At 59.8% G+C, this 922,746-nt stretch carries 781 protein-coding genes, 9 tRNA genes, 1 other RNA gene, 13 pseudogenes and 3 riboswitches (1 of these 807 cut by a window edge); of the genes and pseudogenes, 423 read left to right on the top strand and 381 right to left on the bottom strand.

All coding sequences use genetic code 11. The features are described 5' to 3' along the window. Positions 1-93 precede the first annotated feature (93 nt). Together C2E19_RS09860 and C2E19_RS09865 are read right to left on the bottom strand one after the other, a co-directional pair. Positions 94-1,407 (bottom strand): sorbosone dehydrogenase family protein, encoded by a 1,314-nt coding sequence (locus C2E19_RS09860; RefSeq protein ID WP_129391125.1) that lies wholly within the window; start codon positions 1,405-1,407, stop codon positions 94-96. A 66-nt stretch (positions 1,408-1,473) separates the two neighbouring features. Then, positions 1,474-2,058 (bottom strand): hypothetical protein, encoded by a 585-nt coding sequence (locus tag C2E19_RS09865; protein ID WP_129391128.1) that lies wholly within the window; start codon positions 2,056-2,058, stop codon positions 1,474-1,476. Between the two features lie 163 nt (positions 2,059-2,221). After that, positions 2,222-2,448, top strand: a riboswitch (cobalamin riboswitch). An 80-nt stretch (positions 2,449-2,528) separates the two neighbouring features. Between C2E19_RS09865 and cobO the strand changes: the two genes are divergently transcribed. From cobO to C2E19_RS09930, 14 genes are all read left to right on the top strand, one after another. Further along, positions 2,529-3,140: a cob(I)yrinic acid a,c-diamide adenosyltransferase gene (cobO, locus tag C2E19_RS09870; protein ID WP_003223053.1), complete on the top strand. Its 612-nt coding sequence runs from the start codon at positions 2,529-2,531 to the stop codon at positions 3,138-3,140. Next, the gene (locus tag C2E19_RS09875) at positions 3,137-4,588 is read left to right on the top strand and encodes a cobyrinate a,c-diamide synthase (RefSeq protein WP_129391131.1); all 1,452 of its coding nucleotides are present in this window, start codon (positions 3,137-3,139) and stop codon (positions 4,586-4,588) included. Before cobO ends, C2E19_RS09875 begins: the two co-directional genes overlap by 4 nt. Further along, positions 4,585-5,235 carry a 5,6-dimethylbenzimidazole synthase gene (gene bluB, locus C2E19_RS09880; RefSeq protein WP_129391134.1) on the top strand — a complete coding sequence of 217 codons (651 nt, stop codon included), beginning with the start codon at positions 4,585-4,587 and terminating at the stop codon, positions 5,233-5,235. Before C2E19_RS09875 ends, bluB begins: the two co-directional genes overlap by 4 nt. After that, positions 5,232-6,140 carry an adenosylcobinamide-phosphate synthase CbiB gene (cbiB, locus tag C2E19_RS09885; protein ID WP_129391137.1) on the top strand — a complete coding sequence of 303 codons (909 nt, stop codon included), beginning with the start codon at positions 5,232-5,234 and terminating at the stop codon, positions 6,138-6,140. The genes bluB and cbiB overlap by 4 nt, the downstream gene beginning before the upstream one ends. Continuing rightward, positions 6,133-7,125, top strand: a complete 993-nt coding sequence (gene cobD, locus C2E19_RS09890) for a threonine-phosphate decarboxylase CobD (protein ID WP_129391140.1) — start codon at positions 6,133-6,135, stop codon at positions 7,123-7,125. The genes cbiB and cobD overlap by 8 nt, the downstream gene beginning before the upstream one ends. Beyond that, complete coding sequence (locus tag C2E19_RS09895) at positions 7,122-8,573, top strand: cobyric acid synthase (RefSeq protein ID WP_129391144.1); 1,452 nt, start codon at positions 7,122-7,124, stop codon at positions 8,571-8,573. Before cobD ends, C2E19_RS09895 begins: the two co-directional genes overlap by 4 nt. A 124-nt stretch (positions 8,574-8,697) precedes the next feature. After that, a complete protein-coding gene (cobU, locus tag C2E19_RS09900) occupies positions 8,698-9,219 on the top strand; it encodes a bifunctional adenosylcobinamide kinase/adenosylcobinamide-phosphate guanylyltransferase (protein ID WP_129391147.1) in 522 nt (173 codons plus the stop codon). Further along, a complete protein-coding gene (gene cobT, locus C2E19_RS09905) occupies positions 9,216-10,271 on the top strand; it encodes a nicotinate-nucleotide--dimethylbenzimidazole phosphoribosyltransferase (protein WP_129391150.1) in 1,056 nt (351 codons plus the stop codon). The genes cobU and cobT overlap by 4 nt, the downstream gene beginning before the upstream one ends. Beyond that, positions 10,268-10,843, top strand: a complete 576-nt coding sequence (gene cobC, locus C2E19_RS09910) for an alpha-ribazole phosphatase family protein (RefSeq protein WP_129391153.1) — start codon at positions 10,268-10,270, stop codon at positions 10,841-10,843. The genes cobT and cobC overlap by 4 nt, the downstream gene beginning before the upstream one ends. Before the next feature lies 1 nt (position 10,844). Continuing rightward, positions 10,845-11,576 carry an adenosylcobinamide-GDP ribazoletransferase gene (locus C2E19_RS09915; protein ID WP_129391156.1) on the top strand — a complete coding sequence of 244 codons (732 nt, stop codon included), beginning with the start codon at positions 10,845-10,847 and terminating at the stop codon, positions 11,574-11,576. 126 nt (positions 11,577-11,702) lie between these two features. Next, positions 11,703-12,107 (top strand): MarR family winged helix-turn-helix transcriptional regulator, encoded by a 405-nt coding sequence (locus C2E19_RS09920; protein WP_129391158.1) that lies wholly within the window; start codon positions 11,703-11,705, stop codon positions 12,105-12,107. A 53-nt stretch (positions 12,108-12,160) separates the two neighbouring features. Beyond that, positions 12,161-13,369 carry an MFS transporter gene (locus C2E19_RS09925; protein ID WP_129391161.1) on the top strand — a complete coding sequence of 403 codons (1,209 nt, stop codon included), beginning with the start codon at positions 12,161-12,163 and terminating at the stop codon, positions 13,367-13,369. Then, positions 13,366-13,488 (top strand): hypothetical protein, encoded by a 123-nt coding sequence (locus tag C2E19_RS29150; RefSeq protein WP_256661296.1) that lies wholly within the window; start codon positions 13,366-13,368, stop codon positions 13,486-13,488. Before C2E19_RS09925 ends, C2E19_RS29150 begins: the two co-directional genes overlap by 4 nt. A gap of 54 nt (positions 13,489-13,542) precedes the next feature. After that, on the top strand, positions 13,543-14,103 hold the full coding sequence (locus C2E19_RS09930; RefSeq protein ID WP_129391164.1) for a glutathione peroxidase: 561 nt from the start codon (positions 13,543-13,545) through the stop codon (positions 14,101-14,103). A gap of 203 nt (positions 14,104-14,306) precedes the next feature. Here the strand turns inward: C2E19_RS09930 and C2E19_RS09935 are convergent, their stop codons facing one another. From C2E19_RS09935 to C2E19_RS09945, 3 genes are all read right to left on the bottom strand, one after another. Further along, the gene (locus C2E19_RS09935) at positions 14,307-15,578 is read right to left on the bottom strand and encodes an OmpP1/FadL family transporter (RefSeq protein WP_129391167.1); all 1,272 of its coding nucleotides are present in this window, start codon (positions 15,576-15,578) and stop codon (positions 14,307-14,309) included. A 146-nt stretch (positions 15,579-15,724) separates the two neighbouring features. Then, positions 15,725-16,207 (bottom strand): hypothetical protein, encoded by a 483-nt coding sequence (locus tag C2E19_RS09940; protein WP_129391170.1) that lies wholly within the window; start codon positions 16,205-16,207, stop codon positions 15,725-15,727. Positions 16,208-16,480: 273 nt separating this feature from the next. Further along, a complete protein-coding gene (locus tag C2E19_RS09945) occupies positions 16,481-16,705 on the bottom strand; it encodes a hypothetical protein (RefSeq protein ID WP_003214941.1) in 225 nt (74 codons plus the stop codon). A 962-nt stretch (positions 16,706-17,667) separates the two neighbouring features. On the opposite strand from C2E19_RS09945, the gene C2E19_RS09955 reads away from it, so the two are divergent. Together C2E19_RS09955 and rmuC are read left to right on the top strand one after the other, a co-directional pair. Beyond that, positions 17,668-17,991 carry a sel1 repeat family protein gene (locus C2E19_RS09955; RefSeq protein WP_129391173.1) on the top strand — a complete coding sequence of 108 codons (324 nt, stop codon included), beginning with the start codon at positions 17,668-17,670 and terminating at the stop codon, positions 17,989-17,991. A gap of 181 nt (positions 17,992-18,172) precedes the next feature. Beyond that, a complete protein-coding gene (gene rmuC / locus C2E19_RS09960) occupies positions 18,173-19,537 on the top strand; it encodes a DNA recombination protein RmuC (RefSeq protein WP_164979466.1) in 1,365 nt (454 codons plus the stop codon). A gap of 104 nt (positions 19,538-19,641) precedes the next feature. Here the strand turns inward: rmuC and C2E19_RS09965 are convergent, their stop codons facing one another. Then, on the bottom strand, positions 19,642-23,112 hold the full coding sequence (locus tag C2E19_RS09965) for a PAS domain-containing hybrid sensor histidine kinase/response regulator (protein ID WP_129391176.1): 3,471 nt from the start codon (positions 23,110-23,112) through the stop codon (positions 19,642-19,644). 239 nt (positions 23,113-23,351) lie between these two features. Further along, positions 23,352-23,894, bottom strand: coding sequence for a TetR/AcrR family transcriptional regulator (locus tag C2E19_RS09970; RefSeq protein WP_129391179.1), 543 nt, complete (start codon positions 23,892-23,894; stop codon positions 23,352-23,354). 91 nt (positions 23,895-23,985) lie between these two features. On the opposite strand from C2E19_RS09970, the gene C2E19_RS09975 reads away from it, so the two are divergent. The 4 genes from C2E19_RS09975 to C2E19_RS09990 all read left to right on the top strand — a co-directional run bounded on the left by C2E19_RS09975 (position 23,986) and on the right by C2E19_RS09990 (position 28,776). Further along, positions 23,986-25,185 (top strand): MFS transporter, encoded by a 1,200-nt coding sequence (locus C2E19_RS09975; RefSeq protein WP_129391182.1) that lies wholly within the window; start codon positions 23,986-23,988, stop codon positions 25,183-25,185. Between the two features lie 44 nt (positions 25,186-25,229). Next, complete coding sequence (locus C2E19_RS09980) at positions 25,230-25,541, top strand: cupin (RefSeq protein ID WP_129391185.1); 312 nt, start codon at positions 25,230-25,232, stop codon at positions 25,539-25,541. Between the two features lie 105 nt (positions 25,542-25,646). Beyond that, a complete protein-coding gene (locus C2E19_RS09985) occupies positions 25,647-26,798 on the top strand; it encodes a TDT family transporter (RefSeq protein ID WP_129391187.1) in 1,152 nt (383 codons plus the stop codon). A 103-nt stretch (positions 26,799-26,901) separates the two neighbouring features. Further along, on the top strand, positions 26,902-28,776 hold the full coding sequence (locus tag C2E19_RS09990; protein ID WP_129391191.1) for an MFS transporter: 1,875 nt from the start codon (positions 26,902-26,904) through the stop codon (positions 28,774-28,776). Positions 28,777-28,890: 114 nt separating this feature from the next. Here the strand turns inward: C2E19_RS09990 and sugE are convergent, their stop codons facing one another. The 3 genes from sugE to rdgC form a co-directional block, all read right to left on the bottom strand. Further along, complete coding sequence (gene sugE / locus C2E19_RS09995) at positions 28,891-29,205, bottom strand: quaternary ammonium compound efflux SMR transporter SugE (protein ID WP_122597317.1); 315 nt, start codon at positions 29,203-29,205, stop codon at positions 28,891-28,893. A gap of 119 nt (positions 29,206-29,324) precedes the next feature. Further along, the gene (locus C2E19_RS10000; RefSeq protein WP_129391194.1) at positions 29,325-30,290 is read right to left on the bottom strand and encodes a bile acid:sodium symporter family protein; all 966 of its coding nucleotides are present in this window, start codon (positions 30,288-30,290) and stop codon (positions 29,325-29,327) included. A 144-nt stretch (positions 30,291-30,434) separates the two neighbouring features. Further along, positions 30,435-31,355 carry a recombination-associated protein RdgC gene (rdgC, locus tag C2E19_RS10005; protein ID WP_007919763.1) on the bottom strand — a complete coding sequence of 307 codons (921 nt, stop codon included), beginning with the start codon at positions 31,353-31,355 and terminating at the stop codon, positions 30,435-30,437. 159 nt (positions 31,356-31,514) lie between these two features. On the opposite strand from rdgC, the gene C2E19_RS10010 reads away from it, so the two are divergent. The 4 genes from C2E19_RS10010 to C2E19_RS10025 all read left to right on the top strand — a co-directional run bounded on the left by C2E19_RS10010 (position 31,515) and on the right by C2E19_RS10025 (position 32,058). Continuing rightward, positions 31,515-31,590, top strand: a tRNA-Val gene (locus C2E19_RS10010). Between the two features lie 19 nt (positions 31,591-31,609). After that, positions 31,610-31,686 (top strand) — tRNA-Asp (locus C2E19_RS10015). A 200-nt stretch (positions 31,687-31,886) separates the two neighbouring features. After that, positions 31,887-31,962 (top strand) — tRNA-Val (locus C2E19_RS10020). 19 nt (positions 31,963-31,981) lie between these two features. Then, positions 31,982-32,058: transfer RNA gene (locus C2E19_RS10025), tRNA-Asp, on the top strand. 222 nt (positions 32,059-32,280) lie between these two features. Here C2E19_RS10025 and C2E19_RS10030 read toward each other — a convergent pair. Continuing rightward, the gene (locus C2E19_RS10030) at positions 32,281-33,417 is read right to left on the bottom strand and encodes a catalase family protein (RefSeq protein ID WP_174823968.1); all 1,137 of its coding nucleotides are present in this window, start codon (positions 33,415-33,417) and stop codon (positions 32,281-32,283) included. A gap of 29 nt (positions 33,418-33,446) precedes the next feature. Then, on the bottom strand, positions 33,447-35,255 hold the full coding sequence (locus tag C2E19_RS10035; RefSeq protein WP_129391200.1) for a di-heme-cytochrome C peroxidase: 1,809 nt from the start codon (positions 35,253-35,255) through the stop codon (positions 33,447-33,449). A 270-nt stretch (positions 35,256-35,525) separates the two neighbouring features. Between C2E19_RS10035 and C2E19_RS10040 the strand changes: the two genes are divergently transcribed. The 7 genes from C2E19_RS10040 to C2E19_RS10070 all read left to right on the top strand — a co-directional run bounded on the left by C2E19_RS10040 (position 35,526) and on the right by C2E19_RS10070 (position 43,633). Further along, a complete protein-coding gene (locus tag C2E19_RS10040) occupies positions 35,526-36,245 on the top strand; it encodes an FKBP-type peptidyl-prolyl cis-trans isomerase (RefSeq protein ID WP_100845403.1) in 720 nt (239 codons plus the stop codon). Positions 36,246-36,537: 292 nt separating this feature from the next. Then, on the top strand, positions 36,538-36,993 hold the full coding sequence (locus tag C2E19_RS10045; RefSeq protein ID WP_129391203.1) for a YkvA family protein: 456 nt from the start codon (positions 36,538-36,540) through the stop codon (positions 36,991-36,993). 112 nt (positions 36,994-37,105) lie between these two features. After that, positions 37,106-37,447, top strand: a complete 342-nt coding sequence (locus C2E19_RS10050) for a helix-turn-helix domain-containing protein (RefSeq protein ID WP_129391206.1) — start codon at positions 37,106-37,108, stop codon at positions 37,445-37,447. After that, positions 37,444-37,815: a hypothetical protein gene (locus C2E19_RS10055; protein ID WP_003223109.1), complete on the top strand. Its 372-nt coding sequence runs from the start codon at positions 37,444-37,446 to the stop codon at positions 37,813-37,815. Before C2E19_RS10050 ends, C2E19_RS10055 begins: the two co-directional genes overlap by 4 nt. Beyond that, positions 37,816-38,220, top strand: a complete 405-nt coding sequence (locus C2E19_RS10060; protein ID WP_129391209.1) for an SEL1-like repeat protein — start codon at positions 37,816-37,818, stop codon at positions 38,218-38,220. A 256-nt stretch (positions 38,221-38,476) separates the two neighbouring features. Continuing rightward, positions 38,477-43,201, top strand: coding sequence for an RHS repeat-associated core domain-containing protein (locus C2E19_RS10065; protein ID WP_129391212.1), 4,725 nt, complete (start codon positions 38,477-38,479; stop codon positions 43,199-43,201). 15 nt (positions 43,202-43,216) lie between these two features. After that, positions 43,217-43,633, top strand: coding sequence for a hypothetical protein (locus C2E19_RS10070; RefSeq protein WP_129391215.1), 417 nt, complete (start codon positions 43,217-43,219; stop codon positions 43,631-43,633). A 105-nt stretch (positions 43,634-43,738) separates the two neighbouring features. Here the strand turns inward: C2E19_RS10070 and C2E19_RS10075 are convergent, their stop codons facing one another. Together C2E19_RS10075 and C2E19_RS10080 are read right to left on the bottom strand one after the other, a co-directional pair. Beyond that, positions 43,739-45,529 (bottom strand): bifunctional diguanylate cyclase/phosphodiesterase, encoded by a 1,791-nt coding sequence (locus C2E19_RS10075; RefSeq protein WP_129391218.1) that lies wholly within the window; start codon positions 45,527-45,529, stop codon positions 43,739-43,741. A 134-nt stretch (positions 45,530-45,663) separates the two neighbouring features. After that, entirely contained in the window at positions 45,664-47,748 is a 2,085-nt protein-coding gene (locus C2E19_RS10080) for a carboxy terminal-processing peptidase (protein WP_164979414.1), read from the bottom strand. A 137-nt stretch (positions 47,749-47,885) separates the two neighbouring features. Between C2E19_RS10080 and C2E19_RS10085 the strand changes: the two genes are divergently transcribed. After that, complete coding sequence (locus tag C2E19_RS10085; protein ID WP_129391224.1) at positions 47,886-48,848, top strand: zinc-binding dehydrogenase; 963 nt, start codon at positions 47,886-47,888, stop codon at positions 48,846-48,848. A 77-nt stretch (positions 48,849-48,925) separates the two neighbouring features. Here C2E19_RS10085 and C2E19_RS10090 read toward each other — a convergent pair whose 3' ends face one another. The 6 genes from C2E19_RS10090 to C2E19_RS10115 all read right to left on the bottom strand — a co-directional run bounded on the left by C2E19_RS10090 (position 48,926) and on the right by C2E19_RS10115 (position 54,312). Then, on the bottom strand, positions 48,926-49,579 hold the full coding sequence (locus C2E19_RS10090) for an HAD family phosphatase (protein WP_129391227.1): 654 nt from the start codon (positions 49,577-49,579) through the stop codon (positions 48,926-48,928). A 111-nt stretch (positions 49,580-49,690) separates the two neighbouring features. Beyond that, on the bottom strand, positions 49,691-50,680 hold the full coding sequence (locus C2E19_RS10095; RefSeq protein WP_129391230.1) for an ABC transporter ATP-binding protein: 990 nt from the start codon (positions 50,678-50,680) through the stop codon (positions 49,691-49,693). Continuing rightward, positions 50,677-51,477, bottom strand: a complete 801-nt coding sequence (locus C2E19_RS10100) for an ABC transporter permease (protein WP_064121014.1) — start codon at positions 51,475-51,477, stop codon at positions 50,677-50,679. Before C2E19_RS10100 ends, C2E19_RS10095 begins: the two co-directional genes overlap by 4 nt. Continuing rightward, positions 51,464-52,300 carry an ABC transporter permease subunit gene (locus C2E19_RS10105; RefSeq protein WP_164979467.1) on the bottom strand — a complete coding sequence of 279 codons (837 nt, stop codon included), beginning with the start codon at positions 52,298-52,300 and terminating at the stop codon, positions 51,464-51,466. The genes C2E19_RS10100 and C2E19_RS10105 overlap by 14 nt, the downstream gene beginning before the upstream one ends. A gap of 5 nt (positions 52,301-52,305) precedes the next feature. Continuing rightward, positions 52,306-53,112 carry an alkaline phosphatase family protein gene (locus C2E19_RS10110; protein WP_129391236.1) on the bottom strand — a complete coding sequence of 269 codons (807 nt, stop codon included), beginning with the start codon at positions 53,110-53,112 and terminating at the stop codon, positions 52,306-52,308. A 132-nt stretch (positions 53,113-53,244) separates the two neighbouring features. After that, positions 53,245-54,312, bottom strand: a complete 1,068-nt coding sequence (locus tag C2E19_RS10115) for an ABC transporter substrate-binding protein (RefSeq protein WP_129391239.1) — start codon at positions 54,310-54,312, stop codon at positions 53,245-53,247. Positions 54,313-54,662: 350 nt separating this feature from the next. On the opposite strand from C2E19_RS10115, the gene C2E19_RS10120 reads away from it, so the two are divergent. Together C2E19_RS10120 and C2E19_RS10125 are read left to right on the top strand one after the other, a co-directional pair. Next, entirely contained in the window at positions 54,663-55,376 is a 714-nt protein-coding gene (locus C2E19_RS10120) for a UTRA domain-containing protein (RefSeq protein WP_129391242.1), read from the top strand. A 146-nt stretch (positions 55,377-55,522) separates the two neighbouring features. Then, positions 55,523-56,065 carry a hypothetical protein gene (locus C2E19_RS10125; protein WP_129391245.1) on the top strand — a complete coding sequence of 181 codons (543 nt, stop codon included), beginning with the start codon at positions 55,523-55,525 and terminating at the stop codon, positions 56,063-56,065. A 100-nt stretch (positions 56,066-56,165) separates the two neighbouring features. Here C2E19_RS10125 and C2E19_RS10130 read toward each other — a convergent pair whose 3' ends face one another. From C2E19_RS10130 to minC, 7 genes are all read right to left on the bottom strand, one after another. Further along, entirely contained in the window at positions 56,166-58,319 is a 2,154-nt protein-coding gene (locus C2E19_RS10130; RefSeq protein WP_129391248.1) for a mechanosensitive ion channel family protein, read from the bottom strand. A 75-nt stretch (positions 58,320-58,394) separates the two neighbouring features. Beyond that, on the bottom strand, positions 58,395-58,571 hold the full coding sequence (locus C2E19_RS28955; RefSeq protein WP_164979415.1) for a hypothetical protein: 177 nt from the start codon (positions 58,569-58,571) through the stop codon (positions 58,395-58,397). A 136-nt stretch (positions 58,572-58,707) separates the two neighbouring features. After that, positions 58,708-59,997 carry a M18 family aminopeptidase gene (locus tag C2E19_RS10135; protein ID WP_129391251.1) on the bottom strand — a complete coding sequence of 430 codons (1,290 nt, stop codon included), beginning with the start codon at positions 59,995-59,997 and terminating at the stop codon, positions 58,708-58,710. 173 nt (positions 59,998-60,170) lie between these two features. Beyond that, on the bottom strand, positions 60,171-60,806 hold the full coding sequence (locus C2E19_RS10140; protein WP_007919202.1) for an RluA family pseudouridine synthase: 636 nt from the start codon (positions 60,804-60,806) through the stop codon (positions 60,171-60,173). 170 nt (positions 60,807-60,976) lie between these two features. Then, on the bottom strand, positions 60,977-61,231 hold the full coding sequence (gene minE, locus C2E19_RS10145; RefSeq protein WP_003223146.1) for a cell division topological specificity factor MinE: 255 nt from the start codon (positions 61,229-61,231) through the stop codon (positions 60,977-60,979). Beyond that, complete coding sequence (minD, locus tag C2E19_RS10150) at positions 61,231-62,043, bottom strand: septum site-determining protein MinD (protein WP_038367005.1); 813 nt, start codon at positions 62,041-62,043, stop codon at positions 61,231-61,233. The genes minE and minD overlap by 1 nt, the downstream gene beginning before the upstream one ends. A 169-nt stretch (positions 62,044-62,212) precedes the next feature. Continuing rightward, positions 62,213-62,950 carry a septum site-determining protein MinC gene (minC, locus tag C2E19_RS10155; RefSeq protein WP_129391254.1) on the bottom strand — a complete coding sequence of 246 codons (738 nt, stop codon included), beginning with the start codon at positions 62,948-62,950 and terminating at the stop codon, positions 62,213-62,215. 117 nt (positions 62,951-63,067) lie between these two features. On the opposite strand from minC, the gene C2E19_RS10160 reads away from it, so the two are divergent. Beyond that, complete coding sequence (locus C2E19_RS10160; protein ID WP_129391257.1) at positions 63,068-64,000, top strand: lipid A biosynthesis lauroyl acyltransferase; 933 nt, start codon at positions 63,068-63,070, stop codon at positions 63,998-64,000. 35 nt (positions 64,001-64,035) lie between these two features. Continuing rightward, entirely contained in the window at positions 64,036-65,208 is a 1,173-nt protein-coding gene (locus C2E19_RS10165; protein WP_129391260.1) for a patatin-like phospholipase family protein, read from the top strand. Positions 65,209-65,384: 176 nt separating this feature from the next. Here C2E19_RS10165 and C2E19_RS10170 read toward each other — a convergent pair whose 3' ends face one another. From C2E19_RS10170 to puuE, 8 genes are all read right to left on the bottom strand, one after another. Next, a complete protein-coding gene (locus C2E19_RS10170) occupies positions 65,385-66,170 on the bottom strand; it encodes an outer membrane protein OmpK (protein WP_129391263.1) in 786 nt (261 codons plus the stop codon). A 373-nt stretch (positions 66,171-66,543) separates the two neighbouring features. Continuing rightward, on the bottom strand, positions 66,544-67,329 hold the full coding sequence (locus C2E19_RS10175; protein ID WP_129391265.1) for an outer membrane protein OmpK: 786 nt from the start codon (positions 67,327-67,329) through the stop codon (positions 66,544-66,546). Positions 67,330-67,490: 161 nt separating this feature from the next. After that, positions 67,491-68,849 carry a nucleobase:cation symporter-2 family protein gene (locus C2E19_RS10185; RefSeq protein ID WP_129391268.1) on the bottom strand — a complete coding sequence of 453 codons (1,359 nt, stop codon included), beginning with the start codon at positions 68,847-68,849 and terminating at the stop codon, positions 67,491-67,493. 162 nt (positions 68,850-69,011) lie between these two features. Then, positions 69,012-70,325 (bottom strand): urate hydroxylase PuuD, encoded by a 1,314-nt coding sequence (locus C2E19_RS10190; RefSeq protein ID WP_129391271.1) that lies wholly within the window; start codon positions 70,323-70,325, stop codon positions 69,012-69,014. Between the two features lie 51 nt (positions 70,326-70,376). Beyond that, positions 70,377-70,880: an ureidoglycolate lyase gene (locus C2E19_RS10195; RefSeq protein WP_034151759.1), complete on the bottom strand. Its 504-nt coding sequence runs from the start codon at positions 70,878-70,880 to the stop codon at positions 70,377-70,379. A gap of 131 nt (positions 70,881-71,011) precedes the next feature. Then, on the bottom strand, positions 71,012-72,007 hold the full coding sequence (gene alc / locus C2E19_RS10200) for an allantoicase (RefSeq protein ID WP_008080896.1): 996 nt from the start codon (positions 72,005-72,007) through the stop codon (positions 71,012-71,014). 97 nt (positions 72,008-72,104) lie between these two features. Further along, complete coding sequence (uraD, locus tag C2E19_RS10205; RefSeq protein ID WP_129391274.1) at positions 72,105-72,620, bottom strand: 2-oxo-4-hydroxy-4-carboxy-5-ureidoimidazoline decarboxylase; 516 nt, start codon at positions 72,618-72,620, stop codon at positions 72,105-72,107. Next, positions 72,617-73,543, bottom strand: a complete 927-nt coding sequence (puuE, locus tag C2E19_RS10210) for an allantoinase PuuE (RefSeq protein ID WP_129391277.1) — start codon at positions 73,541-73,543, stop codon at positions 72,617-72,619. The genes uraD and puuE overlap by 4 nt, the downstream gene beginning before the upstream one ends. A 421-nt stretch (positions 73,544-73,964) precedes the next feature. On the opposite strand from puuE, the gene uraH reads away from it, so the two are divergent. After that, entirely contained in the window at positions 73,965-74,318 is a 354-nt protein-coding gene (uraH, locus tag C2E19_RS10215) for a hydroxyisourate hydrolase (RefSeq protein WP_008031462.1), read from the top strand. A 183-nt stretch (positions 74,319-74,501) separates the two neighbouring features. Here the strand turns inward: uraH and C2E19_RS10220 are convergent, their stop codons facing one another. From C2E19_RS10220 to C2E19_RS10230, 3 genes are all read right to left on the bottom strand, one after another. Continuing rightward, positions 74,502-75,128 (bottom strand): LysE family translocator, encoded by a 627-nt coding sequence (locus tag C2E19_RS10220; RefSeq protein WP_008080903.1) that lies wholly within the window; start codon positions 75,126-75,128, stop codon positions 74,502-74,504. Between the two features lie 90 nt (positions 75,129-75,218). Next, the gene (locus C2E19_RS10225; RefSeq protein ID WP_129391280.1) at positions 75,219-76,568 is read right to left on the bottom strand and encodes an NCS2 family permease; all 1,350 of its coding nucleotides are present in this window, start codon (positions 76,566-76,568) and stop codon (positions 75,219-75,221) included. Between the two features lie 291 nt (positions 76,569-76,859). Continuing rightward, positions 76,860-77,306, bottom strand: a complete 447-nt coding sequence (locus tag C2E19_RS10230; RefSeq protein ID WP_129391283.1) for a MarR family winged helix-turn-helix transcriptional regulator — start codon at positions 77,304-77,306, stop codon at positions 76,860-76,862. Positions 77,307-77,388: 82 nt separating this feature from the next. Between C2E19_RS10230 and C2E19_RS10235 the strand changes: the two genes are divergently transcribed. Then, the gene (locus tag C2E19_RS10235; RefSeq protein WP_129391286.1) at positions 77,389-78,555 is read left to right on the top strand and encodes a PLP-dependent aminotransferase family protein; all 1,167 of its coding nucleotides are present in this window, start codon (positions 77,389-77,391) and stop codon (positions 78,553-78,555) included. Between the two features lie 162 nt (positions 78,556-78,717). On the opposite strand, the gene C2E19_RS10240 is transcribed toward C2E19_RS10235, so the two are convergent. The 5 genes from C2E19_RS10240 to C2E19_RS10260 all read right to left on the bottom strand — a co-directional run bounded on the left by C2E19_RS10240 (position 78,718) and on the right by C2E19_RS10260 (position 81,491). Next, positions 78,718-79,089 carry a glutathione S-transferase N-terminal domain-containing protein gene (locus tag C2E19_RS10240; RefSeq protein WP_129391289.1) on the bottom strand — a complete coding sequence of 124 codons (372 nt, stop codon included), beginning with the start codon at positions 79,087-79,089 and terminating at the stop codon, positions 78,718-78,720. Between the two features lie 104 nt (positions 79,090-79,193). Next, complete coding sequence (gene folE / locus C2E19_RS10245; protein WP_129391292.1) at positions 79,194-79,739, bottom strand: GTP cyclohydrolase I FolE; 546 nt, start codon at positions 79,737-79,739, stop codon at positions 79,194-79,196. Between the two features lie 78 nt (positions 79,740-79,817). Next, positions 79,818-80,375 carry a Smr/MutS family protein gene (locus C2E19_RS10250; RefSeq protein ID WP_127926454.1) on the bottom strand — a complete coding sequence of 186 codons (558 nt, stop codon included), beginning with the start codon at positions 80,373-80,375 and terminating at the stop codon, positions 79,818-79,820. A 74-nt stretch (positions 80,376-80,449) separates the two neighbouring features. Then, a complete protein-coding gene (locus C2E19_RS10255; protein WP_085732350.1) occupies positions 80,450-80,770 on the bottom strand; it encodes a hypothetical protein in 321 nt (106 codons plus the stop codon). Between the two features lie 130 nt (positions 80,771-80,900). Beyond that, positions 80,901-81,491, bottom strand: a complete 591-nt coding sequence (locus C2E19_RS10260; protein ID WP_129391295.1) for a cysteine hydrolase family protein — start codon at positions 81,489-81,491, stop codon at positions 80,901-80,903. A 241-nt stretch (positions 81,492-81,732) separates the two neighbouring features. Between C2E19_RS10260 and prmB the strand changes: the two genes are divergently transcribed. Then, positions 81,733-82,641 (top strand): 50S ribosomal protein L3 N(5)-glutamine methyltransferase, encoded by a 909-nt coding sequence (gene prmB / locus C2E19_RS10265; RefSeq protein WP_007914027.1) that lies wholly within the window; start codon positions 81,733-81,735, stop codon positions 82,639-82,641. Positions 82,642-82,734: 93 nt separating this feature from the next. On the opposite strand, the gene C2E19_RS10270 is transcribed toward prmB, so the two are convergent. Next, positions 82,735-83,526: a hypothetical protein gene (locus C2E19_RS10270; protein ID WP_129391298.1), complete on the bottom strand. Its 792-nt coding sequence runs from the start codon at positions 83,524-83,526 to the stop codon at positions 82,735-82,737. Positions 83,527-83,625: 99 nt separating this feature from the next. After that, a complete protein-coding gene (locus C2E19_RS10275) occupies positions 83,626-84,579 on the bottom strand; it encodes an alpha/beta hydrolase (RefSeq protein ID WP_129391301.1) in 954 nt (317 codons plus the stop codon). Between the two features lie 130 nt (positions 84,580-84,709). Between C2E19_RS10275 and aroC the strand changes: the two genes are divergently transcribed. The 5 genes from aroC (at position 84,710) to mtnC (ending at position 88,932) form a co-directional block, all read left to right on the top strand. Then, positions 84,710-85,801: a chorismate synthase gene (aroC, locus tag C2E19_RS10280; protein WP_064118641.1), complete on the top strand. Its 1,092-nt coding sequence runs from the start codon at positions 84,710-84,712 to the stop codon at positions 85,799-85,801. 34 nt (positions 85,802-85,835) lie between these two features. After that, complete coding sequence (locus tag C2E19_RS10285) at positions 85,836-86,981, top strand: MFS transporter (protein WP_129391304.1); 1,146 nt, start codon at positions 85,836-85,838, stop codon at positions 86,979-86,981. Beyond that, a complete protein-coding gene (locus C2E19_RS10290; RefSeq protein WP_129391306.1) occupies positions 86,978-87,604 on the top strand; it encodes a methylthioribulose 1-phosphate dehydratase in 627 nt (208 codons plus the stop codon). Before C2E19_RS10285 ends, C2E19_RS10290 begins: the two co-directional genes overlap by 4 nt. Before the next feature lie 94 nt (positions 87,605-87,698). Beyond that, on the top strand, positions 87,699-88,244 hold the full coding sequence (locus C2E19_RS10295) for an acireductone dioxygenase (protein ID WP_129391309.1): 546 nt from the start codon (positions 87,699-87,701) through the stop codon (positions 88,242-88,244). 4 nt (positions 88,245-88,248) lie between these two features. Further along, the gene (mtnC, locus tag C2E19_RS10300; RefSeq protein WP_129391312.1) at positions 88,249-88,932 is read left to right on the top strand and encodes an acireductone synthase; all 684 of its coding nucleotides are present in this window, start codon (positions 88,249-88,251) and stop codon (positions 88,930-88,932) included. Positions 88,933-89,122: 190 nt separating this feature from the next. Here the strand turns inward: mtnC and C2E19_RS10305 are convergent, their stop codons facing one another. Continuing rightward, entirely contained in the window at positions 89,123-89,401 is a 279-nt protein-coding gene (locus C2E19_RS10305; RefSeq protein WP_129391315.1) for a DUF3509 domain-containing protein, read from the bottom strand. Between the two features lie 387 nt (positions 89,402-89,788). On the opposite strand from C2E19_RS10305, the gene C2E19_RS10310 reads away from it, so the two are divergent. The 10 genes from C2E19_RS10310 (at position 89,789) to C2E19_RS10360 (ending at position 98,966) form a co-directional block, all read left to right on the top strand. After that, complete coding sequence (locus C2E19_RS10310; protein ID WP_129391318.1) at positions 89,789-91,627, top strand: long-chain-acyl-CoA synthetase; 1,839 nt, start codon at positions 89,789-89,791, stop codon at positions 91,625-91,627. A 98-nt stretch (positions 91,628-91,725) separates the two neighbouring features. Further along, entirely contained in the window at positions 91,726-92,244 is a 519-nt protein-coding gene (locus C2E19_RS10315; protein WP_122608419.1) for an ankyrin repeat domain-containing protein, read from the top strand. Positions 92,245-92,379: 135 nt separating this feature from the next. Further along, positions 92,380-92,910, top strand: a complete 531-nt coding sequence (locus C2E19_RS10320; RefSeq protein WP_129391321.1) for a hypothetical protein — start codon at positions 92,380-92,382, stop codon at positions 92,908-92,910. A gap of 71 nt (positions 92,911-92,981) precedes the next feature. After that, entirely contained in the window at positions 92,982-93,173 is a 192-nt protein-coding gene (locus tag C2E19_RS10325; protein ID WP_016773784.1) for a PLDc N-terminal domain-containing protein, read from the top strand. Between the two features lie 214 nt (positions 93,174-93,387). Beyond that, positions 93,388-94,263 (top strand): polyamine aminopropyltransferase, encoded by an 876-nt coding sequence (gene speE / locus C2E19_RS10335; protein WP_064118650.1) that lies wholly within the window; start codon positions 93,388-93,390, stop codon positions 94,261-94,263. Positions 94,264-94,498: 235 nt separating this feature from the next. Next, complete coding sequence (locus C2E19_RS10340; protein ID WP_129391324.1) at positions 94,499-94,732, top strand: hypothetical protein; 234 nt, start codon at positions 94,499-94,501, stop codon at positions 94,730-94,732. A gap of 212 nt (positions 94,733-94,944) precedes the next feature. Then, complete coding sequence (locus C2E19_RS10345; RefSeq protein WP_008080948.1) at positions 94,945-95,292, top strand: ribonuclease E inhibitor RraB; 348 nt, start codon at positions 94,945-94,947, stop codon at positions 95,290-95,292. 501 nt (positions 95,293-95,793) lie between these two features. Continuing rightward, the gene (locus C2E19_RS10350; protein WP_007914061.1) at positions 95,794-97,203 is read left to right on the top strand and encodes a circularly permuted type 2 ATP-grasp protein; all 1,410 of its coding nucleotides are present in this window, start codon (positions 95,794-95,796) and stop codon (positions 97,201-97,203) included. Between the two features lie 12 nt (positions 97,204-97,215). Then, positions 97,216-98,166, top strand: a complete 951-nt coding sequence (locus C2E19_RS10355; RefSeq protein ID WP_129391327.1) for an alpha-E domain-containing protein — start codon at positions 97,216-97,218, stop codon at positions 98,164-98,166. After that, complete coding sequence (locus C2E19_RS10360) at positions 98,163-98,966, top strand: transglutaminase family protein (protein WP_129391330.1); 804 nt, start codon at positions 98,163-98,165, stop codon at positions 98,964-98,966. Before C2E19_RS10355 ends, C2E19_RS10360 begins: the two co-directional genes overlap by 4 nt. A gap of 120 nt (positions 98,967-99,086) precedes the next feature. On the opposite strand, the gene C2E19_RS10365 is transcribed toward C2E19_RS10360, so the two are convergent. Then, the gene (locus C2E19_RS10365; protein ID WP_129396104.1) at positions 99,087-99,908 is read right to left on the bottom strand and encodes a cytochrome c; all 822 of its coding nucleotides are present in this window, start codon (positions 99,906-99,908) and stop codon (positions 99,087-99,089) included. Between the two features lie 585 nt (positions 99,909-100,493). Between C2E19_RS10365 and C2E19_RS10370 the strand changes: the two genes are divergently transcribed. The 3 genes from C2E19_RS10370 (at position 100,494) to C2E19_RS10380 (ending at position 104,683) form a co-directional block, all read left to right on the top strand. Then, positions 100,494-101,699 (top strand): acetyl-CoA C-acetyltransferase, encoded by a 1,206-nt coding sequence (locus C2E19_RS10370; protein WP_129391333.1) that lies wholly within the window; start codon positions 100,494-100,496, stop codon positions 101,697-101,699. Positions 101,700-101,723: 24 nt separating this feature from the next. Next, positions 101,724-103,868 (top strand): 3-hydroxyacyl-CoA dehydrogenase NAD-binding domain-containing protein, encoded by a 2,145-nt coding sequence (locus C2E19_RS10375; protein WP_129391336.1) that lies wholly within the window; start codon positions 101,724-101,726, stop codon positions 103,866-103,868. A 92-nt stretch (positions 103,869-103,960) separates the two neighbouring features. Beyond that, on the top strand, positions 103,961-104,683 hold the full coding sequence (locus C2E19_RS10380) for an amidotransferase (RefSeq protein ID WP_129391339.1): 723 nt from the start codon (positions 103,961-103,963) through the stop codon (positions 104,681-104,683). Between the two features lie 60 nt (positions 104,684-104,743). Here C2E19_RS10380 and C2E19_RS10385 read toward each other — a convergent pair whose 3' ends face one another. The 3 genes from C2E19_RS10385 to C2E19_RS10395 all read right to left on the bottom strand — a co-directional run bounded on the left by C2E19_RS10385 (position 104,744) and on the right by C2E19_RS10395 (position 107,478). Further along, positions 104,744-105,715 carry a magnesium and cobalt transport protein CorA gene (locus C2E19_RS10385; protein ID WP_129391342.1) on the bottom strand — a complete coding sequence of 324 codons (972 nt, stop codon included), beginning with the start codon at positions 105,713-105,715 and terminating at the stop codon, positions 104,744-104,746. A gap of 134 nt (positions 105,716-105,849) precedes the next feature. Next, positions 105,850-106,572, bottom strand: coding sequence for a 1-acylglycerol-3-phosphate O-acyltransferase (locus C2E19_RS10390; RefSeq protein WP_129391345.1), 723 nt, complete (start codon positions 106,570-106,572; stop codon positions 105,850-105,852). Positions 106,573-106,788: 216 nt separating this feature from the next. Next, entirely contained in the window at positions 106,789-107,478 is a 690-nt protein-coding gene (locus tag C2E19_RS10395) for a crotonase/enoyl-CoA hydratase family protein (RefSeq protein ID WP_007914074.1), read from the bottom strand. 295 nt (positions 107,479-107,773) lie between these two features. Between C2E19_RS10395 and C2E19_RS10400 the strand changes: the two genes are divergently transcribed. Both C2E19_RS10400 and C2E19_RS10405 read left to right on the top strand, forming a co-directional pair. Beyond that, a tRNA-Ser gene (locus tag C2E19_RS10400) sits at positions 107,774-107,863 on the top strand. Between the two features lie 142 nt (positions 107,864-108,005). Continuing rightward, complete coding sequence (locus tag C2E19_RS10405) at positions 108,006-108,326, top strand: YbjQ family protein (RefSeq protein WP_129391348.1); 321 nt, start codon at positions 108,006-108,008, stop codon at positions 108,324-108,326. Between the two features lie 60 nt (positions 108,327-108,386). Here the strand turns inward: C2E19_RS10405 and C2E19_RS10410 are convergent, their stop codons facing one another. Continuing rightward, the gene (locus tag C2E19_RS10410) at positions 108,387-108,671 is read right to left on the bottom strand and encodes a hypothetical protein (RefSeq protein ID WP_129391350.1); all 285 of its coding nucleotides are present in this window, start codon (positions 108,669-108,671) and stop codon (positions 108,387-108,389) included. A gap of 240 nt (positions 108,672-108,911) precedes the next feature. Between C2E19_RS10410 and C2E19_RS10415 the strand changes: the two genes are divergently transcribed. The 4 genes from C2E19_RS10415 (at position 108,912) to C2E19_RS28960 (ending at position 110,639) form a co-directional block, all read left to right on the top strand. Further along, positions 108,912-109,100, top strand: a complete 189-nt coding sequence (locus C2E19_RS10415; protein WP_129391353.1) for a hypothetical protein — start codon at positions 108,912-108,914, stop codon at positions 109,098-109,100. A gap of 326 nt (positions 109,101-109,426) precedes the next feature. Beyond that, complete coding sequence (locus tag C2E19_RS10420; RefSeq protein ID WP_129391356.1) at positions 109,427-109,798, top strand: bacteriocin; 372 nt, start codon at positions 109,427-109,429, stop codon at positions 109,796-109,798. Positions 109,799-109,935: 137 nt separating this feature from the next. Then, a complete protein-coding gene (locus tag C2E19_RS10425) occupies positions 109,936-110,355 on the top strand; it encodes a YMGG-like glycine zipper-containing protein (RefSeq protein ID WP_129391359.1) in 420 nt (139 codons plus the stop codon). Positions 110,356-110,477: 122 nt separating this feature from the next. After that, the gene (locus C2E19_RS28960; RefSeq protein ID WP_008080986.1) at positions 110,478-110,639 is read left to right on the top strand and encodes a hypothetical protein; all 162 of its coding nucleotides are present in this window, start codon (positions 110,478-110,480) and stop codon (positions 110,637-110,639) included. A 92-nt stretch (positions 110,640-110,731) separates the two neighbouring features. Here the strand turns inward: C2E19_RS28960 and C2E19_RS10430 are convergent, their stop codons facing one another. The 3 genes from C2E19_RS10430 to C2E19_RS10440 form a co-directional block, all read right to left on the bottom strand. After that, positions 110,732-111,121 carry a hypothetical protein gene (locus C2E19_RS10430; protein WP_129391362.1) on the bottom strand — a complete coding sequence of 130 codons (390 nt, stop codon included), beginning with the start codon at positions 111,119-111,121 and terminating at the stop codon, positions 110,732-110,734. Positions 111,122-111,192: 71 nt separating this feature from the next. Next, positions 111,193-111,585 carry a hypothetical protein gene (locus C2E19_RS10435; RefSeq protein ID WP_129391365.1) on the bottom strand — a complete coding sequence of 131 codons (393 nt, stop codon included), beginning with the start codon at positions 111,583-111,585 and terminating at the stop codon, positions 111,193-111,195. Between the two features lie 2 nt (positions 111,586-111,587). Further along, entirely contained in the window at positions 111,588-116,432 is a 4,845-nt protein-coding gene (locus C2E19_RS10440) for an RHS repeat-associated core domain-containing protein (RefSeq protein WP_129391368.1), read from the bottom strand. A gap of 247 nt (positions 116,433-116,679) precedes the next feature. Between C2E19_RS10440 and C2E19_RS10445 the strand changes: the two genes are divergently transcribed. Then, positions 116,680-117,375: an HAD-IA family hydrolase gene (locus C2E19_RS10445; protein ID WP_129391371.1), complete on the top strand. Its 696-nt coding sequence runs from the start codon at positions 116,680-116,682 to the stop codon at positions 117,373-117,375. A 72-nt stretch (positions 117,376-117,447) separates the two neighbouring features. Here C2E19_RS10445 and C2E19_RS10450 read toward each other — a convergent pair whose 3' ends face one another. Continuing rightward, the gene (locus tag C2E19_RS10450) at positions 117,448-118,194 is read right to left on the bottom strand and encodes a 3-oxoacyl-ACP reductase family protein (RefSeq protein ID WP_129391374.1); all 747 of its coding nucleotides are present in this window, start codon (positions 118,192-118,194) and stop codon (positions 117,448-117,450) included. A gap of 125 nt (positions 118,195-118,319) precedes the next feature. Between C2E19_RS10450 and C2E19_RS10455 the strand changes: the two genes are divergently transcribed. Next, entirely contained in the window at positions 118,320-119,246 is a 927-nt protein-coding gene (locus C2E19_RS10455) for a LysR family transcriptional regulator (RefSeq protein ID WP_129391377.1), read from the top strand. A 121-nt stretch (positions 119,247-119,367) separates the two neighbouring features. Here the strand turns inward: C2E19_RS10455 and C2E19_RS10460 are convergent, their stop codons facing one another. From C2E19_RS10460 to C2E19_RS10470, 3 genes are all read right to left on the bottom strand, one after another. After that, positions 119,368-120,096 (bottom strand): aspartate/glutamate racemase family protein, encoded by a 729-nt coding sequence (locus C2E19_RS10460; RefSeq protein WP_064116940.1) that lies wholly within the window; start codon positions 120,094-120,096, stop codon positions 119,368-119,370. Positions 120,097-120,151: 55 nt separating this feature from the next. After that, positions 120,152-121,690: an NCS1 family nucleobase:cation symporter-1 gene (locus tag C2E19_RS10465; RefSeq protein WP_129391380.1), complete on the bottom strand. Its 1,539-nt coding sequence runs from the start codon at positions 121,688-121,690 to the stop codon at positions 120,152-120,154. A gap of 527 nt (positions 121,691-122,217) precedes the next feature. Then, on the bottom strand, positions 122,218-122,958 hold the full coding sequence (locus C2E19_RS10470; protein ID WP_129391383.1) for a phosphoadenylyl-sulfate reductase: 741 nt from the start codon (positions 122,956-122,958) through the stop codon (positions 122,218-122,220). Between the two features lie 163 nt (positions 122,959-123,121). Here C2E19_RS10470 and thrH point away from each other — a divergent pair, with 163 nt between their 5' ends. Continuing rightward, entirely contained in the window at positions 123,122-123,739 is a 618-nt protein-coding gene (gene thrH / locus C2E19_RS10475; protein ID WP_095047760.1) for a bifunctional phosphoserine phosphatase/homoserine phosphotransferase ThrH, read from the top strand. Between the two features lie 97 nt (positions 123,740-123,836). On the opposite strand, the gene pabB is transcribed toward thrH, so the two are convergent. The 4 genes from pabB to C2E19_RS10495 form a co-directional block, all read right to left on the bottom strand. Continuing rightward, positions 123,837-125,180 (bottom strand): aminodeoxychorismate synthase component I, encoded by a 1,344-nt coding sequence (gene pabB / locus C2E19_RS10480; RefSeq protein WP_129391386.1) that lies wholly within the window; start codon positions 125,178-125,180, stop codon positions 123,837-123,839. Positions 125,181-125,393: 213 nt separating this feature from the next. After that, a complete protein-coding gene (locus C2E19_RS10485; RefSeq protein WP_129391389.1) occupies positions 125,394-126,380 on the bottom strand; it encodes an alpha-L-glutamate ligase-like protein in 987 nt (328 codons plus the stop codon). Then, entirely contained in the window at positions 126,380-127,915 is a 1,536-nt protein-coding gene (locus C2E19_RS10490) for an inactive transglutaminase family protein (RefSeq protein WP_129391393.1), read from the bottom strand. The genes C2E19_RS10485 and C2E19_RS10490 overlap by 1 nt, the downstream gene beginning before the upstream one ends. A 5-nt stretch (positions 127,916-127,920) precedes the next feature. Continuing rightward, a complete protein-coding gene (locus C2E19_RS10495; RefSeq protein WP_008081000.1) occupies positions 127,921-128,457 on the bottom strand; it encodes an ATP-dependent zinc protease in 537 nt (178 codons plus the stop codon). Between the two features lie 406 nt (positions 128,458-128,863). On the opposite strand from C2E19_RS10495, the gene C2E19_RS10500 reads away from it, so the two are divergent. From C2E19_RS10500 to prpD, 6 genes are all read left to right on the top strand, one after another. Next, a complete protein-coding gene (locus C2E19_RS10500; protein WP_174823969.1) occupies positions 128,864-129,586 on the top strand; it encodes a GntR family transcriptional regulator in 723 nt (240 codons plus the stop codon). Continuing rightward, positions 129,583-130,476, top strand: coding sequence for a methylisocitrate lyase (gene prpB, locus C2E19_RS10505; protein ID WP_103303868.1), 894 nt, complete (start codon positions 129,583-129,585; stop codon positions 130,474-130,476). The genes C2E19_RS10500 and prpB overlap by 4 nt, the downstream gene beginning before the upstream one ends. A gap of 136 nt (positions 130,477-130,612) precedes the next feature. Further along, positions 130,613-131,740, top strand: a complete 1,128-nt coding sequence (gene prpC, locus C2E19_RS10515) for a 2-methylcitrate synthase (RefSeq protein WP_129391399.1) — start codon at positions 130,613-130,615, stop codon at positions 131,738-131,740. 206 nt (positions 131,741-131,946) lie between these two features. Beyond that, positions 131,947-134,541, top strand: coding sequence for a Fe/S-dependent 2-methylisocitrate dehydratase AcnD (gene acnD, locus C2E19_RS10525; protein WP_129391402.1), 2,595 nt, complete (start codon positions 131,947-131,949; stop codon positions 134,539-134,541). A 54-nt stretch (positions 134,542-134,595) separates the two neighbouring features. After that, positions 134,596-135,798 (top strand): 2-methylaconitate cis-trans isomerase PrpF, encoded by a 1,203-nt coding sequence (gene prpF, locus C2E19_RS10530; RefSeq protein ID WP_129391405.1) that lies wholly within the window; start codon positions 134,596-134,598, stop codon positions 135,796-135,798. Positions 135,799-135,985: 187 nt separating this feature from the next. Next, entirely contained in the window at positions 135,986-137,470 is a 1,485-nt protein-coding gene (gene prpD, locus C2E19_RS10535; RefSeq protein ID WP_129391408.1) for a 2-methylcitrate dehydratase, read from the top strand. A 97-nt stretch (positions 137,471-137,567) separates the two neighbouring features. Here the strand turns inward: prpD and C2E19_RS10545 are convergent, their stop codons facing one another. Beyond that, positions 137,568-138,506: a DMT family transporter gene (locus C2E19_RS10545; protein WP_129391411.1), complete on the bottom strand. Its 939-nt coding sequence runs from the start codon at positions 138,504-138,506 to the stop codon at positions 137,568-137,570. 91 nt (positions 138,507-138,597) lie between these two features. On the opposite strand from C2E19_RS10545, the gene C2E19_RS10550 reads away from it, so the two are divergent. After that, complete coding sequence (locus C2E19_RS10550; protein ID WP_129391414.1) at positions 138,598-140,007, top strand: PLP-dependent aminotransferase family protein; 1,410 nt, start codon at positions 138,598-138,600, stop codon at positions 140,005-140,007. A gap of 113 nt (positions 140,008-140,120) precedes the next feature. Here the strand turns inward: C2E19_RS10550 and C2E19_RS10555 are convergent, their stop codons facing one another. Continuing rightward, positions 140,121-140,939 (bottom strand): pyruvate, water dikinase regulatory protein, encoded by an 819-nt coding sequence (locus C2E19_RS10555; protein ID WP_129391417.1) that lies wholly within the window; start codon positions 140,937-140,939, stop codon positions 140,121-140,123. A gap of 174 nt (positions 140,940-141,113) precedes the next feature. On the opposite strand from C2E19_RS10555, the gene ppsA reads away from it, so the two are divergent. The 8 genes from ppsA to C2E19_RS10595 all read left to right on the top strand — a co-directional run bounded on the left by ppsA (position 141,114) and on the right by C2E19_RS10595 (position 149,364). Next, entirely contained in the window at positions 141,114-143,489 is a 2,376-nt protein-coding gene (gene ppsA / locus C2E19_RS10560; protein WP_129391420.1) for a phosphoenolpyruvate synthase, read from the top strand. A 188-nt stretch (positions 143,490-143,677) separates the two neighbouring features. Further along, positions 143,678-144,667 carry an alpha/beta fold hydrolase gene (locus C2E19_RS10565; protein WP_129391423.1) on the top strand — a complete coding sequence of 330 codons (990 nt, stop codon included), beginning with the start codon at positions 143,678-143,680 and terminating at the stop codon, positions 144,665-144,667. Between the two features lie 226 nt (positions 144,668-144,893). Next, positions 144,894-145,385, top strand: coding sequence for a ribonuclease E activity regulator RraA (gene rraA, locus C2E19_RS10570; protein WP_129391426.1), 492 nt, complete (start codon positions 144,894-144,896; stop codon positions 145,383-145,385). Positions 145,386-145,406: 21 nt separating this feature from the next. Next, positions 145,407-146,402 (top strand): zinc transporter ZntB, encoded by a 996-nt coding sequence (locus C2E19_RS10575; protein ID WP_129391429.1) that lies wholly within the window; start codon positions 145,407-145,409, stop codon positions 146,400-146,402. A 63-nt stretch (positions 146,403-146,465) separates the two neighbouring features. Next, a complete protein-coding gene (locus C2E19_RS10580; RefSeq protein ID WP_008076827.1) occupies positions 146,466-146,714 on the top strand; it encodes a hypothetical protein in 249 nt (82 codons plus the stop codon). 2 nt (positions 146,715-146,716) lie between these two features. Continuing rightward, positions 146,717-147,541, top strand: a complete 825-nt coding sequence (locus tag C2E19_RS10585; protein WP_007916401.1) for a mechanosensitive ion channel domain-containing protein — start codon at positions 146,717-146,719, stop codon at positions 147,539-147,541. A gap of 90 nt (positions 147,542-147,631) precedes the next feature. Next, a complete protein-coding gene (sigX, locus tag C2E19_RS10590) occupies positions 147,632-148,222 on the top strand; it encodes an RNA polymerase sigma factor SigX (protein WP_129391433.1) in 591 nt (196 codons plus the stop codon). Positions 148,223-148,329: 107 nt separating this feature from the next. Then, positions 148,330-149,364 carry an OmpA family protein gene (locus C2E19_RS10595; protein WP_129391436.1) on the top strand — a complete coding sequence of 345 codons (1,035 nt, stop codon included), beginning with the start codon at positions 148,330-148,332 and terminating at the stop codon, positions 149,362-149,364. Positions 149,365-149,461: 97 nt separating this feature from the next. Here C2E19_RS10595 and cobA read toward each other — a convergent pair whose 3' ends face one another. From cobA to C2E19_RS10635, 8 genes are all read right to left on the bottom strand, one after another. Then, the gene (cobA, locus tag C2E19_RS10600; protein ID WP_129391439.1) at positions 149,462-150,229 is read right to left on the bottom strand and encodes a uroporphyrinogen-III C-methyltransferase; all 768 of its coding nucleotides are present in this window, start codon (positions 150,227-150,229) and stop codon (positions 149,462-149,464) included. A 13-nt stretch (positions 150,230-150,242) separates the two neighbouring features. Next, positions 150,243-152,957 carry a nitrate reductase gene (locus tag C2E19_RS10605; protein WP_129391442.1) on the bottom strand — a complete coding sequence of 905 codons (2,715 nt, stop codon included), beginning with the start codon at positions 152,955-152,957 and terminating at the stop codon, positions 150,243-150,245. Then, positions 152,957-153,274: a nitrite reductase small subunit NirD gene (gene nirD / locus C2E19_RS10610; protein ID WP_129391445.1), complete on the bottom strand. Its 318-nt coding sequence runs from the start codon at positions 153,272-153,274 to the stop codon at positions 152,957-152,959. Before nirD ends, C2E19_RS10605 begins: the two co-directional genes overlap by 1 nt. Next, positions 153,271-155,724 carry a nitrite reductase large subunit NirB gene (gene nirB, locus C2E19_RS10615; RefSeq protein ID WP_129391448.1) on the bottom strand — a complete coding sequence of 818 codons (2,454 nt, stop codon included), beginning with the start codon at positions 155,722-155,724 and terminating at the stop codon, positions 153,271-153,273. The genes nirD and nirB overlap by 4 nt, the downstream gene beginning before the upstream one ends. A 377-nt stretch (positions 155,725-156,101) precedes the next feature. After that, entirely contained in the window at positions 156,102-157,763 is a 1,662-nt protein-coding gene (locus tag C2E19_RS10620; protein WP_129391451.1) for a bifunctional protein-serine/threonine kinase/phosphatase, read from the bottom strand. A gap of 7 nt (positions 157,764-157,770) precedes the next feature. Next, on the bottom strand, positions 157,771-158,982 hold the full coding sequence (locus C2E19_RS10625) for a NarK/NasA family nitrate transporter (RefSeq protein ID WP_129391454.1): 1,212 nt from the start codon (positions 158,980-158,982) through the stop codon (positions 157,771-157,773). Positions 158,983-159,355: 373 nt separating this feature from the next. Next, the gene (locus C2E19_RS10630) at positions 159,356-159,931 is read right to left on the bottom strand and encodes an ANTAR domain-containing response regulator (RefSeq protein WP_129391457.1); all 576 of its coding nucleotides are present in this window, start codon (positions 159,929-159,931) and stop codon (positions 159,356-159,358) included. A gap of 15 nt (positions 159,932-159,946) precedes the next feature. Further along, entirely contained in the window at positions 159,947-161,158 is a 1,212-nt protein-coding gene (locus C2E19_RS10635) for a CmpA/NrtA family ABC transporter substrate-binding protein (RefSeq protein WP_129391460.1), read from the bottom strand. A 222-nt stretch (positions 161,159-161,380) separates the two neighbouring features. Between C2E19_RS10635 and C2E19_RS10640 the strand changes: the two genes are divergently transcribed. Further along, positions 161,381-162,403, top strand: coding sequence for a quinone-dependent dihydroorotate dehydrogenase (locus tag C2E19_RS10640; RefSeq protein ID WP_129391463.1), 1,023 nt, complete (start codon positions 161,381-161,383; stop codon positions 162,401-162,403). 77 nt (positions 162,404-162,480) lie between these two features. Further along, positions 162,481-162,627, top strand: a complete 147-nt coding sequence (locus tag C2E19_RS28965; protein WP_164979416.1) for a hypothetical protein — start codon at positions 162,481-162,483, stop codon at positions 162,625-162,627. A gap of 122 nt (positions 162,628-162,749) precedes the next feature. Here the strand turns inward: C2E19_RS28965 and rmf are convergent, their stop codons facing one another. Then, on the bottom strand, positions 162,750-162,965 hold the full coding sequence (gene rmf / locus C2E19_RS10645) for a ribosome modulation factor (RefSeq protein WP_003223300.1): 216 nt from the start codon (positions 162,963-162,965) through the stop codon (positions 162,750-162,752). Positions 162,966-163,496: 531 nt separating this feature from the next. On the opposite strand from rmf, the gene rlmKL reads away from it, so the two are divergent. After that, the gene (gene rlmKL / locus C2E19_RS10650; protein WP_129391465.1) at positions 163,497-165,767 is read left to right on the top strand and encodes a bifunctional 23S rRNA (guanine(2069)-N(7))-methyltransferase RlmK/23S rRNA (guanine(2445)-N(2))-methyltransferase RlmL; all 2,271 of its coding nucleotides are present in this window, start codon (positions 163,497-163,499) and stop codon (positions 165,765-165,767) included. Between the two features lie 145 nt (positions 165,768-165,912). Beyond that, positions 165,913-168,294, top strand: coding sequence for a GGDEF domain-containing protein (locus C2E19_RS10655; protein WP_129391469.1), 2,382 nt, complete (start codon positions 165,913-165,915; stop codon positions 168,292-168,294). A 187-nt stretch (positions 168,295-168,481) separates the two neighbouring features. Here the strand turns inward: C2E19_RS10655 and dacB are convergent, their stop codons facing one another. After that, on the bottom strand, positions 168,482-169,942 hold the full coding sequence (gene dacB, locus C2E19_RS10660) for a D-alanyl-D-alanine carboxypeptidase/D-alanyl-D-alanine-endopeptidase (RefSeq protein ID WP_129391472.1): 1,461 nt from the start codon (positions 169,940-169,942) through the stop codon (positions 168,482-168,484). A 233-nt stretch (positions 169,943-170,175) separates the two neighbouring features. Here dacB and C2E19_RS10665 point away from each other — a divergent pair, with 233 nt between their 5' ends. After that, the gene (locus C2E19_RS10665; protein WP_007916365.1) at positions 170,176-170,520 is read left to right on the top strand and encodes a YggL family protein; all 345 of its coding nucleotides are present in this window, start codon (positions 170,176-170,178) and stop codon (positions 170,518-170,520) included. 130 nt (positions 170,521-170,650) lie between these two features. Here C2E19_RS10665 and C2E19_RS10670 read toward each other — a convergent pair whose 3' ends face one another. Beyond that, positions 170,651-171,841 carry a benzoate/H(+) symporter BenE family transporter gene (locus C2E19_RS10670; protein ID WP_129391477.1) on the bottom strand — a complete coding sequence of 397 codons (1,191 nt, stop codon included), beginning with the start codon at positions 171,839-171,841 and terminating at the stop codon, positions 170,651-170,653. A 328-nt stretch (positions 171,842-172,169) separates the two neighbouring features. Between C2E19_RS10670 and C2E19_RS10680 the strand changes: the two genes are divergently transcribed. Next, positions 172,170-172,934: a GntR family transcriptional regulator gene (locus tag C2E19_RS10680; protein WP_042558515.1), complete on the top strand. Its 765-nt coding sequence runs from the start codon at positions 172,170-172,172 to the stop codon at positions 172,932-172,934. Between the two features lie 158 nt (positions 172,935-173,092). Here the strand turns inward: C2E19_RS10680 and guaD are convergent, their stop codons facing one another. From guaD to xdhA, 4 genes are all read right to left on the bottom strand, one after another. Continuing rightward, positions 173,093-174,397 carry a guanine deaminase gene (guaD, locus tag C2E19_RS10685; RefSeq protein WP_129391481.1) on the bottom strand — a complete coding sequence of 435 codons (1,305 nt, stop codon included), beginning with the start codon at positions 174,395-174,397 and terminating at the stop codon, positions 173,093-173,095. A gap of 13 nt (positions 174,398-174,410) precedes the next feature. After that, positions 174,411-175,268, bottom strand: a complete 858-nt coding sequence (gene xdhC, locus C2E19_RS10690; protein ID WP_129391484.1) for a xanthine dehydrogenase accessory protein XdhC — start codon at positions 175,266-175,268, stop codon at positions 174,411-174,413. A gap of 118 nt (positions 175,269-175,386) precedes the next feature. Next, a complete protein-coding gene (gene xdhB, locus C2E19_RS10695; RefSeq protein ID WP_129391487.1) occupies positions 175,387-177,786 on the bottom strand; it encodes a xanthine dehydrogenase molybdopterin binding subunit in 2,400 nt (799 codons plus the stop codon). Next, a complete protein-coding gene (gene xdhA, locus C2E19_RS10700) occupies positions 177,779-179,233 on the bottom strand; it encodes a xanthine dehydrogenase small subunit (RefSeq protein WP_129391489.1) in 1,455 nt (484 codons plus the stop codon). The genes xdhB and xdhA overlap by 8 nt, the downstream gene beginning before the upstream one ends. Before the next feature lie 290 nt (positions 179,234-179,523). On the opposite strand from xdhA, the gene C2E19_RS10705 reads away from it, so the two are divergent. From C2E19_RS10705 to ffs, 6 genes are all read left to right on the top strand, one after another. Further along, positions 179,524-180,183, top strand: a complete 660-nt coding sequence (locus C2E19_RS10705; RefSeq protein ID WP_008082296.1) for a GntR family transcriptional regulator — start codon at positions 179,524-179,526, stop codon at positions 180,181-180,183. A gap of 2 nt (positions 180,184-180,185) precedes the next feature. Further along, positions 180,186-183,674: a chromosome segregation protein SMC gene (gene smc / locus C2E19_RS10710; RefSeq protein ID WP_129391492.1), complete on the top strand. Its 3,489-nt coding sequence runs from the start codon at positions 180,186-180,188 to the stop codon at positions 183,672-183,674. Between the two features lie 259 nt (positions 183,675-183,933). After that, complete coding sequence (zipA, locus tag C2E19_RS10715) at positions 183,934-184,797, top strand: cell division protein ZipA (RefSeq protein WP_129391495.1); 864 nt, start codon at positions 183,934-183,936, stop codon at positions 184,795-184,797. A gap of 145 nt (positions 184,798-184,942) precedes the next feature. After that, complete coding sequence (ligA, locus tag C2E19_RS10720; RefSeq protein WP_129391498.1) at positions 184,943-187,300, top strand: NAD-dependent DNA ligase LigA; 2,358 nt, start codon at positions 184,943-184,945, stop codon at positions 187,298-187,300. Positions 187,301-187,642: 342 nt separating this feature from the next. Continuing rightward, positions 187,643-188,806: a putative zinc-binding metallopeptidase gene (locus C2E19_RS10725; RefSeq protein ID WP_129391501.1), complete on the top strand. Its 1,164-nt coding sequence runs from the start codon at positions 187,643-187,645 to the stop codon at positions 188,804-188,806. 148 nt (positions 188,807-188,954) lie between these two features. After that, an RNA gene (ffs, locus tag C2E19_RS10730) (signal recognition particle sRNA small type) lies at positions 188,955-189,051 on the top strand. 195 nt (positions 189,052-189,246) lie between these two features. On the opposite strand, the gene C2E19_RS10740 is transcribed toward ffs, so the two are convergent. Further along, positions 189,247-189,996 (bottom strand): ABC transporter substrate-binding protein, encoded by a 750-nt coding sequence (locus tag C2E19_RS10740; protein WP_129391507.1) that lies wholly within the window; start codon positions 189,994-189,996, stop codon positions 189,247-189,249. A gap of 145 nt (positions 189,997-190,141) precedes the next feature. Between C2E19_RS10740 and dnaX the strand changes: the two genes are divergently transcribed. The 5 genes from dnaX (at position 190,142) to C2E19_RS10765 (ending at position 195,980) form a co-directional block, all read left to right on the top strand. Then, on the top strand, positions 190,142-192,292 hold the full coding sequence (dnaX, locus tag C2E19_RS10745; RefSeq protein WP_129391509.1) for a DNA polymerase III subunit gamma/tau: 2,151 nt from the start codon (positions 190,142-190,144) through the stop codon (positions 192,290-192,292). 67 nt (positions 192,293-192,359) lie between these two features. Continuing rightward, positions 192,360-192,698, top strand: coding sequence for a YbaB/EbfC family nucleoid-associated protein (locus C2E19_RS10750; protein ID WP_042558527.1), 339 nt, complete (start codon positions 192,360-192,362; stop codon positions 192,696-192,698). A 275-nt stretch (positions 192,699-192,973) separates the two neighbouring features. After that, entirely contained in the window at positions 192,974-194,008 is a 1,035-nt protein-coding gene (locus C2E19_RS10755) for an NADP-dependent oxidoreductase (RefSeq protein ID WP_129391512.1), read from the top strand. A gap of 66 nt (positions 194,009-194,074) precedes the next feature. Further along, complete coding sequence (gene recR, locus C2E19_RS10760; RefSeq protein ID WP_129391515.1) at positions 194,075-194,677, top strand: recombination mediator RecR; 603 nt, start codon at positions 194,075-194,077, stop codon at positions 194,675-194,677. 154 nt (positions 194,678-194,831) lie between these two features. Beyond that, positions 194,832-195,980 carry an acyl-CoA dehydrogenase family protein gene (locus C2E19_RS10765; RefSeq protein WP_129391519.1) on the top strand — a complete coding sequence of 383 codons (1,149 nt, stop codon included), beginning with the start codon at positions 194,832-194,834 and terminating at the stop codon, positions 195,978-195,980. A gap of 110 nt (positions 195,981-196,090) precedes the next feature. Here C2E19_RS10765 and C2E19_RS10770 read toward each other — a convergent pair whose 3' ends face one another. After that, positions 196,091-196,639, bottom strand: coding sequence for an adenine phosphoribosyltransferase (locus C2E19_RS10770; protein WP_027921719.1), 549 nt, complete (start codon positions 196,637-196,639; stop codon positions 196,091-196,093). Positions 196,640-196,717: 78 nt separating this feature from the next. Beyond that, positions 196,718-197,452: a fumarate/nitrate reduction transcriptional regulator Fnr gene (fnr, locus tag C2E19_RS10775; RefSeq protein WP_129391522.1), complete on the bottom strand. Its 735-nt coding sequence runs from the start codon at positions 197,450-197,452 to the stop codon at positions 196,718-196,720. Positions 197,453-197,606: 154 nt separating this feature from the next. On the opposite strand from fnr, the gene C2E19_RS10780 reads away from it, so the two are divergent. Continuing rightward, the gene (locus C2E19_RS10780; RefSeq protein WP_129391525.1) at positions 197,607-198,089 is read left to right on the top strand and encodes a hypothetical protein; all 483 of its coding nucleotides are present in this window, start codon (positions 197,607-197,609) and stop codon (positions 198,087-198,089) included. Here the strand turns inward: C2E19_RS10780 and hemN are convergent. The 8 genes from hemN to C2E19_RS10820 form a co-directional block, all read right to left on the bottom strand. Continuing rightward, on the bottom strand, positions 198,086-199,468 hold the full coding sequence (hemN, locus tag C2E19_RS10785; protein WP_129391528.1) for an oxygen-independent coproporphyrinogen III oxidase: 1,383 nt from the start codon (positions 199,466-199,468) through the stop codon (positions 198,086-198,088). The two genes, C2E19_RS10780 and hemN, sit on opposite strands and share 4 nt — an antisense overlap. Positions 199,469-199,638: 170 nt before the next feature. Next, entirely contained in the window at positions 199,639-200,322 is a 684-nt protein-coding gene (locus tag C2E19_RS10790) for a sulfite exporter TauE/SafE family protein (RefSeq protein WP_129391531.1), read from the bottom strand. Continuing rightward, on the bottom strand, positions 200,315-200,527 hold the full coding sequence (gene ccoS, locus C2E19_RS10795) for a cbb3-type cytochrome oxidase assembly protein CcoS (RefSeq protein WP_077571858.1): 213 nt from the start codon (positions 200,525-200,527) through the stop codon (positions 200,315-200,317). The genes C2E19_RS10790 and ccoS overlap by 8 nt, the downstream gene beginning before the upstream one ends. Before the next feature lie 22 nt (positions 200,528-200,549). Beyond that, positions 200,550-203,000 carry a heavy metal translocating P-type ATPase gene (locus C2E19_RS10800; protein ID WP_129391534.1) on the bottom strand — a complete coding sequence of 817 codons (2,451 nt, stop codon included), beginning with the start codon at positions 202,998-203,000 and terminating at the stop codon, positions 200,550-200,552. Between the two features lie 208 nt (positions 203,001-203,208). Continuing rightward, positions 203,209-203,748: a FixH family protein gene (locus C2E19_RS10805; protein ID WP_129391537.1), complete on the bottom strand. Its 540-nt coding sequence runs from the start codon at positions 203,746-203,748 to the stop codon at positions 203,209-203,211. 11 nt (positions 203,749-203,759) lie between these two features. Next, the gene (ccoG, locus tag C2E19_RS10810) at positions 203,760-205,175 is read right to left on the bottom strand and encodes a cytochrome c oxidase accessory protein CcoG (RefSeq protein WP_129391540.1); all 1,416 of its coding nucleotides are present in this window, start codon (positions 205,173-205,175) and stop codon (positions 203,760-203,762) included. Between the two features lie 238 nt (positions 205,176-205,413). Beyond that, positions 205,414-205,617 (bottom strand): type II toxin-antitoxin system Phd/YefM family antitoxin, encoded by a 204-nt coding sequence (locus tag C2E19_RS10815; RefSeq protein WP_129391543.1) that lies wholly within the window; start codon positions 205,615-205,617, stop codon positions 205,414-205,416. A gap of 148 nt (positions 205,618-205,765) precedes the next feature. Beyond that, positions 205,766-205,966: a hypothetical protein gene (locus tag C2E19_RS10820; protein ID WP_129391546.1), complete on the bottom strand. Its 201-nt coding sequence runs from the start codon at positions 205,964-205,966 to the stop codon at positions 205,766-205,768. A gap of 295 nt (positions 205,967-206,261) precedes the next feature. Here C2E19_RS10820 and C2E19_RS10825 point away from each other — a divergent pair, with 295 nt between their 5' ends. Next, positions 206,262-207,266 (top strand): metallophosphoesterase, encoded by a 1,005-nt coding sequence (locus C2E19_RS10825; RefSeq protein ID WP_129391549.1) that lies wholly within the window; start codon positions 206,262-206,264, stop codon positions 207,264-207,266. A 53-nt stretch (positions 207,267-207,319) separates the two neighbouring features. Here C2E19_RS10825 and ccoP (C2E19_RS10830) read toward each other — a convergent pair whose 3' ends face one another. From ccoP (C2E19_RS10830) to ccoN (C2E19_RS10865), 8 genes are all read right to left on the bottom strand, one after another. Continuing rightward, entirely contained in the window at positions 207,320-208,303 is a 984-nt protein-coding gene (ccoP, locus tag C2E19_RS10830) for a cytochrome-c oxidase, cbb3-type subunit III (RefSeq protein WP_129391552.1), read from the bottom strand. After that, entirely contained in the window at positions 208,300-208,485 is a 186-nt protein-coding gene (locus C2E19_RS10835) for a CcoQ/FixQ family Cbb3-type cytochrome c oxidase assembly chaperone (protein WP_003175465.1), read from the bottom strand. Before C2E19_RS10835 ends, ccoP (C2E19_RS10830) begins: the two co-directional genes overlap by 4 nt. Positions 208,486-208,490: 5 nt before the next feature. Further along, the gene (ccoO, locus tag C2E19_RS10840; RefSeq protein ID WP_129391555.1) at positions 208,491-209,099 is read right to left on the bottom strand and encodes a cytochrome-c oxidase, cbb3-type subunit II; all 609 of its coding nucleotides are present in this window, start codon (positions 209,097-209,099) and stop codon (positions 208,491-208,493) included. Then, positions 209,099-210,541: a cytochrome-c oxidase, cbb3-type subunit I gene (ccoN, locus tag C2E19_RS10845; RefSeq protein WP_129391558.1), complete on the bottom strand. Its 1,443-nt coding sequence runs from the start codon at positions 210,539-210,541 to the stop codon at positions 209,099-209,101. Before ccoN (C2E19_RS10845) ends, ccoO (C2E19_RS10840) begins: the two co-directional genes overlap by 1 nt. Before the next feature lie 481 nt (positions 210,542-211,022). Further along, positions 211,023-211,976 carry a cytochrome-c oxidase, cbb3-type subunit III gene (gene ccoP, locus C2E19_RS10850; RefSeq protein ID WP_129391562.1) on the bottom strand — a complete coding sequence of 318 codons (954 nt, stop codon included), beginning with the start codon at positions 211,974-211,976 and terminating at the stop codon, positions 211,023-211,025. Continuing rightward, the gene (locus C2E19_RS10855) at positions 211,973-212,188 is read right to left on the bottom strand and encodes a cbb3-type cytochrome c oxidase subunit 3 (protein ID WP_053118838.1); all 216 of its coding nucleotides are present in this window, start codon (positions 212,186-212,188) and stop codon (positions 211,973-211,975) included. Before C2E19_RS10855 ends, ccoP (C2E19_RS10850) begins: the two co-directional genes overlap by 4 nt. Positions 212,189-212,193: 5 nt before the next feature. Further along, positions 212,194-212,802 (bottom strand): cytochrome-c oxidase, cbb3-type subunit II, encoded by a 609-nt coding sequence (gene ccoO / locus C2E19_RS10860; RefSeq protein WP_008082031.1) that lies wholly within the window; start codon positions 212,800-212,802, stop codon positions 212,194-212,196. A 10-nt stretch (positions 212,803-212,812) separates the two neighbouring features. Then, the gene (gene ccoN, locus C2E19_RS10865) at positions 212,813-214,237 is read right to left on the bottom strand and encodes a cytochrome-c oxidase, cbb3-type subunit I (RefSeq protein WP_129391565.1); all 1,425 of its coding nucleotides are present in this window, start codon (positions 214,235-214,237) and stop codon (positions 212,813-212,815) included. A gap of 95 nt (positions 214,238-214,332) precedes the next feature. Here ccoN (C2E19_RS10865) and C2E19_RS10870 point away from each other — a divergent pair, with 95 nt between their 5' ends. Beyond that, complete coding sequence (locus C2E19_RS10870) at positions 214,333-215,013, top strand: alpha/beta family hydrolase (RefSeq protein WP_129391568.1); 681 nt, start codon at positions 214,333-214,335, stop codon at positions 215,011-215,013. Positions 215,014-215,734: 721 nt separating this feature from the next. Here C2E19_RS10870 and C2E19_RS10875 read toward each other — a convergent pair. Together C2E19_RS10875 and C2E19_RS28970 are read right to left on the bottom strand one after the other, a co-directional pair. Beyond that, entirely contained in the window at positions 215,735-216,154 is a 420-nt protein-coding gene (locus C2E19_RS10875) for a type II toxin-antitoxin system YafO family toxin (RefSeq protein WP_129391570.1), read from the bottom strand. A 6-nt stretch (positions 216,155-216,160) separates the two neighbouring features. Then, entirely contained in the window at positions 216,161-216,307 is a 147-nt protein-coding gene (locus C2E19_RS28970) for a hypothetical protein (protein WP_164979417.1), read from the bottom strand. 620 nt (positions 216,308-216,927) lie between these two features. Between C2E19_RS28970 and C2E19_RS10880 the strand changes: the two genes are divergently transcribed. The 5 genes from C2E19_RS10880 to C2E19_RS10900 all read left to right on the top strand — a co-directional run bounded on the left by C2E19_RS10880 (position 216,928) and on the right by C2E19_RS10900 (position 220,622). Next, the gene (locus C2E19_RS10880; RefSeq protein ID WP_129391573.1) at positions 216,928-217,293 is read left to right on the top strand and encodes a DUF6124 family protein; all 366 of its coding nucleotides are present in this window, start codon (positions 216,928-216,930) and stop codon (positions 217,291-217,293) included. 149 nt (positions 217,294-217,442) lie between these two features. Continuing rightward, positions 217,443-217,799: a DUF6124 family protein gene (locus C2E19_RS10885; RefSeq protein WP_129391576.1), complete on the top strand. Its 357-nt coding sequence runs from the start codon at positions 217,443-217,445 to the stop codon at positions 217,797-217,799. Positions 217,800-218,629: 830 nt separating this feature from the next. Continuing rightward, a protein-coding gene (locus C2E19_RS10890) for an IS3 family transposase (RefSeq protein WP_129391579.1) occupies positions 218,630-219,792 on the top strand; the annotation gives its coding sequence in 2 pieces (ribosomal slippage) (positions 218,630-218,885 and positions 218,885-219,792; 1,164 coding nt in all). Beyond that, entirely contained in the window at positions 219,789-220,115 is a 327-nt protein-coding gene (locus C2E19_RS10895) for a DUF6124 family protein (RefSeq protein ID WP_129391581.1), read from the top strand. Before C2E19_RS10890 ends, C2E19_RS10895 begins: the two co-directional genes overlap by 4 nt. Positions 220,116-220,265: 150 nt before the next feature. Further along, positions 220,266-220,622, top strand: a complete 357-nt coding sequence (locus tag C2E19_RS10900; protein ID WP_129391584.1) for a DUF6124 family protein — start codon at positions 220,266-220,268, stop codon at positions 220,620-220,622. Positions 220,623-220,909: 287 nt separating this feature from the next. Here C2E19_RS10900 and C2E19_RS10905 read toward each other — a convergent pair whose 3' ends face one another. From C2E19_RS10905 to inhA, 3 genes are all read right to left on the bottom strand, one after another. Continuing rightward, positions 220,910-222,475 carry a PAS domain-containing methyl-accepting chemotaxis protein gene (locus tag C2E19_RS10905; protein WP_129391587.1) on the bottom strand — a complete coding sequence of 522 codons (1,566 nt, stop codon included), beginning with the start codon at positions 222,473-222,475 and terminating at the stop codon, positions 220,910-220,912. A 102-nt stretch (positions 222,476-222,577) separates the two neighbouring features. Continuing rightward, entirely contained in the window at positions 222,578-223,369 is a 792-nt protein-coding gene (locus C2E19_RS10910; RefSeq protein ID WP_129391590.1) for a type II CAAX prenyl endopeptidase Rce1 family protein, read from the bottom strand. Positions 223,370-223,578: 209 nt separating this feature from the next. Further along, entirely contained in the window at positions 223,579-224,265 is a 687-nt protein-coding gene (gene inhA, locus C2E19_RS10915) for an isonitrile hydratase (protein WP_129391593.1), read from the bottom strand. A gap of 89 nt (positions 224,266-224,354) precedes the next feature. Between inhA and C2E19_RS10920 the strand changes: the two genes are divergently transcribed. Next, entirely contained in the window at positions 224,355-225,338 is a 984-nt protein-coding gene (locus C2E19_RS10920) for a GlxA family transcriptional regulator (RefSeq protein WP_129391596.1), read from the top strand. A 10-nt stretch (positions 225,339-225,348) separates the two neighbouring features. On the opposite strand, the gene C2E19_RS10925 is transcribed toward C2E19_RS10920, so the two are convergent. The 5 genes from C2E19_RS10925 to C2E19_RS10950 form a co-directional block, all read right to left on the bottom strand. After that, positions 225,349-225,963 carry a hypothetical protein gene (locus C2E19_RS10925; protein WP_129391599.1) on the bottom strand — a complete coding sequence of 205 codons (615 nt, stop codon included), beginning with the start codon at positions 225,961-225,963 and terminating at the stop codon, positions 225,349-225,351. Positions 225,964-226,014: 51 nt separating this feature from the next. After that, a complete protein-coding gene (locus tag C2E19_RS10930; RefSeq protein WP_129391602.1) occupies positions 226,015-226,410 on the bottom strand; it encodes a hypothetical protein in 396 nt (131 codons plus the stop codon). A gap of 382 nt (positions 226,411-226,792) precedes the next feature. Further along, on the bottom strand, positions 226,793-228,619 hold the full coding sequence (locus C2E19_RS10935) for a glycoside hydrolase family 15 protein (protein ID WP_129391605.1): 1,827 nt from the start codon (positions 228,617-228,619) through the stop codon (positions 226,793-226,795). Next, on the bottom strand, positions 228,612-229,412 hold the full coding sequence (locus C2E19_RS10940; protein WP_129391608.1) for a glucose 1-dehydrogenase: 801 nt from the start codon (positions 229,410-229,412) through the stop codon (positions 228,612-228,614). The genes C2E19_RS10935 and C2E19_RS10940 overlap by 8 nt, the downstream gene beginning before the upstream one ends. A gap of 265 nt (positions 229,413-229,677) precedes the next feature. Beyond that, positions 229,678-230,811, bottom strand: a complete 1,134-nt coding sequence (locus C2E19_RS10950; RefSeq protein WP_129391611.1) for a cupin-like domain-containing protein — start codon at positions 230,809-230,811, stop codon at positions 229,678-229,680. A gap of 130 nt (positions 230,812-230,941) precedes the next feature. Between C2E19_RS10950 and C2E19_RS10955 the strand changes: the two genes are divergently transcribed. The 5 genes and pseudogenes from C2E19_RS10955 to C2E19_RS10975 all read left to right on the top strand — a co-directional run bounded on the left by C2E19_RS10955 (position 230,942) and on the right by C2E19_RS10975 (position 264,645). Then, on the top strand, positions 230,942-231,676 hold the full coding sequence (locus C2E19_RS10955; protein ID WP_129391614.1) for a thioesterase II family protein: 735 nt from the start codon (positions 230,942-230,944) through the stop codon (positions 231,674-231,676). A 717-nt stretch (positions 231,677-232,393) separates the two neighbouring features. Further along, positions 232,394-247,957, top strand: a complete 15,564-nt coding sequence (locus C2E19_RS10960; RefSeq protein ID WP_129391617.1) for a non-ribosomal peptide synthetase — start codon at positions 232,394-232,396, stop codon at positions 247,955-247,957. Between the two features lie 129 nt (positions 247,958-248,086). Further along, positions 248,087-254,500 (top strand): annotated as a pseudogene (locus tag C2E19_RS10965) (amino acid adenylation domain-containing protein); the annotation flags it as partial. Further along, on the top strand, positions 254,501-263,629 hold the full coding sequence (locus tag C2E19_RS10970; protein WP_129391623.1) for a non-ribosomal peptide synthetase: 9,129 nt from the start codon (positions 254,501-254,503) through the stop codon (positions 263,627-263,629). Positions 263,630-263,685: 56 nt separating this feature from the next. Beyond that, a complete protein-coding gene (locus C2E19_RS10975; RefSeq protein ID WP_129391626.1) occupies positions 263,686-264,645 on the top strand; it encodes an alpha/beta hydrolase in 960 nt (319 codons plus the stop codon). Positions 264,646-264,870: 225 nt separating this feature from the next. Here the strand turns inward: C2E19_RS10975 and C2E19_RS10980 are convergent, their stop codons facing one another. The 5 genes from C2E19_RS10980 to pvdM form a co-directional block, all read right to left on the bottom strand. Further along, positions 264,871-267,282 (bottom strand): TonB-dependent siderophore receptor, encoded by a 2,412-nt coding sequence (locus tag C2E19_RS10980; protein ID WP_129391629.1) that lies wholly within the window; start codon positions 267,280-267,282, stop codon positions 264,871-264,873. A 152-nt stretch (positions 267,283-267,434) separates the two neighbouring features. Further along, positions 267,435-269,084, bottom strand: coding sequence for a cyclic peptide export ABC transporter (locus tag C2E19_RS10985; protein ID WP_129391632.1), 1,650 nt, complete (start codon positions 269,082-269,084; stop codon positions 267,435-267,437). Between the two features lie 566 nt (positions 269,085-269,650). Then, positions 269,651-270,553 carry a formylglycine-generating enzyme family protein gene (locus C2E19_RS10990; protein ID WP_372238469.1) on the bottom strand — a complete coding sequence of 301 codons (903 nt, stop codon included), beginning with the start codon at positions 270,551-270,553 and terminating at the stop codon, positions 269,651-269,653. A 39-nt stretch (positions 270,554-270,592) separates the two neighbouring features. Then, on the bottom strand, positions 270,593-271,885 hold the full coding sequence (locus C2E19_RS10995) for an aminotransferase class V-fold PLP-dependent enzyme (protein WP_129391638.1): 1,293 nt from the start codon (positions 271,883-271,885) through the stop codon (positions 270,593-270,595). Positions 271,886-271,919: 34 nt separating this feature from the next. Continuing rightward, positions 271,920-273,269 carry a pyoverdine-tailoring dipeptidase-like protein PvdM gene (gene pvdM, locus C2E19_RS11000; RefSeq protein ID WP_129391640.1) on the bottom strand — a complete coding sequence of 450 codons (1,350 nt, stop codon included), beginning with the start codon at positions 273,267-273,269 and terminating at the stop codon, positions 271,920-271,922. Between the two features lie 220 nt (positions 273,270-273,489). On the opposite strand from pvdM, the gene C2E19_RS11005 reads away from it, so the two are divergent. Continuing rightward, a complete protein-coding gene (locus C2E19_RS11005) occupies positions 273,490-275,118 on the top strand; it encodes a PvdJ/PvdD/PvdP-like protein (RefSeq protein ID WP_129391643.1) in 1,629 nt (542 codons plus the stop codon). A gap of 169 nt (positions 275,119-275,287) precedes the next feature. Here the strand turns inward: C2E19_RS11005 and C2E19_RS11010 are convergent, their stop codons facing one another. From C2E19_RS11010 to C2E19_RS11020, 3 genes are read right to left on the bottom strand one after another with little or no spacing between them, the layout of a single operon-like run. Beyond that, a complete protein-coding gene (locus tag C2E19_RS11010; RefSeq protein WP_129391646.1) occupies positions 275,288-276,682 on the bottom strand; it encodes an efflux transporter outer membrane subunit in 1,395 nt (464 codons plus the stop codon). A gap of 7 nt (positions 276,683-276,689) precedes the next feature. After that, positions 276,690-278,663, bottom strand: coding sequence for a MacB family efflux pump subunit (locus C2E19_RS11015; RefSeq protein WP_129391649.1), 1,974 nt, complete (start codon positions 278,661-278,663; stop codon positions 276,690-276,692). Next, positions 278,664-279,839 (bottom strand): efflux RND transporter periplasmic adaptor subunit, encoded by a 1,176-nt coding sequence (locus C2E19_RS11020; RefSeq protein ID WP_129391652.1) that lies wholly within the window; start codon positions 279,837-279,839, stop codon positions 278,664-278,666. 324 nt (positions 279,840-280,163) lie between these two features. On the opposite strand from C2E19_RS11020, the gene C2E19_RS11025 reads away from it, so the two are divergent. From C2E19_RS11025 to C2E19_RS11120, 19 genes are all read left to right on the top strand, one after another. Further along, a complete protein-coding gene (locus C2E19_RS11025) occupies positions 280,164-280,646 on the top strand; it encodes a sigma-70 family RNA polymerase sigma factor (protein ID WP_129391655.1) in 483 nt (160 codons plus the stop codon). Between the two features lie 134 nt (positions 280,647-280,780). Beyond that, positions 280,781-282,115 (top strand): lysine N(6)-hydroxylase/L-ornithine N(5)-oxygenase family protein, encoded by a 1,335-nt coding sequence (locus C2E19_RS11030; RefSeq protein ID WP_129391658.1) that lies wholly within the window; start codon positions 280,781-280,783, stop codon positions 282,113-282,115. A gap of 574 nt (positions 282,116-282,689) precedes the next feature. Next, positions 282,690-285,389, top strand: coding sequence for a magnesium-translocating P-type ATPase (mgtA, locus tag C2E19_RS11035; RefSeq protein WP_129391661.1), 2,700 nt, complete (start codon positions 282,690-282,692; stop codon positions 285,387-285,389). 151 nt (positions 285,390-285,540) lie between these two features. After that, on the top strand, positions 285,541-286,257 hold the full coding sequence (locus C2E19_RS11045) for an MgtC/SapB family protein (RefSeq protein WP_007913384.1): 717 nt from the start codon (positions 285,541-285,543) through the stop codon (positions 286,255-286,257). Between the two features lie 120 nt (positions 286,258-286,377). Further along, the gene (locus tag C2E19_RS11050; RefSeq protein ID WP_129391664.1) at positions 286,378-287,565 is read left to right on the top strand and encodes an EAL domain-containing protein; all 1,188 of its coding nucleotides are present in this window, start codon (positions 286,378-286,380) and stop codon (positions 287,563-287,565) included. 160 nt (positions 287,566-287,725) lie between these two features. After that, complete coding sequence (locus C2E19_RS11055) at positions 287,726-288,352, top strand: response regulator transcription factor (RefSeq protein ID WP_129391667.1); 627 nt, start codon at positions 287,726-287,728, stop codon at positions 288,350-288,352. Beyond that, entirely contained in the window at positions 288,353-291,976 is a 3,624-nt protein-coding gene (locus tag C2E19_RS11060; RefSeq protein WP_129391670.1) for a transporter substrate-binding domain-containing protein, read from the top strand. Positions 291,977-292,166: 190 nt separating this feature from the next. Next, positions 292,167-292,712, top strand: a complete 546-nt coding sequence (locus C2E19_RS11065) for a fimbrial protein (RefSeq protein WP_129391673.1) — start codon at positions 292,167-292,169, stop codon at positions 292,710-292,712. Between the two features lie 70 nt (positions 292,713-292,782). Further along, positions 292,783-293,523 (top strand): molecular chaperone, encoded by a 741-nt coding sequence (locus C2E19_RS11070; protein WP_129391676.1) that lies wholly within the window; start codon positions 292,783-292,785, stop codon positions 293,521-293,523. Positions 293,524-293,557: 34 nt separating this feature from the next. Beyond that, complete coding sequence (locus C2E19_RS11075) at positions 293,558-296,155, top strand: fimbria/pilus outer membrane usher protein (protein WP_129391678.1); 2,598 nt, start codon at positions 293,558-293,560, stop codon at positions 296,153-296,155. After that, a complete protein-coding gene (locus C2E19_RS11080; protein ID WP_164979418.1) occupies positions 296,155-297,255 on the top strand; it encodes a fimbrial protein in 1,101 nt (366 codons plus the stop codon). Before C2E19_RS11075 ends, C2E19_RS11080 begins: the two co-directional genes overlap by 1 nt. Positions 297,256-297,338: 83 nt before the next feature. Next, a complete protein-coding gene (locus C2E19_RS11085) occupies positions 297,339-297,752 on the top strand; it encodes a DUF4398 domain-containing protein (RefSeq protein WP_129391682.1) in 414 nt (137 codons plus the stop codon). 10 nt (positions 297,753-297,762) lie between these two features. Next, positions 297,763-298,536 carry an OmpA family protein gene (locus tag C2E19_RS11090; RefSeq protein WP_129391684.1) on the top strand — a complete coding sequence of 258 codons (774 nt, stop codon included), beginning with the start codon at positions 297,763-297,765 and terminating at the stop codon, positions 298,534-298,536. A gap of 230 nt (positions 298,537-298,766) precedes the next feature. Beyond that, the gene (locus C2E19_RS11095) at positions 298,767-300,887 is read left to right on the top strand and encodes an autotransporter outer membrane beta-barrel domain-containing protein (RefSeq protein ID WP_129391686.1); all 2,121 of its coding nucleotides are present in this window, start codon (positions 298,767-298,769) and stop codon (positions 300,885-300,887) included. A 169-nt stretch (positions 300,888-301,056) separates the two neighbouring features. Then, positions 301,057-301,446 carry a hypothetical protein gene (locus C2E19_RS11100; RefSeq protein WP_129391688.1) on the top strand — a complete coding sequence of 130 codons (390 nt, stop codon included), beginning with the start codon at positions 301,057-301,059 and terminating at the stop codon, positions 301,444-301,446. Then, entirely contained in the window at positions 301,439-302,659 is a 1,221-nt protein-coding gene (locus C2E19_RS11105) for an EAL domain-containing protein (RefSeq protein WP_129391691.1), read from the top strand. Before C2E19_RS11100 ends, C2E19_RS11105 begins: the two co-directional genes overlap by 8 nt. Before the next feature lie 90 nt (positions 302,660-302,749). Further along, positions 302,750-303,184: a chemotaxis protein CheY gene (locus tag C2E19_RS11110; protein ID WP_129391694.1), complete on the top strand. Its 435-nt coding sequence runs from the start codon at positions 302,750-302,752 to the stop codon at positions 303,182-303,184. A 142-nt stretch (positions 303,185-303,326) separates the two neighbouring features. Beyond that, positions 303,327-303,953 carry a response regulator transcription factor gene (locus C2E19_RS11115; RefSeq protein WP_129391697.1) on the top strand — a complete coding sequence of 209 codons (627 nt, stop codon included), beginning with the start codon at positions 303,327-303,329 and terminating at the stop codon, positions 303,951-303,953. 10 nt (positions 303,954-303,963) lie between these two features. Further along, positions 303,964-307,182, top strand: a complete 3,219-nt coding sequence (locus C2E19_RS11120; protein ID WP_129391700.1) for a transporter substrate-binding domain-containing protein — start codon at positions 303,964-303,966, stop codon at positions 307,180-307,182. Here C2E19_RS11120 and dkgB read toward each other — a convergent pair whose 3' ends face one another. Beyond that, a complete protein-coding gene (gene dkgB / locus C2E19_RS11125; RefSeq protein WP_129391703.1) occupies positions 307,183-307,986 on the bottom strand; it encodes a 2,5-didehydrogluconate reductase DkgB in 804 nt (267 codons plus the stop codon). Positions 307,987-308,202: 216 nt separating this feature from the next. Next, positions 308,203-309,111: a LysR substrate-binding domain-containing protein gene (locus C2E19_RS11130; protein WP_129391706.1), complete on the bottom strand. Its 909-nt coding sequence runs from the start codon at positions 309,109-309,111 to the stop codon at positions 308,203-308,205. A 105-nt stretch (positions 309,112-309,216) separates the two neighbouring features. On the opposite strand from C2E19_RS11130, the gene C2E19_RS11135 reads away from it, so the two are divergent. From C2E19_RS11135 to C2E19_RS11155, 5 genes are all read left to right on the top strand, one after another. Further along, positions 309,217-310,083: a pirin family protein gene (locus tag C2E19_RS11135; protein ID WP_129391709.1), complete on the top strand. Its 867-nt coding sequence runs from the start codon at positions 309,217-309,219 to the stop codon at positions 310,081-310,083. A gap of 86 nt (positions 310,084-310,169) precedes the next feature. Continuing rightward, the gene (locus C2E19_RS11140; protein WP_129391712.1) at positions 310,170-310,853 is read left to right on the top strand and encodes an isochorismatase family protein; all 684 of its coding nucleotides are present in this window, start codon (positions 310,170-310,172) and stop codon (positions 310,851-310,853) included. Between the two features lie 57 nt (positions 310,854-310,910). Continuing rightward, on the top strand, positions 310,911-311,537 hold the full coding sequence (gene ycaC / locus C2E19_RS11145) for an isochorismate family cysteine hydrolase YcaC (protein WP_129391715.1): 627 nt from the start codon (positions 310,911-310,913) through the stop codon (positions 311,535-311,537). 165 nt (positions 311,538-311,702) lie between these two features. After that, positions 311,703-313,145: a mechanosensitive ion channel family protein gene (locus tag C2E19_RS11150; protein WP_129391718.1), complete on the top strand. Its 1,443-nt coding sequence runs from the start codon at positions 311,703-311,705 to the stop codon at positions 313,143-313,145. Between the two features lie 119 nt (positions 313,146-313,264). After that, the gene (locus C2E19_RS11155; protein WP_129391721.1) at positions 313,265-313,705 is read left to right on the top strand and encodes a carboxymuconolactone decarboxylase family protein; all 441 of its coding nucleotides are present in this window, start codon (positions 313,265-313,267) and stop codon (positions 313,703-313,705) included. 130 nt (positions 313,706-313,835) lie between these two features. Here C2E19_RS11155 and C2E19_RS11165 read toward each other — a convergent pair whose 3' ends face one another. Together C2E19_RS11165 and C2E19_RS11170 are read right to left on the bottom strand one after the other, a co-directional pair. Then, on the bottom strand, positions 313,836-315,431 hold the full coding sequence (locus tag C2E19_RS11165) for a DHA2 family efflux MFS transporter permease subunit (RefSeq protein WP_129391724.1): 1,596 nt from the start codon (positions 315,429-315,431) through the stop codon (positions 313,836-313,838). Further along, entirely contained in the window at positions 315,428-316,546 is a 1,119-nt protein-coding gene (locus C2E19_RS11170; protein ID WP_129391727.1) for an HlyD family secretion protein, read from the bottom strand. Before C2E19_RS11170 ends, C2E19_RS11165 begins: the two co-directional genes overlap by 4 nt. Positions 316,547-316,780: 234 nt before the next feature. Between C2E19_RS11170 and C2E19_RS11175 the strand changes: the two genes are divergently transcribed. The 6 genes from C2E19_RS11175 (at position 316,781) to C2E19_RS11200 (ending at position 328,778) form a co-directional block, all read left to right on the top strand. Continuing rightward, positions 316,781-318,508, top strand: coding sequence for a ShlB/FhaC/HecB family hemolysin secretion/activation protein (locus C2E19_RS11175; protein WP_129391730.1), 1,728 nt, complete (start codon positions 316,781-316,783; stop codon positions 318,506-318,508). Positions 318,509-318,623: 115 nt separating this feature from the next. Beyond that, on the top strand, positions 318,624-323,090 hold the full coding sequence (locus C2E19_RS11180; protein ID WP_129391733.1) for a hemagglutinin repeat-containing protein: 4,467 nt from the start codon (positions 318,624-318,626) through the stop codon (positions 323,088-323,090). A 607-nt stretch (positions 323,091-323,697) separates the two neighbouring features. After that, positions 323,698-324,423, top strand: coding sequence for a hypothetical protein (locus tag C2E19_RS11185; protein ID WP_129391735.1), 726 nt, complete (start codon positions 323,698-323,700; stop codon positions 324,421-324,423). Between the two features lie 269 nt (positions 324,424-324,692). Next, a complete protein-coding gene (locus C2E19_RS11190) occupies positions 324,693-325,184 on the top strand; it encodes a sigma-70 family RNA polymerase sigma factor (protein WP_129391738.1) in 492 nt (163 codons plus the stop codon). Between the two features lie 88 nt (positions 325,185-325,272). Continuing rightward, positions 325,273-326,253, top strand: coding sequence for a FecR family protein (locus C2E19_RS11195; RefSeq protein WP_129391741.1), 981 nt, complete (start codon positions 325,273-325,275; stop codon positions 326,251-326,253). Between the two features lie 98 nt (positions 326,254-326,351). Further along, entirely contained in the window at positions 326,352-328,778 is a 2,427-nt protein-coding gene (locus C2E19_RS11200) for a TonB-dependent receptor (RefSeq protein WP_129391744.1), read from the top strand. 117 nt (positions 328,779-328,895) lie between these two features. Here C2E19_RS11200 and C2E19_RS11205 read toward each other — a convergent pair whose 3' ends face one another. Then, entirely contained in the window at positions 328,896-330,047 is a 1,152-nt protein-coding gene (locus C2E19_RS11205) for an MFS transporter (RefSeq protein WP_129391747.1), read from the bottom strand. A 265-nt stretch (positions 330,048-330,312) separates the two neighbouring features. Between C2E19_RS11205 and C2E19_RS11210 the strand changes: the two genes are divergently transcribed. Next, positions 330,313-331,293 (top strand): diaminopimelate epimerase, encoded by a 981-nt coding sequence (locus tag C2E19_RS11210; RefSeq protein ID WP_129391750.1) that lies wholly within the window; start codon positions 330,313-330,315, stop codon positions 331,291-331,293. A 264-nt stretch (positions 331,294-331,557) separates the two neighbouring features. On the opposite strand, the gene codA is transcribed toward C2E19_RS11210, so the two are convergent. The 5 genes from codA to C2E19_RS11240 all read right to left on the bottom strand — a co-directional run bounded on the left by codA (position 331,558) and on the right by C2E19_RS11240 (position 336,850). Next, on the bottom strand, positions 331,558-332,805 hold the full coding sequence (codA, locus tag C2E19_RS11215) for a cytosine deaminase (RefSeq protein WP_129391753.1): 1,248 nt from the start codon (positions 332,803-332,805) through the stop codon (positions 331,558-331,560). A gap of 15 nt (positions 332,806-332,820) precedes the next feature. Next, positions 332,821-334,092: a cytosine permease gene (codB, locus tag C2E19_RS11220; protein WP_129391756.1), complete on the bottom strand. Its 1,272-nt coding sequence runs from the start codon at positions 334,090-334,092 to the stop codon at positions 332,821-332,823. A gap of 239 nt (positions 334,093-334,331) precedes the next feature. After that, positions 334,332-335,144, bottom strand: a complete 813-nt coding sequence (locus C2E19_RS11230) for an alpha/beta fold hydrolase (protein WP_129391759.1) — start codon at positions 335,142-335,144, stop codon at positions 334,332-334,334. Between the two features lie 184 nt (positions 335,145-335,328). Continuing rightward, complete coding sequence (queD, locus tag C2E19_RS11235) at positions 335,329-335,685, bottom strand: 6-carboxytetrahydropterin synthase QueD (protein WP_007955941.1); 357 nt, start codon at positions 335,683-335,685, stop codon at positions 335,329-335,331. A gap of 85 nt (positions 335,686-335,770) precedes the next feature. Beyond that, entirely contained in the window at positions 335,771-336,850 is a 1,080-nt protein-coding gene (locus C2E19_RS11240) for a patatin-like phospholipase family protein (RefSeq protein ID WP_129391762.1), read from the bottom strand. Positions 336,851-337,091: 241 nt separating this feature from the next. On the opposite strand from C2E19_RS11240, the gene C2E19_RS11250 reads away from it, so the two are divergent. The 4 genes from C2E19_RS11250 to C2E19_RS11265 are packed head-to-tail and all read left to right on the top strand — an operon-like array spanning position 337,092 to position 339,693. Then, complete coding sequence (locus C2E19_RS11250) at positions 337,092-337,400, top strand: PepSY domain-containing protein (RefSeq protein WP_129391765.1); 309 nt, start codon at positions 337,092-337,094, stop codon at positions 337,398-337,400. Continuing rightward, positions 337,400-337,711 carry a PepSY domain-containing protein gene (locus C2E19_RS11255; RefSeq protein WP_129391768.1) on the top strand — a complete coding sequence of 104 codons (312 nt, stop codon included), beginning with the start codon at positions 337,400-337,402 and terminating at the stop codon, positions 337,709-337,711. Before C2E19_RS11250 ends, C2E19_RS11255 begins: the two co-directional genes overlap by 1 nt. Before the next feature lie 3 nt (positions 337,712-337,714). Further along, entirely contained in the window at positions 337,715-338,383 is a 669-nt protein-coding gene (locus tag C2E19_RS11260; protein WP_129391771.1) for a response regulator transcription factor, read from the top strand. After that, complete coding sequence (locus C2E19_RS11265) at positions 338,380-339,693, top strand: sensor histidine kinase (RefSeq protein ID WP_129391774.1); 1,314 nt, start codon at positions 338,380-338,382, stop codon at positions 339,691-339,693. Before C2E19_RS11260 ends, C2E19_RS11265 begins: the two co-directional genes overlap by 4 nt. A 121-nt stretch (positions 339,694-339,814) precedes the next feature. Here C2E19_RS11265 and C2E19_RS29380 read toward each other — a convergent pair whose 3' ends face one another. Together C2E19_RS29380 and C2E19_RS29385 are read right to left on the bottom strand one after the other, a co-directional pair. Next, on the bottom strand, positions 339,815-340,570 hold the full coding sequence (locus tag C2E19_RS29380; RefSeq protein WP_371044236.1) for a methyl-accepting chemotaxis protein: 756 nt from the start codon (positions 340,568-340,570) through the stop codon (positions 339,815-339,817). 102 nt (positions 340,571-340,672) lie between these two features. Further along, positions 340,673-342,148 (bottom strand): annotated as a pseudogene (locus C2E19_RS29385) (HAMP domain-containing protein); the annotation flags it as partial. Between the two features lie 231 nt (positions 342,149-342,379). Here C2E19_RS29385 and C2E19_RS11275 point away from each other — a divergent pair. The 3 genes and pseudogenes from C2E19_RS11275 to C2E19_RS29395 all read left to right on the top strand — a co-directional run. Further along, the gene (locus C2E19_RS11275; protein WP_129391781.1) at positions 342,380-343,696 is read left to right on the top strand and encodes a Na+/H+ antiporter family protein; all 1,317 of its coding nucleotides are present in this window, start codon (positions 342,380-342,382) and stop codon (positions 343,694-343,696) included. 165 nt (positions 343,697-343,861) lie between these two features. Then, a pseudogene (locus C2E19_RS29390) lies at positions 343,862-344,638 on the top strand (cache domain-containing protein); the annotation flags it as partial. 312 nt (positions 344,639-344,950) lie between these two features. Continuing rightward, positions 344,951-345,544, top strand: a pseudogene (locus C2E19_RS29395) (methyl-accepting chemotaxis protein); the annotation flags it as partial. A gap of 339 nt (positions 345,545-345,883) precedes the next feature. Here C2E19_RS29395 and C2E19_RS11285 read toward each other — a convergent pair. Beyond that, the gene (locus C2E19_RS11285; RefSeq protein WP_129391787.1) at positions 345,884-346,819 is read right to left on the bottom strand and encodes a LysR family transcriptional regulator; all 936 of its coding nucleotides are present in this window, start codon (positions 346,817-346,819) and stop codon (positions 345,884-345,886) included. Between the two features lie 113 nt (positions 346,820-346,932). On the opposite strand from C2E19_RS11285, the gene C2E19_RS11290 reads away from it, so the two are divergent. The 3 genes from C2E19_RS11290 (at position 346,933) to C2E19_RS11300 (ending at position 348,259) form a co-directional block, all read left to right on the top strand. After that, positions 346,933-347,418, top strand: coding sequence for a DMT family transporter (locus tag C2E19_RS11290; protein ID WP_129391790.1), 486 nt, complete (start codon positions 346,933-346,935; stop codon positions 347,416-347,418). A gap of 3 nt (positions 347,419-347,421) precedes the next feature. Further along, on the top strand, positions 347,422-347,874 hold the full coding sequence (locus C2E19_RS11295) for a DMT family transporter (protein WP_129391793.1): 453 nt from the start codon (positions 347,422-347,424) through the stop codon (positions 347,872-347,874). Positions 347,875-348,091: 217 nt separating this feature from the next. After that, complete coding sequence (locus C2E19_RS11300; protein ID WP_129391796.1) at positions 348,092-348,259, top strand: metallothionein; 168 nt, start codon at positions 348,092-348,094, stop codon at positions 348,257-348,259. A 24-nt stretch (positions 348,260-348,283) separates the two neighbouring features. Here the strand turns inward: C2E19_RS11300 and C2E19_RS11305 are convergent, their stop codons facing one another. Then, positions 348,284-348,556 carry a hypothetical protein gene (locus C2E19_RS11305; RefSeq protein WP_129391798.1) on the bottom strand — a complete coding sequence of 91 codons (273 nt, stop codon included), beginning with the start codon at positions 348,554-348,556 and terminating at the stop codon, positions 348,284-348,286. 39 nt (positions 348,557-348,595) lie between these two features. Beyond that, on the bottom strand, positions 348,596-348,823 hold the full coding sequence (locus C2E19_RS11310) for a DUF6555 family protein (protein WP_122590498.1): 228 nt from the start codon (positions 348,821-348,823) through the stop codon (positions 348,596-348,598). 136 nt (positions 348,824-348,959) lie between these two features. On the opposite strand from C2E19_RS11310, the gene C2E19_RS11315 reads away from it, so the two are divergent. The 3 genes from C2E19_RS11315 to C2E19_RS11325 all read left to right on the top strand — a co-directional run bounded on the left by C2E19_RS11315 (position 348,960) and on the right by C2E19_RS11325 (position 351,078). Continuing rightward, positions 348,960-349,751 (top strand): helix-turn-helix domain-containing protein, encoded by a 792-nt coding sequence (locus C2E19_RS11315; protein ID WP_129391801.1) that lies wholly within the window; start codon positions 348,960-348,962, stop codon positions 349,749-349,751. Between the two features lie 166 nt (positions 349,752-349,917). Further along, positions 349,918-350,091 carry a DUF1427 family protein gene (locus tag C2E19_RS11320; protein WP_080750762.1) on the top strand — a complete coding sequence of 58 codons (174 nt, stop codon included), beginning with the start codon at positions 349,918-349,920 and terminating at the stop codon, positions 350,089-350,091. Positions 350,092-350,121: 30 nt separating this feature from the next. Beyond that, the gene (locus C2E19_RS11325) at positions 350,122-351,078 is read left to right on the top strand and encodes a zinc-binding alcohol dehydrogenase family protein (protein ID WP_129391804.1); all 957 of its coding nucleotides are present in this window, start codon (positions 350,122-350,124) and stop codon (positions 351,076-351,078) included. A 93-nt stretch (positions 351,079-351,171) separates the two neighbouring features. On the opposite strand, the gene C2E19_RS11330 is transcribed toward C2E19_RS11325, so the two are convergent. Both C2E19_RS11330 and C2E19_RS11335 read right to left on the bottom strand, forming a co-directional pair. Further along, on the bottom strand, positions 351,172-352,194 hold the full coding sequence (locus C2E19_RS11330; RefSeq protein ID WP_129391807.1) for a purine nucleoside permease: 1,023 nt from the start codon (positions 352,192-352,194) through the stop codon (positions 351,172-351,174). A 15-nt stretch (positions 352,195-352,209) separates the two neighbouring features. Continuing rightward, entirely contained in the window at positions 352,210-353,169 is a 960-nt protein-coding gene (locus C2E19_RS11335) for a nucleoside-specific channel-forming protein Tsx (RefSeq protein ID WP_129391810.1), read from the bottom strand. Positions 353,170-353,680: 511 nt separating this feature from the next. Here C2E19_RS11335 and C2E19_RS11345 point away from each other — a divergent pair. The 3 genes from C2E19_RS11345 (at position 353,681) to mnmH (ending at position 366,544) form a co-directional block, all read left to right on the top strand. Beyond that, entirely contained in the window at positions 353,681-364,213 is a 10,533-nt protein-coding gene (locus tag C2E19_RS11345) for an autotransporter-associated beta strand repeat-containing protein (protein ID WP_129391813.1), read from the top strand. 193 nt (positions 364,214-364,406) lie between these two features. After that, positions 364,407-365,441 (top strand): selenide, water dikinase SelD, encoded by a 1,035-nt coding sequence (gene selD, locus C2E19_RS11350; protein ID WP_129391816.1) that lies wholly within the window; start codon positions 364,407-364,409, stop codon positions 365,439-365,441. After that, positions 365,441-366,544, top strand: coding sequence for a tRNA 2-selenouridine(34) synthase MnmH (gene mnmH / locus C2E19_RS11355; RefSeq protein ID WP_129391819.1), 1,104 nt, complete (start codon positions 365,441-365,443; stop codon positions 366,542-366,544). Before selD ends, mnmH begins: the two co-directional genes overlap by 1 nt. 133 nt (positions 366,545-366,677) lie before the next feature. Here mnmH and C2E19_RS11360 read toward each other — a convergent pair whose 3' ends face one another. Further along, positions 366,678-367,352, bottom strand: coding sequence for a histidine phosphatase family protein (locus C2E19_RS11360; protein WP_129391822.1), 675 nt, complete (start codon positions 367,350-367,352; stop codon positions 366,678-366,680). A 332-nt stretch (positions 367,353-367,684) separates the two neighbouring features. On the opposite strand from C2E19_RS11360, the gene C2E19_RS11365 reads away from it, so the two are divergent. Further along, a complete protein-coding gene (locus C2E19_RS11365) occupies positions 367,685-368,383 on the top strand; it encodes a glutathione binding-like protein (protein WP_129391825.1) in 699 nt (232 codons plus the stop codon). A 249-nt stretch (positions 368,384-368,632) separates the two neighbouring features. Beyond that, entirely contained in the window at positions 368,633-369,607 is a 975-nt protein-coding gene (gene hemB / locus C2E19_RS11370; protein WP_129391828.1) for a porphobilinogen synthase, read from the top strand. 77 nt (positions 369,608-369,684) lie between these two features. Here hemB and C2E19_RS11375 read toward each other — a convergent pair whose 3' ends face one another. Together C2E19_RS11375 and C2E19_RS11380 are read right to left on the bottom strand one after the other, a co-directional pair. Beyond that, a complete protein-coding gene (locus C2E19_RS11375; protein WP_129391831.1) occupies positions 369,685-371,220 on the bottom strand; it encodes an FAD-dependent oxidoreductase in 1,536 nt (511 codons plus the stop codon). Between the two features lie 313 nt (positions 371,221-371,533). Further along, positions 371,534-373,738 carry a TonB-dependent siderophore receptor gene (locus C2E19_RS11380; RefSeq protein WP_129391834.1) on the bottom strand — a complete coding sequence of 735 codons (2,205 nt, stop codon included), beginning with the start codon at positions 373,736-373,738 and terminating at the stop codon, positions 371,534-371,536. Between the two features lie 273 nt (positions 373,739-374,011). On the opposite strand from C2E19_RS11380, the gene C2E19_RS11385 reads away from it, so the two are divergent. Further along, complete coding sequence (locus tag C2E19_RS11385; protein ID WP_129391837.1) at positions 374,012-375,103, top strand: DUF1615 domain-containing protein; 1,092 nt, start codon at positions 374,012-374,014, stop codon at positions 375,101-375,103. Positions 375,104-375,177: 74 nt separating this feature from the next. Here C2E19_RS11385 and C2E19_RS11390 read toward each other — a convergent pair. The 12 genes and pseudogenes from C2E19_RS11390 to C2E19_RS11455 form a co-directional block, all read right to left on the bottom strand. Then, positions 375,178-375,459 (bottom strand): annotated as a pseudogene (locus tag C2E19_RS11390) (hypothetical protein); the annotation flags it as partial. 203 nt (positions 375,460-375,662) lie between these two features. After that, positions 375,663-376,355, bottom strand: a complete 693-nt coding sequence (locus tag C2E19_RS11400) for an anti-sigma factor domain-containing protein (RefSeq protein WP_129391843.1) — start codon at positions 376,353-376,355, stop codon at positions 375,663-375,665. Further along, entirely contained in the window at positions 376,352-376,891 is a 540-nt protein-coding gene (locus C2E19_RS11405) for a sigma-70 family RNA polymerase sigma factor (protein ID WP_129391846.1), read from the bottom strand. Before C2E19_RS11405 ends, C2E19_RS11400 begins: the two co-directional genes overlap by 4 nt. Positions 376,892-377,053: 162 nt before the next feature. After that, entirely contained in the window at positions 377,054-377,575 is a 522-nt protein-coding gene (locus C2E19_RS11415; protein WP_129391849.1) for a DUF3455 domain-containing protein, read from the bottom strand. A 193-nt stretch (positions 377,576-377,768) separates the two neighbouring features. Further along, on the bottom strand, positions 377,769-379,382 hold the full coding sequence (locus C2E19_RS11420) for an ABC transporter ATP-binding protein (RefSeq protein WP_129391852.1): 1,614 nt from the start codon (positions 379,380-379,382) through the stop codon (positions 377,769-377,771). 1 nt (position 379,383) lies between these two features. Next, positions 379,384-380,406, bottom strand: coding sequence for an ABC transporter permease (locus C2E19_RS11425; RefSeq protein ID WP_129391855.1), 1,023 nt, complete (start codon positions 380,404-380,406; stop codon positions 379,384-379,386). Further along, positions 380,406-381,470, bottom strand: coding sequence for a microcin C ABC transporter permease YejB (locus tag C2E19_RS11430; RefSeq protein ID WP_129391858.1), 1,065 nt, complete (start codon positions 381,468-381,470; stop codon positions 380,406-380,408). The genes C2E19_RS11425 and C2E19_RS11430 overlap by 1 nt, the downstream gene beginning before the upstream one ends. Before the next feature lies 1 nt (position 381,471). After that, on the bottom strand, positions 381,472-383,337 hold the full coding sequence (locus C2E19_RS11435) for an extracellular solute-binding protein (RefSeq protein WP_129391861.1): 1,866 nt from the start codon (positions 383,335-383,337) through the stop codon (positions 381,472-381,474). Between the two features lie 153 nt (positions 383,338-383,490). Further along, on the bottom strand, positions 383,491-386,202 hold the full coding sequence (locus C2E19_RS11440) for a TonB-dependent receptor (RefSeq protein WP_164979419.1): 2,712 nt from the start codon (positions 386,200-386,202) through the stop codon (positions 383,491-383,493). A gap of 207 nt (positions 386,203-386,409) precedes the next feature. Further along, positions 386,410-386,811, bottom strand: a complete 402-nt coding sequence (locus C2E19_RS11445) for a biopolymer transporter ExbD (protein ID WP_129391864.1) — start codon at positions 386,809-386,811, stop codon at positions 386,410-386,412. After that, positions 386,811-387,497 (bottom strand): MotA/TolQ/ExbB proton channel family protein, encoded by a 687-nt coding sequence (locus C2E19_RS11450; protein ID WP_372238476.1) that lies wholly within the window; start codon positions 387,495-387,497, stop codon positions 386,811-386,813. Before C2E19_RS11450 ends, C2E19_RS11445 begins: the two co-directional genes overlap by 1 nt. Positions 387,498-387,564: 67 nt before the next feature. After that, positions 387,565-388,377, bottom strand: a complete 813-nt coding sequence (locus C2E19_RS11455) for an energy transducer TonB (protein ID WP_129391870.1) — start codon at positions 388,375-388,377, stop codon at positions 387,565-387,567. A gap of 1,295 nt (positions 388,378-389,672) precedes the next feature. Between C2E19_RS11455 and C2E19_RS11465 the strand changes: the two genes are divergently transcribed. Next, entirely contained in the window at positions 389,673-390,296 is a 624-nt protein-coding gene (locus C2E19_RS11465) for a glutathione S-transferase N-terminal domain-containing protein (protein ID WP_129391873.1), read from the top strand. 89 nt (positions 390,297-390,385) lie between these two features. Here C2E19_RS11465 and C2E19_RS11470 read toward each other — a convergent pair whose 3' ends face one another. Beyond that, positions 390,386-390,826 carry a CBS domain-containing protein gene (locus C2E19_RS11470; RefSeq protein WP_007959054.1) on the bottom strand — a complete coding sequence of 147 codons (441 nt, stop codon included), beginning with the start codon at positions 390,824-390,826 and terminating at the stop codon, positions 390,386-390,388. A 441-nt stretch (positions 390,827-391,267) separates the two neighbouring features. Between C2E19_RS11470 and C2E19_RS11475 the strand changes: the two genes are divergently transcribed. Next, positions 391,268-393,628, top strand: coding sequence for a DNA polymerase II (locus tag C2E19_RS11475; RefSeq protein ID WP_164979420.1), 2,361 nt, complete (start codon positions 391,268-391,270; stop codon positions 393,626-393,628). Here the strand turns inward: C2E19_RS11475 and C2E19_RS11480 are convergent. From C2E19_RS11480 to C2E19_RS11490, 3 genes are all read right to left on the bottom strand, one after another. Further along, positions 393,593-394,063, bottom strand: coding sequence for a DUF1810 domain-containing protein (locus tag C2E19_RS11480; protein WP_129391880.1), 471 nt, complete (start codon positions 394,061-394,063; stop codon positions 393,593-393,595). The two genes, C2E19_RS11475 and C2E19_RS11480, sit on opposite strands and share 36 nt — an antisense overlap. A gap of 26 nt (positions 394,064-394,089) precedes the next feature. Next, positions 394,090-394,911 carry an aldo/keto reductase gene (locus C2E19_RS11485; protein ID WP_129391883.1) on the bottom strand — a complete coding sequence of 274 codons (822 nt, stop codon included), beginning with the start codon at positions 394,909-394,911 and terminating at the stop codon, positions 394,090-394,092. 272 nt (positions 394,912-395,183) lie between these two features. Beyond that, complete coding sequence (locus tag C2E19_RS11490; protein ID WP_129391886.1) at positions 395,184-396,332, bottom strand: aldose epimerase family protein; 1,149 nt, start codon at positions 396,330-396,332, stop codon at positions 395,184-395,186. Between the two features lie 345 nt (positions 396,333-396,677). Here C2E19_RS11490 and C2E19_RS11500 point away from each other — a divergent pair, with 345 nt between their 5' ends. The 3 genes from C2E19_RS11500 (at position 396,678) to C2E19_RS11520 (ending at position 399,816) form a co-directional block, all read left to right on the top strand. Beyond that, positions 396,678-397,427: a hypothetical protein gene (locus C2E19_RS11500; RefSeq protein ID WP_129391889.1), complete on the top strand. Its 750-nt coding sequence runs from the start codon at positions 396,678-396,680 to the stop codon at positions 397,425-397,427. A 183-nt stretch (positions 397,428-397,610) separates the two neighbouring features. Further along, complete coding sequence (locus C2E19_RS11510; protein WP_129391895.1) at positions 397,611-398,825, top strand: MFS transporter; 1,215 nt, start codon at positions 397,611-397,613, stop codon at positions 398,823-398,825. Between the two features lie 205 nt (positions 398,826-399,030). Then, positions 399,031-399,816, top strand: a complete 786-nt coding sequence (locus C2E19_RS11520; RefSeq protein ID WP_129391898.1) for a sulfite exporter TauE/SafE family protein — start codon at positions 399,031-399,033, stop codon at positions 399,814-399,816. A 110-nt stretch (positions 399,817-399,926) separates the two neighbouring features. Here the strand turns inward: C2E19_RS11520 and C2E19_RS11525 are convergent, their stop codons facing one another. Further along, positions 399,927-400,391, bottom strand: a complete 465-nt coding sequence (locus C2E19_RS11525; protein WP_129391901.1) for a GNAT family N-acetyltransferase — start codon at positions 400,389-400,391, stop codon at positions 399,927-399,929. A gap of 208 nt (positions 400,392-400,599) precedes the next feature. On the opposite strand from C2E19_RS11525, the gene C2E19_RS11530 reads away from it, so the two are divergent. Together C2E19_RS11530 and C2E19_RS11540 are read left to right on the top strand one after the other, a co-directional pair. After that, positions 400,600-401,166, top strand: a complete 567-nt coding sequence (locus C2E19_RS11530) for a DUF4174 domain-containing protein (protein ID WP_129391904.1) — start codon at positions 400,600-400,602, stop codon at positions 401,164-401,166. Between the two features lie 329 nt (positions 401,167-401,495). Further along, entirely contained in the window at positions 401,496-401,825 is a 330-nt protein-coding gene (locus C2E19_RS11540; protein WP_129391910.1) for an FKBP-type peptidyl-prolyl cis-trans isomerase, read from the top strand. Between the two features lie 306 nt (positions 401,826-402,131). Here the strand turns inward: C2E19_RS11540 and ampC are convergent, their stop codons facing one another. Continuing rightward, a complete protein-coding gene (gene ampC / locus C2E19_RS11545) occupies positions 402,132-403,298 on the bottom strand; it encodes a class C beta-lactamase (protein ID WP_129391913.1) in 1,167 nt (388 codons plus the stop codon). Between the two features lie 160 nt (positions 403,299-403,458). Between ampC and C2E19_RS11550 the strand changes: the two genes are divergently transcribed. Further along, positions 403,459-404,337, top strand: coding sequence for a LysR family transcriptional regulator (locus C2E19_RS11550; protein WP_129391916.1), 879 nt, complete (start codon positions 403,459-403,461; stop codon positions 404,335-404,337). 87 nt (positions 404,338-404,424) lie between these two features. Here the strand turns inward: C2E19_RS11550 and gudD are convergent, their stop codons facing one another. Both gudD and C2E19_RS11560 read right to left on the bottom strand, forming a co-directional pair. After that, positions 404,425-405,768: a glucarate dehydratase gene (gene gudD, locus C2E19_RS11555; protein ID WP_129391919.1), complete on the bottom strand. Its 1,344-nt coding sequence runs from the start codon at positions 405,766-405,768 to the stop codon at positions 404,425-404,427. A 39-nt stretch (positions 405,769-405,807) separates the two neighbouring features. Continuing rightward, positions 405,808-407,154 (bottom strand): MFS transporter, encoded by a 1,347-nt coding sequence (locus C2E19_RS11560; protein ID WP_129391922.1) that lies wholly within the window; start codon positions 407,152-407,154, stop codon positions 405,808-405,810. A gap of 357 nt (positions 407,155-407,511) precedes the next feature. Between C2E19_RS11560 and C2E19_RS11565 the strand changes: the two genes are divergently transcribed. Beyond that, the gene (locus C2E19_RS11565; protein ID WP_129391925.1) at positions 407,512-408,225 is read left to right on the top strand and encodes a FadR/GntR family transcriptional regulator; all 714 of its coding nucleotides are present in this window, start codon (positions 407,512-407,514) and stop codon (positions 408,223-408,225) included. A 92-nt stretch (positions 408,226-408,317) separates the two neighbouring features. Then, on the top strand, positions 408,318-408,548 hold the full coding sequence (locus C2E19_RS11570; protein ID WP_129391928.1) for a hypothetical protein: 231 nt from the start codon (positions 408,318-408,320) through the stop codon (positions 408,546-408,548). 136 nt (positions 408,549-408,684) lie between these two features. Here C2E19_RS11570 and C2E19_RS11575 read toward each other — a convergent pair whose 3' ends face one another. Further along, positions 408,685-409,581: a DMT family transporter gene (locus tag C2E19_RS11575; protein ID WP_129391931.1), complete on the bottom strand. Its 897-nt coding sequence runs from the start codon at positions 409,579-409,581 to the stop codon at positions 408,685-408,687. Positions 409,582-409,681: 100 nt separating this feature from the next. On the opposite strand from C2E19_RS11575, the gene C2E19_RS11580 reads away from it, so the two are divergent. Then, on the top strand, positions 409,682-410,545 hold the full coding sequence (locus C2E19_RS11580) for a LysR family transcriptional regulator (RefSeq protein ID WP_129391934.1): 864 nt from the start codon (positions 409,682-409,684) through the stop codon (positions 410,543-410,545). A gap of 106 nt (positions 410,546-410,651) precedes the next feature. Here C2E19_RS11580 and yegQ read toward each other — a convergent pair whose 3' ends face one another. Then, on the bottom strand, positions 410,652-411,989 hold the full coding sequence (yegQ, locus tag C2E19_RS11585) for a tRNA 5-hydroxyuridine modification protein YegQ (RefSeq protein ID WP_129391937.1): 1,338 nt from the start codon (positions 411,987-411,989) through the stop codon (positions 410,652-410,654). Positions 411,990-412,169: 180 nt separating this feature from the next. Here yegQ and C2E19_RS11590 point away from each other — a divergent pair, with 180 nt between their 5' ends. After that, complete coding sequence (locus C2E19_RS11590; RefSeq protein ID WP_129391940.1) at positions 412,170-412,856, top strand: cysteine hydrolase family protein; 687 nt, start codon at positions 412,170-412,172, stop codon at positions 412,854-412,856. 111 nt (positions 412,857-412,967) lie between these two features. Then, the gene (locus C2E19_RS11595; protein ID WP_129391943.1) at positions 412,968-414,029 is read left to right on the top strand and encodes an AI-2E family transporter; all 1,062 of its coding nucleotides are present in this window, start codon (positions 412,968-412,970) and stop codon (positions 414,027-414,029) included. On the opposite strand, the gene C2E19_RS11600 is transcribed toward C2E19_RS11595, so the two are convergent. The 3 genes from C2E19_RS11600 to C2E19_RS11610 form a co-directional block, all read right to left on the bottom strand. After that, complete coding sequence (locus C2E19_RS11600; protein WP_129391946.1) at positions 414,026-414,208, bottom strand: hypothetical protein; 183 nt, start codon at positions 414,206-414,208, stop codon at positions 414,026-414,028. The genes C2E19_RS11595 and C2E19_RS11600 overlap by 4 nt on opposite strands. Positions 414,209-414,311: 103 nt before the next feature. Continuing rightward, entirely contained in the window at positions 414,312-414,506 is a 195-nt protein-coding gene (locus C2E19_RS11605) for a hypothetical protein (RefSeq protein ID WP_129391949.1), read from the bottom strand. A 231-nt stretch (positions 414,507-414,737) separates the two neighbouring features. After that, positions 414,738-415,094, bottom strand: coding sequence for a hypothetical protein (locus C2E19_RS11610; RefSeq protein WP_129391952.1), 357 nt, complete (start codon positions 415,092-415,094; stop codon positions 414,738-414,740). 256 nt (positions 415,095-415,350) lie between these two features. Here C2E19_RS11610 and C2E19_RS11615 point away from each other — a divergent pair, with 256 nt between their 5' ends. Then, positions 415,351-416,169 (top strand): shikimate 5-dehydrogenase, encoded by an 819-nt coding sequence (locus tag C2E19_RS11615; protein ID WP_129391955.1) that lies wholly within the window; start codon positions 415,351-415,353, stop codon positions 416,167-416,169. A gap of 188 nt (positions 416,170-416,357) precedes the next feature. Then, entirely contained in the window at positions 416,358-416,876 is a 519-nt protein-coding gene (locus tag C2E19_RS11620; protein WP_129391958.1) for a cupin domain-containing protein, read from the top strand. 134 nt (positions 416,877-417,010) lie between these two features. On the opposite strand, the gene C2E19_RS11625 is transcribed toward C2E19_RS11620, so the two are convergent. Further along, entirely contained in the window at positions 417,011-417,658 is a 648-nt protein-coding gene (locus C2E19_RS11625; protein ID WP_129391961.1) for a YceH family protein, read from the bottom strand. Positions 417,659-417,783: 125 nt separating this feature from the next. On the opposite strand from C2E19_RS11625, the gene C2E19_RS11630 reads away from it, so the two are divergent. Beyond that, positions 417,784-418,293 carry a DUF1993 family protein gene (locus C2E19_RS11630; RefSeq protein WP_034154670.1) on the top strand — a complete coding sequence of 170 codons (510 nt, stop codon included), beginning with the start codon at positions 417,784-417,786 and terminating at the stop codon, positions 418,291-418,293. Positions 418,294-418,613: 320 nt separating this feature from the next. Here C2E19_RS11630 and sstT read toward each other — a convergent pair whose 3' ends face one another. Further along, positions 418,614-419,843, bottom strand: coding sequence for a serine/threonine transporter SstT (gene sstT / locus C2E19_RS11635; RefSeq protein WP_129391964.1), 1,230 nt, complete (start codon positions 419,841-419,843; stop codon positions 418,614-418,616). Positions 419,844-420,180: 337 nt separating this feature from the next. Between sstT and C2E19_RS11640 the strand changes: the two genes are divergently transcribed. Next, positions 420,181-421,344, top strand: coding sequence for an MFS transporter (locus tag C2E19_RS11640; RefSeq protein ID WP_129391967.1), 1,164 nt, complete (start codon positions 420,181-420,183; stop codon positions 421,342-421,344). On the opposite strand, the gene nhaR is transcribed toward C2E19_RS11640, so the two are convergent. Next, the gene (nhaR, locus tag C2E19_RS11645; RefSeq protein WP_016986874.1) at positions 421,339-422,238 is read right to left on the bottom strand and encodes a transcriptional activator NhaR; all 900 of its coding nucleotides are present in this window, start codon (positions 422,236-422,238) and stop codon (positions 421,339-421,341) included. The two genes, C2E19_RS11640 and nhaR, sit on opposite strands and share 6 nt — an antisense overlap. A gap of 236 nt (positions 422,239-422,474) precedes the next feature. On the opposite strand from nhaR, the gene C2E19_RS11650 reads away from it, so the two are divergent. Both C2E19_RS11650 and C2E19_RS11655 read left to right on the top strand, forming a co-directional pair. Then, on the top strand, positions 422,475-422,717 hold the full coding sequence (locus C2E19_RS11650) for a hypothetical protein (RefSeq protein WP_129391970.1): 243 nt from the start codon (positions 422,475-422,477) through the stop codon (positions 422,715-422,717). 29 nt (positions 422,718-422,746) lie between these two features. Further along, on the top strand, positions 422,747-423,496 hold the full coding sequence (locus tag C2E19_RS11655) for a TerC family protein (protein WP_129391973.1): 750 nt from the start codon (positions 422,747-422,749) through the stop codon (positions 423,494-423,496). Positions 423,497-423,663: 167 nt separating this feature from the next. On the opposite strand, the gene C2E19_RS11660 is transcribed toward C2E19_RS11655, so the two are convergent. Continuing rightward, positions 423,664-423,822, bottom strand: coding sequence for a hypothetical protein (locus C2E19_RS11660; protein WP_164979421.1), 159 nt, complete (start codon positions 423,820-423,822; stop codon positions 423,664-423,666). 236 nt (positions 423,823-424,058) lie between these two features. Here C2E19_RS11660 and C2E19_RS11665 point away from each other — a divergent pair, with 236 nt between their 5' ends. The 3 genes from C2E19_RS11665 (at position 424,059) to C2E19_RS11675 (ending at position 425,244) form a co-directional block, all read left to right on the top strand. Then, positions 424,059-424,730 (top strand): peptidase C39 family protein, encoded by a 672-nt coding sequence (locus C2E19_RS11665; RefSeq protein WP_129391979.1) that lies wholly within the window; start codon positions 424,059-424,061, stop codon positions 424,728-424,730. Between the two features lie 88 nt (positions 424,731-424,818). Next, on the top strand, positions 424,819-425,025 hold the full coding sequence (locus C2E19_RS11670; RefSeq protein WP_129391982.1) for a DUF6021 family protein: 207 nt from the start codon (positions 424,819-424,821) through the stop codon (positions 425,023-425,025). 12 nt (positions 425,026-425,037) lie between these two features. Continuing rightward, a complete protein-coding gene (locus C2E19_RS11675) occupies positions 425,038-425,244 on the top strand; it encodes a hypothetical protein (protein ID WP_129391985.1) in 207 nt (68 codons plus the stop codon). A 53-nt stretch (positions 425,245-425,297) separates the two neighbouring features. On the opposite strand, the gene pbpG is transcribed toward C2E19_RS11675, so the two are convergent. Both pbpG and folD read right to left on the bottom strand, forming a co-directional pair. Continuing rightward, positions 425,298-426,236 carry a D-alanyl-D-alanine endopeptidase gene (gene pbpG, locus C2E19_RS11680; protein ID WP_129391988.1) on the bottom strand — a complete coding sequence of 313 codons (939 nt, stop codon included), beginning with the start codon at positions 426,234-426,236 and terminating at the stop codon, positions 425,298-425,300. A gap of 230 nt (positions 426,237-426,466) precedes the next feature. Beyond that, positions 426,467-427,321 carry a bifunctional methylenetetrahydrofolate dehydrogenase/methenyltetrahydrofolate cyclohydrolase FolD gene (gene folD, locus C2E19_RS11685; RefSeq protein WP_053121798.1) on the bottom strand — a complete coding sequence of 285 codons (855 nt, stop codon included), beginning with the start codon at positions 427,319-427,321 and terminating at the stop codon, positions 426,467-426,469. 276 nt (positions 427,322-427,597) lie between these two features. On the opposite strand from folD, the gene C2E19_RS11690 reads away from it, so the two are divergent. From C2E19_RS11690 to C2E19_RS11735, 10 genes and pseudogenes are all read left to right on the top strand, one after another. After that, a tRNA-Arg gene (locus tag C2E19_RS11690) sits at positions 427,598-427,674 on the top strand. Positions 427,675-427,706: 32 nt separating this feature from the next. Then, a tRNA-His gene (locus C2E19_RS11695) sits at positions 427,707-427,782 on the top strand. A gap of 57 nt (positions 427,783-427,839) precedes the next feature. Further along, positions 427,840-427,924: transfer RNA gene (locus tag C2E19_RS11700), tRNA-Leu, on the top strand. Between the two features lie 77 nt (positions 427,925-428,001). Then, positions 428,002-428,077: transfer RNA gene (locus C2E19_RS11705), tRNA-His, on the top strand. 402 nt (positions 428,078-428,479) lie between these two features. Then, positions 428,480-429,790 (top strand): trigger factor, encoded by a 1,311-nt coding sequence (tig, locus tag C2E19_RS11710; protein ID WP_129391991.1) that lies wholly within the window; start codon positions 428,480-428,482, stop codon positions 429,788-429,790. A 155-nt stretch (positions 429,791-429,945) separates the two neighbouring features. Continuing rightward, a pseudogene (locus C2E19_RS11715) lies at positions 429,946-430,449 on the top strand (ATP-dependent Clp protease proteolytic subunit); the annotation flags it as partial. Between the two features lie 182 nt (positions 430,450-430,631). Beyond that, a complete protein-coding gene (gene clpX, locus C2E19_RS11720; RefSeq protein ID WP_007951558.1) occupies positions 430,632-431,915 on the top strand; it encodes an ATP-dependent Clp protease ATP-binding subunit ClpX in 1,284 nt (427 codons plus the stop codon). A gap of 163 nt (positions 431,916-432,078) precedes the next feature. Further along, complete coding sequence (gene lon, locus C2E19_RS11725) at positions 432,079-434,475, top strand: endopeptidase La (RefSeq protein WP_129391994.1); 2,397 nt, start codon at positions 432,079-432,081, stop codon at positions 434,473-434,475. Positions 434,476-434,623: 148 nt separating this feature from the next. Next, positions 434,624-434,896, top strand: coding sequence for an HU family DNA-binding protein (locus tag C2E19_RS11730; RefSeq protein ID WP_008077714.1), 273 nt, complete (start codon positions 434,624-434,626; stop codon positions 434,894-434,896). Positions 434,897-435,127: 231 nt separating this feature from the next. Continuing rightward, positions 435,128-436,999 (top strand): SurA N-terminal domain-containing protein, encoded by a 1,872-nt coding sequence (locus C2E19_RS11735; RefSeq protein ID WP_129391997.1) that lies wholly within the window; start codon positions 435,128-435,130, stop codon positions 436,997-436,999. Positions 437,000-437,063: 64 nt separating this feature from the next. Here C2E19_RS11735 and C2E19_RS11740 read toward each other — a convergent pair whose 3' ends face one another. Then, on the bottom strand, positions 437,064-438,269 hold the full coding sequence (locus C2E19_RS11740; RefSeq protein ID WP_129392001.1) for an MFS transporter: 1,206 nt from the start codon (positions 438,267-438,269) through the stop codon (positions 437,064-437,066). Between the two features lie 121 nt (positions 438,270-438,390). On the opposite strand from C2E19_RS11740, the gene C2E19_RS11745 reads away from it, so the two are divergent. After that, positions 438,391-439,290: a LysR family transcriptional regulator gene (locus tag C2E19_RS11745; RefSeq protein ID WP_129396106.1), complete on the top strand. Its 900-nt coding sequence runs from the start codon at positions 438,391-438,393 to the stop codon at positions 439,288-439,290. Between the two features lie 92 nt (positions 439,291-439,382). After that, positions 439,383-440,240, top strand: coding sequence for a DUF2242 domain-containing protein (locus tag C2E19_RS11750; protein WP_129392004.1), 858 nt, complete (start codon positions 439,383-439,385; stop codon positions 440,238-440,240). 374 nt (positions 440,241-440,614) lie between these two features. Here C2E19_RS11750 and C2E19_RS11755 read toward each other — a convergent pair whose 3' ends face one another. Together C2E19_RS11755 and C2E19_RS11760 are read right to left on the bottom strand one after the other, a co-directional pair. Beyond that, complete coding sequence (locus C2E19_RS11755; RefSeq protein ID WP_129392007.1) at positions 440,615-441,655, bottom strand: AraC family transcriptional regulator; 1,041 nt, start codon at positions 441,653-441,655, stop codon at positions 440,615-440,617. A 3-nt stretch (positions 441,656-441,658) separates the two neighbouring features. Beyond that, positions 441,659-442,789, bottom strand: a complete 1,131-nt coding sequence (locus C2E19_RS11760; protein ID WP_129392011.1) for a nitrilase-related carbon-nitrogen hydrolase — start codon at positions 442,787-442,789, stop codon at positions 441,659-441,661. Positions 442,790-442,997: 208 nt separating this feature from the next. Between C2E19_RS11760 and C2E19_RS11765 the strand changes: the two genes are divergently transcribed. Continuing rightward, positions 442,998-445,037 (top strand): NADPH-dependent 2,4-dienoyl-CoA reductase, encoded by a 2,040-nt coding sequence (locus tag C2E19_RS11765; RefSeq protein ID WP_129392014.1) that lies wholly within the window; start codon positions 442,998-443,000, stop codon positions 445,035-445,037. 124 nt (positions 445,038-445,161) lie between these two features. Beyond that, positions 445,162-446,067, top strand: a complete 906-nt coding sequence (locus C2E19_RS11775; RefSeq protein WP_129392017.1) for a 1-aminocyclopropane-1-carboxylate deaminase/D-cysteine desulfhydrase — start codon at positions 445,162-445,164, stop codon at positions 446,065-446,067. 241 nt (positions 446,068-446,308) lie between these two features. Here C2E19_RS11775 and C2E19_RS11780 read toward each other — a convergent pair whose 3' ends face one another. Beyond that, positions 446,309-446,857, bottom strand: a complete 549-nt coding sequence (locus C2E19_RS11780; protein WP_129392019.1) for a cytochrome b — start codon at positions 446,855-446,857, stop codon at positions 446,309-446,311. Positions 446,858-447,172: 315 nt separating this feature from the next. On the opposite strand from C2E19_RS11780, the gene C2E19_RS11785 reads away from it, so the two are divergent. Continuing rightward, on the top strand, positions 447,173-447,826 hold the full coding sequence (locus tag C2E19_RS11785; RefSeq protein ID WP_129392022.1) for a hypothetical protein: 654 nt from the start codon (positions 447,173-447,175) through the stop codon (positions 447,824-447,826). Between the two features lie 121 nt (positions 447,827-447,947). On the opposite strand, the gene phnX (C2E19_RS11790) is transcribed toward C2E19_RS11785, so the two are convergent. Next, positions 447,948-448,775: a phosphonoacetaldehyde hydrolase gene (gene phnX / locus C2E19_RS11790; RefSeq protein ID WP_129392025.1), complete on the bottom strand. Its 828-nt coding sequence runs from the start codon at positions 448,773-448,775 to the stop codon at positions 447,948-447,950. Positions 448,776-448,918: 143 nt separating this feature from the next. Continuing rightward, positions 448,919-450,028, bottom strand: coding sequence for a 2-aminoethylphosphonate--pyruvate transaminase (locus tag C2E19_RS11800; RefSeq protein WP_129392031.1), 1,110 nt, complete (start codon positions 450,026-450,028; stop codon positions 448,919-448,921). 112 nt (positions 450,029-450,140) lie between these two features. Between C2E19_RS11800 and C2E19_RS11805 the strand changes: the two genes are divergently transcribed. After that, positions 450,141-451,001, top strand: coding sequence for a LysR substrate-binding domain-containing protein (locus C2E19_RS11805; RefSeq protein WP_129392034.1), 861 nt, complete (start codon positions 450,141-450,143; stop codon positions 450,999-451,001). 26 nt (positions 451,002-451,027) lie between these two features. On the opposite strand, the gene C2E19_RS11810 is transcribed toward C2E19_RS11805, so the two are convergent. Both C2E19_RS11810 and C2E19_RS11815 read right to left on the bottom strand, forming a co-directional pair. Next, positions 451,028-451,756: a CatB-related O-acetyltransferase gene (locus C2E19_RS11810; RefSeq protein WP_164979422.1), complete on the bottom strand. Its 729-nt coding sequence runs from the start codon at positions 451,754-451,756 to the stop codon at positions 451,028-451,030. Positions 451,757-451,881: 125 nt separating this feature from the next. Continuing rightward, positions 451,882-452,754, bottom strand: a complete 873-nt coding sequence (locus C2E19_RS11815; protein ID WP_129392037.1) for a LysR family transcriptional regulator — start codon at positions 452,752-452,754, stop codon at positions 451,882-451,884. A gap of 267 nt (positions 452,755-453,021) precedes the next feature. Here C2E19_RS11815 and C2E19_RS11820 point away from each other — a divergent pair, with 267 nt between their 5' ends. Both C2E19_RS11820 and C2E19_RS11825 read left to right on the top strand, forming a co-directional pair. Next, a complete protein-coding gene (locus C2E19_RS11820) occupies positions 453,022-454,347 on the top strand; it encodes an MFS transporter (RefSeq protein ID WP_129392040.1) in 1,326 nt (441 codons plus the stop codon). Between the two features lie 72 nt (positions 454,348-454,419). Beyond that, positions 454,420-455,811 (top strand): FAD-dependent oxidoreductase, encoded by a 1,392-nt coding sequence (locus C2E19_RS11825; protein ID WP_129392043.1) that lies wholly within the window; start codon positions 454,420-454,422, stop codon positions 455,809-455,811. A 103-nt stretch (positions 455,812-455,914) separates the two neighbouring features. Here C2E19_RS11825 and C2E19_RS11835 read toward each other — a convergent pair whose 3' ends face one another. After that, on the bottom strand, positions 455,915-457,297 hold the full coding sequence (locus tag C2E19_RS11835; RefSeq protein WP_129392046.1) for a type VI secretion system Vgr family protein: 1,383 nt from the start codon (positions 457,295-457,297) through the stop codon (positions 455,915-455,917). A 221-nt stretch (positions 457,298-457,518) separates the two neighbouring features. Between C2E19_RS11835 and C2E19_RS11840 the strand changes: the two genes are divergently transcribed. Next, on the top strand, positions 457,519-458,223 hold the full coding sequence (locus tag C2E19_RS11840; RefSeq protein WP_129392049.1) for a YebC/PmpR family DNA-binding transcriptional regulator: 705 nt from the start codon (positions 457,519-457,521) through the stop codon (positions 458,221-458,223). Positions 458,224-458,350: 127 nt separating this feature from the next. Here the strand turns inward: C2E19_RS11840 and C2E19_RS11845 are convergent, their stop codons facing one another. Together C2E19_RS11845 and zapE are read right to left on the bottom strand one after the other, a co-directional pair. Continuing rightward, positions 458,351-459,664, bottom strand: coding sequence for a leucine-rich repeat-containing protein kinase family protein (locus tag C2E19_RS11845; protein ID WP_129392053.1), 1,314 nt, complete (start codon positions 459,662-459,664; stop codon positions 458,351-458,353). 87 nt (positions 459,665-459,751) lie between these two features. Further along, entirely contained in the window at positions 459,752-460,903 is a 1,152-nt protein-coding gene (gene zapE, locus C2E19_RS11850) for a cell division protein ZapE (protein ID WP_129392056.1), read from the bottom strand. 284 nt (positions 460,904-461,187) lie between these two features. On the opposite strand from zapE, the gene C2E19_RS11855 reads away from it, so the two are divergent. The 7 genes from C2E19_RS11855 (at position 461,188) to C2E19_RS11885 (ending at position 467,659) form a co-directional block, all read left to right on the top strand. Then, positions 461,188-461,709: a spore coat U domain-containing protein gene (locus C2E19_RS11855; protein ID WP_256661299.1), complete on the top strand. Its 522-nt coding sequence runs from the start codon at positions 461,188-461,190 to the stop codon at positions 461,707-461,709. Between the two features lie 104 nt (positions 461,710-461,813). Further along, positions 461,814-462,347 (top strand): spore coat U domain-containing protein, encoded by a 534-nt coding sequence (locus C2E19_RS11860; protein WP_129392059.1) that lies wholly within the window; start codon positions 461,814-461,816, stop codon positions 462,345-462,347. Between the two features lie 20 nt (positions 462,348-462,367). Next, positions 462,368-462,904, top strand: a complete 537-nt coding sequence (locus C2E19_RS11865; protein WP_129392063.1) for a spore coat U domain-containing protein — start codon at positions 462,368-462,370, stop codon at positions 462,902-462,904. 4 nt (positions 462,905-462,908) lie between these two features. Beyond that, complete coding sequence (locus C2E19_RS11870; RefSeq protein ID WP_129392066.1) at positions 462,909-463,409, top strand: spore coat U domain-containing protein; 501 nt, start codon at positions 462,909-462,911, stop codon at positions 463,407-463,409. A gap of 34 nt (positions 463,410-463,443) precedes the next feature. Then, positions 463,444-464,232 carry a molecular chaperone gene (locus tag C2E19_RS11875; protein ID WP_129392069.1) on the top strand — a complete coding sequence of 263 codons (789 nt, stop codon included), beginning with the start codon at positions 463,444-463,446 and terminating at the stop codon, positions 464,230-464,232. A gap of 101 nt (positions 464,233-464,333) precedes the next feature. Beyond that, the gene (locus C2E19_RS11880; protein WP_129392072.1) at positions 464,334-466,691 is read left to right on the top strand and encodes a fimbria/pilus outer membrane usher protein; all 2,358 of its coding nucleotides are present in this window, start codon (positions 464,334-464,336) and stop codon (positions 466,689-466,691) included. 35 nt (positions 466,692-466,726) lie between these two features. Further along, the gene (locus C2E19_RS11885) at positions 466,727-467,659 is read left to right on the top strand and encodes a spore coat protein U domain-containing protein (RefSeq protein WP_372238477.1); all 933 of its coding nucleotides are present in this window, start codon (positions 466,727-466,729) and stop codon (positions 467,657-467,659) included. Positions 467,660-467,790: 131 nt separating this feature from the next. Here the strand turns inward: C2E19_RS11885 and C2E19_RS11890 are convergent, their stop codons facing one another. Continuing rightward, positions 467,791-468,546, bottom strand: a complete 756-nt coding sequence (locus tag C2E19_RS11890) for an anti-sigma factor (protein ID WP_129392079.1) — start codon at positions 468,544-468,546, stop codon at positions 467,791-467,793. After that, positions 468,543-469,049, bottom strand: coding sequence for a sigma-70 family RNA polymerase sigma factor (locus C2E19_RS11895; protein WP_129392082.1), 507 nt, complete (start codon positions 469,047-469,049; stop codon positions 468,543-468,545). Before C2E19_RS11895 ends, C2E19_RS11890 begins: the two co-directional genes overlap by 4 nt. A gap of 282 nt (positions 469,050-469,331) precedes the next feature. On the opposite strand from C2E19_RS11895, the gene C2E19_RS11900 reads away from it, so the two are divergent. From C2E19_RS11900 to C2E19_RS11920, 5 genes are all read left to right on the top strand, one after another. Next, positions 469,332-470,924, top strand: coding sequence for an amino acid adenylation domain-containing protein (locus C2E19_RS11900; protein ID WP_129392085.1), 1,593 nt, complete (start codon positions 469,332-469,334; stop codon positions 470,922-470,924). Next, positions 470,921-472,255: a hypothetical protein gene (locus tag C2E19_RS11905; protein WP_129392088.1), complete on the top strand. Its 1,335-nt coding sequence runs from the start codon at positions 470,921-470,923 to the stop codon at positions 472,253-472,255. Before C2E19_RS11900 ends, C2E19_RS11905 begins: the two co-directional genes overlap by 4 nt. A gap of 52 nt (positions 472,256-472,307) precedes the next feature. Next, positions 472,308-473,072: an enoyl-CoA hydratase-related protein gene (locus tag C2E19_RS11910; protein ID WP_129392091.1), complete on the top strand. Its 765-nt coding sequence runs from the start codon at positions 472,308-472,310 to the stop codon at positions 473,070-473,072. Between the two features lie 120 nt (positions 473,073-473,192). Beyond that, positions 473,193-474,299, top strand: a complete 1,107-nt coding sequence (locus tag C2E19_RS11915; protein WP_129392094.1) for a catalase family peroxidase — start codon at positions 473,193-473,195, stop codon at positions 474,297-474,299. Then, positions 474,296-474,841 (top strand): cytochrome b, encoded by a 546-nt coding sequence (locus C2E19_RS11920; RefSeq protein WP_129392096.1) that lies wholly within the window; start codon positions 474,296-474,298, stop codon positions 474,839-474,841. Before C2E19_RS11915 ends, C2E19_RS11920 begins: the two co-directional genes overlap by 4 nt. On the opposite strand, the gene C2E19_RS11925 is transcribed toward C2E19_RS11920, so the two are convergent. From C2E19_RS11925 to C2E19_RS11935, 3 genes are all read right to left on the bottom strand, one after another. Continuing rightward, complete coding sequence (locus C2E19_RS11925; protein WP_129392099.1) at positions 474,838-476,037, bottom strand: MFS transporter; 1,200 nt, start codon at positions 476,035-476,037, stop codon at positions 474,838-474,840. The two genes, C2E19_RS11920 and C2E19_RS11925, sit on opposite strands and share 4 nt — an antisense overlap. 151 nt (positions 476,038-476,188) lie before the next feature. After that, positions 476,189-477,340 (bottom strand): M14-type cytosolic carboxypeptidase, encoded by a 1,152-nt coding sequence (locus tag C2E19_RS11930; protein ID WP_129392102.1) that lies wholly within the window; start codon positions 477,338-477,340, stop codon positions 476,189-476,191. A gap of 478 nt (positions 477,341-477,818) precedes the next feature. Next, positions 477,819-478,157 (bottom strand): DUF6124 family protein, encoded by a 339-nt coding sequence (locus C2E19_RS11935; protein ID WP_129392105.1) that lies wholly within the window; start codon positions 478,155-478,157, stop codon positions 477,819-477,821. A gap of 130 nt (positions 478,158-478,287) precedes the next feature. Here C2E19_RS11935 and C2E19_RS11940 point away from each other — a divergent pair, with 130 nt between their 5' ends. After that, positions 478,288-478,947, top strand: a complete 660-nt coding sequence (locus C2E19_RS11940; protein ID WP_129392108.1) for a LexA family transcriptional regulator — start codon at positions 478,288-478,290, stop codon at positions 478,945-478,947. 39 nt (positions 478,948-478,986) lie between these two features. Here C2E19_RS11940 and C2E19_RS11945 read toward each other — a convergent pair whose 3' ends face one another. The 4 genes from C2E19_RS11945 to C2E19_RS11960 form a co-directional block, all read right to left on the bottom strand. Then, positions 478,987-480,936 (bottom strand): acetyl/propionyl/methylcrotonyl-CoA carboxylase subunit alpha, encoded by a 1,950-nt coding sequence (locus C2E19_RS11945; protein ID WP_129392111.1) that lies wholly within the window; start codon positions 480,934-480,936, stop codon positions 478,987-478,989. Further along, positions 480,936-481,751, bottom strand: a complete 816-nt coding sequence (locus C2E19_RS11950) for a gamma-carboxygeranoyl-CoA hydratase (protein WP_129392114.1) — start codon at positions 481,749-481,751, stop codon at positions 480,936-480,938. The genes C2E19_RS11945 and C2E19_RS11950 overlap by 1 nt, the downstream gene beginning before the upstream one ends. A 117-nt stretch (positions 481,752-481,868) precedes the next feature. Further along, a complete protein-coding gene (locus C2E19_RS11955; RefSeq protein ID WP_129392117.1) occupies positions 481,869-483,473 on the bottom strand; it encodes a carboxyl transferase domain-containing protein in 1,605 nt (534 codons plus the stop codon). Between the two features lie 97 nt (positions 483,474-483,570). After that, a complete protein-coding gene (locus C2E19_RS11960) occupies positions 483,571-484,734 on the bottom strand; it encodes an isovaleryl-CoA dehydrogenase (protein WP_034154717.1) in 1,164 nt (387 codons plus the stop codon). A 358-nt stretch (positions 484,735-485,092) separates the two neighbouring features. Here C2E19_RS11960 and C2E19_RS11970 point away from each other — a divergent pair, with 358 nt between their 5' ends. Continuing rightward, positions 485,093-486,808, top strand: coding sequence for an AMP-binding protein (locus C2E19_RS11970; RefSeq protein ID WP_129392120.1), 1,716 nt, complete (start codon positions 485,093-485,095; stop codon positions 486,806-486,808). A gap of 669 nt (positions 486,809-487,477) precedes the next feature. Here C2E19_RS11970 and C2E19_RS11975 read toward each other — a convergent pair. From C2E19_RS11975 to C2E19_RS11985, 3 genes are all read right to left on the bottom strand, one after another. Continuing rightward, complete coding sequence (locus C2E19_RS11975; protein WP_129392123.1) at positions 487,478-488,377, bottom strand: hydroxymethylglutaryl-CoA lyase; 900 nt, start codon at positions 488,375-488,377, stop codon at positions 487,478-487,480. A gap of 148 nt (positions 488,378-488,525) precedes the next feature. Further along, positions 488,526-488,924 carry a MerR family DNA-binding transcriptional regulator gene (locus C2E19_RS11980; protein ID WP_007917234.1) on the bottom strand — a complete coding sequence of 133 codons (399 nt, stop codon included), beginning with the start codon at positions 488,922-488,924 and terminating at the stop codon, positions 488,526-488,528. Positions 488,925-489,121: 197 nt separating this feature from the next. Next, on the bottom strand, positions 489,122-490,051 hold the full coding sequence (locus C2E19_RS11985) for a LysR family transcriptional regulator (protein WP_016986544.1): 930 nt from the start codon (positions 490,049-490,051) through the stop codon (positions 489,122-489,124). A gap of 156 nt (positions 490,052-490,207) precedes the next feature. Here C2E19_RS11985 and C2E19_RS11990 point away from each other — a divergent pair, with 156 nt between their 5' ends. After that, complete coding sequence (locus tag C2E19_RS11990) at positions 490,208-491,437, top strand: acyl-CoA dehydrogenase (RefSeq protein WP_129392127.1); 1,230 nt, start codon at positions 490,208-490,210, stop codon at positions 491,435-491,437. 121 nt (positions 491,438-491,558) lie between these two features. Here C2E19_RS11990 and C2E19_RS11995 read toward each other — a convergent pair whose 3' ends face one another. Together C2E19_RS11995 and xthA are read right to left on the bottom strand one after the other, a co-directional pair. Next, entirely contained in the window at positions 491,559-492,893 is a 1,335-nt protein-coding gene (locus C2E19_RS11995; protein ID WP_129392130.1) for a substrate-binding domain-containing protein, read from the bottom strand. A 164-nt stretch (positions 492,894-493,057) separates the two neighbouring features. Continuing rightward, complete coding sequence (gene xthA / locus C2E19_RS12000) at positions 493,058-493,870, bottom strand: exodeoxyribonuclease III (RefSeq protein ID WP_129392133.1); 813 nt, start codon at positions 493,868-493,870, stop codon at positions 493,058-493,060. A gap of 296 nt (positions 493,871-494,166) precedes the next feature. Between xthA and C2E19_RS12005 the strand changes: the two genes are divergently transcribed. From C2E19_RS12005 to C2E19_RS12045, 8 genes are all read left to right on the top strand, one after another. After that, positions 494,167-494,817 carry an N-acetyltransferase gene (locus C2E19_RS12005; protein ID WP_007912451.1) on the top strand — a complete coding sequence of 217 codons (651 nt, stop codon included), beginning with the start codon at positions 494,167-494,169 and terminating at the stop codon, positions 494,815-494,817. Positions 494,818-494,883: 66 nt separating this feature from the next. Beyond that, complete coding sequence (locus tag C2E19_RS12010) at positions 494,884-496,611, top strand: autotransporter assembly complex family protein (protein WP_129392136.1); 1,728 nt, start codon at positions 494,884-494,886, stop codon at positions 496,609-496,611. Beyond that, positions 496,608-500,282 carry a translocation/assembly module TamB domain-containing protein gene (locus tag C2E19_RS12015; RefSeq protein ID WP_129392139.1) on the top strand — a complete coding sequence of 1,225 codons (3,675 nt, stop codon included), beginning with the start codon at positions 496,608-496,610 and terminating at the stop codon, positions 500,280-500,282. Before C2E19_RS12010 ends, C2E19_RS12015 begins: the two co-directional genes overlap by 4 nt. A gap of 118 nt (positions 500,283-500,400) precedes the next feature. Continuing rightward, positions 500,401-501,732 carry a hypothetical protein gene (locus C2E19_RS12020; protein WP_129392142.1) on the top strand — a complete coding sequence of 444 codons (1,332 nt, stop codon included), beginning with the start codon at positions 500,401-500,403 and terminating at the stop codon, positions 501,730-501,732. A gap of 221 nt (positions 501,733-501,953) precedes the next feature. After that, positions 501,954-502,436, top strand: coding sequence for a MarR family winged helix-turn-helix transcriptional regulator (locus C2E19_RS12025; RefSeq protein WP_129392145.1), 483 nt, complete (start codon positions 501,954-501,956; stop codon positions 502,434-502,436). Next, complete coding sequence (locus C2E19_RS12030) at positions 502,426-503,895, top strand: efflux transporter outer membrane subunit (protein WP_129392148.1); 1,470 nt, start codon at positions 502,426-502,428, stop codon at positions 503,893-503,895. Before C2E19_RS12025 ends, C2E19_RS12030 begins: the two co-directional genes overlap by 11 nt. A gap of 15 nt (positions 503,896-503,910) precedes the next feature. Then, on the top strand, positions 503,911-505,113 hold the full coding sequence (locus C2E19_RS12035) for an efflux RND transporter periplasmic adaptor subunit (RefSeq protein ID WP_129392151.1): 1,203 nt from the start codon (positions 503,911-503,913) through the stop codon (positions 505,111-505,113). 161 nt (positions 505,114-505,274) lie between these two features. Further along, entirely contained in the window at positions 505,275-506,804 is a 1,530-nt protein-coding gene (locus C2E19_RS12045; protein WP_129392154.1) for a DHA2 family efflux MFS transporter permease subunit, read from the top strand. A 194-nt stretch (positions 506,805-506,998) separates the two neighbouring features. Here the strand turns inward: C2E19_RS12045 and lpxH are convergent, their stop codons facing one another. Together lpxH and C2E19_RS12055 are read right to left on the bottom strand one after the other, a co-directional pair. After that, on the bottom strand, positions 506,999-507,745 hold the full coding sequence (gene lpxH / locus C2E19_RS12050; protein WP_129392157.1) for a UDP-2,3-diacylglucosamine diphosphatase: 747 nt from the start codon (positions 507,743-507,745) through the stop codon (positions 506,999-507,001). Beyond that, complete coding sequence (locus C2E19_RS12055) at positions 507,742-508,248, bottom strand: peptidylprolyl isomerase (protein ID WP_129392160.1); 507 nt, start codon at positions 508,246-508,248, stop codon at positions 507,742-507,744. Before C2E19_RS12055 ends, lpxH begins: the two co-directional genes overlap by 4 nt. Before the next feature lie 253 nt (positions 508,249-508,501). Here C2E19_RS12055 and C2E19_RS12060 point away from each other — a divergent pair, with 253 nt between their 5' ends. The 3 genes from C2E19_RS12060 (at position 508,502) to C2E19_RS12075 (ending at position 513,197) form a co-directional block, all read left to right on the top strand. After that, positions 508,502-510,199: a glutamine--tRNA ligase/YqeY domain fusion protein gene (locus C2E19_RS12060; RefSeq protein WP_129392163.1), complete on the top strand. Its 1,698-nt coding sequence runs from the start codon at positions 508,502-508,504 to the stop codon at positions 510,197-510,199. 22 nt (positions 510,200-510,221) lie between these two features. Further along, complete coding sequence (gene cysS, locus C2E19_RS12065; protein ID WP_129392166.1) at positions 510,222-511,604, top strand: cysteine--tRNA ligase; 1,383 nt, start codon at positions 510,222-510,224, stop codon at positions 511,602-511,604. A gap of 375 nt (positions 511,605-511,979) precedes the next feature. Then, entirely contained in the window at positions 511,980-513,197 is a 1,218-nt protein-coding gene (locus tag C2E19_RS12075; RefSeq protein ID WP_129392172.1) for an MFS transporter, read from the top strand. 190 nt (positions 513,198-513,387) lie between these two features. Here C2E19_RS12075 and C2E19_RS12080 read toward each other — a convergent pair whose 3' ends face one another. Next, positions 513,388-515,238: a sigma-54-dependent Fis family transcriptional regulator gene (locus C2E19_RS12080; protein WP_129392175.1), complete on the bottom strand. Its 1,851-nt coding sequence runs from the start codon at positions 515,236-515,238 to the stop codon at positions 513,388-513,390. 383 nt (positions 515,239-515,621) lie between these two features. Here C2E19_RS12080 and C2E19_RS12085 point away from each other — a divergent pair, with 383 nt between their 5' ends. The 6 genes from C2E19_RS12085 to C2E19_RS12110 are packed head-to-tail and all read left to right on the top strand — an operon-like array spanning position 515,622 to position 521,575. Next, a complete protein-coding gene (locus C2E19_RS12085) occupies positions 515,622-516,716 on the top strand; it encodes an ABC transporter ATP-binding protein (protein WP_129392178.1) in 1,095 nt (364 codons plus the stop codon). Then, on the top strand, positions 516,716-517,828 hold the full coding sequence (locus C2E19_RS12090) for an ABC transporter ATP-binding protein (RefSeq protein ID WP_129392181.1): 1,113 nt from the start codon (positions 516,716-516,718) through the stop codon (positions 517,826-517,828). The genes C2E19_RS12085 and C2E19_RS12090 overlap by 1 nt, the downstream gene beginning before the upstream one ends. Beyond that, positions 517,825-518,691: a carbohydrate ABC transporter permease gene (locus tag C2E19_RS12095; protein ID WP_007912484.1), complete on the top strand. Its 867-nt coding sequence runs from the start codon at positions 517,825-517,827 to the stop codon at positions 518,689-518,691. The genes C2E19_RS12090 and C2E19_RS12095 overlap by 4 nt, the downstream gene beginning before the upstream one ends. A 9-nt stretch (positions 518,692-518,700) precedes the next feature. Beyond that, positions 518,701-519,501, top strand: a complete 801-nt coding sequence (locus tag C2E19_RS12100) for a carbohydrate ABC transporter permease (protein ID WP_102357788.1) — start codon at positions 518,701-518,703, stop codon at positions 519,499-519,501. 10 nt (positions 519,502-519,511) lie between these two features. Further along, the gene (locus C2E19_RS12105) at positions 519,512-519,784 is read left to right on the top strand and encodes a DUF2160 domain-containing protein (RefSeq protein ID WP_103305295.1); all 273 of its coding nucleotides are present in this window, start codon (positions 519,512-519,514) and stop codon (positions 519,782-519,784) included. 48 nt (positions 519,785-519,832) lie between these two features. Continuing rightward, positions 519,833-521,575, top strand: coding sequence for an ABC transporter substrate-binding protein (locus tag C2E19_RS12110; protein WP_129392184.1), 1,743 nt, complete (start codon positions 519,833-519,835; stop codon positions 521,573-521,575). A 207-nt stretch (positions 521,576-521,782) separates the two neighbouring features. On the opposite strand, the gene C2E19_RS12115 is transcribed toward C2E19_RS12110, so the two are convergent. The 4 genes from C2E19_RS12115 to C2E19_RS12130 all read right to left on the bottom strand — a co-directional run bounded on the left by C2E19_RS12115 (position 521,783) and on the right by C2E19_RS12130 (position 524,993). Beyond that, positions 521,783-522,160 carry a type II toxin-antitoxin system VapC family toxin gene (locus C2E19_RS12115; protein ID WP_129392187.1) on the bottom strand — a complete coding sequence of 126 codons (378 nt, stop codon included), beginning with the start codon at positions 522,158-522,160 and terminating at the stop codon, positions 521,783-521,785. Continuing rightward, entirely contained in the window at positions 522,157-522,588 is a 432-nt protein-coding gene (locus C2E19_RS29165) for a type II toxin-antitoxin system Phd/YefM family antitoxin (protein ID WP_256661300.1), read from the bottom strand. The genes C2E19_RS12115 and C2E19_RS29165 overlap by 4 nt, the downstream gene beginning before the upstream one ends. A 327-nt stretch (positions 522,589-522,915) precedes the next feature. Further along, positions 522,916-524,322, bottom strand: a complete 1,407-nt coding sequence (locus C2E19_RS12125) for a heavy metal sensor histidine kinase (protein WP_129392210.1) — start codon at positions 524,320-524,322, stop codon at positions 522,916-522,918. Then, complete coding sequence (locus C2E19_RS12130; protein WP_129392213.1) at positions 524,319-524,993, bottom strand: heavy metal response regulator transcription factor; 675 nt, start codon at positions 524,991-524,993, stop codon at positions 524,319-524,321. The genes C2E19_RS12125 and C2E19_RS12130 overlap by 4 nt, the downstream gene beginning before the upstream one ends. 594 nt (positions 524,994-525,587) lie before the next feature. Here C2E19_RS12130 and C2E19_RS12135 point away from each other — a divergent pair. From C2E19_RS12135 to C2E19_RS12160, 6 genes are all read left to right on the top strand, one after another. Continuing rightward, positions 525,588-526,844, top strand: coding sequence for a TolC family protein (locus C2E19_RS12135; RefSeq protein WP_129392216.1), 1,257 nt, complete (start codon positions 525,588-525,590; stop codon positions 526,842-526,844). A 49-nt stretch (positions 526,845-526,893) separates the two neighbouring features. Continuing rightward, a complete protein-coding gene (locus C2E19_RS12140) occupies positions 526,894-528,087 on the top strand; it encodes an efflux RND transporter periplasmic adaptor subunit (protein WP_129392220.1) in 1,194 nt (397 codons plus the stop codon). A gap of 27 nt (positions 528,088-528,114) precedes the next feature. Continuing rightward, positions 528,115-531,264: a CusA/CzcA family heavy metal efflux RND transporter gene (locus tag C2E19_RS12145; RefSeq protein ID WP_129392223.1), complete on the top strand. Its 3,150-nt coding sequence runs from the start codon at positions 528,115-528,117 to the stop codon at positions 531,262-531,264. Between the two features lie 201 nt (positions 531,265-531,465). After that, the gene (locus tag C2E19_RS12150) at positions 531,466-531,669 is read left to right on the top strand and encodes a co-regulatory protein PtrA N-terminal domain-containing protein (RefSeq protein WP_129392226.1); all 204 of its coding nucleotides are present in this window, start codon (positions 531,466-531,468) and stop codon (positions 531,667-531,669) included. 78 nt (positions 531,670-531,747) lie between these two features. Continuing rightward, positions 531,748-532,080: a DUF2790 domain-containing protein gene (locus C2E19_RS12155; RefSeq protein WP_129392230.1), complete on the top strand. Its 333-nt coding sequence runs from the start codon at positions 531,748-531,750 to the stop codon at positions 532,078-532,080. Between the two features lie 202 nt (positions 532,081-532,282). Continuing rightward, positions 532,283-532,606, top strand: coding sequence for a co-chaperone YbbN (locus C2E19_RS12160; RefSeq protein WP_164979423.1), 324 nt, complete (start codon positions 532,283-532,285; stop codon positions 532,604-532,606). Between the two features lie 291 nt (positions 532,607-532,897). Here C2E19_RS12160 and C2E19_RS12165 read toward each other — a convergent pair whose 3' ends face one another. After that, on the bottom strand, positions 532,898-534,223 hold the full coding sequence (locus C2E19_RS12165; RefSeq protein ID WP_129392236.1) for an OprD family porin: 1,326 nt from the start codon (positions 534,221-534,223) through the stop codon (positions 532,898-532,900). A 347-nt stretch (positions 534,224-534,570) separates the two neighbouring features. On the opposite strand from C2E19_RS12165, the gene C2E19_RS12170 reads away from it, so the two are divergent. Then, entirely contained in the window at positions 534,571-534,777 is a 207-nt protein-coding gene (locus C2E19_RS12170; protein WP_129392239.1) for a hypothetical protein, read from the top strand. Between the two features lie 55 nt (positions 534,778-534,832). Here C2E19_RS12170 and C2E19_RS12175 read toward each other — a convergent pair whose 3' ends face one another. Then, positions 534,833-535,108 carry a hypothetical protein gene (locus C2E19_RS12175; protein WP_129392243.1) on the bottom strand — a complete coding sequence of 92 codons (276 nt, stop codon included), beginning with the start codon at positions 535,106-535,108 and terminating at the stop codon, positions 534,833-534,835. 302 nt (positions 535,109-535,410) lie between these two features. Between C2E19_RS12175 and C2E19_RS12180 the strand changes: the two genes are divergently transcribed. Together C2E19_RS12180 and C2E19_RS12185 are read left to right on the top strand one after the other, a co-directional pair. After that, positions 535,411-536,493 (top strand): hypothetical protein, encoded by a 1,083-nt coding sequence (locus C2E19_RS12180; RefSeq protein WP_129392246.1) that lies wholly within the window; start codon positions 535,411-535,413, stop codon positions 536,491-536,493. Between the two features lie 2 nt (positions 536,494-536,495). Then, a complete protein-coding gene (locus C2E19_RS12185) occupies positions 536,496-536,849 on the top strand; it encodes a DUF1428 domain-containing protein (protein ID WP_129392249.1) in 354 nt (117 codons plus the stop codon). 104 nt (positions 536,850-536,953) lie between these two features. Here the strand turns inward: C2E19_RS12185 and C2E19_RS12190 are convergent, their stop codons facing one another. Further along, complete coding sequence (locus C2E19_RS12190; protein WP_129392252.1) at positions 536,954-537,148, bottom strand: hypothetical protein; 195 nt, start codon at positions 537,146-537,148, stop codon at positions 536,954-536,956. 106 nt (positions 537,149-537,254) lie between these two features. Between C2E19_RS12190 and thpR the strand changes: the two genes are divergently transcribed. Further along, complete coding sequence (gene thpR / locus C2E19_RS12195; RefSeq protein ID WP_129392255.1) at positions 537,255-537,776, top strand: RNA 2',3'-cyclic phosphodiesterase; 522 nt, start codon at positions 537,255-537,257, stop codon at positions 537,774-537,776. 235 nt (positions 537,777-538,011) lie between these two features. Here the strand turns inward: thpR and C2E19_RS12200 are convergent, their stop codons facing one another. The 5 genes from C2E19_RS12200 to C2E19_RS12225 form a co-directional block, all read right to left on the bottom strand. Further along, complete coding sequence (locus tag C2E19_RS12200) at positions 538,012-539,109, bottom strand: polyamine ABC transporter substrate-binding protein (RefSeq protein ID WP_129392258.1); 1,098 nt, start codon at positions 539,107-539,109, stop codon at positions 538,012-538,014. A gap of 189 nt (positions 539,110-539,298) precedes the next feature. Beyond that, on the bottom strand, positions 539,299-540,174 hold the full coding sequence (locus C2E19_RS12205; RefSeq protein ID WP_034155531.1) for an ABC transporter permease subunit: 876 nt from the start codon (positions 540,172-540,174) through the stop codon (positions 539,299-539,301). Continuing rightward, entirely contained in the window at positions 540,171-541,052 is an 882-nt protein-coding gene (locus C2E19_RS12210) for an ABC transporter permease subunit (protein WP_372238478.1), read from the bottom strand. Before C2E19_RS12210 ends, C2E19_RS12205 begins: the two co-directional genes overlap by 4 nt. Positions 541,053-541,081: 29 nt before the next feature. Then, positions 541,082-542,224 carry an ABC transporter ATP-binding protein gene (locus C2E19_RS12215; protein ID WP_129392293.1) on the bottom strand — a complete coding sequence of 381 codons (1,143 nt, stop codon included), beginning with the start codon at positions 542,222-542,224 and terminating at the stop codon, positions 541,082-541,084. A gap of 346 nt (positions 542,225-542,570) precedes the next feature. Next, positions 542,571-543,332 (bottom strand): gamma-glutamyl-gamma-aminobutyrate hydrolase family protein, encoded by a 762-nt coding sequence (locus C2E19_RS12225; protein ID WP_129392296.1) that lies wholly within the window; start codon positions 543,330-543,332, stop codon positions 542,571-542,573. 282 nt (positions 543,333-543,614) lie between these two features. Between C2E19_RS12225 and C2E19_RS12230 the strand changes: the two genes are divergently transcribed. The 4 genes from C2E19_RS12230 to C2E19_RS12245 all read left to right on the top strand — a co-directional run bounded on the left by C2E19_RS12230 (position 543,615) and on the right by C2E19_RS12245 (position 548,998). Next, on the top strand, positions 543,615-544,991 hold the full coding sequence (locus C2E19_RS12230; RefSeq protein ID WP_129392299.1) for a glutamine synthetase family protein: 1,377 nt from the start codon (positions 543,615-543,617) through the stop codon (positions 544,989-544,991). Between the two features lie 271 nt (positions 544,992-545,262). Continuing rightward, entirely contained in the window at positions 545,263-546,753 is a 1,491-nt protein-coding gene (locus tag C2E19_RS12235; protein ID WP_129392302.1) for an aldehyde dehydrogenase, read from the top strand. 49 nt (positions 546,754-546,802) lie between these two features. After that, the gene (locus C2E19_RS12240) at positions 546,803-548,086 is read left to right on the top strand and encodes an FAD-binding oxidoreductase (protein WP_129392305.1); all 1,284 of its coding nucleotides are present in this window, start codon (positions 546,803-546,805) and stop codon (positions 548,084-548,086) included. Between the two features lie 363 nt (positions 548,087-548,449). Beyond that, a complete protein-coding gene (locus tag C2E19_RS12245) occupies positions 548,450-548,998 on the top strand; it encodes a cupin domain-containing protein (RefSeq protein ID WP_007950154.1) in 549 nt (182 codons plus the stop codon). An 83-nt stretch (positions 548,999-549,081) separates the two neighbouring features. Here C2E19_RS12245 and C2E19_RS12250 read toward each other — a convergent pair whose 3' ends face one another. Together C2E19_RS12250 and C2E19_RS12255 are read right to left on the bottom strand one after the other, a co-directional pair. Next, positions 549,082-550,170 (bottom strand): hypothetical protein, encoded by a 1,089-nt coding sequence (locus tag C2E19_RS12250; protein ID WP_129392308.1) that lies wholly within the window; start codon positions 550,168-550,170, stop codon positions 549,082-549,084. A 439-nt stretch (positions 550,171-550,609) separates the two neighbouring features. Continuing rightward, a complete protein-coding gene (locus tag C2E19_RS12255; protein ID WP_129392311.1) occupies positions 550,610-550,897 on the bottom strand; it encodes a fructose-bisphosphate aldolase in 288 nt (95 codons plus the stop codon). A 528-nt stretch (positions 550,898-551,425) separates the two neighbouring features. Here C2E19_RS12255 and C2E19_RS12260 point away from each other — a divergent pair. Both C2E19_RS12260 and C2E19_RS12265 read left to right on the top strand, forming a co-directional pair. Further along, a pseudogene (locus C2E19_RS12260) lies at positions 551,426-551,783 on the top strand (cupin domain-containing protein); the annotation flags it as partial. Positions 551,784-552,016: 233 nt separating this feature from the next. Continuing rightward, positions 552,017-552,439 (top strand): hypothetical protein, encoded by a 423-nt coding sequence (locus C2E19_RS12265; protein WP_129392314.1) that lies wholly within the window; start codon positions 552,017-552,019, stop codon positions 552,437-552,439. 5 nt (positions 552,440-552,444) lie between these two features. Here C2E19_RS12265 and C2E19_RS12270 read toward each other — a convergent pair whose 3' ends face one another. Together C2E19_RS12270 and C2E19_RS12275 are read right to left on the bottom strand one after the other, a co-directional pair. Then, a complete protein-coding gene (locus tag C2E19_RS12270) occupies positions 552,445-553,143 on the bottom strand; it encodes a DUF4225 domain-containing protein (RefSeq protein WP_129392317.1) in 699 nt (232 codons plus the stop codon). Further along, the gene (locus C2E19_RS12275) at positions 553,136-553,636 is read right to left on the bottom strand and encodes an Hcp family type VI secretion system effector (protein ID WP_129392320.1); all 501 of its coding nucleotides are present in this window, start codon (positions 553,634-553,636) and stop codon (positions 553,136-553,138) included. Before C2E19_RS12275 ends, C2E19_RS12270 begins: the two co-directional genes overlap by 8 nt. 351 nt (positions 553,637-553,987) lie before the next feature. Between C2E19_RS12275 and C2E19_RS12280 the strand changes: the two genes are divergently transcribed. Beyond that, positions 553,988-554,272 (top strand): hypothetical protein, encoded by a 285-nt coding sequence (locus C2E19_RS12280; protein WP_129392323.1) that lies wholly within the window; start codon positions 553,988-553,990, stop codon positions 554,270-554,272. A gap of 77 nt (positions 554,273-554,349) precedes the next feature. Here the strand turns inward: C2E19_RS12280 and C2E19_RS12285 are convergent, their stop codons facing one another. After that, positions 554,350-554,781, bottom strand: a complete 432-nt coding sequence (locus tag C2E19_RS12285; protein ID WP_129392326.1) for a hypothetical protein — start codon at positions 554,779-554,781, stop codon at positions 554,350-554,352. Positions 554,782-554,947: 166 nt separating this feature from the next. Between C2E19_RS12285 and C2E19_RS12290 the strand changes: the two genes are divergently transcribed. The 3 genes from C2E19_RS12290 to C2E19_RS12305 all read left to right on the top strand — a co-directional run bounded on the left by C2E19_RS12290 (position 554,948) and on the right by C2E19_RS12305 (position 556,921). After that, entirely contained in the window at positions 554,948-555,337 is a 390-nt protein-coding gene (locus C2E19_RS12290) for a hypothetical protein (protein ID WP_129396110.1), read from the top strand. 15 nt (positions 555,338-555,352) lie between these two features. After that, positions 555,353-555,775: an HD domain-containing protein gene (locus C2E19_RS12295; protein ID WP_129392329.1), complete on the top strand. Its 423-nt coding sequence runs from the start codon at positions 555,353-555,355 to the stop codon at positions 555,773-555,775. A 123-nt stretch (positions 555,776-555,898) separates the two neighbouring features. Continuing rightward, entirely contained in the window at positions 555,899-556,921 is a 1,023-nt protein-coding gene (locus C2E19_RS12305) for an AbrB family transcriptional regulator (RefSeq protein ID WP_129392332.1), read from the top strand. Between the two features lie 234 nt (positions 556,922-557,155). On the opposite strand, the gene C2E19_RS12310 is transcribed toward C2E19_RS12305, so the two are convergent. Further along, positions 557,156-557,932, bottom strand: a complete 777-nt coding sequence (locus tag C2E19_RS12310; protein ID WP_129392336.1) for an NAD(P)H-dependent oxidoreductase — start codon at positions 557,930-557,932, stop codon at positions 557,156-557,158. An 85-nt stretch (positions 557,933-558,017) separates the two neighbouring features. Here C2E19_RS12310 and C2E19_RS12315 point away from each other — a divergent pair, with 85 nt between their 5' ends. Together C2E19_RS12315 and C2E19_RS12320 are read left to right on the top strand one after the other, a co-directional pair. Beyond that, the gene (locus C2E19_RS12315; protein WP_164979424.1) at positions 558,018-558,911 is read left to right on the top strand and encodes a LysR family transcriptional regulator; all 894 of its coding nucleotides are present in this window, start codon (positions 558,018-558,020) and stop codon (positions 558,909-558,911) included. Between the two features lie 257 nt (positions 558,912-559,168). Next, the gene (locus C2E19_RS12320) at positions 559,169-559,954 is read left to right on the top strand and encodes a DeoR/GlpR family DNA-binding transcription regulator (RefSeq protein ID WP_129392342.1); all 786 of its coding nucleotides are present in this window, start codon (positions 559,169-559,171) and stop codon (positions 559,952-559,954) included. Between the two features lie 165 nt (positions 559,955-560,119). On the opposite strand, the gene C2E19_RS12325 is transcribed toward C2E19_RS12320, so the two are convergent. The 3 genes from C2E19_RS12325 to C2E19_RS12335 form a co-directional block, all read right to left on the bottom strand. Continuing rightward, entirely contained in the window at positions 560,120-561,403 is a 1,284-nt protein-coding gene (locus tag C2E19_RS12325) for an FAD-binding oxidoreductase (protein ID WP_129392345.1), read from the bottom strand. Positions 561,404-561,551: 148 nt separating this feature from the next. After that, positions 561,552-562,916: a glutamine synthetase family protein gene (locus tag C2E19_RS12330; protein WP_129392348.1), complete on the bottom strand. Its 1,365-nt coding sequence runs from the start codon at positions 562,914-562,916 to the stop codon at positions 561,552-561,554. Between the two features lie 893 nt (positions 562,917-563,809). Further along, a complete protein-coding gene (locus C2E19_RS12335) occupies positions 563,810-564,709 on the bottom strand; it encodes a LysR family transcriptional regulator (RefSeq protein ID WP_129392351.1) in 900 nt (299 codons plus the stop codon). A 287-nt stretch (positions 564,710-564,996) separates the two neighbouring features. Here C2E19_RS12335 and moaB point away from each other — a divergent pair, with 287 nt between their 5' ends. Both moaB and glp read left to right on the top strand, forming a co-directional pair. Further along, positions 564,997-565,536, top strand: a complete 540-nt coding sequence (gene moaB / locus C2E19_RS12340; protein ID WP_129392354.1) for a molybdenum cofactor biosynthesis protein B — start codon at positions 564,997-564,999, stop codon at positions 565,534-565,536. Next, positions 565,533-566,738, top strand: coding sequence for a gephyrin-like molybdotransferase Glp (glp, locus tag C2E19_RS12345; protein WP_129392357.1), 1,206 nt, complete (start codon positions 565,533-565,535; stop codon positions 566,736-566,738). Before moaB ends, glp begins: the two co-directional genes overlap by 4 nt. A 408-nt stretch (positions 566,739-567,146) precedes the next feature. Here the strand turns inward: glp and C2E19_RS12360 are convergent, their stop codons facing one another. Together C2E19_RS12360 and moaA are read right to left on the bottom strand one after the other, a co-directional pair. Then, positions 567,147-568,043 carry a bestrophin family protein gene (locus C2E19_RS12360; protein WP_129392360.1) on the bottom strand — a complete coding sequence of 299 codons (897 nt, stop codon included), beginning with the start codon at positions 568,041-568,043 and terminating at the stop codon, positions 567,147-567,149. Positions 568,044-568,078: 35 nt separating this feature from the next. Next, positions 568,079-569,077, bottom strand: coding sequence for a GTP 3',8-cyclase MoaA (moaA, locus tag C2E19_RS12365; protein WP_129392363.1), 999 nt, complete (start codon positions 569,075-569,077; stop codon positions 568,079-568,081). 53 nt (positions 569,078-569,130) lie between these two features. Here moaA and C2E19_RS28975 point away from each other — a divergent pair, with 53 nt between their 5' ends. Together C2E19_RS28975 and C2E19_RS12375 are read left to right on the top strand one after the other, a co-directional pair. After that, a complete protein-coding gene (locus C2E19_RS28975) occupies positions 569,131-569,427 on the top strand; it encodes a hypothetical protein (RefSeq protein ID WP_164979425.1) in 297 nt (98 codons plus the stop codon). A 215-nt stretch (positions 569,428-569,642) separates the two neighbouring features. After that, a complete protein-coding gene (locus tag C2E19_RS12375; RefSeq protein WP_129392369.1) occupies positions 569,643-570,101 on the top strand; it encodes a transposase in 459 nt (152 codons plus the stop codon). 302 nt (positions 570,102-570,403) lie between these two features. On the opposite strand, the gene C2E19_RS12385 is transcribed toward C2E19_RS12375, so the two are convergent. Then, complete coding sequence (locus tag C2E19_RS12385) at positions 570,404-571,246, bottom strand: CAP domain-containing protein (RefSeq protein WP_372238479.1); 843 nt, start codon at positions 571,244-571,246, stop codon at positions 570,404-570,406. 209 nt (positions 571,247-571,455) lie between these two features. On the opposite strand from C2E19_RS12385, the gene C2E19_RS12390 reads away from it, so the two are divergent. Beyond that, complete coding sequence (locus C2E19_RS12390) at positions 571,456-572,076, top strand: cell wall hydrolase (RefSeq protein ID WP_129392379.1); 621 nt, start codon at positions 571,456-571,458, stop codon at positions 572,074-572,076. Here the strand turns inward: C2E19_RS12390 and C2E19_RS12395 are convergent. Then, positions 572,073-572,960 carry a LysR family transcriptional regulator gene (locus C2E19_RS12395; RefSeq protein ID WP_129392382.1) on the bottom strand — a complete coding sequence of 296 codons (888 nt, stop codon included), beginning with the start codon at positions 572,958-572,960 and terminating at the stop codon, positions 572,073-572,075. The two genes, C2E19_RS12390 and C2E19_RS12395, sit on opposite strands and share 4 nt — an antisense overlap. A gap of 103 nt (positions 572,961-573,063) precedes the next feature. Here C2E19_RS12395 and C2E19_RS12400 point away from each other — a divergent pair, with 103 nt between their 5' ends. Continuing rightward, positions 573,064-574,476 carry an MFS transporter gene (locus tag C2E19_RS12400; protein ID WP_129392385.1) on the top strand — a complete coding sequence of 471 codons (1,413 nt, stop codon included), beginning with the start codon at positions 573,064-573,066 and terminating at the stop codon, positions 574,474-574,476. 1,422 nt (positions 574,477-575,898) lie between these two features. Here the strand turns inward: C2E19_RS12400 and C2E19_RS12405 are convergent. The 4 genes from C2E19_RS12405 to C2E19_RS12425 form a co-directional block, all read right to left on the bottom strand. Continuing rightward, positions 575,899-577,347, bottom strand: coding sequence for a heavy metal sensor histidine kinase (locus C2E19_RS12405; RefSeq protein WP_129392388.1), 1,449 nt, complete (start codon positions 577,345-577,347; stop codon positions 575,899-575,901). Continuing rightward, complete coding sequence (locus tag C2E19_RS12410) at positions 577,344-578,015, bottom strand: heavy metal response regulator transcription factor (RefSeq protein WP_129392391.1); 672 nt, start codon at positions 578,013-578,015, stop codon at positions 577,344-577,346. The genes C2E19_RS12405 and C2E19_RS12410 overlap by 4 nt, the downstream gene beginning before the upstream one ends. 9 nt (positions 578,016-578,024) lie before the next feature. Continuing rightward, on the bottom strand, positions 578,025-578,282 hold the full coding sequence (locus tag C2E19_RS12415) for a DUF2790 domain-containing protein (protein ID WP_129392394.1): 258 nt from the start codon (positions 578,280-578,282) through the stop codon (positions 578,025-578,027). Between the two features lie 250 nt (positions 578,283-578,532). After that, the gene (locus C2E19_RS12425; protein WP_129392397.1) at positions 578,533-579,246 is read right to left on the bottom strand and encodes a murein L,D-transpeptidase catalytic domain family protein; all 714 of its coding nucleotides are present in this window, start codon (positions 579,244-579,246) and stop codon (positions 578,533-578,535) included. A gap of 149 nt (positions 579,247-579,395) precedes the next feature. Here C2E19_RS12425 and C2E19_RS12430 point away from each other — a divergent pair, with 149 nt between their 5' ends. Next, complete coding sequence (locus tag C2E19_RS12430) at positions 579,396-581,012, top strand: murein L,D-transpeptidase (protein ID WP_129392400.1); 1,617 nt, start codon at positions 579,396-579,398, stop codon at positions 581,010-581,012. A gap of 3 nt (positions 581,013-581,015) precedes the next feature. Here C2E19_RS12430 and C2E19_RS12435 read toward each other — a convergent pair whose 3' ends face one another. Next, on the bottom strand, positions 581,016-581,516 hold the full coding sequence (locus C2E19_RS12435; protein ID WP_129392403.1) for a DoxX family protein: 501 nt from the start codon (positions 581,514-581,516) through the stop codon (positions 581,016-581,018). A gap of 236 nt (positions 581,517-581,752) precedes the next feature. Between C2E19_RS12435 and glsB the strand changes: the two genes are divergently transcribed. Together glsB and C2E19_RS12445 are read left to right on the top strand one after the other, a co-directional pair. Further along, on the top strand, positions 581,753-582,661 hold the full coding sequence (glsB, locus tag C2E19_RS12440) for a glutaminase B (protein ID WP_129392406.1): 909 nt from the start codon (positions 581,753-581,755) through the stop codon (positions 582,659-582,661). A 206-nt stretch (positions 582,662-582,867) separates the two neighbouring features. Further along, a complete protein-coding gene (locus C2E19_RS12445) occupies positions 582,868-584,370 on the top strand; it encodes an aldehyde dehydrogenase family protein (protein ID WP_129392409.1) in 1,503 nt (500 codons plus the stop codon). A gap of 67 nt (positions 584,371-584,437) precedes the next feature. Here C2E19_RS12445 and C2E19_RS12450 read toward each other — a convergent pair whose 3' ends face one another. From C2E19_RS12450 to cynS, 3 genes are all read right to left on the bottom strand, one after another. Then, positions 584,438-585,097: a carbonic anhydrase gene (locus tag C2E19_RS12450; protein WP_129392413.1), complete on the bottom strand. Its 660-nt coding sequence runs from the start codon at positions 585,095-585,097 to the stop codon at positions 584,438-584,440. 12 nt (positions 585,098-585,109) lie between these two features. Then, a complete protein-coding gene (locus tag C2E19_RS12455) occupies positions 585,110-585,346 on the bottom strand; it encodes a DUF2790 domain-containing protein (RefSeq protein WP_129392416.1) in 237 nt (78 codons plus the stop codon). 81 nt (positions 585,347-585,427) lie between these two features. After that, the gene (gene cynS / locus C2E19_RS12460; RefSeq protein WP_129392419.1) at positions 585,428-585,895 is read right to left on the bottom strand and encodes a cyanase; all 468 of its coding nucleotides are present in this window, start codon (positions 585,893-585,895) and stop codon (positions 585,428-585,430) included. A 118-nt stretch (positions 585,896-586,013) separates the two neighbouring features. Here cynS and cynR point away from each other — a divergent pair, with 118 nt between their 5' ends. Next, positions 586,014-586,901 (top strand): transcriptional regulator CynR, encoded by an 888-nt coding sequence (gene cynR / locus C2E19_RS12465; RefSeq protein ID WP_129392422.1) that lies wholly within the window; start codon positions 586,014-586,016, stop codon positions 586,899-586,901. A 257-nt stretch (positions 586,902-587,158) separates the two neighbouring features. Here cynR and C2E19_RS12470 read toward each other — a convergent pair whose 3' ends face one another. The 4 genes from C2E19_RS12470 to C2E19_RS12480 all read right to left on the bottom strand — a co-directional run bounded on the left by C2E19_RS12470 (position 587,159) and on the right by C2E19_RS12480 (position 590,648). Next, positions 587,159-587,488, bottom strand: coding sequence for a hypothetical protein (locus C2E19_RS12470; protein WP_129392425.1), 330 nt, complete (start codon positions 587,486-587,488; stop codon positions 587,159-587,161). Positions 587,489-587,663: 175 nt separating this feature from the next. Further along, the gene (locus tag C2E19_RS28980) at positions 587,664-587,864 is read right to left on the bottom strand and encodes a hypothetical protein (protein WP_164979426.1); all 201 of its coding nucleotides are present in this window, start codon (positions 587,862-587,864) and stop codon (positions 587,664-587,666) included. Between the two features lie 134 nt (positions 587,865-587,998). Next, on the bottom strand, positions 587,999-588,502 hold the full coding sequence (locus tag C2E19_RS12475; protein WP_129392428.1) for a GNAT family N-acetyltransferase: 504 nt from the start codon (positions 588,500-588,502) through the stop codon (positions 587,999-588,001). A 214-nt stretch (positions 588,503-588,716) separates the two neighbouring features. Continuing rightward, complete coding sequence (locus C2E19_RS12480; RefSeq protein WP_129392431.1) at positions 588,717-590,648, bottom strand: DNA topoisomerase III; 1,932 nt, start codon at positions 590,646-590,648, stop codon at positions 588,717-588,719. 277 nt (positions 590,649-590,925) lie between these two features. Between C2E19_RS12480 and C2E19_RS12485 the strand changes: the two genes are divergently transcribed. Continuing rightward, positions 590,926-592,335 (top strand): serralysin family metalloprotease, encoded by a 1,410-nt coding sequence (locus C2E19_RS12485; protein ID WP_129392434.1) that lies wholly within the window; start codon positions 590,926-590,928, stop codon positions 592,333-592,335. Between the two features lie 186 nt (positions 592,336-592,521). Further along, complete coding sequence (locus tag C2E19_RS12490) at positions 592,522-592,893, top strand: DUF427 domain-containing protein (RefSeq protein WP_129392437.1); 372 nt, start codon at positions 592,522-592,524, stop codon at positions 592,891-592,893. Between the two features lie 306 nt (positions 592,894-593,199). Here the strand turns inward: C2E19_RS12490 and C2E19_RS12500 are convergent, their stop codons facing one another. Both C2E19_RS12500 and C2E19_RS12505 read right to left on the bottom strand, forming a co-directional pair. Continuing rightward, complete coding sequence (locus C2E19_RS12500; protein ID WP_129392443.1) at positions 593,200-594,822, bottom strand: MFS transporter; 1,623 nt, start codon at positions 594,820-594,822, stop codon at positions 593,200-593,202. Positions 594,823-595,020: 198 nt separating this feature from the next. Beyond that, complete coding sequence (locus tag C2E19_RS12505; protein ID WP_129392446.1) at positions 595,021-596,667, bottom strand: GMC family oxidoreductase; 1,647 nt, start codon at positions 596,665-596,667, stop codon at positions 595,021-595,023. Positions 596,668-596,800: 133 nt separating this feature from the next. Here C2E19_RS12505 and C2E19_RS12510 point away from each other — a divergent pair, with 133 nt between their 5' ends. From C2E19_RS12510 to dapF, 7 genes and pseudogenes are all read left to right on the top strand, one after another. Further along, positions 596,801-597,688: a LysR family transcriptional regulator gene (locus tag C2E19_RS12510; RefSeq protein ID WP_129392449.1), complete on the top strand. Its 888-nt coding sequence runs from the start codon at positions 596,801-596,803 to the stop codon at positions 597,686-597,688. 137 nt (positions 597,689-597,825) lie between these two features. Further along, complete coding sequence (locus tag C2E19_RS12515) at positions 597,826-598,173, top strand: metalloregulator ArsR/SmtB family transcription factor (RefSeq protein ID WP_129392452.1); 348 nt, start codon at positions 597,826-597,828, stop codon at positions 598,171-598,173. Positions 598,174-598,193: 20 nt separating this feature from the next. Continuing rightward, positions 598,194-598,664 (top strand): arsenate reductase ArsC, encoded by a 471-nt coding sequence (locus tag C2E19_RS12520; RefSeq protein WP_129392454.1) that lies wholly within the window; start codon positions 598,194-598,196, stop codon positions 598,662-598,664. 9 nt (positions 598,665-598,673) lie between these two features. Beyond that, a complete protein-coding gene (gene arsH / locus C2E19_RS12525) occupies positions 598,674-599,390 on the top strand; it encodes an arsenical resistance protein ArsH (protein WP_129392456.1) in 717 nt (238 codons plus the stop codon). Between the two features lie 99 nt (positions 599,391-599,489). Next, positions 599,490-599,621, top strand: a pseudogene (locus tag C2E19_RS12530) (MFS transporter); the annotation flags it as partial. Between the two features lie 477 nt (positions 599,622-600,098). Then, positions 600,099-600,314, top strand: coding sequence for a DUF4287 domain-containing protein (locus C2E19_RS12535; RefSeq protein ID WP_122854229.1), 216 nt, complete (start codon positions 600,099-600,101; stop codon positions 600,312-600,314). Positions 600,315-600,381: 67 nt separating this feature from the next. Continuing rightward, positions 600,382-601,191, top strand: coding sequence for a diaminopimelate epimerase (gene dapF, locus C2E19_RS12540; RefSeq protein WP_129392458.1), 810 nt, complete (start codon positions 600,382-600,384; stop codon positions 601,189-601,191). A gap of 121 nt (positions 601,192-601,312) precedes the next feature. Here the strand turns inward: dapF and gabP are convergent, their stop codons facing one another. The 4 genes from gabP to C2E19_RS12560 form a co-directional block, all read right to left on the bottom strand. Then, complete coding sequence (gabP, locus tag C2E19_RS12545) at positions 601,313-602,713, bottom strand: GABA permease (RefSeq protein WP_129392460.1); 1,401 nt, start codon at positions 602,711-602,713, stop codon at positions 601,313-601,315. Positions 602,714-603,183: 470 nt separating this feature from the next. Further along, positions 603,184-603,855 carry a DUF3313 domain-containing protein gene (locus tag C2E19_RS12550; RefSeq protein ID WP_129392462.1) on the bottom strand — a complete coding sequence of 224 codons (672 nt, stop codon included), beginning with the start codon at positions 603,853-603,855 and terminating at the stop codon, positions 603,184-603,186. A gap of 47 nt (positions 603,856-603,902) precedes the next feature. Beyond that, positions 603,903-605,171: an OmpP1/FadL family transporter gene (locus tag C2E19_RS12555; RefSeq protein WP_129392464.1), complete on the bottom strand. Its 1,269-nt coding sequence runs from the start codon at positions 605,169-605,171 to the stop codon at positions 603,903-603,905. 71 nt (positions 605,172-605,242) lie between these two features. Further along, positions 605,243-606,859 carry an arylsulfatase gene (locus C2E19_RS12560; RefSeq protein WP_129392467.1) on the bottom strand — a complete coding sequence of 539 codons (1,617 nt, stop codon included), beginning with the start codon at positions 606,857-606,859 and terminating at the stop codon, positions 605,243-605,245. 695 nt (positions 606,860-607,554) lie between these two features. On the opposite strand from C2E19_RS12560, the gene C2E19_RS12565 reads away from it, so the two are divergent. The 3 genes from C2E19_RS12565 (at position 607,555) to C2E19_RS12575 (ending at position 610,248) form a co-directional block, all read left to right on the top strand. Further along, positions 607,555-607,914 carry a DUF6124 family protein gene (locus tag C2E19_RS12565; RefSeq protein WP_129392470.1) on the top strand — a complete coding sequence of 120 codons (360 nt, stop codon included), beginning with the start codon at positions 607,555-607,557 and terminating at the stop codon, positions 607,912-607,914. A 139-nt stretch (positions 607,915-608,053) separates the two neighbouring features. After that, complete coding sequence (locus C2E19_RS12570; RefSeq protein ID WP_129392473.1) at positions 608,054-609,595, top strand: DUF2235 domain-containing protein; 1,542 nt, start codon at positions 608,054-608,056, stop codon at positions 609,593-609,595. Continuing rightward, positions 609,595-610,248: a DUF2931 family protein gene (locus C2E19_RS12575; RefSeq protein WP_129392476.1), complete on the top strand. Its 654-nt coding sequence runs from the start codon at positions 609,595-609,597 to the stop codon at positions 610,246-610,248. The genes C2E19_RS12570 and C2E19_RS12575 overlap by 1 nt, the downstream gene beginning before the upstream one ends. Positions 610,249-610,321: 73 nt before the next feature. Here the strand turns inward: C2E19_RS12575 and C2E19_RS12580 are convergent, their stop codons facing one another. From C2E19_RS12580 to C2E19_RS12590, 3 genes are all read right to left on the bottom strand, one after another. Continuing rightward, a complete protein-coding gene (locus C2E19_RS12580; RefSeq protein ID WP_129392479.1) occupies positions 610,322-611,419 on the bottom strand; it encodes an FAD-dependent oxidoreductase in 1,098 nt (365 codons plus the stop codon). A 68-nt stretch (positions 611,420-611,487) separates the two neighbouring features. Continuing rightward, on the bottom strand, positions 611,488-611,829 hold the full coding sequence (locus tag C2E19_RS12585; protein WP_129396111.1) for a carboxymuconolactone decarboxylase family protein: 342 nt from the start codon (positions 611,827-611,829) through the stop codon (positions 611,488-611,490). A 14-nt stretch (positions 611,830-611,843) separates the two neighbouring features. Further along, on the bottom strand, positions 611,844-612,617 hold the full coding sequence (locus C2E19_RS12590; protein ID WP_129392482.1) for an SDR family NAD(P)-dependent oxidoreductase: 774 nt from the start codon (positions 612,615-612,617) through the stop codon (positions 611,844-611,846). A 166-nt stretch (positions 612,618-612,783) separates the two neighbouring features. Here C2E19_RS12590 and gcvA point away from each other — a divergent pair, with 166 nt between their 5' ends. Further along, positions 612,784-613,695 carry a transcriptional regulator GcvA gene (gene gcvA / locus C2E19_RS12595; RefSeq protein WP_129396112.1) on the top strand — a complete coding sequence of 304 codons (912 nt, stop codon included), beginning with the start codon at positions 612,784-612,786 and terminating at the stop codon, positions 613,693-613,695. 6 nt (positions 613,696-613,701) lie between these two features. Here the strand turns inward: gcvA and C2E19_RS12600 are convergent, their stop codons facing one another. After that, positions 613,702-614,337, bottom strand: a complete 636-nt coding sequence (locus C2E19_RS12600) for a cupin domain-containing protein (RefSeq protein WP_129392485.1) — start codon at positions 614,335-614,337, stop codon at positions 613,702-613,704. A 3-nt stretch (positions 614,338-614,340) separates the two neighbouring features. Continuing rightward, entirely contained in the window at positions 614,341-615,084 is a 744-nt protein-coding gene (locus tag C2E19_RS12605) for an SDR family oxidoreductase (protein ID WP_129392488.1), read from the bottom strand. Between the two features lie 269 nt (positions 615,085-615,353). Between C2E19_RS12605 and C2E19_RS12610 the strand changes: the two genes are divergently transcribed. Together C2E19_RS12610 and C2E19_RS12615 are read left to right on the top strand one after the other, a co-directional pair. Then, on the top strand, positions 615,354-615,827 hold the full coding sequence (locus C2E19_RS12610) for a hypothetical protein (protein WP_174823933.1): 474 nt from the start codon (positions 615,354-615,356) through the stop codon (positions 615,825-615,827). 73 nt (positions 615,828-615,900) lie between these two features. Beyond that, positions 615,901-616,359 (top strand): annotated as a pseudogene (locus C2E19_RS12615) (GNAT family N-acetyltransferase). 138 nt (positions 616,360-616,497) lie between these two features. Here C2E19_RS12615 and C2E19_RS12620 read toward each other — a convergent pair. From C2E19_RS12620 to C2E19_RS12630, 3 genes are all read right to left on the bottom strand, one after another. Next, positions 616,498-617,604: a DNA alkylation repair protein gene (locus C2E19_RS12620; RefSeq protein WP_129392491.1), complete on the bottom strand. Its 1,107-nt coding sequence runs from the start codon at positions 617,602-617,604 to the stop codon at positions 616,498-616,500. Between the two features lie 2 nt (positions 617,605-617,606). Continuing rightward, complete coding sequence (locus tag C2E19_RS12625) at positions 617,607-618,212, bottom strand: glutathione S-transferase (protein ID WP_129392494.1); 606 nt, start codon at positions 618,210-618,212, stop codon at positions 617,607-617,609. Between the two features lie 61 nt (positions 618,213-618,273). Continuing rightward, the gene (locus C2E19_RS12630; RefSeq protein ID WP_129392497.1) at positions 618,274-619,194 is read right to left on the bottom strand and encodes a MurR/RpiR family transcriptional regulator; all 921 of its coding nucleotides are present in this window, start codon (positions 619,192-619,194) and stop codon (positions 618,274-618,276) included. 310 nt (positions 619,195-619,504) lie between these two features. Between C2E19_RS12630 and iolC the strand changes: the two genes are divergently transcribed. The 16 genes from iolC (at position 619,505) to C2E19_RS12715 (ending at position 638,179) form a co-directional block, all read left to right on the top strand. After that, positions 619,505-621,442 (top strand): 5-dehydro-2-deoxygluconokinase, encoded by a 1,938-nt coding sequence (iolC, locus tag C2E19_RS12635; protein ID WP_129392501.1) that lies wholly within the window; start codon positions 619,505-619,507, stop codon positions 621,440-621,442. Positions 621,443-621,809: 367 nt separating this feature from the next. Next, positions 621,810-622,700, top strand: coding sequence for a myo-inosose-2 dehydratase (gene iolE / locus C2E19_RS12645; RefSeq protein ID WP_129392504.1), 891 nt, complete (start codon positions 621,810-621,812; stop codon positions 622,698-622,700). Then, entirely contained in the window at positions 622,700-623,509 is an 810-nt protein-coding gene (gene iolB, locus C2E19_RS12650; RefSeq protein WP_129392507.1) for a 5-deoxy-glucuronate isomerase, read from the top strand. The genes iolE and iolB overlap by 1 nt, the downstream gene beginning before the upstream one ends. A gap of 30 nt (positions 623,510-623,539) precedes the next feature. Beyond that, positions 623,540-625,042 (top strand): CoA-acylating methylmalonate-semialdehyde dehydrogenase, encoded by a 1,503-nt coding sequence (locus C2E19_RS12655; RefSeq protein WP_129392509.1) that lies wholly within the window; start codon positions 623,540-623,542, stop codon positions 625,040-625,042. A gap of 25 nt (positions 625,043-625,067) precedes the next feature. Further along, positions 625,068-625,889, top strand: a complete 822-nt coding sequence (locus C2E19_RS12660) for a TIM barrel protein (RefSeq protein WP_129392512.1) — start codon at positions 625,068-625,070, stop codon at positions 625,887-625,889. 153 nt (positions 625,890-626,042) lie between these two features. Continuing rightward, the gene (gene iolD, locus C2E19_RS12670; RefSeq protein ID WP_129392515.1) at positions 626,043-627,974 is read left to right on the top strand and encodes a 3D-(3,5/4)-trihydroxycyclohexane-1,2-dione acylhydrolase (decyclizing); all 1,932 of its coding nucleotides are present in this window, start codon (positions 626,043-626,045) and stop codon (positions 627,972-627,974) included. Between the two features lie 41 nt (positions 627,975-628,015). Then, on the top strand, positions 628,016-629,026 hold the full coding sequence (locus C2E19_RS12675; RefSeq protein ID WP_129392518.1) for a Gfo/Idh/MocA family protein: 1,011 nt from the start codon (positions 628,016-628,018) through the stop codon (positions 629,024-629,026). Positions 629,027-629,151: 125 nt separating this feature from the next. Continuing rightward, the gene (locus C2E19_RS12680; RefSeq protein ID WP_129392521.1) at positions 629,152-630,012 is read left to right on the top strand and encodes a sugar phosphate isomerase/epimerase family protein; all 861 of its coding nucleotides are present in this window, start codon (positions 629,152-629,154) and stop codon (positions 630,010-630,012) included. Between the two features lie 144 nt (positions 630,013-630,156). Beyond that, on the top strand, positions 630,157-631,209 hold the full coding sequence (locus C2E19_RS12685) for a Gfo/Idh/MocA family oxidoreductase (protein WP_129392524.1): 1,053 nt from the start codon (positions 630,157-630,159) through the stop codon (positions 631,207-631,209). A gap of 134 nt (positions 631,210-631,343) precedes the next feature. Then, on the top strand, positions 631,344-631,514 hold the full coding sequence (locus C2E19_RS28985; RefSeq protein ID WP_164979427.1) for a hypothetical protein: 171 nt from the start codon (positions 631,344-631,346) through the stop codon (positions 631,512-631,514). 52 nt (positions 631,515-631,566) lie between these two features. Then, positions 631,567-632,493 carry a sugar ABC transporter substrate-binding protein gene (locus tag C2E19_RS12690; protein ID WP_129392526.1) on the top strand — a complete coding sequence of 309 codons (927 nt, stop codon included), beginning with the start codon at positions 631,567-631,569 and terminating at the stop codon, positions 632,491-632,493. 70 nt (positions 632,494-632,563) lie between these two features. After that, positions 632,564-634,132 (top strand): sugar ABC transporter ATP-binding protein, encoded by a 1,569-nt coding sequence (locus C2E19_RS12695; RefSeq protein WP_129392529.1) that lies wholly within the window; start codon positions 632,564-632,566, stop codon positions 634,130-634,132. A gap of 147 nt (positions 634,133-634,279) precedes the next feature. After that, on the top strand, positions 634,280-635,302 hold the full coding sequence (locus tag C2E19_RS12700; RefSeq protein ID WP_105704970.1) for an ABC transporter permease: 1,023 nt from the start codon (positions 634,280-634,282) through the stop codon (positions 635,300-635,302). A gap of 326 nt (positions 635,303-635,628) precedes the next feature. Continuing rightward, positions 635,629-636,033, top strand: coding sequence for a TraR/DksA family transcriptional regulator (locus tag C2E19_RS12705; protein WP_008084239.1), 405 nt, complete (start codon positions 635,629-635,631; stop codon positions 636,031-636,033). Between the two features lie 605 nt (positions 636,034-636,638). Further along, a complete protein-coding gene (locus C2E19_RS12710) occupies positions 636,639-637,862 on the top strand; it encodes a methyl-accepting chemotaxis protein (protein ID WP_372238480.1) in 1,224 nt (407 codons plus the stop codon). Positions 637,863-637,975: 113 nt separating this feature from the next. After that, a complete protein-coding gene (locus C2E19_RS12715) occupies positions 637,976-638,179 on the top strand; it encodes a hypothetical protein (protein ID WP_129392535.1) in 204 nt (67 codons plus the stop codon). Between the two features lie 6 nt (positions 638,180-638,185). Here C2E19_RS12715 and C2E19_RS12720 read toward each other — a convergent pair whose 3' ends face one another. Together C2E19_RS12720 and C2E19_RS12725 are read right to left on the bottom strand one after the other, a co-directional pair. Then, entirely contained in the window at positions 638,186-638,422 is a 237-nt protein-coding gene (locus tag C2E19_RS12720; RefSeq protein WP_129392538.1) for a DUF2789 family protein, read from the bottom strand. A gap of 49 nt (positions 638,423-638,471) precedes the next feature. Next, positions 638,472-638,687 (bottom strand): hypothetical protein, encoded by a 216-nt coding sequence (locus C2E19_RS12725; RefSeq protein WP_256661309.1) that lies wholly within the window; start codon positions 638,685-638,687, stop codon positions 638,472-638,474. A 482-nt stretch (positions 638,688-639,169) separates the two neighbouring features. Between C2E19_RS12725 and C2E19_RS12730 the strand changes: the two genes are divergently transcribed. The 3 genes from C2E19_RS12730 (at position 639,170) to C2E19_RS12740 (ending at position 640,966) form a co-directional block, all read left to right on the top strand. Then, on the top strand, positions 639,170-639,619 hold the full coding sequence (locus C2E19_RS12730) for a hypothetical protein (RefSeq protein WP_164979468.1): 450 nt from the start codon (positions 639,170-639,172) through the stop codon (positions 639,617-639,619). An 8-nt stretch (positions 639,620-639,627) separates the two neighbouring features. Beyond that, positions 639,628-639,825: a hypothetical protein gene (locus C2E19_RS12735; RefSeq protein WP_129396114.1), complete on the top strand. Its 198-nt coding sequence runs from the start codon at positions 639,628-639,630 to the stop codon at positions 639,823-639,825. A gap of 127 nt (positions 639,826-639,952) precedes the next feature. Continuing rightward, complete coding sequence (locus C2E19_RS12740) at positions 639,953-640,966, top strand: ABC transporter substrate-binding protein (RefSeq protein ID WP_129392548.1); 1,014 nt, start codon at positions 639,953-639,955, stop codon at positions 640,964-640,966. Between the two features lie 135 nt (positions 640,967-641,101). Here the strand turns inward: C2E19_RS12740 and C2E19_RS12745 are convergent, their stop codons facing one another. Together C2E19_RS12745 and C2E19_RS12750 are read right to left on the bottom strand one after the other, a co-directional pair. After that, on the bottom strand, positions 641,102-643,234 hold the full coding sequence (locus tag C2E19_RS12745) for a TonB-dependent siderophore receptor (protein ID WP_129392551.1): 2,133 nt from the start codon (positions 643,232-643,234) through the stop codon (positions 641,102-641,104). A gap of 92 nt (positions 643,235-643,326) precedes the next feature. Beyond that, on the bottom strand, positions 643,327-643,716 hold the full coding sequence (locus C2E19_RS12750; protein WP_129392554.1) for a DUF2946 domain-containing protein: 390 nt from the start codon (positions 643,714-643,716) through the stop codon (positions 643,327-643,329). 93 nt (positions 643,717-643,809) lie between these two features. Between C2E19_RS12750 and C2E19_RS12755 the strand changes: the two genes are divergently transcribed. Continuing rightward, positions 643,810-644,250 carry a DUF3995 domain-containing protein gene (locus C2E19_RS12755; RefSeq protein ID WP_129392557.1) on the top strand — a complete coding sequence of 147 codons (441 nt, stop codon included), beginning with the start codon at positions 643,810-643,812 and terminating at the stop codon, positions 644,248-644,250. Positions 644,251-644,333: 83 nt separating this feature from the next. Here C2E19_RS12755 and C2E19_RS12760 read toward each other — a convergent pair whose 3' ends face one another. The 7 genes from C2E19_RS12760 to C2E19_RS12790 all read right to left on the bottom strand — a co-directional run bounded on the left by C2E19_RS12760 (position 644,334) and on the right by C2E19_RS12790 (position 651,547). After that, a complete protein-coding gene (locus C2E19_RS12760; RefSeq protein ID WP_129392560.1) occupies positions 644,334-644,696 on the bottom strand; it encodes a Na+/H+ antiporter subunit G in 363 nt (120 codons plus the stop codon). After that, complete coding sequence (locus C2E19_RS12765) at positions 644,693-644,971, bottom strand: K+/H+ antiporter subunit F (protein ID WP_007910754.1); 279 nt, start codon at positions 644,969-644,971, stop codon at positions 644,693-644,695. Before C2E19_RS12765 ends, C2E19_RS12760 begins: the two co-directional genes overlap by 4 nt. Further along, the gene (locus tag C2E19_RS12770) at positions 644,968-645,456 is read right to left on the bottom strand and encodes a Na+/H+ antiporter subunit E (RefSeq protein ID WP_129392563.1); all 489 of its coding nucleotides are present in this window, start codon (positions 645,454-645,456) and stop codon (positions 644,968-644,970) included. The genes C2E19_RS12765 and C2E19_RS12770 overlap by 4 nt, the downstream gene beginning before the upstream one ends. Then, positions 645,453-647,132: a monovalent cation/H+ antiporter subunit D gene (locus C2E19_RS12775; protein WP_129392566.1), complete on the bottom strand. Its 1,680-nt coding sequence runs from the start codon at positions 647,130-647,132 to the stop codon at positions 645,453-645,455. The genes C2E19_RS12770 and C2E19_RS12775 overlap by 4 nt, the downstream gene beginning before the upstream one ends. Continuing rightward, the gene (locus tag C2E19_RS12780; protein WP_008085854.1) at positions 647,129-647,473 is read right to left on the bottom strand and encodes a Na+/H+ antiporter subunit C; all 345 of its coding nucleotides are present in this window, start codon (positions 647,471-647,473) and stop codon (positions 647,129-647,131) included. The genes C2E19_RS12775 and C2E19_RS12780 overlap by 4 nt, the downstream gene beginning before the upstream one ends. Then, complete coding sequence (locus tag C2E19_RS12785) at positions 647,473-650,391, bottom strand: monovalent cation/H+ antiporter subunit A (RefSeq protein ID WP_129392569.1); 2,919 nt, start codon at positions 650,389-650,391, stop codon at positions 647,473-647,475. Before C2E19_RS12785 ends, C2E19_RS12780 begins: the two co-directional genes overlap by 1 nt. Before the next feature lie 217 nt (positions 650,392-650,608). Then, positions 650,609-651,547: a DMT family transporter gene (locus tag C2E19_RS12790; protein ID WP_129392572.1), complete on the bottom strand. Its 939-nt coding sequence runs from the start codon at positions 651,545-651,547 to the stop codon at positions 650,609-650,611. Positions 651,548-651,632: 85 nt separating this feature from the next. Here C2E19_RS12790 and C2E19_RS12795 point away from each other — a divergent pair, with 85 nt between their 5' ends. Both C2E19_RS12795 and C2E19_RS12800 read left to right on the top strand, forming a co-directional pair. Further along, entirely contained in the window at positions 651,633-652,196 is a 564-nt protein-coding gene (locus C2E19_RS12795) for a helix-turn-helix domain-containing protein (RefSeq protein WP_129392575.1), read from the top strand. Continuing rightward, complete coding sequence (locus C2E19_RS12800; protein ID WP_129392578.1) at positions 652,197-653,591, top strand: FAD/NAD(P)-binding protein; 1,395 nt, start codon at positions 652,197-652,199, stop codon at positions 653,589-653,591. A gap of 207 nt (positions 653,592-653,798) precedes the next feature. On the opposite strand, the gene ppnN is transcribed toward C2E19_RS12800, so the two are convergent. Further along, positions 653,799-655,172, bottom strand: coding sequence for a nucleotide 5'-monophosphate nucleosidase PpnN (gene ppnN / locus C2E19_RS12805; protein WP_047598267.1), 1,374 nt, complete (start codon positions 655,170-655,172; stop codon positions 653,799-653,801). 223 nt (positions 655,173-655,395) lie between these two features. Between ppnN and C2E19_RS12810 the strand changes: the two genes are divergently transcribed. Continuing rightward, a complete protein-coding gene (locus C2E19_RS12810) occupies positions 655,396-655,923 on the top strand; it encodes a DUF3087 domain-containing protein (protein ID WP_129392581.1) in 528 nt (175 codons plus the stop codon). On the opposite strand, the gene C2E19_RS12815 is transcribed toward C2E19_RS12810, so the two are convergent. Beyond that, entirely contained in the window at positions 655,924-656,298 is a 375-nt protein-coding gene (locus C2E19_RS12815) for a DUF2784 domain-containing protein (protein ID WP_129392584.1), read from the bottom strand. 52 nt (positions 656,299-656,350) lie between these two features. Then, positions 656,351-657,286 (bottom strand): GGDEF domain-containing protein, encoded by a 936-nt coding sequence (locus C2E19_RS12820; RefSeq protein ID WP_129392587.1) that lies wholly within the window; start codon positions 657,284-657,286, stop codon positions 656,351-656,353. A 181-nt stretch (positions 657,287-657,467) separates the two neighbouring features. Between C2E19_RS12820 and C2E19_RS12825 the strand changes: the two genes are divergently transcribed. From C2E19_RS12825 to C2E19_RS28990, 3 genes are all read left to right on the top strand, one after another. Beyond that, a complete protein-coding gene (locus C2E19_RS12825; protein WP_129392590.1) occupies positions 657,468-658,166 on the top strand; it encodes an AzlC family ABC transporter permease in 699 nt (232 codons plus the stop codon). Then, positions 658,163-658,477, top strand: coding sequence for an AzlD domain-containing protein (locus C2E19_RS12830; protein ID WP_064389414.1), 315 nt, complete (start codon positions 658,163-658,165; stop codon positions 658,475-658,477). The genes C2E19_RS12825 and C2E19_RS12830 overlap by 4 nt, the downstream gene beginning before the upstream one ends. A 63-nt stretch (positions 658,478-658,540) precedes the next feature. Next, positions 658,541-658,687 (top strand): hypothetical protein, encoded by a 147-nt coding sequence (locus tag C2E19_RS28990; RefSeq protein ID WP_164979428.1) that lies wholly within the window; start codon positions 658,541-658,543, stop codon positions 658,685-658,687. A 47-nt stretch (positions 658,688-658,734) separates the two neighbouring features. On the opposite strand, the gene C2E19_RS12835 is transcribed toward C2E19_RS28990, so the two are convergent. The 4 genes from C2E19_RS12835 to C2E19_RS12855 all read right to left on the bottom strand — a co-directional run bounded on the left by C2E19_RS12835 (position 658,735) and on the right by C2E19_RS12855 (position 661,960). Continuing rightward, entirely contained in the window at positions 658,735-659,007 is a 273-nt protein-coding gene (locus tag C2E19_RS12835; RefSeq protein ID WP_129396115.1) for a hypothetical protein, read from the bottom strand. Between the two features lie 333 nt (positions 659,008-659,340). Next, positions 659,341-660,021, bottom strand: coding sequence for an SOS response-associated peptidase (locus C2E19_RS12845; RefSeq protein ID WP_129392593.1), 681 nt, complete (start codon positions 660,019-660,021; stop codon positions 659,341-659,343). Positions 660,022-660,069: 48 nt separating this feature from the next. Then, entirely contained in the window at positions 660,070-660,912 is an 843-nt protein-coding gene (locus tag C2E19_RS12850; RefSeq protein ID WP_129392596.1) for an ABC transporter permease, read from the bottom strand. 61 nt (positions 660,913-660,973) lie between these two features. Further along, the gene (locus C2E19_RS12855; protein ID WP_129392599.1) at positions 660,974-661,960 is read right to left on the bottom strand and encodes an aliphatic sulfonate ABC transporter substrate-binding protein; all 987 of its coding nucleotides are present in this window, start codon (positions 661,958-661,960) and stop codon (positions 660,974-660,976) included. A 293-nt stretch (positions 661,961-662,253) separates the two neighbouring features. Between C2E19_RS12855 and C2E19_RS12860 the strand changes: the two genes are divergently transcribed. The 3 genes from C2E19_RS12860 (at position 662,254) to C2E19_RS12870 (ending at position 664,587) form a co-directional block, all read left to right on the top strand. Next, on the top strand, positions 662,254-663,201 hold the full coding sequence (locus C2E19_RS12860; protein WP_129392602.1) for an ABC transporter substrate-binding protein: 948 nt from the start codon (positions 662,254-662,256) through the stop codon (positions 663,199-663,201). A gap of 131 nt (positions 663,202-663,332) precedes the next feature. After that, positions 663,333-664,232, top strand: a complete 900-nt coding sequence (locus tag C2E19_RS12865) for a polysaccharide deacetylase family protein (RefSeq protein WP_129392605.1) — start codon at positions 663,333-663,335, stop codon at positions 664,230-664,232. Between the two features lie 112 nt (positions 664,233-664,344). After that, positions 664,345-664,587, top strand: coding sequence for a DUF1652 domain-containing protein (locus C2E19_RS12870; RefSeq protein ID WP_129392608.1), 243 nt, complete (start codon positions 664,345-664,347; stop codon positions 664,585-664,587). A gap of 3 nt (positions 664,588-664,590) precedes the next feature. On the opposite strand, the gene C2E19_RS12875 is transcribed toward C2E19_RS12870, so the two are convergent. Then, complete coding sequence (locus C2E19_RS12875) at positions 664,591-664,953, bottom strand: NUDIX hydrolase (protein WP_129392611.1); 363 nt, start codon at positions 664,951-664,953, stop codon at positions 664,591-664,593. A gap of 224 nt (positions 664,954-665,177) precedes the next feature. On the opposite strand from C2E19_RS12875, the gene C2E19_RS12880 reads away from it, so the two are divergent. Continuing rightward, complete coding sequence (locus C2E19_RS12880; RefSeq protein ID WP_129392615.1) at positions 665,178-665,375, top strand: DUF2188 domain-containing protein; 198 nt, start codon at positions 665,178-665,180, stop codon at positions 665,373-665,375. A gap of 64 nt (positions 665,376-665,439) precedes the next feature. Here the strand turns inward: C2E19_RS12880 and C2E19_RS12885 are convergent, their stop codons facing one another. Beyond that, positions 665,440-665,679, bottom strand: coding sequence for a hypothetical protein (locus C2E19_RS12885; protein ID WP_008085812.1), 240 nt, complete (start codon positions 665,677-665,679; stop codon positions 665,440-665,442). 184 nt (positions 665,680-665,863) lie between these two features. On the opposite strand from C2E19_RS12885, the gene C2E19_RS12890 reads away from it, so the two are divergent. Continuing rightward, positions 665,864-666,199 carry a hypothetical protein gene (locus C2E19_RS12890; protein ID WP_129392619.1) on the top strand — a complete coding sequence of 112 codons (336 nt, stop codon included), beginning with the start codon at positions 665,864-665,866 and terminating at the stop codon, positions 666,197-666,199. Positions 666,200-666,290: 91 nt separating this feature from the next. On the opposite strand, the gene C2E19_RS12895 is transcribed toward C2E19_RS12890, so the two are convergent. Next, positions 666,291-666,839 carry an Rrf2 family transcriptional regulator gene (locus tag C2E19_RS12895; RefSeq protein WP_129392622.1) on the bottom strand — a complete coding sequence of 183 codons (549 nt, stop codon included), beginning with the start codon at positions 666,837-666,839 and terminating at the stop codon, positions 666,291-666,293. Positions 666,840-667,131: 292 nt separating this feature from the next. Here C2E19_RS12895 and C2E19_RS12900 point away from each other — a divergent pair, with 292 nt between their 5' ends. The 5 genes from C2E19_RS12900 (at position 667,132) to C2E19_RS12920 (ending at position 673,154) form a co-directional block, all read left to right on the top strand. After that, the gene (locus tag C2E19_RS12900; RefSeq protein WP_129392625.1) at positions 667,132-668,337 is read left to right on the top strand and encodes an NAD(P)/FAD-dependent oxidoreductase; all 1,206 of its coding nucleotides are present in this window, start codon (positions 667,132-667,134) and stop codon (positions 668,335-668,337) included. A 297-nt stretch (positions 668,338-668,634) separates the two neighbouring features. After that, positions 668,635-669,147, top strand: a complete 513-nt coding sequence (fae, locus tag C2E19_RS12905) for a formaldehyde-activating enzyme (protein ID WP_129392628.1) — start codon at positions 668,635-668,637, stop codon at positions 669,145-669,147. Between the two features lie 10 nt (positions 669,148-669,157). Further along, positions 669,158-670,192 (top strand): aldo/keto reductase, encoded by a 1,035-nt coding sequence (locus C2E19_RS12910; protein WP_129392632.1) that lies wholly within the window; start codon positions 669,158-669,160, stop codon positions 670,190-670,192. Then, positions 670,189-671,622 carry an NAD-dependent succinate-semialdehyde dehydrogenase gene (locus tag C2E19_RS12915; protein WP_129392635.1) on the top strand — a complete coding sequence of 478 codons (1,434 nt, stop codon included), beginning with the start codon at positions 670,189-670,191 and terminating at the stop codon, positions 671,620-671,622. Before C2E19_RS12910 ends, C2E19_RS12915 begins: the two co-directional genes overlap by 4 nt. A 167-nt stretch (positions 671,623-671,789) precedes the next feature. Next, positions 671,790-673,154: an MFS transporter gene (locus C2E19_RS12920; RefSeq protein ID WP_129392638.1), complete on the top strand. Its 1,365-nt coding sequence runs from the start codon at positions 671,790-671,792 to the stop codon at positions 673,152-673,154. A 185-nt stretch (positions 673,155-673,339) separates the two neighbouring features. On the opposite strand, the gene C2E19_RS12925 is transcribed toward C2E19_RS12920, so the two are convergent. Together C2E19_RS12925 and C2E19_RS12930 are read right to left on the bottom strand one after the other, a co-directional pair. Further along, a complete protein-coding gene (locus C2E19_RS12925; protein ID WP_129392641.1) occupies positions 673,340-674,215 on the bottom strand; it encodes a LysR substrate-binding domain-containing protein in 876 nt (291 codons plus the stop codon). Between the two features lie 209 nt (positions 674,216-674,424). After that, positions 674,425-675,603 (bottom strand): hypothetical protein, encoded by a 1,179-nt coding sequence (locus C2E19_RS12930; RefSeq protein ID WP_129392644.1) that lies wholly within the window; start codon positions 675,601-675,603, stop codon positions 674,425-674,427. A gap of 186 nt (positions 675,604-675,789) precedes the next feature. On the opposite strand from C2E19_RS12930, the gene C2E19_RS12935 reads away from it, so the two are divergent. The 6 genes from C2E19_RS12935 (at position 675,790) to C2E19_RS12960 (ending at position 683,464) form a co-directional block, all read left to right on the top strand. Further along, positions 675,790-676,722 carry a LysR substrate-binding domain-containing protein gene (locus tag C2E19_RS12935; RefSeq protein ID WP_129392647.1) on the top strand — a complete coding sequence of 311 codons (933 nt, stop codon included), beginning with the start codon at positions 675,790-675,792 and terminating at the stop codon, positions 676,720-676,722. A gap of 233 nt (positions 676,723-676,955) precedes the next feature. After that, on the top strand, positions 676,956-678,380 hold the full coding sequence (aldA, locus tag C2E19_RS12940; protein ID WP_129392650.1) for an aldehyde dehydrogenase: 1,425 nt from the start codon (positions 676,956-676,958) through the stop codon (positions 678,378-678,380). Positions 678,381-678,536: 156 nt separating this feature from the next. After that, on the top strand, positions 678,537-679,856 hold the full coding sequence (locus tag C2E19_RS12945; RefSeq protein ID WP_129392653.1) for a nitrate/nitrite transporter: 1,320 nt from the start codon (positions 678,537-678,539) through the stop codon (positions 679,854-679,856). 1 nt (position 679,857) lies between these two features. Further along, positions 679,858-681,075, top strand: a complete 1,218-nt coding sequence (locus C2E19_RS12950) for a mandelate racemase/muconate lactonizing enzyme family protein (protein ID WP_129392656.1) — start codon at positions 679,858-679,860, stop codon at positions 681,073-681,075. Positions 681,076-681,143: 68 nt separating this feature from the next. Beyond that, positions 681,144-682,757: a GMC family oxidoreductase gene (locus tag C2E19_RS12955; protein WP_129392659.1), complete on the top strand. Its 1,614-nt coding sequence runs from the start codon at positions 681,144-681,146 to the stop codon at positions 682,755-682,757. A 101-nt stretch (positions 682,758-682,858) separates the two neighbouring features. Continuing rightward, entirely contained in the window at positions 682,859-683,464 is a 606-nt protein-coding gene (locus tag C2E19_RS12960; RefSeq protein ID WP_129392662.1) for a DUF6338 family protein, read from the top strand. Between the two features lie 138 nt (positions 683,465-683,602). On the opposite strand, the gene C2E19_RS12965 is transcribed toward C2E19_RS12960, so the two are convergent. After that, positions 683,603-684,502: a LysR substrate-binding domain-containing protein gene (locus C2E19_RS12965; protein ID WP_129392665.1), complete on the bottom strand. Its 900-nt coding sequence runs from the start codon at positions 684,500-684,502 to the stop codon at positions 683,603-683,605. A gap of 119 nt (positions 684,503-684,621) precedes the next feature. On the opposite strand from C2E19_RS12965, the gene C2E19_RS12970 reads away from it, so the two are divergent. Both C2E19_RS12970 and C2E19_RS12975 read left to right on the top strand, forming a co-directional pair. Continuing rightward, positions 684,622-685,989, top strand: coding sequence for an MFS transporter (locus C2E19_RS12970; RefSeq protein ID WP_129392668.1), 1,368 nt, complete (start codon positions 684,622-684,624; stop codon positions 685,987-685,989). Between the two features lie 30 nt (positions 685,990-686,019). Beyond that, the gene (locus C2E19_RS12975; RefSeq protein WP_129392671.1) at positions 686,020-687,294 is read left to right on the top strand and encodes a glucarate dehydratase family protein; all 1,275 of its coding nucleotides are present in this window, start codon (positions 686,020-686,022) and stop codon (positions 687,292-687,294) included. Between the two features lie 120 nt (positions 687,295-687,414). Here the strand turns inward: C2E19_RS12975 and C2E19_RS12980 are convergent, their stop codons facing one another. Then, positions 687,415-688,299 carry a LysR substrate-binding domain-containing protein gene (locus C2E19_RS12980; protein ID WP_129392674.1) on the bottom strand — a complete coding sequence of 295 codons (885 nt, stop codon included), beginning with the start codon at positions 688,297-688,299 and terminating at the stop codon, positions 687,415-687,417. Between the two features lie 158 nt (positions 688,300-688,457). On the opposite strand from C2E19_RS12980, the gene C2E19_RS12985 reads away from it, so the two are divergent. Further along, complete coding sequence (locus C2E19_RS12985) at positions 688,458-691,484, top strand: FAD-binding and (Fe-S)-binding domain-containing protein (RefSeq protein WP_129392677.1); 3,027 nt, start codon at positions 688,458-688,460, stop codon at positions 691,482-691,484. Here the strand turns inward: C2E19_RS12985 and C2E19_RS12990 are convergent. From C2E19_RS12990 to C2E19_RS13000, 3 genes are all read right to left on the bottom strand, one after another. Beyond that, positions 691,417-692,103, bottom strand: coding sequence for a paraquat-inducible protein A (locus C2E19_RS12990; RefSeq protein WP_129392680.1), 687 nt, complete (start codon positions 692,101-692,103; stop codon positions 691,417-691,419). The genes C2E19_RS12985 and C2E19_RS12990 overlap by 68 nt on opposite strands. Continuing rightward, positions 692,100-692,696 carry a paraquat-inducible protein A gene (locus C2E19_RS12995; protein WP_129392684.1) on the bottom strand — a complete coding sequence of 199 codons (597 nt, stop codon included), beginning with the start codon at positions 692,694-692,696 and terminating at the stop codon, positions 692,100-692,102. The genes C2E19_RS12990 and C2E19_RS12995 overlap by 4 nt, the downstream gene beginning before the upstream one ends. Before the next feature lie 145 nt (positions 692,697-692,841). Continuing rightward, positions 692,842-694,233, bottom strand: a complete 1,392-nt coding sequence (locus tag C2E19_RS13000; RefSeq protein WP_129392687.1) for an aldehyde dehydrogenase family protein — start codon at positions 694,231-694,233, stop codon at positions 692,842-692,844. A 103-nt stretch (positions 694,234-694,336) separates the two neighbouring features. On the opposite strand from C2E19_RS13000, the gene C2E19_RS13005 reads away from it, so the two are divergent. The 4 genes from C2E19_RS13005 to C2E19_RS13020 all read left to right on the top strand — a co-directional run bounded on the left by C2E19_RS13005 (position 694,337) and on the right by C2E19_RS13020 (position 696,866). Next, positions 694,337-695,215 carry a LysR family transcriptional regulator gene (locus tag C2E19_RS13005; protein ID WP_026000443.1) on the top strand — a complete coding sequence of 293 codons (879 nt, stop codon included), beginning with the start codon at positions 694,337-694,339 and terminating at the stop codon, positions 695,213-695,215. A gap of 82 nt (positions 695,216-695,297) precedes the next feature. Beyond that, positions 695,298-695,978, top strand: a complete 681-nt coding sequence (locus C2E19_RS13010; RefSeq protein WP_129392690.1) for a M24 family metallopeptidase — start codon at positions 695,298-695,300, stop codon at positions 695,976-695,978. Between the two features lie 9 nt (positions 695,979-695,987). Continuing rightward, entirely contained in the window at positions 695,988-696,341 is a 354-nt protein-coding gene (locus C2E19_RS13015) for a gamma-glutamylcyclotransferase family protein (RefSeq protein ID WP_129392693.1), read from the top strand. Positions 696,342-696,437: 96 nt separating this feature from the next. Next, entirely contained in the window at positions 696,438-696,866 is a 429-nt protein-coding gene (locus tag C2E19_RS13020; protein WP_129392696.1) for a molybdopterin-binding protein, read from the top strand. A 63-nt stretch (positions 696,867-696,929) separates the two neighbouring features. Here the strand turns inward: C2E19_RS13020 and C2E19_RS13025 are convergent, their stop codons facing one another. Both C2E19_RS13025 and C2E19_RS13030 read right to left on the bottom strand, forming a co-directional pair. Beyond that, positions 696,930-697,553 carry a glutathione S-transferase family protein gene (locus C2E19_RS13025; RefSeq protein WP_129392699.1) on the bottom strand — a complete coding sequence of 208 codons (624 nt, stop codon included), beginning with the start codon at positions 697,551-697,553 and terminating at the stop codon, positions 696,930-696,932. A 1-nt stretch (position 697,554) separates the two neighbouring features. Beyond that, positions 697,555-698,463, bottom strand: coding sequence for a LysR family transcriptional regulator (locus C2E19_RS13030; RefSeq protein ID WP_129392702.1), 909 nt, complete (start codon positions 698,461-698,463; stop codon positions 697,555-697,557). 164 nt (positions 698,464-698,627) lie between these two features. On the opposite strand from C2E19_RS13030, the gene C2E19_RS13035 reads away from it, so the two are divergent. The 3 genes from C2E19_RS13035 to C2E19_RS13045 are packed head-to-tail and all read left to right on the top strand — an operon-like array spanning position 698,628 to position 700,848. After that, a complete protein-coding gene (locus tag C2E19_RS13035) occupies positions 698,628-699,371 on the top strand; it encodes an SDR family NAD(P)-dependent oxidoreductase (protein WP_129392705.1) in 744 nt (247 codons plus the stop codon). Between the two features lie 26 nt (positions 699,372-699,397). After that, positions 699,398-699,946, top strand: coding sequence for a carbonic anhydrase (locus C2E19_RS13040; RefSeq protein ID WP_129392708.1), 549 nt, complete (start codon positions 699,398-699,400; stop codon positions 699,944-699,946). Between the two features lie 38 nt (positions 699,947-699,984). Beyond that, a complete protein-coding gene (locus C2E19_RS13045; RefSeq protein ID WP_129392711.1) occupies positions 699,985-700,848 on the top strand; it encodes an NmrA family NAD(P)-binding protein in 864 nt (287 codons plus the stop codon). 66 nt (positions 700,849-700,914) lie between these two features. On the opposite strand, the gene C2E19_RS13050 is transcribed toward C2E19_RS13045, so the two are convergent. Next, positions 700,915-702,330 (bottom strand): cytosine permease, encoded by a 1,416-nt coding sequence (locus C2E19_RS13050; protein ID WP_129392714.1) that lies wholly within the window; start codon positions 702,328-702,330, stop codon positions 700,915-700,917. A 348-nt stretch (positions 702,331-702,678) separates the two neighbouring features. On the opposite strand from C2E19_RS13050, the gene C2E19_RS13055 reads away from it, so the two are divergent. After that, positions 702,679-703,590, top strand: coding sequence for a LysR family transcriptional regulator (locus tag C2E19_RS13055; protein ID WP_129392717.1), 912 nt, complete (start codon positions 702,679-702,681; stop codon positions 703,588-703,590). 18 nt (positions 703,591-703,608) lie between these two features. Here C2E19_RS13055 and argE read toward each other — a convergent pair whose 3' ends face one another. From argE to C2E19_RS13105, 10 genes are all read right to left on the bottom strand, one after another. Further along, the gene (argE, locus tag C2E19_RS13060; RefSeq protein WP_129392720.1) at positions 703,609-704,757 is read right to left on the bottom strand and encodes an acetylornithine deacetylase; all 1,149 of its coding nucleotides are present in this window, start codon (positions 704,755-704,757) and stop codon (positions 703,609-703,611) included. After that, on the bottom strand, positions 704,754-705,431 hold the full coding sequence (locus C2E19_RS13065) for a DUF1028 domain-containing protein (protein WP_129392723.1): 678 nt from the start codon (positions 705,429-705,431) through the stop codon (positions 704,754-704,756). The genes argE and C2E19_RS13065 overlap by 4 nt, the downstream gene beginning before the upstream one ends. 328 nt (positions 705,432-705,759) lie before the next feature. Beyond that, positions 705,760-706,176, bottom strand: a complete 417-nt coding sequence (locus tag C2E19_RS13070) for a RidA family protein (RefSeq protein WP_129392726.1) — start codon at positions 706,174-706,176, stop codon at positions 705,760-705,762. 57 nt (positions 706,177-706,233) lie between these two features. Then, positions 706,234-707,553, bottom strand: coding sequence for an NAD(P)/FAD-dependent oxidoreductase (locus C2E19_RS13075; RefSeq protein WP_129392729.1), 1,320 nt, complete (start codon positions 707,551-707,553; stop codon positions 706,234-706,236). A 272-nt stretch (positions 707,554-707,825) separates the two neighbouring features. Then, positions 707,826-708,092 (bottom strand): DUF4880 domain-containing protein, encoded by a 267-nt coding sequence (locus C2E19_RS13080; protein WP_129392732.1) that lies wholly within the window; start codon positions 708,090-708,092, stop codon positions 707,826-707,828. 139 nt (positions 708,093-708,231) lie between these two features. Beyond that, the gene (locus C2E19_RS13085; protein WP_129392735.1) at positions 708,232-708,450 is read right to left on the bottom strand and encodes a hypothetical protein; all 219 of its coding nucleotides are present in this window, start codon (positions 708,448-708,450) and stop codon (positions 708,232-708,234) included. A gap of 77 nt (positions 708,451-708,527) precedes the next feature. Continuing rightward, positions 708,528-709,025, bottom strand: coding sequence for a PaaI family thioesterase (locus C2E19_RS13090; RefSeq protein WP_129392738.1), 498 nt, complete (start codon positions 709,023-709,025; stop codon positions 708,528-708,530). An 8-nt stretch (positions 709,026-709,033) separates the two neighbouring features. Next, positions 709,034-710,191, bottom strand: coding sequence for a GGDEF domain-containing protein (locus C2E19_RS13095; RefSeq protein ID WP_129392741.1), 1,158 nt, complete (start codon positions 710,189-710,191; stop codon positions 709,034-709,036). Between the two features lie 106 nt (positions 710,192-710,297). Beyond that, positions 710,298-711,326 carry an NAD(P)-dependent alcohol dehydrogenase gene (locus C2E19_RS13100; RefSeq protein ID WP_129392744.1) on the bottom strand — a complete coding sequence of 343 codons (1,029 nt, stop codon included), beginning with the start codon at positions 711,324-711,326 and terminating at the stop codon, positions 710,298-710,300. 56 nt (positions 711,327-711,382) lie between these two features. Then, the gene (locus C2E19_RS13105) at positions 711,383-711,631 is read right to left on the bottom strand and encodes a hypothetical protein (RefSeq protein ID WP_129392747.1); all 249 of its coding nucleotides are present in this window, start codon (positions 711,629-711,631) and stop codon (positions 711,383-711,385) included. A gap of 169 nt (positions 711,632-711,800) precedes the next feature. On the opposite strand from C2E19_RS13105, the gene C2E19_RS13110 reads away from it, so the two are divergent. The 3 genes from C2E19_RS13110 (at position 711,801) to C2E19_RS13120 (ending at position 713,912) form a co-directional block, all read left to right on the top strand. Next, a complete protein-coding gene (locus C2E19_RS13110; RefSeq protein WP_129392750.1) occupies positions 711,801-712,445 on the top strand; it encodes an ATPase in 645 nt (214 codons plus the stop codon). Positions 712,446-712,531: 86 nt separating this feature from the next. Then, positions 712,532-712,873 (top strand): hypothetical protein, encoded by a 342-nt coding sequence (locus tag C2E19_RS13115; RefSeq protein ID WP_129392754.1) that lies wholly within the window; start codon positions 712,532-712,534, stop codon positions 712,871-712,873. Positions 712,874-713,270: 397 nt separating this feature from the next. Beyond that, positions 713,271-713,912 carry a LysE family translocator gene (locus C2E19_RS13120; RefSeq protein WP_129392757.1) on the top strand — a complete coding sequence of 214 codons (642 nt, stop codon included), beginning with the start codon at positions 713,271-713,273 and terminating at the stop codon, positions 713,910-713,912. A 15-nt stretch (positions 713,913-713,927) separates the two neighbouring features. Here C2E19_RS13120 and C2E19_RS13125 read toward each other — a convergent pair whose 3' ends face one another. From C2E19_RS13125 to C2E19_RS13160, 8 genes are all read right to left on the bottom strand, one after another. Continuing rightward, a complete protein-coding gene (locus tag C2E19_RS13125; RefSeq protein WP_129392760.1) occupies positions 713,928-715,121 on the bottom strand; it encodes a GAF domain-containing sensor histidine kinase in 1,194 nt (397 codons plus the stop codon). A gap of 134 nt (positions 715,122-715,255) precedes the next feature. After that, positions 715,256-717,433, bottom strand: coding sequence for a TonB-dependent siderophore receptor (locus tag C2E19_RS13130; RefSeq protein WP_129392763.1), 2,178 nt, complete (start codon positions 717,431-717,433; stop codon positions 715,256-715,258). A 283-nt stretch (positions 717,434-717,716) separates the two neighbouring features. Beyond that, on the bottom strand, positions 717,717-718,556 hold the full coding sequence (gene yghU / locus C2E19_RS13135; protein ID WP_129392766.1) for a glutathione-dependent disulfide-bond oxidoreductase: 840 nt from the start codon (positions 718,554-718,556) through the stop codon (positions 717,717-717,719). Between the two features lie 72 nt (positions 718,557-718,628). Continuing rightward, positions 718,629-719,084 carry a hypothetical protein gene (locus C2E19_RS13140; RefSeq protein WP_129392769.1) on the bottom strand — a complete coding sequence of 152 codons (456 nt, stop codon included), beginning with the start codon at positions 719,082-719,084 and terminating at the stop codon, positions 718,629-718,631. A 38-nt stretch (positions 719,085-719,122) separates the two neighbouring features. Beyond that, positions 719,123-720,091 carry a LysR family transcriptional regulator gene (locus C2E19_RS13145; RefSeq protein ID WP_129392772.1) on the bottom strand — a complete coding sequence of 323 codons (969 nt, stop codon included), beginning with the start codon at positions 720,089-720,091 and terminating at the stop codon, positions 719,123-719,125. Between the two features lie 149 nt (positions 720,092-720,240). After that, a complete protein-coding gene (locus C2E19_RS13150) occupies positions 720,241-721,599 on the bottom strand; it encodes an FAD-dependent oxidoreductase (protein ID WP_129392775.1) in 1,359 nt (452 codons plus the stop codon). Positions 721,600-721,632: 33 nt separating this feature from the next. Next, on the bottom strand, positions 721,633-722,688 hold the full coding sequence (locus C2E19_RS13155) for a Rieske 2Fe-2S domain-containing protein (protein WP_129392779.1): 1,056 nt from the start codon (positions 722,686-722,688) through the stop codon (positions 721,633-721,635). Between the two features lie 343 nt (positions 722,689-723,031). Further along, positions 723,032-723,979 carry a LysR family transcriptional regulator gene (locus C2E19_RS13160; protein ID WP_129392782.1) on the bottom strand — a complete coding sequence of 316 codons (948 nt, stop codon included), beginning with the start codon at positions 723,977-723,979 and terminating at the stop codon, positions 723,032-723,034. Between the two features lie 125 nt (positions 723,980-724,104). Here C2E19_RS13160 and C2E19_RS13165 point away from each other — a divergent pair, with 125 nt between their 5' ends. Next, positions 724,105-724,380: a DUF2798 domain-containing protein gene (locus C2E19_RS13165; protein ID WP_129392785.1), complete on the top strand. Its 276-nt coding sequence runs from the start codon at positions 724,105-724,107 to the stop codon at positions 724,378-724,380. Here C2E19_RS13165 and C2E19_RS13170 read toward each other — a convergent pair. Then, on the bottom strand, positions 724,377-724,901 hold the full coding sequence (locus C2E19_RS13170; protein ID WP_129392788.1) for a cupin: 525 nt from the start codon (positions 724,899-724,901) through the stop codon (positions 724,377-724,379). The two genes, C2E19_RS13165 and C2E19_RS13170, sit on opposite strands and share 4 nt — an antisense overlap. Before the next feature lie 216 nt (positions 724,902-725,117). On the opposite strand from C2E19_RS13170, the gene C2E19_RS13175 reads away from it, so the two are divergent. Together C2E19_RS13175 and C2E19_RS13180 are read left to right on the top strand one after the other, a co-directional pair. Then, a complete protein-coding gene (locus tag C2E19_RS13175; RefSeq protein WP_129392791.1) occupies positions 725,118-726,905 on the top strand; it encodes a thiamine pyrophosphate-requiring protein in 1,788 nt (595 codons plus the stop codon). A gap of 116 nt (positions 726,906-727,021) precedes the next feature. Next, on the top strand, positions 727,022-727,738 hold the full coding sequence (locus C2E19_RS13180) for a DUF72 domain-containing protein (protein WP_129396116.1): 717 nt from the start codon (positions 727,022-727,024) through the stop codon (positions 727,736-727,738). Position 727,739: 1 nt separating this feature from the next. Here C2E19_RS13180 and mntP read toward each other — a convergent pair whose 3' ends face one another. Together mntP and C2E19_RS13190 are read right to left on the bottom strand one after the other, a co-directional pair. Further along, positions 727,740-728,303: a manganese efflux pump MntP gene (mntP, locus tag C2E19_RS13185; protein WP_129392794.1), complete on the bottom strand. Its 564-nt coding sequence runs from the start codon at positions 728,301-728,303 to the stop codon at positions 727,740-727,742. A gap of 6 nt (positions 728,304-728,309) precedes the next feature. Continuing rightward, positions 728,310-728,483, bottom strand: a riboswitch (yybP-ykoY riboswitch). Positions 728,484-728,583: 100 nt separating this feature from the next. Next, the gene (locus C2E19_RS13190; RefSeq protein ID WP_129392798.1) at positions 728,584-729,402 is read right to left on the bottom strand and encodes an alpha/beta fold hydrolase; all 819 of its coding nucleotides are present in this window, start codon (positions 729,400-729,402) and stop codon (positions 728,584-728,586) included. A 178-nt stretch (positions 729,403-729,580) separates the two neighbouring features. On the opposite strand from C2E19_RS13190, the gene C2E19_RS13195 reads away from it, so the two are divergent. From C2E19_RS13195 to C2E19_RS13215, 5 genes are all read left to right on the top strand, one after another. Then, positions 729,581-730,030 (top strand): helix-turn-helix domain-containing protein, encoded by a 450-nt coding sequence (locus C2E19_RS13195; RefSeq protein ID WP_129392801.1) that lies wholly within the window; start codon positions 729,581-729,583, stop codon positions 730,028-730,030. Between the two features lie 121 nt (positions 730,031-730,151). Continuing rightward, a complete protein-coding gene (locus C2E19_RS13200; RefSeq protein ID WP_129392804.1) occupies positions 730,152-731,858 on the top strand; it encodes a ShlB/FhaC/HecB family hemolysin secretion/activation protein in 1,707 nt (568 codons plus the stop codon). Positions 731,859-731,883: 25 nt separating this feature from the next. Beyond that, the gene (locus C2E19_RS13205; protein ID WP_129392807.1) at positions 731,884-740,580 is read left to right on the top strand and encodes a DUF637 domain-containing protein; all 8,697 of its coding nucleotides are present in this window, start codon (positions 731,884-731,886) and stop codon (positions 740,578-740,580) included. After that, a complete protein-coding gene (locus tag C2E19_RS13210) occupies positions 740,577-741,038 on the top strand; it encodes an SMI1/KNR4 family protein (protein ID WP_129392810.1) in 462 nt (153 codons plus the stop codon). The genes C2E19_RS13205 and C2E19_RS13210 overlap by 4 nt, the downstream gene beginning before the upstream one ends. A 390-nt stretch (positions 741,039-741,428) precedes the next feature. Continuing rightward, positions 741,429-741,662: a hypothetical protein gene (locus C2E19_RS13215; RefSeq protein WP_129392813.1), complete on the top strand. Its 234-nt coding sequence runs from the start codon at positions 741,429-741,431 to the stop codon at positions 741,660-741,662. Between the two features lie 89 nt (positions 741,663-741,751). On the opposite strand, the pseudogene C2E19_RS13220 reads toward C2E19_RS13215, so the two are convergent. Continuing rightward, positions 741,752-742,219, bottom strand: a pseudogene (locus C2E19_RS13220) (LLM class flavin-dependent oxidoreductase); the annotation flags it as partial. Positions 742,220-742,262: 43 nt separating this feature from the next. On the opposite strand from C2E19_RS13220, the pseudogene C2E19_RS29295 reads away from it, so the two are divergent. Together C2E19_RS29295 and C2E19_RS13230 are read left to right on the top strand one after the other, a co-directional pair. Beyond that, positions 742,263-743,781: pseudogene (locus tag C2E19_RS29295) on the top strand (DUF637 domain-containing protein); the annotation flags it as partial. Positions 743,782-744,617: 836 nt separating this feature from the next. Further along, positions 744,618-745,046, top strand: coding sequence for a hypothetical protein (locus C2E19_RS13230; RefSeq protein WP_129392816.1), 429 nt, complete (start codon positions 744,618-744,620; stop codon positions 745,044-745,046). A gap of 81 nt (positions 745,047-745,127) precedes the next feature. Here C2E19_RS13230 and C2E19_RS13235 read toward each other — a convergent pair whose 3' ends face one another. Next, on the bottom strand, positions 745,128-745,694 hold the full coding sequence (locus C2E19_RS13235) for an RNA 2'-phosphotransferase (protein ID WP_129392819.1): 567 nt from the start codon (positions 745,692-745,694) through the stop codon (positions 745,128-745,130). Between the two features lie 269 nt (positions 745,695-745,963). On the opposite strand from C2E19_RS13235, the gene C2E19_RS13240 reads away from it, so the two are divergent. Continuing rightward, positions 745,964-746,302: a hypothetical protein gene (locus C2E19_RS13240; protein WP_129392822.1), complete on the top strand. Its 339-nt coding sequence runs from the start codon at positions 745,964-745,966 to the stop codon at positions 746,300-746,302. On the opposite strand, the gene C2E19_RS13245 is transcribed toward C2E19_RS13240, so the two are convergent. After that, a complete protein-coding gene (locus C2E19_RS13245; protein ID WP_129392825.1) occupies positions 746,274-747,317 on the bottom strand; it encodes an LLM class flavin-dependent oxidoreductase in 1,044 nt (347 codons plus the stop codon). The two genes, C2E19_RS13240 and C2E19_RS13245, sit on opposite strands and share 29 nt — an antisense overlap. Positions 747,318-747,519: 202 nt before the next feature. On the opposite strand from C2E19_RS13245, the pseudogene C2E19_RS29400 reads away from it, so the two are divergent. Together C2E19_RS29400 and C2E19_RS29405 are read left to right on the top strand one after the other, a co-directional pair. Next, a pseudogene (locus C2E19_RS29400) lies at positions 747,520-748,608 on the top strand (cache domain-containing protein); the annotation flags it as partial. 129 nt (positions 748,609-748,737) lie between these two features. Next, positions 748,738-749,466 (top strand): methyl-accepting chemotaxis protein, encoded by a 729-nt coding sequence (locus C2E19_RS29405; RefSeq protein ID WP_372238481.1) that lies wholly within the window; start codon positions 748,738-748,740, stop codon positions 749,464-749,466. A gap of 139 nt (positions 749,467-749,605) precedes the next feature. On the opposite strand, the gene C2E19_RS13255 is transcribed toward C2E19_RS29405, so the two are convergent. Continuing rightward, positions 749,606-750,091 (bottom strand): flavin reductase family protein, encoded by a 486-nt coding sequence (locus C2E19_RS13255; protein WP_129392831.1) that lies wholly within the window; start codon positions 750,089-750,091, stop codon positions 749,606-749,608. A gap of 323 nt (positions 750,092-750,414) precedes the next feature. Here C2E19_RS13255 and C2E19_RS13260 point away from each other — a divergent pair, with 323 nt between their 5' ends. Together C2E19_RS13260 and C2E19_RS13265 are read left to right on the top strand one after the other, a co-directional pair. After that, positions 750,415-751,821 carry a cytosine permease gene (locus C2E19_RS13260; protein WP_129392833.1) on the top strand — a complete coding sequence of 469 codons (1,407 nt, stop codon included), beginning with the start codon at positions 750,415-750,417 and terminating at the stop codon, positions 751,819-751,821. Between the two features lie 359 nt (positions 751,822-752,180). Further along, the gene (locus C2E19_RS13265) at positions 752,181-753,281 is read left to right on the top strand and encodes a polyamine ABC transporter substrate-binding protein (RefSeq protein WP_129392836.1); all 1,101 of its coding nucleotides are present in this window, start codon (positions 752,181-752,183) and stop codon (positions 753,279-753,281) included. A 103-nt stretch (positions 753,282-753,384) separates the two neighbouring features. Here C2E19_RS13265 and C2E19_RS13270 read toward each other — a convergent pair whose 3' ends face one another. Beyond that, positions 753,385-754,362 (bottom strand): TerC family protein, encoded by a 978-nt coding sequence (locus C2E19_RS13270; RefSeq protein WP_129392839.1) that lies wholly within the window; start codon positions 754,360-754,362, stop codon positions 753,385-753,387. A 175-nt stretch (positions 754,363-754,537) separates the two neighbouring features. Here C2E19_RS13270 and C2E19_RS13275 point away from each other — a divergent pair, with 175 nt between their 5' ends. Continuing rightward, positions 754,538-755,482, top strand: coding sequence for a Dyp-type peroxidase (locus C2E19_RS13275; RefSeq protein WP_129392843.1), 945 nt, complete (start codon positions 754,538-754,540; stop codon positions 755,480-755,482). Between the two features lie 43 nt (positions 755,483-755,525). On the opposite strand, the gene C2E19_RS13280 is transcribed toward C2E19_RS13275, so the two are convergent. Together C2E19_RS13280 and C2E19_RS13285 are read right to left on the bottom strand one after the other, a co-directional pair. Further along, positions 755,526-757,229, bottom strand: a complete 1,704-nt coding sequence (locus C2E19_RS13280; RefSeq protein ID WP_129392846.1) for an amidase — start codon at positions 757,227-757,229, stop codon at positions 755,526-755,528. Positions 757,230-757,366: 137 nt separating this feature from the next. Beyond that, positions 757,367-758,155, bottom strand: coding sequence for a helix-turn-helix domain-containing protein (locus tag C2E19_RS13285; protein ID WP_129392849.1), 789 nt, complete (start codon positions 758,153-758,155; stop codon positions 757,367-757,369). A gap of 84 nt (positions 758,156-758,239) precedes the next feature. Between C2E19_RS13285 and C2E19_RS13290 the strand changes: the two genes are divergently transcribed. Continuing rightward, positions 758,240-759,238 carry a bile acid:sodium symporter family protein gene (locus C2E19_RS13290; protein ID WP_129392851.1) on the top strand — a complete coding sequence of 333 codons (999 nt, stop codon included), beginning with the start codon at positions 758,240-758,242 and terminating at the stop codon, positions 759,236-759,238. A gap of 130 nt (positions 759,239-759,368) precedes the next feature. On the opposite strand, the gene C2E19_RS13295 is transcribed toward C2E19_RS13290, so the two are convergent. From C2E19_RS13295 to C2E19_RS13305, 3 genes are all read right to left on the bottom strand, one after another. Beyond that, positions 759,369-759,866, bottom strand: a complete 498-nt coding sequence (locus C2E19_RS13295) for a hypothetical protein (protein WP_256661301.1) — start codon at positions 759,864-759,866, stop codon at positions 759,369-759,371. 553 nt (positions 759,867-760,419) lie between these two features. After that, a complete protein-coding gene (locus tag C2E19_RS13300; RefSeq protein WP_129392854.1) occupies positions 760,420-761,592 on the bottom strand; it encodes a cystathionine gamma-synthase in 1,173 nt (390 codons plus the stop codon). Beyond that, positions 761,589-762,965, bottom strand: a complete 1,377-nt coding sequence (locus C2E19_RS13305; RefSeq protein WP_129392857.1) for a pyridoxal-phosphate dependent enzyme — start codon at positions 762,963-762,965, stop codon at positions 761,589-761,591. The genes C2E19_RS13300 and C2E19_RS13305 overlap by 4 nt, the downstream gene beginning before the upstream one ends. Before the next feature lie 414 nt (positions 762,966-763,379). Between C2E19_RS13305 and metE the strand changes: the two genes are divergently transcribed. Together metE and C2E19_RS13315 are read left to right on the top strand one after the other, a co-directional pair. Beyond that, complete coding sequence (gene metE, locus C2E19_RS13310; protein WP_129392859.1) at positions 763,380-765,668, top strand: 5-methyltetrahydropteroyltriglutamate--homocysteine S-methyltransferase; 2,289 nt, start codon at positions 763,380-763,382, stop codon at positions 765,666-765,668. A 235-nt stretch (positions 765,669-765,903) separates the two neighbouring features. Next, the gene (locus C2E19_RS13315; protein WP_129392862.1) at positions 765,904-766,455 is read left to right on the top strand and encodes a GNAT family N-acetyltransferase; all 552 of its coding nucleotides are present in this window, start codon (positions 765,904-765,906) and stop codon (positions 766,453-766,455) included. Here C2E19_RS13315 and C2E19_RS13320 read toward each other — a convergent pair. The 11 genes and pseudogenes from C2E19_RS13320 to phnD all read right to left on the bottom strand — a co-directional run bounded on the left by C2E19_RS13320 (position 766,394) and on the right by phnD (position 777,636). Continuing rightward, complete coding sequence (locus tag C2E19_RS13320) at positions 766,394-767,158, bottom strand: ABC transporter ATP-binding protein (protein ID WP_129392865.1); 765 nt, start codon at positions 767,156-767,158, stop codon at positions 766,394-766,396. The two genes, C2E19_RS13315 and C2E19_RS13320, sit on opposite strands and share 62 nt — an antisense overlap. Then, positions 767,155-768,071, bottom strand: a pseudogene (locus C2E19_RS13325) (FecCD family ABC transporter permease). Before C2E19_RS13325 ends, C2E19_RS13320 begins: the two are co-directional and overlap by 4 nt. Before the next feature lie 8 nt (positions 768,072-768,079). Further along, positions 768,080-769,093 carry an ABC transporter substrate-binding protein gene (locus C2E19_RS13330; protein WP_129392868.1) on the bottom strand — a complete coding sequence of 338 codons (1,014 nt, stop codon included), beginning with the start codon at positions 769,091-769,093 and terminating at the stop codon, positions 768,080-768,082. Between the two features lie 143 nt (positions 769,094-769,236). Beyond that, positions 769,237-769,432: riboswitch (cobalamin riboswitch) on the bottom strand. Between the two features lie 41 nt (positions 769,433-769,473). Beyond that, positions 769,474-770,409, bottom strand: coding sequence for a Ppx/GppA family phosphatase (locus C2E19_RS13335; protein WP_129392871.1), 936 nt, complete (start codon positions 770,407-770,409; stop codon positions 769,474-769,476). A gap of 342 nt (positions 770,410-770,751) precedes the next feature. Then, a complete protein-coding gene (phnX, locus tag C2E19_RS13340) occupies positions 770,752-771,579 on the bottom strand; it encodes a phosphonoacetaldehyde hydrolase (protein WP_129392874.1) in 828 nt (275 codons plus the stop codon). A 73-nt stretch (positions 771,580-771,652) separates the two neighbouring features. Continuing rightward, positions 771,653-772,522, bottom strand: coding sequence for a LysR substrate-binding domain-containing protein (locus C2E19_RS13345; protein ID WP_129392877.1), 870 nt, complete (start codon positions 772,520-772,522; stop codon positions 771,653-771,655). Positions 772,523-772,532: 10 nt separating this feature from the next. Beyond that, positions 772,533-773,828, bottom strand: a complete 1,296-nt coding sequence (locus tag C2E19_RS13350) for an MFS transporter (RefSeq protein WP_129392880.1) — start codon at positions 773,826-773,828, stop codon at positions 772,533-772,535. 131 nt (positions 773,829-773,959) lie between these two features. Next, a complete protein-coding gene (gene psrA / locus C2E19_RS13355) occupies positions 773,960-775,051 on the bottom strand; it encodes an iron-containing alcohol dehydrogenase PsrA (protein ID WP_129392883.1) in 1,092 nt (363 codons plus the stop codon). A 109-nt stretch (positions 775,052-775,160) separates the two neighbouring features. Continuing rightward, on the bottom strand, positions 775,161-775,979 hold the full coding sequence (gene phnE, locus C2E19_RS13360) for a phosphonate ABC transporter, permease protein PhnE (protein ID WP_129392886.1): 819 nt from the start codon (positions 775,977-775,979) through the stop codon (positions 775,161-775,163). A gap of 2 nt (positions 775,980-775,981) precedes the next feature. Beyond that, positions 775,982-776,773 carry a phosphonate ABC transporter ATP-binding protein gene (gene phnC, locus C2E19_RS13365; RefSeq protein WP_129392889.1) on the bottom strand — a complete coding sequence of 264 codons (792 nt, stop codon included), beginning with the start codon at positions 776,771-776,773 and terminating at the stop codon, positions 775,982-775,984. After that, positions 776,770-777,636, bottom strand: a complete 867-nt coding sequence (gene phnD / locus C2E19_RS13370; protein WP_129392892.1) for a phosphonate ABC transporter substrate-binding protein — start codon at positions 777,634-777,636, stop codon at positions 776,770-776,772. Before phnD ends, phnC begins: the two co-directional genes overlap by 4 nt. Positions 777,637-777,745: 109 nt before the next feature. On the opposite strand from phnD, the gene C2E19_RS13375 reads away from it, so the two are divergent. The 3 genes from C2E19_RS13375 (at position 777,746) to map (ending at position 779,686) form a co-directional block, all read left to right on the top strand. Then, positions 777,746-778,603, top strand: coding sequence for a LysR substrate-binding domain-containing protein (locus C2E19_RS13375; RefSeq protein ID WP_129392895.1), 858 nt, complete (start codon positions 777,746-777,748; stop codon positions 778,601-778,603). A 67-nt stretch (positions 778,604-778,670) separates the two neighbouring features. Further along, positions 778,671-778,898: a ParD-like family protein gene (locus tag C2E19_RS13380; RefSeq protein ID WP_007918027.1), complete on the top strand. Its 228-nt coding sequence runs from the start codon at positions 778,671-778,673 to the stop codon at positions 778,896-778,898. After that, entirely contained in the window at positions 778,895-779,686 is a 792-nt protein-coding gene (map, locus tag C2E19_RS13385; protein ID WP_129392898.1) for a type I methionyl aminopeptidase, read from the top strand. The genes C2E19_RS13380 and map overlap by 4 nt, the downstream gene beginning before the upstream one ends. A 206-nt stretch (positions 779,687-779,892) precedes the next feature. On the opposite strand, the gene C2E19_RS13390 is transcribed toward map, so the two are convergent. The 6 genes from C2E19_RS13390 to ribBA all read right to left on the bottom strand — a co-directional run bounded on the left by C2E19_RS13390 (position 779,893) and on the right by ribBA (position 786,442). After that, complete coding sequence (locus C2E19_RS13390) at positions 779,893-780,783, bottom strand: alpha/beta fold hydrolase (RefSeq protein WP_129392901.1); 891 nt, start codon at positions 780,781-780,783, stop codon at positions 779,893-779,895. A 272-nt stretch (positions 780,784-781,055) separates the two neighbouring features. Beyond that, on the bottom strand, positions 781,056-782,210 hold the full coding sequence (locus tag C2E19_RS13395) for an ABC transporter ATP-binding protein (protein WP_129392904.1): 1,155 nt from the start codon (positions 782,208-782,210) through the stop codon (positions 781,056-781,058). 17 nt (positions 782,211-782,227) lie between these two features. Then, positions 782,228-783,037 carry an ABC transporter permease gene (locus tag C2E19_RS13400; protein WP_122594265.1) on the bottom strand — a complete coding sequence of 270 codons (810 nt, stop codon included), beginning with the start codon at positions 783,035-783,037 and terminating at the stop codon, positions 782,228-782,230. A gap of 6 nt (positions 783,038-783,043) precedes the next feature. Continuing rightward, a complete protein-coding gene (locus C2E19_RS13405) occupies positions 783,044-783,991 on the bottom strand; it encodes an ABC transporter permease (protein WP_164979469.1) in 948 nt (315 codons plus the stop codon). Beyond that, a complete protein-coding gene (locus C2E19_RS13410; protein WP_129392910.1) occupies positions 783,988-785,013 on the bottom strand; it encodes an ABC transporter substrate-binding protein in 1,026 nt (341 codons plus the stop codon). Before C2E19_RS13410 ends, C2E19_RS13405 begins: the two co-directional genes overlap by 4 nt. A 319-nt stretch (positions 785,014-785,332) precedes the next feature. Then, on the bottom strand, positions 785,333-786,442 hold the full coding sequence (ribBA, locus tag C2E19_RS13415) for a bifunctional 3,4-dihydroxy-2-butanone-4-phosphate synthase/GTP cyclohydrolase II (RefSeq protein WP_129392913.1): 1,110 nt from the start codon (positions 786,440-786,442) through the stop codon (positions 785,333-785,335). Positions 786,443-786,511: 69 nt separating this feature from the next. Here ribBA and C2E19_RS13420 point away from each other — a divergent pair, with 69 nt between their 5' ends. Further along, positions 786,512-786,808 (top strand): DUF1330 domain-containing protein, encoded by a 297-nt coding sequence (locus tag C2E19_RS13420; RefSeq protein ID WP_129392916.1) that lies wholly within the window; start codon positions 786,512-786,514, stop codon positions 786,806-786,808. Between the two features lie 124 nt (positions 786,809-786,932). Here C2E19_RS13420 and C2E19_RS13425 read toward each other — a convergent pair whose 3' ends face one another. The 7 genes from C2E19_RS13425 to C2E19_RS13460 form a co-directional block, all read right to left on the bottom strand. Beyond that, complete coding sequence (locus tag C2E19_RS13425; RefSeq protein ID WP_008088079.1) at positions 786,933-787,496, bottom strand: NUDIX hydrolase; 564 nt, start codon at positions 787,494-787,496, stop codon at positions 786,933-786,935. A 1-nt stretch (position 787,497) separates the two neighbouring features. Then, positions 787,498-788,262, bottom strand: coding sequence for a GntR family transcriptional regulator (locus tag C2E19_RS13430; protein WP_129392918.1), 765 nt, complete (start codon positions 788,260-788,262; stop codon positions 787,498-787,500). A 42-nt stretch (positions 788,263-788,304) separates the two neighbouring features. Continuing rightward, positions 788,305-788,709 (bottom strand): carboxymuconolactone decarboxylase family protein, encoded by a 405-nt coding sequence (locus C2E19_RS13435; RefSeq protein ID WP_016984498.1) that lies wholly within the window; start codon positions 788,707-788,709, stop codon positions 788,305-788,307. Between the two features lie 119 nt (positions 788,710-788,828). Then, the gene (locus C2E19_RS13445; protein WP_038368096.1) at positions 788,829-789,314 is read right to left on the bottom strand and encodes a flavin reductase family protein; all 486 of its coding nucleotides are present in this window, start codon (positions 789,312-789,314) and stop codon (positions 788,829-788,831) included. A 12-nt stretch (positions 789,315-789,326) separates the two neighbouring features. Continuing rightward, the gene (locus C2E19_RS13450; protein ID WP_129392921.1) at positions 789,327-790,808 is read right to left on the bottom strand and encodes an aldehyde dehydrogenase; all 1,482 of its coding nucleotides are present in this window, start codon (positions 790,806-790,808) and stop codon (positions 789,327-789,329) included. Beyond that, positions 790,805-791,638: an alpha/beta fold hydrolase gene (locus C2E19_RS13455; RefSeq protein ID WP_129392924.1), complete on the bottom strand. Its 834-nt coding sequence runs from the start codon at positions 791,636-791,638 to the stop codon at positions 790,805-790,807. Before C2E19_RS13455 ends, C2E19_RS13450 begins: the two co-directional genes overlap by 4 nt. A gap of 31 nt (positions 791,639-791,669) precedes the next feature. Then, positions 791,670-792,260 carry an amino acid synthesis family protein gene (locus tag C2E19_RS13460; RefSeq protein ID WP_007917992.1) on the bottom strand — a complete coding sequence of 197 codons (591 nt, stop codon included), beginning with the start codon at positions 792,258-792,260 and terminating at the stop codon, positions 791,670-791,672. A 462-nt stretch (positions 792,261-792,722) separates the two neighbouring features. On the opposite strand from C2E19_RS13460, the gene C2E19_RS13470 reads away from it, so the two are divergent. Both C2E19_RS13470 and C2E19_RS13475 read left to right on the top strand, forming a co-directional pair. After that, positions 792,723-793,766, top strand: coding sequence for a YCF48-related protein (locus C2E19_RS13470; protein ID WP_129392930.1), 1,044 nt, complete (start codon positions 792,723-792,725; stop codon positions 793,764-793,766). Further along, positions 793,763-796,147: an RND family transporter gene (locus C2E19_RS13475; protein ID WP_129392933.1), complete on the top strand. Its 2,385-nt coding sequence runs from the start codon at positions 793,763-793,765 to the stop codon at positions 796,145-796,147. Before C2E19_RS13470 ends, C2E19_RS13475 begins: the two co-directional genes overlap by 4 nt. 262 nt (positions 796,148-796,409) lie before the next feature. On the opposite strand, the gene C2E19_RS13480 is transcribed toward C2E19_RS13475, so the two are convergent. Both C2E19_RS13480 and C2E19_RS13485 read right to left on the bottom strand, forming a co-directional pair. Further along, complete coding sequence (locus C2E19_RS13480; RefSeq protein WP_129392937.1) at positions 796,410-797,129, bottom strand: FadR/GntR family transcriptional regulator; 720 nt, start codon at positions 797,127-797,129, stop codon at positions 796,410-796,412. Positions 797,130-797,352: 223 nt separating this feature from the next. After that, positions 797,353-799,089, bottom strand: coding sequence for an IlvD/Edd family dehydratase (locus C2E19_RS13485; RefSeq protein ID WP_053121166.1), 1,737 nt, complete (start codon positions 799,087-799,089; stop codon positions 797,353-797,355). Positions 799,090-799,282: 193 nt separating this feature from the next. Here C2E19_RS13485 and C2E19_RS13490 point away from each other — a divergent pair, with 193 nt between their 5' ends. From C2E19_RS13490 to C2E19_RS13525, 8 genes are all read left to right on the top strand, one after another. Continuing rightward, positions 799,283-800,605, top strand: coding sequence for an MFS transporter (locus tag C2E19_RS13490; RefSeq protein WP_129392940.1), 1,323 nt, complete (start codon positions 799,283-799,285; stop codon positions 800,603-800,605). Positions 800,606-800,752: 147 nt separating this feature from the next. Beyond that, positions 800,753-801,745 carry an AraD1 family protein gene (gene araD1 / locus C2E19_RS13495; RefSeq protein WP_129392943.1) on the top strand — a complete coding sequence of 331 codons (993 nt, stop codon included), beginning with the start codon at positions 800,753-800,755 and terminating at the stop codon, positions 801,743-801,745. A 9-nt stretch (positions 801,746-801,754) separates the two neighbouring features. Then, positions 801,755-803,335 carry an aldehyde dehydrogenase (NADP(+)) gene (locus C2E19_RS13500; RefSeq protein ID WP_129392946.1) on the top strand — a complete coding sequence of 527 codons (1,581 nt, stop codon included), beginning with the start codon at positions 801,755-801,757 and terminating at the stop codon, positions 803,333-803,335. A 154-nt stretch (positions 803,336-803,489) separates the two neighbouring features. After that, a complete protein-coding gene (locus C2E19_RS13505; RefSeq protein ID WP_008088034.1) occupies positions 803,490-803,801 on the top strand; it encodes a DUF5629 family protein in 312 nt (103 codons plus the stop codon). Then, positions 803,788-804,963: a lactonase family protein gene (locus C2E19_RS13510; protein ID WP_129392949.1), complete on the top strand. Its 1,176-nt coding sequence runs from the start codon at positions 803,788-803,790 to the stop codon at positions 804,961-804,963. The genes C2E19_RS13505 and C2E19_RS13510 overlap by 14 nt, the downstream gene beginning before the upstream one ends. A gap of 156 nt (positions 804,964-805,119) precedes the next feature. Further along, entirely contained in the window at positions 805,120-805,299 is a 180-nt protein-coding gene (locus C2E19_RS13515; RefSeq protein WP_129392952.1) for a hypothetical protein, read from the top strand. A 406-nt stretch (positions 805,300-805,705) separates the two neighbouring features. Beyond that, positions 805,706-805,918 carry a hypothetical protein gene (locus C2E19_RS13520; protein WP_129392955.1) on the top strand — a complete coding sequence of 71 codons (213 nt, stop codon included), beginning with the start codon at positions 805,706-805,708 and terminating at the stop codon, positions 805,916-805,918. Next, the gene (locus tag C2E19_RS13525; protein WP_129392958.1) at positions 805,915-806,172 is read left to right on the top strand and encodes a hypothetical protein; all 258 of its coding nucleotides are present in this window, start codon (positions 805,915-805,917) and stop codon (positions 806,170-806,172) included. Before C2E19_RS13520 ends, C2E19_RS13525 begins: the two co-directional genes overlap by 4 nt. Positions 806,173-806,346: 174 nt before the next feature. Here C2E19_RS13525 and C2E19_RS13530 read toward each other — a convergent pair whose 3' ends face one another. From C2E19_RS13530 to C2E19_RS13575, 10 genes are all read right to left on the bottom strand, one after another. Then, positions 806,347-806,931, bottom strand: coding sequence for a glutathione S-transferase (locus tag C2E19_RS13530; RefSeq protein ID WP_129392961.1), 585 nt, complete (start codon positions 806,929-806,931; stop codon positions 806,347-806,349). Next, positions 806,928-810,569, bottom strand: a complete 3,642-nt coding sequence (locus tag C2E19_RS13535; RefSeq protein WP_129392964.1) for an SbcC/MukB-like Walker B domain-containing protein — start codon at positions 810,567-810,569, stop codon at positions 806,928-806,930. The genes C2E19_RS13530 and C2E19_RS13535 overlap by 4 nt, the downstream gene beginning before the upstream one ends. Continuing rightward, positions 810,566-811,810, bottom strand: a complete 1,245-nt coding sequence (locus tag C2E19_RS13540) for an exonuclease SbcCD subunit D C-terminal domain-containing protein (protein ID WP_129392967.1) — start codon at positions 811,808-811,810, stop codon at positions 810,566-810,568. The genes C2E19_RS13535 and C2E19_RS13540 overlap by 4 nt, the downstream gene beginning before the upstream one ends. A gap of 199 nt (positions 811,811-812,009) precedes the next feature. After that, complete coding sequence (locus tag C2E19_RS13545) at positions 812,010-813,647, bottom strand: BatD family protein (RefSeq protein WP_129392970.1); 1,638 nt, start codon at positions 813,645-813,647, stop codon at positions 812,010-812,012. Continuing rightward, on the bottom strand, positions 813,644-815,380 hold the full coding sequence (locus tag C2E19_RS13550) for a tetratricopeptide repeat protein (RefSeq protein WP_129392973.1): 1,737 nt from the start codon (positions 815,378-815,380) through the stop codon (positions 813,644-813,646). Before C2E19_RS13550 ends, C2E19_RS13545 begins: the two co-directional genes overlap by 4 nt. Next, a complete protein-coding gene (locus C2E19_RS13555) occupies positions 815,377-816,456 on the bottom strand; it encodes a VWA domain-containing protein (protein WP_129392976.1) in 1,080 nt (359 codons plus the stop codon). Before C2E19_RS13555 ends, C2E19_RS13550 begins: the two co-directional genes overlap by 4 nt. Further along, on the bottom strand, positions 816,449-816,946 hold the full coding sequence (locus C2E19_RS13560; RefSeq protein ID WP_129392979.1) for a DUF4381 domain-containing protein: 498 nt from the start codon (positions 816,944-816,946) through the stop codon (positions 816,449-816,451). Before C2E19_RS13560 ends, C2E19_RS13555 begins: the two co-directional genes overlap by 8 nt. After that, positions 816,943-817,887, bottom strand: a complete 945-nt coding sequence (locus C2E19_RS13565) for a DUF58 domain-containing protein (RefSeq protein ID WP_129392982.1) — start codon at positions 817,885-817,887, stop codon at positions 816,943-816,945. Before C2E19_RS13565 ends, C2E19_RS13560 begins: the two co-directional genes overlap by 4 nt. A gap of 5 nt (positions 817,888-817,892) precedes the next feature. Continuing rightward, positions 817,893-818,852 carry a MoxR family ATPase gene (locus tag C2E19_RS13570; protein ID WP_003218556.1) on the bottom strand — a complete coding sequence of 320 codons (960 nt, stop codon included), beginning with the start codon at positions 818,850-818,852 and terminating at the stop codon, positions 817,893-817,895. 272 nt (positions 818,853-819,124) lie between these two features. Further along, complete coding sequence (locus tag C2E19_RS13575; protein ID WP_129392985.1) at positions 819,125-819,478, bottom strand: hypothetical protein; 354 nt, start codon at positions 819,476-819,478, stop codon at positions 819,125-819,127. Between the two features lie 504 nt (positions 819,479-819,982). Between C2E19_RS13575 and C2E19_RS13580 the strand changes: the two genes are divergently transcribed. Continuing rightward, positions 819,983-824,878, top strand: a complete 4,896-nt coding sequence (locus tag C2E19_RS13580; protein WP_129392988.1) for an NAD-glutamate dehydrogenase — start codon at positions 819,983-819,985, stop codon at positions 824,876-824,878. Positions 824,879-825,052: 174 nt separating this feature from the next. On the opposite strand, the gene C2E19_RS13585 is transcribed toward C2E19_RS13580, so the two are convergent. The 4 genes from C2E19_RS13585 to C2E19_RS13600 all read right to left on the bottom strand — a co-directional run bounded on the left by C2E19_RS13585 (position 825,053) and on the right by C2E19_RS13600 (position 828,439). Then, positions 825,053-825,766 carry an ATPase gene (locus C2E19_RS13585; protein ID WP_129392991.1) on the bottom strand — a complete coding sequence of 238 codons (714 nt, stop codon included), beginning with the start codon at positions 825,764-825,766 and terminating at the stop codon, positions 825,053-825,055. 228 nt (positions 825,767-825,994) lie between these two features. After that, positions 825,995-826,399, bottom strand: a complete 405-nt coding sequence (locus C2E19_RS13590; RefSeq protein WP_129392994.1) for a cupin domain-containing protein — start codon at positions 826,397-826,399, stop codon at positions 825,995-825,997. Positions 826,400-826,587: 188 nt separating this feature from the next. After that, a complete protein-coding gene (locus C2E19_RS13595) occupies positions 826,588-826,881 on the bottom strand; it encodes a putative quinol monooxygenase (RefSeq protein ID WP_016984406.1) in 294 nt (97 codons plus the stop codon). Positions 826,882-827,005: 124 nt separating this feature from the next. Beyond that, a complete protein-coding gene (locus C2E19_RS13600) occupies positions 827,006-828,439 on the bottom strand; it encodes a PLP-dependent aminotransferase family protein (RefSeq protein ID WP_129392997.1) in 1,434 nt (477 codons plus the stop codon). A gap of 311 nt (positions 828,440-828,750) precedes the next feature. Here C2E19_RS13600 and C2E19_RS13605 point away from each other — a divergent pair, with 311 nt between their 5' ends. Next, a complete protein-coding gene (locus tag C2E19_RS13605; RefSeq protein ID WP_129393000.1) occupies positions 828,751-829,191 on the top strand; it encodes a carboxymuconolactone decarboxylase family protein in 441 nt (146 codons plus the stop codon). Between the two features lie 278 nt (positions 829,192-829,469). Here C2E19_RS13605 and C2E19_RS13615 read toward each other — a convergent pair whose 3' ends face one another. Further along, positions 829,470-829,784 (bottom strand): hypothetical protein, encoded by a 315-nt coding sequence (locus tag C2E19_RS13615; RefSeq protein ID WP_102902194.1) that lies wholly within the window; start codon positions 829,782-829,784, stop codon positions 829,470-829,472. A gap of 150 nt (positions 829,785-829,934) precedes the next feature. Here C2E19_RS13615 and C2E19_RS13620 point away from each other — a divergent pair, with 150 nt between their 5' ends. Genes C2E19_RS13620 through C2E19_RS13630 form a run of 3 tightly spaced genes read left to right on the top strand, consistent with a single transcriptional unit; the run spans position 829,935 to position 832,175 of the window. Beyond that, a complete protein-coding gene (locus C2E19_RS13620) occupies positions 829,935-830,657 on the top strand; it encodes a secretin and TonB N-terminal domain-containing protein (RefSeq protein ID WP_129393003.1) in 723 nt (240 codons plus the stop codon). Continuing rightward, positions 830,654-831,205 (top strand): RNA polymerase sigma factor, encoded by a 552-nt coding sequence (locus C2E19_RS13625; RefSeq protein ID WP_129393006.1) that lies wholly within the window; start codon positions 830,654-830,656, stop codon positions 831,203-831,205. The genes C2E19_RS13620 and C2E19_RS13625 overlap by 4 nt, the downstream gene beginning before the upstream one ends. Before the next feature lie 31 nt (positions 831,206-831,236). Then, positions 831,237-832,175, top strand: coding sequence for a FecR family protein (locus tag C2E19_RS13630; protein ID WP_129393009.1), 939 nt, complete (start codon positions 831,237-831,239; stop codon positions 832,173-832,175). A gap of 201 nt (positions 832,176-832,376) precedes the next feature. Here the strand turns inward: C2E19_RS13630 and C2E19_RS13635 are convergent, their stop codons facing one another. Further along, positions 832,377-832,985, bottom strand: coding sequence for a prepilin-type N-terminal cleavage/methylation domain-containing protein (locus C2E19_RS13635; protein ID WP_129393012.1), 609 nt, complete (start codon positions 832,983-832,985; stop codon positions 832,377-832,379). After that, the gene (gspH, locus tag C2E19_RS13640) at positions 832,982-833,434 is read right to left on the bottom strand and encodes a type II secretion system minor pseudopilin GspH (RefSeq protein ID WP_129393015.1); all 453 of its coding nucleotides are present in this window, start codon (positions 833,432-833,434) and stop codon (positions 832,982-832,984) included. Before gspH ends, C2E19_RS13635 begins: the two co-directional genes overlap by 4 nt. 120 nt (positions 833,435-833,554) lie before the next feature. Here gspH and C2E19_RS13645 point away from each other — a divergent pair, with 120 nt between their 5' ends. The 4 genes from C2E19_RS13645 to C2E19_RS13660 all read left to right on the top strand — a co-directional run bounded on the left by C2E19_RS13645 (position 833,555) and on the right by C2E19_RS13660 (position 837,306). Next, a complete protein-coding gene (locus tag C2E19_RS13645; RefSeq protein ID WP_129393018.1) occupies positions 833,555-833,986 on the top strand; it encodes a general secretion pathway protein GspC in 432 nt (143 codons plus the stop codon). Between the two features lie 388 nt (positions 833,987-834,374). Beyond that, the gene (locus C2E19_RS13650) at positions 834,375-834,800 is read left to right on the top strand and encodes a DUF3010 family protein (RefSeq protein WP_129393021.1); all 426 of its coding nucleotides are present in this window, start codon (positions 834,375-834,377) and stop codon (positions 834,798-834,800) included. After that, on the top strand, positions 834,797-835,894 hold the full coding sequence (locus tag C2E19_RS13655) for a protein kinase (protein ID WP_129393024.1): 1,098 nt from the start codon (positions 834,797-834,799) through the stop codon (positions 835,892-835,894). The genes C2E19_RS13650 and C2E19_RS13655 overlap by 4 nt, the downstream gene beginning before the upstream one ends. Positions 835,895-836,133: 239 nt before the next feature. Continuing rightward, the gene (locus tag C2E19_RS13660; RefSeq protein WP_129393027.1) at positions 836,134-837,306 is read left to right on the top strand and encodes a DUF3800 domain-containing protein; all 1,173 of its coding nucleotides are present in this window, start codon (positions 836,134-836,136) and stop codon (positions 837,304-837,306) included. A 99-nt stretch (positions 837,307-837,405) separates the two neighbouring features. Here the strand turns inward: C2E19_RS13660 and C2E19_RS13665 are convergent, their stop codons facing one another. The 3 genes from C2E19_RS13665 to C2E19_RS13675 form a co-directional block, all read right to left on the bottom strand. Then, positions 837,406-838,020 (bottom strand): NADAR family protein, encoded by a 615-nt coding sequence (locus tag C2E19_RS13665; protein ID WP_129393030.1) that lies wholly within the window; start codon positions 838,018-838,020, stop codon positions 837,406-837,408. A gap of 8 nt (positions 838,021-838,028) precedes the next feature. Next, complete coding sequence (locus C2E19_RS13670) at positions 838,029-839,054, bottom strand: hypothetical protein (protein ID WP_129393033.1); 1,026 nt, start codon at positions 839,052-839,054, stop codon at positions 838,029-838,031. A 274-nt stretch (positions 839,055-839,328) separates the two neighbouring features. Beyond that, on the bottom strand, positions 839,329-840,678 hold the full coding sequence (locus C2E19_RS13675; protein WP_129393036.1) for an SIR2 family protein: 1,350 nt from the start codon (positions 840,676-840,678) through the stop codon (positions 839,329-839,331). A 1,055-nt stretch (positions 840,679-841,733) separates the two neighbouring features. Here C2E19_RS13675 and C2E19_RS13680 point away from each other — a divergent pair. The 6 genes from C2E19_RS13680 to C2E19_RS13705 all read left to right on the top strand — a co-directional run bounded on the left by C2E19_RS13680 (position 841,734) and on the right by C2E19_RS13705 (position 845,604). Next, positions 841,734-842,093, top strand: a complete 360-nt coding sequence (locus C2E19_RS13680) for a DUF6124 family protein (protein WP_129393039.1) — start codon at positions 841,734-841,736, stop codon at positions 842,091-842,093. A 306-nt stretch (positions 842,094-842,399) separates the two neighbouring features. After that, entirely contained in the window at positions 842,400-842,735 is a 336-nt protein-coding gene (locus C2E19_RS13685) for a hypothetical protein (protein WP_129393042.1), read from the top strand. Further along, positions 842,735-843,115: a hypothetical protein gene (locus tag C2E19_RS13690; protein WP_129393045.1), complete on the top strand. Its 381-nt coding sequence runs from the start codon at positions 842,735-842,737 to the stop codon at positions 843,113-843,115. The genes C2E19_RS13685 and C2E19_RS13690 overlap by 1 nt, the downstream gene beginning before the upstream one ends. A 54-nt stretch (positions 843,116-843,169) precedes the next feature. After that, on the top strand, positions 843,170-843,559 hold the full coding sequence (locus tag C2E19_RS13695) for a hypothetical protein (RefSeq protein ID WP_129393048.1): 390 nt from the start codon (positions 843,170-843,172) through the stop codon (positions 843,557-843,559). A gap of 225 nt (positions 843,560-843,784) precedes the next feature. Next, positions 843,785-844,947, top strand: a protein-coding gene (locus C2E19_RS13700) for an IS3 family transposase (RefSeq protein WP_129388083.1) whose coding sequence is annotated in 2 segments (ribosomal slippage) — positions 843,785-844,040 and positions 844,040-844,947 — 1,164 coding nt in all. Because the reading frame shifts where the segments join, the coding sequence is not laid out codon by codon here. A gap of 297 nt (positions 844,948-845,244) precedes the next feature. Beyond that, entirely contained in the window at positions 845,245-845,604 is a 360-nt protein-coding gene (locus C2E19_RS13705; RefSeq protein WP_064119814.1) for a DUF6124 family protein, read from the top strand. A gap of 129 nt (positions 845,605-845,733) precedes the next feature. Here the strand turns inward: C2E19_RS13705 and C2E19_RS13710 are convergent, their stop codons facing one another. The 3 genes from C2E19_RS13710 to C2E19_RS13720 are packed head-to-tail and all read right to left on the bottom strand — an operon-like array spanning position 845,734 to position 847,226. Further along, complete coding sequence (locus C2E19_RS13710) at positions 845,734-846,123, bottom strand: hypothetical protein (RefSeq protein ID WP_129393052.1); 390 nt, start codon at positions 846,121-846,123, stop codon at positions 845,734-845,736. Next, complete coding sequence (locus tag C2E19_RS13715; RefSeq protein ID WP_218570001.1) at positions 846,120-846,725, bottom strand: hypothetical protein; 606 nt, start codon at positions 846,723-846,725, stop codon at positions 846,120-846,122. The genes C2E19_RS13710 and C2E19_RS13715 overlap by 4 nt, the downstream gene beginning before the upstream one ends. A gap of 3 nt (positions 846,726-846,728) precedes the next feature. Beyond that, a complete protein-coding gene (locus tag C2E19_RS13720; RefSeq protein WP_129393055.1) occupies positions 846,729-847,226 on the bottom strand; it encodes a PAAR domain-containing protein in 498 nt (165 codons plus the stop codon). Positions 847,227-847,903: 677 nt separating this feature from the next. Here C2E19_RS13720 and C2E19_RS13725 point away from each other — a divergent pair. Beyond that, on the top strand, positions 847,904-848,263 hold the full coding sequence (locus C2E19_RS13725; RefSeq protein ID WP_129393058.1) for a DUF6124 family protein: 360 nt from the start codon (positions 847,904-847,906) through the stop codon (positions 848,261-848,263). A gap of 295 nt (positions 848,264-848,558) precedes the next feature. On the opposite strand, the gene gspI is transcribed toward C2E19_RS13725, so the two are convergent. Further along, positions 848,559-848,945, bottom strand: a complete 387-nt coding sequence (gspI, locus tag C2E19_RS13730; protein WP_129393062.1) for a type II secretion system minor pseudopilin GspI — start codon at positions 848,943-848,945, stop codon at positions 848,559-848,561. Between the two features lie 147 nt (positions 848,946-849,092). Between gspI and gspG the strand changes: the two genes are divergently transcribed. From gspG to C2E19_RS13775, 9 genes are all read left to right on the top strand, one after another. Further along, entirely contained in the window at positions 849,093-849,551 is a 459-nt protein-coding gene (gene gspG, locus C2E19_RS13735; RefSeq protein ID WP_122590699.1) for a type II secretion system major pseudopilin GspG, read from the top strand. 8 nt (positions 849,552-849,559) lie between these two features. Then, entirely contained in the window at positions 849,560-850,519 is a 960-nt protein-coding gene (gene gspK, locus C2E19_RS13740) for a type II secretion system minor pseudopilin GspK (RefSeq protein WP_129393065.1), read from the top strand. Then, on the top strand, positions 850,516-851,691 hold the full coding sequence (gene gspL / locus C2E19_RS13745) for a type II secretion system protein GspL (RefSeq protein WP_129393068.1): 1,176 nt from the start codon (positions 850,516-850,518) through the stop codon (positions 851,689-851,691). The genes gspK and gspL overlap by 4 nt, the downstream gene beginning before the upstream one ends. Next, on the top strand, positions 851,684-852,232 hold the full coding sequence (gene gspM / locus C2E19_RS13750; RefSeq protein WP_129393071.1) for a type II secretion system protein GspM: 549 nt from the start codon (positions 851,684-851,686) through the stop codon (positions 852,230-852,232). The genes gspL and gspM overlap by 8 nt, the downstream gene beginning before the upstream one ends. Beyond that, positions 852,229-854,601 (top strand): type II secretion system secretin GspD, encoded by a 2,373-nt coding sequence (gene gspD / locus C2E19_RS13755; protein WP_129393074.1) that lies wholly within the window; start codon positions 852,229-852,231, stop codon positions 854,599-854,601. The genes gspM and gspD overlap by 4 nt, the downstream gene beginning before the upstream one ends. A 151-nt stretch (positions 854,602-854,752) precedes the next feature. Continuing rightward, positions 854,753-856,159 carry a type II secretion system ATPase GspE gene (gene gspE / locus C2E19_RS13760; protein WP_129393078.1) on the top strand — a complete coding sequence of 469 codons (1,407 nt, stop codon included), beginning with the start codon at positions 854,753-854,755 and terminating at the stop codon, positions 856,157-856,159. Next, positions 856,159-857,370, top strand: coding sequence for a type II secretion system inner membrane protein GspF (gene gspF, locus C2E19_RS13765; RefSeq protein ID WP_129393081.1), 1,212 nt, complete (start codon positions 856,159-856,161; stop codon positions 857,368-857,370). Before gspE ends, gspF begins: the two co-directional genes overlap by 1 nt. 468 nt (positions 857,371-857,838) lie before the next feature. Then, positions 857,839-858,942, top strand: coding sequence for a substrate-binding domain-containing protein (locus C2E19_RS13770; RefSeq protein WP_129393084.1), 1,104 nt, complete (start codon positions 857,839-857,841; stop codon positions 858,940-858,942). A 191-nt stretch (positions 858,943-859,133) separates the two neighbouring features. After that, positions 859,134-871,610, top strand: a complete 12,477-nt coding sequence (locus C2E19_RS13775) for a filamentous haemagglutinin family protein (protein ID WP_129393086.1) — start codon at positions 859,134-859,136, stop codon at positions 871,608-871,610. 53 nt (positions 871,611-871,663) lie between these two features. On the opposite strand, the gene C2E19_RS13780 is transcribed toward C2E19_RS13775, so the two are convergent. The 3 genes from C2E19_RS13780 to C2E19_RS13790 all read right to left on the bottom strand — a co-directional run bounded on the left by C2E19_RS13780 (position 871,664) and on the right by C2E19_RS13790 (position 873,328). After that, on the bottom strand, positions 871,664-871,951 hold the full coding sequence (locus tag C2E19_RS13780; protein WP_305955854.1) for a type II toxin-antitoxin system RelE/ParE family toxin: 288 nt from the start codon (positions 871,949-871,951) through the stop codon (positions 871,664-871,666). Then, positions 871,932-872,126, bottom strand: coding sequence for a stability determinant (locus C2E19_RS13785; RefSeq protein WP_128614194.1), 195 nt, complete (start codon positions 872,124-872,126; stop codon positions 871,932-871,934). The genes C2E19_RS13780 and C2E19_RS13785 overlap by 20 nt, the downstream gene beginning before the upstream one ends. Positions 872,127-872,380: 254 nt before the next feature. Then, complete coding sequence (locus tag C2E19_RS13790) at positions 872,381-873,328, bottom strand: transporter (protein WP_129393089.1); 948 nt, start codon at positions 873,326-873,328, stop codon at positions 872,381-872,383. Between the two features lie 210 nt (positions 873,329-873,538). Here C2E19_RS13790 and C2E19_RS13795 point away from each other — a divergent pair, with 210 nt between their 5' ends. From C2E19_RS13795 to C2E19_RS13845, 11 genes are all read left to right on the top strand, one after another. Continuing rightward, on the top strand, positions 873,539-874,636 hold the full coding sequence (locus C2E19_RS13795; protein WP_129393092.1) for an AraC family transcriptional regulator: 1,098 nt from the start codon (positions 873,539-873,541) through the stop codon (positions 874,634-874,636). 312 nt (positions 874,637-874,948) lie between these two features. Next, positions 874,949-875,836 (top strand): Dyp-type peroxidase, encoded by an 888-nt coding sequence (locus tag C2E19_RS13800; protein WP_129393095.1) that lies wholly within the window; start codon positions 874,949-874,951, stop codon positions 875,834-875,836. Between the two features lie 10 nt (positions 875,837-875,846). Further along, positions 875,847-876,812 (top strand): Gfo/Idh/MocA family protein, encoded by a 966-nt coding sequence (locus C2E19_RS13805; protein ID WP_129393098.1) that lies wholly within the window; start codon positions 875,847-875,849, stop codon positions 876,810-876,812. Between the two features lie 183 nt (positions 876,813-876,995). Beyond that, positions 876,996-877,748, top strand: a complete 753-nt coding sequence (locus tag C2E19_RS13810) for a GntR family transcriptional regulator (RefSeq protein WP_129393101.1) — start codon at positions 876,996-876,998, stop codon at positions 877,746-877,748. After that, positions 877,745-879,475, top strand: coding sequence for a fumarate reductase/succinate dehydrogenase flavoprotein subunit (locus C2E19_RS13815; protein ID WP_129393104.1), 1,731 nt, complete (start codon positions 877,745-877,747; stop codon positions 879,473-879,475). Before C2E19_RS13810 ends, C2E19_RS13815 begins: the two co-directional genes overlap by 4 nt. A gap of 27 nt (positions 879,476-879,502) precedes the next feature. Continuing rightward, a complete protein-coding gene (locus C2E19_RS13820; RefSeq protein WP_003225615.1) occupies positions 879,503-879,748 on the top strand; it encodes a ferredoxin family protein in 246 nt (81 codons plus the stop codon). A gap of 247 nt (positions 879,749-879,995) precedes the next feature. Next, the gene (locus C2E19_RS13825) at positions 879,996-881,399 is read left to right on the top strand and encodes an ABC transporter substrate-binding protein (protein ID WP_129393107.1); all 1,404 of its coding nucleotides are present in this window, start codon (positions 879,996-879,998) and stop codon (positions 881,397-881,399) included. Between the two features lie 255 nt (positions 881,400-881,654). Beyond that, positions 881,655-882,437, top strand: a complete 783-nt coding sequence (locus C2E19_RS13830; RefSeq protein ID WP_129393110.1) for an ABC transporter permease — start codon at positions 881,655-881,657, stop codon at positions 882,435-882,437. After that, positions 882,437-883,285, top strand: a complete 849-nt coding sequence (locus C2E19_RS13835; protein WP_129393112.1) for an ABC transporter ATP-binding protein — start codon at positions 882,437-882,439, stop codon at positions 883,283-883,285. Before C2E19_RS13830 ends, C2E19_RS13835 begins: the two co-directional genes overlap by 1 nt. Beyond that, complete coding sequence (locus tag C2E19_RS13840) at positions 883,282-884,244, top strand: HEAT repeat domain-containing protein (RefSeq protein ID WP_129393115.1); 963 nt, start codon at positions 883,282-883,284, stop codon at positions 884,242-884,244. Before C2E19_RS13835 ends, C2E19_RS13840 begins: the two co-directional genes overlap by 4 nt. Beyond that, a complete protein-coding gene (locus C2E19_RS13845) occupies positions 884,241-884,513 on the top strand; it encodes a DUF971 domain-containing protein (RefSeq protein ID WP_129393118.1) in 273 nt (90 codons plus the stop codon). The genes C2E19_RS13840 and C2E19_RS13845 overlap by 4 nt, the downstream gene beginning before the upstream one ends. Before the next feature lie 140 nt (positions 884,514-884,653). Here the strand turns inward: C2E19_RS13845 and C2E19_RS13855 are convergent, their stop codons facing one another. The 3 genes from C2E19_RS13855 to C2E19_RS13875 all read right to left on the bottom strand — a co-directional run bounded on the left by C2E19_RS13855 (position 884,654) and on the right by C2E19_RS13875 (position 889,148). Then, entirely contained in the window at positions 884,654-886,312 is a 1,659-nt protein-coding gene (locus C2E19_RS13855; RefSeq protein WP_129393121.1) for a phosphoethanolamine transferase, read from the bottom strand. Between the two features lie 209 nt (positions 886,313-886,521). Continuing rightward, positions 886,522-887,259, bottom strand: coding sequence for a TorF family putative porin (locus C2E19_RS13865; RefSeq protein ID WP_129393124.1), 738 nt, complete (start codon positions 887,257-887,259; stop codon positions 886,522-886,524). Between the two features lie 146 nt (positions 887,260-887,405). Continuing rightward, entirely contained in the window at positions 887,406-889,148 is a 1,743-nt protein-coding gene (locus tag C2E19_RS13875; protein ID WP_129393128.1) for an amidohydrolase, read from the bottom strand. 103 nt (positions 889,149-889,251) lie between these two features. Between C2E19_RS13875 and C2E19_RS13880 the strand changes: the two genes are divergently transcribed. The 8 genes from C2E19_RS13880 to C2E19_RS13915 all read left to right on the top strand — a co-directional run bounded on the left by C2E19_RS13880 (position 889,252) and on the right by C2E19_RS13915 (position 898,104). Next, the gene (locus tag C2E19_RS13880; RefSeq protein ID WP_129393131.1) at positions 889,252-890,169 is read left to right on the top strand and encodes a LysR family transcriptional regulator; all 918 of its coding nucleotides are present in this window, start codon (positions 889,252-889,254) and stop codon (positions 890,167-890,169) included. A gap of 203 nt (positions 890,170-890,372) precedes the next feature. After that, positions 890,373-890,990 carry a transcriptional repressor LexA gene (gene lexA / locus C2E19_RS13885; protein ID WP_008085871.1) on the top strand — a complete coding sequence of 206 codons (618 nt, stop codon included), beginning with the start codon at positions 890,373-890,375 and terminating at the stop codon, positions 890,988-890,990. After that, on the top strand, positions 890,990-891,607 hold the full coding sequence (imuA, locus tag C2E19_RS13890) for a translesion DNA synthesis-associated protein ImuA (RefSeq protein ID WP_129393134.1): 618 nt from the start codon (positions 890,990-890,992) through the stop codon (positions 891,605-891,607). Before lexA ends, imuA begins: the two co-directional genes overlap by 1 nt. A gap of 7 nt (positions 891,608-891,614) precedes the next feature. Then, entirely contained in the window at positions 891,615-893,030 is a 1,416-nt protein-coding gene (locus tag C2E19_RS13895) for a DNA polymerase Y family protein (RefSeq protein ID WP_129393137.1), read from the top strand. Further along, the gene (locus C2E19_RS13900; protein ID WP_129393140.1) at positions 893,027-896,104 is read left to right on the top strand and encodes an error-prone DNA polymerase; all 3,078 of its coding nucleotides are present in this window, start codon (positions 893,027-893,029) and stop codon (positions 896,102-896,104) included. The genes C2E19_RS13895 and C2E19_RS13900 overlap by 4 nt, the downstream gene beginning before the upstream one ends. Before the next feature lie 259 nt (positions 896,105-896,363). Then, positions 896,364-897,050 carry a CsgG/HfaB family protein gene (locus tag C2E19_RS13905; RefSeq protein WP_164979470.1) on the top strand — a complete coding sequence of 229 codons (687 nt, stop codon included), beginning with the start codon at positions 896,364-896,366 and terminating at the stop codon, positions 897,048-897,050. Between the two features lie 41 nt (positions 897,051-897,091). Then, a complete protein-coding gene (locus C2E19_RS13910; protein ID WP_164979471.1) occupies positions 897,092-897,448 on the top strand; it encodes a DUF4810 domain-containing protein in 357 nt (118 codons plus the stop codon). Further along, on the top strand, positions 897,445-898,104 hold the full coding sequence (locus C2E19_RS13915; RefSeq protein ID WP_129393149.1) for a DUF799 domain-containing protein: 660 nt from the start codon (positions 897,445-897,447) through the stop codon (positions 898,102-898,104). The genes C2E19_RS13910 and C2E19_RS13915 overlap by 4 nt, the downstream gene beginning before the upstream one ends. Positions 898,105-898,203: 99 nt before the next feature. On the opposite strand, the gene C2E19_RS13920 is transcribed toward C2E19_RS13915, so the two are convergent. The 7 genes from C2E19_RS13920 to C2E19_RS13950 all read right to left on the bottom strand — a co-directional run bounded on the left by C2E19_RS13920 (position 898,204) and on the right by C2E19_RS13950 (position 905,622). Beyond that, the gene (locus C2E19_RS13920; protein WP_129393152.1) at positions 898,204-898,866 is read right to left on the bottom strand and encodes a flavin reductase family protein; all 663 of its coding nucleotides are present in this window, start codon (positions 898,864-898,866) and stop codon (positions 898,204-898,206) included. An 11-nt stretch (positions 898,867-898,877) separates the two neighbouring features. After that, complete coding sequence (locus C2E19_RS13925) at positions 898,878-900,365, bottom strand: amidohydrolase family protein (protein ID WP_129393155.1); 1,488 nt, start codon at positions 900,363-900,365, stop codon at positions 898,878-898,880. Further along, on the bottom strand, positions 900,362-901,558 hold the full coding sequence (locus C2E19_RS13930; protein WP_129393157.1) for an amidohydrolase family protein: 1,197 nt from the start codon (positions 901,556-901,558) through the stop codon (positions 900,362-900,364). Before C2E19_RS13930 ends, C2E19_RS13925 begins: the two co-directional genes overlap by 4 nt. A 206-nt stretch (positions 901,559-901,764) precedes the next feature. Beyond that, entirely contained in the window at positions 901,765-902,817 is a 1,053-nt protein-coding gene (locus C2E19_RS13935) for an extracellular solute-binding protein (RefSeq protein WP_129393161.1), read from the bottom strand. Between the two features lie 15 nt (positions 902,818-902,832). Then, a complete protein-coding gene (locus tag C2E19_RS13940; RefSeq protein WP_129393165.1) occupies positions 902,833-903,621 on the bottom strand; it encodes an ABC transporter permease in 789 nt (262 codons plus the stop codon). After that, entirely contained in the window at positions 903,618-904,535 is a 918-nt protein-coding gene (locus C2E19_RS13945; RefSeq protein WP_129393168.1) for an ABC transporter permease, read from the bottom strand. The genes C2E19_RS13940 and C2E19_RS13945 overlap by 4 nt, the downstream gene beginning before the upstream one ends. A 1-nt stretch (position 904,536) precedes the next feature. Beyond that, entirely contained in the window at positions 904,537-905,622 is a 1,086-nt protein-coding gene (locus C2E19_RS13950) for an ABC transporter ATP-binding protein (protein WP_129393171.1), read from the bottom strand. 140 nt (positions 905,623-905,762) lie between these two features. On the opposite strand from C2E19_RS13950, the gene C2E19_RS13955 reads away from it, so the two are divergent. The 3 genes from C2E19_RS13955 (at position 905,763) to C2E19_RS13965 (ending at position 911,569) form a co-directional block, all read left to right on the top strand. Next, positions 905,763-906,452, top strand: coding sequence for a GntR family transcriptional regulator (locus tag C2E19_RS13955; RefSeq protein WP_007969663.1), 690 nt, complete (start codon positions 905,763-905,765; stop codon positions 906,450-906,452). A 134-nt stretch (positions 906,453-906,586) separates the two neighbouring features. Next, positions 906,587-908,698 carry a PAS domain-containing sensor histidine kinase gene (locus C2E19_RS13960; protein ID WP_129393174.1) on the top strand — a complete coding sequence of 704 codons (2,112 nt, stop codon included), beginning with the start codon at positions 906,587-906,589 and terminating at the stop codon, positions 908,696-908,698. 237 nt (positions 908,699-908,935) lie between these two features. Further along, a complete protein-coding gene (locus tag C2E19_RS13965; RefSeq protein WP_129393177.1) occupies positions 908,936-911,569 on the top strand; it encodes an excinuclease ABC subunit UvrA in 2,634 nt (877 codons plus the stop codon). 134 nt (positions 911,570-911,703) lie between these two features. On the opposite strand, the gene C2E19_RS13970 is transcribed toward C2E19_RS13965, so the two are convergent. From C2E19_RS13970 to C2E19_RS13995, 6 genes are read right to left on the bottom strand one after another with little or no spacing between them, the layout of a single operon-like run. Then, positions 911,704-913,647, bottom strand: a complete 1,944-nt coding sequence (locus C2E19_RS13970; RefSeq protein WP_129393180.1) for a response regulator — start codon at positions 913,645-913,647, stop codon at positions 911,704-911,706. Next, entirely contained in the window at positions 913,637-914,512 is an 876-nt protein-coding gene (locus C2E19_RS13975) for a sensor histidine kinase KdpD (protein ID WP_129393183.1), read from the bottom strand. The genes C2E19_RS13970 and C2E19_RS13975 overlap by 11 nt, the downstream gene beginning before the upstream one ends. After that, positions 914,505-915,515 (bottom strand): ATP-binding protein, encoded by a 1,011-nt coding sequence (locus tag C2E19_RS13980; RefSeq protein ID WP_129396118.1) that lies wholly within the window; start codon positions 915,513-915,515, stop codon positions 914,505-914,507. The genes C2E19_RS13975 and C2E19_RS13980 overlap by 8 nt, the downstream gene beginning before the upstream one ends. Continuing rightward, entirely contained in the window at positions 915,512-915,916 is a 405-nt protein-coding gene (locus tag C2E19_RS13985) for an anti-sigma regulatory factor (RefSeq protein ID WP_003225570.1), read from the bottom strand. The genes C2E19_RS13980 and C2E19_RS13985 overlap by 4 nt, the downstream gene beginning before the upstream one ends. Beyond that, the gene (locus C2E19_RS13990; RefSeq protein WP_034155679.1) at positions 915,913-916,275 is read right to left on the bottom strand and encodes an STAS domain-containing protein; all 363 of its coding nucleotides are present in this window, start codon (positions 916,273-916,275) and stop codon (positions 915,913-915,915) included. The genes C2E19_RS13985 and C2E19_RS13990 overlap by 4 nt, the downstream gene beginning before the upstream one ends. A gap of 2 nt (positions 916,276-916,277) precedes the next feature. Beyond that, the gene (locus C2E19_RS13995; protein WP_129393186.1) at positions 916,278-917,129 is read right to left on the bottom strand and encodes an STAS domain-containing protein; all 852 of its coding nucleotides are present in this window, start codon (positions 917,127-917,129) and stop codon (positions 916,278-916,280) included. Between the two features lie 251 nt (positions 917,130-917,380). Between C2E19_RS13995 and C2E19_RS14000 the strand changes: the two genes are divergently transcribed. Beyond that, positions 917,381-917,650: a hypothetical protein gene (locus C2E19_RS14000; RefSeq protein WP_129393189.1), complete on the top strand. Its 270-nt coding sequence runs from the start codon at positions 917,381-917,383 to the stop codon at positions 917,648-917,650. A gap of 63 nt (positions 917,651-917,713) precedes the next feature. Here C2E19_RS14000 and C2E19_RS14005 read toward each other — a convergent pair whose 3' ends face one another. Continuing rightward, positions 917,714-918,235, bottom strand: a complete 522-nt coding sequence (locus C2E19_RS14005; RefSeq protein ID WP_129393192.1) for a DUF4142 domain-containing protein — start codon at positions 918,233-918,235, stop codon at positions 917,714-917,716. 204 nt (positions 918,236-918,439) lie between these two features. Between C2E19_RS14005 and C2E19_RS14010 the strand changes: the two genes are divergently transcribed. Together C2E19_RS14010 and C2E19_RS28995 are read left to right on the top strand one after the other, a co-directional pair. Further along, positions 918,440-918,682, top strand: a complete 243-nt coding sequence (locus C2E19_RS14010; RefSeq protein WP_129393195.1) for a YdcH family protein — start codon at positions 918,440-918,442, stop codon at positions 918,680-918,682. Between the two features lie 109 nt (positions 918,683-918,791). Further along, a complete protein-coding gene (locus tag C2E19_RS28995; protein WP_164979429.1) occupies positions 918,792-918,956 on the top strand; it encodes a hypothetical protein in 165 nt (54 codons plus the stop codon). Positions 918,957-919,085: 129 nt separating this feature from the next. Here C2E19_RS28995 and C2E19_RS14015 read toward each other — a convergent pair whose 3' ends face one another. From C2E19_RS14015 to C2E19_RS14025, 3 genes are all read right to left on the bottom strand, one after another. Then, entirely contained in the window at positions 919,086-920,102 is a 1,017-nt protein-coding gene (locus C2E19_RS14015; protein WP_372238482.1) for an SMP-30/gluconolactonase/LRE family protein, read from the bottom strand. 56 nt (positions 920,103-920,158) lie between these two features. Then, positions 920,159-921,304 carry an SRPBCC family protein gene (locus C2E19_RS14020; protein WP_129393201.1) on the bottom strand — a complete coding sequence of 382 codons (1,146 nt, stop codon included), beginning with the start codon at positions 921,302-921,304 and terminating at the stop codon, positions 920,159-920,161. 112 nt (positions 921,305-921,416) lie between these two features. Further along, the gene (locus C2E19_RS14025) at positions 921,417-922,280 is read right to left on the bottom strand and encodes a LysR family transcriptional regulator (RefSeq protein ID WP_129393204.1); all 864 of its coding nucleotides are present in this window, start codon (positions 922,278-922,280) and stop codon (positions 921,417-921,419) included. A 175-nt stretch (positions 922,281-922,455) separates the two neighbouring features. Here C2E19_RS14025 and C2E19_RS14030 point away from each other — a divergent pair, with 175 nt between their 5' ends. Beyond that, positions 922,456-922,746, top strand: the 5' portion of a protein-coding gene (locus tag C2E19_RS14030) for a U32 family peptidase (protein WP_129393207.1). It continues 1,698 nt past the right edge of the window; the window shows 291 of its 1,989 coding nt (coding positions 1-291); it begins with the start codon at positions 922,456-922,458; the stop codon falls past the right edge of the window.

Here is a 922,746-nt window from a genome sequence, read left to right on the forward strand (position 1 = left end):
GCGAAAGCGGTGTGTCATTCAAATCATCATTGACTGATACACCGCTTTCGCGAGCAAGCCCGCTCCCACATTTATTATGTGTGAGGCGCTGAGTTATTTCGCGGCAGACACTCGCCACACCTTGTTGCCAACATCGTCCGCCACCAGCAAGCCACCCTGCTGGTCGATCACCACACCCACCGGCCGGCCCAGCGCGTTCTCGTCCTTGTCGAGGAACCCGGTCAGCACATCCACCGGTGTGCCATTTGGTTTGCCACCGGTAAACGGCACGAAAATCACTTTGTAACCGCTGTGCGGTTTACGGTTCCACGAGCCATGCTGGCCGATGAAGGCGCCTTCCTTGAATTGTGCCGGCAAGGTATTACCCTCGGCGAATGTCAGGCCGAGAGAAGCGGTATGCGGGCCAATCGCGTAATCCGGAGCGATAGCCTTGGCCACCAGATCCAGATTCTGTGGCGACACGCGCACATCGACATGTTGGCCGTAATAGCTGAACGGCCAGCCATAGAAAGCCCCGTCCTTGACTGAGGTGATGTAGTCCGGCACCAGGTCGCTGCCGATTTCGTCACGTTCATTGACCGCCGTCCACAGCGCGCCGCTGGTGGGTTCCCACGCCAGGCCGTTGGGGTTGCGGATGCCTGAGGCGAAGATCCGGTGATTGCCGGTCGCCCGATCGACTTCCCAGATCGCCGCGCGACCTTCTTCTTTATCCAGGCCGTTCTCGCCGACGTTGCTGTTCGAACCAACCGTCACGTACAGCTTGTTGCCGTCCTTGCTGGCGATAACGTTTTTGGTCCAGTGATGGTTGATCGTGCCGCCGGGCAGGTCGGTAACCTTGATCGGTTGCGACTTGATCTCGGTCGCGCCGTTTTCATAGTGAAAGCGCAGCAAGCGATCGGTATCGGCGACATACAGATCATTGCCGACCAGAGTCATGCCGAACGGTGAATTGAGGTTTTGCAAAAACACTGTGCGCGTCTCGGCCACGCCATCGTGGTCGGCATCGCGCAGCAGGGTGATGCGGTTCGGGCTTGGCACGCCGGCGCCGGCCTTGCCCATGACCTTCTTCATGACCCAGCCACGAATACCGCTGCTGTCGTCAGGTTTCGGCGGGGCATTGGTTTCCGCAACCAGCACGTCGCCGTTGGGCAGCACATAGAGCCAGCGCGGGTGATCAAGACCTTCGGCAAAGGCCGCCACTTGGGTGCCGGCCGCCGCTGTCGGTTTGCCGCCCTGGGGCCAGCCGATTGCCGGGGCGATGTTCACCGTCGGGATCAGAGTCTTGTTTGGTTCGGGCAGTTTCGGTGACGGGCCGGTGCCGTCGGAGACTTGCAGGCTGGAGGATTCACCGCAGGCGGCGAGCCCTCCGGCGAGGGCGATGACGAAAACGAGCTGGGGCTTGCGCATTGCTGATCTTCCCTATGAATGCATTCCTAATCATAGAGGAGGACGCAAGCCCGATGGTTCAACTGCTCAGCCGCGGGCTTCCTTGAAGAGCACGGCGATGCCCGGGTGATAGTTGCCGGCTTCGCTGCGCAACTTGCGGTAGGCGTAGGGGAAATACCAGGCGACGGCGCAGGTATGTTCCTTTTGCAGATCGTCGACCATGTCCTGCAGCTCTTCGGGGCTGGCACTGTGCTGGGCTTTTTGCGGGGCGACGAACAGGCAGCCAAGCTTCAGGTCACTGGCGAAGCTGATGCGTTTGGCGTCGCTGGTAATGTCCAGCAAGGCTTGGGTCAGGTTGAGATTATTCACTCGAGGCCAGCGCTGGGTGGCCTGAATGTAGGCGCGATCTTCGGCGCCGGCGATAAACAGATCGGCGCGGGCATTGCGCTCGCCTTCTTCGTTCTGTTTGCGCGTGGGGGTGTCGGTGAGGGTGACCAGCTCGGCCATCCATGCCGCTGCCGAGAGCAATCCGAGATTGGCTTTCTCGTCGTGCCAGTAAGGCGTGTCGCTGTCGCCGCGCACGGCGTTGTAGCGGTCGATACAGTCAAACCAGCGTTCAAGCATCGGGCGCAGGAATTCCAGGCGCGGGTTGCTGATGATCATGCCTTGCATCGTAATCATCCTTATTGTTGTGATGGGCTTTTTCGAGAAAAACATGGCTCTTTGATATCATTTGTATCAGTGTGGCACAAGATTGGCGCCAGTTAATTGATCGGCGGCAGTTATTCGCCCGCCGGCCCCCTCTTTAATTGACGCTCCACCCCCAACCCTCTAACCTTCGCGGCTTGTTTCAGGTGCTCTGTGACCGACGTCGACAGAGTGAAACAGGGAAGCCGGTGAGGGTTGTCTTCAAGCGAAGACTGGCCACGATCCCGGCGCTGCCCCCGCAACGGTAAATGAGTGAACACTGCGTCGAATGCCACTGCTCAACAGCGGGAAGGCGCGCAGTCAGGCCAACGCCGCTCATGAGCCCGGAGACCGGCCTGATCCATCCAGCGGCATCACGGTGGGCGATGCCAGGCTTTTTGCCGTCTATTCTTGTGCCTGCCCGCCGTTATCCAGCCCCAACGGAGAGCTCCCCCATGACTGATTCCCCCGAGCGCGACGAACGCCATCTGGCGCGTATGCAGCGCAAAAAAGCCGTGATCGACGAACGCATCGCCAACTCTCCCGACGAGTGCGGCCTGGTGCTGGTGCTGACCGGCAATGGCAAAGGCAAAAGCAGTTCGGCGTTCGGCATGCTCGCGCGCGCCATGGGCCACGGCATGCAGTGCGGCGTGGTGCAGTTCATCAAGGGCCGCAACAGCACCGGCGAAGAATTGTTTTTCCGCCGCTTCCCCGAACAAGTGCGCTTCCACGTGATGGGCGAGGGCTTCACCTGGGAAACCCAGGACCGTCAGCGTGACATCGCTGCTGCCGAAGCCGCTTGGGCAGTCTCCCGCGAGCTGTTGCGTGATCCGTCGATCGGTCTGGTGGTGCTCGATGAATTGAACATCGCCCTCAAGCACGGCTACCTCGATCTCGATCAAGTGCTCAGCGATTTGCAGGCGCGGCCACCGATGCAGCACGTGATCGTCACCGGTCGTGCGGCCAAGCCGGAAATGATCGAGATGGGCGACACCGTCACCGAAATGGGTATGCTCAAACACGCCTTCCAGGCCGGCATCAAAGCGCAGAAAGGCGTCGAACTTTGAATCAACCACGTCACTGCCCGGCGGTGCTCATCGCCGCGCCGGCTTCCGGTCAGGGCAAGACCACCGTTACCGCCGCGCTCGCCCGATTGCATCGCAATCAGGGGCGCAAGGTGCGCGTGTTCAAATGCGGCCCGGACTTCCTCGACCCGATGATTCTCGAGCGTGCCAGCGGTGCGCCGGTGTATCAACTGGACATGTGGATGGTCGGTGAGCAGGAAAGTCGTCGTCTGTTGTGGGAAGCCGCCGCCGAGGCGGATCTTATTTTGATCGAAGGCGTGATGGGCCTGTTTGACGGCACGCCGTCGAGTGCCGATCTGGCGCGGCATTTTGGTGTGCCGGTGCTCGGCGTGATCGACGGGACAGCGATGGCGCAGACCTTTGGTGCGCTGGCGTTGGGCCTGGCGAAGTACCAACCGGATCTGCCATTTGCCGGGGTTTTGGCCAACCGGGTCGGCACGTTGCGTCATGCGCAATTGCTCGAAGGCAGCCTTACAGAAGGTCTGCGCTGGTACGGCGCATTGTCGCGCGAGACCGGCATCGAACTGCCGAGCCGTCATCTCGGTCTGGTGCAGGCCAGCGAGTTGAATGACCTCGATGTGCGACTCGACGCCGCCGCAGCAGCGCTCGCCAGCAGCTGCGAGGTAGCGCTGCCACCGGCCGTGGAATTTGCCGCGCCGGACGTTATCGCCGTCGAGCCTTTGCTGAAAAATGTGCGCATTGCCGTTGCGCGTGATGAGGCGTTTGCCTTCACCTATGGCGCGAGTCTCGATCTGCTGCGCGCGATGGGTGCCGAGTTGAGCTTTTTCTCGCCGATCCGCGATAGGCAACTGCCAGACGCGGACAGTCTGTATCTGCCGGGCGGTTATCCGGAATTGCATCACGTGGCATTGTCGCAGAACACCGCGATGCTCGAGGCGATCCGTGCGCATCATGCGGCGGGGAAACCGTTGCTCGCTGAGTGCGGCGGGATGCTGTATCTGCTCGATTCGCTGACTGATGTTGAAGGCAAGCGGGCTGAGCTGGTCGGATTGTTGACCGGTGATGCAGTGATGCAGAAACGTCTGGCGGCGTTGGCGTTGCAGGCGGTGGATCTGCCGGAAGGTTCGCTGCGTGGGCACACTTATCATCATTCGCTGACGACGACCGAGCTGACCCCGATTGCCCGAGGGTTCAGCCCGAATGGCGGGCGTGGGGCTGAGGCGGTTTATCGTGAGGGGCGGATGACGGCTTCTTATGTGCACTTTTACTTTCCGTCGAATCCTGTGGCTGTCGCTGCACTGTTTGCACCAGAATTTGAGGCCGCCTTCGCGAGCAAGCCCGCTCCCACAGTGGCCAATGTGCTTCCTGAAGAAATGCAATCTCCTGAGGATGGGGGCAGGCTAGCTGATGCATTGCCTGAAGAAACCAGATCCCCTGTGGGAGCGGGCTTGCTCGCGAAGAGGCCATGACAGACAACGCATTCTCCGAAGCCGAGCGCCAAGCCGTCTATCGAGCCATTGCCGAGCGCCGCGACATGCGCCACTTCACCGGCGGGACGGTCGAGCCTGAGTTGCTGCGGCGTCTCCTTGAGGCCGCCCACCAAGCCCCAAGCGTCGGCCTGATGCAGCCCTGGCGCTTCATCCGCATCAGCGACCGAAACCTGCGCGGCCAGATCCAGAACCTCGTCGAAGAAGAACGCATCCGCACAGCCGAAGCACTGGGCGAGCGCAGTGACGAGTTCATGAAACTCAAGGTCGAAGGCATCAATGACTGCGCCGAAGTGCTGGTCGCGGCGCTGATGGATGATCGCGAGAAGCACATCTTCGGGCGCCGCACGTTGCCGGAAATGGACATGGCTTCGTTGTCCTGCGCGATTCAAAACCTCTGGCTGGCCTCGCGTGCCGAAGGGTTGGGCATGGGCTGGGTCTCGCTGTTCGAGCCGCAGGCACTCGCCGATTTACTGAAATTGCCGCAAGGCGCTAAACCTCTGGCCGTTTTGTGCCTGGGCCCGGTCAAGGAATTCTATCCGGCGCCGATGCTGGTACTCGAAGGGTGGGCGCAGGCGCGTCCGCTCAATGAGTTGCTGTATGAAAATTATTGGGGAGTGAGTCAATGAGTGTGGCGTTGTTGAGTGTCGCCGCAGTTGCGCTGGATGCGTTGCTCGGTGAACCGAAACGCTGGCATCCGCTGGTGGCGTTCGGCAATTTTGCCGGGCGCATCGAGCAACGTTTCAACGCCGGTGGTCGCGGCTGGCGCAGCCATGGCGTTACCGCGTGGGTGATCGCCGTGCTGCCGCTGACGTTGCTCGCCACGGCATTTTCCTGGGCGCCGTACGTGGGCTGGGTGGTCGAGATTCTCGCGTTGTATTGCGCGCTCGGCATGCGCAGCCTTGGTGAACATGTCGCGCCGGTGGCTGCCGCGTTGCGCGCGGATGATCTCGACGAAGCGCGCAAGCGTGTCGGCTATCTGGTCAGCCGTCAGACCGATGAACTTGACAGCACTGCCGTCGCCCGCGCCGCCACGGAGTCGGTGCTGGAGAACGGCAGCGATGCGGTGTTCGCCGCGCTGTTCTGGTTTGTCGTGGCCGGTGCGCCTGGCGTGGTGCTCTATCGCCTGAGCAATACCCTCGACGCGATGTGGGGCTATCGCAACGAACGCTTTGAGCGTTTCGGCTGGGCGGCGGCAAAAATCGACGACGTGTTGAACTACATTCCTGCGCGCCTGGTGGCGTTGACCTACGCGTTGCTCGGCAAAACCCGACTGTCCTTGAAGTGCTGGCGCACACAGGCGCCGAAGTGGGACAGCCCGAACGCCGGCCCGGTGATGGCCGCAGGTGCCGGTGCGCTGGGTGTCGAACTGGGCGGCCCGGCGATCTATCACGGCGAACTGCATGAGCGCCCGCAGCTCGGCGAAGGGGCGCCAGCCGATGCCGATTCCATTGATCGCGGCTGGCAATTGGTCCAGCGCGGCGTATGGTTATGGCTGCTGATTCTCTGCGTGGGGGCTGAATTCTATGCTTGAGCACGGTGGCCGGCTGCGCAAGGCGGCGCTCGACTACGGCATTGCCGAAGCTGACTGGCTCGACCTGTCCAGCGGTCTCGCGCCGTGGCCGTTCCCGATCCCGGAAATCCCGCTGCGTGCCTGGGCGCGCTTGCCGGAAACCGATGACGGTCTGGAGCAGGCGGCGTGCGATTACTACGGCGCCGCACAAGTGCTGCCGGTGGCTGGCTCGCAAATGGCCATTCAATTGCTGCCGCGTTTGCGTCGCACCGGCAAGGTTGGCGTTTTATCGCCGTGCTATGCCGAACACGCCGAAGCCTGGCGTCGCAGCGGTTACATCGTGCGCGAAGTGCTGGAGCAGGAAGTCGAGTTCTTTCTCGACAGTCTCGACGTGTTGGTGGTGGTCAATCCGAATAACCCGACCGGCCTCAGTCTGACCCCGGCGCGGCTGCTCGACTGGCATGCGCGACTGGCGCAGCGCGGTGGCTGGCTGGTGGTCGATGAAGCGTTCATGGACAACACGCCGCAGCTGAGCCTGGCGCCGTATGCGCATCAGGTCGGGCTGGTCGTCTTGCGTTCGTTCGGCAAGTTCTTTGGTCTGGCCGGCGTGCGTCTGGGCTTTGTGCTGGCCGAGCGTAAATTGCTGCGTTTGCTCGCCGAACAAGTCGGGCCGTGGGCCGTCAGCGGGCCGACGCGCGTGCTTGGCCAGGCGTGTCTGCAAGACACCGAAGGCCATACGCGTCAGCGCATCCGCAGCGATGAGGCGAGTGAGCGGTTGGCCCTGATGCTCGCGCGCTATGGCTTCAAACCACAGGGTGGTTGCGCGCTGTTCCAGTGGCTGATCACCGAGCATGCGCAGGCGTTGCACGAGTTCATGGCGCGGCGCGGCATCCTCCTGCGCATCTTCACCCACAACAGCAGTTTGCGTTTTGGTCTGCCCGCTGACGTCGTCGAAGAGGCGCGTCTCGAACAGGCTTTGCTGGCTTTCACCAAGGACAACGCATGACAACCCTGATGGTGCAGGGCACCACTTCCGACGCCGGTAAAAGCACGCTGGTGACGGCGTTGTGCCGCTGGGCGACCCGCCAAGGTGTCGCGGTCGTCCCGTTCAAACCGCAGAACATGGCGCTCAACAGCGCGGTGACGGCAGACGGTGGCGAGATCGGTCGCGCGCAAGCGGTGCAGGCGCAAGCGGCGCATCTCGAACCGCACACCGACATGAATCCGGTGTTGCTCAAGCCGAACAGCGACACCGGCGCGCAAGTGATCATCCATGGCCGCGCCGTCACCAGCATGAACGCCGTCGCCTATCACGACTACAAAGCCATCGCGATGCAAGCGGTGCTGGCCTCCCACGAACGGCTCAGCGCTGCGTATCCGCTGGTAATGGTCGAAGGTGCGGGCTCGCCGGCGGAGATCAATCTGCGTGCCGGCGACATCGCCAACATGGGTTTTGCCGAGGCGGTAGATTGCCCGGTGCTGCTGATTGCCGACATCAATCGCGGCGGGGTTTTCGCCCATCTGGTCGGCACGCTGGAGCTGCTCTCGCCGAGCGAGCAGGCGCGGGTCAAAGGTTTCATCATCAACCGTTTTCGCGGCGACATCGCTTTGCTGCAACCGGGTCTCGACTGGCTGGAACAGCGCACCGGCAAACCGGTGGTGGGCGTGTTGCCCTACGTGATGGATCTGCATCTGGAAGCCGAGGACGGCATTGATCAGCGCCAGACCGACAAGGCCGAACAAGTGCTGAAGGTGGTGGTGCCGGTACTGCCGCGAATCAGCAACCACACCGACTTCGATCCGCTGCGTTTGCACCCGCAGGTCGACCTGCAATTTGTCGGTCCGGGGCAGGCGATTCCGGCGGCTGACCTGATCATTCTACCCGGCTCGAAAAGCGTGCGCAGCGACCTCGCTTATCTGCGTGCCAATGGCTGGGACACGGCAATCAGTCGGCATTTGCGTTACGGCGGCAAAGTGCTGGGGATCTGCGGCGGTCTGCAAATGCTCGGTGAGCAGGTGCATGATCCTTTGGGCCTCGAAGGCGCGCCGGGTTCCAGTGCCGGCCTGGCTTTGCTGGCGTTCGAAACGACGCTGGAAGCCGAGAAGCAATTGCGCAATGTGCGCGGGCGGCTGGCGCTGGAAGATGCCGAGGTCAGCGGTTATGAAATCCATGCCGGGGTGACCAGCGGAGCGGCGCTGGAACATGCGGCAGTGCATCTGGATGACGGTCGTTGCGACGGTGCCCAGAGTCTGGATGGGCAGGTGTTCGGCACATATCTGCATGGCTTGTTCGAATCGCCGGCGGCGAGTGCGGCGTTGCTGCGCTGGGCCGGGTTGAGCGATGTGCAGGAGGTCGATTACCACGGCTTGCGCGAGCGCGATATCGAGCGCTTGGCGGATCTGGTGGAGAAGCATCTGGATACCGAGCTGTTGCGCCGGCTCTGTGGGATTTGAATCGTCTGTGCAGACCTCTTCGCGAGCAGGCCCGCTCCCACATTGGATCACCTAACCCCTGTGGGAGCGGGCTTGCTCGCGAAAGCGTCAGCCGCCCCAACACATAAAATTCAGGATGTCCCCCATGCTCCAACTGATCCTCGGCGGCGCCCGCTCCGGTAAAAGTCGTCTGGCTGAAAAACTCGCCAGCGACAGTAATCTTGCGGTCACCTACATCGCCACCAGCCAACCACTCGATGGCGAGATGAGCGACCGTGTCGCTCATCACCGCGCCCGTCGCCCAGCCGAATGGACGCTCATCGAAGAACCATTGGAACTGGCCCGCGTCCTGCGCGAAAACGCCAGCGCCGAGCGCTGCCTGCTGGTCGATTGCCTGACGCTGTGGCTGACCAACTTGCTGATGCTCGATGACGCCGAGCGTCTCGCCGCCGAGCGCGAATCCCTGCTCGAATGCCTGGCCGCGCTGCCGGGTGAAATCATTTTTGTCAGCAACGAGACCGGAATGGGTGTCGTGCCGCTGGGCGAATTGACTCGCCGCTACGTCGATGAAGCCGGTTGGCTGCATCAAGCTCTGGCCGAGCGCTGTCAGCGTGTGGTGCTGACGGTCGCCGGCTTGCCCCTGACTTTGAAAGGATCTGCGTTATGACTCAATCGTGGTGGCTGAATTCGTGCCAACCGCTGCATGCCGAGGTGCTTGCACAAGCGGCGGCGCGGCAGCAGCAACTGACCAAACCGGCCGGCTCGCTGGGTCGGCTGGAATCGGTGGCGGTGCAACTGGCCGGGCTGCAAGGGCAGGTCAAACCGACGCTGGAGCAGGTCTGGATCGCGATTTTTGCCGGCGATCACGGGGTGGTCGCCGAAGGGGTTTCGGCGTTCCCGCAGGAAGTCACCGGGCAGATGCTGCTGAACTTTGTCAGCGGCGGGGCAGCGATCAGTGTGCTCGCGCGTCAATTGGGTGCGCAGCTCGAAGTGGTCGATCTGGGTACCGTGACGCCGTCGCTGAATCTGCCGGGTGTGCGTCACTTGAACATCGGCCCGGGCACGGCGAATTTCGTGTTGGGCGCGGCGATGACTCAGGCTCAGGGCGAGCTTGCTTTGCAGGCTGGGCGTGACAGCGTGCTGCGCGCGAAAGCGGCTGGCGCTCAGTTGTTCATCGGCGGCGAAATGGGTATCGGCAATACCACCGCGGCCAGTGCGCTGGCCTGCGCCTTGCTCGATTGTCCGGTGATGCATCTGACCGGCCCGGGCACAGGTTTGAACGCGGAAGGCGTCAGCCACAAAGCGCAAGTCATCGAGCGCGCATTGGCCTTGCACGCGGCGCAACGTGGTGATGCGTTGCAGACGTTGTTCAACCTTGGCGGTTTCGAAATCGCGGCGCTGGTCGGTGCCTATCTGGCCTGCGCGCAGGAAGGCGTTGCGGTGTTGGTCGACGGCTTTATCTGCACGGTCGCCGCGCTGGTCGCGGTGCGTCTCAATCCTGCGTGTCGCGAGTGGCTGTTGTTCGGGCATCGTGGCGCCGAGCCGGGCCATCGTCACGTACTCGAAGCGCTCGGTGCTGAGCCGTTGCTGGAACTTGGCCTGCGTCTGGGCGAGGGCAGTGGTGCGGCGTTGGCGGTGCCATTGTTGCGTCTGGCGTGCGACCTGCACGGGCAAATGGCGACGTTCGCCGAGGCGGCAGTTGCGGATCGTCCGGCATGACATTGCATCTGGATCTGCTGCGCCACGGTGAGACTGAACTCGGTGGCGGATTGCGCGGCAGTCTCGACGATGCGCTCACCGAGAACGGCTGGGCGCAGATGCGTGCAGCGGTGCTCGAGGGCGGGCCGTGGGATCGTCTGGTCAGCTCGCCGTTGCAGCGTTGCGCGCGGTTTGCCGCTGAGCTGGGTGAGCAGCTGAATTTGCCGGTGCAGCTCGACAAGGATCTGCAAGAGCTGCATTTCGGCGCGTGGGAAGGGCAGAGCGCGGCGGCGTTGATGGAGACCGATGCCGAGGCATTGGGCCTGTTCTGGGCCGATCCGTATGCGTTTACACCGCCGCAGGGTGAGCCGGTCAGTGATTTTTCCGCGCGGGTGCTGGCAGCCGTTACGCGCCTGCACGACGCCTGTGCCGATGAGCGGGTTTTGCTGATCAGTCACGGCGGTGTCATGCGCCTGTTGCTGGCGCAAGCGCGTGGGTTGCCGCGTGAGCAATTGCTCAATGTCGAGGTCGGGCATGGCGCGTTGTTTGCGCTGACGGTCGAGGTCGATGGTTCACTCAAGGAAGGTCGCTGACATGTTGCCGCTGTGGATCGCCCTGCAATTTCTCAGCAGCTTGCCGATTCGGTTGCCGGGCATGCCTGAGCCGGAACAGCTAGGGCGCTCGCTGCTGTTTTATCCGCTGGTGGGTTTGCTGTTTGGGATGATCCTCTGGACGCTGAATATGGCACTGGCCGGCGCGCCGTTGTTGCTGCATGCAGCACTGCTGTTGACGGTGTGGGTGTTACTCAGTGGCGCGTTGCACCTCGATGGCCTGGCCGACAGCGCCGATGCCTGGCTCGGCGGCTTCGGTGATCGCGAGCGCACGCTGACGATCATGAAGGACCCGCGCAGCGGGCCGATTGCGGTGGTCACGCTGGTGCTGGTGTTGCTGCTGAAGTTTGCCGCGCTGCTGGCGTTGATCGAGCAAGGGCATGGAATTATCCTGGTCATCGTGCCGTTGCTGGGGCGGGCGGCGTTATTGGGGTTGTTTCTGACCACGCCGTATGTGCGCGCCGGCGGGTTGGGGCAGGCGCTGGCGGATCATCTGCCGCGCAAGGCCGGGTGGTGGGTGCTGGGCTTGAGTGGGCTGGCCTGTGCGTTGATCGCCGGGTTCAGTGCAGTCGTTGCGCTGGTGATTGCTGTCGGGGTGTTTGTCTGGCTACGGCAGGTGATGATGCGGCGACTGGGTGGGACGACCGGCGATACGGCGGGGGCGTTGCTGGAATTGCTGGAGATGGTGGTGTTGGTTGGTGTTGTGCTGATTTAGAATCAAAAGATCGCAGCCTTCGGCAGCTCCTACATCGGTTCGCGTAAACCTGTAGGAGCTGCCGAAGGCTGCGATCTTTTTCATCTGTAACTTGATTTAACACAGTCGCGGGTATATACACGCATCATGCTTCCATCTCAGTGTTTGTGCACCAACCTGCGTCGCGCCGCTCGTGGCGTCAGCAGGCATTACGACGGCGCTCTCGACGGCTTCGGGATCAACGTTGCCCAGTATTCTCTGCTGTGCAATCTACAGCGTCTGGATCAGCCGAGTATTTCCGAACTTGCTGAGGCCATGGGCCTGGATCGCAGCACCCTCGGGCGCAATCTGCGCGTGCTGGAAGGCGAAGGGCTGGTGGCGCTGGCCGAGGGCGAAGACATGCGTAACCGCATCGTCCGGCTCACCGAAACCGGTGCACAACGTCTGGCAGATGCGCTGCCGGCCTGGGAGGCGGCGCAGCAGCGATTGATCGATCGGCTGGGTGCCGAGAAGCGTGAAACCTTGCTCAAATTGCTGGATGAACTGGCCTGAGGCCGGTTTTTTCCAAACTCAAGCGGGTATATACCCGCAAGCGGAGAACAATAATGACATCGATGTGGCGTACGTGCGGTTGGGTGTTGGTCGGAAGTGCGCTGATCCTCGCGTTGTCATTGGGCGTGCGGCACGGTTTCGGTTTATTCCTGTCACCAATGAGCGCGCAATTCGGCTGGGGCCGCGAGGTGTTCGCTTTCGCCATCGCCCTGCAGAACCTGATCTGGGGCCTGGCGCAGCCGTTCACCGGCGCCTTGGCTGACCGTTTCGGCGCAGCGAAAGTGGTGCTCGTTGGTGGAGTGCTCTACGCGGTAGGTCTGGTGTGCATGGGGCTGTCTGATTCGGCGGTGACGCTGTCATTGAGCGCCGGTTTACTGATCGGTATCGGCTTGTCCGGGACGTCGTTCTCGGTAATCCTCGGCGTGGTCGGGCGCGCGGTGCCGCCAGAGAAACGCAGCATGGGCATGGGCATTGCCAGCGCTGCCGGCTCGTTCGGTCAATTCGCCATGTTGCCGGGCACGCTGGGGCTGATCGGCTGGCTCGGCTGGTCAGCAGCGCTGTTGGTGTTGGGTTTGCTGGTGGCGCTGATCGTGCCGCTGGTGAGCATGCTCAAGGACAAACCGCTGCCGGTGCTCGGCCATGAACAAACTCTGTCCGAGGCGCTGCGTGAGGCTTGCTCGCATTCGGGTTTCTGGTTGCTGGCGTTCGGCTTTTTCGTCTGCGGTTTTCAGGTGGTATTCATTGGTGTGCATCTGCCGGCATATCTGGTCGATCAGCATCTGCCTGCTTCCGTCGGCACTACGGTGCTGGCGCTGATCGGCCTGTTCAACATCTTCGGCACTTACACCGCTGGCTGGCTCGGCGGGCGCATGTCGAAACCGCGTTTGCTGACTGCGCTGTATCTGCTGCGTGCGGTGGTGATCGTGCTGTTCCTGTGGCTACCGGTGACGACCACCTCGGCTTATCTGTTCGGCATGGCCATGGGCTTTTTGTGGCTGTCGACGGTGCCGTTGACCAACGGTACGGTGGCGACCTTGTTTGGCGTGCGCAATCTGTCCATGCTCGGCGGTATCGTGTTCCTGTTCCATCAGCTGGGTTCGTTCCTCGGCGGCTGGTTGGGCGGGGTGGTTTACGACCGTACCGGGAGTTACGACTTGATCTGGCAAGTGGCAGTCCTTCTCAGCCTGTTGGCGGCCGCGCTGAACTGGCCTGTGCGCGAACGTCCGGTCGCCCGCCTGCAAGCCGCTGCGAGCGCCGCATGAGTCGATTCTGGCCGCGTATCGTCCTCGCCGCACTCGGCGCCGCATTGCTGGCGCTGGTGTGGTGGGGCTGGCATCAGGGTGGTCTGGCGTTGATGCAGTTGGGCATGAGCATTTGCTAGAAGCAGGCGTGGCGAGTAACGTCGAAGCCTGACGACTGCTCAAGGAAGTTCGACATGCTGATGCGCTGGTGTGCTGTTCCCGCGTTGCTGATGGCGCTGACTGGCCTTGCCCAGGCCGCCGATTGCCCGGAATTGTTACAAGGCTCGCTACCCAAATTGCGGGCCAAGGAATCCATCGATCTGTGTCAGCAGTACGCCGACAAGCCTTTGGTGGTGGTCAATACCGCGAGCTTTTGCGGGTTTGCCCCTCAGTTCGAAGGGCTTGAAGCGCTGCACAAGCGCTACGAGTCGCAAGGGCTGCAAATGCTCGGCGTGCCTTCCAATGACTTCAAGCAAGAGTCCAAGGACAGCGCCGAGACCGCCAAGGTCTGCTACGCCAACTACGGCGTGACATTCGCCATGACCGAGCCGCAGAAAGTCCGTGGTGACGACGCCACCCACCTGTTTCAAGTGCTCGCCGCGCAGAGCAGCGCGCCGAAGTGGAATTTCTACAAATACGTGGTCGATCGCCAAGGTAAAGTCATCGCCAATTTTTCCAGCCTGACCAAGCCGGACGATCCGGAATTCATCGCCGCGATCGAAAAAGCCATCGCCTCGAAACCCCTCAAGCCATGACCCGCTGCGCTTTTTGTGGGAGCGGGCTTGCTCGCGAAGGCGTTCCGTCAGCCAACGCATGGGTTAACTGACACACCGCTTTCGCGAGCAAGCCCGCTCCCACATTGGATCAGTGGTGTTTCGGATGTGGCACAAAAAAGCCCCGCTTTCTGCAAAGAGAGCGGGGCTTTTTGTGGGCGAGGGGTCAACCTCGCCGTGCAGCATCAGAAGCGGTAGGTCGCGCCGACACCGAAACCGTTTGCCGAGTTTTCATACTTGGCGTCGTAGGTCTGGCCACGATCGTTTTCGTTGTGGATCTTCACCGACTCTTCCTTCAGGTACGAGTAAGCGACGTCGATGGTCAGGTCTTCGGTCGGGCTCCAGCCGGCACCGATGCTGAAGATCGTACGGTCGCCAGTCGGGATACGTGGCGAGCGGTCGACGTTGTTGGTCGGCGACTGGTCGAAAGTCAGACCGGTACGCAGTACCCATTCCTTGTTCAACTGATACGAAGTACCCACGGCGTAAGCCCAGGAGTCGTGCCAGTTCTGGTCTTCGGTGATCTCGCCGAACTGACCGGCCAGCAGCGGCTGCACGCCCGAGTTCTCGACAGTGATTTTCTTCAGCTGGCTCCAACGGGTGAAGGTCGAACCGGCGTAGACGTTCCACTGATCGTTGATTGCCTGGGTCACCGAGAAGTCCAGGGATTCAGGCGTAGTGATCTTCAACGAAGCGTCGTACTTCTGGCTGGAACCCAGACCGACTGCGGCCAGTGCGCCGTAGTTGACCTTGGTGTTGCCTTCGAGCTTGTAGTCGACTTTCGAGTGATAGGTCAGGCCCAGACGGGTAGTGTCGGTGGCTTGAACCAGCACGCCGATGTTGTAGCCCAGCGCGGTGTCGTCACCCTTGATCTTGACCTTGCCGTCCGGTGCTGCCTGAGTGATCGACAGGTTCGATTCCAGGGTACCGTCGATGCGGTTGATGGTCGGGCCGAAACCGATCGACACGACGTCGTTGAACTTGTAGCTCACGGTTGGCTGGAAGGTGATCACTTGTACTTCGGACTTGCTGCCGAAGTAACGGCCGGCAAAGCCGTTTTCGTAATCGGTAATCAGACCGAACGGCACGTAAACACCGAGACCGAAGGCCCAGTGATCATCGATCGGTTTGACGTAGAAGCCCATAGGTACGGAGGTGAAGGGCACCATGTCGCCTTTGTTGCTGCCGCCGTTAGGGCTGGAGCTGGCGTCGCTGATATCGGTTTTTGCGTCGAGGAATGCAACACCGCCAGTGACTTGTTCACGCGTGATGCGCGACATGCCGGCAGGGTTGCCATAAACAGTGCTTGCGTCGTCGGCAGAAGAAGATCGCCCGGCGTAACCCGTCCCCATCCCGCTAATGCTGTGTTCGTTGATGGCAAAGCCAGCTGCGAAAATCTGCGTGGATGCCATGGTAACGGCGAGGCTAAGGGTGGTTTTGAGCATGACTTTTTTCATTATTAGAACTCCTGGTGATCACCGGGGCGAAAATTACCAACATTTTCGTCCCAGCGCTATAGTCCGTATGGCTTGAGTTAGAGCGGTTTTGTAGGACAATCCGACCAGATTCGCGACCTGTTGGAAGATCTTCTGAAACTGGTGAGTCAGCAAGCGACCTGATTCAGCGGTGAAACACAGGTTTGCCAGGCGTAAGTGAAGTCACGCAGGCGACCCTGAGGCTGAAAAGTCTGGCGCCAGATTCGCGCCATGCCGAGCAAATCGGTCGGGGCGGGGAGGGTGGGGTTTTGCTCTTCTACCAGCAGCCAGGCAATGGCTGTGGCGTAACGCAGATTCACGGTCAATTCCAGGTGCGGGCCACTCAGAAAAGCATGCTGGCTGGCCAGGCCGCGAACCAGGCTGGCGCGTTCCGGATCAAGCGCCAGATAGTCATCCCAGAGTGCCTGGTGGCGTTGCTCGGCAATGCGGTAGAGGCCGTGGCCACGGCGGTCGTGCAGAGCGGAACCGAGGGCGGACTGGCTGGCGGCGATGCCCAGCAACAGGGATTCGGCGGTTGCACAGTGACGTCCCAGATAGATCAGTGTGGGACGGATCACGTAGCGGCACAATTCGCTGGCAGCGATACCCATAACACCCTCGGTTCTTGTTATTGATGGCGAGTCCTGAAGGGGCCTTGGCAGCGGTGGATCGGTTCAGGCTCGCCGCAAGCGGATCACGCCGCTTAAGTTGAAGTGTAGTGTCATATTCACAACGTAAAGGCCTGTTTTTAAAATATTTCCGGCTTCGAGTTATAACCGTTATATCGGAAGGTGCTTAGGCGGCCAGGGCTAAAAGTGAAACATCGGGCAATAAAAAGCCCCGCATTTTGTGCGAGGCTTTTGCTTTTGCAGCCTTTTCGGCTTTCAGGCAACCAGTGCCTGACGGGTACGGTCGATCACAGCCTGCAGCGGTTCGGCGCTGGAGTATTGATCCGGGTACAGACGCTCGCTGTGGCGGGCGATACCGTGCTCGTTGACCAGGGTGAAGCTGAAGCAGCCTTTGCGAGCGGCCATGATCAGGCAGTTCATTGGAGCAAAAGCATTGGTTAGGGTGCGAATGGCATCCTGAGTATGGATTTGAGTAGACATAGTTATTAGGTGTTCCTACAAATGACACGGATAAGAACCGTGCAACGTTAAAACGTTCCAGTGACGACGATCACCATTGATCGAACGAAGAACCCGACTGGAACAAAGCAGCCAGTTTGAAGCGCTGATAAGTTGGCGCGCTTGGGCTGGCAGGTAGGTACTTAGGAGGGCAGGCAACACATCAAGGGCAAAGGTTCTGGGCCCGGGGTGAAGATCCTGATCAATTTGCAGGTTGGTTCGGTCAGAGTAAGTGGTCTTCGCAACACCCTTTGCATCATTCAAAGGCAGTGTCGTCGCAAGATTTACCTGGAAACCATCGAGGGGTCGCTCCCGCTTGTTCGGTAGAGGCTTCTTGGAAGAAGGCTGACCGTGGGGATGTGTTCGACCGGAATTGACTTTCAGCTTGGTACTAACGCCGCGGATACTAACGGATCGACTTGAGCAATGCAAACCCGAAGTGAAAAAATATTGCACACGCCGATGCAATCTGCTTTTGCCTGCGCGGCAATGCCCCTTGTTGGCTCACATTTCGACCGTTGGTCGGTGAAGAAAAATTCATCAAAGGCCTCGCCAGAGCGCTTTATCCCCAGTCCGAGTGCCGCAACGACCCGAAAAAGCGCAGCGTTATAACCGGGTAACAGGTACTTGTGCACATTAGTTGCGCGCACTGTCACGGCGCTGTCATATCAATCCTGACCCCGATGGGTGCCTGTATCAAAAGTTTAAGTCAATGAAAAAAAAGGCTTTTTTTTGTTGGTGAAAAAATCGTCAGTTTGACTGCGAGCCCCATTCCACAAGGCTTTGCGAGGGTTGCAGCGAGGTTGTCCACTGACTTATCCACAGCTTCTGTGGATTGTCCCGAGCGCTTGCTCTAGGACGGGCGTGCCGGGTTGTTTTTCGACTTTACCTGTAAGAAAAAGAGAGTAGAGTGGCGCGCCTTCCGATCTGTCCCACAGTGTTTTATGAAGTTTCGCTCAGTATCAGACTCTGTTACCCCAGAATTCCCTCGTGTTACCTCCCCCAAGCGATTTTCCGTGCGTGTAGCCGAATGGCTGCTCGACAGTCCGCGCCTGGTCGACAGCCTCAATGCCAAGCACCTCGCCGGGCGTTTGTTAAAGCAGCCAGCGCGCGAAGGCGTGGTCATCGCGCAGAGCCGTCTCGGTCAGTTGATGTGCCGTGAGTGCGGGAATGCCCGAGATCGCCGAATCGGCCACGACCTGCTGCGTCAGGCTGCCCGTGCCGGTGACCTTCGCGCACAGCAGGAACTGGGGCTCATCGAAGACTGAGCTGTGCAAGTTCTGACACCTTGGTTAACCTTCAGGCTTTATCGGATCGGCGGGAATGGCTATGGCTATGGCGATGGACTTGACCAGCGTATTGCTCGGTCTCGCAGCGGCAGGGTTGCCGTTGCTGGCACTGGCCTGGCAGCTGCAACGCCGGACGAGTAACGGCCAGGCCGAGGTCGCCTTGCTCGAAGAGCGCCTGGCCATGGCGCAACTGGCGCAGGACGGCCTCAACGCTCAGCTTGAAGCCAGCCGCGACGAGATTGCCGATCTTGGCCAGGCCAACGCCGCCAAGCAGGCTGACCTCGCGGCCTTGCGCCGGGAGGTGGAATTGCTGCAGATCGAGCGCGACGATGCCCGCGACGCCTCCCACGCCTGGAACCTCGAACGTGCCAACAAGGAGGCCGAACTGCGCCGCCTCGACGCACAGGCTGCCTCGTTGAATGCCGAACTGCGCGAGCAACAGGAAAGCCATCAGCAACGCCTCGATGATCTACAGGGCTCGCGTGATGAGCTGCGTGCGCAGTTCGCTGAACTGGCCGGAAAGATCTTCGATGAACGTGAGCAACGTTTTGCCGAAACCAGCCAGCAACGTCTCGGCCAGTTGCTCGATCCATTGAAAGAACGCATTCAATCCTTCGAAAAACGCGTGGAAGAAAGCTATCAGGCCGAAGCCCGCGAGCGCTTCTCACTGGCCAAGGAGCTGGAGCGTTTGCAGGCGCTGAACCTGCGCCTGAGCGATGAAGCAACCAACCTGACGCGCGCGCTGAAAGGCCAGAAGACCCAGGGCAACTGGGGCGAGCTGATTCTCGAACGAGTGCTTGAGCACGCCGGTCTGGAGAAGGGCCGCGAGTACCAGACCCAGGTCAATCTGAAGGGGCCGGACGGCGAACGCTTCCAGCCTGACGTGGTTATCTACCTGCCGGGTGACAAGCAGGTAGTGGTCGATTCCAAGGTCAGCCTCACTGCGTATCAGCAGTACGTGGCCGCCGACGATGACGCGCTCGGGCAGATCGCGATCAAGCAGCATGTGCTGTCGCTGCGCAACCACGTCAAAGGCTTGGCCGGCAAGGATTACAAGCGTCTGGAAGGGCTGCACAGTCTCGATTTCGTCTTGCTGTTCGTGCCGATCGAAGCGGCATTTTCTGCCGCCTTGCAGGCCGAGCCGACACTGTTCCAGGAAGCCTTCGATCGCAACATCGTGATCGTCAGTCCGACCACCTTGCTGGCGACCTTGCGCGTCATCGACAGCCTGTGGAAGCAGGAGCGCCAAAGCCAGAACGCCCGGGAAATCGCCGAGCGCGCCGGTTGGCTGTACGACAAGTTCGTGCTGTTCATTCAGGACCTGGACGAGGTCGGCAATCGCCTGCAACAGTTGGACAAGGCCTACAGTTCCGCGCGCAACAAACTCACTGAAGGGCGCGGCAACCTGGTCAGTCGCAGCGAACAGCTGAAACTGCTCGGCGCGCGGGCGAGCAAGAGCTTGCCGGCGGATCTGCTGGAGCGGGCGATGACTGATGTCGATGGCCTCGTCGAGCTCCCCGAGTAAGCCTAAAAGCCCAAAAGCTTCGCGAGCAAGCCCGCTCCCACATTGGAATGCATTTCAAACTGTGGGAGCGGGCTTGCTCGCGAAGGCGTCAGTGAAGTCACCACCTACAACGGCACATACCGACTCAACAACGCCCGCAACGCCGCCGGTTTCACCGGTTTCGCCAGATAATCCAGCCCCGCCGCATGCACCTGCGCGACAGTCTCCGGTCGCCCATCCGCACTGATCACCACACCCGGTACCGGCTCGCCGAGGCTCGTACGCAACCACGCCATCAGCTCGGTGCCGGTGTCGCCGTGGTCCAGGTGATAGTCGACCAGCGCCAGTTGCGGGCGCACGCCATCGCTGAGCAACGCCGCACATTCCTCACGATTGCGCGCCGTCCACACCTGGCAACCCCAACGACTCAACAAACTGTTCATGCCAATCAAAATGCTGTCTTCATTGTCGATGCACAGCACCCGCGCGCCGCTGTGCAACTTGCCATTCAGCTCGACTGTGGCACTCGCCGGCACGGCTTGCGTTGGCGCCAATGGCACGCTGACGCTGAACACACTGCCGCGCCCCGGCCATGAACGTACACGCAGCGTGTGGCCGAGCACGCGACACAGACCATCGGCAATCGCCAGTCCCAGCCCGAGACCTTTCTCGGCACGGGTCTGATGACTGTCGAGACGTTTGAATTCTTCGAAAATCACTTGCAGCTTGTCTTCCGGAATACCCGGCCCGCGATCCCACACTTCCAACGACAATTCTCCCCCGCGTCGCCGTACACCGAGCAGCACCGGGCCTTTGGCGTAGCGGAACGCGTTGGTCAGGAAGTTCTGCAAAATCCGCCGGAGCAATTTGCTGTCGCTGTCGATGCGCATATGGCTGCTACGCACGCGGAAGTTCAAGCCTTGCTCCTGCGCCAGCGCTTTGAATTCGGCGCCGAGAATGTCGAACAGCTCATTGAGCGCAAACGGCTTGCGATCCGGGTTGATCTTGCCGTTTTCCAGGCGCGAGATGTCCAACAGATCGCTGATCAGGTCTTCTGCCGAACGCAGCGAACTGTCGAGGTGTTGCACCAGTTTCTGCGCTTCGCTGCTCAAGCCATCGTCCTGATGGGAGAGGGCAGCGGAGAACAGCCGGGCAGCGTTCAGCGGTTGCATCAAGTCATGACTGACTGCCGCGAGGAAGCGGGTTTTAGATTGGTTCGCGGCCTCGGCAGTGCCCTTGGCTTCGGTCAGCGCGACGTTGAGTTGCGACAGCTCCTGCGTGCGTTCGCTGACGCGTTGCTCGAGGCCTTCGTTGGCTTCAGTCAGTGCCTGTTCGGCCTCGCGGAACGCGGTGATGTCGGTAAAACTCATGACGAAACCGCCACCGGGCATCGGGTTGCCGATCAACTCGATCACCCGGCCGTTGGGGAACAGCCGTTCCGATGTGTGCGCACGGCCTTGGCGCATCCAGTGCAGGCGGCGAGCGACGTGAACTTCCGCTTCGCCTGGGCCGCACAAACCGCGTTCGGCGTTGTAGCGGATGATGTCGGCAATCGGCCGGCCAACACTGATCAAACCGTCGGGATAATTGAACAGCTCGAGATAACGCCGGTTCCACGCCACCAGTTTCAGCGACTGGTCGACCACGCTGATGCCTTGGGTGATGTTCTCGATCGCGCCTTGCAGCAGGGCGCGGTTGAATTGCAGCACTTCCGAGGCTTCGTCGGCGATGCGCACGACGTCCTCCAGCTGCATTTCCCGACCTTCGATGGCGGCTTTCACCACCGCGCGGGTCGACGACGCGCCAAGCACACCGGCCAGCAAGCGTTCGGTGTGGGCGATCCATTCGCCGTCAGCGTTCTGGTTCGGGTTGAAGCCTTTGCCCTGGCGATAAGCGAAACGAATGAAGCTCTGGCGTGCGCGTTCTTCACCGACAAAACGTGCCGCCAGTTGCAGCAGATCGTCGATCTGTACCGCGAGCATCGAGCGTGCACTCGGCCGCGCGCTAATCTCCTGACCGATGAAGCGCCCGGCCTGCCAGTGCTCCGACACTCGCGTACGCGATAACACCGAGACCCACGCAAACAGGGTGAAGTTACCTGCCAGCGACAGCACCACACCTTGGGTCAGCGGGGTGATCGGCAGGTTCAGCGGATTGCTGTGCAGCCAGGCCAGGCCAGGGAAACTGCTCAGCGACCAGCCAAGGCTGTGCGCGGCGATCGGCAGAATCAGCGTGTAAAACCACAGGAACGTACCGGCAGCAAGCCCGGCAAACACGCCACGGCGGTTGGCCTGTTTCCAGTACAGCGCGCCGAGCATTGCCGGTGCCAATTGGGTGACCGCCGCAAAGGCAATCTGGCCGATGGTCGCCAGGCTGGCGGTCGAGCCAAGCAAGCGGTAGCTGACATACGCCAGCAGCAGAATCACCACGATGCTCACGCGGCGCACCGAGAGCATCCACTGGCGGAACACTTCGAACGGGCGCTCGGCATTGTTGCGCCGCAGCAGCCACGGCAACAGCATGTCGTTGGAGACCATGGTCGACAACGCGACGCTGGCGACGATCACCATGCCGGTGGCCGCCGATGCGCCGCCGATAAACGCCAGCATCGCCAGCGCCGGATGCGCTTGCGCCAGCGGCAGGCTGATCACGAACGAGTCAGGCAACACATCGCTGGGCAGCAACATCTGACCGGCCAAAGCGATCGGGACTACAAACAGCGCGGCCAACGCCAGATACGCCGGAAACACCCATTTGGCCAGACGCAGATCCTGCGGATCGATGTTCTCCACCACGGTGACGTGGAATTGCCGGGGCAGACAGATGATCGCCATCATCGCCACGCCGGTCTGCACCACCATCGACGGCCAATTGATGGTTTCTTTCCAGTATTCCTCAAGGCGTGGGGCGAGCATCGCTTGATTGAACAGATCGTCGAAACCGTCATACAGGCCATAGGTGACGAAGGCGCCGACGGCGAGAAACGCGAACAGCTTGACCAGCGACTCAAAGGCAATCGCCAGCACCATGCCACGGTGGTGCTCGGTGGCATCGAGGTTGCGCGTACCGAAGACAATGGTGAACAGCGCCAGCACCAGCGACACGATCAGCGCCGTGTCCTGGGCGCGCGTGCCCATGGCGTCGGCACCGGCGCCGATCAACAGGTTCACACCGAGGACGATGCCTTTGAGCTGCAAGGCGATGTAGGGGAGGACGCCGACCAGACAGATCAGCGCGACGACCACGGCCAGCGATTGCGATTTGCCGTAGCGTGCGGCGATGAAGTCAGCGATGGAGGTGATGTTCTCCTGTTTGCTGATCATCACCATTTTTTGCAGGACCCACGGCGCACCCACCAACAGCAGGATCGGCCCGAGGTAAATCGGCAGGAATGACCACAGTTGTTCAGCCGCTTGGCCGACCGCACCAAAGAACGTCCAGCTGGTGCAATAAACCGCCAGCGACAGGCTGTACACCCAGGCACGCATGCGCGGCGGCAACGGCGTGCTGCGACGGTCGCCGTAGAAGGCGATGGCGAACATGATGGCCATATAGGCCAGGGCGACGGCGGCGATCAGCCCGCTGGACAACGACATGCAACACTCCCGACAGAAGACTCCCCGGCACTCCTGCCCGGACGGACAGTCTCGCATGCGCGGGGCGGTTAGTCAGTGTCGACCAAGGTCGTGGCGTGGCGGGGTGTCGCAGGGGTGAAACCGGCTGGTTCTGCGGTGAACTGTAGGAGCTGCGGCACGCTGCAATCTTTTGATCTTTTGTTTTTTGAAATCAAGATCAAAAGATCGCAGCGTGCCGCAGCTCCTACATGGGATCGGCGTCAGTGCTGATTCAGTGCGATATCGATCAGATAGTGCAGTTCTTCCACTTCAAGTGCCGACGCCGCAAACAGAATCCGGAACACCACCGGCGCCACCACCAGGTTGATCAACCGATCGACACTCGGCGCGGTTTCATCCGGATGCCGAGCAATGATCGTCTGCAACTGCGCAGCAATGATCGTCACGCAGTACCCCGGCGTAGCGCTCGCCTGCACGTCACGCATCATGTTGCGCCCGGGCTCGGAGCTCATTTCGTCGAGATACTGTTCCGCCCACGCGTGGATATCGCTGCGCAGGCTGCCGGTTTGCGCCGGCTCGCTGTCGGGGCGCATGCGCGCGAGGGCGACGTCGGCCAGCAATGCCGCGAGATCACCCCAGCGCCGATAAATCGTCGATGGCGTAACCCCCGCGCGCGCGGCAATTTGCGGCACGGTCACGGTTGAGCGCTCCTGCTCTTGCAGAAGCGCGCGGACTGCCGAATGAATCGACTCTTGCACCCGGGCACTGCGGCCGCCCGGACGTAAACCTTCTTTAATAGCCATGCGGCAGACCTTAACACAAAGAATTTGCTTTAAGCGCGAGGCGGTAGCACACTCCGCAAAAGCAAAAAATTAGCTTTTGCGGAGTGTGCCCATGACCAGCCCTTTAAATAACGTCGCTTCCAACCGATCCAGCCTGTGGTTTCTGGCGATCACCTTACTCAGTTTCCTCGCCGCTTCCACCGCGCCGACGCCGTTGTATCACCTGTATCAGGATCAACTGCACTTCTCGGCAGCGGTGCTGACCCTGATTTTCGGCGTCTACGCCTTGAGTCTGCTGGCGGCGCTATTAACCGTGGGCTCGCTGTCCGATCATGTCGGGCGCAAACCGGTGATCTTCAGCGCCGTTGTGCTCAATGCACTGGCGATGTTGCTGTTCATCTATGCCGACAGTGTCGCCTGGCTGATCAGCGCTCGCGTGTTGCAGGGTTTCGCTACCGGCATGGCCACGGCGGTGTTGAGTGCGACGCTGCTCGATACTGATCGGCAACAAGGACCGTTGATCAACAGCGTCGCCCCTTTGCTGGGAATGGCGCTGGGTGGCATGGGTTGCGGATTGCTCGCGGAATTTGCTCCGGCGCCGTTGCAGTTGACCTATTGGTTGTTGCTCGGATTGTTTGTGTTACAGGGGATTTACGTTTGGCGCTTGCCGGAGAGTGTCTCGCCGCAATCCGGGGCCTGGGCGTCGTTAAAGCCAACGTTGCATGTGCCGACTCAAGCGCGCTCAACCTTGTGGCAAGTGCTGCCGCTGAACACGGCGACCTGGGCGCTCGGCGGTTTTTACGCTTCGCTGGCACCGTCATTGGTGCGCACGGCCACCGGTTCGACGTCCAACCTGATCGGCGGCGCGACCGTGGCGATGTTGACCGTGACCGGTGCGCTGATGATCTTCACCCTGCGCAATCGCAGTGCCCGCCAAGCATTGCGGCTGGGCGCGAGTTTGTTGCCGATCGGCCTGGTACTGATTCTGCTCGGCGTGCACAGCGCCAGCCTGCCGCTGTTTTTCCTCGGCACGCTGGTCGCCGGTTGCGGCTTCGGTGCAGGTTTCCTCGGCGCCGTGCGCAGCCTGGTGCCACTGGCCTTGGCGCATGAGCGGGCGGGTCTGATGTCGGCGTATTACGTGCTCAGTTATCTGGCGTTCTGCCTGCCGGCGTTGCTCGCCGGTTACCTGGCTCGCACCTACGGTTTGCTGGCCACCACCGATGGTTACGGCGCCGTGCTGATCGTTTTGGCGGTGGCTGCGTTGTTGCTCAGCCTGCGCGCCAAAGCCGTCAAGGTGTGCAGCGCTTCATGAGTTTCGGTTAGCCTAGCTTCGCCATTCTTCTCACGGATCGACTCATGAAGATTATTCGCAGCAAGAGCTTCACCGCCGACCGCGCCTGGGGCGCGCTGGACATCGCCAACATGAACGGCATCACCACGCGCCTGCACTGGACCGATCAGCCGTACCAATGGCACGTCAACGATGGCGAGGAAGTGTTTGTCGTGCTCGATGGTCAGGTGCAAATGCATTACCGCGAAAGCGGCGAAGAAAAACAGCTGCAGCTCGATGTTGGCGATATCTTCTATGCCTCGGTCGGCACCGAGCATGTTGCCCATCCACAAGGCGCGGCGCGGATTCTGGTGATTGAAAGCGAAGGCAGCGTTTGAACGTATATCTACAGAACAGATAACAGTTAGAGATATTACCCGTTATATAGATATTCGATTCGGTTCTACCATGGACTCAACCTCACCCGAGGACAGGAGTTCATGATGACTTGCCCCAACAGCGCCAAACCCGGCATCAAGCCGTTCAGCCAACTGCAGCATCCGCGTGAAGTGATCCGCCAATTCACGCCGAACTGGTTCGCCGCGACCATGGGTACCGGCGTGCTGGCCCTGGCCCTGGCGCAACTGCCGTTGGCCATTCCCGGCATGCACGCCGTGGCTGAAGGGCTGTGGCTGTTCAACATCCTGTTGTTTGCAGTGTTTACCGTGGCCTATGCGGCACGCTGGATTCTGTTCTTCGACGAAGCTCGGCGAATTTTCGGGCATTCCACTGTGTCGATGTTCTTCGGCACCATTCCAATGGGGCTGGCGACCATCATCAACGGCTTTCTGCTGTTCGGTCTGCCGCGCTGGGGTGACGGTGTCATTCATCTCGCCGAAGTGTTGTGGTGGATTGATGTGGCGATGTCGTTGGCCTGCGGCGTGCTGATTCCCTACATGATGTTTACCCGTCAGGAACACAGCATCGATCAGATGACCGCCGTCTGGCTGTTGCCGGTGGTGGCGGCGGAAGTGGCGGCGGCCAGCGGTGGCTTGCTCGCACCGCACCTGACGGACGCCCATTCGCAACTGGTGGTGCTGACGACAAGCTACGTGCTTTGGGCGTTTTCCCTACCCGTGGCGTTCAGCATTCTGACGATCCTGTTGCTGCGTATGGCCTTGCACAAGCTGCCGCATGAAAACATGGCCGCGTCGAGCTGGCTGGCGCTCGGCCCGATCGGTACCGGTGCGCTGGGCATGTTGCTGCTGGGCGGTGATGCACCGGCGATATTTGCTGCGAACGGTTTGCCGGGCATTGGCGAAATCGCCTCGGGTCTGGGTCTGGTGGCCGGCATCACCCTGTGGGGGTTCGGTCTGTGGTGGATGCTGATGGCGTTGCTGATCACCGTGCGCTACCTGCGTGACGGCATTCCGTTCAACCTCGGCTGGTGGGGCTTCACGTTCCCTTTAGGCGTGTATTCGCTGGCGACCCTGAAGCTGGCGAGCGTTCTCAACCTGACGTTTTTCAGTGTTTTCGGCACGGCGCTGGTGACCTTGCTCGCAGTGATGTGGCTGATCGTCGGCAAACGAACCCTGCAAGGCGCGTGGCGCGGCGAACTGTTTGTCTCGCCGTGCATTGCAGGTTTGAAGAAATAACCTGAAAAGTTTAGGTAAGGTGTGGCCTGGATCGCGGTTCGAGATTCCAATAGCAAGTACCCAGGCCTCTCTACCTATTCAAAAAATCAGGAAAACACGGAAGATGAGTCACCCCTCACAGTTCAACCTGCTGCGCACCCGGCGCTTTTTGCCGTTCTTCATTACCCAGTCGCTCGGCGCGTTCAACGACAACGTGTTCAAGCAATCGCTGATCCTGGCCATTCTCTATCGGCTGACCATCGAAGGTGACCGGTCGATCTGGGTCAACCTGTGCGCACTGTTGTTTATCCTGCCGTTCTTCCTGTTCTCGGCGCTGGCCGGGCAGTTCGGGGAAAAATTCGCCAAGGACGCGCTGATCCGGCTGATCAAGCTCGGGGAAATCGCGATCATGGCTGTAGGAGCCGTCGGTTTTCTGTTCGATCATCTATCACTGATGCTGGTGGCGCTGTTTGCCATGGGTACGCACTCGGCGCTGTTCGGGCCGGTGAAGTATTCGATCCTGCCACAGGCATTGCGCGAGGATGAACTGGTCGGCGGCAATGGTCTGGTGGAGATGGGCACGTTTCTGGCGATTCTCGCCGGCACCATCGGCGCCGGGGTGATCATGTCCTCGAGTCATTACGCGCCACTGGTCTCGACCGCGATTGTCGGCATTGCCGTGCTGGGTTATCTGGCCAGCCGCAGCATTCCTCGTGCCGCCGCCGCGTCGCCGGAGATGCGCCTGAACTGGAACATCTTCAGCCAGTCCTGGGCGACGCTGAAACTCGGTCTGGGCCAGACTCCGGCCGTGTCGCGCTCGATTGTCGGCAACTCGTGGTTCTGGTTCGTCGGGGCGATCTACCTGACGCAGATTCCGGCGTACGCCAAGGAATGGATGCACGGCGATGAGACCGTGGTCACTCTGATCCTGACGGTGTTCTCGGTCGGTATCGCGCTCGGTTCGATGCTCTGCGAGAAGCTTTCCGGGCGTAAGGTCGAGATCGGTCTGGTGCCGTTTGGCTCGTTTGGTCTGACCGTGTTCGGCTTGCTGTTGTGGTGGCATTCCGGTGGAATTCCCGAGAGTGTCACCGGGCATAGCTGGATTGAGGTGCTGGGCTTCGTGCACACCTGGGCGGTGCTGATCGACATCCTTGGCCTCGGCATTTTCGGCGGTTTCTATATTGTGCCGCTGTACGCGCTGATCCAGTCGCGCACCGCCGAAAAAGAGCGGGCACGAGTGATCGCGGCCAACAACATTCTCAACGCGCTGTTTATGGTGGTCTCGGCGATTGTTTCGATCGTGTTGCTGAGTGTGGTCAAGCTGTCGATCCCGCAACTGTTCCTCGTGGTTTCGCTACTGAACATCGGCGTCAACGCCTACATCTTCAAGATCGTCCCCGAGTTCAGCATGCGTTTCATGATCTGGCTGCTCAGCCATTCCATGTACCGCGTCGAGCACCGCAACCTTGAAGCGATTCCGGATGAAGGTGCGGCATTGCTGGTGTGCAACCACGTGTCGTTCGTCGATGCTTTGCTGATCGGCGGTGCGGTGCGTAGGCCGATTCGTTTTGTCATGTACTACAAGATCTACAACCTGCCGGTGCTGAACTTTATCTTCCGCACGGCGGGGACGATTCCTATCGCGGGACGCCAGGAAGACATCCAGATCTACGAAAAGGCCTTCACGCGGATTGCTCAATACCTGAAGGACGGTGAGCTGGTGTGCATCTTCCCGGAAGGCAAGTTGACCGCTGATGGCGAAATGAACGAGTTCAAGGGCGGGCTGACGCGGATTCTCGAAGAGACCCCGGTGCCGGTGATTCCGCTGGCGTTGCAAGGATTGTGGGGGAGTTTTTTCAGTCGCGATCCGGACAAGGGTTTGTTTCACCGGTTGTGGTCGCGGGTGACGTTGGTGGCGGGATCTGCGGTGGATGTTGGCGCGGCAGAGCCGGCGAAGTTGCAGGCGCTGGTTGGCGAATTGCGTGGGGCAGTCAGATAGTCGACGACTTTGAGGGCCTCTTCGCGAGCAAGCCCGCTCCCACCATTGACCGTATTCCAATGACGGAACGCGGTTGAATGTGGGAGCGGGCTTGCTCGCGAAGGCGGTCGCGAATTAAGCGCTGACCTTGAGGCCGATCAACCCGGTGATGATCAACGCCACGCTGGCCAATCGAATCAACGCCATCGACTCGCCAAACAAAATGATCCCGGCAATCACCGTGCCCACGGCACCGACGCCGGTCCAGATCGCGTACGCCGTACCCAGCGGCAATTCCTTCATCGCCAGGCCGAGCAGGCCAAGGCTGATGGCCATGGCCGCAATGGTCAAAACGGTAGGTAACGGGCGGGTGAAGCCGTCGGTGTATTTCAGGCCGACGGCCCAGCCGACTTCGAACAGGCCGGCGAAAAACAGAATGATCCAGGACATGAGAGACCTCCATCGATTGACGGGGTCGTCCCCAGATTAATGACTCGATCGAGCCGCAGGGTCGTCCCCGCGTTACGCAATAGTGTGACGAGCATTAATCCGCGGATCAAGTTTGCAGGTCAGTCGGTGGTTTGTTGCGCCAAGGCCTCGCGGTCTTCCTTCTCGCTCATGCGGCGGAAATAGGTCGAGAGCAGCGCCCCGGAAATATTGTGCCAAACACTGAACAACGCACTCGGTACCGCCGCCAGTGGCGAGAAGTGCGCGCTGGCCAATGCGGCGCCCAATCCCGAGTTCTGCATGCCGACTTCCAGTGCCAGTGATTTGCGTTGCGCCAGCGGCAGCTTGAACAACCGACCGGTGAAGTAACCCAGCAAGTACCCGAAGCTGTTGTGCAGCATCACCACGGCCATGATCAACAGGCCGGATTCGGCGATTTTCGCCTGACTGGCAGCCACCACGGCAGTGACGATAATCACGATGCTGACCACCGACACCAGCGGCAACACATCCACGGCATGACGAACCTTGTCACCGAGCAGGCGCTGGGCAACCACGCCGAGAATGATCGGCAACAACACCACTTGCAGGATCGACCAGAACAGCTCCATGAACGACACCGGCAACCACGCCGAAGCCAAGAGCCAGATCAGCGCCGGAGTCAGCAGTGGCGCGAGAAGGGTGGTGACGGCGGCGATGGCGACCGACAGCGCCAGATCGCCGCGCGCCAGCCAGGTCATCACGTTGGAAGAGGTGCCGCTCGGGCAGCAGCCAACCAGAATCACCCCGACGGCGATTTCCGCTGGCAGATGAAACACCTGGCAAAGCAACCACGCCACGCCAGGCATGATCACGAAATGGGCAACCACGCCCAGCGCCACACGCCATGGATGGCGCGCGACAGCAGCGAAGTCGTCGAGTTTGAGGGTCAGGCCCATGCCGAACATCACCAGGCCAAGCAGCGGCACGATGGCGCCTTTGAGGCCGAGGAACCATGCCGGTTGCAGGAACGCCAATACGGCGAAAATCAGAACCCAGTAAGCGAAGGTATTGCCGACAAAGCGGCTGAGTGCAGCCAGTGCGCGCATGGCTTGTTCCTTATTGTTAGTTACCCACAAAACCAATTGTGGGAGCTGGCTTGCTCGCGAAAGCGTCGGGTCAGCCAAGTTTATGTTGAATGACACACCGCTTTCGCGAGCAAGCCCGCTCCCACATTGGGATTTCACAAGGGTTTAGATCCCCTGCGGAGTCTCTTCCCCACCCAACGCTTCAACCAGCGCCGGCAGGAAGTCGCCGAACGTCAGCATCATCAGGGTGAAGCTGGCATCCAGTTGCCCCAGAGCCTCATCGCCGCCGTCCTGTTCCGCCTGATCCTGCAACAGATCTTCGAACTTCAGACGCTTGACGGTCATCTTGTCGTCGAGCATGAACGACAACTTGTCCTGCCAGGCCAGCGACAACTGCGTGACGACTTTGCCAGTGCTCAGGTGCAGCTGGATTTCTTCGCTGGTCAGGTCCTGACGCTTGCAACGGACAATGCCGCCGTCTTCGTGGGTGTCGCGCAGTTCGCACTCGTCCAGTACATAGAAGTCGTCAGCAGCTTTTTGCGTGGTGACCCATTCGGTCATGGTCGCGGTTGGCGACATTTTCACGGTCAGTGGACGGACGGGCAGGGTGCCAATCACTTCGCGCAGGGTCGACAGCAGGTCTTCGGCGCGTTTCGGGCTGGCCGAGTTGACCAAGATCAGGCCCTGTTTCGGCGCGATGGCGGCGAAGGTCGACGAGCGACGGATGAAGGCGCGCGGCAGGAAGGCCTGGATGATTTCATCCTTGATCTGATCGCGTTCCTTCTTATAGACCTTACGCATCTGCTCGGCTTCGATCTCTTCGACCTTTTCCTTGACCGCGTCACGCACGACGCTGCCCGGCAGAATGCGTTCTTCTTTACGTGCGGAAATCAGCAGGAAGTCACCGCTGACGTGCACCAGTGGAGCATCTTCGCCTTTGCCGAACGGCGCGACGAAACCGTAGGTGGTCAACTCCTGGCTTGCACATGGACGCGCCAGTTTGGTGGCCAGTGCAGTTTCCAGCGCCTCGGCATCGACAGGCAGGTCTTGGGTCAGGCGATAGATAAGCAGGTTTTTGAACCACATGGGGTGAGTCTCTCCTTTATACAAAGGGGGGCATTATTGTCTTCGCCGCTTGATAGGCCAACCCTTCTCTAAGCCTTTGGAAGGCCTGAGAAAATTATTTAAAAAAGTGCTTGCCAGAGGTTGGGTCGCTCCGTAGAATGCGCGCCACACCGAAGCGAAGGGTGATTAGCTCAGCTGGGAGAGCGTCTGCCTTACAAGCAGAATGTCGGCGGTTCGATCCCGTCATCACCCACCATTCGTTTCAAGTGTTTAGCGCAGCGGTAGTTCAGTCGGTTAGAATACCGGCCTGTCACGCCGGGGGTCGCGGGTTCGAGTCCCGTCCGCTGCGCCATATTCGGTAACCTGGACCACTGAACGCCAGGTCACCACGGAAAAACCCGCTGAAGCGGGTTTTTTTCTGCCTCAAGGTTTGTACAGTTGTACCCGCGGGATGTGTCGTTTTACCGGTTTTCGGATTTATTTGAAAAAAACTTCAATTAAATCAACACTTTATGAAAACTTGTGGCATAATGCGTCCCGTAACGAAGCGAAGGGTGATTAGCTCAGCTGGGAGAGCGTCTGCCTTACAAGCAGAATGTCGGCGGTTCGATCCCGTCATCACCCACCATTCGTTTCAAGCGTTTCGCGCAGCGGTAGTTCAGTCGGTTAGAATACCGGCCTGTCACGCCGGGGGTCGCGGGTTCGAGTCCCGTCCGCTGCGCCATATTCGGAATCTGGAACACTGAACGCCAGAGTCCACAGAAAGCCCGCCTTGTGCGGGCTTTTTGCTGTCTGCGATTCAACAAAATCACCAATACCCTGTAGGAGCTGCGGCACGCTGCGATCTTTTGACCTTGCTTTCAGAAGATCAGAAGATCAGAAGATCAGAAGATCAGAAGATCGCAGCCTCGTTGCACTCGACAGCTCCTACAGGGGGGCAACGCAGTTACTGGCTGGCATTCTGGCGATGGCGGTAGTCGCTCACTGCCTCATACACCGCTTTGCGCAAGCGGTTGATCCCGCCAATCGGCCGATGCGCCTCGATTCCGAACCACGGATTGAACGACAGGTTGTCGCACGCAAGATTCAAGGCGGGCGTATCGAAGTCCTGTGGTGGCAGGGTGATCCGCGCCACGGTTTCAAAGGGTGAGTCCTGCTCGCGCCATTCAATACTGGTGTCTTCGATCGGCATGTAGGTGTTCGCATCCTGGCGCTGGATCTGCAGGACGAAACACGCCGGCACCCGAGCCGTCGACAATTGCTGATTCAGCGCACTGCGCAGGAAGTTCGGCAGCTCATGATTCTGCTTGGGCAGGGTGTAAAGCGGACAATTGTCGGGATCCGGCATCACTCGAAACTTCGCATTGGCCTCGCCAAATTTGTAGGGCGATACCGAAAAGTAGGTAGTCCCGGTCGGGCTGTCCGGCGGCGGTGACAGGGTTGCCAGCGCAATGAACAAATGGCGAATCTGCCAGGTACGTGGATCCCAGCCCGGAAAAAACGCCATGACCTTTTTACCGTCAGCTTGAGCCGCGACATTCTGGCGGTATTCGGCGACATCGCTGACGAAGAAGTTCGGATGGCTGAACATCACGAAATCCTGTTCGCGGCGCTCCGGACGGTCCCCCAGCAGCTGTTTGCCCGGCACATCGAGCAATTTGATCGCCATGCCCCGCGCATCACGAATGCTGTCGAATTGCGGGTAAGCATTGCCATTCGAGAGACGAATCATCGCCTGCCAGGTTTTCCCCGGCTCGCTGAATACGCCTTGGCGCAGTGATTGCGCCAGTTCCGGCAGCACGCGCACTTCAGCCTTCACACAGCCATGTGCCTTGGCATGCGCATCGCGCAGATACCGCGTGGGTTCGCGGTGTTGATCGACGATGCGCACAGCCGTCTGGATCACGTCCTGAGTCATCGCCGCTTCACCGGGTGGAATCTGCTCCAGCGTCGACACCGGCCCACGATGCTGCCAGGCAAACCACGCGGTGGCGATGGCCCAGCCGAGCAGGCCGATCACGAGCAGGAGCAGCAGGACTTTGCCGAGCAATCGCCCCAGCCACAACCAGAGCCGGGCAAGCATCGGCAGTTCTTTCTTGAAGGTGGGCAGGATCATGGCAATTGCGCCTCCAGTGGGCCGCCCAGGACTTTCAGGTATTCCAGCAACGCCCAGCGTTCCTCGGGTTGCAACAGTCGCCCGATGACGCCATTGCCCTGTGCGCCAGCGCGAAACTCATGACCGCTGTTGTGGTTGCCGCTGATGCGCGTGTCGAACAGAAAGCCATTGGCGAAGGCTTCGGTGCGATAACCCAGATGCCGTGGATCGTATTCGAAGGTGCCTTTATAGAACGTGCTCGCGCGCTCATCCTGCGGCGACAGCAACTGATAAATGCTTGGCACCGAACCGTTGTGCAGAAACGGCGCGGTGGCCCAGACGCCAGCCAGTGGCCGTGCCTTGTAGGCGACTTTTTCGCGCACGCCGATCGGCAGGCCAAAGCCATCGAGGTCGGGCTTTTCTTCCGGCGTGACTTTGGCTTCGCGATAGGCGCGGTTTTCGACGAATGCGGTGACGTAAGCCAGTCCCTTGGCGACCGACAACTGGCTCAGATCCAGCGGTTCCTTGGGTGTCGGGTGCAGTTTGACGTCCATCTTTTCCAGTTCTTGCAGATCCCATTGCAGCGGCGTCAGGTCGAAACGATGGCTGGCAATGTTGTTGGCAGCATTGGGATCGGTGCCGATCACATCGACTGGCAACATATGCAAATGCTGCACCCAGCGCTCGCCTTCGCGGGTCTGGCGCGGGACGTGGCAGCCAGCGCAGTTCTCGCTGAACAGCGCACGGCCCTTGGCAGCCAGTGGCTTGTCGACGGCACCAAACAGGTCTTCCGGCCAGGCCGGCGGCTGAAGTTTTTGCAGGGTTTGCTCGATCTTGTGCAAATCGCGCACACGAACGCTGGAGGCGTAGCGCTCGTCGCCTTGCAGGGGCTGACCATTGGTGTCGAAGAAATTCAGGGTAGCGCCGACGCCGAGCGCCTCACCGATATTGCGCGCCATCGGCTGCTGCGCCGAACCGTTCCATTGCACCCAGTCAAACGTCCACATGTCCCACAATTGCGGGTAATCCACTGGCGCATCGGCCACCCGATAGTTGGCCGGAGAAATGGCATCGCCGAAAGTGGCATTGGCGATTCGCCCGAATGCATCGGCGCGCCCCGGGCCTTCTTCGGTCGGGTAGAGGCCGCGATGGGTGTCGTTCCAGGCGACTTTGAGGAAGGTGTCCAGCGAGCCTTTGAAGTCCTTGCGCAGTTGCGCCTGGCGCGCGTCGTACTCATCACCCAGTACGTTGCGGGCGAAACGTTCGAATTTCCACGGATTGAAGTATGTCGAGGTCAGGCTGGCGACCAATGCTTGTCCGAAACTGCCACCGCGTAATGTAGGAACACTGGACGGCAACACATGCTGCGCCGTGCCGCCATCAATGCGCACAGCCTGGCCTTTGAAATGCAATTCGCCGGTGTGGCAAGCGGCGCAAGTTATGTCCAGATATTGCTCGGAACTGCCGGGGTTCTGATGCCGGGCAAAACCTGGCGGCAGATTGGCCGGGTTATTCGGCGTGGCCCGCTGCTGCGGATCGATCAAAAAACCAAACCGGGCGAGGTACTCGGGGGCGGCGAAACGCTGCTCCGAAAAGGGTAACTCCAATGCCTGGAACCATTCGTAACGCAGGCCTTTGACTTGGGTGCCTTGGGGCGTGAAGTAATAGGTTTGCCGCTGTTCTTCGCTCCACTGATTCAGGTAATGCACCTGTTGCACGGGGGTGTAGAAGGGCAATTTCGGGTTGGCGACGTAATAGACAACCACCGCCAGGATGAGTCCCAGCAGCACCACGATCAGGGTCAGCACACGGAATAAGAGGCGCAAGATAAACATCCTTGTCGATTTGTTGCGCTGTTATGCCTGAGCCAGACCCGATGCGGCAAGTGGCCATTACGCCAGATGCTGTGGGAACCGGAGTCTGTTGTTCTCCGGTGCAGATGACAGAAGCTTCATCATGGCTTTAGCCAAATGCGTTTTAATCCCTGAACTTATCGGAAGATTCCTGCTCTCATGCCGGTAGCCATTGGTCGTGGCGGCCTGATAAGCTCGCGGCTTTACTCGATTGCCCTTTCGGCGCATGAACAAGGAAATAGCATGAAACAGCATCGGTTGGCGGCGGCGGTTGCCCTGGTTAGCCTGGTCCTCGCGGGTTGTGATTCGCAGACCAGCGTAGAGCTGAAAACCCCGGCGCAAAAAGCTTCCTACGGTATCGGCCTGAACATGGGCAAGAGCCTTGCTCAGGAAGGCATGGATGATCTGGACTCCAAAGCGGTAGCCCAGGGCATCGAAGATGCCGTCGGCAAGAAAGAACAGAAGCTGAAAGACGAAGACCTGGTCGAAGCCTTCGCTGCGCTGCAAAAGCGTGCTGAAGAGCGCATGGCCAAGATGAGCGAAGAGTCGGCCTCTGCCGGCAAGAAATTCCTCGAAGAAAACGGCAAAAAAGCCGGTGTGACTACCACGGCTTCCGGCCTGCAGTACGAAGTGGTCAAGAAAGCCGACGGCCCACAGCCTAAGCCTACCGACGTAGTGACTGTTCACTACACCGGCAAGCTGACCAATGGCACCGTATTCGACAGCTCCGTCGAGCGCGGCAGCCCGATCGATCTGCCGGTGAGCGGCGTGATTCCGGGTTGGGTTGAAGGTCTGCAACTGATGCACGTTGGCGAGAAGTACAAACTGTACATCCCTAGCGATCTGGCTTACGGCGCACAGTCGCCAAGCCCGGCAATCCCGGCCAACTCGGTTCTGGTCTTTGACCTGGAACTGCTGGCCATCAAGGATCCAGCCAAAGAAGACGCCGCTGCCGCCAAGTAATCGGCCTCGGTTTCAACAACAACGCCTCGCTTATGCGGGGCGTTGTTGCATCTGCACCTTGGCAAGGGTAAACAGAGCGAACCGATGCCGGTCAGGGGAGTCATAGCTTTGAGGCTGCAGCGCTAGACGCCCTGAGCCGCCAAGTCAATGAAATATTGGGGTTTTTTATGTGAGTAAAAAACGCCCGATCTGAGCGCAGCCCTTATAAAACGGGGCTCTCAGCGCTGAAATGCAGCTCTGTTCACAAGGTTATCCACAATTTGTGTGGATAACATTTCAACGGGAGGAATAGATGAAAGCTCCGTGGAATTTCGCTCGATTCCTGCCCCTGGCTGGCCGACTGCTCGCCCGTGGACGTTTACCGACGCTGCTGTTCGCCGTGGCCAGCAAGGGTGCCGCGCAAGGCAATCGCCTCGGCAAACTCAAGGATGACCTGCGTTTGCTCCAGGCCCTGTGCCTGGCTTACTGGCGTGGTGATTACCGCGCGATCAGTGGCAAAGCCATTGTCTCGGTAGTGGCGGGCTTGATGTACTTCCTCAGCCCGGTCGATGCCATTCCGGATTTCATCCCGGTATTCGGCATGCTCGACGACATCGCTGTCCTCGCATGGGTAATGAAAACCCTCGACGATGAGCTCAACGCTTTCCGTGTTTGGCGAAATCGCCAGCAACCGGAAAAACTCGCCGTGGTTGAACGCCTGCCCGATTCCCCTGAGCAACTTCAACTTCAAGGCCCGAAAAAGCCCTGATTCATTCAGCACTGCAACAGATAGATACCCCCCGCGACCTTAGCCGCTGTTAGGATTACACTTCTAGGGAAAAGTGCCGACTCGCTAAGTGTTGTTGTCCTACGGGGTAGTCATGGATATTCAGATAATTGCACGCGATGGCGAACCCGAATACGCGGTTCTGCCTTGGGCTCAATATCAGGCTCTACTGAAAGCAGCAGGTATCAACGAAACACCGTCGCGACAGGCTCCAGCGCCCCTCGCGGCAACGCCAGACCCGATTCTTCCAGGTCTGGATCAACTACGCAGTTTGCGCGAAGGGAAGGGCATCGCCATCGAGGCGCTGGCCCGCACGGTAGGCATCAGCCCGTCTTATCTGGCCTTGATCGAAAGTGGCGAGCGTCAGCCCGACGCCGCGATTCGCCGCAGTCTGGCCTGGGAATTGACGGTGCCAGGTTGGAGGGACGAATCGTGAGCGTACGCATCAGTCGTCAACATTGGGACGGATTGCTCGGAGAACTCGATCAGGCGCGCCGTCAGCGCCATCTGCTGACGTATCGGGCGCTGCTCGAACGCCTGCAATTGCCGACGCCGGCGATGCAGACGTTGACCGCAGCGCTGGAACATCTGGCCGCGCTGGACGCCAAGGCCGAACAACCGTTGCGCAGCTCGCTGGTCATCAGCCAGGGCGCCAGTCGCCTGCCACGCACCGGTTTTTTTGAATGCGTCGAACGTCTCGGGCGGTTTTCCGGGCCGTCCGATGGCGTTGCTGCCGCTTCCTGGCATGCGTCGGAAGTGGTCCGTGTCTTTGAGTACGAGTACCCGGAATCGGCGGAGGCCTGAGTGTTCTTACGACTCAAGGCGCGGGCCAGTTACTGGCTGGCCCGCAGGCTGTTTCACTGGTCATGGTTTGTCCGCCAGCCGCGTGGCTGGCGCTGGCTCGAAGGGCAGTTTGCGCGCATGGCCAACCTTGGCGATGTCGGCGCGCAAAGCTTCTACGGTCACATCCTGACCTTTCGCGGTGTGGGCCTGGGGGCACGCGAGGAAGGCGTGCGATTGCTGCGCCTGGCCGCTTTGGCGGGTGATGGCAAAGCGGCCTATCAGGTTGGCGTGATCAGTCTCGCAGGTACGCCGAGCAAGGCGCCTGACCCTGATGAAGCTGCGCGCTGGTGGGGGATGGCCGCCAAGGCCGGGCACCCATTGGCTGAGCTCAAGCTGAAAGAACTGAACTCGCGTAGCGTTGAGTAACAAACGTTCTGCACACTGAATATCTACTGTCCGTTTCATAAACGTGGCGTGAGGGAAACCTCACGCCACGTTTGCGTTTTCGCCTGCCTGTTTTTTATGTGAGTAGCTTTTACGGATTAGTCCTACAGCCATCGCCTACTTGCCTGACTTCTTTCCTGAGTGATCCCCCGCACAGTTCCCGCGCCTAATTTTTGCGCGAGGGAATGCTCATGTTTGACCCGCTTACTCAGTCCACTCCGCACACCCGCGTGCGCTGATGGCCGCCGTCACCCGTATCGAGCAGGAACTCGACAGCTTTCCCGACTCCCTCAACCTGTACCGCGAACAGCTCAAGCATTGGGCCAGTCGTGCGGCGGACAAGGTCAGCCATGCGGCGGATCTGCCATCGCTGATGGGCATGGAGCGGATCATTCGCTTCGGTGACGGCAGCACCGCTGTCAGCAGCGGCGACAACGATTTTTTCTCCGGCGTCGTCCAGTGTCCGCAGTCAGGCTCGATGCTGATCGAGAGCAAGTTCGAGTCGGTCTACGACATTCCGCTGGGCAACATCGTGGTCGATGTGATTGCCATGGACAGCGGCGAAACCACTCCCATCACTCTGGATGCGCAAGGCAAAGGCTCATTCACAGGAACAGCCGGCAAGTTCTATCGCGTGCTGGTGCACAACAAAGTCACGAGCGGTCAGGTCGATGATTTGTTCACTGCCTATGACGGCCTGACAGCAGAGCTGAATGGCTGGCTGCGCAGCGAGTGGCAGGGTTTCAAGCCGCAGTGGTCGCAGTCGGTGGCGACCGCGGCTGGCAACGGCATGTTGGCCGGGAGCTGGGCGGCCATCGAAGGCGTGCGGGACAGCCTTGGTCTGCTTTCGGACATTCTCAAGGACCCGGGGGCTTTTGCCGAGCGATTGGGCGAGGGTGCCACGCAGTTGATGGCGCTCGCTGCGACGGCGCCCGACGTTATGGAAAAGCTGCAATTGCTGGTCAGCGACGAAGCGGCTCTCTGTTTACTGCTACGCACTGCAAGCCTCTGGCTGGAGATGTTGCCCCCCAGCGAGATCGCCGGGAAAACCGCTGAGGCGGCGTCCATGGTGATCGTCCAGGTGCTGATCGACGTGTTGATCTGCGTGGTTCTGACGTTCGTCGGGGCGGGCGCAGGGATCGCTTATCTGACGCTGCGCCTGGCAGATCGCGCAGCGCAATTGCTGTCAGCGGTGAAGCGCTTGGTGAAGGCGATGTTTGGCATCGTCGAGGGGTTCATCAAATACGTTGATCAATACAAATCGGTCGCCGCCCGTGGCATCGCCGCCGGCGTGAAAAAGGGTCGAATGCAGCTACGTTGGGATGCCCAACGCAATGCCTCGCTAAAGAAAGACGAAAACCACGACGACGCCTCTGACCAAGCTAAAAACCCCAATGGCGACAGCGCCGATTGCGCGCTACTGACCTGCACCAACGGTTGTCCGGTGTCGATGGTCACTGGCGAGGAATTGCTGACCCTGACCGATGCGGTGCTCGATGGCCGGCTGCCGTTCGAGTTCAGCCGTTTGTATCGCAGTAGCGCGGTGGAAATCGATGTCGGCCTGGGCTTTGGCTGGAGCCATTCGCTGGCGCATCGGTTGGTGTTCGAGGGCGATTTTGTCGTCTGGATCGATCATGAGAACCGCCGAACGCGGTTTCCGCTGCCGAACATCGAGCGTCCGGCGATTCACAACAGTTTGTCGCGGGCGGCGATCTTCCTCGGGGATGAGCCGGAGGAACTGATTCTTGCGCTGGCGGGGGATTCGGCGCGGTTCTATCACTTTCGCGCGGGTCGGCTGACGGCGGTCAGTGATGTTTATGGCAATCGTCTGACGGTGCAGCGTGATCGGTCTGACAGGGTGCAACGACTCGATAACGGCGCAGGGCGCTCGCTACTGCTGCGTTATGACCGGGCGCAGTTGATTGCGCTGGATTACCAGACTTTTCAGGGCGGTGAATGGACGACTGAGCAAAACCTCGTCAGCTATTGCTACGACGCCCGCCAACGCTTGTTGGCCGCAACCAACGCGGTCGGTGACAGCGAGCGTTACGACTACGACGACGCCAACGTCATTCTGCAACGGCAACTGGCCGGCGGCGCGAGTTTCTTCTGGGCGTGGGAGCGCGCGGGGACATCGGCGCGCTGCGTGCGGCACTGGGCGTCGTTTTCGCAGATGGACACGCGCTATGTCTGGGACGACAACGGCAGCGTCGCGGTGCATTACGTCGATGGCACCGAAGAGGTTTACGTCCACGACGACCGCGCGCGCTTGGTGCGCAAGGTTGAAGCCGACGGTGGCGAGCAGCTCAAGGCTTACGACGCGGCCGGACATTTGATCGCCGAGCAGGATGCTTTAGGCGCTGTTACCGAATACCGCTACGACGAGGTCGGACGGCTGATTGCGCTGCTTCCTGCGCAAGATGAGCCAACGTCCTACGAGTATCGCAACGGTTTCCTCTGCCGGCGTTCACGTGGCGATGCGGTGTGGATTTATCGGCGCAATGCCGAAGGCGATGTCACCGAGGCCGTCGATCCTGACGGCAAGGTCACCCATTACTACTACGACGTTCGCGGGCAATTGCTGTCGATCCGCTACCCGGACAGCAGCCGGCATCGACTGGCGTGGAATGAGCTTGGCCAACTCATTGAAGAAACCCTGCCTGACGGTGGTGTGCGGCGCTTTTCCTACGATGCGTTGGGGCGGCGGACTACCACGGTTGATGAACACGGTGCGCTGACGCGTCAGCAGTGGGATGCGGCGGGGCGACTGGTTCAGACGACGTTGGCGGGCGGCGCCACTCGGGCTTACAGCTACGGCGCTTACGGTCAGGTGACTGCCGAGCGCGACGAACTCGGGCGCGTCACCCGGTTTGAATATGACGACGATTTGCACCTGGTTTCGCGGCGGATCAATGCCGATGGCACGCAGGTGCAATACCGCTACGACCATGCGCGGTTGTTGCTCACCGAAATAGAGAACGAGTCCGGGGAAAAGTACCGGCTGGATTACACGCCGACCGGGTTGATCCGCCAGGAGACTGGATTCGATGGGCGGCGCACGGCGTATGCCTATGACCTCAATGGGCATCTGCTGGAGAAGATCGAGTTTGGTGATGACGGCTCGCGGTTAGTCACCGCGTATTTGCGCGATTTAGTTGGACGCCTGCTCAGCAAAACCCTGCCCGACGGGGTCAAGGTCAGCTATCAATACGATCGTCTCGGCCGTTTGATCGCTGTCGATGACGGCCAGAAGCATCCGCTGGCTTTCGAATATGACCGTCAGGATCGACTGATCACCGAGCATCAGGGCTGGGGCACGTTGCGCTACAGCTACGATGCCTGCGGTCAGCTCAAACGCCTGCGCCTGCCGGACAACAGCAAACTCGATTACCACCACGCCAAGGGCGGCGCGCTGACCGGCATCGACCTCAACGGCGCGCAGTTGACCACGCATGTCTTTCAGTCCGGGCGTGAACAACAACGCCAGCAAGGTCTGCTGCTCAGCGAATATGCCTACGACGATCAGGGAAGATTATTGGCCCATGCCGTAGGACATTCGCACGATGCGCTGTATCGCCGCGACTATGCCTACAGCGCCAACGGTAATCTGGAACACATCGCCGACACCCGCCACGGCCAACGCACCTACGGTTACGACAACCTCGATCGTTTGATCCGCGTCCGTCACTCGCGCGACGAACTGCCGGAAAGCTTCGCTCACGACCCGGCCGGCAACCTGCTGATGCAGGACCGCCCCGGCCCCAGCCAGATCAAGGGCAATCGCCTGCTGATGCAGGGCGACCGTCATTACGACTACGACGCCTTCGGCAACCTGATCCGCGAACGCCGTGGCACCGCGCAAAAACTCGTCAGCGAATACCGCTACGACAGCCAGCACCGCCTGATCGGCCTGACCCGTCCGGACGGCCAAACCGCCTCGTACAGGTACGACGCCTTCGGCCGACGCATCAGCAAAACCGTCAACGGCGTCACCACGGAATTCTTCTGGCAGGGCGACAACCTCGTCGCCGAAAGCAGCCAAAACGAATACCGCAGCTACGTCTACGAACCCGGCACCTTCCGCCCGCTGGCCCTGCTTGACGGCAAAGGCCCGAAAAAGGCCTGCCCGTTTTATTACCAACTCGACCATTTGGGCACACCGCTGGAGCTGACCGATTTCAGCGGCGAAATCGTCTGGTCGGCGCAGTACGACGCGTACGGCAAGGTCGCTTCGCTGAGCCTCGCTGCTGACGAATACCTGGATCAACCGCTGCGGTTTCAGGGGCAGTATTTCGATGCGGAGAGTGGGCTGCATTACAACCGGCACCGGTATTACGACCCGCGGTTGGGACGGTATCTGACGCCGGATCCGGTGAAGTTGGCTGGGGGGTTGAATCAGTACCAGTACGTGCCGAATCCGACGGGGTGGGTGGATCCGTTGGGGTTGAATTCCAATTGTCCACCCGCAAGCACAAAAAATAAGAGCTGCCCGTTACCGGTTGTAAGCGGCGGGGCTCCGAAGTTACCTAAGCCACTGCTTAACGCAGATGCTAAACGCGAAGTTTTAGCGTGGGAAAGGCAATACGGTATGCACAGTGTGGCAAAACATGGACCGGAGATTCCCGATGCAGCACTGAAGCAGCGGTCGATTGACGGATCTCATCCCACACAAAAAGGTAAAAGGGAGGCTGTAAACGCAAGCTCACAATTTACAAGCTGGACGCTGCAGCACCAAGCTATAGGTTATGCGATATCAAAAATGAATAAGACTGTACCAGAGCCTAGCGGACACGATGCAAAAGGTAACCCTTACGTTCGTGTAAATATTCCGGGAGTAGGTCGTGGATATAAACCAAATAGTAAAGATCCCAACAATCCGAAATATATTCCTGTAATGGATGAGGCTGAAGTGAGATTCGACAGGAACAATATAAAGCGACCATTTACCGCTTTTACCAGATAAGGGTTAGCAAAGTTTATGAAATCTCCTTTTGAAAATGTCGAGCTGTCTTGGGAACCACGGCTTTCATATATTTTGGCATCTCTCGAAATTTATGATCGAGAGGAAGAGGGCGAAGTATTACGGCACTACGATCCCAATCGGCCTGAAGGACGAAAGCAGATAATTGAAAAAATTGTGCTCCCAGATCTGGCTTACCTCAGTTATAGACACAGGTTTGCATTGATAGAGGTGCTCAAGAAAGCTTTAGATGATAGGGGGTTTGATTTCAGGCCGCAATTTTCAAGTGATTATGACGAATACATAACCATGGCTTGGAGTCCGGATGAAATAGATGATCCTCGTCTATTTTTTGAAGAGATCTATAGGTTGGCAAGCGAGGCATGGCGGGACGATTTATATAAGGCCAGTCTTGAGGATCAAAGTACTTGGTAGGTGCCGAGTGGTTTGAGTATGCACAGAGTTTCGATATGAAATTGACTGAACCGGCCCCTTCGCGAGCAAGCCCGCTCCCACAGGGGTTTGAGTCGTTTGAGGGAGTCAACGTTGCCCGATTAGCTGCGCTGGATGTAGCTCGGATGCAATGAGACTATCAATCACATGCACGCTATACCCCGGAATATTCTTCGCATGGTGCTTCGCCTGCGAAGCCATCTCCGCCAGCTGACTCGCATCCAGTTGTGCGCAAGCTTCGGGGTGCAGGTGAACAACGCCAATGGACAGTGACAGCAGCGGAAACTCCTGGCGCATCCCCTGACGATTCGGCGCGATAAAGCATCCAGCCTCAAGGTGTTCAGGCCGATAAAAGCGGCGACATTGGCTCTGGAAATCGTCAAGTAGTTGGTTGAGGCGTTTTCGCCAATCTTCGGGGCCTAGGACGAGGAGGAAATCGTCGCCGCCGATATGACCCACAAAGTCGCGCGACGGATCGACCCGTTCGTTCAGGCACTGCGCCAGGCACAGCAAGACTTCGTCACCGCGCCCGTAGCCGTAGATGTCGTTGAAAGGTTTGAAACTGTCGATGTCGACATAACAAATCACCGACTCGCGCGCCTGTTGCAGCAACCGTGTCAGGCATTGCTGAATCGGCACATTGCCCGGCAACAGGGTCAGCGGATTGGCGTAACGTGCTTGCTGGATTTTCAGTTCAGTGATCAGTTTGAGCACGTCAATCACTCGGCCCAAGCCGAGGTAGCCGCCGTTGAGGGTGATGATGAAGTCCTCTTCGATACGCTGCCGGGCGCGGCTGGTGATCAGGCGGCTGACTTGTTGCAGCGATTGGCTCATTTCTACGGCGAGGAAGTCGTCGTTCATCAGGCGGCTGATCGGTTTGCGGGCGAACAGGTCGGTGGCGAATGGTTTGAGCAACGCATCGGACAGCGAGTGCCGATGGACGATGCCGCAGGGCTGGCCTTGTTCGTCGAGCACGGCCAGAGAGTTGAGGTTGGCCTGGCGGCGGAAGGCTTCGAGCACCGTGGCGGTCGGTGTATCGCGATGGACCGCCGGTTGGTCGTTGAGCAGGGCACTGAGGTCGCTGCCTTCGTCGTTCAGCGCAACGTTGCTGCTGTCGTGTTTGGGCATCAAGGCGCGGGCGTCGCGGGGAGGATGTTCCTGTGGGCGACCGAGCAAATAACCCTGCACCAGGTCGACACCCATCTCGGTCAACACTGCGAGCTCCTCAGGTAACTCAATACCCTCAGCGATGACCTGCGCCCTAGAAGCTTTGGCGATTTGCAGGATTGAGCCGACGAATTCGCGTTTCAGCGCGTCCTGATGAATACCGTCGATGAAGTGCCGATCGATCTTCACGTAATCCGGGCGCAGTTCTGACCATAAACGCAGACTCGAATAACCAGCGCCGAGATCATCCAGCGCAATCGAAAAGCCCATCGCCCGGTAGTGATGCAGCGCGGTTTGCAGCAACTGGAAATCGTCGATCGGCGTTTGTTCAGTCAATTCGATAACCACCTGGCTCGGCGGGATGCCGAAGTCCTGCAGCAACTGCAGTGTACGTCCGGGCTGGTGCGCAGCTTCGAGCAAGGATTCAGGAGAGACGTTGAGAAACAGTTTGCCCGGCAATTGCTGCTCGTTGAAACGGCGGCAAGCGCTTTGTCGGCAGGCGATTTCCAGTTCACTCAGGCGTCCGGCCTGACGCGCGACGGCAAACAAGGCAATCGGTGAGTGCAGAGGGCTGTTGGACGGGCCGCGAGTGAGGGCTTCGTAACCGAGAATGCGTCGCTCGGAGAGGCAAATGATCGGCTGGAACAGGCTGTGCAATCCGCTTTGAGTCAGGATCGAGCTCAAGGCACCCAGCTGTTCGGTCGTGGTCATGGCAATCTCTGGCGATAAAAAAAGGACTGGGAGCGCTCTCGTTGAGGAGAGTGGCTCCCAGTCCTTTATTGCACGACAGAATGATGACTGTTTGATGACGATCCGGGGATCGTCAGCATTAAATTGCCATCACGTTACTTCTTGGCCACCTGATTGCTCAGCTTCAGGTAATCCAGCAACACGCGCCCGGTTTCGCTCAGGTAGGCGTCGTCTTCTGGTTTGACCTTGTCCGGCTCGGCGGCGGTAAGCGCGTCGTCGTCTTCTTTCTTCAGCTCTTTGAGCGGCTCTTCGCCTTTGGCTTTGCGACGGATATTTTCCATCGCCAGTTGCTTGGCGTCGATGTCAGTGTGCTGGGCGCGACGCTCGGCTTCGTTGAGGCTGACGGTTTTTTCTTCCATCAGCTTTTGCGCGAGTGCCAGCTTGTCACGAATGAACACGAACTCGGCGTCTTTGGCCGTGCGCGCATCATGCTCTGACTTGAGCTGAGCCAGGTACGGTTTGAACGGATCGGCAGCCGGTTTGATCGCCGCGCGGATGGTGTCCCACGGCATGGCTTCCGGCAGTGCGCTCTCACCGATTTCCTTGGTGTCGATCAGCGACGGGTAGTCGATATCCGGCAGTACGCCCTGGTGCTGGGTGCTCTGACCGGAAACCCGGTAGAACTTCGCCAGGGTCAGTTTCAGTTCGCCATGGTTCAGCGGTTGAATGGTCTGCACGGTGCCTTTACCGAAGGTCTGGCCACCGATGATCAGCGCGCGGTGGTAGTCCTGCATGGCGCCGGCGAAGATCTCCGAAGCCGAGGCGGACAAGCGGTTGACCAAGAGCGCCATCGGGCCTTTGTAGAACGCACCCGGGTTTTCATCTTCGAGCACGTCGACGCGGCCATCGGCATTACGCACGAGTACGGTCGGGCCTTTGTCGATGAACAGGCTGGTCAGCTCGGTGGCTTCCTGCAGGGAGCCGCCGCCGTTGTTACGCAGGTCGATGACTACGCCGTCGACTTTGTCTTTCTGCAGCTCGGTCAGCAGTTTCTTGACGTCGCGGGTGGTGCTCTTGTAGTCCGGATCACCGGCACGGAATGCCTTGAAGTCGAGGTAGAAGGCCGGGATCTCGATGACGCCGAGCTTGTAGTCCTTGCCGTCCTGTTTCAGGTTGAGGATGGACTTCTTCACGGCCTGATCTTCGAGCTTCACCGCTTCACGAGTGATCGGCACGATCTTGGTGGTCTGGTCGTTCGGCGCATTGCTCGCCGGAATCACTTCCAGACGCACAACGGTGCCTTTCGGGCCACGGATCAGCTTGACCACTTCGTCCAGACGCCAGCCGACGACGTCGACCATCTCTTTGTTGCCTTGGGCAACGCCGATGATCTTGTCGGCCGGGGCGACCTGCTTGGTCTTGTCGGCGGGGCCTGCCGGCACCAGACGCACGACTTTGACCTGGTCGTTGTCGCTCTGCAACACGGCACCGATGCCCTCGAGGGACAGGCTCATGTTGATGTCGAAGTTTTCCGCGTTATCCGGCGACAGATAGTTGGTGTGCGGATCGTACGACATGGCGAAGGTGTTGATGTACGCCTGGAAGATGTCTTCCGGACGGGTCTGGTCCAGGCGCGCCAACTGGTTCTTGTAGCGCTTGGTCAGGGTTTCCTGAATCTGCTTCGGCTCTTTGCCGGCGATCTTCTGGCGCAGGACTTCGTCCTTGACGCGTTTGCGCCACAGGTCGTCGAGTTCAGCAGTGGACTTGAGCCAAGGGGCGTCCTTGCGATCGATCAGCAAGGTCTCCTTGCTGTTGAAGTCCATCTTGTCGACGCCTTTGTCCAGCTCGGCAATGGCGAAGTCCAGACGCGCCTTGACGCGATCCAGATAGCGCTTGTAGATGGTGAAGCCGGCGTTGAGGTCGCCGCTTTTGAGGAAGTCGTCGAACTGGGTCTTCCACTTGTCGAATTCGGCGATGTCGCTGGCCATGAAATAGCTGCGCGACGGATCCAGCAGCTTGATGTAGCTGTCGTAGATGATCACCGAGCGCGCATCGTCGAGCGGCGGCTTGCTGTAGTGGTGACGCTTGAGCAACTCGACGACGTTCAGGCTGGCGATGACTTCATCGCGATCAGGCTGCAACTTGTCCCAGCTGTTGGCTGCGAATGTACTGCCCGATACCGGCAACAGGCCGATACCGATGAAAAGAGCGAGGGCGGTGCTGGGGAGCAAATGCTTCATGCTGATTCGACGCGGGGACAATTGATAACGCATATTAGGCCGTCTTTGAAGTCGCCGGTCTACGAGAGCCGGTCGCATAATGCAAAAAGCCCGGCGCTACAGCTTCGGGCTCAGTCCAGACTCACTATGGAGGCACTGTGAAGGCATTGCAAGGCGTTGAAGGTCAAGTGGCATGGGTTGAGGAGCCGAGTCCTATATGCGATGTAGGACAAGTTCGCATCCGAGTGGCGGCAGCCGGCCTCAATCGCGCCGATTTATTACAGAAGGCAGGGCTTTATCCGCCACCGCCTGGTGCCAGCCAGGTGCTCGGTCTGGAGTGCTCCGGGGTGATCAGCGAGGTCGGTGCGGGCAGTTCGTGGCAGGTCGGTGATCGGGTTTGCGCCTTGCTGGCCGGGGGTGGCATGGCCGAAGAGGTGGTGGTCGACGGACGGCATGTGCTGCCGGTACCTGAAGGCGTTTCGCTGATCGAGGCGGCCGCATTACCTGAGGTTTACGCAACAGTCTGGCTGAATGTGTTTCAACTTGCGGCGCTCAAACCGGGTGAGAAAGTTCTCTTGCACGCCGGAGCAAGTGGAATCGGTTCAGCCGCCATTCAGTTGTGCAAGGCGTTTGGCAATCCTTGCTGGGTCAGCGTCGGTTCCGCCGAGCGTCTGGCTTACTGCGAGGCGCTGGGTGCGCAGGGCGGGGTGGTGCGCACCGATGATCTCGACGGCCTGCGTGACCTGGGGCCGTTTGATGTGATCCTCGATCCGGTCGGCGGCAATTATTCGGCGCTGAATCTCAAACTGATCGCGTTGGACGGGCGTTGGGTGCTGATCGGCTTGATGGGCGGCCGCGAGGCGAAACTGGATTTGGCGCAGGTGTTGGGCAAGCGCGTGCAGTTGCTCGGCTCGACGTTGCGCAGTCGTGACGATCAGTTCAAGGCGGATCTGTTGAGTGATCTCGGTCAGCAGGTGTGGCCGTTGTTTGCCGAAGGGCGCTTGAGTCCGCAGTTGGCCAAGGCCTTCCCGGTGAGGGATGCTGAAGCGGCGTTTGCCGAATTGGCGAGCAATACGGTGGCGGGGAAATTGGTGTTGGTGATTGACGAAAGTTTGAGCTGATAGAAGGGCTGGATCAAAAGATCGCAGCCTTCGGCAGCTCCTACGGGGGGAAATGTAGGCGCTGCCGGATTTTGCTTTTATTTCCAGAGATGGATTGGCCAGCCGGCTTTTTCGGCGTGCTCAAGCAGCACTGGATCCGGGTTGACCACGTGCGGGAAATCCACCTTCAGCAACAACGGCAGATCATTGCGCGAGTCGGAATAGAAACTCGCGCCTTCCAGGTTCTCCTCCGCCGCATCCAGCCATTCCAGCAACCGGGTGATCTTGCCTTCGCGGTAGGTCAGCGTGCCAACGGTGTGGCCGCTATAAACGCCATGGGCGACTTCCAGTTCGATACCGAGAATTTCATCGATGCCCAAACGGTCGGCAATCGGTTTGACCAGGTGTGTGCCCGACGCCGAAATCACCAGAATCCGGTCGCCGGCCTTGCGATGCGCGGCGATGGTTTTCGTCGCGTCGCTGAAGATGATCGGCTCGATGAAGTCTTCCACCCATGGGCCGACCAAGTGCTCGACTTCTTCCGGAGTACGCCCGATCAGCGGTTCGAGGCTGAACTCCATGTACTCTTCCATGCGCAATTTGCCATGGCTGTAGGCGTCCATCAGTTCGTTGTTCTTGCGCATGAACGACTCGGGATCGACCCAGCCCAGACGCCCCATCTGCTCGCTCCAGAGGGTGGCGCAGTCGCCGTGGATCAACGTTTCGTCCAGATCAAAAATTGCCAGGGCCATCAGTTCTCTCCGAGAACAGCTGCGAGCTACAAGCTTCGAGCTGCAAAAATTGGAATCAGCTGCGCCGCAGTCTACAACTTGAAGCTTGTAGCTCGAAGCTTGCAGCTGCTTTTAAGCTACTTCGCACAGGGCCGTCGGATCGATGGAAAGCGCCAGGCGCTGACCGTCGGGATGCAGATCGGCCGCCGAGCGGTTGAGTACATCCACCACCAGTTCGACGCCGCGCGCTTCGACGCGATAGCGGATGACGTTGCCGAGCAGGCTGTGGCTGCGGATCTGCGCATCGAGTTCGCCGTTCAAGCTCAGTTCGATGGCTTCCGGGCGAATGGCGATGCGGTGATTGATCGGGCGCTGCAACAATTTGGAAGCGTCATCGGCATCGAGCAGGTTGTAGTTGCCAATGAAGCCTGCGGCGAACACATCGACCGGTGCGGTGTAGAGGGTTTCGGCGTCGCCACTCTGGACAATTTTTCCCTGATTCATCAGGAAAATTCGATCAGACATGGTCAGCGCTTCTTCCTGATCGTGAGTAACGAAAATCGTCGTCAGGCCGAGTTCGCGCTGGATCTGGCGGATCTGTTCGCGCAGGTGTTTACGAATCCGTGCATCGAGTGCCGAGAGCGGTTCATCCAGCAGCAACAAGCGTGGACGCGTGACCAGCGAACGGGCGAGGGCCACACGCTGACATTGACCTCCGGACAGCTGATGCGGATAGCGGCTGGCAAAGTCGTTCAACTCCACCAGTTTCAATACTTCAGCAACGCGCTTATGACTGTCGTCGGCGTTGACCTTTTGCATGCGCAAACCGAACGCAACGTTCTGCTCGACGGTCATGTTGGGAAACAGCGCGTAGCTCTGGAACACCATGCCGATCCCGCGTTTCTGCGGGCTTAAGGGCACGATGTCGACGCCATCCAGCAGAATCTTGCCGCCATCCACCGACGTCAGGCCGGCGATGCAACGAAGAAGAGTGGACTTGCCGCAACCGGACGGGCCGAGCAGAGTGACGAATTCGCCCTTGTTGATTTCGCAGTCGATGTCGCTGAACACCGTGGTGCCGGCGTAGCTTTTCTGCAGGTGTTGGACGCTGACATAGCTCATTCGCTTTTGTCCTTGTTCAAGATGTTGGCGATCCAGGTCAGGACCAGCACGAAAAAGAAATACGAGATGACCAGCGCACTGGTGAAGTGGCCGCTGCTGTTGCGCATGTTGTTCAGGTAAACCTGTAGGGTTTCATAGCGCGTACCGACGAGGATGTTGGCAAACACGAACTCACCGAACAGGAACGAGAACGACAGCAGCAACGCGACCATCAGGCCTTTGCGCAGGTTGGGCAGTACCACCAGAAACGCCGCTTGAAAGGTGCTGGCGCCGAGCAGTTGCGCGGCATCCATCAGGTCGCGCAGGTTGATTGCTTGCAGGTTGTTGGTGATCGCCCGGTACATGAACGGCAGCGCCACGGTGAAGTAGCAACCGATCAGGATCCACGGCGTACCGACCATCGCCATCGGCCCGGAACCGTAGAGTTGCAGCAGGCCCACCGACGACACCACCGGCGGCACCGCGAAGGGCAGCAGGATCAGGATGTTCATCAGCGCATCGAGTTTCGGAAAGTGGTAATGCACGACGAACAGCAGCGGCAGAATCAGCACCACCGACAACACCAGCGCGCCGACACACACCAGCAACGACTGGCCGAAGGCGTGAAGGAAGCGCGGATCGCTCCACAACTGGATGTACCACTTGAAGGTGAAACCGCTGGGCAGAATGGTCGCCGACCAACTGCTGGCGATCGAGTAGATCAGCGTTCCCGCCAGCGGCAGCAAAAGGATCGCGAATAGCAGATAAACCACGACGCGGTGGTAGAGGCCGGCCGGGCCGGATTCAGCGCGAGACATGGTAGCTCCTCTTCAGCAGCAGTTGATGCACGACAGTGACGATGGTCATCAGCGCCACCAGCACCACGGCCAGGGCGCTGGCCAGATTCGGGTCGAGGGAAATATCACCGGAAACCATTGCCGCGATGCGAATCGGCAGGACGTTGAAGTTGCCCGTCGTCAGTGCATACACCGTGGCGTAGGCGCCGAGGGCGTTGGCCAGCAGGATCACGAAAGTGCCGAGCAGCGCCGGGGTCAGCACCGGCAAACCGATGTGCCGCCAGAATTGCCAGCCGTTGGCGCCGAGCAGCGCCGCCGACTCGCGCCAGTCTTCACGCAGCGCGTCGAAGGCCGGGTAGAGCAGCAACACGCCGAGGGGAATCTGGAAGTAGGTGTAGAGGATGATCAGCCCGGTTTTCGAATACAGGTTGAAGTCCTGAATGATCCCCGACTGCTTCAACATGATGGTGATGCTGCCGTTGAAACCGAGCAGGATGATGAAGGCGAACGCCAGCGGCACACCGGCAAAGTTGCTGGTCATGTTGGCGAAGGCGTTGACGAAGTTGCGCAGCTTCGAATCGACCCGGCGCAGGGAATACGCACCGAGTACAGCAATGATGATGCCGAATACGCTCGACCAGAAACTGATCTCCAGGCTGTACTGGATCGCCTGCAAATAGAATTTCGAGCTGAAGATTTTCGTGAAGTTTTCGACGCCCCAACCGAACTCTTCCGATTGCAGACTGTTGATCATCACCCAGACCAGCGGGGCGATTTCGAAGACGATAAAGAACAGTGCGAAGGGCACCAGGCACAACGCCGCCAGCCATTTGCCGCGAGTCATGGAATTCACTTGAGCAGCTCCCGGCACACTGGTTTGTCGTGGGGCACACCGAGCAGTTCGCAGACCGTGCCGCAGATTTCCGTCTGCTTGGGCGCGGCATCAGCGCTGAGGCTGAACGCGTCGCCGAGAACGAACAGCGGCACCTGGCGTTCTTCCGGTAACAGGCCGTTGTGCGAGCGGTCGTTGTTCATGCCGTGGTCGGCGGTCACCAGTACCTGATAGCCAGCGTCGAGCCAGCTCTGCAAATAGTCGGCGAGGATGATGTCCGCCGAGCGCGCGCTGTTGCGGTACTGCGACGAATCGAGCCCGTGCTTGTGCCCGGCATCGTCGATGTTCATCGGATGGATCAGCAGGAAGTCCGGATCGTGGCGAAGACGCAGGTTTTCCGCGTCGGCGAACAGGTGCGAATCCGGGTAGTGGTCGTTCCAGTAGAAGTGTCCGTGCTGGATCGGCAGCGACAGATTGTCGGTGTGACGGTCGCGCGCGGCGACGAATGGCGAGCGGTTGTACAGCTCGCTGACCCAGTGATACGCCGCCGCTGCGGTCTTCAAACCGGCATCGCGGGCGTAGTGATAAATGCTGCGCTGATTGGACAGGCGCGAAACGTTGTTGTGGACGATGCCGCTGTCGATCGGCGGCACGCCGGTGAGGATGCATTCATAAAGCGGTCGGGACAGGGCCGGCAGTTCGCACTCCAACTGATAGAGCGCGGCGCGTCCTGCGCCAACATAAGCCTGCAGATGCCCCATGGCGTGACGCGCGACCTCGTGGTTGAGGCCGTCGAGCACGACAAGGATGACGTTGTGCTTCATAGGGGCGTTGACTCCGAAAACCAAACTTGAACCGGTCAATGTAGGAGCTGCCGCAGGCTGCGATCTTTTGATGTTGCTTTAAAGGGCAAGATCAAAAGATCGCAGCCTGCGGCAGCTCCTACAGATGAAGGATTACTTCATCTCTACGATGACTTCTTCATTCCACTTCTGCGGCAGGGCCTTGGAGGTTTTTTCCCACGCATCGGCGTCTTTGATCGGGGTGACTTTCTTGTACTGTTCGTTCGGCAGCAGCTTGGCCTTCACGTCTTCCGGCAGTTGCAGGTGCTCGGCGCGGATCGGACGGGCGTTACCTCGGGCGAGGTTGGTCTGGCCGGCGTCGCTGAAGATGTATTCGCGCGTCAGCTTGGCGGCGTTCGGATTTTTCGCGTACTTGTTGATGATCGTGGTGTAGCCGGAAATCACCGAACCGTCGGACGGGATCAGCACCACGTAATCATCCGGGTTGGCCATCTTGGCTTTGTAGCTCAAGCCGTTGAAGTCCCAGACCACGCCGACTTCGATCTCGCCTTTTTCCATCGTGGCGATGGTCGGGTTGGCCATCGACAGACGACCTTGTTTGGCGATATCGGCGAACAGGGTCAGGGCCGGCTGGATGTTTTTCTCGTCGCCACCGTTAGCCAGGGCTGCGGCGAGTACGCCGTTGGCAGCTTGCGCGGCGGTGCTCACGTCACCGATCGAGACTTTGTATTTGCCACCCTTGAGGTCAGCCCATTTGGTCGGTACTTCGGAACCGTGCAGCAGCTTCTTGTTGACGATGAACGCGATGGTGCCGGTGTAGGCCAGTGCCCAGTTGCCGTCTTTGTCCTTGGCCCAGTCCGGAACCTGATCCCAGGTGCTTGGCTTGTAGGGTTGCACTACGCCTTGCTTGACCGCGATCGGGCCGAAGGCGGCACCGACGTCGCCGATGTCGGCGGTGGCATTGTCTTTCTCGGCGGCGAACTTGGCGATTTCCTGGGCCGAGCTCATGTCGGTGTCGATGTGTTTCAGGCCGTAGGTCTTGGCCAGGTCTTCCCAGGTGCCTTTCCAGTTGGCCCAGTCATCGGGCATGCCGACACTGTTGACGGCGCCTTCCGCTTTCGCAGCGGCTTCGAGGGTTTTCAGATCGGTGCCGGCCGCCATGGCGGAGGTGCACATTGCAATGGTCGAGCCTAACAGTGTTGCCAGGAAAAGCTGTTTCATTCCGAAGCTCCTTGGTCGTGTTCAACGCTGCGATTGCGGTTTGTGTTGGTCTAGGTCAGCAATACCTGAGCCAATTTAAGGGCGCTGGATGACACTTTGATGTCGGTGGCCCTGCGGCAGGCCTTTTGTTTGCCCGTTATCAGCGGTTGCCAGATAAGCGTAGACCATGCTCAGGCCCCGGCGGGCAAGGGACTTGGCCGATGTATTGCAAGTCATGAGAACGACCGTTCAGTAGTTTTGTCATCTCTCGGTCATCTGCACTGCCTAGGCTTGCAACACACGGAAACGCTTCGTTGGCCGTGCAGTTTTGCCCTGAAACAGTGCTGGTCTAGTCCAGATAGGTAACGTTGATGCGCGATGAGGCAACAAAAGCGGTGACAGCGATTGGCCAAGTCCTGCAGGAGCAACTCGATCACGGGTTGTTGGCTGCGGGCAGCAAGTTGCCGGCCGAGCGCAAGCTCAGTGAGTTGTTTGGTACGACGCGGATTACCGTGCGCGAGGCGTTGTTGCAGCTGGAGGCGCAGGGGCAGATTTATCGCGAGGAGCGCCGTGGCTGGTTCGTTTCGCCACCGCGTCTGGCGTACAACCTGATGCAGCGCAGTCATTTTCACGCGATGGTCAGTGCGCAGGGGCGGGAGCCTTCGACCGAGGTGATTTCGGCGCGTTTGCAACCGGCGTCGGCGGCGGTGTGTGCCTGGTTGCAGTTACCGGCGTTGTCGAGCGTGATTCAGATTTGCCGGTCGCGGCGCATTGACGGGCGGTTGGTGTTGTATGTGGAGCATTATTTGAACCCGCAGTTTTTCCCGGGGATTCTTCAGTTCGATTTGAATCAGTCGATTACCGAGTTGTATGCGCGGCATTACGATTTGCACTATGGGCGGGTGCGCTTCGAGATTGTGCCGACGTCATTGTCGGTGGATGCAGCGGCGGCTTTGCGGGTGTCGGTGGGAAGTCCGGGGCTACGGATTGCTCGGGTCAATTATGATCAGCATGAACGGTTGATTGATTGTGATCTGGAATTCTGGCGGCATGATGCGATTCATGTCGGGGTAGATGTTGTTTGAATGGTCTTTCAGTTGTTTTTATAGTTGTTTGATGTGTGTGTCTTAGTTGTGGAAATAATAAGAATGGGTTTTGTTGTTTTATGTTGGGTTTAAATTCTTTAAGGTTGTGGCAGAGCAGGATTCGCCGGCTTAGATAAGGAAGTTATATGTTTGGTTATGAAGATTACTCCAAGGAACAATTCAAGGGTACGTTGACTTCTTTTGGTCACCCGGTTTCAGTTTTACAAGACGGCAAGTTGGGTGCAACGTTGCCGAGCGTGGAACCCACTGTTTTCAGTTTTTACGGCAGTCGCGGCACATACATGATCACCGTCGGTAATATCACTCGGGGTGAGTATGTGGGATTAACGTCTGAGGGTTATCTGCATGTTGTAAATGCGGCAGTAAAATTCACGATCAAGGATCTTCAAGGTATATCGCTTCTGCAACATCAGGATGTGGGTGGGCAAGTAGTCGTGCATATGCGCGCCCGCGAAGTCGAGCCGGTCATTTTGTTTGATGGGAATGATGCATTTGATGATCTCGATACACTCCACAATTGTTTGATCGCCGGGCGCAAGATTCGTCATGAAACCGAGAACAAGGGTGTTTTCTATACAGTACCTACAGGCCAGGGCAGCTGGGAGAAGTGTCCAGCCGACCAGCAATATGCAGCCACGCCTACGCCGCTGATTTTGAATATTCTGTAAAGCCCGTTTTTTTTCTGTCGGCGCAGTTTGCGACTGTGCGCTTGATTGACAGAGGAACTCTAATGAAGGCAGCGCGAAAACCGCGCTGCTTTTTTATGCCTCACTGTTTATCCACAGAGTTGCTCCCTGGCACCATCTGAATACTCATCCTCGGTGTCGCCAGATCCAGTCCAGCCTCGTCCAGATGCCGTTTGAGCGAAAGGTTGAAGGCGCGGGACACTTCCCATTGTTTGATCGGCGCGGTCTTGAACCGGGCGCGCAATATCGCGCTGCCGGACTCGAAACTTTCGACACCCTGAATCTCCAGTGGCGACCAGATGTTGCGCCGTTGCAGCGGGTCGGTGCGCATCTTCTGGCCGACATCGCGCATCAGTTTGATCGCGTCGTCGATTTCCATGTTGTACGGCACCGCGACGCGGAAGATTGCATAGCCAAATTCCCGCGAGTAGTTCTTGATGCTTTTGATTTCGCTGAACGGAATGGTGTGGACGATGCCGTCGATGTCGCGCAGGCGCACGGTGCGGATGGTCAGGCCTTCGACCGTGCCGAGGTGGCCGCCGACGTCGACGTAATCGTCGATGGCCAGCGAGTCTTCGATAATGATGAACAGGCCGGTGATCAGGTCGGCGACCAGTGATTGTGCGCCGAAACCGATGGCCAGACCGATCACGCCAGCACCGGCGAGCAGTGGCGTGACGTTCATGCCCATGTTCGCCAAGGCGACGATCAGCGCAATGATGAAGATCGCCACGAACAGCACGTTGCGGATCAACGGCATCATCGTTTGCGCGCGCGCGTTGGCCAGGCCTTTGCGCGAGCGGGTGAGGGCGTGATGCACGGCGGTGTCGGCGAGGATCCAGATCAGCCAGGAGAAAATCAGCGTGCCGATCAGGCTGAACAGTTTGACGCTGACATCATGGCCGTCGCCCTCGGCGAAACCGATCAGCGATTTGCCCCATACGCGCAGGCCCAGTTCGATGAACGCCAGCCACACCAGCAGATGCGCGAGGGTATAGAAGAAGTTTTTCAGGCGCTCCGAGTACAGCGCGTGGCGCCGTGGCCCGCGTTGCGGTTTCAGTGAATGGCGACGCACAAGGCCGTTGATCACCATGCACAACACCAGCAACACGGTGCAGATCAGCGACTGGCGCAGCGCGGTGCTGGTGTCGCCGGCGGAGACGAAAGTCGCGAACAGCGAGATGCCGACCAGCACCAGCGCCGGCACGTACCAAAACGTTCCGAGGATATCGATGGTGTCGCTAAGCGCACGCCGGGTCAGGCGTCGCGATAAGGGCTGGTTGCGAATCAGGTGCGCGATCGGGCGGCGGAAGCGCAAGATGAACAGCCCGGTCGAGAGTGCCGCGAGAATGTTGGCGATGGTCGCTGCCGTGTGGGCCAGATGCACGCCGAGGCTTTCGATCAGGCGCGGATCGTTCAGGGCTTCACCGAATGCTGCGAAGCTGCCGATCAGCCACAGCGGCCGGAACGCTTGATGACGCAGAATGTACAGCGCGCGATGGCGATGCGGGCCGTCGAGCAGCGAGAAGGCAATCACGCAGATTGCCGAGAAACAGGTACCGACCACCAGCGCATAGGCCAGCACCATCGCCAGGCTTTTGCCCAGCGAAGATGGCAAGGCGTAGGACATGTACACGGTCATCACCAGGGCGATCAGCCAAGGCCCGAGTTTGCGTAACGCGAAGCGCAGCATGTCGAGGGCCTTGGGGTGTTGCGGCAGTTCTTCGGTCAGGCCGAAGCGCATGCGCACGCGATGGCCGAGCCAGATCAATGCGGCGGCAAGCAGACTCCAGACCATCAGGATCATGGCGAAACCGAAGATGATCGGCAGCCATTCGTTGGCCGGCAGCATCATGCCGCTGAGTTCTTCCTTGGCCAGGTCGAACTCGTTGCCCCAGCGATTCAGTGGGCTGTCGTCACCGGTAAACTGTTTTTCGAAGTTGGCCAAGGTGCCGCCGATCAGGCCCAGCACGCCTTCTTCCGGTGCGATCTGGGCTTTTTTCGTGGCGTCGCGCAGCTTTTTCAGATCAGTGAGCAACTGTGCGCGTTGCTTGTCGTTTTCCAGCGACTTGATGACTTCGTCGAGGGACTGGCCGAGGGGTTCCTGGGCTTCGGGCTGGGCCTTGCTGGTGTTGAGCAGGCCCGGCAAGCCGACCGCGTGGGCGGGCGCCAGCGGCAGCAGCGTCATCAGGCAGACAAGGAACAGACTGGGCAAAGCAAAAAGACGAGCGAACACTAGGCGGTCAACCTCGCAAGGGGCGGATTCGCTGGAGTGTACGAGGCCCACCCGATCAATGCGAGCCGTCGCGGATTATTCGTTGAGTTTGGCGAGGATCTTGTAGATCACGGTGGCGAGGATCATCAGCATGCCGATCCACATGGCAAATACGCCGGCGTTCTTGTCACGGAAGTTGAAGCCGATGGCCAGCAGGATCATCCCGGTGAGGATCGGTACGAGCATGGCGTGAAACGAAGACATCGAGATCATGGAGACTGCCTTGTCGAAATGAATGATGTAAGTCTAGGTCGATTTACCCCTGTAGGAGCTGCCGCAGGCTGCGATCTTTTGATCTTGAAAAAACAACATCAAAAGATCGCAGCCTGCGGCAGCTCCTACAGTGTTGTTACGGTAGATCGTGGCAGGCGTAGAACGCGCTCAGCACTTTAACCAGGTGCGCCAGGTCGTGGCTGCCGCAGAGTTCGCGGATCGAGTGCATGGCGAACGTCGGCAGGCCGATGTCGACCGTGCGCACACCGAGGTGGCTGGCGGTGATCGGGCCGATGGTCGAGCCGCAGCCCATGTCGCTGCGCACCACGAAGCTTTGCACCGGGACTTCTTCGGCCATGCACAGATGGCGGAAGAACCCGGCAGTTTCGCTGTTGGTGGCGTAGCGCTGGTTGCTGTTGACCTTGATCACCGGGCCGGCGTTGAGTTTCGGGCCGTGGTTGGCGTCGTGTTTTTCCGCGTAGTTCGGGTGCACGCCGTGGGCGTTGTCGGCCGAGACCAGCAGGGATTTCTGAATGGTGCGGACGAATTCGTCGCCTTCCGGCAACAAGCGGCGCAGGGTCTGTTCGAGCATCGGGCCATCGGCACCGCAGGCCGAGCAGGAGCCGACTTCTTCGTGGTCGTTGCAGACCAGCACGCAGGTTTCATCGGTTTCGGCGGTGAGCAAGGCTTGCAGGCCGGCGTAGCACGACAGCAGGTTGTCGAGGCGTGCGCCGGCAATGAAGTCGCCATTCAACCCGATGACCGCAGCACTTTGCGTGTCGTAGAAACTCAGCTCGTAATCGAGCACCACGTCGGCGTTCAAGCCGTGTTCGCGGGCCAGTTGATCAGTCAGCACGGCGCGGAAGTCGACGCGCTCGTCACCGGCAAATTGCGCGAGGATCGGCGGCAGCTCGGTCTGCGCGTTGATCGCCCAGCCCTGATTGGCTTCACGGTTGAGGTGAATGGCCAGGTTGGGAATGATCGCGATCGGTGCCTTGAAGTCGATCAATTGGCTTTCGACTTTGCCGTCGCGGCGGAAGGTCACGCGGCCGGCCAGCGACAGGTCGCGGTCGAACCACGGTGCGAGCAGCGCGCCGCCGTAAACTTCAACGCCCAGTTGCCAGAAACCCTGACGCTGCAGCTCCGGTTGCGGCTTGACCCGCAGGCATGGGCTGTCGGTGTGCGCGCCGACCAGGCGGATGCCGCTGTGCAATGGCGAGTGGCGGCCCATTTTGATCGCGACGATCGAGGAGTCGTTACGGGTGACGTAGTAGCGACCGTTGGCCTCGGTAGTCCACGGCTCGCGTTCGTCGAGGCGCACAAAACCGGCAGCCTCCAGACGCTGAACGAGGCTGGCAGTGGCGTGGAACGGGGTAGGGGAGGCCTTGAGGAAGTCGATCAGGCCTTGGTTCAACTCTTCGCGCATAAGAAGCTCCAGACAGCAATGGCCGGGAGTTTAACGCATCGGCCGGGGAATTGAATCTGCACCGGCTCCCGGTAGGAGCTGCCGAAGGCTGCGATCTTTTGATCTTGTTTTTGATATTTGAAATACCCGATCAAAAGATCGCAGCCTTCGGCAGCTCCTACATAGGGGATGTGTCAGAACGGTGCCGGGCACTCGAAGCGCAAGCGTTCGCCGGTTTGCGGGTGAGTGAAGCTCAACATGCTGGCGTGCAGGCACAGACGTGGCCAGGCGGCCAAGGCCTGCTCGTGGGCGTAGAGACCGTCGCCGAGCAGCGGATGACCGATCGACAGCATGTGCACGCGCAATTGATGCGAACGGCCGGTGATCGGCGTCAGCTCAACGCGACACCAGTCGCCGCAACGCTCCAGCACGCGCCAGAAGGTCAGCGCATGTTTGCCGAATTCGTGATCGACGACATGGCGCGGCTTGGTCGGCGGATCGTAACGCAGGGGCAGGTCGATGCTGCCGCTGTCCAGTTCCGGTTGACCCCAAGCCAGAGCGGTGTAGGCCTTTTCGGTTTCACGGTCATGAAACTGGCGCGACAGTTCACGGTGAGTGTCGGCGTCACGGGCAAGCAGAATGATGCCGGAGGTTTCCCAGTCCAGGCGATGGACGATGCGCGCTTCCGGGTAGCCGTTTTCCTGCAGGCGGGTAATCAGGCAGTCCTTGTTGTCGTCGGCGCGACCGGGCACCGAGAGCAGCAACGTCGGTTTGTTCACCACGAGTACGGCGGCGTCCTGATGGATGATGCGGATGTTGGACAGCGGCATTAAAACAGCCTCGTAACAAATGCCAACGGCGGCTCGGGACTGCTGATAACCCTGTAGGAGCTGCCGAAGGCTGCGATCTTTTGACGTTGAAAGATCAAAAGATCGCAGCCTTCGGCAGCTCCTACACGAGCATCAACAGCCCGAGCCGCCGTGGCGACTGCCGGATCGACTCAGCGATCGGGCAGGGTGATATTGAGTTCCAGAATCGAGCAACTGCCCTGGCTTTCCAGTGCAACATGTACGTCGTCGTTGCCGATGTTGACGTACTTGCGGATCACGTCGACCAGTTCCTTCTGCAAGGCTGGCAAGTAATCCGGCGTGCTGCGCTGGCCGCGCTCATGCGCCACGATGATCTGTAGACGCTCTTTCGCGACCGAGGCAGTACTTGGCTTTTTGTTGGCACGAAAGAAGTCAAAAAGGTTCATTACCTACCTCCAAACAGGCGCTCGAAGAATCCCTTCTTCGTAACATCGAGAAAACGATGCTCTTTTTCTTTGCCCAGCAAGCGATCAACCGCGTCGCTGTACGCTTGACCGGCGTCGCTCTGGTCGTCGAGGATCACCGGGACGCCCGAGTTGGAGGCCTTGAGCACTGCCTGGGATTCCGGAATCACGCCCAGCAGGGTGACGGCCAGGATTTCCTTCACGTCTTCCACGCCCAGCATCTCGCCATCGCTGACGCGCTGCGGGTTGTAACGGGTCAGCAGCAAGTGTTCCTTGATCGGCTCTTCGCCTTTTTCGGCACGACGGGACTTGCTGGCCAACAGGCCCAGCATGCGGTCGGAGTCACGTACCGAGGACACTTCCGGGTTGGTCACGATGATCGCTTCGTCGGCGAAGTACATGGCCAGGTGTGCACCTTTCTCGATGCCCGCCGGGGAGTCGCAAACCACGAAGTCAAAGTCCTCCTTGAGTTGCATCAGGACTTTTTCCACGCCTTCGACAGTCAGCGCGTCTTTGTCGCGGGTCTGACTGGCGGCCAGTACGTAGAGGTTTTCCAGACGCTTGTCTTTGATCAGCGCTTGTTGCAGGTTGGCTTCGCCGTTGACCACGTTGACGAAGTCATACACCACGCGGCGCTCGCAACCCATGATCAGGTCAAGGTTACGCAAGCCCACGTCGAAGTCGACGATCACTGTTTTGTGGCCGCGCAGAGCGAGGCCGGTACCGATAGCGGCGCTGGTGGTGGTCTTACCCACACCACCCTTGCCGGATGTAACCACGAGAATCTTGGCCAAGGTGTTTCACCCCTAAGGAAGAAGGACTTTTTAGCCCCTGAAAAACATCTCTTGAAAACTACTGCAGTCGGACAGCCTTGGCTGGAATTTGGCTTTTGGCCTTTTTCCTACTTCGTTTGAGCCGTTTTCGCTACGTTTTAGAGATGCTTGGAAAATGCGGCAGTATCCGTTAAAGCCGAATGATGTTCAACACGTCGCCCGACAGGCTGACCTGTACGCCCGAGCCCCACATTGGATCGCGGCGCAAATCTTCGGAGACCTTGTAATGACCGGCGATGGAGATCAGTTCAGCGCTCAATTGCTGACAGAAAATCCGTGCCTTGGTGTCACCCTTCACGCCGGCCAGCGCACGACCACGCATCGGGCCGTATACATGGATGTTGCCATCGGCGAGAAGTTCCGCCCCCGGACTGACCGAGGACACCACCACCAGATCGCCACCCTGGGCGTATATCTGTTGGCCACCACGTACTGGCGTGGTGATGACGCGGGTCTGTTTGATGGTCGGTTCTGGTGGCTTTTCCGGCTTCTTTTTGACTTCGGCTTCGGGCATCTCCAGCGGCCGCTCACGGGCGCCAGACGGCGGCAGCACCGGGATGTCGATGGCGATCGCGGCGGCGATGTCTTCGATGCGACTGGCACGGATCGCCAGGGTGCGCAGGCCGTGTTGACGGCAGACGCGCATCAGCCCAGGCAGATCGACCGCGCCTTCGCCCGGCGGCAGTTTGTCGAGGGCCAGAACCAGCGGCGCGTTGCTGAAGAAATTCGGCGCCTGCGCAACTTTGGCGGCCAATTGCCGATCGAGGCTGTCGAGGTCGTTACGGGCCAGTTCCAGCACGGTAATGGCCAGCATGCTGCCCTTCAACTGGAACACGGGATCTTGGTCTAACGGTTCGGTTTTGCTCATGTCGGCATACAACGGCTTGTCACTAAAAGTGCCGAGACTTATAACGAGAACGCCCGCAGGCCGCAAGCCGGGTCGAACGATGTAGAATGCGCGGCCACTGTATTTACGGAAGCTTTAATGGATCGCCCGCGTTTTCGAAAAGCATTTTTATCGCCACGCTTCTGGCCGCTCTGGTGCGGCTTGGGGCTTTTGTGGCTGATCGTGCAACTGCCGTATCCGGCGTTGCTGACCATCGGTCGAGTTTTGGGCGCATTGATGTATCGCCTTGCCGGCGACCGGCGGCGCATCGCCAAGCGCAATCTTGAGCTGTGCTTCCCGGAAAAATCCGCCGCCGAGCGCAAGCGCTTGCTCAAAGAAAATTTCGCCTCGACCGGCATCGCCTTTTTCGAAATGGCCATGAGCTGGTGGTGGTCGCGTGAGCGTCTGGCGAAGCTGGCGCACGTCGAAGGTCTGGAGCATCTGCAAAAAGCCCGGCGCGAAGGCAAAGGCGTGATTCTGATGGCGGTGCATTTCACCACCCTGGAAATCGGCGCGGCGCTGCTCGGTCAGCAGCACACCATCGACGGCATGTACCGCGAGCACAAAAATCCGTTGTTCGATTTCATTCAGCGTCAGGGCCGCGAGCGGCACAACCTCGACTCGCTGGCGGTGGAGCGCGACGACGTGCGCGGCATGCTCAAGCTGCTGCGTTCAGGGCGCGCGATCTGGTACGCACCGGATCAGGACTACGGCGCCAAGCAGAGCATTTTCGTGCCGCTGTTCGGCATTCAGGCTGCGACCGTGACCGCAACTACCAAGTTCGCCCGTTTGGGTAAGGCGCTGGTAGTGCCGTTCACCCAAGAGCGCCTGGCCGACGGCAGCGGTTATCGTCTGGTCGTGCATCCGCCGCTGGAAGATTTCCCCGGCGAGACCGAAGAAGCCGACTGCATCCGCATCAACCAGTGGGTCGAGGGCGTCTTGCGCGATTGCCCGGAGCAATATCTGTGGGCGCATCGGCGTTTCAAGAGCCGGCCACCGGGCGAGCCGAAGCTGTACGCCAAGCGCGGTTGATTGATCCATTCCTATAAGCACCATGGAGCGTTGCGATGAGCCCAGCTGAACCGGTCACAGGTTTGATTCTTTCCGGCGGCGGGGCTCGGGCGGCGTATCAGGTGGGGGTGCTGGCGGCGATTGCCGAATTGCTGCCGTTGGGTGCTGACAATCCGTTTCCGGTGATCGTCGGCACATCGGCGGGCGCGATCAACGCCGTCAGCCTCGCCAGTGGCGCCACCGATTTTCGCGCGGCCATCGAACGTCTCACCTTATTCTGGCAAGGCTTTCGCAGCCATCGCGTGCTGCGCAGTGACTGGCCCGGCGTCATCCGTCAGGCCAGCCGTTTTGTCAGTCACAGCTTGCTTGGCCTCGGCCGCCATATGCCGGTGGCGCTGCTCAACAGTTCACCGCTGCGCGACCTGCTCAATGAAAAACTGCACATGCCCGGCATCGCCGAATCCATCGCGCGCAAGCAATTGCATGCGGTGGCGGTGACGGCGTTTGGTTATGAGTCGGGGCAAGCGGTGACGTTCTATCAGGGCGGCGGCACTATCGATTCATGGCTGCGGCATCGGCGCATCGGTGTGCCGACACAATTGTCGGTGGATCACTTGCTCGCCAGTTCGGCGATTCCGTTGCTGTTCGCGCCGGTGAAGATCGGTGATGAATATTTCGGCGACGGTGCGGTGCGGCAATCGGCGCCGATCAGTCCGGCACTGCACCTGGGCGCCAGTCGCGTGCTGGTGGTGGGTGTCAGCGGCAACCCGCGCGGCTTCGATCCGCAGCAGCCGCTGGAGCGCACTTACACCGGGCAACAGCCGACGCTGGCACAAATTGGCGGGCACATGCTCAACAGCACGTTCATTGACAGTCTGGAGAGCGACATCGAGTTGCTGCAGCGCCTCAACCAGTTCAGTCATCTGATGCCCGCTGGCACGCCGACGCGCGAGCTGGGCGTGGCGCCGGTGGAGGTGTTGGTGATTTCGCCGAGTCAGCCGATCGATGAGATCGCGGCGCGGCACCGCCAGGAATTGCCGGCGGCGTTGCGCTTGTTTCTGCGTGGGCCGGGAGCGACGAAGACGAGTGGGGCGGGGGTGTTGAGTTATCTGCTGTTCGAGGCGGGGTATTGCAGCGAGTTGATCGATCTGGGTCGGCGCGATGCGTTGGCCAAGCGTGAGGAGCTGTGCCGGTTTCTCGGGATATCCGCAGCGGCGGTCCCGGCCTGAAATCTGCGGTGAGGCCTTCGCGAGCAGGCTCGCTCCCACATTGGAACTCGGTCGAATGTGGGAGCGAGCCTGCTCGCGAAGCTTTTAAAGCAAAAGATCGCAGCCTGCGGCAGCTCCTGCATTGGAATGCGCTATCCCTGTAGGCGCTGGCGAAGCCTGCGATCTTTTGATTTTTATCAGAAGTGGAACTTCACCAGGAAGCTGGTCACGTTCTGATTGGTGGTGAACGCACGGGTGTCGTCGATCCCGTACTTGTCTTTCCAGTAGTCGTACTCGACACCGACGTACAGCTGCTTCTCGCCGAAATTCAGCGCCTTGCCCAAGTCGTATTTGACCTGTGGGTTGAAGTGCAGGTTGGCATGGTATTCGCCACGGTTGTTGACGTCGTTGTCGACGACCCAGTCCATGTAACCGTCGATCAGCACGTTCGAGTCGCCGACCGGGATGGTGTAGGACCAGACCGGGGTGATCTGCCAGACGTTGTCACCCGGGCGCGAGCCTTCGGTGTGGCGCTGGTAGAAGTTCAGCTGGAAGTAGTCGAAGCCCGGGATGGCCAGGTCGAAGCCTGGACCGATCAGGTAGGACTCGGTGTCACCCTCGCCGAACTCGTAGGTCATTGCCAGCAGGACGTCTTTGATCGGGCCGAACTCGATCTTCTGGTCAAGCACCTTGCCCAGCGAAATGCGTGGCTGGAACTCGCCGTAGTAGGTGTTCGGGCCGTTGTTGAAGTCCTTGTCACCGTTGTAGAAGATCTTGTCGACGAACAGGAAGTTGTCCCCGTACTTCCAGGCATCGGCGTGCTCGAAGGTGACGGTCTGCTGGATCGCAGGGTTGACCTTGAAGTCTTTACCGTACAGGTAGGTCAGGCTGTTGTTCTGCCACTGCAGCAGGCCGTCGGCCATGGCCTGGCCGCCGGCCAGCATCGATCCCGCAAGCATCAGGCTGGTGCACATACGTTTCATTCGGTTGCTCCCAAAGTAGGTGTTCCACGTTTATTTTTTTAAGATCGGCGCTCTGGTGTGGCGCCTTTTTTCGTTGCTGCAAAAGTCATCCGATCGGTCAGCTTCAGTGCTGTTAGCAAAAGCTGAGCCAAGGCTTTCGAAAAGCCAAAAAACGCCCGTTCGGCTGCTGACAAACAGTCGATTGAGCGTGTTTTCGGGATGCCTCGGTACTGACCGGGGCCGGGATAAGTTGGCCCGTCGGTCAGGAATTAAATCCGGGCTTTTTTTTAGACCGAATTCAGGAGGCCGCGGAGAATACTGACTCCTCGGCCAGCTCTCAAGTGCCCCGCAACAGAGCACCGACGACAGGTAGGGGGCACGGTTGCGGGTCATCTTAAAAATGCACCTTCACCAGCAGGCTGGCGGTGTTCTGATTGGTGTCGAGGTTGTGGCTGCTTTCGACCCCGTATTTGTTCTTCCAGTAGCTGTATTCGGTGCCGACGTACAGCTGCTTCTGACTCCAGCCGAGGGCTTTGCCGAGGTCGTATTTGATCTGCGGATTGATGTGCAGGTTGGCGTGGTAGGTGCCGCGCGAGTTCTCGTCATTGTCTACGACCCAGTCCAGATAACCGTCGATCAGCAGATCGGAATTGCCCACCGGAATGCTGTAAGACCAGCCTGGAGTGATCTGCCAGACACCGTCGCCGGGGCGCGGGCCTTCGGTCTGGCGGCGGAATATATTCAGGGTCACGTAGTTGAAGCCGGGCACCTTGAGGTCGAAGCCCGGGCCAATCAGGTAGGCCTCGCTTTCACCTTCGCCGTACTCGTAGGTCATCGCCAGCAGCACGTCCTTGATCGGGCCGAATTCGAGCTTCTGATCGAAGATTTTGCCGAACGAGAAGCGTGGGGTGAATTCGCCGTAGAAGGTGTGCGGGCCTTTGTTGCGGTCTTCTTCGCCGTTGTAGAAGATCTTGTCGACGAAGAGGAAGTTGTCGCCGTATTTCCACTTGTCGGCGTGCTCGAACGTCACCGTCTGTTGGATCGACGGGTTGATCGCGAAGTTCTTGCCGTACAGATAGCTGAGGCTGTTGGTTTGCCACAGCAGGAGATCGCCGGCCATGGCTTGACTCGCGGCCAGCAGGCCGCCACTCAACAGAACGTTGGTTTGCGTGCGAATCATCTGTTGCTCCCTCTTGTTTTTATTGTTGAGGCGCAGAGCTGTTGCTTGCCCCTGTGGGAGCGAGCCTGCTCGCGAAGAGGGCGTGTCAGTCGCCATCATTGTTGAATGACACACCGCTTTCGCGAGCAAGCCCGCTCCCACAAGGTTTTGTGGTGACTTCGTTAATGCTGGTGTGCGTGGCAGTCGTTGATCGATGCGCGCTCTTTGCCGCCGAGAATGTTGAACAGCAGGTTCAGCGTCAGCGCGCTGAGCGTTGCCATGGCGATGCCGCTGTGCGTAATCGGGCTCATCCACATCGGCAGGTGCGCGAAGAACTCCGGACGCACCACCGGGATCAGGCCCATGCCGATGCTCACCGCGACCAGCAACTGGTTGCGACGGTCACCGATGTCGGCTTCTTGCAGGATCTTGATGCCGGTAGCGGCGACCATGCCGAACATCGCGATCGCTGCGCCGCCGAGGACTGCCGGTGGAATTGATGCCACCAGAAACGCCGCTTTCGGCAGCAGACTCAACACGATCAGCAAACCACCGGCAACGATGGTCACCGAGCGGCAGCGCACGCCGGTCATCTGCACCAGGCCGATGTTTTGCGCGAACGAGGAGTGGGTGAAGGTGTTGAAGAAACCGGCAACAAACGAGGCGCCGGCATCACACAGCAAGCCGCGACGCAGCATCCGTGGGCAGACTTCCTGGCCGGTGATCTTGCCCAGCGCGAGGAACATGCCGGTGGACTCGACGAAGATGATCACTACCACCAGGCACATCGACAGGATCGGTGCGAGTTCGAATTTCGGCATGCCGAAATGCAGCGGAGTGACGAACTGAATCCACGGCGCGTTGGCCATGCCGCTCAGGTCGACCATGCCGATTGCGCCGCACAGCACGTAGCCGAAGCACATGCCGATCAGTACCGAGATGTTCACCCAGAAACCGCGCATGAAGCGGTGGATCAGCAGAATGGTGCCCAACACCAGGGCTGCGATGGCCAGATAAATCGGTGAACCGAATTGCGCGGCGCCAGCACCGCCACCCGCCCAATTCACGGCCACGGGGAACAGCGACAAACCGATCGAGGTGATGACCGTGCCGGTCACCAGGGGCGGGAAGAAGCGCACGACCTTGGACATGAACGGCGCGATGATCATGCCGAAGAAACCGGCGGCGATCGTTGCACCGAAGATGCCTTGCAGGCCGATACCGGGCATGCCGGCCATGGCGACCATGCTGCCAACCGCAGCAAAACTGGCGCCCATCATCACCGGCATGCGGATGCCCATCGGGCCGATGCCCATGGATTGCACGATGGTGGCGACACCGGCGACCAGCAGGTCGGCGTTGATCAGAAAGGCAATTTCTTCACGACTCAGGCCAGCGGCCTGTCCAATGATCAGCGGCACCGCGATGGCACCACCGTACATCAGCAGAACATGTTGCAAACCGACCAGGATCAGTTGCAAAAGGGGCAATCGCTGAATGGCGGGTGCGTCGGGGATGCGCGCTTTGGACAGCTCGGACATGCAACACCTCGGATCTTTTTATTCTTGTGATTAACAGCTGTCGGGTTGCTCACAGCTGTTTCTTTGCATCAGGTAAACCGCGTTAAGGCAATTCGCGAGCAGGCTCGCTCCCACAGGAAATGCATTCCAATGTGGGAGCGAGCCTGCTCGCGAAGCTTTTGCTTAGTTGGTCTGTGCTCCCTGGGCAATCCATGCACCGATCAGGTCACGTTCCTGCTGGGTCATCTGCGTGATGTTGCCCAGTGGCATGATCTGCGTGGTGATGGCTTGCGCCTGGATGCGCGGCGCGTTCTGGCGGATCTGCTCAGGGGTGTCGAACATCACACCTGCAGGCGCTGCGCTGAACAGCGGGCTGGTCGGTTTGGCCGAGTGGCAAACCGCGCAACGTTCTTGAATCACGTTGTGCACTTTGTCGAAGGCCGGACCTGCGTTGGAGGCTTGCGCCGGTGCTGCAGCAGGCGCTGCGGCTTGCGCAGGTGCCGCCGCTTCAGCCGGTTTTGCGCCACCGCCCAGTGCCGTTTCCGGCAGCGGTTGGTACTCGATTTTCGCAGGAGTTTTGGCCACTTCCGGAGCGGTCGACATCGGCGTCGGGCCGGTGACGTACGCCAGAGTGATCATGCCCACCGCTGCCACCGGCAGAGTCCAGGCAAACTTGTGGCTGTCGTGACGGGTGTTGAAGTAGTGACGCACCAACACCGCCAACACTGCGATCCCGGCCAGGATCAACCAGTTGTACTGGCTGCCATAGGTGCTCGGGAAGTGGTTGCTGATCATGATGAACAGCACCGGCAGGGTGAAGTAGTTGTTGTGACGCGAACGCAGCAAGCCTTTGGCCGGCAGCGCCGGATCCGGCGTGCGGTTCTCGGCAATCGCCGCCACCAGTGCCCGTTGCGCCGGCATGATGATGCGGAACACGTTCCCGACCATGATGGTGCCGATGATCGCGCCGACGTGCAGGTACGCACCACGACCGCTGAACACTTTGCTGAAGCCATACGCCGCGCCGATGATCAGCACGAACAGGATGAAGCCCAGCAGAGCAGGGCGTTTGCCCAAGGCCGAGTCACACAGGAAGGAGTATATGAACCAGCCGAGGAACAGCGAGCCGATACCGATGGCCACGCCTTCAGGGCCGCTCAGTGTGCTGCCCGGAGCCAGCAGGTAGAGCGTCGGATTGGAGTAGAACACCACGCACAGCAGCGCGATACCCGACATCCAGGTGAAGTAGGCTTCCCATTTGAACCAGTGCAGGTTCTCCGGCATCGACGGTGGGGCCAGTTTGTATTTTTCGAGGTGATAGATACCGCCACCGTGGATCGCCCACAGATCACCGGCCAGACCGGTTTTCGGGTTGACGCGGTTGAGGTTGTTCTCCAGCCAGACGAAGTAGAACGACGCGCCGATCCAGGCCACGCCAGTAATCATGTGAACCCAGCGCACGCTCAGGTTCAGCCATTCCAACAGATGTGCTTCCACAGTCTTTACCTCTCGCCTGTCACTCTTGTTGTCGAGTGATCAGACCTTCTCTTATTGGTGGGGGGCGAGGATCAAACGCTCATCCTCTTTGAAAAAATGCTCATCGCAGTTATTGCCTGTGCCACTGCGATCAACCACCAGGAAGTCATCCCGCTTTTCGATCGTCAGCACCGGATGGTGCCAAACGCCGCGATGGTAATTAATGCCCTGCCTGCCGTTGGTGACGAAGGCGCGGACCAAACCTGATACAGGTTCATCGCCAACGGGCGCGACCACGATCAGAAAGGGGTTGCCGAGCAGCGGTATGAAAGCCTGGCTGCCCAGCGGGTGGCGTTCCAGCATGCAAACGGTCAGCGGCATGTCCTGCGCGTCGGCGCGGAAGATGCTGATGATCGCGTTGTCCTCAGGCTGAGCGGTTTCGACCGTCGCCAGTTTATGGAAGCGCATGGTCGAACCGTTGTTGATCATGAAGTGATCGCTGCCGTCGGTTTCGATGACGTCACCGAAAGGGGCGAAGGCTTCTTTGCTCAGCGGTTCAATCGTTAGTGTGCGCATGCTGTTCTTCTTATCCGAATTCGTTGTCTGTTCACTGCATTTCTCTGTAGGAGCTGGCGAAGCCTGCGATCTTTTGACTTTTTTTTAAGATCAAAAGATCGCAGCCTGCGGCAGCTCCTACAGGCTCAGCATTACTTCGCGACCTTGCCCAGTACGCGCAGGCGGCTTACACCACCGTCCGGGAACACGTTCAGGCGGATGTGGGTGATCGGGCCCAGTGCCTTGATCTGCTCGACGAAGGTGTGTTCGGCGTGCATTTCCAGCTTCTGGCTTGGCAGCAGATCGCGCCAGAACAGCGACTGGGTTTCGATCTGGCTGTCAGTTCCGCCCTTGACGAACGCGCCCTGAATCGAGCAAGTGTCCGGGTAGTTGCCTTTGAAGTGCAGGGTGTCGACGACGATCTTCTCGATCTCGCCCGGATGACCCAGCGCGACGATGACCCAGTCATTGCCTGGCGTACGACGACGTGCAGTTTCCCAGCCGTCGCCCATGTTGATGCCACGGCCCGGGTTGAGGATGTTGCTCATGCGGCCGAAGTGTTCGTCGGAGCAGGCGAGGGCGCGGCCACCGTTCAGGGCTGCTGCCAGATCGACTTGCTCGTTGTCGCCAACGGCCGACCAGTCGCGATGCGGCACACCGTACACGCGCAGACGGGCAACACCGCCGTCCGGGTAGATGTTGAAGCGCAGGTGGCTGAACGCTTGGTCGTTGCTGATTTCGTGGTAGTGGTGGCTGTTGCCCTGCAGCTCGACGGCCGACAGCACTTCAGTCCACTGAGTGTTTTCATCAGGCTCGCCCGAGGCCAGGAAGCACGCTTCCAGAGAGGCCGATGGCGGGAAGTTGCCGGTGAAGAATGAAGTGTCGATGTCTACGCCTTTGATCGAGCCCGGTACGCCCAGACGGATCACGGCGCTGTCGAAGCCTTCGAAGCGCTTGCGGCGCGATTCCCAGCCGTCCATCCACTTGCCGTTGTCATCGAACACGCCCTCCTTCCATACGGCCGGGGTCGGTTGGAACAGACGATTGGCGTCTGCGAACCAGTCATCGGTGACCGAGATGATTTTGGTGCCCAGACGGGCATCGGCCAGGTTGACGAACTTCTCGAAAGGTACGGCGTAAGCTTTCATTCTTCTTGTCTGCCTTTAAATAAGTGGCTGGGGATGCTTGCTGCCCTGGGTGCTCTCCGCGTTTGATGCGCTCGGGGCTTTTTACAAGGGCAGCTCGCTAAAGAGTCAGTAAACGGAACAGGGCAATCTTGTTGATCTCCGCCAGCGCGCATTTGAATTCGGTGTCGACCGAGTTGTGAATGCGCGTTTCGAACGCCGCGAGGATCTGATGCCGGTTGCTGCCTTTTACCGCCATGATGAAGGGAAACTTGAACTTGGCTTTGTAGGCGTCGTTCAGCTCGGTGAAGCGCTGGAACTCTTCGGCCGTGCATTGGTGAATACCGGCGCCAGCTTGTTCATTGGTGCTGGCTTCGGTCAGTTGGCCCTGGACGGCAGCTTTGCCGGCCAGGTCCGGGTGAGCGTTGATCAGTGCCAGCTGACTGGCGTGATCGGCGCTCAACAGGATGTCGCTCATGCGCTGGTGCAGGGTTTCGATCTCGTCGATCGAAGCGTCCACGCCCAGGTCGTAGGCCTTCTCGGCCACCCATGGCGAATGTTCGTAGATGTCGGCGAAAGCGTTGACGAAAGCGTCGCGGCTCAGGGTCGACGGTTGCAGGGTTTGAAAGCGGCTCATTTGGCGGCCCCTTGGTACGGCTGGGTTTCGTGCCAGTGGCGCGCGATGTCGACGCGACGGCTGAACCACACCTGTTCATGACTTTTGGCGTATTCGATAAAGCGTTTGAGCGAAGCGATGCGACCCGGACGGCCGATCAGGCGACAGTGCAGACCGATCGAGAGCATCTTCGGCGCTTCGGCACCTTCGGCGTAGAGCACGTCGAACGCGTCTTTGAGGTATTCGAAGAAGTCGTCACCCTTGTTGAAACCCTGCACTTGCGTGAAGCGCATGTCGTTGGTGTCGAGGGTGTACGGGATCACCAGATGCGGCTTGCCGGTCGGGTTGTTCGGTTCCCAGTAGGGCAGGTCGTCGTCGTAGGTGTCGCAGTCGTAGAGGAAACCACCTTCTTCCATCACCAGGCGACGGGTGTTCGGGCCAGTACGGCCGGTGTACCAGCCCAGTGGGCGCTCGCCGGTGATTTCGGTGAGGACGCGGATCGCTTCGAGCATGTGCTCGCGTTCCTGCGCTTCGTCCATGTACTGATAGTCGATCCAGCGGTAGCCGTGGCTGCAGATCTCGTGGCCGGCATCGACCATCGCGCGGATCACGTCCGGATGGCGCTGAGCGGCCATGGCGACGGCGAAGATGGTCAGCGGAATGTCGAATTCCTTGAACAGTTTCAGGATCCGCCAGACGCCGGCACGGCTGCCATACTCGTAAAGCGATTCCATGCTCATGTTGCGCGCGCCTTGCAGCGGCTGGGCAGCAACCATTTCAGACAGGAAGGCTTCGGATTCTTTGTCGCCGTGCAAAATGTTGCGCTCGCCGCCTTCTTCGTAATTGAGTACGAACGACAGGGCGATGCGGGCATTGCCCGGCCATTGTGGGTGAGGAGGGTTACTGCCGTAACCGATCAGGTCGCGTGGGTAGTCAGCGCTCACTGCAGTCTTCCTTCTTATTCGTTGACAGATGTGTGTGGCGGCCTGGCAGGCTGGCGTCACAGCGATGGGCTGATTGTATACAACTTTAATCGCACTTTGTAAGCCTGAATTTTCGCATTTTTCACCGACTGTCATCTTTTACTGCTAATGGCGTGAGCCTGCAAGAAACCTGCCTGACCAGTCAGCTAATGGATTGAAGGTTCAATGTTCAGGCGCTGTGCTGGCAGATCGCGGGTAAAGGCCCGGATGGCGGGGGTGCAGGAAAAAATGTCGTTTTTATTGTGTACAATTTTTTTGAAAAGTGTCTTAATCAATCGCTCGCCGCAGCTTTTCGTGCTCCGAATCGGTGCGGTCTCCTTTTCAACTGACTTCGGGAGGCGCGAGGTCTGACTGCTTCCACGCAGGCAGGCGCGCAGAATCAATGGGACGTTTGACAACACACGTTTTGGACGCTGCACACGGTTGCCCGGGCAGTTCGATCAAGGTCGAGCTGTACCGCGTTGAAGGCTCGCAACTGGAATTGGTCGCCAGTGCGATTACCAACAGCGATGGCCGGGTCGATGCACCGCTGCTGCAAGGCGATGACTACCGTACCGGGGTTTATCAGGTTCAGTTCCATGCGGGCGATTACTACCGCGCCCGTGGCGTTCAGTTGCCGGAACCGGCATTTCTGGACGTGGTTGTGCTGCGCTTCGGCATCTCTGCCGAACAGGATCACTACCATGTGCCGTTGCTGATTTCGCCGTACAGCTATTCCACGTACCGGGGCAGCTGACCCCCAAGCAGCTGCCCCCACCGGGAAGCGACTGCGCATATAGCTTCTTTGGTCTTTCGCCCGCTCACACTGCGGGCTTTTTTTCGCCTGCCCTAAAGTCAAAAGATCGCAGCCTGCGGCAGCTCCTACAGATTGAAGTGCAATCCCATGTAGGAGCTGCCGCAGGCTGCGATCTTTTGCTCTTTAACGGCTCAGCAGGGACGCTGCGCCTGCACCACTGAACAACCCGGCACTGATGCGGTTAAACCAGCTCTGCCCCTTGCCACTGCGCAGATACCGCGCCGCGCCATGCGCGCCCAGCCCATAGGCCAGTTTGCAGCACAGATCGAGCACCACCCAGGTCGCAATCATGATCAACAACTGCGGCAGGAACGGCTGCTGCGCGCTGAGAAACTGCGGCAGAAACGCAGCAAAGAAGAGGATGTCCTTCGGATTACTCGCGCCCAACACAAACGCGCGCCCAAACAAGGTGCGAAAGCGCGGCGTCGGTGCAGCCTGAGGCACTTCTGCGCCCACCGACGGTTGACGTGATTGCTGCCAACTCTGCCAGGCGAGGTAGAACAGGTACAGCGCACCGACGATTTTCAGCGCGCTGAACAACTGCTCCGACGCCAGCAGCAACGCACCCAGCCCCAGCGCCGACGCACTGAGCAGGCAGATCGAGGCAATCACGCCACCGAGAAACGCCGGGTAAGAGCGGCGCAAACCGTAATTCAGACTGTTGCTGATCATCAACAACGACAGTGGCCCCGGAATGAGGATCACCACCAATGCAGCGCCGCTGAACAGCAGCCAGGTTTCCAGACTCATCACTTTCCTCCTTTTTTTGTTGTACTGAAAAATGCACAAAAGCCCCACCCGCGAGGGTGAGGCTGTTTTGAAACCTGAACCGCGTAGCGTTTACAGGAAGATGAACTTGGCGATGAAGATCGCGCAGAGCACCCACAGGCTGACGGAAATTTCCTTGTACTTGCCGGTACCGGCCTTCAATGCCACATAAGTGATGAAGCCCAGCGCGATACCGTCGGCGACCGAGAAAGTCAGCGGCATCATGATGGCGGTGACGATCGCCGGAATGGCATCAGTGGCTTCGTCCCACTCGATGTGGGCCATGCCGCCCATCATCAGCATCGCTACGTAGATCAGTGCACCGGCGGTGGCGTAAGCGGGAATCATGCCGGCCAGCGGTGCGAAAAACATTGCCGCTATAAATAGCACACCTACGGTGACTGCGGTAAGACCAGTCCGACCACCTGCGGCCACGCCGGCAGCACTTTCTACATAACTGGTAACCGGCGGAACACCGACAATAGCGCCGAATACGCTGGACGCACTGTCGGCTTTCATCGCGCGGGAGAGGTTTTCGATACGGCCGTCAGCGTTGACCAGATTGGCGCGCTGAGCAACACCCATCAGGGTGCCGGCGGTGTCGAACATGTGTACAAAGAGGAAGGCCAGGACCACGCTGATCATGCTGACGTTGAACACGCCCGCGACATTCATCGCCATGAAGGTCGGCGCCAGACTTGGCGGCGTCGACATGATCCCTTCGTAATGCACGATGCCAAGACCCCAACCGGCGAGGGTCACGGTGATGATGCTGATGAGGATCGCGCCGAAGATTTTGTGGTAGCTGAGGATTGCGATCATCAGGAAGCAGATGGCGGCGAGCAGCGGGCCAGGTTCGCGCAGGGAGCCGAGCTTGATCAGGGTCGCCGGGCTGTCGACGACGATGCCCGCGGTTTTCAGGCCGATCAGACCGAGGAACAGCCCGACACCAGCACCCATCGCAAAACGCAGGCTGACCGGAATACTGTTGAGCAGCCACTCGCGAATCCGCGAGAAGGTCAGGATCATGAACAGCACACCGGAGACAAACACCGCACCCAGCGCGGTTTCCCAGTTGTAGCCCATGGTGCCGACCACGGTGTAAGTGAAGAACGCGTTGAGGCCCATGCCCGGCGCCAGGCCGACCGGCCAGTTGGCGTACAGGCCCATCAACAGGCAGCCCAGCGCAGCGGCGATACAGGTGGCGACGAACGCCGCACCGTGGTCAATCCCGGCATCGGCCATGATGTTCGGGTTGACGAAGATGATGTAAGCCATGGTGATGAAGGTTGTCAGACCGGCAATCAGCTCGGTCTTCACCGTGGTGCCATGCAAGCTGAGTTTGAACAAGCGCTCCAGCAGGCCAGTGCGTAATGGCGGCGAGAGATCCAGCGTCGATGCTTCGGATTTGCGGCTTTCCACAGCGAGTACTCCTCAAGAGTTTTATTGTTATTTCCAGGGCCGGACCCATGAGGGGTGGCAGCGGCCCTTTGAGGCACTTGCGAATTTGTTGACCATGAGGTCAGGAACTCGCACGCTGTGGATTATGCTTTTGTGTACAAATAAAGCAAATATTGTTTTTGGTTTTGTTTACGAAAGTTCCATTGATAGGGATATATCGTCTGTTCGGACGCCTTCGCGAGCATGCCCGCTCCCACATTTGAAATGCGTTCTCTTGTGGGAGCGGGCTTGCTCGCGAAGAGGTCGTCCAATTCAATCGAGCTGCGCCTGACTGTTCCCCAGCGCCAAATTCACCGCCAACCAGCCATTCACCGCCGCCTCCCCAGCCTCGGCAAAGACCCGCTCCAGCAACTTCACCTGCTCACGCCGCAACGCCTGCTCAAACTTCGCGCCTTCCGCTGTCAACGCCAGCAACCGCTTACGCTTGTCAGCCTCCGACGCGACGCTGTCGACCAGATGCATTTCCTGCAACTGCCGCAACGGCATGTTCAACGCCTGCTTGCTCACACCGAGCAATTCCAGCAATTCCTTCACGCTCAAATTTGGATAACGGGCGATGAAAAACACAATGCGCTGATGCACCCGCGACAATCCGCGACGCTCGAGCATTTCGTCAGCCTTGGCGGTGAATGCCTGGTAGCCGAAGAAAAATGCTTCCATCGCCTGCTGCTGACTGGATGGGTTTTTAAGGTCAAGCATGTTGACGTACTCGCTCAAGCTGGCGTAATTTCAGTCAACCAGTTTGACTCATTTTTCATCCGCCTCGCTACCGGTGACCTCCATGGCTTTTTCCGAACGTGTCTCGCGCCTTAAAAGTTCTTTGATCCGTGAAATCCTCGCCGCCGCCCAGCGCCCTGAGGTGATGTCATTCGCCGGCGGCTTGCCCGCCGAAGCGATGCTGCCGAAAGTCGAGTGGGCCGACATGCCGCTGGCGCTCGGTCAATACGGCATGAGCGAAGGCGAGCCGGCGTTGCGCGAAGCGTTGGCGGCGGAGGCGAGGGCGCTGGGTCTGGACTGTGAGGCGAGTCAGGTATTGGTGGTCAGCGGCTCTCAGCAGACCCTCGATCTGGCAGCCAAGTTGTACATCGACAAGGGCACGGAAATTCTGCTCGAAGCGCCGACCTATCTAGCCGCCCTGCAAATTTTCCAGCTGTTCGGCGCCGATTGCCTGACCGTGCCGCAAGAGTCCGACGGCCCGAATCTGGTGCAATTGCGCAGCCGCTTGGAACAACACCGTCCGGCGTTCATCTACCTGATCCCAACCTTTCAAAACCCGTCAGCCGTGCGTTACAGCGAAGCCAAACGTGCAGCCGTTGCGGCATTGCTCGATGAATTCGGCGTGACCCTGATCGAAGACGAGCCGTACCGCGAGCTGACCTTCGATGGCGGCAGCGCCAAACCGATAGCCGGGCGTCTGAAGAAGGCGAGCTGGATCTACACCGGCACCGTGTCGAAAACCTTGCTGCCAGGTCTGCGCATCGGCTACCTGATCGCCAGCCCGGATCTGTTTCCGCACCTGCTCAAGCTCAAGCAATCAGCGGATCTGCACACCAACCGCATCGGCCAGTGGCAGGCGTTGCAATGGATTGGCACGGAGAAATATCAGCAGCACTTGAGTGAGTTGCGTGGGTTCTATCGCCAGCGTCGGGATGCGTTTCAGGCCGCGCTGGAAACTCACTTTGCCGATCTGGCGGATTGGGAAATGCCGCAGGGTGGGTTGTTTTTCTGGCTGACGTTGAAGCAACCGCTGGATACGCGAACGCTATTGAATGAGGCGTTGGCCAACGACGTGGCGTTTATGCCGGGTGAGCCGTTCTTCCCGGATCCTGACAAACATCATGGGCATTTGCGTTTGAATTTCAGCCACATCGATCCGGCGCGACTGGATGAAGGGTTGAAGCGATTGGCGGCGGTGGTGCGCCAGGCGCAGTTGGACGAAGCGGCCTGATAAAACAAATAAACCGGCTCATGGGCCGGTTTATTTTTGTCTGGGATTTTTGGTGCCTGGGAGGGTCTCTTCGCGAGCAAGCCCGCTCCCACAGGGGAATGCATTTTAAATGGTGGGAGCGGGCTTGCTCGCGAAGGCGTCAGTCAGCACAACAAAAAAATATCAGACCGCAGCAAATCGCTTGTCCAGATAATCAATAATCACCTTCGACTCATACATCCACGTCGTCTGGCCATTCTCTTCAATGCGCAGGCAAGGCACCTTGATCCGGCCACCCTGTTCCAGCAGCGTCTGACGATCCTGCTGGTTGTTCTTCGCATCCTTCAGCGCCACCGGCACATTCAGACGACGCAGAGTCCGGCGGGTTTTTACGCAGAACGGGCAGGCGTTGAACTGATACAACGTCAGATCCTTCGCTGCCGAATCCACTTGGGCCTGAGCAGCGGCGGGGCGTTTTTTCTTGCCCGGACGGGTGATGAAGTCGATGAAGATAACCAGTTGGCCGAGGCCGACACGAAGCGCTTTGACGAACACGTTGAAAGCCTCACGGTGCAGATTGAGAAAGGCGCGCAGCTTACCCGATTTTTCACGGGCGAAAAAAAACCGGCGATGAATGCCGGTTTTCTTCGTGCTGCGGATTACTTGATCAGGCTGAGAAATTCGCTGCGGGTGGCAGCGTTTTCACGGAACTCACCGAGCATCACCGAAGTGATCATCGACGAATTCTGCTTCTCGACACCGCGCATCATCATGCACATGTGCTTGGCCTCGATCACCACGGCCACGCCCAGTGCGCCGGTTACCTGCTGGACAGCATCGGCGATCTGGCGGCTGAGGTTTTCCTGAATCTGCAGGCGGCGGGCGTACATATCGACGATCCGCGCGACCTTCGACAGGCCCAGCACTTTGCCGCTCGGGATGTACGCAACGTGCGCCTTGCCGATGAACGGCAGCATGTGGTGTTCGCACAACGAGTACAGCTCGATGTCCTTGACCAGCACCATTTCGCTGTTGTCGGAGCTGAACAGGGCACCGTTGGTGACCTCTTCGAGCGTCTGTTGATAACCGCGGCAGAGGTACTGCATGGCTTTGGCGGCACGCTTTGGCGTGTCGAGCAGGCCCTCGCGGGAGACGTCCTCGCCCAGTTGGCCGAGAATCGCGGTGTAATTCTGTTCCAGGGACATGAAACTACCTGTGGGGGATTTTCGCAAAGGGCAAGGGTACGGTGGCGGACACGACCCTGCAAGTTCGGTGTAACGGGATTATTCGTCGCGACCTTCCATCATCGTGCGTTTAAGCATCACGTACACCGCGCCGGCACCGCCATGTTTGGCCTGGCACGAACAGAATCCAAGCACCTGCGCATGCTGGCGCAACCAGGTGTTGACGTGGCTTTTGATCATCGGCCGCTTGCCGTCCAGGCGCACGGCCTTGCCGTGGGTGACACGCACGCAGCGGATTTCGAATTTTGTCGCTTCAGCGAGAAAGGCCCAGAGGGTTTCGCGGGCCTTTTCCACGCTCATGCCGTGCAGGTCGAGGCTGCCTTCGAATGGGATCTGACCGACCTTGAGCTTGCGCATCTGACTTTCCTGCACGCCATCGCGCGCCCACATCAACTCGTCTTCCGGGCCGACATCGATCACGAACTGATCGGACAGACCATCCACGGTAGCGGTGTCGGTGCGCACGGTGGCGGACTGGCGCAGCTTGGCAATCTGTGCGCGGTCAGCCTTGGGTTTGCCGGTGTCGGCGCGGTCGTGCTTGATCGGCTTGACGCCTTGGATCGCACTTTTGAACAGGGAAAAATCGTCGTCTTGCATGTCAGCCTCCGCGAAGGGCGGCCAGTTTACCCAAGTCGAAACAAAACGGCCCGGCAAAAAGCCAGGCCGGTGAATCAGTCGTGTTTTTTCATCAGGTGCGGGGACATGTTCAGTTCCCGCGATTGCCGTGCGCGACGGCGGCAGCGGCGCCACAGGGCGACACCGAAATACAGAAACAGCAAACCGACCGCCAGAATGATCGCCGAACCCATCGGTGTAGCGTTCAAATCACCGAGCGCCGGAGGGTGCCCGATCAGGCTGGCCGCTCCGGCCATCGCCAGCAGCACGCCGAAGGTGGCCAGAATGGCCGCGATCGCCGCGCCGAATCGAAAACGCCAGTTGCTTTGGCCTTTGGGCCGCAAGCGGCGTGCGTCAAATCCATCGGATAACTTCATTCCGACCTTCCTCAATGGGTATCGGCCCTTCGACCGGGAGTTGACCGGGTTGTTCCTGAGGCTATGGCATTTGCGGCAAATGAGAAGATTTTGCGGATGAGCGGCGCGCTGAACCGCTCATCAAAGCAGATCAGATCAGGTCTTGAGTCAGCGCGAGGGTGGCGAAGTTGTCGGCCATGATCGCCATTTCCGCTTCCTGAACAAGTTCGGCGCTCAGTACCCGGCCCTTGAACGGCAGGTCGCGGGTGGCGCAGGCGTCTTCTACCAGCGTGCAGCGGAACCCGAGGTTCTTCGCCGCACGCACGGTGGTGCTGACGCTGGAATGGCTCATGAAACCGCAAACGATCAGGTCCAGAGAGCCGAGGTTTTGCAGACGATCGAGCAATTCGGTGCCATGGAAGGCGCTCGGCAGCAGCTTGCCGATGATGGTTTCATCACCCTGCGGTTCAAGCCCAGGGATGAATTCGCCACGTTCGCCCTGTGGGTCGAACAGGCCACCGACGGTGCCGAGATGACGCACGTGCACGATCGGCCGACCGGCTGCACGGGCTGCGGCAACAATTTGTTTGATGTTCGCGACGGCCGCGTCCATGCCGCTCAGGGCCAACGGGCCGCTGAGATATTCTTTCTGGGCATCGATGATGACCACGGTGGCATGGCTCAGTGTGGCCGCTGCGTAACCGCGACCGCTGAGTTGAAACATCGTTTTTGGAACGGACATTCTGGGGCTCCTCGGGGTGGGGCTTTTGCGACATTGTCCTCTGGCTGAGCGGTTCTGTGAATCGCTACCATCGTAGGCACCGTCGTTACTGGCCTGCAGCCATGTCAAGTTACACGTTATGTTGAACCGCTGAAGCAAAAAGACACAAAACACCTACCGTCGCCGCGACGATTTTCCTGCGTCGTCGGCGCGCGTTTTGGCTGGTAGAATCGCCAGTCGTTTTTTCTGGAGTTCTGCCCCCGTGATCACTTCCCGACTTCGTACCCTGCGCGACCACATCCGTTGGGCCGTCAGCCGCTTCCATGGGGAGGATCTGTTTTTCGGCCATGGCACCGACAATGCCTGGGACGAAGCCCGGCAGTTGGTACTCGGTGCGTTGCACCTGCCGTGGGAAATCGCCGACAGCTACCTCGATTGTGCGCTGGAAGACGACGAACTGGTGAACCTGCAACGCCTGCTCAAGCGCCGTATCGAAGAACGTATTCCGACCGCTTACCTGTTGGGTGAAGCGTGGTTCTGCGGCATGTCGTTCATCGTCGACGAGCGCGTGTTGATCCCGCGCTCACCGATTGGCGAACTGATCGAAAACCATTTTGCCCCGTGGATCGGCACCGAGCCTGCGCGCATTCTCGACCTGTGCACCGGTTCCGGCTGCATCGGCATCGCCTGTGCCTACGAGTTCCAGAACGCCGAAGTGGTGCTGGCGGACCTGTCGTTCGAAGCGCTCGAAGTGGCCAACCAGAACATCGAGCGCCATGGCGTCGATGAGCGTGTGTACACCGTGCAGGGCGATGGTTTCGATGGCCTGCCGGGGCAGCGTTTCGACCTGATCGTGTCGAACCCGCCTTACGTCGATGCGGAAGATTTCGCCGACATGCCGGACGAATATCAGCATGAACCCGAGCTGGGCCTGGCGTGTGGCGATGATGGTCTGAACCTGGTGCGCCGGATGCTCGCGGAAGCGGCGGATCATCTGACCGAGAAGGGCTTGCTGATTGTCGAGGTGGGCAACAGCCAGGTGCACGTTGACGCGCTGTACCCGGAAGTCGATTTTGCCTGGCTCGAATTCGAGCGCGGCGGGCATGGCGTGTTCATGCTGACCGCTGAACAGTGCCGCGATCATCAGGCCCTGTTCGCTTCCCGCGTCTAAGGCCTAAAAGCAAAAGATCGCAGCCTTCGGCAGCTCCTACAGGGTGTACACCAATTCCAATGTAGGAGCTGCCGAAGGCTGCGATCTTTTGATCTACCGGTGCGTGGCAATCCAGATCAACAGCCCCGCCTGAAACACCGCAAACGCCACCAGACAAGTAATCGTAAAGCGCAGCCCAGCGTCTTCACGCTTGAACTTGCCGACTTTCTCTTCCTGCTTCTTCAGCTTCACTTCCTGCTCGGCCAGATTCTGCTCGGCCTGCTGAAGCATCTGCGCCGCTTCGAGAATCTCGACGTTCTGCAGCTTTTCGCTGTTCCAGTCGCCCAGCAAGTCACCGACCTGCACTTCCTTGACGCTGCCCTTCAAATGCTGGGCATCGGCGTACACCACATCAAACCCGTGGACGCGCAGGAAATGATCGCGACGCAGCCGCGTGTCTTCATTCAGCGCGTCCTTGTTGTTCAAGTCCATGCCGTCGACGGTGTAGGTCGGCCAACGCTTTTTCGCCCAGTTGATCCCTTGCGCCGCCATGTAACGGCCGATGCCACGGTTCAACGGCTCGATCTGCAGGCCGCTGTCCGGGCCGAAATGCACACGCTTGGTCGTGTGATTGACCCAGATATCGAGGTGATTCTGTTCTTTGCGCACGCGCTGGCCAGGCAGCTTGATTTCCATGCGCATCAGGCTGTGTTCTTTGCTGTTGCGCTCGGCATAGCCGAACTCGACAAAGCGCAGCGGCCGGCCACCGGTGTGACGATCGGTCTGCAACGGGGCCAGGCGGAGCATCTTGTGGTGCTCGACATGGACATCCGCCCACGGCAGCTCGGCCGCTGGCGGTGCGTCTTTTTCAGCGGTGGTGTCGGGTGAAGTCGGGGTATCAGTCATAACGGCGAGATCCTGTCCAAGCCCTGCTTGTCGCCAGCCATTGCGCTGGCGACAAAGGCTTATCGGCCGTTTTTGTCAGGACTGGAGGGCAAACGACGCTTAACGGGTGCGAAGTCCGTCAATAAACTCAATGATTTTGCTGCCCAGTTCCGCCGCCAGCGGCAAATTCGGGTCCTTGTACGAGGCCAATTGCCGCTTCATGTCGTTGTGGACGATGCGCAATACATGGTTCATGCCTTCGATCACCACCAGTTCGGCGTCGGGTTTGGCAGCCTTGAGCAGCTTCGCGTCATCGACGCCGACCTGAATGTCGTTGCTGCCCTGAACAATCAGCGCCGGCATCTGCAATTGCGCGAAAGCTTTTGCCGGATCCTGACGAAACAGCGAAATCAGATACGGCTGCACGCTCGGGCGGAATATCACCTGCAACGGTTGCGGCACATTGTCATCGGTGTGGCCGGCCTTGAGGCTGTCGAGCAACTCATTGCTGCGCAGCATCAGTGGCGGCGGCAGGCTGCGCGCCAGCTGTTGGCGCAACACCTCATCAATCGGTCGGGCAGTGCCGGACAGCGAAATCAGCGCTGCCGCATCAGCATTCGGTGCCGCCAGCGTGGCAATCATCGCGCCTTCGCTGTGGCCGAGCAGGATCAACGGGCCGAATCGCGGATCGGCCTTGAGTTTGCGCGCCCACGCCTGGGCGTCGGCGACATAGGCTTCCACCGACAAGTTACGTTCATCCGGCGTCGCTGCCAGGCTCGCCGCTACACCGCGCTTGTCGTATCGCACGCTGGCAATGTTGTGTTTGGCCAGCACCCAGGCCAGCCGTTTCAGACTGTCGTTGCGCCCGCCGTCGGGGTTGTTTCCGTCGCGATCCGTAGGACCGGAGCCAGAAATGATCAGGACAACCGGCACCGGACTGTCGGACTTTGGCAGCAACAGCGAGCCGAAAAGCTCGCCAGTGCCGGTGTCCAAAGTTACCGGGCGTTGTAGGACCGTCGCTTGGGCAAAGCCCGTAAACAGGGTAAGACTCAAGATCAAAACTCGCAGCATCATCACGCCATCATTCGCCAAGGTGCCGGTTGGACTCACCCGCACCACTAAGGTTCGAGGATGAACTACTCGGTTAGCCTGCGTATACTGGCGCGCATCACGAATTTGGGTTTGATTTCACGGAGCGTCCTGCATGTCCGGCAATACCTACGGCAAGTTGTTCACTGTCACCACCGCTGGCGAAAGCCATGGTCCGGCGTTGGTCGCCATTGTCGACGGCTGCCCGCCGGGCCTGGAGATTTCCCTCGAAGACCTGCAGCGCGACCTCGATCGCCGCAAGCCCGGCACCAGCCGCCACACCACCCAGCGTCAGGAAGCCGACGAAGTCGAAATCCTTTCCGGTGTGTTCGAAGGGCGCACCACCGGTTGCTCGATCGGCCTGCTGATCCGCAACACCGACCAGAAGTCCAAGGACTACTCGGCGATCAAGGATCTGTTCCGCCCGGCCCACGCCGACTACACCTACCACCACAAATACGGCGAGCGCGACTACCGTGGCGGCGGCCGCAGCTCGGCGCGCGAAACCGCGATGCGCGTAGCGGCCGGTGCAATCGCCAAGAAATACCTCGCCACTCAGGGCATCGTCATCCGTGGCTACATGAGCCAGCTCGGCCCGATCGAAATCCCGTTCAAGACCTGGGATTCGGTGGAAGAGAACGCCTTCTTCAGCCCGGATCCGGACAAAGTCCCGGAGCTGGAAGCCTACATGGACCAGTTGCGCCGCGATCAAGACTCGGTCGGCGCCAAAATCACCGTGGTTGCCGAAGGCGTCATGCCTGGTCTGGGTGAGCCGATCTTCGACCGCCTCGACGCCGAACTGGCCCATGCGCTGATGAGCATCAATGCCGTCAAAGGCGTGGAAATCGGCGCCGGTTTCGCCTCGGTTGCCCAACGCGGCACCGAACACCGCGATGAAATGACCCCGCAAGGTTTCCTCAGCAACAATGCCGGCGGCATCCTCGGCGGCATTTCCTCCGGTCAGCCGATCGTTGCCCATCTCGCGTTGAAACCAACGTCGAGCATCACCACCCCGGGCCGTTCGATCGACATCCACGGCAACCCGGTCGACGTCATCACCAAGGGCCGTCACGACCCGTGCGTCGGCATCCGCGCCACGCCGATTGCCGAAGCGATGATGGCCATCGTGCTGATGGATCACCTGCTGCGTCACCGTGGCCAGAACGCCGATGTACGCGTGAGCACGCCGGTGCTGGGTCAGCTTTGATGGCGGGCTCTAAAGCCGTCGCGGCATAACCGGCGTGGCGGCGCTCCCTTACTGGCGGCTGTCCAGTTTCTACCTGTTCTATTTCGCCTTGCTCGGGTCGACAGCGCCGTTTCTGGCGCTGTACTTCGATCACCTCGGCTTCAGCGCCGCACGCATTGGCGAGCTGGTGGCGATCCCGATGCTGATGCGTTGCGTGGCGCCAAACATCTGGGGCTGGCTCGGCGACTACACCGGCAAGCGCCTGGCCATCGTGCGCTTTGGCGCGGTGTGCACGTTGCTGACCTTCTCGCTGATCTTCGTCAGCAAGACTTACGCCTGGCTGGCGATGGTCATGGCGCTGCACGCGTTCTTCTGGCACGCGGTGTTGCCGCAGTTCGAAGTCATCACCCTCGCGCATTTGCAGGGGCAGACCTCGCGTTACAGCCAGATTCGTTTGTGGGGTTCGATCGGTTTCATCATCACCGTGGTTGCCCTCGGTCGTCTGTTCGAATGGCTGAGCCTCGACATCTACCCGGCGGCGCTGGTGCTGATCATGGCCGGCATCGTCCTCAGCAGTCTGTGGGTGCCGAACGCGCAGCCGCCACAAGGCAACCGGTCAAGCGGCGACGGATTCCTCAAACAACTGCGCAATCCCGGCGTACTGGCGTTTTATGGCTGCGTGGCGCTGATGCAAATGAGCCACGGCCCGTATTACACCTTTCTGACCTTGCACCTGGAACGACTCGGCTACACGCGCGGCACCATCGGCATGCTCTGGGCCGTGGGTGTCGTCGCCGAAGTGCTGATGTTCATGTGCATGAGCCGGATTCTCGCGCGGGTTTCCCTGCGCCGCGTGCTGATGGCGAGTTTTCTGCTGGCGGCGCTGCGCTGGTTGCTGCTAGGTTCGTTCGCCGAGTTTCTGTGGGTGCTGTTGTTCGCGCAGATTCTGCACGCGGCGACCTTCGGCAGTTTTCACGCCGCTGCCATCGCTTTCGTGCAACGTAGCTTCGGCGCCCGTCAGCAAGGGCAGGGCCAGGCACTGTATGCGGCACTCGCCGGCACCGGCGGCGCCATGGGTGCGTTGTATTCCGGTTACAGCTGGAATGCCCTCGGCGCGACATTGACCTTTAGTATTGCCAGTCTCGCGGCGCTCGCTGCTGCCGTTATCATTGCCACACGTATGCAAGAGGACAGGCCATGAGCCTTACGCGTGAACAACTCGCCCAGCAAATCGTCGATGCCGGGCGCTTTCTTTATGGTCGCGGCTGGTCGCCGGCCACCAGCAGCAATTACTCGACACGCCTGTCGCCGAGCGAAGCGCTGCTGACCGTGTCCGGCAAGCACAAGGGCCAGTTGGGTCTGGACGATGTGCTCGCCACCGATCTGTCGGGCAACAGCCTGGAACCGGGCAAAAAGCCCTCCGCCGAAACCCTGCTGCACACCCAGTTGTATAGCTGGCGCGCGGAGATCGGTGCGGTGCTGCACACCCATTCGGTCAACGCCACGGTGCTGTCGCGCCTGACACCTGAGGACTTCATCGAGTTCGAAGACTACGAACTGCAAAAAGCCTTCAGTGGCATCTCGACCCACGAATCGCGGGTGCGCGTGCCGATTTTCGACAACGATCAGGACATTGCGCGCCTCGCCGCCAAGGTGCAGCCTTGGCTCGACGCCCATCCCGATTGCGTCGGATATCTGATTCGCGGCCACGGCCTCTACACGTGGGGCGCGCAGATGAATGACGCGCTGCGGCAGATCGAAGCCTTTGAATTCCTGTTTGAATGCGAGTTGAAAACCCGCAGCGTCATGAACCGCCAAGGCTGACTTCACCGGAAGTAGCCCATTTGCCTGATGAAATGCTGTGCCCGACCGGTCTGCAAGAACCGGACGGCAAGGCCGATACCGAGGAATTGCCCCAATGAGCAGCCTGTCCGTCTATCACGTCTCAAGCCCCGACATTCCCAACAAAGTGCTGACCCACTTTGAAGACATCGCCTCGACCCTGGCCGAGCAGGGCGTGCGCTTCGACCGCTGGCAAGCCGCGGCGAAGATCCAGCCCGGCGCTACGCAGGAAGAAGTGATCAGCGCTTATAAAGAGCAGATCGACAAGCTGATGACCGAGCGCGGTTACATCACCGTCGATGTCATCAGCCTCAACAGCGATCACCCGCAAAAAGCCGAATTTCGCGCCAAGTTCCTCGAAGAACATCGCCATGGCGAAGACGAAGTACGCTTTTTCGTCGCCGGTCGTGGGCTGTTTACTCTGCACATCGACGATTACGTCTACGCGGTACTCTGCGAGAAGAACGATCTGATCTCGGTACCGGCCGGCACCAAACACTGGTTCGACATGGGCGAGCATCCGCATTTCGTCGCGATTCGCTTGTTCAACAATCCAGAAGGTTGGGTTGCCAATTTCACCGGCGAAGACATCGCCGGCCGTTTCCCGCGTCTGGAGGACTGATTCGATGTCGATCAAAGCCATTGTTACCGACATCGAAGGCACCACCAGCGCGGTGAGTTTCGTGTTTGACGTGCTGTTTCCCTACGCGGCCAAACACCTGCCGGATTTCGTTCGGCAGAACGCCGAACGTGCCGATGTCGCCGAGCAACTCGACGCCGTGCGCCGTGACAGCAGTGCACCGCAGGCCGATGTTGAACGGGTTGTTGAAATTCTCTTGAGCTGGATCGAGGAAGATCGCAAAGCCACGCCGCTCAAGGCCTTGCAGGGTATGGTCTGGGCGCAGGGTTATCACGCCGGGCAGTTGAAAGGGCACGTTTACCCGGACGCCGTTGAAGCACTGCAACGCTGGCACGCTGCGGGTTATCAACTGTTTGTGTATTCCTCCGGCTCGATTCAGGCGCAGAAGCTGATTTTCGGCTGCTCGGAAGCGGGGGATCTGACGCCGCTGTTCAACGGTTACTTCGACACCACGTCGGGGCCTAAACGTGAGGCGCAGTCTTACACCAACATCCAGCAAGCCATCGGCGTTGAACCGGAAGAGATTCTATTCCTCTCCGACATCGTCGAAGAACTCGACGCCGCGCAATCGGCCGGCCTGCAAACCTGCGGCCTGGCCCGCGAAGGCGGCGAGCTGGGAAGCCACATCACCGTCGACACATTCACCGGCATCGAGCCCGAAGCCTTCTGACCACACAAAACCCTGTAGGAGCTGCGGCACGCTGCGATCTTTTGACCCTTATCTTTAAGAACAAGATCAAAAGATCGCAGCGTTCCGCAGCTCCTACAAAGAGTTAGCGATCGTAGTAGAGATCGCGCATAAAAAAACAGGCCGTGAAGCGCATGCTCCACGGCCTGTCTCGTTTAAGGCGTTTTACAAATTACAGCGAGTGATACGTCGGCAGCGCAAAACGCTGCTGGCTTTGCAGCATGGCAATTTGCGGCAACTCGCTGGCTTGTTCGGCCAGGTCACGGCGAATCGCGCTGATTGCCCACGACAGTTGGTCACCGGCATGCAGTTGCTGATAGGTCAGTGCGCGTTTGAACACCTTGCCGTCGCTGCTGCGCAGAGTCAGCAGGATCCCGCCATCGGGACGTGGCGCGGTGGTGACTTCGAAGTTGGAGAACAGCGAGGTAAATTTTTCTTGGATCAGGCTCATGTCTTTCAGCTCCGTATGCACTTGAATGGCAAGCATGCAGAGGAGGTTGCAGAGATTGTGCCAGCATTTTAAATTAAAAATATCCTTATAAATCAATGAGTTGTAAATAAAGAGATTTTCAGGTGTCGTGCAATCTGCATGAGTGGCCATCGTGCATCCTGCATTTTGCGGGATCGTTGTCGATTTGACGGAACCATTCGATCACTTGGCGATCTTCGTCGCATCCGCACAAACAGCGGATACAAAACATTGCAAAAACCGCGTGTACAGCCCGAGAAGCGCTGACGTATTTTCGATCTCGATCCACGCTCGAATGCGTCGGTTGCACCAAGCCATTGCCCGAAAATAAAAACACCGGCCAACACCAAGGCCGAACGGGGAGCTGTCATGAGTCACGCGCCAAGCGACACGATTACCTGGGGCATGATGCTCCGCAAACTGCCGATGATTGCCAAAGCCATCCCGCGGGTGGTCAAGGGAATGAAGGTAGCCAACGTCACGGATCCGACCCAAAGCTGTGGCCTTGGCTGGACATTTGAACAAGCGACCCTGCGCAATCCCCAAGGCCCGGCGTTATTGCAGGGCGATGTCGTGTTGACCTACACGCAGGTCAATCAGTGGTCCAATCGCATCGCTCATTATTTGAGCGGGCAGGGCATCGGCAAGGGCGATGTGGTGGCGGTGTTCGTCGAGAACCGCCCGGAATTGCTCGTAACCATTCTGGCGCTGGCCAAGATCGGTGCCGTCAGTGCGTTGCTCAACACTTCTCAGACCCGCGACACGCTGATCCACAGCGTGAATCTGGTGGCGCCGGTGGCGATCGTCGTCGGCGAAGAATTGAGTCCCGCGTTTGCGGCAGTGCGCGAGCAAGTTTCGATAGCGTCGCAGCGCACCTGGTTCATTGCCGACCACGACACCTACAGCCATCCGGGGATTGCGCCCGACGGTTACGTCAACCTGATCAGCGCCAGTGCCGATGCCAGCAGCGAAAATCCGCCGAGCAGCCGGCAGGTATTTTTCAACGATCCGTGTTTCTACATTTACACCTCAGGCACCACGGGCCTGCCCAAGGCCGGGGTGTTCAAGCATGGCCGCTGGATGCGTAGCTCGGCGAGCTTCGGCATGATCGCCCTCGACATGCGCCCCGACGACGTCGTCTATTGCACCTTGCCGCTGTACCACGCCACCGGCCTCTGTGTGTGTTGGGGGTCGGCGGTCAACGGCGCTTCCGGTTTTGCGATTCGTCGCAAATTCAGCGCCAGCCAGTTCTGGAACGATGTGCGCCGCTATCGTGCGACCACCATCGGCTACGTTGGCGAGTTGTGCCGTTATCTGGTCGACCAACCGGTCAGCGCCGATGACAGCCGTCACGACGTGCGCAAGATGATCGGCAACGGCTTGCGCCCCGGCGCCTGGGCCGAGTTCAAGACACGCTTCGCGGTCGAACACATCTGTGAGCTATACGCGGCGAGCGACGGCAACATCGGCTTCACCAACATTCTCAACTTCGACAACACCATCGGTTTCTCGCTGATGGCTTGGGAGTTGGTCGCCTACGACCATGACAGCGGTGCGCCGATCCGCAGCGCCGACGGGTTCATGCGCAAGGTCGGCAAAGGCGAGCAGGGCCTGTTGCTGGCGCGGATCGACGAGAAAGCGCCGCTGGACGGTTACACCGATCCTCAGAAAACCGCCAAGGTCGTGTTGCACGACGTGTTCAGCAAGGGCGATCGTTTCTTCAACACTGGCGATCTGCTGCGCAACATCGGTTTTGGCCATGCGCAATTTGTCGATCGACTCGGCGACACCTATCGCTGGAAGGGCGAAAACGTTTCGACCACGGAAGTCGAAAACCTGTTGCTGCAACACCCGCATATCTCCGAGGCGGTGGCGTATGGCGTGGAAATCCGCAACACCAACGGCCGCGCCGGCATGGCGGCAATCACCCCGGCAGAATCCTTGGCCACACTGGATTTTGCCGAGTTACTGACGTTTGCCCGCGAACGCATGCCCGCCTATGCGGTGCCGTTGTTCTTGCGGGTGAAAGTCAAAATGGAAACCACCGGCACCTTCAAATACCAGAAAACGCGCCTGAAAAATGAAGGCTTTGACCCTGGCCAGACGGGCGATGACCCGATCTACGCATGGCTGCCTGGTACGCAGACTTATGTTCGAGTCACTGACGAAGTGTTGGCGGAAATTCATCAGGGCAAACATCGTTATTGATTCTGGCTATAAGCGCTTTTGAAAAAAAAGGGGGTGACAGCTTTCGCCGCGCTCGGGAAACTGTCGGCTTTCCGATCGACCGAAAGTGGAGTTGCCCCATGTCCGACCAAAGCCGCCAGATGACCCCTGAAGAAGCTGCCGAATTCACCGAGCAGGTTTTCAACAAGGCGCGCGACGGTGATGCCGAGATGCTTGATCGCCTGGTCACCGCAGGTTTGCCGGTGAACCTGAAGAACAGCAAGGGCGACACTTTGCTGATGCTGGCCAGCTATTACGGCCATGTCGACGCGGTGCAGGTGCTGCTCAAGCACAAGGCTGATCCGGAAATGCGCAATGGCAACGGCCAGAGCCCGATTGCCGGTGCGGCGTTCAAGGGTGACCTGGCCGTGGTGAAAGCGCTGGTCGAGGCCGGTGCCGAGATCGAAGGTTCGTCGTTCGATGGCCGCACGGCGCTGATGATGGCGGCGATGTTCAACCGTGTTGAAATCGTTGATTACCTGATCAGCAAAGGCGCCAACGCGCAGGCCAAGGACGCCAACGGCGTGACCGCGCTGGACGCGGCGCGGACCATGGGCGCGGTTGATACCACGGCGCAACTGGAAAAATTGTTGGGTTGATAAGGTCAAAAGATCGCAGCCTGCGGCAGCTCCTACACTGATTCCTCTGTAGGAGCTGCCGCGGGCTGCGATCTTTTGCTTTGTGCGCTATCCTCCGCGCCCTGAAATTTCACCTTCGCCACAGGATCCGCCCTCATGAAAGCCGCACTCGTCGAACTCATCAGCAAAATCAGCTCCGGCTGCATGGGCGAGGACGAGATCCTGAAAGTGGCCGATGAAGCGGCGCAAGCCTACGCCGATGCCGACGCCTTTCTGGTCGCCAATCCGGACATCAACTACGACGACACCTTCCCGATTCCGTTGGGCGAGTGGGTCGTGGTTGGCAGCCTGCCGGAAACCGTGCTGTTCCAGGCTGACTCTTATGGCGACCTGTTTGCACAGATCGTTGCCTCGTTCGGCCCGGGCGTCGATTTCAACCTCAAGCCCAAGCAACTGGCCAAGACCGAAGCGCTGACCGCACTCAACCGCATCCAGGTGCAGATGAGCAGCATGAACAAGGAAAACGGCGGCTACACGCTGATGAACTTCAGCCAGTTGCTCGATGACGAGCTGCAAATGGTGCTGGTCTACGGCAATGACATCCCTCGCGTGCTGGAATTGTGCGCCGAAGTCGGCATCTGCGCCGCGCCGTCGCTGGAAGCCTTGAAGATCGCCGTTCACGTCTAAGCGCAATAAAAGGGAACCCTGCGCGCGACCGTCTATCCTAAAAGTGCATGCCACTATTCTGGAGCAACGCCATGGGTTCCACGTTCAACGGTCTGATCGGCCTGATCATTCTCGCCCTCGACATCTGGGCAATCATCAACGTGCTGAAAAGCGGCGCCTCCACCGGGATGAAAATCGTCTGGGTGTTGCTGATCATCCTCCTGCCAGTGCTGGGCCTGATCATCTGGGCAATCGCCGGCCCACGAGGCAACGTGCGGATCTGACCGCACCACCTCACTCATGTAGGAGCTGCCGCAGGCTGCGATCTTTTGATGTTGATTGTAAAAAACAAGATCAAAAGATCGCAGCCTTCGGCAGCTCCTACAGGGATTGTGGTTGTGAGGTTCGACCTGTCATCTTCGGCAACGTAGAATGCGCGCCTTTCCCGGGCAATCGTCCCCACGATTGACGCCCGCGCATTCATCGGAGCACTTCACCATGACCGTCACCAAGACCAGCGAGTATCTGGAAACCCTCTACGAAGGCTACGGCCAGCGTTTTCGCATGGAAAAACTGCTGCACGAAGTGCGCACCGAACACCAGCACCTGGTGATCTTCCAGAACCCGCGCATGGGCCGTGTCATGGCGCTGGACGGCGTGATCCAGACCACCGAAGCCGACGAATTCATCTACCACGAAATGCTCACCCACGTGCCGATCCTCGCCCACGGCAGCGCCAAGCGCGTGTTGATCATCGGTGGCGGTGACGGTGGCATGCTGCGCGAAGTAAGCAAACACGCCGGCGTCGAACACATCACCATGGTCGAGATCGACGGTACCGTGGTCGACATGTGCAAAGAGTTTCTGCCGAATCACTCCAGCGGCGCCTACGACGATCCACGTCTGAACCTGGTGATCGACGATGGCATGCGTTTCGTCGCCACCACCACGGAAAAATTCGACGTGATCATCTCCGACTCCACCGACCCGATCGGCCCGGGCGAAGTGCTGTTCTCGGAGAACTTCTACCAGGCCTGCCACCGCTGCCTGAACGAAGGCGGCATCCTCGTGACCCAGAACGGCACGCCGTTCATGCAGATCGATGAAGTGAAAACCACCGCCGGGCGCCTGAACAGCCTGTTCCCGGATTGGCACTTCTACCAGGCGGCCGTGCCGACCTACATCGGCGGCTCGATGACCTTCGCCTGGGGCTCGACCAACCCGGCCTACCGCAAGCTGAGCCGTGAAACCCTGCAGCAGCGCTTCATCGGCAGCGGCATCGTCACGCGTTACTACAACCCGGAAATCCACATCGGCGCATTCGCCTTGCCGCAGTACGTGCTGCAGGCGATCAACAAGCCAAGCAACGACTAAAAGAACGCTGCAAACCCCTGTGGGAGCGGGCTTGCTCGCGAAAGCGGTGCGTCACTCAACAAAAATGTTGCTGACACACCGCCTTCGCGAGCAGGCTCGCTCCCACATTTGCTTCCCCTTACAGTAAATGTCGTTTTTTTCATCTTCACCCGCTGTAATCCTTTTGAACCAACTTTCGGCGTACACAGTCGAGATAGGTGTAAGCCCATTTGCGGGTTTGATCGAGGAGGCACTGATGCAAAAGTGGAAAGTCACTTTCGTGGACGATCACGGTGAAACGGTCAACGAAGTCTTCGAGTGCGAAGAGTGCCCGAGTCATGAGCGGGCCGCCAAACTGATCAAGGAACGCTTTCTTCCTGTCGCCGCCGAGCTGGATCTTAACGATCTGGAAGGGCGCACCGCCGATGCTGGCGTGAAAAGCCTGAAAACCCAGAACAGCATCGAAATCCGCAGCATCACCCCAATCTGAAATTCTTCTTGTCACCTTCACCACCAGGCCTTGGCAGCGGCTCTATCTTGGGGCTACTCTGCAAGCGAGATCAGCGAACGGATCGCTAAGGTCTGGTCTTGTCAGCTACATGCTTGTTTCCCGCCGGCAACCCCGTTGCCGAAGTGCTTTGGCCTGTAAGGCCCGGGGCGGGAATACGGAAAGTCTATCCATCTATGCGAGGGGGACGATTCATGAGCACAGCCTATCAAGAAGACATCAGCAGCAATGTTCTGCGCCGCATGAAAGAAGGCGGTTTCGATTTTTCCCGATTCCATCCCATCGAGTTCTACGCCATTTTCCCGGACGAGGAGCGGGCGCGCAGGGCTGCAGGCAAATTTCGTGGTGAATCCATCAATGCCCAGGTCAGTGTGCGTGATGATGGCGCGTGGGCGCTGGAATTGAGCAAGGTGATGTACGCGACATATGACGACATTGGCGATTTCGAGCAGGGCTTTTCGGCAGTGGTCGAGCCCTTGGGCGGGATAATCGAGGGCTGGGGGGTGAAACAGGAGGTGCGTAGCCGCCACCGGTTGAATTGAATTTTTATTGATTGAAGATCAAAAGATCGCAGCCTTCGGCAGCTCCTACAGGTGATTGGTGTAGGAGCTACCGGAGGCTGCGATCTTTTGCTTTTGCTTTCAAAACATTTCCAAAAGGCAAAAAAAAGCCACCGAAAAGGGTGGCTAAAAGGGAAGACCGATAAGGAGAGGAAACCGGTCAGGGTTACAGCGGGGCGGGCTGCGGGAGCAGTCCAGGTCAGTTGAGCTGGCGACTTCGCGGCGCTGTGCGCGGGGAAGTTTTGCAGCGAATGCGCGGATTATCCGCAGTCAAGGCCGGGCAGTGAAATCAACTCTGACTATGCTGGTGATAGGCGATGCAGTGCGTCGCAATGAAGCGGGGGCAATCAGGTTAGGGCAATTGCCGCACAGGAATGGTGCGGTCTCTCTGGCGTGAATATCCAACCGATTGAAATCAAAGCGTTTATGCCGATGGCACGGGCCTTGCGAAGGCCTGTAAGTCCGGGTGACAAGGAGTACGGCATGATCCGCACCTATTTTGATGAGATGTACGACGCCGGCGGCCAGGTTCGCCCGCATTATCGAGAGTTCGCCCGATGGCTGGCCGACACGCCTGACGAGCTGCTGGCCCAACGGCGCCGCGAGGCCGATTTGCTGTTCCATCGTGCCGGGATTACTTTCACGCTCTATGGGGACGAGCAGGGCACCGAGCGCCTGATTCCTTTCGATACCATTCCGCGCAGCATCCCCGCCAGTGAATGGCGGATCGTCGAGCGCGGCTGTATCCAGCGGGTCAAGGCGTTGAACATGTTCCTCGCCGACCTCTATCACGAGCAACGCATCATCAAGGCCGGGATCATTCCCGCCGAACAGGTGCTGGCCAACGAGCAATACCAGTTGGCGATGCAAGGTCTGGATCTGCACCGCGATATCTATTCGCACATCTCCGGCGTCGATCTGGTGCGCGATGGCGACGGCACGTATTACGTACTCGAAGACAACCTGCGCACGCCGAGCGGCGTCAGCTACATGCTCGAAGACCGCAAGATGATGATGCGCCTGTTCCCTGAGCTGTTCGCCGCGCAACGCATTGCGCCAATCGATCACTACCCGAACCTGCTGCTCGATACCCTGAAAAGCTCCAGCCCGATTGACGACCCAAGCGTCGTGGTGCTGACGCCGGGGCGCTTCAACAGTGCCTTTTTCGAACACGCGTTTCTCGCCCGGGAAATGGGCGTTGAGCTAGTCGAAGGCGCGGACCTGTTCGTGCGTGACGACAAAGTCTTCATGCGCACCACCGATGGCCCGAAAGCGGTAGACGTGATCTACCGCCGGCTCGACGACGCGTTCCTCGATCCGCTGGCGTTCAACCCGGATTCAATGCTCGGCGTGCCGGGTCTGCTGTCGTCCTATCGTTCCGGCAACGTGGTGCTGGCCAATGCCATCGGCACCGGCGTGGCGGACGACAAGTCGGTGTACCCGTTTGTCACCGACATGATCCGTTTCTACCTCGACGAAGAACCGATCCTGAAAAACGTGCCGACCTGGCAATGCCGCAACCCGTCTGAACTTTCCCATGTGCTGGCCAATCTTCCAGATCTGGTGGTCAAGGAAACCCAAGGCTCCGGCGGTTACGGAATGCTGGTGGGGCCAGCGTCGACGAAGGCCGAAATCGATGCCTTCCGCGAGCGCATCAAGGCCAAGCCTCACGCTTACATCGCGCAACCGACGCTGTCGCTGTCGACCTGTCCGACCTTTGTCGAAAACGGCATCGCGCCGCGCCACATCGACCTGCGCCCGTTTGTCTTGTCCGGGCGTGAAACCCGCGTGGTGCCTGGCGGTTTGACCCGCGTCGCACTGCGCGAAGGCTCTCTGGTGGTGAACTCATCCCAGGGCGGCGGAACCAAGGACACCTGGGTGGTCGAGGATTGAAGGAAGCTTGCCATGTTAAGTAGAACTGCCTCGGATCTGTATTGGATGTCGCGTTACCTGGAGCGGGCGGAAAACCTCGCACGGATGCTCGACGTCAGTTATTCGCTGTCGCTGATGCCGCAGGACGGTCGCGGCGATGGTTTGCACGAACTGGCCATGCCGTTGCTGATCACCGGCACCCTTGAGGATTATCTGGAGCGTCACGGCGCACTGCACGCCGAACGCCTGCTGCACTTTTTCGCCCTCGATGCGGCCAATCCGGCGAGCATCTACAGTTGCCTCGGCGCGGCACGGGCGAGTGCTCATGCGGTGCGTGGACGTATCACGGCGGACATGTGGGAGAACATCAACTCGACGTGGCTGGAAATTCGCGGGATCGCCGAACAAGGTCTCAGTCGCTATGGCATGAGCCGTTTCTGCGAGTGGATCAAGGAGCGTTCGCACCTGTTTCGTGGCGCCTCTTACGGCACGATCATGCGTAACGATGCGTTTCGTTTTATTCGTCTCGGCACCTTTATCGAGCGTGCGGACAACACTTTAAGACTGCTCGATGCGCGCTACGAAATGGCCGGCGATCAGGCCGAAGCGGTCAGCGACGGCACGGCCCACGCGTATTACCAGTGGAGCGCGTTGCTGCGCGCCTTGTCGTCGTTCGAGGCCTACACCGAAATCTATCGCGACGCGCCCGGCGCCCGGCACGTCGCCGAGTTGTTGCTGTTGCGCGCCGATGTGCCGCGTTCACTGAGGGCCTGCACCGAAGAGATCGACCAGATTCTCGCGCAGTTGCCCGGCGCCAACGGTCGCCCCGCGCAACGTCTGGCCGCCGAAATGGACGCGCGCCTGCGCTACACCGGCATCAACGAAATCCTCGAGGAAGGCCTGCACGCCTGGCTGACCGAATTCATCCCGCTGGTGCGCCAGTTGGGTAACGCCATTCACAGTTCCTACCTGGAGGCTGCATGAGACTTTCCATTAGCCACGAGACCACCTATCACTACGAAGATAAGGTACGGGCGAGCATCCAGTACCTGCGACTGACACCCCACGACAGCGAGCGCCAGCATGTGCTGAGCTGGCAGCTCGACCTGCCACGCCCGGTGCGTGCGCAGCTCGATCCGTTCGGCAACATCCTGCACGTACTGACCATGGACGAGCCGCACGAGGCGATCATCATTGGCGCACGGGGGCAGGTCGATATCGATGAGTTGCGCGAAGCCGAACACGAAAGCCAGTCGGCGCTGCCGTTTCTGCGCTTTACCCGCTTGACCGAGGCGGATGAGGCCCTGCGTGCATTTGCGGAAAAATCCTGCAAGCAACGGCGCGATCGCACCGGCCTGATCGATCTGATGCACGGCCTGAACCAGCACATGACCTACACGCCGGGTTCGACCGAAGTCGACACCAGCGCCGCCGAGGCCTTCGCCGGGCGTGCGGGGGTTTGTCAGGATCACACCCATGCGTTTCTGGCCTGTGCGCGCAGTCTGGGTGTGCCGTCGCGTTACGTTTCGGGATATTTGTACAGCGAGGATTGTGAACACCTGGCCAGTCATGCCTGGGCGGAAGCCTGGCTGGATGACGCCTGGTACAGCTTCGATGTGACCAACGAACTGGCGCGGCCGGAGCGGCATCTTAAGCTGGCGGTGGGTCTGGACTATCTCGATGCCTGCCCGGTGCGCGGCATGCGCCGAGGCGGCGGATGCGAGCAGATGCACGCGAAGGTGTTCGTCTCGCCGACCCCGATCATCTCCGTCCAGCAACAGTAAACACCATCCCCTGTAGGAGCTGCGGCACGCTGCGATCTTTTGATCTTCTGATCTTGATTCCAAAGATCAAAAGATCAAAAGATCGCAGCGTGCCGCAGCTCCTACAGGGGGGTGCAAGCGTCAGGGTTTAACTTTGCGTCCGGTCATGTGCTTCAGATACCCGACCAACATTTCCAGATCCCCATCCGGCAACACATCCGCCGAAAACCCCGGCATCTTCGCCTGCGGCCACTGGCGTAAACTCTGCGGATCACGAATGTAGCGCTTCAGGAAGTCCACGCCGAAATACTCGGTCGGGTTATACGGAATATTCAGATCCGGCCCGAACTGCGCATCCCCCGCACCGTTCAAGCGGTGACACGCCAGACAATTCTTCTGAAACAACGCAAATCCCAGGTTCACCGGATCATCTGCTTTCAGCGCCGGATCCGGCAGCAGGGCAGGAAAGCGCTCTGCAACCGGCGCCATGCGCTTGATGCTCGCCACTTCGAACGGCCACTGTTCCGGGCTTATATTGCCGGCCTGCGGATCCGTCCACACCAGATAGAACGGCCCGGCGCTGTGTTTGCCTTCCGACAGCGGCGGCCACGGCTGGGCCGGGTCTTCGATTGCCAGCCACGCTCGCGCGCCTTGGCGGTTGAGCAGCGGCGCAGCGGCCAGTTCCGCAGCGAACCCGTCCAGCGCCACGGCTTGCAGGTGATCTCCCGGCTTGATGCCGGTGAGAAGCGCGGCCACGGGCACGGCGCGATAGGTCATGTCCTTCTTGTAGGACACGTCGTTTTTAATCGTCAGGGTTTGCACCTGAGGATGCTTGAGCAACTCCTCGGTCTGCCAGGTGCGACTGTTCTCACCCAGTTGCAAGTCCAACTGCGCGGCAGACAAGGGCATACTCAGCAGCATGGCCCCGAACACAATGAGCGCTTTCAAATGATCGCCGTCCATGTCGTGGAAGTGCGCAAAGGTTGGCACAGCCACGCTGGCCCGGGTAGCGGGCCAGTCATATTTTCAGTGGCGATAAACCGCACCTGCCGCTTGAGTCAGCCGATTACCTTGGTCAAATTCGGCAAAATCAACAACAGCGTCGTGGCGAAAAGAATGAGTCCTGCTTGACGAACTTTCGGTTGTTTGAACATGGCTTGACCGCCTTTATTGTTATTTCCTGATGCGTGCCTGCATATCCATGACGGCGCGCGTTGCACTTCCTGTTGAAGAACGTCTGCCCCGGCAAAACCCGACGACCCTGACGTACATGTACTACCTTAGGGCCCGCGTCACGCTTGGCTTAGATCCATTTCATATGGAGCTTTAAGAAATTGCGATTAAAAAGGCATGAGGCGTATTGCCAGCTTCTTTGCCGCCCGCTTGCTAGACAACTCGGCGACCTGAACCGGTTCACCCAAGGCTTCATGACCGTCCGTCTGAGCGTGTGCGTCAACCGCATTGAGCGCTGTGGTCATTGAATCTGCGACCGCTCGGGTCAAGAGTGAAGGCACAAGAAATCACTCACCGCACAGGTTCGAGGACGTCATGACCCAAGCTTTGATTTTCGACGCGTTACGCACGCCCCGTGGCAAAGGCAAAGCGGATGGCGCCTTGCACAGCGTCAAACCGGTGAATCTGGTCGCCGGCCTGCTGAGCGCTCTGCAAACGCGCACCGCGCTGGACACCAGCCAGGTCGATGACGTGGTCCTCGGCTGCGTCACGCCGATTGGCGATCAAGGCTCGGACATCGCCAAAACCGCGGTGCAAGTGGCCGATTGGGACGTCAGTGTCGCGGGCGTGCAGATCAACCGCTTCTGCGCTTCGGGTCTGGAGGCGGTGAACCTCGGCGCGATGAAAGTGCGCTCCGGTTTTGAAGACCTGGTGGTGGTCGGTGGTGTCGAGTCGATGTCGCGGGTGCCGATGGGCAGCGATGGCGGCGCCTGGGCGCTGGACCCGCAGACCAACCTGCACAGCCACTTCACCCCTCAGGGCGTCGGTGCGGACTTGATCGCCACGCTCGAGGGCTTCAGCCGCGAGGACGTCGATGCCTACGCCCTGCATTCGCAACAGAAAGCGGCACGGGCGCGGGCCGATGGTTCGTTCAACAAATCGCTGGTGCCGGTGCAGGATCAGAACGGCATCATCCTGCTCGATCACGATGAGTTCATTCGCGCCGAATCGACGCTGGAAGGCCTGGGCAAGCTCAAGCCGAGTTTCGAAATGATCGGCCAGATGGGCTTCGACGCGACCGCGCTGCGGGTCTACAGCCATGTCGAACGAATCAACCACGTGCACACGCCGGGCAACAGTTCCGGGATCGTCGACGGTGCCGCGCTGATGCTCATCGGCTCCGAAGCCAAGGGCCGCGCACTGGGCCTGCAACCACGGGCGCGGATTGTCGCCACGGCAGTGACCAGCACCGATCCGACCATCATGCTTACCGGCCCTGCTCCGGCGACGCGCAAAGCGCTGGCCAAGGCCGGACTGCGCGTGGAGGACATCGACCTGTTCGAGGTCAACGAAGCGTTTGCTTCAGTGGTGCTGAAGTTCATCAAGGACATGGCCGTCGATCCGGCCAAGGTCAACGTCAACGGTGGTTCCATCGCCATGGGCCATCCGCTGGGCGCCACCGGGTGCGCGATCCTCGGCACCCTGCTCGATGAACTGGAAGCGCGGCGTCTGCGCTATGGCCTGGCGACGCTCTGTGTCGGCGGCGGCATGGGCATTGCCACCATCATCGAACGCCTCTGAGCCCCGAATTCAAGGAACCTTGTTATGAGCGAAGCCATTCGTTACGAAAAAGGCCAGGACGGCATCGTCGTGTTGACCATCGACATGCCGGGCCAGAGCGCCAACACCATGAATGCCGTGTACCGCGAGGCCATGGCCGCGTGCGTCGCCCGGCTGGTGGCGGAAAAAGACAGCATTGCCGGCGTGATCATCACGTCAGCGAAGAAAACCTTCTTTGCCGGCGGCGACCTCAATGAGCTGATCAAGGTCGGCAAGCCTGAAGCCAAGGCTTTCTACGACATGGTGCTGACCCTCAAAGGGCAATTGCGCACCCTGGAAACCCTCGGCAAACCGGTGGTGGCAGCGATTAACGGCGCGGCGCTGGGCGGTGGCTGGGAAATCTGTCTGGCCTGTCATCACCGCGTAGCGGTGGACGATGCGTCGGTGCAGCTCGGTCTGCCGGAAGTGACCCTCGGCCTGCTGCCGGGCGGCGGCGGGGTGGTGCGCATGGTGCGCATGCTCGGTATCGAAAAAGCGTTGCCGTATCTGCTCGAAGGCAAGAAAGTCCGACCGCAGCAGGCGTTGCAGGCCGGTCTTATCGATGACCTGGCGGCGGATCGTGATGAACTGCTGGCCAAGGCGCGCGCCTGGATCGTTGCCAATCCGACGGCGGTGCAGCGCTGGGACGTGAAGGGCTATCAGATCCCGGGCGGGACGCCGTCGAATCCGAAAGTCGCGCAGATGCTGGCCATTGCGCCGTCGATCCTGCGCAGTAAAACCCAGGGCACGTTGCCAGCGCCGGAGAAAATCCTCTGTGCGGCGGTGGAAGGTGCACAGGTCGATTCCGACACCGCGCACTTGATTGAAACGCGCTATTTCACCGAACTGACCACCGGGCAGATTTCGAAAAACCTGATCGGTACGTTCTGGTTCCAGCTCAACGAGATCAATGCCGGCGGATCGCGGCCGCAGGGTTTCGCGCCCTATGTCACGCGCAAGGTTGGCGTGCTCGGTGCCGGGATGATGGGTGCCGGGATTGCTTTCGTCAGTGCTTCGGCGGGTATTGACGTGGTGCTCAAGGACGTCAATCTCGCGGCCGCCGAGAAGGGCAAGGCGCATTCGGCGGCGTTGCTCGACAAGAAAGTTGCCCGTGGCCAGATGACAGTCTCACAGCGTGAGACTGTGCTGGCGCGGATCACCCCATCCCAGACCGATGCGGATCTGGCCGGTTGCGACCTGATCATCGAAGCGGTGTTCGAGGATCGTGAGCTCAAGGCCAAGGTGTCTGTGGCCGCGCAGCAGGTGGTGGGCGCCGATGCGGTCATTGCTTCCAATACATCGACCCTGCCGATCACCGGTCTGGCGAGCGCCGTACCCGATCAAAGCAAGTTCATCGGCCTGCATTTCTTCAGCCCGGTAGAGAAAATGCCACTGGTGGAAATCATCAAAGGTGCGAAAACCAGCGATGAAACCCTCGCTCGCGGCTTCGATTTCGTCCTGCAAATCAAGAAGACCCCGATTGTGGTCAACGACAGTCGCGGCTTCTTTACCTCACGCGTATTCGGCACTTTCACCAATGAAGGCATTGCCATGCTCGGTGAAGGCGTCAGTGCACCGATGATCGAGACCGAAGCGCGCAAGGCCGGGATGCCAGTCGGACCTCTGGCGATCTCTGACGAAGTTTCTCTCAGCCTGATGAGCCATATCCGCAAGCAAACGGCCAAAGACCTACAGGCCGAAGGGAAACCGCTGATTGAGCACCCGGCGTTCGCCGTGATTGACTTGCTGCTCAACGAATACAAGCGTCCGGGCAAGGCCGCTGGCGGTGGTTTTTATGAATACCCGGCTGCTGGCCAGAAGCATTTGTGGCCGGAACTGAAGACGCGTTTCGAGAAGGCCGACGGGCAGATCTCGCCAAAGGATGTGCGTGATCGTTTGCTGTTCGTGCAGGCTGTCGAAACCGTGCGCTGTGTGGAGGAGGGCGTGCTGACCTCGACGGCGGACGCCAACGTCGGCTCGATCTTCGGCATTGGTTTCGCCGCGTGGACCGGTGGTGCGCTGCAGTTCATCAATCAGTACGGCGTAAAGGATTTTGTGGCCCGCGCGCAATATCTCGCCGAACAGTATGGCGAGCGCTTTGCGCCGCCAGCATTGCTGCTGGATAAAGCGGCAAAAGGTGAAATGTTCTAGGGGCAGCGAGCATTCCGGGGCTTGCCTTGTCAGGGTGTTTCAAGGCAGGCTCTGGGGTGTTCATTATTCCCATCACGTGTCAGGTATTTTTTATGTCGCTACGCATCTGCATTCTGGAAACCGACATCCTGCGTCCGGAACTGGTCGATCAATATCAGGGTTACGGGCAGATGTTTCAACGCCTGTTCTCGCAGCAACCGATTGCCGCCGAGTTCACTGTGTACAACGTGATGCAGGGCGAATACCCGAGCGATGAGCTGACTTTCGACGCGTACCTGGTCACCGGCAGCAAGGCCGATTCGTTCGGCACTGATCCGTGGATCCAGACCCTCAAGGAATATCTGCTCAGCCGTTACGAGCGTGGCGACAAACTGCTCGGCGTTTGCTTCGGCCATCAACTGCTGGCATTGCTGCTCGGCGGCAAGAGCGAGCGTGCGACACAGGGCTGGGGCGTCGGCACCCACAACTACAAACTCGCGGCCAAGGCGCCGTGGATGAGTCCGGTGCGTGAAGAACTGACGTTGCTGATCAGCCATCAGGATCAGGTGACTGCGCTGCCGGAAAACGCCACGGTGATTGCTTCCAGCGATTTCTGCCCGTTTGCCGCTTACCACATCAACGATCAGGTGCTGTGCTTCCAGGGCCATCCGGAATTCATCCACGATTATTCGCGGGCGCTGCTGGATCTGCGTCAGGAAGCGCTGGGTTCGCAGATTTACAGCAAGGGCGTGGCCAGTCTGGAGCAGGAGCACCATGGTGCAACGGTTGCGGAGTGGATGATGCGGTTTGTGGCGCACAAGCCTGAGGCCGCTTAATAGCAGAGCAAAAGATCGCAGCCTTCGGCAGCTCCTACGGAAAGCTGCGATCTTTTGCTTTTACAACCACCCTGACTTCTTGAAACTCGCCCACAAACTCACGCACCCCACCGCAATAAACCCCAGCACCCCGAAATAGCCGTAATGCCAACTCAGTTCCGGCATGTTCTGGAAGTTCATCCCGTAAATCCCCGCCACCGCCGTCGGAAACGCCAGAATCGCTGCCCATGCCGCGAACTTGCGCTGTACCACACTCTGCCGTGACGCCTCCAGCAACACACCGATCTCGATGGTCTGGCTGGCAATGTCGGCCAGCGTGCTGAGGTCTTCCATCTGCCGCGTCACGTGAATCTGCACATCGCGGAAATAGGGGCGCATGTTTTTATCGATAAACGGGAAACTCAGTTTCTGCAATTCCTCGCCGATCTCCACCATCGGCGCGGCATACCGGCGCAGGCGCACGACATCCCGACGCAAACCGTGCAGCCGCTGGATGTCATGCTCGTTGAGGGCACTGCACAGGACGTTGCGCTCCAGTTCATCGATCTCGGCATGGATCGCTTCGCCCACCGGCTGGTAGTTCTCGATGACGAAATCCAGCAGCGCATAGAGAACGAAGTCCTCGCCATGTTCCAGCAGCAGTGGACGCGCCTCACAGCGTTGACGGACATGAGCGTAGGACGCCGAGTGACCGTTACGCGCGGTAATGATGTAGCCCTTGCCCGCGAAGATGTGGGTTTCGATGAACTGCAGAATCCCACGTTCGCGGATCGGCGAGTAGGTCACGATAAACAAGGCGTCGCCAAAGGTTTCCAGCTTCGGTCGACTGTGTTTTTCCAGGGCATCTTCGATGGCCAGTTCGTGCAGGTTGAACTGGCGTTGCAGGTTGGACAGTTCCTGCGCGCTCGGCTCTTCGAGGCCGATCCAGACAAAGTGGCCGGTTTTCGCGGCCCAGGCTGCGCCTTCATCGAGGGTGATATTGGTGACTTTCTTACCCGCGCTGTACACCGCAGCAGCAACAACTCGACCCATGGTGGTGGTTCACTTCTTCTTGGCAGATGACAGGGAATACAAGACATCAGCTTAGCCGTGTCGCTGCTTGAGAGTCAGTGAAATCTCTACAGTTCAGCGGGCAAAAGAAAACCCGCACAAGGCGGGTTTGTTTTTCATGCAGCTTGGAGCTGCCGATCCATCGATTCGATGCACTCGCGCATCTGCTCGCGGCACTGATTGATCAGCATGGGCATGTCATCCATGGTCAATCCGGCTGTAGGAATCGCCGGCAGCGAGCGTATGAGGATTTTCCCGCTGCGCCAGCGATTCAGGCGCATGTGTTTGATGTAGCTGCTGACACACACCGGAACGATCGGCACACCGGCGGCAATCGCCATCTGGAACGCGCCTTTCTTGAACGGCAGCAAATCTTCGCCGAGGTTGCGCGTGCCTTCCGGGAACACCCAGATCGAGGTCTCTTCGTTCTGCAAGGTGTTGGTGGTGGTGAGCATCGACTGGCGCGCTTTGTGCGCGTTGCCACGGTCGATCAATACATTGCCGGCGAGCCAGAACAACTGCCCGAACAGCGGCACCCATTTCAGGCTCTTCTTGCCGATACACACAGTGCGACGCGGCACCACATTCCCGAACACAAACAGATCGTAGTTGGACTGATGGTTAGCGATGATCACGCAGCTGTCTGGCTTGTTGATCAAACCACTGACGTCGGACTTGACCCGCAGACGCAGAATGCACATGGCCGGCAAAGCGTAGAGGCGAGCGCACAGACGGCTATTGTCCGGATTGAACGGGCGGCATATCCCGAGGATTACCCCGAGTACTCCTGCCAGAATAAAGTGCAGGCCCATCAATAACATACGAAACACGAACAGCATTTTCAGGCCCCACCGGGACAAAAGGTGGCGCAGTGTACGGATGTGCACTGTTTTCGGCAATTGCCGCTATAGAGTGCGGAGATAGGCGATGTTTAAGCGCATGTTTCCGAAATCATGCTCAGACCTGTCCTAGAGCCGTCGCTGCCTTTTAAATCGAGCGCGCAAGAAAAAGCCCGACACGACGGTCGGGCTTTCTTTATTGCCAGGATCGAGCGATCAGCCCAAGTGCTCCTGATCCTGGATGATCGCGTTATCCAGCGTTTCCAGCAGCGCTTTACGTACCTTCAGCTTGGTGTTCTTGTGCGCGAGCATGTTGATCTTCTTCAACTGACGCGCAGCGGCGAGGGCGGCAGCTTGCAGCTCTTCGGCAGCCACGACCTTGTCGAGGAAACCGGCATCGACAGCGCTCTGCGGATCAAACATCTCGCCGTTGATCACCGAACGGTGGAACGCCGAACGGCGCAGACGATCACGCGCCAGCTCGATACCCGCGTGGTGCATGGTCATGCCGATCTGCACTTCGTTCAGACCAATGCTGAACGGGCCGTCGACGCCGATGCGGTAATCGGCGGACAGCAGGATGAAAGCGCCTTTGGCCACAGCATGACCCGGGCAAGCAACAATCACCGGGAACGGGTGAGAGAGCAGGCGACGCGCCAGGGTCGACCCCGCGGTCACCAGTGCCACGGCTTCTTTAGGGCCGGCGGTCATCACTTTCAGGTCATAGCCGCCAGACAGAATCCCCGGCTGACCGGTAATGATCACGATGGCACGATCAGTCACCGCCTGATCCAGCGCCGCATTGAAAGCCGCAATCACGTCCGGGGAAATGGCATTGACCTTGCCGTTGCTCAAGGTCAGGGTCGCGATACCGTCTTCGAGGTGGTAGGAAATCAACTCACTCATGACGCTATTCCTTATTAGAAAGATGGGCAGACGTTACCCACCGACGCCAGCCAGGTAAAGCGCCGTGACTGACCCGCCAGTCACCGTTTCCCGCCTCGCCCGGCGCAGCACGCCATTCTGCTTCTATATAGAAGGGGCGCCGTCACCAGAGATTGGCCGGTTTGCCATGGCCCGTCGGCGGGCCAAACGACTTTTTCTCTTAACCGCATGAAAATCTTAAAAAAAAGTTTGCCATCGGAAAAGCTTTCGACTACATTAGCGCGCCTCGACAGACAGAACATGTTTGAAGAGATACGGTGAAGTGTCCGAGTGGCTTAAGGAGCACGCCTGGAAAGTGTGTATACAGGAAACTGTATCGAGAGTTCGAATCTCTCCTTCACCGCCACATTCAGTACACAAAACCCCTGATTTCGAAAGAAGTCAGGGGTTTTGTGGTTTCTGGCGTCTGGAATTTATCAGGCGGCGGATCGGAGTAGCGTTGAGTATTACAATCAGCGCTTTTATTCATCAGTAAAAGGACGACCGCCATGATCATCTCCACGACTCAATCCATTGAGGGGCGCCAGATCACCGCCTACCTGGACATTGTCAGTGCCGAGTCGGTGCAAGGCGTGAATGTGATCCGCGATATGTTCGCCGGCATGCGCGACTTTTTTGGTGGGCGTTCGCAGACGCTGGAGCGGGCGTTGAAGGAGGCGCGGATTCAGGCGACGGATGAAATCAAGGAACGGGCGCGTGCGCTGCAGGCGGATGCGGTGGTCGGGGTGGATTTCGAGATCAGCATGCCCGCAGGCAAGGGCGGCATGGTTGTGGTGTTTGCGACCGGCACTGCGGTGAAATTGCGCTGAGTTTCGGCCTTCATGCAGGTGAGCCCATTCAGCAATTGAATGGGCTCTTTTTGTTGCGGATCAGCCCTGCGGCTTGAGTATCACGTTGCCTTTGCCGTCATAGGTCAGTGGTGTATCGATGGCGACGAGAAGCGGTGTATCAGAAGGTGGGTTGGGTTCGACTGGCTTGCTGGGATGGTAAATGACCCCAGGTTGCAGAACCGGCGTATCCGGACCCGGTAATTTGATGGTGATTTCACCGGAAGCGATCTTTTCCTTGAGTTTTTCCGCCCCGGCTTTGCCGGCTGCGATCTGTTCGTCCGTGAGTTTTACGACAGGCATATTGGGGAATCCGTTGATTTGCATGTTCTCTCCTTGAGATTCATTTGTATGAAAAAGGGCAACGGCCTGTCTCCGGAATTCTTTAGCGGTGTAGGACCAATGGCACTTCACCGCGTTGAATTTTTGTAGGCCATTCGTCGGGCGTCAGACGATCTGAACCACAAGTCCAGGAATGACCGGCTAGTCTCAAAAGCCTTGGAGGTCGATATTTTTTCAGGCAAAAGGGTTTTTGCCGGTGTCGACCGATGGCGAAGGGGCGAAGGTATGACTGATCCGTATATCGAAGACGATGGCGCTGAATTTTCCTTCAACAATTGCGTGCGCTGCGGCCAGACCGAATATCAGGCAGGTTTTGGCGAGGATCCGGTGCAGACCGGCAAGATCAAGTCGACGGCACCGAAAGGGCCGAAGGCGAAATTTTTACCCAAGGTCACCACGCGGGCCAGAAAGTAAGTTTTCAATGAACAACCCCGTCAATGAACGGGGTTTTTTACGTCCGTACGCTCAGCGCGGAAATGTCCTACAAGTGGTAGGCAAGGTGCGAAGGGTTTTCACAAACTTTTCACGTCCAGCGCAGTAGGGTGAAGCCATCCGTTAGAAAGCAAGTCTCCAGCCCGTCTCCCCAGCGGGCTTTTTTTTGCCTGCGATAAAACCTTTTGCATAATCGCTGTCCAATCGGCGCCGAGTGCGCGGAACTCATTGTTTTCGTCTGGACTTTTGCGCCACGACGGCATTAAATCCCGGCCCTTTTTGTCATCCCAATTTTTGAGGTTTTCTTCATGCGTTTAACTCTGCCTGCTCTGGTTCTGGGGCTTCTGGTGACTCAAGGTGCAATGGCTGCCGGTGATGGCACCGCCGCGCTGGGCGGTGGCCTGGGTGGCGCGCTGGGTAACGTGCTCGGTCAGAAAATGGGCGGCAGCACCGGTGCGGCAGTGGGTGCTGGCGTTGCGGGCGCGGCGGGCAGCGCACTGACGGCACGCAAGGGCAGCCGTACTAAAGCAGCCATCGGTGGCGGTGTCGGTGCAGCCGGTGGTTCAGTGATCGGCAACAGCCTCGGCGGCAAGACCGGAGCCACCATTGGTGCAGGCCTGGGCGGTGCCGCCGGCGGCGCAGTGGGCAGCAACCTGGCCAAAGGTCACAAGCGTCACTGAGACTTATCGTCTTGCAGAAAAAGCCCGGCTCGATGCCGGGCTTTTTCGTTGCTGAACGTTTTTCCCGCAGGCGTCTCCAATCTCACATAGGCCCTTGTTTGGGCGGATTGTCCCGATTCGGGAACTGTGAGGTTCATATGCGATTGTCATTATCTGCACTGTTTTTCGGATTGCTGGTGGCGCAGGGCGCGATGGCGGCCGGGGATGGTTCGGCAGCCGTGGGCGGTGGACTGGGTGGCGTACTGGGCAATGTGGTCGGCGGCCAACTCGGCGGTAGCACCGGCGCGGCGGTCGGTGCCGGTGTGGGTGGCGCGGCCGGCGGTGCAGTCGGGGCAAGTAAGAACAATCGCACCGAAGCCGCCATTGGCGGTGGCCTCGGCGCCGCAGGTGGCTCAGTGGTCGGCAATAGCCTCGGCGGGTCAACCGGTTCGGCAGTCGGTGCAGGGTTGGGCGGCGCGGCGGGTGGTGCGGTCGGTAATAACCTGGGTGGCGATGGTGGGTCGCATTCGGGTGGTGGCCACAAGCACAAGAACAAACATAAAAACCGCCATCATTGATTGAGGTTTGAACAGAAACCCGGCTTTTTGCCGGGTTTTTTGTATTTGCGGGTCAGACGCTGGAACGATTGGCTGTAGGACTTTTCGAACGTCATACACGCCACGAGATGATGAGGTTTGCCATGACTCCCGAAACCGAAGGCAAGGAAGAAAAAGGCCCGAGCGGGCTGCCGTTTATCAATGATCCGGGGAATGAGGATCCGGGGTCATTGATGGATGATGCGACGGTGCCGTTGAATGATTCGGATGAGGCGGATATGGAGTATGAAGAGGATGAGCAGTGACCAATTTGCTTGGCTGGTCGCGATCCGATCCTTCAGGATCGGATATCATGGTTGTGCGAAAGAATATGGATTTCCATTTTTATCAGGTTTCATTAGTTGGCTAGAGAATTTGCCCAAGCGAGGTAGAATGCTTTTTGAATTTTAATATCATTTGTTAAGTTGCAGTCGTCATAGTCGAAAATACGGACAATGTCCTCTCCATTTTTTCCCATTTGAAGCTCGTAGGCGACGAGCCCGTTTGACATCTGGGAACTCATGCTGGATGGATGCACGTTGATTTTTGCGCCTTTGCACAGGAATGTAAACTCTGGGAAGTCCAATCTCAACTCACCTAAACAACCGTAAAGATTGTAAGAGGTATAGCTTTTTGTAAGGCCGTTTTTTCTAGTAAATATGAGAATTGTATTTCTACTATCAATATCGATGATGGCGGTTTCTAAACCGTTTGGGGTGAGGAATTTTATTTCTATCGATTTGATCATTTTTGTCTTTATTTAATTAGTATTTGTGTTTTGGAAGAAGGTGTCGGGTAGTCGGTTAGGGGGCTGGCATCTTATTTTTGCAATGATTTTATCCATTGATTGTAGTAATTTTGTTGGTCTTTTAAATCTTTAGATAAATTTTCTTCCTCGTAATCAAATATCTGCACTATATCGTCTCGAGTGGCAGGAATTCCTGGTTTCAAATCATACGCAATGGCGCCGCCGCTCATTTGTGAGCACATTCTTGACGGGGTTACATTTAGTTTTGCACCTTTACAAAGAAATAGAATTTCTGGATGTTCGTGTCTGATTTTTGCTAGACATAAATACAGGTCATTCGCTTTGTATGTCTTAATAAAACCATTGAGCATGGAAAATACTATCAATCCTTTTGTGTCGTCATAATTCAGACTTGCCTGTTCTTTAATACCATTCCTGATGATGGTTATTTTGGCGTGTTCCATTGTCATTCTCTATTAGGGTTAGGGATTGAATAACCAACGTAGCTACCATCTTTTTTTAATGGAGTTACTCCCAGGATGTCAGAGGTGTGAATGCTCCCGGGAATCGCTATTTCTGTTTCGTCGGCGAAAGGTACTAGTTTTCCAAGTTTTTTATTTACGTCGATACCTAGCAATTTTCTAAGTGTGTATAGATAGCCTTTCCTGGTTCCATTCTTTGTGCCGAAATCAATTGCAGTTATTTTTGATGGTGAAGTACTTATAAAGTAGCTTGGTGGGTTGTCGCTGTCCATTGCGTGAAGTAAAAGATCTATGCTTTCGCCTTTGCTTTTGAATCCGTTTGCAAAGATGTCCTCGGGGCCCTTGCGATCTCCACGATAAAGGTATTCTTTTTTCGGTTGAGGAGATGGTAGATGAGGCTCTCCCTTATCGACCTTAACTTCATCACTTCCACCCGGCACCTCACAACCCGGCCTCTTCGGCGGTGGACAATTGGAATTCAACCCCAACGGATCTACCCACCCCGTCGGATTCGGCACGTACTGGTACTGATTCAACCCCCCAGCCAACTTGATGGGATCCGGCGTCAGATATCGCCCCAACCGCGGGTCGTAATACCGGTGCCGGTTGTAATGCAGCCCACTCTCCGCATCGAAATACTGCCCCTGAAACCGCAGCGGTTGATCCAGGTATTCGTCAGCAGCGAGGCTCAGCGCAGCCACCTTGCCGTACGCGTCGTACTGCGCCGACCAGACAATCTCGCCGCTGTAATCGGTCAGCTCCAGCGGGGTGCCGAGGTGGTCGAGTTGGTAATAAAACGGGCAGGCCTTTTTCGGGCCTTTGCCGTCGAGCAGGGCCAGCGGGCGGAAGGTGCCGGGTTCGTAGACGTAGCTGCGGTATTCGTTTTGGCTGCTTTCGGCGACGAGGTTGTCGCCCTGCCAGAAGAATTCCGTGGTAACGCCGTTGACGGTTTTGCTGATGCGTCGGCCGAAGGCGTCGTACCTGTACGAGGCGGTTTGGCCGTCCGGACGGGTCAGGCCGATCAGTCGATGCTGGCTGTCGTAGCGGTATTCGCTGACGAGTTTTTGCGCGGTGCCACGGCGTTCGCGGATCAGGTTGCCGAAGGCGTCGTAGTCGTAATGACGGTCGCCCTGCATCAGCAGGCGATTGCCCTTGATCTGGCTGGGGCCGGGGCGGTCCTGCATCAGCAGGTTGCCGGCCGGGTCGTGAGCGAAGCTTTCCGGCAGTTCGTCGCGCGAGTGACGGACGCGGATCAAACGATCGAGGTTGTCGTAACCGTAGGTGCGTTGGCCGTGGCGGGTGTCGGCGATGTGTTCCAGATTACCGTTGGCGCTGTAGGCATAGTCGCGGCGATACAGCGCATCGTGCGAATGTCCTACGGCATGGGCCAATAATCTTCCCTGATCGTCGTAGGCATATTCGCTGAGCAGCAGACCTTGCTGGCGTTGTTGTTCACGCCCGGACTGAAAGACATGCGTGGTCAACTGCGCGCCGTTGAGGTCGATGCCGGTCAGCGCGCCGCCCTTGGCGTGGTGGTAATCGAGTTTGCTGTTGTCCGGCAGGCGCAGGCGTTTGAGCTGACCGCAGGCATCGTAGCTGTAGCGCAACGTGCCCCAGCCCTGATGCTCGGTGATCAGTCGATCCTGACGGTCATATTCGAAAGCCAGCGGATGCTTCTGGCCGTCATCGACAGCGATCAAACGGCCGAGACGATCGTATTGATAGCTGACCTTGACCCCGTCGGGCAGGGTTTTGCTGAGCAGGCGTCCAACTAAATCGCGCAAATACGCGGTGACTAACCGCGAGCCGTCATCACCAAACTCGATCTTCTCCAGCAGATGCCCATTGAGGTCATAGGCATACGCCGTGCGCCGCCCATCGAATCCAGTCTCCTGGCGGATCAACCCGGTCGGCGTGTAATCCAGCCGGTACTTTTCCCCGGACTCGTTCTCTATTTCGGTGAGCAACAACCGCGCATGGTCGTAGCGGTATTGCACCTGCGTGCCATCGGCATTGATCCGCCGCGAAACCAGGTGCAAATCGTCGTCATATTCAAACCGGGTGACGCGCCCGAGTTCGTCGCGCTCGGCAGTCACCTGACCGTAAGCGCCGTAGCTGTAAGCCCGAGTGGCGCCGCCCGCCAACGTCGTCTGAACCAGTCGCCCCGCCGCATCCCACTGCTGACGCGTCAGCGCACCGTGTTCATCAACCGTGGTAGTCCGCCGCCCCAACGCATCGTAGGAAAAGCGCCGCACACCACCGTCAGGCAGGGTTTCTTCAATGAGTTGGCCAAGCTCATTCCACGCCAGTCGATGCCGGCTGCTGTCCGGGTAGCGGATCGACAGCAATTGCCCGCGAACGTCGTAGTAGTAATGGGTGACCTTGCCGTCAGGATCGACGGCCTCGGTGACATCGCCTTCGGCATTGCGCCGATAAATCCACACCGCATCGCCACGTGAACGCCGGCAGAGGAAACCGTTGCGATACTCGTAGGACGTTGGCTCATCTTGCGCAGGAAGCAGCGCAATCAGCCGTCCGACCTCGTCGTAGCGGTATTCGGTAACAGCGCCTAAAGCATCCTGCTCGGCGATCAAATGTCCGGCCGCGTCGTAAGCCTTGAGCTGCTCGCCACCGTCGGCTTCAACCTTGCGCACCAAGCGCGCGCGGTCGTCGTGGACGTAAACCTCTTCGGTGCCATCGACGTAATGCACCGCGACGCTGCCGTTGTCGTCCCAGACATAGCGCGTGTCCATCTGCGAAAACGACGCCCAGTGCCGCACGCAACGCGCCGATGTCCCCGCGCGCTCCCACGCCCAGAAGAAACTCGCACCACCGGCCAGTTGTCGTTGCAGGATGACGTGGGCGTCGTCGTAGTCGTAACGCTCGCTGTCACCGACCGCGTTGGTTGCGGCCAACAAGCGTTGGCGGGCGTCGTAGCAATAACTGACGAGGTTTTGCTCAGTCGTCCATTCGCCGCCCTGAAAAGTCTGGTAATCCAGCGCAATCAACTGCGCCCGGTCATAGCGCAGCAACAGCGAGCGACCTGCGCCGTTATCCAGTCGCTGAATCCTGTCGGACCGATCGCGATGGACCGTCAGACGATTGCCATAAACATCACTGATCGCCGTCAGCCGACCCGCGCGAAAGTGATAAAACCGCGCCGAATCCCCGGCCAGCGCCAGAATCAGTTCCTCCGGCTCATCCCCGAGGAAGATCGCCGCCCGCGACAAGCTGTTGTGAATCGCCGGGCGCGCAATATTCGGCAACGGAAACCGCGTTCGGCGGTTCTCATGATCGATCCAGACGACAAAATCGCCCTCGAACACCAACCGATGCGCCAGCGAATGGCTCCAGCCAAAGCCCAGGCCGACATCGATTTCCACCGCGCTGCTGCGATACAAACGGCTGAACTCGAACGGCAGCCGGCCATCGAGCACCGCATCGGTCAGGGTCAGCAGTTCTTCGCCGGTGACCATCGACACCGGACAGCCGTTGGTGCAGGTCAGCGGTACACAGTCGGCGCTGTCGCCGTTGGGGTTTTTTGCCTGATCGGGGGAGTCGTCGTGATGCTCATGGCGTTGCAGGGCAGCCATGTTGCGAGTCTTGTTGCGCGCAACGGGCGCCGGATTCGGCACCGTCAAAACCAACGAATCAGCCTGACGAATGTTCAACGGAATTGATGGCGTCGGTTTCAACTCGACATCACGCGCATTGACCACCAGCGGCTTCAGCACGCTCACGTGTCTGCTCAGCTCGGGCGCCGAGTTCAGCTCCGCCAAGCGCAACGCCGAAGCCGCGAGCCATTCCCGCGCTCGTGGCGACTTGATCTTGGCCAATACCTTGCTGCTCAAGCGCATCTGCACGCCGACGCCGCCGCACACACGCATCAACAGAAAACTGATCAGCAGTTCGACGCGAACTTCGGCCACCACTTCCGCCAGATACTGCGGCGGCAGCATCTTCAGCCAACTGGTAAATGCCGCCAGATGAATGAACAGCAGCGGCTCATCACTGAGCATCAGCAGCGCGTTGGCGATGGCTTCCCTGGAGGCCTGCAGCAGCGCCGCCAGTTCAACCGCGCTCAGGTATTCGAGGAGTTTTTCGCTGTTGGCCTGCAAGTCGGCGAGGAGGGCGAACAGCTGCTTGAGGTCATCCCAAACGCCATTCAGGACTTTCTCGAAACCGCGCCAGTCCGCCTGCTGCAACTGACCGTAACGATCAAGAAACCCGGCGCTGGAAAATTCCGCCCACTGCGGCTGAAACCCTGCCCACTCGTCGCGCAGCCAACCTTCCAGGTGGCCGAGAACTGTCTGGTAGGAGGCATACAGCGCCTGCACCTGCTCAGCGGAAACATCGGGAAAGAAGGTGATGCGATAACGCTGGCCCCGATCGCAGTCGGTTACTTGCAGAATGCCGCTCGGGCCGATGGTGTGGCGCAGCGGCTCGCCAAAGGTCTGGACCCCGTTGACGTCACTGAGCAGCGGTTCGAGTGTTATCGGGGTATCGCCGATCGGCACGAACTGCGCCGCTTCGAACATGTGCACCAGTGTCAACGGCCCGCTGGCCGGGCACATCACCACCGACGAACTGATCGGTTGCCGGGACTTGATCGGCGCAATGAGGCGTACGTCGTTGCCGACGCTGAACACTTGTTCGACATCCAGTGCCGTGCCGGTCCAGAACTGTTCGGCCCAGGCCTCGTAGTCGTTGAGGCACAGGCGAAACTCCTTGATCAGGGTTTCAAAATCCGGATGCCCGGGATTGAGCGCTGCAACTACCAGCAGGCCGATGCTGTTGTTCAGGGCCAGTAACCGATCAGTTTCAAGCATTCGCAGTCTCTCGCGCACATCAAAAAAGGTGCGGGGACTTTGCGGGGGATCAAAAAGGAAAGAAGTCGGGTAAGTAGGTGATGCCTGTAGGATGTTTCGCTAAATGCTCGCGAGTAGTTCATCGGCTCAACGGAGATTGCCCGTTGCCCAATGTCCTTCGCGCTCGTTATGCTGCTGAACCCTTTAATCAGATCCGCGTAGCGGCGCCGACCGTGCCGCCGGGATGTCTTTGTTAACGGATCCGATGATGAATGCACCGCTGAAGGCGTTCGGCCCGATCAAGGCCGTGATTTTCGATATGGACGGTTTGCTGCTGGACACCGAGGGCATTTACACCGAGGTCACCTCGTTGATTGCCGGGCGTTACGGGCGCACCTTCGACTGGAGCATCAAGCAGAACATCATTGGCCGTGGGGCCAACGATCTGGCGAACTACGTCGTGCAGGCGCTGGATCTGCCGATCACCGCCGAAGAGTTTCTGGTGATCCGCGAGCCGCTGATGCGCGAGCGCTTTCCCCAGGCGCAGGCGATGCCGGGTGCCGAGGAACTGATCCGCCATCTCAAGGCGCACAACATTCCAATCGCCGTGGGCACCAGCTCGTCGCGCCAATCGTTCGGGCAGAAAACCACGCTGCACCGTGACTGGTTTGCGCTGTTCGATTTCATCGTCACGGCGGACGATCCGGAGGTCGGCGCGGCGAAACCAGCGCCGGATATTTTCCTCACCGCTGCCCGACGCCTGGGCGTCGCGCCTGAAGATTGCCTGGTGTTCGAGGATTCGCCATTTGGCGTGACTGCCGCGAAAGCCGCCGGCATGACCGCAATCGCCATTCCCGACGCGGCCATGGCCGACGAGAAATACGCTCACGCTGACGGCATCCTTCGTACGCTCAAAGCGTTCATCCCGAGTGCCTGTGGTTTGCCGGCGCTGGAATGGGCTTAAACCACCGAGACAAAAAAACGCCGCCCCTCTGTTAAGGAGGGGCGGCGTTTTTTGTTCGGTCGACTCGGTCAATCAGGCGCCGAAACCACCGTCGATGGTCAGGCTGGCACCGGTGATGTAGCCGGCTTCCGGGCCTGCCAGATAGGCGACGAAACTGGCGATTTCTTCGGCTTTACCGTAACGACCGACGGCCATCAGCGGGATCAGGCTTTCGGCGAAGTCACCGTGGGCCGGGTTCATGTCGGTGTCGACCGGGCCGGGTTGCACGTTGTTGACCGTGATGCCGCGCGGGCCGAGGTCGCGGGCCAGGCCTTTGGTCAGGCCGACCAGCGCCGATTTGCTCATTGCATACACACCGCCGCCGGCGAAGGGCATGCGGTCGGCGTTGGTGCTGCCGATGTTGATGATGCGTGCGCCTTCGCCCATGTATTTGGCGGCTTCCTGGGAGGCGATGAAGACGCTGCGAATGTTGATCGCCACGGTCTGGTCGAAGTCTTCGAGTTTGAAGTCTTCCAGTGGTGCGACGGCCAGTACGCCAGCGTTGTTGACCAGAATATCGACTCGGCCAAAGGCTTCGACCGTGGCGCTGACGGCGTGGCGGATGGCGGCAGCGTCGGCGCTGTCGGCCTTGATTGCCAGGGCTTTGCCGCCGTTGCCGGTGATGCTGTTCTGCAACTCTTCGGCCTTGGCGGCGGAGCTGACGTAAGTGAAGGCTACTGCTGCGCCTTCAGCGGCCAGGCGTTTGACGATGGCAGCGCCGATACCACGGGAACCGCCTTGAATCAGAGCGACTTTGCCGCTGAGGTGTTGAGTGGTCATGTTCGATCTCCAGACGTTCAAGGCAGAATGCCTTGGTATTGGTGCCGAGTATCGGCGTGGTATCGACAACTGTGTAGACCATGATTGCTATAGTCTGTGTAAACCAGAAGTTTATAGTGGCGACCATGGAAACCTTCAGCAGCATCGAATGCTTCGTGCGCAGTGCCGAAGTTGGCAGCTTTGCCGAGGCCGCACGACGTTTAAGTCTGACCCCGGCGGCAGTCGGCAAAAGCGTGGCTAAACTCGAAGTGCGGCTCGGCGTGCGGCTGTTCCAGCGTAGTACACGCAGTTTGACGCTGACCGAGGCCGGGCAACTTTTCCTCGACCAGGTCAGCGGCAGTCTGACGACCATTCAAAATGCCGTGGCCAATCTGTCCAGTGTCGAAGGGCGTCCGGCGGGGACGCTGAAGGTCAGCATGGGCGCAGCGTTTGGCTGTCTGCACATCGTGCCGATGCTCGGTGAGTTTCTGCAGCGCTATCCCGCGATCAATCCGGACTGGCATTTCGATAATCGACAGGTCGACCTGATCGGGCAGGGTTTCGATGCGGCCATTGGTGGCGGCTTCGAACTGCCGCAAGGCGTGATCGCGCGCAAGTTGAGTCCGGCGCATCGGATATTGGTCGCGTCCAGCGATTATCTACAGGCCAATCCACCGATCATCGAGCCGGATGACCTTAACCATCACGACGGTATTCTGATCCGCTCGCCACAAACCGGGCGCGTGCGCTCCTGGCAATTGGTCGGGCGCAATCCGCAGAATTGTCGGCCGTTGATGCTCAAGGCGCGGATGACCATGAGTGATTCCGAGGCTGCTTGCAGGGCGGCGGAGCAAGGCTTGGGGATCGCGCTGGTGAGCATGCCGTTCGCGGTGGGGTATCTGCAGGTGGGGAGGTTGCAGCGGGTGTTGCCGGACTGGTTTGTCGATGATGGCAATATTTCGATTTACTACGCTGAGCATAAATTGTTACCGGGCAAGACGCGGGCGTTTGTCGATTTTGTGATTGAGCAGTTTGCGGAGCTGGGGCTGGCGCAGCGGTTTAGTGCGATTTGAGTAAGGCTTTAAACCGAGTTACGTCCTTCGCGAGCAGGCTCGCTCCCACAGGGGCAATGCAGTCCAAATTGTGGGAGCGGGCTTGCTCGCGAATGAGTCGACTCGGTTCCGGAAGGTGAACTCAGCGAGCAAACCGCCCCGGCCAGCCAATGATGTTCTTCGGTCGCGGCGTCGCATAAGTCCGCACCTTGGACGTCGACAAGCGCAAGCGCACCAGCGATTCCGCAATCGTCACCGCCGCCGTCACGCCATCCACCACCGGCACCCCGGTGCGCCGGCGAATCTGTTCATCCAGCCCGGCCATGCCGCCGCAACCGAGGCAAATCACCTCGGCTTTATCCTGCGTCACCGCCAGTTCCGCCTGCTGCACGATGGCTTCCAGCGCACGCTGCGGCTCGTGTTCCAGTTCCAGCACCGCCAAACCACTGGCCCGCACCGAAGCACAACGATCCCACAGACCGGACAGTTTCAGCCGATCCTCAATCAGCGGCACGGTGCGATCCAGCGTGGTCACCACCGAATAGGCGTGGCCGAGAAACATGGCCGTACTCGCCGCCGCATCGGTGATGTCCACCACCGGTACGTTGAGCAATTCCTGCAAGCCTTCGCGGCCATGTTCGCCGTAACCGGCCTGAATTACCGCATCGAACGGCTGATCGTAGGACATCACCCGATCCATCACGGCGATGGCGGCCAGATAGCTTTCGAAGTTGCCTTCAATCGAATCGGCGCCGAAGTACGGCGTCAAACCGACAATCTCTGTTCCGGGCGAGGCAACCGCCTGCGCCGAGCGGGCGATGGCGTCAGTGATGGATTCGGTGGTGTTGACGTTGACCACGAGAATACGCATGGGGAAATCCTTATAGCGGGCAGTTCTGCGACCCGAAGTCCGGGCCGCGAGGGAGTTAGTGGCAGACGTTGTCGACCGCGATGGTTTCGCCACTGACATCGGCGTAGTGCGGCTGACGTTTGGCGATGATCAGGTAGAGCATTCCGGCAATCCCGGCGCCGATCAGCCAGGAGAACGGCGAAACGCTGTGGAAACCGGGAACCAAGGCCAGGACAATGGCGATCAACGCGGCAGGAATAAACGCCGCCACCGCGCGGAAATTGACTCCGTGGCTGTAGTAATAAGCGCCGTTGGGATCTTCGCTGTAGAGCTGCGGGACGTTGACCCGACCTTTGCGGATCAGCCAGTAGTCGACCATGATCACCCCGTACAACGGGCCGAGCAGGGCGCCGAGGCCGGACAGGAAGTACACAATCACCAGCGGGCTGTTGTAGAGATTCCACGGCAGGATCAGCACGGCGATGGTGGCGCTGATCAGTCCGGCGCGGCGGAAGGTCAGGTACTTCGGCGCGAGGTTGCTGAGGACGAAGGCCGGGGCAACGAAGTTGGCCATGATGTTTACCGCAACGGTGACGATCAGGAACGCCAGGCAACCAAGGACCAGGAAGAAGGTGTTGGGGATCGACGCAATGATCTCGGTCGGGCTTTCGATGATCCGGCCATTGATCTGAAATTGCGCGCCACACAGCAGCACGGTAATCGCGGCGAACACCAGAATATTCACCGGCAAACCCCAGAAGTTTCCTACCTTGATGGTCTTGCGGCACGGCGAAGAGCGGGCGAAGTCGCAGAAGTTGAGGATCAATGTGCCGTAGATCGCCAGCCACAATGCGCCGCCAGCGAAGATGTTGCGCCACATCTCGCCACCGCTCAGCGGCTCGCGGATCGACCAGGCGATGGTCGCGTTGGCTTGCGTGTACATCCACGCGGCGAGCGCGGCGACGGTCAGCAGAATCACCGGACCGGCAAAGGCTTCGTAGCGGCGGACCATTTCCATGCCGTAGGCGAGGATCGCCAGTTGCACGAACCAGATCGCCACGAAACATACCCAGCCCAGCGTCGACAGCCCCAGGATCGAATTGTGATCGTATTCGGCGAAACCGGGATGCACGGCGGTGAGTAACACGCGCAATACCACCGATGCCAGATACGTCTGAATGCCGAACCAGGCGATGGCGATAACTGCTCGAATCAACGCAGGAATCTGCGCGCCGTGAATACCGAAACTGATCCGGCTGATCACCGGAAACGGCACCCCGGTTTTCTGCCCCATGTAACCGGACAGGTTCATGAAGAAGTACACCAGCGCCGCGCCGATCCCCAGTGACAACAGAATCTGCCAGCCACCCAGGCCCAGGGCGTACAGACCGATGGCGAACGAGTAGTTGGCGATGTTGTGCACGTCGTTGGTCCACAGGGCAAAGATGCTGTATTTGCCCCAGCGCCGACCTTCGGCCTTGGTTGGCGCGAGGTCGCTGTTGTGCAGACGCGGACTGAGTTGTAACGGCTCGCTCAGACCGTCATGGGGTAACGGTTGATCGAGGGCAGAGGCGGGCAGATTCAGCGCGATGTTATTCGAGAGACTTGTACGCATTCCGGCAGGCTCCTGATGTTCAGGGCCGCGATGACTGTGCATAAGCCGTCAGGCTCGACAAATCTTCGTCGCGGCAGTGAAAGCATCACTGGTTACGGGGCATCTGCAGCCTGTACGGGATAGGGCGCTTCAGGCTTGCGGATCGAAAGTGTGGGTATGTTCTGCAGTTTTGTATACAAAACATGCATGCACTTAAGCCAGATTTGTGCCAGTTATCGATCTATGCGCAGCCGCGCTCATTTCGAAAAGTTATCGAAGCGCGCTAAGTATCTGAAAATAAGTGGTTATAAATTGACCGATTGAACAGGTATTTATTTTTCGCGAAGGATTTTGATGACGGGTGGGAGCGAGGGTTTTTCAGGCGGGATGTAACTTTTCAGGGCGCGGAAACAAAAAAGTGCACACATAAATGGCACCGATGGTGACAGTCGTGTGTACACATTTTTCAAGATCAAAAGATCGCAGCCTGCGGCAGCTCCTACATGGCAATGCGATCACCTGTAGGAGCTGCCGCAGGCTGCGATCTTTTAGCTGTTGGATTTGCTGATGATATTCCCGGCATGTAACCCGCATTCTTTCTGCGTCGCTTCTTCCCACCACCAACGGCCTTCACGCTCGTGCTGGTTCGGCAGGACAGGGCGGGTGCACGGTTCGCAACCGATGCTGATGAAACCGCGCTCATGCAGGCTGTTATAGGGCAGCTCAAGCATGCGGATGTAACCCCAGATCTCTTCGCTGGTCATCTGCGCCAACGGGTTGAACTTGTACAGGGTGCGCTCCGGCGTGGAGAACGCGGTATCGATTTCCATCGCCGCCACGGCACTGCGGGTGCCCGGGCTCTGGTCGCGGCGCTGGCCGGTGGCCCAGGCTTTGACGCCGGACAATTTGCGGCGCAGTGGTTCGATCTTGCGGATGCCGCAGCATTCGCCGTGGCCGTCCTTGTAGAAACTGAACAGGCCTTTTTCCTTCACGAACGGTTCCAGCTTCGTGTAGTCCGGCGATACCAGCTCGATGTCGATCTTGTAGTGCTCGCGCACCTGATCGATGAAACGGTAGGTCTCCGGGTGCAGGCGGCCGGTGTCGAGGCTGAATACCTTGACGTTCTTGTTGAGCTTCCAGGCCATGTCCACCAGCACCACATCCTCGGCGCCGCTGAAAGATATCCACAAGTCATCGCCGAACTCGGCAAACGCGAGTTTGAGAATGTCTTGCGCGGATTTGTTGGCATAGGTCGTGGCGAGTTCCACGACGTCGAACGTTGCACTCATCAGGGCGGCTTCCTACAGGTCGGTGGCGCTGGGCGCTCTATATGGGCCGATGGTAACAAAAAGCTGCCACGCTCGGGGCGTCCTGTGCGTTGCGCCGCCGGGATTGAGTCGCTAGAGTTCGGCCTCGCTCGACTCAAATAATCAATACAAACGGGAGTGTCTTGTGGAAATTGCTTGCCTGGATCTTGAAGGGGTGTTGGTGCCGGAAATCTGGATCGCTTTCGCCGAAAAAACCGGAATCGAATCCCTCAAGGCCACCACCCGGGACATTCCCGATTACGACGTGCTGATGAAGCAGCGTCTGCGCATCCTCGATGAGCACGGCTTGAAGCTCTCGGACATTCAGGAAGTGATCGCCACGCTGAAGCCGCTGGACGGCGCGGTGGAATTCGTCAACTGGCTGCGCGAGCGCTTTCAGGTGGTGATTCTGTCGGATACGTTCTATGAGTTCTCGCAGCCGCTGATGCGTCAGTTGGGCTTTCCGACCTTGCTGTGCCATCGGCTGATTACTGACGAAACCGGGCGGGTGACCAGCTATCAGCTGCGCCAGAAAGATCCCAAGCGCCAGTCGGTGCTGGCGTTCAAGAGTCTGTATTACCGGGTGATTGCGGCGGGGGATTCGTATAACGATACGACGATGCTGGGTGAAGCAGATGCAGGGATTCTGTTTCATGCGCCGGAGAATGTGATTCGCGAATTCCCGCAATTTCCGGCCGTACACACCTTTGCCGAGTTGAAGCAGGAATTCCTCAAAGCCTCTAACAGAGAATTGAGTTTGTAATGAATACCCTGTAGGAGCTGCCGATGGCTGCGATCTTTTGATCTGGTTTTTCAAGATCAAAAGATCGCAGCCATCGGCAGCTCCTACAGGGGGAGTCTCATAGGTTCTGCAAGGTTTCCAGGAGGATTCTGACTTTAGTGATCGACTCCTGATACTCAGCCTGCCAGTCCGAATCCGCGACAATCCCGCCACCACCCCAGCAGCACACCTGCCCATCCTTGACCAACAGGCTGCGAATCGCGATGGAGCTGTCCATCTCGCCGCGCACATCCAGGTACAGCAACGAGCCGCAATACAGACCGCGTCGGGTCGGCTCCAGCTCATCGATGATCTGCATCGCGCGAATCTTCGGCGCGCCGGTGATCGAGCCACCAGGGAAGCTGCCAGCAATCAAATCCAGCGCGTCGCGGTCAGCCGCCAATTCACCGGTCACGCTGCTGACCAGGTGATGCACGTTCGGATAACTTTCCAGGCTGAACAGCTCCGGCACCCGCACCGAACCGATACGGCAGGTGCGCCCGAGGTCGTTGCGTAGCAGATCAACGATCATCAGGTTTTCCGCACGATCCTTGGGGCTGGCCAGCAGTTCGGCGGCGTTGGCCGCATCTTCGGCCGGGGTCAGGCCGCGCGGGCGGGTGCCTTTTATCGGCCGGGTTTCGACCTGACGCTGGCTGACTTTGACGAAGCGTTCGGGCGACAGGCTCAACACCGCGCCGCCATCGGGCAGGCTCTGGAAGCCGGAGAACGGTGTCGGGCAAGCTTCGCGCAACTTGCAGTAAGCCAGCCACGGATCGCCCTGGCACGCCGCGCGAAAGCGCTGGGCAAAGTTGACCTGATAACAATCGCCGGCCTGAATGTAATGCTGAATGCGTTCGAATGCCTGACGGTAATCGTCGGCCGAGAGGTCGGCGGCCATCGGCGTATGCAGTTTGAACGGTGTCAGCGCATCGGCAGCGGGCTGGGCGAACAATGCGATCAGCCGTTGTTGTTCGCTGTCGTTCACGGACGGGTGAAAGACCAGTTGGCTGGTCGACGTCTGGTGATCGCTGATCAGCGCCCAGTCGTAAAGGCCAAATCGAGCATCCGGCAATTGCAAATCATCGCGGGCCTGGCTGGGCAGGTTTTCCAGATGCCGACCGAAGTCGTAGCTCAGGTAGCCGATCAAGCCGCCAGCGAATGGCAGCTCGAAACCCGCTGGCAAATCAGCCTCGCCGAGGCGACTCAGATTGTCGCGCAATCGTTGCAGGAAATGACTGCCGCTCTCGTCCGGCAACACTGCCAGTTGTGTCAGCGGCCAGGCGCTGAGCAGGTCATAACGGCCACGGTCTGCACTCGGCCGGCCGCTGTCGAGCAGCACGGCGCCGGGGGCGTTGCGGACGGCCGCGAAGTAGTCGGCGGGATTGGCGCGGTAGGGCAGCGGGTGTACGGAACAGGTCAACATGGGCGGGGCAGATCGGCCATCGAGGCGGGGTGGGGATTGTAGTCCTCCGGGCGATTTGCTCCTAGAGGGGATGTCGGGGATTGGCAGATTGGAGGCAGCGTTGAATCCAGCGGTGACCGGAACTGCGCTTTCGCGAGCAGGCTCGCTCCCACATTGGAATGCATTTTCCTGTGGGAGCGAGCCTGCTCGCGAAGGCAGCGACTCGGTTTCGGATCAGCCCTCGACGGCAGGAATATGCCCAAACATTTCCTGAGTAAACGCCACGCGTTCTTCAGCCGTCTCCGTCACCCCACGCGCCTTCAGCTCTTCCAGCCGCGCCTCGACGGCATGGGTACGCAACGTCAGCCCACAGTCGTTGGCGATCTGGATATTCAGCCCCGGCCGCGCATTCAGCTCGAGAATCAGCGGGCCTTTCTCTTGATCGAGCACCATGTCCACGCCGATATAACCCAACCCGCACAGCTCATAGCAGCCCGCAGCGAGTTTCATGAAACCGTCCCAGTAGGGCAGTTGCACGCCATCCACCGCGTTGGTGGTGTCGGGGTGTTTGGTGATGATGTTGTTCAGCCAGGTGCCGCGCAACGTCAGACCCGTGGCCAGATCGACACCGACGCCGATGGCGCCCTGGTGCAGGTTGGCCTTGCCGCCGGATTGCCGGGTCGGCAAACGCAGCATGGCCATTACCGGGTAACCCATCAACACGATGATGCGGATGTCCGGCACGCCTTCATAACTGATGCTTTTGAAGATCTGATCCGGAGTCACCCGGTATTCGATCAGCGCGCGGTCACGGTGGCCGCCCAGCGAGTACAAGCCGGTGAGGATGCTCGAGATGTGATGCTCAAGCTCTTCGTGGTCAATGATCTTGCCCGACACCGTGCGATAGCGGCCTTCGAAGCGGTCGGCGACGACGATGATGCCGTCACCGCCAGCGCCCTGTGCCGGTTTGATCACGAAGTCGCTGCGCCCGCCGATGATCTCGCCGAGCTTGTCGATTTCCTTCTCGGTGGAGATCACGCCATACAGCTCCGGCACGTGAATGCCGGCCTCGATGGCGCGTTCCTTGGTGATGATCTTGTCATCGACGATCGGGTACAGGCTGCGCTTGTTGTACTTGAGCACGTAGTCGGCGTTACGCCGATTGATGCCCATGATGCCCCGCGCCTCCAGCGCCTTCCAGGTCTTCCAGAAACCGAACATCAGGCGTCAGCCTTCTTCAGGAAAGCCTTGAAACGCACCAGTTCGGTCAGGCGGTAACCGCGATAGCGACCCATCGCCAGCATGAAGCCGACCAGGATCAGCAGGATCGCCGGGAAAGTGAACACGAAGTACACCAGCTCCGGCACGGTCATGATCAGGTGTGCCAGGGACGCTGCGAACAGCGTGCCGATCGCGACTTTCATCGCATGGCTGGCGCCGCGTTCTTCCCAGGTAATCGACAGGCGTTCGATGGTCATGGTCAGAATCACCATCGGGAACAGCGCCACGGACAAGCCGCGCTCCAGACCGAGTTTATGGCTGAACAGGCTGATCGCCGCGATCAACACCACGACAAAGGTCAGCACCACCGAGAGTCGCGGCAGCATTTGCAGCTTCAGGTGTTCCAGATAGGAACGTAATGACAGCCCCAGCGCCGTAATCACGGTAAACAGCAGAATGCCGAAGCCCAATTGCGTTTCACGGAAGGCGAGGGCGATCAGTACCGGCGTGAACGTGCCGAGGGTCTGCAGGCCGATCAGATTGCGCAGGATCAGGATCACCAGCACGCCGATCGGAATCATCACCATGATCATGAAGGTCTGCTGGGTCTGCAGCGGCAGGCCGTACAGCGAATATTCTAGGAAGTTGGCGTCGGTGTTCTCGTCGGTCAGCTTGGCCAGACGAATCGCGTTCATCTCGCTGTTGTTCAGGCTGAAGGTCACGTTGGCTTTTTTGCCGCCGTCGACGGTGATCAGGTTTTCATCGCCGGTCCACCACAGCAGGCGGTCGGTCGGCAGGCCTTGCTCGCCGGTTTCCGGGTTGAAGTACAGCCAGTCGTTGCCGTTGAAGCTGCGCAGCCACAGTTCAGGCGTTTGCGGCTGATCGGCGACGAGGCGAATGGTGTGGACTTTCTCTACCGGAACGTGGGCGATGGACAGGAGCAATTCGACTATTTTGGCTTTGTGCGCGGTCGACGGGTCGCCAGCCAGCAGCAGTTTGACGTTGTCATCGTTGAGGTTGTTGACGCGTTTGATCGCTTCGCCGATGAAGGTTTCGACGTCGGCCGAGTGTTGGCGAATCGGCGCGAGCAGGGCTTCTGCGGCGATTTTCTCCGGGCCTTCGATGGCGATGCTGTCGCGGAAGGTCGGGCCTTTGATCTTGGTTTTTTCTGCGGTGTAGCGCTTGGTCAGCACCAGACGGTAATAAAGGGTCTGGTTGCCCTTGGCGCGACGGGCCGACCAGGTGACCTTGCGGTTGCCGTCGACGCGGTTCACGGCGACGCCGTAGTTATTCGAGATGAAGCTCTCGTTGAGGCTGACGTAATCGCGGCTCAACGGCGGCACGAACATCTGGATCTTCACCGGATCCTTGGTGCTGGCGACGAACTCGACTTTGGCGTCGATGTTCCACAAGTCGTCGGTCGCATCTTCGGTCACCGGGATGCCGAGCACGAAAATCTGATAAGCCGTAACCGAAACGCCCAGCAACACCAGAATGGTGATCAGGATTTTCAGGTGGAAGGTTAGAGAACGCATGGAAATTACTCGGCGGTATGAGCGGCGATGGTGCAGGCGGGTTTGCCGGCAGCGTATTTAAGACTGGGATCGACCAGCGCGTCGAAGCGTTTCAGCGCCTCGGAGCCAATCAAAAGCGGGTATTGGAACGCACTTCGGTCGGTCAGGTTCACTTCGATGCTGCGCAGCGCGGTACCCATGCAGATATCCAGCTCGATCACCGGACGGGCGGTGTACTTCTTGCCTTCTTCCGGGTCGTAATCGCCGGCGCGGCGCTTGATCTTGCTAACGCGGGCCAGCGGCCGTTCGATCGGGTGCGAATGTGCGGCGTCGATGGCCAGGTAGAAACGTACCCAGGACTCACCGTTGCGTTTGAAGCGTTTGATGTCGCGGGCACTTAGCGAGGCGGTTTTCGCGCCGGTGTCGAGTTTGGCCGCGACTTCGAGATTGATGCCGTCAAGCGAAGCGTATTCGTTGAGGCCGTACACGGTTTTTTCCCCCGCGGCGGCGAGGCCGGGCAGGCAAAACAGGGCAAAGAATGTGGGAAAAGGCTTGAGTCTCATAAATCCTGGTGCGCAGCGTTCCGTTGTCGGTTCAGGTCCTTGGCAAAACTTGCGCAAGGCCCTTCGTGTGCCTATCAGCTTTTTATGACAAGCCGTACAAATGGCCAGCAAATGCGGGCGGCATTCTAGCACGGTGGTTTTATGGCGCCAGCGCCGGCACAGGTCTACAACCCTTGGGATTCCCTGTGGGAGCGAGCCTGCTCGCGAAGGCGGTGCGTCATCCCAAGCAGATGCTGACTGACACTACGCTTTCGCGAGCAGGCTCGCTCCCACAGGGGTTAATCGACCAATGGAAGATTGCCTACGGTTATTAGACGATTGTCGACAATACCCATTTATCCTTTGACTGATTCGGCTGAATTAGCTAGTTTTTGCCGCATTGGATTTAAAGGTGTCGACAATCATGCTGGATCAACTCGATCCCCCGGTCATCAGCGGCGACGATTCCGAGACGCTCTCGGAAAACGTCTTCCGGCGTATTCAGGCGGCCATCGTCAAAGGCGAGATCGCCCCGGGCAGCAAGATCTCCGAGCCGGAACTGGCGCGCACCTACGGCATCAGTCGCGGGCCGCTGCGTGAGGCGATTCACCGACTCGAAGGCCAGCGCCTGCTGGTGCGCGTTCCGCACGTCGGCGCGCGGGTGGTGTCGCTCAATCATGCCGAGCTGATCGAACTCTACGAAATCCGCGAATCCCTCGAAGGCATGGCCTGCCGTCTGGCGGCCGAGCGCATGAGCGTCGACGAAATCGACGAACTGCGCCGCGTGCTGGAAACCCACGAACGCGATGCCGCGTTTCAGGCCGGCGTCGGCTACTACCAGCAGGAAGGCGATTTCGACTTTCATTACCGGATCATCCAGGGCAGCGGCAACCGCACGCTGACCCAGATGCTCTGCGGCGAGCTGTATCAACTGGTGCGCATGTACCGCATCCAGTTTTCCACCACGCCGAATCGCCCCCGCCAGGCCTTCGCCGAACACCACCGGATTCTCGATGCCATCGCCGACCGTGACGGCGAGCTCGCGGAATTGTTGATGCGCCGCCACATCGGCGCCTCGAAACGCAACATCGCCCGTCATTACCAGGACGGCGCCCACAATAAGACAGCCACTGAACGAGGTGAGTCATGAGTTCCAAGCACAGCACTCCAGGCCAGCGTTTCCGCGATGCGGTCGCCAGCGAGCATCCATTGCAAGTGGTTGGCGCGATCAACGCCAACCACGCGCTGTTGGCCAAGCGCGCCGGTTTCAAGGCGATCTACCTGTCCGGTGGCGGGGTGGCCGCAGGCTCGCTCGGCGTGCCGGATCTGGGCATCACCGGTCTGGATGACGTGCTGACTGACGTACGCCGTATCACTGACGTTTGCGATCTGCCGTTGCTGGTCGACGTCGACACCGGTTTCGGTTCGTCGGCGTTCAACGTGGCGCGCACGGTCAAGTCGATGATCAAGTTCGGCGCGGCGGCGATTCACATCGAGGATCAGGTCGGCGCCAAACGCTGCGGCCACCGTCCGAATAAAGAGATCGTCAGCCAGCAGGAAATGGTCGACCGTATCAAAGCCGCCGTCGACGCGCGTACCGACGACAGCTTCGTGATCATGGCGCGTACCGATGCGCTGGCGGTGGAAGGTCTGGAATCGGCACTCGATCGCGCAGCAGCGTGCATCGAGGCTGGCGCTGACATGATTTTCCCGGAAGCCATCACTGAGCTGGAGATGTACAAACTGTTCGCCAACCGCGTGAAAGCTCCGATTCTGGCCAACATCACCGAGTTCGGTTCGACGCCGCTGTACACCACCGAGCAACTGGCTGGCGCCGACGTGTCGCTGGTGCTGTATCCGCTGTCGGCGTTCCGCGCGATGAACAAGGCTGCCGAAAACGTTTACACCGCGATCCGCCGCGACGGCACGCAGCAGAATGTCATCGACACCATGCAGACTCGCATGGAGCTTTACGATCGCATCGATTACCACACGTTCGAGCAGAAGCTCGATGCGTTGTTTGCACAAAAGAAAGGCTGAACAAGACCCCTGTGGGAGCGGGCTTGCTCGCGAAGACGGACTGACATCCAACATTGATGTCGACTGATCCAGCGCTTTCGCGAGCAAGCCCGCTCCCACACGTTTCCCCTACAAATTCAAGAAAATGGAGACAACAATGGCCGAAGCAAAAGTACTCAGTGGCGCCGGGCTCCGTGGCCAGGTTGCCGGGCAAACCGCACTGTCCACCGTGGGCCAGGCCGGTGCCGGGCTGACCTATCGCGGCTACGACGTGCGCGAACTGGCAGCCGATGCACAATTTGAAGAAGTCGCGTACCTGCTGCTTTATGGCGAGCTGCCGACCAAAGCGCAACTCGACGAATACCAAGGCAAGCTGAGCAAGCTGCGCGACCTGCCGCCAGCGCTGAAAGAAGTGCTCGAACGCATCCCCGCCGACGCCCACCCGATGGACGTGATGCGCACCGGTTGCTCGTTCCTTGGCAATATCGAGCCGGAGAAAGACTTCTCCGAACAGCGCGACAAGACTGACCGCTTGCTCGCCGCATTCCCGGCGATCATGTGCTACTGGTATCGCTTCAGCCACGACGGCAAACGCATCAATTGCGTCAGCGACGAGCCGACCATCGGCGGCCACTTCCTGCACTTGTTGCACGACAAGAAGCCGAGCGAACTGCACGTGAAAGTGATGAACGTCTCGCTGATCCTTTACGCCGAGCACGAATTCAACGCCTCGACTTTCACCGCTCGCGTTTGCGCATCGACCCTGTCCGATCTGTATTCCTGCGTAACCGCCGCCATCGGTTCGCTGCGCGGCCCGTTGCACGGCGGCGCCAACGAAGCGGCGATGGAAATGATCGAACGCTTCTCGTCGCCGGAAGAGGCGATCAAAGGCACCCTCGGCATGCTCGAGCGCAAGGACAAGATCATGGGCTTCGGCCACGCGATCTATAAGGACAGTGATCCGCGCAACGAAGTGATCAAGGGCTGGGCGAAAAAGCTCGCTGACGAAGTCGGTGACAAGGTGCTGTTTCCGGTCTCGGAAGCCATCGACAAGACCATGTGGGAGCAGAAGAAATTGTTCCCGAACGCCGATTTCTACCATGCCTCGGCGTACCACTTCATGGGTATCCCGACCAAGCTGTTCACGCCGATCTTCGTTTGCTCGCGCCTGACCGGCTGGGCTGCGCACGTGTTCGAACAGCGCGCCAACAACCGCATCATCCGCCCAAGCGCCGAATACATCGGCGTCGAACAGCGCAAGTTCGTGCCAATCGAACGTCGCTGAATGGTGACGCTGCCACACAGGTAACTGGATAAACCGGAAACCCATGTGGGAGCGGGCTTGCTCGCGAAAGCGGTGTATCAGTCGACACATTCGTTGAATGACACTCCGCATTCGGGAGCAAGCCCCCTCCCACAGTTGACCGAGTTGAATTCAATACCGGTGTTGCGCCCACCCTTTGCAACTACCGTGACCCGAGTCCTGACCCGATGAACACAGAATTCCGCAAAACCCTGCCCGGCAGCCCTTTGGATTATTTCGACGCCCGTGCGGCTGTCGAGGCGATTCAGCCCGGCAGTTACGACACCCTGCCGTACACCTCCCGCGTGCTGGCGGAAAACCTCGTGCGTCGCTGCGACCCGGCCACGCTCACCGATTCCCTCAAGCAACTGATCGAGCGCAAACGCGACCTCGATTTCCCGTGGTTCCCGGCGCGTGTGGTCTGCCACGACATTCTCGGCCAGACCGCGCTGGTCGACCTCGCTGGCCTGCGCGACGCGATCGCGTTGCAGGGCGGTGACCCGGCGCAAGTCAACCCGGTGGTGCCGACGCAATTGATCGTCGACCATTCGCTAGCGGTGGAAGCGGGCGGCTTCGACAAACAGGCGTTCGAGAAAAACCGCGCCATCGAAGACCGTCGCAACGAAGACCGTTTTCACTTCATCAACTGGACCAAAAAAGCCTTCAAGAACGTTGATGTGATCCCGCCAGGCAACGGCATCATGCACCAGATCAACCTGGAGAAAATGTCTCCGGTGATTCAGGTTCGTGAGGGCGTGGCGTTCCCCGACACCTGCGTCGGCACCGACAGCCACACCCCGCACGTCGACGCCTTGGGCGTGATCGCCATTGGTGTCGGCGGCCTCGAAGCCGAGAGCGTGATGCTCGGCCGCGCCTCGTGGATGCGCCTGCCAGAAAGCGTCGGCGTCGAATTGACCGGCAAGCTGCAACCGGGCATCACTGCCACCGACATGGTGCTGGCGCTGACCGAATACCTGCGCAAACAGAAAGTCGTCGGCGCATGGCTGGAGTTCTTCGGCGAAGGCGCCGCGGCGCTGACCCTCGGCGACCGCGCAACCATCTCCAACATGGCCCCGGAATACGGCGCCACGGCGGCGATGTTCTACATCGACCAGCAGACCATCGATTACCTGAAACTCACCGGTCGTGAAGACCAGCAAGTGCAGTTGGTCGAGCAATACGCCAAGCTCACCGGCCTGTGGGCCGACAGCCTGACAGGCGCGCAATACGAGCGTGGTTTGAGCTTCGATCTGTCCTCGGTGGTGCGCAACATGGCCGGCCCGAGCAACCCGCACGCCCGCGTCGCGACCTCGGATCTGGCGGCCAAAGGCATCTCCGGTCAGTGGGAAGAAATCCCCGGGCAAATGCCTGACGGTGCCGTGATCATCGCCGCCATCACCAGTTGCACCAACACCAGCAACCCGCGCAACGTGATCGCCGCCGGCCTGATCGCGCGCAACGCTAACAGGCTTGGCCTGACCCGCAAGCCGTGGGTGAAATCCTCGCTGGCGCCGGGTTCGAAAACCGTCGCGCTGTACCTCGACGAAGCGGGGCTGACCACTGAGCTGGAACAGCTCGGTTTCGGCGTCGTCGCCTTTGCCTGCACCACCTGCAACGGCATGTCCGGCGCGCTCGATCCAGTGATCCAGCAAGAAATCATTGACCGCGATCTGTACGCCACCGCCGTGCTTTCCGGTAACCGCAACTTCGACGGCCGCATCCACCCGTACGCCAAGCAAGCGTTCCTCGCTTCGCCGCCACTGGTGGTCGCTTACGCCATCGCCGGGACCATCCGTTTCGACATCGAGAAGGACGTGTTGGGCGTGGTCGACGGCAAGGAAATCCGCCTGAAGGACATCTGGCCGAGCGACGAAGAAATCGACGCTGTGGTGAAATCTTCGGTCAAGCCTGAGCAATTCCGCCAGGTCTACATTCCGATGTTCGCCGTCCACGAAGACACCGGCCCGAAAGTCACGCCGCTGTACGACTGGCGCGAGATGAGCACCTACATTCGCCGTCCGCCGTACTGGGAAGGCGCACTGGCCGGCGCGCGTCCGTTGAAGGGTATGCGCCCGCTGGCGGTGCTGCCGGACAACATCACCACCGATCACCTGTCGCCATCCAACGCGATCATGCTCGACAGCGCCGCTGGCGAATACCTGGCGAAAATGGGCCTGCCGGAAGAGGACTTCAACTCTTACGCAACGCACCGTGGCGACCACTTGACCGCCCAGCGCGCAACCTTCGCCAACCCGAAACTGTTCAACGAAATGGTCGTGGAAAACGGCAAGGTCAAACAGGGTTCGCTGGCGCGCGTCGAGCCGGAAGGCAAGGTCATGCGCATGTGGGAAGCCATCGAAACCTACATGGAGCGCAAGCAGCCGCTGATCATCATCGCCGGCGCCGATTACGGTCAGGGTTCGTCCCGTGACTGGGCGGCGAAAGGCGTGCGTCTGGCCGGTGTCGAAGCGATTGCAGCTGAAGGTTTCGAGCGCATTCACCGCACCAACCTGGTGGGCATGGGCGTGTTGCCGCTGGAGTTCAAGCCGGGCACCGACCGGCACACGCTGGCCATCGACGGCAGCGAAACCTACGACGTGATCGGCGAGCGCAAACCGCGTGCGGACCTGACGCTGGTGATCCATCGCCAGAACGGTGAGCGCGTTGATGTGCCGGTGACCTGCCGTCTGGATACCGCTGAAGAAGTGTCGATCTACGAGGCCGGCGGCGTGTTGCAACGCTTCGCCCAGGACTTCCTCGAAGAGTCGGCGGTTGCCGTTTAAATCTACTGATGCAGGCGTGAGATTTCGGTCTCACGCCTGTGGATAAGGAGCACCATGGCTCACGCAGCTACTTTCGCACCGCAGATCAAAATCCCCGCTACCTACATGCGCGGCGGCACCAGCAAAGGCGTGTTTTTCAGCCTCAAGGATTTGCCCGAAGCGGCGCAGATTCCCGGCCCGGTTCGCGACGCTTTTTTGCTGCGCGTGATCGGCAGCCCCGACCCGTACGACAAGCAGATCGACGGCATGGGCGGCGCGACTTCGAGCACCAGCAAAACCGTGATCCTGTCGAAAAGCATCAAGGCTGATCACGACGTCGATTACCTGTTTGGCCAGGTATCCATCGACAAGCCTTTCGTCGACTGGAGCGGCAACTGCGGCAACCTTTCGGCAGCGGTCGGTTCGTTCGCCATCAGCAACGGCCTGGTCGATGCCAGCCGCATTCCGCACAACGGTGTGGCGGTGGTGCGCGTGTGGCAATCCAACATCGGCAAAACCATCATCGCCCATGTGCCGATCACCAATGGCGAAGTGCAGGAGACCGGTGATTTCGAACTCGACGGCGTGACCTTTCCGGCCGCCGAAGTGCAGGTTGAATTCATGGACCCGGCGGCGGAAGAAGAGGGCGGCGGTGGCTCAATGTTTCCTACCGGCAACCTGATCGATGAGCTGGAAGTGCCGGGTGTCGGCACGTTCAAAGCGACGATGATCAACGCCGGCATCCCGACGATTTTCGTCAACGCCGCAGACATCGGTTACACCGGCACCGAGCTGCAAGGCGCGATCAACAGCGATCCGCAAGCGTTGCAGATGTTTGAGACCATTCGTGCTTATGGCGCGCTGCGCATGGGCCTGATTGCCAATCTGGATGAAGCGGCGAAACGGCAGCACACGCCGAAAGTTGCGTTCGTTGCCAAGCCTGCGGATTACGTGGCGTCCAGTGGCAAAGCGATTGCTGCCGGGGATGTGGATTTGCTGGTGCGTGCGTTGTCGATGGGCAAGTTGCACCACGCAATGATGGGCACGGCGGCTGTGGCGATTGGTACGGCGGCAGCCATTTCCGGCACGTTGGTGAACCTCGCGGCAGGTGGCGTTGAACGCAATGCCGTGCGCTTCGGGCATCCGTCCGGAACGTTGCGCGTCGGCGCTGAAGCCAGCCTGGAAAACGGCGAGTGGATCGTCAAAAAAGCCATTATGAGCCGCAGTGCTCGGGTGCTGATGGAAGGCTATGTACGCGTCCCCGGCGATTCCTTCTGACCCAACACAGAACCCAATGTGGGAGCGGGCTTGCTCGCGAAGGCGGAGTGTCAGTCGACATCTCCAATAATGACACTCCGCCTTCGCGAGCAAGCCCGCTCCCACAGTGGATTGCATTTCAACAACAAGAAATCGTTAGCCCTGAACCGAGGTCCCATCAACGAACCACTTCAAGAGTGAATCGAACATGAGCGCCAACGTCGACCTGAACAACCGCCCCGACTACGACCCTGTCCTGCAGGACATCGCCGACTACGTCCTGACCTTCAAAACCGCATCTGCCGAAGCCCTCGACACCGCCCGCAACTGCCTGATGGACACTTTAGGCTGCGGCCTGCTGGCCCTGCGTTTTCCCGAATGCACCAAACACCTTGGACCTCTCGTTGAAGGCACCGTTGTGCCGTTTGGCGCACGAGTTCCCGGCACGTCCTATCGCCTCGACCCGGTCAAAGCCGCGTGGGACATCGGCTGCATCGTCCGCTGGCTCGACTACAACGACACCTGGCTCGCCGCCGAATGGGGCCATCCCTCCGACAACCTCGGCGGAATTCTCGCGGTGGCCGATCATTTGTCGCAGAAACGCGTGGCCAACGCTGAAGCACCGCTGACGGTTCGCGATGTACTCGAAGCGATGATCATGGCGCACGAGATTCAGGGTGTCATCGCCCTGGAAAACTCCTTCAACCGCGTAGGACTCGATCACGTCATTCTGGTGAAAGTCGCCTCAACGGCGGTCACCGCGAAACTGATGGGCGCCAATCGCGAGCAACTGCTGTCGGCGTTGTCCCATGCGTTTGCTGACGGGCAGGCGTTGCGCACTTACCGTCATGCACCGAATGCCGGTTCGCGCAAATCCTGGGCGGCCGGGGATGCGTCGAGTCGTGGCGTGCGCCTGGCTGATATCGCCCTGCGCGGCGAGATGGGCATTCCCGGGGTGCTGACGGCAAAACAGTGGGGCTTTTATGACGTGCTGTTCAGCCACACCAACAACGATCTGGCGCTGAAACCGCAGGACAAACGTGCGTTCACTTTCTCGCGCGAATTCGGCAGTTACGTGATGGAAAACGTCCTGTTCAAGATCAGCTTCCCCGCGGAGTTCCATGCGCAAACCGCCTGCGAAGCAGCGGTGACGTTGCACCCACAAGTGCGCAATCGCCTGCACGAAATTGACCGGATCGTCATCACCACCCACGAATCGGCGATCCGCATCATTTCCAAAGTCGGGCCGCTGGCCAACGCCGCCGACCGCGATCATTGCATCCAGTACATGACTGCGGTGCCATTGGCGTTCGGCAATCTGGTCGCCGAGCAATACGAAGACGATTTCCACAAGGCGCATCCGATCATCGATGTGCTGCGCGAAAAAATGGTCATCGTCGAAGAACCGCGTTTCACCCGCGAATACCTCGAGCCCGACAAGCGCTCGATTGCCAACGCCGTGCAGGTGTTTTTCAAGGATGGCAGCAGCACCGAAAACGTTGTGGTGGAATACCCGATTGGTCACCGCCGTCGCCGTGCCGAGGGCATTCCATTGCTGGAGGACAAGTTCAAAGCCAATCTCACGACGCGTTTTACCGGGCAGCGCAGTGGCGAAATTTTCACACTGTGCAAGGATCAAACCCGACTCGAGTCCACCCCGGTCAACCGCTTCGTCGACCTGTTCGCCCTCTGAAGTTACAACCACGCCCATGTAGGAGCTGCCGCAGGCTGCGATCTTTTGATCTTGTTTTTTACAATCCAGATCAAAAGATCGCAGCCTTCGGCAGCTCCTACACGGACCGTGTCCGCCATTTTTCGATGGGCAATTTGGTGATGGCAAACCCGCTCAACAGGATCGCCGAATAGATCATCAATTCCCGCGACAATGCTTGCCCTTCATACCAGGCGCCGATGATCACGGCGAACACCGGGAAAATGATAAACACGAACGACAGAATGATCGGGCTCAGGCGTTTCAGCAGCAAAAAATAAACGATGAATCCGCCCACCGACGCCACCAGTCCCAGGTAGAGCAGGGCTCCCCACGAACGTGTGGTCACGTCGCTAAACACCGGCGCCTCAACACTCAAGCCGACAATAAATAACATCGCCCCGGCAATGCCGATGGGCAACGTGTTGTAAGTGATTACGCTGATCGCGCTGCCGTGTTTTTTCGTCACCACGTAGCACAGCGCATGCATCACCGCCGCACACAGAATCGCCAGTACGCCCAGCCATTCCGCCTGATCCAGATGCAGGCCCTGGCTGCGGATGATCATGAACAGACTGCCGAAACCGATGGCGATGCCGAGCATTTGCGACGGATAGATTTTCTCGCGCAGAAACAGCGCGGAAAACAGCAGGATAAACACCGGCATGCAACTGAACAGCAGCGCCGTCAGGCCGGACGACACGTGCATCTCGCCGTAGTTGAGCAGGTAATACGGCAGACTGAAGTAGCTCAGCGTGACGAAGACAAAAAACCAGCGGCTTTGGCGCGGAAACAGCAGCGGTTCCTTGCGCAAAAGGGCGAAGCTGAGGAACAGCGGAAACGCGATCAGAAAGCGCAGGCCGGCGGCGGTCAGTGGCGGCACGCTTTCAACAGCAATCTTGATCCCCAGCCACGTCGTACCCCAACTCAGGCAGACGATCAGGAACAGCGCGCTGGTGAGCAATCCGGCGAGCCAGGGTTTGCTGATGTTGATGGGGGTGCTGATGGCGGTCGACATGGCGGCATGCTCCGAACGGTGGAATTGACCTGATCAATGAAAAGGTTTATTGCTGATTGAACCTGTTTTCAGCACGCTATTCGGGGTGACAATGACTGTCAAAGTAAGTATTGCCATGGTGTCAATCCTCCGTGACGGCCTCGTCAACGGCGTCGGTGTGAAGTACAAGCGCCTCGCCGACGGCGTCGCGCAGGCGATTGATGAAGGCGTGATCGAGGTTGGCTGCAAATTGCCGCCGCACCGGCTGTTGGCCGACAGCCTGAGCGTGACCATTGGCACCATCAGTCGTGCATACGGTGAGCTGGAACGTGTCGGCCTGGTCGTCGCTCGCGTCGGCGATGGCACTTATGTGTCCCAGCGTGGGATGGAGCGGGCGCAGGACAAAGGCTTTCGCAACGTCAGCGATGAGCCGCCAACCTGCTTCGACATGAGTCGGAATCAGCCGATTCCGGGGCAGGAAACCACCTTCCTGAGCCAGAGCCTGCAGGATCTCGCCAATGAGCCGGGCGTGTTGCGCCAATTGACCGGGTACACCGCCGAGGGCGGCATGGCGCGGCATCGGGTGGCGGGGGCGGTCTGGCTCAGCCATGGCGACTTCGTGCCGCACGCCGATCAGGTGCTGTGCGTCAACGGCGGTCAGCATGGTTTGCTCTGCGCGCTGATGGGGCTGCTCAAGGCCGGCGACAGCGTTGTCACCGAGCATTTGTCCTACCCGGGATTGATCAGCGTCGCACGCCAGCTCGGGATAAAACTTATCGGTGCTGCGATGGACGACGAAGGACTGTTGCCGTCAGCGCTGGAAGACATTTGCCGTCAGCATCGCGTATCGGCGCTGTATTGCACGCCGACCATCCAGAATCCTACGGCCGCTGTCATGTCGATCACCCGGCGCGAGGCGATTGCCGAGATCTGCCGCCAGCACAATCTGCTGATCATCGAGGACGAAGCCCATGCGGTACTGGATCGCCAGCGCCCGTCCCCCCTGAGCCATTTCGCTCCGGAGCGTTCGATACTGATCGGCAGTTTGAGCAAGGCTGTTTCAGCGGGGCTGCGCGTGGGTTATCTGCATGCACCGCAAGCGTTGATCGGGCGGATCAGTTCAGCCATTCGCAGCACCTGCTGGATGGCCAATCCGTTATCGATGGAAGTGGCGAGCCTGTGGATCGAAAACGGCATGGCCGAGCATTTGCTGGATGAACAGATCAACGAGATCGGCCGGCGTAAAGCGTTGGTCGCGCCGGTGCTCAAGGGCCTGAATTACAAGACTCACACCTACAGCCCGCATTTCTGGTTAGAAGTGCCTGAGTTGTGGCGGGCGTCGCAGATTGCGGCGGAGTTGAAGGAGAACAATTATCTGGTGGCGACTGCCGAATCATTTGCGGTCGGGCATGGCGCGGTGCCGCAGTTCATTCGGGTGAGTGTGTGTAATGCGGTGGGGGATGACCGTTTGTTGCTCGGCGGGTTCGAAGCGTTGACCAGGGCATTAACCGAGACCGTGTAATCTTTCTTCGCGAGCAGGCTCGCTCCCACAGTGGACCGCATTCTTTCAGTTGGAATGCATTCCCCTGTGGGAGCGAGCCTGCTCGCGAAGGCGTCAGCCCAGCCCCCACAAATCTACTTGAAGCGCCGTTCGACGCCTTTCTCCACCAAAATCTTCGCCGAAATCTCTTCCACCGAAAAATGCGTCGAATTGATGTGCGGAATGTTCTCGCGGCGGAACAGGTTCTCCACTTCGCGCACTTCAAATTCGCACTGCGCATAACTCGAATAGCGGCTGTTGGGCTTGCGCTCGTTGCGGATTGCGGTGAGGCGATCCGGGTCGATGGTCAGGCCGAACAGCTTGTGCTGATGCGCGCGCAGGGCGGCTGGCAGGGTCAGGCGCTCCATGTCGTCTTCGGTCAGCGGATAGTTGGCCGCGCGGATGCCGAACTGCATGGCCATGTACAGGCACGTCGGTGTCTTACCGCAACGCGACACGCCCACTAGTATCAGGTCGGCTTTGTCGTAATAGTGCGTGCGCGCGCCGTCATCGTTGTCGAGGGCGAAGTTCACCGCCTCGATGCGCTCCATGTAATTGGAGTTGTGCCCGATGGAATGGGATTTGCCGACGGTGTAGGAAGAATGCTCGGTCAGTTCCTGCTCCAGCGGGGCGAGGAAGGTCGAGAAAATGTCGATCATGAAACCATTGGACGTTGCGAGAATCTCACGGATGTCCTGATTGACGATGGTGTCGAAGATGATCGGACGAAAGCCGTCGGTTTCAGCGGCTTTGTTGATTTGTTGTACCATGGCCCGCGCTTTTTCAACGCTGTCGATGTACGGTCGCGTGAATTTGCTGAAGGTAATGTTTTCGAACTGCGCCAGAAGGCTTTGACCCAGGGTTTCGGCAGTGATGCCGGTGCCATCGGAGATGAAGAAAGCAGATCGTTTCATTTGCACCTTGGGCCTTAAGCTAGTCATCAATCTTGGATATGATAGGCGCGATTTGTCGGCCGCGACTGGCCCGCATTCTCACTTATTTTCCAGGTCCAGGCCATACAACCGGCCAACGCTCCCCCGAGCAGCCGGTTTCTGAGCTTTTCCAACACAGTTAGTGGAGAGATCACCTTGGTAGAGTACGTAGTTTCCCTCGATAAGCTCGGCAAACACGATGTTGAGCATGTGGGGGGCAAGAACGCATCCCTGGGCGAGATGATCAGTAACCTGGCAGGCGCCGGTGTTTCGGTCCCCGGCGGCTTCGCCACGACGGCTCAGGCTTATCGTGATTTCCTCGAACTGAGTGGCCTCAACGACCAGATCCACGCGGCCCTCGACGCGCTCGACGTCGACGACGTCAACGCCCTGGCCAAGACCGGCGCGCAGATCCGTCAATGGATCATGGACGCCGAATTCCCTGAAAAACTCAATGCCGAGATCCGCACCGCGTTCGCCGCGCTGTCGGCCGGCAACCCTGATGTGGCCGTGGCCGTGCGTTCTTCCGCCACCGCCGAAGACTTGCCGGACGCTTCGTTCGCCGGTCAGCAGGAAACCTTCCTGAACATCCGTGGTGTGGAAAACGTTATCCGCGCCGCCAAAGAGGTGTTCGCGTCGCTGTTCAACGACCGTGCGATTTCCTACCGCGTGCACCAGGGCTTCGACCACAAACTGGTCGCCCTGTCGGCTGGCGTGCAGCGCATGGTGCGTTCGGAAACCGGCACCGCCGGCGTGATGTTCACCCTCGATACCGAATCCGGCTTCCGTGACGTGGTGTTCATCACCGGTGCCTACGGCCTGGGCGAAACCGTCGTCCAGGGCGCGGTGAACCCGGATGAGTTCTACGTGCACAAGGGCACGCTGGAGGCCGGTCGTCCGGCGATCCTGCGTCGCAACCTTGGCAGCAAAGCCATCAAGATGATCTACGGCGACGAGGCCAAGGCCGGTCGTTCGGTCAAGACTGTCGATGTCGACAAGGCTGAGCGTGCACGTTTCTGCCTGTCCGACGCTGAAGTCAGCGAGCTGGCCAAGCAAGCGATGATCATCGAGAAGCACTATCAGTGCCCGATGGACATCGAGTGGGCCAAGGACGGTGACGACGGCAAGCTGTACATCGTGCAGGCCCGTCCGGAAACCGTGAAAAGCCGCACCCAGGCCAACGTCATGGAACGTTACCTGTTGAAAGAAACCGGCACCGTGCTGGTTGAAGGTCGCGCGATTGGCCAGCGCATCGGCGCCGGCAAAGTGCGGATCATCAAGGACGTCTCCGAGATGGACAAAGTCCAGCCGGGCGACGTACTGGTTTCCGACATGACCGACCCGGACTGGGAACCGGTGATGAAACGCGCCAGCGCCATCGTCACCAACCGTGGCGGGCGTACCTGCCACGCGGCGATCATCGCGCGTGAGCTGGGCATTCCGGCAGTGGTCGGTTGCGGCAACGCCACCCAACTGCTCAAGGATGGCCAGGGTGTGACCGTGAGCTGCGCCGAAGGCGATACTGGTTACATCTTCGAAGGCGAGCTGGGCTTCGACATCAAGAAGAACTCCGTCGACGCCATGCCGGAGCTGCCGTTCAAGATCATGATGAACGTCGGCAACCCGGACCGCGCCTTCGACTTCGCGCAACTGCCGAACGCCGGTGTCGGCCTGGCCCGTCTGGAATTCATCATCAACCGCATGATCGGGGTGCACCCGAAAGCGCTGTTGAACTACGACGGTCTGCCACAGGAAATCAAGGACAGCGTCGACAAGCGCATCGCCGGTTACGACGATCCGGTCGGTTTCTATGTCGACAAACTGGTGGAAGGCATCAGCACCCTCGCTGCAGCGTTCACGCCGAAAAAAGTCATCGTGCGTCTGTCGGACTTCAAGTCCAACGAATACGCCAACCTGATCGGCGGCAAGCTCTACGAGCCGGAAGAAGAAAACCCGATGCTGGGTTTCCGTGGCGCTTCGCGTTACATCAGCGAATCGTTCCGTGACTGCTTCGAACTCGAATGCCGCGCGCTGAAGCGTGTACGCAACGAGATGGGCCTGACCAACGTCGAAATCATGGTGCCGTTCGTGCGTACCTTGGGCGAAGCCAGCCAGGTCATCGATCTGCTCGCCGAAAACGGCTTGAAGCGCGGCGAAAACGGTCTGCGCATCATCATGATGTGCGAACTGCCGTCCAACGCGATCCTTGCTGAAGAATTCCTCGAATTCTTCGACGGTTTCTCGATCGGTTCCAACGACCTGACTCAGCTGACCCTGGGCCTGGACCGCGACTCCGGTATCATCGCGCACCTGTTCGACGAGCGTAATCCGGCGGTCAAGAAGCTGTTGGCCAACGCGATTGCCGCGTGCAACAAGGCTGGCAAGTACATCGGTATCTGCGGTCAGGGTCCTTCGGATCACCCGGATCTGGCCAAGTGGCTGATGGAGCAGGGCATCGAAAGCGTGTCGCTGAACCCGGACTCCGTGCTGGAAACCTGGTTCTTCCTTGCCGAAGGCCAAGCGCAGGCTTAATCAATATGTGAACGGCCCGCATCCCCTGTGGGAGCGAGCCTGCTCGCGAAATCGGATTAACATTCGATATGAATGTTGGCAGATACACCGCTTTCGCGAGCAGGCTCGCTCCCACACGATTCGGTTCCTTAGGTGATTCAAACAGGGCGAGCGCCTTCGGATGCCGCCCTTTTTTGTGCAAGAGCATTATGCAAAGCAGCAGCAACCTATTTCCTGTCGCCCTGATCAGCGCCGAACGGCGCGGCGATCTGAGCGAAGACGTCTATCGTTTGAAACCCGGCAACAGCCCTGACTGGTCCGTGGAGATCGCCGTCACCCGTCTGGGCATGGCCGATGACTCGGCGCCACGCGGTGTGCCGGTGATTCTGTTGCACGGCAGTTTTTCCAATCGACGCTTCTGGTTTTCTCCCAAAGGCCTGGGATTGGGCGCGTACCTGACGCGACTGGGCTTCGACGTGTGGATTCCGGAGATGCGTGGCCACGGCTTGTCGCAACGCAACGAGGAATACCGGCGCAACCGTGTCGCGGACTACGCGCGCTACGATCTGCCGGCGATTGCCGCGTTCGTGCGTGAGCAGAGCGGGCAAGTGCCACACTGGATCGGTCATTCGCTGGGTGGCATCACGCTGGCGGCGGCGCTGGGTGGCGAATACCTTGGCGAGCCCGCCGTAGCCTCGGCGGCGTTTTTCGGTACGCAGGTCAGCCGCACTTACTGGCCGCTGAAAATCCCGCCGCTGGAGTGGAGCGGGCGCTTTATTCTCAAGCGCTTTGCGCAATTGTCCGGTTCGCGTCTCAAGCGCGGCCCTGAGGACGAGCCGATCGGCCTGGCCATCGAAAGCATGCGCTGGTACGGCTTGTTCGGGCGTTTTGGCGATAAGGACAAGGATTGGTGGGCAGGGCTGGCCAACGTTCAGGTGCCGGTGCTGGCGGTGAGTGCGGCGGGCGATCATCAGGATCCGACGTGGGCGTGTCGCAAGCTGTTCGAGCAGGTTGGTTCCGAGCACAAGCAATTCATCAATCTGGGGCGAGAGCAGGGCTTCCACGATAATTTCGGCCATGTCGAGATGTTGGTGAGCAAAGCGGCGCAAGCTGAAGTCTGGCCGTTGGTGGCGCGCTGGCTGAGCGATCAAACGTCGCCATTGCGCGGCGAGAAGCCGGATCTGGCTGCGGCGGTCTGAGCTGAAGGCTCGGAAAAGGCCATTTCGTTCGAGTCGGCTTGCGGCTAAGATATGACGGATTGTTTGGTTCTGGTCATATTGGGTGGCTGTTTAGCGATTACGTTTCAGCGTTTGTTCAGGTTGGTTCAGCGACCATTGCATGAACTAAGGTAAACAGCGACCACCGGAACTCGTCTCAAAAGAGTGCGTCATCCTTGATCGTCTTCCTTGTTACAGGAGTTTTTCGATGAACCATTACCTCACGCCTGACCTGTGCGACGCCTATCCGGAGCTGGTGCAGGTGCTGGAACCGATGTTCAGCAATTTCGGCGGCCGTGATTCCTTCGGCGGCGAAATCGTGACCATCAAATGTTTCGAAGACAACTCGCTGGTCAAGGAACAAGTCGATCTCAAGGGCAATGGCAAGGTGCTGGTGGTCGATGGCGGCGGTTCACTGCGCCGTGCATTGCTGGGTGACATGCTCGCCGAGAAGGCCGCCAAAAATGGCTGGGAAGGGCTGGTGATCTACGGCTGCATCCGTGACGTCGACGTTATCGCGCAGACCGATCTGGGCGTGCAGGCATTGGCCAGCCACCCGATGAAAACCGACAAGCGCGGCATCGGCGACCTTAACGTCCCGGTAACGTTTGCCGGCGTGACGTTCCACCCGGGCCAATACATTTATGCGGACAACAACGGCGTGATCATCTCGCCGAGTCCGCTGAAAATGCCTGAATAAGATTTCGACAAAGGGATGCGGATGTTCGAGGAAGAAAACGCGCAATGGGGGCTGGTGCATGCCCTGGTGCTGGACGGTAAAGGCGGTGCGCGTTCGATAGCCCGGACTGAGCTCGACGATTTGCAGTTGCAGGCCCACGAAAGCCTGTGGCTGCATTGGGATCGCAGCCATCCGCAGACCCAGACCTGGTTGCGCAAATCCAGCGGTCTCAACGAATTCACCTGCGATCTGCTGCTGGAAGAGAACACTCGACCGCGCTTGTTGCCGTTGCCGGATTCCGAGCTGCTGCTGTTTTTGCGAGGGGTCAACCTCAACCCGGGTGCCGAGCCGGAAGACATGGTTTCGGTGCGGATTTTCGCCTCCGCGCAACGGGTGATTTCCCTGCGGTTACGGCCATTGCGCGCCACCGATGAACTGTTGTCGGAACTGGCCGACGGCAAAGGCCCGAAAACCGCGTCGGAACTGATCCTTTATCTGGCCCAGTTCCTCACCAACAAGGTGCAGGATCTGGTCACTTGCCTCTCGGAAATCGCCGATGAGGAAGAAGAAAAGATGGATGCCGACGAACGGTATACCCCCGAACATGGCGCCATTTTGCACATCCGGCGCAGGGCTGCCGGACTGAAGCGTTTCCTGGCACCGCAGCGGGATATTTTCGGCCAACTGACGCGGATAAAAATGCCGTGGTTCGTCGATGACGATGCCGACTACTGGAACGAATTGAACAACAGCTTGACGCGCTACCTCGAAGAGCTCGAATTGACCCGAGAGCGCGTGGGGCTTGTGCTGGAGGCGGAAGACCGGCGCTTGAGCGAGCGCATGAACCGCACGATGTATCGCTTCGGGATCATCACCTGCATCTTTTTGCCGATGAGTTTCATCACCGGTCTGCTGGGTATAAATGTTGGCGGCATTCCCTTCTCCAGCAGCCCTTATGGTTTCCTGATCGCCTGTTTGACGGTGCTCGCCCTGGCCTTCGGTCAGTGGTGGTTATTTCGTCGTTTGCGCTGGGTCTGAAGATGGCGCATGTGACCCGAGCAAATCTGCCCGCGTCTTTCACAGACATCACGAGAGGTGCGTATGCACGATCCGTTTGAACAGTCTTTGCGTGACATGCTCAACGCTTCGCCGTCCAGCCGCGACGACGATGCCTGTCTGGGCCGCGTACTCAAAACCGCCAACCGCCAGGTCGGCGCCGGTGATCTGTTTAGCCTGCTGGGCCGCTGGCTGCCCGCGCTGATGATTGCCCTGAATAATGGATCGGCGCATGTCTCGCCGGTTTCCCGTCTTCGTAAACCTACCGCTCGCACTGCTGATAAGGCTGATTGAATATGGAACTCGACCTCTGGACTCAGAGCCTCGTCACTGCAATGACTGCGTTGTGGACCAAAGTAGCCAACTTCATTCCGAACCTGTTCGGCGCACTGGTCGTGCTGCTGTTGGGTTTCGTTGTGGCCAAGCTGCTCGATACCTTGCTGTCCAAATTGCTCGCCAAACTGGGTCTCGATCGCCTGATGGGCGGCACCGGTTTGACCAAGTTGATGTCGCGCGCGGGGCTGCAAGTGCCGATCTCGACGCTCATCGGCAAAATCGTCTATTGGTTCGTTCTGCTGATTTTCCTGGTTTCTGCAGCAGAATCCCTTGGACTTGAGCGAGTTTCAGCTACGCTGGATATGTTGGCGCTGTATCTGCCGAAAGTATTCGGTGCGGCCCTGGTGTTGCTGGTAGGTGTTTTGCTCGCGCAACTGGCCAACGGGCTGGTGCGCGGGGCGGCAGAAGGCGTAGGGCTCGACTACGCTTCAGGGCTTGGGCGAATTGCTCAGGGGCTGGTAATCATCATCAGCATCTCGGTCGCGATCAGTCAGCTTGAGGTCAAGACCGACCTGCTGAACCATGTGATTGTCATTGTATTGATTACCGTTGGTCTGGCGGTTGCGCTGGCCATGGGTTTGGGAAGCCGGGAAATTGCCGGTCAGATTCTTGCGGGAATCTATGTGCGTGAGTTGTATCAGGTTGGGCAACAAGTGCGTGTTGGCGAGGTCGAAGGCCAGATCGAAGAGATCGGCACGGTTAAAACCACATTGCTGACCGATGAGGGTGAGCTAGTCTCACTCTCCAATCGGATCCTGCTGGAACAGCATGTGAGTAGCCGCTAATCCGGCAAACCCTGCTAATGTATGCCGCCGCAAAATGCCAGCTGATGCTGGTTGCGGTGGACATTGACCTGACTGTCGGCACGACTTGTTTTGAATAAAGCCCAAACGCTATCTACGCGCTACGACCCCCGCGAGCTCTCTGATGAGGAGTTGGTCGCGCGCTCGCATACCGAGCTTTTTCACGTAACGCGCGCTTATGAAGAACTGATGCGGCGTTACCAGCGAACATTATTTAACGTCTGCGCGAGATATCTTGGGAACGATCGCGACGCAGACGATGTCTGTCAGGAAGTCATGTTGAAGGTGCTGTATGGCCTGAAGAACTTCGAGGGGAAATCGAAGTTCAAGACATGGCTATATAGCATCACGTACAACGAATGTATTACGCAGTATCGGAAGGAACGGCGAAAGCGTCGCTTGATGGACGCATTGAGTCTTGACCCCCTCGAGGAAGCGTCTGAAGAAAAGACGCCTAAAGCCGAGGAGAAGGGTGGACTCGATCGCTGGCTGGTGTATGTGAACCCGATCGACCGCGAAATTCTGGTGCTACGATTTGTCGCAGAGCTGGAATTTCAGGAGATCGCAGACATCATGCACATGGGTTTGAGTGCGACAAAAATGCGATACAAACGTGCTCTAGATAAATTGCGTGAGAAATTTGCAGGCATTGCTGAAACTTAGTTCAGCGCAAATATCTCTTACGTGTAGGCAAGTTCTGATAGACTTGCCGCCGAGTTGTCCCCCGGTTTGCGGGACTGCTTCACAATCACCAGATGGGGATTTAACGGATGAAACTGAAAAACACCTTGGGCTTGGCCATTGGTTCTCTGATTGCCGCCACTTCGTTCGGCGCTCTGGCACAAGGCCAAGGCGCAGTTGAAATCGAAGGCTTCGCAAAGAAAGAACAATTCGACAGCGCTCGTAACTTCAAGAACAACGGCAACCTCTTCGGTGGTTCGGTTGGTTACTTCCTGACCGACGACGTTGAACTGCGTCTGGGCTACGACGAAGTGCACAACGTGCGTGCTGACGATGGCAAGAACGTAAAAGGCGCTAACACCGCTCTGGACGCTCTGTACCACTTCAACAACCCAGGCGACATGCTGCGTCCATACGTCTCGGCCGGTTTCTCCGACCAGAGCATCGACCAGAATGGTTCGAACGGTCGTAACCGTTCTACCTTCGCTAACCTGGGCGCTGGTGCCAAGCTGTACTTCACCGAGAACTTCTACGCCCGTGCTGGCGTTGAAGCTCAATACAATATCGACCAGGGCGACACCGAGTGGGCTCCTAGCGTTGGTATCGGTGTGAACTTCGGTGGCGGCTCCAAGCCTGCTGCTGCTCCAGTTCCAGCACCAGCTGAAGTCTGCTCCGACAGCGACAACGACGGCGTTTGCGACAACGTTGACAAGTGCCCGGACACCCCAGCCAACGTAACTGTTGACGCTGATGGCTGCCCAGCAGTTGCTGAAGTTGTTCGTGTTGAGCTGGACGTTAAGTTCGATTTCGACAAGTCTGTTGTTAAAACCAACAGCTACGGCGACATCAAGAACCTGGCTGACTTCATGAAGCAGTACCCATCCACCACCACTACTGTTGAAGGTCACACTGACTCCGTCGGTCCTGACGCTTACAACCAGAAACTGTCCGAGCGTCGTGCAAACGCCGTTAAGCAAGTTCTGACCAACCAGTACGGTGTTGAATCGTCCCGCGTTCAGTCTGTTGGCTACGGCGAATCCCGCCCAGTTGCTGACAACAAAACTGAAGCTGGCCGCGCTGTAAACCGTCGCGTAGAAGCGCAGGTTGAAGCTCAAGCTAAGTAATTAGCTGCCGCTCTGAGAAAAGCCCGGCTTAGGCCGGGCTTTTCTTTGCCTGCGATTTGGCTTTGAAGCTTTAAAAGATCGCAGCCTGCGACAGCTCCTACATGAAATCTGCACACGTGCTGTAGGAGCTTCCGCAGGCTGCGATCTTTTGCTCTTCAGCAACAGCCGCCACCGCACCAATCACCAGAATCGCCGGGCTTTTCAGTCCAAACGCACACGCATCCTCTCCCATGTCCCGCAGAGCACTGCGGCATTCCCGCTGCTCCGGCAACGAAGCATTCTCGATCATCGCCACCGGCGTATCCGCCGCCATCCCGCCCGCCAACAACTGATCGCGAATCTCGCCCAGCTTGGCCACGCCCATGTAAATCACCAGCGTCGTGCCGCCCTGCGCCAGCGCCTGCCAGTTCAATTGGCTGTCATCCTGGGTGTGCGCAGTCACCAGCGTTACCCCGCGCGCCACACCGCGCAGCGTCAGCGGAATGTCGCACTGCGTCGCCCCGGCCAGTCCGGCGGTAATGCCATTGACCAATTCCACTTCAACCCCGCGTTCACGCAGCCACTGCGCCTCTTCACCGCCACGGCCGAAAATGCACGGATCACCACCCTTGAGGCGTACCACGCACTTTCCCTGGCGGGCATACCGCAGCATCAACCGATGAATGAACGCCTGCGGTGTCGAGCGGCAGCCACCGCGTTTACCCACGGCAATGATTCGCGCGCCAGGGCAGTGCGCCAGCACCGCGTCGTTGACCAGGTCATCGATCAGCACCACCGCCGCCTCGCGCAATGCGCGCACGGCCTTGAGGGTCAACAGTTCCGGGTCGCCGGGGCCTGCGCCCACCAGCCAGACTTTTGCATTCATGCAGTGCTCCTCATCAGATGACGGCGACCGGCTGCAACTCGGCAGCCAGCAAGCGCTTTATTTCCGGGACGCACGAGCCGCATTGCGTGCCGCAGCCCAAATTGTTTTTCAAACCCTGCAAATCCAGGCCTTGGCGAATGCCGGTACAGACCGCGTTGAAGCTGACGTTCCTGCAATTGCACAGGGTTTTATCCACGGCGGCCTGCCCGCCGGTGCTCCCCGGTGGCGCACTCATCGGCGCCAGCAGCCAACGCCGCAACTGCTCGTCGGCACGGCCCTCCAGCCACAGGCTTTGCAACCAATGTTGCGCGAGGGTTTCGCCGGCCAGTCGAATCGCCGTAATCCGGCCGTTTTCGATGCGCACCCGTTTACCGATAGCCCGACGCGGATCGTCATAGGCCAATACCGGCCCGTCGATCAGTGACAGGCACTGGTCGATAGCAGCGAGTAATTGCGGATTCGGCGCCTCGCTGCTGGCAGCGCGTATCAGCAATGCCGATCGTTCACGTCCGACAAGGCTGAGACTTACGTAGGAAAACGCCTCACAGAGCGGTCGTAGCGTCTCGAAATGCCGTTGAACATCACCCTCGATCAGTGCGAAAAGCTGCCAAGGCAAATTCACCGGTTCCAGGCGCACACCGCTGTGTTTGAGTTCCGGCTGCTTCGACAACGGATCGAAGGTCGACAGGGTCAGGCTGTTGACGCCGCCCTTGAGAAACCGGTCGCCCCAGTGCATCGGTAAAAAGGCCTGGCCCGGCCGTACACCGTCATCGCTGCCGACCGCGACGATCACCGCGCCGCGACGACTTTTCAGATTGACCAGATCACCCGGCTGCAAACGCTGCCGACGCAATTCGTCCGGGTGCAGGCTCAACACCGCTTCGCTGACATGCCCGAACAACTGCGCAGCGGTGCCGGTGCGGCTCATACCGTGCCATTGATCGCGCAGACGGCCGGTGATCAGCGTCAACGGGAAGCGCGCGTCACGCTGCTCTTTGGCAGCGCGATACGGCTCGGCAATGAACTGCGCGCGTCCGTTGGCCGTAGGAAAAACGCCGTCTTCATAGAGGCGAACGGTTCCCTGCCGGGCGCCGGTGGGGAAGGGCCACTGTTGCGGCCCGATCTGGTCGATCAAGGCGTGGCTGATCCCGGACATATCCAGATCGCGCCCGCGTGTCAGCTCTTTGAATTCATCGAACAACTGCCACGGCTGATCGAATTTGAACAGGCTCGATGCTGCGGGACGCAGACGTTTCTCCAGCCGTTGTGCGAAATCCACCGTGATTGCCCAATCCGGACGTGCTTCACCCGGTGGGAGAATGGCTTTGCGCACGTGGGAAATTCGCCGCTCGGAATTGGTCACCGAACCTTCTTTCTCGCCCCAACTGGCGGCGGGCAGCAGCAGATCGGCAAACGCCGCGGTTTCGGTGGTGCGAAAGGCTTCTTGCAGGACCACAAACGGGCAGGCCTCAAGCGCTGCCCGCACCGAGTGTTGATCGGGCATCGATTGCGCAGGGTTGGTGCAGGCGATCCACAACGCCTTGATCTTGCCGTTGCGCACCTGCTCGAACAGTTCGATCGCACTCATTCCGGTGTTTTCCGGCAACCGATCGACACCCCAATAAGCCGCCACTTCCGCGCGGTGCTCAGGGTTGGCCGCGTCGCGATGGCCCGGCAACAGATTCGACAGGCTGCCGGTTTCGCGGCCACCCATGGCATTCGGCTGACCGGTCAAAGAGAAAGGTCCTGCACCGGGCCGACCGACTTGCCCGGTGGCGAGGTGCAGATTGATCAATGCGCTGTTTTTCGCGCTGCCGGCGGTGGACTGGTTCAAACCCATGCACCACAGCGACAGATAACTCGGTGACGTGCCGACCCATTCGGCACATTGCTGCAATTGCTCGACGCTGATCCCGCACAGTTGCGACACCATCTGCGGGGTGTAATCGCGTACCAGGCTCTTCAGTTCCACGAGGCCTTCGGTGTGCGCCTTGATGAATTCACGGTCGATCCAGTCTTCCCACAACAGCAGGTGCAAAATCCCATGGAACAAAGCGACATCGGTGCCGGGAAGAATCGCCAGATGCAGATCGGCGAGGTCACAGGTGTCGGTGCGCCGTGGATCAATGACGATGACTTTCATCTGTGGACGACGCGATTTTGCCTCTTCCAGTCGACGGAAAAGTACCGGATGGGCGTAGGCCATGTTGCTGCCGACGATCATTACGCAATCGCTTAGCTCCAGATCTTCATAACTGCACGGCGGGGCATCGGCGCCGAGGCTGCGCTTGTAGCCGACCACCGCCGACGACATGCACAGGCGTGAATTGCTGTCGATGTTGTTGGTGCCGACCAGCGCCCGTGCCAGCTTGTTGAAGGCGTAATAGTCCTCGGTCAGCAGTTGCCCGGAGATATAGAACGCCACGCTGTCCGGGCCGTGTTCAGCGATGGTCTCGGCGAACACGTTGGCAGCATGTTCCAGCGCGGTGTCCCAATCCGTGCGACTGCGCGCCAGGTTTTTTCCCAGACGTAATTCCGGGTGCAGCGCGCGGGCAGCGAGGTCGCCGGTCAGGTGCAGCGTCGAGCCTTTGCTGCAGAGTTTGCCGAAGTTGGCCGGATGCGCCGGATCGCCGCTGACGCCGAAAATACGTTCGCCGTCATGCTCGATCAGCACGCCGCAGCCGACCCCGCAATAACAGCAGGTCGAGGCGGTCGTCTGGCGGTTCATCAGATGGCTTCCCGCAGGGCCAACTGCACCCGACCGTTCTCGACCCGCGCCGGGTGGTGATGCGCGCAGCCGATGTCTGGCGCCTGCGCCTCGCCGGATTGCAGGTCGATCTGCCAGTTGTGCAGCGGGCAGGCCACGCGTTTGCCGTAGATCAGACCTTGCGACAACGGCCCACCCTTGTGCGGGCAGCGGTCATCAAGAGCGAAAACCTCATCGTCACTTGTACGAAAAATCGCGATGTCACCTTTCGGCCCGGCAATGATCCGCGAGCCGAGGGCGTTGATCTCTTCGAGGGCACAGATATCCAGCCAGTTCATGCCGGCACCTCCAGGTTTTTCACAGGGATCACGTCGAATTCTTTCTTCAGTTGCGGCTGCACCAGACGTTCTTTCCACGGGTCCTGTTCGAACGACAGGGAGAATTGCAGGCGTTCGTTCAAGGCTTTGCGGCGCTCAGGATCTTCCAGCACGGCTTTCTTGATGTGCTCCATACCGACCCGTTGCAGGTAGTGCACGGTGCGCTCGAGGTAGAAGGCTTCTTCGCGATACAGCTGCAGAAACGCACCGTTGTATTCGCGCACTTCTTCGGCGGTTTTCAGCTTGACGAAGAATTCGGCGACCTCGGTTTTGATCCCGCCGTTGCCACCGATGTACATCTCCCAGCCGGAGTCGACGCCGATTATTCCTACGTCCTTGATCCCCGCTTCCGAGCAGTTGCGTGGGCATCCGGAGACAGCCAGTTTCACTTTGTGCGGCGACCACATGTTGAACAGGTCGTGCTCAAGCTCGATGCCCAGTTGCGTCGAGTTCTGCGTGCCGAAACGGCAGAACTCACTGCCGACGCAGGTTTTAACGGTGCGGATGGATTTGCCGTAGGCATGGCCGGACGGCATGTCGAGATCCTTCCAGACGCCGGGCAGGTCCTGTTTTTTGATGCCGAGCAAATCGATACGCTGACCGCCGGTGACCTTGACCATCGGCACGTTGTACTTGTCGGCCACATCGGCAATCCGCCTCAGCTCGGAAGGATTGGTCACGCCGCCCCACATCCTTGGTACCACCGAATAAGTGCCGTCCTTCTGGATATTGGCGTGAGCGCGTTCGTTGATCAGGCGCGATTGCGGGTCGTCCTTGGCTTCGCCGGGCCAGGTGGAAATCAGGTAATAGTTGAGGGCAGGGCGGCAGGTGGCGCAGCCGTTCGGCGTGCGCCAGTTGAGGTAACTCATGGTGCCGGCGATGGTCAGCAGATGTTCTTCGCGGATGGCCTGACGGATCTGCCCGTGGTTGAGATCACTGCAACCGCAGATGGCTTTTTCGCTTTTCGGTTTGACGTCGGCCGCGCCACCGACGGTGTTGATCAGGATCTGCTCGACCAGCCCGGCGCAGGAGCCACAGGAGCTGGCGGCTTTGGTGTGTTTCTTCACCTCATCGACACTGAACAAGCCGTGTTCCTGAATGGCTTTGACAATGGTGCCTTTGCACACGCCGTTGCAGCCGCAGACTTCGGCGGTGTCGGCCATGACCATGGCTTTGTCCTGGCCCTGATGTCCTACGTCGCCTAATGCGTTTTCTCCGAACATCAGGTGATCACGGATCTCGCCGATGGCGTGATTCTCACGAATTTGTCGGAAATACCAACCGCCATCTGCCGTATCGCCGTACAGACAGGCGCCGACCAGCACGTCATCCTTGATCACCAGTTTTTTGTACACGCCGCCAATCGGATCGGAGAGGGTGATGGTTTCCGTACCTTCGCCACCCATGAAGTCACCAGCGGAAAACAGGTCGATGCCGGTGACTTTGAGTTTGGTCGAGGTGACCGAACCCTGATAACGGGCGAACCCCAGTTGCGCGAGGTGGTTGGCGCAAACCTTGGCCTGTTCGAACAGCGGCGCGACCAGGCCGTAGGCAATGCCGCGATGGCTGGCGCATTCGCCGATGGCATAAATACGCGGGTCGTAAGTTTGCAAAGTGTCGTTGACCAGAATCCCGCGATTGCACGGGATGCCGGCCTTTTCCGCCAGTTCGGTATTGGGGCGGATGCCAGCGGCCATCACCACCAGATCGGCGGGAATGATGTCGCCGTTTTTGAATTGCACCGAGCCGACCCGGCCATTGCCGGCGTCGTGCAGGGCTTGGGTCTGTTCGCAGAGCCGGAAATGCAAACCTCGGGATTCGAGGGCGGTTTGCAGCAGTTGGCCACTGGTTTTGTCCAGTTGCCGCTCCAGCAGCCATTCGCCGATATGCACGACGGTAACGTGCATGCCGCGCAGCATCAGGCCGTTGGCCGCTTCGAGGCCAAGCAGGCCACCGCCAATGACCACCGCGTGCTTGTGGGTTTTCGCGGTGTCGATCATCGCCTGGGTATCGGCGATGTCGCGATAGCCGATCACACCGTGCAAGGTGTTGCCGGGGATAGGCAGAATGAACGGCGTCGAACCGGTGGCGATCAGCAGGCGATCGTATTCGGCTTCGGTGCCGTCCTCGGCGATCACCCGGCGTTTGACCCGGTCGATCTCCACCACTTTGCGGTTGAGCAGCAACTTGATGTTGTTTTGCAGATACCAGTCGAGGTCGTTGAGCACGATCTCTTCGAAGGTCTGCTCGCCGGCCAATACCGGCGAGAGCAGGATGCGGTTGTAATTGGTGTGCGGCTCGGCGCCGAAGACCGTGATGTCGTACAGCTCGTTGCTCAGTTTGAGCAGCTCTTCGAGGGTGCGAACCCCGGCCATGCCATTGCCGATCATCACCATTTTGAGTTTTTTCATCAGGTTCTCCGGGGAGCTGGGGCTGGCCTCTTGTGGGCAGTCAGGCCTTGCTCGAGAAATTTTGCGCAAACAAAAAAGGCGTCCCGCTAGTTGCCTAGCGAGGACGCCTTTGTCCTGGTCCCGTTCTCTCGGGAAGCGCAGCCTTCGTCGTTGAAGGCTGGGCTTTATGTGTGTGTTGAATGGGGTAATGCAGTGGTTGTGCCAAGTGGCTCGGGCGCCGTAGTTGCTGGGCTATTTGCGCAATTGGAGATGTCTCGCTGCACTTTCTGGAGGCGTGTTGCGCTTTTTTGGAGCGCTGAATCAAAAGATCGCAACCTTCGGCAGCTCCTACAGGTGTACGCAATCAACTGTAGGAGCTGCCGAAGGCTGCGATCTTTTCAGGGCTGATGAAACAACAAAACCAGCAGCACCACATTCCCGAGCAAGGCCAGCAACGCCATCGTCCGCCAGACCTTCAATGGCTCACGCTCCAACAGCGGCCGAGGCCGCACACTCAAACTGCGCCGCTCACCCTGTTCCAGCACCAGCAACCATTCTTCAGCGGTCTCAAAACGTTGCTGCGGATCGGCTGCAACCCCGCGTTCCAGGCTCTGCGCCAGCCATTCCGGCAAGTCAGGCCGAAAACGACTGGCACTCACCGGCAGACCAAAGCGCGGTCGCTGAAACGCTTCGATTTCGCCATAGGGATAATGCCCCGTCAGCAGGAAATACAGCGTGACGCCTACCGCGTACAAATCCTGCTGCGCACTCGGCGCATCACCGCGAAACGCTTCCGGCGCGATATAACTCGGCGTTCCCGGCAACGTCGACGGCGCGTCTTCGGACAACCCAGGACAATACGCCAGGCCAAAATCCAGCAAGCGCAGTTCGCCGTCGTCACCTAGATGCAGGTTTTCCGGTTTGATGTCGCGATGCAGAATCTGCCGTCGATGCAGCAACCCGACCGCACGCAGCAGCCGTTCGGCGATGTCCTGCCATTGCGCCAAAGATAAAGGCCCAAGCTGTGCCAGCGTCGTCCCGGAATATTCGCGCATCACGTAGTACAAATGCTGACGCTGACTGCACGGGTGGACTTCAGGAAAATGCCGCCCGGCCACCCGTTTCAGAAACCATTCCTCGGACAGCAACGCTTGCCCGGCGTAGGAATCATCGGCGGAGCGCGTGGGCAGGGTTTTCAGAAGCCAGGTCTGACCTTGTCCATCCAGCACTCGATACAGCAATGATTGCTGGCTCTGCGCGACGATGCCTTGCACCTGCCAGCCTTCGAACGACTGACCGGGTTTCAGTGGTGGCGGCAACGGCCATTGCTGCAAATGAATCAGCGCGTCGCCAATGTTCGCCTCGCCGACCGCATCGACGCGCACCAGCAAAGCACTGGCGTTGTCCTGACTGCCGGCCAGATGCGCGGCGTTGACCAAGGTATGTGCGGCGCTGTCGAGATCCGGATGATCACGCAGAATCGCCGCAATAGCGGTATCTCCAAGCGTCGACCAGATCCCGTCGCTGAGCATTACGAAACACTCGCCCTCGCGCAATTCACCGTCGAGAAAATCCAGCACCAGATGCTGATCCAGCCCGAGCGCACGCTTGAGCACGTGTTGCATGCCCGGCTGCTCCCAGACGTGGTCCTCGGTGACTCGCTGCAAGCCGTCGGCGTGCCAGCGATACACCCGGCAATCTCCTGCGTGGGCCAAGGTAAAGCGCCGACCACGCATGACCAAAGCACTGACAGTGGTGAGCAACGGTTGCCCACCGCCATTGGCCTGCAACCAGCGATTTTGCGCGAGCAGCAAGCGATCGAGTGCCTGCGCCACGCTCCAGGTTTGCGGCGTGGCGTAATAGTCGAGCGCCAGGGCCTGCAAGGTCGAACGTGCGGCGAGGCCACCATCGGCGCACTGGCTGACGCCGTCGGCGATGGCGAACAGATAACCTTTGCTCGCCGCCAGCGCCGGCGCCGGTGTTATCGAACGCAGAGCGTCCTGATTCTCCGCACGCGGACCGATGGCGCTGGCTTCGGCGAAACTCAGTTGCAGGGCCATCGATGCCTCAGACCCGCGCCGCCGTCACCGCTGCCGAGCCCCAAGTGGTTCTCCAGCGACGTTTGACGCCGTGCAGGCCAAACCACGCCAACACGCCGAGGCTGGCGAACAACCACAGAGCCAGTTGATAGCTGCCGGTGCTTTGTTTGATCGCGCCCATGCCTGCCGCCAAGGCAAAACCGCCGATGCCGCCGGCCATGCCGATCAATCCGGTCATCACGCCGATCTCCAGGCGAAAACGCTGCGGCACCAGTTGGAAAACCGCACCGTTGCCGGCGCCCAGGCCGAGCATGGTGCAGACGAAAAGCGCCAGCGCGGCGTAGGAACTTGGCAGGTTGAACCCAACAGCAGCTATACAAATGGCTGCCACGGTGTACATCGCCAGCAAGGTGCGGATGCCGCCGAAACGATCCGCCAGCGCGCCGCCCAACGGCCGCATCAGACTGCCACCGAACACGCAGGCGGCGGTGTAGTAACCCGCGGTCACCGGGCTCAAACCGTATTGATCGTTGAAGTAGCCGGGCAGGGCGCTGGCCAGACCGATGAAGCCGCCGAACGTGACGCTGTAGAAAAACATGAACCACCAACTGTCACGGTCGCCCAAGGCTTTGAAGTAGTCGGTCATGGCTTTGGCTTTTGGCCGCTCCGGCGCGTTTTTCGCCAGCCAGGCGAACAACATCAGCGTCAGGATTAGCGGAATCAAAGCGAAGCCGAAGACGTTGCTCCAGCCGAACGAGGCGGCCAGCACCGGAGCGAGCAGTGCGGCGAATACGGTGCCGGAGTTGCCCGCACCGGCAATGCCCATGGCTTTGCCCTGATGCTGCGGCGGATACCATTGCGAGGCCAGCGGCAGGGCCACAGCGAAAGACGCGCCGGCCATGCCGAGGAACAGGCCGAGGATCAGTGCTTGTTCGTAGCTGTGAATGCCGATTTTCCAGGCACCGAACAAAGCGCAAATCACGATGACCTGACCGATCAGCCCGGCGGTTTTCGGCGACAAACGATCGGCGAGCATGCCCATGATAAAGCGCAGCAGCGCGCCGGCGAGGATCGGCGTGGCGACGACGAGGCCGCGTTGCTGCGTGGTCAGGTGCAGGTCGGCGGCGATCTGCACCGCCAGCGGGCCGAGCAGGTACCAGACCATGAAGCTCAGGTCGAAATACAGGAAGGCCGCGAACAGGGTCGGGGTGTGGCCGGATTTCCAGAAGCTTGAATTCATCGCGCACCTCAGCTGAAAAGAGTCTCGAAAGGAGTCATGCAACAGCAAGTGGGGCGCCGCCACGGCCGCACCACCGGCCCCGAGCTGTGGGGCCAAAACGCAAAAACGCCGCTACCTGATGCGCCGGTTGGGGCGAACGGGTGAGCGACGTCTTTGTCGTGGGTGGGGCAACCGCCGTTGGTTACCTGTGCGTTTTACATAGCGAGATTTGTGCCAACAAGTTGAGACCGAGGTGCGGCCATTCGCGAGCAAGCCCGCTCCCACAGGGGAATGCATTCCAGCAGGGGATCGAAGCCAATTCATCAGGGCGATGCAGTTTCAAATGTGGGAGCGGGCTTGCTCGCGAAGGGACCCTGACAGGCAACACAAGGCTTCAGCCGAGCAACTCACTCATCGCAATAATCTGCTCCGCCACTTGAATCAGCTTCTGCTGCCGACTCATCGCCTGCCGTCGCATCAGGGTGTAAGCCTCTTCCTCACTGCAGTCCTTCATCTTCATCAACAACCCCTTGGCCAGCTCAATACGTTTGCGCTCGGCCAATTGCTGATCACGCGCCTGCAACTGCGCACGCAACGCCTGATCGCTCTCGAAGCGCGCCATCGCCACATCGAGAATCGGCTGCAAACGCTGTGCGTGAATGCCCTCGACGATGTAGGCACTGACCCCGGACTTGATTGCCTGACGCATCACCCCCGGGTCATGTTCGTCGGTAAACATCACGATCGGTCGAGGCTGATCGCGGCTGACCAGCACCACTTGCTCCATGACATCGCGGCTCGGTGACTCGGTATCGATCAGGATCACGTCCGGGCGCACCGTTTCGACGCGCGCGGGCAGGTCAATGGTCAGGCCGGATTCGTCGATGACCTCGAAACCGGCCTCGGTCAGCGCCGCTTTCAGGCGTCCGACTTTTTTTGCCGTGTCGTTGATCAGCAGAATGCGCAACATGTTCGCGGTCTCCTGTCAGCGATGGGCGAGAAGGGCGGTGTCGTCGCTCAACGCGTGCAGCTTGAAACTGCGCGCGTAACCGGCCGGGTCGCTACCGTCCCAGACTTTGCCGTCGAGCAACTGGCTGCTGCGCATATCGGCTCCCCACGCTGCAACGCCGACCGCCGTGGCTGCCTCGCGGTAGAGATCGAGTTGCTGAACCTGGCGGGCGACGGCGAGGTAATCCGGATCTTCGCGCAGCAAACCCCAGCGCCGGAATTGGGTCATGAACCACATGCCATCGGACAGATACGGCAGATTGACTTCGCCTTTGCCGTGAAAGCGCAGCGCGTGCGGATCCTGCCAGCGATTGCCGAGGCCATCGGCGTAGTCACCGAGAAAGCGCGGTTCGATGCAGGCAACCGGAGCATCGAGATACTCAGGTGCGCTGAGCAATTGCGCGCTGCTGCGACGGTTTTCCGGGCTTGCTTCGATGAAGCGGCTGGCTTCAAGGATCGCCATCACCAACGCCCGCGCAGTGTTGGGGTATTGCTCGACGAATTCGCGGGTACAGCCGAGGACTTTTTCCGGGTGATCGGGCCAGATGGTCTGGCTGGTGGCGAGGGTGAAGCCGAGATCCTGCTGCACCGCGCTGGCAGCCCACGGTTCGCCGACGCAGAAACCGTCGATGCGCCCGGCCTGCAAGTGCGCGACCATTTGCGGCGGCGGCACAACCACGCTGTCGACATCCTGCAACGGATGAATGCCTTGGCTCGCCAGCCAGTAATACAGCCACATCGCGTGGGTGCCGGTTGGGAAGGTCTGCGCGAAGGTGAGTTTTGCGCGGCTTTGGTGCACATGCCGGTTCAGCGCTTCAGGACTGGTCACGCCGAGGTTTTGCAGGTCGTGCGAAAGATTCAGGCTCTGGCCGTTCTGATTCAGGCCCATCAGCACCGCCATGTCGGTCGGGGCAACGCCGCCGATGCCCAGATGCACCGCGTATATCAGGCCGTAAAGGCTGTGGGCGGCATCGAGTTCGCCGCTGACCAGCTTGTCGCGCAGATTCGCCCAGGAAGCCTGGCGCTTGAGGTTCAGGGTCAGCCCGTACGGCTGAGCAAAGCCCTGAGTGGCAGCGACGACGACCGAAGCGCAATCGCTCAGGGCCATGAAACCAAGGTTGATCGCGCTTTTTTCCGGCGCATCGCTGCCGTTGACCCAGGCCAGCGGCCCCACTGATGGTTCATTCATCCAACGCCACCTCAAAAAAAACGCCGTCCTGGACTTTGCGCAGGCAAAACCCGGGGACGACGCCATTGTCCTTGCCCGTTTGCCGCCATTGGCCTGCGAGCTGATAACAAAGAAAGTGCAAGGCATATGCCAGCGTCAGCGATTTACGCGTGCGCCTCGCGCCGCAGGCCCATGCCCGGCTATAATCGCCGCCTCTTTTCGCCGCCCGAGTCATCGCCGCCCATGTACACCCTGGCCCGTCAGCTGTTGTTCAAACTTTCCCCGGAAACTTCCCACGATCTGTCGCTGGATCTGATCGGCGCGGGTGGGCGTTTGGGCCTCAACGGCTTGCTGTGCAAGGCGCCGGCGAACGTGCCGGTGACCGTCATGGGTATCGACTTTCCGAACCCGGTGGGGCTGGCGGCCGGTCTGGACAAAAACGGCGCGGCCATCGACGGCTTCGCACAGTTGGGTTTCGGTTTTGTCGAAATCGGCACCGTGACCCCACGTCCGCAGCCGGGTAACCCGAAACCACGGATTTTCCGCCTGCCGGAAGCCGAGGCGATCATCAACCGCATGGGTTTCAACAACCTCGGGGTCGATAACTTGCTGGCCCGCGTGGCAGCGGCTAAGTACAAAGGCGTGCTGGGCATCAACATCGGCAAGAACTTCGACACACCGGTTGAACGCGCGGTCGACGATTACCTGATCTGCCTGGACAAGGTTTATGCCCACGCCAGCTACGTGACGGTCAACGTCAGTTCGCCCAACACCCCGGGCCTGCGCAGCCTGCAGTTTGGCGATTCGCTCAAGCAGTTGTTGGCTGATCTGGCCACGCGCCGCGCCGAACTGGCCTTGCGTCATGGCAAGCATGTACCGCTGGCAATCAAGATCGCGCCGGACATGACCGATGAAGAAACCGCGCAGGTCGCGCAAGCGCTGATCGAAACCGGCATGGACGCGGTGATCGCGACCAACACCACCCTGAGCCGTGTCGGCGTTGAAGGCATGGAGCATGGCGACGAGGCGGGCGGTTTGTCCGGCGCGCCGGTGCGTGAGAAGAGTACGAATACCGTGAAGGTGCTGGCGGGTGAGTTGGCTGGGCGTTTGCCGATCATTGCCGCTGGCGGCATCACTGAAGGCAAGCATGCGGCCGAGAAGATCCTCGCGGGTGCGAGCCTGGTGCAGATCTACTCCGGCTTCATCTATAAAGGCCCTGCACTGATCCGCGAGTCGGTAGACGCCATCGCCGCCCTACGCAAATAACCCAGGCTGACCTGACCCGACCCGACCCGACCCGATCCAATCCGGTCAATGTAGGAGCTGCCGAAGGCTGCGATCTTTTGATCCTGATCCTGATCCTGATCCTGATCCTGATCCTGATCCTGATCCTGATCCTGATCTTGATTTTAAAAAACAGGATCAAAAGATCGCAGCCTTCGGCAGCTCCTACAGGGGTGGTTGCCAGCCAATCGAAGGTCGGACGTTGATTCGGCAGGCATAAAAAAGGGCTCCGCGAAGGAGCCCCTGGGCCGCAGCCCGCCGTCCGGGAAGGACGTGCATGGTAAGTCGTTACAAATTCAGATTGTCGTGTCGGAATTAATGCCCTGTGTCAGCCGACGGCGTGAAGTTCGTTGAGTCTGTGGATTCCCGCAGTGCCGGTCATACCGTCCCAGTTGTCGCCGCGTCCTTCTCGCCAGCCGTTAATCCAGGCTTGACGTACCGACGGTAGAGTAAATGGGCAAAGCTCACGGGATTTGCCACCAACGCCATATTGATATCCGCGCAAAAATGCTCTTTCCAACGGATCACGCTTAAGTCTTCTCATAGGGTGTTTCCCTCACTTGTTGACTGTTTGTATCGCGTTGACCTCAATCGAGGTCTGGCAGAAAAAACCTGCCGTGGTGCGGCTCGCTGCCGGCGTGGCGAGCCAAGGTGTTGACGCCGTTGCGACGTCAACCTGTGATCAGTTCTAACCAATGAGTCACACCGATGGAATGACCGTTTTGTCATAAGGACGTAACGAAAAGGGTGCTATAGCGATAAGTAACCGCGTATTTATTGAACGTTTATTGAGCAAACCCCGGTATGATCGGCCCCGCGCTGGATTATGGGCTTAATTCTTTAGTGAGAATGACCCACGTTTGCGCTGGGGTACTAAGCGACGAAGGGTCGCTTTAAGACTTTTTGTTTCATCGACTTTTTTATCTGTCCCGGCATCTAAGCTCTTTTAACCCGAGCAGCGGGGATGGAACGGCACACTTTCGTGCCACGCGGGCGCTCTTTTAGAAAAGCGCCTGATTGAAAACCGGATCGGCAATGCGTTGCCGATTCACTAGCCAAAGGCTCTGGAAATACCATGTCCGACCGTTTCGAACTCTTCCTCACTTGCCCTAAAGGCCTTGAAGGCCTGCTCATCGAGGAAGCCGTCGGGCTTGGCCTTGAAGAAGCGCGTGAGCACACTTCCGCCGTGCGTGGCATGGCGACCATGGAAACCGCTTATCGCCTGTGCCTCTGGTCGCGTCTGGCCAACCGTGTGCTGCTGGTGCTCAAGCGTTTTCCGATGAAAGACGCTGAAGACCTCTACCATGGTGTCCTCGACATCGAATGGCAGGATCACATGCTCAACGACGGCACCCTCGCCGTTGAATTCAGCGGCCACGGCTCGGGCATCGACAACACTCACTTCGGCGCTTTGAAAGTCAAAGACGCCATCGTCGACAAATTGCGCACTCCTCAGGGCGACCGTCCGTCGATTGACAAGCTCAACCCTGACCTGCGCATCCACCTGCGTCTGGATCGCGGCGAAGCGATCCTCTCCCTCGACCTTTCCGGGCACAGCCTGCACCAGCGCGGCTATCGTTTGCAGCAGGGCGCGGCACCGCTGAAGGAAAACCTCGCGGCGGCGATCCTGATCCGTTCCGGCTGGCCGCGCATCGCTGCCGAAGGCGGCGCGCTGGCTGACCCGATGTGCGGTGTGGGTACGTTCCTCGTCGAAGCGGCAATGATCGCCGCCGATATGGCGCCGAACCTGCGTCGCGAACAGTGGGGCTTCACTGCGTGGCTCGGTCACGTCCCGGCGCTGTGGAAAAAACTTCACGAAGAAGCCGTTGAACGCGCCGCTGCCGGTCTGGCCAAACCACCGCTGTGGATTCGTGGCTACGAAGCTGACCCACGCCTGATTCAGCCGGGCCGCAACAACGTTGAGCGCGCCGGCCTGAGCGAGTGGATCAAGATCTACCAGGGCGAAGTCGCGACCTTCGAGCCGCGTCCGGATCAGAACCAGAAAGGCCTGGTGATCTGCAACCCGCCGTACGGCGAGCGTCTCGGCGACGAAGCCAGTCTGCTGTATCTCTACCAGAACCTTGGCGAGCGTCTGCGTCAGGCCTGCCTGAACTGGGAAGCGGCGGTGTTCACCGGCGCGCCGGACCTGGGCAAGCGCATGGGCATTCGCAGCCACAAACAGTATTCGTTCTGGAACGGCGCGTTGCCGTGCAAGCTGCTGTTGATCAAAGTGCTGCCGGATCAGTTCGTCACTGGTGAGCGCCGTACCCCGGAACAGCGTCAGGCCGAGCGCGAGCAAGCAGCCTACGACCTGACCCCGGACGAACCGCAAGAGCGCAAGTTCAACAAGAACGGTAACCCGATCAAACCGACGCCAGCCCCGGCACCGGTGATCGAGCAACCGCGCTTGAGCGAAGGCGGGCAGATGTTTGCCAACCGTCTGCAAAAGAACCTCAAGGCGATGGGCAAGTGGGTCAAGCGCGAAGGCATCGATTGCTACCGCGTCTACGATGCCGACATGCCTGAGTACGCGATGGCAATCGATCTGTACCACGATTGGGTGCACGTTCAGGAATACGCCGCGCCGAAGTCGATCGACCCGGAAAAAGCTTCGGCTCGCATGTTCGATGCGCTGGCGGCGATTCCGCAGGCACTCAACGTCGACAAGAGCCGCGTCGTAGTCAAGCGCCGCGAGCGCCAGAGCGGCACCAAGCAGTACGAGCGTCAGGCTGCGCAGGGCAAGTTCAATGAAGTCAGCGAGGGCGGCGTGAAGTTGCTGGTCAACCTCACCGACTACCTTGATACCGGCCTGTTCCTCGATCACCGGCCAATGCGCATGCGCATCCAGAAAGAAGCGGCCGGCAAGCGCTTCCTCAATCTGTATTGCTACACCGCGACCGCCAGCGTGCACGCAGCCAAGGGCGGCGCGCGCAGCACCACCAGCGTCGACCTGTCGAAAACCTACCTCGACTGGGCGCGCCGCAACCTGTCGCTGAACGGCTTCTCGGACAAGAACCGTCTGGAGCAGGGCGATGTGATGGCGTGGCTGGAAAGCAGCCGTGACGAGTACGACCTGATCTTCATCGATCCGCCGACCTTCTCCAACTCCAAGCGCATGGAAGGCATCTTCGACGTGCAGCGTGATCAGGTGCAGTTGATCGACCTGGCCATGGCGCGTTTGGCACCGGGCGGCGTGCTGTATTTCTCCAACAACTTCCGCAAGTTTCAGTTGGAGGAGAATCTCGCCGAGCGTTATGCGGTCGAGGAAATCAGCGCACAGACCATCGATCCGGATTTCGCCCGCAACACCAAGATCCATCGCGCCTGGAAAATCACGGCTCGTTGACGCTTGACACTATTGGATCCACAGAGCCTTGATTCTTAAAGGCTCTTGGATCCGATCAGTGCTAGCCAAATTAATGGCTAATAGCTATAACTCACTCATGGCCAATGGGGCTTCCCCCGGAACACTGGCGTAGTGAGCTGCCCTTATGTCGTTGCACCCCGTGCGCCCAAAGATCCTGGGTTTCATCAGCGAAGAAGTCTCGGCCTGGCTGGTCGCGCTGCTGGTATTGCTCGCCGGCGGGATTCTCACGGGGCTGCTCGCCTGGGGCACGCTCAATCAGTTTCAGCAACAATTGCGGCAGCGTTTCCAGCTGCTGGCCAACGAGCGTTACAGCCGCATCGAAGAACGTTTTCAGGATCAAGAGCAGCGACTCGACGGCCTGCGCCGCTTCTTCGCCAACTCCGAATCGGTGTCCCGCGCCGAATTCGACGGCTATACCCAACCTTTATTACTGCGTACCCAGGCCTATTCGTTTGCGCTACGGGTCAGTGCTGCCGAGCGCCCGGCGTTTGAGCGGCGCGTACGCGATGAAGGCCTGAGCACCTTCACCATCCGCGAACTGAATGCCCAGGGTGAACTGCAACTGGCGGCGTTGCGTGATGAATATGTGCCGGTGTTGTACAGCCAGACCCAAAGCCGCCTCGGCTCGCCGCTGGGATATGACTTGCTGGCGCAGCCGTTGCGCCGTGACACCCTACAACGCGCCGACAAGCTCGGCGGTCTGGCGGTGTCGCAACCGATGCATCTGGTCAGTATCGAGCCGTCTTACGCGCGGGGTGTGCTGTTGGTAGCGCCGGTCACTCGCGAGGCTCAGCAGCGCGCGTTCGGCTACGTGATGGCGGTGATCAGTATGCGTCAGCTGTTGGCCGACGGCTTGCCGGATGCCTTCCATGATTACCTGTCGGTGCGCATTCTCGACCTGTCGACCAATGATCAGCACGAGGTGTTGTTCGAATCGACCAATGAACCGGCGCCGAGCGATCTGTCCGCCACGCGGTTGCTGCGCATGGCCGATCACGACTATCAGGTCGATATCCTGCCGAGCGATGCGTTCATTCAGGCCAACCATTCGTCGGTCGGCAGCGTGATCATTCTCGGTGGTTTGCTCAGCTTGCTGCTCAGCGCGCTGCTGTATGTGCTGGTCAGTCAGCGTCAGCGCGCCTTGCACCTGGTCGAACAGCGCACGCAGGAATTGCACGAGCGGGAACAAGAGCTGCGCGGCACCCACGGGCAACTGCGCGGCGTGCTGAATGCGGCGACGCAGGTGGCAATCATCGCCACCGATCTGCGCGGGGTGATCAACACTTTCAACCCCGGCGCCGAGCAGATGCTCGGCTACCGCAGCGTCGATGTGGTCGGGCACATGACCCTGGAAAACCTGCACCTGCCGCGCGAGTTGACGGCGCGTGCTGCCGAGTTGAGTGCGCGTTACGGCAAAAGTATTCCGACCTGCCACGCGATGCTGGTCGAGGGCGGTGAAGTCGGCGGTCACGAGGCGCGTGAATGGACGCTGGTGCGCAGCGATGGCAGCCATCTGCCGGTGAACATGCTGGCCACGCCGGTGCTGGATGAACAAGGTTTGTGGGTCGGTCATCTGGCGATCTGCATCGATATCACTGAGCGCAAGCGCGTGCACGAAGTGCTGGCGGCGCGCGATGTGCTGCTGAAGAAACTCAGCGCACACGTTCCCGGCGGCATCTACCAGTTCAAGATGGAATTCGACGGGCGTTTCAGCGTGATCTACGCCAGTGATGGCATCCGCGAGATCTACGAACTGGAGCCGGACGTGTTGCTGTTCAACGCCGAGGCGATCTTCACCCGCATCCATCCGCAGGACACCACGCGCGTACGCTCGTCGATTCGCGCGTCGGCAGACAATCTCAGCCCGTGGCGCGAGGAATACCGTGTGCAATTGCCCGCGCGCGGCCTGCGCTGGGTGCGTGGCGAGGCGACGCCGGAAGAGCTGCCGGGTGGCGGCGTGTTGTGGCACGGTTATATCTCGGACATTTCCGATCTGAAACGCGTGGAAGAAGAACTGCGCGCACTGTCGGTAACCGACTCGTTGACCGGGATTCACAACCGGCGCTATTTCCAGGAACGCCTGACCACCGAAATGGCCCGGGTCGAGCGCGGCGGTGGCGAGCTGTCGGTGATCATGCTCGACATCGACCACTTCAAGCGCATCAACGACCAGTACGGACATGCCGTCGGCGATCGGGTGCTGCAAGCGGTGTGCGAGCGCATCGGTCATCGCCTGCGGCGTACCGATGTGTTCTGCCGGTTGGGCGGCGAGGAGTTCATGGTGCTCTGCCCGGACATCGACGGTGAGCATGCGCACACGCTGGCGGTTGAGTTGTGGCAAGGCTTGCGCAGTGCGCCGGTGGATGTGGTCGGCGTGATCACGGCGAGTTTCGGCATCGCCAGCTGGCGGCCGGGGGAGGGTGCGGATGCGCTGCTGTTGCGCGCGGATTCGGGCGTGTATATGGCAAAGCAGCGCGGCCGCGATCGGGTCGAACAGATGAGTTAGACCCTGCCACCAAATCAATGTGGGAGCGAGCCTGCTCGCGAAGGCGGTGTATCAGTCAGCACATTTATTGACTGACCTGACGCCTTCGCGAGCAGGCTCGCTCCCACAGAAGATCAAAGGATCGCAGCCTTCGGCAGCTCCTACTGGGTTATGTGTAGGAGCTGCCGAAGGCTGCGATCTTTTGCTGTTAAAGGACCGAAGCGGTCTGCGGCAATCTCGGCTGCTTATAGAGGTCCAGCAGCACCTGATCCAGCACCGACGATGCCCCAAACGGCGCCTTGTCGTTCAGAATCGCTACCACCGCCCAGGTATTGCCATTCACATCACGGCTGAAGCCGGCAATCGCCCGCACAGTGTTGAGGGTGCCGGTCTTGACGTGAGCTTCGCCGCGCATGGCAGTCGTCTTCAGGCGTTTACGCATGGTCCCGTCGGTGCCGGCGATCGGCAGCGAGCTGATGTATTCGGCGGCATAGGGGCTGTGCCACGCGGCTTGCAGCATGGCCGCCATCTCACGGGCGCTGACGCGTTCAGCGCGGGACAAACCGGAGCCGTTCTCCATTACCAGGTGCGGCGCGGTGATGCCTTTCTTCGCCAGCCATTGCCGAACCACACGTTGCCCGGCCTTGGCGTCGTCACCGTCGGCGTCGTTGCGGAATTTCTGCCCAAGGCTCAGGAACAGCTGCTGGGCCATGGTGTTGTTACTGTATTTGTTGATGTCGCGGATGATTTCCGCCAGGTCCGGCGAGTAGGCGCGCGCGAGCAGTTTGGCGTTGCCCGGGGTCGCTGCCAGACGATCCTTGCCCTGGATGCTGCCACCCAGTTCTTTCCAGATCGCGCGCACGGCGCCGGCGGTGTAGGTCGCGTGGTCAAGCAGCGACAGGTAAGTCTGCGAGCTGCAGCCCTCACCCAACTGGCCGGCAACGGTCACGGTGACGCTGCCGTCCGCTTGCGGCACCGGGTTGTAGCGCACGCCGCCGGTGCACTGCTTGGAGTTCAGTGCCTTGACGGTGTTCTCGATGCGTACGGTGGCAATCGGCGGTTCCACCGAGATCAGCACCCGGCCATTGTCGTTGCGGGCAACAAAGCGCAGGGCCTTGAGGTTGACCAGCAGCGAGTCGGGTTTGACCAGAAACGGCTTGTTCTCGTCGTTGCCGTCATCGTTGAATTCCGGCAACACCGGTTGCACGAAGAAATTGCGGTCGAGGATCAGGTCACCGGTGACCTGAGTCACGCCGTTGGCGCGCAGGTCGCGCATCAGTAGCCAGAGTTTTTCCATGTTCAGCTTAGGATCGCCGCCACCCTTGAGGTAGAGGTTGCCGTTGAGGATGCCGCCGTTGAGATCACCGTCGGTGTAGAACTCGGTCTTCCACTGATGGTTGGGGCCGAGCATTTCCAGCGCCGCGTAGGTGGTAACCAGTTTCATCGTCGAGGCCGGGTTGACCGACACGTCGGCGTTGAACACGGTCGGCGTGCCCGGGCCGTCGAGCGGCACCATTACCAGCGACAGGGCGGTGGGCTGCAACTTGCTCGCCTTGAGGGCCTTTTCGACGTTGGGGGTCAGGGAAGTATTGATGGTGGCAGCAGAAACAGGCAGGGCCAGAGGCAGAAGTAGGCCGGCGAGAAACAGTGGACGCAACGATTTGATCATATGAAATAAAACCCTACAGCCGAGGGGAAAAAAACGAGGACATGGATGAAAAGGTCCTCAGTGGTCACGAAAGTGTCGGCATTATGCCCCAAGGTGTAACCGATTGTGCCGTCCTCGGGGTGGCGATTCGCTGATTTTTTTACAGGCGGTCAGCCGCTGTGTCTACAGAGGCGGGCAATCGACGGCTTAAACTGGTAAAGTGCCCGCCGTATTTACTTAAGAGGATTGTTCCAATGGCGACTAACCGTTCCCAGCGTCTGCGCAAAAAACTGTGCGTTGATGAATTTCAAGAGCTGGGTTTCGAACTGAACCTGGACTTCAAAGAAGACTTGTCCGAAGAAGCCATTGACGCTTTCCTCGAAGCATTCATCAAAGAAGCCATGGAAGCCAACGGTCTGGGTTATGTTGGCGGCGACGACTTCGGTCTGGTTTGCCTGCAGAAGCGTGGCTCGGTCAACGAAGAGCAGCGTGCTGCCGTTGAAGCCTGGCTGAAAACCCGCTCCGAGCTGACCAAGTATGAAGTCAGCCCGTTGCTGGACGTTTGGTATCCGGAAAAGCCGATCAACGCGGCTAAGTGATACTGAAAAAACGGCGACCTGAGGGTCGCCGTTTTTTTTCGTCGATCAAAAGATCGCAGCCTCGTTTCACTCGACAGCTCCTACAGGGGAGCGCGATCTCCTGTAGGAGCTGCCGAAGGCTGCGATCTTTTCAGGCTTTGCGCCAGTTCAGGATCACCAACGTCAAAACCCCCGCAACAATCCCCCAAAACGCCGATCCGATAGAAAACAGCGTCAACCCCGACGCCGTGACCATAAAGGTAATCAGCGCCGCCTCACGCTCCTTCACCTCGCTCATGGCAATGCTCAAACCATTGATGATCGAGCCAAACAGCGCCAACGCCGCAATCGACAGCACCAGTTCCTTCGGCAACGCCGCGAACAACGCCGCCAATGTCGCGCCAAACACCCCGGCAATCCCGTAGAAAATCCCGCACCAGACTGCTGCGGTGTAGCGTTTGTTGCGATCCTCATGGGCGTGCGGCCCGGTGCAGATCGCTGCGCTGATCGCCGCGAGGTTGATGCCGTGGGAGCCGAACGGCGCCAGCAAGAGCGAGGCGATGCCGGTAGTGGTGATCAAGGGCGAGGCCGGTACGGTGTAGCCATCGGCGCGCAAAACGGCGATGCCGGGCATGTTCTGCGAGGTCATCGCCACCACAAACAATGGAATGCCGATGCTGATGGTCGCGGCCAGCGAAAAGTGCGGCGTCGTCCACACCGGTGTTGCCAGTTCCAGATGAAAACCGCTGAAATCCAGCAACCCCATGAAGCCCGACAGCGCGGTGCCGATCAGCAGCGCGGCGAGCACCGCATAACGCGGCGATAGGCGCTTGACCACTAAGTAAGTGAAGAACATGCCCAGCACCAGCGCGGTACGGTGTTGCGCGGCGACGAAGATTTCGCTGCCGATCTTGAACAGAATCCCCGCCAGCAATGCCGCCGCCAAGGAGGCCGGGATCTTTTTCACCAGCCGTTCGAAGCTGCCGGTCAGGCCGCAAATGGTCACTAACACGGCGCAGGTGATGTAGGCGCCAATCGCCTCGCCGTAACTGACGCCGCCGAGGCTGGTGATCAGCAATGCCGCACCCGGCGTCGACCAGGCGATGGTGATCGGCGTGCGGTAGCGCAGCGACAGGCCGATCGAACACACCGCCATGCCGATCGAAATCGCCCAGATCCACGAGGAAATCTGCCCGCTGGTCAGGCCCGCCGCTTGCCCGGCCTGGAACATCAGCACCAGCGAGCTGGTGTAACCGGTCATCATCGCGATGAACCCGGCGACGATGGCCGACGGCGACGTGTCGGCCAGCGGGCGCAGTTGAGTGTGCGTGGCGTCGTTCATGACAGCGGTGTTCCTTATACAGATGATATTCCCCTGTAGGAGCTGCCGAAGGCTGCGATCTTTTGATGTTGCTTTTTAAAAACAAGATCAAAAGATCGCAGCCTGCGGCAGCTCCTACATGACGCGGGCGGCGGATTCTGCGATCAAGCCTAAACTCAATCGTAACGGATCGTTGCAATACAGCCGAGGTCACAAACAGCCATACAGTCGTGTTGCCACCATCCATTGTGTACAATCGCGGTGTTTTTTACGCGATACTTGCCAGCGACCTACTGTGCCGTATTACAGTCACGGTCTATTCGCCGCAGTTCTCCCGACTCGAGTGCCCATGAACGAACAGTTGCAACCCCTCAAGAAACAACCGCGAGCAGGCAAAGCCGGCCGCAGCGGAACCCAGGACGATATTGTCTACGCGCATATCTTCGAGGCCATCCTCGAACAGCGTCTGGCGCCCGGCACAAAATTGAGCGAAGAAGCGCTGGGGGAAATCTTCGGGGTCAGCCGCACCATCATTCGCCGTGCGCTGTCGCGTCTGGCCCATGAAGGCGTGGTGCTGTTGCGGCCGAACCGTGGCGCCGTCGTTGCCAGCCCGAGCGTTGAAGAAGCGCGTCAGGTGTTCATGGCGCGCCGTCTGGTCGAACGCGCGATCACTGAATTGGCCGTGCTGCACGCCACCGCCGAACAGATCGCCGAACTGCGCCAGATGGTCAACGACGAACGCGACAGCTTCTCCCGTGGTGATCGCGGCGCCGGCATTCGCCTGTCGGGTGAATTTCACTTGAAACTCGCCGAAGCGGCGAAAAACGCACCGCTGGTGAGCTTCCAGCGCAGCCTGGTCTCGCAGACCTCGCTGATCATTGCCCAGTATGAAAGCGGCAACCGTTCGCACTGCTCGTATGACGAACACACGCAATTGATCGACGCGATCGAAGCGCGCAACGGCGAGCTGGCAGTGGATTTGATGATGCACCACATGGATCACATCGACAGCAAGCTCAACCTCGACGAGGAAGGCGCGTCGGATGACCTGCATGCGGTGTTCTCGCATTTGTTGCAGACCAAGAAGCCAGGGCGCCCTGCGGCCAAGCTCTGAGCTGATACCGAGTCGCGCCCTTCGCGAGCAGGCTCGCTCCCACAGGGGCATGCATTTCAACTGTGGGAGCGAGCCTGCTCGCGAAGGCGATCTGACAGGCAACAAAAAATCCCCCGGGGCTGAACACCTCCGGGGGATTTTTTTGTGCCTGTGAAAACTCAGCGCTGATGCACCAACGCACCCGCCGCATACGTCTGCTGCACCGTGCGGTCATCCCCCAGCGTCATCAACACAAACAACGTTTCGGCAATGTTATTGGTCTGCTTCAAGCGGTAGCTCAGCAGCGGCGTAGCGTTGTAGTCCAGCACCAGGAAGTCGGCGTCGGAATCGGGTTGCAGGTTGCCGATCTTGTCTTCCAGACGCAGCGCCCGCGCGCCACCGAGGGTCGCCAGGTACAGCGACTTGAACGGACTCAGTCGCGCACCTTGCAGTTGCATCACTTTGTACGCTTCGTTCAGCGTCTGCAGCAGCGAGAAGCTGGTGCCGCCGCCGACGTCAGTGCCGAGGCCGACATTGAGTTTGTGCTTCTCGGCCATCGGCAAGTTGAACAAGCCGCTACCGAGGAAGAAGTTCGAAGTCGGGCAGAACGAGATTGCCGAGCCGGTTTCCGCCAGTCGCGCGCATTCGTCGTCGCACAGGTGTACGCCGTGAGCGAACACCGAGCGTTCGCCGAGCAATTTGTAGTGGTCGTAAACGTCGAGGTAGCCCTTGCGCTCCGGGAACAGCTCCTTGACCCATTCGATTTCCTTGAGGTTCTCGCTGATGTGGGTCTGCATGTACAGATCCGGATATTCGGTCAGCAACTGGCCGGCGAGGGTCAGTTGTTCCGGGGTGCTGGTCGGGGCGAAACGCGGGGTCACCGCGTAGTGCAGACGACCCTTGCCGTGCCAGCGCTCGATCAGCGCTTTGCTCTCGACGTAGCTCGATTCGGCGGTGTCAGTCAGGTAATCAGGCGCGTTGCGGTCCATCATCACCTTGCCGGCGATCATCCGCAGGTCGAGCTTCTCGGCCGCTTCGAAGAACGAGTTCACCGACTGCGGGTGCACGCTGCCGAACACCAGCGCGGTGGTGGTGCCGTTGCGCAGCAGTTCTTTGATGAATATGTCCGCAACGTCGTCAGCGTGGGCCTTGTCGCCGAACTGGCTTTCGCAAGGGAAGGTGTAGGTGTTCAACCAGTCGAGCAGTTGCTCACCGTAGGCACCGACCATGCCGGTTTGCGGCAAGTGAATATGGGTGTCGATGAAGCCCGGGGTGATCAGCGCGTCCTTGTAATGCTCGATTTCGATGTCCGCCGGCAACGTCGGCAGCAAATCACTGGCATGGCCAAGGGCGCTGATCTTGCCGCCATCGACCACCAGCAGGCCATCCTCGAAATATTCGTAGGAGGCTTCGATCCCGACTTCGGCGGGGTCGGCGATGCTGTGCAGGATGGCGGCGCGGTAGGCTTTACGAGTCAGAGGCATGAGGGTTCTCTAATCAGTTTGAGGCTTTGAGTTTGGCGGCCTGACTGCGCCGCGAAACCGGCAGCAGTTTGGCAATCGGTTCGGCGCTGGCAGTCTGCTGGCCGAAGTTGGCGTTATAGGTGGCGATGATTTCGCCAGCGATGGAGATGGCGATTTCCACAGGCAGTTTGCCTTTGACTTCGCCGATGCCCATCGGGCAGCGCATGCGTTGCACGACGCCGCTGTCGATACCGCGATCACGCAGGCGGTGTTCGAACTTCGCGCGTTTGGTCTTCGAGCCAATCAGGCCGAAGTAGGCGAAGTCGTTGCGCTTGAGAATCGCGGCAGTGAGTTCAAGGTCGAGCTGATGGTTGTGGGTCATGACGATGCAATAACTGCCAGCGGGCAGGTCATCGATTTCATCCACAGGCTCTTCGGAAACGATTTTACGCACGCCGTGGGGGATCTGTTCGGGGAATTCGGCATCGCGCGAATCGATCCAGCGCACCCGGCAGGGCAGGCTGGCGAGCAGCGGCACCAAAGCGCGGCCGACGTGGCCGGCACCGAACACGGCGATTTGCGCCTGCACCTGGCCCATCGGTTCGAACAGCAACACGGTGGCGCCGCCGCAGCACTGGCCAAGGCTGGCGCCGAGGCTGAAACGCTCCAGATGGGTGTCCTGCTTACCGCTGGCGAGCATTTCGCGGGCGATCTGCATGGCTTTGTATTCCAGATGCCCGCCACCGATGGTGTCGAAACTCTGGTTGGCGCTGATGACCATTTTCGAGCCGGCGTTGCGTGGCGTCGAGCCGAGTTCTTCGATGATCGTCACCAGAACGCAGGGTTCGCCCTGGTTCTGCAGGTCGGCGAGGGCGTCGATCCAGTTGTACATGTTCACCTCGACATCTTCGTTGTCTGTTCGGGCCTCTTCGCGAGCAAGCCCGCTCCCACATTTGGAATGCATTCCCCTGTGGGAGCGAGCCTGCTCGCGAATGGCCGCGCCTCGGTCTTTAGAGCGGAGCCAGCTCGGTTTCAGTCGCAACCGCTTTCACGGTCTTGAGCTGACGCATCTGCTCGCAACCCCACAACACCCGCTCCGGCGTCGCCGGCGCATCGATCTGCGGCTGATGCTTGTAGTCACCGAGGCTCGCCACCGCATCCTTGATCGCACACCACGACGCAATCCCGAGCATGAACGGCGGCTCTCCGACAGCCTTGGAATGGAACACCGTGTCTTCCGGGTTCTTGCGGTTTTCCACCAGTTTCACCCGCAGGTCGAGCGGCATGTCCGCCACGGCCGGGATCTTGTAGCTGGCCGGGCCGTTGGTCATCAGCTTGCCTTTGTTATTCCAGACCAGCTCTTCCATGGTCAGCCAGCCCATGCCCTGGATGAAGCCACCCTCGACCTGACCGATGTCGATGGACGGGTTCAGCGAGGCGCCGACGTCGTGCAGGATGTCGGTACGCAGCATCTTGTATTCGCCGGTCAGGGTGTCGACGATCACTTCGCAGCACGCCGCGCCAAAGGCGAAGTAGTAGAACGGACGGCCACGCGCCTGGCTGCGGTCGTAGTAGATTTTCGGGGTTTTGTAGAAGCCGGTGCTCGACAGCGACACCTGGTTGAAATACGCCTGCTGGATCAGCGCTTCAAAGGTCAGGATGTGATCGCGAACACGCACGTGGCCGTTGTGGAATTCAACATCTTCTTCAGTGACTTTGAAGTGCCGCGCAGCGAATTCGATCAAGCGTTTCTTGATGATTTCCGCCGCGTTCTGCGCCGCTTTACCGTTAAGGTCAGCACCGCTGGACGCCGCTGTCGGCGAGGTGTTTGGCACCTTGTCGGTGTTGGTCGCGGTGATCTGTACGCGATCCATTTCAACCTGGAACACCTCAGCCACGACCTGCGCGACTTTGGTGTTCAACCCCTGGCCCATTTCGGTGCCGCCGTGGTTCAGGTGGATGCTGCCGTCGGTGTAAATATGGATCAACGCGCCAGCCTGGTTCAAGAAGCTCGCGGTGAAGGAGATACCGAATTTCACCGGGGTCAGCGCCAGACCTTTTTTCAAAATCGGGCTGTTCGCGTTGTAGCGACGGATCGCTTCGCGGCGTTCGTGATACTGGCTGCTTTCTTCCAGTTCAGCGGTCATTTCCTCGAGCATGTTGTGCTCGACGGTCTGGTAGTAATGGGTGACGTTGCGCTCGGTCTTGCCGTAGTAGTTGGCCTTGCGCACCGCCAGCGGATCGAGTTGCAGGTGACGGGCAATTGCGTCCATCACTTCTTCGATCGCGACCATGCCTTGCGGGCCACCGAAACCACGGTACGCGGTGTTCGATGCAGTGTTGGTTTTGCAGCGATGACCGTTGATGGTCGCGTCGCCGAGGTAATAAGAGTTGTCGGAGTGGAACATCGCCCGGTCAACGATGGAGGCGGACAAGTCCGGCGAGCAGCCGCAGTTGCCGGCCAGATCCATGTTGATCCCGTGCAGGCGCCCGGTGCTGTCGAAGCCGACGTCGTATTCGACGTAGAACGGGTGACGCTTGCCGGTCATCAGCATGTCTTCGACGCGCGGCAGGCGCATCTTGGTTGGCTGCCCGGTAAGGTGCGCAACCACCGCGCACAGGCACGCCGGGCTGGCGGCTTGAGTTTCCTTGCCACCGAAACCACCGCCCATGCGGCGCATGTCGACGACGATTTTGTTCATCGACACGTCGAGCACTTCGGCGACCAGTTTCTGCACTTCGGTCGGGTTCTGTGTCGAGCAGTAGACGATCATGCCGCCGTCTTCGGTCGGCATTACCGAGGAGATTTGCGTCTCCAGGTAGAAGTGTTCCTGGCCGCCGATGTGCAGCGTGCCTTGAATGCGGTGTTCAGCCGTCGCCAGTGCGGAGACCGAATCGCCGCGCTGGTGGGTGTGGCTGTCGAGCACGAAGTGGCGTTTGCGCAGGGCTTCGACCACGTCGAGCACCGGTTCGAGATCTTCGTATTCGATGATCGCGGCCATCGCCGCTTTGCGCGCGGTTTCCAGATCTTTCGCCGCGACGGCGAGCACCGGTTGACCGACGAATTGCACGTCATCGATGGCCAGCAGCGGGTCGCCCGGCATCAACGGGCCGATGTCTTTCAAGCCCGGCACGTCTTCGTGGGTGATGGCGATGCGCACGCCTTCGAAGGCGTAGCACGGCGAGGTGTCGATGCTGATGATTTTCGCGTGGGCGCGGTCCGACATGCGTGCATACAGGTGCAGCTGGTTGGGAAATTCCAGGCGATCATCGATGTACTGCGCTTCGCCGGACACGTGCTTGGCGGCGCTGTCGTGCTTGACGCTGCGGCCGACACCGGAGGTCAGGTCCTGGGCGAACAGTTCAGCCAGTTCGGCTTGGGTTTTTTCTACGCCGTGATGGTTAGACATAAGCGGTCACCCGAGTCTCGATGTGCGGTGTTTGCAGTTCGATGAAGTATTTGCGCAGCAGGTTCTGCGCGCTGAGCAGGCGATATTCCTTGCTGGCGCGGAAGTCCGAGAGCGGGGTGAAATCTTCCGCCAGTGCGGCGCAGGCGCGTTCGACCACGGCATTGTTGAACGGCGCACCGATCAACACGGCTTCACAGTGGGCGGCGCGTTTCGGGATCGCGGCCATGCCACCGAAGGCCATGCGTGCATCGGTGATCACGCCGTTTTCGACGCGCAGGTTGAACGCGGCGCAGACGGCAGAGATGTCATCGTCCAGACGCTTGGAGACTTTGTAGGCGCGGAACAACTGTTCAGCCGTGGCGCGCGGCACGATGATCTTCTCGATGAACTCACTTTCCTGACGGGCAGTGACTTTGTAGTCGATGAAGTAATCGTCGAGGTTCAGGGTGCGACGGGTTTCGCCTTTGCACAGCACAACCTGTGCGCCGAGGGCGATCAGCAGCGGTGGCGAGTCACCGATCGGCGAGGCGTTGCCGATGTTGCCGCCGAGGGTACCCTGATTGCGGATTTGCAGCGAGGCGAAGCGGTGCAGCAGTTCGCCGAAGTCCGGGTACTCGGCGTTCAACGCTTCGTAGCAGTCGGAGAGGGCAGTGGCGGCGCCGATTTCGATGCGGTTTTCGAAGGTGTCGATGCGCTTCATTTCCGCGACGTTGCCGACGTAGATCATCACCGGCAGGGTGCGGTGGAACTGGGTGACTTCCAGCGCCAGATCGGTACCGCCAGCGAGCAGGCGTGCTTGTGGGTAAGCATCGTAAAGGTCAGCCAGATCGGCGACGGTCAGCGGCACCAGGCAGCGCTTGTCGCCGCTGTTGAGTTCGCCGATATCGGTCGGAGCGATGGCTTTCAGACGAGCAATGGTGTCTGCTTCGCGGGCATCGAACTGATCCGGTTGCTTGCCACAGCAGGATTGCTCGGCAGCCGCCAGAATCGGCCGGTAGCCGGTGCAGCGGCAGAGGTTGCCGGCCAGCGCTTCGTGGGCCTTGGCGTGATCCGGTGCATCGCTGTTCTTTTGCAGAGCGAACAGCGACATGACGAAACCGGGGGTGCAGAAACCGCACTGCGAACCGTGGCACTCGACCATGGCTTTCTGCACGCTGTGCAGTTCGCCTTTGTGTTTGAGGTCTTCGACACTGATCAATTGCTTGCCGTGCAGCGACGACACAAAGGTCAGGCACGAGTTGAGGCTGCGATAGCGAATATGTTCGCGGCCATCGTCATCCGTCTGCAACTCGCCGACCACTACGGTGCAGGCGCCGCAGTCGCCGCTGGCGCAACCTTCTTTGGTGCCCGATTTACCGACGTGTTCACGCAGGTAATTGAGCACAGTCAGATTCGGGTCCAGGGCGTGCTCGCTACGGAGTTCCTGGTTAAGTAAAAACTGGATCACGGAAGGCCTCGCAGACTCATTATTGTTGTTAACCGACTTGAGCCGAATTTAGCAGGTCTGACTTTTCGGTCAATGGTTTTCTGACTTAAAGGTCAGGAAAATCCATTTCGTCGATCAACAACGTGTCTATTCAGTATTGACCCTCATCGGTCGCCCCGGTTTTTTGTTTGGTTTTCTAAAGAAAACTGCGGGAATCGTGCCAAAAACCGCTGCGTGGGCACTCCGCCATGAGCGTGCATTTGCGCTACACTGCGCCGCTTGTGCAGATCGATAGAGTTTGAAGGACAACCATGACGTTCAAGGCGCCGGACAGCCTCGCCGAGCAAATTGCTCACCACCTCGCCGAACGCATCATTCGTGGCGAAATGAAGCCGGGAGAGCGCATCCAGGAACAGAAGGTCACGCTGGCACTGAATGTCAGCCGCGGCTCGGTCCGCGAAGCCTTGCTGATCCTCGAACGCCGCCACCTGATCGCGATCCTGCCGCGGCGTGGCGCGCACGTCACCGAGCTGACGCCGCACAAGGTGCAGAGCCTGTGCACGCTGATGAGCGAGCTGTACATCCTGCTCGGCAACTCGGTCGCCAATGGCTGGCAAGTACAGTCGGACATGGCGCCGTTCGTGCAGATCCAGCAGCGCCTGACCGCCAGCTTCGAGCGTCAGGACATCCGCAGCTTCGTCGACGACAGCTTCAGCGTGATGCGCGCCGCCTATCCGTTCGCCAATAACCCGTACCTGCAAGAAACGGTCGAGAACCTGCAACCGGCGATGAGCCGCGCGTACTTCCTCGCCCTTGAACAGCGCAAGGCTTCAATGAGCGAGTTCCTCGAACTGTTCGAACGCTTGCTGGCCGCCGTGCTTGCCCGTGATTTGCCGCAGATCCGCATCGTGCTGACGGCGTACGCCCAGCGCAGTTGCGATCTGGTGGTCTCCGCGCTGACGGTTGCCTGAGCGTGCGGCTCAAGTGCATCAAACTGGCGGGATTCAAATCCTTCGTCGACCCGACCACGGTGAACTTCCCCAGTAACATGGCGGCGGTCGTCGGGCCGAACGGTTGCGGCAAGTCGAACATCATCGACGCCGTACGCTGGGTGATGGGCGAAAGTTCGGCGAAGAACCTCCGTGGCGAGTCGATGACCGACGTCATCTTCAACGGTTCGACCAGCCGCAAACCGGTGAGTCAGGCCAGTATCGAACTGGTCTTCGACAACTCCGACGGCACGCTGCTGGGCGAGTACGCGGCGTACGCGGAGATTTCGATTCGCCGCAAAGTCACCCGCGACAGCCAGACCACGTATTACCTCAACGGCACCAAATGCCGGCGTCGCGACATCACCGATATCTTCCTCGGCACCGGCCTCGGCCCGCGCAGCTATTCGATCATCGAGCAGGGGATGATCTCCAAGCTGATCGAATCCAAGCCGGAAGACCTGCGTAACTTCATCGAAGAAGCCGCCGGCATCTCCAAATACAAGGAGCGCCGGCGCGAGACTGAAAACCGTATCCGTCGCACCCACGAAAACCTCGCGCGTCTGACCGACCTGCGCGACGAGCTGGAACGTCAGCTCGAACGCCTGCACCGCCAGGCCGAAGCGGCGAAGAAGTATCAGGAATTCAAAGCCGAAGAACGCCAGCTCAAGGCGCAACTGTCGGCGCTGCGCTGGCAGGATCTCAACGATCAGGTCGGTCAGCGCGAGTCGATCATCGGCACACAGGAAATCAGTTTCGAAGCTTTGGTCGCCGAGCAGCGTAATGCTGACGCGGCCATTGAGCGTCTGCGCGACGGTCACCATGACCTGTCCGAGCGCTTCAATCTGGTGCAGGGGCGCTTCTATTCGGTCGGCGGCGACATCGCCCGGGTCGAGCAGAGCATCCAGCACGGCCAGCAACGTCTGCGACAGTTGCAGGACGATCTGAAAGAAGCCGAGCGCGCCCGTCTGGAAACCGAGTCGCACTTGGGCCACGACCGCACATTGCTGCTGACTCTCGGTGAAGAGCTGGACATGCTCGTGCCCGAGCAGGAAGTCACCAGCGCCGCCGCCGAAGAGGCCGCTGCCGCGCTGGAAGATTCCGAATCGGTCATGCACGGCTGGCAGGAGCAGTGGGATGCGTTCAACCTGACCGCCGCCGAACCGCGTCGTCAGGCCGAAGTGCAGCAGTCGCGCATCCAGCAGCTGGAAACCAGCATGGAGCGTCTCGCTGATCGGCAAAAGCGTCTTGGCGAAGAGCGCGCGCTGCTCTCGGCCGACCCGGAAGACGCGGCGATCATGCAACTCAACGAACAGCTCGCCGAGTCCGAAGCGACTCTCGAAGATTTGCAGACCAGCGAAGAAGCGCAGGTCGAAAAGCTCGAACAACTGCGTCAGGAATTGCAGCAGGCGCTGACCGCGCAGCAACAGGCGCAGGGCGATTTGCAGCGTCTTAATGGTCGCCTGGCATCCCTTGAGGCCTTGCAGCAAGCGGCGCTCGATCCGGGCACCGGCACCGCCGAATGGCTGAAGGAACACAACCTCGCCGAGCGTCCGCGTCTGGCCGAAGGCTTGAAGGTTGAGGCCGGTTGGGAATTGGCGGTGGAAACCGTGCTTGGCGCCGATCTGCAAGCGGTGCTGGTCGACGATTTCAGCGGTTTCGATTTATCCGCTTTCACTCAGGGCGACCTGCGCCTGCTCAGCCCCGGCAATGATGGCGTGCGTGCGGCGGGCAGCTTGCTCGATAAAGTCGAGGCGCAGATCGATCTGTCGCCGTGGCTGGGTCAGGTCAAACCGGTCGACAGTCTTGAGCAGGCATTAGCCTTGCGCGGGCAGTTGAGCGCCGGCGAGAGCCTGATCAGTCGCGACGGTTACTGGATCGGTCGACACTTTTTACGCGTACGACGGGCCAGCGAAGCGGAGAGCGGCATGCTCGCCCGTGGTCAGGAAATCGAAGCGCTGCACCTTGAGCGCGAAGAGAAAGAAGCCACGGTCGAGGCCATGGAGGCCCGTCTGCAAACCCTGCGCGCGCAACAGCGTCAGCAGGAAAACGGCCGCGAACATTTGCGTCGTTTGCTGCAAGACGAAGCGCGTCAGCAAGGCGAATTGAAAGCGCAGTTGTCCGCCGGTAAAGCCAAGGCCGAACAGCTGACCTTGCGTCGCACGCGTCTCGATGAAGAGCTGGTCGAGCTTGGTGAACAGCGCGAACTTGAGCACGAACAAGTCGGCGAAGCGCGCATGCACTTGCAGGAAGCGCTGGATGCCATGGCGCTCGACACCGAGCAGCGCGAGTTGCTGCTGGCCCAGCGTGACAGCCTGCGCGAACGCCTTGATCGCGTGCGTCAGGAAGCGCGGCAGCACAAGGATCACGCACATCAATTGGCCGTGCGTCTCGGCTCTCTGCGTGCGCAGCACGACTCCACGCGTCAGGCGTTGGAGCGTCTGGAAATGCAGTCCGAGCGCCTGACTGAAAAACGCGAACAGTTGAGCCTGAATCTGGAAGAGGGCGAGGCGCCGCTGGAAGAGCTGCGCCTGAAACTCGAAGAGCTGCTCGACAAGCGCATGACCGTCGACGAGGAACTCAAGACCGCACAGATCGCTCTCGAAGACGCTGATCGCGAGCTGCGTGATGCAGAAAAACGCCGGACCCAGGCCGAACAGCAATCGCAATTGATTCGCGGCCAGCTCGAACAGCAACGCATGGAATGGCAAGCCCTGACCGTGCGCCGCAAGGCCTTGCAGGATCAATTGCTGGAAGACGGCTACGATCTCAACGGCGTGCTCGCGACATTAACTGCGCAAGCCAGTGAACGCGAAGCCGAAGAAGAACTCGAACGCATCAATGCGCGGATTCAGCGCTTGGGCGCGATCAACCTCGCGGCTATCGACGAATACACGCAACAGTCCGAGCGCAAGCGTTATCTGGATGCGCAGGATGCCGATCTGGTCGAAGCGCTGGAGACCCTTGAGAACGTCATTCGCAAGATCGACAAGGAAACCCGTAACCGCTTCAAAGATACCTTTGATCAGATCAATGGCGGTTTACAGGCACTTTTTCCAAAAGTTTTCGGTGGTGGACGGGCGTATTTGGAACTGACGGGCGAAGATCTACTCGATACAGGGGTAACGATCATGGCGCAGCCGCCAGGGAAGAAGAACAGCACCATCCATTTGCTCTCCGGCGGGGAAAAAGCCCTGACCGCGCTGGCATTGGTTTTTGCCATCTTCAAGTTGAACCCGGCGCCGTTCTGCATGCTCGATGAAGTTGACGCGCCACTGGATGACGCTAACGTTGGACGCTACGCACGCTTGGTCAAAGAGATGTCGCAGACCGTGCAGTTCATCTATATCACCCACAACAAGATCGCCATGGAAATGGCCGAGCAGTTGATGGGGGTGACGATGCATGAACCGGGTTGTTCGCGACTGGTAGCCGTGGATGTCGAGGAGGCGATGGCGATGGTGGACGCCTGAGCCAGCGTGGTGTCGGAAAGGTAATTTGGTGTTGTAGGACTTTTTTACCGCGTTCGACTTGCTGGCCAATCGACATATTCGCGCAAGCCAATGAGACAGACGGTGTAAAGTTGTCTTTGGTCGTGCTAGTTTAATGTCAATTTTTCGTATACGTGGGCAAAACGCCTGTCAGAACATAGAGTTGGCGCCACGTTTTAAAGCGGTTTGCACAGTGTAAACCCCTTATTTTTCAGCATTTTTTATAGAGGCACGGGATTACATGGAAATCGGTCTGCGCGAGTGGCTGATCGTCATCGGCATCATAGTGATAGCCGGTATTCTTTTCGATGGCTGGCGCCGTATGCGCGGCGGCAAGGGAAAACTGAAATTCCGTCTTGACCGAAGTCTGTCCAACCTGCCGGACGAGGACACCAGCGCTGAGCTGTTGGGCCCGGCCCGCGTTCTGGACAACCATAAAGAACCACAGCTGGACGAACACGATCTGCCGTCGGTGAGCATGCCGGCCCGCGAAGCTCGCGAGCCTCGCGAATCCGCTTCGAAACGTGGCAAGCGTGGCAGCAATGGCCCGGCTCAGGGTGACCTGAACCTCGACCTGGATCTGGACGGCGGCCCGAGCTTCAGCAGCCGTGACGACGATTTTGTTGAAAACACCAAGCCTGCTCCGGCGCTGGTCGAGAAAGATCAGCCGCAAGCCGAGGAAGTTCTGGTGATCAGCGTGATCTGCCGTGACGCTGCGGGCTTCAAAGGCCCGGCGCTGTTGCAGAACATTCTCGAAAGCGGTCTGCGTTTCGGCGAGATGGATATTTTCCATCGCCACGAAAGCATGGCCGGCAACGGTGAAGTGCTGTTCTCCATGGCCAATGCGGTCAAGCCGGGCATCTTCGATCTGGACGACATCGACCATTTCAGCACCCCGGCGGTGAGCTTCTTCCTCGGCCTGCCAGGCCCGCGTCATCCGAAGCAAGCCTTCGACGTGATGGTGGCTGCAGCCCGCAAGCTGTCGCAGGAACTCAATGGCGAACTGAAAGATGACCAGCGCAGTGTTTTGACCGCGCAGACGATTGAGCACTACCGTCAGCGCATCGTCGAATTCGAACGCCGCGCCCTGACCCAGAAGCGCTAAGGCCAGATCAAAAGATCGCAGCCTGCGGCAGCTCCTACAAATGATCGCGATCCTGTAGGAGCTGACGAGTGCAACGAGGCTGCGATCTTTTAAGGATGAAACTGGAGCAGCCTCGGCTGCTCTTTTGCTTTATGAGAGAACACCCATGACCGCCGCCAAAAACCGCATTCTCGAGCTGCGCGCTGAACTCGATCAGCACAACTACCGTTACCACGTCCTCGACGAACCGAGCATTCCGGACGCCGAGTACGACCGGTTGTTCCACGAGCTCAAGGCGCTGGAAGCGGCCAACCCGGAACTGATCACCAGCGATTCGCCGACCCAGCGCGTTGGCAGCGTGGCGTTGACCGCGTTCACTCAGGTGCGTCACGAAGTGCCGATGCTCAGCCTCGGCAACGCCTTCGAAGAAACCGACATGCGCGAGTTCGATCGCCGCGTCACCGAAGGTCTGGATATCCCCGCTGGCGATCTGTTCGGCGGCGGTGCAGCGGTGGAATACAGCTGCGAGCCGAAGCTCGATGGCCTGGCGGTCAGCCTGCTCTATCAGGACGGCGTGCTGGTGCGCGGCGCCACACGCGGCGACGGTACCACCGGGGAAGACATCAGCGTCAACGTGCGCACCGTGCGCAACATTCCGCTGAAGCTGCAAGGTGAAGGCTGGCCGGCGACCCTGGAAGTGCGCGGCGAAGTGTTCATGTCCAAGGCCGGTTTCGAGCGCCTCAACGCCTCGCAACTGGAAGTCGGCGGCAAGACCTTCGCCAACCCGCGCAACGCCGCCGCCGGCAGCTTGCGTCAGCTCGATTCGAAGATCACCGCCAACCGTCCGCTGGAATTCTGCTGCTACGGCATCGGTCAGGTCTCGCACGATATTGCCGACACGCACATCGGCAACCTCAAGCAATTGCAGCAGTGGGGCATGCCGATCAGCCACGAACTGAAGCTGGCCAAGGGCATCGACGAATGCCTCGATTACTACCGCGACATCGGCGCGCGCCGTAACTCGCTGACGTATGAAATCGATGGTGTGGTGTTCAAGGTCAACAGCATTGCCGATCAGCGCGAACTGGGCTTCCGTGCCCGCGAACCGCGTTGGGCAATCGCGCATAAATTCCCGGCGATGGAAGAACTCACGGAGTTGCTCGACGTCGAGTTTCAGGTCGGTCGCACTGGCGCGGTTACACCGGTCGCGCGCCTGAAACCGGTCAAGGTGGCTGGCGTTACCGTCGCCAACGCCACGTTGCACAACATGGACGAAGTCGCGCGTCTGGGCCTGATGATCGGCGACACTGTGATCATCCGCCGCGCCGGTGATGTGATCCCGCAAGTGGTGCAAGTGGTCACCGAGCGTCGTCCGGAAAACGCCCGTCCGGTGGCGATCCCCGAGAGCTGCCCGGTGTGCGGTTCGCACGTCGAACGCACGCAACTGGTCAAGCGCAGCAAGGGCAAGGAAACCGTCAGCGAAGGCGCGGTGTATCGCTGCGTCGGGCGTTTGGCCTGTGGCGCGCAACTGAAGCAGGCGATCATTCACTTCGTCTCGCGCCGCGCGATGGACATCGAAGGCTTGGGCGACAAGAGCGTCGAGCAGTTGGTCGATGAAGGTCTGGTCAGTTCGCCGGCCGACCTGTACGCGCTTAAGTTCGACGACATCGTCGACCTCGAAGGTTTTGCCGAAGTCTCCAGCAACAAGCTGCTGGCGGCCATCGAGGACAGCAAGAAGCCGAGCCTCGCGCGTTTCATTTATGCGCTGGGTATTCCTGATGTCGGCGAGGAGACGGCCAAAGTGCTGGCGCGCTCGCTGGGTTCGCTGGAGCGGGTACAGCAGGCGTTGCCGCAAGTGCTGACGTATCTGCCGGATGTCGGTCTGGAAGTGGCGCACGAGATTCACAGCTTCTTTGAAGATGCGCATAACCAGCAGGTGATCAGCGAATTGCTCGGGCATGGTTTGCAGATTCAGGATCAAGGCGAGCTAGGCGCCGAGTTTGCCGCCAGCACTACGCTGGGTGGCTTCCTCGACAAACTGCACATTCCTTCGGTCGGCCCTGGTGGCGCGCAGAAACTGGCGGACAAGTTCGGCTCACTGGAAGCAGTGATGAATGCCGACTGGCTGGACATGCGTCAGGCGTTGCCAGAGAAGCAGGCGAATTCGGTTCGCGAGTTTTTTGCTTTGCCTGAGCATCGGCAACTGGCCGAAGAATCCGAGAAACAACTGCGCGATTTCGGCATGCACTGGCAGAGCGAGAAGAAGGTGATCGAAGGCTTGCCGTTGTCTGGCGAGACCTGGGTGCTGACCGGCAAGGTCGAGTTGATGAGCCGGGACGTGGCCAAGGATCACTTGGAAAGTCTGGGCGCTAAAGTCGCTGGTTCGGTCTCGGCGAAAACTCATTGCGTCGTTGCCGGTCCCGGTGCCGGTTCCAAACTGACCAAAGCCAATGAGCTGGGTGTGAAAGTGATGGACGAAGAAACCTTCATCGCCTTCCTCAAAACCCACGGCCTTCAGGTCTGACACAAAGCCCATGGCCTTCAGGTCTGTCACAAATCCTGTGGCCTTCAGGTCTGACACAAAACCCATGGCCTGCAGGTCTGACACAAAACCCATGGCCTGCAGGTCTGACACAAAACCCTGTGGCGAGGGGATTTATCCCCGTTCGGCGACGCAGTCGTCGCAAAACCGTACAGCGCGGTACATCTGACTAACCGCGATGTATGGATTTGGGGTCGCTTCGCAACCCAGCGGGGATAAATCCCCTCGCCACAATGGTGCAATCACCTGGTTGCACTGTTATGGGTGGGAACGATGTTGTCATGGGAATGATCTAGTCTTGGCAAGCCCCAGGGAGAGATCGCCATGCACCGCTTTTTCGAGCAGCTCAGTTCCCGCATCATCGCGCCGTTCATGGCCGAATCCTCACGCAACAGCAAAGTCTGGCCGTGCCGTTGCGGCCAGTCGCTGTTCTTTCGCAACAGCCAGTGCCTGGCCTGCAATGCCTTGCTCGGTTACCAGCCGGAAGAAAGCCGCATCACGTCGCTGTCGCCCGGCGCACAGAACGGCACCTGGACACTGGATGCTGATCCCGACGCAGGCCTGTTTCGCCGCTGCGCCAATCTCGACACCCCGGCCGCGTGCAACTGGTTGCTGCCGGCCAACGTTGACGATGCCTTGTGCGTCGCCTGCAGCCTCAATCGCACCATTCCCGACCTGTCCGACCCGGATAACCCCGAGCGCTGGCGCAAGGTTGAAATCGCCAAGCGCCGTCTTGTCGCGCAGTTGATCACCCTCGGCTTGCAAGTCATTCCGAAAACCGTGGATGAAGACACCGGCCTGGCCTTCGATTTCATCGGCGTCGACCTCGAAGGCAATGCGCCGATGACCGGCCACGCCAACGGTTTGATCACCCTCGACATCAAGGAAGCCGACGACGCCCACCGCGAGCAGGTGAGGGCGCAGATGCACGAGCCGTATCGCACGCTGCTCGGACATTTTCGCCATGAGGTCGGCCACTATTACTGGGATCGACTGATCGCCAACGGCCCATGGCTCGACTCGTTTCGCCAGCTGTTCGGCGACGAGCGCGCCAGTTACGCCGAGGCGCTCGATCGTCACTACCAGCAAGGCGCACCACTCGACTGGCCACAGCACTACGTCAGCGCCTACGCAACCATGCACCCGTGGGAAGACTGGGCGGAAACCTGGGCGCATTACCTGCACATGATGGACGCTGTGGACACCGCGCTGGGTTTTGGCATGAGCGCGAGGGAAATGGATTTCGACTACCAGCCGTTTCCGCCTAGCACGCTGTACGACCCGGAGCATCCCGGTGGCGAGGCGTTCCTGTCGTTCGTCAACGCGTGGATCGAACTGGCCGGGATGCTCAACGAATTGTCCCGCAGCATGGGCCAACCGGATTTCTACCCGTTCGTGCTGCCGGCGCCGGCGATCGCCAAACTGCACTTCATTCATCTGGTGATCCAGCAGGCGGGCGGCAAGGCGGATGAGGTATTGGCCCTGTAGGAGCTGCCGCAGGCTCGGGCCGCGATCGGACGATCTTTATGTCCTTGAAGCGATTCATATTTTTAATCTGCAACCAACGGTTGTAACTTCACCTCAGATAGGTACAATGGCGCGGCTCGCCGACAGGCAAGCGTCGTTATGGTGACCCCATCGGTCCCCCCGCAACGATTACCCGTGAACCTGGTCAGAGCCGGAAGGCAGCAGCCACAGCGGGAACATTGTGTGCCGGGGTGTGGCTGGTGGGGTTACCACCTTAACGAACAATCGAACGCTTCAACCAGAACTGCATGGGTTTCGCCCACTGCGGTTTTTTTGTGTCTGCGATTTGGCCAGCGCCCTGGATCAACTGTGGGAGCGGGCTTGCTCGCGAAGGCGTCAGACCTGCCAGTGATGAGTTGACTGAGACACCGTATTCGCGAGCAAGCCCGCTCCCACAGGGGTTATGGGGTGGCTTCAGAGGACCCGGTATACAGCCGGATAATCTCATCAATCTCCCCCGACATCTTCATCCGCAACAACGTGCGCAAGATCCGCTGCACCGGCACCTTCGGGTCATTCCTCACGTAGCAACCGACCTTCTGCTCTTGCAACACCGCCACCGCTTGCAATTGCTTCTCCGACGTCAGTCGCTGATTAAACCAGTCCAGCGTCCACTGATTGCTCACCGCATAGCGATAACGCCCGGCCAGCAACTTCTCCAATACCTGCTCCTGATTGCGCGCATCTTCGCGGTGCAAGCGATCGGCATCGAACAACGGCTGCAGGGTAGGGTAGATGTAGCCAAGCACGGTGCCGATGGATTGGCGGGGCAAGCTGGAAGGATCGACGTTGGCAGGTTGATCCTTGCGACTGATCAGCAGATCGCGTTGAAACAACAACGGCAGACTCCAGATGTAATCCCCCGACTGATTCGGCAGCCAAGACTGCGCGGCATAGCAGCGCACGTCGATCTCGCCGTGCTCCATGGCACTTTGTACCCGTGCACGCGGCAGGACGTGAAACTCGGCCGGCACGCCAACCTGGGTGGCCAGGCTGAGCATGATGTCGTAGAGGATGCCCTGGGTCGGGCGGCCGCGCTCGAACTGCACCATCGGCATCGCCCAGCTGTCGGGCATGGCGAAGCGCAACGGCGGTTCCGCTGCCGTCACGCTCAGGCTGATTCCCAGCAGTGCCCCCAAGGCCCAACGCATAAACGCTCCGGTAATTCCCGATCCTGAGCCGATAAAAGCCTCTGCTCATGCAGCTTAGCCATATTAGACGAGGACACCGGATGCAATTTTGCCCCTGCTCCGCTAGCATTAGCCGCTTCAGCTTCCTTCGTTGCGACGGTTTTCGATGAGTTATCAGGTTCTTGCACGTAAATGGCGTCCGCGCTCGTTCCGCGAAATGGTCGGCCAGACCCATGTGCTCAAGGCTCTGATCAATGCCTTGGACAGCCAGCGGCTGCACCATGCGTACCTGTTCACCGGTACGCGCGGGGTGGGTAAAACCACGATTGCGCGGATCATTGCCAAATGCCTGAACTGTGAGACAGGTATCACTTCCAGCCCGTGCGGCGAGTGCTCGGTGTGCCGTGAAATCGACGAGGGCCGTTTCGTCGACCTGATCGAGATCGACGCCGCGAGCCGGACCAAGGTTGAAGACACCCGCGAACTGCTCGACAACGTGCAGTACGCCCCGAGCCGTGGGCGCTTCAAGGTCTACCTGATCGATGAAGTGCACATGCTTTCCAGCCATTCCTTCAATGCGCTGCTGAAAACCCTCGAAGAGCCGCCGCCGTACGTCAAGTTCATCCTGGCGACCACTGACCCGCAGAAACTTCCGGCAACGATTTTGTCGCGCTGCCTGCAGTTCTCGCTGAAGAACATGACGCCGGAACGTGTGGTCGAGCATCTGACCCACGTACTGACCGCCGAAAACGTGCCGTTCGAAGACGATGCGCTGTGGCTGCTCGGTCGCGCCGCTGACGGTTCGATGCGAGACGCCATGAGCCTGACCGATCAGGCGATCGCCTTCGGTGAAGGCAAGGTGCTGGCCACCGACGTGCGGGCAATGCTCGGCACGCTCGATCACGGTCAGGTCTATGACGTCCTGCATTCGTTGATCGAAGGCGACGCCAAGGCGTTGCTCGAAGGCGTGCGTCACTTGGCCGAGCAAGGCCCGGACTGGAACGGCGTGCTGTCGGAAATTCTCAACGTGCTGCACCGCGTGGCCATCGCTCAGGCGCTGCCGGAAGGCGTCGATAACGGCCATGGCGACCGCGATCGCGTGCTGGCCTTGGCGCAGGCCTTGCCGGCCGAAGACGTGCAGTTCTATTACCAGATGGGCCTGATCGGTCGCCGCGATTTGCCGCTGGCGCCGGATCCGCGTGGCGGTTTCGAAATGGTCCTGCTGCGAATGCTGGCCTTCCGGCCCGCCGACACTGCGGACGCGCCGAGGCAACCGCTAAAGCCAGTGGGGATCAGCCAGGCCACAGTTGATTCCGCAAACTCAGTGGCTGCCGCGCCTAAACCTGCGCCGGTAGTTGCTGCGGCTGTTGCGCCAACGCCTGCGCTAGCACCTGCAACAGTGGCAGCTCCTGCCCCGGTGCCTGAGCCAGCTCCGGTTGCTCCGGTTGCTCCGGTTGCTTCGGTTGCTCCGGTTGCTCCGGTTGCCCAGCCAGAACCGGAACCTGCGCCCGTCGTCGCCGAAGCAGTCGTCGACCTGCCATGGAATGACCCGGTTGAGCCTGAGCCTGAGCCTGAGCCAGAAGCCGAGCCCGAGCCTGCCCAGCAGCCTGCCGTCGAGCCAATGCTGGAAACCGCCGCTGAGCAACCCGAGTTGCCGCCGATGCCGTTGCCGACCCCGGACAGCGTCGTCCCGGACGCCCCCGAGTGGGCTGCCGCGCCGATTCCCGAGCCGTCGGTCGCCGAAGTCGATGCCGCCACACCGGGCATGGACATGGACGACGAGCCGCCGCTGGACGAGGATTACATCGAGCCGGACATCGACTCGGCCTACAGCTACCTCGACGAACTGGCCAGCGAACACGCCGCCGAGCCTGCGCCGGAACCTGAGCCGGAACCGGCTGCCGCACCGGCCACCGGCCTCGCATTGCAATGGCTGGAGTTGTTCCCGAAACTGCCGATTTCCGGCATGACCGGCAGCATCGCCGCCAACTGCACGTTGATCGGTGTCGATGGCGACCATTGGCTGATGCACCTCGACCCGGCGCACAGCGCACTGTTCAATGCCACGCAACAGCGTCGTCTCAACGATGCGTTGAACCAGTTCCATGGCCGCCCGTTGACGCTGACCATCGAGCTGATCAAGCCCGAGCAGGAAACCCCGGCTCAGGCTGCGTCCCGTCGTCGGGCCAACCGTCAGCGCGAGGCGGAGGAGTCGATCCACGGCGATCCGTTCATCCAGCAGATGGTCCAGCAGTTCGGTGCCGTCGTGCGACACGATACTATTGAACCTGTCGACGCCTTGGTCGCACAGGGCTAATAACTGAAGGTGCCTTGCCTCGCTGGCCGGGCGCTGTTTTGATCCAAGTACTTTTGAGGTGATTCCCATGATGAAAGGTGGCATGGCCGGCCTGATGAAGCAGGCGCAGCAAATGCAGGAAAAAATGGCCAAGATGCAGGAAGAACTGGCCAACGCTGAAGTCACCGGCAAGGCCGGCGGCGACATGGTCACTGTGGTGATGACCGGTCGTCACGACGTTAAAAGCGTGAGCATCGACCCAAGCCTGGTTGAAGGCCTGAGCGAAGACGACAAAGAAATGCTCGAAGCCGTCGTAGCCGCCGCCGTCAACGACGCTGTGCGCAAGATCGAAGCCAACAGCCAGGAAAAAATGGGCGGCATGACCGCCGGCATGAACCTGCCAGCCGGTATGAAACTGCCATTCTGATTCGCCATTCAGCGGCAGATGAGCTACACAAAATGCCAGGCATCGCGCCTGGCATTTTTGTTTCTGCCCCATTAACACCGCACCCTGTAGGAGCTGTCGAGTGAAACGAGGCTGCGATCTTTTGATCCTGTTCTTTCAAACAAAAATCAAGATCAAAAGATCGCAGCGTGCCGCAGCTCCTACAGGTCGTGCAGTGTTAAAACATCGAACGTGCAAAAGCCGCAACGGTCTGCTCCCTATACCCGCTGAATTCATCATTCACAGGAGACGCTGACATGTCCGACCCTCTTACCCTCAATCAACGCTTCGTCCTGGCCTCGCGCCCGGTTGGCGCGCCGACCCCGGAAAACTTCCGCCTCGAACGCGAAGCCCTGCCGGATCTGCAGGATGGCGAGGTACTGCTGAAAACCCTTTACCTCTCCCTTGACCCCTACATGCGCGGACGCATGAGCGACGCACCGTCCTACGCCGCCCCGGTGCAAATCGGCGAGGTGATGACCGGCGGCGCTGTCAGCCGTGTCGAAAATTCGCGTCATCCGAAATTTCATAAAGGTGATCTGGTGGTTGGTGCCACGGGCTGGCAAAGCCACAGCATCAGCGATGGCCGCAACATCATTCCGATTCCATCGGGGTTGCCGAGCCCGTCGATGGCCCTCGGCGTGCTGGGCATGCCGGGGATGACCGCGTACATGGGGCTGATGGACATCGGCCAGCCGAAGGAAGGTGAAACGCTGGTAGTTGCCGCAGCGTCCGGTGCCGTGGGTTCGGTGGTTGGCCAAGTGGCGAAAATCAAAGGCCTGCGCACCGTGGGGGTGGCTGGCGGTGCCGAGAAGTGCAAATACGTGGTCGAGGAACTGGGTTTTGACGCCTGCATCGATCACAAGGCCGCAGACTTCGCCGAACAACTGGCCAAGGCCTGCCCCAAGGGCATCGACATCTATTACGAGAACGTCGGTGGCCACGTGTTCGACGCGGTCGTGCCGTTGCTCAACGCCAAGGCGCGCATCCCTCTGTGCGGTCTGATTGCCGGTTATAACGCCTCTGAGGCACCGCAAGGCCCGGATCGCCTACCGATGCTGCAACGCACGCTGCTGACCAAACGCGTGCGTATTCAGGGCTTCATCGTCTTTGACGACTACGGCGATCGTCAGCCGGAATTCATCAGCCACATGGTGCCGTGGGTGCGCGATGGCAAGGTGAAATTCCGCGAAGACGTGGTCGAAGGCCTGGAGCAGGCGCCCGAGGCGTTTATCGGCCTGCTGGAAGGGCGCAACTTCGGCAAACTGGTGGTTCGGGTTGCCCCGGACTGAGTATTTGACGCTGGCCGGAGGCGCGGGTATAAACCGCGTCTCGTTGTTTTGTCGGACTTTTTACCCATGAGCTTCAGCCCTTTGATTCGCCAACTGATCGACGCTCTGCGCACCTTGCCGGGCGTGGGTCAGAAAACCGCCCAGCGCATGGCGTTGCAGATGCTCGAGCGTGACCGCAGCGGCGGCTTGCGTCTCGCCCAGGCCTTGAGCCAGGCCATGGAAGGCGTCGGCCACTGCCGGCAATGCCGCACGCTGACCGAAGACGATCTGTGCCCGCAATGCGCCGATACTCGCCGCGACGATACGTTGCTGTGCGTGGTGGAAGGGCCGATGGACGTTTACGCGGTCGAGCAGACCGGTTTCCGGGGGCGCTACTTTGTGCTCAAGGGGCATTTGTCGCCGCTCGATGGCTTGGGGCCTGAGGCGATCGGTATTCCACAATTGATGGCGCGGATCGAAGCGGCGGGGACGTTTGCTGAAGTCATCCTCGCGACCAATCCGACGGTGGAAGGCGAGGCCACGGCGCATTACATCGCGCAGTTGTTGCAGCACAAAGGCCTGATCGCCTCGCGGATTGCCCATGGTGTGCCGTTGGGCGGCGAGCTGGAGCTGGTTGACGGCGGCACGCTGGCGCATTCGTTTGCCGGGCGTAAACCGATTTCCCTCTGATAAAAATCAAAAGATCGCAGCCTGCGGCAGCTCCTACAGGGAAACGCATTCCGAGGTAGGAGCTGCCGCAGGCTGCGATCTTTTGATCTTCTGTATCTTGTAAACCAAGCAAGCGCTCGGTTAACGTCGGCGAACCCTTCCGTGGAGCTCGCCCATGCCTGCCTTTCAGGAATACTTCGACCCCAGCCATCAAATGGTCCGCGACAGCGTCAGGCGTTTCGTCGAGCGCGAAATCCTGCCGGGCATTGAAGAGTGGGAAGAAGCCGAAAGCTTTCCGCGTGAGCTCTACCTGAAGGCCGGCGCCGCCGGGATCCTCGGCATCGGTTACCCCGAAGCGCTGGGCGGCAGTCATGCAGGTGATCTGTTCGCCAAGGTCGCCGCCAGTGAAGAACTGATGCGCTGCGGCTCAGGCGGACTCGTCGCGGGGCTGGGCTCGCTGGATATCGGTCTGCCACCGATCGTCAAATGGGCGCTCCCCGACGTGCGTGATCGCGTCGTCCCGCAAGTGCTCAGCGGCGAAAAAATCAGCGCCTTGGCCGTGACCGAGCCGGGCGGTGGTTCCGACGTCGCCAACCTGCAAACCCGTGCCGTGCGCGACGGCGATTATTACCGGGTCAGCGGCAGCAAAACCTTTATCACCAGTGGCGTACGCGCCGATTACTACACCGTTGCGGTGCGCACCGGCGCGGCGGGTTTCGGCGGCATCAGCCTGCTGCTGATCGAGAAAGGCACCGCCGGTTTCACCGTCGGCCGGCAGTTGAAGAAAATGGGTTGGTGGGCGTCGGACACCGCTGAATTGTTCTTCGACGACTGCCGAGTGCCGGTAGGAAATCTGATCGGCGCCGAGAATATGGGCTTCGCCTGCATCATGGGCAATTTCCAGAGTGAACGCCTGGCACTGGCACTGATGGCCAACATGACTTCACAGCTCGCACTGGAGGAAAGCCTGAAATGGGCGCGCGAGCGTGAAGCGTTCGGCAAGCCGATCGGCAAGTTCCAGGTGATCAAGCATCGCCTCGCCGAGATGGCCACGGCGCTGGAGGTGTCGCGCGAGTTCACTTATCGGCAAGCGGCGAAGATGGCGGCGGGGCAGAGTGTGATCAAGGAGATTTCCATGGCGAAGAACTTTGCCACGGACACCTCGGACCGGATCACCACGGAGGCGGTACAGATTCTTGGTGGGTTGGGTTACATGCGCGAGAGCCTGGTGGAACGGCTGTATCGGGATAACCGCATTCTGTCGATTGGCGGCGGGACGCGTGAAGTGATGAACGAGATCATCAGCAAGCAGATGGGGCTTTAGGTTTTGCAGTGAGGCTGCCGGCCCCTTCGCGAGCAGGCTCGCTCCCACAGTTGGAGTGCGTTCCCCTGTGGGAGCGAGCCTGCTCGCGAAAGCGGTCTAAGAAGCGCTGCTTACTTATCGGTCAGCGCAAACTGCGTCAGGCAGAAGGTAGGAATGCCCATGTCTTCCAGACGCTGCGACCCACCCAGCTCCGGCAGGTCAATAATCGCCGCCGCCTCATGCACCCGCGCGCCCATCCGGCGAATCAGGTTGGCCGCCGCGATCAGCGTTCCGCCGGTGGCGATCAAGTCATCGAACATCACCACCGAATCGCCTTCGCACAGACTGTCGGCGTGCACTTCGAGGAACGCTTCGCCGTACTCGGTCGCGTAACCTTCGGCCAACACGTCCGCCGGCAGTTTGCCTTGCTTGCGGAACAGCACCAGCGGTTTGTTCAACTGATAAGCCAATACCGAACCGATCAGGAAGCCGCGCGCATCCATCGCGCCAATGTGGGTGAAGTCGGCTTCGACGTAGCGGTGGGCGAAGCTGTCCATCACCAGGCGCAGGGCGGTTGGCGACTGGAACAGCGGGGTGATGTCGCGAAAGATCACGCCCGGTTTCGGGAAGTCGATCACGGGGCGGATCAGGGATTTGATGTCGAAGGAGTCGAAGACCATCGTCGAGGTGTCCTGGCAGGGCTGCAAACGGCGCAGTATACCCGCGGCTGAAACGGTTCGCTCAACCGCGGATCGGCATTAGCCTTCGATCGAGCCACCGGCCAGTGCGCAGAGCTGGATCGGGTCGAGGATGTGGATCTCCTTGCCCTCGGCGGCAATCAGTTCGTTCTGCTGGAAGCGCGTGAACACTCGGGACACGGTTTCCACCGCCAGACCGAGGTAGTTACCAATTTCGTTACGGGACATTGCCAGACGGAACTGGTTGGCCGAAAAACCGCGTGCGCGGAAGCGTGCGGACAGGTTGACCAGGAACGTGGCGATGCGCTCGTCGGCGGTTTTCTTCGACAGCAGCAACATCATTTGCTGGTCATCGCGGATTTCGCGGCTCATCACGCGCATCAACTGACGGCGCAATTGCGGCAATTGCAGGGCCAGTTCGTCAAGGCGTTCGAAAGGGATTTCGCAGACCGAGGTGGTTTCCAGCGCCTGAGCGGACACCGGGTGCTTCTCGGTGTCCATGCCGGACAGGCCGACCAGTTCGCTCGGCAGGTGGAAACCGGTCAGTTGTTCTTCGCCGCTGTCGCTCAGGCTGAAGGTTTTCAGGGCGCCGGAGCGTACTGCATAAACGGAATCGAACGTGTCGCCCTGACGGAACAGGAACTCACCCTTTTTCAGCGGGCGGCCGCGTTTAACGATTTCGTCCAGCGCATCCATGTCTTCCAGATTCAGAGAAAGTGGCAGGCAGAGAGGGGCCAGGCTGCAATCCTTGCAATGAGCCTGGTTATGAGCGCGCAGTTTGACTGGCTCGGACATTTCTTAAATCCTTGTGGGAAAACACACATAAGCCGTAAGGGTAACCCACGGGAGGACATTCAGGCCAGTCTGTGGCGACTTTGTCCCACAGCCATAAAGCCGCAGAGCAAGCAGCCGATAAACAGGTATCAGAACGCAAACAAGGAATGAATCGATGGCCGCCATTGGCACGCTCAGCCCCGCTGGCAGCGACGTTGCGGCTTTGCCGGAGACGTTTAAAGCGTCTTCGGGCAACGCCCGCGACGCCAGCTCGACCGAAGACGCAACCCCGACCTTGGTCGAGGGCGTCAAAGTGTCGCTGTCCGGAGCCTCCATCGAAAAATCCGCCGGCGCTGGCGGCGATAATCGCGATATCGAAGAAAGCGGTTTGCCTGAGAACATCCAGCAATTGCTGAAGATGATCCGCAAATTGCAAAAAGAGATTGCCGAGAAAAAGGCGCTCATCGAAGCGGTTATGGCTGACAAGCGCCTGACCAACGAAGAAAAGATCATCAAGGCTGCCAGCTTGCGCGGTGCCATCGCCGCGCTGAATACTGGCTTGATCACGGCCAATCTGGCCTTGTCGAAAGTGGTCGGGCAATCGGGCCTGAGCGCAGACCAGAACCTGAAAGTCGGTTCGCTGCTGATGAAAAACTAGATCACCCGCGAGAAACGCTGGCGGTTCTGTTGTTCCAGGTAGGCGTCGAACACCATGCACACCGAGCGCACCAACAGGCGCCCGGCCGGCAATACTTCAATCCCTTCGCGACTCAGTTCAATCAGGCCATCGTTGGCCATGCCTAGCAGTTGCGGCCACAGCGCGCCGAAATAGCCCTGAAAATCGACGTTGAATTGCTGTTCGATCTCGGCGAAGTCGAGGCTGAAGTTGCAGATCAGTTGCTGGATCACCGCACGCCGCAGCCGATCGTCGGCATTGCACACCAAACCCCGACTGGTCGCCAGTTGTGCAGAGGCGAGGGTGTGCTGGTATTCGTTGAGGTCGCTGCTGTTCTGGCAATACAGGTCGCCGATCTGGCTGATCGCTGAAACGCCGAGGCCAATCAGGTCGCAATGACCGTGAGTGGTGTAGCCCTGGAAGTTGCGTTGCAGGGTTTCCTCTTCTTGGGCGATCGCCAATTCATCGTCGGGCAGGGCGAAATGATCCATGCCGATGTAGCGATAACCGGCAGCGGTCAGTTGCTCGATGGTGCGCTGGAGCATTTCCAGTTTGTGCGCCGGGCTCGGCAGTTCATTGGCGTTGATCCGCCGTTGCGGCATGAAGCGCTCCGGCAGGTGCGCGTAGTTGAACACCGAGAGTCGGTCCGGTTGCAGGCTGATGACTTCCTCGACGGTACGGGCGAAATTGTCCGGGGTCTGCTTGGGCAAGCCATAGATCAGGTCGATGTTGATCGAGCGAAATTGCAGGGTACGCGCGGCGTCGATCACGGCGCGGGTTTCCTCCAGGCTTTGCAGGCGATTGACCGCGCGTTGCACCACCGGATCAAGGTCCTGCAGGCCGATGCTGACCCGGTTGAAACCCAGTTCGCGCAGCAGACCCATGGTTGACCAGTCGGCTTCGCGCGGATCGATCTCGATGCCGTAATCGCCGGAGTCGTCATCCAGCAGATTGAAATGCTTGCGCAGGTGCGCCATCAGCTGACGCAGTTCGTCGTGGCTGAGAAAGGTCGGGGTGCCGCCGCCGAAATGCAGTTGCTCGACTTTCTGCGCCGGGTCGAGATGGCAGGCGATCAGCTGGATCTCCTGCTCGAGCCGTTGCAGATACGGCAGGGCGCGCCCGCGATCCTTGGTGATGACCTTGTTGCAGGCGCAGTAGTAGCAAATGTTCGCGCAGAACGGTACGTGCACGTACAGCGACAACGGGCGCAAGGCTTTGCGGCTGTCGCGCAGGGCGTGAAACAGGTCAAAGGTGCCGACCTGACTGTTGAATTGCACGGCCGTTGGATAAGAGGTGTAGCGCGGCCCCGCCAGGTCGTAGCGGCGGATCAGATCAGTGTCCCAACGAATGGCGTCGAGCATGCGGGCATTCCCCCGGATAGGCTGGCAGTGTGGCGAGTCTAGGGGAGGGCGCGCAGGGGCATCTTGATTTGCATCAACAGCATAAGATCAAAAGATCGCAGCCTTCGCCAGCTCCTACAGGGAAGCGCATTCCAAAGGTAGGAGCTGCCGAAGGCTGCGATCTTTTGATCTTAATGCCCCATCATCCAATGCTGATGCGGGCCGGGCAGGGTCCAGATGCCAAACAGCATCACCAGCAATCCTCCGGCCATGCGCACGCTGCGCTTGCGCAGCAATGCGGTGACGCGCTCGGCGGCAAGGCCCGTCGCGAGCAACACCGGCCAGGTGCCAAGCCCGAACGCAAGCATCAACAACGCACTGTCCAGCGCATTGCCCTGACTCGCGCTCCACAGCAACGTGCTGTAAACCAATCCACACGGCAACCAGCCCCACAACGCACCCAGCAATAACGCGCGGGGCAGGCTCGACACCGGCAGCAAGCGATTGGCCACGGGCTGGATATACCGCCACAAACCGCGTCCAAGGCTTTCGATGCGCGTCAGCCCGCTCCACCAGCCGGCCAGATACAAACCCATGGCGATCAGCAATAGCCCGGCCAGTACGCGCATGAACAGCGCCGCCGGACTGTTGGCCACCGCCCAGCCCGCCAGGCCGATCAGCAGTCCCGCCGTGGCATAACTTAGAATTCGCCCGAGGTTGTACGCCAGCAACAAACGGAAGCGCCGACTGCGCTGCTCCTTGGGAATCGCCAGGGTCAGTGCGCCCATCAAGCCGCCGCACATGCCCAGGCAATGGCCGCCACCGAGCAGGCCAAGGATCAGCGCCGACACCAGCAGGGGTGCCAATTCAAGCATGGGGTGGCGCCTTGTCGTCCGGTTTGCTGGCATTGGCTTCGTCGACGGCCGCCGTGTGATTCGGATCCTGATCGTCGAAGAGGATGCTGTGGGCCGGACCGTCGAGGTCGTCGTACTGACCGCTGTCCACCGCCCAGAAAAAGATATACACGGCGATGGCCACGATCAGCAGTGCGGCCGGGATCATCACGTAGAGAGCTGGCATTTGTACTCCATGCCCGCGCGGCTCAGGCCGGCAGCGGGCGGGTTTCTGACGGGGTGCGCAGGGCCGGCGCGCTCGGCAACCGAGTCAGGCGCAGGGCGTTAAGCACCACGGTCAACGAACTGATCGACATGCCGACGGCGGCCCATATCGGGGTGATCCAGCCGAGGGCGGCGAACGGCAACATGAGGCCATTGTACAGCGCCGCCCACAGCAGGTTCTCGATGATTACCCGGCGAGTGCGCCGCGCCAGCGTGAAGGCTTGGACCAAAGCGTCGAGACGATTGGACAGGAGCACGGCATCGGCACTGGTTTTCGCCAGATCGGTGGCCGAGCCCATGGCCACGCTGATATCTGCGGCAGCCAGCACCGGCACATCGTTGACGCCATCGCCGAGCATCAGCACTTTGCGACCTTCCTTGTGCAGCTGTTGCAGCACCTGCAATTTGTCGTCCGGGCGCAGGCCGCCATGGGCTTCATCAATGCCCAGTTCGGCGGCAACACTGGCGACCATCGGCGAGCTATCGCCCGACAACAACAATGTGCGCCAACCGCGCGCCTTGCACGCGGCAAGTAGCGCCGGAGCATCGTCGCGCAGGCGGTCGTCGAGAGCGAACCAGGCCAGCGGGCCGTGAGCGTCACCGAGCAGCAACCACTGGCCTGCATCATTCGGCATTGACGGCACGGCGGCGCCGCTGAGAGCACAGACAAACCCGGCCTGACCAATGCGCAAGCGCTGCTCGCCGACCAGTCCTTCGAGACCAAGCCCGGGGGAACTGTGGACGTCTTCAGCTGCCAGCGGAGCGCGGCCAAAGGCGCGGGCAATCGGGTGTTCCGAACGGTTTTCCAGGGCGGCGGCAAGGCTCAGGCACTGATCGCTGTCGAGCGCGCCGAGCGGGCGGATCGAGCGCAGTACCAGGCGGCCTTCGGTGAGCGTGCCGGTCTTGTCGAAAATCACTGTGTCGATCTGATTCAGGCCTTCCAGCACATGCCCGCGCGTCAGCAACAGGCCGAGTTTGTGCAAGGTGCCGGTGGCGGCAGTCAGCGCCGTCGGCGTGGCCAGCGACAGCGCGCACGGGCAGGTCGCGACCAGCATGGCGAGGACAATCCAGAAGGCGCGAGAGGAATCCAGCTCCCACCACAGCAGGCCAATGGCGGCCGCAGCGATCAAAGACAACAGCAGGAACCATTGCGCGGCCCGGTCGGCGATTTCTGCCAGACGCGGTTTTTCCGCCTGGGCGCGGTCGAGCAGGCGGACGATGGCCGACAACCGCGTGTCCTGGCCCAGCGCCTGCACTTCAACCGTCAGCGCGCCTTCGACGTTCAGCGTGCCGGCGGTCACCGCGTCGCCGGTCATGCGCGCCTGCGGTAGGTATTCGCCGGTCAGCAGCGATTCGTCGATACTCGACTGGCCATCGATGATCTTGCCGTCTGCCGGCAGAATCGAGCCGGGCTGGACGAGAATATGATCACCCAGGCGCAATTCGCTGAGCAGGATGCGTTCGCTCTGGCCGTGGTTGTCCAGGCGCAGACATGAAGCGGGCAGCAGATTGACCAACTGCGCCGTGGCGGCCGCGGTGCGTTCCCGGGCGCGGCGTTCCAGATAGCGTCCGGCGAGCAAAAACAGCGCGAACATGCCCACCGCGTCGAAATACAACTCGCCGACACCGGTGATCGAGGTCCAGATGCCGGCGATGTAAGCACTGCCGATGGCCAGCGACACCGAGACATCCATGGTCAGGTGCCGGGTGCGCAAATCGCGCATCGCCCCTTTGAAGAACGGCGCGCAACTGTAGAACACGATTGGCGTGGTCAGGAACAACGCCACCCAGCGCAGAATCGTGTGCAGCTCGGGACTGAGGTCGATGTTGAATTCCGGCCAGGTCGCCATCGTCGCCATCATCGCCTGGAACCACAGCAGCCCGGCCACACCGAGCTGGCGCAGGGCCAGACGGTTTTCGCTGGCCAGTTGTTCGCTGGCGCGGTCGGCCTGATACGGATGCGCGGCGTAACCGATGTGGCGCAGCTCGGCGAGGATCTGGCTCAGCGGCAATTGCGCATCGGCCCAGCTTACGTGCAGGCGATGGTTGGACAGGTTCAGGCGCGCCTCGGCCACGGCCGGCAGCGTGCGCAGGTGTTTCTCGATCAGCCAGCCACAGGCGGCGCAACTGATGCCTTCCATCAGCAAGGTGGTTTCGGCCAGATCGCCTTCATGACGAACGAACGGTTTTTGCACGTCGGCGCGGTCGTACAGCGCCAACTCATCGACCAGTTGCACCGGTAGCGCCTGGGGGTTGGCCGAGGCTTCGCTGCGATGCTGGTAATAACTTTGCAGACCGCCAGCGACGATGGCTTCGGCCACGGCCTGGCAGCCCGGGCAGCAGAATTCGCGGGATTCCCCGAGTACGACAGCCGTGAAGCGACTGCCGGACGGAACGGGCAGGGCGCAGTGGTAGCAGGGGAGTGGGGTGGTCATGGCATCGTTGGGGGGTAAGCCCTTGCATTGGGGTTGTTCGCTTGCCCTCACCCCAGCCCTCTCCCGGAGGGAGAGGGAGCCGATCGGTGTGAGCCGGAAAAACAGGTTCAGTCGAAATCCTCACAGCCATACACAACACGTGCAAACGCTCGAGATCAGTTCCCTCTCCTGGGGGAGAGGGCTAGGGTGAGGGGGCTTTTGAAGTTGTTTACTTCTTGAGGTCTTCGGCGCCTTGCAGGGGTTCGTCGCCGAGCAGCAGGTCCTTGTCGTGGCTGACCAGTTCTTCTTCGAACATACGCCAGACGTGGTCATCCTGACTGCCGAGCAATTCGACAAACCGGCGACCTTCGACCTTGTCACCCAATTGACCGATGTAGCGGCCCGCTTCGCTTTCGCTGCGAGTCAGGATGATCTTGCGATCCTTCTCCGGCTGGGTCGGCGAAATCAGATTCAACTCCAGGGTCTTCGGCTGGCTGTCGCCGCTCAGGCGCAGATCGACTTCGCCAGTGACATCATCCAGGTGCACATTGGCGCGCATCTTCAGGTTTTGCGCCAATAACTCACGATCCAGCGAACGGTTGATGCCCTTGCCGGCCTCGTAGTAGTTGTCGTTGACCAGGTTGTCCGGGTTGTTCACCGCGATGGTCACCATGGACAGGGTCAGCGTCACCGAACAGGCCAGAATCCCGATGATGATCCATGGCCAAAGGTGCTTGTACCAGGGACTTGCGGCGTTTGCTGCGGGCATGTTCAGTTCTCTCAACGGATTTGTGGGCCGATGAATCGGCTCTTGGCTTCAACGTGGACGCTGTCGTCATCGGCATCCTTGAGGATGAATTTCACCTCGTTGGTGCTCGATGGCAGTTGTTCCGGTGCGCTCGACAACTCGACCGGCATGCTGAAAATATCACCGGCCGCGACCTTGATCTCGCGCTTGCCCTGCAGGCGCAGATCCGGCAAACCGCTGGCTTCGAGCACGTAGGTGTGGTCGCGCTGATCCTTGTTCATGATCTTCAGGCTGTAGACGTTTTCGATCCTGCCTTCAGCGTTTTCGCGGTACAGCACGCGGTCCTTGCTGACGTCGAAACCGACCAGCGAGCGCATCACGAATGCAGTGACCAACAGGCTGATCATTGCCAGCAGCACGATGGCATAACCGATCAGGCGAGGCCGCAGTTTATGGGTTTTCTGCCCCGACAGGTTGTGCTCGGTGGTGTAGCTGATCAGGCCGCGCGGGTAATCCATCTTGTCCATGATGCTGTCACAGGCGTCGATGCAGGCCGCGCAGCCGATGCACTCGATCTGCAGGCCATCGCGGATGTCGATACCGGTCGGGCAGACCTGCACGCACATCGTGCAATCGATACAGTCACCAAGGCCCTGAGCCTTGTAGTCGATACCTTTCTTGCGCGGCCCACGGCTTTCGCCACGGCGCGGATCGTAGGAAACGATCAGTGTGTCCTTGTCGAACATCACGCTCTGGAAGCGCGCATACGGACACATGTAAATGCACACCTGCTCGCGCAACCAGCCGGCGTTGCCGTAAGTGGCGAGAGTGAAGAAGCCGACCCAGAAATACGACCAGCCATCGGCCTGGCCGGTGAAGAATTCGAAGACCAGTTCGCGGATCGGCGAGAAGTAACCGACGAAGGTCATGCCGGTGACGAAACCGATCAGCAGCCACATCACGTGTTTGGCGGCTTTGCGCAGAAATTTGTTGGCGCTCATCGGCGCCTTGTCGAGCTTGATGCGCTGGTTGCGGTCGCCTTCGGTGACCTTCTCGCACCACATGAAAATCCACGTCCAGACACTTTGCGGACAGGTGTAGCCGCACCAGACGCGGCCGGCATACACGGTAATGAAGAACAGACCGAACGCCGCGATGATCAACAGGCCCGAGAGCAGGATGAAATCCTGTGGCCAGAACGTTGCGCCGAAGATGAAGAACTTGCGCTCTGGCAGGTTCCACCACACGGCCTGATGGCCGCCCCAGTTCAGCCACACCGTACCGAAATACAACAGGAACAATGCCGCGCCGCCCATCATCCGCAAGTTGCGGAACAGGCCGGTGAAAGCGCGGGTGTAGATTTTTTCTCTTGAGGCGTAAAGGTCGACGCTGTTGTTCGCGTTTTTGCTCGGTGGCGTGACGTCGTGTACTGGAATCTGGTTGCTCATCATTGCATCCCACGGCAGTGGAAAAATGCCTCGGTCGATACGTGCCAACCGCGGTCAAAAAGGGGTGTTGCAGTGGCGCAATGATACGCCTGTCGCTCTAGCTCAAGGGTGCGACCTTTGGTCGCGTTGGGGGCGAAGCCTGAATGGTGTAGCGAATGTAGCAAAGCCTGATGCAGGTCAATTGACTTGTTGAGTATGGACAGTTTTGACGCGGTCGCTAATTCATTGTTCTGATGACTTACCTTTCGACGGCCTTGGGCATCTGTAGCAAGTTCACAATGTTTGCCCTGGTGCTGATGAGTTTTTGGTATTCCTCAAAACACAAAAGGACGTGAGACGCCTTGCCATGGTCGGTGATCATTACAGGGCCATGGTGCGCAGCCACCTGAGCACCGCTGGTGTCCTGTTCGAATTCTCGGCTGGATAGGGTGGTGATGGGCATCTTGGTCGACCTTTGAGAGTTGGAATGCGAAAAATTTACTGTTTGCCGTCAGCGATCACTAGTGACTCTGCCCGTCGCTCGGTTGTTTCCTGATGTGAGTTGAGACGGTCCTGCATGCTGCAGCGACCGTCTCAGGCCGATTCAAAACTCAGGGAAGCCGACCACCGCCCAGGCTGTCGAGACTGCCAGTATTCCTGTGCGGTTTTGTGGTGCTGTTGGCGTCGGGTTGCAGCGGCGTTCCAAGGGTCAGCACGGCGGGATTCAGGGCGTGATCCGTTGAGTCGCAAGACTGCTCGGTTTCAGCGAGGTCCTGCTCATCGGGCAGTTGCGTGTTGTCATCATTCGACATGGCGGCTTCATCCTTGAAGTTGCTCCGATGCGGATCATCGGGCTGCTGAAAACCCTATCGCCGATGGTCAGTCGAGTCCATCAGACAAGTGTCTCAAGGTGTGAAGCGCAAACAGAACGGCCCCGCCAGTACACATTGGCAGGGCCGTTTTTGTGCGCGAGATCAATGTGCTGGAAATATAATTAGTTAATTGTCAGGTTTTAAAGTTGCGGTCTTCTCGAATAGCTTAGTTGCTTGCGCCGTTATTCGGAAGTTGCGTATTGGTGTTTATGGATCAGGTTAAAAATGGAGTTGTATGAATATAAAGGATGTTAAAAAAATGCTCGCCGGACTGTGCCTGTCATCGTTGGCTTCTTTTGCCCATGCAGATGAGGGCGTTCCGCAGCACATGGTATTTGCTTCGGACCCTCAATACCCGTGGACGGAAAAATCGGACAGTGGTGAAGAGGAGTCGAGCGCGGACTTTGAAAAGCGCTCGAAATGGCTGGTTGAAAGCCAATTCGCGAGTATTGCGCAGTTCCGCAACGAAATGGGCGGGCAGCGCGCAGTGCCGCTGATGATCAACGGCGACATGACCGCCTTCGGCCACGGCTGGCAACGTTCGTTTGTAGGGTCGATGCTGAAGAAATACTTTGCTGATGACTATCTTTACGGCCTGGGTAATCACGACTATCAGAACAATGTCGGCGACTGTTTTAGCGAGAGTTGTGCAGCGGGCAGTATCGTCGATTATCGCGATCATCATGTCGATAAGGTCGATCAGTTTGATCTTGCAGTCACCGGAGGTCTTCTCAATAAACAATATTTGGGTAGCCTGGCTTATTCAAAGAACATCGGTGAAGTGCATCTGGTGCAACTTAACAATGAGCCGACTTACCAGGTGAAAATTTCCCATGCCTTGAATCCGACCACGTTCGACATCAAGCAGTCGCTGGACTGGCTGGAGAATGATTTGCGGATAGCGCGGATGCAGGGATCGGTGATCATTATCAATATGCACAAACCCTATGATTGGGCGGGCAGTTGGGATGAGCAAAAACGCTTTCGTGCAATGATCGAAAAATATCAGGTGACGGCGATGTTCGCCGGCCATTTCCATGCCGATGGCGGCATGATGAGTTACATAGGCAGCGTGCCGATGTTCCTCAGTGGGGCGGCTTCTCGGCAGACGTACCTGACGGCCAGTTTTTCCAAGGATCGCAAGCAACTGGAGGTGAGTCTGGTGGAGGGCAACCAGTGGCGTGAACGTATGCCAGTGGCGACGGTGCCGGTAAAGTCGATCTTTGCCAGCCGACCATAAAAAAAACCCCCGCCAGATCAGTGGTGGGGGCTTCGTTGCAGCGCAAGCCGGGCTTATTGGGCGTCGGCTTCCGGTGCTTTTTCACCGTGTGACAGGCTGTAAACATACGCCGCCAGCAGGTGTACTTTGTCGTTGCCTTGCAGTTGTTCCTGCGCAGGCATCTGGCCCTGACGGCCGTAACGGATGGTCTGCTGCAACTGCGCGAAGCTCGAACCGTAAATGAACGCACCCGGGTGGGTCAGGTTAGGCGCGCCCATCGCTGGGGTGCCTTTGCCTTCCGGTCCGTGGCAGGCCACGCAGTTGGCGGCGAACAGTTTGCCGCCGTTGGCCGGGTCAGCCTTGGCGTCTTCCGGCAGTTTGCGGCCATCGAGCTGGGTCACGACGAATGCAGCCACGTCTGCCACGCCTTGCTCGCCAATCACTTCAGCCCAGGCCGGCATCACCGCGTGACGACCGCCCATGATGGTGGTCTTGATGGTTTCCGGCTCGCCGCCCCAGCGCCAGTCGGCGTCGGTCAGGTTAGGGAAACCGTAAGCACCCTTGGCGTCGGAACCGTGGCACACCGAGCAGTTGGAGGCGAACAGACGGCCACCCATTTTCAGTGCTTGCGGATCCTTGGCGACTTCTTCGATTGGCATGGCAGCGAACTTGGCGAAGATCGGACCGAACCTGGCGTCCGAGCGGGCCATTTCCTTTTCCCACTCGTGCACGCCGGTCCAGCCGGTCTGGCCGTTGGCGAACGCGATCTGCTTGTCGTTATCGAGGTAGTTGTAGCCCGGCAGCAGGCCTTTCCAGTTGCCCAGACCCGGGTACAGCACCAGGTAACCCAGAGCAAAAATGATCGTGCCAACGAACAGCATGAACCACCATTTCGGCAGTGGGTTGTCGTACTCCTCGATCCCGTCGAAGGAGTGCCCGACCGTCTCGTCCGTCTGTTCGCTGCGCTGGCCCTTGCGGGTCGACAGCAGCAGCCAGGTCAGGGCGAAGATCGTACCGAGACTGAGGACTGTGACGTACAGACTCCAGAATGTAGTCATTCTTTGTTACTCCTAGAAGCTTGCTCGACGTGCTTGATGGCTTCGGGATCATCCGCAAAAGGCAACAAGGTCGCGTCTTCAAACTCCGACTTGCGCTTGGGGCTGAACACCCACAACGCCAGACCGATGAAGGCCACCATCACAACAACGGTGCCCAGGCCACGAATCATCCCGATATCCATCTAATTCACCGTTTGCTTTTGATGATGGTGCCCAGGCCTTGCAGATAGGCCACCAGCGCGTCCATTTCGGTTTTGCCCTTCACGGCATCCTTGGCCCCGGCGATGTCTTCGTCGGTGTAAGGGACGCCGAGCGTGCGCAACACTTCCATTTTCTTGGCGGTGTCTTTGCCGTCGAGCTTGTTTTCCACGAGGAACGGGTACGCCGGCATTTTCGACTCGGGCACGACGTTGCGCGGGTTGTACAAGTGCGCACGGTGCCAGTCATCGGAATAACGACCGCCGACACGGGCCAGATCCGGGCCGGTCCGCTTGGAACCCCACAGGAACGGGTGGTCCCAGACGCTTTCACCGGCAACCGAGTAGTGGCCGTAGCGTTCGGTTTCAGCGCGGAACGGACGGATCATCTGCGAGTGGCAGCCGACACAGCCGTTGGCGATGTAGATGTCGCGGCCTTCCAGTTCAAGGGCGGTGCGTGGCTTCATGCCTTCGACCGGCTTGTTGGTGACGTCCTGGAAAAACAGCGGAACGATTTGGGTCAGGCCGCCAACACTGACGGCGATGACCATGAAGAAAGCCAGCAGGCCAATATTCTTCTCGACAGCTTCATGCTTCATCAGTGAGCTCCAACGACAGCGATCTGGGCAGCGGCTTCGGCTTCGGCCGGGTTCGAGGCGCGCACGGTGCGCCAGACGTTGTAAGCCATCAGGAACATGCCGCTGGCGAAGAAAGCCCCGCCCAGTGCACGGACGATGTAGCCCGGGTGGCTGGCCTGCAGCGCTTCAACGAACGAGTAGGTGAGGGTGCCGTCGTCGTTGATTGCACGCCACATCAGGCCCTGAGTGATGCCGTTGACCCACATCGAAGCGATGTACAGCACGGTGCCGATCGTCGCCAGCCAGAAGTGCGCGTTGATCAGGCCGACGCTGTGCATCTGCGCACGACCGAACAGTTTCGGGATCATGTGGTAGATCGCGCCGATCGAAATCATCGCCACCCAGCCGAGCGCGCCGGCGTGTACGTGGCCGATGGTCCAGTCGGTGTAGTGCGAAAGCGAGTTGACGGTCTTGATCGCCATCATCGGCCCTTCGAAGGTCGACATGCCGTAGAACGCCAGCGATACCACGAGGAAGCGCAGGATCGGGTCGGTGCGCAGCTTATGCCAGGCGCCCGACAGGGTCATCATGCCGTTGATCATGCCGCCCCAGCTTGGCGCCAGCAGGATGATCGACATCGCCATGCCCAGCGATTGTGCCCAATCCGGCAGTGCGGTGTAGTGCAGGTGGTGCGGGCCGGCCCAGATGTACAGGGTGATCAGTGCCCAGAAGTGCACGATCGACAGGCGATAGGAGTAGATCGGACGTTCGGCCTGTTTCGGCACGAAGTAATACATCATCCCGAGGAAACCGGTGGTCAGGAAGAAGCCCACCGCGTTGTGGCCGTACCACCACTGGATCATCGCGTCGGTCGCACCGGCATAGGCCGAGTAGGACTTGAAGAAGCTGACTGGCAGGGAAGCGTGGTTGACGATGTGCAGCATCGCCGTGACGACGATGAATGCGCCGTAGAACCAGTTACCGACATAGATGTGCTTGGTTTTGCGCTTGGTGATGGTGCCGAAGAACACCAGACCGTAGGTGACCCAGACAATCGCCAGCAAAATAGCCAGTGGCCATTCCAGTTCCGCGTATTCCTTGGTAGTGGTGTAACCCAGCGGCAAGGTAATGATTGCGCCGACGATCACCGCTTGCCAGCCCCAGAAGGTGAAGGCGGCGAGGCTGTCGGAAATCAGTCGCGTCTGGCAGGTTCGCTGCACGACATAGTAGGAAGTGGCAAACAGTGCACAACCACCGAAGGCGAAAATCACCAGGTTTGTGTGCAACGGGCGCAGGCGTCCAAAGCTCGTCCACGGCAGACCGAAGTTCAACTCCGGCCAGACCAGTTGCGAGGCGATGAAGACACCGAGCCCCATGCCAAGGATCCCCCAGACCACCGTCATGATGGCGAACTGGCGGACTACCTTATAGTTATAAGCAGTCGGACTGATTGCTGTGCTCATTCTAAGGTTCCACGGTTTGGGTGTTTTATTAGGATTAAAATCGGCCGCAAGTATGCAGAGAGCAGGGGGTCATTGCAACGCGCCATGACCTGGGTCAATGCTTTCCAACGCTGATTCTGCGGCCTTTCCATGCGCCGCGTAAGGACAAAATCAGCCTCGGACAAAATGTCGCAGCGGACGAAAAAAGCGAGGGGTTCAGGTGACTTGTAACGAGGTGTGTTCGAACGGCCAGTTCGGCTGATGAATGGCAATCGGCGCGACAGCCGGTATCTACCGGCCTTTGCGGCGAGTCTGTCAGCCAATTCATCGAACACATCGCTCGGGGTCGACCTGGAACCGGCACGGGCCAGTCCGCATCGAGCAAGCGTAGACCCGAATCCGGGGAACCGAAAGGTGAGGGTGTTAAGGGGTGCGACAATGCGTCGCAAAGGGGCGGGATGCTGCCGCACCGAGAACGGTGCGGCAGATGTGTACGCAACGCTTACTGCTTGTTGTCTTCAGTAATCAGTTTTTCTGTATTCAATCCATGTGACAAGCTGTACACATAGGCTGCTAGCAATTGCACTTTGTCATTGCCCAACAGCTCATTCTGCGCCGGCATGTGACCCTGACGACCATGGCGAATGGTCTGCTCAAGTTGAGTCAGGCTGGTGCCATAGATAAATCCGGCCGGGTGCGTCAGATTCGGCGCACCCATGGCTTCAGTGCCGTGGCCGGTTGCCCCATGACAGGCTACGCAAGTGGTGCTGAACGCTTGCTGTCCCGCTTGCAGGTCAGCCTTGCTGTCGGCCGGCAATGGCAGGCCGGCCAGTTCGTGACGCACATACGCGGCAACGTTTTTTACCCCGGCCTCACCCAATACTTCGCCCCAGGCCGGCATCGCCGCCATCCGGCCACCCATGATGGTGGTCTTGATGGTCTCGGCGTCGCCGCCCCAACGCCAGTCGCTGTCGGCGAGGTTAGGGAAACCGAATGCGCCCTTGGCGTCGGAGCCGTGGCACACCGAGCAGTTGGAGGCGAACAAGCGACCACCCATTTTCAACGCCTGCGGATCCTTCGCCACTTCCTCCAGCGGCATGGCGGCGAACTTGGCGAAGATCGGCCCGAACTTGGCGTCAGCCTTGCTCATTTCCTTTTCCCACTCGTGGACGCCGGTCCAGCCATCCTCGTAACCCGGCAGGATGCCTTTCCAGTTGCCCAGGCCCGGATAGAGGATCAGATAGCCCACAGAGAACACCAACGTGCCGGCGAACAGCATGAACCACCACTGCGGCAGCGGGTTGTCGTACTCCTCGATGCCATCGAAGCTGTGGCCCATGGTCTGGTCGACGCTGCCCTTGGTCTCGCCCCGGCGGGTGCCGATCAGCAGCCACGTCAGGCCGATCAGGCTGCCGATGGTCAGTACGCAGATCCACGTACTCCAGAAGGTGGTCATGGCCGGGTACTCCTTGGTTCAGGTGCTTGGGTTGTTTCAAATGCTGGGGTAGTTTCGGGCTGTGGCTCGTCGGCGAACGGCAACAAACGTGCTTCGGCGAATTCCGGCGTGCGCTTGCGGTTGAACACCCACAAGGTCAAACCAACGAAGGCGACGAACACCACGACCGTGCCGAGGCCGCGAATCAGGCCTGCACTCATTTCAAAGACCATCGTGCTCACCTCTTGCTCTTGATCGCAGTGCCGAGCACTTGCAGGTAGGAGACGAGCGCGTCCATTTCGGTCTTGCCCTTTAGGCTGGCCACCGCGCCGCTGATGTCGTCGTCGGTGTACGGCACGCCGAGGGTGCGCATGACTTTGAGCTTGGTTTCGGTGTGGCTGCTGTCGACCGCTTGCGTGACCAGCCATGGATAGGCCGGCATTTTCGATTCCGGTACGACGTTGCGCGGGTTGTACAGGTGCGCGCGGTGCCAGTCATCCGAGTAGCGCGCGCCGACCCGGGCCAGATCCGGTCCGGTACGTTTCGAACCCCAGAGAAACGGGTGATCCCAAACGCTTTCACCGGCCACCGAGTAGTGCCCGTAGCGTTCGGTTTCGGCGCGAAACGGCCGGATCATCTGCGAGTGGCAACCGACGCAGCCTTCGCGGATATAGATGTCACGGCCTTCCAGTTGCAGCGCGGTGTAGGGCTTCATGCCTTCGACCGGTTTGTTGGTGACGTCCTGGAAGAACAGCGGGACGATCTGGGTCAGGCCGCCGATGCTCACGGCAAACACCATGAGCAACATCAACAGGCCGACGTTCTTTTCAATCGTTTCGTGTTTCATGGCGGACTCCTCAGGCCATCTGCGCGGCAGCGACGACGTCAGCAGGCTGCGAGGCCCGCACGGTGCGCCAGGTGTTGTAAGCCATCAGGAACATGCCGCTGAGGAAGATCGCCCCACCAATCAGCCGCACGACGAAGCCTGGGTGGCTGGCCACCAGGGTTTCGACGAAGGAGTAGGTCAGCGTGCCGTCCTCGTTCACCGCGCGCCACATCAGGCCCTGAGCGATGCCGTTGACCCACATCGAAGCGATGTAGAGCACGGTGCCGATGGTCGCGAGCCAGAAGTGCGCATTGATCAAACCGACGCTGTGCATCTGCGCTTTGCCGAAGATTTTCGGGATCATGTGGTACAGCGCGCCGATCGAGATCATCGCCACCCAACCGAGGGCGCCAGCGTGTACGTGGCCGATGGTCCAGTCGGTGTAGTGGGAGAGGGCGTTGACCGTTTTGATGGCCATCATCGGACCTTCGAAGGTCGACATGCCGTAAAACGCCAGCGACACCACGAGGAAGCGCAGGATCGGGTCGCTGCGCAACTTATGCCACGCGCCCGAAAGAGTCATCATGCCGTTGATCATGCCGCCCCAGCTCGGTGCCAGCAGAATCAGCGACATCACCATGCCCAGCGACTGCGCCCAATCCGGCAGCGCGGTGTAGTGCAAGTGGTGCGGGCCGGCCCAGATGTACAGGGTGATCAACGCCCAGAAGTGCACGATCGACAGACGATACGAATACACCGGACGTTCGGCCTGTTTCGGCACGAAGTAGTACATCATCCCGAGGAAACCGGCGGTGAGGAAAAAGCCTACGGCGTTGTGGCCGTACCACCATTGCACCATCGCGTCGGTTGCACCGGCGTACACCGAGTAGGACTTGGTGAAACTCACCGGCAACTCAAGGTTGTTGACGATGTGCAGAATCGCCACGGTGATGATGAACGCGCCGAAGAACCAGTTGCCCACATAGATGTGCTTGGTCTTGCGCTGCATGATCGTGCCGAAGAACACGATCGCGTAGGCGACCCAGACGATGGTGATCAGAATGTCGATCGGCCATTCCAGCTCGGCGTATTCCTTGGAGCTGGTGTAACCCAGTGGCAGGCTGATGGCTGCCAGCAGGATCACCAGTTGCCAGCCCCAGAAACAGAACGCGGCGATTTTTGGCGCAAACAATCGGGTCTGGCAGGTGCGTTGCACCGAGTAGAACGAACTGGCGAACAGCGCACAGCCGCCGAACGCGAAGATCACCGCGTTGGTGTGCAGCGGGCGCAGACGGCCGAAACTGGTCCAGGGCAAATTGAAGTTGAGTTCGGGCCAGACCAATTGGGCCGCGAGAAAAACCCCGAGCCCCATGCCGACGATGCCCCACACCACCGTCATAATGGCGAATTGGCGGACCACCTTGTAGTTGTAGGCGGTACTGATAGAAGTGTTCATGGTTCCCCATCCACGGTTCAGCCGAAGTGAGCGCGCGCAAAACACGCGGCGAATCCTTCGTCTGGAGTTATAGGCAGACTAAAAGCGAGGCAAGCATGGACAAACAGCACAAGGCCAGTATTGACGGGGATCAATGGGCGCAGTGCGTGCGTGATCATGGGTGGCTTTGGGATGCCGCATCGGGCGAGGCTTCGGCGACGTTGATCCTTGCTCATGGTGCTGGTGCGCCCATGGACAGTGACTGGATGAACGACATGGCTGGGCGCCTTGCCGGGCTGGGTATCAACGTGTTGCGGTTTGAGTTTCCTTATATGGCGCAGCGGCGGGTTGATGGGGTGAAGCGGCCGCCGAATCCTGCTGCGAAACTGCAGGAATGTTGGCGTGAGGTGTTTGCTGAAGTGCGACGTCATGTCACTGGGGTTTTGGCCATTGGCGGGAAGTCGATGGGGGGGCGGATGGCGAGTCTTTTGGCTGACGAATTGGGCGTTGATGCGTTGGTGTGTCTGGGGTATCCGTTTTATGCGGTGGGGAAGCCGGAGAAGCCTCGGGTTGAGCATTTGGCTGGGTTGAAGACGCGGACGTTGATTGTGCAGGGGGAGCGGGATGCGCTGGGTAATCGTGAGGCTGTCGGGGCTTACATCTTGTCACCGAGTATTGAGGTGGTTTGGCTGGTAGCGGGGGATCATGATTTGAAGCCGTTGAAGGTTTCGGGGTTTACGCATGAGCAGCATTTGGCCAGCGCTGCGCAGAAAGTAGCCGAGTTTCTCAAGGGTTAACCGAGATTCTGATCTCCATGGAGATCGGCTCCCTTTCCCCCTCGCCCCCTTGGGGGAGAGGGCTGGGGTGAGGGGGATCGATTTCAGCTGCGACATATATTTTGAGTACATATCCATTGCTGCGGTAACGGCTTCTTAGGGTTTCGCCCTTACGGCGACTCACTTTTTTACAAGCGCCTAAAAAAGTAAGCAAAAAACGCTTGCTCCTACGTACGGCCCGCTCGCTAAGGCTCGGGGTTCCTTCGCTCCGGGATCGATCCGAGCGCAGCGCCTACGGTTTGCTTCGCTGCACCTCCTCTCGCTGTGTTTGGCTGCGCCAAACGGTCGCTGCGCTCCCACGCCCGGATCAATCCCTCCACTCAGCCTTCCGACGTCGCCCGTGGATCAAGATCAAAAGCGGTACTCGAGCTAGCGCTCATTGTTGAGTGGTGCGGCTGCGCCGCGAGTTTCATGTAGGAGCTGCCGCAGGCTGCGATCTTTTGATCTCGCTTTTCGTAGGAGCAGAGCTTGCTCGCGAAGGCGGCCTGCCAGCCGACCAATCTCTCGCTGATGCACCCGGCCCTACTGTAGGAGTGAGCCTGCTCGCGATAGCGACCTACCAGCCGACCAATTTCTTACAGACTGCATGCAATCCCTGTGGGAGCTGGCTTGCCAGCGATGGCGGCCTGACGAACAACACCAAAACATCAGAGCAACTTCCCGCTTTTTCTTTGAGTACAACTCACCGCTCATCAATGTCCGGAAAGAAGATCCTGCCAACGACCCAAGGCTCAACGATCTCGCAATGTACGGTGCGCAAAAAAGATCCCCACTCGCTTCGGTTATGAGCATCCGGGCCGGTGATTGTCAGTAGCAGGTACTCATCCCGAAAGGCGTCATAGGCGTAGATCAGCCAAAAGTCATTGTCAGCATCATCAACCAATGCTGTGCGGTAATACTGACGATTGATTTTTTCCCATCGAGCCTGCAGTGCCTGACTACTGGCCAGGTGAATATGATGCATATCGTTCAGATCGAGTCGTTCGTCTCGCCCAAAAATTGCGGGTAATTCATCGCAGATTTTGTAGTTGTAGAAGTGTGCCGCGAAGTTTTTCCAGTTATTGATTTGTTCAAAAAGTGTGGAAATTTTGATGGCTGGCATCCAGGCCTACTTTGTAAAAGGTAGCCTGCCAGTGATCACAAATTTATCGAACACTTTCTGCCCATCACGCGCGGCTTGCCGAACATCAAGGAATGTCAGTTCATCACGGACATCTTTTTTGTCGGGTTTGTCGGTTTTTCGGGTGGTGGCCATCGGAGCCTCCGAAGGATGTGTATTCATGCTGACCAGCTTATGTGAATTAATTTTGAGCGGCAAACAGTAGAACCCTGCTCAGAGATGGGCAAGTCGGCGGATTCTGATCGAGTTGTAGGACATGGAACGCAGATGTGTAGGCACTGAAATATCGTCATTTGATGGATGCGATGGCGCGGGATGCATTTTCAGGTTGAGCGATTTGGTCTAATCGTTTCAGAAAACGGGTTGAACATTTTCGGCATTTCGCGTTGTTAAACATGATTGCTGATAGATGTTTAAATTACACAAACCGTTACGCCACAAGCCCTACAATGCCTTGCGCCGTTACCTACGCGTACGCCAGAATCCGCCGGCATACACGACCATGGCTCGGGCTATATCGTTTCCCTGTCACTGAAAATCAGTGATCGGGTTTGGTAGCCCGTCTGTAATAGTTGTATGGCGACACCTTCTGCAGCCTCTTTTTTGCGGCTTGCTTTATATGGTGGTCATGCGGGGGGCTCTTTCGAGAGCGCCGGGTTTCCTATTGCAGCCGGTCTACCAACCCGCGTATGGCCGCCACCCTCGTTTGGTAGCGAGAAGTGACGGCTCCTGAAACTGCGATAGGAGCTTCACTCATGTTCAAAGCCACGCCAAATCCCCCGGATACCGATCCGATCCCGTACGACCCAACCCTCGAACCTCAAAAGTTAAGAGAAGCGACCGACCGCGCCATCAACTTCTATCTCAACCCTGGTTCACTCAAGCTTTCAATCCCTTCCCGCAAGACCAGCAAGATTTTCCTCGTCGGCCCCACCGTGGACGAAGAAACACTGCTCGTAGAAGCCTGCGAATCGTTAGCCGCTGCCAGCGACATGGCCCGCGATATCGGCGACGTCATCGACAACACACAACGCCGGACCATGTTGATGCTGCATCAGGTGATCATGCTGAGTGAGCTGATGGTCAATCGAGTCCTGGATAGCCGCCGCTTGCCGCACTAGCAAACTCGCCGCGGTCCCCTGTAGGAGCTGCCGCAGGCTGCGATCTTTTGATCTGTTTTTTTCAATCAAAGACAAGATCAAAAGATCGCAGCCTGCGGCAGCTCCTACAGGGTGTCATTCTTTCGCAGTGTCTTGAGGAGTTTCAGTTGATGTCCGAAACCAACAAACCGTTGGTCACAGACCCGGTATCGCCCTACGAATCATTCAATTCCAGAAAACTCCACGAAGCCGCCGAACGCGCCCTTGATCATTACCTCGCGCCCGCGCAGATCATGGCCACGCCTTACAGTCCAAGCAGCATGTTTAGGGTCAACCCACAAACCGATACTGAATCGTTGCTGGCAAATGCTTGCGAATCTCTGGCCTCGGCGACGGTCATGCTCGGTGATTTCGCCGGGGCGCTGGAGGGGCCTAACCGCAATACTTTGCTAGGGATTGCGCAAGTGGTGATGTTGGGGGAGTTGGCGGTGAATCAGGCGTTGGATAATGTCGTGCCTAAGGAGTAGGCGCCATCAGTTCTGGCCTCATCGTCGGATCGCCGCCCGGAGCAGGCTCACTCCTACATTGGATCTGCGATTACAAACTTATCGAATACTTTCTGATCATCACGCCCGGCTTGCCGAACATCAAGAAATGTCAGATCAGGAGGGGGGTTCTGTTTTTCGGCATTCTCGGTGTTTTTGGTGAGAGTCATCGCAGCCTTAAATATCGACCGTTTATCTAGAGGCAAACGGTAAGGCTCGGCTATGAAACGAGCAAGTCGGTGGATTCTGGTGGAGCTGAAGGACATTGAGCACAGATGCGTAAGCAGTGGATTACCAGAGTTTAACGACGGAGCAGTTACATCAGTCCCCTGCGTAAACATACTTGCTGGTGAATGTTTAAATTACACAAACCGTTACGCCACAAGCCCTACAACGCCTTGCGCCGTTACCTACGCGTACGCCAGAATCCGCCGGCATACACGACCATGGCTCGGGCTATATCGTTTCCCTGCCACTGCCCATCAGTGGTCGGGTTTAGTAGCCCGCATGGTTTTAGTAGGTGCATGAGTCCCATTAAGTCAGGCGTATTTGTCTGCACTCGATGGTGGCTGTGCTCAGGGCGCTTTCGAGCGCGCCGGTCTTGCTAATTCCTCCGGTCTACTAACCTGCGCACAGCCGCCACCCTTCTTTTAGTAGAGAACGGTCGCGGCCCTTGTTCAGGAATTAGATATTTATGTTCAAAGCCACGCCAAATCCCCCGGATACCGATCCGATCCCGTACGACCCATGTAGTGGTCTAATGAAACCGGACACCCATTTAGGCGAGAATGCTCGCCAGATCGAGGTGTCAGATGACCAAACAACGCCGCTCCTTTACTCCTGAATTCAAACGCGAGGCTGCCGACCTCGTGCTCAAACAAAACTACAGCTACATCGAAGCCAGCCGTTCACTCGGCATTGGTGAGTCGGCATTACGTCGCTGGGTTGACCAGATTCAGAACGAACATAAAGGCGTCACCCCGCAGAACAAAGCACTGACTCCTGAACAGCAAAAAATTCAGGAGCTGGAAGCTCGGATTGCTCGGCTTGAGCGAGAGAAATCAATACTAAAAAAGGCTACCGCGCTCTTGATGTCGGAAGATCACGAGCGTTCGCGCTGATTGACCAACTGAGTGCCCATGAGCCAGTTGATTGGCTGTGCAAGGTGTTTGACGTCACTCGCTCGTGTTACTACGCCCAGCGCCTGCGCCGCCGCACGCCCGATGTTGAACGGCTTCGATTGCGTAGTCGCGTCAGTGAACTGTTCTCGCAAAGTCGCAGCTCTGCGGGCAGTCGCAGCATCCTGTCACTGATGCGTGAAGACGGTGAGCAACTCGGTCGATTCAAAGTGCGTAGCTTGATGCGCGAGCTTGATTTAGTCAGCAAACAACCCGGCTCCCATGCCTACAAACGAGCAACAGTAGAAAGACTCGATATCCCGAACACATTGAACCGCGAGTTCGACGTGCCAGCGCCCAATCAAGTCTGGTGCGGCGATATCACCTACATTTGGGCGCAAGGAAAGTGGCATTACCTGGCTGTCGTCCTGGATCTTTGTACGCGTCGGATCGTGGGCTGGGCGCTGTCGGAAAAGCCAGACGCTGAGCTGGTGATCAAAGCGCTGGATATGGCTTACGAGCAGCGTGGTAGGCCTTCGGATCTGCTATTCCACTCGGATCAGGGATCGCAATATGCAAGCCGACTCTTTCGCCAGCGGTTGTGGCGATACCGCATGCGCCATAGCATGAGTCGAAGAGGAAACTGCTGGGATAACGCACCGATGGAGCGCGTATTTCGCAGCTTGAAAACAGAATGGATACCGACCGTGGGCTATCGAACTGCGCAGGAAGCACAGCGCGATATCAGCCATTTTTTGATGCATCGCTACAACTGGATTAGGCCTCATCAATTCAACGATGGGTTGGCTCCAGCGCGGGCCGAGGAAAAACTTAACGTCGTGTCCGGGATTAGTTGACCACTACACCAACCCTCGAACCTCAAAAGTTAAGAGAAGCGACCGACCGCGCCATCAACTTCTACCTCAACCCCGGCTCACTGAAGCTTTCAATCCCTTCCCGCAAGACCAGCAAGATCTTCCTCGTCGACCCCGCCGTGGACGAAGAAACACTGCTCGTAGAAGCCTGCGAATCGTTAGCCGCTGCCAGCGACATGGCCCGCGATATCGGCGACGTCATCGACAACACACAACGCCGGACCATGCTGATGCTGCATCAGGTGATCATGCTGAGTGAGCTGATGGTCAACCGAGTCCTGGATAGCCGCCGCTTGCCGCACTAGCAAACCCGCCGCGGTCCCCTTGTAGGAGCTGCCGCAGGCTGCGATCTTTTGATCTGTTTTTTACAATCAAAGGCAAGATCAAAAGATCGCAGCCTGCGGCAGCTCCTACAGGGTGTCATTCTTTCGCAGTGCCTCGAGGAGTTTCAGTTGATGTCCGAAACCAACAAACCGTTGGTCACAGACCCGGTATCGCCCTACGAATCATTCAATTCCAGAAAACTCCACGAAGCCGCTGAACGCGCCCTTGATCATTACCTCGCGCCCGCGCAGATCATGGCCACGCCTTACAGTCCAAGCAGCATGTTTAGGGTCAACCCACAAACCGATACTGAATCGTTGCTGGCAAATGCTTGCGAATCTCTGGCCTCGGCGACGGTCATGCTCGGTGATTTCGCCGGGGCGCTGGAAGGCCCCAGCCGCAATACTTTGCTGGGGATTGCGCAAGTGGTGATGTTGGGCGAGTTGGCGGTGAATCAGGCGTTGGATAACGTTATGCCCAAGGAATAGACGCCAACCGTTCTGGCCTCATCGTCGGATCGCCGCCCGGAGCAGGCTCACTCCTGCAGGGGATCGTCGTCGGGCACATAATCTGTGACCAGCACAAAACTTGTAGGAGTGAGCCTGCTCCGGGCGGCGATCCGACGATGGTGGTCTGCAGGACACCATCTATTCCAGGCAACAAAAAAGCCCGGACAGCTTTCGCCGTCCGGGCTTTGAAGATCAAAAGATCGCAGCCTGCGGCAGCTCCTACATCGATCCGAGTAGGAGCTGCCGCAACCTGCGATCTTTTGCTTTTAGCGGTTAAACCGCTCCACCAACGAATACTGCGTATTCGCCGTCTTGGTCAGCTCTTCACTCAACAACGCCGAGTTATGCGCCTGTTCCGACGTCTGATCCGCCAACTCCGAAATATTGCTGATGTTGCGGCTGATCTCTTCAGCCACCGCACTTTGCTCTTCCGTCGCCGCAGCAATCTGCGTGGTCATGTCGGTGATGTTGGCCACCGCTTCGCTGATCCCGACCAAGGCCTGATCCGCTTCCAGCACCCGCGCCACACCTTCTTCGGCCTGACGATGCCCGGCTTCCATGGTTTGCACAGCGCTGGACGCAGTCTGCTGCAACTTGGCGATCAAGGCGTGAATCTGCCCGGTCGATTCGCTGGTGCGTTGCGCCAGTTGGCGAACTTCGTCAGCGACCACGGCAAAACCACGGCCCATCTCGCCGGCACGCGCGGCTTCAATCGCGGCGTTGAGGGCGAGCAGGTTGGTCTGGTCGGCGATGCCTTTGATCACGTCGACCACGCCGCCGATTTCGTCGCTGTCCTTGGCCAGTTGGGTGACGGTCAGGCCGGTTTCGCCGACGACGACGGACAGACGCTGAATGGCTTCGCGGGTTTCCCCGGCGATGTCACGACCACGACCGGTCAGGCGATTGGCTTCCTGAGTCGCGTCAGCCGTGCGCTGTACGTGGCTCGCCACTTCTTGCGTGGTGGCGGCCATCTGGTTGACGGCGGTGGCGACCTGTTCGGTTTCCACGCGCTGGCGTTCCAGGCCGTTGGAGCTGTTGTGCGCCAGAGCGTCGGACTGCTTGGCCTGATCGGTCAAGTGTTCGGCGGTGTCCTGCAGACGGGTCAGGCAGGTTTTCAGGCGGGCTTCCTGGCTGAGGATCGACATTTCCAGACGCGCCTGCGCGCCACGGCTGTCGGTGTACATCTGCGCGATCAGCGGGTCGGAGGTGGTCTGCTCGGCCAGACGCAGCAGGCGCTTGAGCCCGCGTTGCTGCCATTGCAGGCCCATCAGGCCCAGCGGCACCGACAGACCCGCCGCGAGGGCGAAGCCCCACTGCGAGTTGAGGGTCGCGCCGATCACGAAGCCCAGTTGGCTGACCAGAATGAACGGCAGCCAGTCCTGTAGCACTGGCAGCCATTTGTCGCTGGAAGGGATCGCCGACTTGCCTTGGTTGATGCGTTGGTAGAGCGCTTCGGCACGGCGGATCTGTTCGGCGGTGGGTTTGATCCGCACCGACTCGTAACCGACCACCTGATTGCCGTCGAACACCGGTGTTACATAGGCGTTAACCCAGTAATGGTCACCGGTCTTGCAGCGATTCTTGACAATGCCCATCCATGGCAAGCCTTGTTTCAATGTGCCCCACATGTGCGAAAACACCGCAGCCGGGACGTCGGGGTGACGGACCAGGTTGTGCGGCGCACGGATCAGTTCCTCACGCGAAAACCCGCTGATTTCGACGAAAGCGTCGTTGCAGTAGGTGATCACGCCCTTGGCGTCGGTTGTGGAAATCAACCGCTGCTGAGCCGGGAAAGTCCGTTCGCGTTGTGTAATGGGCTGGTTATTACGCATGGTTTTTCAATCCGCAAGGCTTTGAAAGGTTGTCGGCGGTGACAGCTTTTTATTGAAATTTTTTTTCAATAATCAGCACGGCGTCGCAAAACGGCGCTTGCTTCAGCCCGCGAGCATCGGATAAGTGAACAAGCCGAAATGCAGCAGATTCAGGCCGAAATGCGTGGCGATGGCCGCGCCCAGTCCGCCAAAACGATAGGCCAGACCATAGCCGACCCCCGCCAGCCCGGCCAGCAACACCCAGGTCCAGCCAGCGCCGGCATGCGCCAGCGCAAACAGCAGCGACGCCAGCAGCAGGGCAAGGTTTTCACCGTAAGGCAGATGCTTGAAGCCTCGGCTGAGACCGCCCTGTATATAGCCGCGAAACAGCGCTTCTTCGACCAGCGTCACCAACAGCAGATTTTTCAGCAGCCACAGCCAGGATGGCTCTGGCCACTTCGGCGCCCAAGCGATCACGCCGAGCAACACGGCGCCGCCCAGCGCGAGGATCACGCTCAAGGTCAGGGCGAGGGCGCTGGCGTAGACCGTCAGGCGCAACGAACGCCGCGCGACAATCCACGGGCACACCAGCAACAGCCAGAAGCCAATCAGCGGTTTATCGAGATTCATGTACATCGAAAACGCCACGGCGTCGTCGCTGAACCGTTGCGGGTCGATGGCGCGACCGTTATAGAAACCCGGTAGCCAGTGCAACGCCAGCGCCACAGCCAGAACGATGAACAGCCCATGACCGAGAAACCGCGCGACCGGCACCTGTTGCAGGCGCACGGCATAGCCTGCGAACACCAGCAGCCCGACGGAAATCAGCGCAAGCCAACCGAGTTGGCCGTAGCTCAGCGCCAAGCCGTAGCCGAGGCTGAGAAGCGCCAGATAAAGCCATGGCAACGCCTTCATCGAAAGTCCCTGAGCAAATTTGTGGAAGGGCTTTCTACACGGGCGAGGGCTTGGGGACAAGTAAAGGTGCAGCGGGAAACCGGGACAGATACCTATGACACACCCACTGTAGGAGCTGCCGAAGGCTGCGATCTTTTGACTTTGGTTTTTCAAGATCAAAAGATCGCAGCCTTCGGCAGCTCCTACAGGGTTTTGTGTGGGGTTTAAGATCAGTGCAGGTTGAGTCTGGCGGCGGCGCGTTCGGTGATCTCTGTACGCAGTTTCAGTGACGGTGCCGCGCGCAGGCGGGCTTCATCGACAATCGCGCTCGGTGCGCTATCCGGGCTGCCCGAATTGAACGGCGGCGCCGGCGCGTATTCCAGTTGCAGTTGGATCAGTTGCGCGGTGTCGGCATCCACCAGCTCAGCCGCCAGCACCAAGGCAAAATCGATCCCCGCCGTGATCCCGCCACCGGTAAACAGATTACCGTCCCGCACCACTCGATCCTTCACCGCAATCGCGCCGAGCGTCGGCAGCAAGTCGTGATACGCCCAATGCGTGGTCGCGCGTTTGCCTCGCAGTAAGCCCGCCGCGCCGAGCACCAGCGAACCGGTGCACACCGATGTCACGTACTTCGCCTGAGCAGCCTGACGCTTGATGAAGTTCAGCGTCGCCTCGTCTTCCATCAACGCGCCGACGCCACCGCCACCGGGGATGCAGATCACATCCAGATCCGGGCAATCTTCAAACGTGGTGGTTGGTTTCAGCAGCAGACCGGTGCTGGCGGTGACCGGCATCAGATCCTTCCAGATCAGATGCACCTGTACGCCCGGCAGCGACGCCAGTACGTCGTAAGGCCCGGTCAGGTCGAGTTGCTGAACCTGCGGAAACAACAGAAAACCGATCTGCAACGTCATCGTTCTTGCTCCATGAAAAGGGGTGGACGGCTTCACTGTAGGCGCGTAGGTTCTGGCGCATACGCCAATAACCCCACGAATTACGCCAAATGCCCAAAGCCATCCACGTACTCGCGTTCGCCAACATGCAGATCCTCGACGTCACCGGGCCATTGCAGGTATTCGCCTCGGCCAATGACCTCGCCCGTCAGCGCGGCTTGCCGATGCCTTATGCGCCGAGCGTGATCGCCAGCGGCGGCGGGGCGGTGATGTCGTCGGCGGGTTTGGCGGTGTTGGCCGAGCCGTTGCCAGAAGAACCCAGTGACACATTGATCATCGCTGGCGGCTGGGGCATTTATCCGGCGGCTGAAGATGTGCTTTTGGTGGATTGGGTGCGCGAACACGCCGCCAAATGTCGACGAGTGGCCTCGGTCTGCACCGGCGCGTTTCTGCTGGCGGCCAGCGGCTGGCTCGATGGCCGGCGCGTGGTCACCCACTGGACCCGCTGCGAACAACTGGCGCAGCAACACCCGAAACTGCAAGTCGAAGCCAATCCGATTTTCATCAATGACGGCCCGGTGTGGACGTCGGCAGGTGTCACGGCCGGTATCGATCTGGCCTTGGCGATGGTTGAAGAAGACCTCGGCAGCGACATCGCTCTGGACGTCGCCCGCCATCTGGTGGTGTTCCTCAAGCGCCCGGGTGGGCAATCGCAATTCAGCGTGACGCTGTCACTGCAGAATCAGGGCAATCGGTTTGACGAGTTGCACGCATGGATCGCCGAAAACCTGACCTGCGATCTTGGCGTGCCGACCCTCGCCGAGCAGGCGGGGATGAGCGAACGCAGTTTCGTCCGCCACTATCGTGCCGACACCGGCCAGACCCCGGCGCGGGCGATCGAATTGATTCGCGTCGAGACCGCGCGGCGCCTGCTCAGCGACACTGGATTGCCGGTCAAACGCATCGCCGCCAATTGCGGGTTTGGCAGCGAAGAGACACTGCGGCGCAGTTTTCTGCGGGCGATTGGCGTGACACCGCAGGCTTATCGCGAGCGGTTTTCGGTCAGCGTTGGAGTAGAAAAATTGTCTTCTTGAGCCACATTACCTATGCCGTTTCTATCTTGGGGGGCGGCAATGACGCAGCCTTATTCCCTAGTTGTTGTTCTATTTTTTCCTGAAATTGCTGAATGCTCTTTGCTAATAAGTCGTAAAACAAGTTAGCGTTTTCAAGTGCCTCTTTACTTGGGATAGGTTCGAGGGTGCTGCTTTCCACTTCAAACTGGAAACGTATTTCCATGAGCGCGTGGCGCGCATCTTCTAGCTGGCTGCGCACGTCACTAGGTAGCACTGCGTCATACGAGCAAAGATACTCATTAAGGCTTTGCAGATGTTTTCTGTAATTGTCAGATATGTGTTCGAGTGCTTCATCCCACTCTGCATCCGGAAAACTTCTTTCAGGGACAATTTTTCGGAACAAACTTCTCAACATACTCAGCGCCTCGAGTTGGCGAACAAAAAAAACTTCTGAGTTTTTGAGAGTGGACTTCAGGCTTTCCAACTCTTTGCTCAAAGCTGTTTTGTAGGTTTCAAGGTGCTTGTTGAAATTAAGCTCCACGGCTTTCTGAATCCCAGAAGTCACGAGAGTTTTAACCATGAAGCCAATGCCAAGTGTGCTGGTTGCCGCTATTCCCGCAATCCACGTAATCAACTCGTAGTCCATTTCTCTCTCCTGTTTCCCTATTTTTTCTTGAATCGCTGAGGCTTATCCGTTTTATGCAGTCGGCTCTGTATCCGCCAACTGATTGAAATACTTACTACGATCCGGGGTAAACGTCACCCGCATTTTCGTCCGCGAACAGGTCAGTGAGCGCTCTTCGCTCAGATCAATATCCAGATTCTCACCCCGCAGGCCTTGCCATTGCGCGAGGTACTTCAGCGAGCCGTATTTTTCGTTTTTCTTCAGGCTGCGGCTGACGCCACCTTTCCAGCCGAGCACCGGCAGTTCGTCGGCGAGGCAGCGTTGGGCGAGTTCGGGGAAACGGCTGGCGCGCTGGCGACCGATTTCCCAGCATTTGATCAGGCCTTTGTCGGCGGCTTCCCAGAGTTGGCTGCGGGACAGGCCGGTGCGAAGGGGGGAGTCGATGGTGCGCTGCACGTGGTGGGACATGTTGCTTCCTTGAATTCGGGTTTTATTGGACAGCTCCGCTGTGCCCGTTGCGGTGGATGGTAGGGGTGGATGTAACAGCTGGCAACAGGGTATTTCTGGATGTGAGTGCAACGTGCGGGGCAGGGATTGTTGAGCGTTTGTAGTCCTTGAAACGCAGACTTTGTGGCGAGGGGGCTTGCCCCCGTTCGGCTGCGCAGCAGTCGCAGAGTCAGAAAAACCGCTGCATCTGGAAGAACTCAGTGTTTGTTTTGGGGGGCGCTTTGCGCCCCAACGGGGGCAAGCCCCCTCGCCACAGGGGGGAGGTGATAGCGCCTTTTTGTGTAGGAGGTTGTCCTACGGTAGGGCTACTTTGCGGGATATTTCTGACAGTCTCAGACGACTATTACGGCTGCCACTCACTCTTTTCCCCGCTCAACCGACGATCGAGAAAACTCGCCGCACTGATCAGCGCCAGATGCGTCAGCGCCTGCGGTGTATTGCCCAAATGCCGGCCATGACTGTCGAACTCCTCGGCATACAACCCCAGCGGGTTCGCGTACCTCAGCAATTGCTCGAACTCAAGATGCGCCTTTTCCACCTGTCCCGCGCGGGCCAGGCACTCGACGTACCAGAACGAACACGCGGCAAACGCGCCTTCGGTACCGGCCAAACCGTCAATGCCCGAGTCGTCATTGCGATAGCGATACACCATGCCATCGCGCACCAGATTTTTTTCGATGGCCTCAAGCGTCGACAGCCAGCGCGGATCCTTGGCGCTGACGAAACGCACCAGCGGCATCAACAGCATCGAACCGTCGAGCGCGGTGCCGCCCTTGTACTGGACGAAATGTCTGCGCTCTTCATTCCAGAAATTGTCCCAGATGTCGGCATAGATCGCCTGCCGCGTCTGATCCCATTGCGCGAACGGAGCGGGCAGCGAGCGCTTCGAGGCCAGACGAATGGCGCGGTCCAGCGCGACCCAGCACATCAGCCGCGAGTGCAGAAAGTGGTGCTGTTCGCCGCGCATTTCCCAGATGCCGACATCCGCGGTTTGCCAGGTTTCACAGACCTGATCGACCACTTCGCGCACATGCTTCCAGCCTTCATGGGAAATCGCGTCGCCGTACTTGTTGACCAGATAGACCGCGTCCATCAGCTCGCCAAAAATATCCAGCTGGATCTGGTCATACGCGCCATTGCCGATCCGCACCGGTTGCGCGCCGCCATGACCGGACAAATGCGTGAGTTCGGTTTCCGGCAACTCCTGGCGTCCGTCGATGGCGTAGAGAATGTTGAGTTTCATCGGTTGCCCGTGGCAATCGCTGACCCGCCCACGCAGCCAGCCCATGTAGGCGTTGGCTTCGCCGACAAAGCCCAGGCGCATGAACGCGTACACCGTGAACGAGGCGTCGCGGATCCACGTGTAGCGGTAATCCCAGTTGCGTTCGCCGCCGGGCGTTTCCGGCAGGCCGAAGGTGGCGGCGGCGAGGATCGCACCGTGTTTGCGCGAGGTCAGCAGTTTCAGCGCAAGGGCCGAGCGGTTGACCATTTCCCGCCAGCGCCCGCGATAGATCGACTGGCCAAGCCAGTCGCGCCAGAATTTCAGCGTGCGTTCCATGCACAACTGCGCGGCGCCTTCCTCGAAGCGCGGATCGTCTTCGCCGCCGAGCATAAACGCGGCAGTCTGATCCTGTTTCAAGGTGAAGGAGGCCACTGCTGCGTCAGTCTCGATGTGCAATGCCTGATCCGAGGTCAGTCGCATCGATGGCTGGCCATCGGCACTGAAGATCACCGCTTGCTGGTCCATCCGCGCACGGGTGTCGGCGCGCGCGTAGTCGTGGCGCACCGCGCAACGCACGTGGAAGGTCGCTTCACCGCTGACTACACGCACCCGGCGCATCAGCAATGGTAAATCGTCTTCGTTATCGGCGACCGGCAGCAAGTCGGTGACTTCGACCACCGCGCGCTCACTCAGCCAGCGGGTTTGCAGGACATTGGTGTCGGGCAGGTAGATCTGCTCGCGGCGTGCATCGGGCAAGTCCGGCGCCAATTGGAAAATCCCTGCATCGGGGCTGTCCAGCAACGAACAGAAAATCGACGGGCTGTCGAACTCCGGCCAGCAGAAAAAATCCACACTGCCGCGATCATTGACCAGCGCCGCACTGCGCATGTCGCCGATGATGCCGTGGGCGTTGATCGGGCTTTGTCGTTCCAGGTGATGCTCAGCCATTGCCGCGAAACTCCGGATAGAGGCTCATGCCGCCGTCGATGAACAGGGTCGTGCCGACAATGTAGTCGGAGGCGTCGGAGGCGAGGAAAACCACCGCGTTGGCGACGTCTTCGACATCGCCGATGCGGCCGTAGGGAATCAGGTTGAGCAGGGCTTGCCCAGCGTCGCCTTCGGTGGCGTCTTTATTGATCGGCGTGCGGATCGCCCCCGGCGCAATGCCGTTGATGCGAATGCGCTGATGGCTGACTTCCTGCGCGAGGGTCTGCATCAACTGATCGACGCCACCCTTGGACGCGGCGTAATTGACGTGCCCGGCCCACGGAATGCGCTGGTGCACCGAACTCATGTGAATGATCTTGCCGGCGGCACGGGACACGCCTTCACGCACCCCCTGGCGATTGAAAATCCGCAGCGCCGCGCGGGCGCAGAGGAACTGGCCGGTGAGGTTGACGCCGATCACCTGATTCCAGTCCTCCAGCGACATATCCACAGCCGGTGAATCCTTTTGCAGGCCGGAGTTGGCGACCAGAATGTCCAGCGAGCCGAACGCATCGAGGGTCTCGGCGAACAGCCGTTCGACGTCATCTTCTTTTGACACATCGGCACCGATCGCCAGTGCCTGACCACCGTCGGCGATGATCTGCCCCGCCAGGGCTTCGGCGGGTTCGGCCTGACGGTTGTAGTTGATGACCACGGCAGCACCGGCAGCGGCCAGGGCTTTGGCGGCGGCGTGGCCGATGCCGGAACTGGCGCCGGTGACCAGTGCGACTTGGCGGGTGAGGGAGATGTGCATGCAGGGTCGCGCCTTGAGTGAGGGCTTATTAAGCTGACCGGTGGTGAGGCGTGAGAGTTCATTCGAGGCTAGCGCTGCGGTGAGTGTCCGGGCCTCTTCGCGAGCAAGCCCGCTCCCACAGGGAATAGGGGTGAACCTGAAATTTATGCACAACCGCAATCTTTGTGGGAGCGGGCTGGCTCGCGAAGGCGTCAGATCAGTCGACATTGATCTTGAATGAAAGACCGTTTTCGCGAGCAAGCCCGCTCCCACAGGTTCTGCGGGGTTACCAGCCGCGTCCCGAGTTCACCCAGAAATTCACCGACAGCGAGGTCGATACCGATTCCACCTGATGGAACCAGCCCTCCGGCAGAAACAACAAATCTCCAGCCTCGAGGGTCACGCGCAAAAACGTCACGTTGCGTGCCGTCGGGAAACGCTGATAGTCCGGCGCATCCGGGTTGAAATCGCAGCCATCCAGACCACCCTGCGGCGCGGTGGACCAGGTGCCCAGCGCCTGGCGGTGATGCGGCGCGGCGAGGGTGAATTTCTTCTGTCCCCAGACCTGCGCGAACAGGTTGTCGGTGTCATCGCGGTGCAGCGGCGTCAGCGTGCCTTTCGGGCCGATCCAGATGCGTGGCGGGATGAACAGCGATGCGTCGAAGTAAGGTGGGTACTTGATCTGCTCCATTAATTGCGCGGGCAGGATGTTGTTGCCCATGTACGCCGGCGGTTCGCCGTTGGCACCTTTGACCGCTGGCTGGTCGAGCGAAGCAATGAAGTCGGCCATCGACGTCGAACGGAAATCGCGCTCGGTGGAGAAGGTTTTCTTCACGTAGTCGCCGTGGCGGGTGATGCCTTGCAGCTCGGCAAAATGCACCAGCGATTCTTCGCGGCTGAGCTTGAACAGCGGCCAGTCCTGCAGGGCGTCGCGGATGACCACGGGAACGCCGTTGGGCAGGTAGCGACTTTTGAATTCCTCAATCGACAACTCGCTGCGCGGCCGCCGTTCGACAACGGTCTGCACCGGCAGGCGCGCGGTCAGGCGCTCGCTGACCCGTGGTGGCGTCGGGTAGCGTTTGTTCATGTCGACTTTTTCTGCGGCGCTGGCACCGCTGCGCGCATGGTCGATGATCTGCGGCAGCATCGTCGCCAGGCCCATGTTGCCGCCGATCTTCAGGCGCCCGCTGGCAAACAGTTCCTCGACATTGGCGCTGCCGGCCATGATGCCCATGAAGTCCGCTTGCGCCACTTCGATGGTCACGTCCGGGCTGGCATGGCGGCCGGCTTCGGTGCGGCTGCTGCCGCTGATCTCCGACCAATAGGCCTGATGCGGGCCGAAGACAAACTGAAAGACCCCTTCAATACCCACTGCGCCAGCATTGGCGAACAGCTTTCCCAGAATCGTTTGCAGGTCCACGGCGGTGCCTCTTTATCAGGTTTTGGCGTGAACAGGAGACGTGCCGCCCGATTGGAAATTTACCGTCGGCGCTAATTTTCAGGTGCGCCCGCGCGTTCTTTTAGCATCATGACTTTTTGAGGTGAGTGCAGTGACTCAATTGACATTGCTGTGCCTGCCGTATTCGGGGGCGAGCGCGATGGTTTACAGCCGCTGGCGGCGCAAGCTGCCGGAGTGGCTGAAATTGCAGCCGGTGGAATTGCCGGGGCGCGGCATGCGTTTCGATGAAGACTTGCAAACCGACATGCCGACGCTGGTGCAGCAATTGGCCCGGGAACTGCGCGTTTCGCTGAAGGCGCCTTATGCGATATTCGGGCACAGCCTCGGCGCGTTGCTCGCCAGTGAGCTGGCCCACGCCTTGCGGGCCATGGGTTGCCCGCCGCCGGTGGCGCTGTTTGCCTCGGGTACGGCGGCGCCGAGCTTGCGCGACGAATATGATCGCGACCTGGCCCGGCCCAAGAGCGATGCCGAACTGCTGGAGCAACTGCGCAGCCTGCAAGGCACCAGCAGCGAGGCGTTGGAAAATGAAGAGTTGATGAGTCTGACCCTGCCGATCCTGCGCGCCGACTTCCTGTTGTGTGGCAGCCATCGCGCGGTGGAACGGCCACAGCTCGATTGCCCGGTGCACGTGCTCGGTGGCACCACCGACCGCGCCACCACTGAACAACTGATCGGCTGGAGCCGGGAAACCCGTGGCAGTTTTTCCGTCGACATGTTTGCCGGCGGGCACTTCTTCATTCATGAGCACGAAGCGAAAGTGCTGCGCCTGATCAAGGACCACCTCGACGTCCACCATCGCCGCCACACGATGACCGCCACAGCCTGACCGCACTGTAGGAGCTGCGGCACGCTGCGATCTTTTGCTTGTAATCTTTGGAGATCAAAAGATCGCAGCCTCGTTGCACTCGACAGCTCCTACCGGGATGGGTGTCGGGCAAGCGGCACGATCTCCTGTAGGAGCTGCGGCACGCTGCGATCTTTTGATCCTGCTCTTCCAAGATCAAAAGATCGCAGCCTCGTTGCACTCGACAGCTCCTACCGGGATGGGTATCGGGCAAGCGGCACGGCCTCCTGTAGGAGCTGCGGCACGCTGCGATCTTTTGATCCTGCTCTTCCAAGATCAAAAGATCGCAGCCTCGTTGCACTCGACAGCTCCTACCGGGATGGGTATCGGGCAAGCGGCACGGCCTCCTGTAGGAGCGGCGGCACGCTGCGATCTTTTGATCCTGCTCTTCCAAGATCAAAAGATCGCAGCCTCGTTGCACTCGACAGCTCCTACCGGGATGGGTGTCGGGCAAGCGGCACGATCTCCTGTAGGAGCTGCGGCACGCTGCGATCTTTTGCTTGTGATCTTTGGAGATCAAAAGATCGCAGCCTCGTTGCACTCGACAGCTCCTACAGGGGCTGTGCCGGGCGATGGGGAAATCCGCGTTTTGCCTCTCGCCTGACAGTTGTTCTCATTCGCTAATTTTTCCGGTCTGGATTCGTTTTATAGGGACGACGTGCCTTTGTGCTTCCTGCCTACTGATCCGGATGCTAAGAAATGAATGCTGAAGACTCCTTGAAACTCGCTCGCCGGTTTATCGGGTTGCCCCTGGAAAAGCGCCAGATGTTTCTGGCCGCCCTGAGTAAGGAAGGGGTGGATTTTTCCCGGTTCCCGATACCCGCCGGAGTCGAGGTCGAGGACCGTCAGGCGTTGTCCTACGCCCAGCAGCGCATGTGGTTTCTCTGGCAGCTGGATCAGCACAGCGGCGCGTACAACCTGCCCGGCGCAGTGCGGCTCAAGGGCCGTTTGAACAAGGCAGCGGTGGAGCAAGCGTTCGAAAGCCTGGTGGCGCGCCACGAAACCCTGCGCACTGTGTTCGAGCGCCAGGCCGATGATCGCTTGCAGCAAGTGCCGGGCAGCGTGCCATTGCGCGTCGAGCAGATTGATCTGCGCGATCTGCCGCAAGCAGCCCGTGAGCAGGCGGTGCTGCGCGAGGTCGAGGCGCAATCCGTGTTGCCGTTCGATCTGGCGCAAGGGCCGTTGCTGCGGGTCAAATTGCTGCAACTCGCCGAGCAGGAACACGTCCTCCTGTTGACGCTGCACCACATCGTTTCCGATGGCTGGTCGATGAACGTCCTGATCGACGAGTTCACCCGTTGCTACGACGCCCATGATGCCGGCGCCGAGCCGCAACTGCCGGCGCTGCCGATCCAGTACAGCGACTATGCCCTGTGGCAACGCCGCTGGCTGGAAGCGGGCGAGCAGGCGCGGCAACTGCAATACTGGCAGGCGCGTCTGGGTGACGAGCATCCGGTGCTCGAACTGCCGACCGATCACTCGCGCCCGGCCATGCCAAGCTATCGCGGCACCCGCCATGAATTCGCCCTCGACCCTGAACTGGCAGAGCAACTGCGCAGCACCGCGCGCCAACACAACATCACCTTGTTCATGCTGCTGCTCGGCGCCTTCAACGTGTTGCTGCATCGCTATACCGGGCAAAACGATATCCGCGTCGGCGTGCCCATCGCCAACCGCAATCGCGCAGAAGTCGAAGGCCTGATCGGCTTCTTCGTCAATACCCAAGTGCTGCGCACCGAACTGGATGGCCAGACCCGCGTCGATGAATTGCTACGCGCTGTCAAAGACACTGCGCTGGGGGCGCAGGCGCATCAGGATCTGCCGTTCGAGCGTCTGGTCGAAGCGCTCAAGCTTGAGCGCAGCCTCAGCCACACGCCGCTGTTCCAGGTGATGTACAACCATCAGCCGCAAGTCGCCGATATGTCTGCGCTGACCACCGCCTCCGGCCTGCAGCTGAGTGCGCTGGACTGGCAGAGCCGCACCACCCAGTTCGACCTCACACTCGATACCTATGAGCAGGGCGGCAAGCTGCGTGCGGCATTGACCTACGCCAGCGACCTGTTCGACGCCGCGACCATCGAGCGCATGGCGCGGCACTGGACGCGCCTGTTGCAGGCGATGGTTGGCGATGCTTCTCAGCGTATCGGCGAACTGCCGCTGCTCGATGCCGACGAAGTGCGAGTGCTGGTCCACGACTGGAACAGCACTGCGCAAAACTACCCGACCGAACACTGCATGCACCAATTGATCGAGGCGCAGGCACAGCGCACGCCGGACGCCACGGCGCTGGTGTTCGGCAACGTCGAATTGAGCTACGCGCAACTGGAGGCGCGGGCCAACCAATTGGCCAATCTGTTGCGCGAGCAAGGCGTCGGCCCGGATGTGCTGGTGGGCATTTCGCTCGAGCGCTCGATTGAAATGGTCGTCGGCCTGTTGGCGATCCACAAGGCCGGCGGCGCCTACGTGCCGCTCGACCCGGAATACCCGCAGGAACGTCTGGCCTACATGATCGAAGACAGCGCGATTGCCTTGCTGTTGACCCAGAGCAGTCTGCTCGAACGCTTGCCGACCCAAGGCGTAGGCGTCATCACCCTCGACCAGGATGGCGACTGGCTGGAGCGCTACAGCGATGCGCGTCCAGCGGTAGCGATGGACAGCCTCAACCTCGCCTATGTGATTTACACCTCCGGCTCGACCGGCAAACCGAAAGGCGCCGGCAACAGCCATGCGGCGCTGGTCAACCGCTTGTGCTGGATGCAGCAAGCGTATGGCCTGGATCACCGCGATGCGGTGCTGCAAAAGACTCCGTTCAGTTTCGACGTGTCGGTCTGGGAGTTCTTCTGGCCGCTGATGAGCGGTGCCCGTCTGGTGGTGGCGGCGCCGGGCGAACACCGTGAGCCGGCGCGCCTGATCGACACCATCGGCCGTCATCAAATCACTACGCTGCACTTTGTACCGTCGATGCTCCAGGCGTTCATTCATGAGCCGGGCGTCGAGGCGTGCAGCAGCCTCACGCGGATTGTTTGCAGTGGTGAAGCATTGCCGCTCGACGCGCAGTTGCAGGTGTTCGCCAAACTGCCGAACGCCGGCTTGTACAACCTCTACGGGCCGACCGAAGCGGCCATCGACGTCACCCACTGGACGTGCGTCGATGAAGGTGCCGACAGCGTGCCGATCGGCGAACCGATCGGCAACCTGCGCACCCACGTTCTGGACGCGCAATTGCGCCCGGTGCCCGCCGGTGTTGCCGGTGAGTTGTACCTCGGCGGTGCCGGTCTGGCGCGCAGTTACCACCGTCGCCCGGCGCTGACCGCCGAGCGTTTTGTGCCGTGTCCGTTCCACGACGGCGCGCGCCTCTATCGCACCGGTGACCGTGTGCGCCAGCGTGCCGACGGCGTGATCGAATACCTCGGTCGTCTCGATCATCAGGTCAAGCTGCGCGGCCTGCGCATCGAACTCGGTGAAATCGAAACCCGCCTGATCCAGCATCCGCTGGTCCGTGAAGCGGTGGTGCTGGTGCAGGGCGGCAAGCATCTGGTGGCGTATCTGGTGCTGGAAGGTGCCGAGCCCGAGGCGCAATGGCAGCAGACCCTGAAAGCCTGGCTGCTCAGCAGCCTGCCGGAATTCATGGTGCCGACCTACCTGATGCCACTGGCCAAATTGCCGGTAACCGCCAACGGCAAACTCGACCGCCGCGCCTTGCCCGAGCCGGAAGCGGCGGTGCAACAAGCGTTCGTCGAACCGCAGGACGCGATGCAGACCGCCCTCGCGGCGATCTGGCAGCAGGTGCTGGGCGCTGAGCGCATTGGCGTGGAAGACAACTTCTTCGAGCTGGGCGGCGATTCGATCATCTCGATTCAAGTGGTCAGCCGTGCCCGTCAGGCCGGGATTCGTCTCAGCCCACGGGATCTGTTCCAGTACCAGACCGTGCGCAGCCTCGCCCTGGTCGCCAGCTTCGAACAGCAGACCATGCAGGATCAGGCGCCAGCCACGGGTGCGGTATTGCTGACGCCGGTGCAGCATTATTTCTTCGAACAGCCGATGGCCGTGCGTGGGCACTGGAACCAATCGCTGTTGCTGACGCCACGGCAGACGTTGCAGGCGCCATTGCTGGAGCGTGCGCTGAGCCAATTGCTCAATCAGCACGATGCCTTGCGTCTGCGTTTCCACCAGGACGCACAAGGCTGGCAGCAAACCTATGCCGACGTCGTCAGCGAGTCCGGTCTGTGGCTGCGTCAGGCTGATGGTGAGGAGGCGCTCGCCGCGCTGTGCGATGAAGCCCAGCGCAGCCTCGATTTGCACAACGGCCCATTGTTGCGGGCAATGCTGGTGGAGATGGCCGACAACACCCAGCGACTGTTGCTGGTGATTCATCACCTGGTGGTGGACGGCGTGTCGTGGCGGCTGTTGCTGGAAGATCTGCAACAGGCTTACACGCAACTGGAAAGTGGCGGCGGTGTGGTCCTGCCGGCGCGCACCAGCGCCTATCAGGCCTGGGCCGAACGCTTGCACGAGTACGCGCCGCAACTGCACGCAGAATTGCCGTACTGGCAGCAACAAGCGGCGCGCGCCGAACTGCCGTGCGAGCGTGCGCAAGGCAGTCTGGAAAACCGCTTCGGACAGAAAATCGAAGTGCGCCTCGACAGCGAGTCGACGCGGCAGTTGCTGCAAAGCGCCCCGGCGGCGTATCGCACGCAGGTCAACGATTTGCTCCTGACCGCACTGGCGCGGGTGATCTGCCGCTGGAGCGGACAGCCTTCGACCTTGATTCAACTGGAAGGCCACGGTCGCGAAGACCTGTTTGATGACCTCGACCTGACCCGCACGGTGGGCTGGTTCACCAGCCTGTTCCCGGTCAGTTTGCAACCGGCCGAAACGCTGGCGGCGTCGATCAAGGCGATCAAGGAACAACTGCGCGGGGTACCGGGCAAAGGCGTCGGTTACGGCTTGTTGCGTTATCTCGGCGAACCGGCGGCGCAACAGTCACTGGCAGCGCTGACACCGCCGCGCATCACCTTCAACTACCTCGGCCAGTTCGATCGCCAGTTCGATGAGGCCGCCCTCTGGGAGCCGGCCCGCGAGCGCAGCGGCACGGCGCAGGATGAGCGCGCGCCGCTGGCCAACTGGCTGACCGTGGAAGGCCAGGTGTATGGCGGCGAACTGGCGCTGCAATGGGGCTTCAGCGAGCAGATGTTCGATGCGGCGACGATTGCGCAGTTGGCCGCTGCCTACACCGCTGAACTGAAATCGTTGATCGAACATTGCTGCGCGACGCCGGCCGGGCAGGCCACGCCGTCCGATTTCCCGTTGGCGCAGGTCAGCCAGCAGCAGCTCGATGAACTGCCGCTGAGCCTGGCGGCTGTCGAGGATCTCTACCCGCTGTCGCCGATGCAGCAGGGCATGTTGTTCCACACCCTGTACGAGCCGCAGGTCGGTGCGTACATCAACCAGTTGCGCCTGGATATCCACGGCCTCGACCTGACGCGTTTCACCCAGGCATGGCAAGCGGCGCTGGCGCGGCATGACATTTTGCGCAGCAGTTTTCACTGGCTGGGTTTGCACAGCGCGCATCAGGCGATCCATCGTCAGGTCGAACTGCAATTGCAGGTGCTCGAGCAGGCCGACGCCGACCTCGATGCGCTGGCCGACGCCGAGCGTGAGCGCGGTTTCGAGTTGAGCGCAGCGCCACTGTTTCGTCTGCAACTGGTGCGCACCGGTGCGGATGCCTGGCACCTGATCTACACCAGCCATCACATCCTCATGGACGGCTGGAGCAATGCGCAATTGCTCGCCGAAGTGATCCAGCATTACGCCGGCCACGCGCCGGGCAAACCGCTGGGCCAATACCGCGACTACCTCGGCTGGCTGCAACAGCAATCGACGAGTGCCGGCGAGCAGTTCTGGAAGGCTGCGCTGGCGCCGCTGGACACGCCGACCCTGCTCGCCGAAGCACTGCGTCCGCCGGTCAACGGCCACGGCAGTGATGAGCTGCGAGTATCACTCGACGAACAGACCACCCGTGGCCTGGCGGATTTCGCCCGGCAGCAGAAAGTCACCCTCAACACCGTGATGCAAGCGGCGTGGGGGCTGATGCTGCAACGTTACACCGGTCAGGATTGCGTGGCGTTTGGCGCCACGGTCGCCGGGCGTTCGGCGGCATTGCCGGGCATCGAGCAGCAATTGGGCCTGTTCATCAACACCTTGCCGATGGTCTGCGGCGCTTCGCCTGAGCAGTCGTTGGGCCAGTGGCTGGGCGAACTGCAAGCCTTGAACCTGAGCATGCGCGAGTTCGAACACGTGCCGCTCTACGATATTCAGGGTTGGGCCGGTCAACAGGGCACGGCGCTGTTCGACAGCCTGCTGGTGTTCGAAAACTTCCCGGTGGCCGAAGCGCTCAAGCGTGGAGCCCCGGCCGGTCTCGCGTTCGGCGAGATGCACAACCACGAACGCACCAACTATCCACTGACCCTCGGCATCGAACTGGCGGCGGGCCTGAGCCTGGAATTCAGCTACGACGCCGCGCGCTTCAGCGCTGCACAAATCGCCCAGCTGAGCGGCAATCTGCAACACCTGCTGGCGCAAATGGTCGCGACGCCGGACATTCGTCTGGGCGCCTTGCAACTGCTCGATGACGCTGGCCGCGCCGCCGTGTTGGCAGCCAGTCAGCCGCTGAACCTGCATCTGCGCAGTGACGCGCTGGTGCATCAGCGCTTCGCCGCGCAGGCCGCCGCCACCCCGCATGCGCTGGCCTTGCAGGTCGGTGCGCAGCAACTGAGTTACGCTGAGCTGAACGCCCAGGCCAACCGTCTGGCCCATCGTCTGCTGGCGCAGGGCGTGACGGCGGGGCAGCGTGTCGGTCTGGCGATGCGCCGTGGCCCGCAACTGATCGTCAGCCTGCTGGCGGTGCTCAAGAGTGGCGCGGCGTACGTGCCGCTCGACCCGAAATACCCGGCCGAACGTCTCGCCTACATGATCGACGACAGCCGTCTCGACCTGTTGCTGTGCGAGGCCGGTCTGCTCACCGATCTGCCGCTGCCGGACAGCCTGCCGCGCCTGAACGTGGTTGATCTGGACGCTGAACTGGGGGGCTATTGCGACAGTGATCCGCACAACACAGCGGTGCCCGCAGACCTCGCATATGTGATCTACACCTCCGGTTCCACCGGCCAGCCGAAAGGCGTGGCGATCGATCATGGCGCCTTGCGCGAGTTCTGCCAGACCGCCGCCGAATATTCGGCGCTGACCGCCGCAGACCGCGTGTTGCAATTCGCGACCTTCAGCTTCGACGGTTTTGTCGAGCAGTGCTACCCGCCGCTGTGTGTCGGCGCGGCGCTGATCATGCGCGGCGACGATCCATGGGACGCCGGACAAATGGCCGCGGAAATCGTCGCGCACAACGTCACCTTGGCGGACTTGCCGGCGGCTTACTGGTACTTGCTGGCGCGCGAATGCGCCAACGGCACGGTGACCAGTCTCGGCCAGTTGCGTCAGGTCCACGTCGGTGGCGAGGCGATGTCGGTGGAAGGCTTGCGCCTGTGGCATGAAGCCGGTCAGGGCCATGTGCGCCTGATCAACACCTACGGCCCGACGGAAGCGACCGTGGTTTCCAGCGTGCACACCTGCCGTCTGGAAGATGCCAACGACACCTTCGGCATTCCGATCGGTCAGGCCACGGCCGGCCGCGCGTTGTACGTGCTGGACGCGGCCGGTGAACTGTTGCCGGCCGGCGGCGTCGGCGAATTGTGCATTGGTGCACAAGCATGCCTGGCGCAAAGCTACTTCGATCGTCCGGCGCTGACTGCCGAACGCTTCCTGCCGGATCCGTTTGCCACGCAACCGGGCGCTCGCCTGTATCGCAGCGGCGACCTCGCACGCTACAACGCGGCCGGTGCGCTGGAGTACGTCGGGCGTATCGACCATCAAGTGAAGATTCGCGGTTTCCGCATCGAAATGGGCGAAATCGAAGCCTGCCTGCAAGCCCTTGAACAGGTGCGCGAGGCGGCGGTGATTGCACAGGACGGCGCGAGCGGCGCGCAACTGGTGGCGTATGTGGTTGCCACGGATGCGGCGTTGTTCACGGCAGAAGCAACGCTGCAAGCGGCGTGGCTGGAGCAGCTGAAAAACGTGCTGCGCCAGGCGCTGCCGGAATACATGGTGCCGGCGCATCTGCTGCTATTGGCGGCGCTGCCGCTGAACAACAACGGCAAGCTCGATCGCAAGGCATTGCCGAAGGTCGATCTGCATCAAAGCCAATACGCCTACGTGGCGCCGCACACCGCGCTGCAACAAGACTTGGCAGCGATCTGGGAAGCGGTGCTGCAAGTGGCGCCGATCGGTCTCGCCGATCAGTTCTTCGAGCGCGGCGGCCACTCGTTGCTGGCGACCCAAGTGATTTCGCGGGTGCGCCATGAACTGAAACTCGACGTGCCCCTGCGCGTGTTGTTCGAACAGCCAAGCCTCGACGGTTTCGCCAAGGCTTGTGCCGAACTGCAAACCAGCCACACGCTGCCAATGGTTGCACTGCCGCGTGGTGAGCCGATGGCATTGTCCTTCGCTCAGGAACGCCAGTGGTTCCTCTGGCAGCTGGAGCCGGACAGCGCGGCATATCACGTGCCGACCGCGCTGCACCTGCGCGGGAAACTGAACAGCGCCGCGCTGGATCAGGCCTTCCAGGCGCTGGTGGCGCGTCACGAATCGTTGCGTACGGTGTTTGTCGAAGAGTCGACGCAAACCCTGCAAGTGATTCGCCCGGCCGAACACTTGCTGATCGAGCGCGCAAGCTTCGACGCGCAGGCCAGCGAGGCGCAACTCAAGGCGCGGGTGGAAGCGGAAATCCAGCGCCCGTTCGATCTGCTCAACGGGCCGTTGCTGCGGGTGTTGTTGCTGGAGCTGAGCAGCAACCATCACGTCCTGGTCATCACTGCGCATCACATCATTTCCGATGGCTGGTCGATGCAGGTCATGGTCGATGAACTGGTGCGCCTGTACGGCGCGTTCAGCGAGGCCCGCGCTGCACAACTGCCGGCGTTGCCGTTGCAGTACGCCGACTATGCCGTGTGGCAGCGCCAATGGATGAACGACGGCGAAAGCGCCCGCCAACTGGCCTACTGGCGCGAGCGCCTGGGTGGCGAGCAGCCGGTGCTGGAGTTGCCGTTCGACTTCCCGCGTCCGGCTCAGCAGAGTTTTCGTGGCGCGCGTTTCGACTTTGCTCTGCCAACCGATCTGGCGCAGGAGCTCAATGCTCTGGCGCAACGCGAAGGCGTGACCTTGTTCATGCTCTTGCTGGCGTCGTTCCAGACCTTGCTGCAACGCTATAGCGGGCAGCGTGACATTCGTGTCGGCGTGCCGGTGGCCAACCGCAATCGCCTGGAAACCGAAGGCCTGATTGGCTTCTTCGTCAACACCCAAGTGCTGCGTGCCGAGATCGAACCGCAGCACGGTTTTGACCAATTGCTGCAACAGGTTCGCCAGTCGGTGCTGGATGCGCAGGCTTATCAGGACCTGCCGTTCGAACAACTGGTGGACGCGGTACAACCGCAACGCAGCCTCAGCCATAGCCCATTGTTCCAGGTGCTGTTCAATCACCAGAACCTTGAGCGTCAGCCGAGCTTGCTTGCGGATTTGCACATCGAAGGTATCGCCTGGGACAGTGCGGCGGCGCAGTTCGACCTGACGCTGGACACCGCAGAAGTGCAGGGCGGGTTGGCCGCATCGCTGACTTACGCCACCGATCTGTTCAAGCGCGAGACCGTCGAGCAGCTGTCGCGGCACTGGCTCAATGTGTTGCGCGCGGTCAGCCGCCAGGCATCGCAGTGCATCGGCGATCTGCCGCTGCTCGACAACGCCGAGCAGCAACTGATCATGGCCGACTGGAACAGCCATGAACTGCCAGAATCGACCGATCACACCCTGCAGGCGCTGGTCGAGGCGCAAGTTGCGGCCACGCCGGATGCGTTGGCGATGATCTTCGGCGAACAACAGTTGAGCTATCGGCAGTTGAACAACCGCGCCAATCGCCTCGCGCTGCAATTGCGCGACTATGGCGTGGGCGCCGAAGTGCGCGTCGGCGTGGCGCTGCCACGTTCGACGGAGATGATTGTCGCCTTGCTCGCCGTGCTCAAGGCCGGCGGCACCTACGTGCCGCTCGATCCGAGCTACCCGGCCGAGCGTCTGAGCTACATGCTCGAAGACAGCCGCGCCGCGTTGTTGCTGGTGGGTGTCGATGGTGAATTGTCGTCGCTGGCGACGCCGGGCCTGCGCGTACTGGCGGTGGCGCCGGAGGCGGATGATCTGCCGGACGTCGGCAACCTGCCGCCAGTGAGCGGCGCGGACAACCTCGCCTATGTGATTTACACCTCCGGCTCCACCGGCAAGCCCAAGGGCGTGGCGATCACCCATCGCAACGCTGCGGCGCTGATCCAGTGGGCGCATGGCGTCTACAGCCAGGCCGATTTGCAAGGCGTGTTGGCCTCGACGTCGATCTGCTTCGACCTGTCGGTGTGGGAACTGTTTGTCACCCTGGCCGGCGGCGGTTTCTTCGTCCTCGCGCAAAACGCCCTGGAGCTGCCGGACCTGCCGGCGCGCGATCGGGTCAGCCTGATCAACACCGTGCCGTCGGCGATTGCCGCGTTGCAGCAGGCCGGGCAGATTCCGTCGAGCGTGCGCATCATCAACCTCGCCGGCGAACCGCTGAAACAGTCGCTGGTCGATGCTCTGTACAGTCAGCCGACGCTGTTGCATGTCTACGATTTGTATGGCCCGTCCGAAGACACCACGTACTCGACTTATGTGCGGCGTGAGGCTGGTGGTCAGGCGACGATCGGCCGGCCATTGGCGGGTACCGACAGTTTTGTCCTCGATGCGCGTCTGCAACCGGTGCCGCTGGGTGTGGTCGGTGAGTTGTACCTGGCCGGTGCCGGGCTTTCCCGGGGTTATCTGTTGCGCCCGGAATTGACCTGCGAGCGCTATGTGCCGAACCCGTTCAGCACCAGCGGTGAGCGGATGTACCGCACCGGTGACCTGGTGCGTTACCAGGCCGATGGCCAGATCGAGTACCTCGGTCGGGTCGACCATCAGATCAAGGTGCGCGGCTTCCGTATCGAGTTGGGTGAGATCGAAAAACGCCTGCTGGCGCACCACGCCGTACACGAAGCGGTGGTCGTGGCTCGCGACAGCGGCCATGGCACGCAACTGGTCGGTTACGTGGTCAGCGCCAGCCAACCGCAGGCGCCTGCGCTGGATCAGGAGCTGCGTGCATGGCTCAAGGAAACCCTGCCGGAATACATGCTGCCGGCGCAGTTGATGTTCCTTGAGCAACTGCCGCTGACACCGAACGGCAAACTCGACCGCAAGGCGCTGCCGGAACCTGATTTCAGCACTGCGCAAGCCAGCTATGTGGCGCCGCGCAATGCTGTGGAGCAGGCGCTGGTGGCGATCTGGCAAGACGTTCTCAAACTCACGCAAGTGGGCATCAGCGACAACTTCTTCGAACTCGGCGGCGACTCAATCGTGTCGATTCAGGTGGTCAGCCGCGCACGTGCGGCGGGCATTCACTTCAGCGCCAAAGAGCTGTTCCAGCATCAGACCGTCGAGGATCTGGCGCGGGTCGCGCGGCAGTCGGAAGCGCTGGCCGTCATCGATCAAGGCCCAGTGCGTGGCGCGACGCCGCTGCTGCCGATCCAGCATGACTTCTTCGCCCAGGCGATTGTCGAGCGTTCGCACTGGAACCAGTCGCTGTTGTTGCGTCCGGCGCAGGCGTTGAACTCACTAGCGCTGGAGCAGGCCTTGCTGGCCTTGCTCGGACATCACGATGCCTTGCGTTTGGGTTTCGAAGCTTCGGCGCACGGCTGGGATGCCTTGCACCTGCCGCTGGACCCGCAAGCCAGTGTGCTGTGGCAAGCCGATGTCGCCGACGCGGCCGCGCTGGAGGCCTTGTGCGAAAAAGCCCAGCGCTCGCTGGACATCGAAAACGGGCCATTGCTGCGCGCGGTACTGGCGCGTCTGGCGGATGGCTCGCAACGTCTGTTGCTGGTGATCCATCACCTGGCGGTCGACGGTGTTTCGTGGCGCATCCTGCTGGAAGATCTGCAAAGCGCCTACGGCCAGTCCGTGGCCGGGCAAACCGTGCAATTGCCGCTGAAGACCAGCGCTTTCAAAGTGTTCGCCGAGCGCATGCAAGCCTACGCCGTGACCGCGCCGTTGCAGGCCGAACTCGGTTATTGGAAAGAGCAGGGCGCACTGGCCGAGTTGCCGTGTGACAACCCTGCCGGCAGCCTTGAAAACCGTCACGCGGTGATTGTCCAGAGCCGTCTCGACTCAACGTTGACCCGGCAACTGCTGCAAGACGCGCCGAGCGCTTATCGCACCCAGGTCAACGACCTGCTGCTGACCGCGCTGGCGCGGGTGATCTGCCGCTGGAGCGGGCAACCGGCAACCTCGATTCAGCTCGAAGGCCATGGCCGCGAAGAGCTGTTCGACGACGTTGACCTGACCCGTACCGTCGGCTGGTTCACCAGTCTGTTCCCGTTGCGCCTGACCCCGCAAAGCGATCTCGGCGCCTCGATCAAGGCGATCAAGGAGCAACTGCGCGGCGTGCCGAACAAAGGCCTGGGCTTCGGTGCCCTGCGCCATTTGGGTGACAGCGCAACGCAAGCGGCACTCGGCGCAGTGGCGATGCCGCGCATCACCTTCAACTACCTCGGCCAGTTCGACAGCCAGTTCGACGAGCGCTCGCTGTTTGTCCCGGCCACGGAAAAATCCGGTGCCGAACAAAGCGACAGCGCACCGCTGAGCAACTGGCTGTCGGTCAACGGTCAGGTGTATGGCGGCGAGTTGAGCCTGGACTGGAGCTTCAGTCGGGAGATGTTCGACGAGGCGAGCATTCAGCGCCTGGCGGATGACTACGCCAGCGAGCTGACCTTGCTGATCGAGCATTGCCTGCGCGGCGAACACGGCGGCTTCACACCGTCGGACTTCCCGCTGGCCAACTTGCAGCAGGCGCAACTGGACGGTCTGGGCCTCAGCGCCCGTGACATCGAGGACATCTATCCGCTGTCGCCGATGCAGCAGGGCATGCTCTTCCACAGCTTGTTCGCGCAAGGCAGTGGCGACTACATCAACCAGATGCGCGTCAGCGTGCAGGGTCTCGATGTCGAGCGTTTCCGTGACGCCTGGCAAGCCACGGTGCAGGCGCATGCGGTGCTGCGCAGCGGTTTCCTCTGGACCAGCGAGCAAGAACAACCGGTGCAAGTGGTGCAGCGCCATGCCGTGCTGCCATTCAGTGTGCACGATTGGCGCGGCCACGCCGCACAGACGCAGGCGCTGGAAGATCTGGCAAGTGCCGAACGCGAGCAGGGTTTTGTCTTGAGCGCAGCGCCGTTGCTGCGTCTGGTGCTGGTGCAAACGGCTGAGGATTGCCACGAGCTGATCTACACCAGCCATCACATCCTGATGGACGGCTGGAGTAATTCGCAGCTGCTCGGTGAAGTGTTGCAACGCTACAGCGGCCAGGCCTTGCCAGGGCGTGTCGGCAGCTATCGCGATTACATCGGCTGGCTGCAACGCCAGGACGGCGCTGCGGCTGAAACCTTCTGGAAAGGCCAACTGAGCCTGCTTGACGAGCCAACCTTGCTGGCCCGCGTCTCGGCGGATCACACGCCGCTCGACAGCCACGGGCATGCCAACCACACCCAGTTGCTCGACAGCCAGCAGACCCGTGGCCTGAGCGAATTCGCCCGGCGCCAGAAGGTCACCGTCAACACCTTGGTGCAAGGTGCGTGGCTGTTGCTGTTGCAACGCTACACCGGGCAATCCGCCGTCGCCTTCGGTGCAACGGTGTCGGGGCGTCCGGCGGATTTGCCGGGTGTCGAGCAACAGGTCGGTCTGTTCATCAACACCTTGCCGGTGATCGCCGCACCGCGTCCGGAGCAGGCGTTGGGTGCATGGCTGCAAGCCTTGCAGACGCAGAACCTGGCACTGCGCGAGTTTGAACACACGCCGTTGTTCGACATTCAGCGCTGGGCCGGGCAGGGCGGTGAAGGCCTGTTCGACAGCCTGTTGGTGTTCGAAAACTATCCGGTCTCCGAGGCTCTGGACAAGGGCGCGCCGCAAGGCATGCGCTTCGGTCAGGTGTCGAGCCACGAGCAGACCAACCTGCCGCTGACCGTGCTGGTAGACCTGGGCGATACGCTGTCGTTGCAGTTTGCCTATGCGCGCCAGCACTTCAGCGCGACGCTGATCGCGCAGATGGCCGAGCAGATGCAGCACCTGTTGCTGCAATTCAGCCAGGCGTCGACAGAGACATCGATCAGCCGCGTGCAACTGATGGATGCCGCGCAGCAGCAAGCGGTCTTGCAGGACTGGAATCGCCACAGTGCGGCCTTCGCGCAAACCGCCAGCCTGCATCAGTTGATCGAAGCGCAGGTGCAGCGCTCACCGCAAGCGATTGCCGTGACCCTCGACGAACAGCAACTGACCTATGCCGAGCTGAACAGCCGCGCCAATCGCCTCGCCCATGCGCTGATTGCGCGTGGCGTTGGCCCGGATGTGCTGGTCGGTCTGGCCGCCGAGCGTTCGCTGCAGATGATTGTCGGCTTGCTGGCGATCCTCAAGGCGGGCGGCGCTTACCTGCCACTCGATCCGCAATACCCGGCCGAGCGTTTGCAATACATGGTCGAAGACAGCGGCATCAGCCTGCTGTTGATGCAGTCTGGTGTGCTGGCGCACGTGGATCTGCCGGCAGCGGTCGAGACCTTGCTGCTGGGCGAGGAACCGGCGGATTACCCGACCACCGATCCACAGGTGACAGTCGACAGCGATAACCTCGCCTATGTGATTTACACCTCCGGTTCCACCGGTAAACCGAAGGGCACGCTGCTGGCGCATCAACAGGTGTTGCGCCTGTTCGCCGCCAGCGAGGACTGGTTCAATTTCGGCCCGCAGGACAGCTGGACGCTGTTCCATTCCTACGCGTTCGACTTCTCGGTCTGGGAAATTTTCGGGGCGCTGCTGCACGGCGGGCGTCTGGTGATCGTGCCGCACGCGGTCAGCCGTTCGCCGGAAGAATTCTATGCCTTGCTCTGCCGCGAGCAGGTCACGGTGTTGAACCAGACGCCTTCGGCGTTCAAGCAACTGATGCAGGTGGCCACGGATGCGCGGCAGACCGTGCAACCGTCGCTGCGCTATGTGGTGTTCGGCGGAGAGGCGCTGGAAGTGAAGAGCCTGCGACCATGGTTCGAGCGCTTCGGTGACAGCGCGCCGCAACTGATCAACATGTACGGCATCACCGAAACCACCGTACACGTCACCTACCGGCCGTTGTCGCTGGCGGACTTGCACAACGAGGCGGGCAGCCCGTTGGGCGAGCCGATCCCGGACTTGTCCTGGTACGTGCTGGACGCCGATCTGAATCCGGTAGCCAAGGGTTGCATCGGCGAACTGCACGTCAGCGGTGCCGGGCTGGCGCGCGGTTACCTCAACCGCGCCGACCTGAGTGCCTTGCGTTTTGTGCCTAACCCGTTCAGCGGCAATGGCGAGCGGTTGTATCGCACCGGCGACCTGGCGCGCTATTGCGCCGATGGCCGGATCGAGTACGCCGGACGCATCGACCATCAGGTGAAGATCCGTGGTTTCCGCATCGAGCTGGGCGAAATCGAAGCGCAACTGCTGGCGGTGCCGGGCATCCGTCAAGCGGTGGTGCTCGATCAGCCGGGCGCCGGTGGCGTGCAACTGGTCGCCTACCTCGTGGCGACGCAGGCGGTAGAACCGGCGGAGCAGGGGGTATGGCGCGATCAGGTGCGTCAGGCGCTGAAAGGCAATCTGCCGGATTACATGGTGCCGGCGCACTTGCTGCTGCTCGACAGCCTGCCACTGACGGCCAACGGCAAGCTCGACCGGCGGGCCTTGCCGCAGCCGGACGCGCACCTGTTGCAGGGCGCCTACGTGGCGCCGGTCAGCGCCTTGCAACAGCAGATCGCCGAAGTCTGGGGCGACGTGCTGAAACTTGAGCGGGTGAGCCTGACTGACAACTTCTTCGAACTCGGCGGCCATTCGTTGCTGGCAACCCAGGTGGTGCTGCGTTTGCGCGAAGTGCTGGGCTTTGAAATCCCGCTGGCGAGCCTGTTTGGCAGTGCCGATCTGGCCGCGTTCAGCGATGCCGTACAAGCCCTGCAGCCCGATTTGCAGCCCGTTCATGATGTTTTGGCTAAATCCTTGGAGGCTCTCAATCGTTTATCAGCAGATGAACTTGAAAAACTGATTTCCTAAGAGGACCACGGCATGCAGCAGTTGATTGAATCGGTAGGCGCGCTTTCTCCCGAGAAACGCAAGGCGCTGGCGATTCTACTGGGCAAACAGGGGGTCAATCTCTACGGCATCGCCCCGGTTTTCCGGCGTGGTGACGCAGAGCCCCTGTTGCTTTCCTATGCTCAGGAGCGGCAGTGGTTCCTCTGGCAAATGGAGCCGCACAGCGCGGCTTATCACATCCCCACCGCCCTGCGTTTGCGCGGGGCGCTGGATCTGCCGGCGTTGCAGGCCAGCTTCGCGGCGCTGATCGAGCGTCACGAAAGCCTGCGCACCGGCTTTGCCCTCGATGAGCAGGGCAAGGCGTTGCAGGTTATCCACGCACCTTTCGCACTGGTTTTACCGGTGCAGGATGTCCAGGGGATTGATGAGACGGCGTTGAAAGCGCTGATCCAGACGGAAATCGCCGAGCCGTTCGACTTGCTCCAGGGCCCGCTGCTGCGGGTTCGGGTGCTGCGTCTGGGGGCCGAAGAACATGTGCTGGTGGCGGTGCAGCACCACATCGTTTCCGACGGCGTATCGATGCAGGTGATGATCGATGAGCTGATCCAGTTGTACGCCGGCCGCCGTCGCGGTCAGGCGACAGCGCTGGCGCCGTTGCCGATTCAGTACGCCGACTACGCACTGTGGCAACGCAGCTGGATGGAGGCGGGCGAGCGCGAACGGCAACTGGCTTACTGGACCGAACGTCTCGGCGGCGAGGCCTCGGTGCTGGAATTGCCGCTGGATCATCCGCGTCCGGCGAGCCAGAGTTTCCGTGGCGCGAGCCTCGACATCAGCCTGCCCGTTGCCATCAGCAAAGGTTTGCAGGACGTCGCGCGGCGCGAAGGCGTGACTTTGTTCATGCTGTTGCTGGCGTCGTTCCAGACCTTGCTGCATCGCTACAGCGGCCAGAATGACATTCGCGTCGGCGTGCCGATTGCCAACCGCAACCGCAAAGAGACCGAAGGCCTGATAGGCTTCTTCGTCAACACGCAGGTGTTGCGCGCCGAACTCGACGAGCAAATGCCTTTCAACCAATTGCTGCAACAGGTCAAACAGCATGCCCTCGGCGCGCAGGCGCATCAGGACTTGCCGTTCGAGCAACTGGTCGAAGCGCTCGCGCCGACCCGCAGCCTCAGCCGCAGCTCGCTGTTCCAAGTGATGTTCAACCATCAGATCGCCGCAGCGGCCGAGCAGCCATCGGTGCAGATGCCGGGGCTGAGTGTCGAACCGGTGAGCTGGGACAGTCACACCGCACCGTTCGACCTGACGCTGGACACCTACGAGTCCGCCGCTGGCCTCAGCGCTTCGCTGGTCTACGCCACCGATCTGTTCGATGCGGCGACCATCACGCGCATGGCCGCTCACTGGCAAAGCCTGCTGGCCGCCATCGTCGCTCGCAGTGATCAGCGCATCGGTGAATTGGCGATGCTCGGCGGCGATGAATTTGCCCGACTGCAACAGAGCAATGCACTGGTGGCGCTGGATCGGCTGCCGGTGCACGAACGTTTTGCGCGCATGGCGCAGGCACAACCGCAAGCGCTGGCCGTGCGGTGCGCCGATCAGCAACTGACCTTCGCCGAACTCGACGCCCAGGCCAATCGCCTCGCCCAGCGCCTGCTACTGGACGGCGTGGGGCCGGAAGTGCGCATCGGCATCGCCTTGCCGCGCAGCCCGCAAATGCTTGTAGCAATGCTCGCGGTGCTCAAGGCCGGTGGCGCTTACGTGCCGTTGGACGCCAGTTATCCGCGCGAGCGTCTGGCTTATCTGATGGCGGATTCGGGCATCGCCCTGTTGCTGAGCGATTCGACGCTGATCGGCCAATTGCCGCTGCCGGAGGGTTTGCCGAGCCTGTGCCTCGATACGCTCGACACCGCTGAATTCGCGGACACCGCGCCTGCCGTTACAGTGCACGAACACAGTCTCGCCTACGTGATTTACACCTCCGGCTCGACCGGTCAACCGAAAGGCGTGTGCGTAGCCCATGGCCCGCTGGCGATGCATTGCCAGGCGATCGGTCAGCGTTACGCGATGACGGCGGATGACTGCGAACTGCATTTCATGTCGTTCGCTTTCGACGGCGCGCATGAGCGCTGGCTGACCCCGCTGACCCACGGTTCCAGCCTGTTGCTGCGTGACGACAGCCTGTGGACGGCCGAGCAGACCTACCGCGCCATGCAGCGTCACGGCGTTACCGTGGTGGCGTTTCCGCCGGCCTATCTGCAACAGTTGGCCGAGTTCGCCGAAATTGCAGGCAACCCGCCCAAGGTGCGCATCTACTGCTTCGGCGGCGATGCGGTGCCCAATGACAGCTTTGAACGGGTGCGTCGCGCCCTGGCACCGCAACACATCATCAATGGCTACGGCCCGACCGAAACCGTGGTCACGCCGCTGCTGTGGAAGGCTGACCGTGACACCCGTTGCGGCGCGGCCTATGCGCCGATCGGTGAGCGTGTCGGCGAGCGCAGCACCTGGGTGCTCAGCGCCGAACTCAATCCGCTGCCGCAAGGCGTGGCCGGCGAGTTGTACCTCGGTGGCTACGGCGTGGCACGCGGGTATCTGGATCGTCCGGCGCTGACCGCCGAGCGCTTCGTTCCCGATCCGTTCGGCGCGCCCGGTGCGCGCCTGTACCGCAGTGGCGATCAGGTGCGCCTGCGCGCCGACGGCGTATTCGATTATCAAGGTCGCGTCGACAATCAGGTCAAGGTGCGTGGTTTCCGTATCGAGCTGGGTGAAATCGAAGCGCGGCTGATGGCGCTCGACTCGGTGCGCGAAGCGGTGGTGCTGGCTCAGGACGGTGCGAACGGCGCACAACTGGTCGGCTACATCGTTGCCGCGCAACCGGTCGAGGCGGCGCAACACGGCGCTTGGCGCGAGCAGATTCGTGCCAGCCTCAAACACAGCCTGCCGGACTACATGGTTCCGGCGTACCTGATGGTGCTGGAACACATTCCGCTGACGCCGAACGGCAAGGTCGACCGCAAGGGTTTGCCGAAACCCGACGCCAGCCTGATGCAGCAAGACTATGTCGCGCCGCTCACCGGACTGGAGCAGCAAACCGCGCAGATCTGGGCCGAAGTGCTTAAGCTCGATCGTGTTGGCATGACCGACAACTTCTTCGAACTCGGCGGCCACTCGCTGCTGGTGACCCAAGTGCTGTCGCGGGTGCGCCAGACGTTGCAACTCGACGTGCCACTCAAGGCGCTGTTCGAACACAGCACGCTGGGTGGTTTCTGTGGCCATCTGGCGCAGGCTGCGAATGCCGCGCAGCAACCGCCATTGGTCGCGCTGGAACGTGGCGCGCCGCTGGTGCTGTCTTACGCGCAGGAGCGTCAGTGGTTCCTCTGGCACATGGATCGGCACAGTTCGGCCTACCACATTCCGAGCGCGCTGCGCCTGCACGGGCCGCTCGACCGGCAAGCGCTGCAACGCAGTTTCGACACGCTGATCGCCCGCCACGAGAGCCTGCGTACACGCTTCCTGCAAGAGGCCGACGGCACCCGTCAGTTGATTCTGGCGCCGTTCAGCCTGCCGATCGAATCGCGCACCCTCGCCGCCGACAGCGATGACGCCGCGCTCAAGGCGCAGGTCGAAGCCGAAATCCGCCGGCCGTTCGACTTGCAGGAAGAGCCGCTGCTGCGCGCGACCCTGCTGCAACTGAGCGCCGAGGATCATGTGCTGGTGCTGATCCAGCACCACATCGTTTCCGATGGCTGGTCGATGCAGTTGATGGTCGATGAATTGATTCGCCTGTACGCCGCCTTCAGCCGGGGTGAACAGCTGAGCCTGCCGGCGCTGCCGATCCAGTACGCCGACTATGCCGTGTGGCAGCGGCGCTGGATGGAGGCGGGCGAGCGCGAGCGCCAACTCGATTACTGGCTGACCCAATTGGGCGGCGAGCAACCGGTGCTGGAACTGCCGCTGGATCGTCCGCGCCCGGCCACCCAGAGTCTGCGTGGTGCACGTTTCGAACTGGCGCTGGATGCGCCGTTGAGTGAGGCGCTGAACAACGTCGCCCGTCGTGAAGGCGTGACACTGTTCATGCTGTTGCTGGCATCGTTCCAGACCTTGCTGCACCGCTACAGCGCGCAGGACGACATTCGTGTCGGGGTGCCGGTGGCCAACCGCACGCGGCTCGAGACCGAAGGGCTGATCGGCTTCTTCGTCAACACCCAAGTGCTGCGCGCCGATATCCATGGCGGCTTGCGCTTCAGCGAGCTGCTGCAACAGGTTCGCCAGACGGCGCTCGGTGCGCAGGATCATCAGGACTTGCCGTTCGAGCAACTGGTGGAAATGCTGCAACCGGAACGCAGCCTCAGCCGCAGCCCGCTGTTCCAGGTGATGTTCAACCACCAGGCCAAGGCCCGTCACAGCACGGCATTGGCCGAGCTGGAGGGGTTGCAGATCCGCGAGGTCGACTGGGACAGCCTGATGGCGCAGTTCGACTTGACCCTCAATACCGAAGAATCCGCTGAGGGCATTTTCGCCTCGCTGGTCTATGCCGCCGACCTGTTCGACGCCTCGACCATTGCGCGGATGGCCGAACATTGGCAGGCGCTGTTGCGCAGCATCAGCGCGCAACCGCAGCAATTGATCGGTGAACTGTCGATGCTCGCGGCTGACGAGCGTCAGCACAGTATCGAAGACTGGAACCCGGCGCCGCAGACCTGGAACCCACAACAACCACTGCACCGCTTGATCGAAGCGCAGGCGCAGCGCACGCCCGAGGCGATTGCCGTGACGTTCGGCGAGCAGCATCTGAACTACGGCGAACTCAATCGCCGCGCCAATCGCCTGGCCCATGAACTGATTGGCCGTGGCGTTGGCGCCGACGTGCTGGTCGGCCTCGCTGCCGAGCGTTCGCTGGAGATGATTGTCGGGCTGCTGGCGATCCTCAAGGCCGGTGGCGCCTATCTGCCGCTGGATCCGCAGTACCCGGCCGACCGTTTGCAATACATGATCGAGGACAGCGGCATTCGCCTGTTGTTGAGCGGTGCCGGGGTGCTCGATCACGTCGCCATCGACGCGCAGATCAGCCATCTGCCGCTCGGCGATGACTATGCTGCGCAAGCGCAAAGCGATCCGCAGATTGCGCTCGACACCGCCAATCTGGCTTACGTGATCTACACCTCCGGCTCGACCGGCAAGCCCAAGGGCACGCTGCTCAGCCACGCCAACGCGTTGCGCCTGTTCGAGGCCACCGAGGGCTGGTTCAACTTCGGTGCCGATGATTGCTGGACGCTGTTCCATTCCTACGCGTTCGATTTCTCCGTTTGGGAAATCTTCGGCGCGCTGCTGCATGGCGGCCGTCTGGTCATCGTGCCGCAGGACGTCAGCCGTTCGCCGCAAGACTTCTTTGCCTTGCTCTGCGCCGAGCGCGTCACGGTACTGAACCAGACGCCGTCGGCGTTCAAGCAGCTGATGCAGGTGGCGTGCGCTGCCGCGCCCGCGCTGCAACCGTCGCTGCGCTACGTGGTGTTCGGTGGCGAAGCGCTGGAAGTGAAGAGCCTGCGCCCATGGTTCGAGCGCTTCGGCGACCGCGCGCCGCAACTGGTCAACATGTACGGCATCACCGAAACCACCGTGCACGTCAGTTACCGGCCGCTGTCGCTGGCCGACCTCGACAATGCCGCCGGCAGCCCGTTGGGCGCGCCGATTGCCGACCTGGCGTGGTACGTGCTGGATGCCGACCTCAACCCGGTCGCACGCGGCTGCATCGGTGAGCTGCACGTTGCCGGCGCCGGTCTGGCCCGTGGTTACCTCAACCGCAGCGACCTCAGTGCCCTGCGTTTTGTCCCCAACCCGTTCAGCGCCGAGGGTGCGCGCCTGTATCGCACCGGCGACCTGGCGCGCTACTGCACCGATGGCCGCATCGAATATGTCGGGCGTATCGACCATCAAGTGAAGATTCGTGGTTTCCGTATCGAACTCGGCGAGATCGAAGCACGCCTGCTGGCATTGCCCGAAGTACGTCAGGCGGTGGTGCTCGATCAGCCGGGCGTCGGTGGCGTGCAACTGGTGGCGTACATCGTCGCTGCGCAAGCGCTCGATCCGCTGGAACAGGCTGCCTGGCGCGAGCAGGTGCGCCTGCGGCTGCGCCAGGATCTGCCGGACTACATGATCCCGGCGCATCTGTTGCTGCTTGAGCAATTGCCGCTGACCGCCAACGGCAAGCTCGACCGCAAGGCACTGCCGACGGCCGATGCCAACCTGTTGCAACACGCCTATGTGGCGCCGGTCAGTGACCTCGAAAAACAGGTCGCGGCGATCTGGGGCGATGTGCTCAAACTCGATCAGGTCGGCTTGACCGACAACTTCTTTGAACTGGGAGGTCACTCCCTGCTGGTGATAAACATTGTGTCGCGCATTCAACTTGAACTCGGTATGACGCTGCTCCCGCAAACCATTTTCCAGTACCCGGTACTGGCGGATCTGGTGGCGCAATTGCAAGGTAATGGTGAACAGGTCACGGCCTCGAAACTGAGCTTGCTCGAAGACCTGCTCGACGAAATGGAGGACGCGTGAATGGACATTAACGTCGCCACGCGGATTGCCCGCCGCTTCATCACCCTGCCGCTGGAAAAGCGCAAGGAATACCTCGGCAAAATGCTCGCCGAGGGCGTGTCCCCGGCCAATCTGCCGATTCCCGAAGTGCAGTCGGCATTCGCTAGCCTCGGATTGTCCTACGCTCAGGAGCGCCAGTGGTTTCTCTGGCAACTGGAGCCGGGCAGCGCCGCCTATCACATTCCCATGGCCCTGCGCCTGCGCGGCCAACTCGATGTCGCCGCGCTGCAACGCAGCTTCGACAGCCTGATCGAGCGGCACCAGACGCTGCGCACGGTGTTCGTGCATGACGGTGAGCGCCCACAGCAGGAAATCCGCGCCAACGCGGCACTGACCATCGTTGAGCAAAGCCTTGCCGCCGACACCGCGGATGGCGTGCTGCAACAGCTGATCGAAAGCGAGATCCAGCAGCCGTTCGATCTCGCCGAAGGGCCATTGTTGCGGGTGAAATTGCTGCACCTGGGCGCCGATGACCATGTGCTGATCCTGATCCAGCACCACATTGTTTCCGATGGCTGGTCGATGCGCGTGATGGTCGATGAGCTGATCGCGCTGTACGCCGGTTTCAGCAGTGGCACTGCTACCGAATTGGCAACGTTGCCGATCCAGTACGCCGACTACGCCTTGTGGCAACGCAGCTGGATGGAAGCGGGTGAGCGGGAGCGGCAACTGGCTTACTGGCTCGAGCAACTGGGTGGCGAACAACCGGTGCTGGAACTGCCTCAGGACCGCGCGCGGCCGGCGCTGCAAAGTTATCGCGGCGCGCGTCTCGACCTGGAGTTCGATGAGGCGTTGAACCAGGGTTTGCAAGCCATCGCCCGGCGTGAAGGGGTGACCCTGTTCATGGTGTTGCTGGCGGCGTTCCAGACCTTTCTGCACCGCTACAGCGGCCAGGCCGATATTCGCGTCGGCGTGCCCAATGCCAACCGTAACCGCACCGAAACCGAAGGCTTGATCGGCTACTTCGTCAACACCCAAGTGATGCGTGCGCAACTCGATCCGCGTCTGCCGTTCAATGCGTTGTTGCAGCAGGTCAAACAGGCGGCGATGGGCGCGCAAGCCCATCAGGAACTGCCTTTCGAGCAATTGGTGGAAGCCCTGGCGCCAGAACGCAGCCTGAGCCGCAGCCCGTTGTTCCAGGTGATGTTCAATCACCAGACCGCCACTCGTCAGCAAGGCGCCAACGCTTCGCTGGCACAGTTGCAGGTCGAACCGATGAGCTGGGACACCCATCAGGCGCAACTCGACCTGACCCTGGAAACCCACGAATCGGCAGACAGCCTCGGCGCGTCGCTGATCTACGCCACCGACCTGTTCGACGCCGCGACCATCGCGCGCATGGGCGAGCATCTGTTGGCGCTGTTGCAGGCCATCGTCGCGCAGCCGCAGCAAGCCATTGGCGAACTGCCGATGCTCACCGCACAAGAGCGCCAGGCGATCCTGCTCGGCTGGAATGACACGGTGGTGGATTACCCGCTGACCACCAGCGTGCAGCAGTTGATCGAAGCCCAAGTGGCGAAAACCCCCGATGCACCGGCGCTGGCCTTCGGTGACACACGCCTGAGCTACGCGCAACTCAACGCCCGCGCCAATCGCCTCGCGCATCGCTTGATCGAGAGCGGCGTCGGCCCGGAGTCGCTGGTCGGCATCGCGGTGGAGCGTTCGATCGAAATGGTCGTCGGCCTGCTGGCCGTGCTCAAGGCCGGTGGCGCCTACGTACCGCTGGATCCGGAATATCCGCCGGAGCGCCTGCGCTACATGCTCGAAGACAGTGGCGTGAAGTTGCTGCTGACCCAAGCGGCGCTGCTCGACAGCCTGCCGCTGAGCGAGCAGGTTCAGACCCTGGCGCTGGATAGCCTCGGCGATCTGCAAGATTATCCCGCGACCGATCCACAGGTTGCCGTGGATGCGGAAAACCTCGCCTACGTGATTTACACCTCGGGCTCGACCGGCAAACCCAAGGGTGCCGGCAACCGTCATGCAGCGCTGACCAACCGTTTGTGCTGGATGCAACAGGCCTATCAATTGGGCGCCGGTGACACGGTGCTGCAAAAAACCCCGTTCAGCTTTGACGTATCGGTCTGGGAATTCTTCTGGCCGCTGATGACCGGCGCACGTCTGGTGGTTGCCGCTCCCGGCGATCACCGTGATCCGGCGACGCTGGTGGCGCTGATCAATCGCGAGCAGGTCACCACGCTGCACTTTGTCCCGTCGATGTTGCAGGCCTTCCTGCAGGATGAGCAGGTCGCGACCTGCGGCAGCCTCAAACGCATCGTTTGCAGCGGTGAAGCGTTGCCCGCCGACGCGCAGTTGCAGGTGTTCGCCAAGCTGCCGCAGGCCGGGCTGTTCAATCTCTATGGCCCGACGGAAGCGGCCATCGACGTGACCCACTGGACCTGTGTCGAAGAAGGCCGCGACAGCGTGCCGATCGGTGAACCGATTGCCAATCTGGCCTGCTACATCCTTGACGACGAACTGCAACCGGTGCCGGTCGGCGTGCTCGGCGAGCTGTACCTCGCCGGTGTCGGCCTGGCCCGGGGTTATCACCAGCGTCCGGCGCTGACCGCCGAACGTTTTGCCGTCAGCCCGTATGGCCATGGCGAGCGCATCTATCGCACCGGCGACCTGGCACGCTACCGCGACAACGGCGTGATCGAATACGCCGGGCGCATCGACCATCAGGTCAAGCTGCGCGGCTTGCGTATCGAAATGGGCGAGATCGAAGCGCGCCTGCTCGAACACCCGGCCGTGCGTGAAGCGGTGGTGCTGGTGATCGACGGCAAGCAGTTGGTGGCTTATGTCGTCCTTGCCGAAGAAAGCGCCGACTGGCGTCAGAACCTCGCTGCGCATGTGCAGCAGCAATTGCCCGAATACATGGTGCCGACGCAATGGCTGGCGCTGGCGCAAATGCCGCTCAGCCCCAATGGCAAACTCGACCGCAAGGCTTTGCCGAAACCCGACGCCAGCGTCGCGCAGCAGCAATATCAGGCGCCGGGCAATGCCATCGAACAGCAACTGGCGGATATCTGGCAGTCGGTGCTGGGCCTGGAACAAATCGGTGTCAGCGATAACTTCTTCGCCCTCGGCGGCGATTCGATCATCTCGATCCAGGTGGTCAGCCGTGCCCGTCAGGCCGGGCTGCACTTCACTCCCAAAGATTTGTTCCAGCACCAGACCATTCGCGGTCTGGCCAGCGTGGCGACCGTGGGTGACGGCGGTGTGCGCATCGACCAGAACCCGGTGACCGGCAGCACGCCGCTGTTGCCGTTCCAGCAGCTGTTTTTTGAGACCGACATTCCCCAGCGTCAGCACTGGAATCAGTCGTTGCTGCTCAAGCCTGCGCAAGCCTTGCACGGCGCTACGCTGGAGCAGGCGTTGCAAGCGCTGGTTAGCCACCATGACGCGTTGCGCCTGACGTTCACACAGAACGCCGATGGCTGGAGCGCCGCACACCGCGCCGTCGAGCCGCAGCAGACGCTGTTGTGGCAGACGGCGCTGAACAGCGCCGATGAAGTCGAAGCCGCGTGCGAAGAGGCGCAGCGCAGCCTCGATCTGCACAACGGTCCGCTGTTGCGCGGCATGTTGTTGAGCCTCGCCGATGGCAGCCAGCGTCTGTTGCTGGTGATCCATCACCTGGCCGTCGACGGTGTGTCGTGGCGCGTCTTGCTCGAAGACCTGCAAGACGCCTACCGGCAGTTGCAGGACGGCCAGCCGCTGAAGTTGCCGGCCAAGACCAGCGCCTTCAAGCACTGGGCCGAAGGCTTGCAGGCGCACACCGCCAACCTTGCCGGCGAACTGGATTTCTGGCGCGGGCAATTGCTCGACGCACCGCAGGATTTGCCTCGCGACAATGCCGATGGCCGTCTCGCCAACAATCAGGCCTTGAGCGTGCGCACGCAGCTCGATAAGGCGCTGACGCGCAAACTGCTGCAACAGGCCCCGGCGGCCTATCGCACCCAGGTCAATGACTTGCTGCTGACCGCGCTGGCGCGGGTCATCTGCCGCTGGACCGGCGACACTTCGGCGCTGATCCAGCTGGAAGGGCATGGCCGTGAAGAGTTGATCGACGGCATCGATCTGAGCCGCACCGTGGGCTGGTTTACCAGCCTCTACCCGGTGCGCCTGACGCCACAAACGGCGCTGGCCGACGCGATCAAACAGGTCAAGGAGCAACTGCGCGCCATCCCCAACAAAGGCCTGGGTTTCGGTGCCTTGCGCTATCTCGGCGATGACGCCAGCCGCGCTGCATTGGCGGCGGTGCCGCAGGCGCGCATCACGTTCAACTACCTCGGCCAGTTCGACAGCCAGTTCGACGAAGCGGCGCTGTTCGTCCCGGCAGCGGAAAGCGCCGGTCGCGAGCAAAGTCCGCTGGCGCCACTGAGCAACTGGCTGGAAGTCAGCGGTCAGGTGTACGGCGCCGAGTTGAAGCTGAGCTGGACCTTCAGCCGCGAAATGTTCAACGAAGCGACTATCCAGCAGTTGGCCGATGACTACGCTGTCGAGCTGACGGCGCTGGTCGAGCATTGCTGTGCGCCGGGCAACCACGGCATCACGCCGTCGGACTTCCCGCTGGCAACCCTGACCCAGGCGCAACTCGACGGACTGCCGCTGGCGGTGGCCGAGATCGAGGACATCTATCCGCTGTCGCCGATGCAGCAGGGCATGTTGTTCCACACCCTGTCCGATGACGGCGATGACCTGTACATCAACCAGATCAACCTGCCCGTCGATGGCATGGACCCGGAGCGCTTCCGTCGTGCCTGGCAACATGTGATCGGTCGCCATGCGATTCTGCGCACGTCGTTCCACTGGCAGGGCGGCCAGACGTCGCCGATCCAGGTCGTTCAGCATCACGCCGAGGTCGATCTGCAAGTGCTCGACTGGCGTGGCCAGGACATCGGCGAGCAGCGTCTGGCCGAGCGTGCCCACGAAGAACGTGCGCGTGGTTTTGAACTGCACCGCGTGCCGTTGCAGCGTTTGCTGTTGATCCGCACCGGGGAAGACAGCCATCAACTGATCTGGACCAGCCACCACATCCTCATGGACGGCTGGAGCAGTTCGCAGCTGTTCGGCGAAGTGCTGCAGCATTACGCCAGTGGTGAGGTGGTCGGTGACAGCGGCCGCTACCGTGACTTCATCGAGTGGCTGCAAAGCCAGGATCAGGATCGCCTCGAGCAATTCTGGCGCGGCCATCTGCAAACCCTCGCCGAGCCGACGGCGCTGAGTCAGGCGATGCACCCGCGTCACGTCGCCACGACGGCGGGCCACGCAGCGCTGTACACCAAATGGGATGAACAGCAGACGCGCCGTCTGCAACAACATTGCCGCGCCCACGGGATGACCGCCAACACGCTGATCCAGGGCGCATGGCTGCTGGTGCTGCAACGCTACACCGGACAAAGCAGCGTGGCCTTTGGCGCCACGGTGGCGGGGCGTCCGGAAGGCCTGGCAAATGCCGACAGCATGCTCGGCCTGTTCATCAACACCTTGCCGGTGATCCAGACCCTGCAACCGGCGCAGCGCCTGAGCGACTGGCTCGCCCAGTTGCAGGCCTACAACCTCGATTTGCGTGACCACGCCCACGCACCGCTGGCGGATATCCAGCGCTGGTCGGGGCAGGGCGGACAGATGCTGTTCGACAGCATCATCGTCTTCGAGAACTACCCGATCGACCGTCGCCTGGAAGAGGCCAAGGGCGGTTTGCGTTTCGGCAGTTCGGCCAGCCATGACGTGACCAACTTCCCGATGGACCTGGCGGTGCATCTCAACGAAGAGCTGTCCATCGAGTACCTGTTCCTGCGCGATTGCTTCAGTGTCGAAGCGGTGGAGCGGATTCGCGAAACCATGGAAATCACCCTGCAAGCGATGCTCGACACACCGCACGAATACCTCGGCAACCTGCAACGCCTTGCGCCGCAGCAATGGCAAGCCTTGCAGCAGTGGGGCGCGGAACCGGCGCCAAGCGACCAGCGTGAATGGCTGCCGCTGATGATTGCCGAACACGCGCGGATTCGTCCGCAAGCCAACGCCGTGGAGTGCGCCGGCGAGCACTTGAGCTACGCCGAACTGGAGGCGCGAGCGAACCGTCTGGCGCACCATTTGATCGCCAGTGGCGCTGGCCCGGAAGTGTTGATCGGCGTCGCGCTGGAGCGTTCGCTGGACATGCTGGTGGCGTTGCTGGCGGTGTTCAAGAGCGGTGCTGCCTATGTGCCGCTGGACATCGATTACCCGCGCGATCGCCTCGCGTTCATGATCGAAGACTCGGGCATGAGCCTGATGATCAGTCGTGGCGAGTTGTCCGCGCGCCTGCCGTTGCCGCAAGACTTGCCACGGGTTGACCTCGACAACTTCGACGCTGGTGCCTACGCGGCCACGGCGCCACAGGTGCAGGTCAACGAAGATACCCTCGCGTATCTGATCTACACCTCGGGTTCCACCGGTTTGCCTAAAGGTGTCGCGGTTACCCATGGTCCGCTGAGCATGCATTGCCAGGCGATCTGCCAACTGTATGAAATGGATCACAGCAGCCGTGAGTTGCACTTCATGTCGTTCGCCTTCGACGGCGCCCACGAGCGCTGGCTGACCACCCTGGCGTTCGGCGGCACGCTGGTGCTGCGCGACAACGAGTTGTGGACACCGGAGCAGACCTGTCACGCCTTGCAGACGCGGTCGATCGACATCGCCTGTTTCCCGCCGGCCTACCTCAAGCAAGTGGCCGAGTACGTGCAGGCCAGCGGTTTGACCGCGCCCAAGGTGCGCATTTATTGCCTGGGTGGCGATGCGGTGCCGGAGCAGACCCTGCAACAGGTGCGCAGCATTCTCCAGCCGCAATTCATCACCAACGGCTATGGGCCGACCGAAACCGTGGTCACGCCGATGCTGTGGAAAGCCGCCAACGACGAGCCGTGCGCGGCGGCGTATGCGCCGATCGGCCGGGTGGTCGGTCAGCGCTCGCTGTGGGTGCTGGACGATGATCTGAATCCGCTGCCGGCCGGTTTGTCCGGGCAATTGCACATTGGCGGTTACGGGGTTGCCCGTGGTTATCACGGTCGGCCGGCGGTCACGGCGGAACGCTTCGTGCCGGACCCGTTCGGTGCGCCGGGCAGTCGCCTGTATCGCAGCGGCGATCTGGTGCGCCTGCGCGAAAGCGGGGTAATGGATTACGTCGGCCGCGCCGACCATCAGGTCAAGGTGCGTGGGTTCCGTATCGAACTCGGCGAAATCGAAGCCTGCCTGCGTTTGCAGGAAGACGTCACAGACGCGGTGGTCATTGCCCGCGACGGCGTGTCCGGCAAGCAACTGATCGGTTATGTGGTGGCTGACTGCGCTGACGAAGCGCGATTGATCGAACGCCTGAAAACCGAGCTGCGTACGCGGCTGCCGGACTACATGGTGCCGGCGCAGATCATGTGCCTGACGCGCATGCCGATTTCGCCCAACGGCAAGCTCGACCGCAAGGCCTTGCCGGAGCCGCAGTTCCAGGTCGAACAATACGTGGCACCGCGCACCGAAGAAGAAGCCTTGCTCGCGCAGATCTGGGCCGAGGTGTTGCAGGTCGAGCAAGTTGGTTTGAGCGATAACTTCTTCGAGCTGGGTGGCGACTCGATTCTCAGCCTGCAAGTGATCTCGCGGGCGCGTAACCATCCGCAACTCAAGCTCGATCTGAAACTGCGTGATCTGATGCGTTACCAGACCATCGGCAATCTGTTCGATCAGCAGGTGGTTAACCGTGCGGCCGAGGAACAGACGCAAGTGGTGCGCGAAGGTGCGTTCCCGCTGATCCCGATCCAGCAGTGGTTCTTCGACGAAGAAATGAACGCGCCGCACCACTTCAACCAGGCGCTGATTCTGCGTTCGCGGCAGGCCCTCGATGCGGTCGCGCTGGAAAAGACCCTGATGGCCATGCTGATGCAGCACGATGCCTTGCGCCTGCGTTTTGTCCGTGAGGGCGGGGTCTGGACCCAGCATTACCAGAGCCTGGACGATTGCCGTCAGCAGGCGCAGCAAGCGCCATTGTTGTGGGTGCATCAAGTCGCCGACAAGGATGAGCTGGAAGTGCTCGCCAACCAGGCGCAACGCAGTCTGAATCTGAGCGAGGGGCCGCTGGTGCGCGGTTTGCTGGCGACCTTGCCGGACGGCGAAGCGCGGCTGTTGCTGGTGATCCATCACCTGGTCATCGACGGTGTGTCGTGGCGGGTGCTGTTGCAGGATCTGCAAACCGCTTACGACGCGTATTGCCTCGGCGAGGAGCCGCAATTGCCGGTGCGCACCAGCAGCTTCCGCGACTGGGCGGAACACCTCAGTGCGCACACCCGCACGTTGATCGACGAAGAGCTGGATTACTGGCTGCAAACGCTCGATCAACCGGGCAAGGAAATGCGCTGCGACAACCCGCGTGGCAAGAATCTGGTACGCCATCGTGCCGAAGCGGTGATGAACCTTGACGAGACGTTCACTGCCAGCCTGCTCAAACAGGCGCCGGCGGTGTATCAAACGCAGATCAACGATCTGTTGCTGACTGCATTGGGTCGCGTGCTGTGCCGCTGGAACGATGATCCGTCGGTGCTGGTGCAACTCGAAGGGCATGGTCGTGAAGACCTCTTCGAAGACCTCGATCTGAGCCGCACCATGGGCTGGTTCACCACGATGTTCCCGGTGCGCCTGGCGCCTGGCCACGACACTGACATGGGCGAGGCGATCGTCACGGTGCGCGATCAGTTGCAGAACCTGCCGAACAAGGGCGTCGGCTACGGTGCCTTGCGACACATGGCCGGTGCACCGCTGGGGCAGCGTCTGGCGGCATTGCCGCAGGCGCGGGTGACGTTCAACTACCTCGGGCAGTTCGACCAGAGCTTCGACGAGCAGGCGTTGCTGGTGCCAGCCGATGACAACATCGGTGACAGCTACGACATGGACGCCGGGATGGCCAACTGGCTGGAGCTGGTCGGGCAGGTGTACAACGGACGGTTGGCGTTCCGCTGCATCTACAGCACCCGCCGTTACCGCACCAGCACCGTCGAACGCTTGATGGCGGATTACCAGAACGAGTTGCAAGCCTTGATCGACCACTGCCTGGCGCAGCCGGTCTGAGCCTTTTTCAACCTTCGATAGAGGTGCGGCCCATGGGCCGCACCAGGATGTCCTTCATGTCTTTGAATCCGGAAATCGGTGCATTTCTCGACTTGGTCGAGGCCAACCAGACAGGCGATGCCCAGGCCTTTCACCAGCAGACGCCGGAGCAGGCGCGACAAGCCTTCGAGCAGTCGTCGACGCGGATGCGCTGGCAAGTGCCGGGCGTGGCCTCCCGTGACCTCAGTTACCCGACGCGCGACGGTGAGTCGCTGGCCGTGCGCATCTATACCCCGAGCACCGCCAGCACTGAACCGCTGCCGGTAATGGTGTTCCTCCACGGCGGCGGTTTCGTTGTCGGCAGTCTCGATTCCCACGATGGCATTTGCCGCGAATTTTGCCAGCGCACGCCGTGTGCGGTGGTGGCGGTGGAGTATCGTCGCGCGCCGGAATACAAGTTCCCTACCGCGCTGCACGATGCGGCCGATGCGCTGGCCTGGCTGGCCATGCAGGCAGCGGCATTGAACCTCGACACCACGCGGCTGGCGCTGGCCGGCGACAGCGTTGGCGCGACGTTGGCCACCGTGCTGGCGATCGAGGCGGCAGCGGATCCGCAGAGGCTGCAACCGTGTCTGCAATTGCTCTGCTACCCGGTGACCGATGCGTCGCGCAGCAGTGAATCGCGCGAGCTGCTCAGCGAAGGTTATCTGCTGGAGAGTCCGACGCTGGAGTGGTTCTACGAGCATTACGCGCGTACCCCGCAGGATCGTTACGACTGGCGTTTCTCGCCGCTGCTGGCGCCGGACTTGCGCGGCATTGCTCCGGTGCATCTGGCGCTCGCTGGGTTTGATCCGTTGATCGACGAAGGTCATGCCTACGCGCAACGTCTGAAAGCCGGTGGTGTGGTCGTGCAGTGCAAGGAATACACCGGACTGGTGCACGACTTCCTGCGGATGCCGATGGTCACCGGCGAGATTGAAAGCGTCTATCAGGAACTCAGCGAAGTGCTGCGCCAGGCGTTGTACCCGGCAAGCTGATCGACCATGGCAATGCACAAGGCCGGAACGGGGCAACCTGTTCCGGCCTTTTTCGGCCCCCAAAAATCCTGTAGGAGCTGCGGCACGCTGCGATCTTTTGATTTTTAGCGGGTGGATCAAAAGATCGCAGCCTCGTTGCACTCGACAGCTCCTACAGAGGTCATTAATTTTGGGCATAAAAAAACGCACCGTCAGACGGTGCGTTTTTTCGGCCGGGTACAGGGATCAGAAGCTGTACTTGAGGCTGGTCATGAAGTTGCGTGGTGCGCCGTAGATGCCGTCGTAGTAGACCATCGAGTAGTACTCGCGATCGAACAGGTTGTTGACGTTGATCGAGGCACTCAGGTTCTTGTTGATGTCGTAACGCGCCATCAGGTTGGTGATCGCGTAGCTGCCCTGCTCGTAGTAGTGCAGGTCTTCGCCGATCTTCGACTGCCAGTTCACGCCACCGCCGACGGTGATCTTGTCCAGCACGCCAGGCAGGCGATACGAGGTGAAGGTCTTGAGCATGTGACGTGGCGCGTTGGTGACAATGCGCTGGTCTTCGGCGTTGGTGGTGACGCTGTAGGCGTAACCGGCGGATGCCTGCCAGCCTTCAGCCAGTTCGCCGTTCATCTCGAACTCGACGCCCTTGGTCTCGGTGCTTTGTTCCAGGCGATAAGCCTGGGTGTCCGACATCCATACGGCCAGGTTGTCTTGTTCAAGCTTGAACAGGGCCAGGCTGGTGTTGAGTTTCTCGTCGAAGAAGGTGCCCTTGACGCCCACTTCGTAGCCCTTGCCTTCGGTCGGCGCCAGGGACTTGTTGTTGATATCGCGAACGTAGGACGCCTGCGGGTTGAAGATCTTGGTGTAGCTGGCGTACAGCGACCAGTTCTCGTCGAGGTCATACACCACGCCGGTGTACGGCGTGAAGATCCCGGTTTCGCGTTCCTTCACCGTGCTCGCATCACCGACGTAAGGCTTGGTGTCGGTGTCACGTTTCCAGTCGGTCAGACGACCGCCGAGGATGAAGGTCAGGTCGTCGGTGACGTGGAAGCGCGAGGTCATGTAAGTGCCGAACTGCTTCTCTTCCATGTGGCCCTTGCTGACCACCGGGGTGTCCGGTTTTGGCGAGTTGCCATTCCAGGTGTTGATGTCCGGAACGTTGAAGCTGTAGTCGCGCAGCCAGTCGCCGTAGCTTGGCGTGGCTTCCTTGTAGTTGGTCGCGGTGACACCGAGGATCAGCTCGTGCTCGCGACCGAACAGCGAGAACGGACCGGTGAAGTAGGCGTCGATGTTGTCCTGACGTGGCGTACCCGACCAGCGCACTGGCAGCAGGCCGGTGCCGGAACCGTTGGCCTGGTCGACGGTGCCGGTGGCGACCGCATAGAGTTGGTCGAACTTGTTTTCGGTGTGACCGTATTCGATCTTGCCGCTCCAGCCGTTATCGAACTGGTGTTCGACCGAGGTGAAGAAGTTGGTTTGATCGTGGTCGTTGTACGACCAGTCCGGCGAGGTATTCAGCGAACGACGGATGTGCGACTTGTCGCCGTTGGTGAAGTACGACGAGTAGCCGCCGCGCATTGGCGAGTCGACCTGGGTTTTCTGGTAGCTGAAGCCGACGGTCAGCAGGGTGGCTTCGCTGAGGTCGAATTCGGTGATGCCGTAGATCAGCTGCGAATCCTGCTTGAAGCGATCGACCCATGAGCCCTGGGTCTTGTAGTCCACCACCAGACGACCGCGGACGTTGCCGGATTCGGTCAGCGGGCCGGACACGTCCATGCCGGTGCCGTAGCGATCCCAGTTGCCGGCTTCAGCGGTGACGCTGGCCTGCGCTTCGGCAGTCGGACGCTTGCGGATCAGGTTGATCGTCGCCGACGGGTTACCCAGACCACTGATCAGACCGGTGGCGCCGCGAACGACTTCCACGCGGTCGTACATCGCGGTGCTTTGGGTGTAGTTGTCCAGACGGGTCGACGTCGGTACGCCGTCGACTTCGAAGTTCTGGATCTGCGAGCCGCGCGACCAGTAAGTGTCGTTCTCGGTGCCCATGCCGTTGCGGGTCACGGCGATGCCGGCAGTGGCGTCGAGCACGTCGGTCAGGTTGGTCAGCTTCTGGTCGTCCAGGCGCTGACGGGTGATGACGGTCACCGACTGCGGGGTTTCACGCGGCGTCAGGTTCAGCCGCGTCGAGCTACTGGAAGAATAAGTGGTGTACAGCCCGGTGCCTTCGGTCTGCGAACCCGGCGCCTTGCCGGAGATCGAGATCGCGCCCAACTGCATGGCATCGCCGGCAGCGCCGGTGATTGGCGTCAACGACACGGTGTTCCCGGTGATCTGATACGTCAGGCCGCTCCCCAGCAGCAAGTCGTGCAACGCTTGTTCAGGCTCGAGATTGCCCGACACCGCGTTGGATTTCAGACCCTGGAGCATTTCCGGGCTGTAGATCATCTGCAAGTTGGCTTGCTGACCCAATTGCTGCAAGGCGCTGGACAGCGGCTGAGCCGGGATGTTGACGTTGGTCGGTGCGGCGAGCACTTCACCAGCGCCCAACAGCAGCAAGGTCGTCAGCAGGGCGCGAGGCAGGACGGCCTGACGCTGGGTCTGCTTCTGGATCGCCGTTGCCAGGGGTGCGCGGGACAAAGATGGGCTGTGCATTACTTCAAATGCTCCTGAGATGCGTGTGCAGTTTTGTAGTTAATGATAATTAGACGCAACAACCCGTAAAAACCGGAAAAATAAATCCCGCACTCTGCGAAAAAAACGTCTATCGCGAGAGGCGGGATTGTTTTTGCAACGGTATTTCTCCGTCAGGCGGGTGCCAGTTCCGTCATGACGCGGCCGGCTTCCATGCGCACCAACTGGTCGGCAACGTCGAAATAGCGGTCATCGTGGGAGATCACGATGATGGTTTTGCCCAGACGCTTGAGGTCAGGCAGCAGCTCGGTGTAGAAAATCCGGCGGAAGGTCGGGTCCTGATCCGCCGCCCATTCATCGAACACCAGCACCGGACGTTCTTCGAGCCAGGCGTTGACCAACGCCAGGCGTTTGCGCTGTCCGGTGGAGAGATCGGTGGTGGTGAAATTGCCGTCCTGCACGCTGACCTTGTGCGCGATTTCCAGGCGTTGCAGGTACTTGTTGGCGTCTTCGGGGATATGCGTATCGCCTTGCACGACATCGTCGAACAGGTAGTAGTCGGCGAAAATCGTCGTGAACAACTGGCGGTAATCGTCGCGCGTCTCGGCGTTCACGCTCGCGCCGTTGAGGCGAATTTCACCTTGTTGCGGCGGGTACAGGCCCAGCAGCAATTTGATCAGGGTGGTCTTGCCGCAGCCGTTTTCACCGACGATGAAAATGATCTCGCCCTGTTCGATCGTCAGGTTCACCGGGCCGAGACGGAACGGCTCGCTGCCGGGGACGGCCGGGAAGGCGTAGCTGACGTCCTTGAGTTCCAGACGGCTGACGGCCGGAGCTTTCTGGCCCTGATCGTCGAGCAGCAGATGCGCTTCCGGTGAAGAGAACTGCTCGGACAACTCGGCAATCCGGCGGAAGGCGATTTGCGCGCGACTGACAATCGGCAGGGTGCCGACCAGATGTTCCAGCGGCCCTTTCATGTACAGCAGCACCAGGACGAAGCCGCTCATGACGGTTTTGTCGGCGCTCGGCCAATAGGTCTGCAGGGCCAGCGCGAGGCCGATGACCACGAAGAACAGCATCGAGCCAAAGGTCTTGGCGATCACGAAGGTATTGATCGAGCGGATCTGCGTGCGGCAAATGAACTCGGCCGTGGCCTTGATGCCCGAAACGAACATGCGCTGGCGACGTGGCCGGTGGATACGCAGTTCCTTGGCACCTTCAGCGATGGCGTTGTAGTGCTTTTGCAGTTCGTCCTCGGCGTCACGCGCGGCCATGAAACCCTGAATGCCGCGACCTTGGGCGAAGTACTGGATGCCGGTGCCGATGATGATCGCGACGACCATGATCAGGAACATCGGCCACGACAACATCGCCAGGTAGCCCATGCAACCGAGGGTCACGGTCAGCGAGATCGCCAGCGGCGCGAAGGCGAAGGCGAAGTCGCTGATGGTGTCGACGTCGTGGGTCAGCACCGGGATCAGCCGATGGCTGCGATAGCGTTCGATCTGTTCGATCGGCGCCGACAGCACTTTCTCGCCGAGTTGTTTGCGCAGGGTGGCGATGATGTGTTGACCGACGAAGTTGGTGCCGATGTCCGAGCAGATCGAACTGAGCAGTGCCAACAGGCACAGACCGGCGAACAGGGCGACCACGCCTTGGGTCAGGCCGGCTTCGGAGTGCAGCGCCGAGTTGATCGTCGCCAGCAGCACCGTCACGCTGAGACCGCCGACCATGCCCAGCAGGATCGACAGTGTCACGACAAGCCTGAACGGCTTGAGCAGCGTGAACAATTCGTGGATGGCACCGCGTGAGGGCTGGGACATGGGGGAACAGTTCCTTGGGTCGTAAAGGCAGATACCCAATAGAACGTCTGGTCAGGCGGTTAATTTACACCACCGCCGACTGGCGGCGCAGGCGCCGGCAGGAACCTGCGCCAACCCTGTAGGAGTGAGCCTGCTCGCGAAAGCGCAGTGTCATTCAGCGACTATGTTGCCTGACACGACGTCATCGCGAGCAGGCTCACTCCCACAGGGGATGGTGGTGTACGGAGGATTCGGGGTTGGCGCAGTACCAGTGTGGGAGCGGGCTTGCTCGCGAAAGCGCAGTGTCATTCAGCGACTATGTTGCCTGACACGACGTCATCGCGAGCAGGCTCACTCCCACAGGGGATGGTGGTGTACGAAGGATTGGGGGTTGGCGCAGAACCAGTGTAGGAGTGAGCCTGCTCGCGAAAGCGCAGTGGGTGGTGTACGGAGGATTCGGGGTTGGCGCAGAACCAGTGTGGGAGCGGGCTTGCTCGCGAAAGCGGTGGATCAGACAACACTGATGTTGACTGACACTGCGTCATCGCGAGCAAGCCCGGCTCCCACAGGAATCATCTGGTGGTGGTTCAGAGGTCGCGCACTACGCGAAAACCGATCCAGTCGCCGCGGGTCGACGGGTAGATGTTGTTGCGGTTGCCGGAGCGCGAAAACACTGGTGCTTCGCCCCAGTCGTTGCCACGAATGTTGTAGGACTCGCAGCCAGGCTCGACCCACGCACTGCCGTCAGTCGGAGCGCCGACGTAGTTGGTGTGCTCGCAATCGGCGATCCATTCGTAGACGTTGCCGTGCATGTCGTACATGCCGAAGGCGTTCGCCGGGTAGCTGCCCACCGGTGAGGTGAAGCTGTAGCCGTCGGTCGGGCCATAGGTGTTGGCGTGCTTGGCGATGCTGTATTCGCCTTCTGCATCGAACGGGAACGGGAATGGCCCGGTCGAGCCGGCGCGGGCGGCGTATTCGCGTTGCGCCTCACTGACCATGCGGTAGTTCTGCCCGGTCTTTTTCGACAGCCACGCCACATAGGCCTGAACGTCGGCGAAGTCCATGCACACCGCCGGTTGGCGCGGTTCCTGTTTGTAGCGCGGTTTGCTCGCCACGCATTCGCGACCCGGGCGGGTATCGCCGTTGGCAATCTTCACCCCGGTTTCCTTGACGTAGCTGTCCCATTCGCCAGCCGTGACCTGGAAGCGGCTCATGGCAAACGCCTTGGCGAAAGTCACTTCGTGCATCGGGCCTTCGTCTGGTTCGCGACCGACTTCATCGTCCGGCGTGCCCATGGTGAATTTACCGGTCGGCAAGACGACCATTTCCGGGCAGTCCTTGCAGTCCTTGAACACCTTGCCCGCCGGCAATGGTTGGGCTGCGGCGGCGGTACCCGGCAGCAGGCCCGCGAGCAAGGCAGTCAGGGCCAGCCCGGCGAGGACTTTTAAGGTCGGCAAATGGCGCGGTCGTTTGAGCATGTCACTGTTCATGAGTTATCTCGATCAAAGGGAAAGCAAAAGTCGTGAAGGTCACAGCTGCGTAACAAGCAGCGCCATGAACCGGTCAATTTCGGCCTCGCTGTTGAGCAGCCCCGGCGCGGTGCGTACCACCGGCCCGACGTCGCGTTCAACAGCATCGACCACCACACGGTTCTTCATCAGGTAGGCAGCGATCTTGTCGCAGTCGCGATCCTTGACCCGGAAGAAGGTGAAACCGGCCGACAGTGCCGGGCTCAGTGGGGTGACCAGTTCGATCTGCGGGTGCTCCTGCAAGCGTTGCTTGAGGTAGCTGTTGAGCTGGTGGATACGCGCCTGCACCTCGGCTTTGCCCAGTTGCAGGTGCAACTTGAACGCTTCACTCAAGGCCCAGCGATGTTCGAAGGCGTGGTAGCCGCCAGGCGACATGCTCGTGGCGAAATCGGTGTCCTGGGAGAACGTCGGCGTGCTCGGCGTAACGTCCTTGAGTTGCTCGGAGCGGGCGCAAATGATCCCGGTGCCACGCGGGCCGAACATCCATTTGTGGGTGCCGGCGATAAAGAAGTCGCAGTGCATGTCCGGGAAGCTCAGGTCTTCGACGCCGAAACCATGCACGCCATCGACCACATAGAGAATGCGCTCCTTGTCGTCACGCTGGCGGTTGATCTCTTCGACCAGTTTGCCGATCTCGCCGATCGGCAGTTTGACCCCGCTGCCCGACTGCACCCAGGTCATGCCCAACACGCGGGTGTTGGGACGAATGGCCTGGCGAACAGAGTTGAGCACTTCGTCCACCGAGACACTGTTGGCGTCCTTGAACAGGCTGATCTTGCGCACCTGCGTGCCTTCCTTCTTCACCCGGAAATCGAGGGTGAACTCGGTCGAATAATGCTCGTGGACCGTGGTGAGGATTTCCTGATCTGGGCGCACATGGATGCCGCCGTAAATGGCCGCAAGACCCTCGGTGGTGCTGCCGGTCAGGGCGATCTGCGCCGGTTTGGCTTGCAGGTAGCGACCGGCCCATTCACGCACATCGGCTTCATGCTTCCAGGTTTCTTCCAGATCCCAATCCATCATCAGCCCAGGATTGCGGTCGAGCGTGGCGCGATGACGGTCGATGGCTGCCTGCACCGGGCGTGGATGCGAAGTGATCAGGAAGTTGGAAAAATGCAGGTAATCCGGGTCCTGATTGAACAGCTGTCGCAGCTGCGCCCATTTGTCCTTCGCCAGCGGTTGTGCGGCTGTTGCACTCGGCGCGGTCTGGGCCTGAGCATGCACGGCGGCGCCCAGCGGCAGGCTGGCAGCGAGAATGCCGGCCTGTTTGAGGAAGGTACGGCGGTCAGTCATGGGCGCGGTTCACTTGTGATCAGAAGGGAAGAATTCATCGGCTCGCCACCGGTTTGGCGGATTTCTGTACCTGATCCCAGACCCGCAGGAAGTTGCCGCCCCAGAGCTTGGCAATATCGGCTTCGGAGTAGCCGCGTTGCAGCAGTTCGGCGGTGACGTTGCGGATCTCGCCGACGTTCTCCCAGCCCTTGACGCCGCCGCCTTCGTTGAAGTCCGAGGCGATACCGACGTGGTCGATACCGATCTTGCGCACGGTGTAGTCGATCGCATCGCCGAGATCCTTGAGCGAGGCTTTCGGTTCTTCGTCGAGAATGCCGTACAGCTGACCGGCGTACTGACCGAACTTCTGTTCCGGCCACGCCGCGATGATCGGGTCGCCCGGCATCAATGCCATGGCCAGGTTCGGCAGCGGCGGCAGATCAAAACGCGTGCGCAGGGCGTTGAGTTTGTCCTGCGTGGCCTGAGTCAGCGGGCGCAGGTACGCGGAGAAACCGACCACTTGCACCACGCCGCCGCTTTGTTTGATCAGTTGCATTTCCTTGTCGCTGAGGTTGCGCGGGATATCCACTGAGGCACGTGGCGCCGAGTGGGACGCGACCATTGGTGTGCGGCTCAATTGCGCGACTTGCTCCAGCGCCTTGGTCGACATCTGCGAGACATCGATGATCACTCCCAGATCGTTGAGGCGGTGCACCGCTTGCTTGCCGACATCGGACAAACCGTTGAGGGCGTCCGGCGAATCATTGAAAAACGGCAGCGGGCGCGACGAGTCGCTCCACTGGTTGTTGCCGATGTAGCTGAAACCGAACATGCGCATGCCGCGCGCAGCCCAGGTGTCGAGCAGGTTCAGATCGTTGCCCAGCGGATAGGCGTTGAGCATGCTGATGAAGATGGCGAACTTGCCTTCGCCATGCAGACGACGGAAGTCATCGGGGGTGTAAGCAATCGCGACCTGATTGGGGAAGTCGCGGACCATCCCCGAGATGATTTTGTAACGCACTTCCTGCTGGTTGCGCGCTTCCTCGACAAAACCGTCGGTGGGTTTGTGCGGCGCGTTCGGGCCGTTCCACATTTCCGGCCAGCCGAAGATCGTCAACGCCGCGCCGGAGAGGCGACCGCGATTGGCCTTGGCCAGGTCGAACTGGCCGCTACCGTCCTTGTCGACTTCATTGCCAGCGGTGCCGAAGTCCAGCGGCACGGTGATGTGGCTGTCGAAGGAGAGCAGGCGATCCTGCAACTCATCGGCCTGTTTGAGCACCTTCGCCGGGTAGCCGGGGTTGTCCCTGTACCAATAATCCCAGGCCGCAAAGCCTGCACCGGCGCAGATCGCCAGGGCCAGCGGCAGGCCGATGAATAGAGCCTTCTTCGAACGTGGTTTTGTCATTGCCATCTCAGTCAGTTCGCCGTCGAGGTACAGGCACAGGGGCCTTCGCTATCTGGAAAGAACGAGTGATTGGCCAGGGAATTTAGGTGCGCCGAAAAGATCCCCGCGTGTAGGCGCTGCCGCAGGCAGCGATCTTTTCAAGACCCCAACGTAAATTTGCCCGTGCAACAAACGTTCTAGCTTGGATAAAGCCTGCTTCATGGCTGACACAGGTAGGGCAATGAAGATTTCTCGACGATGGTTCATGGCAGGCCTGGCGCTGACCGGCGCTGCCGTGCCGGCCGCTATTTACGGGCATCGCGAATGGACCAGACCGGATCCGACGATCACTCCCGGCGAAGCCACGGTCGATCTGGCGGACACTGCCGGGCAACAATTGGCCAACGCCTTGCGCGGGGTCTGGAGCATTCGCTTTGAAGGGGCACAAATCGGCCTCGACGATTTGCCGCTGCAAGGGCTGGAACTGTTTCTGGATATTGCCCAGCGCGGGCGCGGTCTGCGCGGCTACGTGGATACCGCGCAAAACCTGCGTGGTGACGCCGAACCGCGTTACCGGATCATCGGCGACCTGGTGCAGGCCAAACCGTCCGAATTGTATTGGCGGCTGATCGACTCGCAGGCGGCCGACGGTGCGCCGACGTACGAGTTGGCCGTGGTCCTCGATGAAGTCTGGGCCGATTTCGGCAATGCCGGCAGTGGCACCCTCAGCGGGCGTATTTTGCGCCTCGATCGGCCGCTCGGCCTGCCGGAGCAGAACAACCGCTTTGTCGCGCACAAGCAAATGTTCCCCGAAGCGCGGCAGCGTATCGGTCTCAATCCGACCTTGCTGGCCTGGCTGATCTCCCCCGAACATCGTCTGTTCCACCAGCTCTGGCATGCCTCGCGAGACAAATGGCACACCTTGCCCGAAGACAAGCGCGATGCCCTGCGCGGCATCGGCTGGCAGCCCGGCCCGCGTGACCAGGAGCGTGATGCGCGCGGGCCGCGCAAGGATCGCAATGGCTCGGGCATCGACTTTTTCTTCATGCACCGGCACATGCTCGGGACGGCGCGTTCGATGCAGGCGCTGCCGTCATGGCCGCAATTCCCGATGCCGCAGCCTGCGCTTGAGCGCGATCGCCAGGGCTTCGCGCGTTATTTCGATAATCATGACGGCTACGCCTTGCCGCCCACCTGGCTGGCCAGCGATGACGCCGACTACACCCAGTGGGTCAGCGACATCAAGACCGCCGAGACCTATCACAGCAACTTCGAGGTCTGGGAATCGCAATATCGCGACCCGCGTTATCTGGCGAAACTGACCCTCGGCCAGTTGGGCTCGGAGATGGAACTGGGCCTGCACGACTGGCTGCACATGCGCTGGGCGTCGGTGCCGCGTGATCCGTCGAACGGCCAGCCGGTGCCATTCGCGCGTGATCCGGCAGACTTTTCCGCACGTTGGTACGCGGCTGAAAACGACTTTCTCGGCGACCCGTTTTCCTCCCATGTGAACCCGGTGTTCTGGCATTTCCATGGCTGGATCGATGACCGCCTCGAAGACTGGTTCAAGGCGCATGAGCGCTTTCACTCGGGTGAAGTCAGCCGGCAGGAAGTCAACGGCGTGGCCTGGTTTGCGCCGGGGCGATGGGTCGAGGTCGATGATCCGTGGCTGGGGCCAGTCACGCACGGCTGCAGCACAGTGCCGGGATTGCAAGTCGGCAAGTCGATGGAAATGGACCCGGAAACCATGAAGCTGGCACTGCGCATCACCTTCAGCGAAGACGAAAAAGTCCTCGCCGGATTATTCCGCCGAGTGCCGAAACGGCCATGGTATGCGCGCCACCTCAAAGTAAAAACCCGCGAGACCTGATACATCCCTGTAGGAGCTGTCGAGTGCAACGAGGCTGCGATCTTTTGATCTTGACTTAACCGCCAAGATCAAAAGATCGCAGCCTCGTTGCACTCGACAGCTCCTACAGGGGTTTGTGGTTGGGGTTTTGTGGTTTGGTTTTTGTGGTTTGTAGTGCCTGGGTTTTGGCTTAGAGGGTTTGCCAGCCGCCGCCTAGGGCTTTGTACAAGGCAATGCTCGCCTGCAGGCGAGACAGCCGCAGTTGCACGTTGAGGTCCTGCGCGGCATACAGCGTGCGCTGGGTTTCCAGCACGGTCAGCAAATCTTCGGCGCCGGCCTGATAGCGGCTCTGGGCGATGTCGAAAGCGGTCTGCGCCTGATTGAGTTCTTCGGTCTGCCACCGGCGTTGTTCGTCGAGACCGCGAATGCTGCTGAGGGCTTTTTCGACGTCGGCGAAACCGTTGATGATCGCGCCTCGATAATCTTGCAGCAGTTCCTCCTGACGCGCGCTGGCCTTGTCGCGTTCGGCGCTCAGGCGACCGTTGTTGAAAATCGGCGCCACCAGCCCGGCCGTGAGGTTATAGAAAGGGCTGCGCAGCATGTCGCTGAAACGGTCGGAGCCGGAACCCAGTTCGGCACTGAGGGTGACGCTGGGCAGCATTTTCGCCCGGGCCACGGTGACGTCGGCGCGGGCGGCGGCCAGTTGAGCTTCAGCGCGAGCGATGTCCGGGCGGCGGTTGAGCAGCTCGCTGGGCACCCCGGCACCGATCACCGGCCATTGCAGTCGGGCAAAGTTTTCCTCGCTGACCGGCAGTTCCTGCACGGGGCGGCCGAGGAGGGCGGCGAGGCTGATTCTGGCGTCGCGCGCCTGTTGCTGGACCAACGGCAATTGCCGTTGCTGCGCCGCCACCAGACTCTTCTGTTGCGCCAGTTCCAGCGCGGTGGCGGAACCGGAATCAAAGCGCGTCTGCACCAATTTCAAAACGCTCAGTGCGTTGGTCAGATTGAGTTCGGCGATTCGGCATTGCTCATTCAGCGACAGCGTTAGCGCGTAGCTGTTGGCGACACTGCTGAGCAGCGTCAGCTCCACCGTGGCCCGATCGAATTCGCTGGCGCGCAAGCTGAATTGCGCACTGTCGCGGCTGGCGCGCTGGCCGCCCCAGAAGTCGATTTCGTAACTGGCATTGAGGTTGGCGTCGAAGTAATCCACCGCCTTGTTGCTGCTGTCAGCGTCCAGTTGGCTATAGCCGCTGCCGCGCATTAACTTCTGGCGGTTGGCGTTCATTCCGGCCTTGACCTCCGGCAGCAGCGAGCCGCCGGCAATCACTGTCGTGGCCTGCGCCTGACGAACGCGCGCGACGGCCGCCGCGAGGTCAAAACTGCCGGCCCGAGCCTGTTCGATCAAGCTATCGAGTTCTGGGCTGGCGAACTGCGTCCACCAGCGCACGTCGTTGCGGCTGGCATTGTCGCTGTGTGCTGTTTGCCAGGTGGCGGGAGGCAGCAGGCCGCTTTCCGGGCGCTGGGCGGGACTGCCGCAAGCGCTGAGAAGCAGGCACACGGTCAAGAGGCTGAGACGCGGTTTCATAGATCGATCATTCACTGGTAAGGGCCGTGACCGGGTCGAGCCGGGCAGCTTTGCGAGCGGGCATGAAGCCGAAAACAACACCGGTGACCAATGCACAGCCGAAAGCGCCGAGCACAGCCATCAGGGAGAAAGCGACGGCGACTTCGCTGAGAATCAGCACACCGCCGACCAGCAGCGCCAAAGCGATACCGGCCAGCCCGCCGACCACCGACAGCATCACCGCTTCGGTGAGGAACTGGCGCAGGATGTCGCGTTGCCGCGCGCCGGTGGCCATGCGAATACCAATCTCGCGGGTGCGTTCGCGTACGGTCATCAGCATGATGTTCATCACGCCGATGCCGCCGACCAGCAGCGAGATGGCGGCAATCGAGCCGAGCATCAGCGACAGGGTGTTTTGCGTGCGCGCTTCGGCCTGGATCATCGCCGCGTTGTTGGTCAGCTCGTAATCGTGTTTGCCGTTGTGCAGGCGGCGCATCAGCTCGTCGATGGCCAGTTCGGCCTCTTTGACCTTGCGTGCGTCGCTCGCAGCGATCACCACATATTCCGGATTGTGCCCACCGAGCAGGCGAATGGCGGCGGCGGAGTAGGGCACGGCGATACGGTTGTCGCTGTCCTGATCGCCGGAACTGGAGCCTTTTTCGGCGAGCACGCCGACCACCTGGAACGGCACGTTCTCGATCAGGATGTATTGGCCGATCGGGTTGCTGACGCCCTTGAGCAACTTGTCGCGAATCTTCGTGCCGATCACCGCCACTGCGGCGGCGTTGCGCTCATCGGCGTCGGTAAAGTAGCTGCCCTGAATCACTGGCCAGTTGAAAATGCTCGGGAAATTGGTGTCATTGCCGCCGACGTAGGCGCTCTGGTCGACGTTGCCAAAACGCACCGCCACCTCGGCACCGGCCACCGGCATGATCCGTTTGACCTGCGGCAGGGTCTTCAGCGCGGCGACGTCATCAAGGGTGATCACTCCGAGTGGCGTGCGCGGGTTGGGCGAAGCGCCGCTGAGGTAGAGCAGGTTCGAGCCGAACGCGCCCATCTGCGCCATGACCTGGCGTTTGCTGCCTTCGCCGACGGCGAGCATCACCACCACCGACGCCACGCCGATGACGATGCCAAGCAGCGTCAGCGCCGTGCGGAAACGGTTGATCCACATCACCCGCCACGCGGCTTGCACAGCGTCGACCAGTTCGCCTTTCCAGGCGCCACTGGCTTCGGCGCCTTCGCTGAGGCGTTTGCGCAGATCGACCGCCTGCAAGGCGCCGGGGTTGGCCGAGTTCTGTGCGTCGGGATTGTCGCGGGCGCTGTCGCTGATGATCAGCCCGTCGCGAATTTCGATGATGCGCTTGGCGCGGGCGGCGACTTCGCGATCGTGGGTAATGAGAATGACCACGTGGCCCTGGCTCGCCAGCTCATCGAGCAGGGTCATGACTTCTTTGCCGCTGTGGCTGTCGAGGGCGCCGGTCGGTTCGTCGGCAAGAATAATGTGCCCGCCGTTCATCAGCGCCCGGGCGATCGACACCCGCTGCTGCTGACCGCCGGACAATTGGTGCGGGCGGTTGCCGGTGCGCTCGCCCAGACCGAGGCGTTGCAACAGCGCGGCCGCATGAGCGTGGCGCGCCGCCGCCGGAGTGCCGGCATAGATCGCCGGCATCTCGACGTTTTCCTGGGCCGAGCTGGACGGAATCAAGTGATAGCCCTGGAAAACAAAACCAAAGGCTTCGCGGCGCAGCCAGGCCAGTTCGTCGCTGCTCAGGTGCGCAACGTTTTCGCCGGCAAACAGGTATTCGCCCGAGGTCGGTCGGTCGAGGCAGCCGAGGATGTTCATCAGCGTCGACTTGCCGGAACCGGAGGCGCCGACGATCGCGACGAATTCCCCGGCGTGGATCGACAGGTCGATGCCGCGCAACACGTCAACTTTGGGGGTGTCCTGTCCGCCGTAGGATTTGCGGATGTCTTTGAGGTCGATCAGCGGCGTTTGCATTTAGCCTCCGCTTCCCTCTGCCGGACCGATCAACAGGTGATCGCCTTCCTTCAAGCCGTCGAGAATCTGCACTTGCAAGCGGTCGCTGAGACCGGTGCGCACCTGGCGATGCTCGATGTCGCCGTTCTTCGCCACGACCCGCGCGATCTGATTGCCGGCCACCTGACCTTCGTTGTGCAGTGCGGCGACCGGTGCGGTGATTACGTCTTTGGCGCTGCCGGCGACAAAAAATACCTGGGTGGTCATTTCGGCCATCAGCGCGTTGTCGCTGTTTTCGACGTCGAGCAGGACTGTGTAGAGAACCACGCGGCCGCTGCCGCTCTTGCTCGTACTGTTCGGGCTGCCACCGCCCTGGCTGGTCTGGTCCAGCGGTTTCGGTGGTACCGGGAGGATCTGCCGTACGGTGCTGGCCCAGCGCCGACTGCCGCCGCTGAGGGTGGTGAAGTAGGCGTTCATGCCGGGTTTGACGTGGCCGATGTCGGCTTCGGACACTTCCGCCCAGACGGTCATGGGCGACAGTTTGGCAATGCGCAGGATCAGCGGGGTCTGCTGCTGGGCGTTGAGGGTCTGGCCTTCACGGGCGTCGATGTTGACCACGGTGCCGGACATCGGCGCGTAGATTCGGGTGTAACCGAGTTCGGCCTGATCGCTGCGCAGGCTGGCCTGGGCCTGGCGGATCTGCGCCTGGAACATGTCGATGCGCGCCTGGGTGGCTTTCAGTTCGGCGCGGGCGGTCTGCACGTCTTCTTCGCGGGTCGCGCCGCCGGCTGCCAGGTTCTGCTGGCGCTGATATTTCTGCTGCGCCAGCTCGTGCTGCGCGCGTTGCTCTTGTAGCTGGGCCTTGAGGTTTTCGATGGAAAATTGCCCGGCGTCGAGCTTGGCTTTCTGCGTCGACGGATCGATTTCCACCAACAGTTGGCCTTCCTTGACCACGTCGCCGACTTCCACATGGATCTTCTGGATCTGCCCCGACGCCTGCGCGCCGACATCCACGTAACGCCGTGGTTGCAGGGTGCCCAGCGCGGTCACGCTGCTTTCGATGTCGCCGCGACCGACTTGCACGGTGGTGAATTTGTCCCGGCCCGGCGGCATGATCTGCCAGGCGGCGTAGGCAACAACAGGAATCAGACAAAGGGCTACGAGCAGCGCGCGTCGGGCGGGGCGGGGACGTTTCATGCAGGGTTCCGGCCAGTGGAATTCGGCCCGTCGTTCAAGTGGCACGCAAAAAAAGGGGCGGCTGAACGCTGTCGCGGCAAGCGACAGACACGGGGAGCTGTCCTGTAAACGATGAAAGTCGCGGGGAATTTAAGCGGAGACACAGGATGTTACAGGTATAGAGCGGCATTATTTATCGGGCAAAGACAAACGCCACTTTAAATCTATATGAGAATTACTATAAATTACGCGCCTCAAGTTGCCACTATCGTGCTACTGCCCAAATCGCCATCGCGGATCGGGTTAAAAAGGACATAAACCGCAGCAGTCTTGCGGCCGGGAGTCATGTTGGAAAACTACTATCGCGAGTTGGTGTGTTTCCTTAACGCCAAACTCGGCAATCGCCAGATTGCCGAAGATGTGGTGCATGACGCCTATTTGCGTGTGCTGGAACGTTCCAGCGACACGCCGATCGAGCAGCCCCGGGCCTTTCTTTATCGCACGGCACTCAATCTGGTGATCGACGATCATCGGCGCAATGCCCTGCGTCAGGTCGAATCGCTGGAAGTGCTCGACAGCGAAGAACGCTATTTCACCCCGTCACCGCACAATACCCTCGATCATGGCCAGCGCCTGGAGATGCTCCAGCGGGCATTGGCCGAATTGTCTGCAGCCTGTCGCGAAAGTTTTTTGCTGCGCAAAATCGAAGGTTTGTCGCATCTGGAGATCGCCGAACACCTTGGTATCTCCAAGGCGCTGGTGGAAAAACACATCGTCAACGCGATGAAGCACTGCCGCCTGCGCATCAAACAATGGGATGCCCATTGAGCCGTCGCCGTTAAATTTTATTTCACTGTCCTCGTTCCTACTCAACAGACGACCTGCTGTCCTGCTCAAGGCCGGTCAGGTCACTTAGGCTCTCCTTGCCCCTTGTTGAGGGGTTCATCCAGAGGACACTGGAAATGACTCAGGCAATTGCATCGCCCATCGTTCACGACCTGATCGGCGTCGGTTTCGGCCCTTCGAACCTGGCGCTGGCCATCGCTCTGCAAGAGCGCGGCCCGACCCATGGCGAGCTGGATGTACTGTTCCTCGACAAGCAGGCTGACTACAGCTGGCACGGCAACACCCTGTCGACGCAAAGCGAGTTGCAGATTTCCTTCCTCAAGGATCTGGTGACCCTGCGCAATCCGACCAGCCCGTATTCGTTCGTCAACTATCTGAAATACCACGGCCGTCTGGTCGACTTCATCAACCTCGGCACCTTCTACCCGTGCCGCATGGAGTACAACGACTACCTGCGCTGGGTCGCCGGGCAGTTCACCGAGCAGAGCCGTTACGGCGAAGAAGTGCTGACCATCGAGCCGGTGCTGCACAACCATCAGGTTGAAGCGCTGCGCGTTATTTCCCGTGGCAGCGACGGCCACCAACATGTGCGCACGACCCGTTCGGTGGTGGTCAGCGCCGGCGGCACGCCGCGTATTCCGGAGGCGTTCAAGGCGCTGAAGGGCGACACCCGTGTGTTCCACCACTCGCAATACCTGTCGCAAATGGCCAAGCAGCCATGCGTCAACAATCAGCCGATGAGCATTGCGATCATCGGTGGCGGGCAGAGCGCGGCGGAAGCGTTCATTGACCTGAACGATTCGTTCCCGTCGGTGCAGGTCGACATGATCCTGCGCGGCTCGGCACTCAAGCCTGCGGACGACAGCCCGTTCGTCAACGAAGTGTTCTCGCCGGAGTTCACCGACCTGGTGTTCCAGCAGAACAGCGCCGAGCGTGAGCGTCTGGTCAACGAGTACCACAACACCAACTACTCAGTGGTCGACATCGACCTGATCGAGCGCATCTATGGGATCTTCTATCGCCAGAAAGTCTCGGGTGTTGCCCGTCACGCGTTCCGCACCCTGACTACCGTTCAAAGCGCTACCGCGACCGAAAACGGTATCGAACTGGCCGTGCGCAATAACGCCACGGGCGAAGTCACCGTGCGCAACTACGATGCGGTGGTATTGGCTACCGGTTACGAGCGCCAGATGCACCGCAAACTGCTGGCGCCGCTGGAAGAGTACCTCGGCGACTTCGAAGTGGATCGCAACTACAAACTGATCACCGACGAGCGCTGCAAGGCCGGCATCTACATGCAGGGCTTCTGCCAGGCCAGCCATGGTCTGAGCGACACGCTGCTGTCGGTGTTGCCGATCCGCGCGGACGAGATTGCCGGTTCGTTGTATGAGCATGGCAAGAATCGTGGGCATCGTTCGATGGCGGATCTGTTGTTGGCGACTGCCAGTTAAAATCTGCGGCGCGGGAAAGACCGCTATCGCGAGCAGGCTCGCTCCCACAATGGTTCTGTGTACGCAGGACAAAATGTGGGAGCGAGCCTGCTCGCGAAGGGGCCATCAAAAGCGCCACACATTCTGTTCCTGAACCCTTCCTGAACATCCCCCACATTCCCCGACACACTGCCTTTTGCGGGTTTACTCTCCAGACATCGGGGCGTAAGCTTCGCGCGTTTTCATCAATAGCGGAGACCCACAGTGGGTACTTGTTCGAGTGACAGTTGTCGGCCGGTCTCGGTAACCGGCAGATTCTCGGCAAGATAACGCGCAGACTTTCTCTGTCGTTGTCTCGCCGTAAAAGCGAGCAGCGGCATCCCGTGCATGCCCCGTCCTGGGCCATGTCTGGACGTTCCTTCTCATCGACGCTGAACAGAGCGTGATGTCGACTTTATCGTCGTCATCGCAGCCCTATCGACACGCCTGTCTTTTCTGACCGGCGCGCCAAGCCTTGCCGTGCCGGTTTTTCCGGCGGACGAGGCGCGGCCGTACCTGCTTGACGGTTTCCCGGCTGACCATAGGGGCAACAGCCATGAAACTTACGCTCAAGGAATTCTTCGCAGGTTTTCTGCGGACCCGCCACATCGCCCGACACTTCCGTCGTCTGGCGCTGCTGGAATCGATCAACGACACCACGGTCAGCCGTGAAGTCCCGCCCACGCTGGCCAACACCCTGGTCGATGCCGCGCATTGCGACAGCGGCGTGCTGTTGTCGTCACTCGGCACGCATTCCGATGGCCTGACCGATTTCGAAGTCGATGCGTTGCGTGCGCAATATGGCCTCAACGAAGTCGAACACGAGCAGCCGCTGCCGTGGTGGACTCACCTGTGGCACTGCTACAAAAACCCGTTCAACCTGCTGCTGACCCTGTTGGCGGTGATCTCGTGGCTGACCGAAGACCTCAAGGCCGCCGTGGTGATTTTCTCCATGGTGGTGCTGTCGACGCTGCTGCGCTTCTGGCAGGAAAGCAAATCCAACCAGGCCGCTGACGCACTGAAGGCCATGGTCAGCAACACCGCGACGGTGATGCGCCGAGACGCGCCACGCAGTGAATTGCCGATCAAGCAATTGGTGCCGGGCGATCTGATCGTGCTCTCGGCCGGCGACATGATTCCTGCCGATTGCCGGGTGCTCAGCGCCAAGGATCTGTTCGTAAGCCAGGCCGCAATGACCGGTGAATCAATGCCGGTCGAGAAGTTTCCGCGTCAGGCTGATCGCGACACGCGCAACCCGCTGGAGCTGGACAACATCCTGTTCATGGGTACCAACGTGGTCTCGGGCACGGCGGTGGCGGTGATTCTCACTACCGGCAACAGCACTTATTTCGGTGCGCTGGCCCAGCGCGTTGGCGCTACTGATCGCGGGGTGACGTCGTTCCAGCAAGGCGTCAACAAAGTCAGCTGGCTGTTGATCCGCTTCATGTTCGTCATGGCGCCGCTGGTGTTGTTCATCAACGGTTTCACCAAGGGCGACTGGACCGAAGCACTGCTGTTCGCGCTGTCGATTGCCGTCGGCCTGACCCCGGAAATGCTGCCGATGATCGTCACCTCGACGCTGGCCAAAGGCGCGGTGTTCCTGTCGCGCAAAAAAGTCATCGTCAAACGTCTCGATGCGATCCAGAACTTCGGTGCCATGGATGTGCTGTGCACCGACAAGACCGGCACGCTGACCCAGGACAAGATCTTCCTCGCGCGCAATGTCGACGTGTGGGGCGCCGATTCCGATGATGTGTTGGAAATGGCCTATCTGAACAGCTACTACCAGACCGGCCTGAAAAACCTGCTGGATGTCGCGGTGCTGGAACACGTGGAAATCCACCGCGAACTGAAAGTCGGCACGGCGTTTCGCAAGGTCGACGAGATCCCGTTCGACTTCAATCGTCGGCGCATGTCGGTGGTGGTCGAAGGCCGTGGCCAGCCACATCAGTTGATCTGCAAAGGTGCGGTAGAAGAAGTCTTGGCGGTGTGCAGCCGCGTGCGTCACGGCGAGGTCGATGAAGCCTTGAGCGATGAATTGCTGACCCGGATTCGTCAGGTCACCGCAGCATTCAACGCTGAAGGCTTACGCGTAGTGGCCGTGGCCGCACGCTCGATGCCTGAAGGTCGGGAAATCTACAGCCTTGCCGACGAACAGGAACTGACGCTGATCGGTTACGTAGCGTTTCTCGATCCACCGAAGGAAAGCACCGCGCCAGCGCTCAAAGCCCTCGCTGAACATGGCGTCGCGGTGAAAGTGCTGACTGGTGATAACGAACTGGTGACGGCGAAGATCTGCCGTGAAGTCGGCCTGGCGCAACAAGGCCTGCTGTTGGGTAACGACGTCGAACGCATGAGCGATGCTGAACTGGCCGTCGCCGTGGAAACCACCAACGTCTTTGCCAAGCTGACGCCGTCGCACAAGGAACGCATCGTGCGCATCCTCAAAGGCAACGGTCACGTGGTCGGCTTCATGGGCGACGGCATCAACGACGCGCCAGCGCTGCGCACCGCCGACATTGGTATTTCCGTGGACAGCGCGGTGGACATCGCCAAGGAAGCGGCCGACATCATCCTTCTGGAAAAGAGCCTGATGGTGCTGGAGGAGGGCGTACTCGAAGGGCGGCGCACCTTCGCCAACATGCTCAAGTACATCAAGATGACCGCCAGTTCCAACTTCGGCAACGTCTTCTCGGTATTGGTCGCCAGTGCGTTCATTCCGTTCCTGCCAATGCTGCCGATGCACTTGCTTGTGCAAAACCTGCTCTACGACATTTCGCAGATTGCGATTCCGTTCGATAACGTTGATGAGGAAATGCTGAAAAAACCGCAACGCTGGCAGCCGGGTGACGTCGGGCGCTTCATGCTGTTCTTCGGCCCGATCAGTTCGATCTTTGACATCACCACGTTCGCCTTGATGTGGTACGTATTCGATGCCAACACCCCGGATCACCAGACCCTGTTCCAGTCCGGCTGGTTCGTGGTCGGGTTGCTGACCCAGACGCTGATCGTGCACATGATCCGCACGCCGAAGATTCCGTTCCTGCAAAGCCGTGCAGCCATGCCGCTGCTGGTGATGACCGGAATCATCATGGCGGTGGGGATCTTCCTGCCGATGGGGCCGCTGGCGCACTACTTCAAACTGCAGGCGCTGCCGTCGCTGTACTTCGTGTTCCTGCCGGTGATCCTGCTGGCGTACATGGCGCTGACCCAGGCGGTGAAAGGCTTCTACATCCGCCGCTTCGGCTGGCAGTAATGCTGCCCCTGTAGGAGCTGCCGCAGGCTGCGATCTTTTGATCTTGTTTTTAAAAGGCAACATCAAAAGATCGCAGCCTTCGGCAGCTCCTACAGGGGCTCGTTTCAAGCAGGCCCCACAAGGGGGTTTGTGTTTTTTCAGGGAAATGACGATGCAAGCCATCAACAACCTCAACCTCGATTCGCTGCTCGACACCCTCGTCAGCCTCAGCGCCGCCTTCATTCTCGGCGGCCTGATCGGTTTCGAGCGCCAGTACCGGCAACGCACCGCCGGCCTGCGCACCAACGTACTGGTCGCCGTCGGCGCGGCGATTTTCGTCGACATGGCCAACCGTCTCGCCGGTGCCGAAGGCGCAGTGCGCGTGGTTGCCTACGTGGTCTCCGGCATCGGCTTTCTCGGTGCCGGGGTGATCATGCGCGAAGAGGGCAACGTGCGCGGCCTCAACACCGCCGCGACCCTGTGGACTTCGGCGGCGGTCGGCGCCTGTGCCGGCGCCGACCTGCTCGCCGAAGCCGTGCTCGGCACGCTGTTCATCCTCGCCGCCAATACCTTGCTGCGGCCGATCGTCAACAACATCAACCGTCAGCCACTGGACGTGGTCTCGGCGGAAGTCACCAACATCGTCTACGTCATCGCCCGTCGCTCACAGCAAACCGCTGTGTTTGCCCTGCTCGAAGCGGAACTGGAGCGCAGTAATTACCCCGCCAGCGATGTCGATGTGCATGCGTTTGGTGCCGATGAAATCGAGATTGAAGCGACGCTGGCGACCACTTCGGTCGATGGCGATGAACTCGACGCACTGGTGGCGCGGATCTCGACGTCGGCATTGGTGGTGCAGGCGTTCTGGAGTCCGAGTACCACGGAATAAACCCTGAATCAGCGCCAATTTGGGAAATTTCCTACAAGCCCACAGGATTAATCTGTCAAAGCATTGCCTCATCCGACGCCACTATGCCGTTTCTCAGGTCTGCGCAGCGATGGATGAAAGATGACCTCACCCCGTGTTCTGGTACTGGAAAATCATGCGTTCGCACGCAGCGTGATGGTCAGGATGCTGCACCGTCTCGGTGTCCGTGATGTGTTGCAGGCCAGTGATGGCGAGCAGGCGCTGGTGCAGATGCATTTGTCGGGCGGGGTCGACATCGTGGTCTGCGATTTGCTCGATAAAGGCCTCGACTGCCTGGGGTTTCTTGGCCATGCCAGTGAAACCGGCATGGTCCGCGCCGTGATCCTCAGCAGCGAACTGCGCCCGGGCTTACAGCGTACGCTCGGGCAGATGGACACGCTTGCGGGCCTGCAGTTGCTGGGCGTCATTCAGCCGCCGGTACCGTTGCGGGTTTTGCACCGGGCGTTGCATCGCTACCGGACACCGCATCCGGCGCTGAATGTGCGCGTGCCGCCAAGGGAATTGCCCAGCGAAGACGAGCTGCGTCGGGGACTGGCGCTGGGCGAGTTTCGTGCCTGGTTCCAGCCCAAGTTCTATCTGGCCAGCAACCAGGTCGCCGGCGCCGAGGCGCTGGTGCGCTGGGAGCATCCGGCCAGCGGCGTGTTGTTGCCGGGCGAGTTTCTCGCCGCGCTGGTCGCCTATGACCTGATCAATCCGATGTTCAAGCAATTGCTCGAACAGGGCTTGTGCCTGCTGGGAATCCTGCGCCATCAGGGCCTGCACCTGGAACTGTCATTCAACCTGCATGCATCGCAACTGGCCGACCACGAGTTGGTCGGGCATATCCAGAGTGCATTGCAGCGTCACGGGTTTGCCGGCTCGGTCTTGCAGTTTGAACTGAGTGAAAACGGTTTGCTGGAAATGGCGCCCGGCACGCAAGAAAGCCTGTTGCGCCTGCGGTTGCTCGGTTGTGGTCTGGCCATCGACGATTTCGGTGCCGGCTTTTCTTCGCTGAAACTGCTTTGCCAGTTGCCCTTCAATCAACTCAAGTTCGACGCCGAACGGGTTCAGCATCTGTATCAGCCGTGTTGGCAAACCATGATCGCCACCACCCAAGCGCTGGCGCATTCGCTGGATATGCAACTGGTGATTGAAGGTGTCAGCAGCCGCTCGATGAAGGAAGCGCTGGTCGGCCTGGGCTGTGAGCTCGGCCAGGGTTTTCACCTCGCCCGGCCCATGACCGGGCATGATTTGCTGCAGTGGCTGACGTCCCGCGATCAACTGGATTGAGCCGCTACGCAAAGCGTGCGGAAAAGCCCAAGATAGTTCCTACACTGTGCGCAGTCTGGTGTATTTTTACGCCACGCTGCGGACCGTCATTCTTCGAGTTTCTTCCAGGCCATGGACGATTGCATTTCCGAGTCTTTCGGCGGGTCCTACAGGGGTTCATATGTTTAAAGCGTTGGTTGTAGACGATCACCCATTCATTCGCTCGTCGGTCAGGATGCTCCTGAAACTGGAGGGTTTCGAGGTGGTGGGCGAGGCCGACAACGGTGCCGACGCGGTGCAGTTGACGCGCGAGCTCACACCGGACTTGATCATCCTCGACATCGCCATGCCCAAACTCGACGGGCTGGAGGTGATCGGCCGCATCTGTGCGCTTGGTGTGAAAAGCAAGATTCTGGTGCTGACCTCGCAGTCGGCGTTGTTTTATTCTGCGCGCTGCATGAAGGCCGGCGCTGCGGGCTTCCTGTCCAAGACCAATGAACTGGATGAGTTGATCAAGGCGATCAAGGTCATCATGGATGGCTACACGTTCTTTCCCAATCTTTCGACCAGCAGTGTGCGCCGCAGTGATTCGCAGGCCAGCGATCTGGAATTGATCCAGAGCCTTTCCGACCGTGAGCTGACCATTCTGCAGCAATTGTCCAACGGTCTGACCAACAAGGAAATCGGCGAGGCGATGCTTCTGAGCAACAAGACGATCAGCACCTACAAGACGCGCCTGATCGAGAAACTCAACGTCAAGTCGGTGGTGTACCTCGCCGATTTTGCCAAACGCAATAATCTGATCTGAATGCGCCATTTCACTCGATGCTGGCTGCTGGGCCTGGCCGTTTTTGTCAACACGGCGCTGGCGGCGCCGGTGGAAACCCTGCATGTGCTCGGCCGTTCGACTGTCGACGGCTACAGTATCCAGCTCGATGCTCAGGACTGGTCCTGGCTGCGCAGCAAAGCCACGTTGCGCCTGGGTGCTTCGGCCCCCGATTATTCACCCTTCGCGATCACCAGCAACGGTAACGATTACGAAGGGCTAACGGCCGATTACGCACAGTTGCTCGGTCAATTGCTGAATATCCACATCGAAGTGCGCCACTATGCTTCGCGCTCCGAGGTGCTGGCGGCGTTGAAAAGCGGTGAGGTGGACATGCTCGGCACGTCCAACGGCTTCGAAGCCGCCGACCCGGATCTGGCGATGTCGCAGGCCTATGCAGACGATGTGCCGACGCTGGTGACGCGCGTCGGCGACAGTCAGAACCTGTCGCCGGACCTCGCCGGAAAACAGGTGGCGATGCTTTATCACTACCTGCCGCCCGAGCAGGTCAAGGCGTTCTACCCGCACGCCACTGTGCGGCTTTATCCTTCGACGCTGAGTGCCATCGGTGCCGTGGCGTTCGGCAGCGCCGACGTCTATCTCGGCGACTCGATCAGTGCCAATTACCTGATCAACAAGAACTACCTGAACAACGTGCAGCTGGCCGACTTCTCGCAAATGGAAGTGCAGAACTTCGCCTTCGCGATGCCTCGCGGCAATGAGCGCTTGTTGCGCATTGTCAACGCCGCCCTGGAGAGTATTCCGCCTGGCGAGCGCATGACCATTCTGCGCCGCTGGAGTGCCGGCGGTGCGAGCATGCCCGGGCAGCAGGCGCTGCATTTCAGTGTCAGCGAGCAACGCTGGATGGCGCAGCATCCGCGCTTGCGGGTGGCCATCGATGACAGCTTTCTGCCGCTGTCGTTTTACGGTCAGGACGGCGAATTTCGCGGGATCAGCGCCGATGTGCTGGCCAAGGTCGCGTTGCGCACCGGTCTGAAGTTCGATGTGCAACGCGCGCAATCGGTGCCGGAGCTGCTTGAGCAGGTTCGCGGAAACCGTGCGGATCTATTGATTACCCTGACCCCGAGTGTCGAACGCCAGGACACCCTGCGCTTCACCCGGCCGTATCTGAGCACGCCGTTTGTGCTGGTCAGCCGCATCGATGCCAACAGCCCCGGAACCCTCGATGACATGGTCGGCAAACGGCTGGCGGTGATTCGCGGCAATCCGGTGCGCGACATGCTGGTCGAGCAATATCCGCAGGTGACGCTGGTCGATGCCGACAACGCCCAGCAAGCCATGGCGATGGTCGCCAATGGCCAAGCCGAGGCGGCGGTGAATTCGCTGATCACTGCGCGCTACATGATTTCCCGGCAGTATCGCGAGCGGTTGCGCATCACCAGCACCGTCGGTACGCAGTCGGCGCAAGTGGCGTTTGCCACCGCGCGCGGGGCACTGGAGCTGTACTCGATCCTCGACAAAGCGCTGCTGAGCATTCCCCCGGAAGAGCTGGATGAAGTCACCAATCGCTGGCGCAGCGAAGTGGTGGTCGATGACAGTTACTGGCTGCGCAATCGCAGCGCGATCATTCAGGGCTTCGCCCTCGCAGCGGTCTTGTTGCTGCTGGCATTCGGCTGGATCGCCTATCTGCGATTGCTGATGCGCAAGCGCCGGCAAGCGGAAATCGCCCTCAACGATCAGCTCGAATTCATGCGCGTATTGATCGACGGCACGCCCCATCCGATCTACGTGCGTGACCGCGCCGGCAAGCTGCTGGTGTGCAACGAAGGCTACTTGCAGGTGTTCCAGGTCGAGCGTGAAGCGGTGATTGGCAAGACCGTGCTGGAAGGTGTTCTGGAGGATTTGGCGCAAGCTCAGGCCTATCACGATGACTACCTGCAAGTGATGAGCGAAGGCTTGCCGCGTGTGCAGGATCGTAGCCTGAGCATGGGCGACAGCGTGTTGACCATCTATCACTGGATGCTGCCGTATCGCGGCAGCGACGGTGAAGTCAGCGGCATGATCGGCGGCTGGATCGACGTCAGCGAGCGCCAGCGCCTGCTCGAAGCCCTGCGTGAGGCGAAGGAGGGCGCCGACGACGCCAACCGCGCCAAGACCACGTTCCTCGCCACCATGAGTCATGAAATCCGCACGCCGATGAACGCGGTGATCGGCATGCTCGAGCTGGCAATGAAGAAAGCCGAGCAGGGCATCATGGATCGCTTCGCCATCGAAGTCGCGTCCGGTGCTGCGCGTGGCCTGCTGGACCTGATTGGCGACATCCTCGATATCGCCCGCATCGAATCCGGGCGCCTGTCGTTGACGCCCGAGCGGGCCAACTTGCGCGAGCTGCTGGAGTCAGTGGTGCGCATCTTCGAAGGCCTGGCGCGGCAGAAACAGTTGCGCCTGGTACTGGAGCTGGACGCCGCGGCGAACCGCGATGTACTGGTCGATCCGCTGCGCTTCAAACAGGTGTTGTCGAACCTGTTGAGCAACGCCATCAAGTTCACCGAAAAAGGCCAGGTGCGCGTCATTCTCAAGGTCAATCCGGGCAGTGACGATGAACGTCTGGCGGTGTTTTTGCGGGTCGAAGACACGGGCAGCGGCATCAGCGCCGAGGACCAGCAGCGCCTGTTCAGCCCGTTCACCCAGGCCAGCAACAACACGCAATCGGCGCGCAGCGGTTCCGGTCTGGGCTTGGTGATCAGCCGTACGTTATGCGAAATGATGGGCGGCCAGTTGCGTCTGCACAGCACGCTGGGGCAGGGCACGCAAATCGAAGTCGAAATGGCGTTGCCGACCTTGCCGGCGTTGATCGAGGTGCCGGCGGAGGTCGCCGAACCGGCCGTTGCCCGGTATGCCTTGAACATTCTGGTGATCGACGATTACCCGGCCAACCGGCTGCTGTTGTCGCAGCAACTGAGCTACCTCGGGCACCGCGTCAAAGACGCCGAGGATGGTGCCCACGGTCTGCGTGCCTGGCGCAACGAGACCTTCGATGTGGTCATCACCGACTGCAACATGCCGATCATGAACGGCTATGAACTGGCGCAGGCCATTCGCGAAGAAGAGGCGGCAAAAGCACTGACGCCGTGCCTGATTCTCGGCTTCACCGCCAATGCGCAGCCGGAAGAGATCAGCCGTTGTCAGGCGGTCGGAATGGACGATTGCCTGTTCAAGCCGATCAGCCTCAAAGACCTCAATGCCCGGCTGGCGCAAGCCACGCCGCAGCCTGCTGCGGACATTGCGCAAGCAGCGGTTGCAGCGTCTGCCGATGACATCGATCTGAGCAGCCTTGAGCAATTGACCCGAGGCGATCCGGCGTCGATCAAAAGCCTGCTCGGCGATCTGGCCAGCAGCAATGACGACGACATGGCGCGGTTGCTGCGCCTGTTCACGCAGCATGATCTGCCGGGATTGGCGGATCTGGCGCATCGGGTCAAGGGCGGCGCGCGAATCATCAAGGCCGATGCCTTGATCAAAGCCTGCGAACGACTGGAAACCGCCTGCAACGGGCTGGATGCCGATCAACTGACTGGCGCAGTGGATGCCTTGCAGCAAGCCATGGAACGCTTGGCCGAACAGCTGCAACCGTTGCTCGTTTAAGACGGTTTACATTCAGTTGCTAGGAAATATCCTACACGGCGCAGGGAATGCCCCTACAGGAACCCCTCACCCAAAAGACCAAGATTACTTCGTCGCCCAGGCAGATGGCTGGTCACACACGATGCATTCCGCGTCGGACAACCATCCAGACTTTCGCGACAGGTTCGTATCTTACTTTTGGAGTTGTCCCATGAATCGCAAAGTTCTCGCCATCGCCGTACTGGTTTCCGCGTCCGGCGTTCAATTCGCCAACGCTGCCGACGGCACCATCAACTTCAACGGTGAACTGGTCAACCAGACCTGCACCATCGCCGTTGATGGCGTGGTTTCGCCAGCCGTTGCGACCGTGACCCTGCCAACCATTTCTACCGGCTTGCTGACCGCCGCAGGCCAGGTTGAAGGCCAGACCGGTTTCAACATCCAGCTGACCAACTGCGTCGGTACCGCCACCACGGCGGCGGCGTTCTTCAACTCCGGTGCAAGCGTTGACCCGATCAGCGGCAACCTGAAGAACATGACCGGTTCGGCGAACAACGTGCAACTGCAACTGGTCGACCAGCAGGGCGGTGCAGTGATCCAGGCGGGTAACACCAACCAGATCGCCAACACCACCCGCAACACCATCGATGGCACTGGCGCGGCAAACATGCCGTACGCCGTGCAGTACTTCGCCACTGGCGCGACCACGCCGGGCACCGTGGTCAGCTCCGTGACCTACAACGTCGATTACCAATAAGCCGATTTCACGATGACGCGCCCGGCCAGGGGGGGTAACGGCGCGTCAACGTGTGGGCAAAGAGGTGCGCATGGGTTTTTCAGGTGTTATTCGAGTCGGCGCAATACTGATGCTTTCCACGCTGATGTATTCGCAAGCCAAGGCCGGTGTGGTGATCACCGGGACGCGTCTGGTCTATCCGGCGAGTCAGAAAGAAGTCACCGTCAAATTGAACAACAACGGTGCCCGTCCGGTGCTGGTGCAATCGTGGGTCGATGACGGCGATTTGCAGTCCAGTCCGACCAGTTCCAAGGCGCCGTTTGTGCTGTCGCCACCGGTCTCGCGCATCGACCCGAGCAAGGGCCAGAGCCTGCGCCTGATGTTCACCGGGGCGGCGCTGCCGAGCAGCAAAGAGTCAGTGTTCTGGCTCAACGTGCTGGAGATTCCGCCGAAGGCCGATGGCCCGACGGACATGAACGTGCTGCAGATGGCCTTTCGTTCGCGGATCAAGATTTTCTACCGCCCCGACGGCCTGCCGGGCAATGCCAATGACGCGCCGCAGCAAGTGCAGTGGAAAGTCGTCGCGGCGGACAAGGGTTATGCCTTGCAAGCGTTCAACCCAACTGCGTTTCACGTCTCTCAGGTCGAGTTGGCGCTGACGCTCGGCAGCCAACGTTTCGACAGTGAAAATGGCATGGTCGGCCCGGGTGAAAGCAAAACCTTCGCCTTGCCATCGCTGAAGTCGATGCCCGCTGCCGGCGCTCAAGTCGAGTTCAATGCGATCAACGACTACGGCGCGCTGCTGCCGATCAAACAACCGCTCAAGCCCTGATCTTTCCGCGAACGTTTTAGCGCACGAGTAACCTATGAAAACTCTTCCACGCCTGGGGGCGCGCCCACAGGCTCGCCCTCGCTTTGCCTTGAATCCCGTGGCCGCTCTGGTGCTCCAGGCGCTGACCGGGGTTTCTGCGGTGTTTGCGGCCCAGGCGGCTTTCGCCGAAGACGTGCAGTTCAACGACGCGTTCCTCCCCGAGGATTCGCAGACTCTGGATCTCACCGCCTACCAGCAGGGCAACCCGGTGTTGCCCGGCGAGTACCGCGCTGACGTCGCGGTCAATGGCAAACTGGTGACCCGTCAAGACATCCGCATCAATGCCGACGCCGATGGCAGCCACCCGACCGTGTGTTTCAGTCGCGGCGTGCTGGAGTTGATCGGCGTAGATTTCCGCCGGTTGTCTGCCGAAGCTACGGCCAGCGTGGAGAGCGGTGCTTCGTGCCTCGACATCGCGCAGTTGATCGAAGGCGCGACGGCGATGTTTTCGCCGTCCACTCAGCAATTGGATATCAGCCTTCCGCAGGTCGCCCTGCGTCGCGATGCCCGTGGTTACGTCAGCCCTGAACTGTGGGATCGTGGTGTGACGGCTGGCACCCTGAGCTACAACTTCAACGCCAACCACAACAAGACCGACACCGGCAATTACGACTCGGCCTACCTCGGTCTGAACGCCGGGCTGAACCTTGGTGACTGGCGTCTGCGCCACAACGGCTCGGCCAGTTGGGACAAATTCAACGGCCAGGATTATCAAGTCCTCAACACCTACGCCCAACGCGACATCACCTCGCTCAAGAGCCAGTTGACCCTCGGCGAAGCCAACACCAGTGGGGAGATTTTCGACACCCTGGCGTATCGCGGTGTGCAACTGGGCACTGACGATCGCATGTTGCCCGAATCCCAACGCGGTTATGCGCCGGTGATCCGTGGCATTGCCCGCACCAGTGCGCGGGTGGCAGTGCGTCAGGCCGGAAATCTGTTGTATGAAACCACGGTGGCGCCGGGCGCCTTCGTCATCGATGACCTGTACTCGACCGGATATGGCGGCGACCTCGACGTCACTGTTTACGAAGCCGATGGCAGTGAGCAGAGCTTTATCGTGCCGTTCGCTTCGACCGCGCAATTGTTGCGTCCGGGCACCTCGCGTTTCAGCGTCACTGCCGGTGAAACCCGCAACAACTACATCGACAGCCAGGCCAAGCTGTTTCAGGGCACCTACCAGCGTGGCCTGAACAATATTTTTACCGGTTATGGCGGTGCGCAAGTCAGTGACAACTATCGCTCGGCCCTCGGCGGCCTGGCGTTCAGCACGCCGCTCGGTGCGGTGGCAGTAGACGTCACGCAGGCGCAGACCGACCTGAAAAGCGGCACTGCCAGCGGCCAGAGTGCACGCCTGAGCTACAGCAAGAATATCCTCGAAACCGGCAGTAACTTTGCCGTGGCGGCGACACGGTTTTCCACGCAAAACTACCTCGATTTCAGCAACGCCGTGCAACTCATCGATGCCGAGCAAAAGGGCCTCGACACCAGCCTGTTCGGGCGACCGCGCAGTCGTCTTTCGCTGACCGCCAACCAGAGTCTGGGCGACTGGGGCCAGGTCGCGTTCAACGGGTTTACCCAGAACTACTGGAACCTGCCGGGCAGCGATGTGCAGTACCAGTTCAGCTACAACAAGCAGGTCGGTTCGGTCAGCTATGGCGTCAGCGCCAACCGTGCGCGCAGCGGTGTCGGCGAGATGGAAAACAGTCTGCTGTTCACGGTGAGCATGCCGCTCGAATTCGGCTCCTCGGTCAACCGTCCGCAGTTGTCGGCGCGGGTCATGCGTGACACCGACGGCAACTACAGCGAACAGGCGACCCTCAGTGGTACCGCCGGTGCGGACCGCCAATACAACTATGGCGTGACTGCCGGCCACGAAGGTGCAAGTCGCACCAACAGTACCTCGGTCAACGGCCAGTACATCGGCCCGAAAGCCATTGTTGGCGCGACCGTCAGCCGCGGTGCGGGTTACGACAGCCTGTCGCTGAATGCCAGCGGCAGCGTGGTCGCGCACCCGAACGGCGTGACGCTGACGCCCTATCGCGGCGAAACCATGGCGGTGATCACTGCCGAGGGTGCCGAGGGCGCGAAAGTCGTCGGCTTCCCCGGTTTGAAACTCGACAGCCGTGGCAACGCGGTGGTGCCGTACTTGCGTCCGTACGAATTGAACGAAGTGGCCATCGATCCGCTGGGCACGTCGCTCGACGTCGAGTTGAGCGAAACCAGCCAGCAAGTCGCGCCGCGCGCCGGTGCCGTGGTGGCGCTCAAGTACGGCACGCAAAACGGTCAGGCGGTGTTGCTCAACGTCACGCTGGACGATGGCAGTGCGCTGCCGTTCGGTGCCGGTGTGGTCGATGACCGTGGCGTCTCGGTGGGCGTGGTCGGGCAGGGCGGCCAGCTCTACGCCCGGGTCAAGGAAGACGCGCGCCGGCTGTTGATCAGTTGGGGTAGCCAGGCCGGGCAGCAATGTGCGCTGGCGTTGCCGGCGGGCAAAAGTGCGGGCAAGTCACTGCGTCAGGTGGACGTGGTGTGCTCGGTGAATCATTCAGACAATCGCGTTGCTTCTGTGAACAGCGCACAGGGGTACAAGTGATGAAAATCATCGGAGCGTTCAAGTCGGGTCTGCTGTTGGCAGGCTTGTCGTTATCGGCTGGCGCGGCGTTGGCTGACTGTAATTTCATTGATGGGACATCGACGATGGTCAGAACCCAACCGTTGTTGGGCGGTAATCTGACGGTGGGGCGCGATGTACCGTTGGGTGCAGAGATTTACCGGCAGACCTTCCAGGCGGCGACTTTTGTCAGACTGTCGTGCAGCGCCGGTCTGTACAACATTGAGACCCGCCGGGGTCTGCCGAACAAGCCGCTGGGCTTGTCCTCTTGGGCTGGAACGCCTTGGGCAGGAAATGTTTATCAGAGCGGAGTTCCCGGCATTGGCGTTGCCATTTGGTACGCCGGTAGTGCATTGCCATTTTCCGGTAATGGAACCAACTGTGGCGGTGGAGTCAATGCTTGCATCTGGACGATCCAGAACACCCTGATCTTTGATATGTCCCTGATCAAAATTGGCGATGTTTCTCCGGGCACCATCCAGGGTGCCCAATTACCTACGGCTGACCAGCGTTGGGTGACCAGCAACAATGTGGAGGTCAGTCGTGTGAACTTCTCGGGCAGCATCAACATCGTCTCGCGTACTTGCCAGACCCCGGACGTTACCGTGCCGATGGGCACGCACATGCTCAACGAGTTTTCCGGCAAGAACACATTCACGCAGTGGCAGGATTTCTCCATCGCCCTGAACAACTGCCCGGCATTCAACGGCTACTACCAGAACACCGGCCCGCGCTGGGCCAGTGACGGTACATCGAGCAACCTCGACTCACGCAAAAATAACGTGCTGCAAGTGCGCCTCGACCCGACCCGCACGGCGATCACTCCCAACCTCGGCATCATGAGCCTGAACCCGAGCGCGCCCGGCGCAGACCCGGCCGCCACTGGCGTCGGCCTGCAAATCGCCGACAGCCATGGCACGCCATTGCCACTGGCGACTTTGCGCGCCAGCGGCATCACGCCGCGCGCGGTCGAGGGCGCCAGCTACACCATCCCGTTGAAGGCTCGCTACATCCAGACCGGCGACAGCATTACCGCCGGCCCGGCCAATGCCACGGCGACTTTCACCATCAATTACTACTGATCCACCGACTTGTTTGAGCGCCACCCGTGCGGGCCTATAGATCAATAACGACCGGGCCCGGACTTCACTATCAGGAGTGTTAGATGAGTATTCAACGTGTGTCTTCGCGCGCGCGCCAGTCGGCGTGCCTGTTGATCATGGCCGGGGCCTTGAGCGCCTGCGCCAGTGCGCCGATTCCCGAACAGCAGATCAGCCTGTCGCGCGATGCGGTCAACCGTGCGGTCTCGGCGGAAGCGACGCAATATGCGCCACTGGAAATGAAAGCTGCGCAGGACAAGATGTTCCTGATGGAGCGTGCGCTTGGCGAGAAAAATTACCCGCAAGCGAAAGTGCTTGCCGAGCAGATCGAAGCCGACGCCAACCTCGCCGAGCGGAAATCCCGCGCGGTGAAGTGGCAGAAACAACTGACCGACGCGCGTAGCGGCATCCAGGTGCTCAAGCAGGAAATGCTGCAAGACCCGATCACCGGTTTCAACACGCCTGCCGACGCGCAATAAGGATCTGTCCATGCCCAATTTCAAACTGTTGCCTGTTGCTTCGCTGTTTGCCGTGATGCTCGTCGGGTGCGCTACACCACCCGAGAATCCGCAACTGCTGCAAGCTCGCGCGCAATTCTCGGTGCTCCAGCAAAAGCCTGAATCCAACACGTTGGCGGCGATTGAAACCAAGTCTGCATTCAGCGCACTGAACGCCGCCGACCAGGCTTCGCTGAAGGATCGCCAGGCGCCGCAGATCGATCAGCTGGCGTATCTGGCCAGTCAGAAAATCGCCCTCGCCGAGCAGACCATTGTCGGTCGTGAGGCTGAGGCGGGGCTGAAGAAAATCGACGCCGAGCGCACTCAGGTGCAACTCGATGTACGCACCCAGCAGTTGAAAGCGCTGCAAGCGATGAAGGCGCAGAAAACCCAGCGCGGTGAAGTCGTCACTTTCGGCGATGTGCTGTTCGACACCGGCAAAGCCGATCTCAAGTACGGCAGCCAGCGCAATTTTGAACAACTGGCGCAGTACCTGACGGCCAACCCGGAGTGCAAGGTACGCATCGAAGGGTTCACCGACGATGTCGGCAGCGACGATTTCAATCAGCGTCTGTCGGAGCGTCGCGCCGATGCAGTCGCCTTTGCGCTCACGCAAATGGGCATCGGCGCTGACCGATTGATCACCAAGGGCTACGGCAAGCAGTTCCCGGTTGCCGACAATGGCAATGCCCGTTCCCGTCAGCTCAACCGGCGGGTGGAAGTGATCATCTCCTACGGTTCAAGCGTGGTCGGCGCACGCGGCTGATGATCGAACAAGCGAGTCTGCAACGGGCTCGCTCTTCTGTGTGAAGGCTCGGGTCAAGACCGATCAGAGCGATTAGGAAATTTCCTACACATACAAGGAAAAGTCCTACTCAAAAAATCCCGCCGCTTATCTAAATTGCCGGTTCCCCGAGTGCGAACCGGTTCCTTCAGAGGTTCGAACTCAACTCGATTTACGCCGTTGCCCATTGAGGCGCACGTGAGGCTCAGTTGATGAAAAGCCGTTTCCCGATGTTCCAGCGCACACCGGTTGCCGTCGCCGTGGCGTTGCTGATGCCCCTGCACGCCAGCGCCTACACGGCCTCAGTCAACAGTGGGGCAGTGGTATACGACGAAAGCGTCACCACGGGCATTCAATCGATTGGTACCAACGGCACCGCCCACCGCACTACCGTCAGCGGCAGTGGTTCACAGAATGTGTTCCAGAACGGTGTGAGCTACGACACCCTGGTCGACGGTGCGACGCAAAACGTTTCCAGTGGCATCAGCCATGGCACGCTGGTCAATAACGGCGGCACACAGGTGGTCAACACCAGTGGTATCGCCAATGACACCGTACTCGATGCCAGTCAGCAAACCGTCACGCGGTCCACGGCCAACCGCACGTTGATCAACGCCGGCAGTGTGCAGACGCTGGATGTCCTGGCCATAGCCAACGACACTCAGGTCGGGCCTGCCGGCGTGCAGAACCTGAGCAACATGGCGGTGGCCAACGGCAGTGTGATCAATGCCGGGGGCGAGCAGACCCTGCGTCGGGGCCTGCTCGGTGGCGCAGTGGCCAATGACACGCAAATCCAGGGCGGCACGCAAAGCGTGTACGACACCGGCACGGCCTACAACAGCACGGTCGGCAACGGTGGCCAGGTCAATCTGTACAGCGGCGCGCAAGCCAATGGCCTGGTGGCGCAGGCGGGCGGTACCGTCAACGTCATGGAAAACGGGGTGAAAACCGTTGACTCGTTGACTCTCGACGGCGGGCGGCTGGCGTTTGCGCCGAGCAGCGACGGCAGCTTCAAGACGTTTACCGTCAATGCCCTGTCCGGCAGCGGCAGTATTTTGATGAACACCGACATCGCCAATCAACGCGACGACTTGCTGATCGTCCAAGGCGCCGGCCTCGCCAGCGGTGATCACACCTTGATCGTGGGCGATACCGGGCACGAACCGGTCACCGCCGATGGTCGCTTGCGGTTGGTCGACACTAACGGTGGCATTGCTAAGTTCGGACTCTACGGTGGGCATGTCGATGCGGGCGCCTTTCGCTACACCTTGCAGCAACAGGGTGATGACTGGGTGTTGGCGAGCAGCGGTGCCATGCCGCTTGAGCCAGTCGACCCGGTTAAACCCGTGGATCCGGCCGAGCCGCTTGAGCCGGTGGTTCCGGTGACGCCACCACGGCCGATTGATCCGGCGCCCGAGCATCTCTCCAAAGGTGCCAATGCGGCCATCGCTGCACACACCGCCGGCGCCAGTTTGTGGGGCGCGCAAATGAACGCTTTGGTCAAACGCCTTGGCGAACTGCGCATGGGCAAGGATGACGGCGGTGTCTGGACCCGCGCCATCGGCAAGCGTTTCGACGTCAGCGAGCGCTCCAGTCGCGCCTACACCCAAGACGTCAGCGGTCTGGAAATCGGCGCCGACAAGGCTTTTAGCGTCGACAGCGGCAAGGTCTACGTCGGTGGCATGCTCGGTTCGGCACGCTCCGACCTGGACTTCGGCGAAGGCGCCAGCGGCGACATCGACAGCCGGATGTTCGGCATCTACGCCACGTATCTCAACGACAATGGCGTGTATGTCGACAGCGTTCTGAAGTACAGCCGCTTCGACACCGATATCAAAACGCCGAGCAATCTGGGCCAGGCGGTAAAGGGCTCCTACAGCACCAACGGGATTGGCGCGGACATCGAAGTCGGCAAGCGTATCGATTTGCAGGATGGCTGGTTCGTCGAGCCGCAAGTGGAACTCACCGCAACCCGCACCCAAGGTGCGAGCTACACCGCCAGCAACGGTCTGCGGGTCAAGTCCGACAACCTCGACTCACTGCAAAGCCGGGTTGGCTCGCTGTTCGGTCGCAGCCTGCAACTGGGCAATGGCATGCAGGTCCAGCCGTATGTCAAAGCGTCCTACATCACCGAGCATGCGGGCAGCAGCAAAGTCGAGGTCAACGGCAACAAGCTTGATGCCCGCTTGCCGGGTAATCGGCTGGAGCTGGGCTTCGGTGGTGTCTTGCAAGTCAGTGAGAAGAGCAAAATCTCCCTGGATGCCGAATACGCCAAAGGCAACGGTATCGAGCAACCGTTCGGGGTGAGTCTCGGTTATCGCTACCTCTGGTAAACACATCAAGCCACGTCGGATTGTTCCGGTGTGGCTTTTTGCTTTGCGGTCATCCAGAACGTTCCGCTGGTTTTTTCAGACTTGTCTTACATGCCGCGCAGCATTTTTTGGTTAGCGTGTGGCCTGTTGCCTTCCGAGCAACAACCTTTTTCCTATAACTGCGAAACCCATGTCCTACAAATGCTGGCGAATCCTGATTGCCGAAGAACTGCCCACGCTGCAGTCCAGAATCGGCAAATCCCTGAATGAACTGGGTTACTGCGCCCTGACGCCGGTGCGTTCGTTTCGTGAATTACTGGGCGTGACCCAGTACTCGCACGAGCCGTTCGAGCACTTTGACCTGATGCTGATCAACGGTGAACTGATGGCCGCCGCCGGCATCGATCCGGTGCGGTTTTTTCAGAGCTGTGCGCAGATTCGTCACGGCGTGATTTATGACGCGCGCCGAGGCCAGGCTTGGGCCGAGCCGATCTATACCACTGCGCGCCGTCATTTGAGCCTGATCCGTACGCCGGATCGGCAAACCCTTGGCCCTCTGCTGGAGCAACTCGATGTTTAGACGATCTCCCGCACTGCCGTTGCGCGTGCTGGTACTGGAAGACCATGCCTTCCAGCGCTCGGTGGCGGTCAACATGCTGCGCACCCTCGGTTGCGAGGAAGTCTTCGAAGCGAGTGACGGCGCGCAGGCATTGGCATTGCTGCAAACCCTTGGCACGGTCGACGTGGCCTTGTGCGATTTGCAAATGGAAGGGATGGACGGCCTGGAGTTTCTCCAGCGGGTCGGTGCTACGGGGCAGGTCAAGTCGGTGATCATCAGCAGTTCGCTGTCGGCGGACTTGCGGCGGGCCGTGCATCAGATGGTCGCGTTGCTCGGGCTGGAATTGCTCGGGGATGTCGGCAAGCCGCTGCATGGGCAAGTACTGGCGGAGCTGCTCGACAAGTTCGTCCACCGCCCGGCACTGCCGCAGGCACCCGCCGCGGTGATCACGCTGGCCAGCGAAAGCGCCGTGCGTCAGGCGCTGGCCGCACAGCAGTTGCACGCCTGGTATCAACCCAAATTCAATTTGCACACCGGTGAGGTGTGTGGCGTTGAGGTGCTGTGCCGCTGGCTGCATCCGACACAGGGGATTATTTCCCCGGCGCTGTTCATGCCGGTGCTGGAGCGTTGCGGTTTGCTCGACCCGTTACTGTTTGCGCAGTTGGATCAGGCCTTGGCCGTGCAGCGCAGTGCCCGTGAGCAGGGCTTTGCCTTGAACATGGCGTTCAACCTGCAAGCGGTGCAACTGGCCAGCGGTGAGCTGACTTCGAGACTGCGCAGCCTGTTGGCGCGACATGCCACTTCGGGTGCGAGCCTGACGTTCGAACTGACCGAAAGCGGCCTGCTCGAAGCGCCGGCCACCAGCCTCGAAACCTTGGTACGCCTGCGCATGATGGGTTGCCGCTTGTCGATCGACGACTTCGGCGCCGGGTTTTCTTCGTTACAGCGCCTGTGCCAATTACCGTTCAACGAGATCAAGCTCGACGCTGATTTCATTCGCAACCTCGAACATGAACCGCGCTGCCGGGCGGCGATCAGCAGCACGCTGGCGCTGGGCGAAACCCTCGGTATGAGCGTGGTGATCGAGGGCATCGAGACCGACGCCCAGCGCCGCGAACTGTTGGCGCTGGGCTGCACGCAAGGGCAGGGCTACTGGTACGCGCGACCAATGTCCGGGGCGGATCTGCTCGACTGGCTGCAACAGCGCAACGCTCGGAAAACCGCGGATGAATGACCTTTTCTTTCGGAAAGATCCTACAGATCCCTTCACAGGGCTTGCGTAATCTTGCCTCACCCAGAAACCCATCCTACCGGGAGATCGACCATGATCAATAAAGCCCTGCGCATCCTCATCGCCGACCCGCAGCATTTTCACCGGATGAAAATCGAGCGACTGTTCAATGGCCTCGACTACTACCGTGTGGCGCCGGTGCAAACCCTCGCCGAGCTGCTGACGCTGGTCGACTATGGTTGTGAACCGTTCGATGTGGTGGTGATCAACGCCGAGCTGGCGGCCGGTTCGCTGGACCTGCTGGGGTTTTTCCTCGACAACCCGCAGGTGCGTCATGCCTTGATCTACAACGAGCCATCGGCGCCTGTGCAGACGACGCCCGGTTTTGCTCAGGACAATGTGCAGATCAGTCACGCGACATTGCCGCAGGCCCCAGCAATCAAGCATCTGATGGCCCTGGTCGATGTGCCCAAGGACCTCGCCACCCGCCGGTGGGATCGAACGCCGAGCCTGCAACGTCAAGCTTGAGCATAGAATTTTGCCAGTCGCAACTGTCAGATCTGACAGGTAGATTCGCCCCGATTCCCATGCAACAGTCACTGCGCAGCTTATCTGTGCGCAGCGCGTGGCCATGCGGCGCCATCGTCATGCTATTGCAGCGGGAGAGGTCATGAAGTCAGCGTTGATCGTCGATGATCATCCGGTGGTGCGCGCCGCCGTCAGAATCGTGCTGCAAAGCGAAGGCTTCAAGGTGATTCACGAGGCGGCGAATGGCAACGAGGTGGTGCCGCTGATTCGTGAGCATGCGCCCAAGCTGGTGATACTCGATCTGCGTCTGCCGGCCCTCGACGGGCTGGACGTGTTGGCCCGGATCCGCGCCAATGCGCTTGATTGCCGGATACTGGTGTTCACCTCGCATGATCCGCTGTTCTATCAGGAACGCTGCCTGCGCGCCGGGGCCACAGCGTTCGTCACCAAAACCAATCACTTGCAGCAATTGCACAAAGCCATTCAGGCGGTGATGTCGGGCTACACCTATTTTTCGGCATTGGCCGACAGGACCGGCACGCTGACGCCGTTGCTGACCACTGAAAAACAGATGATCGATCAATTGTCCGACCGTGAGTTGAGCATCTTCGAGCAGTTGGGCCAGGGCAAGGCGAACAAGGCGATTGCCGCAGACATGCACCTGAGTCACAAGACCGTCAGCACCTATAAAACCCGCCTGATGAAAAAACTGGGTGTGGGTTCGGCGGTGCACCTGCGCGATTTTGCCAAGCGTAATCACTTGATCTGAGAGATCACGCATGAATGTCCGGCGCTGGAGTTTGACCTTGTGGCTGTTGCTGGCGATGCCTTGTCTGGCCAGCGAAACACCGCAGGTGCTGGAAGTGCTGACGCGCACCCGCCTGGAGCATGTCCAGCTGCGCCTGGACGATCAGGATCGGCAGTGGCTGCGCCAGCATCCGCTGTTGCGCATCGGCATTTCCGGTCCGGATTACCCGCCGTTCGAAATCACCCGCAATCAACTGGACCTTGAAGGCCTGACCGCCGATTACGCCGATCTGCTCGCGCAATTGCTCGGTCTGCGCATCGAAGTGCAGCGCTACGCGCGTCGGGACGCGGTGATGGCTGCACTCAAGCGCGGCGAGATCGACCTGCTGGGTACCTCGAACAGTTTCGAGACTGCCGATCCCGAAGTGATTCTGTCGCGTGGCTATGCTGAAGATCAGCCGATGCTGGTGATCCGGCTCGATGAGTCGCTGCCGGCAGATCTGGCTGGCAAGCGCATCGCCATGGTCGAGGACTACTTACCGGCATCGAGCGTGCAGGCGTTCTATCCCGAGGCCAGCGTGCAACGCTACGCCTCGGCCATGGATGCCTTGGGCGCAGTGGCGTTCGGCGCGGATGACGTCTACCTCGGCGACCTCATCAGCGCCAATTATCTGATCAACACCAATTATCGCAACGACCTGCAACTGGCCGGCCCGTCGGGGCTTGATGCCAGCCCGTTCGGTTTTGCCTTGCTGCGCAGCGATGCCCGTCTCAAGCGCCTCGTCGACAAGGCACTGCTGGCGATTCCGCTGGAGCGGCGCCAGCTCATCGAACAACGCTGGAGTGCCGGTCGCGTCGAAATGACCGCGCAAGCGCGGATCCGTCTGAGCGCCAGTGAGCAGCGCTGGCTGACTGCGCATCCGGTCATACGGGTCGGTGCCGTCGAGGATTTTGCGCCGCTGACATTCTTTGATGCGGACAATCGTTTTCGCGGGCTCTCTGCGCAACTGCTGAGCCTGATCGCCCAGCGCAGTGGCCTCAACTTCGAGATTGTGCGCGGTGGCTCGCTGGATCGGCAGATCGAGCAACTCAAGGCTGGCGAACTCGACGTCTTGCCGGTGGTGACGCCGAGCAGCGAGCGCGAGCTGGAACTGCGCTTCACCCGGGCTTACCTGAACAATCCATTCGTGCTGATCAGTGCGACGAGCGCGCAGAGCCCACGCCGTCTCGACGATCTCGCGGGCAAGCGCCTGGCGATTTACCGTGGTCATCCACTGCGCGGCTATCTGCTGGAGCGCGTGCCGCAGTTGCGCCTGGTCGAGGTCAAGAGCCCGGCCGAGGGCATGGCGTTGATCGACAAGGGCCAGGTCGATGCGACGGTGAGTTCCTTGGTGGTCGCGCGTTATCTGATCGATCGCTACTACCCTACACGTTTGCGCGTTCTCAGCACGGTGGGCGATCAACCGGCACGTATCGCCTTGGCCACGGCGCCGCAGGCAACGGCGCTGCATTCGATTCTGAACAAAGCGTTGTTGAGCATCGCCCCGCAGGAAATGGACGACCTGATCGAGCGCTGGAGCCATGACGTAGTGGCGGACGACAGTTATTGGTTACGCCACCGGCGCGCAATCATTCAGGGCTTCGCTGTCGCTGCCGGTCTGCTGCTGTTGGCGCTCGGCTGGATCGCCTTCCAGCGCTGGCAGATTCGTCAACGCCAGCAATGGTTGGCGCAATTGCAGGAAGCCAAGGAGGCCGCCGACGACGCCAACCGGGCCAAGACGACCTTTCTCGCCACCATGAGCCATGAAATCCGCACGCCGATGAATGCCCTGATCGGCATGCTTGAACTGGCTTTGAAGCGCGCCGACGAGGGCGTCACCGACCGTCTGGCGATCCAGGTGGCATCCGGTGCCGGTCAGCAATTGCTGGCGTTGATCGGCGACATTCTCGATATTGCGCGCATCGAGTCGGGGCACCTGTCCATTAACCCCGAACGGGCCAATCTGCGCGAGCTGGTGGCCTCGGTGTGCCGGGTATTCGAAGGACTGGCGCGGCAGAAACGCTTGCTCTGGCACCTTGATCTGGATGCGCACAGCGACGTCGATGTGTTGATCGATCCGACCCGTTTCAAACAGGTGCTGTCGAATCTGTTGAACAACGCGATCAAGTTCACTGAAGAGGGCGAAATCAGTCTGCGTTTGCAGGTGTCCGCAATGGCCCCCGAGCAATTGACGGTGCGCGTCGTCATCGAAGACAGCGGTATCGGTATCAGCGAGCAGGACAGACAACGCTTGTTCAGCCCGTTTGTTCAGGTCGGCAACTCTTCGCAAGCGGTGCGCAGCGGGTCCGGGTTGGGCCTGGTGATCAGCCGCAGTCTGTGCGAAATGATGGCCGGCACTTTACGGCTCGACAGCGTGCCGGGCGAGGGCACGCGGGTTGAAGTCAGCTTGCAGTTGCCGATGCTGACGGCGCGTGTGCCGGATGCTGAAGTGGCGCAAACGCTGGACACTCCGAGGCGTTCGCTGCACGTGCTGGTGGTCGACGATCATCCGGTGAACCGCTTGCTGTTGTGCTGGCAACTGAGCGAACTCGGCCACCGTACGGTCGACACCGAGGACGGTAACCAAGGCCTGGAATGCTGGCGCGCGCAGCCGTTCGATGTGGTCATCAGCGACTGCAATATGCCCCGGCGTAACGGCTATGAACTCGCGCAGGCCATTCGTGAAGAAGAGTCGGCAACTGGCCGTAGACCCTGCCTGATCATCGGGTTTACCGCCAATGCACAGGTCGAGGAAAAACGCCGTTGCCTACAGGCGGGTATGGACGACTGCCTGTTCAAACCGATTCGTCTGGATGATCTGGATCTGGCGTTGAATGGCGCAGGCGATTGTCCAGGTGAGGTTGAACCGGGCGCAGCAGAGCCGCTGAAAGAGATCGATCTGAGCACTCTGGAACACATGACTGGCAACAATCACGCGCTGATCCAGCGTTTGCGCGAAGAAGTCTTGAGCAGTCTGCTGCATGATCTGCAGCGTTTGGAAAGTCTGCGTCCGATACAGGATCGCGCAGGGTTGCGCGACCTTGCACACCACATCAAGGGTGGTGCGCAAATGGTCGGCGCAGCTCGGTTGGTGTCGGCCTGCGCGAAACTTGAACAAGCCTGTCGAGAGACTGAAACAGAGCCAGTCGCCACGGCGACCAACGCCGTGCGCGATGCCATGGACAGCCTCGCGCAGCGGCTGCAGGGCTGATCAGTCCCAGGCAGGCGCAATGCCTTTCGGGCTGGTCAGGCGATGGCCGCGATCCAGCGAGGCAATCAGCGCCATGTCCGCGTCGCTCAAGGTCAGCGCGCTGGCGCTGAGGTTGCTTTGCAGGTTGGCGCGTTTGGTCGACGACGGAATCACCGCGTAACCCGATTGCATGGCCCACGCCAACGTCACTTGCGCCGGGGTGGCGTGCAGGCGTTCGGCGATCTGCCGGATCAGCGGATCCTGCACCACTTCACCGTATGCGAGGGTCATGTACGAGGTGATGTGGATGCCCTGGCTTTCGGCGAACTCGACGACTTTGCGGTTTTGCAGATACGGGTGCAGTTCGATCTGGTTGGTCGCAATGTGCTCTGCGCCGACCGCGGCGATTGCTTGTTTCATCAGGTCGATGGTGAAGTTGGAAACGCCGATCTGCCGGGTCAGGCCCATGCGCTTGGCCTCCAGCAGCGCGCCCATGAATTCTGCGACGGGCACCTGATCTTCCGGCGATGGCCAGTGAATCAGCGTCAGGTCGAGGTAGTCGGTTTGCAGCTTTTGCAGGCTTTCCTTGAGGCTGTCGATCAGGCGCTCCTTGGCGAAATTGGCGATCCAGATCTTGCTGGTGATGAACAACTCTTCGCGCGGGATGCCGCTGACGGCAATCGCCTGGCCGACGTCTGCTTCGTTTTCGTAGATTTGCGCGGTGTCGATGACCCGGTAGCCGAGTTCAAGGGCGGTGCTGACCGAGTCGATGACGACCTGGCCTTGCAAGCGGAACGTGCCGAGGCCGAAAGCGGGAACAGACATGAGAACTCCAGGGTTGCAGTGGGAATGGGCTGGAGTATCCGCGTCTGCATCCGTGAGAAAAACCGCTGGTGGGGCAAAGCTGTGTTGAGCAGAAGTCATGAATCAATCTTGAGTTTTGTGTTGTCTGGGTTGGCCCCTTCGCGAGCAAGCCCGCTCCCACATTGGAATGCATTCTCCTGTGGGAGCGGGCTTGCTCGCGAAGGGCGCACCGCCGATTCAGGCAATGTCACTTTGAGCAAACTCTTCGCCGAGAAAATCAATCAACGTGCGCACTGACGGCAACAGCCCGCGCCGCGACGGAAAGATCGCATGCACCACCCCGCATTTCGGTGCCCACCCTGGAATCAACTCCACCACCCGCCCGGCGGCAATGTCGTCACGCACAACGACACTTGGCAAATGCGCCACACCCACCCCGGCAATCACCGCCTGACGCAAGGCGATCAAATCATCGGTGACCATTCGCGGCGTATGGCGGATCAGCGCGGTGTTGTCGTTCGGCCCCAATAACTCCCACTGATACTCACGCTGCGCCGCGCCCCAATGCAGGCTTGGTAAACCATTGAGGTCAGCAGGCGAGGGCGGTGACGACAGACGCTCGACAAACTGCGGGCTGCCCACCACCGATTGCATGCTGTTACCGAGTACCTTCATCACCATGTCGGTGTTTTCCAATGGCGGAAAGCGCACGCGCAAGGCGATATCAAATCCCTCGTGAATCAGGTCGACGCGACGGTTGGTGCTCTCGATGAACAGTTCTACCAGCGGATACTTGAGCAAATAGCGGGTGAGCATCGGCCCGACCCACGAGTTGAGCAGCGCCGTCGGGCAACTCAGGCGCACCAGCCCTTGCGGCTCGGAGCGATTGCGTTCGATCAGCTCGGCGGCACTCTCGGCTTCGATGCGCATGGCCAGGCAGCGCTGGTAATACGCCTGGCCGATTTCAGTCAGCGAACAATGGCGGCTGGTGCGATGCAGCAGGCGCACGCCAAGGCGCTCTTCCAGCTCGGAAATACGCCGGCTGAGTTTCGATTTGGGCATGTCGAGCGCGCGCCCGGCGGCGGCGAAGCCATGATGTTCGACCACTTGGGTGAAGTAGTAGAGGGTGTTGAGGTCTTCCACCATCGTTCTCCATATAGAACGCTAAGGCTGGTTTTTGCAGTCTAGTGCATTAATGGCTACGGATTTAAGCTTAATCCATCGCGTCACTCACCCTAATTGGAGACCACCATGAAAAATATCATCGGTATCTATACCAGCCCGCGCGGCCATTGGGTCGGCGATGGTTTCCCGGTTCGCACGCTGTTTTCCTACGACAACCTCGGCAAACACATCAGCCCGTTCCTGCTGCTCGATCACGCCGGCCCTGCCGATTTCACCCCGACCACCGAACGGCGTGGCGTTGGTCAGCATCCACACCGCGGTTTCGAAACCGTGACTATTGTTTATGAAGGCGAAGTGCAGCACCGCGACTCGACCGGCAGTGGCGGCACCATCGGCCCGGGCGATGTGCAATGGATGACCGCTGCTTCGGGGATCCTCCATGAGGAGTTTCACTCGGAGAACTTCGCCAGAACCGGCGGCAAACTGGAAATGGTCCAGTTGTGGGTCAACCTGCCGGCCAAGGACAAAATGGCTGCGCCGGGCTACCAGACCATCCTCGACAGCGACATCCCGAGCATCGCGCTCAAGGACAACGCCGGTAGCCTGCGCCTGATCGCCGGTGAGTTCGATGGCCACACCGGGCCGTCGCGCACTTTCACCCCGATCGACGTGTGGGATCTGCGCCTCAACGCCGGCAAGTTGCTGACGCTGGATCTGCATGAAGGCCGCAACACCGCGCTGGTGGTGTTGAAAGGCTCGGTGCAGGTCAACGGTCTGGAGTCGGTACGCGAAGGGCAGTTGGCGCTGTTCGAACGTGACGGCAAGCAACTGACCCTCGAAGCCAGCCGGGACGCCGTGGTGCTGTTGCTCAGCGGCGAGCCAATCGATGAGCCGATCGTCGGTCATGGCCCGTTCGTGATGAACACCGAGCAGGAAATCCACCAGGCCTTCGCCGACTTCCAGTCCGGCCGCTTCGGCCAGATGCACGCTTAACGCACCACCACTCCGCTCTACACAGGACGCGTAGGCCGGTTCGCAGGCCAGGGATGGCTGTTGCCTAAAGAAAAGAGGAAACGCACATGAACACTGTCAATGCAGCGAACTTCAATGGCCAGAAACCGACCATCGATGCCAACGACGCCGCCATGTTGTTGATCGACCACCAGAGCGGTCTGTTCCAGATCGTCAAGGACATGGACGTGCCGCAACTGCGCGCCAATGCCATCGCACTGGCCAAAGCGGCGACGCTGCTGAAGATGCCGGTGATCACCACCGCCTCCGTGCCACAAGGGCCGAACGGGCCGTTGATCCCGGAGATTCACCAAGCCGCGCCGCATGCGCAATACGTGGCGCGCAAAGGCGAGATCAATGCCTGGGACAACCCGGAGTTTCACGCGGCAGTCAAAGCCACTGGCAAGAAAACCCTGGTCATTGCCGGCACGTTGACCAGCGTCTGCCTGGCGTTCCCGTCCATCGCTGCGGTGCATGAAGGCTACAAAGTGTTCGCCGTGGTCGATGCGTCCGGTAATCACTCGAAACTGGCCACTGATCTGACAGTTGCCCGTTTGGCCCAGGCCGGGGTGGTGCCGATCGACATCATGGCTACGCTTTCCGAGCTGCAAGGCTCGTGGAACCGTCCCGATGCCGAACAGTGGGCGGCCGTCTACGCCCAAGCCATGCCGCATTATCAATTGCTGATCGAGAGCTACCTCAAGGCTCAGCAAGTCGCGAACGAACACGAAGTGCTGGATTCGCAGCGCTGATCGAGTCTCCTGGGGCCGACCACCGGTCGGCCTCTATCACCCGCGAGGATTACTGCAATGACCACTCAATACAAACGTCTGGACAAGAACAACGCTGCCGTTCTGCTGGTCGATCACCAGGCCGGCCTGCTGTCGCTGGTGCGCGATATTGACCCGGACAAATTCAAGAACAACGTGCTGGCGCTGGCCGACCTGGCCAAGTACTTCAAGCTGCCGACCATCCTTACCACCAGTTTTGAAACCGGCCCCAATGGCCCGCTGGTGCCGGAGCTCAAGGCACTCTTCCCCGACGCGCCGTACATCGCTCGCCCGGGGCAGATCAACGCCTGGGACAACGAAGATTTCGTCAAGGCAATCAAGGCCACCGGCAAGAAGCAGTTGATCATCGCCGGCGTGGTCACCGAAGTCTGCGTGGCGTTCCCGGCGCTGTCGGCGCTGGAGGAAGGCTTTGATGTGTTCGTGGTCACCGATGCCTCCGGCACGTTCAACGAACTGACCCGCGATTCGGCGTGGAACCGCATGTCGATGGCCGGCGCGCAACTGATGACCTGGTTCGGCCTGGCGTGCGAGTTGCACCGCGACTGGCGCAACGACATCGAAGGCCTGGGCACGCTGTTCTCCAACCACATCCCGGATTACCGCAATCTGTTCACCAGCTACAACAGCCTGACCAACGACAAATAACCAATTCCCTGTAGGAGCTGCCGCAGGCTGCGATCTTTTGATGTTGTTTTTAAAGATCAAAAGATCGCAGCCTGCGGCAGCTCCTACAGGGGGTGTGGTGATTTGCTCCTACACTGTTCCAATCTGTGCGATCTTCTCGCGATTGGCCCCTGTCGGAGTTGTTTGATGCTGTCTCTGCTGACTGAACATCCGTTGTTTTGCGCGTTGATCCTGATCCTCCTCGATCTGGGGCTGTGGCGCCTGATCAGTTCCCGTGGCAGCGAGTGGAAACTGCTGGTGCGTGTGCTGATTTTCAGCCTGTTCAGCATCCTGTTGTTCAACGAAGGCCTCAACCCGATGGAGCCGGCACCGTGGGCCGACAACGTGCCGTTGCACCTGGCGGCGACCGGGTTGCAGATTGGCTGGTGGCTGTTCGGCGCGCGCACCCTGACGGTATTGATCGGTGCGGTAATGATGCAACGGGTCGGCCACACCGGACGGCTGTTGCAGGATTTGCTCGGCGCGGTAATTTTCCTCATCGCGATCATTGCTGCACTGGCCTATGTGCTCGACCTGCCGGTCAAAGGGGTGCTGGCGACGTCCGGCGCGCTGGCGATCATCGTTGGTCTGGCCTTGCAGAGCACCTTGAGCGACGTGTTTTCCGGGATCGTCCTCAACACCACCAAGCCCTATCAACTGGATGACTGGATTTCCATCGACGGCACCGAAGGCCGGGTCACCGACATCGACTGGCGCGCCACGCGTCTGCAAACCAGCCAGGGCAGCATGGCGGTGATTCCCAACTCGCTGGCGGCCAAGGCCAAGATCATCAACTTCAGTCGGCCGAGCAATATGTTCGGCGTCTCGGTCAGCGTGCAGGTCAGCCCGCACGCCCGGCCCAATTCGGTGATTGATGCGCTGGAGCGGGCGATGCAGGGGTGCCGGCAATTGCTCGACACGCCGGCGCCGAGTGTGGCGCTGAAAAGCTCCGACAGCGGCGGTGCGGAATACGAGATCAGCGGCTTTGTCGCCTCGATGGGCGAAAAACGCGTGGTGCGCAATCAGCTGTTCGACCTGGCTTACCGGCACTTGCAGGCGTCCGGGTTCAATCTGCTGTCGAGCGATGAAAGCGTTGCCCCCACCAACCTGTCGCGGCCGCGCGCGCTGCTCGACAGTTCGCCGATTTTCTCGACGTTGCGTCAGGAAGAGAAAGACACCTTTAGCCAGAACATGACACTGAAAACCTTTCGCGCCGGCGAGACGATTCTCGAGGCGGGCGAGGTCAGCGATCATTTGTTCATCATCGAATCCGGCGTGGTATCGGTGACCTTGATTCGTCACGGTGCGCCGTTCGAATCCGGGCGTATGGGGCCTGGCGAGGTCATCGGTGAAGCGGGCATTCTTTCCGACTCGTCGGTGCCGGCGACGTTTGCCGCGAAAACCTTCTGTGCGTTGTACCGCATCGAAAAGACCTACCTCAAACCGTGTCTGGATGCGCGTCACGACATCAACGATGCGATGAAGGCCTTGCTCGATTACCGCTTGCACAAGGCCCAGGCCCTGACGGCGGACGTGCCGGCGGTGGTGGCCAAGAAGGGCTTTTTGCAATGGCTGCGCAATCAAGTCTGAATGCTTGCGGGAAGCGGACAAACGGCTGGTCTACTCGTCTTCCGGGAGATTGGCTATTTGTCCGGCGGCGTTGCAGGACTACTTTAGATCCCACATTCACAGCCCCCCGGAATACTGCCATGAAAGCTCGTACCGATTTCTACACCGCTTCCCCGGACGCCCTGAAAGCGATGATCGCCCTGGAAACTGCGGTGTCGAAACTGCCACTGGAAAAGACCCTGGTCGAACTGGTCAAGTTGCGCGCTTCGCAGATCAACGGCTGCGCATTCTGCATCGACATGCACACGGCCGACGCGATCAAGGGCGGTGAAACGCCACGCCGTCTGTTCGCGGTCACCGCATGGCGTGAAGCGCCGTTCTTCAGCGACCGCGAACGCGCCGCACTGCTGTGGACCGAGTCGCTGACGCAACTGAGCCTGACCCACGCCCCGGATGAAGACTACGAAGTGGTCGCCGCGCAGTTCTCACCAAAAGAAATGGTCGACCTGACCGTCGCGATCAGCACCATCAACAGCTGGAACCGCCTGGCCGTAGGCTTCCGCAAAACCCCACAGGCCTAAACTCCAACACATAACTCCGTAGGAGCTGCCGAAGGCTGCGATCTTTTGATCTTGTCTCTTAAACACAAAATCAACAGATCGCAGCCTTCGGCAGCTCCTACAGGGGAATGTGGTGATGTCGGGATCGTGATCAGTGGGCGTCGGCACTCGGCGCGGCTGGTGGTTGTACCTTGCGCATCAAGGGCACCATCGCCGTGGCGATGACGAAGCACACCATGATCATCAGGAAGGTGTCGCCGTAGGTCTGCGTTTGCGCCTCGCGGTAGGTCAGCAGCCATAACTGGTGCAGGCTCGCGGTGACACCGACCTCACCGCTCTGGCCCAGCGCCGCGAGGTTGCCACCGACCTGCGCCAGCCATTGATTCAGCGCCTCATTGCTACTGTTCAAATGTTCGGCCAACCGGGTGAAGTGCAGGTTGGTGCGGTCATTGAGAATGGTCGCGCACGCCGCAATACCGATCGCCCCACCGAGATTGCGCATCAGGTTGAACAGCCCCGAGGCATGCTTGAGCCGCGCCGGTGCCAATCCTCCCAAAGTCAATGTCACCGCCGGCGGCACCGCCAGTTGCTGGGCAATCCCGCGCAACGCCTGCGGCAGCATCAGTTGGCCCGCGCCCCAATCATGGGTGATCGGGCTGAACTCCCACATCGACACGGCAAACAGGCCCAGACCGACCATCATGATCCAGCGCAAATCCACGCGATTGGCGAGAAAGGCGTACAGCGGAATCGCCATGATCTGGAACACCCCGGTGGAGAAAACCGCCAGACCAATGTCCAGTGCGCTGTAGCCACGCACCCGCCCGAGAAACAGCGGCGTCAGGTAAATCGTCGCGAACAGCCCGATGCCGGTGACGAACGAGAAGAAGCAGCCGAGGGCGAAGTTGCGATCCTTGAGCGCGCGCAGATCAACGATCGGATTGGCCACGTGCAAGGTCCGGCCAATAAACGCCAATCCGGCCAGGCCACTGATCCACGCAGTGGTGAGAATGGTCTGGTCGCTGAACCAGTTCCAGCGCGGGCCTTCTTCGAGGGTGTATTCCAGGCAGCCGAGAAACAGTGCGAGAAACACCATGCTCAGATAATCCGCGCCCTTGAGCAGCGACAGTTCTGGCTGGTCGATCTTCACCAGCATCGGCACCGCCACGGCGACGAAAATCCCCGGCACCAGGTTGATGTAGAACAGCCAGTGCCACGAGGAAATATCGGTGATCCAGCCGCCGATCACCGGGCCCATGGTCGGTGCCAGGGAAGCGACCGCACCGATGGTCGCCGCCGCGATCACGCGTTGTTTGCCGGTGAAGAAAAAGAACGCCGTGGTGAACACCAGCGGAATCATCGAACCGCCGAGAAAACCTTGCAGCGCGCGGAAGGCGATCATGCTCTGAATGTTCCAGGCGATGCCGCAGAGCAGGCTGGCGAGGGTGAAACCGACCGCCGAGGCGCAAAACAGCCAGCGCGTCGAGAACACCCGCGACAGCCAGCCCGACAAGGGGATCACGATGATTTCGGCAATCAGGTAACTGGTCTGCACCCACGCGGTTTCGTCGGTGCCGGCGGACAGTCCGCCGCCGATATCGCGCAACGAGGCTGAGACGATCTGGATGTCGAGCAATGCGATGAACATGCCGATGCACATGGTTGCGAAGGCGAACACTTTGGTCGCGGTCGCCATGTCCGCCGCGTTGAACGGTTGCGCCGGGGCGGTGAGGCTGGCGGTGCTCATGGCGCAACGGCCACGGCGCTGGTTTCCGGCTGGGCGCGGGTGTCGACTTCAGCGGTGACCGACAGGCCTGGACGCAAATGCCCGAGGACGCCGTCAGCCGGATCAAGGAGGATCCGCACCGGTACACGCTGGACGATTTTGGTGAAGTTGCCGGTGGCGTTTTCCGGCGGTAGCACACTGAATTGCGAACCGGTGGCAGGGGCGAGGCTGTCGAGACGGCCGTGGAATTCCTGCCCCGACAGCACGTCGGCGCGGATGCTCACGCGTTGCCCGGGCTTCATCCGCGCCAGTTGGTCTTCCTTGAAATTGGCATCGACCCACAAGCCGCTGGCCGGGACTACTGACAGTTGCTGCGAACCGGCCTGCGCATAGGCGCCCACCCGCGCGCGGCGATTGCCGATCACGCCGTCGACCGGTGCACGCAATTCGGTATAGCCGAGGTTCAACTGCGCCAGATCGCGTTCGGCGCGGGCTTGTTGGAGGGCGGCGCGGGCCTGTTGTTTCTGGGTGTCGATGACGGCGAGTTGGCGTTGCGCGGCGAGCAGTTCGGCTTGGGCGCGGGCGCTCAGGGCTTGCGCGGTCTTGAAGGTGGCGTCGGCGCGTTGCGCGCTTTCCACCGACACCGCGTTGGTGGTCACCAGGCGTTTGTAGCGTGCGTTGTCGTCGCGTGAACGCGCGGTTTCGGCGCCCGCTGCATCAATGCCGGCGCGGGCCTGGCCGATCACTGCTTGCTGCAGTTGTTCGGTGGCGTCGAGGTTGGCCAGCAGCGCTTCTTCGGCGGCGACGGCACCTTCAGTCTTGGCGAGGTTAGCGCGATAGTCGCGGGCGTCGAGGCGAATCAATACATCGCCGGCCTTCACGTGCTGATTATCGCTGACCAGCACTTCATCGATGTAACCGGCGACTTTCGGGCCGATTACCGTGACGTCGCCTCCGATATAGGCATCGTCGGTTTCCTCGAGAAAGCGCCCGGCACCCCACCAATGCACGGCGTATGCGGCGGCGAAGATCAGCGCGAGCAAACCCGCACCGGGAATCAGCAGGCGTTTAAGCAGAGGCGGCCGGGGCTTGATCGCAACCGCGAGGTCGGCTTCGAGGGTGGGCATGCTGGTCATGGCGTAATACCTGTGAAAGCTGATCGTTATTACGAACGTAATATGACGTGAGTAATATTTTGTAGCAATGCATTTTTGTCGCCGATCGTCAGATTGATGCGTTTAAAAACAGCGCGAGCATTTGTTTAAGAAATGTAAGCGCTGTAGGAAGCGTCTTGCTTTTGTGTAGGAGCCCTCCGACTATCACGGCTATTGATGGGGTGGCATTACGCCAGTTGATTGCAAGGATGTTGCGTGCCGTTTTCGTTTTGCGCTGTTTTTCGTCGTCGTTCCACGCGTTGCCCGCTGTTGTCGGCCTTTGTGTTGAGTGTCTGTGCCTCCTCGATTGAAGCTGCCGAACCTGTCGCGCCGGGCCAGGAAGTGTTGCGCCAGCAACAACAGCAACAGCGCGATCTGCAACAACTGCAACTGGAACAACGCAAGCGTCAGCTGGAGCGTGGCGCGTTCGGGCCGGCGCCAGCGACCCCAGCGGTCGCGCCAACCGTTACCCCTGATGAACGTTGCTGGCCGTTGAGCGGCACGCGCATCGGTGGCGTCACGCTGATCGACAACGACAAACTCAACGCCCGCATCAAGCCGTTGCTGGCGCCGTGCATGGGCGTCGGGCAGATCAATCATCTGCTCGCGACCATCACCGCGATCTACGTCGAAAAGGGCTACATCGCCAGTCGTCCGTACCTGCTCAGCGCTCCGGCGGCGGGGCAGTCGCTGGATATTCGGGTTGATGAAGGCTACATCGAGTCGATCGAACTGGCCGATCAGGGCCTGCCGGTGTCTCTCGGCGGCGCGTTCCCGAACATGCTCGGCGAACCACTGAACCTGCGCGATCTGGAGCAAGGACTCGATCAACTGAATCGCCTGCGCTCGGTCGACCTCACCGCCGACATCGCCCCCGGCAGCCAGCCTGGTGCCTCGCGAATCATTCTGCGCACACGCAGCGCCGCGCCATCGCGCTGGGCCTTGAACGCCGGTATCGACAACCTCGGCAGCGCCAGCACCGGGCGCGATCGCGACAGTGTCAACCTGAGCCTCGACAGCCCGCTGGAACTCAATGATTTGTTGAGCCTCAGCGCCAGCGACACGCTCAATCAGGGCGACCGCTACAGCCGCAACGCCAGCCTCTATTACGCAATTCCTTACGGTTACTGGACCTACAGCGCGTTCGCCAGCCATGCCGAATATCGCGCGCCGTTCAAGTTGCCCAGCGTGACCTTTCACAGCCGCGGCATCACCGACCAGGTCAGCCTGCGCGCCGACCGGGTTTTATGGCGCGACCAAAGTCGCCAGCTCAGCGCCAACCTGCAATTGGCGCACAAGGACGTCGACAGCTACCTGGAAAATGTCCGGTTGGGCATTCAGAGTCCGACCCTGACCGTGGCCGAGGCCGGGCTCAATCTGTTCTGGCTCGACCGCGCCGTGTGGAACCTCGACATCAACTACGCCCAGGGTCTGCGCTGGTTCGGTGCCGACGACGACTCGCAACATCAGATCAACAACTTGCCCAAGGCACAGTTTCGCAAGTACCGCGCCGGCCTCAGCCAGTGGCGCAATGGTCAGTTCGGCGCGCAGGCGTGGCAGTGGCAGAGCCAGCTCAACGTGCAGTACAGCCCGGACCCGTTGCCGGCCATCGAACAGTTGCTCGGCACCGACGATTCGGCCGTGCGCGGTTATCGCGTCAGCAGTGCGTCGGGCGCCAGCGGTGCGGTCTGGCGCAATACCCTGCGCCTGCCGCTGCGCAGTGAATGGCCGGTGCAGATTACCCCGCGAATCGGCCTCGACAACGGCTGGATCAAAGCCGATCACGGCGCCCAAGGGCAACGCCTCAGTGGCGCCAGCGTCGGTCTGAATCTGGGCTGGAAAAACCTGCAAGTGGACGTCGATTACCAGCGCGCCCTCAACACCCCCGACGGTCTGCAGCACGAGCCACAAACCTGGCTGATGCGTGTCGGGGTGCAGATATGACCGCGACCTGAATCGATAACGCAGTGAACAAAAACAGCCGTCGGATCTGAGCGCGTCAGCCACGGCCAAGATTAAAACGCGCGACGTGATGCCGTACTCACATGGAGACGTTTTTATGCCAGCACACACCTTTGCATTTCATCTTTCCCCTCGGGGCAAATTGCGCTGGGCGATTGCCAGCCTGTTCCTCGCCGTGCACCTGCCGAACGCGATGGCCGGCGGTGTCGTGGTTGCCCCGGGGCCCGGCGGCACCGCGCAATTGCAAACCCAGGGCGGTGTGCCCATCGTCAACATCGTCGCGCCGAATGGTTCGGGCCTGTCGCACAACCAGTTCCTCGATTACAACGTCGACCGTCAGGGCCTGGTGCTGAACAATGCCTTGCAGGCCGGACAATCGCAGCTCGCCGGACAATTGGCGGCCAACCCGCAACTGCAAGGCCAGGCCGCGCGCGTGATCCTCAACGAAGTGATCAGCCGCAACCCGTCGGCGATCAATGGCGCGCAGGAAATCTTCGGCCGTGCCGCCGATTACGTGCTGGCCAACCCCAACGGCATTTCGGTGAATGGCGGCAGTTTCATCAACACGCCGAACGCCAACCTGGTGGTCGGTCGTCCGGAATTGACCGACGGCAAACTGCAAGCCCTGAGTACCCGTGACGCCAGCGGCCAGTTGCAGATCCAAAGCGGTGGCCTGCGTAATGCGGAGGGCTCGATCAACCTGATCGCCCCGCGTATCGACAGCCAAGGTGCAATCAGCGCTCGCGATCAACTGAACCTCACGGTCGGGCGCAATCAGGTCGATTACGCCAGTGGCCAGGTGAAAACCGTGGACCCGGCGGGCAATACCGCCGACGGTCGCATCGACGCCAGCCTGTTTGGTGCCATGCAGGCCGGACGTATCAACATCGTCAGCACCGCTGAAGGTGCCGGCGTGCGCGTGGGTGCGGTGCAGGTCACCGGGCGCGATGGCGTGCAGATTCGCTCCGCCGGCGACCTCACGGTCAGCGGTGCAGCGGTGGCCAACAGCCTCGACGTAACTCGCGCCGGCATCCGCAGCAGCCAGGGCGATGTCGGCCTGCACAGCGGCAAAGACCTGACCCTGGCCGCCACCGATGTCAGCGGCCGCGACGTGATTGCCGAGGCCAAACGCAACCTGACCCTGACCACCGTTGAAAGCCGCAAGCTTCAGGAAAAGCGCGAAAACTGGAACAACAGCACCATCGGCATCACTTGGGAAACCTACGACCGCACCCAGACCGATAGCGAAACCCGCCAGCATGGCAGCCAGATCGTTGCCAGCCGCGACGCCAAATTGTCGTCCGGCAAAGACACCGAGCTGAAAGCCGCCAAAGTCGAAGCTGCAAAAAATCTCAGCGTGCAAAGCGGCGGCGATCTGCGCCTGAGCGCTGCCACCGAAAGCCATACCCAGACCGATCAGGGCAACCATCGCAAGCATCTGTGGAAAGCTGACTGGAACAACAGCAGCGAAGAGCAGCGCAGCGTCACCAGTCATTTGAAGGCCGGCAATATTGCCCTGCAAACTGCCGCGTTGTTGCGCTCCGAAGGCGCTGAACTGACCAGCACCGGCGACCTGCAACTCGCCGGTCAACAAGTGGAAATCACCACGGCCACGCGGACCAATCGCAGCAGCGACAATCGTTATTCCGGTGACCTCGTCGGCGGTGGTTTCTTCGGCAAGACCGGCGATGCCGACAAGGGCCAGACGCAGCATCAGGGCAGCAAGATCAACGCCGCCGGCAAGCTGATCGTCAAGGCAGACGAGGTGCGCATCAGCGGCAGTCAAGTGCGCGGCGGCAGCGACGCCAGTGTGATCAGCGACAAGGGTTCGCTGGTGATCGATGGCGTACAGGACACCACGCACAGCAACAACCACGACAAAGACAGCAAGTTCTTTGGCATCAGCAAAGACGAGTCGCGGCAGAACAGCCAGGACAGCACCACGCTGCGCAGCGAACTGGTGTCCGACAGCAACCTCAAGCTCAAGAGCGCCAAAGACCTCGAAGTGGCAGGCTCGACGGTCAAGGCGGGCGGTGCGCTGACGGCCGACGCGGCGGGGGATGTCAACGTGCATTCCGCGCAGAACACTCACGACAGCAGCGCGACCACTGAAACCCGTGGCTTCGATGCCTACGCCAAAGAGCAGACGCCAGAGCAGTATCGTGCCGGCGTTCACTACGAAGACAAACAGCAAACCGTGACCAGCAACGACGTCACCCAGCAAGGCTCCAGCCTCAGCGGCGGCAGCGTGCAGGTGAAGGCGGGCGGTGACGTCACGCTCAAAGGCACGCAGGTGAAATCCACGGCGGGTGACACCACGTTGAGCGGCAAGAACGTTTCGTTGCTGGCCGAACAGGACAGCCACCAAACCCGCTCTGACACCTCCAGCACCGGCGGCGGTTTCTACTACACCGGCGGTCTCGATCGCGCGGGCAGCGGCGTCGATTTCGCCCACAGCAGCGTGCAAGACTCGACCAGCAAAACCACGGCGCAAACCACTCAAGTGCAGAGCAGCGGTGGTCTGCACATCAAAGCCGACAAACTCGCCACCGAAGGCGCGCAACTGAAGGCTGGCAACGGTCTCCAGGTTGTCGCCAACGAAGTCGACAACCGCGCGGCCAGCAACAGCGACAGCAGCACGCACGCCGAGAGCAACTGGTCGGCGGACATCGGCGCCAACGTCGAGTACAAAGACATCGCCCGACCGATTGCCGGTGTCGTCAAGGAGGTCTTGAACGGCAAGGTTCCGGACAAGGATGCGCTGAGCAATCTCGGTCAGCCGAATGTCGGTATCGACGTCGCGGTCGGTCATGGCAGCGCGACTAAAACCGAGCAGACCAGCAACGCCGTGGTCAGCCGTTTTGATGGCGGCAACGTCGCGGTAAAAGTCGCCGGCACATTGCATGACCAAGGCAGCCAGTACAACGCCAGCGCCGGCACAGTGAACATCAGCGCCGACAGACTGGTCGCCGATGCTGCCAGCAACACTCACAGCAGCACCGATAACGCCGTGGATGCCAAGGTCGATGTGCGCGTCTACACCAAGACCGGTGAAGACGTGAATGTCGCCGGCAGCGGCGCGGGTGGCAGCCGCACCTCCAGCAAAGACAGTTCCACTGCGGTGGTCGGCGGTTATGCCGGCAGCCAGGGCGTAAACATCAACACTGCGGGCGATGCGCAATTCGCCGGCAACCGTTTCGACGGCGGTAAGGGTGGCGTGAACATCCACACCGGCGGTGATCTGGCGCTGAATCAGGCCACTGATCGTCAGCACAGCAGCGACAGCAGCCTGCGCGGCAATGGCTCGCTGACGGTCGGCACCTTGCCGGGCACCGACGGCACCAACGTTGACCTCGGCGCCGGGTTCCAACTCGATCACACCGGCAAGCAAACCACTGACACTCAAGCGCACGTGGCAAGTTTCAGCGGCAACGGCGTGCAGTTGAGCAGCGGCGGCAATCAGACCCAGCAAGGCACGAAAATCGACAGCACTGGCGCCATCGATTTACACGCCTACGGCAAACTCGATCTGCAAGCGGCCAGCGACACCCACACCGCCACCGGCAGTAATCTCGGCGGTGGCCTGAAGGGCGGTGGTAGCAAAACCAGCAGCGAGAAGAGCAGTGATCAGGGCGCTAACCTGAGCGCCAACTTCAACATCGGTCGAGTCAACGAGAACGCGCAAACCCTGACGGGCGGCCAGCTCAACGCCCAGGGCGCTATCGCCTTGAGCGGCGATTCGGTGCATCTGCAAGGCACGCAAGTCAGTGCGCCAAACGTCAGCATCGACGCGCAGAAGGGCGGTTACGTGCAGGAGTCGGCGCAGTCCACCGATAACCGCAACAACTGGAACGTCGCGCTGAACGCCGGCGGCAACCTGAGCAAAAGCACGCCCACCGCTGCTGACGAAAAGGCCAGCAGCGATCACGGTTTCAATGCCGGGGCCCAGGTCGCTGTCGATTATCAGCAAGGCACCTCGCAGCAGAACAGCCAGATCAAGGCTGACACGGTGCTGTTGAACAGTGCGGGTGACGCACAACTGGCGGGCGCGCGCATCGACGCGAACCGTGTCAGCGGCAAGGTCGCCGGTGATCTCACCGTCGAGAGCCGTCAGGACTCGCAAACCCAGGCCAAGGTCGATATCGATCTGGGCCTGACCGCGAAGAAAACCCCAGCCGATGACAAAGGAAAACTTGCCGGTACCGACTACAAACCGACGCTGAAAGCGCAGGGCGAATACGCACACAAGGACAGCGTTGCGCAGGCTTCCGGCATCAGCGCCAGCCAAGGGGTAAACCTTGCCGTCGGCGGCGCCACGCAATTGACCGGCGCGCGGATCACCTCGTCAGAAGCAAAGGTCGATCTCGGCGCTTCGAAGGTCAGCAGCAGCGACCTGAACAACCGTGACTACGGCGTCAAAGCCGGCCTCGACCTGCCGCACAAAACCGAGGAAAACGCATCGAAGGTCTCCCTTGAGAACGGCAATCTGAAAATCGGTCCAGTTACCCTCAGCGGTCATCTGGACAGCCAGACCCTGCAAGCGGGCATCGACGAAAAAGGCTGATCCCCAGCGCAAAACCCTGTAAGAGCAAGCCTGCTCGCGAAGGCGTCAGTTCAGTCAGCGAAATGCCTGACTGATGTGGCGCTTTTGCGAGCAGGCTTGTTCCTGTTTTTTTTGTGCTCGCTGCAAAACGGCAAGGAGTGGTGTTTCCCGTCATGTTCTCGTTTCGGTGACGTAACGAAGGTGCATTCGTGTCGAAATTGAAGTAACTCAACCTGCCCAGCTCCTCGTTACGCAGCTGTGGGACATTGAACTGATCCGACTCGAAATTCTTCATCGGCTTACAACATCCGGATACGCGCCACCGCTGGTCGGGGTTTGCTGGAAAACACCCAGTTGCGCACGGAAACCATCAACGAGTAGTGGTTGGCTGGAAACACCCAAGTCGTCTTGACAATGTGAACGAGATCAATGCTAAAGATCTGTGAGTGAGTATTCGAGAGTTTTCGCTATGGTGCAGTGCGACTCAAAGAGATTGGTTGACATCAATTTGGCATCACGCCATCGTTCCAGGGGTATCCAAGGGCCGTGAATTTGCCCTCGCGGAACTCGGACCAGAGCTAATGAATTTCTCATTTGTTCGATTTTGTAGATTCTAATGGAGTTGTAAATGAGGTTAAGGCGTTTTTTTGCAGTTTTGAAAAATCCGTTGGTTTGGATTGTAAACCTTTCAGCAGCCTGCTTTTCATGGAAGTACTGGGATTGTTTTTCACCAGACAATGCCGGATGGATGAGCGGCACAGTTACATTGTTTTCTATTGTGGTGCTGACATCATCTAGTTTCGTGGTCTATTTGCGCAATGATAAGTCTGTTCGTGAATTTCTTCGGGAAAATGGAGCGCGACCTTTTTTTACGACAAATAAATCCTTAAAGAAGGTTTCTGATAAGCCTTTGCTGATGTATCTTTTTGAAAAAAGCAGCGTGCCAAAGTTTGCTTCGGCAATTTTCTTGTCAAGTGTATGGACCTTTGCTTTCCTAGCTATTGTCTTGGCAACACCCTCTGATCTCGCGGCCTCCGCTTATTTGGCGAAGTTAATAGCTTGGGTTGGTTTAGGGATCTCAAGCATCATATGGATTTCTATTTCCGTCAGATTGGGTAGCGCTGAAAGCATAGCGAAAAATAAATGGTTTAGCCTATGCGAGGAACAGCCAAAAAATTCCTATGCACCCATGGGAACTGTCAATGGTGAGGTGCTTTGCAAATCTCCTGTACCAGTTGCTAACTGGGGCGATAAGAAACACTACGTTTGTCAAATATCAGCTTTAAATGGACCGAAGATGCCAACTAAAGGCGAGGTTAGGGATGCAATACAATGGACTTATATTGAGTCTTGATACTTCTATGAGAACTTCAATTACTGGCTCTTCAGTATGAGTCTTTGATTGATGACTTCGGTTCATAGGGAGACTGGCAAGGGCGTTCGCCCACAGCGTCAAATTTTCTCCCTTTCGATCCGAGGCTGCCTGGTTGGCACGACCACCCATGCAGGGTTTGCAGGCCCTGCGTGGGTGCTGTGCTATAGCATGTCAAAGAAGGAATTGCCGGGCTTAATAGGAAGCATTACTATTCACACCCCTTTCCTCAGCACACCACCCATACCCCCATGCGTCCCCGCAGACCCGGCTTTTTCGAGCATTACGAAGAGTTGATCGGCACCTGGACTCGTCGCCTGCGCAATCGCGCGCAGGCCGAGGATCTGGCGCACGACACCTTTGTGCGGGTGCTCGAGTCGGATTCGGCGGCGGTGCAGCAGCCTCGGGCGTATTTGCATCAGACCGCGCGCAATATCGCCGTCGATGGTTATCGGCGCGAGGATCGGCGGGGCGCCATGGAGTCGGAGGCAATCGATCACGGTGCGTCGTCGTCTGGCGACCCGGAGCATTACATGCATGCGATCCAGCTGGCCGATTCCATCGAGCGCGCGCTGTCCGAGCTGCCGGTCAATTGCCGGAAGATTTTTGTCTGGCAGAAGATCGAAGGCCTGACCCAGGCGGAAATCGCCGAACGCCTGGGACTGTCCAAGAACATGGTCGAAAAGTATATGATCCGCACCCTGCGGCATCTGCGTGATCGACTGGACGGGTTGCAATCGTGATGGGGTGTGCCGTTGAAAAGATCGCAGCCTTCGGCAGCTCTTACAGGGGGCTGTGTGTGTTTATATTCCCGGCCGGACAGGACATTCCATGATGGATACTCGTGATTGCGCATGCGGGCAAACAACGGTGCGTGATGATGCGGCGCGCTGGTTTGTGCGTTTGCAGGAGCCGACCGTGGGTGCCGATGAGCAGCAGCGCTTTGACGCCTGGCTGAATGAACATCCGCAACACCGTGACGAATTCCAATTGCTGCAGGGGCTGTGGACGGCTGCCGATCTGCTGCCGGCGCCACGTCTGAAAGCTCTGGTCGAGACGCCGAGTCGCCGCGAACGGCGGCCGTTGCTGCGTTATGCCGTGGCCGCCAGTGTGCTGGCGGTAGCGCTCGGGCTTGGCTTGTTCAGCGGCTTGAATCACCCGGCGGGTTACCGCGACGAGTTCACCACGGCGTTGGGCGAGCGCAGGCATGTGGCGTTGCCGGACGGGTCGCTGATCGATATGAACAGTCGCAGCCGCTTGCAGGTGCGCTATGAAAAGGATCGCCGGTTGATCGAATTGAGCGAAGGCGAAGCGATGTTCAGCGTCGAACACGACACGTCGCGACCGTTCGTGGTCGAGACCGGTAACGGCAAGGTCACCGTGACCGGCACGCGTTTCGACGTACGTCGAGACGTGACGCAAACCCGCGTGGCAGTGGAGCAGGGCACGGTGAAAGTGCAGGGACGCAATGCCCCGGACCATCAATTCATCAGTCTGACCGCCGGCCTCGGCAGCTTTATCGATGCACAAGGCAATGTCGCGGCAGCCTATGCGGTCAACCCGGCAGAGCTGACCGCGTGGCGCAGCGGCAAACTGGTGTTCAACGACGCCAGCCTCAGCGAAGTGGCGGCCGAAGTGTCGCGTTATCGCGAGAAACCGTTGACCGTCAGCAACCCCGCAGTGGCCAGCCTGCGCCTGACCAGCGTGTTCAAATCCGACAACACCGAAGCCTTGCTCAAAGCCCTGCCGAGCATCCTGCCGGTGGCTGTTCGCACGCATGCCGATGGCAGTCAGGAAATAATTTCAAAATAAAATTCAGGTTTTTTTCGAGTTCATCGTCTTCCTGTTCAACTGCAACTGGTTTGCATTAACAGCCGCACACTCTTGCGATCCACAGGACTACGTTCGACGTGAAAAACACCACTGCCAACAACAAAAAATCCCCTTGGTTACCGCTGGCCCTTGCTCTGGCGGTCAATGCTGCGACGCCGCTGGCGTTTGCCGGTGAAGCGATTCATATCCGCGCCCAGCCGCTGGGCCAGGCCCTGAGCGAACTGGGCCAGCAAACCTCGCTGCAAGTGTTTTTCAGTCCCGATCTGGTCGCCGGCAAACAGGCCCCGGCGGTCGAGGGCGACATCTCGCCGGAGCAGGCGCTGCGCCAGTTGCTGCAAGGCAGCGGCTTGGATTATCAGATCAACGAAGGTTCGGTAACCTTGTCACCCGCAGCGACCTCCGCCGCCAGCGATGGCCCGCTGGAACTCGGTGTGACCGACATTAAGGTAGTCGGTAACTGGCTCGGCGATGCCAACGCCGCCGTGGTGCAGAACCATCCTGGCGCGCGTACGGTGATTCGCCGCGAGGCGATGGTCGAGCAGGGCGCGATGAACGTCAGCGACGTGCTCAAGCGTGTGCCGGGCGTGCAGGTGCAGGACTCCAACGGCACCGGCGGCAGTGATATTTCCCTCAACGTCGGCGTGCGTGGCCTGACTTCGCGTCTGTCGCCACGCTCCACCGTGTTGATCGACGGCGTACCTGCCGCATTCGCTCCGTATGGCCAACCGCAGTTGTCGATGGCGCCGATTTCCTCGGGCAACCTCGACAGCATCGACGTCGTGCGCGGCGCCGGTTCGGTGCGTTACGGGCCGCAGAACGTCGGAGGCGTGATCAACTTCGTCACCCGTGCGATTCCGGAAAAAGCCACCGGTGAAATCGGCACCACGCTGGAAACCACGCAATACGGTGGCTGGAAACACATCGATACCGCGTTCCTCGGTGGCACCGCCGACAACGGCATGGGCGTGGCACTGTTGTATTCCGGCGTCAACGGCAACGGTTATCGCGAGCGCAACAACGGCAACGACATCGATGACGTGCTGCTCAAGACTCACTGGGCGCCGACCGATCAGGACGATTTCAGCCTCAATTTCCACTACTACGACGCCAGCGCCGACATGCCCGGCGGCCTGACGCAGCAGCAGTACGACAACAAACCGTACGACTCGGTGCGCGACTACGACAACTTCAGCGGGCGCCGCAAGGACGTGTCGTTCAAGTGGATTCGGCAGATCGACGAGCGCACCCAGGCAGAGATTCTGACCTACTACACCGACAGTTTCCGAGGCAGCACCATCGCTGCGCGCGATCAGAAAACCCTCAGTTCCTATCCGCGTTCGTACTACACGCTGGGCATCGAACCACGGGTGTCGCGGGTGTTCGATGTCGGCCCGACCACGCAGGAAGTCAGCGTCGGTTATCGCTACTTGAAAGAAGCCATGCACGAGCAATCGAGCCGTCTGGCGCTGGTCAATAACGAGCCGGTGGTGACCAAGTCTTCTGACGGTCATGTGTTCCAGGATCGTACCGGTGGCACCGAGGCCAACTCGGTTTACATCGACAACAAAATCGACGTCGGCAACTGGACCATCACGCCGGGTGTGCGCTTTGAACACATCAGCACTGACTGGCACGATCGCGCCGTACTCGACACCGCCGGCAAACGAGTGCCGGAAAAGAACCGCAGCATCGAAAGCAACGAACCGCTGCCGGCGCTGAGCGTGATGTATCACCTGTCGGACGCGTGGAAACTGTTTGCCAACTACGAAACCTCGTTCGGCAGCCTGCAATATTTCCAGCTGGGTCAGGGCGGTTCGGGTGACAACACCGCCAACGGCCTCGAGCCGGAAAAGGCCAAGACCTACGAGATCGGCACACGCTACAACGATGACGTGTGGGGCGGTGAAGTGACGCTGTTCTACATCGACTTCGATGACGAACTGCAATACATCAGCAACGACGTCGGCTGGACCAACCTCGGTGCGACCAAGCACCAGGGCCTTGAAGCGTCGGTGCATTACGACATGGCGGCGCTCGATCCGCGTCTGGATGGCCTGACCGCCAACGCCGGTTTTACCTACACCCGCGCGACGTATGAAGGCGAGATTCCGGGCTTCAAGGGCCGTGACCTGCCGTTCTATTCGCGTCAGGTGGCGACCGTCGGCTTGCGTTACGACATCAACCGCTGGACCTATAACATCGACGGTTTCGCCCAGTCGAAACAGCGTTCGCCCGGTACCGGTGTGAATGCCGATGGCAGCTTCAACGGCAACTACATCACCGAGGGCTCGGCGGACGGGCAGTACGGCGACATTCCCGGTTACGTGACCTGGAACGTGCGCGGTGGCTATGATTTCGGACCGCAGGTGTCGAACCTGAAGTTGGGCGCGGGGGTGAAGAACGTCTTCGACAAGCAGTACTTCACGCGTTCCAGCGATAACAATTCGGGGATGTATGTGGGGGCGCCGCGCACGTTCTTTGTGCAGGCCAGCGTCGGTTTCTAACTGATCGTTCCCACGCAGAGCGTGGGAACGATCTCAATCAAAAGATCGCAGCCTTCGGCAGCTCCTACCTTGGAATGCGTTTCCTGTAGGAGCTGCCGCAGGCTGCGATCTTTTGCTTCAGACTTTAAGGACTTTGCCGCCAATCGCGACGGCAACCAACAACAGCGCCATCAAGCCAAAGGCAAAACTCAAACTGCTGGCATGCGCGACAAAACCGATCACCGCCGGTCCCGCCAGAATCCCCGCATACCCCAACGTGGTAATCGCCGGCACCGCGATGCTTTCCGGCATCACCGTCTGCTTGCCGACCGCCGTGTACAACACCGGCACGATATTCGAACAGCCGGCGCCGACCAGCGCATAACCGACCAGTGCCGCCTCCCAGCTCGGTGCAAAGGTTGCCAGAGACAATCCCGCCGCCGCCAACAGGCCGCCAAACAGAATGATCCGCGTGGCTCCCAACTGGCGGACGATGCGGTCACCCATCAAGCGTCCCGCCGTCATGGTCAGGGCAAACGCGGCATAACCCAATCCGGCATAGGCCGTGTCGATCCCGCGCTCCTGCGCCAGAAACACCGCGCTCCAGTCCAGCGCTGCGCCTTCGGTGAGAAAGACGATGAAGCACATGCCGCCGATAAACAGCACGATGCCATGCGGTACCGCAAACGCCGGCCCTGAACTTTCACTGCCGTAGGGCAACATGTGCGGCACGCACTTGAACAGCGCCGCGATCAGCACCACGACCACCACCAGCATTGCCGCCAATGGCGTCAAGCCAAGGCCGAGCAGGGCGCTGACACCGGCCGCGCCGACAATCCCGCCCAGACTGAACAGACCGTGGAAGCCCGACATCATGTTTTTGCCGCTGGCGCGTTCGACGATCACTGCTTGCAGGTTCACCGTCGAGTCCACCGTGCCCAAACCAGCGCCGAACATGAACAGCGTGGCCACCAGCGCCGGAATCGACGACACCGTCGCCAGCAATGGCAGCGCCGCGCAGATCAGTAACGTGCCGCCGGTGGCCACTCGCCGACAACCGAAACGCGTGGCGAGAATCCCCGCCATTGGCATCGCCAGAATCGAACCGACGCCCAGACACAACAGCAACAAACCCAGCGTGCCTTCATCCAGTCCGGCGCGCGCCTTGGCGTACGGCACCAGTGGCGCCCATGCAGCGATACCGAGCCCGGCGATGAAAAAGGCGATGCGCGTGGAGATCTGTTGCAGGCGTCCGGGGACGAAGGTGTCTTGAGGGTTGAGGCTGGTCATATCAAATCCTTGGCAAAAAACATCGCGTCCCCGAAGGACATTGATCCGGCGTCGAGGTTCGATTGCCGTTTATTCGAGGACGTGCTGCCGACATCCTAACCTGTGTTGCACACCACGACCTGCAGGAGCTGCGGCACGCTGCGATCTTTTGATGTTTTCTTTGAAGATCTGGATCAAAAGATCGCAGCCTCGTTTCACTCGACAGCTCCTACAGGTGATTGCGGTTTAAAGTGGGGACTTCGACAACAGGGTACGAGGGCGGGTGATGACGCGGTTCTACGATGCACGGGGCAATATCTATGGTGTTGTTTCACCGCAAGCGCTGCGCCTGGCGGGCGTTGATTTGCCTGCCAGCGCTGCCGAGTGCGCGTCGTCGCGGTCGTCGTGGAGCGCGGCGGCGATCAGCCTTTGCTGTGACTGGCCTGAAGGCCAGCGTCCACCGAAGAGCAAATCCCATCGCAGCGATGGCCTGTTGATCGGCCCGTTCCAGGCTTCGCCACCGTTCGATGTATTGATCGTCAATACCGACGGTTCGCTGGCCGAGCGCAGCGGCAACGGCCTGACGATTTTTTCTCAGGCACTGAGCGAGCAAGGGTTGATGCCGCAGGAGGGCGCGTTGTTGCGCGTGCATCACGATAAGGGCGAGCCGGTGCAGACATCCGTGAAAGCTGCCGAGGTCGACGGCGTGCAAGGGTTTTGGCTGGACCTCGGTCAAGCGGATTTCGGGCCGCGCGCGGTGGATGCGCAGAACGTTCAAAGTGTCGACTTCAATGGCCGAGAGGTCAGCAGTATTCAGCCATTGGCGAAGCTCGATCGTGCCTGGTCGTACAGCCAATTCGTGCGTATCGGCAATCCACATTGCGTGACGCTGCTCGACGACCAGTCAGCCTTGCCGAGCAATGAACAGATGCGTGAGTCGCCGCTTGATCAAGGCCTGACCCGCATCGCCTACGCCGTGCCCACCGGCGCAGGTCAGCCATGCCCGGCAGGCGTCAACCTGCAATGGGCGGTACGCGATGCCGAACAACGAATCATCGCGCGAGTATTCGAACGCGGCGAAGGGCCGACGGCCTCATCCGGCACCAGCGCCAGTGCGGTGGCCTGTGCGGCATGGCGGGTAGGTTGGGTCGCGGCGGGGGAAGTGCAGGTGGTCATGCCCGGCGGCACGGCACCGATTCTGCTGGAGGAAATCGACGGTGAGCGGGTGCGCGTCAGATTGTTTGGTACGGCGCAGTTGATGAGCTGAGTTCAAAACAGCCATCGCTGGCAAGCCAGGCTCCCACAGGGGTTTGAGGTAAACCCAAATATCATGTCCAACCACACAATCCTGTGGGAGCGAGCCTGCTCGCGAAAGCATTATGTCAGTCACATTGATGTTGAGGATGTCGGCCTCTTCGCGAGCAGGCTCGCTCCCATATTGGATTTAGCTGCACACGAATCATGTGCTTACCCCAGAACCCTGTGGGAGTCAGGCTTGCCAGCGATGAGGCCATCAGCCCCGACGACAATCTCAACTCAGATCGGTACTGAACTCCACCACCGGCATCTGCCGCTTCATCAACACTTTGCCGCCGCGAATCGAATACAACGGCAAGCCCTGGCTGCGGATCACTTCGTAATCGCTGTCCGCCGAGAGTATCAGCAGGTTCGCCGGGCGTCCGCGTTCCAGTCCGTAACGTTCGCCCAGATGCATGGCCTTGGCGCTGTTGTCGGTGACCAGATCCAGCGCACTTTGCAGGTTGCGGTAACCGAGCATGTGGCAAATGTGCAGTCCCGCCTCGAGCACGCGGAGGATGTTGCCGTTGCCCAGCGGGTACCACGGATCGACGATCGAGTCCTGGCCAAAACACACGTTCATTCCGGCTTCGAGCAACTCGTTCACGCGGGTCACACCACGGCGTTTCGGGAAGTTGTCGAAGCGCCCTTGCAGGTGAATGCTTTCGGTCGGGCAGGAGACAAAACTGATCCCCGAATGCCCGAGCAGACGGAACAGTTTGGCGCAGTAGGCATTGTCGTAAGAACCCATCGCCGTGGTGTGGCTGGCGGTGACGAGGGCGCCCATGTCGCGGCTGCGGGCTTCTTCGGCGAGCACTTCGAGAAAGCGTGAATGCGGGTCGTCGGTCTCGTCGCAATGCACGTCGACCAGGCAACCGGTGCGCTCGGCCAGATCCATTAAAAACTTCACCGAACTGACGCCCTGATCGCGGGTGTACTCGAAATGCGGAATCCCGCCGACCACGTCCGCGCCCATGCGGATCGACTCTTCCATCAACTCGCGGCCATTGCGGAACGACTCGATGCCTTCCTGCGGGAACGCGACGATTTGCAGGTCGATGAGGTGACGGCTTTCCTCGCGCACTTCGAGCATCGCTTTCAGCGCGGTGAGTTGCGGGTCAGTGACGTCGACGTGAGTGCGCACATGCTGAATGCCGTGCGCGGCCAGCGTCTGAATGGTCTTCTTGGCGCGAGTCTTGGTGTCTTCTTCGGTGATGGTGACCTTGCGCTCGCCCCAGCACTCAATGCCTTCGAACAGCGTGCCGCTCATGTTCCAGCGTGGTTCGCCGGCGGTGAGGGTGGCGTCGAGGTGAATGTGCGGCTCGACGAAGGGCGGCACCACCAGATTGCCGCCGGCGTCGAGATCATCCGGGCCAAGGGTGGGCGCTTCGGTCTGCCGGGCGATGCTGCGGATCAGGCCGTCTTCAAGGTGCAATTCGTGCAAACCTTCCTGGTTGCGCAAACGGGCGTTGATGATGTGCATCAGGCGAATCCTTTTTTATAGGTCTTGTAGTGGCGCGGCCGCGCTGCGAGCGCCGAGCACGCCGGTGACGATGACATACGTTAACGCGGCAGCGGCGATGCCTACCAGCGGCGCAACCCATGGCGAGCTGAACGCCGCGACCGTGCCGACCGCGTAAGCCCCGAGGCCCGGCCAGTTGAAGGCTGGGAGCCGTGCGTCGGCGAGGCGCGGATAACGCCCGCGCCAGCGGTAGAAAAAGTCCGCCATGATCACCCCGCCAATCGGCGGAATCACCGTGCCGAGCAGAATCAGGTACGGCACCAGCATGTCGTACATGCCGAGCAAGGCGAGCAGCGTACCGATCACCGCGCCGGCCAAGGTCACGGTCTTGCGCCGACCGGTGCGCAGAAGGTTGCAACCGGCGACGGCGAAGTTGTAGATGGTGTTGTCCTGAGTGCTCCAGATGTTCAGCAACAGCATGGCCATTGCGGCCATGGCGAAACCCTGCAACAGCAGCACTTCAACCACGTCGGGTTGTTGATAGACGATGGCTCCGTACGCGCCGATCAGCACCATCAGGCCATTGCCGATGAAAAACCCGATCAGGCTGGCCAGCACCGCAACGCGCGCCGAACGCGAGAAACGCGTCCAGTTGGTCGCCTGAGTGGCGCCGCTGACGAAGGTGCCGAACACCAAGGTGATCGCGGTTGACCAGTCCATCGAACCGCTTGGCACCACGCTGAGCAAGCCTTCGAAACCGCCGACTTTCACCGTCGCCACCCACATCGATAGCATCAGCAGCAACATCATTGCTGGTACGGCGATGTACGAGAGAATTTCCAGTCCGCGATAGCCGACATACGCCGTGGCGCAAAACATCAGGCCGAACAGCACCATCAAACCGAGCACCGTGCCCTCATCGAGATCAAAGTATTTGCCGATTACCACCGCAGCGGTAGCGGTGCCCCAGGCGTACCAGCCGATTTGGGTAAAGCCAAGGATCAGGTCGCTGAGTTTGCTGCCGACTTCGCCGAAGCAGAAGCGTCCCATCAACACCGAATTAAGGCCGCTCTTGAAGGCGATGTAACCCAGCCCGGCCGCGTAGAGTCCCAGCAGCAGATTACCGACGATGATCACCGCGATCATCTCGGCGAAACTGAACGCAACCCCGAGCTTGCCACCGGCAAACATGGTCGCGGTGAAAAACGTGAAGCCCAGTAACACCATCGCCGTAGAGGCCAGGCCTTTGCGCGCGTGCATCGGGACTTCGCTGAGGGGGTAATCGTTGCCGGGAGCGTTCTGCGTCATGGGGCGGTCCTTGCTGAGAAAGAGAAGACGCGGAGAAGGGTTGCAGTGGTCGTGCCAAACAATGGCGCTGCGCGGTATGTATAGACGAGGCTTCAATATCCGGCGCGAAATGGTGCACCTGAACACACCGAAGCCCCATGTAGGAGCTGCCGCAGGCTGCGATCTTTTGATCTTGTTTTTAAAAGACCAGATCAGGAGATCGCAGCCTGCGGCAGCTCCTACAGGGGATTTGTGTGGGGTCAGAGAAAGCGCATCAGGGCGGCGACGATGGCTTCGGGGGCGTCTTCCTGGACAAGATGGCCGGCGTTGGGAATGGCGTGGAATTGCGAGCCGGGGATCAGATGATGTAACGCACGACCACGCTCGATGGGAATCCACTGGTCTTCTTCGCCCCAGAGAATCTGCACCGGGCAACGGATGGTCGGGTATAGCGGTTGAGCTTCCAGCGTATAGCGCTCATCCATCTGCGCAATCTGCCGATAGAACGCCGCTTGCCCCGGATCGCCCAGCCACGGCTGCACGTAGGGCGCCAGTTCCGCATCGGCAATATCCCGGTGTATCGCCCCGCGAATGTAGGTCGGCACGATGGCGCGCTGGATGTAATCTGGCAGACCACTGAACGCTGCCTCATGCTGACGCACGTGCTGCACGAACGGCGACCCCCACGGCGTCAGCGCCACCGGATCGATCAGGGTCAGGCTGCGGTAATCCCTGCCGTTGAGCAGATGCGCGCGCAAGACCGTGGCACCGCCAAAGTCGTGGGCGACGATGTCGGGGCAATCCAGATTCCAATGATCGAGCAGTTGTGCCAGCAGCACGTTCTGCACGCCGAGGGAGACGTCGGCGTCGGGTTGCGCGGAGCGTCCGTAACCGAGCAAATCAAAATAGTGCACGCGGTGTGTGGCAAAAAAGTGCGGGGCGATCCGGTGCCACACGTACGACGAAAACGGCGTGCCATGCACGAACACCAGCGGCGGCCCGTCGCCGCGCACGGCGTAACGTACCTGTTGCCCGTTGAAGTCAAAGACCTGATCCAGCAGCCAGTCCGTCATGGGCCTGTCCTCTTGGCGGGTGGGAGCCAAAAAGCATAGGCGTAAAAAAACAGCCGTGAAGGCTGTTCTCTGAACCGTCCCCCTGTAGGAGCTGCCGCAGGCTGCGATCTTTTGATCTGGCTTTAAAAAAAACAAAGATCAAAAGATCGCAGCCTGCGGCAGCTCCTACAGGGAGCTTTGCGGGTTATTCGCCGCGATAGATGCAGCCGCTGGTGCACGTCTCGTGGATACGGATCGCGCTCAGTTCCGGCAGCAGTGGCTTCAATTCATTCCAGATGAATTTCGCCAGCACTTCACTGGTCGGGTTTTCCAGGCCAGGAATATCGTTCAGGTAGTTGTGGTCCAGACGCTCGTACAACGGCTTGAAGATCGCCTTGATTTCAGAGAAATCACGGATCCAGCCAGTGTGCGGATCGAGGTCGCCGCTGAGGTGAATCGCCACTTTGAACGAGTGACCGTGCAGACGCCCGCACTTGTGGCCGTCCGGGACGTGCGGCAGGCGGTGGGCGGATTCGAAAGTAAATTCCTTGAAGATTTCCACGGTATTTTCGGCTCTGTTCAGATGGTGTTCGCCGCAGCGATTCGGGCAGGCGGCGAGTTTACCAGCTTGTGTTTGGCCGTGCTGACTAAAGGGTCAGCAAGCGCTCGGCGAGGCGACCATTGGCAGTCAGTTCAAGGAACTCGTCGCCGAGGCGGCGGCTTTCGTCCATCGCCGCGTGCCAGTATTTCTGCCGGCTCGGCGCATCGCCCATGAAGCGTTTGAAGTCATTTCGGTCGGGCAGTTTGCCGTAGGGCAGACGCGCCAGGTATTCCTTCGAGGGCGCGAGCAACAGCACGTCCTGCAAACGTTGCACCGAGGCCTTGCGCCACGGCAGGGTCTTGTCAAACCAGCCGGGAATCACCCGGTCGGTGAAGTGCGGATAGAGCACGATGCCGTCGCCGCTGTAGGGCAGGTCGAGGTGATAATCGAGCAAGCCACCGTCGCGAAAGGTGCCGGCGCCAGCACCCGGCAGGTCACGCACGCCTTCCATGACCATCGGGATCGAACCCGAGGCCAATAGCGCCTGACGCAAGTTAGCGGCATTCAGGGCGACGAAGCGTGACGGGAAGTCATTCAGCGCATTCACCGGTGGCGCCAGGCGCGGATCGTGGATGATCAGTCGCTCGAAGTGCCGCGACAGCCGTGCGCGCCCACGCAGGTTATCGGCGATCACCGAACCCAGTGCCAGCCCGAGGCGACCGCGATGGTCGTCGGCCAGGCGGCCCTGGCTTTTCACCACCATGATGTTCAGGCGGTAATCGGCGTTGCTGAGGATGCTCGCGTCGCGGCCGTCGAGCAGCTCATTGAGCATGCGCTGCGAGCTCTGACTGATCTCGGCCATGGTCACGCCCTTGTTGAAATTCTGCTCGGCGTAGAGCTGGCCGAGACGGCGAATCCCTTCAGCGGCATCCGGCAGACAGGCACTCGCAAAACGCCAGGAGCCGACCGACGCACCGATCAGCGAACGCTCGCGTGGTGCGGCCGGCAGCCATTCACCGAACAACGCCAAGTCCAGCCCCTGAATGCCCAACGCCTTCGGCCCACCAGCCGCGCCGGGCAGGGTGCCGACGTCGGCGGCGTGCAAGCCTTGCGCGCGAATCCGCGCCATGGCGCGCGGGCCGGCCTTGAGGGTGAGGGCGGGGAACTTGATGTGGATGGCAGTCATACCGGTCTCGATCGTTAGCAAGCGAACAATTATAAGCACATGTTACAAAATCCTGCAGGAGCTGCCGCAGGCTGCGATCTTTTGATGTTGTTTTTAAAAGACAAGATCAAAAGATCGCAGCCTGCGGCAGCTCCTACATTGGGCGTGCGGAGTGCTGAGCAATGATGGCAATTCAGTTTCAGTTAAGTTCAAATCGCTAAGGTGCCCGCCGTATGCAACACATAAAAATACGGAGACACCCATGAAAACCCTGACTGCCCTGTCCATTGCCTCGATCGTCGGCCTCACCGCCAGCCTCGCCCATGCGCGTGATCTGGGTCCCGATGAAGCCCTGCGTCTGCGTGACGCTGGTACTATCGTGTCCTTCGAGAAGCTCAACGCGACCGCGCTGGCCAGGCACCCGGGCGCGACCATCACCGACACCGAGCTGGAAGAGCAGTACGGCAAGTACATCTACCAGATCGAAGTGCGTGATCGGCAGGGGCTGGAATGGGATCTGGAGTTAGACGCGGTCAGCGGGCAAGTGCTCAAGAATCATCAGGATACGTAATGAAGGTTAATGTTCGCGCCACCAGCCGCACTGCGCTGGCGCTTGTGATTTTCTGCTCGGCGGCGCTGGCCCGCGACCTCGGTCCGGACGAAGCGCTCAATCTGCGCAAGCAGGGCGTGATCCTGCCGCTGGAGCAAGTGCTGCAACAAGCCATGGATCGCTACCCTGGCGCGAAACTGCTGGAGGTCGAGCTGGAAGAAAAGCACGACGTCTACATTTATGAAGTCGAGTTGCTGACGGTTGAAGGTGTGGCCCGCGAGCTGCACCTGAGGGCCGATACCGGCGAACTTGTGAAAGACAAGGAAGATTGACCGATGCGTTTGCTTCTGGTGGAAGACCATGTGCCGCTGGCCGACGAATTGCTCGCCGCCCTGCAACGCCAAGGCTACGCAGTCGATTGGCTGGCCGACGGCCGCGACGCGCTGTATCAGGGCAGCAGCGAGCCGTATGACCTGATCATTCTCGACCTTGGCCTGCCCGGCGTACCTGGGCTTGAGGTGCTGGCGCAATGGCGCGCCGGCGGTCTGGCGATCCCGGTGTTGATCCTCACCGCGCGCGATTCCTGGGCCGAGCGCATCGAAGGGCTGAAGGCCGGTGCCGACGATTACCTGACCAAACCGTTCCACCCTGAAGAGTTGCAGTTGCGCATTCAGTCGCTGTTACGCCGCTCCAAGGGCCAGGCCAATCAGCCGACGCTGAAGGCTGCCGGACTGCATCTGGATGAAGGTCGCCAGTGCGTCGTTCGCGATGGCGCCGACATCCAGCTGACTGCCGCCGAATTCCGCCTGCTGCGCTATTTCATGCTGCATCCGGAGCAGATCCTGTCGAAAAGCCACCTCGCCGAACACCTCTACGACGGTGAAACCGAGCGTGACTCCAACGTCCTCGAAGTCCACGTCAATCACCTGCGCCGCAAGCTCGGCAAAAGCGTGATCGAAACCCGTCGCGGCCAGGGTTACCTGTTCGGCGGGCAAGCTTCGTGAGGTCGATCCAGCGCCGCTTGAGCCTGGGGTTGATCAGCGTCATGGTGATCGTCGGCCTGGTGCTGGCGCAAACCAGTTTGTGGCTGTTTGAAATGGGGTTGCAGCGCTACCTCGAAGCCGGGTTGCGCAACGACAGCGAAAGCCTGCTGGTGGCGCTGGTTCGTGGCCCGCAAGGTTTGCAACTGGATGAGCGGCATTTGTCGCCAGCCTATCAGCGGCCGTTTTCCGGGCATTATTTCCGTATCGATTTTGCCGACAGCCATTGGCGTTCGCGCTCGATGTGGGATCAGGATCTGCCGTTGCTGGAACATCCCGGACTGCACAGCAACCTGCAGCTGGGGCCGGACGGCCAGCAGTTGCTGGTGCTGCGTTCGGACTATCGGCGCCTGGGCCAGTCGATCTCGATCAGCGTCGCGCAGGATTACACGCCGGTTAACGAGAGCTTCCAGCGCATGCGTCAGATCGGCCTCGGGCTGGGTCTGGCGGCTTTGTTGTTGATTCTGTTCTTGCAGCGCTTGACCGTGCGGCGCGCCTTGCGCCCACTGGAAAAGGCGCGCGAACAGATCGCGCAATTGCAGCAGGGCCAGCGTTCGCAACTGGACGATCAGGTGCCGGTGGAGCTGGAGCCGTTGGTGGCGCAGATCAACCATTTGCTCGCGCACACCGAGGACAGCCTCAAGCGTTCACGCAATGCCTTGGGCAATCTCGGCCATGCGCTGAAAACGCCGTTGGCGGTGTTGTTGAGTCTGGCCTCCAGCGAGAAACTCGATGCCCACCCCGAGCTACGCAAACTGCTCAAGGAACAACTGGAGCAGGTGCAGCAGCGGCTCAATCGCGAGCTTAATCGTGCACGCTTGTCCGGTGATGCGCTGCCTGGGGCGTTGTTCGATTGTGATGCCGAGTTGCCGGGGTTGCTGGCGACGCTGAACATGATTCATGGCGAGCATCTGGCGTTGAGTTATGTCGCGCCGGCCGGGCTGCAATTGCCGTGGGATCGCGAAGACTTGCTGGAACTGCTGGGCAACCTGCTCGACAACGCCTGCAAATGGGCGGATGCCGAGGTGCGTTTGAGTGTCGTCGAAAGCGCTGAGGGTTTTGCGTTGAGCGTCGAGGATGACGGCCCGGGAATTCCCGAAGAGCAGCGCACTCAGGTGTTCAGTCGCGGTACGCGGCTGGATGAGCAGACGCACGGACATGGCCTGGGGCTGGGGATTGTGCGCGACATCGTCGACACCTGGGGTGGCACATTGTCGTTGCAGGAAAGCGAGTGGGGCGGCCTGAAAGTGCTGATCAACCTGCCCAAACGCTAACCGCCAAATCACCCCTGTAGGAGCTGCCGCAGGCTGCGATCTTTTGATCTTTAAAGCGAGATCAAAAGATCGCAGCCTCGTTGCACTCGACAGTTCCTACATGTCCTACATGTCGTGTGGGTCAGACGCGAAACTGATCCATCAAACTCTGTTGCTGATTCGCCAGGCTGTTCAGCGACTGGCTGACCCGCGCCGATTCATTCGCCTGACCGGACAATGACTCCGTCACATCACGAATCGTCGCCACGTTGTTATTGATCTCCTCGGCCACCGCGCTCTGCTCTTCGGCGGCGCTGGCAATCTGCAGGTTCATGTCGCTTATCACCGTCACCGCATCGCCGATCTGGCGCAGTGCAGTCACCGCCTGACCTACCTGCTCGACACTGCCCTGGGCCTGACGATGGCTGTTGCCCATCGAGCCGACCACATCCTGCGTGCCGCTCTGCAATTGCTCGATCACCTGACGGGTTTCTTCTACCGACTCTTGCGTACGGCGGGCGAGGTTGCGCACTTCATCCGCGACCACGGCAAAACCACGTCCGGCTTCACCTGCACGCGCCGCTTCGATCGCGGCGTTGAGCGCCAGCAGGTTGGTCTGCTCGGCAATGGCGCGGATGGTTTCCAGCACCGCGCCGATTTTTTCGCTGTTGGCCGCCAGCCCTTCGACCTGCACCATGGCCGCGCTCATGTCGGCGGCGAGGGTGTCGATACTGGCGGTGGTGCGATCGATCACGGTCAGGCCCTGACGGGTGGCGCGATCGGCATCCTTGGCGGCTTCGGCTGCTTGCGCGGCACTGCGTGCAACGTCTTGCGCGGTCGCACTCATCTCGTGAGAAGCGGTGGCGACCTGATCGACCTGACGGTATTGCTGCTCCATACCGGCGCTGGTCTGCGCGGCGATGGCCGAGGACTGATCGGCGGTGTTGCGCGCATCCTGCACCGAGCGTTTCACCTCGGCGATGATCGGCTGCAACTTGTCGAGGAAACGGTTGAACCAGCCGGCCAACTGGCCGAGTTCGTCCTTTTTGTCATAGGCCAGACGGCGGGTCAGATCGCCTTCGCCACTGGCGATGTCTTCGAGCATGTGCGCCACGCCGAGGATCGGCTTGGTCACGCTGCGCGCCATCAGCCACACCAGCAACAGGCCGATCAATGCGGCCAGCACGCCGAGGCTCAGCTCGATCAACGTGCCGGAATTATTGCTCGCGTCCAGTTGTTGCTTGAGCGCTTCGGCACGGCTGACCAGGACTTTCTCCGGTACATCGAGCAACACGCCCCACGACGGGCCGCCCGGAATCGGCTGGAACGGCGACAGCACTTTCAACTCGCCGTTGCTGTGCAGACTGCTGACACTGCTGCTGGACGACAGCTTGCTCAGCAACTCGGCACCGCTGACCTTGTCGACGGCATCCAGACGCTGGCTCAATTTGCTCGCGTCCGGGCTGTACCCGGCGAGCAGGCCGGCAGGGCTGACGATGCTCACGGCGGTCTGGCCGTCATAGAGCTTTTTGCTTGCGCCCTGGCTGATCGCTTGCAGGCTGTTGAGGTTGATGTCGACCGACAGCGAGGCGATGACTTTGCCATTGACCATCAGCGGGAAGACGATGCTGGTCATCAGCACGTTCTGGCCGTCGATCACATAGAAGTACGGTTCGATCACGCACGGCTTGAGCGTCGTGCGCGGGCAGGTGAACCAAGCATTGGCGGCCTGACCGCTAGGGCCGGTGCTGGTGTCGGCCATGTCGCTTTCCGGCAGCGCCATCGAAGTGACTTTGCCCGGGGTCGGTTGCGACCAGTACAGGGCGAAACGGCCCTTGTCGTTGCTGCCCAGTTCGGCCTGGCCGGCAAACAATTCGTCCTTGCCGTCCAGCGCGTTGGCTTCGAACACCAGCGACAGGCCGAGCAAGTCCGGGTTGGCTTGCAGCGCGGACTTGACCTGACGGGTCATGTCTTCGCGCAGGTCGAAGGCATCGAGGAAGCGCTTCTCGGCCTGCTCGCGCAGGAACAGCACCTGCCGCGAGAAACCGTGACCGTATTGATAGGCGTCCATGAATTGCTGGCGGATGCCGGCGGCTTGCACTTCGCCTTGCGACTCGATGCGCGCCTGCGCCGACTCGGTGAGCATCTCCATGCTGGAGGCTTTCACCAGTGCGGAACTGTGCTCCATGCGGTACAGCGAAAGACCCACCAACAGGGTCACGATACCGGCCAGGCAGAGGCCGGCGAGCAGGGTGATTTTCCATTGGATGGAAAGTTGTCTGAGCGACATGGAGACGTCCTTATTCGATAAATATCTGAGACTTTGCACTGTAACGGCCGCGTTTCGGCTTTCTTTATCCCTGAAACACAATATGACCAATTGCCGCACTGCTCGATGCGAATACTCTGTTGCACTGCTATTCCTGTGGCGAGGGGGCTTGCCCCCGTTGGGTGACGAAGCCGCCCCCGCGTTCATTCAGCGAAACCTCGTTGTCTGGTTTTACGACTGCTTCGCAGCCGGACGGGGGCAAGCCCCCTCGCCACAGGGGGTGGGTACAGCTTTGGATGTTTTGACAGCGCCGCCACTCTGCGGCACAGTGCGCGCCCTTCTAATAAGACCCTCTTTGCAAATCCGCCGGTAATCCGTTGGCGGACTCATCCTGTCTGGCGGTCGGTTTTCCACCGCAGTGTTTTTTGAGGTAGTGAAATGAATGCAGTCATAGCGGCGGTCGGCGTCATGCTGGTGCTCAGCCTGTCCCGCGTGCACGTGGTGATCGCCCTGATCGTGGGCGCGCTGGTCGGTGGTTTGACCGGTGGCCTGGGCATCGACGCCACGCTCAAGGCGTTCAACAGCGGTCTGGGTGGCGGGGCGACCGTGGCGTTGTCCTACGCGTTGTTGGGCGCTTTCGCCGTGGCGATTGCCAAGTCCGGCCTGGCCCATGCGCTGGCGGACAAGGCCTTGGCGATGGTCGATCGCCAGCATTCGAGCGGCGGCGACAGCGTCAAATGGCTGCTGATCGGCCTGCTGTGGGTGGTGGCGATCGCTTCGCAGAATATTCTGCCGATCCACATCGCCTTCATTCCGCTGCTGGTGCCGCCGCTTTTATATGTACTGACCAAGCTGCAACTCGATCGCCGTTTGATCGCCTGTGTGATGACGTTCGGTCTGATCACTCCGTACATGTTCCTCCCGGTAGGCTTCGGTAACATCTTTCTCAATGAGATTTTGTTGGCCAATGTTGCGCGCAGCGGCGTCGACATCAGTGGCATCAATGTCACCCACGCCATGGGCATTCCGGCGTTGGGCATGGTCTTCGGGTTGGCGATGGCGTTCGTCAGCTATCGCAAACGGCGCGTCTACGACCTGGCGAAGATCGAGCAGGTCGAGCAAGTGGCGGTGCAGTACAACCCGATGAGCCTGATGATTGCCGGTGTGGCGATTGCCGCTGCGTTCATTGTGCAACTGTTGCTGGACTCGATGATTATCGGGGCGCTGGTCGGGTTCCTGATCTTCTCGGTGTCGGGCATTGTGAAGTGGCGCGAGACGGATGACCTGTTCACCGAAGGCATGAAGATGATGGCGATGATCGGCTTCATCATGATCGCCGCGTCCGGTTTTGCCGAAGTGATGAAGGCGACCGGAGAGGTGCAGACGCTGGTCGAGTCGTCGGCGTCGTGGATCAATCACAGCAAGGGCATCGGCGCGCTGTTGATGTTGCTGGTCGGGTTGCTGGTGACCATGGGCATCGGTTCGTCGTTTTCCACCGTGCCGATTCTGGCGGCGATTTTTGTACCGCTGTGCGTGCAGCTGGGCTTCAGCCCGATCGCTATCGTGTGCATCGTCGGTACCGCCGGTGCGTTGGGAGACGCCGGTTCACCGGCCTCGGATTCGACCCTCGGCCCGACCTCTGGCTTGAACATCGACGGTCAGCATCACCACATCTGGGACACCGTGGTGCCGACGTTCCTGCATTACAATCTGCCGCTGCTGGCGTTCGGCTGGGTGGCCGCGATGGTGTTGTGATTTAGCCTCTGAAGATCAAAAGATCGCAGCCTTCGGCAGCTCCTACATTGATCTCTGTAGGAGCTGCCGAAGGCTGCGATCTTTTTTTGCGGGTTCAACTTTTGCTATTGCGTGCCGTTAAAGCCTTTAACCACGCCAATAAAACCAAAAGAGTGAGCCCCCACAATGCGCCTGAGCCTCAAGGCTAAAGTCCTCTCCCTCGCCGTTCTTCCGGTATTGCTCTTTGCGCTGGTCATCAGTCTGACCACGCTGTTCATCCTCCAGGAACAGGCGCACACAGAGGTCGAGCAGACCCGCGAACGCCTGCTCGGCGATGCCAAAGCGACCCTGCAAAGTTACGTCGCCGTCGCCATGACCACGATCAAACCGCTGTACGACGCTGCTGCTCCCGGTGATGCCGAGGCGCGCGCGCAGGCGATCAAATTGCTCTCGGGCATCCGTTACGGCAAGGACGGTTACTTCTTCGGCTACGACTCCGAGACCGTGCGCCTGTTCAAGGCCAACGACCCCGAAGGCGTGGGCAAAAGCTTCAAGGACAATCGCGACCCGAACGGCGTCTACGTCAACCGTGGTCTGGTGAGTGTGGCGAAGGACGGCACGCACTATCTGCAATACAGCTCGCCGCTGCCGGGCAATGCGCAGGTGTTGGTGCCGAAACTCGGCTACACCGAATACCTGGCCAAGTGGGACATGGCGGTCGGTACGTCGGTCAACCTCGATGGCATCGAAGCGCAAGTGGCGCTGGTTGAAGCGCAGGTGCAGGAACGCATGCAAGGCGTGGTGCTGAGCATCGTTGGCGTGGCGGTGGTGGTGCTGCTGGTGATTGCGGCGGCGGGGATGTTGCTGGCCAATACCATTTTACGTCCGCTGAATTTGATGAAGGCCAACCTCGACGACATCGCGGCGGGTGAGGGCGACCTCACGCGTCGGCTGAACATCACCAGCCAGGATGAACTCGGTGAGCTGGCCGGCTCGTTCAACCGTTTCGTCGACAAGATCCATGGCCTGGTGCGGCAGATCACCGAGATGACCACGCAACTGACTGGTCTGGTCACTCAGGTGTCCGATCAGGCCCAGCGTTCGGATCAGGCAATGGAACGTCAGCGTCACGAGACCGATCAGGTCGCCACGGCGATCAACGAAATGTCCGCGGCCGCGCAGGAAGTGGCGAAGAGCGCGCAGAACGCCGCCGTCGCCGCCCAGCAGACCGATGAAGAAGGCCAGAGCGCCAAGCGCGTGGTCGCCGGCAGCATCAAACAGATTCATGCGCTGGTCGATGATATTCGCAGCAGCGGCGTGTCGCTCGACAGTCTGCAGCAGGACGTGACCTCGATTGTCGGCGTGCTTGGGGTGATTCGCTCGATTGCCGAGCAGACCAACCTGCTGGCATTGAACGCGGCGATCGAGGCAGCGCGCGCCGGTGAGGCCGGTCGCGGGTTTGCCGTGGTCGCCGACGAGGTGCGCGCATTGGCCAGTCGCACTCAGATCAGCACCCAGGAAATTCAGGGGATGATCGATCGCTTGCAGGCGGGCACCCAGCAGGCAGTCGAGGCGATGCGTCGTTCCAGCGAGGCCGGTGACGGCACTTCGCAACAGGCCAATCAGGCCGGTGCTTCGCTGGATGCGATGGCCGAGCTGATTGCGACGATCAACTCGATGAACGCGCAGATCGCCAGTGCGGCCGAGGAACAAACGGCGGTGGCCGAAGAGATCAACCGCAGCGTGCATCAGATCGCGGTGGCGGTGGATAACGTTGCCGATGAAACCCAGTTGGGTGCACAGACATCGCGCAGCCTCGCAGACCTCGGCCAGCGCCTGGGCAAACTGGTCGGCCAGTTCCGGATCTGACCGCCTGAAAAGCCCCTCACCCTAGCCCTCTCCCAGAGGGAGAGGGGACTGATTGGGGGATGCTGTGGAACTCCGCCGACCTGAAGCAGCTTTACCGAATCCATAATCGACTCAATCTTTCAGGTCGATAAATGACGCAAGACACCTCGGTCAGTTCCCTCTCCCAGAGGGAGAGGGGACTGATTGGGGAATGCTGTGGAACTCCGCCGACCTGAAGCAGTTTTACCGAATCCATAATCGACTCAATCTTTCAGGTCGATAAATGACGCAAGACACCTCGGTCAGTTCCCTCTCCCTCCGGGAGAGGGCTAGGGTGAGGGGCTTTTGATCTTCAAATACTCAAGGCCTGTCCCAGTAGGGGATTTCGCCGAAGCATTCGATGAAGAAATCAATCACCGTGCGCACCTTCACCGACAACCTGCGACTCCCCGGCCACAACACCGCGATCTGCTGCGGTTCCAGGCTGTTCGACACCTGATACTCCCGCAGCACCGGCACCAGCGTGCCTTCGCGCACCGCTTCACCAATCAGCCATGACGGAAACATCACCAGCCCCAACCCTTGTTCGGCGGCTTGCGTCAGCGTGTCAGCATGGTTGCCGGTGATCGGGCCTTTGACCGAGTAGGGCGTCCAGTCCTCCCCGTCACGACGGAAAAACCAGCGTTGCTGCCCCGTCGCACCCTTGTAGGCCAGGCATTGATGCTGCGCGAGATCCTCGGGATGTTGCGGTGTGCCGTGGCGCTTGAGATACGCCGGGCTGGCCGCGACCTGAAAGCGATGCGGCGCCAGAATCCGCGCCTGCATGCTCGAATCGTGCAGCGGGCCGATGCGAAACAGCAGATCTGCACCTTCCTGCAAGGGATCGACGTAATGGTCGGTTTGCTGGATATCCAGTTGCAGCTTCGGATAGCGCGCGCACAACTGGCCCAGCCACGGCGTCAAATGACGCTGGCCGAACACCACCGGGGCGTTGATTCGCACCAGGCCGGTGGGTTCGCTTTGCTGTTCCTGCAAGGCTTGCCCGGCTTCCTCCAGTTGCACCAGCAGCAGTCGCGCGTGATGACCGAGCAGGCGTCCGGCTTCGGTCGGGCTCACGGCGCGGGTGTGGCGGTAGAGCAATTGCTGGTTCAGCGCTTGCTCCATCAATTGAATCTGCCGGGAAATCGAAGAGGGCGCCACGCCCTCGCGGCGAGCGACTTCGGAAAAACTGCCATGGTCGAGCACCGCCACAAACAGCCTTAGCGCTTTGAATCCGAGTTCGTTGAGCCCGTGCATGATCTGTCCTGCTGTGCGTATTGCGCAAAAGTGTTGTCCGGATGCTCCCATTTATCGCACAGCGACGCCAGCCGATAATCCGCGCCATCGATTACTTGCGTGGAAGTTGAGTTATGCAGACGTTGGATGAAGGCGCTGTCGCGGCGCCGGTGGCGCGGTCGTGGTTGCGCTTGTTGCTCCTGCCGCTGGTGATCCTGGCGGGCATGGGCTTGTCGGTGGAGGCGGGGTTGCTCGGGCCGTTGGGTGTGCAGGTCGGGCATCTATGGGCGACGTTGAGCATCTTTGGCGTGGGCTCGGCGATCCTGTTTTTGCTGCTGCTGTTCGCCGGTCCGCAAAAAGGCCCGGCGTTGACCGAGTTGCCGCGCTGGCAGTTGATCGGTGGGTTTCTCGGGCCGATGTATGTCGTGGTGTTGACGTTGGCGACGCCGCATATCGGCATTGCGATGACGATGATTGCGATTTTGTCCGGACAGGTCGGCAAGAGTGTATTGATCGACCATTTCGGCTGGTTCGGAGCAGCGCGCAAGAAGGTCAATGCTGAGCGTTGGCTGGCGTTGGGGTTGATTGTGGTGGCGTTGGTTCTGATTGCGCGGGGGTGAGTGATGGGTCTGGTTATTTTGTTGGCGGTGGTGGTGTTGGCCGGTGCGGTGTTGAGTGTGCAGGCGGCGATCAATGGGCGTCTGGGCGAGACCGTCGGGGTGTTGCGCAGTAGTTTGCTGACGTTTGCGGTGGGTGCAGTGGTGACCGGGTTGTTGATTTTGTTTTTTGAACCGGCGCAGGCGGTGAGTCTGTTGGATGTGCCGAAGTGGCAGCTGACGGGGGCGTTGTTCGGGGTGGTTTACATGATGGTGATGGTGGGGGCGGTGCCAGTGGTGGGGACGGCGGTCGCTACTGTGGCGGTGATTGTCGGGCAGTTGGGGATGGGCATGTTGATTGATAACTTTGGCTGGTTGGGGAATCCGGCGATTGACCTGTCTTCGAGTCGGGTTTTGGCGATGGGGTGTCTGGGGTTGGCTTTGGTGTTTATGTATCGGAGTTCGCGTTCGGCTGGGTGATTTTATTTTCGGGGGGCATCGCCTACGGTTTGCTGCGCTGCACCTCCTCTCGATGTGTTTGGCTGCGCCGCGGGTTTCATGTAGGAGCTGCCGGAGGCTGCGATCTTTTGATCTTTGTTTTCAAGATCAAAAGATCGCAGCCTGCGGCAGCTCCTACACTGGTTATCACGGCTTGCCCTTCAAGCCCCAGACAACCACCACGCAAGGAGTCTGTCCCATGCCTGATAGAAAATGCGATTGCCCCGGATGCAAATGCACCATCAAAGAGGGCGAACATGCCTACGCCGTGCACGGTAAACACTATTGTTGCGAAGCCTGCGCGCACCACCACAAGAGTGGCGAAGAGTGCTCAAGCAAGGGCTGCCATTGCGCGCATCCCAAATAACCGCGGCCACAAAAAAAGTGGAGCCTAATCAGGCTCCACTTCCAGTTTCAAACTCGCATCATCCATGCGCTCGGTATGCCGCACCGTGCCTTGCAGCCGTCGGCCTTCAACCCTGACCACCACGGTTTGCGCCTGATCGAGATCCTCGGGTAACGGCGCGGGGACTCTCAGCGCGAAACGAAACGGATCATCTTCGACCGCTTCCAGACCCACGCGACAATCCACGCTTTTGGTAATCCGCCCAAAGAGCGTGTCGAGGCCGTAGTCCAGATGCGCCGCGCTGCAGATGTTGCTCATTGTGCATTCCCCCGAATGTTACCGATCGCTGCGCAAAGCTTAGCTGGTCGGTCGCCACACGACATTTTCGACGCCGAATTTTTCCGCCATCGGTTTGCTGGTTTTCTGCACCTTTTCCCGGCCAAATCGCGGGATTCGCCCGACGCCGGCGTCGCAGCTCGCCCAGTGCCAAGCCTCGGCGTTGTCCATTTTGTCCGAGCGGATAATGAACGACTTGGCGGCGCCGTGAAGGGTGTATTCGATGACGTAGAGTTTTGCGTTGTTCATAAAGCCCGTATTCCTCCCTGTGGTAATAGAAGGATCGCGGCGCCACGGGAAAATTCATTCGGATTGTCCGACGGTATCTATCATTGGCGACGCATCGATGCACTGGTTACCATGCTGTCTCCGCCAACCCCAATGAATGCTCGCCATGGCCCTCGCCGCGCCCCCCGATCTGAGTGACACCGATGTGCCCGTGCAACGTGTGGCGCGGACCTATCCGCGTGGCTTGTTCATCGAACCGCATGAGCATGTCTGGGGGCAGTTGCTGTATGCGATGAGCGGGGTGATGTGGGTCGAGACGCCGCATGAAGCGCTGGTGGTGCCGCCGCAGCGTGCGGTGTGGTTGCCGCCCGGTGTGCCACACGGGATTCGTGTGGTCTCGGATCTGCAGATGCGCAATATCTACTTGCGCCCGGCGCTGGCGGCGACGCTGGATCAAACCGTGCAGGTGATTGAAGTCGGTGGTTTGCTGCGTGAGTTGATCGTCGGGCTGGTGGAGCAGGGCGACAGTGGCGAGCCGGCCTATTACGAGGCGTTGGTCGGCCTCGCGTTGCTGGAGCTGAAACGCGCACGGCGTTCGCAGTTGAAGATCCCGCTGCCGGATGACTCCGATCGGCGTCTGATGAATCTGTGTCAGGCGGTGATGGCGGCGCCGTCGCTGGAGATTCCATTTGAGCAGCACGCGGAAAATGCCGGGGCCAGCGTGCGCACGTTGGCGCGGTTGTTCAAGGATGGCCTCGGCATGGGCTTTGCCGAATGGCGGCGGCAGGTGCAACTGGCGACGGCGGTGGCGGAATTGATTCAGGGCGTGGCGGTCAGTGTCATCGCCCGCGAACTCGGCTACTCCCCCAGCAGCTTCAGCGACATGTTCCGCCGCGAACTGGGCGTCGCCCCCTCACAATTCAACACCACCCAAACCGTAAGCCTGTAGGAGCTGCCGCAGGCTGCGATCTGTTTAACATCAACATCAAAAGATCGCAGCCTGCGGCAGCTCCTACAGGTGAGAATTTGGCCGAAATTCAGAAGTCGTTGGCCGATGCCTTCGCGCCCGATTCCCTAGACTCTGCTCATTCCTTCAAGCGGCGGAGTTGCTCCCCATGAACTATCTGATTTCGCTGGCCATCGGTCTGGGCGTCGGCCTGTTGTATGGCGCGCTCGACTTCCGTTCGCCCGCGCCGCCGGCCATCGCGCTGGTCGGTTTGCTCGGCATGCTCGCCGGTGAGCAGTTGTGGCCGATGGGCCGGCAACTGGTGTCGGGTTGGTTGTCCTGAATTTTCTTTTCTCCTTTGGTGGATGTCCCCATGAAAGCACTGCAATTCGATAAAACCGGCGACCTGTCTTCCCTGCGCTACGTCGAGGTGCCGACGCCGGTGGCCGGCCCTGACGAAATTCTGGTGCAGATCAAGGCTGCCGGCCTCAACCCCAGCGACGTGAAGAATGTCCTCGGCCGTTTTCCTTACACCACGTTGCCACGCATCCCCGGTCGGGATTTCGCCGGGGTGGTGGTCGAAGGCCCGCAGGCGCTGATCGGTCAGGAAGTCTGGGGCACCGGTCGTGAGCTGGGTTTCTTTGCCGACGGTTCCCACGCGCAATTCGTCAAACTGCCGGCCAATGGCGTGGCGCACAAACCCTCGCACTTGAGTTTCAGCCAGGCCGCCAGCCTCGGCGTGCCGTACACCACCGCATGGGATGCACTGGAACGCAGTCTGGTCAGCGCCGAAACCCGTTTGCTGGTGATCGGCGGCGGCGCGGTGGCGACGGCAGCATTGGCCTTGGCCAAAGTGCGCGGTGCGCAATTGCTGGCAGCAGCGCGCCGCCCCGAGCAGGTCAAGGATTTGCAGGCGCAGGGTTATCAGACGATTCAACTGGATAATCCCGAAGACCTCGGTGCGCAGGTCCACGCGGTGTATCGCGACGGTGCCGATGTGATCTTCGACACCACCGGTTTCTGGCTGCCAGCGTCGGTGGCGGCGTTGGCCACGTTCGGACGCATTGCAATCATCGCCGCACCGGTCGACGGTCACGTACAACTGCCGGCACTGGCGCTGTACCGCAAGGGTGGTTCGGTGGTCGGGATCAATTCGCTGTTGTACGGCGTTGCCGCCTGCGCGGCGATGCTGGAGCAATTCGGGCGGTTCTTCGATGAAGGCTTGCTGCCGCTGCCGCAAGGGTTGGTCGAGTCGCCTTTGGCCGACGGCCTGGCACGTTACGCCGAGGTGAATCAGGGTAGCGGTGACAAAGTCATCCTGATTCCCTGATTACAAGCCGCTAAAAGATCGCAGCCTTCGGCAGCTCCTACAGGGGAACACAATTGCAAGTAGGAGCTGCCGCAGGCTGCGATCTTTTGATTTTTATACCCCAGGCACACCGTTTTCCCAGGCCGACCAGTGCTTGAGGATGTCCTGCACCAACGGATTCCCTGCGCGATAAAGGTTTTCCAAGGCTGGGACAAATCCACCTTGGTCAGCATATTTGAGCAAGTTATCTATCTCACTGCCGCCCGGTTCAGGGCGGTCGAAATCGGAGCCGGCGCGCACCACCGCCAGGCGCTGTACATCCACCAGCCCTTCACGACTGGCGCGCAACAGCGCCTCATAGGTCGAGTTGTCTTCCTGCTGTGTCGTGCAGTATTCGCCCTTGTTGTCGGTCAGCAGTCTGGTCCAGACCTCGGCCCGTTCGCTCAAGCGCGTGCCGGAAAACCAGGTGTTGCCGGCCAGTGTGTCGCAACGGGTAACGACGGGTGGCTGATTGGCCGGCGCCGACGGATATTTCAGGCGCCACGCCGCCGATTCCTTACTCTCGCTCAGTTCGACCTTGTGGCTGAGGGCGAAGGCTTTGTCTTGCAGTTTCGCGTTCAGTTCGAACACTTCAGTCTTGTAGTCCAGTGGCGGTTTTTCGTTCGGGCTTTTGCTGTTGATGCCCAGATAACCGGTCGGCCAGGTCGACGGCGCATCGCGTGAATCGATCTCCCACTGCGTGCCGAATTCCACCAGATAATGCGCCCACGCGGCGGTGCCGATGGTCCCGTGTTTTGGGCTGATCCCGGCGATGCCAGCGATCAGGAAATAGCTTTTACGCAAGTCGAATTTCGGCGACAACGCCAGTGCGAGAGTCGAGGCGGCGGCGTTGGTCTGGCCCATGCCAGTGGTCAACAGGCACACCTGCTGCGCATTGCAGCGGATGTTCGGGTACTCGGCGGACAGACCCGGTACGCGGATTTCCTGCTTCAGCTGCAGACGATCAATCCAGTTTTGCGCCTCGGGGGCGAACATGGTGATCAGCACTACCTTCGGTTGAATCGGTGCCTCGGCCGCCCCGGCGGTAGAAGAGAGCAGGGCCAGACCGGCCAGGGTCAGACGCGTGATTGCTTGCATGAAACCTCCTGAAAATCAGAACTGATAACCGACACCGGCGTAGTAACCCCAGCCATTGGAACGTGCGCGGAAATCACCGTCGCCGAAGTTCAGCTCGCTGCCGTCCTCCCAGTTGCCGCCGTTGTGGAAATAACGCCCGACCAGGGTGAAGCGCAAATGGGTGAACGAGTAGAGCAAGACGTTGGTCGCCACCGTCGCATTGGCGGTGCGTGCCGGGTTGTCCTTGTGGATGTCGGAGCCGAAATCGAAGTTGGTGAAGCCGATGTAGGTCAGCGAAGCGCCGTTGCTGAATTTGTCGATGGGCACGATGTACTTGAGCTGGGCGCGGTAGCCGTCCCACGAATACTCGTTGCTCGCGCCGTAGTTTTCCCACTGGTAACGACCGTAGAGGTTGGCCGACAGATTGACCCGCGAGTGGGTGTCGATATCGGTACCGAAACCGCTGTACAGCGTGTTGGCGCGGTTCTCTTTGCGGCTGCCGTGGTCGTAGATCCAGTCGAACGCGACGTACCATTCCTTGAACGGGCCGATGGCCAGGCTGCGGCCGGCGAGGTAGTCGATGGAGATACGCGGTTCGTGTTCCATAAACAGCGGCGAGCCGTGATCCCAGACACCTTTGTCGTGGCTGTTGCCGATGTTGAAGATTTTCGGCACGTCGATGTAGCCGTACAGTTCGAACGGACCCTTGCGACCGAAGTACTCGTATTCCAGGTAGATGTCGTCGGACGGCTGCGGGCCGAAACTGATGTCTTTGCTGCCGATCAGCATCAGATCCTGGTTGTACCAGTCCGACAGGTATTCGCCTTTTTTCGGCGGGCTGGCTTCCGGGCTGAGGGCTTCGCCCTGGGCGGATTCTTCTGGTAGCGCGGGCTGAGCGAAAGCGCTGGCGCTGAGAAGTCCGGTAACGCCGGTAAGAAGCAAGGAAACAGCAAACGTGCGCGCAAATGGTGCGCGAAAGGGGGATGCGGTGTGCATTCAAAGTCCTTTTTTGCGGATCGAAGCCCGTGTTCCGTGGGCTTGTACGGTTTTGTTACGAAAACCTTGAGATTGACGTTACGCAAACGTTTGCACAAGCCGTACCAGTTTTTTCAATGCCATGAAATATCGATGAATTCGCAAATTTAACTGACGGACTGATCAGCAATACCTGATTACCGCAAAACCCCTGTAGGAGTGAGCCTGCTCGCGATGGCGGTGTGTCAGAAAAGTATCCGTTAACTGACACTCCGCTATCGCGAGCAGGCTCACTCCTACAGGTGGCTGCGGCGGGTTGGAGCCCCGTGGATACGGGCTGAAACGCTTATTCCAGACGCCTCTAGTATTAAAGTATTAACACCATTTAATCCGTGCCCCATTGCCGGGCGTCTACTAGCTTTGTCCCCAATCAACGGTTTTGTGATGACCGTCGCAGTCTTGATTCGCGTGTGGAATAAGCGCGGCTTTGCACGCATTCAAGGAAGAAATTGGCCACGACAAGGAGTAGCCCGTGGAAGCAAGGTTTGGTATTGCCCTCGTTTCGCGTTTTTCCCCTCTTTCCCTTGCTGTGCATCTGAGCGTCGCCGGGCTGCTGTTCGGCGGGATCAGTGCCCCTGCGCTGGCCACATGCTCCACGGCCGGTTCAATCGTGACGTGCACGGGGGTGCCGCCACTGCCACTGGTTCCCAACGACTTCGCCAGTGCCACGAACAACCTGACGGTCAACGTCAACAGCGGCGCGCAGATGAACGCGACCCTTGGCGGGCATGTCATGGATCTGACGGGGGTCGGCATCACCCTGAACAACTCCGGCATCATGGATCCGGCAGTCCTTGGGCTGATATCGGTGTTGAGCGGCGGTGCATTTATCGGGAACGGCGCGACCAGCACGGTCAATGTGCTCAACAATACGGGCGCGATCATGCGCGGTACCGGCATGTTGCTTGGGCTTAACCTGACCAGCGTCAATGGCCTGGCCATCGCGGTGAACAACGCCGCTGCCGGCACCACCACCCTCACCAACAACGGCACCATCACTTCGACCGGACTCTCGATCGGTGGCATCACCCTGGCCGATACTCCGGTGATCGGCGTCTACGGTGGCTCGCAGGTCAACATGACCAACAGCAACACCGGTGTGATCAACGGCCGTATTGCCTTCGAAACCTCAGCGGCGGGCAACACCTTCACCAACGCCGGTGCGATTACCGGCGGTGTGTCGATGGGCGCGGGGAGCACCAACACCTTCACCGCGGTGACCGGTTCTTCGGTGCAGGTCGGTGACGGCGTGCAAGTCAGTGTCGGGCTTGGCGGCCTGATCAACATCAACCTGACGTTCGCTCCGACCGGCACGGTCGATGGTGGTTTGGGCGGCACCAACAGTCTGATCCTGCAAAACCCGGGCGGCGTCGGCGGCGGTATCACCGGGACGGGCACGGCATCGAGCGCCACCTACGTCAACTTCAACAACCTGACCCTCAACAGCGGCACCTGGACCTTGCAGGGGCCACTGGTCAGCGGTGCGACCACGCTCAACGGCGGTATCGCCAATTTCAACAACAACGCCACCTTCGGCAGCGGCGTGCTCACGTCCAACGGCGGGATTCTGCAGGCCAGTAATGCCGGGTTGAACATCAGCAACCTGATCTCCCTCGGCGCTGGCGGCGTGACGGTGCAAGGCACTAACGCGACCACGCTGAGCGGGGTGATTTCCGGCAGCGGTGGCCTGACCAAACTCGACGCCAGCCAGTTGAACCTCAGCGCTGCCAACACCTATCTGGGCAACACCACGCTCAATGGCGGCACCGTGCAGGTCAGCAACAATCAGGCGTTCAGCACCGGCAGCCTCAACGTCACCGGCGCGACAACGCTGAGCGCACCGGGCACCATCAGCCTGGCCAACGCCATCAACCTCGGCGGCACCTTGACGGCCGGCGGCACGGGCGCACTGACGCTCGGCGGCTTGATCAGCGGCAGCAGCGGCCTGACCAAAACCGGCAGCGGCAGCCTGACGGTCAGCGGCGCCAACAGCGGTTTTACCGGCACCACCACCCTGAGCGCCGGCAGCCTGCTGGTGACCAATAACAACTCGCTGGGCAGCGGTGCGCTGAACACCGCCGCCGGCACCAGCCTCGACAGCACCACCAACGTGACGCTGGCCAATAACATCGGCATGACCGGCGCGCTCAACGTGCTCGGCAGCAATGCGCTGACCCTCGGCGGCGTGTTGAGCGGCACTGGCGGCATCACCAAATCCGGCACCGCCAGCCTGACCCTGACCGGCAACAACACTAACTCAGGCAACACCGCCCTCAATGCCGGCACGTTGTTCGTTGGCAGCAATACCGCGCTGGGGACCGGCGCACTGAGTGCGGCGGCCGGCACTGTGCTGGATGCGACTGCTGCGGTGACACTGGCGAATGCCGTCGCACTGGCCGGCGGCGTGACCATTGGCGGCACCCAGGCATTGGGCTTGAGCGGCGTCGTCAGCGGTGCCGGCAACCTGATCAAGAGCGGCACGGCGAACCTGAGCCTCAGCGGCAACAACACCTTCTCCGGCGGCACCGCACTGAATGCCGGCACGCTGATTGTCGGCTCCAACACGGCGCTGGGGACCGGCGCACTGACCACGGCGGCGGGCACCACACTCGATGCCAGCAGCGCAGTTGCATTGACCAACGCGGTCTCGCTCGGCGGCAATCTCAATGTCGGCGGCAGCGCTAACCTGACCCTCGGCGGCATCGTCAGCGGCAGCGGCGGGCTGACTAAAAACGGTGCAGCCAACCTGATTCTCAACGGCGCCAACACCTTTCTCGGTGCCATTGCGCTGAACGCCGGTACGATCACCGCAGGCGCCAACGCGGCGCTGGGTAGCGGCAACATCACCGTGGGCGGTGTAGCTACCCTCGACAGTAATGCGGCGGTGACCCTGAACAACGCCGTCATCCTCAACAACAGCCTGGGGATCGGCGGTAGTAACGCGCTGACCCTCGGCGGGGTGATCAGCGGCGCCAGCCAACTGGTGAAAAACGGCGCCGCCAATCTCACGCTTAACGGCACCAACACCTACAGCGGCGGCACCACGCTGAATGCTGGCAGCCTCACCGTCGGCAACGGCGCAGCACTGGGCACTGGCGCCTTGTCGGTGGAAGGCGCGGGCACGCTCAACAGCAGCTCGGCCGTGACCCTGAACAACAACGTGATTCTCAACGCCAACCTCACCGCCGGCGGCGCCAACGCACTGACCCTTGGCGGGGTGATCAGTGGCGGCAACGGGCTGATCAAAACCGGCGCTTCGAGCCTGACCCTCAGCGGCAACAACACCTACACCGGCACCACGGCGCTGAATGCCGGTTCGCTGATTGTCGGCTCCAACACCGCCCTCGGTACCGGCACACTCAACGCCTCGAACGGCACCACCCTAGACGCCAGCACCGCCGCGACGCTGGCCAACAACGTCAACCTCACCGGCACTCTGACTGTGGGCGGCACTAATGCGCTGACCCTCGGCGGCGTGGTCGCCGGAATCGGCGGGCTGACCAAGAACGGCGCTGCCGATCTGACCCTCAACGGCGCCAACACTTATTTTGGCAACACCGTGTTGAACACCGGCAAACTGATCGTCGGCAGTAACACCGCGCTGGGTTCCGGTACGTTGAACGCGGCGGCCAACACCACGCTGGACGCCAACACGGCCGTCAGCCTGAACAACGCCGTCGCGCTGGCCGGCGCCGTGAACATCGGCGGCACAGCGAATATGACGCTGACCGGTCTGGTCAGCGGTGCCGGCAGCCTGGTGAAAAACGGCACGGCCAATCTGATTCTCAACGCCGCCAACAACTACCTCGGCGGCACCACGCTGAACGCCGGCACACTGACCGTCGGCAACAGTTCGGCATTGGGTTCTGGCGCATTGACCGTCGCTGGCGCGTCGACGCTGGACAGCAACTCGCCGCTGGTCAGCCTCAACAACGCGGTCGCCCTGAATGCCGGACTGACCGTGGGCGGCACGCAGAATCTCACCCTCGGCGGCGTCACCAGCGGTACTGGCCCACTGATCAAGAACGGCACTGCCAATCTGACCCTTAACGGCAACAACACTTTCAGCGGTGGCACCACTTTGAATGCCGGTACGCTGACCTTGGGCAATGCCAACGGTCTGGGCAGCGGCGCATTGATCGTCGGCGGCGCGGCGACGCTGGATAACAGCGCGTCGTTCGGCATCGGCAACGCGATCACTTTGAACGCCGGGCTGACCGTCGCCGGCAACAACGATTTGAGCTTGAACGGCATCATCGACGGTGCCGGCAACCTGACCAAAAACGGTTTGTCTGACCTGGCCCTGGCGGGCAACAACACCTTCACCGGTGCGCTGAACATCATCTCCGGCAGCGTCACCACGCTCAACAACAACGCCTTGGGCAATACCTCCGGGGTCAACATCAGCGCCGGCGCCGGGCTCAATCTGGGCAGCAACGCCAGCCTCGGTGCGCTGACCGGCAGCGGCAGTGTGCAACTGACCGGCAGCAACCTGCTGACCGTCGGCAGCGGCGACGTCACCAGCACCTTCGACGGCGATCTCAGTGGCAGCGGTGGCCTGGTCAAAGTCGGCAGCGGCACCTTGAACCTCACCGGGATCAACGGCATCACCGGCAACACCGCGATCAATGGCGGTACCGTCGACCTCAGCGGTTCGCTGGCCAGTGCGCAGGTCAACGTCAACACCGGCGGTACCCTCACCGGCACCGGTTCGGCAATTGGCAGCGTCAACATCAACAGCGGCGGCCATCTGGCCTTGTCGTCGGGCAACCAACTGTCTGCCAGTGCGTTGACTCTCGCGGCCGGCAGCAACGTCGATGTCGCGTTGGCAACACCGTCGACCACGTCGCTGATGAATGTCGGCGGCAACCTCACCCTCAACGGCAATCTCAACGTCACCGATGCCGGCGGTTTCGGTGTCGGTGTGTATCGCCTGTTCAACTACACCGGCGCCCTGACCAATCTGGGTCTGGATGTCGCCAGCGTGCCGGTCGGTTATGGCCTCGGCGATCTGGTGGTACAGACCGGCGTGGCCAATCAGATCAACATTCAAGTGTCGGCACCGAACGTCAATATCCGTTACTGGGACGGCAGCCAGACCATTGCCAACGGTGTGGTCGATGGCGGCAGCGGCACGTGGAACGCGGTCGGCACCAACTGGACCGATGCCAACGGCCTGATCAACCAGCCGTGGGCCGGTGATTTCGCGGTATTCCAAGGCACCGCTGGCACCGTGACGGTGAACGGCACGCAAGCCTTCACCGGCATGCAGTTCCTCACCGATGGCTACAACGTGGTCAACGGCGCGGCGGGGCAACTCACTGCAGTCAACGGCACTGGCGGTACCACTTCGTTGCGCGTCGATCCGGGCGTGACGGCGACGATCAACGCCAATATCAATGGCAGCGGCATTCTCAATAAACTCGACAGCGGCACGCTGGTACTCGGCGGCGCCAATGCCTACACCGGTGGCACGCAACTGGACGGCGGCAAAATCATCGTCGGCAGCAACACTGCGCTGGGTACCGGCACGTTGACGGCGAATGCCGGCACACAACTGGACAGCAACGCGGCGGTGACCCTGGCCAACGCCGCGACACTGAACGGCAACCTCACCGTGGTCGGCAGCAATGCGCTGACCCTCAACGGCGTCATCGGCGGCACCGGTGGCCTGATCAAGAACGGCGCGGCCAACCTGACCCTTGGCGGCAATAACGCCTTCCTCGGCCCGGTCGCGCTGAATGCCGGCGGGCTGATTCTGGCGTCGAACTCGGCGCTGGGTTCCGGCACGTTGAACGCGGCGGGCGGCACCACGCTGGATGCCAGCACGGCGGTGTTGGTGAACAACGCGGTCAACCTGGCCGGCAATCTCGGCATCGTCGGCACGGCGGATCTGACGCTTGCTGGCACTGTGAATGGCGCCGGCAGTCTGAGCAAAAACGGCGCATCGAACCTGACCCTCAGCGGCAACAACAACTTCCTCGGCGGCACCACCCTGAACGCCGGCACTTTGACCGCCGGCAGCAACTCGGCGCTGGGTCTGGGCAACCTGACCGTGGCCGGTGCCTCGGCGCTGGACAGCAACAGTGCGTTGAGCCTGGGCAACAACGTCGTGCTCAACGCCAATCTGAGCAACACCGGCAGCAATAACCTGACCCTCGCGGGTGTGGTCAGTGGCGCGGGCGGGTTGATCAAGAACGGCGCGTCGAACCTGACGCTCACCGGCATCAATACTTACACGGGCGGCACCACGCTGAACGCCGGTACGCTGACGCTCGGCACTGACGGCGCATTGGGCAGCGGCGCGTTGACGGTCGCGGGCGATGCAACGATCGCTAACAGCGCACCACGGACACTGGCCAACAACATCAACGTCAACGCCAATTTGAGCGTCACCGGTGACAACGCCCTGAGCCTGAACGGCGTGATTGCGGGTAGCGGCACGCTGACCATGAACAGCCTGGCGGTACTGAGTCTTGGTGGCAACAACACTTTCAACGGTCTGATCGATGTGTTGAGAGGCAGCCTGAACACCGTCGGCAGCACCGCGCTGGGCGATAACGCTAGTGTCAATCTCGCCGCCGGTACCACGCTCAATATCGGTGATTCGACCAGCATCGGCAGCCTGACCGGTGACGGCACGGTGGGCATAGGTGACTTTGACACCCTGAGCATTGGAGGCAACAACCAGAGCAGTACATTCGCTGGCGTCCTCAGGGACGGTATCGATCCGGGCGGGTTGACCAAGCTGGGCAGCGGCACATTGACCCTGACGGGCATCAACACCCTCTCTGGCGACACCAACGTCAACGCCGGCACCCTGCAGGTCAACGGCTCGCTGGCCAGCGGCAATGTGCTGGTCAACAACGGCGGCACCCTCGGTGGCAGCGGCACCTTGAGCGGTGCCGTGACGGTGGCCGATGGCGCTCATCTGGCGGGCGTTACCGGCAGCACGTTGAATGTCGGTTCGCTGACCTTCAACGGCAACTCCAACTTCGACGTCGGCCTTGGCACACCGGTCGCAGGTGGCGGCAATGCGCTGGTCAACGTCGGCGGCAATCTGACCCTCGACGGCAACCTCAACGTCACTGATATCGGCGGCTTCGGCAGCGGCGTCTATCGCCTGATCAACTACACCGGCGGCCTCACCGACAACGGCATGCTGATCGGAACCGTGCCGGGCAGCGTGACGCCGGGCGACCTGACCTTGCAAACCGCGCTGGCCAATCAGATCAACCTGCTGGTGACTGCACCGGGCGTCACCGTGCAGTTCTGGGACGGCAATCAGCTGGTCGCCAACGGTTCGGTCGAGGGTGGCAGCGGCACCTGGGGGACTGGCACCACCAACTGGACCGACGTCAACGGCACCACCAACCAAGGCTGGGGCAACAACTTCGCGGTGTTCCAGGGCGCGGCCGGCACGGTCACCGTCAACGGCGCGCAAACCATCACCGGCATGCAGTTCGTCACCGACGGCTACAGCCTGGTGAACGGCACGGCGGGCTCGCTGAATCTGGTCAACGGTTCGATGGGCAACGCTTCGATCCGCGTCGATCCGAACGCCACGGCTACCATTGGCGTCGCGCTCAACGGCGCAGGCACCCTCGGCAAGTACGACACCGGTACGCTGGTGCTCAACGCGGCCAACGGCTACACCGGCGGAACCGCGCTCAATGGCGGCAAGATTGTGGTGGGTAATAACGCTGCGCTCGGCACAGGCGTTTTGACCGCCGCCGATGGCACGGCGCTGGACAGCAACGCCGCTGTGACCTTGGCCAATGATGTGGTGGTCAACGGTGGCTTGACCGTCGCCGGCTCCAACGCCCTGACCCTGGATGGCGACGTCAGCGGCAGCGGCAGCCTGCTCAAGGCCGGCGCTTCGAGCCTGACCCTCAACGGCAACAACAGCTACAGCGGCGGCACTCAACTCGCTGGCGGTACGCTGATTCTCGGCAACAATAGCGCGATCAGCAGCGGTGCATTGAACGTGGCCGGCAACGGCACGCTCGACAGCACTTCGACGCTGCAACTGGCTAACGCCATTAACCTCGGCGCGCAACTGACCCTTGCCGGCAATCAGAACACCACGCTGATCGGCGCGATCACTGGCAACGGCAGTCTGCTGAAAAACGGTTCTGGCGACCTCGTACTCAGCGGCGCCAATACCTACAGCGGCGGCACTGCGCTGAACGGCGGCAGCACCCGTGGCGACACCAGCAGCCTGCAAGGTGCAATCGTCAACAATGCCACGCTGACCTTCGAACAAAACGCCGATGGCAGCTACACCGGCAATCTCACCGGCGCTGGCACGCTGAACAAAACCGGCAGCGGTCAATTGCTCCTGAGCGGCAACAACGGCTTCACCGGCAGCACGGCGGTGCAGGCCGGTACGCTGCGGGTCAATGGCGTGCTCAACAGCAGCAATGTCAACGTTGCCAGCGGTGCGAAACTGGCGGGCGGTGGCCAGCTCAGCGGTGCTGTGCAACTGGCCAACGGAGCAACGCTGGTCGGCGGCGGCACGGCGACGCCGTTGTCGGTCGGTGCGCTGGCGTTATCGTCGGGGACCAATCTGGACTTCAGCCTCGGCTCGGCGACCAGCTCGACCACCGTGGTCAACGTGGCCGGCAACCTGACCCTCGACGGCACGCTGAATGTCAGCAACGCCGGCGGCTTCGGGACCGGTGTCTATCAACTGTTCAGCTACGGCGGCAGCCTGACCGACAACGGTCTGGTCTACGGCAGCCTGCCGGTGTCGGCAAGCAATCTGACGCTGCAAACCGCCATCGCCAACCAGATCAACCTGCTGGTGCAAGGTACGCCGGGTGAGGTGCAGTTCTGGAACGGTGGCAAGACCAATCCGGATGGCAGCATCGGCGGCGGTAGCGGCGTATGGGGGCCTGGCACCAACTGGACCGATCCGAATGGTACTCAGGCGCTGGCGTCGAACGGTCAGTTCGCGGTATTTGGCGGGCAGGGCGGTACGGTCACCGTGCAGGGCAATCAGAACTTCACCGGCCTGCAATTCCTCGCCAATGGCTACAGCCTGACGGCAGGTGCCGGTGGCAGCCTGACGCCGGTCAACGGGCCGGACGGCAGCCTCGCACCGGTACGCGTCAACTCTGGCGCAAGTGCAGAAATCTCCGTACCGCTGGTGGGCACCGGCGGTATCGAGAAGCTTGATTCCGGCACGCTGGTATTGAGCGGCGCCAACACTTACAGCGGTGGCACCACGGTCAGTGGCGGTACGCTGGTCGGTAACTCCACCAGCTTGCAGGGCAACATTACAGACAACGCCACGCTGGTGTTCCAGCAGAACGCCAATGGCCAGTTCAACGGGCGCCTCAGCGGTCTAGGCGCGATGGCCAAACGCGGCACCGGCACCTTGCAGTTGACCGGCGATAACCCGTTCAGCGGCACTGTGGCGGTCGATCAAGGCGTGCTGCAAGTCGGCAGCCGCTCGTCGCGGGCGTCGTTGGGCGGGCAAGTCACCGTGGCCAATGGCGCCGGTCTGAGCGGTAACGGCAGCGTCGGCTCGGTCGTCAACCACGGCGTCGTGCAATCGGGTTCCGAGGCGGGCACGTTGAGTGTCGCCGGCAACCTGACCAACGCCTCCGACGGCGTACTGGCCCTGACCGTCAGCTCGCCAACCGCCACGCCGTTGGCGGTCGGTGGCACAGCGACGCTGGGCGGCGGCTTGCAAGTCAACTCGCTGGCACCGTTCACCGGCAATGCCGTGTACTCGCTGATCACCGCCGGTGGCGGTGTGGTCGGGACCTTCAGCGCCGCAGACCTGCCGCAATACGCGTTCCTCGATTCGGCACTGGTGTACGACGCCGACGCGGTCAATCTGGTGGTCAGTCGCAACGGCAATTCCTTTGTCGATGTCGCCGCTACCAAAAACCAGCGCAACACTGCCTCGGCGTTGATGCGCAACGGTGCAGCGGGCGCGGCGTTGCAGAACCAAATCGTCAACCTCAGTGTCGCCGGGGCGCGTAATGCCTTCGACAGTCTGTCCGGGGAGATCCACGCCAGCACCGCCAGCGCCATCCTCGAAGATTCGCGATACGTGCGCGAAGCGGTCAACGACCGTATGCGCCAGCCGTCGTGCAGCGCAGCCGATGATCCACGCCGTGCATTGGCACCGAGCGACAACCAGTTGAGCAGCAACGGTTGCCACGGCGAAATGGTCGGCTGGGCCCGCGCCCTCGGCGCTTGGGGTGAGTCGGATGGCGACAGCAACAGCGCGAAACTCGATCGCAACCTCAGCGGTTTCATGCTCGGCACCGACAAGCAGCTCGATGACCAGTGGCGCGTGGGCATGGCCGCCGGTTACACCCGCAGCGACCTCGATGCCCATGATCGTCGCTCGGATGCCACCGTCGAAAGCTACCACCTGGCGGCATACCTCAACTCGCAGTTCGATGCTCTGGCGGTGCGCCTTGGCGCGGCGTACAGCTGGCACGACATCGAAACCAAACGCGACGTCAGCGTCGGGACTTACAACGACCGGTTGAAGGCTGACTACGACGCCCGCAGCGCGCAGGTATTCGGTGAAGTTGGCTACACGATTGAAGCCGCCGGGGTTGCCCTGGAACCCTTCGCCGGCCTGGCGTACGTCAACTACGACAGCGACAAGGCCAAGGAAAAAGGCGGGGAGGGGCGTCTGAGGGCTGAGGCCGATCAGGACATCACCTTCTCGACCCTCGGCTTGCGCGCCGGCAAAGTCATCACCCTGGCCAACGGCGGGCAATTCACCCCGCGCGCGGCCATCGGCTGGCGGCATGCCTTTGGCGACACCAAGCCTGACGCCGACCTGAGCTTCATCGACGGCGGCGCCTCGTTCAGCACGCAGGGCGTGCCGATTGCCAAGGACAGCGCGATTGTCGAAGCGGGTGTCGACTTCCAGATCAGCCCGACCGGCAAGCTGGGCATTGGTTATTCGGGGCAACTGTCGAATGACAACAATGACCATGCGATGACGGTGAGCTTCAGCCTTGGCTTCTGATTAAGGGTCGAAGCACTTTTAGCCGCCCGTGAGGGCGGTTTTTTTTCAGGATCAAAAGATCGCAGCCTGCGGCAGCTCCTACAGGGGATCTATGTAGGAGCTGCCGCAGGCTGCGATCCTTTGATCTGTGGCTTTCGGTCCGGCTGTCCGGGCTCTGCTAGAATCGGCCCCATTAACTGCCAGAGAACTCCCCATGAGCGAGCCGATTCGTCTGACCCAATACAGCCACGGCGCCGGTTGCGGCTGCAAGATTTCCCCGCAGGTGCTCGAAGTGATCCTGGCCGGCAGCGGTGCGCAGAACCTCGATCCGAAACTGTGGGTCGGCAATGCCTCGCGTGATGATGCGGCGGTATACGAGATCGATGCCGAGCGCGGTGTGGTCTCGACCACCGACTTCTTTATGCCGATCGTCGATGATCCATTCGATTTTGGCCGCATTGCCGCCACCAACGCGATCAGCGATATCTACGCGATGGGCGGCGATCCGCTGATGGCGATTGCGATCCTCGGCTGGCCGGTCAATGTGCTGGCGCCGGAAGTCGCGCGTGAAGTGATTCGTGGCGGCCGCGCGGTGTGCGACGCGGCGGGCATTCCGTTGGCGGGCGGGCATTCGATCGATGCGCCGGAACCGATTTTCGGCCTCGCCGTCACCGGTCTGGTGGAAAAACGTCACATGAAACGCAACGACACCGCCACCGCCGGCTGCCTGTTGTACCTGACCAAACCGCTGGGCATCGGCATCCTCACCACGGCCGAGAAGAAAGGCAAATTGCGCGCCGCCGACGTTGGCGTCGCTCGCGACTGGATGTGCACGTTGAACAAACCCGGCAGCCGCTTTGGCAAACTGGCCGGTGTCACGGCGATGACCGACGTCACTGGTTTCGGCCTGCTTGGGCATCTGGTTGAAATGGCGGACGGCAGCCAGTTGACCGCGCGCATCGCCTATGACCGCGTGCCACGGCTGGACAGCGTCGAGTATTACCTCGATCAGGGCTGCGTACCTGGCGGTACGCTGCGCAATTTCGACAGCTATGCGAGCAAGGTCGGGCGTGTGCAGGAGCTGCACAAACGCGTGCTCTGCGATCCGCAAACCAGTGGCGGCCTGCTGATTGCCGTCACCCCCGAGGGCGATGCCGAGTTCCTTCGTGTCGCCGCCGAACTGGGCCTGAACCTGGCGCCAATCGGCGAACTGGTTGAGCGACAGACGAACGCAGTCGAGGTGATCTGATGCTCCGCGACTGCACTGACTACCGAGACATTTTCCTCAACGACCGGCCGCTGATGGATGCGCGTGCGCCGGTCGAGTTTGACAAAGGCGCGTTCCCCGGCGTGATCAACTTGCCGCTGATGAACGACCTCGAACGGCAAAAAATCGGCACCTGCTACAAGCAACACGGTCAGCAGGCCGCCATCGAATTGGGCCATCAACTGGTGAGCGGCGCGGTGAAGGCCGAGCGCATCCAGGCCTGGGCTGATTTCGCCCGCGCCCATCCTGATGGTTATCTCTATTGTTTTCGTGGCGGCCTGCGTTCGCAGATTACTCAACAGTGGCTGCGTGACGAAGCAGGTGTCGACTATCCGCGCGTCGGCGGTGGTTACAAGGCGATGCGCAACTTTCTGATCGACACCACCGAGCAGGCCATCACGCAATGTGATTTCGTTTTGCTCGGCGGTATGACCGGCACCGGCAAGACCGAAGTGCTGGTGCAGTTGCGCAATGGTCTGGACCTGGAAGGTCACGCCAATCATCGCGGTTCCAGTTTCGGCAAACGCGCCACCGGGCAGCCGTCGAACATCGATTTTGAAAACCGTCTGGCCATCGACATTCTGAAAAAACGTGATGCCGGTATCGAGCAGTTCGTGCTGGAGGATGAGAGCCGGGTGGTCGGCAGTTGTGCCTTGCCGCTACCGTTGTATCAGGGTATGCAGCAGTACCCGATGATCTGGCTCGAAGACCGTTTCGAAGATCGCGTGGAGCGGATTCTGCGCGATTACGTGGTGGATCTTTCGGCGGAATTTGCGACGGTGCATGGGGAGGAGGGCTTTACCTTGTTCTCGGAGCGGCTGCTGGAAAGCCTCAACAACGTGCAGAAACGCCTTGGTGGCGAGCGTCATCAGCGAATGTTGCTGTTGATGGAAGCGGCGTTGATCGAACAGGCGCGCAGCGGTGCGGTGGATCTGCATCGTGGCTGGATCGAGGGTTTGCTGCGCGAGTATTACGACCCGATGTATGTGTTTCAGCGCGAGAAGAAGGGCGGGCGGATCGAGTTTGCCGGGGAGCGTGGGGCGGTGCTTGAGTATTTGCGCGAGCGGGTGAACCAGAAAGATTGACAGTGTTTTTGCCGGCCTCATCGCTGGCAAGCCAGCTCCCACAGGTATTGTGGGTGTACACAGATTATGGATATCCACGATAACTGTGGGAGCTGGCTTGCCAGCGATGAGGCTCGTAAAGGCAACAAGTGACTCAGGTCGGGCAGGTTTCCTTGCCATGATCCAGCCCCTGCTTGTAGCTATGGCTCTGCAAACTCGCCTTGCCGTTGTGCCAGGTCAGCGTCAGCACATACAGCGAGTCAAAGTCATCACCCGACCAGTCGTCGGTGATGCTCTGCTTGCCGCCAACGGCTTTGCCGGCAACCTTGTTGATCAATTCCGGCAGATAACCGTGCGACCACGCCGTATAAATCGTCGAGTTGTGATACTTGTCGGCGGTCAGTTCGCGGGCCAGATCGCTGGTGTCATTGGCGGAAAACTCGATGTTCACCGGCAGGCCAAGCTTGATTGCCGCCGGGCTGATGGTCATCAGCGGACGAATGTAGCTGTAGGAGTTGTCCAGCTCGCCTTCCTCGACATTGCGCGTCGGGTTGGCGGCGAACACGTAATCGGCCTTGCCGAATTTTTCCGGCAGCAGTGTCGACAGGTCGATCGCGCGGTTCAAACCCTGGCAGTTGAGCTGGCCGAGACCGCCGGCAGGTTTCTCGGCATGGCGCAGGAACACCAGGGTCTGTGTTCCGTCTACCGGTTGCGCGCGACTTTCGCTGGATTCCAGCGACAGCATTAACGCACTGACCGCCAGCAGCGAGGGCAGCGCCACATAGGCGCGATGTTTGAAGCGTTTGGCGAATCTCATCAGGTTCGTCATGGAATAAGGGGTTCTTCAGCAAATTCGATTAAGGCTGACAAACCTTTACACCGCAGGCTTCCAGCACTGAGTGTTTTCCCTGTCGTGACCAGCTTCCTCTGCTACAAAGACCTAGCTCAGAGTCCACTGAGGCCGATTTGGTTCGATCCCGCACTTTAGCGGCAACCTCCAACGGTCTGGTCGCAGCTTAACCACAGGATGTTACGGTTCATGTAGGAGCTGCCGCAGGCTGCGATCTTTTGATCCTGCATGAAGGCTCAAGATCAAAAGATCGCAGCCTGCGGCAGCTCCTACATTATGATCGGGGTTCAATTTGTGACTGGATGCTTCCCATGACCGATCTGTCCGCGTTCCCGATCACCCAGAAATGGCCGGCGCAGTACCCTGACTGGATTCAGCTCTATTCCTTGCCGACCCCCAACGGCGTCAAAGTGTCGATCATGCTCGAAGAAATCGGCCTGCCGTACGAGCCGCACAAGGTCGCTTTCGACCAGAATGATCAGTTGTCGCCGGAGTTCCTCTCGCTGAACCCGAACAACAAGATCCCGGCGATCCTCGACCCGCATGGCCCGGAGGATCAGCCGCTGCCGTTGTTCGAGTCCGGCGCGATCCTGATTTACCTCGCCGACAAAAGCGGTCAGTTGCTGGTGCAGGAAGGCGCGGTGCGCTATGAAACCCTGCAGTGGCTGATGTTTCAGATGGGCGGTATCGGCCCGATGTTCGGTCAGTTGGGGTTCTTCAATAAATTTGCCGGCAAGGATTACGAAGACAAGCGCCCGCGTGATCGTTATGTCGACGAAAGCAAACGCCTGCTCAAAGTCCTCGATACCCGCCTGGAAGGCCGCGACTGGCTGATGGGCGAGCGCTACACGATTGCCGACATCGCCACGTTCCCGTGGGTGCGCAACCTGATCGGCTTCTATGAGGCCGGTGATCTGGTCGGCATCCAGAACTTCCCCAACGTCACCCGCGTGCTCGAGCGCTTCCTTGCCCGCCCGGCGGTCATCCGTGGCCTGACGATCCCCTCCTGACCCCCCATATCCCCCTGTGGGAGCGGGCTTGCTCGCGAAAGCATCCGGTCAGTTGACGGATCTGTTGCTGACACAGCGCCTTCGCGAGCAAGCCCGCTCCCACAGTGGATTGGTGTTGCGGCACAGGGATTATTGCGTGCCCGGTAATGCACTCTTGATTGATCCAGGTTTGTACCGCAACCCCCGCAAGGCATAAGCTTCGCCCCCTACGACTTTCGTCTCATCTGCCGTTTTTTCAGGAAAGGCCCCATGTCCAGTCAGTTCCCCGAAGCACGTCCCCGCCGTCTGCGCCGCAATGCGAGCCTGCGCAGCCTGTTCCAGGAAACCGAATTCAGCCTGAACGATCTGGTGCTGCCGATTTTCGTCGAAGAAGAAATCGACGACTTCGTGCCGATCAAAAGCATGCCCGGCGTGGTGCGTATTCCCGAGCGCAAACTGGCCAGCGAGATCGAGCGCTATGCCCGTGCCGGGATCAAATCGGTGATGACTTTTGGCGTGTCGCATCATCTGGATGGCAACGGCAGTGATACCTGGCGCGAAGACGGCCTGGTCTCGCGCATGTCGCGCATCGCCAAGGATGCCGTGCCGGAAATGATCGTGATGTCCGACACCTGCTTTTGCGAGTACACCGATCACGGCCACTGCGGCGTGATGCACCACCATGAAGTCGACAACGACCAGACCCTGATCAACCTCGGCAAACAAGCCGTGGCAGCGGCCCACGCCGGTGCTGACGTGATCGCGCCGTCGGCGGCGATGGACGGCCAGGTGCGGGCGATTCGTCAGGCACTGGACGCGGCCGGATTCACCCAGATTCCGATCATGGCCTATTCGACCAAATTCGCCTCGGCGCTGTATGGCCCGTTCCGCGAGGCCGGTGGCAGCGCGCTGAAGGGCGACCGCAAAAGTTATCAGATGAACCCGATGAACCGCCGCGAAGCGCTGCGTGAATCGCTGCTCGATGAGCAGGAAGGTGCCGACGCGCTGATGGTCAAACCGGCCGGCGCGTACCTCGACATCATCCGCGACATTCGTGAAGCCTCGAACTTGCCGCTGTCGGCGTATCAGGTCAGTGGCGAGTACGCGATGATCAAGTTCGGCGCGCAGGCCGGGGCGATTGATGAAGATCGTGTGGTGCGTGAAAGCCTCGGCGCGATCAAACGCGCGGGTGCGGATCTGATTTTCACCTACTTTGCGATGGATCTGGCGTTGGCCGGGATCTGATTTAAAGATCAAAAGATCGCAGCCTTCGGCAGCTCCTGCATATTCCCTGTAGGAGCTGCCGAAGGCTGCGATCTTTTTTATGAACCGTTGAAGAAAGGCCGGATGCCGTGATCGCGGAAGTAGCGTTCGATCACTTTCGGGTCGGCGCTGTTGTCGGCAATCGCCACATAGGTATCCGGACGCAGCAGGTAGAAGCCGTTACGCCCCAACCCCGCCGTTTCAAACGCCGGGCGCCAGTCGAACACATGCAGCGGCAAATGATGCTCGTGGCACCAGGCGATCATCTCGTCGCTGGTGTCGCCATACACATGCACTTGCCAGCACGGCTGGCGTAGCGGTTCGTAATTGTCCCCCTCACCATCATGCGCCCACGGCAAGCGGTCGCCGCCGTGCACGTGGCCGGCGGTGCCGTGGCTCAGCGGCATGCCGCGATAGTTGAGGGTGACTTGCGACACGGTGCGAAAGAGGAACTCGCGGCTGGCTTCGAACGAGGCCATTTTCGGGATCAGAAACGGTGCCACGCGCATGCGCAGCAGATCGGCCAGACGACCCTCGGCGGTGACAAAACTGAAGACCTTGTCGGTGGTCGACACCAGCCGGCGCGCGAAGGCGATGCGCTCGGCTTCATAGCTGTCGAGCAGGCTCGTTTCGGCGCCGCCACTGAGCACCGCCGCCAGCTTCCACGCCAGATTGATCGCGTCGCCGATACCCGTATTCATGCCCTGACCGCCTGCCGGGCTGTGCACATGCGCGGCATCGCCGAGCATAAACGCGCGGCCCTGGCGAAAGTGTTCGGCGACGCGGTGATGCACGCGGTAAGTCGAAAACCAGTGGACGTCCTCAATGTGCACTTTCAGGTGTTCGATGGCACGGCTGCTGACATCGGAAAACTCCAGGGTTTCGGCACAATCCGCGCGCTCGTCACGCACGGTGCCGATCAACCGTGCACGGCCTTCGCCGGCCAGTGGAAACACCGCGAGAAAGTCCGCTTCATCCAGGTCCAGATGCAACTCGCCATTCAGCGCCGGCCCACTCGCCAGCACATCCGCGACATAGAAAATCTGCTGATAGGTGCCGCCGGGAAAATCCGCATCGAGGGTTTTGCGCACCACCGAGCGGGCACCGTCGCAACCGGCCAGATAGCAGGCCTGGCAGACTTCCTGCTCACCATCGGGCAGGCGTAAATGTGCGGTAATTCCGTCGCCGTTTTCCTCGAAACTTTCCAGCGTGGTGTTGCGTTCCACCGTGATGCCATAGTCTTCGAGACGATCGATCAGCAGCCGTTCGTGTTCGTCCTGCGGGAAGATTTCGACGAACGCGTAAGGCGTCAGGCCTTCGCCGATGCGATTGAGCGGCAACTGCGCAACCGGTTTGCCGTTGACCCAGAAATTCGCCGCCGCCACGCGATGGCCGTTGCGCACCACGGTGTCGGCCAGATCGAGCTGGCGATACAACTCCAGCGTCCGCGCCTGCACCGCCAGCGCCCGCGAGGTGGTGCCGGGCGCCGAGGTTTTATCGATAATGCGCACGCGCACGCCGAGTTTGCTCAGCCACAGAGCCAGCACCAGGCCGGTGGGGCCGGCGCCGATGATCAGGACGTCGCTGCGGTTCATGGGATTGTCCTTCGTTTGCTGTGCAGCAAGTATGGATCAGAAGGAGCGGGTGGCCAGTTGATCGGCCAGACGGAAAAAGGCCCCGCAGCGGTGAGGCTGCGGGGCCTTTTTCGGGTGTTCGGCAGGGGGACTGTTGCGTGGCGTAGATCCGGGCCCCTCACCCCAGCCCTCTCCCGAGGGAGAGGGAGCCGATTGGGGGGCTTTCAAAACCTGAGTTCGACACGATGGTTCAGGTCGGCGTAACTCGAAAGAACACTCCAGTCAGTCCCCTCTCCCTCCGGGAGAGGGCTAGGGTGAGGGGCTTTTTTCAGCGTTAGAAATCAATAGTGCCGGACAACTTCGCCACACGCGGTTCACCCTGCGTCAGATACCCACCCTGTGCCGATTCCCAATACTTCTTGTTCGCCAGGTTTTCCACGCCCAGACGCACGGTCACGTCCTTCTCCGAGACCTTGAACGCATAACGCGCGCCAGCGTCGAAGCGGTTCCAGGTCGGCAGGCTCAGATTGTTCGCCGCGTCGGCGTACTGACCACCGGTACGCAGCATCCGCGCATTCAGCGCTACACCTTGCAGGCCAGGCACATCCCAATCCGCGCCGGCGTTGAACTGGAAGGTCGGCACGCCGATCGCACGGTTGCCATCGTTGGCGCCGTTCTGGGTGTTCTTCAGTTCGGTGTCCATCAAGGTCAGGCCGCTGATCAGGCGCAGGCCGCTGATCGGTTCGCCGAAGACGTTCATTTCTACGCCTTTATTGACCTGCTCGCCTTCACGCACGTAGGTGCAGGTGGTGGCGCTGTTGATCTCGCAGTAACCGTCGCTCGGTTGCTCGATGCGATAGACGCCCAGGCTCGCGCCGTAGGTGCCCATGTCGACTTTCACCCCGGCCTCGGTCTGCTTGGAGCGGGCCGGTGCATACACCTCGTTGCCGTTGGTCACGCGCAAGCCGCCGGTGCTGGTCGGCGAGGTTGGGCCTTGCGCCAGGCCTTCGATGTGGTTGGCGTAGAACGACACGTGTTCCCACGGTTTGAAGACGATGCCGTAGACCGGCGTGGTGATCGATTCGTCGTAGGCCGACTTGCGGCTGCCACTGCCGTAACTGGCGTAGTTGTAGCCTTGCACGACCAGTTGTTGACGACGCAGGCCGGCGGTGACCAACAGGCGATCATCGAAGAAACCGAGGGTGTCGGAGATTGCGGCGCTGCGGTTGAAAGTCTTGCCGACGATGCCCGGATCGTTGACATCGCCGCCAGAGAAGTTGCCGACTGGCGACGGCGCTTCCACCGGGTGATAGATGTTGTTGGCGTACTTGGTCAGGTCGAAATCGTAGGCGCTGCGCTGTTCGGCCCAGATGCCGGTGAGGCCGAAGTTGAGCTTGTGGCTGACCGCGCCGGTGTTGAATTTACCGTTGAGGCCGGCCATGACGCTGGTGTTGTCTTCGTCATGCGGAATGAACGAGCCAGTGGTGTTCGAGGCGCCGTTGTTGCCGACCAGCGTGGTCGAGTTGTAGCGCCCGACTTCACGGGTGTGCTTGGCACCACCGGCGACGTAGGCAGTCCAGCTGTCGTTCAGATCGTACTCGGCGCGGAGCATGCCGAAGGTGTCTTCGATGTCGGTGTAGCCCCACTTCGGCGCGTAGTTGGTGTCAGCCGATGGCGCGTCCGGAATGTGCGTGGCAGTACCAAGGTTGACCGAGTTACGGCCACCGTTGACGCGTTCTTTCTGGTAGGCGAAATCGCCGGACAGGCGCAGGGCATCACCGCGATAATCGAGGCCGATGGCGAACAGTTTCGAGCGCTGGTTCTCGTGATCGATGGCGGTGTCGCCTTCGCGCTGGGACAGGTTGACCCGCGCGCCGAAGCGGTTGTCTTCACCGAAACGCTGGCCGATGTCGAAGTGCTGACCGACGCGGCCTTCACTATTGATGTCAGTGGTGTAGCGGCGCAACGGCACGTCACCGGCGCGTTTTGGTTGCAGGTTGACGCCGCCGCCAATGCCGGAACCGGTTGGGGTCACGCCATTGATGAAGGCGTTCGGGCCTTTGAACACTTCCACGCGCTCCAGAGCGTCGGTGGAAATGATCTGCCGTGGCAGCACGCCGTAGAGGCCGTTATAGGAAATATCATCGCCGGTCAGCGGCAAGCCACGGATCATGAAGATCTGCGCCTGGTTGGAGAAACCGGACGCCTGGCGCACGGAGGAATCGTTGAGCAGCACGTCAGCGACGTCTTCGGCCTGCTGATCCTGGATCAGTTGTTCAGTGTAGGACGCGGCGCTGAACGGCACGTCCATCATGTCCTGATTGCCCAACACGCCCAACTGACCGCCGCGAGCAACCTGACCACCGGCGTAAACCGGGGGCAGGGCGTCTGGCGTCGGGGCTTGTGCGTTGATGTTGACGTTGTCCAGCACCAACTCTTTGTTATCGCCTTCGGCGGCGTGAGCGGTAACGGTCAGGGAGCACAGCAGGGCAAGAAGCGTCGGGCGAAAAGGAACGCCGATTCGGGCTGGAGCGGGCATGTTTCGTACCTGGAGGCGCACGGCCGGTGAGAAAAAGTAAGGGCGGCGCGGGAACTCCTTGCGCAAATGCGACTCCAGGTGCAAATGATATGTTTTCTCAGTAACGTTTTGCAATCAGTTTGTCACTACTCCCCATAACACCATGTAGGAGCTGCCGCAGGCTGCGATCTTTTGATCTGTTTTTTTAAAATCAAAATCAAAAGATCGCAGCCTGCGGCAGCTCCTACACGGATTGTGTATGGTGTTCGGGCTTAATGGACTGGATGGAGCAACATGCACAACCATCGATTATCGATCACGCTTGCGACATTGCTGGTACTCGCCGGTTGCGCTGGCCAGCGCAGCAGCGAACCGGTGCCGCGTGCACCCGCCGAAGTGAAGGCCGAAATCGTCCGGCTGATGCCGGCGAAAACCCCTGACCGGCAAGGTTGGGCCACTGACATCTACGCCGCGTTTGCCGCGCAGAACATCAGCCCGACCACGCAGAATCTGTGCTCGGTACTGGCTGTCGCCGAACAGGAATCGACCTTTCAGGCCGACCCCACGGTACCCGGCCTGGGCAAGATCGCCCGCGACGAAATCGACCGCCGCGCCGGCAAAGTGCACATTCCCGGCTTGTTGGTCAGTGGCGCGCTGCAAGTGCGCTCAACCAATGGCAAGACCTACAGCGAACGCCTGAACGCGGCGCGTAGTGAAAAAGAACTCAGCGCGATTTTCGACGACTTCATCGGCAGGGTGCCGATGGGCCGCACGCTGTTTGGCGGCTTCAACCCGGTACACACCGGCGGACCGATGCAGGTCAGCATCGAATTTGCCGAACAGCACGCCAAGGATTATCCGTACCCGGTGGACGGCACGATCCGTCACGAAGTGTTCAGCCGGCGCGGCGGTATGTATTTCGGCATCGCCCACTTGCTTGGCTATCCGGTGAGTTACCGCGAGCCGCTGTATCGCTTCGCCGACTTCAACGCCGGTTGGTACGCCAGCCGCAACGCGGCGTTTCAAAACGCGGTGAGCCGCGCCTCGGGCATCCCGCTGGCGCTGGACGGCGACCTGATTCGCTACGACTCGATCATGCCCGGCAGCACCGAACTGGCGGTGCGCACCCTCGGCAAGTCATTGGGCATGCGCAACCCGAGCATTCGCGATCAACTGGAGAAGGGCAAAACCCTCGAATTCGAAGAAACCAAACTCTATCAACGGGTGTTCGAACTGGCTGAGCAAGCGGAGGGTAAAAAGCTGCCGCGTGCAGTGTTGCCGGGGATTGTGCTGCAAAGCCCGAAAATCACCCGAAAACTGACCACGGCGTGGTTTGCCAAGCGTGTGGACGAGCGCTACAAACGCTGCATGGCCAAGGCCGGATAAAGCCGCCAGACATAAAAAACCCGGCCAAGGGAGCCGGGTTTCTCTGGGGTGTTGCGCTTGCCGCCATGCATTCAGGCAACGCGACGTTCAAGCAGCCGATCCGAACCGCCCTCAGCAACGCGACGTTCGAGCAGACGATCCGAGCCACCTTCAGCAACGCGACGTTCTTGCAGCCGATCCGAACCACCTTCAGCGACGCGACGTTCCAGCAAACGATCCGAACCACCTTCAGCCACACGGCTTTCAATCAGTTTGTCCGAACCGCCTTCAGCGATCATGGTATGCGCCGGGGTGGCGGCGAAAGCGTTGATAGCGAAGACCGAGAAAGCGATACCGAGAAGAGTCTGGCGTTTCATGAGGGTGTGCTCCGGGGTGTTGTTGGTTGGTATGGAGCTGATGTTACGCCGGAGATTTTTTATGAGAACTTCATTGCCGTGATGGTAAACATCGACACCGATGATGGTTCATGTAGGAGCTGCCGCAGGCTGCGATCTGTTGATGTTGCCCTTAAAAAACAAGATCAACAGATCGCAGCCTGCGGCAGCTCCTACATGGGGGATTACAGCACTTTGACGGCGCGGCCGATGGCCTGGATCGGCCCGGTCGGTTTGCCGATCGGCGAACCGTTGGCGCCTTCCAGCGTCAACTCGAACAACTGGTTCGGTTGCAACGGCGGCAACTTGTCCAGCGGCACCGACAAGGCCTGCCCGGGTTTGACCAACCCCAACGACACCGGCCCTTGCCAGCCATCGGCCTTGGTCCAGAACTCCAGCGCCTTGTCCGCCGGCACCTCAACCAGCCCCAGCGGAATCAACTGAATCTCGTGCGAATTGCTCGCCTGGATCACCCAACCTGGCGCCTTGTCCTGCGGCGCGACCAGCACCACCAGATAGCTCGGTGGCGGCGTGGTCTGGGTCAGCAGGATCGTGCCCAGTATCAACGTTGCGGCCAAACCGACGGCGCTCAAACCGCGCCACAGTGGCAGCAGGTTCCACCATGAAGTTGTCGAAGTTTGCTGCGAGAGCCGATCAATGCTGCGTTCGATTCGTGGCCACAACAGCGCCGACGGTTGCTGCGACGGGACCAGATCCGTCAGCTCCAGCAAACGCCGTTCCCAGGCATCCACCGCCGTGCGCAATTCGGGTTCGTTTGGCAAGCGTCGTTGCACCTCGGTCCGCTGTTCCGGCGACAGTGTTCCGAGCACATATTCGCCAGCCAGTTGATCACGCTCCTGCGCTGATTCAGTGGTCATCCCATGCACTCCCGCAATGCGTTGAGGCTGCGTTTGATCCACGCTTTGACGGTGCCCAGCGGCGTGTCGAGACGTGCGGCAATCTGTGCGTGGCTATAGCCGTCGACATAGGCGTGAAGGATGCAATTGCGACGTTGTGGCTCAAGCTGTTCAAGGCAGCGATGGATGCGTGCCGAATGGGCCTGGGCGTCAAAACCATCGTCTTCGTCATCGCCAAGCGACTCATGCTCATCGCCAAGCGACGTCTCGCGGCCCTGATCGCGCAGCAGGTTCAGCGCCAGATGCCGGGTCACGCTGAACATCCAGCCACGCGCCGAACCCCGCGCCGGATCGAACCCCGCCGCGCCGTTCCAGATCTTGATGAACGCCTCATGAACGATGTCCTCCGCCAGCGCCGAATCGCGCACCAGCCGCTTGGCCACGCCGAGCAGACGCGGGCCTTCCTGCACATACAAATCGCGCAGGGCCGCACGCTCGCCGCGCGCGCAGGCGGCGAGACGGGCTTCGTAATCAAACGTGGATCGGGCTAAAGACATGTCGTGCAATCTAGCTCACATTCCCCAAACATCCAGACAACCCATTCCCTGTAGGAGTGAGCCTGCTCGCGATAGCGGTGTGTCAGTGACGCATATGCCGGCTGACACTCCGCTATCGCGAGCAGGCTCACTCCTACAGGGGGTTAGGATAAGTCTGAGGGGTCAGTTCGCGGCCCAGAAAATATAATCAGCCTGATACTTCACCACTGCCTGCTGGCCCTTGTTCGCCGCCGTGCATTCACTGCCCGGCGCCACGCCGCCCTTAAGCGCAACACGCTGGATGTAACTCACGCCAGCCATCGCACCTTTACCCTCGGCAGGATTGGCCTTGACCAACTGATAGGGCAGGTTGCCCGGACTCGACGGCGCCACAGCCATTTGCGTGCCGGTGACTTTCGAACCGTCCTTGGCCTGCCAGGTGGCTGGCGGGCCGAAGTAGGTGCCGACCTGCTTGCCGCTGCGATCATTGAGCACCGCTTTCGGGCCGACGAAGGTCCACTCGGTCTGGCCCGGGGCATTGGCTTTGTCGCGGCATTCGTAGGTGATCTCGCCGACGCCAGTGGTTTCCATCGCGATCTTGTGGCCATCCGGCACTTTGATTGCGTCGGGATAACTGCTTTGGGCGAAGGTCGTGGCGCTGGCAGCGAGCAAACCGCTGAGGCAGATAAGTTGGGTGATGTTCATCAGTATGTTTCTCCAGAATGGGTAAACCGCTGACAGCCGAAGCGGGCTGTTACAAGGACTACCCATGGCAGAGGCGTTTGGATGCACCGGCCAAAAAAAATAAACCCATCCCCCTGTAGGAGCTGCCGCAGGCTGCGATCTTTTGATTTTGTTTTTAACACCAACATCAAACGATCGCAGCCTGCGGCAGCTCCTACAGGGATTCGGCGGTTTCCGTGATTTTGCGGGGGATCGCGAGGCTGGAGGCTTTCAGCAGTTCCTGGGTGTAGGGGTGCTGTGGTGCGGCGAAAATCTCGCGTGAAGAACCTTGCTCCACAACCTTGCCGTCCTTGATCACCATCAAGTCATGCGCCAGCGCATGCACCACCGCCAAGTCATGGCTGATAAACAAATACGTCAGCCCATGCCTGATCTGCAATTGGCGCAACAACTCCACCACCTGCTTCTGCACCGTACGATCCAGCGCCGAGGTCGGTTCATCGAGCAGAATCAGCGCCGGTTCCAGCACCAGCGCACGGGCGATGGAAATACGCTGGCGCTGGCCACCGGAAAACTCGTGGGGATAACGATATCGGCTCTGCGGATCGAGGCCGACTTCCTCCAGCACCCGAATCACCGCCACCTCCCGCTCGGCCTCGGTGCCAATGCCATGGGTCAGCAAGCCCTCGGCAATGATCTGCTGCACCGACATCCGTGGGCTGAGGCTGCCGAACGGATCCTGAAACACCACTTGAATCTGCCGGCGCAACGGCCGCATCAAACGCTGATTAAGCAGGCTCAGCTGTTTGTTGCCGAAACGGATATTGCCCTCGGATTCGACCAGCCGCAGGATCGCCTGGCCCAGCGTCGACTTGCCCGAACCGGACTCGCCAACAATCCCCAACGTCTTGCCGCGTTGCAGGGTGAAACTGACGCCGTCCACCGCTTTGATGTACTCCTGCTGGCGGCTGAACAGCGCTTTGGGCAGGGGAAACCAGACCTTCAAATCATCAACTTCAAGCAGGTTGTGCTCGAACTTGCTCGGCACCGGTGCACCGCTCGGTTCCGCCTCGATCAACAAGCGGCTGTAAGGATGCTGCGGCGTGCGAAACAGCGTTTCGCAATCCGCCTGCTCGACGATCTCGCCGTGGCGCATCACGCACACCCGTTGCGCAATGCGCCGCACCAGATTGAGATCGTGGCTGATCAACAACAGCGACATACCCAACCGCTGCTGCAACTCGATGAGCAACTCGAGGATCTTCTGCTGCACTGTGACATCCAGCGCCGTGGTTGGCTCATCAGCGATCAACAGCTCCGGCTCGTTGGCCAGCGCCATCGCAATCATCACCCGTTGCCGCTGACCGCCGGAAAGTTGATGCGGATAAGCTTTCAAACGCTGCAAGGGCTGGCGAATACCGACCAGCTCCAACAACTGCAAAGTCCGCTCACGGGCGGCGCGGCCCTTCAGACCCTTGTGAATTTCCAGCACTTCGCTGACCTGCCTTTCCACCGTGTGCAACGGGTTCAGCGAAGTCATCGGTTCCTGGAAAATCATCGCAATGCGGTTGCCGCGCAAACCGCGCATTTGCTGCTCGCTGGCGTGCAATAAATCCACACCGTTGTAGCGGATCGTGCCGCTGCTGCTGACGTTATTACCCGGCAACAAACGCAGAATCGAATGCGCCGTCACCGACTTGCCCGAGCCGGATTCACCGACCAGCGCCAGGCATTCGCCCCGGCGAATATCGAGGTTCAAACCGTGCACCACTTGCTGCCCGGCGAAGGCGACGCGCAAGTCACGGATCTCGATCAAATTGTCTTGCATGTCAGCTCCTCGGATCAAAGGCATCTCGGCAGGCTTCACCGATGAAAACCAACAAAGACAAAATCAGCGCCAAGGCAAAAAACGCCGTCAGCCCCAGCCACGGTGCTTGCAGATTGCGCTTGGCCTGACCGATCAACTCACCCAGCGACGCAGTGCCGGCCGGCATACCGAAGCCAAGAAAATCCAGTGCAGTCAGCGTCGCAATCGCGCCGGTCAGAATGAACGGCAGGTAGGTGAGGGTGGACGTCATCGCGTTGGGCAGGATGTGCCGGCACATCAGTTCGTTGTCGGTCAGGCCCAGCGCCCGCGCGGCTTTGACGTATTCGAGATTGCGCCCACGGAGGAACTCGGCGCGCACCACATCGACCAGCGCCAGCCAGGAAAACAGCGCCATGATCCCCAGCAACCACCAGAAACTCGGCGAGACGAACCCGGACAATATGATCAGCAGGTACAGCACCGGCAGCCCCGACCAGATCTCCAGCACGCGTTGCCCGAGCAAATCGACCCAACCGCCGTAATAACCCTGCAACGCCCCGGCAACGATGCCGATCAGCGCACTGATGCCAGTGAGGATCAGCGCAAACAGGATCGAAATCCGCGTACCGAAAATCACCCGCGCCAACACGTCGCGCGCCTGATCGTCGGTGCCCAGCCAGTTGCTCGAAGTAGGTGGGCTTGGCGCCGGTTCGCTGAGGTCGTAATTGACCGTGTCGTAGCTGAACGGGATCGGCGGAAACAGCATCCAGCCGCCCTGATCCTCGATCAGTTTGTGCACGTAACCGCTGGCGTAGTCCGGTTGAAACGGCAACTCGCCGCCGAAATCGGTTTCCAGGTAATCAGTGAGGATCGGAAAGTAAAAGGCCTCGTGATAACGGATCACCAACGGCTTGTCGTTGGCGATCAATTCACCGCCCAGACAAATCAGGCACAGACCGATAAACAACCACAACGACCAGCGTCCGCGTCGGTTGGCCTTGAACTGCGCGACGCGACGCTGGCCGAGAGGGGAGAGAGTGAACATCAGGCAGTCCTCGCCGAGAAGTCGATGCGCGGGTCGAGCAGGGTGTAGCAGAGGTCGCCGATCAGCTTGATCAACAGGCCGAACAGGGTGAACAGAAACAGCGCGCCGAACACCACTGGATAGTCGCGCGACACCGCCGCCTCGTAGCTCATGCGCCCGAGGCCGTCGAGGTTGAAGATGGTTTCGATCAGCAGGGAGCCGGCGAAGAACACCTCGATCAGCGCCGACGGCACACCGGCGACCACCAACAGCATCGCGTTGCGAAACACGTGGCCGTAGAGCACGCGGCGCTCGGTCAAACCCTTGGCCCGCGCGGTGATCACGTACTGGCGGCTGATCTCGTTGAGGAAGCTGTTCTTGGTCAAAATCGTCAGCGTGGCGAAGCCGCCAATCACCAACGCCGTCACCGGCAATACCAAGTGCCAGAGGTAGTCGCCGATCTTGCCCAGCGTGCCAAGGCTGTCGAAGTTATCCGAGACCAGCCCTTGCACCGGAAACCAATTGACGTAGCTGCCACCGGCGAACACCACAATCAGCAGAATCGCGAAAAGAAACGCCGGCATCGCATAGCCGATGATGATCGCCGTGCTGCTCCAGACATCAAACGCACTGCCGTTTTTGATCGCTTTGCGAATGCCCAACGGGATCGAAATCAGATAGGTGATCAGCGTCGCCCACAAGCCCAGCGACAGCGACACCGGCAGCTTCTGCACGATCAGGTCGGTGACCTTGGCGCCGCGAAAGAAACTGCTGCCCAGATCCAGCTGCGCGTAGTTTTTCAGCATCAGCCACAGGCGTTCATGCATCGGCTTGTCGAAGCCGTAATGGTGTTTGATTTCCTCGATCAGTGCCGGGTCGAGGCCACGGCTGCTGCGACCCGCGCCGCCAATCGCGGCGACCTCGCCACCGCCCCCCATGCTGTGCCCGCCGAAGCCTTGCAAACGCGCAATGGCCTGCTCCACCGGGCCACCCGGCGCGGCCTGCACGATGAGAAAGTTCACCACCAGAATGCACAGCAGCGTGGGGATGATCAGCAGCAAACGTCGACTCAAATAACGCAGCATGTCACTGGCCCCCCGCAAGCTGGGTGTGCATCTGTTGCGTGGTCAGCGCCTTGGCCGACACCTCCCACCAGGTGTTGAGGCCTTCGTCGTAGGCCGGTTGCACGGCGGGCATGCCGAAGCGGTTCTGGTACACCGTTGGCGTGCCTTTGGAGTAGTAGTTGGGAATCATGTAGTAACCCCATTGCAGCACCCGGTCGAGGGCGCGGGCGTAATGCACCATGGCGTCGCGGGTATTGGCCTGGACCAGCCCGTCGATCAGTTGATCGACCGCCGGATTGGCCAGCACCATCGAGTTGGAACTGCCGACTTGCGTGGCACTTTGCGAGGCGTAGAGGCTGTACAACTCGCGGCCGGGGGAGACGATCGGATCGCCGCTGCGCGGAAAACTGGTGACGATCATGTCGTAGTCGCGGGCGTTGAGGCGGTTGACGTATTGCGCCGAATCGATGCGCCGCAGATTGAGGGTGATGCCGATCTGCGCGAGGGTGCGTTTGAATGGCAACAGCATGCGGTCGAAGCCGCCCTGACCGTCGAGAAAGGTGAACTCCAGGGGCTCGCCGGCAGCGTTGACCAGGCGATTGTGTTGCGGTGTCCAGCCGGCCTCGGCGAGCAGTTTCAGCGCTTGCAGTTGCTTGTCGCGGATGTAGCCGCTGCCATCGGTTTTCGGCGCCTGATAAACCTCGGTGAAGACCTCGTCGGGGATCTGCCCGCGCAGCGGTTCGAGGATCTTCATTTCCTCGGCGTCAGGCAGCGCAGTGGCAGCCATTTCGCTCTTCGGCCAGAAGCTGTTCTGGCGCACGTAGAAGCCGCGCATCATCTGCTTGTTGGTCCACTCGAAATCCCACAGCAGGCTGATCGCCTGACGCACGCGGCGATTCTCGAAGATCGGGTTCTGCAGGTTGAACACAAAGCCTTGTGCCGCCGTCGGTTTTTCCGGCGCCAGAATCGATTGCTGCAAACGACCGTCGCGCAACGCCGGGCTGTCGTAGCCGACCACGTAACCGGACGAGGAAAACTCGCGGTTGTAGTCGAACGCGCCGGCCTGCAACAGCTGCCGAGCGACGTCGGTGTCGCCGTAGAAATTCACCGTGAGCGTGTCGAAGTTGTACATCCCGCGACTCACCGGCAGGTCTTTGCCCCACCAGTCCGGGTCGCGTTGGAAACTGATGCTGCGCCCGGCGTCGACCTTGCTCACCCGGTACGGGCCGCTGCCCAGCGGTGGCTCGAAACCGCCGCCATTGGCGAAGTCGCGGGTTTGCCACCAGTGTTCGGGGACGATGCGCATCGTCGCCAGGTCCAGCGCCAAGGTGCGGTTGAGGTTGTTCTTGAAAGTGAAACGTACCTGGCGTGGGCCTTCGATCAGCACGTCCTGGACGTCGGCGTATTGCTGGCGATAACTCAGGCTGCCCTTGGTCATGAGCAGGTTGAAGGTGTAGCGCACGTCTTCGGCGGTGATCGGCGTGCCGTCGGCAAAACGTGCTTTTGGATTGAGGGTGAAACGCACCCACAAACCCTCGGGGTCGCGCTCGATCTGCTGCGCGACCAATGCGTAAACGGTGTACGGCTCGTCGAGCGAGCGGAACGCCAATGGCGAGTACACCCAATCGTTGACCTGCACCACGGAGATGCCCTGATCGGCATACGGACTGATGTAGTTGTACTGGCCGATTTCCATCGACGCACGGCTGAGCGAACCTCCCTTGGGCGCGTGCGGATCGGCGAAATCGAAATGCTGGAAGTTCGCCGGATACTTCGGCGCCTCGCCATACACCGTCAGCGCATAACTGCCGCCGGCCAGCGCCGAGGTGCCGGAGCACAGCAGCGCACTGCCGAGCAGCAGGCCAGTCATGTTGCGCAAAAAACTCATGCAATCACTCCTCAAAATCCCTGAAAGTCCACGGACCCAATGTGGGAGCGAGCCTGCTCGCGAAGGCGTCTTGTCAGCCGACATCTCTCTTGCTGATCCACCGCTTTCGCGAGCAGGCTCGCTCCCACAGGGGGAGATGTGTTCTGTTTCTGGTTAGAAGTGGTACGTCATGCGCGCAAACAAGGTGCGGCCCAGCGGGTCGGTGTAGCGCGGGTCATAGCCGCTCTGGAAGTTGTAGGCCTGGTTGGAGAACGGCGGGTTGCGGTCGAACATGTTCTTCATCCCGGCATCGACATCCAGCACCTTGTCGAAGGTGTAGCCGGCCGACAGGTCCCACACCGAATACGACGCCACGGTCGCGTGAGTATCGCGGTCGTAGTCGTTGTAGCCGGTGGTGAAGCGGTTGGTCAGCGACGCCCGTGCCGCACCGAAGGTCCAGCTGCCGGTGAGGTTGTGTTTCCAGCGCGCGATCACGCCGTCACCCCGGAAGTCGCCAACCTTGTCGGTGAACGGGCCTTTGATGGTGCTCTGGAAGTCGTACTCGTCGACATAGGTGCCTTGCAGCCCCAGCCCGAACTGACCGTACGGCGTGTTCGGGAAGCGATAGTCGAGCGACACATCGACACCGTTGGTTTCGACGATGCCGAGGTTGGCGTTGCCGGTAACGATGTAATTGAGCGTGCCGTCGGCGTTGCGCACGAAGCGGTCCGGGTAAGAGCCGGCCTGATCAAACACGGTGGATTCCGGGAACGGCTGGATCTGGTTGGAGATGTGAATCCACCAGAAATCGAGGCCGACCGAGAGGTTGTTGACCGGCTGATAAACGAAGCCCAGGGTCACGTTACGCGCCTTCTCCGGGGCCAGATCTTGGTTGCCGCCAATCTGATTGAGGAACTGCTGACCGCAATCACGTCCGCCGTTGCCGCCCGGTTGCACGACGCCGCCGGTACACAGCACCGGGTCGTTGTAGAAGCCCTGAGTGAAGGTGATGCTGCGCGGCGAATACAGCTCGTACAGCGATGGCGCACGGAAACCTTCGCTGTAGGCGCCGCGCACCACCAGCTCTTTCAGCGGCTGATAACGGAACGAATATTTCGGGTTGGTGGTGCTGCCGAAGTCGCTGTATCTGTCGTGGCGCACGGCGGCGGACAGTTCGAGGCTGTCGAGCACCGGCACGTTGATTTCCGCATACGCGGCTTTGACGCTGCGGTCGCCCTCGACACTGCCGTTGGGATCGATGCCGAGGCTTTGGATGTCGCCGGCAAACGGCGAGAAATCCTGATGGAATTTCTCTTTGCGGTACTCGCCACCCAGCGCCAGACCGGACGGGCCGGCACCGAACCAGTCGCCGATCTCGCGACTGATGCGCCCGTCGAAACCGGCGACCCGGCCGACGGCGGTGGAGTAGGCGCCGTGGTACGCGGCATCGTCGATGTATTGCTGACCGGCCGCCGACTGCGCGCCGAACGGGTTGAGCAAGCCGCTGGCCAGACCGGCAATCATCGCCTGATCGCTGACATAACCATTGGTGACGCTGGAGACAATCTTGTTCTGGTTGTACGAGGCGCCGACGTTGTAATCCCAGCCGCCGACCAGGCCGTCGAAGCTCAGCAGAAAGCGCTGGCTGGTGTTCTGGTCTTTCGATTCACGAGGGCCAGCAGCGGTTTCGCGCCAGTTGACGTCGACCGGTTGCGTCGGGTCGAGGGCAAAACCGGTCGGGCCCGGTGTGATCCCGTTGCCGGGGTAGTAGGGCGACGAGCCATCGAGGCTCAAACCGGTCAACGGCGCCGGGCCGACAGCGGTGGCGTTGTTGTTGCGCGACCAGAAGTATTCGAGATTGACGTTGTGATCGTCGGCCAGTTTGCCGGTGGTCTTGCCGAAGAACGAGGTCTTCTCGGTTTGCGGAAGCAGGTCGATGAATTCGCGGGTACTGAAACGGCATAAACCGTCGCGCGCTACCAGGTTCGGGCCGTTGCAATTGCTATTGGCCAGCGGGTTGGTGGCATTGCCGTTCTGGCTGTAGTTGCCGGGGAACGCGGTGCCGGAGGTCTGATCCAGACCTCGGCCGGGATCGTAGTCACGGGCAAAGGAGCGGTCGTTGGCGTCGAGGTTCTGCTGCTTGTTGTAGTTGAACACGCCGAGGACGTTGAAGCGGTCTTCCTGCAGGTCGCCATAACCCCAACTGGCGCTCATGTCCTTGGTGGCACCGCCGCCGCTGTGGGTCGGGGTTTCGCCGCCGAGGGTCAACTGGCCGTCGGTCATGGATTTCTTGGTGATGAAGTTGATCACACCGCCAATGGCGTCGGTGCCGTACAGCGCGGAGGCGCCGTCCCGCAGGACTTCCACGCGCTCGATGGCGGCAAACGGGATCATGTTCAGATCCACCGCGCCGCCGGCCGAGTTGGTGCCCGACAAGGCGTTGTTGGCCAGGCGTCGACCGTTGAGCAACACCAGCGTCTTGTTCGCGCCGATGCCGCGCATGTCGGCGAACGAGGCGCCGCCCGTGGCTGCGCCGACCGAGCCGGCGCTGTTGTTCAGCGACTGGCTGCCGGTGATGCGCTGGACCAGTTCGGCGGTGGTGGTCACGCCCTGTTTGCGCAGCTCGTCAGCCTTGAGAATGGTGATCGGCACGGCGGTTTCCGCATCGACCCGGCGAATCGCCGAACCCGTCACTTCGACCCGTTGCAGTTGCGTGGTCGGCGCAACCACTGCCGCCGCAGCGGGCACGGCGGCATTGTCGTCCTCGGCCGCTTGCACAGTCCCGGCGCCCATCCCCATGGCCACCAAATAAAACGGAACAAAACGGTGGCGAGAAATCGTTGCCACCAAAGGTTTGAGCGTGAAGCGTGGAGTGTTCATCAGCATGGTTATTTCCGACTTTTCAGACGTTATCGAATTGGCCTTGTGAGCCCCTCATTGCTCCGCTTTCGGTGATACCGCGTGCGGAAAACCACTTTCTTCAAGCAAGCCGATCCCCTCCGAAGACGCCTGGCGTTTTTTCGGTCGGCTGGTTGCGACGGGATTCAGCGAACGGTGGCGGGCGCGTCTCGAAAGGCGTGCCCGGCACCGCACTCAGTGGGTGGTCATCACCGAAATCTTGCTAATGCCCGAGCGTTCGATGGACGCCATGGCTTTAGCGACCTGGCCGTAATTGACGGCGGAATCAGCCTGCAGCTGCACGCGCACCTCGCTGTCCTTCGCCTTGACCTCCTTGAGGCTGGCCTCCAGCGATTCCGGGGCCAGCTCGGTTTTCGCCAGATAGAACTTGCCGTCCTGATCGACGCTGACCACCACCGGATCCTTCTTCTCGGCGGGGGCGACGGCGTCAGTTTTCGGCAGATTCACTTTGATCGCGTTGGTCATCAGCGGTGCGGTAACAATGAACACCACCAGCAGCACGAGCATCACGTCGACCAATGGCGTGACGTTCATTTCGCTGAGCACTTCATCGCTGTCTTGAGTAGAGAACGACATCAGCTGGCCTCCCGCACGGCGGCTGTGGTTTTGCTGGCGATGGCCTGACGGCTGATGGAAAACGCGCTGCGCGAAGCGAGGGCGTCGAAGTCGTGGGCGAAGTCATCCATGTCTGCCGAGGCGAGTTTCAGGCGGCGCAGGAAGAAGTTGTAAATCAGCACCGCCGGCACCGCGACGGCGATACCCACGCCCGTGGCGATCAGCGCGTGACCGATCGGGCCGGCGACCGCTTCAAGGCTGGCCGAACCGGTTTCGCCGATGCTTTTCAGCGCTTCCATGATTCCCCACACGGTGCCGAACAAACCAATGAACGGCGCGGTGCTACCGATACTGGCGAGGATCGCCTGGCCGTTTTCCAGCGAGCGGCGTTCTTTCTGAATCTGCTGACGGAGGTTGCGTTCCAGGCGATCCGAACGGTTGATGGTGTGCGCCAGTTGTTGCGTGGTGCGCGGCGAGTCTTCTACCAATAGCGCCTCGAAACCGCTGCTGGCGATGCGCGCCAGTGCGCCCGGATACTGGCTGGCGTGTTCGGCGGCGGTGAGCAGATCCGGCGCGCCCCAAAAGGCTTTAGTGAATTGTTTGTTCTGGGTTTTCTGCCGCAAGTACTGCGCCGACTTGACCAGCAGAATCGCCCAGCTGACCACGGAAAACAGCACCAGACCCCAGAGCACGCCGGGGACAATCATCGAAGACAAATCGTTCATGGTGATACCTCGCTTGCGTTATTCGGTTGTGCGTTGATTGAGCGTTCGGTTATTGCGGCAATTTGAAATCGATGGTCTGCGTGGCGAAGCCGTCGATCGGCGTGTCACCGCGTTTGGCCGGAATAAACTTCCAGTTCTTCACGGCGGCGACAGCGGCGTCATCCAGTTGCGGTTTGCCGCTGGATTTGCTCACCGTCACCGAACCGGCGCGACCGTTGGCCAGCACCTGAATGCGCAGCACCACGCTGCCTTCCCAGTTGCGCCGCAGCGCCAGCGACGGGTATTCCGGCGGCGGGTTGCCGAGGCTGGCGAGACCGGAAACGGCTGCCGATTCCTTGACCGGACCGGGCGCGGCGGCAGGTGCCGGCGGTGCGCTCGGGGTGGCCGGCGCAGCGGGAGCGGCCGCTTGGGCCGGGGCGGGCGGGGCTTTCGGTGGCTCGACCTTTTTCACCGGTTTCGGCTTCTCGACCGGTTTCGGTTTTTCGATCGGCTTGGGTTTCTCCACCGGTTTGGGTGGTGGCTTGACCGCGTCCTCGTCCTCCACCGGTTGTTCCGGTTCCGGCGGGGGAGGTGGCGGTGGCTCGGGCGTGGGCGGTGCCGGTGGCGTCGGGCTGGTCAGCTCGACGGTCATTTCCGGAATCTGCGGCGGTGTCGGCAGTGGCTCGGTTCGCGATTGCTGGAGAAACCACCAGGCGCCGCCATGTATCAGCGCCGACACAGCCACCAGCAACATCATCTGCTGTTTATTCAAACCACCGGGTTGCGAGGTATTGGCTGTAAACGCCGGCCTGCCCGGGGGCGGCGGGATTGGCGCTTCCCGCAACGGCCCCGGCAGGGTTCTGTGCTTTACCGCATCGTTCATTAAAGCTCCCTCGGGTTGATGAAGGGCAATAAGGTGCCGTCCGAACATGTGGGGGATGTTCGAGTGGGTGGGTGCAACTTTCTTCAAGGTGTGCAGAAGCCGATAGTTGAACTATCCGGTTAACAAGGCTCGTGCAAACTTACTGGCTTGGCGCCATCGACTTCGTTTGTTCATTACCCATTCCCTGGTGTTGTTCTATATGCAGGAGCTGCCGCAGGCTGCGATCTTTTGATCTGTTTTTAAAGATCAATATCAAGATCAACAGATCGCAGCCTGCGGCAGCTCCTACAGGGGGTGTTCGGTTTGTGTTTTGCAACCGCTGTGCCAAATGTTGCTGAAATGCAGGTGGGTTATTTCATTGATGTTACCCATGTCGCATTTATATAAGTTTTGTTGGCTGGCCTGTTTATCTTCGGCGCATACAATCCCGTTGCCCCTTGCTCAGGGGCTTTTTCATGGGCGAGTCAGGCCGGGCGCAATATCAGGCTGATCAGCGAGATAGAGCGGCTGCTCTCTTGTCAGTGCGGGCACTTGCTGGTGCATGGCGGACTGATTTGGTGCGGGTCAATGTTTTAGCGGGTCAGAGGCACTGTTCCTTGTTCTTGTTTGAATGAAATCAATAGTTGGATGTTTGCTTAGTTACAGTCGTCGGTGCGTTTTTGGTGCAAATATAAATCATCCGAAGTTATTGTCTGACAATCCGGTTGAGTGCTGGTTAATACATGGCTCGCGCAATGTAATTCAGCGTTGTATTTAAAAAATAAATAGTGCTGTGCGCTCGGCGAATAACTCATCGCCAAGCACAGTGGTTGTTCGTTGGGTTCAGGTAATACAGTAAACGCGCAGGTGGCCGGTGCTGTTCAGGTGAACTCGGCTATTGGCGTAAAGGGATGCAAAGGCAGTGATGCGGCAGAACGATTGAAGATTCACGCGGTGAACTCCTTGTTGCCAGCTCGGACACACGAACTTTTGGTTCGGCATCGCACCTTACAAGAACGCGGATAGCGTTCGATGATTGCTCTTGGTGCGGGATAGGCACCCTGAGCGCTGTTTTGCGAAGTTTGAATTCGCAAGTCGCGAGTGCATGGGAAAATCGTGCCAAAACCGATACAACTGCTGACAAACTTGCTCTTGTGGCGAGGGAGCTAGCTCCCGCTGGGCTGCGAAGCAGACCTGATCCGTGCAAATGCACTACAACTGATACACCGCAGTGTCTGATTTTATGACGGCTGTGCAGCCAAGCGCGAGCAAGCTCCCTCGTCACAGGGGATGAGTCACCAACAGGAGGGGGAGATATGTATCAGCTCTACGGACATCGCAATTCAGGCGCAGCCGCCATCGAAGCGGCGCTGGAGTTGTGCCAGATCGCTTACCGCTTCATCGATATCGAGGCCAGCGCGGAAGCCGCTGAAGCCTTGGCCACACTCAACCCGCTGAAACAGATCCCGACCCTGCAATTGCCCGACGGCAGTGCGATTACCGAGAGCGCGGCGATTCTGATTCATCTGGGCCTGGCGTTTCCGGCATCCGGTTTGCTGCCGGCCGATGCTGCCGATCGCGATCAGGCGATTCGTGGCATGGTCTACATCGTCAGCAATTGCTACGCCGCTATCGGTGTTGTCGATTACCCCGAGCGCTGGCTGCTGATGCCTGACGAAGCCTCGCGGCAGAACCTGATGGCCGGCGCGCGGGAGCGTTTGCACTGGAGTTGGGAGGTGTTTGCCGACCAGTTTTCCGCCGAGTTGTACCTGGATGACGAAACACCGGGGGCGCTGGATGTGTTGGCGGCAGTGGTGACGCGCTGGGCGGGCAGCCGCGAGCATTTGCGTCAGACACGGCCGGGGTTTTATGCGTGGTTGCAGAGGATTGACCGGCATCCGGTGCTGGCGCCGGTGTTCGCCCGGCATTGGCCAGCCTGAACAAGATCAAAAGATCGCAGCCTGCGGCAGCTCCTACACGGGGCAAATGTAGGAGCTGCCGCAGGCTGCGATCTTTTAGATCTGCGGATTTATTCCCCGCGGATGTACTGCTCCAGCTGTTTGATCAGCTCGGCCTGCTCGGCAATCGCTTCCTTGACCAGGTCGCCGATCGACAGCAGGCCGATCAGCTTGCCGTCCTCTACTACCGGCAAGTGCCGCAGGCGTTTGTCGGACATGATGCCCAGGCAGGTGTCGACGGTTTGATGGGTGTCGACGGTGATCACGTTCGCCACCATGATGTCGCGCACCGGCGTGCCCACGGATGAGCGACCATGCAGCACCAGTTTACGTGCGTAGTCGCGCTCGCTGATGATGCCGACCACTTTATCGTCTTCGACCACCAGCAAGGCGCCGACGTTTTTCTCGGCCATCTTCATCAGCGCTTCGAGCACCATGTGATCAGGCTTGATCTGGTGCACTTCCTGATTTTTCTGATCTTTGAGCTTGAGCAGTTGGGCGACGGTCTTCATGGCGGTTACTCAGGTGTTGTCGTTGTTATCCAAGCATCGTAGACGCAAGCGCGCAGGGCAAGGTGGCAAAGCGGCAGATAACACGCAAAAAACGTCATTTCCAAACAAAATGCCCATCACCCGATGAAAGATGAACCTCTGTGGCGAGGGGATTTATCCCCGTTGGCCTGCGCAGCGGGCCCAAAAACAGACAACCGGGTTTTCCTGATACACCGTGTCGGATGGTTTTGGGGCTGCTTCGCAACCCAACGGGGATAAATCCCCTCGCCACAGATAAATCCCCTCATCCCAGATAAACCCTCTCATTACAGATAAATCCCCTCATCACAGATAAATCCACTCACAGATAAATCGCTACTACAAAGTATTCCAAACTGAAAACGCGGGCGCTGGAAGGGCAGCGTAGAATGCCTCTCTGTTTCAATACCCGAGGTTGCAGTGGTGGATTTACCGCATGGCTTCGTCCTGACCCGGCATTGGCGCGATACGCCGGCCGGCACCGAAGTCGAGTTCTGGCTGGCGACCGACGCCGGGCCGCGCCGTGTGCGCTTGCCGCATCAACCGTCGGTGGCGTTTATCCCTGGCGAACAGCGCGCCGTGGCCGAACGTCTGCTGCACGATGAAAAAAACGTCGAACTGCGCCCGCTGGCCCTGCAGGATTTCGAACATCGTCCGGTACTCGGCCTGTATTGCCAGCAGCACGGCCAGTTGATGCGCCTGGAAACCGCGCTCAATCGCGCCGGCGTCGACGTCTATGAAGCCGACGTGCGCCCGCCGGAACGCTACCTGATGGAGCGTTTCATCACCGCGCCGGTGTACTTCAGCGGCACCGTCGATGCCGACGGCGTCCTGCACAACGCTCACCTCAAACCTGCACCTGATTACCGACCGAAACTGCGCCTGGTCTCGCTCGACATCGAAACCACCGAAACCGGCGAGTTGTATTCCATCGCCCTCGAAGGCTGCGGCGAGCGTCAGGTGTACATGCTGGGCGCGCCCAACGGCGACGCCAGCATTGTCGATTTCGACCTCGAGTACTGCGACTCGCGCACCGTCATCCTGAAGAAACTCAACGACTGGTTCGCGCAGCATGATCCCGACGCGATCATCGGCTGGAACGTCGTGCAGTTCGACCTGCGCATCCTCCACGAACACGCCCGGCGCCTCGGCGTACCGCTGAAAATCGGCCGTGGCGGTGAAGAAATGCAATGGCGCGAACACGGTAGCCGCAATCACTATTTCGCCTCGGCGGCGGGGCGGCTGATCATCGACGGCATCGAGTCGTTGCGTTCGGCAACCTGGAGTTTTCCCTCGTTCAGTCTGGAAAACGTCGCGCAGACCTTGCTTGGCGAAGGCAAGTCGATCGACAACCCGTACCAGCGTATGGACGAAATCAACCGTATGTTCGCCGAGGACAAACCGGCGCTGGCCAAGTACAACCTCAAGGACTGCGAACTGGTCACGCGGATTTTCGCCAAGACCGAACTGCTGACGTTTTTGCTGGAACGCGCCAGCGTCACCGGATTGCCGGCCGATCGCAGCGGGGGTTCAGTCGCGGCGTTCACCCATTTGTACATGCCCTTGATGCACCGCCAGGGCTTCGTTGCGCCGAACCTCGGGACCAATCCGCCGCAGGCCAGCCCTGGCGGTTTTGTCATGGACTCGCAACCGGGGCTGTACGAGTCGGTGCTGGTGCTCGACTACAAGAGCCTGTATCCGTCGATCATCCGCACCTTTTTGATCGACCCGGTCGGGCTGATCGAAGGCTTGCAGCATCCCGATGACGCCGACTCGGTGCCGGGCTTTCGTGGCGCAAGGTTCTCGCGCACTCGCCATTGCCTGCCGTCGATCGTTTCGCGGGTCGCCGAGGGCCGCGAGACCGCCAAGCGCGAACACAACGCGCCGCTGTCGCAAGCGCTGAAGATCATCATGAACGCCTTCTACGGCGTGCTCGGTTCCAGTGGTTGCCGCTTCTTCGATACGCGGCTGGCCTCGTCGATCACTTTGCGCGGCCACGAAATCATGCTGCGCACGCGCAAACTGATCGAAGAGCAGGGCCACGCGGTGATCTATGGCGATACCGACTCGACCTTCGTCTGGCTGCGCAGCGCGCACGGGCAGGAAGAGGCGGCGCAGATCGGCCATGCGCTGGTCCAGCACGTCAACGATTGGTGGCGCGCGCATGTGCGCGAGGAATACGGCCTGGAGAGCGCCCTCGAACTGCAGTTTGAAATTCACTACAAACGCTTCCTGATGCCAACCATTCGCGGTGCGGAGGAGGGCAGCAAGAAGCGCTACGCCGGACTGGTTACCCGCGCTGACGGTAGCGATGAAATGGTCTACAAAGGCCTCGAAACCGTGCGCACCGACTGGTCGCCGCTGGCCCGGCAATTTCAGCAGGAACTGTACGAGCGGATCTTCCAGCGCAAGCCGTATCAGGAGTATGTGCGCGACTACGTGCGCAAAACCCTCGCCGGCGAGTTCGACGATCGACTGGTCTACCGCAAACGCCTGCGCCGCACCCTCGACGATTACGAGCGCAATGTGCCGCCGCACGTGCGTGCGGCGCGCCTGGCCGACGATTACAACGCGCAGCAGGGCCGTCCGCGGCAATACCAGAACGGTGGCTGGATCAGTTACGTCATCACCCTGGCCGGTCCGGAGCCGCTGGAAGTGCGTCGCGCCGGCATCGACTACGACCACTACATCAGTCGGCAGCTGCAACCGGTGGCGGACGCGATTCTGCCGTTTGTCGACGACGACTTCTCAACCCTGATCGGTGGGCAACTGGGCCTGTTTTGAGTCGAGCAACTGCAACGTCCACTCATCGAGGATGCCGTGAAAGTAGCGCTCGAGTGCCTGACTGAACACGCTGTCTTCAGCGTCAAACTGGGCGAACAGGGTCATCGAGGAATGAAACTTCAGGTCATCGGGATGGCCGAAAATTTCCGCAATCGAGCGCTGTTGTACGTTCAGCACTAACTGCGTGCAAATCCGCAGCCGCGCACCGAGCAGTTCATGGGCGAGATAGGCCCGGGCTTCCTCAGCGGAACCGATGGCGAAGCGCCGGGACATTTCACTGCCGCCAAGCCCGGCGAACTGCGCAAAGACAAACCACATCCAGTGGCTGCGCTTGCGCCCTTCGTCGAGCTCGCGTTGCACACGCTCGAACACCGGGTCCTGGGCCTGGACAAAACGTTGCAGGTTGAACGGGTCGTACTGATCAGTGCTTCTCATCGCAAAGCCCGCCAGTCGGCAGCGGCTCAGACCATGGCCAGCCGCTGCTTGCGTTGTGGCGCTTGAAACGCCTGGTCCAGCGCCGCCAGATCCCCGGCTTCCAGTTGCAGCTGCGCCGCTTGTGCATTGAGTTGCACGTGTTCGGGTCGCACAGCCTTGGGAATCGCAATCACACCATCCTGACGCAGAATCCACGCCAGCGAAACCTGCGCGGGGGTCACACCGTGACGAGCGGCAATTTGATTCAGCACAGGTTCAGCCAGCATCGCGCCGCCCTGGCCGATCGGACAGTAAGCCATCAGTGGCATCTGTTGCCGTTGGCACCACGGCAGCAGATCGAATTCGATGCCGCGTTCTTCGAGGTTGTACAGCACCTGATTGGTCGCGCAGGCCGAACTGGACAGTTCTTCGAGGTCATCGACGTCGAAATTCGACACGCCCCAGCGGCCAATCTTGCCGTCCTCGCGCAGGCGTTCGAAGGCTTCGACGGTTTCTTCCAGCGGATACTGGCCGCGCCAGTGCAGCAGATAGAGGTCGATGTAATCGGTGTCGAGCCGGCGCAGGCTGCGCTCGCAGGCTTGCGGGATGCCTTTGCGACTGGCGTTGTGCGGGTAGACCTTGCTGACCAGAAACACCTGGTCGCGAATACCGGCGATGGCTTCGCCAACCACGCTCTCGGCACCGCCCTCGGCATACATTTCGGCGCTGTCGATCAGGCTCATGCCCAGTTCGATACCGGTACGCAGCGCCGCGACTTCACGCTTGTGCGCCGAACGGTCTTCGCCCATGCGCCAGGTGCCTTGGCCAATCACCGGCACCTGCACGCCGGCCAATTCGAGGGTACGCATGCAAACCTCCTTGCTGAATGTGTCGATACCTTTAGTGGGCAGCAGGATAGCCCAGGGGTTCCGAAAGCTTCCAGATCAGGAGTCTTTATGAAGTGGCTGAAATACATTGTGGCGAGGGGATTTATCCCCGCTGGGTTGCGAAGCAGCCCCAAAACCATTCAGCGCGGAGTATCAGTTAAACCGGGTTGTCTGATTTTGGGCCCGCTGCGCAGGCCAACGGGGATAAATCCCCTCGCCACAGGTAACTCAACTCATCACAGGGGGGAGGCGGGTTATTTTGCGGTGAATTTCAGTATCACGCTGTGGCTGTAAGTCTGCCCCGGATCCAGACGCGTGCTCGGGAAGTTCGGCTGATTCGGCGAGTCCGGATAGTGCTGGGTCTCGAGGGTAAACGCGCCCCAGTGCGGATACACCTTGCCGGCCTTGCCCTTGACCGTGCCGTCGAGGAAGTTGCTGGTATAGAACTGCACGCCCGGTTCTGTGGTGAACAACTGCAGATGGCGTCCCGACTGCGGATCACTGACCTCAGTAGCAACTTTGCTGAGATCACCCTTGGTGTCCAGCGCCCAGTTGAAGTCGAAGCCACCCTGTTTCGGCTCGGCAAATTTCAGTTGTGGATGATCAGCCTTGATGTGCGTACCAATCGCCGTCGGTTTGCTGAAATCCATTGGCGTGCCGGCCACTGGCGCCAGTTCGCCGGTCGGGATCAACTTGGCGGTGACGGGGGTGTAATGGCTGGCGTGCAGGGTGGCGACCTGTTTGAGGATATCGCCATTGCCGGCGCCGGCGAGGTTGAAGTAGCTGTGGTTGGTCAGGTTGAGCACCGTCGGTTTGTCGGTGCTGGCCTTGTAATCGATGCGCAACTCGTTGTTGTCGGTGAGGCGATAGGTGACTTCGGTGGTGAGATTGCCGGGGAAGCCCATTTCACCGTCCGCCGACAGATAAGTCAGGGTCACGCCGACCGAATCCTTGTCCTTGGTTTCTTCGGCCTTCCAGATCTTCTTGTCGAAGCCCAGGGTGCCGCCATGCAAGGCGTTGGATTTGTCATTCTGTGGCACTTGATAGCGCTTGCCGTCGAGTTCGAACGCGCCGTCGGCGAGGCGATTGCCGAAACGGCCAATGGTCGCGCCGAAATACGCGGTGCCTTTCTGATAGCCCTGCACATCGTCGAAACCGAGGACGACGTCATCGAACTTGCCGTGCTTGTCGGCCACTTTCAGCGATTGCAGGGTTGCGCCATAGGTAATGACGGTGGCCTGCATGCCATGGCTGTTGCGCAGGATGTATTGCTCGACGGGCGTGCCGTCATTGGTTTTGCCGAAGGCTTTGTGTTCGGCGGTCAAGCCGGCGGCGTTGGCGGAGAGGGTGGCGATCATCAGGGACAGTCCGAGGCCGCAGAGTTGGGGACGGGATTGAAGCATGGTTGACCTTCCTTTTTGTTGTTGTTTTCAAATTACCGCTGACCCCTGTGTAGGAGCTGCCGAAGGCTGCGATCTTTTGATCTGGCTTTTAAAAATCAAAGTCAAAAGATCGCAGCCTTCGGCAGCTCCTACAGGGCAACTAGTCATGCTATTTACGTTTTCAGTGAAGATTTATAGTTGATTAATCGTTTATTTCAACAATAAAGACGGACTAATTGCTTTCAGAGAAAGCGCCGGGGGTCGGCTGGTGACGCGCACCACTGCACTTTTTCACAATCGGCGGCTCTATCCATGGCCAGGATGCGGTGACTCCCGCCGCACAGGAATGTGCCTGTTCGAGAATTCATGCCGAGAGCTTTTGCCCTGATTGCCGATTTTTTCCGTCGCCCGTGCCTGTTGCTCGCCTGCTTGTCGTCGCTGTTGTTCAGCGGTTGCAGCCATCAGGACGGCAACGGTTTCTTCAACCAGATTCGTGAAGGTCAGCCGCAGGAATTCCTGCAGACCAGCGTCGATCGCATGGCCACCCTGGCGATGCGCGACAACCTCAGTAGCCTTTATCGGTTGATGGGCAAGCTCTACCTGCGCAATCCGGATGAGCTGCGCAAGTCGGGTTTCCTCAATATTCATGCCGCCGTGAAACAGGTGCGGCTGGCCATCGAGCAGCAACAGCCGTTGCCGGTGCTGGGCGGGCGCAAAGATCTCGCGGCGCTCAGTTACGCTATGAGCCCGGAATTTCTCGGTGACCGCGTCGGCGCGTTCATCTATGCGATCGGCAGCATGCTGGTCACCGCCCACGGCAATCGCGTCGAGTTCTACATGACCGATGCGATCAACCCGACCTTCGTCCATAACGCGGCGCGCAACATCGAAAAAGCCACGTGGATTCTCTCGCAGCGGCAGAACAAGGAAGGTCAGCCGCTGCTGTTTTCCAATGAGATTTCGGAGGAGGGCAGCAACCTCAGTTTTGCCACCGAATTCGGCAAAATCGTCGCGCGCCTGGATCTGCTGACGCAAATGCTCGATGAGCGCTACCGGCGCATCGGCCTCAATTACGCGCAGAGCCTGCTGTTCCTGAATTTCCTGCCCGTCCAGTAACCGCCACGATGGCTGCAAATACCTGCCCGTGCAGGAGCTGCCGAAGGCTGCGATCTTTTGATCTTTTTTACGATCAACGTCAAAAGATCGCAGCCTGCGGCAGCTCCTACAGGTTAGAGTTGTGGTTGGTAATTTTGTATACAATTCTTTGTGAAACTAGATCCAAAGGGAGCCGCACCCGTCATGACCGACCCTGCTAGCGCTGATTTCACTCGCGTTGATCGCACTGTTCGTGCGGACAAACTGCCCTATGCCGCGTTGCTGGCGTTCGCCATGACCGGGTTCATCGCCATCCTCACCGAAACCCTGCCAGCCGGGCTGCTGCCGCAAATCGGCGCCGGGCTCAACGTCAGCGAAGTCCTTGCCGGGCAACTGGTCACCCTGTATGCGCTGGGTTCGATTGTCGCGGCGATTCCGCTGACCGTGGCCACGCGCGGCTGGCCACGGCGACGGGTGCTGTTGATGACGGTCGGTGGGTTTCTGGTTTTCAACACCATCACCACGTTCTCCAGCCACTACGGCTTGACGCTGACCTCGCGCTTTCTTGCCGGGATGGCGGCGGGGCTGTCGTGGGGGATCATGGCCGGGTATGCGCGCGGGATCGTGCCGGTGCATCAACAGGGACGAGCGCTGGCGATTGCCATGCTCGGCACGCCGGTGGCGTTGTCGCTGGGGACGCCGGCGGGAACCTGGCTGGGTAATCTGATCGGCTGGCGTGCGTCGTTCGGGATCATGTCGGCGCTGGCACTGGTGCTGGCCGCGTGGATCGTCATCGCCGTGCCGGATCGTCCGGGGCAGGCCAGCGACGAACGCCTGCCCTTGCTCGAATCCTTGCGCCTGCCGGGCGTGCGGCCGGTGCTGTTCGTGGTGCTGACGTGGATGCTTGGGCACAACATTCTCTACACCTACATCGCGCCGTTTCTGATGCAGGCCGGACTGGCCGAACGCGTTGACCTGGTGCTGCTGGTGTTCGGCCTGTGTTCGCTGGTGGGCATCTGGATCATTGGCATGCTGGTGGATCGCTGGTTGCGCTGGCTGACGCTGATCAGCCTCGCGGTGTTTGCCCTGACGGCACTGGTATTGGCGCTCGCCGCTCCGTCAGCAGGGATCATCTACGCCTGCATGGCCGTGTGGGGCTTGTCGTTTGGCGGCTCGGCAACCCTGTTGCTGACCTCGGCAGCGGACTCGGCAGGTGATCACGTCGACGTGGTGCAGGCGATGCTCACCACTTCCTGGAACGTCGCGATTGCCGGCGGCGGATTGTTTGGCGGCTTATTGCTGGATCGGGCGGGAGCGATGTCGTTTCCGTGGGCGCTGCTGATTCTCTCGCTCATCGCGCTGGCCACGGTGTGGCTCAACAAAACCCACAGCTTCAAACCGGGCCGCAGACTGCACTGACCCACGTCCCCCTGTAGGAGCTGCCGCAGGCTGCGATCTTTTGATCCGGATTTTAAAAAACAAGATCAAAAGATCGCAGCCTGCGGCTCCTACAGGGGTGGGATGGTGTTAGGGTATAACGATAGACCGTATCGATATATGTGGTTATAAGAAAAATCGCTATGCTGCGGGCCAGATTTTTCCTGTCGTTTTTCTGGACGGTTTAATGGAATTGGCAAATTTCGGCCTGGTGATTGCCGGGCTGGTGGTGGGTTTTATTGTCGGCATGACCGGTGTCGGCGGTGGTTCGTTGATGACGCCGATCCTGCTGTGGTTCGGCATCAACCCGGCAACGGCGGTCGGCACTGACCTGTTGTACGCCGCCATTACCAAATCCAGTGGCGTCCTCGTTCACCGCAAGAACCAGAACATCGATTGGGCCATCACCGGCTGGCTGACCCTCGGCAGCGTGCCGGCGGTGGCGCTGACCTTGTGGTTCCTCAGCTCTCTGCACACCGCGCCGGACGCGATGAACGCCATCATCAAACAGGCATTGGGCTTCGTCCTGTTTGCCACGGCGCTGGCGATTTTCTTCAAGAAACGCCTGCTCGACTTCGCCCACAAACGCGCGGGGGGCAACTACAACCCGAGTGGTTCGCGGCTGAACGTGATGACCGTGATCACCGGTCTGATTCTCGGCACCATGGTCGCGTTGACCTCGATCGGTGCCGGCGCATTGGGCACGGTCGCGTTGTTCATCCTCTATCCGCTGTTGCCGACCCGTCGCCTGGTCGGCACCGAAATCGCCCACGCCGTGCCGCTGACCCTGGTCGCCGGCCTCGGCCACGCGAGCATGGGCAACATGGACTGGGGCGTGCTGGGCTTTTTGCTGGTGGGTTCGTTGCCAGGCATCTGGCTTGGCAGTCACCTGACCGGACGCATCTCCGATGAAGTCCTGCGCCCGTGCCTGGCGACGATGCTGGTGCTGATCGGCTACAAACTGGCGTTCTGATCCAGCCCTGCCAAATTCGGTTTCATGTAGGAGCTGCCGCAGGCTGCGATCTCTTGATGTTGTTTTGAAGATCAAAAGATCGCAGCCTTCGGCAGGTCCTACGGGTGTTCTTACTGGCGGGTGGTGTATTTCATCACTGTCACCGGCAAATCATCGTAGACGAGTTCTTCAATCACTTCCCAACCCAGTCGCGCATACAGCGACTGCGACGTGTCGGTGTACAGATACAGCTCAGGCACGCCCAGCGCCGTCGCTTCTGCAACCACTCGATTGACCAGTTGCGATGCGATCCCGCTACCGCGCTCTTCAGCCTTCACGTAAACCCCGGCCAGCCATGGCGTCAGGTTCGGCCGCAGTTTCAGATCGTTCTCGATCAGCAATGCACCGCCCAGCAGTCGTGAACCCTCAAGCGCCACCACCACACTGGGTACTGCACCTTTGCCACACGATGCGCGCATATGTTCGATGCGGTGCTCGACGGTTTGCCCTGGGCGAAATTCGCCCCACTCCTTGAAGTTGAGGGTGGCCAGTTCTTCAATCAATTCGGGGTGATCGCACAGGTAATCGATGTGCATGCGGGGGAACTCCATTTCGTTGGCAGAACCACCACCCTAATGCGGTCATAAAAGGTAATCAAATCCGGGTTGCGATCACGCCGATGATGTTGCGCAATGTCGTGCCTGTCCTAAGCTTCTGACTAGGCGACAGATATTTGCCGGGTTGCCCCGGAACAATCGCCACGATGCGCAATCATTAGAGCGTGGATATCAAAAGGAGATGCGCATGCTCATCAGGTCATTGACCCTGACACTCTTGCTGGCGATTGCCGGCCCCTTGTTCGCCGCTGACAACGATTCGCCCATCGCCGGGGATATGGGCCGCGCCCGACCGCTGATCGTGATCGCCCAAAGCACGGTCGACCCCGTTTGGGTCAGCCTGAAAAAGTCGCTGGAAGACCCGGCGAATAAAAAAGGCGTCGTCGACCGCAACATCAAGGTCTACACCATCCTCAACATGTCCGGCCAACTCGACGGCAAGGACATGGGCCAGCAAGACACCATGGCGCTGCTGCGCTCGCTGAAGCTGGGTGCGGGGGCCTATCCGAAAGTGTTCCTGGTGGGCAAGGACGGCGAGACCAAACTCACGGCCTCGGGGGATGAGGCGAAGTCGGTTGATCTGAAGAAAATCTTCGACACCGTTGACGCATTGCCGGCAACCGAGAAGGACATTGCACCGCCGTCCGTGGCGACTACACCTGCTGCTACCGAGCCGGCAGCGAAAGGCGCGAAAGGTGCCAAACCGAGCAAACTGGCAAAACCGGCCAAGCCACCGGAAATGCCGGATGACTGATTACACCGCCACTGAATAGGGTAGATCCCATGTGGGAGCGAGCCTGCTCGCGAAAGCAGCGTATCAGTCGGTGCATAAGCTGATGGGTACACCGCTTTCGCGAGCAGGCTCGCTCCCACATGTTTTGCGTTATCCAAAGCCGCTCGATACGTCCGGACTCCACTTACGGCTTGCGTCATAGAGGGAAAGACCAACGTCGATAGCGTGAAAGAATCTAAAAAACTGTCAACTTTGACAGTTCTTATCATCAGCCCACTAGTCAATCATTGAGCCGTAACGCAGCGATGCAGGCTGCTTCGAATCTTTGATTTGCTGAATGGAGTTGAGATATGGGCGTTGACATTACGGTCTTGACACAAGGCGATGGAATCAGTTTTCCAAAGAATGGTGACACCGTTACTGTTCATTACACCGGCAGGCTTTTGGATGGTAGCAAGTTTGACTCAAGCCTGGATCGAGGCAAGCCCTTCAAGTTCATTTTAGGTTCAGGGCATGTCATCAAAGGATGGGATGAAGGCGTTTCGCGCATGACGCTCGGAGAGAAAAGTGTACTGACAATTTCTCCGGATTTTGCTTATGGGGAGCTAGGGCATCTCCCTGTTATTCCAGCGAGATCAACGCTGAAATTTGAAATTGAACTGCTTGGGATTAACCGTTGATTTGAAAAAGCAGTAACGAAATGGGCGACCCTTGTAGGAGCTGCCGAAGGCTGCGATCTTTTGATTATCAGTCAGCAACAGCACCGAGGATTTCGTGAGCAATCTTCACCCGCTCTGAAATCAGGAAATTCTTGTTGGCCATGATCACGATGCCAATGCCCCTGCTCGGCGCAACGCCCCATAAGTCCCGAAGCCACCGCTAGATTAAACGTAGAAACAAAAAGATCGCAGCCTGCGGCAGCTCCTACGTAACCGAGTGAAAACCCGATCCTGTAGGAGCTGCCGCAGGCTGCGATCTTTTGATTTTCAGTCAGCGATAGCGCTGAAAATTGTATGGGCGATTTTTACTCGCTCAGGAATCGGAAAATTCTTGTTGGCCATGATCACGATGCCAATGTCCTTGCTCGGCACAAACGCCACGTAAGTGCCGAAACCACCGGTAGAGCCGGTCTTGTTGATCAACACGTTCTGCGGTTGCGGCTGCGGTGGATTCAGCCACTGCACCTTGTGCGCCTCCATGGCCATTTCCGTCGAGTTGCCGGCCAGCAAGCGGTCGAGGCTGATCGGGTAGCGATACATTTCCCAACCCAGGCCCTGGGTCATGTCGCCAACGGTGTAATAGCCGGTCTGGGTGTTGGCGATGGTTTTTTGCAGGGTCGCTTCCAGCGTGCCCGGTTTCAGGTTGGCCTGAACATAGCGCAGCATGTCCACCGCGCTGGTTTTCACACCGTAGGCTTGCGAGTCGAGCGCGCCCGGTGTGACGCGCACCGGCGTGCCGTTCTTGTCATAGCCCTGCGCATACAGATTCATTTGTGCGGCGGGCACGCTGAGGTAGGTGTGGGCAAGGCCCAGTTTCGGCAGCAGGGTTTGCGTCATCGCCTGATCGAACGGCTGGCCGAGGCTTTTCGCCGCCAGATAACCGAACAAGCCAAGGCTTGGATTGGAATATTGGCGATGGCTGCCCGCCGGATAAAGCGGTTTCCATTGTTGGAAATAGCCGAGCATCTTGTCGGACGAATCCGCGTCGTCGGGGAATTGCAGCGGCAAACCACCGGCGCTGTAGGTGCCCAGTTGCAACACACTGATGTTGTCGAAGGCGCTGCCTTTCAATTCAGGCCAGAGCTGGCTGGCTTTGGTCGACAGGTCCAGTTTGCCTGTGGCCTGCGCGTAACCGGCGAGGGTGGCGGTGAAGGTTTTGCTCACCGAGCCAATTTCAAACAGGGTGTTTTCGCTGACCTTCTGCCCGGTGTCTTTTGCCGCGACGCCGTAGTTAAAGTAATGCGCCTGGCCGTTGATGGTCAGCGCCACGGTCAGGCCAGGAATGCCCTGTTGTTGCATCACTGGCGCGACGGCGTCGTTGACCAGTGTTTGCAATTGCGCGTCGGTGGGTACGGCGGCCATGCACGAGGTCGCGCCGAAAAGCAGGCCGAAAGTGGCGCACGAAATGACTTTGCTTGAATAGATGGATGACATGAATGAACCACTCTCCATGAGTGTTGATGGTGTTATCCCGCTACACTGCGGGCGATTTCTTCGTTGGGCAACTGATCAGCGCCGCCAATTTAGTCAGCGGGCCGCTAATCGACAAACGACGAAAACTCGCACGAGCCATTAGAAAAATTTGGGATTGGGCATGATTCGACCGCAATTGCCGCTGAACGCACTGCGCGCCTTCGAAGCGTCGGCGCGCCATTTGAGCTTCACTCGCGCGGCCGTGGAGCTGTGCGTGACGCAGGCGGCGGTCAGCCATCAGGTCAAAAGCCTTGAGGCGCAACTCAACGTCACGCTGTTCAAACGCCTGCCCCGCGGGCTGATGCTGACCAGCGAAGGTGAAACCCTGCTGCCGGTGTTGAGCACTTCGTTCGACCACATCGCGCAGATTCTCGAACGTCTTGCCGGTGGCCAATATCGCGAGATGTTGACCGTCGGTGCAGTGGGTACGTTCGCCGTGGGCTGGTTATTGCCGAGGCTGGCGGCCTTTCGGGCGAAACATCCGCTCATAGATTTGCGGCTGTCGACCAACAACAATCGCGTCGATGTGGCCGCTGAAGGCCTCGATTACGCAATTCGTTTCGGCGCCGGGGCGTGGCATGGCATCGAAGCCACACGCTTGCTTGATGCGCCGCTTTCGGTGTTGTGCGTGCCTGAAATCGCCCGGCAATTGCATGCGCCGGGGGATTTGTTGCAGCAGACCTTGCTGCGCTCCTATCGCACTGATGAGTGGCCGGAGTGGTTTCATGCGGCCGGGTTGGCAACGCAAGCGGCGCCACCGCAGAGCATCGTCTTCGACTCGTCGCTGGCGATGATGGAAGCGGCCTTGCAGGGCAGTGGGGTGGCTTTGGCGCCACCGCTGATGTTCGCCCGGCAACTGGCGGCGGATGCGATTCGCCAGCCGTTTGCGATCGAGATCACCACCGGCAGTTACTGGCTGACGCGGTTGCAATCGCGGCCGAAGACGGCGGCGATGAGTGCGTTCAAAAGCTGGCTGCTACACATGACGCAAACCCCGTAGGAGCTGCCGAAGGCTGCGATCTTTTGATCTTCAAAAAAAATCAAAAGATCGCAGCCTTCGGCAGCTCCTACAGTTATCAGTGATACATCAGCGGACCAGGCATGGCCGTTTGTTATCGAATTTCCACCCGGGAATCAGAAATTGCATCGCCACGCTGTCATCCCGCGCGCCGAGGCCCATGCCTTTATACAGTTCGTGGGCCTTGGCCACCTGGTCCATGTCCAGCTCCACGCCCAGCCCCGGTTTTTTCGGCACTTGCACGCAACCGTCGACAATTTGTAGCGCAGCCTTGGTCAGGCGCTGGCCGTCCTGCCAGATCCAGTGGGTGTCGATGGCGGTGATCTCGCCCGGCGCGGCGGCGGCGACGTGGGTGAACATTGCCAGCGAAATGTCGAAGTGGTTGTTGGAGTGCGAACCCCAGGTCAGGCCCCACTCGTGGCACATCTGCGCCACGCGCACCGAACCCTGCATGGTCCAGAAATGCGGGTCGGCCAGCGGGATATCCACCGACTGCAACTGGATCGCATGACCCATTTCGCGCCAGTCAGTGGCGATCATGTTGGTGGCGGTTTTCAGTCCTGTCGCGCGGCGAAACTCGGCCATCACTTCGCGACCGGAGTAACCATTTTCCGCACCGCAAGGGTCTTCGGCATAGGCCAGCACCTGATGCTGATCGCGGCACAAACGAATGGCTTCTTTCAGTGACCACGCGCCGTTCGGATCGAGGGTAATTCGTGCATCAGGAAAGCGTTCGGCGAGCGCCGTCACCGCTTCAATTTCGGCATCGCCGCTGAGCACGCCGCCCTTGAGCTTGAAGTCCTTGAAACCGTATTTCGCGTGCGCCGCTTCGGCGAGGCGTACCACGGCTTCGGCGGTCATGGCCTGCTCGTGGCGCACACGGAACCAGTCATTGTCGGCGTCCGGTTCGCTGCGGTAGGCGAGGTCGGTTTCACGCTGATCGCCGACGTAGAACAGATAACCAAGCATCTTCACTTCATCGCGTTGCTGACCTTCGCCAAGCAACGCCGCCACCGGTACATCAAGATGCTGACCGAGCAGGTCGAGCAGGGCGGCTTCCAGGCCAGTCACTGCGTGAATGGTAATGCGCAGGTCGAAAGTCTGCAGGCCACGACCGCCGGCGTCACGCTCAGCGAAGGTCTGGCGCACCTGATTGAGGATCTTCTGATACGTGCCGATCGGGCTGCCGACCACCAGGCTACGCGCTTCTTCCAGCGTCTGGCGGATGCGCTCGCCACCGGGCACTTCACCAACGCCGGTGTGGCCGGCATTGTCCTTGAGAATGACGATGTTGCGGGTGAAAAACGGCCCGTGGGCGCCGCTCAGGTTGAGCAACATGCCGTCGTGGCCGGCCACCGGGATGACTTGCATGTCGGTGATGATCGGGGCTTTGGCAGTGTCGTGTGCGGTCATGTTTTTATCCTTTTAATTCGCAATCTTTAACAATGGACGTCAGGCGTGCTTTGGCGCGGCGTCGGCCACGGGTAATTCAGCAGCAGGTTTTGGTGTTGTGCGCGCGAAGAAGACAATGATCGCGGCGATGATCGAGGTCGCGGCCAGGCCATAGAGGCCGCCCTGAATCGAACCGGTGTGTTCTTCGAGCAGGCCAAACGTGGTCGGCGCGACAAAGCCACCGAGGTTGCCCACCGAGTTGATCAGGGCAATCACCGCCGCAGCGATCCGGGCATCCAGGTACGCCTGCGGAATTGGCCAGAACAGCGACGAAGCGGATTTGAAACCCAGCGCGGCAAAACAGATGGCGACGAAGGCGAAGACCGCTCCGCCGGTGGTCGACATGAACATCCCCGCCGCCGCAATCAACAGTGCGGTCGCGACCCAGGCCTGCTGGTGTTTCCACTTGGCTGAGAACGAGGCGAAGGCGTACATGCCGATGATCGACAGCAGCCACGGAATCGAGTTGTACAGGCCGACCTGGAAGTCGCTCATCTCGCCCATTTTCTTGATGATGCTCGGCAGCCAGAAGGTCGCCGCGTAGATGGTCAGCTGGATGAAGAAGTAGATCAGGCAGAACAGAATGATCTGTCGATCCTTGAGCAGCTTGCCCATCGACGGCCGTATCGGTGTCGCGGCTTCACGCGCCTTCTGTTCGTCATCGATGGCGTTGACCAGTGCGTCCTGTTCGGCGCGGGTCAGCCATTTCGCATCATGGGGTTTGGCGTCGAGCCAGAACCAGACGAACACGCACAGGCCTACCGAAAACATCCCCTCGATAAAGTACATCCACTGCCAGCCGTGCAGACCCAGCCCGTTGATTTGCAGGAGCAGGCCGGACAGCGGACCCGAGATCAGCGATGCCACGGCCGAACCGCTGAGGAAGATTGCAATCGCTTTGCCGCGCTCGACGCCGGGCAACCAGCGCGTGAAGTAGTAGATCACCCCGGGAAAGAACCCGGCCTCGGCCACGCCGAGCAGAAAGCGCAACACGTAGAAGTGGGTTTCGTTCTGGATGAAGGCCATGCCGGCGGCGACCAGGCCCCAGGTGAGCATGATCCGTGTCAGCCAGATTCGCGCGCCGACTTTCTGCAGGAGCATGTTGGAGGGGACTTCGAACAGCGCGTAACCGATGAAGAACAGACCGGCGCCGAAGCCGTAGGCGGCAGCACCAATACCCAGGTCGTGTTCCATGTGGGTGCGGACGAAACCGATGTTCACTCGGTCAATGTAATTGACGATAAACATGATCACGAAGAGCGGCAGGACGTGGCGTTTGACTTTCGAGATGGCCGAGGCGAGTGTCGAATCGACGCCCTCGTGCATCCCGGAGACGGAGGTTTTCACTTGGTTTTCTCCCACTGATTATTTTTATGCGGGGCAAGGCAGGTGCTGCGTTGTTGATAGACATCATACAACCTGAATTTTTTGTCCTACAAGTGGTAAGGGCCGAATAAATATTTATGAAAGCGCAGTTTTTTATGCTTTTGTGCGTAATAAGCCCGTGTTTGTTGATGGTTTGTTCGGGGGGGGCGTGTGCCGGCGCACAGGCTTTCATGGTTTTCTGAGACCGGATGATTGAATTGGTTGTTTCCGGTATTGAGTGTTGTCATACAAGTAAAATGGCAATTCATCACTAAAATCAATCGGGCCCGGCGCCCGTGCGGTGCTACGATCCGCAGGCCACGATGACCGGAATCGACCATGCAAGAAGACCTCGACGCCCCCGCCCGCAAACGCGCGCACAACCTCGCCCATGACCTGGTGGAGAAGCTCACCCAGAGCATTCTGCTCGGCCAGCTGTCGCCCGGCGACAAGCTGCCGTCGGAGAACGCCATCGTTCAGGAACACGGGGTCAGCCGTACGGTGGTGCGCGAAGCGATCTCGAAATTGCAGGCGTCGGGGCTGGTCGAGACACGGCACGGCATCGGCACATTCGTGATCGAACGCGCAGCCGAGCAGGGTTTGCGTCTGAATGTCGACACGGCACTTGGCGTGCGCAGCATTCTGGAACTGCGCCTGGGGCTGGAAACCCAGGCGGCGGCATTGGCGGCGCAGCGTCGCAGCGAACAGCAACTGCTGCAGATGCGTCAGGCGCTGGACGACTATCAACGTCTGCTGGCCAACAACGACAGTTGCGTTGAAGCCGACAGGCGGTTTCATCTGCTGATCGCCGAGGCCACCGGCAACGTCTGCTTCAGCGAGATCATGCAGCACTTGGGCAGCGCGATGATTCCGCGTCACCGGCTCAACGCCGCCGAGCGTGGCGCGGCGGATCTGAGCAAGCTCGGGCAGTTGGCCAATCTCGAACACGAGGCGATTTTCAATGCGATCAAGCGTCAGGATGCCGACGCAGCGCGCGCGGCGATGTGGCTGCACCTGAGCAACAGCCGCGATCGCTTCAGTGCGCAGGGCTGATCGCCGCTGGTCTGTTCGATAGCACGCCGGACACCGGTGCGCTTCCAACCTGTACGGCCCGGGATTTCCGGACCTCCTTCGTGAGGTGTGTCATGGCGAATGATTTGCTGTTTCAGGGTGGTGTTCTTCCCATCGACCCAACCCGGCCAATGCCCGGTACTGATGAACCGACGCTGGCCGATCATGATTCACCGATGGGCATGCCTCCGGGGCGCGATCCGCTGAGCGACGCCGACCGGCCGGATGACTGGAAGGATCCGGGAGCGGACGAGGATGTGCCGCCGGCGGATGAGCCGACGCCGTTGTCGGATGATCGGCGCTGAGAGGGTACTGACTCGGGTTTAATGTTGTTTGTTCTGGCCTCTTCGCGAGCAAGCCCGCTCCCACATTTGAAATGCATTCCAATGTGGGAGCGGGCTTGCTCGCGAAGACGGCATCAGCTTCAAATCAGATGTCCGATCAGGCCACAGCCGCCCGAACAACCCCGATCCGCCGCTCCAGATTCAACGCCAACACACTGATCAGCACCACTGCCGACCCCGCCAGCACCATCAATGTCGGCCGCTCGCCCAACCCCACCGAAGCAATCCCCATTGCCGTCGGCGGTATCAAGTACAAGGTCATCGTCGCCCGGCTCAGATCCACATGCTTGAGCACAAAACCCCACGCCAGATAAGCCAGCGCGCTAGGAAACACCCCGAGCGCCAACACCGCCCACTGCACCCGCAGCGGCGCGTGCATGACCCTTTCGCCCAGCCCCGGCAAATAAATCAGCAGCAACAACGTCCCCGACCACACCGCGTAACACGCCAGACTGAACCCGTCATATCGCCGTGCATGATGCTTTTGCAGGGCGAAATAGATGCTCCACGAAACCGCCGCCAGCAGGATCAGCAGGGCATGCGTGTCAATATCGCCCAAGCCCTTGTCGCCGCTGACCACAATCACCACGCCGACGAACCCGAGCAACACACAACCCCAACGCCAGACGCTGACGTGGTCCTTGAACAGGAACCGCGCGAGCAGCGTGCTGAACAGCGGACTCGATTGCGCCAGCACACTCGAGGCACCGGCACTGACACTCTGCTGGCCGATGTTCAGCGCCACGTGATGCAGGCTGACGGCGAAGAAACCCAAGGCCAGCAGCAACGGCATATCGCGCAGTTGCGGCAGGCGAATGCCCTTGAATACGGCCAACACGGCCATCAACAGCGACGCCAGAAGAAAGCGCAACAGCGCCAGATGCCCGGGGTCGTAGGCTTGCAGGCCGAGGTGAATACCGGTCGGCGAATACGCCCAGCAGGCGACGACGAACGCCATCGCCAGGATGATTTTGAACAGAGAAGTGGACGGCATGATCGCGCTACCAGAAGGGTGATGCGCCGAGTATCCGGGCGCGCAATCATTCGCCACAACTGACTTATACTGCGCTGAATGTTCACTCAGAGTGATGGGTATGGAGCTGGCACAGATCCGCATGTTCAAGACCGTGGCCGAGGTCGGCAGCATTGCCCGTGCGGCCCAAAAGCTGTTTTGCGTACCGTCGAACATCACCGCGCGCATCAAGGCGCTGGAGGCGGAATTGGGCGTTGCGCTGTTTTTGCGTGAAGGGCGCGGGTTGCGCATCAGCCCGGCGGGGCAGACTTTCCTCGTCTATGCCGAGAAAATCCTCGCGTTGACCGCCGAGGCCAAGCGCGCGGTCGATCCTTCGTCCGAACCGTCGGGGCCGCTGCGCATCGGCGCCATCGAATCTTCGGCGACCGGGCGTCTGCCGCGCTTGCTGGCGAAGTTTCACAAGCGCTATCCGCAGGTCGCGCTGGAGCTGACCACCGGCACTTGGGGACAGTTGCTCGATGACACCGTCAGCCATCGTCTCGACGGGGCGATTGTGGCGGTGGACGTCGAACGTTCGCAGCTCAAACGCACGCCGATGTACCGCGAGGAATTGCTGCTGATTGCCTCCACTTCCTTCGGGCCGGTGCGCGACATCAACGATCTGCAAGACAAGACCGTGTTCATGTGGCCGCAGGGTTGCCCTTACCGCGCGGCGCTGGAGCATTGGTTGTTGCGTCAGGGGCTGGCGTTGCCGATCGTCAGTCTGGCCAGTTACGGGGCGATTGTTGGCTGCGTAAGTGCCGGGGCCGGGGTGGCGCTGGTGCCCAAAGGCGTCTTTGAGCAGTACGCCAAAGGTGCCGGTTGCGTCGGGTTCGAATTTCCCGAACTGACGGCCGTCGACAATCTGTTTTACTGGCACGAAAACGCCGGGGTACACCCGGCGCGTGAAGCGTTTGTGGCGATGCTGCGTGAAGAATTCACCTGAAAACCACGCCCCCATCAATGTAGGAGCTGCCGCAGGCTGCGATCTTTTGATGTTGTTCTTAAAATCCAGATCAAAAGATCGCAGCCTGCGGCAGCTCCTACAGGGATTATGGTGTGCCGAGGTCGCGCATCAGCAAGCCGAAGCGCAAATCCACCGCATCCGGAATCGGCAGATACACCGTGTGGCCATCTCCCGGCGCCACCTCGATGGGTTCGCCCTTGGCGTTGTGCAACTGCTGCAGATCAAAGTGGAAATTGCCTTTGGGCGTCATCAGTTCCAGATGATCGCCCACGGCAAAACGGTTCTTCACCTTGACCTCGGCCAGACGCTCACGGCGCTCGCCGGTCAGCTCGCCGACAAACTGCTGACGCTCCGAGACCGAACTGCCGTGCTGATAATTCTGGTATTCGTCATGCACATGCCGACGCAGAAAACCTTCGGTGTAGCCGCGCTGGGCCAGTGATTCGAGATCGTTCATCAGGCTGCGATCAAACTCGCGTCCAGCCACTGCATCATCGATGGCCCGGCGATAAACCTGGGTGGTGCGTGCGCAATAGAAGTGCGATTTGGTCCGGCCTTCAATCTTCAGTGAGTGCACGCCCATGCGCGTCAGGCGCTCGACGTGCTGCACCGCGCGCAGATCCTTGGCGTTCATGATGTAAGTGCCGTGCTCGTCTTCGAAGGCGGGCATCAATTCGTCCGGGCGATTGGCTTCCTGCAACAGGAACACTTGATCGGTCGGGGTGCCGATGCCCAGGGTCGGCTCGGGCTGAAAAGTCTGCACGATCTCGCCGAGCTGATTTTCCGTGGCTGGCTGCGCCGAGTATTTCCAGCGACAGGCATTGGTGCAACTGCCTTGGTTGGCATCACGTTTGTTCATGTAGCCAGAGAGCAGGCAGCGCCCGGAATAGGCCATGCACAATGCGCCATGAACGAACACTTCCAGCTCCATTTCCGGCACGTGCTCGCGGATCTCCGCGATCTCTTCCAGCGACAGTTCGCGCGACAGGATGATCCGGCTCAGCCCTTGTTGCTGCCAGAACTCGACACTCGCCCAGTTCACCGTATTGGCTTGCACCGAAAGATGGATCGGCATCTGCGGAAAATGTCGACGCACCAGCATGATCAGGCCCGGGTCGGACATGATCAGCGCATCCGGGGCCATCTCGATCACCGGCGCGAGGTCTTTGAGAAAGGTCTTCAGCTTGGCGTTGTGCGGCGCGATATTGACCACGACATAGAAGCGCTTGCCTTGCGCTTGCGCCTCGCGAATGCCCAGCGCCAGGTTGGCGTGATCGAATTCGTTGTTGCGCACGCGCAGGCTGTAGCGCGGTTGCCCGGCGTATACCGCATCGGCACCGTAGGCGAAGGCGTAGCGCATGTTTTTCAGGGTGCCGGCGGGGGTGAGCAGTTCCGGGGCGGCGAGATCAGGCGTTAGGGTCATGGCGGCGTCGCTGGCAAAAGTGCGGCAGGGTAAAGCGCTCGCGGGCTGGGGTTGTTGATCTGGATCTATGTTTGGTCATCTGTGCAGAAACAGCACAGATGATGTGCCCAAACCCCTGTGTTCGGCGTTGAGCAAGCTGCTTAATCTTGGCTCATCCACTCAAATCAGAAGGAGCCACCCATGCAACGTTTTACCCGCCGCTTGCTCGCTGCCTGTGCATTTTCCGGTGTATTGGCCAGCACCGCTGCTGTCGCCGACAGCCATCCAACCATCCGCGCAATGTCGGGCGCGATGCCGGTCAGTCAGTTGCCCGCAGGCAAGTCGGCGCTGCTGGTGATCGATTTCCAGAACGAATACTTCAGCGGCCGGATGCCGATCCCCGACGGCGCCGCAGCGCTGGCTAACACCCGCGAGCTGATAGCCTTCGCCGATCGTCATGACATTCCGGTTTATCACGTTCAGCACGTTGCGCCAGCCGGGTCGCCAGTGTTTGCCATCGACGGCGAAACGGTGAAGTTTCACAAGGACATGCAGCCTCGGGCCAAGGATGTGGTGCTGCAAAAAACCACCGTCAGCGTATTCGGCAGTACCGATCTGAACGAACGGCTGAAGCAGTCTGACATTAACACGCTCATCGTCGCGGGGCTGATGACTCACGCCTGTGTCGCCGGTGCCGCGCGTGATGCAGCGCCGCTCGGCTACAGCGTGATTGTTGCCTCCGATGCCTCGGCGACCCGCGCGATCACCCGCGCCAACGGTGCCTCGATCGACAAGGATTCGCTGCATAAAGCGGCGCTGGCGGAAGTGGAAGACACCTTCGGCGACGTGCTGACCACCGATCAGATCATCAAGCTGCCGGTTCGATAACAGGCTCGGGCCAATCGGCAACTATGCTCCATGAATAAAGATGGCACTCGCGCACGCCCCGGCTGACTAAGGTTCGGGGCGTGCATGACGCCTGACTGACATGGACCGGACATGAACGTAAAAAGTCTTCAATTCAAATCGCTGACAGTCTTGCTGCTGTTGGTCACCGTGGCCTTCATCTGGATTCTGTTGCCGTTTTACGGTGCGGTGTTCTGGGCGGTGATCCTCGGCATTCTGTTTGCGCCGATGCAGCGCCGGTTGCAGGTCAAATTTGGCTGGCAACGCAATCTGACGTCGCTGTTTACTCTGGGCATCTGTCTGGTGATCGCGATTTTGCCGGTGATCATTCTCAGTGTGTTGCTGGTGCAGGAAGGGGCGACGGTCTACAAGAACATCGAAAGCGGCGAGCTCGATATCTCCGCCTATCTGGCGCAGTTCAAGCACAGCCTGCCGCAATATTTCCAGCATCTGCTCGATCGCTTCGGCATGGGCGAACTCAACGGCTTGCGCGAGAAAATCGTCAAAGCGGCAATGCAGGGCAGCCAGGTGCTGGCGAGTCAGGCATTCAGTTTTGGTCAGGGTACGTTCGAATTCGTGGTGAGTTTTTTCATCATGCTGTACCTGCTGTTTTTCTTCCTGCGCGATGGCGCCGAGCTGGTGCGCAAGATCCGCATTGCGGTGCCGCTGGAGGAACATCACAAGCGGCGGCTGCAATTGAAGTTCAATCGGGTGGTACGGGCGACCGTCAAAGGCAACCTGGTCGTGGCGATCACGCAGGGCGCATTGGGCGGGGCGATTTTCTGGTTTCTCGATATCCCCAGCGCGTTGCTGTGGGCGGTATTGATGGCGTTTCTGTCGCTGTTGCCAGCGGTGGGCGCGGGGATTGTCTGGGCGCCGGTGGCGGCGTACTTCCTGCTCAGCGGGATGATCTGGCAAGGCGTGGTGCTGGGGCTGTTCGGGGTTTTCGTGATCGGTCTGGTGGACAACGTGTTGCGCCCGATTCTGGTCGGCAAGGACACACGGATGCCGGACTACATGATTCTGATCTCGACCCTCGGCGGTCTGGCGGTTTTCGGCCTCAACGGCTTTGTGATCGGGCCATTGATCGCCGCATTGTTCATGTCGAGCTGGGCGCTGTTCATCGAGACCAAACCGAAGGTGCAATTACCTTAGGCGTGGAACGGGTGGGCGACCAGTTGTTGCGACAACGCCTGGGCGGCGGGCAACGAGGTGAGCGGGCCGCTGATTGCCTCGCCGTCGCGCACCAGATACCAGCAGGCAAGCAAGCCCAGCTCTCTGAGCGAGGCGGGAACGGCGCTGCCGACAACGGACATGATTTGAACCTGAGCCATGACAAGTACCTCCATCAATCTATGGAGCTACCTTAGGGGCTCGCCGGTTTCAGCGACAATCAACAGTTTCGATAGTGGTCATTGATGCCAGTGAGGTCTGGCGTCAGTCGACCACTTGATCGAGCATGTGCATCACTTCGCGCTCGTTGAGCAGGCCTTTGTGCACGAGGTTTTCCGCCAGCAGCGAAAGAAGCTTGGCGCAGCGGTGGCCTTCCAGGTGCTTGAGCTCGGTCAGCGCGCTGTACACCTTGCTGGAGGTGCACAAGCCGACGATGCGGTGTGGATTTTGTGTAGGCATACAGTCGTCCTTGTTGTTATCAACCTGTTGTTAGCGGACGGATTCAGATTGCCGTTCCGTCATGACAAAGAAATGACCGTTTGATGCAAATGTATATAACGGTCGAATCAATCATGCCGACTTTAGCCGGTGAAACTGTCCTCACAGCGACCTTGGCGAGATTTTTTCAGACGCTGGCCGACCAACGGTCATAAAAAAGCCCCGCTATAAAGCGGGGCTTTTGTCTTTCTGTTACCAGCGGCCGTAATGGTAAGGATACGGCCGGCCGTAATAACCGCGGGGTGGGCCGTAATACACCGGGGCTGGCACGTAGACCGGTTGTTGCACGTACACCGGCGCGGGCTGGTAATAGACCGGAGGCGGTGGCTGCTGCACATAAACCGGCGGTGGCGGAGCGGCATACACCGGCGCCTGCTGGACATACACCGGGCGATCCTGGTTGATAAGCGCCGAGCCGATGATGGCCGAGCCGACGATCGCGCCAAACACCGCTGGGCCTTGCCAGTAGTTGCCGCCGTGGGCTTCTGCTTGCCCTGCGACAGCAAATGCACCAATCAGCAGGGCCACGATAGGGAGTTTACGAATCATGATAAATCCTCGGTTCTTCGACCCGGCGGCAGGGCCTGCACCAGGCCCACAATTGTCGCGGGGATACTTCTAAGACAGCGAAATTCTGAAAATCAGCACAGCCGCTGGGTAAATTTTGTGTAAGGTCTGTACCGGCTTCTTTACCGGGCCGTGCAAGGGCCGCGCGATACGTTTAAAACAGGCCTCTATGATCGTTCAGAACCCGATGGGCTGGCTAATCCCGTCCATCCGAAAGTGCGTTTGAAGGAGAAGTTTCATGCAGATGAACCCCAACAAAGACACCCAGCTGTGCATGTCCCTGTCCGGACGCCCCGGGAATTTCGGTCTGCGTTTTCATAACCATTTGTATGAGCAGTTGGGCCTGAATTTCTATTACAAGGCGTTCAGCAGCCAGGACCTGAATGGTGCCGTCGGCGGGATCCGCGCCTTGGGTATTCGTGGCTGCGGGGTGTCGATGCCATTCAAGGAGGCCAGCATTGCCTTGGTTGATGAGCTGGATGCATCTGCGGCGGCGATCCAGTCGATCAATACCATCGTCAACACCAACGGCCATCTGAAGGCTTACAACACTGATTACATCGCCATCGAGCAGTTGCTGAAAACCCACGCGGTGCCCACGGAGTCGACCTTCGCCCTGCGCGGTAGCGGCGGCATGGCCAAAGCGGTGGCCAGTGCCTTGCGGGATGGCGGCTATAAAAACGGTCTGATCGTTGCGCGAAATGAGCGGGCAGGGCGGGCGCTGGCGGATTCGCTGGGTTATCGCTGGCAGGCTGAACTGGGCGACGAGCGGCCGCAGATGCTGGTCAACGTCACGCCGGTGGGGATGGATGGCGGTCCGGAGGCGGGGCAGTTGGCGTTTGCGCCTGAGCTGATCAAAGCGGCGGATACGGTGTTTGATGTGGTGGCGATTCCGTCGGAGACGCCGTTGATCGTGCGTGGTCGGGCTGAGGGTAAAAAGGTCATCACCGGGCTTGAGGTGATTGCGATCCAGGCGCTGGAGCAGTTTGTGCTGTACACCGGAGTGCGCCCGAATGAAGCGCAGTTTGCGGCGGCGGTAGCGTTTGCCCGGAGCTGATTCTTTGTTTTTGTATTGATCTGACGGGCCTCTTCGCGAGCAAGCTCGCTCCCACATTGGAATGCGTTCCCCTGTGGGAGCGAGCTTGCTCGCGAAGGCCGCGACTCAGTTTCAAATTTCGATTGCCTATACTGCCTCCCCAGCAAGCCCAGACTTGCCCTCCACAAAAACCGTGACCGAGGCCCGCCATGCACCCGCCCATCCTCAACCTGCATCAGGTCGAACTCGAACCTTTGCCCGAAGCCCTGGCCCCGCAGGGCGAAACCGCCGGGCGCTATCAGCAGCGCATGGCCCGTATCGGCCAGCAATTGGGTTCGCAGAAACTCGGTTATCGCCTCTACGCGTTACCGCCGGGCATGCGCGGCAGTCCGTTTCACAGTCATCGAGTCAATGAAGAAATGTTTTACGTGGTGGCCGGGGAAGGCGAGGTGCGTCTCGGCACTGAGCGTTTCCCGATCCGCGAAGGTGACGTGATCGCCTGTCCGCCGGGCGGCCCGGAGAAGGCGCATCAGATCATCAATACCAGCCAGGCCGAACTGCGTTATCTGGCGGTGAGCACCCAGCAGCAGCCGGAGATTTGCGAATACCCGGATTCGAACAAATATGCGGTGATGGACCACTTCACGGTCGATGCCGAGGGCAATGCCTCAGGCTTTGTCGCGGTGGCACGGCAGACCGACGGGGTGGATTACTGGGATGGCGAATAATCCCAGGATATAAAACCTGATGAATAACCCCTGTGGGAGCGAGCCTGCTCGCGAATGCGGTGTGTCATTCAAAAATGATGTAGCTGACACAACCTCTTCGCGAGCAGGCTCGCTCCCACAATAAAACGGCGGGGTTATTCGAGGCGTGCCAGGCGTTCTTCCAGCGCTGCGATCCGCGCTTCCAGCTCTTCGATGCGCTCGACCGACACGCCACTGCTAGCGCCGCGTTCCTGCGGATTCTGCCGCGCAGCCATAATCGCCTCGATATCCGCCGGATCGCCCAGCGCATGGGTATAGCGGTCTTCGCGCTGCCCGGCCTGACGTGGAATCAATACCGCCAGCCCGCGCGCGATCAAACGCTCAAGCTGATGCACCACCTGCTCGGCATCTTCGAATTCATGCATGCGCCCGCTGCGGGTCAGCAGCTCATTGACGGTTTGCGGGCCGCGCAGAAACATCAATCCAGTCAGAATCACCTGTGCCGGCACCAGTTCCAGCGCTTTGTCGACCTTGTGTTCCCAGCGGTCGGCGCGGCTGCCCATCACCAGCTTGGCGTAACCGTGACCTTCGAGGGCGCGCAGGCTTTGGCCGACCTGGCCCTGAGTGAGGTTCATCACCGGTTCGCGGCTGGTCTTCTGATTACAGGCCAGCACTAGTGCATTGAGGGTCAGCGGATAGGTTTCCGGGCTGGTCGCCTGTTTCTCGATCAACGCACCGAGAATGCGGATTTCCGTGGCGTTCAGCCGTGGTTCGTCGAAGGTGGATTCATGTTCGGTGGTCATCGCGCGTTCCCTCTGCAGTCGAAGCCGCCTAGCCTAATCCTTGCCAAACAAAAGGCAAGCCGTGTGGTCATCAAGGATGGCTATAATCGCCTCCTTGTTCCACCCAGCCACCACACGAGACTGCCATGACCATTTCCCTGTACGCCGCATCCGTCCCGGTTTTTCAACAAATGCTCAACGCTTTGAGCGATGTCCTGAAAAAGGCTGAAGCTCACGCTACCGAGAAAAACATCGACCCGAACGCTTTCCTGCAAGCGCGTCTGTACCCGGACATGTTCCCGCTGACCCGTCAGGTCCAGATCGCCGTGGACTTCGCCAAAGGCGTTTCCTCGCGTCTGGCTGAAGTCGAAGTGCCGAAGTACGACGACACCGAAACCACCTTCGCCGAGCTGCAAGCCCTGATCGCCAAGGTTCTGGCCTACATCGGCGAGATCAAGCCAGAGCAGATCGACGGCAAGGAAGGCATCGAAATCGTTACCCGTCCGGGCACGCCGAAAGAGAAGCGCTTCAGCGGTCAGGCTTACCTGCTGACTTATGGCCTGCCGCAGTTCTTCTTCCACGTCACCACCACTTACGCGCTGCTGCGTCACAACGGTGTTGAAGTGGGCAAGCGCGATTACATGGGCGCGTTCTAAAGCCCCCAAAGCCCCTCACCCTAGCCCTCTCCCGGAGGGAGAGCGGACTGATCGGGTTGTTTGTTCGAGCTGCACCGAAGTGAAATATCCAGTCGAACTCAGGTTTGAACAGCACTCGGTCTGCCCCCTTTCCCCCTCGCCCCCATGGGGGAGAGGGTTGGGGTGAGGGGGGAAAGATCTCCGCTACAAAAAAGCCCGCCAAGGTTCTCACCATGGCGGGCTTTTTCATTGGCTGAGGCAAAAGATCGCAGCCTGCGGCAGCTCCTACCGGGAACGCATTCCAGATGTAGGAGCTGCCGCAGGCTGCGATCTTTTGATCTTCAAGCGCGTTGGGCTTTGGCTTCTTCGCCCAGGCAAGCCGCTGCGGTAAACAGCACGTCAGTCGACGAGTTCAGCGCCGTCTCCGCCGAATCCTGCAACACACCAATAATGAAGCCGACTGCCACGACCTGCATGGCGATCTCGCTCGGGATGCCGAACAGGCTGCACGCCAACGGGATCAGCAGCAACGAGCCACCGGCCACGCCCGAGGCGCCACAGGCACAAATCGCGGCGACAACGCTGAGCAGGATTGCCGTCGGAATATCCACGGCAATGCCCAACGTATGCACCGCTGCCAGGCTCAGCACGGTAATGGTGATCGCCGCGCCGGCCATGTTGATGGTCGCGCCCAGCGGGATCGATACCGAATAAGTGTCTTCATGCAGGCCCAGACGTTTGCTCAACTCCAGATTGACCGGAATGTTCGCCGCCGAGCTGCGGGTGAAGAATGCGGTGATGCCGCTCTCGCGCAGGCACTTGAGGGTCAGCGGGTAGGGGTTGCGACGCAGCTTCCAGAACACGATCAACGGATTCATCACCAGCGCCACGAACAGCATGCAGCCGAGCAGCACGGCCAGCAGGTGCGCGTAACCGATCAGCGCGCCGAAACCGGAGGTGGCGAGAGTCGAAGCGACCAGACCGAAAATACCCAGCGGCGCAAAGCGAATCACTACCCGCACGATCACGGTCACGCCATTGGACAGATCACCCAGCACCTCGCGGGTGGTGTCGCCGGCATGGCGAATCGCGACGCCCATACCGATGGCCCAGGCCAGAATGCCGATGAAGTTGGCGTTGATCAGTGCATTGACCGGGTTATCCACCACGCTCAGCAGCAAGCTTTGCAGCACCTCAGCGATGCCGCCAGGCGCTGTCACTGCGACGTTTTCGGTCGACAGCACCAGATGCGACGGGAACGCCATGCTGGCGATCACGGCAACAACTGCGGCGGCGAAAGTGCCCAGCAGATATAGGAACAGAATCGGACGGATGTGGGTTTCCTGACCGTGCTTGTGGTTGGCGATCGAAGCCATCACCAGCACGAACACAAGGATCGGCGCCACGGCTTTCAACGCTGAAACAAACACTTTACCGATGAACGCAGTGCTTTTTGCCACTTCCGGGGCGAACAGCGCCAGGGCGATACCGGCAATCAGGCCGATAAGGATCTGTGCGACCAGGCTCAGGTTCTTCAGGCGTTGCAATAGAGAAGGGGATGAAGCAGTCATAACGGCATCTCTGATTTTTTATTGGGTGCAAGGTGCGTGCAAGCGGCGGCAAAAACAGGGGCAGACCAGCGCTACGAACCGAAAGTGTTGACGCTACATCAACGCCAATAAACTGGTCGTTGAATAGGCTGTACGTTTTTAAGGGCGCGGACTTTATCACAGCACAGGCCTCATCCTTCAGACCTGTGACGATCTGCCACCGGATCGGGCAACAAAGTCGGCAGGTTTGTGCAAGTCAGCCCGGACACACTCTGTTAAGATTGCGCATCCTTATTTTCAAGTTCTGCCAGCGGGCCTCCGGGTCAACGCTGGTGTCGTCGTTTTGCTGGAGTTGCGCATGCTGTTGCCCATTCTTCTGTTGTCCGCCGCCGGTTTCACGGTGCTGACCACGGAATTCGTCATTGTCGGCCTGTTGCCGGCGATTGCCCGAGACCTTGAAGTCACCATTCCACAGGCCGGCCTGCTGGTGACTCTATTCGCTTTCACGGTGGCGTTGTTCGGGCCATTCTTGACTGCATATTTCGCCCGCTTTGAACGGCGCAAGTTGTTCATCAGCATCCTGATCATGTTTGGCCTGGCCAATACCGTGGCCGCACTGGCGCCGAACATCTGGGTGATGGCGATTGCCCGATTGATCCCGGCGCTGGGTTTACCCGTGTTCTGGGCGTTGGCCAGTGAAACTGCCGTAGACATCGTCGGCCCGGATTTCGCCGGTCGCGCGATTGCCAAGATCGGTTTCGGCATTGTTTGCGCCACGGTGTTCGGCATTCCCGTCGGCACGCTGATTTCCGATGCATTCGGCTGGCGCAGTGCGTTCGGCATTTTGGCGGTGATCGCGTTTGCCAAGGCGTTGCTGCTGTTTGTTTACCTGCCGAAAACCAGCCTGCACCAACATCAGGTCAGCTTCGCGTCGCAGTTCAAGATCCTGCGCAGCCCGTTGATGATTGGCCATATCGTCCTGTCGATCCTGGTGTTCAGCGGCATGTTTACTGCCTACACCTATCTGGCCGACATTCTTGAGCGCCTCGCCGGGTTCAACGGCGCCGTGGTCGGCTGGTGCCTGATGGGCTTCGGCGCGGTCGGGTTGATCGGCAACTCGCTCGGCGGACGTGCGGTGGACCGGCATCCGCTGGGGGCCTCGGTGTTGTTCTGCGCATTCATGATTGCCGGCATGGTCTCGCTGGTGCCGAACATTCATTCGCCATTGGGTTTGGCGGTGGCGATGGGGATCTGGGGTATTACCCAGGCCGCGTTGTTCCTGGTCAGCCATGTGCGCCTGATGAAAGCCGCGCCGGAAGCGCCAGCGTTTGCCGCGTCGCTGAATATCGCCGGGGCCAATCTGGGCATCGGTCTTGGCGCCATGGTCGGTGGCCGGGTCATCGACAGTGCGGGCCTGGGCTTCCTCGGTTTTGCCGCCGCCGGGTTCATCCTGCTGTCGGTATTCCTCGCCATGGTGCTGATGACGCTGAAGCCGCGCGACATGTGCGCGGAGGCTTCATAACGCGGTAAACAGCTCGCGTCGGGCACCTTCGGTAATCGCAACGATGCCGGGGTGCTTGACCTTGCGTTCTACCGAAATGGCATAGAACGACTCGGTCACCGCGTCAGTCTGGCCAATCAGCTCGACGCCGTACTGGCGCTTCACTTCATCGGCAATCACGCTCGGGCCGATAAAAATCCCGCTGCCGGATTGGCCGAATGCCTGCATCAAGGCGCTGTCATCGAACTCACCAACGATTTGCGGCTGGATCTGCTGCTCGGCAAACCAGCGCTGCAAACGACTGCGCACCACGGTTTCGGCGCCGGGAATCAACAGCGGCGCGCCGTGCAGGCTGCGTGGAAAATCCTGACCGTAACGCGCCGCCAGTTCGGCGGTGGCAAAGAAACTGATCCCGCATTCCCCGAGCTTCTGGCTGTAGCCTTTGATGTCGAGGTGCGAGGGCATTGGGCTGTCGGAGATCACCAGGTCGAGACGCTGGATCGCCAGATCGGCGAGTAGTCGTTCAAGTTTGTCTTCGCGGCAAGTGATGCGCAGTGGCTCGTTCAGCTCCATGGTTGGTGCGATCAGGCGATAGACGATGGATTTCGGCACCACGTCCGCCACACCGACACGGAAGAGGATCTGCTGTTCGTTGGGCTGGGCGCGCAGCATCAATTCCAGTTCGCCGCCGAGCTGAAACATCTGCTCGGCGTAGGGCAGGGCCTGGCGCCCGGCCTCAGTGAGCTCAAGTTGTCGGCCCACGCGTCGAAACAACTCTATGCCGTAGGTTTGTTCGAGCAGCGATATCTGCCCGCTGATGGTCTGTGGCGTCAGGTTCAGTTGCTCGCAGGCGCGCACGATGCTGCCGGTCTTCGCCACCACCCAGAAATAATGCAGTTGTCGATAATTAAGCATCCGCCGCGCGCCCCCGTAGGAGCTGCCGCAGGCTGCGATCTTTTGACTTTTTTTTAAAAAGCCAACATCAAAGGATCGCAGCGTGCAGCAGCTCCTGCATTGAATAGTGTGTGAGTTCGTAAAAACCGAAGTATAGCCGCTAAAAATACGAATTTTCCTGAAGTGTTTGTCTCCCTAGAATGCCCAGCCATCGACGGCCGGTCTGTGACCCTGTCTGTTCATTCGAAGGAAGCCACATGAAATACACAATGCCTGCGCTGATGTTTACGTCTTTACTGCTTCTGGCCGGTTGCGACCAGGTCGAAAAAAGCGCCCAGCAGTTGATGGGCAAAGCCGCCGAAAGCGCCAAGCAAGCGATCGACGACACCCACAAGGCCGCTGAACAAGCGCTCAGCGACGCCACCGGTGGCTTGATCGAGAAGAAAGAAGCACCGGAAAAAGACCCGGAAACATCCGAATCTTCCTCCAAGACCATTTAAACCGTCTTACACAGAGTCAGGACTGACCCATGGAATATCTGTTACAACTCGCCGCCAGCCCCGCCGCTTGGGTGGCTCTGGCCACACTGGTGGTGATGGAAATCGTGCTCGGCATCGATAACCTGATCTTTATCTCGATCCTGACCAACAAGCTGCCCAAGCAGTATCAGCAGAAGGCCCGCCGCATCGGTATCGGCATGGCGTTGATCCTGCGTCTGGCGCTGTTGAGCACCATCGCTTTCATCGTCCAGTTGACCGCGCCGGTCATCGAGATTCTCGGCCAGGCCTTCTCGTGGAAGGACATGATCCTGATTGCCGGTGGTCTGTTCCTGGTGTGGAAAGCGACGACCGAGATCCATCACAGCATGGATCCGGCACCGGAAGATCCGAAGACTGCGACGTCGACCGTTACCCTCGGTTTTGCCGCTGCCATCGGGCAGATCCTGATGCTCGACATGGTGTTCTCGATCGACAGCATCATTACCGCGGTCGGCATGACCGAACACTTGCCGATCATGGTGATCGCGGTAGTCGTGTCGGTACTGGTGATGTTGTTTGCAGCTGAACCGCTGGCCAAGTTCATCAACGACAACCCGACGGTGGTGATGCTGGCGCTGGGCTTCCTGATCATGATCGGCATGACGCTGATCGCCGAAGGCTTCGGCGCCCATGTACCGAAAGGTTATGTGTACGCGGCCATGGCGTTCTCGGCGGGTATCGAAGTGCTGAACATGCTGTCTCGTCGCGCGAAGCAGAAGAAGCTCAACGCTGCTGCGTAATCTGCAATAAGTCAAAAGGCCGCCTGAACTGTTGAAGTCAGGCGGCCTTTTTTTGTGTGCTTTTTGTGCTTTTTGTGTAGGAGCTGCCGAAGGCGCGATCTTTTGACTTTTAAAAATCAACAGATCGCAGCCTTCGGCAGCTCCTACAGGGGATTTTTATCCGTAGGTCAGTGTGCGGTTGCGTGCCGGGTACGATGTTTCTCGGGTTTGGGCTGGATCGGAGGGTGATGGTGACGACGGGAAATGCGCAAAACGCCCCACAGCATGGCGGCGGCAACGGCCAGCCAGCCGGCAATCAACATTACAATGGTCATGGTCAGGCTCATCAGTGCCTCCTCTTTGCCCTGCTTCGGGCGCCCACTTTTTTTCAATTCGCTCTGTTTCAGTGACAGTCTAGTCGCCGGGGTGTTTCAGACTATTGACCAAAGGTCGGTAGTGACCAATTAGTTCGCTCTATGCAAGCGATACGTCTACGGTTTAAGGCTATACCGCAGCCGTGCGCGGCCCTATGATCGCTGGCGTTGCCGGAACACGATGACCGGCGTCTGAACAGAGAGTGACGATGGTGCAGGTATTTTCTCGAATTCGTGGAGCGCTGCTGGTGGCCGGTTGTGCAGTGGCGTTGGCCGGTTGTGCCGGCAGCGTGGCGCCGGAGGTCAAGCGTCTGCCGGAGCGGGTCGAGCTGAGTGGCACGTTCTATCGTGGCCAGGCCAATCAGAGCGCGCCACAAGTGCTGGCCAGTCTGCTGTCACAGCAGGGCATTGTGATTACCCCGGGCCTGCTGGAAAAACCCCTGCATTTGCCGGGTGCCGAAGACCAGTTGCAGCAGAACCTGCAAAACCTCGCGCGTGAATACGGCATGGTCGTTTACCCGCTGGACAGCAATCTGCCGGCACTGTTGACCCAGGTCGCTGCGGGTTACCCGGTGATGGTGCGCTTCAGCGAAGGCTCTGCATTCTGGGCCGAACCGCGCTACGCAATCCTCTCCGGTTACGACCGCAACAAGCAGAAAGTGCTGCTGCGCGCCGGCATGAACCGCCGCGAATTGATGAGTTTCAGCGCCTTTGAGTCCGCGCTGGAAAAGTCTGGCGGCTGGGCCATCCTGATTCAGAAACCTACGCAGATCCCCGCGGCGGTTGATCGTCAGCGCTGGCTGAAGGCTGCCGACGAACTCGCGCAGGCCGGCCAGGAAAATGAAGCGGCACAAGCGCGCAAGGCGTTGGCCGCGCACTGAGTCTCCGTTCGTCATCTGCCGGGCACGACTGCGCCCGGCAAGCCTCTTACGCATAGAGCCCGCTTTTCGGGTGAATCAGGAGGCGAACATGGCAGATCCCCTATCCCCGAAAGGCCCGCATTCGTCCGAGCACTCCTCAGGTCATGACCTGGGCTTTGACCCGGACTCTCCGGACGTAGCTGACCCTCAGGTCGATCCCGTCGGCCCGGCCAAAGCGCCGAAAGACGTCAAACCCGGCGAAGATGACAAGAAGCCGGCAAAACCCTATGACCCGCTGGCCAATCTGAAACCTTGATGTGAGGTGCGTATGAGTACCGATTCAAGCTTCGACGACCAAAAACCGGACAGTGTGCCGACTACGCCTGAGCCGGAAATTGATCCGGTGCTGGACCCGGACAGCCCGCTGCGCGATCCGCTGGCCCGGCCCAATGTGCTGACGCCGGAACCCTCGCGGGATCCGAGTGCGGGGGATGGCATTCCTGATGATGATCAGATGCCGCTGCCGAATGACTGATGGTCAGGCGAAAAAAAGCCCCGAAGTTTCGGGGCTTTTTCTTGTGCGGCAAGTTACTTGGAGGCTTCGACCACGCCGCTCTGACGCGACTTGAGGTTTTTCTCGGCCTTGTACTGTTGCGCAACCGCTGGAACGTTGGTGCTGCGGCCGGTTTCCACCCAACTGCGGATACGGCTGGCGTCGGCAAAATGAGTGTATTTGCCAAAGGCGTCGAGAATCACCAGCGCGACAGGGCGGTTACCCATTTTCGTCACCAGAACCAGGCAATGCCCGGCAGGATTGGTGAAGCCGGTTTTGGTGATCTTGATGTCCCAGTCGGCTTTGTTGACCAGATGATCGGTGTTGCGGAAACCCAGGGTGTAGTTGGGTTTGCGGAACGACACGGTTTTTTCTTTGGTGGTGGTGAGTTCGCTGAGGATCGGGTATTTGCTTGCCGCTACCAGCAACTTGCTCAGGTCGCGAGCGGTGGAGACGTTGCGCTCGGACAGACCCGTCGGCTCGACATAGTGAGTGTTGGTCATGCCCAGTGCCTTGGCCTTGGCGTTCATCGCCGCGATAAAGGCTGCGTAACCACCCGGGTAGTGGTGCGCGAGGCTGGCAGCCGCGCGGTTTTCCGAGGACATCAAGGCAATCAGCAGCATCTCGCGGCGCGGCAGTTCGCTTTTCAGTTTGACTCGGGAGAACACACCCTTCATTTCCGGTGTGTTGCTGATATCGACATTGATCCATTCGTCCATGTTTTGCCGGGCTTCAACCACTACCAGTCCAGTCATCAGCTTACTGACGGAGGCGATCGGCACGATCACGTCAGGGTTGCTGGAATAAATGACTTTGTTGGTCTGCATATCCATGAGCAGGGCGCTGCCGGAAGCGATCTTCAGTGTCGAAGCGTCACGCGGGGCAGCGGTGGTTTCCGCAGCGTTGATCGTTGGCGTGATGAATGTGCCTGTAAAAGCAAAAAACAGGCTCAGAATCGAAAGACGAATTTTCACGCGGGCGAACTCATAAAGGTTGGATATTCCGTTAGTTTGTAACGGGTTATTTCTTCAAAGCGTCGCATTCTAGGAGTATGGCTGAAGATCTGTCGATGGTTGTTTGAAGAGCCTGAAAATCTCGTGAAAAGGCCTGTAAAAAGAGGGGTTTCCGGCGAACGGTTACAGTTTTTTCTCAGGCATGAAAAACCCCGCACGAGGCGGGGTTCTAGCGCAGCGGAAAAACCGCCTCAGGCGTGCAGGGTTTCTGCGGCGTAGAGGGTGTTCTCCAGGAGGCAGGCACGGGTCATCGGACCAACGCCGCCCGGTACTGGAGTGATCCAGCCGGCGCGGGGCAGGGCGGTTTCGTAGACAACGTCACCAACCAGCTTGCCGTCGTCCTGACGGTTGATGCCGACGTCGACCACGATCGCGCCTTCCTTGATCCACTCGCCTTTGACCAGGCCTGGCTTGCCGGCGGCCACTACTACCAGATCGGCACGGCCGACGTGACCGGCGAGATCCTTGGTGAAGCGGTGAGTCACGGTCACGGTGCAACCGGCCAGCAGCAGTTCCATGGCCATCGGGCGACCGACGATGTTGGACGCACCGACAACCACGGCGTCCAGTCCATAAAGGTCAACGCCAGTGCTTTCCAGCAGCGTCATGATCCCTTTGGGCGTGCACGGGCGCAGCAGTGGAATGCGCTGGGCCAGGCGGCCGACGTTATAAGGATGGAAACCGTCGACGTCCTTGTCCGGGCGGATGCGTTCGAGCAGTTTCGAGGCGTCCAGGTGCTCGGGCAGCGGCAGTTGCAGCAGGATGCCGTCGATCGCAGGGTCGTCGTTGAGACGGTCGATCAGATCGGTCAGCGCTTGTTGCGTGGTTTCAGAGGGCAGGTCGTACGCTTGAGAGAGGAAGCCGACCTCTTCACAGTCTTTACGCTTGTGCGAGACATAAACCTGAGAGGCAGGATCGCTGCCGACCAGGATCACCGCGAGGCCGGGAGTGCGCAGGCCTTGCTGGCGACGCTCGGCAACTCGTTTGGCGATCTGCTGGCGCAGGCTGGCGGCGATCGATTTGCCGTCGATTAGTTGTGCAGTCATTGCGCGTGATTAACCATCGAGAGGGGAAAAAAAGAGAACGCATTCTCGCATGTCGGGCGGTGAGGGCAAAGGCGCTTGGTCAGCAAATTCCCCTAACTCCTTTAATTAAATGAATTTTTTTCAAAAAAGATTTGACGACCTTGGGAGCGCTCTATACTATTCGTCGCACTTGTCGGGCACAGCCTAGCACTGGTTAAGAAGGTCGAGCGGGATTACGATTTCGCGAAGGCTGGAAAGCACTTAGTTTGTAGTCCTTTAAGAGTACAGATTAATAAGGCGCCCGTAGCTCAGCTGGATAGAGCATCCGCCTTCTAAGCGGATGGTCGCAGGTTCGAGTCCTGCCGGGTGCGCCATTAGGCAGCTTTGGCACAAGTAACGCGATATGGTGGGCGTAGCTCAGTTGGTAGAGCACGGGATTGTGACTCCCGTTGTCGTGGGTTCGATCCCCATCGTCCACCCCATATTTCGAAAGGCGCCAGATGTAACAGTCTGGCGCCTTTGCTTTAAAAGCTTCATCCGCGGATGTGGTGGAATTGGTAGACACACTGGATTTAGGTTCCAGCGCCGCGAGGCGTAAGAGTTCGAGTCTCTTCATCCGCACCAATTAAAGCTTCATTCGGGTCTTCGGGCTGGTGAGGTTTCAACAAAGAAGTTAATTGGCTTTTTTGTTACGCAATATGGTGGGCGTAGCTCAGTTGGTAGAGCACGGGATTGTGACTCCCGTTGTCGTGGGTTCGATCCCCATCGTCCACCCCATATTTCGAAAGGCGCCAGATTTAACAGTCTGGCGCCTTTTTTGTTTTAGCGGTTTTGAAAACCGGCCATTGTCGGTTTCGGGACGCAGGAGCAGGGCGCTTCGTCGTATTTATGTTGCTCGATGATGCCGCGCTGCTTGCCGGACTTGCTTGCAAGAACGGCCGTCAGGGAGTGATTGGCAGTCGCTTCTATATATAGAAGCGGTTGGCGCAGAGCCCTGGCGTGATTGGTTGTATTCGCCTGTGGGATGCGCTGCATTCGTGCATCGGTCCCGTTAAATTGCCTGCTGCTTTTTTACCCGTTTTCAGTAGGGTGACTTCTTGAGTTTGACCCACTAGAATGCATGCCCTTGATTCTGGGGTCGGAAACGGCCGGCTAACGTCTGTGCAACGAGGAATATCCATGCAAGTTTCTGTTGAAAATACTACTGCTCTTGAGCGCCGCATGAGCGTCACCGTGCCGGCTGAGCGCATCGAGACTCAGGTCAACAAGCGTCTGCAGCAGACTGCCCAAAAGGCCAAGATTGCTGGCTTCCGTCCAGGCAAAGTGCCAATGAGCGAAATCAAGCGCCGTTTCGGTGCCGACGCTCGTCAGGAAGCTGTAGGCGACGTGATCCAGTCCTCCTTCTACGAAGCTGTGGTTGAGCAGAAGCTGAACCCGGCCGGTTCGCCTTCGATCGAGCCCAAGTCGCTCGAAGCTGGCAAGGATCTGGAATACGTTGCGGTGTTCGAAGTGTTCCCTGAGTTCACCGTTGCCGGTTTCGACGGCATCACCGTTGAGCGTCTGAGCGCTGACGTGGCTGACGCTGACCTGGACAAAATGCTCGACATCCTGCGCAAGCAGAACACCCGTTTTGAAGTGGCCGATCGCGCTGCCCAGAACGAAGACCAGCTGAACATCGATTTCGTTGGCAAGGTTGACGGCGAAGTGTTCGCTGGCGGTTCCGCCAAGGGTACTCAGCTGGTACTGGGTTCCGGCCGCATGATCCCGGGTTTCGAAGAAGGCCTGGTTGGCGCTAAAGCCGGCGAAGAGCGTGTTCTGAACCTGACCTTCCCTGAGGACTATCAGAACCTGGACCTGGCTGGCAAAACCGCCGAGTTCACTGTGACCGTCAACACCGTATCCGAGCCAAAACTGCCTGAGCTGAACGAAGAGTTCTTCGCGCAATTCGGCATCAAGGAAAGCGGCATCGACGGCTTCCGCACCGAAGTTCGCAAGAACATGGAGCGTGAACTGCGTCAGGCGATCAAATCCAAGGTCAAGAATCAGGTAATGGACGGTCTGCTGGCCACCAACCCGATCGAAGTGCCAAAAGCCCTGCTGTCCAACGAAGTTGACCGTCTGCGCGTGCAGGCTGTTCAGCAGTTCGGTGGCAACATCAAGCCTGATCAACTGCCGGCCGAGCTGTTCGAAGAGCAAGCCAAGCGCCGTGTAGTGCTGGGTCTGATCGTGGCTGAAGTGGTCAAGCAGTTCGACCTCAAGCCTGACGAAGCTCGCGTTCGCGAAATGATTCAGGAAATGGCTTCGGCTTACCAAGAGCCTGAGCAGGTTGTGTCCTGGTACTACAAGAACGACCAGCAACTGAACGAAGTCCGTTCGGTTGTGCTGGAAGAACAAGTTGTGGATACTGTTCTGCAGAAAGCTAGCGTGACCGACAAATCGGTCTCTTACGAAGAAGCGGTCAAGCCGGTAGAAGCTCCAAAAGCCGACTGATTGATTTTGCGTTAAGAAGCACACACATAAGCCAGCCTTCGAGCTGGCTTATGCGTATTCAAGACATAACTATTTGGGAGTGACTGCAGAGCATGTTCCGTAATTCGTATATTCAGCAGAACTCAGATATCCAGGCCGCAGGCGGCCTGGTCCCGATGGTTGTCGAGCAGTCCGCTCGTGGCGAACGTGCCTACGACATCTATTCGCGCCTTCTCAAGGAGCGAGTGATCTTTCTGGTTGGTCCGGTAGAGGACTACATGGCCAACCTGATCTGTGCGCAACTGCTGTTCCTTGAAGCGGAAAACCCGGACAAGGACATCCATCTCTATATCAACTCCCCGGGCGGTTCGGTGACAGCGGGCATGTCGATCTACGACACCATGCAGTTCATCAAACCCAACGTGTCGACCACCTGTATCGGTCAGGCGTGCAGCATGGGCGCGTTCCTGCTGACCGCAGGCGCTCCAGGCAAGCGTTTCTGCCTGCCGAACTCGCGAGTGATGATTCACCAGCCACTGGGCGGTTTCCAGGGCCAGGCATCGGATATCGAAATCCATGCCAAGGAAATCCTCTTCATTCGTGAGCGCCTGAACACGCTGATGGCCAAGCACAGCGGTCGCACTCTGGAAGAAATCGAGCGCGATACCAACCGCGACAACTTCATGAGTGCAGAAGCTGCGAAGGAATATGGCTTGATCGATGAAGTGATCAACCAGCGTCCAGCTTAAAAATAAGCAGCTCAAAATAGGCTTGGTCGGCTGGTCTGATCAGCGGCGGGCTTGAAAAAGCCCGCAATAGCCTTCATCTTGTGTTGCAAGCCTATCGGATTTGGATCGAACGAATGACTGACACCCGCAACGGCGAGGACAACGGCAAGCTGCTCTATTGCTCCTTCTGTGGCAAAAGCCAGCATGAAGTGCGCAAATTGATTGCCGGCCCCTCGGTCTTTATCTGCGACGAGTGCGTCGACCTGTGCAATGACATCATCCGTGAGGAGGTGCAGGAAGCCCAGGCTGAAAGCAGCGCGCATAAATTGCCTTCGCCCAAAGAAATCAGCGGCATCCTTGATCAATACGTCATTGGTCAGGAGCGTGCAAAGAAGGTTCTGGCCGTAGCGGTGTACAACCACTACAAGCGCCTGAACCAGCGTGACAAAAAAGCTGACGACGTCGAACTCGGCAAGAGCAACATTCTGCTGATCGGCCCGACCGGCTCGGGTAAAACCCTGCTGGCCGAAACGCTGGCCCGCTTGCTGAACGTTCCGTTCACCATTGCCGACGCAACCACCCTCACCGAGGCGGGTTACGTGGGTGAAGATGTCGAGAACATCATTCAGAAGCTGTTGCAGAAGTGCGATTACGACGTAGAAAAAGCCCAGATGGGCATTGTCTACATCGACGAAATCGACAAGATTTCCCGCAAGTCCGACAACCCGTCGATCACCCGCGATGTTTCCGGTGAAGGCGTGCAGCAGGCCTTGCTGAAGTTGATCGAAGGCACGGTCGCTTCCGTTCCACCGCAAGGTGGCCGCAAGCATCCGCAGCAGGAATTCCTGCAGGTCGACACCCGTAACATCCTGTTCATCTGCGGTGGTGCGTTCTCTGGTCTGGAAAAGGTTATTCAAAACCGTTCCACCAAAGGCGGCATCGGTTTCAACGCAGAAGTGCGCAGCAAGGAAGAAGGCAAGAAAGTCGGTGAATCCCTGCGTGAAGTCGAGCCTGACGATCTGGTCAAGTTCGGTCTGATCCCGGAATTCGTCGGTCGTCTGCCGGTCCTCGCGACGCTGGACGAGCTCGATGAAGCTGCATTGATGCAGATTCTCACCGAGCCGAAAAATGCTCTGACCAAACAGTATGCCAAGCTGTTCGAGATGGAAGGCGTCGATCTGGAATTCCGTTCCGACGCACTGAAATCGGTCGCCAAGCGTGCCCTGGAACGTAAAACCGGTGCTCGTGGCCTGCGCTCGATTCTCGAAGGTGTATTGCTCGACACGATGTATGAAATCCCCTCGCAGTCCGAGGTGAGCAAAGTCGTGATCGATGAAAGCGTGATCGAAGGCAAGTCCAAGCCACTGTATATCTACGAAAACAGTGAGCCGGCTGCCAAGGCAGCGCCGGACGCGTAAGCGTCCACCGCGCCGCAACAAAGAAGGGGCCTTCGGGCCTCTTTTTTTTTATGTCGTTTTTTACATCCGCTTTGCGCTTGTTTTTTTTCAAGGCAGCCCCCATCTTGGTTTCAAGCTCAATTCCATCTGATTACGGCCATATGGCCGCCGTAGAGGCGAAATCATGAAGACAACCATCGAATTGCCTCTCCTGCCATTGCGTGATGTCGTGGTTTATCCGCACATGGTTATCCCGCTGTTCGTGGGGCGCGAGAAATCCATCGAAGCCCTCGAGGCAGCGATGACGGGCGACAAGCAGATACTGCTGCTGGCCCAGAGAAACCCGGCTGACGATGATCCCGGTGAAGACGCTCTCTATCGCGTAGGTACCATTGCCACTGTCCTGCAGCTGCTGAAGCTGCCTGATGGCACCGTTAAGGTTCTGGTCGAGGGTGAGCAGCGCGGCACCGTCGAACGCTTCAGCGAAGTCGATGGCCACTGCCGTGCAGAAGTTTCGTTGATTGAAGAAGTCGACGCCGCCGAGCGCGAGTCCGAAGTCTTCGTACGTACGCTGCTGTCGCAGTTCGAACAATATGTGCAGCTGGGCAAGAAAGTCCCGGCTGAAGTCCTGTCATCGCTCAACAGCATCGATGAGCCGGGTCGTCTGGTCGACACCATGGCTGCGCACATGGCGCTGAAAATCGAGCAGAAGCAGGAAATCCTCGAAATCATCGATTTGTCGGCTCGGGTCGAGCACGTTCTGGCGTTGCTGGATGCCGAGATCGACCTGCTGCAAGTCGAAAAGCGCATTCGCGGCCGCGTCAAAAAGCAAATGGAGCGCAGCCAGCGCGAGTACTACCTGAATGAGCAGATGAAGGCCATTCAGAAAGAGCTGGGCGACGGTGACGAAGGTCACAACGAAATCGAAGAGCTGAAAAAGCGCATCGATGCTGCCGGCCTGCCGAAAGACGCGCTGACCAAGGCGAACGCCGAGCTGAACAAGCTCAAGCAAATGTCGCCGATGTCCGCCGAAGCCACCGTGGTGCGCTCCTACATCGACTGGCTGGTGCAAGTGCCGTGGAAGGCACAGAGCAAGGTGCGCCTCGACCTGGCGCGCGCAGAAGACATTCTCGATGCCGATCACTACGGTCTCGAAGAGGTCAAGGAACGCATCCTTGAATACCTCGCCGTGCAAAAACGCGTGAAGAAAATCCGTGGCCCGGTGTTGTGCCTGGTGGGTCCTCCTGGCGTGGGTAAAACCTCGCTGGCAGAGTCGATTGCGCACGCCACCAACCGCAAATTCGTACGTATGGCCCTCGGTGGCGTGCGTGATGAAGCGGAAATTCGCGGTCACCGCCGGACTTACATCGGTTCGATGCCGGGAAGATTGATTCAAAAGATGACAAAGGTCGGCGTTCGCAACCCGCTGTTCCTGCTCGATGAAATCGACAAGATGGGCAGCGACATGCGTGGCGATCCGGCGTCGGCGTTGCTGGAAGTGCTCGATCCTGAGCAAAACCACAACTTCAACGACCACTATCTGGAAGTCGATTACGACCTGTCGGATGTGATGTTCCTGTGCACCTCGAACTCGATGAACATCCCGCCAGCACTGCTCGACCGCATGGAAGTCATCCGTCTGCCGGGCTACACCGAAGACGAAAAGATCAATATCGCCGTCAAATACCTCTCGCCAAAACAGATCACCGCTAACGGTCTGAAGAAGGGCGAGATTGAATTTGATGAAGAAGCGATCCGCGACATCATTCGTTACTACACCCGCGAAGCCGGTGTGCGTGGCCTCGAACGTCAGATCGCCAAGGTCTGCCGCAAGGCTGTTAAAGAGCACGCGCTGGAAAAACGCTTCTCGGTAAAAGTGACAGCTGACTTGCTGGAGCACTTCCTCGGTGTGCGTAAATTCCGCTACGGTCTGGCCGAGCAACAGGATCAGATCGGTCAAGTCACCGGCCTTGCCTGGACTCAGGTTGGCGGCGAATTGCTGACCATCGAAGCCGCTGTGGTACCGGGCAAAGGCCAACTGATCAAGACCGGTTCGCTGGGCGATGTGATGGTCGAATCGATCACCGCAGCGCTGACTGTTGTCCGCAGCCGTGCCAAGAGTCTGGGCATTCCCGTGGACTTCCACGAGAAGCGCGACACGCACATTCACATGCCGGAAGGTGCCACGCCGAAGGACGGTCCTAGCGCCGGTGTCGGCATGTGCACGGCCCTGGTGTCGGCCCTGACCGGGATTCCGGTGCGCGCCGATGTCGCCATGACCGGTGAAATCACCTTGCGTGGTCAGGTGCTGGCGATTGGCGGCCTGAAGGAAAAACTGCTGGCGGCGCATCGCGGCGGAATCAAGATTGTGATTATTCCGGAAGAGAACGTGCGCGATCTCAAGGAGATTCCTGACAATATCAAGCAGGATCTGCAGATTAAACCGGTTAAATGGATTGACGAGGTCCTGCAAATTGCGCTGCAATACGCGCCGGAGCCCTTGCCGGATGTGGCTCCGGAGATAGTTGCCAAGGACGAAAAACGTGAGTCTGACTCTAAGGAAAGAATTAGCACGCATTAATACGTTTTTGCCTGGGGGGCTTCCTTGACAGCTTTTTAGAGCCCTTGTTATAAAGCGGCTCTTAAGTGTCTGTAGGCCATTCAGCACTCGTTTTTGCTTTCACCAAAAAACTTAGAATCATCTCAAAATAGATATAAGGGGACTTAGAGTGAACAAGTCGGAACTGATTGATGCTATCGCTGCATCCGCTGATATCCCGAAAGCTGCTGCTGGCCGTGCGCTGGACGCTGTAATCGAATCCGTCACTGGCGCTCTCAAGGCTGGCGACTCCGTTGTTCTGGTTGGTTTCGGTACTTTCTCCGTGACTGATCGTCCAGCTCGCGTTGGTCGTAACCCACAGACCGGCAAGACGCTGCAGATCGCTGCTGCTAAAAAACCAGGTTTCAAAGCCGGTAAAGCACTGAAAGAAGCGGTCAACTAAGTCGTTACAAGTTTTTACCCATCCGGGTCGGGGTCATCCCTGACTTGGCAGCGGAGCGGTAGAGCAGGTCGCTGAAACAGCTGCCTGTAACGCCGGGATCGAGGGTTCGAGCCCTGTCCGCTCCGCCAGTTACGAGAAGGCGCATCCTCGGATGCGCCTTTCTTCTATCCGGATTCTACCCACGCTCCACGGTTGCCTAATTTTTGAAGTTCAACCGTTTCTGGGGGACGCATGCTGCAGAATATCAGGGACAATTCACAAGGCTGGATTGCCAAGACCATTATTGGGGTCATCGTTGCACTGATGGCCCTGACCGGTTTCGACGCCATTTTCAAGGCCACGACGCACACGAACGAAGCGGCCAAGGTCAATGGTGAAGAAATCAGCCAGAACGAGCTGAGCCAGGCCGTTGACATGCAACGCCGTCAGCTGATGCAACAGCTGGGCAAGGACTTCGATGCTTCCTTGCTCGACGAAAAAATGCTCCGCGAATCTGCCCTCAAAGGTCTGATTGATCGCAAGCTGCTGTTGCAAGGCGCTGAACAATCGAAGTTCGCTTTCTCCGAAGGCGCGTTGGACCAAGTGATCCTGCTGACGCCTGAATTCCAGGTTGACGGCAAGTTCAGCTCCGAGCGTTTCGATCAGGTAATCCGTCAACTGGGTTACAGCCGCATGCAATTCCGCCAGATGCTGGCTCAGGAAATGCTGATCGGCCAACTGCGTGCCGGTGTAGCGGGCAGCGGTTTCGTCACTGACGCCGAAGTGCTGGCTTTCGCCCGTCTGGAAAAACAGACCCGCGATTTCGCCACCCTGAACATCAAGGCCGATCCGGCTGCGGTGAAGCTGACCGACGATGAGGTCAAGGCTTACTACGACGAACACGCCAAGGAATTCATGACCCCTGATCAAGTGGTCATCGATTACCTCGAGCTGAAGAAGTCGTCGTTCTTCGACCAGGTTGCGGTCAAGGACGAAGACCTGCAGGCGGCGTATCAGAAGGAGATCGCCAACCTGTCGGAACAGCGTCGTGCCGCGCACATCCTGATCGAAGTGAACGACAAGACCACCGAAGCTCAGGCCAAGGCGAAAATCGAAGAAGTCGAGGCGCGTCTGGCCAAGGGCGAGAAATTCGAAGCGCTGGCCAAAGAGTTCTCGCAGGACCCAGGCTCGGCCAACAATGGCGGTGACCTCGGTTATGCAGGTCCTGGCGTTTACGATCCAGCTTTCGAAAAAGCCTTGTACTCGCTGAATAAAGATCAGGTTTCCGCGCCGGTTCGCACCGACTTTGGTTTCCACCTGATCAAGCTGCTGGGTGTCGAAGCGCCTGAAGTGCCGACACTGGCCAGCCTGAAAGACAAGCTGACCCGCGAGCTGAAAGCCGCGCAGGTCGAGCAGCGTTTCGTCGAGGCGACCAAGCAATTGGAAGACTCCGCGTTCGAAGCGTCTGACCTGGCCCAGCCAGCGGCAGATCTGAAGCTGACCGTGCACACCTCCAAGCCATTCGGCCGTGAAGGTGGTGAAGGCGTTGCGGCCAACCGTGCCGTGGTCACTGCAGCATTCAGCACCGAAGTGATTGATGAAGGCGCCAACAGCACCGCCATCGAGCTGGATCCGGAAACCGTGATCGTGCTGCGCTCCAAGGAACACCTGAAGCCTGCGCAACTGCCTCTGGAAAGCGTGAACGCGGCCATCCGCACTCAGCTGACCAAAGAGCACGCCAGCGCTGCTGCCAAGACCAAGGCCGAGAAGCTGATCGCTGATCTGCGCGATGGCAAGGCGCCGCTGGACAAGGCGGTTGACGGTCAGAACTGGAAAACCACCGCAGCGGCCACCCGTGCGCAGGAAGGTGTTGATCCGGCCGTGTTGCAGGCATTGTTCCGCATGCCGAAGCCGGCGGCCAAAGACAAGCCGACGTTCAGCAACGTGACGCTGCCGGACGGCAGTCTGATGATTGTGCGCCTGAACGGCGTCAACGAAGCAGCGGCACCGACCGATGAAGAGAAGGCTCAATACCGTCGCTTCCTCGCGTCCCGTGAGGGTCAGCAAGACTTCGCGGCGTACCGCAAGCAGTTGGAAGCTCAGGCCGAAATCAAGCGTTACTGATGCCTGACTGAGCAGCAAGACCAAAAGCCCCGGCCGCAATGCCGGGGTTTTTTTTATTCCGTTCCTACAATGACCGTGGAAAACCGTGGCTTCTGGCATTGACGGCCGCAACCAAGGTCAGCACCAGTAGCGCTGCGACAATCCACGGAAACGCCCCCACACCAGGGTTATCCAGCAATAGACCACCCGCCAGCCCGCCGCCAGCAATCCCGACATTCCACAGAGTCACCAGCATCGATTGCGCCGTATCGGCAGCAGCTCCCGCCGCTTTCGCCGAAGCGGTCTGCAACAGCGACGGCATAGCCCCGAATGCCAGCCCCCAGACAACCACGGCGACATAGACCACGCCGGCTGAATCGCGCCATACGGCCAGGGTCAGCGCCGAGAGCATGAACAGGGCTGTGCTGATCAACACCAGTTCGCGCAGCCAGCGATCAATCAGGCTACCGACGATCCACAGGCTCAGTACCGAGGCGAGACCGAACGCCAGTAGCACGCGGTCGATGTCGTCTGCCAATCCCGAGGGCTGCAGAAACGGCGCGATGTAGGTGTAGAGAAGGTTGTGCGCCACCACGTAGGTCAACGTCACGAACAACACCGGTCGCACCCCGGGAAGGGTAAACACCTGACGCAAGGGCAGGCGTTTTCCTGCACGTTCGCCGGCAAAGTCCGGCACTTGCCAGCGCACCCAGATCACTAGCAACAGGGTCAGCCCGGTCATGATCGCAAAGCTCAGGCGCCAGCCGACCATGGTGCCTAACAGCGTGCCTGCCGGTATGCCGAGCGACAGCGCCAGCGGTGCGCCGAGCATGGCGACGGTGATGGCGCGACCTTGCAGATGGGGCGCGACCATGCGGCTGGCGTAACCGGCCAGCAGCGCCCAGAGCAGGCCTGCAAACACGCCGGCAATCAACCGCGCGATCAGCGTCAGCCAGTACAGGTCTGACAGCGCGGTAATACTGTTCGCCAGCGCGAATCCGCCAATGGCGGACAACAGCAGCGGCCGTCGTCGCCAGCCGCGTGTGGCGATGGTCAGGGGAATCGCCGCGAGCAGCGAACCGACGGCATAGAGCGTGACCAGTTGGCCGATCAGCGCCTGCGAGACGTTCAGGCCGGCGCTCATTTGGGGCAATAGTCCGGCGGGCATGGCCTCGGTGAGCACCGTGATGAACCCGGCGGTGGCCAGCGCCAACAGCGCACCCAGCGGCAGGCGTTCGCGGTTGGCGGCGGCTTGTATCAGGGGCGGGGAGATGAGTTGCGCATCGATCATGATCCAGCGTCCATTTCGAAGGGAGAGACGAAGGCCATAGGGTAGGGCGCTGCGCATTCGGGAAAAACCGGTTATGGTTCCGAACATATCGGACATTGATGTCGCCAATCCCGGAGTGAAAATGGACAGCCTCGGCAGTATTTCAGTGTTCGTACAGGCCGCCGAAACCCGGAGTTTTACCGAGGCCGGGCGCCTGCAAGGGGTTTCGTCGTCGGCGATCGGCAAGAGTATTGCGCGTCTGGAGGCGCGGCTCGGTGTGCGGCTGTTTCATCGCAGCACCCGCAGCATCACCCTGACCGCAGAGGGTGCGTTGTTTCTGGAGCGCTGCCGGAAGATTCTGGCGGAGGTCGAAGCCGCCGAGTTCGAGTTGTGCAATGCCGCCTCGGCGCCCCATGGCAAGTTGCGCATCAGCCTGCCGCAGGTGCATGACCTGGTGATGCCGGTCCTGATCGAGTTCATGGCGTTGTACCCGCAGATCGAGCTGGACCTCGATCTCACCGATCGCATGGTCGATGTCGTCGACGAGGGCTTCGACGCGGTGATTCGCACGGGCAAGCCGAAAGATTCGCGACTGATGGCGCGACCGTTGGGCGAGTTTCATCTGGTGCTGGTGGCCAGTGCCGTTTATCTCGATCAGCACGGCGCGCCGCAGATCCCGGCCGATCTGGCTGATCACGCTTGCCTGCGCCACACCTTTCACGCCACCGGAAAACTCGAAGCGTGGCCCTTGCGGCGCGAGGAAGGGAGCGCCGAGCCGGTTTTGCCGACGCGACTTGTAAGCACTTCCATCGAGGCGGTGAGCCACGCGGCGTTGGCCGGGATGGGCGTTGCCTGCCTGCCGGATTTCATGGTCGCCGAGGCGGTCCGGCAAGGTCGATTGCGGCGGGTGCTCGATGCATATGTGGAGCATGACGGGCAGTTTTGGGTATTGTGGCCATCAAGTCGCCATGCAGCGGCCAAACTGCGAGTGTTCATCGATCATATTTCGCAGCGACTTTTTCCCGCAAAGGATGGTCGATAGAGTTGTAAGCGTTTTAAGACACTAATCCGTACTCCGCAGGGCCGCGATCTGTTGCACAATACGCCCCGGACTGTTTTCCCTCAGGATGTTTAATGTTGATTTCCACTCCCTTGCGTGTTGTCGGGTTGGCGTTGTTGGTGGCTGCTGTCGCCGGCTGTTCGAAAGACAAGCCGATGTATGAGCATGAGAACTTCGACGACTCCGGTATGTTTTCGCGCAATTACCCGGTGGCCGATATTGCCAGTTGCGAAGCCGCCCGGCGCGCATTGCTCAGTCAGGGTTACATTATCACCAGCAGTGACCCGAAACTGGTCAGTGGCCACAAGAGCTTCCAGCAAACCGGCGATACGCACTTGGAGATCAGCTTCAACGTGGTCTGCGCCGAAGACAGCAGCGGCAAGCATCACGCGACGATGTTCGCCAATGCCCTGCAGGATCGCTACGCGCTGAAGAAGACCAATAACTCGGCCAGCCTGGGTGTCGGCGTATTGGGTTCGGTGTCGATGCCGATCGGCTCGTCGGACGATTCGATGGTCAAGGTTGCGAGTGAAACGGTGATTTCGCAGAAGTTCTACGAGCGCTTTTTCACCTTGGTCGAGCAGTTCCTGCCGGCTGATGCGAAGAAGGCTGCGCACATCGAAGAGAAACCCAAGGCCGATCTGGGGATGCCGGAACCGAAGCCTGCGCCACTGACGCCGACACCCGCAGCCGAGCCGGCCGCGACTCCCGCGACTCCCGCGCCTGCACCTGCTGCAGAATCGGCGCCGGCACCTGCTGAAGTGGCCCCCGTCAGTTCCGAGCCGGTTGTACCGCCAGCGGAGTCGGCGCCGATCACTCCAGCGCCGAGTGCCGAGCCTGCACCGGCCACGGAAACCATCACACCACCGGTCAACCCGGACATCCCGCCGCCCTCCGAGCCGATTCCGGCGATGCCATCCTCAGGCCAGTAATCCCTCCTGATCCCTGTAGGAGCTGCCGCAGGCTGCGATCTTTTGATCCTGGTTTTTAAATCAAGATCAACAGATCGCAGCCTGCGGCAGCTCCTACCCAGGAAAATTTCTTTACATTCCCCTGACAAAAATCCCGCGATAAATTCCTGACCACCTGCTACGTTTTATTGATGAAGGCCGGGTTTCACTTTTCCTTCATACGGGCAGTTTATGCTCGAGGCACTGGGCATTTGCTCAGGCCCATTCAAGAGAGCAGCAGGGGGATTACGCAATGGATGACTATCAAGAAGAGCTGCTCGAATTCCAGGCCTTTGAACTGGATCAACCGGAACCTGCGGAAGACGCCACCGAGCTGTGAGCTTTAGCTTGTAGCCCTATGCCGTCTGGCGATGGCTGCGACGAAATTCGCCGGGTGTCTGTCCCGTCCAGCGCTTGAACGCTCGCTGGAAAGCTTCGGCTGAAGCAAAGCCGAGCAGATAAGCGATCTCACCGAATGCCAGTTCGGTGTCGCGAATGTACGTCATCGCCAGATCACGGCGAGTGTCGTTGAGGATCGCGCGAAACTGCGTGCCTTCGTCGGCCAGTTTGCGCCGCAGTGTCCAGGTTGGCAGCTTCAGGCGTGCCGCCACTTCCTCCAGATCCGGTTCGCGACCACCGTTGAGCAACGGCCCGAGCAATTGCGTGATGCGTTCGCGCAGGCTGCGGGTGCGCGTCAGCTGTTCCAGTTCGCGCTCACACAATTGCAGCAGATGCCGCCAGGTGCTTGGGCAGTGTTCGGGGTTGCGTTGCGCGAGGCTGTTCAGGCTCAGGCGCAGTTGATTACGTTCGGCGCCGAACAGGATCGGGCAATCCCCCAGCGCCGCGTACGCTTCGCGGTAATCCGGCTCGGCGAATTCGATTTCGATGCGTTCAGCGCGCAGCGTTTCGCGACTGACGCTGGACAGCTGCTGCAACCAGCCGGCAATGATCGAATCCACCACAAAGCGGTTGTAGGCGTTGTACGGGCTGATCGAATAGAAACGCAGCCATGCGCCGTTGGCATCTTCGTGAAAGCTCGACTGCCCGCGATAGTTGGAGCCGTACAGTGGTTCGAAACGGATCAGGCAACGGGCGGCTTCACGCACGGTCGGCGCTTGCGCGGCGGTGACCCCGGCCAGTCCGGCCTGGCTGAGGCGACTCAGTTGGCCCATTCGCAGGCCCAACGCCGGGTCTTCGGTCAGCTGGATCGCCGCGTGCCCCAGGCGCATGTAACGCGGAATCGACAATCGTGCCCCGGCCTCGGCCAGACGGGCGGCATCGAGGCCGTATTGCTCAAGCAGCGGCTGCGGATCGGCAGCATGGCTGCGCACCGCGTCGGCGAGGCTGTGAACGAAACCCACCGACAAATCGCCAAGGCGCATCGGCAGCGGTTTCATGATTTACAACCAGACATTCAGCAAACGCGCGCCACGCGCTTCGCCGTCGGCAAACTGCTGGCCGTTGCTGCTGAGAAAGCTTTGCCCGGAACTCGACTTGTCCCAGAACTGCCCGCGCAGGAACACGCTCACGCCAGCGATCGCGCGACTGCTCGGCGGCTGCGCAGTGAGGGTCAGGCGATGCCAGGCCTGGCCTTCACTGACTTCACCGGGCTTGAGGCTGACCGAGCCCGGCGTGCTTGATCCTTTATAGCCGCCCCACGGTTGATTCCACACGCCATGACCCACCACGAACGCCGGCACCGCCACCAGTTGCGCACCTTGCTCGTCAAGTTTGCGGTAATTGTCCGGATACCAGCTGTCACTGCCGATGAGGATGCCCAAGCGCCCGGCGGGCGTGTCGACGACGTTGATCGCGTGTTGATCTTCGCCCTCGATCACATCGCGTTGATCGAAGATCGGGTGCATCTGCCGCTGCGGTTGCCCCAACGGCACGCCATCGCGACCAAACACCACGCTGCTGTTGAACAGTGCGCCGCTGCCGGGTTTGAGCTGGCCATCGCGAATGCTTGGCTCCGGCAAGACGATCGAGCCGGCCACCAGCGTCACGTGAAATTCCTTGGCCAGGCCACCGAACAGTGCCTGGTAATCCTTGGCCATCGCCTTGGATTTCATACGTAGATGGGCGTCATCGAGACGACTATTGCCCTTGGCGCTGAGCCAGGCACGGGCGAACAACAGCGGGTTGCTCGCGGCCAGCCAGTTCATCGCTTCGGCGAGGGTCGGCGCCTGATACAGCTCGTCTTTCTCGCCGCTGATCATCAGCCACGTGCCGACATGCTCCGGCAACACCACTACGGTTTTCTCGTTCAACAAGCCTTGATCCTGAGCCTGTTGCAGATACGCCGCGAGTTTGCGGTGCAGGCGTTCGGGGCTTTGATAGTCGGTGGGGAACAGTTCGGGCTGGATGCCCAGCAGGTTGCCGCGGTCGGCAGGCGTGCCCTCATCGACCGCCAGTTTGATGCGCAGGTCCGACAGGTAATGGCCCGCCGGCCGGTCTGCCGCCCACATGGCGTAGGTGGTCAGGACGGCCACGATGGCCATGGAAAATGTCAGGTACAAAAGTTTGCGCATGAAAACCAACAACAACCGGGTACAGGGTGTGGCGACTAGGGTAGGGCCCATGGCGCCGATTGCCAAGAGGCGCTGCGCATTTGGATCAATAAGTTGTCAGTTACGGTCATTGAGTGACAACGGTGCGACTCTTAGTCTGTGCCACATGACTGACGGGGGACGCAGAGCTCCCGCACTTTTTCCGTGAACGCTCGTTGTGGAGTTACCGATGACCGCCGCTCATTACCCGCACCTGTTGGCCCCGCTGGACCTGGGATTCACCACGCTGCGCAACCGCACCCTGATGGGTTCGATGCATACGGGCCTGGAAGAGAAACCGGGCGGCTTCGAGCGCATGGCGGCGTACTTCGCCGAACGCGCGCGCGGCGGTGTCGGCCTGATGGTCACCGGCGGGATTGGTCCGAACGACGAGGGCGGGGTGTACTCCGGCGCGGCCAAGCTGACCACCGAAGAAGAAGCGCTCAAGCACCGCATCGTCACCCGCGCGGTGCACGAGGCGGGCGGCAAGATCTGCATGCAGATCCTTCACGCCGGCCGTTATGCCTACAGCCCGAAGCAGGTCGCACCGAGCGCGATCCAGGCGCCGATCAACCCGTTCAAGCCCAAAGAGCTGGACGAGGAAGGCATCGAGAAGCAGATCAGCGATTTCGTCACCTGCTCGGTATTGGCACAAACCGCCGAGTACGACGGCGTCGAGATCATGGGCTCGGAAGGTTATTTCATTAACCAGTTCCTCGCCGCGCACACCAACCATCGCACTGACCGTTGGGGCGGTAGTTACGAAAACCGCATGCGCCTGCCGGTGGAAATCGTTCGCCGCGTGCGCGAAGCCGTCGGCCCGAATTTCATCATCATTTTCCGTCTGTCGATGCTCGATCTGGTCGAGGGCGGCAGCACCTGGGATGAAATCGTCATCCTCGCCAAAGCCATCGAGCAGGCTGGCGCGACCATCATCAATACCGGCATCGGCTGGCACGAAGCGCGGATTCCGACCATCGCCACCAAAGTGCCGCGTGCCGCGTTCAGCAAGGTCACGGCCAAGCTGCGCGGTTCGGTGAGCATTCCGTTGATCACCACCAACCGCATCAACACCCCGGAAATCGCCGAGCAGATTCTTGCCGAAGGCGACGCCGACATGGTCTCGATGGCGCGGCCGTTCCTCGCCGATCCGGACTTCGTCAACAAGGCTGCCGAAGGCCGCGCCGACGAGATCAATACCTGCATCGGTTGCAACCAGGCGTGCCTCGATCACACGTTTGGCGGCAAGCTGACCAGTTGCCTGGTCAACCCGCGTGCCTGCCACGAGACCGAACTCAACTATCTGCCGGTGCAGCAGATCAAGAAGATTGCCGTAGTCGGCGCCGGCCCTGCCGGTCTGTCCGCTGCAACCGTGGCGGCCGAGCGTGGCCATCAGGTGACCCTGTTCGATTCGGCCAGCGAAATCGGCGGCCAGTTCAATATCGCCAAACGCGTGCCGGGCAAGGAAGAGTTCTTCGAGACCCTGCGCTACTTCAAGCGCAAGTTGCAGACGACGAATGTCGAGGTGTGCCTGAACACTCGCGTCGATGTGGCGAAACTGCTTGAAGGCGGCTACGACGAAATCATCCTCGCCACCGGCATTGCGCCGCGTTTGCCGGCGATTCCGGGCGTCGAGAATGCCAAGGTGCTGAGCTACATCGACGTGATCCTTGAGCGCAAACCGGTCGGCAAGCGTGTCGCAGTGATCGGCGCGGGCGGTATCGGTTTTGACGTCTCGGAATTCCTCGTCCATGAAGGCGTGGCCACCAGTCAGGACCGTGCCGCGTTCTGGAAAGAATGGGGCATCGATACGAAGCTGGAAGCACGCGGTGGCGTCGCCGGGATCAAAGCGGCGCCGCACGCTCCGGCCCGTGAAGTGTTCCTGTTGCAGCGCAAGAAAACCAAGGTCGGCGATGGCCTGGGTAAAACCACTGGCTGGATTCACCGTACCGGTTTGAAGAACAAGCAGGTGCAGATGCTCAACAGCGTTGAATACCTGAGCATTGATGACGAGGGTTTGCACATCCGCATCGGCGAAGCCGGCGAGCCGCAATTGCTGGCGGTGGACAACATCGTGATCTGCGCGGGGCAGGACCCGCTGCGTGAGCTGCACGATGGCTTGGTGGAAGCCGGGCAAAACGTGCACCTGATCGGCGGCGCCGATGTCGCGGCCGAGCTGGACGCCAAGCGCGCCATCAACCAAGGCTCACGCCTCGCCGCTGAACTGTAAACACCCCTGCAGGAGCTGCCGCAGGCTGCGATCTTTTGATCTGGGTTTTCAAAAACAGGATCAAAAGATCGCAGCCTGCGGCAGCTCCTACTAGTATGTGTTTTTTTCAGATCATGCTCTGCTCATGTTTGCCCACGCCCCCCTCGAACACCTTCATCTGGACTGGCTCAGCGCTGCCGGCATTGAGGTCGCGATCCTGCGCCTCGACCAGATTGATCCGCTGATCAGCGGCAATAAATGGTTCAAGCTCTCTGAACACCTCAAAGCCGCCGAGGGTGCCGGTGCTGAAGGCATCATCAGTCTCGGTGGTGCTCACTCCAATCATCTGCATGCGTTGGCGGCGGCGGGCAAACGGTTGGGATTCAAGACTGTCGGGCTGTTGCGTGGGCATGCGCAGGAAACGCCGACCGTGCTGGATTTGCAGGCGTTCGGCATGCAGTTGCATTGGTTGGGTTACGGCGGCTACCGCGCGCGAAACGAGCCGGGGTTCTGGGAACCTTGGCAGGCGCAGTACCCGCAACTGTATGCGGTGCCGGAGGGCGGGGGTGGATTGGCCGGCGCGCTGGGTTGCGCTGCGCTCAAACAGCAACTCGATGCGCAATTGCCCACGCTCGGCTGGAGCGATTACCACGGCTGGTGGCTGGCCTGCGGCACCGGTACGACGCTGGCCGGGTTAGTGCTGGCTGAGGCGGGGGCGCATTCGGTGTTTGGCGCACTGGCGGTGCCGGAGGATCACGGTGTGGCGCCGCACATCGAGGCGATCCTGCAAGCAGCAGGGGTGGCGAATGCGGGCTACGAGTTGATCGAGGCCAGCCGTGGTGGTTTTGCCAGGGTTGATCCGGCGTTGCTCGCGTTTATTAAGCAGACCGAACAGGCTAGCGGTGTGCCCTTGGAACCGCTCTATACCGGCAAAGCGCTGATGGCCCTCAAGGAACAGATAGAAGCAGGCAGATTTGCCAGCGGCACACGACTGATCTTTGTCCACACCGGCGGCCTGCAGGGCAGACGCGGGTTCAGCACCTATCCCTGACCGCACCCTATTTCTGTCATATGGAGATCCATTGTGGCGAGGGGATTTATCCCCGTTGGGCTGCGAAGCAGCCCCAATTCAGCCCACACTGTTCAGTCTGACACACCGCGTTTTGAGGTTTTGGGGCAGCTTCGCAGCCCAACGGGGATAAATCCCCTCGCCACAATGGTTTGCAGTGCCACAGATAGATTCCATTGCCAGCCACAATGATCTGTATTGCCTCAGATAGATCCCGGTGGTTTCACCCGCGCTTGGGCATCATCCGCAGCAGCGTGTTATCGCCTACCACGTAATGGTGATAGATCCCCGCCAGCGCATGCAGCCCGATCAGCCAGTATCCGATCGTGCCGATCAGCACGTGCCAATGCTCGACCTGCTTGGCGAAATCCTTGTTCTCCGCAACCAGCAGCGGCAGATCAAAGCCATAGAACATCACCTGATGCCCCTCGGCGCTGGTGATCAGCCAGCCGAGAATCGGCATGCTGATCATGAACAGGTACAGCGCCCAGTGCATCAGCCGCGCCAGCACGGTTTGCCATTGCGGCGAAGCGGGGAAGATCTTCGGTGCCGGGCCGAGGCTGCGTGCGAGCAGGCGAAACCACACCAGCACGAACACGGTCAGGCCAAGCATGTAATGCACTTCGCGGATCAGCGTGCGGCCGCCGCTGCCTTTGGGGAAGAAGCCGCGCAATTCCATGCTGGCGTACACCAGCACCAACAACATCAGCATCAGCCAGTGCAGCAGCACCGACACAGTGCTGTAGCGCGATTCTGAACTTGTCCACGGCATACGGTGTTCCTCTCGGTTCAGGGCTCCATCGCGCCGTTTCTCCGACGGCATACCTTAACTGTAAACGTCCTTTGGCATTTTTGCCTGAACCCGGCAGAAGTTTTTTCATGTGCTGCTTTTATGACGCTGTTAGTGTCTGCAAAGCGTGATTTTAGTTGTTCAGGTGTAACCGGTTGTTGTTTATGTTTTGAATCTTTAGAGCGTTTGATTGACGTTATTGAAGTGGTTAGTGTTGCGCGCAGTTGTTGCTTTTAAAACAGTTGGATTAACAAGTAATTCCATTAACAGCAGGATTTTTCATAAAAGGATTTCAAGATGACTTTCAGTATTCTTCTGGATCGTAAACAGAGTAAGAACATTGTAAAAAAAGCGATGGCAAAACCACCGGTATCGCGACCGAAACCTCTGCCCGGCAAACCGCCAGTGACGCCACCCTCCAAACCCGTGGTCAAGCCGCCCGTGGTTCCGGTCAAGCCGCCAGTCAAGCCTGCCCCGGTCAAACCACCGGTCAAGCCTCCCGTGAAACCACCGGTCAAACCACCCGTCAAGCCAGTAACGCCGGTCACCAAACCACCGGTCAAGCCAGTGACGCCAGGCACCAAACCGCCGGTAAGCGTCCGTCCGCCAATGCCGTGGCCTACCTTGAATATCAACATTGATCCCGTGGCACTCATCAATCTGGTGAACGCCCTCGGCAGTATTGGCAAGCCCGACGGGTCGACCAAGCTGATCGATGGCAGCGTCGTCAATGCTCAGCGAAACCAGGTCACCCGACCGGACGGCATCATTCAGCATGCTGACGGCAGGGTAGAGCATCCGGACGGACGTATCGTCTGGCCGGATGAGACTGTTGAATATCCAGATGGTCGTATCGTCTGGGCTGACGGCACCGAGCAATTGGCGGACGGTTCGATTCGTTATGTGGACGGCTTGCTATATGACGCAGAAGGCAATCTTGTTATTGAGTGACTGTTGTTGATTTAATGCTGTGTGTTATTCGGATTTAACGGTGTGGATTCCGATTGAATATTTAAGTCGATAAATAAAAAACCGCCAACTGTTGATCAGTTGGCGGTTTTTTTAATCTGACTTAATCGTTTTGCGGCATCTCACCCTTGGCCAGACGCTTGTTGATGTCGGCAATCACTTCCGGCAGGTCAGTGATGGTGTCGATCATATAGTGCGGGCGCGAGCTTTCGAACAGTGCGTGAATGCGTTTGCGTTCGCTGGCCAGTTCATCGCTGCCCAAGGCGCGGAAACCGGCGTAATCCAGGCCCAGCGCGTTGCCGGAGCAGATCAGCGCGACCGTCCACATCCCGGCGCGGCGGCCTTCGAGGATGCCTGGCACGGTGTCGTCGATCTTCACGCAGGCACCGACATCGTCGATGCCCAGTGCAATTACGTTGGCCAGTGCTTGAGCCGGCCATGGGCGACCGTTCGGCACTTCGTCGGTGGCGACCACGTGGTCGGCGACGTAACCGTTGCTGGCTGCCAGTTCGACGACTTTATCCATGACCTGTTTCGGGTAGCCGGAGCACGAACCGATCTTGATCCCTTGCTCGCGCAGCTTGGCGATGGTTTCCAGGGCGCCGGGAATCAGCGCCGAGTGTTCGGCGATCTTCTCGATCTGCAGGGGCATGAAACGCTTGTAGATCGCGGTGACGTCATCGTCGGTCGGCGTGCGGCCGAAGACTTTGCGATAACGCTCGGCGACTTGCGGCTGATCGCAGAGGGTACGGATGTGATCCCACTTGCCCATGCCCATCGGCCCACGGGCTTCTTCGATGGAAACCTGTACATCGAACTCGGCGAAGGCTTCGACGAAGATCTGCGTAGGAGCGAACGAACCGAAATCGACCACGGTACCGGCCCAGTCGAGGATGGCGGCTTGCAGTTTGCTTGGATTGACGTAGTTCATGTTTATCAAATTCCTATGTTGGCAATGCAATTCAAATGTGGGAGCGAGCCTGCTCGCGAAGGCGTCGTGTCAGTCGACATTGATGTTGAATGTTCGACCGCTTTCGCGAGCAGGCTCGCTCCCACAAGGGATGGGTGGTGGGGTCAGATTTCCAGGACTTCCATCTCGCGCAGCACTTCGCCCACCGCCGCGACGGCCTGACGCATTTCGTCCGGGCTGACATGGCCGATGCAGCCGACGCGGAAGGTTTCGACCTGAGTCAGTTTGCCGGGATAGAGGATGTAACCCTTGGCCTTGACCCGTTCGTAGAAGTCCTTGAACTGGTAACGCGGATCGTTCGGCGCATGGAACGTGGCGATGATTGGCGCCTGAATCGCCGCCGGCAGGAAGCTGCGCAAACCGAGTTTGGCCATCTCTTCCATCAGTGCCTGACAGTTGGCGGCGTAGCGCGCATGCCGCGCCGGCAGGCCACCTTCTTCGTTGTATTGCAGCAACGCTTCGTGCAGCGCCGCGACCACGTGGGTCGGCGGGGTGAAGCGCCATTGGCCGGTTTTCATCATGTAGGCGTGCTGGTCGAACAGATCCATCGCCAACGAATGCGAATTGCCGGCGGCAGCCGCCAGCGACTCTTTGCGGGCGAAGACAAAACCCATTCCCGGCACGCCTTCCAGGCATTTACCGGAGGCCGCGATCAAGGCATCGAACGGGACTTTTTGCGCGTCCACCGGCAACGCGCCGAAGGAACTCATGGCATCGATGATCAGGCGTTTGCCGTGTTGCTCAACGACTTCGGCGATTTCCGCCAAAGGATTGAGAATCCCGGTGCTGGTTTCGCAGTGGATCAGCGCGACGTGAGTGATGTCGCTGTCGGCGCGCAGCAGACGGTCGACGTCGGCGGCGGTGGTCGGTTCGTCTTCAGCGGTTTCAAAAGTGCTGAATGAGCGGCCGAGCACTTCGCAGATCTTCGCCAGACGTTTGCCGTAAGCACCGTTGATCAGCACCAGGACTTTGCCGTCACGCGGCACCAGAGTACCGATCGCCGCCTCGACGGCGAAGGTGCCGCTGCCCTGCAATGGCACGCAATGGTGAGTGGCCGCGCCGTTGAGGATCGCCAGCAATTGTTCGCACAGGCTGGCGGTCAGTTGATTGAAGCGGTCATCCCATGACCCCCAGTCGACCATCATCGCCTGACGGGTGCGGGCCGAAGTGGTCAACGGGCCGGGAGTGAGCAGGATGGGTTCGGCGATACTCATTCGTGTGTCCTCGGATAGCGCTGTGGGATGAAGCTACGGGGCATACGTTGCAATTCGGCGTTGTATCAATCAAATTGTTTATTGTTATGCCAGCCATCAGCGAGAGTTATTCATGAATCTGTTTCAGCTGCGCGCCTTCGACGCCGTGGCCCGCGAGGGCAGCTTTACCCGGGCTGCTGCGCGGTTATTCATCAGTCAGCCGGCGGTCACCGGGCACATCAAGGCGCTGGAGGAGCACTACCAGATCACTTTGCTGCGGCGCACCGCGCGACGAGTGGAGCTGACCGAGGAGGGCACCAAACTGGCGGCGATCACCCGGGCGATGTTCGGCCTCGCGGAAGAAGCGCAGGTGCTGCTTGAGGCCAATCGACAATTGCTTACCGGGCGTCTGGAAGTGGCGGCGGACGGCCCGCACATGGTCATGCCGATGCTCGCCAGCCTGCGCGCGCGGTATCCGGGGATTACCGTGAATCTGCGCTTGGGCAATGCGCAGGAAACCCTCGCGGCGCTGTTGTCCGAGCATGCCGATGTGGCGGTGCTGACTGAAGTCGAACCGCGCAAAGGCCTGCACCTGCAAGGCTTGAGCGAATCGCGCATTTGCGCGTTGGTGCCGGCAACGCATGCCTGGGCGACGCGCGCGGGGGAGGTCAAGCTCAAAGAGCTGGATCAGGTGATCATGGTGCTGCGTGAACCGAGTTCGATCACCCGGCGTACCTTTGACCAAGCGTGTGAACAGGCCTCGATTCATCCACGGGTGTTATTGGAACTCGATAGCCGCGAGGCGGTGACGGAAGCCGTCGCCGCTGAGCTGGGTGTCGGTGTGGTGTCATCGGTGGAAGTCAGCCATGACCCGCGCGTGGTGGCGATTCCGATTGTCGGCGACGGTCTGGTCAACCGGCACATGATCGGCTGCATGGAGCGGCGCCGGGATTTGCGTTTGATCCAGGCGTTTTTCGCGTTGGCGCCTGGCTGACCTCAGGCGCAGTCGCGGCATCCAGATCAGGCCATGGTCAATTGCGGCTGAGCCGGCAGGATCGCGGTACTTTTTCGGGTGATTTCGATTCTTGGGTAATTCGCCTGCTTCAGCTGCATGTTCTCCAGTTGGTCCAGCGCGGCGGCAGGATCATTCAATGGCAGCGTCTGCAGCAATTGCACATCGAGGTTCCACCACTGACTGTCAAGCAAGCGTGCAATGGTGTGCGGGTCATGCCGGTACTTGATGATTTTCGCCGGGGTGCCGGCAACGATGGCGTAAGGCGGAACATCCTGGGTCACCAGCGCGCGCGTCGCGATGATTGCGCCGGTGCCGACCTGCACGCCTTCGAGGATCATCGCGCTGTGGCCGATCCACACGTCGTGGCCGATCGTGACGTCGGCCACCACCGGGTCGAATGTCAGCGCGGTATCGGTGTACTGAAAGGGGTGTGAACTGAGCCAGTCGGTCGGATGCGAGCTCTTTTGCTGGCCGATAAAACAGCGGGTACTGATCGAGCAGAAGCGGCCAATGGAGGAAACCGCAGACAGCACGCAATCACTTCTGATGTAGGTGTGCGCACCGATGGCGAGGTGTTTCGACTCGATCACCACGTGGCCGATGCTGACGTGTTCTTCGAGCGTCAGTGTCGATCGCTTGTGCAACGAAAAAATCCCGCCGGCGACTTTGCAGGCATGCTGGCGAATGGATTTTTTCCAGAAGTGATTCCGAACTGAATTTATTATTTTCTTCACGATGCGTACTTCGATTCCATGGTCGAGCCGCGACAGGCTCGGTGCGTCTCAGACGGTGATGCTGCGAAATTTTTTGTGACAGATGGCAAGGCGCCAGTGTAGCTGACGTTCAGGTCAGGGCACAGCTACACCAGACTCTCGCGCACCATCTGCAAAAACGTCGCCACCACCCGCCGCGAACTCTGCTCGCGCAGGCACACCAGCGTCTCCGTCAGCCGGCGCGTGCAATCAATGATTGGCAATGCGCAGACCCGCGAATCCGCACCAAACTCCGCCGCCGACACCACCCCCACGCCAATCCCCACCACCACCGCCTCGCGCGCGGCTTCGCGGCCTTCAACCTGAATCGCCGGGCGAATGCGAAACCCGGCGCGGGCCATTTCTTCTTCCAGCGTCTGCCGTGTCACCGAGCCGTGTTCGCGCAACACCAACGGCGTGTCATCGAGGTCCGCCAGGCAAATCGATTCGCGCTCGGCCCACGGGTGATGGCGTGAGACGAATGCGACCATCGGGTCGTTGCGCAGCGGCACGCAGAGCAAACGCTCGTCACTGACATCGCGCCCGAGCAACGCCAGATCGGCCTGATAGTTGAACAGGCGAAACAGCGATTCATCGGTGTTGCCCGTCTCGATCTTCACGCTGATCCCCGGATAGCGCTCGCAGAACCGCGCGATCTGCGGCAACACGTGCACCGGCGCATCGACTGCCAGAATCAGGCTGCCGGTCTGCAGGGCCTGGGATTCCTGCAACAATTCCTGCGCTTCGGCTTCAATCACGAACAGGCGCTGGGTGATCGCCAGCAAACGCTCACCAAGATCGGTCAGGCGCACGGAACGCTTATTGCGGTGAAACAGCAGAACGCCGAAACGCTCCTCCAGTTTGCGCACCTGGTCGGATATCGCCGGTTGCGTGAGAAAAAGCCGCTCGGCGGCTTTGGTGAAGCTTCCATGCACGGCCACGGCATGGAAGGCTTTGAGCTGGGCGTGGGAGACGGACATGAATGCTCCAGTAACAAGCTGAGCTTATGTGTGAAATACGATAAATCGATTTTATTTATTAAACAGTAATTGCTTTGATCGGCTCACGCCATCGCTGACTGCTCGTTCGGGGAGCAGCAATGGCCATGAGCCTGCGTGCAACAGCAGGACTCATCTGACCGGTATCGCCATAGGGATGGGGGGATATCGCAGTGCTCAACAATAAAAACACAGGCGTTTTTCTTAACGATTCTGCCGGCACACTCACACCCTGAGGTCAGAACCACCATGAACAAGCACATCGGCACCATTGCGCGTTGGCGCGTGCAGATCTTCGCTGTCACCTGGCTCGCGTACGCCGCTTTCTACTTCACCCGCAAAGCTTTCTCGGTGGCCAAACTCGGCATCGCCGAAGACCCCACCTTCATGCTCGACAAGATGGCCATGGCCAACCTCGATGCGATTTATCTGGCGGCTTACGCCATCGGTCAATTCACCTGGGGCATGCTCGCCGACCGCTTTGGCCCACGGGTCGTGGTGCTTGGCGGTTTGCTGATTTCCGCCGCAGCGGCGCTGGTGATGGGCAGCTACGCGACACTACCAATCTTCGCTACCTGCATGTTGATTCAGGGGCTGGCGCAGTCCACCGGGTGGTCGGGGTTGTGTAAAAACCTTGGCAGTTTCTTCCCTGCGCAACAGCGCGGGCGGGTGCTCGGTTTATGGAGTTCCTGCTACGCCTTCGGTGGTCTGGTGGCTTCGCCGTTTGCCGGCTGGTGGGCGTATACGCTGGTAGGCAGTTGGCACGCGGCGTTCATTTCCAGCGCAGCGGTGGTCGCGGTGGTGGCGGTGGTGTTCTTCATCTTCCAGCGCAACAAACCGGAAGATGTTGGCCTGCCGGCGGTCGAGCCGGAGCCGGAACTCAGCGCGGAGGAGACCGAAGCCAACAGCAAACTCAGCGTCTGGGAACCGTTAAAGGAAATCCTGCGCAATCGCACGGTGCTGGTGCTGGGCCTGGCGTATTTCATGCTGAAACCGGCGCGTTACGCGATTCTGCTGTGGGGCCCGGTGATTGTCTTCGAGCAAATGCCCAGCGTTGGCAAGGTCGGTGCGGCAATCATTCCGACCTCGTTCGAGCTGGCCGGTCTGCTCGGGCCGATCATGATTGGCCTGGCCTCGGACAAGCTCTTCGGCGCCCGGCGCATGCCGGCCTGCGTGCTCAGTCTGCTCGCACTGACCGTGACGCTGGCGCTGTTCATGGGCGCTCTGCACACCGGCAGTGTTTTGCTGGTGGTCGCACTGCTGTTTGTCATGGGCCTGACCCTGTACGGCCCGGATTCGATGATCAGCGGCGCAGCGGCCATCGACTTCGGCAAAGCCAAGGCCGGTGCCACGGCGGCCGGTTTCGTCAACGGCTGCGGCTCGGTCGGTGCGGTGCTCGGTGGCTTGTTGCCGGGTTACTTCGACTCGGTGACGGTGTTCATCGTGTTTGCCGGTTGCGCGCTGTTTTCGGCGCTGGTGCTGATTCCGCACTGGAACAGCCGCCCGGTCGGTGTGATGGAGCCACGCGCCTCCATCCCCAATTGCCCGTTGACGATCAAACCCCTGCGTTCCTGAAAACCCTTGCCTCGCGGCCTGCTGCGACGCACGCGGCAGGCTGTGGCGTGGCCAACTGACTGGAGAAAACCCATGAGACCGTTTTGGCTGGAGCAGGCCCTACAGACCGACACCTCTGAAACCTGTGCGCCGCTGCAAGGCGAAGTGCGCACTGACGTGTGCATCGTCGGCGGCGGTTACACCGGGTTGTGGACGGCAATCATGCTCAAGCAGCAGAACCCCGAGCTTGATGTGCTGCTGATCGAGGCCGACATCTGCGGCGCTGGTGCCAGTGGGCGCAACGGTGGCTGCGCGTTGTCGTGGTCGGCCAAGTATTTCACCCTGGAACGCCTGTTCGGCGTCGACGAAGCAGTGCGCCTGGTCAAGGAATCTGAGCGCAGCATTCATGCCATCGGCGAGTTCTGCGAGCAATACGGCGTCGATGCCGATTACCGGCTCGACGGCACGCTGTACACCGCGACCAATCGCGCACAGGTCGGCTCGACCGACGCAGTGATCGCGGCGCTGGAGCGCAATGGCATCAACTCGTTCAGCCAGCGCCCGCTCGCCGATGTGCAGCGCATGGCCGGTTCCGCCAAGCATCTGGAAGGCTGGTTCTCGCCGGCGGCGGCCAGTGTACAACCGGGCAAACTGGTGCGCGGATTGCGCCGTGTGGCCTTGCAGCTCGGCGTGAAGATCCATGAAAACACGGCGATGACCGGCCTTGAAGAGGGCCGCCCGGCGCGCATCCACACCGCCAGCGGCTGTGTTGTCGCCGACCGCGTGGTGCTGGCGATGAATGCGTGGATGGCCCGCGCTTTCCCGCAGTTCGAGCGCAGCGTGGCGATCGTTTCCAGCGACATGCTGATCACCGAACCGCGCCCGGAATTGCTGCAGGAAATCGGCTTGACCAGTGGTGTCACCGTGCTCGATTCGCGGATCTTCGTGCACTACTACCACAACACCCCGGACGGCCGGATCATGCTTGGCAAGGGCGGTAACACGTTTGCCTATGGCGGGCGGATGCTGCCGGTGTTCGATCAGCCGTCGCCGTACGCCGGATTACTCAAGCGCAGTCTCGGCGATTTTTTTCCGGCGTTTGCCGAGGTCAAAGTCGACGCGACCTGGAACGGTCCTTCGGATCGCTCGGTGACCGGCCTGCCGTTTTTCGGGCAGATGAGCAGCAGCGGCAATGTGTTCTACGGTTTCGGCTATTCCGGCAGCGGCGTTGGCCCGTGTCACATGGGCGGGCAGATTCTCGCGTCGCTGGTACAGGGCCTCGACAACCCGTGGACGCGCTCGCCGCTGGTCAACGGTCCGCTGGGCTACTTCCCGCCGGAGCCGATCCGTTATCTGGGTTCGCTGATGGTGCGCAACGCCATCCGGCGCAAGGAGCGCGCTGAAGACCACGGGCGCCGACCACGGCACCTGGACGTACGCCTGGCGAAATTCGCTGCGGCGGCGGGCAAGGCCGACAAAGCCTGACTCCCCCTCATGTAGGAGCTGCCGCAGGCTGCGATCTTTTGATCTTGTTTGTAAAAGACCAGATCAAAAGATCGCAGCCTGCGGCAGCTCCTGCAGGGGTGGGTCAGTTGCGGTAGAGGAGCCAGTCGAGTAACTGGGGATTGTCTTGAGTGGGCGGTATTTGTTGCTGCGGCAGTTCGCCTTGCGTGCCCAGGCAGAGGATCGGTCGATCCGGATCGCTGTCGAGAAAACTCACCCACACCTCGCTGCCGGCACAGGGCAGTTCATTGGCGGCGATCCGTCCATTGGCGTTGGTCAGGGCAATCGGCAGCCATATTCCATCGTCGGCATGCACCGTTGCGACAGACCACAGACTGACGTTGATCCGGCCCTGGTCATCGAGAGATGCAGGCTGCCCGGGCGTGCCGAGTACGCGCGCCAAGTGATAACCGGGGATCGCCGGTCGCGGCTGTTTGAGTGCCGGACGAAATTCCGTCGACCAGGGCAGGGCAACGAAATCGTTGTGGTAGCGGTAAACGCTGGGTGTCGGCTCGAGAATCGACGGCTGTTGCCCGTGATGGCGCATTTCGGTGATCAACCATTGTTCGTTGAAACTGTTGATCGGATGCTCCGCAACCTGGACCAATTGACCGCTGAGCAGGTCCACGCAATCGCTGCGGCCATGGATCGAGCGATATTCGCAGCGCTGACGTTGCAGATGGCGACGGCTGCGTTGTTCGGCATAGCGATGTAGCTGGGACAGCGTCGTTGTCGGCCCCGTTACGCTCTGGTTGGCGGCATCCTCGCGCAGATGTCTTTGCCCGCGATTGCGCACATGACGTTGCGGTGCGATTGGCACCGCGTCATGCCGCTGGAACAGTGTGGCGATATGCGGCGAGGGCGCCTCGTCATCGAGGCTGAACGGCAGCAGCGTGGGCTCTTGCGGCAAACTCAGACTGTCGTCGGCGAACACCACGACATGCCCGTCAGGGCCATGTTCGAAGTGGTAATGAATGCCTTCTTCCTCGCACAAGCGGTGCAGCAGGGCCAGATCGCTTTCCTCATATTGAATGCAGAACTCGCGCTGGGGGTATTGGCCGACGATCACTTCCATTCGGTAACTGTCGACCGGCAGCGCGTTTTCCTCGAGTAACTGTTGGAGAATCTGCGGCACGCTCAAGTGCACAAAGACGCGGCGTTTTTGTGCTTGCGCGAGTTGTTGCAGGGAGGGCACCAGTACCACTCGATAGCCGACCCGATGCGCGCCGCGATGTTCGCAACTGGCGCTGTCGATGCGCCCGTGAACCCCGTGATGTTCACTCAGATGCAGAAATGCCGGTTGCTGCAACAGCGTGCCTGGCGTCATGGCCGGGCCGAGGCTGATCAGTTCGATGTCGAAGCGGTAGGGCTGGTTGAGCGCTTCCTCGCCGCGAAAGCGCAACACCGGCATTTGCAATCCACTGTCGGTCAGGGTCAGCGTGAAGGGACTTTCCATGTCATTGAGCATACGCACAGGCTCTGTCTGGCAATACGGCCCCAGAGGGTACGAAACCGCAGCGCCGAATGCTTATGGCAAAGCGGCTTTTCAGAATAGCCCTACACGCTCTGGCGAAAATGTCGATTCAGCATTACGATTTTTTTGGTCGATTGCCGACTTTAGGCCGTATAAACTTGGCGCCACGCGTCGGCCAATAGATGTCTCGGCGCCACAGATCAAGAGAGTGAGTAATGGGCGCACAGTGGAAGGTTAAACACAAAGAAGCGGCAGCCAACGCCAGGGGCAAAATCTTCGGCAAACTGGTGAAAGAAATCACCATTGCTGCACGCAACGGTGCCGATACCGCCACCAACGCACACTTGCGTCTGGTGGTCGAACAGGCCAAGAAAGCCTCGATGCCGAAAGAAACCCTCGATCGCGCGATCAAGAAAGGCGCGGGTCTGCTGGGTGAAGCGGTGCAATACCATCGCGTGACCTACGAAGGCTTCGCCCCGCATCAGGTGCCGCTGATCGTCGAGTGCGTGACCGACAACGTCAACCGCACCGTGGCAGAAATCCGCGTGGCGTTCCGCAAGGGACAATTGGGCGCTTCCGGCTCCGTGGCCTGGGACTTCAACCACGTCGGCATGATCGAAGCCTCGCCGGACACCCCGGACGCCGATCCGGAAATGGCCGCGATCGAAGCCGGTGCCCAGGATTTTGAAGAAGGTGAAGACGGTGCGACGCTGTTCCTGACCGACCCGACTGACCTCGACGCCGTGCAGAAATCCCTGCCCGAGCAAGGCTTCACGGTCTTGTCGGCCAAGCTTGGCTACCAGCCGAAGAACCCGGTCAGCGGCCTGAGCGACGAGCAGATGGCTGAAGTTGAAGCGTTCCTCGAAGGCCTCGACAACCATGATGACGTGCAGGACATGTTCGTCGGTCTGGCTGGCTGATCTGTTTCGCCAGTGATGGCCTCATCGCGGGCAAGCCCGCTCCCACAGATTTTTGCGCAGTTCACATATTTTGTGCACGACACGGACACTGTGGGAGCGGGCTTGCCCGCGATTGACCGCGCCGCGGTCACAGATTTTCAAGTTCGCGCAACACTTCACTGAACCCCGGTCGCGCCCGCACATCCGCCTGGCAGCAACACCGTTCCAGCGCTTCCCAATGTAAACGCCGCTCTGCACTCAACCCCGAGTCGATGCGCGCCAGCAATTCCCCCAGCAAAATCCCGAACGCCCGCACTTCAATGCGTTGCAGCGCCCGCGTCTGTGCGGTATCCGTCGTGGCATGGAACGACGCCCCGCCAAAGTCCCCCAGCAGGCAATCGCCCCGTTCGTTCAACAAAATGTTGTGCCCGTACAGGTCGCCGTGGGTGATGCCTTGCGCATGCAGGTGCTCGGCTGCCGAGGCAATGCCCTTGGCAATGCGCAAGGCAACGTCGGCGGTGAAGCGCAGATCATCGGCGTACACATCCCGCGAACACGAGGCCAGGCTTGGCAATCCGGCGAGGTTGCGAAAACTCGGGTCAATCAGTTGCATCACCAGCCCTTGCTGGCCGTCGGGATGACCGGTGATACGCCCTTCAACACGGATCAGGTTCGGGTGCAGGCCGGCGGTGATGCAGGCGTTCATTTCGTGTAACGGCGAGCCGTCGCTGGTCATTTCACCTTTATACAACTTCACCGCGACCGGTTTCAGCGAGCCATCGGCGTGCTGCCAGTTCGCCCGGGAAATCACCCCGGAGGCGCCTTCGCCGAGTTTTTGCTCAAGGCGCAATGCCGACCAATCGATCAGCGGCGTGGCTTCCAGCGCGGCGGCGTCGGCTTCGGTTTCCAGCGGATTACCGGCGTAGGCCAGCCATGTCAGGCTCGGCAAGCTCAGCAGCCACTGCGGCAGTTCGCTGAACTGATTGACCGAGATGCGCAGCAGTTCCAGTCGATGGCAGTCGCGCAGCGATTCAGGCAGTGCTTGCAGACAATTGCCCGACAGCATGAGTTTTTGCAGATAAGGGCGCTCACCCAGTTCAGTCGGCAGGGTGTCGATGCGGTTGTCAGTGAGGATCAGCCAGCGCAGCAGCGGCGGCAGCGCGGCGCCGGGTACCTCGACGATGCGATTGGCCTTGAAGCCGATCATTGTCAGCGCCGCGCATTGGCCGAGGCAGGCCGGCAATTCAGTGAAATGGTTGTCGGAACAGAACAGCACACGCAGCCGAGTCAGGCGATGCAGATCGTCCGGCAGGCTGCTGAGTTCATTGCCGCTGAGGTTAAGGATTTCGAGGGTGTCGGCCAGCTCGAAGATCTCGCGCGGAAACTCGGTCAGCCCGCAAGACAGGTCCAGCCGCGTGATGCCCGACAACTCGCCGGCGCGCAGTTGAGCAAGGGTGTGCATGTCAGTGTTCACTTTTGAAAGGTGCAGAGACGCGAAGCGCTCGGAATGGGCGACATGATAACGGCAAAGCGGCGATTTGCGGCCAGATCAGATTTTTTCAGCGGGGGTGTCAGACAGAGGGGCAATAACCTGCAATTGTCCCAACCGGCTACGCGTGCGCCCGAGGTCGATCGCATCGCCGCCGAGGCTTTCGCACAGCGACAGGCGACCCATCAGCGTCAGGTGTTTGTCCTGGTCGTAGAGCACGTCGATCAGGTTGATGAAGCGTTGTTGCGCGGCAATCGAGCAGTCGCCCAGCAGCGGTAATTCGTCAATCACCCAGTGGTCGAAACGCCGACACAACTCCAGATAATCCATCACCGCGGTTGGCTGTTCACACAGATCAGCGAAAGTAAAAGCCACACGTCGGCCTTCAATCAGACGTGCATGAAAATGCCGGGTACCGACCGCCAGCGATAGCGGCGGAGCATCCTCAGTTGGCAGAGTCAGCGCCTGGCGCTGCGCCGGCGTGCCCGGCCACACATAATGGCCGTGGGTAAACACTTGGTGTTGATGGTTGCGCGCCACACTGCGGTAATCATGCGGGCCGCCGACTTCCATCACCTGCATGCGCGTATTGATCAGTTCGATCACCGGTTTGAACCGCGCGTGATAGAGCGGGTTGGGCAGCAGGCCCTCAGGCGCGTAGTTGGACGTCACCAGCAGCAATATCCCGCGCTTGAACAGCGCCTTGAACAGCCGGGTGATGAGCATCGCATCGCCGATGTCATGCACATGAAACTCGTCGAAACACAACACCTGACAGTCCTGCAACAGCTCGTCGAGGCTGGTTTCGAGAGGATCATCGCGCTCGCGATGGCGGAACATGCCCTGATGCAATTGCGCAAAGAACTGATGGAAATGCAGGCGGCGTTTGCGCGTGATCGGCAGAGCCTGAAAAAAGCCATCAAGCAGCCAGCTCTTGCCGCGCCCGACGGCGCCATACAAATACAGGCTCGGCGCTGTCTGTGGTGTGGCGCCGAACAACAGGCTGGCCTGCTGTGCCATGCAATCGATTACCTGTTTTTGGCTGGCGCTGAGGGTGTAACCCTGCTCGTGGGCCTTGCTGCGGAAGTAATCGCGGATCGACTGCGCGCTGGCGTCATGCCCGGCGCTGGCGGCCATGCCCTTGCCGAACAAACGGCGCAACGCCGGCCAGCGCTGGCTCAGTCGCGATCGGTCGGGCAGTCGGGCGGGCACTCTGGTTACTCCGGGCAGGTCAACCGGCTCCACTGAGCGCGGCGGGGTAGTGTAACCAGACGTTCAGCGGGGCTACCACCACGGCGCATCGAGAATGGGCGGTTACTGAACAATATTCTGCGGGCTGTACAGCTATTTTCAGCGACATGATTCGCCCTGTTGCCAACCTTTCGAAACATATCCCGGCAGTTCAGTGGATCCAATCGACTGGCGCAATCGCCGTCCGTTGCTAACCTGAAACACAGTAACGCCAACGCAGGCGATCCCTGACAAGGAATGGGGCAGTGAATGCACGAGTGGTCATGGGCCTGCTGGGAGTGTTTTGCGCACCGGCATACGCGGCGGATCTTCAGGTCGAAGTGCGCGTCGATGTGCAACGCGGCTGCCAATTGATCGGCCAGCAGCGCGAGGCCGGCATCGAGCAACTGGGTGTCCTCGATTTCGGCAGCACCGCGCGTCTCGACGACCCGGCCGGGCCATTGGCTGCAGCGCTGACCAATCAACGCTTGCCACGGCTGGAATGCAATCCGGACACGCCGTATCAAATGCGTGTCGATGGCGGTCTGCACGGCGGCGTCGGCGAGGTTCGCTACCTGGCCGGTACGGCTGACAGCAAGCCAATTCCGTATCGCCTGTATCAGGACGCCGCGCGGCGTGTGCCGCTGGCGGTGAATGTGCCGGTCAGCGGGCGCGTGCCGGACAGCGGCACGGTGGAGTTGCCGTTGTACGCGCGGATCGAGCGTTTGGCCGAGGTGCCGCGAGTCAGCCGTTATTCGGATCTGGTCAAGGTCACGGTCACTTGGTGATCGCAGGGTTTTACCGGCAACGCGGAGGTTTCGGGTTGTGCAGTCAAGACGTTCAATGATGAACGCAAGGGTTGGAGTCACCTGAAGGAGTAGGGACGGGCGCAATGACAGGCAAACACTGGATGGTCATGGCAGCAGGTACGCTGGCATTACTCGCCGACGACGCGCAGGCGGCTGTCAGCGGGCAGATCCACGCGCGGCTGATCCTGATCGCTGGCTGCGAAGTCACTAATTCCTCCAATCCCGCCAGCCCGGTGGGTGAGCTTGGCACACTTGATTTCGGTCTTCAGGGACCCACCTGGAATGCGCCGATCAAGGCCAGTCTCGACGGCGACAGCAGCGGCAAGCTCAATGTCGCCTGCAATCCTTCGGTCACCGGCTTCACCGTCACTATCGACGGCGGCACCCACGGTGACGGCAATACCCGGCGCCTGAGCAATGGCCGCCAGACCATTCCCTATCAACTGTTCGTCGATCCCTCCGGCGCCCGGAGCTACAGCATCGGCCAACAACACAATTTCGCTGTCACCAGCGGTGCGCAGATACCCATTCCGGTATTTGGCTCGGTGGTGGCGAATACCCGCGCGGTTCCGGCTGGGGTCTATACCGACACCCTGACGGTGACGCTCGACTGGTAACCCCGTAGAGGACGGACACCATGCGTATGTTTGCATCAAGGATAGCTTTGCCGCTGCTCGGTCTGGCGCTGGTTTCCAGTGCCAACGCCGCCACCACGGTCACCGGCCAGATCACTTCCAGCCTGATCCTGATCAGCAGCTGTCAGGTCAACGGTGCGGGTGGTTCCACCGGACTGAACTTCGGTGCATTGAGCTTCGGCACCGCCAACAGCCTGTTTACCACGGCCACCGGGCAAGTGCTCGGCGGTGGCGGCGGGGCGTTGTCGATTCTTTGCTCCAGCGGGACCACGCCGACGGTCAAGGTGCGCGCCGGTGCCAACGACGGCAAATCACCGGGTGGCACGCGCGCCCTGTTTGACGGCGTGGCCAATTATGTCCCGTACGACTTGTACACCGATGCCGGTCATTCGCAGCTGTTGGCGATCGACGGGACGATCAATCTCGCCGCGAGTACCGGTGTTGCGCAGACCGTGAATATCTACGGTCAGGCCGTGGGCAAGGCCGGTTTGCCGGCCGGCACGTACACCGACACCGTCGCTGTTGAACTGACGTTCTGATGCCATGCGCCGGCCTGGATGCGCCGCGCTGCTCCTGCTCTGTGCGGGCAGTGCACCGCTGCCGCTGACGGCGGCGACCAGTCAGAGTTTCCAGGTCAGCGCCACGGTCACGGCGGGGTGCCTGGTGGTGGGCGGTGTGTCGAACTATGGCGGGCTGAATTTCGGCTCGCGTTCGGCATTGGCCACCGGCACCGTGCAGGTCGCGCTGACCGGTGGCGTGCAATTGCAATGCACGCCCGGGGTGACGCTGAACATGAGCGTCGATGGCGGTCAGTACAACAGCAGTGGCCGGCACATGCAGGTCAACAGCGGCAGTGCGCGGGTGGCGTATGCGCTGTTTCGCGATGCGGCATACAGCCAGAGCCTGGGCATCGGCCAGAGCGTGGCAGTGGCGTACAGCGATGCGAACAACATCAGCCTGCCGATTTACGGTCAGGTGCAACTACCGGGCAATCAGCCTGGGGGGACGTACAGCGACGTGTTGCAGGTGCAACTGTCGTGGTGAGGTGCAGTAGCCATTGCCGACAAGGAGCAGGTCTATGGGGTCATTCATGTCACGGCACGCGTTACTGCAAAGTGCGATGTTGGCGCTGGTCATGCTCGGAACAGGCCATGCCGGCGCCGCCAGTTCGGTGTTGATCTGGCCGATCGACCCGGTGCTCGAAGCCGATCAACAGGCCAGTGCACTGTGGCTCGAAAATCGCGGCAACGAGACCGCCAATCTGCAGATCCGCGTGTTCGGCTGGAGCCAGAACGGTTTCGAGGAGCAATACCAGAATCAGCGCGACGTGATCGGCAGCCCGCCGGTGGCGAAGATCGAACCGGGGCAAAAACAACTGGTGCGTCTGACCCGAACCAAAGAGGTGCCGCCGGGCCAGGAACTGGCCTACCGCATCATCATCGACGAAATTCCTTCCGCGCAACCTCCCTCCGCTGACGGCGGCAAGACCGCCGCAGCGATCCGCTTCCAGATGCGCTATTCGGTGCCGCTGTTTGCCTACGGCGCGGGACTGTGGAGCAAGGAAGACAGCACGCGTGCGCGAGATCCGAAGGGCATCGGTTTACCGCAACTGAGCTGGCGCACGGTGGCGGTCGATGGCCGGCCCTACGTCGAGGTGCGTAATCAGGGCGCGGTGCATGCACGGTTGACGGATGTCGCGATCAAACAGGGTGGGCAGAGCAAACCGCTGGCCGAAGGCTTGCTCGGTTATGTGCTGCCGGGCGCGGTGATGCGCTGGCCGGCGCCGGGTTCGCTGGCCGGGGATTCGGCGTTGCAGGTACGGGTCAATGGCGCACCGCAGGTGCAGAGCATTACCCCGGCACGCTGATTGAGTGGTTGTGGGCCGACAAAGATTGAGAGCCAGACATAGCCGTATCAGGCCACCGCAGTATCAGGAGGATTCAGTCCATTGACGGACGTAAAACGTGTATGAGCCGAGGATGGGCTCGCCGTATTCAGCGTCCGCTGTGGCACATCACCGGCGCGTGTTGCCTGGTGTTCGTTCAACCCTCCGGGGCCGGCGAACTGCCGCCGCCACCCAGTGGCATGGAGGCGGTGAGTGATGCTCAGTTGTTTCTCGAACTGGTGGTCAACCAGATGAATACCGGACGGGTGGTGGCGGTGCAGCAGCGTGGCGGGAAGCTGCTCATACCGGTTGCGGCGTTGCGCGAAACCGGCATGAAACTGCCCGACAACCTCGGCGCGGAAGTTGATCTCGACAGCCTGCCGGGCCTGCACAGCGATTACGACAGCGTCGGCCAGCGCCTGTTGCTGGATGTCCCGCCAGACTGGTTGCCAGAACAATTCGTCGGTAATCGTGAAGCCTATCCTCGCACTCCGGCGCTGAGCAGTTTCGGCGCGCTGTTCAACTATGACCTTTACCTCAACGACACCGACGATGCCGGCACGTATCTCGCCGCATGGAACGAGGTGCGCCTGTTCGATAGCTGGGGCACGCTGTCCAACACTGGGCAGTACCGGCGCACGCTGTCCGGTGATTCGCTCAACACCCTCGACAATGGCTACTTGCGCTACGACACCACGTGGCGCTACTCGGACGATGAGCGAATGCTCACCTACGAGGCCGGCGACGTGATCAGCGGTGCCTTGCCGTGGAGCAGTTCGGTGCGGCTGGGTGGTGTGCAATTCTCGCGCGATTTTGCCGTGCGCCCGGATCTGGTGACCTATCCGCTGCCGCAATTTGCCGGTGAAGCGGCGGTGCCGTCATCAGTGGATCTGTTCATCAATGGCTACAAGTCCAGCAGTGCCGATCTTCAGCCCGGCCCTTACACCCTGACCAACATTCCGTTCATCAACGGTGCCGGTGAAGCCGTGGTGGTGACCACCGATGCACTCGGTCGACAGGTGTCGACCACAGTGCCGTTCTACGTCACCAGCAGTCTGCTGCAACAAGGCTTGAGTGATTTTTCCGTGGCTGCCGGTACGTTGCGCCGCGACTACGGCCTGAAGGATTTCAGTTACGGCACCGGCGTCACCTCCGGCAGCCTGCGTTATGGCGTCAGCGACAGCTTTACCCTCGAAAGCCATGCCGAAGCTTCGGATTCACTGACCCTCGGCGGCCTCGGTGGCAACCTGCGGCTGGGTAACTTCGGCGTACTCAACAGTGCGGTCAGCCAGAGCCGTTTCGACGGCGAAGCCGGTGAGCAACTGAGCCTCGGCTACCAGTACAGCAATCAGCGTTTCAGTTTTTCCTACCAACGCCTGCAACGCCATGATCAGTACGCCGACCTGACCGTGATCGACACTCCCTACATCAGCCTCAGCCGCCGCAGCGAACAAGCGACCCTGAGCCTCAATCTCGATCGTTGGGGCAGCCTCGGTGCGGGCTACTTCGATGTGCGCGCGGCGGACGATTCACGCACGCGACTGCTCAATCTGAGCTGGAGCAAACCGCTGTGGCGCAACAGCAGTTTCTATCTCTCGGCCAACCGCGAGATCGGCGACAGCAATTGGGCGGTGCAGGCGCAACTGGTGATTCCGTTCGACTTGCGCGGCAGCCTGGCGATCAGCAGCGAACGCAGCAAGACCGGCCAGAGTCAGCAGCGGGTCAATTACAGTCGTGCGGTGCCCACCGAGGGCGGCGTCGGTTTCAATCTGGGTTACGCCAAGGGTGATGGCGCCGATTACCGTCAGGCCGACGTGACCTGGCGCCTGCAATCGGTGCAATTGCAGGCTGGCGTCTACGGCACTTCCGACGCTGAAACCCGTTGGGCCGATGCCAGTGGTTCGCTGGTGTGGATGGATCGGCAAGTGTTCGCGGCCAACCGAATCGACGATGCGTTTGTGGTGGTCAGTACCGATGGTTTTGCCGATATTCCGGTGCGCTACGAGAACCAGCAGGTCGGCCAGACGGACAAGAACGGTCACCTGCTGGTGCCGTGGAGCAGCGCCTACTACCGTGGCAAGTACGAAATCGATCCGCTTAATCTGCCGCCGAATGTGCGCAGCCCCAACGTCGAACAACGCATCGCCGTGCGGCGCGGCAGCGGTTATCTGCTGGAATTCCCGCTGAGCCGGGTGATTGCCGCGAGCATCATCCTGGTCGATCCGCAGCAGCGCGAACTGGCGCTGGGCGCTGGCGTGCTGCATCAGGAGAGTGGCACGCGGACGGTGGTCGGTTGGGACGGGCTGGTCTATCTGGAAAACCTTCAGGCGCAAAACACTTTGCAGGTGACGTTGGCTGACGGCAAAACCTGTCAGGCGCAATTCAGTGTCGACATGAACCAGAACCAGGTGCCGCTGATCGGGCCGTTGGTGTGTCAGTGAGCGTTGCACGGTTTTGCCTGTGGCTGGCATTGCTGATGCCGGGGGCGGCGCAGGCGCTGTGTTCGGTGGTCAGCACTACTCCGGCAGCATTCGGTACGCTCAGTTCGATTGCCGTGCGCACGGTCTCGCAGCCCAGCTCGACGCTGAATGGCGGGTTGAGTTGCACCGGTTCGCTGTTGTCACTGTTGACCAGCGGTGACCATTTCTGGGGCACGGTTTCCTCGACTCAAAGCGGTCTGGTCGGGCCGACTGGCGATGTCATCAGTTACACGGTCTACGCCAACAACAGCACCAGCTACCCGCTGACTCGCGGCACCGCCTATGATTTTGCCCGTAACGGCATCATCGATGCCTTGGGCCTGCTCAACGGCACGACGCCGAAAACCGTGCCGCTCTACCTCGGCACAACCATCGGCAGTAATGTCGCCGCCGGGGTGTATACCGAGACCCTGAGCATTTTCTGGAACTGGAATTACTGTTCGGGGATCGGCATCGGCGCCATCTGCCTAGGGCGCGATATCAACAGCGCAACCACCACGCTGACGGTGAACCTGACCGTGTCCAACGACTGTACGATTACCGCGCCGAACATTGCCTTCGGCAGCGCGCCGGTGGTCAGCGCCTTCACCCCGGTGACCGGGCTGACCATCAATCTGGCCTGTACCAAGGGCAGTGCCTACACGGTGGGTTTGAGTGATGGCCAGAATCCGCTGAGCGCCGGCGGGCGGCGGCGGATGATTTCCGGGAGCAATTACCTCGCCTACGACATTTTCAAAAGCGCCGGCACCACGCGCTGGGGCAGCGTCGGCGCGGCGCGGCGCGCGAGTACCGATGCCGAGGTCAATCCCGGCAACGGTTTGGGCACCGGCAGCCAGATCTTCAACTACAACGCAAAAATCTATACCGACCAGACCACACCACCGGCCGGCACATACCTGGACAATGTGGTGCTCGACGTCGGTTTCTGACCTGACTTCCTCCTGACCGGTCTCATCCCCTGTAGAAGCTGTCGAGTGCAACGAGGCTGCGATCTTTTGATCCTGTTTTTCAAGATCAAGATCAAAGGATCGCAGCGTGCCGCAGCTCCTACAGGGACGGTTCAGAATTGCAGTGAATGCTTGAGCTGTTGCGCCGCCGGCGAGTCGGTCGGGCTGACCATTGCGTAGTTGTAGCCGCCACCCGACCAGTACTCGGCTTGCAAATCGCCGTCACTGCGGGTGCCGCGCGGCAAAAAGGTGTTTTTCGGTCCCGGTGGGCGAACATAAAAGCTCACCTTGTGCCCGCTGCCATCCTCATACATCACCATCGCCGCCGGCCCTTCATCGGTGCTGAGCAAGCGTCCGCTGACCGGTTCGAACCCGGCGGCTTTCAAATCCGGCAAACGAGTGGCTCGAGTGAAATAACGATCGAGCCAGCGCTGCATGTCACCGTCACTGTCGACCTTGTAATCGGCCGGCAACATCCCTTGCTGGGCGATCAGCCGATAAGCCTGCAACGCGTCGGTCATCGGTAACAGGGAAGGGCGCACAAGCGTCATCTCGCGGGCCTGCCAACCGCTGAAACCGCCGACGCTGACCGCGATCAGCAACACTGCCGCACTGGCCAGATGGCGACGTACCTGGCGCTGACGGCGCTGGCGGATCAGTGCCGGCTCAAGCGCGGGATTGGCCGGTTGCTGCAAGGCACCGCCGAGCGCCGCGCGCAGTTGCTGGGCATCCTGTTGCCAGGCGCGCAGCTGTGCCACCTGTTCCGGGTGACTGGCCAGCCAGGTTTCCAGCACACGCCGATCGGCGTCGCTGAGCTGGTGGTCGACGTAAGCATGCAAATCATGCTCGCTGGGAGGCAGGCTGATCATTTGAGTATCCGCAAAGAAGGGCTGCTGATTTCGCCGTCGCTGAGTTGGCGCAAGGCCTGGCGGGCGCGGGACAGGCGCGACATCACGGTGCCGATCGGGGCGCCGAGAATCTCGGCGACCTCTTTATAAGTCAGGCCTTCCACCGAAACCATTAGCAGCAGGGCGCGCTGTTCGGTGGGCAAACGGTCGAAGGCCTGCAGGGTCGACTGGGCAATCACGGTGCGCTCTACCGAAGGCTCGGCATCGTCACGACCGGTGAAAAATTCGAGCATCCGCGCATAGCGCCGCGAGCGCCGATGCGCATCGAGAAACTGCCGGTAGAGGATCGCAAATAGCCAGGCACGCAAGTCGCCGTCGGCGCGTTTTGCGCCCCAACTCGACAGGGCGCGCTCCAGACAGGCCTGCACCAGATCGTCGGCGCTGCTGCTGTTGCGCGTCAACGACACGGCAAAGCGGCGCAATCGCGGGATCAGTTCACGTAGCTGTTGGTCTAGCTCGTTCATGGCGAGGTATTCATGCCGGAGTGCTGATGAAATGGAACATGCCTTGGGGCCTGAAACGCGGTGTTGGCATGGAAGACGTTCCGGCGCGGCGATTATTCCATCCGCGGCAGTGAAAGTTTTTGTACCTCGCTTTGTAGGATAGTTCGCCGCGCTTTGTAGTCACTGTAATGGCAGCAGATTTCCCCCCTCAACCCTTTTGACAGACACGTCTGGCAACCGGTGTAACCCCAGGCTACCGGGTCAGACGTGACTGAATCATTGTCGAGAGAGAAGGGAAGTCCGATGCAAGCATTCGCGAGAAGTAACCGTTGTGCATCAAGCACCTTGAAGGCCGCGGTTGAATCGAATTCATGGCAGCGTTTTGGGTGCGGCCCGCTGCTCGAACCACAGGCGACGTTGATCCACCGCGCCATCGAGGCGCAGGCGATTGCCCGGCCTCACGCCATCGCCGCCGAGCATCAAGGCCGATCCATCACCTACCGCGAATTGAACCGCCAGGCCAATCGCCTCGCCGCGACCCTGTTGGAGCAGGGCGTGATGGCGGACGATCACGTCGCGCTATTTGTCGAACGCTCGATTCCGATGCTGGTGGGCATGCTGGCGGTGTTGAAAATCGGCGCGGCGTATATTCCGCAGCATGTGGGCGTTACCCCGGCGGCGCAGCTGCGGCATATCCTCGCGGTGGCCAACGTGCGCGTGGTGCTGACGCTGGCGAAACTGGCGCCGGCGTTGCCGCTGACGACGGCACAAAAGTGCATTGCCCTTGACGCGTTCATCAGCGCCGACAGTGTCGCTGCCGATGAGCGGAATATTGGCAGCGCAGCGTCCTCGCCTGATTCGGTGTGTTTTGTACTGTTCACGTCCGGCACCACTGGCCAGCCCAACGGTGTGCGCGTGACGCAGCGCAACGTTTGCAACATTCTCCTGACCGCGCCCGGCAACCTCGGCATGCGCCCAGGGTTGAAGGTCGGGCAGATCCTCAATATCGCCTTCGATATGTCGGCCTGGGAAGTGTTGGGATGCTTGGCCCACGGGGCGACGCTGTTGATCCGGGGCAAGGACATTGCCCAGACCGCCGAGCGCTGTGACGTGTTGATCGCGACGCCGTCGATTCTCGCCACCCTTGATCCGGCTCGCTGCACGCAGCTGAAAGTGGTCGCGCTGGCGGGTGAGCCATGTCCGCAACCGTTGGCGGATCGCTGGTCGGCGTTTTGCACGTTCTACAACGCCTGCGGGCCGACCGAAACCACCATCGTCAATACCATGCAGCACTATCGGGGCGTCGGGCCATTGACGATTGGCAAACCGACCCCCAACAACACGGTTTATGTACTGGACGAGGCGGGGCAACTCTGCGCGCCGGGTGAGCCAGGCGAAATGTGGGCCGGCGGCGATTGCGTCACGGCCGGGTACCTGGGCAATCCCGAGCTGACTGCCGAGCGTTATCAGCCTGATCCGTTTCTCGGGCACGGGCGCACCATGTTTCGCACCCGTGATCTCGCCCGCTGGACGGCCGACGGTGAGCTTGAGCACTTGGGCCGCGTCGATGATCAGGTCAAGGTCAGAGGCTTTCGGGTCGAACTCGACTCGGTGTCCGCTGCGCTGGAGTCGACCCCCAACTGTGAGCGTGCGGTGACGCTCAAACTCGACAGTCGCCATCTGGTGGCATTCGTCTATCCGCCAACTACGGATATCGATGTCGCGCGCAGCCGCTGTGCAGAGCGGCTTGCCTATTACTGCGTGCCGTCACTGATTCTTGCCGTCGAGGCCATTCCGTTGACATCGCGTGGCAAGGTCGACAAGCGTTTGTTGCTTGAGTGGGCAGTGGCGCATCAAGCGCAAGATGCTTGTGCCGAACAGTCGGTGACAGCATGAGCGGGGCGGTTTCGAATCTGCAGTTGCCACCCAAACGGGCACTTTGGCGGCGTCTGGGAACGCTGCCGGTGTGTTCGCATTACAACCGTCTGGTGGTGTTGGTATTCGTCGTTAACCTTGCCGCGCTGATGTACGGTTTGAACGTCGGTGAGTGGTGGACAACTGCGGGCGTGGCCTTGCCAACCCTGTCGGGGCTGGTGGTGGCGAACCTGTCGATGGCGATCTTGATTCGCCAGCAATACCTGATCAATCTGCTGTTCTGGCTGGCCACCCGGGCGCCCACCACCTGGCCGCTGGCGATTCGCCGGACGTTGGCCAAGGTCTACCATTTCGGCGGCCTGCACAGCGGTGGCGCGATGGCGGCGATTGCCTGGTTTGCGGCGTTGCTCGGGTCAATGATCTGGCAGCGTTTCGCCGGGCCGGGTGGAGTTTCGCTGACGTTGATCGGTTTGAGCGGCGGCTTGTTCGGCTTATTGCTGCTGGTTGCGTTCATGGCGTTACCGGGCATACGCGGGCGCTTTCACAACGCGTTCGAACGGACTCACCGTTTCGCCGGTTGGGCGGCGCTGGTGCTGTTCTGGGCGATGACGCTGGTGTTTGCCCAAGAGCAGAATCCGGCCCTGGCGCTGACCGACGTTCTGCTGCAATCGGTGTCGTTCTGGATGCTGCTGTTGCTGACGCTGAGCATCGCCTCACCGTGGCTGCGTTTGCGCAAAGTACCGATCAGCGTCGTCAGGCCTTCTTCGCATGCGCTGGTCGCACGTTTCTCCCACCACACACCGTTTGCCGGCTCTGCCACAGCGATCAGTCGCAGTCCGCTATGGGAGTGGCATTCCTTCGCCAATATTCCTACACCCGGAGAGGACGGTTTCCGACTGATCATTTCCCGAGCGGGAGACTGGACAGGGGCATTCATCGAGCAGGCGCCGACGCATGTCTGGGTCAAGGGCATCACCACTGCGGGCGTGGCGCACATTGAAACGCTGTTCAAATCGGTGGTGTACGTCGCCACCGGCAGCGGCATCGGCCCGGTGTTGCCCCACCTGTTGGCCGGGCAAGTGCCGATTCGCCTGATCTGGTCGACCCGCAGTCCGCGAGCCACCTATAGCGATGCGTTGGTGGATGAAATTCTCGCGGCGCAACCCGACGCGCTGATCTGGGACACCGCCGTGTCGGGCAAACCCGATCTGGTCAAGTTGGCATATGCCGCCGTGCAGTCTTTCGGCGCAGAAGCAGTGATCTGCATTTCCAACCAGAAGCTGACGCAGCAGGTGGTTGAGGAAATGGAAGCTCGCGGTATTCCGGCCTACGGCGCCATCTGGGATTCCTGACACCGCGTCAGCGTTTTTCCCACAGATTTTTTATCCAAGGAGCGAGACCAACATGCACATTTTGATCGAACGACTGGGGCGCGTCGCGCTGATCCGGCTTAACCGTCCACAGGCGCGCAATGCGCTGAATACGCAAATGATGACGGAGTTGCTGGAGACCCTGCGTGGGCTGGATAACGACCCGGGTGTAGGCTGTTTCCTGATCACCGGTACACACGAATACTTTGCTGCGGGCGCCGATATCAAAGAGATGTACGCCATGTCCTGCCTGGAGATGATCGAGCAAGACTACTTCGCCGGATGGGATGAGTTTGCCGCGTTCAGGACACCGAAAGTGGCGGCCGTGGCGGGGTTTGCCTTTGGCGGTGGTTGCGAGTTGGCGCTGATGTGCGACGTGATTATCGCCGCCGAATCGGCGCGATTCGCCTTGCCGGAAATTACCCTCGGGGTGATTCCCGGGATGGGTGGGACCCAGCGTTTGACCCGATTGATCGGCCGCGCCAAGGCTATGGACATGATTTTGACCGGGCGCTCGATCAGCGCGCGCGAAGCCGAACAGGCCGGATTGGTTTCACGGGTGACCGCCATCGACGATTTGCTTGCGCAGGCGCTGGCGGTAGCGCAGCGCATCGGCGGCTTTCCCCGCACGGCGACACGCGCAGCCCGCGAGGCGGTGGACCGTGCGCTGGAGCCGGGGTTGCGCGAAGGCATCCTGTTCGAACGTCGGGTGTTTCATGGCCTGTTCGCAACACTGGGGCAAAAGGAGGGCATGCAGGCGTTTTTGCAAAAACGTCAGCCGCGATTCCAGTCGATTTAATCTGCTCGAAGCAGCGCCATACGCATCGACCTGAAAGAAACTACAGTTCAAAGGGAATAATCCTACGAGGCGCGCGTCTCATAGCACCTTTCCCTACGGCCGATGGCCCTGGAGCCTTTCATGGTTGATCGCAGTTCACCGCCCACTTCACCGCCCGGCGGGCCTCAGCGCCCGCCATTGAGCGCCGCGAGCCTGATTTTGCGTCTGAGCGGCATTGCCGTGGTCGTCGCTGCCGTCGCCGGGGCATTTGCCTACGTGCACGGTAACTTCGACCCACAACGTCTGACGCCAAAAGCGCTGGTCGATGTGCTGGAGAAAAACAACGGCGTGCATCCCGGGTTTCGTCGTAACCATGCCAAAGGCGTCTGCGTGATCGGCCATTTCGAGAGCAGTGGCGAGGCGCGGGTGTTTTCTTCCGCGCAAGTGTTCAACGACCCGCGCACCCCGGTGGTCGGGCGATTCGCGTTGCCGGCGGGCAATCCTTATGCGCCGGACAGCGCCGTGCCGATTCGCAGTCTGGCGCTGCGTTTCACCCAGGCCAACGGGCAGCAATGGCGCACCGGGATGAACAGCATGCCGGTGTTCCCGGTCGGCACCCCCGAGGCGTTTTATCAGTTGCAGCAGGCGCAGTCGCCGGACCCGGCCACGGGCAAACCTGATCCAGCGAAAGTGCCGGCGTTCTTCGCTTCACACCCCGAAGCGGTGCCGTTTTTGACTTGGGTGAAGACCGCCAAGCCGTCGGCCAGTTATGCCACGGAAACCTACAACAGCATCAACGCGTTTTATCTGGTGGACGCCAGCGGCAAAAAGCAGGCCGTGCGCTGGAGCATGACGCCCTTGGCTGAAGATGCAGCGGGCGCCACCGCACCTGAAGGTGGCGATTTTCTCGAGAAGGATCTGGTGCAAAAGCTCGCCGCGGCACCGCTGCGCTTTCAGCTGAACATCACCCTGGCCAATCCCGAAGACCCGGTCAACGATGCCAGTAAAATCTGGCCCGCCGGGCGCAAAGTGCTGAACGCCGGCACGCTGGTGCTAGAGAAAACCCAGCCGCAACTCAGCGGTGAGTGCCGCGACATCAACTACGATCCGTTGGTCCTGCCCTCGGGGATTCAAGGCACGGACGATCCATTGCTTGCCGCGCGTTCTGCCGGTTACGCCGATTCCTACCTGCGTCGCACCAGCGAAGTCAGCCAGTTGCCCGCCGCCAAACAGGAGGCTCGTCCATGAGAACCCAACCGACTCATTTCGCCCTGTTGGCGCGTTTGCTGCACTGGCTGATGGCTGTGATGATTATCGCCATGCTGTTTATCGGCGCGGGCATGGTCACCTCGGTCTCGTCGCGACATGAATGGCTGATTCATCTACACAAACCGTTGGGCATTGCGATTCTGGCGCTGGTGATCGTGCGCCTGCTGGTGCGTTTGACCACTCGCCAGCCTCCGCTGCCGGCGGATCTGCCGGGCTGGCAGGTGATGGCGGCCAAGGCTTCGCACCTGTTGTTGTATGCGTTGATGCTGGTGTTGCCGCTGCTTGGCTGGGCAATGATCAGTGCCTCGGGCGAGCCGGTCATGCTCAGCGCCTCGTTGCAGTTGCCGTCGTTTGTGCCGGCCGATGCGCAGCTGTTTGCGTTGCTGCGCAAGGCCCATGGCTATCTGGCGTATCTGCTGTTCCTGACGGTGTTGCTGCATCTGGCGGCGGCGTTGTTTCACGGCTGGGTACGCCGTGACGAGGTGCTCGACAGCATGTTGCGCGGCCGCGATCGCCGCTAACCCGACGGGCTGGCGCATTGCGCAGGTGCGCCACTTTTCAGTGTCAGCCACCAATACCCCAGCGCGACGGCGTTGATGCCTGCACCCAGCAGGCACACGCCGGTCCAGCCCGCCCAGGCGTACATGGCGGTCGAGGCAATTGAACCGCCAGCGCTGCCGATCGAATAAAACAGCATGTAACCGGCGGTGAGGCGGCTTTGCGCCTCGGGGCGCACGCTGTAGATCATGCTTTGGCTGGTGACGTGCACGGCTTGCAGGCCCAGATCCAGAGTGATCACGCCAAGCAGCAAGGCCCACAGCGAGGATTGGGTCAGCGCGATGGGCAGCCACGACGCGAGCATCAGCAACAGCGAAAGCCCGCTGACCCACTGACCAAGCCCGCGATCGGCGAGATGTCCGGCACGCGCGGCGGCCAGTGCGCCGGCGGCACCCGCGAGGCCGAACAGACCGATTTCGCTGTGCGAAAGTGACAGCGGTGGGGCGGCCAGCGGCAACACCATGGGCGTCCACAGCACCATGGCGCTGGCGAATGTCAGCAGAGCAAGTATCGCGCGTTGGCGCAGCAGCGCTTCCTGCCTGAACAGGCTGAATACCGAGGCGATCAACGCTACATAAGTGGTGGCTGGCTGCGGTTGTTCATCCTTGGGCAATACGCTGAACAGCAGCAATGCCATCAGCAAAGTCAGCCCGGCCGAGAGCAAGTAGATCGCCTGCCAACCGGCCACATCAGCCATTGCTCCGGCGGCCGTGCGTGCCAGCAAGATGCCGACGACGATCCCGCTGGTCACCACGCCGACCACCCGACCGCGTTGCGCCGGGTCGGCCAGCGTTGCCGCATAAGCCACCAGCACTTGCGTCACCACGGCGAGCAAGCCGGTCAGTGTCATGCCCAGCAGCAGCCAGGCGCTGTTCGGTGCCCAGGCGATCATCAGCAACGCCACGACCGAGAGCAGGCTTTGCGTAACGATCAGTCGGCGCCGGTTAAGCAGATCCCCGAGCGGCACCAGCAGCACCAAACCAATGCCGTAACCCACCTGCGTCAAGGTGATGACGATGCCGATACCGGCCGGCGACATCGCAAAAGCCTCGGCCATGGCGTCCAGCAGAGGCTGCGCGTAATAGACGTTGCCCACCGCCAGGCCACACGCCACTGCGAAGAGCAGCACCACGCTGCTGTTTAACGATTGATGTTGCATGCCCGGCGTCCTTTTTAGGTTTTAAAATAAAACCAGATTGACGGTACGGGTTGTGGTTTAAATTTGCAACCTGATTGCACGGGCCCCTGAATTGCACAAAGCAAAAGATCGCAGACAAGCTGCGATCTTTTGGTGTGGCGGGAGGAGGGGATCAGCGCAGGGTATCGACCATGTCAGCGATGGTGGTCAGCACGTCCTTGCCCAATTGTTTCGAGCGTTTGCCTGACCAGCCGGTTTCTTTATCAGGATGGTCGTCGTGATCCTTGAACGGCATTTCCAGGGTCAGCGCCAGGCAGTCGTACTTCTGGCCAACGCTGTTGCAGGCCAGGGTCATGTTGGCCTGACCCGGTTCGTCGCGGGTGTAGCCGTACTTGGTCTGGAAGTCTTTGGTGGTGTGTTTCAAGTGGCTGCGGAAATGCTCTTCGAGTTTCTCCAGACGCGGCGTGTACCCCGGATTGCCTTCGCAACCGGCAGTGAAGACGTGGGGGATTTCTTCGTCGCCGTGTACGTCGAGGAACAGATCGACGCCGTACTTTTCCATTTGCTGCTGTACGAAAAGTACCTCAGGGCTGACTTCCTGACTGGCGCTCTGCCAGGCGCGGTTCAAGTCCTGGCCCATCGCATTGGTGCGCAGGTGACCATGGAAAGCGCCGTCCGGGTTCATGTTCGGCACCAGATACAGATCGGCACTGGCCAGGAGCTTGTTGAGTACCGGGTCGTCGTGTTTTTCCAGACGCTCGATCACGCCTTCCATGAACCATTCGGCCATGTGCTCGCCCGGATGCTGTTGGGCGATGATCCAGACCTTACGCTGACCTTCGGCACCGCTGCCTTTGCGCAGCAGCTGAATGTCGCGGCCCTCGACGCTTTTACCGGTGGCCAGCAGTTCGGTGCCGGCCTTGCTCAGCGCCTGCTCGATCAGCCAGTCATGGCGACCACGACTGTAGGGTTCGAAGTAGGCAAACCAGGCGTGGGTCTGCGCGGCTTCGAGGCTAAAACGCAGGCAGTCGCCTTCGAAAATCGTCGGTACACGGAACCAGTTGACGTGATCGTAGGAGGCCACGGCTTGATAACCGGTCCAGGCTTTGTTGTAGGAGGACTGACTGGCATTGTTCAGGCGAAACCAGTGTTCCTGGCCGACATGCAAGCCGCTGGCCTTGAAGTGGAACCACTGGAAATGGGCGCTGCGCGTGTCCGGGCGAATGGCCAGAACCGGGCTGAGCGGGTTGCTGATATCAATGACTTGGATGTTGCCGCTGTCGAAATTGGCGCTGATGTCGAACGAAGATTTAGCCACGGTCATATCGGTTCCTGATCAGGATTGTTATGGCCGATACTTTACACAAGATTGGGCTGAAACCGAGGGGAATTGCGGGGTTGTGGCGGGGGGCGTCCTCCATGACGCGGATGCAGCTTAGTGACTGTGCGATTGATTCTCAAGTGCTATTTGTCATTAGTTTGCCCCAATGTGGCCGGGCTCGGCTTGCCAACCGATATTCTTTTGATATTATCCGCGCCATCGAATTTGCAGCACCTAAAGACTTCATTAGCCTGAAGCCATAAGCCCGAAAAACGGGCAAAAAAAGACCCGGCAAAAAGCCGGGTCAAAAACCGTGATTAGCCTGATGAGGAGATAGTCCAGAAGACCGACCTAAGGTCTCTGGTCCATCGACTGATCTCGCGACCAGCTGCTTGCAATAATAATCATTATCATTTGCAAGTCAAATGTTTTTATCTGCGCGATGGGAAAATTCTTTCCCGTCCGCCCTGATTGTTGTTCCTCAGATTTCTTCGCCGTCGATCGAATGATCGACCATCGCCCGCGCCATATCCACCATATGCACCACCGAAAATGCCAGATCGCGACTTGCGCCCTGCAGGTTTTCGGCGGCTTTGCAGGCGGTGGCGGCTGCGCAGCGCAACAGATCCGACGCGTGCACCAGGGCTTCTTCGCCGCTGACATGACGATTGACGTCGAAGAAACGCTCATCAACCTCAGGTTCTGACACAGCTGGTTTCAAGTAATAGTCCAGTGCTCGCTGGGCAGCGGCATTACCCTGGGGCGAGGTGAATGTGGTGTCCATTTGCAGGTCGGGCAAGTCTTTGCTGGTGATATCCATGATGAGAGGTCACTCCTTGTTTGATTGAAAATCCGTGCTTGCAGCATAGTACGATGCGTAGTTGTGACCAGAATTTAAATACTACAATATGTGTTTTGCTGGCCAAAGGCGTCCGGGTAAGGTGCGGCACATGGATAAATGGATTGAGTTGGTCAAGGCCAAGATGAGTGAACTCAAAATCACTCAAACAGAGCTCGGAGAGCGCGTCGGCATGTCCCAAGGCGGGATCGGCCATTGGCTGAACAAACGTCGCGAACCCGGTGTCACGGAAATGAACCGCGTGTTGCAGGCGCTGGGCATGGATTTCCTTGAAGTGGTGCTGGTGATCCGTGAGCCGCCGCTGACACCCGACGACGAAATGCCGCTGGCGCAGAAGTACAACCCATACTTCCGCTACCCGGTCAGCAATTGGCACACGCCGTGCGAAGTGCGCGAGAGCGGGCAGCCTGCCTACACTCCGGCAACCGATAAACAGCGTTTTGAACTGACGGATTACCACGCCCGAGGCGCGGCGTTCTGGCTGACCGTCACGGGCAATTCGATGACGGCGCCAAGTGGCCAGAGCATCGCCGAAGGCATGCTGATTCTGGTCGATCCGGAAGTGGAGGCAGTGCCCGGCAAACTGGTTATCGCCCAGTGGCAGGACAGCGAGGAAGCGATATTTCGCAAGCTCGACGAAGAGGGCGGCCAGCGTTACCTGGTGCCGCTCAATCCGACCTGGCCGAAAGCTCTGTTCACCGATGAGTGTCGAATCATCGGTGTTGTGGTGCAGGCTACGGCGCGTTACTAGTCAGATCGATCCTCGCCAGGCGTAGGATCGATCCTCACTTCACACAGCTTCCAATTCAACCAAAGCGCTGCCTTCGCCGACCATTTCGCCTTCCTGGCAATACAGCGCTTTGATCACCCCGGCGTGGGGCGCGCGGATACTGTGTTCCATCTTCATCGCTTCCAGTACCACCAGTTGCGCACCGGCCTCGACCGTTTGGCCGGCCTCGACCAGCACCCGAACGATGCTGCCATTCATCGGTGCAGTCAGACCGCCCTGGTGACTGTGGCTGGCTTCGACGGCGCTAATCGGGTCGTATGTGGCGATCCGGCGCAACTCACCTTCCCACTGTAGATACAACGAATCACCCTGACGAATCGCCCGCAGAGAGCGACGCACACCGTTCTGTTCGACAACAAACTGCTCGCCGGACAATGTGCCAGTGCTTCCCGCGCCCAACGTCAGCGCCCGATCCTGTCCTTCGCAACTCAGGTGCGAGGTGATTTCCGGTGGCAGCCCCGCGCGTAATCCGCTACTCGCTGCCCACGGTGAATTCGGGTCGTCGGCCCGCGCACTTTTCGGCAAACTCTGGGCAAACGCCTGGCCCGCCGCCTGCCAGAAGGCATCGCTCAACTCACCCGGAGCGGGGAGCAATTGCTCCTGATAACGCGGAATGAACGCGGTATCCAGCTCCGCCGCCGCAAACGCCGGATGCGCGATAATCCGCCGCAGAAAGTTGATGTTGGTTTTCAGCCCACCAATCGCGAACTCGTCGAGCATGCTCAACAGACGCAGGCGTGCCTGTTCACGATCCTCACCCCAGGCGATCAACTTGCCGAGCATCGGGTCGTAAAACGGCGAAATTTCATCGCCTTCTTCGACCCCGCTATCGACCCGGCGCCCCGGCCCTTCAGCCGACTCGCGATACAAGTCCAGACGTCCGGCGGCTGGCAGAAAATCATTCGACGGATCTTCGGCATACAAGCGCACTTCAATCGCATGGCCAATCAGCGGCACTTGCTCCTGAGTGATCGGCAGCGCTTCGCCACGGGCCACACGGATCTGCCAGGCAACCAGATCGAGACCGGTGATGGCCTCTGTCACCGGGTGCTCGACCTGCAAGCGGGTGTTCATCTCCATGAAGAAGAATTCGCCCCGGGCGTCGAGCAGAAACTCCACGGTACCCGCGCCGACATAACCGATCGCCTGAGCCGAACGCACGGCGGCTTCGCCCATCGCGCGACGCAACTCCACCGACAAACCCGGAGCCGGAGCTTCCTCGACGACTTTTTGATGCCGACGCTGGATCGAGCAATCACGTTCGTTGAGGTACAGACAATGGCCATGCTGGTCGGCGAACACCTGGATTTCCACGTGACGCGGCTTGAGCAGGTATTTCTCTACCAGCATGCGCGAATCGCCGAACGATGATTGCGCTTCCCGCTGCGCCGAGGCGAGGGCCTCGGCCAACTGGCTGACCTCCTCGACAACCTTCATGCCTTTGCCTCCGCCGCCGGCAGTCGCCTTGAGCAACACCGGATAACCGATGCGCTCGCAGGCAGCGCGGAAGGTCTCCAGATCCTGCGCTTCGCCGTGATAGCCCGGCACCAGCGGCACGCCGGCGGTTTCCATCAGGGCTTTGGCGGCGGACTTGCTGCCCATCGCGTCAATGGCCGAAGCGGGTGGGCCGAGGAAGATCAGCCCGGCCGCTTCGATGGCGCGCGCGAATCCGGCGTTCTCCGACAGAAAACCATAACCCGGGTGAATCGCCTGCGCGCCGCTGGCCTTGGCTGCCGCGATCAATTTGTCGATTTGCAGGTAACTCTCGGCGGCTTTGCTGCCGCCCAGATCAACACGGATATCCGCTTCACGGCTGTGCCGCGCTTCGCGGTCAGTGGCGCTGTGCACGGCGACAGTGGTCAGGCCCAGCGCTTTCGCGGTGCGCATCACGCGGCAAGCGATTTCGCCACGGTTGGCCACCAGCAAGGTGGTGAGAACAGGTGCGCTCATCAACGCGGCTCCTTGGTGGTGGTCGGGGCTTGCCAGCTTGGCGGACGTTTTTGCAGAAAGGCACGCAAGCCTTCCTGGCCTTCAGGACTGACGCGGATGCGCGCGATGGCGTTTTCGGTGTAGCGGCGCAGCGCCGGTGTCAGTGCGCCGTTGCCGACTTCACGCAACAAGTCTTTGCTGGCGCGCATGGCGGCGGGGCTGTTGAGCAGCAGGTTAGCGATCCATTGTTCGACGTGCCCATCAAGTTCGTTCGCCGGGTAGCTGTCTGACAACAAACCGATTTCGCGTGCGCGCTGACCGCCAAATCGCTCGGCGGTCAGCGCATAACGACGGGCCGCGCGTTCACCGATCGCTTGCACCACGAACGGACTGATCACCGCTGGCGCCAGACCGATGCGCACTTCCGACAAGCAGAACTGCGCGTCATCGGTGCCAATCGCCATATCGCAGCAACTGATCAAACCCAATGCGCCGCCAAACGCTGCGCCTTGCACCACGGCCACGGTGGGGATTTTCAGTTTGGCGAGGTTGTACATCAGCTCGGCCAGTTCGCGGGCGTCGTCGAGGTTGGTGTGGTAATCGAGTTCGGCCGATTGCTGCATCCACGCCAGATCGGCGCCGGCGCTGAAATGCTTGCCGCGACCGCGCACCAGCAGGAAACGCAGGCTGGCGTCGCTGGCAACCTGGTCGAGGGCGAGGATCAGTTCGCGGATCATCTCGGCGTTGAATGCGTTGTTCTTTTCTGGGCGGTTGAGCCACAGCGTCGCGAACCCGCGTGGGTCGCTTTGCAGTTCGAGGGTGTTGAAGTCGCTCATATTCATCCGTCTCCACGGTCTTTGTGGAAGCGGGCTTGCTCGCGAAAGCGGTCTTTCAGGTATCAGAGATGTCGACTGATCAACCGTATTCGCGAGCAAGCCCGCTCCCACAAAAAATCACATCCGGAACACGCCGAAGCGGCTCGGTTCGATGGGCGCGTTCAACGACGCGGACAAGGCCAGGGCCAGCACATCGCGGGTTTGCGCGGGGTCGATGACGCCGTCGTCCCACAGCCGTGCGCTGGAATAGTAGGGATGACCCTGCTCTTCGTACTGGTCGAGGATCGGCTGCTTGATCTCGGCTTCCTGCTCGGCGCTGAACGCCTGACCGCTGCGTTCGGCCTGTTCACGCTTGACCTGCACCAGCACGCCGGCCGCCTGTTCGGCGCCCATCACGCCAATCCGCGCGTTCGGCCACATCCACAGGAAACGCGGATCGTAAGCGCGGCCACACATGCCGTAGTTACCGGCGCCGAAGCTGCCGCCAATGATCACGGTGAACTTCGGCACCTTGGCGCACGCCACAGCGGTCACCAGTTTTGCACCGTGCTTGGCGATGCCGCCGGCCTCGTATTTCTGGCCGACCATGAAGCCGGTGATGTTCTGCAAAAACAGCAGTGGAATGTTGCGTTGGCAGGCCAGTTCGATGAAGTGCGCGCCTTTTTGCGCGGCTTCGGCGAAGAGGATGCCGTTGTTCGCCAGAATCGCGATCGGATAGCCGTGCAGATGCGCAAAACCGCAAACCAGCGTGGTGCCGAACAGCGCTTTGAACTCATCGAACACCGAACCGTCGACCAGCCGCGCAATCACTTCGCGCACATCGAAGGGTTGCTTGGCATCAGCCGAAACCACACCGTACAACTCGTCGCTAGCGTACAGCGGCGCAATCGGTACGCGCTGTTGCACTTCGCCGAGCTTGCGCCAGTTGAGGTTGGCAACGCTGCGGCGGGCGAGGGCGAGGGCGTGTTCGTCACTCTCGGCGTAATGGTCGGCGACCCCGGAAATCTTGCAGTGCACATCGGCACCGCCCAGGTCTTCGGCGCTGACCACTTCACCGGTCGCAGCTTTCACCAATGGCGGGCCGGCGAGAAAAATGGTGGCCTGATTGCGCACCATGATTGCTTCGTCCGCCATCGCCGGCACGTAAGCGCCGCCGGCGGTGCACGAGCCCATGACCACGGCGATCTGCGGAATGCCCATCGCGCTCATGTTGGCCTGGTTGAAGAAGATTCGCCCGAAGTGCTCGCGATCCGGGAACACTTCGTCCTGACGCGGCAGGTTGGCACCGCCGGAGTCCACCAGATAGATGCACGGCAAGCGATTCTGCTGAGCGATGGTTTGTGCGCGCAGGTGTTTCTTCACGGTCAACGGGTAGTACGAACCACCTTTCACCGTCGCATCGTTGGCGACGATCATGCACTCGACGCCTTCGACCCGGCCGATCCCGGCAATCACGCCAGCGGCGGGCACGTCTTCACCGTAAACGGCGTGGGCGGCCAGTTGACTGATTTCCAGAAACGGCGAACCTGGATCAAGCAAGCGATCGATGCGCTCACGCGGCAGCAATTTGCCCCGTGAGGTGTGGCGTTCCTGGGCTTTCGCGCCGCCACCCTGTGCCACTTGGGCGAGCAGGGTGTGCAGGGCGTCGACCTGTTTGAGCATCGCCGCGCTGTTGGCGGCGAACTCCGCAGAGCGAGGATTGAGCTGTGTATGCAGAATCATGGCTTACTCCGTAAGCAGCTACGAGTTGCAAGCTTGGAGCGGCAAGTTGAGGCTGTTCTCTTGCAGCCTGAAACTTGCAGCTCGCAGCTGACGAAATTCATTTCGTTTCGTTGAACAGTTCGCGACCGATCAGCATGCGACGGATCTCACTGGTGCCGGCGCCGATTTCGTACAGCTTGGCGTCGCGCAGCAGACGGCCCGCCGGGAATTCGTTGATGTAACCGTTACCGCCGAGAATCTGGATCGCATCGAGGGCCATTTGTGTGGCGCGCTCTGCGGTGTAGAGGATTACGCCGGCGGCATCTTTACGGGTGGTTTCGCCACGTTCGCAGGCCTGCGCAACCGCATAAAGGTAGGCGCGGCTGGCGTTGAGTTGGGTGTACATGTCGGCGACTTTGCCCTGGATCAGCTGGAACTCACCGATGCTCTGGCCGAACTGTTTGCGGTCGTGGATGTACGGCACGATCAGGTCCATGCACGACTGCATGATCCCGGTTGGGCCACCCGAGAGAACCACGCGCTCGTAATCGAGGCCGCTCATCAGCACTTTGACGCCGCCATTGAGCACGCCGAGGATGTTTTCTTCCGGCACTTCGACGTCATCGAAGAACAACTCGCAAGTGTTGGAGCCGCGCATGCCGAGCTTGTCGAACTTGTTGCTGCGGCTGAAGCCTTTCCAGTCGCGCTCGACGATGAACGCGGTGATGCCGTGCGGACCTTTTTCCAGATCGGTCTTGGCGTAGATCACGTAAGTGTTGGCGTCAGGGCCGTTGGTGATCCAGGTTTTGCTGCCGTTGAGGACGAAACGATCGCCGCGCTTGTCGGCGCGCAGTTTCATCGAGACCACGTCGGAACCGGCGTTCGGCTCGCTCATCGCCAGCGCGCCGACGTGTTCGCCGCTGATCAGCTTCGGCAGATACTTGGTTTTCTGTTCGTGGTTGCCGTTACGGTTGATCTGATTGACGCAGAGGTTGGAATGCGCGCCGTAGGACAACGCAACCGAAGCCGAGCCTCGGCTGATTTCTTCCATCGCCACGACGTGCGCCAGATAACCCAGGCCAGCACCGCCGTACTCTTCCGGCACGGTGATGCCGAGCAGGCCCATGTCACCGAATTTGCCCCACATGTCGGCGGGAAACAGGTTGTCGCTATCGATCTGCGCGGCGCGCGGAGCGATTTCCTTGGCGACAAAGGACTGAACCTGATCGCGCAGCATGTCGATGGTTTCACCGAGGGCGAAGTTCAGGGATGGATAGCTCATGGGTCACCTTTTGGCTTTTTTGTAGGGTGGGGAGGGCGGTCACTCGGCTCTCACCTTTACGTTAACGTAAGCCTGTGACGAATGGCTGTCAATCACCCTTTACGTTAACGTCAACTTGAGCGAGAGTAGGGACAGTTCAAGATTGAAAGCGGACTGCTTTTTTGTGGGAGCGGGCTTGTGTGGCGAGTGGATTTATCCCCGTTCGGCTGCGAAGCAGTCGTGAAATCTGTAAATCTGATTTGTCTGGAGATATGCGGGGCGGCTTCGCCACCCAACGGGGATAAATCCCCTCGCCACAGTTGGCTCCCACAAAAAGTGTAATTCGGTAAACCCACTAATAAAGACAATAGGGGTCGTCATGGATCAACCCAGTGCAAACCCGCAGCGCAGCTACACCCGTGGTTCCCAGGACAAAGCCTTGCTGGCGCTGACCATCGGGCAGAAGTTCGATCAGACCGTCGCGCAATTCCCCGACAGCGAAGCGCTTGTCGTGCGCCATCAGCAACTGCGCTATTCGTGGCGACAACTGGCCGACGCGGTGGATCTGCATGCCAGAGCCTTGCTCGCCCTGGGGTTGCAGGCTGGCGACCGCCTCGGTATCTGGGCGCCGAACTGTGCGCAGTGGTGCATCACTCAATTCGCCACGGCGAAAATCGGCGTGATCCTGGTCAACGTCAATCCGGCCTACCGCAGTTCCGAACTCGAATACGTACTCAAGCAATCCGGCTGCCAATGGCTGGTCTGCGCCGGCGCATTCAAGTCGTCGAACTACCACGGCATGTTGCAAGGATTGGTGCCAGAACTGGCCGAACAATCCATTGGTCAATTGCGCAGCGAACGTCTGCCGGACTTGCGCGGGGTGATCAGCCTCGACGCACAACCGCCTTCAGGTTTCCTGCCATGGTCACAATTGACCGACATGGCCGCCAGCGTTACCGCAGAACAACTCAGCGAACGCAGCGACAGCCTGCACTTCGATCAACCGGTGAACATCCAGTACACCTCCGGCACCACGGGTTTTCCCAAGGGCGCGACCCTCAGCCACTACAACATCCTCAATAACGGTTACATGGTCGGCGAAAGCATCGGCCTGACTCCGACCGATCGCCTGGTGATCCCGGTGCCGCTGTACCACTGCTTCGGCATGGTCATGGGCAACCTCGGCTGCATCACCCACGCCAGCACGATGATTTACCCCAACGATGCGTTCGATCCGTTGCTGACCCTGCAAACCGTCGCCGAAGAAAAAGCCACCGGCCTCTACGGTGTGCCAACCATGTTCATCGCCATGCTCGACCAGCCGCAACGCGCCGAATTCGATCTGTCGAGCCTGCGCACCGGAATCATGGCTGGCGCCACCTGCCCGATCGAAGTGATGCGCCGGGTCATCAGCGAGATGCACATGAGTGAAGTACAGATCGCTTACGGCATGACCGAAACCAGCCCGGTGTCGCTGCAAACCGGCCCCAACGACGAGTTGGAATTACGCGTGACCACCGTCGGTCGCACCCAGCCGCAACTGGAAAGCAAGATCATCGACGAGGCCGGCAACCTCGTGCCGCGTGGCACCATCGGCGAACTGTGCACCCGGGGTTACAGCGTGATGCTCGGTTACTGGAGCAATCCGCAAGCCACGGCCGAAGCCATCGATGAAGCGGGCTGGATGCACACCGGCGATCTGGCGAGCATGAACGAGGAGGGTTACGTCAACATCGCCGGGCGTAACAAGGACATGATCATTCGTGGCGGCGAGAACGTTTATCCGCGCGAGCTGGAGGAGTTTTTCTTCACCCACCCGGCAGTGGCGGACGTGCAGGTGATCGGCATTCCGTGCTCGCGTTACGGTGAGGAGATTGTCGCCTGGATCAAATTTCATCCCGGCTACAACGCTTCGGAACTGGAACTGCAAACCTGGTGCAAGGAGCGCATCGCGCATTTCAAGACGCCACGGCACTTCAAGTTCGTCGAAGAGTTTCCGATGACGGTGACGGGCAAGATTCAGAAATTCAGGATGCGCGAAATCAGCATCGAAGAACTACGCGATAAAGCACACCTGACCCAAAACTTAATGTGATGACAATCTAATGTGGGAGCGAGCCCGCTCGCGAAAGCAGTGTGTCATTCAGCGCAAATGTGTCTGATACACCGCTTTCGCGAGCAGGCTCGCTCCCACAGGGATTAGCGCTGTTGGAAAGAGGAATCGCAGAAAGCACAAAGGGGAGCCGAGGCTCCCCTTTAATTTTGTCGTCGCGTGCTCTTTTTTATTATTGAGGGTCGGTCTGTTGTTGTTTTTGGCAACCGTGGCCCTTTACCGCTGTTTTTGGCGACCCCCATCCGGGGTCAAGAGCAAACGTATTTTTTTGAGCGCTGATCTGCTTTCTCGTTAAACGATCCAACCGATTCGGGAGCTACCTGAAGGTAGTTTTATTGTTCTCTGCCCGGTTGCGGGTCACTCCTGAGAGCACCCTGAAAAGCGCACCTTCTCCAAAAAAATCTGTTAGCTGCGTCTCTGCCGTGTTGTTTTTGTTATGTCAGAGTCGTTACGTCTTATTTTTATTGGTTTGCTGCTTTTTATTCTTGTTATGCCATAGAGATAGCAGAAGCCGTGCCAACTTTTAAAAAACCTTATAAATCAATAAGATAGAAATTATGAGGATTTTTCGTTCAGACGAAATTAGGCAATTTGTTTCCGTGTTACTCGCTTAAACCCGCATTTCAGACACAGCGGTAACACCTTCCCTCCTCACTGTGCGCTGCGAGCCTTGGCCACGCGCGAACCGCTTGGGCGACCGAGCACCGCGCTGATCTGCTGACCCGCGATAATCAAGGCGTCCAGGTCGATTCCGCTCTCGATACCGAGGCCGTTGAGCAGGTACACGACGTCTTCGGTGGCAACGTTACCGCTCGCACCTTTGGCGTACGGGCAGCCGCCGAGGCCCGCGATAGAGCTGTCGAACACTGAAATGCCTTCGAGCAGGCTGGCGTAGATGTTGGCCATGGCCTGGCCATAGGTGTCGTGGAAATGCCCGGCGAGTTTTTCCCGTGGCACTTGCGCTGAAACCACTTCGAACAGGCGGCGGGTGGCGCCAGCGGTGCCGGTGCCGATGGTGTCGCCCAAGGAAACTTCGTAGCAGCCCATCGCGTACAACTCGCGCGCGACCATGGCCACTTGCTCCGGCGCGACCGTGCCTTCGTACGGGCAACCGAGCACGCACGACACGTAACCGCGCACGGTAACGCCGTGGTGTTTTGCCGCTTCCATGATCGGCGCAAAACGCGCCAGGCTTTCACTGATCGAGCAGTTGATGTTGCGTTGCGAGAACGCTTCGGACGCAGCGGCGAACACCGCGACTTCCTTGACCCCGGCAGCGATCGCATCTTCAAAGCCGCGCAGGTTCGGTGCCAGCGCACCGTAGGTCACGCCAGGCTTACGCTGGATCTGCGCGAACACTTCGGCAGAACCGGCCATTTGCGGCACCCATTTGGGCGAGACGAAACTGCCGACTTCGATATAGCCAAGCCCGGCCGCGCTCAACGCGTCGACCAGTTGCACCTTGTCAGCGATGCTGATCGGTTGGGCTTCGTTCTGCAGCCCGTCGCGCGGGCCGACTTCGATCAGGCGTACTTGGGAGGGAAGGGACATGGGCTGACCTGCTCAAATTTCTGAGTGATATGAGGGGCCCTTGTGGGAGCGGGCTTGCTCACGAATGCGGTGTATCAGAAACATATTTGTCGACTGGCAAATCGCATTCGCGAGCAAGCCCGCTCCCACAGGGATGGTGTTTGATCCGTTAGATCGCCTGCTGGCTCTTGAGCGTCTGCTCCAGCGCCTGCACGCAGCGCTCTTCGGCGGTATCGAGTTCCAGCTTCATCTGTTCGATATCCAGCAACTGCTGTTCCAACTGCTCGCGGCGCTCAGTGATTTTCGCCAGCATGCTATTGAGCTGCTTGGTGTTACCGCTGGACGGGTCGTAGAGTTCGATCAGTTCGCGGCATTCGGCCAAGGAGAAACCGATGCGCTTGCCCCGCAGGATCAGCTTCAGGCTGACCTTGTCGCGTGGCGAATAGATGCGTTCCTGGCCACGACGCTCAGGGCTGAGCAGGCCTTGTTCCTCATAAAAACGGATCGCCCGGGTGGTGATGTCGAGCTCGCGGGCGAGGTCGGAAATGCTGTAGGTCTGGCTGCTCATGGGCGCGCTCGGAAAAAGGTCTTGGCGCTAAGCTAATGGCAGGTTGACGTTTACGTCAAGTGGGATGATTTGTGTTGTATTTGATGGCCCCTTCGCGAGCAGGCTCGCTCCCACATTGAATCGCATTTCAGCTGGAGAAACGCGGTCAACTGTGGGAGCGGGCTTGCTCGCGAAGAACGATGACGCGGTAAAAAGCCCTACACCTTATCCAGCTTCTTCTCCTGCGCCGTCACCTGCTGGCACAACTCGATCATCTGCTCACGCATCCAGCGATTCGCCGGATCCTGATCGGTGCTTTCATGCCAATACAGATGCGTTTCCACCGGCGGCACATCATTCACCGGCAGATTGAACGCCTGCAGCTCATGTCGCCGGGCAAAACGCTCCGGCACGGTCATGACCATGTCCGTCTGCTGCATCACCTGCGACGCCATCAAATAATGCTGCGAACGCAGGGCGATCTTGCGCTGAATGCCCATCTTGCCCAACGCCAGATCGACATACCCCAGGCCACTGCGACGGCTGGAAATGTGGATATGCGTCAGCGACAAATAGTCATCCAGCGAGAGCTTTTCCTTGCCCGCCATCGGATGCCCTTTGCGCATCGCACAGACGTAACGGTCTTCCATCAGCTTGACGTGACGCACTTGCGGGTCGGTGTTGAGCGGCGCATCCACGGCAAAATCGAGGCGCCCGGCGGCCAGTTCCTTGGTGGTCTCGCGACGTTTCGACAGGAAACTTTCGATGATCACTGTCGGTGCCAGGCGGCGCAGGCGCTGGAACAATGGCGGCAGAATCACCGCCTCGGTGAGGTCGGTCATGCTGATGCGGTAGGTCTTGACCGCTTGCGCCGGGTTGAAAATGCGACTTTCCTGAACTGACACGCGCAGCAGTGACAGCGCGTTACGCACCGGGCCGATGATGTTCTGCGCCATCGGCGTCGGCACCATGCCCTGAGCCGTGCGCACGAACAGCGGATCGTTGAAGGTCTCGCGCAACCGCGCCAATGCGTTGGACACCGCCGGCTGCGTGATGCCGACAATCTGCCCGGCGCGGGTCAGGTTGGCTTCGGTGTAGATCGCGTCGAAGACGATGAAAAGGTTGAGGTCGACCTTACTCAGATTCATAACGCGTTTCTCTTGTTTTAGGGGGCTGGCAATCAGCCGATCATATATCGGTGATGAATGTTTATACACGCCGAGAATAGGCTAGGTAAATTATCAACGCTGTTCTAGCATCGATTGCATGACTTAAACAACCTCTGCCCAAGAAGGTAATTGCTCATGGATTTCGCTTATTCGCCCAAGGTGCAAGAACTGCGTGAGCGCGTGACCGCGTTCATGGACGCTTACGTTTACCCGGCCGAAGCCGTGTTCGAACGCCAGGTTGCCGAAGGCGATCGCTGGCAGCCGACGGCGATCATGGAAGAGCTCAAAGCCCGCGCCAAGGCCGAAGGCCTGTGGAATCTGTTCCTGCCGGAATCGGAACTCGGCGCCGGCCTGAGCAACCTTGAATACGCACCATTGGCGGAAATCATGGGCCGCTCACTGCTCGGGCCAGAGCCGTTCAATTGCTCGGCGCCGGACACCGGCAACATGGAAGTACTGGTGCGCTACGCCAACGAAGAACAGAAACAGCGCTGGCTCGAACCGTTGCTGCGCGGCGAGATCCGCTCGGCGTTCGCCATGACTGAACCGGACGTGGCTTCCTCCGACGCCACTAACATGGCCGCCCGCGCCGTGCGTGATGGCGACGAGTGGGTGATCAACGGCAAAAAATGGTGGACCTCCGGCGCCTGCGATCCACGCTGCAAGATCCTCATCTTCATGGGCCTGAGCAATCCCGATGCACCGCGCCACGCCCAGCACTCGATGATCCTCGTGCCGGTCGACACCCCCGGGGTGAAAATCGTCCGACCGCTGCCGGTGTTCGGTTACGACGACGCACCGCACGGTCACGCTGAAGTGCTGTTCGACAACGTGCGCGTGCCGTACGAAAACGTCCTGCTCGGTGAAGGACGCGGCTTCGAAATCGCTCAGGGGCGTCTCGGCCCAGGGCGAATTCACCACTGCATGCGTTCGGTCGGCATGGCGGAGCGTGCGCTGGAATTGATGTGCAAACGCTCGGTGAGCCGCACTGCATTCGGCAAACCGCTGGCACGTCTGGGCGGCAACGTCGACAAGATCGCCGACTCGCGGATGGAAATTGACATGGCGCGCCTGCTGACTTTGAAAGCGGCGTACATGATGGACACCGTCGGTAACAAAGTGGCGAAGAGCGAGATTGCACAGATCAAGGTTGTCGCGCCGAACGTAGCGCTACGGGTAATCGACCGGGCGATTCAGATGCATGGCGGGGCAGGGGTGTCGAACGATTTCCCGCTGGCTTATATGTATGCGATGCAACGGACATTGCGTCTGGCCGATGGCCCGGATGAAGTACACCGCGCGGCGATCGGCAAGTTTGAAATCGGCAAATATGTGCCGAAGGAAATGCTGCGTAGCGGTCATTAAGACCGCGTCGCCCCCTTCGCGAGCAAGCCCGCTCCCACAGGATCTGTGGCGTTCACAAATCCAATGTGGGAGCGGGCTTGCTCGCGAAAGGGCCTAAACATTCAACACATCAACATCAGGCTCAATACACCCAAACCTCAACCCGCCGATTCTTGATCCGCCCCTCATCCGCGCTATTGGTCGCCACCGGCATCAGCGCGCCAAAGCCGCGCACCTCACGCAACACCACGCCGCTCTTCACCAACTCGCGCCGCACCGCCATGGCCCGCAGTTTCGACAGCAGATCCGCGCGCGCCGGGTCATCTTTGGCATCGCCAAAACCCACCAGCGTCACCGCACGTTCGCTCTTGTCATGGCGCTTTATATAGTCGAGCACCCGCGCCAGATCCTGACGCGCCTTGTTGTCCAGGTTCGCGCTGCCTTCTTCAAACCGGAAATTGACTGTCAGACGCTGGGCGTGACGGCTGAGGGATTGATACCCCTCGGGCATCAGCGCATTCGGCGCGACCGTCATGGCGTGCACGGTCTGGCTGACAAAACCGTTGGCCGCGACGATCGCCTGACCCTGACGACTTTGCGCAAACGTCACCAACGCCTGCGCCCACGGGTTTTTGCTGTCCGGCGGCAGATAGAAGAACAAACGTCGGGACAATGGATAGTCTTCAGTCGCGATCAGGCTGTTGAGCGGCAGCATAGATTGCGACGCGCCATCGGCAATCGCCACGGCTTTGGCCTGACGCACATACGGCAAACCAATGAAGCCGATGCCCTGCGGATCGCTACTCACCGCGTCGGATAACTGCTCGCTGGATTCAAAACGTTTTGCGGCGCTGCCGAGAATTTTCCCACGACGACTGAGGACCAATTCCTTAAACGTGTCGTAGGTGCCCGACTGATCATCGCGCGCATACAAATGAATCGCGCCGCCACGCCCGCCGAGGTCTTCCCAGCTTTTTACTTCGCCGGCGAAGACCCGCGCCAGTTGCTCGGTGTCGAGTTGCTGCAACGGATTGTCGGGATGCAGGATGATCGCCAGGCCATCGATGGCGATGACTTGCTCAGCGGCGGAGCTTTTCAGATCGCCCAGTGATTGCAGGGTCTGCAACTCACTGTCCTTGATCTCGCGAGAGGACGCGGCCAGATCGGCGCTGGCGTTTTTCAACGCGGTGAAACCGGTGCTGGAGCCGTGGGCGGCGACTTCGACGACCACGCGTTTGCCTTCGTGGGTCTGGCCAACGATGCGCAATTCGTTGGCGGTGTCCGGGGTTTCGCGGTGGATTTTCAGCAGACCCTGTTCTTGCAACAGGCCTTCGACCAGCGCCGGGCCGAGTGCGGCGCCGATGGTGTTGGAACCTTGAATGCGCAGCGCCGGGCCGTTTTCGGGAAGGGGCAGGGCAGCGGCAGAGACCGTCAGCCATGCACTCAAGAGAAACACGCAGAGAACACGCAGGGTCATGCCGGCACCGAATCAAGCGAAGGGGATTGCCGGGGAGATTAAGTCAGACGCATGACCAAAAGATGACAGATCACAAGATCGCAGCCTTCGGCAGCTCCTACAGGGGGAACGCATTTCAAATGTAGGAGCTGCCGAAGGCTGCGATCTTTTGATCTTGGCTGATATCAGCTGAGTTCAAGCCAGATCGGCGCATGGTCAGAAGGCTTTTCCATCCCACGCAATTCATAGTCCACACCCGCCGCCTTCACCCGCGGCAACAAACCGTGCGATGCCAGAATCACATCAATGCGCAGCCCGCGCTTCGGCTCATCCTCAAAACCACGGCTGCGGTAGTCGAACCAGCTGAACATGTCGGTCACTTCCGGGTTCAGGTGGCGATAACTGTCAGTCAGGCCCCAGTTCTTCAGGCGTGCCATCCACTCGCGTTCTTCCGGCAGGAAGCTGCATTTGCCGGTTTTCAGCCAGCGCTTCATGTTGTCCGGGCCGATGCCGATGTCGCAGTCTTCCGGGGAAATGTTCACATCGCCCATCACCACCACGGGCTGTTCGTTGTGGAACTGGCTTTCCAGCAGCGTTTGCAGATCGCTGTAGAAACGCTGCTTGGCCGGGAACTTGGTCGGATGGTCGCGGCTTTCACCCTGTGGGAAATAGCCGTTCATGATCGTCACCGGCAGGCCATTGGCGTCGGCGAAGGTGCCCCAGATGAAACGACGCTGAGCGTCTTCTTCATCCGTGGCGAAACCTTTGTGGATGGCGATCGGCTCCTGGCGCGAAAGCATGGCCACGCCGTAATGGCCTTTCTGGCCATGGAAATACACGTGGTAGCCGAGGGCGCGGACTTCTTCCAGCGGGAATTGATCGTCGTGGACCTTGGTTTCCTGCAGGCCGATGACGTCCGGCTGATGTTTTTCGATCAGCGCTGCCAGCTGATGCGGACGGGCGCGCAGTCCGTTGATGTTGAAGGAAACGATCTTCATGGTCGGCAGTCCTGGCAAAAGGGCGATGCTAGCTGACATGTGGGATGGGGGCCAGTGTGAGAGAAATCATTTTGGCCTGTGGGATTTGTGTTGCCTGTAAGTGCCTCTTCGCGAGCAGGCTCGCTCCCACATTTTGATCGCGTTCCCCTGTGGGAGCGAGCCTGCTCGCGAAGGGGTCGGCAAAATCGCTGAAGATCCAAGGTTGGGCTATACCTGTGGGGAACCACGCCACCCGCAAAAGGTTCGTACCAACAAGAGCGCCGCCATTTGCACGCGCCCCGGGGAGAATCACCGTCATGCCTGAAACCCAGACCGCCATCGCCGACATTCACATGCTCGACCGTGGCTACTCGCGTGAAGCGCGTTCCTTGCTGTATCAGGCCTATCGCCACGAGCCAACCTTCGGCTACCTGTTCGAAGCCGAGCGGCCCGGTTACGAGCAACGCGTGCGCGCCACGGTACGCGAACTGGTCAAACAGCATTTCCTCCAGGACTTGCCCGCGATCGGCCTGCTGGTCAACGACCGTCTGATCGGCATCGCCCTGATCGCGCCGCCGCAGCGCCGTTTGGGCATCACCGAAAGTTGGGCATGGCGCCTGCGCATGGTGCTCAGCACCGGTTTTCGCTGCACCCGCCGCTATCTCGAATACCACGATGCAGTCGCCGCCTGCGTGCCCAGTGATTCCGTGCACATGCTGCCACTGCTGGGGATTCACCCACAGTTCCAGGGCAAACACTTTGGCGAGCAACTGTTGACCGCCGTACACAACTGGTGCGCGGTGGATGAAACCTCGCAAGGCGTGGTGCTCGACACTGGCAACCCGCGTTACCTGGAATTCTATAAAAGGCAGGGTTACGAAGAGATCGGCGAAGTTGCCGTCGGCCCGGTGCGTGAACACGTATTTTTCCACGCCAATCCGCAGGTGTTACAAACTGCAACAGCATGACAATGAAACTTCTTGGGAAATTTCCTGTTCTATCACGCTCCCAAGCCCGTGATAGCATCCGCGCCTATGAAGTTTCCAGGAAGATTTACCAGTGGCGTGCTTGTGCTGTTAACCAGCTGCGCGGCGCTGGCGCAAAGTGAATTGGACGTACGGATCAAACCGTCCAACGATGAACTTAAAGCCAATATAGAAGGCTATATCGGCAGCCTCGGCGACCGTGACGAAGAAGCTTTGCAACGCTTCAGTCGCGGCGCCGAAGAGCAGGCGCGCAAAGCCGCCCAGGCGTTGGGCTACTACCAGCCGCAGATCGAAAGTGACGTCAAGGGCGGCGAAAAACCGCGCCTGGTGCTGAACATCGATCCCGGCGAGCCGATTCGCCTGCGCAACGTCACCATTCGGGTCGACGGCCCGGCAGCCTCCCTCAAATCCTTTCGTGTACCGACAAGCGACGTGCTGAAATCCGGCGCGGTACTCAATCATGGGCGTTACGAAGACGCCAAAAGACTTATTCAGAATCAGGCCTCGCGCTTCGGTTTCTTCAGCGGCCACTTCACCAGCCAGAAACTTCTGGTCGATCCGCGCGCCGGTGTCGCCGACGTTGAATTGATCTACGAAAGCGGCCCGCGTTATGCGCTGGGCAAAGTCAAATTCGAGGGCGACACGCCGTTTGACGAAGACCTGCTGCAACGCATGGTGCCGTTCAAGGAAGGCGAACCGTACGACTCCGAGCTGATCGCCGAACTCAACCGCGACCTGCAATCGAGCGGTTACTTCGAAGGCGTGCGCGTCGATGCTGCGCCGACCACGGCGGAAAACGAGGTGATCCCGGTCGACGTCAAACTCGACACGCGCAAACCACGCACCATGGGCCTCGGCCTCGGTTACTCGACCGACGTCGGCCCGCGTATCAAAGCCAACTGGACCCGCCACTGGGTCAACCCGCAAGGCGACAGCTATGGCTGGGAAGCGGAACTGTCGGCACCACGGCAAAACGTCGGGCTGTTCTACGACATTCCGCTCGACCCGCCACTGACCGACAAACTGCGTTGGGCCGGCGGCTATCAATTCGAAGACATCGACGGCTCTGACACACTCAGCAAACTGCTGACCTTCGGCCCGGAGTGGCACAGCAAGTTGCCGAGCGGCTGGCAGCGAGTGATTTCGCTGAAGTGGCAGCGTGAAGAATATGAACTCGGCGACGACTCGGGCCTGAGTACCTTGCTGATGCCCGGCATCAGTTATTCGTACCTGAAAAGCGACAACCGCATCGACCCGCACAACGGCTATCGGCTGAGCTTTGAAAGCAAAGTCGCCAAGGAAGGCCTCGGTTCCGACAACAACCTTCTATATGGCACCGCGCTGGTCAAAGGCTTGACCACGGTGTTCGACAAGCACCGCTTCCTCGGGCGCGTGCAGGTCGGCGGCAGCGCCACCAACGGCTACAACTCGGTGCCACCGTCGTTGCGTTTCTTTGCCGGTGGCGATCAGAGCGTGCGCGGTTACGACTACCAGAGCCTGTCGCCGAAAAACTCCGATGGCGACCGCATCGGGGGCCGCTACATGGTCGCCGGCAGCGTCGAGTATCAATACTCGATCGCCGAAAAGTGGCGCGTGGCGACCTTCGTCGATCAGGGCAACTCCTTCAACAAACTCGAACTGCCGAACCTCAAGACCGGGGTTGGTATTGGTGTGCGCTGGGTCTCGCCGGTCGGGCCAATCCGCCTCGACCTGGCCCACGCACTCGACGACGATGGCGGCATCCGGCTGCACTTTTCCATGGGGCCTGAGCTGTGAAGCGTGGTTTGAAAATAACGGCACTGACGCTGCTGGCGCTGGTGTTGTTGATTGTATTGAGCATCACCGCCGTACTCGGCACGCAGGCTGGCAGCCGTTGGGTGCTGGGCCTCGTACCCGGTCTGACGGTGGAAAATTTCCATGGCCGTCTCGGTGGCCAGTGGAGCGCCGATCATCTGCTGTGGCAGCAGGACAGCAGTCGCGTCGAGCTGAATCAGGCAATCTTCGCCTGGTCGCCGTTGTGCCTGACGCGCATGACCTTGTGCATCGAACAGCTCCAGGCTGATCAGGTCATTCTGCAATTCCCGCCGAGCGCGGAAACCACCGACAGCGGTCCGATCAAACTGCCGGATCTGCAATTGCCGCTGGCCATCGAACTGGGCGACGTAAAAGTCGGCAGTCTGCTGTTCAACGGCAGCGAGCAACTCAAGGGCTTGCAACTGGCGGCGCACTGGACCGCCCAGGGTATGCAGATTGAAAGCATCAAATTACAGCGCGACGACCTCAGCCTGAACCTGTCCGGCACGCTGCAGCCGACCGGCAACTGGCCGTTGAATATCGCCGGTGACCTGACATTGCCGTCGCCGGGCACTGAACCGTGGACGCTGGCGCTGAAAGTCGATGGCGATCTGCTGAAAACCCTCAACCTGCACGCCGACAGTCATGGCTACCTCGACGGCCAGTTGAGCGGCAAATTGCAACCGCTGGTGGAAAACCTGCCGGCGAAAGTGCGCATCACCAGCGATGCGTTCAAACCGAGCGCAGAGCTACCCGACACCCTGCAACTCAATCAATTGCTGCTGACCGGCGAAGGCGACCTGAAAAACGGTTACCAGTTAAACGGCAACGCCACGCTGCCCGCCGATAAAGGCCCGGTGGCGCTGCTGCTCAAAGGCAAAGTCGACGCCAGCGGCGCACAAATTGCCGGCCTCGACCTCACCGCCAACGACAAACAAAGCCTCAAACTCACCGGCAGCGTCGATTGGAGCAAAGGCCTCAGCGCGCAAGCCAATATCAACTGGCAGGATTTTCCGTGGCACCGGCTCTATAACGAAATCGACGAGCCACAAGTCGCCTTGCGTACCTTCACTGGCGAAGTCTCCTACACCGACGGGCAATACCTCGGCAACTTCGACGCCGCACTGGATGGTCCGGCCGGGGCGTTTACCCTGAACAGTCCGTTCAGCGGCAGCCTGAAACAGATCGCCTTGCCGCAACTGAAAATGCAAGCCGGGCAGGGCAAAGCCGAAGGTCACGTCAACGTGCAGTTCGCCGACGGCATCGCCTGGGACACGGCGCTGGACCTGTCGGCGCTCAACCCGGCGTATTGGGTTGCCGAGTTGCCGGGCACCTTGGCCGGGCCATTGAAAAGCCAAGGCGAAATGAAGAATGACCGCCTGAGCCTCACCGCTGATCTCGACTTGAAAGGCAAACTGCGCGGGCAACCGGCGATCCTTCAGGCCAAGGCTGACGGCGCGGGTGAGCAATGGAATCTGAGTGCCCTGCAAATCCGTCTCGGCGACAACAGCATCAGCGGCAAGGGCAGCCTGCAACAGAAACTCACCGGGCAGATCGATATCAAGCTGTCGCGGCTGGCCCAGCTCTGGCCGCAACTGCGCGGGCAGGTCAACGGTCAGGTCAATGTGGCTGGCACGCTGCAAGCACCGCAGGGCAAACTCGGTCTGCAAGGTTCGCAACTGGCCTTCCAGGACAACCGCCTGCAAAGCCTCAACCTCGACGCCACGCTCGACAGTGCGCAACGGGCGAAAATTGACCTCAAGGGCTCCGGCATTCAGGCCGGTGACACCTTGCTGGGCACGCTGACCGCCAGCGCCCAAGGCGACATCAAGAGCCAGAAACTCAGCCTCGACTTGCTCGGGCCGAAGCTGAAACTGGCCCTCGGCCTCGACGGTAATCTGGACAAGGGCAACTGGCGCGGTCGCTTGGCCAACGGCGATATTCAGGCCGGCGGCCAGGACTGGAAACTGCAGAATCCGGCCAAACTGGAACGTCTGGCTGACGGCAAAATCAACTTCGGCGCGCATTGCTGGATGTCCGGCGATGCCAGCCTGTGCGGTGAAGATCAACGGCTGATGCCGGAGCCAAAACTGCGCTACCACCTCAAGCAGTTCCCGATCGAAAGTCTGGCGCAATGGTTGCCGAAAGATTTTGCCTGGAAGGGCAAGCTCAACGCCGATCTGCAACTGGACTTGCCGGCCAGCGGCCCGAATGGCGTGGTCAGCATCGACGCCAGTGGCGGCACCTTGCGCATGAAGGAAAAGGATCAGTGGCTGGACTTCCCGTACCAGACACTCAAACTGACCAGCAAACTCACACCGAAGCGCGTCGACACCGAACTCAATTTCGTCGGCGGCAAACTCGGCGAATTGATGGTGCAGGCGCAGCTCAATCCACTGCCAAAAAACAAGCCGCTGAGCGGCTCGTTCCGTCTCAGCGGACTGGATTTGTCGGTGGCGCGGCCGTTTGTGCCGATGGTCGAGAAACTCACTGGGCGCCTGAACGGCAGCGGGACGATTTCCGGCGGACTGCTCGCGCCGCTGGTCAACGGCACCGTGCAACTGAGCGACGGCGAAGTGTCCGGCGCCGAGTTGCCGATGGAGCTGCAAAACCTGCAACTCACCGCCCTGATTGCCGGCGAATCGGTACGCCTCGACGGCGGCTGGAAAAGCGGTAAGAGCGGGCAGGGCAGTCTCAACGGCAATGTCGCTTGGGGTCAGGCGCTGGTGGTCGATCTGGCATTGAAAGGCACGCAACTGCCGGTCAGTGTGGAGCCGTATGCCAAGGTGGAAGTGGCGCCGGACCTGAAAATTTCCATGGCCGGCGACGAGCTGAAAATCGCTGGCAAAGTTCAAGTGCCCAAAGGCGAAATCACCGTGCGTGAGCTGCCGCCATCCACGGTGAAAGTCTCCGACGACACGATCATCGTCGGCGCGCAGACCGCGGAGGGCAAACCACCGCTGGCGATGAAAATGGACATTGACGTGGTGGTCGGTGAAGGCAAACTCGCCTTCGCCGGTTTTGGTCTGACCGCCAACGTGCAAGGTCATGTGCACATCGGCGACAACATGGACACGCGCGGCGAGCTCTGGCTCAACGACGGCAAGTATCGCGCCTATGGCCAGCGCCTGACGGTACGGCGCGCGCGTCTGCTGTTTGCCGGCCCCCTCGATCAGCCGTATCTGGACATCGAGGCGATCCGCCAGACCGATGACGTGATCGCCGGTATTCGCCTGAGCGGCAGCGCCGAGCAACCGACCACACAGATCTTCTCCGAACCGGCGATGAGCCAGGAGCAAGCGCTGTCGTATCTGGTCCTCGGCCGTCCGCTGAGCACCAACGGCGAAGACAACAACATGCTCGCGCAAGCGGCGCTGGGGTTGGGCTTGATGGGCAGTTCCGGGGTCACCAGCAGTCTGGCCAAGGATCTGGGGATTCAGGATTTCCAGCTCGACACGGCGGGCAGCGGCGATGCCACCAGTGTGGTGGCCAGCGGCAATATTACCGAGAAGCTGAGTTTGCGTTATGGCGTTGGCGTATTTGAACCGGCCAGCACCATTGCGCTGCGCTACAAGCTGAGCAAAAAGGTCTATGTCGAAGCGGCCAGTGGCGTCGCGAGTTCGCTGGATATCTTCTACAAACGCGACTTCTGACGCGCGTTTCCCCCGGTCGGGTCGCGTCGTTGCGATCCGGCTTTTGCAGAATGCATTAGACTCAGCGCAACTTGAAAGCCGCGCGGTTGGCGGCTGCCCGAAAACAACAGAGACACCTATGGTCCGCTTGAGTATGGTCTTGCTCGGTCACGAATTCGTCCGCAAGCGTTGGTCGGCGCTGGCGTTGACGGGCATCGTCTGGGGCGCGGTCGGTGTGGGCATCTTCATTGATGCGCTCGACGGCGTTTTGTATTTCCCGCTGCATCTTTTCGGCTATCTGTTGATGCTCGAAGCGCTGATCCTGCTGCTGGTGCCGGCACCGCAAGCCGGGACCGCTGCAGCCCTGCGCAGAGCGCGAGGACTGGCTTTTCTCTTGCTGGGACTGCTGATCGTCGACCGGCAACACGCCGCCGGGCTGATTCTGGCGGTGCTGTTTGGCGGGGCTTTTCTGCTCGATGGCGGCTTTCGGTTGGCGGCAGCGGTGGTGGTGCGTTTTGTCGGTTGGCAAGTGTCGTTGCTGGCGGGGTTGTTCGAAATCGGCTTTGGCGTGTTTATCCTCGAACCGTACCCGACGCTGTATAAGGGCACGGTGCCATTCTGCATTGGCATGAGCCTGTTTCTCACTGGTTGCGCGTTGTTGCGGCAAGCCGTGCGCTTCAAACACCAGCCGCCGCTGACCAGCCCTTTGTCGGTCAGTGCGCCGGCCAGCAGCGGCGCGTTGGTGATTCATGTCTGGACCCCCAGCGGCACCGTCGATGACACCTTGGTGCGCAATCGCCTGCTGAATCGCTACATCGCAGCGGTCGACATCAACGGCGTGATCTCCGCCGGCCATGCCGCATTGGAATGTGGCCCGGATATCTACATCAGCCATTACCCGTTGGATGACATCGATCGTTCGGCGGGGGATTTCGTGCGCCTGCTGCGGGCGACGCCGAACAACGATGTCGCCGGCAGGTTTCTGCCGGACTATGCCGGCGAGGTGGCTGACTGGTGCCCGTCTTCGGTGCAGGTCAGTTTTGCCCACTACGACGCTCGGCGGCTCAGTGCGTTCTGGGCGGACTATCGGCAGAACAGCACGTACAACCTCACCAGTCGCAATTGTTCCAGCGCTGTTGCGCATAGTCTCGAAGCGGCCCTGGAAGGGGCAATGAACCGGGGGCATTCGAGCATGCGCGATTTTGCCCGAGTCATCATCAGCCCCGAGTTCTGGGTCGCCGCGCAAGTGCGCAAGCGCGCCGAGGTGATGGCCTGGACGCCGGGCCTGGTGCTCGACTACGCGCGAGCGTTGCATGCCGCCATCGAGCCGGCACCGCCGGGCTGGCACAGCATTTACGCGGTGAGCAAGCGTGCCTTTGGGTATGTGGCCACGGCCCTGCGCGGGCGTGAGGTGCATCCTGTGCAACCGCCACCTGTGCATTCCTCTGACGATTCCTCGACATCCTCATAAAAATCAAAAGATCGCAGCCTTCGGCAGCTCCTACACGGTTCTGATCCCTGTAGGAGCTGCCGAAGGCTGCGATCTTTTGATCTTCGCGCCACCTCTCCGCACAAAACCCAGTCCACTGGTCAACTATTTACAAAGCTTCCTAACTATTTCGTTGACATTCGCTGCCTAGGCAGTAACATCTCGACATACATTCACTGCCTAGGCAGTTATTAGGTGAGCAAATGAAGCATTTCACCCCGGACGAATTCAAACACTGCCATCTCGGCCTGTTGCTTGGCCGTGCTGCGCTGCTCAAAGACCGGATCATCGACACCCACATGGAACCTCACGGCATCACCGCCGCGCAGTTCAAGGTGTTGATCATCATGGCCCAGTACGGCGTCGATACCCCGGCCGAACTGTGCCGCCATCTGTCGCTCGACAGCGGTTCGATGACGCGCATGCTCGATCGTCTGGAGCAGAAAGGTTTTCTCGCTCGCCAACGCAGCGAAGGCGATCGCCGTCAGGTGCAACTGACTCTGACCGAGCAAGGCCAGCTCCTGGCCGACCGCCTGCCGCACATCGGCGCTGACGCGATGAATGAACTGGCGGGCGCCGTCACTCCGGACGAGTTGAAGACCCTGGAATACATCCTCAAGAAAATCCTGCTGGCCGCCGGTGACCCGATCACCCTCCAGCGCTTAGGTGAACACAATGAGCGGTAAAACCTTGCGCAGCAGCCTCACGCTGGTGCTGTCGGCGATGATCCTCGCCGGTTGCGCCAACTACAGTGGCCTCGACACGTCGGGCGCGAGCCTCGATGCGAAAAGCCTGAAAGTCGGCCAATCCCTCAACGGCGTGACCCTGTCGCCGGCCGCGTGGCCGAAAAGCGACTGGTGGACCAGCCTCGGCGATCCGCAACTCGACGGCTTGATCCGCGAAGCCCTGCACGACAGCCCCGACATGCAAATCGCCGAAGCCCGCGCCCATCAGGCCAGTGCCGCCGCGTATGCCGCCGATGCCGAGCGCTATCCGACCCTCGACGCCAGCGCCGGCATCAGCCGCTCGCGCCTGGCCAAGGATCAAGATCCGCTGGGGCAGGGCGATGCTTACGCCACCGTGCGCAATGTCAGCGCCGGCTTCAATTACAACTTCGACCTGTGGGGCGGCCAGCGTGATGCCTGGGAAGCCGCACTCGGACAGGCCCGCGCCTCCGAAGTCGACCGTCAGGCCGCACAATTGACCTTGGCCGCTGATGTCGCCCGCGCTTATAGCGATCTCGGTCAGGCGCACATCGTTTATGACCTGGCCAATGACGACCTCAAGCGTACAAAGCAGATGCTCGATTTGAGCCAGCGTCGCCTGAGTTCCGGGATCGACAGCCAGTACCAGTTCCAGCAAACCCAGAGTCTGGAAGCCAGTTCCGAAGCCAGCCTGATCGACGCGGAAAAACGCCTGAATAGCGCGAAAATTGCTTTGGCCGTGCTGCTCGGCAAAGGCCCGGATCGCGGCAATGAAATTGCCCGGCCGAAAGTCCTGCAAGCCAGTGCTGTCGCGGTGCCGTCGGTTCTGCCTGCCGAATTGCTCGGTCGTCGCCCGGATCTGGTTGCCGCCCGCTGGCGTGTCGAAGCGGCGAGCAAAGACATCGACTCGGCGAAAACCCGCTTCTATCCCAACTTGAACCTGTCGGCCTCGGCCGGTGCCGAATCTTTGTTGGGTGACGCGATGTTCGGTTCGGCCAGTCGCTTCTTCAACATTGCCCCGACCATTTCGGTGCCGATCTTCGACGGCGGACGCCTGCGGGCCAACCTCGATGCACGCGACGCCGATTACGACCTGGCAGTGGCGCAGTACAACAAAAGTCTGGTGAAAGCACTCGGCGATGTCAGCGACACGATCAACCAGTTGCGTGACATCGGCCGGCAGATCGGTGCGCAGCAGCACGCCACCGAGATTGCCCAGGATTCTTACAACACCGTCGTCCAGCGTTACGGTTCCGGCATCGGCAACTACCTGGACGTGCTCAGCATCGAGCAGCAATTGCTGCAGGCCCAGCGTCAGTTGGCCAACCTCAATGCCGAGCAGATCGACCTGTCGATTCAACTGATGCAAGCGCTGGGCGGCGGCTTCCAGGGGCAGACCCTGACCGCAGCCAACGCCACCCCAGCCACGCCGCACAACTAATTCAAGGTAATTGTCATGGCCACTGCCGAAAACACCCAAGCTCAAGACAACACCCCGGACACCGGCAACCCGCGCAAACGCAAAGTGATGCTGTTGGTCCTGGCTATCGTGGTTGCACTCGCCTGCGCTGGCGTCTGGGCGTATCACGAATTCATCGGGCGCTTCAATGAAAGCACCGACGATGCCTACGTCAACGGTAACGTCGTCGAAATCACCCCGCTGGTCACCGGCACGGTCGTCAGCATCGGTGCTGACGATGGTGATCTGGTTCACGAAGGTCAGGTGCTGATCAACTTCGACCCGAACGATGCCGAAGTCGGCCTGCAAAGTGCCCAGGCGAAACTGGCGCGCACCGTGCGTCAGGTGCGCGGTCTGTACAGCAACGTTGATGGCATGAAAGCCCAGGTCAACGCGCAACAGGCTGAAGTGCAAAAGGCCCAGGACAATTTCAACCGCCGCAAGAACCTGGCGCAGGGCGGGGCAATTTCCCAGGAAGAACTGTCCCACGCTCGCGACGACCTGACCTCGGCGCAAAACGCCCTGGCCAATGCCAAGCAGCAACTGAAAACCACCAGCGCACTGGTCGATGACACCGTGGTGTCGTCGCACCCGGACGTGATGTCCGCCGCTGCCGATCTGCGTCAGGCTTACCTGACCAATGCCCGTAGCACCTTGATCGCGCCGGTCACCGGTTATGTGGCCAAGCGCACTGTGCAGCTCGGTCAGCGTGTGCAGCCGGGCACGGCGTTGATGGCGGTGATTCCGCTGGATCAACTGTGGATCGACGCCAACTTCAAGGAAACCCAACTGCGTGACATGCGCATCGGTCAACCGGTCGATATCGAGTCGGACATCTACGGCAGCGACGTGAAGTACAGCGGCACCGTCGACAGCCTCGGCGCCGGTACCGGCAGCGCGTTTGCCTTGCTGCCAGCGCAGAACGCCACTGGTAACTGGATCAAGATTGTTCAACGTGTGCCGGTGCGCATCCACATCAACGCCGAAGAACTGGCCAAGCACCCGCTGCGGGTCGGTCTGTCGACCAATGTTGAAGTGAACCTGCACGACCAGAGCGGTCCGGTGCTGGCGCAGCAACCACCGCAAAAGGCCTCGTTCAGCACCAACGTCTACGACCGCCAACTGGCCGAAGCCGACGCGATGATTGCGCAGCTGATCCACGACAACAGCGCAGCGGTGAGCAAAACCGCGCAACGCTGACCCCGACTTTGACTTTGTGGGAGCGGGCTTGCTCGCGAATGCTGACTGACATTCAACATAGATGTTGTCTGACACATCGCTTTCGCGAGCAAGCCCGCTCCCACAAAGGGCAGCTGTGTCTGTAACAGATGCGGCGCTAATCAGGTTTCATAGGATTCGCGATGAGCAATAACGCCTCTTTCACGCCGCCCAGCCTGTTGCTCAGCACCATCGGTCTGTCGCTGGCGACGTTCATGCAAGTGCTCGACACCACCATCGCCAACGTGGCGTTGCCGACGATTTCCGGCAACCTGGGGGTGAGTTCGGAGCAGGGCACTTGGGTGATCACCTCGTTCGCCGTCAGCAACGCCATTGCGTTGCCGCTGACCGGCTGGCTCAGCCGCCGTTTCGGCGAGGTAAAACTGTTTTTGTGGGCCACCATACTGTTTGTGCTGGCCTCGTTTCTCTGCGGTATCTCGACGTCGATGCCGGAATTGATCGGCTTTCGCGTGCTGCAAGGTTTGGTCGCCGGGCCGTTGTACCCGATGACGCAAACCCTGTTGATCGCGGTCTATCCGCCCGCGAGGCGCGGCATGGCCCTGGCATTGCTGGCGATGGTCACGGTGGTCGCGCCGATTGCCGGGCCGATTCTCGGTGGCTGGATTACTGACAGCTACAGCTGGCCGTGGATCTTCTTCATCAACGTGCCGATCGGTATTTTTGCGGTGATGGTGGTGCGTTCGCAACTGGCCAAACGGCCGGTGGAAACCAGCCGTCAGCCGATGGACTATGTCGGCCTGATCACGCTGATCATTGGCGTCGGCGCATTGCAGGTGATCCTCGACAAGGGCAATGACCTGGACTGGTTCGAGTCGAACTTCATCATCATTGGCGCGGCAATTTCGGTGGTGGCACTGGCGGTGTTCATCATCTGGGAAATGACTGACCAGCATCCGGTGGTCAACCTGCGCTTGTTTGCGCACCGTAATTTCCGCATCGGCACGCTGGTGCTGGTGCTGGGTTACGCCGGTTTCTTCGGCATCAACCTGATCCTGCCGCAATGGTTGCAGACGCAAATGGGCTACACCGCGACCTGGGCCGGGCTGGCCGTAGCGCCGATCGGGATTCTGCCGGTGCTGCTGTCGCCGTTTGTCGGCAAGTACGCGAACAAGTTCGACCTGCGTCTGCTGGCCGGGCTGGCGTTCCTGGCGATTGGCCTGAGCTGCTTCATGCGGGCTGGTTTCACCAACGAAGTCGACTTCCAGCACATCGCTCTGGTGCAGCTGTTCATGGGCATTGGCGTGGCGCTGTTCTTCATGCCGACCCTGAGCATTCTGATGTCTGACCTGCCACCGAGTCAGATTGCCGATGGCGCGGGCCTGGCGACGTTCCTGCGGACTCTGGGTGGTAGTTTTGCGGCGTCGCTGACCACGTGGATCTGGATTCGTCGGGCCGATCAGCATCATGCGTATATGAGTGAAAGCATCAGCACTTATGAGCCGGCCACACGTGAGGCGCTGAACCAGTTGGGCGGGGCGAGCAACCCGGCGTATGCGCAGCTCGATCATGTGCTGACCAGTCAGGCGTACATGCTCTCCACCGTGGATTACTTCACGCTGCTGGGCTGGGGCTTCATGGGGTTGATTCTGATTGTGTGGCTGGCGAAGCCGCCGTTTGCTGCGAAGGCCGGCCCGGCCGCTTCCGGGCACTAAGGTCAAAAGCCCCTCACCCTAACCCTCTCCCGGAGGGAGAGGGGACTGACCGTGGTGGATGTTCGAGGTACACCGACTTGCAATACCGAGTCGAACTCGGGTTTTGAGAAGCATAGAGATCGGCTCCCTTTCCCCCTCGCCCCCTTGGGGGCGGTCCGACGTTTCGGGAGGGCTGGGGTGAGGGGGTAAAGCTTTTAGCCGTGCGGCAAAGCCAGCGGCGGGGCAAAGTCGAACGGCGCCAAGGCGTAGCCGCTCTCATCCACCTGCAACGCCCAACCCTGACGATCCCAATCCCCCAGCACAATCCGCTTCGCCGCTTCATCGCCGATCTGCAACTTGTGGATCGCCGGGCGATGGGTGTGGCCATGGATCAGGGTTTTTACGCCGAACGCCTGCATGATCCGCGGAATCTCCTCCGGCGTGACATCGACAATGTCATTGGCCTTCATCCGCGTCTGTGCACGGCTCTCGCTGCGCAGCTTGCGCGCCAGCTTATGGCGGCTGCTCAGCGGCAGGTTACGCAGGATAAACAGGGTGATCGGGTTACGCAGATAGCGCCGCAGCTTCATATAGCCAACGTCGCGCGTGCACAGGCTGTCACCGTGCATCAACAGCACCGGCTCGCCGTAAAACTGCACGACACTCGGGTCCTTCAACAACGTACAGCCGGCCTGCTTGCAGAAGGCCTTGCCGAGCATGAAGTCGCGATTGCCGTGCATCAGAAAAATCGCCGTGCCGCTGTCGCTCAATTCGCGCAGGGCCTGGCAGATGGAACGCTGGAAGGGCGTCATGGCGTCGTCGCCAATCCACGCTTCGAAGAAGTCGCCGAGAATGTACAACGCACTCGCCGAGCGGGCGCGTCCGGCGAGCAAATCCAGAAACGCCCGGGTGATGTCCGGGCGCTCCTCTTCCAGATGCAAGTCTGAAATCAGCAATATCACGCTTCGATGATCTCGGCTTTCTCGATGATCACGTCGTCTGCTGGTACGTCCTGGTGGCCGGACTTGGAAGTGGTCGAAACACCTTTGATCTTGTCGACAACGTCGGTGCCGGCAACCACTTTAGCGAATACCGCGTAGCCCCAGCCCTGAGTAGTCTTGGCGCTGTGGTTCAGGAAGCTGTTGTCGGCGACGTTGATGAAGAACTGCGCGGAAGCCGAATGCGGCTCCATGGTACGGGCCATGGCAACGGTGTACTTCTCGTTCGGCAGGCCGTTGTCGGCTTCGTTCTGGATGCTTGGACGCTTGTCTTTCTTTTCTTTCATGCCTGGCTCGAAACCGCCGCCCTGGATCATGAAGTTACCGATTACACGGTGGAAAACGGTGTTTTCGTAGTGACCGGCTTTGACGTATTCGATGAAGTTGGCAACGGTCACCGGTGCCTTTTCAGCATTCAGTTCGAGGACGATGTCGCCATGGTTGGTGGTCAATTTAACTTGAGTCATGATCGCTACTCTTTATAAGGAATTCGTGGGTAATGGGACATGTTGGCCCATAACCGGTTCAGCCCGTCAGGGCCAAGGTGCGCAGTTTAGCGTGACAGCCGCGAATTTCGAGGCTGTTTTTTCATTTCCCGGCGATAAAAAGCACGCCTTTATAGGGCCTGCTCTGTCAGCCCCTTGACAGCATCGGCTATGATAGCGGCTTTGTTTTGTCTGGCCCCTCTCTGCGGCCGCGCACATGTAAGTCAAGGATCCTATGAGCAAGCCCACTGTCGACCCTACCTCGAATGCCAAGTCCGGCCCTGCCGTGCCGGTCAACTTCCTGCGGCCGATCATCCAGGCAGACCTGGACTCGGGCAAGCACACCCAGATCGTCACCCGTTTTCCGCCTGAGCCCAACGGCTACCTGCACATCGGCCACGCCAAGTCGATCTGCGTGAACTTCGGCCTGGCCCAGGAGTTCGGCGGCGTCACGCACCTGCGTTTCGACGACACCAACCCGGCCAAGGAAGATCAGGAATACATCGACGCGATCGAAGCCGACGTCAAATGGCTGGGCTTCGAATGGTCCGGCGAAGTGCGCTACGCCTCGCAGTATTTTGACCAGTTGCACGACTGGGCCGTCGAGCTGATCAAGGCTGGCAAAGCCTACGTCGACGACCTGACCCCGGAGCAGGCCAAGGAATACCGTGGCAGCCTGACCGAGCCGGGCAAGAACAGCCCGTTCCGCGACCGTTCGGTGGAAGAAAACCTCGACTGGTTCGCCCGCATGCGTGCCGGTGAGTTCGCCGACGGCGCCCGCGTGCTGCGCGCGAAGATCGACATGGCCTCGCCGAACATGAACCTGCGTGACCCGATCATGTATCGCATCCGCCACGCGCATCACCACCAGACCGGCGACAAGTGGTGCATCTACCCGAACTACGACTTCACCCACGGTCAGTCGGACGCCATCGAAGGCATCACTCACTCGATCTGCACCCTGGAGTTCGAAAGCCATCGTCCGCTGTACGAGTGGTTCCTCGACGCTCTGCCAGTGCCGGCGCACCCGCGTCAGTACGAGTTCAGCCGTCTGAACCTCAACTACACCATCACCAGCAAGCGCAAGCTCAAGCAACTGGTCGATGAAAAGCACGTGCATGGCTGGGACGATCCGCGCATGTCCACGCTGTCGGGCTTCCGCCGCCGTGGCTACACGCCGAAATCGATCCGCAACTTCTGCGAAATGATCGGCACCAACCGTTCCGACGGCGTGGTCGACTTCGGCATGCTCGAATTCAGCATCCGTGACGACCTCGATCACACCGCGCCGCGCGCCATGTGCGTGTTGCGTCCGCTGAAAGTCGTCATCACCAACTACCCGGAAGGTCAGGTCGAGAACCTCGAACTGCCGCGTCACCCGAAAGAAGACATGGGCGTGCGCGCACTGCCGTTCGCCCGGGAAATCTACATCGACCGTGACGACTTCATGGAAGAGCCGCCGAAGGGCTACAAACGCCTGGAACCGGCCGGTGAAGTGCGTCTGCGCGGCAGCTACGTGATCCGTGCCGACGAAGCGATCAAGGACGCCGACGGCAACATCGTCGAACTGCGTTGCTCGTACGACCCGCAAACCCTGGGTAAAAACCCTGAAGGCCGCAAGGTCAAAGGCGTGATCCACTGGGTGCCGGCAGCCGCCAGCGTCGAGTGCGAAGTGCGTCTGTACGATCGCCTGTTCCGTTCGGCCAACCCTGAGAAGGCTGAAGACAGCGCGAGTTTCCTCGACAACATCAACCCTGATTCGCTGCAGGTACTCACCGGTTGTCGTGCGGAGCCATCGCTTGGCAATGCACAGCCGGAAGACCGTTTCCAGTTCGAGCGCGAAGGCTACTTCGTCGCCGATATGAAGGACTCGAAACCAGGTCAGCCGGTATTCAACCGTACCGTGACCCTGCGCGATTCGTGGGGCCAGTGATTCAGCGTCAAGGAAATTAAAAGTGCTGACGATTTACAACACGCTCACCAAGAGCAAAGAAGTTTTCAAGCCGCTCGATGGCAACAATGTGCGCATGTACGTCTGCGGGATGACCGTGTACGACTACTGCCACATTGGCCACGGCCGCAGCATGGTCGCGTTCGACCTGGTGACCCGCTGGTTGCGATTCAGCGGTTATAACCTGACGTACGTGCGCAACATCACCGACATCGAAGACAAGATCATCAATCGTGCTCGCGAAAACGGCGAGCCGTACGACGCGCTGACCGAGCGCATGATCACTGCGATGCACGAGGACGAGGCACGCCTCAACATCCTCAAGCCGGACATGGAGCCGCGTGCCACCGATCACATTCCGGGCATGCTGAGCATGATCCAGACCCTGATCGACAAGGGTTACGCCTACGCCCCGGGCAATGGCGACGTGTACTACCGCGTCGCCAGGTTCATGGGCTACGGCAAACTGTCGCGCAAGAAAATCGAAGACCTGCGCATCGGTGCGCGCATCGAAGTCGACGAAGCCAAGCAGGATCCGCTGGACTTCGTCCTGTGGAAAGCCACCAAACCGGGCGAGCCAAGCTGGGAATCGCCATGGGGCGCCGGGCGTCCGGGCTGGCACATCGAGTGCTCGGTGATGTCCACCTGCTGCCTCGGCGAAACTTTCGACATTCATGGCGGCGGCAGCGACCTCGAGTTCCCGCACCACGAAAACGAAATCGCCCAGAGCGAAGCGGCCACCGGCAAGACCTACGCCAACGCGTGGATGCATTGCGGCATGATTCGCATCAATGGCGAGAAGATGTCCAAGTCCTTGAACAACTTCTTCACCATTCGCGATGTGCTGGAAAAGTACCACCCGGAAGTCGTGCGTTACCTGCTGGTGTCGAGTCACTACCGCAGCGCGATCAACTATTCGGAGGACAACCTCAAGGACGCCAAAGGCGCACTCGAGCGTTTCTACCACGCGTTGAAAGGTTTGCCGAACGTTGCACCGGCGGGCGGCGAAGCTTTCGTCGAGCGTTTCACCACGGTGATGAACGACGACTTCGGCACGCCGGAAGCCTGCGCAGTGCTGTTCGAGATGGTGCGTGAGATCAACCGTCTGCGTGAGAGCGATCTCGCTGCAGCGGCGGGCCTGGCGGCACGTCTGAAAGAACTGGCAAGCGTGTTGGGCGTGTTGCAGCTCGAAGCCGATGACTTCCTGCAAGCCGGCGCCGAAGGGCGTGTCGATGCGGCTGAAGTCGATGCGCTGATCGCGGCGCGTCTGGCGGCACGTGCGGGCAAGGACTGGGCTGAGTCCGACCGTATCCGCGACCAGCTCACCGCCATGGGCGTTGTGTTGGAAGACGGCAAGGGTGGGACTACCTGGCGTCTGGCTGACTGACCGAACCTGCTCGGCGTGATGATCGTTCCCACGCTCTGCGTGGGAACGATCAGAACAAAACCCGCCTTGTGCGGGTTTTTGTTTGGGCGCAAGAAAAGCCCCTCACCCTAACCCTCCCGAAACGTCGGACCGCCCAGAGGGAGAGGGGACTGAATGGGGGATGCTCAAGAGATACGCCGACTTGAAAGTTTTTCTCCGAATCCATAATCGACTCGGTCTTTCAGGTCGATGTACGACGCCAGACACCTCGGTCAGCTCCCTCTCCCCCCGGGAGAGGGTTGGGGTGAGGGTTGCTTTTGATGGTCGCGTAGGTCTTGATGTCGGCAACGCGTTCAGCTGGATGCTGAGCGGTGACGAATATCGAATGGAGACACCATGGCCAATCACTACCGCGAGCTGCTAACAACCCCCGGCGCCACCGGGTTAGTGCTCGCGAGCTCTATTGCGCGGTTACCGCAGGCAATGATCGGCATCGGCATCATCACCATGCTGGTCGAGCAAACCGGGGTTTACTGGCTGGCCGGCGCCGTCGCCGGCACGTTCACCCTGGCCAATGCGCTACTCGGCCCGCACATCTCGAAACAGGTCGATCAACATGGCCAGAGTCGCGTGCTGCCCATCGTCACAGCGTTCAGCATTGTCATGTTGCTGGCGCTGATCACCGCCGTCTACCTGCGCGCTCCAGCCGCGTTGCTGTTCGTTCTGGCTGCACTGGCGGGGACGATGCCAAGCATGCCGTCGATGATTCGCGCCCGATGGACGCAGTTGTTCCGGGGCAAGCCGCAATTGCACACGGCGTTCTCGCTGGACACTGTCCTCACCGAAATGGCCTACATTGTCGGCCCGCCACTGGCGATCGGTTTGAGCGTGAGTTTTTTCGCCGAAGCCGGGCCCCTTGTTGCAGTCGGACTGCTGGCCGTCGGGGTGACCGCGTTTCTGCTGCAACGCCAGACTGAACCCAAGGTTGTCGTGGGCCACGCCAGCCATAGTGGCTCGACCTTGCTGATCCCCGGCGTACGCACCATTGTGCTGGCGCTGTTGGCGATGGGTGTCATTGGCGGAGCAATCGATGTCGCCGTCGTGGCGTTCGCCAATGCGCAGGGCTGGCCAGCGTCGGCGACCTTTATCCTCGCCGCCTATGCGTTCGGTTCACTGGTTGCGGGCCTGACGTTCGGCGCGATGAGGGTTTCGCTGGCGATCGAAAAACAGTTTCTGATCGGGATCCTGGTCACGGCGTTCACCGGCGTGTTGCCGATTTTTGCAGCCGACGTGTATGTCCTGTCAGCGACGCTGTTCATCGCCGGCATCTCGTTTGCGCCAACGATGGTCGTGGTGATGAAGCTGGGGACGATCATCATCCCGCCGTCGCGGATCACCGAAGGGCTGACGTGGATGACCACCGGCATCAGCATCGGCGTTGCACTGGGCGGGATGCTGGCGGGGCTGGTTATCGATGCGTACGGCGCGCGGGCGGGGTTTGGCGTGGCCATTGGCGCGGGGATCATGATGGTGGTTGTTGTGTTGGTCGGGTTGCGTACATTGGGGGCTGCTTCGGCTGTGCAGGTTGAGCCGCAATTTTCGCCCTCACCCTAGCCCTCTCCCGCAGGAGAGGGGACTGATTGGGGGATGTTCAAGAAATACACCGACTTGAACGTGATGCTTTGAATCCATAATCGGCACGATGTTTCAGGTCGATGTCCAGCGCCAGACACCTCGGTCAGCTCCCTCTACCTCTGGGAGAGGGCTGGGCGGGCGGCGTTCCGATGAGGGGCGTGGAGTTCACTCAACCTTCAATCTGCCGCAACCGCTTATAAAGCGTATTCCGACTAACCCCCAACCGCCGCGCCAAATGCGAAATATTACCCCCGGAAGCCTTCAACTCCCGGTTCAACGCCTCCACATCATTTAGATCAACCCCCAACGGCGCCGAGCACTCTACCGGCTCCATCTCCAGATCGACAAAAAAATCATCCGGCAAATGCTCCGGCCTCACCGGTTGTTCCTCGGCCATGGCCAGCGCCACCTGCATCACGCTGCTGACCTGACGCAAATTCCCCGGCCACGGATGCCGTTCGAACAACTCCAGCACCTCACGACTCAACCCGGCCCATTGCGTCGGTTCACGATGCTGTTCCCACAGCCGCTTGAACAACGCCTCCTTGTCACTGCGCTCGCGCAATGGCGGCAACTCCAGCGTCAGCCCGCCAATGCGGTAATACAAATCCTCCCTGAACCGGCCCAACTGCACTTGTTCGCGTAAAGAGCGGTTAGTCGCCGAGATAATCCGCAAATCCACCGGGAACAACTCGCTGCTGCCCACCGGCTGCACGCAACGCTCCTGCAACACCCGCAACAACCGCGCCTGCGTCGGCAGCGGCATGTCGCCGATTTCATCAAGGAACAACGTGCCTTTGTCCGCCTTGCGAATCAGGCCGATGCTGCCTTTCTGATTGGCGCCGGTGAAAGCGCCTTTTTCATAGCCGAACAGTTCCGACTCGACCAGTTCGGCGGGGATCGCTGCACAGTTGACGGCAATGAATGCCTGTTTGCTCCGCGAGCTGGCCTGATGCAGGGCTTTGACGAAGACTTCTTTGCCGACCCCGGTTTCACCGTGGATCAGCAGCGGAATGTCTTTTTCCAGCAAGCGTTCCGCCTGACGCACGGCTTTTTCCACACGACTGTCGCCGAAGTGCAGGGTGTTGAGGCTGATGGCGCCGGCTGTCTTGATCGGCGCTTCGACGCTTTTTGCTTCAGCGAAGAGGCGAGGTTGAATCGGTGCCTGCTTCGGTCGCTTCAACAAACATTGAAAACGGTTACGCCCGGAGGTCTGCAAGGCAAACGGCAGGCCGTCCGGTTGATTGATCAGCTCCAGCAGCGACACCTTGAACAGGCTCTCGACGCTTACCCGCGACAGGCGCACGCCGAGCAGATTGTCCGCTCGGCGATTAGCCGACAACACCTGACCGCTCTCATCAAAAATCAACAACCCGGCCCACTGACTGTCGAGGTTGTTCAGCCCGGTGTTGAAGGTCAGTTGAAAGTGCTGGCCATGGAACAGGTTGAGGATCAGCCGGTTTTCCACGGTCTGGCTCATCATTTTGACCATGCCCAAGGTGTGGGAGGGCGGCAGGTAGCTGTCGCTGGACACATCGAGCACCGCGATCACCTTGCGCTCGGCGTCGAAAATCGGCGCGGCGGAACCGGTCATGAAACGGTTGGCCTTGAGAAAATGTTCGTCGTGTTCGATGTGCACGGCTTGCTCACAGGCCAGCGCCGTGCCGATCGCATTGGTGCCGCTGGTGCGTTCCACCCAGCTCGCACCGGCCTGAAACCCTCGCGCCAGATTCGGTTCGATAAAGCGTTGCGTGCCCCACGAGGTCAGCACCTGGCCTTGATTGTCAGCGAGCATGATCAAGCAGTTGGAGTTGCTGAGGATGTTTTCGTAATAGGGCAGGACTTCCTGATGCGTGGTCTGCACCAGCGAGTGATGGCTGTCGAGCAGCTGCGCGATGCCGGCGGCAGGCAACTGATCGAAGGCCGGCGTGCTCTGGTGATCAAGACCGAACGCGCGGCAACGTTGCCAGGAAGTCTGGACGATCGCGTCATGGGACAGCGGCGGGGCAGGTGCGGCCATGGCAGTGGGCCTCTGATGCAGCGATTTTTATTGTTGTTATGAACCCAAATCCTGAAAACAACACCACCCAACTGTGGGAGCGGGCTTGCTCGCGAATGCGGCGCATCAGTCACCGAATCAGTTGAATGACACACCGCTTTCGCGAGCAAGCCCGCTCCCACATGGGATATTTATCGTATTCAAGATAGGGCAAAAAGCGTTCATAGAGTGTTGTTCACTATTGTTCATTGTCAATCGCCCAACTGTTCAAATGTGTTCAGCAATGAACGCCCAATCCCTACGCTTTCAACGATTTTCGCGACAAATCAATCACTTGCCTTTTCTGGCACGAAACTCGCTCCCGTGCACAGGTCGCTTGACTCCAATAATAAAAAGGCCGAGCCATGTCACTCACCCTGGAGCACGTCAGCCGCACCGTCGAGGGCCAGACCTGGATCGACGATGCGTGCCTGAAATTCGAAGCCGGTTCCTTCAACGTTTTGCTCGGCCGTACGCTGTCCGGCAAAACCAGCCTGATGCGCTTGATGGCTGGTCTCGACAAGCCCGACAGCGGCCGCATCCTGATGAACGGCGTCGATGTCACCCAGCGTCCGGTGCGTTTGCGCAACGTGTCGATGGTCTATCAGCAGTTCATCAACTACCCGACCATGACCGTGTTCGAGAACATCGCCTCGCCGCTGCGCCAGGCCGGTGTGTCCAAAGAGATCATTCACAGCAAAGTGCAGGAAACCGCGCGGATGCTGCGCATCGAGAAGTTTCTGCAGCGCTATCCGCTGGAACTCTCTGGTGGCCAACAGCAGCGCACCGCCATGGCCCGCGCACTGGTCAAAGACGCCGAGCTGATCCTGTTCGACGAGCCGCTGGTCAACCTCGATTACAAACTGCGCGAAGAGCTGCGTCAGGAAATGCGCGAGCTGTTCAAGGCGCGCCACACCATCGCCATTTACGCCACCACCGAACCCAACGAAGCGCTGGCACTCGGCGGCACCACGACCATTCTTCACGAAGGCCGGGTGATTCAAAGCGGGCCGTCGACTTCGGTCTATCATCAGCCGCAAACCGTGCTCGCTGCCGAATTGTTCTCCGAACCACCGATCAACCTGATGCCCGGGCGCATCGCCGGCAACGAAGTCAGTTTCGCCAATTTCGTGCACTTCCCGTTGAACGTCGATCTGCGTCCGGTGGGTGAGGGCGAATTCCGCTTTGGCGTGCGACCCAGCCATATCTCGCTGGTGCCGAGCAACGATGACGATCTGGAATTGGCAGTGACCGTCGAAGTCGCCGAGATCAGCGGTTCGGAAACCTTCCTGCACGTGCGCAACGAGCATTTCCTGCTGGTGCTGCACTTGCCCGGCGTTCACGAATACGACGTCGATGCGCCGATCCGCATTTACATCCCGACCCACAAACTGTTCGTTTTCGATGCGCAGGGCCGTCTGGTGCAAGCACCGGGCCGGCGTGTCGCGAGGGTTGCCTGATGGCCGAAATCCGTTTGCAGCACCTCGCCCACAGCTACAGCAAAACCCCGAGTGGCGCGGAGGATTATGCGATCCGTGAGATGGATCACGTCTGGGAGCAGGGCGGTGCCTACGCCTTGCTCGGGCCGTCGGGTTGCGGCAAGTCGACTTTGCTCAACATCATTTCCGGCCTGCTCAGCCCCTCGCAGGGCCACGTGTTGTTCGACGGCAAAGCGGTTAATGACCTGACGCCGGAGAAGCGCAACATTGCCCAGGTTTTCCAGTTTCCGGTGGTCTACGACACCATGACCGTGTTCGATAACCTCGCCTTTCCCCTGCGCAATCAGGGCATGGCCGAGGCGAAAGTGCACAGCAAGGTGCAGGAGATTGCCGAAGTCCTCGACCTGCAAAACCTCCTGAGCAAGAAGGCGCGCAACCTCACCGCTGACGAAAAACAGAAAGTTTCGATGGGCCGTGGTCTGGTCCGTGACGACGTCTCGGCAATCCTCTTCGATGAACCGCTGACGGTGATCGACCCGCACCTGAAGTGGAAACTGCGGCGCAAGCTCAAACAGATCCACGAGCAGTTCAACATCACCATGGTCTACGTCACCCACGATCAACTCGAGGCTTCGACCTTCGCCGACAAGATCGCGGTGATGTACGGCGGCCAGATCGTCCAGTTCGGCACGCCACGGGAATTGTTCGAGCGGCCGAGCCACACCTTTGTCGGCTATTTCATCGGCAGCCCGGGGATGAACCTGATCGAGGTGCAGCCACAACCCGGCGGCGTCGGTTTCGCCTCGACGCACCTGCCGCTGTCCGACGCGATGCAACGGCATATCGAACACGGTCAGTGGAAAAATCTCAAGGTCGGTATCCGCCCCGAATTCATTCATGTCTGGGATGAGCCGTTTGATGACGCCATGCAGGCAAAAGTCATCCACGTCGAAGACCTCGGCACCTACAAGATCATGACCCTCGACCTCGACGGCGCACCGCTCAAAGTGCGCCTGGCCGAAGACAAACCGGTGCCGCAGGGCACTGCCTACATCAGTTTTCCGGCGCAGTGGCTGATGGTCTATGCCGATGAGTTCCTCCTGGAAGCCGACAGCGGCGAGGTGCAGCCATGAACAAGGTGCAGAACAACAAGGCCTGGTGGCTGGTGTTGCCGGTGTTCCTGCTGGTGGCGTTCAGTGCGGTGATCCCGATGATGACCGTGGTCAACTATTCGGTGCAGGACATCTTCGACCAGTCCAGCCGCTACTTCGTCGGCGCTGACTGGTACAAGCAGGTGCTGCTTGATCCGCGTTTGCACGACTCGTTGCTGCGCCAGTTCATCTACTCGGCCTGCGTGTTGCTGATCGAAATTCCGCTGGGCATCGCTGTCGCCCTGACCATGCCGACCAAGGGGCGCTGGTCGTCGGTGGTGCTGATCATTCTGGCGATTCCGCTGCTGATCCCGTGGAACGTGGTCGGCACCATCTGGCAGATTTTCGGCCGTGCCGACATCGGTCTGCTCGGTTCCAGCCTCAACGCGATGGGCATCAGCTACAACTACGCAGCCAACACCATGGACGCCTGGGTGACGGTGCTGGTGATGGACGTCTGGCATTGGACTTCACTGGTGGCGTTGCTGTGCTTCTCCGGTTTGCGCGCGATCCCCGACGTGTATTACCAGGCTGCGCGGATTGATCGAGCCTCGGCGTGGGCGGTGTTCCGCCATATTCAGTTGCCCAAGCTGAAAAGCGTGCTGCTGATCGCAGTGATGCTGCGCTTCATGGACAGTTTCATGATCTACACCGAGCCGTTCGTGCTCACCGGCGGCGGGCCGGGCAATGCCACGACCTTCCTGAGTCAGACGTTGACGCAGATGGCCGTAGGGCAATTCGACCTCGGTCCGGCAGCGGCGTTTTCGCTGGTGTACTTCCTGATCATCCTGTTGGTGTCCTGGCTGTTCTACACCGCCATGACGCACTCCGACGCCAACCGCTGAGGCCCGGCCATGAGCAAAAGAAAGCTTATTCCGTTGTTGGTGTACATCCTGTTCCTGCTGGTGCCGATCTACTGGCTGCTGAACATGTCGTTCAAGAGCAACACCGAAATCCTCGGCGGGTTGACCCTGTTTCCGCAGGATTTCACCTGGCACAACTACAAGGTGATCTTCACTGACCCGAGTTGGTACAACGGTTATCTCAACTCGTTGTACTACGTCAGCCTCAACACGGTGATCTCGCTGAGCGTGGCGTTGCCGGCGGCGTATGCGTTTTCGCGTTATCGCTTTCTTGGCGACAAGCATTTGTTCTTCTGGCTGCTGACCAATCGCATGGCGCCACCGGCGGTGTTTTTGCTGCCGTTCTTTCAGTTGTATTCCTCGATTGGGTTGTTCGATACGCACATCGCTGTGGCGTTGGCGCATTGCCTGTTCAACGTGCCATTGGCGGTGTGGATTCTCGAAGGTTTCATGTCCGGTGTGCCCAAGGAAATCGACGAAACGGCTTACATCGACGGCTACAGTTTCCCCAAGTTCTTCGTGAAGATTTTCATCCCGCTGATCGGTTCCGGTATCGGTGTGACGGCGTTTTTCTGCTTCATGTTTTCCTGGGTCGAACTGCTGCTCGCGCGCACGTTGACCTCGGTAAATGCCAAACCGATCGCAGCGGTGATGACCCGCACGGTGTCGGCCTCGGGTATCGACTGGGGCGTGCTGGCAGCGGCGGGGGTGTTGACCATTCTGCCGGGCATGCTGGTGATCTGGTTTGTTCGCAACCACGTGGCCAAGGGCTTTGCCCTCGGCCGGGTCTGAGGAGCTGATGATGGAATGGATGAGCTGGACCACCCCGACAGCGGGGTTCTTCATCGCCATTGGTCTGCTGCTGGTGGGCATGACCACGTGGGAATTGCGTTCGCCGAGCATCCTGCGGCGAGGTTTTCTGCCGATTGCCACCACCCGTGGCGATCGCTTGTTTATCGGTCTTCTCGGCAGCGCCTACCTGCATTTGCTGGTCATCGGCGCCACCGACTGGAGCATCTGGGTGGCGTCCGCGTTGTCCCTGGTGTGGCTGTTGGCTGTGATGCGTTGGGGCTAGTCGAGTCATTCGGCAACCGTGCTCCGAAATCCTAAACAGGAGGTCTCTATGTTCGACAAAAACAATAAGCTGCGACATAGCATTTCATTGGCAGCCATGCTGGCACTCAGCGGTTTGAGCGCAGTCGCCTGGGCTGATGCCTACGAAGACGCGGCGAAAAAATGGATCGGCAGTGAGTTCAAACCGTCGACCCTGACGGCTGAACAGCAACTCGAAGAATTGAAGTGGTTCATCAAGGCTGCCGAGCCGTTTCGCGGCATGGAAATCAAGGTCGTTTCCGAGACCCTGACCACCCACGAATACGAGTCGAAAGTGCTCGCCAAGGCCTTCACCGAAATCACCGGGATCAAGCTCACCCACGACCTGCTGCAAGAAGGCGACGTGGTCGAGAAAATGCAGACGGTGATGCAGTCCGACAAGAATATCTATGACGGCTGGGTCAACGACTCGGACCTGATCGGTACGCACTTTCGCTACGGCAAGACCGAATCGATCACCGACCTGATGGCCAACGAAGGCAAGAACTTCACTTCGCCGACGCTCGACATCAAGGACTTCATCGGCATTTCGTTCACCACCGCGCCGGACGGCAAGATCTATCAACTGCCCGACCAGCAATTCGCCAACCTGTATTGGTTCCGTGCTGACTGGTTTGAACGCGCCGATCTGAAAGCCAAGTTCAAGGAAAAGTACGGCTACGAATTGGGCGTGCCGGTGAACTGGTCGGCCTATGAAGACATCGCCAAATTCTTCAGCGAAGACGTCAAGGAAATCGACGGCAAACGCGTTTACGGGCACATGGACTACGGCAAGAAAGACCCGTCGCTGGGCTGGCGTTTCACCGATGCCTGGTTCTCCATGGCCGGTGGCGGCGACAAAGGCTTGCCCAACGGTTTGCCGGTGGACGAGTGGGGGATTCGCGTCGAGGATTGCCATCCGGTCGGTTCCAGCGTGACCCGTGGCGGCGACACCAACGGCCCGGCCGCTGTGTTCGCCACGCAGAAATACGTCGACTGGCTGAAGGCCTACGCGCCACCGGAAGCGGCGGGCATGACTTTCTCCGAGTCCGGCCCGGTGCCGTCGCAGGGCAATATCGCTCAGCAGATCTTCTGGTACACCGCATTCACCGCCGACATGACCAAGCCGGGTCTGCCGGTGGTCAACGCCGACGGCACGCCGAAATGGCGGATGGCGCCATCGCCGCGCGGGCCGTATTGGGAAGAGGGCATGAAGCTTGGCTATCAGGACGTGGGTTCGTGGACGTTCATGAAATCCACGCCTGAGAAACAGAAACTCGCGGCGTGGCTGTATGCGCAGTTCGTGACCTCGAAAACTGTCTCGTTGAAGAAAACCATCGTCGGCCTGACGCCGATTCGCGAGTCGGACATCAACTCGCAAGCGATGACCGATCTGGCGCCGAAACTCGGCGGTCTGGTCGAGTTCTACCGCAGCCCGGCCCGCGTGCAATGGACCCCGACCGGGACCAACGTGCCGGACTATCCGCGTCTGGCGCAACTGTGGTGGAGCCACATCGCCGAAGCGGCCAGCGGCGAGAAAACCCCGCAACAGGCGCTGGATGGCCTGGCCAAGGATCAGGACGCAATCATGACGCGCCTCGAACGCTCCAAGGCCCAAGCGGTGTGCGCACCGAAAATGAACCCGGAGCGCGATGCGCAATACTGGTTTGATCAGCCAGGTGCACCGAAACCGAAACTGGCCAACGAGAAGCCGAAGGGCGAGACCGTGAGCTACAACGAACTCCTGAAATCGTGGGCGGATGCGCGCAAGTGATAGCTGAAATGTGAAAGGCGAACGGCACCGCAAGGTGCCGTTTTTGTCGGTGCCCGACCTACCGCAATCGCCAGCAGGCTAGCTCCCACATGTTTTTCTGCTGCCCACACATCCCGCATACACCGCAGATCCCTGTGGGAGCTGGCTTGCCAGCGATTGCGGTCTGACAGCCAGCATTGATGTGTATCAGTACTGGATATGTCCTGATCAGACCAGAACAGCCAGATCGGTGTACCGGGCTACCAAAGGATCAGCCGTGAGCAACTTCATCGGCTCGGTCATTGCTGTGGCCACGATAATGCGGTCAAACGGATCCCGGTGATGGTGCTCAAGATCCTTCACGGCAATGGCATGTTCTGCAGTGACTGGCAGTTCGATGAACCCGCTATCGAGGCAATATTGGCGGATTTCTTCCAGATCCACATTCAACTTTCCAAGACCGACCTTGATTGCCATTTCCCAGAAAGTGGCGGCACTGATGTAGATATCGGCAGCGTTTTCAATCAGCTTTCTGGCTTTTCCGGACAGTCTGGCATCATCACTAAGCGTCCAGAGCAGTATGTGCGTGTCGAGCAGAAGCCTCATGCTTGCGTGCCTTCAAATGCATCCAGCATGTCATCGGGCAAGGGTGAATCGAAATCCTGAGGTAGCACCAGTTTGCCTTTCATCGCGCCAATGCGCTTCGCTGTGGTTCTCCCGATCGGAACGAGGCGAGCCATCGCCCGGCCATGCTTGGCAATCGTGATGACCTGTCCGGCAGCGGCATCATCGACGAGTTTGGATAGGTTGTTTTTGGCTTCGGCCAGCGGAACGATGATCATCAGTTCACCCCTGTATTCTGGACAAATATAGCCAGAATATTTCAGCTCTGCAAAGTCGCACCAATGCTCAGCGCAACCAAGGGGCCAAACTGTTGACCTGCGTTGATAGGGTAGTTGTGCAACATCGCTTTGCCGCCGGGTAGCCAAAACATCGACGTCCTCAACCAACTCACAAAAAGTGTCTCGATTCATTATTCCTCCCCATCGTTTTTCAACCTGTCGAGGTATCCACCTTAGGGCTATCCACTCAGGGCTGGCTGTAGGAAGAAACGGAGGTTGAGGCGAGAGCTTTCGGAGTTTTGTGGGGACAGGAACGTTTCGGTAAAAAATCGTACAAAACACTCGATTTCCGCTCAGACATTCAACATCGATATCGACTGACTTAACGCCATCGCTGGCAAGCCAGGCTCCCACAGGTTTTTTGCGGAGCCGACACATTCAATGTAGGAGCTGCCGCAGGCTGCGATCTGTTGATCTTGATCTAAAAACAAGAGTAAAGATCGCAGCCTGCGGCAGCTCCTACAGGGATGATTCGGTGGTGGGGAAGCCCAAGCGGAACACGGTCATCGCCCCCGGCAGGCTCTTAACCTCGGCCACGCCCTGATGCAGGCTCATGATCGAGCGCACGATCGCCAGCCCTAATCCGGTGCTGCCCTGCGATCTGGAGCGGCTGCTGTCGACGCGGTAGAAGCGGTCGAACAGATACGGCAGATGTTGCGCTTCAATCCCGGCGCCAGGGTTGCTGACCAGTAGCGAGGACTGCTTTGCGCCTTGCTCGATCAGCAACGTCACGGTTTTTCCGGCGGGACAATGGCGCAAGGCATTCGACAGCAGATTCGAAATCGCCCGCTGAATCATCAACCGATCGCCCAACACCGAAGCGCTGCCAATAACGTTCAAGTGAATGCGCTTGTCCTGCGCCGACAACGAAAACATCTCCGCCACTTTCGCCGACTCAACCTCCAGCGCCACCGCTTCAAATGGTGCCAGTGCCGACGGATGACTGACCTGCGCCAGAAACAACATGTCCGAGACAATCCGCGCCACCCGCTCCAGCTCTTCGGTGCACGACACCAGCACATCCTTGTACTCGTCCACCGAGCGCTCGCGCGAAAGCGTCACTTGCGCCTTGCCCATCAGGTTATTGATCGGCGTGCGCAGCTCATGCGCCAGATCATCGGAAAACTGTGACAACTGCTGCACCCCGGCATCCAGCCGATGCAGCATGAAGTTGATGCCCTGCGCCAGTTCGCTCAACTCCTGCGGCATGTTCACCACCGACAGGCGATGATCGAGATCCTGGGTCGAGACCATCGCTGCGACTTTGCGAAACTCGCGCATCGGTGCCAATCCGCGCTGCACCGCGCCCCACGCCGTGAGGCCGATGAACACCAGCAGCAACGGCAAGGCAATCAGCGTCGAGCGCAGATAGGCGCTGAGCAAGGCCTCATCGTGGGCGTTATCAACCGACAGCAGCACCGGCACGCTGCTGCCGTCCTTGAGGCGAATCAGTTGGGAGGCGGTAAGGAATTGCTTGCCTTCAGCGTCAGTGCTGTCGCTGTAGGCCAGTTGATCGGTGGTCGCGCGCACGGCTTTTAATTCAACCCGTGGATCGGCCAGGCCCGAGCCTGATTTGAGCAGCGGTGCGCGCTGAATGAGGCGGTCATAAATCGTCAGCGTGAGGTTGTCATGGCCCATCACCTGATCGAGCAGAATGTGCGGCTTACCGCTGATTTCATTGGCGTCGACGTACAGCGACAGGCTGTGCTCAACCTGTTGCATCTTCTCTTTCAGGCTGTCTCGGGACAGCGCATTCAGCTCATGGGTCAGGGCGAAGTACGCCAGAATCGCCAGAAACACCACCAGCAGCGCACCGAGAATGCTCACCGTCAAACCAAGGCGCATCGACAGACTGGCCGGCTTCATTCGCGCGCCTCCAGGACATAGCCGACACCACGCAGGGTGTGGATCAACTTGCTCTCGAACGGGTCGTCGATTTTCGCCCGCAAACGACGGATCGAGACTTCGACGACATTGGTGTCGCAATCGAAATTCATGTCCCACACCAGCGAGATGATTTGCGTGCGCGTCAGCACTTCGCCGGACTGGCGCATCAGCAGGTGCAGCAGGGCGAATTCCTTGGTGGTCAGGTCGATACGCTGCTCGCCACGGAACGCGCGGTGCCTGCCCGGATCGAGTTCCAGATCCGCGACTTTCAACACCTGCGGCAGTGGAATGTTTTCACTGCGGCGCATCAACGTGCGCACCCGCGCGAGCAGTTCGGGGAACTCGAACGGCTTGACCAGATAGTCGTCGGCGCCCAGGTCGAGGCCGCGAATCTTGTCGGCCAGACGCCCACGCGCGGTGAGCATCATCACCCGCGTGGCGTGGGTTTTGCGCAGTTGTTCCAGCACGGCCCAGCCGTCCAGTTCGGGCAGGTTCACATCGAGAATCACCAGGTCGTAGGCTTGCTGTTGTGCCAAGTGCAAGCCGTCGGCACCGGTGGCTGCGTGGTCAACGATATAACCACTTTCGGTCAAACCCTGATGCAAGTATTCGGCAGCTTTAAGCTCGTCCTCGATGACAAGGATTCGCATGATCTTTCACCACTTTTATTTAATGGGTATTTAATTTAGGCGACTGGGAAATTTATTGTTTTTGTAAGGTATTCCGGACGTTGTTCAATAACGATAAGAAGCCCCTCACCCTAACCCTCTCCCAAAGGGAGAGGGGACTAAACGTGGGATGCTTCAGAACTGCACCGACGTGGAACATCTTTACGGAATCCATAATCGACTAGATGTAACAGGTCGATATATAACGCCAGACATCTCGGTCGGCTCCCTCTCCCCCCGGGAGAGGGCTGGGGTGAGGGGTAGTCCGGACAATAAAGGTTGTAGTGGCTACAGGGTCAACCGCCAAGCGCTTTAAAACGGCGCTCTGCGACAGCCTGTCGCAGCACAAACTGCAAAACCCCCATGACATTGAATTTCACAAGTGCTGTTCAGCAGATATCTAACCCGCATTTGTTTCGATGTATTACGACAACAGCGTTTGCACTTCGCATCCTAGAACAAAACAACTTCGGCAAACCGTGGATAACAGATTTGTAATGTTCCAGTCACCTTGTCGATAAGTTCAAAACCCTACCGTGGCGGCATTGAAAATCCTGAATCAAAGGAAGTCTGCCATTGCCCGGTTTATTACAACTGACGGCGCGATCACGCCTGAAAAAAACAGTCAGCGGCATGCTGCTGTTCGCCAGTGCCAGCCTCGCGAACGCCGCGAACGCCGCGACCCTGACGCTTGATCAGGCCCTGCAAAACGCCTTTGCCGGCAACCCGGAGCTGGCCGCTGCGCAGTGGGAAATCGGCATTGCCGAAGGCGATCGCGAGCAGGCCGGGCTGATGCCCAATCCCGAAGTGTCGTGGGAAGCCGAAGACACCCGTCGCGACTCACGCACCACGACGATCATGCTCAGCCAGCCGATCGAACTGGGCGGTAAACGCGGCGCCCGTATCGATGTTGCCAGCCGTGCGCAGGATGCCGCCGCAATTGAACTGGAGCGCAAGCGCAATGCCTTGCGTGCCGATGTGATTCAGGCTTTCAACAGTGCGCAAACCGCGCAGCAACGCTTGCTGCTGTCCCGTCAGTCACTGCAACTGGCCGAGCACGGTTTACGTGTCGCCCAAGGGCGGATCGAGGCGGGCAAATCGTCGCCCGTCGAAGGCACACGAGCGCAAGTGCAACTCTCGGAAGTGCGCCTGGAACTGCGCCGCGCCGAACGCGATCAAGCTACGGCTTACCAACAATTGGCGCAGGTCATGGGCGCGCCGTTGCCGGCGTCGACCAGGGTGCAGGCGCCCGCGCAAAGCATGCCGGCCGTTCCGCCACCGACAAGATTGCTCGAGCGTCTGAACGAAAGCGCCGAGCTGCGTCTGGCGAATTTGCAGATCGATCAGCGTGAAGCATCGCTGGGACTGGAAAAGTCCCAGCGCATTCCCGACCTCACCGTGAGCGTCGGCAGCCAGTACAGCGAGGCCGAGCGCGAGCGGGTCAACGTGGTCGGGCTGTCGATGCCGATCCCGCTGTTCAACCGCAACCAGGGCAACGTCCTCGCGGCGGCACGCCGTACCGATCAGGCGCGGGATCTGCGCAACGCCACCGAACTGCGCTTGCGCACGGAAATCCAGACCAGCCTTGAACAATGGCAGACCGCCAACGGCGAAGTCAGCGCGTTCAACCAGACCATCCTGCCCGCCGCGCAAAGTGCGGTCGACAGCGCCACGCGCGGGTTCGAAATGGGCAAGTTCGGCTTCCTCGATGTGCTCGACGCGCAACGCACATTGATCGCTGCGCGCAGCCAATACATCCAGGCCGTCAGCGAAGCGACCGACGCCCGCGTACGCATCGAACGGATCTTCGGCGAGCTCAGCGTCAGCCCTTGAATTTCACTTTTCAGATCACTGCGCGCAGGTACGGCGCAGAGGAGTTTCCATGGATAAAAAACTGATGATTGTCGCGGTGGCGACGTTGGCGCTGGGCATTGGCATCGGCTCGCAGTGGTCAAGTAACGCGAGTATCGACGCCCACGCCGACGAGGCGTCCGAACACGCCGATCACGCCGAGGAGGGCGCTGCTGCAGAGGGCGAACATGGCGAGGAGGGCCACATCCAATTGAGCGTCGAACAGATTACCGCAGCCGGTATTCAACTGGCCGAGGCAAAGCCGCAAAGCATCGACCTCGGCCTGCCGTTCCCCGGCGAAGTGCGTTTCGACGAAGACCGCACCGCCCATGTCGTGCCGCGTGTACCGGGCGTGGTCGAGACGGTCTCGGTCAACCTCGGGCAAACGGTGAAGAAGGGGCAGTTGCTGGCGGTGATCGCCAGTCAGCAGATCTCCGATCAGCGCAGCGAACAGGCTGCTGCGCAACGTCGCCTGACGTTGGCGCGCACCACCTATGAGCGCGAGAAAAAGTTGTGGCAGGACAAGATCTCTGCCGAACAGGATTTCCTTCAGGCGCGCCAGGCATTGCAAGAAGCTGAAATTGCCGTGAGCAACGCCGGGCAAAAAATCAGCGTACTCAGCGGCAGCGTCGTCGCCACCGGCGGCAATCGCTATGAGTTGCGCGCACCGTTCGACGGCGTGGTGGTGGAAAAACACCTGACGCCGGGCGAGGTGGTCGATGAAACCACGCCAGTGTTCACGCTCTCGGATTTGTCGCGGGTGTGGGTCACGTTCGGTGTTTCACCGAAGGATCTGAACAAGGTGCAAGTGGGCAAAGCGGTCACCGTCAGCGCCGCGGAATTGAACGCGGAAGTCGTCGGCAGCGTGGCTTATGTCGGCAGTTTGCTTGGTGAGCAAACCCGCACCGCGACCGTGCGCGTCACGCTGGAAAATCCGCAGGGTTCATGGCGTCCCGGCCTGTTCGTCACGGCGCTGGTCGCTACTGAAAGTCGCCAGGCAAAAGTCGCCGTGCCTGAAACCGCGATCCAGACCGTCGAGGACAAACCCACGGTATTCGTGCGTACCGATGACGGCTTCGCAGCGCGGGCCGTGGAGCTGGGCAGTCGCGCCGCGGGCCACGTCGAAGTCACTCAGGGGCTGGAACCGGGCGTGCAAGTCGCCAGCGTCGGCAGCTTCGTCCTCAAATCGGAACTGGGCAAAGCCTCGGCCGAGCACTCGCACTGATCCGCTACTTTCGACCGGAAGATCCTCATGTTCGAACGCCTGATCCAGTTTGCCATCGAGCAGCGCATCATCGTCCTGCTCGCCGTTCTGCTCATGGCCGGCCTCGGCATCGCCAGTTATCAAAAACTGCCGATCGACGCCGTCCCCGACATCACCAACGTCCAGGTGCAAATCAACACCGGCGCCGCCGGGTTCTCGCCACTGGAAACCGAGCAACGCATTACCTTTCCGATCGAGACCGCGATGGCCGGCCTGCCAGCGCTGGAGCAGACTCGTTCGCTGTCGCGTTCGGGGCTGTCGCAGGTCACGGTGATCTTCAAGGACGGTACCGATCTGTTCTTCGCCCGCCAATTGGTCAACGAACGTCTGCAGATCGCCAAGGAGCAATTGCCTGAAGGCGCGGAAGCGATGATGGGGCCGATTTCCACCGGCCTCGGCGAGATCTTCTTGTGGACGGTCGAGGCGCAGGAGGGCGCGCTCAAGGACGACGGCACAACCTACACGCCAACGGATCTGCGGGTGATTCAGGACTGGATCATCAAACCGCAATTGCGCAACGTACCGGGCGTGGCCGAGATCAACACCATCGGCGGTTTTGCCAAGGAATACCAGATCGCGCCGGATCCGAAACGGCTGGCAGCGTACAAGCTGACACTGACCGATCTGGTCACCGCGCTGGAACGCAACAACGCCAACGTCGGCGCCGGTTACATCGAGCGCAGCGGCGAGCAATTACTGATTCGCGCACCAGGGCAAGTGGCGAGCACCGAGGACATCGCCAACATCGTCATGGCCAATGTCGACGGCACGCCGATCCGCGTGAAGAACGTCGCTACCGTCGAAATCGGCCGCGAGTTGCGCAGCGGTGCCGCCACGGAAAATGGTCGAGAGGTGGTGCTCGGCACGGTGTTCATGCTGATCGGCGAGAACAGTCGCACGGTCTCGCAAGCGGTGGCGGCCAAGCTTGAACAGATCAACAAATCCTTGCCCTCCGGCGTGATCGCCGTGCCGGTGTACGACCGTACGCACCTGGTCGATAAAGCCATCGCCACGGTGAAAAAGAACCTCATCGAAGGCGCGATTCTGGTGATCGCGATTCTGTTTTTATTCCTCGGCAACATTCGCGCGGCGTTGATTACCGCGATGGTGATTCCGCTGTCGATGCTGTTCACCTTCACCGGGATGTTCAGCAACAAGGTCAGCGCCAACCTGATGAGCTTGGGTGCGCTGGACTTCGGCATCATCGTTGACGGTGCAGTGGTGATCGTCGAAAACACCCTGCGCCGCTTGGCCCATGCGCAGCAGCATCACGGACGTTTGTTGAGCCGCGCCGAGCGTTTCAAGGAAGTCTTCGCGGCGGCGAAAGAGGCGCGGCGTCCGCTGATTTTCGGCCAGTTGATCATCATGGTCGTGTACCTGCCGATCTTCGCCCTGAGCGGCGTCGAGGGGAAAATGTTCCACCCGATGGCGTTCACCGTGGTCATCGCTTTGCTTGGCGCGATGCTGTTGTCGGTGACCTTTGTACCGGCGGCGATTGCGCTGTTCGTCACCGGCAAGGTCAAGGAAGAAGAGGGCGCAGTGATGCGCGGCGCACGTCGCATTTATGCACCGGCGCTGGCCTGGGTGATGGGTCATCGCACGGTGGCCGTGGGCGCGGCGCTGGGTGTGATCGTGCTCAGCGGCGTACTCACCAGCCGCATGGGCAGCGAGTTTGTGCCGAGCCTCAGTGAAGGCGATTTCGCCTTGCAAGCCCTGCGCGTGCCGGGCACCAGCCTGACGCAGTCGGTGGACATGCAACAGCGTCTGGAGACATTGATTCTGGCGAAAGTGCCGGAGGTCGAGCGCGTCTTTGCCCGCACCGGCACCGCCGAAATCGCTTCCGATCCGATGCCGCCGAACATCTCCGACAGTTACGTGATGCTCAAGCCCAAGGATCAGTGGCCAGACCCGGGCAAATCACGTGAAACCCTGATGGATGAACTGCAAAAGGCTGCCGCGACCTTGCCGGGCAGCAACTATGAACTGTCGCAGCCGATCCAGTTGCGCTTCAACGAGTTGATCTCCGGTGTGCGCAGCGATGTCGCGGTGAAGGTGTTTGGCGATGACATGGACGTGCTCAATGCCACGGCGGCGAAAATTGCCGCAGCGATGCAGAAGGTCAAGGGCGCCTCTGAAGTGAAGGTCGAGCAAACCACTGGTTTGCCGGTGCTGACCATCAACATCGACCGCGATAGAGCCGCGCGTTATGGGCTGAATGTCGGCGACGTGCAGGACACCATTGCCGTCGCGGTGGGTGGGCGGCAGGCCGGGACGTTGTACGAGGGCGATCGCCGCTTTGACATGGTCGTGCGTTTGTCCGATGCCATGCGCAAGGACATCGACGGCTTGGCGGCGCTGTTGATCCCGGTGCCGGCGGTGAATGGCTCGGCGAATCAGATCGGCTTTATCGCCCTGAAAGACGTCGCCAGCCTCGACCTGGTGCTCGGGCCGAATCAGGTCAGCCGCGAGAACGGCAAGCGTCTGGTGATCGTCAGCGCCAACGTGCGCGGGCGTGATATCGGCTCGTTCGTCAGCGAGGCTGGTGAGGTAATTGAACGTGACGTGCAAGTGCCGGCCGGTTACTGGACGAGTTGGGGCGGGCAGTTCGAGCAACTGCAATCGGCGGCCAAGCGCTTGCAGATTGTGGTGCCAGTGGCGTTGCTGTTGGTGTTTGGTTTGTTGTTCATGATGTTCAACAATCTCAAGGACGGCTTGCTGGTGTTTACCGGGATTCCGTTTGCTCTGACGGGCGGGGTCATGGCGTTGTGGTTGCGCGATATTCCGTTGTCGATTTCGGCGGGCGTGGGGTTTATTGCGTTGTCGGGTGTGGCGGTGCTCAACGGACTGGTGATGATTGCGTTCATTCGCAATTTGCGCGAGGAGGGGCGTTCGCTGTCCGATGCCATTCACGAAGGCGCGCTGACACGTCTGCGCCCGGTGCTGATGACGGCGCTGGTGGCGTCGCTGGGGTTTATCCCGATGGCGCTGGCCACCGGCACCGGCGCCGAAGTGCAGCGGCCACTGGCAACCGTCGTCATCGGCGGAATCCTGTCCTCGACGATCCTCACGCTGCTGATATTGCCTGCGCTCTATCAACTCGCCCATCGCCGGGATGAGGACACCGTTCCAATTCAATAGTTAATCCCCCTGTGGGAGCGAGCCTGCTCGCGAAGGCGATCTGTCAGTCAACCACGATGTGACGGAACCACCGCTTTCGCGAGCAGGCTCGCTCCCACAGGTTTTGCGCCCACATAACGGATATGTAATTTCCACGCCACCGTCACGCAAGGTTCGGCTTGTTACCTTGATTCCGTCAGCTACTTAAACGAGGAATCAAAGATGAAACTTGCCCAAATCAGTGCCTTCGCAGCCGCTCTGGCGATCTCTTCCCTGGCTTTGGCCGAAGGCGGCGGCGACCGCACTTTCGAGCGGATGATGACCAGCAACGACCGATCCATGGAGCTGTTCGTCGCCAAGGAAAAAGCCGCCGCCAACCCGGTGGTCATCAATGAAAAGAAAGACGACAAAACCCAAGACCTGTAAGCCGGCAGGACCCGCACAAGCCCGTCATCGCGCATCGATGCCGGGCTTTTTTCAAGTCTGGATGGAGAGGAAATACACATGAAAATGCTCAAGTTGCTCGCGTTCACCGGTGCTCTGGCGATGTCGCTGAATGTTCTGGCCGAAGGCGGTGGTGACCGTACTTTCGAACGTGCCTTCAGCGCCAACGCCAAAGCCATGGAGCAATACGCCGCCAAGCAGGGCAAAGCGCCGCCGGTGGTGACGGAGTACGCGTACGGGATGAAGCTCGACGTGGCCAAAGTGGTGAGTGTCGTGAAGCCGCAGCCAGCCTGCAATGTGGTGCCCACCGCCATGACCTACGAGGACTCCCAGGGTCAGCTCAACACCCTCAAATACAACGTGATGGGCGTATGCCGTAACAACGGCGGCTAACTGCCCCGGCGCAAGCCTGCATCGGATCTGGATGGGTTTGTCGGGATTTGTCGTTGCGCAGTGCAGAGGGGCCTTTGGCATAGGTGCAATGCCATTTCGGCCTGAAAAACTGTCAACTCTGACAGTTGCCTCAATGCCTGAGGGAGTCAAGAGTGAGTGAACAGTACTGATGCATTCACACTCAACGGCCATGAGGCATTCCATGAACGATAAAGTAGCGGTATGCGATAACTTCAGTTTTGATTCTGTGGTTTTACAACGCACCACTCCCGCCCTGGTGATGTTCCACGCCACGTGGAGTAACCCTGCAAAATCCATGGGGCCTTTGTTCAATGAGGTGGCCGTCGATTATTCAGGCAATGCAAGTTTCTTCAAGCTGGATATAGATGAAAGCCCTGAAATGGCGCGCAAGTTTAACGTCAGGGCTGTTCCTACCGTAATTTTATTCAAGGGTGGAAAAGTGGTAGCGAGTTTAGTACCCATCAGCAAGGGTCATTTGACTGACTTTATTGATAAGAATATCTAACCCGCAAAGAAGTATTGACCGGCGGATTTATCAAGACTGCGACTGACGACAGCCCCCGCATTTTCTGTATTTCATTGCCTCATGATTGAGACATAACCCCTGTAGGAGCTGCCGCAGGCTGCGATCTTTTGATCTGGATCTTTGAAAATCACAGTCAAAAGATCGCAGCCTGCGGCAGCTCCTACAGGGGGTTTCGTGGGCGTAAAAAAGGCGTCCCGAAGGACGCCAAAGGATTCACCTCTACCAAAGGAACAAGGAGATTCTAAAGGTGAATTTTCATGAACCGAACAGTCACAGAATCGCCAGCGGATATTCGATAATCACCCGCACTTCATCCAGGTCCGACTCGAACGCCGTGGCGCGTGTCGTGGCCTGGCGCAGGCGCAGCGAGAGGTCTTTCATCGAGCCGCTCTGCACCACGTATTTGACTTCGATGTCACGCTCCCAGCGCTTCTGGTCGGTCAGTGGATTGCCCTCGGCATCGCGGCGCATGTAGACGGCGTTGGCGTTGGAATAGTCGGCGTCCGAACCGCGTGCGTAACGGGTCATGAACGACAAACCGGGTACGCCGTAAGTGCTCATGTCGAGGTCGTAGCGGACCATCCACGAGCGCTCTTTCGGCGAGTTGAAGTCGCTGTACTGGATGGAGTTGTCGAGGAAGATCGAGTCGGACTGGCGCAGGTAGTCGAAGTCGTCATTGCCGTTGTTGCGCTGGTGGGAGAGGGCGACCGAGTGGGCGCCGAGCTTGACGCCGACGCGGCCGCTCCAGATGTTGTTGTCGAATTCGCCGAGCAGTTGTTTGCCCTCGTCGACTGCCTTGTAATAATTCAGGCCGGCGAACAGCGACAGCTCGTCGGACAGCGAATAGGTCCACGCGGAGCCAGCGTAATACTGATTCCACGCATCTTTCAGGCGACTGGAATACAGGCTGAAACTGAGGTTCTTGTTCAGCGCATAATCACCGCCGCCATAAGCGATCCACGGCGAATTGACCGGCCCGGCGTAGAACGTCGCGAAGTTCTCGCGCATGTCACTGGACACCGGTTGGCTCATGGCATGCAGCCGCCCGCCCTGTACCGACAGACCCTCGATGCTGGTGTTGGTCGCCGTCACGCCACGAAAACTTTCCGGCAACAATCGCGAGTCACCCGCCGCGACCACCGGGTTGGCGGGGAAGACATCGCCGACCCTGAGCACCGTATCAAACGCGCGCACTTTCGCTGCGCCACCGACCTTGGTGTACTCGTCCCGCGCCTCGCCGTCGCTGTTGACCGGCAACACGTCAAACGAGCTGCGGCCACCGTTGCGCCCATCGCCGGTGTCGAGTTTCAGACCGATCATCGCGAAAGCATCAACACCCACTCCGACGGTGCCTTGGGTGAAGCCGGATTCGAACTTGCCGATCAGCGCCTGCGCCCAGGCTTCGGAGTAGCCATTGCCGGTCGGGCTGGATTGGCCGTTGCGATGATCTCGGTTGAAGTACAAGTTGCGGTTGAGCAGCGTCAGGCTGCTGCCTTCGATAAAGCCTTGCGGCTTGTCCTCCGCCATCACCATGGACGGCCCGGAGCCAACCACCACCGCTAACGCGGCTATCGATATTTTTGAATTGTTAACCATCAATCACTCCTGAGGTTCGGCAGAACGCGAACGGGCTTCGGCGTGGTTTTTATTGTTCGGCGCAAAAGGCGCGCCGGCAGGGTCGCCGGATGGCATCGTTGCAAGCTGCGGATAACGCCAAGGTGATGGGGGAATTACAATTTCGTCATGTGCAGGTGGGTGGATTTCGATTCGTCAGCCAGCAAATCTGGCGAAGGCGCAGGGCGACAAACGGTCGATAGTGGCCACTGAATCAACGCGCTTTTACCCGGTCGTATGGGCGGCTGCGCGCACCGCGTCGCGAAAGCGAGGACGAGGGCAGCGTGGCCGATTCCGTCGTCAAGACCTTGGTTTTAGGGATGTGTTGAATGAAGCGCGCAACAACGATGCTGCTGACTGTGACCGCCGCCGTATTGCTCGGTGGCTGTGTCGCGGATTTTGATGATGACCACCGCCATGGCCGGCATTACGACCGCGATCACGGGCGCAATTACGATCACGACCGCCGTTGGGATGACCGCGACGACGACCGCCGCGATGGCCGTCGCTATTATCGTGATCGCGACGATGACTGATTAAGCACAAAGAGGGCGTTCCCGCACAGGAACGCCCTCTGTCATTGCCTCTCGATTAAAAATGAGCGCTCGCCTGGACGCTGGATCGCGCAGGCACTGAGGCCTCGATGTCCAGCAAATGGGTGGCGAGAATGTCGCTCAGAAAGCGGAACTGATCGTTGATGCCGACCACTTCATTGCTGAAATGGTTGCTCGCCGCGGGCATCAGCAGATCTTCGAAATTTTCGTTGACCACCAGCGCCTGAGCCTTGTGCGACACGGCGTGCTGATCGTAGTAGTTGCTGCCGAACACCGGGAAACTCACGGAGAGTGTGACGTGGGTGTGAATCATGCTGTGAACTCCTCGTTGTGTCTCGGATGGGGCAATCGTGCCTTTGGTTGGCGGCAGGCGGAAGGCAATCGTGGCAATGGTGAATATCGACGGCAGTGATGGTTGTCGCAAATCCCCTGTGGGAGCGGGCTTGCTCGCGAAAGCGTCGAGTCAGTCGATTCTTATGTGTCTGATACACCGCATTCGCGAGCAAGCCCGCTCCCACAGGGGATCTGCGGTGTTTTTGCGGCAGCGGACAAACGGCCCGGCGCCCGCACCTATACTCAAGTCTGCCTCTCTCCTCAGCGAAGGACGCCCTCACCGTGAACCCGCGTGCGCTGCTCGTCGCCGCCCTGTTCCTGCTGGCCGGCTGCGCCACCTCGACCCGGGCGCCGGTGCCGGCGCCGCAAGCCGTGTTCGTCTCGCCGCAGACCTGGCAGCAGATCGACCGGGAAATCGTCAGCGCCTCGCAACAGGCCACCGAGCAGGTCAAGCTGTTCGCCCGTGGCTCGATGGAACATTGGCGCACTCGCGTCTATCAGCAAACTGAAGAAAATTTCATCCCGTGGTTCAGCAGCTACTGGACGCAGGAATGGCTGTCGATGAAGGTCAGTTGGTACACCGTCAATGCCGGTGGCGAACAGGATGCTTCAGCCAAGCGCCTGGCGGCGTATCTGCTTGAGCAATATCAGAAAAGAGTGTTGGCGCCGGTGGCGGTGGAGATCGATCCGGACGCGATCCTCGGGCAGGCCACCGAGTTCTATACGCAGCTGATGGCCAAACAGATGCCGCTCATCGCCCAGCGTCACCGTGTACCGCTTGCGCAGCTTAACGGGCATTTGCAGAAGATCCCGGCCATCGCCCTCGGCCCGCCGCCGGCGCGGGATGCGTCGCTGTTGCAAGTCATCAGTACCGCGCCGTTGAACACCTTGCCGGCGTATGCCGCGCTGATCGACAAGATCCACACCGACGGCGGCGCCAAGGGTATCGCCTCGACCGACGCTGGCATGGCGCCGGTGGCTAAACGTGCCAGCCAGCGGATGGAGGCCGAAATGGCCCCGCGCGGGGCTGCCAGTGCAGTTGCGGCAGCAGCTGGCAAACTGGCGGGTGGGCTGATTTCGGTGGGGGTGGCGGGCATCCGCGCGATCATCCAGGCCAATGACCGTCCCGACAGCGAAGCGCTGATCCGCAGCAGCCTCGGCGGCACTTTCGACAAGGCCTGGCTGAAACTGGTGCAGAACCCGACCACCGGGGTCATGGCCGGCGCGCTGCACATGGCCGGGCAAGTCGAGCGCAATCTGGCCGGCAGCGAAGCACCGTCGGTCGGCTTGGGTGTGGAGGGTGTCGAATGGCGTCCGCCGCAATCGACTACTCAGCAGATCGAACCCAACGTACAAGGAGAATGATCATGGCTTACATCGATATTTTTGTGGCGCCGGTGCCGACTGCCAATCGTGAACAGTACAAACAACACTGCGTCATCGCGGCGAAACTGTTCAAAGAGTACGGCGCGCTGAGCGTCGCCGAATGCTGGGGCGATGACGTGCCTGACGGCAAGCTCACGTCGTTTCCAATGGCGGTGAAACTCCAGGACGGCGAAACCGTGGTCTCGGGCTGGCTGATCTGGCCCGACAAAGCCACCCGCGATGCCGGCATGGCAAAAATGATGGAAGACCCGCGCATGCAACCGGACGTCAACCCGATGCCGTTCGACGGCAAGCGGATGATCTACGGCGGCTTCCAATACCTCCTCGAACCCTGAACCACGCACACCTCCCTGTAGGAGCTGCGGCACGCTGCGATCTTTTGATCTTTTTTACAATCAACATCAAAAGATCGCAGCCTTCGGCAGCTCCTACAGAGGCGTCATTCGGAGGAGGGGGTGATTCGGCAGCCTTTGCGGTTGCGGATCTGTTCGTCTGTCGGCCGTTCGCGGACGAATTCGAAGCGTGGCTCGCCCTCGCTGTAATGCACCAGCCAGCCCCATTCCAGCTCATGTTCGTCCTGCCCGGGATGCGGCGGTCGCGCCCACCACGGCTCTTTGCTGAGGATCTCGCGCATGGCGGCCTCCGATTGATGGCAATCCTTGAACTATAGCTTCCTGACACGAGTCGTCTGATCAGGCTGTGTAGAATCCGGCCGATCACGATAAACAGGGGGCAGGGCCATGACCGATGAAGCGAAACGACTGTTTTTCGCCCTCGATTGCCCGGCGGTGCAGCGCAAGGCAATCGCCCAGTGGCGCGGGGAGTTGGGTTTGCGCACCGGTAAGCCGGTGCCGGCTGACAATTTTCATCTGACGTTGCTGTTCCTCGGTGCTGTGCCGTTGGCGCAGATCAATGAGGTTTGCGAGGCTGCTGGAAAAGTGCGCAAACCGGGGGAGCCGTTGAAGATTCTGCTGGATCGCTTGCAGGTCTGGCATCGCCCCGGGATCTTGTCGTTGGCGCCTGAACAGGCGCCGCAGGCGTTATTGCGCTTGGGCTATGCGCTGGAGCAGGCGATGTTGCCGTTCGGTTTCGAGGAGACCTCCCACGAGTTTCGCCCGCACCTGACCTTGGCCCGGGACTACCGCGCGCCGGAGCCGGAATCCGCGACGCTGCCCGAGTTTTTCCTGCGCGCCGAACGCTTTGCCCTGTTCGAATCGCACAAGGGCCGCTACCGGGTTCTGCAGGATTGGCCGCTGATGTGAAGCGACAAAAAAAGGCGCCCGAGGGCGCCTGAGAATTCACCCGAGCCGAGGGAGCCAGGTGAGGCCGTTCATAGCAGGGTGCAGCGGTGGTAAGGCGCTGCGCGAACGGGAAAACACTAATTCTGAAATTACCCCCTGTAGGAGCTGCGGCACGCTGCGATCTTTTGATGTTGATTGAAAAAAACAGGATCAAAAGATCGCAGCGTGCCGCAGCTCCTACAGGGTCGGTGTGGGTTTATTTGCCGAGTTTCACCCGGGTCCAGCCACGGGTCATGATTCGCTGCGTGGCGATCGGCTGATCCGGCACCGCATACAGCGTCGCCATCACCGCTTGCGACGGGTATGAGCCCGGGTCGTTACGGATCGCTTCATCCACCAATGGCGTGGCCGCCGAGTTGGCGTTGCTGTAACCGTTGCTGTTGGTGATCTCGGCGATGATGTCCGGACGCATCAGGAAGTCCATGAACAGGTAAGCGTTCTCGACGTTCGCCGCATCGCGCGGGATGGCGACCATGTCGTAGAAGCTGCCTGCGCCTTCCTTGGGAATGCTGTAGTCGATCACCACGTTGTTGCCCGATTCCACCGCGCGGGCCTTGGCCTGCAACACGTCACCGGAATAACCGACCGCCACGCAGATGTTGCCGTTGGCCAGATCGGAGATGTATTTCGAGGAATGGAAATACGCCACGTTCGGGCGGATTTTCATGAACAGCGCCTCGGCTTCCTTGATGTGCGCGGTGTCCTGGTCATTCACCGGGTAGCCCAAGTAGTGCAGGGCGGCGGGGATCATTTCGGTCGGCGAGTCGAGGAAACTGATGCCACAGGCTTTGAGCTTTTCAGCGTTTTCCGGCTTGAACAGCAAGTCCCAGGAATTGGTCGGAGCATTGGCGCCGAGCACTTCCTTGACCTTGGCCGGGTTGAAACCGATGCCGATCGAGCCCCACATGTACGGGAACGCGTGGGCGTTGTCCGGATCACTGGCGGCAGCGTTTTTCAGCAGCACCGGATTGAGATTCTTCCAGTTCGGCAGCTTCGATTTATCCAGCGTCTGATAGACACCGGCCTTGATCTGCTTGGCCAGGAAACTGTTCGACGGCACGACCAGGTCGTAGCCGGATTTGCCCGCCAGCAAGCGCGCCTCAAGGGTCTCGTTGCTGTCGAAGACGTCGTAGGTCACACGGATGCCGGTCTCGTCTTCGAACTTCTTGACGGTGTCCGGCGCGATGTAATCGGACCAGTTGTAAACACGCAGCACCTTGTCGTTGGCCTGGGCGCCCATGACCATTGCGCCCATTAAGGACAGTGTCAGCAGAGTCCTGCCAAACATTTTCATCGGTACAACTCCATTCTTTTTATTCATATTACGCAAAGCCCCCTCACCCTAACCCTCTCCCGGGGGAGAGGGGACTGACCGAGGGGCTGACTACATTTGTGTAGGAGCTGTCGAGTGAAACGAGGCTGCGATCTTTTGATCATTCACATCAATATCAAAAGATCGCAGCGTGCCGCAGCTCCTACAGGGTTATGCGGTGGCGGCTTGTTGCGGTTGCTGCCACGACTCGTTCGCCGTCTGATCCATCGCTTCCTGAATCGCACGCTTGCGATTGGCTTCTGCCTTGCGGCCGAAGTACCAGACCAGGAAGGTCACCAAGGAAACCGCCAGCAGAATCAGGCTCGCCACCGCGTTGATCTCAGGCTTCACGCCCAGACGCACCGCCGAGAACACTTCCATCGGCAACGTCGTCGAACCCGGACCGGAAACGAAGCTCGCCAACACCAGATCATCCAGCGACAAGGCGAACGACATCATCCCGCCCGCTGCCAGCGACGGCGCGATCATTGGAATGGTGATCAGGAAAAACACCTTGAACGGCTTCGCCCCCAGATCCATCGCCGCTTCTTCGATCGACAGATCCAGCTCGCGCAGGCGGGCGGAGACTACCACCGCCACATAGGCTGCACAAAACGTGGTGTGGGCGATCCAGATCGTGACGATGCCACGCTCCTGCGGCCAGCCGATCAACTGCGCCATGGCCACGAACAGCAGCAACAGCGACAGACCGGTGATCACTTCAGGCATCACCAACGGCGCGGTGACCAGACCGCCAAACAGCGTGCGACCCTTGAAGCGCGTCACGCGAGTCAGGACGAAGGCGGCGAGGGTGCCCAACGCCACTGCAGCAATCGCGGTATAGCAGGCGATTTCCAGCGAGCGCACCACCGAGCCCATCAGTTGCGTGTTGTCGAGCAAACCGACGTACCACTTCACTGACCAGCCGCCCCACACCGTCACCAGTTTGGAGGCGTTGAACGAGTAGATCACCAGAATCAGCATCGGCAGATAAATGAACATCAAGCCGAAGATCAACATGAACTTGGAAAAACCGAAGCGTTTCATCCCCGTGCCTCCATCTCTTTGGCCTGGCTGCGGTTGAACAGCAGAATCGGCACAATCAGGATCAAAAGCATCACCACCGCCAGCGCAGACGCCACCGGCCAGTCGCGGTTATTGAAGAACTCTTGCCACAGCACGCGACCGATCATCAGCGTCTCCGGGCCACCCAGCAGTTCCGGAATCACGAACTCACCGACCACTGGAATGAACACCAGCATGCACCCGGCAATAATGCCGTTCTTGGCCAGCGGTACAGTGATTTTCCAGAAGTTGTTGAAGTTGCTCGAACCCAGATCCGACGCGGCTTCGAGCAGGCTGCCGTCGTGCTTGACGAGGTTGGCGTAGAGCGGCAACACCATGAACGGCAGGTAGGCGTAAACCACACCTATGTAGACGGCCGTGTTGGTGTTGAGGATCTCGATCGGGTGATCGGTCAGCCCCGTCCACATCAGAAACGCGTTGAGCAGACCGTTGTTGCTGAGGATGCCCATCCACGCGTAAACGCGGATCAGGATCGCGGTCCAGGTCGGCATCATGATCAACAGCAGCAGGACGTTTTGCGTTTCCTTGCCGGTCTTGGTGATTGCGTAGGCCATCGGGAAACCGATCACCAGGCACATCAGCGTGCTCAGCGCCGCGACCTTCAGCGAACCGAGGTAGGCCGACAGGTACAGCTCGTCTTCGCCGAGCATGGTGTAGTTGCCGATGTTCAGCATCAGCTGGAATTTCTGTTCGGCGTAGGTGTAGATCTCCGAGTACGGCGGGATCGACAACGCGGCTTCCGAGAAGCTGATCTTCATCACCAGGAAGAACGGCAGCATGAAGAACAGGAACAGCCAGATGAACGGGATGCCGATCACCAGTTTTCGTCCGCTGGGCACCAGGCGCAGGAATTGCTGATTGAAGGTTTTCATGAGCGCAGTACCACGCCGCTGTCGTCTTCCCACCACACGTAGACCTTGTCGTCCCAGGTCGGACGCGCGCCACGGCGTTCGGCGTTGGCCATGAACGACTGGACGATCTTGCCGCCCGGCAGCTCGACGTAGAACACCGAGTGGCCGCCGAGGTAAGCGATGTCATGCACCTTGCCTTCGGACCAGTTGTAGCGGAACTCAGGCTTGGTGGTGCTGACGAGCATTTTTTCCGGACGGATCGCGTAGGTGACCGACTTGTCCTGCACCGAGGTGCTGACGCCATGACCGACGTAAATCTTTTGCTGCAGGTCCGGGCTGTGGATGATCGCGTGACCTTCAAGGTCTTCCACCACGGTGCCGTCGAAGGCGTTCACGTTGCCGATGAACTCGCAGACCATGCGGCTGACCGGGGCTTCATAGATGTCGATCGGGCTGCCGATCTGCGCGATCCAGCCGAGGTGCATGATCGCGATGCGCTCGGCCATGGTCATGGCCTCTTCCTGGTCGTGGGTCACCATCACGCAGGTCACGCCGACGCGCTCGATAATCTGCACCAGCTCCAGTTGCATCTGCGAACGCAGCTTTTTATCCAGCGCACCCATCGGCTCGTCGAGCAGCAACAGCTTCGGACGCTTGGCCAGCGAACGGGCGAGGGCGACGCGCTGACGCTGACCGCCGGACAGTTGATGCGGCTTGCGTTTGGCGTATTGGGTCATGTGCACCAGGCGCAGCATTTCATCGACACGGGCGTCGATTTCGCTGGCCGGCAAACGGTCTTGCTTGAGGCCGAAGGCGATGTTCTGCGCAACGGTCATGTGTGGGAACAGCGCGTAGGACTGGAACATCATGTTGATCGGCCGCTCGTACGGCGGCATGTCAGTGATGTCCACGCCGTCGAGCAGAATTCGCCCTTCAGTCGGGCGCTCGAAACCGGCGAGCATGCGCAGCAGGGTCGATTTGCCCGAACCGGAGCCACCGAGCAGGGCAAAGATTTCACCCTGATGAATCTCCAGGGACACATCATCCACTGCGGTGGTTTCGTCGAACTTCTTGGTGACGCGATCGACTTTCACCAGAACCTTTTTCGGTTGCTGATGACCCTCAAGAGCCTTCCTGTAAGTGCTGGAGGCGTTTGCCATGTGAAACTCCCAACATGTTTCAGTCGCCTGGCCAATGTGGCCGGGCTTAAGTGGATTGCAAGCCAGGAACAACCATCCCCCTCACACATGGCCCTGTAGGAGCTGCCGAAGGCTGCGATCTTTTGATGATGGTTTTTAACATCAAGATCAAAAGATCGCAGCCTTCGGCAGCTCCTACAGGGGCCACATTTTCAGTGGGTTGCCCTGACTTGGTCGGCGCCGCCGTCCTGGCTGCCTGGGTCGTACTTGTTGTTATTACGGGTGTTGTCTTTCACGGATGACGGATGCGTAAAGGCACACCCGACATTCATGGGGGCAGTAAATCGTTATGTATTGCTGGCTGATGTCAGCGCTGGTTGCGCCGCGTCGCCCGTTGTCGGCAAGCCGCACCGAACGCCTGGAAAATCTTCAGGTAATTCGGGTTGTCGAGCACTTGCCATTCCGGGTGCCATTGCACGCCGAGGGCGAAGGTCGGGCTGTGCTCGACCGAGACCGCCTCGATCAAACCGTCCGGCGCCACCGCTTCGGCACGCAGGCCGGGCGCGAGGCGGTCGATGCCCTGGCTGTGAATCGAGTTGACCTGGAACTCGCCCGGCAACCCCAGCGCTTCGAACACACCGCCAGCGAGCACGGTCACCGCATGGGCCGGTGCGTATTGCACGGCCACATCCGGGCTGTCGGCTTCACGGTGATCGAGCATGCCCGGCAGCTCATGCACCTTCTGATGCAGGCTGCCGCCGAACGCCACGTTCATTTCCTGGAAACCACGGCAAATGCCGAGCACCGGAACGCCCGCCGCAATGGCTGCACGCAATAAAGGAAGGGTGGTGGCATCCCGCGCCGGATCGTGATCCGTGCCGGGTGCGCTCGCCGTGCCTTGATAGTGGAAAGGTTCCACGTTCGAGGGCGAGCCGGTCAGCAGCAGACCGTCGAGTTGACCGAGCAGGTCTTCGATTTCAGTCAGGTTGCCAAGGGAAGGAATGACCACTGGCAGCCCGTTGGCGCCAACGCTGACAGCACGTAAGTACTTGTCGCCGCTGATGTGATAGGGGTGCAGGCCAATCTGTTTGACGCACGCAGTAACGCCGATCAATGGCTTGAATGCCATTTTTATTCACCTCGAAGTTTGACACTTGAACGAGCTTTTCCGGAGCTTAGCCTCGTTGATTTTAATTAACAACTGCCATGTAAAAAATTCTAAACGCCGTTCATCATATCTTCATGATTCTCGGGGCTCTGGCACCTGTATTGGCACGCAAGTGTTAAAAAAAGCCCGAAAAATAAACCCTGAGCGGCCATCTGTTCGCTATTGACTTCACTTTGCCGTTCGGGTTGACTGGCTCGGCGAAACAGTAGTGAACATAATAATTAACAGCTAAATAGGTGCATCATGTCGGTCCCTCTGCGTACCGTTCAACTCAACGAAGCAAACGCATTCCTTAAGAAATATCCTGAGGTTTTGTACGTCGACCTTCTGATTGCGGATATGAACGGTGTGGTGCGCGGCAAGCGCATCGAACGCACCAGTCTTCATAAGGTTTACGAAAAAGGCATCAACCTGCCGGCCTCGCTTTTCGCGCTCGATATCAATGGTTCCACGGTGGAAAGCACCGGCCTGGGTCTGGACATCGGCGACGCTGACCGTATTTGCTATCCGATCCCCGGCACCCTGAGCATCGAGCCGTGGCAGAAGCGCCCAACCGCACAACTTCTGATGACCATGCACGAGATCGAAGGCCAGCCGTTCTTCGCTGACCCGCGTGAAGTGCTGGCCAACGTCGTGCGCAAATTCGATGACCTCGGCCTGACTATCTGCGCCGCGTTTGAACTCGAGTTCTATCTGATCGACCAGGACAACGTGAACGGTCGTCCGCAATCGCCACGTTCGCCGGTGTCCGGCAAGCGACCGGTATCGACTCAGGTGTACCTGATCGACGACCTCGACGAATACGTCGATTGCCTGCAAGACATCCTCGAAGGCGCGAAAGAGCAGGGCATCCCCGCTGACGCGATCGTCAAGGAAAGCGCCCCGGCGCAGTTCGAAGTCAACCTGCATCACGTCTCCGACCCGATCAAGGCGTGCGACTACGCCGTCCTGCTCAAGCGTCTGGTGAAGAACATCGCCTACGACCACGAGATGGACACCACCTTCATGGCCAAGCCGTATCCGGGCCAGGCGGGCAACGGTCTGCACGTGCACATTTCGATCCTGGACAAAGAAGGCAACAACATCTTCGCCAGCGAGGATCCCGAGCAGAACGCCGCCCTGCGTCACGCGATCGGCGGTGTGCTGGAGACCCTGCCTGCGCAAATGGCCTTCCTCTGCCCGAACGTCAACTCGTACCGCCGTTTCGGCGCGCAGTTCTATGTGCCGAACTCGCCAAGCTGGGGCATCGACAACCGCACCGTGGCCGTGCGCGTACCGACCGGTTCGCCGGACTCCGTGCGCATCGAACACCGTGTCGCCGGTGCCGACGCCAACCCGTACCTGCTGATGGCTTCGGTGCTGGCCGGTATTCACCACGGTCTGACCAACCAGATCGAACCGGGTGCTCCGGTGGAAGGCAACAGCTACGAGCAGAACGAACAGAGCCTGCCGAACAACCTGCGCGACGCACTGCGCGAGCTGGACGACAGCGAAGTCATGGCCAAGTACATCGACCCGCTGTACATCGACGTGTTCGTCGCGTGCAAGGAAAGCGAGCTGGCCGAGTTCGAAAACTCGATCTCTGACCTTGAGTACAACTGGTATCTGCACACGGTTTGATGGGTTCTGGCCCTCAGAAGCCGAAAAGCCCCTCACCCTAACCCTCTCCCGGAGGGAGAGGGGACTGATCCGGGGATGCTCGGGCAATCCGCCGACCTGAACGATTTTTGCCGAATCCAAATTCGACTCGGTCATTCAGGTCGGTGCATCTCCCAAGACACTTCGGTCGGTCCCCTCTACCTCCGGGAGAGGGCTAGGGTGAGGGCAGCCATCCCAAGCCAGACATCGCAGCCAGACAACACCCCCAATCCCCCCTTGTCGAGCCACAACAATGACAACGACCCGCAACGACTGGGAACAACGCTTCCAGTCCCTGACCATCGAAGCCCGCGCGTTCATCAATGGTGAATACCGCCCGGCCATCAGTGGCGATACGTTCGAATGCCTGAGCCCCGTTGACGGCCGTTTTCTGGCCTCCGTCGCCAGCACTGATGAAGCCGACGCCAACCTCGCCGTTGAAGTCGCGCGCCAGTCTTTTGAATCCGGCGTGTGGGCGAAAAAAGCCCCGGCCGAGCGCAAGCGCATCCTGATTCGCTTCGCCGATCTGATCCTGCAGAACCAGGAAGAACTGGCGCTGCTGGAAACCCTCGACATGGGTAAACCGATCAGCGATTCGATGAGCATCGACATCCCGGCGACCGCCAACGCGATCCGCTGGAGCGCCGAAGCCATCGACAAGATCTACGACGAAGTCGCCGCCACCCCGCACGACCAACTCGGCCTGATTACTCGCGAGCCTTCCGGCGTCGTCGCGGCCATCGTGCCGTGGAACTTCCCGTTGATCATGGCCAGCTGGAAATTCGCCCCAGCGCTGGCAGCGGGCAACTCGTTCATTCTCAAACCGTCGGAAAAGTCGCCGCTGACCGCGATCCGCATCGCCCAACTGGCGCTGGATGCCGGCATTCCGAAAGGCGTGTTCAACGTCCTGCCAGGCTTCGGTCACACCGTCGGCAAGGCGTTGGCGTTGCACATGGATGTCGACGTGCTGGCCTTCACCGGCTCCACGGCGATCGCCAAGCAACTGATGATTTATGCAGGCCTTAGCAACATGAAACGCGTCTGGCTCGAAGCAGGGGGCAAGAGCCCGAACGTGGTGTTTGCCGACGCACCGGATTTGCGCGCGGCAGCACAAGCAGCGGCCGGCGCCATTGCCTTCAACCAGGGCGAAGTGTGCACGGCGGGTTCGCGCCTGCTGGTCGAGCGCTCGATCCGCGAGCAGTTCATTCCACTGCTGGTGGAAGCGCTGCAAGCGTGGAAACCGGGTCATTCACTGGATCCGGCGACCACCGTCGGCGCCGTGGTCGATCAGCGTCAACTCGACAACGTGCTGCGCTACATCAGCATCGGTCGTGAGCAGGGCGCCGAGCTGATCGCCGGCGGCCAACGCACCCTCGAAGAAACCGGGGGCCTCTATGTGCAACCGGCACTCTTCGACGGCGTGACCAACGCAATGACCATCGCTCAGGAAGAAATCTTCGGCCCGGTGCTGTCGCTGATCACCTTCGACACCGCCGAAGAAGCGCTGCAGATCGCCAACGACAGCATCTTCGGCCTCGCCGCCGGCGTGTGGACCAGCAACCTGAGCAAGGCGCACACCTTCGCCCGTGGCCTGCGCGCCGGCAGCGTCTGGGTCAACCAGTACGACGGCGGCGACATGACCGCACCGTTCGGTGGCTTCAAACAGTCGGGCAACGGCCGCGATAAATCGCTGCACGCGTTCGACAAGTACACCGAGCTGAAAGCGACCTGGATCAAGCTCTGACTCTATTACAGCGGTGGCCGCCTTTGATTGGCGGCCCTCGGAGAAACGTATGAAACAGCAACACGTAAACAGCTACTACGCCGCCACCCGCAACGAAGTCATCGACTTTGCGGTTCTGCAAGAGTCGGTCGAGTGCGATGTCTGTATCATCGGCGCGGGCTACACCGGCCTGTCCTCGGCACTGTTCCTGACCGAAGCCGGCTATAAAGTGACGGTGCTGGAAGCGGCGAAAGTCGGCTACGGCGCCAGCGGTCGCAATGGCGGTCAACTGGTCAACTCGTACAGCCGCGACGTCGATGTGATCGAAGAACGCTACGGCGACAAGACTGCGGAAATCCTCGGCAGCATGATCTTCGAAGGCGCCGACATCATTCGTTCGCGCATCAAGGAATACGACATCCAGTGCGACTACCGCCCGGGCGGCATCTTCGCAGCGATGAACAAGAAACAACTCAATGGTCTGGCCGAGCAGAAGCGCGGTTGGGAGCGTTACGGCAACCGCAATCTGAAGATGCTCGACGCAGCCGACATTCGTCGTGAAGTCGGCTCTGACGCCTACGTCGGTGGTCTGCTCGACATGCAGGGCGGCCACGTTCACCCGCTGAACCTGGCACTCGGTGAAGCCGCAGCCATCGTGCGTCTGGGCGGCAAGATCTACGAACAGTCCGCTGCCGTGGAAATCACTTACGGCGAGCCGATTACCGTGCGCACCGCCAAAGGTCAGGTCCGCGCCAAGTACCTGCTGATCGCCGGCAACGCCTACCTGCCGCAAGGCCTCGACAACCGTGTGACCGCGAAAAGCATGCCGTGCGGCTCGCAGATCGTCGTCACCGAACCGTTGACCGAGAAACAGGCGCGCAGCCTGATCACCAACAACTACTGCGTCGAAGACTGCAACTATCTGTTGGATTACTACCGCCTGACTGCCGACAACCGTCTGCTCTACGGCGGCGGCGTGGTCTACGGCGCGCGCGAACCGGACGACATCGAACAACTGATCCGGCCGAAGATCCTCAAGACCTTCCCGCAGCTCAAAGACGTCAAGATCGACTACCGCTGGACCGGCAACTTCCTGCTGACCATGTCACGCATGCCGCAATTCGGCCGTATCGAAAAGAACGCCTACTACATGCAGGGCTACAGCGGCCACGGCGTCACCTGCTCGCACCTCGCTGGCAAGCTGATCTCGGAAATGATCCGCGGCGATGCCGAACGTTTCGACGCCTTCGCCTCGCTGCCACACATGCCAATGATTGGTGGCCGCACCTTCTCCGCGCCGCTGACCGCCCTCGGCGCTGTCTACTACTCGCTGCGCGACCGTTTCGGCATCTAGGTTACCTCCCCGGCGGCGGCCCCCAAGACCCCGCCGGTTTTTATTCTCGCAACATCTGGTACTGATACAGCAGAGATCCAATTGTGGGAGCGAGCCTGCTCGCGAAGAGGTCATATCAGCCACCATCATTGGTGTCTGACACTGCGCTTTCGCGAGCAGGCTCGCTCCCACAATGTCAGTATTACCAAGGCAAGAAGGACTTTTGCCCCACCGTCCATCGAACCTGCTGAGCAACACCAGCAAACGTGATTTAATAGCCGCCTTTCACGGTTCCGGGACACGGGAGCAACGTGATCCGCGCCCTCGGCGCGTCACCCGCCACCCACCCCCATCGCCCTTAAGTCGTTCTCACATAAGGCTGTCATGGATACGGGTTCTCGACTCAAACTAGTACGCGAAAGCTACAAACTCTCCCAGCGCGAGCTGGCCCGGCGTAGCGGCGTGACCAATGCCACCATCTCCCTGATCGAACAGAATCGTGTCAGCCCTTCCGTCAGCTCACTGAAAAAGCTGCTCGAAGGCATACCGATGTCCCTGGCCGACTTCTTCACCTTCGACCAACCCCCGCGCGAACACCAATACGTGTTCCGCGCCAACGAACAACCCGACCTCGGCCGCCATGGCCTGCGTTTGCTGCTGATCGGCGCCTCCGTGCCAAGCCGTCAGATGCGCCTGCTGCGTGAGCAATACGCACCGGGCGCGAGTTCCGGGGAAGAGCCGATTGTGCATGCTGAGGGTGAGGAGTGTGGGTTGGTGACGCGTGGCACTGTGGAGTTGACCGTGGATGGGTCGGTGAGTGTGTTGAATGCGGGGGATGGGTATTACTTTCCGACTACATTGCCGCATAAGTTTCGGAATATTGGGGCGGATGAGGCTGAGATTATTAGTGCGAATACGCCGGCAAATTTTTGAGGGGAAATGCGTAGTGACGAAGTGATTTCGTTAATGCATTGCAAAGCGGGGAAAGGATTGTATTGAAAAAATACAATCCTTTCTCAAGATGTTGTTTCTTTTCTTTCGTTTGCGGTTTTTTCTATAAAGTCAGGAATTAAGCGTTCACTAAAACCTGCAATTACAGCCAATATTAAAAGGCGACTGTTGGTTTCGCTCATGAGTTCAAGTAATAGTCCGGCCTTGCATGCAACCAACGCTATTGCACCAAACGCACATCCTAAACCAATTCGTACAATTCCTTGTAGAACTATCATTTTTGTTGATTCGTAAAGGTCTACTTTCAATTTTTTTGAGCGCTGAAGCACAGATATTAAAGCCCCGCATGCGCCTCCAAACAATCCTATTAATAGAATGTTGAGGTTTTGAGACGCAAGATTTGAAAATTTCACATACGCTACCGCAGTCGCTACCATGACGATGGCAGAAAAAATTATTGAGTAAAAGGTTAAGTAATAGGTTGCGCTATCATTTGTGCTTTTCTCAATGTATGCCGTCACAGCGCTGAAGATGTTGCTGGATTCTGTTGTGCTTTCAGCTAGTCTAGATCTAAAGCCAATCGCTAGGCATGTTGCTAACTTTAAGTTTAAGAGTTGGATTTTTGATTTTGGTAGTACTGCGACTCCCCATGCTCTAAGTCTATAAAATTCGTCCAGAATATCTGCGTGCTGAAGTGATTTGTTTTGAAGTTTGTAGTTTGCTATATTTTTTTCATCTAGGTATATTGTATAGTTTTGGTTTGAGATTATTATGAGGGTCGGTGCCGGTTCGGTTTCGATGAAGGTAGTAAATTTTTTTAGTTCTTTGTCAATTTTTTGTGCTGTTTCCTCGTTTGAACAATCACAGCCCAGAATTTCAGCGAGTACCGCTAGGACATGTCCGTCGGTAATGTTTGAATGTATATTGTTGAATTTTCTGAATGACTTTGCCTGGAGTACAGATAGCTCGCTAAGCTTCGTCGTGGCTGATACGCTAATGTTTTTTGAGTAATACCTTAGTGTGGTGTTGCTTCTGTAAACAATATAGTCGGGATGGCTTAGAGCGATTGAGGTAACTGTGTCTCCATCTAGGCTGTCATTTACACAGATTTCGCTAAAGGATTCGATATTGTTACTGAAGTGGATTTTTGTCATTTGATAATTCTGATATGTGAGTTTGAAAATGGTCGCCTTGGCGAAAAGGTGACAGATCTATTTGTTAGTGATCTGTCACCATTGTGGATTATTTCTTTTTAGGTTTACCTGCATCACTTCGCTTGTCGCGAATTTGACCATCATTGTTTCTGGAACGAGGCTGCTCACCACCGCCTGGCTTCGGTACAGTCACGTTTGGGTTAAAGGGTCTTCGATCTGTCATTTTTTCTTCCTTACATAAATTGAAGGGGATACATGAAAAAACACAGCCTTGATTCACTAAATACTCGGTAATTTAAGTTCCACCGAACTGCTGATGGCCAATGGCTGATCCGAACGCTATCAAATCGCTATCGCTATTTCCATCCCTTATTGTGGAAAAATGGCTATCGAAAAAATGGGGTAGCGGAATGACCTCCACATCCTGCTCCTGCTCTTACTACGATGCAGCCTCAAATCCCCGTTGTTCAATCACCCGAAACACATCACTCACATCCTGCACCATGATCCTGGCGATATTAGTGACGGTGTTGATGTCATGCTCCGCGTGGTCGAGGAGGCGGGTGCAGGCAATTAGGTCGAGGTACTTGAGGACGGCGTTAAGGCGTTCGGCGGGGCAGGCGTGGAGGTCGCGCAGTTGGGTGTTGGCGTCGATAAGGAGGACGGGGTGTTCGGTGGCGGGGTGGGACATGTGGGCGTAGTGGTGGAGCGGTTTTTTGATCGTCATAGCAAAGGCCTCTCAGTAAAAATGAGCCACCGTTTTGCTGCGAAACAAGATGGGTGGCGGTTGTGAGCGGGTTCGCAGACCGAGGAGAAACCAGACTCGGCAGACTCGAAAGTCTCCCGCACACAACTGCCATAAAACGTAATGCCGGCGAATTTTGCCAGAATTGTCGCTAGAGGGTGTTAGCCAATTTCTCGTTAGGGCTGCGAAACCCATCGCTGACGTTGGTCAGCGACAGATCCACTCTAGGCAGCAATTTCACCATCCACAACCGACCTGTAGGACGTGAAACGCGCACCTGTGGCGAGGGAGCTTGCTCCCGCACAGCGACGCAATCGTCGTAATCCGGGGCGTACGGTATGTCTGGGAGAAACGGACTATCCGGCTTTGGGGTCGCTTCGTAGTCCAGCGCGAGTAAGTTCCCTCGCCACACGGGGTGTTTTCCTACGAAGTTTTCAGACATCGAAATTGCGCTAGCCTTTAGGTGATGACTATTCGTCTGGCGCACGGCACCGTCTTCGCACACCCTCTTCCAATGCTGTAACCGACCTTGGCCGCCACGACCGACGCCAGCTGCTTATCGGCGCCTCCGTGCTCAGCCGCCAGATGCGTTTGCTGCGCGAACAACACGCACCGGGCGCAAGTTCTGGGGGAAGAGCGGATTGTGCATGCGGAAGGCGAGGGGTGATGGCTTGTCACCTGTGGCACGGTTAAGTCGACCGTGGATGCGGCGATGAGCGTGTTGAATGCGGGGGATGGGTATTACTTTCCGACGACGCTGCCGCATAAGTTTCGGAATATCGGCGCGGATGAGACGGAGATTATTAGCGCGAATATGCCGGCTAAATTCTGGCTGGTGTCTGTGAGAACCGTCGTAGGGTGTGAATAATTCTATATCTGTTTGGGTGTCGGGTTTTTTTATTAATTTTTTTGGGTCAAGGCAGGTCGCTGCTTTGGCCTGGGCCAGTTCTATTGGGAAACGCTTGTAAGAGTGTTCGCGAGGTGCTGTAAGACGAGTATGAGTTTTTACTGGTGATGTAGCCAAGAAGTGCTCGTCCTTTCTGGTTGTGTGTATATTGATTTTGTTTTGGTCTTTCCCTGATCGGGAGTGAGAGTGGAGAGATGTTGATTCGAAAGTTTGGTGTTGTTATTGGTCTTTTTATTATCACTCTCCTTCTCAGTGCGCTGTATAGTGCGTTACTGGTGCATAATTTGGAAAAGGTTGTTCCTCTGGGTGGTGTTGTCAGAAAAGTTATTTTGGGTGTTATTTTTTTTGGAATGTTGTTTATTAATTTTCGTTATTTGTTTGTTGGGGAGCTTGCGGAGTTGCTTTGTCGAGATGCAGGGGCGGAAAAAACTCCAGTAGTTGTCGGCTATATTTACATTTTTGTTTCCGCATTGTTTTGCGCTGAGGTTGTTGTTCAATTCATCGTTAAATTTATCGGTGGTGGTTTCTATTTTACCGATCTTCATCGTGGCGTTATAGGTGTTGTGGTGTTTGTAATAATTTTTATTTGGCTCTGGTTGCGCACGAAAGATGTGTGATGGTGCTAGTTTGTTGTTGGAGTGGTTTTGTTGTCTTTGTCTGTCATGCTTTTTATTGTAAGTGAGCTGGTCAGTGCCTCAAATGCCAGGGCCAATTTTCCCATCTGATTGTAGGCGTGTTCATAATTCATTGGATCTCGAATAAATAGTTCGGTTGAGTTGGTTTTTCGAATCAGTCTAAAGATCCCAATGATAGAGAGGCTCAAATCAGCTGAGTAATAAATTATGTTTCCATCGGTTTTTCCTAGATAACTTTGATAGAGCTGCCTGGTAGGGCCGATGACACCTATTTTTCCCGGGCCGTTGTAAATGTTCCCTAGACCCTCGTAAATGTTATTAATGCCATGGGCATAATAAGCCACACCCAATGGCAGGTTGAGGCCTCGCCGCTGTGCCATCGTTATCGTGCCTGTTTGTATTTGCATTACTCCTGCCGCTACGCCAATGCCATTTTGCGTATAGAACAGTATTTTTTTCGATAAGTCAGCATACTCTGCTTTCAGTTCCTGCAACCCTTGCTTCGCACTAATAACACCTTCATCCACCGCCCGAATAACCTCATTCGCATAGGATGAAACAATCTCGCCAAACCTGAGTTGACGGAAACTGTCGTATAACTGCGTGGCGCCAATCTGGCATCCGAAAGCGACCAGATCCGACGCGGCGCGGATAACGTCGTTAATGTCGCATGAGTCCTCATTCATCGTTATTGCCCCACGTGCTGTAGCCGCACGTACCCGCTTGAATATGTGTCCAACTGATTTCGCGATAAGTGAACGACACCATTTCTTGTGGCTGCGCATCGTTTAGATGAATGGCGTGGGGGACCTGTAGATTGATGTGAGCGATTTTTGCGCCGGTTATGTGGATTTTGAAATATTTGTCTTGAGTGCCAGCGGGGGAAGTTCGGTAGAAGAAGATTGTGCATTCCAGAATTTCGCGTTCGTGAAGTGCAGCGGACAGAAGGGGGGAGGATTTGTCGATATTCTTGGTAATCATGATTGGCAGGTGTTGGCCCCGGTCGGCGCCAACTCCGCTATTGTTGCCAGCGGTCATGTTGTGTGAGTAGGCCAGCACCATGATTTCATCCAGGTGGCCCAACTGGCATTTGTTGCCGATTGAACTAGTGTCGGAACAGCCGGCGGAGATCAGTCCCTGTCGGTTTCCGATGATGGTCATGTAACTGTGATTGGCCATGGCTACTCTGCTTTATTAAAAGATCAGTCTTGTCTGCAGAGTAACCGTCAAATAAACCCATGGCGGAGAGGAAAAAGTTCAGTGGTTTTCAAGCTCAGACGCGTCTTACAGGAGCAGCGGAAGTCAGGAAGTGAATGTTCTGAAGTGGCAACAAAATTAAGTCTGATTTTAAGGCCGCTTCGTATCCCTTCTGGAGCAAGCTCCCTCGCCACCCGGGGTGTTTTCCTACGAAATTTTCAGACATCGAAATTGCTCGAACCTTTTGGGCGATAACCATTCGTCCGACACACCGCACCTTCGCCGCACACCTTCTTCCAATGCTGTAACTCCCCACGCAAAGGAAGAGCCACCATGCTGAACCCTAAAATTGCAGCATTTACCCTGGCGGCATTTCTGTCCGCCAGTTCGCTATACGCGGTCGCGGCTGGCGAAACGCCCACCCCGACGGCAAACGATGGCTCCAGCCAGACTCGTGAACCGGCGGCCCCCGCCACAAACGCCGATCCGGCTGCCAATTCGCTGCCGCAAGGTGGCGATGGTGGCAAGACGGATAACGGCCCGGTGCCTTCTGCCTCCAAGCCCAGTGGTGCGGGGCAATCCACTGGTAACAGTAGCGGCGGTAATGGCGGAGGCTGATCAATGTTGCGCACTAAAAAGCCCGGTCTTTCGAGCCGGGCTTTTCTTTGCCTATCGCGAACACAGATATCAAACGCTTACTTCGCCTTCCATTGGCCACCGCCATTCTCACAATCGATCCGTGCCTGAGCCAAATGCTCCACGTCGTAGTAATACGTAGTCACTTGCGCATTGTCGGGGATGTTCAGCGCCTTGGCGTTTTTGTCCTTGCTGGTTGAATGCGGGTTGGCCAGGGATTCCTGGGTGATCGTGGCGATGCACGAGGCCTGATAGTGATCGGCGCAATGTTCGACCTTGTTTTTGCTGCTGTTGAGCATGTCCTTGCTTTCGTTGCTGCACGACCAATCAATGGAGCCGACGGGCATGCCTTCGTATTCGTAACAACTGTGGGTTTCCACCGCCGGCACCGAAGCGCTGGAGGATTGGGTCTGCACGTCGCAGCCTTCGGCCATGACGCAGGTGGGGATGACGGTGAAGGTAGCGATCAGAAGCAGGAAGCGAATGTTCATCGGGGTTTCCTCTTCAAGAGCGCCGTATCTGATCGATGATTTTGGCGCTTTATAGTTTCGAGACGGCGCGGAGGAGGGAGGTTCCATCGGGTTTTTGATTTGCTCCAGTCGCGTACACTGCGAAACAATCGGAAACATTAAGCGCCCAAGGATTGGAACAGTGCCCATGATCGAAATCGGCAGCCGCAATATCGCGCCCCCCTCGCAGCATCCATTCCACGATATCTACCTGTTTCACATTGACCCTGCGAAGCCAGACACGCCGTTCTGTTTCGAACAGTCGATGGCCGGCGGGCATATGGAGCACGGCGGCGCACGGTTTTTGGCGCTGGATGAGCTGGAAGCCTGGCCAGGCGAGTGGCGAGAGCATCTGAAAAAGGCCGATTGCGCCTGGGTTGCCGAGTTGATCGATGCCAATCCGCAAGCCGATCAGGCTACATTGGTGTCGCTGGTTCTTCAGCGTCATTCGGCGCCAGCGAAACCCGTCGGGCGCCTGAAAGCGATCGGCAACTGGCTCAAGCGCAACATTCACGTCGGCGGCCGTTACGGCGTTTAAATCACGGAGACTCGCATGACTCAAACCCTCGAACGCGCTATCGCCATCGCCGCCAAAGCCCACGCCGGGCAGGTCGACAAGGGCGACGCGCCGTACATTCTGCATCCGCTGAAAGTCATGTTGCGCATGACCACGCTGGAAGAACGCATCGTCGCCGTGCTGCATGACGTGGTCGAAGATTGCGCGATCAGCCTTGATGACTTGCGCAAGGAAGGTTTCAGCGAAGAAGTTTTGAGCGCTATCGAATCGGTGACCAAAGTTCCGGGCGAATCCTATGAAGATTTCGTCGACCGCGCCGCACAGAATCCGCTTGGCCGGGTGGTGAAACTGGCGGATCTGGAGGAAAACAGCGACCTGTCACGAATCGCCTCGCCGAGCTGGGAAGATCTCGAACGAATCGAAAAATACCGCCGCGCAATCAGCCGGCTGCGCGCATAAATTACCCGTGTAGGAGCTGCCGCAGGCTGCGATCTTTTGATCCTGTTTTTTAAGATCAAGATCAAAAGATCGCAGCCTGCGGCAGCTCCTACAGGGGGGTATTTGATAGCCAGGAAGGCGATTATGAAATCCATTGTGTGTTTGTTGATTGCTGCCGGTTTCGGCGCGCTGTTGCAGTTCGAAGGCGTGCCCCACGGGTTGCTGTTGGGCTCGATTGTCGTCACCGCGTTGTTTGCCAGTAAAACCGGTATCGCGCCGGCAACCCCCTATGGACTGGGCTACATCCAGGTCACGCTGGGCATTGCCACCGGGCTGATGTTCGAAGCGTGGGACAGCGCAACGGCTTCGGCAATGTTGCCGAGCCTCGGTGTGTTGCTCGTTTGCCTGACCGTGCAAATCGCGCTCGCAGCCTTGTGGCTGACACGCGGCGCAGGCTGGAACCGCACTGATGCACTGTTGGCGGTTTATCCCGGTGCGCTAGCGGCGGTCTTCGATTTGCTCGAGTCGGAGAAAGCCTCGAGCAAAGTCATCATCGTGCACTTGATGCGCTTGTTGTTGATCACCGTGCTGGTGAGTTTCCTGATTCCCGGCCAAGCCGCTGCGGTAGCCGTTGCCGATGGTGATCCACTGACCACGGGAATGGCGCTGACCGCGTGTTCGGTGATCGCGCTGAGCGTGCTGCTCGGACGCTTGCTGCTGGTGATCGGCGTGCCGGCCCCGTTCATGCTCACGGCAATTATTATCACGGCGGTATTTGTGAAGTCGGGATGGCTGCACGGTTTTCACATGCCCGATTGGAGCCTGAATCTGGCGGCGCTGATTCTCGGCGTGCGGATCGGCTCACGATTCCAAGGCCTTGGCTTTGCGGAACTGGGACGTCACGGGCGCACAGCGTTGGTCTCGGTTGGGTTGATGATCGTGGTGGCGGCGGTGTTTGCTGAAGTGGCGGCGCGCTGGTTGGGCAGTGATCCGCTGTCGCTGTGGCTGGCGTACATGCCGGGGGCGATTGAGACGATTGCGATTGTCGCGTTTGGTGGTGGGCTGAATGTGGTGTTTATTCTCACGCATCATTTGAGCCGGATGGTGTTGCTGCATTTCGCGCCGGCGTTGTTGGTGCAGGTGCGGCGGGCGCGTGAAGAGGCCTGACTGGAGCCGCTGATGCCTGCATCTTGCGGTGTGTCAGTTAGATCCCTCCCCCTCACCCCAGCCCTCTCCCCAGAGGGGCGAGGGGGAAAGGGAGCCGATTGTGGGCTGTTCAAAACTTGAGTTCGGCTCGATATTCCAGGTCGGCGTAGCTCGAAAAAACAACTCGGTCGGTCCCCTCTCCCTCTGGGAGAGGGTTAGGGTGAGGGGCTTTTGCTCTACATGGTCAATGCGGCGCTAGCGGATGTGTGCGTCGAAGCCTTCGCTTTCCGGCGCGATATCGCTCTTCAAGGTCAAAGCAGGAATCTCATACTCCCCACCATTCTGCTGCCGAAACCCGATCGGCCGCGCACTCCACAACTCATCCAGCCGCCGCCCCAGCTCATCGCAAGTCTCGGCATACCGCGTCGCATCCATCCGGCTGGTCCGATACACCACAAACGGCGGCACCACTTCAAAACCGGGGTAATACAAAATCCCGTGCTGAATCGGAAACAGCAGATCATCCATCGGCCCGTTGATCCCGCGCGGCGCATAGTGCGAATCCCAGCCGCCGGTGGTGACCATCAACATCGCCCGTTTGCCTTTCATTTTCCCTTCGCCATAACGCTCGCCCCAACGGCTGTCGGAGTGTTCACCGACGCCGTAGGCAAAGCCGTAGGCGTACACGCGATCAACCCAGCCTTTGAGGATCGCCGGCATGGTGAACCACCAGAGTGGAAACTGCAGAATCAACGCATCCGCCCACAACAGTTTTTCCTGCTCGCGGGCGATGTCGGCAGCCTGGCTGCCTTCGGCGTAGGCGACTTTCGAATCGAGGGAGGCGTGGAACGGTTTGTTCGTATCGCGCTGCGGGGCGTCGTCGGCGTCGAGCGTAGCTTTCCAGTTCATGGCGTAGAGGTCGGAGACTTGCACCGTGTGGCCGGCGGCTTGCAGACGCTGGATGGTGAAGTCGCGCAGCGAGCCGTTGAGGGAAGTCGGTTCCGGGTGGGCGTAAACCAGTAGCACTTTCATGTTGAAGCTCCGTTAGCTGAGTGACTGCAGGATCGGCGTTCAACAGGTATATTGGAAATGAATGTCTGATATGTCTGGTATAGCCATGAATAATTTGAGACGACTGGATATCAACCTGCTGTTGACGCTGGATGTGTTGCTGTCGGAGCACAACGTCACCCGCGCGGCGCAGCGGCTGAACCTGTCGCAGCCGTCGGTGAGCGTGCATCTGGCCAAGTTGCGCGACATCTTTGGCGATCCGCTGCTGTTGCCCGGGCCACGGGGGATGCGCCCGACGGCGCGCGCCGATGAACTGCGTGAACCGCTGCGCGAGGCATTGGAGGCGTTGGAGAGGGCGGTGGCGCCGGCCAGTGCGTTCGATCCTGCGCAGGCGACGCACACCTGGAAAATCGCGGCGACGGATTACGGCGAATCAACGGTGGTGTTGCCGGCTCTGAGCAGCTTGCGCGAACAGGCGCCGGGCACGCGGCTGGCGGTGATCGACATGCTGCCTGCGCAGTTGGTCAAACAGGCCGAGCAGGGCGTATTCGATCTGGCGCTGCACATCAGCGAAGACGCGCCGCCGGAGTTGCATCGACGGCCGCTGTTCACTGAGCGTTATGTATTGGCGGGTCGCCTTGGCCACCCGGGGCTTCAGTCTGCACCCACGCGCAAACAATTCTGCGCACTGGAACATGTGCTGGTGTCGCGCGAGGGTGGTGGTTTTTTCGGGGTGACCGACAAGGTGCTGGCCGATGCCGGTTTGCAGCGAAAAGTGGTGTTGTCGGTGCCGCACTTTCTGATGGCGATGTCGGTACTGGCCAGCACCGATCTGGTGGCAATGCTGCCGTCACGGCTGGTGCGTGGCAATCCGGCGCTGCAAGTGGTCGATGCGCCACTGCCAGTGCCCGGCTACGAGATGGCGATGTTCTGGGGCGAACGCTCGCACCGTGATCCGGCGCATAAATGGCTTCGCGAGCATCTGTTGGCGTCGGTCTGAGGCGCTGTCAGGCGTGACCCAGTGCCACCGCAAACGACACGACGATCATGCAGGCGAATGCGAAATTGAGATTCATGAGGTGTTCATCCTGAGCCTTTTAGAAGTGCGGCCATTGTGAACAGGCTGAACGCAAAGAAAAAATTCGCCTTGTTGATTCCAATGATCGAACGAATTGATAGCCCGTGGTTTGTGTTTGGCCGAGGCTTTGGCTAATCTCGCAAAAAAACCTGCAACTACAAGCATAAACAGGCAAAAACATGCGCGACCATTCCCTAGCTGAACTGCCCTCTCTGCGCCGACAGAAAATCCTTTTGCTCCTCGAACGTGACGGCAAAGTCATGGCGTCCGAGTTGAGCCAGCACTTCGCTGTTTCTGAAGACACCATCCGCCGCGACCTCGCCGAACTGGACAACGCCGGGCTGGTGCAGCGCGTGCACGGCGGCGCGCTGCCGCGCCCGAAAGACTCCGGCAAGGATTACTTCACGCGGCTGGAGGAGACCGATGAAGTGAAAATTCGTCTGGCGCAGCTCGCGGCTAAGCAGATTGAGGACGGGCAGATTGTGCTGTTCGATTCCGGCTCGACCACGTTGCAGGTCGCGCGCTCGTTGCGTGCAGATATCAGCATCACTGCGGTGACGGCGGCGCCGATGACGGCGATTGCTTTGTCAGAATTCAAGGGTGTGAAGGTGATTCTCGCAGGTGGGCAGTTGAATCCGCGAACGATGGCGGCGGGTGGGCACGAGGCGTTGCGACTGCTTGCCGGGATTAAGGCGGATCTGGCGATTACCGGCGTCTGTGCGATTCATCCGGAGGTGGGGATTACTTCGCTGCATTTTGATGAAGTGCCGGTGAAGCAGGCAATGCTGGAGGGCGCGACGCGGGTGATTGCGGTGACCACGGCGGACAAGCTCGGGGCGGTGGAGCCGTTTGTGGTGGGGCCGTGCGCACGGTTGCATACGTTGATTACCGAGCGACATGTGGCGTCGGGGAGTGTCGAGGATTATCGGCGGTTAGGGATTGTGGTCGAGCAGCTGATTGATTGAGGTTTTGCGCTGGATTTGAGTGCCTCTTCGCGAGCAGGCTCGCTCCCACACGGTGAACAAAAGACCCTGTAGGAGCTGCCGAAGGCTGCGATCTTTTGCTCCTGATCGTTAAAAAACAAGATCAAAAGATCGCAGCCTGCGGCATCTCCTACAGGGGGATTTGTTTCAGCGCAGGCGTTCGAGCATCTGGTAGTACCACATCCCGGCGGCCAGCAACGGGTTGCCGAGCAAATCGCCCATCGGCACGCGAATGTGCTGACACGCGGCAAACGTATCGAACTGCTCCATCTGCCCGGTGATCGCTCGGCTCATGATTTCGCCCATGATGTGCGTGGTGGCGATGCCGTGTCCGGAGTAGCCCTGGCAGTACCAGACGTTATCGGAAAGTTTGCCCAGCTGCGGGATGCGATTGATCACGATGCCCATCGCGCAGCTCCACTGGTAGTCGATCTGCACGCCTTTGAGTGCCGGGAAAGTCTGCTCGATGCACGGGCGCAGTTCGGCGGCGATATCGCGTGAATCCTTGCCGCTGTAGTTGGCGCCGCCACCGAACAGCAAGCGGCCATCGGCGGTGAGGCGGTAGTAGTCGAGGACGAAGCGGCAGTCGTAGACCGCGAGGTCTTCGGGGTTGATCTGTCTGGCCAGATCGCCAAGCGGCGCGGTGGTGACGATGCCGCCCATGGCCGGGAAGATCTTGCCTTTCAGCTGACCGGGTTCGAGCTTGTGATAAACGTCGCCGGCGAGCATCACCTGATTGGCGTCGATCTGCCCGTGAGCCGTGCGCACGCCAGGTGTATCCCCGTGAATGATCTCCAGCACTTCGCTGTTTTCGAAGATCAGGGCGCCGAGGCTTTCTGCCGCTCGCGCCTCACCGATGCACAGGTTGAGCGGGTGCAGATGCATGTTGCGGGTGTTTTTGATCGCGCCGTGATACAGGTCGCTTTGCAGCAAGTCGCGCACTTGGCTGCGATCAAGCAGGCTGACCTCGTCGCTGAGCCCGCGACGCACGGCTTCTGCGTAATCGCTGCGCAGATCGGTCATGTGGCCGGGCTTGTAGGCCGCGTGCAGATGACCGTGTTTGAGGTCGCACTGGATGGCGTATTTTTCCACCCGTTGCTGAATGATTTCATGCCCCCGCCAGCGCAGGTGCCAGATGAAATCATCGACGTCGTCACCGAGTTTCGCGCGCATCTGTTTGCGCATGGCGCCGTCGCCGGAAAGGCTGCCGGTGACTTGGCCGCCATTGCGGCCGGTGGCGCCCCAGCCAATCTTGTTGCTCTCGACGATGGCGACTTTCAGGCCTTTTTCGGCGAGTTCGACGGCGGTGGCGACGCCGGTGAAACCGCCGCCGATGATCACCACGTCAACCTTGTGCCGGCCTTGCAGGGTCGGGTAATCGGTGTCCTGGTTGAGGGTGGCGGTGTAGTAGGAATTGCAGCGTTCGGTCATGTTAAAAGTCCACACAGAATTCGGGAGTCGGAGTGCAATCCCCTGTGGGAGCGAGCCTGCTCGCGAAAGCGGCGGGTCAGTCAGCCAAAATGTTGAATGTGACGACACCTTCGCGAGCAGGCTCGCTCCCACAGGGGAGATGTGAATCTCAGGCTTCGGTGAGATACCAGCGCCAATCCTGCTCACCCACTTCAGCCATGAACTGCCGGTACTCGGCGCGTTTCACCGCCAGATACACGCCAAGAAATTCCTGCCCCAAGGCATCCCGCGCCCATGCTGATTTTTCCAGCGCCTGCAGTGAAGTCAGCCAATCGGTCGGCAGCAATTCCTTCGCTTGCGCGTAGCCGTTGCCCTCGACCGGTGCACCTGGATCCAGGTCTTCACGAATGCCGCGATGTATCCCGGCCAGAATCGCTGCTGCCGCCAGATAGGGGTTGGCATCGGCGCCGCAGATGCGGTGTTCGATGTGCCGGGTATTGGCCGGCCCGCCCGGAACGCGCAGGCTGACGGTGCGGTTGTCGACGCCCCAGGTCGGCGCCAAAGGTGCGTAGCTGTTGGCCTGGAAGCGACGATAGGAGTTGGCGTTCGGGCAGAACAGCAACAACGTATCGAGCAAGGAGGCGAGCATGCCGCCGATCGCCGTGCGCAGCAGCGGGGTGCCGGCCGGATCTTCCGAGGCGAACAGATTACGTCCCTCACCATCGGCCAGACTGACATGCATGTGCATGCCGGTGCCGGCCAGATCATCGAACGGTTTCGCCATGAACGTCGCTTGCATGCCGTGCTTGTGCGCCACGGCTTTGACCAGCCGTTTGTAGCGCACGGCCTGATCCATCGCCGCCAGTGCATCGCCGTGTTCGAGGGTGATTTCCACTTGGCCCGGCGCGTATTCGGAGATCGCCGTGCGCGCCGGAATGCCGTGCAGTTTGCAGGCGCCATAGAGGTCGGCGAGGAACGGTTCGATCTGTTCCAGCTCGCGTAAACCGTAGACCTGGGTGTGTCGCGGTCGCCCACCGTCGGCGTCCAGCGCCGGTTGCGGTCGGCCGTTGTGATCGCGCTTGGCGTCGAGCAGATAGAACTCCAGCTCGCAGGCCATTATCGGGTGATAACCCTCGGCCTTGAGGCTGTCGATGACCTTGATCAGCAAGTGTCGTGGGTCGGCGATGCTCGCCGGCATGCCCTCGGTCGGGTGCATGCTGACCTGTACGGCAGCAGTCGGGATCTGCCGCCATGGCAGGCGCACCAGACTGCCTTCCAGCGGATAGGCGCGGCAGTCGATATCGCCGACGTCCCAGACCAGACCGGAGTTCTCGACGTCTTCACCTTGCACGGTCAGACCGAGGATGGTGCTCGGCAACGGGCGACCGCTTTCGTAGACGGCAAGCAGTTCTTCGCGGTGCAGCAACTTGCCGCGCGGCACACCGTTGGCGTCGAGGATGAACAACTCGATCATGTCGATATCGGGGTTCTGTTCGAGGAACAGGCGGGCGTCTTCAATGGCTGCGAATTTCATGTTCAATCACTCACGATGGCGCCGCACAGGCGCGCAGATTCGGGCCGGACACAACGCGGCAACAGGCGTGGGTGTCCTGGCAGGGATATCAAAAAGAAAAGGTATTTCGCTAATGCCCGATTGTCAGGACTGACTCTGAACCTGTGGCGAGAGAGCTTGCTCGCGCTGGACTGCGCAGCAGTCGCCGGCGTTTCAGATCAAGGGCGAGGGCCGCTTCGCGCCACAGCGGGAGCAAGCTCCCTCGCCACAATGGTCTCGCCGTCAGATTGATCGCTGACTGGCAGGCATTAGCGTTTTAAAGGGCGATATCCGGCGGGCGTGCGGAGTGACGCAGCTTGGAACGGCGCAGGGCCATGGGGAGATTGACGATACGATTCATGCGCGGCCCCTTTGGCAGAGGATGCACACAGCGGAGACGTTCAACGATTTTAGTTGTTGTGGTGACGTGCTCATAACGCGTGTTTCCGTTGGCGGAAAACGTCGGTGGCGGGATTGACTCGCCGACCGGTGTGCTCTGGATAGTAAGGGGGAATCCGCGGGCGTGTAAACGAGCAATGTGAAATATCTTGAACACCTGCTTGTGACCTCCAGTGCAGGCAAGATGTGGCAGGAGTCTTGTGGTGAGGGGGCTTGCCTCCGTTGAGACGCGAAGCGGCCCCAAAAAAGTTGGGCCTGCTGCGCAGTCCAACGGGGGTAAGCCCCCTCGCCACGGGTGGTGTTTCAATCAACAGGGGTGTGTTCGAGCTGCCGAAGGCTGCGATCTTTTGACCTTGTTTTTTAGGAGGCCGGATCAAAAGATCGCAGCCTTCGGCAGCTCCTACAGGGTTTTTGGAGGGCACAAAAGCCTGTGGGAGCGGGCTTGCTCGCGAAGGCGTTCTGACATCCAGCATCAATTATTCGGCGGGCACTTCAACGCCAAACAACTTCCGTGCCTCGGCAAAACACTTCTCGGCAATCGCCGATCGCGGTTCGGTCTTGCGCATCACCAACCCCAACGGCGCGAGCACGCTGGCGTCCGGCAACTGCATGAACGACAGGTGTTCGATCGGCTCTTCCAGGCCACTGTCCAGCGGCATGATCGCGCAGCAGAAGCCTTGGTGAATCGCCTGCAACAGTTGGTACGTCGAATCGCTTTCCAGAATCGGCTGCGGATTGAGTCCGCGACTGCGGAAGCTCAGGTCGATGGATTTTCGGTAATGCATGCCGGTGGTGATCATCCCCAATGGCAATTCGGCGGCGTCTTCCCAGCTCATCTGCGTGCCCTCGAAATGGAAATGCCGATTGTCGTAGAGCAGGCCGACGCGGGTTTCGCCGATCTCGAAAAACTCGAAATAGTTCGGGTTGACGTGGTCCAGGTAACACACGCCGAGGTCGAGTTGATTGTTGCCCAGGCCGGCGATGATCTCGTCGGAACTGAGCGAAGACAGACTGAACTTCAACTCCGGATAAGTCCCCGACAACCCCTGAATGTAATTGACCGGATTGAAGCTGCTCAGCGGCACCAGACCCAGGCGCAAGCTACCGACCAGTTGCCCGCGACACGCCGCCGCTTCCGCGAACAAACCGTCATGGGCCGCCAGTAACGTGCGTGCCCAGGCCAGTACGCGCTCGCCGGCCTGAGTAAAACCCTCGAAGCGTTGACCGCGATTGACCAGCACCAGATCCAGTTCATCTTCCAGATTCCGCAGGCGCATCGACAGGGTCGGCTGGGTGATATGGCAGCGTGCAGCGGCCTGGCCGAAGTGGCGGGTTTCATCCAGTGCGATCAGGAACTTGAGTTGTTTGATGTCCACGACGGCACCTGCTCGATGGGGAGTTTTTGATTGAGTATTGACGCAGATGGGTACAGCGCACGGAAAGTGCAGGCTGCGACGATCTCATCTGGGTGCCAGTTCGTCCAATCGGTTGTACTTAAAAACCTGTCGATCAGCTCTATCAGCCCCGATTTGATCGGCTTGCAGCGCCATTGAAGTGACCGATAGAGCAGGTCGATAGGGTGGTTGGCCAGAGTGATTAGACAGTACTCATAAGTGGCACTTAGGCTGCTCGGCAATCTGATCAATGACTGCCGGAGAGTGCCATGAGCGCCAAAGCGGATGCCCTGTTTGTCCCCCTGAACATTGCCGTACTGACCGTCAGCGATACCCGCGACTATGCCAGCGACACGTCAGGCCAGTTGCTGGTCAGTCGTTTGCTGGAAGCCGGTCACACCCTGAGCGAGCGCAATCTGCTCAAGGACGATCTGTACAAGATCCGCGCTCAGGTGGCGAACTGGATCGCCGACGAGGGCACTCAGGTGGTGCTGATCACTGGCGGTACCGGCTTCACCGGGCGTGACAGCACGCCGGAAGCGGTCGCTTGCTTGCTCGACAAGAAAATCGATGGTTTTGGTGAGCTGTTCCGCGCGATTTCGATTCTCGATATCGGCACCTCTACCGTGCAAAGCCGTGCGTTGGCCGGGCTGTCGAACGGCACGCTGGTGTGCTGCCTGCCGGGTTCGACCGGTGCTTGCCGTACTGCATGGGAAGGCATCCTCGCCGAGCAACTCGACAACCGTCATCGCCCGTGCAATTTCGTCCCGCACCTGAAAGCCGTGCAAGCTTGCGGACCGCGCGGATGAGCCGTTCGCCATTGATGCCGGTCGAGGATGCTCTCGAACAGTTACTGGCCATGGCCGATGCACAACGGCTGGCAGACAGCGAAGTGCTGCCACTGGAGGACGCGCGTGGCCGGGTGTTGGCCAGTGATCTGGTGGCGACCCTCGATTTGCCGCCGTGGCCGAACAGCGCCATGGACGGTTATGCGTTGAACCTGGCTGATCTGGATCAGCAGCCGCTGACTGTCTCGCAACGGGTTTACGCGGGTGCCGCTCCGCAGGCGTTATTGCCGGGAACTTGTGCGCGCATTTTCACTGGGGCTCCTGTACCACAGGGCGCCAATTGTGTGGAGATGCAGGAAAACGTCGAAGTGCTGGACGATGGTCGTGTGCGGTTTTTGCAGCCATTGAAGCTTGACCAGAACATTCGTGCGCAAGGCCAGGAGAACCGCGTCGGCGATATTTTGCTGCGCGCCGGTAAACGCCTCGGCCCGTTTGAACTGGCGGTGGCGGCGGGCCAGGGGCTGGCGCAACTGCATGTTGTGCGGCGCCCGCGCGTGGCGTTGTTGTCGACCGGCGATGAGCTGGTCGAACCGGGCCAGCCGTTGCGTCCTGGCAGCATCTACAACAGCAATCGCATATTGCTCGGGCACTGGTTGCGTGAGCTGGGTTGTGCGGTGATCGATGGCGGAATTCTGCCGGATCATCCGGCGCAGACGCGGCTCAAGCTTGAACAATTGCAAGTCTCTGCCGACCTGATTCTGACCACCGGCGGTGTGTCTGCCGGCGACGCCGACTGCCTTGGACAAGTGCTGCGCGACAGCGGCAAACCGCTGTTGTGGAAACTCGCGATCAAACCCGGAAAGCCGCTGACGGTGGGCCATTTCGGCGTGGTGCCGGTGATTGGTTTACCCGGCAATCCGACGTCGGCGCTGGTGACTTTCGGCTTGTTGGCGCGACCGTATCTGCTGCGGGTGCAGGGCGTGGAAGAGGTCATGCCGCTGAGCTTCACGGTCGACGCAGGTTTCGATTGGCACAAGGCTGGCGGTCGTCGTGAATACCTGCGGGTAAAGCTGGAAGCGGGCCACGCGGTGCTCTATCCAAACCAAAGCTGCGGCGTACTGCTCGGCGCGACCTGGGCCGACGGCCTGGTAGAAATCCCCGAAAACAGCACGCACAACCACGGCGACCCGCTGCGCTTTATTCCCTTCAACGAACTGTTCTGAACCGACAACACAAATCAAACCTGTGGGAGCGAGCCTGCTCGCGAAGGCGTCGTGTCAGTCAACATCGATAGTGACTGACAGGGCCTCTTCGCGAGCAGGCTCGCTCCCACATTGGTTTTGTAGTGGTCATCAACATCCGCGGTGTACGCAAACCCTGTGGGAGCGAGCCTGCTCGCGAAGGCGTCGTGTCATTCAACATCGATAGTGACTGACAGGGCCTCTTCGCGAGCAGGCTCGCTCCCACATTGGTTTTGTAGTGGTCATCAACATCCGCGGTGTACGCAAACCCTGTGGGAGCGAGCCTGCTCGCGAAGGCGTCGTGTCAGTCAACATCGATAGTGACTGACAGGGACCTTTCGCGAGCAGGCTCGCTCCCACAGGGTTTTGAGGTGTTTGCAGAGCTAAGGATCAGCTCAGGACATAGTCCACCGGCTTCAGTGCCGGCGGTACTTCGGCGCCAAGTTCGGCGAGGATGTCGCGCTCGATGGTGCGCACCAGCGCATCGGTCGGCAGGTCGTTTTCGTCGCGGCCGAAGGGGTCTTCCAGTTCGTCGGCAATCGCATCCAGGCCAAAAAACGTGTAGCTGACAATCGCCGTAAACAGCGGCGTCAGCCAGCCCAGCGGTTCGGCCATGGCGAACGGCAGCAGGATGCAAAACAGATAAATCGTGCGGTGCAACAGCAGCGTGTATGGAAACGGCAGCGGCGTGGTTTTGATCCGTTCGCACACCGCTTGCGCTTGGGTCAGGCTGGTCAGATGGTTGGCCAGCAGCATGTAGCGCCACTCGCTCAACTCGCCGTTTTGATGCAGATCGGAACACTGCTGGCCGACCGTTTGCAGGATCCGTCCGCTGTAGTCCGGCGTCTGCGGATCGGGTTTGGGCGTGACCCACTGGCTGCTCGCATCCGCCTCGCTCTCCTTGCGCAAACGCGCGTTCAGCGCATGGGCAAAACCGCACAGATTGAGCAACAACGGCTTGCGCGCAACGGACTCACGAATCACATGGGTTTCGCGAATCACCGAGCGAATCTGCACGATCACCTCGCCCCACGCCTTGCGCGCCTCGTACCAGCGGTCATAACAGGCGTTGTTGCGAAAATTCATGAAGATCGACAACGACAAACCGAGCAAGGTAAACGGCGTCGCGTTGACCTTGGTGAAGTTGCTCGGATGGAGGATTTCCACCAGCACGATGGCCGAAGCCAGCAGAGTCACCATCAGCGTGCGCAGGGCGATGCGTTTGGCGATCGAGCCCTTAAGGGTGAAGAGAATGGCGAACTGATTGACCTTGGGCCTGATGATCATGCTGTGCGGTTCCGATAACCCATGGAGATGGCGGATCAGCCGCCGGTCATGTTCATGAACCGCACGACCTGGACATCGTCGTTCACTTCGAAATTATGTCGATACGGCTTGAGTTTCATTGCCTCGATGATGGCTTTCTCCAGCCGTTGCGGTTGCCCCGGATGGGCGCGCAATACGGCTTTCAAATCCACCGATTGCTCGTTACCCAGACACAGTAGCAGGCGCCCTTCGACGGTGAGCCGCACGCGGTTGCAGGTGCCGCAAAAATTGTGGCTGTGCGGGGAGATAAAACCCAGGCGAATCTCCGGCGCCTCGGCCAGCCGCCAGTAGCGCGACGGACCTTGAGTCGATTCCGCCGAGTCAATCAAGGTATAGCGCTCGGCGATCTTTTCGCGCACCTGCGCACTGGAAAAAAACGACTCGGCGCGACTGTGTTCTCTGATGATCCCCAGCGGCATTTCCTCGATGAAGGAAATGTCGAGTTGACGGTCAATCGCAAACCGCACCAGATCGTTGATCTCCTGATCGTTGCGGCCGTGCATCACCACGACATTGAGTTTAGTGCGGGTGAAACCGGCCTTGCGCGCGGCATCGATGCCGTTGATCACCTGCGCCAGATCGCCGGTGCGGGTCATTTGCTTGAAGCGCTGCGGATCGAGGCTGTCGAGGCTGACGTTGAGGCGTTTGACCCCGGCATCGAACAGCGGCGCAGCGAGTTTGCCGAGCTGCGAGCCGTTGGTGGTCATGCACAGCTCACGCAGGCCGGGCAGGGCGGCGATCTGCTCGCAGAGCTTGACCACGCCGGGGCGGATCAGCGGCTCGCCACCGGTCAGACGAATTTTGCGCGTCCCGAGTGCGACAAAGCTCTGCGCCAATTGATAAATCTCTTCCAGGGTCAGGATTTTTTGCCGTGGCAGGAATTGCATGTCTTCGGCCATGCAGTAGACGCAGCGGAAGTCGCAGCGGTCGGTCACCGACATGCGCAAATAATCGACGCGGCGGTTGTAACCATCGATCAAGACACGCTCTGACATGACAGCCTCGCAGGTATAAACCCTCTGTTTAAAGAGTTTGGTCCGCGCAGGTTATGAGCAACTTTCAAAGCCGTCCAATCACTGTTAATGACCGGCTGATTGATCCCGTCGATGATGAAATTCTTTGCCTCGAAAGCGAAATCGAAATCGATGGTGAATATGCCGGCCCCTTCGTGAGCAAGCCCACTCCCACTTTCGATTTCGGCAATGCCAAAACCCTCCATTCACCTGCAATCCACTGTGGGAGCGGGCTTGCTCGCGAAGGCGTCAGGTCAGGCGAAATCGCTGTTGAATGTGCCAACGCTTTCGTGAGAGGCCCACTCCCACTTTCGATTTCGGCAATGTCCTAATCCTTCACTCATCAGCACTCCACTGTGGGAGCGGGCTTGCTCGCGAAAGCGTCAGGTCAGGCGAAATCGCTGTTGAATGTGCCGACGCCTTCGTGAGCAAGCCCACTCCCACATTGGATTCGGTGCTGGGACACATCCTGCCATCAAACATGGCTCCGATCTTCGCCGTGCTGATCTAGCCTTTTCTTGAACTCAATCATGAACAAGGCAAAGGAATGCCCGGACGCTTTTCATCCCATCGCCTCAGAGCCGGCCGATTTAGCGAAGGCAATCGTATTTATCTTCTAACTGCCAACACCATGGGAAGAGTTCCGATTTTCAGGGATTACAGACTTGGCAGGTTGGTCGTACAGCAGTTCAAACGGGCACAGGAGGAGGGCTTCGCCGAAACGTTGGCTTGGGTAGTTATGCCGGATCACTTTCATTGGTTGATCCAACTGCAGAAAGGAACACTTGGCGAACTGATGTGCGAAGCGAAATCTTTGAGTACTCGGTCAATCAACAAGGCAACCGGTCGAACAGGCAGTCTCTGGCAACAAAGCTTTCATGACCATGCTCTGCGTAAGGAGGAGGACTTGGTAAAACTGGCCCGATATGTCGTTGCCAACCCATTACGGGCAGGCTTGGTGGAAAAGCTGGGTGATTACCCATTGTGGGACGCAATCTGGGTATGACTCTTGATTTCGGCCCAGCTCGGTATCCTCCATTCACCTCTAATCCACTGTGGGAGCGGGCTTGCTCGCGAAGGCGTCAGGTCAGGCGAAATCGCTGTTGAATGTGCCGACGCCTTCGTGAGCAAGCCCACTCCCACTTTCGATTTCGGCAATGCCCAAACCCTCCATTCACCTCTAATCCACTGTGGGAGCGGGCTTGCTCGCGAAGGCGTCAGGTCAGGCGAAATCGATGTTGAATGTGCGGAGGCTTTCGTGAGCAAGCCCACTCCCACTTTGGTTCTGTGGTGCTGTTGATATTTGAGTTATTGCGCGCCGAACATCGCGGTCCAGTAGATGCCGGCGCTGCTTTTCGGATCGGTCGCGTAGGCGGCGCCGAGTTCCTTGTATTGCGGGTTCATCAGGTTGGCGCAGTGGCCGGGGCTGGCGAGCCAGCCTTCGACGACCTTGTGCACGGTGTCTTGCCCGGCGGCGATGTTTTCGCCGACCAGTTGGCCGCTGTAGCCGGCGAGCTCCGCGCGGTCGCCCGGGGTGCGGCCGTCGCGGTCCTTGTGGTCGAAATAATTGTTGTTGGCCATGTCGCGGCTGTGATCCTGGGAGATCGTGCCCAGGGTCGCATTCCAGGCCAGTGGTGCAGCAGCGGCAAATGCCTGACCGCCGCACTGACGCGCCTGACTGCGGGCGACGTTGAGTTCACTCAGCAGCTTTTGCCCTTCACTTTGCCCATCACCGAGTCTGGCCGACAGCAGCGGTCGCGCCAACACGATGCGCCAGTCACGGTCGTCGCGGCTGACACCGACATCGACAAACTGCGGATCAAGCACCACCTGACAGAAGCTTTCCTTGATTGCCTGCATCGCCGACGCCGCATCGCGCGGACCGTTAAGGGTGATCGCCTGCACATTGACCATCGGATAGCTCGCGCTGGCCATGGCTTGCTGCAGATCGACAGCACCGGTGGCGCGAAGTCTCAGCCGGGGATCGGCCGACAGCGGTGGCAGTTCATTCGACGCCTGAGTGCCGCAACGTTGCGGCTGGCTGCGATAGCTGTTGATCGATTCGATCAGTTGCGACTCATCGCCGGCCATGGCCGGGATAGCCAACAACACGCCTGCGGACAACGCGGCACAACGCAAAACGAATGGCATGAAGCGCATGGAAATCTCCCTTGAGCTGAATGCACCCATGATGCGCGAAAGGCCCCCGGTGGGTGCAATGTCTTTTTCTTCATCCGAGTGTTTTTTTCTGCGCAACTTTATCTGGCAGTTTGCCGTCTACACTCAGCGAAGACCCCGGGAGCCGGGCGTCTCACCCACGCAACACCTTGCCCGATGCGGGCGCTGCCGGAAGAAACGACATGGGATTGAAAGGCTGGGCGGGTTGTCTCGTATTCACCCTGTTGGCAGGCGCAGCCTGGGCCACCGATCAGGCCCCGGTCAAAGCCAAGGCCGAAGAGAAAGCCCAGGTGCTGGAAGAGAAAGCCGCGGACAAAGTCAGTGCCGCCCCGGCACCAAAATCCGAGGCCATCACGCCCACCGAAGTGCAAGCAGTCGACCCGGCAGGCACTGCACCACTGGACGATCCGATCACCTGTCTGGCACGGAGTATCTACTGGGAAGCCAAAGGCAAGGACACCCCGGAAATGGAAGCCGTGGCCAACGTGGTGATGAATCGCCTCGGCCACGACGGTTTCCCCGGCACCGTTTGCGAGGTGGTCAAGCAGGGTTCGGAAACCAAGAGCTGCCAGTTTTCCTGGTGGTGCGATGGCAAGCCCGATCAGGTCAAGGAAGACGCCGAGTACGCGCTGGCCAAGGAAATCGCCGGCAAGGCCTTGAACCGGCAGCTCCCGGATCGCACCCATGGCGCGCTGTATTTCCACGACCGCAACGTTCATCCGAGCTGGGCGAAGGAATACACCAAGACCGCCGAAACGAAAAAATTCCTCTTCTACAAACCGGCCGGTGGCGACGCGCGTTAGGCGCAGACTTGCCGCACACACTCGCGCAACCAGCGATGCGCCGGATCAGCGTCCATGCGCGGGTGCCAGAGCATCGACACGCTGATGTCCGGCATCTCGAATGGCAGAGTAAAACTGTGCAGGCCGGTGCGCAGTTTGCTGGTGTGACGTTGCGGAACGGTCGCGATCAGGTCTGACTCACGCACCAGCGTCAGCGCCGCCGAGAAACCGCCAAATGAGGTGACGATGTCTCGCGTCAGTCCGAGCGCGAGCAGCGCTTCGTCCACAGGGCCGCTGCTGCGGCCGCGTCGTGAAATGAGAATGTGCTCGCCGCCGGCAAAGCGCTTGCTGGTGATTTTTCCCGCGCTCAACGGATGCCCCTCGCGTACCACACCGATCCACTGATCCTGAAACAGGATGCGGCTGTGCAGCGTCGGGTCGGTGCTGTCGTCGACCACGCCGGTTTCCAGATCGACACGGCCTTCGCGCAGCGGCGTGCTGTCCTTGTCGGCCTTTTGCACAAAACGCAGGCGTGCCCCCGGCGCTTCTTTGCCGATGCGCGCGAGCAGGGCGGCGGCAAAGGTTTCGACAAAACCGTCGGTGTTGCGCAGGGTGAAGGTGCGTTGCAATCGGCCCGGATCAAGCACTTCGGCCGGCCGCAGAACCGCCTCGGCCTCCTGCACCAGATGACTGACCCGTTCGCGCAACTCCAGTGCGCGCGGCGTCGGCACCAGGCCTCGTCCGGCCCGCACCAGTAACGGATCGCCGGTGGTTTCGCGCAGCCGGGCGAGGGCGCGGCTCATGGCCGACGGGCTAAGCCGCAGGCATTTCGCGGCGCGGGCGACGCTGCCTTCGCGCAGCAATACGTCGAGGGTGATCAGCAGGTTGAGGTCAGGCGCGCTCATGACATGGCGTTCCATGCAGTTGTCGAGTGCAAAGCATGCGTCTTGCGCCGTGTGTTGTCGAGGCTCAGGCTATGGCGATTGACCTTTGCACTGCGAGCCCGCCATGCCTCGAGAATCTCTAAGCACTCCTGCCCGATGGGCGTTGACCAGTCTGGCCCTGTCGATGTTGATGCCGTCACTGGACACCAGCATCGCCAACGCCGGCTTGCCGATCCTCGCGGCGGCGTTCGATGCGACGTTTCAACAAGTGCAATGGATCGTGCTCGCCTATCTGCTGGCGATCACTACATTGATTGTCAGCGTCGGGCGTCTCGGTGATGGCTTCGGTCGGCGTCGCTTGTTGTTGACCGGGATCGGCATTTTCACCAGCGCTTCGTTGGCCTGCGCATTGGCCCCGGGACTTGCCTGGCTGATCGGCGCACGGGCGGTGCAGGGCGTCGGCGCGGCGATCATGTTTGCCTTGACGATGGCGTTGGTCGCCGATGCGGTGCCCAAGGCGCGGGCGGGCAGCGCGATGGGTTTGCTGGCGACGATGTCAGCCACCGGCACCACCCTCGGGCCATCGCTGGGTGGACTGTTGATGGCCCATGTCGGCTGGCAGGCGATTTTTCTGCTCAACGTGCCATTGGGCTTGCTCAATGCGTGGTTGGTGTATCGCTATCTGCCGGCGGATCGGCCAACGGGGCCGCGTGTCGCGTTTGATTATCCTGGCAGTGCGGTGCTGGTATTGACGCTGGCGGCCTATGCGCTGGCGATGACGCTTGAAGGTTTCACGCTGCCGTTGCTGCTGGCCAGCCTGGGCGGCGCGGGGTTGTTCCTTGTGGTCGAGAAGAGGGCCAAGGCGCCGCTGATTCGCTTGGCGCTGTTCAGCGACCGTCGATTGAGCAGCAGCCTGGCGCTGACCTTGCTGGTGACGACCGTGATGATGACCACGCTGGTGGTCGGGCCGTTTTACCTCAGTCGCGGGTTGGGGCTGAGCAGTGCCGTGGTTGGTTTGGCGTTGTCGGTCGGGCCTTTGTTGTCTGCGTTTGGCGGGGTGCCGGCCGGACGTCTGGTGGATCGCTTCGGTGCGCGGCGGATCGTGCCGGGCGCGTTGCTCGCGATGGCCTGTGGTTGCGGTTTGTTGGCGCTCCTGCCGATGAGTCTGGGGCTGGCGGGGTATTTGTTGTCGATCGCGTTGGTCGCTGTCAGTTATGCGTTGTTTCAGGCGGCCAACAACACCGGGTTGATGGCGGGCGTCGGTCAGGATCAGCGTGGCGTGGTATCGGCGATGCTCGGGCTGGCGCGCAACCTCGGCTTGATCACCGGCGCGGCGGTGATGGGCGCGGTGTTTGCGCTGGCGGCAGGGGATCCGACGCAGGCGCCTGCAAGCGCCATCGCCAGTGGTTTGCACATTACCTTTGGCGTCGCGGTGGCGTTGATGCTCATGGCGTTGATCATCAGCCGAGCGCCGTTCAACTGTAGGAGCGAGCCTGCTCGCGAAGAGGCCGGCAAAGCCAGCATCGCTGGTGACTGACACTGCGCTTTCGCTAGCAGGCTAGCTCCCACAGGGGACCAAGTTGTTCAGCGGATTTTCAGCCGAGCGCCGTTCAACTGTAGGAGCGAGCCTGCTCGCGAAGAGGCCGGCAAAGCCAGCATCGCTGGTGACTGACACTGCGCTTTCGCTAGCAGGCTAGCTCCCACAGGGGACCGAGTTGATCAGCGAATTTCCAGCCGAGCACGGTTCAACTGTAGGAGCGAGCCTGCTCGCGAAGAGGCCGGCAAAGCCAGCATCGCTGGTGACTGACACTCCGTTTTCGCGAGCAAGCCCGCTCCCACAGGGGATCGAGTTGATCAGCGAGTTTTCAGCCGAGCACGGTTCAACTGTAGGAGCGAGCCTGCTCGCGAAGAGGCCGGCAAAGCCAGCATCGCTGGTGACTGACACTGCGCTTTCGCTAGCAGGCTAGCTCCCACAGGGGACCGAGTTGATCAGCGAGTTTTCAGCCGGGCACGGTTCAACTGTAGGAGCGAGCCTGCTCGCGAAGAGGCCGGCAAAGCCAGCATCTCTGGTGACTGACACTGCGCTTTCGCTAGCAGGCTAGCTCCCACAGGGGACCGAGTTGTTCAGCGAATTTTCAGCGAGCACGGTTCAACTGTAGGAGCGAGCCTGCTCGCGAAGAGGCCGGCAAAGCCAGCATCGCTGGTGACTGACACTGCGCTTTCGCGAGCAGGCTAGCTCCCACAGGGGACCAAGTTGTTCAGCGAATTTTCAGCCGAGCGCCGTTCAACTGTAGGAGCGAGCCTGCTCGCGAAGAGGCCGGCAAAGCCAGAATCGCTGGTGACTGAAACTGCGCTTTCGCGAGCAAGCCCGCTCCCACAAGGGACCGAGTTGTTCAGCGAATTTTCAGCCGAGCACGGTTCAACTGTAGGAGCGAGCCTGCTCGCGAAGAGGCCGGCAAAGCCAGCATCGCTGGTGACTGAAACTGCGCTTTCGCTAGCAAGCCCGCTCCCACAAGGGATCGAGTTGTTCAGCGGATTTTCAGCCGAGCACGGTTCAACTGTAGGAGCGAGCCTGCTCGCGAAGAGGCCGGCAAAGCCAGCATCGCTGGTGACTGACACTGCGCTTTCGCTAGCAGGCTAGCTCCCACAGGGGACCGAGTTGATCAGCGAATTTCCAGCCGAGCACGGTTCAACTGTAGGAGCGAGCCTGCTCGCGAAGAGGCCGGCAAAGCCAGCATCTCTGGTGACTGACACTGCGCTTTCGCGAGCAAGCCCGCTCCCACAAGGGATCGAGTTGTTCAGCGGATTTTCAGCCGAGCGCCGTTCAACTGTAGGAGCGAGCCTGCTCGCGAAGAGGCCGGCAAAGCCAGCATCGCTGGTGACTGACACTGCGCTTTCGCGAGCAAGCCCCCGCTCCCACAGGGGTTTGAGCTGGCCAAAGATTTAGGCTCAGCATCAATCATTGTGGGAGCTGGCTTGCCAGCGATGGCGGTTTCACAGTCAATGACGATGCTTGGCGGGCGGGGAAGAACAGTTCGAAGCAGGTCTCGCCATCCGCGCTGCTTGCACTGTACCGGCCCTGATGCAGTTGCATGATGGTCGCGACGATCGACAGGCCCAGACCGTTGGATTGCGCCGAGCGTTCGCGGGACTGGTCAACGCGGTAGAAGCGCTCGAACAGTCGCGCCAGATGCTCAGGTGCAATCGTAGCGCCCTGATTGCGCACCCGCAGATAACTGCCATCCACTTCGGCAATCGCTTCCACCTGCACCGTCGAATCCGCCGCGCCGTACTTGATCGCATTCGCGCACAGATTGGCCAGCGCCCGCCGCAACAGCATTGGTTCGGCCCAAATCACGCCGCTGCCACGAGCCTCGATGCACACGCCGACATCCGCCGCCAGGCCTTCAAAGTAATCGGCGATGCGCTGCATCTCATCCGCCGCGTCCAGCTCCTGACGCTGGCTCAGGGCACTGGCCGGATCGGTGCGCGCCAGAAACAGCATGTTGTCGAGCATCCGCGTCAGCCGTTCCAATTCTTCGACGTTGGAGGCGAGCAACTGCTGGTAGGCCTCGATGCTGCGGTTCTGATGCAGCGCGACCTGAGTTTCGCCGAGCAGATTATTGATCGGCGTACGCAGCTCATGGGCCATGTCGGTCGAGACCTGGCTCAACTGCGCAAAGCCTTTGGCGAGGCGATCGAGCATGGCGTTGAACGCCTCGATCATCGGCAGTAATTCGCGCGGTGCGCCGTGGCTGTCGAGGCGCTCGCCGAGGTTGCCGACACCGATGCCATGCGCATGTCTGGCCAAGCGTCGCAACGGCAGCAAACCCCGATACACCAACAGGCAACCGATCAGCGCCAACACCAGCGCCGCCAATGACGCGAGGCCATAAACACTCAAGCGGTAATTGGCGAGCATCGCCGTGCGCTCGCTCATCAGGCGCCCGGTGGTGACTTGCAGATTGCCCAGTTCGCCGGAATCGATCCGCGCCGCCACCGCCGAAAACGGCACGCCGGCGACACTCGGCAGATGCTGCACGTCTTTGAGCGTCATCGCCTGATCGATGGGCACCGCCGGCAACGTCGGCGTGGCCAGATTGCCCGGGTTGACCACCAGCAACGGCGGTTGCCCCGGTGCGCCGATGGTCAGCAGCGCTTCGCGGTTGCCGAGCATGTTCTGGAACAGCGCCGGTTTGTTCTTGATCAGCTCAAGGGTGTTGCTGTCGTTGAGGAACGTGCGCAATTGATCGACGCGGCTGACCAGCGAAATGTCATCGCGCCGAATCAGTTGCTCTTCCAGCTCGCTGTACAGTGCCGCGCCGAGGCCGGCCAGCGATCCGAAAGCGAGCAGAGCGAACACCAGCGCCAGGCGCAAGGTCAGCGAATATGGGCGATTGGTGCTCATGCTTGCGTGTCGAAGCGGTAGCCGATACCGCGCACGCTGTGGATCAACTTGAGCTGGAACGGGTCGTCGACCTTCGCCCGCAAACGGCGCACGGCGACATCGACCACGTTGGTGTCGCTGTCGAAATTCATGTCCCATACCCGTGAGGCAATCAACGAGCGCGCCAGCACTTGACCGGTGTGCGTGGCGAACAATTGCAACAGCGCAAACTCCTTGTTGGTCAGGGCGATGCGCACCCCGGCGCGCGTGACACGGCGTTTGAGCACGTCGATCTGCAGGTCGGCGACTTGCAATTGTTCGTCTTCATGAATCGGCCCGCGCCGGGTCAGGGTGCGCAAACGGGCGACCAGTTCAGCGAAGGAAAACGGTTTGATCAGGTAGTCGTCGGCGCCCAGCTCCAGGCCTTTGACGCGGTCGGCGATGTCATCGCGAGCGGTGAGGAACAGCACCGGCGTGTCGGCTTCCTTGCGCAGCCGGCGCAGCACTTCCCAGCCATCCATTTTCGGCATCATCACATCCAGCACGATCACGTCGAAGCTGTGCTCCAGCGCCAGGTGCAGACCGTCGGCGCCATTGCGCGCGAGGCTGACGCTGTAGCCCAGTTCCTGCAAACCGTTGAGCAGGTAATTGCCCGCTTTGGGTTCGTCTTCGACAACCAGAATATTCATCGATCAGCCTCAATGGTCATTGATGCAGCCGCTGCCCTGTACTTCATAGTTCAGCACATGCTCGCGACCCTGATGGTCGAGGTAATTCAACTGCGCCGGCACCACGCCGCACGCCTGTGAAATATCGGTGCTTGCGAGGACTTTGTCGACATCCAGATTGACGTAGAAGCCACTCTTGTCATGAATCACGGCGGTGTCGGGCATGTTCGCAGCGAACGCAGAACCGGTGGCGAGGAGGGCGGTGATGGCGAGCAGAAGGGTTTTCATGATCAGTCACTCAGTGGTCGGAGTTGATCGGCATTGGCGCCGGGACAACATCAGGCTACCGAGCGATCCGCACGGCAAACCGACAGCTGAATGACAAAACTGTAATCAAAACCACCCCCTGTAGGAGCTGCCGAAGGCTGCGATCTGTTGATCTTGCGTGTAAAAAACAAGATCAAAAGATCGCAGCCTTCGGCAGCTCCTACAGGTTGGGTTTCAGTCCCGGCATTTACCGGGGGGCAGGTAATGCGGGTTAACTGGCGTGGGTATTGAGGATGCTCGCCACCTGTTGCGGCTGGCAATTGAGGTACGGCGAGGACTTCAGCCAGCGTTGATCGGGGTACCACGAGAACATGAACTGGCCATTCTTCAGGCGGTCGATCACTTGCCTGGCAATCTGCGGTCGTACCGCCGGGCAGCCCTGGCTGCGACCGATGCGGCCCTGACGCTTGCTCCACAACGGGTTCACGTAACTGGCGGCGTGGATGACGATGGCGCGGTCGCGGGCCATGTCGTTGAAGCCCGGCTCAAGACCGTCCATGCGCAACGAATAACCGTGGGTGCCTTCGTAGCTTTCCTGGGTGCGGAACAGGCCGAGGCTGGACTGGTAACTGCCCTCACGGTTGGAAAACTGCGTGGCGAAGTTTTCCCCGGAGTTGGAACCGTGGGCGACCAGATCGCGTAGAACCAACTTCTGTTTGCTCAGGTCGAAAATCCACAAGCGGCGCTCGGTCGACGGTTGCGAGTAATCGATGATTGCCAGGTGGCGCGACGGTTTTGCACCGTTGTTGACCGCACATTGCATGGCGTTCAGAGCACCTTTCAGCGCCTGGGGATTGAGTTCTGGCGCGGCGTGCGCGAGGCTGTTGTAGAGAACCGGCGATGGCTTGCCGGCGGCAAATGCTGGACTGGTCACGGCGACGAGGGTCGCGGTGGTCAGCAGAAGTCGGCGCAAAAACGTCAACATTTATAAAGTGTCCTCACTTGCTACTTGTTTGGCACTTGGCTCCTGACTCCCAGTCGTTACCGGCAAGCCCGTTGATCGAGCCTGACTGTTCAGCGCACCTGATGTAAGGTTGACCGTCATCGAGACGGCCATGGATTGGAGTAAAGCAGTTGTTCAAAAAGTACGCATGCTACTTGAGCATTTGCCTGATCGCTGCGCCGTTTGTCGCTTGTGCCGATGAGCCGCTGCCGCCCCTGCAAACGCTGCCAACGCCGCCGGCGGAAATGCCCGTCGAGCCGCAAAGTCCGTTGCAGGCGGTGCTGATCAGCCTGCCGCAGTCATGCCCAGCGATTGCTGCGCATCTGAACGGCCCGGCGCTGTCGCAGTTGCAGGGTTTCTATGCGCGGCAGGACTGGATGCCGGTGTGGGCCAGTGAGTCCGGACGATTGCAGGCGTTGCAGGCGCAATTGCAGCTTTTGGCTGACGATGGTCTGAATCCGAAACGCTATCCGGTGGCGCCAAGCGCACCGCAGGACGGTGAGTTGTGCGCTGATATCGACATCAGTCGCTACTACCTGCAAGCCCTGCAGGATCTGCATTACGGGCGCCTGCTGCAATCGCATTTCGAACCGCTGTGGCATGCCGACGACACCCCGCGTGACCGTCAGGCGGAATTGTTGGCGATTGCCGTGCCGGGCATGCACGACATCCCGGCGGCGTTCGACCTCGCCCGGCCACGTCTGGCGCAGTACCAGAGCCTGCGCCATCTGTATGCCGCGCAACGCCTGAAAGCCTTGCCGCAATGGCAGTCAGTCGGTAACGGGCCGCTGCTGCGCCCGGCGATGGAAGACAAACGCGTGCCGGAACTGGCTCAGCGCTTGTTCAACGAAGGCTACCTGACGCATGCCGTCGGCACGCCCGGCAATGCCTACGAGGGCGTGCTGGTGGAGGCGGTGAAGAGTTTTCAGGCCAACCATTCGTTGCAGGCTGACGGCGTGGTCGGGCCGGGGACGATTGCCGAACTCAACATCAGCCCGTTGACGCGCCGCGAACAACTGCGGGTCAACCTCGAGCGTTTTCGCTGGATGGCCCAGGACATGGAACCCGATGGTTTGCTGGTCAATGTCGCCGCCGCCGAGCTGACCCTGTATCAGGGCGGCCAGGCGGTGTGGCAGACCCGCACCCAGGTCGGTCGTGCCGAACGCCAGACGCCACTGCTGAAATCCCGCGTCACCCGGCTGACCTTGAATCCGACCTGGACCGTGCCGCCGACCATCTGGAAAGAAGACAAGCTGCCGGCGATCCGCAAGGATCAGACCTTCCTCAGTCGCCAGAACCTGCAGGTTCTCGACGCCAACGGCCAGCCATTGGCGGCTGCGGACATCGACTGGGACAACCCCGGTAACATCCTCCTGCGCCAGGACGCCGGGCCGCGTAATCCGCTGGGGCAAATGGTCATTCGCTTCCCCAACCCGTTTTCGGTGTACCTGCATGACACGCCGAGCAAGGCGCTGTTCGACAAAGGCCCACGGGCGTTCAGCTCCGGTTGCGTGCGGGTCGAGCATCCAATGCAACTGCGTGACCTGCTGCTCAGCCCGGCAGAAAAGGCCCGCACTGAAACACTCTTGGCGACCGGCACCACGCATGAATTCCGCTTGTCTGCGCCGGTGCCGATCCTGATGACCTACTGGACTGCGCAAGTCGGCAGCGATGGCCACGTGCGCTATGCACCCGATATCTACAGCCGCGACAGCGCGTTGCTGGCGGGTCTCGACGGCGCGCACTGAGCATCAACGATCGCGGCGCTGCCAGAAGCGACTGGCCAGCGCCGCATCGACACTCAAACGACCGGCCCCGGCAAACACCAGTGCCAGCAGTGCGGCCAGATAGATCGCCGGCAGCTTGAAGTTGCCGAAGCCCTTGTTGGTGATGGCGTAACCCTGCGCCAGCTCGCTGAGGCTCGACCAGTCGGCCGGCCAGTGCACGGCGGCGGTGGCAACGACGGTCACCACGATCAGCGCCAGCGCGGAAATACGCGTACCGAAGCCGAGCAGAATCGCCAGCGCGCCGATCAACTCCACCCACATCGACAGCTCCCAGTTCAGCGTCGCCGGCAGGTGATCAAAGGGAAACGGGAACTTGTCCTGAATATCTTCGAACCAGTTCTGGCCGTTGAATTTCTCCAGGCCTGACTCGAAAAACTCCCAGGCGATGAACAGCCGCAGGGTCAATGGCGCGAGCCAGAGTCCGGCGCGGTCGAGGTACTGGTGCAGGGTTTTGAGGGTGAGCATGGGAGTTCTCCGGTACGAGGGGGGAAGTGATTTCGACCGGGGTATTTCAGCGTCGCGGTGTATCGGCGATGTGTCGCCGGCGGTCGGCTTTCCACGCCTGGTGTGTCTGCGCGGTCGCCATATACATTGCAATACACACGCCCCCTTCACCTCAATCCTGTGTGATCCAACGAGCCTGCGCAGCGTCTAGCCCCAGTGTCCCCGCGATCCCATGGGGCGAGACTTCGGAACCCGGCATGCAAGCGCTGTTGAACGAGATCCTTGACGCTGTCCGGCCCCTGATCGGGCAGGGCAAAGTGGCTGACTACATTCCCGCCCTCGGCACCGTGCCGGCTAATCAACTGGGCATCGCCGTGTACGGCAACGACGGCGAGATGTACTGCGCCGGTGACGCCGAAACGCCGTTCTCGGTGCAGAGTATTTCCAAGGTGTTCAGCCTGGTGCAGGCCATCGATCATTCCGGCGAGGCGATCTGGGAGCGCCTCGGTCACGAGCCTTCCGGCCAGCCGTTCAACTCGCTGGTGCAGCTGGAGTTCGAGCGTGGTCGGCCGCGTAATCCATTCATCAACGCCGGCGCGCTGGTGATCTGCGACATCAATCAATCACGCTTCGCCGCACCGACTCTGTCGATGCGCGACTTTGTCCGGCGCCTGTCGGGCAACCCGCAGATCATGATCGACGGCAAAGTCGCCGACTCCGAATACCAGCACCGCGCGCGCAACGCAGCGATGGCGTATCTGATGCAGTCGTTCGGCAATTTCCACAATGACGTCGAGGCGGTGTTGCGCAGTTACTTCAGCCATTGCGCCTTACGGATGAACTGCATTGACCTGGCGCGGGCCTTCTGCTTTTTGGCCAACGACGGTTATTGCAAGCACAGCGGCGAGCAGGTTCTGACGCGGCGCCAGACCCAGCAGGTCAACTCGATCATGGCCACCAGCGGGCTGTATGACGAGGCGGGCAACTTTGCCTATCGCGTCGGGCTGCCGGGCAAGAGTGGCGTCGGTGGCGGGATTGTTGCGGTGGTGCCGGGGCAGTTCACCGTGTGCGTGTGGTCGCCGGAATTGAATGCCGCCGGTAACTCGCTGGCAGGGATGGCGGCGCTGGAAATGCTCAGCGCGCGGATCGGCTGGTCGGTCTTCTGACCCGATCCGCCAAACACCCCAAACCCTGTGGGAGCGAGCTTGCTCGCGAAGGCGGCAGGTCAGCCAACATTGATGTATCGGATCCACCGCTTTCGCGAGCAGGCTCGCTCCCACAGGATGTTGTTGTCCACAAGGGTTTTGGGTTGCCTGGGAGGAGGGTGTTCCTATACATTTTCCGACCGCTCCCTGCATGGTGAATCCGCTTCATGTCTCTTGCACTCGAACGTCTCGTCGCTGGCACGCCGATCCCTTTCGCCGGTAACCGCGTCACCGTGGTCAGCCCCGAACTGGCCGCGCGTTTTCAGCCCGGTGACCACCTGCTGGTGGAGCAGGTGAGCGGCGAGTTGTTGCTGATTCCGGTGGCTGATCAGCAAGCAGCGGCGGTGGCAATCGAGCGCGCGGCAGCGGCGTTTACCGCGTTGTCGGCGGTCTCGGATGAAGCGATCAGCCAATTTTTCGACCTGTTCGCACAACGCCTGGAAACCCCGGAGTGCTGGGCGAACATTGCCTCGGCCAACCTTGCCGATATCGAGCGGGCCAAGGCGCGTGGCCGCTCGACCACCCGCTTGCTCGCCGATGAGCGCATGCGCAACGACATGATCGCCGGCCTGCGCGCCTGGCGTGATGCCGCGCCGACCCGGGGCAAAGTCATCAGCAGCGTCGAACACGATGGCTGGAAGGTCGAGCAAGTCATCTCGCCGTTGGGCATCGTCGCTTTTGTCTTCGAAGGGAGGCCGAACGTGTTCGCCGATGCCGCCGGTGTCCTGCGCACCGGCAACACCGCGGTGTTACGCATTGGCAGCGATGCTTTGGGCACCGCGCAAGCCATCGTTACTCATGCCTTGAACCCGGCGCTGGCCGATGCCGGTTTGCCCGCCGGTGCGGTGTCGTTAGTGGAAAGCGTCAATCATGCGGCCGGCTGGGCGATGTTCGCCGACCGACGTCTGTCGCTGGCGGTGGCGCGCGGTTCGGGGCGTGCGGTCAGTCAACTCGGCAGCATCGCCCAGCAGGCCGGCACCGCCGTCAGCCTGCACGGTACGGGTGGAGCGTGGCTGATTGCCGATCGTGCTGCCGATGCCACACGTTTTGCGGCGGTGGTGCGTAACTCGCTGGACCGCAAAGTCTGCAACACGCTGAACGTTTGCCTGATTCAGCGCGAGCGTGCGGTTGAATTGCTGCCGTTGTTTCTCGGTGCATTGCAGCAGGCCGGCATCGCGCGTGGGCAAGGCTGCAAATTGCACATCGTCGAGGGCAGTGAAGGTTATCTGCCGGCTGAGTGGCAGAACGCGACGGTCGAGGTGTATCGCGCCGAGGGTTATCAGACTGAGGCGTTGGCCGAGCCATTGGCGGAAGCTGATCTAGGTCGCGAGTGGGAATGGGAGGAAACCCCTGAGGTCAGCCTGATGGTCGTCGATGACCTGGACCAGGCGATTGCGCTGTTCAACCGTCATAGCCCGCAGTTCACCGTGTCGTTGATCAGTGAAGATGCGCAGGTGCAGGAGCGCTTTTACAACGCGGTGAATGCGCCGTTCGTGGGCAACGGCATTACTCGTTGGGTCGACGGCCAGTACGCGCTGAACAAGCCGGAACTGGGCCTTTCGAACTGGGAGAGTGGGCGCTTGTTTGCGCGCAGTGCGATCTTGTCGGGTGATGGCGTGTTCACCGTGCGCAGCCGCATGACTCAGGTCGACCTCAGCGTAAAACGCTGACCCGGACTGCCCCGTGTGGTGATCGTTGGTGATCGTTCCCACGCAGAGCGTGGGAACGATCAATTGCTCAGGCAGCGTGGGTGGTTTGGGCGTGAATCGCGCAAGTCGCCGGCTGTTCGGCCAGCGGCACAAACGTGCGGCGGTCCGAGGACAGCGCATCGATCGAGCCGGTCTCGATGTCATACACCCAGCCATGCAGGTTCAGCAGGCCTTTTTCCTGTGCCAGACGCACACTCGGGTGAGTCTGGATATTCGCCAGTTGCGCGATCACGTTCTCGCGCACCATCGAACTCAGTTTCGCCGCGTCACTGGCATGCGTTCGCGCTTCATTCACCACTTTCGCCGACTCGGCATGCTGCAGCCAGCCGCTGACGGCGGGCAGGTGATCCATGCATTTGCACTTGGCAATCGCGGTCATTGCGCCGCAGTCCGAATGCCCGCAGATCACGATGTCAGTCACCCCGAGCACCGCCACTGCATATTCCACAGTCGCTGAAACCCCGCCCGGATGCGGGCTGTACGACGGCACGATATTACCGGCGTTACGAATCACGAACAGCTCGCCGGGCTCTTGTTGAGTCAACAATTCCGGCACCACACGGCTGTCGGAACAGGTGATGAACAAGGTGCCGGGCTGTTGCGTCGTCGCCAGGTGTTTGAACAGTTCGGTGCGTTGCGGGAACGCTTCGTTCTGGAATTTCAGGAAGCCATCAATCAGGTTTTTCATGGTGTTGTCCTCTTAGTTCGAGCAACCGCTGCCGAATTCGCTGTATTGAAGAATGTGTTTGCCGCCGTTGCTGTCCAGATACGTCATCTCGACCGGCACCACGCCACACACCTCGGCAACCGGGGTAATGCTCAGCACTTGGGCGATATCCAGTTGCATGCCGTAGCGGTAGGCGACGGTCTCGTCGGCGGCAAATGCCTGGGCGCAAAAACCGCCGAGCAGGGCCAGGGTCAACAGGATTTTTTGCATGGGGCAGCCTCCAGATGAATTGGGTGACGGGTAGCCATTCGAGGTGGGTTGGCCCGCACGCACGGTGCGGGCCGGTGCGGATCAGAACGGACGCAGGGGCAGGAATTTGCCGTCGAGGGTGACCACGGCGCGGGAACCACCTTCCGGGTCTTCGACTTTCTTGATGTCGAGTTTGAAGTTGATCGCGCTGATGATGCCGTCGCCGAACTGCTCGTGAACCAGCGCTTTGAGCGTGGTGCCGTAGATCTGGATCATCTCGTGGAAGCGGTAGATGGTCGGGTCGGTCGGTACGCCGCTGAGGCTGCCACGCAGGGGGATGATCTGCATCGCCGCGACGTCTTCAACGCTCAGTTCCAGCTTGTCGCCGACCACTTGGGCGGCATTTTCCGGCAGCGGATGTTGGCCGAGCAGGGCGGCGGTGACGTACGCCAGGCTGAGGCCGGTGCCGTCGGCAAGATCCTGCCACGACAGATCTTTGCGTGCCTTGGCGTCGAGAACGCGGGTGGTCAGGGCCAGGCTGGTGTCGTTGTAGGCGTGGGACTGTTGCATGGTGTCACTCCTTTCAGGGTTGGCTTGCTGTGGGAGCAATCTTCTGCCGATTGATCCATAGCGTCCAAGACCGATATACAATGCTTCGCATAAGTCCTGCCTATAGATGGTGTGCCCCATGCTCCTGCGACATTTGCGTTATCTGCTGGCCGTTGCCGATCACGGCGGCTTCACCCGTGCTGCCGAGGCGCTGCATGTGTCGCAGCCGACCCTGTCGCAACAGATCCGCCAACTGGAAGAATCCCTCGGGGTGAATCTGTTTGATCGCACCTCGCGCACGGTCAAACCCACCGATGCCGGCGAGGCTTACATCGAATGCGCACGACGGGTGCTGGTGGAACTGGAGGCGGGTAAACGCGCGCTGCATGACGTCAAGGATCTGTCTCGCGGGACGTTGCGCCTGGCGATGACGCCGACGTTCATGGCGTATCTGGTCGGGCCGTTGGTGCGCGACTTTGCGGCGCGGTATCCGGGGATTCATCTGCAGATTTTCGAGTTGTCGATGGACGACATTGAAGCGGGGCTGGCGGATGACTCGCTGGATGTTGCGATTGCCTTTACACCGGTGCGTAACCCGGAGATCGAGTGTATTCCGGCGTTTACCGAAACCTTGGGGATCATGGTCGGGCGCGAGCATCCGCTGTATGACAGTCGCTCAGTGCTGACGCCGGAAGATATCGCTGCACTGGACTTTGCTCTGTTGGCGCCGGACTTCATTACGCGGTTATCGGTGGATGAGTATTTTCGGCAGCACGGGATTACGCCGCAGGTGCGGATCGAGGTGAACTCGGTGAGTACCTTGCTGGAGGTGGTGCGTTGTTCGCCTCTGGCGACGATGTTGCCGCAGGCGATTGCGACTGAGGATCGGGCGTTGCGCCGGTTGCAGCTGGAGAGTGATGCACCGCAGCGTGGGGCGGCGTTGTTGCGGCGGCGCAATAATTATCACAGTTCGGTGGCGGTCGCGTTTGCTGAAATGGTGTTGGGCTGGGGGATGCCCTCACCCTAACCCTCTCCCAGAGGGAGAGGGGACTGACCGAGGGATGCTGGAGTAATACGCCGACCTGAAAGAGTTTTGCTGAATCCATAATCAACTCGGTGTTCCGGGTTGACGGATGACTTGAGATCACTCGATCGGCTCCCTCTCCCTCGGGAGAGGGCTGGGGTGAGGGGCTGCAATTCCAGTCACGCCAAATCAATGCATGCGAACAAAAAAAGGCCTGCTTCCTTTAAGGAAGCAGGCCTTTCAATTATTTGATGACTAACTCAGCAGAATCGATCAATCACCCGAACTTCATTGTTGTTCTGCATCGAATCCCACGCCTGTTTCAGCGTTTGCAGAACATTACCGATGAAGTCCCTGTCGGCCGCGGCTTTCTTGCCAACATAACCGTGGCCGCGACGGTACATCTTCAGGCGGGCCAGCAGGTTCTGATGGTTGCGGTCGAACTCTTCTTCGCCAGCATGCGGTGCCAGGCAGTCGATATGCACCTGCCCCGACGTGCTGATCCACAGAATATGGCTGTCGTGGCTGTCTTTCTGCGCAGCGAACATACGAGCCAGTTCTTCGATAGTGGGTTGATTGTTCAGATTCATGATTTTGCCCCTTGACCAGTCTGGTGATCTTTCAAAGTTGATTCGCTAATACAGGTAGCCCATCGGTTAGTTGATCCCTGGCACCGAAACCAGGACGTCAGCGCTCGCCCGTGTGAAGTACGGGGTCATGCATCTGTTGCATGTAGTCGTGTTGAATAACTGCTACGCAATAGCGTCACAACGAGGAGAAGCAGCGAAAACCGGGAGGCTCCTTGACGACATATTCAGTGTCGACCACAAGCGTCTTGAGAATTTTCGCCAGCGCTTCTCGTCCTTGTACTGGACGTTCAGGCCAGGTCAGCTTCTTCAATCTGCCTTGTGGGCAGCGTGTATCCGGAAAAAACAACTCGGCGGTCAGACGAGTTTGCTCAAGCATGTTGCCAGTGTTCCCGATCGGGGAACGTCTTCATCATGCAAAAGCAAAACGACGCCGTCAACGGTTTTGTAGTGATTATTTTTGTTCACTACATATTGTCGGACAAAGCTGTTTTGGAATGAGAAAGGATCCGTTCAGGCAACGGAAAAGGGTGCGCGCAGGGTGTAGAAGGTGCACGGATAACCGTCTACCTCGCGCTGCTGCCGGGTGAATTCACCGCCGCTCAATTGCGGGATCAGCCCGGCCCAGAAGCGCTGTGCCGGCAGGTTGGCGTCGATGTGGAAAATCTGCCATTGACCGGGGATGCGGCTCAAGAGGGCAGAGACGACAAACTGCGCGACGCCTTGGCCACGAAAGCGTCGCGCGATAAAGAAGTAGCCGATGTTGTGGTCGGCGCCGTCGATATGGGTCTCGTTGTCGACGGTCACGAACCCGACGAGTTCGTTGTCGACGCGGATCAGAAAAGGTTGGGTCGCCGGGTGGCGCCAGTAGTCGAGTTTAGGCTGGATGGCAAAGAAGCCGTGCTCGGCGAGTTTCAGCGGTAGCCATTGGCTGAAGTCGTGCATGTAGAACTGCATGAGGTTCTCGAGGGTGTCGAGGTCGTCGCGTTGCGCGGGGTGCAGTTCGATGGTGGGCATGGTGGCTGAACTCCTTGCGGTGATGAGCGGCACATTCGTGGCGAGGGAGCTTGCTCCCGCTGGGTTGCGAAGCGACCCTAAGCACTGCAAGTACAGTGCATCAGACACACCGGGGTTGCAGGTTTTGCGACTGCTGCGCAGCCGAGCGGGAGCAAGCTCCCTCGCCACAGGGAATAATCAAGCCACAGAAAGCTATCAAGTAGCGGACTTTGTGCTATTTGGCTGCGCGTCTGGTCGTGTCAGAGCTCTTGCTGCGGGTCGGTTTGCGTTTCTTCTTCCACGGTGCGGCGGCTTTGCCGGCGGGTGGCGGGCCGCTGATGGTCAGGCTGAGTGCGGAACAGCGTGTCACCTGTTTGCTCATCCACGCCGCCTGTTTGGTGACGAATTCTTCCAGGCTCATCTCGCCGCTCTGCACCATGTCCAGCGCCTGTTCCCAGATCGCCGTGGTGCCGGGGTCGGCAATCGCCCGGGGTACGGCGTCGATCAGGCTGAACGCCGCCGGCGTCGCGGCCAGCGCCTTGCCGTTCTTGACCAGATAACCACGATCCAGCAGACCCTGAATGATCGATGCGCGAGTCGCTTCGGTGCCAATCCCGGTAGTGTCCTTGAGCTTCTGTTTGAGCAACGGATCTTCGACCAGTTTGGCCACGTTCTTCATCGCCTTGATCAGATCGCCTTCGGTGTAGGGTTTCGGTGGTTGTGTCCACAGATCCTTGAGCCGAACCTCGGCCACTGCGCATTCGACGCCCTGGTTCAGCGTCGGCAAGGTTTGCGGTGCGGGCGCCTCGCGACCTTTGGCGGCTGCGAGTGCCTCGGGCAGGGCGCGCTTCCAGCCCGGCTCGATGATCTGCTTGCCGACCGCGCGCAACGCTTCACCGGCGCAGTCGAAATCCGCCTGGGTGCGATCGTATTCATGATTGGGCAGAAACTGCGCCAGGTAACGCGCACGGATCAGCGTATACACCGCACGGTGCTTGCCGCTGAGGCGCTCAAGGTTTTTCGCCGCTGCGGTGGGGATGATGCCGTGGTGGGCGCTGACCTTGGCGTCGTTCCATGCGCGTGACTTGCGCTGAGGTTCGAGAAAGCCCTGCAGTGCTTCAAGGCCCGGATCGGCCTGCCGCAACGCCGCGAGAATCGCCGGCGCTTCGCTGTGCTGGCTCACCGGCAGAAAGCCGCAATCACTGCGCGGGTAGGTGATGACTTTGTAGGTTTCGTAAAGCGCCTGGGCGATGTCGAGGGTTTCCTGCGCGCCGAGGCCGAGCTTTTTCGAGCAGACTTCCTGCAAGGTGCCGAGGTCGAAGGGCAGGGGCGCGACTTCACGCATGCGTTCGGTTTTCAACTTGACCACCCGCGCGGTCGCGGCGCTACCGAGTGCAGCGGCCGCTTGCTGCGCCAGTGCCTGATTCAGGCAGCGATCCTGATCGTCACAGGCATCTGATGGCGCGCGCCATTGCGCGGTGAACGGCGTGCCGTTGTGCAGCAGCTGCACATCGATCGCCCAATAGGCGACCGGCACGAAGTCGGCGATGCTGCGATCACGATCCACCACCAGACGCAGGGTTGGCGTTTGCACCCGGCCCACCGGCAATACGCCTTGATAACCCGACTGGCGACCGAGCAAGGTGAACAGCCGACTCATGTTCATGCCGATCAGCCAGTCTGCCCGCGAGCGGCCCAGCGCCGAGTGATACAGGCTGAAGGTCTCAGCCCCCGGCTTCAGCGCGGCCAGCGCCTTGCGGATGGATGCTTCGTCGAGCGCCGACAGCCACAAGCGGCGGATCGGCCCGCGATAACGACAATGCTCGACCAGTTCCCGGGCGATCATTTCACCCTCACGGTCGGCGTCGGTGGCGATGATCAGCTCGCTGGCTTCGCCGAGCAGGCGCTTCACCGCTTTGTACTGGCTGGCGGTGCGTGGCTTGACGGTCATTTTCCATTTGTCCGGAATGATCGGCAGATCGGCCAGCACCCAGCGCTTGTAACGGGCGTCGTAAGCATCCGGCGGGGCGGTTTCGAGCAAGTGGCCGATGCACCAGGTGACTGTGACGTCCGTTCCCAGCCAGCAGCCGTCGCCCCGGCGCTTGGCACCGAGTACGGCCGCAATGTCTTTGGCCTGGGAAGGTTTTTCACAGAGGTACAGCCGCATATCCACCATCGCCGATCAAGGTCTGAACAGGTGCACAGAATGGCCGGACTTGGCGCCCGGGGCAACTTTTATCTGTATGGATATACAGATAAAAGGATTGCCGCAAGTGACGGTCAAAACCGGGACGCCGCGCCGCACTATCGAGAAATTGATTAGCGCCAAGGGTCTGCGCCGTGTCAGCGTCGGCGCGTTTGCAAACGCGAGTGACAGGACGATCTCGCCAGTAGATCGCTGTGGCCTGTCGGACACTGACTACCCAGAAACAAGGACGTAAACCATGCTTCAAGCCTCTTCCAACAGCAGCACTGCCTTCAGCGAAGTCGACACGTTCAGCCATCTGTACGACCGGGGCGGCAGCGCGCTGGTCAACGGTAAACCGTCGTTCACCGCCGATCAGGCCGCCGATGAAATCCTGCGCAAGGGCCTGTCGTGGGGCGACAAGAACGCTGACGGCAAGATCGACCTCAGCTACAACTTCCTCACTGAAAAACCGGCGAACTACAACGCGAAACTGGGCAACTTCAGCGAATTCAGCGCGCAGCAGAAGGCGCAAGCCGTGCTGGCGATGCAATCCTGGGCCGATGTCGCCAACGTCACCTTCAGCGAAGGCAAGGGCGGCGATGGCCACATGACTTTCGGCAACTACGACGTCAGCACCGGTGGCGCTGCGTTCGCCTACTTGCCGAGCGGCAGCAGCTATGACGGTCAGTCGTGGTACCTGATCAACGATCAATATCAGGTCAACAAGACGCCGGACACCAACAACTACGGGCGTCAGACCCTGACCCACGAAATCGGCCACACTCTCGGTTTGTCGCACCCGGGCGCCTACAACGCCGGTAACGGCAACCCGACCTACGGCGATGCCAAATACGCCGAAGACACCCGTGGCTATAGCTTGATGAGCTACTGGAGCGAAGCCAACACCGACCAGAACTTCAGCAAGGACGGCAGCGGCGCTTACGCGTCGGCGCCGTTGATGGACGACATCGTTGCCGTGCAGAAACTCTATGGCGCCAACTACGAGACCCGCGCCGGTGACACCGTGTATGGTTTCGGCTCCAACACCGAGCGCGATTTCTACACGGCGACTTCGGCGTCGTCGAAAGTGGTGTTTTCGGTATGGGACGGTGGCGGCTACGACACGCTGAATTTCTCCGGCTTCAGCCAGAACCAGAAGATCAACCTCAACGAAGGTTCGTTCTCCGACGTTGGCGGTCTGGTCGGCAACGTTTCGATTGCTCACGGTGTGACCGTCGAGGGCGCCAAGGGTGGATCTGGCAATGATTTGTTGATCGGCAATTCGGCCGTCAACGATCTGTTCGGCGGCGCCGGCAATGACATTCTCTACGGCGGTGGCGGTGCTGATGTGTTGTGGGGCGGCGAGGGCGCAGACACCTTCGTCTTCGGTGCGGCCAGCGACTCGACCAATAACCAGCCAGACTGGATCATGGATTTCGCCAGCGGCCTGGACAAGATCGACCTGTCGGGCATCGCCGAGTTTGCCACGGGTGCGGCAACGCTGAACTTCGTCAGCGCGTTCACCGGGCATGCCGGCGATGCGATTTTGACCCACTACACACAGGGCAATCAGACCACATTGCTGGTAGACCTGACGGGGCACGGTGAGATTGACTTTGCGGTCGGTGTGGTGGGCCAGGCGCTGACGACGGACATCGTTGCCTGATCCGAACCCCCCTGCTTTTGGATGAACTTGTGGCGAGGGAGCATGCTCCCGCTCGGCGGTGAAGTCGTCGCAAACCTGCAAATCGCGTTATACCTACACACCGCGATTTGCAGATTTGCGTCTGCCTTGCAGACCAGCGGGCGCATGCGCCCTCGCCACAGTCATTTCAATGACCAGGAGAACCCCATGAAAAGCTCCGGCCCCAGCCCCGTCATCGCCCTCGAACAACTCCCCGGCTGCCTCTTGGTGAAATTCCACGGCATCCAGGTCGCCGCGTCCTCCCACGTGCTCATCCTCAACGAAGCCAACTACCCGCCGGTCTATTACGTGCCCCGCGAAGACATCGACGAAAAGTATTTCGCCCGCACCGACCACACCAGTTATTGCCCATACAAGGGCGACGCCAATTACTTCAGCCTGCAAGTGCCCGGACATGAGGGCGCCAACGCCGTGTGGACTTACGAAAACCCGAAAGTCTCGGTAGCGCCGATTCGCGATTACGTGGCGTTCTATCCCGATCAGGTCAAGTTCGAAGTGATCAAGGCCGAACCTCAGTAGTTCAGATTGACAAACGGCTGGGGCAACTACGCATCAGGGCCGAGGCGCAGCGTGGTGGTCTCGCGAAGACAGACCACCCCACCCCTGACTCACCGAGCATCAGGATTTCAGTGCATCTGTGGCTCACCCGGGCATCAGGGTCAGTGCTTCTGTGGCGAGGGGGCTTGCCCCCGTTCGGCTGCGCAGCAGTCGCAAAGCTGCAAGCAGGGTGCGTCAGGCACACCGGGATTACCGGTTTTGGGGGTGCTGCGCGACCCAGCGGGGGCAAGCCCCCTCGCCACAGAGTATTTCGCCGATAAGTGGAGCTCAGTTCTTGTCGAGGTCGATGTTCTTGGTCTCACGCAAGAAGATCATTCCCACCACCAGACTCACCCCGGTAATCAGCACCGGGTACCACAGCCCGTAGAAGATATCGCCGGTGTACACCACCAGCGCGAACGACACCGTCGGCAGGAACCCGCCAAACCAGCCGTTGCCGATGTGATACGGCAGCGACATCGAGGTGTAGCGAATCCGCGTCGGGAACAGCTCCACCATCAGCGCCGCGAGCGGGCCGTAGCACATGGCCGAGATGATGATCAGTGCGACGATCAGCGCAACGATCATCGGCTTGTTGATCTGCTGCGCATCCGCCTGTTGCGGGTAGCCGGCGAGGGTGATCGCGCCGCGTAATGCCGCCTCATCGTAGCCGTCGAGTTTCACGTCGCCGACGCTGATTTGCACCGCGCTGCCAGCAGGTGCAGCGACGCTGGAGTAGGGCAGGCCTTGCTTGACCAGAAAGGTTTTGGCCTTGTCGCACGGGCTGTCGAATTTTGCCTTGCCGACCGGGTCGAACTGGAAGGTGCAGGTCGCCGGATCCGCCAGCACCGTGATTGGCGCCTGACGGCTGGCCTGATCGATCGCCGGATTCGCATAGTGCGCCAGCGATTTGAAGATCGGGAAGTACAGCGCCGTCGCTAACAGCAAGCCGAGCATCAGCACCGGTTTGCGCCCGACCTTGTCCGAGAGCCAGCCGAAAATGATGAAGAACGGCGCGCCGATCACCACGCTGATGATCAGCAAGGTGTTGGCCACCGCCGGGTCCATTTTCAGGAACTGGGTGAGGAAGAACAGCACGTAAAACTGCGCGGCGTAGAACGTCACCGCTTGCCCGGCGTTGATGCTGAACAGCGCGATCAGCACGACTTTGAGGTTTTCCCATTTGCCGAAGGATTCGCGGATCGGCGCCTTGCAGGTCTTGCCTTCCTCTTTCATTTTCAGATACGCCGGCGACTCGTGCAGGCTCAGGCGGATCCAGGTGGAAATGCCCAGCAGCACAATCGACAGCAGGAACGGAATCCGCCAGCCCCACACCTCAAACTGATCGCCAGTGAAGTAGCGGCAACCGAGCACCACCAGCAGCGACAGCAGCAGGCCGAGGGTCGCCGTGGATTGAATCCAGCTGGTGTGGAAGCCGCGTTTGCCGATCGGCGCGTGCTCCGCCACGTAGGTGGCAGCGCCGCCGTATTCACCGCCGAGCGCCAGGCCCTGGAGCATGCGCAGCACCACGAGGATGATCGGCGCGGCGATGCCGATGCTGGCGTAGGTGGGCAGCAGACCGACGCAGAAGGTCGCGATGCCCATCAGGATAATCGTCGCGAGAAAGGTGTATTTGCGCCCGATCATGTCCCCCAGTCGACCGAACACCAGCGCGCCGAACGGCCGCACGATAAAGCCTGCGGCGAAGGCCATCAGCGCAAAAATGAACGCCGTGGTGTCGTTGACCCCAGCGAAAAACTGCTTGCTGATCACTGCCGCGAGGGCGCCGTAAAGGAAGAAGTCATACCACTCGAACACTGTTCCCAGTGAGGAGGCGAAGATGACTTTCTGCGTGGCATTGCTGGTGCTGGCGCCGCTCGCGGCGTCCAGCGGCTGAGCGTGTTCTGACATAGCGGTATCCCTCACAGTGATTGTTTTTGTTGTTCCACTGGTGCTCGATGTCCATGAATCAAACGCATGTCCCTGTAGGAGCTGCCGCAGGCTGCGATCTTTTGACTTCGGGACGCGGAGCGTCCCCGGCTGCGTTCCCACGCGGAGCGTGGGAACGATCAGTCAACCAAGATCAAAAGATCGCAGCGTCGGCAGCTCCTACAGGGTTTGGGCCAGTTCCAGTTTTGGGGTGCTGCTCCTGGTGTTGGGGTTGAGAATGAGTTGTGCGGCTTTCTCGGCAATCATCAGCGTAGGCGAACAGGTGTTGCCCGAGGTGATGCGCGGCATGATCGAGGCGTCGGCGATGCGCAAACCGGGCACGCCGTGAACGCGCAACTGCGCGTCGACCACTGCATCACCGTCATTGCCCATGCGACAGGTACCGACCGGGTGGAAAATCGTCGTGCCGATAGTCGCTGCCGCTTGCTGCAACTCTTCTTCACTTTGCAGGCTGGCGCCGGGCAGATACTCGACCGGTTTGAACGCTTGCAAAGCAGGGGCGCTGACGATGCGCCGGGTCAGGCGGATTGCGTCCGCTGCCACGCGCAAATCTTCCGGATGGCTCAGGTAATTCGGCTGAATCAGCGGCGCCTCTTGTGGATCCGCCGAGCGAATGTCGATGCGCCCCCGACTCTGCGGACGCAAATCGCAGACAGATGCAGTGAAGGCGGGAAAACTGTGCAACGGCTCGCCAAAACGCTCCAGCGACAGCGGCTGCACGTGATATTCCAGATTCGCCGAGGTCTGTTCCGGCCCCGAACGCGCAAACGCGCCCAACTGACTCGGCGCCATCGACAGCGGCCCGCTGCGGTCATACAGATAACGCAGGCCCATGCCCATCTTGCCCCACACGCTGCCAGCGATCTGGTTCAGCGTGCGCGCATTCTCCAGTTTGTAGATCAGCCGCAGTTGCAGGTGATCCTGCAGATTGCCGCCGACGCCCGGCAACTCATGAATCACGCCGATACCGAGACGCTCCAGCAGTGGCCGTGGGCCAATCCCGGAGCGTTGCAAAATGCTCGGCGAGCCGACCGAACCGGCGCACAAGACGATTTCCTTGCGTGCCTTGAACTGTTTGCTTTGGCCTTCATGTCGCGCACTGACTTTGGACGCGCGACCGTTCTCCAGCAGAACCCGATCGACTTCAACCCCGGTCAGCACCGTCAGATTTGTCCGGTTGCGCAGCGGTTTCAAAAACGCCTTCGCCGCATTCCAGCGCACGCCGGCCTTCTGATTGACCTGAAAGTAGCCGCAACCCTCGTTATCGCCCTGATTGAAATCGTCGATGCTGGCAATCCCGCTTTGTTCGGCAGCGCTGCGAAACGCGTCCAGGATCGGCCACGACAAGCGCTGCTGCTCGACGCGCCATTCACCCTTGGCACCGTGAAATTCGGCGGCGCCGGCAAAGTGGTTTTCGCTCTGTTTGAACAGCGGCAGCACGTCATCCCAGGCCCAGCCCGGATTGCCCTCGGCCGCCCAGCCGTCGTAGTCGTTGGCCTGGCCGCGCATGTAGATCATGCCGTTGATGGACGAACAGCCGCCGAGCACTTTGCCGCGCGGATAACTCAGCGCGCGACCGTTGAGGCCCGGTTGTTGTTCGGTCTTGAAGCACCAGTCGGTGCGCGGGTTACCGATGCAGAACAGGTAACCGACAGGGATGTGAATCCACGCATAGTTGTCACGCCCGCCGGCTTCGAGCAACAGCACGCGCTGCTGCGGATCAGCCGACAGCCGATTCGCCAGCAGGCACCCGGCAGGGCCGGCGCCGACCACGATGTAGTCATATTCATCGAGGGAAGTCTGCATTCCCTGACCTCGCTTTTTGTTTTTATTGTCGGACACTCTAGTTGTTAGCTTTCGTCAAAAGAATGTTAGTTTTTGCGCAGCCGCTGTGCGTTTTCAAACAGCCTCACTTGACGATAGCCGACAAGGACACGCCATGTTCGACTGGAACGACCTGCGGTTTTTTCTCGAACTGCAACGCAGCGGTCGCCTGCTCACCGCCGCCCGCCGCCTCAACACCACTCACGCCACCGTCGCCCGACACATCGAGGCCATCGAAAAAAGCCTCGGCACCGCATTGTTTGTTCAGCATGCGCAAGGTTATGAAATGACCCCGGCGGGGGAGGCGCTGCTCAAGCATGCCGAGGCGATGGAGAACGTGGCGTTGCTGGCGCAGGAGGAAATCACCCAGTCGACCGCGCCGCTGGGCAAGATTCGTGTGGGGGTGACGGAAGGGCTCGGGATCAAATTTCTCGCCAGCCGCATGATTGGCCTGTTCGAACGTTATCCGGGACTGGAAGTGGAGCTGGTCGCGGTGCCGCGCTTCGTCAGCATCCTCAACCGCGAGGCGGAGATCAGTATTCATCTGGAACGGCCGGCGGCGGACATGCTGGTGACGCGCAAACTCACCGATTACCACCTCGCGCTCTACGCCAGTCAAAGCTACCTCGACAAAGCGCCGCCGCTGCACAGCCGTGAAGACCTCGGGCGGCATGCGTGGATTGGTTATGTCGATGATTTGTTGTTCAGCCAGGAGTTGATGTTCCTCAACAGCTTCTGCCGCAGCCCGCGGGTGGTGTTTCACAGCACAAGCGTGATTGCCCAGCAGGAGGCTGCGCGGTCGGGATTGGGGATTGCGGTGTTGCCGTGCTACATGGCGTCATCTGACCCTGACCTTGTCCCATTGCTGCCGGATGAAAGCATCGAGCGCAGTTACTGGATCAGCACGCGGCGCGAGCTGCACAAGTCGGTGCGGCTGCGGGTGGTCTGGGATTATGTGGTGGGGTTGTGTGAAGGGGAGCAGGGGTTGTTGCTTAACCTTTAAAGTCAAAAGATCGCAGTCTTCGGCAGCTCCTACAGGGATGGGGGGTAGGAGCTGCCGAAGGCTGCGATCTTTTGATCCGGGTTGCTTTACATATGGAAATCCGTATATTCGAATTTCCATATGTACAGGCCCGTGCCATGCTCACCCCCACCGAAGTCTTCAAAAGCCTCGCCGACGAAACCCGCGTGCGCGCCATCCTGCTTATTTCTGGTCAAGGCGAACTGTGTGTCTGCGAGCTGATGTGTGCGCTCGACGACAGCCAGCCGAAAATCAGCCGCCACCTTGCGCAACTGCGCAGCAATGGTTTGCTGCTCGATCGCCGCCAGGGTCAATGGGTCTACTACCGCCTCAATCCGGATCTGCCTGAGTGGATTGGTGAAATCCTGCACGTGACCTCCAAGGCCAATGCCGATTGGCTCAAGGACAACGCCGCGCGCCTGCAGAACATGGACGGTCGGCCGGTTCGCGAAGCTGCCTGCTGCTGAATCTGATATCGGAGCGACTCATGCGAATCCTGTTTATGTGCACGGCCAACAGCTGCCGCAGCATCCTTTCAGAAGCCCTGTTCAATCACTTGGCCCCCGCCGGTTTCGAAGCCGTCAGCGCCGGCAGTTTTCCCAAAGGGCAGGTGTTGCCGCACAGTCTGCTCACGCTGCAACAGGCCGGTATCGCCATCGACGGCCTATACAGCAAAGGCAACGATGCCTTTGTAAACAATCCGCCTGACATCGTTATCACCGTTTGCGACAAGGCCGCTGGCGAGACGTGCCCGGTGTACTTCGGCCCGGCGTTGAAGGCCCATTGGGGATTGGCAGATCCGTCGGAAGTGAGCGGCGACGAAGCCGCCATTGCCGCTGCCTTCCACGGCACATTGACGCGCATCGGCCAGCGCTGCCAAGCCTTTCTCGATCTGCCTTTTCAAGCACTCAGCCGCGATGAACTCAAAGCCGCACTCGAGCGCATCGGCGCGCTGTAAGGAGAATTTATGTCGGAACATCTGCCCAACCTCGACGCCAGTTTGTTCGAGGCGGCCAAACCCTCCAGTCAAGAACCGCACAAACCGCGCATCCTGCTGCTCTACGGTTCAACCCGCGAGCGCTCTTTCAGCCGCTTGTTGGTAGAGGAGGCCGCGCGGCTGCTCGAACACTTCGGCGCTGAAACACGCATATTCAACCCGACCGGCCTGCCGTTGCCCGACGACGTCCCTGTCGATCATCCGAAAGTGCAGGAACTGCGCGATCTGGTGTTGTGGTCGGAAGGACAGGTCTGGTGTTCGCCGGAACGTCACGGTGCCATGTCTGCGGTGTTCAAGGCGCAGATCGACTGGATCCCGCTGGAACTCGGCGCCGTGCGCCCGACCCAAGGCAAAACCCTCGCGGTGATGCAAGTCTGCGGCGGTTCGCAGTCGTTCAACGTGGTCAACCAATTGCGCGTGTTGGGCCGCTGGATGCGCATGTTCACCATCCCCAACCAATCCTCGGTGCCGAAGGCCTACATGGAATTCGACGACGCCGGGCGGATGAAACCGTCGCCGTTCTATGATCGAGTGGTCGATGTCATGGAAGAACTGGTGAAATTCACCGTGCTGCTGCGTGGCCAACAGACTCATCTGGTCGACCGCTATTCGGAGCGCAAAGAAAGTGCCGAGCAACTCATGAATCGCGTGAATCAGCGTTCGATCCAAGCGCGCCCGGCCGGCTGATCGCAGCCGGCCCATGCAACTAAATTCTCGCGCCACAGGTCACTCAATCAGCGGAGGTTGCTTCAATTCGCCCAACCTCGAACATCGAAGACGCTGCCTGTGGCCACTCACCTCTATCGTCGCAACAACCTGTCACTCGACAGCCTTAATTTCTTCCTTGCGGATGTGCGCGACGGGCTCGGTCCCTATCTGGCGATTTACCTTTTGGCGGTGCATCACTGGGATCCGGCGTTTGGTCTAGGCGCGGCGCTGAGTAACGGTCTTGCCGGGCTGGTGGTTGAGGCGGCAGGTTACCGTGCGGCGTTTTTGACGTTGGCGGCGGTGGCTGCGGTGGCATTGGTTTTGTTGTGGGTGGCGTTTCCGGAGACGTTGCAGCGTTCTGCTGAATCAGGTACTCATCGGAGTGACTTGCCTTCTGCGACTGTGCCTTGAAGAAGATCAACAGATCGCAGCCTTCGGCAGCTCCTACAGGGATGGGGGTAGGAGCTGCCGAAGGCTGCGATCTGTTGATCTGGCCTTATTTTTTCGAACGTGCCGCAAATCGCATTGCCCGCAGGCCAGAAATCCTGGTCGTCCGAGCGTTCGGTCAAAGTCGCTTCGCACTGATCCGCTGCAGCCACTTGCCGGGACAACGACGCGCGTCCACTCTATGGCAGTCGAAAAGGAGCGTCAGCCGACCCTCCGTCGCGATCACAGGGAGCTTGCAGCATGAGCGAAGACAGCAAAGTCAAAGGCCCGGCGTCCTACTTTCCCTCCATCGAAAAGAAGTACGGCCAACCGATTGATCACTGGTTGAACCTCCTTGCCGGCCTCGGCGACAAAAAGCACATGGAGCGGGTCGCCTGGCTCAAGACCGAGCACGGCATGGGTCACGGCCACGCCAACGCACTGGTTGCGCATCATCTGGCGAGCAGTAAACAGTGAGGGCAGGGCGGCCATTGGCTGCGGCGCTCAAGCCTTTATCACAAGACCCGCAGCCAAGGCGCCACCGATGTCGCTGAGCTTTCACAAGATGCACGCCAACGGCGACGACTTCGTCCTGGTCGACACCCGCAACAGCGCCAACCCGATCACCAGCGAACTGGCCCGGCGCTTGGGCGACCGCCATCTAGGCATCGGCTTCAACCAGCTCGCCGTGGTGCTCGACTGTGATGATGCCGATGCGCGCCTGCAATTCTGGAACGCCGACGGCTCCGTGCTGGATGTCTGCGGCAGCGCAACCCGTGGCGCCGCCGACCGACTGATGCGCGAGGCCAGTCGCAAATCGATCACGCTGCGCACCCAGCGTGGGCTGCTCACCTGCGAACGCACGCCATGCGGATTGATCGCCGTCGACATGGGCCAGCCGCTGTTCGACTGGACAGCGATTCCCCTGGCCCAGGCATACGACACGCTCGTACTGCCGTTGTCCGGCGACCCAAGCGCCTGCAGCATGGGCAATCCCCACTGCACGTATTTCGTCGACGACCTCGGCACCGTCGACATCGCCAGCCTCGGCCCATCCCTAGAAAACCATCCCTTGTTTCCGCGCAAGACCAACGTCCATTTTGTGCAGATCATCGACCGCCAGCACATCCGCCTGCGCATCTGGGAACGCCACGGCGGCATCCCGCTCGGCTCCGGCTCATGCGCCTGCGGCGCCGCCGTCAACGGCATTCGCCGGGGCCTGCTCGACCACACCGTCGAAGTCGAATGCGACGGCGGCCCCGTCAGCGTGCACTGGAACGGCAGCGGCAACGTCACCCTCAGCGGCCCGGTCGAACACGTCTACTCCGGCACAATCCCCGACACCCCCCTGTAGGAGCTGCCGAAGGCTGCGATCTTTTGATCCCCCCACCAACCCACCCAACGAGCCGCCTGCAATTACGCAACATCCAACCGCTGGCAAACGTCGACTCACTGCGCACCTGATCCAGAACGGTTTACCCGGCAGCGGTAACCCGCGCAGCCTGCGCAGGGTTGCGCGACGTCACCAGGCCGATAAAGGAAATCGCCAGCGCCAGGCCAAGAGTGGTGGTGACCTCAGTGCGGTGCTGCGGGGTGATCATCATCACCGCCAGTGCGGCGCAGATGAACACGATCACCGCCCAGGTCAGCCAGGGAAACAGCCACATGCGAAAGGTCAGCTCGACGTTGCGCTGCCGCAACACCCGGCGCATGCGCAACTGCGACACCGCAATCGCCAGATACACCAGCAGGGCAATCGCGCCAGAGCTGGCCAGAAGGAACTCGAACAGCCCGGCGGGCATGACGTAGCTCCACACAGTAATCGCCGCGCCGAGCACGGTGCTGGCGATGACGGCTGCGCGTGGCACGCCTTCCGAGGACGTCACCTTCAACACTTTCGGCGCATCGCCTCGACGGCCCAGCGAGTAGAGCATGCGCGAGGCAATGTAGATCGAGGAGTTCATGCAACTGGCCACGGCAATCAGCACGACCACGTCGACCATGAATTTGGCATGCGGGATGTTCATGATTTCCAGGGCGCGCTGATAAGAACCGACCGACGCGAGCAACGGGTCATTCCACGGCACCACCGAAATGACCACGAAAATCGACAGCAGGTAAAACACGCCGATGCGCCAGATCACCGAGCGCGTCGCCTTGGCAATATTGCGCGCCGGGTCATTCGATTCGGCGGCGGCGATGGTTACCGCTTCAGTACCGATAAAACTGAACATGATGGTGATAAAAGCGCCGACCACCGCCGACAATCCATTCGGTGCAAATCCGCCGTGCTCCGCCATCAAACCGCTCAACCCGCTGACTTCGCGGTCGGGCAGCCATCCCATCAACACGGCAAAACCCACGCCGATAAAACCGATGATCGCCACGACCTTGGCCATCGCGAACCAGAATTCGAACTCGCCATATTTCGACACGCTGAACAGGTTGGTCACCACCAGCGCAATGATCGACAGCAAGGCGAACAGCCACGCATCGACCTGTGGAAACCATTGGTGCAGCACATGGCCGGCGGCGAGTGCTTCGATAGGAATCACCAGCACCCAGAACCACCAGTACAGCCAGCCGATGGTAAACCCGGCCCAGCGCCCGATTGCCTGATCGGCATAGGTGGAAAACGAACCGGTGTCGGGATTGGCCACCGCCATCTCGCCGAGCATGCGCATGACCAGCACGACGAGCAAACCGGAGAAAAGATAAGCCAGAAGAACCGCTGGGCCGGCCGCCGCAATGGCATGCCCCGAGCCTACGAACAAACCGGCGCCGATGATCCCTGCGATTGACAGCATTGTTACGTGACGAGGCTTGAAGCCCTGCGCCAATTGGCCACTCGAATCCTTGGAGTTCGGGCTAATCATTGGTTTTATTATTCTCTGCTGATCGACATTCAAGCGGGTTGAAAGGGGCCGCCGAGCATCGTTGATGCTTGCTCAACTTCCGCGAGGAAGCCCCTTTCAACCGCCGCAGTTCTTATCAAACCCATCATCGCGATGTGATTATTTTGCTGAAAAGACGCTTCACCTTACCCGGCCTGTCCGCTGATTCAGTAGCCTGATCGCGCCATCTCCGTGTCTGATATCGACACGTAACAAGCGTGTGTTTTCGCTGAAAACCACCCGGTCACTGCGGGGCAAGGGCAATGCCCAAGTTCGTCAAACGCCAACCCCGACCTCCCTGAAACAAACACATCCCCCTGTAGGCGTGAGCCTGCTCGCGAAAACGCCAGCCCAATCACCACAAAATCCAACCCCCACCACAACCTCGCGCACGCCCACAACGGCGCCGCCACCAACGCTCCAGGCACTGCTGCGAAACACCCCCGACCTCGTTATCGAATGAACGCTCGCAAATCACTGGTCAGCTTATCGATCGCCGCCTTGAAGTCATTCGCCGTGATGGTCTGGTTGGCATTTTTCAACTGGGTGCCGAACACTTTGCGCACGACTTTAGCCACCGTCTGTTGGTTGCTGGCGTCGATGAATTCGGCCTCGATGAACAACTCCGTGTCCTGATCGCGATGCCCCGATATGGCTTGAACACCGCCCACCACTGCGGCGACCGGAATCACCTCATACCACTTCATGCCCTCGTTCTCGGCGTTCACTCCGGTAATCGCTGCCCTCAGGATCAACGTCTTCGAGCCGGCGGCTGATGCAGGGTTGGTCACCACCCGATACTTCTGCCCGAGTACGCCTTTAGCCTGATTGGTCATGTAGTTCTGCAACTCCTCCAGCGTCTTGCGGTTTACCCGCTCGTTCGGCTGCGGTGCCGGGTACAGTTCCAGTTTGTTGAAGACCACTGTGGTGTAGGCATTCGGGTTCCACGACGGAATCACCCAGCGCATGGCTTTCTCGCCGCTGGTGGTGGTCACTTCCTGCAGATTGTTGTAGTTGGGCAGAAAGCCTGAATACTGCTGGCGCTCAGTGACTTTCGAAGTGCAACCGCCGAGCAAGAGGCTGGTCAGTGCTACGCCGATGAACAGTTTTCGTGACGGGGTCATGGTGTTTGCTCCGAAGGGTGATGGGTCATGTTTTTAAGGGCGGGGCGTCAGAAACGCCAAGTCATGTTGCCGGTCACGGCTTGAATCCAGGCGTTGTCGAACTGACCGGAAGTTCGCGTGCCCGAAGTGGTTTTGGTCTGATCCACCGGCATATCGCCAAGCCAGACAAGTGCCCAGCTGACGTTGATATCAGTGTCCTTGTTGAGCGCATAAGTGGCACCGGTAGCAATGCGCCAGGATTCGCCCATGGGCACGCTGAACGTGCGGTTACCGTCCGAGACAGCACTGCTGTCGTAGGCTACGCCGACATTCCACAGCAGTTGTCGCGTGGCTTGGTACTGAGCGCCGAGCGCCAGTTGCCAAGTGTCTTTGTAATGGCCGTCGATGGTGGTCGATTGCGCGCCGACGGCGCTGGTGTCGACCTGCACCGCGACGTCACCGAACTCGGACCAGTCCTGCCAATTGACCGAAGCGAGGAGCGCCCACTGCGGATCGAGTTGCTGGAAAAGGCTGAGCGTCACGGTTTGCGGCACAGTCATGTCGAGGCGTGTGTCGGTGCCATCCAGTCTCGTCAGCAGTGGTCCGTTGCCCTTGACGTCCAGTCCGTCCTCGAATTCCAGATCGACCTTGCTGGTGTAGGCCAGACCGATGCGCGTACCGGATTGCGGGGCATAGATCACGCCCACATTTGCACCGAAGCCCCAGTCGTTATCCTTGTATTTGAACTGCCCGTCGGCACGGTCGGTCAGGCCGAAAGGCGAGCGGTCGATGGCGGTTTGCGCCTGAAGCATGCCGTACATGGCCTTCACGCCGACGCCTAGCGACCATTGTTCGTTGAAGCGATAAGCCACGCTGGGCACGAACGACAATCCGGCGAGGCTGGCGTTCTGCGCGAAGTAGCGCCCGGACCAATCGTTGTCGTAATTGGCTGCCAGCCCGAAGTCCGCGTAGTTGCCGAAACCTACACCCCAATGTTCATCCAGTTCATGGCTTATAAAAAAGCTGCCACCCGGAATCGGGTCCAGAGCATTGCCACTGTTGCTGCCTGTGCCGTTGGTGTTGCCGTCGCGATTGAACGACAGGTTGCCGTAGAGCACCTGTAAACCGCCGGTTATTTGCGTGCCGGGCAGGTAACTCATGCCCGCCGGATTGCTGGCAATGGTCGACGGGCCTTGAGCCCGGGCGGCAGCGCCGGCGTTTGCCAGACCGGTGTTATCGGTACCGATTTCGTAGAGCATGATGCCGCCGGCGCAAGCCTGCTGACAGCACAGTGCGAGCAGGGTCAGAGTGGGCAGGGTGGTGGTTTTTATCTGCATGGAAGACCTCGGCAAATGTCCGCTGGGAGCGTGGGCGACCGGCCTCGGTCACCCATGTTTCGCCTGAAGTGCTACTTGCCCATGGCCGCCCGGGCAGCCTCGATCTTGGCTTTGACCGCTTCGAGGTTGAAGCTCGCGCCTTTTTGCATCGGCGGATATTCAACAGCGGTCATTGCCAGTTTGCTGACCTGATCCTGCACGAATACGAAGCGCCAGAACTGATATTTGAACCACTCGAAATAGGACAGCGAGCCATTGGCTGTGAGGTTTTCGGACCAGCCCATCCGTTCAAAGGGATCGAGCCGCAAATTGGTCAGCACCGGCATGTCTGGTTGTTCCTTGGCGCCGAGCCAGCCACCTGGCTGATTGATAAAACGGTATTTGAAGTCATCGATGCGGATCGCGCCGAGAGTACTTTCACCGAAGTAGAAGATTTCGTGGCGATTCGATGGACCATTCCCGGTGATCATCGGCGTCTGGTCATAGCCGTCCAGGTGCACCTTGTAGGTGGTGTCACCGAGCTGTTTGCCCTTGAGCAGCTCTTGCGTAATGTTCGGGTTACCGGCCGCCGCAACGAAGGTCGGGAACCAGTCCATACCGGACATGATACCGTTGCCAACCGTGTTGGCCGGCACTTTGCCGGGCCAGCGAACGATCGCCGGAACCCGGAAACCACCTTCCATGACTGTGCCTTTGCCCATGGCAAACGGAGTTGTGCCGCCATCCGGCCAAGTGAAGTTTTCCGCGCCGTTGTCGGTGGTGAACACCACGATGGTGTTGTCATCCATGCCTTCTTTTTTCAGCTTGGCGAGCACGTCACCGACGATATCGTCGAGCTGCGCCATGCCGGCTTCCTGTTCCGACCAGCCATTTTCCGAGTTGCGCAGTTTTTCATACTTGTCGGAAAGGTGAGTGACGATGTGCATCCGCGTCGGATTGAGCCAGAGAAAGAACGGTTTGTTGTCTTGTCTGGCTTTATCGACAAAGGCAAAAGCCTTGTCACGAATCTCGTCGTCAACGGTTTTCATCCGTTCCGGATAGAGCGTGCCGGCGTCTTCGATCTTCTGTTTGCCGACCTTGCCCCAGCGCGGCATTTCGGTGGTGTCATCGGTGTTGGTGGCCCAACTGTGAACCATGTTGCGCGGACCGAATTTTTCCAGTTGATCCTGCGGATAGTTGGGGTGTGCAGGGTCTTCCATTGCATCGAGGTGATAGAGGTATCCGAAGAACTCGTCGAAGCCATGCACGGTGGGCAGGAATTGATTGAGGTCGCCGAGGTGGTTCTTGCCGAACTGTCCGGTCGCATAGCCCATGGCTTTGAGTGTGGTGGCGATGGTCACCGCTTCGGCGGGAATACCAATCGGCGAGCCGGCCTGACCTACCGTGGTCATGCCGGTGCGAATCGGCAGTTCACCGGTAATGAAGTTCGCGCGCCCGGCGGTGCAACTGGCTTCGGCGTAATAGTCGGTAAAACGCATGCCCTCTGCGGCTAACTGATCGAGATTAGGTGTGCGCCCGGCCATCATGCCCTGGTTATAGACGCCAATATTCGACCAGCCGATGTCATCGCCCATGATGACAACAATGTTCGGCGGGGGCTTGTCGGCGGCCATTGTCAGCTCGGGTATGACCATTGCGGTCAACAACAATGAAACAGAGAACAACCGGGAGAAATATGTCGGCTTCATGAGGCGCTCCTGTGTACTTGCGTAAGTACCGAAGACAGGCCCCCCGACCGTCTTGCAACTGGTTATCCCCCGCAGGAGCGTAGGTTCGATCCCTGAAATAGCCAGTATTCTTTTTTCGACGCCAATCAGCGTCTTATGGAAACGGTGATTTTATTTGGCGAATCAGATGAAGAATGTCATGTAAATGACCTTGGTCCCGTTTCCACCACCCACCACAACCAAACACCATACTCGGCCAACAGGTAGGAGCTGCCGAAGGCTGCGATCTTTTGATCTCCCCCCGCCAGATCCTTCTACCTCTGGAAGACAGCCAAAATGAAAACCTCGCCTAACAGCGTTCTCAACAACAAATACCAGAGCTGTTTAATAGAAGCCTCCGGTAACTACCCAAGCCCTACAACGCCTTGCGCCGTTGCCTACGACTAAGCCAGAATCCGCCGGCTTGTGCGTCTAGAGCGCGGGTTCTATCGTCTGTCGGTCACTGAAAAGCAGTGATCGGGTTTGGTAGCCCGTCATAACTAGTCGCATCGCGTACCGTTCGCAGACCGCTTCAGGTCTCTGCTCAATGGTGGCCATGCGCAGGACACCTTCGGGTGTGCCGGGTCCTAGTTACCGGTCTACCAACCCGCGTATGGCCGCCACCTTCGTTTGGTAGCGAAAGTGAAGGCTCCTTTTTATTAACTAGGAGTTTCACCATGATCAAACCAACACCCAACCCACCAGAAACCGACCCCACATCCCCCTACGAATCCCCCGACTCCAAGCGATTCCACGAAGCCGCCGAACGCGCCCTCAACCACTATCTCGGCCCCGCGCAAATCATGGCCAGCACCCACCAGCCCGAACGCATGTACCTCGCCAACCCGAAGTACGACAACGAATCCCTGCTCGCCAACGCCAGCGAAACCCTCGGCTCCGCCAGCGAAATGCTGATCAACTTCGCCGCCATGCTCGACACCTCCCATCGCAAAACCGCCCTGGGCATCGCCCAAGTCGTGATGCTCGGCGAAATCGCCGTCAACCAAGCGCTGGATAACGTCGAAATCGCCAATTAACCGCCCCCACCGACGAGGGGAAACCCTCGTCGCAACACGCGGTCTCAACAGCGCTGGCACAGGGCCACGGCTTGTGCCTCACAGCCTCGGCTGTCACCCTTCGCGCCGTTCTTCAGGGATCAGAACAAGGAATCACGGATTGAGTGGCTACGTACCTAACCCGCCGAAAAACCATCGCTACGAAGAAGCCAAACCCGTCGATATTCATGCCCAACGTTGGGCTGAGTATGAGAAACATGGGAAAGAACCCGCGCCTGAGCCTGAGAAAATCGGCATCGCGTTGAGGATTGGGGTTTTCTTTGATGGGACTGGGAACAATGCGAATAACACGGCGGCTGGATTGCTGTGTGGGGCGCAGCATCCGATTGCGCCGGAAGATATTCCTGCGAGTTGTCAGCCGTATATGAGCGATCCCGACAGTAGTTACGGCAACGATGTCAGCAACGTGAAAAAGCTGAGCGAACTGTATGAGGCACCGCGACTGGCTGAGGGGGCGGGGCCTCGAAAGAAAGCTTTCGGTATGGTCTACGTCGAAGGCATAGGCACCCGATCAGGTGAAGAAGACAGTAAATTTGGCGCCGGTACAGGACGTGGCGAAACCGGTGTTGCCGGGCGTGTCCAATCTTCTTTCGCGTTGATCGAACAGCGTATCACTGAGGTATTGAATAAAAATCCCGATAGTGAAATTGCGTCGTTGACCTTCGACACGTTTGGCTTCAGTCGCGGTGCGGCAGCCGCCAGACATTTCGCCAATGAGATCGTGCGTGGCAAACAAGGCCCTCTGGGCGAGATTCTTCGCAGCAAATCAGATGTCCTCAGTCCTACCTTTGTCGATCAATACAACCGCGACATCAATATGGGCTTCATTGGTTTATTCGACACTGTACCGTCGATTGCTGGATGGTCCAATTTAGGCAACATCAAAAGTGCAGTCGCAACAGGGATCAAACTCTACCTCGACCGACGTTATTTCACCGACGTTGTGCAGTTGGCTGCGCGGGATGAGTGCAGGGCTAACTTCGCTCTTAATCGAGTAGCGATGGATCATCCGGAAATTGTCTTGCCAGGTGTGCATTCCGATGTTGGGGGCGGTTATCTTGAGGACGCCGAAGAATGTGTGCTCATTAGCCCAATGCAAACTCTAGACATCGGCAAGTACGCGGATGTCACCACCACATCGGTCTACCAGGATGCGGTCAATGTCAGAAACCAGTGGTTAGCCAACGGCTGGCCTTCCGAAATGCTGGAAGTCGTTACGCCACCTCCTTTACTGATGCCGATCAGCCCTCAGGATCGACTGAGTCCTCGAGTCAAACGAGTCTATGCCGCCGTTCAACTCAAGCGTCCGGTGAGTGGATTACTGTCGAGAGTGAGCCTGCGCGTGATGCATCAACTCGCCAAAGCCAAAGGCGTGCGCTTAGAAGACATCCCCGAGACACCAGACTTCGCCGTTCCTGAAGAACTTCAGCCCATGTGTGATCGTTTTGTCTCCGGCGACTACAGCACCACGCCAGAGGAGGAGCAAATCCTCAAACTCAAGTACATTCACACGTCCGCCAATTGGAACCATCCGCTTGGCAGGAGAGATGGAAGTGGCATCAGAGCTGTTTATATCAATGCCCCCACGGAAGATGCAATCCGCGTAAAACACCCACACGTACCCGACTGGACGCTTTGGTAATGAAGTTATTTACAGCACTGCTGTGCGCGCTCTTCGTGGCTGGCTGTAATGCCGACCCGCTGTCAGCAAAAAATGACCCTAAGTCCCCATGGTGGGAACTCGGTTTTACCGAACCCAACTACATGAAAGTTTGGGTTGAAGACACTGCTGTGGAAGACATTAAGGGCAAGACGTTTCTGCGCACGGGTGGAGGTTCTGCGTCGGGCGGGTACCCAGAAGATGGTACTGAGTCGGCCCGAGGCTGGGACGGAGTGGGCGCGTCCGCAAAAGCGGTGGTTGGCGCTGATCTTCCAAAACGAATTTTCGTTCGTTGGCAGTCCATCGTAGAGCCTCAGACCTATCGCGCATGGGTGGACATACCCGAAGAAGCCAGACAATTGATGCTGACCTCGGTCAACCAGCGCTGCGCGAAAACACCAGAGCAGCGGAGCACCTATATTTCATCGGTCTATTTGGGGTTGGCGCCTGGAGGGGTTGTGCAGGTTTGGGTCAGAGACGAGTGCCACCATCCGGTCAAAGTCGCGAGAGCACAGGCGGAGATTGAGCCGCTAGGGCCTAGTCAAGGCAAGAACCAAGGGCGCTACGCGTATCCTGTCAGCGAAAAGTCCAAGCGGTATATCGAGAAATTTGGCATCCCTTACGGGAGTTGGTAACCCGTCTGCCAATGAAGCAAATCATATTAACGTTGAGTGGTTTACTGGTAGCTGCCGCCAATGGCCAATTAGCTCACCAATGCCTAATTTCAATTTGATGCAGCCTGTTGACCGCCACTTGAGCTGCGTCCAGTGCGCCTTCCATGTAGCCATTGTGCTCCAATGAGGCCTCAGTGCCTGATACCAAAAGTACATCCGACCAGACATCTTGGGTAGTAATAACGGTGCGCCCGGTGTGATGCACTTGGGTTGCCAAACGATCCCCGTCTGCGGCAGTGAAATCATCCCATGCCCAGTCTTTGATGTAGTGCGCCAGAGGAGTGGTTGCGGCGGTGCCGAACAGCCGCCCCATTTGCTGAATGCAGGCTGCAAGCAGCGCGCCTTGATCCATCGTCTTTCTGACGGATACAGGTAAGCCAATAAACCCGAACAATGCGGCGCTGCCTGCTGGGTCGCAGGCGTCATGGATTTCCACCATTGGCCCGATATGGCTTTGAGCCGATCCTGATAAACCAGCCGCCCTCCAGAACGGCGCTGAGTACAACGCGACATATTTGGCGTGCGCCGCCATCCAGGTCGGGGTCTCGGCCCACTGTGCCATCCGCGAAGCAGCAGTTGGCGGTTCGAATTCGATGCTCTGAGCCATCAGTCGCAACGGCATTGCACTGATGACATGGGTGAACTCCATGTTTTCCAAAGATGACGATCCATCGGATGCCATTAAAAAGACTCTGGAGTTGCGTAGCGTCACCTTGGTAATCCGGCAGTTCAGGAGAATGCGCTCAGCGGGCACTTTAGTGGCAAGCGCGTCTATTAATTGCTGCACGCCGCTATGGATGCGCATTGAGGTGTTTCCTGATTCCCAGCCAACCATGCGCCTCGGTGGCTGCAGGGATGAGCGCTCCATTAGCGTTGCGCCCTCTGTATGTTGCGCGAAGGTGGCAATCTCAAGCTCTTCTACCAGCGCAGCCATGCGCGGCTGGAAGTCGGGCCACATCCATGCGGGACCCAAGTCATGCCTTGGCCCCGGGCCAGGCGTCGATAAAATTCGGCCACCGAGCCGGTCACGAGCCTCAAACAGTTGGTACTCCACGTTCATTTGCGACAACAGGTACGCCGTGTAAAGGCCGCTGAGACCGCCGCCTATGATTGCTACCTTGACCGTGTTCATGGTGTTCCTCGAAACGAAAACCCGCAGGCCAACTGCTTGATCCTGCGGGCAGGCTTGTCAGCAGTTGATCACTTGTCGTCGAGTGCTGCGTAGGCGTCCAGCACCCGTGCCGAATAGGTGACGGCCGCTCCAGCATTGAGGGCGATAGCAACGCCCAGCGCCTCGGCGATCTCTTCGCGCGTAGCACCGTGTTTTGCCGCCGCCTTGGTATGCACCGCGATGCAGCCGTCACAGCGGGTAGTGACGGCGACCGCCAGGGCGATCAGTTCGTGAGTCTTGGCATCGAGATGACCGGTTTTTGGCCCGGCACCGTCCAGCACTTGTAGGCCCCGAACCGTATCCGGCGAAAGTTTGGCAAGATCGCCAACGCGGCTTAGGAGTGTTTCCCGATAATCATTCCAATCCATCATCATGGCTCGCTCCTTTAGATTCGGCCGGCAGTCACACCGCCATCGACTGGCAACAAGGTGCCGGTGATCCACGAAGCCTGTTCTGAAGCGAGAAACAACATCGCCTCGGCCACATCCGCTGGCTGGCCGTTACGCCCCAAAGGGTGGAAGGCATTAAAAGTCGGTAGCACGGCTGCAACCTGATCTTTGTCCATGAAGGTGTTGTAGACCGGTGTCTCCACCACGGCGGGGGCAACGGTGTTGATGCGGATGTTGCTCGCCGCCAACTCGATGGCCAGATTACGCGTCAGCGCGTGAACGCCAGCGTTCGCCGCTGAGTAAGCAGCCGACGGCGTGGCACCGATGGCTTGAATGGCCCACAGCGAGCCAGTCTGTACGATGGCTCCGCCGCCGCGTTGTTGCATGGCCTTCGCCGCCGCCTGGGCCATGAAAAATTTGCCCTTGAGGATGATGTCGACGAAGCCGTCGTATTCCTGCTCGCCCATTTCCAGGAAGGGTTTTGGATTAAAAATGCCGGCATTGTTGATCAGGATATCGACGCCACCGAACTCGGCAGTTGCCAACGCGACGAGTGCCTGGGCAGTGGCAGGCTGGGAAATATCGGCGGCGAGTGTGCGCACATTAGTGCCGGTCGGGTCGATCTGAGCGGCGGCTTTTTCGAGTTTCGCAGCATCACGCCCGGTAATCACTACGCTGGCGCCTTCGGCAACCAACCGCGCTGCGACCTCTTTACCGATACCTGAACCGCCGCCGGTAACGATAGCTACTTTGGAAGAAAATCTTTTCATCGTTGTGTTCCTTTTGCTAAAGAGAGGGAGTCGCCGGAATGAACGGGTCGACTTGGTCACCGGGCCTTTTGGCTGTAATGCTTCGGCATGGCTGCTATTCTTCGCCCAGTACGCAATGGCGACAAATCAGAAGATTTTTCCAATCATTAAAGAAATTCTTTTCCATATGACTACGCCAACCTATCTCAATGCACTGCGAGCTTTTGAAGCCGCCGCTCGTCACCAGAGTTTTTCAGCCGCGGCGACGGAGTTGCATGTCACCTCGGCAGCGGTAGGGCAGCAGGTGCGCACCCTTGAAGCCTGGCTTGGCGTGACGTTGTTCCATCGCGCATCGAGCGGCTCTACGCGTCTGGTTCCGACCGATGTGGCGAGGGAGGCGCTGCCAGATATACGCGAGGGTTTTGATCGCTTGCGCGCAGGGTTGGAGCGTTTGAAAGAGGGATCGCTTAACACTGGCCTGACCGTAACCGTCAGTCCGGCGTTTGCGGCGAAGTGGCTGCTACCCCGTATCGAGCGTTTCCAGCTGGCTCATCCGCAAACCGATGTCCTGCTGGATACCAACCTGCGCCCGGTGGACTTCGTCGTCCAGGGTGTGGATGTTGGCGTTCGCTATGGCGCCGGACAGTGGCCCGGATTGACGGCCACCAGGTTGATGGATGAAGAAATGTACCCGGTGTGCGCGCCGGGTTATTCGTTGCTCAAGAAAGGGCGGCTGCCGAAAGGGAAGCTTGCCGAAGCGACATTGATCCATGATCTGTCGATGGCGGCTGACCCTGCCTATCCCACTTGGCGTACCTGGCTCGATGCCGCAGGCTACGCGGATATCAATGCCGATCATGGCCTGCGCATCAATAACTCGGCGGCGGTCTTGCAAGCAGCGGTTGACGGGCAGGGATTGGCGCTGGGGCGCAGTGTGATGGTGCGCGAGGATTTGGCGGCGGGGCGGCTGATCCGCCCCTTCGGTGAAACCACTTGTCCGCTCGCATTTGCCTATTACGTGGTTCACCGTCCAGAAGTGGCGGAGTTGGCGAAGATCAAGGCGTTCCGCGACTGGTTGATCAGCGAAGCCGACGCTTGAGCAGGATCAAGGCGCAGTGCATCGCTTGATCCACAAACGTGTGCCGGCTTGCCCGGCTTGCGCTTGCAGGGGCATGCCTCTGGGCAGGCGAAGCCAGGTCATTCGCTCAAGCAGATCCTTGCCTTCAACGATGGATCCGGCCAGTGCCAGAACTTCCATCCCGTAAGGGTTGGCTAAAGACAGCAATGCGCCAGCCTCCAATCGCTCAAGCTTGACTTGCTCGCTAGTGCTACAGAACAGCAACTGTGCAGATGACGTGTCATCTTCGCGCTCAGACTGCACAACGCATTCCTGGGTATCTTGCGGATCGAACTGTTGCAGCCTCAAAAATATCACGCAGCCCTGGTCGGAGCGTGGGGCGTGCCGGCTACCTGGAGGGTTGCGAACGTAAGTACCGGCAGGGTAATCGCCTCTCTCGTCCTGGAGCGTGCCCTCAAGAACGAAGAACTCTTCGCCACCGGGGTGGCTATGTACAGGGAACACGCTTCCGGCTGCGTACTTTACTAGCGAGGTTGCTCGGGCCTTTTCTCCTCCGACACGATAGAGCATGCGTCGCTCAACGCCGGAGGAGGGAGAGGGCACCCACGGCAGGAGTGCCCCATGCACCAGCGTGCGATGATCGAGATCAGTGTTCAATTGCATGGCCTATAATTCCGCGCGCCCGCCGTCGACCACCATTTCAGCCCCCAGCATGTAGCGAGAATGGTCGCTGGCGAGAAAACACACAACTTCGGCTATTTCGTCAGCTTGAGCCATTCTCCCTATAGGCACCTGGCTTCCCGTTCTCGAAACGTAAGCAGCAAACTGTTCCTCGGTTTGACCTGATTGGCGATGCAGCGGTGTGATAACCGAACCTGGGCTGACAGCATTGACTCGAATCTGTTGATCCAGCAATTCTGCTGATAACGTGCGAGCGAATGACCGCACAGCGGCTTTGGACGCGGAGAGTAGCGATCTACCGGGCGCGCCAATCTGGTTTAGCCAGGAGGTGTTGAGGATGATGCTGCTGCCTTTGGGCATCACCGGCACCAGCGCCTGCACGGTGAAGTACACACCTTTGACGTTTACGCCCAGCAGATGGTCGATCATGGCGTCATCTGTTGCTGCCAAAGGCGTTCCATAAGCGACCCCTGCGTTGGCGAACAGAATATCCAGACCGCCGAACGCCTGTTCAACCTGTTGGCGAACCCGTTGCATATCGGCCTGAATGCTGACGTCGGCCTGGATAGCAATAACCCCAGAGCCAAGACCGCTGGCGGCTTCCATCAAGCGATTCATATTCTGCCCGGTGATAGCGATCTTCGCGCCGTACGCGACCATCCGCTGAGCCGTAGCCAGGCCAATTCCTGAAGAACCGCCAGTGATCAGTGCTGCTTTTCCAGTCAACATGTCGAAACCTGTGCAGAAAATAATGCAAGACAGGGTGTCTCGTGCAATCTCGACTGGCGAGGCAGATTTTCGTGTGGTCATCTAAAGAAAAAATTGCGGGACGGCGGGGTAGTCTCGACCCATCGCATTAGACAGAAATCGACCCAATGCAGTCGTTCTCAAACTCGCGTTATTACAGAGTGTTTTCGAGTGATTAACGTGAGATAGGTTTTGCGTACCCAGTGACCTGATGCAAAATGCGGAATGGTCAATTCAACGCCGAGCCTAGCATGAACGTTATCAGTGCAGCGATGTATCAATCGAAACACACCAGAGCGCCGCATCCGGTGTTTACGATTGACTCCATTCCACTTGGAAACTGGATCAAGGGCGTCATTTACGACGCCATCGGTAACGACGACACAGATGGACTGGTTCCCGCACAAGGCTGGCTGACCGATGACGATCACTCGCGCTACGCGTGGCAAGTTCTCGAACCTAACGCAGAAGACTCCTCGACGATAGTACCGCTATTGATTTGCCCGGATGATATGGACTTGAGCTGCACTGTTGCGGTGGTTGAGCAAGTGATTCGTGGTGAGACTGTAACTTGGGAGCGTTTTGGCAGGGCCGTCGACATCGTTTCCGGCGTCATCACTGCGGTTGCCTGGAATGAAAAAAATCAGAGGGCTTTATTCCAGAAGGTTCAGTTTCAAGACGCGTTGTCAGCATTCAAAAGGCTCACTGAACATGAGTGGGTTTGATCGAACCAGAACAGTCGTTCAAAGTACGACTTGTACCGGCCTGTTCGATCAAGGCACTAGAGAAAAACTCAATATGAATCTGACAATCCGCAACGAACAATCTGAAGACATCCAGCGCATTGCCGCGCTGACCCTCACGGCGTTTGAGCACGAAGAACATTCCAGCCACACAGAACACTTGATTGTCGATGCGCTGCGTCGCGCCGGGCAATTAACTATTTCACCGGTCACTGTGTCTTCGGATGCGACAGGCTGGTACGGGCTCGGGCCAATATCCGTGTGACGAAACCGGCAAGGCCAAGGTATCGGTTCAGCCCTGATGAAAGCCTCTCTGGCGCAGTTGCAAGACCTGGGCGCAACTGGCTGCGTAGTGCTGGGTGATCGTGATTACTATAGTCGCTTTTGTTTCAAAGCCAATGCTGGATTGGAGTTGCCCGGGGTTCCTCAAGAGTATTTCCAGGCGCTTTCCTTCAGTAGTGATTTACTGGTAGGCACAGTGCTGTATCACGAATCTTTCGACGCCACGGAGTAAGCTCTGAGACCACCAGTTGTACATTTTCAATGGGCCAAAAACAGGGCGAGTTGAACGTCTGCTTCTGGCCGAAAGCTGCCCTATGCGCAACTCCCTATCACTCCGAGTATTGCCAAATCAACGAATCCACACACGGCCTCATCCAGAAACAATGTCAAACGCAGCGCTACCCAAAACCACCCCATTAACCATCACCCGCACCCCATGCCACCCCACAAAATGCTTGCGCGTCGTAAAATCCTTAATCACCTGCCGCCGCCCCATAACCACCTCGCGAAACCCCACCAAATCCACCACCTTCAACTTGAAAACCTTCCGCGAAACCCCGCCATTCGCCTTCACATAGTCAATCGCATAATCAATCACCAACCGCTGCTCATGCGCCACCGTCGACTTCACCGTAAACGACAAAACAATCGCATCCCCCAGCCGCACCACCGCCGGCTCAACCCGCACATCCACCAGTTCAACCTCAGCCTTCTTCCCCGCACCCATCACCGTCAACGCGCGCATGTCCCCCTGCTTGATCAAACTCCGCAACGCATGCTTGGCAATCCAGGCCGTACGCTTATCCTCCAGCGACCACCCTTCAATTACATCCAGTACCCAAGCGGGATGCACCTTCGTCACATCATTCAAATGATTCGCCACCGACTTGCGCACGTACAAACTCTCGTCCGCCTTCAACCGATCCAATATCCCCGCCGTCAATCGCGGATCCGCCTGCACGGCTTCCAGTCGAAACGACCAAGGCAGGCGAGGGCGGCTGCCTTCGCTGGCTAAGCGACGTACATGGTGATTCTCATCCAAAGCCCAGTCGTGCATCAGTTCCAGCGCGCGTTCCAGATCACTGCGCAGAAAGTGGCGGATGGCAAATTCCGATGAGCCGAACGTGGTGAAGTACTTCAGCGCATCCATCGACGTATCAAACGCATGCCCGCCATAGCTGGCGACATAGTGCGGCAAGCACATGCTGACGAATCCGCTGTTCAGCTTCGGAGCGAGTTCAAACAGAACCTTGAGGGAATCCTCGTACGCCATCGGCAGCACGGCGTGCAGGCTTTCGCTGACACGGGTCATGCGCTGCATCACCGATAGCTCGGCGAGGCCTTCATTGGCGTGCTTGAGAAATGCCTTGGCTTTGAACGCGGGATACACCGCGCTCATTTCGTCGGCGATATGCCGCAAGCGTTCGGCGTTGAAGATTTCCTTGAGGGCGGGAGCGGCAGTTTCGGTGGCGCTCATGGTCAGGTCATCGGTGTGCTGATGAAGGCTTCGAGGCTTTCCGCGTATGCAGTGTATTGGGCGATGCGCGGGTAGCGGTCGTTGTCGATCTGGTCGGGCACGACGAGGCCGGTGAAGCTCCACGCGACAGCAAGGCTGATGCCGTCCTGAGCGAGGCTGCCGTCGGTGGGCAAGTGGTGGGTGTCGAGTTCTGTTTCCAGCGCGGTGAACGCGGCGGCGAGTTGGCTTTCGACGCGTTCGATCCACGGCTGGTATTGGATGTCGGCCGGGCGCAGGTTGCGTTCGTAGTAGAGCTGCACGGCTTTTTCGCAGGCGGCGAGGCTCAGGCCGATCAGGCGCAGGGCGCGGGCGCGTTGGCTCAAGTCGGTCGGCAGCAGGCTTTTGCCTGAAGCAGACTCGAGGTAGTCGAGGATCAGCGTGGAGTCCATCAGCACCACGCCGTCATCGAGAATCAGCGTCGGCGCTTTGACCACCGGGTTGATCTGCTGGAATTGCTCGAAGTGGCGGAACACCGAGACCGCCTCGTGTTCGAGGTCGATCCCTAAGCGTTTGGCGGAGATCGCCACGCGCCGCACGTAAGGAGAATCGAGCATGCCGATCAGTTTCATGACGCGTTCCTTCAAGTCGAACCGGTGGGAAGGCATAACCTAGCCGAGCTTGAAGGAATTGTCAGTCGTCGAAGCCGACCTGTTCGTGAATTTCGTCGACCTTGAGTTCCAGGCGATAGGCGACGGCGATGAACAGCGCCTGGCACAGGCACAACGTCGCGCTCAGCGAGCGGAAGGCGAAGGAGCTGCCTTCGTTGACCAGCAACACGGTGTTCGCGCGTTTGGCCAGCGGCGAGAGGTTGCTGTCGGTGAGGATCAGGGTTTTCGCCTGATGGTGCTGGGCGATGCGCAGGCAGTGTTGGGTTTCCTTGGCGTACGGGGTGAAGCTGATTGCGATGACCAGATCGTTGGCGCGCACGCTGCGCATCTGTTCGCGGTAGCTGCCGCCGAGGCCGGAGACCAGGTGGATGCGCTTGTTGGTGTGTTGCAGGTTGTAGACCAGGTAGTCGGCGACCGCGAAGGAGCGGCGCACGCCAACCACGTAAATGTTGTCGGCGTTGACGACGAGGTCGACGGCTTTTTCGAACGCGGCGTCGTCGAGTTCCTGGCCGAGACGTTCGATGCCGGAGAGGGTGGCGTCGATGCATTCACGGGCGAGGTCGCCGCCGCTGGCCTTCTGCGACTTGTTGGCGATCATGCTGCGGATGCGTTGCTGGTAGTTCTGCACCGGCGTGGCTTTGTGCGTGTAGGCCTCGCGGAACAAGGCCTGCATTTCGCTGAAACCGCTGAAGCCGAAGCGCTGCGAGAAACGCACGATGGCCGACGGGTGCACTTCGCACTCGCGGGCGATGTCGCTGATGCGATCGACCATGATCCGGTCGCTCTGCTGGCTCATGTAACTGGCGATGCGTTTGAGCTGGCGCGGCAGGGCTTCATATTCTTCGGTGATCAGTTGCAGCAGGCGCTCGGCATTGATCGGGGGGCTGGCGAGGTCGCGCTCGGACGTTGGCTCGTCGGTAGCCGGCTGATCGGTGCGGGACATAAAGAATCCTTCTGGCTTGTTCTTATAGGGCTGACGAATCGGTCAGCCCCTGACAATAGGTGGGCTGTGCGCAGTCTACAGGGTAGGCCGGAATAAAATCTCCGGCATGCAATCGGCGCTCACGCTGCTGAATCGATGCACTGCGGCTAGGACGGTCGTACAAAAGTTTATTGGAAAAAATATTCCACGTAAAAATTATTTGGAATATTTATTGATTGTTCGGTTCCAGTCGTTTTAGTCTGCATCCACCAAGAGTGTTCGGCACGGCCACCGTCCCGAACGCAGGCTGATAAAAATAACAGGAGCCAGCATGGGCCAGACTCGTTTTGCCAGTGGGCGTCAATTGGATCTGATTTGCCTGGGGCGCCTTGGCGTCGACCTCTATGCGCAGCAAGTCGGCGCGCGGCTGGAGGACGTGTCCAGCTTCGCCAAATACCTCGGCGGCTCCTCCGCCAATATCGCCTTCGGCACCGCGCGGCTGGGCCTCAAGTCGGCGATGTTGAGCCGGGTCGGCGACGACCACATGGGCCGTTTTCTGCTTGAATCGCTGGCCCGTGAAGGTTGCGACGTCAGCGGTATCAAGGTCGATCCGGAACGTCTGACCGCCATGGTCCTGCTCGGTCTCAAGGACCGCGAAACCTTTCCGTTGGTGTTCTACCGCGAGAACTGCGCCGACATGGCGTTGCGCGCCGAAGACATCAGCGAAGCCTTTATCGCCTCCAGCAAAGCCTTGCTGATCACCGGCACGCATTTCTCCACCGACGGCGTCTACAAGGCGAGCATCCAGGCTCTGGATTACGCCGAGAAGCACAACGTCAAACGCATCCTCGACATCGACTATCGCCCGGTGTTGTGGGGCCTGGCCGGCAAGGCGGACGGCGAAACCCGCTTTGTCGCCGATCAGAACGTCAGCCAGCATGTGCAGAAAATCCTCCCGCGTTTTGACCTGATCGTCGGTACCGAAGAAGAGTTTCTGATTGCCGGTGGCTCGGAGGACTTGCTCACCGCGTTGCGCAATGTACGGCGGGTGAGTGCGGCGACATTGGTGGTCAAGCTCGGCCCGCAGGGCTGCACGGTGATTCACGGGGTGATTCCGGTGCGTCTTGAAGACGGCGCGATTTACCCCGGCGTGCGTGTTGAGGTGCTCAACGTGTTGGGCGCTGGCGATGCGTTCATGTCGGGCTTCCTCGCCGGTTGGCTGGAGGATGCGAGCGACGAGCGTTGCTGCCAGCTCGCCAATGCCTGCGGCGGTCTGGTGGTGTCGCGGCATGCTTGTGCACCGGCGATGCCGACCCGTGCCGAACTCGATTATCTGTTCGACAGCCCGGTGCCGATCACCCGGCCGGATCAGGACGTCACCCTGCAGCGACTGCATCAAGTCAGCGTGCCGCGCAAACAGTGGAAGCAGCTGTTCATCTTTGCCTTCGATCATCGCGGGCAACTGGTGGAACTGGCGCACAAGGGCGGACGCGATCTCGACGCGATCTGCCAACTCAAACAACTTTTCATCCAGGCCGTGGAGCGCGTCGAAGCCGATTTGCGTGAGCAGGGTATCGAGGCTGATGTCGGGCTGTTGGCCGATCAGCGTTTTGGACAGGACTCGCTGAACGCTGCCACCGGGCGTGGCTGGTGGGTGGCGCGCCCGGTGGAGGTGCAGGGTTCGCGGCCGCTGGCGTTCGAGCACGGGCGCTCGGTGGGCAGCAATCTGATTGCCTGGCCGCAGGAGCAGATCATCAAGTGTCTGGTGCAGTTTCACCCGGATGATGAACCGCTGCTGCGCCTGGAGCAGGAAGCGCAGATCAAGGGTTTGTATCAGGCGTCGCTGGTCAGCGGACATGAGTTGCTGCTGGAAATTATTCCGCCGAAGGATCTGCCGGCGGCGCACCCGGACGTACTTTATCGCTCGCTGAAACGCCTCTACAACCTGGGCATTTATCCGGCGTGGTGGAAGATCGAGGCGCAAAGTGCCGAGGAATGGCAACAGCTCGATGAGTTGATTCAAGAGCGCGATCCGTACTGCCGTGGCGTGGTGCTGCTGGGGCTGAATGCGCCGGCGGCGGAATTGGCTGCAGGGTTTCAGCAGGCGAGTCAGAGCCGGACTTGCCGAGGGTTTGCCGTGGGCCGGACGATTTTCCAGGCGCCGAGCCGGGCGTGGATGGCCGGCGAGATCGACGATGAAACGCTGATCAGGCAGGTGCAGGGCACGTTTGTCGAATTGATCGAGGCGTGGCGCTCATCGCGATCCTGAAAAAATACCGCATAACCCCATGTGGGAGCGGGCTTGCTCGCGAAGAGGTCGGCACATTCAACTTTGTTGTCGCCTGACACACCGCCTTCGCGAGCAAGCCCGCTCCCACAGGGGATCTGCGTTGGTTTGAAGATTTTCAAAACAATAAAAGGTGCAGCCATGCCCGCTATCCGAATTGGCATCAACCCGCAGCCGCCCGCTGGCGTGCTGACACACCGCATAACCCCCTGTGGGAGCGGGCTTGCTCGCGAAGAGGTCGGCACATTCAACTTTGTTGTCGCCTGACACACCGCCTTCGCGAGCAAGCCCGCTCCCACAGGGGATCTGCGTTGGTTTGAAGATTTTCAAAACAATAAAAGGTGCAGCCATGCCCGCTATCCGAATTGGCATCAACCCGATCTCCTGGAGCAACGATGACTTGCCGTCCCTCGGTGGCGAGACGCCGCTGAGCACGGCGCTGAGCGAAGGCAAGGAGATCGGCTACGAAGGTTTTGAGCTCAACGGCAAGTTTCCCAAGGATGCCAAAGGCGTCGCTGACGTGCTGCGGCCTTACGATCTGGCGCTGGTTTCCGGCTGGTATTCCAGCCGTCTGGCGCGCCGTTCGGTGGCCGAAGAAATCGACGCCATCGGCAGCCACGTCGAGCTGCTGGCGAAGAATGGCGCCAAGGTGCTGGTTTACGGTGAGGTCGCTGACTCGATTCAAGGCCAGCGCATTGCCTTGGTCGAACGCCCGCGTTTTCACACCGAACAAGCCTGGCAGGCATACGCCGACAAGCTCACCGAGCTGGCGCGTTTCACCCTGTCACAGGGGGTGCGTCTGGCCTATCACCACCACATGGGCGCCTATGTGGAATCGCCGTCGGACATCGACAAGTTGATGGCGCTGACCGGCAGCGAAGTCGGCCTGCTGTTCGATTCGGGCCACTGCTACATGGGCGGTGGCGAGCCGTTGCAGGTGCTGCGCAAACACATCGAACGCATCTGCCACGTGCATTTCAAGGACGTGCGCAAACCGGTGGTGCAACTGGCGCGCAATAACCTCTGGAGTTTCCCCGACTGCATCATCAACGGCACGTTCACCGTGCCGGGCGATGGCGATATCGATTTTGGCGCGTTGCTCGATGTGCTGCTGACCGCCGATTACCACGGTTGGCTGGTGGTCGAGGCCGAGCAGGATCCAGCTGTAGCACCGAGTTATGTCTACGCGAAAAAAGGCTTCGACACCTTGCGTGCGCTGCTCGATGAGAGGACCCGCTGATGAGCCTTTTGGTCAAGAGCAACGCCAGTGGCCGAAGCATGGTCGAGTTGGCCAAGGGTGAGTTGGAATACGTCGGGTTCGCCGCGTATCGCTTGAGTCTCGGCGAAACCTTGCCGGTGGCTGCCGGCGATAAGGAGTTGTGCCTGGTGCTGCTCAGCGGGCGCATCAGCCTCAAAGGCGAAGCGCCGGGGCAGGGCGCGTTCGACTGGGACAACCTTGGCGATCGGCAATCGGTGTTTGAAGACAAGTCGCCGTTCGCCGCCTATTTGCCGCCGGGCAGTCAGGCCCAGGTGACCGCGCTCAGCGACGTGCAAATCGCCGTGTGTGCCGCGCCCGGCTCGCCCGACAACGCTTTCGGCCCACGGCTGATCAGGCCCGACAGCATGACGCGCAGTGTGCGTGGTAAAGGCGCAAACACCCGTTACGTCTGCGACATCCTCCCGGACACCGAGCCTGCGCATTCGCTCTTGGTGGTGGAGGTGCGCACGCCGTCCGGGCATTCGTCGAGCTACCCGCCGCATAAGCACGACACCGACGATCTGCCGCATCAGAGCTTTCTCGAAGAAACCTATTACCACCAGATCAACCCGCCACAGGGCTTTGTGTTCCAGCGCGTGTACACCGACGACCGCAGCATCGATCAGGCCATGGCCGTGGAAAACAGCGATCTGGTCGTGGTGCCTAAGGGTTATCACCCGGTCAGCGTGCCGTACGGCTACGAGTCCTATTACCTGAACGTGATGGCCGGGCCGAAGCGGGTCTGGCAGTTCCATAACGATCCTCAGCACAGTTGGCTGCTCGACCTCTGAATTCCAGCACTTGCACGGAGAACAACAACAATGAGCGACACCCAGGTTTTGGGCCATTACATCAACGGTCAGGTGCAGGACAGCGGCGGCGAACGCTTCAGCAATGTGTTCAATCCAGCCACTGGTGCAGTGCAGGCGCGCGTAACGCTGGCCAGCCAGAAAACCGTCGACGAAGCGGTAGCCTCGGCGCTGCAGGCGTTCCCGGCGTGGTCGGAGCAATCGTCGCTGCGCCGTTCGCGGGTGATGTTCAAGTTCAAGGAACTGCTCGACCGCCACCACCACGAACTGGCGGAAATGATCAGCCGCGAACACGGCAAAGTGCTCTCCGACGCCAAGGGGGAAGTGACCCGTGGCATCGAGATCGTCGAGTACGCCTGTGGCGCGCCGAACCTGCTGAAAACCGATTTCAGTGACAACATCGGCGGCGGCATCGACAACTGGAACCTGCGTCAGCCACTCGGTGTGTGCGCCGGGGTGACGCCGTTCAACTTCCCGGTGATGGTGCCGCTGTGGATGATCCCGCTGGCGCTGGTCACCGGTAACTGCTTCATCCTCAAGCCGTCGGAACGCGATCCGTCGGCAAGTCTACTGATGGCGCGATTGCTCACCGAAGCCGGGTTGCCCGATGGCGTGTTCAACGTCGTGCAGGGTGACAAAGTCGCGGTGGACGCTTTGCTGCAACACCCGGACATCGAGGCGATCTCTTTTGTCGGGTCGACGCCGATTGCCGAATACATCCACCAGCAAGCGACCGCGCGCGGCAAGCGTGTACAGGCACTGGGCGGCGCGAAAAATCACATGATCGTCATGCCCGATGCTGATCTCGATCAAGCCGCAGACGCTTTGATCGGCGCGGCTTATGGCTCGGCGGGCGAGCGCTGCATGGCGATTTCGATTGCCGTCGCGGTGGGTGATGTCGGCGACCAGCTGATCGCAAAACTGCTGCCACGCATCGATCAGCTGAAAGTCGGCAACGGCATGCAGGGCGACAGCGATATGGGGCCGTTGGTGACGGCTGACCACAAGGCCAAGGTTGAAGGTTTTATCGATGAAGGCGTGGCGCAAGGTGCGCAACTGATCGTCGATGGGCGCAACTTCAAGGTGCCGGGCGCGGAGAACGGTTTCTTCGTCGGGGCGACGCTGTTCGATAACGTCAGCACCGAGATGAGCATCTACCAACAAGAGATTTTCGGCCCGGTGCTGGGCATCGTTCGCGTCCCCGATTTCGCCAGCGCCGTGGCGTTGATCAATGCCCATGAGTTCGGCAACGGCGTGTCGTGCTTCACCAGTGACGGCGGCATCGCCCGGGCGTTTGCGCGCACGATCAAGGTCGGCATGGTCGGTATCAACGTGCCGATACCAGTGCCGATGGCGTGGCACTCGTTCGGTGGCTGGAAGCGCTCGCTGTTTGGCGATCATCACGCTTATGGCGAGGAAGGCATTCGTTTCTACAGCCGCTACAAAAGCGTGATGCAGCGTTGGCCCGACAGCATCGCCAAAGGCCCTGAATTCAGCATGCCCACCGCCAAATAACGTCTTTCTGCGGAGAACCACTGTCATGAGCAAACCCCTGCGTTTCGCCCTGAACCGTATGGTCGCGCCACGCTTGTCCCTGCCGGCCTTCATTGAACTGGCGGTAACCCTGAAAGCCGACGCCATCGAGATTCGTAACGACCTCAAGGGTGTCGAGATCGAAGACGGCACCGCGCCTGAGCAAGTGCGTGAATTGTGCGCGGCGAAAGGCATCACCGTGCTGTCGATCAATGCGCTGTATCCGTTTGATGTGTGGAATGACCAGCGTCGTGCGCAGGCCTTGAAGCTCGCCGCGTATGCCCGCGATTGCGGCGCGCAGGGCCTGGTCATGTGCCCGCTGAATGATCGTGCCGACAGCCGCAGCCAGGCCGAACGCGCGGCGGGTCTGCGCACCGCGTTGTCTGAACTGGCGCCGATTCTGCGCGATCACGGCATCCTTGGTTTCGTCGAGCCGCTGGGCTTCGAAGAGTGTTCCCTGCGTCGCAAATACACGGCGGTGGAGGCGATCAAGGCGGTCGGCGGGCTGGATGTCTTCCGGCTGGTGCATGACACCTTCCACCATCATTTGGCCAGGGAGCAGGAGTTCTTTCCCGAGCTGACCGGGCTGGTACATATCTCCGGCGTCGAAGATGCCGAGGCACCGCTGAACAGCATTCGTGATGGTCATCGCGTGCTGGTGGGCGAGGGCGACATTCTCGGGAATGCCGCGCAGATCGAGCAGTTGCTCGCCAGTGGCTACGACGGTTACCTGTCATTCGAGCCATTCGCCGACAGCGTGCATGGCCTGACGGATATCCGCCAAGCCATCGGCGCCAGCATGGCTCACCTGCAAAACTCCCAAAATTGAAGGAGATCCCCTGTGGGAGCGGGCTTGCGCGCGAAGGCGTCCGGGCATTCAACATCAATGTTGCCTGACACACCGCTTTCGCGAGCAAGCCCGCTCCCACAGGATCGCTTTTCACAGCACATAGCGGATACGGCTTCAAAGGAAGGTGCAAGCATGACCACAACAAGACTGACCATGGCCCAGGCCCTGGTGAAATTCCTCGATAACCAGTACATCGAGGTCGATGGGGTTGAAAGTAAATTCGTCGCCGGGATCTTCACTATTTTCGGTCACGGCAACGTGCTCGGCCTCGGTCAGGCGCTGGAGCAGGACAGCGGCGATCTGATCGTCCATCAGGGCCGCAACGAGCAGGGCATGGCGCACGCTGCCATCGGTTTCGCCAAGCAGCACCTGCGGCGCAAGATCTACGCCTGTTCCTCTTCGGTCGGCCCCGGCGCGGCCAACATGATCACCGCTGCCGCCACGGCGACCGCCAACCGCATTCCCTTGCTGTTGTTGCCCGGCGATGTCTACGCCTGTCGCCAACCCGACCCGGTGCTGCAACAGATCGAGCAGTTCCACGACTTGAGCATCAGCACCAACGACGCCTTCAAAGCCGTGAGCAAATACTGGGATCGCATCAACCGTCCCGAGCAGTTGATGACGGCGGCGATCCACGCCATGCGCGTGCTCACCGATCCTGCCGAAACCGGCGCCGTGACGCTGGCCTTGCCGCAAGACGTGCAAGCCGAAGCCTACGACTACCCGGATTATTTCCTGCAAAAACGCGTGCACCGCATCGAACGTCGTCCGGCCACCGAAGCGATGCTCGGCGAAGCGCTGGCACTGTTCAAAGGCAAGCACAAACCGCTGATCATCTGTGGCGGCGGTGTGCGTTACTCCGGGGCCAATGCGGCGTTGCAGGCGTTCGCCGAACGCTTCGACATTCCTTTCGCAGAAACCCAGGCCGGCAAGAGCGCGGTGGTGTCCAGCCATCCGCTGAACGTTGGCGGCATCGGTGAAACCGGTTGCCTGGCGGCGAATCTGCTGGCCAGGGAGGCCGATCTGATCATCGGTGTCGGCACCCGTTACAGCGATTTCACCACGGCGTCGAAATCGCTGTTTCAGCACCCGGACGTGCAATTTCTCAACCTCAACATCAGCCCGTGCGATGCGCTGAAACTCGACGGCGTGCAATTGCTCGCCGACGCCAAAACCGGGTTGCAGGCGTTGTCGCAAGCACTCGGCGATTACCGCTCGAGCTGGGGCGAGCAACCGCGCCAGGCCAAGGCGCAACTGGATGAGGAGGTCGAGCGGATTTATCAGGTCGACTACCAGGCCAAGGATTTCGTCCCGGAAATCAACGACCACATGGATCCGGCCGTGCTGCGTGAATTCATCGAGCTGACCGGTTCGTGCCTGACCCAAAGCCGCGTGCTCGGCGTACTCAATGAAACCCTGGCCGACGACGCGGTGATCGTCGCCGCTGCCGGCAGTCTGCCCGGCGACTTGCAGCGCAGTTGGCGCAGCAAGGGCGTCAACACTTACCACGTTGAATACGGCTATTCCTGCATGGGTTACGAAGTCAACGCCGCGTTGGGCGTGAAGCTCGCCGAGCCTGACCGCGAGGTCTACGCACTGGTCGGTGACGGCTCCTACATGATGCTGCACTCGGAGCTGGCGACCTCGATTCAGGAGCGCCGCAAGATCAACGTGGTGCTGCTGGACAACATGACTTTCGGTTGCATCAATAACCTGCAAATGGAACACGGCATGGACAGCTTCGGCACCGAGTTTCGTTTCCGCAATCCCGAGACCGGCAAGCTCGACGGCGGTTTTGTGCCGGTGGATTTCGCCATGAGCGCGGCGGCTTATGGCTGCAAGACTTACAAGGTGAATAACGTCGAAGAGCTGCAAGCGGCACTGGCCGATGCGCGCTTGCAGACGGTGTCGACGCTGATCGATATCAAGGTGCTGCCGAAGACCATGATCCACAAATACCTGTCGTGGTGGCGGGTCGGTGTGGCGCAGGTGTCGACCAGCGCACGCACCGATGCGGTGGCCAAGACCCTCAATGAACGACTGGCCAAGGCCCGTCAGTACTGATTGCCCCTGAATCGAACAATAATCTCGCAGGAGAGAATCGCATGGCTTTGAAGATTGGCGTTATCGGAACCGGGGCCATCGGCCAGGATCACATCCGTCGTTGCAGCCAGACCTTGCTCAACAGTCAGGTCGTCGCGGTCACCGACATCAATTTGCAGCAAGCGGCGAAAGTCGTTGCCGATCTGAAACTGACCGCCGAGGTCTATCCCGACGGCCATGCGCTGATCAAGGCGCCAGAGGTCGAGGCGATCCTCGTCACGTCCTGGGGGCCGAGCCACGAAGAGTTCGTGCTCGCAGCGATTGCCGCTGGCAAACCGGTATTTTGCGAGAAGCCGCTGGCGGTCACTGCAGCCGGCTGCCGCAAAATCGTCGAAGCCGAAGTCGCCCACGGCAAGCGTCTGGTGCAGGTCGGTTTCATGCGGCCGTACGATGAAGGTTATCGCGCGCTCAAAGCGGTGATCGACAGCGGCCAGATCGGCGAACCGCTGATGCTGCACTGCGCGCACCGCAACCCGAGCGTGGGCGAAAACTACAAGACCGACATGGCGATCACCGACACGCTGATCCACGAACTGGATGTGCTGCGCTGGTTGCTCGACGACGATTACGTGTCGGTGCAAGTGGTGTTCCCGCGCAAATCGAGTAAAGCGCTGGCGCATTTGAAAGACCCGCAAATCGTCTTGCTGGAAACCGCCAAGGGCACGCGCATCGACGTCGAGGTTTTTGTGAATTGCCAGTACGGCTACGACATTCAGTGCGAAGTGGTGGGGGAGACCGGCATCGCCAAACTGCCCGAGCCGCAACAGGTGCAAATGCGCAGCGGCGCGAAGCTGTCGAACGCGATTCTGATGGACTGGAAGGATCGCTTCATTGGCGCCTACGACGTTGAGTTGCAGGCCTTCATCGACGGCGTGCGCGCCGGGCAAGTCGGTGGCCCGTCGGCGTGGGATGGCTTCGCCGCAGCGGTCGCAGCGGACGCGTGCATCGAAGCGCAAAACAACGGGCAGATCGTCAAAGTCACCCTGCCAGAACGCCCACGTTTCTACGGATAACCCCAATCTAATTGTGGGAGCGGGCTTGCTCGCGAAAGCGGTGTGTCAGTCGGCATTAGTGTTGGATGTGCCATCGCATTCGCGAGCAAGCCCGCTCCCACAGGGATTGTGTGAAGGAGGAAGTAATGCGCATCGCACTGGATCCTTACATGTACCGCAATCTGTCTCTGGGCAAGATGGTCGACAAGGTTGCCGAGCTCGGTTACGAACACATCGAGCTGTCCCCCCGGGAAGATTTTCTGCCGTTCTACAAGGCGCCGCGTGTCGACAAGGCGCGCATCAAGGAGTTTCGCAAAGCCCTGAGCGACACCGGGGTCAAACTCTCTTCGTTACTACCGATGTACCACTGGGCTGCCGCCGACGAAGGCTTGCGCGTGGCCGCCGTGCGTAACTGGAAACGCGCGATTCAGATTGCCGTGGCGATGGATTGCGAGCTGGTCAACACGGAATTCACCGGTCAATCGGATAACCCGCTGGTGTGCGAAAACCAGTTCATGCGCTCCATGGATGAATTGATCCCCGAGTTCGAGCGCGAGGGCATCAAACTGGATATCCAGGCGCATCCGTATGACTTCTGTGAGCGCAACAACGAGTCGGTGGACATCATTCGCGGGCTGGACCGCGACTGGATCAACTACCTCTATGCCGCGCCACACACGTTTTTCTATGACGACGGCGTCGGTGACATTGCCTCGATGCTCAAGTACGCGGGTTCGAAACTCAGCCACCTGATCATCGCCGACACCTACAACCACAAGGCCTCGTCGGGGTTGCGCTACATCGTCAATCCGCCGGGTGTCACCGCCACCGTGCATCAGCATCTGGACATCGGTCAGGGCGAAGTCGACTGGGCAGCGTTTTTCGGCACGTTGCGCGAGATCAAGTTCGACGGCATCGCCACGGTCTCGGTGTTCGCCTGGGAAGACCGGCCGGACGAGTCCAACCGGATGATGCTGGAGCGGGTCAAAAGCGAACTTTGCCGCTGAGGCCGCACCTATCCCTTGACTGATCGTCCCTACGCTCCGCGTGGGAATGCAGCCCGGGACGCTCCGCGTCCCACAAGCGGACGCAGAGCGTCCATTGATGCGTTCCCACGCAGAGCGTGGGAACGATCAAGAAGGAGTCGAATCATGCGTATCGGACTTGTCGGTTACGGCCATGGCGGCCGGTTTTTTCATGCACCGCTGCTCAGCAGTCTGCCCGGTGCGACCTTCGCCGGTGTCGTCACGCGTTCCGCCGAGCGCCGACAGTTGCTCGCTGCCGAGTACCCCGGCGTGGCGGCCTTCGACAGCATTGGCCAACTGGTCGAGGCGGGTGTCGATGTGCTGGTGATTTCCACGCCGCTGAAGGGGCGGCCGGCGCTGGTGCTCGATGGCCTCGAGCACGGGGTGATGGTGGTCAGTGACAAACCCTTCGCCGCCGATGCGCAACAGGCGCAGACCTTGATCACCATGGCCGAACGCCAAGGCGTGCGGCTCAGCGTTTATCAGAACCGCCGCTGGGATTCCGATTTCCTCACCGTGCGCAAACTCATCGAATCCGGTGCGTTGGGGCAGGTCACCCGCTTCGAATCGCGGGTCGAACGCTACTCGCCGCAATCGGTGAACAACGGCAGTGGCGGCGGGTTCCTGCGCGATCTCGGCAGCCATCTGGTCGATCAGGCGCTGCTGCTGTTCGGCCCGGTCAGCCGCGTGTACGGCGAACTGGATTACCTGGAAAAAGCGCAGACCTACGACAACGGTTTTTTCGTCTCGCTGACCCATGCCAGCGGAGTGATCTCGCACCTGGGCGGCAGTTGCCTGCAAAACACCCCCGGCCCGCGCTTTCGCGTCACCGGCACACAGGGTTGCTACAGCGTCGATGGCCTCGACGGTCAGGAAGCTCAGGCGTTGGCCGGGCTTTCACCGAAATCGGCGGGCGAGCGATGGGGCGTCGAAGAGCATCGTCGTTGGGGCTGGTTCGAACAGGGCGAGATTCGTGAGCGAGTGCCGTCGGAACGGGGCTGCTGGAATCAGTTCTATCTGCAGCTACAAACCGCGTTACACAACGGCGGCCCATTGCCCGTGGAGGCCCGTGATGCACTGGCAACCACCCGCGTTCTGGACGCCGCACGGCTGAGTGCCGAGCGTGGCCAAGTGGTCGATTTGCTGGCGTTCGAAGCGGCTGGAACAAATTTAGAATAAAATTCTAAAATGAGTTGAATTAGAATTAAATTTCCAATAATGTCGTTTGCAGGTTACCGACATCCACGTCCGATCTCAGTTTTGAATGAGAGCAGGGCGAACCAAAAACAAGAAACAGAAACCAGGTACCGTCGATGAAAACCTTCAACGCTGCACTGTCTGTTTTACGCCTCGCGCAACGCCTCTTTCGCGACCTGCCTCGCGCCTCGTTACATTTCTTCGTTCGCCTGCTCTGCGTCGAGCGCAACGGTGCCCTGGTCTGCTGTATTCCCGGCGCCCCGATCGTCCGTTTGCCCGTTCACTGAAATCGTCACGCCTCATCCATAAAACCAACAAGAATGTGGAGAAAGACCTTTCATGAAGACCCCGATCCGTTTCACCGCACTTGCCCTGTCCCTGCTGTTCGCCAGCGGCGCAGCATTGGCCGACATGCGCATCGGCGTGAGCATGTCGCAGTTCGATGACACCTGGCTGACGTACCTGCGCGAATCCATGGACAGCAAGGCCAAGTCCTATCCCGATGGCGTCAAGTTGCAATTCGAAGACGCGCGCAGCGATGTAGTCAAGCAGTTGAGCCAGGTCGAAAGCTTCATCAGTCAGAAAGTCGATGCGATTGTCGTCAACCCGGTGGATACCGCCGCGACCCGCAAAATCACCGAAGCCGCAGTGAAGGCGGGCATCCCGCTGGTCTACGTCAACCGCCGTCCCGATGATCTGAAGCTGCCCAAAGGCGTGGTCACGGTCGCTTCCAACGACCTTGAAGCTGGCGAAATGCAGATGCAGTACCTCGCCGACAAAATGGGTGGGAAGGGAGAAATCGTCATCCTGCTCGGCGACCTCGCCAACAACTCCACGACCAACCGCACCAAGGGCGTGAAAGAGGTGCTGGCGAAATACCCGAACATCAAGGTCGAGCAGGAACAGACCGGTATCTGGCTGCGCGATAAAGGCATGACACTGGTCAATGACTGGCTGACCCAGGGCCGCAAGTTCGATGCGGTGGTCTCCAACAACGATGAAATGGCAATTGGTGCCGCCATGGCCCTGCAGCAGGCCGGGGTCGACAAGGGCAGCGTGCTGATCGCCGGTGTCGACGGTACGCCCGACGGGTTGAACGCGATCAAGAAAGGCAGCATGGCGGTCTCGGTGTTTCAGGACGCCAAGGGCCAGGCTGACGGTTCCATCGACACCGCCGTGAAGATGGCGAAAAACGAAGCGGTCGAGCAGAACGTCTGGGTGCCGTATCGCCTGATCACTCCGGAAAACGTCGACACCTTCAAATAGTCCGTCGGTTCAATAACAACAATAAACACGCAAGGTGGCTGCGGCGACCTTGCTGATGGAGTACCTGATCATGTTCGCTTCAGCGACTGCTTCGAGCACCCTCCCGTTGGCGGGCATCCAGCCAGCAACGACCTTTGTCGATGAGCCGTACCTGCTGGAAATCACCAACATCAGCAAGGGTTTTCCGGGTGTGGTGGCCTTGTCCAATGTGCAATTGCGTGTGCGCCCGGGCTCGGTGCTGGCGCTGATGGGCGAGAACGGCGCGGGTAAATCGACGCTGATGAAAATCATCGCCGGTATCTACCAGCCCGACGCCGGCGAACTGCGTCTGCGCGGCAAACCGGTGGTATTTGAAACACCGTTGGCGGCGTTACAGGCGGGGATCGCGATGATCCACCAGGAACTCAACCTGATGCCGCACATGAGCATCGCCGAAAACATCTGGATCGGTCGTGAACAGCTCAATGGCCTGCACATGATCGATCACCGCGAGATGCATCGCTGCACCGCGCAATTGCTCGAGCGCCTGCGCATCAACCTCGATCCCGAGGAGCAGGTCGGCAACCTGAGCATCGCCGAACGGCAGATGGTCGAGATCGCCAAAGCGGTGTCCTACGACTCCGACATCCTGATCATGGATGAGCCGACCTCGGCCATCACCGACAAGGAAGTGGCGCACCTGTTCTCGATCATTGCCGACCTCAAGGCGCAGGGCAAAGGCATCATCTATATCACCCACAAAATGAACGAAGTGTTCGCCATCGCCGATGAAGTGGCGGTGTTTCGCGATGGCGAATACATCGGCCTGCAACGCGCCGACAGCATGGACGGCGACAGCCTGATTTCAATGATGGTCGGCCGCGAACTGAGCCAGTTGTTCCCGGTACGCGAGAAGCCGATCGGCGACCTGCTGCTGTCGGTACGCGACCTCAAGCTCGACGGGATTTTCAAAGGTGTCTCGTTTGATCTGCATGTCGGCGAGATCCTTGGCATCGCCGGGTTGATGGGCTCCGGGCGCACCAACGTCGCCGAAGCGGTGTTCGGCATTACCCCAAGTGACGGCGGCGAGATTCGCCTCGATGGCGAAGTGGTGCGCATCACCGATCCGCACATGGCGATCGAGAAGGGCTTCGCGCTGTTGACCGAGGATCGCAAGCTCAGCGGGTTGTTCCCGTGCCTGTCGGTCCTCGAAAACATGGAAATGGCGGTGCTGCCGCATTACGCCGGCCACGGTTTTATCCAGCAGAAAGCCCTGCGCGCGCTGTGCGAAGACATGTGCAAGAAGTTGCGGGTGAAGACCCCGTCGCTGGAACAATGCATCGATACCTTGTCTGGCGGCAATCAGCAGAAAGCCTTGCTGGCGCGCTGGCTGATGACCAATCCACGCATCCTGATTCTCGATGAGCCGACCCGTGGCATCGATGTCGGCGCCAAGGCCGAGATCTACCGGCTGATCTCGCTGCTGGCCAGTGAAGGCATGGCGGTGATCATGATTTCCTCGGAGCTGCCGGAAGTGCTCGGCATGAGCGACCGCGTGATGGTCATGCACGAAGGCGACCTGATGGGCACCCTCGACCGCAGCGAAGCAACGCAGGAGCGGGTGATGCAGTTGGCATCAGGCATGACCCTCAATAGTTGATCCAATTCCCTGTGGCGAGGGAGCTTGCTCCCGCTGGGTTGCGAAGCGACCCCAAAAAAGCCTGGGCCTGCCGCGCAGTCCAGCGCGAGCAAGCTCCCTCGCCACAAAAGGCTGACCGCAGATTTCATTTTCGAAGGGTAAGTGGCTATGAACGCGATACTGGAAAACAAGCCAGCAACGGTGCCGACCAAGAGTCGTCGGCGCTTTCCGACTGAACTGAGCATTTTCCTCGTGCTGATCGGTATCGGTCTGGTTTTTGAAGTGTTCGGCTGGATCGTCCGCGACCAGAGCTTCCTGATGAACTCGCAGCGCCTGGTGCTGATGATCCTGCAGGTGTCGATCATTGGCTTGCTGGCCATTGGCGTGACCCAGGTGATCATCACCACGGGTATCGACTTGTCCTCGGGTTCCGTATTGGCCCTGTCGGCGATGATCGCCGCCAGCCTGGCGCAGACCTCGGACTTTGCCCGAGCGGTGTTTCCGTCGCTGACCGACTTGCCAGTGTGGATTCCAGTGATCGCCGGGCTCGGCGTCGGCTTGCTGGCGGGTGCGATCAACGGCAGCATCATTGCAATCACCGGGATCCCACCGTTCATTGCGACCCTTGGCATGATGGTCTCGGCGCGTGGTCTGGCGCGCTATTACACCGAAGGTCAGCCGGTGAGCATGCTCTCCGACTCCTACACCGCGATTGGCCATGGCGCGATGCCGGTGATCATCTTTCTGGTGGTGGCGGTGATTTTCCACATCGCCCTGCGCTACACCAAGTATGGCAAATACACCTACGCGATCGGCGGCAACATGCAGGCAGCGCGGACGTCCGGCATCAACGTCAAGCGCCATCTGGTGATCGTCTACAGCATTGCCGGGTTGCTCGCAGGGCTGGCCGGTGTGGTTGCCTCGGCGCGTGCCGCCACCGGGCAGGCGGGGATGGGCATGTCGTATGAACTGGATGCGATTGCCGCGGCGGTCATCGGCGGCACCAGTCTGGCGGGGGGCGTAGGGCGCATTACCGGTACGGTGATCGGGGCGTTGATCCTCGGGGTCATGGCCAGCGGCTTTACCTTTGTCGGTGTGGATGCGTATATTCAGGACATTATCAAGGGATTGATTATTGTTGTGGCGGTGGTCATCGACCAGTACCGCAACAAGCGCAAACTCAAGCGCTGATACCGAAGCACACTGCAAAATGCGCCACGCCTGCCCGCGTGGCGCAGCCGTTTGTCTTCTATATAAAGCCGCTTGACTGAATTTCTTGCTATAAACGCACTCCGATGACCGCTGTGAAGCCTGTGTCAGAGCAGTTTCCGGGCGTTGTCGGACAAATTCCCGGTATTTACAGTTGCTGAGGCCTCAAGTCGGCCTTAGACTGCCGCCCCTCGTAAATTGAGTGCCGGGTGGCATTTGCAATAAACGATGCCTTTTCGATGACCGCACGCGGATCGCCGAAACGCTCCCTAATTCGCCTTAATGCACGTTTTTTTATAGAGATATCAATGACAAAGGACAAGTTGCTGGCCATGCCGGCAGATGACTACATGAATTCCGAGCAACACGCTTTCTTCACTGAGCTGTTGCAGAACATGAAAGTCGAAACCCACGAGCGCATTGAGCAAAACCGTATCGCCATCGAAAGCCTGGACACTCCGGCCGACCCGGCAGACGCGGCTTCGGTTGAAGAAGAGCGCACCTGGCTGGTCAACGCGATCGATCGCGACCAGCGCATGCTGCCGCAACTGGAACAAGCCCTTGAGCGCATCAAGGAAGACAGCTTTGGCTGGTGCGACGACAGCGGCGAGGCCATTGGCCTGAAGCGCCTGCTGATCAGCCCGACCACCAAATACTGCATCGAAGCTCAAGAGCGTCACGAGCAGATCGACAAGCACCAGCGTCAGGCCTGATTCTGTGAGGTGCCCTTTTAATTAGGGGCGCCTGGAAAAGATCGCAGCCTTCGGCAGCTCCTACAGGGGTTGTTGGGGGCTGCGATCTTTGCTTTTGTTCGTCTGCGATATTCCACGCGGTTCATTGACCTGCTGCAGACCCCACGACTAACGGACCATGGATAATGGCGTTGTAGTGGCGTTTAATGCAGGCACAATAATGAGAACAAGCGTGGGGTGTTGATATGACGAGAGATGGATCTCTGGTTGGGGCTTTGCCTGCACCAGTGCTTTTGCCGAAAAACCGCTGGCTCGCACCGACGTTGCAAAGCATCGCCCTGATGCTGTTGCTCGCCGGCATGACGCTGGGTGAGTGGTCGCTTTACCTGGGCATGCCGTTGGCCGTGCTGATTGTCTGGCTGCCGCGCCTGCGTTCGCGCACGGTCACCGATGTCGCGCCTACCGATAGTGGCAACGCGATGTCCGAACTGACCCGTGACCTTTCCTATACCACCAGCCATAACGCGTTGTCGGCGGCCGGTGTGGCGTTTTCGGTCAAGGAACTGGCGAGCAAACTCGAATCGCAACTCGATGCGGCAGCACGGATCGTCAGCAACGCCGAGGTGATGATTGCCACCGAACAGGCCACTTCGCAACTCAGCCGAGAAGCGCTGGAGGCCGCCAGCGAGGCGCATCACAGCAGCGCCGCCGGGCGTACCGAACTGGCCGATTCGATCTCGCGGATGCATCAACTCAGTCAACGCGCCAACGCCAGCCGCGAATTGATCGAAGCCTTGAGCGTGCGCAGCGACGACATCCAACGCGTAACGCTGGTGATTCAGTCGATTGCCAGCCAGACCAATCTGTTGGCGCTGAACGCGGCAATCGAAGCGGCGCGGGCCGGCGAGCATGGCCGTGGTTTCGCTGTGGTCGCGGACGAGGTGCGTGGTCTGGCGGCGCGTACGGCGTCGGCGACCGGCGAGGTCGGCGAGATGGTCGCGGACATTCAGCAGCGTACGGCGCAAGTGGTCGAGCAGATCCGCCAACTGTCGAGCGATTTGCACACCGGCGTCGAGCAGGTCGAACACACCGGCCAGCATCTGGACAACATCGCCCGACTGGCCGCCGGGGTGGAAACCCAGGTCGGCGAAATCGCTCGAGGTGCAGAAACCAACCGCGAACAACTCGACAGTCTGTTCAAGGCTGTCGGGCAGATGCGCAGCGATCTGGCGATCAGTGATCAACAGACCCGGCGCCTCGCCGACGCGGCGGTGCAGATGGAAGGGCAGGCGGAGACCATCAGCGAACGCCTCGCCGAAGTCGGCCTCGATGACTATCACCAGCGTATCTACGACCTCGCGCGGGAAGGCGCGAACCAGATCGCGGCGCGTTTCGAAGCGGATGTCGAGCAGGGGCGGGTCAGCCTGGAGGATCTGTTCGATCGTCAGTACCAGCCGATTGCCAATACCCAACCGACGAAGTTTCAAACCCGCTTTGACCGCTACACCGATCAGGTGCTGCCGGCGATTCAGGAACCGTTGTTGCCGCGCCATGAAGGCCTGGTGTTTGCGATTGCCTGTACGCAGCAAGGTTATGTGCCGACACACAATCAGCTGTTCAGTCAGCCGTTGACCGGTGATGCGCAGGTCGATGCGATCAACAATCGCACCAAGCGCAAGTTTGCCGACCGCACCGGCATTCGCTGCGGCAGCCACCAACAACCGGTACTGCTGCAAACCTACACGCGCGATACCGGCGAGCTGATGCACGACCTGTCGGTACCGATCATGGTCAAGGGGCGCCACTGGGGTGGATTGCGTTTGGGCTACAAGCCGGAAAACCCGCGCTGAGCAATTGTTACCGCTGGTGCAATGAATCTGTGCACGAGGGTTGCTGTTTCCTTGCGAAAGAAAGCATTAATCTGCCTACATAGTTAGGCAGCTAATGATTTCGCGAGGTCAGCATGCAATCAAGAGTCGATGTCGCAGTAATGATCGGCAGTGGCGTGCCCGCCTGTTTGCGCGCCTTGGGTCAAAGCGTCTGCTGGGTCGTGCTGCTCAATGGCGAGCGGCGCGGTACCGCGTTCGCCAGTCGCGACGAAGCCGAGGAGTGCAAGGCTGCATGGCTCGCGCAATTGCAAGCCGAGCCGGGCGACAGCCTGCACTGATCCGGATTATTTGCCGCGGTGCAGACGCACGTTCAGCTCATCGACCATCACGGCTTCCTCGCCGTCGGCGCGCAGCCATTCCTTGAGCAATTGCGCCTGTTGCGGCGTCCAGAAGTCGGCTTCGATCAGTTTGATCTCGGCAGCCAGCGGGTGCGCTTCGATGAAGTCGTCGATTGCGCCGTCTTCCGATGGCAGTCCCAGTTGATCGAACAGGGTTTTCAGGTCGTATGCAGGCAGTTCCATCGTGTGCTCCTTGGTGGGTGCGCCGGTATGGCGCAGTCGATCTCTCTCTTTATCTGAGGCAGTCGCTGGCGCGGAGTTCGATTTGTGATTCAAGTGAACGGGCGAGGGCGCAGGCTTCGTTATGATCCTCGCGGAAACCTCTTACAAGTCCCGTAGATTTTTCCTTGATGTGAAAGAAGGCATTGCCGGCAGGGATTACCTGAAAGCGTGGGGTATGGTCGTATTGCCCGGCGCTGGACAGATCGCTCATGCCGTTCACATGCATGATGAGTGACGACTTTATGCGGGCGTCAGCGGGCCGGGCGAAGTGAGTCAAAGTGCACATATGAAGTCCTTTTCATTGGGCGGCCGGTATTTACAGGCCGTTTTGGGTAGTCGTAATGAGCATCGCTGCTCTAGAATCGCCAGTAGCTGTTGACGACTGCGCTTATCTAAAGCAATTTTTCGCGAGCGATATGTCGGAAAAGAGCTTTTTTTCGTGAGAATTTTCCCTAAAGTTCGTAGTCAGCTTTCTCTGTGCACCGGTAAGGAATTTTCCTTCGAGTTTTGGCGACATCGGGGCAAGTTTCGCGAGTGACAATCCAGTAGTCTTACGAACCTCGCGATGATTGAGCAATCTGCTCAGTTCGAGCTTTTTATTTGAGTCACCGGCAGTTCCATCGGCCTGGCCGTTTTTTGCCGTGCGCGTTTTCCGTGCACGGTTTTTTCAGATGTGGGGATGTTTCTTTGGCAGTCAGTAACCTCGATATGCATGCTTTGTTCGTGCTGGGTGATTTGCGTGCAAAGCTGGTCAAGCAGTTCCAATCGCGTTTTGTTTACATCACCGAGCAAAACGCCGAAGGCATCTACGTCGCCGAGATCGATACCGAAAGCGCCTTGGTCGTCGATGACAAACCTGGGCTCAAGCTCAAGGTCGGCGATCATTTCAGCGCCTCGGTCCTGCCCAGCCGTGAAGGCGGCAAGATGGACATCCGTTTTCGCGAAATCAAACTGACGGTTTATGGTCTGGGCGATTACGCCTTTGTCTCGACGGCCGACGGTCAGGCGATTCTGTTCAAGGAAGGCCACAGCGTGGTGACGGTGTTTGCCGCCAATCAACAACTGCAGGAAGGCCTGACCAAAACCCTGAAAGCCGTCACCGCCAAAGCCGCGAAGTGGCGCAAGGGCGAGCTGATTACCTTCAAGGCCAGCGAGTGAGCACAGCGTTGAGTCGCGCCGATTTCCATTCGCAAAACCTCGACAGCGCACGTGATGAAGCCCGGCGCCTGTTCGCCGCTAAGGCCCAAATGCAAGGCGCGTGGCTGGGTTGGGTCGCCGCGCAGATCTACACGTTGCGCCCCGCGGCATACGCCAGCATGGTCAGACGCGAGCTACAAAGCTTGCAGGAAAAGTCTGATTCGTAACCTCGTCCGGGCTCGGGCCCGGAAAAAGCAGGAACCTCGGCTACAGTCAGTTGACTGAGTATTCAGAGGCTTGCGGTCTTCTGTCAGGCCATCCTGCCATTGCTGTGAACAGCACGAGGTGCAATGCATGAACGGATTTCGACGGTTGTTGGCCGCGAGCGTGGCCACATTCGGCTTGCTGACGTCAGCACAAACGGTGATCGCGGCAGAGACGCCGATCCATTTTGCCGACCTCAACTGGGAAAGCGGCAGCCTGATCACCGATGTCCTGCGGATCATCGTCGAGAAGGGCTACGGGCTGCCGACCGATACGTTGCCGGGCACCACCATCACCCTGGAAACCGCCCTGGCGAACAACGACATTCAGGTGATCGGCGAAGAATGGGCCGGACGCAGCCCGGTCTGGGTCAAGGCCGAGGCTGAAGGCAAGGTCGTCAGCCTGGGCGATACGGTCAAGGGCGCCACCGAGGGTTGGTGGGTGCCGGAGTACGTGATCAAGGGCGACCCGGCCAAGGGCATCAAGCCGCTCGCGCCGGACCTGCGCAGCGTCAGTGATCTGAAAAAATACAAGGATGTGTTCAAGGACCCCGAGAATCCGAGCAAAGGGCGTTTCCTCAACAGTCCGATCGGCTGGACCTCGGAAGTGGTCAACAAGCAGAAGCTGACGGCTTACGGTTTGCAGGATGACTTCACCAATTTCCGCAGCGGCTCGGGCGCCGCGCTGGATGCCGAGATCAGCTCTTCGATCCGTCGCGGTAAACCGGTGCTGTTCTACTACTGGTCGCCGACGCCATTGCTCGGCAAATTCAAACTGGTGCAGCTGGAAGAACCGCCGTTCGATGCCGAGGCGTGGAAAACCCTGACCGACGCCGATAACCCCAATCCGAAACCGACCCGCTCGCTGGCGTCGAAGCTGTCGATTGGCGTGTCGACACCGTTTCAGAAGCAGTATCCGCAGATCACGGCATTCTTCAGCAAGGTCGATTTTCCGATTGAACCGCTGAACAAGGCGCTGGCGGAAATGAGCGAGAAGCACACGGCGCCACGCGATGCGGCGGTGGCGTTCATGAAGGCGCATCCGGATGTGTGGCAGGCGTGGTTGCCGAAGGATGTGGCGGACAAGGTTTCCGCCAACCTCTAACGGCTTGCCTTATGTAGGAGCTGCCGCAGGCTGCGATCTTTTGATCTTGTTTTTAACAATCAAGACCAAAAGATCGCAGCCTGCGGCAGCTCCTACAAATCGGTTTTTGAATCGGGTTTGTACGGCAGGTTGGTTTTAGAATCGGGTTTGTACGGCCAATTCAAAAGTCCGCGGCGATCCCAGGTAATACGCCGGGGAAACATGCGCAAACTCGGCATACACCTCATTGGTCAGATTGCGCACCCGCCCGGTCACGGTGGTGTGCGCGTCGATCTTGTAGCTGAGGAAACTGCCGAACAACGTGTACGACGGCACCGTCATGGTGTTGGCCGTGTCAGCGAACACCGATGCCACATACCGCGCATCGACCCCTCCCTGCCATTGCGGTGAAAAATCATAAGTCAGCCACAGGTTACCGACCCGATCCGGCACGTTGGTCGGCGTATTGCCCTTGCGTGACACCACCACGCCGGCGGCATTTTTCTCGGTGAAGTCGTCGTACTGCGCATCGACCCAGGCGAAGTTGCCTTCGGCCAGCAGCTTGTCGGTGATGCGCAACGAGCTGGCAATCTCGATGCCTTTCGACGTCTGTTGGCCGACCGGAATGCTGCTGGCCGGATCGAGCGGATCGGTGACCGCGAAGTCCTTGCGCTCAATGGTGTACGCCGCCACGGTCGCCGAGCCGCGGCCATTCAGGTAATCGAACTTGCTGCCAATCTCCCATTGCTTGCCGGTCGAGACGTCGAAGTTCTGCGTGCCGCCCGGTTGCTCGGCGGCGGTGCTGTATTGCAGGTAGGCGTTGGCAGTGGGGATGAACTGATAGGTCAGTCCCGCGCGACCGGTGACCGGTTGCCAACTTTGCTTGAAGTGCTTGGGATTGGCGGCGGTCACGGTGCGGTGATTGGTCACGTCAAGGTCGATATCGTCGTAGCGCAGGCCGGTGAGCAGGGACAATTTGTCGGTCAGCGCCAGACGATTTTCGACGAACAGGGCCTTGGTGGTGACCTCGTTGGTCTTGTCGCTGATCAGCGTCGGGTTGGTGCCGGGAATGTCATAGAAACGCCCCGGTCGGTAGTGGTTCGGGTCAACCGTGCTCGCGCCTTTGATGTTGAGCGGTGAGTTGGTGGTCTGGTTGACCTTGTATTCGAAACCGCCCGACCACGTCGTATCGAGCCCGAACAGGCTGTTGTCGTGACGCAGTTCGAACTGGTTGCCGTTCTGTTCGCCCTGATGCCGCACCTGATACGCGGTTGAGCGGTTAACCGCGCTGTTGTCGGCGTTGTACTGGTAGGTCTCGAGGTTGCGGTAGTCGCGCTGGCTGTCGAGGTGATACAGCGTGTTGCGCAGGGTAGTGCTGTCGTTGATCCGGTAGTCGATGATCGAACGCACCCAGATCGTCCGTTGTTCGTAGCGACCATCCTCGACGTTGTAGTTGTTGAAGCGATTGTGTCGATCGATTTTCAACTCGCCCGCCTTGGGATTGAGCACCGGGGTGCCCCAATACGGACTGTCTTCGTGCTCGTCCTGATATTCCAGCGCGAGGGTGTGCGACAGATCCGGCGTGAGATCGCTGAGCAGCGAGAACGCCACACTCCAGGCATCGCGCTCCTGACGGTCGATGTAGCCGTTGCTGGTGTTGTGGCTGACATCCAGTCGCGCGTAATGCTGGACGTCGGCGCCAGGCTCGGTCAGGGCATGGTTGAGGCCAAACGCGGTTTCCTTGGTGTCGTAGGTGCCGTAGCTGACGCGGCCTTCAACGGCCTGTTCATCGCGCGTGGCCAGTTTGGTCACGTAATTCAACGAACCGCCCACGGAACCGGCACCGTTGATCAGCGACGACGGGCCGCCGACCAGTTCCACCCGATCGTAGATCCACGCGTCGACCGGCCTCGCGAGACCACCGGAGACGTTGATGCCGTTGAACATCTGGGTGATCTGGCTGCTGGTGAAGCCGCGATAGGAAACGAAGCCGCCGAAACCCGGCGGCGCACTGGCGTTGACTCCGGGCAGGGTGTTGGCGGCGTCCTGGAAGTTTTGCGCGCCATGGCGTTCGATGTCGTTGCGATTGGCGATGGCGACCGAGGCGGGTGTATCGCGCACGCTCAAGCCAAGTCGTGAGGCCATGCCGCTGGACTGGTCGAGGCTCAGACCGGGTTCCGCGCCGGACTCGCCGTCGATGGTGATGGGCGCCAGATCCACGGTGGATTGCGCCCAGGCGTTGACGGACAGGCAGCCACACAGGCTCGCCAGCAAAGTGAGTTGTTTCATCATTGAATCCTGAATGCTTGTCTAGGAGTCAGCGCACAGGCAAACGCCGCGCGTTGGCGCAGTGGGCTGACAAATCAAAAACGCAGAAACACTCAGGCGAGCGGCGGGGCGCGAGGGTTGGCTGAAGGCCAGGTGAAGCGGGCAGGCAGGTCGGCGCTGACAATCGGTGCCAGCGGTGGGCTGTGCTGTTCCGGCAGGATCGCCAGGGTCAGGCTGGAGTTGAACGCCGGACCCATGCCGCCACCGACGGAACACAGTGGGCAGCCGAACGCCTTGGACAGCGTCGGCAGTTGTTCTTCGCTGGGGTTGCTGGCGAGCGGCGCCTGCGTGGCCGGGTCGACCGTACAGAACTGACCGCCGATACCGTTCAGCTGCATGCCGACCATTTGTCCGTGACCGATACTGCAGGCGAACACATTGAACAGGACGCAGCAATAGAGCATCCAGGCCAGCAGTGAGCGATCGGAACGGGAGAATTTCATGGGGCGGCACTTTACCGTACCGCTGATCGGTCGTGCACTTCAAAAAATGCCGACTAGGATGATTTGTTCAAATCCCTTTCAAGGATTTCAACCATGACCTTGGTGTTGGCTCAATGGCTGGTGACAATTTTCGCAGTAATCGCCTTGATGCATGTGTATTGGGCGTTGGGTGGGCAGTGGGCGGCGGCAGTGGTCGTGCCGCAAATACCGGTGGACGGTTTTGTGGCGACGGTGCGCCCGGCGTTCAAACCGTCAGGCTGGCTGACGCTGGTGGTAGCGGCGGCGTTGTTGGTGATTGCTGCGCTGGTGTGCATGCGTGTCGGCTGGGGCATGCCGGCGGTGAATCACAAGGCGTTGCAGTGGGTGATCAGTGCGATTGCGTTGATGATGTTTGCCCGCTCGATTGGTGATTCGAATCTGGTGGGTTTTTTCAAGGAGGTGAAGGGATCGCGGTTTGCGCGGCTGGATACGTGGGTGTATTCGCCGTTGTGCGCGATCTTGGGAGCAGGGTTGTTGGCGGTGGCTTGGGTGTAAGAGCGGGATCAAAAGATCGCAGCCTTCGGCAGCTCCTACAGAGATCAATGTAGGAGCTGCCGAAGGCTGCGATCTTTTACGGGTCAACTGCCGCTTTCGGTGCGACGGCTGCTGACTTCGGCCGGCACATCATCGCCAGCCATACGCTTGCGGAACAATGCCGCCCGCGCCAGCAGCAGCGTAGTTACCGGTACGGTGATCGCCAGCAGAATCGGAATCAGCCAGGCATGCACCACCGGCGCGGATTTCAGCGCCGAGAAGCAAATGATCGACGCCAGCGCGACACACCAGGCGCCTAACGTCGAAGCCAGTGCCGGCGGGTGCATGCGCTGAAAATAATCCTTCATCCGCAACAACCCGACTGCACCGATCAGGGCAAACACGCCACTGAGCACCAGCAGGATCGCCACTGGAATCTCGACCCACAGCGATAATTCAGCATTCATTCGATCACCTCGCCACGCAGCAGGAATTTCGCCAGGGCAAATGAACCGACGAAGCCGAACAGCGCAATCAGCAGCGCGGCCTCGAAGTAAGTGTCACTGGAATAACGGATGCCCAACGTCAGCATCATCAGCATCGCAACGATGTACAGGTAATCCAGCGCGAGTACCCGATCCTGCGCCGACGGCCCTTTGAACAGGCGGACCAGCGTCAGCACCATCGCCAGCGAGAACAGGAACAGCGTCAGCAGAATCGCGTTCGACAGTAATGGGCTCATTCGAAAATCTCCATCAGCGGCCGCTCGTAAGTGCTCTTGAAGTGCTCGATGAACTGCGCTTCGTCATCCAGATCCCACACGTGCAGCAACAGAATGCTGCGATCCAGCGCCAGCTCCGACCAGACCGTGCCGGGCACCACCGTGCAGATCATCGCCAGCGTCGCCAGGCCATGGGCGTCGCGCAGATCCAGCGGCACTTTGACGAAGCGCGAGCGCGGTGGCCGGCGACCGGCATTGAGCACGCCCCACGCAACGATCAGGTTGGACATTACCACGTCGCGACCGACTAGGAAGAACAAGCGCAGGATCGTTCCCGGACGGCGAATGTGCGCGCGTTTCGGGCGCAACTTGCGCATCATCAAGGGCGCGGCGAAACCCAATATCGCGCCGAGCAACAGATTGCCCGGACTGATTGACAGGTTCAGCGTCAGCCACAAAGCCCACAGTGCCAGCGACAACCACGGGGCAGGAAATACACGCTTCATGGCTGCACCTCCAGCATCGCCGCCTTGGCTTCGGGGCTTGGCACCGCGCGGGTGCCGAGCACCGCCATGACGTATTGCTGCGGATTGTTCAGCGCATCGGCGGTGGCCTGGGTGTAGCGCAGCAGCGGTTCAGCCTTGAAGGTCAGGGCGATACTCAGCCCCAGCAGCAGAAAGATCGGCGCGCATTCGAGTTTGCGCAGCAGCGGCGACGGGCGCTCCTCGGGTGTCCAGAAACGCTGGATGCCGAGGCGCGAGAACGCCATCAGCGACGCCAGCCCCGACAGGATCAGCAGCGCCAGCAGCGCCCATGCGCCAGTGGAAATCGGCGCGGCGGTGCCCAGGCCCAACGGATTTAGCAACGCGCCGATCAGGCTGAGCTTGCCGATAAAACCAGACAGCGGCGGCATGCCAATGATCAGCAGTGCGCAAGCGATGAAGCTCAGGCCGAGAAATGCCATGGTCCACGGGATGACCTGACCGACCACGGCTTTCTGCTCGTCGTCGAGGTTGATACCTTTGGGGGGTTGCAGGGATTCCTGCGGGCGCGGCAGCAGTTCGCTTTCGTCTTCCAGCGGAATCTCGTTGGCCGAGCGCGAACGCTCGATCAATTCCGCCAGCAGGAACAGCGCGCTCAGCGCCAGGGTCGAGCTGACCAGATAGAACAGCGCGGCACCGATCAGGTTTGGCTGGGCGAAACCGATCGCCGACAACAGGATTCCCGCCGACACCAGAATGCTCAGGCTGGCCATGCGCTCCAGGCGTTGCGCGGCCAGTATCGCCAGCGCCGCGCAGGCCATGGTCACCATGCCGCCGTAGATCAGCCAGTCGCCACCGAAGAACGCCGAGGCGCCGGCCTGACCGGAGAACAGCAGCGTCCACAAACGCAGCAGCGTGTAGATGCCGACCTTGGTCATGATCGCGAACATCGCCGCCACCGGTGCGCTCGCCGAAGAGTAGGCCGGCACCAGCCAGAAATTCAGTGGCCACATGCCGGCCTTGGCCAGGAACGCTACCGCGAGAATTGCCGCACCTGCGTGCAACAGGCCACGGTCGGCTTCCGGCACCAGCGGAATCTTCAGCGCCAGATCGGCCATGTTCAAGGTGCCGGTAACACCGTAGATCAGCGCGGCGCCGATCAGGAACAGCGACGAGGCGAGCAGGTTGATCGAAATGTAATGCAGCCCCGACGACACTCGCGCCCGGCCGGAGCCGTGCAGCAACAGGCCGTAAGACGCGGCGAGCAACACTTCGAAAAACACGAATAGGTTGAACAGATCCGCCGTGAGGAACGCGCCATACAGGCCCATCAACTGAATCTGGAACAGCGCGTGGAAACTCGAACCGGCACCGTCCCAGCGCGCCATCGCAAACAGCAGAGCGCTGACGCCGATGATCCCGGTCAGCACCAGCATCAGCGCCGACAGGCGATCGACCACCAGCACGATGCCGAACGGCGCTTGCCAGTTGCCCGGCAAGTACACGCCGATGGAGCCGGGCACGCCGGTGGTTTGCGTCCATTGCAGCAGCATCACCGAAATGAACAGGCCGACGAGACTGGAGAACAGGTTGATTTTCGCCTTCAGCGGTCGGTGCCGCTCGCCAAGCATCAGCATGATGGCGGCGGTCAGCAGCGGCAGCAGGATCGGTGCGGCGATCAGGTGAGTCATCGCCATCATTCTTTAGGCTCCCGGCCGTCGACGTGGTCGGTGCCGGTCAGGCCGCGCGAGGCGAGCAGAACGACGAGGAACAGCGCGGTCATGGCGAAGCTGATGACGATCGCCGTCAGTACCAGTGCCTGTGGCAGCGGATCGGTGTAGTGCAGCAAGTCTTGCGTGACGCCGTCCTTGATCACCGGCTCCTTGCCGATGAACAGGCTGCCCATGCTGAAGATGAACAGATTGACCGCATACGACAGCAGGCACAGGCCCATGACCACCTGAAAGGTCCGTGGCCGCAGGATCAGCCAGACGCCGGACGCGGCGAGCACGCCGATGGCGATTGCGATGACTTCTTCCATCAGACGGCTCCTTTGCTGGCGACGGACTTGGGCAGCGATGCGGTCTTGTGACCCCGCACCGACTGGTGAGCGAGGGCGGTGAGGATCAACAGCGTCGAACCGACCACCACGCCGTACACGCCAATGTCGAAGAACAGTGCGCTGGCGATATGGATGTCACCGAGCAGCGGCAAGCTGAAATGCCAGGTGTGCGTGGTCAGGAACGGATAACCGACCAGCATCGCGCCCAGGCCGGTGGCCGTGGCGAAGAGCAGCCCGGTGCCCATCCAGCGCAGCGGCCGCAGGCTCATTTGCGCCTCGACCCACTGCGTACCGGCGACCATGTATTGCAGGATGAACGCCACCGACATCACCAGCCCGGCAACAAAACCGCCACCCGGCTGATTGTGTCCACGCATGAACAGGTAGAACGACACCACCAGCGCAATCGGCAGCAGCAGGCGCACCAGCACGGCCGGCACCATCATGAAGCCGAGCGCGGTATCGCTGGCCGAACGCGGGTTGACCAGGTCGGTGACCACGTCCGGCGCGAGCAGGCGTTGCTGGGCTGGCAGTTGCAGGCTTTCTTTCGGTGGGCGGAAGCGTCGCAACAGCGCGAACACGGTCAGCGCCACGGCGACCAGCACGGTGATTTCACCGAGGGTGTCGAAGCCACGGAAATCCACCAGCATCACGTTGACTACGTTACTGCCGCCGCCTTCAGGCATGGCGCGGCTGAGGTAGAACGAGGAGATGTCGTTCGGCGTCTGCCGCGTGAGCATCGCGTAGGACAACAGGGCCATGCCGCCACCGACGGCAATCGACAGCAGCAAGTCGCGCAGACGACGAATGCGCGCCTTGCGCAGGCTGCTTGGCAGTGGCGAGACTTCTTCGATACGGCGTGGCAACCAGCGCAGGCCGAGCAGGATCAGCACCGTGGTCACCACTTCGACCGCCAGTTGCGTCAGGGCCAGATCGGGCGCGGAGAACCAGACGAAGGTCACGCAGGTCATCAGGCCGCAGACGCTGACCATGGTCAGTGCCGCGAGACGGTGGTACTTGGCTTGCCAGGCGGCGCCGAGGGCGCAGGCGATGGCCAGCAGCCAGAGGGTCACGAAGACGATCGAGCCGGGGATCTTCGGTCGGTCGCCCCAGCTCAGGCTGCTGTGCAGCATCGGGATCAGGCCGGCGAGCACCGCCGCCAATACCATCAGGAACAATTGCATTTGCAGGCGTCGGGTGCCGAGTCGCCGCTCGACGCGGCGGGCCATGCGCATCATCACCACCAGACTGCGTTCGAACAGGCGCTTGCCGTTGAAACGGCCGATCAGCGGCGGGTATTTGAAGCGGCCACGCTTGAGCTGATTGCGCAGCAGCAGATAGACGACGATACCGCCGGACATGGCAATCAGGCTCATGATCATCGGCGCATTCAGGCCGTGCCAGATTGCCAGGCTGTATTCCGGCAGCACGCCACCGACTACTGGCAGCGCTGCCGCCGCGAGCAGCGGGCCGACGATCTGCGCCGGGAAAATCCCCACCAGCAAGCAAGTGAACACCAGCAACTCGACGGGCGCGCGCATCCAGCGTGGCGGTTCGTGCGGGGTGTGCGGCAGGTCGGTTGCCGGTGGCCCGAAGAACACGTCGACAGTGAAGCGCAGCGAGTAGGCAACGCTGAATGTACCGGCAATGGTCGCGACAATCGGCAGTGCCGCTTCGACCCACGCCGTGGCGTTGATGAACACGGTTTCGGCGAAGAACATCTCTTTCGACAGGAAGCCGTTGAGCAATGGCACGCCGGCCATCGAGGCGCTGGCGACCATCGCCAGGGTCGCCGTGAACGGAATCAGTTTGATCAGGCCGCTGAGCTTGCGGATGTCACGGGTGCCGCTTTCGTGGTCGATGATGCCCGCCGCCATGAACAGCGAGGCCTTGAACGTGGCGTGGTTGAGGATGTGGAACACCGCCGCGACGGCCGCCAGCGGACTGTTCAGGCCCAGCAACAGGGTGATCAGGCCAAGGTGGCTGATGGTCGAATAGGCGAGCAGCCCTTTGAGGTCGTTCTGGAACATCGCGCAATACGCGCCGAGCAGCAGCGTACACGCGCCGGCGCCGCTGACGATGTAGAACCATTCTTCGCTGCCGGACAACGACGGCCACAGACGCGCGAGCAGGAACACCCCGGCCTTGACCATGGTGGCTGAGTGCAGATAAGCGGAGACGGGTGTCGGCGCCGCCATTGCGTGCGGCAACCAGAAATGAAAGGGGAATTGCGCACTTTTACTGAGGGCGCCGATGAGAATCAGGGGTAGCAGAACAGGGTAGAGGGCATGTGCGCGAATCAGATCGCCGGCGGCCAGGACCTTGTCGAGGTCATAGCTGCCGACGACATGGCCGAGAATCATGACCCCCGCCAGCAGGCATAATCCGCCGGCACCGGTGACCATCAACGCCATGTAGGCGCCACGACGCGCGTCGGCGCGGTGGTGCCAATAGCCGATCAGCAAGAAGGAGAAGAGGCTGGTCAGTTCCCAGAAGAACACGATCTGAATCAGGTTGCCGGAGATCACCAGACCGAGCATGGCGCCCATGAACGCCAGGAAAAACGCGAAGAAGCGCGGCACCGGATCATCCGGCGACATGTAATAGCGGGCATATAAAGAGACGAGGGTGCCGATGCCGAGGACCAGCATCGAGAACAGCCAGGCGAAGCCGTCCATGCGCAGGACGAAGTTCAGGCCGAGGCTGGGCAGCCACATGAACTCTTCGCGGATCACGCCGCCATGGGCAATTTGCGGGTACAACAAGGCGACCTGGACGGTGCCGATCAAAGCGACCAGACCTGCCAGCAGGGATTCGGTATTACGCGCGTTGTGCGGCAGCACCGCTGCCAGACAGCTGCCAATGAATGGCAGAAGCAGTAGAACTATCAGGGACATAGGCTTCTAATCTGCGGAAGTTTGTGAAGCATCATACGTGCCAGCTCCCCGATCACCAAACGCCAGGATGTCTCAGAATCCTACAAAGTAGTCTGAATATTTATGTTTAGCCTTGTTTCGAGGAAATCAAAAGGGCCGAAAAGATCGCAGCCTGCGGCAGCTCCTACATTGGTCCGGTGTAGGAGCTGCCGCAGGCTGCGATCTTTTGATCTTGCTTTCAGTTACTGCTCTCGCTCTCCAACCCTTCATCGACCTCTGCTACAACCTTACCCTTGGTCTTCAACTCACTGACAATCACCGCCGCCACAATCAACCCGGCCCCCAGCAGCGCAATCGCCGGCAAGCGCTCGCCGGCAATCCGCCCGACAATCCCGGCCCACACCGGCTCCCCGGCATAGATCAACGTCGCCCGCGTCGGCGAAACACTTTTCTGCGCCCAGTTCATCGCCACCTGAATCGCCGCGCTCGCGGCGCCCAGGCCCAGCGCCGTCACCAGCAGCGTCCAGGAAAAGTCAGGAATCATTTCGCCCGTCGGCACCACCAGCAGGAACGACAGCACCGACGTCGTCGCCAGTTGCACCACGGTGACCCGGCGCACATCCACTTGGCCGGCATAGGTGCTGATCAAAATGATCTCGGCGGCAATCGCGATGGCGCTGATCAGCGTGGCAATCTCGCCGGGACTGAAATTCAGCGAGGCCCCGGACGGCCCCGACAACAACATCAAACCGGTAAACGCCAGCATGATGCCGATGCTCGGCATCAATCCCGGTCGGCGTCCGAGCACCAGCCATTGCAATAACGGCACGAAGGGCACGTACAACGCCGTGATGAAGGCTGACTGACTGCTCGGAATCGTTTGCAAACCGACGGTCTGCAAGCCGTAACCGAGCATGATCGCCACACCGATAAAGGCGCCGGCCTTGAGTTCGAACAGGGTCAATTCGCGCAAGTGACGCCATGAGAACAGCGCCACGATGCACGCTGCCGCCGCAAAGCGCAGGCCAACGAAAAACATTGGCCCACTGACGGTCATCGCGTGCTGAACCAGCAAAAACGTGCCGCCCCAGACCATGGTGATCAGCACCAGCACGCATTCGGCCTTGCTGAAGTGGGAGAAGCGGAGGGAGGTGGGGGAAGTGTTCTGCGACGTCATGACCTTGCGCACTATAAAAAGGAGGACGCACAATGCGCCCAACGTTGCGCAGTATACTGCCCAACCTCACCAAGTGAGCAATATAGTGCACAAAGATTCGACTCAACGAACCTCCGTTCTGCAACATGTCAGCCAGAATGTTCGACGCCTGCGCCACGCCGCGGACATGAGCCAGACCGCGCTGGCGGAAAAATCCGGAGTCAGTCGGCGGATGCTGGTGGCGATCGAAGCGGGCGAGAAGAATGTCAGCCTGACCACCCTCGACCGCGTCGCCGAGGCGCTCGACGTCGCCTTCAGCGATCTGATCCAGGCGCCGGACGCCCGCGACCCGAGCCGGATCAACGAAGTGGCATGGGCGGGATCGATCCCGGGCAGCAAAGCGGTACTGTTGTCGAAAGCCACCGCCACCCGCGAAGTCGAACAATGGGAGTGGTGCCTGCAGCCGGGCGAGGTCTATCCCTCGCAAGCGGATGCCGAGGGCTGGAGCGAGCAGATTTTCGTCTTCGAAGGGTGCCTGACGCTGATGCTCGGCGATCAGCCGCAACAAATCGGCACGGGGGAGTTTTTTATGTTTGCCAGTAACCAACCGCATTCCTATCGCAACGATGGCGATGTCGCGGCGCGGTTCGTGCGTAATGTGGTGATTTGAATGGCGTGCGACGCGGACATCCTGATCATCGGCGGCGGCCTCAGCGGCACGATGCTGGCCGTGCAATTGCTGCGGCAGCCCGGGCGGCGAACAATCCTGATCATCGAGCCGCGTACCGAACTCGGGCGCGGCGAGGCGTATAGCGCGGTCGAGCTGGGGCATACGCTGAATGGCAATGCGGCGCGGATGAGCGTCGATCCGGATAACCCCGATGACCTCACGCAATGGCTGACTGAACATATTGCGGCTGGCGGCTGGCCAGAGTCTGCCGAACAGAACGTGCCGATCAGCGAGCTGTTTCCACCGCGCGGACTGTTTGGCGTGTATGTGCAGCAGCGCCTGGCTGAAGCCCGACGGGTGGGGGCGCAGCAGGGGTCGACCGTCGAGCACATTTGCGCCGAAGTGCTGGACCTGCAAACCGATGCCGATGCGGTGTTGCTCAGCTTGAGCGATGGCCAATCGTTGCGAGGTGCCTGTGCGGTACTCGCCACCGGCATGTTCCCTGCCGCGCGCACTGCGCAGAAACACTCCAGTGGCCTCAACGCCGCCGCGCTGGACCCATGGAACGTCGCGGCCATGCGCCAACTCGATCCGCAGGCGAGCGTGCTGATCATCGGTTCCGGGCTGACTATGGTCGACGCCGTGGTTTCACTGGAACAGGCCGGGCATCGCGGGCCGATCGAGGTGTTTTCCCGGCATGGCCTGTTGCCCCATGTGCGCCGCCAGCCGCCGGCATGGCCGGACTTTCTCGGCGATGATCAGAGCATTCGTACACCACGGCAGTTGCTGCGCGAATTGCGCCGACACTGTCGTGACGCGATCGCTCAGGGTATCGACTGGCAGGCGCCGCTGGACTCGGTGCGGGTGCATATCGCCCGCTTGTGGAGTCAGGCGACTGACGTGCAGCGGCGACAATTCGTACGGCATGTGCGGCCGTGGTGGGAGAGCCATCACCATCGCTCGCCGCCGTTGAGCGCGGCGTTGGTCGAGCGCTTGCACGGCGAAGGGCGTCTGCGGATTCAGGCGGCTTCATTCAAAGGGCTTGAGCCGAATTCGAAAGATGGCATCAGCATTCGCATTCGACGTCGCGGTGAGTCTGAAACCTGTGTGGTGCAGGGGGCGGCGCTGATCAATTCCAGTGGCATCGAATACGACTGGCGCCGAGTGGCGCGGCCGTTGCCGCAACAATTGCTGGCGCGCGGCTTGATACAGCCGGGGCCGTTGGCGTTGGGGATTGCGGCGGCGGTGGATGGCGCCGTGCTGGATGCCGACGGGCGGGCGGCCAGCCGGGTGTTTGCGATGGGACCGCCGTTACGCGGGATGTGGTGGGAGAGTACGGCGGTGACGGATGTGGCATTGCAGGCGAAGGCGTTGGCGGGGCGGTTGGTGGGATAAGGTTGATGGTGTTCTTTCGGGCCTCTTCGCGAGCAGGCTCGCTCCCACAGGTTCTGTGATGTGGCACAAATGGTGTTTACAACCTGAATTCCCTGTGGGAACGAGCCTGCTCGCGAAAGCGGTGATTCAGTCAATATAAAAGGTGACTGATATACCGCTATCGCGAGCAGGCTCACTCCTACATTTGTTGCGTCGTGGCTGAAAGTGTTACGCCACCACGCGATAACACGGCACATACGCCGCGCCACCCGGCAGTTTCATCCGGTGCTGGGCGACGAAGGCTTTGAGCAGCGCATCGAGCGGTTGCATGATCGCCGCGTCACCACGGATCTGGTACGGCCCGTGTTCTTCGATCAGGCGAATGCCCTTGTCCTTGACGTTACCCGCCACGATTCCGGAGAACGCCCGACGCAGATTCGCCGCCAGTTCATGCGGTGGCTGGTCACGGTGCAGTTTCAGGTTGGCCATGTTTTCGTGGGTCGGATCGAACGGACGCTGGAAGCCTTCGTCGATCTTCAGCAGCCAGTTGAAGTGGAACGCGTCGTTGCGCTCGCGACGGAACTGCTTCACCGCTTTCAGTCCCTGAGTCATCTGTCGCGCGACTTCGGCCGGGTCGTCAATGATAATTTCGTAGTGCTGTTTGGCCGCTTCGCCGAGGGTCGCGGTGACGAAGGCGTCGAGCTGCTCCAGATACGGCGCGGCATGCTTCGGCCCGGTGAGGATTACCGGGAACGGCAGGCCGGCGTTGTCCGGGTGCATGAGGATGCCGAGCAGGTAAAGGAACTCTTCCGCCGTCCCGGCACCGCCCGGGAAGATGATGATGCCGTGGCCGACACGCACGAACGCTTCCAGGCGCTTTTCGATGTCCGGCAGGATCACCAGTTCGTTGACGATCGGGTTCGGCGCCTCAGCCGCGATAATGCCCGGCTCGGTCAAACCGAGATAACGCCCGCCATGAATACGCTGTTTGGCGTGGGCGATGGTTGCGCCTTTCATCGGGCCTTTCATCACGCCGGGGCCGCAACCGGTGCAGATGTCGAGGCTGCGCAGGCCCAGTTCATGGCCGACTTTCTTGGTGTATTTGTATTCTTCGGTGTTGATCGAGTGGCCGCCCCAGCACACGACGATTTTCGGCTCGACGCCCGGGCGCAGGGTGCGCGCGTTGCGCAGCAGGTGGAAAACGTAGTCGCTGATGCCTTGCGAGGTGCTGAGGTCGATGCGTTGGCTGTCGAGTTCGTTTTCGGTGTAGACGATGTCGCGCAGGGCGCTGAAGAGCATTTCACGAGTGCTGGCGATCATCTCGCCGTCGACGAACGCGTCGGCCGGAGCGTTCAGCAGCTCCAGGCGTACGCCGCGATCCTGTTGGTGAATGCGGATTTCGAAGTCCTTGTAGGCTTCGAGGATGGTCTTGGCATTATCGACATGGGCGCCGGTGTTGAGGATGGCCAGGGCGCACTGGCGGAAGAGGGTGTAGGTGCTGCCGGATCCGGCTTCGCTCAGTTGCTGGACTTCACGTTGAGAAAGGGTTTCCAGGCTGCCTTTCGGGCTGACCGAGGCATTGATTACGTGTCGTTGGGTCATGCAATGATCCTTAAAACGATGTCATCTCAAGACTAGGCGATGGCATCCGAATAGTGTGTATCCATGAATGAAGATGGCACGATCTGCGCTGTACCGCCATGTCCCCGTTGGACGCTGAAAAGATGAAAAGGAGCCCCAGCATAGCTAAATCCCTCGTAGAGGCGATAATGCGCCGGCGAGTTTTTTCCGTTGCCCCTTTTGTCGCTCAAGGAAGTCATAAGTGATGTTCGAGATTCAGCCGATGGACGCCGCCACCTTTCGCCAGCAGACCCGGCGCAGCACGATCATCATCGCCGTGCTGTTCCTGGTGCTGGCGATGTTGTTTTCCAGCGTCGCAGTGGCGCTGTTCGGCGAGCCTGGCGGCGATAATCTGCGGTTCAACGTCGGTGGAGTGTTCGTCGCGTTCCTGCTGACGGCGGCGTTGCTGCGCGGGCGCTTCTGGAATCAGAGCTGGATGGCCCCGGCGGTGTACAGCTGGCGGCTCAAGCGCAACCTGATGGGCATCACCAATGTGATGCATCAGGTCACGGCAGCCGTCGAGAAGAATGATCCGACGGCAATGAAAGTGTTGCGCTTCTATCATCTGGGGCTAACACAAATGCATGAACTGGACGGTAACTCCAGCGATCATGGGCAACTGTGGCGCGAAGTCGAAGCGCACAAGGAGCGGATGCAGGCGTTGGGTCTCGACACTGAGCAGAAGCGACTCGACCCTGCCTGGCTGGAAGCCCTGAAGCAGAAGTCGCGTTGATTACAGCGCTCGGCGCAGCCTCCATGAGCGGATCAAACGGCCGTACACCAGCAGGTTGACCGCCAGCACCACGCTGCCCAGTGCCAGTTGAATCTGCGGGGTCAGCCCCGCCGGATAGATGATCGGCCAGACGTAATGCTCGATGAAACCGCCGGCGTATTCGGTCTGCCCGGCGGCGTGGCGCATGAGGTTTTCCCAGTAGGTCAGCGGGCAGGTCAGGTGCAACACCTCGACCGCCACGCCCCAGGCCGCTGCCGGCAAATGCAGCCACATCATTCGCGGCCATTTCAGCACCAGCAAACCGCCAAACAGCACGAACAAAATAAAGCACAAATGAAACAGCACCAGCCCGTCGGCTGCGATTCGGTACAGCATGTGGTCTCCCTGACGCGAGTGTGAATGGCGCTATGTTACGCCCGTCAGGGGCTTAAACGTCAGTGCGAAAATCAGCGAATTCGGCGCGCATGCGCCCGTTGTGCTTGGCTTGATAGAGCAGTTTGTCGACCTGTTCGACGAAGTGCAGAGGGTCGTCGCCGGCAGCGGCTTGCGTCGTGCCAACGCCCAGGCTGAGGCTGACCAGCGACGACACCGGAGAATGCGCGTGTGCAATCTGTTGCTGACGAATCAAGTGCAGGCATTTGCGTGCCACCAGACGCGCCGACTCGGCATCGGTTTCCGGCAACAGCCAGACAAACTCTTCACCGCCAATACGCGCGATGAAATCCCGTGGCCGGTTGGCCGCGAGCGATAGCGTCTTGGCCACCTGGCGCAGGCATTCGTCACCTTTGATGTGGCCGTAATGGTCGTTGTATTGCTTGAAGTAGTCGATGTCGAGCACCAGCAGTGACAGCGGTAATCCGCTGCGTTGTGCACTGGCCCACTCGCGTTCGAGAACCGTGTCGAACATGCGCCGGTTGGCGATGCCGGTGAGCCCGTCCTGAAATGAATACTCTTCGAGTTGCTTCTGCAAACGGATCAGATGCTCTTCGGTTTTCTTGCGTTCGCTGATATCGAACATGAACCCGACCAGCGCTTCGACCTCGCCGTCCTTGCGCACCACGTGCACCACATCGCGGATCCACACGTAGTCGCCGCTGCTGGTGAGGGCACGATAATCGGCTTCATGATCGACGCCGGCGCGCGACTGCGACACGCAGAATTCGACGACGTAATCGCGATCATCCGGGTGCATGCGCTCGACCCAGTCATTGACCCCGACCCAACTGTCCTGCTGCCAGCCGAGCAGGGTTTCGATCTGCGGGCCGATGTAGCTGAAGGTCATGGTTTTCCAGTCGATCCGCCATGGAATGGCTTTGGTCGATTCCAACAGGGTCTTGTACACGTCATTGTCGATAGCAGTCATGGCGGGGTTGGTGTCCTGGGGAAAATGCAGCGCCAGCATGTTGCTAGCATCGAAGGCTTGCAAGCGGTGGGCCGATGAACGGCCAGTCCAAGCGATTTCCTACAAGTGCGCAAGATTGTTCAAGCCAGAAAACAGCGTTTACTGGCACAGTCTGCGACCGTTTCTCTGGTTGAAGAGCGTTATGTCTGACTCACTTTTGCCGCGCAGTGCGTTTCTTCGCGGCGCGGCGGCGATCATGCCGTTGTCTCTGGCGACTGCGCCGTGGGGGCTGCTGGCCGGTTCCATGGCGATTGAAGCCAATCTCACCCCGCTGCAAGGGCAGGGCTTGTCGAGCATCGTCTTTGCCGGCGCTGCGCAACTGGTTGCGATTGGCATGCTCAAGGGCGGTGCGGGGATTTTCTCGATTCTGCTGACGACCGTGCTGCTGACGTCGCAGCATTTGTTGTACGGCATGAGCATGCGTTCGGTGATTTCACCGCTGCCGGGGCGTTGGCGAATCGGCCTGGGCTTTTTGCTCACCGACGAGTTGTTCGCCTTGACCAGTCAGCATGATCGCCAGCAGTTCAATCGCTGGTACGCGTTGGGCGTCGGCCTGACGTTCTACATCGCCTGGAATCTCTTCACCCTCGCCGGCATCGTTCTCGGCAGCAGTATTCCGGGGCTTGAGCATCTGGGCCTGGACTTCTCGATCGCGGCAACCTTCATTGCCCTGATCACCCCAGTGGTGCGCAACGTGCCGACCGTGGTGTGCGTGGCGGTGTCGCTGTTCTGCTCGGTGTTGTTCAGTTATTGGCAATGGGGTTCGGCGCTGGTGTTGTCGGGGCTGGCGGGTATGACCGCCGGATTTATCTGCAACAAGCTCTATCGGGGGCGCACATGATGGTCTGGGCAGTGATTTTCGGTATGGGGATTCTGGTGTTCCTCAACCGCTACGTGTTTCTCGAACCGCGCTTGCCGGTGCGCTTGAGCAGCAATGCCCGGCAGTTTCTCGGGTTTGCCGTGCCAGGCATGTTGACTGCGATCTGCGGGCCGATTGTATTCATGCCCGACAAACAGCTGAATTTGCAGTGGGACAACCCCTATCTGCTTAGTTCGCTGGTCGCGATCGGGCTGGTGATATACACGCGCAGCACTTTGCTCAGTATGTTGTTGAGCATGGCGTTCTTCTTTGTGTTGCGCTGGTGGTTGTAAGTTGGCCGATTGAAACTGTTCTACGCTGTAAGGATGGCTGTTTACTTGTGACGGGAGGTGGGCATGGCGACTGAGCAAAAACATCCGGAGCCGGATGACGAAGACACAGACGAGCCGACGCAAGAGGAAATCGAACGCGAGAAACACAAGGAACAGACCTGGAAGCATGACGATGGCAGGGAGCTGTCCGATCCTGATCGCAAGTTCTGACCCATTGATATGAAAAAGCCCCGCATGAGCGGGGCTTTTTGTTTGTTTCAAAGATCGTCCATCTGCGTGAAGTCGGGGTGTGACGCCCGATATCCCAAGGTTTTGTCGATCCAGGCATTGAGCTCGTTGACCATCACCGGCGGGTGGCCGGGATATCCTTCGAGGGTGGTGCGCAGGATACGTTCGATGTCGGGAACGGATCGCAGGTTTCGGGTCTTGATGTAATGGCCGATAAAACAGTCGAGTTCAAAGCGTTCTGTCATCGACAGAAAAATACACTCCAGGCCGCTGACCTGTTTGATTGCAAAATCGTCGCGCAACTTATTTCTCTGCAAGGCTTGTAGAAGTTGTGGGGAGATTCCTGATTTGTTGACTCTTTGGTCAACTGGTATACCAATCGGAAATGCGGCGCGCATGCTATCCGTAGTGCATCTAAATGTATGTATGACGATTGAAATGTCAGACCAGTGGTTGATTCATTCGAACGCTTGTTTCAAGGGCCTTGATTCAAGAATGAAACACCACCTGTAAAGCCCGTGCGTCACGTGTAGGAGCTGCCGAAGGCCGCGATCTTTTGACTTTGCTGATCAACAGCAAAAGATCGCAGCCTGCGGCAGCTCCTACAGGGATAGACGCGATGGGCGCGGAGATATTTAGGGTTGTTCGAGAATCAGGCTCGCGCCTTGATTGCGCGCATTGCCCACGGCTTTGCCGACTTTGTGCCAGGCGAAGTTTTCGCTGCTTTCGCCTTCGAACAACAGCATCTGTTCGGCGCGTTCGACGGGCGTGGCTGGGTCGAGCCATTCGTGCACCAATTCTGCGCAGAACACCACCGGGCGCCGATCATGGATATCGAGCATACCGCCGGCGCTGTCAGCGGTGATGATCACGAATCCATCGTCATCGCGCGCCTCGGCACCCGGTGTCGGCAACTGGCCGATAGCCGCGCAGAAAACCGGCGCGTGATCGGCGCGACGAATCAGCCACGGCTGTCGGGTTTTGTCCTCGGCATCGACCCACTCGAACCAGTTGTCGACAGGCACGATCAGGCGCTGAGGCCAGATCGCCCGGAAGAACGGGCCATGCGCAACTTTCTCCACCCGCGCATTGATCGGTGCCGCGCGATCCCTGGCCCAGTGCGGGCGCCAACCCCAGCGCAGATTGTCGGCATACACGCGTTGTTCGTGTTGATGGAGCACCGCCAGCGCAGTGGTCGGCGCCGCGTTGTAGCGGCCCAGCGGTGCATCGCCGACATGGTTGATCAGCGCATCGGGAATGCTCAGCACGGCGACGAAGTCGTGAATGCCACGGTACTGCGAGAGTCTTCCGCACATGAGCTGAACCTCCGGTTGGACGAATTCAGCTTAGTTGCCCTTGCGCATTCAATCCTTGCCGTCTTGTCCGGTGAACGTATCGCGCCACGCCAGCCAGCGTCGTTCCAGCGCCGCGAGCAGGCCGTCGCTGAGTTTGCCCAGCAGGGCGAGGACGATGATCGCCGCCAGGACAATGTCTGGCCGCGACGTTTCGCGACCATCACTGAGCAGATAGCCGAGGCCTTTGGTCGCGGCGATCAGTTCGGCGGCGACGAGAAACATCCACGCCAGGCTCATGCCGCTGCGCAGTCCGGTGAACAGGCCGGGCAGGGCGGCCGGCAAAAGAATCCGCCGCACCAGTTGCCAGCGACTGAAGCCGTAGATACGCCCGACTTCCACCAGTTTTCGATCGATATTGCGGATCGCCGCAACGACGTTGACGTACACCGGAAAGAACGCGCCGATGGCGATCAAAACGATCTTCGAAGTCTCGTCGATGCCCAGCCACAGCAATAACAGTGGCACCCAGGCCAGGCTGGGAATCGAGCGTAATGCGGCAAAAGTCGGTTCCAGGTAAGCCTCGGCCTCGCGGCTCAAACCGACCCATGCGGCAAACACCAGTGCCAGGCTGGCGCCGATGGCGAACCCGAGCAACACGCGAATCAGACTGGCGCCGATGTGTTTCCACAAGGCACCTTCAGCGAGGTCGGTCAGCGTCACGGCGATCTCGCTGGGCGCCGGCATCTGGTAGGACGGCAGCCAGCCGATCCGTACGATAATTTCCAGCGCGACGACGATCAGCAGTGGCAGGGCGAGGCCTTTGAGGCGGCGCTGCCATGCCGGGTTGAAAGCGGCGGATGGCCGGCGCGACAAGGCGAGCGGCGCGGGCAGGTCTTTGCTGTGACTGGGCATGATGCAGGCTCCGCTCCCGAGCAATCGGCGGCGCGCGCGGATTACTCGGGAGTCTGGTCAATTACTGGCGGGCGACGGCTTGCTGCACACCGCTGTCGAGCAACTGATCGATGACTTGATCGACGTTGACGCCACGGCGCACCAGTTCTTCGGAGACCAGAATTGGCGCGGCAGCTTTAGAAGCGCTGACGTCGTTGGCGGTCAATTGCGGGCTGCTCAGGTCGGTACGCGACAGTTGCAGTTTGGCCACGTCCAGCGGCAATCCGGATTCCTTGGCGAGCAGGGCGGCGAACTCTTCAGGGTTTTTCAGCGACCATTCACGTGCCTGTTCGTAAGCCTTGATCACGGTGTCGATGGTGTGTGGATGCTCTCGGGCGTATTGCTCGGTGACACTGACCACGCCGTAGCTGTTAAAAGCTGGATTGCGGTAGAGCAGTCGCGAGCCAGCCTGCACCTGGCTGGCAGCCATGTGCGGATCGAGACCGGCCCAGGCGTCGACGTCACCCTTTTCCAGCGCGGTGCGACCGTCCGGATGTTGCAGATGGACCAATTCCACGTCGTCCTTTTTCAACCCGGCCTGTTGCAGGCTGCGCAAGGTGAACAGGTACGGATCGGTGCCTTTGGTGGCGGCGATTTTCTTGCCCTTGAGATCGGCAACGGTCTGCAACGGCGAGCCTTTACGCACCACCAGCGCGGTCCATTCGGCGCGGCTGTAAACATAAACCGATTTGATCGGGCTGCCGTTGGCGCGACTGAGCACGGCGGCGAGGCTGGCGCTGGAGGCAAAATCGACGCCGCCGCTGTTGAGGTATTCCAGCGAGCGGTTGCTGCCTTGGCTCAACACCCAGCTGACTTTGGTTTGCGGCAGGGCTTTCTCGAGAAAGCCGAAGTGCTTGAGCACCAGGCTTACCGGTGAGTAATAGGCGTAGTCGAGATGCACTTCCGCTGGAGCGGTTTCAGCCGCGTGGGCCAGCGGTTGCAGGCTCAGGGCCATCGCGCCAGCGGCCAACAGGGTTTTGAGGCGGGTTAACGGAAAGAACGAGGTCATGGGGCGCTCCGGCAAAGGCACAGGTTTCTTATGTCCAAAAAGATATTTTTGTCGAATGCTTCCTGCATCAATGGAATATTGCAGGCTCTGTGCCATGTGTGCTGAGCGCCGGTTTACAAGGCTTTCAAGGCTTTTAAGCGTTTTTCAGTTGTTGCCTGGCGAACAGTCTGGTGCGGCACTGTTGCTAGAGAAACAGTCGCAATCGTCAGTGATGAGCTTATGCATTAATCGAATTTCAGAAGCAGATATTAAGAGCGTTATGGTCTATGCAATTCCCATTTGCAGGACGTGCCATGACGCTTTCCCGTTTCCTTCGCAATGCGCTCACTGGCGCACTGTTCACTGCGCCACTTGCCTACGCCTCTGAGCCTGTGGTCCTGCATGTCGGTGACCAGAACTACTACAACATCCGCGCCTCGATCGAGGCATCGGGTGTATTGAAAGGTGCGCCGTACACGGTCGACTGGAAACATTTCCAGGCCGCTGCACCGCTCGCCGAAGCGCTGCAAACCGGTTCGCTCGACCTGGGCTTTCTGGGCGACTCCGGTTTTCTGTTTCTCGCCGCAAAACAGGCGCCGGTGAAACTGATCGGGGTGTCACGGCAGAATCCGGACACCATCGCCTTGCTGGTGCCGAAGGATTCCCCGGTGAAAACCATCGCCGACCTCAAGGGCAAAAAAGTTGCCTATTGGCCCGGTGCCTGGAGTCAACAATTGACCTTGCGCGCGCTGGAGCAGGGCGGTCTGCCGGAAAATTACGTCGACTTCGTCAAGCTGATGCCGATTGATGCGGCAGCCGCATTGCCGCAGGGCAGCATCGATGCCTTTCCGGTGTGGGAACCGTACATTTCCCAGCAGATCGTGTTTTCCGGTGCGCGGCCGATTCTCACCGCGAAAAACCTGATGCCGGGCCTCAGCGCGATTGCCGCCTCTACGCCGTCCATCGACAGCAAGCGTGCGGCGATCGCTGATTTTCTCGGGCGTTTGAAGCAGGCGCGGGCTTGGGTCGACAGCCACACTGACGAGTACGCCGATCTGTGGGCGAAGAAGGCCAACCTTGATCAGCAGGTCTCGCGCCACTGGTTGCGCCAGGCGCACATGACCGTAGGCCCGGTGGATCAACAGGCGTCGGCCGATCTGCAAAGCACCGCCGACTTCTTGTACAAGGTCAAGGCATTGCCAGCGCCGCTGGCTACAGCGGCGATTATCGACCCGTCCTTTGCGCAGGCATTGGCACACTGAACGAGCGCTGGAACCAAACCCTGTGTACCTTATCCAACCTCGGCTCGCAGACAGGAGCGCAGGGATGGATAGGGGCGAGGGAGTTTTGCCAATCGACAACATGACCGGCGCGGTCGGGCTCAAGGCAAAACATGACATCGGCATTCAAATTCATATGCGCAGCGGCCATCGCTCTGGGGCTGGCCGGTTGCATCGCCGCGCCCATCGAAATGACTGCGCAGACCGAAACCCGCCTCAAGGCCCAGGCGCCGGTGCGCTTTCTGCTGACGTTCGATGACGGCCCCAGCGCTTCGAGCTTGTGGAACCCGTCGGCAACAGTGCTCGATGGCCTCAAGGACAATCCGCTGCAAGCGAATATCAAAGCGGTGTTTTTCGTCCAGACCCGCGCGCCCCGGGCCGGCAACAGCGAGATTGGCCGAGACATCATGCGCCGTGAGTACGCCGAAGGGCACATCCTCGGGTTTCACACCGCAACCCACTGGCACACCAATCATCGCTCGCTCGACCCGCAGGAACTCGAAGCCTCACTGAGCAATGGCACGGCGGACATTGCGGCGATCACCGGGGCGCCACCGACGCTGTTGCGTCCGCCATTCTGGAATTACGACAAACGCACCTTCGCCGCCTATCAGCAGCACGGCTTGCACGTGCTGCTCACCGATTTGAGCGCCAATGACGGCAAGATCTGGGGTTTCAACGCCAGCCCGCGTCGACGGGCGAACCTGTTGCGCCAGCTTTCGGAAGTGCGCGAGCGCATTGCCCTCGGCGAGTTTCCCAGCGTGGACGGGGTGACGCCGGTGGTGGTGACCTTTCATGACCTCAACCGCTACACCGCACGGCACACCCGCGAATACCTGCAAATCCTCCTCGACAGCGCCGCGGCGACGGGCGTGAAACTGGCGGACAAGCCGTTCTATGACGACCACGACGCACTCGAGAAAGCCGCGCTGGCACGCACGGTTCAGCAGAGTTCGGAGTCGGTCGAATTGCCGGGGATCTGGAACTGGATCTGGGATCACGACGCTCATTGAAAGGTTGCGCAGGAAATGTGACGGGCTTGGCATTCTTGTATCGGGCAGGACACAAATTGCTCATCTATGCTCTATCGATCGAATCGATCCATCGCCTGCGAGGCGTCCGTCCATGCTTGCCATAACCGACATTTGCCGCATCGTCGAGTCAGGCTTTCCCGCATTCAAGTGCGACTGCATTCCGACGAAACAGGGACTGCTGCAAATCAAGGTTTATGAGCCAGACAGCGGACGTGTCGAGTTGCTGCTCAATGGGGTATCCCCGGAACACCTCGTCACGATCCGTGACATCTCCAACTTTATCGGTGAGCTGCGCACGGAAATGAGTGCGGGGCGGCGGGCCTTCGCCGGTTAAGCCTCATAGACGCCGGCGAAACGCCTCGATGATGCGCACCGTTGCATCGTTGGTCTTCAAGTTGTGTACGGCGTCGAGCGGATGCCAGATGCAATCGACGATTTCGTTTTGCGGGCGCACGTCGTCGATATTCAGCACGGATGCCTCGTAGACGTGATGCCGCGTGCTGCCGGTTTGCAGTTCCATGAGATACAACACAGCGTCGGCATCCAGCCCGGTTTCTTCCTGCAATTCACGCACGGCAGCGTTCGCCCGGGTTTCCCCTGGCTCGACTTTGCCACCGGGCAAGGTCCAGCAGCAGCGGGGTTTGCGCACCAGGAGGACGTGGCGATCCTGTTCGCAAATGACGGTTGCGCGTACTTTCATCTGTTACCTGTTTGTTGCCTGTCACAATAATGTAATGAAACTGCAATATTCGAGCCGCGAGCCCATTTCAAGGTTCCGTCGGAATATGGAGCGGTTGCTTGTGCGAAAAGTGCCATAGCCCTGACCGGCAAGCGCCGCGACGCCCGGTTGGCACCGCAGCGCAAACTCGGTGTAAGGTAAATACGTGAGGCTGAACCCACCGTTAGCAAAAACAGGAGGTGCCCATGAGCATTGCGATGTTGAACAAGATGCACATGAACGGTTACGACGTGCTCAGCGTAAACAACGGCCCCTGGCGGGTTTGTACCGAGGGCGACCGGCTGGCGTCTTTCGCCAGCAGAGAGGAGGCGCTGGCGTATGCCGCAGCTCTTCCCGGCTACAAAAAACGCTCGCCGCGCGCGCAAAGTCACACGGCCAGTTGAAGCCATAATGGAAAAGCCCCGGTATTTGCCGGGGCTTGTTGTTTGGGCGTTGCCTGGAAGGGGGTCAGTGGACCTTGGTGCGGCTGATCGCCCGGGCCTTCACTTCCTTGGCATACAGTTGCAGCCGTTCCTCATCGCTCTGCAACACTTCGCAAGACCTCAAAACAGTCTGGGCGTCTGCTTCGTTACCGGATTTGCGCAGTTGTTCGGCGATCCGCTTGAGGTCGACCGCCGACCAACGCAGATCCGATGCGACACTTTGCAGGTCGCGCTGAAGTTCGTGTTCGTATTCATTGAGCCGCATGATCACCTCCGGAACATTCTCGGTAAAACAGAGTAGTCGCATTTTTCAGTGGTCGCAGGTTTCGTCCGTCGCCGGGCTCGGTGGATGTGAAAAATTGTCCAAACTTCCCCCGAAGCGTGTTGCCACGATGGATGTCCACACAGTTAAACGGTACATTCGCTTTTTTTCAGAACAGGGCAACAGCATGCGGATTTGGATCGGGAGTTTGGCGTTGGCCATGTTGGCAGGTTGTTCGTTGCCGGCATCGCTGGTACCGGGTGAGCCGAATGTCAGCAAGACCAGTGACAAGGCACCCAAGGATTATGCCGCGTGTGTATTACCGTTGTGGCAGCAAGACGTTGCGAAGACCACGCAAACGTCGATCTCCAACGGTTACCGCATCACTGCGCCGAGCATCATCACCGCTGATGAAATTCTCGATGTCGTCAAATACAAGAATGGCAGCCGGGTTTCGTTGTATCAGGGGCCACCGTGGGCGAAGTCCGGCTCGTTGCGCAAATCGGTGCGGGACTGCCTGTAACGATCGCATCGGCGGATAACAATCAGGTGCAAAAAAAGCAGAAACCGGATCAACGGTTTCTGCTTTTTTTTGCTTGCAGGTTCGGCGAGGTTCAGTCGGTGATGTCGGTTAACGGGATGCTGCCGACGTTGCCCTTTTTCTCGCGGCGCTCCTGAATCCAGTCTTCCACTTGCTGGCCAAACTCCGCCGGCGCCTTGCGGCCAACCTTTCTGGCGATGTCGAGGATGGTCTGTTGGGCGAGGGCTTCTTCCATGCGTTTTTGCGCGGTCATCATCGCGCCGTGGATCGAGCAGGTGCCCTCGATTGCCCATTCCGGCGGATTACCCTCAAACAGGGCGCAACGCCCACGAATATCGCGGCATTCGAAAATATTCTTGCGCCCGTCGATGGCATTGACGATGTCGAGCAGGGTGATTTCGTCTGCCGGTCGCGCCAGGCTGAAGCCGCCGCGCACGCCTTCACTGGCGACCACCAGTTTGCCTTTGGCCAGTTTGGTGAAGATCTTCGCCAGGTATTCCACCGGTACGCCCTGCAATTCGGCGAGATCGCGCACGCTGGCCTCGCGACTGTCGCCGCCGTTGCCCACCAGAAAAGCCAGGCAATGAATGCCGTATTCGACGCCTGCACTGTAAAGAGACATAGATAAGTCCGACTTGATTTGTCGTAAATACTATCATCCTGAGCGACCCTCGACAATCTCCTGTGCGGGATCGAATCCCGGTGTTTTCGGGGTTTAACCCAACAAATAAGCGGTAAAATCTGCCGTGTTCAATTTTAAAAGTATCGTTATTTTAGATCAAACATATCGAATAATCTGACTTGTCGCTTTTATATCCGACCAATACAGTCGGCGCTATCGGAAGGGCAGCAACAAGCCTCCGACAAAATTCGTGACACCTCTTTCCACGGTTCGGCTTTTCTGGAGACACACAATGAAGCAGCAGATTCTGGTGATCGGCGCAGGTTTTGGCGGTATGTGGTCGGCATTGAGTGCGACACGCCTGGTTGATCTGCACGGTCGCGACGACGTCGAAATCAGCGTTCTGGCACCACAGGCAGAGCTGCGCGTGCGTCCGCGTTTCTACGAACCGAACGCCCATCAGCTCGCGGCACCGCTGGCGGAACTGTTCGAAGCAGTCGGCGTTCACTTCATCAAGGGTGCCGCCGAAACGATCGATGTCGCCGCTAAAACCGTCGGTTATCGCGATGCGACAGGCGTACAGCAGGTGTTGCACTTCGACAAACTGGTGCTGGCCAGCGGCAGCGGTCTGGCCCAATCCGCCACTCCGGGCGTTGCGCAACACGCTTTCGACGTTGATCAGATCGAGGCGGCGATCCGTCTGGAAACGCATCTGAAATCCCTCGCAAATCTGCCTGACAGCCAGGCACGCAATACCGTGGTAGTCGCCGGTGGCGGTTTCACCGGCATTGAAACGGCGACTGAAATGCCCGGGCGTCTGCGCGAAATTCTTGGCGAGCAGGTCGACATCAAAGTGATCGTCGTAGATCGCGGGCAGAAGATCGGCGCTTCGATGGGCGAAGAGATCAGCCATTCGATCATCGAGGCCAGCGCAGAACTGGGCGTTGAATGGCGTTTGGGTGTGTCGGTGCAATCGGTCGATGCTGACGGCGTGACGCTGTCGGACGGGCAACGCATCGAAGCGAAAACCGTGGTCTGGACCACCGGCGTACGCGCCAGCTCGCTGACCGGGCAGATTCCGGCCGAGCGCGACAAACAGGGGCGACTGCACGTCGACGCGCACCTGAAAGTCATCGGCCAGGACGACATCTTTGCCACCGGCGACGTGGCCTACGCCGCCACCGACGACATCGGCAACTACGCGCTGATGACCTGCCAGCACGCTATTTCGCTGGGCCGTCACGCCGGTAACAACGTCGCGGCGCAGCTTCTTGGCATCGATCCGACGCCGTACAGCCAGCCGAAATACGTGACCTGCCTGGACCTTGGCGCATGGGGCGCGGTTTACACCGAAGGCTGGGATCGCCAAGTGAAACTGATCAAGCAGGAAGGTAAAACCCTGAAGACCCAGATCAACACCCAGTGGATTTATCCGCCAGTGGCTGATCGCGTGAGTGCGCTGGCGGCGGCTGACCCGATGATTCCTGTGGTCGCGTAACGAAAGCCTTGACCAACAAATCCCGCTCACTGAGCGGGATTTTTTTTGCCTGCACTGATTCCTGCACGACAGGGCTATGACTAAAAGTCATTGCCCCATGATTTTTAATGGTTACGGCCGGCTCATTGCCCGGTGTTAAAAAATCGCAAACACAGCTCATCAATAACAACCAGAGAGCGTTTGCAGCCATGTCGCATTTGTCCCGCCGCATTTCCCCACGCCCGTTATTGACCGCGCTCGCCATCCGGCCGGCGTGAGCTATCGAACATCCCTCGTATCGCAAGAGAGTAATGACTGATGAAAGAACTCGACCTGTACATCGGTGAAGGTTTCGAAGGCCCGGGCGTGAACGCCGCGCACATCAACATCCTCATCGGCCCGCGCAACGGCCCGGCCGGGCAGGCGTTCGCCAACAGCCTGGCGTCGCCAAGCCAGGGTCATTGCCCGTTCATGGTGATCGCGCAGCCAAACATTCCGGTCAAGCCGATGACCCTGTATGTGAACAAAGCCGCGATCAACAGCGATCTGCACGGCAATGCCACGTGGGGCGCCTCGCAAGCCGGAATCGCCAAAGCGGTACTCGAAGCGTTGCTCGACGGCACCTTGCCGCCGGAAGCCGAGGACGAGTGGGCGATCGTCACCGCCAACTGGGTCAACCCGGCCTGCGACGACCTCGATGCGGTGTACCAGAACAACTACAACGCCTGCCGCACTGCGATCCGCGCGGCGCTGACCGGCAAGCCGCAAATCGCGCAACTGAAAGATGTCGTGGCGCACATCAGCAACCCTTTCTACACGCCAAAAGCCTGAGGTCCGCGCCATGCAATATATTCGTTTGGGCAACTCCGGCCTGCAAGTTTCGCGTCTATGCCTGGGCACCATGAACATGGGCACGCCAGACTGGAAACCGTGGATCTTCAATGAAAAACAGAGCGAGCCGATTGTCGCGCACGCATTGGCCAACGGCGTCAATTTCATCGACCTGGCGGACTTCTATTCCGCCGGTGTCGGCGAAGAAGTGGTCGGGCGCATCGTCAAGCGCCTGGCCCGTCGCGAAGATCTGGTCATCACCACCAAGGTCGGTTACGGCACCCGTAGCGGCATCAACGCCAGCGGCCATTCGCGCAAGCACATCATGGACAGCATCGATGCCTCGCTGAAGCGTCTGGACATGGATTACGTCGACGTGTTCATGCTGCATTACTTCGACGTGAATACCCCGGTCGAAGAGACCATGGGCGCGCTGAACGACATCGTGCGTTGCGGTAAAGCCCGCTACATCGGTGTGTCGACGATGCTGACCGGGCAACTGGCGAAGATCCTCATGGCCTGCGAGCGCAACGGTTGGGTCAAGCCGATCAACATGCAGCTGCAACTGAACTGCGCCTACCGCGAAGAAGAGCGCGAAATGATTCCGTTCTGCCGCGATCAGGGCATCGGTGTCTCGGTGTTCAGTCCTTTGGCGCGCGGTCTGTTGACCGGTGACGTGCAATCGACCCGTAACCAGACTGACTTTTTCACCCAGCAGATGTACAGCGACGAAGCCTCGTTCGAGATCGCGCATTCGGTGCAGCGCGTGGCCCGTGCTCGCGGCGTATCGAATGCGCAGATCGCGCAGGCGTGGGTGGCCAATCACCCCGGCGTCGATTGCATGCTGGTCGGCGCCGACACCACGGCGCAATTCGACAGTGCGCTGGCCGCACTTGAAACCAGGCTCGATGCTGACGAGTTGCACGAGCTGGAGCGCAATTACACCCCGTGCGACGTGATCAACGACTACACCGCTGGTAAACGCATTCTGCGTTCGGCCCGTCCGGGGCTGGAGCGTTTCACTCTGCAAGGGGCAGTGGCATGAGCGATTTGATCCGTCACGGCAACTTCATCGACGGCCAGTGGGGCAAGGGCGGCGTGACCTATGCGGTGCGCAACCCAGCCAATAATGAGCTGATCGCCGAGGTGCAAAAGGCTGGTGCCGAAGAAACCGGCCTGGCCATCGACGCCGCTAACCGCGCACTGCCGGCATGGCGCAAATTGACCGCGAAGGAACGCAGCCAGCGTCTCAAGCGCTGGAGCGATTTGCTGCTCGCCAACCAAAGGGATCTGGCCACCTTGCTCAGTCGCGAGCAGGGTAAACCGTTGGCCGAGGCGATGGGCGAAGTGGTCTACGCGGCGAGTTTCCTCGAATGGTTTGGCGAGGAAGCCAAGCGCGCCTACGGTGATGTAATCCCGAGCCACAAGGCGGATGCGCGGATCATTGTGGTCAAGGAAGCCATCGGTGTGGTCGCCGCGATTACACCGTGGAACTTCCCGCTGGCCATGGTCACTCGCAAGGTCGGTCCAGCCCTGGCGGCCGGTTGCACAATGATTCTCAAGCCGTCTGAAGAGACGCCGTTGTCGGCCTTCGCCTTGGCGGTGCTGGCCGAGCAGGCGGGTATTCCGGCGGGCGTATTCAACGTCGTTTCCGGCGATGCCGTGGCGATAGGCGGTGCGCTGCAAGCGTCGAGCGTCGTGCGCAAATTGTCTTTCACCGGCTCGACCCGCATCGGCAAATTGCTTATGCGCCAGGCGGCCGACACGCTGAAAAAAGTCTCGCTGGAGCTGGGCGGCAACGCGCCGTTCATTGTCTTCGACGACGCCGATCTGGACGCGGCAGTCAAAGGCGCAATGGCCTCGAAATTCCGTAACACCGGGCAGACGTGCGTGTGCGTGAATCGCTTCTTTATCCAGGATGGCGTCTATGAAGCCTTCACCGGCAAGCTCGCCGAAGCAGTCGCAGTGATGCGCGTCGGCAGTGCGCTGGAGGGTGAAACCGAGCAAGGCCCGTTGATCAATGCGGCGGCGCTGGCCAAAGTCGAAAGGCATGTCGGCGATGCATTGGAGAAGGGCGCCACGCTGTTGTGCGGCGGCCGTCGTCACGCGCTCGGCGGTACGTTCTACGAGCCGACCATTCTGACTGAGGTCAGCGGCGACATGCTCATCGCTCAGGACGAAACCTTCGGCCCGGTGGCAGCATGCTTTCGTTTCAAGGACGAGGCCGAAGTGCTGGCACGGGCCAATGACACGCCATTCGGTTTGTCGGCGTACTTCTACAGCCGCGATATCGGCCGGGTCTGGCGCATGGCCGAAGGGCTGGAGGCAGGCATGGTCGGGATCAACGAAGGGATCATCTCGACCGAAGTGGCGCCGTTCGGCGGGATCAAGGAATCGGGCCTTGGGCGCGAAGGGTCGAAGTACGGTCTGGATGACTATCTGGAGATCAAGTACCTGTTGATGGGCGGTCTCTGACCCTCAGCGAAGATCCCCTTTGCGGGAGCGCGCATGCTCGCGAATGAGGTGTATCAGTCAACGCTTATATGAACTGACACTCAGCCTTCGCGAGCAGGCTCGCTCCCACATAAAGCCAAAGCAAGAGCAATCGGTTTCTCCGTCAATAACAACAATTGGAGACGAACATGTCCGCTCAACCCATAAAAATCGATGACCTGCCCATCGGCCGTTTTCACCTCAAGATCGCCGGCCTGACCTTCGGCGCGCACTTCACCGACGGCTATATCCTTGGCCTGATCGGCATCGCGTTCACCTTGCTCAGCCCGCAGATGCAGCTGGATGCGTTCTGGCAGGGATTGATTGGCGCCTCGGCGTTGATCGGGCTGTTTCTCGGCAGTTTGTTTTTCGGCTGGATCTCGGACAAGGTCGGTCGGCAGAAAATCTTCCTGGTCAGTTTCGTGCTGATCACCATTGCCTCGGTGATGCAGTTCTATGCCGAAACAGCCATGGGCCTGTTTCTCTGCCGGGTGTTGATCGGTATCGGTCTGGGCGGAGATTTCAGTGTCGGTCACGCCATGCTGGCCGAGTTCTCGCCGAAGAAGCATCGCGGCGTGCTGCTCGGTTCGTTCAGTGTGATCTGGACCTTCGGCTACGTCGCCGCAACCTTCGTCGGCACCGCAATGCTGAGTCTTGGCGACGATGCCTGGCGCTGGATGCTCGCGTCGTCGGCAATCCCGGCGGCGTTGATCCTGATCGCGCGCATTGGCACGCCGGAATCGCCTCGCTGGCTGGTCAATCAGGGGCGCATCGCCGAGGCGCGAGCGATTGTCAAAAAGCACTTGGGCGCCAACGTCGAGCTGGACGAAACACGCTCCAGCGAAACCCGCTCTGGCTATGCGGTGCTGTTCAGTCGCGAATACCGCAAGCGCACGGCATTCAATTGCCTGTTCTTCGTATGCATCGTGATGCCGTATTTTGCGATCTACACGTTTCTGCCCTCGATCCTGCAGAAGATGGGCCTGGCCGAAGGCTTCGGCACTGAACTGATGCTCAATATGCTGCTGATCCTCGGCGCGCTGATCGGCATCTGGTGCACGATCAAATTCACCCGGCGCGGGTTCCTGATCAACTCGTTCATCATTCTCGCGGTGGCGCTGTTTCTACTGGCGGTGTTGCCGGGCAGTGCGGCGTGGTTGATGGTGCTGGTGTTCGGTGTGTTCACGCTGGTGCTGTCGGCGGTGAGCAATCTGGTCGGAGTGTTTCCGGCGGAGAGCTTTCCCACCGAAGTGCGTGCCAGCGGGATTGGCCTGGCGACGGCAGTGAGCCGCCTCGGTTCGGCAGTCAGTACCTTCCTGTTGCCGGTGAGTGTGGCCGGGATCGGCCTGAGTCCGACCATGGCCATTCTCGCGGCGATCCTGGCGATTGGCGCGTGGCTGTCGTGGGCGTGGGCGCCGGAAACCAAGGCGCTGACGCTGAGTCAGGCGTGCAAGGCGCAAAGTCCGGTGGACGGCCCTGCAATCGCAGTAAGCAAAATCGCCACGCCGATTTGATGTGTAAGGCTCAAAGGCCTACCCCCTCACCCCAACCCTCTCCCCAAGGGGCGAGGGGGAAGGGAGCCGATCTTCGCGGGGTTCAAAATTTGAGTTCCGCTCGATATTTCAGGTCGCCGCACTTCGCACATTCACCTCGGTCAGTTCCCTCTCCCTCCGGGAGAGGGCTAGGGTGAGGGGCTCTTTCAGGGGTTACTCACCAGACTCAACCAATCAGTAAACAGCTTCACCTTCGATAATCCTTGCTTGTCATTCGCCACATCCAGCCAATACCCATAAGGCCCGATCACTTCAATCGGAGTGATCGGCACCAGGCTGCCATTGGCCAATTCCTTCTCGATCATCTGCCGGTCAATCACCGCCAGTCCGCCACCGGCCAGTGCGGTGTGAATCACCTGATCCAGCGTGCTGAATTCCAGGCCCTGTCCCGCATCGATATCCTCACGACCCATCGCCGCCAGCCAGTTCTCCCAGACCTTCAGGCGCTTGCCGTCATGCAGGATGTGCAGCAGTGCAAAGTCATGTAGATCCAGTGCTTGATCACCATTGAACAGTTCCGGGCTGGCCACTGCGATGTGCCGCTCCATCACCAGCAACTGACTGGCGCATTGCGTTGATGCAGCGAGGCCGAAACGAATGTGGCAATCGATTTCCGCGAGGCTGTCGTGGCTGGCCTGATTGGTCACGCTGAGGCTGATGTCAGGGTAGCGCTGGCAGAACGCGCGCAAGTGCGGTGACAGCCAGCGCGTCGCCCAGGTTGGCGGTGCAAGTACGCGCAGGCGTTGCCGCAGATTCGGTACGCGGACGGCTTGCAAGGCACGCTCCATGTGGTCGAACGCTTCAGCAAGATGCGGCTTGAGATTGCTGCCGGCTTCGGTCAGCGACAGGCCTTGGGGCGTGCGCACGAACAGGGCGACGCCGAGGTAGTCTTCGAGTTGTTTGATCTGGCGACTGACCGCGCCCTGGGTGACGTTGAGGCCGAGGGCAGCCTGGCTGAAGCTGCGATGGCGCGCGACTTCTTCGAACACGCGCAGGGTGTTGAGGGAGGGCAGTTGACGCATGGAGGCAGAACCCCGGATCGAGCGTTTGGCTCGGTTTGTTTTTTGTAGGTTTTGTTTGTAGGGGGTATCTGACTATTGCGCAGGGTTTGATGCAAGGGTTGTTTGTGCGGGCACCTTCGCGAGCAGGCGCGCTGCCACATTGAAATGCATTCCAGGGTGGGAGCGAGCCTGCTCGCGAACGCTATCTCATCGGCGCAATAACGGCTGGATCAGAAGTAGTAGCCGACGTTCACATACAACTGGTTCTCCCACTGATCCAGCCCACCCACACCCAGGCTCTGGGTGTAACTGCTGCCACCAATGTACGGATCATTCCGGCCAAACAGCCACTCGGTCGCGACCCACAATTTGCTCACCGAAAAAGAGCTGCCGAGGATCATTCGCTCTGAGGTCTTGAAGCCGCTGGCGGATTTGTCGAAGGCGCTGTAGTTGGCGTAGAGCTTGACGCCGCTGACCTGATCGAAGAGGTATTTGCCCACCACGTCATAGCTCAAGTCCGCGACGTACAGATTGCCGCGAGTGGCGACATTGTAAGTGCCGTCGTAACCACCGAGTGTGACCACTGCATCGCTGCCGGGATTGCGTGGCGACATCTGTTGCCGCGCCGCTTGCAGTTGCACGCCCCACGGGCCGTTTTTGCCCAGATAGTGAATGGCCACGGCGTTGCGCCGGCCATCGTTGTTGGTGTCTCGGTTTTGCAGGCTGGAGGTCAGGCCCGAAATGCCGACCTCCGATTTCCACGGGCCCAGATCGAGTGCCTTGGCGACGCGCAGCACCACGGTGTTGCGCTCCTGGTTGTCGCTGCCGTCGGCGACATAACTGTCGGCTTCGGAGACGATGCTCGAGTAGCTGACGCCATTGCTGGTGCCTTTGCCTTGCCATGCCGGGCGCAGGTAGTAACCGGCCTGGACGTTCCAGTCGCCACTTTGCTGGATGTATTTGGCGCCGACCTGTTGCACGTCTTCCAGGCCGATGACGTTGCCCAGGGTTTCGTAAAAAGTGCTGCCGAAATACGGCTGCAAGCCGAACGGCACGGTGTTCAGGCCGACTTGCACTTGCTGGTCGGGGTTGAACTTGTAGCCGACCCACGCGAACTTGGCGAACTGGATGTCGCCATAGTTTTTCGTGTACTGGTAAGGGTAGGAGCGACCGTAAAAACGGTATTGCGCTTCGCCGATCCAGCTGTCGGAATTGTACTTGGCGCTGAGGAATACCGTGTCGAGGCCAAACTTCTGTATGTCACGATCCGGGTCGAGGTCCCAGCGCGCACGAATGGCGCCGCCCAGATCAAGATTGTCGGTGACCTGCACGGCCATCGCCGGGGCGACAATGCTGCAGGACAGAGCGATGGCGGTGGTGCGCAAGCGAAAGGAAGCAGAGAAGGACATGGAGCGGCTCTCGATTGTTTTTATTAGAGATGCCGCGCAGTTTTGCTATCCGCCGATTGTTGAACAAACGATAAAAACGATGAGCAAACCTGCGTGGGATGCATGTTACTCGCAAATTCCTGTAGGACAGTCCGGCAGGCTCGTGGGATGCTTGGCATCTTGTCAGTGGTTTTCGAGTGCCTCGATATGAAACGCAAAATGCCTGGCCTGAACGCGCTCAAAGCGTTCGAAGTGGCCGGCAGCACCGGCAGCTTCACCCGCGCTGCCGAGTTGCTCAATGTCACCCAAAGTGCGGTCAGTCGGCAGGTGCGGCAACTGGAGGAACAGCTCGGTGAGAGCTTGCTGGAGCGCCGTCATCACCATCTGGAACTGACGTCCGCCGGCAAGGTGTTGCTGCGAGCCCTGCACCAGTCTTTCGACAAGATCGAACTGACGGTGCGCAGCATTCAGCAGAAAACTCATTCCAATCGTTTGCACATCAATGCACCGCCGACCTTCACCAGTCGCTGGTTGATGCCGCGGTTGGGCCGCTTGCGCGAGCGGCATCCGGAGCTGGAATTAAGCATTACCACGCGCTTGCAGGACAGCCTCGCCGAAACCAACACCCTCGATTGCGCGATCCGTTTCGGCAATGGCGAGTGGGACGGCCTCGACAGTTCGCTGTTGATTCAGGAGCGGCATATCGCCGTGTGCGCGCCGTCGTTATATGCCCGTGAAGTGGGCGAGCGGGGCGTTGATCTCAACCGCCTGACGCTGCTGCATGTGCTGGCCAGGGAAGACCAGCGCTATCTGACCTGGAAACACTGGCTCGACGCCGCGCGGATCACCGGTGTGGATACCCAGGGCGGGTATGAGTTCGATCTGCTGGACCTAGCCATTCAGGCGGCGACCGATGGTCTGGGCATCACCATTGCCGATTGGCATATGGTCGCGGCCGAGCTGGCCAGCGGGCAACTGACGCAAGTGCTGAATGTGCATGTGGAGGGGCATCAATCGTATTGGCTGGTGACGCGACCGGAGCAGACCGAGATGCCGCAATTACAGGTTTTTTCGCAATGGCTGCAAGAAGAAATCTGGCTGGCGCAACGCCAGTTAGAGCCCTCGACCGCTGCTATCTGAATCACCCTGGATCCCCTGTGGGAGCGAGCCTGCTCGCGAAAGCGGTGTGTCAGTGGACAATGTTGTGTCTGATCCACCGCTTTCGCGAGCAGGCTCGCTCCCACAGAGGGAGGGATGTAATTGAGGGTAACCTGCATTTTTCGAATGTTTGCCCGCCCGATAAATCGTTTGTTCAACCCGCCATCGATGACAAGACTGGCGGCATTGATAAAAACAAACGATGGGCGATGCACATGCGAATCGAGCGAAATTTTGTTAACGGCCAATTCATCGAGCCTGCCAGCGCGGCGCTGATCGCGGTCTACAACCCGGCGACCGAAGCGCTGCTCGGCCACGTCTCGGGTGCCACCGTCGAAGAAGCCACTGCGGCGGTCGACGCGGCGGCAACGGCGCAAAAGGTCTGGGGCAAACTCACCAGCATCGAACGCGCCGAACACCTGCGAACTTTCGCCACTGCCCTTGAAGACTGCGCCGAAGCCATCGGCACAGCGCTGGCCGCCGAGTCAGGAAAAAGCGTCAGCGACGCCAGTAACGAAGCGCGTTACGCCGCGCAGATCACCCGCTATCACGCCGAATGGGCGCGGCGCATCGAAGGCGAGATCATCCCCAGCGATAGCCCTGACGAAAACCTGTTCCTGCACCGCGAACCGATCGGCGTGGTGGCGTGCCTGATCCCGTTCAACTACCCGGTTTACACGTTGCTGCGCAAAATCGCCCCGGCGCTGATTGCCGGCAACACTGTGGTGGTGCGCCCGAGCAACAACACACCGACCTCGGCATTCGAGATCGCCAAAGCCGTGCAGCAGTCGGGCATGCCGGCCGGTGTGATCAATATCCTGACGATGGATCACGCCACGGCAGCAGCGGTTTGCACTCATAAAGCGGTGGGCCTGATTACCCTGACCGGCAGCGTCAACGCCGGGCGCATCGTCCTCGATTACTGCAAAACCAACATCGCCAAGCCGTCGCTGGAACTGGGCGGCAAGACCCCGGCGATCATCGAAGCAGATGCCGATCTGGAAGCGGCCGCTACCGCGGTCATCGCCTCGAAAACTACCCACTGCGGGCAGTTGTGCACGGCGGTCGAACGTGTCTACGTGCAGGAAAGCGTCTACGACAAATTCCTCGCGCTGCTCAAGGCGAAAATTGCCGAAGTGAAGTTCGGCGACCGTGCCACTGATGCGAGTCTGATGGGGCCGCTGGTCAACGCCAGTTCGCAGAAGAATATTCACGCCATGGTCGAGCGCGCCATTGCTGACGGCGCGACCCTCGAAAGCGGCGGCGTATTGCCACAAGGCGCCGGGCATTTCTATCCGCCGACGCTGCTCAGTGGCTGCCGGCAGGACATGGAAATCGTCCAGGAAGAGATCTTCGGCCCGGTGCTGCCAGTGCTCAAGTACCGCGACATCGACGAAGCGCTGGCGATGGCCAACGATCACCAGTTCGGCCTGTCATCGGTGCTCTACACCGAGAACTACCGCACCGCGCAGAAAGTCGCCAATGCCATCGAAGCCGGCGAGTTGTATGTCAATCGCACCCCGGCCGACCCGTATCAGGGTTACCACGCCGGCTGGAAACGCTCCGGCCTGGGCGGCGATGACGGCAAGCACGGCATGCTCGAATTCACCCAGACCCGACTTGTGGTCATGAAGTACTAGAAAGGCAGCTGCTGGCTGTGAGCTTCAAGCTGCAAGTAAGGGCAAACGGTGGCGGGCTTCGGCTTGCCGCGCGTAGCTTGAAGCTCGCAGCTGATTTTATCTAATAAAAACAATTATCAGGGGCGCCCGGACACCGGGCCGCCCGAGGTCACTTCAATGTCCAAGCATGCATCCTCTGCTGCCGCTGTTCAGGGTTCCGATTCGGCTGTGAGAAGCCAGAGCGACAAGGGAAGTCGCTATGTCCAATTGATGTTGCTGGTGCTCGCCGCTGGCGCGATCTACCCGATTCTCTATCTTCGCCAGGTCTATCAGACGACCATGCTCGAAGTGTTCCAGATCAACCACAGCGAGTTGGGTTATCTGTATTCGATGCTGGGCACGATCTTCCTGCTCAGTTATTTGCCAAGCGGTTGGCTGGCCGATCGCATTGCACCGCGCTTTCTGATTTTCTTCTCATTAGTGGCTACCGGAGTCTTGGGCCTTTGGTACTCGACCGCGCCGTCGATGACCGGGTTGATGATCATTTTTGGCTGCTGGGGCCTGACCACCGGTTTGACCTTCTGGGCCTCGGTACTCAAACGCGTGAAGATGATTGCGCATCACACCGAACAGGGGCGTTTTTTCGGCATCCTCGACGGTGGACGCGGATTGGTCGAAGCCTTGCTCGCGACCGTTGCACTGGGTCTGTTTGCCTTCGCCACCGAAACCCGTGGCGAGTCCACTGCCGAAGGTTTCAAGCATGTGGTCTATCTCTACGCCTTCACCTGTATCGCCATCGGCTGTGTGCTGGTGCTGATCAAGGATCCGAAGTCGATGGAAGAAACGCCGGCGGTGGAGAAGGGCAAGTTCAATCTGCTCAGCGACCTCACCACGTTGGTGAAAATTCCCGAGCTGTGGCTGGTCACCGCCATCGTGTTCTGCGGATACCACATCTTCTGGGCCACCTACAGTTTCTCCGACTACCTGCAAGGCAGCGGCATGACGGCGGTCATGGCCGGCACCATCACCACGATCAAACTGTGGATGCGTCCGATCGGTGGCATTGGCGGCGGCTGGCTGGGTGACAAGTTCTCCAATATTTCGGTGCTGATCGTCGCTCTGCTGTTGGCGAGTCTGGCCATCGTCGGGCTGATCGTGTTCCCGGGACTCAACAGCATGGGGCTGCTGATCGCTACGGTGATTTTCATCGGCCTGATGACTTATGCGATTCGCGGTCTGTACTGGGCGATTCTCGACAGTTGCAGCATTCCGCTGCGCATCACCGGCCTGGCTATCGGGATCGTCTCGGTGGTCGGCTACATGCCGGATGCCTTTATCCCGCTGATCAACGGCTACCTCACCGAACATTTCCCCGGTGCCCTCGGCTACAAGCTGTACATCGGCTACATCGCCACTATCGGTCTGGTCGGCATGCTCGCTGCTGTGGCCTTGCGTGCCCGAATCAATCGTCAATCTTCGAAAAAAGCAGGAGCCTGAGATGAAAATCATCGCCCTTGAAACCCATATCGTTGCCGTACCGCCACCGCACATCGGCGGCATGTACTGGCTGTTCGTCAAGCTCAAGACCGATTGCGGGATCGAGGGTGTCGGCGAGATCTACGCCGCGACCTTTGGCCCGAAAGCGATGTTGCCGATCATCGAAGACGTGTTCGAGCGCTATCTGCTCAATCACGACCCGCACCACATCGAACGCTTCTTCCGCCAGGCCTATTCCAGCGGATTCACTCAGCGTCCCGACCTGACCATGATGGGCGTGGTCAGCGGCCTGGAGATGGCCTGCTGGGACATCATCGGCAAAGCGGCGAACAAGCCGGTCTACGAATTGCTCGGTGGCAAGGTCAACGAACGCCTGCGCTCCTACACGTATCTGTACCCGGTCAACAGCCGTGGCGAGTACGACTACGACGACCCCGATCTGGCCGCCGAATGCGCCATCGACAACATGAACAAAGGTTTCACCGCAGTGAAGTTCGACCCGGCCGGGCCGTACACCGCGTACTCCGGGCACCAGATTTCGCTGGAAGTGCTGGAGCGCTGTGAGACCTTCTGCCGCAAGATCCGCGAAGCGGTAGGCGACAAGTGCGACCTGCTGTTCGGCACTCACGGGCAGATGGTGCCGTCGTCGGCGATTCGTCTGGCCAAGCGCCTGGAAAAATACGATCCGCTGTGGTTTGAGGAACCAGTGCCGCCGGGGCAGGAAGAGGCCATGGCGCAAGTTGCGGCCAAGACCAGCATCCCGATTGCCACCGGCGAACGCCTGACCACCAAATACGAATTTTTCAAGCTGTTGCAGGCCGGCGGCGCGTCGATCCTGCAGATGAACGTGGCGCGCTGCGGCGGCCTGCTCGAAGCCAAGAAAATCGCCAGCATGGCTGAAGCCTACTACGCGCAGATCGCCCCGCATTTGTACAACGGGCCGATTGGCGCAGCGGCGAGTTTCCAGTTGGCAACCTGCACACCGAACTTCCTGATTCAGGAAAGTATCGAGACCTGGGGCGGCTTCCACGCCGAAGTACTGACCAAGCCATTGCAGTGGGAAGACGGCTACATCATTCCGTCCACCGAGCCGGGCCTGGGCGTCGAGCTGAACATGGACGTGGTGCGCAGGCATTCGCCGTATACCGGCGAGCGGTTGCATTTGCAGATGGCGCCGAGCCCGGCTGACGTCAAAGACACCTCGCCGGCTCGCGGCTGACACAGCTTTTGATTGCTGAGCCCCCTGTGGGAGCGAATTTTGTACAACGACTTACGCGGTAACCGTGCATGACATACGACTACATCATCGCTGGCGCAGGCGCCGCTGGCTGCGTGCTGGCCAACCGGCTCTCGGCGTCGGGCAAACACACCGTGCTGTTGCTGGAAGCGGGCGGCAAAGACAGTTCGCTGTGGTTCAAGATCCCGGTCGGTTTCGCCAAAATGTATTACAACCCGACCTTCAACTGGATGTATTACAGCCAGCCACAAAAGCAGTTGGGCAACCGCGAGATCTACGCCCCGCGCGGCAAGGTGCAGGGCGGTTCCGGTTCGATCAACGCCATGATCTACGTGCGCGGCCAGGCTCATGACTTTGATGATTGGGCCGCCAATGGCAACGATGGCTGGGGCTTCAAGGATGTGTTGCCGTACTTCCGCACACTGGAAAACCATCCGTTGGGTGACAGCGAATATCATGGTGGCAGCGGCCCGATCAGTATTACGCCGATGAAGGGCCAGACGCATCCGATCTGCGATGTGTTTCTTGAGGGCTGCTCGGAACTCGGCTATCCGCGCAGTGAAGATTTCAACGGGGCAAAGTTCGAAGGGGCGGGTCTCTACGACGTCAACACCAAAAACGGTCAGCGCTGCTCCAGCAGCTTCGCGCATCTGCATCCGGCTCTGAAACGACCGAACCTGACCGTCGAGCATTTCGCGCTGGTGGATCGGGTGTTGTTTGATGACACGCAACAACGTGCGACCGGAATCTCCATTACTCAGCATGGCGTGATACGAACCTTCACCGCACGCAAGGAAGTGATCTTGTGCGCTGGCGCGGTCGACACACCGAAGATCTTGCAATTGTCCGGCGTGGCCGATAGCGGCTTGCTGGCCCGGCATGGCATTCCTCTGGTCAAGCACCTGCCGGCAGTAGGGCAGAACCTGCAGGATCACCTGTGCGCCAGCTATTACTACAAGGCCAATATCCCGACGCTCAATGATGAACTGAGTTCGCTGTTCGGTCAGTTCAAGCTAGGCGTGAAATACCTGCTGACACGCAAGGGCGCCCTGGCCATGAGTGTGAATCAGGCCGGCGGTTTTTTCCGTGGTGACGCGCAACAGAATCACCCGAACCTGCAACTGTATTTCAACCCGCTGTCGTACCAGATTCCGAAGAACAACAGGGCCAGCCTCAAGCCCGAGCCGTATTCCGGCTTCCTGCTGTGCTTCAACCCGTGCCGGCCGACCAGTCGTGGGCATATCGAGATCGCCTCGAAAAATCCCCGGGATGCAGCGTTGATCGATCCGAACTACCTGAGCACGCAAAAGGACATCGACGAGGTCATTCAGGGTAGCCGTCTTATGCGCAAGATCATGAACGCCCCGGCGCTCAAGAGCATCACGGTAGATGAAGTTTTACCGGGGCCAGCGGTGGAAACTGACGAGCAGATGTTGCAGTACTTCCGCGATAACTGTGGCTCGATCTATCACTTGTGCGGGTCGTGTGCGATGGGCGCTGACGAGCAGACGTCGGTGGTCGACAAGCGGCTGAAGGTCCACGGTTTCGACGGGTTGCGGATTGTTGATGCGTCGATTTTTCCGAATGTAACCTCGGGCAATACTCACGCAGCGGTGTTGATGGTGGCGGAGAAGGGCGCGGATCTGATTTTGCAGGATGCGTAATGAGTGGTGACAGTTGCGCGCGAGGGTTTTCAGCCGTGTGCACTAGGCTTTTGAGGGCGGTCGATAGTCAGATCGGCCGGTCTTTCAAGGAGCCTCGGATCATGGATGATCTGGTCAAAGAAGTTATTCCGCTGTTGCAGTACCTGATTCCCGGGTTTTTGTCGGCGTGGATTTTTTATTCGCTGACGGCGTTCAAGCGACCCGATACTTTTGGGCAGATCGTGCAGGCGTTGATTTTTACGTTTGTGATTCAGGGCGCGGTTTGGGGGATTGGCTCTCTTTGTTTGTGGGTGGGTTTGAAAGGATTTTCTGTAGGAACATGGGATGCTCGGGCCGAGGCTTTGTGGGCCTTTATTGTTTCAGTATATCTCGGTGGCTTTTCCTGTTACTTGGCTTCAAATGGGGTGTTGCATGCGTCGCTTCGCAAACGAGATCTGACGCGGAAAAACTCCCATCCCAGCGAGTGGTACAGCGCTTTTGAGGGACATGATCGCCTTGTCACTTTGCACCTGAGTGATGAGCGGCGATTGTTTGGCTGGCCCCAGGAGTGGCCCTCCGGTCCCTCGGAAGGACAGTTCATCGTGCTGAATCCACGCTGGCTTGGAGATGATGGCGAGGTGCTGCCTTTTGGCGCCGAATTATTGGTGATAGATTCTTCGAAAGTTCAGTGGGTCGAATTCAGTTCCGTCAAGGAGGTTTTATTATGAGTGCAAAAGAACCAACCCCCATTCCACCTCACATCGCACGCCTCTTTGTCGGTCCCGACGGTAAGCAGTTGGTAACACCGCTGGTTAGAGGACCCAGTGCGCCTCCACCGCTAAAGCGCTGATTAGAGCCACCAGCGACTAACCCCACCCCTCAGCCACCGCCCGGCGAATCGCTTCCAGCAACATCGCAAACGCCGGGTTGTCGTTATTCTCCCGCCAGATCAGATGCAGCTCGCTCTGCACCCCTTCGCCCAGATCGATATCGCGAAACACCACATTCCTGAACACCACACTGGTCGCACAACGCGGCACCAGTGCCAGGCCCATCCCGGCATTCACCAGTGCCAGAATCGTCAGCGACGACCCCAGCCATTGCACGTAATCCGGTGCAACCCGGGCCGAGCGCAGCATGCCGGTCAGCAGTTCGTTGAACGGCGGATAAGCGGCGTGGGAATACATCAGAAATGGCTGCTTATCCAGATCGTTTACGGCCACTTCAGCCGCGCTCGCCAATGGATGACCACTCGGTACCGCCAGTACAAACGGCTCGCGCACCAGGCATTCAGTGGCATATCCCGGCTCGAGTAATGGCGCACGGGCGATGCCCAAATCGATGCGTCGCGCGCGCAGGGCTTCGTGCTGCTGGTAAGTGTTCATCTCCGACAGATCGATTTTTACCTGGGGCTGTTTCAGTCGCGCCTCGGCGATAACCTTGGGCAGAAACTCATACACCGCGCTGCCGACAAAACTGATGTTCACCGAACCGATATCGCCTTCGGCAAACCGGCGGGCGATGACTGCCGCTTGCTGCGCGCGCTCCAGCAGGTTCTGTGCTTCGATGAAAAAAGCCCGGCCGGCGGCGGTCAGCGCGACACTGCGGGTGCTGCGGGTGAACAGCGCGACGCCGAGGTGATGCTCGAGCAATTGAATCTGCCGGCTCAGCGGCGGCTGGGTCATGTTCAGTCGCTCGGCGGCGCGGCGAAAGTTGAGTTCGGTGGCGACAGTGGTGAAGCAGCGCAGCTGGGTCAGTTCGAACATTGATCTAATCCGGGTATCAATCGAATGCCAGGTTAGATTAGACGGGATCAATGATCGCCGTCCATGATCGACTCAACGCTTTACGCCATCCCTAAAAAAACAAGATCGGGAGTCGCCCCTTGAAAACCTTCCAGAGTCCGCTGGACGTCACGGTCCTCGCCCGTGCCGCCGCCAAGGTCAAGCGCCACGTGCTGCCGCTGTTCGTGGTGATGTTCATCGTCAACTACATCGATCGGGTCAACATCGGTTTCGTGCGCAGTCATATGGAAACCGATCTGGGCATCGGCGCGGCGGCTTACGGCCTCGGCGCCGGTTTGTTCTTTGTGGGCTACGCGCTGTTCGAAGTGCCGTCCAACATGCTTCTGCAACGTTACGGCGCGCGGGTCTGGCTGACACGGATCATGTTCACCTGGGGCGCCGCCGCCATGGCCATGGCGTTTGTCAGGGGCGAAACCAGTTTCTATGTGCTGCGCTTTATTCTCGGCGCGGCCGAGGCGGGGTTCTTTCCGGGGATCATTTACTACTTCACGCAGTGGCTACCGGCCTCCGAGCGCGGCAAGACCATGGCGGTGTTTCTCAGCGGTTCGGCGATTGCCTCGGTGATCTCCGGCCCGGTCTCCGGTGCGCTGCTGCACATCAGCGGGTTGGGCCTGCACGGCTGGCAGTGGATGTTCTTGATCGAGGGCGCGGCGTCGGTGGTGCTTTGCGGGTTTGTCTGGTTCTGGCTGCAATCGCATCCGCGTCAGGCCAAGTGGCTGAGTGAAGAGGAGCGCGAAGCACTGGTCGCGGCGATTGCCGAAGAGCAGCAGGCCCGTGAAGCGGTGCAGATCGCCAAGCCGTCGATGTTCAAGCTGTTGGCGGATCGGCAGATTGCGCTGTTCTGTTTCATCTACTTCTCCATTGCCCTGACCATTTACGGCGCGACGTTCTGGCTGCCGAGCATGATCAAAAAGATGGGCAATCTCGGCGATTTCCAGGTTGGCCTGCTCAACTCGATACCGTGGATCATTTCGATTGTCGCCATGTACGGCTTTGCGGCGATGGCCGGTAAATGGAAGTTCCAACAGGCGTGGGTCGCGCTGACGCTGGTGATCGCGGCCGTCGGCATGTTCATGTCGACCACTGGCGGGCCGATTTTCGCCTTCGTCGCGATCTGCTTCGCCGCCATCGGTTTCAAGGCAGCGTCGGCATTGTTCTGGCCAATTCCGCAAAGCTATCTGGATGCGCGCATCGCCGCTGCGGTGATCGCGCTGATCAACTCGATTGGCAATCTCGGCGGTTTCGTCGCGCCGACTGCATTTGGTTTTCTCGAACAAACCACCGGCTCTATCGAGGGCGGCCTGTATGGCTTGGCTGGCACGTCGCTGATCGCAGCGGTGGTGATTTTCTTTGCCCGCACGGCGCCGGGTGCCAAAGGCAAAACCCCGGCAAAGCCCTATGACGACACCGCCGTTGTCGCGACGGCCAGCCCGGCTGCGAGCCATTGAATTGATTGTTGATCTGTCAGGAGCGTTATCTTGAAAATCACCCGTGTCACCGTGACCCCGATTGCCTTCCGTGATCCGCCGCTGCTCAACGCCAGCGGCATCCACGAACCCTTTGCGCTGCGCTCGATCATCGAGATCGAAAGCGACAACGGCTACATAGGCCTCGGCGAAAGCTATGGCGATGCCCCGGCGCTGGCGATCCAACAGCAGTTGCAGGCGCAACTGATCGGCCTCGATCCGTTCAACCTCAACCAGTTGCGCGCGATCGTGCAGGTCACCGTTGCCGCCAATAAACCTGCGAGCCTCGCCGGTGCCGAACTGGCGCCCGGTTCCCACGCCAGCAAAGCGGTGAGCAACGCCTATTCGGCGTTCGAGGTGGCATTTCTCGATTTGCAGGCGCATTACCTGAATGTGCCGCTGGTGGACCTGCTCGGCGGCGCGATTCGCGATGAGGTGCCGTTCAGCGCTTACTTGTTCTTCAAGTACGCGCAACATGTCGATTCGCCGTACAAACCGGACAACTGGGGCGAGGCGCTCAGCGAGCAGCAAATCGTCGCGCAGGCTGCGCGGATGATCGAGGCGTATGGTTTCAAAAGCATCAAACTCAAGGCCGGCACGTTGCCGCCGGAGCATGAGGTGGCATGCATCAAAGCCTTGAAAAAAGCCTTCCCGGACTATCCGCTGCGCATCGATCCGAATGGCAACTGGTCGCTGGAAACGTCTATTCGCATGGCCGAATTGCTCGGCGATGATCTGCAGTATTACGAAGACCCGACCCCGGGCCTCGATGGCATGGCCGAGCTGCACAAACGCACTGGCCTGCCGCTGGCGACCAACATGGTGGTCACCGACTTCGACGAGTTCCGTCGCAGTGTCGCGCAGAACAGCGTGCAGATTGTTCTCGCCGACCACCATTACTGGGGCGGCCTGCGCGACACGCAGGCGCTGGCGAAGATGTGTGACGTGTTTGGCCTCGGCGTGTCGATGCATTCCAACTCGCACTTGGGCATCAGCCTGATGGCGATGGCGCATGTGGCGGCGGCCGTGCCGAATCTGGATTACGCCTGCGACACCCATTACCCGTGGCAGGAGCCGGATGAAGAGGTAATCAAGGGTGGCAAGCTGTCGATTGTCGATGGCTGCGTGAAGATCAGCCGGGCAGCGGGGCTTGGCCTGGAGCTGGATCATGAGCAGTTGGGCAAGCTGCATGATCAGTACCTGACGTGCGGGATTCGCCAGCGTGATGATGTGCGGCAGATGCAGCGGTACAAGCCGGACTGGAAGGCGGTCAAACCGAGGTTTTGAAGTTGCCTCTGCCGGCCCCTTCGCGAGCAAGCCCGCTCCCACATTGGAATTCTGGCGCTCCCACGTCCGATGTGGGAGCGGGCTTGCTCGCGAAGGCGGCCTGATTGGCAACACCTGTCTTCAGAGTGTATGCACCAGCCAATCCCGAAACGCCTTGAGTGACGGCAAATTCTCATTGCGCGGCGGATACACCAGGTAATAGCTGCGCCGGCTGGTAATCGGCTCACCCAATTGCAGCAGCTCGCCACTGTGCAACTCATCCTCCACCAGAATCCTCGGCACCAACCCCACACCAATATTCGCCCGCACCGCCTGAATCAGGTGCGAAGTCATTTCAAAACTCGGGCCGATACGCATGCTGCGGTGTGGCAGGCCGTGATGGCTGAACCACTCCGCCCACGCCTGCGCATTGCTGCTGACATTGAGCAGCAATTGCCCGGCAATCTGTTGTTCGGCGTCATCGCGTTCAGCCGAGGACAGTTGCGCGCTGGCAATCACCACCAGTTCTTCGGTGTGCAGGGGCAGGGCGGTCAGCCCCGGCCAGTCACCGCCGCCGACGCAAATCGCCGCGTCGATTTCGCTGGTATCAAAGTCGATCGCTTCGATACGCGAATGCAAGTGCACGGTCATGCCCGGATGCGCGGTGTAGAAATCCTTCAGGCGCGGCAGCAGCCATTTCGAACCAAAAGTCGGCAGCGTCGCCAGACGCAAACTGTGAATGCCCGAACCAAAAGCCATCGCCTGCAACGTCGCACTGCGAATCTGCCCCAGCGCTTCCGCGAGTTCACGCTGATACATGCGCCCGACGTCGGTCAGCACCACTTGCCGACCTTCGCGAGTGAACAGGCGCATGCCGAGCATTTTCTCGAGAATCTGCACCTGCCGGCTGACCGCACTCTGCGTCAGCGAGAGTTCATGGGCGGCGCGGGTGTAGCTTTCGTGGCGCGCGGCAGCCTCGAAAGCCAGCAATAACGACATGGAGGGGGTGAGCGTGCGCGGATTCATTCGTAAAAGTCATCAATAGCGGGTCGAATTTACGGTTGTCCCGATGTCCTGCAGCAATGAACATGGGCGTCATTAGATGGCGGAGCCTGACGCAATCATTCCTTGCGTACAACTGTTCACCGCCACACGGCCCGATTTTGACCGAGATACCCTGACCGATGATTGCCCAGCTGTCGCCCGCACAAGCCCTGACCACCGATTACCAGCAGTTCCTCAAAGCCCTGGAGGCCAGCGGCTTTCGCGGTGAAATCAGCGCCGATTACGCCAGCCGCGTGGTGCTCGCGACTGACAACTCGATCTATCAGCGTCTGCCGCAAGCGGCGGTGTTTCCGCTGGACGCCGAGGACGTCGCGCGAGTGGCGCGACTGATTGCCGAACCGGCTTTCCGGCAAGTGGTGATCACCCCACGGGGCGGTGGCACCGGCACCAACGGCCAGTCGCTGACCGATGGCATCGTCGTTGATCTGTCGCGACACATGAACCGCATCCTTGAAATCAACGTCGAGCAACGCTGGGTGCGGGTGCAGGCCGGGGTGGTCAAGGATCAGCTCAACGCCGCATTGAAATCCGCCGGGCTGTTCTTCGCCCCGGAACTGTCGACCTCCAACCGCGCCACGGTCGGCGGCATGATCAACACCGACGCCAGCGGCCAGGGCAGTTGCACCTACGGCAAGACCCGCGACCATGTGCTTGAACTCGACATGGTCTTGCGCGGAGGCGAGCGTCTGCGCGGTTTGCCCCTCGAAGAAAGTGAACTTGAAGCGTTGTGCGCGCGCGAAGATCGCGTCGGTGAAGTCTATCGCTGCGCGCGGCAGATCATTGATGAACAGGGCGAGCTGATCAAAGCGCGTTTTCCCGATCTCAATCGCTGCCTGACCGGTTATGACCTGGCGCACCTGCGCGAGGCGGATCAGCGCTTCAACCTCAACAGTGTGCTTTGCGGCGCTGAAGGTTCGCTGGGTTTTGTCGTCGAGGCGCGGCTGAATGTGTTGCCGATTCCCAAGCACACAATGCTGGTGAATATCCGCTACGGCGGTTTCATGGACGCCTTGCGCGATGCCCGCGCGTTGATGGCGCTGAAACCGTTGTCGATTGAAACGGTAGATTCAAAGGTCTTGCTGCTGGCGATGCAGGACATCGTCTGGCACGGCGTCGCCGAATACTTTCCGCAAAGCGCCGAGCGGCCAACGTTGGGCATCAACCTGGTCGAGTTCTGCGGCGATGATCCCGAAGACTTGCAACGTCGGGTCGAGGCGTTTGTCGGGCACTTGAGCAGCGACCGCACGGTCGAGCGTTTGGGCCATACCCTGGCGGTCGGGCACGCGGCAGTGAGCAAGGTCTACGGCATGCGCAAACGTGCAGTCGGTCTGCTCGGCAACGTCGCCGGTGAGGCGCGGCCACAACCGTTTGTCGAAGACACTGCGGTGCCGCCGCAGCACTTGGCTGAATACATCGCCGAGTTGCGTGACCTGCTCGACAGCCACGGTTTGCAGTACGGCATGTTCGGTCACGTCGATGCCGGCGTGCTGCACGTAAGGCCGATTCTCGATATGAAAGATCCGCAGCAAGCGGCGCTGGTGCGCCCGGTCTCCGATGGCGTCGCGGCGCTGACCCAGCGTTACGGCGGCTTGCTCTGGGGCGAGCACGGCAAAGGCTTGCGTTCGGAATATGCGCCGGCGTTTTTCGGCGAGTTGTATCCGGCGCTGCAAGCCCTGAAAGCCGCATTTGATCCGTTCAACCAGTTCAATCCGGGCAAAATCGCCACGCCTGCCAACAGCGGCGCGGCCCTGCTGAAAATCGACGAAGTCACCCTGCGCGGTGAACTGGATCGACAGATTGACGAGAAAGTCTGGCAAGACTACGGCGCGGCCATGCACTGCAACGGTAACGGCGCCTGCTACAACTTTGATCCCGACGACGCCATGTGCCCGTCGTGGAAAGCCACCCGCGAACGTGCGCAATCGCCCAAGGGCCGCGCGTCGTTGATCCGCGAATGGTTGCGTTTGCAGGGCGAGGCGGGGGTCGATGTGTTGTCCAGTGCCGTTCGCCAACCAGCGTTTTTCAGCACGCTGTGGCAGCGCTGGCGCAATACCCGCGCGCAATCCGAAGACTTCTCCCATGAGGTCTACGACGCCATGGCCGGTTGCCTGGCGTGTAAATCCTGCGCAGGCCAGTGCCCGGTGAAGGTCAACGTGCCGGAGTTTCGTTCGCGGTTTCTCGAGCTGTATCACAGCCGTTATCTGCGCCCGGCGCGGGATTATCTGATTGCCTCGCTGGAATACAGCATCCCCTACATGGCACGGATTCCGGCGTTGTATAACGGTTTGATGGGCGCTGCGTGGCTGCGCAGTGTGCTCGAACGTGCCGGTGGCATGGTCGATGTGCCGCTGCTCAGTCGCTTCGATTTCCATGCAGCGCTGCGTCGTTGGCAGGTGCAACCGGCAACGGTCGCGACCTTGTCGGCGCTGACCCAAGCGCAACGCGAGCGCAGCGTGGTCATCGTGCAGGACGCCTTCACCCGTTACTTCGAGGCGCCGTTGCTGGCGGATCTGGTCGAACTGATATCGCGGTTGGGCTATCAGGTTTACCTGGCACCGTTCAGTGCCAACGGCAAGCCGCTGCATGTGCAAGGCTTCCTGTCGGCGTTCAGCCGTGCGGCGTTGCGCAATGCCCGCCAGTTGGGTGAATTGGCCAATGTGGGTGTGCCGCTGCTCGGGCTGGATCCGGCGATGACCCTGGTTTATCGCCAGGAATACTTGAAAGTGCCGGGTATGCAGGATTGCCCGGAAGTTGCTCTACTGCAGGAATGGTTACTCAAGGTGATGCCGCAGCAGGCGTCGGAAGATAACGCCGCGTCGTTCCGTCTGCTCGCGCATTGCACCGAGAAAACCAACGCCCCGGCCGCGACTCGCCAATGGGAACAGGTGTTCGAGCGTGCCGGTTTGAAGTTGGCGACGCAGGCCACTGGTTGTTGCGGCATGTCCGGCACTTACGGCCATGAGGCACGCAATCGTGAAACCTCGGCGGTGATTTACGAGCAATCGTGGGCGCGTCAGGTCGAGGCGCCCTCGGAGAAGGGTGAAGCGCTGGCCACCGGTTATTCCTGCCGCAGTCAGGTCAAGCGCCAGTCGGATCAGGCGCTGCGCCATCCGTTGCAGGTGCTGCTTGAGGTTCAGCGTCGCTGAGGGATTGGTCCGAGTCCTTGTCCCAGATCAGCCGTGGATCGAAGCTCATCGCCGCCAGCATGGTGAACACCACGACCAGGCCGAAAAACAGGATGCCCGGTCGTGGCTCGATGTCGCCCAGGGCCTGGAATTTCACCAGCGCCGCGACCAACGCCACCACCAGCACGTCGAGCATCGACCAGTAACCGATCAGCTCGACGAAGCGGTACAGCTTTGAACGCTCTTTGCGCGCCCAGGCGCTGTCGCGTTGCACGGTAGTCAGCAGTAACGTCAGGGCGACGAACTTGATCCCCGGCACGGCGATACTGGCGATGAAAATGATCAGCGCGATGTCCCACGCGCCCGCTTCCCAGAACTCCAGCACGCCGCTCATGATTGTGCTGTCGGCGCCACTACCAAGCATGGTGGTGTTCATCACCGGCAGCAGATTGGCCGGCACATAAAATGCCAGCGCAGCGAGCATGTAGGCCCAGGTGCGTGTCAGCGAGTTGGTCTTGCGCCGATGCAGCGGCGCATCGCAACGCGGGCATTCGTGCGGCTCGTCAGTCATGTCGCAGGCCAGCCCGCAGCTGTGGCACAGGCACAGGTTGAGTTCGCTGGCAGTGGGTGGCCGCTTCATAGAATGTCCCAAAGATCGCGAATATCGCGGCCGGCAATGCGGATCATCATCAGGCTCAGCACCGCCAGCGCAAACAGGCCGATGCCGGGCAACACGTCGAGCAGTCCGGCGAGTTTGAACACCGCCACCATCGCCCCCAGCAGACACACTTCGAGCATGCTCCACGGGCGCAGGGTTTCCAGCCAGCGCATGCACAGCTTGAACCCCGGCGCCCGTCGCGAGGAGAGCGCGAAGCTCAGCACCCACACCAGCAACACCAGTTGAAACGCCGGGGCAATGATGATGGCAATGGCCGCAACCATGGCGATAAAGGTAATCGGCCCCTGACTCAGCGCCAGCACCGAGTCCCACAGCGTCGCGCTGTTTTTCAGGCCTTTCATGCTGATGCTCATCACCGGGTAGAAATTGGCGAACAGCCACAACATGGCGGCCGTGAACGTCAACGCCAGGCGTTGTTCGACGCTCAGGCCGTTGAAACGCTGCAGGACACCGCCGCAACGTGCGCACAGGGTTTTCTGGTGTTTGCCGAGCACGGCTTTTTCATACACACAATCGCAGTGCTCGCAGATGATCAGGAGTTCAGTGTTGACCATGGACAACGCTCGACAGCAAAGACCTGATCACTATAGACGCTCCCCCGTAGGAGCTGCCGCAGGCTGCGATCTTTTGATGTTGTTTTTTAAAAGACAAGATCAACAGATCGCAGCCTTCGGCAGCTCCTACATGGCGTCAGGTCAGTTACTTGCGATCGAGCCACACGGTTTGCGCGTTGCAGAATTCGCGTACGCCGAAGTGCGACAGCTCGCGGCCGAAACCGCTTTTTTTCACGCCGCCGAAGGTCACGCGCGGGTCGCTGGCGGAGTAGCCGTTGATGAACACGCCGCCGGTTTCCAGTTCACTGGTCAGTTGCTGGGCCAGTTGCACGTTGGCGGTGTAGATCGTCGCGGTCAGGCCGAACTCGCTGTCGTTGGCCAGCGCTACTGCGTGGGCGCAATCGCGGGCGGTAATGATCGACGCGACCGGGCCGAACAGTTCCTGTTTGAACGAGGTCATGCGGTCGGTGACGTCGGCCAGCACGGTGGGTTCGTAATAGTTGCCAGCGCCTGCGGCTTTGCCGCCGCCAAGCAATAGCGTCGCGCCTTCTTCCAGGGTGTCGCGCACTTGCTGATCGAGTTCGTCGCGCAGGTCGACGCGCGCCATCGGGCCGATGTACGTGTCGGCGGCCAACGGATCGCCGACTTTCAGCTTGCGCGTGGCTTCGACGAATTTGCGAGTGAATTCTTCAACCACGCCTTCTTCGATGATCAAGCGTTTTGCCGCTGCGCAAACTTGACCGGAGTTCTGGTAACGACCGATGACCGCAGCTTGTACCGCTTCATCCAGATCGGCATCGTTGAGCACGATGAACGGGTCGGAACCGCCCAATTCCAATACGCATTTCTTCAGTGCAGCACCGGCCTGAGCGCCGATGGCCATGCCGGCACGCACGCTGCCGGTCAGCGTCACAGCGGCAATGCGCGGGTCAGCGATGGCGCTGGATACGCCTTCAGGGGTGACGTTGATCACTTCGAACACGCCATCGGCGAAACCGGCGCGGGTGAAGGCATCGCGCAACAGGTAGGCGCTGCCCATCACGTTCGGCGCATGCTTGAGCACGTAGGTGTTGCCGGCGATCAGCGCTGGCACGGCGCCGCGCAGTACTTGCCAGATCGGGAAGTTCCACGGCATCACGGCGAGGATCGGGCCGAGTGGGCGGTATTCGATGCGCGCCTTGCCGCCTTCAACCTGAGTCGGTTCCGCGTCGAGCATGGCCGGACCGTTTTCGGCGTACCACTCGCAGAGCTTGGCGCATTTCTCGATTTCGCCGCGAGCCTGAGCAATCGGCTTGCCCATTTCCTGAGTGATCATCGTCGCCATGCCATCGCTGGTTTCACGCAGCGCAGCGGCCAGAGCGGTCAACAGGCGCGAACGATCCTGCAGCGGCTTGCGTTTCCACTTACCGAAGCCAAAAGCAGCGCGAGTCAGCGCGGCATCGAGGGCGGCGGCGGATTCAAAGGCGTAATGGCCGATCTGCTCGCCGGTGGCTGGATTGATCGAGATGGCGTGGGTCTGGCTGGAAATCTGGCTCATGGCTTCGTCCTGCATGTTCGTCGGATGAGCCTAGAGTAGGGTGGTGTTTGTTTTCTGGAAACTGAATAATAAAGATCGTTTCTTTCACGATTGGAGAATGACTGTGGATCTGGTGCAGCTGGAAATTTTCAAGGCCGTTGCCGAGCACGGCAGCATCAGCGCCGCCGCTGCGCAGATTCATCGCGTGCCGTCGAACCTGACCACGCGGATCAAGCAGCTTGAGCAGGATCTCGGTGTCGATCTGTTTATTCGCGAGAAAAGCCGTTTGCGCCTGTCGCCGGCGGGGTGGAGTTTTCTCGAGTACGCGCGGCGCATTCTCGACCTGGTACAAGAAGCACGCGCCACCGTAGCGGGCGAAGAACCGCAGGGCGCGTTTCCTTTGGGGTCGCTGGAAAGCACGGCGGCGGTGCGCATTCCCGAACTGCTCGCGGCATATAACCAGTTGCACCCGAAAGTTGATCTGGACCTGTCCACCGGGCCGTCCGGGACGATGATCGACGGCGTGCTTTCCGGGCGACTCGCGGCAGCATTCGTCGACGGCCCGGTGCTGCATCCGACGCTGGAAGGCGTGCCGGCCTTCGAGGAAGAAATGGTCATCATCGCGCCGCTCAATCACGCTCCGGTAAAGCGTGCGGCGGATGTGAATGGCGAGAACATCTATGCCTTCCGCTCCAACTGCTCCTACCGGCATCACTTCGAAAAATGGTTCAGCACCGACGCCGCCGTGCCCGGCAAAATTTTCGAAATGGAGTCCTATCACGGCATGCTCGCCTGCGTCAGCGCTGGTGCCGGTCTGGCCTTGATGCCACGCAAGATGCTGCAGAGCATGCCGGGCAGCGCAACCGTCAGCGTCTGGCCGCTGGCGGCGGATTTTCGCTACCTGACGACGTGGCTGGTGTGGCGGCGGGGGACGGTGTCGCGCAGTTTGAGCATGTTCGTGCGGCTGCTCGAAGAGCGTGGCGTGGTGCGCGCAGAAGAGTAATTGACACTTTGTGTCATGGCTGTATCTTTATCGACGTTCCGCAATATAAAAAACTATACAGCGCAGCCATGAGGACGAGGAAATGAGTACAGCCCTGAGCGAAAATGCAGCCCTGAGCGGTAAGGAAGCGGTCGGCGAACGTTTTGTCCTGGACACCATGCGCCATGCCCAGCAGTTGACCTGGAAGGCCGTCGATGCCATCGCCGCAGTGATCAAACCGGGCATGCTGGAGTCCGAAGCGACGGCGCGCGGCAAGGAAATCCTCGCTGAACTGGGCATGGACCGGATCTGGCATCCGCTGCTGATTCGCTTCGGCGCCAACACCCTGAAGACCTTCAAGCAGCGCTCCGATGGCGATCCGGTGCTCGGTGAAGACGACATTTTCTTTATCGACATGGGTGTGGTCTGGCAGGGCCACGAAGGTGATGCGGGGGCGACTTACACCAGCGGATCGGACCCGGAAATGATCGCCTGCGCGGCGGCGGCCAAAGAGCTGTTCGACCGGGTCGAGGCGTTCTGGCGTGAGGGTGTTTCCGGCGTTGAGCTTTACCGCTATGCGACGGATCAGGCCGAAGCGATGGGTTGGGTGCTGAACCTGAACATCAAAGGCCACCGGGTCAGCGATTTTCCGCATGCGATTCACCGTGGCGGCGACCTTGGCGATTTCGAGCAGGCACCGAATGCCGGCGTGTGGATTCTGGAAATCCAGATCGCTCATCCGACGCGGCCGTTCGGTGCGTTCTATGAAGATTTGCTCATTTAAGGACGACTCATGAACTCACCGACACTACAAACGGTGCTGCTGTTTTCCTACGGCACGTTGCAGGATCGCGCCGTGCAACTTTCCAACTTCGGTCGCGAACTGCAAGGGCGCCCGGACAGCCTGCCGGGCTACAAACAGCAAATGGTCGAGATCACCGATCCTGACGTTCTCGCCACCAGTGGCAAGACTCATCATCCCATCGTGCAGGAAAGCGGCAATGCGGCGGATGAGATTGCCGGCACGGTGTTCCAGATCACCGCGCAGGAGCTGGCGGCAGCGGATGAATACGAAGTGGCGGACTACAAACGTGTCAGCGTGCTGCTAAAGTCTGGAGTCGATGCATGGGTTTACGTGCAGGCGTGACAACAGGGCGCAGCGCTGTAGTTGTTTTTATATAGCGTCAACTTCGATGATGCACGCCGCTTCCTAACTTCAAAGTCAAAAAACAGGACGTCCATCATGAAAGTCAGCGCACGCAACGTATTCAAAGGCAAAGTCAGCAACGTTCAGGCCGGCGCCGTCAACGCCGAGGTGGTACTGACCCTGGCTGGCGGTGAGCAGTTGGTTGCCGTCGTGACCATGGAAAGCATCAAGAACCTCGGCATCGCCGTCGGCAAAGAAGCCGTTGCGCTGGTCAAGGCGCCATGGGTCATGCTGATGACCGAGTCCAGCGATATCCGCCTCTCGGCGCGCAACTGCCTGGAAGGCAAAGTGCTGAGCGTGACGGACGGTGCTGTCAACGCTGAAGTGGTCATCGAGCTGGCTGGCGGCTCCAAGGTCTACTCGATCGTGACCCGCGATGCTGTTACCGAACTGGGCCTGGCCAAAGGCGTCAGCGCCACGGCGGTGATCAAGGCTTCGCACATTATTCTGGGCGTTCCGGCTTGATTTAGCTTTCAGGCAAACAAAAAAACCGCTGATTCCGCGATTCGGGATCAGCGGTTTTTTGCGTCATGGCGTGCCGTTTCGCCCGTACAGGCGATAGCCCTCGCGCTGGTTCAAGCGATCGTAGTAGGCGCTGACGGCGGGCAAGCGCGGATGTTTCAGCGGCGTTTCAAACCAGCGATTCACCGACAACCCGATCGGGATATCGGCCAGTGAAAACTCTTCGCCACTGACGTAAGCACCGGTCGATTGCAGCTGGCGATCAAGAATCTGCATGTTCTTCGACCATTGTTCGATCCCGACCGCCAGCGCAGCGCTGTCCTGATAATCCGGCGACTTGCGCACCAGGGACATCAGCGGGTACGACCACGAGCGATTCAGCTCCGCAGCCTGCCAGTCAATCCACTGATCGACCCGCGCCCGAGCCATCGGCTCAGCCGGATAAAGCTGCGCGCCGCCGTAGCGCGACACCAGATAACGAATGATCGTATTCGATTCCCACAGCGTGAAATCCCCGTCCTCAATCACCGGCACCATGGCGCACGGGTTCAGCGCGAGGAACTCCGGGGTATTCGTCGATTTGAACCCCGAACCCCAGTCTTCACGCTCGAACGGGATGTGCAATTCGGCGCAAGTCCACAGCACTTTGCGCACGTTGATCGATGAGGCCTTGCCGAGTATTCGCAGCATGTCATTGCCCTGAAAGGGTGGGTGGTTGTTCGAGTGCGCTGGCGAGAAAATCAGCGAACGCGCGCGCCGCCAGACGTGTCGCGCGGCCCATGGGAAAGTAGGCATGAACCGGCAAGTCGGCCATTTTCCATGCCGGCAATAACTGCAGCAATGTGCCGTCCTGCACCTCCTGCGCGCAGGCCCAGGACGTGGTCGAGGTGACTCCCAAGTCAGCCACGGCCGCGGCCAATGCGCCGGCAGTATCGTTGACCGAAATGTGCGCCGTCAGACTGACCGACGTGGTCGCGCCGTCGCGCTCGAATTGCCAGGATGAAGCCTGCGCCGCCGCCGGCCCGCCGATGATCCGGTGTTGTTCCAGCTCCTCGGGGCGTTGCGGCGTGCCGTGCCGCGCGAGATAGGCGGCGGACGCCACGACGATTCGTTGCATGCTGCCAATCAGCTTTGCCGTGCCGGCCAGATCCGGCAGTTTACCGACGCGGATCCCGACATCGACCGCTTCCTTGACCATGTCCTGCCACTGATCTTCGAGCATCAGTTCGAGGTGCAGTTGCGGGTGGCGTTCGGTGAACGCTGACAAGCGCGGGATGATCACCCGAATAGCCATCGTCGACGGCATACCGATGCGCAGCAATCCGCGTAGTTCACCGGTTTCGCGCACGCTGTTTTCCGCATCGTCGACGGCGGCGAGGATCGGCTCCATCCGCGCCAGAAACTCCAGGCCCGCTTCGGTCGGCACCACCGCGCGGGTGGTGCGCGACAGCAGCCGGGCGCCGAGGCTGGCTTCCAGCTCGGCAATCATTCGCGACACCTGGGATTGCGTCAGGCCCGCCTCGCGCGCGGCGGCCGAGAAACTGCCCAGGCGTGCAACGCGGGTGTAAAGCCGCAGGCTGTGAAGGTCTTTGAGTGGCATGCCGGTTCCCGTGTGCGCGGAGGATTGATGCTGGATCGAGATAAATCTTAGCCCAATTCACTGGCTACCGAGCATGAGTCGAAGCGTGGATATTGGCCACATCGGACACGGGGCACGGCCGCCAACTCCGCAACTTGCCCTTATCGAGCTTCGAGGAACACATCATGCAAATCGCCCATTCGATTGCCCTGGTCACCGGTGCCAACCGCGGCATTGGCCGTACCTTTGCCGAAGAACTGCTCAAGCGTGGCGCGGCGAAAGTCTACGTTGCCGTCCGCGACACCGCTGCGCTGGCCGACCTGCTCAAGAACGGTGATCGCCGCCTGGTGCCGCTGCCGCTCGACGTGACTGATCCCGATCAGGTGGCTGCCGCTGCCAGTGTGGCCGCCGATGTCACGCTGCTGATCAATAACGCCGGGTATGCCGCGTTCGACGGCGCCATCAGCGCGCCGGACATGCTCGACGCTCGCCTGGAAATGGAAGTGAATTACTTCGGCCCATTGGCCCTGACCCGAGCGTTTGCACCGGTTCTCGCGGCCTCCGGTGGCGCGGTGTTGAACATGTTGTCGATGCTCTCGCTGGTTAGCCTGCCGATGGCAGCAACGTACTCCGCCTCGAAAGCTGCGGGCCTGTCACTGACGCGCAGTTTGCGTGCCGAGTTGGCCGGGCAGGGTACTCAGGTGGTCGGCGTGCTGGCGGTGCAGACCGAAACGGCGATGGGCGCAAAGCTTCCGGAACCACGCCTGAGCCCGCTCGAAGTGGTGACTGACGCACTGGATGCGATCGAGGCCGGCATCAACGATGAGGTCGTCGCTGGCGCCCAATCGCGCAGCATTCATCAGGCGTTCATCGCTGACCCGCAAAAGCTTCAGGCGCTGATGTCGACGCGTCTGCCACAGCGCGGCTGATTCCCCATCCTTGATCGAGGTGTGCCATGGACTTCCTGCAAACCCTGCTCGAACGCAATGCCGCGTTTGCCGCCAACGGCTTCTCGGCCGAATTGAAGATCATTCCTTCCCAGCGCGCGCTGATCGTCGGTTGTGTCGATCCGCGTGTCGATCCGCGTGTCGATCCGGTGGATGTGCTTGGCCTGCAACCCGGCGAGGCCGCGGTGATCCGCAATGTCGGTGGTCGGGTCACCCCGGCACTGTTTGAAACGCTGGCAATCCTCGGCCGCGTTTCGCAAGCGGGCGGCGCGGCGCTCGGTGAAGGCTGGCACTTGATCGTCCTGCAGCACACCGATTGCGGTATTCGCGGATGCCTGCACCACGCACCGGATTTGCTCGCTCAGTACATGGGCGTGGCCACGGAACAATTGCCATCACTGGCGATAAACGACCCGCGTCAGGCCGTGGCCATCGATGTCGCGGCGCTGCAAGCCAACCCACAGTTGCCCGCTGCTTTCAGCGTCAGCGGTCTGGTCTACGACGTCGCCACCGGCCGGGTCGAGACCGTGGTGCCGGCCGGTCGCTTGCGTCCCTGACAACCCCGATTTTCATAACATCGATCTGGAGAAATACGATGAGTACGTTTTTGGTAACAGGTTCTACCGGCGACACCGGCGCACCAACCGTCAAAGCCCTGCTTGAGCGCGGTCACCGGGTCAAAGCTCTGGTCCGTCGTGAAGACGAGCGCTCGCAAAAACTCAAGGACATGGGCGCCGAGATTCACGTCGGCAACTTGCGCGACCTGAAGTCGTTGCGCCCGGCCATGGAAGGCGTGGACGGCGCCTATTTTTGCTATCCGCTGAGCGATGGGCTGGTCGAAGCCGCCGCGTTGTTTGCGCAGGCGGCGAAGGAGCAAGGCGTCAAGCACATCGTCAACATGTCGCACAAGCAATCGCGACCCGATGCACGCAGTCAGGCGACGTTGAACCACTGGATGTCGGAACAGATTTTCACCTGGTCGGGCATTCCATCCACGCATTTGCGCGTGACGTTCTTCGCCCAATGGATGCTCTACATCGCCGACTTTATTCGTCAAGGCCGTTACCTGACACCGTTCGACGCCGACAGCCGTTTTGCACCCATGGCGGCCAGTGATATCGCACTGGTGGTCGCCAATGTCCTGCTCAAGCCCGAAGGGCATGGCGGTCAGGCGTATGCGCTGCACGGCCCGATCGAGTACAGCCACCGCGAGCTCGCCGCGTTGTTGGGCAGTACGCTGGGCAAGGAGGTACGTTTCGAGCAGGTGGAAGTCGAGGAGTTTGTCCGGCTGCTCGGCGTCGATGGCGATCCCGCGTTTGCCGTACATTTCAACGCGGTGAAAATCGACCAGCGAGAAAAACGCCTTGAGGGCCTCGACGATACGGGGGCGGCCATCATCGGTCAGCCATTGCAGACACCCGCGCAATTCATCGGGGAGCATCGCCAGCGCTTCATCTGAGAGTAACGAAACAGGGCCGGATCGCTGCACAGCGTTCCGGCCCTTTTTACGTTCAGGCGATGACGATTACACGCTGCTCGCCAACTTCCCGCCCATCATCCGCCGACGATAGGACGTATCCCGATTCGCCAGCCAGAAGTACAGCGGCGAGGTCACCAGCAAGCCCACCAGCCACGACAGATCGGCGCCGTTGATGTGCGCCGACACCGGGCCGACGTACAGCGGCGTGTTCATGAACGGGATCTGCACGGCGATGCCGATCGCATAAGCCAGCAAAGCCTGTGGGTTGTAGCGACCGTAGATGCCGCCATCAACCTGGAAGATCGACTGGATGTCGTACTTGCCTTTGTGGATCGCGTAGAAGTCGATCAGGTTGATCGCGGTCCACGGCACCAACACCACCAAAAGCACCAGCACCATGTCGACGAAGTGTCCGATGAAGTCCTTCGAGGCGCCGACGGCGGCGAAGCAGCAGGCCAGCAGCACGATGATCGAGATCACCGCGCGGCTCTTGGCGGTGGGGATCCAGCGGTAGGCGAAGGTCTGCACCAGGGTGATCAGCGAGAGCACGGCGCCGTACAGGTTGAGGGCGTTGTGGCTGATCACGCTGAGCAGGAACAGCACCAGCATCAGCGGGCCGATGGAGCCGGTGGCCATTTTCACCGCATCCATGGTGTCCATGCCGACGGGCGTGGCGAGCACAGCGACGGCGCCGAAGATGAACGCCAGGCTCGAACCGAGCGCCGAACCCAGATACGTCGTCCAGAACGTCGAGGAGACTTTGACGTCGGCCGGCAAGTAGCGCGAATAGTCGGACACGTACGGCGCAAACGCGATTTGCCACAACGCCGCCAGCGACACCGTGGCGAGCCAGCCGGAGAGGTTGAAGCCGCCACGGGTGAGGAAATCATCGGTTTGAATGTGGGTGAAGATGTAGCCAAAACCGACGACGATGCCGATCCCCAGCACCCAGGTGCCGATGCGGTTGAGCACGTGGATGAAGCGGTAGCCGATGATGCCGATGATCCCCGAACCGAGGGCACCGATAACGATGCCGACCGGCACCGGAATGCTGTCGGCCACGCCGTGCAACGACTTGCCGGCAAGAACGATGTTGGAAGCGAAGAAACCGATGTACATGACGCCGGCAATCAGCACCACCAGCAGCGCGCCGAGGGAGCCGAACTGCGCGCGGCTCTGGATCATCTGCGGAATGCCCATTTGCGGGCCTTGCGCCGAGTGCAGCGCCATCAGCACGCCACCGACCAGGTGGCCGACGAGAATCGCGACGATGCCCCAGACCAGATTCAAGTGAAACAACTGCACGCCCAGCGCACCGGTGACGATGGGCAACGGCGCGATGTTGCCGCCGAACCAGAGCGTGAACAGATCCCTGACCTTTCCGTGGCGATCTTCGGGGGGCACGTATCCTATCGTGTGTTTTTCAATCAGCGGAGCGGAGGATGCTGCAGGGGTAGCCATGACGAACTCCAAGGCAAGGATGAGTACGTGGACGTACTTCGGCAAGCGCCGGCACGGGCGGCGCAATTCTTGTTGAAGCGATCATGTGCAAAGCATCGGGATAGATAAATTAGTAAGTTTGTTGCTACAGACCTTAAAAAAAATATGCTCCGGGGGATGGGGGTGTCCGGTATGTTCACACCCAGTCCTCAGAGAACTCTGTGGCGAGGGAGCTTGCTCCCGCCGGGCTGCGAAGCGGCTCCCAAAAATTCAGGGTGCGGCACTCTTTTTGTGAGTGCTGCGCACTCAAGCGGGAGCAAGCTCCCTCGCCACAAAAGCATGTTTCGATTTGGTTTTACCGGAGGTTCCATGGCCGCCTACAACCTGCGCCAGCTCAAATACTTCGTCACCACCGCCGATTGCGGCAGCGTCGCCGAAGCCTCGCGCAAGCTCTATATCGCGCAGCCATCGGTCTCCACCGCGATCAAGCACCTGGAAGAAAGCTTCGGCGTGCAGTTGTTCATCCGCCACCACGCCCAAGGCGTCTCGCTGACGCCGAGCGGCTCGCGCTTCTATCGCAAGGCGCTGGAGCTGTTGCGCGTCGCGCATGAGTTTGAGCAGAACGCTCTGGCCGACAACGACGTGGTGTCCGGGCAGATCGATATCGGCTGTTTCGAAACCGTCGCGCCGCTGTACCTGCCGCGCCTGATCGCCGGTTTCAAGGCGCGCTGGCCGGGTGTGGAAATCCGCATTCGCGATGGCGAACAACAGGAACTGGTGCAAGCCCTGACCGCCGGCAGCATCGACGTCGCGATGATGTTCGAACACGACCTCGACAGCACCATCGACACCACGCCGCTGATGCCGCCGCAGCAGCCGTACGCCTTGCTCCCGGCCAACCATCGCTTCGCGCAACAGGCGAAAGTCTCGCTGCATGATCTGGTGCTGGAACCGATGATCCTGCTCGACGTGGTGCCGAGCCGCACCTACTTCGTGAGCATCTTCGAGGAACGCGGACTGACGCCGAATATCGTCTTCAGCTCGCCGTCGATCGAGATGGTGCGCGGCATGGTCGGCAATGGTTTTGGCTTTTCGATTCTGGTGACCAAACCGTTCAGCGACTACACCTACGACGGCCAGCAAGTCGTGTGTGTGCCGCTGGCGGAAACGGTGACCGGTTCGGGCTTGTCGGCGGCGTGGTTGCGGCGTGTGCAACTGACCAAACCGGTGCAGTTGTTTGTCGACCATTGCCGTGAGGAACTGGCCCGACTGTACGCGTGAGTGCAGTCGAACCGGGTTTCAAGCGCGGATAAACACCAGCAGGCGCTGAAGCATGTCATCGCAAGCCTGCAACTGATCGAGGCTGACGAACTCATCGGGTTTGTGCCCCTGATCCATGCTGCCGGGGCCGCAGACCACGGTGGGAATCCCTACCGCATCAAACAGTCCGCCTTCAGTGCCGAACGCCACGGTGCCGAATTCCTCGCAACCGCTGAAGCTGGCGATCAGCTGCGCTGCCTGACTCTGCGCATCGGTGACCAGCCCGGGATACGCTGACAACTCACTGAAACGGATTTCACTGTGTTCACTGACCGCACGCATACGCGGCAGCACTTCGCGTTCGGCATAGCTTTTCAGCGCCTCGGCGACCAGCGCCGGATCCTGCGAGGGCAGGGCGCGGATTTCGAAATCGAAACGGCAATCGGCGGGCACGATGTTCAGCGCTTTACCGCCGCTGATGACGCCGGTTTGCACGGTGCTGTACGGCGGATCGAAACGCTTGTCGTGATGCTCCGGCGCTTTCAATTGCTGGCCGAGGCGCCCGAGTTCACCGATCAGTTCGGCGGCGTACTCGATGGCATTCACCCCAAGCGGGGCATACGCCGAATGGCACGGATGGCCATGCACATCGCAGCGCATCGCCAGTTTGCCTTTGTGGCCGAGCACCGGTTTCAGTTCAGTCGGCTCGCCAATGATGCACAGCAGCGGTTTGACCGGACGTTGCTCCAGAACCTTGAGCAACGAACGTACGCCGAGGCAGCCGACTTCTTCGTCATACGACAACGCGATATGCACCGGCAGGCGCAACGGCGCCTGCACCAACGCCGGCACCAGCGCGAGCACGCAGGCGATATAGCCCTTCATGTCCGCCGTACCACGGCCGAACAGTTTGCTGTCGCGCTCAGTCAGTTCGAACGGTGGCATTGTCCACGGCTGACCATCGACCGGCACCACATCGGTGTGCCCGGACAGGACGATGCCCGGTTGGTCCACCGGGCCGATCGTGGCGAACAGGTTGGCTTTGCTGCGCTCATCGTTGTAGATCAGCGCGCACGGCACGTCGAAACCTGCGAGGTATTCGCGGACGAATTCGATCAGTTGCAAGTTGGATTCACGGCTGGTGGTGTCGAACGCCACCAGCGCCTTGAGCAACTCGACGCTGTTCATCGATCATCACCGGCAACGCCGTAACCCGGCGCCTTGGCGGGGTCGAGGGCGCGGTCGATGTAGTCCTGCAGTTGTGGCTGATAGGCGTCCCAGAGTTTTTGCAGTTGGCCGATCGGGTTTTCATCCGCCCAGTCGACGCGCAGATTGACGATCGGCCAAGTCTGTTCGCCGACCACCACAACCGCTGCCGAATGCACCGGGCCGGCTTCGCCACCGAGGGCTTGCGCCGCGTGCAGGGCTTTGAGCAAACGGTCGGCCAATTGGCCTTCGCCGTCTTCAAAGGCGCTGACCATCGCTTCGATCACCGAGCGCCCGGCGAGCATGTTGCCGGCGGCTACGCATTGATCGCCGGAGACGGCGTTGTGTACGCCAAGGGTTTGCGAACCGCTGAAGTGTGCGGTCTGGCCCAGATGGTTGATCGCGGTGATCTGGCGATACTGGCTGTAGCCGTTGCGCGTGAGGACTTTGTCCAGCGCATCGTCCGGGGCCTGGCCTTGCTCCATCAATGCCAGCACTTCCGGGCCGAGCGACGGCAGGGTGATGTTCTGGCTCGACACCGCGCCGACACCCGGCAGCAGCCATGGGCAGCGGGCGCCGACGGCGATGCTGGAGGAACTGATGGCGACACCGAACTGGCCGGTTTCGGCGCAGCGGGCTGCGATTGAAAAGGTCATCTATTGAACTCCTTGTGTATCTGGGCTGGCCTCTTCGCGAGCAGGCTCGCTCCCACAGTGGAATGCATTTCAAGTTGGGTAGCAGGTTTCCTTGCTGGCTTCTTCGCGAGCAGGCTCACTCCCACAGTGGAATGCATTTCAAGTTGAGTAGCAGGTTTCCTTGCTGGCCTCTTCGCGAGCAGGCTCGCTCCCACAGTGGAATGCATTTCAAGTTGGGTAGCAGGTTTCCTTGCTGGCCTCTTCGCGAGCAGGCTCACTCCTACAGGGGGCATGCATTCCAAATGTGGGAGCGGGCTTGCTCGCGAAGGCCGCGACTCGGTCTAAAGTCTTACTCAGGAATCACCGCAATCACATCAATCTCCATCAACCACTGTGGCTGCCCCAGCGCCGACACCACCAACCCGGTCGAGATCGGGAACACGCCCTTGAGCCACTTGCCGACTTCGCCGTACACCGCTTCGCGATAACGCGGGTCGATCAGATAGGTGGTGGTCTTGACGATGTGGCTCATGTCGCTGCCGGCTTCTTCGAGCAGTTGCTTGACGTTGCGCATGGCTTGTTCGGCCTGCGCACGCGGATCGCCGAGCCCTACCAGATTGCCATCGAAATCAGTACCGACCTGACCACGCACATACACCGTGTTACCGGCGCGGACGGCCTGGCACAGGTCATTGTCCAGCGACTGGTTCGGGTAAGTGTCTTTGGTGTTGAACATGCGGATGCGGGTGTGAGTTGGCTGGCTCATGTGAAGCTCCTGACAAAGGTTGGCCCGACGCAATCGGCGCCGGGGCGAAAGAGCGGATCAAGCGTCGACGGTGTCAGCAACGTGGCTGTGCGTGGCTTGATGCAGTTCGGCTTCACGCTGCTCGGCATCGCGATAGTCGAGGTACTTGCGCTGGGTGGCGATGTGGTCGGCGACGTGCTTGGCGTCGTGCCAGACGCCCCAGATGAACGACGAACCGCGACGCGACTGCCACGGCAGACCGAGGAAATACACTCCCGGCTCGCTCGACACACCGCGCTGATGCACAGGCTTGCCGTTGTCATCGAACGCCGAGACTTGCAGCCAGGAATAGTCCACGGCAAACCCGGTGGCCCAGATGATCGACGTCACGCCAGCCTTGGCCAGATCGAGATCGGCCAGCGGGTTTTTTACGCATTCAGGCTCTGCAAACGTTTCGCGAGCTTCCGGTTCTTCCGGCAGATCGAGACCATTGCGTTCGATGTAGGCATCGGCGGCATCCAGCAGCGCCAGATAGTTTTCATCGCCGCGATTGAGGTTGCCCGCCAGATCCTGCTTGAAGGTCACCACGCCGTTGTTGAACGATTCGGTGACCCCGACCAGGGTCATGCCACGATGGGCCAGGCCACGGAAATCGATGGTGCGCCCGCCATGGGCGCCGCTGACGGCAATGGTCACGTGCTCGCGGCCGGGTTTCATGGCGGCCTGATCCCACTCGCCGAGCACACCCAGCCACCAGCAGAAATCACGGTTGCGGTAAGCGCGAGGCGGTCGGTCGTGGGCGCCGACCGACAGGTAAACCTGCTTGCCGGAACGTTGCAGCTCATCGGCAATCTGTACCCCGGAAGAACCGGCACCGACCACCAGCACCGCGCCTTGCGGCAGCTGTTGCGGGTTGCGATAGTCGGCGGAGTGGATTTGCAGCAAGCGTGCGTCTTGCGGGGCAATTGCCGGGATCACCGGTTTCTGGAACGGACCGGTGGCGGCGACAACGCGGCTGGCTTCGATCACGCCTTCGGACGTTTCGACGGTGAAGCCTGGGCGACCGACATTGCGCACCACGCTTTTGACTTCGACGCCGGTACGAATCGGCGCGTTGAATTTCTTCGCGTAGGCTTCGAAGTAATCGGCCACGCGTTCCTTCGGGGCGAAGCCGTCGGGGTCGACGTCATCGAATTCCAATCCCGGGAAGCGGTCGTGCCACGCCGGACCATTGGCGACCAGCGAGTCCCAACGCCCGGTGCGCCAGCGTTCGGCGATACGGTTGCGTTCGAGGACGATGTGCGGCACACCGAGTTTGCTCAGGTGCTCGCTCATCGCCACGCCCGCTTGGCCGGCACCGACGATCAGCGTGTCTGTTGTTATTATTTCAGTGGTCATCTCTACATCCTTCCTAGCAAGGCAGTTGGATTCGGGCGCTGTTCGGCTTGTCCGTTTTGCTTGAGGTCAGACTAGGGAGAGGGGGGGTATCGGTAAAATATTATTAAGCTGGGATGTGAAGATAAAATTCTGATGCAGATGGGTGAAAGCCTTTGAATACGGGCGCGCAGGGGGCGGGGCACGGAACGGGATGTCACCGCAAGGAAGAAAAAATCAGCTCGCCTGAGGCCACCGGACGATGACCTTGCGCCTGGTTTGGAATATTCGAAGGGCTAGATCCTTCGCGCCCCGGCTCGCCCGGGCAGGTGGCCCGTCAGCAAGGTCTTGGCCGTGCCCGGCTCGGCCGGCAAATGCTCGCTGAGATCCCAGATCTCGAGCATTTTCGCGTACTCGAAGGCATGACGCGGGTCCGCTTGCACCCACTGTTGAAATTCCAGACGCTCATCGGCGCGGCAACTATCGTCGTGCAGCCGCATGCACCAATGAGCGGCCTGGTCGAGGACGGTGTCGTCCACTACCTCGGTGCGGGTCGTATCCATAGAGCGCTACCTGTTGGGTCGATTCAGCCACTCTACGAAGCGGTTTGATAAAAAAACGTCAAAACACCCGTGATGAACGTTTTTTCATGGGCGGGCGCGCATGGCCGCTGTAGCGACTGAATCGAGATCTGCCCGCGAGCTAATTACCATCCGCTACCTTGCGCTCGATCTCGTCGACCTTGCGCTGCAGCGTCTCGGCGTCCTGCTCCTTGGTGCGGGTCGAAGTGGGGGTGATCACCTCGTCGACGGCTTTGGTGTCGTCATCCGTGTCTGCCAGATCGCGTTGCACCACATTGACCGGTTTGCCCGAAGAGTCGACGGCCGGTGTTACGGGTTGGGTATCGTCAGTGCTGTTCATTTTTCTCAACCTCCAGTGACCTGTACGTTGGATACGATGGTCGTGCCGGAGTTCGAGATATTTTCAATCAGCGCTGATCATCCCTGACCGTGGGCTGCCGCCGCCAGTTGCCCGGTATCGACCCGGACAAATATCGAATCGCCAATCGCGGTGAGCACGTCACCGGCATACACCTCGCAGACCACCCGGCTCTTGCGCCCGACTTCGCCTTCGACTTTCGCCCGTAGCGTCAGCGTCACGCCCATTGGCGTTGGTTTGATGAACTTGATGCCGAGGTTGCCGGTGACGCAGTCGATGCGCGGCAGGCTGCCGGCTTCGCGCTGTTCGTTGCGGTAGTGATAGGCCATGGCGGTCCAGTTGGAATGGCAGTCGACCAGCATCGCAATCAGGCCGCCGTAAACCAGTTGCGGCCAGCCGCAGTATTGCGCGTCGGGCAGGTGTTCGGCGACGACGTGCACGCCGTCTGCGTGCCAATGACTCTTGATGTGCAAACCGTGCGGGTTGCTGCCGCCGCAGCCGTAGCAGACGCCTTCAGGCGCGGCGATGTCTTGCAGGGAGGTTTCGAGGCTGGACATGCGATGGGTCATCCTGGAGTGGTAAGCCCGGTCAGGCGTATGCGGTTGCGCCCGCCGCGTTTGGATTCATAGAGCGCGGCGTCGCCTTGTTCGATCAGCGCGGTGAGGCTGGCCGGTGGGGTGTCGAACAGGCTGGCGCCGATGCTCAGTGTCACGGCGGCGGGCGTGGGGAAAGTCTCTGAGGCGCTAGCGAGGAACTGCTCGCGCAAAGCGTTGCCCAGTTCGACGATGCGTTCGGTGGAGACGTTGCTCAGCAGCATGACGAACTCGTCGCCACCCAGGCGCGCGGCCAAGGCGTTGCGTGGCAGCAGCGAGCGAATCATCTCGCTCAAAGCGATCAGCAAACGGTCGCCGGCGGTATGGCCATACAGGTCGTTGACCAGTTTGAAGTTGTCGATATCGATCAACAGCAGGGCGCCACGGCGCTCTGGCGAAACCTCGGCGAGCAGGCGTGGCGCACGTTTTTCGAGGGCGCGGCGGTTGTACAGGGCGGTCAGCGGATCGCGCTCGGCGAGGCGGGCGATTTGCTTTTCCCGGCGGTAGCGTTCGGTGCCGGTCATCGACAGGGCAATCAGCATGATCGCCATCGCGCCCTCGACCAGGGAAATCTGGATGATCTCGCCCTTGAACGCGGCCAGGTCGATCAGCGTGCCGGGAATCACCACGGTCAACGCTTTGGCGACATAGAACAGGCCGTGGAGCAGCAGCACATAGCGCAACTGCACCGCGCCGACGCTCAGCGATTTGCCGTGCGGGCGCAGCAGGAAACTGCCCTTGAGCGTCGCTGCCGCGACCAGCAGCGAGTTGGCCACCAGCATGACTTTCGACCACTGCGGCCCGTCCGGCAACAGCAACAACGCCAGCCAGAGCAGGAAAATCAGGTACCAGGCGCGCGACAGCCGCGTCTGGGTGAAACGCGCGACACCGAGCAGGAACAGAAAATGCGCGGTGACCAGCAGGCCGTTGGCAAACCAGATCCCGATCAGCACAAAGCCGTTGCTGCGCAGCAGGGCGAGGGTGGAGCCTACGGTGATCGTGGCAAACCCGGCGCTCCAGAACAGCAGCGAAGGTTCACGGATGCTGCGCCACTCGACCGCCAGGTACAGCGCGGCAGCGGCCGCGAGCGCGATCGAAAGGGTCAGCATCGTAGGAGGGTCGAGCGGCATTTCTTCAGGGGCCTGTCTGTAGGGCAGCAAGACCGGCGATTGTAAGCGTTTGCGGCTGATTTGGCAGGAGGGCGGCGCGAGCGGCTGTGGCCGTCGCGCCGAACGGTTACTGGCTGGCGTCGAGCACCACGCGGTAGCGCGCCTTGCCGCTGCGCAAATGCTCGACCGCCTCGTTGACCTGGCTCATGGGAAACATCTCGACCTGCGGCAGAATCTGATGCCGGGCGCAAAATTCCAACATGGTCGCCATGGTGGCGGGCGAGCCTACCGGCGAGGCGGACAGGGATTTCTGCTGCGGGATCAGATCGAACACATGCACCGGAATGGCGCTGGGCACGATGCCGACAAAGTGCAGTCGGCCGTTGGCACGCAGGGTGGCGAGCATGGCTGTCCAGTCGAGGTCGGCGTTGGCGCTGATCAACAGAAAGTCCAGCGTGCCGGCAATGGCTTTCAAGGCATTGCTGTCGGTCGAAGCGACGACATTGTGCGCGCCGAGGCGCTTGGCTTCGTCCTGCTTGTTCAGCGACGAGGTGAACGCCGTGACTTCACAGCCCCAGGCGTTGAGAAAACGCAGCGCCAGATGGCCGAGGCCGCCGATGCCGACCACGCCGACGCGGTCGGTGGGCTTGACGCCAAATTGCAGTAACGGGTTGAACACCGTGGAGCCAGCGCAGAACAGTGGGCCGACCATGGCCGGGTCAAGGTTGTCGGGTACCGCAATCGCCCACGCCCAGTGCGAACGCAAGCGGTCGGCGAAGCCGCCGTTGCTGCCGATGATCGTCGGTTGCGCGGTGCCACACAGTTGCTGCGAGCCGCTGATGCAGGACGAGCAGTGCATGCAGCTGCCCTTGTACCAACCGATCCCTACGCGCTGGCCCATTTTCAGGCCGCGCACCTGAGTGCCCATGCGGACGATTTTGCCGACCACCTCATGCCCTGGCACAAAGGGGTAGCGGCTGATGCCCCAGTCGTTGTCGATCAGCGACTGATCGGAATGACAGACGCCGCAATATTCCACGGCGACTTCGACGTCTTCTTCGCCCAATGTGCCGGGATCGTAGCTGTAACGCTCCAGCGGTGCGCCGGCAGCGGTCGCCGCCCAGCCATTGAAAGTTGCGGGTTCGGTGTTGCTCATGGGGACACCTCCGGTTCGACTCGCGGGGACAGTGACAGCCCGTCAAGTCTAGTCGGTCATTGCGCCGGCGCGAGCCAGGTGTCGACGACTCGCCGATCGAGCTCTTCCCAGTACGCCATGCCCAATACCCGTGTGGTGTTGAGGCCGCGCAGGTAGCCGCGCAATTGGTTGGCGGTGTCCTTGATCAGCTGCGGATCGGCGATGTTCTTGTCCAGCAGGACGCTTTCATACTGGACGAGATACTCGGCCACTCGCTCGCGAAAATCGGGCAGAACGGCGTCACGGATCAGGTCAAACGTTCTCAAAGCGGGATCCTCATTGATCTTTTTCTAGTTGTAGTGAGTGTGTATCAGTCTGCTCGGCGCGCAACTATTGCTAGAAGTAATAGTGACCATCACGAAACGCAAGTTCTGCTTTGTCGGTAATGAGCGGAAAATCGGCTCCATCGAACACGCAGCTCAAGGAATTTGCGCGATGAAGACTCTGACCCGACTGGCTCTGGTTGCCCTGTTGATGGGCGGCGCGGTTGCTACTGCACCGGCCTACGCAGGCGACGCCCGGTCCTGTCATCTTCAAGCCATCGCCGGCAGCAGCGCCACATTGCAGCACTCGCAGACCGTGGGTGTACTGCTCAGCGAGGACACCCTGGAAAACCTGCAATACCTTGAGCGTTACCACGACATGGCGTTGAACGGCGCAAAAGATGCGCTCGATACGCGGATTCGCCAGGCGTTCGTTGCCAGCTCCGATCCGGAACTGGCGATCGACTGGCTGATGAGTTCGTTGCAGCAACAGTTTCTGTCGGTGACCGTCTACGACAATCTCGATGCGCTGATTCAGGCGCATCCGGACATCGTGGTCAAGCTCGACACCTTCAATCGCCTGCTGACGCAACGCAACAGCCTGGTCGAAGCGCGGTTTACCGCACGCTTCTACGACGCTGACCTGCAATACATCGGCAAGGCCGAAGGCGCTGTCGAGAAACAACTGCCTTCGGTCTGGGTACATAACCAGGCAGCGCCGCAAGTCGCCGCGCAGATCGACAGACAGCGAGACCTGCAACTTAACGCATTGAAGCAATTCGATGTGTCGCTCAAGGCCTTGGTGGCGTCGAGCTGAACACTTAAAACATAAATGGCGACGGCGGCTCCGTGAGGCTGAACCGTTGCCGGTTGAACCGAACCTTTATTTTCAGGATTTTACTGATGCGTCCTTTATTTGTGCCTGCCATGGCTGTTGCTTCCCTGTTGCTCGCTAGTTGTGCCTCCACGCCGAACAACCCGACCCTGACCTTGCAGACCAGCAAGACCCCGGCGCAATACGCCGATTGCGTGGTGCCGAAACTGCAGGGCAGTGCGCTGAACCCGACGGTGTCGCAGACCCAGCGTAGCTACCGCATTGTGGTGCCGAGCAGGATTTCCGCGGACAACATTCTGGAAGCCTACAAGGCTGGCACCGGCGGCAAGGTGTTCCTCTACGAGCGCCATTTGCTGGCCTCGAACTACCTGCCTTCGAGTTTTGAGCGCGCCGCGCAGGACTGCATCTGATTTCACCCCGTACACGTATGTAACAGAGCTCCTTTGGTTGGCCGCAACCAACCAATTTTTTGCCCCGCGCCTTCATTCGGTCGCGGGGTTTTTTTTGCTTTGTTTCGCTGAGACTGCACACACCCATTGTGGGAGCGGGCTTGCTCGCGAAGGCAGTTTATCAATCGCTCTCTGTATGACCTGACAGACCGCTTTCGCGAGCAAGCCCGCTCCCACAGAGTTCGTTCAGGAACTCAACCACTGTCGGCATAGAAAAGTCAGTTGATTCGAAACAGTCACCGGTGTCCATCCGTCAATGGGTAAAAGCGCTATCGCAGAAGGTATAGTCGGCTCTGCGACAGATCGCCCGGCTGCTGTAACATGCCGCACCTCACCTCATTTATCGCGAGCACTGAAAATGGATTCTCACTCGATTCTGACCTTCACCCTGGTCGCCGCGATTGCGATCGCCAGTCCCGGCCCGGCGACGTTAATGGCGATCAACAACAGCCTGGCCCATGGGCAGCGCAGCACCATTTGGTCCTCGCTGGGCAATGCCAGTGGTCTGTTTTGCCTGTCGGCGGCGGCGATGCTCGGATTGGGCGCGTTGCTGGCCAGTTCGGAAGTCCTCTTCAATGCGGTGAAGGTCATCGGTGCCGGGTATCTGTTCTATCTCGGCGTCAAGCAGCTGTGCAAAAAAGGCCCGATGCTGCCGGAAGGCGCGGAGGGGGACGCGAACAAGGTGCAGCCGACGCGCAGCAAGCTGTACAAATCAGCCTTTTTCACCGCTGTGACCAATCCCAAGGCGACGATGTTTTTCACCGCGCTGTTCCCACAGTTCATCGATCAGGGCGGGGCGCTGCTGCCGCAATTCCTGATACTGACGTCGATCTTCATGGCGTTGTCGGTGTCGTCGCTGAGCGTCTATGCGGCGCTGGCTTCGCGGGCCAAAGGTGTGCTGACGCGGCCGGCGCTGTCGCGTTGGGTCAGCCGCGTCGTGGGCACGACGTTCATTGGTTTCGGTGCCGCAATCCTGACCATGCGCCGGCAGACCGCTTGATCGCCGGACTTCGGCTCAAACCCATTTGAACTGCGCCGGGAATCTCGCGACAAAGCAGGTTCCCGACTCGGCATCGGATGTCACCTGCAACGTGCCGTTGTGTGCAGCGGTGATCTGCGCGGCGATGTACAGGCCCAGCCCCAGGCCTTCACCGCGCTGACCGGCTTCGGACCGGGAAAACGGTTCGAACAGCAGCGGCATCAATGGCGCCGGAATCGGCGTGCCCTGATTGCTCAGCGAGATGACGATTTCATCGCCCTCGGCACACGCCTTGAGGATGATCGGTGCGCTGATCGAGCCGTGGGTCACCGCGTTGCCGAGCAGGTTGGACAGCAACTGGCTGATGCGCAGGGCATCGCAATAGACCCCCGCCGGTACGTTCAATTCATGAATGAAGGTCGCACGCGGGTGCGAAGCCTGGACCTCTTCCAGAGTGAGCAGCAATGTCCGTTGCAAGTCATCCACCAGTTTGCGCTGGACCGGAATCCCGCCACCCAGACGGCCACGGGCAAAGTCGAGTATGTTCTCGATCAGCACGCCCATGCGCATCGAGCTGTTGCGGATGGCCGACAACAGATTGAGCGAGCGCTTGTCTTCGGTTTTGGTTTGCAGCAGATCGGCGCTCATGCGGATCGCGCTCAGCGGTGTGCGCAGGTCATGGCCGAGCACCGCGATGAATTGCTCGCGCAGCCGCCCGAGTTCGTTGGCACTGGCCAGCTCGACCTTGGTGGCCTCCAGATGACTTTGCGTGTCGAGGCTCATGGCGATCAACTGGGCGAACAGCGTGAGGGTCTTGGCGATCGCCGGTTCGTCGAGATTCGCCGGCACCGAGTCGATGGCGCAGAGCGTGCCGAAAAAATCACCATTGGCTTTGACGATCGGGATGGAAATGTAGCTTTCCAGGCCGTAGGTCTGTGGCGTGTGATGCCGGGAAAAGATCGGGTGCGCGCTGGCGTGGCCGAAAATCACCGGTTGCTGGTGTTGGCGGATTTCGTGACAGATGGTCGATTCAAGCACCAGTTCGCCGCCGGGCTTGAGCCCGAAGTCGATCGAGTCGTCGACGGCGCAGGCCACCCAGTTTCGCTCAGTCACCCGCGCCACCGCCGCGAAGCGCATGCCGGTGAGGTGTTTGACCATGCTCAGAATCACCGGCACCGCGTCAATGCTGCTGATGGCTTCGATGTCTGGGATGAATTCCGGATTGGTCATGTGGCGGCGCTTCGCAATGAGTTTGCTCAGAGACTATCCGTTATCGCCGGCCATGACTAATGGGCTGGCCGAAAACGACGAAGGGCGCCGTGGTTTTTCCAGGCGCCCCTCGCGGTTTAATGTTCTATTGGTGTTTAGAACTTGTACTTGGCCGTCAGCATGTAGCTGCGCGGGTTGCCGTAGTTGTCGGTGGAACCCCAAGTAGTGTTGTAGCCGATCGCGGAGTAGTAGACGCGGTCGAAAATGTTGTTGGCGTTGACCTGCAGATCCAGGTGCTTGTTGACTTCATAACCAGCCATCAGGTCGGTGACCGCGTAGCTGCCCTGTTCGAGACGATAGCTGCCGACGCTGAGCGGTACATCGTTGTACATGCGGCTCTGCCAGTAGACGTTGCCGCCGACGCGGAATTTCTCCAGCGGGCCTTGCAGTCGGTACAGGGTCGAAACCTTGAACAAATGCTCGGGCGTATCGGTATCGAAGCGCTGATTATTGTTGTCCGGGTTTTCGTCCTTGATGTAGTGCGCGCGGGTGTAGGTGTAACCGGCGCCCAGTTGCCAGTTCTCGGTCAGTGCGCCTTGCAGTTCGACATCCAGGCCCTGACTGCGGACTTTGCCGGAACCCTGGTAGCAGGTCATCACCGGGCAACCGAGCTGACTTTCGGCAAGGGTCGCGCGGTTGGTCTGATCGATCTGGAACACCGACAGACTGGCATTGAGCGCGCCGTTGAAGTACTCGCCCTTGATGCCGACCTCGTAGTTTTCGCCGACGATCGGGTCGAGCTGTTTGCCGGAAATATCCTGCTGGGTTTGCGGGCTGAAAATGTCGGTGTAGCTGGCGTACAGCGAGTGATGATCGTCGAGCTTGTAGATCAGGCCCGAGTAGCGCGTCAGGTTGCGGGTGACTTTGTAGTCGCCGTCACCGGTGCGGTCATCATAGTCGTACCAGTCGAGACGGCCGCCGAGGATCAGCGTCAGCGGGTCGGCCAGGCTCAGGCGAGTGGTCAGGTACACCGCATCCTGCGTGGTCACCGTGCGGGTTTTGCTGTCACGCACGAAGTCCGGTTTTGGTGCGCCAATCGGCCAGGCCGTGGTGTAGGGGTCGTATTCCTTGGAGGTGGCATCGTAGAGGCGGTTGCTGGCGCCGAGGACCAGTTCGTGGGTGCGGCCGAAGGCTTCGAACGGGCCGCTGGCAAAGGCGTCGAGCGCGGTTTGCTTGTCGGTGTTGTGCGACTGGTAGGCGGTGGTTTCCAGCGGACCTTTGTAGCGCGACAGGTAGGTGCCGGAAAACTCGCCGTTGAGCGTCGAGGACGAGCCGGCGAGGTGCAGTTTCCAGTCGTTGTCGAAGCGGTGCTCGACTTCACCGAAGACGGTGTCGATCTGCAGCTTCTTGTTTTCCCAATCGGTACCCGGGTAGGTGGAGCGGGGCAGGTCGAGGTGGTGGCCGTCGGTGCCGAGCGGCAAGCCGCCCCAGAAATAGTTGGTCTGCTCGTTCTGACGGGAAAAGCCCAGGGTCGCCGTGGTGCTTTCGCTGAGGTCGGCTTCACCGATGGCATAGAACAGGCCGTGATCGTTCTGCTCTTTATCGCGGAAGCTGTCGGCGCCCTGATAGGAACTCACCACCCGGCCACGCAAGGTGCCGCTGTCATTCAGCGGGCTGGAGGCGTCGATCTCGCCACGGTAATCATCCCAGCTGCCGGCGGCGCCGGTGAGGGTCACTTGCTGATCGGCCGTCGGGCGTTTGCGCACCAGGTTGATGGCCGCCGAAGGGTTGCCGGCACCGGTGACGAGGCCGGTCGCACCGCGAACGATTTCGACCCGGTCGAACATCGCCAGGTTCGGCTGCACCGCCATCGAGAACGGCGAATAAGAACTCGGCAGGCCGTCGTACATGATGTTGTCGATGTCGAAGCCACGAGCGCTGTAAGTCTGTCGGCCCGGGCCGCTGGACTGACTGAGGAACAACCCCGGCGTGGCCTTCACTACATCGTTGATGCTGGTCATGTTCTGGTCGTCCATGCGCTGCCGGGTGATCACGGTCACCGCTTGTGGCGTTTCGCGCATGGTCAGCGACAGCTTGGTCGCGGTCTGCATCGGGCCGGTGGTATAGGAGTCCGTGCCTTCGGTGGTGCTGCCCATTTGCGTGGCGCCGATTTCGGTGGCGCCCAGCTCGAGAGTGGTCGGTGCATTGGCTTTTTCAGGCGCTGCCTGGGGTTTTTCCTCAGCAGCAACGTTGGTGATGCCTGCCATGCAGATGGCGATTGCCAGCAAGTTGGGCGAGAGGTTCGAACGGCGGTGAATGGTCTGAAACGACATCAATCTGCTTCCCCGGGAAATACCAAAACGAATCTGATGCACACGCATGTAAGAAGTATTCGCATTAGCATGTCAGATTGATTCGCACTAAGAAAGTCATACGAGTCAGATAGTTAACAAAATTTTCACATTTGACGGGGTGGCTCACAGGCTCGAATCAGGACGATTTGAGTGAGTGAAGCCAGAGAAATCGCGGGGTGTAGAGGGCCGGGCGTGGGGGCAAACAGTGCGCAGCGGTGTCGATGTTAGACGCCTTCATCGACACCGCCGCCGAAGGGCTGACTCAGTCCAGATCTGCAGCCTGATGGCGCTCGGCAACCTGGCTCGCTTCATCGCCCCACGTGCGGTTGACGCGCATGCCGCGAACGACCGCAGGCCGCTGCGCGATGTCTTCGGCCCAGCGCTGGACATGGGTGTATTCCTGCGCGGAGAGAAATTCTGCCGCCGAATAAACCGTGTTGCGCACCAGTTGGCCGTACCACGACCACACGGCGATATCGGCGATGGTGTAGCTGTCGCCGGCCAGATATGCACTTTCGCCGAGACGCCGATTCAGCACATCAAGCTGACGCTTGGTTTCCATGGTGAAGCGGTTGATCGGATACTCGAGCTTCTCCGGCGCGTAGGCATAGAAATGCCCGAAACCGCCACCCAGATAAGGCGCCGCGCCCATTTGCCAGAACAGCCAGTTGAGGGTTTCGGTGCGTCCCGCCAAGTCCTTGGGCAGCAAGGCGCCGAATTTTTCCGCCAGATACAGCAGGATCGAACCGGACTCGAAGACGCGGACCGGCGGTTCGACGCTGCGATCCAGCAACGCCGGAATCTTCGAGTTCGGATTGATTTCTACAAAACCGCTGGAGAACTGATCGCCCTCGTTGATGCGGATCAGCCAGGCATCGTATTCGGCATCGGGATGACCGAGCGCGAGCAACTCCTCGAGCACGATGGTGACCTTGACGCCATTCGGCGTGGCCAGCGAATAGAGCTGCAACGGGTGCTTGCCGACCGGCAGGGACTTTTCATGGGTTGGCCCGGCAGTTGGGCGGTTGATACTGGCGAACTGGCCGCCGGACGGTGCGTCGTTTTTCCAGACCTTGGGCGGAACGTAGGGCGCTTTGCTCATGTAACTGACCTCATCGTTGGCTGGCTGAGAAGAGACAGACACCCTAAGGAAAATTCGCCGCCCTTGCCAGGCTTACTTCGCAGTGCTTGCCTGGCTGATATCACCACAAAAAATATCGACGCTGCCATCGGTCGCGGCTGTGCGCACGACCACCGAATATTCGCCGGCAAGCAATGTCGATAATGCCACTGGCGCACTTCTGGAAAATGCCCAACCGCGCACGGGCTGGCGTTCAGTGCTGACTTTGTCGTTCATCGCATAGGCCACCGGCCCCGGTCGTGCGCAACTGCCTTGATTGACGAAGGCATACAGGCGCAGGGGCAGCGAGGCGCCATTCGGTGCACCGCTGATGAAGAAACTGAAGCCGGTTTGCTTGCCGCCCCAGTCAGCGAGGGTGACGTTGCCGATCTGCCCGCTGTTCTGGCGGGTGGCGGTGAGCGTCACGTTCGCGCCGGGGCTGGATGAAGTGGCGCAGCCGGACAGGCTTGCGGCAAGCATCAATACGCTGAGTGATTTTGCGGGTTTCATTGCCGAGCTCCTGTGCTGAAGAGTGTGCAACGGTTCAGTTAAGCAGATTGCCCTGAAGGCTCGCGCTCGATCACCCTCAAGGGCTCGGGCGCAATCGCCCGCGCAGCTGAAAGCACCACGCTGCGCAGCCACTTCGATGCCTGCGAGCGATGCTTGCGCGCATGCCACAGCTGGTAATAGCGCAAAGGTTGCGCCGGCACCGGAAAAGGTTCGATGCGCAGCGGCAACAGTTCGGTGTAGTGCTTGGCAAACGAACGCGTGGTGGTGAACAGCAGATTCGATTTCACCAACACATAGGGCGCGATGCAGAAGTAAGGCAGGGTCGTGGTCACGCGCCGGACCAGGCCGCTTTTCGCCAGTTCGGCGCCGATGGTGCCCTGGCCCGACGCGTTGTGGGTCATCACTGCCAGATGATCGGCCGCCATGTAGGCTTCCCGCGTCAGCGCGCCAGGCTCGATGGGATGTTCTTCGCGCAGCAGACACACCAGGTCATCGTCGCATAAGGATTGCAGGTGCAGATGTTCTGCCGGGGTTCGCCAGTTGCCGATCACCAGATCGAGAAAGCCGTCTTCAAGACCGCGCGAATAGCCGCCCTCGGCTTGCAGGTGTTTGAGTTCGAGGGTGGCGAACGGTGCTTGCGCATAGAAGCGCTCGATGATCGCCGGCACGAAAAACACGCTGAGGTAATCCGGGGTGCTGATGCGGAACGTCTGTTTAGTGGTGGCGGGATCGAACAGGTCGACCGGGTGCAGAATCTGCTCGATGCCGTGCAACGCCTGCGCGACCGGTTCGATCAAGGTCAGGCCGTGCGCGGTCAAGACCATGCGGCTGCCACTGCGCACGAGCAATTGATCGCCGGTCAGTTCGCGCAGCCGGCGCAAGGCCACGCTGATCGCCGGTTGCGACTGTCCGAGCAGCTCGGCCGTACGGGAAACACTGCATTCGGTGAGCAAGGTGTAGAGCGTGCGAATCAGTTGGGCATCGCAGTTGGGGATGGCTTGGGACACGGCGGGCTCTCTTGTTATGGGACCCGCTGCAGATCGTTCCTTCTCCCTGAGTGGGTGTTGATGAAAACTGTATCGCTATATAGATGACTATATAGCGATACGCCGAAATACGTCCACCTGCAAGCTCATTGCACGCAGTCGATAGCCGCTTAGCGCCAGTCCGGGAGGGTTTTCAGCAGTTCAGCCTTGAGTCGCGTCGCTGCACCCATCAACACGAAACCGCGCATCTGGCTGTGTTCATCGTGATAAAGCGACTTCACATTGGCGACGCCTTTGGCGCATCGTTCGGCCCACTCGGTCGACCACAGCCCGTCGCTGTCCATCGGCGAGGCGACGACGGTGGGCAGCACACTGGTTTTGATCGTTACCGGCATGGCCGGGTAAGCGACCGGGGTGGGCTGGCCCGCCAGCGTCTGCGCCAGCGCCCGGGCTTGCAGCATGATCGGCATCACGTAGGGCAGCACCAGATCGTGGACCCGTGCGCAATCGCCCAAGGCGAAAATGTTCGGCGTGCTGGTGCGCAGGCAGGCGTCAGTGATGATGCCGCCGGCCACGGCGATGCCAGCTGCGCGCGCGAGTTCGACGCGCGGTTCCAGACCGATCGCACTGAGTACGTAATCCACCTCGATCAGGCTGTCATCGGCCAATTGCAGATGAAAAATCGCACCGCTGCGATGCACCGCGACAGGCGCGTTGCCCAGTTCCAGGCGCACGCCAAGCGACGCCAGCGCATTGGCCATTTCCTCGCCGGCCTCCGCCGGCAGCAGACGACTCAACGGCCAGGTGGCACGATCGACCATGCACACGTCATGGCCGGCGTGGCGCAGATCGTTGGCGAATTCGCAGCCAATCAAGCCGCCACCGAGAATGGCGATACGGCTAGCCAAGCCGATCTGCTGACGAAAGCTTCGATAGTCCTCAAGGTCGTTGACGGTAATGATTGCCGGCGCGCCATCGCCAGCAAGGACCGGGCGTCGTGCATCGGCGCCGAGTGCCAATACCAGCGCGCTGTAGCGTTGCGACTGGCCGTCGATATGGATCAGTTGCGCCTCGGCGTCGATGTGCTCGATTGCAGTGCGCGTCTTGATCTGCGCTTGCAGTTGCGTGGCCATTTGTTCGGCGCTGAAGGTGACCAGTTGTTCCGGCAGACGCCCGGTCTGCAAGGCGTTGGACAGCGACGGTTTGGAGTAGAACTCGCCGCCGTCACGCGTGACGATAAGGATCGGCGTGTCGCTATCCAGTTTGCGCAGCTCGCGCGCCACGGTGTAGCCGGCCAGCCCTGATCCGACAATGATCACCGGGTCGGGCAGGTGTGGCGCTTGCGGGATCACCTCGGCTGAGGCCGAGAGCCGGATCATCTCGAAATCGGCTTTACCGACCCCACACTCCGGGCAGAACCAGTCATCCGGCACATCCTCCCAGCGTGTACCTGCCGCTAGACCGTCGTCCGGCAGGCCTTTGGCTTCATCGTAAATGAAGCCGCAGACCAGACATTCCCACTTGAACATAGTGCTTGCTCCTCTCGATATGCGGTGCAGGAATCAACTGGTAAAAGCGCGACCCAGACCGAGCGCACTGAGGGCGCGGCGGTAGGCCGTCGAGGAGCGATCGGCGGGGATGTGGATTTCCAGCGAAAGGTCCAGTGGCAGGTCTTCCGGGCGGCACAATTCGACGATGTCGCGATCTTCTTCAAAGACCTGCTGATTGAAGGCGTAGACGTCCTCCAACGGCATTTCCTTGTCAAAGTTGCGCGTGATCGCGCAGAACATTCGCGTCTTGCGGGCCGAGATCGGGCTGGCGGCGTTGAGGATCACCAAACGGTGTTCAGGATCAGGGAAATTAACGGTCAGGCGTGCGGTGAACGGCGCGAAAACGTCGAAGGTGCGCTGCCACAGAAAGTCTTCCGGGGCGCGATGCTGCATGCTTTTCGGAAAGTTGCTGACATTGCTGACGTATTCGGCGTGCATCCCGTAGGGCGTGACTTCGGCCTTGTAGGTCGGTACCACTGGATTGTCGCGCTCGGCAAAGGCTTCGTGGTGAATCCAGGCGAAATGCGCGACGTCGATAAAGCCTTCGACCTGACGCCCGGCGGAGGCGGCGATGTCCAGCGATGGCGGCAGAATGCATTGCGAATCAGCGGCGCTCCACGATGGCATTTGCGCGAACGGGGCGCTGGTGCCGGACATCAGAACCCAGATTAAACCGTAGTCTTCGCGGGCGCTGTACATCTGAATGCGATGACGTTCGGTGAGGTTGGCATTGGGCTCGGACGGAATCCGCGTGCAGCGGCCATCGGTGCCGAAATGCAGGCCGTGGTAAGGGCAAATGATATTTTCGCCTTGCACCCAGCCTTTGCTCAGCGGTGCGCCGCGATGGCTGCAGATGTCGCGCGCGGCATTGAGTTTGCCGCCGGCGCGGTAGAGCACGACGGGTTCATCCAGCAGGGTGACGGCAAACGGTTTGTCACCTACATCCGCCGAGAAGGCGACGGGGTGCCAGTGCTGTTTGAGGATCTCGCGATCGTGTTCGGTGAAGGTGCTGGACTTGGTGATCGGGTTCCAGGTGACGTCCTTGCAGGCTATGACGGCGGCGGACATGTTCGATTCTCCTAGGCGGCGGGATGGCGCGGCAGGGCGGCGCATCCTCGGGGATCCGCCAGGCTGCTTGGCCAGCCAGGCGGACAATGAGTGCGAGCGCCATGCTAGGTAATCAAGCCGGCCGCGCCCATGTCGGGGAGAACATGTTGCTTATGTGGAATTGGTTATAGCGAATGTTGCGGTGGGCCAACTGGCCCCTTCGCGCGAGCAGGCGAAACGCATTTTGGATTTGCCGGCCTCATCGCTAGCAAGCCATCTCCCACAGGGTTTTGGGTTGCCAAAGAATCGGCATGTGGCGCCAGACATTGTGGGAGCGAGCCTGCTCGCGATAGGGCCGCTGGGGTCACCGACAATCTGCGCTGGCCTTGGCCAATTCAGCGTTCATCGGCCACCGCGTCTGCAGATGCTCAGTCAGATAATCGACAAAGGCCCTGACCTTTGGCGTCATCGCCGCGCGTTCCTGTACGCAGACGTAAATCTCCATCGGCTCAACCACCTCGCTGTGCTGATGGTCAAACAGCGGCACCAGTCGGCCACTCTCGATAAAGGGCGCCGCCACGAACTCTGCCAGCCGTGTGATGCCTGCACCGTTGGCTGCCATTTGCGCCAGCGCGTCGATGTCATCGCTGATCGCCGTTACATTGATGTCGGCATCGTAACGCTGCCCGTCGTGGCTAAAGCTCCAGCGCAGAAAACGCCCATCCAGCGGGTAACGAAACGCCAGGCACGCGTGGTGTCGAAGATCGTCCGGTGATTGCGGCCAACCGGCGCGCTGCAGATAGGCAGGCGAGGCGCACATGATGAACGGCAGCGAAACGATCTTGCGCGCGACGATGCCGTCCTCCAGTTGCGGCTTGATCCGCAGGCTCAGGTCGATGCCGTCCTGGATGTGGCTGATCTTGCCGTTGGTGGTCGACAGTTCAACAATCAGGCGCGGATGCAGCGCAGCGAAACCAGCGATCAACGGCGCCAGCACATGCCGGCCGAACGCTGAGGTCGAGGCGATGCTCAGACGACCCTGCAGTTCGGTTTCATGACTGCTGATCAGGTTTTGTGCCGATTCCAGATCCGCTGCAATGCGCTTGACCCTGTCGTAATACACCGCGCCGTTTTCGGTCAGGGCCATGCTGCGCGTGGTGCGTTGCAGCAAGCGCACGCCGAGGTGTGCTTCGAGTCGATTGAGAGTCTGGCTCACCGCTGCCGCGCTAACCCCCAATGCTTTGGCGGCAGCGACGATCGAGCCCGATTCGACCACTTTGATAAAACTGGCAATCGCCGCTAACAGATTCATCCATGGCCTGCTGAGAGGGTTGATTCGTAAGTTGTGCTTTATAAAGTACCTGCGATTGGCCGTCTAGTTGCAGGCAAAAGCCTTTGCTAAGGTGCCTGCTCCCTGTCATTGGATGGAACCGCCCTATGAATCAAAGCACCCAGTCCGAAGCTGTCTACCTGAGGCGTCGCAAGCTTTCGCCGCGCGCCACGCCCTACGTGTTTGCGTTGTACATGGCAACGATCATGGCGTTCCTGATGTCGCTGGTGATCACCGCCGCCAACTCCGGGATTGATAACGACTACCTGAATAATGCGTTGCACGCCTACAAACTGGCGATGCCGGTGGCGTTCCTGTGCATCCTTGTCGTGCGGCCCATCGTGAGCAAACTGGTAGCGTTGACGGTGCATCCGCACCGCTAGGGTTGCTTGAGCCAATATTTCAAAAGCGCGCCTCGCGATCCTTGCAGTGGATCCTGCTCGGGAAACGCCAGATGATCGATACTCTGCTGCTGTTCCTGGCTCGGCGCCGCGCGGCAGATATCGGCGTGTTGCCCCGGCGGGTACGCACCCACCACCAGAAAGTCAGCGCTGGATTGCAGATTGCAATGACCAGTGCCGGCGGGCAGCAGCAAAGCATCGCCGGCACTCACTTGCAGCACATGTCCGTCAGGCCCGCCAAGCATCAACCGTGCATGGCCAGCGGCAACTCCCAGCACTTCATGACCCTCGGTGTGATAGTGATGAAAGTCATACACCCCATAGCGCCATTGCGGCGGCCAGTCATTGGCGCTGAAGATCTGTTCGAACAACGCAGCCGGATCGCTACCCTCAATGGCAATCGCTTGCGGATAAACCAGCACCGGCAAGCGCGGGTTGTTCGGTACCCAATCGTTGCGCTCAAACAGCAAGGTATGTACGCGAGCCGCCGTTGAATCGGACATCACCATTCCTCCATCAGTCGTTGAGCAATCGACAACGAGCCTCAGAATAATTCGTCAGGCAGCCGATAAAAGGCGCCACCGCCCGCGTCTGTCACGACCTGAATCAACTCAAATCAATCGAAACTTCGTCGTCGCCCCGACTGTCCAGACCCTTACACCTCCCGACGGATATCACCTCGGGAAGGCTTCATGCAGCGGTGAAAGGTGAGGATCGAAATGACGACGACAGTGGGAGACTTTCTGGTTGAGCGGCTCAGCCAATGGGGCGTCACGCGGATCTTTGGTTATCCGGGCGACGGCATCAATGGCGTCTTCGGCGCGCTGAGCCGGGCACACGGAAAAATCGAATTCGTTCAGGCGCGGCATGAAGAAATGGCGGCGTTCATGGCCTCGGCGCATGCCAAGTTTACCGGTGAGCTGGGCGTGTGCATCGCCACCTCCGGCCCCGGTGCTTCGCACCTGATCACCGGGCTCTACGATGCGCGGATGGATCACATGCCGGTGCTGGCAATTGTCGGCCAGCAGGCGCGCACCGCGCTCGGCAGTCACTATCAGCAAGAACTCGATCTGTTGTCGATGTTCAAGGATGTCGCTGGTGCATTCGTGCAGCAGGCGTCGGCGCCCTCGCAAGTCCGGCATCTGCTTGACCGTGCAGTGCGCACGGCCATTGGCGAGCGCCGTGTCACGGCAATTATCCTGCCCAATGACTTGCAGGATCTGCCCTATGAAGCGCCGGCCCGAGCGCACGGCACCGCGCATTCCGGGGTCGGCTATACCAAGCCGAAAGTGTTGCCTTACGACGTCGATCTGCAGCGTGCAGCGGAGGTTTTGAATGCCGGCGAGAAGGTCGCGATTCTGGTCGGTGCCGGTGCGTTGCAGGCCACCGATGAAGTAATTGCAGTGGCGGAAAAACTCGGCGCCGGGGTGGCCAAGGCGCTGCTCGGCAAAGCTGCGTTACCGGACGATCTGCCGTGGGTGACCGGCAGCATCGGCCTGCTTGGCACCGAACCCAGCTACAAGCTGATGAGCGAGTGCGACACCCTGTTGATGATTGGCTCCGGATTCCCATACTCGGAATTTCTGCCCAAGGAAGGCCAGGCACGCGGCGTGCAAATCGACTTGCAGCCGGACATGCTCAGCTTGCGCTATCCGATGGAGGTCAATCTGGTCGGCGATGCCGCTGAAACCCTCGCCGCGCTTCTGCCGCTGCTGGAACAAAAGACCTCAAGCAAATGGCGCAAGAAAATCGAAGGCTGGCGCGGCAGTTGGGAGAAAACCCTGGAAAAACGCGCGATGGCCAAAGCCAGTCCGATCAACCCGCAGCGGGTGGTGTACGAACTGTCTCCGCGCCTGCCCGATCAAGCGATCATCACCAGTGACTCCGGCTCCTGCGCCAACTGGTATGCCCGGGACCTGAAGATCCGGCGGGGCATGCAATGTTCGTTGTCCGGTGGCCTGGCGTCGATGGGCGCTGCGGTGCCCTATGCGATTGCCGCCAAGTTTGCTCATCCCGAGCGCGCGGTGATTGCCCTGGTGGGGGACGGCGCGATGCAGATGAACAACATGGCCGAGCTGATCACGGTCGCTAAATACTGGCGCCAGTGGGCGAGTCCGAAGTGGATCTGCGCGGTGTTCAACAACGAGGATCTCAATCAGGTGACCTGGGAACAGCGGGTGATGGAGGGCGATCCGAAGTTCGAAGCGTCGCAGAGCATTCCCGATGTGCCGTATCACCTGTTCGCGATTTCGATTGGCCTGAAAGGCATCTTTGTCGATCGCGAAGAAGATGTCGCCGCCGCCTGGGAGCAGGCGCTGGCGTCTGATGTACCGGTGCTGATCGAGTTCAAGACCGACCCGAACGTGCCGCCGCTACCGCCGCATATCAAGCTTGAGCAGGCGAAGAAGTTCGCCACGACCTTGCTCAAGGGCGACCCGGACGAGGCGGGCGTGATCCTGCAAACCGCCAAGCAAGTGCTCAGTTCGGTCCTGCCCGGAAAAAAATAACCGGCTAAATCCCCTGTAGGAGCTGCCGCAGGCTGCGATCTTTTGATCTTTGTTTTTAAGATCAAGATCAAGAGATCGCAGCCTGCGGCAGCTCCTACAGGGGGAGTGGAGGTGTGATGATTTTTGTGGGTTGTGCGGGGTGGAGTCTTGGGCGCGAGCATTGGCCGGAATTTCCCGCTGAGGGTACGCACTTGCAGCGCTATGCCGCACGCCTCAATAGCGTCGAAATCAACAGTTCGTTCTACCGTGCGCATCGTCGTCAGACCTACGAGCGTTGGGCGGATTCCGTGCCGGACGGGTTTGCCTTTGCAGTGAAGATACCCAAGCTCATCAGCCATGAACTGCGCCTGGCAGGTTGCGCAGCAGCACTCGATGAGTTCCTCGAACAATGCGGCGGATTGGGCGATCGATTGGGTTGTTTGTTGCTGCAATTACCGCCGTCGCTGGCGTTTGATGCGGCGGTTGCCGAGGCATTTTTTACCGTGCTGCGAGAGCGTTTCGCCGGCGCCGTAGTGCTGGAACCCCGACACGAGTCGTGGGGCGAGGCGGAACCAATGTTGCTCGATTTCCGGATTGCCCAGGCAGCGGTCGACCCCTCGCGCATCAGCAGTGACACCGCGCCGAGAGGTTGGGCCGGCGTCAAATATTGGCGCTTGCACGGCTCACCGCGCATTTACCACAGCGCCTACGATTCAGCCTTTGTGCAAAGACTCGAACAAGCACTGCAGATCGCGGCGGCCGAGGGCGCCCCGACCTGGTGCATCTTCGACAACACCGCCAGTGGCGCCGCGACAGGCAACGCGTTGACGCTGGCGACACTGACATCCCCTTGAATCAGGCTGAAAGGTGCTCATACAGAATCGTCGCACCGACGATCATCAGCACCACGCCACCGACGATTTCCGCACGCTTGCCAACCACCGCGCCCAGCACGCGACCCAGCATCACGCCAATCGTGACCATGGTCATCGTCGCCAGACCGATCGCGGCCGCAGCCACCCAGATATTCACGTCGACAAACGCCAGGCCAACGCCCACGGCGAGCGCATCAATGCTGGTCGCAAAAGCGGTGACTGCGAGGATCATGAAGGAGTGCTGGCCAGGTTTTTGTTCTTCTTCGTCTTCGTGCTTCAGACCGTTGTAGATCATGTGCAGGCCGAGAATCACCAGCAGGGTGAAGGCGATCCAGTGATCCCATTCGGCAACCCAGCGGGTCGCAGCCTGACCGATCAGCCAGCCGATGATGGGGGTGATGGCTTCGATCACGCCGAAGATCAGGCCGGTGCGCAGTGCTTCGGTGAGACGCGGTTTGTGCAGGCTGGAGCCTTTGCCGATGGCGGCGGCGAACGCATCCGTGGACATGGCCAGAGCGAGAAAGATCAGGGAAACGGGATTCACGGGGGCACACTTCCAGTCGGGCTATGAGTCAACGACACAACCACACGCCCGACTTTAGGCATGGATGTGTCGTCGGTCTCACCAACCAAAAAGGTGTTCGTACCACGGCAGGTTGCCGAGAATGTTGATACGAACGCTTCCGAGGGACTCGGAAACAGGCTACTCCCCAACGAGGGGGCGGATGTTATCAGGTAAACATGAAAAATTCGTCAAGGCAGCGAATCGGAAATTTGTCGTAACAAGTCAGGCTCGCTGCCATTGTCCAAATTTTTGCTGAGTGTTAACGCTGCAGAAACGCCAGCAGGTCTTCATTCAATGCCTGTGCATGCGTCACGGCAAACCCGTGCGGCGCGCCGGCGTAGACCTTCAGCTCGGCGTCCTTGATCGAAGCAGCGGCCAGTTTGCCGGTGGTTTCGAACGGCACGATCTGATCGCCGTCGCCATGGATCACCAGCGTCGGTACCTCGATCTTGGCCATGTCGGCGCGGAAGTCGGTTTCCGAGAATGCCGTCACGCAGTCAACGGTGCCTTTGAGCGAAGCCAGCAGCGCGACGTTCAGGGTTTGCGTAAGGACGCCGTCGGAGACTTTCTGGCCCTGATTGGTGCCATAGAAAGGTGCGGCGAAATCAGCGATGAACTGCGCACGATCCTGCAACAGGCCGGCCTTGATGCCGTCGAACACCGACGTGTCGACGCCTTGTGGGAAGTCGGCTTTCTTGCCGAACAATGGCGTGACCGAACCCAGCAATACCAGCCCGGCGACACGCTCGCTGCCGTGGCGGGCGATGTAGCGGCTGACGTCGCCGCCACCCATGGAAAACCCGACCAGGGTGACGTCGCGCAGATCCAGATGGTTGATCAGTTGTGCGATGTCATCGGCAAACGTGTCGTAGTCGTAGCCGGTCCACGGTTGATCGGAACGACCGAAACCCCGGCGGTCGAACGCGATGGTGCGGTAGCCGCGACTGCTCAGGTATTCCATCTGGTACTCCCACATGTCGGCATCCAGCGGCCAGCCGTGGCTGAACAGCACGGGCTTGCCGCTGCCCCAATCCTTGAAATAGATCTCGGTGCCGTCTTGGGTGGTGAATGTGCTCATGCAAACTCCTTGCGTCGGGGGATGATATAGGGACGTATCGATGCCGAATTGGCCACGATCACTATCCGCGCAAAGTCCGTTTGCCACTTGTACGCAGGTGCTGGGTTACAGCGCTCAGGGTTGTATGATGCAACCCTGAGCCGCAAGGCTGCCCAACGAGCTGATGGAGTACGTTTACGTGAAGCGCAAAAGCCTGCAAGGCAACGCCTGCCCGGTCGCCCGGACACTCGATCTGATCGGTGACTGGTGGTCGCTGTTGATCATTCGCGATGCACTGGAAGGCATTCGCCGCTTCAGCGATTTTCAGAAGAGCCTCGACATCGCGAAAAACATCCTCAGCGCTCGGCTCAAGGCGCTGGTCGAGCAAGGGATTCTGCAAACGGTGCCGGCCGCTGATGGCGGCGCCTACAAGGAATACGCGCTGACTGAGCGCGGCAAGGCCTTGCAGACGGTAATCGTTGCGTTGTCGCAGTGGGGCGGGGAATTCATGTACGCGTCGGGTGAGTCGGGCTCGGTGATGGTCGATGCGCAGAATCGCCAGCCGATTCGCAAGCTGGAACTGCTGGCCGAGGATGGGCGAAAGTTGCGGGGGGATGAGGTTGCTACGCGCCTTGGTGTGGCGCACTGAGGTGCTTTGCGCGCTGGGTAAATCTCGATAGACGGTAGAAACATAAGTTTGACGTCAAAATGATGGCCATCTAATATCGCGCCACTAATTTGATATCACTTTCCGTCTCGAGGGATCGAACATGTCCTCACCCGCCCTCGTGGCGAGGTTGTGCTTGGCTTTGCTGTGCCTTTCTCCGCTCCAAACCGTAGTTGCTGCACCCACCCCCGGTGACACCGATCTGATCCGCGAACGCCAGAATCGCCTGCTCGAAGAGCAGCAGCGGCGTCTCGATGAACTCAAGGAATTGCCTGGCAAGGACGCCCGGCCCGTACAACCGGCAGCGCCCACCGATACTCGCTGTTTCCTGATCAAAGACATCGAGCTCAAAGGCGCCGACAGCCTTTCCGAGCGCGAGAAAACGCATCTGCTTCAAGCCTACATCGGTACATGCGTGGGGGTGCCGCAGCTCAACCAACTGCTGAAAGCCATCACCGATCACTACATCGAAAAAGGCCTGGTCACCAGTCGCGCGTATCTGCCGCAACAGGATCTGTCCGCCGGGCACCTGAAAGTGCTGGTGGTCGAAGGCAAACTCGAAGGCATAAAGGGCGCCGACAACAGCAAGCTTTCCGATCGCGAATTGGCCATGGCTTTCCCCGGCAAGGCAGGTGACCTGATCAACCTGCGCGAGATCGAGCAGATGGTCGATCAGCTCAATCGACTGCCGTCGAATCAGACCAAGATGGAATTGTCGCCCGGCAAAAACGTTGGCGGCAGCGAGGTGCTGGTCACCAACACGCCGGAAAAACCCTGGCGTGCTGGTTTGTCGCGCAACAACGACGGCCAGCGCAGCACCGGTGAGCAGCAGTGGGGCACCTCGTTCGATTGGGACAGCCCGCTCGGCCTCGCCGATCAGTTGAATCTGCGTGGCGGTCACGATGCGATGACTGATCATCAGCACACCTCCAACAACGCCATGCTCAATTACAGTCTGCCGTGGGGCTGGTGGAACTTCAGCTACACCTACAGCCAGAGCGAATACCGCTCGCTGATTGCCGCCAACGGATTCAATTTCAAGCAGACCGGCGACAGCGAAAACCATCAGTTGCGTGCCGAGCGGGTGATCCACCGCGACGCCGTCAGCAAGACCTCGCTCAGTACCGGTCTGTCGTACCTGCGCACCAACAGCTTCATTGAAGACAGCAAGCTGAAACTGAGCAGCAACCGCATCAGCGAAGCGCAGTTTGGTCTCAACCATGGCCGTCGAATCGGCAGTGCTTTCGTCAACGTTGATCTCGGCATGCAGCAAGGTATCGGCGCGTTCGACGCGCAGGGCAGTCACGATCCGGGCCCAGGCGAACCGGACGCGCGCTACCGCAAATACACCGCAACCCTGAGCTACTTGCAGCCGTTCAAGGTATGGGGCGAGTCCTTCAGCTTCAGCAGCCTGATGACCGGTCAGCGCAGTGAAGACGTGCTGTTCAGCCCGCAGCGCAGCAGCCTCGGTGGTTCTTCGTCGATTCGGGGCTACAAGGATCAGTCGTTGTCCGGTGACAGCGGTGGTTACTGGCGCAACGATTTGCGCTGGAGCCGCCCGGTCACAGCGCAGTGGCTGCGCCCGGTATTCGCGGAGTACGGCACCAGCCTCGGCTACGACCAGGGCGTGATTCGCGGTGATCGCTACAACGGTGACCAGCATGGGCGCATGTCGAGTAATTCCGTGGAGTTGTTCGCCCGGGGTCAGCACGTCGCCGCCAGCGTGACGTTTGCCCATTCGCTGGAACGACCGGACGCGCTCACCGAGCGCGAAGCGCCGATCTATTTCCGCCTGGATTTCTTCATTTAATTTTTGCCTGCCCCGAGATTCTGATATGGACATTCGCCACCTGACCTTCCTGGCCGGCCAACCTTCTGCGGCCGTAAAACCGCGCGAACAATTTTGGGGCATGCCGAAACGCGGCCTCGCGTTCCTGCTGGCCAACGTCATGTTCTGGCAACCGATGTGGGCGCAGGCCGATGGCATCGTGGTCAATGCACCGGGCACCAGTCTGGATCGCGCGGGCAATGGCGTGCCGATCGTCAACATCGCTGCGCCCAGTGGCAGCGGGCTGTCGCATAACCAGTTTCACGATTACAACGTCGACGCGCAGGGCGTCATCCTCAATAACGCCACCGCACGCACGCAGCTTACGCAGCTGGGCGGGATCATCCTCGGCAACCAGAATCTGCGTGGTGCAGCGGCGCAAACCATCCTCAATGAAGTCAACGGCGGCAGCCCAAGTCAGTTGCGCGGTTACACCGAAGTCGCGGGCCAGTCGGCGCGTGTCATCGTCGCCAACCCTTACGGCATCAGTTGCAACGGCTGCGGTTTCATCAACACGCCGCGCGTCACGCTGACCACCGGTAAACCGGTGCTCGACAATGGTCGTCTGGATCACTTTCAGGTCGATCAGGGCAGCATCTCCATCGACGGCGTCGGCCTCGATGCGAGCAGCGTCGACAGCTTTGAAATCATCACCCGCAGTGCGCAGATCAACGCGCAGATCCACGCCAAGAACCTCAACATCACCACCGGTCGCAACGACGTCAACGCCGACACGCTCAACGCCACCGCGCGTGCCGATGATGGCAGCGCCAAACCGCAACTGGCCATCGACTCCTCGGCGCTGGGCGGCATGTATACCGGCGCGATCAAACTGGTGGGCACGGAGCAGGGCGTCGGTGTGAAGCTGGCGGGCGACCTGGCGGCCAGCGCTGGCGATATCCAGATCGACGTCAACGGTCAGTTGCGCATGGCCAAAGCCACCGCCAGCAATGCCGTCACCGTCAAAGCGCAAAGTCTCGATGCCCAAGGGCCGGTGTACGCCGGCACGCAACTGGCCGTGCAGACCGCCGAAGAGCTGATCAACCGCCAGAGCCTGGCCGCCCGTGACAGCGTCAGCCTGAGCAGCGCTGGCAAGCTGACCAACAACGGCGTGATCGAGGCCGGGGTAAACGCTGATAACAGTCGCAATGCCAGCGGTGATTTGGCCATCAACAGTGCTGCGGTGAGCAACACTGGCAGCATTTTAGCCAGCCGTACGCTGAGCGCGGCGGTGGCCGCCGGGTTCGACAACCAGAACGGCATCGTTCAAGCACAAAACGTTAATCTGAGCGCGGCTCGCCTGGTCAACCAGGGGCTCAACGCCCGCATTTATGGTGAAACGCGCCTGGCGCTCAGCGCTCCGGCGATGGTCAATCTCAACGGACTGATCCGCTTTGCCGATGGTCAGGCTGCGACACTTTCGGTCGACAGTCTGGACAACCGTCAAGGCCGGATCGAAATCGCTGGCGGCAGCCTCCAGCTCAACGCACGTGAGCTGCAAAACGCCGACGGCAAAATCATTGCCGGACGACTCTACATCGACGCCCGGCAACTCAATAACAGTGGTGGCCTGATCGGTGCCAGCCAGAATGATGCCAAGGTTGTTGCCCGTGAACGTCTGGACAATGGCAAAGGCAAGATCCAGGCGAAAACCACGCTGGCAGTGTCTGGTGGAGAGTTACTCAATCAGGGCGGCACGCTGGCCGCTGACAAAATCAAGGTCACGGCGACGCGCCTCGATAACAGCGGCAAAGGTGTTGTCAGTGCCGAAAACGGCACTGCCGAACTGACGCTTACCCAGGATCTGGATAACCACGACGGCAAAGTGCAGGCCTCGGATCGCCTGACGGTGGCGGCGCAAGGCATCAATAACCGAAACGCCAACCTGATCGGCAAAACCCTTGAAGTCAGCAGCCGCGACACACTCGACAACACGCAAGGCACGATTTCGTCCGATGACAGCGCGGTCACCAGCGCAGACCTCGACAACAGCCAAGGCCTGATTCAAGGCAATGATCGTCTGAACCTGACCGCGCGCGATTTCCAAAACGCTGGCGGCAAACTGCTCGGCGGCGTGGTCGATGCCAACCTGCGCAATCTCTCGGGCAACAACGCCGGCACCGTCAGCGCCGCAACTGGCAAGCTCACGCTGGTGGTTGAGCAGCACCTGAACAACGCTTTGGGTCGCCTGCAATCCAGTCAGGCTGACGTCGACATTCAGGCCGGATCGCTCGACAACCGTGGCGGTGTCGTTGCCGCAAAACAATTGTTGATGGTGGCAAAGGACGGCCACATCGACAACCGTGGCGGGCGCATGATCGCCGACGGTCTGGACCTGCACACCGCGAGCCTCGATAACAGTGATAGCGGCTTGTTGGCGGCGGGTGCCGATGGTGCGCGATTGATCCTCAAGCAAACCGCGCCGGGGCAATCGCAACTGCTTAACCACAAGGGCCGGATTCAGAGCGAAGGGCAGTTGCAGATCGACAGCGATATCGTCGATAACAGCGCCGGTGTCCTGCTCGGCAAAACCATCGACATCAACGCCACGCAACTGAGCAACAACGACAAGGGCGGTATCGTTGGCAACGGTGGTGATGTTGTCCTCAATATTACCGGAGTCTTCAGCAACGTGACCGGTGTGGTCGATGCCGCCGATCAGCGTCTGCTGCTCAATCAGCTCACTTCGCTGGACAACCGTGGCGGCACCCTGCGCGGCAAGCGTCTGGACATCACCAGCGCCGCGATCAACAACAACGATGCCGGGCAGATTGTCGCTGGCAGCGACGGCCTTAAAATCACCGGTAAAACCCTGCTCAATCAGCAAGGCGTGATTCTCGCCAACGGCAGTCATGCCGAACTGGTCCTCGGTACTGGCAGCCTGCAAAACCAAGGGGGAACGCTGCAAGCCGACTCGCTGGAGATCACCAGCGCCGACCTCGATAACAGTGCAGTCAACGGTAAGGCCGGTTTGATCTCCAGTCTGATCGATGACCTGACACTGACCGTGACGCGCCTGACCAACCGCGCCGGCAAACTGTTCGGCAAGGATCAGCTGATCTTCACCGGTACCCGCCTGGACAACACCGGCGGCGAGATCAGTGGCAATCAACTGGGCCTCGAAGCGGTCGGGCAGATTCTCAATCAGGGCGGCCTGATCGAATCGGCCACCAGCCTCAAGCTGGTTGCCAGCGGCCTGGATAACAGCGCTGGCGGCCAAGTCCGCGCACTGGGGGGCGCCTCCAGTCAAATCAAACTGACCGGCAACCTCAACAACCAAAGCGGTGCAATCGAAATCGGCAGCCAGGATTTGGTGCTGTCCGGCGCGCAACTGAATAACCTCAGCGGCAACGTGCGCCATGCGGCGCAGGGCTTGTTCGATCTGGACCTGACTAATCTGACCGGCACGCAAGGCAGCCTCACGGGTCTGGGCAAAGGCGTGTGGGATGTCGGCTCGGTCAACGGCGTCGGCACCTGGCAACTCAACGGCGGCCTGACCTACACTAGCGCGCAGGATCTGAGCCTCAACGCCGGCGACCGCATCGCCAGTGCTTCGACGCTGAACCTCAATGTCGCCAACCTGAACAACGCCGGGCAATTGGCGAGCGACGGTGACCTGACCCTGAACCTGGGCGGCAATCTGCTCAACAGCGGTAAAGTTTCGGCGCAGCAGAAACTCACGATCAACGCCAACGACGTGATTCAACAGGACGGTCGACTGGTCAGCGGTGGCGACACCGTCATGACCCTGCGCGGCACGCTGGACAACCTCGGCCGTCTGATCGCCAACCAGAACCTCACGGTGACGGCGGCGCGGATCAACAATAACGGCACCCTCGGTGCCCAAGGCAACCTCGAATTCACCGCCGCCAATGGCATCTACAACGACGCCGATACGCTGCTGTTCAGCGGCGGCACGATGAAGCTGCACGGCAACAGCCTGAACAACTTCTATGGCGACATCTACAGTCGCGGCAACCTGACTTTTGATGCGGTCGGTGGCGGTCGTGCGGCGTTGTTCAGCAACCTGTCGGGCACCGTTGAAGGCGAGGGCGACATCGACATCAATGCGGTGTCGGTAGAGAACGCCAAGGCCGAGTTCGAGCTGACATCGGGGCAGTCGTCCGGGAGCCTCAGCTGGGTGTGCGCTCAGCATTGCGGGGGCGGCGATGGTTGGAAACGCGGCTACATCACCATCATTACCGACTTCAACGATCAGGTTCTCAAGGATTCGCGGGCGGCACGCTTCGTTGCCGGGAAGAACCTCAATATCCACGCCAATCGGGTGGAAAACCGCTACAGCCTGCTGGCCGCCAACGGTGATCTGACGGTCACTGCCGACAGCCTGTTGAACCAGGGCGCCGCTTCGCGCTCGGGCCAACGTGTGCTGAAAATCGGTACACCGGAGCACATCGCCAACAGCCTGTGGGATCAGATGGAATTCATCGATATCCCGGCGTTCAACGCGGCGACGGCGGCGGGTAATTTCGATCAGGCGCGGTTCGACGAACTGGCCAGTCGCTCCAGCGACTCCCGATTCTTGCCGACCAGCGATGTCACTACCTGGAATGAAAACGGCAACACCGTCTACTCGGCCGTGATGCAGGCCGGCGGCAAGGTCAAACTCGACGTCGCCAACAGCATCCAGAACGGCACGCTGTACGACAACACCTATGGTCAACTGACCGGCGCCTTGTCCAGCGACCAGACCGATGCGGTCGGTGGCATCAACATCAACCTCGGTAAGCACAGCACCGACGCCAGCGCGCAGGCGCCGAAATCCGTTACCCGTATCGAACACATCGATGCCGATGGCGTGAAGCAGATCAGCTTCGTACCCGTGGACTTCAAAGGCGTGCCGTTTGCGGCGGTCGATCCAACGGCGTCCTCGACGTTCCGTCTGCCGAAAGGCCCGTACGGCATGTTCGTGCAGAGCAGCAACCCGCAGAGCCGCTACCTGATCGAGACCAACCCGGAGCTGACTCAGACCGCGCCGTTCATGAGTTCCGACTACCTGCTCGGCAAACTCAATTTCAGCGCCGATGAAACCGCGCGCCGCCTCGGTGATGGCCGCTATGAATCGCGCCTGATCAGCGACGCCGTCATGGCCCAGACCGGTCAGCGTTTCCTTGCCGGCGGCCTGGAGAATGACTACGAGCAATTCCGTTATCTGATGGATAACGCGCTCGCCAGCAAAAACGAACTGAACCTGTCGGTCGGCGTCAGCCTGACCTCGGAACAGGTCGCCGCACTGACCCACGACATCGTGTGGATGGAAGAACGCATCGTCGACGGCCAGAAAGTGCTGGTGCCGGTGCTGTATCTGGCCCAGGCCGAATCGCGCAACGTGCGCGGCGGCAGCCTGATTCAGGGCCGCGACCTGGAGCTGATCGCCGGTAATGACCTGGTCAACGTCGGCACTCTGAGTGCGAGCAAAGACGTCTCTGTCGATGTGAAGGGCAGCCTCTATCAGGGCGGCCTGGTCGAAGCCAATGAACGCATCAAACTCATGGCGACCGACAGCATTCGCAACGCACTGGCCGGCGAAATTCGTGGCAACCAAGTCGAACTGACCAGCCTCAAAGGCGACATCGTCAACGATCGCACCGCCATCGCCGTGCGCGACGGCAACGGCATGCGCACCCTCGTCGATGACGGCGGCAACATCAGCGCGCGTGACAGCCTGACCATCAAATCGGGCAACGATCTGGTCAACTCGTCATCCATCAGCAGCGGCGGCGACGCCAGCCTGAGCGCGGCCCGCGACATCAACCTGTTGGCGACGCGCGAAGAAAACGAACTGCACGAATCGTTCGATGGCGGCCATCGCTCAACCATTACCACCACCGTGGACAATCTGTCCTCGACAGTGAAAACCGGTGGCAACCTGAAGCTTGATGCCGGTCGCGACATCAACGTCGTCGCCAGCACCGCCGAAGCCAAAGGCAACCTCACCGCCGACGCCAAGCGCGACATCTTCATGTCCTCGGCCGGCGACGAAAACAACGTCGAAACCCACAGCAAGGACGGCAAGAAACGCGTCCACGAAGAAGATAACCACACCGTCCAGAAGGCCGCTGAATTCATCGCTGGCGGCGACGTAAAAACCACCTCCGGCCGCGACACCACACTGGTCGCGAGCAAGATCAGTGCGGGCAATGAAGCCTACGTCTACGCCGGCAACGACCTGAACCTGCTGGCCGCGCAGAACAAGGATTACACCCTTTACGACATGAAGGAGAAGGGTGGTTTCGGCGCTAAGAAAATGAAGCGCGACGAAGTTACCCAGATCACGCATGTAGGAAGTGAGATCAACGCAGGTAGTGACCTTTCACTCGTTAGCAAAGGTGACCAGCGCTACCAGGGCGCCAAGCTCAACAGTGGTAAAGACCTGACCTTGGACAGCGGTGGCAGCATCACCTTTGAGGCAGTGAAGGATTCACATCAGGAAAGCCACGACAAGAGCAGCAGTAGCGCGGCGTGGACCAGCATGGAAAGCAAAGGCCAGGTTGACGAAACACTGCGCCAAAGCCAATTGACTGCCAAAGGTCGGACGCTCGTTAAAGCTGTTGATGGGCTTCACATAGACATCAAACAGATCAACCAGCAAAGCGTCAGTCAGGCAATCGCCGCCATGGTGCAGGCCGACCCGAGTATGGCCTGGTTGAAAGACGCCGAAGCGCGAACTGATGTAGATTGGCGTCAAGCCCAAGAGCTGCACGACCGCTGGAATGAAAGCCATTCCGGGTTGGGTGGCCCTGCGATGATCATCATCATAATCATCGTCACCTACTTCACCGCTGGTGCGGCGTCAGGCCTTGTAGGAGCAGGTTCGATTGCTGGATCCGGCTCAGCGATGTCGGCTGGTTTGGCCGCGACAGCTAGCGCCGATGCAGTGGCAGCAGGTTGGGCGAACGCCGCACTCACCGCCATGATCACCTCGGCAGCCAGCACGGCAGCCGTCAGCACTATCAATAACAAAGGCGATGTCGGAGCGGCGCTCAAAGAAACCTTCAGTACCGACAACCTGAAAAATTACATTGTGGCCGGAGGCACCGCGGGTCTGACCGCCGGTATCTTCAATGACTGGACCCGAACCACGACCGGTACATCCCCTGCGCTGGCGAACTCCACCAATGGGGCATTGGCCAATACCGGCAAAGTTATCGTCGCCGATTCTGGTGGCCTGAGCAGCTTGCAGGGTATCGCGCATTTTACCGAAAACCAGTTGCTGCAAAACTCCACCTCCGCGCTGCTCAACAAAGCCCTAGGCCGTGAAGGCAGCTTGGGCGATGCCGTGCAAAAAAGCCTGGTGAATGCGTTTACCGCCTATGGTTTCAACTTGGTGGGTGATATCGGGGTGAGCAACCACCTGCAGGACGGTGGCCTGGAGAAGATAGGCCTGCATGCGTTGATGGGGGGCTTGAGCTCACTGGCCGCGGGTGGGGACTTCAAAACGGGCGCCTTGGCAGCCGGAATCAACGAAGCGTTCGTTGACGACTTGGCGTCGGCGTATTCCGGGATGTCGAAGGACGATAGAGAACGATTGTTGCTGATGAACTCGCAACTAATCGGGGTCTTGGCGACCGCTGTGCAGGATCCGAATGCGGATGCCGACAAGCTGCAGCTAGGGTCATCGATCGCACAGAGTGGTACTCAATACAACTACTTGAGTCACCAGGATGTAGAAGACCTGGAAAAGGCGCTCAAGGAATGTAAAGACAACTGTGATGCGGTTCGAGCTGAGTTTGCCAAACGTGATGCGGATAACACGGCGCGGCTCAATAACTGTTGGGCGACCGGTGATTGCGCGAAGATCAAGGCTGAGATTGATGAAGGCTCTCTTGCATTAAACGAACTTTGGCAAAATGACAAAACTGGAATTACGGATCAATTCCTCCATAGCAATATCGCCGACTCCACCAATGCCAGGACGCGAGCTAGCCTCGACCACCTTCCGCAAGGGGACCCGGCTAATGCGGTGAAATTGTTGGCTGCAGCGGGGATCATTGCTCTTGCGCCGGAAGCGATTGGTTTGCTTGGACAGTTTGCCACGAGAGGTGCAGCTACCTGCGCAGCCAACCCAGTGTTGTGCGTGAACGAAGCCGGGGTCTTTATCGCTGATTTGGGGTTGTCGGAAGCACTTCCTGTAGGGTTGGGGGCCGCAGCTGGAGGGTTAACGACCAAGGAGCTGACTGATCTTCGCGTTTTGATGGAGATCGAAGCGAAAACTGGCGCTAAGCTAACGGCTGATGAGGTTTTGGCTGTCGTCAGGCCGGCAGCGACAGGTGCTACAGAGGCTGCCGCCGTCAATGAATTAGCAAGATTATCTGAACGGGCGGTACAAGTTCGCTCGCAGCTAAATATTGGTAGCGGTAGGAATATTGCTGTTGCTGAGTATTCAATTGATGGTCGAAGCGCTGAACTTGTAGGAGTGAGCGGTCTAGCGAAGCGCCCCGGAACGGTCGATGTCCCAGAAAAGCAGGTATTCGACACAATACAAACTGGTAACAATCCAAGGACAATGGACTCAGAGTATAAGATATTGTCGAATCTGGCAGATAAGCTGACCCCCTCGTCGCAAGGGGTCGTGAACATTTACTCAGAGCTCCCAATCTGCGTTTCATGCAGTGGGGTTATAAGTCAGTTTCAACAAAGGTTCCCCGGTGTGATTGTTAACGTAGAAACAGGAAAGCCAAGATGAAAAAAATTCGAGATGTTTTTCATGAGTTGGTGCTGCGGGGAGTGATTTTAGAGTCTGCACTTGTTGGTTGCTCCGAAGGGGAGATTGCATCAGTCGAGCAACATTTTGGTTGTAAAATTCCGTTAGAGTATCGTGAGTTTCTGACGGTTGCTGGGCATTCGGCTGGTAAGATTTTTTGTGGCGTAGATATTTTTTATCCGAGATTACTTAGCCTGAAGTTGGAGGCGGAGGAGTTGCTTGATGAGTTAAGTCTCTCTGATTTGTTGCCTGCAGATGCCAAGGTATTCTGCATGCATCAAGGATATGAAATTAATTATTTTCTACCGGGCTCGGACGATCCATCAGTATTTCAATTTTTTGAAGGTCAGAGTTCGATAACTAAAACTTGGGATAGCTTTTCAAGCTTCTTAATTGCTTCAATAGAAAACCATCTTTTACAATGGCCGGACTTAAATTAGCGTCATTGAGGCTATGATATCGAATGCAATAAGACGCAAAGGGAGAGGAAAGGCCGGTAAGCTGGTTCAAGGTGCTAGTAGGCATTTACAACATATATGGGGCTTTAGTAGATATACTGAAGACTCACCAATTTAGATAAAGTGCGATCTGTCCTATTTTTGTATGAGCTTGCGTCAGGTAAAGCGCTTTATTGGCGCCCTGGAATGAAATCAGTAAAAGAGGTGAAATAATATGAAACGCTCTCTCTTGGACGGTCGGTTTTGGCAGAACCTGTGAAGGTAGCACGCAAAGAGATCCATCTTGGAATGATGTCGTTGCGCACCTTGAAGAGTCCTGCCGAAATTTGGGGAGTGTAACCTTGGATATTGAAGAATTAGCAGGCCGAACTCATGACATTGCAGGTTGTTGCAGAGACAGGAAAGTACGCACTTACTCTCGGCGTTGATGATGGCGATGACTACGATGTCAGAGTATTTTGCGGCTATAAAAATCGTGGCGGAATAATTCATATCCAAGGCGATGCCGTTGCTGGTTCAGCCATCTGCTCAAATTTTGAGATTGTCGTGGAGATATTCAAGCAGCTCTTCGACAGTGGCCGAATGTCGCCAGCGCTCATGAACTGACGTTGAACTCGAGCGATTCCTGCTAAAACAAAAAAACGCCCCAAATTAGCCGGGGCGTTTTTCATTTGTCGAACACTATATTCGGACGCTCACCGAAACGCCGGCACCACATGCTTGATAAACAATTCCAGCGATTTCTTCTTCTCCGCATGCGGCAAGCTGTTATCGCACCAGAAGCTGAACTCATCCACCCCCAGTTCCTGGTAGTACCTGATCCGCGGGATGATCTCTTCCGGCGTGCCGATCATGGCGGTCTTGTGCAGGCTTTCCAGCTCAAACTCCGGACGTCCGGCAAACTTCTCTTCCGGGCTTGGGTCGAGGAAGCCGTTGACCGGCGTTGCTTTGTTGCCGAACCACGCATCGAAGGTGCGGTAGAAACGCGAGATCGCTTTCGCGCCGACTTTCCAGCCATCGGGGTTATCAGCGGTGTGCACGTGACTGTGGCGCAGCACCATCAGTTGCGGGCGCGGGACGTCCGGGTTGTTGTCCAGGGCGGTCTGGAATTTGTTTTTCAGGTCGAGGACTTCTTCGGCGCCGTTCATCAGCGGCGGGACCAATTTCCCACCGACGCCAATAGCGGCCGGCGACGAAAACAATGTCGAAACCCACAGCAAGGACGGCAAGAAACGCGTCCACGAAGAAGACAACCACACCGTCCAGAAAGCCGCTGAGTTCATCGCTGGCGGCGACGTAAAAACCAACTCCGGCCACGACACCACGCTCGTCGCGAGCAAGATCAGTGCGGGCAATGAAGCCTACGTCTACGCCGGCAACGACCTGAACCTGCTGGCCGCGCAGAACAAGGATTACACCCTTTACGACATGAAGGAGAAGGGTGGTTTCGGCAACCTGAAACTGCAACGCGACGAAGTCACCGACACCACCTACGTCGGCAGCGAAATCAAGACCGGCGGCAACCTCTCACTGGTCAGCAAGGGCGACCAGCGCTACCAGGTCGCCAAGCTCGACAGCGGCAAGGACATCGTCCTCGACAGCGGCGGCTCCATCACCTTTGAAGGGGAGAAGGATCTGCATGATGAGAGCCACACCAAAACCAACAACAACGCCGCGTGGGTCTCAGCGAAAGGTCGCGGCAACACCGACGAAACTCTGCGTCAGACCCAGATGATTGCCAAGGGCAGCATCATCATCAAAGCGGTCGATGGGCTGAAGATCGATATCAAGGATGTCAATCAGGAGTCCGTGAGCCAGACGATCGACACGATGGTCAAGGCCGATCCGCAACTGGCGTGGTTGAAGGACGCCGAGGCGCGGGGGGATGTTGACTGGCGGCGCGTGAAGGAGATTCACGAGTCGTTCAAGTATGAGAATTCGGGGCTGGGTCCGGCTTCGCAGATGATCATTGCGATTGTCATGGCTGCCGTCGTTGGGCCGGCAGCTCTAACAGCCTTGAGCGGAATGGGGACCTTCTGGGCCGCTGGCCTCGCAGCCGTAGCTTCCGGTGCGGCGACCAACGCGACGGTAAGTTTCATCAATAACGGTGGTGATCTCGGCGCAGTGTTCGCAGATGTAACGTCGACAGATGCACTGAAAAACTATGTCGTATCTGGTTTGAGTGCGGGTTTGTCCGCTGAGTATCTGAACAAGCTGACAGGGATTTCCTACGACGCCAAAGGAAAACTTGTTGGGCCGTCATTAGCAACTTGGGAAGGGGTCAGTAAGTTCGCGGGAAGCCAAGTACTTCAAGGCGGAACCTCTGGCTTGATCAATAAAGCAGCGGGCGGTGATGCGAGCGTCAGCGACATCCTGAAAACCGCGCTTTTCAATACCGTAGCCGCATATAGCTTCAACTTGGTGGGGCGATCTCACGAAGGGCGTTATGGATGATGGTTCCGCGGGCAAAATCATCATTCATGCTGCCGTGGGTGGGCTGTTATCAGAGATGACCGGTGGGGATTTTGCGACGGGTGCCCTTGCTGCCGGAGCGAATGAAGCTTTAGTTAGCGAAATGAACAAATGGTTTAACGGCAATTCTGATCTTTTGCTCATGGGGTCGCAGATTGTTGGGGTTCTGGCGGCATCGACACAGAAAAATGCTGACACCGAATCTTTGCAGGGCGGAGCTTGGATCACTGCTAATGCGACTAGATATAACTTCCAAGGGCATTTTGAAGAGTACCTTGAAAAGTATGAAGCGTGCAAAAACGATTCTGCGGGAGCCGGCTGTTCTACCATTCTGAAAATGGCAGGCGCTAACTCCCAGAGTCTCGGAAATGTCGTTCTGAATACGGATACGGACTCTAAAACTGTCAGCTATACCTTGCTTGACGAATCGGGAAAACCATGGATGATCATGGAGCCCGCAGAGTACAACGCTTATGTAACATTGCCAGCAGCGATGCAGGACGCCTACAAAAATGCTTCGCAGTGGCAGCTTGACTTGTCCTCGACCTTGCTCTATGCGAACAACGGCCAAGGAAACAAAGCTCTAGAAAGCTACGGTATGATGCTGAGCGAGCCAGAGTATTGGGGCGAAATGTCCATCGCCCTGTTGCTCTCTGCGGCTGGCGGTACAGGAGCGTTTAGAGGAGCCATTGCCACCGAGCGAGGCGCGTTGACGGAAGCAAATTTTGCTCAGAATACAATCAGAGCCGACCGTACTTTCAGTCCTGATGGGCAACGGATTTACTCTTCCATGGCCGGTGCGCCGATCAAGACAGTTGAAGATCTTGTCGGCGCATTGAAGAGTGGGGTGATCAAACCCAGCCAGTTACCGCTGGATTACGTGGATATAAATGGAAGCCGGCTTATTCTGAATACTCGATCATCGACGGCTCTTGAACAGGCAGGGATTCCAAGAAACGAATGGGTAGGTCGAAATCAGACAGGGGTCGAGGCGTATCCCGGTAAAACCTTCAGCGATCTTGCGAATGATCAACTTAAAAATAATGGTCTTCCACCTACTGGTGCGAATGAATTGAAGTCGGTGAGAAAATGAAGATTGGTGATCCGAAACAATTGCTTAATCCTTACGACTGGCTACCCGGTTATGGTGAATCAAAAGTAAATTTCTACTCCGATGGATTAGATGTAATTGTAGATATTACATATGATGGTATTGGAAGTGATGCTGGTGAATTTTTATCGGTAAAGAGAGAATTGTGCTTTAAGAACGTTAGCTGCCTTATAAAGCTCCCATTTCCAGAAAGGGGTGTTTTTGAGTTTGTTGATGATGCAAGTGGTTTAGCGCTAGGGGTGTTGACTGAATTTAAAAAGTCTGAACTGTTAGAGGGGAGGCAGGCTGGATTTGAAACTGAACGATATAAGCATTATAGTATCCAGTTTCTGTCCGAGAATTTGAGTCTGCATCTGGTGGCGGAGGCATATATTTTGTCTGAAGAAATTCCTCTAAGCGTAAACTGAAGCGATCAGCCTTTAGCACTAACTCAGTGGATGAGGTTTGAGCATCTCACTCATGTTCTAATTTAGTAAGGGACACGAATGTTAGGGATGATCCATGGAAGTGAGATTTAATATATACGTTGGGTGTACTTTTTTTGTGAGCCAAACTCCGTTCTCGGCTTGATAAAAATGTACGCCATTACGGTGCATTTCTAAGGCGTTGATTTTAAGTGCAATAGGTGAACCATGCCGCCCACCAACTGCGATAGCCGACTGCAAGTCTTGGGTAAGATGGACATATTGGCGTGAGCCAGGGATCAAACCGTCCTTAAGTATAGATCTGAGAAAGTTTTTCGCCGTCCCATGATATAAGAATTCGGGCGGGATTTTTTCTGCATATGCTATATCTACATCAGATGTGGTATGTCCTTGTAAAGCCCGGATTTTTGTTTCGTCATCGGAGACTGCGAATCTTTTTTTTTCACTCAATTCTAAAATGGATAGAATTTGTGATTTGTTAATGGAAAGTCCTTGTTTTTCTGCGCCTTCGATAATGTCGTTAATTAGTGTCCAACCTTCACTATCTAATTGTATGTCTATTGATTTTGGGTTGTGTCTTAATACAAAGCTTAAAAATTTGCTGATGTGAGTTAGTTGCTTTTTGTTCATGGCGCTTCTCGGTGAGTTGTGGGTTGGAAGCCTTTTGTACTTGCGATTGTAGAATTTAGATTGAGTTTTTGAATAGCTGTAATTTCCTTTTGTTAAGAACGACCTGAGAGCTTGTAGTCTATCGGCAGTGAGATCACTCGTCTGGGGGCACTCGCGCCCCACACTCTGCTGACGCCAAGAAGCATATTTTGTATGCCGATGGTCCGGGAAGTGGGGCAAATTTGGCCGGGGCAGCCAGAGAAAACTGTCTTTCCTCAGGATTACTATCATTGTCAAATTATTTTGCGGCGATAAAAGATGTGGTGGAACCATGCATATCCAAGGCGTCGCCGTTGCTGGTTCAGCCATCTGCTCAAATTCTGAGATTGTCGTGGATGAGTTGGGGGGCTGATAATCGGTTTGATACCGAGGCGGGACTAGATGCTCAGCTAGAGGGCTTCGAAGTTGAATGGGAGAATCAACTTTGGAATGAAGGGATTAAAATCATGTCGTTGAGCTCATCCGGCGTCGACGAAAACAAAAAAACGCCCCAAATTAACCGGGGCGTTTTTCATTTATCGAACACTGAATTCCGTACGCTCACCGAAACGCCGGCACCACATGCTTGATAAACAGCTCCAGCGATTTCTTCTTCTCCGCATGCGGCAAGCTGTTGTCACACCAGAAGCTGAACTCATCCACACCCAGTTCCTGGTAATACTTGATGCGCGGAATGATTTCTTCCGGCGTGCCGATCATGGCGGTCTTGTGCAGGCTTTCCAGTTCAAACTCCGGACGTCCGGCAAACTTCTCTTCCGGACTTGGGTCGAGGAAGCCGTTGACCGGCGTTGCCTTGTTGCCGAACCACGCATCGAAGGTGCGGTAGAAACGCGAGATCGCTTTGGCGCCGACTTTCCAGCCGTCAGGGTTATCAGCGGTGTGCACGTGGGTGTGGCGTAGCACCATCAGTTGCGGACGTGGCACGTCTGGATTGTTGTCCAGCGCTGTCTGGAACTTGTTTTTCAGGTCGAGGACTTCTTCGTCGCCTTTCATCAGCGGCGTGACCATGACGTTGCAGCCGTTGGCCACGGCGAAGTTGTGCGAGTCCGGGTCGCGGGCGGCGATCCACATCGGCGGATTCGGTTTTTGAATCGGCTTCGGCACGCTGGTCGAAGTGGGGAATTTCCAGATGTCGCCGTCGTGGGCGTAGTCGCCTTGCCACAGGGCGCGGACCACCGGGACCATTTCGCGCAGTGCCTGGCCGCCGGATGAGGCAGGCATGCCGCCGGCCATGCGGTCGAATTCAACCTGATAAGCGCCACGGGCCAGGCCGACTTCCATGCGGCCGTTGCTGATGACGTCGAGCAAGGCGCATTCACCGGCGACCCGCAACGGGTGCCAGAACGGCGCGATGATGGTGCCGGCGCCGAGGTGGATGGTCGTGGTTTTCGCCGCGAGGTAGGCCAGCAGCGGCATCGGGCTCGGCGAGATGGTGTATTCCATGGCGTGGTGTTCGCCGATCCACACGGTGCTGAAACCGCCGGCCTCGGCCATCAGGGTCAGTTCGGTCAGGTCTTCGAACAGTTGGCGGTGGCTGACGCTTTCGTCCCAGCGTTCCATGTGTACGAACAGGGAAAATTTCATGACGCTACCTCGGATCTTTTGTTGATGGCCGGTCGTTTGCGGGCCTGTGTCACTGGCATGAGCGCTGAACGCTCGCAAGTCTTCTCACCATTCAAGCACGCCTTCGAGACGGCTGGTCGGTTGATTGAATATTGGTATACCATAATACGGAATATCCGCAAAATATTTCTGACCGACACTTCGAACAAGGAAGGCGCAGTAGATGAACATCAAACAAAAATTGACCTTGGCATTCGCGGCCATCGCCAGCCTGCCGGTGCTGCTGGTAGCGGTGCTGATCATTCTCAACGTGCGCGAGGGGGCACGTGACAACTTCATCGACAGCACCGGGCGTGAGGTGCGTCAGGTCGAGAACGCCATGCAGCTGTTCTTTGAAGGCATCAGCCAGAACGTCGCGTATCTGGCTGAGCATCCGCAATTGCAGGGGACTGATGGCAGCCTCAAGCGCTATCTGAGCAGTGATGCCGCGCAGATCCCGCTGGGGCCGCAGGATCAGCAAGTGTTCACGCTATTCGCCGGTCTGGCCAAGGCCCACCCGGCTTACACCTATCTCTCGCTGGGGACGCAGGAGGGCGGCTATCTGTTCTGGCCGGGCGACCCGCAGCTGGCCAGTTACGATCCGCGCACGCGGCCCTGGTACCAAACCGCGATGGCCAACCCCGGCAAGACCCTGCGCACCGATGCCTATTACTGGGCGGCGGACGACGTGGTGCTGGTGAGTACCGTGCGCAGTTTCAACAATCAGTTGGGCAGCAACGCCGGGGTTGTGAATATCGATGTGTCGCTCAAGCAACTGACCGATCTGGTCAAGCAGATCCGCCTCGGGGACAGCGGTTATCTGATGCTGATGGAAGCCAACAACACAGTGTTGGTTGACCCGAGCGATCCGGCGCATAACTTCAAGAAACTCGACGCCTTGGGCGATGGTTACCAACAACTGGCCGAGGCTGGCAAAGGTCTTGTCGAAGTGGAGCTTGCTGGCGAGCGTTACATGGCGCTGGTCTGGCCGTCGGAAGCGCTGGGCTGGCGTTTTGTCGGTGTGGTCAAGGCCAGTGAAGTCATGGCCGGCGCCACACGTTTGACCTGGATCATCGGCGCCATCGCTGCCGTTTGCGCACTGCTGTTCGCCATGGCGGGCGCGTGGTTTGCCGGCTTGATGGTCAAGCCGATTCGCGGGGTCGCCAGTGGGCTGGAAGGGATTGCGCAGGGCGAGGGCGATCTGACGGCGCGGCTGGAGGTGCGCGGGCAGGATGAAACGGCGCAACTGGCTGGCTGGTTCAATCAGTTCCTTGAAGCGATTCGCACGTTGATTCAGCGTATCGGTCAGGCGGCCGGGCAGATTCACAGCAGCTCCGGAAGCGCCACCGAGGTCTCGGCGGAAATGGCGGAAGTGGCCTCACGGCAGCGCGAGGCGGTGGACATGGTCTCGACGGCGTTTCATGAAATGGTCGCCACCTCCAACGAAGTTGCGCGTTCGTGCAGCCAGGCCGCGGACTCGGCTGATAACGGCCAGCGTCAGGCCCACACCGGGCAGCAGCAGATCGATGCGGCGGTGAGCAATGTCGGGCGCTTGAGTCAGGAGATCGGCCACAGCGCCGAATCGATGCAGCAACTGGAGCAGGACAGCACCGACATCCAGTCGATTCTCGGCACCATCCGCTCGATTGCCGAGCAGACCAATCTGCTCGCGCTGAATGCGGCAATTGAAGCGGCGCGGGCGGGAGAGCAGGGCCGTGGTTTTGCCGTGGTTGCCGATGAAGTGCGCGCGCTGGCCAAGCGCACGGCGGATTCCACCGGCGAGATCGACGCCTTGCTCGGCAACCTCGCGCGACGCACGCATCAGATGGGCAAGCAGATGCATGCGAGCCTCGAGGTGTCGCAGGAGACTGTGGTGTCGATCAATGAGGCGCGGGCGAGTTTCGAGTTGATCCGCGAATCGGTGGACGTGATCCGCGACATGAACACGCAGATCGCCACGGCGGCGGAAGAACAGCATCAAGTGGCCGAGGACATCAATCGGCACATCAGCCAGATTCATGGCGATGCGCAGTTGGTGGCGAGCCTGGCGGATTCGACGCGCAAGGACGCGCAGAATCTGACGGCGTTGTCACAGACGTTGAATCAACTGGTAAGCCGGTTCCGCACCTGATTTCGCCCGCACAAACACCCTAAAATCTGTGGGAGAGAGCCTGCTCGCGAAAGCGGTGTGTCATTCAACCCATCGTTGTCTGACACACCCTCTTCGCGAGCAGGCTCGCTCCCACAGGGTTACGTGTTGTTTTGGGGAATCAAGCAACGGCAGGCAGCGCACCCATCTTGCCGTGGCAATACACCAGCGGTCCGGCAACCTGCTCAGGCACGATCAGGTTTCTCACCGCGCCGACCATGATCGCGTGGTCGCCCCCTTCGTATTCGCGCCACAACTCGCACTCGATCACCGCCGTCGCATTGGCCAGGATCGGGTTGCCCAACTCGCTCAACGTCCACTCGATGCCCTGCGCCTTGTCCTTGCCTTTGCGCGCGAAGGCATAGGCTTCGCTTTGCTGTCCGCCGGACAAAACGTGAATGGCAAAGCGCTTGTTCTTGATCAGCACTGGATAGGAATCGGAGCTGTAGTTGGGGCAGAACAGCACCAGCGCCGGGTCCATCGACAGCGAACTGAACGCGCTGGCGGTCAGGCCGACGATCTGGCCGTCGTCATCCAGCGTGGTGATAACGGTGACGCCGGACGGGAACGAGCCCATGACTTGTTTATAGATGGCAGCATCGATCATTGGGTGGTCCTCGGGTGTTATGACTCGATTTTATGTGTTTGTAGGTCTGATGGTATACCGTAATACATTCTTTGCAAGAGATTTACAGTTGAGCCGATAAACGTGCTGCTTTCGTCGGAAAGTCAATGTTTACGGGGCTTTTGCCTAGTCAAAGGAGAGCGTGATCAGCGAGGATAGCGGATCAGATGGCGTGTAAACTGCCGGATCAGTCTTGTGCAAAGTCTGGAATACCATAATATGGTTCGCATCTGAGGGGCGGCCAGAGAGTCCCCCCGGTTTGGCTTCATACAACGATAAGAACAGACAAACTCGAGTTCATGCATATGTCCCAGATGTCCCGGCAAGATCCGTTGATCGAGAATCACACGGTCGATTACGTCCCACTCGCGGAACGCCACGGGAAGGCCCGCGACCTTTTCACCCTTTGGTTCAGCACCAACATTGCGCCACTGCCCATCGTCACCGGCGCCATGGTGGTTCAGGTGTTCCATCTCGATTTGCTCTGGGGCCTGCTGGCGATTGCGCTGGGGCACATGATCGGCGGGGTGGTGATTGCGCTGGCATCGGCACAAGGCCCGCGCATGGGCATTCCGCAGATGGTCCAGAGTCGCGGTCAGTTCGGTCGTTATGGTGCACTGTTGATCGTGTTTTTCGCGGCGATCATTTACATCGGCTTCTTCATTTCCAACATTGTCCTCGCGGGGAAATCCATCGTCGGCATTGCGCCGTCGGTGCCGGCGCCGTTGAGCATTCTGATCGGCGCATTGGCCGCCACGGCCATCGGCGTGATCGGCTACAACTTCATTCACACGCTGAACCGCATTGGCACCTCGGTGATGGGCAGCGCGTTGCTCGCCGGTTTCATCTACATCTTCGCCCATGACTTGCCGGCGGACTTCTTCACCCGTGGCAGTTTCAACCTGTCCGGCTGGCTGGCGACAGTGTCGCTGGGGATCATCTGGCAGATCAGTTTCTCGCCGTACGTCTCTGACTATTCGCGTTATCTGCCAGCCGACATCGGCATCGCCAAGCCGTTCTGGACGACCTATCTGGGCGCGACGCTGGGCACGATTCTGTCATTCAGCTTCGGCGCTGTTGCGGTGCTGGCGACGCCGGAAGGCACCGAAGCGATGGTTGCGGTCAAGCAGTCCACCGGATGGCTGGGGCCGATTCTGATGGTGTTGTTTCTGCTCAATATCATCAGCCACAACGCGTTGAATCTGTATGGTGCGGTGCTGTCGATCATCACCTCGATCCAGACATTCGCCAGCCAATGGACGCCGAACATCAAGGTGCGCGTGATGTTGTCGAGCGTGGTGCTGGCGGGCTGCTGCGTGGTGGCGCTCGGCGCCTCGGCGGACTTCATTTCCGAGTTCATCGGTTTGATTCTGGCGCTGTTGCTGGTGCTGGTGCCGTGGGCCTCGATCAACCTGATCGACTTCTACCTGATCAAGCGTGGCAACTACGACATCACCTCGATCTTCCGGGCTGACGGCGGGGTTTACGGGCGCTTCAATCTGCACGCGATCATTGCCTACTTCATCGGCATTATCGTGCAGCTACCATTCGCCAATACGTCGCTGTATGTCGGGCCTTACGCTAATCTGGTCGACGGCGCGGATCTGTCGTGGCTGGTGGGTCTGGTCGTCACCGTTCCGCTGTATTACTGCCTGGCGACACGCGGCCAGGTCCAGCAGAGCAGGGCGGCGAAACTGGAGTACGCAGACTGAGTCATCCCGCAGCTAAAACTGTGGCGAGGGGATTTATCCCCGTTCGGCTGCGCAGCAGTCGTGAAATCAGCGAATGCGTTTCTCCCCTGGGTTGAAGGGGGCCGCTTCGCAGCCCAACGGGGATAAATCCCCTCGCCACAAGTGATCTGCGGGATGCTCACGCATCCCGGTGGTCATTCATATTGGCCATATCGATCCCCTTTTGGCCCATTCCCCACTGTGATCCGTCTACGCTGTCGGCAAGAATCAAAACCACAACTAGACGCTGGATCTTTTTTGCCCTCGGCTACCCTTGCAGCCGCTGCCGTGTACAGAACATAAAAACCATCGAACTCACGCCGCATTCTGGGGAAACAACCATGGTCACGATGAAACGCATTCTGGGCGCCACCGTGTGTGGGCTGACGCTGCTGGCCAGCGCTGTCCAGGCCGAGCAACGCGAACTGCGCGTGTACAACTGGGCGGATTATATCCTGCCGGCCGTGCCCAAGGATTTCGCTGCGAAAAGCGGCATCAAAGTGACCTGGGACACCTTCGACACCAACGAATCCCTCGAAGCCAAATTGCTGACCGGCAACTCTGGATACGACCTCGTGGTGCCGTCGAACCAGTTCCTCGAAACGCAGATCAAGGCCGGCGTGTTCCAGAAACTCGACAAGTCCAAGCTGCCGAATTGGAGCCACCAGGATCCGGAGTTGTTGAAACTGCTGGGCAAGAACGATCCGGGCAACCAGTATGGCGTGCCTTACATGGTCGGCACCGTGCTGATCGGCTTCAACCCGGCCAAGGTCAAGGCGGCATTGGGCGATAACGCGCCGGTGGACAGCTGGGATCTGGTGTTCAAGCCGCAGAACATGGAAAAGCTCAAATCCTGCGGTGTAGCGATGCTCGATTCACCGACGGAAATCCTCCCGCTGGCCCTGCATTACCTCGGCCTCGACCCAAACAGCCAAAACCCCGCCGATTACGAAAAAGCCAAGGAGTTGATGCTCAAGGTTCGTCCTTACGTGACCTACTTCAACTCGGCCAAATACATGACCGATATCGCCAATGGCGACATCTGCGTGGCCATCGGTTACTCCGGCAGTTTCTATCAGTTCGGCAACCGCGCCAAAGAGGCGAAAAATGGTGTGGTCGTCGACTGGCGCTTGCCGAAGGAGGGCGCGCCGATCTGGTTCGACACCTTCGCGATTCCGAAGAGCGCGAAGAACGTCGAAGAGGCCCACGAATTCCTCAACACCCTGCTTGATCCAAAAGTCATCGCGCCGATCAGTGACTTCCTCGGATACCCGAATGCGAACAAGGATTCGATCCCGCTGATCAACAAAGAGATCACCGACAACCCGAACCTGACACCGACTCCCGAAGCGCTGAAAAACCTCTACGTCGTCCAGCCATTGCCGCAGAAACTCGAACGCGTACGCACCCGCGTCTGGACCAGCATCAAATCCGATAAATAACCTTCGTCCAGACGAAATCCCCCTGTAGGAGCTGACGCAGGCTGCGATCTTTTGATCTTGTTTTTAAAAATCAAAGTCAAAAGATCGCAGCCTGCGGCAGCTCCTACAGGGAGTGCGTGCGGTTCTCTTTGCGGGAGATGAGCAGGCTCAGCAGGACCGAGCCGAGAATCACCCCTCCCACCACCGCCAGCGACCACTCCACCGGCATGTGCAGCCACGGCATCAACACCATCTTGCCGCCGATAAACACCAGCACAATCGCCAGCCCATACTTGAGCAAATGAAAGCGGTCAGCCATGTCCGCCAGCAGGAAGTACAGCGCGCGTAAGCCCATGATCGCGAAGATATTCGAAGTGAAGACAATGAACGGATCGGTGGTGACGGCGAAGATCGCCGGGATGCTGTCGACCGCGAACATCAGGTCGCTGGCCTCGATCAGCACCAGCACCAGAAACATCGGCGTCGCCCAGCGCACGCCGTTTTGCAGGACGAAGAACCGCTCGCCATGAAAACCGCTGGTGATGCGCAAATGCCCACGCACCCAGCGCAGCAACGGATTCTTATCCAGATCCGGTTGCTGCTCGGCGAACACCAGCATCTTGATCCCGGTGACGATCAGGAACACACCGAACGCGTACAGCAGCCATTCGAACTGCGAGACCAGCCACACACCGGCAAAGATCATCACCGCGCGCATCACGATCGCCCCGAGCACACCGTACAGCAGCACCCGGCGCTGCAACTCCGGGGGCACGGCGAAGTAGCTGAAGATCATCACAAAGACGAACATGTTATCGATCGACAGCGATTGTTCGATCAGATAACCGGTGAGGAATTCGAGGGTTTTCTGTCGGGCGATTTCGCCGCCAAAGCTGCCGTTCAGATACCACCAGAGCAGGCCGGCAAAGCTCAGCGCCAGCAGGCACCAGGCAATGACCCAAGACAACGCTTCGCGCACTGACACGCGGTGCGCCTTGCGTCCGCCGAAGACAAACAGGTCCAATGCCAGCATGGCAAGAACGAAAACGATGAAGGCGCCCCACATCCACGGTTCGCCGATATTGATGTTCGTGGCTGGCATGTCACGCTCCCGGTCTTATTGGTTTAGAGTCAGACGAGGTCATGCTAGCGACGACGCTGCGGCAAAGAAAAATCGTTTATTTCTGCGCAACAGTTCGTTAAAAACGAAGTGTCGGGTGCGCGGCGGCGATTAGATCCTTTCTCGAACCTCTTTTTTTGGAGCGACTATTTCAGCGATGAGCAACGACCCTCTGGAACCTCAAGCAGTCGGCAGTCCGATCACCAGCAGTGCGATTTTCATCGTCGCAACGCTCAATGCCGGCCCCGACGCAGCGGAAAAAGTGAAGGGCTGGTGCGGCGATGTCGCCGGGCTGGTGCGCTCGGTGGGCAAGCGCGTACCGGCGGGCAACCTGACGTGTATCTGCGGTTTTTCTTCGAATGCCTGGGATCGCCTGTTCGGCAGTCCACGTCCGGCGTCATTGCACGGTTTTCGCGAGTTCGGCGTCGCAGGGCGCCACGCACCGGCCACACCGGGTGACTTGTTGCTGCACATCCGCGCCGATCAGATGGACCTGTGTTTTGAGCTGGCCACACAGATCATGGCCGTACTCGGCGATGCCGTGACGGTGGTCGACGAGGTTCAGGGGTTCCGCTATTTCGACATGCGCAGCATCATCGGTTTTGTCGACGGCACGGAAAACCCGGTCGGCCGCAAAGCGGTGAATTTCACCATCGTCGGTGATGAGGATGCGGACTTCAGCGGCGGCAGTTACGTGCTGGTGCAGAAGTATCTGCACAACATGACCGCGTGGAACGGTTTGAGTGTCGAGGCCCAAGAGCGAGTGATCGGGCGCACGAAGTTATCGGATATCGAACTGGGTGACGACGTCAAACCGAGCAATTCCCACAGTGCGCTGACCACGATCACTGACGCGGCGGGCGAGGAAGTGAAGATCCTGCGCGACAACATGCCGTTCGGTCGGCCGGGAGCGGGGGAGTTCGGCACGTTTTTCATCGGCTACGCGCGTTCGCCCGAACCGATGGAGCAGATGCTGGAAAACATGTTCGTCGGTAAGCCAGTGGGCAATTACGACAAGTTGCTGGATTTCAGCACCGCTGTTACCGGCAGCCTGTATTTCGTGCCGTCAGCCGATTTGCTGGAGGAGTTGGCGGATCGCTGACTGCAAACGGGGTCGGGACTGATCAACCCGACCCCGTTTTTGTTCAGGACAGCGGCGGCGTGCGCGGCGGCACCAAACGCTTGGAGCCTGTCGATTCAAACGCCGAGGCCAGACGCAGCAGCGTCGAATCGTCATAAGCGCGACCGGCGAAGGTCAATCCGGCCGGCATGCCGATGTCGGCCATGACGCCCATTGGCACCGTTACCGTCGGCACGCCGAGGTGACGGATCGCGAGGTTGCCGTTGGCGACCCAGACACCGTTGCTCCAGGCGATATCCGCCGATTGCGGATTAACATCGGCATCCGCCGGACCGACGTCGGCCACCGTCGGGAACAGTACGGCGTCGAGTTTCAGCGCATCCATCCAGTCTTCCAGATCGAGCTTGCGGGTCTTCTCCAGGCCGCGCAGACCGTCGGGCAATGTTGGAATCTGATCCCACGGCGTGATGCCACGCTCGGCCATGCGCACGTATTCATCCATGCCAGCGGCCAGATCACCTTCGCGGTTGGGCAGGGTGCCTGGGTCGTGCGGGAAGATTTTCGGCCCGTCGACATCGACCAGGCGATTGAGCTTTGGATCACCGTTGGCCCGCAGGAAATCATCGAAGGCCCAGGCCGACAGATCCCACAGTTCGTGGTGCAGGAATTCTTTGGAGACGATGCCGCGATTGAACACGGTCGGCGCGCCAGGACGGTCGCCTTCGCAATTGGAGACTAGCGGGAAATCGACTTCGATGACTTCGGCGCCGGCGGCTTCCAGGGCGGCGCGCGCCTGTTTCCACAGGTCGATCATTGATTCACGGGTGTTGATGCGTTGCCCGGTCGGGCCACCGATGCCCGGCTCTATGCTGGTGCCTGCGTCGGGGTCGGCGTTGATGTACATCTTCGGCACGCCCAGACGTTTGCCGGCCAGAGCGTCGGCCTTCACCGCCAGTTCCGCGTAGGAAGCAGGGCGCACGGACATCACGCTGGGGATCGGCACCCACGGTTGCAGGCGCCACAGATCGCCACGGGTGTCGGTGTCTTCAGCGACCACGACGTCGAGCACTTCGAGCAGATCAGCCATGGTCCGCGCATAAGGCACGACGACGTCCATGGTCGGCGTCAGCGGCCAGTTGCCGCGCACCGAAATCACGCCGCGCGAAGGCGTGTAGGCGCACAAACCGTTGTTCGACGCCGGGCCGCGACCGCTCGACCAGGTTTCTTCGGCCAGACCGAATGCGGCAAAACTCGCGGCCGTGGCGGTGCCGGCACCGTTGGACGAGCCGGAGGCAAAGGGTGCGGTCAGGTAATCGGCGTTATACGGACTTTCGGCGCGACCGTAGACGCCGCGCTGCATGCCGCCATTGGCCATCGGCGGCATGTTGGTCTTGCCCAGGCAGATCGCCCCGGCGGCGCGCAGGCGCTCGATGGTGAATGCATCGCGGTGCGCGACAAGATCGACAAATGCCGGGCTTCCGGACGCGGCGGTGAGGCCTTTGACCAGGTAGCTGTCCTTGGCGGTGTAGGGAATGCCATCGAGCGGACCGAGGGTTTCGCCTTTGGCGCGACGGTCGTCGGCGGCCTGCGCTTCTTGCAGTGCGTCGGGGTTACGCACGACCACCGCGTTGAGTGCGGTGGCGCTGTCCGCGCCATCGTAGGCATCGATTCGCGCCAGATAAGCCTGCACCAGCTCGACCGAAGTGGTCTGGCCGGATTGCAGCGCCGCGCGCAACTGGGCAATGGAAACTTCAGTGACTTCGATCATGTCATTACCGCCGTCAGGTTCTCAAAAGGGTTGTTCATCATTGTTATTGTGAAGCGTGCAGAAAGATTTTCGATGGACGTAACTCTACCTTGAACTTCGAGCAAAGGCTCGCGCAAGTTCGATAATTATCGGGTTATTCAGCGGAAAAATTCCCCCGGTGTCTCTCCGAACTGCTGGCGGAATGCTGAAATGAACGCCGAGGTCGAGTCATATCCGCAGGCCAATGCCACGTCGGTAACGCGTTCGCCGCGCTCCAGCGGTGTCAGTGCGCCGAGCAAGCGCAAGCGTTGCCGCCAGGCGCGGAAGGTCAAGCCGGTGTCGCGCAGAAACAGCCGCGTGAGGGTTTTCTCGGTGACGCCGAATTTTTCGCTCCAGTGACTCAGCGTGGTCTGCTGTTCCGGATGCTGCTCCAGGCTCTGGTAGATCTGCTTCAGGCGGGCGTCTTGTGGCAGCGGCAGCATCAGGTCGATCGGCGGGGCTTCGGCGAGTTGATCGAGGATCACCTGCGCGAGCCGCCCGTGTGCGCCGCTCTGGTCGTACTCCACCGGCACCTGACTGAAGGCGCGGATCAGTTCCCTGAGCAAATCGCTGACCCCGAGCACATGGCAACGCTCGGCGGCCCAACCGGCGACGCTGCAATCGATGTACAGACTACGCATCTCGGTGTGCGGCGAACTGAACACCCGATGCGGCACACCCGCCGGAATCCACACCGCGCGCTCCGGCGGCGCGACGAAGCGGCCGGCGCTGGTCTGCACTTCGAGCACACCCTGAATCGCGTACGACAATTGCACCCACGGGTGACTATGACGACGGGTCAACGCACGATTAGGCAGTGATTCGGTGCGCCCGTACAACGGACGCGGCAGGCTGGGCAGCCCGGGAATGCTGCGTCTGACGCTTTTGTCGTGTCCTTTTGGCGGCATCTGGAGGATCTTCGGCGTTAGTCGGTAATTTGCACTCACGTTAAAGTCGCTGTCACGTACTGGCAACCCCCGGATGAGCAAACCATGACGCGCCCAAGATTCCTGCCCGACAACTTCACCATGACCCTGATCGGCGTCGTGCTGCTCGCCAGCTTCCTGCCGGCCAGCGGCCAGGTCGCGGTCGGCTTCGGCTGGCTGACCAACCTCGCCATCGCGCTGCTGTTTTTCCTGCACGGGGCCAAACTCTCTCGCGAGTCGATCATCGCCGGTGCCGGTCACTGGCGCCTGCACTTGCTGGTGTTCGGCCTGACCTTTGTGTTGTTCCCGATTCTGGGGTTAGCGTTGAAACCGCTGTTGTCACCGCTGGTCGGCGACAAGCTGTACATGGGCATGCTCTACCTCTGCGCATTGCCGGCCACGGTGCAATCAGCAATTGCCTTTACTTCGCTGGCGCGGGGCAATATTCCGGCGGCGATTTGCAGCGCAGCGGCGTCGAGCCTGTTCGGCATATTCCTCACGCCATTGCTGGTGACACTGTTGCTCAACGTTCACGGTGATGGCGGTTCGACGCTGGACGCGATCCTGAAAATCAGCGTGCAATTGCTCCTGCCATTCGTTGCCGGGCAGATCGCCCGCCGCTGGATCGGCGCATGGGTGGGGCGCAACAAGAACTGGCTGAAGTTCGTCGATCAGGGTTCGATTCTGTTGGTGGTTTACGGCGCGTTCAGCGAGGCGGTCAACGAAGGCATCTGGCATCAGATTCCGGTCGTCGATCTGCTCGGGCTGGTGGTGGTTTGCTGCATCCTGCTGGCGCTGGTGTTGTTGGCATCGACGCTGCTGGGCAAGGCCTTCGGCTTCAGTCAGGAAGACCGCATCACCATTCTGTTCTGTGGCTCGAAAAAGAGCCTGGCCACCGGTGTACCGATGGCGCAGGTGTTGTTTGCCGGCAGCACCATTGGCGTGTTGATTCTGCCGTTGATGCTGTTCCATCAGATTCAATTGATGGTCTGCGCGGTGCTGGCCCAGCGTTATGCGAAACGCCCGGAATCAGTGCCCGACCTGATGGCACAAGTCGACCCATAAAATCCCCCCTGTAGGAGCTGCCGCAGGCTGCGATCTTTTGATCTTGTTTTTAACAGACAAGATCAAAAGATCGCAGCCTCGTTGCACTCGACAGCTCCTACAGGGATGCCGTTCCCCGCAAGAGAAGGGGTTATTGAGGGCTGTTGAACTGGTCGGAATAACTGCCGGTCATCAGCGCCGAAGCGACCCGATCAGAGCCGACACCGACACGGGAATAGGCAAATCGATTGATGCCCGTACGATCAGCGCCATCGGCTGCCAGGGCGCCGGCACCGACACCGACATGATCAGCCCCGTCAGAAGCCACAGCGCCTGCGCCGACGTGATCGGAACCGTCTGAAGCTACCGCGCCGGCACCGACATGATCTGAACCGTCAGAAGCCACCGCGCCTGCGCCGACATGATCGGAACCGTCTGAAGCTACCGCACTGGCGCCGACATGATCAGCACCGTCTGAAGCCACCGCACCGGCACCGACATGATCGGAACCGTCGGAAGCCACCGCGCCGGCACCGACATGATCAGAACCATCAGAAGCCACCGCCTGAGGCTGCGCCGCCCATGCCCCAGGCACTACAACCGCAGCCGCAACCGCCAGAACCACGCCTGACAAAAGCCTGTATTTCATGATTTTCTCCACGACCCGGCAGCCACAAAGCGTTAACGCATCGTCCGCCGTACGATGACTGGCGCTACGACTCATTGGCTCGGGTTGATCTGGTTGGCGAAAGGCACGAGCGCACCGTCAGGCGCACGGGTGTCGACGTAATAAGTATCGAACTGAATCAGTATAGATCGCTGAACCGTTACGGCATGGCGGGGGGATCGACGGGCGTTAGGCGTTTCGTTTCCTTCACCTGGCGGGCAAAGGCGAAATCAATCTAAAAATGCCAGTCTGGGCGAGCGAGCCTTTGCTAGGCTCAAAGGTGTAGGCGAAGACGCAGACTGATGCGCAATCGGATAGCAAGGGGGCGTGGGGCGCGCTCCGAAGGGTACACGGTTAGAAAGATCTCCGCGCTGAGATCCAGCCCTTATGCCGTGTGAAGCAGCCGAGGCCGTACCTTTTCAATTTGGCCCGGTACTGTGGGAGGCCCGATAAACCTTGTAAGCCAGAGACCAGCACTGGCCGCCTACTCGAACTCCAAAGCCCGCTTCCTGCGGGCTTTGTCGTTCTCGCCAGGTCAGATCGACCGCAGCGCCTGCGCCAGATCGGCGCGCAGGTCTTCGACATCCTCGACCCCCACCGACAGGCGCACCAGCCCATCACCGATGCCGAGTTTCGCGCGGGTGTCCGCCGGGATGGTCGCGTGAGTCATGATCGCCGGGTGCTCGATCAGGCTCTCGACGCCACCGAGGCTTTCCGCCAAGGCAAAGATCTTCACGTTCTCGAGGAAGCGTCGCGCGCCGGCCAGATCGCTGTTCAGATCCACCGAGATCATGCCGCCGAAACCACGCATCTGGCGCTTGGCCAAGGCGTGTTGCGGGTGCGATTCCAGTCCTGGGTAATAGACCCGTTTGACCTGCGGCTGCTGCTCCAGCCACTGCGCCAGATCCAGTGCGTTGCTGCAATGACGCTCCATGCGCAGCGCCAGGGTTTTCACCCCGCGCAGGGTCAGAAACGCATCGAACGGACCGGCGATGGCGCCGACTGCGTTCTGCAAAAAGCCGAGCTTCTCGGCCAGCTCAGCGTTCTGGCCAACCACGGCAATACCGCCGATCACATCGGAGTGGCCGTTCAGGTACTTGGTGGTCGAGTGCAGGACGATGTCGAAACCCAGCTCCAGCGGGCGCTGGATATACGGGCTGGCAAAGGTATTGTCAGCCACCGAGATGATCCCGCGTGCCCGGCAGATACGGGCGATGGCCGCCAGGTCTGACAGGCTCAGCAGCGGGTTGGTCGGCGTTTCGACCATGACCATGCGCGTGTCGTCCTGCAACGAGGCTTCGAACGCCGACAGATCCGTCAGATCGACAAAGCTGAAACGGTGCCCGGCACTGCGCTGACGCACCTTGTCGAACAGGCGGAATGTGCCGCCGTACAGATCGTTGCCAGAGACAATGTGCGAACCGGCATCGAGCAATTCCAGCACGGTCGAAATCGTCGCCAGCCCCGAGGCGAACGCGAAGGCCTGCGTGCCGCCTTCGAGATCGGCAACGCAGCGCTCGAGGGCAAAACGCGTCGGGTTGTGCGAGCGCCCGTAATCGAAACCCTTGTGCACGCCGGGGCTGTCTTGCAGATAGGTGGAGTTGGCGTAGATCGGCGGCATCAGTGCGCCGGTGGTCGGGTCCGGCGCCTGCCCGGCGTGGATCACCCGGGTCGCGAAGCCTTGGGATTTATCGTCGTGCTGACTCATGCGAGGGATCTCCGTAATTGGTTGAGCATGTCGGTGCGGGTGATCAGACCGTGGAAGCCTGAGGCGTCGGCAATGATCGCGACGAGGCCACGGCTGAGCACCGCTTCGAGTTCGGCAAGCGTAGCGCCGGGGGCGAGGGTTTGCAGTTTGTCAGTCATCACGCTGGAGACCGATTGACTGAAGCGCGCGGCATCTTCGTGCACCGGCAGGAGGATGTCGGATTCGTCGATCACGCCGACCAGTTGCTTGCCTTCCACCAGCACTGGCAGTTGCGAAACATCCGCCAGGCGCATGCGCTGGAACGCGGTCAGCAGGGTGTCGTCAGGGCCGACGCTGATGACGCGGCCATCTTCGAAACGCCGAGCGATCAAGTCACGTAAATCGCCGTAACCCTTGCGCTGCAACAGGCCCTGATCGGTCATCCACTGGTCGTTGTAGACCTTCGACAGATAACGCGTACCGGTGTCGCAAACGAAGCTGACCACGCGTTTCGGCTCGGTCTGTTCGCGGCAATAACGTAGCGCGGCGGCGAGCAGGGTGCCGGTCGAGGAACCACCCAGAATGCCTTCGGCCTTGAGCAACTGGCGGGCGTGAGAGAAGCTTTCCTCGTCGCTGATCGAGTAGGCGTGACGCACGCTGGAGAGATCGGTAATCGACGGAATGAAGTCCTCGCCAATGCCTTCCACCGCCCATGAACCGGGCGTCGGCATCGTGCCGTCACGGCTGTATTGCGCCATGACCGAGCCGATCGGATCGGCGAGGACCATTTCCAGATCCGGTTGCACCCGCTTGAAGAAGCGACTCAGGCCGGTCAGCGTCCCCGCCGAACCGACACCGACGACGATGGCGTCCAGATCATGTTCGGTCTGTGCCCAGATTTCCGGCGCGGTGCTGCATTCGTGGGCCAGTGGGTTGGCCGGGTTGTTGAACTGGTCGGCGAAGAATGCGCCGGGAATGTCTTTCGCCAAACGGGCGGCGACGTCCTGATAATACTCGGGATGGCCCTTGCCGACGTCGGAGCGGGTGATGTGCACCTCGGCGCCCATGGCCTTCAGGTGCAGGACTTTTTCGGTAGACATTTTGTCCGGCACCACCAGCACCACACGATAGCCTTTGGCGCGGCCAACCAGTGCCAGACCGAGGCCGGTGTTGCCGGCAGTGGCCTCGACGATGGTGCCGCCGGGTTGCAGGCGACCATCGCGTTCAGCCGCATCGATCATCGCCAGACCGATACGATCCTTGATCGAACCGCCGGGGTTCTGCGATTCGAGTTTGAGAAACAGTGTGCACAGACCAGTGTCGAAGCGGGTGACTTGCACTAGCGGAGTATTGCCGATCAGCCCAAGTACGGCAGGGCGTGATTCCTTAGACATTTCTTCACCTCTTTGTGGTGTTGATCGCGTTCCATTCGCGGGGAAAAGACTCGCGTGCAACATAGGCTCAGACAGGGACTGTCGCAACCATTAGTCCGTTGGAAATACTGCCATTTCGATCTAACCATAGATCGAAATCGGAGGCCGCGACGGCAAGATTTTCGTGGGTTTACAGGGAGGCGCCATCGAGTATTCAAAGGGCGTCGTCAGCGCCACGCAGCGCTTGATCTGCGCAGCTATATCCTGCAGGGAAACCGCTCGGTCATTCTGTTATCGCAACAGTGCCAAAGCGTTTTCCAGTGATTGCTGTGATCATGAGTAGAACTCGTGATCATCAAGATTAAAATGAGTTTGTCTCAATCTTGACCGCTGTCGACAATGGCCGCCATCAACAAGACATTGGAGTTGTTTGTTATGGCACTGGCCCATTCCCTTGGATTTCCGCGCATCGGTCGCGACCGCGAACTGAAGAAAGCGCAAGAGGCGTTCTGGAAAGGAGAACTGAACGAGGCAGGCCTGCGTGAATTGGGTCGCGAGCTGCGCAAGGCGCACTGGGACTTGCAGAAAAACGCCGGGATTGAACTGCTGCCAGTCGGCGATTTCGCCTGGTACGACCAGGTGCTGACGCACTCGCTGATGTTCGGGGTGATCCCTGAGCGTTTCCGTCCGCACGATGGCAAAGCCAGTCTGCAAACCCTGTTCGGCATGGCGCGTGGCGTCAGCGACAGCTGCTGCGGCGGTGCCCATGCCCAGGAAATGACCAAGTGGTTCGACACCAACTACCACTATCTGGTCCCGGAATTCAGCGCTGATCAACAGTTCCAGCTGGGTTGGGAGCAGTTGTTCGAAGAAGTCGAGGAAGCCCGTGCGCTGGGCCACAACGTCAAGCCAGTGATCATCGGCCCGCTGACGTACCTGTGGCTGGGCAAGGCCAAGGGCGCCGAGTTCGACAAGCTGGAACTGCTCGATCGTCTGCTGCCGCTGTACGGCCAGATTTTCTCGCGTCTTGCCGCTCAAGGTGTCGAGTGGGTGCAGATCGACGAGCCGATTCTGGTGCTCGACCTGCCACAGGAATGGAAAAACGCTTTCGAGCGTGCCTACAACCAGATCCAGCGCGATCCGCTGAAGAAGCTGGTGGCTACCTACTTTGGTGGCCTGGAAGAAAACCTTGGTCTAGCGGCCAATCTGCCCGTCGACGGTTTGCACATCGATCTGGTGCGCGCACCGGAGCAGTACCCGACCATTCTTGATCGTCTGCCGGCTTATAAAGTGTTATCGCTGGGTGTGGTCAACGGCCGTAACGTCTGGCGCTGCGATCTGGAAAATGCCTTGGCGACGTTGCAGCATGCGCATGAGCGTCTGGGTGATCGCCTGTGGGTCGCGCCGTCCTGCTCGCTGCTGCACAGCCCGGTGGATCTCGGTCGTGAAGACAAGCTCGATGCCGAGCTGAAAAGCTGGCTGGCCTTCGCCGTGCAGAAGTGTGAGGAAGTGGCTGTGCTGGCTCAGGCCGTCAACCAGCCCGAAGCGCCGAAAGTCCTGCGTGCCCTGACCGAAAGCCGTTCGGTGCAGGCCGCCCGTGCCGCCTCGCCACGCATTCACAAACCGGCGGTGCAAGCGCGTGTCGCGGCGATAACCGCCAAGGACAGTCAGCGTCAATCGCTGTTCGCCCAGCGTATCGCCAGGCAGCGCGCGGGTCTCGATTTGCCGCTGTTCCCGACGACCACCATCGGCTCGTTCCCGCAGACCGCGTCGATCCGCCTGGCGCGCCAGTCGTTCAAGCAAGGCAAGCTGACCCTGGCCGAATACACCGAAGCCATGCACAGCGAAATCCGCCATGCAGTGGAAATCCAGGAGCGTCTGGGCCTCGACGTGCTGGTCCACGGTGAAGCCGAGCGAAATGACATGGTCGAGTACTTCGCCGAGCAACTCGACGGCTATGTGTTCACGCGTTTTGGCTGGGTGCAGAGTTACGGTTCGCGCTGCGTCAAACCGGCGGTGATCTTCGGCGACCTCAGCCGTCCGAAAGCCATGACCGTGGAGTGGATTCGCTACGCTCAGGGCCTGACCGCCAAGGTCATGAAAGGCATGCTGACCGGTCCGGTGACCATGCTGATGTGGTCGTTCCCGCGTGAAGACGTCAGCCGTGAAGTGCAGGCGCGACAACTGGCGCTGGCGATCCGTGACGAAGTGGTTGATCTGGAAGCTGCCGGCATCAAGATCGTGCAGATCGACGAAGCGGCGTTCCGTGAAGGTCTGCCGTTGCGTCAGGCCCAGTGGCAGCACTATCTGGACTGGGCGACCGAGGTATTCCGCTTGTGCGCTTCCGGTGTGCGTGACGAAACGCAGATCCATACACACATGTGCTACAGCGAGTTCAACGACGTCATCGAGTCCATTGCGGCAATGGATGCCGACGTGATCACCATCGAAACCTCGCGTTCCGACATGGAACTGCTAGACGCTTTCGAAGCCTTCGCCTACCCGAACGAAATCGGCCCGGGCGTCTACGACATCCACTCGCCACGTATTCCGGATGCTGCGGAAATGGCCAACCTGCTGCGCAAGGCCGCCAAGCGCATTCCCGCTGAACGGCTGTGGGTCAACCCGGATTGCGGCCTGAAAACCCGTGGCTGGCCGGAAACCGAAGCAGCGCTGGTGCACATGGTCACCGCCGCCCGCCAGCTGCGCAAAGAACTGGCCTGACAACAAACCGGAGCATTGCTCCGGTTTTCTCATTCCAACGACAACCCCTGTGGGAGTGAGCCTGCTCGCGAAAGCAATCAGGCAGTCACAGCCTGATTGTCTGATGTACCGCATTCGCGAGCAGGCTCGCTCCCACAGGGTTTTGTGCATGGCATTCGGATTGGGGATTTCTGATAGCGTCGACCGGTAGCGAGTTGTTAATGTGTCCAGCCGCAGTTCAGGTGTTTGCCGTTACATGAATCATCAACCAACCATTCAGGCCGTGACCGACGCCGACATTCCTGAAGTTCTTGATTTTGTGCTGAAGGCTCGCGCCGAGCTGTTTCCCAAGCTCAGCGCGACCGGCATGCCTGATGATCTGGCGCGGTTCACCGAGGTTTATCTGCGTGGGGCAGGGCGCTTTCTGATCGCTCGCCACGAAGGACAGATCGTTGCCTCCATCGGCTATCTCGCCTACGACCGGCGCTTCCCGCACTTGCCCTATCCGGACCTTGAAGTGGTGGAAATCGTCCGTCTGTTTGTCCTGCCATCGCAGCGCCGCTCAGGGTTGGCCGGTGCGTTATATCGATCACTCAAGGATCTGGCACTCGCCAACGAAGCAGACGTGATTTACCTGCACACCCATCCGTTTCTGCCGGGCGCCATCGCGTTCTGGCAGCGCCAAGGTTTCGAGATCATTGATGTCGACGCTGACCCGGTCTGGCAGACAACGCACATGCACAACGTCATGCGTGAAAACGCAGAATCTGTGCCCCATCAAACGGGTCCGTCAGGTAATGCGCTCTGACCCCGAATGTTTCCTGTAACCGCTGTGGTGTCAGCACCTCCAGCGGCTCGCCCAACGCCACTAGCCGCCCGCGCTCCAGTACCGCCAGACGATCGCATTTCAACGCCTGATTAAGATCATGGAGGGCGATCAACGTGGTCACCGGCAACGCCTGCACCACGTTGAGAATGGTCAGTTGGTGCTGAATGTCGAGATGATTGGCCGGCTCGTCCAACAGTAGAATTTGCGGTCGCTGCGCCAACGCCCGGGCGATGTGCACTCGCTGCCGTTCACCGCCCGACAGGCTGCGCCAAAGACGATTGCGCAGGTGAGTCGCGTCAACGTCGGTCAACGCTTGCCGGACGATGGCGTCGTCGGCATGCGACCACGGTTGCAACGCCGAAAGCCACGGCGTGCGGCCCAGTGCAACGGCGTCGAACACGCGAATGCCGTCGTCGGTGTCGGCCTGCTGTTCCACCACCGCGAGTTTTTGCGCGATGCTGCGACGGTGCATTTTGCCGAGGTGCTGACCTTCCAGCAGCACCTCGCCAGCGCTCGGTTCACGCAATCCGGCGAGCAGTTTCAGCAAGGTCGATTTGCCCGAGCCATTTGGCCCGACGATGCCGAGGGTTTCACCGCGCGTGACCTCCAGGCTGACGCCGTTGAGCAGCTCGGCGCCGCGCACCCTGAACGTCAAGCCTGAGCAACTGAGGACGTTGCTCATCGCGCCGATCTCCGGCCAATCAGAATCAAGGCAAACACCGGCGCACCGACCAGCGCGGTAATCACCCCGACCGGGATCACCTGGCCCTTGATCAACGTGCGCGACAACACGTCAGCGGCAATCAGAAACACCGCGCCGCCCAGCGCACTGGCAGGCAGCAGACGGGCATGCCCGGTGCCGAGCAACCGATCAGCAGAATCTGCACTCGGCGTACCGGGATGCCGAGCGACGCCGCCGAATCCGCGCCAAAGGTAAATGCATCCAGCGCCCGCCGATGCCACAGGCACACCAGCAAACCCGCGATGGCCACCGGCACCGCCAGCGACACCGATGGCCAGCGCACGCCGCCAAGATTACCCAGCAACCAGAACATGATCCCGCGCGCCTGTTCGGAACTCGCCGAGCGGGTAATCAGAAATGCCGTCAGCGCATTGAACAATTGCGAGCCGGCGATGCCGGCGAGAATGATCTGCCCGGTGCCGCTGGCCGAACCGCTGACGCGCGCCAACAGAATCACCAGCACGAAGGCGGTCACCGCCCCGGCAAAGGCGCCGACGGACAATGAGATGACCCCGGCACCGACGCCGAGCAACGCGACCATCACCGCGCCGGTCGAGGCGCCAGCGGAGATTCCCAACAGATAAGGATCGGCCAACGCGTTGCGCAGCAGCGATTGCAGAATCACCCCGCACGTCGCCAGACCGGCACCGCAGGCAGCGGCGACCAGTGCGCGGGTCAGGCGGTAGTCCCAGACGATGCCTTCATCAATGGGGTCGAGCACATAACCGGCCCCCCACAACTTATTGGCCAATACTTGCAGGACCACGCCCGGTTCAATCGAAGTTTCACCGATGGCCACGCCAGCCACCACGGCCATCAACAATGTCGCCAGGGCCAACAACGAGCGGATCAGGCTTGCACTCATTTCGACAGGTCGTAGCCGTTGATGGCCGTGGCCAATTGTTCCAGGCCATCGAACATGCGCAGGCTGGCCTGCATGGCCATGGCGTCAAGAATGATGATGCGGTTGTTTTTCACCGCGCCCATGTTGCGCGTCACCGGATCGCTGCGCAGGAAGGCGAGTTTCTTTTCATAGTCGTCAGCGGGGAAGCGACGGCGATCCATGCGGGCGATGACGAGGAACGTCGGGTTGGCTTTGGCGATGGTTTCCCAGCCAACCGTTGGCCACTCCTCATCGGATTCAACCACGTTGCGCACACCGAGTGTGCTCAGCATGAAATCGGGAATGCCTTTGTGCCCGGCCACGAAGGGCTCGATGTCCATTTGTGCGCTGGAGAACCACACCAGCGCGCTGGCGTCTTTCAGTTGCTTGCCTTGTGCGGTGGCAATCGACTTGGCAAGGCTGGCCTTGAGTTGCTCGTTGAGCTGGTGTCCGCGATCCTGCACATCGAAGATCTGCGCCAGTTGGCTCACGCTCTTGTAAATGCTCTCAATGCGAAATGGCGCCAGTCGCGTGCCGTCGGCGCCGACCAGATTGTCCTTGGCTTCGCAATCGGAGGGCAGCAGGTAGGTCGGAATCTTCAGCTCGTGAAACTGCTCGCGAGTGCCGACCGCACCTTGCGGGCCGACCATCCATTCCAGCTCCACGGCGACCAGTTCCGGGCGTTTGCCGATCACCGATTCGAAGCTCGGTTCGTTGTCGGCCAGGCGCTCGATCTTGTCGTCCTGCGTCTTGTACTTGGCCAGCACATTGTTGAACCACAGCGAGGTGCCGACGACTTTGTCGCTCAGGCCCATGGCGTAGAGCATTTCCGTGCCGGCCTGGCCGATGGTCACCGTGCGAGCGGGAGCATGCTCAAAGGTCAGGCTGCTGCCGCAGTTTTCGATGGTCAGCGGGTATTGAGTCGGTGCCGCATGGGCCAGCGTGCCAAGGCACAGGCCGGTGATGAGGGTGGCAACGCGGGGCAGCAGCATGAGGCAGTCTCCAGGAAAACCGTACGGGGAGCGGCAGAGTACGGTTCGGAAACACACCATCGAGCGCGGTCAGGGCAACAGCGCAAGGCCGCTTATCCCGGAAGACGCGCACGGCACGGTGTCCTTCCCGGACACCCCGCCGGTTAGTCAGTCACTGTGCCGGCAGGTCTCCTGACTGATGCGTCATCGCCAATGCTCCGGCCTTCCCGGGGTTCACCCAGTGGCAGTCGTGGAGCAGGCTCAGCACCTACAGTTGCGGGGGCAGTTCCGATCGATGCTGTGCAAGCACCTCGGATTCCCTATTAATCCCGTTTGGAAACCGGCGGCGGCATGGTAGTCGATCAGGCCGCTGAAGGGGAGACGAATCTGCCGGGTGAGGGTTAATGCTGGCTCATCAAACCGTGCAACACGCCGAGGCGCAGGCCCGGTTCCGACGGCAACATGTGCGCGATGCCGAACACCTTGAATGCCGCCAGCATCAGCACCAGACCAGCGGGCAAGATGCTTTGGCGATGCGCTTGCAGGCCGGCGAGCCGGAGTTGCTCGACGTTGCTGACTTTCAGCAGCAGCAGCGACAGCCGCAGCAGGCCCGCGTAGGTGATGCCGTCGTCGCCGAAGTCGTTGAGACGATTGACCTTGAGCACTTTGGCGAGCATGCGCGCGGTGCCGGAAGAACCGATGGTCTGTTGCCAGCCTTGCGCACGGTAACGCCGGGCGACTTTTTCGAACTGGAGGATGGCGAAGCGTTCAGCCTCTTGCAGCGCGCCGGGCGAAATGTCGCCACCGCGAAAGAACCGCGCACTCAAGGTGCCGCTGCCGATGGCGATACTTTCGGTGAGCAACGGTTGCGCACCCTGGCCGAGGATCAGCTCGGTGGAACCGCCGCCGATGTCGACCACCAGGCGCATGTCGACGGCGCTCGGCAAGGCGTGGACAACGCCGGCGTAAACCAGACGCGCCTCTTCATGGCCGCAGATAACGTCGATCGGAAAACCCAGATGCCGTTCGGCGCTGGCGAGAAACAGCTGCGCATTGTCGGCCTCGCGCACGGCGCTGGTCGCCACCGCGCGCACTCGACCGGCTTCGAAGCCACGCAGTTTCTTGCCGAACCGCGCCAATGCCTGCCAGCCGCGATCCAGCGCCAGCGCGTCGAGCGCGCCACCGTCAAAACCCTCGGCAAGCCGCACCGGTTCACGCAGTGTTTTCACTTCCTGTATCAGCAGGCCTTTGCGGCTGCGCACTGACTGCCCGATCATCAGGCGAAAGGCATTCGAACCCAGGTCGATGGCGGCAAAAAGCGAGGCGTCGTCTTTCATGGGAATCCCTGCAAAACATCCGTCGCGAGGCTCAAGACGGTTTGCGAGGATTGTGCGGTGATCTTGATGACATCCTGATGACGGGGCAGGTGCGATTCAATGAATTTGCGGCTGTCATGACACTGTCATTATTCGGCGTCTATGCTGACCTCAATACATCGCGTGTTCTTAAAGTTTCTGCTGCCATTCGTGGCAGCTTTTTTTTGCCTGCGATTCAAGCGAAGCAAACCATTACACGTACCCATGTAGGAGCTGCCGAAGGCTGCGATCTTTTGATCTTGCTCTTCAAAAACAAGATCAAAAGATCGCAGCCTTCGGCAGCTCCTACAGGAGCGGTGGGGGTTAGCAGGACTGTGGGGTTTCGCCGCGTGCCAGGCGCGCGTTGATGTCGTCGATGACTTGCGGCAGCTCGGCGATGGTGTCGATTAGGTAATGCGGGCGCGAAGGGGCGAACATCTTGCCGATCCGCGCGCGCTCTTCGGCCAGTCGGTCCGACGGCAGCGCCTGGTATTGCTCGTAGGTCAGGCCCAGCGCGTTGCCGGAGCAGGTCAGCGCCACCGTCCACATGCCGGCGCTGCGACCTTCAAGAATGCCCGGCCAGGTGTCGTCGACCTTGACGCACGCGGCCACGTCATCGATACCCAGGGCAATCACGTTGGCCAGCGCCTGCGCCGGGTGCGGCCGGCCATTGGGCACTTCGTCGGTGGCAACCACATGATCGGCGACATAGCCGTTTTCCCGCGCGAGTTCGACAACCTTGGCCATCACCACCGCTGGATATCCGGAGCACGAACCGATTTTCAAACCCTTGTCACGCAACGCGGCAATCGCTGCAAGCGCGCCAGGGATCAGCGCCGAATGCAGGGCGATTTTCTCGATCTGCAGTGGCATGAAACGCTCATAAATCGCGGTCACGTCAGCATCGCTTGGCAAACGACCCAACGCAGAACGGTAACGTTCGCCAATCTGCGGCAGGTTGCACAAAGTGCGGATGTGGTCCCACTTGCCCATGCCCATCGGCCCGCGCGCTTCCTCCAGTGATACCGCGACGTCGAACTCGGCGAAGGCTTCGACGAAAATCTGCGTTGGTGCGAACGAGCCGAAATCGACAACGGTGCCAGCCCAGTCGAGGATGGCGGCTTGCAGGTGAGTCGGTTGCTTGTACTGCATGGTCAATCTCCGTTTTCAGGTAAGCGTTGGCCGTCCCTCAAGTTAAAGGCAGGCGGTTTGAGGCAGGGTTGAATCAATTCATCGGTGGCGCTGAGTCGAACAGTTCGGCAATCACCGGCCGGTTCCTGCGGATGCCGAGGCAACACAGGTGGTATTCGATAAAGAACGGGTGATCGACAAAGGTAATCGGCGTGGTGCCGGGCGTTTCGGCGTACTCGACGGCCGATACGAAACCGACGCCGATGCCTTTGACGATTGCGTGCACGATGGCTTCGCGGCTGTTCAGTTGCATGACGCAATTGAGTTCGATGTCGAGGCGCTTGCAGCGTTCTTCCACCAGTTGCCGGGTGCGTGCGCTGGTTTCGCGCATTACCCATTTTTCCTTGCTGATCGCGCTGACGTGAACCTGCGCCTGGCTGGCCCAGGGATGGTCATCGCGCACCACGGCAATGATCGGGTAGCGGTGATACAGCTGCGTATGAAAGCGCTCGTCGAATTCCGACAACGCCAGAATCGCCACGTCGATATCGAAGTTGAACAACCGCGCCAGGGTTTCCTTTTCCGAAGAGAACGAAGTTTCCAGTTCGATATCCGGGTGGCGTTGCATCAGCTCATACGTCAGGTTCATCGCAATCGGTGGCGACACCGCACCGAGGCGCAGCATGCCGGTCTTGCGTTGTTTGAAACTCTGCAGCAGTTGCACCGCTTCATCTTCCTGGCCGAACAAGCCTTGGGTGATCGCATAGAGCTTGTGCCCGGCCGAACTCATCTCGATGTAGCGCCCACGGCGGTGGAACAGCTCCACCGAGAAGGTTTTCTCAAGTGCGTTGACCTGTTCGCTGACGGTCGGCTGGCCGACGCAGAGATACTCGGCGGCCAGCGTGAAGCTGCCGGTCTTGGCCACCGCATGAAACGAACGCAACCACTTGTGATACTGGTACATGCAAGCCCCGTCAGCGTCGGATGAACAATGCCACTGCCGCGCTGCACAGGCAGGCGCTGGTGACCACTATGAAGATGAGAGACGTGTTTGCCGTGGTGTCAAGCAAACGACCAATCATCGGCTCGGCCAAGCCGGCGAACAGATAGGACGAGAAGTTCATGATCCCGGTTGCCGTGCCGGCACGTTTGGCACCGACCAGATCCGGGCAGAGCGCCCAGAAACTCGATGCCGGCCCATAGACGAAGAAGCCGCAAAGGAACAAAGCCACCAGGCCGATGACGCTGTGCGGCGGCAGGCTCCACATCCACAGGCTGGTCGCGGCGCCGAGGACCATATAGAGCATGATCGCCAGATAACGCTTGGAGCCGAACAGCTTGTCCGACACCCAGCCATTGCTCAGGGCGCCGACCGCCATGCCGACGGGGAGGGCGACGGTGATCCATTTCGGGTCGATCATGCTGTCGCCGCTTTTCCAGTCAGCGCCGAGAAAGTGCACCGGCACCCAGACGATCAAGCCGTAGCGCGCCGCGTTCTGAAAGCCCAGCGACAGTGCGGCGATCAGCAGGCGAGGATTCTTCAGCACGGCTTTGTAGCGTTGTGCCGAGGACTCGACTGCGCCGTAAGCGGCTTCCTGATGTTTGTCATCAGTATTGGCCACACCGGTATCGGCCAACGGCTCGAAGCCCAGGTCCTGCGGCCGTTCGCGGGCGACCAGATAGAAAATGATGCCGCCGGCAAGCATCAGCAGCACCGGCAAGCGGAAGATCCAGCGCCATTCCAGTTGCAGCACTTCGAGCACGACGATAGAGGTGATGTACGACAGCACTGACGCGCAGCCGGCGGCAAAGGTGTAGAAGCCATAGACCTTGCCGCGCTCACCGGCCGCCCACCAATTGGCAATCAGCCGACCGCCTGGCGCCCAGCCCAAGGCCTGAAAGTAGCCGTTGACGCCCCATGGCAGAATCAGGCTGGAGAAACCGCCGGCAAAACTGGTCACCCAGTTCGCCGCGCAGGACAACACCGCGCCGAGGGTCATGATGCGCCGGCCACCGAATTTGTCGGCGAGGTTGCCGTTGATCGCCTGACCAATCGCGTAGGCCCAGAGCATCGCGGCAGAGGCCCAGCCGAGGGTTTCCTTGCTCAAACCGAACTCGGCCTGGATCCCCGGAATGGCGAAACCGAAGGTTTGTCGCCCGGTGTAGAAAAACAGATAGCAGAACATCGCCGCCAGCAGCATGCGCCACTGCGCGACCCGGAACGAGGCAGAACGTACGGCGAGACCAGGCATTGTTTCGGCACGATTCATGATCTTTTCCTTATTGTTGTGGATTCCCGCCGGATGTCGTCAGCGGGTGCACTCTTTTTTGGTGCGACAGGAAATCACCGCAGCGTTTGACGCCGCTGGCTGAGCTTGGGTTGTTCAGGTGTCGGGCGAGGTCAGGCGGCTTGAGAACCGATGAAGTTCTTGCCGCGTGCGCCCTGCATCGCCAGGTGAATGATGTCGTCGGCGTCCTTGGCCGAGACGCCGTAGTCGGCAAACTCGGTCTTCACACCCAGCGCATGGAGAAACTCGCGCAACTGCTGTTGAGCCTTGGGCAGGTCTGCGCCGAACACCCGCTGCAGGACGCGGTCGCGGGTGGCGTCATGGCCCCACGCCAGACCGAGCACCAGTGGCAGAGTGAAGGAGCAGGCGATGCCGTGGGGCAGGCCATGGCGCAAGGTCATTTCATAGGAAATGGAGTGTGCCAGCGCGGTTTTGGTGTTGGAAAACGCCAGCCCGGCCTTGAGCGCCGCCAGTGCCATGCGCGTGCGCAATTCCTGGCTGGACAAGTCTTTTTGCAGGCTCGGCAGGCACTCGAGAATGTCTTCGATCGCCGAGATGGCGAAGGTATCCGAGACTGGATTGGCGTTGACGTTCCAGATCGACTCCAGCGCATGGGACAGCGCATCGAGCCCGGTGGAAACGGTGACGCTGGCGGGTACGGTGAGCATCAACTGCGGGTCGATGATCGCCACGCGCGGCCAGGTGCAATCCAGGTGCAGCGAGTATTTCTTCTGGCTGGCGCTGTCCCAGATGGTTGCCCATGGCGTGACTTCGCTGCCGGTACCGGCGGTGGTCGGCGCGGCGATCAGCTGTTTGCAGCGCGGCGGGGTGAACGGTTTGCCGGTCGCCAGCAGATTCAGCAGTTCATCGAAACGCCCCGACGCGGTGCCGACGATCAACGCCTTGGCAGTGTCGATGGCGCTGCCGCCACCGACAGCCAGAACCACATCACAGTCGCCGGCCTGCTGCCAGAAATCCTCGTAGGTGCTGCGCAAATGCGCGACGTCGGGATTGGGCTGAACATCCTCGAATACATAAACCAGGCGCTCCCCGAGCAGGGCTTGCAGGCGATCCACCAGCCCCAGCCCACGCGCCTCAGGGAAGGTCACGAGGGCGACGGTCTGCTGTTCGGTGATGGCGGCAAGTTCTTGCAGGCTGCCCCAGCCGAAACGGGTATCGACGGGGTTCTGGAAACGGGCAGTCATGGTGGATCCTTCTTGTTGTTGTCGTGTGGGCACATACTCGATGGCGGCCGACAACGCTACAAATCGATAAATCGCAGGGTTGAATCGGCTGAGCCGATAACAGCGGCTGCTAATGGGAGGAGCCGCTCTGGATCGCTGCACGCAGGCGACTGGAAACGGCGTCCGCCACGATCACCATGAAGGTAATGACGATGATGCAGGTCGCGGTTTCCGGGTATTTGAACAGTTTGAGACTGCTCACCAGCTCGAACCCCAAGCCGCCGGCACCGACCATTCCGAGCACCGTGGCCGAGCGCAGATTGACCTCGAAGCGGTAAAGAATCACCGCAATCCAGGCAGTGATGACCTGCGGTAAAACGCCGAACACGATCACTTGCAACGGGCGCGCGCCAGTGGCTTGCAGCGCTTCGATCGGGCCTTGGTCGATCTCTTCGATGCTCTCGGCGAAGAACTTGCCGAGCATGCCCAGGCCATGCAGCGCCAGCGCCAGCACGCCGGGAAACGGACCGAGGCCGACGGCCGAGACAAAGATCAGCGCGAGGATCAGTTCGTTGATGCTGCGGGTGAAGTTCAGCGCCTGGCGCGTGATGTGAAACACCCAGCGATTGCGGCTCAGATTGCGCGCGGCGAGAAACGACATTGGAATCGCCAGCAACACCCCGAGCAAGGTGCCCCAAATGGCGATCTGCAAAGTCTCCACCGCTGGTGCGATCAGACGCGGAAGAATGCTCAGATCCGGTGGAAAGGTGCGCGAAAGAAAGTCACCGATCTGCGGCAATCCCGCCGCCAGTTCACCGAGGCTGAGCTGCGCGCCTTGTGCGCTCCAGTTCAGCGTCCACAGCACGATCAGGACGATGCCGGCGGTGGTCAGCCAACTGCGCGTGCCACGAGGGCGGTCACCGACCCACTGATAATTTTGCGATTGCATGTTCAGGCCCTCGAGGCGGCGCGGTAGGTCAGGCTGGGTGTCGGGATGGCGGCGCATGGCTCGGCCGATTGCCCCGGATAGATTCGCGCCAGATCGGCCTCGGTCATGCTCGAAGCTTGGCCATCGAACACCAGGTTGCCGTGAGCGAGGCCGACCACGCGGTCGCCGAATTCACGGGCGTATTCGACCTGGTGCAGATTGCACAACACGGTGATACCCAGTTCGCGGGTGGCATCGCGCAGGTACTGCAAGACCAGTCGTGCGGTTTTCGGATCGAGGCTGGCGATCGGCTCATCGGCTAGAATTACCTTCGGCCGCTGCGCCAGTGCGCGGGCAATGCCGACACGCTGTTTCTGGCCGCCGGACAGCGAATCAGTGCGCTCACCGGCCTTGTGCGCCAGTTCCACGCGCTCCAGGCATTGCATCGCCAGCGCCACATCGTCACGGCGAAACAGTTGCAGAATCGAGGCGAGGGTGCCGACGGAGCCGAGACGGCCGGTCAGCACGTTCTTCAGCACGCTCAAGCGCGGCACGACATTGTGGTGCTGAAAAATCATTGCCACTTCACGGCGCAAAACACTGGTGTCCGGGCAGGCGAGGGCGTCAATACCGGCGACGTTCAGCGTGCCGCTGTCGGCTTGCGCCAGTCGATTGATGCAGCGCAGCAAGGTCGATTTACCGGCACCGGACTGACCGAGTACCACGACGAACTCGCCAGCGCCAACCTCCAGGTCGATGCCACGCAACACCGGATTGCTGCCGTAGTGTTTGCTCAGTTGGCGGATGCTGATCATTTCATGCTCCGCAAATCGAGATCCAGCACCTTGGCGGTTTCGCGCACCACGTCATAAGACGCATCCGTGGTGGGCTGGAAGCCATTGAGCACGCCCTGATCACCCCACGGCACGTCCTTGATCGAGGCCAGCGCGTCGGCGACTTTCTTCTTCAACTCCGGATCGAGCGCCTTGCGCCAGACCATCGGCGATTCAGGGATGGGCTTGGAACTCCAGACGATTTCGAAGTCATCCTGCTTGACCACACCTTTGGCCACGGCGCTGGCAAAGATCCGATCTGCCACGGCGGCTGCGTCGACTTTCCTGTTCTCGACCGCAAGGATGCTGGCGTCGTGGGAGCCGGAGAAAATCACTCGCTTGAACAAGCTGTCCGGCGCGAAACCGGCCTGTTCCAGACCGGCTTTTGGAAACAGATGGCCGGACGCGGAACTCGGGTCGACGAACGCGAACGTATGGCCCTTGAGGTCGGCCAGCGAATGGATGCCGCTGTCCTTGCGCGCCAGAATCACACTTTTGTAAGCGCTCTGGCCGGTCTTCTTGGTCACCGCCACCGAGAACGCTTCAACATCGGCCACCGACGTCGCCAGCACATACGAGAACGGCCCGAGATAAGCGACGTCGAGCTTGCCCGAGCGCAGCGCCTCGATGATGCCGTTGTAATCGGTGGCCACGAACGGCACCACCGGCATGCCGATCTTGGCTTGCAGATCGTCGAGCACTTGTTTGCTCGATTCGATCATCGCCTGCGAGTCTTCGGAGGGGATCAGGCCAATCGTCAGTTTGTCCTTGGCCCAGACCTGGCTGGCACTCAGGGCAAGTACGGCAAAGCTGGCGGCACGCAGGAACTGGTTAATTGTTTTCATGGCATTCCACGCTGTGGTTGGGAGTTGCCACAGGCTAGGTCTGTCACGTGACAGTCATTCAATCAATTCAATATGAGAAACAGCACTTAACTATTGATGGAGTCTATGGATGTCGAGCGCGAAATTGCGGGCTTTTCTGGCGGTCGCCCGTCACGGCAGTTTCAGCGCCGGGGCGCGCGCGTCGGGTTTGAGCCAGCCGACACTGACCACTCAGGTGCAAAGCCTGGAGCGTCAGCACAACGTCGAACTGTTTCATCGGCGCGGGCGGCGGATCGAGCTGTCGGATGTTGGGCGGCAATTGCTGCCGGTCGCGCAGCGGCTGGCCTTGCTGGAACTGGAAGCGCACAACCTGTTGCGCGACTCCGGTCGGCTCGACAGCGGCCAGCTCAAAGTCGGTGCGGTGGGGCCGTTTCATGTGATCGAGATGGTCGACAGCTATTTGCAACAGCATCCGAATATCGATGTGTCGATCCGCGTGGGTAACTCGGCGCAAGTGTTATCGGATCTGGAAAACTACGTGACCGACATCGCCGTGCTGGCCGGGCGTCAGGATGACCCGGCGCTGTGTTCGGTGCGTTATGCGCGGCATGCGATCATCTTGTTTGCGCACCATGAGCATCCGCTGGCCAATCGCGGCAGCGTGCGCCTGGAAGAACTGGAAGGGCAGCGGCTGCTGCAACGAGAGCCCGGTTCGACCACACGGCTGGTGCTGGAGCAGGCGCTGAATGCGGCGCAAGTGAAGCCTAGGATCGCCATGGAAATCGGTAGTCGCGAGGCTTTGCGTGAAGCGGTGGTGCGCGGGCTGGGATTGGGTGTGGTGTCGGAAGCGGAATTCATTGCCGACCCGAAAATCCGCACGATCCGCATTGAGGGTGAAGCGCTGTATACCGAGACCTACCTGTACTGTCTGGCCGAGCGGCGCTCCAGTCGGCTCATCTCGTCGTTTTTCGAGGCAGCGCTTGGCTGAGGATTTGCAATTTTCAGCGAGGCTTGGCTAATATACGATCCATATACATATCGTATCGGATTCATATATGGGTATCGTAAAGATTTCAGAGGACATGCACGAGAACCTGCGTATCTCCAGCAACGCCCTCAGCCGCTCGATCAACGCGCAGGCCGAGCACTGGATGCGCATCGGCATGCTCGCCGAGCTGCACCCCAACCTCGACCACAGCGCCATTTGCCGCTTGCTGATCCGCGCCGAACAGAACGGCGGGCTGGATCTGCAACAACTGACTCAGGAAGCCGTCAGCGCATGAAAAACCAGATCAAGATCAATACCCCGGCCGACATCGCGCAATCGCGTGCTGCCGGCAAACTCGCCGCCGAAGTCCTGGCAATGCTGGTGCCGCACGTCAAGGCTGGCGTGACCACCGACGAGCTGGACCGGTTGTGCAACGACTACATCGTCAACGTGCAGAAAGCGGTGCCGGCCAACGTCGGTTATCACGGCTTTCCGAAAACCGTCTGCGCCTCGGTCAATGACGTGGTGTGCCACGGGATTCCGTCGGGCACGCCGTTGAAGGATGGCGACATCGTCAACCTCGACATCGCGGTGATCAAGGATGGCTGGTTCGGTGATACCAGCCGCATGTACGTGGTCGGTGAGCCAACGCCTGAAGCGCAGCACCTGATCAAGACCACCTATGACGCCATGTGCGCGGGGATTCGCGTGGTCAAACCGGGCGCGACGTTGGGCGACATCGGCCACGCGATTCAGAGCCTGGCGGAGAAGGAAGGTTTCAGCGTTGTGCGCGAGTACTGCGGGCACGGCATCGGCAAGGTGTATCACGATGAGCCGCAGATCCTGCATTACGGCTTTCCCAATCAAGGGATGAAGCTCAAGGCCGGGATGATTTTCACCGTCGAGCCGATGCTCAATGCCGGCAAGCGGCATGTGAAGAACATGCCGGATGGCTGGACCGTGCTGACCAAGGACGGCTCGTTGTCGGCGCAGTGGGAACACATGGTGGCGGTCACCGAAACCGGCTTCGAAATCCTCACCGCGTGGCCGGATCAGATCGAAGGCTACTCCCCAATCACCTAAACACCATAAACCCTATGTGGGAGCGGGCTTGCTCGCGAAAGCGGTGTGTCATTCAACATTGTTGATGACTGACACGGACTCTTCGCGAGCAAGCCCGCTCCCACATTTGGAATGCATTCCTGTAGGAGCTGTCGAGTGAAACGAGGCTGCGATCTTTTGATCTTGTTTTAACAGCAAGATCAAAAGATCGCAGCCTGCGGCAGCTCCTACAGGTTATCTGGTGTGTGCGGGGCGCTTTGCAGCCAGTCGAGCATCTCGTCCCACAATGGCTGCGCACTCTCACGAAAATAACCCATGTGTCCGTATGGCTGACCGTCCGCCGGTGGCTGCAGATCCAGCAGGGTCAGCGGTGCATTCACCATGGCTTGGACAAACGCATCGCGCGAGCGCGGCGGTGCCCAGGGATCATCGACCGATGTGGCGAAAACGCACGGGGTTTTGACCTCTGCGTACAGCCCACGCAGATGTGCCATCTCGGGGTCATCGAAATAGTAGTAGGGGTATTTGCACCAGCGTTTCCACTCGTTGTAAACGCCCAGCGGCAAATCATCGCCCATGCCCAATAAGCTCCAGGCCATGTAGCCTTTGCGGGCGACGATCAGCGGCAGCACAAACTTCCACATAAAGCGGATTTTCCAACCTTCGGTCCGCGACATCCAGCCACTCCAGCCGGCACCGCTGCCCACGGTGTAGCAGGCGGTCAGGGCGTGGTGATTGGGGAGCAGGCCAATCGCGTGACCACCGAAAGAATGGCCGACCCAATACAGCGGCAATGTTTGCTGACGCAGCAGGTCGACTGCCGCCGCCAGATCCCGGAAGGCCCAATCCAGATACGCCATCTGAAAGCCTTTCAACTGAGCCGGTTTCGACTGGCCGACACCCCGGTAGTCAAGCGTCAGCACGTTGAAACCCTGGCGCGCCGCATGCTCGGCAAAGCGCCGATAAAAGCGCTGCTGCACGCCGGTGGCGCCGGCCATGATCAGGTTGCCTTTGGCCTCGCCGGATGCGCCGTAGCGGATCGCCGACAATGCATAACCGTCGTCGGCAACCAATGTGATGTCTTGTCTCTGGATCGATTCAGCGAGGGGGGTGGCCATGGTGTGCACAGGTCTCTTCCGATTGAGTTGAGCCAAACCGTCGGCGACCTTTGAACACCGGTGCGCACCTTTACATCATCGCCAGTTGGGTACATGGAAACTAATCGAACAGTAGGTCACCGTCAAAGCGCGAGGGACAGGCTTATATCAAGGAATCACCGCCAGTTATCCTGACTGCGGATGTAGGATATGCCGCAGGCTGCGATCTTTTGATCTTGTTCTAAAAGCGAGATCAAAAGATCGCAGCCTGCGGCAGCTCCTACAGGGGGGGGTCAGTGGGAGCCGGCGGCTTTGTTGAGGTCGCTTTCGGTCCATTCGGTGTAGACGCAGGCGTCGGCGGTGGCCCAGCGTACTTGCACCGGGTCGCCAGCCTTGAGCGGCATGCCGGCGGCTGACAGTGCTTTAACCGTCATTGAGGTGCCGCCCGAGGTGACCACGCTGCAGGTCTGGCTTTCGCCGAGGAACAGCACTTCCACGACCTTCGCGGACACCTCGTTCCAACCCGATGGCAACGGTTCGCTGACCGCTTGCGATACGCTCAACGCCAAGGCTTTTTCCGGGCGCACCATCAGCAGCACATCCTGATCGGTGTGCAAGCCGGCGGTCAGGCGAATCGACAACGACTGTCCTTCAAACGAAGCCGCCGCATTGCCCTGTGCCTTGAGCTTGAGGAAGTTCGAGTTACCGAGGAAGGAGGCGACGAAGGCATTCGGCGGATTCTGATAAAGGTCATAACCGCTGCCCAGACCGACAATCTTGCCGTGACTGAAAATCGCGATGCGCTGCGACAAACGCATGGCTTCTTCCTGGTCGTGGGTCACGTAAACAATGGTGATGCCCAGCCGGCGATGCAGTTGGCGCAGCTCATCCTGCAAGTCCTCGCGCAGCTTCTTATCCAGCGCCCCCAGCGGTTCGTCCATCAACAGAATGCGTGGTTCGTAAACCAGGGCACGGGCGATGGCGACGCGTTGTTGCTGGCCGCCAGACAATTGCGAAGGGCGGCGATGAGCGAACTGCTCCAGCTGCACCAGTTTCAACATCGCATCGACACGCTTGTCGCGCTCGGCAGCAGCGAGTTTGCGGATCGCCAAAGGGAAGGCGATGTTGTCGCGCACTGACAGATGCGGGAACAACGAATAACGCTGGAATACCATGCCGATGTCACGCTTGTGCGGCGGCACATTGACCAGCGATTGACCGTTGACGAGGATCTCGCCGCTGCTCGGTGTTTCAAACCCGGCGAGCATCGACAGCGTGGTGCTTTTGCCCGAGCCGCTAGAGCCGAGGAAGGTGAGGAATTCACCGTCCTTGATGTCCAGCGAAATGTTATCGACGGCGGCAAAGTCGCCGTAGTGCTTGTTCAGGTTGCGCAGGCTGACCAGGGGTTTGTCGTTCTGCTGGGATGCGTCTTTGATCACGGCACTCATGTCGTACTCCTGGGCGCTCAGGCGCTGATTTCGTTGCGCCGGCGCAATGCGGCGGCGATCACCATGACCAAAACAGACAAGCCGATCAGCAGCGTCGAAGCGACGGCGATCACTGGCGTCAGGTCCTGGCGCAGGGTGGTCCACATTTTCACGGGAAGGGTTTGCAGGGTCGGGCTGGCCATCATCACGCTGAGCACCACTTCATCCCACGAAACCAGAAAGGCGAAGAGGGCGCCGGCGACCATGCCCGGGCGAATCGCCGGGAACGTCACCTTGAACACCGCTTGCAGGCGCGAGGCACCGCAGATCACCGCCGCGTCTTCAATCGACTGATCGAACAGCTTCAGCGAGTTGATGATCGAGATGATGGTGAACGGCAGCGCGACGATCACATGGCTGACGACGAAGGCGAACATCGTCCCGGTGTAACCGAGCTTGAGGAACAGCGCGTACACCGCCACAGCAATGATCACCAACGGCACGATCATCGGCAGGGTAAACAGGCCGTAGAGCATTTCCCGGCCAGGAAAGCGTCCGCGCACCAGCGCAAACGCCGTCGGCAAACCGAGGGCCACAGCGAAGATCGTGGTCAGCACGGCAACCTTGAGGCTGGCCGCAGCGGCGTTCATCCAGTCGGGGTTGGAGAAGAACTGGCCGTACCATTTCAGCGTCCAGCCCGGTGGCGGAAACACCAGCCACTGCGAGGAGCCGAATGACAGCAGCACGATAAAGACGATCGGCAACAGCAGGAACAGACCGATCAGCCCAGTGGTGGCGTAGAGGCCGAAGCGCATGCGCCGGCTCATCGCATTGGGGGTCAGGAGCATGTCGGCTTACCTCGCGTTACTGGCGCCAACCGGGGATTCCGGCTGAAGCTTCAGGTAGAAGTAGAACAGCACCAGAGTGATCGCGATCAGCAACGCGGCGCCGGCACTGGCCAGGCCCCAGTTGAGGAACGATTGCACCTGCTGAATGATGAACTCCGGCAGCATCATGTTCTGCGCCCCGCCGAGCAGCGCCGGGGTCACGTAATAACCGAGCGACATGACGAACACCATCAAGCCACCGGAGGCCAGACCCGGCCGGCACAGCGGCAGGAACACCCGGAAGAAGTTGGTCCACGGACTGGCGCCGCAGATCGAGCCGGCCTGCAGAATCATCGGATCAATGGCCTGCATGGTCGCCTGCAACGGCAGCACGATGAACGGGATCATGATGTAGCTCATGCCGATCACCACGCCGGTGAGGTTGTGCACCATTTCCAGCGGTTGATCGATGATGCCCAGCGCCATCAAGGCCTTGTTGATCACGCCCGAGGCTTGCAGCAGCACCAGCCACGAATAGGTGCGGGCGAGCAGGCTGGTCCACATCGACAGCAGCACGATGTTGAGAATCCAGCGACCCCAGCCGCGCGGCACCAGGGTGATCGCCCAGGCCAGCGGAAAGCCCAGCAGCAGGCTGAACAGCGTCACCAGCCCGGCCACCGAAAAGGTGTTGAGCAGCACCCGGGCATACGCCGAGTTGGCGAACAGTTGTTCGTAGTTGCCAAGGCCTGGCGTCGGTTCAAGCACACCGCGCAACAGCAGACCAATCAACGGCGCGAGAAAAAACAGGCCGATGAACAACAGCGCCGGCACGAGGTTGCCGGCGCCGCGCCAGCGTTGTCTGAGGGACGGGGCTTGCTGCATCGCAATCGCCTGTGTTCCGTGGGCCGGACCGGCAGCGCTGGTAGCGCTCCCGGTGGCAGTGGAGGGACGGGACGCGGTGGCCGCCATTTTCATTTGACCAGCCATTCGTTCCACCGTGTCGCGATGGCCTGGCCGTTTTTGGCCCAGTACGCGAAATCAAGAGTGATCTGATCCTTAGCGTAGGCAGTCGGCAGGTTGGGGGCCAGCGTCGAATCCAGACGCTCCACACTGTCGAGGTTGACCGGGGCGTAGGCGGTCAGGTTGGAGAAGTCGGCCTGGCCTTTGGCGCTGCTGGCGCTGGCCAGAAACTTCATCGCCGCGTCCTTGTTTTTCGAGCCTTTGGGGATGACCAGAATGTCGGCCATGACCAGGTTCTGTTTCCAGCTCACGCCAACCGGCGCGCCGTCTTCTTGCAGGGCGTGAATGCGACCGTTCCAGAACTGGCCCATGCTCGCTTCACCGGACGCCAGCAGTTGCTGCGACTGCGCGCCGCCGCCCCACCAGACGATGTCTTTCTTGATGGTGTCGAGTTTCTTGAAGGCGCGATCCAGGTCCAGCGGGTAGAGCTTGTCGGCAGGTACGCCGTCGGCCAGCAGCGCCAGTTCGAGCACGCCAGGGCTTGGCCATTTGTACAGGGCGCGTTTGCCGGGGTAGGTCTTGGTGTCGAACAGGGCGCTCCAGTCCTGCGGCTTGTTGGCGCCGAGTTTGCCCTCGTTGTAGCCGAGGACGAAGGAGAAGAAGAACGAGCCGACGCCGTAATCGCTGACGAAACGCGGGTCGATCTTGTCGCGCTGGATGGTCTTGAAGTCGAGGGGTTCGAGCAGGCCTTCGGCAGCGGCGCGCAGGGCGAAATCGGCTTCGACATCGACCACGTCCCACTGCACGTTGCCACTCTCGACCATAGCTTTGAGTTTGCCGTAATCGGTCGGGCCGTCCTGCACGACGGTGATGCCGCTGGCCTTGCTGAACGGATCGGCCCAGGCCTGTTTCTGCGCATCCTGGGTGCTTCCGCCCCAGCTGACAAAATTCACGCTTTCGGCAGCCATTGCAGCCTGGCCGGTGACGCTGAGCAGTCCCGCAAAAAAGATCGCGGTTGCAGCTTTGTTCAACACCATGTTCACGCCCTCATTGTTGTGTTTTTGAGCGGGCTTGCGTTGTTGCCCGCCTGTCGGGAGCAGTAGCTGGACGTTCGTTGGAGTGTCCGGTCTATGGAATATCATATTATGGTATTCCAAACTTTGTGCAAGCACTTTGCCTTACCGGTTATCTGGCGGCTGTCCTTTTTTGTGGTTCGAAGAAATGAATCTGCAATGCATAACTTTTGTGGGAGGGGGCTTGCTCCCGAAGGCGGTGGATCAGTCAACATCTATGTCAACTGATCCACCGCCTTCGGGAGCAAGCCCCCTCCCACATTTTTAGCCTGGCCGCCCGGGGTTATTCGGTAAAGGGGATGCTCTCGACCACTTCCAGGTCATACCCGGTCAGCCCGGCGTATTTCAGCGGCGGCCCAAGATGGCGCAGCTTGCCAACCCCAAGGTTCTGCAAAATCTGCGCCCCAGTCCCGACCTCCGAATAAATTCGCGATTGCGAGCGGCTGAACTGCCGTGGCGGCTGGGTCAATTGCGGCACGCGCTCCAGCAGCGCCTGCGACGATTCATGATTGGCCAGCACCACAACAACCCCATGACCCTCAGCCGCGACCCGTTGCAGCGCCGCCCATAACGTCCAGTTCGTCGGCCCGCTGTACTCGGCACCGACCAGATCACGCAGCGGATCGATCACATGCACACGCACCAGCGTCGGCTCTTCACGGCGCAAATCACCCATGACCATCGCCATGTGCACACCGCCTTCGATGCGATCCTCAAAGGTGATCAAACGGAAGGTGCCGTGCACCGTCGGCAGCTCGCGTTCGCCAATGCGCTCGATGGTGTGTTCGGTGCTCAGGCGATAGTGGATCAGGTCGGCGATGGTGCCGATCTTGATCCCGTGCTTGCGCGCAAACACTTCCAGATCCGGGCGACGGGCCATGGTGCCGTCGTCGTTCATGACCTCGACAATCACCGAGGCGGGGGTGAGACCGGCCAAACGGGCCAGATCGCAACCCGCCTCGGTATGCCCGGCGCGGGTCAGTACGCCACCTTCCTTGGCGCGCAGCGGAAAGATATGGCCGGGCTGCACCAGGTCTTCAGCGCGGGCATTCGGCGCGACAGCGGCGGCAACGGTGCAGGCGCGATCAGCTGCGGAGATGCCGGTGGTCACGCCAACCGCGGCTTCAATCGACACGGTAAACGCGGTGCTGAACACGCTGCCATTGGCCGGGACCATTTGCTCCAGGCCCAAACGCTGGCAATGTTCATCAGTCAGCGTCAGGCAAATCAGCCCGCGCGCTTCGCGGGCCATGAAGCTGATCGCCTCGGGCGTGCAACAGTCGGCGGCCAGCAACAGGTCGCCCTCGTTCTCGCGATCTTCGTCATCGACCAGCAGGACCATTTTGCCGAGGCGATAATCTTCGATGATTTCTTCGATGCTGTTGAAGGCCATGCTGGACTCTCAGGGTTTGTTGGAAATAATATTGGTATACCATAATACAAAATCAACAAAGAGGTCACTATGAAGGCGTACTGGATTGCTCATGTGGATATAGCCGATGCCGATCACTACAGCCAATACACCCAGCGCGCGCCGGCAGCCTTCGCCGCGTTTGGCGCAAAGTTTCTGGCAAGAGGCGGGCGCAGCGAAGCGATGGAAGGGCGCGAGACGCCGCAGCGCAGCGTGGTGATCGAGTTCGAGAGCTACGAAAAAGCCGTGGCGTGCTACCACTCGGCGGCGTACCAGGAGGCGAAGAGTTATCGCGAAGAATGGGCGACGGCGCAAATCATCATCGTCGAAGGCATCGCCCCACTCTGAAATGCAGACCCCTGTAGGAGCTGCCGAAGGCTGCGATCTTTTGATCTTGATTCTAAAAACAAGATCAAAAGATCGCAGCCTTCGGCAGCTCCTACAGGGATTTTGGGGTGTCAGAGGGATGTGATCAGCGGATGAAGTGGATCTTGCCGCTGTCATCATTGCCCATATAGATCCCATACACCCCAGCCTGGCGCTCTTCGATATAGCGCTCGAGAATCTGCCGGATCGCCGGGTAGTAGATCTGCTCCCACGGAATGTCTTCAGGCGCGAAGAACTTGTAATCCATGGTCTCCGGCCCGTACTGCCCGGTGATCTCCAGCGCGATCGCGCGGAAGATGATGTACACCTCGCTGATCTTCGGCACGCTGAAAATCGAATACGGCGAGACGATTTCCGCGCGCACGCCGCTTTCTTCCCAGACTTCGCGGACCGCCGCTTGCTCGGTGGTCTCGCCGCTCTCCATGAAACCGGCCGGCAGCGTCCAGGTGCCGGGGCGCGGTGGGATCGCCCGTTGGCACAGCAGGTATTTGCCGTCCTGCTCGATGATGCAGCCGGCAATGATCTTCGGATTGATGTAGTGGATGTAGCCGCAACCGCGGCACATCAGGCGCTCGTGCGTATCGCCCGGCGGTATCTGCTGACCAAGATCAGGGCCACCGCATTTCGGGCAAAAGCTCGGGCTGAACATATCAGTGACCTATACGAGGTTCTTTCAGCGCGATGGGCAGGGTGATCGGCGGCGTGCCTATGACGGCAGAGCCGGTCTCTTCCTGCTTGCGCTTGAGGTAGTCGAGCGCCACCGCAGCGGCAGCGCGCACGTGATCGACACAGGCCTGATGCGCCACCAGCGGATCGCCGCTCTTGATCGCCTCGACCATTTTTTCCATTTCCTGATTACTCGCGCCGCGCCGGTTTTCCTGCGAAACCGAAGTCGCGCGCAGGTAGCTGATGCGTGCCTGCAACTGACGCAACTGAGTCGCCGCGACATGGTTGCCCGAGCCTTCGAGCAGCACATCGTAGAAACCCTGCACCGAGTCGATTACCTGCTGCAACTCGCCATCCTTGAGTGCCTTGCGGTTGTCGTCGAGGGCTTTTTCCAGGGCTTTGATGTCCTTGGCCTTGGCGCGCAGGGTGAACAACTGCACGATCAAACCTTCGAGCACGCAGCGCAGTTCGTAGATATCGACGGCATCGGCCAATGTGATGATGGCGACACGCGGGCCTTTGGCATCGGCGAACTCGACCAGGCCTTCGGATTCGAGGTGACGCAAGGCTTCACGCACGGAGGTGCGGCTGACGCCAAGGCGATCGCACAGATCGCGTTCGACCAGACGATCACCGGGCATGAGCTGGAAATTCATGATCGCGCTACGCAGCTTATCCAGCACGATTTCGCGCAGGGTAACGGGGTTGCGATTGACCTTGAAGCTGTCGTCGAGTGGCTGGCGTTTCATGGGGTCCGCTCTTTCGGTTGGCTGTCCATGCCAGACGGGCATCTAAACAGCCGAGGGGTTGACTGAGGCTTCGGCGTCGGCTTCGGCAAAGGCTTCACGGGCCAGCCGGAAACTGTCCACGGCTGCCGGAACGCCGCAATAAATGCCGACCTGAAGCAGAATTTCGCGTATTTGCTCACGACTCAGGCCGTTACGCAAGGCGCCACGCACATGCAGCTTGAGTTCGTGCGGACGGTTGAGCGCCGAGATCATCGCCAGGTTGATCATGCTGCGCTCCTTGAGCGACAACCCTTCGCGCCCCCAGACGTGGCCCCAGCAGTATTCGGTGACCATTTCCTGCAAGGGGCGGGTGAAGTCGTCGGCGTTGTCGATTGAACGCTGCACGTAGGCTTCGCCCAATACCTGGGTGCGGATCTTCAAGCCTTTTTCGTACTTTTCGTTACTCATCATTCCTCCAATCCCCCTGTAGGAGCTGCCGAAGGCTGCGATCTTTTGATCTTGCTCTTGAAAATCAAAGTCAAAAGATCGCAGCCTTCGGCAGCTCCTACAGTATGTGTGTGGATCTGTCAGGCCAGGGTCGGCAACGGGCCGAGCTTGCCTTTGTGGTAGATCATCGGTGTCACCGGTTGCTCGGGCAGGATCAGGTTCTTCACCGCGCCAACAATGATCGCGTGATCACCACCATCATATTCCCGCCACAACTCGCACTCGATGATCGCCGTCGCCTTGGCGAGGATCGGGTTACCGAGTTCGCTTAAATGCCACTCGATACCGGCCGCCTTGTCCTTGCCTTTACCGGCAAAGGCATAGGCCTCGGCGGTCTGGTCAGCCGACAGCAAATGAATCGCAAACTTCTTGCTGTCACGCAGAATCGGGTAAGTGTCAGAGGCGTAGTTAGGGCAGAACAGCACCAGCGCCGGGTCAATCGACAGCGCGCTAAAAGCGCTGGCGGTGATGCCGACAATGCCGCCCTCCGGGTCAACAGTGGTAACCACCGTGACGCCGGACGGGAAGGAGCTCATGACGTCTTTGTAAATGCCGGGTTCGATCATTTCGCAGGACTCCTAGCGCATCACAAACGGATCAGGCATTGGCGCCTGGGAAAGGTTGATCCACACCGTTTTCAGTTCGGTGTAGGCCAGCACCGAATCGATGCCGCTTTCGCGTCCATAGCCACTGTTCTTGAAACCGCCAATCGGAGCCATCGCCGACACCGCGCGGTAAGTGTTGACCCAGATAATTCCCGAGCGCACATCGCGAGCGAGGCGATGAGCCCGGCCCAAATCACGCGTCCAGATGCCCGCCGCGAGGCCGAACTGCGAGTCGTTGGCGATCGCCAGCGCTTCGGCTTCATCTTTGAAGCGGATGACCGACGCCACCGGGCCAAAGACTTCTTCCTGCATGATCTTCATCGAATTGTGGTCGCATTCGAACAGCGTCGGCTCGTAGAACCAGCCTTCGCCGAGACCGCTCGGACGCTTGCCGCCCGTGCGCAAACGCGCGCCCTCCGCGATGGCATCGGCGACCAGACCTTCGACCACCGCCAGTTGCTGTGCGGTCGCCATCGGGCCCATTTCGCTGGCGTCTTCTTGCGGGTTGCCGATGCGAATGCGTTGGGCGCGTTCGACCAGTCGATTGACAAATTCTTCGTAGATTTCGTCCTGCACCAACAGGCGCGAACCGGACACGCAACTCTGCCCGGAGGCGGCGTAGATCCCGGCAATCGCGCCGTTGATTGCACTGTCCAGATCGGCGTCGGCGAAGATGATGTTCGGTGACTTGCCGCCAAGTTCCAGCGACAGTTTGGCGAAGTTCTCGGCGCTGCTGCGCACCACATGCCGCGCCGTCGCCGCGCCGCCAGTGAAGGCGATTTTGCGGATCAGCGGATGGCGGGTGAGGGCGGCGCCAGTGCTCGGGCCGTAACCGGTGACGACGTTGACCACGCCCGGCGGAATCCCGGCTTCGAGGGCCAGACGCGCCAGCTCAAGAATGGTCGCCGAAGCGTGTTCGGACGGCTTGATCACAATCGTGTTGCCAGCGGCGAGGGCCGGGGCGAGTTTGATCGCGGTCAGGTACAGCGGGCTGTTCCACGGAATGATCGCGGCGACTACGCCCATCGCTTCATGCACGGTGTAGGCGAACAGATCCGGCTTATCCAGCGGCAGCGTGCCGCCTTCGAGCTTGTCGGCCAGCCCTGCGGTGTAATGGAAAAACTCCGGCAGATAACTGACCTGGCCACGGGTTTCGCGGATCAGCTTGCCGTTGTCGCGACTTTCCAGCTGCGCCAGTTGTTCCTTGTTTTCCGCGATCAAGTCGCCGAGTCGGCGCAGCAGTTTGCCGCGCGCGGTGGCGGTCAGGCCACGCCATGCCGGGCTGTCGAACGCAGTCTGTGCCGATTGCACGGCGCGTTCGACGTCCGCTTCATCAGCGTCAGGCAATTCTGCCCAGGCTTGCGCGGAAGCGGGGTTGAGGCTTTCGAAGGTCTTGCCGGAGAGGGCGTCGACCCATTCTCCGCCGATGCACATCTGGAAGCGTGCGAGTGTCATGCAACGATCCCCTTTATATGGTTTTGTCGGGAGTGTGCGAATTGGAGAAATTCCAGCAGCGTCTGATTGACCAGACGCGGCGACTCTACCGGCATCATATGCCGTTGCTCGGGCAGCACGGCAACCTTCGCACCGGGGATGCGTCGGGCCAGTTGCTCGGCCATTTCCGGGGTCGAACCCGGGTCGAGTTCGCCGGTGGCGATCAGCGTCGGCGCCTGAATGCTGCCCAGATCGTCAACGCGGTACATGTCTTGGGTGGCGAACAGTTCGTAGGTGGTCAGATAGCCTTGCGGATCATTACCGGCCAGGGTCTGGCGGATCGCCGCGATCTGCGCCGGGTTAGCCGCTTGATATTCGCGGCTGAACCAGCGAGACAACGCGGCTTCGGCATTGGCGTCCGGGCCATGTTCGGCCGCTTGCGCGGTGCGTGCGATGACGCCGGCACGCTGTTCTTCGCTGCGGTTGAACACGCTGTTCAACACCACCAGGCTTTGCAGGCGCTGCGGGTAATGCAGGGCAAAAGCCCGCGCGACCAGACCGCCCATGGAAAAACCGATCACCGCTGCCTGCGGCAGATTCAGGTGATCGAGCAACTCCAGCAACTGATCGGCGTAACCGAGCAGATTGGTGCCGCTGGCCGGTCGCGGGCTGGCGCCATGCCCGAGCATGTCGTAGGCGATCACTTGGTATTGGCTGGACAGGCCGACAATCTGGCCGCCCCACATTTCTTTGTTCAGGCCCACGCCGTGGATCAAAACCACGGGCTGGCCTTGGCCGGTCGCCAGGTAACTGGTGCCAGCCGGGGTGAGTTCAGCGGTGAGCCGAATCATGGAGCGCTCCTGCAATGCCTTTTTATTGTGGTTACTGGGCTTTTTCGGCGGCCAGTTCTTCCAGATCGATGTAGCGGTTGCCGATGCGCGGGTGCAGGCGACCACCGTCGGCGCAACCCAGCACGACGACGATTTCGTCGGCACGCGGCGCGTCTTCGATCTGCATTTCCAGAGTGATGTAGTGCGAACGCTGACCTTCGTCGTCCTTGTGCATCATCGGAATCTGAATCGAGGTGCCCGGGCCGCCGCGCTTGTTGGTGAAGCTCAGGTAGCTCTTGGCGTTGACGGCTTCGCGGTAGTGGTTGCCGAAGCGCAGGGTGTGGATCACGGCGGAGGCGTGTTCGATCTCGCCATCGGCGCCGACAACAGCGGCTTTGCCGTAAGCCTCGATCTTTTCCGCGCCGCCGATGATGCCGACCAGACGCTCGACCATCAGCGCGCCGAGGTCGGAGCAGTTGGCGCGGATCTGTGGCTTGAGGTCTTCAACGAAACCGTTGCCCACCCAAGGGTTTTTCATCACCACGGCGAGGCCGACCATGGTCACCGGCTTGTCGGTGGCTTTGCCGCCTTCGATGAAGGTTTCTTCGACATAGCTGACGATCTTGCGAATTTCGAAACTCATGAGCTGCTCCGTTGGGGGATTGAGAGTGTCTGTGCGTCTGATGGTATACCATAATACCGATCGTGCAAGTCCCCCTGGCAAGAATTGCGTCATACATCCGGCGAATGGCGCCGCATTCACTGACAACCACAAATTCCAAGACCACCTCTGACCCCTGTGGGAGCGAGCCTGCTCGCGAAAGCGGTGGGTCAGTCAATGGAAAGGGTGACTGTTACACCGCCTTCGCGAGCAGGCTCGCTCCCACAAGGGAATTCATCTGTTATAGAGAGCGGCTTTCGGTTAACAAAAGATAACGTGGCGCCGATTGTCAGACGTTTCGAAAGCCCGATAGGATGAGCCAGCTTCCGAAGTGGCTCTGGATTGCGGGTTTCAGGACTATGCTCCTGAGCATCCATCAACGGAGCACACTTGCGGCGCCCTTGAAGGCCAGAAGGCCTAACAATAATAAATAGGGGAAGGTCTATGAGTCGTTGCCGCCCGCCGGCGTTACGCAACACCGCGTTGCTGGCCACAGCACTCGCCCTGCTGGGCTTCGCCACGTTATCGGCACCTGTGCTGGCCGCCGAGGCTCCAGCCGACGTGGTTTATGCCACCGAATCCGGCAAAGCCGCGAAAAGCCTGATTCTCGATGTCGTTCACGCCGGTGCACGGTTGGTGGCGGTCGGGGATCGCGGGCACATCCTTTATTCCGATGACCAGGGCAAAACCTGGACCCAGGCCAAGGTGCCAAGCCGGCAACTGCTGACCGCAGTGTATTTTGTCGACGACAAACACGGCTGGGCGGTCGGCCACGACGCGCAAATCCTCGCCAGCGCAGACGGCGGTCTGACCTGGAGCAAACAATTCGAAGACCTCAAACGTGAATCGCCGCTGCTCGATGTCTGGTTCAAGGACGTCAACAGCGGCCTCGCCGTGGGCGCTTATGGCGCGCTGCTGGAAACCACCGACGGCGGCAAGAATTGGCAAGACGTCAGCGACCGCCTCGACAACGAAGACCAGTTCCACCTCAACGCCATCGCGGCGGTGAAGGACGCCGGGCTGTTCATCGTCGGCGAGTCGGGCAGCATGTTCCGCTCCGCCGACTGGGGCCAGACCTGGGAAAAACTCGAAGGCCCGTACGAAGGCTCGCTGTTCGGCGTGATTGGTACGGCTCAGTCGCAAACCCTGCTGGCCTACGGCTTGCGCGGCAACCTCTACCGTTCCACCGACTTCGGCAGTACCTGGGAGCAGGTCGAACTGAAAGCCGCCCGTGGCTCACTGGAATTCGGCTTGTCCGGCGCGACCTTGCTGCCTGACGGTTCGATCGTGATCGTCGGCAACGGCGGTTCGGTGATCAGCAGCAGCGACAACGGCGAAACCTTCAGCGTGTTCAACCGCCCGGATCGCATCTCGCTGTCTTCCGTCACCGCTGCCGGCGACGGCAACCTGATCCTGACCGGGCAGGGCGGCGTCCACACCACGCTGCCGAACGGTGCCGAAATCAATAATAAGAAGGCGGGGCTATGACTTCCTTGATCACTCCTCAGCAGGAAAAGGCGACGTTTCTTGAGCGCCTGATCTTCAACAACCGCCCGGCAGTGATTCTGATCTGTCTGGTGGTGAGCATTTTCCTGTTCTGGCAGGCCACGTTGATCCGGCCGTCGACCAGTTTCGAAAAAATGATCCCGCTCAAGCATCCGTTCATCGAGAAGATGATGGAGCACCGCAACGACCTGGCGAACCTCGGCAACACCGTACGGATTTCGGTGGAAGCCACCGATGGCGACATCTTCTCCAAGGAGTACATGGAGACCCTGCGCCAGATCAACGACGAAGTGTTCTACATCTCCGGCGTCGACCGTTCCGGGCTGAAGTCGCTGTGGAGCCCGAGCGTACGCTGGACCGAAGTGACCGAAGAAGGTTTTGCCGGCGGTGAAGTGATCCCGCAGAGCTACAACGGCTCGCAGGACAGCCTCGATCTGCTGCGCAACAACGTGCTCAAGTCCGGTCAGGTCGGGCGCCTGGTGTCCAACGACTTCAAGTCGAGCATCGTCGATATCCCGTTGTTGGAGTCCTATCCGGACCCGCAGGATCAGGGCAAATTGCTGGCGCTGGACTACCGGCAGTTCTCCCATGAGCTCGAAGACAAGATCCGCAACAAGTTCGAAGCGCAGAACCCCAACGTCAAGATCCACATCGTCGGTTTCGCCAAGAAAGTCGGCGATCTGATCGACGGCCTGGTGATGGTGGTGCTGTTCTTCGGCATCGCCTTCGTCATCACCCTGATCCTGCTGTTGTGGTTCACCAACTGCGTACGCAGCACCATCGCGGTGTTGAGTACGACGCTGGTGGCGGTGGTCTGGCAGCTCGGTCTGATGCACTTCTTCGGTTTCGGGCTCGATCCGTATTCGATGCTGGTGCCGTTCCTGATCTTCGCCATCGGTATTTCCCACGGCGTGCAAAAGATCAACGGCATCGCCCTGCAATCCAGCGAGGCCGACAACGCCCTGACCGCAGCGCGACGTACGTTCCGGCAACTGTTCCTGCCGGGGATGATCGCGATCCTCGCGGATGCGGTGGGTTTCATCACGCTGCTGATCATCGACATCGGCGTGATCCGTGAACTGGCGATCGGCGCATCGATCGGCGTTGCGGTGATCGTGTTCACCAACCTGATTCTGCTGCCGGTGGCGATTTCCTATGTCGGCATCAGCAAGCGCGCGATTGCCCGGAGCAAGAAGGACGCCAACCGCGAACACCCGTTCTGGCGCCTGCTGTCGAACTTCGCCAACCCGAAAGTCGCACGCGTTTCGGTGGTGCTGGCGCTGATCGCCTTCGGTGGCGGCCTCTGGTACAGCCAGAACCTGAAAATCGGTGACCTCGACCAGGGCGCGCCGGAACTGCGTCCGGACTCGCGCTACAACAAGGACAACAACTTCATCATCAACAACTACTCGACCAGTTCTGACGTGCTGGTGGTGATGGTCAAGACCAAGGCTGAAGGCTGCTCGCGCTTTGAGGCCATGGCGCCGATCGACGAGCTGATGTGGAAGATGCAGAACACCGAGGGCGTGCAGTCGGCGATCTCGCTGGTGACCGTGTCCAAGCAAATGATCAAGGGCATGAACGAGGGCAACCTGAAATGGGAAACCCTGTCACGCAACCCGGACGTGCTGAACAACTCGATTGCCCGTGCCGACGGTCTGTACAACAACAGTTGCTCACTGGCGCCGGTGCTGGTGTTCCTCAACGATCACAAGGCGGAAACCCTGGATCGGGCGGTGCACGCGGTGCAGGAGTTCGCCAAGGACAACAACAAGGACGGCCTGGAATTCATCCTCGCCGCCGGTAACGCCGGGATCGAAGCGGCCACCAACGAAGTCATCAAGCAGGCTGAGCTGACCATCCTGATCCTGGTGTACATCTGCGTGGCGGTGATGTGCATGATCACCTTCCGTTCATGGGCGGCGACCTTGTGCATCGTCCTGCCGCTGGTACTGACCTCGGTACTCGGCAACGCACTGATGGCGTTCATGGGCATTGGCGTGAAGGTTGCGACGCTGCCGGTGGTGGCGCTGGGCGTGGGGATTGGTGTCGACTACGGCATCTACATCTACAGCCGTCTGGAGAGTTTCCTGCGCGCGGGGCTGCCGTTACAGGAAGCCTATTACCAGACGCTGAAATCCACCGGTAAAGCGGTGCTGTTTACCGGTCTGTGCCTGGCGATCGGCGTGTGCACGTGGATCTTCTCGGCGATCAAGTTCCAGGCCGACATGGGCCTGATGCTGACCTTTATGCTGCTGTGGAACATGTTCGGTGCACTGTGGCTGCTGCCGGCACTGGCGAAGTTCCTGATCAAGCCGGAGAAACTGGCGGGGCAGAAGGGTAATTCGCTGTTTGCGCATTGATCTGAAGGGCTGAAATGACAAAGCCGCAACCTTAGGGTTGCGGCTTTTTTTGTGGCTCAAGATCAAGAGCCCCTCACCCTAACCCTCTCCCGGGGGGAGAGGGGACTGATTGGGGGATATTGGAGATTTACGCCGACTTGAGCGTCCTGCTGTGAATCCATAATCGACTCGGATTTTCAGGTCGATGTATGACGAAGCACGCCTCGGTCAGTCCCCTCTACCTCTGGGAGAGGGCTAGGGTGAGGGCAAGCAGTCTCAAGCCTTAAGTGAGTTCAGCGCCAAGCACAACACTCAAAGCACTACGCGCATCGTCCAATTGCACCAACGTCGCATGCCGAGCACCCAGCGCATCGCGATTCTCGATAGCAGTCAGAATCGCCTTATGCCGAGGCAACGCCAATTCATGCAGATTCGGCCGCTGATTCGAATGCTTCAACGCCTCGGCAATCGCCACCGACAACATATTGCACAGGTTCGCCAGCAAATCATTGTGCGTCGCATCGGCGATCCGGCTGTGAAAGTCCAGATCCGGCTGCAACAATGCTTCCGGTGTCGGCGCCGCCTCCATGCGCTGGTAAGCCTCACCAATCGCGGCAATTTCGACATCGGTCGCATGCTGGGCGGCGAGGGCGGCAGCGGCCGGTTCGATAATGCTGCGCACACTGGTCAGGACATTGAAAAATTCATTCTGCGGGCTGCTTTGCATCAGCCAGTGCAGCACGTCCGGGTCGAGCATGTGCCATTCGCGGCGCGCCTTGACCACTGTGCCGACGCGCGGCCTGGAATACACCAGCCCCTTGGCCACGAGTACCCGCGTGGCTTCACGCAACACCGGCCGGCTGACCGCGTATTCCTCGCAGAGCAAGGCTTCGGCGGGCAGTTTGTCGTCGGGCTTGAAGCGTCCGGAGACGATCTGCATGCCCAGTTCCTGGACGATGCGCGAGTGCATGCTTTTGCGGTCGGAGGGTTTGCGGTAATCCATGGGGAACGGCGCGATCCTGAGCGATGGAGATGCCGCGCATCATAGCAGGCACGACACAATCTTGAGGGAGTACACAAAAGCCAAATGTGGGAGCGGGCTTGCTCGCGAAAGCGGTGTGTCAGCCAAATATATGGCGCTGACACTCCCTCTTCGCGAGCAAGCCCGCTCCCACAAGGGGATGCATACCAATGTAGGAGCTGCCGCAGGCTGCGATCTTTTGCTCTTAGTGAGAATGACGAGGCACTTCAGCCCCTCGGCAACCCACCAGGAAATCAAAGTCACAGCCCTGATCCGCTTGCAGCACATGGTCGATGTACAACTGACGATAGCCGCCCACCAACAATTGCTGCGGTGGTTGCAGATCCGCCATCCGCGCCGCCAGTTCCGCATCCGGAATATCCAGGTGCAAACGGCCAGTGGCGCAGTCCAGCTCGATCCAGTCGCCTTCCTTCACTGTCGCCAAAGGCCCGCCAGCCGCCGCTTCCGGCGCCACGTGCAAGACCACCGTGCCGTACGCGGTGCCGCTCATCCGCGCATCGGAAATACGCACCATGTCCGTCACACCCTGCGCCAGCAACTTGGCCGGCAGCCCCATGTTGCCGACTTCGGCCATGCCCGGATAACCCTTCGGCCCGCAGTTCTTCATCACCAGAATCGAATCCTTGTCGACATCCAGCTCCGGATCATTGATCCGCGCCTTGTACATGTCGAAGTTCTCAAACACCACCGCACGACCGCGATGCTGCATCAGTTCCGGCGTTGCAGCGGACGGCTTGAGCACCGCACCCAGCGGCGCCAGGTTGCCGCGCAATACACAAATCCCGCCGTCGGCGCGGATCGGATTGTCGAGCGTGCGGATCACTTCGTCTTCGCCATAGATCGGCGCGTCCTTGGTGTTCTCGCCGATGGACTTGCCGTTCACCGTCAGCGCATTCGGATGAGGAATCAGATTGGCTTCACCGAGGCGACGCAATACTGCGGGCAAACCACCGGCGTAATAGAACTCTTCCATCAGAAAACGCCCCGACGGTTGCAGGTCGACAATGGTCGGCATGCCGCGCCCCATGCGCGTCCAGTCATCCAGATCCAGCTCGACACCGATGCGCCCGGCAATGGCTTTCAAGTGAATCACCGCGTTGGTCGAACCACCGATGGCGGCGTTCACGCGGATAGCATTCTCGAAGGCTTCTTTAGTCAGAATCTTAGACAGTTTCAAATCTTCGCGAACCATCTCTACGGCACGCATGCCGGACATGTGCGCCAACACATAACGCCGCGCATCCACCGCCGGAATCGCCGCGTTGTGCGGCAAGGACGTGCCGAGCGCTTCAGCCATGCAGGCCATCGTCGATGCGGTGCCCATGGTGTTGCAGGTGCCCGCCGAACGCGACATGCCGCCCTCGGCCGCAAGGAAATCGTCAATCGTGATGGTGCCAGCCTTGACCTGTTCGCTGAGCTGCCAGACCACCGTGCCGGAACCGATGTCCTTGCCCTTGTGCTTGCCGTTGAGCATCGGCCCGCCGGTGACGACGATGGCCGGCACGTCGCAACTGGCCGCGCCCATCAACAGTGCCGGGGTGGTTTTGTCGCAACCGGTCAGCAGCACGACGCCGTCGATCGGGTTGCCGCGAATCGCTTCTTCAACGTCCATGCTCGCCAGGTTGCGAGTGAGCATGGCGGTCGGGCGCAGGTTCGATTCGCCATTGGAGAACACCGGGAATTCCACCGGAAACCCACCGGCCTCGATCACCCCGCGTTTGACGTGCTCCGCGATCTGGCGGAAGTGCGCGTTGCACGGGGTCAGTTCCGACCAGGTGTTGCAGATGCCGATGATCGGCTTGCCGTGGAACTGGTGGTCGGCGATGCCCTGATTCTTCATCCAGCTGCGGTACATGAAGCCGTTCTTGTCGGCCGTGCCAAACCATTGGGCGGAGCGCAGGGTGGGTTTCTTATCAGACATGATCGATTCTCTTATTGTATGACTATAGTGTTCAAGCTACGGCCTAATCTAAGCGCAAAATCCTAGGTTTGGAAGTGTTGTTGGTGAATTAGTATTACTATATAGTCGTTTTCGACGGAGGGTTGGCCCTGACGGTTTTCCGTGAGAGGCGTCCCCCGAGGTTCTATAAAAACAACAATCGGAGACCGATCTCATGAGCCAGGAACTGCGGCTAATCCGGCGCATCACGCTGAAACTGATTCCCTTCCTGATCCTGCTGTACCTGATCGCCTATGTGGATCGCTCCGCCGTCGGCTTCGCCAAGCTGCACATGGGCGCCGACATCGGCATTGGCGATGCGGCTTATGGCCTCGGCGCCGGGCTGTTCTTCATTGGTTACTTCCTTCTCGAAATCCCCAGCAACCTGATGCTCGAACGTTTCGGCGCACGACGCTGGTTTGCGCGAATCATGATCACCTGGGGCGCCATCACCATCGGCATGGCCTTCGTCCAAGGGCCGCACAGTTTCTACGTGATGCGCTTTCTGCTCGGCGCGGCTGAAGCGGGGTTCTTCCCCGGCGTTCTCTACTACATCACCCAATGGTTCCCGGTGCGCCATCGCGGCAAGATCCTCGGCCTGTTCATCCTTTCTCAGCCCATCGCGATGATGATTACCGGCCCGGTTTCCGGCGGTTTGCTCGGTATGGACGGTGTCCTCGGTCTGCACGGCTGGCAGTGGCTGTTCATCGTCATCGGCACGCCGGCGATCCTGCTGACCTGGCCGGTCTTGCGCTGGTTGCCGGACGGCCCGCAGCAAGTGCAGTGGATGGATCAGGCGGAAAAGGACTGGCTGACCGGCGAGCTGAAAAAGGATCTGCAGGCATACGGCCAGACCCGCCACGGCAACCCGCTGCATGCGCTGAAAGACAAACGCGTGTTGCTGCTGGCGCTGTTTTATCTGCCGGTGACGTTGAGCATTTATGGCTTGGGCCTGTGGTTGCCGACGTTGATCAAACAGTTTGGCGGCAGCGATCTGGTCACCGGTTTCGTCTCGTCGGTACCGTACATCTTCGGGATCATCGGCTTGTTGATCGTGCCGCGCAGCTCCGACCGATTGAATGATCGTTACGGGCATCTCGCCGTCCTCTATGTGCTGGGCGCGATTGGTCTGTTCATGAGCGCGTGGCTGTCGTTGCCGGTGGCGCAACTGGCAGCGTTGTGTCTGGTGGCGTTTGCGCTGTTTTCCTGCACGGCAGTGTTCTGGACTTTGCCTGGGCGCTTTTTTGCCGGCGCGAGCGCGGCGGCGGGGATTGCCTTGATTAATTCGGTGGGGAATCTGGGCGGGTATATCGGGCCATTCGTGATTGGGGCGTTGAAGGAATACACCGGCAACCTCGCGTCCGGCCTGTACTTCCTCTCGGGGGTGATGGTCTTCGGTTTGATCCTGACCGCAATCGTCTACCGCGTGCTGGAACGCAAACACGTCCTTCCAGTCGACCAATTCGCCGCCAGCGCCCGCGGCGCCACCCGCACCTGACAGCCAAACACTGGCCCCTTGTGGGAGCGAGCCTGCTCGCGAAGAGGCAGGTACATTCAACATTTGAGGCGACTGACACACCGCTTTCGCGAGCAGGCTCGCTCCCACAGGGGATCAGCGGTGTTTTTGAGGGAATAGGAGAAGAACATGCATCTGATTCAATTCGAATTAAGCAACCGCGAACGCCGCGTCGGCGTGGTCGACAACGGTCTGGTGCGCGAAGTGCAGGACGCCCGCACAGTGCGCGATCTGGCGCTCGCCGCCATCGAGGCCGGCAACACCCTTGAGCAGCAAGTGCAAACCTTGGGCCTTGGCATCAGCCACGACTATGCCGAACTGCTGTCGCAACTGCGCATCCTGCCGCCACTCGACCACCCGGACCCGGCGCACATGTTGATCAGCGGCACCGGTTTGACCCATTTGGGCAGCGCCTCGGCGCGCGACAAAATGCACCAGCAGGCCGGCGACGAAGCGACGATGACCGACACCATGCGTATCTTCAAATGGGGCGTGGAGGGCGGCAAACCGGCGGCGGGGCAGGCCGGTGTGCAGCCGGAATGGTTCTACAAAGGCGACGGCAGCATCGTCGTCCGTCCCGGCCAGCCGTTCCCGGTACCGCCGTTTGCCGAAGACGCTGGCGAAGAACCGGAGATGGCCGGCCTGTACCTCATCGGCAACGACGGCAAGCCTTATCGCTTGGGCTTCGCGGTCGGCAACGAATTCTCCGATCACATCATGGAGCGCAAGAATTACCTGTACCTCGCGCACTCGAAACTGCGCAGCTGCAGCTACGGCCCGGAACTTCGCACCGGCGAACTGCCTCAACATCTGACAGGCACCAGTCGCATCCTGCGGGACGGCGAAGTGCTCTGGCAGAACGAGTTTCTCAGCGGCGAGGCGAACATGTGCCACAGCCTCGCCAACCTCGAATACCACCACTTCAAATACAGCCAGTTCCTCCGTCCGGGCGATGTGCACATTCACTTTTTCGGCACCGCGACCCTGTCGTTTGCCGACGGCATCCGCACCCAACCGGGCGACGTCTTCGAAATCAGCCAGGCCGAATTCGGCGCGCCGCTGGTCAACGGCATCGTCCCGGTTCCTGCGGCGTTTGAACCGGACAGCATCGGCACCCTTTAAGGAGATCCCATGACTCAGATTCTCGGTCACAACTACATCGGCGGTCAGCGCAGCGCCGCTGGCAATGTAAAACTGCAATCGGTCGACGCCACGACGGGCGAGCAACTGCCCCACGATTTCATTCAGGCCACGGTGGAAGAAGTCGACGCCGCCGCCAAGGCTGCCGCTGCCGCGTACCCGGCCTATCGCAGCCTCAGCGCCGAACGCCGCGCGCAATTTCTCGACGCGATTGCCGATGAAATCGATGCGCTGGGTGATGACTTCGTCGCTGTGGTCTGCCGCGAAACCGCCTTGCCGGCGGGGCGCATTCAGGGTGAGCGCGGGCGTACCAGCGGGCAGATGCGGCTGTTCGCCAAAGTGCTGCGCCGTGGCGATTTCTACGGTGCGCGGATCGATCTGCCGTTGCTGGATCGTCAACCATTGCCGCGCCCGGATTTGCGTCAATACCGAATCGGCCTCGGCCCTGTGGCGGTGTTCGGCGCAAGCAATTTCCCGCTGGCATTTTCCACTGCTGGCGGCGACACCGCTTCAGCGCTGGCCGCCGGTTGCCCGGTGGTGTTCAAGGCCCATAGCGGGCACATGGCGACAGCAGAACTGGTCGCCGATGCGCTGATCCGCGCCGCCGAAAAAACCGCCATGCCTGCCGGCGTGTTCAACATGATCTACGGTGGTGGCGTCGGTGAATGGCTGGTCAAGCACCCGGCGATTCAGGCGGTCGGCTTCACCGGTTCGCTCAAGGGTGGACGTGCGTTGTGCGACATGGCCGCCGCGCGTGCGCAACCGATCCCGGTGTTCGCCGAGATGTCGAGCATCAATCCGGTGATTGTCTTGCCGCAGGCATTGGCTGAACGTTCCGAAACGGTTGCTCGCGACCTGACTGCGTCGGTGGTGCAGGGCTGCGGTCAGTTCTGTACCAATCCGGGTCTGGTGATCGGCATCCGCTCGCCACAGTTCAGCGCGTTCGTGCAGCAGGTAGCGGGTTTGATCGCTGATCAACCGGCGCAAACCATGCTTAACGCCGGCACCCTCGGCAGCTACGGCAAAGGCTTGCAGAAGCTGTTGGCGCATCCCGGCATCGAGCATCTGGCCGGTCATCCGCAGCAGGGCAATCAGGCGCAGCCGCAGTTGTTCAAGGCCGATGCCAGCCTGTTGATCGATGGCGATGAAGTGCTGCAGGAAGAAGTGTTTGGCCCGACCACGGTGATTGTCGAAGTGGCCGACAAGGCGCAACTCAGCGCTGCACTACACGGCCTGCACGGGCAACTGACGGCGACAATTATCGGCGAGCTGGCGGACTTCGAGCGCTTCGCCGAACTGACGCCGTTGCTGGAGCAGAAGGTCGGGCGGATTCTGCTTAACGGTTATCCGACCGGTGTCGAGGTGTGCGATTCGATGGTCCACGGTGGGCCGTATCCGGCGACATCCGATGCGCGCGGCACCTCCGTCGGCACGCTGGCCATCGACCGTTTCCTGCGCCCGGTGTGTTTCCAGAACTACCCGGACAGCTTGCTGCCCGAACCCCTGAAAAACGCCAACCCGCTGCGCATCCAGCGCCTGGTCGACGGTAAACCCAGCCGCGAAGCTCTCTGAAAAACACCCCTGTAGGAGCTGCCGCAGGCTGCGATTTTTTGATCTTGATCTTAAAAACAAAATCAAAAGATCGCAGCCTTCGGCAGCTCCTACAGGGGGAGTGGGGCGCCATGAGCTATCATTGGCCCTTTCCCCCCTAGAAAGACTGTTTGCCATGACTGCCCAAACCCTTCTCAACGCCCTCGAACACTGCGGTATGGTCGAAATCGACGGCCTGCACGCCTTCGAGTTCGCCCTCGATGAAGACGATAACCTGCACATCGAATGCATCGACGGCCGAGCGGCCAAGCATTGGGAATTCACTCCGGCGCAGGTTGCCGCGGCAACCTTCGATGACTCTTTGCAGAGCTGGTTGATCGTCGGCTATTTCAACGAAACCAAAGCGATCGGCGAACATCGCCTGGTTTGTCATGGCGATGTAGTCAGCAGCAGCGACGACGAGGATGACACTGATGAAAATGCGTAAATTCTGGCCGCTGCTGATGGCCGGCAGCGTCGGTGCCATGGGCCTGTCCACGGCATCTGCAGAAAGCTTCCAGTTGCTGGTCGGCTCCTACACCGCCGGCACCAGCCAAGGCATCTATCGCATGAACTTCGACAGCGCCACCGGCCAGATCGATGCCAAGCCATTGCAAGTGGTCAAGAGCGAAAACCCGTCGTGGCTGACCTTGTCCAAAGACCAGCATCGTCTGTTCGTGGTCAATGAAAACGGCCCGGGCCAGAAAGACCCGGTCGGCCGCGTCAGCAGCTATGCGATCGATCCGAAGACTCACGCGCTGAGCCTGATCAATCAGGTGCAGAGCCTGGGCAACGAGCCGACTCATTCGAGCCTCAGCGCTGACGCCAGCCACCTGTTCGTCAGCAACTATTCGGTAATGGAAGATCCGGGTGGAACCCTGGCGGTGCTGCCGGTCGGTGCTGACGGCAAACTGAAGCCGGTCGTACAGATGAGCGCGCACCCGGCGAGCCGGGTCAATCCTGAGCGTCAGGCCTCGAACCACGTGCACTCGACGATTTCCTCGCCGGACGGTCGCTACGTGTTCTCCAATGACCTGGGTGCGGACAAGGTTTTCATCTACAAATTCGACCCAAAGGCCAATCCGGACTTGCCGCTGACCCCGGCGAAAACCGCCTCGGTGTCCCTGCCGGCCGGCAGTGGCCCGCGTCATCTGCTGTTCAGCGCTGACGGCAAGCACGCCTGGCTGAGCATGGAAATGAGCGCGCAGGTCGCGGTGTTCGACTACAACGACGGCGTGCTGACCCAGACCCAATTGGTCGATCTGGCTGCAGGTCAGCCGACGTCGGACAAGGCCGGCGCCGCGCTGCACACCTCGGCGGACGGCAAGTTCCTCTACGTCAGCAATCGCGGCACCGCCAATCAACTGCTGGTGTTCAGCATCGATCCGGCGACTGCCCAGCTCAAAGAGCTGCAAAAGCGCTCGGTGGAAGGTGATCACCCACGCGAATTCAGCCTCGATCCGAGTGGCAAGTTCCTGTTGATCGCCAACCAGAAGAGCAACCAGATTGTTGTCGTCGAGCGCGACAGCAAGACCGGTCTGCTTGGCAAAACCGTGCAGAAACTGCCGATGGACGCGCCGAGCGACCTCAAGTTTCTAGTGCGACAATAAGCCACAGGCCCCGGTTTACGGGGCCTGTCTGGTTGTATTAATTGCACTGATATGCGCTAACGTTACAAAGCATTTCAAGCGATCAACCCTCGAGCGTTAAGTTTGCTTCACGGCCCAACCGGGCAAGCAAGCCAACCGAACACGAGGGTTACCGCCATGAACTTCAATCTCTTCTCCGTTATCGCCGCTTCCGCCATCTCCGCCACCGTGGTTCTGCCAGCTGGTGCCAACGTTGAAATCGCCAGCAAAAAATCCCACACCCAGAGCTACACCCAGAAATACCTGCAACAGAGCGCCAACTTCTACGCCGCCCTGGATCACAAAAGCCAACACTGAGCGCCAGCACACAATTCCCCTGTAGGAGCTGCCGAAGGCTGCGATCTTTTGATCTTGTTTTTAAAAAAGCAAAATCAAAAGATCGCAGCCTTCGGCAGCTCCTACACGTGTGCGTTGTTGATCGTTGTTGATCGTTCCCACGCTCTGCGTGGGAATGCCTCTAGGGACGCTCTGCGTCCAGTGACGCGGAGCATCACGGGCTGCATTCCCACGCAGCGCGTGGGAACGATCGGTAAAGACCGTCGCCCTCGTGTGCGTTTCGTAGCGTCATAGGTTTTCTCGAACGCGCAAATAGACCGGCTAAATAATCAACGAAGCTGATGTTCACTATGGAAAACCCTGAGTGGTTGCCGCAGCTTTTTTGATCGATTCTGTGGCCATCGAAACATGCCCACGGGAGAACACCATGGCCAGCGCAATCATCACTTCAGCCAAACGCGGCGCCTACCTGGCCATCGGTCTTTACCTGGCCGTGGTGCTCGTTGTCAGCGTCGCCTCGCAAATGGAACATCGCTTCAGCGCACCGATTGACGTCGCCCACCCTGGCATCCAGTTCGAAGTCCGCTCGCAGAGCGTGACGGTCGACCGGGCTGAACTCGCAGGAGTCGGCGGCGCATGAAAGGTTACAGACTTTGGGTCATTGCCAGTCTGGCGGTCATGACCAACGGCGCTTCATTGCTGGGGATAGGCCAAGGCTCGGTGGGAGGGCTGGCGCGGGCCATAGAGGCCAATCACACCATCGCGCATAACATCGAACGGGCGCACACGCTGGGGTTGATGGCGGGGAATCCACCGGTGAAGGTTTCGACCAATTTCCTCGGTCCCTTCGAAGTTGATTGCATGGCGCTTGGGATGTGCAATGCACTCGCCTAGACACCGCAATCCATTGTGGCGAGGGGATTTATCCCCGTTGGGCTGCGAAGCAGCCCCAAATCCTGCAACTCAAATTTGCCTGTCACACCGCATAGAATGGTTTCACGACTGCTTCGCAGCCGAACGGGGATAAATCCCCTCGCCACAGTTTTTCATCAGGCAGGAAGTTGAGTGTTACTTTTTCATGATCGAGGTGAAGAGTTCGGATTCGAGAAAGCGCTGCAACCAATCCTGCAACCGTACATAAGGCGTCTGCGCAAACCACTCGCGATCAACATGGGCAAACTGCCGAACAAACGGCAGCAAGGCGATATCGGCCAGACTCGGATGATCAGCCAGCAAGTAATCGCGATCCTTGAGCAACGCCTCCAGCCGCTGCAAAAACATCGCCCCTTCAGCCCGATAAACCTCCATCGGTTGTTCCGGATAGCGCTCGGCATATTTGTAGCGGTTCAGATGCACCTTGAACCCCTGATCATTCGCCTCGATCAATTCGGCAATCCGCGCATCGCCATCCAGCAACCATCCCTGCGGATCATTCTGCGCCAACGCCCAGTGCATGATTTCCAGGCTCTCATCAATCACCCGGCCATCGGCATCCAGCACTGGCACCGTGCCTTTCGGCGAGATCGCCAGCATCTCCGGCGGTTTGGCCTTGAGGCTGACTTCAACCATCTCCACTGGCACGCCGGAATAACGCAGGGCCATCCGCGCCCGCATCGCGTAGGGGCAGCGGCGGAAGGAATACAGCGTGTTCATTTCACCTCCACGGTGCTCAAACCGTTGCCCTGACGCTGGACCTGAATCTGCACCGGGATCCGCTCATGCATTTCCTGTACGTGGGAAATCACCGCGACCTTGCGGCCTTGCGCCTGCAAGCCGTCGAGCGCATCCATCGCCAATTGCAGCGACTCCGGATCGAGACTGCCAAAGCCTTCATCGATAAACAGCGATTCGATTTTCAGCGTACTCGACGCCATCGATGCCAGACCCAACGCCAGCGCTAGCGACACGAGGAACGTTTCGCCGCCGGACAACGAATGCACCGAGCGCAGTTCGTCGCCCATTTCCGTGTCCATCACCAACAAGCCGAGCATGCTGCCGCCGCGTTTCAGGCGATAGCGTTTGACCAGTTGGCGCAGTTGCACATTGGCGTGGTGCACCAGCAGGTCGAGGTTGTAGGCCTGGGCGATCTTGCGGAAGGTGTCGCCGGTGGCCGAACCGATCAAGGCACTCAGCCGCGCCCAGCGCTGGTATTCGGCATAGGCGTCGGCGATCTGCTGCGCCAGTGCCTGATTGGCATTCTGCCGGCGCTGATCTTCGACTTGTTCGGCGCGCAGTTCGGCGCATTGTTGCTCGCTGACAGTGAACTGCTGTTGCAGATCAACCAGCGCGGTGGCGAGTTGCTCAGCGTCGAGATTGCCATTGCTGTGGGCTTGATGGTCGACCAACAAGCGCTCACGTTCTTGCAACAACACCGAGGCTTGCTCGATCGCTTTTTCGTTGAGTTGCAGACGCTGGCGAAGTTCGCCGAGTTGCGCATCATCGACCCGCAACAAGTCTTCGAGGCCGCCATCGTCCAGCTCGGGATGACCCGCGCGCCAGTCGGCGATCTTGCCGGTGAGATCCTGGTCTTCGCTTTCCAGCGCCTGCAAACGCTCCTGCTGCGCCTTCAGTTCAGCGCCGGTCTGCACCCGCTGCGTGCGCACGCTTTGCAGCTCCTGCGCCGTGCTGGTTTCAGTGTTGCGCGCTTGTTCGACGGCGTATTCCAGTTGCTGCTGCCACTGCTCGGCGCAGCTGTGCTCGCCAAGCAATTGCGCGAGTTTCTCCTGGCAGCGCTGCTGTTGCTCGGCTAACGCGGCGAACTGCTGTTCAGCGATTTGCGCTTGTTGCAGGCGCGTCTGCTGACGGTCCTGGTCTTTCTCCAGTGTCTGCTGACGTTGCTGCTGCTCGCTCAATTCTTCCTTCTGCTGCTCGACTTGCGCCAAGCGTTCGGCGATCTGCCGGTCGAGCTGCAGGAACGTCGCCGCAGGTTCCTGGCGCAGGGCTTCAAGGGTGTCGGCCGGCAGTAGAGTGGCGAACGCCGTCAGTTCCTCGTCGAGGCGCTGGCGGTCGCTGCTCAGTTCGCGCTGCTGATTGCCCAGGTGCTGCGCGGCTTGCTGATGCGCGGTTTCCGCCTGACGCAATTGTTGCGTCAGCCGCGCGGCATCCTGTTGCAGAGTGAGCAGGGCGCTCTGGCGTTGTTCGTCCTGCGCGATGCTCTGGTTGAGCTGTTCGTTCTGACGACTGAGCCAGGCATCGCGTTTGTCGGCATCTTGATTGAGCAATTGGGCGGACAGCGGATGAGCATCGAGGCTCGGTGCCAAGGCCTGTTGCTGGGCGGCCAGTTGCTCCTGTTGTTGCAACAATTCTTTCTGTTGAGCGATGACGCCGCCGACTTCGGCGCGCAGTTCGATGAGCTTTTCCTTGAGCTGATCGACCACTTGCTGCGCGTTGGCCTGTTCACTTTCATCGTGGCGGCCGAGGCTTTGCAGCAGCGCTTCCGGTTGGTGATACGGATGCTCGTTGCTCCCGCACACCGGGCACGGTTGGTCATCCTGCAACTGCCCGCGCAACTCTTCGACGCTGGCACTGCGCGCGAGGCGCTGGCGTTCAAGCAGTTCGCGGGTGACGTTGAGGGTTTGCTCGGCGACGGTCAGTTCGGCTTTGCTTTTCACCCCGTCCTGGGTCAAGCGTTCGCGCTCCTGCTGGGCGCTGAGCTGGCGTTGTTGCAGCTCGGCGCCGCGCTTGTGCAGATCCTGCTGGCTGGCCCACAGGCGCGACAAATCTTCAAAGGCGCGCAGCTGTTTGCGGTTGTCCTGCAACAGCGTGCCGAGAATGCCGATCTGCTCGGCGACGGCATCCGGTTCGGCGCCGGCCTCTTTGAACAGCACTTCAAGCTGCTGCTTCTGGGTGGTGAACGCTTCGGCGCTGTGGGCAGCGTTCTGTTCGAGACTGGCCAGTTCAGCCTGACCCTTGTTCAGGCGATTGCCGATCAGCATCAACTGCTGCAGACGATCGCGATAGGCATTCCACGCATCGCTTAACGGCGCCAGATGAGCGCTTTGCTCAAGCTCGGCGGCAATGCGTTGCAAGCGCTCGGCGACCTGGACCTGTTTTTCCAGCAAGGCTTGAATCGCGCCCTGACCGTCGCTGCACGCCTGTTGTGCAGTGGCTTTGGTTTCAGCGCCAGCGGCGACATCCTTGGCCAGACGGGCGAGGGTGCTTTGCTCCTCGAAGGCCTGACGCAACAGCGGCGCATTCTCAGACTGGCGCTGCTGCGCCTCGCTCAGTGCGACTTTCGCTGCTTCGAGATTCTGCTCCAGTTGCGTCTGGCGCTCAGTCAGTTCGGCATGCTGGCGAGTGTGTTCGGCGATCTGTGCCGCCAACGGCGTCAGCAGCGCATCGAGCTGGTTTTTGCGCGCGAACTGATGGCGTTGCGGGCCGAGTTGCTCGAGTCGCGTCAACTTGAGCCGTTCGCCAGCCAGGCCTTCGCGTTGTTGCTGAGCGCTGTGCAGTTGCTCGCTGGCGGCGTGCTGCGCGTCCTGCAACAGGCGTAAATCCTTGAGCCACGTGTGCTGCTGCTCAAGCTGTTTCAGCTGCGCCTGTTGCAGTTTCAGTTGTTGCTGGGCGTTGTTGAAACGCTCATCCAGCTCGGCGCGGGCTTCAGCGCTCAGCGGCGTGACGCCAGTGGCCTGATCCTGCAACAGCTTGTGCGCTTCGCGGGCCTCTTTGGTCTTGTCGAAGGCGCGACGGCCGAGCCGCGTGTAGAGCGCCGTGTCGGTGAGTTTTTCCAGCAGTTCGCTACGGTCGTTGTCGTCGGCCTTGAGGAAAGCACTGAACTCGCTCTGAGCCAGCAGCACGGCGCGGGTGAACTGTTCGAAGTTCAGGCCGAGCGCGGTTTCCAGCTGGGTTTTGTACTCGCCTTTCTGGCTGGCGAGCAGTTGATCCTGATCGATATCGCGCAGGCTCTGACGGCTGGCTTGCAGCTTGCCGCCGGCCTTCTCGCGAGCGCGATTGGCTTCCCAGCGCGCCCGATAGCGCCGGCCATCGACACCGACGAAATCGACTTCCGCATAGCCTTCACCGGTGCCGCGACGCAGCAAGGTGCGCGGGTCGCCCGTGGCGATTTCGCCGTCGGCATCCGGGACTTTCGCATCGCGGCCGGTGTTGTTCAGGCGCGGTACGGCGCCGAACAGCGCCAGGCACAAGGCATCAAGCAAGGTGCTTTTACCGGCGCCGGTCGGGCCGGTGATTGCAAACAGACCGGCGCTGGCCAGCGGTTCAGCGGTGAAATCGATTTCAAACGGGCCGGCCAGCGAGGCGAGGTTTTTCAACCGAATGGCGAGAATCTTCATGGCTGCTCGCCCTCCAGTTGCACGTCTTGCAGCAGTTCGGCGAAATCCTTCAGCGTCTGCTCATCAACCTCGTTGCCGTAGTTGTCGAGCCAGGCGCGGCTGAACAGTTCTTGCGGCGTCAGTTGGTCGAGTTCGATCAGCGTGGTGCCGTCCTCCTCGCCGTCAGCGCCACGGTTGCCGGCGTATTCGGCGGCGATGCGCACCAGCCGCACGGCTTTGCCTTGCAGGGCGTTTTCTACCTGATGGCGCAGATCCGGTTGCGGCTCGTCGAGGCGCACGCGCACCTCCAGCCACGGCTGGCGCTGGGTTTCAGCGAGCAAGTCGATGTTCGGCAGGTCTGCCAGTTGCAGGAGGATCTCGGCCAGCGGTGCCGGGCCGATGCGTTGCAGATTGACCGAGCGCGGAATCAGTTTTGATTCAACACTGACCAGGCTTTCGCCATCGAGGGTGAGGTCGAGAATCTGGTGCTGATAGCCGATCTCGGAGAACGACAACGGAATCGGCGAGCCGCTGTAGCGAATGCGTTCCTCACCGTTGACCTTCTGCGGCTTGTGCAAATGGCCGAGGGCAACGTAGCTGATGCTCGGCCCGAACAGGCTGGCGGGCAACGCTTCGGCATTGCCGATGATCAGGCTGCGCTCGGAGTCTTCCGATACCGAACCGCCGGCCATGTGCGCGTGGCTGATGGCAATCAATGCCTGACCGGGTTTGCGCTTGGCGTTGGCCGCTTCGATCAGCCATTCATGCACCTGACCGATGCCGCGCAAATAGTTGTCACCCAAATGCGCGCCGGTCACTTCCGCCGGGCGCAGGAACGGCAGCGCCAGGCACCACGCGGCGATTTCGCCGGTTTTATCCGGCAACGGCAGCAGCAGGCGTTCGGCATCCAGTTGCCCGTCATCCAGCCATAGCACCCGACCCAGCGCATGGGTGCGTAGACGGCGCATCAACGGCGCGGGCAGTTCGATCCGTGAACCGGAATCGTGGTTGCCGGCAATCATCACGATGGTCAGCAACGGTTGCTGTTCGTGCGCGCTGACGATGAAATCGTAGAGGCGTTCCTGGGCTTTGACCGGCGGATTGACCGTGTCGAAAATGTCACCGGCGATCAGCAGCACATCCGGCTGCGCCAGTTTCAATTGACCCAGCAGCCATTCGAGAAAACAGGCGTGCTCGAAATCGCGCTCCTGGCCGTGGAGGTTTTGCCCAAGGTGCCAGTCGGAGGTGTGAAACAGACGCAAGGCGGACTCCGCAACAAAATAGGGTGATGGCCGCGCGGGAATGAAGAGGCGGCGAAAGAGGGGGAGAGTTTACAGATTATTGCGCCTGGCAGTCTCGACACGGGTCCCTTCACCCCATTGGATCAAAAGATCGCAGCCTGCGGCAGCTCCTACAGGGATCAAATGTAGGCGCTGCCGCAGGCTGCGATCTGTTGATCGTTTACTTCGGATAAAGCGGCGGCAAACCACTGTCACCCACCGGGTCGTGAACTCGCTCGGCGGTCGGAATGGTGCGAATCGCGCGCCACAAATCCTCACCTTGCCAATGCTGGCCAGTCTCGCTGTACAGCGCGCCATTGAGGCCGTCGAGCGCATCCGACAAGGGCACAAACCGCGCCGCCATATCCGCCAGCGTTTCCGGCTGCTGCCGCGCCCATGCATCCAGCGCCTGCCGCGTCGCTTGCGGGTCGTTGGCCTGGCTGGCGCGTTTGATGTCGTCGAGCAGCGTGCGCGGGCTTGGCCCGGTCTGCGCGGCGCGCAGGATCGCCGGTTGCCAGCGCGCACGCCACCACAGGCCGAAGCCGAGCAGGGTGGTGCAGGCGAGGATCAGCGTGCTGAGTTTCCACCACCACAACACATCGTTATCGACAGCGCTCGGTTGCAAGCTGCCCGCCGGGGTGTCGACTTGCAGGCTCGGATTGTTCGCCACTTGCAGGGTGCGCGCGGGCAAGCTGCTGTGTTCGAGGTGATCTTCGAAAGTGTTCCACCAGACCACGTCGACCGTTGGCAGCTCGATCGAACCGCTGCGGCTCGGCACCAGTGCTTCACGTTCTTCGCGGCTGCCGACAAGACCCCGGTCAGTGCTCTGGTTGGTGAGCACCGGTTGGTCAGGATAGCGGCGCAAACCGTTGACGTCGGTGGCGGGCAGGGCCGGCAGTTGCGAGCTGGCAAGGCCTTCGACTTTCAGGATCAGGCTGCGCGTCAGCGAGTCGCCGACTTGGGTGTGTTCAGGCTCCGGGTTCCAGCTTTCGCTGAGGCTCAGGCTGCGCGCCGGCAACCACGGGGCGTCGAGCGGGTAGGTCAGCGGTTTCGGCTTGACCGTCAACGGGATGTCGGCGGAGCTGACGCGCATCAATTTGCCCGGCTTCGGCCCTTGCGCGGTGGCGTCTGCAGACGGCTGGGTGTCGACCAGCGTGGCGCTGAAGGTTTGCGGGGCAATGGTCAGCAAGCCGCTGTGTTGCGGATAGATGGCATAGCGCATCTCGATCACGCCGTGGCGCACACCGTTGATGTCTTTTTCGTACGTGCGGGTGTCGCCCAGCTGTTCGACGCGCGCATCGGCGATTTGCAACGGGGTCAGGCTGCTGTCGTCGTACAGCGACACCGAATGGTAGATGCGCAGGGTCAGGATCGCTTGCGCCTGCACATACACGCTGGACTGATCGAGGCTGGCTTCGATGAACACCGGGTCGAGGCTGTTCTTGTCTTCGTGGGTGTCGCTTTCGACCACTTGCACGGTGATCGGCTGGCTCTGCACATCGCCCATCTGCAACGGCGGAATCACCACGCTGCCGTTCTCTTTCGGCAGCAGCGTGATGATCCAGCGCGTGGTTGCGCGGTTATCGCCATTGAGCGTGTTCAACTGGTTGACCTGACGCGTGCCGCGCACCTCGAACAACGGCTCCAGCGGGGTCAGGTCAGGTTTGCCGAACTGGGTGACGTCGCTGGTTTCGAGGGTGAGTTCGACCGTCTCGCCGGAGTTCAGGCGACTGCGATCCACGCTGGCGATCAACTCGGCCGCCTGGGCGGTGGCCGTGCAGATCAGCAGGGGCAGCAAGAGAGCGGTGAAGCGGGTCATCGAGTGTTTTCCTGATCCTGATGTTGTTGCTGTTCGTACCAGAATTTGCGTCGCAGCAGTTCGCCCGGATCATCCGGGATCTTCCCCAGCCATTGCTCCAGTGCCTGACGCTGCTCGCCTTCGAGGTTGTCCTCGCTTGGGCGCAGGGTCGGCACGGTGTCCGTCTGCTCTTCCTCATCGCTGCCCGGTACTTCGTTGGGACCGGGTTGCGGTGGCGTGGCCGGCGGCGGTTCGCTGCCCGGTTCGGCCGGTTGCGCATCGCCCTGGGTTTCGCTTTTTACGGCTGGCGGTGGTGCGGTCGCGGGCGGAGTTTCGTCGCCCGGCAGACTCTGTTCGGTTGGCTTGTTTTCCAGCTCGGCGGGTGGCGGGGTGTTCTTCTGCTTGAGCAGATTTTCCACCAGTGCCTTGTTGGTCTGTGCCGGGCGCAAATCGGGTTGCAACTCCAACGCCTGTTCATAGGCATCGATCGCCGCTTCCAGCTCAGCGCTTTTTGCCAAAGCGTTGCCACGATTGTAGTGCGCGCGGGCATCGCTGCCTTCGGCAAAGCGCTGGGCGGCGCCACTGTAATCGCCGGCCTCGTACAACGCCACCCCTTGCCACTGGTGATCTTCGAAATGTTGCGCCGCCTCGGCCGGGCGCTTCTGCTTGAGCAAATGCAGGCCCTGTTGATCCGGGCGCAGCCACAAATCTTCGAAGTCGAACGCGTAGCTCGGCTGCGGCAGGCAAAACAGCAGCGGCAGGCAGAACAACCAGCCACGCCGCCCGGCACACGCGGCCAGCAACAACAGCGGCAACAGCAGCCAATAACCCTGATCGGCCCAGGTATCGAGGCGTACGGTCTGGCCGTCGTTGCGCAAACTGCGCGGGCCATTGAGCAGGCCGAGCGCGCCGAGATCAGCTTCGTCCAGCCGTGCAGCGTGGTATTCACCGCCAACACTGTTGAGGAACGCGGCAAGGCCCGGGCTGTCGAGTTGCGGCACGCGAATCGCACCTTGTTCGTCTTTAAGGAAGCTGCCGTCCTCTTGAGCAATCGGCGCCCCTTCGGCGGTGCCGACGCCGAGCATCAACAGTTGCGCAGATTCACCGCTCAAGGCACGACGAATGCCTTGGCGTTCCTGTTCATCGAGCGACGAGCCGATCAACAGAATCCGCCCCTGACCGAGCGCGCCCTGTTTCAACAAGGCCAGCGCCTTGCTCACCGCCAGATCGGCGCGATGACCGCTCTCCGGCATCAGCGACGGCTTGAGCGCGTCGAGCAGGTTGCGACTGGTGGCGAGGTCATCCGACAGCGGCACCAGCGTGTGCGCGCTGCCGGCGTAAACGACGATCGCGGTCTGCGCATCGCTGCGCGCCTGCAACAGATCGAACAGTTTGCGCCGCGCTTGCTCGAGGCGAGTCGGCGGTGCATCGGTGGCGAGCATTTCCGGGGTCAGTTCCAGTACAACCACCAACGGATCGGCAGGTTTCTGGCTGGTCTGTTCGACACGCTCCCAACTCGGCCCGAGCAGCGCCAGAATGGTCAGCAACCACGCCACGCCGAGGGCGATCCACGGCAATTTGCTGTCGCGTCCGTTACCACCGCTGAGCAAAGTGGCGTGGAACGCCGGCGGCAGAATCATCTGCCAGCGTCCGGCGCGTTTTTGCCGGTGCCAGAGCTGCCAAAGCAACCAGCCGAGCAGCGGCAACAGCAACAGCCACCAAGGACGGAACCAGTGCGGCCAGAGGGCGATCATCGACGCCTCCGCAGACGCAGGCGCTTGAGACGCTCGCGCCAGTCAGGTAACGGGCTTTGCAGATACAGCTCCTTGGTGAACAGGCGTTGCAAGAAATTGTCCGGCCACAATTCGCGCGCCACCAACAGCAGGCTCAACCACAGCGCCAATGCCAGCGGCCAGTGATACAACGCTTGCGCCGGGCGGGCCTGGGTCGGTTGCTGGGTCACCGGTTCGAGCTGGTCGAGGGTGTCCTTGATCGCTTGCAGTTCTTTGCCATCGTGGGCACGGAAGTACTGGCCACCGGTCGCTGCGGCGATCGCCTTGAGTGCGGGCTCGTCGAGATCCAGACTCGGGTTGACCCCGAGCAGGCCGGTGGAACCGCTGTCCTCGGGATTGGCGCCGATGCCGATCGGATAGATTTTCACGCCTTCGCTGGCGGCTAATTTGGCAGCGGTCAATGGATCGATTTCACCGCCATTGTTGGCGCCGTCAGTGACCAGAATCAGCACACGGCTTTGCGCCGGACGCATGCGCAGGCGTTTCAGCGCCAGACCGATAGCGTCGCCGATGGCGGTGTTCTTGCCGGCGATGCCGATCCGCGCTTCGTCGAGCCAGACGCGCACGGTGTGGCGGTCGAAGGTCAATGGCGCTTGCAGGTAGGCTTTGCTGCCGAACAGGATCAAGCCGACGCGGTCGCCGTCGCGGCTTTCGAGGAAGTCGCCGAGCAGGTGCTGAACCAGCGAGAGACGGCTGACGTCTTCGTCCTGCCACTGCATGTCGGGGAAATCCATCGAGCCGGACACGTCCACCGCCACCAGCAAATCTCGGCCGCTGGCGGCAATCGGCAACGGCTCGCCGAGCCACTGCGGACGGGCGGCGGCGGTCAGCAGCAATAACCACAGGAGCATGAACGGTGCCTGTTGGCGCCACGCCGGCAAGTTGGCGCGGGCGCGACGGCGGGCGAGGCCTTCGAGGTCGGACAGAAAGCTGACTTTCAGCGCCGGCTCGCCGCTGTCTGCCACCGGCAACACAAGGCGCATCAACCACGGCAGCGGCAACAGCGCAAAGATCCACGGCCAGGCGAACTCAAACATGTTTGCGAATCCACGTGTCGACCGCTTGGGTCAGGCCGGCGATGGCTTTGTCGTCGAGTTTGCATTCCGGTTTGTACGCGCCTTCGACCAGCACCATCCAGCGCGTCAGGCCCGCCGCCGGGCAACGGTTGTCGAGGAACGCCAGCCATTTGCGCCCGTTGAGGGTGTGGCTCTGGCTGTAGGGATAATGGTTGCGGCACAGGCGTTTGAGCAGGCCGTTGAGTTGCTGCAACCAGGCACCGGCCGGGGCGCCGTCGTAGGGTTTGGGCATTTGCGCGAGTTCGGCGAGGGCGGCGATGCGTACCGGGTCGAGCGGCTGTTCGGCGCGCACGATTGGGCGCTTCTTCATGGGAATGAAACGGCGCAGCTTCCACGCCGCTAAACCGAGCAGCGGCAATAACAACAGCAGCAGCCACCAGCCCGGTGCCGGTGGCCAAAAGGCAATCGGTGGCGGCGAGATCAGCGGTTGCAGTTGTTCGAGGCCGTTCATCGACCTTTCCCCGGACGCTGCGGATTGAGGAATTCACGCATCTGCTCGACCATTTCACTTTGTGTACTCAACGGCATCAACAGCACCCGCAGCTTTTGCGCGAGCAATTCCCAGCGCGCGATGCGTGCTTCGGCCTGGGCGCGATAGGTCTGGCGCAGGTCGAAATTCAGCGTGTCGAGTTCCAGCTGTGCGCCGCGTTCGGCGAACCTGAGCAGGCCGGCAGCGGGGAGGGCGTGATCGAGTGGATCGGAAATCGGCAACATCAACAGGTCGCAATGGCGCGACAGCAGACTCAGCTGTTGCTCGGCGCTGTCGGACAACGCGCGCTCATCGCAAATCACGATGGCCAGACTGCCCGGACGCAGTACCTCACGCGCCCGGCGCAGAGCCACGCCAAAGGCATCGCGGTCCGGCTCGCGCTCGCTGTGCAGCGACTGATTGACCTTGACCAAGCGGTTGAGCAATTGCAGCAGGCTCTGTTTGCTGCGCCGTGGCTTGATTTCGTAGTGCTCGTTGTCGCCGAACACCAGCCCGCCAACCCGATCGTTATGGCCGAGTGCAGCCCAGCCGATCAACGCCGCCGCTTGCGCCGCCAGCACCGATTTGAACATCAGGCCGGAGCCGAAGAACAGCCGCGTGCTTTGCTCGACCATGATGAAAATCGGTCGTTCGCGTTCTTCATGGAACATCTTGGTGTGTGGCTCTTGCGTGCGCGCCGTGACACGCCAATCGATGGTGCGCACGTCGTCGCCGGCCTGATAGACCCGCACCTGATCGAAGTCGACACCGCGACCACGGAATTTCGAGTGATGCAGGCCGATCAGCGGGCTGCGCTGGCTCGGCGTGGAAAACAGCTGCACTTCGCGCACCCGGTGACGCATCTCGATCAGCTCGGCGAGGCTGACGCGGATGCCCGGTTCGGACGGCAAGGGGGCGTTCATGGGGGTCAAGCGACGGCTACGACGTCGAGAATCCGCTGCACCACCCGATCCTGATCGATGCCGGCGGCCTCGGCTTCAAACGACAGAATGATGCGGTGACGCAACACATCGAACAGCACCGCTTGAATGTCTTCCGGGCTGACGAAGTCACGACCGGCCAGCCAGGCGTGGGCGCGGGCGCAGCGGTCGAGGGCGATCGAGCCACGCGGGCTGGCGCCATAGGCGATCCACTCGGCCATTTCCGGGTCGAACTTGGCCGGTGTGCGCGTGGCCATGACCAGTTGCACGAGGTATTCCTCCACGGCGTCGGCCATGTACAGACCGAGGATTTCCTTGCGCGCGGCGAAGATCGCCTGCTGGCTGACGCGGCGTTCAGGCTTGGTTTCACCGTTCAACGCTTCGCCACGGGCCTGCTGGAGGATGCGCCGTTCGACGGCAGCATCGGGGAAGCCGATTTTCACGTGCATGAGGAAACGGTCGAGCTGGGCTTCCGGCAGCGGGTAGGTGCCTTCCTGTTCGATCGGGTTCTGCGTGGCCATCACCAGAAACAGCGGCGACAGTTCATAGGTGCTGCGACCGACACTGACCTGACGCTCGGCCATGGCTTCGAGCAGCGCCGATTGCACCTTGGCCGGGGCACGGTTGATTTCGTCCGCCAGCACCAGGTTGTGGAAGATCGGCCCTTGCTGGAACACGAAACTGCCGGTTTCCGGGCGATAGATCTCGGTGCCGGTGATGTCGGCCGGCAGCAGGTCAGGGGTGAACTGGATGCGATGGAACTGGGCTTCGATGCCCTCGGCGAGTTCTTTGATCGCTTTGGTCTTGGCCAGCCCCGGCGCGCCCTCGACCAGCATGTGGCCGTCGGCGAGCAGGGCGATGAGCAAACGCTCGATGAGTTTTTCCTGGCCGAGAATCTGCGTTGAAAGAAAGGTTCGCAGCGCCAGCAGCGCTTCACGATGTTCCATCGGTGACTGTTCCTGGAAAGGGGTGGCCCCAGGCGTTCGGATAACGCCGGGGCTGGGGGCGTTACTTTAATCCATCGCGGGGGGTGGCGACTAACGGCATTTTGCGCAAAGTGCGGGAAATGACCGGGGCAATTGTTGGATTTTTGTAGTACCGGGGAGGGGTAGTGTTCTTTCGGGCTTCTTCGCGAGCAGGCTCGCTCCCACATTTTGAACGGCGTACATCCGTCAATGTGGGAGCGAGCCTGCTCGCGAAGGGGCCAGCCCAGACGCGATCAAACTTCGTTAATGAAGGAACCCGTCCCATCAAGGATGTTCTTCAAGGTCTCGACCACCTCTTCCATGTCCACCATGTCCGGGTTAAAGCTGATCTCCAGCACATCATCACCATTCAGCGCATCGGCATCCCCTGCCGCGATCTCGATTTTCAGTAGCGTCGACGTCAGCGTGACTTTCACACCGTCCAGCGTCGACGGCTCGCCATCCAGGGTGATCTCCAGCTCATCCTCGTCGGGATAGCGGCTCATCAGGAACATGTCGCCCTTGTCGCTGTGGCAGCAGAGCATGGCCATGTTGTCTTCTTCGTCATCGCACGGGTTGACGATGAGTAGGGCGGTGGTCATTTGCATGGGGAATTCCTGCCTCAAGGGGCGTGTTGGTCGCAATTGGGCGCGATTCTGCCAGTCCTCGGGAATTTCTGCATGTGAGAGTGTCAGAGGATGTGTCGTGAACGCGACGTGGGTCAATGGTCATTTCTGGCACGCATGTACCGTAAAAACGGGCATTCAGACCAGCGTTTTGCGCCACGAGTGCTAGTGTTTACCGGTGCCAAAGCCCTCGTTTACGTGCCAATGACCGAATATGTCGCAGCACCGCAAGCAGACACATTGTCGCACCCATTAAGCTGCGCAACGGATGAGCACCCGTAAAGGCATTGTCGGCACCGTTGGCAGTCGTTTTTGCAGATGCCCATTCAATGGAAGGTGAATGTGACCTGAGTGTCTCGTCCAGCTTCACCCACCTGTCACCCTGTTTCCTCTGCCCGAGATTCAGGAACAGGGCGACAGTAGCCCCGAGAGGGGTGTTGCACGCGACGCTTTCCATCAATAACAAGCTTAAGCGGAGTACCACAGATGGCGTTCTTCACCGCAGCCAGCAAAGCCGACTTCCAGCACCAACTGCAAGCGGCACTGGCGCAGCACATCAGTGAACAGGCACTGCCACAAGTGGCGCTGTTCGCTGAACAATTCTTCGGCATCATTTCTCTGGACGAGCTGACTCAACGTCGCCTCTCCGACCTCGCTGGCTGTACTCTTTCTGCGTGGCGCCTGCTTGAGCGCTTCGATCACGCGCAGCCGCAAGTGCGCGTCTACAACCCCGATTACGAGCGTCATGGCTGGCAGTCGACCCACACCGCGGTCGAAGTCCTGCACCATGACCTGCCATTCCTCGTCGACTCGGTTCGTACCGAACTGAACCGTCGCGGCTACAGCATCCACACCCTGCAAACCACCGTGCTCAGCGTACGTCGTGGCAGCAAGGGCGAATTGCTGGAAATCCTGCCTAAGGGCAGCACCGGCGAAGGCGTTCTGCACGAATCGCTGATGTACCTGGAAATCGACCGCTGCGCCAACGCGGCCGAACTGAATGTGCTGAGCAAAGAGCTGGAGCAGGTTCTCGGTGAAGTCCGCGTCGCGGTCGCCGATTTCGAGCCGATGAAAGCCAAGGTGCAGGACATCCTCACCCAGCTCGACAACAGCGCGTTCGCCGTCGATGCCGACGAAAAGAACGAAATCAAGAGCTTCCTGGAATGGCTGGTGGGCAACCACTTCACCTTCCTTGGCTACGAAGAGTTCGTGGTCACCGATCAGGCCGATGGCGGCCACATCGAGTACGACCAGAACTCCTTCCTCGGCCTGACCAAACTGCTGCGCACCGGCCTGACCTACGATGACCTGCGCATCGAAGATTACGCGGTGAACTACCTGCGCGAACCGACCCTGCTGTCGTTCGCCAAGGCTGCGCACCCGAGCCGTGTACACCGTCCGGCGTACCCGGACTACGTGTCGATCCGTGAAATCGACGCTGACGGCAAAGTCATCAAGGAACACCGCTTCATGGGCCTGTACACCTCCTCGGTGTATGGCGAGAGCGTGCGAGTCATCCCTTTCATCCGCCGCAAGGTCGAAGAAATCGAGCGCCGCTCCGGCTTCCAGTCCAAGGCTCACCTGGGCAAGGAACTGGCGCAGGTGCTTGAAGTGTTGCCGCGTGATGACCTGTTCCAGACCCCGGTCGACGAACTGTTCACCACCGTGATGTCGATCGTGCAGATCCAGGAACGCAACAAGATCCGCGTGTTCCTGCGCAAAGACCCGTACGGTCGCTTCTGCTACTGCCTGGCCTACGTGCCGCGCGACATCTACTCCACCGAAGTTCGCCAGAAGATCCAGCAAGTGCTGATGGAACGCCTGAAGGCTTCCGATTGCGAATTCTGGACGTTCTTCTCCGAGTCGGTACTGGCGCGCGTGCAGTTGATCCTGCGTGTCGACCCGAAAAACCGTCTCGACATCGACCCGGTGCTGCTGGAAAAAGAAGTCGTACAGGCGTGCCGCAGCTGGCAGGACGACTACGCCGCACTGACCGTCGAAAGCTTCGGCGAAGCCCACGGCACCAACGTGCTGGCCGACTTCCCGAAAGGCTTCCCGGCCGGTTACCGCGAGCGTTTTGCCGCGCATTCGGCCGTGGTCGACATGCAGCACCTGCTGAGCCTCAACGAAAAAAATCCGCTGGTGATGAGCTTCTATCAGCCGCTCGGTCAGGTCTCCGGCCAGCGCGAGCTGCATTGCAAGCTGTACCACGCCGACACCCCGCTGGCACTGTCCGACGTGCTGCCGATTCTGGAAAACCTCGGTCTGCGCGTACTGGGTGAATTCCCGTACCGTCTGCGTCACACCAATGGCCGCGAGTTCTGGATTCACGACTTCGCGTTCACCGCCGCTGAAGGTCTGGACCTCGACATCCAGCAACTCAACGACACCCTGCAGGACGCCTTCGTCCACATCGTCCGTGGCGAAGCCGAGAACGATGCGTTCAACCGTCTGGTACTGACCGCCGGCTTGCCATGGCGCGACGTTGCGCTGCTGCGTGCTTACGCGCGTTACCTGAAACAGATTCGTCTGGGCTTCGATCTGGGCTACATCGCCAGCACCCTGAACAACCACACCGACATCGCTCGCGAACTGACCCGGTTGTTCAAGACCCGCTTCTATCTGGCGCGCAAACTCAGCGACGAAGATCTGGAAGACAAGCAACAGCGTCTGGAACAAGCGATTCTGACCGCACTGGACGACGTCCAGGTGCTCAACGAAGACCGCATCCTGCGTCGTTACCTCGACCTGATCAAAGCGACCCTGCGTACCAACTTCTATCAGACTGACGCCAACGGCCAGAACAAGTCGTACTTCAGCTTCAAGTTCAACCCGCACGCGATCCCTGAACTGCCGAAGCCAGTACCGAAGTTCGAAATCTTCGTCTACTCGCCACGCGTTGAAGGCGTGCACCTGCGCTTCGGTAACGTTGCCCGTGGTGGTCTGCGCTGGTCCGACCGTGAAGAAGACTTCCGTACCGAAGTCCTCGGCCTGGTTAAAGCACAACAAGTGAAGAACTCGGTCATCGTGCCAGTCGGCGCGAAGGGCGGCTTCCTGCCGCGTCGCCTGCCACTGGGCGGCAGCCGTGACGAGATCGCGGCCGAGGGCATCGCCTGCTACCGCATCTTCATTTCCGGTCTGTTGGACATCACCGACAACCTGAAAGACGGCGCGCTGGTGCCGCCATTGAACGTGGTTCGCCACGACGATGACGACCCGTACCTGGTAGTCGCGGCGGACAAGGGCACTGCAACCTTCTCCGACATCGCCAACGGCATCGCCATCGACTACGGCTTCTGGCTGGGTGACGCGTTTGCGTCCGGTGGTTCGGCCGGTTACGACCACAAGAAAATGGGCATTACCGCCAAAGGCGCGTGGGTTGGCGTACAACGTCACTTCCGCGAGCGCGGCATCAATGTTCAGGAAGACAGCATCACTGTGGTCGGCGTCGGCGACATGGCCGGTGACGTGTTCGGTAACGGCCTGTTGATGTCCGACAAGCTGCAACTGGTCGCGGCCTTCAACCACCTGCACATATTCATCGATCCAAACCCGAACCCGGCGACCAGCTTCGTTGAGCGTCAGCGCATGTTCGACCTGCCGCGTTCGGCCTGGACCGACTACGACACCAGCATCATGTCTGAAGGTGGCGGTATCTTCTCGCGCAGCGCGAAGAGCATCGCGATCTCCCCGCAGATGCAGGAACGCTTCGACATCAAGGCTGACAAGCTGACCCCGACCGAACTGCTCAACGCCTTGCTCAAGGCGCCGGTGGATCTGTTGTGGAACGGCGGTATCGGCACTTACGTCAAAGCCAGCACCGAAAGCCACGCCGATGTCGGCGACAAGGCCAACGATGCACTGCGCGTGAACGGCAACGAGCTGCGCTGCAAAGTCGTGGGCGAGGGCGGTAACCTCGGCATGACCCAACTGGGTCGTGTGGAATTCGGTATCAATGGCGGCGGTTCCAACACCGACTTCATCGACAACGCCGGTGGCGTTGACTGCTCCGACCACGAAGTGAACATCAAGATCCTGCTGAACGAAGTGGTTCAGGCCGGTGACATGACCGACAAGCAACGCAACCAGTTGCTGGCGAGCATGACCGACGAAGTCGGCAATCTGGTGCTGGGCAACAACTACAAGCAGACTCAGGCCCTGTCCCTGGCGGCCCGTCGTGCCTACGAGCGGATCGCTGAGTACAAGCGTCTGATGAGCGATCTGGAAGGCCGTGGCAAGCTGGACCGTGCCATCGAGTTCCTGCCGACCGAAGAGCAGATCAACGAACGCCTTGCAGAAGGCCACGGCCTGACGCGCCCTGAGCTGTCGGTACTGATTTCGTACAGCAAGATCGACCTCAAGGAGCAGTTGCTGGGCTCGCAAGTGCCGGACGACGATTACCTGACCCGCGACATGGAAACGGCGTTCCCGCCGACCTTGGTCAGCAAGTTCTCCGAAGCCATGCGTCGTCACCGTCTGAAGCGCGAGATCGTCAGCACCCAGATCGCCAACGACCTGGTCAACCACATGGGCATCACCTTCGTTCAACGACTCAAAGAGTCGACCGGCATGAGCCCGGCGAACGTCGCTGGCGCTTATGTGATCGTGCGCGACATCTTCCACCTCCCGCACTGGTTCCGTCAGATCGAAGCGCTGGACTACCAAGTCAGCGCTGACGTGCAGCTGGAACTGATGGACGAGCTGATGCGTCTGGGCCGTCGCGCTACGCGCTGGTTCCTGCGTGCCCGTCGCAACGAGCAGAACGCTGCCCGTGACGTCGCGCATTTCGGTCCGCACCTGAAAGAGCTGGGCCTGAAACTCGACGAACTGCTGAGCGGCGAAATCCGTGAAAACTGGCAGGCGCGTTATCAGGCTTACGTCGAAGCCGGTGTGCCGGAATTGCTGGCGCGTATGGTTGCGGGCACCTCGCACCTGTACACGCTGCTGCCGATCATCGAAGCCTCCGACGTGACTGGCCAGAACCCTGCAGAAGTGGCGAAAGCTTACTTCGCTGTGGGCAGTGCGCTGGACATCACCTGGTACCTGCAACAGATCAGCGCACTGCCGGTTGAAAACAACTGGCAAGCTCTGGCCCGTGAAGCGTTCCGTGACGATGTCGACTGGCAGCAACGTGCGATCACCATCTCCGTCCTGCAACAGGGCGACGGCACGCTGGACGTGGAAGCACGCCTGGCGCTGTGGATGGAACAGCACGAAAGCATGATCTCGCGCTGGCGCGCCATGCTGGTGGAAATCCGTGCGGCAAGTGGCACGGACTACGCCATGTATGCGGTGGCCAACCGTGAACTGCTGGACCTGGCGTTGAGCGGGCAAGCGGTAGTGCCTGCGGTGACTGCGAATGCCGAGCTTGAACTGGCGTAAGTAGTGGCTGAATGAAAATGCCCCGGTGTCGTGAGATGCCGGGGCTTTTTTATGTCTGAAGGATTTACGTTGTTCGGTCCGGCCCCTTCGCGAGCAGGCTCGCTCCCACATTGGTTTTGTGATCGACACAAGTCCCCTGTGGGAGCGAGCCTGCTCGCGAAAGGGTCCCTGCATTTAATACAACTTCTGACCTTGTTTGTTATCGAGCATCGATACTTTGTCCGAAGGCCGAGCGACTAAATTGTTGAGCGATTGGTCAAACTTCTGCAACGCCCGAACTTGCACATCCTGCTGCTGATTAATATCCGCAACAATCTCTTCCGACCGCTTGAAGTCCGCCCACACCGGCGTCAACTCACGTGCATCCGAACCTTTCGCCGTACCGATATAGTTCAACCGCGCATCATAAAAATCAGCACTGACATCGGCTTTGATATCGGAACTGCGCGAGGTGATCAACTGGCTGTGGGTATCGACGATTGCCACCACATCCGGCTTGGCTGCACGCAGGCTTTGCATGTCCGGATACACCGTCACCGAGCCGAATTGCCGCTGCAGCGAGGCGTTGACCCACTCCACCGCCATGTCCGGTTTCGAGGTGGCGACGTACGCGTCATGTATCGGTTGCACCAGCAGGCTCTGGCCGAAACCGGTGCCGGCGTTGGCCTGATAGTCGCGCAGGTATTCGCGGTTGCTTTGCGTGCTTGGGCTGTAGACCACGCCGAGCGACACGCCGGGACCACTTTTCACCTGGGCGGCACTGCTGCGGCCGACCGGTTGGGTGAAGAGTGTGTCGAGGGACGAAACCGCTTTGGGTGCGGTAGGGACGGAACAAGCGGACAAGGCTAAAACCGATATCGCCAAGGTACTGGCAAAGGCAAGTTTCATGGTGTTTCTCCCGTGAAACAACATCAGTCGGAAAGTTTGAGTAGGCGTCGACGACGACCGTTAATTCAGACTAAACCTGGCGGGCTGTAAGTAACCTGACAATTTGCTGTCTTGTTTGGCGTTGAATAGTTTTATTTGCTGTAACCCGACCCGGTTAATTGCGTCGGGAAATAAAAAGGCGCAAATCGATGATTTGCGCCTTTTTATTTATGGCTGATTAAACATCCATCAGTTTTTCAGCGGGATCAACACTTGCTCATCCGGGGACAGCACCATGAACACCAGCAACTTGGCAGGCTTGGTGGCGCTGGCGTTTTTTGACACCAGATGCTCGGAGCCAGCCGGTTCGTACCAGAACTGACCTTTCTTGTAGGTAATCGCCTGTTCGCCCTTCACTTGAGAGATCACTTCGCCTTCGAGCACGTAAGCCATCGCGGTGCCGTCGTGTTTGTGGGCGATGGAGGCCTGGCCGGGTTTGTAGTCGACCTCGATCATCATGGCTTTTTTACCGGGGGCGTTTTTCAGCACTTGGTCTTGGAGGACGGTGACTTTTTCCGACGGGTCGTGGGCGAAAGCGGCCGAGGCGCAAAGGCTCAGGGTGAGGGCGGCAGCGAAGCAGTGCAGGGCTTTCATGGCGGGTTACCTGTGAGGGGTGGGGGTGCAATCACAGTAGTCCGCAGGGCCGGGCATTCAAACGGCCAATATTCGGGAAGATCAGGTGACCAATTCAGGGAACCCAAAAGCAAAAGATCGCAGCCTTCGGCAGCTCCTACACCGATCTCTGTAGGAGCTGCCGAAGGCTGCGATCTTTTGATCTTGCTTTAAACAATAGGGAAACTATTGAAATCCACGCTATTGGCCAGCCGACTATCGATCAGGTCGATAAACCCCTGCGCCTCAGGCCGGTTGAAATGCGCCTGCATCGCCGCTTCGGACTGCCAACGGGCACTGACCGTCCAGCGGTGGCTGTCCTCGGGGCAGCGGTCGACCAGGTAGGAATCGCAGCCCGGCGTTTCGCGCAGGGTTTCGACAATCTTCTGCAGTTGCCTGCCCAGTTCATCCGAGCGGCCGGCGGCAGCCTGCACCTGGACCGTATTGATCACTTCGTTGGACATTGCTCACACTCCTGAATCAGGCCGGACGAATCCTGCTCACTGAGGGATAACGTCTGTGCAGGATAGGCCTGCACCCCCGGAACACCAATAACCAATCGGCGGTTAAATCTTCAGACCAATGCCTTCAGGCGACCTGCTGCAGGATGTCGCGCAGGCGATCGAGGGCGATATCGATGTCCAGCGTGTCGATGGCGCCGAAACCGAAGTACAAACCGTCTTTCGGCGGTTGCTGATAATAGAAGCCGTTGATCGAGTACAAACCGACCTCGACCTTCTTCGCCAGCTCGATCAGCAGCGGCAAGTCGATCGGCACCTTGCAGAACACCGCCATGTGGAACCCGGCGCTGGCCGGTACCGCCGCAAGCCACGGCGCGAGATCGCTGGCCATGCGCGCCAGAATGCGCTCGCGGCGCTGCGCATAAATCGCGTGGCAGCGGCGAATGTGCTTGAGCAGATAACCTTCGGCGATGAACTTGGCCAACGCCCATTGTGGCAGGGTCGAAGCGTGCAGATCGGTGAGCTGCTTGGCGCGGATCACCGCCTCGAGAATGGCCGGCGGCAGAATCGCGTAACCCAGGCGCAGCTCGGGCAGCAGGGTCTTCGAGAAGGTGCCGACGTAAGCGACGATGCCGCGCTGATCAAGGTTGAAGAGCGAGTCGGTGGGTCGGCCTTCGTAGCGAAACTCGCTGTCGTAATCGTCCTCGATGATGATCGCGCCAAGCTCATGGGCGCGAGCCAGCAAGGCTTCGCGGCGCGCGTGACTCATCGGCATGCCCAGCGGAAACTGGTGCGACGGCGTGACATAGATGAGCCGCGTGCCCTCGGGGATGTGCTCGACCTGAATGCCCTCGGCATCCACCGGAATCCCGACCACCTCGGCGCCATGCGTGCCGAACAGCAGGCGTGCCGGCGGATAACCGGGGTCTTCCATCGCCACCAGACTGCCGGGGCGGATCAGCACGCGGGTGATCAGGTCCAGCGCCTGTTGCGCGCCATTGCACACGACGATGTCTTCGTCCTGACAGTTGATCCCACGGGAAAACGCGATGTGCCGGGCAATCGCATTGCGCAGCGCGGGCAGGCCTTCGGCGACGCTGTAGAAGCCTTTCGACTGGGCCATCTGACGCATCGCATGGGACACGCAGCGGCGCCAGTCGTCCTGCGGAAACTGACCCTTGCTGGTGGCGCCGCCGATAAAGTCGTAACGCAACGAGCCTTCCAGTGTCGGATGACGCAGGAACACCGGCAGATTGCGCCAGCTCTCGATCACCTCGGCACTGGCCAGCTCGGTGTGGCTTTGCTTGCGCTGGATCTGCGCCGGACGCGCGTTGACGTAAGTGCCTTTGCCGATCACCCCGGTGAGGAAGTTTTCGTAGGTCAGTTGCGCGTAGGTGTCGGAAATGGTCTTGCGCGAGATGCCCAGTTGCTCGGCGAGCAGACGGCTCGGCGGCAACTGCGTGCCAGCCGCGAGGCGCCCGGTTTCGATGGCCCCGCGCAGTTGCTGATACAACTGACCGGCGAGATCCTTGCGGCCGTTGATCACGACGTGAAGTTCCATACCGACAAGGCTCCCGAGACTGATTGAGGTGCCCGCCAGAGTACCGCCGTTGTTTGATTGGCAATAGTTGCCTACCCGAAAAACTCCAAATTGGTCACTAACCCCTGTGGGAGCGAGCCTGCTCGCGAATGCGGTGTGTCATTCAAAAATGGCCTGACTGACCTGACGCCTTCGCGAGCAGGCTCGCTCCCACAGGGGATCTGCGCAGGGCAGGAGGCAGTGGTGTAGCGGTTTTCCGTGCAATTGGGGCTGTAATGCACCGCTGTCGGCGTTTACGGTGAACTCATTATTCCGCCTCCCCGAGACCCGCCATGTCCCCGCGTCTGGATTACTACAACGCTTCGCCCAAGGCGATGAAAGCGATGATCGCCATGGAGGCGCTGACCAGCAACCTGAGCATCGAGCAACCGCTGCTGCAACTGATCCGGATCCGCGCCTCGCAGCTCAATGGCTGCGCGTTCTGCACCGACATGCACTCGGTGGATGCGCGCCGGGCCGGGGAGAGTGATCGGCGCTTGTACGCGATCGCGGTGTGGCGTGACAGCAACTTCTTCAATCCGCGCGAACGTGCGGCGCTGGGCTGGGCCGAAGCGGTGACACTGTTAGCCGAGAGCCACGTGCCCGACGATGTCTATCAGCAGGCCCGCGAGCAATTCAGCGAAGGCGAAATGGTCGACCTGACCATGGCCGTCACCACCATCAACAGCTGGAACCGCCTGGCCGTCAGCTTCCGCCAAACCCCCAGCGACTGAACCCCACACCGGTCACACTGCAAAACCCTGTGGCGAGGGGGCTCGCCCCCGTTCCAGTGCGCAGCACTGGCAAATTATGCGCCCAGTAAATTTCTCAGGGCTGCTGCGCAACCCAACGGGGGCAAGCCCCCTCGCCACATGTTCGAGTCAGATCAGTTTGATCGCTCTCCTGTAGGAGCTGCCGAAGGCTGCGATCTTTTGACTTTGCCTTTAAAAAACAAGATCAAAAGATCGCAGCCTTCGGCAGCTCCTACATGGGTGTCATCGGTTGGTCGATGTCACTGAGGGGGGCGTTGCGGTTTTACCGAGGTGCCAAAGGTATTGCCCATTCGCGTACTGGTCGCGGCCGGTGTCGCCAGGCCCACCTGATTGGGCGGGCGCTTGTTTACCGGCACATTCAGCGCCTCCTGATTCTTTTCCGCCGCCGCAGCCCCTTCAGGGTTGTTGCCCATCTGCTGGCTCAAGCAATCGTAATTCGGCGCCTTGTAGCCGCCGACCGTCACTTCCACACAGCCCAACGGCTGCTCCGCATAAGCGCTCGACAGCGCCATCAACAACAGCCCGCCAAGGCTCAATCGCCACAGTGTATTCATGCTCGCCTCCTGGCCGGCCCGACGGGGCCGCGCTATGGCTTGAGTCTAGTGCAAGCCTTGCGCAATTCCCGTGATGGTTTTTTTGCACCGGCCGTCACACCAGAGTCATAAACAGCCCTCAGGATGACGATTTCCAAGGATTCGTCAGCCGTGCAGCGAGGCAGTTCCAGGGACGGTCTTCAGCGTTCAACGACTCTTGTGCACCGGGTGTGGCTGGGGCTGCTGTGTGCCTTGCTGGCGGTTGAAGCGACGGCGGAGCCGGTGCCGGCAGACTTGCGCATGACGCTGCACATTCCCGCGCAGGATCTGGCCCGGGCGCTCGATCAGTACAGCCGCGCCACCGGCGTTGCGGTGCTGGTCGACAGTCAGCTAAGTCGTGGCCGACGCTCATTGGCCGTCGATGGCGAATACACCGCCGCCGACGCCTTGCGCCGTTTGCTCGGTGGCAGCGGCTTGATGGCGCGTTACGCGCGCAACGATGCGTTCACCCTGCAAGTGGCGCAGGTCGAAGACGTGCCGGCGCCGACACAAAGACAGACGCCCGAAAGCGTCGCCGTCAGCCGCAGTTACGCCACCGCCGTGCAAGCGGCGATCGAGCGCAACCTCTGTCGTTCGCCGCTGACCCGGCCCGGCAGTTATCGCGCGGTGTTGCAGGTCTGGGTCGGGCGTGACGGCGTGGTGCAGCACAACCGGTTGGTCACCTCGACCGGTGATGTACGGCGCGATACCGCGCTGGTGGAAAGTTTTCGCAATCTAAGGATCGACCGGCCAACGCCCAGCGCGTTACGCCAGCCGGTCACGTTGCTGTTGTTACCGGAGTCGTCAGGAAAACGCATGGAATGCACCAAATGGGAAGGAGTTTCCGGGGGATGAAAGACACCGGACAAGGTTCGATGGTCCAACTGTTCCTGACGTCCTACGAGGACTTTCGGGTGCGTCTGCGCAGGCGTCTCGGCTCAGAGGATCTGGCCAACGACGTGCTGCACGAAACCTACTTGCGCGTCGACCGCATGGAAACGCCGGCGAATATCGCCCGGCCCAACGCCTACCTCTATCGCATGGCCCTGAACATCGCCGCCGACCGTCGTCAGGCTGACGCGCGCTTGCTCACCGGCGAGGAAGTCGAAGAGCTGCTGCAAATCGGCGACGAAGCCCTCGATCCGGCGCGCGTGGTCGGCGGGCAAAAGGAAATCCAGTCGCTGCTCAGCGCCCTCTACGAGCTGCCAGCGCGGCGGCGCAGAATCTTCATTGCCGCGCGTCTGGAAGAGGCGCCGCACCTGGAAATCTCCCAGCGTTTCGGCATCTCCACGCGCATGGTCGAAAAGGAAATCAAAGCCGCATTGGGCTTCTGCGCCGCAAAACTGGAAAGAAAAGTGTTTCAGCGGTTCGGTCGCGGGGCCGGAAAACCGTCTTCAGAGTAGTGCCCGATTAATCCGTTGAGAATCTGCGCGTTTGAACATCTTTCGACTGACACCTGCCGAGCCATCGGTGGCCGACAACCTGCACAGCGAAGCCCGCGACTGGCTGGTCCTGCTGACCTCCGGCCGCGCCACCGTGGCCGATGCTCGTGCCCTGCGCGAATGGTGCGCGCAGAGCGACGATCATGCCCGCGCGTTCGAAGATGCCAAGCGGTTATGGCAGCAACTGCAACCGGCCTTGGAGCAAATGCAGGCGCCGCGCGGGTTTGGCCGTCGTGCGTTTCTCGGCGGCGCGATTGCCGCATCGGCAGCATTTTTCCTGATACGCGGGACCATTCCCGGCGGCTTCGAAGGGCTCGGCGCCGACTACATCACTGAAGTTGGCCAACAGCGTCGTTTCGAACCGGCGCAAGGCGTGAGCCTGGAGCTGAACACCCAGACGCGGATCAATCAGCGCTCAATCGATAACGGCGTGCAGGGCTTTGAACTGGTCAGCGGCGAAGTCGAAGTGCAAACCGCGCGGTTGCCGCTGGCGATGCAGGCTGGAGGAGGGTGGTTGCGCGCCAGTCAGGCACGTTTCAACCTGCGCAACACTGATCAACAAGTCTGCGTGACTTGCCTCGATGGCGCGGTGGAAGTGGATGTTGAAGGTCGTAGCCTGCGCCTCGAACCGGGCCAGCAAGTGACCTACGACGCGCGGCAAGTCGGCAGCGTACAAAGCGTCGACACAGCCGCCGTGATGAACTGGCGCCAACAAGTGCTGGTGTTCAACGGCGCAACCCTCAGCCAAATGATCGACGAGATCAACCGCTACCGCCCCGGCATGTTGCTGCTGCTCAACCGCGAACTCGGCCAACGCCGCGTCCAGGCCCGCTTCAGCCTCGACCAACTCGCCGGCGTCGCACTGCTGATCCGCGACGCCTACGGCATCAAATGCACCGAACTACCCGGCGGCGTCGTCGTCCTCAGCTAACCCACACCCACCAACACACCACCACCCCCTGTGGGAGCTGGCTCGCCAGCGATGACGTCCTCACAGCCAACCAATCCCCAACTGACTACCCCCAATCCAAATGTAGGAGCTGCCGAAGGCTGCGATCTTTTGATCTTCAAAGTCAAAAGATCGCAGCCTTCGGCAGCTCCTACAGGAATATCCGATCAGAAGGGATATATGTCACTCCAACGGCCCAATCACCTGCCGATACTTCTCCACCCCCTGCGCCGTCCCCCGCGTCAACCGAATCTCCAACCCCAACGGATCCTCCCGCCGATTCCCACTCAACTGCCGCCACCCTTTATCCACCTCCCAAACCCGCACCTGCACATCACTGACATCACTCAAAACAGCAACCCCATTCCCAGGCGCCGGCAACGGATACCGACTCCGCGCCTCAGCCACCGCCCGATACAACGTGTCGCCCTTGACCCACCACCGCACCCGCTGCAACGCCCCCGGCTGATCCGCCGCACTGCGAATAATGTCCAGCCGAAACCCCTTACTGTCGCTACTGCGCACAGTCAGAGCGGGCGGGGCACTCGGCGGCTCATCATCCACCCCAACCTTCTTCGGCTCAGTCAACTCAATCCCCGCCCGCATCTCCACATCCCGCTGCAACTGATTCAGCGCCCGCAACAAACTGTCGCTCTGCTCAGCGCTCGCCTGCAAATGACTGTCCGCCCGCGTCACACTGTCCAGCCCCCGCCAGGCAATCAGACTCACCACCGCCATCAGCAAAATCGCGACCATCACCTCAATCAGGGTAAAACCGTGCTGATTCTTCATTGGATACTGATCCGCCCAGCGCCATCGCGCACCACGCTCAACCGATTCAAGCCATCCGACAACATCAATTGCAGCGGCGGATTGATCCACTCAGCGTTCAGCACAACCCTCTGCTTCGGCTCCACCCGCACATCAATTTTCGGACTCTGCCAGGCACGCGGACGCAACTGCTGATCCTGCGCAAAATGATCAAACCCCTTGCCACCGTCGCCACGCCGACTAAACCGAAACCCCTTGGCATCGCTCAACCACACAATCGGCCGACCATCCGCCCGCGCCTCGGCCTGCGCGACCTGCAGCAACTGCGCCACACGCTCGGCATCCTTGCGCAGCAACTGCAACGGATCCGGCTTGATACTCAGGCTGATCGCCGCACTGGCGATACCGATGATCACCAGCACCACCATCAGCTCGATCAGAGTGAAGCCTTGTTGCTTGCCCACGTTCATCGGTTGCGCGCTCCTTTGCGTCGATTTCCAGAGTGCACGGCGAACATGTAAGGCGTGTGAAATAAAACGGAGAGAATTGCCGCGTAGGCTGAACGCAGGGATAAAAAGGAGATTCAGCCCATGACATTCGCCACACGTGTTTCGCCGCCACAAATGGTTCAGGTATTGGCACTGGTTGCAGCGCTGGTGGGCGTGGCGACGTGGTCGTCGTTGCTGCTGACCAGTGCGGAATCGCACACACCAGCGGCCGCGCCGCAATTGCTTGCGGCGCGGAGTGATAGCCCGGCGTTGCAGTGGTTTTCCAATCAAATGGCGCCGGTGGATATCAAGGTGAGTGGGGTGATGGCGGGTGGGTCTGCTGCGGTGGCGATATTGAGTTTGAACGATGGGCCGCCGAGGAGTTTTTTGCCGGGGGAGCGGGTGGGGCCTGGGGTGACGTTGGTGGCGGTGGAGGGGGATGGGGTGGTGATTGAGCAGGGTGGGGATAGGGTAAGGTTGGGGGTGGAGAGGTTGGTGGAGGGGGTGGTGTTGCCTAGGTTTACTCGACCCTAGATTGTTGGGTTCAAGTTAGTCATTTTTTGATTTGGTCGGGTGACAGTTAAGGCCTATCTACGCAGTAGGAGTAAACGGACGAGCCAAAAAAATTGTGGTCTGTTTTCGAACTAAAGCAGCCGGTCGGATGCGAGTTTTATATCAGCTTCGGCCCGTTTTGCGTCGCCGATCAAAAGGCTCGCGTGCACCGTTTTTCTGGACCGAGGTGCCGGAGAATTGATGTTGCTAACCTGAAAACCGACCCGATACTAAGGAGGTTTCGGTAAGGGGAGCCTGTCAGGAAACTGCTATCCACGAGACAGACGTAGACGCCTTGATGGCCAAATGCTAGTTTTGAGCGCAGTAGGTTCAACCATCATGTAAAACTTTCGGTTGTAAAAGGGACTTTATGAAAAAAATATGTGGAATAGATCTATCAGGCTCTGAGGCAGTGCTAGTCCTGGTGAAAAAAGGAAATGCAGGGTATCTCTTTCTTGGTAAAGAGTCGCAGAAAATCAAGCTGGGCAATGACGAATCTAGTGACGATATAAAATCTTTCTTTGAGACCTTTCAAGGTTTCGTTAGGCAACATGATGTTGAACTGGTAGTTATAAAAAAACGGCCACAAAAAGGGAAAATGGCAGCGGGTGCGATATCTTTTAAAATGGAGTCACTAATCCAACTTAATGGCGTTGCAGAGGTTGTATTTGTGACCGCTCAAGGAATGGCAGCTGCTGAAAAAAAGATCCCTTTTGACATGGCTCCCGATCTAAAAAAATATCAACATGATGCTTTCAAAGCTGCCGCTTTATATATTCGGAAGCATGAGTTATGACGGGAATTTTAATTGATGCCGTCGGAGCTCCGCAGCGTATAAGGGATCAGCTAAGAATTTTGAGTAAAGATATAATTTTCAAGAGGGAAGTAAACAAAGGGGCTAATGGTTATTTGTTCTTCGGAGAGAACAGAATCCTAAAAAATGAAGTGGCTGTAAAATTTTATTATTGGGGTGGCAATGCTAAGTATCATGCGGAACCCAGTACTCTGGCTTTAATTGAGGCTCCTAATATTTTGCCAGTGAAAAGTGCCGGCTTACTTGACGGTGAATGGGCTTATTTCGTCACTCCACGTCTGGATGGGGATCTTGACGACCTCCTAGAAAGAACCGAGCACAGTAACTTACGAGCTATTGAACAAACAAGACAGATTTTGAGTGGAGTTGTTCACCTTCACCAGCGTCGATACTTGCACCGGGATTTAAAGCCATCCAATATTTACGTTGGGGACGATGGAAGGTCAATTATTGGGGACTTCGGGTCGATTAAATACATTCCGGAAGACTTAGATTCAATACCTGCATCAAGCCACGCTTTAATTTATAGACCACCAGAATCGTTTGAGGCCGATTCTTATGGGTTTGCAGGCGATTTGTATCAGTGTGGGATAATACTGTATCAACTATTAGGTGGCTATCTTCCTTATGAAGAAATGGCTTGGCTAACTAAGGCGCAGAGACGAGAGCATGATCAGCTTCCGTCGAGAGCTGACCAAGCAATGTTTATCGACAGTTGCATCAAGAAGAAAATTCAGCGGGGTCAGATCCTAGATCTCTCTACACTTCCTGTTTGGGTGCCCGACAAGCTTAAAAGAACGATAAGGAAAGCAGTTCACGTAGATCCAAGGAAACGATTCGAGTCTGCTTCTGCTTTCTATACACATCTCAATAATATCAAAGCAAGTATTCCAGACTGGTCGGTAATTGAAGGGTGCCCTGTTTTAACTTACTCAGCAGTTTCCTACAGGGTTTGCGAGAAAGGTAATAGTTTTTATGTGCAGAAATCAAAAAATAATGGTGATTGGAGGCGAGATAATTCTTTTGTTGGCACTAGCCTTGTCGGTATTGTTCGTGAGATTGAAGGGAAGATTTAAATAAGTGTTTCGAGTTCGTTGCCTTTACTTGAGTGTGATGCACGCTATCGGGAATCAGTCGATGATTAAAAAAGGCTGGTTCGTGCCTCGGTCTTCGCTGGTAAACGGATCTGCAACCATTTCCCCAATCCTCATCTCAGAATTTATGACGCTTCACTGTCGCAGAATTCCTTAGTGCGGGTAAAAACGCTTTATTGGAAGTTAAAAAATCTGCTGAAAATTTTAATGCGAGCTAAATAATGAATATATACATAGATGAATCCGGATGGTTTAGTACTCACTCAGATTTTGCGTCAATAGATAAGGCGTGGTGCACGGTCGGAGCTGTTGCTGTGCCGCATCAATCCGAAAAGAAAGTTAAAAGCGCTCTTATAGATTTAAAGAAGAGTTTAAATATAAAGCCTGATGAAGAAATCGAAAGAAGACCTGATCCAGAGTCTGCATGCTTTGTAGAATTCATCGATAAACTTAAGGGAGCGAACTGCATCGTACATGCGATGACGACAAATCGCTCCGTACTTAACGATGATAAGACCAGGCAGCATAAAAGAGACCAAATAGAAGCGAGAGAAAGGTATGTGGCTCTGACTGGTGATACGTTCAGCAGCGAAGATGTTTTACTCATGCGAAAAGAATTGGAGGAAATCGCTAGTCTAATAGAGCAGTCAAGTGCCCAAGAGTATAATCAAATAATACTTCAGTCAGCGCTAATCTCATTCATGCTTGACAAAACTATAGCTCACTATGGCCGCACAGATCCGCGCGAGCTATCGAGATTCACATGGATTTACGATAGAAAAACCGACAAAAAGAAAAAGGGCATAGCAACTTTCGAGTCCCTTTTTTTTAAAATGATGCCACCCTCCGTCCAGGTTAACTTTATAAGCGAACCTAGGGGGTTGCCTGATATTGGAAATGGCTACGACTATTTTTTCAAGAACTATGGCAGTAAGTCCAAGTTTTCCGGAATGAGCAGCGAAGAATTATCTGAAAGGAAGAGGCTTTACGGAGCGGATTATGCGGCAATCTCTAACTCAATGGTGCCCTTCGACTTTCAAAAACTCTTGAATAACAATTCAGGATTTTATGATTCAGATAAAACTCCAGGGCTGCAGGTTGCTGACTTAGTTGTTTCTAGTATAAATAGGCTTCTTCGAGGGAATGTTGATAATAATGCAAAGGTAGCAGAGACCTTAGGGGGGCTTCTCATTAACTCACCAAGATTAGATTTACCTTCCGTGCCACAGCTAAATTTTTATGAGTCAACAGTAACAAAGCCAGAATTTAGTTATGAAAATCTGGAGCTGCTTAATAATTCAGCGAAGGAACTGTATACGTCGAATTTTAGAAGGGGATTTACAAAAACTTTCAATGATTTCGTCACAAAAAAAATTAAGCCTCAAGAGTTGTGATTGTAAGGTTAACCTAGCAAACCAATGGGCCGTCCCTAGGAGCAAAAGGGGCGGATCCATTTTTGAAAAATAAATCCGCTCCATTTTTTGTAATATCAACTAAAATAGGTCGCCCATGTGTGATAGTGGTTCAATTTCCCTGTATAAAACTTTATCAATAGGTGCTCCAAAAAGATAAAAATCTGGGATGTCTAAAGTGCAGAGTTCGCTAGAGTTAAAGTCTCCCAGTCTTATATTTTCACGTAACTCCATCAGCAATCTCCCTAAGACATTGGCGCCCACTAGCCTGTGGTCATCTATAGGCGTTGCTCCCCAAAACTGATCCTTTCTTGATTGCTCAACTATTGGGAAATCACCTGTGCTCTCTAATAAGGTAGAGAACTTTTCCCAGTTTTGAATTAGTTTAGCCTTGATGCACCAACTCATTATTCGAACTCTAACTCGTAACCAGTCCGGTCTAGAGTCGTTTTTAAATGGCTTTGAGCGCATTTTTGCTGTCATCGGACTCGTCTGCTCTATTATTAGACGCTGCACATCTGGGCGATGAGGAAAACGGCAGGATTGATACAACGCTTCAGACGTAAATATTTTTACATTATTTATTGTTATGTTATAGCCGGCAGCCATGTTTGATAGTCCGCCGAATGCATCTTGAGTCTTTAAGAAGACAATGCTGTTTCGCCGATCATACTCACGAATGGCGACTTTTTTCATACTCACCTCTATAACACCTCAGCCAGAGCGCGATGCAACGCGGCATCAGCATTCGTGGATCTAGGAAGCAGAGGATACCACGGATGATTTACCCAGAGTGCTAATGGCGCGTTGTTTGGACAGTTTCTATATGTCACAATCATTGATCCAAATCCGAGAGTTTCTAAGGAACTATATCCAAGTGGTCTGTTCTTTGCTCCAAGATTTTTGCAAACGTCTAATATGTGAACTCCGGCGGTAAGGAAAGAGCGCTCCAGAGTTTGGCGTCCTAATTCCGAAGAAAAGAATCCAAGCTTCCCTGTTTCTCCCGCAACTCGAAACGTAGGTTTGTGAGTCATATTTGAAATATAATTCGATATTAGCGCATCTTGTGGTGCACTAACAGGCCTTAAGACGTCAGAGGTATTTATATGGCGCAGCCTATCTTCGATTTTTAGAGAGTAATGCCACGCTACGGAGATTTTTTTTCCGCTCTCGGAAATTAGTTCTTCTAACTTTTTCCCAGCATACCACTCGCCGCCCAAATGTAGTCCAATAACTACTATATAAAGCCTTGCTTCTTTAGGTGCTACATTGGTGATCCAAGATCTTAGGTCGCTCAATAACCTATTTCCGGAAAAAACTACATCATCTATATATAGATAGTTTCGAACTTCAGGAGCGTTTATAGGCATCTTAAAACCGGAGCGTTCTGTAATGAGGTTGGATACCAATTTAGAAAACTCATGCTGACTGTTGCCGCCTTTCTGAATATCTAAAAGTGAAGCACTTTTCCAAAATATTAATTCGGCATCACTGATTGGTTTGTTATCAAAAAGCAAGCTCGAAAAAATACCCTTTACCTTGTCCTTGGAAAAATAAGTCCTGTCGAGTGTAAAAATCATTTCTCGAAGAACTTGATCTCGTTCCGCTTCGGGAAATTGAGCTATCCAACGTTCTACATGAGGAGCATCAGGTCGAGATAGCAATGAATCTTTTCTATAATCACTAATGATTTCAAGAAGTTGTTGAATCAGTTCTTGACGATCCGGCATAAAAAATCCCTTTCTAGTCCCCGACGACAGCATCGAACTGTCAGTTTGCCATCATTCCGCGCATTTTCCTACGCTCACCATGCTAAACGTATATATCAAATTGGCATCGAATGTTTTGAGAAATTTAATAGGTGAAATGCTTGATTCTAAATGGTTTGTTAACTTCTTTTCTCATGTTTTTAATTTTGAGGAGGTTTGCTGCATAAAGGTTTTTTGGTTTCCTTTTGGTGATTGCAATTGTTCTGATTGTTTTTTATCTGGAGGTTTAATATTTCTATCTGGGTAGATCCAACTCATATTCATCACCGTCCCTGATTTTCTCCAGTAACTTTCGCAATAGATTAGAGTATCGGTGCGACTGAATTTGTGCTCCGTTCATAACGGCGCAGTGATATTTGTTGTCAAAAGATTTTATATCAATTCCGCTGGTGCTTTTCAGTATCAAGATTAGTTTGTTGGCATCGTGCCAACCTTTGAATCCAAGGCTTATACCTAAGGTAGAAGGGGTGTATGGAAAGTTGGTATTGAAGTCTAATCCGCCAGAAACGTCAGCTATTCCATAGAGCTTAGCAAGTTCGCCATCAGAAGAGGAAACGTTGGATAGTACTGTGTAGTCAACTTGTATAGGGTTTTTTGGTATGTCGGACCGAACAAGTTCATAAGTCCTAGCAAGAAGAGCGCGGAGCAGCTTAGGGTTGACATTTTCAAGCGCTTGATTCGCTCCGAAAGCTTCATAAACCCAAGAGTAATCGTGTGCGACTATGCTTTTTATTCTTATGCTTTTATTTTCGGCTACAGAAATTAAACGCTCACGCCTGGGGTAGCCGGTTACCTCTTTTGCCGACCATTCAAGCAGGTAGATGTTTGGAATCAATTCACCATTCTCTGAAAGGATTTCATCGATATCAGAAAGTATCGTCTTAATATTTGGGTCTTCGGCGCCATATCCAATAAATATCAATGGGTGCTCTGCAAAGAAAGCTAGCATCTTCGCGCTTAAATATTTCTTCTTTCTTAGAAAGTTGTCATAGTCCTCCCTGTTAATGACGATGCTACTTGGGTCAGATGAGCATCCGTGGATTTTAAAAATCTCGCCGATACTTGAGTGGTTCGCGTAAAGAATTTTTTGCCCAACTATTGGTGTGTAGTTTGGGAAGACTATTTCCAAAAAGCAGTCGTAATTTGTAGTTATAATTGAGTGGGGGTGTATTCTTCTTAATAATTCGATTTCGCGATCTTCCCAATTGTCGGCCTGCTCTAATAGGCCTTTGAAAATTTCACAAATTGCGTACTTGAAGTAAATATCAGAGCTATTGCCAGCTCCAAAAAGCTCTGCTGGGAATTGCTTCTCTCCCTCGCCCCAAGCCCAGTCATTATATTTTTCAGAGAATACAGTACCTATATCAACCAAATTAGGATAGCGTTGCAGATAGTACGCAAATTTTTTGTCTATTTCTGGACATGACTCACTGAGAGAAAACAGAAGCTCCTCCCAGCTAGGACCACTTAGATATCGCCTTGTAAGTCCAGATCCCACGAACAGAATTGGCTGGCAGTTCATTGCGTCAATGCAGGTTTTTATGTCGTCAGTTACATCTTCGGTATATTTATCATAATCAGTCATTGGGTAGGCCTTACCGGGTTTTCCAAGAGCGATATAGCATCTGTATAAAGCATAGCTGAGATAAATTTGTATGCTGATTCAGAGGTGTTTTCATTAAAATCAATTGCTTGCGGTACGTTGTGGTCGTCTGCTGAAGAAAATCTAATGTAGAAACCCTGCCTTTTTTCAGGGGTGAAGCCTGCGTATTAGTGAGTGGCTAGCTGTTTTTTTTTAATAATTTTGAATCGTGCACTTTGCCGGTGGGTAGATTTGTTAGGAAAAATCGCCACGAATACCTGCGGTAAGGTGTTGTGAGGGTGATAGTAATTGACTTGTGCTTATATTCGCTTTACGCCGATGGCGGGCGTTAGAAGTTATCAACACCCGAAAAGCATGCATCGATAGGCCTCATGCAATGAGTCCTGCGTTCGCTGGGTTTTTCGTCGTAAAAGTTATTGGCTGGGACGAAGTGCAGGGGGTGGGGGACAGTCACGATAGGGCGCCTGATGGCAAAGGAAATGAGATCATTGATTACTGCTAGTACCTGTTGGGAATCGGTACAGGCTTGGAAACCCAGGACGACGTCGAGATGTGCCGGTAAAAATCGAACTGGTCACTAGGCCGAGGTTGTCATTTAAGACTCGCAATCTCGGCCATTTCTTTCGTCTGTTGGGATAAAGGGAGGGGCTGTTGAGCTATCTGAGACGGAGTAAAGGTTCTGATAAACACCAACGTTTAAAAGACATCTCCAAACACTCTCCCAGGCTACACATCCTTGCGCCTTTGCCTACAGCTACGCCAGAATCCGCCGGCTTGTGCGCTTTTGGGTCGGGTTCTATTGTGGTCCGGTCGCTGACGAATCAGCGATCGGGTTTGGTAGCCCGGCCTAGACTTGGCGCATAGCGTCACCCGATATAGGTCCTTTTGGGGCTGTGTATTTATGGTGGCCATGCGCAGGGCGTCTTCGGGCGCGCCGGTTCTCCAAGTCACCGGTCTACCAACCTTCGTATGGCCACCACCCCTTCGTTTGGTAGCGAAAGATGATGGCTCCTTTTCTATGATTTGGAGATTCACTCATGATCAAACCAACACCCAACCCGCCCGAAACCGCCTCGGTTTCCCCCTACGAATCCATCGATTCCAAAAAACTCCACGAAGCCGCCGACCGCGCGCTCGACCATTACCTCTGTCCACCCGGTTCCACGCCGCCCCCACGTAAAAACCGTGGGATGTATGCCGTGACGGCGGACAACAAAACCGAAGAACTGCTGGTCGATGCCAGTGCAACACTTGCTTCGGCCAAAACCATCGCCCAGAACGTCTCCAGCCTGTTGCCGGCAGCGCAGCGTCAGGCGCTGGCGGGGATTGCGCAGTTGATCATGCTCGGGGAGTTGGCGGTGAATCGGGCGCTGGATAATTTGCAATTGCCGGAGTGATGCGGGTGCCGGGATCACCTGGTGATTGATCGGGTGTTCATTCTGGCGCCTTCGCGAGCAGGCTCGCTCCCACAGGGTTTTATGCTGATTGCAGATGTTGTGTACGACGCTGATACCTGTGGGAGCAAACAGTGGCGACGGATCTATTTTCTGCCCCACCCAGTACCGCCTTAAAACATTGATGGTTTGAGCGCGGCGTCTGCGATTCAGAAAACCGGATTTTCCCTACAACGAACACCGATCCATCCTGCATTCAAATCTGAGTCCGTTCGCCAAAGTCCTGCGTTTTCAGAACGGGACACGGACGTGACCAGACTCATCCCACAAAGCGAGGTCCATGGCCAGCGAGGGCAGATCCTCGATTCCTACCAATCCATGGAACACTTCCGACAGGCATTGAATCGCCCGGACGACTTGCCCGGATTCGACGACTTGTTAAACGCCATGGGCCTGCATCGTGATAACTACATGCAAGGCGCGAATGAGCAAAAACTCATCGATGCTGTGCGTAACGGTGATTGGGCAATGGGAAAACTCGTGTGTGTGCTTGTGGTCGGTGCGGCAGGGTCCGTGGAGACAGGAACAAAGATGACGGAGCTAGGAGAGTTATTGGGGCAAGAAATTCATGAGTATTCCGATTAATGGAAATCACCAGCACAGTATTTGCCTGGGCATGTGGGGCGCAGATCGTGATGGGCGTGATCAACTGCGCAATGATTTTCTACGCCGTTTATACAAAACTCGACGCTCTGGAAAAACACTTTGATGAGTGGCTGTATTTATCCATGGACTGTGGTTCATCAGGGGGAAGTTTTTACTCGAGAACTCAGCGGATGACCGCTGTCAGTCGGTTGATTACGTCCAAGAGTATCCAACGGCAGGAACCCTTGCTGATCGACGCCGTTCAACGCCTTCCCAGAGGACTCAGGTTCTGGGCGACGTGTCCGTTTCATGTTGGCTATTTCGTGTGCGGCGGGACGTCACTGCTTTGGCTGTATGGGAAATACAGAGGTTTTTTGTAATGGGGCAAAAAGAAAATCAGTCCATCGGTGAGGTCGTTTACGAAGACTCTCCCCATGACTGAAATCAAACTTCTGTTCGCCGCCACCGGCATTGCGTTACTGGTGCTGGTCATCTCCAACGTTCTGGTGATGATCTATGTCGGGTATTTCAAGCTTTCCGAAATTGAATTGCACCTTGAAAATTGCTTCCTGCTCCACAACTGCCCGCAGATGGGACGTTCCGGTTGTTCGGCGCGCAGGTACAGGCTCAATCTGATCACTGCTTTGCTTCGTAAACGTCCTTCGCGCCTGTTGCTGGATAACCCGGGCGCCCTCGAAGATGTCCGGAGCCTTCCGCTGGATTTGCGGCGGTGGGTCGAAATTCCATGTCGATTGAATGCATTTTCTCTGCTGGGAATTCTGGCTTTGTATGGTTGGGCGGAATATTTAGGACTGTTCGAGTAAGCACCAGGCTAGCAATCTCGGCCATTTTCTTACGTCTGTTGGGATAAGGGGATGGATCTGTTGCTGGTACGTGACGAAATGAGGTCTCGATAAACGCCAATGTTTAAAAAGACATCTCCAGACACTCTCTCAGGCTACACGCCCTTGCGCCTTTGCCTACATGTAGTGGTCTAATGAAACCGGACACCCATTTAGGCGAGAATGCTCGCCAGATTGAGGTGTCAGATGACCAAACAACGTCGTGTCTTTTCCGCTGAATTCAAACGCGAGGCTGCCGACCTCGTGCTCAAGCAAAACTACAGCTACATCGAAGCCAGCCGTTCACTCGGCGTCGGCGAGTCGGCCCTGCGCCGCTGGGTTGATCAGGTTCAGCAGGAGCGCCAAGGCGTCACTCCACAGAGCAAAGCGCTGACCCCGGAACAGCAGAAAATCCAGGAGCTGGAAGCCCGGATCGCCCGCCTTGAACGGGAAAAATCGATATTAAAAAAGGCTACCGCGCTCTTGATGTCGGAAGATCACGAGCGTACGCGCTGATCAATCAGCTGAGCGTCCATGAGCCGACTGATTGGCTGTGCAAGGTGTTTGATGTCACTCGCTCGTGTTACTACGCCCAGCGCCTTAGGCGCCGAACACCTGATGTCGAACGGCTTCGATTGCGCAGCCGGGTGAGCGAGCTGTTCTCGCAAAGTCGCAGTGCTTCGGGCAGCCGCAGCATCCTGTCGCTGATGCGTGACGACGGTGAGCAGCTCGGTCGATTCAAAGTGCGCAGCCTGATGCGCGAGCTTGATTTAGTAAGCAAACAGCCCGGATCACATGCCTATAAACGAGCGACAGTTGAACGGTTGGATATCCCGAACATCTTGAATCGGGAGTTCGATGTTCCGGCACCCAACCAAGTGTGGTGCGGCGACATCACCTACATTTGGGCGCAAGGAAAGTGGCATTACCTGGCTGTCGTGCTGGATCTTTGCACACGCCGGATCGTGGGCTGGGCGTTGTCGGAAAAGCCGGACGCTGAGCTGGTGATCAAGGCGCTGGATATGGCTTATGAGCAGCGTGGCAGGCCTTCGGATCTGCTATTCCACTCGGACCAGGGATCGCAATATGCAAGCCGACTCTTTCGCCAGCGGCTGTGGCGTTATCGCATGCGCCAGAGCATGAGCCGGCGGGGAAATTGCTGGGACAACGCGCCGATGGAGCGCGTGTTCCGCAGCTTGAAAACAGAATGGATACCGACCACGGGCTACAGAACGGCTCAAGAAGCCCAGCGTGATATCAGCCAATTCTTGATGCATCGCTACAACTGGATTCGACCCCATCAATTCAACGGTGGGTTGGCGCCAGCGCGGGCAGAAGAAAAACTTAACGTCGTGTCCGGGATTAGTTGACCACTACAACAGCTACGCCAGAATCCGCCGGCTTGTGGGCTTTGTACCTGGTCTATATCGTCTATGGGTCGCTGGCAACCCAGCGACCGGGTTTAGCGACCCGACCAGGTATAAGTTCAACGACGCTCCAGTTTGTCGCAGACGTTTGCGATGACGATATGGTGGCTGTGCGTGGGAGACCTTCGGGTCTGCCGGGTCTTATACCTCTCGGTTCGCTAACCCGCGTACAGCTGCCACCCTTACTTGTTTAGCGACAGGTGTTGGTGGTTCCACCAGGTATAAATTTGGAGCTTCACCATGATCAAACCAACACCTAACCCGCCCGAAACCGCGTCGGTTTCCCCCTACGAATCCATCGATTCCAAAAAACTCCACGAAGCCGCCGACCGCGCCCTCGACCATTACCTCTGTCCACCCGGTTCCACGCCGCCTCCACGGAAAAACCGTGGGATGTATGCCGTGACGGCGGACAACAAAACCGAAGAACTGCTGGTCGATGCCAGTGCAACACTCGCTTCGGCCAAAACCATCGCCCAGAACGTCTCCAGCCTGTTGCCTGCATCGCAGCGCCATGCGCTGGCGGGGATTGCCCAGTTGATCATGCTCGGGGAATTGGCGGTGAATCGGGCGCTGGATAATTTGCAGTTGCCGGGGTGATGCGGGTGCCGGGATCACCTGGTGATTGATTGGGTGGTCATTCTGGCGCCTTCGCGAGCAGGCTCGCTCCCACAGGGTTTTAGGCTGGTCACAGATAGTGTGTGCGAGGCTGAAACCTGTGGGGGCTGGTTATTGAGGCATTTCAGGACATTCATCGGTCCATCGCGTAACCGTCATGTCCTTGAACTGCTCTCCGATGGTATCGACGCGTAGGCAAGTACCTTTCTTCGCGTAGTACAAGATGCAGCGCGAGCTATCGAATGAACAGGTATCCAGTTCGATGAACTTGCGTGCAGCCAACTCACGCTCCACGCCGCTGTATTCATAACCGTCGGTGGTATGCATCGGCGTTGGCTTCCAGCCTTGTTTGATTAGCTTGGACTTGGCCGCCACCAAACGCTCACCGACGACGATGCCTGCTGGCCCGCGCTTGTCGTTTGGCGCCTGTGAGCCATCGGCAAACGCTGTGCTGATACCCGTGCAATAAAGTGCGACAAATATGAGGTGCAAAGCCTTCATTTGACGGTTCCTCCAGCCGATTTGTAGTACGACAAAAAATCCGGATATTCGGCGTAAGGTTGCGGTGGATAGTGATTTTTCTTGCCGGGCCCCTCGGGAAGTGCCGCCCACCGTGTTGCGGCTTTCGGCATCGCGCCCGGGATGTCACCTGCCTTGATCTTGTCGATCACACCGAGGGTGCGCAGAATGTCGACCGCCATAAGGTCTTGGGTATGAGGCGTAAAGTCGGTCAGCCCCATCTTGCCGCCATACTCGCGCCAAGTGGCAATGGTTATTTGATACAAGCCCGATGCCGTAGTTGATCCGCCGAAACCGGCGCCTGGATGGGTGGACTCATCTGTGAACGTCCATTTCCCGGTTTGAAAACCCTTTGCCCAGCCATATCCATATTTCGCGTGGTAGTCACCGCCTTCGGCTTTGGCAATGGCAGCCAAATATGCCTTCACGTTCGGATCCTTCAAATACTCCTCATTCTCCGCCCGTCTTAGCTGTTTTTTAGCGTCCAGCGCTACAGTTTTAGGGGCGGTGTCTTTGACGGCCGTCACTTCTCTCGTGGCGACGGGAGACATTTTCCTGCCACTCTTGCTAACCACTTCAGCCATGCCTTAATCCTCAAGAAACAGCTTGATGGTTTCAGGCAGGTGCGAACTCACTACATGCGTGTAACCCATCGGATCACTTACGCCATGTTCCATGCTGCCGTCAGCGCGTTGAATGGCGTATTCAAAATGGGCTAGCGGTTTGCCCGATTCTTGGTCAACCAATCTGAACTTGTCAGTAAAGTGCACTGGCATCGGCAGCAGGCCGCTGAAGGGCGCTGATACGACAGTGTCACCGATAATGACCGTGCCGGATCCGCCGATAATCACGTTGCCGTGGCCACCGGTACTGTCTTTGGTCGCAGCATTCAGCCCATTGATAAAAACCGTCGAGCTGACCGCTCCGGTGATCGGGCTACCGCACGCGGATTTATCGGTCATTCGAGCGGCGGCAAGGCCGTCGAAATTCACATTGGGCGAGCCGCTGACAATAGGGTTTGTGCCATGCCCCGGGAGCGGGCAATTGGTTGGATCTGTCACTCGCGCAGCAGGTTTGCCACTCATGAAATGTTCCTTTTCAAAGTTTCAGTTTTCCTTGACCGGAATGGAGTCGATATGGGGCGAGGGGTATCGGCCGCCAAAATAATGCGGGGGTGTCCAGCGTGTACGCGCGAAGAAAAGGGCATGTCCTTGGAGGGGCGCATAAAGTTTTACTGTCCATGTAAATGTGCTGCGCGCAGCATGCCCGAGGCAGGCGGCGCGCTCAATATTTACTTACAAATTATTGATTGACTGCTAGATGAGGCCGCGAGGCGGGGCGAGCAGGGGGAATCCTTGGCAACAGGTGATGGGATCGATTTTAGACGGCAGGACGCGATGAGACGCGATAAACACCAACGTTTAAAAAGACATTTCCAAACACTCTCTCAGGCTACACACCCTTGCGCCTTTGCCTACAGCTACGCCAGAATCCGCCGGCTTGTGCGCCTTGGGGGCGGGTTCTATTGTGGTGCGGTCGTTGACGAATCAGCGATCGGATTTGACCGTCCGCCCAATATCAAGGCGCGCCAGCGTTCTGCACGTGTTCAGGCATTGTCTGAAATCATGTCGCGGTGGCTGTGCGTGGGACACCTTCGGGTGTGCCGGATTCCTTGATGTCCGGTCGGTCAACCCGCGCACAGCTGCCACCCTGTTTGTTTGACCGCGAACGGTGGCGGCTCCAGTCATCAAGGAGCTTCACCATGATCAAACCAACACCCAATCCGCCCGAAACCGACTCGGTTTCCCCCTACGAATCCCTCGACTCAAACAAACTCCACGAAGCTGCCGACCGCGCGCTCGACCATTACCTCTGTCCACCCGGTTCTACGCCGCCCCAACGTAAATACCGTGGGATGTACGCCGTGACGGCGGACAACAAAACCGAAGAACTGCTGGTCGATGCCAGTGAAACACTCGCTTCGGCGAAAACCCTCGCGCAGAACGTTGCCAGTCTGTTGCCGGCATCGCAGCGCCAGGCGCTGGCGGGGATTGCGCAGTTGATCATGCTCGGGGAGTTGGCGGTGAATCGGGCGTTGGATAATTTGCAGTTGCCAGGGTGATGTAGGTGTCGGGATCACCTGGTGATTGATCGGGTGGTTGTTCTGGGGAATTCGTGATTAGAAGCGGCCCTCACCCCAGCCCTCTCCCGGAGGGAGAGGGGGCCGACCGAGGCGTCTTGCGGGATATATCGACCTGGAAGAGCTTGGTGATTATGGGTTTGGTGAAGGCCTTCGATTTGGCTTTGTGAGCTTTTGGCCATTTTGGCTTCAGTGAACGGCTTTCAAGTCGGTGTAGCTTTCGAATATCCCCGAATCAGTTCCCTCTACCTAGGGGCGGTCCGACGTTTCGGGAGGGCTAGGGTGAGGGGCTTTCCGTTCGGGACAGCAAGGTCTCAAGCCTGGCCAGTGGCGGGGCGTCTTGGTTGCGGTCGAAGACCTGGATGGCGATTTTGAGTAGGCGGCCATTTTCGGCTGGGCTAATCACTTGTTCGCAGCGCAACAACAAGCGCCCCTGATCGCAATCGATAGCCTTCATTCCCACCGGCAATTTCCCCTCCAACCGCAACTCCGCCATCCGACTCTGCGCCGCAATCAGCGCCACCGACCGATCCCTTAAAACCCCGCTACTCTGCGTCATCAACCCCGCCACCCGCACAGCCGCCGACATGGCCACGGCAATAATCGCCAGCGCCACCAGCACTTCAATCAGGGTGAAACCTGCTTCTCGGGAACGCGCACGCATAAGTGGCCCAAAGCCAAAGCACAGCCCCCGACGCTAACCCGCGTGCTTGACGGCTTGACGACGAAAACTCCCGAGGATTTTCAACATCCCTGACATATCTTCTTGCAACACTGCGCGTCGAATCGAATCTAGCCAGGGAATGTCGAGATGGATATCGCACCGTGCACACCGCTTCAACCATTGCCGCGCAAGCCCCGGGGTCAGCGGGGTTTTACCCTGATCGAGATCATGGTGGTCGTGGTGATTCTGGGGATTCTGGCGGCGATGGTGGTGCCGAAGGTGCTCGACCGCCCGGATCAGGCGCGGGCGACGGCGGCGAAGCAGGACATTGGCGGTTTGATGCAGGCGTTGAAGCTGTATCGCCTCGATCACGGCACTTATCCGTCGATGAATCAGGGTTTGAAAGTGCTGGTCGAGCGTCCGGCCGATGCCAAAAACAGCAACTGGCGTTCGTATCTGGAGCGTTTGCCGAACGATCCGTGGGGCCGTCCTTATCAGTACCTCAATCCGGGGGCCAACGGCGAGATCGACATCTTCAGCCTCGGTGCCGATGGTCAGCCTGACGGCGACGGCGTGAATGCCGATATCGGTTCCTGGCAGTTGTAAGGCCGGCCATGAACAGCCGTTCGCCGAACCGGGCGAAGGAACAAGGCATGGCGATTATCAGTGCGTTGCTGATCGCCGCTGTGGTGGCGGTGATTGCCGCTGGCATGCTCACGCGCCAGAGCATTTCGACGCGCAGTCTTGAGGCCGATCAGCAGCGCGTGCAGGGGCGTTGGGTGGTGCAGGGCGGGTTGGAAATCAGCCGGCAATTGTTGTGGGACGCGCGCCAGCGTGATCCGTTGACGCGTCTCGATCAGCCGTGGGCGCAGCGCTTGAACGCGCAGGGTTTTGAAGGGCGGCTGGAGGATGAGCAGGGCAAGTTCAACCTGCGCAATCTGGTCGCCAACGAGCGGATCGATGAGGCGCAGGTGCAGACGTTTCAGCGCTTGTGCGAGTTGCTTGGGGTTAACGCCGGATTGGGTCAGCGCATCAGTCAGCGGGTCATCGCGTCTTATCCGCGCTTGTTGAATCCGCAGATTGCCGAGAGCAGTAAACCCGGGTTCGACAGCGGTCGGGCGACGTCGCCGAATGCTTCGCGCAAGCCGCAGAATCCAACGCTTCCGATGTTGCGCAGCCTCGATGATTTGCGCAGCGTCGACGGTGTGAATGACGCGGTCATCGGCAAACTCGCGCCGTACCTGACGGTAATTCCGGCAACCACTTGGCTCAACGGCAACACGGCCACCGCGCCAGTGCTGGCCGCTTATGTGCCGGGACTTTCGCTGGAGCGCGCGCAGGCCATGATCAATGAGCGCGATGCCGGGCGCTGGTTCATCAATCGCGGTGATTTCGTCAACCGCTTGCGCATGCCGCAACTGGAAATCACCAGCGTCAAAGTCGGCATCACCAGCGACTGGTTTCGTCTGCGTGGCGAAGCGCGGCGCGATCAGCGTCGGGTCAGTCTGGAGGCGTTGCTGCATCGCAGTCAGGATCGGTTGCCGCAAGTGATCTGGTCGCGGGTGGGCGTATGAGCCAGCTCAGAATTGCGCTGCCGCCATTGGCCGAACTCGATCTGCACAGTGAACTGCGTTGCGCCTGGCTGGACCGCCAAGGGCAGGTCAGTCGCGAAGATCGGCTCAGCCTCAGCCAATTGGCGCAGACGGCGAAATTACCGCCGCTGGTGTGTTTTCTGCATCCGCTGGACAGTCTGTTGGCGAGCATCGATTTGCCGCCATTACCGGCCAACAAGATCGCCGCCGCCGTGCAATGTGCCGCGCAGGCGTTGATGCTCGGCGACTGCAATGCGATGCATATCGCCCACGGTCCGCGTGACGAAGCGGGGCAGGTGCAGATTGCCTGGGCGCCGCGTGAGCGCTTGCAACTGCTCGGGCAGATGCTCAAGCACAGCGCGCTGAACCTGCGCGGTCTGTATCCGGCGCCGTATGGTTTGCCGGTGTTGCCGGGGACGGTTGCCTGCGTGCAGGACGATCATCTGTTGCTGCGCGAAAGTGTGCAGGCCGCGCGGGTCCAGCCGCTGTTCGAGGAGGGTGTCGATAGCGTTGTGTGGGAGCCGGGGACTACGTTGCACTGGATCGGCGATCAAGCGCCGTCAACCGCTGAAGTGCCGATGGCCGATGCCCAGCGCTGGACCGGGCCATTGCCGGGCTGGGGTTTGCACGGCGCTGTTCAACAGCCGCGCGGCGAGCATCGCGGTTGGGGACGGGCGATCGGTCTTTGCGTGTTGGCCGTGGCGGTGTGGGTGATTGGTTTGAACCTGTACGCCGCTCGCGAAGCCAGTCAGGGCCAGCAGCTGAAAACGCAAATGAACCTGCGGGTAAAACAGGCTTTTCCCGAGTTGCCGGTGATCCTCAATCCGCTGCAACAGGCCCGCCAGCAATTGGCCGCGCGGCAAAAAGGCGCTGCGGATGATCCGGCGCAGACCTTCAATCGCCTGGTGTTGCAGGCTGGCAGCGGCATGCCGTTCATGGCCGGCAGCGTTGAGCAATTGTCGTTTGTCGACGACACCTTGCAGTTGCGCCTGCTCAGCGAAGCCCGGCGCATGGGCAGCGACAAGGAATGGCAAAGCGCGCTGGCCCAGGCCGGCATCAGCGTTACCGCCGATGACGACGGCTGGACCTTGCGGGCGTCCGGCGAAACCAGCGCAACCGAAAACGATGACAGCAGCGGAGCAGAAGATGAATAAGGCATCGCTGGCGGTTTATCGCGCCCGGTGGCAGCGCTTCAACGCTCAGTTGCAGGCGCGCTGGCAGCCTTTGGCGCTGCGCGAGAAACGCATGGTCGCCGGGATGGCGATCGCGCTGTTGAGCCTGCTGGTCTGGGTCGCTTTGATCCAGCCGCCACTGAAAAAAATCGCTTATTGGCAGACTGAATCGCCCAAGTTGCGGGCGCAGACCGAAGCGCTGGAAGTGCTGCTGCGTGACGTGGTTGTGCGGCCGGACGGGCAAGGCGTCGGCGCGTCACTTGAACAAACGTTGCAGGCCAGTGGCCTCGGCGGGCATTACCAATTACAGGCTGCGGACGGCGGCGCATGGCAGTTGAGTTTCGACGCCGCGCCGGCCAACGCGCTGCTCGACTGGCTGTTGAGCCAACCGTCGCAACTTTCTCTGCAAGTGGTCGAGGCCCGGTTGCAACGCGCCGACAACGCTTCGACCGAAGTCACTGCCGGCACTTTGTCGGGCACCGTTCGCATGGATCAGGCGCTGGGCGCTAAGGAAGCTTCATGAAGGGGTCAGGATCCAAACCGGCACGTCTGGCATTGCCGATGTTGCTGATGGCGCTGAGTGCGTGCAGCAACACCAACGCGCCACAACACCCAGCGCCGTTGCTGGTCGACAGCGAACTCGGTCGACCTTTGGCCAACACCCAGCGCAGCGGCGATGCGGTGGCTGATCGCGAGCGGGCGCAGGCCCAGGCGCGGCCGGTGCCCAAGCAACTGCACAACATCAGTAAAACCGCGCGCACCGGCGCCGTAGCGCCGAGCAGTCCGGTGGCGAGCAATCCGTTAGGCAATCAGCCGGTGACGCTGAATTTTGTCGATGCCGATATTCAGGCAGTGGTGCGCTCGTTGTCGCGTTCCAGTGGTCAGCAGTTTCTGGTCGATCCTCGGGTCAAGGGCACTTTGACGCTGGTGTCGGAAGGTCAAATTCCGGCGAACCAAGCCTACGACATGTTGCTGGCGTCGTTGCGCATGCAGGGTTTCAGTGTGGTCGATGTCGGCGGTGTCGCGCATGTGGTGCCGGAGGCTGATGCGAAGTTGCTTGGCGGGCCGGTCTACAGTCCCGGCAAACCCGCCGGCAACGGCATGCTCACGCGCACCTTTCGTTTGCAATACGAGAACGCGGTGAACCTGATTCCGGTGCTGCGCCCGATCGTTTCGCCGAACAACCCGATCAACGCCTATCCGGGCAACAACACCATCGTCGTCACCGATTACGCCGAGAACCTCAACCGCGTGGCGCAGTTAATCGCCAGCATCGATACCCAGAGTGCAATCGACACCGATGTGGTGCAGATCCAGAACGGCATCGCCGCCGACATCGCGCCAATGGTCGCCGAGTTGCTCGATGCGCCGGGCAATGATCCGACGCAGAAAATCGCCGTGATTGGTGATCCGCGTTCCAACACCATAATCATTCGCTCTGGCAGCCCGGAGCGCACGGAGCTGGCGCGCAACCTGATCTACAAACTCGACAATGCGCAGAGCAATCCGAGCAATCTGCATGTGGTGTATTTGCGCAACGCGCAGGCGGCGAAACTGGCGCAGGCGTTGCGTGGGTTGCTCACGGGTGAGAGCGATAGCGGCAGCAGCGACAGTGCGCGATCGGTGCTGAGTGCGATGGGCAGCAACAGCAATTCCAATGGGCAGAGCGGCCAGACTGGCAGCCAGACCAGCAGCGGCACGACATCCACGACCAACAGCGGCAGCACGGGCGGCAGTTATGCGCAGGGCAGTAGCGGTTCGACCGGCAGCGGCAGTGGCGGCGCGCAGAACAGTGAGCAGAACGTTGCGTTCAGTGCTGGCGGGGTGACGATTCAGGCGGATGCAACCACCAACACGTTACTGATTTCCGCGCCGGAGCCGGTGTATCGCAATCTGCGGGAGGTGATTGATTTGCTTGATCAACGCCGTGCGCAGGTGGTGATTGAGAGCTTGATCGTCGAGGTCGGCGAGGACGATGCCAGTGAGTTTGGCGTGCAGTGGCAGACTGGCAATCTCGGCGGCAATGGCGTGATAGGTGGGGCGAATCTGGGTGGCTCGGGGATCAATCTCAACGGCAAGACCAGCATTGATGTGTTGCCCCAGGGGCTGAATCTGGGTTACGTCAACGGCACCGTCGATATCCCCGGGATCGGCAAAATCCTTGACTTGAAAGTGCTGGCGCGGGCGTTGAAGAGCAAGGGCGGCACCAACGTGTTGTCGACGCCGAATCTGCTGACCCTCGACAACGAGGCGGCGAGTATTTTTGTCGGCCAGACCATTCCGTTTGTCAGCGGTAGCTACGTGACTGGCGGCGGGGGTACGAGTAATAACCCGTTCCAGACGGTGACTCGTGAAGAGGTGGGGCTGAAGCTCAACGTGCGTCCGCAGATATCCGAGGGCGGTACGGTGAAGCTCGATATCTATCAGGAGGTCAGCAGCATTGACGAGCGCGCTTCGAACAGTGCGGCGTCGGCGGGCATCGTTACCAATAAACGCGCGATCGATACCAGCATTCTGCTGGATGACGGGCAGATCATGGTGCTTGGCGGTTTGCTCCAGGACGGTTACAGCCAGAGTAATGATGCGGTGCCATGGCTGAGCAGCATTCCGGGAATCGGCGCGCTGTTTCGCAACGAGCGCCGGGCGATCACCAAGACCAACCTGATGGTGTTCTTGCGCCCGTACATCATTCGCGACAGCGAAGCGGGGCGCAGCATCACCCTGAACCGTTACGATTTCATGCGCCGCGCCCAAAGCGGTTTGCAGCCGGAACGCAGCTGGGCAATGCCGGACATGCAAGCGCCGCAATTGCCAACGGCCGCGCAGGGTGTGCCGGCGGTTGTACCAAGCTCAGGCCCACGCGCAACCATCAAAGCGGTGCCGATCCAATGACGCCGCCATCGCCTCTTGATCTGGAAAACGGACCTGTAGGAGCTGCCGAAGGCTGCGATCTCTTGATCTTGCTCTTCGACGGACCCAAATGGCCAAAGATCAAAAGATCGCAGCCTTCGGCAGCTCCTACAAGGATTGGGGAGGGCATGAGATGAGTTCGCTGCCCTACGCCTGGGCCAAGGCGCAGCGCATTCTTTTGTGCGATGGCGTGTTGACGGTGTGCCCATCGACGCCCGGTTGGTCGATCAGCGAAGCACGGCGTCAGTTTGGCGCGACCACGATTCAACGGGTGCGTGATGACGAACTCGACGGTTTGCTCGCGGCCGCTTACGCCGACACGGGCAGCGCGGCGGCGGTGGTCGGCGCGGCGGAAAACGAGGTCGACCTCGACCGCCTGATGCAGGACATGCCGGAAATCACCGACCTGCTCGACACCCAGGACGGCGCGCCGGTGATCCGCATGATCAACGCGCTGCTCACGCAAGCCGCGCGCGATGAGGCCAGCGACATCCACATCGAACCCTTCGAAACCCATTCGGTGGTGCGCTATCGCGTCGACGGCACCCTGCGTGACGTGGTCTCGCCGCGCAAGGCTCTGCACGGCGCGCTGGTCTCGCGGATCAAGATCATGGCCCAGCTCGACATCGCCGAAAAACGCCTGCCGCAGGACGGTCGCATCGCCCTGCGAGTAGCCGGTCGGCCGATCGACATACGCGTGTCCACCGTACCGACAGGCCATGGCGAACGCGTGGTGATGCGCCTGCTCGACAAACAGGCCGGACGCTTGCACCTGGAAACCCTGGGCATGGACGCACAGGTGCTGGCCAAACTCGATCACCTGATCCGCCAGCCCCATGGCATCGTCCTGGTCACCGGTCCCACCGGCAGCGGCAAAACCACCAGTCTGTACGCGGCACTGGCGCGGCTCGATGCGAGTACCAGCAACATCCTCACTGTTGAAGATCCCGTTGAATACGACCTGCCAGGCATCAGCCAGATTCAGGTCAACGCCAAGATCGACATGACCTTCGCCCTCGCACTGCGGGCAATTCTGCGCCAAGACCCGGACATCATCATGATCGGCGAGATCCGCGATCTCGAAACCGCACAAATCGCCGTGCAAGCCTCGCTGACCGGTCACCTGGTGTTGGCGACCTTGCACACCAACGATGCCGTGTCAGCGGTCAATCGCCTGATCGACATGGGCGTCGAGCCGTTCCTGCTGGCCTCATCGATGCTCGGCGTACTGGCGCAGCGGCTGGTGCGCCGCCTGTGCAATCAGTGCAAACAGCAAGACCCGGCAACCCCCGGCACTTGGCGCCCGGTCGGTTGCGCGGCGTGTAACCAAACCGGTTACAGCGGTCGCACCGGCATCCACGAATTGTTCTGCATCGACGACGACATCCGCACCCTGATCCACCAAGGGGCAGGGGAGCAGGCCTTGCGCGCATCCGCCGCGAAAGCCGGGATGTTCAGCCTGCGCGAGGACGGTGAGCGCTGGATCCGCAGCGGCGCCACCGCCCCTGAAGAAATTCTTCGTGTGACACGGGACGCCTGATGAATCGCTATCGTTTTGAAGCCGCCGATGCCACCGGCAAGATCGAATCCGGGCACCTTGAGGCGGACAGCCAGAGCGCCGCTTTCAATGCATTACGCGGGCGCGGTTTGACGGCGCTGTCGATGCACAAGGAAAGCAACGTTGCCAGTCACGGCGGCGGTGGATTGTTCAGCGCCAAACTTTCGGACAACGATCTGGCCTGGGCCACACGGCAACTGGCGAGTCTGCTCGGTGCCAGCCTGCCACTGGAGGCCGCGCTCAGCGCCACGGTCGAGCAGGCCGAAAAAAAGCACATCGCCCACACCCTCAGCGCCGTGCGCGCCGACGTGCGCAGCGGCATGCGCCTGGCCGAATCGCTGGCGGCGCGGCCACGGGATTTCCCCGAGATCTATCGCGCGCTGATTGCGGCGGGCGAGGAGTCGGGAGATCTGGCGCAGGTCATGGAACGGTTGGCCGATTACATCGAGGAGCGCAACAACCTGCGCGGCAAGATTCTCACCGCGTTCATCTATCCGGGCGTGGTCGGGCTGGTGTCGATCGGCATCGTGATTTTCCTGCTCAGTTACGTGGTGCCGCAGGTGGTCAGCGCGTTTTCCCAGGCGCGCCAGGATCTGCCGGGGCTGACCCTGGCGATGCTCAACGCCAGTGATTTCATCCGCAGTTGGGGCTGGTTGTGTGCAGGGATCATCGCCGCAGCGTTCTGGAGTTGGCGCCTGTATCTGCGCAACCCGGCAGCGCGTTTAAGTTGGCATCATCGCGTGCTGAAGTTGCCGCTGTTCGGGCGTTTCATCCTTGGCCTGAACACCGCACGATTTGCCTCGACGCTGGCGATTCTCGGCGGCGCCGGGGTGCCGTTGTTGCGCGCACTGGAAGCGGCGCGGCAGACCTTGTCCAACGATCGCCTGAGCCTGAGCGTCAGCGATGCCACGGCCAAGGTGCGCGAAGGGGTCAATCTGGCCGCTGCGTTGCGGGTGGAAAACGTCTTCCCGCCGGTGTTGATCCACCTGATCGCCAGTGGTGAGAAGACCGGTTCGTTGCCGCCGATGCTCGAGCGTGCGGCGCAAACCCTGTCGCGTGATATCGAGCGGCGGGCGATGGGCATGACCGCACTGCTCGAACCGCTGATGATTGTGGTGATGGGCGGCGTGGTGCTGGTGATTGTGATGGCGGTGTTGTTGCCGATCATCGAGATCAATCAACTGGTGCAGTAGTGGTGTGTCTGGTGTTTTGAGGTTGGCTGGTCTGGCCTCTTCGCGAGCAAGCCCGCTCCCACAGGGACAACGCATTTCAAATGTGGGAGCGGGCTTGCTCGCGAAGAGGCCGGTCCGGACATCAAATAACCCAATTTTTTTTCCAGGACTTCTGCATCACCCGACCTTCAATCCTGCCATCCTCGGGTTCTCCTTTCTGTCATCTGCAACCACCCGCCAACGTCTCCAGCCCGATTCCGCCAAACCCCCGATCCAGACGCGCCGCAGCACCCCGCAAACACCCGAGAAAATCCCTCGAAAATCACCGCGCAGCTCCCGAGGTTTTTTCCTTTATCTGTCACCGGAAACTGCGAATTTCTCAGTGCGACTTAACCAGCCAGCGCTAGCGAGGGCCTGTTGAGTCCTCCCAGTGTCATGCAAGCCATCCGAAAACCTGTGTTCACAACCTAGTTGAAAAGGAGATTCTTCATGTTCAAGCGCACTCTGATCGCAGCTTCCCTGACCGTCGCCGCTCTGGCATCCGCCCAGGCCATGGCCGTAACCGGTGGTGGCGCTTCACTGCCTGCCGCTCTGTACAAAGGTTCTGCCAACAGCATCCTGCCTGCCAACTTCAGCTACGCCGTGACCGGTAGCGGCATCGGCAAAAGTGCTTTCCTGACCAACACCGCCGCACAGTTCAGCACCACTGGCACTGTGCACTTCGCCGCTAGCGACTCGATCCTCAGCGCTTCGGAAATCAGCACCTACAACACCAGCTTCGGTGCTTCGTTTGGTCCGCTGATTCAACTGCCATCAGTCGCCACTTCGGTTGCCATCCCTTACAAAAAGGCCGGCAACACCACCCTCAACCTGACCAGCGCTCAACTGTGTGATGCCTTGTCGGGCACCAAGACTACTTGGGGCGCGCTGTTGGGTACCTCCGACACCACCGCGATCCGCGTTGTTTATCGCACCGCTTCGAGCGGCACCACCGAAATCCTCAGCCGTCACCTGAACTCGATCTGCCCGACTCAGTTCGCGGTCAACACCACCTTCACCAACGCACGTCTGCCAGCAGGTTCCGCTGTGCCGTCGAACTGGGTCGGCGTGGCCAATACCGCTGACGTAGCCCCGGCAGTCAACGCGGTTGACGGTTCCATCGGTTATGTCGGGCCGGACGGTGTCAACGCTGCGAGCAACGCTGTTGTTGCTCGTATCAATGGCGTTCAGCCAACCAGCGCCAACGTCAACACTGCTCTGGCTTCGGCTCCACTGCCAACCAACGCGGCCAATCCGGCGCAGTGGTCCCCTGTGGTTGCCAACCCGTCCAGCGGTTATGCAATGGCGGCTTACACCAACTTCATCTTCGGCCAGTGCTACAAGGACGCGGCCGTGGCTGCTGACGTCAAAGCGTTCCTGACCCAGCACTACAGCACTCCGGGCAACGCCGTGGCCACTGCCGCTCACGGTTTCATTCCGGTTCCAACCAACTGGAAAACCGCTGTAACCGCCAACTTCGTCACCAACTCCACCGGCAACAACCTGGACATCAACAACGCCAGCGTCTGCAACGCTGTCGGTCGTCCTTTGTAATACACGCCTAAAGCGTCAGGAAATGGCAGCAGCCTTCGGGTTGCTGCCATTTTTTTTGCTCGATTTACACCTCAATCATGAAGTTTGTGTGACATCCGTTCGGTCGCGCCCTTCGCCAACTGCCTATGTCGTAACAGCAGGTTTTTGCTGGCCTGCAGCTTTGTGTGGCAATCAAAAAGGATCTCGTAGTGATGCTCGCTCGCCCATCCCGTCGCAGTACCCGTGCCCAGATGCTCAAGCGTGAGGTCGCCGATCCGGCGCTATGGCTGCTCAAGCCACTGGCGCACGCGGTGGCGTTGTGTCTGGTGGCGGGCAGTGCGCAGGCGCAAACGGCGTTCAGTTCCAACTGGTTTGCCGCCAAGGGCGCCGCACAACAAGCGGCGGCAGCGCGGCCGAGTGTTGGCGGGTTGCCGGGGATGACGCCACCACTGGCCCAGCAGCAAAGAGCCAATCAGCAATTGCAGCGATCGTTGCAGACCCTCAACAACACCGTGGCGGCGATTGCCGCACAGCAGGCGGCTCAGGCGGCCGGCCGTGCGGTGGCGTTGGGCAGTGTGCAAAGCGTGCCGGATGGATTGGGCGAGGGCGGCTTGAAGGTCGACAACAGCCTCAGCCAGGGTTGGCTGAACGCCAAGGGACCGCAGCAGACTCAGGCTGACGGCAAGACCACGGTGAAGATCGAGCAGACCGCCGACAAGGCGATTCTCAACTGGGAAACCTTCAACGTCGGCCGCAACACCACGGTCGAATTCGCTCAGCAATCCAACTGGGCAGTCCTCAACCGGGTCAACGACCCAAGCGCGCGTGCCAGTCAGATTCAGGGCCAGATCAAGGGCGACGGCACGGTGATGCTGATCAACCGCAACGGCATCGTGTTCAGTGGCAGCAGCCAGGTCAATGTGCGCAACCTGGTGGCGGCGGCGGCCAACATCACGGACATTCAGTTCCGCGAACGGGGTCTGTACTTCGACAGCACCGCGACTCAGCCGACCTTCACCGACGCGGCCGGCAAAGTGCTGGTGGAACGTGGCGCCACTATCCAGACCCATGCGCCCAAGGCGTCGACGGATGCGGGTGGCTACGCCTTGCTGTTGGGCAACGAGGTGCAGAACGATGGCAACATCAGCACCCCCAAAGGGCAGACCCTGCTCGGTGCAGGCGATCGCTTTTACATCCGCAAAGGTTCGGGCACCGATGGCAACGCCGTGTCCACGACCTTCGGCAATGAAGTGACGCCGGGCTTCAAGACCGGCGCCGTGGCCGGCAAGGTCAGCAACAATGGCTTGATCCAGGCCGCCACCGGCGACATCACGCTGACCGGCCATGAAGTGCTGCAAAACGGTGTGTTGCTGGCAAGCACCTCGGTGGCCACGCGCGGCACTGTGCACTTGCTCAATCCAGCGACCGATAACACCGGCAGCGTCACGCTCGCTCAGGGTAGCGTCACCGCGATCATGCTCGATAGCAGCGATCTCACCGCGCTCGACAGCCAGCGTGATGCTTCGCTCCAGGCCGTCAGTGCCGCGAACCGAATTCGTGGCGATCAGTCGCGTGTGGAGATTGCTAGCGGCGGCAGCGTCGAGTTTCAGAACGGCTCGATCACCCTTGCCACCGGTGGCCAGGTCGCGGTATCGGCGGGGCGTCGCAGCCTGGTGCGCGACGGCGCGGTAATTGATGTGTCCGGCGCTGTCGGGGTGAAGGTGGCGATGGAAGCCAACAACATCAAGATCAACGTGCAGGGCAACGAACAACGCGATGCGCCGGTCAACCGCGAGGGCGGCGCGCTCAACAGCAACGACATCTGGGTCGATGTGCGTGAGCTGGTCTACGTGCCGGCCGGCACCAATGGCTACGCTACAGACCGATGGTACACGGCCGGAGGTCTGCTGGAAGTCGGTGGCTATCTCGGCACTCAGGGCCACGGCATCGGTGAATGGATGGCGCAGGGCGGTTCCGTGAATTTTGCCGGCAACGACGTGGTCACCGAGAAAGGCTCGCTGATCAACTTGTCGGGCGGCACCCTCGACGTGCAGAGCGGCGCGATCCGGCAGAGCTGGTTGCGAGGGGCCGACGGGCGTTTGTACGAAGTCTCACGGGCGCCGGGGGATCTGCTCTATACCGGGTTGTACAAAGGCTATGAAGACAGCAGCGAGCGCTGGGGCCAGACGCAGTTTTTCTACAACCCGCTAATTGCACCGAGCTCGCGTCAGGAATCGGGCTACACCGTCGGTCGCGATGCCGGCCAATTGGTGATTGCCACCCGCAACGCGCTGGTCGATGGCCAGATTCTCGGCGAAGTGTTCCAGGGCGAGCGCCAGACACAAGCACCCCGCGCGGTGCTGGATGGCTATGAGCAGAGTCAGATCGCACGGGCTCGCCGGGCGCAGTTGATCGTGGGTCAATACGATCCGGCCTGGTCGGCGACCGCCGGTGGCCTGCAGTATCTGCTCGATCCGCTACTGGACCAGGTGCAGATCGGCGGCACTCACGCAGCGGCGCTCACAGCGCCCGGCCTGGCGGATGCCGTGGCGCAGGAGCGGGTCGGCAAGTTGTTTCTCGACAGCGATATGCTCAACGGCTTTCAGCTCGGTGCGTTGAAGGTCTCTGCCGCGAAAACCATTGTTGTCGATCAGGCGCTGACCGTTGCTTCTGGTGGTGATATCACCTTGTTCGCCCCACAAGTGCAGGTCAATGCGAGCCTGACTGCGCGTGGCGGTAGCATGAATGTGGGGGATGTCCTGACCGGCAATTCCGCGCTGCTGGCACCGGCCGGGACGGCTGTCGGCGTCACGGTGGCCAAAGGCGTGCAGCTCGATGCCCGCGGACTGTGGAGCAATCTGCGTACCGATCCGGACGACGTGAACAGTCTGGCCTACCTCAATGGCGGCGTGGTGTCTGTGCGCAGTACCGGCAGCGTCAACCTGGGCAGTGGCAGTCTGCTTGACGTGTCGTCCGGCGGGGCGCTGTTGGCCAATGGCAAGACGCGCGGCGGCAAGGGCGGCGACATTACGCTGGAGTCGAGTCCGCTGACCCGTTCGGTGTCGTCACAATTGATGATTGATGGCGACGTGCGTGGCTACGGTGTCACCGGTGGCGGCAGTCTGACGATTCAGTCCGGCAACGTTGTGATCGGTGGAACCGGCGCCCCACACGGCGACAATACGCTGCAACTGGCATCGAGTCTGTTCAGCACCGGTTTTGCCAGTTATAGCGTTACCGGCCTGACCGGGCTGGAAGTCGCTGATGGTGCGCAGGTCGATGTGGTGATGCCGGTCTACCGTTTCGGCGATGCGGCGCCGATCCAGTCCAGCGGCGTCGATCCGCGCACGGCCCTCGAATTGTGGACCCCCACGCTGTTTCAGGAGAACCCGGCCAAAGGCGTTCTGACCCAGCGTGGGGGCGCCAGTCTGGCGCTCCAGGCCGGTTCCAGTGAGTTAGCGCTGATTGACCCGGCGAGCAGTCCGTTGTCCATTGGCCACGGTGCACGGATCAGCGTCGACCCGGGGCAGCGCATCAAACTGCGCGGTGCCGGACAGATTACGGTCGAGGGGGAATTGAACGCCTGGGGCGGCACTCTCGATATTCGTCAGCAACAGTTTGGCTCGCTGGACGTGGCGACCAAGCTGCAGAACGCCGACCCGCAGGCCCACAACCGCTCGATCTGGATCGGCGAAGATGCGGTGCTGGATGTTGCCGGTCGCGCCTACACGGCCGTGGATGCGCTGGGTCGGGTGTACGGCCAGATCGGCAAAGGCGGCAGTATTATTCTCGGCGGCGAGATTGATTCGAAGAAAATCACCGCGACGTCGGCCGATGCTTACGTGATTGTGCGCAACGGTGCACGCCTGGACGCCTCCGGTACGCACGCGGTTCTGGATGTCGCCGGGGGCGGACCGACCGACGTCGCCACCGATGGCGGGCGCATTGCCTTGAGTTCTTACAATGGCGTGTTCCTCGACGGTCAGTTGCAGGCTGCAGCGGGTGGCGTCGGTGCGTCCGGTGGACGTCTGGAGATTATTCAGGACGCGCCGCTCTACCAGATGAATCTGGCGAGCAACGAAGTGCGTGCGCCCCGCGAAATGATCATTAACCAAGGCGCGGATGGCGCGTTGCTGCCGGCGCATCTGCAGGCCGGCGAAGGCGCGGCGCAGTTGCGTTACGGTCAGACCCGCTTGAGCGCGGAGCGTTTGATGTCGGGTGGTTTCGATCACCTGAGCCTGTTGAGTAACGGCTTGCTCACATTCGCCGGCGACGTCGATCTGCGCATGAATCAAAGCCTGAATCTGTACACCGGCTCGATCTCGCTGGCGCAGGCTGCCAGCGACACGACGCGGATCAATCTTGCCGCGCCATACATGCGCTTGTCGGGGCTGGGTCTGTACGCGCCTTCGGATGTCAGCATGCGTCCACGGCTGCTGGCCAACGCGACCACTGAGCTGTCGAACGCCCGCTTCACCGCCACCGCTGACCTGCTCGATCTGAGCAACACCTTGTCGTTCGGCACCGAAGGGACGATCGCGCAGCTCGCCGCGCCGGCCGCTGCTGTCAGCCGTCGTGGCTTCGACCAGGTCACCCTCGACAGTCGTGGCGACATGCGTTTTCTCGCGCCGAACGATAACGAGCGCAGCTCGCGGTTGTGGACGCCCGGTGATCTCAACTTGCGCGCTGCGCAGATTTATCCGGCCACAGGTGTTTCGGCCGATGTCCGTGTTGGTTATCAGGGCTATACGGCCGTCCCGGAACTTGCACGCACCTTGCGTATCAGCGGTCATGGCGAGGCACCGCAGGCCTTGCCGTATTCCGCGTTCGGCAACTTGCTGCTGGTTGCCGGGAAGATCGAGCAGGGCGGCGTTATCCGCGCCCCGTTGGGATTGATCAGATTGGGCGAGAACTCGCTAGGCAAAACCCAGGAGCTGCGCCTGTTGCCGGGTAGTGTCACGTCGGTCAGCGGCGCTGGTCTGGTCATGCCGTATGGCGGTACCACCGACGGTATCGACTATCGCTACGACGGCAAATCCGTGGTGTTGCACGGGATCTCCAGTGCCCTGGATGGCGTGATCCTCACCGGGCAGTACGTCGATGTGCAGGGCGGCGCGTTGATTGACTTGTCGGGCGGCGGCGATCTGCGCGGCGCCGGTTTTGTCTCCGGGCGCGGCGGTTCCACCGATGCCCGATTCAATCCGTTGGTGCGCAACGCTGCCGATGGCACGTTCAGCTTGCCGGGTCTGAGCAGTAACCCGGTGTACGCCATTGTGCCGGGCAACCAGAGTGCCTTTGCACCGGCACTCGCTGAGGCCGGTGCAAGCGATCCGCGCATTGGCCAGCAAATTACCGTCGGCGCGGGTGTTCCTGGCCTAGCCGCCGGCACCTACACCTTGCTGCCTTCAACCTTTGCCTTGCTGCCCGGCGCGTTCCGGGTCGAGGTCAATGGCCAGGCGACGCCGGGCGTGACCAGCAGCGCGTTGAAAATGCGCAATGGTTCGTGGTCCAGTGCCGGACTGATGTCGATTGCCAACAGCGGTGTGCGCGACAGTCTGCCGAGCCAGGTGATCCTGACGTCGGCCGATGTTCTGCGCCGCTATTCGCAGTACAACGAAACGAGCTTCACCCAGTTCATCGAAAGCGATGCGGCTCGTCGGGGTGTGCCACGTGCGTTGGCGCCAATGGATGCGAAATCGCTCAACGTGCAATTGGTGGCCGGTGGCAAGCACGACATCGACATGAACTTTCAGGGTCAGGCCCTGTTTGCTCCGAGCAAGGGCGGCGTGGCCGGGAGCGCTGTCGTGTTGGCCCAGGACCTGGAGGTGCTCGGTGAAGGCCGGTCGCGTACGCCGGGGTTTACCGGGATTTCGCTGTATGCGGACAGCCTTGACCGGCTCGAAGCCGGACGGCTGAGCCTTGGCGCCACGCCGACGGTTGAATACGGCTCGGCGGGTAACTTCATTCGCTTTGATGGTTCGGCTGCCAACATCACTCTGCGTGAAGGCGCAGTGTTATCGGCACCGGAAGTGCTGTTGCGCACTGACAAAGTCAACGGTGGCATCACGCTGGAAGCGGGCGCCGGTATCAACACCCTCGGCCGCGGTGATGCGCCTTATGACTCGACCGACGGCTTCATTTATCAGCCGGGTTCCGCCAGTCTGTTGGTCGTGTCCAACGGTTGGACCAGCACCCTCGCACCGACGGTCGCCACGTATTCTGAAGGTGCGGGCAGCATCCGCATCGGTACGTGCGTTGCGCAGCCGTGCGCTCAGCCAACGTTGCTCTATTCCAATGGCAGCATTACCGCTGCCACCGATAACCAGTTCGAACTGAACGAATCCGTGCGCTTCGGCACCCGTCACCTGGCGCTGGCCGTCGGCGCGGTCAATGCCGGTAGCGCCGAGGCGCTGGCCGCGGCAGGGCGCGTACCGAGTGGCCTGACCTTGAACCAGAACGTGCTCGATCGCCTGTTGCGCGGCGACACGCAGTTCGGCGCTCCGGCACTGGAAACCCTGAGTTTGACCACTCGCGACTCGTTCAACTTCTTCGGTAACGTAAGCCTCGATACGCTTGACCCGCAGACCGGCGTCAGTCGCTTGCAGAACCTGTTATTGGCCACGCCCGCCGTCTATGGCTGGGGCGAGGCTGGCGATGTGGCGACCATTCGCACCGCCAACCTGATCTGGAACGGTGCGACCCAGGCGCCGGGCGCGGTAGCCAGTGGTGGCGCCGGGACAGGACGCGGCACACTGGACATTCAGGCGCAACGCATCGAGTTCGGTTATGGCCCGAACCCGCAGCCCAACGGCCTGGATCAGAACAACCGATTGGCCTTGGGTTTTGCCAACGTCAACCTCAACGCCAGCGAGCGCATCACCGCCAACCACAAGGGCAGTCTTGCGGTGTATCTGGCGCAAGGGGCTTACGACCCGATTTCCGGCTACGTCTACAGTGGCGGCAACCTCAATCTGCGCACGCCGTTGCTCACTGGTGAAGCGGCCTCGGTCAACCTCCTCAAGGCGGGCGACGACCTGACGGTGAGTGGCGTTGCGAATGCTGCGGTGGCCGATGCCTTGGGTGCGGAGTTGACGCTTGAAGGGCGCAATGTGCTGCTCGACGGTCGCATTGCACTGGCCAGTGGCAAACTGGTGGTCAAGTCCGAGAACAATCTGACCCTGACCAACGCCGCACACCTGGACCTGGCCGGGCGTACCTTGCCCTTTAATGACGTCAGCAAGTACAGCTGGGGCGGCGATGTGGCGCTGTACAGCAGCCACGGCAATATCCGCCAGGCTGCCGGCTCACGTATCGATCTGTCGGCGCACAACAACCAGGCTGGCAATCTCAGTGCGGTGGCGCTGGCAGCGGATGCCGGGGTAGTCGATCTGCAAGGCGAGATCCTCGGTGCCAGCAGCGGTTACTACGATGCCGGTGGCACGCTGGTGCCGTACAAGGCCGGTGGCGTGGACATTCGCGCACAACGGCTGGGCAACGATTTGAACCAGGACTTCGCTGCGTTGAACCAGCGCTTGAACGCCGGGCGGGTGTTCGGCAGCCGCAGCTTTCAGCTCAAGCAGGGCAGCCTGGTGATCGGCGACGGGCTCAAGGCCGGTGAAGTCAATGTCTCGGTGGACAACGGCAGTCTGACCGTGGCCGGCCTGATCGACGCCAGTGGTGAGCGGGTCGGCAGCATTCGTCTGTCCGCCAATAACGGCCTGACTCTGACTGGCAATGCCGTGCTCGATGCCCATGGTCGCGTGCTGCGTGTCGACAGCTACGGCAAGATCATCGATGCCCCCAACCGCGCCATGGTCGAACTCGATTCCGGCAATGGTTTGCTGACGCTGGCGCCAGGCGCACGGATCGATTTGCGCCACGGCACCGACGCGCCGCCGGGCAGTGGGGCAGGGCACAACGATGGTCTGCCGCGCGGTACGCTGGAACTCAATGCACCGCGTATCGGCGGTGGCGACATCGCCATCGATGCCAGCGGTGTGCTGAACATTCAGGGCGCGCGTTCCATCGGCCTGAACGCCATGCGCCGCTACACCGATGCAGCCGACGGCACCGATGCTGCCGTCAGCGGCCGCCCGTATCAGGTGATCGATCAGGCTTATCTGGACGTTATCCATGGCGACAGCACGGCGTTCATCGATGCGGCGCTGGGCAACGGCGATTTGCTGCAACGCAAACTGGCCGGATTGAATAACGCAGCTTATAGCGATGCGTTCCATCTGCGCCCGGGCGTCGAGATCGCCAGCAAAACCGCCGACGGCGATCTGGTCGTGCAGGGCGATCTGGACCTGTCCGCTTACCGTTACGCCAGTCTGAATCCGCACACGCAAAAAACCGCTGTTTATGGTTCGGGCGAATCCGGCAGCCTGCTGATCCGCGCCGGCGGCAATCTGGATATTTACGGCAGCGTCAACGACGGCTTCGCGCCGCCGCCGGAAACCGTTGACGACGCCGGTTGGAAACTGGTGCCGGGCATTCAGCCTTTTGGTGGTGACCTGATCGTGCCGGGCGCCGGGGTGACGCTGGCAGAAGGTACCTCGTTCCCGGTCGGCACGACGCTCAATTACGACTTGCCGATACAGAGTGCGACGCTGGCCAGCGGCACGCTGCTGCCAACCCAGGGCATCCTCGCCGGGCCTTACACGCTGACGGCCGGTACAGTCTTGGCCGGTGCGGTGCATGACGCCGCCGGCAACCTGCTGTACGCCGCCGGTACCTTGCTCAGCGACAACGTGACCTTGCCGGCGGGCAGCCGCCTCGGGGCCGGGACGCGGTTGAACGCGGCCACCGACATGCAGGCGATGCTCTGGCCCAAGGGCGTGCCATTGCCTGGCACGTTTGCCGACAACAAAATCGTCGGCGTGAAATTAAGCGGTGCACTGGCGTTGTTGCGCGGCTCGCTGATTCCGTCGATGACCGACGTGGTGCTGGCCGACGGCACAGCGTTCATCGATTTGCGCCCGTTGAACGGCACGCAGCAGGGACGCAACTGGGCCCTGGCGAGCATGCTGCCGTCGGGCAGCACCTCGTGGTCGATGCGCGTAGTGGCGGGTGCGGATCTTGATGCTGCCGACAGTCGCACCGTGAAACCGCTTACCAGCGAAGGTCACTTGCGACTGGCGGATACGCATTACGGGGTCGTCGTCACGACGAAAAAACTCGATACGGTCTGGGCCGAAAATAATGGATTGGGGTATACCCCCGGTGAAGTCGTCAAAGACGATGAAATGTTCCGGTGCGATGCCAACCCCGGTGCCTGTGTAGCACCCGCCAAATTCCTCTGGACGGACGGCAATCCGATGGGCGCACCGGCCGGGTCGCCGGTCAGCGAAGACGATCTGTTCTGGTGTGATATTGACCCTGCTTATTGCGCCGCCAACGTGGGCGGTACCACGGTCTCCACTCATTCGCAGATGTTCAGCGTTTTGCGAACCGGCGCCGCTGATCTGGACGTGATGGCCGCTGGCAATCTGAGCATGGAATCACCTTTCGGTGTGTACACCGCGGGTACCCAATCCGGTGATGTCGACGCGCGTTACAACCAGCCACGTGGTCGTTTGTCGGACGATGGTTCGGTGCTGGGCAGCGCGGGCAGTGATAACGAAAAATGGGTAGATGGTGGCAGCGACAGTCTGTATCAGGCCTGGTATCCGCAACTGGGTGGTAACCTCACGATTGGCGCCGGTGGTTCTGTTTCCGGCGATGTCGTCGGGCGACGTGCGACCAGTATCACGATGGAAACCCGAGAGCAGGTGCCAAGCGTTGCCGTTGGAAACTGGCTGTGGCGTCAGGGTACGGGGAACGACGAAATACCGACCGCCTGGTGGATCAACTTCGGCAGCTATGCCAGTCAGCCGTTGGCGGATTCGAGCAGGAGTACCGCGCCGTATCTGGTGGGTTTTACGGGTTTCGGCACTCTTGGCGGCGGTAACATCAGCCTGCGCGCTGGCGCAGACGGTGGCATGCTTGACCCGGTCGGGGATGGCCGCAGTAATCTTTATCCGCGTGGCCAGGGCCTGATCGTCGCCGTGGGCAGCACCGGGCGAGTGGGCAGCGATGGCAGCCTGCAACTGACCGGTGGCGGCGATATCGATATGCGTCTCGGCGGTTCGCTCAACCCCTCACTGCAAGCCCGGGCGGGAGAAACCGGAACGCAAGCGCCGCGCCATGATCTGCAAGGCGCGGTGATCAACTTGCGTGGCGCTGCGCAAATCAGTGCCAGTGCCGTGGGCGGCGTCAATCTGCACTACGGTGCGTTTTCCCTGGATCAGGATTCGCGCGAAGTCCGTGCATACGATCCGTTCAAATCGACCCTGGGCAGTGCCTCCGGCGGTCTGGTACTGATTCCGGGAGATTCGGGGATGCGCCTGAGCACCCGTGGTGACCTGGTGTTGGGCGGTGCAGCAGATCCGGGACGCGTGCGCTTGCAAAACTCCACAGCCTTTACTGACGCCAGTGGGGTGGGCCACGCAGGCGGTGGATTGACCAGTTTCTCGCTGTGGACCGATCACACTGCGATCGATCTGTTCTCGGCGGGGGGCAACCTCACACCCAGCACGCAGTTGGCCGAATCGGACAATTTGTCGGTTTCCACATCCAATACATCACCCACTGACGGTCGCTTCGTCTATCCGTCGATCCTGCGTGCCGTGGCTGCCAAGGGCTCGATTTACGCGGGATCCTCGGCCGCTTATGGCACGGGCAATGTTCCGCCGGCCGAGGGCTACTCGTTGCTGTTGGCACCGTCTACCTCCGGTCAGCTGGAACTGCTGGCGGGCGATTCGATCTATGCCGGCGGTTATGCGATCAATCAGTCAGGCGCCAGTCCAGCGGCGATAACTTCGCCATTTGCGCCGTCCTTCAATGGGTTCGTCAGCAACAGCGCGGACAGGCCGCTCATGACCAATAACAGCGTTGACGGCGTGGCGACGCAACGCAACGCGCGCTACCCATTATTTGCGTTTGGTGCCGATAGCTATTCCGGGTTGAGTGGCGTGCAAGGGCCCGCACGGTTTTACGCGTTGACCGGAGATCTGGTCGGAGTTCGCAGTGGCGAGACGCTGACATTCTTCAGGTCCGGCGTACAGCAGCGCACCTGGTACGAAGCGGCAGGGCCTGTGTGGATGCTCGCCGGGCGCGACCTCGTCGCCTCGGGCACTTATCTGGGCCAGCCAACAGCCGTACCGAATGAAGTACTGAGCTACAACGGCGACGAGATCAGATCCACCGGCAACCTGTTCATTCACAACCGGCCCAACGATGTGTCGCGGGTTGCGGCCGGGCGCGACATTCTCTACAGCAGCTTCGACATCGCCGGCCCAGGTGTGCTTGACGTCAGCGCAGGGCGCAACATCCTGATGAAGGACCGTGCCAGCATCACCAGCATCGGGCCGGTGCTGGCAGGCGATAGCCGACCGGGTGCCAGTGTGGTGCTGCAGGCCGGTGTTGGTGCGCAAGGGCTGGATTACTCACGGTTCATCGCACGCTACCTGAACCCGCAGAACCTTGCTGATTCGCAGGTCTCTCTCAACGGCCAACCGGGCAAAGTGGTCAAGACGTACCTGGACGAACTGCAGAGCTGGTTGACCCTCGGCTATGGCTTCAGCGGCAATGCCGAACAGGCGCAAGCGTTCTACGCCGCGCTGCCGAGCGCTGAACAGGCGATCTTCGCGCGGCAGGTGTACTTCGCCGAACTGCGTGCCGGTGGCCTGGAATACAACGATGTCGACGGTCCGCGTCAGGGCAGTTATTTGCGCGGTCGCAACGCCATCGCGGCGTTGTTCCCGACCAGCGATGTGGCGGGCAATGCCATTCGTTATGACGGCGACATCACAATGTACGGCGGTGCCGGGGTCAAAACCCTGTTCGGCGGCGATATCCAGATGCTCACGCCGGGTGGCGGTCAGGTGTTCGGCATCGAAGGCGCGGCGCCGCCATCGACAGCGGGGATCATCACCCAAGGCTCGGGCAACATTCAGCTCTATTCGCAGGGCAGCATTCTGCTGGGGCAGAGCCGGATCATGACTACCTTCGGCGGCTCGATTCTTGGCTGGTCGGCCGAGGGCGACATCAACGCCGGTCGCGGCTCGAAAACCACGGTGGTCTACACCCCGCCGAAACGCGTGTACGACACCTGGGGCAACGTGACTCTGTCGCCGTCGGTACCGAGCACCGGCGCCGGTATCGCCACGCTCAACCCGATCGCCGAAGTGGCGCCGGGCGACATCGACCTGATCGCGCCGCTCGGCACCATCGATGCCGGCGAGGCGGGGATTCGCGTGTCGGGCAACGTCAACATCGCCGCACTGACGGTGGTCAACGCCGCGAACATTTCGGTGCAGGGCAAGGCGACCGGCGTGCCGGTGGTGTCGGCGGTCAACACTGGCGCAATCACCTCGGCCAGCTCCGCCGCATCCTCGGCCACGCAAGCGGCGGAAGATGTCGCGCGTCAGCAGCAAGCGGCGTCGCGACAGAATCAGGCCTCGGTGTTCACCGTGCAGGTGCTGAGCTTCGGCAACGAACAACTCGCGCCGTCCCGCGATGGCGCCAGCCGCACCCAGGCGCCGGGTTACAACCCGAACAGTCCGGTGCAAGTGCTGGGGGCAGGGGCGCTGGATGAACAGGCGAAGCAGCAGTTGACGGAAGAGGAGCGCGGGCAACTGAAACTGTAAAAGACTCTCGTGTAGTACGTTTGGGCGGCCGGTTGGCCGCCCTTTTTTTATATTTATGAGGTTCGTGGGTATTGTTGTCTGGTGTGGACTAACGTCAGTATTTTGATACGCCCGTTCACTCGATAGACCAGCAGATAGTTTGAATTGACCACCATTTCCCGAGTGCCTGGCACTCGACCGGACCTGTAACCAAAGGGAATTGATGAAAGCCTTTGCGTTGCTGCACCCACCTTGCGCTGCAAAGCCGCTGAAGCGTTGGAATTGTGTTGTTCAATGTAATCGATAATGTCAGCCAGATCGTCCAGAGCCTGATTGCTCCATTCAAGCGGCAGCGCGTCGATTCTTGCGTTTCTCTTCTAATAATTGGTCGAGCCGCACCATGGCTTCCTCATGGGGAATGCCCGGGCGAGGATCATCAAGTGCTGCCTGCACCTTGGCACGAAACCAGCGATCGTAGCTCTCTGCCTCTTCTTCGGATTCGAACTCAGAATAAAACGGGGAAAGCAATATGCTCATATGACCTCCGTGATCAATTTCAAGCAGTCTAAGGCGGGAATGGCCCATTGTCGTCACTGGCTGACGATGCTCCCCATGAACCCTTGAGGATCCATGGGATAACGGAGCCCAGTATCTGCAAGCGCACCCTTTAAATCTGCCAGACGTTTCCCCCTGTTGTCCGGTAATCTCGACCGCCGCTGTAGGCGTATTCCACCCATGCGGTTTTCAGGTTTTCAGGCTACAAATCCAGGTGCGCTTTCCTACAAATGCACTCAGAACGCATAGGGAATACTCACCTTTGCCCACAGCATTTCCCCCTCCGGCCGGTTCTCTACGTCAAATTCTTTCGCCCAGCGAATCTCCGCACTGGCGTACTTGAGAAAGGTGAAATGCAGCGCCGGGCCGATGGCGAACACTTCGCCACGCACGCCGTCATCGACGTCCTGCCCGGCGAACTGCACGGTATGGCCGAACTGTTTATCGTCGGTGGTCTGCTTGAGGTAGTAGCCATTGAGGCCGAGCATCACATCGTCGGTGATCTTGTAGCTGGCCGAATAATCGAAGTGGAAGATCTGCCCGGACTTGTAATCGGTGTCCTTGTTCTTTTCGTTGAAGCTGTAGGTGGTCTTCATCGAGACTTCGGTCTTGTCGGTCGGCAGCCAGGTGAAGGAAAACAACGGTTTGTAGGTGTAGAAATTGTTGCTGGTGTTGGCCAGCCGATCGACGCTGTATTCGCCAGTGGGCACGGTGACTTCGATGGCGGCGCCGAGGGTCAGGTTCTTGCCCATGTCCCACAGAATGATCGGCGCAATGGTCGTATCGCCCATGCCTTCGCGGGTGTCGCTCAAGCCGAATACCGAGACTTCCTGTTTCAGCCACGGTTGGGCGATGTAGCCGGCCAGGCGCCCGCCGAAGATCCGCACGGGGCTCAGATAGTCGAGGCGTGGAATCACCGCAGTGGATTCGATTTCGACGTTGGGCACCTTGCCGCCGAACGAGCTGATGTTGAGTTTGGTCGCCTTGTAATGGTTGTAGTAGAGGTTGAACGCGACCATGTTCTCCGGAAGGCTGTCGACTTCCAGCGGCAGCATGAAAAAACCGTCAGTGCCGGTGCCGATGTTGTCGACGCCGGCTTCGGTGGCCAGCGCCGGTAAGGTGGCGGCGCAGCCCAGCAAGCAAAGGGCCAGGCGCAGGGGGAATGTCGCGCGGTTCGGGTGCATATCCGTCCTCATTATTATTGTGTTTTGGCGCAACGCCGGCACGCAGTGCGCCCGGCACTATAGAAATAAGCGCTTGGCGCCCGGCGGGGCAGGGTTTTGGCGGACACTGAGGGGGACTTCTGCGGACAGGCTCGCAACCCTGTGCTAACTTCCATCGACATAACCGGTTACAAAAATAACAATCAAGCGTGATCCGGAAAGTCAGCCCAAATGAACGTAAAAGTCCAAGACCCGACCTTCGAATTGGCGCTGGTGTCGCCGTTCCTCCTGCAAACCCTCGCTGAAGTCGCGCAGAACAAGGGTATCGACCCTGAAAGTCTGTGCCGTGGCCTGGGTTTTACCTTGGACGACTTGCAGGATCCGACGCAGCGGATTTCCTATCGCCAAGCGGTGGCGATGATTCAACGGGCGCTCAAGGCACTGCCCAATCAGGGCCTCGGCCTGTGGGTGGGCGCGCAGAATGTGCTTGGCACACTCGGTTTGCTCGGGCACGTGCTGTCTTTGTGCAAAACCCTGCGCGACGCGTTTGCCTTGGGCATCCGCCATCAACACACCTCCGGCGGGATTGTGGTGTCCAGCGTCGATGTGGTCGGCGAGCAACTGCATCTCGATGCCGAATGTCGCTTGCCGTTTGCCGATGTGCAGGTGTTTGCGGTCGAGGAGTTTTTCGCCAGCCTGCTGGTGTATGGCCGGGCGTTGGCGGGCGCAGATTTCAAGCCGATCGCCGTGGAATTCATGCATGCCGCGCCGGGCTATCTCAGTGAATATCAGCGATTGCTCGGTCCCGACGTGCGCTTCGGTTGCCTGCACAATCGCATGCTGATCGACGTGCAGTGGCTGGACGTCAACCTGCCCAATCACCATGCTTTGGCGCTGCGTCAGGCGGTTGCGTTGCTAGAGCTGGAAGCTGCGCAGGTGCACCAGAAGCTCGATCTGATTCAAGCGGTGGAGCGGGCGATCGCACGGGATCTGAGCAGCGGCAGCCACATCGAAAAGATTGCCGGCGACTTGAACATGAGCAGCCGCACGTTGCGTCGGCGCTTGACCGAGCATGCGCTGACGTTCGAGGCGCTGCTGGAACAGGTGCGCCAAGCGCGGACGCTGAGTCTGCTGGCCAATCCTGATATGCCGATCGAGCGGATTACTGAAGAAGTCGGCTACAGCGATGTGCGCAGTTTTCGTCGGGCGTTCAAGCGCTGGACGGGGTTGAGCCCCAGCGCCTGGCGTAATGACGCCAACCCTCACCCCAGCCCTCTCCCAGAGGGAGAGGGAGCCGACCGAGGTGTCTTGCGAGTTACATCGACCTGAAAGCGTGTGTCGATTATGGACTTGAGAGATTGAGGCCGGCCGAGGTGTGTTACGGGTTACATCGACCTGAAAGATTGTGTCGATTATGGACTTGAGAGCGTGAGGGCCGACCGCTGTGTCTTGAGTCATGCACTGATCTGAAATTATGGATTCACTGATGCACGTTCAAGTCGGCGTATCTCCACAGCATCCCCCACTCAGTCCCCTCTCCCCCCGGGAGAGGGCTAGGGTGAGGGGCTTTTGACTTCCATCCAAACCCACACAAAACCTCCGGCCACAGGTAAACTCCGCGCACTTTTTCAAGGAGTTCACATGAGTTACTACCAGCCGGGCATTCTCGCCACCCCCGTTCCTGCACAAGCACGTCACCTGTTTTTCGCCCTCGAGTCGGTAGAAGCACTGCCGCAGGCGATCGACAACCTGATGAATCAGGTGGACGGCAAGTCGGCGGTGGTCGGTTTTGGCGAATCCCTGGCCAAGGCCCTCGACGTACAGATCGACGGCCTGCGCGGCTTCCCGGCGCTGACCGGCGTCGGCGTCGAAAACCCGTCGACCCAACACGCGCTGTGGGTCTGGCTGCACGGCGTCGACCGTGGTGAATTGCTCAATCGCTGCAATGCTATCGAAGCCGCACTGGCGCCGGCCCTGCGCCTGGTCGAAATGCAGGAAGCCTTCCGCCACAAGGACGGCCACGACCTCACCGGTTACGAAGACGGCACGGAAAACCCGCACGACGAAGCCGCCATCGCTGCCGCCCTGCAAAGTGCAGGCACCGACGGCATGGTCGGCGGCAGTTTCGCCGCGATCCAGCAATGGCAGCATGACCTCAAGGGTTTCCACAAACTTTCCGCCGATGACAAAGACAACATCATGGGCCGGCGCCTCAGCGACAACGAAGAGATCGACGACGCCCCAGTCTCCGCCCACGTCAAACGCACCGCGCAGGAAAGCTTCGCGCCGGAAGCGTTCGTCGTGCGCCGCTCGATGCCGTGGATCGAAGGCGATCGCGCCGGGCTGATGTTTCTCGCCTTCGGTTTTTCGCTGGATGCTTTCGAAGCGCAATTGCGGCGCATGAGCGGTCTGGAAGACGGCATTACCGACAGTTTGTATCGCATCAGCCGACCGATCACTGGCGGCTACTACTGGTGCCCGCCGCTGAAGAACGGCCACCTCGACCTGCGCGCCTTGCGCATCGGCTAAAGGAACAGACATGGACGTGGTGCGCTGGGGCATGATCGGTTGTGGCAGCGTCGCCGAGCGCAAGAGCGGGCCGGCCTTCTACAAGGCGCCCGGTTCGGCGCTGGTGGCGGTGATGGGCCGACGGCTTGAAGCGGTCAGCGATTACGCTTTGCGTCATGGCATCGACCGCGTCTACACCGACGTCGATGCACTGATCAATGATCCCGAGGTCGACGCGGTGTACATCGCCACGCCACCCGACAGCCACCACGCCTACAGCCTGAAAGTCGCTGCCGCCGGCAAACATTGCTGCGTGGAAAAACCCATGGCGCTGAATGCCGGGCAAAGTCGCGAGATGCAGCAGGCGTTTGCCGAGGCCGGTTTGCACCTGTTCGTGTCCTACTATCGCCGTTCGTTGCCGCGTTTTGCGCAGGTGCGGCAATGGTTGGAGGAGGGGCGCATCGGTGAGGTTCGGCATCTGAGCTGGACGTTGACCAAAGCACCGTCAGCGACGGATGTCGATGGCCGCGACAACTGGCGCACTGACCCGGCAGTGGCTGGCGGCGGGTACTTCGCCGATCTGGCCAGTCATGGCTTTGACCTGTTCCAGTACCTGCTCGGCGACATTGTCGAAGTGGCCGGATTCACCGCGCGTCAGGCCGGGTTGTATGCCGCCGAAGATGCCGTCAGCGCCAGTTGGCGATTTGCCTCCGGGGCACTGGGCATGGGTTGCTGGAGCTTTGTCGCGGATCGGCGCGAGGATCGGGTCGAGATCATCGGCAGTCTTGGGCGGATCAGTTTTTCGGTGTTTGATGAGCATCCCGTGCAATTGCATGCCGATGAAATCATCAGCCTGGAAATCCCTCATCACGAACACATTCAGTGGCATCACGTGCTGGGCATGAATGCGCATATTCGTGGTGATTCACAACATCCCGCCGTTGCCGAACAGGCCCTGAAAACCGATTGGGTCATGGATCAGATTCTCAAGCGTTAAGATCAAAAGATCGCAGCCTTCGGCAGCTCCTACAGGGGATTGCGGTCTCATGTAGGAGCTGCCGAAGGCTGCGATCTTTTGATCTCCAACACCAATCTAAGGTTATGCCCATTCGGTATTTCTCAACCTTGTCATAACAACTCTAAGATCACGTCATAACTCGTTATAACAAGTGATCCCGTGATGACCGATAACGTTCTTTCTCTCAGCAGCGTTCCTCTGCACACCCAGTTGCGCGATGTCCTCCGTGCTCGAATCCTCGACGGCGAATACCCGCAAGACAGCCAGATGCCGTCCGAAAGCGAACTCGGTGCGCTGTTCAAAGTCAGCCGCATCACCGTGCGCCAAGCGCTCGGCGATCTGCAAAAAGAAGGGCTGATCTTCAAGATCCACGGCAAAGGCACCTTCGTCGCCAAGCCGAAAACCTTTCAAAACGTCAGCAGCCTGCAAGGCCTCGCCGAGTCCATGACCGGCCGTGGCTACGAGGTGATCAACCGCCTGCGCAGCTTCAAATTCATCCCGGCCGACAAGCGTGTCGCCGAGCGTTTGCAAGTTGCCGAAGGCGAAACCGTCACGCAGATCAAACGCGTGCGGTTGATCAATCGCGAGCCGATCTCGCTGGAAATCACCTACCTGCCCAAAGCCGTCGGCGAGCGTCTGGAGAAGGCTGACCTGGTCACCCGCGACATCTTCCTGATCCTCGAAAACGACTGTGGCATCGCCCTCGGCCACGCCGATCTGGCCATCGATGCGGTGCTCGCCGACAGCGATCTGACCCAGGCGCTGAACGTCGAAGCCGGCTCGCCGATCATGCGCATCGAGCGCCTGACCCACGACGCACAGGGCCAGCCGCTGGATTTCGAACACCTTTACTACCGTGGCGATGCGTTCCAGTACCGCCTGCGGATCGACCGGCAAAAAGGGGAGCAGGCATGACCCGCAACGTTCTCGAACAGGAATACGACATCGTCGTCATCGGCGGTGGCACCGCAGGTCCGATGGCCGCGATCAAGGCCAAGGAAAAGAACCGCGACTTGCGCGTGTTGCTGGTCGACAAGGCCAACGTCAAACGCAGCGGCGCGATCAGCATGGGCATGGACGGCCTGAACAACGCGATCATCCCCGGTCACTCGACGCCGGAGCAGTACACCAAGGAAATCACCATCGCCAACGACGGCATCGTCAATCAGGCCGCCGTTTACGCCTACGCAACGCACAGCTTTGAAACCATCGAGCAGCTCGACCGCTGGGGCGTGAAGTTCGAGAAGGACGAAACCGGCGATTACGCGGTGAAAAAAGTCCATCACATGGGCGCCTACGTACTGCCGATGCCGGAAGGGCACGACATCAAAAAAGTCCTCTACCGGCAGTTGAAACGCGCACGAGTGAGCATCACCAATCGCCTCGTCTGCACGCGGTTGCTGACCGACGAGGAGGGCACCGTCAATGGCGTGATGGGTTTCGATTGCCGCACCGCTGATTTCCACGTGATCAAGGCCAAAGCGGTGATTCTCGCCTGCGGTGCTGCCGGTCGCCTGGGTCTGCCGTCGTCGGGCTACCTGATGGGCACCTACGAAAACCCGACCAACGCCGGCGACGGCTACGCGATGGCCTATCACGCCGGCGCCGAACTGGCGAACCTCGAGTGCTTCCAGATCAACCCGCTGATCAAGGATTACAACGGCCCGGCCTGCGCTTACGTCACCGGCCCGCTGGGTGGCTATACCGCCAACAACAAGGGCGAACGCTTCATCGAATGCGACTACTGGAGCGGGCAGATGATGTGGGAGTTTCACCAGGAACTGGAGAGTGGCAACGGCCCGGTGTTCCTCAAACTCGATCACCTGGCCGAAGAAACCATCCAGAACATCGAGGAAATCCTGCACAGCAACGAACGCCCGAGCCGTGGCCAGTTCCACGCCAATCGTGGCACCGACTACCGCACGCAAATGGTCGAAATGCACATCTCCGAAATCGGCTTTTGCAGCGGCCACTCGGCGTCCGGCGTGTGGGTCAACGAGCGCGCGGAAACCTCGGTGAAAGGCTTGTACTCGGCGGGCGACATGGCCGCCGTGCCGCACAACTACATGCTCGGCGCGTTTACTTACGGCTGGTTTGCCGGGCACAACGCTGCCGATTTTGTCGCCGGACGGGAGTTTTCTGCACTGGATGCCGAGCAGATCGAGAAGGAAAAGGCCCGGGTCTACGCGCCGCTGGATCGCGAACACGGACTGCCGCCGGCGCAGGTCGAGTACAAGCTGCGACGCTTCGTCAACGATTACCTGCAACCGCCGAAAGTGACCAAGAAAATGCAGATTGGCCTGCAACGCTTCAGCGACATCGAACGTGATCTCGAGCAGATGAAGGCCAACAATGCCCACGAACTGATGCGCGCGATGGAAACCAGCGTGATCCGCGACTGCGCCGAAATGGCCGCCCGCGCCTCGTTGTTCCGCGCCGAAAGCCGCTGGGGCCTGTACCACTATCGCGTCGATCACCCGCAACGCAACGACAGCGAGTGGTTTTGCCATTGCCATCTGAAGAAGGGTGATGACGGCCAGATGACGAGTTTCAAGAAAGCTGTCGAGCCTTACATCATCCCGCTCGATGCCGAGGAAATGCAGGCTTACGACCGCTTGCGGGTGGGCGCTTGCGCTGCTTGATGCACTACTAAAAAGAGAGTCCGCACCATGGCCTATCAAGCTCAGGAAATCTTCTTCCGCTCCAACGCTCCCGTCACCGTGGACGAGGACAAATGCATCGCTGAAAAGGGCTGCACCGTGTGCGTCGACGTTTGCCCGATGGACTTGCTGGCGATCAATCCGGCGACGCAGAAGGCCTACATGGCTTTTGACGAATGCTGGTACTGCATGCCGTGCGAGAAGGATTGCCCGACGGGTGCCGTCAAGGTGGACATCCCTTATCTCCTGCGTTGAAACCCGATCGAAATGTGGGAGGGGGCTTGCTCCCGAAGAGGCCGGAATTGCTGGCATCTCTATTGACTGGAACACCGCTTTCGGGAGCAAGCCCCCTCCCACAAGGGATCTCCCACATTTGGGATTTGTCGCAAGCCAAAGCCATCCGGAAACACCGGACGCTGAATTGAAAAACACCCCTCGTTTCCCACCGCGCCCTGATCGCGGCGGAGACGAACTCAAATAAATGATTCGAGGGGAAACAACCATGTTGCGTGCAGCAATCGCCGGTCTGGTATTGGCTTCGTTCACCTTGTCGGCCTCGGCCGAAACCATCCGCATCGCCATCGGCACCCAGGACACCACCATCAACTGCGCCGCCGGCGGGTTGTTGATTCGTGAACTCGGCCTGCTCGACAAATACTTGCCCCACGACGGCGCCTACAAAGACGCCCAATACGACGTGCAGTGGAAAAACTTCACCAGCGGCGCGCCACTGACCAACGAAATGGTTGCCGGCAAACTCGACTTCGGCGCCATGGCCGATTTTCCCGGTGCGTTCAACGGCGTCGCGTTTGAAACCGCCGGCAAGCACAGCCTGTTCATCAGCGTGCTGTCGGGCAGTATCAAGGGCAGCGGCAACGGCATTGTCGTGCCGAGCGCGTCGGGTGTGCAGTCGCTGAGCGAACTCAAGGGCAAGACGATTTCCGTGCCGTTCGCTTCCACCGCCCACGGCATGTTGTTGCGTGCCGTGGCGGCGCAGGGCTGGGATCCGCTGAAAGACGTGAACATCATCGCTCAGCCGCCAGAAGTCGCCGGCTCCGCGTTGCAGGCCGGCAAGATCGACGCTCACGCCGATTTCGTGCCGTTCGCCGAACTGTTCCCGAGCCGTGGTTTCGCTCGCAAGATTTATGACGGTGCCCAGGCCAATGCGCCGACGTTCCACGGTGCGCTGGTGGATCAGGCATACGCGAAGAAATACCCGGAAATTGTCGTCGCTTATCTGCGCGCCAGCATCGAAGCCAATCAACTGCTCGCGGCCGAGCCTGAGAAGTACAGCGAGCTGATCGCCAAAGTCACTGGCGTCGATGCCGAGGTCAATTACCTGTTCCACGGCCCGCTTGGCGTGCAGACCCGCGACCTGAGCTGGAAGCCGGAATATCGTCAAGCCGTCGGCACCGCCATCGACACCTTGAAGCTGCTGAAGAAGGCTGATCGCGGGCTTGATCTGAACACCTTCATCGACGATCAATACATTCGCGCGGCCTTCAAGGCGTCGAACCTCGATTACACCGCGCAATTGGCCAACTACGCGCAGACACCGCTGAAGGCCACAGATTCCGCGACCGGTAAAGCGATCACCGACTTCAGCCATGTCGCCGAGATCTGGGTGCGCGGTGAGGACAAGGTGCGCCAATACGCCTCGGCAGAAGCAGCCTTCACCGCGCTGGCCGCGTTGAAACAGCAAGGCAAAAACGTCCGTGCGGTGTACACGCAAGCCAGTGACAGCGGGATCAAGCTGCTCGCCGAACAGGCGTGGTTCGCCAGCGATGCCAAGGGCCGTCTGAGCGCCTTCCTGCTCAAGGGCCAGGCCCAGCAATATGCCTCGGCACAGGGCGGCAAGGTCTTTGACTTCTCTGATGCCACCACGCAAGCCGTTGCCGCCCGCTAGTTGAAGATCAAGAGCCCCTCACCCTAGCCCTCTCCCGGGGGGAGAGGGGACTGACCGCGGTGTTTGGGCGAGGTACGCCGACTTGAAATACCGAGTTGAACTCGGGTTTTGAAAAGACTCTATCCAGCCGGGCTCAGGTTTTGAAAAGCACGAAGATCGGCTCCCTTTCCCCCTCGCCCCCCTTGGGGGGAGAGGGCTGGGGTGAGGGGGGTAAATCCAAGCCACAACACAGATCCAGAACTGGAAACCCGCTCCATGAAAACACCCACCCTACGCTGGACATCCAGGGCCGCTTCACTGCTGCTCTGCCTGCTGTTCTGGCAACTCGCCGCCAGCCATCACTGGAACCTCGGCCTCGTCACCTTCGCCAACGTGCCGACACCCATCGCGGTGATCGAAGCGGCGTTAGGCCTAGGTGACTCCGGCAAGCTCCTGCAACACCTGACCGCCAGCCTCAGCCGCGTCTTCGCCGGTTACCTCGCGGCGCTGCTGATCGGCATCGCATTGGGCCTGGCCATCGGCCGCTCGAAATGGGCCGAAGACCTGCTGCTGCCACCGCTGGAAGTCCTGCGCCCGATCCCCGCCGTCGCCTGGATTCCGCTGGCGATCTTGATGTTCCCGTCCTCGGAACTGTCGATGGTCTTCATCACCTTCACCGGCGCGCTGTTCCCGATCCTGCTGAACACCGTGCACGGCGTCGAAGGCGTCGACCCACGTTTGATCGCCTCTGCGAAAAGCCTCGGGGCAGGGCGCCGCGCAATCCTGTTGGAAGTGATCCTGCCCGGCGCTGCGCCGAGCATCATCACCGGTCTGGCGATTGGCATGGGCACTTCGTGGTTCTGCCTGGTGACGGCGGAAATGATCTCCGGCCAGTTCGGCATCGGCTATTACACCTGGGAGTCCTACACCATTCAGAACTACGCCGACATCGTCGTCGGCATGCTTCTGATCGGCGTGTTGGGCATGGGCAGCAGTCTGCTGATCAAACGCCTGGGCGGGTTGTTCACGCCTTGGCATCGACCGCGAGGAAAAGCCTGATGAGCGTGATGCAAACGCCGGAAGGGCGGATCGATATCCGCCAGTTATCCATCGTGCTTGGCGCAGGGCCGGAGGCGTTCGAAGCGGTGCAGGGCCTCGATTGCCAGATCGAACCAGGCCAGTTTGTGTGCATTCTCGGCCCGTCCGGTTGCGGCAAATCAACCTTGCTCGGCGCCTTGGCCGGGCATCTGCACGCGCATGCCGGCAGCCTCAAAGTCGATGGCGGCGAAGTGTCCGGGCCATCGCCGCAGCGCGGCATGGTGTTCCAGCACCACACGCTGTTTCCGTGGCGCACGGTGCGCGACAACGTTGCCTTCGGCCTGAAAATGCGTGGCATCGGCAAGACTGAACGGCATCGCGCCGCCGATGACATTCTCAAACTGGTCGGCCTCGAAGGCTTCGCCGAGCGTTGGCCCGATCAACTGTCCGGCGGCATGCAGCAACGCGTGGAAATCGCCCGGGTGCTGGTCAATCGTCCACGGCTGTTGCTGATGGACGAGCCGTTCGGCGCGCTGGATGCGCTGACCCGGTTGAACATGCAAGAGCTGCTGCTGGACATCTGGACGCGCATCCGCACCACCGTGGTGTTCGTCACCCACGACATCGACGAGGCGCTGTTCCTCGCCGATCGCTTGCTGGTGATGAGCGCCAGGCCGGGGCGAATCATCGAAGACTTGCGCCTGGACTTCGCCCGACCGCGCACCAGCGAACTGGTGACCAGCGCCGAATTTTCCCGCCTCAAGCGTCACTGCCTCGATCTGCTGCGCCATGACAACGACCGACCGCTGCCGCGCCTTAATCCGCTCGGCCTGCCTCCCGAAAACCCTTTGCCGCGATTTGCCCTATGACCTCTATTTTTGCTGTGACCGACAACGAAGACATCATCGCCCTGCAACCGCGCCTGACCGCCGAAGACGCTGGCGTGCGCCGTATTGCCCTGATTGATCTGGCGGATCTGGAGGAGCCGGATGGCTTGCTCTGGCTGGTCGATCGCCTCGGCGAGGATCCTGCCGAAGAAGTCCGCGCTGAAGCTGCGCGATTGCTCGAAGCCTGGGAGGATGAGGAAGTCGTGCAAGCGTTGTGCGTGGCCCTGACCGATCCGGCGCCCGCCGTGCAATCCGCTGCCGCGCAGAGTCTGAGCCTGTTGAAAACGGCAGCGGCGGGGCGGGTGATTTTGCCGTGGACCGCTCACGTCGACGTCAGCGTGCGTATTGCCGCGTTTCGCGCTTTGCGTGAGCTGCGTTTTGTCGATGCCGCGCCGTCTGCGGTCTCTGCGTTGAACGATGCGGATGCCAGTGTGCGCCGTGAAGCGGTGGGCGTGCTCGGCTGGCTCAAGCAGCTCGATGCACTGCCCGCCCTGGCACGATTGGCCAGCGACGACCCGGACACCGAAGTGCGCCGCGCCGCTACCGGTGCTTTGGGATTGGCCTCCAGCGCCGAAGTGTTGCCAGCCCTGCGCCAGGCCTTGCAGGACCACGCCTGGCAAGTGCGCGAAGAAGCCGCGACGACCTTGGGTAAAGTCGGCCACATTGACGCTGGCCCGGCATTGGTCGAAGCGCTGAGCGACGACTATTGGCAAGTGCGCCTGCGCGCCACTCGCAGTCTCGGCCGTCTGCGTTTCGCCCCGGCGCTGGACGCGTTGATCGAGACCCTTGGCCATCGCATCAGCAACCTGCGCAAGGAAGCCGCGCTGGCCTTGGGTGAGTTGAATGATCGCGGTGCCGTGGCGGCATTGCAGGCCGCGCAGGATGACGGCGACCCGGAAGTGCGCAAAGCCGTGCGGATTGCCTTGAGCCAGTTGCAATGAACCCGCTGTCGGTGGGGAATTCGCAGAGCGAACAGATCCTGCGGTTGAGCTGGCCTGACGGTCGCGAACAACAGCTCAACCACGCCGAACTGCGCCGCCAGTGCCCATGCTCGCAATGTCGCGCCTTTCGCCTGAAAGGCCTGACGCCGCTGGTGGATGAGCGCGTGCGCCTGATCGAACTCAACCCCCAGGGTTACGGCGTGCAATTGATCTTCAGCGACGGCCACCAGCGCGGGATCTACCCGTGGCCCTATCTGGCAAACCTATGACAATCCCTGTAGGAGCTGCCGAAGGCTGCGATCTTTTGATCCTGTTTTTAACAATCAACATCAAAAGATCGCAGCCTTCGGCAGCTCCTACATTGATCATTGGCAATCGCCAATCAGCAATCAGCAATCAGCAAGTCGGGTTATTGCGCCGCTGTCATCGACGGCCGGCAGCCATGGAAAATATCCAGCCCCGGCTGATACAGCGAGGTCTTCACCTCAAACAACCCCAGCACCGAGTGAAACAGGTTGTCGTGGCTCAGATCCGCATGCGCGGTCTTGCCTTGCAGGCACCCGCGATCAATCCCTTCACTGGCCAGCGTGCCCTCGCCAAACCACATCACCATCGGCACATGCGTCTGCGCTTGCGGCGCCAGCGCGTACGGCGCCGCGTGCAGATACAAGCCGTTTTCACCCAGCGACTCACCGTGATCGGAGACGTACACCATCGACGTATCCAGTGTCTGTTGATTGCGCTTGAGCAACCCGATGACCTTGGCCAGAAAGTGGTCGGTGTACAAAATCGTGTTGTCGTAGACGTTCACCAGTTCGTCGCGGCTGCAGCTGCCCAACTGGTTGGTGTGGCAGATCGGTTTGAAGCGCTCCATCTCTTTCGGGTAGCGCTCGTAGTACTCGGGGCCGTGGCTGCCGTCCGCATGCAGGACGATGATTGCGTGGCCTTTGAGGCTGTCAATATAGCTTTGCAGGTCCGCCAGCAGCGCTTCGTCGAGGCAGTTGTTGCCGTCGCAGAACGGCCCCGGCTGGTTCTTCGCGATGTCGCGGTGCGGTACGCGCAGGCAGGTGCCTTTGCAGTCGCTGTTGTTGTCCAGCCACAACACCTGCACGCCGGCGCGCTGGAGGATGTCGAGCAGGCCTTCGTAGGTTTTACCTTTCTTGTCGCTGTAATCCTCACGCGGGAACATCGAGAACATGCACGGCACCGAGACCGCCGTCGACGTGCCGCAGGAATGCACCTGAGTGAAATTGAGGATGTCGAGTTTGCTCAGCTCGGGGTTGGTCTCGCGGGCATAGCCGTTCAGCGAAAAATGATCGGCCCGCGCGGTTTCACCGACCACAAAGACCATCAGCGATTTTTTCTCGCGACTGGCCGCCTTGGCGCTCATCACCGCGTCTTCGCCGATGGCTTGCACCACGAAGTGCTTTTTGATGCCCAGGCGTTGTTTGGTGTATTTGCTGATCGCGTAGATGTAGTTGGTCGGGTTGATGAAGTGGGTGAGTTTGTCTTCTTCGCGAAAGATTGGCGCGTAGGTCGAATAGAACGCGCCCACCGACGCAGCGATCACCAGCACACAAGCGACGATCACCAGGATCTTGTTGAGCAACCCGCGAAAGAACGGCCGATAACTCACCGGCCAACGCCAGATCAAAACCGCCGGCAGCACGCCGAGCAGCAACACGTAGGTCAGCAGCTTGCCGTTGAACAGCGCGGTGGCCTCGGCGGGGTTGGTTTCGAAGACGTTCTGGATCATCACCGTGTCGATGGTGATGCCGTATTCATTCATGAAATACGCGGCGCACGCCGAGAGCAGGGCGACCACGGTGAGCACCGGTTTCAGCGTCCAGCGGAATGACACCAGGGTCAGCAGCAAGGTAATCGCCGCCCACAAGAACAGCCCGAACGAGACGAAAAACCCCAGTTTGTGCGCGCCTTGCAAGGTGATCAGCGTGCCCAGCGCCTTCCAGGTCGCCAGGTTGTACAACGCCACCAGCGCCAGCGAAAACAGCAACACCAGTCGGGTCGCAGAGATGGACGGTAAACGCAGTCCGTTGCCCAAAGCCATTCGCATTTTTCCTCTACTCAAATAGAAAACACACACGGTTGCGCGTGTAACTGTAGAAGAACAATAGTAAAAATTCCGTAAACATCCTGTAACAAGTCGAAAGAAAACCCTGTAGGAGCTGCCGCAGGCTGCGATCTTTTGATCTTGTTTTTAAAGATCAAGATCAAAAGATCGCAGCCTTCGGCAGCTCCTACAGGGGGGGCGGTGGGTCAGAAGGATTTGCTTAGGCTGGCGACGACGGTGGCGGTGCAGACGTCCTTGAAGCCCCAGTTGCTCAGGCATTGGCTTTGTGAGAGGTCAGTGTCGATGTAGCTCAGGCCCAATACCACGCCGGCGAGGTTGTGGGTGACTTTGACCTCCCATTCGCGGTACGACTCTTCAGCGTTGCCGGACGCCGAGTACAAATGCGCATCCTTGAAATCCATGTTGCCGTACCGCAGCTTTAGCCCCGAGTCGTACGGCAGTTCAGTTTCATAACCGATGTAGGTGTACAGCGAACTTTGCTTGCTATCGATCCCCGGCGCATCGCTGGAGTAATACGCCGCCAGCTTCACCCCGTAGACGCCGAGAATCCCGTAGACCTCGCTCTGGTTGAACTGGCTTTCCTTGGGGTAGGCGTACTTGATGTAGCCCAGATCAAGGCTGACATCCTCGGTCGCCTGCCACAGCCAGCCGCCGTAGTAATCGACTTCCTGGCGAGTTTTCAGACCGCCGCCGAAATCGACGTTTGAGCTCCAGGCGCCGAGGTACGCACCGCTGCTATGAGCCAGGGTCAGGCCGGCCTGTACGGCTGGGTCGTTTTGCGTTTGCGAGATGCCGCGAGTGCGGTAATCGCTGGCTAAATTCAGATCCACCACCAGCGCAAAGTCATCGTTCAAAGGGATCGCTTGGCTGCTCAAGGGCAGCGCGCTCAAGAAACTCAGGGCGAACAGGGGCAAGGCTTTCATGTGAAATCCCGATATTGTGATTATTTTGGGGGCAGAAGGTAAACCTGTAGGAGCTGCCGAAGGCTGCGATCTTTTGATCTTGATCCTTAAAAACAAGATCAAAAGATCGCAGCCTTCGGCAGCTCCTACAGGGGGGATCAGTGTTGTTATTTTTCGGCGGTGTAGACCTGACGACCGCCGAACCAGGTCTGCAGGACTTGGGTGTCATGCAGGGCCTTGTTGTCGACGCTGAACACGTCACGATCGAGCACGATAAAGTCAGCCTGCTTGCCCGGCGTCAGCGAGCCGATCTGTTTCTCCAGGCCAATCGTCCGCGCCGCATTGACCGTGTAGGCATAGAACATGGTGTCGCGGTCCAGACGCTCATCGGCATTGAGCACGCCCAACGGCCCGACGCGAGTGATCGCCTGCGCCATGGCGTTGAACGGGTTCGGCGACGACACCGGCCAGTCACTCGCACCGGCAATCGTCGCGCCCTGTTTGAGCAGCGAATGCGCCGGGTACTGATAGCGGAAGGCCAGGGCGCTGACGTAGGGCTTGATCATGTCGGTGGTGTAGTCGTCGGCGCTGGCCCAGAGCAATTGCATCGAGGCGATGACGTTGAGCGGTTTGAAACGGGCGAACTCTTTCGGGTTGACCATTTGCAAGTGAGTGATCGAATGAGTCACGCCGCTCTGGCGATCCTTGCGCGCCTGAGCAATGCCGTTCAGTGCTTCACGCACCGCGCGGTCGCCGATCGCGTGGATATGCACCAGCCAGCCGCGCTGGTCGATGGCGCTGACCAGTTCGCCGAAATGCTGCGGATCGATCAGCAATTCGCCCTGTTTGTGCGAGTTGCTGTACGGGTCGATCATCGCCGCGCTCTGCGCCGGGAATTCGATCACGCCGTCGGCGAAGATCTTGATCCCGGGCAGGGTCAGGTTGGGAATGCCTTGAAATTGCTGGCGCACCTTGTCCAGCGTATCGAGGTCGGCGGGCACGCTTTTCGGGTTGGCCACCAGCAGCGCGGCGACGTGCACGCTCATGTCGCCACTTTCTGACAAGGCTTTATAGGCCGGCAATACGCCGACGGTTTTCTCGGTGGGCTTGAGCGCGAACACCGCTTCGCCCGGGGCAGCGTTGGCGGCCGGGTCCATCCACGCGGTGATGCCGAGGCTGTTGTTGTAGCGCACCGCTGATTTGGCCGCGTTCAACATGTCGGCGGGGCTTGGCACCGGCATTTTCGAGGCGACCCGATCCCAACCGGCGTCGACCACAAAGCCGTTCGGCTCGCCGCTGGCCAGTTTGCCGATGGTGTCCTTTTCCGCGTCGGGCAGGGTTTTCAGCAGGGCCGCTTCAATCCCGGCGCGCTTGAGCATGACGTTGTTGGCCCACGCCGTGTGGTGGTCGCTGCCGATAAATACCACCGGCGCATTGGCCCATTCGCCGCTGTTGAAGGTTTTGCCCAACGCCTCGGCTTGCGCCCAGTAAGCCGAACTCATGCCGGCAATACTCAGCACATCACCATGCTTTGCCTTACCGTCCGCACGCCAGTCACGCAGACGCTTTTGCAGTTCGTCGAGGCCGACGACTTCGTCTTCCATGTTCGCCGAAGTCATTTCCAGGCCACCGAAAATCGCATGGGAATGGCTGTCGATCAGGCCGGGCATCAACGCTTTGCCCTTGAGGTCGATCACTTGGGTGCCGGGTTCGATCAAGGCTTTGATTTGCGCATCGGTGCCGACTTTCAGCACTTTGCCGTTCTCCACGGCCAGCGCTTGCACCTTGGGTTGAGCGTGGTCGGCAGTGAAAATCTTGCCGTTGAGCAGGATCAGGTCGGGGGCAGCCATGGCTTCCATCGAGGCAAAACTTACAGCAGCTACCAACAGACTCGGGACGAATCTTTTCATTGAAGATTTCCTTGTTATTGCGTCTGATGGCGAGATTAGTGGCTGGCGGCGGCTGACAGAACGCCTCCCTCACGAAAAACGTTTTTGCCTGAATGGAAAAAGCATGGACAAGTTGGGCGCATTGAAAATGTTCGTGGTCACGGCGCAGCTCGGCAGTTTCAGCCGTGCCGCCGAGCAATTGGGCAAGACCCCGTCGGCGCTGACCAAAGCGGTCAATCACCTGGAATCGGAGCTGGGCGCACGGCTGTTCGAACGCAGCACGCGGCGGATTCTGCTCACGGAAATTGGCCGGGTGTACCTGGAAACCGCGCGGCTGGTGTTGCAGCGGCTCGACGAGGCCAGCGAGGAAATCGAGCAGTTGCAGCACGGTTTGCGCGGCAGCCTGAAAATCACCGCGCCGCTGGCCTATGGCCGGGCGTTTCTCGATCAGGTGTGTGACGGCTTTTTGCAGCAATACCCGCAGATCAGCCTGCAAGTGGACCTGTGCGATGCGTTCGTCAATCTGCTGGAAAGTGGTTATGACCTGGCGTTGCGCGAGGGGCATGATGATTTGCCGGGGCTGATTGCGCGGGTGGTGGGCAGTAATCGCCTGGCGTTGTGCGGCAGTCCGGAGTACTTGGCGCGCAAGGGCTTGCCGGTGAATCCGCAGACCCTCGAAGAGCATGAATGGCTGCTGTATCAGCATCCGTTGCTCAGTCGCGAATTCTGGTGGGCCGAGCGTGAAGGTCAGCGTTTGAGTCTGGCGCAACCCACCGCGCCGCTGTTGCGCAGCGATAATTACGATTTGTTGCTGGCCAGTGCTTTGGCCGGGCGCGGTCTGCTGCACACGCCGCTGTGGAGCGCCGCGCCGTACATTGCCGACGGGCGACTGGTGCGGGTCATGGCCGACTATGAGATCGACCCGGACACCTTTGGCCCGCACATTCTGGCGGTGTACCCGAGTCATCGGCGGGCCACGGCCAAGGTCGTCGCCTTTATCGATTACATCGCCGCATTCCTCGCCGAACGCGGCCTGAGCTGACACCCCATTCCCCTGGGTGATGGCCTCACCGCCTTCCACGGATGATCGCGTTCACTTCCTGTAGGAGCTGCCGAAGGCTGCGATCTTTTGATCTGGCTTTTTAAAAAACAAGATCAAAAGATCGCAGCCTTCGGCAGCTCCTACATGGATTTACGGGGATCCTGACTGACGGCGCTTGTCAGAGAAAAACCGAAAGAGTACAAATGTACTCCATGACGAACCTCACTCCCCGCCGTACCGCCATCCTGACCTTCATCCGCGATCGAATCGCCGAACACGGTCAGCCCCCAAGCCTCGCTGAAATCAGCGAGGCTTTTGGTTTTGCCTCGCGCAGCGTGGCGCGCAAGCACGTGCTCGCGCTGACTGAAGCGGGGTTTATCGAGGTCAACCCCAATCAGGCCCGGGGCATTCGTTTGCTCGGTCAACCGCCGCGTCCGGAGCTGCTCGACATTCCCGTGCTTGGTCGCGTCGCTGCCGGTGCGCCGATTGGCGCCGATGCCGACGTGCATAGCCGCTTGCTGCTCGACCCGGCGCTGTTCTCGCGTACACCCGATTACATGCTGCGGGTGCAGGGCGATTCGATGATCGAGGACGGCATTCTCGACGGTGATCTGGTCGGTGTGCGGCGCAATCCCGAAGCGCTCAACGGCCAGATCGTCGTGGCGCGGCTCGACGGTGAAGTCACCATCAAACGCTTCGAACGGCTCGGCGATGAAGTGCGGCTGTTGCCGCGCAATCCGGCGTACCAGCCGATTGTCGTGCGCGACGATCAGGATCTGGCCATCGAAGGGGTGTTCTGCGGTCTGGTGAGGCAAGGCTGATGGGCGCCGTCGTTGCGTTGGATACGCTGTTCAATGGCGGCCAGGTCTGGAAGGGCCGGCCTGCGCCACCGGCCGCCAGCCCGCAACCGACCGGGCACGCCGCGCTGGACGCGGCACTGCCCAGCGGTGGCTGGCCGGAAGCGGCGCTGAGCGAAATCCTCCTGGCCGGCCCCGGTGTCGGCGAACTGCAACTGGTCTGGCCGACGCTGGCGCGGTTGTCGGCAGCGGGCGAGCGCATTGTGCTGATAGCGCCGCCGTTCGTGCCGTACCCGCAGGCGTGGGAAAGCGCCGGGGTCGATCTGCGTCAGTTGTCGGTGATTCAGGCCAGTGAACGCGATGCCTTGTGGGCGGCGGAACAGTGTTTGCGTTCCGGCAGTTGTGGCGCGGTGCTGTGCTGGCCGCACAAGGCCGATGACCGCGCGTTGCGGCGTTTGCAGGTGGCGGCGGAAACCGGCCAGACCCTGGCATTTGCCTGGCGGTCGTTGAGCGAAGCGGTCAACCCGTCACCGGCGGCGTTGCGCATTGCCATCGACGCCAAACCCGCGCAGTTGCGCGTCCTCAAGTGCCGTGGCGGGTTGGCGCGCACGGCGCCGATTGCCTTTGCCGTGGGTCATTGAGGTCGCCATGCGCTGGGTATGTATCCTGTTTCCGCAATTGGCCCTCGACGCCGTGTTGCGTCAGCGCCCCGATCCCGATGAGCCGCTGGTCCTGCTCAGCGGTCCGGCCCAGCGTCGGGTGCTGCAAGCGGTCAATCCGCCAGCGCGCAAGCTTGGCTTGCGTCCCGGCCAGTCGATGACGGCCGCCCAGGCGATGAGCAAAGGTTTTATCACCGCCGACTACGAAGCGGCCGAGGTCGAGCACTGGCAGCAGTTTCTCGCCGCCTGGGCCTACGGTTTCAGCGCGCAGGTCAGCGTGCATTACCCGCGTACCGTGGTCTTCGAGATTGAATCGAGCCTGGGCCTGTTCGGTTCCTGGGCGCAGTTCGAAGCACGGCTGCGTAAGGAACTGACGGATCTGGGCTTTCGCCACCGCATCGTTGCCGCGCCAAATCCAGTGGCAGCACGGGTGCTGGCCAACGCTTATGACGGTCTGGTGGTGCCCGATGGTGAAGCCTTGCAACATCACCTCGGCCAGTTGCCTGTCGACCGTGTCGGGCTGGAGCCGAATGTGGCCACGGCGCTGTCGCGCATGGGCCTGCGCAACCTCAGTCAGGTACAGAGCATGCCACGGCAGGCGCTGGCCCGACGCTTCGAGGCGCAGATGCTCAAACACCTCGACACCTTGTTCGGTGCGCGGCCATTGGCGCTGGAGTTTTACTTGCCGCCGGATCGTTTCGATGTGCGCATCGAGCTGAATTTCGACGTGCAATCGCATCAGGCGCTGCTGTTCCCGTTACGTCGTTTGACCGGTGACCTGTCGGCGTTCCTCTGCGGACGTGACAGCGGCGTACAGCGTTTCGATCTGCATCTGGAACACGCCGGGCTGCCGGACACAGTGATCAAGGTCGGCCTGCTCAGCGCCGAACGTGATCCGGCGATGCTCTTCGAACTGGCCCGTGGACGCCTGGAACAAGTGCAGGTCGAGGCGCCGGTGCGTGGCTTTCGCTTGCGCGCCGAGGATCTGCCGAGTTTCGTCCCGCAGTTTCAGGAGCTGTTCGACGACCGTCCGCAGCAGACCTTGCCCTGGGAGCAATTGCGCGAACGCCTGCGGGCACGTCTGGGCGATGACGCGGTGCAGGGGCTGCGTTTTCAGGCCGATCACCGGCCCGAGTGTGCGTGGCAGAACGGCGTCGACAAACTGCGCTGCAGCGGGTTGCCGAAGGTGCAGCGTCCGGGCTGGTTGCTCGATGAACCGCAAAGCGTGCCGCAAGGTTCGGCGCGGATTCTCATGGGCCCGGAGCGCATCGAATCGGGCTGGTGGGACGGCGCCGATGTGCGCCGCGATTATTACCTGATCCAGAACCGCGCCGGTCAGCAGGGCTGGGCTTATCGGGCGGTGGGTGAGGGCGGTCCGTTGTGGCTGCAGGGCTGGTTTGCATGAACGATGGCTATGCCGAGCTGCACTGCCTGTCGAACTTCAGTTTCCAGCGCGGTGCCTCCAGTGCGCTGGAGTTGTTTCAGCGGGCGAAAAAGCACGGCTATCAAGCGCTGGCGATCACCGACGAATGCACGCTGGCGGGGATTGTGCGGGCGTGGCAAGCGGCGAAATCGGTGGAGCTGCCGCTGATCATCGGCAGTGAAATCCGCATCGACAACGGCCCGAAACTGGTACTGCTGGTCGAGAACCTGGCGGGTTATCAGGCGCTGTGCGGCTTGATCACCCGCGCCCGCCGGCGTACGCAAAAGGGCCAGTATCAAGTGCTGCGCGAGGACTTCGACGAACCGCTGGCGGGCCTGTTGGTGTTGTGGGTGCCGGACGCGGTCGATGAGGTCGAAGAAGGCCGCTGGTTGAAGCAGACCTTTGGCGAGCAGCTGTGGCTGGCAGTGCAGTTGCATTGCGGACAGAACGATCAGCAGCGACTGGCAGCGTTGTTGAGTCTGGCCGCCGAGTTGCAGATACCACCCGTGGCCAGCGGCGACGTGCACATGCACGCCCGTGGCCGGCGCGCCTTGCAGGACACCATGACGGCGATCCGTCATCACCTGCCGGTGGCCGAGGCGGGGTTGCGTTTGCACCCCAATGGCGAGCGGCATTTACGCACTGTCGAGGTGTTGCGCGAGTTGTATCCGCAGGCCTTGCTGGACGCCTCGGTGAATCTGGCCCGACGCTGCACCTTCGATCTCGGCGAGTTGCGTTATCAATATCCCAAGGAGCTGGTGCCCGAGGGCCATAGCGCCAGTTCCTGGCTGCGCCATCTGACCGAAGAGGGCATCGCCTGGCGCTGGCCCAAAGGCCCGCAAGCCAAAGTGCTCAAGCAGATCGACGACGAACTGCAACTGATCGCCGAACTCGGCTACGAAAGCTACTTCCTCACCGTACACGACGTGGTGCGCTTCGCTCGTACGCAACACATCCTCTGTCAGGGCCGTGGCTCGGCGGCCAACTCGGCGGTGTGTTTTGCCTTGGGTATCACCGAGATCGACCCGGATCGCACCACGCTGCTGTTCGAACGTTTCATGTCCAAGGAGCGTAACGAGCCACCGGACATCGATGTCGACTTCGAGCACGAACGCCGCGAAGAAGTCCTGCAATACGTGTTTCGCCGTTACGGTCGTGGCCGCGCAGCGTTGACTGCGGTGGTCAGCACCTACCACGCCGCCGGTGCGGTACGCGATGTGGCCAAGGCCTTGGGCCTGCCGCCGGATCAGATCAATGCACTGGCCGATTGCTGCGGCCACTGGAGCGATGAAACACCGCCGCTGGAGCGCCTGCTCGAGGGCGGCTTCGACCCGGACAGTCCGGTGTTGCGCCGGGTGCTGAGCCTGACCGGGCAACTGATCGGCTTTCCCCGGCACCTGTCCCAGCATCCTGGCGGCTTCGTGATTTCCGAGCAGCCGCTGGACACCCTGGTGCCGGTCGAGAACGCGGCGATGGCCGAGCGCACGATCATCCAGTGGGACAAGGACGATCTCGACGCAGTCGGCTTGCTCAAGGTGGATATCCTCGCCCTCGGCATGCTCAGCGCGATCCGCCGTTGCTTCGATCTGCTGCGCCGGCATCGTAATCAGGACTTGAGCCTGGCGACGATTCCGGCCGAGGACAAACCGACTTACGAGATGATCAGCCGCGCTGACACCATCGGCGTGTTCCAGATCGAGTCGCGGGCGCAGATGTCGATGCTGCCGCGCCTGAAACCGGCGAAGTTCTATGACCTGGTGATTGAGGTGGCCATCGTCCGCCCGGGGCCGATTCAGGGCGGGATGGTCCATCCGTACCTGCGCCGGCGGAACAAGGAAGAAGAGGAAACCTACCCGTCACCGGAGCTGGAAGTGGTGCTCAAACGCACCCTCGGCGTGCCGCTGTTTCAGGAACAGGTCATGCAGATCGCCATCGTCGCCGCCGACTACAGCCCCGGCGAGGCCGATCAGTTGCGCCGCTCGATGGCCGCATGGAAACGCCATGGCGGCTTGGAGCCGCACAAGGAACGCCTCGCTGCCGGCATGAAGAAAAACGGCTACACGCCCGAGTTCGCCGCGCAGATTTTCGAGCAGATCAAGGGCTTCGGCAGCTATGGTTTTCCCGAATCCCACGCTGCCAGTTTCGCCTTGCTGACCTACGCCAGTTGCTGGCTCAAGTGCCACGAACCGGCGGCGTTCGCCTGTGCGCTGATCAACAGCTGGCCGATGGGTTTCTACAGTCCCGACCAGATTCTCCAGGATGCGCGCCGGCATCAATTGCAGATCCGTCCGGTGGACGTGCGCGCCAGTGACTGGGATTGCAGCCTGGAAACCACCACGGCGGCGCAACCGGCGATCCGCATGGGCCTGCGGATGATCAAGGGCTTTCGCGAAGACGATGCCCGGCGCATCGAAGCGGCTCGGGCGCGCGGGGCGTTTGCCGATGTTGCCGATCTCGGCGAGCGGGCGGCGCTCGACAGTCGCGCGCAGGCGTTATTGGCGGATTCCGGGGCGTTGCGCGGTTTGGCCGGGCATCGTCATCGGGCGCGTTGGGAGGTGGCCGGGGTGCAGAAACAGCTTGGCTTGTTTGCCGGGTTGCCGAGCCAGGAAGAACCCGACGTGGTGCTGCCAAAACCCAGTGTCGGCGAGGATCTGCACACTGACTACGCCACGCTCGGCACCACATTGGGGCCGCATCCGCTGGCGTTGTTGCGCGGCGAACTCAAGGCCCGGCGCTGCCGCAGTTCGCAGGAGTTGCTCGACGTCGAGCATGGCAGGCCGGTGAGTGTTGCCGGCCTCGTCACCGGCCGGCAGCGACCGGGCACCGCCAGCGGCGTGACCTTCGTCACCCTCGAAGACGAGTTCGGTAACGTCAACGTGGTGGTCTGGCGCGATCTGGCCGAGCGTCAACGCCAGGTGCTGGTCGGCTCGCAATTGCTCAAGGTCGACGGCCGCTGGGAACGCGAAGGCGAAGTGCGCCACCTGATCGCCGGACGCCTGAGCGATCTCAGCCCGTTGCTCAATGGCATCCGCGTGCAGAGCCGCGATTTCCATTAGCGCACCTGGCCCCTTGTGGGAGCGGGCTTGCTCGCGAAAGCGGTCTGTCATTCAAAAATACTTGTCTGAGGCACCGCTTTCGCGAGCAAGCCCGCTCCCACAGTTGATTTGTGTTTTTGGATTAAACAGTCAAATAGGTGGCGTCAAAAAAATCTGTCTTCGGTGATGGCACTTTGGCATAATGCCGGCCCTTTCCCGAGCCTCAACGCTTTGGCGTGCCGGGACACCCCTGTTTTTCAAAAAGGAATACTCAGTGAGAATGATCTCCCGGATGTTGGTCTCAGGCGTGGCGATTGCGGTGCTGGGCACGCTGGCCGGCTCGCTCGCCGGTTGCGCCACTGAAAGCTCCCGCGCATTGCCGGTGGCCAAGGTCGAAAGCGCTTCGCAGATCTGGACCGGCGTTCGCGTGCCAATGGCCGTGGGCAAGTTCGACAACCGCTCCAGCTACATGCGCGGGATCTTCTCCGATGGCGTCGACCGTCTCGGCGGTCAGGCCAAGACTATCCTCATCACCCACTTGCAGCAAACCAACCGCTTCAGCGTGCTGGATCGCGACAACATGGGTGAAATCCAGCAGGAAGCGGCGATCAAGGGCCAGGCCCAACGCTTGAAAGGCGCTGATTATGTGGTCACCGGTGACGTTACCGAGTTCGGCCGCAAAGAGACCGGCGATCACCAGTTGTTCGGCATTCTCGGCCGTGGCAAGACCCAGGTCGCCTACGCCAAGGTCAACCTGAACATCGTCAACATCAGTACTTCCGAAGTGGTCTATTCGACGCAGGGCGCGGGCGAATACGCCTTGTCCAACCGCGAAATCATCGGCTTCGGCGGCACCGCTGCCTACGACTCGACCCTCAACGGCAAAGTCCTCGACCTGGCCATGCGTGAGGCAATCAATCGTCTGGTGGATGGCATGAACGCCGGTGCCTGGAAACCGGGCAACTGATCGACGCCCATTGCAAGGAGCAACACCCCATGAATTTGACTATGTCGCGCACATTGTTGGTGCTGACGCTGGCCGCCAGCGCCTTGCTGGCCGGTTGCAGCAGCCCGAAAACCCTGTACCAGTGGGAAGGCTACGAGCCGCAGGTCTACGAATACTTCAAAGGCGAAGAGCCGAAAGAAGCCCAGGTCGAAGCGCTCGAACGTGATCTGCAAAAGATCCGTTCCACCGGCAAAGCCGTACCGCCGGGTTACCACGCGCACCTGGGCCTGTTGTACCTGAGCATGGGCAAGGACGATCAGATGGTGCAGCAGTTCAACACCGAGAAAGCGCTATTCCCCGAGTCCGGCACGTACATGGATTTTCTCCTTAAAAACGCCAAGACCGGAGTCGTGCAATGATCTCGCGCGCATTGAAACTGCTGGCCGGCGCGCTGGCCCTGACCGTACTCGGTGGCTGTGTCGCGCCGAAAACTGTCGATTATTCGGCGTACAAACAGGCGCGGCCGAAGACCATTCTGGTGCTGCCACCGCTGAACACTTCGCCGGATGTGAAGGCGTCGTACAGCCTGTTGTCGCAAGTGACGTTCCCGCTGGCCGAAGCCGGTTACTACGTGTTGCCGATTGCGCTGGTCGACGAGACCTTCCGCCAGAACGGCCTGACCACGCCGGATGACATTCATCAGGCACCGCCGAACAAACTGAAGGAAATCTTCGGTGCGGACGCGGCGCTGTACATCACCGTTTCTGAATACGGTACGCGTTACATGGTGATCAGCAGCGAAACCGCAGTGACCGCGACGGCGAAACTGGTTGACCTGAAAACCGGCACCACGCTGTGGACCGGCGCGGCGCGGGCGTCGAGCGAAGAGGGCGGCAATAACGGTGGTGGCGGTCTGGTTGGCATGCTGATCACGGCGGCAGTGAAGCAGATCATCAACAGTTCCACCGATGCCGGTTATCCGATTGCCGGTGTGGCGAGTAATCGCCTGCTCTCGGCCGGGCATCCGGCGGGCCTGCTGTACGGCCCGCGTTCGCCGAAATACGGCACTGACTGAAAAATCAAAAGATCGCAGCCTAATGATCGTTCCCACGCTCTGCGTGGTAACGATCAAATGTAGGAGCTGCCGCAGGCTGCGATCTTTTGCTGTTGCCGTTTATTTGGGGGCGGGCCAAAAGCGTTCGCCACCGCCCGGTGCGTCCGTCCACGCTTGCAACGAGCGGGTCGGCAAATCGAAGTAATCGCGGGTTCGCGCGTAACCATGGCCGCCCATGCGCCCGATCGCATCCAGCGCCAATTGATCGATGTACAGCGTCTTCGGATCGATCAACTCATCGCGCACATGCGCCATCAGCACCTCGCCAAAAATGATCTCGCGCGACTGACCGATGTTCAGCGCCATCATCCGTCGGCACTCCAGCGCCACCGGGGCTTCGCCGATGCGTGGGCATTTCACCGTGGTGCCGGCAATCGCCGTCAGCCCTGCTGCGGTCAGCTCATCGAAACCCGGCGCGAACGGCACGGCACACACATTCATCGCCTCCACCAGCGCATCGCTGACGATATTCACGGTGAACTCCTGATTGAGCTGGATATTGCGCGTGGTGTCTTTCGGGCTTTGGTCGCCGTAGTTCTCGACGCCCAGCGCCAGAATCGGTGGATCCGCCGACAGCGCATTGAAGAAACTGAACGGCGCGGCATTGACCCGGCCCTCGCCATCGATGGTGGTCACCAGCGCAATCGGCCGGGGCACGACGCTGCCGATCAGGATCTTGTATTTTTCCCGTGGGCTGAGCTGGCTGAAATCGAAACTGTGCATGGCAGAACTCTCTAGGAAAGTGGATCAATCGCGCTCAACGGCGCTTCGGCGCTGTAGTCGTCGGCGAACGGAATGGCCGGCTGGAACAGGCTTTTCCAGTCCGGTCGGGCAAAGGCTCGTTCGCTGTGGCTGCGCATCAGTTTTTCGTATTGGCGTTGTGCCTGGCGTTGCAGGGCGGGGTAGTCGACGCCACTGACCTGACCGTCGTGCATCACGCAGCGACCGTCGATGTAACTGGCGATGCAATCGTCGCCGCGCCCGGCCAGCAGCAGGTTTTTCAAAGGATCGAACAGCGGCCCCAGATGCAGGCCGCGCAAGCTGAACACGGTGATGTCGGCTTTGGCGCCGGGGGCCAGGCGGCCGAGGTCATCACGCCCCAGCGCCCGCGCACCGCCGAGGGTGGCGGCGTTGTACAGATCGAGGCTGCTGGTCAGCGCAGATCCGCCCTCCATCAACCGCGCAATGTTCAAGCCGTGGCGCATGTTTTCCAGCAAGTCCGCCGGCCAGGTGTCGGTGCCCAAGGCAAAGTTGATGCCCTTGGCGCGGTAGCGACCAAATGAATTCAGCGCCTCGCCATCGCGGGCGAACACCAACGGGCAATGCACCAGGCTCGCGCCGCCGTCGATCACCCGCTGCAAGTCATCATCGCCAGTGGTGTAGATGCCGTGCGGCAGCAAGCTGCGCGGGGTGAGCAAATCCAGTTGCTGCAACCAGCCCAGCGGCGAAGTCCCGCGCAACTGCTCGACCATCGCCACTTCGCTGAGTGCCTGGCAGCAATGCAGACGCATCGGCGCGTTCAGTTCGCGGCTCAGCGCCGAGGTGCGTTGCAGCAGCGCCGGGGTGCAGGTCTGGATGCGATCAGGCAACAGTGCGCCGCGAATCAAGCCGTGGTGTGCGCCGTCGAAATCCTTGAAAAAGCGTTCAGCCGCATCCAGTCCGGCCAGCCCGCGAGCCTCGTTCCAGTGATGGCCGAGGCTGCCGTCGGCGCGCCAGTAACTCATGCCGCTCATGTAGCAGGGGCCGAGGTAGCTGCGTAAACCGAGCTCGGCGGCCACCTCGGCAACGGCGGCAAATTCGTCGTAGGTTTGCGCCCACTCGCGGTAATACATTGAGGTGATCGGCATTGCCGTGGTGATGCCGTTGCGGATCAACTGAGTGAAGGCGTAGCGGTATTTGAAGATTTCTTCTTCGGTGCTGTAAGTCTCGCGCGGGCCGGCCGCCAGGTACTCGGCAGACCACATGCGGCCCATGGCGCGTTCGTCGCCGTTATCCAGCGTCAGCACCGTGGAGTCGAGATCGCCGAGTGCATCGAGGTCGATGAAACCGGGACCGATCAACGCGTTGCCGTAGTCGATCCACTGATCCACCGGCCCGGTGTAACCGCGTCCGACGAACTCGATGCGCGACCCGGCAAATACCACTTCGCCGTCGCGCCACAGCACATGTTGCGTGCCGTCGAAGCCGACTACGCAGCTGGCGCGCAGACCGATGCGTTTCACAGACGGCTGCTCAGCAAGCGGCCACCTTCGGCGATCAAAACACCTGCGCGATAGACCTGCCGCAATGGCCGCGCGACGACGGCTTCGCCAAGGGTTTCGACCGGCATCAGCAAGAAGTCTGCACGCTGGCCGAGTGCGAATCCGTAATTCTCAATACCCAGCGCCCGCGCACCATTCACCGTGGCTGCGTCAAACGCCGCCGCGAGTTCATCGTCCTTGCCCAGATCAAAGCGGAACGCCAGCAGCATCGCCCGTTCAAGCATGTCGCCATTGCCCATCGGCGACCACGCGTCACGAATGCCGTCGGAACCCAGGCAGACATTCACGCCAGTTTCGCGCAATGCCAGAAACGGTGGCACCGCTGTGTCGGCCGGCGCTGAACTCATCAGCGAAATGCCCAACGCCGCCAAACGTTCGGCGACCGGTTTGACCTGGCTCCACGGCAACATGCCGAGGCAGTAGGCGTGGCTGATCATTACCCGGTTTTGCAGGCTGAAACGCTCGGTGTAGTCGGCGATCAGCGCGATCTGCCACAGGCCCAGTTCACCTTTGTCGTGCAGATGAATATCAACGCCACGGCCGAATTCCGCCGCGAGTTTGAAGACGAAATCCAGCTGCGCGATCGGGTCGTTGTCGATGCCGCACGGGTCGAGCCCGCCGACGTTTTCCACGCCCAGCGTCATCGCCTCGCGCATCAATTCGGCGGTCCCGGGGCGGCTGATCAGGCCGGTTTGCGGGAAGACCACCAGTTGCAGGTCGATCAGGTCTTTGTAGCGTTCGCGCAGTAGTTGCATGGCTTCGACGTGACGCAGACCGAATTCCGGGTCGATGTCGACGTGGCAACGCAGGGTCAGCGAGCCTCGGGCGATGCAGTTTTCCAGCAGGGCGCCGGCGCGTTCGGCGATGGGGGCGTTGACTTCACGGAGGATGCGCCGTTCGTTGCTGATGTAGTCCTTGAGCGTCGGCCCGGCGCTGTTGGGGCGCCAGGGTTGGCCGTAGAGGGTTTTGTCGAGGTGGACGTGGCTTTCGACCAAGGTTGCGGTAAGCAGTTGATGTTGGCCATCGATATCGCTGGCGGCCAGCGGCGTGTTGGTAGCGGGTCGGCGTTGAGTGAACCGACCGTTTTCGATCAGCAGATCTTCGGCGGCGGCGCCGTAGGGGCGCACGTTGCGGAGCCAGTGTGGCTGGGTCATTTCTTTACCTCAGGTTCAGGGTGTCCGGGCGGGTCCCTTCGCGAGCAAGCCCGCTCCCACAGGGAGACGCATTCCAAAATGTGGGAGCGGGCGCCTTCGCGAGCGGCCCGCTCCCACATGGGCTCAGTGTTGAACTCAAAATTGTTGGCAATCAAAATCCCCTGTGGGAGCGGGCTTGCTCGCGAAGGCCGCGCCTCGGTCTCGGATCAACCCTTGAGCTTCGACCAAATGCGATCCTGCAGCTCCCGCGCCTTGTTGCTGCACTCCTTCTCAGGCCGCAAACGCGAGGCGTATTCGTCGGGCATGTTGATTGCGTCCATCACTTTCCACTTCGGATCAAGCAACGAATCGCTCTGAATCCCGTTGGCGTAAGCAATCGCGTTGGACACCGCTGCGGCGTTCTCCGGCTTCATCATCCAGTCGATAAAAATCTTCGCGTTACCCGGGTGCGGCGCGCTTTTCGGCACGGCAAAGTTGTCCTGGAACATCGCCAGGCCTTCACGCGGATAGACATACTTGATCGTGCTCTTCTGCAACGTCGCCCGCGCCGTCGAGCCGTTCCAGTTCTGCATCATGATCACCTCGCCCGAGGCCATGCGGTCGACGGTGTTGTCGGAGCTGTACATCTTCAAAAACGGCTTCTGCTTTTGCAGCAACTCCAGAATGCGCTTGGCGTCCTGCGGGTTTTCGCTGCATTCGTCGACGTTCAGGTAATGGCTGGCGGCGTTGATCACGCTGCTCGACGTATCCAGCGCGGCGAGCTGGCCTTGCAGCTCCTTGCGCGGTTCGAAGAACTCCTTCCACGAGTCATCCAGTTTGCCGCCCGGCACCCGCGCGCTGTCGTAGGAAAACCCGGTGGTGCCCCACAGATACGGCGCCGAAAACTTACGCCCAGGGTCGAAGCTCGGATCACGGAACGGTCCCTTCACGTACTGGAAATTGCTCAGGGTCGGCGTGTCGATTTCCATCAGCAAGTCCTGCTTGATCAGCGTCTGCATGATCGATTGCGACGGCACGATCACGTCATACGCGGCGCCGCCGGCCTGCAATTTGGCGAGCAGGGTTTCGTTGCTGTCGTAGCCGTCCATGGTCACCTTGATCCCGGTTTCCTTCTCGAACTTGGCCAGCAGATCGACCGGGTAGTAGTCGGTCCAGTTGTAGAAAAACAGCTCTTTCTGCTCGGCGGCGTAAGCGCCGAACGCGGTGAAACAACTCAGGGCCAGACCGGATACTGCCAAACGCATGCTTTTGACTTTCATGAGAGCGCTCCAGATTTATGGTTGTTTACCGCGTTGGCCCAGCCAGAAGGCCAGCACCACCAGGACAATCGAAATCACCAGCATCAGCGTCGAGATCGCGTTGATCTCCGGGGTCACGCCAGCCTTGATCGCCGAGAAGATGTACACCGGCAACGTCGTCGAACCGGGGCCGGCGACGAAGAAGGTCATGATGAAATCGTCGAGACTGACCACGAACGCCAGCACTGCACCGGACAGCACCGCCGGCCACAACAGCGGCAAGGTCACGCGGCGGAATATCTGCCATGGATTGGCGTACAGATCGTTCGCCGCTTCCAGCAGGCTCTTGTCGAGATCGTTGAGGCGCGCACGAATCGGCAGGTAAGCGAAAGGAATGCAGAAGCCGATGTGCGCGACGATCACCGTGAGCAAGCCGAGCTTGATGCCCAGCGCCATGAACAGCAGCAAGGTCGCCACAGCGGTGACGATCTCCGGCAGGATCAGCGGCAGGTTGATCCCGCCCTCGACCATTTTCTGCCCGTAGAACGGCCGGTAAGTGGCCAGCGCCGCGAGCAGTGCAATCGCTGTGGCGCAGACCGTGGCGAGGGTCGCGACGATGATCGAATTCAGCGCCGCCGTCTGGATCGACGGATTGGCCAGAATCCGCCCGTACCAGGCAAACGAGAACTCGGTCCACACCGTCGCCGAACGGTTGGCGTTGAAGCTGTAGGCGATTAACACGAAAATCGGCAGGTACAGATAAGCGAGGATCAGCAGGCTGATTTCGCGGGTTGCCGGGAGTTTTTTCAGGTGCAGGGAAATCATGCTTTCGCCCCCCGATGAATAGTCTTCGCCGCACGGCGGCTGTACAGCGCGTAAAGCACCAGCGACACCAGCAGAATCGCCAGCAACAGGAACGACAGCGAACTGCCCAGCGGCCAGTTACGCGCCGTGCCGAACTGTTGCTGAATCAGGTTGCCGATCATCAGCGTCTTGCCGCCGCCGAGAATCGCCGGGGTAATGAAGGCGCCGAGGCTCGGCACAAACACCAGCAACGCGCCAGCAATTACGCCGGGCATCGACAGCGGCAGGATGATCCGCCGCAACGCGTGCCAGCGATTGGCGCCGAGGTCGTAAGCGGCTTCGACCAGACGCCAGTCGAGTTTCTCCAGCGTCGAATAGATCGGCAGAATCATGAACGGCAGGAAGCTGTAGACCAGACCGACACTTACCGCAAAATCGTTGTAGAGCAGGGTGATGCCGCCGGCACTCGGGAACAGTGCGTTGAGGCTTTGCGCGACCCAGCCGTGTTCGCGCAGGATGATCAGCCACGCGTAGTTGCGGATCAGCAGGTTGGTCCAGAACGGAATGGTGATGAGCAAGACCATCAGGTTGCGCCGGCGCGGGGTCAGGCTCGACATCCACAACGCCACCGGAAAACCGAGCAGAAAGCACAGCACGGTGGTGCCGCCGGCCTGTAGCACCGAGCGCAACAGCGCCTGGGCGTAGACCCAATTCAGCTCCAGTTCGCCATCGAAACCTTCCTGGAAAAACAGCTGCACGTAACTCTGCAATTGCCATTGCGCTTGCCAGTCGACGCCGCCATAGGTGTTGCGCGGCAGCAAGCTGATGTAGCCCATGATCCCCAACGGAATGGCGATCAGGGCGAGCAGGGTCAACACCACCGGGCTGAGCAACAGCGCGCGGTTGAGAGCGGGGGAAGTGCTGCTGACGCTCATCTCAGGCCTCCATCAACAGGCAGGCGTGCGGTGGCAGGTGCACGGCGACGCGTTCACCGACGGCGCGACCACGGTTCAGGCCTTCGTTGTTTTCGCGCAGCATGACCTTGATGTCGTTGTTCAACCGGCACTGGTACAGCGTCGCGGTGCCGACGTAGAGCACCGCTTCGATGACCCCGCGCAGATGATGCGGCTGGCTGGCGTCGACCAGTTGCGAACGTTCCGGGCGAAACGCCAGTTGCACGCTGCTGCCGGTAAAGCTCTGTTGCTGACACGGGATTTCGATCGGCATGCCGTTTGGCACGAAGAGTTTTTCGTTGTGTTCGCCGTGCTTGAGCTGGCCGGGGAGGAAGTTGATGTCGCCGATGAACTGCGCGACAAAGCGGTGTTTCGGCTGTTCATAGATGTCGGTCGGCGTACCGATCTGCAGGATTTTGCCGGCCGACATCACGGCGATGCGGTCGGACAGGGTCAGCGCTTCTTCCTGATCATGGGTGACGAAGATAAACGTGATTCCGGCTTCTTTCTGCACACGCTTGAGTTCGACCTGCATTTCCTTGCGCAGCTTCAAGTCGAGTGCTGACAGCGGTTCGTCGAGCAACAGCACTTTCGGTTTCGGCGCCAAGGCCCGAGCCAGAGCTACGCGCTGTTGTTGGCCACCCGATAGTTCGGCCGGTTTGCGCGCGGCCAGGTGCTCCATTTGCACCAGCGCGAGCATCTCGATGACGCGCTCGGGGATCAACTTGCGATCAAGACCCTGCATCTCGAGCCCGAAGGCGATATTCTGCGCAACACTCATGTGCGGAAACAGCGCGTAACTCTGGAACACCGTGTTGACCCGACGCTTGAACGGCGGCAGATCGTTGACTGGTTCGCCGGCCAGGCGAATCTCGCCTTCACTGACGTGTTCGAAGCCGGCGATGGTCCGCAGCAAGGTGGTTTTGCCGCAGCCCGAGGGGCCGAGCAGGGTGAAGAATTCATTGTCGGCGATGTTCACCGAAACATTGTCGAGGGCCGGCGCAAGGCCAGGATCGTCGGAGTAGCGTTTTGAGACGTTGCGCACTTCAATTGCTATTGGTTGACCCATAATGGTGCAATCCTCTATTTATTGTATGCAATATCTGAATGCAATTTAGAAATACCCGGATTAATCTGCGTGTGCAACCCCCTTTTTCCATGGCCGTGCATCGCCAGGGGCAGGTTGCCTGACGCCAAAGGAGTGTTCGAATGACCGAGAAGAAACTGGAAACCACGGTCGACCGCGTCTACCAAGGGGTTTACGAGGCGATCAGCAAGCGTTCGTTGCGCCCGGGAATGAAACTGGGCGAGGCCTCGTTGGCCGAATTATTTAATGTCAGCCGCACGTCGGTGCGTGCTGCATTGAAGCAATTGGAGGCCGATGGCCTGGTCACCACCGAGCCCAATAAAGGTGCATCGGTGTCGTTGCCGAGCAACGAAGAGATTCGTTCGCTGTTCGAAACCCGCCGGCTGATCGAGATCGGCATCGTCACCGAACTGTGTCGCCGCAAGGACACCGCCGCGATGCAGGATCTGCGTGAACACCTGCTGCTCGAAGACGAAGCGCACGCTGCGGGTGACCATGAGCGACTGATCCATCTGCTCGGCGAGTTCCACATCAAACTGGCGCGCAGCCTGAACAATCCGGTGTTGCTCGACTGGTTCCAGAAACTGATTTCGCGCGCCTCGCTGTATGCCGCCGCGCTGGATGACGACAGCCACGAAGCCTGCCGCGACGATGAACATTTACGCCTGATCGAGTACATCGAGGCCGGCAATCAGAGCGCTGCCATCGAACTGACCTGCATGCACCTGAACGGTATCGAGAAGGCCATTCTCGACGTCGCCGCGAAGATGAAAACTGGCTACCATCCGCTCAAGCACCTGATCGGGGTCTAGTCCCCGGACGGGGATGAAATCGGCTATACCTCATATGAAACCAATACGACGCAAGACGCTCGAAACAGACGGGCGTCGTGTTGTATTGGCGTCGTAAATTACCGGGCAATCAGCACAGGACACTGAGTCAGGCGATGCAGTTTTTATCCGATAGCCACGGTTGTGACGGCTGGAAAGGCGAGATGGCCGGGCGTATTTGTGCGTTCGACTGGAGCCCTACCGAACTTGGCCCGCTCAATAGCTGGCCGGCCAGCCTGTGCAGTGCGGTGCAATTGATGCTCGCGTCGCCGCTGCCAATGGTCATGCTCTGGGGTCGCTCCGGCTACATGATCTACAACGACGCCTACTCGATATTTGCCGGTGGTCGGCATCCGTATCTGCTCGGTTCACCGGTAGAACTGGGCTGGCCGGAAGTCGCCGAGTTCAACCGGCATGTGGTTGATACCTGTCTGGCCGGCGGCACGTTGTCCTTTCGCAATAAAGAGCTGGTGCTGCTGCGCGATGGCGTGCCTGAAGACGTCTGGATGGATCTGTATTACAGCCCGGTGGCGAATGATGACGGGATGCCCGCCGGGGTCATGGCGATGGTGGTCGAAACCACCGAATTCATGCATTCCGAACGCCTGCGCCAAGCCGCCGAACATGCTTATCGCGCCGACAACGAACGGGTGCGCCTGGCCTTGAATGCCGGGGCTTTGCTCGGTTCGTTCGTCTGGGACGTGAAGAACAATACGCTGTCGGCCGACGAGCGTTTCGCCCGCACGTTCTCCTATCCGCCCGACCAGGACTTGAGCAATCTGCGGCAAGATATCGCCGAGTCGCGCATTCATCCCGACGACTCCGCCTGGGTGCAGGAGCGCGTCGCCCATTCGGTGCAGACCGGCGAGCCGTACAACGCCGAATACCGCGTCCGGCGCAGCGATGGCAGTTATCTGTGGGTGCTGGCCAGCGGCGGTTGCGAATTCAACGAGCACGGCGAGCCGCTGCGTTTTCCCGGCGTGCTGATCGACATCCATGAGCGCAAGAACGCTGAAGAATCCCTGCTCAGATTTACCCGCAACCTCGAACAGCGCGTCGCCGAAGAAGTCGAGGCGCGGCTGGCAGCGGAAGAGCAATTGCGCCAGTCGCAGAAGCTCGAAGCCATTGGCGGTCTCACCGGAGGCGTCGCGCACGACTTCAATAACCTGCTGCAAGTGATTGCCGGCAACCTGCATTTACTGGCCCGGCATGAGCCGGAAAATGCCAACGTGCAGCGCCGCGTCAGTGCCTCGCTGGCGGCGGTCGAGCGTGGCGCCAAGCTGTCTTCGCAACTGCTTGCGTTCGCCCGTCGGCAACCGCTGTCGCCGGCGGTGTGCAATCCGCAGCAGATTTTCGAAGGCGTCGGCGAATTGCTCCAGCGCGCGCTGGGCGAAACCATTCAGATCGATGTGCAGCTGCCGCCGGTGCCGTGGCACATCAACGTTGACCGCAATCAACTGGAAAACGCCATTCTCAACCTGGCGATCAACGCCCGCGACGCCATGCAAGGCGAGGGCACCATTGGTCTCAGCGCCGCCAACGTGCAGCTCGATCGCGAGTTTTGCAGCGGCAAAGGCATCGTCCCTGGCGAGTTTGTCCGGGTCGCGGTCAGTGATACCGGCGGTGGTATCCCGTCACAGATTCTCGAGCAGGTGTTCGAACCCTTCTTCACCACCAAGGCCGACGGTCAGGGCACCGGGCTGGGCTTGAGCATGGTTTTCGGCTTCGTCAAACAGAGCGGCGGCCACGTCGAGATCGACAGCACGGTTGGTGAGGGCACGCGGGTGCAGTTGTACTTCCCGCGCAGTTTGCGCCCGGTTCTGGATGAATCGCCCAACCTGCAGAGGCAGCAGAACGGCGGCCACGAAAGCATTCTGGTGGTCGAGGACAACGACGCGGTGCGCGCCTCGGCAGTCGAGTTGCTGCGCGAAGAGGGTTATCAGGTGTTGACCGCCGCCAATGGCGACATGGCGATGCAGATGTTGCTGGAAGGCGTTGCGGTGGATCTGATCTTCACTGACGTGGTCATGCCCGGCCTGATCAAAAGCTCCGATCTGGCTGCCTGGGCCAAAGTGCAGACGCCGCCGGTGCCGGTGCTGTTCACCTCCGGGCATACCCGCGACATCATTTCGCGCAATCACCAGTTGAGTCCCGACACGCATCTGCTGGGCAAACCGTACAGCCCAGAGGCGATGTTGCAGATGATTCGAGTGGTGCTCAGTGCCTGACTGGGACAGAGCCCTGAGCCTACTCGAGCTCTGTAGGGAGTTACCTGTGGCGAGGGGATTTATCCCCGTTCGGCTGCGCAGCAGTCGTAAACCCTGAGAATGCGGTTCAACTGGAAAAATGCAGGGGAGCGCTTCGCACTCCAACGGGGATAAATCCCCTCGCCACAATGAACTCCGCAATCAATGAGGCCTCATTAGTCATAGACGTTTTTTCTGTTCTTCGATCAAGGCCCGCCAATGACTTCCAAGCGTAATTCCAAAGCGCCCGCCGGCATGGTCCGGGTCCGTGGCGCGCGTGAACACAACCTGAAGAATGTCGACGTCGACATCCCCCGCGATGCGCTGGTGGTGTTCACCGGGGTGTCCGGTTCGGGCAAATCCTCGCTGGCGTTTTCCACCTTGTATGCCGAAGCGCAAAGGCGTTATTTCGAATCAGTGGCGCCGTATGCCAGGCGCCTGATCGATCAGGTCGGCGTGCCGGATGTCGACTCGATTGAAGGACTGCCACCCGCTGTGGCCCTGCAACAACAGCGTGGCACGCCGAGCACGCGCTCATCAGTAGGCAGCGTCACCACCTTGTCGAGCCTGATCCGCATGCTCTATTCCCGCGCCGGCAGTTACCCGCCGGGGCAGCCGATGCTGTACGCCGAGGATTTTTCGCCGAACACGCCACAAGGCGCCTGCCCGCAATGTCATGGCCTGGGTCGGGTTTACGAAGTCACCGAAGCGCTGATGGTGCCGGATCCGAACCTGACCATCCGTCAGCGCGCCGTCGCCTCCTGGCCGCTGGCCTGGCAGGGCCAGAACCTGCGCGACATCCTCGTGACCATGGGCATTGACGTCGACATCCCGTGGAAGAAACTGCCGAAAAAGCAGCGCGACTGGATTCTCTTCACCGAAGAAACCCCGACCGTGCCGGTGTATGCCGGGCTGACCCCGGAAGAAACCCGCGAGGCGCTCAAGCGCAAGCTGGAGCCGAGCTATCAGGGCACCTTCAGCGGCGCCCGGCGCTACATCCTGCACACCTTCAGCCATTCGCAAAGTGCGCTGATGAAGAAGCGCGTCTCGCAGTTCATGCTCGGCAGCCCGTGCCCGTTGTGCGATGGCAAGCGCCTGAAGCGCGAAGCGTTGTCAGTGACGTTTGCCGGCTACGACATTGGCGAGCTGTCGCAGATGCCATTGCTGCAAGTGGCTGAAGTGTTGAAACCGGTAGCGGCGCAAAGTTACCTGGAGCATGCCGAAGAAAGCGGTGAAACCCTGAGCCACGCGCAAACCCGCGAAGCCCGCCAGCAGCGCGTGGCTCACGGCGCCAGTGGCCACGCCAGTGCCCCGGACGTGCGGCACACGCCCAACCTGTCGCTGGAAAAACGTCTGGCGGCGCAGCGCATTGCCGAGGATCTGCTCGAGCGCGTCAGCACGCTGACCGATCTCGGTCTCGGCTATCTGGCGCTGGAGCGCAGCACGCCGACGCTGTCGTCCGGCGAGTTGCAACGGCTGCGGCTGGCCACGCAATTGGGCTCGCAACTGTTTGGCGTAATCTACGTGCTCGACGAACCTTCCGCCGGTTTGCATCCAGCCGATGGCGAGGCGCTGTTCGAGGCGTTGCAACGGCTCAAGGCTGACGGCAATACGCTGTTCGTGGTCGAGCATGATCTGGAAACCATGCGCCGTGCCGACTGGTTGATCGACGTCGGCCCGGCGGCGGGCGAGAAGGGCGGTCAGGTCTTGTATAGCGGCCCGCCAGCGGGACTGGCCGGGATCGACGCATCGCAGACCCGCGCCTATCTGTTCGCCGAAACCTCACGGCAAAACCGCACAGCGCGTAAACCGACGGCGTGGCTGAAACTCGACGGCATCACGCGCAATAACCTGAATAACCTCAGCGCCGAATTTCCCTTGGGCTGTTTCACCTCGGTGACGGGCGTTTCCGGATCGGGCAAGTCGAGTCTGGTCAGTCAGGCGTTGCTGGAGCTGGTCGGTGCGCAATTGGGGCGTCCGACCGTTGAGGCGGAACCGGAAGAACTCAGCCTTGAGGACGATGCGCCTCAGGTCAGCAGCGGCCAGGTCACGGCGGGGCTGGAGTCGATCAAGCGTCTGGTGCAGGTCGATCAGAAACCCATCGGCCGCACGCCACGCTCCAATCTGGCGACTTACACCGGGTTGTTCGATAACGTGCGCAAACTGTTTGCCGCGACGCCCGAAGCACGGGCGACAGGCTATGACGCCGGGCAGTTTTCCTTCAACGTCGCCAAGGGTCGTTGCGCCACGTGCGAGGGCGAAGGGTTCGTCAGCGTTGAATTGTTGTTCATGCCCAGCGTGTATGCGCCATGCCCGACCTGCCATGGCGCGCGCTACAACCCGCAGACCCTGGCGATCCTCTGGGACGGCTTGAGCATCGCGCAGGTGCTGCAACTGACCGTCGATGAAGCGGTGCCGGTGTTCGCCGAGCAGGCGGGGATTCGTCGCTCGCTGGAGGTGCTGCGCGATATCGGCCTGGGTTATCTGCGCCTCGGGCAACCGGCCACGGAGCTTTCCGGCGGCGAAGCGCAACGCATCAAACTGGCCACCGAGTTGCAGCGCAACCAGCGCGGCGCGACGCTGTATGTGCTGGATGAACCGACCACCGGGCTGCATCCGCGCGATGTCGACCGGTTGCTCGAACAGCTGGATACGCTGGTGACGGCGGGGCATACGGTGATCGTCGTCGAACACGAAATGCGCGTGGTCGCACAGAGTGACTGGGTGATCGACATCGGTCCGGGTGCGGGGGATCAGGGTGGCAGGATAGTCGTGGCCGGCACACCGCAGAAAGTCGCGGCGAGCAAGAAGAGCAAGACCGCGCCGTTTCTGGCCCGTGCCTTGAACCCATAAACACACATGACCTGTGGGAGCGGGCTTGCTCGCGAAGACGGTTTTTCAGTCGATATCTGAAGTGACTGATCCAGCGCATTCGCGAGCAAGCCCGCTCCCACATTGATTGATGTCAAGCCAGTGAGCTCAACTACTCAGCTACCGTCGAGGGTGCGGCGCACCTTGTCGAGCAGTTCGCTGATCTGGAACGGTTTGACCAGCATGTCCATGCCGCTGCCGAGAAACACCTGGCGATTGATCGCGGTTTCCGCGTAACCGGTCATGAACAGGATCGGCAAGCCCTCGCGCCAGCCCCGCGCTACATCCGCCAATTCGCGCCCGCTCATGCGCGGTAGACCAACGTCGGTCAGCAGCAGATTGATCGACGCATCGTTCTGCAAGCGCTCCAGCGCCGTTTCGATATCCGCCGCCTGGGTGCAGCGATAACCGGCGTCCTCCAGCACTTCGGTGACGAACATGCGCACCGAGGCCATGTCCTCGACAATCAACACATGCTCACCGGTGCCTTGCGGATCGATAGCCGCTGCCGGAATGTCGGCGCCGGTTGGATCGCTGGTCGCCGGCAACATGATGGTCACCTCGGTACCGCGTCGCGCGACGCTGCGAATATGCGCATCGCCGCCGGACTGCCGGGCAAAACCATAAATCGTCGACAAACCCAGGCCAGTGCCCTGGCCCAGCGGTTTGGTGGTGAAAAACGGGTCGAAGACCTTGTCGATCACGCTGTGTTCAATCCCCGTGCCGTCATCGCGCACCGACAGCGCCACATACGCGCCATCGGCCAGATTCGGATCGCCATGCGAGTAAGCCGCGTAGGTATTGACCCAGATATTGCCGCCCGCAGGCAGCGCATCGCGGGCGTTGATCACCAGGTTCAACACCGCGCTTTCCAGTTGCACCGGGTCAACCAGCGCAATCGCCGGTTTGCTGGTCAGCTCGAGTTTGAGAGTGATGCGTTCGCCGATGGTGCGCATCAACAATTCTTCCAGCGAGCGCACCTGTTCGTTGATGTCCACCGGTCGCGTGTCCAGCGGCTGCTGGCGGGCAAACGCCAGCAGACGATGGGTGAGGGACGCCGCACTCATGGCCGAATTCAGCGCCGCCTCGGTATAGAACTGCACTTTGTCCAGGCGCTGATCGGCGATGCGTTTCTGGATCAGTTCTAGGCTGGTGATGATCCCGGTCAGCAGGTTGTTGAAGTCGTGCGCGATGCCGCCCGTCAACTTGCCCAGCGCGTCCATCTTCTGCACTTGCAGCAATTGCGCCTCGGCACGCACACGCTCGGCGGTTTCCTTGGCCAGTTGCGTGGTGGTGTCGTCGAGGCGGGCCAGATGCGAGCGCTCACGGTGGCGGTGTTCGGTGACATCCTCGACGAACACCAGGCTCAGCTCCGGCGTGCGATACGGTGAGATCTGCCATTCAGTCTCGCGAATCTCGCCCTGCACGCGCATGTTCAGCGTGCCTTTCCAGCGCTCGCCATCGACCAGCCGCAGGCGCAGTTCGTTGAGGATTGCGCTTTGCTCGTCGGCGAAGCATTCCCGGAGGATCTGCGGATCACTGTTGTCCAGTATCAATTGCGCGAAGGCATGGTTGCATTCATGCACTTTCAGACTGGCATCGAGCACCGCAATCGGCGCAGAAACATTGGCGAAAATCTCCCGGAAGCGCGCCTCGCTCTCGCGCAGGGCGTTTTCCGTGTCGCGCACGCGCAGCAGGGTGCGCAGGGTCGCCAGCAGCACGTCGGCGTCGACCGGGTGAATCAGGTACGCGTCGGCGCCGGCGTCCAGACCGGTGATGATGTCGCCGGTCTGGATCGATGCGGCGGAAACGTGAATCACTGGCAGCAGGGCGGTACGGATATCAGCACGGAGGATACGGACGATGTCGAAACCGCTCATGTCCGGCAGATTGACGTCGAGGATCAGCGCGTCGAGCGGCTCGCTCTCGATCAGCGCCAGGCCCTCGCTACCGGTACCGGCTTCGAGCACTTGGTAGTCGTGGCGTTCCAGACGACGGCGCAGGGCGTAGCGGGTGGCGACGTTGTCATCGACGATCAACAGGCGGATGTCACGTTTCATCGACGTTCTCCAGAGCGATCGCCAGCGGAATGATCACGAAAAAGGTCGAACCGACCCCCGGCGTGCTTTCCAGCCCGACTTCACCACCGAGCAGGGCGGCAAAGCGTTTACACAGGGACAAGCCCAGGCCGGTGCCGCGCAGACGTTTCTGCAACGGCGAGTCGACCTGGGAAAAGTCTTCGAACAATGCGCCATGCAGCTCCGGCGCGATACCGATTCCTGTGTCGCTGACGGCAAAGCGCACTTTATCCGCACCTTCAAGCTGTGCGGAGACCCGCACTTCGCCACGGGTGGTGAACTTCAGCGAGTTGGAAATGAAATTACGCAGGATCTGCGCGAGTTTCTTGTCGTCGGTGTACAGACGCGGCAGGCCGATCGGCTCTTCGAAAATCAGGTCGACGGCGCTCGCATCGACAATCGGCCGGAACATCCCGCGCAACGCGGAAAACAGGTCGAACATGTCGAACCATGCCGGTGAGATGGTGATGCGCCCGGCCTCGATCTTGGCCAGATCGAGCAAGTCATCGACCATGTCGCTGAGCTCGCGCGCCGCCGTGCTGACGAACGCCACCTGCTTGTGCTGTTCCGGGCTGAGCGGGCCGTCGAGTTCATCGGCGAGCAGGCTGTTGATGCTCAGGATCGAACCCAGTGGCGTGCGGAATTCATGGCTCATGTACGACAGGAAACGGCTCTTCAAGTCCGAAGCCTGGCGCAGCTCTTCGGCCTGTATGTCGAGTTCGGCGTACAGGGCCAGCACGCCCTGATTGGTCTCATCGAGTTCTTCGCGCAGGGCCGCAGTTTCGCTCTGCAACTGCGCAATCAGCGCGGTCTGTTCAGCGCTGCTCAAAATGGGCGACTCAGCCATGGGCGGCCTCCAGGGCAACGACCAGCACCGTTGCATCGTCACGCCCGCGACTGAAATCGCGGTGCAGGACGCTGGCTATCACGGCGGGATGGCGGTGCACCAGGCCGGGGTAGTCTTGTAGATTCCAACGGGACTGCAAGCCGTCGCTGTACATGATCAATAGATGTCCGTTCACGTGAGCATAGTCAAAGGGCCGGGCTTTTCGGTATTGCACGCCGACGATACCTGGATGCGAGGCCAGCCCGCGCGATTTGTCAGCGGCGATCAGACTGGCGCCAATGTTGCCGACACCGGCGAACGTCAGGCTGTCGCGCCTGCCGTCGAACTGGGTGAACGCAACGGCGCCGCCGCGAGTGCCGATCATGTCGCGGTGCATGTCTTCCATCAACATCACCGGATCGGCAAACGGCGTCAGGGCAAAGGCTTTCGCCCCGGCGCGACCGGCGCGCTCGGCTTCCTCTCCATGACCGAGGCCGTCGATCACCAGGACGCTGATGCTGGCGCCTTCATACGCCAGGTACCAGACGTCACCGCACGCCGGATCGTCGTGCAACGAATGCTGACTGACGCCATAGCGGATGTCCGGTTCGCGGTCGGTGCGCGGGTAAAGGCGTGCCAACAACACCGCGCCACGGGCATCGGCATACACATCGAATACCTCGGTCAGCCGCGATATCGCGCCGAGGCCGATGCCTTGTGTGCCGCCGGTGGAAAACCCGTCGGCCAGGCACGCCTGCAGATCAAAACCCTGCGCACGATCGACTGCGAGCATTTCGATGCCGAAACCGGCGGGCCGAGGTAATGCGCGTAGATGCAGTTCGCCGTGGGTGGCGTGTTTGAGCACATTGCTCGCCAGTTCAGTGGCGACCAAAGCGACACGCCCGGCATCACGCTCATCGAAGCCATGCTGTTCGGCGAGTTGCTGCGCGGTGCGGCGGGCATGACCGATCTGGCTGCTGTCTTCGATCGGCAGAACCTGGGTCAGCGACCCAACGATATTCATGTCCATCGGGTGATCGTTATGCGCGTGCCTTTGCCGGGCTCGGTGTCGAGTTCGAACTCTTCGACCAGCCGTTTCGCGCCGGTCAGGCCCAGCCCCATGCCGCTGCCGGACGTCCAGCCGTCGGTCATCGCCAGTTTGATATCGGCAATGCCCGGGCCTTCATCGCGAAACGTCAGGCGCAGACCGACCTTGTGATCCTCATCGAGAATTTGCCAGTCCATGTCGCCGCCACCGCCGTAAACCATGGTGTTGCGCGCCAGTTCGCTGACGGCCGTGACCATTTTGGTCAAGTCGATCAGGCGCATGCCGCACTCGGTGGCCAGCTTGCGCGCAGTCTGGCGCGCCAGCACCACGTCTTGCTCGATATGGATGGGTTGAGTACCGCTACTGCGCACGGTCATTGTTGCAATACTCGTTCCCGTAGCAGTTTCATCCCGCGCTCGACGTTAAGGGCGGTGCTGACGCCGGGCAGGGTCATGCCGAGTTCAACCAGGGTAATCGCGACCGCTGGCTGCATACCGACCAATACAGTCTCGGCGTCCATGATTTTCGACAGGCCGGAAATCGTGCCGATCATCCGGCCGATGAACGAGTCGACCATGTCCAGCGCCGAGATGTCGATCAACACCCCGCGCGCCGAGGTTTTGCTGATGCGTTCGGACAAGTCGTCCTGCAGGGTCAGGGCGAGTTGGTCATGCATGTCGACCTGAATGGTCACCAGCAGGAAGTCGCCCATTTGAAGAATCGGGATACGTTCCATGCTTAAACCGTCTTGACGAGGCTGATACCCAGGCGGGTCAGGGCCAGTTTCAGCGCGTCGGCCAGATTGGCCTTGGTCACCACGCCTTGCAGGTCGAGGCCGAGGTGGACGATGGTCTGCGCGATTTGCGGACGCACGCCGCTGATGATGCAATCAGCGCCCATCAGGCGGATCGCGGTGACGGTTTTCAGCAGGTGCTGGGCGACGAGGGTGTCAACGGTCGGCACGCCGGTGATATCGATGATGGCGATTTCCGAACCGGTGTCGACGATGCGTTGCAGCAACGACTCCATCACCACTTGCGTACGTTGCGAGTCGAGGGTGCCGATCATCGGTAGCGCCAGCACGCCGTCCCACAGTTTGACCACCGGGGTCGACAGTTCCAGCAGTTCTTCCTGCTGACGCTTGATCACCGCTTCGCGGGATTTCTGGAAAGTGCGGATGGTGTGCAGGCCGAATGCATCGAGCAGCTCCGAGACTTCCCAGAGTTGTTCAGCGAGCAGTGCCGGTTGTTCTTTGTAGTGCGCTTGCAGCAGATTGAACAGCGGGCCTTTGAGGGCAAAGATGAAGCTCGCGGTCTGTTGCGAGTCCTGGCCGAGCAGGGCACGACTGTGCGAGAGCTTTTCGAGAAACTGGCGGGTGCTTTCCCAGCCCGGCGCGGCGATGTTGGTGCCATTGTCGTTCTCGATGCCACTGACCACCAGCTGCAGGAACTCGGTAGTCTGTTGCTGGATGTCGTGATCCTTGAGGTTGCGCGTGGCGCCGCTGGCTTCGAGGCCGCTGATCCATTCGTTCAGCAGTTGCGTTTGTTGTTTTTTCAGCGCGTCGAGGGTGCTGTTCTGCAGTGCTGCCATGTGCCTGTTGCTCCGTAGCGAATGGGGGGCCGATCGATAAAATATGAGCGGCGCGAATTCAATGACATTTGCCGTATGAAATAGTTGTTCCTTCCGGCGCGGATATTTTTGATTTGGCGCAAGAAAGACTTTGCTAACTCTAGTCGGCGAGAAGGCGAGCGGCGATGTTTTGAACGTTGGCGCGATACAGGCTTCGAATCTTCAAGGCCCGGCTGGTTGCAGTCGCGCTGGCTTTGACGAACGAGGTGGCCATGAACGAGCAATCGAAAAATCCGCAAAATCAATCCGCCGAGCCGATCAATCGCAATGATCCGGCGATTGACCCGCAGGTTCCGGGGCAACCCGCGCCGACCCTGCCACAGGGCGAAGACGATCAGGTGCAAAGCGCCGATCCGGCGGTGGATCAGAAGAACCGGCACACGGACAACGACAACGAGTTCAGTCCGGGCTTCAAGCCGCAGCCTGACCGGGCCAGCCCGGATGAGGAGACGGATGCGGATATCGATACCGATGGCGGTTGATTTGCGCAGATAAACAAAGGCCGCATCCGAGGATGCGGCCTTTTTTGTGACGAAACAGAGGGATTATTTGCTCGGATGTTTGGCTTGCAGCTCTTTCGCTGCCGCCAAGTGTTTTTCCAGCCCCGGGAGCATTTTCTGCGCGAAGCCCTTGAGTTCGGTGGCGCCTTTGACCTTGTCGTCGGTCACGGTGTTGGCTTGTTTCTTGAACAACTCGATGGTTTCTTCGTGGGCCTTGACCTGGTTGTTGGCGTAGGCCGCATCGAAGGATTCATCGCGCATGTCGAGGATCTTTTCCTTGGCCTGCTTGACCAGCGTCGTGCTGTCGGGGACTTCGATGTCGTTGGCCTTGGCAATGCTGGCCAGCTCGTCGTTGGCCTTGCCATGGTCAGTGATCATCATGTTGGCGAAAGCCTTGATGTCGGCCGACGAACTTTTTTCCAGGGCCAGACGGCTCGCTTCGATCTCGGCAATCCCGCCGGCAGCGGCGTTATCGACAAAATCGTTGTCAGTGGCGGCGAAAGCGCTGCCCATGCCGCTGCTCAAAGCGACAGCCAGAACCAGATGACGCAGTTTGAATCCGTCCATTGGTGTATCTCCACGCAGGTTTTTATGGGTGTTATGCAATGGAGGGAATTGCGCGAACAAAGGTTTTATCGCATTTGCGACAGGGCGACGAACGGACACCGCTGGTCTGACAGGTGGTCGACAGAACCGGGCAACCGAGGCCATTCTGATAACTGGCCAGCGCATCGGTCGCGTTGGCTGCCGATCAACTGACGGAGGTGTTCCATGCCGGTGACCCATGACTTGTTACAGGATTTGAAACTGACGAAGGAAGAGATCCAGCAAAAACGCACCGCGGATCCACATCTGGACGCACTGATCAACAAGTATTCCCAGGCAGACGCCGACGTCGTCAAGGCCGAGACGGCGACTTCGGATGCGCCCAGCGACGACACGCTGAAAAAACTCAAAGAGAAGCGCTTGCAAGTCAAAGACAAGATCGTCGAGCAACTGCAGGCCCGTACCTGACCGCCAGTCGCGCCACCGACCCCCGGTGGTGAATTGACTGGAACGACGCCCACGACCGGCACCTCGAATGTACAGAGTCTTCCTATACTGACTCTTTGCGAGGTGCCTTATGAACGATCCCAAATTCCCCAGTGAAGAGCAGGGCGCATTCGACCCGGTTCCCACCCATCCCGAACCCAACAGCCCGGCGCATACCACGGCCAACCCTGAAGAGCCGGATGAGGAATTGCCGGAAGACGAAGATCCGGACAAGTTCGACAAGTCCAGTAACTGACAGACCGCTATCGCTGGCAAGCCAGCCCACAGGTAGGGCGTTCTACGCGATATTTGTGAACGGCAAATAACCCTGTGGGAGCTGGCTTGCCAGCGATGGGGCCGGTCAATCAACTCCACTCCGGCAGGTTCACTTCAGGGCCGCATCCAACGGCATCCGCGCCATATGCGTCGCCTTCAGCGAGCCGAAATACAACCACTGCCCATACTCGCGCACCGTGGTAATCGGCGAGTAATTGCCGCTGCTCGCATCCTGCAGATTGGCAATCACCTTGCCGTCCAGATCCAGCCCCAGCGCAAACCCGCGTTTCTCCACCGGTTTCGGCAACACGCTCAACGCCCGCACAATCATCTTGCGCACGAAGGGATGCCCGGCAGTGGCATCGAGCAGGGCGTTGCGCGGCGCATACAACGCCACCCAAAAACGGTTGCTGCCATTGAACGCGAGGTTGTCCGGCAGCCCCGGCAGGTTGTCGATAAACAGGTCATGGGTGCCGGCTTTCGGCCCGCTCAGCCAGTAACGGCTGATGCGATAGGCGCCGGTTTCATTGACCAGTACATAGGCGTCATCCGGGCCGAGGGTCACGCCGTTGGCGAACTCCAGCTTGTCCAGCAACACGCTGGTTTTACCGCTCTGAAAGTCATAGCGCAGCAGGCGCCCGTCGCCGCCATGCTCGATGATGGCCTCGCCGTCATGGCCGTAGCCCCAGCGGCTGGAAGCATCGCTGAAATAGGCGTAATGCCCGGATTTATCGATGGCGACGTCATCGGTAAAACCGAAGTCGACGCCATTGGCACTCTTGGTCAGCGCTATCAACTGTCCCTGAGCATCCAGAGACAGCAAACCTTTGACGCCATCGGCAATCACCAGCAACCCGTTGGGATGGCGCGCGAGACCCAGCGGTCGCCCGCCGGTATCGGCCAGCACCTTGCGCTGCGTGCCGTCGAGGCTGGTGCGAATCAGTCGGCCGTCATGCAGGCCGGTGATCAGGAAGTCCTCTTCCAGCAACAACGCTTCCGGGCCTTCGATATCGCTCGGCCCGACCTGCGCCACGCCTTTGAGGCGCTGGTTTTCGGCGTAGACCCCCGCCGTCAACGAAGGCGCCGGCTGCGGCGTCCAGGCCACCGGTTCGACTCTGGTCGGCATCAACAGCAGAAAAGCCCCGACGATAATGATCAGCAGCAAAAAAACATGCCGCAGCCTCACGCGCTGGCCCTCGCCGCAGCCAGGTATTGCGTGGCCATGTCGCGCAGCGCCAGCATCGAGGCGGCCGATTCGCGATCGATACGCCGCTTCAGCAACAACTGATTGGCAATGCGCATGCCGAGGCCGTCAAAGCGGTAATCCAGCGTGCGCACAAACCGCGTACCGCCAGCCTCGGCTGCGCACTCGTAAGTCAGCAGCAACGACAAACCATGATCGCCCTGAGCCCGCGCGCACCAGCGGCGGCCAGGCAAGTACTCCGTGACTTCCCAGCGCAAATGACCTTCGCGTCCGCCAGCATTGATGTCCTCTTCGAAATGCGCACCGGCATGCAGCGGGCCTTGTGCGCCGTCGATTCGCAAGGACGACGGGTGCCATTCCGGCCAGCGACTGACGCTGGCGGCATAGGCGAGCACGGCAACCGGTTCGCCGGCGATATCGATCTGGTGCTGCATGCGGGTCATGGGCATTCTCGAATAGCTCAAAGGGGCGGGTTCCGGTTCCCAGTACAGGGTGCCGAACAGGTAGTCCATCAACGGCAGGACGATATTGAAATTGCGCTCCTGCATGCGCTCGCGACGGTGATGCAGTTCGTGCAGGCGGCGCATCTGACGGATCCACGGCAGGCGCGTCAGCGGGTTGCTCGGCGGCAGGTGTTCGCCGGCATGAAACACTTCATAAGTCAGGTAGCCGAGCACCATGCAACCGCCAAACAGCCCGGCGACGTTGCCGTTGAACTGCGCGAACAGCCACCACAACGGCAAAGTGATCAGCAGCGTATGGACGACGATCAGCCATGCCGGAAACAGAATCACCCGCCAGTCGCGAGCGCTGTCGTAAGTCATGTGGCCGGGGGTGAAAAAGCTGTGATGGTCGCCGGCGTGGCGTGCATAGAACAGTTTGGCAAAGGCTTTTTTGTGATGGCCGAGATGGCGATGCACCGTGTACACGCCGAAGTTGAAGAACAACAGCGTCAGCGGCACCGTAAGCCATTCCAGCCAGTTGACCTGGTGCACGCTGCTCCAGAACACGCCGATGGCCAACACACCGAACAGCAGCACGAAAGCGCCATGCAGCCACGGGTTGTACAACGGATGAATGGCCGCGCGGTAGCGGCTGCGAAATGCCTCGGTGGTCTGCCTCACTGCAATCACCTGTCGGTATTGTGGTTATACCCGGCAGATTAGCCGATCCGGCCGTTTGTGCAGGCCGGACCTTGAGGTCACATACGCCATGTTCCGGTGCAAAGCAGCCGCCTCAACTCAACGGGTTCCAGCGCTGCGACCAGTCGTCATCGGCCTTGATCACTTCGCGCAGCAGGTCAAAGGCTTGTTGCAGGATCGCCGAGTCGCGGTCGCGCGAGTACACCAGGTAAGTCGGATAGCTGAATTCCGGGGCTTTGGTCACGGCTTCGAGGGCGCCGCTCTCCAGATAGGTGCGCACGACGCGGGTGCGGAAATAGCCGCTGCCGCCGTGTTCGAGAATGTATTGCAGGGCCAGCGGGCCGAGGTTGAAACTCAGCGCAGCCTTGGCTTTTTCCGGCAGGGCAGCGTCGTGCTGACGGCGGAAATCCGGGCCCCAGTCGATATAGACGTAAGGTTCCGGGCGCTCGGGCGCACGCACCAGAATCAGTTTTTCCTCCAGCACTTGCTCGACCTGCAGGCCCGGCCAGTATTCCGGCTGATAGACCAGCGCCGCATCGAGTACGCCGAGTTCGAGCTGGCGCAGGAGGTTTTCGCCGTCGCGGATTTCCATGCGCAGGGCATGCCCGGGGATCTTCTCGCGCAGTTCGGCAGCCCAACTGAGCATCAGCGGGTTGCACAGGCTGACTTCGCCGCCGATGTGCAGCACGTTGTGATAGCCCTCGGGCAGTGGCAGATCGCGGCGCGCCGCTTCCCAGGTCTGCACCAGTTGATTGGCGTAGACGACGAAAGCCTCGCCATTGGGCGTCAGTTTCGCCCCGGCGCGGTTGCGCACGAACAACGTGCTGCCCAACTGGCTTTCGAGTTTCTGCACCCGCGCGGTGATTGCCGTTTGCGTGACGAAGAGCTTCTGCGCGGCGGCGGCGAGGCTGCCGTGGCGGACGATTTCGAGGAAGGTGCGAGCGAGGTCGATGTCCATGGGCGGGCCGATGCAAAAGGTCCGCGCATTGTAAGTGCAGCTTCGCCGGCGCGTCATCGTCGATAGAGGGCGGACATCTGTGGCGCGACGCCAGCCATCGGGCAGCAGAGGCGTGCCGGGCGCGCGTTTCAGGGGTAGAATGCGCTCCTACCGTGACAGCCTGACTAAAAAAACTATGTCCTTGCCCAAGCATCATCTGGAATTGCTCAGCCCTGCGCGCGATGTCGCCATCGCCCGTGAGGCGATCCTCCACGGCGCCGACGCCGTGTACATCGGCGGCCCGAGCTTCGGTGCACGCCACAACGCCTGCAACGAAGTCGGCGAGATCGCCGAGCTGGTCGAATTCGCCCGTCGTTACCACGCGCGCATCTTCACCACGATCAACACGATCCTGCACGACAACGAACTGGAGCCGGCGCGCAAGCTGATCCATCAGCTGTACGACGCCGGTGTCGATGCGCTGATC

Source organism: Pseudomonas sp. DTU12.3 (assembly GCF_004124275.1).
GTDB classification, from domain to species: domain Bacteria; phylum Pseudomonadota; class Gammaproteobacteria; order Pseudomonadales; family Pseudomonadaceae; genus Aquipseudomonas; species Aquipseudomonas helmanticensis.

Excerpts from the sequence above, each read along its gene's own strand:
- C2E19_RS09860 (WP_129391125.1), bottom strand. The coding sequence starts at position 1,407 with ATGCGCAAGCCCCAGCTCGTTTTCGTCATCGCCCTCGCCGGAGGGCTC.
- C2E19_RS09865 (WP_129391128.1), bottom strand. The coding sequence starts at position 2,058 with ATGCAAGGCATGATCATCAGCAACCCGCGCCTGGAATTCCTGCGCCCG.
- cobO (WP_003223053.1), top strand. The coding sequence starts at position 2,529 with ATGACTGATTCCCCCGAGCGCGACGAACGCCATCTGGCGCGTATGCAG.
- bluB (WP_129391134.1), top strand. The coding sequence starts at position 4,585 with ATGACAGACAACGCATTCTCCGAAGCCGAGCGCCAAGCCGTCTATCGA.
- cbiB (WP_129391137.1), top strand. The coding sequence starts at position 5,232 with ATGAGTGTGGCGTTGTTGAGTGTCGCCGCAGTTGCGCTGGATGCGTTG.
- cobD (WP_129391140.1), top strand. The coding sequence starts at position 6,133 with ATGCTTGAGCACGGTGGCCGGCTGCGCAAGGCGGCGCTCGACTACGGC.
- C2E19_RS09895 (WP_129391144.1), top strand. The coding sequence starts at position 7,122 with ATGACAACCCTGATGGTGCAGGGCACCACTTCCGACGCCGGTAAAAGC.
- cobU (WP_129391147.1), top strand. The coding sequence starts at position 8,698 with ATGCTCCAACTGATCCTCGGCGGCGCCCGCTCCGGTAAAAGTCGTCTG.
- cobT (WP_129391150.1), top strand. The coding sequence starts at position 9,216 with ATGACTCAATCGTGGTGGCTGAATTCGTGCCAACCGCTGCATGCCGAG.
- cobC (WP_129391153.1), top strand. The coding sequence starts at position 10,268 with ATGACATTGCATCTGGATCTGCTGCGCCACGGTGAGACTGAACTCGGT.
- C2E19_RS09915 (WP_129391156.1), top strand. The coding sequence starts at position 10,845 with ATGTTGCCGCTGTGGATCGCCCTGCAATTTCTCAGCAGCTTGCCGATT.
- C2E19_RS09920 (WP_129391158.1), top strand. The coding sequence starts at position 11,703 with ATGCTTCCATCTCAGTGTTTGTGCACCAACCTGCGTCGCGCCGCTCGT.
- C2E19_RS09925 (WP_129391161.1), top strand. The coding sequence starts at position 12,161 with ATGACATCGATGTGGCGTACGTGCGGTTGGGTGTTGGTCGGAAGTGCG.
- C2E19_RS29150 (WP_256661296.1), top strand. The coding sequence starts at position 13,366 with ATGAGTCGATTCTGGCCGCGTATCGTCCTCGCCGCACTCGGCGCCGCA.
- C2E19_RS09930 (WP_129391164.1), top strand. The coding sequence starts at position 13,543 with ATGCTGATGCGCTGGTGTGCTGTTCCCGCGTTGCTGATGGCGCTGACT.
- C2E19_RS09935 (WP_129391167.1), bottom strand. The coding sequence starts at position 15,578 with ATGAAAAAAGTCATGCTCAAAACCACCCTTAGCCTCGCCGTTACCATG.
- C2E19_RS09940 (WP_129391170.1), bottom strand. The coding sequence starts at position 16,207 with ATGGGTATCGCTGCCAGCGAATTGTGCCGCTACGTGATCCGTCCCACA.
- C2E19_RS09945 (WP_003214941.1), bottom strand. The coding sequence starts at position 16,705 with ATGTCTACTCAAATCCATACTCAGGATGCCATTCGCACCCTAACCAAT.
- C2E19_RS09955 (WP_129391173.1), top strand. The coding sequence starts at position 17,668 with ATGAAGTTTCGCTCAGTATCAGACTCTGTTACCCCAGAATTCCCTCGT.
- C2E19_RS09965 (WP_129391176.1), bottom strand. The coding sequence starts at position 23,112 with ATGTCGTTGTCCAGCGGGCTGATCGCCGCCGTCGCCCTGGCCTATATG.
- C2E19_RS09970 (WP_129391179.1), bottom strand. The coding sequence starts at position 23,894 with ATGGCTATTAAAGAAGGTTTACGTCCGGGCGGCCGCAGTGCCCGGGTG.
- C2E19_RS09975 (WP_129391182.1), top strand. The coding sequence starts at position 23,986 with ATGACCAGCCCTTTAAATAACGTCGCTTCCAACCGATCCAGCCTGTGG.
- C2E19_RS09980 (WP_129391185.1), top strand. The coding sequence starts at position 25,230 with ATGAAGATTATTCGCAGCAAGAGCTTCACCGCCGACCGCGCCTGGGGC.
- C2E19_RS09985 (WP_129391187.1), top strand. The coding sequence starts at position 25,647 with ATGACTTGCCCCAACAGCGCCAAACCCGGCATCAAGCCGTTCAGCCAA.
- C2E19_RS09990 (WP_129391191.1), top strand. The coding sequence starts at position 26,902 with ATGAGTCACCCCTCACAGTTCAACCTGCTGCGCACCCGGCGCTTTTTG.
- sugE (WP_122597317.1), bottom strand. The coding sequence starts at position 29,205 with ATGTCCTGGATCATTCTGTTTTTCGCCGGCCTGTTCGAAGTCGGCTGG.
- C2E19_RS10000 (WP_129391194.1), bottom strand. The coding sequence starts at position 30,290 with ATGCGCGCACTGGCTGCACTCAGCCGCTTTGTCGGCAATACCTTCGCT.
- rdgC (WP_007919763.1), bottom strand. The coding sequence starts at position 31,355 with ATGTGGTTCAAAAACCTGCTTATCTATCGCCTGACCCAAGACCTGCCT.
- C2E19_RS10030 (WP_174823968.1), bottom strand. The coding sequence starts at position 33,417 with ATGCTTGCCCGGCTCTGGTTGTGGCTGGGGCGATTGCTCGGCAAAGTC.
- C2E19_RS10040 (WP_100845403.1), top strand. The coding sequence starts at position 35,526 with ATGAAACAGCATCGGTTGGCGGCGGCGGTTGCCCTGGTTAGCCTGGTC.
- C2E19_RS10045 (WP_129391203.1), top strand. The coding sequence starts at position 36,538 with ATGAAAGCTCCGTGGAATTTCGCTCGATTCCTGCCCCTGGCTGGCCGA.
- C2E19_RS10050 (WP_129391206.1), top strand. The coding sequence starts at position 37,106 with ATGGATATTCAGATAATTGCACGCGATGGCGAACCCGAATACGCGGTT.
- C2E19_RS10065 (WP_129391212.1), top strand. The coding sequence starts at position 38,477 with ATGGCCGCCGTCACCCGTATCGAGCAGGAACTCGACAGCTTTCCCGAC.
- C2E19_RS10070 (WP_129391215.1), top strand. The coding sequence starts at position 43,217 with ATGAAATCTCCTTTTGAAAATGTCGAGCTGTCTTGGGAACCACGGCTT.
- C2E19_RS10075 (WP_129391218.1), bottom strand. The coding sequence starts at position 45,529 with ATGACCACGACCGAACAGCTGGGTGCCTTGAGCTCGATCCTGACTCAA.
- C2E19_RS10080 (WP_164979414.1), bottom strand. The coding sequence starts at position 47,748 with ATGAAGCATTTGCTCCCCAGCACCGCCCTCGCTCTTTTCATCGGTATC.
- C2E19_RS10090 (WP_129391227.1), bottom strand. The coding sequence starts at position 49,579 with ATGGCCCTGGCAATTTTTGATCTGGACGAAACGTTGATCCACGGCGAC.
- C2E19_RS10095 (WP_129391230.1), bottom strand. The coding sequence starts at position 50,680 with ATGAGCTATGTCAGCGTCCAACACCTGCAGAAAAGCTACGCCGGCACC.
- C2E19_RS10100 (WP_064121014.1), bottom strand. The coding sequence starts at position 51,477 with ATGTCTCGCGCTGAATCCGGCCCGGCCGGCCTCTACCACCGCGTCGTG.
- C2E19_RS10105 (WP_164979467.1), bottom strand. The coding sequence starts at position 52,300 with ATGACTCGCGGCAAATGGCTGGCGGCGTTGTGCCTGGTGCCCTTCGCA.
- C2E19_RS10110 (WP_129391236.1), bottom strand. The coding sequence starts at position 53,112 with ATGAAGCACAACGTCATCCTTGTCGTGCTCGACGGCCTCAACCACGAG.
- C2E19_RS10115 (WP_129391239.1), bottom strand. The coding sequence starts at position 54,312 with ATGAAACAGCTTTTCCTGGCAACACTGTTAGGCTCGACCATTGCAATG.
- C2E19_RS10120 (WP_129391242.1), top strand. The coding sequence starts at position 54,663 with ATGCGCGATGAGGCAACAAAAGCGGTGACAGCGATTGGCCAAGTCCTG.
- C2E19_RS10125 (WP_129391245.1), top strand. The coding sequence starts at position 55,523 with ATGTTTGGTTATGAAGATTACTCCAAGGAACAATTCAAGGGTACGTTG.
- C2E19_RS28955 (WP_164979415.1), bottom strand. The coding sequence starts at position 58,571 with ATGATCTCGATGTCTTCGTTTCACGCCATGCTCGTACCGATCCTCACC.
- C2E19_RS10135 (WP_129391251.1), bottom strand. The coding sequence starts at position 59,997 with ATGCGCGAAGAGTTGAACCAAGGCCTGATCGACTTCCTCAAGGCCTCC.
- C2E19_RS10140 (WP_007919202.1), bottom strand. The coding sequence starts at position 60,806 with ATGCCGCTGTCCAACATCCGCATCATCCATCAGGACGCCGCCGTACTC.
- minE (WP_003223146.1), bottom strand. The coding sequence starts at position 61,231 with ATGAACCTTTTTGACTTCTTTCGTGCCAACAAAAAGCCAAGTACTGCC.
- minC (WP_129391254.1), bottom strand. The coding sequence starts at position 62,950 with ATGAGCAAAACCGAACCGTTAGACCAAGATCCCGTGTTCCAGTTGAAG.
- C2E19_RS10160 (WP_129391257.1), top strand. The coding sequence starts at position 63,068 with ATGGATCGCCCGCGTTTTCGAAAAGCATTTTTATCGCCACGCTTCTGG.
- C2E19_RS10165 (WP_129391260.1), top strand. The coding sequence starts at position 64,036 with ATGAGCCCAGCTGAACCGGTCACAGGTTTGATTCTTTCCGGCGGCGGG.
- C2E19_RS10170 (WP_129391263.1), bottom strand. The coding sequence starts at position 66,170 with ATGAAACGTATGTGCACCAGCCTGATGCTTGCGGGATCGATGCTGGCC.
- C2E19_RS10175 (WP_129391265.1), bottom strand. The coding sequence starts at position 67,329 with ATGATTCGCACGCAAACCAACGTTCTGTTGAGTGGCGGCCTGCTGGCC.
- C2E19_RS10185 (WP_129391268.1), bottom strand. The coding sequence starts at position 68,849 with ATGTCCGAGCTGTCCAAAGCGCGCATCCCCGACGCACCCGCCATTCAG.
- C2E19_RS10195 (WP_034151759.1), bottom strand. The coding sequence starts at position 70,880 with ATGCGCACACTAACGATTGAACCGCTGAGCAAAGAAGCCTTCGCCCCT.
- alc (WP_008080896.1), bottom strand. The coding sequence starts at position 72,007 with ATGAAAGCTTACGCCGTACCTTTCGAGAAGTTCGTCAACCTGGCCGAT.
- uraD (WP_129391274.1), bottom strand. The coding sequence starts at position 72,620 with ATGAGCCGCTTTCAAACCCTGCAACCGTCGACCCTGAGCCGCGACGCT.
- uraH (WP_008031462.1), top strand. The coding sequence starts at position 73,965 with ATGGGACGTTTGACAACACACGTTTTGGACGCTGCACACGGTTGCCCG.
- C2E19_RS10220 (WP_008080903.1), bottom strand. The coding sequence starts at position 75,128 with ATGAGTCTGGAAACCTGGCTGCTGTTCAGCGGCGCTGCATTGGTGGTG.
- C2E19_RS10230 (WP_129391283.1), bottom strand. The coding sequence starts at position 77,306 with ATGCTTGACCTTAAAAACCCATCCAGTCAGCAGCAGGCGATGGAAGCA.
- C2E19_RS10235 (WP_129391286.1), top strand. The coding sequence starts at position 77,389 with ATGGCTTTTTCCGAACGTGTCTCGCGCCTTAAAAGTTCTTTGATCCGT.
- folE (WP_129391292.1), bottom strand. The coding sequence starts at position 79,739 with ATGTCCCTGGAACAGAATTACACCGCGATTCTCGGCCAACTGGGCGAG.
- C2E19_RS10250 (WP_127926454.1), bottom strand. The coding sequence starts at position 80,375 with ATGCAAGACGACGATTTTTCCCTGTTCAAAAGTGCGATCCAAGGCGTC.
- C2E19_RS10255 (WP_085732350.1), bottom strand. The coding sequence starts at position 80,770 with ATGAAGTTATCCGATGGATTTGACGCACGCCGCTTGCGGCCCAAAGGC.
- C2E19_RS10260 (WP_129391295.1), bottom strand. The coding sequence starts at position 81,491 with ATGTCCGTTCCAAAAACGATGTTTCAACTCAGCGGTCGCGGTTACGCA.
- C2E19_RS10270 (WP_129391298.1), bottom strand. The coding sequence starts at position 83,526 with ATGACTGATACCCCGACTTCACCCGACACCACCGCTGAAAAAGACGCA.
- C2E19_RS10275 (WP_129391301.1), bottom strand. The coding sequence starts at position 84,579 with ATGATGCTGCGAGTTTTGATCTTGAGTCTTACCCTGTTTACGGGCTTT.
- aroC (WP_064118641.1), top strand. The coding sequence starts at position 84,710 with ATGTCCGGCAATACCTACGGCAAGTTGTTCACTGTCACCACCGCTGGC.
- C2E19_RS10290 (WP_129391306.1), top strand. The coding sequence starts at position 86,978 with ATGAGCCTTACGCGTGAACAACTCGCCCAGCAAATCGTCGATGCCGGG.
- C2E19_RS10295 (WP_129391309.1), top strand. The coding sequence starts at position 87,699 with ATGAGCAGCCTGTCCGTCTATCACGTCTCAAGCCCCGACATTCCCAAC.
- mtnC (WP_129391312.1), top strand. The coding sequence starts at position 88,249 with ATGTCGATCAAAGCCATTGTTACCGACATCGAAGGCACCACCAGCGCG.
- C2E19_RS10305 (WP_129391315.1), bottom strand. The coding sequence starts at position 89,401 with ATGAGCCTGATCCAAGAAAAATTTACCTCGCTGTTCTCCAACTTCGAA.
- C2E19_RS10310 (WP_129391318.1), top strand. The coding sequence starts at position 89,789 with ATGAGTCACGCGCCAAGCGACACGATTACCTGGGGCATGATGCTCCGC.
- C2E19_RS10315 (WP_122608419.1), top strand. The coding sequence starts at position 91,726 with ATGTCCGACCAAAGCCGCCAGATGACCCCTGAAGAAGCTGCCGAATTC.
- C2E19_RS10320 (WP_129391321.1), top strand. The coding sequence starts at position 92,380 with ATGAAAGCCGCACTCGTCGAACTCATCAGCAAAATCAGCTCCGGCTGC.
- C2E19_RS10325 (WP_016773784.1), top strand. The coding sequence starts at position 92,982 with ATGGGTTCCACGTTCAACGGTCTGATCGGCCTGATCATTCTCGCCCTC.
- speE (WP_064118650.1), top strand. The coding sequence starts at position 93,388 with ATGACCGTCACCAAGACCAGCGAGTATCTGGAAACCCTCTACGAAGGC.
- C2E19_RS10340 (WP_129391324.1), top strand. The coding sequence starts at position 94,499 with ATGCAAAAGTGGAAAGTCACTTTCGTGGACGATCACGGTGAAACGGTC.
- C2E19_RS10345 (WP_008080948.1), top strand. The coding sequence starts at position 94,945 with ATGAGCACAGCCTATCAAGAAGACATCAGCAGCAATGTTCTGCGCCGC.
- C2E19_RS10350 (WP_007914061.1), top strand. The coding sequence starts at position 95,794 with ATGATCCGCACCTATTTTGATGAGATGTACGACGCCGGCGGCCAGGTT.
- C2E19_RS10355 (WP_129391327.1), top strand. The coding sequence starts at position 97,216 with ATGTTAAGTAGAACTGCCTCGGATCTGTATTGGATGTCGCGTTACCTG.
- C2E19_RS10360 (WP_129391330.1), top strand. The coding sequence starts at position 98,163 with ATGAGACTTTCCATTAGCCACGAGACCACCTATCACTACGAAGATAAG.
- C2E19_RS10365 (WP_129396104.1), bottom strand. The coding sequence starts at position 99,908 with ATGGACGGCGATCATTTGAAAGCGCTCATTGTGTTCGGGGCCATGCTG.
- C2E19_RS10370 (WP_129391333.1), top strand. The coding sequence starts at position 100,494 with ATGACCCAAGCTTTGATTTTCGACGCGTTACGCACGCCCCGTGGCAAA.
- C2E19_RS10375 (WP_129391336.1), top strand. The coding sequence starts at position 101,724 with ATGAGCGAAGCCATTCGTTACGAAAAAGGCCAGGACGGCATCGTCGTG.
- C2E19_RS10380 (WP_129391339.1), top strand. The coding sequence starts at position 103,961 with ATGTCGCTACGCATCTGCATTCTGGAAACCGACATCCTGCGTCCGGAA.
- C2E19_RS10385 (WP_129391342.1), bottom strand. The coding sequence starts at position 105,715 with ATGGGTCGAGTTGTTGCTGCTGCGGTGTACAGCGCGGGTAAGAAAGTC.
- C2E19_RS10390 (WP_129391345.1), bottom strand. The coding sequence starts at position 106,572 with ATGCTGTTCGTGTTTCGTATGTTATTGATGGGCCTGCACTTTATTCTG.
- C2E19_RS10395 (WP_007914074.1), bottom strand. The coding sequence starts at position 107,478 with ATGAGTGAGTTGATTTCCTACCACCTCGAAGACGGTATCGCGACCCTG.
- C2E19_RS10405 (WP_129391348.1), top strand. The coding sequence starts at position 108,006 with ATGATCATCTCCACGACTCAATCCATTGAGGGGCGCCAGATCACCGCC.
- C2E19_RS10410 (WP_129391350.1), bottom strand. The coding sequence starts at position 108,671 with ATGCAAATCAACGGATTCCCCAATATGCCTGTCGTAAAACTCACGGAC.
- C2E19_RS10415 (WP_129391353.1), top strand. The coding sequence starts at position 108,912 with ATGACTGATCCGTATATCGAAGACGATGGCGCTGAATTTTCCTTCAAC.
- C2E19_RS10420 (WP_129391356.1), top strand. The coding sequence starts at position 109,427 with ATGCGTTTAACTCTGCCTGCTCTGGTTCTGGGGCTTCTGGTGACTCAA.
- C2E19_RS10425 (WP_129391359.1), top strand. The coding sequence starts at position 109,936 with ATGCGATTGTCATTATCTGCACTGTTTTTCGGATTGCTGGTGGCGCAG.
- C2E19_RS28960 (WP_008080986.1), top strand. The coding sequence starts at position 110,478 with ATGACTCCCGAAACCGAAGGCAAGGAAGAAAAAGGCCCGAGCGGGCTG.
- C2E19_RS10430 (WP_129391362.1), bottom strand. The coding sequence starts at position 111,121 with ATGATCAAATCGATAGAAATAAAATTCCTCACCCCAAACGGTTTAGAA.
- C2E19_RS10435 (WP_129391365.1), bottom strand. The coding sequence starts at position 111,585 with ATGGAACACGCCAAAATAACCATCATCAGGAATGGTATTAAAGAACAG.
- C2E19_RS10440 (WP_129391368.1), bottom strand. The coding sequence starts at position 116,432 with ATGCTTGAAACTGATCGGTTACTGGCCCTGAACAACAGCATCGGCCTG.
- C2E19_RS10445 (WP_129391371.1), top strand. The coding sequence starts at position 116,680 with ATGAATGCACCGCTGAAGGCGTTCGGCCCGATCAAGGCCGTGATTTTC.
- C2E19_RS10450 (WP_129391374.1), bottom strand. The coding sequence starts at position 118,194 with ATGACCACTCAACACCTCAGCGGCAAAGTCGCTCTGATTCAAGGCGGT.
- C2E19_RS10455 (WP_129391377.1), top strand. The coding sequence starts at position 118,320 with ATGGAAACCTTCAGCAGCATCGAATGCTTCGTGCGCAGTGCCGAAGTT.
- C2E19_RS10460 (WP_064116940.1), bottom strand. The coding sequence starts at position 120,096 with ATGCGTATTCTCGTGGTCAACGTCAACACCACCGAATCCATCACTGAC.
- C2E19_RS10465 (WP_129391380.1), bottom strand. The coding sequence starts at position 121,690 with ATGCGTACAAGTCTCTCGAATAACATCGCGCTGAATCTGCCCGCCTCT.
- C2E19_RS10470 (WP_129391383.1), bottom strand. The coding sequence starts at position 122,958 with ATGAGTGCAACGTTCGACGTCGTGGAACTCGCCACGACCTATGCCAAC.
- pabB (WP_129391386.1), bottom strand. The coding sequence starts at position 125,180 with ATGTTGACCTGTTCCGTACACCCGCTGCCCTACCGCGCCAATCCCGCC.
- C2E19_RS10485 (WP_129391389.1), bottom strand. The coding sequence starts at position 126,380 with ATGTTCGGTTTCTGGAAGACCTGGAAGGCGCTGGAGGCGCGGGGCATC.
- C2E19_RS10490 (WP_129391393.1), bottom strand. The coding sequence starts at position 127,915 with ATGCGTTCTCTAACCTTCCACCTGAAAATCCTGATCACCATTCTGGTG.
- C2E19_RS10495 (WP_008081000.1), bottom strand. The coding sequence starts at position 128,457 with ATGAGACTCAAGCCTTTTCCCACATTCTTTGCCCTGTTTTGCCTGCCC.
- prpB (WP_103303868.1), top strand. The coding sequence starts at position 129,583 with ATGAGTTCCAAGCACAGCACTCCAGGCCAGCGTTTCCGCGATGCGGTC.
- prpC (WP_129391399.1), top strand. The coding sequence starts at position 130,613 with ATGGCCGAAGCAAAAGTACTCAGTGGCGCCGGGCTCCGTGGCCAGGTT.
- acnD (WP_129391402.1), top strand. The coding sequence starts at position 131,947 with ATGAACACAGAATTCCGCAAAACCCTGCCCGGCAGCCCTTTGGATTAT.
- prpF (WP_129391405.1), top strand. The coding sequence starts at position 134,596 with ATGGCTCACGCAGCTACTTTCGCACCGCAGATCAAAATCCCCGCTACC.
- prpD (WP_129391408.1), top strand. The coding sequence starts at position 135,986 with ATGAGCGCCAACGTCGACCTGAACAACCGCCCCGACTACGACCCTGTC.
- C2E19_RS10545 (WP_129391411.1), bottom strand. The coding sequence starts at position 138,506 with ATGTCGACCGCCATCAGCACCCCCATCAACATCAGCAAACCCTGGCTC.
- C2E19_RS10550 (WP_129391414.1), top strand. The coding sequence starts at position 138,598 with ATGACTGTCAAAGTAAGTATTGCCATGGTGTCAATCCTCCGTGACGGC.
- C2E19_RS10555 (WP_129391417.1), bottom strand. The coding sequence starts at position 140,939 with ATGAAACGATCTGCTTTCTTCATCTCCGATGGCACCGGCATCACTGCC.
- C2E19_RS10565 (WP_129391423.1), top strand. The coding sequence starts at position 143,678 with ATGCAAAGCAGCAGCAACCTATTTCCTGTCGCCCTGATCAGCGCCGAA.
- rraA (WP_129391426.1), top strand. The coding sequence starts at position 144,894 with ATGAACCATTACCTCACGCCTGACCTGTGCGACGCCTATCCGGAGCTG.
- C2E19_RS10575 (WP_129391429.1), top strand. The coding sequence starts at position 145,407 with ATGTTCGAGGAAGAAAACGCGCAATGGGGGCTGGTGCATGCCCTGGTG.
- C2E19_RS10580 (WP_008076827.1), top strand. The coding sequence starts at position 146,466 with ATGCACGATCCGTTTGAACAGTCTTTGCGTGACATGCTCAACGCTTCG.
- C2E19_RS10585 (WP_007916401.1), top strand. The coding sequence starts at position 146,717 with ATGGAACTCGACCTCTGGACTCAGAGCCTCGTCACTGCAATGACTGCG.
- C2E19_RS10595 (WP_129391436.1), top strand. The coding sequence starts at position 148,330 with ATGAAACTGAAAAACACCTTGGGCTTGGCCATTGGTTCTCTGATTGCC.
- cobA (WP_129391439.1), bottom strand. The coding sequence starts at position 150,229 with ATGAATGCAAAAGTCTGGCTGGTGGGCGCAGGCCCCGGCGACCCGGAA.
- C2E19_RS10605 (WP_129391442.1), bottom strand. The coding sequence starts at position 152,957 with ATGAACCGCCAGACGACCGCCTCGACCTGCTGTTATTGCGGGGTCGGC.
- nirD (WP_129391445.1), bottom strand. The coding sequence starts at position 153,274 with ATGAACTGGCTGGATATCTGTGCCCTCGAAGAGATCAACGCCCTCGGC.
- nirB (WP_129391448.1), bottom strand. The coding sequence starts at position 155,724 with ATGAAAAAACTCAAAATGGTGATGATCGGCAATGGCATGGCCGGGGTT.
- C2E19_RS10620 (WP_129391451.1), bottom strand. The coding sequence starts at position 157,763 with ATGGCCCTGCAACTGAGTTTCGCCGAAGCCAGCGCCATCGGTCCGCGT.
- C2E19_RS10625 (WP_129391454.1), bottom strand. The coding sequence starts at position 158,982 with ATGAATTCAAGCTTCTGGAAATCCGGCCACACCCCGACCCTGTTCGCG.
- C2E19_RS10630 (WP_129391457.1), bottom strand. The coding sequence starts at position 159,931 with ATGTTGCGCATTCTGCTGATCAACGACACGGCAAAAAAAGTCGGACGC.
- C2E19_RS10635 (WP_129391460.1), bottom strand. The coding sequence starts at position 161,158 with ATGAATGAACCATCAGTGGGGCCGCTGGCCTGGGTCAACGGCAGCGAT.
- C2E19_RS10640 (WP_129391463.1), top strand. The coding sequence starts at position 161,381 with ATGTACACCCTGGCCCGTCAGCTGTTGTTCAAACTTTCCCCGGAAACT.
- rmf (WP_003223300.1), bottom strand. The coding sequence starts at position 162,965 with ATGAGAAGACTTAAGCGTGATCCGTTGGAAAGAGCATTTTTGCGCGGA.
- rlmKL (WP_129391465.1), top strand. The coding sequence starts at position 163,497 with ATGTCCGACCGTTTCGAACTCTTCCTCACTTGCCCTAAAGGCCTTGAA.
- C2E19_RS10655 (WP_129391469.1), top strand. The coding sequence starts at position 165,913 with ATGTCGTTGCACCCCGTGCGCCCAAAGATCCTGGGTTTCATCAGCGAA.
- dacB (WP_129391472.1), bottom strand. The coding sequence starts at position 169,942 with ATGATCAAATCGTTGCGTCCACTGTTTCTCGCCGGCCTACTTCTGCCT.
- C2E19_RS10665 (WP_007916365.1), top strand. The coding sequence starts at position 170,176 with ATGGCGACTAACCGTTCCCAGCGTCTGCGCAAAAAACTGTGCGTTGAT.
- C2E19_RS10670 (WP_129391477.1), bottom strand. The coding sequence starts at position 171,841 with ATGAACGACGCCACGCACACTCAACTGCGCCCGCTGGCCGACACGTCG.
- C2E19_RS10680 (WP_042558515.1), top strand. The coding sequence starts at position 172,170 with ATGAACGAACAGTTGCAACCCCTCAAGAAACAACCGCGAGCAGGCAAA.
- guaD (WP_129391481.1), bottom strand. The coding sequence starts at position 174,397 with ATGCCTCTGACTCGTAAAGCCTACCGCGCCGCCATCCTGCACAGCATC.
- xdhC (WP_129391484.1), bottom strand. The coding sequence starts at position 175,268 with ATGTACAACTGGATCGACGCCCTCGCCGACCTGCAGAACCAGGGCGAA.
- xdhB (WP_129391487.1), bottom strand. The coding sequence starts at position 177,786 with ATGTCTAACCATCACGGCGTAGAAAAAACCCAAGCCGAACTGGCTGAA.
- C2E19_RS10705 (WP_008082296.1), top strand. The coding sequence starts at position 179,524 with ATGACGTTCAAGGCGCCGGACAGCCTCGCCGAGCAAATTGCTCACCAC.
- zipA (WP_129391495.1), top strand. The coding sequence starts at position 183,934 with ATGGAAATCGGTCTGCGCGAGTGGCTGATCGTCATCGGCATCATAGTG.
- ligA (WP_129391498.1), top strand. The coding sequence starts at position 184,943 with ATGACCGCCGCCAAAAACCGCATTCTCGAGCTGCGCGCTGAACTCGAT.
- C2E19_RS10725 (WP_129391501.1), top strand. The coding sequence starts at position 187,643 with ATGCACCGCTTTTTCGAGCAGCTCAGTTCCCGCATCATCGCGCCGTTC.
- C2E19_RS10740 (WP_129391507.1), bottom strand. The coding sequence starts at position 189,996 with ATGCGTTGGGCCTTGGGGGCACTGCTGGGAATCAGCCTGAGCGTGACG.
- dnaX (WP_129391509.1), top strand. The coding sequence starts at position 190,142 with ATGAGTTATCAGGTTCTTGCACGTAAATGGCGTCCGCGCTCGTTCCGC.
- C2E19_RS10750 (WP_042558527.1), top strand. The coding sequence starts at position 192,360 with ATGATGAAAGGTGGCATGGCCGGCCTGATGAAGCAGGCGCAGCAAATG.
- C2E19_RS10755 (WP_129391512.1), top strand. The coding sequence starts at position 192,974 with ATGTCCGACCCTCTTACCCTCAATCAACGCTTCGTCCTGGCCTCGCGC.
- recR (WP_129391515.1), top strand. The coding sequence starts at position 194,075 with ATGAGCTTCAGCCCTTTGATTCGCCAACTGATCGACGCTCTGCGCACC.
- C2E19_RS10765 (WP_129391519.1), top strand. The coding sequence starts at position 194,832 with ATGCCTGCCTTTCAGGAATACTTCGACCCCAGCCATCAAATGGTCCGC.
- C2E19_RS10770 (WP_027921719.1), bottom strand. The coding sequence starts at position 196,639 with ATGGTCTTCGACTCCTTCGACATCAAATCCCTGATCCGCCCCGTGATC.
- fnr (WP_129391522.1), bottom strand. The coding sequence starts at position 197,452 with ATGTCCGAGCCAGTCAAACTGCGCGCTCATAACCAGGCTCATTGCAAG.
- C2E19_RS10780 (WP_129391525.1), top strand. The coding sequence starts at position 197,607 with ATGGCCGCCATTGGCACGCTCAGCCCCGCTGGCAGCGACGTTGCGGCT.
- hemN (WP_129391528.1), bottom strand. The coding sequence starts at position 199,468 with ATGCTCGACGCCATTCGTTGGGACACTGATCTGATCCGCCGCTACGAC.
- C2E19_RS10790 (WP_129391531.1), bottom strand. The coding sequence starts at position 200,322 with ATGCTTGAATTGGCACCCCTGCTGGTGTCGGCGCTGATCCTTGGCCTG.
- ccoS (WP_077571858.1), bottom strand. The coding sequence starts at position 200,527 with ATGCCAGCTCTCTACGTGATGATCCCGGCCGCACTGCTGATCGTGGCC.
- C2E19_RS10800 (WP_129391534.1), bottom strand. The coding sequence starts at position 203,000 with ATGACCACCCCACTCCCCTGCTACCACTGCGCCCTGCCCGTTCCGTCC.
- C2E19_RS10805 (WP_129391537.1), bottom strand. The coding sequence starts at position 203,748 with ATGCCCGCAGCAAACGCCGCAAGTCCCTGGTACAAGCACCTTTGGCCA.
- ccoG (WP_129391540.1), bottom strand. The coding sequence starts at position 205,175 with ATGAGCAACCAGATTCCAGTACACGACGTCACGCCACCGAGCAAAAAC.
- C2E19_RS10815 (WP_129391543.1), bottom strand. The coding sequence starts at position 205,617 with ATGCCCATCACCACCCTATCCAGCCGAGAATTCGAACAGGACACCAGC.
- C2E19_RS10820 (WP_129391546.1), bottom strand. The coding sequence starts at position 205,966 with ATGTCGAATGATGACAACACGCAACTGCCCGATGAGCAGGACCTCGCT.
- C2E19_RS10825 (WP_129391549.1), top strand. The coding sequence starts at position 206,262 with ATGAATATAAAGGATGTTAAAAAAATGCTCGCCGGACTGTGCCTGTCA.
- ccoP (WP_129391552.1), bottom strand. The coding sequence starts at position 208,303 with ATGACTACATTCTGGAGTCTGTACGTCACAGTCCTCAGTCTCGGTACG.
- C2E19_RS10835 (WP_003175465.1), bottom strand. The coding sequence starts at position 208,485 with ATGGATATCGGGATGATTCGTGGCCTGGGCACCGTTGTTGTGATGGTG.
- ccoO (WP_129391555.1), bottom strand. The coding sequence starts at position 209,099 with ATGAAGCATGAAGCTGTCGAGAAGAATATTGGCCTGCTGGCTTTCTTC.
- ccoN (WP_129391558.1), bottom strand. The coding sequence starts at position 210,541 with ATGAGCACAGCAATCAGTCCGACTGCTTATAACTATAAGGTAGTCCGC.
- ccoP (WP_129391562.1), bottom strand. The coding sequence starts at position 211,976 with ATGACCACCTTCTGGAGTACGTGGATCTGCGTACTGACCATCGGCAGC.
- C2E19_RS10855 (WP_053118838.1), bottom strand. The coding sequence starts at position 212,188 with ATGGTCTTTGAAATGAGTGCAGGCCTGATTCGCGGCCTCGGCACGGTC.
- ccoO (WP_008082031.1), bottom strand. The coding sequence starts at position 212,802 with ATGAAACACGAAACGATTGAAAAGAACGTCGGCCTGTTGATGTTGCTC.
- ccoN (WP_129391565.1), bottom strand. The coding sequence starts at position 214,237 with ATGAACACTTCTATCAGTACCGCCTACAACTACAAGGTGGTCCGCCAA.
- C2E19_RS10870 (WP_129391568.1), top strand. The coding sequence starts at position 214,333 with ATGGACAAACAGCACAAGGCCAGTATTGACGGGGATCAATGGGCGCAG.
- C2E19_RS10875 (WP_129391570.1), bottom strand. The coding sequence starts at position 216,154 with ATGCCAGCCATCAAAATTTCCACACTTTTTGAACAAATCAATAACTGG.
- C2E19_RS28970 (WP_164979417.1), bottom strand. The coding sequence starts at position 216,307 with ATGGCCACCACCCGAAAAACCGACAAACCCGACAAAAAAGATGTCCGT.
- C2E19_RS10880 (WP_129391573.1), top strand. The coding sequence starts at position 216,928 with ATGTTCAAAGCCACGCCAAATCCCCCGGATACCGATCCGATCCCGTAC.
- C2E19_RS10885 (WP_129391576.1), top strand. The coding sequence starts at position 217,443 with ATGTCCGAAACCAACAAACCGTTGGTCACAGACCCGGTATCGCCCTAC.
- C2E19_RS10900 (WP_129391584.1), top strand. The coding sequence starts at position 220,266 with ATGTCCGAAACCAACAAACCGTTGGTCACAGACCCGGTATCGCCCTAC.
- C2E19_RS10905 (WP_129391587.1), bottom strand. The coding sequence starts at position 222,475 with ATGCGTAATAACCAGCCCATTACACAACGCGAACGGACTTTCCCGGCT.
- C2E19_RS10910 (WP_129391590.1), bottom strand. The coding sequence starts at position 223,369 with ATGAAGGCGTTGCCATGGCTTTATCTGGCGCTTCTCAGCCTCGGCTAC.
- inhA (WP_129391593.1), bottom strand. The coding sequence starts at position 224,265 with ATGACGTTGCAGATCGGTTTTCTGTTGTTTCCGCAGGTTCAGCAACTC.
- C2E19_RS10920 (WP_129391596.1), top strand. The coding sequence starts at position 224,355 with ATGCCCAAAGCCATCCACGTACTCGCGTTCGCCAACATGCAGATCCTC.
- C2E19_RS10925 (WP_129391599.1), bottom strand. The coding sequence starts at position 225,963 with ATGGACTACGAGTTGATTACGTGGATTGCGGGAATAGCGGCAACCAGC.
- C2E19_RS10930 (WP_129391602.1), bottom strand. The coding sequence starts at position 226,410 with ATGTCCCACCACGTGCAGCGCACCATCGACTCCCCCCTTCGCACCGGC.
- C2E19_RS10935 (WP_129391605.1), bottom strand. The coding sequence starts at position 228,619 with ATGGCTGAGCATCACCTGGAACGACAAAGCCCGATCAACGCCCACGGC.
- C2E19_RS10940 (WP_129391608.1), bottom strand. The coding sequence starts at position 229,412 with ATGCACATCTCCCTCACCCGCCAAGTCGCACTGGTCACCGGCGCCAGT.
- C2E19_RS10960 (WP_129391617.1), top strand. The coding sequence starts at position 232,394 with ATGAATGCTGAAGACTCCTTGAAACTCGCTCGCCGGTTTATCGGGTTG.
- C2E19_RS10970 (WP_129391623.1), top strand. The coding sequence starts at position 254,501 with ATGGACATTAACGTCGCCACGCGGATTGCCCGCCGCTTCATCACCCTG.
- C2E19_RS10975 (WP_129391626.1), top strand. The coding sequence starts at position 263,686 with ATGTCTTTGAATCCGGAAATCGGTGCATTTCTCGACTTGGTCGAGGCC.
- C2E19_RS10980 (WP_129391629.1), bottom strand. The coding sequence starts at position 267,282 with ATGCACAGCCCATCTTTGTCCCGCGCACCCCTGGCAACGGCGATCCAG.
- C2E19_RS10985 (WP_129391632.1), bottom strand. The coding sequence starts at position 269,084 with ATGTCCCAGCCCTCACGCGGTGCCATCCACGAATTGTTCACGCTGCTC.
- C2E19_RS10990 (WP_372238469.1), bottom strand. The coding sequence starts at position 270,553 with ATGAACAGTGACATGCTCAAACGACCGCGCCATTTGCCGACCTTAAAA.
- C2E19_RS10995 (WP_129391638.1), bottom strand. The coding sequence starts at position 271,885 with ATGACTGACCGCCGTACCTTCCTCAAACAGGCCGGCATTCTCGCTGCC.
- pvdM (WP_129391640.1), bottom strand. The coding sequence starts at position 273,269 with ATGACAAAACCACGTTCGAAGAAGGCTCTATTCATCGGCCTGCCGCTG.
- C2E19_RS11005 (WP_129391643.1), top strand. The coding sequence starts at position 273,490 with ATGAAGATTTCTCGACGATGGTTCATGGCAGGCCTGGCGCTGACCGGC.
- C2E19_RS11010 (WP_129391646.1), bottom strand. The coding sequence starts at position 276,682 with ATGAAACCGCGTCTCAGCCTCTTGACCGTGTGCCTGCTTCTCAGCGCT.
- C2E19_RS11015 (WP_129391649.1), bottom strand. The coding sequence starts at position 278,663 with ATGCAAACGCCGCTGATCGACCTCAAAGACATCCGCAAATCCTACGGC.
- C2E19_RS11020 (WP_129391652.1), bottom strand. The coding sequence starts at position 279,839 with ATGAAACGTCCCCGCCCCGCCCGACGCGCGCTGCTCGTAGCCCTTTGT.
- C2E19_RS11025 (WP_129391655.1), top strand. The coding sequence starts at position 280,164 with ATGTTGGAAAACTACTATCGCGAGTTGGTGTGTTTCCTTAACGCCAAA.
- C2E19_RS11030 (WP_129391658.1), top strand. The coding sequence starts at position 280,781 with ATGACTCAGGCAATTGCATCGCCCATCGTTCACGACCTGATCGGCGTC.
- mgtA (WP_129391661.1), top strand. The coding sequence starts at position 282,690 with ATGAAACTTACGCTCAAGGAATTCTTCGCAGGTTTTCTGCGGACCCGC.
- C2E19_RS11045 (WP_007913384.1), top strand. The coding sequence starts at position 285,541 with ATGCAAGCCATCAACAACCTCAACCTCGATTCGCTGCTCGACACCCTC.
- C2E19_RS11050 (WP_129391664.1), top strand. The coding sequence starts at position 286,378 with ATGACCTCACCCCGTGTTCTGGTACTGGAAAATCATGCGTTCGCACGC.
- C2E19_RS11055 (WP_129391667.1), top strand. The coding sequence starts at position 287,726 with ATGTTTAAAGCGTTGGTTGTAGACGATCACCCATTCATTCGCTCGTCG.
- C2E19_RS11060 (WP_129391670.1), top strand. The coding sequence starts at position 288,353 with ATGCGCCATTTCACTCGATGCTGGCTGCTGGGCCTGGCCGTTTTTGTC.
- C2E19_RS11065 (WP_129391673.1), top strand. The coding sequence starts at position 292,167 with ATGAATCGCAAAGTTCTCGCCATCGCCGTACTGGTTTCCGCGTCCGGC.
- C2E19_RS11070 (WP_129391676.1), top strand. The coding sequence starts at position 292,783 with ATGGGTTTTTCAGGTGTTATTCGAGTCGGCGCAATACTGATGCTTTCC.
- C2E19_RS11075 (WP_129391678.1), top strand. The coding sequence starts at position 293,558 with ATGAAAACTCTTCCACGCCTGGGGGCGCGCCCACAGGCTCGCCCTCGC.
- C2E19_RS11080 (WP_164979418.1), top strand. The coding sequence starts at position 296,155 with ATGAAAATCATCGGAGCGTTCAAGTCGGGTCTGCTGTTGGCAGGCTTG.
- C2E19_RS11085 (WP_129391682.1), top strand. The coding sequence starts at position 297,339 with ATGAGTATTCAACGTGTGTCTTCGCGCGCGCGCCAGTCGGCGTGCCTG.
- C2E19_RS11090 (WP_129391684.1), top strand. The coding sequence starts at position 297,763 with ATGCCCAATTTCAAACTGTTGCCTGTTGCTTCGCTGTTTGCCGTGATG.
- C2E19_RS11095 (WP_129391686.1), top strand. The coding sequence starts at position 298,767 with ATGAAAAGCCGTTTCCCGATGTTCCAGCGCACACCGGTTGCCGTCGCC.
- C2E19_RS11100 (WP_129391688.1), top strand. The coding sequence starts at position 301,057 with ATGTCCTACAAATGCTGGCGAATCCTGATTGCCGAAGAACTGCCCACG.
- C2E19_RS11105 (WP_129391691.1), top strand. The coding sequence starts at position 301,439 with ATGTTTAGACGATCTCCCGCACTGCCGTTGCGCGTGCTGGTACTGGAA.
- C2E19_RS11110 (WP_129391694.1), top strand. The coding sequence starts at position 302,750 with ATGATCAATAAAGCCCTGCGCATCCTCATCGCCGACCCGCAGCATTTT.
- C2E19_RS11115 (WP_129391697.1), top strand. The coding sequence starts at position 303,327 with ATGAAGTCAGCGTTGATCGTCGATGATCATCCGGTGGTGCGCGCCGCC.
- C2E19_RS11120 (WP_129391700.1), top strand. The coding sequence starts at position 303,964 with ATGAATGTCCGGCGCTGGAGTTTGACCTTGTGGCTGTTGCTGGCGATG.
- dkgB (WP_129391703.1), bottom strand. The coding sequence starts at position 307,986 with ATGTCTGTTCCCGCTTTCGGCCTCGGCACGTTCCGCTTGCAAGGCCAG.
- C2E19_RS11130 (WP_129391706.1), bottom strand. The coding sequence starts at position 309,111 with ATGGTGGAAGACCTCAACACCCTCTACTACTTCACCCAAGTGGTCGAA.
- C2E19_RS11135 (WP_129391709.1), top strand. The coding sequence starts at position 309,217 with ATGAAAAATATCATCGGTATCTATACCAGCCCGCGCGGCCATTGGGTC.
- C2E19_RS11140 (WP_129391712.1), top strand. The coding sequence starts at position 310,170 with ATGAACACTGTCAATGCAGCGAACTTCAATGGCCAGAAACCGACCATC.
- ycaC (WP_129391715.1), top strand. The coding sequence starts at position 310,911 with ATGACCACTCAATACAAACGTCTGGACAAGAACAACGCTGCCGTTCTG.
- C2E19_RS11150 (WP_129391718.1), top strand. The coding sequence starts at position 311,703 with ATGCTGTCTCTGCTGACTGAACATCCGTTGTTTTGCGCGTTGATCCTG.
- C2E19_RS11155 (WP_129391721.1), top strand. The coding sequence starts at position 313,265 with ATGAAAGCTCGTACCGATTTCTACACCGCTTCCCCGGACGCCCTGAAA.
- C2E19_RS11165 (WP_129391724.1), bottom strand. The coding sequence starts at position 315,431 with ATGAGCACCGCCAGCCTCACCGCCCCGGCGCAACCGTTCAACGCGGCG.
- C2E19_RS11170 (WP_129391727.1), bottom strand. The coding sequence starts at position 316,546 with ATGACCAGCATGCCCACCCTCGAAGCCGACCTCGCGGTTGCGATCAAG.
- C2E19_RS11180 (WP_129391733.1), top strand. The coding sequence starts at position 318,624 with ATGCCAGCACACACCTTTGCATTTCATCTTTCCCCTCGGGGCAAATTG.
- C2E19_RS11185 (WP_129391735.1), top strand. The coding sequence starts at position 323,698 with ATGAGGTTAAGGCGTTTTTTTGCAGTTTTGAAAAATCCGTTGGTTTGG.
- C2E19_RS11190 (WP_129391738.1), top strand. The coding sequence starts at position 324,693 with ATGCGTCCCCGCAGACCCGGCTTTTTCGAGCATTACGAAGAGTTGATC.
- C2E19_RS11195 (WP_129391741.1), top strand. The coding sequence starts at position 325,273 with ATGATGGATACTCGTGATTGCGCATGCGGGCAAACAACGGTGCGTGAT.
- C2E19_RS11205 (WP_129391747.1), bottom strand. The coding sequence starts at position 330,047 with ATGACCAGCCTCAACCCTCAAGACACCTTCGTCCCCGGACGCCTGCAA.
- C2E19_RS11210 (WP_129391750.1), top strand. The coding sequence starts at position 330,313 with ATGACGCGGTTCTACGATGCACGGGGCAATATCTATGGTGTTGTTTCA.
- codA (WP_129391753.1), bottom strand. The coding sequence starts at position 332,805 with ATGCACATCATCAACGCCCGTTTGCGCAACCAGGAAGGTTTGCACGAA.
- codB (WP_129391756.1), bottom strand. The coding sequence starts at position 334,092 with ATGACGCAGAACGCTCCCGGCAACGATTACCCCCTCAGCGAAGTCCCG.
- C2E19_RS11230 (WP_129391759.1), bottom strand. The coding sequence starts at position 335,144 with ATGACGGACTGGCTGCTGGATCAGGTCTTTGACTTCAACGGGCAACAG.
- C2E19_RS11240 (WP_129391762.1), bottom strand. The coding sequence starts at position 336,850 with ATGACTGCCATCCACATCAAGTTCCCCGCCCTCACCCTCAAGGCCGGC.
- C2E19_RS11250 (WP_129391765.1), top strand. The coding sequence starts at position 337,092 with ATGAAAACCCTGACTGCCCTGTCCATTGCCTCGATCGTCGGCCTCACC.
- C2E19_RS11255 (WP_129391768.1), top strand. The coding sequence starts at position 337,400 with ATGAAGGTTAATGTTCGCGCCACCAGCCGCACTGCGCTGGCGCTTGTG.
- C2E19_RS11260 (WP_129391771.1), top strand. The coding sequence starts at position 337,715 with ATGCGTTTGCTTCTGGTGGAAGACCATGTGCCGCTGGCCGACGAATTG.
- C2E19_RS29380 (WP_371044236.1), bottom strand. The coding sequence starts at position 340,570 with ATGGAGCAGCAATACCGTCAGGTCGATCAGGTCGCCACCGCTTCTCAC.
- C2E19_RS11275 (WP_129391781.1), top strand. The coding sequence starts at position 342,380 with ATGAATGCAGTCATAGCGGCGGTCGGCGTCATGCTGGTGCTCAGCCTG.
- C2E19_RS11285 (WP_129391787.1), bottom strand. The coding sequence starts at position 346,819 with ATGCACGGGCTCAACGAACTCGGATTCAAAGCGCTAAGGCTGTTTGTG.
- C2E19_RS11290 (WP_129391790.1), top strand. The coding sequence starts at position 346,933 with ATGCAGACGTTGGATGAAGGCGCTGTCGCGGCGCCGGTGGCGCGGTCG.
- C2E19_RS11295 (WP_129391793.1), top strand. The coding sequence starts at position 347,422 with ATGGGTCTGGTTATTTTGTTGGCGGTGGTGGTGTTGGCCGGTGCGGTG.
- C2E19_RS11300 (WP_129391796.1), top strand. The coding sequence starts at position 348,092 with ATGCCTGATAGAAAATGCGATTGCCCCGGATGCAAATGCACCATCAAA.
- C2E19_RS11305 (WP_129391798.1), bottom strand. The coding sequence starts at position 348,556 with ATGAGCAACATCTGCAGCGCGGCGCATCTGGACTACGGCCTCGACACG.
- C2E19_RS11310 (WP_122590498.1), bottom strand. The coding sequence starts at position 348,823 with ATGAACAACGCAAAACTCTACGTCATCGAATACACCCTTCACGGCGCC.
- C2E19_RS11315 (WP_129391801.1), top strand. The coding sequence starts at position 348,960 with ATGCTCGCCATGGCCCTCGCCGCGCCCCCCGATCTGAGTGACACCGAT.
- C2E19_RS11320 (WP_080750762.1), top strand. The coding sequence starts at position 349,918 with ATGAACTATCTGATTTCGCTGGCCATCGGTCTGGGCGTCGGCCTGTTG.
- C2E19_RS11325 (WP_129391804.1), top strand. The coding sequence starts at position 350,122 with ATGAAAGCACTGCAATTCGATAAAACCGGCGACCTGTCTTCCCTGCGC.
- C2E19_RS11330 (WP_129391807.1), bottom strand. The coding sequence starts at position 352,194 with ATGCAAGCAATCACGCGTCTGACCCTGGCCGGTCTGGCCCTGCTCTCT.
- C2E19_RS11335 (WP_129391810.1), bottom strand. The coding sequence starts at position 353,169 with ATGCACACCGCATCCCCCTTTCGCGCACCATTTGCGCGCACGTTTGCT.
- selD (WP_129391816.1), top strand. The coding sequence starts at position 364,407 with ATGAGCGAGCCGATTCGTCTGACCCAATACAGCCACGGCGCCGGTTGC.
- mnmH (WP_129391819.1), top strand. The coding sequence starts at position 365,441 with ATGCTCCGCGACTGCACTGACTACCGAGACATTTTCCTCAACGACCGG.
- C2E19_RS11360 (WP_129391822.1), bottom strand. The coding sequence starts at position 367,352 with ATGACGAACCTGATGAGATTCGCCAAACGCTTCAAACATCGCGCCTAT.
- C2E19_RS11365 (WP_129391825.1), top strand. The coding sequence starts at position 367,685 with ATGACCGATCTGTCCGCGTTCCCGATCACCCAGAAATGGCCGGCGCAG.
- hemB (WP_129391828.1), top strand. The coding sequence starts at position 368,633 with ATGTCCAGTCAGTTCCCCGAAGCACGTCCCCGCCGTCTGCGCCGCAAT.
- C2E19_RS11375 (WP_129391831.1), bottom strand. The coding sequence starts at position 371,220 with ATGAACCGCAGCGACGTCCTGATCATCGGCGCCGGCCCCACCGGCCTG.
- C2E19_RS11380 (WP_129391834.1), bottom strand. The coding sequence starts at position 373,738 with ATGCCCGCTCCAGCCCGAATCGGCGTTCCTTTTCGCCCGACGCTTCTT.
- C2E19_RS11385 (WP_129391837.1), top strand. The coding sequence starts at position 374,012 with ATGCACAACCATCGATTATCGATCACGCTTGCGACATTGCTGGTACTC.
- C2E19_RS11400 (WP_129391843.1), bottom strand. The coding sequence starts at position 376,355 with ATGACCACTGAATCAGCGCAGGAGCGTGATCAACTGGCTGGCGAATAT.
- C2E19_RS11405 (WP_129391846.1), bottom strand. The coding sequence starts at position 376,891 with ATGTCTTTAGCCCGATCCACGTTTGATTACGAAGCCCGTCTCGCCGCC.
- C2E19_RS11415 (WP_129391849.1), bottom strand. The coding sequence starts at position 377,575 with ATGAACATCACCCAACTTATCTGCCTCAGCGGTTTGCTCGCTGCCAGC.
- C2E19_RS11420 (WP_129391852.1), bottom strand. The coding sequence starts at position 379,382 with ATGCAAGACAATTTGATCGAGATCCGTGACTTGCGCGTCGCCTTCGCC.
- C2E19_RS11425 (WP_129391855.1), bottom strand. The coding sequence starts at position 380,406 with ATGTTCACTCTCTCCCCTCTCGGCCAGCGTCGCGTCGCGCAGTTCAAG.
- C2E19_RS11430 (WP_129391858.1), bottom strand. The coding sequence starts at position 381,470 with ATGCTGCGTTATTTGAGTCGACGTTTGCTGCTGATCATCCCCACGCTG.
- C2E19_RS11435 (WP_129391861.1), bottom strand. The coding sequence starts at position 383,337 with ATGAGTTTTTTGCGCAACATGACTGGCCTGCTGCTCGGCAGTGCGCTG.
- C2E19_RS11440 (WP_164979419.1), bottom strand. The coding sequence starts at position 386,202 with ATGCTGATGAACACTCCACGCTTCACGCTCAAACCTTTGGTGGCAACG.
- C2E19_RS11445 (WP_129391864.1), bottom strand. The coding sequence starts at position 386,811 with ATGTCGTTCTCTACTCAAGACAGCGATGAAGTGCTCAGCGAAATGAAC.
- C2E19_RS11450 (WP_372238476.1), bottom strand. The coding sequence starts at position 387,497 with ATGATTGTCCCCGGCGTGCTCTGGGGTCTGGTGCTGTTTTCCGTGGTC.
- C2E19_RS11455 (WP_129391870.1), bottom strand. The coding sequence starts at position 388,377 with ATGAACGATGCGGTAAAGCACAGAACCCTGCCGGGGCCGTTGCGGGAA.
- C2E19_RS11465 (WP_129391873.1), top strand. The coding sequence starts at position 389,673 with ATGTATCAGCTCTACGGACATCGCAATTCAGGCGCAGCCGCCATCGAA.
- C2E19_RS11470 (WP_007959054.1), bottom strand. The coding sequence starts at position 390,826 with ATGAAGACCGTCGCCCAACTGCTCAAGCTCAAAGATCAGAAAAATCAG.
- C2E19_RS11480 (WP_129391880.1), bottom strand. The coding sequence starts at position 394,063 with ATGAGAAGCACTGATCAGTACGACCCGTTCAACCTGCAACGTTTTGTC.
- C2E19_RS11485 (WP_129391883.1), bottom strand. The coding sequence starts at position 394,911 with ATGCGTACCCTCGAATTGGCCGGCGTGCAGGTGCCGGTGATTGGCCAA.
- C2E19_RS11490 (WP_129391886.1), bottom strand. The coding sequence starts at position 396,332 with ATGCTTCAATCCCGTCCCCAACTCTGCGGCCTCGGACTGTCCCTGATG.
- C2E19_RS11500 (WP_129391889.1), top strand. The coding sequence starts at position 396,678 with ATGCCGAGAGCTTTTGCCCTGATTGCCGATTTTTTCCGTCGCCCGTGC.
- C2E19_RS11510 (WP_129391895.1), top strand. The coding sequence starts at position 397,611 with ATGACCGACCCTGCTAGCGCTGATTTCACTCGCGTTGATCGCACTGTT.
- C2E19_RS11520 (WP_129391898.1), top strand. The coding sequence starts at position 399,031 with ATGGAATTGGCAAATTTCGGCCTGGTGATTGCCGGGCTGGTGGTGGGT.
- C2E19_RS11525 (WP_129391901.1), bottom strand. The coding sequence starts at position 400,391 with ATGCACATCGATTACCTGTGCGATCACCCCGAATTGATTGAAGAACTG.
- C2E19_RS11530 (WP_129391904.1), top strand. The coding sequence starts at position 400,600 with ATGCTCATCAGGTCATTGACCCTGACACTCTTGCTGGCGATTGCCGGC.
- C2E19_RS11540 (WP_129391910.1), top strand. The coding sequence starts at position 401,496 with ATGGGCGTTGACATTACGGTCTTGACACAAGGCGATGGAATCAGTTTT.
- ampC (WP_129391913.1), bottom strand. The coding sequence starts at position 403,298 with ATGTCATCCATCTATTCAAGCAAAGTCATTTCGTGCGCCACTTTCGGC.
- C2E19_RS11550 (WP_129391916.1), top strand. The coding sequence starts at position 403,459 with ATGATTCGACCGCAATTGCCGCTGAACGCACTGCGCGCCTTCGAAGCG.
- gudD (WP_129391919.1), bottom strand. The coding sequence starts at position 405,768 with ATGACCGCACACGACACTGCCAAAGCCCCGATCATCACCGACATGCAA.
- C2E19_RS11565 (WP_129391925.1), top strand. The coding sequence starts at position 407,512 with ATGCAAGAAGACCTCGACGCCCCCGCCCGCAAACGCGCGCACAACCTC.
- C2E19_RS11570 (WP_129391928.1), top strand. The coding sequence starts at position 408,318 with ATGGCGAATGATTTGCTGTTTCAGGGTGGTGTTCTTCCCATCGACCCA.
- C2E19_RS11575 (WP_129391931.1), bottom strand. The coding sequence starts at position 409,581 with ATGCCGTCCACTTCTCTGTTCAAAATCATCCTGGCGATGGCGTTCGTC.
- C2E19_RS11580 (WP_129391934.1), top strand. The coding sequence starts at position 409,682 with ATGGAGCTGGCACAGATCCGCATGTTCAAGACCGTGGCCGAGGTCGGC.
- yegQ (WP_129391937.1), bottom strand. The coding sequence starts at position 411,989 with ATGACCCTAACGCCTGATCTCGCCGCCCCGGAACTGCTCACCCCCGCC.
- C2E19_RS11590 (WP_129391940.1), top strand. The coding sequence starts at position 412,170 with ATGCAACGTTTTACCCGCCGCTTGCTCGCTGCCTGTGCATTTTCCGGT.
- C2E19_RS11595 (WP_129391943.1), top strand. The coding sequence starts at position 412,968 with ATGAACGTAAAAAGTCTTCAATTCAAATCGCTGACAGTCTTGCTGCTG.
- C2E19_RS11600 (WP_129391946.1), bottom strand. The coding sequence starts at position 414,208 with ATGGCTCAGGTTCAAATCATGTCCGTTGTCGGCAGCGCCGTTCCCGCC.
- C2E19_RS11605 (WP_129391949.1), bottom strand. The coding sequence starts at position 414,506 with ATGCCTACACAAAATCCACACCGCATCGTCGGCTTGTGCACCTCCAGC.
- C2E19_RS11610 (WP_129391952.1), bottom strand. The coding sequence starts at position 415,094 with ATGATTCGTAAACTCCCTATCGTGGCCCTGCTGATTGGTGCATTTGCT.
- C2E19_RS11615 (WP_129391955.1), top strand. The coding sequence starts at position 415,351 with ATGCAGATGAACCCCAACAAAGACACCCAGCTGTGCATGTCCCTGTCC.
- C2E19_RS11620 (WP_129391958.1), top strand. The coding sequence starts at position 416,358 with ATGCACCCGCCCATCCTCAACCTGCATCAGGTCGAACTCGAACCTTTG.
- C2E19_RS11625 (WP_129391961.1), bottom strand. The coding sequence starts at position 417,658 with ATGACCACCGAACATGAATCCACCTTCGACGAACCACGGCTGAACGCC.
- C2E19_RS11630 (WP_034154670.1), top strand. The coding sequence starts at position 417,784 with ATGACCATTTCCCTGTACGCCGCATCCGTCCCGGTTTTTCAACAAATG.
- sstT (WP_129391964.1), bottom strand. The coding sequence starts at position 419,843 with ATGACTGCTTCATCCCCTTCTCTATTGCAACGCCTGAAGAACCTGAGC.
- C2E19_RS11640 (WP_129391967.1), top strand. The coding sequence starts at position 420,181 with ATGCTGTTGCCCATTCTTCTGTTGTCCGCCGCCGGTTTCACGGTGCTG.
- nhaR (WP_016986874.1), bottom strand. The coding sequence starts at position 422,238 with ATGCTTAATTATCGACAACTGCATTATTTCTGGGTGGTGGCGAAGACC.
- C2E19_RS11650 (WP_129391970.1), top strand. The coding sequence starts at position 422,475 with ATGAAATACACAATGCCTGCGCTGATGTTTACGTCTTTACTGCTTCTG.
- C2E19_RS11655 (WP_129391973.1), top strand. The coding sequence starts at position 422,747 with ATGGAATATCTGTTACAACTCGCCGCCAGCCCCGCCGCTTGGGTGGCT.
- C2E19_RS11660 (WP_164979421.1), bottom strand. The coding sequence starts at position 423,822 with ATGAGCCTGACCATGACCATTGTAATGTTGATTGCCGGCTGGCTGGCC.
- C2E19_RS11665 (WP_129391979.1), top strand. The coding sequence starts at position 424,059 with ATGGTGCAGGTATTTTCTCGAATTCGTGGAGCGCTGCTGGTGGCCGGT.
- C2E19_RS11670 (WP_129391982.1), top strand. The coding sequence starts at position 424,819 with ATGGCAGATCCCCTATCCCCGAAAGGCCCGCATTCGTCCGAGCACTCC.
- C2E19_RS11675 (WP_129391985.1), top strand. The coding sequence starts at position 425,038 with ATGAGTACCGATTCAAGCTTCGACGACCAAAAACCGGACAGTGTGCCG.
- folD (WP_053121798.1), bottom strand. The coding sequence starts at position 427,321 with ATGACTGCACAACTAATCGACGGCAAATCGATCGCCGCCAGCCTGCGC.
- tig (WP_129391991.1), top strand. The coding sequence starts at position 428,480 with ATGCAAGTTTCTGTTGAAAATACTACTGCTCTTGAGCGCCGCATGAGC.
- clpX (WP_007951558.1), top strand. The coding sequence starts at position 430,632 with ATGACTGACACCCGCAACGGCGAGGACAACGGCAAGCTGCTCTATTGC.
- lon (WP_129391994.1), top strand. The coding sequence starts at position 432,079 with ATGAAGACAACCATCGAATTGCCTCTCCTGCCATTGCGTGATGTCGTG.
- C2E19_RS11735 (WP_129391997.1), top strand. The coding sequence starts at position 435,128 with ATGCTGCAGAATATCAGGGACAATTCACAAGGCTGGATTGCCAAGACC.
- C2E19_RS11740 (WP_129392001.1), bottom strand. The coding sequence starts at position 438,269 with ATGATCGATGCGCAACTCATCTCCCCGCCCCTGATACAAGCCGCCGCC.
- C2E19_RS11745 (WP_129396106.1), top strand. The coding sequence starts at position 438,391 with ATGGACAGCCTCGGCAGTATTTCAGTGTTCGTACAGGCCGCCGAAACC.
- C2E19_RS11750 (WP_129392004.1), top strand. The coding sequence starts at position 439,383 with ATGTTGATTTCCACTCCCTTGCGTGTTGTCGGGTTGGCGTTGTTGGTG.
- C2E19_RS11755 (WP_129392007.1), bottom strand. The coding sequence starts at position 441,655 with ATGAAACCGCTGCCGATGCGCCTTGGCGATTTGTCGGTGGGTTTCGTT.
- C2E19_RS11760 (WP_129392011.1), bottom strand. The coding sequence starts at position 442,789 with ATGCGCAAACTTTTGTACCTGACATTTTCCATGGCCATCGTGGCCGTC.
- C2E19_RS11765 (WP_129392014.1), top strand. The coding sequence starts at position 442,998 with ATGACCGCCGCTCATTACCCGCACCTGTTGGCCCCGCTGGACCTGGGA.
- C2E19_RS11775 (WP_129392017.1), top strand. The coding sequence starts at position 445,162 with ATGTTTGCCCACGCCCCCCTCGAACACCTTCATCTGGACTGGCTCAGC.
- C2E19_RS11780 (WP_129392019.1), bottom strand. The coding sequence starts at position 446,857 with ATGCCGTGGACAAGTTCAGAATCGCGCTACAGCACTGTGTCGGTGCTG.
- C2E19_RS11785 (WP_129392022.1), top strand. The coding sequence starts at position 447,173 with ATGACTTTCAGTATTCTTCTGGATCGTAAACAGAGTAAGAACATTGTA.
- phnX (WP_129392025.1), bottom strand. The coding sequence starts at position 448,775 with ATGAACTACGTCAATCCAAGCAAACTGCAAGCCGCCATCCTCGACTGG.
- C2E19_RS11800 (WP_129392031.1), bottom strand. The coding sequence starts at position 450,028 with ATGAGTATCGCCGAACCCATCCTGCTCACTCCCGGCCCGTTGACCACT.
- C2E19_RS11805 (WP_129392034.1), top strand. The coding sequence starts at position 450,141 with ATGAATCTGTTTCAGCTGCGCGCCTTCGACGCCGTGGCCCGCGAGGGC.
- C2E19_RS11815 (WP_129392037.1), bottom strand. The coding sequence starts at position 452,754 with ATGTCCGTCTCCCACGCCCAGCTCAAAGCCTTCCATGCCGTGGCCGTG.
- C2E19_RS11820 (WP_129392040.1), top strand. The coding sequence starts at position 453,022 with ATGAACAAGCACATCGGCACCATTGCGCGTTGGCGCGTGCAGATCTTC.
- C2E19_RS11825 (WP_129392043.1), top strand. The coding sequence starts at position 454,420 with ATGAGACCGTTTTGGCTGGAGCAGGCCCTACAGACCGACACCTCTGAA.
- C2E19_RS11835 (WP_129392046.1), bottom strand. The coding sequence starts at position 457,297 with ATGCTCAATGACATGGAAAGTCCCTTCACGCTGACCCTGACCGACAGT.
- C2E19_RS11840 (WP_129392049.1), top strand. The coding sequence starts at position 457,519 with ATGGGCGCACAGTGGAAGGTTAAACACAAAGAAGCGGCAGCCAACGCC.
- C2E19_RS11845 (WP_129392053.1), bottom strand. The coding sequence starts at position 459,664 with ATGCACACCCTTGCTCAACTGCGCGCCGGCGAGTTGTCGGGCATCACG.
- C2E19_RS11860 (WP_129392059.1), top strand. The coding sequence starts at position 461,814 with ATGACAGGCAAACACTGGATGGTCATGGCAGCAGGTACGCTGGCATTA.
- C2E19_RS11865 (WP_129392063.1), top strand. The coding sequence starts at position 462,368 with ATGCGTATGTTTGCATCAAGGATAGCTTTGCCGCTGCTCGGTCTGGCG.
- C2E19_RS11870 (WP_129392066.1), top strand. The coding sequence starts at position 462,909 with ATGCGCCGGCCTGGATGCGCCGCGCTGCTCCTGCTCTGTGCGGGCAGT.
- C2E19_RS11875 (WP_129392069.1), top strand. The coding sequence starts at position 463,444 with ATGGGGTCATTCATGTCACGGCACGCGTTACTGCAAAGTGCGATGTTG.
- C2E19_RS11880 (WP_129392072.1), top strand. The coding sequence starts at position 464,334 with ATGAGCCGAGGATGGGCTCGCCGTATTCAGCGTCCGCTGTGGCACATC.
- C2E19_RS11885 (WP_372238477.1), top strand. The coding sequence starts at position 466,727 with ATGCCGGGGGCGGCGCAGGCGCTGTGTTCGGTGGTCAGCACTACTCCG.
- C2E19_RS11890 (WP_129392079.1), bottom strand. The coding sequence starts at position 468,546 with ATGATCAGCCTGCCTCCCAGCGAGCATGATTTGCATGCTTACGTCGAC.
- C2E19_RS11895 (WP_129392082.1), bottom strand. The coding sequence starts at position 469,049 with ATGAACGAGCTAGACCAACAGCTACGTGAACTGATCCCGCGATTGCGC.
- C2E19_RS11900 (WP_129392085.1), top strand. The coding sequence starts at position 469,332 with ATGCAAGCATTCGCGAGAAGTAACCGTTGTGCATCAAGCACCTTGAAG.
- C2E19_RS11905 (WP_129392088.1), top strand. The coding sequence starts at position 470,921 with ATGAGCGGGGCGGTTTCGAATCTGCAGTTGCCACCCAAACGGGCACTT.
- C2E19_RS11910 (WP_129392091.1), top strand. The coding sequence starts at position 472,308 with ATGCACATTTTGATCGAACGACTGGGGCGCGTCGCGCTGATCCGGCTT.
- C2E19_RS11915 (WP_129392094.1), top strand. The coding sequence starts at position 473,193 with ATGGTTGATCGCAGTTCACCGCCCACTTCACCGCCCGGCGGGCCTCAG.
- C2E19_RS11920 (WP_129392096.1), top strand. The coding sequence starts at position 474,296 with ATGAGAACCCAACCGACTCATTTCGCCCTGTTGGCGCGTTTGCTGCAC.
- C2E19_RS11925 (WP_129392099.1), bottom strand. The coding sequence starts at position 476,037 with ATGCAACATCAATCGTTAAACAGCAGCGTGGTGCTGCTCTTCGCAGTG.
- C2E19_RS11930 (WP_129392102.1), bottom strand. The coding sequence starts at position 477,340 with ATGACCGTGGCTAAATCTTCGTTCGACATCAGCGCCAATTTCGACAGC.
- C2E19_RS11935 (WP_129392105.1), bottom strand. The coding sequence starts at position 478,157 with ATGGATATCACCAGCAAAGACTTGCCCGACCTGCAAATGGACACCACA.
- C2E19_RS11940 (WP_129392108.1), top strand. The coding sequence starts at position 478,288 with ATGGATAAATGGATTGAGTTGGTCAAGGCCAAGATGAGTGAACTCAAA.
- C2E19_RS11945 (WP_129392111.1), bottom strand. The coding sequence starts at position 480,936 with ATGAGCGCACCTGTTCTCACCACCTTGCTGGTGGCCAACCGTGGCGAA.
- C2E19_RS11950 (WP_129392114.1), bottom strand. The coding sequence starts at position 481,751 with ATGAGCGACTTCAACACCCTCGAACTGCAAAGCGACCCACGCGGGTTC.
- C2E19_RS11955 (WP_129392117.1), bottom strand. The coding sequence starts at position 483,473 with ATGATTCTGCATACACAGCTCAATCCTCGCTCTGCGGAGTTCGCCGCC.
- C2E19_RS11960 (WP_034154717.1), bottom strand. The coding sequence starts at position 484,734 with ATGAGCTATCCATCCCTGAACTTCGCCCTCGGTGAAACCATCGACATG.
- C2E19_RS11970 (WP_129392120.1), top strand. The coding sequence starts at position 485,093 with ATGGATCAACCCAGTGCAAACCCGCAGCGCAGCTACACCCGTGGTTCC.
- C2E19_RS11975 (WP_129392123.1), bottom strand. The coding sequence starts at position 488,377 with ATGTCCCTTCCCTCCCAAGTACGCCTGATCGAAGTCGGCCCGCGCGAC.
- C2E19_RS11980 (WP_007917234.1), bottom strand. The coding sequence starts at position 488,924 with ATGAGCAGCCAGACCTACAGCATTTCCGACCTCGCCCGCGAGCTCGAC.
- C2E19_RS11985 (WP_016986544.1), bottom strand. The coding sequence starts at position 490,051 with ATGAATCTGAGTAAGGTCGACCTCAACCTTTTCATCGTCTTCGACGCG.
- C2E19_RS11990 (WP_129392127.1), top strand. The coding sequence starts at position 490,208 with ATGGATTTCGCTTATTCGCCCAAGGTGCAAGAACTGCGTGAGCGCGTG.
- C2E19_RS11995 (WP_129392130.1), bottom strand. The coding sequence starts at position 492,893 with ATGACCCTGCGTGTTCTCTGCGTGTTTCTCTTGAGTGCATGGCTGACG.
- xthA (WP_129392133.1), bottom strand. The coding sequence starts at position 493,870 with ATGAAGATCGTTTCCTTCAACATCAACGGACTGCGCGCCCGTCCGCAT.
- C2E19_RS12005 (WP_007912451.1), top strand. The coding sequence starts at position 494,167 with ATGCCTGAAACCCAGACCGCCATCGCCGACATTCACATGCTCGACCGT.
- C2E19_RS12010 (WP_129392136.1), top strand. The coding sequence starts at position 494,884 with ATGAAGTTTCCAGGAAGATTTACCAGTGGCGTGCTTGTGCTGTTAACC.
- C2E19_RS12020 (WP_129392142.1), top strand. The coding sequence starts at position 500,401 with ATGGTCCGCTTGAGTATGGTCTTGCTCGGTCACGAATTCGTCCGCAAG.
- C2E19_RS12025 (WP_129392145.1), top strand. The coding sequence starts at position 501,954 with ATGAAGCATTTCACCCCGGACGAATTCAAACACTGCCATCTCGGCCTG.
- C2E19_RS12030 (WP_129392148.1), top strand. The coding sequence starts at position 502,426 with ATGAGCGGTAAAACCTTGCGCAGCAGCCTCACGCTGGTGCTGTCGGCG.
- C2E19_RS12035 (WP_129392151.1), top strand. The coding sequence starts at position 503,911 with ATGGCCACTGCCGAAAACACCCAAGCTCAAGACAACACCCCGGACACC.
- C2E19_RS12045 (WP_129392154.1), top strand. The coding sequence starts at position 505,275 with ATGAGCAATAACGCCTCTTTCACGCCGCCCAGCCTGTTGCTCAGCACC.
- C2E19_RS12055 (WP_129392160.1), bottom strand. The coding sequence starts at position 508,248 with ATGACTCAAGTTAAATTGACCACCAACCATGGCGACATCGTCCTCGAA.
- C2E19_RS12060 (WP_129392163.1), top strand. The coding sequence starts at position 508,502 with ATGAGCAAGCCCACTGTCGACCCTACCTCGAATGCCAAGTCCGGCCCT.
- C2E19_RS12075 (WP_129392172.1), top strand. The coding sequence starts at position 511,980 with ATGGCCAATCACTACCGCGAGCTGCTAACAACCCCCGGCGCCACCGGG.
- C2E19_RS12080 (WP_129392175.1), bottom strand. The coding sequence starts at position 515,238 with ATGGCCGCACCTGCCCCGCCGCTGTCCCATGACGCGATCGTCCAGACT.
- C2E19_RS12085 (WP_129392178.1), top strand. The coding sequence starts at position 515,622 with ATGTCACTCACCCTGGAGCACGTCAGCCGCACCGTCGAGGGCCAGACC.
- C2E19_RS12090 (WP_129392181.1), top strand. The coding sequence starts at position 516,716 with ATGGCCGAAATCCGTTTGCAGCACCTCGCCCACAGCTACAGCAAAACC.
- C2E19_RS12095 (WP_007912484.1), top strand. The coding sequence starts at position 517,825 with ATGAACAAGGTGCAGAACAACAAGGCCTGGTGGCTGGTGTTGCCGGTG.
- C2E19_RS12100 (WP_102357788.1), top strand. The coding sequence starts at position 518,701 with ATGAGCAAAAGAAAGCTTATTCCGTTGTTGGTGTACATCCTGTTCCTG.
- C2E19_RS12105 (WP_103305295.1), top strand. The coding sequence starts at position 519,512 with ATGGAATGGATGAGCTGGACCACCCCGACAGCGGGGTTCTTCATCGCC.
- C2E19_RS12110 (WP_129392184.1), top strand. The coding sequence starts at position 519,833 with ATGTTCGACAAAAACAATAAGCTGCGACATAGCATTTCATTGGCAGCC.
- C2E19_RS12115 (WP_129392187.1), bottom strand. The coding sequence starts at position 522,160 with ATGAGGCTTCTGCTCGACACGCACATACTGCTCTGGACGCTTAGTGAT.
- C2E19_RS29165 (WP_256661300.1), bottom strand. The coding sequence starts at position 522,588 with ATGAATCGAGACACTTTTTGTGAGTTGGTTGAGGACGTCGATGTTTTG.
- C2E19_RS12125 (WP_129392210.1), bottom strand. The coding sequence starts at position 524,322 with ATGAAGCCGGCCAGTCTGTCGATGCGCCTTGGTTTGACGGTGAGCATT.
- C2E19_RS12130 (WP_129392213.1), bottom strand. The coding sequence starts at position 524,993 with ATGCGAATCCTTGTCATCGAGGACGAGCTTAAAGCTGCCGAATACTTG.
- C2E19_RS12140 (WP_129392220.1), top strand. The coding sequence starts at position 526,894 with ATGGATAAAAAACTGATGATTGTCGCGGTGGCGACGTTGGCGCTGGGC.
- C2E19_RS12145 (WP_129392223.1), top strand. The coding sequence starts at position 528,115 with ATGTTCGAACGCCTGATCCAGTTTGCCATCGAGCAGCGCATCATCGTC.
- C2E19_RS12150 (WP_129392226.1), top strand. The coding sequence starts at position 531,466 with ATGAAACTTGCCCAAATCAGTGCCTTCGCAGCCGCTCTGGCGATCTCT.
- C2E19_RS12155 (WP_129392230.1), top strand. The coding sequence starts at position 531,748 with ATGAAAATGCTCAAGTTGCTCGCGTTCACCGGTGCTCTGGCGATGTCG.
- C2E19_RS12160 (WP_164979423.1), top strand. The coding sequence starts at position 532,283 with ATGAACGATAAAGTAGCGGTATGCGATAACTTCAGTTTTGATTCTGTG.
- C2E19_RS12165 (WP_129392236.1), bottom strand. The coding sequence starts at position 534,223 with ATGGTTAACAATTCAAAAATATCGATAGCCGCGTTAGCGGTGGTGGTT.
- C2E19_RS12170 (WP_129392239.1), top strand. The coding sequence starts at position 534,571 with ATGAAGCGCGCAACAACGATGCTGCTGACTGTGACCGCCGCCGTATTG.
- C2E19_RS12175 (WP_129392243.1), bottom strand. The coding sequence starts at position 535,108 with ATGATTCACACCCACGTCACACTCTCCGTGAGTTTCCCGGTGTTCGGC.
- C2E19_RS12185 (WP_129392249.1), top strand. The coding sequence starts at position 536,496 with ATGGCTTACATCGATATTTTTGTGGCGCCGGTGCCGACTGCCAATCGT.
- C2E19_RS12190 (WP_129392252.1), bottom strand. The coding sequence starts at position 537,148 with ATGCGCGAGATCCTCAGCAAAGAGCCGTGGTGGGCGCGACCGCCGCAT.
- thpR (WP_129392255.1), top strand. The coding sequence starts at position 537,255 with ATGACCGATGAAGCGAAACGACTGTTTTTCGCCCTCGATTGCCCGGCG.
- C2E19_RS12200 (WP_129392258.1), bottom strand. The coding sequence starts at position 539,109 with ATGAAAATGTTTGGCAGGACTCTGCTGACACTGTCCTTAATGGGCGCA.
- C2E19_RS12205 (WP_034155531.1), bottom strand. The coding sequence starts at position 540,174 with ATGAAACGCTTCGGTTTTTCCAAGTTCATGTTGATCTTCGGCTTGATG.
- C2E19_RS12215 (WP_129392293.1), bottom strand. The coding sequence starts at position 542,224 with ATGGCAAACGCCTCCAGCACTTACAGGAAGGCTCTTGAGGGTCATCAG.
- C2E19_RS12225 (WP_129392296.1), bottom strand. The coding sequence starts at position 543,332 with ATGGCATTCAAGCCATTGATCGGCGTTACTGCGTGCGTCAAACAGATT.
- C2E19_RS12230 (WP_129392299.1), top strand. The coding sequence starts at position 543,615 with ATGTCGGTCCCTCTGCGTACCGTTCAACTCAACGAAGCAAACGCATTC.
- C2E19_RS12235 (WP_129392302.1), top strand. The coding sequence starts at position 545,263 with ATGACAACGACCCGCAACGACTGGGAACAACGCTTCCAGTCCCTGACC.
- C2E19_RS12240 (WP_129392305.1), top strand. The coding sequence starts at position 546,803 with ATGAAACAGCAACACGTAAACAGCTACTACGCCGCCACCCGCAACGAA.
- C2E19_RS12245 (WP_007950154.1), top strand. The coding sequence starts at position 548,450 with ATGGATACGGGTTCTCGACTCAAACTAGTACGCGAAAGCTACAAACTC.
- C2E19_RS12250 (WP_129392308.1), bottom strand. The coding sequence starts at position 550,170 with ATGACAAAAATCCACTTCAGTAACAATATCGAATCCTTTAGCGAAATC.
- C2E19_RS12255 (WP_129392311.1), bottom strand. The coding sequence starts at position 550,897 with ATGACGATCAAAAAACCGCTCCACCACTACGCCCACATGTCCCACCCC.
- C2E19_RS12265 (WP_129392314.1), top strand. The coding sequence starts at position 552,017 with ATGTTGATTCGAAAGTTTGGTGTTGTTATTGGTCTTTTTATTATCACT.
- C2E19_RS12270 (WP_129392317.1), bottom strand. The coding sequence starts at position 553,143 with ATGAATGAGGACTCATGCGACATTAACGACGTTATCCGCGCCGCGTCG.
- C2E19_RS12275 (WP_129392320.1), bottom strand. The coding sequence starts at position 553,636 with ATGGCCAATCACAGTTACATGACCATCATCGGAAACCGACAGGGACTG.
- C2E19_RS12280 (WP_129392323.1), top strand. The coding sequence starts at position 553,988 with ATGCTGAACCCTAAAATTGCAGCATTTACCCTGGCGGCATTTCTGTCC.
- C2E19_RS12285 (WP_129392326.1), bottom strand. The coding sequence starts at position 554,781 with ATGAACATTCGCTTCCTGCTTCTGATCGCTACCTTCACCGTCATCCCC.
- C2E19_RS12290 (WP_129396110.1), top strand. The coding sequence starts at position 554,948 with ATGATCGAAATCGGCAGCCGCAATATCGCGCCCCCCTCGCAGCATCCA.
- C2E19_RS12295 (WP_129392329.1), top strand. The coding sequence starts at position 555,353 with ATGACTCAAACCCTCGAACGCGCTATCGCCATCGCCGCCAAAGCCCAC.
- C2E19_RS12305 (WP_129392332.1), top strand. The coding sequence starts at position 555,899 with ATGAAATCCATTGTGTGTTTGTTGATTGCTGCCGGTTTCGGCGCGCTG.
- C2E19_RS12310 (WP_129392336.1), bottom strand. The coding sequence starts at position 557,932 with ATGAAAGTGCTACTGGTTTACGCCCACCCGGAACCGACTTCCCTCAAC.
- C2E19_RS12315 (WP_164979424.1), top strand. The coding sequence starts at position 558,018 with ATGAATAATTTGAGACGACTGGATATCAACCTGCTGTTGACGCTGGAT.
- C2E19_RS12320 (WP_129392342.1), top strand. The coding sequence starts at position 559,169 with ATGCGCGACCATTCCCTAGCTGAACTGCCCTCTCTGCGCCGACAGAAA.
- C2E19_RS12325 (WP_129392345.1), bottom strand. The coding sequence starts at position 561,403 with ATGACCGAACGCTGCAATTCCTACTACACCGCCACCCTCAACCAGGAC.
- C2E19_RS12330 (WP_129392348.1), bottom strand. The coding sequence starts at position 562,916 with ATGAAATTCGCAGCCATTGAAGACGCCCGCCTGTTCCTCGAACAGAAC.
- moaB (WP_129392354.1), top strand. The coding sequence starts at position 564,997 with ATGAGCGCCAAAGCGGATGCCCTGTTTGTCCCCCTGAACATTGCCGTA.
- glp (WP_129392357.1), top strand. The coding sequence starts at position 565,533 with ATGAGCCGTTCGCCATTGATGCCGGTCGAGGATGCTCTCGAACAGTTA.
- C2E19_RS12360 (WP_129392360.1), bottom strand. The coding sequence starts at position 568,043 with ATGATCATCAGGCCCAAGGTCAATCAGTTCGCCATTCTCTTCACCCTT.
- moaA (WP_129392363.1), bottom strand. The coding sequence starts at position 569,077 with ATGTCAGAGCGTGTCTTGATCGATGGTTACAACCGCCGCGTCGATTAT.
- C2E19_RS28975 (WP_164979425.1), top strand. The coding sequence starts at position 569,131 with ATGAGCAACTTTCAAAGCCGTCCAATCACTGTTAATGACCGGCTGATT.
- C2E19_RS12375 (WP_129392369.1), top strand. The coding sequence starts at position 569,643 with ATGCCCGGACGCTTTTCATCCCATCGCCTCAGAGCCGGCCGATTTAGC.
- C2E19_RS12385 (WP_372238479.1), bottom strand. The coding sequence starts at position 571,246 with ATGCCATTCGTTTTGCGTTGTGCCGCGTTGTCCGCAGGCGTGTTGTTG.
- C2E19_RS12390 (WP_129392379.1), top strand. The coding sequence starts at position 571,456 with ATGGGATTGAAAGGCTGGGCGGGTTGTCTCGTATTCACCCTGTTGGCA.
- C2E19_RS12395 (WP_129392382.1), bottom strand. The coding sequence starts at position 572,960 with ATGAGCGCGCCTGACCTCAACCTGCTGATCACCCTCGACGTATTGCTG.
- C2E19_RS12400 (WP_129392385.1), top strand. The coding sequence starts at position 573,064 with ATGCCTCGAGAATCTCTAAGCACTCCTGCCCGATGGGCGTTGACCAGT.
- C2E19_RS12405 (WP_129392388.1), bottom strand. The coding sequence starts at position 577,347 with ATGAGCACCAATCGCCCATATTCGCTGACCTTGCGCCTGGCGCTGGTG.
- C2E19_RS12410 (WP_129392391.1), bottom strand. The coding sequence starts at position 578,015 with ATGAATATTCTGGTTGTCGAAGACGAACCCAAAGCGGGCAATTACCTG.
- C2E19_RS12415 (WP_129392394.1), bottom strand. The coding sequence starts at position 578,282 with ATGAAAACCCTTCTGCTCGCCATCACCGCCCTCCTCGCCACCGGTTCT.
- C2E19_RS12425 (WP_129392397.1), bottom strand. The coding sequence starts at position 579,246 with ATGTTGACGTTTTTGCGCCGACTTCTGCTGACCACCGCGACCCTCGTC.
- C2E19_RS12435 (WP_129392403.1), bottom strand. The coding sequence starts at position 581,516 with ATGCTCACCCTCAAAACCCTGCACCAGTACCTCGACCGCGCCGGACTC.
- glsB (WP_129392406.1), top strand. The coding sequence starts at position 581,753 with ATGCAAGCGCTGTTGAACGAGATCCTTGACGCTGTCCGGCCCCTGATC.
- C2E19_RS12445 (WP_129392409.1), top strand. The coding sequence starts at position 582,868 with ATGTCTCTTGCACTCGAACGTCTCGTCGCTGGCACGCCGATCCCTTTC.
- C2E19_RS12450 (WP_129392413.1), bottom strand. The coding sequence starts at position 585,097 with ATGAAAAACCTGATTGATGGCTTCCTGAAATTCCAGAACGAAGCGTTC.
- C2E19_RS12455 (WP_129392416.1), bottom strand. The coding sequence starts at position 585,346 with ATGCAAAAAATCCTGTTGACCCTGGCCCTGCTCGGCGGTTTTTGCGCC.
- cynS (WP_129392419.1), bottom strand. The coding sequence starts at position 585,895 with ATGCAACAGTCCCACGCCTACAACGACACCAGCCTGGCCCTGACCACC.
- cynR (WP_129392422.1), top strand. The coding sequence starts at position 586,014 with ATGCTCCTGCGACATTTGCGTTATCTGCTGGCCGTTGCCGATCACGGC.
- C2E19_RS12470 (WP_129392425.1), bottom strand. The coding sequence starts at position 587,488 with ATGAATCTGAACAATCAACCCACTATCGAAGAACTGGCTCGTATGTTC.
- C2E19_RS28980 (WP_164979426.1), bottom strand. The coding sequence starts at position 587,864 with ATGCTTGAGCAAACTCGTCTGACCGCCGAGTTGTTTTTTCCGGATACA.
- C2E19_RS12475 (WP_129392428.1), bottom strand. The coding sequence starts at position 588,502 with ATGCCCACCATCGAACTGCACCCCGCGCAACGCGACGACCTCGACACC.
- C2E19_RS12480 (WP_129392431.1), bottom strand. The coding sequence starts at position 590,648 with ATGCGGCTGTACCTCTGTGAAAAACCTTCCCAGGCCAAAGACATTGCG.
- C2E19_RS12485 (WP_129392434.1), top strand. The coding sequence starts at position 590,926 with ATGCTTCAAGCCTCTTCCAACAGCAGCACTGCCTTCAGCGAAGTCGAC.
- C2E19_RS12490 (WP_129392437.1), top strand. The coding sequence starts at position 592,522 with ATGAAAAGCTCCGGCCCCAGCCCCGTCATCGCCCTCGAACAACTCCCC.
- C2E19_RS12500 (WP_129392443.1), bottom strand. The coding sequence starts at position 594,822 with ATGTCAGAACACGCTCAGCCGCTGGACGCCGCGAGCGGCGCCAGCACC.
- C2E19_RS12505 (WP_129392446.1), bottom strand. The coding sequence starts at position 596,667 with ATGCAGACTTCCCTCGATGAATATGACTACATCGTGGTCGGCGCCGGC.
- C2E19_RS12510 (WP_129392449.1), top strand. The coding sequence starts at position 596,801 with ATGTTCGACTGGAACGACCTGCGGTTTTTTCTCGAACTGCAACGCAGC.
- C2E19_RS12515 (WP_129392452.1), top strand. The coding sequence starts at position 597,826 with ATGCTCACCCCCACCGAAGTCTTCAAAAGCCTCGCCGACGAAACCCGC.
- C2E19_RS12520 (WP_129392454.1), top strand. The coding sequence starts at position 598,194 with ATGCGAATCCTGTTTATGTGCACGGCCAACAGCTGCCGCAGCATCCTT.
- arsH (WP_129392456.1), top strand. The coding sequence starts at position 598,674 with ATGTCGGAACATCTGCCCAACCTCGACGCCAGTTTGTTCGAGGCGGCC.
- C2E19_RS12535 (WP_122854229.1), top strand. The coding sequence starts at position 600,099 with ATGAGCGAAGACAGCAAAGTCAAAGGCCCGGCGTCCTACTTTCCCTCC.
- dapF (WP_129392458.1), top strand. The coding sequence starts at position 600,382 with ATGTCGCTGAGCTTTCACAAGATGCACGCCAACGGCGACGACTTCGTC.
- gabP (WP_129392460.1), bottom strand. The coding sequence starts at position 602,713 with ATGATTAGCCCGAACTCCAAGGATTCGAGTGGCCAATTGGCGCAGGGC.
- C2E19_RS12550 (WP_129392462.1), bottom strand. The coding sequence starts at position 603,855 with ATGACCCCGTCACGAAAACTGTTCATCGGCGTAGCACTGACCAGCCTC.
- C2E19_RS12555 (WP_129392464.1), bottom strand. The coding sequence starts at position 605,171 with ATGCAGATAAAAACCACCACCCTGCCCACTCTGACCCTGCTCGCACTG.
- C2E19_RS12560 (WP_129392467.1), bottom strand. The coding sequence starts at position 606,859 with ATGAAGCCGACATATTTCTCCCGGTTGTTCTCTGTTTCATTGTTGTTG.
- C2E19_RS12565 (WP_129392470.1), top strand. The coding sequence starts at position 607,555 with ATGATCAAACCAACACCCAACCCACCAGAAACCGACCCCACATCCCCC.
- C2E19_RS12575 (WP_129392476.1), top strand. The coding sequence starts at position 609,595 with ATGAAGTTATTTACAGCACTGCTGTGCGCGCTCTTCGTGGCTGGCTGT.
- C2E19_RS12580 (WP_129392479.1), bottom strand. The coding sequence starts at position 611,419 with ATGAACACGGTCAAGGTAGCAATCATAGGCGGCGGTCTCAGCGGCCTT.
- C2E19_RS12585 (WP_129396111.1), bottom strand. The coding sequence starts at position 611,829 with ATGATGGATTGGAATGATTATCGGGAAACACTCCTAAGCCGCGTTGGC.
- C2E19_RS12590 (WP_129392482.1), bottom strand. The coding sequence starts at position 612,617 with ATGAAAAGATTTTCTTCCAAAGTAGCTATCGTTACCGGCGGCGGTTCA.
- gcvA (WP_129396112.1), top strand. The coding sequence starts at position 612,784 with ATGACTACGCCAACCTATCTCAATGCACTGCGAGCTTTTGAAGCCGCC.
- C2E19_RS12600 (WP_129392485.1), bottom strand. The coding sequence starts at position 614,337 with ATGCAATTGAACACTGATCTCGATCATCGCACGCTGGTGCATGGGGCA.
- C2E19_RS12605 (WP_129392488.1), bottom strand. The coding sequence starts at position 615,084 with ATGTTGACTGGAAAAGCAGCACTGATCACTGGCGGTTCTTCAGGAATT.
- C2E19_RS12610 (WP_174823933.1), top strand. The coding sequence starts at position 615,354 with ATGAACGTTATCAGTGCAGCGATGTATCAATCGAAACACACCAGAGCG.
- C2E19_RS12620 (WP_129392491.1), bottom strand. The coding sequence starts at position 617,604 with ATGAGCGCCACCGAAACTGCCGCTCCCGCCCTCAAGGAAATCTTCAAC.
- C2E19_RS12625 (WP_129392494.1), bottom strand. The coding sequence starts at position 618,212 with ATGAAACTGATCGGCATGCTCGATTCTCCTTACGTGCGGCGCGTGGCG.
- C2E19_RS12630 (WP_129392497.1), bottom strand. The coding sequence starts at position 619,194 with ATGTCCCGCACCGATCAGCCGGCTACCGACGAGCCAACGTCCGAGCGC.
- iolC (WP_129392501.1), top strand. The coding sequence starts at position 619,505 with ATGGGCCAGACTCGTTTTGCCAGTGGGCGTCAATTGGATCTGATTTGC.
- iolE (WP_129392504.1), top strand. The coding sequence starts at position 621,810 with ATGCCCGCTATCCGAATTGGCATCAACCCGATCTCCTGGAGCAACGAT.
- iolB (WP_129392507.1), top strand. The coding sequence starts at position 622,700 with ATGAGCCTTTTGGTCAAGAGCAACGCCAGTGGCCGAAGCATGGTCGAG.
- C2E19_RS12655 (WP_129392509.1), top strand. The coding sequence starts at position 623,540 with ATGAGCGACACCCAGGTTTTGGGCCATTACATCAACGGTCAGGTGCAG.
- C2E19_RS12660 (WP_129392512.1), top strand. The coding sequence starts at position 625,068 with ATGAGCAAACCCCTGCGTTTCGCCCTGAACCGTATGGTCGCGCCACGC.
- iolD (WP_129392515.1), top strand. The coding sequence starts at position 626,043 with ATGACCACAACAAGACTGACCATGGCCCAGGCCCTGGTGAAATTCCTC.
- C2E19_RS12675 (WP_129392518.1), top strand. The coding sequence starts at position 628,016 with ATGGCTTTGAAGATTGGCGTTATCGGAACCGGGGCCATCGGCCAGGAT.
- C2E19_RS12680 (WP_129392521.1), top strand. The coding sequence starts at position 629,152 with ATGCGCATCGCACTGGATCCTTACATGTACCGCAATCTGTCTCTGGGC.
- C2E19_RS12685 (WP_129392524.1), top strand. The coding sequence starts at position 630,157 with ATGCGTATCGGACTTGTCGGTTACGGCCATGGCGGCCGGTTTTTTCAT.
- C2E19_RS28985 (WP_164979427.1), top strand. The coding sequence starts at position 631,344 with ATGAAAACCTTCAACGCTGCACTGTCTGTTTTACGCCTCGCGCAACGC.
- C2E19_RS12690 (WP_129392526.1), top strand. The coding sequence starts at position 631,567 with ATGAAGACCCCGATCCGTTTCACCGCACTTGCCCTGTCCCTGCTGTTC.
- C2E19_RS12695 (WP_129392529.1), top strand. The coding sequence starts at position 632,564 with ATGTTCGCTTCAGCGACTGCTTCGAGCACCCTCCCGTTGGCGGGCATC.
- C2E19_RS12700 (WP_105704970.1), top strand. The coding sequence starts at position 634,280 with ATGAACGCGATACTGGAAAACAAGCCAGCAACGGTGCCGACCAAGAGT.
- C2E19_RS12705 (WP_008084239.1), top strand. The coding sequence starts at position 635,629 with ATGACAAAGGACAAGTTGCTGGCCATGCCGGCAGATGACTACATGAAT.
- C2E19_RS12710 (WP_372238480.1), top strand. The coding sequence starts at position 636,639 with ATGATTGCCACCGAACAGGCCACTTCGCAACTCAGCCGAGAAGCGCTG.
- C2E19_RS12715 (WP_129392535.1), top strand. The coding sequence starts at position 637,976 with ATGCAATCAAGAGTCGATGTCGCAGTAATGATCGGCAGTGGCGTGCCC.
- C2E19_RS12720 (WP_129392538.1), bottom strand. The coding sequence starts at position 638,422 with ATGGAACTGCCTGCATACGACCTGAAAACCCTGTTCGATCAACTGGGA.
- C2E19_RS12725 (WP_256661309.1), bottom strand. The coding sequence starts at position 638,687 with ATGCATGTGAACGGCATGAGCGATCTGTCCAGCGCCGGGCAATACGAC.
- C2E19_RS12730 (WP_164979468.1), top strand. The coding sequence starts at position 639,170 with ATGCATGCTTTGTTCGTGCTGGGTGATTTGCGTGCAAAGCTGGTCAAG.
- C2E19_RS12740 (WP_129392548.1), top strand. The coding sequence starts at position 639,953 with ATGAACGGATTTCGACGGTTGTTGGCCGCGAGCGTGGCCACATTCGGC.
- C2E19_RS12745 (WP_129392551.1), bottom strand. The coding sequence starts at position 643,234 with ATGAAACAACTCACTTTGCTGGCGAGCCTGTGTGGCTGCCTGTCCGTC.
- C2E19_RS12750 (WP_129392554.1), bottom strand. The coding sequence starts at position 643,716 with ATGAAATTCTCCCGTTCCGATCGCTCACTGCTGGCCTGGATGCTCTAT.
- C2E19_RS12755 (WP_129392557.1), top strand. The coding sequence starts at position 643,810 with ATGACCTTGGTGTTGGCTCAATGGCTGGTGACAATTTTCGCAGTAATC.
- C2E19_RS12760 (WP_129392560.1), bottom strand. The coding sequence starts at position 644,696 with ATGAATGCTGAATTATCGCTGTGGGTCGAGATTCCAGTGGCGATCCTG.
- C2E19_RS12765 (WP_007910754.1), bottom strand. The coding sequence starts at position 644,971 with ATGAGCCCATTACTGTCGAACGCGATTCTGCTGACGCTGTTCCTGTTC.
- C2E19_RS12770 (WP_129392563.1), bottom strand. The coding sequence starts at position 645,456 with ATGAAGCGTGTATTTCCTGCCCCGTGGTTGTCGCTGGCACTGTGGGCT.
- C2E19_RS12775 (WP_129392566.1), bottom strand. The coding sequence starts at position 647,132 with ATGATGGCGATGACTCACCTGATCGCCGCACCGATCCTGCTGCCGCTG.
- C2E19_RS12780 (WP_008085854.1), bottom strand. The coding sequence starts at position 647,473 with ATGGAAGAAGTCATCGCAATCGCCATCGGCGTGCTCGCCGCGTCCGGC.
- C2E19_RS12785 (WP_129392569.1), bottom strand. The coding sequence starts at position 650,391 with ATGTCCCTGATAGTTCTACTGCTTCTGCCATTCATTGGCAGCTGTCTG.
- C2E19_RS12790 (WP_129392572.1), bottom strand. The coding sequence starts at position 651,547 with ATGACGTCGCAGAACACTTCCCCCACCTCCCTCCGCTTCTCCCACTTC.
- C2E19_RS12800 (WP_129392578.1), top strand. The coding sequence starts at position 652,197 with ATGGCGTGCGACGCGGACATCCTGATCATCGGCGGCGGCCTCAGCGGC.
- ppnN (WP_047598267.1), bottom strand. The coding sequence starts at position 655,172 with ATGACCCAACGACACGTAATCAATGCCTCGGTCAGCCCGAAAGGCAGC.
- C2E19_RS12810 (WP_129392581.1), top strand. The coding sequence starts at position 655,396 with ATGTTCGAGATTCAGCCGATGGACGCCGCCACCTTTCGCCAGCAGACC.
- C2E19_RS12815 (WP_129392584.1), bottom strand. The coding sequence starts at position 656,298 with ATGCTGTACCGAATCGCAGCCGACGGGCTGGTGCTGTTTCATTTGTGC.
- C2E19_RS12820 (WP_129392587.1), bottom strand. The coding sequence starts at position 657,286 with ATGACTGCTATCGACAATGACGTGTACAAGACCCTGTTGGAATCGACC.
- C2E19_RS12825 (WP_129392590.1), top strand. The coding sequence starts at position 657,468 with ATGTCTGACTCACTTTTGCCGCGCAGTGCGTTTCTTCGCGGCGCGGCG.
- C2E19_RS12830 (WP_064389414.1), top strand. The coding sequence starts at position 658,163 with ATGATGGTCTGGGCAGTGATTTTCGGTATGGGGATTCTGGTGTTCCTC.
- C2E19_RS28990 (WP_164979428.1), top strand. The coding sequence starts at position 658,541 with ATGGCGACTGAGCAAAAACATCCGGAGCCGGATGACGAAGACACAGAC.
- C2E19_RS12845 (WP_129392593.1), bottom strand. The coding sequence starts at position 660,021 with ATGTGCGGAAGACTCTCGCAGTACCGTGGCATTCACGACTTCGTCGCC.
- C2E19_RS12850 (WP_129392596.1), bottom strand. The coding sequence starts at position 660,912 with ATGCCCAGTCACAGCAAAGACCTGCCCGCGCCGCTCGCCTTGTCGCGC.
- C2E19_RS12855 (WP_129392599.1), bottom strand. The coding sequence starts at position 661,960 with ATGACCTCGTTCTTTCCGTTAACCCGCCTCAAAACCCTGTTGGCCGCT.
- C2E19_RS12860 (WP_129392602.1), top strand. The coding sequence starts at position 662,254 with ATGACGCTTTCCCGTTTCCTTCGCAATGCGCTCACTGGCGCACTGTTC.
- C2E19_RS12865 (WP_129392605.1), top strand. The coding sequence starts at position 663,333 with ATGACATCGGCATTCAAATTCATATGCGCAGCGGCCATCGCTCTGGGG.
- C2E19_RS12870 (WP_129392608.1), top strand. The coding sequence starts at position 664,345 with ATGCTTGCCATAACCGACATTTGCCGCATCGTCGAGTCAGGCTTTCCC.
- C2E19_RS12875 (WP_129392611.1), bottom strand. The coding sequence starts at position 664,953 with ATGAAAGTACGCGCAACCGTCATTTGCGAACAGGATCGCCACGTCCTC.
- C2E19_RS12880 (WP_129392615.1), top strand. The coding sequence starts at position 665,178 with ATGAGCATTGCGATGTTGAACAAGATGCACATGAACGGTTACGACGTG.
- C2E19_RS12885 (WP_008085812.1), bottom strand. The coding sequence starts at position 665,679 with ATGCGGCTCAATGAATACGAACACGAACTTCAGCGCGACCTGCAAAGT.
- C2E19_RS12890 (WP_129392619.1), top strand. The coding sequence starts at position 665,864 with ATGCGGATTTGGATCGGGAGTTTGGCGTTGGCCATGTTGGCAGGTTGT.
- C2E19_RS12895 (WP_129392622.1), bottom strand. The coding sequence starts at position 666,839 with ATGTCTCTTTACAGTGCAGGCGTCGAATACGGCATTCATTGCCTGGCT.
- C2E19_RS12900 (WP_129392625.1), top strand. The coding sequence starts at position 667,132 with ATGAAGCAGCAGATTCTGGTGATCGGCGCAGGTTTTGGCGGTATGTGG.
- fae (WP_129392628.1), top strand. The coding sequence starts at position 668,635 with ATGAAAGAACTCGACCTGTACATCGGTGAAGGTTTCGAAGGCCCGGGC.
- C2E19_RS12910 (WP_129392632.1), top strand. The coding sequence starts at position 669,158 with ATGCAATATATTCGTTTGGGCAACTCCGGCCTGCAAGTTTCGCGTCTA.
- C2E19_RS12915 (WP_129392635.1), top strand. The coding sequence starts at position 670,189 with ATGAGCGATTTGATCCGTCACGGCAACTTCATCGACGGCCAGTGGGGC.
- C2E19_RS12920 (WP_129392638.1), top strand. The coding sequence starts at position 671,790 with ATGTCCGCTCAACCCATAAAAATCGATGACCTGCCCATCGGCCGTTTT.
- C2E19_RS12925 (WP_129392641.1), bottom strand. The coding sequence starts at position 674,215 with ATGCGTCAACTGCCCTCCCTCAACACCCTGCGCGTGTTCGAAGAAGTC.
- C2E19_RS12930 (WP_129392644.1), bottom strand. The coding sequence starts at position 675,603 with ATGTCCTTCTCTGCTTCCTTTCGCTTGCGCACCACCGCCATCGCTCTG.
- C2E19_RS12935 (WP_129392647.1), top strand. The coding sequence starts at position 675,790 with ATGAAACGCAAAATGCCTGGCCTGAACGCGCTCAAAGCGTTCGAAGTG.
- aldA (WP_129392650.1), top strand. The coding sequence starts at position 676,956 with ATGCGAATCGAGCGAAATTTTGTTAACGGCCAATTCATCGAGCCTGCC.
- C2E19_RS12945 (WP_129392653.1), top strand. The coding sequence starts at position 678,537 with ATGTCCAAGCATGCATCCTCTGCTGCCGCTGTTCAGGGTTCCGATTCG.
- C2E19_RS12950 (WP_129392656.1), top strand. The coding sequence starts at position 679,858 with ATGAAAATCATCGCCCTTGAAACCCATATCGTTGCCGTACCGCCACCG.
- C2E19_RS12955 (WP_129392659.1), top strand. The coding sequence starts at position 681,144 with ATGACATACGACTACATCATCGCTGGCGCAGGCGCCGCTGGCTGCGTG.
- C2E19_RS12960 (WP_129392662.1), top strand. The coding sequence starts at position 682,859 with ATGGATGATCTGGTCAAAGAAGTTATTCCGCTGTTGCAGTACCTGATT.
- C2E19_RS12965 (WP_129392665.1), bottom strand. The coding sequence starts at position 684,502 with ATGTTCGAACTGACCCAGCTGCGCTGCTTCACCACTGTCGCCACCGAA.
- C2E19_RS12980 (WP_129392674.1), bottom strand. The coding sequence starts at position 688,299 with ATGAATCCGCGCACGCTCACCCCCTCCATGTCGTTATTGCTGGCTTTC.
- C2E19_RS12985 (WP_129392677.1), top strand. The coding sequence starts at position 688,458 with ATGATTGCCCAGCTGTCGCCCGCACAAGCCCTGACCACCGATTACCAG.
- C2E19_RS12990 (WP_129392680.1), bottom strand. The coding sequence starts at position 692,103 with ATGAAGCGGCCACCCACTGCCAGCGAACTCAACCTGTGCCTGTGCCAC.
- C2E19_RS12995 (WP_129392684.1), bottom strand. The coding sequence starts at position 692,696 with ATGGTCAACACTGAACTCCTGATCATCTGCGAGCACTGCGATTGTGTG.
- C2E19_RS13000 (WP_129392687.1), bottom strand. The coding sequence starts at position 694,233 with ATGAGCCAGATTTCCAGCCAGACCCACGCCATCTCGATCAATCCAGCC.
- C2E19_RS13010 (WP_129392690.1), top strand. The coding sequence starts at position 695,298 with ATGAGTACAGCCCTGAGCGAAAATGCAGCCCTGAGCGGTAAGGAAGCG.
- C2E19_RS13015 (WP_129392693.1), top strand. The coding sequence starts at position 695,988 with ATGAACTCACCGACACTACAAACGGTGCTGCTGTTTTCCTACGGCACG.
- C2E19_RS13020 (WP_129392696.1), top strand. The coding sequence starts at position 696,438 with ATGAAAGTCAGCGCACGCAACGTATTCAAAGGCAAAGTCAGCAACGTT.
- C2E19_RS13025 (WP_129392699.1), bottom strand. The coding sequence starts at position 697,553 with ATGCTGCGAATACTCGGCAAGGCCTCATCGATCAACGTGCGCAAAGTG.
- C2E19_RS13030 (WP_129392702.1), bottom strand. The coding sequence starts at position 698,463 with ATGCCACTCAAAGACCTTCACAGCCTGCGGCTTTACACCCGCGTTGCA.
- C2E19_RS13035 (WP_129392705.1), top strand. The coding sequence starts at position 698,628 with ATGCAAATCGCCCATTCGATTGCCCTGGTCACCGGTGCCAACCGCGGC.
- C2E19_RS13040 (WP_129392708.1), top strand. The coding sequence starts at position 699,398 with ATGGACTTCCTGCAAACCCTGCTCGAACGCAATGCCGCGTTTGCCGCC.
- C2E19_RS13045 (WP_129392711.1), top strand. The coding sequence starts at position 699,985 with ATGAGTACGTTTTTGGTAACAGGTTCTACCGGCGACACCGGCGCACCA.
- C2E19_RS13050 (WP_129392714.1), bottom strand. The coding sequence starts at position 702,330 with ATGGCTACCCCTGCAGCATCCTCCGCTCCGCTGATTGAAAAACACACG.
- C2E19_RS13055 (WP_129392717.1), top strand. The coding sequence starts at position 702,679 with ATGGCCGCCTACAACCTGCGCCAGCTCAAATACTTCGTCACCACCGCC.
- argE (WP_129392720.1), bottom strand. The coding sequence starts at position 704,757 with ATGAACAGCGTCGAGTTGCTCAAGGCGCTGGTGGCGTTCGACACCACC.
- C2E19_RS13065 (WP_129392723.1), bottom strand. The coding sequence starts at position 705,431 with ATGACCTTTTCAATCGCAGCCCGCTGCGCCGAAACCGGCCAGTTCGGT.
- C2E19_RS13070 (WP_129392726.1), bottom strand. The coding sequence starts at position 706,176 with ATGAGCCAGCCAACTCACACCCGCATCCGCATGTTCAACACCAAAGAC.
- C2E19_RS13075 (WP_129392729.1), bottom strand. The coding sequence starts at position 707,553 with ATGACCACTGAAATAATAACAACAGACACGCTGATCGTCGGTGCCGGC.
- C2E19_RS13080 (WP_129392732.1), bottom strand. The coding sequence starts at position 708,092 with ATGGATACGACCCGCACCGAGGTAGTGGACGACACCGTCCTCGACCAG.
- C2E19_RS13085 (WP_129392735.1), bottom strand. The coding sequence starts at position 708,450 with ATGAACAGCACTGACGATACCCAACCCGTAACACCGGCCGTCGACTCT.
- C2E19_RS13090 (WP_129392738.1), bottom strand. The coding sequence starts at position 709,025 with ATGTCCAGCCTCGAAACCTCCCTGCAAGACATCGCCGCGCCTGAAGGC.
- C2E19_RS13095 (WP_129392741.1), bottom strand. The coding sequence starts at position 710,191 with ATGCCGCTCGACCCTCCTACGATGCTGACCCTTTCGATCGCGCTCGCG.
- C2E19_RS13100 (WP_129392744.1), bottom strand. The coding sequence starts at position 711,326 with ATGAGCAACACCGAACCCGCAACTTTCAATGGCTGGGCGGCGACCGCT.
- C2E19_RS13110 (WP_129392750.1), top strand. The coding sequence starts at position 711,801 with ATGAAGACTCTGACCCGACTGGCTCTGGTTGCCCTGTTGATGGGCGGC.
- C2E19_RS13115 (WP_129392754.1), top strand. The coding sequence starts at position 712,532 with ATGCGTCCTTTATTTGTGCCTGCCATGGCTGTTGCTTCCCTGTTGCTC.
- C2E19_RS13120 (WP_129392757.1), top strand. The coding sequence starts at position 713,271 with ATGGATTCTCACTCGATTCTGACCTTCACCCTGGTCGCCGCGATTGCG.
- C2E19_RS13125 (WP_129392760.1), bottom strand. The coding sequence starts at position 715,121 with ATGACCAATCCGGAATTCATCCCAGACATCGAAGCCATCAGCAGCATT.
- C2E19_RS13130 (WP_129392763.1), bottom strand. The coding sequence starts at position 717,433 with ATGTCGTTTCAGACCATTCACCGCCGTTCGAACCTCTCGCCCAACTTG.
- yghU (WP_129392766.1), bottom strand. The coding sequence starts at position 718,556 with ATGAGCAAAGCGCCCTACGTTCCGCCCAAGGTCTGGAAAAACGACGCA.
- C2E19_RS13140 (WP_129392769.1), bottom strand. The coding sequence starts at position 719,084 with ATGAAACCCGCAAAATCACTCAGCGTATTGATGCTTGCCGCAAGCCTG.
- C2E19_RS13150 (WP_129392775.1), bottom strand. The coding sequence starts at position 721,599 with ATGTTCAAGTGGGAATGTCTGGTCTGCGGCTTCATTTACGATGAAGCC.
- C2E19_RS13155 (WP_129392779.1), bottom strand. The coding sequence starts at position 722,688 with ATGTCCGCCGCCGTCATAGCCTGCAAGGACGTCACCTGGAACCCGATC.
- C2E19_RS13160 (WP_129392782.1), bottom strand. The coding sequence starts at position 723,979 with ATGAATCTGTTAGCGGCGATTGCCAGTTTTATCAAAGTGGTCGAATCG.
- C2E19_RS13165 (WP_129392785.1), top strand. The coding sequence starts at position 724,105 with ATGAATCAAAGCACCCAGTCCGAAGCTGTCTACCTGAGGCGTCGCAAG.
- C2E19_RS13170 (WP_129392788.1), bottom strand. The coding sequence starts at position 724,901 with ATGTCCGATTCAACGGCGGCTCGCGTACATACCTTGCTGTTTGAGCGC.
- C2E19_RS13175 (WP_129392791.1), top strand. The coding sequence starts at position 725,118 with ATGACGACGACAGTGGGAGACTTTCTGGTTGAGCGGCTCAGCCAATGG.
- C2E19_RS13180 (WP_129396116.1), top strand. The coding sequence starts at position 727,022 with ATGATTTTTGTGGGTTGTGCGGGGTGGAGTCTTGGGCGCGAGCATTGG.
- C2E19_RS13190 (WP_129392798.1), bottom strand. The coding sequence starts at position 729,402 with ATGAGCACATTCACCACCCAAGACGGCACCGAGATCTATTTCAAGGAT.
- C2E19_RS13200 (WP_129392804.1), top strand. The coding sequence starts at position 730,152 with ATGTCCTCACCCGCCCTCGTGGCGAGGTTGTGCTTGGCTTTGCTGTGC.
- C2E19_RS13205 (WP_129392807.1), top strand. The coding sequence starts at position 731,884 with ATGGACATTCGCCACCTGACCTTCCTGGCCGGCCAACCTTCTGCGGCC.
- C2E19_RS13210 (WP_129392810.1), top strand. The coding sequence starts at position 740,577 with ATGAAAAAAATTCGAGATGTTTTTCATGAGTTGGTGCTGCGGGGAGTG.
- C2E19_RS13215 (WP_129392813.1), top strand. The coding sequence starts at position 741,429 with ATGACATTGCAGGTTGTTGCAGAGACAGGAAAGTACGCACTTACTCTC.
- C2E19_RS13230 (WP_129392816.1), top strand. The coding sequence starts at position 744,618 with ATGAAGATTGGTGATCCGAAACAATTGCTTAATCCTTACGACTGGCTA.
- C2E19_RS13235 (WP_129392819.1), bottom strand. The coding sequence starts at position 745,694 with ATGAACAAAAAGCAACTAACTCACATCAGCAAATTTTTAAGCTTTGTA.
- C2E19_RS13245 (WP_129392825.1), bottom strand. The coding sequence starts at position 747,317 with ATGAAATTTTCCCTGTTCGTACACATGGAACGCTGGGACGAAAGCGTC.
- C2E19_RS29405 (WP_372238481.1), top strand. The coding sequence starts at position 748,738 with ATGGTCTCGACGGCGTTTCATGAAATGGTCGCCACCTCCAACGAAGTT.
- C2E19_RS13255 (WP_129392831.1), bottom strand. The coding sequence starts at position 750,091 with ATGATCGATGCTGCCATCTATAAACAAGTCATGGGCTCGTTCCCGTCC.
- C2E19_RS13260 (WP_129392833.1), top strand. The coding sequence starts at position 750,415 with ATGTCCCAGATGTCCCGGCAAGATCCGTTGATCGAGAATCACACGGTC.
- C2E19_RS13265 (WP_129392836.1), top strand. The coding sequence starts at position 752,181 with ATGGTCACGATGAAACGCATTCTGGGCGCCACCGTGTGTGGGCTGACG.
- C2E19_RS13270 (WP_129392839.1), bottom strand. The coding sequence starts at position 754,362 with ATGCCAGCCACGAACATCAATATCGGCGAACCGTGGATGTGGGGCGCC.
- C2E19_RS13275 (WP_129392843.1), top strand. The coding sequence starts at position 754,538 with ATGAGCAACGACCCTCTGGAACCTCAAGCAGTCGGCAGTCCGATCACC.
- C2E19_RS13280 (WP_129392846.1), bottom strand. The coding sequence starts at position 757,229 with ATGATCGAAGTCACTGAAGTTTCCATTGCCCAGTTGCGCGCGGCGCTG.
- C2E19_RS13285 (WP_129392849.1), bottom strand. The coding sequence starts at position 758,155 with ATGCCGCCAAAAGGACACGACAAAAGCGTCAGACGCAGCATTCCCGGG.
- C2E19_RS13290 (WP_129392851.1), top strand. The coding sequence starts at position 758,240 with ATGACGCGCCCAAGATTCCTGCCCGACAACTTCACCATGACCCTGATC.
- C2E19_RS13295 (WP_256661301.1), bottom strand. The coding sequence starts at position 759,866 with ATGAAATACAGGCTTTTGTCAGGCGTGGTTCTGGCGGTTGCGGCTGCG.
- C2E19_RS13300 (WP_129392854.1), bottom strand. The coding sequence starts at position 761,592 with ATGAGTCAGCACGACGATAAATCCCAAGGCTTCGCGACCCGGGTGATC.
- C2E19_RS13305 (WP_129392857.1), bottom strand. The coding sequence starts at position 762,965 with ATGTCTAAGGAATCACGCCCTGCCGTACTTGGGCTGATCGGCAATACT.
- metE (WP_129392859.1), top strand. The coding sequence starts at position 763,380 with ATGGCACTGGCCCATTCCCTTGGATTTCCGCGCATCGGTCGCGACCGC.
- C2E19_RS13315 (WP_129392862.1), top strand. The coding sequence starts at position 765,904 with ATGAATCATCAACCAACCATTCAGGCCGTGACCGACGCCGACATTCCT.
- C2E19_RS13320 (WP_129392865.1), bottom strand. The coding sequence starts at position 767,158 with ATGAGCAACGTCCTCAGTTGCTCAGGCTTGACGTTCAGGGTGCGCGGC.
- C2E19_RS13330 (WP_129392868.1), bottom strand. The coding sequence starts at position 769,093 with ATGCTGCTGCCCCGCGTTGCCACCCTCATCACCGGCCTGTGCCTTGGC.
- C2E19_RS13335 (WP_129392871.1), bottom strand. The coding sequence starts at position 770,409 with ATGAAAGACGACGCCTCGCTTTTTGCCGCCATCGACCTGGGTTCGAAT.
- phnX (WP_129392874.1), bottom strand. The coding sequence starts at position 771,579 with ATGCAGTACAAGCAACCGACTCACCTGCAAGCCGCCATCCTCGACTGG.
- C2E19_RS13345 (WP_129392877.1), bottom strand. The coding sequence starts at position 772,522 with ATGTACCAGTATCACAAGTGGTTGCGTTCGTTTCATGCGGTGGCCAAG.
- C2E19_RS13350 (WP_129392880.1), bottom strand. The coding sequence starts at position 773,828 with ATGAATCGTGCCGAAACAATGCCTGGTCTCGCCGTACGTTCTGCCTCG.
- psrA (WP_129392883.1), bottom strand. The coding sequence starts at position 775,051 with ATGACTGCCCGTTTCCAGAACCCCGTCGATACCCGTTTCGGCTGGGGC.
- phnE (WP_129392886.1), bottom strand. The coding sequence starts at position 775,979 with ATGCAATCGCAAAATTATCAGTGGGTCGGTGACCGCCCTCGTGGCACG.
- phnC (WP_129392889.1), bottom strand. The coding sequence starts at position 776,773 with ATGATCAGCATCCGCCAACTGAGCAAACACTACGGCAGCAATCCGGTG.
- phnD (WP_129392892.1), bottom strand. The coding sequence starts at position 777,636 with ATGAAAACAATTAACCAGTTCCTGCGTGCCGCCAGCTTTGCCGTACTT.
- C2E19_RS13375 (WP_129392895.1), top strand. The coding sequence starts at position 777,746 with ATGTCGAGCGCGAAATTGCGGGCTTTTCTGGCGGTCGCCCGTCACGGC.
- C2E19_RS13380 (WP_007918027.1), top strand. The coding sequence starts at position 778,671 with ATGGGTATCGTAAAGATTTCAGAGGACATGCACGAGAACCTGCGTATC.
- map (WP_129392898.1), top strand. The coding sequence starts at position 778,895 with ATGAAAAACCAGATCAAGATCAATACCCCGGCCGACATCGCGCAATCG.
- C2E19_RS13390 (WP_129392901.1), bottom strand. The coding sequence starts at position 780,783 with ATGGCCACCCCCCTCGCTGAATCGATCCAGAGACAAGACATCACATTG.
- C2E19_RS13395 (WP_129392904.1), bottom strand. The coding sequence starts at position 782,210 with ATGAGTGCCGTGATCAAAGACGCATCCCAGCAGAACGACAAACCCCTG.
- C2E19_RS13400 (WP_122594265.1), bottom strand. The coding sequence starts at position 783,037 with ATGCTCCTGACCCCCAATGCGATGAGCCGGCGCATGCGCTTCGGCCTC.
- C2E19_RS13405 (WP_164979469.1), bottom strand. The coding sequence starts at position 783,991 with ATGAAAATGGCGGCCACCGCGTCCCGTCCCTCCACTGCCACCGGGAGC.
- C2E19_RS13410 (WP_129392910.1), bottom strand. The coding sequence starts at position 785,013 with ATGGTGTTGAACAAAGCTGCAACCGCGATCTTTTTTGCGGGACTGCTC.
- ribBA (WP_129392913.1), bottom strand. The coding sequence starts at position 786,442 with ATGGCCTTCAACAGCATCGAAGAAATCATCGAAGATTATCGCCTCGGC.
- C2E19_RS13420 (WP_129392916.1), top strand. The coding sequence starts at position 786,512 with ATGAAGGCGTACTGGATTGCTCATGTGGATATAGCCGATGCCGATCAC.
- C2E19_RS13425 (WP_008088079.1), bottom strand. The coding sequence starts at position 787,496 with ATGTTCAGCCCGAGCTTTTGCCCGAAATGCGGTGGCCCTGATCTTGGT.
- C2E19_RS13430 (WP_129392918.1), bottom strand. The coding sequence starts at position 788,262 with ATGAAACGCCAGCCACTCGACGACAGCTTCAAGGTCAATCGCAACCCC.
- C2E19_RS13435 (WP_016984498.1), bottom strand. The coding sequence starts at position 788,709 with ATGAGTAACGAAAAGTACGAAAAAGGCTTGAAGATCCGCACCCAGGTA.
- C2E19_RS13445 (WP_038368096.1), bottom strand. The coding sequence starts at position 789,314 with ATGATCGAACCCGGCATTTACAAAGACGTCATGAGCTCCTTCCCGTCC.
- C2E19_RS13450 (WP_129392921.1), bottom strand. The coding sequence starts at position 790,808 with ATGACACTCGCACGCTTCCAGATGTGCATCGGCGGAGAATGGGTCGAC.
- C2E19_RS13455 (WP_129392924.1), bottom strand. The coding sequence starts at position 791,638 with ATGATTCGGCTCACCGCTGAACTCACCCCGGCTGGCACCAGTTACCTG.
- C2E19_RS13460 (WP_007917992.1), bottom strand. The coding sequence starts at position 792,260 with ATGAGTTTCGAAATTCGCAAGATCGTCAGCTATGTCGAAGAAACCTTC.
- C2E19_RS13470 (WP_129392930.1), top strand. The coding sequence starts at position 792,723 with ATGAGTCGTTGCCGCCCGCCGGCGTTACGCAACACCGCGTTGCTGGCC.
- C2E19_RS13475 (WP_129392933.1), top strand. The coding sequence starts at position 793,763 with ATGACTTCCTTGATCACTCCTCAGCAGGAAAAGGCGACGTTTCTTGAG.
- C2E19_RS13480 (WP_129392937.1), bottom strand. The coding sequence starts at position 797,129 with ATGGATTACCGCAAACCCTCCGACCGCAAAAGCATGCACTCGCGCATC.
- C2E19_RS13485 (WP_053121166.1), bottom strand. The coding sequence starts at position 799,089 with ATGTCTGATAAGAAACCCACCCTGCGCTCCGCCCAATGGTTTGGCACG.
- C2E19_RS13490 (WP_129392940.1), top strand. The coding sequence starts at position 799,283 with ATGAGCCAGGAACTGCGGCTAATCCGGCGCATCACGCTGAAACTGATT.
- araD1 (WP_129392943.1), top strand. The coding sequence starts at position 800,753 with ATGCATCTGATTCAATTCGAATTAAGCAACCGCGAACGCCGCGTCGGC.
- C2E19_RS13500 (WP_129392946.1), top strand. The coding sequence starts at position 801,755 with ATGACTCAGATTCTCGGTCACAACTACATCGGCGGTCAGCGCAGCGCC.
- C2E19_RS13505 (WP_008088034.1), top strand. The coding sequence starts at position 803,490 with ATGACTGCCCAAACCCTTCTCAACGCCCTCGAACACTGCGGTATGGTC.
- C2E19_RS13510 (WP_129392949.1), top strand. The coding sequence starts at position 803,788 with ATGAAAATGCGTAAATTCTGGCCGCTGCTGATGGCCGGCAGCGTCGGT.
- C2E19_RS13515 (WP_129392952.1), top strand. The coding sequence starts at position 805,120 with ATGAACTTCAATCTCTTCTCCGTTATCGCCGCTTCCGCCATCTCCGCC.
- C2E19_RS13520 (WP_129392955.1), top strand. The coding sequence starts at position 805,706 with ATGGCCAGCGCAATCATCACTTCAGCCAAACGCGGCGCCTACCTGGCC.
- C2E19_RS13525 (WP_129392958.1), top strand. The coding sequence starts at position 805,915 with ATGAAAGGTTACAGACTTTGGGTCATTGCCAGTCTGGCGGTCATGACC.
- C2E19_RS13530 (WP_129392961.1), bottom strand. The coding sequence starts at position 806,931 with ATGAACACGCTGTATTCCTTCCGCCGCTGCCCCTACGCGATGCGGGCG.
- C2E19_RS13535 (WP_129392964.1), bottom strand. The coding sequence starts at position 810,569 with ATGAAGATTCTCGCCATTCGGTTGAAAAACCTCGCCTCGCTGGCCGGC.
- C2E19_RS13545 (WP_129392970.1), bottom strand. The coding sequence starts at position 813,647 with ATGACCCGCTTCACCGCTCTCTTGCTGCCCCTGCTGATCTGCACGGCC.
- C2E19_RS13550 (WP_129392973.1), bottom strand. The coding sequence starts at position 815,380 with ATGATCGCCCTCTGGCCGCACTGGTTCCGTCCTTGGTGGCTGTTGCTG.
- C2E19_RS13555 (WP_129392976.1), bottom strand. The coding sequence starts at position 816,456 with ATGTTTGAGTTCGCCTGGCCGTGGATCTTTGCGCTGTTGCCGCTGCCG.
- C2E19_RS13560 (WP_129392979.1), bottom strand. The coding sequence starts at position 816,946 with ATGAACGGCCTCGAACAACTGCAACCGCTGATCTCGCCGCCACCGATT.
- C2E19_RS13565 (WP_129392982.1), bottom strand. The coding sequence starts at position 817,887 with ATGAACGCCCCCTTGCCGTCCGAACCGGGCATCCGCGTCAGCCTCGCC.
- C2E19_RS13570 (WP_003218556.1), bottom strand. The coding sequence starts at position 818,852 with ATGGAACATCGTGAAGCGCTGCTGGCGCTGCGAACCTTTCTTTCAACG.
- C2E19_RS13575 (WP_129392985.1), bottom strand. The coding sequence starts at position 819,478 with ATGCAAATGACCACCGCCCTACTCATCGTCAACCCGTGCGATGACGAA.
- C2E19_RS13580 (WP_129392988.1), top strand. The coding sequence starts at position 819,983 with ATGGCGTTCTTCACCGCAGCCAGCAAAGCCGACTTCCAGCACCAACTG.
- C2E19_RS13585 (WP_129392991.1), bottom strand. The coding sequence starts at position 825,766 with ATGAAACTTGCCTTTGCCAGTACCTTGGCGATATCGGTTTTAGCCTTG.
- C2E19_RS13590 (WP_129392994.1), bottom strand. The coding sequence starts at position 826,399 with ATGAAAGCCCTGCACTGCTTCGCTGCCGCCCTCACCCTGAGCCTTTGC.
- C2E19_RS13595 (WP_016984406.1), bottom strand. The coding sequence starts at position 826,881 with ATGTCCAACGAAGTGATCAATACGGTCCAGGTGCAGGCTGCCGCCGGC.
- C2E19_RS13600 (WP_129392997.1), bottom strand. The coding sequence starts at position 828,439 with ATGGAACTTCACGTCGTGATCAACGGCCGCAAGGATCTCGCCGGTCAG.
- C2E19_RS13605 (WP_129393000.1), top strand. The coding sequence starts at position 828,751 with ATGTCCCCGCGTCTGGATTACTACAACGCTTCGCCCAAGGCGATGAAA.
- C2E19_RS13615 (WP_102902194.1), bottom strand. The coding sequence starts at position 829,784 with ATGAATACACTGTGGCGATTGAGCCTTGGCGGGCTGTTGTTGATGGCG.
- C2E19_RS13625 (WP_129393006.1), top strand. The coding sequence starts at position 830,654 with ATGAAAGACACCGGACAAGGTTCGATGGTCCAACTGTTCCTGACGTCC.
- C2E19_RS13635 (WP_129393012.1), bottom strand. The coding sequence starts at position 832,985 with ATGAAGAATCAGCACGGTTTTACCCTGATTGAGGTGATGGTCGCGATT.
- gspH (WP_129393015.1), bottom strand. The coding sequence starts at position 833,434 with ATGAACGTGGGCAAGCAACAAGGCTTCACTCTGATCGAGCTGATGGTG.
- C2E19_RS13645 (WP_129393018.1), top strand. The coding sequence starts at position 833,555 with ATGACATTCGCCACACGTGTTTCGCCGCCACAAATGGTTCAGGTATTG.
- C2E19_RS13650 (WP_129393021.1), top strand. The coding sequence starts at position 834,375 with ATGAAAAAAATATGTGGAATAGATCTATCAGGCTCTGAGGCAGTGCTA.
- C2E19_RS13655 (WP_129393024.1), top strand. The coding sequence starts at position 834,797 with ATGACGGGAATTTTAATTGATGCCGTCGGAGCTCCGCAGCGTATAAGG.
- C2E19_RS13660 (WP_129393027.1), top strand. The coding sequence starts at position 836,134 with ATGAATATATACATAGATGAATCCGGATGGTTTAGTACTCACTCAGAT.
- C2E19_RS13665 (WP_129393030.1), bottom strand. The coding sequence starts at position 838,020 with ATGAAAAAAGTCGCCATTCGTGAGTATGATCGGCGAAACAGCATTGTC.
- C2E19_RS13670 (WP_129393033.1), bottom strand. The coding sequence starts at position 839,054 with ATGCCGGATCGTCAAGAACTGATTCAACAACTTCTTGAAATCATTAGT.
- C2E19_RS13675 (WP_129393036.1), bottom strand. The coding sequence starts at position 840,678 with ATGACTGATTATGATAAATATACCGAAGATGTAACTGACGACATAAAA.
- C2E19_RS13680 (WP_129393039.1), top strand. The coding sequence starts at position 841,734 with ATGATCAAACCAACACCCAACCCGCCCGAAACCGCCTCGGTTTCCCCC.
- C2E19_RS13690 (WP_129393045.1), top strand. The coding sequence starts at position 842,735 with ATGGAAATCACCAGCACAGTATTTGCCTGGGCATGTGGGGCGCAGATC.
- C2E19_RS13695 (WP_129393048.1), top strand. The coding sequence starts at position 843,170 with ATGACTGAAATCAAACTTCTGTTCGCCGCCACCGGCATTGCGTTACTG.
- C2E19_RS13705 (WP_064119814.1), top strand. The coding sequence starts at position 845,245 with ATGATCAAACCAACACCTAACCCGCCCGAAACCGCGTCGGTTTCCCCC.
- C2E19_RS13710 (WP_129393052.1), bottom strand. The coding sequence starts at position 846,123 with ATGAAGGCTTTGCACCTCATATTTGTCGCACTTTATTGCACGGGTATC.
- C2E19_RS13715 (WP_218570001.1), bottom strand. The coding sequence starts at position 846,725 with ATGGCTGAAGTGGTTAGCAAGAGTGGCAGGAAAATGTCTCCCGTCGCC.
- C2E19_RS13720 (WP_129393055.1), bottom strand. The coding sequence starts at position 847,226 with ATGAGTGGCAAACCTGCTGCGCGAGTGACAGATCCAACCAATTGCCCG.
- C2E19_RS13725 (WP_129393058.1), top strand. The coding sequence starts at position 847,904 with ATGATCAAACCAACACCCAATCCGCCCGAAACCGACTCGGTTTCCCCC.
- gspI (WP_129393062.1), bottom strand. The coding sequence starts at position 848,945 with ATGCGTGCGCGTTCCCGAGAAGCAGGTTTCACCCTGATTGAAGTGCTG.
- gspG (WP_122590699.1), top strand. The coding sequence starts at position 849,093 with ATGGATATCGCACCGTGCACACCGCTTCAACCATTGCCGCGCAAGCCC.
- gspK (WP_129393065.1), top strand. The coding sequence starts at position 849,560 with ATGAACAGCCGTTCGCCGAACCGGGCGAAGGAACAAGGCATGGCGATT.
- gspL (WP_129393068.1), top strand. The coding sequence starts at position 850,516 with ATGAGCCAGCTCAGAATTGCGCTGCCGCCATTGGCCGAACTCGATCTG.
- gspM (WP_129393071.1), top strand. The coding sequence starts at position 851,684 with ATGAATAAGGCATCGCTGGCGGTTTATCGCGCCCGGTGGCAGCGCTTC.
- gspD (WP_129393074.1), top strand. The coding sequence starts at position 852,229 with ATGAAGGGGTCAGGATCCAAACCGGCACGTCTGGCATTGCCGATGTTG.
- gspE (WP_129393078.1), top strand. The coding sequence starts at position 854,753 with ATGAGTTCGCTGCCCTACGCCTGGGCCAAGGCGCAGCGCATTCTTTTG.
- gspF (WP_129393081.1), top strand. The coding sequence starts at position 856,159 with ATGAATCGCTATCGTTTTGAAGCCGCCGATGCCACCGGCAAGATCGAA.
- C2E19_RS13770 (WP_129393084.1), top strand. The coding sequence starts at position 857,839 with ATGTTCAAGCGCACTCTGATCGCAGCTTCCCTGACCGTCGCCGCTCTG.
- C2E19_RS13775 (WP_129393086.1), top strand. The coding sequence starts at position 859,134 with ATGCTCGCTCGCCCATCCCGTCGCAGTACCCGTGCCCAGATGCTCAAG.
- C2E19_RS13785 (WP_128614194.1), bottom strand. The coding sequence starts at position 872,126 with ATGAGCATATTGCTTTCCCCGTTTTATTCTGAGTTCGAATCCGAAGAA.
- C2E19_RS13790 (WP_129393089.1), bottom strand. The coding sequence starts at position 873,328 with ATGCACCCGAACCGCGCGACATTCCCCCTGCGCCTGGCCCTTTGCTTG.
- C2E19_RS13795 (WP_129393092.1), top strand. The coding sequence starts at position 873,539 with ATGAACGTAAAAGTCCAAGACCCGACCTTCGAATTGGCGCTGGTGTCG.
- C2E19_RS13800 (WP_129393095.1), top strand. The coding sequence starts at position 874,949 with ATGAGTTACTACCAGCCGGGCATTCTCGCCACCCCCGTTCCTGCACAA.
- C2E19_RS13805 (WP_129393098.1), top strand. The coding sequence starts at position 875,847 with ATGGACGTGGTGCGCTGGGGCATGATCGGTTGTGGCAGCGTCGCCGAG.
- C2E19_RS13810 (WP_129393101.1), top strand. The coding sequence starts at position 876,996 with ATGACCGATAACGTTCTTTCTCTCAGCAGCGTTCCTCTGCACACCCAG.
- C2E19_RS13815 (WP_129393104.1), top strand. The coding sequence starts at position 877,745 with ATGACCCGCAACGTTCTCGAACAGGAATACGACATCGTCGTCATCGGC.
- C2E19_RS13820 (WP_003225615.1), top strand. The coding sequence starts at position 879,503 with ATGGCCTATCAAGCTCAGGAAATCTTCTTCCGCTCCAACGCTCCCGTC.
- C2E19_RS13825 (WP_129393107.1), top strand. The coding sequence starts at position 879,996 with ATGTTGCGTGCAGCAATCGCCGGTCTGGTATTGGCTTCGTTCACCTTG.
- C2E19_RS13830 (WP_129393110.1), top strand. The coding sequence starts at position 881,655 with ATGAAAACACCCACCCTACGCTGGACATCCAGGGCCGCTTCACTGCTG.
- C2E19_RS13835 (WP_129393112.1), top strand. The coding sequence starts at position 882,437 with ATGAGCGTGATGCAAACGCCGGAAGGGCGGATCGATATCCGCCAGTTA.
- C2E19_RS13840 (WP_129393115.1), top strand. The coding sequence starts at position 883,282 with ATGACCTCTATTTTTGCTGTGACCGACAACGAAGACATCATCGCCCTG.
- C2E19_RS13845 (WP_129393118.1), top strand. The coding sequence starts at position 884,241 with ATGAACCCGCTGTCGGTGGGGAATTCGCAGAGCGAACAGATCCTGCGG.
- C2E19_RS13855 (WP_129393121.1), bottom strand. The coding sequence starts at position 886,312 with ATGGCTTTGGGCAACGGACTGCGTTTACCGTCCATCTCTGCGACCCGA.
- C2E19_RS13865 (WP_129393124.1), bottom strand. The coding sequence starts at position 887,259 with ATGAAAGCCTTGCCCCTGTTCGCCCTGAGTTTCTTGAGCGCGCTGCCC.
- C2E19_RS13875 (WP_129393128.1), bottom strand. The coding sequence starts at position 889,148 with ATGAAAAGATTCGTCCCGAGTCTGTTGGTAGCTGCTGTAAGTTTTGCC.
- C2E19_RS13880 (WP_129393131.1), top strand. The coding sequence starts at position 889,252 with ATGGACAAGTTGGGCGCATTGAAAATGTTCGTGGTCACGGCGCAGCTC.
- lexA (WP_008085871.1), top strand. The coding sequence starts at position 890,373 with ATGTACTCCATGACGAACCTCACTCCCCGCCGTACCGCCATCCTGACC.
- imuA (WP_129393134.1), top strand. The coding sequence starts at position 890,990 with ATGGGCGCCGTCGTTGCGTTGGATACGCTGTTCAATGGCGGCCAGGTC.
- C2E19_RS13895 (WP_129393137.1), top strand. The coding sequence starts at position 891,615 with ATGCGCTGGGTATGTATCCTGTTTCCGCAATTGGCCCTCGACGCCGTG.
- C2E19_RS13900 (WP_129393140.1), top strand. The coding sequence starts at position 893,027 with ATGAACGATGGCTATGCCGAGCTGCACTGCCTGTCGAACTTCAGTTTC.
- C2E19_RS13905 (WP_164979470.1), top strand. The coding sequence starts at position 896,364 with ATGATCTCCCGGATGTTGGTCTCAGGCGTGGCGATTGCGGTGCTGGGC.
- C2E19_RS13910 (WP_164979471.1), top strand. The coding sequence starts at position 897,092 with ATGTCGCGCACATTGTTGGTGCTGACGCTGGCCGCCAGCGCCTTGCTG.
- C2E19_RS13915 (WP_129393149.1), top strand. The coding sequence starts at position 897,445 with ATGATCTCGCGCGCATTGAAACTGCTGGCCGGCGCGCTGGCCCTGACC.
- C2E19_RS13920 (WP_129393152.1), bottom strand. The coding sequence starts at position 898,866 with ATGCACAGTTTCGATTTCAGCCAGCTCAGCCCACGGGAAAAATACAAG.
- C2E19_RS13930 (WP_129393157.1), bottom strand. The coding sequence starts at position 901,558 with ATGACCCAGCCACACTGGCTCCGCAACGTGCGCCCCTACGGCGCCGCC.
- C2E19_RS13935 (WP_129393161.1), bottom strand. The coding sequence starts at position 902,817 with ATGAAAGTCAAAAGCATGCGTTTGGCAGTATCCGGTCTGGCCCTGAGT.
- C2E19_RS13940 (WP_129393165.1), bottom strand. The coding sequence starts at position 903,621 with ATGATTTCCCTGCACCTGAAAAAACTCCCGGCAACCCGCGAAATCAGC.
- C2E19_RS13945 (WP_129393168.1), bottom strand. The coding sequence starts at position 904,535 with ATGAGCGTCAGCAGCACTTCCCCCGCTCTCAACCGCGCGCTGTTGCTC.
- C2E19_RS13950 (WP_129393171.1), bottom strand. The coding sequence starts at position 905,622 with ATGGGTCAACCAATAGCAATTGAAGTGCGCAACGTCTCAAAACGCTAC.
- C2E19_RS13955 (WP_007969663.1), top strand. The coding sequence starts at position 905,763 with ATGACCGAGAAGAAACTGGAAACCACGGTCGACCGCGTCTACCAAGGG.
- C2E19_RS13960 (WP_129393174.1), top strand. The coding sequence starts at position 906,587 with ATGCAGTTTTTATCCGATAGCCACGGTTGTGACGGCTGGAAAGGCGAG.
- C2E19_RS13965 (WP_129393177.1), top strand. The coding sequence starts at position 908,936 with ATGACTTCCAAGCGTAATTCCAAAGCGCCCGCCGGCATGGTCCGGGTC.
- C2E19_RS13970 (WP_129393180.1), bottom strand. The coding sequence starts at position 913,647 with ATGAAACGTGACATCCGCCTGTTGATCGTCGATGACAACGTCGCCACC.
- C2E19_RS13975 (WP_129393183.1), bottom strand. The coding sequence starts at position 914,512 with ATGGCTGAGTCGCCCATTTTGAGCAGCGCTGAACAGACCGCGCTGATT.
- C2E19_RS13980 (WP_129396118.1), bottom strand. The coding sequence starts at position 915,515 with ATGAATATCGTTGGGTCGCTGACCCAGGTTCTGCCGATCGAAGACAGC.
- C2E19_RS13985 (WP_003225570.1), bottom strand. The coding sequence starts at position 915,916 with ATGACCGTGCGCAGTAGCGGTACTCAACCCATCCATATCGAGCAAGAC.
- C2E19_RS13990 (WP_034155679.1), bottom strand. The coding sequence starts at position 916,275 with ATGGAACGTATCCCGATTCTTCAAATGGGCGACTTCCTGCTGGTGACC.
- C2E19_RS13995 (WP_129393186.1), bottom strand. The coding sequence starts at position 917,129 with ATGGCAGCACTGCAGAACAGCACCCTCGACGCGCTGAAAAAACAACAA.
- C2E19_RS14000 (WP_129393189.1), top strand. The coding sequence starts at position 917,381 with ATGAACGAGCAATCGAAAAATCCGCAAAATCAATCCGCCGAGCCGATC.
- C2E19_RS14005 (WP_129393192.1), bottom strand. The coding sequence starts at position 918,235 with ATGGACGGATTCAAACTGCGTCATCTGGTTCTGGCTGTCGCTTTGAGC.
- C2E19_RS14010 (WP_129393195.1), top strand. The coding sequence starts at position 918,440 with ATGCCGGTGACCCATGACTTGTTACAGGATTTGAAACTGACGAAGGAA.
- C2E19_RS28995 (WP_164979429.1), top strand. The coding sequence starts at position 918,792 with ATGAACGATCCCAAATTCCCCAGTGAAGAGCAGGGCGCATTCGACCCG.
- C2E19_RS14015 (WP_372238482.1), bottom strand. The coding sequence starts at position 920,102 with ATGCCGACCAGAGTCGAACCGGTGGCCTGGACGCCGCAGCCGGCGCCT.
- C2E19_RS14025 (WP_129393204.1), bottom strand. The coding sequence starts at position 922,280 with ATGGACATCGACCTCGCTCGCACCTTCCTCGAAATCGTCCGCCACGGC.